The sequence below is a fragment of the Acidovorax sp. LjRoot118 genome (assembly GCF_964253575.1).
Lineage (GTDB): Bacteria > Pseudomonadota > Gammaproteobacteria > Burkholderiales > Burkholderiaceae_C > Acidovorax.
The window spans coordinates 5,603,897-6,497,734 of record NZ_CAXURB020000001.1 but is presented as its reverse complement, the minus strand read 5'-3'; the positions used below and the strand labels follow the sequence as shown (position 1 = coordinate 6,497,734).

The window sequence follows — 893,838 nt, the reverse complement described above, 5'->3', positions numbered from 1 at the left end:
CAATAACGGGGCAAGGTGCTCTCGTAGCTTCGGCAGACGGTCCCGGTCACAACGGGTCTCCTCTGCTTTTCTTCCGGCTTTGAGAGGAGGACACCATGCGAGCAACCGAGCGAAATCGACCGAGGCGACACCCGATGGAGAGCCTGCGCCCATCCCCTGCCAGCGCGTGCGCACCCCACCGAAAGCGTTACGCAGCGGCACTGGCCCTGGCGGCCGGCATGCTGGCATGGCCGACGCTGGCAGGCACACTCACCGGCACGCTGCAGTCGCAGATTCAGCTCACGGCGGGCTGCGTGATCGCGGGGAGCTCCGGCAACGCCTCCGGCGTGAACTTCGGCCTGCTGGACTTCGGCACCAGGCCCAGCACCTTCACGGGCATCGTCAACGCCACGGCCTCCGGCGGCGAGAGCGTCTCGGGCCCCACGCAGATCGTGTGCTCACCCGATGTGCTGGGGATCAGCATCCTGGTGGGCCCGGGCTCCTACGCTGGCCAGGGGGGCTCCATCGGCGCCGGCAGCCGCGCCATGCGCAACGGTAGCACGGCGGCCTACATCCCGTATGACGTGTTCCGCGACCCGGCGCACAGCCAAGCCTATCCGACCGGAGCGGCGATCACGGGGATCACGGTGCCAGCCAATGGCGTGGCCTTTGCGCTGCCCATCTATGGCCAGATCAACAAGTCAGACCCCTCGGCGCTGCCGGCGGGCATGTACACGGATACGCTGCAGATCACGCTGACCTACTGATCTCCGGGCGCCGGACCACCGGTCGCAACCACCAGGAGACAGAGGCAGCAGGGGAATGGGTGTGCGAAGAGCGCGGGAGCGCCAATGAGGATTTGCATTCAATCGTATGACCAGGCGGGAGCCGCAGACAGTGCTGTAGCACGGCAAGGCGAACCAACGACGTTAGACGGTTGAAGGCAAATCCGCATCACACCACAGGCCGTGGCGGGCGGCCGAGGGAGCATCATCCATGGTTCAAGAAATGCATGCGCGTGCAGGAAGAGGCTCGCGCGCCAGAAGCCAGGCCAGCCCGCAGGTGGCCATCGTGCTGCCGTTGCTGTGCACGTCACTGGCAGCGATGGCCGCGACGGCGCCCACCAGCCCCTCCTTTGCGGTGAACGCCTCCGTCGTGAGCGGCTGCATCGTGTCCGGCAACTCCTCGCAGGTGACGGGCGTGCCCTTCGGCTCGGTCAACTTCGGCACGCACTCCGCGGTCAGCACCGGCACGGTCACCGCCATGGCCAGCAACGACATGGGGATGCAGGCCCAACTGGTGTGCACGGCCGGCACGGCGGCGCAGGTCAGCGTGAACGGTGGGCTGAACCTGCAGGGCGCACAGCGCCGCCTGTCCAACGGGGCCGGCCAGTTCATCCCGTACACGCTGTCGCTGGTGGCCGGCACGGTGACCGCCCTGGCGCCCAACGTGGCAGTCGGCATCACCATGGGCACAACACCGACGGCCCTGCCCATCCGGGGCAATCTGGTCCTGCCCGGCTCCGCCGCCATGGCCGGCACCTATGTGGACACGGTGCAGGTGACCGTGACATGGTGAGCACGCACCACCTCACGGCTTTCCCTTCTGCCGTCGCCTGGCTGCGCACCGCGCGCTGCATGGCCTTCGCGCTCGCTGCCTGCGCTGGCTGGGCGCATGCAGCCACCCCGCTGATGATCTGGCCGGTCGATCCCGTGATCACCGAGGAACAGCAGGCCGTGGCCGTCTGGCTGGAAAACCGCGGCACCGCCGCCGTCTCTCTGCAGGTCCGGGTACTGGACTGGAGCCAGACCGATGGCGAGGAATTCTTCTCGGCGCAAAAGGACGTGGTGGCCAGCCCGCCCATCAGCCTGGTGCCGGCCGGCAAACGGCAGATGGTGCGACTGATCGCCGCCCGGCGCCCACCCACGGGCCTGGAGGATGCCTACCGGGTGGTGATCGACGAGCTGCCCGCCCCCGGCGACCCGGCGCAAATGCCTGCAGGCGCGGAAACCGGCATGGGCATCCGCCTGAACGTGCGCTACGCCATCCCGTTGTTCGTCTATGGCGAGGGCGCGCAGCCGTTTCGGCCGACCAAGCCCCTGCTGGCTGGCGGCAAGGGCAAGCCCTTGCCGCCCTCCCTGACTTGGCAGGCCACGAAGCAGGGCAACCGGCACCAGCTCGTGGTGCGAAACCAGGGGGCGGGCCACGCCCGCCTGACCTCCGTGCAATGGAATGCCGGCAGCCGGGGCGCCATCTCCATCAATGAAGGACTCATGGGCTATGTGCTGCCAGGCAGCCAGATGCAGTGGGAGCTGGAGGCGCCACCGCCGGCCAACCCGGAGCTCAAGGCCACGATCAACGGGGTTGAAACCCTGGTTCCCCGTGCACCGCGATGAACGCCCTGGCTTCTTGGCCCGCGCGGGCCGCGCCCTGGTGCTCGGTGCCTTCCTTCCTGCGCAGCTTTCTGCGGGCACTTATCCGCCGCCGCCCTCGGCGCCGGATGCAGCCGCGCAACCCGTGGTGCTGTACCTCGATGTCGAGGTCAACGGCCAGGCGTCCGGGGCGCTGGTGGAAGTGCTGCAGCGCGGCCCCCATTTCGAGATCGAAGCGCAGACCTTGCGCCAGATGCATGTGCAAAACGGCCAGCCCGCGGGCGCCCGGGTCGCGGTGGATGCGCTGCCCGGCGTCACGGCCGACTACGACGCCCTGGGCCAGCGGCTGCGCCTGTCTGTGCCCGCACAGTGGCTTCCCATGCAGCGCCTGGCCGACGAGACGCCCGAGGAAACACCCACCAGCGTCACCGGCAGCGGCATGCTGTTCAACTATGACCTCTACACGAGCCACTCGCGCGCGCAGTCGCTCACCTCGCTGTGGTCCGAACAACGCTACTTCAATCCCCGCGGCGTAGCCTCCAACACCGGCATCGTCCGCCTGCATTCCAGCGGCGCAAGCCGCGGCTACATACGCTACGACACGCGCTGGACGAGCGTGGACAACGCCAGGGCCACGGAGACCACCTACGGAGACCTGGTGACGGACTCGCTGCCCTGGACCACCTCCGTGCGCATGGCCGGCGTGCAGTGGGCGCGCAACTTCGGCGTGCGCCCCGACCTCATCACCTATCCCCTGCCCGAGTTCGCCGGCCAGGCCGCCCTGCCTTCGGCCGTGGACCTGTTCGTCAACGGCTTCAAGGCCGCCAGCCACCGCGTGGCCCCCGGGCCGTTCACGCTGGGCGAGCTTCCTGTGGTCAGCGGTGCCGGCACGGCCTCGGTAGTGACCACCGACGCCCTTGGGCGTCAGGTCCAGACAACCATTCCGTTCTATGTGAACCGGGAGCTGCTGCGCCCCGGCTGGACGGACTACTCCCTCTCGTTGGGCACCTTGCGCAGGGCCTATGGGCTGCGCAGCTTTGCCTATGGCCGGCCGATTGCCGCAGGCGTGTACCGCCAGGGCCTGTCGGACCGCGTCACCCTGGAAGCCCAGGCGCAGTTGGGCAAGGGGCTTGGCGTGGTGGGCATCGGCGGCATGGCCGGCCTGGGCATGCTGGGCATCGCCAATGCCTCCCTGACACGCGGCACCACGGCACGCTCTGGCAGTGGCTGGCAGTATTCCGCAGGCTGGCAATACCATACGCCGCGCGCAGGCTTCTCCTACCAGCAGACCGGCCGCGACGCGCGCTTCGGCGACGCCAGCACCTATGCCGACGACGGCTACCAGCTGTCCCTGCGATCACGCCAGTTGAGCGTGAGCTGGAACCTGGGCACGGGCTCGGTCACGGGGGGCTGGCTGGACATGCGCAATGCCAGGAACGAGCGCAACCGCCTGGCGTTCGCCAGCTACAACCTGCCGATCGCAGGCAACACCTTCCTCTCGGTCACGGCGGGGCGTACGGTGGAAACCCGGGAAAACCAGTTGCGGCTGCAGCTCACCTATTTCCTGGGCGACCGCTCTACGGCCCAACTGGCCACGTCGAAGAACCGCGAATCCACCCAGACCTATGCCAGCTACCAGCGCACCATGCCCACCGAAGGCGGCTATGGCTGGAACGTGGCGCAGACGCTCTCGGGCGGCCCCCAGCGCTACAGCCAGGCCGCTCTGCAGTACCGCAACAGCACGCTGAGTGTGGAGGGTGGGGTCAGTGCCAGCCCTGGCCAGACCATGCAGTGGGGCACGCTGTCGGGCTCGCTGGGCAGCATCGACGGGCACCTGTTCGCGGCCAACCGCGTGTACGACGGCTTCGCGCTCGTCTCTACCCAGGGCATGCCCGACGTGCCCATCCTGTACGAGAACCAGTTGGCCGGCCACACCAACGCCCAGGGCTACCTGCTGGTGCCCAGCGTACCCGCCTACTACCCGGGGCGCTACGCGGTGGACCCGCTCACCCTGCCGGCCGACGTGCACATTCCGGCGCTGGAGCGGCGCATGTCCGTCTCGCGCAATGCCGGCATGCTGGTGGAGCTGCCGGTGCTCAAGCTGCGCACGGCCACCATCACGCTGGTGGATGCGCAGGGCACGCCCATGAAGGCCGGCAGCGCCGTGCTCCACACTCCGGGCAACATGCAGACCGTGGTGGGCTGGGATGGCGTGGTCTACCTCACCGTGCTGCGGCCCCAGAACGCCCTGCAGGTGCGCACCCCCGAGGGCGCGTTTTGCAAGGCCGACTTTTCCGAAGCGGCGTATGCATCATCGCGTGACCTGATCGTCCGCTGCCTGCCCACCACCCCGCGCCCCCAGGAAGGAGCTGTGCGATGACAACCCTCTACACCCTTCTACAGCGCTGGCGCAGCCTGTGGGCCTGCCTGGTGCTGGCCTCGTGCCCGGTGCAGGTGTTGGCCATCTGCGCGGCCACCGAGACCAGCGGCGCGCTGGGCACCCACCCCTCGCAGCGGGTGCGCAGCGGCTCACCCATCACCACCACGGCAGACTTCAAGCTCGGCTGCGGATCGGTGGTGCTGGCGCTGTTTGCCACGCCTACGCTCAAGGCCAAGATCACCACCGCCACCTCCGGCCTCACGCTGAAGAACACGCTGAACAGCGCCATCACCATTCCCTACCAAATCAGCCCGGTGGGCGGCGGTACCTTCACCTCCGGGCTGTTGATACTCGATCTCAATGGCATCAACGCGGTTTCGCTGCTGAGCAACAACAGCGCCACCATCGGCATCAAGATCAGCACGCTGGCGGGCGCCAACGTGCCGGCAGGCACCTACACGGACAGCATCACCGTCAACTGGACCTATGCGAACATCTGCGAAGGCATTGCCGTGGGCTCTGCCTGCGTGGGCAACGTGCGCAACGGCAATGAGGATCGCACCCTGACCGTGACCCTGGTGGTCATCAACGATTGCACCATCACGGCGCCGGACATCCAGTTCGGTTCGGCGCCCCTGCCCAGCGGATTCAGCGCCGTCTCGCAGAGTATTTCCCTGCTGTGCACCAAGGGCATGACCTACTCGGTGGGGCTGGACATGGGCGGCCAAGCCAATGGCACACGGCGGCAGATGGCCAGTGGCAGCAACCGGCTGCAATACAACATCTTCAAGCCCAATACCAGTGTCTGGGGCAGCGTCGGCACGGCGCGTGCTGCGGGCCTGGGCATGGCCGACGGCCTGACCCTGCAGGTGATGCCCTACACCGCGAGCGTCTATGCGGACCAGCCGAACGTGCCCGTGGGCACCTACACCGACAGCGTAAAGGTGGACGTGGAGTTCTGAACGGCACCGCCGGGCAACGCCCAATACCCCTGCACTGGTCAAACTGCGCAATTCACTGTAAATTCATACAGTGAATTTACAATCCAAGCTGGCCATCCTGGCCGACGCCGCCAAGTACGACGCCTCCTGCGCTTCGAGCGGCGCCGCGCCCCGCGATTCGCTGGGCGGGCGCGGCATGGGGTCCACCGAGGGCATGGGCATCTGCCACAGCTATGCGCCCGACGGGCGCTGCATCTCGCTGCTCAAGATCTTGCTGACCAACTTCTGCCAGTACGACTGCCTGTACTGCGTGAACCGGGTCAGCAGCAATGTGCCGCGCGCCCGCTTCACGGTGCAGGAGGTGGTGGACCTCACGCTCGATTTCTACCGGCGCAACTGCATCGAGGGGCTGTTCCTCTCGAGCGGCATCATCCAGAGCCCCGACTACACCATGGAGCAGGTGGTGGAGGTGGCGCGCGTGCTGCGGGAGGAGCACGATTTTCGCGGCTACATCCACCTGAAGACCATCCCCGATGCCTCGCCCGAGCTCATGGAGCGCGCCGGCCGCCATGCCGACCGGTTGAGCATCAACGTGGAGCTGCCCACGCCCGAAGGGCTCGCGGCCCTGGCGCCGCAAAAGGACGGCGCGGCCATTGCACGCTCGATGGCGCGCATGGCGGTGCACATCGAGGACGCTCGGCAGGCGCGCAAGGAGCAGGCTGCCGCCAAGCTGGTATCCATGCCCGCCTCGGCGCGCGCCCGCCGGGCCCCGGCGCCGCACTTCGCGCCGGGCGGCCAGAGCACGCAGATGATCGTCGGCGCCGACGCCACCGACGACCGCACCATCCTGGCCACCAGCGCCGGGCTGTACGGCCTGCACCGGCTGCGGCGCGTGTACTACTCGGCCTTCAGCCCCATCCCGGATGCGGCGCGTGCGCTGCCGCTGATCGCACCGCCCACCGTGCGCGAGCACCGGCTCTACCAGGCCGACTGGTTGATGCGCTTTTACGGCTTCGCACACAGCGAGATCGTGCCCGCAGGCCAGAACGGCATGCTGGCGCTGGACATGGACCCCAAGCTTGCCTGGGCGATTGCGCACCGCGAGCGCTTCCCCGTGAACCTGAACACCGCCCCGCGCGAGCTGCTGCTGCGCGTGCCTGGCTTTGGCGTGCAGACGGTGGACCGCCTGCTGGCCGCGCGCCGCGTGCGCCGCCTGCGCCATGCCGACCTGGCGCGGCTGCATGTGCCGCTCAAGAAGGTGCTGCCCTTCGTGGAGGCGGCCGACTATCGGCCGGGCCGCACGCTGGATGCGGCCGATCTGGCCGCCCGCATGGCTCCGCCGTCGGCGCAGCGCGGCCTTTTCGATTGAGACAAGCCACCATGGCACTGCACACCATCACCCTCGCACATGCCACCGACTGGCCGGGCTTTCGCCGGGCCGCACGCACGCTGGTGCAGGCCGGGGTGCCGCCACAGGAGGTGGAGTGGTTCACCGCGCAAGGCGCTGCACAGGACCTGTTCGCCGCGCCCGCACCATCGGGCCTGCCCCTGGATGCGCTGCCACGGCAGGCAGGAGGCCCGGCGCCGCGGGTGCCCGAGGATTTTCTGCGCCTGTGCGAACGCCTGGTGCTGCACCGCAACCCGGCGCGCTTTGCGCTCATGTACCGGCTGCTGTGGCGCATGTCTCACGAACGCGGGCTGCGCCACGACCCGCTTGATGCCGACCGCATGCAGGCCCACCACATGGTGCGCGCCGTGGCGCGCGACATGCACAAGATGCACGCCTTCGTGCGCTTTCGCTCGGTGACCGACGGCGAGGGCCGCACCGTGCAGGTGGCCTGGTTCGAGCCCGACCATTTCATCACCGAAGCCAATGCCGGCTTCTTCGTGCGGCGCTTCACGCAGATGCACTGGGCCATCCTCACGCCCGATGCCAGCGTGCGCTGGGACGGCGCGCAATTGCACACTGGCCCCGGCGGCCAGCGCAGCGACGCACCACCGCCCGATGCGGGCGAGGCCCTGTGGCTCACCTACTACCGCCACATCTTCAACCCCGCTCGCCTGAAGACCGACATGATGCGCAAGGAGATGCCACAGCGCTACTGGCACAACCTGCCCGAAGCCGCGCTGATCACCGAACTGACGCGCGGTGCCCACGAGCGCAGCGCGCGCATGGTGGAGGCCGAGGCCACCACGCCGCGCAAGGCCATCGCACCCCTTATCCCGTCACACGCGCACGCATCGCGCTGAACTGCGGCGCCAGCTCGGCCGCCGTCCAGCGCCAGGGCAAGGCGTTCGCGCGCCAGATGCCACCCAGCACCTGCAGCCGCAGCACGCGCTGCGCGCCGGGCCAGCGTGCACGCGAGGCCTCGTCCCAGAGCAGCTCGGCGCGGGCGGCCACATGCAGCAGGCCACCGTCCTCGTAGTCCACCCACAGCAGCCCGGCCTGCGGGTGCAGCGCGAGGTTACCCAGAGTATTGAAGAACAGGTTGCCGGGGTAGTCGGGCAGTGTCAACGCCAGTCCCTGCTCCGTGTGCTCGGCATGAACGAAACCCGGTTCGCCGCCGCGGTGCGACACGTCCACGCCTTCGTTGCGCCGTGTGCCCGGCTGTGCGGCCGAGGCACTGGCGATGAACATCGTGTCGCTGCGCGCAATCAGGCCCAGCGCGGCGGCATCGAGCCCCGCGCCCAGCACTTGGGCCGGTGCCGGGGGCGTCACCATCGCGCGCAGGCCGGGCGCTCGCGCCTGGATGTACTTGGGGCAGTTGCCAAAGCTCTGCGCCACGCCCACTTCCAGCCCGCGGGCACCGAATGCAGCCACCCGTCCGTTCATGCGGTTGCGCCGGCGGGTGTGCGGCTCCAGCCCGAGCACGCCCACCGGCGCGCCGGGCACCAGCCGGGCCAGCACCGGGTCGGCGGCATCGGGCGCCACGGCCAGGTGCATGGACCCGGCATCGGGCGTCTGCACGAAGCCGGGCGGCCCGGCCACCATCGTGGCCCAGGGCTGGCCATGATCATCGAGCGCGCCCAGCAGCAAGGTGGGCAGTTTCTCGAACAGTTCGCGGTGCTGGTCGGGCATCTGGTCGCGCAGCACCACGGGCCCGACGGCGGCCATGCGCTCGCGCACGCCCACACGCTCCTGCAGGGCCTGCTCGCCCACGTGGAAGGCGGCGGCGGGCGCGGCGCTCATGCCGGCACCGCAGCGTCAGGGGCGGGCAGGCGGTCGGCCAGGGGCACATAGCCTGGCAGAGCCTCGACCCGCGCGACCCAGGCGGCGATGCGCGGGTAGCCAGCCAGCGAGAGCCCGCCGATCGGTGCCTGCGAGGTGTAGCTCACCATGGCGATGTCGGCCAGCGTGGGAGCGCCACCGCCCAGCAGCCAGTCGCGGCCTTCGAGCGCGGGCTCCATGAAGTCGAACAGCCGGCGGCCGATGGCCAGTGCCGCCTCGCTGGGTTCGCGGCCCGTGATGGCGGCAAAACGTGCGCTCGATGCCCCGGTCGCCAGCATGCCGGCCGCCAGGCTGAACCAGCGCTGCAGGCCGGCCTGGCCCACCGGGTCCTGCGGGATCCAGTGGCTGCCAGGTGCATAGCGCTGCACCAGGTAGACCAGGATGCCGTTGCTGTCGGACAGCACCAGATCGCCATCGACCAGCACCGGGATCTGGCCCAGCGGGTTGCGCGCCAGGTGGGCGGCCTGGCGGTGCTCGCCGGCGATCACGTCCACATGGACCAGCGCATGGGGCAGGCCGAGCATGGACAGCATGAGCTCGACCCGGTGGCTGTGGCCCGAGATGGGCATGCGGTAGAGCGTGAGGGGTGCGGAGGGTGCCATGGTGGAAGGTCCTTGTCAGAGGGGGAAACACAGAGGACTCCACGATATCCATTGCCAAACCTGCCGTGAATAGCCATAGTGCGGCAATCAAAATTGCGGATGTCGCAACAATGGACCATCTTGACACCCTGCGCTGCTTCGTCGCCGTGGCCGATGCGGGGGGCTTTGCCGCCGCCGCGCGGCGCCTGGGGGTGTCGGCCACGGCCGTCACGCGCGCCATTGCGGCGCTGGAAGCGCGCCTGTCGGTGCTGCTGTTTCAGCGCAGCACGCGCACCGTGCGGCTGACCGAGGCGGGCGAGCGCTTCTTGGCCGACTGCCGCCCCATCCTCACCGACCTGCAGGAGGCCGAGCAGGCCGCCAGCGGCGGGCAGGCCGAGCCCCGGGGCCTGCTGGCCATCACCGCGCCGCAGATGTTCGGCATGCGGCATGTGGCGCCCGTCGTGCAGGCCTTCCTGCACGCGCAGCCGCGCGTGCAGGTGCGCACGCTGTTCGTGAACCGGCTGGTGCACCTGCTTGAAGAGGGCATGGACGTGGCGATCCGCATCGCCCACCTGCCGGACTCGGGCCTCACCGCCGTGCAGGTGGGTGCGCTGCGCCGGCTGGTGGTGGCCTCGCCCGCCTACCTGGCGCAGCACGGCGAGCCGCGCCACCCCGATGAACTGGTAGCTCACCGCGCCATCGGCTTCTCGTTCGATAACAACAGCGTCTCGCCATGGAAGTTCAAGGGGGGCGTGGTGGGCCAGCCGCATTTCAGCTGGATCAGCAACAGCAACGAGGTGGACATCGCCGCCGCCGAATCGGGCCTGGGCCTCACGCGCTGCCTCGCCTACCAGGCGGCGCAGGGCGTGCGCGCGGGCCGGCTGCGCGTGGTGCTGGCCGCACACGAGCCGCCGCCCGTGCCCGTGCACATCGTCTACCCGGCGGGGCGGCGCGCGCCGGCCAAGGTGCGGGCCTTCGTGGAATTCGCGCGCGAGCGGCTGTCAGCCGAGCCCGTGCTGCAAGGCCGAGGCCTCACCCGAAGGGCCTGAGAACAGGTTCTGAAAAGGTCTGCCGGTAGCGCGAGGGCGCCGGCAACCGGTGCAGGCGGAAATGCCGGCGCAGCGATTCGGGCGAACCCAGGCCCGCCAGGTCGGCCACCGCGTCGATGGGCATGGCCGGGTGGGTTTCCAGCAGTTCCTTGGCGATGGCCACACGCTCGCGCACCAGCCAGTCCTGCGGCGATAGGCCCGTGCCCTCCTTGAAGCGGCGCTGCAGCGTGCGCCGGCTCATCTGCGCAAACGCCGCCATGGAATCCACCGTGTGCACTTGGCGCGCGTTCTCGCGCAGCCAGTCGAGCAGGCGCGCGATGCTGCTGACCTCGGCGCTGGGCATGGGCCGCGGCACGAACTGCGCCTGCCCGCCGTCGCGGTGCGGCGACATCACCAGCCGCTGCGCCACCGTGTTCGCCACGCGCGCGCCATGGTCGCGCCGCACCAGGTGCAGCAGCATGTCCAGCCCCGCGGCGGAGCCCGCCGAGGTGATGGCCTGGCCTTCGTCCACGTACAGGGCCGAGACATCCACCGTGATGTCGGGGAACTCGCTGGCCAGGCGCTCGGCATGGCGCCAGTGCGTGGTGGCGCGCCGGCCCGCGAGCAGCCCCGCATGCGCGAGCACGAACACGCCCGAGCAGATGGAGCAGATGCGCGCACCGCGCCGCCAGGCGCGCTGCAGGGCGCGCAGCAGCGCCTCGGGCGGGCGCTCGGCCGCATCGCGCCAGCCGGGCACCACGATGGTGTCGGCCCGCGCCAGCATGGCCAGGCCATGCGGCGCCTGCACCTGCACCCCGCCCATGGCGCGCAGCGGGCCGGGCTCCACCGCGCACACGGCGTAGCGGTACCAGTCCACCTCCTCCAGCTCGGGCCGCTCCAGCGCGAACAGCTCGACCGCGCAGCCGAATTCGAAGGTGCACAGGCGGTCGTAGGCGAGGATCGCTACAAGGTGGGGCATGGCGCAATGTTACCGAAGATTGTCATTGCTGCCACTGGCCGGAGTGGCACCCCCTGGCGACACTGGAGGCATCTGAAACGCCATTCAAGGAGCCAGTTGCCATGACCTCTTCCCCCAGCGCCGTGGGCGCCATCCCCGCAGCCCACAGCACCGCAGCGCTGGCGCATTTCGAGGCCGCCTTCGCTTTCGAGACCGATTGCTGGGACGTGCACGACGCCATGGACCGCGGCGTGCAGGACTTCGTGCTGCTGGACGTGCGCAGCCACGCGCTGTACGAGGCCGGCCATGTGCCTGGCGCGGTGAGCCTGCCGCACGCCAAGATCATCGAAGCGAAGATGGCCGCCTATGCGCCCGGCACGCTGTTCGTCGTCTATTGCGCAGGCCCGCACTGCAATGGCGCGCACCGCAGCGCCGTGCGGCTGGCGCGGCTGGGCCGGCCGGTGAAGCTGATGATCGGCGGGGTGACGGGCTGGCTCGACGAGGGCTTCAGCCTGGAAAAGGGTGCGCAGGGCGGTTGAACGCCCGGCAGGTCAGCCCGGTGCGTAGAGCACGTCCGAGCGCAGCACGTACTTCGTGCCCTCGGTGACGGCCTGGCCTTCGTGCCAGGTGTCGTGGATGAAAAGCAGAGCCGCACCGGTGGCTGGCTGCACCACGAAATCCCTGAAATCGGTGTCCCCGCCCGCAAAGCCCGCATTGAGGTAGACCAGCAGCGTGAGCCGGCTGGTCATGCCCGCTTCGGTCCAGGGCCCGTCCTTGTGCATCTTGAAGCGCTGGCCCGGGGCATAGCGGTAAAAGCGCAGCTCCTTGGGCAGGCCTTGCGCCTCTTCTCCATCGAGCAGTGGCAAGGCCACGCCCTGCAACCGCTGCCACAGGAGGGCCACCCAGGCGGCGGACTCGACCATCACCCGGTCGTTGTTGCGCACCAGGGGCATGGCCCTGGGACCACCGGCCGTGCGCACGCCGGCGGCCTCGAAGCCCTCGCGCTCGGCCAGCGCGATGAGCTCATCGCACTCGCCACCCGACAGGAAGCCGGGGATGGAAAAGGCCCGGTCTGAATGCGCAACCGCCTGCAGGCCAGCCATCGCAAGGCTCAATGGTGGTGGCCGTGGTCGCCGTGCACATGGCGGTGGGCGATCTCCTCGGCGCTGGCGGCGCGAACGCTGGCCACCTTGCACGAGAAGCGCAGCGCCTGGCCGGCCAGCGGGTGGTTACCGTCCAGCAGCACTTCAGGGCCCTTGATCTTGACCACGTTGAACACGGCGGGCTGGCCATCGGTGCCCACGCCCTGCAGCTGGCCGCCGACCTTCACGCCCGGGGGGAACTCGGACTTGGGGATGGTGCGCACCAGGCCTTCGTCGCGTGCGCCAAAGGCCTCTTCCACGGCCAGGTCCAGCGTGGTGCTGAAGCCGGCGGCCTGGCCTTCGAGGGCGGCCTCGACCTTGGGGAAGATGTTCTCGTAGCCGCCGTGCAGGTAGGACAGGTTGCCCGCGTCCAGGGGCTTGCCCTCGGGCGTGGTGACCTTGTAGGCGATGGTGACGGCGGTGTCTTTGGCGATGTTCATGGATGGCGCGCTTTCATGCAAGGAATAGCAGGGGGCGGCATGGCCGCTGCCCTGCGGATCGGAATGCAGGATTGTCCACGACCCGAACCACCCCTGCCCAAGCAGGGGTGGCGCCCCTCAAACGGCCGCAGGCACCTCGTCCTCGGCCTGGCCCGGGTAGCGCGCAAAACGCCGTGCCTCGGTACCGTGCACCGGGTCGCTGTCGGGCCAGGGCCAGCCGCCGAACTGGGTGCGGCGGTAGTCCTGCATGGCCTGCATGATCTCCTGCTGCGTGTTCATCACGAAGGGGCCGTACTGCGCCACGGGTTCGCCGATGGGGCGGCCCTGCAGCACCAGGCACTCGGCCACGGTGGCGCCGGTGTTGGTCAGCAGCCATTCCTGGCGGGCGTCTATCTCCAGCGCGGCATGGCCCTGCGCCTCCTGCGGGCCCACGCGCAGGCCATCGCCCACGAAGAAGTAGAGCATGCGGCGCGTGCCCGCACCCAGCGCGGCCGGCATGGGCCACTGGGCACCGGGGTCCAGGCGCAGCGTCCAGATCGCCACGTCGGCGCCGGGCTGCGAGGCCCAGGACTCGGGTGGCGGCGCCAGCGGTTCCGGCGCAGCGGGCAGGGCGCCGGCCACCACGGTGGCGGTGGTCGTGCGGCCGGCCTCGTCGTGGTGCACCAGGCGCGGGATGCGCTCGTTCCAGAGCATGGTGAAGTGCGGCTCCACCATCTTGTGGCGTGCAGGCAGGTTCAGCCAGATCTGGAACAGCTCCAGCGGGTTCGGCTCGGTGGCGCTCAGCAGCGGGAACATCTCGGAATGCACGATGCCCTTGCCGGCTGTGACCCACTGCACATCGCCGCCGCCGAAGCGCGCGGCGGCACCCAGCGAGTCGGAATGGTCAATGAGCCCCTTGCGCACCAGCGTCACGGTCTCGAAGCCTCGGTGCGGGTGGCCGGGAAAGCCGGGCACGGTGTCGCCGTGGTACATGCTCCAGCCGTCCTTGCGGCTGAAGTCGCTGCCGATCTGGCGGTCGTCCACCGGCACGGCCGGGCCGAAGGCCGCGTTGCCGGCAGGGTAGGCGTCGTCGTGGTGCGCGCAGAACAGGAACGGGTCGAGCGTAGGCCACAGCGGGCCGAGCGGCTGGCTTTGCAGGATGGGCGTGGAATGGTTGTTCGACATGGGGCCTCCTTCGGTGGTGCGCCGTCGTGATCGTGAGCGGCATGCCCGCAACAGATGGGGACATTGCAGCGCCACAGAAGTGCCAGCGGTGGAACGGTGCGGTGCATGCCGCAGGACAATCTGCGGGCTGACCGCGCGATTCTAGGGACAAGCGCACCGGCCCGCTGGCAGCGCCCTCACTTCACGCGAACACCGTTTGCGCGCCCTCGGCGGGCAACGCAGCGCCAGCCCGCCCAGAGCGGCGGCCACGCCCGCCGCCACGCCATGTCGGGTGCAGGCTCAGGGGGCCTTGCGGCGGTATGTCGCCTTCATGAATTCCTTCCAGCTGCCATCGGGCTGCTGGGTGGAGGAGGTCAATGTGCGCTCGTTGGGGCCCAGGAGGGTGATGGTGTCGCGGTATTTAGCGGTGCTGCCGTCGCCGGCGAAGCTCGGGCCTTCGGTCTCGAGCGGGAGCACCTTTTCGGTGGCATCGAGCGTGCCGCAATAGACCCACATATGGGCCATCATCGAGCCGACCCAGGTGCCGATGAAGACCGCCTTCTCGGGGTCGTAGCCCAGGGTGATGAGCATGCGCGCGTCGCCGCCGCCGGGCATGGTGCCCGTGCCTTCGCCCAGCACCCAAAGCTCCCCGAGCTGGCGCACATGCTCGGTGCCTGTGCTGGTCATGGGCGGCTCACCGGGCCCAGCGTCGCAGGTGGATTCGCAGGTCCAGTCGCCGAGCAACTGCTGCAGCCAGCGGTGCTGCGCCTGGGGTTCGGGATTCAGCATGGGGAGTCTCCTTGGGGGCTGGCTTACATGGCCAGGCCATCGTGGTGGTGCACGGGGATGGCGTCGAGGTCCACGCCGTCGAGCGTGCGCAGGTTCACGGCCGCCATCTTGTGGCCTGCGGGGTGCGTGCCTTCGCCATGGGTATGGATGCCGCAGGCCGGGCAGAAGCGGTGCTCTATGACGTGCTTGTGGAAGGTGTAGCTGGCCAGGTTCGCCTCGGGGGTGGTCAGCCGCAACTGGCCGTGCGGCACGAACCACAGCAGCGAGCCGCGCCGCCGGCACATGGTGCAGTTGCAAGCCAAAGCGCTGTCGATGGTGCCTTCCACTTCGAACGCCACCTTGCCGCAGTGGCAGCTTCCCCGGTACCGCACGGGTCCAGCTCCTGGTGCGGAGGCGTCCGTCATTGGGGCACCACCACCATCCACGACACGCCAAAGCGGTCGGCGACCATGCCAAAGGCGGGCGAGAAAAAGGTCTTGCCCAGCGGCATCTGCACCTGGCCGCCCGCAGCGAGCGCATCGAAGAGGCGTTTGGCCTCGGTCTCGGTTTCGGGGCTCAGCGACAGCGAGATGCCCTGGAAGCTGGGCTTTCCCGAACCCATGCCGTCCGACGCCATGACCTGGGTGTCGCCCACGTTGAACGAGGCGTGCATGACCATCTCGGGCTGGGGCCCTGCGCCGGGGCTGCCGTCGGCAGAACAGCCCGGGCCGGCGGCGGGCTCGGGGTTGTCCTTGTAGCGCATGAGCATGGTCACCTCGGCACCCAGGGCGGTGCGGTAGAACGTGAGGGCCTCTTCGCAGCGGCCTTCGAAGAACAGATACGGCTCGACTTTCATGGCGGATCTCCTTGGGTAGGTGGGTCAAAAGCGGACATCCATGCATTGTGGACACCGTTCACAAACAATACCAAAGATAATGAACAGTGTCCACATTGAAATCCCGATGTCCGTAACCACCCGCAACAGCGCCACACCAGGCAGCCCATCCTCGCCGCGCAGCACCTACCGCCATGGCGACCTGCGCCGCGCCCTGCTGGACGCCGGCATCGAACTGGCGCGCCAGGGAGGGCCCGACGCCGTGGTACTGCGCGAAGCCACGCGCCGCGCAGGTGTGGCGCCCAATGCCGCCTACCGCCATTTCGCCAACCGGCAGGACCTGCTGGCGGCGGTGCGCGCCGCCGCCGTGGCCGCCGTGGCCCAGGCCATGGAGGCCGAGATGGCCGACGTGCCCACGGGCGGCACGCCCACCGAACAGGCCCATGCCCGGGTGCGCGCCGTGGGGGCCGGCTACATGCGCTTTGCCCATGCCGAGACGGGGCTGTTCCGCACCGCCTTCGGCGGCCAGTTCAGCGTGGAGCAGAACCCCGACCCCGCCATGGGCGGCCTCACGGGCCTGAACCCCTTCGAGCACCTGTCGGCCGCGCTGGACGACCTGGTGACCGCTGGCGCCCTGCCACCCGAGCGCCGCCAGGGCGCCGAGTACCTCGCCTGGTCTACCGTGCACGGCATGGCCCTGCTCAGCATCGACGGGCCCTTGCGCGGCACGCCCGCCGACATGCTGCAGCTGCTGGGCCAGCGGCTGCTGGACATGGTGGAACGCGGTTTGTAGCGCGGCTCAGCGCAGGCCGTAAAGCCGCGCCGTGGCTTCGATGCGCTCCACCAGGGCGCTCCGCAGCGCGGCCGGCCGCAGCACCTCCACCTCGGGCGACTGGCGCATGAGCTGGCCGCAGGCGTGGGCCACCGATTCGATGGGAATCGTGAGCGCCACGCGTCCGTCCTTGCGGCGCGAGGGCGGGGCCGCTGCCACCGCCCGCGCAACGGCACTGCTCAGTGCGGCAAGGCCCTTGAGCCCCGCCGGCGTGGCCAACAGTTCGGCCTCGCCGGTGTACAGGCCCGATTCGAAGCGGCGGATGGACTCGTCCCAATACCTGGGCAGGTCAAAGCGCGCCGGTCGCCGCACAGGCGTGGTGAGCGCCGCCGCCGCGCGGATGTTGGACACGCGGTAGGTGCGCGGCCCTGCGCCGTCGGAGGCCTTGTCCACCGGCTGCGCTACCAGGTACCAGACACCCGCCTTGAGCACCAGGCCCAGCGGGCCCACGGCGCGCTCCACCGTGTCGGCCCAGCTATCGTAGCGCAGGGCCAGTTGCTGGCCGCTCCAGACGGCGGCAGCGACGGTGGCCAGGTGGGGCGTGGGCTCGCTCTCGCGGTACCAGTCCACCGGGTCGAGGTGCAGGCGGTCGCTCACGCGCTGGGCGTCTTCGCGCCAGGGTGCAGGCAGCGCGGCCAGCAGCTTCAGGCGTGCGCCTTCCACGTCATCGCCCAGGCCCAGGTCGCCGGCCGGGCCAGGCAAGCCGCTCAGGAACACGGCCTGTGCCTCGGACGGAGTGAGCCCCGTCAGCGTGGTCTTCCAGCCCGGCAGCAGCGCAAAGCCGCCATGGCGCCCGCGCTCGGCAAAGATGGGAACGCCCGCAGCCGTGAGCTGGTCCACGTCGCGGTACAGCGTGCGCACCGAGACCTCCAGCGCATCGGCGAGCGCCTGCGCGCTCATGCGCCCCCGGGTTTCGAGCAGCATCTGGATGGACAACAGGCGGCTGGCACGCATGGAGAGAAAGGAACGAAAAAGCGACTGGTACCAGTATGCAGCGAATACCTGCCATGCCTTGGCAGGTATTGCGCCGCAGACTGCAGGCTTCTCTCTTTTTCTTGATCCAAGGAAGCCCCGCATGCCCACCACCCCCTCGATTGCCGACTGCGCCATCGTCGAACTGCGCCAGTACACCCTGCACCCCGGCCAGCGCGATGTGCTGATTGACCTGTTCGACCGCGAGTTCCTCGAAAGCCAGGAGCGCGAGGGCATACGCGTGATCGGCCAGTTCCGCGACCTGGAGCGGCCGGACCTGTTCGCCTGGCTGCGCGGCTTTGCCGACATGGCGGCGCGCCAGCGGGCGCTCGAAGCGTTCTACAGCGGCCCGGTGTGGGCTGCGCATAGCGACGCAGCCAACGCCACCATGGTCGATTCGGACAACGTGCTGCTGCTGCGCCCCGCATGGCCGGGCGCCGCGGCGGACCTGCCCGCCGAACGTGCGGCCCCCGGTGCCAGCGGCCCGGCCCCGGGCCTGCTCGATGCCACGGTGTTCTACCTCAAGGAGCCTGCAACGCCCGCGCTGCTGGACCACTGCCGCGAGCGCATGGACCCCACGCTGCGCGCGGGTGGTGCGCGCAATACCGCCTGGTATGCCAGTGAAGCGAGCCCCAACACCTTTCCCCGCCTGCCGGTGCGCGAGGGCGAGCCCGTGCTGCTGGGCCTGGCGCTGTTCGACGATGCCGGCGCGCTGGACGCCTTTGCGCAGGGCGGAGCGTGGCAACGCGATGTGGAACCGGGCCTGGCGCCCTGGCTGGCGCGTGCGCCCGAAGCCCACCGGCTGCAGCCCACGGCGCGTTCGGCCCTGCACGCATGACGCACACACATCCCGGAGACACCACATGCCGATCACCCCACCCACTGGCGATGTCCACGATTTCGACTTTCTCATGGGCCCCTGGCGCATCCGCAACACCCGGCTCGTGCAGCGGCTTGCGGGCTGCACCGACTGGGAAACCTTCGAGGCCACGGGCACCGCGCGCCCCTTGTCGGGTGGCATCGGCAACTGCGATGACTTCATCCCCGAGGCCTGGAATGCCGGCTACGTGGGCATGGCCCTGCGCCTGTTCAACCCCGAGGCACGGCGCTGGAGCATCTACTGGCTCGATAACGTGACGGGAGGCCTGGACACGGCAACGGGCCTGCTGCGGCCGCCCGTCAGTGGCGGCTTCGCGGGCACGGACCAGGGCGTGTTCTTTGGCCAGGAGCTGTTCGAGGGCCGGTCGGTCCTGGTGCGCTTCGAGTGGACGAAAAACCTCGCCACCGGCACTCCGCGCTGGCAGCAGGCCTTCTCCGACGACGAGGGCTGCACGTGGGAGACGAACTGGGTCATGGAGTTCTCGCGCCCACCGGCGTAGTCAGCGCGCGTTCTGCATCACCTCGGCCAGCCAGTCCACGAACACGCGCACGCGCGGCGAGAGCTGGCGGCTGTGCGGGTAGAGCACGGTCACCGGCATGGGTGCGGGGCGGCAGTCGACCAGCACCTCGACCAGGCTGCCATCGGCCAGCTGCGGCTCCAGGTGGTAGCGCGGCACCTGGATGATCCCCAGCCCGGCCGTGCAGCAGGCCACATAGGCAAACGCATCGGTCACGGACACCGCGCCCTTGAGCTGCACGCTGCGCGGCACGCCATCGACCACGAAGTCCAGCGGCATGGGCTTGCCCGTGCGCGACGACAGGTAGTTCACCGCGCGGTGGCCGCGCAGTTCCTCTACGGTGCGCGGCACGCCATGGCGCGCCAGGTACGCGCGGCTCGCGCAGGTCACCTGGGCCAGTTGTGCAACCCGGCGGCCGACCATGCTGGAGTCGACCAGTTCGCCGCCGCGCATCACGCAGTCCACGCGCTCGCGCACCAGATCCACCAGGCGGTCGCCCATCCCCAGCTCCAGCTCCACGCCGGGGTAGCGTGCAAAGAACTCGCCGATGCGCGGCAGCACGAAATAGCGGGCCAGGGTACCCTGCAGGTCCACGCGCAGCTTGCCCTTGGGGTGCTGGCCGGCCGTTGCGAACGCCGCCTCGGTCTCATCAAGGTCGGCCAGCAGCTGCTGGCAGCGCGCGTAGTAGGCCTCGCCGTCCTGCGTCGGCCCGACATGGCGCGTGGTACGGTGCAGCAGGCGCGCGCCCAGGCGCTTTTCCAGCTGCTGCACGGCCAGCGTCACCGTGGCGCGGGGCAGCTGCAGGTCTTCCGCCGCCTGCGTGAAGCTGCCCAGCTCCACGATGCGGGTGAACAGGCGCATGGCGTCGAATCGGTCCATGGGGAGCAGGGCTTGATTGTTGGCGTTTATTGAACAGTCATGGCAATCAACGGGTGTTTATCAAACCCGCCGCCAACAGAACAATACACCCATCACCACCGTTCAGGAGTTTTCATGGCCGCCAACGACACATCCACCCACCGCCCCGTCGCCATCGTCACCGGGTCTTCGCGCGGCATCGGCGCCGCCATTGCCCAGCGCCTGGGGCGCGACGGCTTCAACGTCGTGGTCAACTACGCGGGCAGCGCAGCCGAGGCCGAGGTGGTGGCCCAGTCGATCACCGCAGCGGGCGGCCAGGCGATCGCCGTGCAGGCCGACGTGGCCGATGCCGCCGCCGTGGCGCGCCTGTTCGACCTGGCCAGCGAAACCTTCGGACGCATCGACGTGCTGGTGAACAACGCGGGCGTCATGCCCTCGCACACGCCGCACCTGGCCGATACCGACGACGCCACCTTCGACCGGCTGATCGCCATCAACCTCAAGGGCAGCTTCAACACCTTGCGCGAGGCCGCGCGCCGGCTGGAGCCGGGCGGGCGCATCGTCAACTTCTCCACCAGCGTGGTCGGCACCGCCATGCCGGGCTACGCGGTATACGCCGCCACCAAGAGCGCAGTGGAAACCATGACGCTGATCCTCGCCAAGGAGCTGCGCGGCAAGAACATCACCGTGAACGCCGTGGCCCCCGGCCCCACGGCCACCGCCCTGTTCCTCGACGGCAAGACGCCCGAGCTGGTGGAGCGCCTGGCGCAGATGAGCCCGCTGGGCCGCCTTGGAACGCCGGACGACATCGCGGGCACCGTGTCCTTCCTGGTCGGGCCCGATGGCGCGTGGATCAACGGGCAAACCTTGCGCGCCAACGGCGGCATGGTCTGACCCACCGTCGGTGCAGGCTCAGGCCGCAGCCTGCACCGGGAAGTCCGTCGACGCCGCCAGCGCACGCCACTGCGCGGTTTCCTTCTCGACGAAGGCATGTTTGTCGGCAATGGTCTGCAGCGTGTCGGTGCCCAGGGGCAGGCGCAGCGGCGGCGTGGGGCTGGCCACCAGCTGCATCATGGCCTGGGCCAGGCGCACAGGGTCGCCGGGCTGGTTCAGATTGATGCGGCGAGCGGCTTCGCGGATTACGCCGGCACTGGGGGCGTAGTCCTCCAGCACCAGCGGGGACACCGAGAGCGAGGCCGTGTCAAGGAACTCGGTGCGGAAGTAGCCCGGCTCCACCACCGTGGCATGGATGCCCAGTGGCGCGAGTTCGGCGTGCAGCGCCTCGGTGATGCCTTCCACCGCGAACTTGGTCGAGCAATACACCCCGAAGCCTGCGGCGGACTGCACGCCGCCCAGCGACGAGATGTTGATGACATGGCCGGCGCGGCGTGCGCGCATGGAAGGCAGCACGGCGCGCGTCACGTTCAGCAGGCCGAACACATTGGTCTCGTACAGGCGGCGCACCTCGTCGGCGGTGGCCTCTTCCACCGCACCCAGAAGGCCGTAACCCGCGTTGTTGACCAGCACGTCGATGCGGCCGAAGCGCTCCAGCGCCGCGCCCACGGCGTGGCGGGCCTGCGCCTCGTCTGTCACGTCCAGGGCCAGGGGCAGCAGCGCATCGCTGGCGCCCAGGCGGCGCGTGATGGACTCGGCACTGCGTGAGGTGGCGACCACGGCATCGCCCTGGGCCAGCGCGACCTCGGCAATGCGGGCACCGATGCCGCGCGAGGCGCCGGTAATCAGCCAGATGCGGGAGAAAGATGAAGTGTGAGCGGTCATTGCAGAAGTCCTTGGAAAGAATGAATTTCGGGGTTCCGGCAGACGCGGTGCGTTGCCATGGGGATGAACTGTAGGCACGCCATTGCCATCGCACTAGCCCATAATCACTCGATTCATTCACAAGTAAAACTTGCCACCCCCTGAGTCGCTTCGCGCCTTCACCCCTCTCTCGCCTCGCTGCGCGAAGCGGGAGGGGGACGCCCCCAGTGCGGCGGGGCGGCCCTTGCACGGGGGCACTGGCCTTGGCCGCGTCAGTTTCACGGACTGCAGGGCTTCGTAAACAGCTGAAAGAACTCTCATGGCCATCAACGAACTGCGTGCGATTTCCACCTTTGCCAAGGCGGCCGAGCTGGGCAGCCTGCGCCAGGCGGCCTCAGCCCAGGGCATCACGCCGCAGGCGGCCAGCCTGGCGCTGGGGCAGCTCGAATCGCACCTGGGCGTGCGGCTGTTCCACCGCACCACCCGCAGCCTGAGCCTGACCGAGGAGGGGCGCCAGTTCCTCGACGCCGCCCAGCCCGGGCTGGCCACACTGCAGCGCGCCGTGCACGGCGCCCGGCGCGGGCGCGAGGAGATCGCCGGGCCGCTGCGCATCACTGCGCCGCGCTCCATGATGCTGGAGGTGATCTGGCCCGTGGTCGACGAATTCGTGCGCCGCTACCCGCTGGTGGAGCCCGACGTTCAGCTCGAGGACCGCATCGGCAACTGGGTTGAGGACCGGGTGGACGTGGGTTTTCGCTCGGGCTACCCGCCCGAGGGCGGGGTGATTGCCCGGCGCCTGCTCTGGCTGCAGCTGGTGGTGTGCGCCACGCCGGACTACCTGGCGCGCCATGGAACGCCCACGCGCATCGAAGATCTGGCACAGCACCGCTGCAGCGGCTTTCGCCACCCGACCACGGGCAAGCCCATGCCCTGGGAGTTCCGCGTGGGCGAGGACATCGTGGCCCACGCCATCCCGCCCGCCTTCTGCGCCAACGACATCGAGCTGGAGGCGCGCGCCGTGCTGGGTGGCCATGCCATCGGCCAGTTGGTGGGTGTCACGGCCGCCCCGCTGGTGCGCAGCGGGCAACTGGTGCCGGTGCTCACCGACTTCGTCCCGCAGCACCTGGGCCTGTACGTGTACTACGGCAGCCGTGCGGCGCAGCCGGCGCGGGTGCGCGCCTTCATTGACCTGGCGGTGGAAATGCTGGCAGACAACCCGGTGTTCAGCCTGAGCGCGCAGGAACTGGCCGCAACAGCCCGGAAACCCCGGCGGCGACGACAACCCGCCACCTGAACCGGCCTTGCACATGGTTCTTTCGCTGCGGAAAGGGGCAATTGTTCACGGTTTGGCAAACAGTCCGTTGTGAAAAACGGTATTTATCGTTTCGGGCTTCCACAATACATTCGGTTCACTCCCCCCAGGCACGAACCGGACAACGCCCCATGACCACCTTTGCCACCACGGTCCAGACGCAGATCAAGGCCTCGCCCGCGCAGGCATTCGGTCACATCGCGCCCATCGACCCCACCACGCTGTTCACCGGCTACGGCCCCCTGCCGGCGGTGACGGGCACGCGCGACCAGACGGGTGCCTGGGATGCGCCGGGGCAGACGCGCACGGTGGCCATGTCCGATGGCAGCAGCGCGCAGGAGGGGCTCAAGCACTACCGCCCGGCCCAGTACTTCGCCTACACCGTGAGCGGCTTCACGGGCGTGCTGCGCTGGCTGGCCACGGGGGCGGACGGCGCCTGGTGGTTCGACCCGCAGGCCGGCGGCACGCAGACCACGGTGCGCTGGCGCCATGCCTTCCACGCCCGCTCGAAGTGGGCGGCTCCGGTGCTGTGGCTGCTGGCCAGCGTGCTGTGGCGCGGCTACATGCGCAAGGCACTGCGCCTGGCCAAGGCGCAGATCGAGACGGCGCCCCACACCCCGGTGGGAGCCGCACTATCGGCCTGACCAGACAGTCTGTCAGTTGGCCTTGGCTTCGAAAAAGGGCTTGCCCTGAACGGCTGAAGGGCTGACGGTGAAGGTCTTCACAGGCTCCAGGCCCCTGTTCTGGCCTGGCTTGAGCGGACGTGGAACACCGGGCTTCAATGCGGGATCGATGCAGCCACCGCGCACCGCCTTGAGCACCTCCGCGTTCAAGGGCCGGCGCTGGCCCAGGCGGCTGCCAGACAGGAACAGCATCTGGCCCTTGAGCTCGGCCCGCTGGTCCATGAGGGGCATGGCCTGCAGTTCGTCGAAGCCTACGCGCACGGAGTTGCCGCTCTCCAGCCGGTACTGCACCACCTTCACCACCGGCGGCTTGCCGGGGCTCTCTTCCACGAGGTCACCCAGGTAGAAATAGCGCACCGACTCGGCAGGCATGGCGGGCAGCTTGTAGCTTTCGGACCAGTTGCTGTTGCCCTCGGTGAACAGGGGGCGCAGCGTGGCGGGGACCTTGTCGTCCGCCGACACCGCGAACACCGGCGCGCGGGCATTGGACAGCGTGTAGCCATGGAAGTCGAACTCCACCATGGCCCCTTGCGCCTCCACCTTGCTGGAAAACGCGGGGAACAGGGTCTGCTCCTGCCGTACCTGTTGCAGCCGGATACCTCCGCCCTCCGCCTTCCAGCGGCCTGCGGCCAACAGGTCCAGCGCACCGCCCGTGAAGGCAAAGCAGTAGGTGTTGTCGTCCAGCAGCGCCAGCTGGGCCACGGTGTCCACCGAACCGCCCCGGTACTCGCCCACGTAGCCGGACTCGGCGGGTGTGACGGCATGGGTGGTGACGGCGGCCATCAGGGCGGCCGACACCACTGCGGTGGTACGCGCAGGGCGCAAGGGGCGAAGGAGGTGGTGCACGGGAAGGTCCCAGATGGATTGGTAGGCCACTATATAGGCCCGGGCCAGCGCCCCCCTCAGAGGGAAATCGCGAAGCGACCCGGAGGGCGCCTGTTCACGCGGCGAAACCGCCATCGATCAGCAGGCTGGCGCCGGTGACCATGCCGGCCTCAGGCCCGGCGAGGTAGGCCACCATGCCAGCGATCTCGGCCGGGTCGGCATGGCGGTTGACCGCCATCATGCCGTGCATGTCGCCGGCCATGGGGCCGTCAGCGGGGTTCATGTCGGTGTTCACCGGGCCGGGCTGCACGTTGTTCACGGTGATGCCGCGCGGCCCCAGGTCGCGCGCCAGGCCCTTGGTGAGCCCGACGATGGCGGCCTTGCTCATGCCGTAGACGCTGAACCCCGCCCAGGGCAGGCGATCGGAGTTGGTGCTGCCGATGGTGATGACGCGGCCATAGGCGCCGCCCTGGCCCATGTGGCGCACGGCGGCCTGGGTGGCCACGAACACGCCGCGCACGTTGACGGCGAGGGTGCGGTCCAGGTCTTCCAGCGTGACGCTGCCGACCTCCCCCATCACCGCCACACCGGCGTTGTTCACGAGGATGTCCAGGCGGCCCAGTTCACGTGCGGCACCATCGATGGCGGCCGTGAGGACCGCCGCATCGGCGCTGTCCGCCTGCAGGGCCAGCGCGCGGCCGCCGGCAGCCTCGATCTCGGCAGCCAGGGCCTTGGCAGGTGCCCCGTTGCTGGTGTAGGTGAAGGCCACGGCAGCGCCATCACGCGCCAGGCGCCGCACGATGGCGGCACCGATGCCGCGCGAACCGCCGGTGACGAAGGCGGCCTTGCCAGCCAGGACGCCGGTGGTGGAAGCAGGGGAGACAGAAGAAGCGACAGACATGGTGAAACTCCGGTAAGTGGACCAGTGAATGCACTGGCAACACCTGCAGTGTCTGGGAACCATTGCATTGCCGGTAGCCATGAATGGGCTGTACTGATTTCAACCATGGGTTGAAAATAACAAGCATGCAACCGCTCAGCCACCTCGAATCCTTCGTCAAGTCCGCCGAGTCCGGCAGCTTCTCGGCCGCTGCACGGCTCATGGGCCTGACCCCTGCGGCCGTGAGCAAGAACGTGGCGCGGCTGGAGGCCAACCTCTCCGTGCGCCTGTTTCAGCGCAGCACGCGGCGCCTGGTGCTGACCGAGGGCGGCCTGCGCCTGTTGCAGCAGATCAGCACTCCGCTGGCGACCCTGGCAGACGCCGTGGAGCACGCGGCCGAGACAGACCGCCAGCCGGCTGGCACGCTCAAGGTGAGCATGGGGCAGGCCTTCGGCCGTGCCTACCTGGTGCCGTTGCTCGGCGAGTTCCTCGCGCGCTACCCGGCCATCCAGCCCGACTGGCGCTTCGAGAACCGGCAGGTGGACCTGATCGGCGAGGGCTTCGATGCGGGTATCGGCGGCGGGCTGAACCTGAACCCCGGCATGGTGGCGCGCACGCTGGGCACCATCCACATCGTGGCCGTGGCGTCACGCGCGAAGTTGCAGGGCCGCAAGGCACCGCGCCATCCCTCCGATCTGGCGCAGTGGGACGGCATTGCGCGCCGCTCGATCCAGACCGGGCGCATCCACGTCACCACGCTGCGCAACAAGGCGGGCGATGCGGCTGCGGCCGAGCTGCGCCCGCGCATCGTCTTCGACGACCCCGAGGCCATGTGCCAGGCCGCGCTCATGGGCCTGGGCGTGGCCCTGCTGCCCATGCCCTTTGCCCAGCCCTGGCTGGCCAGCGGCGACCTGGTGCGTCTGCTGCCGGGCTGGTGGTCCGATGCCGGGCCCACCTCGCTGTACTACCCGGACAAGAAGCTGCTGCCCGCGCGCACCCGGGTGTTCGTGGACTTCATCATCGAGCAGTTCGGGCAGCGCGGGTTTGCACAGCGGGTGCGGGGTGATCTGGCGCTGGCCGCCCCTGCGCCGTCCTCGCCGAGGCGCAAGGCCTAGGCGGCTGGCGCGCACGGCCTTGCGCACAGCGATTCGGGGCGCAAAGGCCCAGGCCCCGTCACGGTGCCTGCTTGTTCACAAACGCGATGGACAAGCCCCTGGGCGTCACGGTGATGGCACCGGGCTGCATTCCCAGGCCGTCGAGCACGCCCAGGTCCTGCGGGCGCAGCCGGTGCAGCACCACCTCGCGCAGCGACTGCTCGGCCAGGGCAGGGCCATAGCTGTTGAGCATGGCCACCACCTCCGGCCGCAGGCTGGGGAAATCCAGCCGCCCCACGCGCAATTGGTGGGCCCGCAGGCTGCGGTCGCTGGCTTCGTAGCGCAAGGCGAACTCCACCTCCAGGGTGCCGCCATGGCTGCGCCGCAGCGCCGGGCCTGCGGCCTTCAGCGCGAATGCGGCGCCCAGGCGATTGCTCTCGGGCAGCAGCGACAGGCGTGGCACCTGCACATCCACGTCCACCAGGCCCGCCATGGGATAGCGCAGCGGAAAGCGTTGCGCCACCGCCTCCTGCAATTGCTCGGCAGAGACGGTGTAGGCCGGCTGGGCCTGAGCGCCGCGGACGGCCACCAGCGCAAGGCTACCAAGTGCGCCATGGCGCGCCCCTGCAGCAAGAAAGGATCGGCGATGCATTCGTTGGCTCCTTGGGGGTGTGGCAGTGCAGCGGTTGGCAATAATGGCCAGATGAAACCCGCAGCGCCCGCCCATACATGCCAGGTTTTCGGCTCACCCTGGGAAGGTGTGTACAGCACGCACATCGAAAGTTCCCGCCACTATGGCAGGCATTGGCATGCCGTCTATGGCCTGGGGTTGCTCGACGATGGCGCGCAGAGCTCGGCCAGCGGGCGTGGCCCGGTGGATGCCTATGCAGGCGATTTGATCACCACCAACCCCGGCGAGGTGCATGACGGCCAGCCGCTGGGCGGCCCATCGCGCCGCTGGCGCATGGTTTACCTGGAGCCCCAGGTGCTGCACGCCATGGCCGGCGACCTGGCCACGGCATCGCCCCAAGGGCTGGCCCTGGCCCGCCCGGTGATCCAGCACGATACGGCGCTGCGCGACGCCCTGCACCAGTTGCTGCAGCGGCTGGCGCACGGCGGTACCACGCCGCAGCACAGCACGGGCGTAGCCGCCCTGGCCTGCGAGGAAGCCCTGGTGCACACCTGTGCCCTGCTGCTGTGCCGCCATGCCAATGCGCAGCGCCTGCATGCAGCCGGCGCCGACGTTTCGGCCGAGTTGCGCCGCGTGCGCGACTGCCTGGCGAATACCTCGCAGGCACCGCCGACGCTCACCCAACTGGCCGCCATGGTGGGTCTGGGCAAGTACCAACTGCTGCGCCGCTTCACCCAGGCCTATGGCCTGCCGCCCCATGCCTGGCTGCTGCAGCAGCGCGCCGAGCGTGCCCGCAACCTGGTGCTGCGCGGCTCCAGGCTGGCCGATGCCGCAGCCGATTGCGGCTTTGCCGACCAGAGCCACATGACGCGCATCTTCGCGCGGCAGTTTGGCTTCACGCCCGGTGCCTGGCAGCAGGCCACGGCGGGAAGGCGGCGCCGGCCGCTGCCGCTATAACGTTCAAGACCCTTCGCGCCCGGGAATCCACACTGCCTGCAGTTTGACAACACAGGCAAGGCGGTATGCGATGGGAATCTCGGAATCATGGAAAGGCCAGCTGCTGTGCAGCCTGGCCATGGTGCTGGTGGGCAGCACGGTGGTGGTCAGCAAGGTCATCGCACAGGACATCGAGCCCTTTGCGGCCACCGTGCTGCGCCATGCTCTGGCCCTGCCGGTGTTTCTGGCGCTGATGCGCTGGCACGGCCAGCGGCTGCCGTGGGTGGGCCGGCGCGACGCGCTGCTGCTCACCCTGCAGGCGGCGGCGGGCAGCGTGGGCTACTCGGTGCTGCTGATCCTCGGGGTGTCACTCGCCAGTGCCTCGGATGCGGGCATCGTGGCCGGCACGCTGCCTGCGGCGGCCGCCCTGTTCTCGGCACTGCTGCTGGGCGAGCGGCCGGGCCTCAGGCTGGTGCTGTCCATTGCGCTGGCCACCGCCGGGGTGATGGCCGTGGCCCTGGCGCCCGAGAGCGCGCCCCCAGGAGGCACCAGCACCCGGCTGGCGGGCATTGCCCTGGTGCTGGCAGCCGTGGCCTGCGAGGCAGTGTTCATCCTGGCCAACAAGCGCTTGTCGCAGCCCATCCCGGCGCTGGCCCTGTCCACGCTGATGTCGGCGGGGGGTTTGCTGCTCTCGGCCCTGCCGGCATGGCTGGTGGCACAGGCATCGCCCTCCACCTTCACGGTACCTGCGCTGGCCGGGGTGCTGTACTACGCCTGGGTGCCCACCGTGGGCGGTTTTCTGCTTTGGTACGCGGGCAGCGCCCGCACCAGTGGCGTGCGCGCATCGCTGGCTACCGTGTGGCTGCCGGTGGCGGCGCTGCTGCTGTCGGTGGTGTTCCTCGGTGAATCCATCCGCAGCTGGCAGTGGCTGGGCCTGGGCTGCGTGGTGGCGGCCCTGCTGCTGGCCTCGCTGCCCGCGGCGCGGGGGCCCGGGGATTGAAGACGCGCGCTCAGCGCCCTACAACGGACCAGCCTGCGTGCAGGTTGGTCTTGTCGTTCTCATACTCCCAGGCGGTGCCGCAGCGGTCGCACTGGTAGCGGGTGAACGTGACCTGGCCATGGTCGCGGTCTTCCTTGCGGTTGCCGCGCTGCACCAGCTCGGCGTGGCCGGGGGCGCGGCGCCAGTTGCGCTGGATGCCCTTGCAGGAATCGCACAGCTCCATGGGCTTGAGCTCGGTCTGCCGTTCGTGGGGTTTGTTCATGGGAAAGCCTTGCCGTTCTTGGAATGGGGGGTGGTAGAAAAGTGGGGCACCGGGGCAGGGCCAACCCCGCTATTGTCCCACCGCACCGGCGCCTTGCAGCATCTTGGCCATGCGCGCATTGGCCAGAACCACGCCACGGCGCTCCACCTGCTGGCGCATTTCCACTGCAAAACCGCATTGTGCAAAGAACGGCTCGGCCGTGAGGCTCACGTCGGCCCACAGGCGCCCAATGCCGCGCAACGCTGCCTGGGCATGGATGTGGGCCATCAGTGCACGCGCCACGCCTTGGCCCGCACGGGCCGGGGCAACGAAGAAATGGTCGATGTAGCCCGTGGCCTGCAGGTCGGAGAAACCGGCGATGTCCGTGCCGGTGTCCGATGCCGCTTCAGCAACGAAGGGCTGGTTGGCCCGCAGCCGTGCGGTCCACTGCTCCAGGTCGTACGCCATTGGCGCCCAGGCATCACGCTGCTCCTGGGAATATTGCGCGCCGGTCAGTCCATGCACGGCGGCATGGAACAGGGCACGCAATCCAGGTGCGTCGCCCGGGTGGAAGTGGCGGATGTGGATGGGCATGGCGGCGAGGGCTAACAAATGGCAGGGGGCGCCGATTGTGCCCGAGGCCGGCCCCTAAGTCGGTGTCGCCATGCGCAGGCGGCGCGCCGTTTCTTCTGCGCGAGCGTCCTCGATCTCGCGCAGCACGCCCTGCATGTCCACATCGGCGTGCTCTGGTGCATAGATGCCGGTGAGCGGCGTCTCGTTGGTCAGCAGCCCGCTCTGGTACAGGCTCCAGATCTCGGGGCCGTACTGGGTGGCCAGCAGCTCGGGCGCGAACTGGCCGAAGAAGTCGCGCAGGTTGGCCACGTCGCGCATCAGCATGCGCGGCGCATGGTTGTTGCCGGCCGCGTCCACGGCCTGCGGCAGGTCGATGATGACCGGGCCGTCCGAGCCTTCTTCGCCATCGGCACCGGGCAGGTGCGCCAGCAGGATGTTGAACTCCGACAGATCGCCATGCACCACGCCCGCACACAGCATGCGCACGACCTCGGCGATCAGCGTGGCGTGGTGGGCGCGCGCCTGCTCGGGCGTGAAGGCCACGTCGTTCAGGCGCGGGGCCGCATCGCCGTGGGCGTCGGTCACCAGCTCCATCAGCAGCACGCCATCGTGGAAGTTGTAGGGCTGCGGCACGCGCACCCCGGCAGCGGCCAGGCGGTAGAGGGCATCCACCTCGGCGCTCTGCCAGGCGGCCTCCTGCTCCTGGCGGCCGAACTTGCTGCCCTTGGCCATGGCGCGGGCCGAGCGCGAGTTCTTGACCTTGCGGTTCTCGGTGTAGTCCACCGCCTGGCGGAAGCTGCGGTTGTTGGCCTCCTTGTAGATCTTGGCGCAGCGCGTGTCGTCGCCGCTGCGCACCACGAAGACCATGGCCTCCTTGCCGCTCATGAGCTGGCGGACCACGGTGTCGATCAGGCCTTCCTCGATGAGGGACTGGAGTCTGGGGGGTGCTTTCATCGGGCCTGTGCTGAAGATGGGATACCTCCCCATTGTCGCCGGGCAGGCAGCAGCCCTTGCTCCCGCCGTCCCAACGGCCCCACGGAGCGGCCTGGCCGTGCACGACAATCGCTGCACACCGCCCACCGCCAGACACCTCCAGGACACCACGCCGTGCACCATTTCGCGATCCCCTTTTTCACCCCGGCATGGCAGGGCGCTGTGCTCGCAGGCCTGTCGGCATTGGCCTTGGCGTCGCATGCGGCACCGGGGTTCCGGGAGGGGGCCTATGCCCAAGCGCCCGGCACTGCGGCAGTCTGCGTCAGCCGCAAGCAGATGGACCAGCTCACAGCCCCGACCTGGAAGCTGGCGATGAAGGAACGCGGCATGGACTGCACCGTCACCGAATCGGCGAAGCCCATGGTGGGCCACGAGACCTGGAAAGCCGCGTGCACGGACCCGCGCAGCAAGGACGCCCGGCACCAGTACCAGTTCACCGTGCATGCCAACAGCGAGCAGATCGTCATCGACAGCCGAATGGCAGACGCTGCGGGTGACCTGGAGATGAAGAACGCCTTTCTGGGCACCTACCAGGGCGCCTGCACGGCCAACATGCCGCCGCTGGACGAATGGGCGTACCTTGATGGCACCTATGGCATGGGTGCCCCGGCACAGGCCGATGGCGCGCGCAAGGCGGTGGCCATCGAGCTGATCCGCTGCGGCAATGTGTTCAACGGGCTGTCGCTGACGGTGGCCAAAGGCAAGCAGGAGGGCATGCGCACCGCCGCCGCGGCCATGCTCGAAGCTGCCGTGGAGCTGTACCCCGCAGAAGGCAGCTTCCATAGGGACGAGCTCAAAAAGTCGGCACCCCTCGTCTCGGCCGAACTTGTCGGATCCTCGGCAGAAAAGAAGTTTGCGCTGTACCAGTCGTGCAGCGCCTACCTGCAGCCCGACGGCATTGCCCAGTCGGTCAAGGAGCGCAGCGCCGCTGCAGGCGCCACGAAGTAAAGGCTGGCGAGTCAGGCCCGCGCTGGAAGGCGCAGCGTCTCCAGGCGCTGGTGCACCTCGTCGCCCAGGTCCACGGGCAACTGGTGCTTGGACTGCAGGTAGTGGTTGGTGTACACGTCGAGGTAGGCCTCGAGCGTCTGCGCGGCGTGGGTCTCACCCGCCAGCTCCATGCACAGCGCGGCCACTTCGGAAGTGCAGAAATGGTCCTCGCGCGTGGAGCGGCGCAGGCGGTAGCGCGAGAGCTGCTCGGGTGCGAGGCTCAGCACCGGAAACGCATCGATGTAAGGGCTCTTGCGGAACATCTTGCGCGCCTCGGGCCAGGTGGCGTCGAGCAGGATGAACAGCGGGCGCCTGCCGCCCTGCACCGGCTCCACCGCCGTCACCACGCGCTCGGGCGCCACGAACTCGCCGGGGAACACCACGCAGGGCTGCCACTGCGGATCGGCCAGCAGGGTGAGCAGGGCTGGGTCGACCTCGGTGCGCGCCCAGCCGAAGGCCCAGGTGTCGGCCACCACGTCGGCGATCAGCCAGCCGGTATTGCTGGGCTTGAGCGGCTCGATGTCGGCCATCAGCAGGCACACGCCTGCCTGCGGAGTGAGCAGCGGACGCAGGGCACACAGGCAGTGGCTGGGCACCAGGCGGCAGCCCGGGCAGCGCTCGCCGCGCGGTCCGCCCCGGGCGAGAAAAGGCTTGGCCGCACGCGCCAGGCGCGCCGCACGCAGGCGCGACACGGCGTGGGGCATCGCCGGCACGGGCATGGCAGCCGTCACTGGCCGCCCGCGTGCTCAAGCGCAAACAGCGGCAACTCGGTCTTGGGGCTCAGCCACACACCGCCACCCAGCTCGGTGAAGCCCTCGGCCAGCGTGCGGCGGTACAGCTGCGCAGGGTGGCGGAACATGCGCGGGTCGGTCAGCGTCTCGTCCACGATGTCCTGCTCCCAGTCTTCGCGCGTGACGGCCTCCACATACAGGGCGCCGCGGCTGAGCCGGGCCAGGTTGCGCAGGGCCGTCTGCACGTCGGTCTCGTTCAGGTAGGGCAGCACGCCTTGGCAGATCACCAGGTCGTAGGGCGTGCGCGCCTTGTAGTCGACCACCGAGCCCTGCTCCCAGCCAAAGCGGCCGCACAGATACTCGCTGAATTCCACGCCGTGAAAAGTCGCTTGCGGAAAGTGGCGCGCGACCAGGTCGCGCCACAGCCCGATGCCGCAGCCCACATCCAGCACGCGTTTCACCGGCACGCGCAGGTACTGCAGGTAGCTACAGACGAAGGCACCAAGCCGCTCGGTGTGTGCGGGGTCCACCACGCTGGTCTTCTTGTTGAAGTAAAAGCGCTCGTAGTAGGCCGCATCGAAACCATCGGCGTCGGCGCTCTGGCCCGCACTGCTTGCAGATGTCACTGCCATTCCTTGTTGCTTGGCGGAGGGACCGCCTTACGCTGGAGTATCGCCGAGGGTGGCCACCCGCCGTGGTTCGCACTCCCTGCGCCACGGCACAATGGGACACAGCCCTTCATGGATCACGCCTGACCGCCGATGCACCTGATCAATTGCCGCTCCCCGCACCTGTCCATTGCGAGGCACTGCACGCTCTTGTTGCTGGTGTGGTCGCTGATGCTGCTGGCCGCCTGCTCCAGGCCACCGCCTGCGAACGCGGCCCAGGCCTTCTCGTGCGAGGACACTCGCCAGCTGCGGGTCTGGCGCGCCCGCATCGGAGACAATTTCGCGGCCGTGGAACACCTGACCAGCACACACGATACCGAGGCGGCGGACCCTCTTGCCACCATGCGCCGGATGCGCGACCTGCATCTGCAATTGCGCCAGTATTTCCTGACCGAACCCATGCCCGACTGCATGCAGCACGCCGTGCGCATCTACGTGGACGGACTGGAGCCCCTGGCGCGCAGTGGCGAGCGAGACAAGGACCTGCTGGCCTCGATGCGCAACGTGGGCACCACGGTGGATCGCTTCACCGAAGCGGTGAGGGCGGCGAAGCCGCAATGGGCCCGAGAGGCCCAGGAGGCCCAGAAGGCCCAGAGAGCGGCGTCCATGCCGCGCTGACCCGGGGCGTGTTGCAGGCTATTTGCCCGGGGAGGCCGTCCAGACGGGATTGAGCAGACGTTCCAGCCGCGCATAGGAGGCTTCGAGCCGCACCAGTGCCTGGTCGATAAGCTCGTTGGTCATGGTGATCTTGGTGCCGTTGGTCTCCACGGGCTTGCCCTTGGAAACGGCCACCAGCGAATCGCGGAACTCCTTGTCCCGGGCCAGCACGGAGTCGGTGGCCAGGTTGCGCATGCGCATCATCTCCAGGCGCGTCTTGAGGGCCGACTCGTAGCTCTTGTCCACCACCGGCTTGCGCTGCTTGATGCTGGCCTTGTAGCTCACCACGGTGGCGCGCTCGAGCTCGATGTTGTTCTTGAGCGCAAAGGCCACGCGCTCCATGGCGCTGCGGCTCACTGCGGCCTCGGGGTCCTGGAGGCCGGACCAGAATTCACGGTGCACCTCTTCGGTCAGCACGGCACCTTCCTTGAACATGGACATGATCACGGTCTGGCGCTCGGCGTCGGTCTGCGCCGCCATGGCCACCGGGGACAGGGCGGCAAACGACAGGGCAAGGACCAGGCCGGCACGCAGGCATTGCTTGCGGAAATTCATTCGGAGATTCTTTCGAGAGTCGGTCAGCGAGAAAGTCGTGCACTATGCCACCGCTGCAGTGGCTGCGAGAGCGACTCAAGTATCCGCGTGTAACGAACTCCCGCGCAGCCGATGGCCCTCACGCAGCAGGCTGCAGGTACTGCTCCACCAGTTGCCGCTGCGCCGCAGCATCCACCCCGAGCACGTCCACCAGGTAGGTCTGCACGCCGCCATAGTCCTGGTCCACCATGTGCAGCGCAGCGTCGAGAAATTCCTCCTGCACGCGCCACAGCACGGCCAGCACCTCCTCGGGCGCGTGGCTGCCCATGCCGGCGGGGCGGCGGTAGAGGTTGTTGGTGAGCAGGTAATCCTGCATCACGGTCTCGCGCGGCACGCCCAGGGCCATCAGGATGAGGGCGGCTGCAAAGCCGGTGCGGTCCTTGCCGGCGGTGCAGTGGAACACCGTGGGTGCGTCGCTGGCCAGCAGCAGGCGGAACAGCTCGGCAAAGCGCGGTGCGTTCTCGTGCACGAAGCCGCGGTAGGTGTCCTGCATGAGGACCACGGCGTCCTGCGCGGTGAGCGCACGGCCGGTGGCCTGCAGCTCCAGCGCGCGCTGCACCACGGTGGGCTCGATGACCAGCGGGTGGTAGGCCACGCCGGGGATCGCATAGGCATAGGCCGCGCCCTCGGCCTTGCCGCGAAAGTCGATGGCGCGGGTCACGCCCAGTTCGGCCAGCAGGGCCTGGTCGGCCGGGGTCAGCCCGGCCAGGTGGTCGGAGCGGAAGATGCGGCGCCATTTCACGGTCCGGCCACCCTGCCCGGCATAGCCGCCCAGGTCGCGGAAGTTGGTGGCGCCGGCCATGGGAAGAGAACGGGCGGGGTCTTGTTGCATGGCAGTTCGGACAGGAAGGGCTGGGGAGGGTGCCTGAGCTTATACGACACCCAGGCCCCCTGCCTGTCGCGCAGGCAGTAGCCCTGCGGCCCAGGACCACGGCCTGAGAGGGCGGCCTTTAAAGTGCGCGGCGGCTCGCGTAGCGCACCACCGTCACGCCCGCACGCGCCTGTCGCACCGAGGGCATCACCAGCACGCAGTCGTCGTAGGGCGTGGTGACGGGCACACCGTCGTTGTCGCCAATCACGGTACCGGCCTTGGCGATCACTTCCAGGCCCGTGTAGGGCTCCACGAAGCGGAAGGCGCTGCTGGTGGCCACCACCGGCCCGGTGACTTCGAGCGCCCACTGGCGCGGCGCATCGGGCAGGCGCCAGCCGGGAAACTGCCGGGCCAGCGCATCGGCATCGAGCACACCCGACTGTTCGATGAAACGCACGCACTGGTCCTGCGCCACGGCGCGGCTCGCCGGGTCTCCATGGAAGCCGCATTCGATGAGCAGGGAGCGGGTGTCCCCACCCTGGCCCACGCCATCCCCGTCACCCAGACCGAAGCGCCCGTAGTCGCGCATGCGCACGCCGTCCTTGTGACCGGCATCGACCACGATGTGCTCGGGCGAGCGCATGGCACGCGCCAGTTGCAGGTTGCGCGGCTGTATGCCGGTGAGCAGGAGCGGCGCCGAGGGCTCGTGCATGGAGTGGATGTCCAGCAGCCAGTCGGCCTGGGCCACGAAGGGGCGCAGGGCTGCGGCACGGCGGCGCTCGATGGTGTCGCCAGCGTCAATGCGCTCGTCGAGCCATTGGCGGTTGAGGTCTTCGTCGGTGAAGCGCGAAGCATCGTGGCTCAGCGGGTCGAACCGGTCGAAGGCTTCGAGGTTGCAGAACGCCAGCGTGAGCTTTCCGCGTGCGGGGCGCAGCCCGGCTTCCAGCAGGCCCTTGAGGGCCCAGGCACCGCACAGCTCGTTGCCATGCACCAGGGCGCTGATCATCACGTGGCGGCCGCCCAGGCCCGAATCGAAGTGCCAGACGCCTTCGGTGCCGGTATTGCCCGCGCGCCAGGCGCTGATGTCGGGCGCGGGCAGTTCGAAGACCAGGGGCTGCGGGGATGTCGTCACTGCAGTCATGCCCATCATTCCTCAATCTTGGCGAACTCGACGATTTTCTTGTACTTGGCCACCTCGGCCGCCAAGTACTGGTCCAGGTTCACATTCGTGGCCGCCACGGTGGAGCCGCTGGCCTCCATCTTCTTACGGAAGTCGGGCGATTGCAGCGTCTCGTTGAGCGCCTTCTTGATCTTGTCGAACACCGGCTTGGGCAGGTTGGCCGGGCCGAGCAGGGCGAACCACACGCCGATGTCCACACTCTTGAACTGGGGCGATTCGGCCAGGGCAGGGATATCCGGGGTCGCAGCGGACCGCTTGGCCTCGGTGGTGCCAAGCGCGATCACCTTGCCACTCTTGATGTGGGGCAGGCCGCTGGAGAGCACGAACACGCCGTACTCGAGGTTGTTGCCCAGCAGGTCGTTGGTCAGCGGCGCCACGCCCCGGTAGGGGATGTGGGCCATGAAAAGCTTGCCCTGCTCCTTGACCATTTCACCGGCCAGGTGCAGCGAGGTGCCCACGCCCGAGCTGCCGTAGCTGTACTTGCCAGGGCTCTTGGCCACCTTCTGCGTGAATTCGGCGACGTTTTTCACGCCCGCACCGGTGGATGCCACCAGCACCAACGGCTGGGAGGCCACGAGACCGATGGCCGTGAAATCCTTGACGTCGTACTTGACCTTCTTGGTCACCAGCTTGTTGATGGCAATCTCGTTGCTGGCACCGACCAGCAGCGTGTAGCCATCGGGTGCGGCGCTGGCCACCTTCTGGGCACCAATGGAGCCGCCGGCTCCGCCGATGTTCTCGATCACCACCGGCACGCCCAGCTTGGCGCCCAGTTCCTGCGCCACCGCACGCCCTGTGAGGTCGGTACTGCCGCCCGGCGGATAGCCCACGACGATGGTGATCGGCTTGGAGGGGAAAGCGTCCTGCGCCAGAGCCGGGGCCACGGCGAAGCAGGAGGCCAGGGCACACAACAGTGCGGTGCGGCGAGCGAAATGGGTCGGGTTTTTCACAATGGGACTCCTGATCGGGTGGGGTTTGGGGCTTGGTATGTAAGCCATTGTGAGAAAGTAGCCATGCCATCATGGTGCCGAAATGGCACCGATCCGTGCCGTCTTGGCTCGACTGCAGTTGCGCTCAGCGTTGCGCGAACGCCTGCCAGAACGCCTCGGCCAGCGGCATCAATCGGCGCTTGGGGCGGTACAGGCGCACATCGAAGCGCACCTCCATGCGCGCATCGCCTGCCAGCGCCAGGCGCTGGGCCTTGCAGTCGGCATGCACCAGGGACCACGGCAGCCAGGCCACACCGACCCCACGCAAGGTGTATTCGTACAGGGCATCGGGCGAGTCGCATTCCACCACGCGCTGCAGTCGGGGCGCATGGGGGTGGTTGGCCAGGTGGTCCTCCACCAGCCGGCCCAGGGCAAGCTGTGGCGCATAGGCCAGGTAGGCCGTGGCGGGACCTTCGGGGTCAAAACGGTGTTGCGGTAGGCCCTGGGTGGTTGCGCGCGACACAGGCACCATCCGGTCGCTGGCCACCGTCACGTGGCTGAACTGCCGGGCATCGAGCCGCACGGCCAGGGCGGTGTGGTGGTAGACCAGCGAGAAGTCGGCCTCGCTGCGTTCGAGCTGGGCCACCGTCTCGGCCAGGGAGCCGGTGCGGATGCACAGCTCGCTGGCGTGCAGTGCGCGCGGCAGCCGTACCAGCCAGTCGGCCAGCAGGGTGCGCGCCAGCGTGCGGCCCGTGACGATGGTCACGGTGCGCGCCGTGCGCCCGGCCATGCTCTGCATTTCTTCGTGCGACTGGGCCAGGCTGCGCGCCATCTGGCCGGCCGTCTCCAGGAAGCGCTTGCCGGCAGCGGTCAGTGTCACCGGGCCGCCACCCTTTTCTACCAGGGGGGTTCCGGCCCATTCCTCCAGCGCCCGGATGCGCCGCCCGAAGGCCGGGTGGGTGACATGCCGCAGCTCGGCCGCGCGCGTGAAGCTGCGCTCCTGCGCGAGCACGATGAAATCCTCCAGCCACTTCAGTTGCATCGAGGGATCCTTGCGGTCAGTGCGCGCCGGGGGCGCGCAGGGCGATCAGCCGCGGGCCGCTTCCAGCACCGCCCGGGTGCGTTCGGCTTCGGTGCGCGCCGCGGCGGCAAAGTCCTCGCCGCCCGAGGCATAGAGGATGGAGCGCGACGAATTCACGATGATCGGCCCGCCCTCGCGCAGGCCGGCACGCACGGTGGCCACCGCGTCGCCACCCTGGGCACCGACGCCCGGGATCAGCAAGGGCAGCGTGGGGGCGATGGCGCGCACGCGCTCGATCTCCTGCGGGTAGGTGGCGCCCACCACCAGGCCGAGCTGGCCGTTGCGGTTCCACGGGCCCTGGGCCAGGCGCGCCACATGCTCGTACAGCAGTGGCTGGCCTTCCACGCTGGCCAGGCGCTGGATCTGCAGGTCGTCCCCCCCGGGGTTGGAGGTGCGGCACAGCAGGAAGGCACCCTTGCCGTGGTAGGCCAGGTAGGGTTCGATGGAATCGAAGCCCATGAAGGGCGACAGCGTGACCGCGTCGGCACCGTAGCGCTCGAACGCCTCCTTGGCGTACTGCTCGGCCGTGGAGCCGATGTCACCGCGCTTGGCATCCAGGATCACCGGAACATGCGGCGCGTTGGCACGCATGTGCTGCATCAGGCGTTCGAGCTGGTCTTCTGCTCCGTGGGCGGCAAAGTAGGCGATCTGGGGCTTGAAGGCACAGGCCAGGTCGGCCGTGGCATCGACGATGGCAGCGCAGAAATCGTAGATCTTGCGCGCATCGCCCTGGAGCGCGGCGGGAAAGCGGGTGGGCTCGGGGTCCAGGCCCACGCACAGCATGGAGTTGTTCTGTGCGGATGCGTCGCGCAGCATGTCTAGAAAGGTCATGGGGCCCGATTTTAGGCGGGCCCGACCCGGGAAAGGGCTGGCGGTGGTGCCTTCATCCCTGCGAACCCCTCGCACGGGCGCAAAAAAAGGCCGTCGAAACGGCCTTTTTCAGCGCGCGATAAGTGCAACCAGGTTCATTAATTTGTAACTGCGCGTTTTTCCAATATCTCGAAAGCCGGCAGCGTTTTGCCTTCCAGCACTTCCAGAAACGCGCCCCCGCCGGTAGAGATATAGCCCACCTGCTTCTCGATACCGTATTTGGCGATGGCGGCCAGAGTATCTCCGCCCCCGGCAATGCTGAATGCGGGCGATTCGGCAATGGCAGCGGCAATCGCGCGCGTGCCATTTTCGAAGGCAGCGAACTCGAACACCCCCACCGGGCCGTTCCAAACGATGGTGCCGGCCGACTTGAGTTTTTCGGCCAAGCGGGCGGCCGTTTCGGGTCCGATGTCCAGGATCAGGTCGTCGGCACCGACATCGGCGGCCGCCTTGACCGTGGCGGGAGCGTCGGCAGAGAAGGCCGTGGCCGTGACCACATCGGTGGGGATCGGCACGTCGGCGCCACGGGCCTTCATCGCAGCCATGACGGCGCGGGCTTCTTCCACCAGGTCGGGTTCGGCCAGGCTCTTGCCGATGGGCAGGCCCGCGGCCAGCATGAAGGTGTTGGCGATGCCGCCGCCCACGATGAGCTGGTCCACCTTGTCGGCCAAGGCCTTGAGGATGGTGAGCTTGCTCGACACCTTGGAGCCCGCCACGATGGCCACCAGCGGGCGCTGGGGCTGGGCCAGGGCCTTGGTCAGCGCGTCGATCTCGGCCGACAGCAGCGGGCCGGCGCAGGCGATGGGCGCGAACTGGGCGATGCCGTAGGTGGTGCCCTCGGCACGGTGGGCCGTGCCAAAGGCATCGTTCACGAAGATATCGCACAGTGCGGCCATCTTGCGCGCCAGCTCTTCCTTGTTCTTCTTCTCGCCCACGTTGAGGCGGCAGTTCTCCAGCAGCACGATCTGGCCGGGGGCCACGCTGACGCCGTCGACCCAGTTGGAGACCAGGGGCACCTCGCGGCCCAGCAGCTCGCCCAGGCGCGCGGCCACAGGGGCCAGGGTGTCCTCGGGCTTGAACTCGCCTTCGGTGGGGCGGCCCAGGTGGCTGGTGACCATGACGGCGGCGCCGGCGTCCAGCGCCATCTGGATGCAGGGGATGGAGGCGCGGATGCGCGTGTCCTCGGTGATGGCGCCACGGTCGTCCTGCGGCACGTTCAGGTCGGCACGGATGAAGACGCGCTGGCCTTGGGCCTTGCCTTGGGCGCACAGATCGGAAAAGCGGAGGATGTTCATGGGAAAAGGATTCCTGGATGGGGGCACTGAGATCAGGGCCGCCATTTTAGGCGGGCGTCCCGCCCGCCCCTGCCGGCTCCCTGGCCTACCAGCCCCAGCCGATGTGCAGCGGCAGGTACACCACCATGCCCACGACGATGGTGCCCAGGATGCCGCGCTTCCAGAAGTAGTAGGCGCTCGCCAGCAGCACGGCCGGCAGGCGCGCGTCCTTGAAGGTGTCGAGCAGTTCGCCCTGGGTCATGAGGATTTCGGGCGCGATCACGGCCGTGAGTGCGGCCAGCGGTGCGTACTTGAGGCCGCGCTTGAGCCAGTCGGGCAGGGGCAGCTCGCGCTCGGGGATCATGAAGAAGGCGCGCGACACCACGGTGATGATGGCCAGGCCAAGGATGGCGATGGTGGTCTCGATCCAGTGGCCGTTCATGGGTGGCGCTCCTCGCGCAGGGGCACCACGTCACCGTCCTTCATGTGCTGGCGCTCCTCGGGCGGCATCACGCTGTTGGCGGGTACCAGCAGCATTTCGGGGTGGCGGTTCTTGCGGCGCCGGTCCACCGCCTCGATCATCAGCCCCACCGCCACGGCAGCCGCAATGGCCACCAGGATGTTGAGCTTGAGTGGCAATGCAAAGGCGGCCACGGCGGCCGTGGCCGCCACGCCGGTGGCCAGCCAGGTGGCCCGGTCGAACAGCAGCGACAGCAGCACTCCCAGCAGCGCCAGCACACCCGCAAAGCCCAAGCCCCAGGACAGCGGAACGGCATTGGCCAGCAGGATGCCGGCGATGGACGGCACCTGCCAGGCGATCCAGTTGGTGGTGGCCGCCCCCCAGAAGTAAGGCATCTGCTCGGGCTGGGACCTGGGCTCAGGAAAGCGCTTCATGAACGCCACGTAGATCACGTCGCCGCTGAAGTAGCCGATGGCCAAGCGCTCGCGCAGGGGCCGATGGGCAAAGTAGCTGCGCCACATGCTGCTGAAAATGACGAAGCGCAGGTTCACGCACGAGGCCGTGAGCCAGATCACCCACAGCGGCGCTCCCACGGTAAGCAGCGGGATCACGGCCAGTTGGGCGCTGCCCGCATAGACCACCAGCGACATGAACAGCGCCAGCGACACGGACATGCCGCTCTTGACCATGGCCACGCCGGTCACCAGGCCCCAGGCGGCAATGCCCAGGGAGGTGCCCGCCATGTCCACGGCGGCCAGGCGGAAATGGGGATCGCGGACCGTGCGGGAGACCTTCTGCGCCAGCGTGCTCATGGCGTGCCGCTGGCGTCAGAGGCACTGCCCAGCACGGCGCCGGGCTGCAGCTCGTCGAAACCGCGCAGGAAATCGGCGGCCGCCAGGCGCTTGCCGCCCGCGCGCTGCAGGGTGGTCAGGCGCAGGCAGCCTATGCCGCAGGCCACAATGACACCGGAAGCATCGGCGGCCAGGACCTGCCCGGGCACGGCACCTGCGGGTGCATCCATCGACTCGGGCGATGCACCCCACAGCTTGATCGTTTCAGCCCCCAGACGGGTGCTGGCACCGGGGAAGGGATCGAAAGCGCGGATGCGCTGGTCTATGGCCTGGGCCGGCAGCGACCAGTCGACGCTGCTCTCGGCTTTTTCGATCTTGTGCGCATAGGTCACCCCCTCGGCAGGCTGCACCACAGGGGCAAGGCCACCGCAGGCGGCCATCTCCAACGCTTCCACGATCATCCGTCCACCCAGGTCCGCGAGCCGGTCATGCAGCGCAGCGGTGGTGTCGGTGACGGAAATGGCCGTGCGTTCGGTCAACAGCATGTCACCCGTGTCCAGGCCGGCATCCATCTGCATGATGGTGACACCGGTCTCGGCATCCCCGGCCTCGATGGCGCGGTGGATGGGCGCGGCACCGCGCCAGCGCGGCAGCAGGCTGGCGTGGATGTTCAGGCAACCCAGGCGCGGCAGGTCCAGCACCCATTGGGGCAGGATCAGGCCATAGGCGGCCACCACCATGGTGTCGGCCCGGGCGGCCAGCAGGGCCTCGCGCGCGGCGGCGGCATCCTCGGGGTACTTGCCGTCCAGCCGCAGGCTCCTGGGCTGCGCCACGGCGATGCCGTGGTCCAGGGCGCACTGTTTGACGGGGGAGGCCTGCAGTTTCATGCCCCGGCCGGCAGGGCGGTCAGGCTGGGTCAGAACCAGAGGGACGGTGAAGCCGGCCTTCAGCAAGCGCTCCAGGGCCACGCGGGCGAACTCGGGCGTGCCGGCAAAAATGACGTTCATGGGGCTTTTCTGCAACAAAGACGATCAGTCTCGTCCTTTGTCGGTATTGGGAATGTCGTCGGTGAAGCCGATGCGGCGCACTGTGCCGGCAGGGTCCAGATGGACATGGGCAAAACGCGGATCGGCCCCCTGCTTGAAGCGGTAGGTCCAGATGTCACCGTCCCAGCGGGCCACCCGCTCCACGCGCAGCGGCGGGCCGAAGGTGCGCTGCAGGTCGGCCAGGGTCCATTGGTCCAGCGGGATGCTTTCGAGCCGGGCCTGGGTCAGGACCTGCTCGGTGCGCACCAGGCGGCCAGTGGCGTCGAAATCCAGGTTGTACACCTCGGTGCCGGCGGGCAACTGCGAATACAGCAGGCGCTCGCCCTGCGGCAGGGCGTGGACTGCGGTGGGTGCCCCCAGGTGCGCCACGACGTGGGCGCGCGGGGTGCCCAGGGGCTCGCGCGAGGGCACGGCGCACGCGGCCAAGCCCGCCACCAGCGCCAGCGCTGCGGCGCCGCGCAGGAGGCGGGGCGGACGCATCAGCGGGTCTCCCGCTGCTGCTTGACCATCTTGGTCTTGATGCGGTTGCGCTTCAACGGCGAGAGGTATTCGACGAAAACCTTGCCCAGCAGGTGGTCCATCTCGTGCTGGATGCAGACCGCCAGCAGGCCCTCGGCCTCGATGGTGCGCGACTGGCCCTCGGCGTCCAGCGCCTTCACATGCACCGCATCGTGGCGCTCGACCCCGTCGTAGATGCCGGGCACCGAGAGGCAGCCCTCGTCATTGACGTGCTTTTCGGCACTGGCCCAGACGATTTCGGGGTTGATCAGCACCAGGGGCTCGTTGCGCCCTTCGGAGACGTCGATGACCACGAGGCGCTCGTGCACGTCCACCTGGGTGGCCGCCAGGCCGATGCCATTGGCGTCATACATGGTGGCCAGCATGTCGGCCACCAGGGTCTTCAGGCGCGCATCCACGGCTTCGATCGGTCGTGCGACCTTGTGAAGCCGGGGGTCCGGATAACAGAGAATGGGGAGAATTGCCATGGAATCGGGTAATAGATGTCGCTATTTTCGCCACTTTTGCCCCATGCTGCAGATACTCAACTCAATAATCGTTGCCGAATCAAGGGCTTGAGCAGAGAATCTCAGATGGTTTGTAACGTATTTGTCCGGCTGCCTGCATGTGCTGTGCAGCGCGGACGCCAGTGAGGGGGCGTTTCACAATGCATCAGAAAAGGAACAACATGACGGCATTCACCAGCGCGCGGCTTACCGCCCTGGGCGCCCTGACCGTGGCCGCAGGCGCTTTGCTCGTCGCACCGGTCCAGGCGCAAAATCACCCCGTTTCCGGCCAGCAGCGTGCCAAGGCGCAGGAGGTGTCGCAGCGCGGCATTCCCGTGGCCGATCTGGCACCCAATGCGCCCGACGTGTACGTGGTCAAGCGCGGTGACACCCTGTGGGGCATTTCCGGCCTGTACCTCAAGAGCGCCTGGCGCTGGCCCGAACTGTGGGGCATGAACATGCAGGCCCTGCCCAACCCGCACCTGATCTTCCCCGGCCAGACGCTGTACCTGGACAAGGACGGTGGCTTTGCCCGCCTGCGCACCACGGCACCGGGCGGCAGCGGATCCTCGGACACCGTGCGCGTATCCCCCAGCACCCGCAGCGACAGCCTGTCCAGCACGGCACTGCCGACGCTCAAGCCGCACCTGATCGAGCCTTTCCTGGTGGAGCCGATGGTGGTGGACGCGAGCGTACTGCAACGCGCCCCGCGCGTGATTGCGACCGTGGAAGAGCGCGTGCTGATGGCCAGCGGCGACCGCGCCTATGTGCGCGGAGACGCGGCCACGCCGCTGACGATGGAGCCGGGCGAGCCGCGCCAGTTCCGCGTGTTCCGTGATGCAGTCGCCCTCAAGGACCCCCAGACCGGCGAGGTCCTGGGGTATGAAGCGCAGTACCTGGGCAAGGCCGAACTGGTGCGCGGCGAGAGCTTCGAGAAGTCCTCCAACGGCAAGGGCGGCATCCAGACCGACTACGTCCCCGCCACCGTGGACCTGACGGGTGCCAAGGAAGAAATCCGTGCCGGTGACCGGCTGCTGCCCGCGCCCGCACGCGAATTCATCAGCTATGTGCCCCGTGCACCCCAGGACGGTGTCGAGGCCCGCGTGGTGTCCATCTACGGCAGCTCCGCCTCCGGGGCCTCGGCTGGCTCGGCGGGCCAGAACCAGGTGGTGGCCATCAACCTGGGCACGCGCAACGGCATGGAAGTCGGCCATGTGATGCGGCTGATGACCAAGGGCGACACCATCAAGGACAAGACCGATCCCAAGCTCCCCATGGTCAAGCTGCCCAGCGAGATCAATGGCCTGGCCATGGTGTTCCGCACCTTCGACCGGGTCTCGTACGCGCTGATCCTGGAGATCCGCACCGGCGTGCGCGTGGGCGACCGGCTGGTCAGCCCACAGGAGTGAACTGAGCGGCACTGCCGTCCATCCCTACCCGGGTGCAAGCCCGGGTGCACGGAAGGATGGCTCCGCACCGTGAAGCCCCCCAGGCCACGCCATGCCCATGGACCACGATGAGTTGCAGGCCTGGCTCAGGCTGACGCTGTCGCGCGGCGTGGGCAATGCCGCCGCGCGCCTTCTGCTGGCCCGGTTCGGTCTGCCGCAAGCCATTTTTGACCAGTCGGAAGCCGCTTTGCTGGAGTGCGTGACCCCTGCCCAGGCCAAGGCCTTGCGTGCCATTCCGCCCACCCTGGCCGACCTGGTGGAAACCACCTGGGAATGGCTGCAGGATGCGCCCGAGCCCGGGGCTGCCGCCCGGACGCTGCTCACCCTGGGTGATGTCGGCTATCCCCGTATCCTCCTGAACACCGATGATCCCCCGTTGCTGCTGTACCTGATGGGTCCTGCGGCACGCCTGTCATCCGAGCAGCCGCTGGGCGAACGCCCTTGCCTGGCCGTGGTGGGCAGCCGCAATCCGACGGCCCAGGGCGCGGAACATGCCCGGCAGTTCGCCAGGGCCTTGCAAGGTGCCGGCCTCACCATCGTCTCCGGCCTGGCGCTGGGGGTGGACGCTGCCGCCCATGAGGGCGCACTGGAGAGCGCAGACCTGGAGGAAGACCACCCCGCGACCATCGCCGTGGTGGGAACGGGCCTGGACAGGGTCTACCCGGCAGCCAACCGGGCGCTGGCACACCGCATCGCCCGGCAGGGACTGCTGGTGAGCGAGTACCCACTGGGCACACCACCGCTGGCACCCAACTTCCCCAAGCGCAACCGCATCATTTCCGGGCTTTCGCAGGGCACGCTGGTGGTCGAGGCAGCCCTCGCCTCGGGCTCGCTGATCACGGCCCGGCTGGCGGCGGAGCAGGGCCGCGAGGTGTTCGCCATCCCGGGCTCCATCCACTCACCCCAGTCCCGGGGATGCCACGCGCTCATCCGCCAGGGCGCCAAGCTGGTGGAGTCCGCCCAGGACGTGCTGGAGGAATTGAGCCTGCCTGCTGCGGCCACCTCCTCGGCCGCCGCCTCTGGCCCGCAAGGCCTTGGCCGCGAGCATTCGCGGCAGGACAGCCCCTTGCTGCAGGCCCTGGGATATGACCCTATGGGCTTGGATACACTGCTCGCCCGCACCGGCATGGATGCCGCAGGGCTGCAGGTGCAACTGCTGGAGCTGGAGTTGGCGGGCAACGTCGCGCGCCTGCCGGGCGGCTTGTTCCAGCGCGTGGGCATGGCGTGACCCCAACCGCCGAAGCGGCTGGACAGTTCAGCCCAGCAGGCGTTCCGGGTTGGCGTCCAGCTTGGCCAGCGCATCGCGCGTGGCGCGGGTGGTGATACCTTCCTCGTCCTGTGCCACGAGCAGGCCTGCCTGCAGGTAGGCGGCCAGGCGCCGCAGCTGGATCAGGTAGCTGCTGCCATCCACCGCGGCGAACAGGTGCAGTTGCTTGCGCTGGCTCTGCCAGGCGTACTGCACCTGGGCCGAAGAGCCGTTGTGGTCGAGCGTGTACCAGGTGCCGGGCTTGAGTTCCTGGGCCCATACGACCATGCCCTCGTCCACGGGGGCCCCGTTGTCGGCCACCACGTGGATGGACGAGGCATCGATGCCCAGCATCATCTCGATGTTGTCGGCATTGAGCGGCATGTCGCCCAGCGTGGCGTCGTTGATGAAATCCTCGAGATTGGCCAGGCGCTTGGCCATGGCGTCGATGTGCGCCTGCGGGATCGACGCGGTCTTGGACAGGAAGGCATCTGCCAGCGTGTCGGTCAGCGTCTTGATCAGCGCGTCCTGCGGCGCATCGTGGATGCCCATCAGCGCCAGGCCCTGGCGCAGGCGCTGCAGCAAGCCGGGCAGGTTCTGGATGACCTGCGCCCGGTCGCTGCGGTTGGGCTTGGCACTGGCGGCCCAGACCAAGTCGGCGGCGGTGCGCTTCAGGGTGATGGTGTCGGCATGCTGGGCACCATCGCGCACGGCCGACAGGGCCAGCACCTCGGCCCAGGTCTTGAACAGGAATTCGCGGATCTCGTCGCGCACCGGCATGTCCTTGAGCATGGTGCGCAGCTCGATGGTGTACTGGATGGCCAGGGTTTCCTTCTGCTCGACCTGCTGGGCCACGGAGACCAGGCGCGAAGTGGCCTGCTTTTCGGTAAGGAACTTGGAGAGGAATTTCTCGAACTCGTCGTAGACCAGCTGGAACACGCGGCGGCCGGTTTCCGGGTACTGCTCGATCACCTGCACCACCCGACGGATCTCGGCCTCCAGGGCGCTTCCGTTGATGCTGGTGGAGTCAAAGCCCATCACGCAGGCGCCCATGCGGTCGATCAGCTGGCGCGCGGGATGGTCCAGGTTGCTGAAGAACTCGGGCTCGGCCAGCGCCACGCGCAGCACCGGTACCTGCAGCCGCGCGAACCACACGCGAACGGCGGGCGGGATGCGGTCTTCGGCCAGGATGCTCTGGAACATCAGGGCCACCACCTCGATGATGGCTTTTTCACCGGCGGTGGAGGCCTTGTTCTTGAACTCGGTGGAGCGCTCGCGCACGGCCCCGGCCAGCTGCACCACGGCCGCCGGGCTGTAGTCCTCCATCAGCGTGGCGATGCCGCTGTAGTAGGTGTCTGCTTGCACGCGCTGCGCCGACAGTGCATGCGCCAGGGCGGCCGAAGCCGGCGGCGCCTTGATCATGTCGAAGCCCGTGGCAGGCTGCGTGAGCAACCGGCGCAGCTGGCCCATGACGCCCTGCGCCCGCTGGCGCGCCCGGATCAGCGGCGTCATGCCGGTTGCAAAGCCCATGCCACCAGGGGGCATGGGGTAACCCTGGCCTTGGTGCATGCGCGCCTGCATGTGCTGGGGGTGCATCTGTTGCGGGTACATGCCTGCCGCCGCCTGGCGGCCTGCAGCCATCGCCTCGCGCGACTGGGCCAGCGCCTGCGACGCCAGGCCACCGGCACCGGAATCGCCGCCCATGCCACCACCTGCGCCCGTAGCGCCACCTACCGTGCGCTTGACACGCGAGCGCAGGTCGGACGGCACGGCCACGCCCTGCTCCACGTAGAAGGCATTCACGGCCTGGTACTGCTTTTGCAGCACATTCGCCAGCTCGCGCTGCAGGGGGTCGACCACGATGAGCAGGTCGGTGCGCGGCAGCCCCGCATCCACCCACTGCTGCACCAGCAGCAGGCAGATGGTTTCGGGGCGAAGAATGTCATTGCTGTCGATCTCCTGGCCTTCCAGCGACTGGGTGCGCTGGCGCAGCGCATCGAACTGCGCTCCCGCCTGTTCGGCCACGGTCAGCGCCATGCGCGAGGCGACGATCTTGTTTTCCACCACGTCGTCGCTGAGCAGCTCGAACGACAGGTTGTTGTTGCTGCCAGCCGAAGCCGTCAGGCCAGGCCGCGCGCTGGCATGGGGCGCCAGCGCCTCCTGCCAGGCGTGGGTGGTGGCAGACACCCATTTGGCATGCAGTTGCTGGTACAGCATCCAGGTGTCGCGCCGGGACTGCATCTCGCGCGCGGTACCGGTCTGCGCGATCAGGGCGCCCAGGAAATCAGCGACGGTCTTGTCCAGCTCCGCCATCCCTGCACCCATCCCCTCGACGAACCGCTGGCGTGCCAGGCGTGCCAGGCGGCGCTGCGGTGAGGGAGCAGGGGAGTTTTGCATGCGCCAATATTAGCGGTTCAGACGGTGGCCCCGGCGTTGGGATCGTTGGGATCGCCGTCCTTTTTGGTGGTGGTCTTGATCAGGTCTTCGCGCTTCACGCCCAGCCACATGGCGATTGCCGCAGCCACGAACACCGACGAGTAGATACCGAACAGGATACCAATGGTCAGCGCGAGTGCAAAGTAATGAAGGCTCGGGCCACCGAAGAAGAACATCGACAGCACCATCGCCTCGGTGGAGGCGTGGGTGATGATGGTGCGGCTCATGGTGCTGGTGATGGCGTGGTCGATCACCTCGTGCGTCGTCATCTTGCGGTACTTGCGGAAGGCCTCACGGATCCGGTCGAAGATCACGACCGACTCGTTGACCGAATACCCCAGCACGGCCAGCACGGCGGCCAGCACCGAGAGCGAGAACTCCCACTGGAAGAACGCGAAGAATCCGAGGATGATCACAACGTCGTGCAGGTTGGCGATGATGGCCGCCACCCCGAACTTCCACTCGAAGCGGAAGGCCAGGTAGATCATGATGCCCACCACCACCATCCCGAGCGCCATCAGGCCGCCGTGCACGAGCTCCTCGCCGACCTGCGGACCGACGAACTCGGTACGGCGCAGCGTCACCTCTGCGTCCGCAGCCTTGAGGGCCTTCAGAACGCCCTCGCTCTGCTGCGCGGAGGTCACGCCCTTTTGCACGGGCAGGCGGATCATCACATCCCGTGCGGAGCCGAAGGTCTGCACCTGCACGTCCGGGTAGCCCAGCGCCGATACCGTCTCGCGCACCTTGGACAGCTCGGCCGGCTGGCTGTAGGCCACTTCCATGACCGTGCCGCCCGTGAACTCCACCGACAGATGCAGCCCGCGCGTGAGCAGGAAGAACACGGCCAGCGCAAAGGTGATGAAGGAGATCGCGTTGAAGATCAACGCGTGCTTCATGAAGGGGATGTCTTTTTTGATGCGGAAGAATTCCATGGCCGTTGCCCCTTAGTTCGTTTTGGCCACAGCGGTATCGGCGTCCGGCTTCCAGACCTGGCCGATCGATACGCTCTTGAGCTTCTTCTGGCGTCCGTACCACAGGTTCACCAGGCCGCGCGAGAAGAACACGGCCGAGAACATGCTGGTCAGGATGCCGATGCAGTGCACCACGGCAAAGCCGCGCACCGGGCCGGAGCCGAAGGCGAGCAGCGCCAGGCCGGCGATCAGTGTGGTCACGTTGGAGTCCAGGATGGTCGCCCAGGCGCGCTCGTAACCTGTATTGATAGCCGCCTGTGGCGACATGCCCGCGCGCAGTTCCTCGCGGATGCGCTCGTTGATCAGCACGTTGGAGTCGATGGCCACGCCGATGGCGAGCGCCATGGCCGCAATGCCCGGCAGCGTGAGCGTGGCCTGCAACATGGACAGCACGGCCATCAGCAGCAGCACGTTGACCCCCAGCGCGATGCTGGAAAACACGCCGAACAGCATGTAGTAGAAGCACATGAAGGCCGCGATGGCCGCCAGGCCCCAGACCACGCTGTGGATGCCGCGCTCGATGTTGTCGGCACCCAGGCTCGGGCCGATGGTGTATTCCTCGATGATCTCCATGGGCGCGGCCAGCGAACCGGCGCGCAGCAGCAGCGCCGTGTCGTTGGCTTCGGCCGTGGTCATGCGGCCCGAGATCTGCACCCGGCCACCACCTATTTCGCTGCGGATCACAGGGGCCGTGACCACTTCGCCCTTGCCCTTTTCGAAGAGCACGATGGCCATGCGCTTGCCGATGTTCTCGCGCGTGATGTCGCGGAAAATGCGCGAGCCCTTGGCGTCCAGCGTGAGGTTCACGGTGGGCTCCTGGGTCTGGCCATCAAAGCCGGGCTGGGCATCGGTCAGGTTTTCGCCGGTCAGGATGACCTGCTTCTTGACCACCACGGGCTGGCCGTTGCGCTCGGGGTAGCGCTCGGAGCCGAACGGCACCGGGCCGCGGCCCGATTCGGCGGCGCGGGCTTCAGTGCCCTCATCGACCATGCGCACTTCGAGCGTGGCGGTGCGGCCCAGAATGTCTTTGGCCTTGGCCGTGTCCTGCACGCCGGGCAGTTGCACCACGATGCGGTCCAGCCCCTGCTGCTGGATCACGGGTTCGGCCACGCCCAGTTCGTTGATCCGGTTGTGCAGCGTGACCATGTTCTGCTTGAGCGCCTGCTCCTGCACGCGGCGCGTGGCCTCGGGCTTGATGCTGGCGCGCAGCTTGAATTCGCTGCCGTCCGGCACGCTGGTGCTCACCAGGTCGGGGAACTGGTCGCTGATGAGGTTGCGCGCCGCCGTGAGCGTGGCTTCGTCGCGCAGGCGCACTTCGACGGTCTGGCCATCGCGGCTGATGCCGCCATGGCGGATGCTCTTGTCGCGCAGCAGGGTGCGCAGATCGCCGGCATACGACTCGGCCTTCTTGGTCAGTGCGGCCTGCATGTCCACCTGGAGCATGAAGTGCACGCCACCGCGCAGGTCCAGGCCCAGGTACATGGGCATGGCGTGGATCGAGGTCAGCCACTTGGGGGACAGCGAGAACATGTTCAGCGCCACCACGTAGGAGACGTCGGACTCGTTGGGAACCAGGACCTTCTGGATTGCGTCCTTGGCCTTGCCCTGGGTCTCCACCGAATCGAGCTGCGCCCGCACGGAATTGCCTTCAAGGCTCACCGACACCGGCGTGATGTTGGCCGCCTTGAGCGCCTCTTCCACGCGCTGCAGTACGGAGGTGTCCACCTTCACGGCAGAGGGTTTGGCGGACGACACCTGCACCGCAGGCGCCTCGCCGAAGAAATTGGGCAGGGTGTACAGGGTCCCCACCAGCAGCACGATCACCAGGATCGCGTACTTCCACACCGGATATCGGTTCATGATCGCGCTCTTGCCTCTTGGAAAGCTTCAGGGGGCGCCGCCCTTGCAGGCCGGAACGCCCCGGATACAGGGTGCTGGAAGGCCTTACTTGACCGAGCCCTTGGGCAGGACCTGCACCACGGCGCTGCGCTGCAGCTGAACTTCGACGCCGGTGGCGATCTCGATGTGCAGGAAACCTTCGGACAGGCGCGTGACCTTGCCCACGATGCCGCCGGCCGTCGCCACTTCATCGCCCTTGGCAATGGCGTCGATCATGGCGCGGTGCTCCTTCTGTTTCTTCATCTGGGGGCGGATCATGACGAAGTACAGCACCACGAACATGAGCACCAGGGGCAGCATGCCGGTGAGCGAGGACATCATGTCACCACCGCCCGCAGCGGCGGCGGCGGGAGCAGTCTGGGCAAAAGCAGAAGAAATAAACACGGACGAAACTCCACAACGGATGGTCAAAACACACTGAAAACCGCCTGCAGCGAGCGCCAAGGCGCGCGCTGGGCGCAACAGGACATTGTATGCGGGCCCTTGCCACGCCCCCAAGAGGTATGACCCAAGCCGGCGGCGGGTGTTTGTTGCCTGCCACCGGCCTGCCGGGCGCCACCGCCACGCCCCGCTGCACAATGCCGCCCAGGGCAAACCAGCAAAGGAGGTGACGCTACACTCCTGATAGCAAAAAGCCCGCGCAAGCGCGGGCTCTGCGAGAAAGGTGCGGCCACGCCGCCCAACTTCAAGCGGCCTGGCGCTCGGCCCGCACGGCACCGCCCTGGCGCCATTGGGCCATCAGGCCGTCCCACTTGGGGCGGGCCGTGGCCAGGTGGCGCTCCTTCACATGGCCGTAGCCGCGAATGTCTTCGGGAATGCGCGCGATGTCGACGGCCAGCCCCAGGTTGTCGGCCGTCAGGCCCTGCAGCAGCTCGTTGATCGAGGCACGGTACTCCACGATCAGCGCGCGCTCCATGCGGCGCTCCTCGGTGCGGCCAAACACGTCGAACGCGGTGCCGCGCAGGCCCTTGAGCTTGGCCAGCACGCCGAAGGCGCTGCGCATCCACGGGCCGAATGGCTGCTTGACCAACTCGCCACGGTCGTTCTTCTTGGCCGTCATGGGCGGTGCCAGGTGGTGCACCAGCTTGTAGTCGCCCTCGAACATGTTGGCGATCTTGTCCGTGAAGGCCTTGTCGGTGTGCAGGCGCGCCACCTCGTACTCGTCCTTGTAGGCCATGAGCTTGAACAGATAGCGGGCCACCGCCTCCGACAGGCGGGTGCCGGCGCCCAGCTTGCCCTCGGCGGCCCGCACCTTTTCCACGAAGGCCGTGTACTCGGAGGCGTAGGCGGCGTTCTGGTAACCCGTGAGGAAGTCCACACGCTTGGACAGCATCTCGGTCAGCGAAGGCTTCTTGACGAACTCGATCACCTGCGCGGCCTGGAACAGCGACTGCACGGCCTTGAGGTCATGGGCGCAGCGGCGGCCCCATTCGAACGCTGCCTTGTTGTTGTCCACCTGCACGCCATTGAGTTCCATCGCGCGCATCAGCGAGGCGAACGTCAGCGGCACACGGCCTTTCTGCCATGCGTAGCCCAGCATCAGCGGGTTGGTGTAGATGCTGTCGCCCAGCAGTTGGGTGGCCACCTGCTCGGCATCGAAGCTGCCCACGCCACCGGCCCCCACGGCCGCCTCGATGGCGCTGTCGCAGTTGGCACCGGGGAACTGCCAGTTGGGGTTGGTCACGAAGGCCGCCGTGGGCGTGCCATGCGTGTTGAGGGCCACGAAGGTGCGGCCCGGCTGCATCACGGCCAGGGTGTACTTGTGCGCGGCGACGATGGAATCGCAGCCGATCACCAGGTCGGCCTTGGCGGTATCGACCTTGGTGGTGTAGATGGCCTCGGGGCGGTTGGCGATCTGGATGTGGCTCCAGGTGGCGCCGCCCTTCTGGGCCAGGCCACCGGCGTCCTGGGTGATGACGCCCTTGCCATCCAGGTGCGCGGCCATGCCCAGCAAAGAGCCGATGGTGATCACGCCCGTGCCGCCCACGCCGCCGACCACGATGCCCCAGGCCGTCTCGGCCACCGGCAGTACCGGGTCCGGGATGGCCGGCAGGCTGGCCAGGTCGCCCTTCTTTTCCTTCTTGGGCTTCTTGAGCTTGCCGCCTTCCACCGTGACGAAGCTCGGGCAGAAGCCGTTCACGCAGGAGTAGTCCTTGTTGCAGGTGCTCTGGTTGATGCGGCGCTTGCGGCCGAATTCTGTCTCCACCGGCTCCACGCTCAGGCAGTTCGACTTGGTGGAGCAATCGCCGCAGCCCTCGCACACCAGGTCGTTGATGACCACGGTCTTGTCGGGCGTGGCCAGGGTGCCGCGCTTCCTGCGGCGGCGCTTTTCGGTGGCGCAGGTCTGGTCGTAGATGATGACCGTGCAGCCCTTGATCTCGCGGAACTGGCGCTGCAGCGTATCGAGCTCGTCGCGGTGGTGCACCGTCACGCCTTCGGCCAGCGCCACACCGTCGTACTTCTGGGGTTCATCGGTCACGATGATGAGCTTGACCACGCCCTCGGACTTCAGGCTGTTCATGATCTGCAGCACCGAATGGCCCTCGGGCCGCTCGCCCACCTGCTGGCCGCCGGTCATGGCCACGGCGTCGTTGTAGAGCACCTTGTAGGTGATGGTTGTGCCCGCGGCGATGCTCTGGCGAATGGCCAGCAGCCCGCTGTGGAAGTAGGTGCCGTCGCCCAGGTTGGCAAACACATGCTGGTCGGTGGTGAACGGTGCCTGGCCCACCCAGGTCACGCCCTCGCCACCCATTTGCGTGAAGGTGGAGGTGTTGCGGTCGGGCATCCAGTTGGCCATGTAGTGGCAGCCGATGCCGGCCACGGCGCGCGAGCCCTCGGGGACGCGGGTGCTGGTGTTGTGCGGGCAGCCGCTGCAGAACCAGGGGGCGCGCTCGCCCGTGTCCACCTTGAGCTCGGCCATCGCGCGCTCGCTGGCCTCGATGACGGCGATGCGCGAATCCATGCGCGCGATGATGTCGCTCGACACACCGAGCTTCTTGAGGCGCTTGGCAATCGCCTTGGCGATGATGGCGGGCGTCAGGTCGGCCTTGGCGCGCAACAGCCAGTTCTGGCTGGGGTTGGGCATGGACCATTCGCCGCCGGTGGCATCGCCCTCGGGCTCGTCGAACTTGCCCAGCACATGGGGGCGCACGTCCGAGCGCCAGTTGTACAGCTCTTCCTTGAGCTGGTATTCGATGACCTGGCGCTTTTCCTCGACCACCAGGATCTCCTGCAGGCCCTGGGCAAAATCGCGCGTGATGGTGGCCTCGAGCGGCCAGACCACGTTGACCTTGTGCACGCGGATGCCGAGCTGGCGGCAGGTGTCGTCGTCCAGCCCCAGGTCCACCAGGGCCTGGCGCGTGTCGTTGTAGGCCTTGCCGCTGGCGATGATGCCGAAGCGGTCGTTGGGCCCCTGGATCACGTTGTAGTTGAGCTTGTTGGCGCGCACATAGGCAAGGGCTGCGTACCACTTGTAGTCCATGAGGCGCGCCTCCTGCTCCAGCGGCGCGTCGGGCCAGCGGATGTGCAGGCCGCCGGGCGGCATCACGAAGTCCTCGGGCATCACGATCTTCACGCGATCCGGGTCCACCGAGATGCTGCTCGACGATTCGACCACTTCCTGGATGGTCTTCATGCCCGACCACACGCCCGAAAAGCGGCTCATGGCAAAGGCGTGCAGGCCCATGTCCAGGATTTCCTGAACGCTGCTCGGAAAGAACACCGGCGTGCCGCAGGCCTTGAAGATGTGATCGCTCTGGTGCGCGGCCGTGCTGCTCTTGCTGATGTGGTCGTCGCCGGCAATGGCGATCACCCCGCCATGCTTGGCCGTGCCGGCCATGTTGGCGTGCTTGAACACGTCCGAGCATCGGTCCACGCCCGGGCCCTTGCCGTACCAGATGCCAAAGACGCCGTCGAACTTCTTGCTCTGCGGGTACAGGTCCAGCTGCTGCGTGCCCCACACGGCCGTCGCGCCGAGCTCCTCGTTTACCCCGGGCTGGAAGACGATGTTGTTCGCCGCCAGGTGCTTCTTGGCGGCCCACAGGGATTGGTCGTAGGTACCCAGGGGGGAGCCGCGATAGCCGCTGATGAAGCCGGCCGTGTTGAGCCCCTCCATCGCATCGCGCTGGCGCTGCAGCATGGGCAAGCGAACGAGGGCCTGCACCCCGCTCATGAAGGCCCGGCCACTGTCCAAGGCGTATTTGTCATCCAGAGTGACAGTTTCTAGGGCCTTGCGGATGTGCTCGGGCAGTGGTGCGTTCATGGCTATGTCTCCAATGGCTTTTTTGTGGGGTACGCCCCTTGTGAGGGCGGGGTTCACGGCCGCGCCACACGTTTAGTGCAGCGCCTCCAATGTGAGATAAGTGTATGCCTGCTCCGCTGATAAGTCTTTGCGTTGTGTGCCGCATTTGGGCTATTCTGAGAAAGGATCTTTCTTAAATTGGTCATTTTGTGAACACTCTCGACAAATTCGACATCGCCATCCTCAACGAGCTGCAGACCGATGCCCGGCTGACCAATGCCGAGCTGGCCCAGCGCGTGGGCCTGTCGGCCGCGCCATGCTGGCGCCGCGTGCGTGCGCTGGAGGAAGAAGGCTTCATCAAGGGCTACCGCGCCGAGATCGACCGCAACAAGATCGGCCTCGGGGTGCTGGCCTTCGTGCGCCTGGACGCCGACCGCAGCACGGGCAACCTCACGCGCGAGATGGAAGACGCGATCGCCCTGATCCCCGAGGTCGTGGCCTGCCACTACATCAGCGGCACCGGCACCTTCGAGCTGCAGGTGGTGGCGCGCGATCTGGAGAGCTTTTCGCAGTTCGCGCGCAACGTGCTGCTCAACCTGCCGAATGTGAAAGACATGCACACCAGCTTCTCCCTGGGCGAAGTCAAGGCCAGCGGGGCGCTGCCGCTCACGCACCTGGCCCGGACGAAATGATGACGCTACTGATTTTGTAGCAAATTGCATTGGATGGACATGCGCCAGGGTCTATTTTTGCCGGATATCGGCGCTGACATGCCGCTGCGCACAGGGCTGGTACGCTGCCCGACGCCCGACGCCCTGCAAGGTAACAAGGCGTTCGGGCGTGGACTCACCACAGGGTGTGCTGTATAAGCCAGCGACGCCACGGCACAACCACCGCGGAACCACCCAGCTGCCGCGCGCACCCCCTCCACGACCGGTGCGCTTTGCCGCAATGCTCAGGGGTTGCGCGTTGGCCGATGGGGCTAAAAATACGATGGCTTCTTTGGTACCGGCCGGCGGCCTGTCGAAGGAAGTCCCAAAGAGGGAGCGAGCGGCATGATCATCTGGGGCATTTTTTGGGGCGCGGTGCTGAGTTCGTGGTTTGGCGGCCATGGCGACTTCGGACCGTTCGTCGGCGCCATCCTGGGCTTTTTTGCCGGGCTGTCGTTGCGCTGGGCGGTGCGCTCCGCCATTCGTACCGAGTTGCAGGCGCAGGCTCCGAAGGCTGTCGCACCGCCGGCTGCGGCGGCGCCCACGGCCGAAGACCGGGCACAAGTGGCCTCGCCCTCACCGCCCCCCCCGCCGGCGACCCTGGACGAACGCCCGGACACGGACGATCCGTTCTGGACGGGCGAACTCACGCCGCACGGCCTGCCGCTCGTCCCGACCTCGGCCTCCACCTTGGCTCCGGTGCCTGCCCGGCCCGATGCACTTCGCCAGCCCGCCCCACCCAACCCCTTGGAGCAGGCCGTGCTTGCAGCCAGGAACTGGCTGCTGGGCGGCAACACCATCGTGCGGGTAGGCCTGGTGATTTTGTTCATTGGCCTGTCCTTCCTTGCACGGTATGCCGCTTCGGCCGGGCTGTTGCCGGTCGAATTCCGCCTGGCTGCGGTCGCAGCTGTGGGCATTTCGCTGCTGGTGGTGGGCTTTCGCAAGCGCGCTGACAAGCCCGCTTTTGCGCTGGCCCTGCAGGGCGGTGGCGTGGCGGTCATGTACCTCACCGTGTTCGCCGCCTTCCGGCTCTACGGGCTGCTGCCACCGCTCTATGCCTTCGGTCTGATGATCGCGGTCTGCGCGGCTAGCTGCGCGCTGGCGTTGCTGCAGGACTCGCGCGCACTTGCCGTGGCTGCGTTTGCCGGTGGCTTTGCCGCACCCATCCTGCTGTCCACGGGTCAGGGCAGTCATGTGGGCCTGTTCAGCTACTACACCCTGCTGAACCTGGCCATTCTCTTCATTGCGCACAAGCGCTCCTGGCGCATGCTCAACGTGGTGGGCTTTGTCGCCACCTTTGGCGTCGCCTCGGCATGGGGTGCGCTCAAGTACCAGCCCGAGAACTACGCCAGCACGCAGCCCTTCCTTGCGGGCTTTGTGCTGATCTACCTTTGTGCTGCCATCCTCTATGCCCGCAACACACCCACCAAGCTGGGCAATGCCGTCGACACCATGCTGGTCTTCGGTACGCCGCTGGTGGGTTTTGGTCTGCAGGCCGGGCTGGTACAGCCTTTCGAGCTGGGCGCCGCCTTCTCCTCAATGGCCTTTGCCGCGCTGTACCTGGTGACAGCGACAGTGTTGGCGCGCCGCGCGCTGGACAGCTGGCGCCTGCTCGTCGAATGTTTCATTGCCGTTGGCGTGGGCTTTGCCACACTGGCCGTGCCGCTGGCGCTGGACGCTCAATGGACGTCTGCGGTCTGGGCGCTCGAAGGCGCAGGCGCTTTCTGGGTGGGCATGCGCCAGGCCCGCTGGATGCCGCGCGCATTCGGGCTTGTGCTGCAGGTCGTGGCCATGCTGGCTTTCCTAGGCAGCACCTCCAGCATCTCGCCGCTGCCGCTGGTCAACCCTGCCTTCCTGGGCGCGTTGCTGATCGCGCTGCCCTCGCTGCTGCTGGCCTGGTGGCTGCGCCAGCCGCTGCCGCACAGCGGCTCGGCCTGGGCCCGGGGTTATGCGGGTCTTGAGGCGCGGCTGTCCAACCCGGCCTATCTCTACGGCTTTGTGTTCTGGTGCCTGGCCTGGCTCATGGAAATCACGCGGCGTGTGCCCGGCCTGGAAGCCGGCCAGTGGCCCATATCGGTGTTCTCCGAACAGGTGACCGGACTGTTGGCCATGCTGGCCGTCGTGCTCAGCGCCGCGCTGTCGATGGTGCTGGGCCTTCGCACGCGCTGGGCAGTGGCTACCTGGCCGGCGCGCGGCACCGTTGCCGTGCTGGCGCTGGGGTTGGTCGTGCAGGTGGCCGACGGCTACCGCGTGCTCGCCACCCCCGCCTGGGCCGTGTGGCCCATCGTGCTGGCGCTGCATGTGTGGATGCTGCGGCAGACGGACCGCCTGCAGGTGACGGCCGATGTGGATGGCAAGCCAGGTGCGCCCACCTCGCTCGTTGGCTGGTTCCATGCCGCCACAGCGTGGCTGGTGACTTTGCTGCTGGCCGACTGCCTGTGGTCCGGCATCGGCAAGGCTGAGCTGTGGCGTACCTCTTGGGCCGGTGTGGTCCTGCTGGTCAGCGCCATTGCGGTGTTGATGCTGCTGGCGCTGTGGGCGGGTCGTGGCAACCGGCTGGCAGCGCGTGCAGCACTGCCATGGCCGCTCAACCCACATGCCGAGGCCTACTACTGGCTGGCGGCCCTGCCCCTGGCGGTGATGGTGTTCTGGGGCGCGCTGTTAGCGGCAGTGCATTCGTCGGGCCACACCGCGCCGCTGCCCTACATTCCACTGTTCAACCCCACCGACCTGACGCTCGCGCTCGCGCTGGGCGGCCTGGTGTTTTGGCGGCGGGTACTGCTTTCGGCGCTGCCGCTCCCGGCCCGCTCGGGCTGGGTCACCGGGCGCCATGCGCTGCAGGCGTTGGCGCTGCTGGCGTTCATCGTGATCAACACCGTGTGGTTGCGTGTGGCCCACCACTTCTTCGGCGTGCCCTGGGGTGCGTCGGCGCTGTTCGACAGCTTCGTGGTGCAGACCGGTTACGCCATCCTGTGGACGCTGCTGGCGCTCAGCATGATGGTGCTGGCGCACCGGCGCGTGCAGCGTTCACTGTGGCTGGTGGGCGCGGGCCTGCTGGGCGGGGTGGTGGTCAAGCTGCTGCTGATCGATTTGTCCAATGCCGGCGGTGCCGAACGCATCATTGCCTTCATCGCCGTGGGCGCGCTCATGCTGGTGGTGGGCTACTTCGCGCCGTTGCCGCCCAAGGCGGATGCCCGCGCGGAGCCTGCTGCGCCACCGCTGGCGCCATCGCAACAAGAAGCACTACTCCCATGAAGCCTGTCGCTCTGAACCTGCCCCTGGCACTGGCCGCTGCCGCCCTGTCCCTGTGTGCCAGTGCGGCCCACGCGGTGACCGATGCCAACAACCCTGCGGCCTACGCCATCCGCATTCCCGTAACGCTCGCGGCCGATGCGCCGCTGCAGCGCATGCTGCTGCCCGCCGAGGTACTGGTGCGCCTGCAAAGCCCGGGCTACGGCGACCTGCGCCTTTTCAACGGCCCGGGCCAGCCCGTGCCCATGGCACTGGCCGGTTTGGCAGCGGCCAGCGCCCCCGAGGAGTCAGTGACCTTGCCCGCTTATCCCATCCTGGGCGCTGCCAGCGCGGGGACGGCAGGGCTGGAAGGCCTGTCGCTGCGCATCGAGGAGCGCCAGGGCCAGCGCGTGGTGCAGATCGACAGCGCCGGCACAGCAGGTCCTGCAGCCACACAAACCGTGCGGGGCGCGTTGCTCGACGCGCGCGATGTGCAGCTGCCCGCGAACCGCATGGCCCTGGACGCGGATCTGCCAGCAGGCCAACCCGTGACGTTCCAGGTGCAGGCCAGCAAGGACCTCAAGCACTGGCACCCACTGGCCGAGACCGTGCTGTACCGCGCCGACGCTGCGGTGGCACCCACGGCACCAGGCCGTCTGGGCAGCGAGCAGATCGACCTGCAGCGCGCCGACCTCAAGGACCACTACCTGCGCGTGACCTGGGGCGACGCTGCCGTGACCTTGCGCGGCGTCAAGCTGGCTACCTCGACCAAAACGGGCCCGCGCGAGCGCGTCAGCGCCAGCATGGCGGTGCCGCCACTGGGCACCAATCCGCGTGAACTGGTGTTTGCGCTGCCGTTTGCTACGCCAGTCGCCGCGCTCCAGATCAAGCCGCCCGGCAACAATGTGCTGATCCCTGTGCGCGTGCTGGGCCGCAACCACCGCGAGCAGCCCTGGTCGCCGCTGGCGAGCGCGGTGGTCTACAGGATGACCATGGCAGGCAAGGAGCAGGCCAGCGGCCCCATCGAGCTGGGCGGCGCCTCGGTGCGCGAGATCAAGATCGAAGCCGACCCCAAGACCCCCGGCTTTGCCGCCGCGCCCGAGATGGCGCTGCAGTTCGAGCCCGCGCAGCTGGTGTTCCTGGCCAGCGGGCAAGGGCCCTTCACACTGGCGGCTGGGCTGCCCGGCGCCAGCGCGGCGGCCAGTGCCTTCCTGCCCCTGGCCAGCCTGGTGCCGGGCTACCAGCCCGCTCAGGAGAACCAGTTGCCCATGGCACTGGCCGATGTAGCGCGGGCCGACATCACCGGGGGCAAGCCCAAAGACAGCGCGCTGGTGTCTGCTGCAGCCGCCAGCAGCGGCATCTCCACGCGAAGTGCCGTGCTGTGGGGCGTGCTGCTGGCAGGCGTGGGGGCGCTAGCGCTCATGGCCTGGCTGCTGCTGCGGCAGACCAGGCGGGCGGGCAACCACGCACTGGCTGAGCCCACCGATGCGGTGTGAAGATGTGCTGGGGGAGGAGACAGGCCTGCAGTCGGCTATTTGGCGCTGACCCAGCACGGCCACTCCAACCGTCGCACAATAGGGGGGCATGCCACCATTGCCGTCCCACGAAAGCACGCGCAGCGTCGCACCCGAACCCGCCCCCACCAACGTGAGGGCCGGCACTGCGCAGGGAACCACAGAAGAAGCCACAGCCGCCCAGCCCGGTCCGACCGCCGAGCAGCGGGCCTCGCTGTCCACCCTGGCACCACTCTCGGTGCCCGTGTTCCGCATGCTCTGGCTGACCTGGGTGGCGGCCAATACCTGCATGTGGATGAACGACGTGGCGGCCGCCTGGCTCATGACCTCGCTCACCACCTCACCGATCCTGGTGGCGCTGGTGCAGTCGGCCTCCACCCTGCCGGTGTTCCTGCTGGGCCTGCCCAGCGGCGCGCTGGCCGACATCCTGGACCGGCGGCGCTACTTCATGGCCACGCAGTTCTGGGTGGCCGCCGTGGCGCTGGTGCTGTGCGCGGCCGTGCTGGTCGGCGGCATGACGGCGCCACTGCTGCTGGGGCTGACCTTTGCCAACGGCATCGGGCTGGCCATGCGCTGGCCGGTGTTCTCCGCCATCGTGCCCGAGCTGGTCAGCCGCGCCCACCTGCCTGCGGCCCTGGCCCTCAATGGCATCGCCATGAACGCCTCGCGCATCATCGGCCCGCTGGTGGCCGGCGCCATCATCGCCAGCGCCGGCAGCGCCTGGGTCTTCGTGCTCAACGCGGTGCTGTCTGTGGGCTCGGGCCTGGTGATCATGCGCTGGAAGCGCGACCACGTGCCAAGCCCCCTGGGACGCGAGCGGCTGCCCAGTGCCATGCGCGTGGGCCTGCAGTTTGTGCGCCAGTCGCCGCGCATGCGCGCCGTGCTCTGGCGCATCTCCATCTTCTTCCTGCACGCCACCGCCCTGCTGGCCATGCTGCCCCTGCTGGCCAAGGGCCTGGAGGGCGGCGGCGCGGGCACCTTCACGCTGCTTCTGGCATCCATGGGGGCGGGGGCCATCGTGGCCGCCATGTTCCTGCCGCGCCTACGCCAGGCCATGCCGCGCGACGTGCTGGTGCTGCGCGGCACCCTGCTGCAGGCGGCAGCCACTGGCGTGATGGCCGTGGCGCCCAATGTCTACGTGGCCGTGCCCGCGATGCTCGTGGGTGGTATGGCCTGGATCACCACGGCCAACTCGCTCAGTGTGTCGGCCCAGCTGGCGCTGCCCAACTGGGTGCGGGCACGCGGCATGTCCATCTACCAGATGGCCATCATGGGCTCGACCGCCCTGGGCGCTGCGGTGTGGGGCCAGGTGGCCACGCTCACCAGCGTGCACACCAGCCTCGCGCTGGCCGCCGTTACGGGCACCATTGCCATGGTGGTCGTGCAGCGCCTGGTGGCCGACCGCAGCATCGAGGAAGACCTGAGCCCGTCCCAGGCCTTCAAGGCCCCCGTGGCGCCCACCCCGCCCGAACGCGGGCATGTGGTGGTCACCATCGAGTACTTCATCGACCCCGCACGCGCCACCGACTTCCGCGCGCTCATGCAGGAAAGCCGCCGCAGCCGCCTGCGCCAGGGCGCGCTCTCGTGGCAGCTGCAGCACGACATCGCCGACCCGGCCCGCTACATGGAGCAGATCGAGGACGAATCCTGGACCGAGCACCTGCGCCGCTTCGACCGGGTCACCGCCTCCGACGTGGCGCTGCGCGAACGCAAGCTGGCCTTCCACCTGGGCGACGCCCCACCTGTGGTCTCGCGCTTCGTGGTGGAGCGCTGATCTCTCGGTCTGCTTGCGGCGTTATGCCCCGCCCTGCGCAGCCGGCCTGAAACTGCGCCGCAGAACCCCCTGCAGCATGGAGCGCAGCAGCGGCAGCAAGGGGTCGGCCGGGGCAGGCCCGGCCTTGAGCGCCCCATCCAGGGCGGCCCCGTGCACGGCCACGGTCGCCGTCACCTCGGCACACCAGCGTTCTGCGAGCCGAGCAGACTCCTGCACCGGCACGCGGGCCTGGTGCGCGATGACCAGGTAGCGGGTGCAGGCCGCTTCGGCAATATGCCGCAACACCTCCTCGGCCGCGCCCTTCTTCTGGAAACTGCGCAACACCCAGGCGGTGGTGCCGCCGAGCAGCGCCCCCAGGGCCGTGCCGGCCCCCAGCGTCATGCCGCTAGAGCCTATGTCGATCAGCGCTCCAACCTTGGCACCCGCCGCAGCGCCTGCGGCGGCGCCGGCGGATGTGCCAAGGACCATCGCCGTTCCATCCGCCTTGCGCGCTGGCACCCCATGGGGGCCAGAAGGCGCCGGCCCTTGTGGCACGGCACCATGCCCATGGAGCGACCACAGCACGGCATCAAGCGCCTGCACCTGCTGCGCATAGCGCGCGGCATGGTCATTCGCGCCCCCACCCGCGCTGAGGCTGGCAACAGCGCGCAGGTGCTGCGCCAGGGCCTGCAGCGATGTTTCAAAGCGCTCTTCATTGCGCGCCACCCAGGCCTGGCGCAGCCTCCCCAGCGCCGGCTGGTGCCGGGGCAGCAAGGCGCCCAGGCGGTCGAACAGCGCCGGCTCCAGCACCCAGCTCTCGGCGAACTCCTGCCAGCGCAGTTCCAGCAAGGGCGCTGCCTGCCAGGCAGGGGGAACAGGTGCGCCACCCGGCACGCTGCCCCAGGCCAGTACCGCATCGACCGGCTGGCTGTCGGCGGTTCCGGCGGCGTCAACGAAGCGAAGGCGATCACCCTGCGCACTGTGCACCACCCCCTGCTGCGCGTGCCAGGCCACAATGCCGTGCAGGGCGGTGGCTTGCGCGGCGTCCGAGGACTGCAGCCCGACAAGGATGTCGCTCGGCATCCCCTGGCGCACCGTGTCGAAGGCACTGTCCTGCGGGTCGATGCGCAATGACCGGGTCAGCCGGGCCTGTTGCCAGCGCGCCCAGGCCACCAGGGCCAGCCGAGGCAGCACCACGACGAGGGCCAGCAAGCCCACGTACATCCACACCCAGCGGCTGCCTGCGACGCCTTCGCCCGCAAAGTCCTGGGTGGCGGCGATGTCCTGCAGCGAGAACGGGGCTAGGCCGACCAAGGCGGTGAGCGGCCAGAAAAGCACCGTGACGATGGCGTGCACATGCCCGGCATCGAGGAAGGTGCTTTCCCAGCCGAACTGGTAGCGAACGACCAGACCCCGCAGCAGCAGCGAGGACGCGATCCCCGCTGCCCAGGCCGCCGCACACAGGTGCAACACGCCTGAAGTGCGCTGCGCGAAGAGTCCTGCGGTGTGGGCGAACCATCGCTGATGGAATTGCGCCGCGATGCGGGCCGTCAGGCTCCGCCGCCCCGCGCGTGCGCTGGGCGCGCATACCCAGTGGCACAACGCCGGCATCGCCCGCATCACCCGCTCGCCACCGGTCGGTGGACGCGCGGCACGGTAGGCGAGCAAGCAATACAGGGCCAGGTTCCAGGCAAGCACCAGCAGCAGCGGGGCCGAGAGCAGGTCCACGCGGTGCGCGTTGGCGATGCGGTCGATGGCCAGCCCCAGCAGCAGGGCGGCCAGGGGCAGGGCGCGGGCCAACCACTGCAGGCGCACACTGGGCCGCTCCAGCGCCGCAATGGCGGCGTCCCTGCCACTGGCACGCGCGACGATGGCGGCAGTCCGGTCGAGCACAATGTCGCCCACGTCCACGCGCTGCACGCCGCGCTCGCGGGCCGCAGCGATGGCGCTGCGTGTGGCATCGTCGATCTCGGCCTGGCCGATGAGCGTGCGCTCGGTGTCGACATGCTCGATCGCCTGGGCCAGCACCACAGTGCGCAGTTGCTGCTCGGTCACGCGCATGCCGCTTTATCCCCCTTGGTTGGAGCGGGGCAAGGCATGGAGATGCCTATTTGGGCCAGAGCACCCACAGCCGCAGCCCCTGCTTGAGCCGGCCGGCGATGTCGCCGGCCTCCTGCCCCCAGCCCGTGAAGTAGTCGGCCCGCACGGCGCCCAGGATGGCGCTGCCCGTGTCCTGCGCCAGCACCAGCCGGTTCAGTTGCACCTGCGGCCCCGTGGAGGCCAGCCACACGGGCGTGCCGTAGGGAATGCTCTGGCGGTCCACCGCGATGGAGCGGCCCGGCGTGAGCGCCACACCCTGAGCGCCCTTGGGACCGAAGCCGGCTTCCATGCCGTCGAGCGTTTCTTCGCGGAAGAACACGTAGCGCGGGTTGGCCCAGAGCAGCTCATTGGTGCGCTGCGGGTTCTGCGCCAGCCAGGCGCGGATGCCGGGCCAGGTGGCGTCGCGCGTGGCGCCCTGGTCCAGCAGCCAGCGGCCCACGCTCTGGTAGGGCTGGTCGTTGGTGCCGGCGTAGGCCACGCGCACCAGGGTCACCGAGCCATCGGGCTCGGCCACGCGCAGGCGGCCCGAGCCCTGGATGTGCAGCACCATCGATTCGACCGGGTCGCGCAGCCAGGCGATGGCACGGCCCTGCAGCGCGGCTTGCGCCTCGGGCAGCGTGTCGATCTGCTGGCGCGTGTACCAGGGCTTGCGCGCACCATGCCCCGCCGGCAGGCGGTACACCGGTACGGTGAAGCCGTTGCCGGGCTGGCGCGCGGCGTCGATCATGGGCTCGTAGTAGGCGGTGAGCAGGCCCTCGGGGTTGCCCTCGGCCGACTCCACGCGGTAGGGCTGCAGCCGCGCCACCATCCAGGCGCGCTGCTCCTCGGGCGTGGCAATGCTCAGCTGGCGTACCTCGCCGCACAGCAGCGTGAACTGCGGCGCGGGGCGCTCGCAGCTCTTGATCCAGGCGTTCCAGGCCTCGTGCAGCGCATCGTTGGCAAAGCCCGGCAACTCGGCCCAGCGCACCGGGATCCAGCGGCTCTTGGGCTGTGCCATGGCGGGCGGCAGGGGACCGTTGTCTCCCGGAACGAACACGGCGCCGGGCACGGGTGCGGGAAAGATGGCCCCAGGCGAAGAGGGGCTTGTGGGGGCAGGCCGGGAGGCACAGGCGGCCAGCGTTCCTACAATCAGCGCCGTCATCACAAGGCGCAGGAGTGTCAATTTCATGGGTCTGATTTTGCTTGAAGCGCTGCTGGCGCTGGTGGTGCTGGTGGCCATTGTCTGGTGGACCATGTTTTCGGGGCGCCGCAGCGGCGAACTCAAGGCCCCGGAACCTGAGGAAGGCAAGGACGCCAGCGCGCCGACACCCAAGGACTGAACGCGGGTATCAATGCCCCAGGCGCAGCAGGTTGGCCAGCTCCACGGCTGATTTCACCTGCATCTTGTCGAACACGCGCGCGCGGTGCACTTCCACCGTGCGCACGCTGATGTCGAGCTGGTCCGCGATGAGCTTGTTGGGCAGGCCCGCCACCACCAGGTCCATCACGTCGCGTTCGCGCTCGGTCAGGTCCGCCAGACGCACCTGCAGGTCGCTGCGCTCGCGCAGCGCGGCCAGGTGGGCGGCTGATTGCGCCAGCGCCTGCTCGATGCGGTCCACCAGCGCGTTGTCGGAAAACGGCTTTTCGCAGAAGTCGAAGGCGCCGCGCTTGACCGCATCCACGGCGGTAGGCACATCGGCATGGCCGGTGAGAAAGATCACCGGCATGGTCGCCAGGTCGCCGCGCACGATCAGCAGGTCGAACAGCGCCAGGCCGCTCATGCCCGGCATGCGCACGTCCAGCAGCAGGCAGCAGGGCTGGCGCTGCGCCGGGCGCGACTGCAGCGCGGCATCGAAGGCTTCGGCGCTGTCGAAGGACTCGCTGGGCAGGCGGCGCGAGCGCAGCAGCCAGGCCAGCGCTTCGCGCACGCCCGCATCGTCGTCGACGATGTACACGGTGGCATTGGAGACGGGTTCCATCAGGAGGGTGCAGGTTGGTAGACGGGCAGCGTGAAGGTGAATACCGTACCACGCGGTTCGTTGGCGGCAAAACCGAGAAAACCGCCATGCTGCTCGATGACGGTGCGGCACAGGCTCAGGCCCAGCCCCATGCCCTCGGCGCGCGTGGTGAAGAAGGGGGTGAACAGGCGTTCGGCCACGTCGGGTTCGATGCCGGCACCCAGGTCGGCCACGGAGAACTCGATCCAGGCCTGGTGCGCGTTCGATGCGGCGCGGCGCGCCCGGATCTCCAGCACCCGCTTGGAGATGCCCGGCACGTCCATGGCCTGCATGGCGTTGCGCGCCAGGTTGAGCAGCACCTGCTCGACCATGGTGCGGTCGCACAGCGCAGCGGGCAGCTCCGGCTCCATCACGGTGTGGACCCGCACGCCGATCTTGCGCGCCTGCAGGCTCACCAGCGGCATGATGGCGTCGAGCAATTGCTGCGCCGTGACGGCCTCGCGCGCCTGGTCGCGGCGGCGCACGAAGTCGTGCACGCTCTTGATCACCTTGCCCGCACGCTCGGCCTGGCGCGCAATCTGCTGCATGGCCATGCGCACGTCCTGCAGGCTTTCGGGTGGCGGCACCTCACCCGCGCCAGCGGGTGCCTGCAGCAGGTTCATGGAGCCCGTGGCGTAGCTCGATATGGCCGCCAGCGGCTGGTTCAGCTCGTGGCTGAGCAGCGAAGCCATCTCGCCCACGGTGGCCAGGCGCGCCGTGGCCTGCAGGCGCTCCTGCGAGGCGCGCGAGAGTTCCTCGATGCGGCGCTGCTCGCTGATGTCGAGAAAGGCGCTCATCCAGCCGGTGTGCAGCCCCTGGGCATTGATCAGCGGCGCCTCGATGATGAGCACCGGAAAGCGCGTGCCATCCTTGCGCATGAACTCCGACTCGAAGCCTTCGCGCGGCGGCATGTAGCCGGCAAAGCGGATGGCCTGGCGCTGCTGGTATTCCTCCACGCGCTCGGGCGGCCAGTAGGGGGCCGATACGCTCAGGCCCAGCAGCTCCTGCGGCGCAAAGCCCACCATGTCGCAGAACGCCGGGTTGACGTAGGTGATGCGGCCCTCCAGGTCGCGCGCACGCAGGCCCGTGACCAGCGAATCCTCCATGGCCTTGCGAAACGCCAGCGCGTCCCCCAGGTCGCGCTCGGCGCGCAGGCGCCGGCGGTTGTCGCGCACCAGCACCACCATCACCGTGACCAGCGCGATGGACATGGCCGTGACCAGCGCCGTGAGCACGTTGGGGAACAGGCTCGGGGCGCTGTGCCAGGTGTCCATGCGCAGCACCAGGGTGGCGCCGGGCAGGTCCAGCAGGTGCGTGGCCGTGAACATGCGCGAGCCGCGCCGCGCCGCGCCCAGCACCGCCAGGCGCGTGCCGTCGGCCTCGGTGAAGGAAGCCTCCTGGCTGCGCGTGAGGCTGTGCCCCACCAGGTCTTCGAGCATGGCGTTGAGCGCATAGGTGGCCACCAGGAAGCCGGTGCTGCGCCCGCCCGACGTGATGGGCAGGCACAGCTCCATCATCTCCGAGCCCAGGCCGTCGCCATGCGGCTGGAAGTAGCTGCTGGAATACGCCGGCCCGCTCAGCCGGCGCGCATTGGCACAAGCCAGCGAGGCATCGGAGTGGGCGCTCTCGCGCGTGCCCCGGTCCCAGTACACGGGGCGGTACGGTGTCTGCACCTGCGAGCGCAGCCGCATGCCGGTGTCGCGCCACTCCAGGCGCACCAGTTCGCGGTGGCCGCGCAGCAGCTCGGAGGCATTCACCTCCCAGGCCAGGATGCCCGGGTCATCGGCATGCAGGGCCTGCAGGCTCTGCAGGTTGCGCGTGAGGGCCACGCGCACGTCCGAGACGGCGTCTGACGTGTCGCGTTCGAGCCGGCTTTGCACCTGGCTGGCTTCGTAGCGCCCGGCCAGCCAGACCACGGTGACCAGCATGGCCACCACCAGGGCCACCAGCAGCGTCCACAGCGACCAGCGCCGCCAGGCACCACGCCAGCGCTGCCACAGGGTTCGGCGCGGCTTGCTCACAGCACGCGGTGGCCCAAGGCAGGCAGCTGGCTGCGCACCTCGCGCAGGCGCGCCCTGGCCAGCGTGCCCAGGGCGATGCCGGCGCCCTCTGCGTGCAGCGCTGCGATCTCGCCCCAGGGGTCGACCAGCATGCTGTGGCCCCAGGTGCGCCGGCCGTTTTCGTGCACGCCGCCCTGGGCCGGTGCCAGCACGTAGGCCAGGTTCTCGATGGCGCGGGCACGCAGCAGCACCTCCCAGTGCGCCTTGCCCGTGGTGTGGGTGAAGGCGCTGGGCACCAGCAGCAGGTCGGCCCCGGCATGGGCATGGGCCCGGTAGAGTTCGGGAAAACGCAGGTCGTAGCAGACGCTCAGGCCCACGTGCCAGAGCTCGCCCTCGCGCGAGCGCAGCTCGAACTGCACCACCTCGTCCCCGGGCTCGATCACCCGGCTCTCGTGGAACTGGTCCTGGCCATTGTCGAAGTGGAACAGGTGGATCTTGTCGTAGCGCGCAACGCAGGCCCCCTCGGGGTTGAAGGCCAGCGTGGTGTTGCGCACGCGCACGGGGTCGTTGCCGCGCAGCGGCAGGGTTCCCCCCACCACCCACAGGCCGAGCTCGCGCGCCGCCCGTGCGAGAAAGTCCTGGATCGGCCCCTCGCCGGGCGACTCCTGCAGCGCCAGCTTGTCCGTGTCCTTCCGGCCCATGATGCAGAAGTATTCGGGCAGCACGGCCAGCTCGGCGCCGCCCCGCGCTGCCTGCTCCAGCAGGGCCCGCGCCGCAGCCAGGTTGTCGTCGAGGTGGGTGCCGGAAACCATCTGCAGGGCGGCGACTTTCATGAGGGTTCTCCGGTTCGGGGGGCGGGAGGTGGCGGCCCGGTGTCCGCCGTCGTGCCCGACACGCGGGTGCGCCGGGGCACGCGCACCACGCGCGGGTCGGACCAGGAGCCATCGATGCGGAACTCCTGGGTCGCCGCCTCGATGAGAGGGCCGCGCAGGAACACCTGGGCCAGGAAGCTGCCCAGGCCGATCACCGGGTTGATGGCGGTCGCCACCAGCGAGGCCGTCATGGCATTGATCTCGGGCACCACCACCACGCGCAGGTCCTGCGTTTCGCGGTCGATGTCGGCACTGCCCTCCATCAGCACGGCGGCGTTCACGCCCTTCATCTGCAGGTTGTTGGTGGTGGCCACGCCCTGCTCGATGCGCAGGTCGCCGCGCACGAAGTCGAAGGCAAAGCCTTCGCTGAAGACATCGCGGAAGTCGAGCGTCAGGCGCCGCGGCAGCGACTGCAGGCTGAGCACGCTGAGCAGCTTGGCCAGGCCGGGATCGGCCTTGAGGAACTGGCCGGCCTCGATGTTCACGTTGACCAGCCCCGTCATCGAGCGGTAGTCGGGGCTGAAGGGTGCGCCCACCCAGGCCACCTGGCCTTCCATGCGGCCCTTGCCGCGCCGCAGCACGCCCGGCATGGCAAAACGCGCCAGCAGGTCGCCCGAATCGCGGATGTCAAGCCGGAAATTGAGCACCGTGCGCCGCTCGCCGGCCCCGCCCCCCGCCATCCGCACCTGGTTGAGCAGCGCCCAGTTGCCGCTGGCCGTCAGGCTGCCTTCGGGCGAGGTGATGTTGAACTTGGACAGGCGCCACTCGCGCGGCGTGGTGTCGCTGCCCCGGTTCTGGGCATCGATCTCCACCCGGCCGAGCTTGCGGCCGCGCAGCTCGAAATCGTCGACCACGATGTCCAGCGCGGGCAGCGACCCCGGCTGCTCCTCCAGCAACGCCTCGACCTGGTTGGCATCGCTCTGCGGCATGTTCAGGCGCGACAGGCGGGCGAACAGCCGCCCGTTGCCCGAGTCGCCGCCACCGCCTTCGCGGAACTCCACGAAGCCGCTGAGCTCGCTGGCGTCGATGTTGCCCTTCCAGACCGGGCCGTCGCGCTGCCCGCCCGCCACCACGTTGTGCAAGGTGCGCCCTTGCGCCGACAGCTCCTTGGCGCGCAGCGCCACGGTGGTGGGCAGGTAGTCCAGCGTGGTGCTGGTCAAGGTGGAGGGCGTGCCTGGGGTGCGCGCTGCACTGCCTGCCGGGCCCGGCGGGCTGAGCAGGTCCTCCCAGGCGTCGATGTCCAGTTTGGCCAGTTGGATGTTGGCCGTCACCCCTTCGCTGGGCATGGGCGCCGACTCCCCGGGCGCCAGCCCCACACCAATGGCCCCGCGCAGCACACGCGGCTGGGTGCCGCCCAGGTCGCGGTGGTAGGTGGCCGAGCCCAGGGCCCCCAGGTCCAGCATGATCTGGTCGCGCAGCGGAGGTGGCGTGCCCGCGGCGGTCACCGTGCCTGTCAGCGACTCGCGCGCCAGCGAGTTGTCGTAGCGCAGCGGCAGGCTGGCCTCGGCCGTCTTGCCCAGCGGCGCCGGCAACGCCAGCGCCATGCCCTGCAGGGTGGTCGTCACCTGCACCTCGGGCACTCCACGGCGAAAGGCCAGTGCCAGCGTGTAGGGCGCGCTGCCCGTGGCCCGGCTGGCCAGTTGCGACAGCAGCCCCATCTGCGGCGCCTGCTGCAGCCCCTCGGCCGTGGCCGTGCCCTGCGCACGCAGCTGGATGGCCGCCTCCGTGGCCGGGGCATTGACAGCCAGGGCGCGCATGCCCCCTTCCAGCCGCACATCGCCGCCCAGCGCCCGGGCCTGCACGCCGACCAGCGAAAACCCCGTCTCGCTGAACTGCACCGCGCCGCGCGCACGGCCGAGCATCGGCGTGTCGGGGGTGATGCGCACGTCGTTGCCGGCCAGGGTAATACCGCCCTGCACCCGGGATTTGTCGATGTTGATGATCGGCAGGGTCAGCTTGAGCTGGAGGTCGGCCAGGCCGGTGCCGCTGGCCTGCGCCAGGGCATTGCCCGTCAGGCGCGAGAGCGGCGAGGTGTTCACCACGCTGAGCAGTTCGGACAGCGGACCGCGCGCATCGGCATTGACACCGACCACGGTGTGCGACAGATCGGGGATGGAGGCCTCCACCCGCGACACGCGCACGCCGGACGTGCCTGCAAAGCTGCCGCTGGCGCCGCGCACCTGCATGGACGAGCGCTCGAAAATCAGCTCACCCTGCAGTTGCGTGAGCGCCGGCCAGCGCAGCGGATCGTTCGGGTGCAATTGGGGGGGCACGAAAGCATAGGTCACGTCCTTGACGCGCGCGGCAATGCGGAATTCGCCCAGGCGCGGGTCGTTGAAGGGCAGGTCGTGCAGGTCGCCCTTGACCTTGAAATCGACCCCGCTGGCCGTACCGGCCACCACGCCGTCGCGCACGTAGTGGCGGGCATCCTCGGGGATGGACAGTGGCAGGTAGCGGTGCACGCGCGTGCCGTCGGCGCGCGTGAGCTTGCCCGACAGGTCCAGCACCCCCGGAAATCGCGAGCGGTGCGGTGGCTTCGTCGCATCGGCGGTATGCCAAGTGGCCCGCGCCTCGCCCTGGGCATCGGCATTGGCGAACTTCACGTCATTGACCTGCACCGCGATGCGCTCGCCCTCCAGTTGCCAGCGCACCTCGGCGCTCAGGCGGTCCAGCGGCAGCAGGGGGTCTTCGAACACACCGGGCAGCAATAGGGCACCGGATTCGATGGCGAGCTGGGCCTTGCCGCCGCCCTGCGTCATGTCCAGGTCCACCGTGGCACCGCGCAGCCCCAGGCTCTGGGCGGCCCCGTTGTTCAACTCCCCCGCCAGCGCCAGGCCCTGGATGCGGCCGCGCAGCTGGTACTGCTGCAGCGCATCGAGCGGGCCCTTCCAGTTGGCCTGGATCTCGTTCACCAGGCCCTTGGGTGCGTACTGGCGCAAGGCGTCGTGGGCGGTGCTGCCCAGGGGCAGGCGACTGGCGATCTGCGCCAGGGCTGCCAGCTCCAGCCGGTCGGCACGGAAATCGCCCTGCGCGGGCACGTTGGCTGTGGCATCGGTGTACACCAGCTTCACGTTGCCCCCGGGCCAGCGCAGGCCGTCATCGGTGGTGAACTGCAGGCCCTGCGTGGAGAACTCGAAGCCGCCCTTGAGCTGGCGGCCCCCCAGACGCCCGGCGATGGAAGGCAGCACCAGGGGCTCCAGTCCCAGGCCCAGGGTGGCGTTCACGTCCGCCAGTGCCAGGTCGGCCGTGCCGCCCACGATCTGGCCGCTCTTCACGTCGGCCCAGGCCCGCAAGGCGCCACGGCCCTGGGCCACATCCACTCCCAGGTCCGCATGGTGGCGCAGCCGGGATACGTCCACCCGCGCGAAGTCGGCGTAGACCTGGCCGTTCCAGTGCTGCCAGTTGCCGTCGCGCGCGCGCAGCAGCGGCGCGCGGAACAGGCCGACCAGGGTGAAGCGGTCGCCCCAGTCGGGCGGCGGCGTGGCGTCCACGCGCATGCGGTGGCTCCAGTTGCCGTTGCGCACCAGCAGATCCACATCGGTGAGCGCCAGCTGCGGTGCGTTGCGCATCTCGTCGGTCCAGCGCAGGGTGCCGCCCTTGATGAGCACCTCGCCCTGCGAGAAGAACCAGTCCGCCGCGCTGCTGCTGTCGCTGCCGCTGTCCTTCATGGCCAGGCCCGCCACGGTGATGCGGCCGTCGCTGGCGCGGCGGATGTCCAGGTCCGGCTTCTCTATATAGAGCTGCTCGAAGCCGAAGTTCAGCAGCGAGCGCGGCGACAGGGCCACGACCACGCGCGGCAGGCGCAGTGCCTCGCGGCCGGCGCTGTCCAGCAGCGCCACATTCACCAGCTCCACGGAAGGGATCAGCCCCTCCGAGCGGGCGCTGATGGCCCCGATGCGCACGGGAACCCCTAGCGCCCGTGCGGCATGCGCTTCCAGCTGCGGGCGGAACTCGCCGATTCGCGGCACAATCCAGCCATGAAGGGCCCCCCAGGCGATGGTCAGCAGCAGCCAGAAGGCCAGCAGCAACCCCAGTGACCACCGCGCAAAGCCTGCCACTGTATTGAGCAGGCGTGAGGGGTGCGGGGTGGGATCGATCATGGTGGGATTGAATGTGGCAGGAATTATGACCCGCGGTTTCCTTGTGGGTTCAATGAGAACCAGTGTCCTTGTGTGTGCAGCAGCCCTTGGCCCCGTGCCCGAGGCCCTCTGCGGCACCCGCCACACCCATGTCCGTCACCATGCCCCTGCCCTGTAACGACCCCTTCCAGGACGGCGAACCGCTGGCCGGGCATTCCCGCTTCCTGCAGCGCCTGCACCGGCGCTACGGCAGTGATTTGACCCTGCTCCCCGCCGGGGCACCCCGGCGCGCGGCGATGGATGCGGTCTGCGACGCCCTGCTGGCACGCGGCAACGACACTGGCACCGCCCTGCGCGTGCTGCGCCAGCTGGTCATGGAACGCCTGATCCAGCTCGACTGCGATGGCCAGGCGCCGCTGTCCGACATCACCTGCGCCGTTACCGAGCTGGCCGAACTGGCGCTGGACCGCGCCTGCCGGCATGCCCGCCAGGAACTCGACACGCGCCACGGTGCGCCCCAGGGCCCCGAGGGCCAGGCCGTGCAGCTGTGGATCATCGGCATGGGCAAGCTCGGCGCGCGCGAGCTCAATGTATCGAGCGACATCGACCTGATCTACGTCTACGAGCATGACGGCGACACCGCCGGCACGCCCGACGGCCGGGGCAAGATCTCCAACCACGAATACTTTGCCCGCGCGGTCAAGGCCATCTACAGCCTGGTGGGCGACACCACCGAGCACGGTTTCGTGTTCCGTGTCGACCTGGCCCTCAGGCCCAACGGCAACTCCGGCCCTGCAGCGGTCTCGCTGGCAGCGTTGGAGGAATACCTGCAGGTGCAGGGCCGTGAATGGGAACGCTTTGCCTGGCTCAAGAGCCGGGTGGTGGCGCCGCGCGACTGCATTGCCAGCACCGAGGTGCAGGCACTGCGCGGCGTGGTGCTGCCCTTCGTGTTCCGCCGCTACCTGGACTACAGCGTGTTCGATGCGCTGCGCCTGCTGCACAGCCAGATCCGCGACCACGCCGCCAAGCGCAGCGCAGGCCATCCCGAACGCGCCAACGACGTCAAGCTCTCGCGCGGTGGCATCCGCGAGATTGAATTCACCGTGCAGCTGTTGCAGGTGGTGCGCGGCGGCCAGTTCCCCGAGCTGCGCCGGCGCCCCACGCTCGACGCCCTGCAGCGCCTGGCCCAGGCCGGCCTGATGCCACAGCCGACGGCCGATGCCCTGGCGCGGGCCTATGTCTTCCTGCGCCGCGTGGAGCACCGCATCCAGTACCTGGATGATCAGCAGACCCATGTGCTGCCCACGCGCGACGACGACCTGGCCTGGATCGCCCGCACCATGGGCTACCCCGACTGCTGCGCCTTCCTGCACGAGCTCGACGCGCACCGCGAGCTGGTGGCGCAGGAGTTCGACACCCTGCTGGGCGGCAACGGCAAGAAGCAGTGCAGCAAGGGCGGCTGCGGCGGCCCGCGCGCGGCCGCGCCCCCGCCACCCGAACTGGAAGCCTTGCTGGAGCAGTTGCCCCCCGGTTTCCGCGAGCGCGTGGCCGAGTGGCGCAACCACCCGCGCGTACAGGGGCTGCGCGACGAGACGCGTGCGCGCCTGTTCCGCCTGGTGCAGCGCACCGCCCAGTGGCTCACCGAAGGCCGGGTGACCGAAGAGGCCGCCGTGCGCATGGCCAACTGGCTCGAACCCCTGCTGCGCCGCGACAGCTACCTGGCCCTGCTGCTGGAACGCCCCTCCGTGCACGAGCAGATGCTGCACCTGCTGGGCGCCGCGCGCTGGCCCGCGCGTTACTTGCTGCAGCACCCCGGCGTGATCGACGAGCTGGTGGGCGACGCGCTGTTGGCCGAGCGCTTTTCGGTGGCCGATTTCGAGCGCGAGCTGGCCATGCGCCTGGCCTCGATCACCTCCACTGGCGAGGACGACGACGAGACCCTCTTGAACCTGCTGCGCCGGGCGCAGCACGCAGAGACCTTTCGCACGCTGGCACGCGACGTGGAGCACCGCATCACGGTCGAGCAGGTGGCCGACGACCTGAGCGCCCTGGCCGACAGCGTGCTGCGCGTGACCGCCCAGTGGTGCTGGAGCCGTCTCAAGACACGCCACCGCGAGGTGCCGCAGTTCGCGGTGATCGGCTATGGCAAGCTCGGCGGCAAGGAGCTGGGCTACGGCAGCGACCTCGATATCGTGTTCGTCTTCGACGACGACGACGAGCGCGCCCCCGAGGTGTATGCCGCCTTCGTGCGCAAGCTGATCAACTGGCTCACGGTGAAGACCGGCGAGGGCGACCTCTACGAGATCGACACCGCGCTGCGCCCCAACGGCAGCTCGGGCCTGCTGGTGACGCGCTTCGAGGCCTATGCCAACTACCAAGAGCGCCGGGGCAGCAACACCGCCTGGACCTGGGAGCACCAGGCCATGACGCGCGCGCGCTTCGTGATGGGCACGCCCGAGCTGGAAGCGCGCTTCGACGCGGTGCGCACCGCCGTGATCACCTCGGCGCGCGACCCGGCGCTGCTGCGGGGCGAGATCGTCGCCATGCGCGAGAAGGTGCGCCAGGCCCACCCCACGCGCGACGGGCAGTTCGACGTCAAGCACAGCCGGGGCGGCATGGTCGATGCGGAATTCGCCGTGCAGTGCCTGGTGCTTTCGCAATCGGCGGCGCACCCCGAGCTGGTGGCCAACGTGGGCAACATTGCCTTGCTGCAGCGCGCAGAGCAGGTCGGCCTGCTGCCGGCCGGCGTGGGCCACGCGGCGGCCGACGCCTACCGCGAGCTGCGCCGTGTGCAGCACCGCGCACGCCTGGACGAAGCCCCGACCCAGGTCACGCCCCCGGCCCTGCAGGCCGAGCGCGACGCGGTGCTGGCGCTGTGGACGGCAGTGTTCGGCAACGGCCATTGAGCCCCCGTTCCTGGCGGGCGGTAGCCTGTTGCCGATTGTCACGCTAATTTAAACACTTGTTTGAATTATGGTGGTTTAATCCACCGCCATGCGCTCCACCCCGCCCGTTTCCCAGCCTGCCGCCAAGCGCGCAGCGCGCCCCGCCCGTGCCGCGCGCAGCGATGGCGACGACACGCGCGCACGCCTGCTGCAGGCCGCACTGCGCTTGTTTTCCGAGAACGGCTTCGCCCGCACCTCGGTGCGTGCCATCGCCGTCGCGGCTGGCACCAACGTGGCCGCCATTGGCTACCATTTCGGCGACAAGGCACAGCTGTACACGGCCACGTTCTACGAGCCCTTTGGCAGCGGCAGCGACCTCATCGAGGTGTTTGCTGCGCCCGGGCTCAGCCTGCAGCAGGCCCTGCAGCACTACTTCACTGGGCTGCTGGAGCCACTCAAGCACGACGACCTGGTGCGGCAAGCCACGCGCCTGCATGTGCGTGAGCTGCTCGAACCCACCCACGTCTGGCCCGAGCTGATCGAGCGCGAATGCAAGGCCCCGCACATGGCGCTGGCACGCCTGCTGTGCGGGCACATGGATGTGCCCGAGATCGACGATGACATGCACCGCCTGGCGTTCTCGATCGGCGGGCTGGTCATGCTGCTGTGGACCCAGCGCGACGCCATTGAGGCTATCGCCCCCCAACTCGCAGGCCCCGCCACCGCGGACGCCTGGGCCGAGCGCCTGACCGGCTATGCCATGTCCATGATCCAGGGCGAAGTGGCACGCCGCCAGGCACTGCGCGAACAGCGCGGACACAACAACAAGGAGGAAGAGGAATGACATGGTTTGTTCGAACCCTGGGCGTGTGCAGCGTGCTGCTGCTGGGCGCCTGCAGCACCGCGCGGCCGCCCCAGGCGGTCCCGGTGCAGGCGCCTGCGGGCTGGGCAGCGCCCCTGCCGCATGGCGGACAGATGGCCGACCTGGCCCAGTGGTGGCGCCAATGGAATGACCCGGCCCTGGTGCCGCTGATCGAGGCCGCGCAGGGCATCAGCCCCAGCGTGGCCCAGGCCCGTTCGCGCCTGCTGCAGGCCCGCGCCACGCAGACCACAGCCCGGGCAGCCCTGCTGCCCACGCTCGATGCCCAGGCGACAAGCAGCCGTGGCGCCAACGCGCAGATCGGTGGCCTGGCCACCACCAGCCAGGCCGGCCTGCAGGCCGCCTGGGAAGTGGACCTGTTCGGCGGCGCCGCCGCTACGCGCGATGCGGCCAGCGAGCGGCTGGCCGGTGCCCAGGCCCTGTGGCACGAGGCGCGCGTGAGCGTGGCCGCCGAGGTGGCACTGCAGACCAGCAGCCTGCGCACCTGCCTGCAGCAGCTGGACGTGGCCGAGCGCGATGCGCGCTCGCGCTCCGAGACCTCGCGCCTGTCGGGCCTGAGCGAGCGCGCCGGCTTCACCGCCCCGGCCACCGCCGCCCTGGCACGCGCCAGCGCTGCCGAGGCCACGGCCCGCGCCTCGCAGCAGCGCATGCAGTGCGACGTGGAGTTCAAGACCCTGGTGGCCTTGACCGGACAGGACGAGGCCGCGCTGCGCCAGCTGATCACGGCCACGCCCGTGGTCCCGGCGCCCGACAGCCTGTTCGCCATTGCCGCCCTGCCAGCGCAGGTGATCTCCCAGCGCCCCGACGTCTACAACGCCGAGCGCGAAGTCGCCGCCGCCAGTGCCGAAGTGGGCAACGCCCAGGCCCAGCGCTACCCGCGCCTGTCGCTCAGCGGCAATATCGGCAGGGCCTGGGTCCGCACGGGTGGCACCACGACCGATGTGGACGCCTGGACCCTGGGCCCTCTGGCCTTGAGCCTGCCGCTGTTCGATGGTGGTCGCCGCGCCGCGCAGGTCGATGCATCCCGGGCGCGCTACGAGGAGTCGGTGGCGCTCTACCGCGCCCGCATCCGCCAGGCCGTGAGCGAGGTGGAGCAGGCCCTGGTGCGGCTGCAGAGCACGACCGAGCGCAATGCCAGCGCCCGCGCCGCGGCCGAGGGCTACCGCATCTCGTTCGACGCCACCGACGCGCGCTGGCGCGGCGGCCTGGCCAGCTTGGTCGAGCTGGAGGATGCGCGCCGCACGGCGCTGGCCGCGCAGAACGCGCTGCTGGCCCTGCAGCACGAACGCCAGTCCGCCTGGATCGCGCTGTACCGCGCCGCCGGCGGCGGCTGGGACAGCACGGCCCCCGACATGGCAGAAACCGCCCAGGCCGGCACCCGCTGACCCCGGCCCCTTATTTTCCTGACACCTTCCGCATGAACGGACCGCTTTCATGAACCAGTTCAAACTCTCCGCTTCCACGCTGGCCGTCGTTGCTGCCTGCGTCCTGGCTGCCACCGGCGCCCTGGTGTTCTCGGGCGCTTCGCGCGCGGCCGACGAGCCCAAGGCCAACCAGCCCCGTCCGGCATTGACGGTGACCACGGCCCAGCCCCAGCGCATCGCCGTGCCCCTGCGCCTGGCCGCCAACGGCAATGTCGCGGCTTGGCAGGAGGCCATCATCGGTGCCGAAAGCAATGGCCTGCGCCTGACCGACGTGCGCGTGAATGTGGGCGACGTGGTCAAGCGCGGCCAGGTGCTGGCCACCTTCTCGGCCGAGACCACACAGGCCGAAGTGGCCCAGGGCCGCGCCAGCGTGCTCGAAGCCCAGGCCACGGCCGCCGAGGCCGCCGCCAATGCCGAACGCGCGCGCTCGCTGCAGGCCTCGGGCGCATTGAGCCAGCAGCAGATCCAGCAGTACACCACCGCCGAGAAGACCGCCCAGGCGCGCGTGGAAGCGGCCCAGGCCCAGCTCAACGCGCAGCAGCTGCGGCTCAAATACACCCAGGTGGTGGCGCCCGACAGCGGCATCATCTCGGCCCGCAACGCCACGGTGGGCGCTGTGGTGGGCGCCGGCACCGAGCTGTTCCGCATGGTGCGCAAGGGCCGCCTGGAGTGGCGCGCCGAAGTCACATCGACCGAGATCGCGCGCATCCAGCCCGGCTCCAAGGTCAGCGTGACGGCGGCCAGCGGCACCACCGTGCAGGGCACCGTGCGCATGGTCGGCCCGACGGTGGACCCCCAGACCCGCAACGCCCTGGTCTACGTGGACCTGCCCGCCACGGCGATGGACACGCCCACGGATGCCAAGACCTCGCTCTCGGCCATCCTGCCCGGCATGTTTGCGCGCGGCGAGTTCGCACTGGGCAGCAGCGATGCCCTGACCATTGCGCAGGAAGCGGTGGTAGTGCGCGACGGCTTTTCGTACGTGTTCGCGCTGGGCAGCGACCAGCGCGTGCAGCAGCGCAAGATCCAGACCGGTCGGCGCGTGGCCGACCGGGTGGAAGTGCTGTCGGGCCTGGAGGCATCGACCGCTATTGCCGTGCGCGGTGCCGGTTTCCTGAACGATGGCGATCTGGTGCGCGTGTCCAACGCTGCGCCCGCCGCTGCCGGCGCCCCGGCCGCACCGGCCTCGGCCACCAAGTAAGAAGGAGCATTCACCATGAATGTGTCTACCTGGTCGATCAAGAACCCCATACCGGCACTGATGCTGTTCGTGCTGCTGACCTTCGGCGGCCTGCTGTCGTTCAATGGCATGAAGGTACAGAATTTTCCAGACATCGACCTGCCCACCATTTCGGTGACCGTGTCGCTGCCCGGAGCCTCGCCCGCACAGCTCGAAAACGACGTGGCGCGCAAGGTCGAAAGCGCGATCGCCACGCTGCAGGGCCTGAAGCACATCTACACCAAGGTGCAGGACGGCGGCGCCACCATCACCGCCGAATTCCGGCTGGAAAAGCCCACGCAGGAAGCGCTCGATGACGTGCGCTCGGCCGTGGCGCGCGTGCGCGGCGACCTGCCCGGCGACGTGCGCGACCCCATCGTGACCAAGATGGACCTGGCGGCCCAGCCGGTGCTGGCCTTCACCATCGCCTCGCGCCGCATGGACGACGAGGCCCTGTCCTGGTTCGTCGACAACGACATCGCCAAGAAGCTGCTTGCCGTGCGCGGAGTGGGTGCCGTGAACCGCGTGGGCGGCGTCGACCGCCAGGTGCACGTGGCGCTCGATCCCATCAAGTTGCAGGCGCTGGGCGCCACGGCGGCCGACGTCTCGCGCCAGCTGCGCCTGGTGCAGACCGAGAGTGCGGGCGGCCGCACCGACCTGGGCGGCAGCGAGCAGCCCGTGCGCACCCTGGCCACCGTGCAGTCGGCCCAGGAACTCGCGGGCCTCACGCTGTCCCTGTCCGACGGCCGCCATGTGCGGCTGGACCAAGTGGCCACCGTCTCCGACACCTTTGCCGATCCGCGCGCCATGGCCCTGCTCAATGGCAAGCCCGTGGTGGGCTTCGAGGTGGCCCGCAGCAAGGGCGCGAGCGAGGTCGAAGTGGGCGGCGCGGTGCAGGCGGCCCTGGCCGAGATGCGCGCCCAGCACCCGGACCTGGAGATCACCGAGGCCTTCAACTTCGTGACCCCCGTGCAGGAGGAATACGACGGCTCCATGCACCTCTTGTACGAAGGCGCGCTGCTGGCGGTGCTGGTGGTGTGGCTGTTCCTGCGCGACTGGCGCGCGACCTTTGTCTCGGCCGTGGCGCTGCCGCTGTCGGTGATCCCGGCCTTCATCGGCATGTACCTGCTGGGCTTCTCGATCAACGTGATCACGCTGCTGGCGCTGTCGCTGGTGGTCGGCATCCTGGTGGACGATGCCATCGTGGAGGTGGAGAACATCGTGCGCCACCTGCGCATGGGCAAGACGCCCTACCAGGCGGCCATGGAAGCGGCCGACGAGATCGGGCTGGCCGTGGTGGCCACCACGTTCACGCTGATCGCCGTGTTCCTGCCCACCGCCTTCATGAGCGGCATCGCCGGCAAGTTCTTCAAGCAGTTCGGCTGGACGGCGGCGCTGGCGGTGTTCGCCAGCCTGGTGGTGGCGCGGGTGCTCACGCCCATGATGGCGGCCTATATCCTGAAGCCCATCGTGGGCGAGCACAAGGACCCGCGCTGGATGGGCGTGTACCTGCGCTGGGCGGCATGGTGCATCAAGCACCGATGGATCACCTTTATTGCCACGGGTGCCTTCTTCATCGGCTCGCTGGCGCTGATCCCGCTGCTGCCCACGGGCTTCATCCCGCCGGACGACAACTCGCAGACCCAGGTCTACCTGGAGCTGCCGCCCGGCGCCACGCTGGCGCAGACCCGCACGGTGGCCGAGGATGCGCGCCAGCGCGTGGCGGCGGTGAACCACGTCAAGAGCGTGTACACCACCATCGGTGGCGGCTCGGCGGGCTCCGACCCCTTCATGGGCAGCGCCAACGCCGAGACGCGCAAGGCCACGCTCACCATCCTGCTGGCCGACAGGGGGGACCGGCCGCGCAAGCAGGGCATCGAGAACCAGATCCGCGCCGCGCTGGAGAGCCTGCCCGGCGTGCGCAGCAAGGTGGGCCTGGGGGGTTCGGGTGAGAAGTACGTGCTGGTGCTCACGGGCGACGACCCGCAGGCGCTGCAGACGGCGGCCCTGGCCGTCGAGAAGGACCTGCGCACCATCCCCGGCCTGGGCAGCGTGTCATCCACCGCCAGCCTGATCCGCTCGGAGATCGCCGTGCGCCCCGACTTTGCGCGCGCCGCCGACCTGGGCGTGACCAGCAGCGCCATCGCCGAGACCCTGCGCATCGCCACCGTGGGCGACTACGACGTGTCGCTGCCCAAGCTGAACCTGGCCTCGCGCCAGGTGCCCATCGTCGTCAAGCTGCAGGACGATGCACGCAAGGACCTGTCGCTGCTCGAACGCCTGGCCGTGCCCGGCGCCAAAGGCCCGGTGATGCTCGGCCAGGTGGCCACGCTGGAGTTCAGCGGCGGCCCGGCCGTGGTGGACCGCTACGACCGCGCGCGCAACGTGAACTTCGAGATCGAACTCTCGGGCCTGCCCCTGGGCGACGTGACCAAGGCCGTGGACCTGCTGCCGTCCATCAAGAACCTGCCGCCCGGCGTGCGCCAGATCACCATCGGCGACGCCGAGGTCATGGGCGAGCTGTTCGCCAGCTTCGGGCTGGCCATGCTCACCGGCGTGCTGTGCATCTACATCGTGCTGGTGCTGCTGTTCAAGGACTTCCTGCACCCGGTGACCATCCTGGCAGCGCTGCCGCTATCGCTGGGCGGGGCCTTCGTGGGCCTGCTGATCGCACAGAAGAGCTTCTCGATGCCCTCGCTGATCGGGCTCATCATGCTCATGGGCATTGCCACCAAGAACTCCATCCTGCTGGTGGAGTACGCCATCCTGGCGCGGCGCGAGCATGGCATGACGCGCTTCGAGGCGCTGATCGACGCCTGCCACAAGCGCGCGCGCCCGATCATCATGACCACCCTGGCCATGGGCGCGGGCATGCTGCCCATTGCCGTGGGCTTCGGCGCGGCGGATGCCAGCTTCCGCTCACCGATGGCGGTGGCAGTGATCGGCGGGCTGATCACCTCGACCTTCCTGAGCCTGCTGGTGATCCCGGCCGTGTTCACGGGCGTGGACGACGTGGGCCAGTGGTTCGGCCGCATGTTGCGGCGCCTGCGCGGCCTGCCGCCCAAGGCCCCCGCATCCAGGCCGCAGGAGGCGCCGGCGATTCCCTGACGACGGGGGCCCGTACGCGGGCCCCGAATCCGTGCAAAAAGGGCGCCAACCACCCGGGTTTGCGCCCTTTAACAGTGCCGGCACGGCGGGATAATGGCGTACCGCTATGAACCTCGTCACCATCAACGTCGATTCCATCCAGCTCGGCCACCCCCTGCCATTCGCGTTGCGGGGTTCCGACGGCGCGCTGCTGGCCCAGAAGGGCTTCGTGGTGCAGTCGCAGGATGAACTGGGCACCATGCTGGCCCGGGGCCGGCAGCTGTGCGTGGACGTGGAAGAGTCCGGCGAGAGCTACCGCGCCTACGTCGCCCAGCTGCAGCGCATGCTGCGGCAGGACACCAACCTCGGGCAACTGGCGTCCATCAAGATGACTGCCGGTGCCCAGGCCGCCCCGCGCGAGCGCGATGCCCCGCCCTATGTGGTGGACTGGCCCGCCCTGCAGGACCGCGCGACCCGGCTGCTGCGCAGCCCGCATGCCGCCGATTTTCCGGACCGCTTCCAGCCCCTGCATGCCGAACTGGCGCGCAACTGCGAACAGTCGCCCGATGCCACGCTGCTGGCGCTGATCTACCTGTCGGCGCAGGAGACGCGCATGTACAGCGGCACCCACGCCATGCTGGTGGCCTGCGTCTGCATGGTGGTGGCCAAGGAAATGCTGCGCTGGCCCCCGGCCCAGGTGCAGGTGGTGGGGCAGGCAGCCCTCTCCATGAACATCGCCATGACCGAGCTGCAGGACCAATTGGCCCAGCAGACCCAGCCCCTGACCTCGGCCCAGATCACCGCCGTGGAGGACCACGCGGCCCGCTCCGAAGCACTGCTGCGCGACCTGGGCGTGCACAGCGAGTTGTGGCTGGAGGCCGTGCGCCACCACCACCACCGCACCCCGGGTGGGTTCGGCCAAAAGAGCCCCGGCCTGCAGATGGCCCGGCTGATCCAGCGGGCCGACGTCTTCGGTGCCCGGCTGGCGCCGCGCGCTGCGCGCTCGCCCATGCCGGTGACCGCCGCCATGCAGGCCAGCTACTACGACGAGGAACAAAAGGTCGACGAGGCCGGCGCCGCCCTGGTCAAGGCCCTGGGCATCTACCCGCCGGGGGCCTTCGTGAAGCTCGCCAGCCAGGAAGTCGCCGTGGTGCTGCGCCGTGGCGCCAGCGGCACCACGCCGCGCGTGGCCGTGGTCACCAACCGGCTGGGCATGCCCACCGGTGAGCTGATACCCCGTGACACCTCCCAGCCCCAGTGGAAGATCGTTGGCGTGGTCGCGCACAAGGACGTGCGCGTCCAGCTGTCGCTCAACCGGCTGCTCCCCCTCGTCTGAGCCTGCGGCGCAGGCCGGCACCCGCAGGGCCTGCACGGCCACTGCGCCACACCATCCATTGCTGGACGGCACCTCTGCCCAGGTCCACCATGGCGGTCACCTTCCACCCCTTTGCGCGGCTGCCTGCCTGGCCGCTGGGGAGGCGCGCGCATCCGAAAGGTCCCGGGGCACGTACTACTGTGCAGGCAGGCGGCAATCGCAGCGCTGTGGGTTGGGTCCCCCGCGCCGGTCGGGCCGAGGCATCGACCGGCAATTCCACGCAAATACCAATCAGTACAAATAAAAACTTATGTGGACAAAATATGATTCATTGGTTAAATTGGCCCTATCCAACTAGGCAGGTGTCCCCATGACCCAATTCCCGCGCTTTCTGGCCCTGGCCCATGCCACGGGTGCCCTGCTGTTTTTCGGCTTCGCTCCCTCCGCCTTCGCGGCCCCGCCCGAATCCTGCCCAGCCACGCTGCAGCACACCTTCCCCCGGTTGCAGGACGAAAAGCCGCAGTCGCTGTGCCAGTACAGCGGCAAGGTTGTCTTGGTGGTCAACACGGCCAGCTTCTGTGGTTTCACGGGGCAGTACAAGGGCCTCGAAGACCTCTATGCCCGCTACAAGGACAAGGGCCTGGTGGTGCTGGGCTTTCCCAGCAACGACTTCTCGCAGGAAAGCGGCAACAACCAGCAGATTGCGGATTTCTGTGAAAACACCTTTGGGGTGAAGTTTCCGATGTTCGCCAAGAGCGTGGTGACCGGTGCCGACGCCTCGCCGCTGTTTCGCCAGTTGGCCCAGATGTCCGGCCCGCCGCGCTGGAACTTCCACAAGTACCTGCTGGGCCGCGACGGCAAGCTGGTGGACAGCTACACCAGCCTCACCGCGCCGGACAGCAAGGGACTGGTCCGCGCCATCGAACAACAGCTGGCCACTGCACCAACTCGGTGAACGTAATGTTTTCTTTACATTTCTTCAAAAAAATGCAGGAGAAGCTCTGGAACTTCTGCAGAACGCCCTTACTCTATCCACAGCAAGGACGTGTTGAGCGTCCCCCCGTTTTAACGTTGCGAAGCCTTTCGGTCCCACGGGTTCCGACTGTTCTCCTGGAGCGCTTCTCCTCCCTCCCTCTCTTATTCGTTTCGGGACGCTTCGCAACTTTTTTATTCAGCCTGCCGGCCAGAGGGCGCCGGCCATGAAGATCGCCATCGTCGGCTCCGGCATTTCCGGGTTGGCCGTGGCCCACCGGCTGCGCGGCCAGGCCGACATCACCCTCTACGAAGCGGGCAGCTATTTCGGCGGCCACACCCACACGGTGGACGTGACCCTGCCGGGCCCCGAGGGCGACGCCGTGCACTGCGGCGTCGACACGGGTTTCCTGGTCTTCAACGAGCGCACCTACCCGAACCTGATCCGCCTGCTGGCCGACCTGGGGGTGGAAACCGCCAAATCCGACATGTCGTTCTCGGTGCAAGTGCCGCAGGCCCTGGGCGGCGGGCGTACGCTGGAGTGGAGCGGCACGAACCTGTCCACCGTATTCGCCCAGCGCGGCAACCTCATGAACCCGCGTTTCCTGGGCATGCTGCGCGACCTGCTGCGCTTCAACCGTCTGTGCACGCGCTTGGCCGAAGCCCAGGCCGACGCCGCGTTGATGCAGCCCCTGGCCGACTTCCTCAAGGAGCACCGCTTCGGCGATGCGTTCCGCGACTGGTACTTTCTGCCCATGCTGGGCTGCATCTGGAGCTGCCCCACAGACCAGATGCTGCAGTTCCCGGTGGCCACGATGATCCGCTTCTGCCACAACCACGGCCTGATCCAGGTGAGCGACCGGCCCCAGTGGTGGACGGTGGCCGGTGGCGCGCGCCACTATGTGGACAAGATCGTGGCGGGCATCGAAGACAAGCGCCTGGACACCCCCGTGCGCCGCATCGAGCGCGACGCTGCGGGCGTGCGCGTGGTGACTACCGGCAACACCGAGCGCTTTGACCAGGTGGTGCTGGCCACCCACTCGGACCAGGCGCTGGCGCTGCTGGCCCAGCCCACGCTGCAGGAGCGCGCGGTGCTAGGTGCCATCCGCTACCAGGCCAACCGCGCCGTGCTGCACACCGACACCTCGGTGCTGCCCGAACGCCGTGCCGCCTGGGCCGCGTGGAACTACGAACGCGCACCCGAGCGCAGCCGTGAGTCGGCGCGCGTGTGCCTGCACTACCTCATCAACCAGCTGCAGCCCGTGCCCTTCGCGCAGCCGGTCGTTGTCTCGCTCAACCCGGTGGGCGAGATCGCCCCCGACCAGGTGATCGGCAGCTACGACTATGCCCACCCGGTCTTCGACTTGGCGGCCATCCGTGCGCAAAAGGGCGTCGCGCAGCTCCAGGGCCGTGAACGCACCTGGTTCTGCGGCGCCTGGACGGGCTATGGCTTCCATGAAGACGGGCTGAAGTCGGGCCTGGCCGTGGCCGAGCACTTGCTGGCCCGCAAGCCGGCACCGCTGGCGGAGGCCGCCTGATGGACACCCGCACCGCCGAGCCGCTGCTGGGCTTTGGCCAGGTGCGCCATACGCGCCTGCGCCCCCAGCGGCATGCATTTGCCTACCCCACCTTCTTCCTGATGCTGCCCATGCGCTCACTGCGCGCACAGGCAGCCGGGCTGCTGGCCGTGAACCGCAGGGGCGCCATCAGCTTTCACGATGCCGACCATGGCGACGGCCGCAGCGACGCCCAGGGCGGTGCACTCGCCTGGATCGACGAATTGCTGCGCTCCGAAGGCATCGCGGACGCCACGGGTGAGGTCTGGCTGCACTGCTACCCGCGCGTGCTGGGCTACACCTTCAAGCCCGTGAGCTTCTGGTACTGCCACCGCCCGGACGGCAGCCTGCGCGCCATCGTGGTCGAGGTCAACAACACCTTTGGCGAGCGCCACTGCTATCTGCTGGACCAGCCGCGCTACGGCGCCGAGCAGCATGCGCGCAAGGTGTTCCACGTCTCGCCGTTCTGCGACATCAGCGGCGGCTACCGTTTCCGCTTCCTGCGCACGGTGCAGGGCGGGCAGGAGCGCACCGTGGTGCGCATCGACCACGACGACGCCAGCGGCCCGCTGCTGCAGACCAGCGTGAGCGGTACGCTCTCGCCCATCACCCGCGAGACCCTGCGCCAGGCGCTGTGGGGCTACCCGGCGATGACGCTGGCGGTGATCGCCCGCATCCACTGGCAGGCCCTCCGTCTGTGGGCCAAGCGGGTGCGCTTTCACCGCAAGCCCGCGGCCCCCGCCTCCGCCGTGACCCGCTGAGCCCGGCACGCACCGTCCCGAAACCCCTCTTCCATCCGGCCCGCCATGAACAGCACCACCCTCGCACCCGCCCTGCCAAGGGGCACCCCTGCCGCCGCCCGCACGGCCCTGCGCCTGATGCAACGCCTGCAACACGGCAGCCTCACGGTGCAACTGCCCGACGGCACGCTGCAGCATTTCGGCAACCACCATGGCGACGGGCCGGCAGCGGCCATCACGCTCAGGAACTGGAACGTCTGCAAGGCAGCCCTCAAGTCCGGCGACATCGGCGTTGCCGAGAGCTACATCGCTGGCGACTGGACCACGCCGAACCTCACGGACCTGCTGCGCGTGTTCATCGCCAACCGCCAGCAGGTGGAGGGTGTGATCTATGGCAGCTGGGCCGGGCGGCTGCTGTACCGCATCAAGCACCTGCTCAACCGCAACACGCGCGCCAACAGCCAGAAGAACATCCACGCCCACTACGACCTGGGCAATGCCTTCTACACGCTGTGGCTGGACGACACGATGAACTACTCGTCGGCCTGGTTCGAGGGCGATGCCGGTGGCGACATGCGCGCCGCCCAGCATGCCAAGGTGCGCCGCGCCCTGCGCATGGCGGGCGTGCAAGCGGGCGACCGGGTGCTGGAGATCGGCTGCGGCTGGGGCGCGCTGGCCGAGATGGCCACCACCGAGTTCGACGCCTCGCTGACCGGCGTGACGCTGTCCACCGAGCAGCTGGAGTTTGCGCGCCAGCGCATGGACGCGAGCGGCGTGGCCGCAAAGGCCGATCTGCGCCTGCAGGACTACCGCGACATCACCGACGGGCCCTACGACGCGGTCTGCTCCATCGAGATGATCGAGGCTGTGGGCCGCGAATACTGGCCGACCTATTTTCAGGCCGTGCGGCGCCTGCTCAAGCCCGGCGGCAAGGCCTGCATCCAGAGCATCGTGATCGACGACGGCCTGTTCGAGCGCTACATCAGCTCCACCGATTTCATCCAGCAGTACATCTTTCCGGGCGGCTGCCTGCCCTGCCCGCGCGAGTTCCGCCGCGAGGCCGAGGCCGCCGGCCTGCGCGTGGTGGATGAGTTCGCCTTCGGCCAGGACTATGCCGAGACCCTCAGGCGCTGGCGCGAGCGCTTTCTGGCCCAGCGTGCGCAGATCCTGCAGCTCGGCTTCGACCAGCGCTTCCTGCACATCTGGGAGTTCTACCTGGCCTATTGCGAAGCGGCCTTTGCCATGGCCAACATCAACCTAGTGCAGTACACCCTGGTGCGAGACTGAGCCATGGCCATGACGCAAGCCGCCGTGCTCACCCTGGTCCTGGCATTGCTCTGCCCGGGCCTGGCCCTGGCGCAGGCGCCGGCTGCAGCGCCGCTGGCCGGCCTGCGCCAGGCCGGCCAGGGCACGCTGCGCTTCCTGGGCTTTGAAATCTACAGCGCCCAGCTGTGGGTGAGCCCCGGCTTTGACGCCAGCGACTACACCGCCCAACCCCTGGTGCTCCAGCTGGCGTACCAGCGGGATTTCACAGCCGAAGCGATTGCCGGGCGCTCCATCCAGGAAATGCGCCGCGTGGGCCGCTTCACCCCCGCCCAGGCCACACGCTGGCAACAGGCCCTGCAGGCCGCCCTGCCCGACGTGAAGGCGGGCGACCAGCTCACCGGCATCTACCAGCCCGGGGCGGGCGCCGTGTTCCAGATGGGCGGGCAGGTCGTGGGCGAGGTCAAGGACCCCGAGTTCTCGCGCCTGTTCTTCGGCATCTGGCTGTCGCCGCGCACCTCCGAGCCAGCGCTGCGCCAGGCGCTGATCGCTGCACCCTCTGCTGCGGGGACGCCGTGACCGCCGGCGCGCTGCTGCCCTGGCGCCAGGGGCTGGCCTATGGCCTGCTCGGGCTGCCGCTGGCCTTCGTGGCGCTGCCGCTGTACGTGCTGCTGCCCAACCACTACGCCCGTGAGTTCGGCATGCCCCTGGCCACGCTGGGCGGCGTGCTGCTGGCCGCGCGCCTGTTCGATGCGGTCTCGGACCCGCTGCTCGGCCGCTGGGCCGACCGGCTGTTCGAACGCTCGCCGCTGGCGGTTCTCTCCACGGGGGCGATGTCGGCCGTGGTGCTGGCCGTCGGGCTCACCGCGCTGTTCTTTCCCAAGGTGCAGGGCCAGGGCGCGCTCGCGGCCTGGGCGCTGGTCTGCCTGCTGGTCACCTACCTGGCCTACAGCCAGCTCGGCATTGCGCACCAGTCCTGGGGTGCGCGCCTGGGCGGTGACGAGCTGCAGCGCAGCCGCATCGTCGCCTGGCGCGAGGGCGCGGCCCTGGTGGGCGTGGTGCTCGCCTCGGTACTGCCCGCGCTGCTGGGCCTGCCGGTGATGCTGGGCGTGTTTGCGGCCGCCCTGGTGCTGGGCTGGCTGGCGTGGCTGCGCGCACCCCGGCCCGCGCCAGTTGCGCCACACGCCACAGACCGTGCAGACCTTTGGCGGCCCTGGACGCGGCCCGCCTTTCGCCGCCTGCTGGCGGTGTTCGTGCTCAACGGCATTGCCAGCGCCGTACCGGCCACACTGGTGCTGTTCTTCATCCAGGACCGGCTGCAGGCCCCGCCGGGCCAGGAGCCGATGTTCCTGGCCGCGTACTTCCTCTGCGCAGCGCTCTCGATCCCGCTGTGGCTGCGCGCCGTGGCGCGCTGGGGGCTGGCCCGCACCTGGCTGGGGGGCATGCTGCTGGCCGTGGCCGTGTTTGGCTGGACGGCTGGGCTCGGAATGGGCGACAGCATGCCCTTCCTTGCCGTGTGCGCGCTTTCGGGCGTGGCCCTGGGCACCGACCTCGCCTTGCCCGGTGCCCTGCTGGCCGGGGTGGTGGCGGCCGAAGGCGACAGCGGCCAACACGAGGGCGCCTACTTCGGCTGGTGGAACTTTGCCACCAAGCTCAACCTGGCACTCGCCGCAGGCCTGGCCCTGCCCCTGCTCGACGCACTGGGCTACACGCCCGGCACGCGCAGCGCAGAGGGCCTGCAGACCCTGGGCCTGGCCTACGCCGTGCTGCCGTGCGCCTTGAAGCTGGTGGCCGCTGCAGCGCTGTACTTCCTGATCCTGCGGCGCCCCGTTGCCGCAGCCATTCCAACCCTCCAAGGCAAACCATGATGCAGCGACGCTTGTTACTCCTTTCGGCCGCCGCCGTGGCCGCCCCCGTGGCGCTGTCGGGCTGCGCGGGCCAGAACCTGGCCGACTACGCGGCCGAAAAGCCCGTGCTCGACCTGGCGCAGTATTTCAATGGCGTGATCGACGCGCACGGCATGTTCCAGGACCGCAGCGGCAAGATCGTCAAACGCTTCACCGTGGTCATGAACTGCCAGTGGACGGGCAACCAGGGCGTGCTGGACGAGGCCTTCACCTATTCGGACGGCAGCACGGAGCGGCGCATCTGGCGCCTCACCCGTGAGGCCGATGGCCGCTACACAGGCACGGCCGGCGACGTGATCGGCCAGGCCGTGGGCCAGGTGCGCGGCAACGCCTTCCGCTGGAACTACACGCTGGCGTTGCCCGTGGATGGCACGGTCTACCACGTGGACCTGGACGACTGGATGTACCTCATGGACGAGCGCGTGATGCTCAACCGCGCCACCATGAGCAAGTTCGGCGTGCGGCTGGGCGAGATCACGCTGTCGTTCACCCGGCGGGCGCCATGAGCCTGAATCCCCGCCTGCGCGACTGGCAGGGCCGCCGGGCCTGGCTGGTGGGCGCCTCCAGCGGCATCGGCCGGGCCACGGCATCGGCCCTGCATGCGCGCGGGGCCGAGGTCATCGTCTCGGCCCGCAGCGAAGCGGCGCTCAACGCGTTCGCCGTGCAGCACCCTGGCAGCGTCGCCCTGCCGCTGGACACCGCCGTACCGGAGGCCGTGAAGGCGGCCGCAGCCCAGGTGCTGGCGGGTGGACCGCTGGACCTGGTGTGCTACTGCGCAGGCACCTACCACCACATGCGAGCCACGGAGTTCGACCTGCCCGTGATGCTGCGCCACGAACAGGTGAACTACACAGGCGTGCTGCACCTGCTGGCCGCCGTGCTGCCAGACATGCTGGCCGCCGCACAGTCGGGCCGCCCCGGGCATGTGAGCCTGGTCAGCAGCGTGGCGGGCTTTCGCGGGCTGCCCAAGAGCCTGGCCTACGGCCCGACCAAGGCGGCGCTCATCAACCTGGCCGAGGCACTGTACCTGGACCTGCACGGCCTGGGCATGGGCGTGAGCGTGGTCAACCCCGGCTTCGTGGCCACGCCGCTCACCGAGGGCAATGACTTTCGCATGCCCGCGCTGATCACGCCCGAAGAGGCGGCCACGGCCATCCTCAAGGGCTGGGGGCAAGGCGCGTTCGACATCCACTTCCCCAAGCGCTTCACGCGCGTGATGAAGATGCTGCGCGTGCTGCCGTATGGGTGGTACTTTCCGGCCATCCGCAAGTTCACCGGACTGTGAGCCCCATGCCGCCGCCAGACACCACCCCATCCACCGAAGAGGCCGTCACCCGCGTGATCGCCTTTTTCGAGACCCTGGCCCCGGCCGACGTGGCGGCACTGGGCCGCCTGTATGCGGCCGAAGCGCGCTTCAAGGACCCGTTCAACGAGGTGCAGGGCCTGCCCGCCATCCGGCACATCTTCGAGCACATGTTCGTGGCGCTGGACCAGCCGCGCTTTGTGGTGACGGGCCGCGTGGTGCAGGGGCAGCAGTGCTTCCTGACCTGGGAGTTCCTGTTCGCTTTCCGCAATTTCCACAAGGGCGTGGCGCAGACGGTGCGCGGCGCCTCGCACCTGGTGTTCGACGACCAGGGGCTGGTCACGCTGCACCGCGACTACTGGGATGCGGCCGAGGAGCTGTACGAGAAGCTGCCCGTGGTGGGCGGGTTGATGCGCTGGCTCAAGAAGCGCGCCAACAGCTGAGCACAGCCGTCGTCACGGACGCGCTTGCAGACGCAGATGCCCAGGCAAGGGCACGGCACGCTGCAGCACGCCTTCGGCCAGCCACACCGCGCTGTTCCAGGCGCGGCCGGCCACATAGGGCAGGGGCAGTTGCTGGTAGTCGTCGTTGAAGACCTCGAAGCTGTAGTCGCCCCGGTAGCCCAAGCCGTCGAGCTTGCGCACCAAATCGACCAGCGCCTGGCTGTGCACGCCCTCGCCCGGGAACACGCGGAAGTGCCGCGCCGTGTCGATGCGCTCCTGCACCGTGCGCGTCTCCTGCCACATGAAGTCCGACAGCTGCACCAGGTAAATGCGCTCCGGGTCCACGCCCTCCAGGGCTTCGAGCGGCGTGCTGGTGGCGAACTGGTGGTAGGAGTCGATGGCCAGGCCCAGGTTGGGGCAATCGGCCCGTTGCACCGCGGCCCAGGCCTGGTGCACCTCGTTAATGTGCCGGCCCCAGGACAGGCCCTCGAACGCAATGCGGATACCGTGGGGCAGCGCCAGCATGGCCAGCTTGCGCAGGTCGCGCGCAATCGCTTCGGGATCGTCCGTGGCATGCAGCGAAGTGGAACTGCAGGCCAGCAGCACCCGGGTGCCCAGCGCGCGCGCCATGAGGATCATCTGCTGGGCGATGCCCAGCTTGTAGCTGTGCAGGTGGCCCGAGAGCCCCTCGAAATCGCGCAGCACCTGAAAGCCCGTGACGCGCAGGCCGCTGCTGCGCACCGCCTGCACGGCAGCGTCGATACCCTCGGGGTGGCCGACGAGGTCGCGCGCGGCCAGCATGATCTGGCCGAAGCCGGCGGCCTTCACGGCGGCCAGCTTGGCCTCCAGCGGACCGGCGAGGCTGATGGTGTCCATGCCGAAATCGGCGACGTTGCGTTGCATGGCCTGGGCGCGCATGGGGAGTGCCGTTTTCATCGCGGGTCGAGCACCAGCTCGAAGCTGGCGCCACCCGCATCGGCACGCGTAAGCGCTCCTCGGACTTCGCTGTGCACGCCCGTGGGCGATTCGACGAAATCCACCCCTTGTGCGCGCAGGGCTGCCACCGTGGCCAGCACGTCGCCCGTGCCGAAGGCCACGCGCTGCAGCAGTTCGCCGGGGTCGGCATCGAGCGCGTCGATCAGCGGCTCGATGAGCTGCCAGTACAGCGTGCCGCAGGGACTGGCGAGGATGCGCCCCTGCGTGAGCACGCCAAAGCTCTGCTCGGGCGGCAGCTCGGCAAAGCCGAACAGCTCACCATAGAAGGCGGTCCAGTCGGCCAGCCGATCGAGGCCGATGTACTGCACAAGGCCGAACAGGTGCAGGCCGTGCTGGGCTGGCGGGCGTGGGTCCGCCCCCGGTATCGGTACGAAGTCCACGTCGTAGATCGAGAACTCACGGTGCCGGTCGACGAAGTAGATGCGGCTGGTGCCCACGCCGTGGATGGCCGGGATGTTGAGCTCCATGACCTCGACCTCGGTGTGCACGGCCCAGGCGCCGAGCTCCAGCACGCGCCGGTAAGCGGCGGCAGCATTGCCGACGCGAAAGGCAATGGCGGCCAGCACCGGGGCATCACCGGGCGCCTGCGCGTCACGGGCCGGCTCGTCGCCCTGGTGGGCGTTGACGATGATGTTCATGCCGCCCTGGCGGTACAGCAGCACCTCGCGCGAGCGGTGGCGCGCCACGGGCTTGAAGCCCATGCGCTCCAGCGCCTGGCCCAGTGCCTGGGGGCGGGCCGTGGCGTATTCGATGAACTCCACGCCCTGCAGGCCCAGGGGGTTGGGCAGGGTGCCCAGGGATTCACGGTCGGCCGTCATCGGGGGGCTCATGGGCGGGGCTCCTTGTGAAATGGTGAGCGCACCAGGTCAGCGCCTGGTGACCAATTGGCGAAAGTGCGCATCCATGCGCGCAGGATCGGGGGCGACGCCGGTGAACAATTCGAACGCCCCGACGGCCTGGCCCACGGCCATGCCGCCGCCGTCCGAGACTCGGCAACCCAGGGCGCGTGCGGCCTGCACCAGGGCCGTTTCGAGCGGGAAGTACACCACCTCGGACACCCACATGGCGGGGCGCAGCAGGCCCACATCCAGAGGCACGCCGGGCAGTTTGTCCATACCGGTGGGCGTGGCGTGGATCAGCCCCGTGGCCTGCGCCATGGCAGTGGCGATGTCGCTGGCATGGGCCCTCGCACCGTAGAGCGCATTGACGTCCGCCGCCAGTTGCGCGGCGCGCTCGGGCTGCGCATCCACGATGGCCAGGCGCTGCGCGCCCAGCCGCAGCACGGCATGGGCAATGGCCGCGCCGGCACCGCCTGCGCCCAGCAGCACCACATGGGCCAGATCGGCCTCTGGCAAGGCACGTTGGAAACCCCAGGCCCAGCCCGAGCCATCGGTGTTGTGCCCCACCAGCCGGCCATCCTGCACCACCACGGTGTTCACGGCACCCATGGCCCGCGCCTCCTCGGACAAGTCGTCGAGATGCGCGATTACGGCCTGCTTGCAGGGATAGGTCACGTTGCAGCCGGCATAGCCCATGATGCGTGCCGCCGACAGCAGGGTGGGCAGCTGCGCGGGCGAAGATGCGGATCGGTCCAGGTCGATCAGCTGGTAGTGCAGGCGCATGCCGTGGTGCCGCGCTTCTTCTTCGTGCAGCGCGGGCGACAGCGATTGTTGGATGCCTGCACCGATCAGCCCGATCAGTACCTTGCGGGGGCTTGTGGAAGACATGGTGGGAGGGGAGTCGAGAAGCAGGGTGTCCATGGGATACAGGCCTTGCCGCATGGCCTTGGCCGAAGCCGAGACCATGCGGGTTACCGGATTACTTGCCGCCGCGCAGCTTGGCCAGCGTGGCGTAGACCTCCTGCACCGTCTCGGCGCCGACCTTGTCGCTGTGCTTTTCGACCACGGGCTTGACCTTGGCGCGCAGCTTGTCGACCTCGGCCGGCGAGAACTCGGTCACTTGCATGCCCGCCTTCTTGAGCTCCTCCAGCGCCACGTCGGCCTGCGAGCGCGAGACGCTGCGCTGGAAGGTGGTGGCCTCGGCCATGGCTTCGGTAACAGCCTTCTGGTCCGCCGGGTTCAGGCTGTCCCAGAACTTCTTGCTGACGATGACGGCCTGCGGGTTGTACATGTGGCGCGTGATCGTGAGGTGCTTTTGCACCTCGGCGAACTTGGACGAGAGGATGGTCGAGAACGGATTCTCCTGGCCGTCCACCGCCTTTTGCTCCATGGCGGTATAGAGCTCGGGGAAGGGCATGGGCACGGCGTTGGCGCCCAGTGCGTTGAACATGTCGATGTAGATCGGCGACTGGATCACGCGGATCTTGAGGCCCGCGATGTCCTCTGCCTTGGTGATGGGCTTCTTGCTGTTGGTCAGGTTGCGAAAGCCGAGCTCCCAGTAGCCCAGGCCCACCAGGTTCTTGGCCTGCAGCTTGTCGAGCAGCTTCTTGCCGAAGGGGCCGTCGGTGACAGCATCGGCTTCCTGCGGCGAGGCGAACAGGAAGGGGAAGTCGTAGATGCCGAATTCCTTGGTCTGGGCGGAGAGGATGCCCGCGTTGAGCACGGTCATCTCCACCGTGCCGCCCTGCAGCGCCGAGACGGTCTGCAGGTCACCGCCCAGCGTGCCGCCGGGGAAGAGCTTGACCGCGATGCGGCCATTGGTCTTGGCGGCCACGAGGTCGGCGAACTTCTGCGCGCCCTGGGCCTGGGGGTGCTCTTTCTGGTTCTGGAAGGCGAACTTGATGGTGCGCTCCTGCGCGTGGGCACCGGACAACAGCGATGCGGCAACCAGGGCCGTGGCCAGCAGGGTCTTCAAGAGGGTCATGATGAAAGTCTCCTTGATGTAGTGGGTAGCGGAACGGAACGACGACGGTGAAATTTTCAGCCGGTGAGCCAGCGCAGCGGCACCATGACGATGGAGGGGAACACCACCAGCAGGAACATCACGAAGAACTGGGCCAGCATGAAAGGCAGCACGCCACGCGTGACCTGGTCCATGGAGATGCGCCCCACCCCGGCCACGACGTTGAGCACCGTGCCCACCGGCGGCGTGATCAGCCCGATGGCGTTGTTGATGATGAACAGCACGCCGAAGTACACCGGGTCGATGCCGGCGGCCTTGACCACCGGCATCAGCACCGGGGTCAGGATGAGGATGGTGGGCGTCATGTCCATCGCCGTGCCCACCACCATCACCAGCACCATGATGGCCACCAGCAGCAGCGTCTGGTTGCCCATGAAGGGCTCCAGCATGCCGATGACCTTGGTGGGCAGGTCGGCCACGGTGATCAGCCAGGCCGAGACCATGGCGGCAGCCACCAGAAACATCACGATGGCGCTGGTGCGGGCCGAGGCCTGGAAGATGCCTGCCAGTTGGCGCACGCCGATCTCGCGGTAAACGAACATCGCCACCAGCAGGGCATACACGGCAGCTACCACGGCCGCCTCGGTCGGGGTGAACACGCCCATGCGCAGGCCCACCAGGATGATGAGGGGCAGGCCCAGGGCCCAGACGGCTTCGCGCAGCGCCTTGAGCAGTTCGGCGCGCGAAGCCTTGGGCGGGGGCTGTACTTTTTCGTTGCGCACCAGCCACCACCAGGTGACCGCGAGCGACAGGCCCAGCAGCACGCCGGGCACGATGCCCGCGAGGAACAGCTTGCTGATGGACACGTTGGCGGCCACGCCGAAGATCACGAAGCCGATGGAAGGCGGGATGACCGGGGCGATGATGCCGGCCGATGCGATCAGGCCGGCAGAGCGGGCCTTGTCGTGCCCGGCAGCCACCATCATCGGCAGCAGCAGCGAGGCGAGGGCTGCGGCATCGGCCACGGCCGAGCCCGAGACGGCGGCCAGGAGCACAGCGGCCATGATGGCTACGTAGCCCAGACCGCCAGGCACGTGCCCCACCAGGGTCAGCGCGAGCTTGACGATGCGCCGCGACAGGCCGCCGACGTTCATGATCTCACCGGCCAGCATGAAGAAAGGAACGGCCAGCAGGGGAAAGCTGTCGGCACCATTGATGACGTTCTGCGCCAGGATCTGCGCGTCGAACAGGTCCAGGTGCCACATCAGCGCCACGCCGCTGAGCAGCAGCGCATAGGCGATGGGGATGCCGATCGCCATGGCGAGAAGCAGGGATCCGAGGAAGATGGCGACGGTCATGGGCGGGTGTCCTGTGGGCGTGCGGTGCGGCGGATCAGGGGCGCTTGGCAGGCAGATCGGAATCGACCCCATTGCGTTGTGCCAGCGCGGACAACTCCTCACTCTCCTGCACCATGACCAGCTCCTGTTCGGACAGCGGGGTGAAGAGCGTGCGCAGCAGATCGCGCAGCAGGATGGCGATGCCCGAGGCGCCCATGAGCACGCCGCTGGCGTAGAAGATCGCCACCGATGCGCCGGTGACGGGGGCCTCGGTCTCCCAGTTGATCAGCATCTGCGCCCAACTGCCCGACAGCAGCAGCCAAGATACGAACAGCATGGCCGCCTGGGCCAGTGCCAGGCAGGCGCGCTTGCCGACGGGCGGCAGGCGCGACACCAGCATGTCGGTGCCCAGGTGGCCGTGCTCGCGCAGTGCCACGATGGAACCCATGAAGGTGAGCCACACGAACAGCCAGCGCGAAAGCTCTTCGGAGATGGTGATGCCCGAGTTGAGCGCATAGCGCGCCACCACGTTGCCGAAGACCAGCACCACCATCAGGGCCAGGCAAAGGCCTCCGAGCATGTCGAGCAGGCGGGTGTATCGCCCCAGCAGGCGGTCGGTCCATTCCAGCATTGCCAGTCTCCGGTCGTTGTGATCGAGATTTTGTACGAACTGGTTAGTATTTAATCCAGGTACAAACCCTGATCCCCCGCAGCCGGGGCGTGGTTGCCGCGAAAGCTCAGGGGCGCAGGAAGCGCACGATCATCTCGACGATGGATTCGCGGCGCTCGGCCATGGCGGCCGGCGAGTCGAGCGTGCGCTTGAAGATGGCGCCGAAGGTGTGCCGGTTGGAGACGTTGAAGAAGCACAGCGCCGAGATCGACATGTGCAGATCGACCGGGTCCACGTCGGGCCGGAAGACGCCTGCGCCCACGCCGCGCTGGTAGACCTTGTGCACCGCATGGATGACCGGGATGTTGAGCTCCTGGATGGTCGTGGAGCGGCTGATGTACTCGCCGCGGTGCATGTTCTCGTTCATCACCAGGCGGATGAAGTCGGGGTTGGCCAACTGGTAGTCGAAGGTGAAGCCGACCAGGGTGCGCAGGGCCTGCTCGGGCGCCAGGTCTTCCAGGTGCAGCTCCGACTCGATCTGCCGGATGCGGCGATAGGCTTCCTCCAACACCTTGACGTACAAGCCTTCCTTGCTACCGAAATAGTAGTAGATCATGCGCTTGCTGGTGCTGGTGAGCGCCGCGATCTCATCGATGCGGGCACCGGCCAGGCCTTTGTCCGCGAACTCCGCCGTGGCCACCTGCAGGATGTTGGCCATCGTGCGGTCGGGGTCGTTCACGCGTACGCGCTCGGCACCGGGGGTGGCCGCAGCCTCGCGCGCAGCGCGTTGCCGCGCCGGGCGGCTGGCACTGGCGGATGGCTGGGGATTTTGAACCGTTTCGTCCATATGCGCCAAGCATACGGCAAGGGCCAGCCCCTCTGGCCCCTCCGGTGCGATCAAGAGGGCTTGGTGTCTGCGAAGCTCGGGCGCTGCATGAGCTTGTCCAGCAGCTTGCCCAGGTTGGGGTACTCGCTGCGCCAGGCTACGTCCGGGAAGCGGAATTCGAGCCAGCCCAGGGCGCAGCCCACGGCGATGTCCGACAGGCTCAGGTGGATACCACTGCAGTAGGGTTTGTCGCCCAGGCCCTGGCTCATGGACTTGAGGCTGTCGTTGACCTTGCGCATCTGGCGGTCGATCCAGGCCTGGCTGCGCTCGCTGTCCTTGCGGTGGGCCCAGGTGGCTTCCAGGCGGGCGAGGATGGCCGCGTCCACCACACCGTCGGCCAGGGCTTCCCAGGTCTTGACCTCGGCACGCTCACGGCCCTGGCTGGGGATGAGCTTGCCCACAGGAGAGAGGGTGTCCAGGTACTCGACGATCACGCGCGAGTCGAAGACGGCCTCGCCGCCTTCCATCACCAGGCAGGGCACCTTGCCCAGCGGGTTGGAGGTGGCGATGCTCGTGTCGTCGGCCCAGACGTTTTCCTGCACGAACTGGTAGTCGAGCTTCTTTTCGGCCATGACGACGCGCACCTTGCGTACATAAGGGCTGGCGGAGGCTCCGATCAATTTCATGGGGTGGTTTCCAGTGCGCGGGATAAGCTGACGTTACACGACCGATTCTATCGGCTGCGCCCCCTGGCGCCTGTCCCGCAAGCCCCCCGCATGGGGGATACCAGAACGCGCAGGAGCGCCTGTAGCGGCCTGCCACGAGAGCTGCAGCGCACTGGTGCAAATTTGCAACAGCTTGTCTGCGGCGCACCAGGCCACCGGGTGCACTGGGCGGATTGGGGTTTCCCCGTGCGTGCAGCCTACAATCTGGCCCCATGAGCCTGTCCACCATCACTGCCCTGTCGCCGCTCGACGGCCGCTATTCCAACAAACTCGCCGCCCTGCGCCCCATCATGAGCGAGCACGGCTACATGCACCGGCGCGTGCAGGTGGAAGTGGCCTGGTTCATCGCGCTGTCGGACGCAGGCTTTGCCGAGTTCAAGCCGCTGACTACCGGCGCGCGTGCCTACCTTTTGGGCCTGGTGAAGAATTTCTCGGAAGCCGATTCGGCCGCCATCAAGGACATCGAGAAGACCACCAACCACGACGTGAAGGCCGTGGAATACTGGATCAAGAGCAAGTTCGAGGCGCGCCCCGAGCTGGAAAAGGCCGCCGAGTTCGTGCACTTTGCCTGCACCAGCGAAGACATCAACAACACCAGCCATGCGCTGCAGTTGCGCTCGGGCCGAGACCAGGTCGTGCTGCCAGGACTGGACCGCGTGGTGCTCAAGCTGCGCGAGATGGCCCATGCCTACGCCGACGTGCCCATGCTCAGCCGCACCCACGGCCAGACGGCCAGCCCCACCACCGTGGGCAAGGAGATGGCCAACGTGGTGGTGCGCCTGCAGGCCGCCTGCGAGCGCATTGCCGGCGTGAAGATTCTGGGCAAGATGAATGGCGCCGTGGGCAACTACAACGCCCACATGTCGGCCTGGCCCGATTTCGACTGGGAGGCGTTCAGCAAGAAGGTCATCGAAACCCCCGAGCCCCTGGGCCTGGGCCTGACCTTCCAGCCCTACAGCATCCAGATCGAGCCGCACGACTATATGGCCGAACTGTTCGATGCCGTGGCACGTGCCAACACCATCCTGGTCGACCTGTCGCGCGACATCTGGGGCTATGTGAGCCTGGGCTACTTCAAGCAGCGCCTGAAGGCCGGCGAGATCGGCTCCAGCACCATGCCGCACAAGGTCAACCCCATCGACTTCGAGAACGCCGAAGGCAACCTGGGCCTGGCCAATGCGCTGCTGCGCCACCTGTCGGAAAAGCTGCCCGTCAGCCGCTGGCAGCGCGACCTGACCGACAGCACGGTGCTGCGCAACATGGGCGTGGCCCTGGGCTATGCCGCGCTGGCGTATGCCTCGCTGCTGACCGGCCTGAACAAGCTGGAGCTCAACGAGGAAGCCCTGGCCGAGGATCTGGACTCATCCTGGGAAGTGCTGGCCGAGCCGATCCAGACGGTGATGCGCCGCTTTGGCGTGCAGGGCGCTTACGAGAAGCTCAAGGAAGTCACGCGCGGCAAAACCGTGACGGCCGAGGCGCTGCACGGGCTGATCCAGTCGCTGGAAATCCCGCAGGCCGAGAAGGACCGGTTGCTGGCGATGACGCCGGGCAGCTACACCGGCAAGGCAGCAGCGCTGGCCCGTCGGGCCTGAGCAGTTTCTGCCGCAAGCCCTGAGCCCAGCGGCCCAGGCGCGGCATGCCCGCGACGAAAATCGCCTGTGCCCTGTGGCGCATGGTGATTTCCTATTTTCACGGCCTCTGTTGCCTGCACACGGGCATGGGCAGCGGTCAATTGTTGTTCAGTGAGACCGCATGGCCATCAAATCCACCATCTTCAAGGCGAATCTGCAGATCGCCGACATCGACCACGGCTATTACGCGGACCATGCGCTGACGCTGGCGCGGCACCCGAGCGAGACCGACGAGCGCATGATGGTGCGCCTGGCGGCGCTGGCCATCCATGCGCACGACCTCAACGACATCTGCAATGGCGACGGCACGCTGGCCTTTGGCGCCGGTCTGTCGGACCCGGACGATCCAGACGCGTCGCTGACCGATTTCACGGGCAGGAAGCGCGTGTGGATCGAGGTCGGCCAGCCCGAGGACAAGCCGCTGACCAAGGCCTGCAGCAAGTCCGACAGCGTGGTGGTGTACTGCTTCAACCACGCGGCCGAGATCTGGTGGAAGGGCATCGAGACCAAACTCTCGCGTCTGGAAAAACTGCAGGTCTGGCGCATCCCCACTGAGGCATCGCAGGCCCTTGCGGCCCTGGCCGAGCGCAGCATGCAGCTGCAGGCCACGGTACAGGAGAGCGCCCTGACGCTGAGCAGCAATCTGGGCAGCGTGGTCGTGGAGCCGGTGCGCTGGAAGTAGGGCGGTAGCGGAGCCCGCTCCGCTCAGTCCAGGGGCATCAGGGCACCACAGTGCCAGCACTGCTCGAAACCACCTTCCACCGTCTCACCACAACGGCACACCCAGTGGCGCTGCGGGATGTTCTGCAGGTCCTGCAGCAGGGTGCGCGCACCCGTGGCGTGCTCATCGTATTCGAGCCAGACCTCGGGCAGGCACTGGTCGGGCGGCAGGTGGCCGGCGGCGGCACCCAGGTACTGGCGCTGCACCGAGGCGGTCATGCCGGCCTCGCACAGGATGTCGGCCCAGAGCGTGGCAATCGCGATGTTGGGGGCCTGGGTCAGTCGCAGCATGGCCCCACCATACCGGTTTGGGGGCGCGGCGTACAGGGGCCGCTATGCCTGGCGGAGCCGGCTCCGTGCCGGGGGCACCGGTAAGCCTACAGCGGCCTCTGGCACCGGGGCCTTCGCCGATGGCCCTTCTGCCGCGCGCTCCGAGTACCGGTTGAAACGCCAGGCCGAGTGCTCCAGCGTGATGCGGCGCCACACACTGCGCTTTTCAGCTGCGGTGTAGGCGAGCCAGTGCTGCACCTCGTCGAAGCTGCGGCCGCAGCCCTTGCATTGGTCATCGCCCTGGCTGGTGGAGCAGATGGCGATGCACGGGGTGTCGGGCGTGGTGTCGTACCAGGCCTTCCATGCCGCCATGGCCTCTGGCGGAAAGCTGGCCTCGTCCGCCTCGTCCTCGTGCCAGTAGACCATCAGCGCATACACCTCGGCCAGGGCCCGGATCTGCGGCGCCAGGGTCATGCCATCGGGCGAGGGGGAGCGCTCGCGCCAGTGGTTGATGGCGGCTTCGATGTCGGTGATGTGGATGGACGAGGGGGGCATAAAAAAAGACCCCCGCCAGGTTCTAACCGGCAGGGGCCCGGAGCATAACCGGCCTTGCCCGGCATGCGGGCAAGGAGGTTAATCGGCTCAGTTGTTGCCCAGCGCAATGCCCTCACGCCGCGGATCGGCACCACCGGCGTAAGTACCCGCTGCGGGGTTGCGCGAGAGCAGGCCGGCATTGCCGTTGGCACGCACGCCGTTGAACACCACGCCGTGCAGGCCGCTGGCAAAGGTATCGGTCTGCGCCACGGTGTGGCCACGGGCCCTGAGGCCATCGCGGATGGCGGCCGTGTCGATGACCGAGCCCTTCTCGATGGAGGTGGTGGCGTTGGTCTGCGCGCCGAAGTTGGGCAGGTTGATGGCCTGCTGCACGTTCAGTCCCCAGTCGGTCATGCCCAGGATGCTCTTGGCGGTGTACTGGATGATGGCGCTGCCGCCGGGCGATCCGATGGCCCCTTCGAAGTCGCCGGTGGCGGCATTGAAGATGATGGTCGGCGCCATGGAGCTGCGCGGCCGCTTGCCAGGCTGCACGCTGTTGGCGATGGCCTTGCCGGCGGAGTCTGTGGCGGTGAACGAGAAGTCGGTGAGCTGGTTGTTCAACAGAAAACCGCGCACCATCTGCAGGCTGCCGAAGCCGTTTTCGATGGTGGTGGTCATCGATACGGCATTGCCCGAGGCATCGACGATGGACAGGTGGGTGGTGGAAGGCAGGTTCAGCGAGCTGTCGGCACCGCGGGATGCCACCACGCCGGGAGGCGTGCCGGCCACGGGCGTGCCGATGCTGCGCTGCATGTCGATCAGGCGCGCACGGCCCTTGAGGTAGTCGGCATTGATCATGCCGGCCTGGGGCACGGCAACGAAGTCCGGGTCGGCTACATACAGGGCGCGGTCGGCATAGGCCAGGCGGTAGGCCTCGGACACCACGTGCACCGAGTCGAGCGTGTTGGGCTTCATCGCCGCCAGGTCGAAGCTTTCGAGCATGCCCAGGGTCTGCAGCACGGCGATGCCGCCCGAACTGGGCGCGGGCATGCCGCAGACGCGGTACTTGGTGCGGTACACGCCGCACACGGGTTCACGCACCTTGGCGGTGTAGTTGTTCAGGTCGGACAGCGCGAGCTTGCCGGGGTTGGTGGGGTGGCCCGAGACCTTGGCCACGATGTCGGCGGCGATGGCGCCCTTGTAGAACGCATCCGCGCCGCCAGCGGCAATGGTGCGCAGCGTGGCAGCCAGCTCGGGGTTCTTGAGCAGGGTGCCAGTGGACTTGGCCGTACCGTCTGCCTTGAGGAAGTAGCTGGCGCCGGGTTCGCCCTGGGCCTTGATGCGCGCGGCCGAGCCGGCGATGGAGACGCTCATGCGCTCGGAGATCGCAAAGCCATCTTCGCTGAGCTTGATGGCGGGATCGAAAAGGTCCTTCCACGGCAGCTTGCCATGCGCCTTGTGCGCGGCTTCGAGCATGCGCAGCACGCCTGGGGTGCCCACGGAGAGACCACCGTCCACCGCGGTCAGGAAGGCCAGCGGGTTGCCATCGGCACCGATGAACAGGTTGGGCGTGGCAGCCATGGGCGCAGTCTCGCGGCCGTCATAGGCCAGCAGCCGGTTGGCGCCCTTGTCGAAGTGCAGCATGAAGGCGCCGCCGCCGATGCCCGACGATTGCGGCTCCACCAGGTTGAGCACCATCTGCACGGCAATGGCCGCATCGATGGCGCTGCCGCCCTTGGCCAGGATGGCGGTGCCGGTCTGCACGGCCAGCGGGTTGGCCGCAGCGACCATGTCCTTGTTGGCATAGGCGATGGTCTTGGGCGTGTAGCCCGAGGGCGGCTCGGGCGGCACGTACTGCTCCACGGGCTCGGCGATGGGGTTGTCGTTGCTGCCTCCGCAGGCAGCCAGAGCGGCCACGGCGGCTGCGCTGAGGAGGGCGAGCTGCCAGCGGCGCCCGGTAGTGGAGATGGTCATGGGTCTCGGTCCTCGATCCAGTGGGGAAAGGCGGGGATGCAGCCTGCGGGTGGTGCAGATGCATGGCGAAACACATGATAGTCACGGTTTTGTCACACCGCAAAGGCAAAAAGGTGCCGATCAAAATGCGTGGCGGCATGTGCTCGTTATCCCTTGGGTGCCAGCCGGCCGCGCTCTGCGGGGCTTGCGTTCACGGCCGGGGGATGGTCCAATTGCGGCTTCGAAGGGGAGTAGCTCCCGCCACGCACCCGCACTGCGCCCACAGGGCACAGCCATCGCGTGGCATCGGACCTGTCGTCAATACGAAGCGAAACACCGCTTCCGGCAGGCCGGGTGCAGCGCGCAGGAAAGGCGCTGGGCCGAGCAAGACCTTTGATGGGCCCTCTGTGGGCTGATCAAGGCCGCCCTCCCGATTCGACGACCCGCGCAACGCGGGCGAGCCCTTGATCCTCCGACCGCAGGCCCTCTATCCCCCGGATGGACTTGGCGCTACATTGTCGCCAAGCCCTCCTTTTATCTACCGATATTGAGGAATTTATGGAATTTTTGGCTTCGCCCGAATTCTGGCTCGCGCTGGGACAGATCATCATCATCGACATCCTGCTGGGTGGCGACAATGCGGTGGTCATTGCCCTGGCCTGCCGCAAGCTGCCCCCCGCTCAGCGTACCAAGGGCATCATCTGGGGCACGGCAGGCGCCATCGTTCTGCGCGTGATCCTGATCGCCTTCGCCATGACCTTGCTGGCGCTGCCATTCCTCAAGTTCGTGGGCGCGGTGCTGCTGGTGTGGATCGGCGTCAAGCTGCTGGCCCCCGATGAAGATGGCCACGGTGACGTGCAGGGCAGCGACAAGCTGCTGGCCGCCATCAAGACCATCATCGTCGCCGACCTGGTGATGAGCGTGGACAACGTGATCGCCATCGCTGGCGCTGCACAGAACGCGGGCGAGCACCAGTTCCTGCTGGTGGTGCTGGGCCTCCTGATCTCGATCCCGATCATCGTCTGGGGCAGCCAGCTGGTGATCAAGCTGATGGAGCGCTTCCCGTTCATCATCACGCTGGGCGGGATGCTGCTGGGCTGGATCGCTGGCGGGATGCTGGTGACCGACCCGGTCTTCTCCAATCCTGACAAGTGGCAGTGGATGATCAAGATCCCGCAGACCGACATGATCAGGTATGGTGCAAGCGTGGCAGGTGCCTTGCTGGTGCTGGCGCTTGGCAAGATGATCCTGGCACGCCGCACTGCCACTGCCGCCCCGGTGGAACACGGTTGAGCGGACTTCAATGACCCCATGGGCTGACTGCGGGGCGCTCGCCGAGCGCCTTTGGCGGCAGCCCCCGACCAGGGAGCTTACGCATATGGACAAAGTCATCGTGTACGTGGACGACGCAGCCCATGCACTGCAGATCCTCGCGCCCCTGTTTGCGCGCGGTTCGGCGGGCAATACGCACTGGGTGCTGGTGGCGTGCGCGCCACGCATGACCCATCGCATCAGCAAGTGGGTCAGCCACAGCGCGCGCGAAAACTGGCGCGCCAAGTGGGCCGACAAGCTGTTCGCCCAGGTGGTGCCGGGCCTCAGGGCCCACCCCGACCACGTCACCATGGTGCTGGCCAAGGGCCCGCTGCCGGAGCTGACGGACCGGCTGCAGGCCGACATGGGCAGCACCAAGGCCCAGGTGGTGGACGCGCGCCGCCCCAAGCTGGACGCCATGGCACCCGACGCGGCAACCACCGTGCCGACCGGCAATCGCTGGGCACTTCCCGGCACGCTGGGCAGCCTGTTTGCCAGCGTGGGTTTGCTGATGGTGCTGGGCACCGAGTAACCAGCAGGCTTCGAGGGGAAGGTGGTCGGAGTGTTCCGGCCGCCTGCGCGCCCCTTTTTGCCACAGGCCAATGCTATCCTGTGGCCCATGATCCGACTTCTTCTGAAATGGCTGCTCAGCGCCGCATCGCTGCTGTTTGTGGCCTATGTCTACAGCGGTGTGGTGGTGCAGAGCTTTCCGTCGGCGCTGATCGCGGCCTTCGTGATCGGCCTGTTCAATGTAATCTTGCGCCCCGTCCTCGTGGTGCTGACATTGCCCGTGACCATCGTGACGGTCGGGCTGTTCCTTTTTGTCATCAACGCGCTCATGTTCTGGGCTGCGGCCAGCGTGCTCGATGGCTTCCAGGTCACCGGATTTGCTGCCGCGCTGATCGGCTCGCTGATCTACTCGCTGCTCGGCGTGGTGATCGAATCAGCGCTCGGCGGCCTGTTCACGAAGAAGTGATTCCATGGCCTTGAGGCGGGTGTCGATGATGGACGCCTCGAAGTGGTCCACCGACGCACCGCTGCGCTTGGCCAGGTCTTGCCCCGCCTTGAAACGGTCTACCGCTGCGGCATAGTCATAGCGCGTGGCATGGGCCTCGGCCTCGGCACGGACAGCGCGCAGGGGCTGGCCGTTGGCCTGCCACACGGTGGCCATCAACTGCCACACGGTGGCGTCCCGCGGGTGGTTGGCGATCCAAGTCTGCAGCGCCCCGGTGACCTCGCCCGAGCGGCCGAGCTTGACCAGCGCGCGGGTGCGCAGCAGCAGCTCCGGCCGGTGGTCGTTGGCGGCCCCAGCAGGCAGCGCAGCGAGGGCCGCGTCTGCATCGCCGGCGGCCAGTTCGATTTCTGCCTTGAGCAGTTGCGCCAGCCGCTGGGCTGGCAGGTCGCCACGGACCTGCGCCTCCAGCAGCGCCCAGGTCGTGCGTGCCGCCTTGGCATCGCGCAGCTGGCTGCTCCCCAGGGCCGAGGCATAGAGGATGGCCGCCTTGCGCGGCGCGCTCTGACTGGCAAAGCCGGTGCTGGCCGGTTCCGCGATCCACTGGCGCTGGGTGTCCACCCCGGGATTGGAGAGCACCCGCGCCCGCGCGGAGGCCATGGCGTGCTCCTGCGTGGACACGGGGGCGGGCTGTTGTGCCTTGCCCGGCGGCAGGCGTGACTGCATGTCGGCCATGCGCTGGGTGGTCAGCGGGTGGCTGCGCAGGTAGGGCCAGGAGCCGTTGTCGTTGATGCGGTTGGCCTGCTGCAGCTTGTCGAACATGCTCACGAAGCCCTGGGGAGCGAACCCCGCAGGCTCCATCAGCCCGTAGCCGACGCGGTCGGCCTCGCGCTCCATGTCGCGCGAGAAATTGAGCTGCGTCTGCATGGCCAGCGCCTGCCCCCCGACCACCATGGCCTGCGCGGCACCCGGGTTCTTGCTGGCCGCCAGGGCCCCGAGGATCATGGCACCCAGGAGCAGGGGCGTCTGTTTGCTCTGCTGCGCGATCAGCCGAGAGATATGGCGCTGGGTGACGTGGCTGAGCTCATGCGCCAGCACCGAGGCCAGTTCGTCGCGCGAAGTCACCACGCCGATCAGGCCCAGGTGCACGCCCAGGTAGCCGGCCGGCAACGCAAAGGCATTCACCGAGCGGTCGCGCCCGAGCAGAATCTCCCACGCAAAGCGCTCGTCCAGCTCCGGCGAGAGTTCACCGCGCTTGCGCGCCGCATCCATCAGCGGCAGCCACAGGCTCTGGACATACTCGGACAGCACAGCATCGTCGATATAGTCCGGGTCGCGGTACAGCTCGCGGATGATGCGGTCACCCAGTCGCCGCTCCCCACTGGTGGTGAGCTCGCTGCCGTCGCCCAGGGTGGGGAGTTGGGCGTGGGCCAGACGCACAGGGAGAATGGCCGTACTGGCCAGGGCGAGCACCAGGGATGTCACCACCGCGCGCGCACGCCAGAGGCGGTGCGCCCGTGGGACCTGGCGCCCGGTCCCCACGCGGATGTCGCTTGAAGCCAGCGTGTGGGCCGCACCAGGGTGGTCGCCCGCTGCCGGGCCATATACAGGTTCGATAGGCAGGGTGGGGAGGGTCGCCACGCTTGGGATTTTCCGCATGGACCGTATGATGCCCTGACGCTCCAGTGTTTCCCCGAGGATTCAACTGGTTACCAAGAAATCGCCTGCCGCCTGCCATAGCCGTCTCCGGCAAAAGATCCCATGTCCAACCCTGATCAGACCTCCACGCCAACCCTCACTCACTTCGATGCCCAGGGCCAAGCCCACATGGTGGACGTGGGCGCCAAGCCCGCGACCCACCGCATCGCGGTTGCCACGGGCCGCATCGAGATGCAGCCTGCCACGCTGGCCATCATCGAGGCCGGCACCGCCAAGAAGGGCGACGTGCTGGGTATTGCACGGATTGCCGGCATCCAGGCGGCGAAGAGGACGAGTGATCTGATTCCGTTGTGCCATCCGCTGGCATTGACGCGGGTGGCTGTGGAGTTTGAGGTGGCTGGTGTGCAGCATCCTGGCGTGATCGGGATCGCCTGCACGGCCACCGTTGAAACCGTGGGCCAGACGGGGGTGGAGATGGAGGCAATGACTGCGGTGCAGATTGCCTTGCTGACGATTTATGACATGTGCAAGGCGGTGGATCGGGAGATGGTGGTGGAGGGAGTGCGGTTGGCCGAGAAGCGTGGTGGCAAGTCCGGAGAATACATCCACTGCGGCCATTCTTAACCTCTCATCGTGAGAATTGATGCTGCACGAGCAGCAACTACGGCTCCAATATTATAAACCGCATTGCAAAATTCCAGCGCAGTATTCTATACTGTAAACCAATATTTAGGTACCCATTCGGATGGGATTGCGTGCGCGACAACCGTCTTGATAAAATACTCAACGGCATTCGGATGGTGCATATTTAGCGGGCATATTTGCGAGCACCCGATTCCCCAGTCCACGGGCCGTGGCCACGGCTCCGGTTGCACTCGTACAAGCCCAATCAATCGGTCCTATTGCCGCGGCAACCGGTACGGCGTTATTTGCATTCGGGGCTAAATTGATATAGGCGCCATTCAAAGAGATCGGCATCCCATTACCAGCCGTAGCTGAAACCGCAATAGAAATAACCCATGGAGAAGAACCTGCCGCGCAGATTGCGGCGGTTGGCGCAGCGGTTCCCGCCCCCACGCAATAATTCAAAACGTATTTTGAAGATTTTTGGATTGGCGGTATATTATTAAGAGCGCCGGCAGCAGCATCTAGCCCGGTGGTACTATCGGAAAGAAAAGCTTCGCTCATTATTGTTTTCGCAGCCGAGCCAGCAAGAATAACCTCGCTGATTTTTGCACGTATAGTATAGTCCTGGTATGCAGGGAGAGCAATTGCGGCCAATATTCCAACGATTGCAACCACAACCATCAACTCTATGAGGGTAAACCCTTTGTTGAATAAACGCATTTTGTAACCTCGATTAGGTAATTTAATCAAACGCCACCATCAAGAACTGCAAAACCCATCAAACCTCGAAAAATGGAATTCACATAATCAATAGAGTGCTTCACCATATTTGAATTCCGTTAACATGTTTTGATCTGTAACTTTTTCAAACTTCCGAGTCGCGGCCTTCTGGGCTAAATCCAACTCAACAAAAGGCTCGTTCAGAAATTCATCAATTTTTGAAATCGAACCGGAATTGAAAAATTCTTTGCCCTGGATTTTTAGTGCTGAGTACAAATCTTTTATCCGGCGCGAATTCTTTTGAGCGCGAAAGTCAAAATTGGCGGCATATACAAAGTTTTTATACCTATAAACATTGGGAAATACATTGGCAGCCGTATAAAACGCATCGCCTGAACCCGTCGCATTGAATGCGAGTATTGCCCCCTCTGCCATTCTATGTTTCACTATTTCCATGAAATCTGAAGAAAGAAGCAAGCTGGAGTTGGCACGCCAATGCCAAGTTGTGTTCATAATCACAACATCATATTTTTGATTTTTATTGTTTCGAAGCCATCTTCGTGCGTCGTCCACCACAACGTTCACTCGCGGGTCCCTGAGGGCCTCTGATTGAAAGGGGTATGCCTTGGCTGCATCCAAGTACCCTGGATTGATCTCTACTACATCAATATGCTGAACATCTTGAAATGTATTTACCAAGGCTAGCCATGTTCCGATTGAAAGACCGACCATCAGAACTCTTTTTGGCTCCGGGTGCAAAGCAACGGCAAGCAGTGGTCGTTGAAGGCCATTCGTATTCAAGCCCGGGTCCAAGTTAGTTGTTCCATCATATACATTTCCGCCAAAAATCGCATCGTCTCCTTCCTTCTTGTGAATAATGGTAATTATTCCGTGGCGATTCTCTACAATGGTCTTTGCCCGGCCCGGGTTTTGATTTGCCATTTGCACTAGTTCATGCGGGTCCTGCTTCATGGTCAGCACAACAAGAATTACTGTCACAACAGCAAAAAACAACGTCGCCAAACTTCGGTGGTGAGCTTTCAAAAGAAGCAAAGAAAGGACCATGGATGCGATCAGTTGAAAAACACCGATGATGGCAAAGCTATTCTGGAGGCTGAACGAGTCTAAGAGTAAGTAACCCGTTACCAGCGGTCCAAGTGCAGCACCGAGCACGTTTGACGTATAGACTGCTGCGAACCTGCGCCCCTGTTTTCCCTCGTTTCCTTGATCAGCCCCTAGATGGTGAGCAATTGGAAAGATGAAGGCAATGACCACTGAAGAGGAAGAAATCACCAAGAATGCGCTCAATGGATCTTCAATACCGTGAGAGGTCATCCATCCAAACAAAGCAGGCAACATGAAAGTAAGAATTCCCGCAAACCCAAGCAGGATGATAGAGTATTTCCAAAGTACGGAATGATCTGCATTCCTCTTGCATGCGCGACTGCCCATGTGTGCACCAATTGCAATACCAATCAGATACGCCATGAGGACGAAACCGAATGCAAGCGGTATCGAGTATCGAGAAAACCCATACAGCCTAACCCAAAGTATTTCGACACTTAGACTTGCAAAGCCACAAATAAATGACAAAACGGGTGCATATTTATTATTATTGATCATGTTAATGCTCAACTCGAGTTGACAGCAAAACAGCGGTCAGAGCCAAAAGAGAAACAAGGACATTTCCAGAAGCAGCTGCGAGAATGCTGTGAGAAATCGTCAGAGCAGGGAACATGACGAAAGGCACAATTGCGGCACCAACAGCAGCACCCATAGTATTTACAAAGTAGAGCATTCCCACAGATACCCCGATATTTTCTTTTGACTCGTTGATCAGCAAGGTCAAAATAGGAAGCGTCATACCCATCAAAGTCGTTGGAACGACAAGGAACAAAAAGGAAATAACTGAGCTGACGCCGATACCTCCGCCTGCAGCCGCAAGGTAGTAATCAATCATTGGCAATGTAATCACAGTAGCTGCGCCATAGGCAGCGATTGACAACTCAACCGATATGTATATTTTTAAACGCATGGACGAATATTTATCCGCAACCCATCCACCAATCATTCCACCAAAACCAATACCCAGCATGAACACGGAAACCACGATGGTGACGGAATCCATGTCTACTCCAATTATTCCATAGAGCGATCTTTGCCAACAGATTTGATAGACAAGAGCGCTCACCCCTGATACAAAAAAACTCACCAATATTAGCACCGTGACCATAAAATCCCCAAAAATTCCATCCCAGATAATCTAGCCAGCCGAAATAAAGCAGAAATTTCTTTTTTTCGCTGAGTCAAAATTAATCAAAGCGCCGGAGACGCCAACCAATCGCGTCTTTTCTCGCCCCCCCTGCTTCTCCAAGAGATTCTCGCTATCATTTCTACCCAATACATTAATACCAGAAATTTCAAGAAGCGTGGAAGAAAGTGCTCCGGTGGTAAATGGTGCATTCTTGTTCGCGAGCAACTTTTCCCAGATGTCTCCTCTTACATTCCGCATCTCAGCGCTGAACCAGACAATGAGAGGAACATGATAAGCAGACTCAGTAAAACGCGAGGCGTCTCTGTATTTACATTTACCGCCAGGTAAATCAACCCCATGATCCGAAAAATATGCAACAACAGCCTTGGAGGCGCTCTTACTTACAAGACGTATTACTTCCGCTAAAAAGTAGTCAGTGTAAACCACACTATTGTCATAGCTGTCATTCAGCAACATCTCCTCTGAGACATCCCCACCCCTAGACTCATCGAAAATTCCAAACTCCTTGGGATATCTCTGCTTATAGTCAAAATGACTACCCATTGTGTGAAGAACTACTAATTTTTTTCCATTTTCTTTCAACACTTCAGCCAGAGGACTGATCAGCACCCCATCGAAACTCCCCGACGAATCGAATGTAGCCGGATTGAAAAATCTAACGACTGCAGATTCTCTTGCATGAACGGCAATTGAAGAATCAAACTTACCAAAGGGTGCCTGATTAGAGTACCAATATGTTTTGTATCCGGCCTCTTTAAATGCAGTGATAAAGGATGGGTCTGGATTTAAATCAACACTGCCATCAGGTCGCAATGCCGGGCGATTCGACAAAACACCAGGAACTGCACTTCGTGTAGCCGTTGACAATGCAATCACGTCCCCGAATACGACCATGTTGCTTTCTTTTGAAAGGCGTGGATTTGTTTCCCGTTCGTAACCGAGCAAGCTCCATCGACCAGCGCTAGAAGACTCGCCGACAACGATCACAACTAATTCTGGCATTTCCACATGTTGCGATAGCTTTATATTGACCTTCTTACTTGCTATTGCGGCCTGCACTCCTGCCATCTTTTTCTCTTCAATGCCGTATTGTTGAAATGCTACGACTATATTTACTGGAAAAATATCGAGCCACTGCTGACTCCACCCTTGGGCAACACGACCATCAAACGGATTAGACGAATCTTTTTTAGCAATCCAAGGCGGCATCCCAAGATTAGCGTAGGAGATAAAAATAATGAGAGGCAAGGCGGTAAGCGCCAGCAATCTCGTCTTCTGTGGCCACTCCAACCCTTGACGGTATGATGCCAACAAGGCCGCGCAATAGACACCAATCCAAAGTGATGAAACAGGAATCAACTTTTCGCCATATGCCAGGAAAAAATTGACCGTTTCGGCCGCGGATGTTTCCAATACCAGCGCCATCGATTGCGGAGATACAGGCACACCTAAATTGATGCGCGACCAGAGTTCGATAGGCACCAGGATTGCCAATGGTAATGCCACCAGGAGCCCGATCCATATCTTCTTCAGCACGGAAAAAAAGACAACCAATATGGATGAAGAAAAAAACAGCGCTTCACCATATCGGATATATTGAGTTGGAGTTCCGTCAAGGGTAGCCGTCAAACTAGCCGAAACAAATACCCCACAGAGGGCATAAAATAATAGCCACGCAAAATTCCGCCTGGCATTTTCCATTGAGAGGGAAGGCATACGGCTACCCTCTATTCTCAAAACCCATCGACATGGGAATAGCCGCGAATTCGCGCTGTGACGGGGTCAATAATTACCACCCAATCTGTGGACTTGCGACTAACGAGAGGCAGCCACCGAAGTTCATCCGGATTTTTGGTCTCAGAGTCCAGCGCAGTTTGAACAGCCTTTTGTAGAGAATTCTGCAGAACGTTCGATTGATCCGGTCGTCGAGCATTTAAATCGACTACAGATCGGGATTTCACAAGAACTTCCGGCACTTGCGATTGATAATCCTGCCACCAACTTGGCCGTTGACCTGGCTCAACTCCCTGAAGTGATGCATCAATGCTCGCAAATTTTTCTTCCCCAGTGTGAGCACGCCTTGCCGCGAGCACGCGAGGCGCCGATAGCGTCCAGGGATTGACCCATTCAGGCCAGCGATCAGCTTCAGATTCATCCAAGTCAGCATATCCAACTGCTCTGAATCTATCCACTTCAAAAACGATCGCCAAAGGATGAGTTTGACTAAGAGTATGAACTCCGTAGCCGAGAGCTGACAATTGAAGCACAAGGATAAATCCCAAGTCCATCAGCAGTTCTTTCTTTTCCTTCTTGGGATCAAAGACAATCAATGTCAATATCGGTCCGCAAACTACATCTACGCACAGTACCAGTAGCAGAATCCCCATCCCTCCCGATATTTCTCCCCAAGGCTGAACAAACCAGGTAGAAAATGCAACATAAGCGAGCAAAAAAATAACAATACCTGAAGCCACCAAATGGGCTCCCGCCGCCCGCATGGCAAACAACCAACGATTGCTGCTGAAATTGAAACCGCGCATATCCAATTAATTTTCCAAAAAAAATGCCCGCGAATGCGGGCATTTCATACCTCATCCGCAACTAGCGAATAATTAACGGCATTCAGATGGTGCGTACTTGGCTGGCAGGCCGTTGGCTGCATCCAGAACCTTGTTGCCCAATCCGCGCGCGGTGGCCGTAGCATCAGTGGTGCTGGTGCATGCCCAGTCGATGGCGCCTTGTGCAGTCGACGAAGGAGTAAGCTTTTGCACGTTGGGCGAGAAATTCAGAACCTTGCCATTCAAGCCCGTGGGAATACCATTGCCCGCAGTAGCAGCAACCGCTACGGTGATGTTCCATGGGGAAGCCGTTGCGATGACCACATCGTCAACATACTTGGATTGCTTCTGCGAAGAGCTAACCGCCGCATAGGCAGTGGCTGCAGCCGTCAGACCGGTAATACCGTCCGTTTGGAATGCTTCGGACATCAGCGACTTGGCAGACGACGCAGCGATAACGGCTTCCGAAACCTTCGCGCGCACCGTGTAGTCTTGGTAAGCAGGCAAAGCGACAGCAGCCAAAATACCGATAATCGCCACAACGATCATCAATTCGATCAGGGTAAAGCCCTTTTGCATGGAACGCTTCATATAAATTCTCCTGGGAGTCGGTTGCAAGTGAACACCTGTCGAAAATTTCTCCAGGCTGACTCCACATCAGCAGGTTCCGTGCCACCCCTCTAACACTGCGTCACCGGGCCTGAACCGCTCCCCCAAATGGGTCATTTGTCACCAAAGTGTTTCCCCACCACCACTGAGGGCTTCATCGCGACATTCTTGTCACACCACAAACGTCACCATCTGCAACACAGTCGTCAGAACTCGAACTCGTCCCCTGCCTTGAGCCAATAAATGTCATGCGGAGCGGCCCCCCGGAGCCCCGCGCTCTGGTCGAAGCGGCGGATCTCTTCCATGATCAGCTCAGTCTCTGACGGCTTGGTATGGGTGATGTAGATGGGGCAGCACTTGCCGGGCGTCAGTTGGGCCAGTTCCTGCGCCAGGGTGTGGGGTGACAGATGCAGGCTGCGCTGGGCCAGGGCGGTTTCGCGGTTGCTGAAGGCGGTCTCGATGACCAGCATGGTGACGGGCAAGGCATTGACGCGTTGCCAGAAGTCCGGGTTGCGGCCCGTGTCACCGCTGAACACCCACCAGCCAGTGGTTCCGGCCACCGCGTAGCCCACGGCAGGCACCGTATGCACGGCAGGCAGAACCTCCAGGTGCACGCCTTCGACGTGCAGTCGCTCCCCTACCGAGATCGTCTGGTACTGCAGAAACGGCTGATCGGGCGTGGGAATGCGGCTGAAGTCCGGCCAGATGACATTGTTGAACATATGCGCCTGCAGGGCGGCGATGGTGCCGGGCAGCGCGTGCACCTGTACCGGGCTGCTGCGCAGCGACGACACCGCATCCAGCATCAGCGGCAGTGCCGCAATGTGGTCCAGGTGGGAATGCGTGAGGAACACATGATCGATGCGCCGCATTTCGTCCAGCGCTAGGTCGCCCACCCCTGTCCCTGCATCGATGAGGATGTTGTCATTGACCAGGAAGGAGGTGGTCCGGCAATCTTTGGCGATGGCCCCGGAGCACCCCAGTACGCGAACCTTCATGTCATGCAGTCCTGTTTGTTCCGTCTGTCTCTTCTGGCTGTCTGTTGTTCGTCTGCGTCTGCCGGCTACTTGGTATCGAATTGGGTGGCACCATCCCAGTCCGGCTGGAAGGGTAACACCCGCAGGGCCTCCATGCGGCCGGCATACAGCGAATACAGGATGCTCGCAGGTTGCAATGCCTGCAAATTCTGCAAAAGCAGGGCACATGCATCCCATTCCTGGGCCCGGTAGCTGGCGAGGAACTCGTGCCACAGGGCCAGTTGCTGCTCCCGCTCGGGCGACAGCGGCTCGGCCACCGTGCCCACGGGCGTGTAGATGGTGACTGCCTGGGCCTTGCCCTTCACGCGCACCCGGTCCAGCTCCTGCCAGATGAATCCCGGGGCCATGGCACGGGTCGTGTCGCTGACCACCACGGTCACGCCGTAGGTCTTGGACAGCCCTTCCAGACGGGAGCCCAGGTTGACGGCGTCGCCGATCACCGTGTAGCTGCGCCGGATGTCCGAGCCCATGTCCCCCACGCACATGGTGCCGGTGTTCAGGCCGATGCCCACGCCGATCTCCGGCAGGCCCTTGCTGCGGTGCTCTTCGTTGAGCTCGGCCACGGCCCGCACCATGTCCAGCGCGGCCATGACCGCCATGTGGGCATGCTCCGGGGTCACCACCGGGGCCCCCCAGAACGCCATCACGCAGTCGCCCATGTACTTGTCGATGGTGCCGTGCCGGCTGCGCAGGATATGCGTCAGGCGGCTGAACACGCCATTGAGCAGCGCCTGCAGCTGCAACGGCTCCATGCGCTCCGACAGGGCGGTAAAGCCGCGCATGTCGCAGAACATCACCGTCAGTTCCTGGTTGGTAGCCTGCATGCTGTAACGCTCGGGCTCCTTGACCATTTCGTCCACCAGCTCGGGCGGCACATAGGTGCCGAACAAGGTGGCCAGCTCCCGCTTGGACCGGCTTTCCACGAAATAGCCGTAGACCATGTTCAGCGCGAAGGCGGAAAGCGCCATCACCAGGGCCGTTGCCAGGGGCATGACCAGGCCATGCGCCAGGTACAGCCAGAGATTGCCCCCCACCAAGCCTGACACCAGGGCCGCACTGAGCAGTACCGCCCACCCCGCCGTCAGCAACGGAAGCAGCAATGCCAACAGCAGGCCGGAAAACAACAGCTGAAGCACGTCAAAGCCCCGCGCGTATTCCGGCTGGACGATGTTCGTGCCGTCCAGAAAAGCCGACAGCACATTGGCATGCGTCTCCACACCAGGATAATTTCTTGCCACGGGAGTCGCGCGCAGATCCACCAACCCGGGTGCAGTGGATCCGACGAGCACCATGCGGTCCTTCAGACTGCCCGCCGTCAGCCGCCCTTCCAGTACATCGCTGGCCGAGATGTAGCGAAACGACCCTCCCGTTACATCGCCCAGACCGCGGTAGGGCACCAAGGCGGTCAGCCTGTCGTCGACCGGCAGCGTGAGGGAGCGTCCGCCCGTGCGCAGAATGAGGCCCTGCAGCACATCATGGTCCCCCTCTGAGCGTGCGTAGAGCGGATACAGGTCCGGCATGCCCAGTGCGGTCCGCAGCATGGCCAGGGCCAGCGACTCGTAGTAGCGCCCCTGGTACTCCGCCAGCAGCGGCAAGGCGCGCACGATGCCATCGGGGTCGGTGGCGGAATTGAAGAATCCGGCCGAGGCAGCCGCCAGAGCGAACGTCTCTACATTTCCGCCATAACCGACCCAGGAGGTAGAAGCGAGGGGACGCCCCCGAAGGCGTTCCACAGGCAGCGCAGGTTCGGGCAAAGCGCCCCGACTCCGGCCATCGCGGTCACTGGTAAAGTAGTACCCCAGCACCACGGGCCGACCCCGCAGCGATTCGGCAAAAAGCGCATCGTAGTCCAGCGACGGTGCCAGACGGCTAAGCTGCTCGGAAAAGCCGGGTTGCCCGCGCAAGGGACCATCGGCCAGGCGCCGCAGGTTCGCTAGGCCCGAGCTGGAGTCAGGCTCCGCGAAGAGCACGTCGAAACCGAGCACCGCAACCTGCTGGCGCTCCAGCAGTTCTGTGGCCAAGCGGGCCATCTTGTCGCGCCCCCAGGGCCATCGGCCCACACGCTCCAGGCTGTGCTCATCGATATCGACGATGACGATGCGCTCGTCCATCGTGCGCGGCATGGTCGCCAGCAAGCGGGTGTCGTAAACAATGCTCTCAAGCCGGTCCAGCACCGGCAGGTGCAGGATACCCACCACATGCAGCAGCGCAAACGCCAGCGGGAGCATCGTCACCGCCATGCGACGCCAGCGGCGCGCCAACCAGTGGGCGATCCGTTGGCGCATGGACCTAACCCGGCAGTGCCTGGTGGTTCATGGCAATGTCCATGGCACAGGCCGGTTTGGGTAGCCGGAGGCCAGCGCGCCCGTCAGGTCTGCTCGAACTGCATCTCGGTGCCTGCCAGCTCCAGCTTGTCGCCGTGCTTGAGCGGCACCGGCGACAGCCCGATGGCCGAGCCGTTGAGCAGCGGCATGTCCGGGCCTTCCACATGCGCCAGCACGAAGCCGTGGTGGCGCTTGGTGATGGAGGCCACGGCAACGCCCGGCTTGCCAATGGTGGTCACCACCTTGAGCAGCGAGACCTCGCGCCCTGCGGCTGCGCCGGACATGACCTTGATCACCGCCGTGATCGGTGCGGGTGGCGGGGCACCCGGCAGCCCTGCCGGGCGCGATACGGCGCCCAGCGGCGGCACCATGCCGGGCTTGAAGATCATGGTCTTCTCGAAATTCTCGCCCTCGGCCTCGTGCAGGAAGCGGATCTTGTACTTGCCCACTTCCACCGTATCGCCATTGCGCAGCTCCTGGCGCTTGACGGCCTTGGCATTCACGTAGGTACCGTTGGTGCTGCCCAGGTCCTCGATCTCGACGTCATTCCCGACCATGTGGAAGATCGCGTGCTCGCCGCTCACCGCCAGGTTGTCGATCACGATATCGTTGTACGGCCTGCGTCCAAGGGTGGTGCGGTCCTTGGTCAACTGAACTTCCTTGATGACGACGCCGTCGATCGAAACGATCATTCTGGGCATGATCCACTCCTGATTTGAGATTTGTTATGGGCCGGCACCGTCATGCAGCACCCAGCAGGCGGGACATCAGGCTGCGCTTCTTGCCCCCCGCACCAGCCTGTACCAGCAGTACGCTAACGTTATCACGACCGCCGTGTGCATTGGCGGTATCAATAAGCAATGTGGTTTTTTCCTCCAGCGGGAGGGATGCACGCACCATCTCCGCCAGATCGGCATCGGACACCATGTCCGTGAGCCCGTCCGAGCACATCAGGAACAGGTCGTGCGGCGCCACCTGGAATTCATTGACTTCCATGAGCACATTGGGCTCCACGCCCAGAGCGCGGGTGACCAGGTTGCGGTTCGAGGAGATCGCCGCCTGGTGCGGCGTGAGGATGCCGGCATCCACCTGCTCCTGCAGCCACGAGTGGTCACGCGTGATCTGCTGCAGCACTCCGCCGCGCAGGCGGTAGCAGCGTGAATCGCCGATGTGCCCAAGAATCAGCCGGGATCCCTGGAAGATGCCCGCCACCAGCGTGGTCCCCATGCCGGCGTACTGCGGGTTCGAAAGCGACGCCCCCAAAATGGCATGGTTGGCGTTTTCCACGCAGATTTCCAGCGCTCGGCGCACATCCGTCGCCTGGGGGGTACTGCCGGCCTGGGACAGCCAGCGGGCCATTTCCGTGCGGATGAAGGTGGTGGCCATGCCGCTGGCGACTTCGCCTGCGTTGTAGCCCCCCATGCCATCGGCCAGGATGGCCAGCTGGGCATCCCGGTCGATCGCGACGGCGTCTTCGTTGTTGCTGCGCACCCGCCCCCGATCGGTGCGCGCAAAAAAATCGTAATTCATGGATAAAGCGGCACAGGCCTCATCGGGCGCTGGATGGCGGCAGCGAAGAGTCCCTCTGTGCAGGATATTCCGTCACTGTTTCCTGAAAGTCCGCCATGTCGTTCCGTGTTGCCTTGCGAGCCGCATCATAGACGACTGTCCGCTGGTTTGTGCCGGTTTCAGCGGCTACCAGCGCTGCCAGTGCACGCCGGATCTCGGCCGCAAACTGGCGCCCCGTCTGGTAACGGGCTTCGGGGCGTTTCATCATCGACAGCGCCACCACCTCAGCCACCTCGGCCGACAGCTCGGGCCGCAGCGTGCGCACGTCGGGCGCCGGCACGCTGGCAATCTTATGCATCAGCTCGGGCATGGAGGCTCCGCGCAGCGGCAACGAGCCGGTGAGCATCTGGAACAGCGTCACGCCCAGCGAATACAGGTCCGAGCGCCCGTCCACCTTCTTGCCCGCCAGCTGTTCGGGCGACATGAAGCTCGGTGTGCCCAGTACCAGCCCCGTGCGGGTCTTGCTGGAATCGGTGATGCGCGCAATGCCGAAGTCGGTCACCTTGACCGCATCGGTCGCCGCGTCGAACATGACGTTGGCCGGCTTGATGTCGCGGTGCACCACCTGGTTGGCATGGGCATAGTCGAGCGCCTCGGCCACGCGGGCCGCCACCGACAGCGCCAGCGGCACCGGCAGCAGGTTGCCCTCCTTGCAGAAGGGCGACAGGTCCGTCCCCTTGAGGAACTCCATGGAGATATAGGCCAGGTCGTGCTCCTCGCCCGCATCGAAGATGGTCACGATGTAGGGATGCTGCAGGCGCCCCGCCGTCTCGGCCTCGCGAAAGAAGCGCGCACGGGCGTCGATCAGCCCGTCGCCCTCGAACTCCTGTCCCAGGGCCAGCGTCTTGATGGCCACCATGCGGCCGATCTTCGGATCGCGCCCCAGGTACACCACGCCCATGGAACCCTTGCCGAGCTCCTTAGTGATTTCGTAGCGGCCCAGCATGGGCAGACCGATGGTCGCGTCGCCCGGCAGGCGCGGCGTGGCCGGTACGCTGGGCATGGGCATCGGTGCCGAACTCGGTGGCGGCGCCGTGTCGGGCTGGCCCGAAGCCGACTTGGCCCGGGCGCGCATCTTCCGGTAGCGGGTCTTGGCGTCCTTGTACTGCCTGTCGTGGCGCAGGATGCGCTCGTACACCAGTTTGGCCATGGCGTAGTTGCGCTTGCGCTCAAAATCCTGTGCCAGGTGGTACAGGTTGTCCTTGAGGGCCTCGGTCATCGGCAGGCGGCGAAAGTGCTCGAACGCCTGCTCCAGCTTGCCCTGGCCATGCAGCGCCAAGCCCAGCATGCGCTTGGACTCGGCTGCCTCGGCAGACTTCGTGCGGGAGGCGCCCCCGCCACCGCGCAGCTTCAGCGCCAGCATGGCGGCCTGACCCACAGCCACCACCAGCGCAGCCCCCAGCAGCGAGAAGGAGATCAGCGCGTGCTCCAGTGCCAGCCACTGGGCCCCGGCCAGTGCCAGCAGCAAGGCCATGCTCACGGTCAAGCCGGCCAGTGCACTCACCTGCGGCAACGCCAACGCCAAGTACAGCACTGCCGCCACGATCGCCAGCCAGGCCACCGGCAGCGCCCAATCCGGCGCCGTCACGGCATGGCCCTGGCGGATGGTCGACACCATCTGCGCCAGCACCTCCACCGGGTACAGCGACTGGCCGCCTGGCGTTGCCAGGGGCGGCGCCTGTGCGGCCGAAGTGAAACCCACCAGCACGGTCTTGCCCTGGAAGCCGGAGGCGCCTGCCGGAGACAGCACCTGTGCGAACGCGGTCCGGGCAAACACCGGCTGGCCGCCTTCCGGCGCATGGAACAGGGGCCGCAGCACCGACGTACTGTCGGTCGCAATGCCCAGGCTGCCCAGCCGCAACCAGGGCGCAGCGGCCTGCAGGCGCAGATCGGACGCGCCCAGTTGCAGGCTGCGCAGCACCGTCAACAGCGCGACCGATGGCACTGCGGCGCTGTCATGCGCCAGCAGCAGAGGCATCTGGCGCAGCACACCGTCGGGGTCAGAGTCCAGCTGCAGGTGGCCAATGGCAGATGCCGCCGCACCCAGGACCGCGGGGGGATGCCGCCCCGAGGCCGCAGGCACGGCATGCTCGCCCGGATTGGCCAGCGCGCTGCGGCGCACATACGGCGGCAGCGGTGTGGCAGGGCCGGTCGCCGCATACTGCGACACCAGCACCACGTTGCCTGCGCGCTGCATGCTCGCAGCCAGCCGCGCATCGCCCGACAGGGCGGCGCTGTCCGCGCCAGGCACGCCAGCCGCCTGTGGCTCGCCAGACACGGCGGGAGCAGGAAGGGGCAAGGGGCGGGCCGGCGTTTCCGGCAGCGGCATGGTGTAGACGATGGCCCGGGCGCCGGCGGCCGTGAGCTGGTCTACGAAACGGGCGTGGACCTCGGGCTGCCAGGGCCAGGGCCCCAGGGTCTTGAAGCTGCGGTCATCGATGCCGACAACCGCCAGGTCTGCAGCGGGCTCGGCCGACGTGCTGCCGACGGCGGCGTCGTACATGGCCAGATCCAGCCGGTGCACCCAGCCCATCGCGCTGGCCACGGCCACCACGACGGCGGCCACCAGTGCGCAGACAAAGCCATCGGTACGCCACCAAACCAGCTGCTGTCCCGATGTTGTTCTGCCCACTTGCAATCGATCCACGGAGGTAATGAGATACCTTTAGAAGCAATTTCCAAGCCCGGCCCCGGGCGGCCCTTGGCGCGCCCCAGACCCCATGGTCGCGGCCCTTGCCTGCCGTTCTTGTCGCTGGCACGCAACGCTCGGCGCTGCAAGTGCCATTTTTGTCAGGTCGAGGCGGCCGCGCGGCTGGCGCGGCGCTGCCAGAGCTTGCCACCGCCCACCACCAGAATGGCGCCCAATGCCGCAGCCACATAGTGCAGCGAAGGATGCGCCGCCACCAGGCCCTGCAGTGCCGTATCGCCAGCGATGGTCTCGCCCGCCACCCAGCCAATGAGGGCCGCGCCCAGCACCACGATCACCGGGAAACGCTCCATCAGCTTGATCATCATCGTGCTGCCGAACACCACCAGCGGAATGCTGATGGCCAGGCCCAGCACCAGCAGCGTGGTGCTGCCCTGGGCCGCTGCAGCCACGGCGATCACATTGTCCAGGCTCATGACCAGGTCGGCCATCAGAATGGTACGCACGGCAGCCATCAGGCTGCCATAGGTCTTGGATTCGCCTTCGTCCTCGTCGCTTTCGCTGAGCAGCTGGAAGCCGATCCACAGCAGCAGGCAACCGCCCACGATCTGCAGGAAGGACAGGGCCAGAAGCTTGGCTGCCACCACTGTGAGCAGCACGCGCAGCACCACCGCTGCGCCGGAGCCCCAGAACACTGCCTTGCGTTGCTGCTCAGGGGGTAGCGAGCGAGCCGCCAGGGCGATCACCACCGCGTTGTCACCCGAGAGGATGATGTTGATCCAGACGATCTTGATCAGGCCGATCCAGAAGTCGGCACCTTGCAGAAATTCCATTGTCGATGACTCCACTGTTATGAATGCAAGAAGCGCCCGGAACCGGGGTTCCGGGCGCTTCTTTTTTTGGAGCGGCCAGTGTATCGGGCACTTGCGCCCGATGCGTCCGTAATTGTGCTTACGGACGGGTGTGCTTACTTCAGCTGGGCCTTGAGCAGCTTGCCCAGTTCCGAGGGGTTGCGCGTGATGATGAAGCCGGACTCTTCCATGATGGCCAGCTTGGCATCGGCCGTGTCGGCACCACCGGAGATCAGCGCGCCGGCGTGGCCCATGCGCTTGCCGGGAGGCGCCGTCACGCCAGCGATGAAGCCCACGATAGGCTTCTTCATGTTGGCCTTGCACCACTGGGCGGCTTCGGCTTCATCGGGTCCGCCGATTTCGCCGATCATGATCACGGCATCGGTGTCCGGATCGTCGTTGAAAGCCTTCATCACGTCGATGTGCTTCAGGCCATTGATGGGGTCGCCACCAATGCCCACGGCGCTCGATTGGCCCAGGCCCACTTCGGTCAGCATGGCCACGGCTTCGTACGTCAGCGTGCCGGAGCGGCTCACGACGCCGATGCGGCCCTTGCGGTGGATGTGGCCGGGCATGATGCCGATCTTGATTTCGTCGGGCGTGATCAGGCCGGGGCAGTTGGGGCCCAGCAGCAGCGTGCGCTTGCCGCCGGCGGCTTCCTTGGCCTTCATCTTGTTGCGCACTTCGAGCATGTCGCGCACCGGGATGCCTTCGGTGATGCAGATGGCCAGGTCCAGGTCGGCCTCGACGGCTTCCCAGATGGCGGCAGCAGCGCCTGCGGGCGGCACGTAGATCACCGACACGGTGGCGCCGGTCTGCGATGCGGCTTCCTTGACGGAGGCGTAGATCGGGATGTTGAAGATCGACTCGCCGGCCTTCTTGGGGTTCACGCCCGCCACGAAGGCATTCTTGCCGTTCGCGTATTCCTGGCACTTTTCAGTGTGGAACTGGCCGGTCTTGCCCGTGATGCCCTGGGTGATGACCTTGGTGTCTTTGTTGATGTAGATCGACATTTGTGTTCTCCGGGCTTACTTGACGGCAGCAACGATCTTGGTCGCAGCTTCGGCCATGGTGTCTGCGGCGATGATGGGCAGGCCGGACTCGGCCAGCATCTTCTTGCCCAGCTCTTCGTTGGTGCCCTTCATGCGCACGACCAGCGGCACGTTCAGGTTCACGGCCTTGCAGGCCGTGATCACGCCGGTGGCGATCGTGTCGCACTTCATGATGCCGCCGAAGATGTTGACCAGGATGCCTTCGACCTTGGGGTTCTTGAGCATGATCTTGAAGGCTTCGGTCACCTTCTCGGGGGTGGCACCGCCGCCCACATCCAGGAAGTTGGCCGGCTCGCCGCCGAACAGCTTGATGGTGTCCATGGTGGCCATGGCCAGGCCCGCGCCGTTGACCAGGCAGCCGATGTTGCCGTCCAGGCTGATGTAGGCCAGGTCGAACTTGGAGGCTTCCACTTCGGCCGGATCTTCTTCGTCCAGATCGCGGAAGGCCACGATTTCAGGGTGGCGGAACAGCGCGTTGGCGTCGAAGTTGAACTTCGCGTCCAGCGCCATCAGGTTGCCCTTGGAGTCGCAGTTCAGCGGGTTGATTTCCACCAGCGACGCATCGGTGTCCATGTAGCACTTGTAGATCTTCGCAAAGATGTCCACGGCCTGGTCGATGGAAGCGCCGGTCAGGCCAATGGCTGCGGCAACCTTCTTGCTTTGCTCGACGGTGATGCCGGTCAGGGGATCGATCATCTCGGTGATGATCTTCTCGGGCGTGGAGTGGGCCACTTCCTCGATGTCCATGCCGCCTTCGCTCGAAGCGATCAGCGCGACCTTCTGCGTGCCGCGGTCGGTGACCAGCGAGACGTACAGTTCGTTCTTGATGTCGGCGCCGTCTTCGATGTACAGGCGGCGGACCTTCTGGCCTTCGGGGCCGGTCTGGTGCGTCTTGAGCTGCATGCCCAGAATTTCGCCAGAAATGCGCTTGACGTCGTCGATGGTCTTGGCGACCTTGACGCCGCCGCCCTTGCCACGGCCACCGGCGTGGATCTGGGCCTTGACGACCCACACGGGGCCGCCGAGTTTCTGGGCTGCTTCGACGGCTTCTTGCACCGTGAACGCGGGAATGCCACGCGGAACGGGCACACCAAAATTGCGCAAGATTTCCTTGCCTTGGTATTCGTGAATCTTCATGAGGTCTCTCTCAGGGAAGGGTGGTAGTTACCCGTTTACCATGAACAATTGTCTGGCCGCGGGCTTGGGACATGGCAACCGGCGACTGTATCATGCTGCGACGCACCATCCCCTGTGCCTAACACGTACAGCATTGGCGTCCATCCATTCTTACCCCCGGCAGTCCACGCTGCCAGACCAGCAGGAGCACCCCATGTCCAGAGTCTTTATCGATGGCGAAGCCGGCACCACGGGCCTGCAGATCCGTGAACGCCTGCAGGCCATGCCCGAGGTCGAGCTGGTCAGCATTGCACCCGAATTGCGCAAGGACCCGGCTGCCAAGCGCGACCTGATCGCGGGCGTGGACCTGGTCGTTCTGTGCCTGCACGACGACGCCGCGCGCGACACCGTGGCCATGGTGGACGGCATCGAGCAATCCACCGGCCGCAAGATCAAGATCATCGACGCGAGCACCGCACACCGCACCGCGCCCGGCTGGGTTTTCGGTTTCCCCGAGCTGGCCGCCGGCCAGCCCGAGGCCGTGGCAGCCGCGAACCGCGTGGCCAACCCCGGCTGCTATGCCACCGGCGCCATCGCGCTGCTACGCCCCCTGGTCGATGCCGGGCTGGTTCCCGCCGACTTTCCCCTGGCGCTGCCCTCGGTGAGTGGCTATTCGGGTGGCGGGCGCACCATGATCGAGGCCTACCAAAAGGGCGAAGCGCCGCTGTTCGAGCTGTACGCCCTGGGTCTGGCGCACAAGCACCTGCCGGAGATCATGCACTACACCGGTATCACCCGCCGGCCCATCTTCGTGCCCTCGGTGGGCAACTTCGAGCAGGGCATGCTGGTACAACTGCCCCTGCACCTCGATACCCTCCCCGGCGCGCCCAAGACAAGCGACCTGCACGACGCCCTGGCCGCACACTACGCCAAGAGCAACACCCCCGAGCAGTGGGTCAGCGTGCTGCCCGCCACGGCCGACGGCAAGCTCGATGCCCTGGCGCTCAACAACACCAACAAGCTGGAGTTGCGCGTGTTCGCCAACGAGACCTACCGCCACGCGGTGCTGGTGGCGCGCCTCGATAACCTGGGCAAGGGTGCCAGCGGCGCCGCAGTGCAGAACCTCAAGCTCATGCTGGATCTGTGATTTTCTGCACGCCGGGCGGGCCAGGCACGGCCCGCGCCATGGCGTGCACGGCACCCCGCCACCCATAATTGCGCCACACCGGGCCCCTGCCCCGGTGAGCGAAAGGGCTGGCATGAAGACATCTCCATGGTGGGTGGCTGCGGCCCTGGTGGCCACACTGGCAGGGCCCGCCTCGGCCCAGACCCGGGTGCCGGCACAGGACATCAAGGGCCTGACCGATCCCGCAGGGCTCAAGCGCTACGCTGGCTCGGTGCTACTGTACCGCGATGACGCCGCCTACGATGAACTGCGTTTCCCCGCCGCCAAGGTGGTCAGCCAGAGCGACGACAAGCTGGTGGCGCCCCGCAGCCTGGACCGCGCCGGCCAGCGCACCGCGCTGCAGTACGTGGCGCCCGCCGGCCGCTCCTCGCTCGAAGTGTTGCGCGGTTACCAGCAGGAGCTCAAGGCCGCCGGCTTCGAGACCGCCTTCGAATGCGCAGGCGATGCCTGCGGCGGCTCCAACATCTTTGCCTACAGCCTGCCGCGCTCCCTGCTGCCCGGCGGCTGGGCCGGCAAGGTGGGCGACAACAGCCCCGCCGCCTGCGCCTCGGGTACCCTGGCCGACCTGCGCTACGCCCTGCTCGACAACAAGGCCACCGGAGTGGGCATGGCAGTGATGACCTGGAACCCCGACATCACCTCGGCCTACTGCGACGAGAAAGAGTTCCAGAAGCGCACCACCATCACCGTGGTACGCGTGGAACCCAAGGCGCGCGAACAGCAGATGGAAACGCTGTCGTCGAGCGAGATCGCCAAGGGGCTCGATGCCAACGGCAAGGTCGCCATCTACGGCATCCTGTTCGACACCGGCAAGGCCGACATCAAGCCTGACAGCAAGGCCTCGCTGGACCAGATCGGCGCGTTGCTCAAGCAACAGGCCGGCCTGAAGCTCCATGTGGTGGGCCATACCGACAACGCCGGCAACCTGCCTGCCAACATCGACCTGAGCCGCCGCCGCGCCGATGCCGTGGCGGCAGCGCTGGCCAGGGACTACGGCATTGCCCGCGACCGGCTCACCGCCAACGGGGTGGCCAGCCTGGCACCCGTGGCTTCCAACGGGTCCGACGCAGGGCGCGCCAAGAATCGGCGCGTCGAACTTGTATTGCAGTGAGCCCGCCGGCTCAGGCCTCGTCGTCTTCAGCAGCACCCCGTATCACCCGGTGCACCACGTCCCCTGAAAAGCCCCGCGCCATCAAGAATCGCACCTGCTTGGCACGCCCCTGCGGATCGGCCGCTGGCTCGCCGAAGCGGCGGCGCCACACCTCGCGGGCGCGCGCCAATTCCGTGTGCTGCAACTGCGCCAGGGCCTGCTGCACCACCTCGCCGCCCACGCCCTTGGCCTGCAACTCCTGGCGGATGCGCGCGGCGCCCATGCGGCCGGCACGCAGGTTCACGACCGAGGCCACCACGCGCTCCTCGCTGATGAAGTCCTTGTCCTCGAGTTCGGCCAGCACGGCTTCGAGGTCCTCCCCCTCCTGCACGTGCGGGCGCAGCTTGCGCAGCAGCTCGGCGCGTGAATGCTCGCGCTGGCCCAGCAGCCGCAGCGCGCGGCCTTTGAGGGAAAGGGTGGCAAAGCCCATGGGTTTCGATCCGCAGGTGAACGACAGGTGGATGGGACGGCGAAGCCGCAAACGACAACGGCCACCGCTCCGTGCAGGAGCGATGGCCGCCATCGTCTGCGGCAAAGGCTGCCGATGACAGCCTTTGCCTGGCGATGCTCAATGCATCACTCTTCGGATGCAGCCGGGGCCGCCGCCTGCAGTGCGTCGGGCAGGAGCGCAATGCCCAGGCCTTCACGCACCTTGTTCTCGATCTCGCGGGCGAGGTCGGGGTTCTCGCGCAAGAACTCGCGCGCGTTGTCACGGCCCTGGCCGATCTTCTCGCCGTTGTAGGCATACCAGGCGCCCGACTTCTCGACGATCTTGGCGGTCACGCCCATGTCGATGATCTCGCCCTCACGGCTGATGCCCTCGCCAAAGAGGATGTCGAACTCGGCCGTCTTGAAGGGGGGGCTCACCTTGTTCTTGACCACCTTGACCTTGGTCTCGTTGCCGATGGCTTCGTCGCCCTTCTTGATGGTGCCGGTGCGGCGGATATCGAGGCGCACCGAGGCGTAGAACTTGAGCGCATTGCCCCCGGTGGTGGTTTCGGGGCTGCCGAACATCACACCGATCTTCATGCGGATCTGGTTGATGAAGATGACCATGCAATTGGTCTTCTTGATCGTGGCCGTCAGTTTGCGCAGTGCCTGGCTCATCAGGCGGGCCTGCAGGCCGGGCAGGGCATCGCCCATTTCGCCTTCGATTTCGGCCTTGGGCGTGAGTGCGGCGACCGAGTCGATGACGATCAGGTCCACGGCGCCCGAGCGCACCAGGCTGTCCACGATTTCCAGGGCCTGCTCGCCGGTGTCGGGCTGGCTGATCAGCAGGTCGGACAGCTGCACACCCAGCTTCTGGGCGTACTGCACGTCCAGGGCGTGCTCGGCGTCCACGAAGGCGCAGGTGCCACCCTGCTTTTGCATTTCGGCAATCACCTGCAGCGTGAGCGTGGTCTTGCCCGAGGATTCCGGGCCGTAAATCTCGACCACACGGCCGCGCGGCAGGCCGCCCACGCCCAGTGCGATGTCCAGACCCAGCGAGCCGGTGGAGACGACCTGGATGTCCTCGATCACCTCGCCTTCGCCTAGGCGCATGATGGTGCCCTTGCCGAACTGCTTCTCGATCTGGGCGAGCGCAGCCGCCAGCGCCTTGGCCTTTTCGGTGTTGACGGGGAGGGCGGGGTTGGTGCCTTTGACTGCGACGTCCATGAGAAAACTCCTTGAGAAACAACGGGTTGGGTGTTTGCACTTCGTCTGCAATTAACTACAGGCTGGATGCTTGAACAGTAGTTTATGCGAGCCATTGAATCCCATCAATGCACTATTTAGTCAGTTTGCCTGACAATACTGCATGCCTGATTCTTCGTCCCTTGCCGCATCCACTCCGATGGAAGACGGCTGGCGCCAGACCCACCTGGGCCGCCTGCTCGGCCACGCCATGCGCCGCTTCGATGCCCAGGTGCTGCAGCTCATGGCGCGCAATGTGGAGGTGCCGCTGGCCCTGTCCAACCTGGCGGCGCGCGACCAGGTGAGCGCGGCGCACGTGCACATCACGCGCCACCTGGCGCTGCAGGGCGACCGCCTGACCGACCTGGCCCAGCGTGCCGGCATGACCAAGCAGGCCATGGCCACCCTGGTGGACCAGTGCGAGGCCTGGGGCCTGGTCACGCGCGAGGCGGACCCGCTGGATGCACGCGCGCGGCGCGTGTGCTTCACGCCCACCGGCCTGGCCTGGCTGCAGGCCTTTCGCGATGCGGTGGCCCAGGCCGAAGCCGAGTTCCGGGCCGAGGTGGGCAGGGACGTGGCCACGGTGGTGGCCATCGGGCTGGAAGCCTACGCCAGTGGCGACACGACGGGTGACGGCGCCAGCCGCAGGGACAGCGCCAGGGGCTGAGGACAGGAACCTGTTCAGGCAGGTGGCGTGCGCATGCCCGAAGGTTCGGCACAGGCCAGCAGCCATTGGCGGAACTGCTGCAGGGTCTGCAGCTGGTTGCGCCCCTCGGGGTAGCAGAACCAATAACCGACTTCGCTTTGGTAGCCGCAGCCGGGCAGCGGTTCGCGCACCAGGCCGCTGGTGATCTCGTCCTGCACCAGGCAACGCGGCACCAGCGCCAGGCCCATGCCGGCCATCACCGCGCGGATCATGGACTGGAACTGGTCGAACTGCGGACCGGCCAGCGGATTGAGCCCCTGCACGCCATGCGTTTCGCTCCAGCGCAGCCAGGCCTCGGGCACCGTAACGTGGCGCAGCAAGGTGTGGCGCGCCACGTCGCGCGGACTGTCGATGGCCCAGTCCGCCACGCGGGTGCGCGGCGCGATCAGCGCCACGTCCTGGCCCGTGAGGTAGTGGGCGTGTGCACCGGGCCAGTGACCATCGCCGAAGAGGATGGCGCAGTCGAGTTCGGGCCGCTCGAAGTTGTAGCTGTGCACGTAGGGCACGAAGTGCAGCGTGACCTGCGGGTGCTGCTGCTGGAACTGCGGCAGCCGCGGAATGAGCCACTTGGCCGCAAAGGTGGGCAGGCTCGACAGGTGCAGCGCGCCGCCGCCGTCGTCGCTGGTGATGAGTTCCAACGTGGCCGCCTCCAGCTGCGCGAGCACGGCCCGCACGGCCTTTTCGTAGCGCTCCCCGGCGGGCGTGAGCGCCAGGCGCTTGCGGCTGCGCTCGAACAGCGGCACACCCACCCAACCCTCCAGCTCCTTGACCTGCTTGCTCACCGCGCTTTGCGTCAGGTGCAGGGCCTCGGCCGCGCGCGAAACGCCGCCGAACCGGGTCACGGTGGAAAAGGCACGCAGAAGATGCAAGGGTGGGGAGAGGCGTCGAAGAGAAGACATAGTAAGTTCTCAAATCATTCCATATTGGAATGTTATCAGGCACATCCATTGCTTGGTAGTGGGCACCGGATCATTTAATCTCAAACCCCCTTCATAGGAAAACCGCACATGAAACGCCGTCACCTGCTCACCACCCTGGCTGCTGCATCTTTCATTCCTGGAATGTCCTTTGCGCAAGAAGGCAAGCCCCTGCGCATCGTCGTGCCCTTTCCACCCGGCGGCGCCACCGACATCACCGTGCGCGCCCTGCAGGAGTCGCTCACCCGCATCCTCAAGCAGCCTGTGGTGCTGGACAACCGTGCCGGCGCAGGCGGCTCGATCGGCATGGCCGAAGTGGCGCGCGCCCCGGCCGACGGCCTCACGCTGGGCGTGGCCACCCTGTCCACCCACGGTGTGAATCCCGCCGTCTACAGCAAGCTGCCCTACAACCCGCTCAAGGACTTCGTGGGCGTGACCGAGATCGTCAAGGCCCCCGGCGTGGTCGTGGTGAACCCCGCCGCACTGCCCGTGAAGGACTTCGCCGACCTGGTGAAGTACCTCAAGGCCAACCCCGGCAAGGTGTCGTTCGCGACGCCCGGCAACGGCACCATCGGCCACATGTGGGGCGAGCTGTTCAAGAGCAGCACGGGCACCTCCATGGTGCACATCCCCTACCGTGGTGCAGGCCCGGCCATCAACGACGTGCTGGCCGGCCAGGTGGCCGTGTATTTCGACCAGGTGGCCTCGTCGCTGCCGCACATCAAGTCGGGCAAGCTCAAGGCGCTGGCGGTCTCGTGGCCCACGCGGCTTGACGTGCTGCCGGACGTCCCCACCTACGCCCAGCTCGGCTTTGCCAACAACAACGATCCCTCGTGGTTCGGCCTGGTGGCCCCCGCAGGCACGCCCCCCGCTGCCGTGGACCGCATCCAGCAGGCCGTGGCACAGGCACTGCAGGAGCCCGCCGTGCGTGAGCGCCTGGCCGGCCAGGGCCTGTACCCCTCGGGCACCACGCCCAAGGAGTTCTCGGCCCAGTTGGTGCGCGAGATCGACAAGATGAAGCGCGTGGCGGCCTACGCCAAGATCGCGCTCGATTGACACCACACCGGGCCTGCGGGCCCGGCGGCCACAGCTGGGGAGACCATCTCAGGGATAACCATGGTCTCCAACCGGTCCGGGCGGCTAGGCCAGCCGCCCCTTATTGCGCACACTCTGCCTATGCATGCCGCTTTGAAACTGATCAACCGACGATTCCAGCAGGCCCAGCCCGGTGCCACCGGCTCCCCCGGCACCCCGCTGGCGCCTGCGGCAACCTTCACCTACCTGCCCGGCACCACCGCCCTGGTGCTCGACTCGCCGCACAGCGGCACCCGCTACCCCGACGACTTCGGATCCGCCTGCGACCTGCCCACACTGCGCCGCGCCGAAGACACCCATGTCGAGAAGATCTACGACTTCGCCCCCGCGCTGGGCGTGGCATGGGTGGAAGCCCACTTTCCCCGCATCTACCTGGATGCCAACCGCGACACCACCGAGCTGGACACCACGCTGCTCGACGGTGAGTGGACCGCCCCCATCTCCACCGACCCGCACGTGCTCTCCAAGGTGCGCCTGGGCAAGGGCCTGATCTGGAAGTTCACGGACGAGGGCGAGCCCATCTACAACCGGCTGCTGGGCGTGGACGAGGTGCGGGCCCGCATCGACCGCTGCTGGCGGCCCTACCACGGTGCCGTGCAGCAGGCCATAGCCGCCGCGCACGCCCGCCACGGCTACAGCATCCACATCAACTGCCACTCCATGCCCGCCGTGGCCGCGAGCCACGCCACCGATTTCCCGGGCCTGGTGCATGCCGACTTCGTGGTCGGCGACCGCGATGGCACGACCGCCGACCCGGCCCTTTCGGCCCTGGTGTGCGAGCACCTGCGCGCCTGTGGCTACAGCGTGGAATACAACCACCCCTACAAGGGCGTGGAGCTGGTGCGCCGCTACAGCAACCCTGCCGGCCAGCGCCACAGCATCCAGCTGGAGATCAACCGCAAGCTCTACATGGACGAGACCACCCTGGCCCAGCACCCCGAGGGCATGGCGCGGCTGCGCACCGACCTGCGCGCGCTGGTGGACAAGTTGCTGGCACACGACCCGCGCGGCTGATCCGGCGCAAGCTGGCCGCAAGGCCCTGGACGCGGTGCGCGCCTAGAATCCAGGGAGGCTCAGCACCAGACTGATGCCACCCAACAGGAGACACCCGCATGCGCATCCTCATTGCCGAAGACGACCAGGTGCTGGCCGATGGCCTGCTGCGCACCTTGCGCAGCTCCGGCGCCGTGGTGGACCATGTGGCCAGCGGCAGCGAGGCCGATGCCGCGCTGCTGACCAACAACGAGTTCGACCTCTTGATTCTGGACCTGGGCCTGCCGCGCATGCATGGGCTGGAAGTGCTCAAGAAGCTGCGCAGCCGCGGCTCGGCGCTGCCGGTGCTGATTCTTACTGCGGCCGACAGCGTGGAGGAGCGCGTCAAGGGCCTGGATTTCGGGGCCGACGACTACATGGCCAAGCCCTTCAGCCTGCAGGAGCTCGAAGCCCGCGTGCGCGCCCTCACACGCCGCGGCATGGGTGGCACCAGCAGCGCCATCAAGCACGGCCCGCTGGTGTACGACCAGGCGGGCCGGGTGGCCACCATCGACGGCAAGATGGTGGAGCTGTCGGCGCGCGAGCTCGGCCTGCTGGAGGTGCTGCTGCAGCGCGCCGGGCGCCTGGTGAGCAAGGAGCAGTTGGTCGAGCGCCTGTGCGAGTGGGGCGAGGAAGTGAGCAACAACGCCATCGAGGTGTATATCCACCGCCTGCGCAAGAAGATCGAGCGCGGCCCGATCCGCATTGCCACGGTGCGCGGTCTGGGCTACTGTCTGGAAAAAATCCCAGGCTGACCCTTCCCTCGGCACTTCCAGCTCTTCACCCAACACCTTGAAAATCTTCCAGCGCGAGCAGCGCTCCCTGTTCGGCGAGATCCTGGACTGGATGCTCACCCCGCTGCTGCTGCTGTGGCCCGTGAGCCTGGCGCTGACCTGGCTGGTGGCCCAGGGCCTGGCCAACAAGCCCTTCGACCGCGCGCTTGAGTACAACGCCCATGCGCTGGCACAGCTGGTGGGGGTGCAGAAGGGCACGGTGCAATTCAACCTGCCCCAGCCCGCCAGCGAGATCCTGCGCGCCGACGATTCCGACGTGGTGTACTACCAGGTCAAGGGGGTGGGCGGCGAATTCCTCTCGGGCGAGCGCGAGCTGCCCGCCCCGCCGTCCGATGAGGTACCCATGCCCGGCGAGGTGCGCCTGCGCGATGCCGAGCTGCGCGGCATCGACATCCGCGTGGCCTACATCTGGGTGCGCCTGCCCTTGAAGGATGCCCCCCTGGCCCTGGTGCAGGTGGCCGAGACCCGTGAGAAGCGCAGTGTGCTGGCCACCGAGATCATCAAGGGCGTGATGCTGCCGCAGTTCGTGATTCTGCCGCTGGCGGTGCTGCTGGTCTGGCTGGCGCTGGCGCGCGGCATCCAGCCGCTGAACCAGCTGGAGCAGCGCATCCGCGCGCGCAACCCGGACGACCTCTCGCCGCTGGACGACCGCACCGTGCCGCTGGAGGTGGCGCCGCTGGTCGCCTCGGTGAACGACCTGCTCACGCGCCTGCACGACTCGCTGGCCACGCAAAAGCGCTTCCTGGCCGACGCGGCCCACCAGCTCAAGACACCGCTGGCGGGCCTGCGCATGCAGGCCGACCTGGCGCAGCGCGAGGGAACCAGCACCGAGGAGCTCAAGCGCTCGCTGCAGCAGATCGGCCGCTCCAGCATCCGAGCCACGCACACCGTCAACCAGTTGCTGGCGCTGGCACGCGCCGAGGGCAGCGGCGTGGGTTTTGCGCGCCAGCCCTGCGACCTGGCGCGCCTGGCCATCGAGGTGGTGCGCGACTCCGTGCCGCGCGCGCTCGAAAAGCACATCGACCTGGGCTACGACGGCGCCGAGCCTGGCTCGCCCGGTGTCTGGGTGGACGGCAACCCGACTCTGCTCAAGGAGCTGGTGCGCAACCTGGTGGACAACGCGCTCAACTACACCCCGTCGACCCCCGACAGGCCCGGCGTGGTCACCGCGCGCGTGCTGGCCGACACCTTCGGCCGCGTGCTGCTGCTGCAGGTGGAAGACTCGGGCCCGGGCGTGCCCGAATCCGAGCGCGATCTGGTCTTCCAGCCCTTCTACCGGGCACTGGGCAGCGACGCCGACGGCTCGGGCCTGGGCCTGCCCATCGTGCTGGAGATCGCGCGCAAGCACGGGGCCGAGGTGGTGCTCGAAGATGCCCACCCCGGCATGCAGCCGCCAGGGGCGCGCTTCAGCGTGCGCTTTGCGGCCAGCGAGCACGCGCCCGCCTGAAACCAGGGCCATCGGCCCGAGGCAGCAGCCGGGAAGACCGGTTTGAGGCATCATGAAAATCCCGTTCTGCCGGATGCCCCATGCCTGCTTCTCCCGCTTCGCCACCGCGCCGTTTTCGCAACACCGATGACCAGGTCGTGATCGGCAACTTCCCCTGGTACGAGATGGCCTGGCGCTCGCTGCGCGGGGATTTCAAGCCGCGCAGCGAGCCCTCCGGAGGCTACGCGCGCTTCGTGCGCGACTGGACCCAGCCCGTGGACCACGCGCTGCTGGCGCAACGGCACGAGGCGCCGGTGGTCACCTGGCTCGGCCATGTCTCCCTGCTGCTGCAGGTGGCAGGGCTGAACGTGCTGATCGACCCCACGCTGGCCAGCCATGCCGGTCCGCTGGGGCGCTTTGGCGCCCCGCGGCGCGTGCCGCCGCCGCTCACGCCCGAACAGTTGCCACGCATCGATGCGGTGCTGGTCTCGCACAACCACTACGACCACCTGTGCAGCGCCACCTTGAAGCGCCTGAGGGCAGCGGGGCAGAACCCGCGCTTCATAGTGCCCATGGGGCTCAAGGACTGGTTCGTGCAGCGCGGAATGGACAGCACCACCGAACTCGGCTGGTGGGAGTCCGTGGAGCTGGCGCCTGGCGTGCGCGTGCACTTCACTCCCGCCCAGCACTGGAGCCGCCGCAGCCTGAACGACACCAATGCCTCGCTCTGGGGCGGCTACCTGCTCGAGTGGAGCCGGCCCGATGCGGCAGGGCCCTGGCGCTTCCTGTTTCCGGGCGACACGGGCTACAGCGGCGACTTCAAGGCCATCCGCCAGCGCATCGGTGCCGTCGATTTTCTGGCCCTGCCGATCGGCGCCTACCTGCCGCGCGACTTCATGAAGCCCATGCACGTGAACCCGGCCGACGCCGTGCAGCTGATGCTGGACGTTCAGGCGCGCCAGGCCATGGGCGTGCACTGGGGCACCTTTGCACTCACCCAGGAGGCCTTCGACCACCCGCCGCGCGACCTGGCCACTGCCCTGGCCGAGCGCGGCGTGCCCGCGGAGCGCGTGTGGCTGATGCGGCACGGCGAGACGCGGGCGATCCCGTTGGAGTAGCCATCGCAGACCTGGCACGACCGGGACATTCCTGCCAGGACTATGCTGAGTGCCAAACGTCGTTATCCACGGCAGCACTAACTCTCCAGAATGGGCCTTTCACCATCCACAAGGCCCCCGATGAAACGACGCACTCTGTTGACCGGGGCCGTCCCCATTGCATGGGCTGCAGGCCACGCATGGGCCCAATCCACGGCCGATACGCGCCCGGTGCGGCTGCTGGTCCCGTTTGCAGCGGGCGGTGCCACCGACATCACGGCACGCGCCATCGCCGGCCCGCTGTCGCAGCGGCTGCAGCGGCCCATCACCGTGGAGAATCGCCCCGGCGCGGGGGGCGCCACCTGCATGACCGAGGTCGCGGCCGCCGCGCCCGATGGGCTGACACTGGGCATCGCCACGCTGTCCACGCACGGTGTCAACCCTGCGGTCTACCGCCACCTGCCCTACAACATCGACGCCTTCACGCCCATCACCGAGATCGTGAAGGCCCCCGGCGTGCTGGTGGTGCACCCCGACCTGCCGGCGCGGGATTTCGCGCAGTTCATCCGCTACGTGAAGGCGCAACCCGGCAAGGTGGCCTATGCCTCGCCCGGCAATGGCACCATCGGCCACATGTGGGGCGAGCTGCTCAAGAGCACCACCAACACCTTCATGACCCACGTGCCCTACCGGGGCGCGTCACCGGCGCTGGCCGACGTGGTGAGCGGCAAGGTACCCGTTTATTTCGACCAGGTGGCCTCCTCCCTGCCGCACATCCAGGCCGGCCGGCTGAGGGCACTGGCCGTGTCGTGGAAGGAGCGGCTGGCGGTGCTGCCCACGGTGCCCACCTATGCCGAGCTGAGCCTGTTTTCCAGCAACGACCCGTCGTGGTTCGGCCTGGTGGCGCCAGCGGGCATGCCAGCCGCCATGGCCAGGCAGTGGCGCGATGCCGTGGCCGCCGTGCTGCAGGAACCCAGCGTCAAGACCCAGCTGGCGGACCAGGGTCTCTTCGGCTCCGGCAGCCTGCCCGAGGAGTTCGACGCGCAGATCCGCAAGGAAGTCGACAAGATGCGGCGCGTGAGCCGTTTCGCGCGCATCGTGCTGGACTGAAGGCCCTGGGATGGCACAGGCGCCATCCCAAAGCTACCCTACCGCCCGCACCGACATCAACGCCATGAAGAGGTAGCCATTGTCCGTGGGCGCCCGGTACACCCCGCGCGCACCGAGCACCTGCGCGGCCACGCCCGAAAGCTCCCAGCCGTCCGTCACGTCCGCATCCCAGCGGGGCACGGTCAGCGGCAGAAAGCCCTGGACCTCGCCCCACTCGCGCACCGCAGGGATGCGGGTGCTCACCTTGGCATGGTGGCTGAAGTTCGCCCAGGCCCAGAGCCAGGTGCCGCTGGCCTTGGAGACCGAGCCGATGAACTCGATGTCCGCCACGACCCGGGGAGCCCCCTCGTGCGAGAAGGTCAGCGTGCCTTGCGCCTGGTCGTAGTCCCAGCGCTCGAAGCGCGAGATGCCGTGGTCGGATTCGAGCGCCTGCTGCTTGTGCACCAGCGCATGGTGGGCATCGACCACCGCGTCTTCCCAGGCGTGCAGTTGCGGCTCGGGCATGGCGCCAATGCTCTGGGCCATGGAGCCCTGGTAGCAGTGGTGGCACAGGATCTTGAGGTCCAGACAGCCCTCGTTGCGGTCGTTCCACTCGCCGCCTTCCTTCACCAACTCGGCATTGCAAGTGGCGCACCAGGCGTCGGGGAAGGGGTAGTCGGCCTCGGGGGCGTCGCAGAACCAGCGCTGCGCGGGGTGGCGGTGCAGGTGCCCGCAGACATAGGTGGGCGTGGCTTCTCCGTGCTCGCCACATTGGATGGAAGAGGCTTCTTCGGTCATGGGATCAGGTTCGCAAAGGAAAAAGGGAACGGCATCGAGCGCCACCGCGTGCAGAGCCTGCAGGCGCCGGCAGCTCAGCTCAGCTGCAACTGCGCAGCGCCTTGCCGGCCAGTGCGCTGCGCAGCGTGTCGAGTTGCGAGCGCAGCGCATCGGTCACGGCGGGCAGGCGCAGCGTGAAGCCGGGGGTTTCGGTGCGCTCCTGGATCACCCGGGCGGTGCGCACGCCTTTTTCGCCCAGTGACGCCAGCTCGCGCTTGGCCGCGTCCTCCGTGGTGAAACGGCCCAGTGACAGGCCGATCTCCAGCGTGCCGCCGGGGCGGTCGAAGTCGACCTTGCGGGCACGCAACTCCGCGCGCTTCTTGTCCAGGGTCTCCTGGTCTTCGAAACGGCCCATGTAGACCATCCAGCGGGCCGGCGTGGGTGTCGATTCGAGCACCCAGCTGCCCTGGGGCAGAGCGGCTGCCGCCGTGCGCACGGCTTCGGCCTGCCGTTCGTCGAGCACGCCGGCCTGCAGGCATTCGGCCGCGGTGCCCGCGGGTGGCGTGGCCTCGGACACGGGAACTGGCGGGGCGGGGTTGGTCGGCCTGGCCCGCAGGATCTGCAAGGTGTCAGGGCGCAGCTGCTGGCCCATGCGCTGGGGCTCGCCCTCCTGCACTGGCGCAAAGCCCCATTCGCGCAGATGCCCCTGCGACCAGGCGTAGTAGCCGCCATTGGCCAACAGCAGGATCAGGATGAGAAGGCGCAGCATGCAGATCCTTCTTTCATGACGGCAGCGCGGGGCTGGGCCGCACGCTGATTTCCGAACTCGTGATGGCCTGCATCCCGTTGGCCGTCTGCACCAGCAGCGCACCATCCTCGCCCACGCCGTGGGCGGTGCCGGCCTGCCCGTCGCTCAGGGTGACGGCACGGCCCTGCAGGATGTCGCGCTGCGCAAAGCGCGCCTGCATGGGGGAAAAGCCATAGCCCTCGAACGACTGCAGCATGGCCACCAGGGGCGGCACGATGCGCCGCAGCGCCTCGGGGGCAGTGAGGCCGCGTTCCACCTCCTGCAGGCTGGCCGGGGGCATGCTCATGCCATCGCCGCCCCGCGGCAGCACGTTGATGCCGATGCCCACCACCACGTAGCGGGCCGCGCTGCCCGCCGGCAGGGCACTGCTGCCCTGCGCCGCCACAAAGCTGGCCGTTTCGACCAGGATGCCGCCGAGCTTGCGGTCGCCGGTGGTCCACAGGTCGTTGGGCCACTTGAGGCCGACGCGGGGGGGCTGGCCCTCGCCCTCCGGCGGCAGCACCGGCTGCAGGCTCTCGGCCACGCTCACCCCCACGGCCAGCGACAGGCCCGACCAGTCGGCCGGTGCCAGGGGCAGGCCGAGCGACATCATGAGCGAGGCGCCCACATCGCTCTGCCAGACCCGGCCCAGGCGCCCGCGCCCCGCCGTCTGCTGCTCGGCCACGAGCAGGGTGGGGTCGCACAGGCCTGCGCGCGCGCGACGCATGAGTTCGGTGTTGGTGGAGTCGATGCTGGGCAGCACCTCGACGGAAAAGCCCGGCAACTGGGGCACAACGGCTTCCCAGAGGGCTTCGGCAGGCCAGCGGATGGAAAGCGGGGTCATGGCTTTCCGCGCCGCCCGGGCTGGGAGGCCTTGTTGCCCGTGGCATCGTCGCCGCTTTTTTTGTTACTCTTTTTACGCAGGGGCGCTGCAGGCTCAGCCGGCATGGGAGGGCGCCAGCCCCGCTTGGGCGCAAGCAGGGTGCCCCGGCAGTTGTCGCTGCCGCACCAGCAGGGATACTCGGCCTTGAGCTTCTTGGTGTAGGGTTCGTCGATGATCAGGCCGTAGTCGTAGTTGAGTTCCTCACCAGCGTGGATGTTGCGCAGGGCGGTGATGAAGATCCGGCCGTCCCGCTCGTCGGCATAGCAGTTGGGGTTGCAGCTGTGGTTGATCCAGCGCGAGGAGTTGCCGCCGAACTTGGCGTCGATCACGCGGTCTTCATCCACATGGAAGTAGAAGGTATGGTTGGGCTGCAGGGGATCATGGGGGTGGCGGTCCTGCGCCTCCTCCCAGCCGATGACCTCGCCCGTGTACTCGACAAGGACTTCGCCCTCTGCAATATCCTGCACGGCAAACACGCCGTTGCCGTGCACGCCCGAGCGCCGCGTCTGGATGCGGCGGCCCGGTGGGTTGGAAGGGGCGGCGGGCAATGCGGTGCGGGGCATGGCAAAAACTCTGTTAACTTGAATATGCACACATGCGCGTGCGCGTGTACGCGTGAGGCAACGAATTGTAGAAGCGACCGGCCGGATGCCGGACAGCCAGACTGGCGAGAAACCAAAAAATGACCAAGACCCTGGTAATTGCAGAAAAACCCTCAGTGGCGCAGGACATCGTGCGCGCACTGACGCCCGTGGCGGGCAAGTTCGAAAAGCACGATGACCACTTCGAGAACGACCGCTATGTAGTCACCAGCGCCGTGGGCCACCTGGTGGAGATCCAGGCACCCGAGGAATTCGACGTGAAACGCGGCAAGTGGAGCTTTGCCCACCTGCCGGTGATCCCCCCGTATTTCGACCTCAAGCCGGTGGACAAGACCAAGACCCGCCTGAACGCGGTGGTCAAGCAGGCCAAGCGCAAGGACGTGACGCAACTCATCAACGCCTGTGACGCGGGTCGCGAGGGGGAGCTGATCTTTCGCCTGATCGAGCAGTACGCCGGCGGCGCCAAGCCCCTGGGCAAGCCGGTCAAGCGGCTGTGGCTGCAGTCCATGACGCCCCAGGCGATCCGCGATGGCTTCGACGCCCTGCGCAGCGAGCAGCAGATGGCGGGCCTGGCGCATGCGGCGCGCAGCCGCAGCGAGGCCGACTGGCTGGTGGGCATCAACGGCACGCGGGCCATGACGGCCTTCAACTCGCGCGATGGCGGCTTCTTCCTGACCACCGTGGGCCGGGTGCAGACGCCCACGCTGTCGCTGGTGGTGGAGCGCGAGGAAAAGATCCGCAAGTTCGTGAGCCGCGACTACTGGGAAATCCATGCCGCCTTCCAGGCCGAGGCCGGCGAGTACCCCGCCAAGTGGTTCGACCCCAAGTGGAAGAAAAACGAGGACGTGGAGATGCGCGCCGACCGCATCTGGTCGCAGCGCGAAGCCCAGGCCATTGCCGACGCCGTGCGCGGCCAGAAGGCCAGCGTCACCGAGGAGAGCAAGCCCACCACCCAGGCATCGCCCCTGCTGTTCGACCTGACCAGCCTGCAGCGCGAGGCCAACGGCAAATTCGGCTACTCGGCCAAGACCACGCTGGCACTGGCGCAAAGCCTGTACGAGCGCCACAAGGCCCTGACCTACCCGCGTACCGATTCACGCGCGCTGCCCGAGGACTACGTGCCCGTGGCACGCCAGACCTTCGAGATGCTGGCCGACAGCAGCATGCGCCACCTGGCGCCGCATGCGCGCACGGCGCTGACCAACAACTACGTGCGCCCCTCCAAGCGCATCTTCGACAACAGCAAGGTGAGCGATCACTTTGCCATTATCCCCACGCTGCAGGCGCCAAGCGGCCTGTCGGAAGCCGAACAGAAGCTGTACGACCTGGTGGTGCGCCGCTTCATGGCGGTGTTCTTCCCGAGCGCCGAGTACACGGTGACGACCCGCATCAGCACGGCCGTGGGCCACAGCTTCAAGACCGAGGGCAAGGTGCTGGTGCGCCCCGGCTGGCTGGCGATCTACGGCAAGGAAGCCGCCGATGAGGTGGAAGGCGGCAAGGAGGGCGACAAGGGCCAGAACCTGGTGCCCGTGAAGCCCGGCGAGACGGTGCAGACCCAGCAGGTCGACCCCAAGGGCCTCAAGACCAAGCCGCCGGCACGTTACTCCGAAGCCACCCTGCTGGGCGCCATGGAGAGCGCCGGCAAGCAGATCGACGACGAGGAGCTGCGCGAGGCCATGCAGGAGAAGGGCCTGGGCACGCCCGCCACGCGCGCGGCCATCATCGAAGGCCTGCTGACCGAAAAGTACATGCTGCGCGAAGGCCGCGAGATGATCCCCACGGCCAAGGCCTTCCAGCTCATGACGCTGCTGCGCGGGCTGGAGGTGGAGGAGCTGTGCCGCGCCGACCTGACCGGCGAGTGGGAGTTCAAGCTCTCGCAGATGGAAAAGGGGCAACTGAGCCGCGAGTCCTTCATGGCCGACATCGCCGCCATGACCGAGCGCATGGTCAAGAAGGCCAAGGAGTACGACCGCGACACCATCCCCGGCGACTACGCCACGCTGACCACGCCCTGCCCCAACTGCGGCGGCGTGGTGAAGGAAAACTACCGCCGCTTCGCCTGCGTGGGCAAGCCCGGCACCGAGCCCTGTGGTTTCAGCTTCGGCAAGTCGCCTGCGGGCCGCACCTTCGAGACGGCCGAGGCCGAAGCCCTTCTGCGCGACAAGAAGATCGGGCCGCTGGAAGGATTCCGCTCCAAGGCCGGCTGGCCCTTCACCTCCGAGATCGTCATCAAGTACGACGACGAGGCGCACAACTACAAGCTCGAGTTCGACTTCGGCGACGACAAGAACGCCGAGGAATCGGGCGAGCTGGTGGAGTTTGCCGATGCGTCCCTGGGCCCCTGCCCGATCTGCAGCGCCGGCGTGCACGAGCACGGCGCCAACTACGTGTGCAGCAAGGCCGTACCCACCGCTGCCCAGCCCACGCCGAGCTGCACCTTCAAGAGCGGCAAGATCATCCTGCAGCAGCCCGTGGAGCGCGAGCAGATGCACAAGCTGCTGGAAACCGGCAAGACCGACCTGCTCGACAAGTTCGTCTCGATGCGCACCCGCCGCGCGTTCAAGGCCTTCCTGGCCTGGGACAAGGAGGCGGGCAAGGTGAACTTCGAGTTCGCGCCGAGCAAGTTCCCGCCGCGCAAGCCGGCTGCCGGTGCCTTTGCCGGCAAGACAGCCGCAGCCAAGGCACCGGCCAAGGCGGCGGCCGCGAAGAAGGCGCCCACCAAGAAGGCGGCGGCCACCAAGACCGCCACCGCCAAGGCGCCGCGCAAGGCCGCGGCCGGCGCCGCCCCCAGCGCCGCGCTGGCAGCCGTGATCGGCAGCGAGCCGGTGGCCCGCCCAGAGGCCGTGAAAAAGCTGTGGGAGTACATCAAGGCGAACAACCTGCAGGACCCCAAGGACAAGCGCACCATCGTCGCCGACGACAAGCTGCGGGCGGTGTTCGGCAAGGACAGTGCAGGCATGTTCGAGCTGGCCGGCATTCTGGGCCAGCACCTGGGCTGACGCAGCAGCATGCGCAGCGCCCGCGAACGTACCGCCTGGACCATCGCAGTGGTGCTGCTGGTGGCTGGCGCCGCCGTGGCCTGGTGGAAAGCCGACCAATGGCTGCCCCAGGCCGGGCCGTGGGTCGAAAAGACGTGGGGCAGGCTGATGCGCCCCGGAGAAGACTCCCTGCCGCCGGAGAAGAAGAACGCGCAAGGCGCTGCCGCGGGCGCGCGAGGCGCCGCATCGGCGCCCGCACCCCAGCTACGCAAGTGCGTCCAAGAGGGGCGCACGGTCTACACCGACCAGCCTTGCGCGCCCGGCGGCCAGGAGCACAAGGTGAATGGCGAAGTCACATCCTTCCCACGCTCACCGTGAGGACCGGCCCGTCAGACCACGCGGCGTTCGGTCACCAGAAAGGCCGTGATCTCCGCCAGGAAGGTCCTGGCATGGGCCATGGTGCGCTGGCCCTCAGGTGACGCAAACGCAGCGGTCAGTACCTCTGGACTTTCGAACCACAGCTCCACAATGCCGTCGATGGGCAGATCGCCATAGCCGCAGGGCTGACCCTTCACGCGCTCGCGTTCGGTCACCACGTTCTGGCGGTAGCCATTCACGCCGGGCATGGTGCGCACCAGGTCGGCGTGCACGCGCCATTCGCGCCTGAAATCGTCCTCGGAGATATCGGCGCGGCGGCGCAGGGTGGAGATGCGCTTGAGCAGCCGCGCGCGGGCCGCCGGGTCGGCGAGCAGGGCGATGACCTCGGTCTGCTCGGTGGTCACAATGTGCAGGCCCGAGAGGAAGTGCTGTTCGTCCGCTACCAGCTCGGCGGCCAGGTTGCCTTGCCCGAAGGCAGCCTCTGCGCGCTGCTCCCCGTCGAGCCACAGCTGCGAGAAGCCGTCGAAATCCCACGGACCGCGCGCGTAGTCGATGCCGCGCTGTAGCCGGTCGGTCACCAGGTTTTGCCAGTAGGCCTGCAAGCCGGGGGCGCGCGCCGCCAGTGCGCCGTGGTGGTCACGCCAGTAGGCATCGAAGCGCTCGGTGCTCCAGTCGGGCTGCTTCCTGATCAGGCCCATCCTCACACGGCTCGGGATGTGGTGGCTGCTCATCGTGTCTCCTTGTGGTTGTCACTGGTGAAGGACGTACCGTCCGCCTGATCGGCACGCGCACGCGCCAGGCCCGGAGCCCGCTTGGCCAGCCAGACACCGTGGCGCACGGGCCAGCGCTCGTAGCCTGGGTCGGCCCCCAGGGCGGCTGCGGCGTGGTGGGGCCAGTAGGGGTCGAGCAACGCCTCGCGGCCCAGGGCAATGAGATCGGCCTGGCCGCGGTCGAGGATGTCCTCGGCCTGCGCGGCATCGACGATCATGCCCACGGCCTGGGTCTTGACCTGGGCCTCGGCCCGGATGCGGGCGGAAAACGGCACCTGGAAGCCCAGGCCGCGTGGCACGGGCAGGGCGCGCGTCTCCTCGGTCAGGCCGCCGGAGGAGCAGTCGATCACATCGACGCCGCACTGCGCGAGTTCACGCGCCAGCACGATCGAATCCTCCACGTCCCAGCCGCCCTCGCGGCTGCCGTCCACGACCGAGAGGCGGGCGAACAGCGGCTTGTGGGCAGGCCACACGGCACGCACCCGGCGCGCGATGGTGAGGGCCAGGCGCATGCGCCCCTGCAAACTGCCGCCCCATTCGTCGCCGCGGTGGTTGGAATGGGGCGAGAGAAAGCTGGCCACCAGGTAGCCATGGCCGAAGTGCAGTTCGACCACGTCCATCCCGGCCTGGTCGGCACGCAGCGCAGCATCGGCAAAACGCTGCACGATGTCTTCTATGCCAGCCGCATCGAGCACCATGGGTGCAGACCAGCCGGGCCCGGCAGGCAAGGCGCTCGGGCCCAGGCGCTGCCAGGGCTCCGCATCGGCGGCCATCTGCGCGTCGCCCAGTGCCGCGCCGCCCTCCCACAGCGGCTGGCTCCCGGATTTGCGGCCGGCGTGCGCCAGCTGCACGCCGATGGCACTGCCGTTGGCGTGCACGAAAACCACCACGGGCTTGAGCGCGTCAATGTGGCTGTCTTTCCACAGCCCGAGGTCAGCGGTGCCGATGCGCCCACGCGGGTCCACGGCCGTGCTTTCCGTGAGGATGAGGCCCGCGCCGCCCAGGGCGAACTTGCCCAGGTGCACCAGGTGCCAGGGCGTCGCGTGCCCGCCTTCTGCGGCGTGCTGGCACATGGGCGAGATGACGGTGCGGTTGCGCAGGGTGAGCCCGCGCAGGGCCAGGGGCTGGAACAGCAGGGGCGGTTGTGAATAGGTCATGGTCAGAGAGAAGATTCAGGGCACGGCAGGCGCCACGGCCACGTGCCGGCGCGTGCCCAGCCAGGTACCACCCATCACGGCGGCAAATCCCACGAGATGCCACAGCGTGAGCTGCTCGCCCAGCAGCAGGGCGGCAAAAAGCACGCCGAACACCGGCACCCAGTAGAGGAAGACGGCGGTGCGCGCCACGCCGATGGAGGCGATGGCCTGGTTCCACACCACGTTGCACAGCGCCGTGGCGAAAATGCCCGAGAACAGCACCAGCGCCCATGGCCACCAACCCGGGAACAGCGTGGCCACCGTCACGGCCGATGGCCCCAGCGCCAGGTGCACCACCAGCAATGCGGTGCCGATGCAGTAGGTGAGCCAGCACAGGGTGAGCGGGTGGATCTGGCGCGCGAGGCGCTGCACCATGGCACCGCCGGCGGCGAAGCTCACCACCGAGCAGATGATGAGCAGGTCGCCCACGCCCGCGCTGGACAGCCCCGAGCCCGGGTAGCTGAGCACCACCGCCGCCACGCCGGCAAAGCCCAGCAGCACGCCGCAGCCGCGCTGTAGCGTGAGCGGCTCGCGGAACGCCAGCGCCGCCAGCAGGGCCGAGGCCAGGGGACTCAGCGCCATCACCAGCGCCGCATTGGTCGCCGTGGAGCGCTGCAGGCCCTGGGCGAACAGCACCTGGTTGGCGTACACCATGAACACCGCGCACAGCCCCATCGCCGCCCACTGGCGCCCGGTGAAGCGCATGCGCGCGCAGCGCTTGGCCACGACGATGGCGGTGAGCGCGATGCAGGCCACCAGCATGCGCACACAGGCCAGCATGGTGGGCTCGAACCAGGCGGTCAGCCACTTCACGGACGTGAGGTTCAGGCCCCACACAGCCATCGCACCGATCAGGACGGCCTGCACGGCCAGCGTTTGGCGGTCATTCATGTCCAGAGCTCCTGCAAGCGCCAACAGGGCGGCATCACCCGTGCGACCGACGGGCGGGCCATGGATTGCGACCGCACGGTTGCCGCGCGGTCAGGGTGGGGCGCTCAGCCTTCCAGCGACTTCCACATCTGCACGTCGCGCTCCGCCGTCCAGATGCGCGGGTCCGGGTACTGCGTGGCTTCGTCATAGGCCCGCGTCACGTCGAACGGCATGCAGTGGTTGAAGATCACCCAGTGGCCGTACTTGGGCTGCAGTTTGGCGAAGGTGGCTTCGTACACCTTGCGCAGGTCTTCGCCTTGGGCGGCGCTGGCCTTGACGCTCTCGTACAGGTCGCTGATGAAAGCGCGCGTGCCCGCCAAGCCTTCCTGCACCTGCGCCGGGGTCTGCAGCGCGGCGCCGCGTCCGGGCACCAGCTTCTCGGGCTTCAGGGCCGCCAGGTTATCCAGGGTTTGTGGCCAGTCCTTGAAGTAGGCATCGCCCGCATACGGCGTGGCACCGAATTCCACCAGGTCGCCGCTGAACAGGATCTTCTCTGCCGGCAGCCAGGCCACGGTATCGCCCTTGGTGTGGCCCCGGCCCAATTGCAGGATCTGCACTTCCAGCTTGCCCAGCCACAGCGTCATCTTCTTGTGGAAGGTCATGGTCGGCCAGGTCAGGCCGTCCGGCACGCTTTCCACATTCTGGAACAGGCGCGGGAAGCGGCCGATCTCGCTGTCCTTGTCGAACTGGCCGCGCTCGACGATCAAATCGCGCGTGTCCTCGCTGGCGATGATGTGCTCGGCCCCGTAGGCGCTGGCGCCCAGCACGCGCACCGCGTGGTAGTGGGACAGCAGTACGTACTTGATGGGCTTGTCCGTCACTTCGCGGATGCGGCGGATCACGTCCTGGGCCATGACGGGGGTGGCCTGGGTGTCGATGACCATCACGGCGTCGTCGCCAATGATGATGCCGGTGTTGGGGTCGCCCTCGGCGGTGTAGGCGTAGGCGTGCTCGGACAGCTTGTCGAAGCTGACCTGCTTGACTTCCAGGTCGGCGGCGGAGGCGAAGGTCTTGGTGGTCATGGGGTGGGTCCTTGGTGATCCAGATGGTGTCAATGCGTGCCCAGGTAGGCGGCCTTGACCTTGGGGTTGTTGAGCAGCTCCACGCCCGAGCCTTCGAGCGTGATGAGGCCGGTTTCGAGCACGTAGGCGCGGTCGGCCACGCCCAGGGCCTGCTTGGCCATCTGCTCGACGAGCAGGATGGTCAGGCCCGCATCGCGCAGCTGGCGGATGGCGTCGAAGATGTCCTTGATGATCAGCGGCGCCAAGCCCAGCGAGGGCTCGTCGAGCAGCAGCAGGCGCGGCCCGCTCATGAGGGCACGGGCAATCGCGAGCATCTGCTGCTCGCCGCCCGACAGCGTGCCGGCCAGCTGGTGCTCGCGTTCCTTCAGGCGCGGAAAGCGCACGAACTCGCGCTGGATCGAGGCCTCCAGCGCCGCAGCGCCCTCGGCCCTGCGCGAGTAGGCGCCCAGCATCAGGTTCTCGCGCACCGTCTGGTCGGCGAACACGCCGCGCCCCTCGGGCGACATGGCCACGCCCAGGCCCACGCGCTGGTGCGCGGGCACCGCTGTGAAGTCCTTGCCGTCCACGAAGATGCGCCCCTCGCCCACGGGCTCCAGGCCGCAGATGCTCTTGAGCAGCGTGCTCTTGCCCGCACCATTGGCGCCGATGATGGTCACCACCTCGCCCTGGCGCACTTCCAGGTTCACGCCCTTGACCGCCTCGATGGCGCCGTAGGACACCTTGACGGATTCGATTTTCAACATGCTGATGTTTTCGGTTCAGGTGGCGGCCACGGCGTCGTCGTCAACGCCCAGGTATGCGGCGATGACACGCGGGTTGGCCTGCACCTCGGCGGGCTTGCCCTCGGCGATCTTGATGCCGTAGTCGAGCACGATCACGTGGTCCGATATCGACATCACCAGGTCCATGTGGTGCTCTACCATCAGAATGCTCACACCGCACTTGCCGATACGCACCAGCAGCTGGCCCAGCTCGGCCGTCTCCTGAGGGTTCAGGCCGGCGGCGGGCTCGTCCAGCAGCAGCAGCTGCGGCTCGGTGGCCAGCGCGCGCGCCAGTTCCACCCGGCGCTGCAGGCCGTAGGGCAGGCTGCCGGCCGGCTGGTGCGCCAGGTGCGACAGGCCCACCAGGTCCAGCAGCTGGATGGCGCGCTCGCGCGTAGCCACCTCCTGGCGGCGCGCCTGGGGCAGCGACATCAGCGAAGAGAAGAAGCCGTTGCTCATGCGGCTGTGCCGCCCCAGCATCACGTTGTCCAGCACCGACAGGTCGGCGAACAGGCGCAGGTTCTGGAAGGTGCGGCCCATGCCCAGGCAGCAGATGGTGTGCACCTGGCGGCCCACGATCTCCTGGCCCAGGAAGCGGATGGAACCCTGGTCGGGATCGACCACGCCGGTGAGCATGTTGATCATGGTGCTCTTGCCCGCGCCGTTGGGGCCGATGAGCGCATGGATGTGGCCGCGCTGCAGGCGAAACGACACGTCCTGTGCGGGCTTCACCCCGCCGTAGGACTTGCTCACGCCCTGCACCACCAGCAGCTCGCCGCTGCCGTCGGGCCCGATGCGCGTGGGCGCGGCACTGCCGCCAGCCGCGAGGCCGGCTTTCTTCGCCTTCTGGAACCACTGGGACACCAGGCCCATGATGCCGCCCGGCATCACGTACAGCGCGAACAGCAGCAAAAAGCCGTAGAGAAAATGCTGTGCCGAGGGCCAACGCGCGAGCAGCGCATCCACCAGCGTGAGGATCACCGTGCCCACCAGCGGGCCGTACATGGAGCCCGCGCCGCCGAACAGCACCAAGAGCAGTATGAAGATCGACAGGTGGAAGGTGATGAAGTCGGAGTTGATGTACTGGTTCTGCTGCGCCACCAGTGCGCCGGCGATGCCGCAGGTGACGGCCGCGACCACGAAGGCGATCACCTTGGCGCGGTAGACGCGCACGCCGACCGAAGACGAGGCGATCTCGTCCGCCTGGAGCGACAGCAGGGCGCGGCCGAAGCGGCTGCAGATCAGGTTGCGCAGCAGCAGATGGGCCGCAGCGCACAGCACGATGCCGAACCACACCCACTGCACCGAGGTGAAGGGCTGGCCGTTCCAGGTCAGCGGCTTGATGCCGTAGATGCCCTGGGCGCCGCCGAACACATCGGTCCATTCGCCCACGAGCTTTTCCACCACGATGCCGAAGGCCAGCGTGACCATGGCGAGGTAAGGGCCCTTCACGCGCAGCGAGGGCAGCGCGATCAGCACGCCGCATACGCCCGAGATACCGGCGGCCAGCACCAGCGCCAGCCAGGGGCTCATTTCCGTGCGCGTGGTGAGCAGGGCTGCCGCATAGGCACCGGCCGCGAACAGGCCGGCCTGGCCCAGCGACTTCTGGCCGGCGTAGCCCACCAGCACGTTCATGCCAGCGGCGCACAGGTAGTACACGCACATCATGAACACGATGCGCAGGTAGTAGTCGTTGTGGAACAGCGCCGTGGCGCCGATCAGCGCTGCAGCCACCAGGGCCACCGCGACGAAGTGACGGCCCTGCTTCATACCTTCTCCACCATCTTCTTGCCGAACAGGCCCGTTGGACGGAAGGCCAGCACCAGGATCACCAGCGCGAACACCGCCACCTCGCGCCACTGCGCCTGCCAGAGGTTGACCATGGACTCATACACGCCCAGCACGAAGCCCCCGATCACGCAGCCGCGCGGGTTGCTCAGCCCGCCGATCATGGCGCCCGAGAAGCCCTTGAGCCCCACGGTGAGCCCCATGAACAGCGAGGCCTGGGCAATGGGCGCGAGCAGAAAGCCCGAGAGCCCCGCCAGCGCCGAGCTGACGACGAAGGCACTGATCATCACCGCATTGGTATTGATGCCCATCAGGCTGGCCACGCTGCCATTGGCGGCCACGGCGCGCATGGCCTTGCCGACCATGGTGTGGTTCATCACGCGGTCGAACACCAGCATGATGGCCACGGTCACGCCCAGCGTGAGCAATTCCTGTGGGCGCACGCCCACGCCCAGAAAGCGGATCACCGCATCGCCCACCGGCGCCGGCACCACCACGGGCTTGGGGCCCCAGATGGCCAGGCCGATGCTCTGCAGGATGACGCCAAAGCCCAGCGTGCTCATCACCCAGGCCATGCCGGGCCGCCCGGCAAAGGGCCGCACGCCGATGGCGTACAGCAGCCAGCCCAGCAGACCCATGGCACCCAGGGCCGCCACCAGGGCCAGCAGCTGCGCGCCGGCACCGGGAATGGCGTCGCCGAAGGTGGTGGAACTCACTGGCTTGCCCAGCACCAGGAACAGCGCGCTCATGCCGATGAAGGCACCGGCCGAGACGAACTCGCCGTGCGAGAAGTTCAGGGTCTTGGTGGTCGTGAATGTGATGCTGAACCCCAGCGCCACCAGCGCGTAGGCACCGCCTACCGCCAGCCCGCTGATGATCGCCTGCAAGAGCGCTTCTGTCATGTTCTGTTCCTCGGCCGGGCGCTGCGGACACGGATGCCCGCCACGCCCGGCCGTTGTGGTCGTGCGTCGGTCGAAGGGGTGCTTACTGCTTGAAGTCGGCTGGCGTCAGCGAGCCGATCAGCGCATCGGTGTAGGGCAGCAGCTTGCCGTCCTTCCAGCGGATCCAGACCAGGTCCTTGGCGGTCAGCGCGTCGTGGTTGGTCTTGGTGAAGGGCTTGTCGTAGGCCTTGAGCACGCCCTGCACGGGGGTCTTGAGGTCTTCGAGCGCCAGGCGCACGGCCGAGCCTTCGGTGGTCTTGGCCTGCTTGACGGCCTCGGCGTACAGCAGCACCGAATCGTAGCCATGCAGCGCGAACGAGAACGAGCCGGGCGCCTTGAGCTTGGCACCGATGCGGTCGAACAGCTTTTGCTGCGCGGGGGTGCGCGTCTCGCTCACGGTGCGCATGAACAACGGCTTTTCGGCCAGGGCCTTGCCGGCCGCGTCGTAGAAGGTGATGTTGTCAGCCGCCCAGGAAGTCAGCGTGAGCGGGAAGTAGTTGATCTTCTCCATGCTGCGCACCAGTTGGGCAATCGGCGTGCCCTGGGCCCAGACGACCACGGTGTCCACGCCTGCGGCCTTCATCTTGCTCAGCTGCGAGGTCATGTCCGTGTCGCCGACGCCGAAACGCTCGGTGGCAGCGGCCTTGATGCCCTGCACCTCGGCGATCTCCTGCATGTCCTTCAAGCCACCCTGGCCGTAGCCGGTGGTCTCGGCCATCAACCCCACCACCTTGGAGGTGGCGGCGTTCTTCTTGACGTAGGCCATGAGGGCAGCGACCTGCTCGCGGTCCACCATGGAGACCCGGAACATGTAGTTGTCGGCGCCGGGGCTCATGGGCTTGGTGATGTCGGTGCCCGAACCCACGTTGCCCAGCACGGGGATCTTCTTCTGGTTGGCGATGTGCTTCCAGGCCATGGCGTTGCCCGAGTTGGTGGGGCCGAACACGGCAACCACCTTCTCGTTGTCGATCAGCTCGCTCATGTTCTGGATGGACTTGGGCGGTGCCGAGACGTCATCGCGCGTGGTGAGCGTGAGCTTGCGCCCCAGCACGCCGCCCGCGGCGTTGATGTCGGCGATGGCTGCTTCCATGCCGATCACGGCGGCCTGGCCGCTCTGGGCCGAGGGCGAGGCGGAAAGGTCGCCGTTGTAGCCGAGCTTGATGTCCTGGGCGGACACGCCGGTCGAGATCGCGGTGACGGCGGCTGCGGCCAGCAGGCCTGCACAAAGGCGTTTGAGTTGCATGGTGTTGTCTCCTTCTTTATGGTTGAAAGCTGCCTCGCACCCTTTGCCGGGCCGGGCCAGGGGGGAACTCGGTCAGACGGCGAGGAAGCCGCCGTCCACGGGCAGCGTGATGCCCGTGACATAGCGCGACATGTCGGACGCGAGGAAGATCACCGGGCCGACCAGGTCCTCGGTCTCCCCCACGCGGCCCATGGGGATGCGGGTCATGAACGATTCGAGCCGCTCGGGGTTGTCGCGCGTGGCCGCCGTCATGGGCGTGGCGATGACGCCGGGCGCCAGCGCATTCACGCGCACGCCCTTGGGAGCTTGCTCGGCCGCGAGCGACTGCGTGAACATCTTGATCGCCCCCTTGGAGGGCGAGTAGCCCAGGCTGCCGCCCTGGCCGGCATAGGCGGCGATGGAGGCGATGTTGATGATGGAGCCCCGGGTGGACTGGATGGCCGGCAGCCAGGCCAGGCTCACATTGAAGGTGCCGTGCACGTTGACATCGATGGTCTTCTTCCAGTTGGCGGCGGCGCGTTCGCTGCCCGTGCCCTCGCGGATGATGATGCCGGCGTTGTTCACCAGGATGTCGATGGCGCCCACCTCGCTGCCCACTTGCGCGGCCAGCACGTTGCACGCCTCGGGGACGGTCACGTCCAGCGTGTAGGCGAAGGCGTCGCCGCCTTCGGCCTTGACCAGGCGGGCCGTTTCCTGCACGGCTGCCGTGTTCATGTCGGTCACCACCACGCGTGCGCCGGCCTGGGCCAGGCCCAGCGCAATTGCGCGGCCGTTGCCCTGGCCAGCGCCCGTGACCAGCGCCAGCCGGCCGTTCAGCAGGCGCGGGGCCACTGTTTCTGGATACACCATATGTCTGCTCCTTCTTCTCTGGTCTTTTTTGGGGGGCTCAGGCCGTGCGGGCCACGGGCACGGCAGCGCGGTCCTGCTGCGTCACCGATTCGCGCACGGGCACCAGGGCCTGGGCGAGTTCCATCCCGGCCACGTAGCCGAAGGTGAGCGCCGGGCCCAGGGTGATGCCGGCACCGGGGTAGTTGCCGCCCATGATGCTGGCCGCGTCATTGCCCACGGCGTACAGGCCCTTGATCGGCTGGCCTGCGGCGTTGAGCACGCGGGTCCTGTCGTCGGTCTGCAGGCCGGCAAAGGTGCCGATGTCGCCGATCACGAGCCTGATCGCGTAGTACGGACCGTTCTCCAGCGGCGCCAGGCAAGGGTTGGGGGTGACCAGCGCATCGCCCTGGTAGCGGTTGTAGGCCTTGCTTCCCTTGCCGAACGCCGGGTCTTCGCCACGGCGCGCGGTGTCGTTGAATGCACTGACCGTGGCCTCCAGCACCGACGGCTCCACGCCGATGCGTGCTGCCAGCTCGGCCACGGTGTTGCCACTTTGCAGGTAGCCGCTGCGCAGGTGGCGCCCGATGGGCAGCGGCGCGGGGGCTACGCAGCCCAGGCCGTAGGCACGCAGCGCCTTGTGGTCGCACAGCAGCCAGGCGGAGACTTCCTTCTCGCCGTGGCAGGCGGCGACCATGGCCTGCACGAAGTCGTGGTACGAATTGCCCTCGTTGGCAAAGCGCACGCCCTTGGGCGTCACGGCGATCACGCCGGGCTTGGCGCGGTCGATGAAGTGCGGCATCACCCCCTTGCTGCCGTCTGAGCGCGTGGTGACCGATGCGGGCACCCAGGCCGCCGCATGGGGAATGGTGCCGTCCACATGGCCGCCCACGGCCTCGGCGAGCTTGAGGCCGTCGCCGGTGTTGGATGCGGGCGAAGGCGAGTAGTGCTCCTTGCCGGTGGGCGCGTGGGGAAACAGCTGCTTGCGCCGCTCCACGTCGTGCGGGAACCCGCCGCAGGCCAGCACCACGCCGCGCGTGGCGGTCACCTTCACGGTCTTGCCTTCGTGCTGCACCAGCGCGCCGCTGACGCCGTCGTATTCCACCACCAGTTTCGTGACCGGGGAGGACAGCCACACGGGGATGTCCAGGTCCATCGCGGCCTTGGCCAGGCGGCCGGCCAGAGCGTTGCCGTTGGTCAGCGTCATGCCGCGGCCGTTGCCGATGACGTCCATGGCGTGCTTGCTCAGGCGCCGCGTCACGTAGGCGAACGAGGTGGGCGACTTGAAAGCCCGCATGAAGTGCTTGATCTCGGGGCCCGAGCCCAACATCATGCCGAACACCGTGAGCTCAGGCAGGGGTGGCGCCAGGTGCTTGATGCGCGGGCCGAGTTCGCGGCCATCGAAGGGGCGCGTGACCATCGATCGCCCGCCAGGCTGGCCGCCCGTGGCCTCGGCGTGGTAGTCGGGGAACACGGCGGGCATGTCGAACTGCACGCAGGTGTTCTGGGTGAAGAAGTCGATGGCCTTGGGGCCGTATTCCAGGAAGGCGTCGACACGCGCGGCGTCAAAGTGCGTCGTCGCCTCGTGCTGCAGGTAGGCGCGGGCAGCACCGTCCGGTTCCTGGATGCCCTGCTCCCTGGCCAGGCGCGTGCCCGGGATCCACAGCCAGCCGCCCGAGCGCGCGGTGGTGCCGCCGAAGCGCGCTTCCTTTTCCACCACCAGCACCTTCAGGCCCTGCGATGCCGCCGTGATGGCCGTCGCCATGCCCGAGGCGCCCGTGCCCACCACCAATACATCCACCGAGATGCTGTCCTGCGTCATGCCTTGTCTCCAACGTTCGAAGTGTTTCGGCGGATTCTAACGAGCATATGACTATTGTCAATTGATCCGTTAATATCAAACAATGCGATTCAGTCGAATGAATCTGCCTATATCATGGAAAACCCTTATGGATACACTGGCCACCCCCCGTCTGGAACTCCCCATCATGGAAAAAAGTCGCCGTGGCATCCAATCGATAGAGATCGGGAGTGCCCTGCTGTTGCAACTCGCCCTGCATGTGCGCCCGCTGGCGCTCAAGGACCTGGCCAAGGCCAGCGGCATGACCGCGGGCAAGGCGCACCCGTACATGGTGAGTTTTCTGAAGGTGGGCTTCGTCACCCAGACCGAGGCCGGGCACTACGAGCTGGGCCCGCTGGCCCTGCAGCTGGGCCTGACGCGGCTGCAACGCATGGACCCGGTCAAGGAGGCCTCGCAGCTCATCGAGGCGCTGGCCAATGACTCGGGCCAGAGCATTGCCGTGGCCGTTTGGGGCAACCTGGGCCCGACCATCGTACGGCTCGAGGAACCCATCGAGCCTCTGCACGTGAACCTGCGCACGGGCACCGTGATGTCGCTGACCAATACGGCCACGGGCCGGCTGTTCGCGGCCTACATGCCGCCCAAGGTGGTGGAGCGCATCCTGAACGATGAACTGCAGCGCCTGGGCACGCGCAAGGACGCCAAGGGCGAACCCGCCCACGCGGAACTCGACGCCGCCCTGGCCGAGACGCGCAAGCACGGCCTGTCGCGCTCGCTGGGGCAGCCGATTCCCGGCATCGACGCCCTGTGCGCGCCGGTGTTCGACTCGGCAGGCCACCTGGTGCTGGGCATCCTGGCCATGGGCCCATCGGCCAGCTTCGACAGCAGCTGGGATGGCTCGGTGGCCACGCCGCTGCGCCAGTGCGCGCTTCAGGTCTCGCAGCGCATCGGGCGCACCGCGCCGCCAGCACCGGGCTGATTCGCGACAGGCACAGGCCCCGCGGGGCCTGTGCACAGCGTGGGTCAGAATAGCCGCTCCTCCAGACCGGCCCCTTCCATGCACCTTTCCTCGCTCCGCCGCTTCGGAGTCTGCGCCGCGTACGCATTGCTGTCCTGCGCCGCTGGCGCCAAACCCTCGCCCCAGGAGTACCCGCGCCTGTCCGAGAACCTCGCGGCCTCACCGAACCTGCAAGTCCGCAAGGTACTGCATGGCGAGGTGGAAGGCCTGTTCGCGCTGCCGCGCACCCAGCAACTGGTCGCGGTGGCCGGAGGCTACCTGTGGAAATTCACTGCGCAAGGGGAGCTGCAGGACACGCTGCGCGTGCCCGGCGGGATCCACACCTCCGGCATCGTCTTCACGCCCCACTACTACAGCGACTGGGTGTATAGCGGTGACCGGCGGCGCAAACCGTATGCCCCCACCGTGGATGGCAACCGCCTCTCGCAGGCCGAACTGTTCGCCGAGCTCGACCGCGCCGAGCACGTGGAGTTCGGCCGCAATGACACCAGCGCCTGGGCCTACCTGCTGTCGGGCGGCAAGGCGTGGATCCTGGACATCACGCGCCAGCGCGACAAGGTGGACACCTATTGCCGCCAGCGCACCCATTCGGCCGAGAAGCTGGGCTGGGACGCCACCTGCCTCGGGGGCTACCACCCTGCCCGCAAGGGCTGGACGGAGATCGAACCCGGGGACTTCGACAGCACCGGGCAAGACATCTCGCGCGTGAAGGTGGTGGACTTCGACCGCCGCCGCCTGCACCTGGAAGAGGGCCTGAGCGGGCAGTTGCTCGGGGCCACCGTGGGCGTGGCCCTCAAGGCCCTGGGCGTGCCAGGCAACCTGCCCAGCCGCTACTGGTTCGGCGATGCCCATACCCAGTTGCGCGTGGGCAGGGACGTGCTCAAGTTCAAGGCCTTCATTCCCAAGGAGGATGGGCAGTTCCGCTTTCCCAACATGGCATGGTGGGATCCGTCGCCCGTGCTGCCGGGCGCAAACCCCTGGTTCACCGTGCACCCACGCAGCTACCTGCACCACCCCGGCGAAGAGGCGCTGCTGCGGCACTACGAGAAGGATATCGGCCTGTACGTGGTGCGCCCGCGCGGCGCGGCGCCAGGCCAGGCCACGGGCCGGGGGCCCGGCGCGTGGCGCCCGGTGTTCACCGGGCCATCGACCCACTCGTACGCCGTGAGCGCCAATGTGGAGTTTGCTGCCGCGCGGCCCGGCGAAGCGGCCGCCCCCGCCGCGCACACCTGGCTGCGCAGCCCCGACGAGCGCAAGCGCCACGCTGGGATGGGGCCGCAGATCCCCGTGCAGGCGCTGTGGCCCGTCCTGCAGACCGTGCCTTCGGCACTGACGCTGCATTGGCGCACGTCCTCCGAGGAGGAAGACACGCAACTGCGCATCGAGCTGCCTGCCAGCGAAACCCGCGCGGCCTTCGAGCGGCTGCAGGGCGGCAAGGGCCCGCTGGAGCTGGTGGTGCAGGTGCCCGACCTGGAAGGCCCCACGCTGGGGATGTCGGTGCTGCTGCGCAGCGGCAACCTGCAGCAGGCGCTGCCTGGCGCCCGCATGGCCTACGTGGACAATCCGGCACGGCCCGCATCCGCGCGCAAGTCATCGGTGCAGGCGCTCAGGGATGCGAACGCCGCCGCCCAGCGCTCGCCCGGCGCACTGCCCGCGTTCCTGCAGATCGCGCAGGACCTGGCGCAGGACCTGCAGCGCGTGCAGGGCGATGCCTCGGACATCACCCATGCGTATGCGCAGCTGATCAACCACTTCAATGGCCGGGAGGATTTCGCCGCGTCCTCGCGGCTGGTGCGCCATTACCTGGCCCAGGTCTACCCGTCCATGGGCAAGTACCAGCGCGACGACAAGCAGGTCTACAACGTCGGTGTGATCGCCAGCCAGACCCTGGCCTTTGCCATGCGCACCAACGAACGCGACCTGGCCGAAGCCGTCATGACGACCCTGATAGGCCAAGGCTTCGACCCGGCAGTGCAAACCAACGGGACGCTGATGTACAACCTGGCGTGCTACTACGCGCTCACCAGCGACAAGGCACGCATGCTGGAGGCCATCACCAACGCCCGCCGCCTGGGCAAGCCGCCCGCGCAGTTCCTGCGGGACACGGATTTCGACCGATATCGGCAGGACGCGGAGTTCCTGCAGACCGTCAACGCGCCGACCTGAGAATCTGTTCTATCGCATCTCATACGGATTTGCATTCGATCGTAAAACTAGGCGGGAGCCGCAGACAGTGCTGTAGCACGGCAAGGCGAACCAACGACGTTATACGGTTGAAGGCAAATCCGTATCAGTGGGCCGGCGCGAGGTGCAGCCGCGCCGCATCCACCTGCGCGTTCACTCGTTCGGCCAAGGCCATGTCGCCCGGGGTCTCGGGCGAGAACTTGTCCACGGCACGGGGGGCGCTGTCTTCATCCAGCGCAGCATAGACGGCCACGCAATGGGTGACTTGGCGCAGCTCCTTTTCCTGGATGCCACCGCTGCGCACCTCGACCAGCATGTTCATGCTGGTCTCGCCCGTGTGGGCCAGGCTGGCCTGCACCTCCACCAGGTCGCCCGGGTGGATGGGCCGGTCGAAGCTGGCACTGCCCATGAATGCCGTCACGCACGTCCCACCGGCCCAGGAGCAGGCGCAGGCGAAACCCGCCTCGTCCATCCAGCGCAGCACGGTGCCGCCGTGGATGCGGCCGGATGCCGAAGGGGCGGTGTGCGACGCCAGAAAACGCAGGGTGATGGAATGCATGCGGAACTCTCCTCGGAAGGTGCCCCGGTATATCCCATTTACCGCCAGGTGCCCTGTAGGAACGCACCGCCACCCACCGAACGGCCGTGTTGGGGCGACCTGCGGTGCAGCGCGGCGCATCTGGCATGTCGCTTGCTGAAAGGCAGGCGTTCCTCCCCTGTTCCCTGACCCGGCCCCGCGCCGGGCCCGCAACCTCGCGCATGCACCGGCTGCCGCTTTCGCCATGACCTCCCTGAACCGTCTGAACTTGCTCCAGAAGTTTCTGATCCTCGGGCTGATCGCGCTGGCGATGACGGCCCTGCCCACCTTCATGTACATGCGCGATGCGCTGCAGGACATGGCTACCGCGCGCCAGGAGGCGCGGGGCGCACCGCCGTTGCTGGCGCTCAACAAGGTCGTGCAGGGCATGCTGGTGCACCGGGGTCTTTCGGCCAGCATGCTCGGCGGCAACGAGGCCCTGGCCGCCCGCCGGCCTGCAGCGCGCGAGGCGGTGGAAAAAGCCCTGGCCGACGTGGCCACCCGCTTCGCCGAGGCGGGCGTGCCAGCGGCCGACGAAGCCACCTGGAAGCAGCTGCGCCAGACCTGGCAGGCCCTGGAGCAGGCAGTCGCCGCGCGCGGCCTGCAGCCGGCCCAGAGCACGGCGCAGCACACCCAGCTCATCGCCGCGGTGATGCGCCTGAACGAGACCTTGCTGCACCACTACGGCTTGGCGCTCGACCCCGGGCAGGACACAAGCGCCCTCGTACAGGCCTCGCTGGTGCACGTGCCCATGCTCGGCGAAAAGCTCGGCGTGATGCGCGCCCAGGGTTCTGCCGCACTGAGCGGCAAGGCCCTGGCGCCCGAAGGCAAGGGCGGCCTGATGGCATTGCAGCAGCGCGTGGTGGAACTGCAGGGCGACACGCTGCGCAGCCTGGAGCGCGCCATGGTGCACAACCCGGTCTTCCGCCATGCGCTGGGCGGCCCGGCACAGGCGGTGAACACCCAGGTTCAGCAGGCACTGCAGCGCGCCGACAGGGAGGTCATCGGCGCAGCCGAGCTCTCTGCGCCGGCCTCGGACTACTTCGACGAATTCACCCGCACCATCGACGCGCTGTATGCGCTCAATGCCCAGGCCATGGACCTGCTCAACGGCGCGCTGCAGGAGCGGGTCTCGGGCCTGCAGCGCCAGTTGCTGTGGCAGCTCGGCCTGCTGGCCGTGGCCCTGGCGGTGGCGGTGGCACTGGGGCGCACCTTCGTGCGCTCGATCACCGTGCCGCTGGCGCAGGCGGTACAGCTGTCCAATGCCGTGGCCCAGGGCGACTTGCGCGGCACGGCCACGGCCCACGGCACGGACGAGGTCGGCCAGCTCATGGCGGCCCTGGTGCAGATGCGCCGCCAGTTGACCGACGTGGTGAGCCAGGTGCGCGGAGGATCCGAAGGCGTGGCCACGGCCAGCGCCCAGATTGCGCAGGGCAACAACGACCTCTCGGCGCGCACCGAGAGCCAGGCCAGCGCGCTGGAGGAAACCGCTGCCTCGATGGAAGAGCTGAGCTCGACGGTGCGCCAGAATGCGGACAGCGCGCGCCAGGCCAGTGCACTGGCCGGCAACGCGCGCACCATTGCAGTGCAAAGCGGCGATGTGGTCACCCAGGTGGTGCAGACCATGCAGGACATCAGCGCCTCGTCGAAGAAGATCGCCGACATCATCGGCGTGATCGATGGCATTGCCTTCCAGACCAACATCCTGGCGCTCAACGCCGCCGTGGAAGCCGCACGCGCGGGTGAGCAGGGCCGGGGCTTTGCGGTGGTGGCCAGCGAGGTGCGCAGCCTGGCCGGGCGCAGCGCCGAGGCGGCGCGCGAAATCCGCACGTTGATCCACGCCAGCGTGGAGCGTGTGGAGCAGGGCAACCTGCTGGTGGAGCGCGCCGGCGGCACCATGCACGAGGTGGTGGCCGCCATCGGCCGGGTGAACGACATCATGGGCGAGATCAGCGCCGCCAGCCACGAACAGTCCCTGGGCGTAGCCCAGGTGGGCGAGGCCGTGACGCAGATGGACCAGGCCACGCAGCAGAACGCGGCCCTGGTCGAGGAGATGGCAGCGGCGGCAAGCAGCCTGCAAGGCCAGGCCGAAGAGCTGGTGCAGGTGGTGTCGGTGTTCCGCGTCGGGGAGACAGCCCCGGCGTCCGCACCGCGGCTGCGCTGATTCCCCCATCTACGTCGGGCGCGCCAGCACCAGCCGCGCGCGCAGGCCGGCGCCCGGAGCGCTGTGCAGCTCCAGCGCGCCACCATGCGCGCGTGCCACGCGCTCGGCAATGGCCAGGCCCAGCCCGGCCCCCGGAATGCCTGCACGTGCGCCGCCACCGCCGCGCACGAAAGGCTGGCGCATGCGCTCCAGCTCGGCGGGAGGGATGCCGGGGCCATGGTCCGCCACCTCGATCCACACGCCAGCCGCACCGGCGCCCGTTCTCAGCACCACGGGCGCAGCGCCATGGCGCCAGGCGTTCTCGACCAGGTTGTCCACGGCACGCCGCAGCGCTTGTATATGCACGGGCACCGCTGGCGTTGATCCCGGCTCCAGCCGCACCGCGCGGCCATGGTCGGCCTGCGCCTCGGCCACGGCCCGGGCCAGTTCATCGAGCGAGGCGGCCACGGGGGCCTCGCCGTCGCCCAGGCGCGCGAAGTCGAGGAACTGGCCGACGATGGCATCCATCTCCTCGATGCTGCGGGCCATGCTCGCAGCCAGCGGCGCGTCCAGGTGCGCCTGCGCAATCTCCACCCCCAGGCGCAGTTTGGTCAAAGGGGTGCGCAGATCGTGCGACACGCCGGCCAACATCAGCGCACGCTCGCGATCGGCTTCGGTCAGGCTGCGCGCCATCTGGTTGAAGCTGCGCGCCACGGTGGCGATCTCCTGGGGCCCGTCCTCAGGCAGAAGGGCGGGCGCCTGGCCCTGTGCCAGGTGCTGCGCCGCAGTGACCACCCGGGCCAGCGGCCGATTCAGGTGGCGCTGCAGCCACCAGGCCCCGAGCAGGGCCAGCAGCACGCCGGCAACCGTGGCCAGGAGCCAGGCACCGGTGAACTCGCGCGTGGGGAACACGCTGGGCAGACTGAGCCAGTAGTCGGTGCCGCCATGCGCCACGCGCAGCGCCAGCGTGCCCGCACCATCGCGGCGCCAGCGCGGCCCACCGGCCGCGCTGGCCTCGGCCAGGTCCAAGCGCCGCGCCACCGCCTGCACGAAGCGCTGCTCCAGCGGCGACAGCAGGGCGCGCCGGCGAAGGGACGGCGGCTCGTCGGATTCCAGAACAGCCTGGGCCGCCTGGCGGTTGAAGGCCTCGACAAAGGCGGCGCGCTGTGCGGGCGGCAGCACGTCCAGCCCGGCGCGCAGGGCGGCCACATTGCGCGCCACACCGTCGGCCACCTGGGCCACGCGCGGCTGCAAAATCATCTGGCGCACCAGCACCACAGCGCACAGCTGGCTAGCCACCACCAGCGCCGTGATGAGCAGCAGGTTGCGCCCCAGCAGGCTGCGCGGCCACCAGCCCTGCGCAGGCGCCGTGGCGGTCATGCATTGCCCCCGGTCGGCGCCGCACCGTCCGGCATGAAGACATAGCCCACGCCCCAGACGGTGCGGATGTGGCGCGGCTGCGCCGCATCGGTCTCGATGAGCTTGCGCAGGCGCATCACCTGCACGTCGATGCTGCGGTCGGTGGCCTCGTGGTCGGGCCCGTAGGCCAGGGCCATCAGCCGGTCGCGCCCGAGCGGGCGGCGCGGCTGCTGGGCCAGGGTCTGCAGCAGGGCGAACTCACCGCTGGTCAGGGGCACGTCCTGGCCGTCGCGGGTCAACCGGCGCTCATCCACCCACAGCGTGAAATCGCCAAACCGGATGATGCCGCCAGCCTGCAGCGGGCCGGTGTGCGCCCCCAGCATGCGCTGGCGCCGCACCATGGCCTGCACGCGGGCCAGCAACTCGCGCGGGTTGAAGGGCTTGGGCAGGTAGTCGTCGGCACCCATCTCCAGGCCGATGATGCGGTCCACCGGGTCGCCGCGCGCCGTGAGCATGAGGATGGGAATGGTCTCGCCCTGCGCGCGCAGGCGCCGGCAGATGGACAGGCCGTCCTCGCCCGGCATCATCACATCGAGCACCAGCACGTCGAAACGCTCGCGCGCCAGCAGTGCATCGAGCGGGCCGGCGCCATCCACGGTACGCACGGCATAGCCCTGGTCGCTGAGGTAGCGCTGCAGCAGGGCGCGCAGGTCGGGCTCGTCATCGGCCACCAGGATACGGGCCAGGGCTTCGGTCATAGGGGAGGGCGTGCAACTCAGGATGGGGCAATGGTAGGGCGCAAGGCCCTGCCGCAGGCCACTTCGTCATGCTTTGTCATACATCGGCCCATCCACGCCACAAATGGCTCACACCTGGGCGCCAGAGTCGGGGCATCCACAACCCATTGCCCCAGGAGCCGACCCATGATTTCTTCCTCCACCCGCACGCTGGCCGTGGCCTGCCTGCTCGCCGCGGGCCTGGTGGCTGGTGCCAGCGCCCAGGCCGCGCCGCCCGGCCAACGCACCCAGCAGATGCGAGAGGCGCGCGAACAATTGCACCAGCGCTTCATGGCCGCCGACAAGGACGGCAACGGCCAGCTCACCCGTGCCGAGGCCCAGGCCGGCATGCCGCGCGTCTACAACGCGTTCGACCAGATCGACACCCAGCGCAAGGGCTTCGTGAGCGAGGCCGAAATCACCGCCGCCATCGCCGCGCGCCTGGCCAGCCGCAAGGGCACGCCGCAGTAGCCCCTCTAGCCAGCCCCACCCCCCGTTTCCGTCCATTTCACTACCATTGCAGGAGAACACCAGCATGACCACCCCCCCCGCTTTCCGCCTTCGCACCTGGGCCCGCCGGGCCGCATTGCCCCTGGGGCTGGCATTGGCCTCGCTCGCTGCCGTGGCTCCGGCCCATGCGCAACCGATGGATCCCGGTAGCTTCTTCGACGATGCGGGCGGCGGCACCGTGACCGCGCTGCCGGCCGGCGTGCAGCGCATCGCCGACGTACCCTATGGCCCCGACCCGCTGCAGCGCATGGACGTGTACCTGCCCAGCACCCCGCGCAGCAGCGTGGACGGCCCCGCACCGGTCATCTTCATGGTGCACGGCGGCGGCTGGCGCACGGGCGACAAGGCCATGTCCCGCGTGGTGCAGGAGAAGGCGGCGCGCTGGGTGCCGCGCGGCTTCGTCTTCATCTCGGTCAACTACCGGCTGCACCCGGCCGTCGACGTGCTGCAGGAGGCCATCGACGTGGCAGTGGCGCTCGACACCGCCCAGAAGCAGGCCGCGCAGTGGGGCGCCGACCCCGCAAAGTTCATCCTCATGGGCCACTCGGCCGGGGCGCACCTGGTGTCGTTCGTCAACGCGCATGCGCCGCTCTTGCAGCAGTTGGGCGTCACGCCCTGGCTGGGCACGGTGTCGCTCGACAGTGCGCTGCTCAACGCCCCGGTCGTGATGTCGCTGCCGCACTATCCGCTGTACGACGAGGTGCTGGGCAGCGATCCGGCCTTCTGGCTGGCGATCTCGCCCTACCAGGCCGTGACCGGGGCTCAACCGCCTTACCAGTTCGTGTGCTCCACCAGCCGCCCAGACCGCCCCTGCCTGCAGGCGCAGGGCATGGCCGCCCATGTGCAGGCCCTGGGCGGCCGCGCCGAGGTGCTGCCGCAGGACCTCACGCACGGCGAGATCAACGCCAACCTGGGCCTGGAGAGCGGCTACACGCAGGCTGTCGAAGCCTTCATGGGATCGCTAGATCCGGTCGTCGCGCAGCGCCTGCGCTGAGCTTCAGGCGAGGTAGCGCGCCAGGTACTTGCCCGTGTGGCTGGCCGGGTTGGCCGCCAGGTCCTCGGGCGTTCCTACGCCCACCACCATGCCGCCGCCGGCACCGCCTTCAGGGCCCATGTCGATGAGCCAGTCGGCCGTCTTGATGACGTCCAGGTTGTGCTCGATGATGACGATGGTGTTGCCCGCGTCGCGCAGCTGGTGCAGCACCTTGAGCAAGAGGTCGATGTCGGCGAAGTGCAGGCCGGTGGTCGGCTCGTCCAGGATATAGAGCGTGCGGCCGGTGTCGCGCTTGGAGAGCTCCTGCGCCAGCTTCACGCGCTGCGCCTCGCCGCCCGAGAGCGTGGTGGCCGCCTGGCCCAGGCGGATATAGGACAGGCCCACGTCGAGCAGGGTCTGCAGCTTGCGCGCCAGGGCCGGCACGTCCTTGAAGAAGGCGAAGGCGTCCTCCACCGTGAGCTCCAGAATCTGTGCGATGTTGCGGCCCTTCCAGAGCACCTCCAGCGTCTCGCGGTTGTAGCGCTGGCCGTGGCAGACGTCGCAGGGCACATAGACGTCGGGCAAAAAGTGCATCTCCACCTTGACCACGCCGTCGCCCTGGCAGGCCTCGCAGCGGCCGCCGGCGACGTTGAAGGAAAAGCGCCCGGGCCCGTAGCCACGTTCCTTGGCGGTATTCACCTCGGCCATCAGTTCGCGGATGGGCGTGAACAGGCCCGTGTAGGTGGCCGGGTTGCTGCGCGGCGTGCGGCCGATGGGCGACTGGTCGACGTTGATCACCTTGTCGAAGTACTCGATGCCCACGATCTCGTCGTGCGCGGCCGGCTCTTCGTGGGCGCGGTAGATCTGGCGCGCCACGGCGGCGTACAGCGTGTCGTTGACCAGCGTGCTCTTGCCCGATCCCGAGACGCCGGTCACGCAGGTCAGCAGGCCCACGGGGAAGTCCACCGTCACGTTTTGGAGGTTGTTGCCCGTGGCGCCGGCCACGCGCAGGGCCTGCACGGCGCCCTGGCGTGCATGGTGGGCGGCCATGCGCTCGGCGCGGCGCTTGCTGGCCTCGGTTTCGGGAAAGCGCGACTTGCCTTTGGCCGGCGCAGGGGCCGGCGCGACCGCCTCCACCACCGGCAGCCAGGGCGTGCGGCGCCGGGGCACGGCGATGGACAAGGTGCCCGACAGGTACTTGCCGGTCAGTGATTCGGGGTGGTTGCGCACCGTGTCGTAGCTGCCCTGGGCCATCACGCGGCCGCCATGCACGCCCGCGCCCGGCCCCATGTCGATCACGTGGTCGGCGGCGCGCATCATGTCCTCGTCGTGTTCGACCACGATCACGCTATTGCCGATGTCGCGCAGGTGCTGCAAGGTGGCGATGAGGCGGTCGTTGTCGCGCTGGTGCAGGCCGATGCTGGGCTCGTCGAGCACGTACATCACGCCCGTGAGGCCCGAGCCGATCTGGCTGGCCAGGCGGATGCGCTGCGCCTCGCCGCCCGACAGCGTCTCGGCGCTGCGGTCCAGACTCAGGTAGTTCAGGCCCACATCGTTGAGGAACTGCAGCCGCGTGGTGATCTCGCGCACCACCTTGTCGGCGATCTCGGCCTTGGACCCCGAGAGCGACAGGGAGCGGAACCAGCCGTGCGCGTCGTTGAGCGTGGCATGGCTCACCTCGAAGATGGCGCGGGCCTGCTCGCCCTCGCCCACCTTCACGTGGCGCGCTTCGCGGCGCAGGCGCGTGCCATGGCATTCGGGGCAGGGCTGGGTGCTGCGGTAGCGCGCCAGGTCCTCGCGCACCACCACCGAATCGGTTTCGCGGTAACGCCGCGCCATGTTGGGCAGGATGCCTTCGAAGGTGTGCTTGCGGCTCAGCACCTTGCCCTTGGAGGGGCCGCTGTCCATGATGTAGCTGAAGGCGATCTCCTCCTCGCCCGAGCCGTGCAATACCGCGTTCTGCACGTTGGCGGGCAGCGACTCGAAGGGTGCCTCGACATCGAAGCCGTAGTGCCGGCCCAGGCTCTCAAGCATGGCGAAGTAGTAGCCATTGCGCCGGTCCCAGCCCTTGATGGCACCGCTGGCCAGGCTCAGCGTGGGAAATGCCACCACGCGCAGCGGGTCGAACACCTCGCGCTGGCCGATGCCGTCGCAGGCCGGGCAGGCGCCCATGGGCGAGTTGAAAGAGAACAGGCGCGGCTCCAGTTCGGCCAGCGAGTAGCTGCACACCGGGCACGAGAACTTGGAGCTGAACAGGTGCTCCTGGCCCGAATCCATCTCCAGCACCAGCACGCGGCCATTGCCCTCGTTGCCGCCCACGCGCAGCACGGCCTCGATGCTCTCGGCCAGCCGCTGCTGCATCTCGGGGCGCACCTTGAGGCGGTCGATCACCACGTCGATGCTGTGCTTCTCGGTCTTCTTGAGGGCTGGCAGGTTCTCGTATTCGTAGATCGTGCCGTCCACCCGGAAGCGGATGTATCCCAGCGCCTGCATCTGCGCGAAGACCTCGGTGAACTCGCCCTTCTTCTCGCGGGCCACGGGGGCCAGCAGCATCAGGCGCGTGTCCTCGGGCAGGGCCAGTACGGCGTCCACCATCTGGCTCACGGTCTGGGCGGCCAGCGGCAGGCCGTGGTCGGGGCAGAACGGCGTGCCGGCGCGCGCGTAGAGCAGGCGCAGGTAGTCGTGGATCTCGGTCACCGTGCCCACGGTGGAGCGCGGGTTGTGGCTGGTGGCTTTCTGCTCGATGCTGATGGCGGGCGACAGCCCCTCGATCAGGTCGACATCGGGCTTGTCCAGCCGGCCCAGGAACTGGCGCGCATAAGCCGACAGGCTTTCCACATAGCGACGCTGGCCCTCGGCATACAGCGTGTCGAAGGCCAGGCTCGATTTGCCCGAGCCCGACAGCCCGGTGATCACCACCAGCTGGTTGCGCGGGATGTCGAGGTCGATGTTCTTGAGGTTGTGCGTGCGCGCCCCGCGGATGCTGATGCGCTGCTCCCGCAGCACGCGGGCCAGGTAGGCGCCGTCGGAAGATCGGTCGTCGTCGGCGGCAACAGGGTCGTTTTTCACGGGGGCGGGCTCAATGCAGGACAACCCACCATGATAGGCCACCGGCATGCCCCGCGCAGCCGCCACGCTGCTGCCAAAGCACAGGCCGTTGCCGATGCAACCGGAAATGACGGCCAAGGCCGACCTGGCGCTACGGGCATGCAGATAGCATTAAAATAACAATCATTCTCATTTAATCGCTTTGTCGCCGGGGCACGCCCCATGCCCCGGCGGTGGATCGCTCTCCCCTGCCGAGCAACATGGCCAGCGAACGCACACTTTCCGCCGCATCCACCACGCCCGACAGCGCCGTGCCCGTGTCCAGTCCCGATGCGCCGACCCGCAGCCGCCGCTGGCACCTGCCGGCCCTGCCCACGCTGCGCCAGGCCTGGTTCCAGGTGCACTGGTTCATCGGCATCACCGCCGGCACGGTGCTGGTGGTCATCGGGCTCACCGGGGCGCTGCTGGCCTTCCACGAAGAGATCCTGGACCTGATCAACCCCGGGGTGCGGCAGGTGGCCCCCTTGGCGGGGCCCATGCTCACCCCGCAGCAGACGGTCGACGCGGTGCAGCGTGCCGGCCGCAGCGAGCGCATCAGCAGCGTGGCCGTGCAGGCCGAGCCGGGCGGCTCGGCACGCGTGACCTTCGTACCGCGCCCCGGCGAGCGGCGCGGCGACGTGGTCTACGTGCACCCCTACAGCGGTGCCGTGCTGGGCGAGCTGCAGGGGCATGGCTTCTTCGAGTGGATCGAGTCGCTGCACCGCTGGCTGCTGCTGCCGCGCGAGCCCGGCCGCGTGGTGGCCGGCGTGCTGGCGATCTGCCTGCTGGGCCTGTCGCTCTCGGGCCTGTACCTGCGCTGGCCGCGCAACCCGCTGCGCTGGCGCACCTGGCTGACCTTCGACACCGCGCTCAAGGGCCGCTCCTTTCTGTGGGGGCTGCACTCGGTCATCGGCACCTGGGCGCTGGTGATGTACGTGGCGCTCACGGCCACGGGCATCTACTGGTGCTTCGACGCGGTGCGCGACACGGTGGACGGCTGGGCCGGCCAGAAGCGCCCCCCGCGGGTGGCCGCCTCTGCCCGCCCGCCCGCATCGGCCACTGCGGAACCCAAGGCCCCCGAGCCCGCGCCGCCGGACCTGGCCCGCACCTGGGCCGTGTTCCAGCAACAGGCCGGCGACTGGGCCGAGGCCAGCCTGCGCATGCCCGCCAAGACCGGGCAGCCGGTGCAGGTCACCTGGCTCGCGGCCAATGCCCCGCACGAGCGCGCGCGCAGCCGCCTGTCCATCGAGCCGCTGACCGGCAAGGTCAGCGCCGAGGACCGCTATGCCGACCGCAGCATGGGCGCACGCGCGCTGAGCACCATCTACCCGGTACACATGGGCACCTATTTCGGACTGCCGGGGCGGGTGGCCATGCTGCTGGCCAGCCTGGGCCTGCCACTGTTCGCCATCACCGGCTGGATGCTGTACCTGGAGCGCAGGCGCCAGCGCCGTGCCACAGACGCTGCGCGCGCCGCGCACGGCCAGGGTGTGCCCGCCACGGTGGCCGGCAGCACTGCGGACACCCTGCTGGTGGCCTACGCCAGCCAGGCCGGCCAGGCCGAGCGCATCGCCCTGCAAAGCGCCACGGCCCTGCAGCGCGCCGGGCTGCGCGTGGCCGTGCAGTCAGTGGCGCAGCTCACCCCCGAGGCGCTGCGCGCGCACCGCCGCGTGCTGCTGGTGGCCAGCAGCTTTGGCGAGGGCGAGCCGCCCGACAGCGCCCGGCGCTTCACGCGCCTGCTGGCGCAGCAGGGCACGGGGGCCCTGGCCGGCATGCGCTACGGCCTGCTGGCGCTGGGCGACCGCAACTACGCACGCTTCTGTGGCTACGGCCATGCACTCGACGAAGCCCTGCGCAAAGGCAGTGCCGAGCCCCTGTTTCCACTGATCGAGGTGGACAGCGGCGACCCAGCCGCCCTGGCCCGCTGGATGCAGACCCTGGCCACGCTGGAGGGGGCCGAGCACCTGGCGCTGGACGGCACACTGGCCGACACCGGCCCCGAACTGCCCTACACCCCCTGGTGCCTGGCGGGCCGCGAACGCCTGAACCCCGGTAGCCAGGGCGGGCCGCTGTTCGAGCTGGCATTGACCTGTGATACCCCTGCGACCTGGCACCCCGGCGCCCTGGTCGAGGTACAAGCCCGGCACTCCGCCGAATCAGTGGATGCCTGGCTGAAGGCGGCCGGCCTGGCGGGCGCGCAGACTGTGCACCTGGCCGGCCAGCCCTGCGCCCTGGCAGACGCCCTGGCGCAAAGCGTGCTGCCCGTGCCGCCACTGCACTTTGCCGACGCCCAGGCCTGCGCCGACACCCTGGTGGCGCTGGCGCCGCGCACCTATTCAGTGGCCTCGCTGCCGCAGGACGGCGCGCTGCAGTTGCTGGTGCGCCAGGAACGGCATGCGGGCGGACTGGGACTGGCCTCGGGCTGGCTCACGGCCCACGCTCCGCTGGGCACGCTGGTACCCCTGCGTCTGGTGGCCAACCCGCGCTTCGACGCGGCACCGGGCGACGTGCCCTGCCTGTTCATCGGCAACGGTTCGGGCCTGGCAGGCCTGCGCTCGCACCTGCGCGCACGGGTGGCAGGTGGGCACCGGCGCAACTGGCTGCTCTTCGGCGAGCGCCACAGCGCGCACGACACCCTGTGCGCCGCCGAGATCGAGGGTTGGCAGGCCGCTGGCTTCCTGGCGCGGCTGGACCGCGTGTTCTCGCGCGATGGCGGCGAGCACCGCTACGTGCAGGACCGCCTGCGCTCCGCCGCCGACGAGTTGCGCGCATGGGTGGCCCAGGGCGCCATCCTCTATGTCTGCGGCAGTGCCCAGGGCATGGGCTCGGGCGTGGATGCGGTGCTGGCCGAGGTGCCGGGCGTCGATGCGCTCGACGCGCTGATCGCGGACGGACGCTACCGGCGCGACGTCTATTGAGCGCAAGCGGATGGCCGTTTGTTCTTGATCAAAGTCAATGGACAGAGGGATGGGCGAGAATCGGGGTTTGCGCCAGCCGTCCACCGAGCCCCTTTCCTTGTTCATGCCTTCCCCGGCCCCGAGTGCCGCCCCTTCCCCCTCTGCCCCCCTGCCGCCGACGGCCGCGCACGCCATGACGCCGCTGGAGCGCCGCGCCAGCGTCAGCCTGGCGCTGATCTTCGCGCTGCGCATGCTCGGCCTGTTCCTGGTGCTGCCGGTGTTCGCGCTGGAGGCGCGCAAGTACCCCGGGGGCGATGACCCGGCCCTGGTGGGCCTGGCCATGGGCATCTACGGGCTCACCCAGGCGCTGCTGCAACTGCCGCTGGGCATGGCTTCGGACCGTTTCGGGCGCAAGCGCGTGATCGTGCTCGGCCTCTTGGTGTTTGCCGGCGGCAGCCTGCTGGCGGCGCTGGCCGATTCGCTCACCGGGCTGCTGCTGGGCCGGGCGCTGCAGGGCGCGGGCGCCGTGTCGGCCGCCGTCACGGCCTTGCTGGCCGACCAGACCCGCGATGCGGTGCGCACCAAGGCCATGGCCCTGGTGGGTGGCAGCATCGGCCTGATGTTCGCCGTGGCCCTGGTGGCCGCGCCGCTGCTCACGGCCCACATCGGCCTGTCGGGCCTGTTCGGCCTGACCTGCGCGCTGGCACTGGCCGGCGTGGCCGTGGTGCTGTGGCTGGTTCCCCCCGAACCCACGGAGCACAAAAATGCCCCCCGGGGCCGCCTGGCCGACGTCTGGGCCCACCCCGACCTGCTGCGCCTGAACCTGGGCGTCTTCGTGCTGCACACGGTGCAGCTGTCCATGTGGGTGGCCGTGCCCGCCATGCTGGTGCAGGCCGGCCTGCCCAAGGACCACCACTGGCAGGCCTACCTGCCGGCCGTGGTGCTGTCGTTCGCCGCCATGGGGGGTCTGTTCGCGCTGGAGCGCGCCGGGCACCTGCGCGCCGCCCTGCTGGGCTCCATCGCCCTGGTGCTGGTGGTGCAGCTGGGCCTTGGCGGCCTGGCGGCCAGCGGCGCCACGCCCACGCTGTGGGTGCTGGGGCCGCTGCTGTTCGTGTTCTTCTGCGGCTTCAACGCGCTGGAGGCCAGCCAGCCCAGCCTGGTCTCGCGCATGGCCCCCGCCGCCCTGCGCGGCGCGGCCCTGGGCAGCTACAACACCCTCCAGTCCCTGGGGCTGTTTGCCGGGGGTGCCCTGGGTGGCGCCCTGGTCAAATGGGCGGGCGCACCGGGCCTCTTTGCCACCACGGCCGTGCTCACCGCCCTGTGGCTGGTGCTGACATGGCCTCTGCGCCCCACGGGGCGGGGCCAGGGGCACTGAGCGTTTCTGTAACAGATTCCCGCCCGCCCCGGCCACCCCGGCTTGCGGCACAATGGCGCGTTCGGCGCGCAGACTCTCCACGGACCGGAGAGCACACCAGCGCCCCCCAACATCAAGTAGGTAGAGCAGCACCATGGCATCCGTGAACAAAGTCATCATCGTCGGCAACCTCGGCCGCGACCCTGAAATGCGCACCTTCCCCAGTGGCGACCAGGTGGCCAACGTGACGATTGCCACCACCGACAAGTGGAAAGACAAGCAAAGCGGCGAAATGAAGGAAGCCACCGAGTGGCACCGCGTGGTCTTCAACGGCCGCCTGGCCGAGATCGCGGGCCAGTACCTGCGCAAAGGCTCGCAGGTCTATGTGGAAGGCAGCCTGCGCACGCGCAAGTGGACCGACCAGGCGGGCGTCGAGAAGTACAGCACCGAAATCCGTGCCGATCAGATGCAGATGCTGGGCAGCCGCCAGGGCATGGGCGGCGGCCAGGGCGGTGGCGGCCAGCAGGGCGGCGGTTATGACGATGGTGGCGGCTACGGCGGCGACCAGGGCGGTGGCGGCTACGACCAGGCCCCGCCCCAGCAACAGCGCCGCCCCGCCCCTCCGGCACAGCAGCGCCCCGCCGCGCCCGCCGCGCGCCCGGCCCCTGCGCCCGCACCTCGCGCAGCCTCGGGCTTCGACGACATGGACGACGACATCCCGTTCTGAGCACCGAATGGGCGTGTTGCGCATGATTGCCGGGCTGGTGCAGCCCCTGCGCGCCGCACCCCTGCATTCGCCCAACCCATCCAGGCCCGCCCGTGTCGCGGGCCTTTTTTGCGGCCGCACAGGCACCCATGGAAAGCCTTGATTCTGGCGACCGCCCCGACGAGGCCCTGCGCCGCTGGCGCCTGATCCTGGGCCGCTACGCCGCGCAGCCGCTGTCGCATGCGCAGTTCGATGCAGGCGACTGGAAACTCGACCAGGCCCTCGAATACCTCTACGGCCGCGACTACGACGGCCGGGGCCTGGCGCGCCCTGCGGGCGGCGCAGCCGGCTCGCTCGACCCGAGCCAGCTGCGCGCCATCGACTGGCTCAACCGCTCGCGCGAACTGTTTCCGCAGGAAGTCTTCGAGCGCATGCAGACCCAGGCCATCGACCGCTACCAGCTCACCGACCTGCTCAAGGACCCGGCGGTGCTGCGCTCCATGGACCCCACGCCGGGCCTGGCCAAGGCGCTGCTGGGCATGCGCGGGCGCCTGTCGGGCGGCATGCGCGATGCCGTGCGCGAGGTGATCCAGAAGACGGTGGACGAGATCACCCGGCGCTTGAAGAACGACTTCGTCAACGCCCTGGTGGGCCGGCGCAACCGCCAGCGGCGCTCGCTCGTCAAGAACGCGCAGAACTTCGACGCGCGCGCCACCATTGCGGCCAACCTCAAGAACTACAGCGCCGAGCGGCGCCAGTTGGTCATCGAGCGCCCGCTGTTCAACGCCCGCGTCAAGCGCAACCTGCCCTGGGACGTGGTGCTGTGCGTGGACCAGAGCGGCTCGATGATGGACTCGGTGATCTACAGCGCCGTGATCGCGGGCATCATGAGTTCGCTGCCCGCCGTGCGCGTGAAACTGGTGGTGTTCGACACCGCCGTGGTCGACCTCACGCACCTGGCGCACGACCCGGTGGAGGTGCTGCTCACGGTGCAGCTCGGTGGCGGCACCGACATCGGGCGCGCCGTGCACTACTGCGAGTCGCTGGTCGGCAACCCGCAGCGCACGGTGTTCGCGCTGATCAGCGACTTCGAGGAGGGCGCCGCGCCCGGGCCGCTGCTGGCCGCCGTGGCGCGCATGGCCGAGGCGCGCGTGAAGCTGCTCGGCCTGGCCGCGCTCGACGAGAACGCCAACCCGGTCTACGACCGCCAGATGGCCCAGCGCCTGGCCAACAAGGGCATGCACGTGGCGGCCCTGACGCCGACCCACTTCGCCCAGTGGCTTGCGGAAGTGATGGAGTGACGATGCCCGCCTGGTTCGAGGGCTACCGCGCCTACGACGACGACACCCTGGCGGCCCTGGCCAATGCGGGCCTGCTGCGCCGCGCGGCCAAGGACGTGGAGGCCGGCAAGGTGCAATGGGCAGAGCAGGGCGCCGATGGCGGCGTGGTCGAGGCCGATGGCCAGCGCGTGCAGCTCGATGCGCGGGGTCCGCAAAAGGCGCAGTGCGAATGCCCGGCGCCGGGCATCTGCAAGCACATCCTGGGCGCAGCGCTGTGGCTGCGGGCCATGGAGCCTGGCGCGGCCACCGGTGACGCCACTGCGTCGCCAGAATCCGAGGCGGACGCAACGTCGCCGCCTGCGGCCGGCCCCAACGCCGACCCACTGGCCGAGGTCCGTGCCCTGCAAGCGCCCGCGCTGTTCAAGCAAGCCGGCGTGGCCGCCGTGCGCCGCGCGGTGCAGGCGCTGCCCTGCGGCATCGAGTGGCGCGTGCAGGGCGGCACCTTGGTGATCGACCTGCCCGATCTCGCCGCCACCTGCCGCTATGTGGCGGGTGCGGGCTATGAGGGCATGGTGTCCGAAGTGCCCGTGCGCGAGCGCAAGGCCGTGCACCTGATCGCGCTGGCGGCCCTGCGCCAGGCGCTGGGCGAGCCGCTGCCCTTGCCCGAGGGAATGGCCCCTGCCGCAGCGGCAGAGCAGCCCACCGCCGCGCTGGGTGAACGCGAGCGCGCCTTCCTCGCCCAGGTGGAGGCCATGCTGCACGAGCTGCTCACCGGCGGCCTGTCGCACGTGAGCGAGCAGGCCTCGGCGCGGCTGCTGGCCTTGAACATGTCGGCGCGCGGCGAAGGCCTGCCGCGCCTGGCCGCCCTGCTGCGCAACCTGGGCGGCATGGTGGATGGCCTGGTGCGGCGCGACCACCGCATGCAGGAGCGCGATGCGCTGTCGCTGATGTCCAGCATCCAGGCGCTGTGCGATGCCCTGCGTGCCCCCGCTGAAGGCCAGGAGGCCGCAGAGCGCACCGCCGCCCTGCGCGGCCGGGTGCGCCGCGCCTTCGACGAGACCACGGCCCTTGAACTGCAGCCCCTGGGCGCCCACTGGTGGCAGACCCTGGGCGGTGCGCGCGGCCTGACCCTGGCCTTCTGGGACCTGGAGGGCCAGCGGCTGCTGCAGGCCGTGCTGGCGCGCCCCGATGGCAGCGACACGGGCTTCACGCGCCACAGCGCCTGGGCCATCCATGCCGTGTGGCCCGGTGTGGGCGCCGCACAGTCCCTGTGCCAGGCCCCGCTGCAGCTTGAATCCCCCCGGCTGGCCGACGACGACCGGCTGGCTTTGGCCGGTACGGCCCGGGCGCAGGCGCTGGCACCCTGGCACGCGGGCGATGCGCGCCTGGCCACGCTGGGCTGTGGCCGCTGGGCCGAACTCACGGCGCAGCTGAGCGCGGCCACGGGTCTCTCGGGCGATGGCGCCGAACTGGTGCTGCTGCGCCCTGCCGCCACGCGCACCCCCATCCTCGATGAGGCGCACCAGCAGTTGCTGTGGCCCGTGCAGGATGCCGATGGCCTGTGGCTGCACCTGACCGTGCCCGTGGGCGACGCCAGCATGCAGCGCGTGGACAACCTCGACCGGCTGGCCGCACGTGGCGCCCCGGTACACGCCGTGCTGGTGCGGGTGGAGCGCACCTCTGCCACCACCTTGCTGGTGCCGCTGTCGCTGCTGAGCAGTGACGCCAAAGGCCAGGTGCATGCCATCTCGCTGGACTATGCGACCGAGGCGGCGCGGCCCACGCCGCTGGCCCAGCGCATCCTGCGCCTGGTGCAATGGCGCAAGGACCAGGCCACGCCAGCGGCCACCCAGCCCACGCGCGCCCAGCGCCTGCTGGGCCCGGTGCTCGACGTGCTGGAGACCCAGGCCGCCACCGGACGCATGCCGCTCACCGAAACGCAATCGGAGCGCCTGGGCGCTGCGTTACCCGGCATCGCCTCGGTGGGGCTGCACACCGTGGCATCGGCCCTGCAACACCACTTGGCCACACCGCAGCCGGCCGGCATGCTGCGCCTGCAGCAGCTGTGCCAGCGCACGGTGGAGCTCGACGGCCTGCCCTCCATCGCTGCGTAGTCGCGCACCGGCGTGGTGTTACAAGCCATTACCTTGAAAGCGGGCAAATTGCACGCTGGCGCGGCCTGGCGCCACGGCAGCGCCATGACGCGCTGACAAAATGCGAGGCTCTATTCAGACCACAGGGGATCGCGCATGGGATTGCTGGACAAGATCGTGGGGGCGGTGACGGGCCGCTCGGGCAATGATGGCAATGGACTGAGCACCGCGCAGAACAACCTGCTGCGCCAGGCCATGGAGCCGCTGGACAAGGCGGCGCCGGGCCTGGCGGACAAGGCCCTGGCCTTCGTGAGCGAAGGCACCCACGAAGCCGTGCTGCTGGAGCTGCAGGCCCCCCATGCCCTTGAGCCCGGTCAATTGCTCGGCTCGCCGGGCCGGCTGCGCTGGGGCTTCAACCTCTGGAACGACAAGCCCCTGGAGGCAGCGGGCAAGAAGAGCCTGGCCGGGCGCTCCGGGTTCTACGCCGCTGTGCCTGCCGACAAGCCGCCTCTGGCCCTGCTGGTGCGCCTGGGCAAGCTGCTGGCCGCAGCCGATGCCGGCAAGTCGCTGGAGCACCCTGGTGCGCCCGTGCCCGACTGGCTGCAGTACCTGGTCAACGATGCGGTGCATGCCAGCTTCAAGGATGGCAACAGCAACAAGCACGAGCCGGCCAAGGAGCGTGCGGCCTGGACGGTCGATCTCATCGCGCAGTTGCTGGCCGAGGAAGGGTTGAACGAGACGCTGGCGCTGCAGCTGGTGTTCGAGCGCAAGGGCCTGGACAGCTACTACCAGGACCGCCTGGACCATCTGGTGAAGAACCCCGCCGTCGCCGATTTCATGCGCGCGCGCCCCGAGGCCGCACAGGCCCTGCTGCAGCAGCTCTCGGCGTCCGGCCGAGTGCAGTTGGCTTCGCGCATCGGACCGGACAAGGGGCTGCGCGCCGCCTTCGCACCGCTGCTGGTGGCACTGGCGGCCGATGGCAGCAAGACCGTGCGCGCCGAAGCCGTGCCGCACATCGAGGGCATCGCCGAAGCCGAACGCCTGCGTCTGCTGGCCGCACTGCTGGGCGACGGCGACACCAGCCAGCGCACCCAGGCGGCCGAGCTGCTCGCGCGCCTGCCCGCCGAATCCACGCGCAGCCTGCTCGAAGCCGCGCTGGCCAGCGAGGCCAGCAAGCCGGTGCAGCAGGCGATCCGCGCCGCACTGAACCGGCTGGACGCAGCCGGCAATGCGCAGGAGCAGGACCTGCCCGAGCCCCCGCCCTGGGCTCCGTTTGCCGACAACCCGCTGGGCCAGGACGCGCTGGATCTGCTGCTGGCCAACCGCACCGAGGTGATCGAGCGCGCGCGCCGCGCCGCCGAGGAAGAGGCCGAAGAAAACAAGACCCAGAAGCACAAGTACACCTGGCGCCAGAAGAGCTACGCCAACCTGTCGAAGCTGACCGAGGACGACATGCGCCAGGCATTGGCCCTGCTCAATGGCCAGCTCGACAGGAAGCAGACAGAGAAACTGCGCAGCACCGAGGTGGCCCAGGCCGTGACGCACGGCAACCGCCTGTTCGCACTGCCGTCCTTCGGGCCCTCGCACCTGATCCGCTGGCTGGGCGTGTCGCGCTACGGCCGCAGCTTCTGGTTCGACGACGGTTTCCAGAAGTGGCTGGGCCGCCAGCCCCGGGGCAGCGTGGACCTGCGCGCCCTGGCCGAGCTAATGCAGCGCTCCAGCCTGCCGATCATTGAAGTTGCACGCACTGCGCTGTCCGACTACTGGAACACCCCCAGCGCCACGGATCTGCTGCCGCCCGAGTGCATCTGGCCCTTCTTCATGGAGCATCCCGAGTTCATCGACCAAGCCCTGGGCCTGACCGCCCCCCCGCCCAACACCGAGCGCTATTCCAGCGCTCTGGCGCTGGCGCCCGCGCTGCAGACGCTGGCGGTGTTCCCCACCATCCCGGCACGCTGGCTGCCACGCGTGATGGAACTGGCCCTGGGCGAGGGCAAGACGCACCGCCCCATGGCCCAGAAGGCCTTGTCCACCCTGCCGAGCATCGGCCGCCAGGTGGTGGAATCGCTCACCCACACCAAGAGCGAAGTGCGCATCGAGGCCGCGAACTGGCTGGCCGAGCTGAAGTACACCGACGCCGTGCCGGCCCTCACCAAGGCGCTCGAAAAGGAAAGCCGTGAGACGGTGCGTGCCGCCTTCCTGACCGCACTGGAAGGCCTGGGCGATGACATCTCGCCGCGCCTGGCCCCCGCCATCCTGCTGGCCGAGGCGAAGAAGGGCCTCAAGGCCAAGCCCCCTGCGGGCCTGGCCTGGTTCGCGCTGGATGCGCTGCCGGCCGCACGCTGGGCCGACGGCACGGCCGTGGAGCCCGAGATCCTGCGCTGGTGGGTGGTGCTGGCCTGCAAGCTCAAGGAGCCCGGCGGCAACGCCCTGCTCACGCGCTACATGGGTCTGCTCGATGCCGGGAGCCGCCAAACCCTGGGCAGCAGCGTGCTGCGCCAGTTCATCGCCCAGGACACGCGCCATCCGCCGCTCGAGGAAGGCATCGCCTACGCCCAGGCCCATGCGCCGCAGCGCTACCAGTCCTACCAAAAGGGCTACCAGAACGCCAAACCCGAGTACCGCCAGTACTACGAGGCCGACTACGCCAAGTCCGAAGACCAGGTGTTCGAAGAATGCAAGCGCGAGAAGATGGCCGAGTACCTGGGCAGCGCCATCGGCGAGAAGGGCATCCTGGCGCTGGCGGCCTTTGCGCCGGGCCATGAGATCGTGACCCTGCTCCAGCAGTACATGCGCGACCACTACCAGCGCCGCTCGCAGATCGAGGCCATGCTCGAAGGCGTGGCCCCGGGCAACGACCCGGTGGTGATCCAGCTGATGCTGGGCCTGTCGCGCCGCTACCGCACGGCCTCGGTGCAGACCAAGGCCCGCGCCCTGGTGCAGGAGATCGCCGACCGCAACGGCTGGACGCAGGACCAGCTGGCCGACCGCACCATACCCACAGCCGGCCTGGACGACACCGGCACCCTGGCGCTGCCTTTTGGCGAGCGCATCTTCACCATGGTGCTCGACGCGGCGATGAAGCCCGAGCTGCGCAACCCCGAGGGCAAGGCCATCAAGACCTTGCCCGAGCCGCGCCAGAACGACGACCCGGCGCAGGCCAAGGAGACCAAGGCGCTGCTGTCCACCAGCAAGAAGGAGCTCAAGCAGGTCATCGACCTGCAGACCGCCCGCCTGTTCGAGGCCATGTGCACCGGTCGCCACTGGCCCGTGGCCGAGTGGCGCGAGTACCTGCACCGCCACCCGGTGGCCGGCCGGCTGATCCAGCGGCTGGTGTGGCTGGAGGTGGATGCCGAGGGCGCCGCGCTGCAGAGCTTTCGCCCCACAGAGGACGGCAGCCTGATCAACACCGAGGACGACGAGGTGCAATTGTCCGACGGCGCCCAAGTGCGCCTGGCCCACGCCTCGCTGGTGGACAAGGCCAGCGCCAGCGCGTGGACGAAACACTTCAAGGACTACAAGACAGCCCCGCTGTTCCCGCAGATGTCGCGCCAGTCGCCCACCCTGGCCTTCACCGACGAGAAGGGGCTGGCCGTGAGCGAAATCAAAGACCGCCAGGGCTGGGTCAGCGACAGCTTCACCCTGCGCGGCGCCTTCACCAAGCTCGGCTACCAGCGCGCCCAGGCCGAAGACGGCGGCTTCTTCTACCAGTACACCAAGGACTTCTCGAGCGTGGGCGTGCGCGTGGCCATCGATTTCTCCGGCAACACCCTGCCCGAAGAGAACGTGGCTGCCGCCCTCAAGACGCTCAGCTTCGAGGACAGCAAGGCACGCAGCTGGGGCGATAACACCCTGCCCCTGGCCAGCGTGCCGCCCGTGCTGCTGGCAGAGGCCTACGCCGACTACCTGGCCATCGCCCAGGCCTGCACCGGTTTCGATGCCGACTGGGAAAAGAAGATGCCCTGGTAGCCTGTCAGCGGGCTCCTGAAGAGGGCCCGCCGCAAGATTTCAAGCCGTAACTGTTTGAATCGAGCGACGAAAACCGGACGTAATTCACGTTTTTTTGGTGAGGTCTCTCCATTCTCACAATTTGCGACATCTTGGCGCGAAAACTACCGCGATGATCCAGCCCTTGCACCGCACAACAGCCCATGAGCTGTGCGGGATTTCATTGAATGTGAATGATTGAGGGAGGAATTTTCATGCCGGGTTTTGTCCGAAAAATACTGATTTTCATCACGGGCTATGCATGGCTCATCCTGCTGGCAGGCCCGGGCCTGGCTGGCATGGCCATCTGGAGCAGCTGGAAGGCCGATGGCGACCACGCCTACACCGCGCGGGAGCAGCTGCAGACGGTGGCCGGCACGGTCACCGGCGCCAGCGAGGTGACGGTCAAGCGCAAGCGCCGCTCGACCAAGCAGTACTACGAAATCACCGTCAAGCCTGAAGCGGGTGGCGAAGAGCGCAAGCTGCGCATCGCGCACAGCGAGCCCAAGGCGGTCGTGGGCGGCATCATCGACGAGAAGGTCACCGCGCTGTACGACAGCAGCGACAGCGACATCGTCTACGAGGTGGTGATGGCCGGCAAGCCCGTGATCAGCTATGAGGCCACGCGCACACGCATGCAGGCCGAGGCCGCGTCCACGGCCCAGTCCTTCAGCGGGGCCGGCATCTGGGTGCTGGCCGTCGTGCTGACGCTGCTGGGCGCCGCCGGCGTATGGTCCAACCGCAAGCTGCGCCGCGCCGACGAGCTGGCTGCCGCCTGATTCCCTACCCGAAGAGAGAGGCAGGAAGCGGCCCACAAGGCTGCTTCCTGTGTGAGAAGTAGCAACAACCACAACCGAGGAACATCCTTGTGAACACCAATGTACTGACCCCTGAGGACCCGTCCGGCTCCCCCATGGAGCGCCGCGAGTTCATCGTCTCCACCTACAAGCACCTGGGCGCGGCCATCCTGGCCTTTGTCGTGCTGTCGGCCGTGCTGATGATGAGCGGCTTTTCCACCACCACGGCCAAGATGCTGATGGGCAGCGGCAACAAGTTCATCTGGCTGGGCGTGATGGGCGCCTTCATGCTCGTGGGCTGGCTGGCCTCCTACCTGGCCGACAACGCCGAGAAGCCCCAGACCCAGCTCATGGGCCTCGGGATCTACGTGCTGGCCGAAGGCCTGATCTTCGCGCCCCTGTTCGGCATCGCCCAGATCGTCGCGCCCGGCGCCATCGGCGCGGCAGGCTTCATCACGCTGCTGATGGTGGCGGCGCTGACCTGGACGGCCTTCACCAGCAAGTCGGACTTCTCGTTCCTGGGCGGCATCCTCAAGGTGGGCGGCCTGGTCGCGCTGGGCACCATCGTGGCCGGCGCGATCTTCGGCTTCAAGCTCGGCATCTGGTTCTCCGGCATCATGGTGCTGTTCGCTGGCGCCTGCGTGCTGTACGACACCTCGCGCATCATCCACGACTACCCCACGGATCGCCCTGCCGGTGCCGCGCTGCACCTGTTCGCGTCGATCGCACTGATGCTCTGGTACGTGCTGCGCATCCTGATCAGCCTGGCGACGAACGACGATTGAGCCAAGGCCTGGGCCGGTGCCCTGCGAAGGGCACCCGGACAGAAACAAGTACACCGGGGCATGCACAGCATGCGCCCGGTGTTTTATTTGGAGCGATGCACTCTTGCTGCGGAGACTGCGCAAAGCTGGTCCAAAATAGCTGCGAAGGGCGCGCAGCCCGTCTCCCTGTGCGCGCTCACCGCCGTCCACACCACCGACACCATGAGCACCACCCCCCCTTCCGCGAACCAATCCGTGCGCCTGTCGCCCGAGCAACGCTGGGCCGACGAACTGGCCCGCCTGGCCGCAGCAGACACCCACGCCCGGCCGCCGGGCTGGAAGCTCTCGCCGCGTGCGGTGCGCCAGTTCATCCTGGGCGATGCCAAGCTGCAGGTGACGCAGAAGTTCTTCGGCGACGACCCGCTGGTGGACCGCGCCATCGTCACGCTCATGGGCCACCAGGGCCTGATGCTGGTGGGCGAGCCGGGCACGGCCAAGTCGCTGCTGTCGGAGCTGCTCTCGGCGGCCATCAGCGGCGACTCGGGCCTCACGGTGCAGGGCACGGCCGGCACCACTGAAGACCACATCAAGTACAGCTGGAACTACGCCCTGCTGCTGGCCGAGGGCCCGAGCCAGCGCGCGCTGGTGCCATCGCCCCTGTACCAGGCGATGCGCGCGGGCAAGCTGGTGCGCTTCGAGGAAATCACGCGCTGCCCGCCCGAGATCCAGGACGTGCTGATCTCGCTGATGAGCGACAAGCAACTGATGATCCCCGAGCTGGGCGACGACGCGCGCCTCTTTGCCCAGCGCGGCTTCAACATCATCGCCACGGCCAACCTGCGTGACCGGGGCGTGCACGAGATGTCCTCGGCCCTGAAGCGCCGCTTCAACTTCGAGACCGTGCGCCCGATCCGCGACCACCAGTTCGAGGTCGACCTGGTGATGGCGCAACTGGCGCGCGAGCTGGCCGGCAGCGAGGCGCCGGTGAACGTGCCGCGCGACGTGGTCTCGCTCTTGGTCACCACCTTCCAGGAGCTGCGCGCCGGCCAGACGCAGGAGGGCACGGCCATCAAGGGGCTTGATGCCGTGATGTCCACCGCCGAGGCGGTGAACGTGGCCTATGCGGCGGCGCTGCAGGCGCGCCACTTCAACGACGGCGAGCTGACCCCGCGCGAAATCGCCGGCCAGCTGCAGGGCGTGGTGCTCAAGGACAGTGCCGACGACGCCAAGCGCGTCCGCCACTACTTCGACACCGTGGTGCGCGAGCGCGCGCGGCGCGACCCGCAGTGGAAGGCTTTCCACGACGCAGCCCGCTCGCTGTGGCAATAGCGGTGAGCACAACACCGCAGCCCGCGGGCCTGCCGCCGGAAATAGCGGCCCTGCTGCCGCAGTTGCTCGGCGACGAGGGCATCTTCTTCGTGCCCGTGCGCCACCACAGCCCGGCCTGTGCCTGGGCGCTGCGCCACCTGCTGCGCGAGGTGCGCCCGGCGGCCGTGCTGATCGAGGGCCCGGATGACCTCGACGCTCTGCTGCCCCTGCTGCAGGACCCGCTGACCCGCACCCCCGTGGCCTGGCTGTGCCAGGCCACGCGCGAAGCCAAGGCCGAGCCGCCTGACCCCGGCGAGGAAGGCACCGAGGCCGAACCTGAGTCCGCCGCGCCGCGCACGGTGACCAGCAGCTCCTTCTACCCCCTGTGCGACTACAGCCCCGAATGGATCGCCGTGCGCGAGGGTGTGGCCCTCGGCGCGCAGGTCGCACTCATCGACCTGCCCTGGCGCCACAAGGCCTGGGAGCGCCGCTACGGCGAAGGCGATGGCGGGGAGGAAACGCAGGCCCCCGACACCGCGCGCAGCCAGATGGAGGAGCGCCACTTCGCCCACAGCCGCTACCTGAACGCCATGGCACGCCAACTCGGCTGCGTGGACCACCACGACCTGTGGGACAGGCTGTTCGAACTGCGCACGCCCGAGGCGCTGGCCGACTGGCGCACGCTGTTCGCCGACGTGTTCAGCTGGTGCGCCATGGCCCGGCAGGACTACGAGCCCGAGGTGCTGGAGGCCGAGCTGAGCCTGCCACGCGAGCGCCATATGGCCGCGCACATCCGCCGCTGGCGCAGCGAGGTGCAGGGCCCCATCGTGGTGGTGACCGGGGGCTTTCACACCGCCGAGCTGCTGCGCAGCTGGAAGACGGCCCCGCCCCTGGCGGCGCCCGCCAAGGCTGCAGCCAAAAAGAACAAGGCCGCGGAGCCCGATGCCTGGCTGATCCGCTACAGCTTCGAGCAGCTCGATGCGCTCAATGGCTATGGCGCCGGCATGCCGTCACCGGGCTACTACCAGCGCACCTGGGAAGCCCTGGAGGCGCTGCAGGCCCCGGCCCAACGCGATGTCCCGGCGACCGGGGCGGTCCACCCCCTCACCGTGGTGGCGCTGGACCTGCTGACCCGCTTCGCGCAGCAGACCCGCGCGCAGGACCAGGCCGACGCCGTCTCCACCGCGCTGGTGCAGGCCGCCGCGCTGCAGGCCGTGCGCCTGGCCGAACTGCGCGGTAACGCCGGGCCGGGCCGCCAGGACCTGCTGGACGCGATCCGCTCGTGCTTCGTCAAGGGCGCGATGGACGAGGGCACGCGCGGCTTCACGGCCGACCTGCGCGCCTTCCTGGGCGGCACGCGCATCGGCGATGTGCCGCCCTCGGCCGGCTCGCCACCGCTGATCGAGGACGCGCGCCGCCTGGCCCGGGCCGCTGGCGTGCGCCTGGACGACAGCGCCTCGCGCACGGTGCGGCTGGACCTGTACCGCAAGCCCTCGCACCGCGAGCGCAGCCGCTTCCTGCACGCCATGGCCTACCTCGATGCGGGCCTGGCACAGTGGGTGGCCGGGCCCGATTTCATCGCCGGCAGCCGGCTGAACATGCTGTTCGAGGAATGGCGCGCCGCCTGGTCGCCCATGGTCGAGGCGCGCCTGATCGCGCTGGCCAGCGACGGCGCCAGTGTGCAAGCAGTGTGCCTGGCGCGGCTGCTGCGCGAAGAGGCTGCCCTGTCCGACCAGGGCCGCGGGCGCAGCGCCAGCGCCGCCGTCGCCCTGCTGCAGCGCGCCTGCCTGGTGGGCCTGCACGCGCGGCTGCCGCAGCTGCTGGCCATGCTCTCGGCCCACCTCGACGAGGATGCCTCGCTCGGCTCCGTCGTGGAATGCGGGCACCGCCTGGTCACACTGTGGCGTGCGCGCGAGCCGCTGGGCGTGCAGCAGAACCCGCAGCTGGCGGGCCTGCTGCAGCGCGTGTGGCCCGCCGCCCTGTACCTGCTGCCGCCGCTGGCGCAGACGCCGGCGGACGGGCAGGAGCATGCCGTGCGCCTGCTGCTCTCGCTGCGCGAACTGGGGCGCCTGCTCGCCAGCCTGGACGGAAAAGAAGACGCCAGTGCCATCGATGCCAGCCTGCTCACGGACCACCTGCAACGTTTTGCCACCGGTGCCGGCGTTGCACCGGGCGTGGCCGGCGCCGCCACCGCGCTGCTCTACCTGGACGGCCACTGGGACGATGCGGCGCTGGATGCCGTGGTGCGCCAGCGCTTCGGCCCCGGAGCGCAGCCGCAAGAAGCGGTGCAGTTCCTGAACGGCATGATGACCGCCGCACCCGAGCTGCTGCTGCGCCTGCCAGCCCTGCTGCAGGGGCTGGACGCCCTGGTGCGCCAGTGGGACGACGCGGCCTTCGTGGCCCACCTGCCGGACCTGCGCCAGGCCTTCACCGGCCTGCGCCCGCAGGAAACAGCGGACCTGGCCACCAAGGTGGCGCAGCTGCACGGCACGGACGAGGCCACGGCCGCATCGCTCGCCGGCATGCACTACGAAACTACCGAGGAGGACTTGCACGCCGGCCTGCGCCTGCAGGCCTTGCTAGAAGCCAGCCTGCAGCGCGACGGGCTGCAGGGCTGGATCCGCTAGTTACTCCGCCGCGCTGGAAATCACGCCGCCGCCCAGGCAGACGTCGCCGTCATACAGCACGGCCGACTGGCCGGGCGTGACGGCCCACTGGGCGTCCGGGAACTGCAGGCTCAGGCCGGCGTCGTCGGCCGCGAGCACGGTGCAGGCGGCGTCCTGCTGGCGGTAGCGCGTTTTGGAGCCATAGACGCCCGGTGCCGGCGCGTGGCCCGCCGTCCAGCTCACGTCCTGCGCGGTCAGCGCATGCGACAGCAGCCAGGGGTGGTCATGCCCCTGCACCACGCGCAGCGTGTTCTTCGCCAGGTCCTTGCGCGCCACGAACCAGGGCTCGTGCTCGCCGCCGCCGCGCTGGGCGCCCTTTTCCTTGATGCCACCGATGCCCAGGCCCTGGCGCTGGCCCAGGGTGTAGAAACTCAGGCCCACGTGCTTGCCCAGGGTGCGGCCCCGGTCGTCCTGGATGGGGCCGGGCGCATGGCTGATGTAGCGGTTCAAAAACTCGCGGAACGGCCGCTCGCCGATGAAGCAGATGCCGGTGGAGTCCTTCTTCTTGGCGTTGGGCAGGCCGATTGCCTCGGCGATGCGGCGCACCTCGGTCTTGTGCAGCTCGCCCACGGGGAACAGGGTCTTGGACAGCTGCGCCTGGTTCAGGCGGTGCAAAAAGTAGCTCTGGTCCTTGGACGGGTCCAGCCCCTTGAGCAATTCGAACAGGCCCGAGGCCGGGTTCTGGCGAACCCGTGCGTAATGCCCCGTGGCGATCTTCTCGGCGCCAAGGCGCATCGCATGGTCGAGAAAGGCCTTGAACTTGATCTCGGCGTTGCAGAGCACGTCGGGGTTGGGCGTGCGGCCGGCCTGGTACTCGCGCAGGAACTCGGCGAACACCCGGTCCTTGTAGTCGGCAGCGAAGTTCACGTGCTCGATCTCGATGCCGAGCACGTCCGCCACGGCGGCCGCGTCCACGAAGTCGACGTTGGACGAGCAGTACTCGCTGTCGTCATCGTCTTCCCAGTTCTTCATGAAGATGCCGACCACCTCGTGGCCCTGCTGCTTGAGCAGGTGGGCGGTGACGGCCGAGTCCACGCCGCCTGAGAGGCCGACGACGACGCGGTGCTTGGTTGGTGCTGTCATTGCCCAGATTGTATTTTTTATGCTGCGGGCACGCTGCGCGGGCGCGAAGAACGCGTAGCCTCCAGCAGGTCATACAGCTGCTGGGCCGCCGGCGACAGGGAGCGCCCGCGGCGTTTGATGAGCCCCATCTGCCGCGTGACCACCGGGTCGACCAGGGGAATGCTGACCAGCGTGGGGTGGTCCTTGCCCGGCATGGCCAGGCGCGGCACGGCCGCCACGCCCAGCCCCGCCTCGACCAGGCCGAGCAGGGTGGTCACATGCTTGGCCTCGTACAGGCACTGCGGGCGATCGGGCACGTTGGCCAGCGCCAGGTCCATCAGCAGGCGGTTGCCCGAGGTCTTGCCCACCGACATGAAGTCGTGCTGGCCCAGCTCCGCCCAGGTGACCTTTTTGCGCCGGGCCAGCACATGGTCGCGCCGGCAGGCGGCTACAAAGCGCTCGGCCAGCACGGGCTTGAACTCGATCTCGGCCTCCTGGCTGCCGATGAAATTCAGGCCAAAGTCCGCATCGCCCTGCGCCACGGCCACCAGCACCTCGTTGGCGCTGGCGTCGTACACCTTGACCCGGATTTTCGGAAACCGCTCGTGGTAACGCTTGACCACCTGCGGCAAAAAGTAATACACGGCCGAGGGCACACAGGCAATGGTCACCTCGCCCATGCGCCGCGCCGCCACGTCGCCCAGGCCCATGAGCATGCCGTCGAGGTCGTCGAGCCACAGCCGCGTCTTGCGTGCGAAATCGCGGCCCACGGCCGTAAGCGTCACGCGGCGCGTGGTGCGGTCGAGCAGGCGCACGCCCAGCGCCTCTTCGAGCTTGTCGATGCGGCGGCTGAAGGCCGGTTGCGACAGGTGGATGGATTCGGCCGCAGCGCGAAAGCTGTGCAGCTCGGCCACCGCGGCAAAGGCCTGGATGTCGGCAAGGTCGAACTTGTTGTGCATGGCATGTCCTGGCAGGAACGATAGTGGGAGGCAAGGGGGCGCATGGCGTTGCGCGCCGTGCATCAATGCTTCGCAGAGTTGCAATTTACAGGCCCCATTTCAGCACGTAAAAGCGCCTGGCATCTATTGCTTGGCATGCATCAATCGTTGCCAACAATGCAATTCACAAACAAACCGGAGAGCCGCACCATGCAGACCCATGAGCTACAACCTTCCTTGCGTTCTGATGCGCGGCGGCACCTCCAGGGGCCCCTTCTTCCTGGCCGACTGGCTGCCGCAAGACCCGGCAGAGCGTGACCGCACGTTGATCGCGGCCCTGGGTTCGCCCCACGAGCTGCAGATCGACGGCCTGGGCGGCGGCAACTCGCTGACCAGCAAGGTGGCCATCGTCTCGCGCTCGTCGCATCCGGGCTGCGACGTGGACTACCTGTTCGCCCAGGTCAGCGTGGACGAGGCCCGCGTGGACACGCGGCCCAACTGCGGCAACATGCTGGCCGGCGTGGGGCCCTTCGCCATCGAGCAGGGCCTGGTGCCCGCCAGCCGCACCGGCGAGGTGACGCGGGTGCGGGTCTACAACGTCAACACCCGCTCACGCATCGACGTGCAGGTGCAGACCCGCGGCGGCCGCGTGCACTACGAGGGCGACGTGCACATCGACGGCGTGCAGGGCACGGCCGCCCCGGTGCTGATGAACTTCCTCGACGCCTGGGGCGCCGTCACGGGCCAGATCTTCCCGACCGGGCAGCGCATCGACACCATCTACGGCCTGCCGGTGACCTGCATCGACGCCGCCCAGGTGATGGTGCTGGTGCGCGCGGCCGACCTGGGCCTGCGCGGCGACGAGAGCCCGGCAGAGCTCGATGCCGACACCGCCCTGCTCGCCCGGCTCGAAGCCCTTCGCTGCGAGGCCGGGTTGCGCATGGGCATGGGCGACGTCTCGGGCAGCGTGCTGCCCAAGCCGGTGATCGTCTCCGACGGCCCTGCGCCCGGCAGCATCGTCTCGCGCTACTTCACGCCCCGGCGCTGCCACCGCTCGCACGCCGTGACCGGCGCCATCGGCGTGGCTGCGGCCATGGTGCTGCCCGGCACCGTGGCCAGCGACGCGCGCAGCGCGCCCAGCGCCGGCACGCGCCGCGTGGAGGTTCTGCACCCGGCCGGCCGCATCCATGTGGACGTCGAGCTGGCCCTGGTGGACGGCCATTGCACGCTGGTGCAGGCCGCCCTGGTGCGTACCGCCCGAAAGATCCTGGAGGGCACGCTGTTCGTGGCGCAGCACCCTGCCGAACACCTCTGATTTCCTTTCCCAACCATCCATAACGACCTGACCGGAGACAAGACCATGAACCACCGCAAACCCCCATCCACATTGCGCCGCACGCTGGCCGCCGCGCTGGCCTTCGCCACGCTGGCAGGTGCACCTCTGGCGGCACACGCAGCCTTCCCGGAGCGCTCCATCACCCTGGTCGTGCCCACGGCCGCCGGGGGCGGCAACGACGGCATGGCGCGCGTGGTGGCGCAAAAGATGTCGCAGCTGCTGGGCCAATCGGTGATCGTCGAAAACAAGGCCGGCGCCAACGGCGCCATTGCCGCCGAGTACGTGGCGCGCGCCACGCCCGACGGCCACACCATCCTGTTTGGCTACATCGGCACGCACGGCATGAGCCCGGCGCTGCAGAAGCTGCGCTACGACCCCGTCACCCAGTTCGAGCCCATCGGCATGGTCTGCTACTCGCCCACGCTGATGGTGGTCAACCCCAAGGTGCCGGCGAAGACGGTGGCCGAGTTCGTGGCGCTGACCAAAGCCCATCCGACCTCCTACAACTACGCATCGGCCGGCAATGGCACGGCGCCGCATTTCTCGGCCGAGATGTTCAAGCTCGAGAGCGGCGCGCAGATGGCGCATGTGCCCTACCGGGGATCGGCCCCGGCGATGAACGACACCATGGCCAACCAGACGCAGGTGATGTTCCCCAGCCTGTTCTCGGCCTCCTCGCATGTGAAGAACGGCAAGCTGCGCGCCCTCGCGCTGGCCGGCCCCAAGCGCTCCTCGCTGATGCCCGACGTACCCACGCTCGAAGAGGCGGGCATCAAGGGCGTGGAGATCACGCAGTGGTACGCACTGTTCGCCCCCGGCAAGACACCGAAGGCTGTGGTGGACCAGCTCAACAAGGCCCTCAACACCGCCTTGGCCGACAAGGACGTGGTGCAGCGCATCGAAGAACAAGGCGCCGTGGTGGACAGCAGCACGCCCGAGGCCCTGGCTCTGACCGTGCGCCAGGAGCTGGCCAAGTGGCGCGGCGTAGTGCAGAAGGCCCAGTTGACGGCGGATTGATCCCGCCCACAAGAACATTCCATCCGAGGAGACAGCATGAAGAAGACAAACGGCGCCATCTGCGCCCTGCTGGCCTGCGCGCCGGCGTTCGCCCAGACCGCATCGACCAGCCCATCCGCCGGCAGCCTCACGCTCTACGGCGTGGTGGACCTGGGCTTGCGCCACGCCAGCGGGCTCACGGCCGCCAACGCCCCCGCACCGGGCTCGCACCACAGCCTGGGCAGCGGCATCCACACCACCAGCCGCTGGGGCGTGCGCGGCAGCGAAGACCTGGGCGGTGGTGCCCGTGCGCTGTTCAACCTGGAAAGCGGCCTCAACGCCGATACCGGTGCGCCCGCTAACAGCGCCAAATACTTCGACCGCGCCTCGTGGGTGGGCCTGCAGGCGGGCTGGGCCACCGTGGCGCTCGGCCGCCAGACCACGCTGCTGGCCGATGCGATCTCGCCCGTGGACCCGCTGTCCATGCGCTTCGCCAGCTTCAACCCCAACATCGGCGTGACAGCGCTGAGCCAGCACGGCCTGGGAATCGAGTACGGCAGCGCGGGCGCCAATACCGGCTCCTACCGGCTGGACAATGCGGTCAAGCTCACCGGCCGCTTTGGCGGCCTCACGGCGCGGGCCATGCTGGGGGTGGGCGAGGTGGCATCGCAATCGTCGGCCCTGTCCTCGCACGGCCTGGGCCTGGCGTATGCGGATGGCGGCTTCACCGTGTCCGGCGCCTGGCAGACCTTCAAGGACGCCAACCTGCGACCGCTCGATGCGGCCACGCTGGGCGCTGCGTACCAGTGGGGCAGCGTGCGCCTGGCCGCGAACGCCGGGCGCAGCAAGGCGAAGACCGGTGCGGCCACGCACACCGAACAGCGCGTGCTCTCGGCGGGCGCCACCTGGGCGGCGCTACCGCTGCTGGACCTGACCGCCACCTACTACAAGATCGACCGCACACGCACCGCCGCAGCAGACGATGGCTACGGCCGCATGGTGGCCTTCGCCGAATACAAACTGTCGCGCCGCACGCGGGTCTACGCCGAACTGGACCACACGCGATGGCGCAACGGCTTCCAGGGTGCAGCCAACAAGCGCGTGGCCACCGGTGTTTCCGCCGGGGTCATGCACAGCTTCTGAGCCAGGCCCTACACGAACTTGCCCATGATGCCGCCGTCCACCACCAGTTCGGTGCCGGTCACGTAGGCCGATGCATCGCTGGCGAGGAAAGCGCAAGCGTGGGCCACGTCCCAGGCCGTGCCCATGCGGCCCATGGGCACCTGGCGGGCACGCGCGGCGCGCGCCTCGTCCAGGCTGGTGTCCGAGAACATCCTGGCCACCGTGGTCGCGATGCGCGGCGTGTCGATCAGGCCCGGCACCACGGTGTTGGCGCGCACCCCCTGGCCCGCATACTGCTGCGCGATCATGCGCGTGAAGTGCGTGACCGCGGCCTTGGTGACCCCATAGGCCAGGTGCGGGTAGCCCAGGTAGCGCATGCCCGCGATGGACGAGATGGTGATGATGGAGCCACGCCCGCGCTCCACCATGCTGGGCAGCACCTCCTGGCAGGCCAGCAGAAGGCTGCCCACATTCACGCCGTGGATGCGGTCGAAGTCCTCGGCGCTGGTCTCCAGCGGGCCGCCGGTCTTGCCGATGCCCACGTTGTGGTGCAGCACGTCGATGGCGCCGCCGAAGCGCTCGCGCGCCTCGGCGAACAGGCGCTTGACGTCCGCTGCCACGGCCACGTCGCCCACGAAGGTGGCGGCCGTGCCGCCCTCGGCGTGGATCAGCGCCGTGGTCTCTTCGGCCGATGCTGCGTCGCGGTCGGCCACGCAGACGCTGGCGCCCAGGCGCGCGTAGGTCACGCAAGACGCCCGGCCGATGCTCCAGCCCGGGCCGGCCGAGCCGCCACCGGCCACGAAGACCACGCGGCCAGACAGGTCCAGCGGCAGGGCGGGTGGCATATTCTTCGGCGCGCTCATGGTGCCAGCCCCACGGTCATGCCGCCGCACACGTAGACCACCTGGCCGGTGGTGAAGCCCGCGCGCGCATCGAGCAGCGATGCCACGAGGTGCGCCACCTCGTCGGGCTGCCCCATGCGGCGCACGGGAATGTTGTCCAGGATGCGCTGGGTAGCCGGTGCACCGGGCGGGTTCACGCGTTCGAAGAGTTCGGTGGCAATCGGCCCGGGGCCGATGGCGTTGGCGGTGATGCCGTCGGCGCCCAGCTCCAGCGCCAGGGTGCGCGTGAAGCCGTGCACCGCTGCCTTGCTGGCCGAGTAGGCGATGCGCTCGCCCTTGCCCAACGCTGCGCGGCTCGATATGTTGACGATGCGCCCGAAGCGCGCCGCGCGCATGGCGGGCAGCAGCGCCTGCACGCACGCCATGGACGCCGCCAGGTTGACGGCCATCACGGCCTGCAGGTCGGCACTGGTGGTCGCATCGATGCCGGCCGGGCGCACGATGCCTGCGTTGTTCACCAGGCGGGTGATGGGCCGCGCGGCCACGGTGCGGGCCAGCGCGTCGCGCAGGGCGGCCTCGTCGGCCAGGTCCACCTGCACGAAGGTCTCGCACTGTGCAATGGCCTCGGGCGCGGCGATGTCGAAGTTCACGACATGCAGGCCATCGGCCATCAACCGCGTGGCCACGGCGCGGCCGATGCCGCGGCTGGCGCCGGTGACGAGCACCGTGCCTTCCTGGCCGCCGCTCATGCCTGGCCGTCCTTGCCGCCGACGAAGGGAATCGCGTGCTCGATGGTGTCCCAGATGAAGCGGCCCGAGGGGCTGTTCTGCTCCTCGACGATGTGCGCCACCAGCCCGGCCGCGCGCGAGATAACGGCGAAGCCGCGCATCACCGCGGCAGGCACGCCGATCTCGCCCAGCAGCGCGGCCACGGCCCCCGTGGCGTTGATGGTGATAGGGCGCCCCGCCACCTCGTCGACGGCCTGGGACAGGGTCTCCAGTGCACGGATCTTGTCGCCCTTCAGTTCGGCCTCGGCGCGGCCCATCTCCAGCAGCTTGTAGGCGCGCGGATCCACCGGCTTATGCAGGTGGTGACCGAAGCCCGGAACCGGGGATTTGAGGCCCTTGTAGTGGCGCGCGATGGCCAGGGCCTCGGCAGCAGGGTCGGCTGCGGCCGCGATGCGGTCGAGCAGGCCGGCGCAGTTCTCCATGGTGCCCACGAAGGAGCTGCCCACCGCCAACAGGCCGGCCGACACGGCGCCCTGCAGGTTCTCGGGCGCGCTCATGTAGATCAGCCGCGTGGCGATGGCGCTGGGTGTGAGGCCGTGCTCCATGAGCACGATGAGCACCACGTCGGTAATGCGCAGGTCCACGCCACGCGGCGCGCGGCCCAGGATCTGCATGAGCATCACCTCGGTGAAGGTCTTCTTGCCCATCAGGTCCTCCACCAGGTTCGCATCGCGGTAATGCAGGCTGGTGAGGGTGTGGGTGCACAGGCGGGTGACGGGGGTCTTGGCAGATGGGGCGGTCATGGGGTGGGTTCCTTCAGGCAGTAGGGGCGAGGGCCAGGGCCGCATCGCGCACGGCGGACTTGAGCACCTTGCCCACGGGCGAACGCGGCAGGCTGTCGTGAAAATGGATGTGCTTGGGCGTCTGCACCGGCCCCAGGCGCTCGCGCACGAAGGCGATCAGCTCGGCCTCGCTGGCCTGCTGGCCGGGGCGCAGCTGCACGGCGGCCTGCACGGTCTCGCCCCACTTGTCGTCGGGCAGGCCGAACACGGTGCATTCGTGCACGGCCGGGTGCTGGCCCAGGGCGTTCTCCACGTCCACCGGGTAGACGTTGAAGCCGCCGGTGATCACCATGTCCTTGAGCCGGTCCTTGAGGTAGAGGTAGCCGCGCCCGTCGATGAGCCCGCGGTCGCCGGTGTGCAGCCAGCCGTCCACCAGGGTTTCGGCGGTCTTCTCGGGCAGGCGCCAGTAGCCGGTCATCAGCAGGTCGCCGCGCGCCACCACCTCGCCCACCTCGCCCGTGGGCAGCAGGCGGCCGTCGGGCGCCATGATAGCCACGTCGCTGAACCAGGTGGTGCGGCCCACGGCCGCCCAGTTGTGCGGGTCCTCGAAGTCTTCGGGACGCATGACGGTGAGGATCTGCGGCGCCTCGGTCTGGCCATAGGTCGTGCCCAGCACCGGGCCGAAGAAGTCGCGCACCTGGCGGATCTTCTCGGGCGGCATGGGTGCGCCGCCGTAGATGAGCCGGCGCAGGCGCGGAAAGTCTGCGCGCGAAGCGCCCGGCAGCGCCATCAGCATGTAGACCAGCGTGGGCGGCATGAAGCACACCGTGCCGCCGCGCTCGCGGAAGGCCGCGCGCACCGCCTCGGCACCCGCGCCGCCCAGCACCACGTGGCAGCCGCCCTGCGCCAGGATGGGCAGCAGGTAGGTGGAGGTGCCGTGCGTGATGGGCGCGGCCACGATGTAGCGCTCGTGCTCGTCGAAGCCCCAGGCGTGGATCTGGTTGCTGATGTTGGCCATCCACGCGCGATAGGGCTGCATCACGCCCTTGGGTGCGCCGGTGGTGCCGCCCGTGAACTTGATGGCCTGGGTGGCGTCGTCCGGCAGGTCTAGCGCCGGCCGCTGCGCGCCGGCATACGCCTGGGCCAGGCCCGCGAGCGTGGCCGCGCTGGTGGTGTCGCCACCCGCCAACACCCGGGCGCCCGGTGCGCCTTCGAGCAGGTCGGCGCAGGCCGCGTCGAGCACCAAGATGGAGGGCTCGGTCGCGTCGACGATACGCCGGATCTCGGGCCGGGTGCTCTTGGGGTTGAGCGGCACCCAGACCTTGCCGCAGGCCAGCACGGCCAGCAGCGCAGCGATGTGGTCGGCGCTGTTGCCCGCGCAGATGCCCACGCGGCTTTGCGGCAAAGGATCGAGTGCGGTGAGACCCGCAGCGAGGGCCGCCACGCGCGCGGCCAGCGCGTCGTAGCGGATGGCGCCCTCGGGAGCATCAATGGCGATGCGGTCGGGCCAGCGCTGGGCGGCGCGCCAGAAGAAGTCGATGGGGAACATGGAGGGCAGGTATTCCTGGGTTGAGATTCGATGAAGAGCGTCACAAGCGGCGGGCAAAGCCCAGCGAAGCGGTCCTGGCTAGGCGTTCCGTCGCAGGCTGTACGGTCAGTACGACAAGACGGAACAACGACGCCAGGAGGACTTTTCCCGTCGCCTACTCCGCGGTGGCGCCGGAGGCCTTGACGACTTCACGCCAGCGCTTGATCTCGGCGGCGGCAAAGCTGCGCATCTTGTCGGGCGTGCCGGAATCGGGCGTAGCGGCCAGCTCCTGCAGGCGGTTGCGCACCTCCGGCAGGGCCAGCACCTTGTTGAGGGCGGTGTTGAGCTGCTCGACCACGGGGCGCGGGGTGCCCGCAGGCGCGGCCAGCGCGAACCACGACTGCACGTCGAAGCCCGCGTAGCCCGACTCGGCCAGCGTGGGCACGTCCGGCAGCAGGGGCGAGCGCTGGGCGCTGGTGATGGCAATGGCGCGCAGCTTGCCGGCCTGCACATGCGGCAGGGCCGAGGGCGTGTTGTCGAACATCGAGTCCACCTGGCCGCCAAGCAGGTCGGTGACGGCCGGGGCGCTGCCGCGGTAGGGCACGTGCAGCATCTTGAGCTGGGACTGCATCTTGAACATCTCGCCCGAGAGGTGGATGGACGAGCCGCTGCCCGAGGACGCGAAGGTGATGCCGTCCTTGGACTCCTTGGCGTAGCGCACGTAGTCGGCCAGATTCTTCACCGGCAGCTTGGGGTTGACCACCAGGATGTTGGGGATCTTGGCGATCATGCCGATGGGCTCGAAGTCCTTGACCGGGTCGTAGCCCAGCTTGGGGTACAGCGAGGCGTTGATGGTGTTGGCGATGGTGTAGACGTACAGCGTGTACCCGTCGGCCGGCGCGCGTGCCACGTTCTCGGCGCCCACGTTGCTGTTGGCGCCCGCGCGGTTGTCCACCACCACGGGCTGGCCAAGCTGGTCGCCGAGCTTGATGGCGACCAGGCGCGCGATGACATCGGTGGCGCCGCCGGCCGCATAGCCCACGACGAGCTTCACGGGCTTGGCAGGCCAGTGGGTGGTCTGTGCCTGCAGGGGCAGTGCGGCGGTGCAGGCGATGGCAGCGGCGGCCAAAGCCAGAAGACGCCGGCGCGGCGCGGTGGTGGCAGGGGTGTGCGAGGTCATGTCTTGTCTCCTGGTGGTTCTGAAAATCCCGTCTTGGCGCCCCGGCGGCGTGGCTCTGCGGCACACTGCATGCTGGTTGCATCGACGGACAAATTCTTTCCCATGCCTTCCCGACCCGCGAATCGAAACGTCCGTCTGCCGGACGTTTCATCCACCACCTTGCCCTCGCCAGACGCTGCGGAGGACCCCGGCAGCCGCACGCTGCGCCGGGGCCTGCAGGTGCTCGACGCCGTGCTCGCCAGCGGCCGCGAGGGCTTGCGCGTGATCGACCTGTGCCGCGCTGTGGGGCTGGAGCGCGCCACCGTCTACCGCCTGCTGGCCACGCTGCTGGAGGGCGGCCATGTGGCCCGGCGCGGGCGTTTTCGCTACGTGGCCGGGCCCCGCATGGCCGCCATGGCCGCGCCCGCCGCCCTGCCCAACATGGCCATGCGTTTGGCACCCGTGCTGGAGCGCGTGAGCCGGGCCTGCGGCGATGCGGCCTTCGCCATCGTGCGCGAGGGCGCCGCATCGCACTGCATCGCACGCCATGTGGGCACGCACCCGGTGCAGATCCTGGTGATCCAGGTGGGCACGCGCCAGCCCCTGGGCGTGGGTGCGGCCGGCCTGGCTCTGCTGGCGGCGCTGCCCGACGAGGAGGTGGCCACCTGCATAGAGGCCAATGCACAGGCCTTGCCGCACTATGGCGGCATGACGCCCGAGCGCCTCGCGATCCTGGTGCGCGCCACACGCGAGCGCGGTTGGTCGGTGGTGGGCAACCACGCCACCCAGGGCGTGCTGGCCGCGGGCATGGCCGTGCGCAATGCCGATGGCGCACCGGTGGCCGCCATCAGCGTCGCATCGACGCTGGACCGCATGCCGCGCGAGCGCCAACAACTGATTGCCCGCTGGATGCGCGAGGCGCTGGCCGCGCTGCTGCCCAACGGGGTGTGACCTGGCACCGGCCAGGGAGTCTCAGCCTGCGCTCGCGCGCTCCTCAACGGGCGCCTCGGCGCAGTGGCTGCCGCGTGCCGCATCCAGGCCAACCAGGCCCTCCCGCAACAAGCCTGCCAGCCACTGTGCGAGCAGTTCCGTGCCCGGCATCGCCCCCAGCGCCTGCAGGCGGTCGCAGGCCTGCTCCACCGAGGCCCCCGCCTGCAGCAGGTGGATGAAGACCGCCTCCTGGGCGCCCAGCGAGCGAAAGTGCGGCTGGTGGCCCTTGCGCCACACCAGCAAGGTGACAGGCGCTGGCAGCGCCACCGCCTCGGGCACGTCTTCGTCGGCGTGGATGGCATTCCACAGCGCGACGGCGTTGGTGGCCAGCGTGCGCAGCAATGCACTGGGGTGCAGCACCCCTGCGCGTGCCAGCCAGGGGCCGGCGAAAGGAGCCGTGGCCGCGTCCAGTGCCGGCACGTCCGCCCCGTCGAAGCGCGTGCGCAGGTCCCAGTCGAGCTGGGCCAGTTCGTGCAGCTCGGGGTTGTCGGGGTAGAGCGTGCGCAGGGTGCCGACAAAGCCCTCGCCATAGCGGTTGAGGCTGCGCGCCGTAGGCGGGTGCGCCACGGCATGCTGGCGCGCGTGGTCTTCGAACGTATCCGAGCCCAGGTAGAGCCAGGTCTTGGCGTAGGTGTCGGCCAGCACCTCGGCCAGCCGCGCGCGGTAGGCATGGTGGTAGATGCCCAGGCGCCCCGCGAACGGTGCCTCGGCGTCCAGGGCCTGCATGGGCTCGGCCAGGATGCGGTCCGCCAGGTCCCGCTGCAACGCCTGCAGCTGGGGTGCGAAGGACAGCGGAGAGAACGGCCAGGGTTCTGCGACCGGTGCTGCGGCCGCAGCCCCGGCCGGCGGCACATGGACCGCAGCCACGGAGCGGGCCATCGCCATTTCATCGAGCAGCTCGGCCAGCGGCGGAATGTGGTCGTCGCGCTCGACCATGGTCGCCACGGCGCCGAAACGCTCGCAGGCCCGCGCATACAGGTCCCACACGGGCTGGGCCACGGGGTGGTCGTGCGTATCGATGATGTGGTCACCCTGGTCCGAATGGCCGGCCAGGTGGATCTGCTGTACGCGGTGCGCGGGCAGCGCATCAAGGTAGGTGAGCGGGTCGAAGCCGTGGTTCACGCTGCTCACGTAGATATTGTTCACATCGACCAGCAGCAGGCAGTCGGCCTCCTGCGCGATGTGGGCCAGGAACTGCCATTCGCTTGCGCTGTCGCCGGCATAGCGGATGTAGCTGGAGACGTTCTCCAGCACCAGCCGGCGGCCCAGAACGTCCTGCGCGCGGCGGACCTGCGCGATCACATGGCGCGCCGAGGCATCGGTATAGGGCAGCGGGTACAGGTCGTGCAGTTGCTGCTGCGGCCCGGGGCCGATCCAGCACAGGTGGTCCGATACCCACAGCGGCTCGATGCGCTCGGCCAGCGCCTTCACTTGGCGCAGGTAGGCAATGTCCACGCCCTGCGCCGCACCGATGGACATGGCCACGCCGTGCATGGCCATGGGGTAGTCGCGGCGCAGCGTGTCGAGCACCGCCAGCGGCTTGCCGCCCTCGATGAGGTAGTTGTCGGTGATGATCTCCAGCCAATCCAGCGGCTGCGGGCCGGCCAGAAAATCCGCGTAGTGGGCGGTGCGCAGGCCCAGGCCGAAGCCGGTGCCGCGCGCGGCGATGGGGTCGTGTGCCATGGCTGATAGGTTGATGCTTCGTGCGCTCTGCTACGCCCAAGGCCAATGAAACTGTCACGGCCCAGGCCAATGCCGCCGTGCAAGGGCCGCCCCGCCGCAGGGGCGGCGTCCCCCTTCAAGGGGGAAGGCGCGAAGCGACTCAGGGGGTCAACCTTTGATATCGCCGATGGTGCCCTTTTCGCTCAGGCACTGGGCAGCGGTCTTGGCCTTGAAGCCGTGGCCCTTGCAGGCATTCTGGCCCTTGCAGCTGTGCTCGGCGGTGGAGCAGTCGCTGTTGCCCTTGCAGTCGTGCACGTTGTAGCAGTGCACCTTGTCGTTGGCAGCGACAGCCCCGCCCTTGGAGCCCTTGGGGGCGTCGGCGGCAAAGGCGCCGGAGGACAGGGCCAGCAGGGCTGCGGCCAGGGCGAGGGAAGCGGCGGATGGGTTCGAGGTGGACAGCATGGTGGAAGACTCCGTAAAGGTGAGGGAGGGTCGAAACAGGGGTTTCAGATCGCACGGCGCCGTGCTCTCTGCCTGTTACTTCGCTCCATCCAACCTGCGGGTTACATGCGATCCCACAAATATTTGCGGCGAGTCAGCCCGAGGTCTGGGTCACCGAGATGTCGGTGTGTACCAGCGACACCGGGTAGCGCTGGCCGGCCAAGTAGTCGGCCAGGCACTGCAGCAGCAACGGGCTGCGGTGGCGCTCGGGGCAGGCGCGGATTTCGTCGGCCGTCATCCACACGGTGCGCACGATGCCTTCGTCCAGCGTGCGCCAGGCGTGGTGCGTGCCCAGCGTGCCGGCAAAGGCAAAACGCAGGTAGGTCAGGTCGTCGCCCGTGCGCGTCTTGGTGAAACGGTTGAGGTACACACCGATCAGGTGCGTGGGCTCGAAATCGTGCGCAGTTTCTTCGAGCACCTCGCGCGCGCAGGCGCTGGGGGGCGACTCACCGGGGTCCAGGTGGCCGGCTGGGTTGTTCAGCTTGAGGCCATCGGTGGTTTCTTCCTCCACCAGCAGGAAGCGGCCATCGCGTTCGATCACGGCAGCCACGGTGACATTGGGTTTCCAGCGGTTCGGCATGCCAGCCATTATGACCACGGCCTGCGACAGATGCCCGGCCCGTGGCGCCGTTCAAACAAGCCCAATGGCGTACGCAAGGCGCTGGCTAGGGAGCCAGCGTTCGCACCATGTACACGGCCCCCTCGCCGTAGCTTGCCAGCCGCTCACGCTGCTGTGCATCGGCCAGCGGCTGCACGGCGTAGCCATGGTGCTCCCAGTAGCCCTGCGAGCCCTGCACCGAGACCAGGGCGGTGTACCGCAGCCCCCATGCCGCGCCCTGCGCCCACAGCGGCGCAAGCAGCGTCTGCGCCAGGCCCTGGCCTGCGCAGGCCGGCAGCACCGCCATGTCGTGCAGGTACAGGGTGTCGGGTGCGCCGGGCGGGCCCTCGAAGTCGCCGTGCAGCGGCGTGACCTTGCCCTGCACCGAGCGGTAGGCCGCCAGGTAGGCGCAGACCTGGCCGGCGCGTTCGAGCACCAGCGAGCAGTTGACCGGGCTGGCGAGCCGGCGCGCAAACACCTCGCCGCTTTCGACAAAGCCCGCGCCATAGCAGGCCAGCTGCACCTGCAGCAGACCGGGCAGGTCGTGCAGCTGCAGAGCGCGCGGCGCACCAGGAGAAGAAGAGGAAGCGGTGGAGTTCAGCATGCAGGCGCCGCATTATCCCTGGCACATGACCTGCCAGGTCATCGACGCCGGCAGGGCAGCCGCGAAGAATGGCTTGCGTCGGATGCCTGCCTGCATCCGCCACCCTTTGTTTTTATTCCGTTCGTTCAACTTCTCTGGAGCAGCCACCATGAACACCGTCGAATCCCCTGTCCTGAACGCCGCCACTTCGGCCTCCGGCATCGCCGCACGTTACCTGAGCGCGTGGAACGCCACCGACAGCAGCGAGCGGGATCGCCTGGTGCGCGAGGCCTTCAGCAGCGAGGTGCACTACCTCGACCCGATGATGGAAGGCAGGGGCCATGACGGCATGGCGGCCCTGATCGCGGGCGCGCAGCAGCGTTTTGCCGGTTACCGCTTCGCGCTGCTGGGCACGCCCGACGGGCACCACAGCGTGGTGCGCTTTTCCTGGGCGCTCGCGGCCCCGGGGGCCGAACCCGTGGCGCGTGGCACCGACGTGGCCGAGGTGGACGCCGACGGGCGCCTGCGCCGTGTCACCGGCTTTCTCGACTACGTCGCGGGCTGAGCTTCAGTGCGGGAGCACGGGGGGTTGCACGAAGTCTTCAAGGGACAGGCCCTTTTCCTTGAGCAGGGCTTCGAGCACGGGCTGCAGCCGGCCCAGGCTTTCCTGCACCGCTTCGCGCACCGTGTCCACCACCACCTGGGTGCTGCGCTCGATCTCGATGTTCAGGCGGTCGCCAGCCTTCTTGCCCTCGAACACCGTGGCACGGCGGGTCTCGGGGATCAGCCAGACCTCGAACCAGCCTTCGGCGCGGTTCACCTCGGCCACCGTGAGGCTGGCACCATGGATGGCGATGTAGCCCTTGGCGAACACATACCTGCGGAACTCGGGCGGCACGGCCACGCGCCACACCAGGTTGTTGTCGAACTCGCGCACGCTGGCCAGCGTGCCCGAAAAATCGATGTGACCCGACAGCGGGTGGCCGCCGATCTCGGCACCGTCCTTGGCAGCGCGCTCCACATTCACGCGGTCGCCCTGGCCGTAGCTTCCCAGCGTGGTGATGTTCAGGCTCTGCTGCATCACGTCGAAGTTGGCCTGTGTGGGCGAGAGGATCTCGGTCACCGTGAGGCACACGCCATCGGTGGAAACACTGGCACCAATGGCCAGGTCCTGGCAGAAGCCCTCGGGGAAATCGAGCGTGAAGGTGCGCAGGCCTGCGCGGTCATGGATGGCGGCAATGCCTGCCGTGGCTTGAACGATGCCTGTGAACATGGTGGCGCGGCTTTCAGGATGTGGCCGCCGATTTTGCCACCCGGCCTCGCACCGTGCTGCCCGCCATACAAAAGGGCTGCCTTCGGGGCAGCCCTTTTGCACAGGGAGCGTGGTGCTTACTTCGCGCGCAGCAGTTCGCCCACATCCAACAGCACGAGCTCGTTGTCATCGGCCTTGTTCGGTTCGCGGCTGGAGCTGAAGGGCAGGTTGTTGTCGTTGCCGACCACGATGTGCGTGCCATCCACCACGTCCACGTTCTCGATGGTGAAGAAGGGGAAGGTGAGCACGCCGTTGTTCAACGGCTTCTTCGCCAGGCGTTTCGGGTCCTGGATGGACATCAGGTCGATGTAGCCAACCTTGCGCAGCGGGCCACCGACGTTGGCGTCGGTCAACTCAATCTTGTAGACGCGTTTGAATTTTGCCAGGTCGTGGAAGCAGTCCGTGCGCTTCTGTCCTTCGGGGCAGGCCTTGTCGGCCGTGCCTTCGCCGTTGTCGCGCTCGATGATGAGGCCAGTGGTGCCGTCGATCATGTTGAAGTCGCCGATGGCATGGTGGTTGGCTTCGAGCACGTACTTCCAGTGGCGGCCGGTCCACTGCTCGGCCTTCACGTCGAACTCCAGCACGCGCAGATACTGCTTGCCATCCACGGCCTCGTAGGCCTTACCGGCCTCGTTCCACAGCGGGCCTTCGAGCAGGGCGTAGAGCTTGCTGCCGTCCTTGGACGAGGCCATGCCTTCATAGCCTTTGGAGCGCTTGACCTCGAAGGCAGGGGCCTTGGCGTCGGGCGCGCCGGCCGTGGTGATGGCCGGGTGGTCGGGCGAGCGCACGAGCTTGCCGTCCACCTGCGTTTCGAACACGGCGAGCACGCGGCCCGAAAGGTCGGCCTTGATCAGATAGGGCCCGAACTCCTCGCCGATCCACAGTGCGCCACCGGCGAACTGGAAGCTCTCGGGATCGAAGTCCGCGCCCGTGAGGTAGCGCTTGTCCGTGCCTTCGTGGGTGATGCGAAACGGCACCTTCTTATCCGGGTCGTGCAGGAACACGGTGGCCAGGCGGTTGAACTGGCCGGCCTTGAAGTCCACGCTGTAGTGGCTCAGGTGCAGCATGAAATCGGGCGAATTGGCCTTGGCGCCGGCGCCGTTGTCCGTGAGGATCCAGAACGAGCCGTCGGCCATGCGCTTGATGCCCGAGTGGCCCTGCAGCGGCTGGCCCGCGAACGGCAGCGAGATGCCGGTAGGGCGGCCACCCGAGAGGCCTTCGACCGAGCCCAGCGCCTCCACGCGCTTGCCCGTGGTGAACTTGCCGCTGGTCTGCAGGTCCTGCGGCGCGTCCTTGGGCGCTGGCACCAGGCTCATGGCGGGCATCACGGCATGGCCGGCCAGCGTGGCGGGGTACGCCTGCTGGGCCTGGGCCGTGGTGGAAGCGGCGGCGCACGCCAGCAGGGCGCAGGCGGCGAGGGTGGAGAGTCGGGACATGGTCACTCGCTGCAAATGTAAGTAAAGCGGCGACGATGCCCGGTCCGCGTGACGGGCCCGTGACATCGGCCCACACGGCGGCAGCCCCTAGCCTTCGATGTACACCGCAGTCCCTACCACCACCCGGTCGAACAGGTCCGCCACATCGGCATTGGCCATGCGCACGCAACCGTGCGACGCCGGCGCGCCCAGGGGCGTGCCGTCCGGGCAGCCGTGGATGTAGATGTACCTGCGCAGCGTGTCCACCGCGCCACCGCGGTTGACGCCCTGCTCGCAGCCCGCGAGCCACAGGATGCGGCACAGGATCCAGTCGCGCCCCGGGTGCTGCAGGGCCAGTTCGGGGGTGAAGACTTCGCCCGTGGGCCGGCGCCCCACGAAGACGGTGGCGGTATCGCAGCCCGCGCCCACCTTGGCGCGCACGCGGTGCAGGCCGCGCGGCGTGCAGCCGCTGCCGTTCAACTCACCCACGCCCTGCAGCGCGGTGGAGACGGCATAGCTGCGCACCAGCGCATCGCCCGCGTACAGATGCAGCTGCTGGCGCGGTACGCTGAGATGCACCTCGACTTCGAGCGCCGTGCCTGCCATGCCAGTGCCGTTCAGCCGGCTGCCACCAGCCCGGCCATGTGGCCGCGCGTGAAGGCTTCCTCGAACACCGAATACCCCGACCAGTCGCTGTGGGCGAACGCCAGGCGCGCCGTGGCCGGCGTAGGCAGCACGGCCACGCGCTCGCCGCTGGCCAGGCGCACGCGCTTGTCGGGCGCGCGGTAACGGCCCGGCTGGTGCAGCCAGCCCAGCAGCCCCGGCGTGGGGATGGACATGGCGTGCCCATAGCGCGTGACGTCCACGCGCGTGGCGCGCTGGGCCAGGTCGGGGTGCGGGCCGGCCAGTGACTGCATGGCCGCCTGCGCCCAGTGGGCCCAGGGCTGGGTGGCCAGTTGCTGGCGGCCATCGGGCAGATCGCCCAGGGCCTGGTAGTAGGTGAGCACCGTGGGCCCCGGGCGCGGGTCCAGGCGCTGGTGGCCGGCGTCCACATAGCCCAGGCCACCGGGGTTGGCATCGGCATACAGCACGTTGTCCCAGGCGGGCGCGGCGCCTGCGCGGTCGGTCAACGGCGCATCGATGTGGATGTTGGCCACCAGCCACGGCGCCCAGGACAGGCGCTGCGCTGTTTCGGTGAGAAAGGCCGGCGGGTTGCGCACCACGCGTGCAGCCAGGAACAGGGGCAGCGCCACCACGCAGCGCGGCGCCTGCCAGCGCTCGACATTGCCCGAGGCATGGTTGAGCGCCTCCACCTCCACGCCATGGCGCCCCTCGGTGATGCGCAGCACGCTGGTGCCCGTGGCCAGTTGCCCGCCTTCGCGCAGCGGCACCGCCAGGCGCTGCGTGAGCCAGCCATTGCCCTCGGGCCAGGTGAGCACGCCCTCGCGGTCATCGGTGCCTGCGTCGCCCGGCGCATGGAAGCCATGGCGGCTGGCGAAGTAGTGGATGCCGGCCCAGGCCGATACGCGCGCCATGCCCGCACCGTAGTCGTCGCGGCAGCAGTAGTCCAGGTACCAGCGCAGGTGTGCATCGTCCAGCCCCTCCTGCGTGAGCCAGGCGCCGAAACTCAGGGCGTCGAGCGCCTGGTGCGTGGGCGACAGCGGCCGCTTGCCGTTGAAGGCCTTGAGCATGGGCATGGTGAAGCGCGCCGCCTTGGACAAGGCATCCACCCGCTCCGAGAACCGGCGGTACTGGGCCAGCGTGGCCTCGTTCACGCCCTGCACCGGCAGCAGGCCCTCCTGCCATTCACCCTCGAAGTAAAGGCGCTCCTGCGGGCTATGGCACAGGTGGCGCTCGTCGTAACGCCAGCGCCCAGCCACGCGCTGGCGCAGGCCCAGTTCTTCGAGCAGGTCCTGCACCTCGCCCGCGTCGTCGCCGGGCACGGGCAGGTAGTGCGCGCCCATGGGGCAGGCGATGCCGCCGACCACACCGCCGCGGCTGTTGCCGCCAGGCTGGTCTTCGAGCTCCAGCAGCGCAAAGTCCTCCACCCCGGCCAGGCGCAGCGCGCGCGCCGCGGCCAGCCCTGCCACGCCGCCGCCGGCGATGATGACCTGCGCACGCCGCACCACGGAAGGCTCGGGCAGGCGGCCCTTTTGCAGCAACTCGCGCAGCGCATGGCCGCGCTCCATGTCGATGCCGGCAAAGCCACCATCGAGTGTGCGCGGCACCTTGTCGCAACCCTGCAGCAGTCCGCCTGAGGCGAACAGGGCGCCAGCCTGTAGCAGCTGCCTGCGGCGTGGTGAGGGCGGAGAAGAGGGGGGCGCAAGGGACATGGGGCCGTACTCTACGTCACCCGCAAGCCAGTCCCCGGCAACGGGGGGTCAATCTTTCCAGCGCGCCTGGATCTCCAGCAGCCGGGGCAGCTGCGCGATGAACACCTCCACCATCCCAGGGTCGAAGTGCTTGCCCGCCTGGGCGCGCAGGTGGGCCAGGGTGTCCTCGATGCTCCAGGGCTCCTTGTAGGGCCGGCGCGCCGTCAGTGCATCGAACACGTCTGCCAGGGCGACGATGCGCGACTCCACCGGGATCGCCTCGCCTGCCAGGCCCTGCGGGTAGCCACTGCCGTCCCACTTCTCGTGGTGCGTGAGCGCAATGGAGTGGGCCAGGCGCAGCAAGCCTGCGGGGTGCTCGCCGATGATCTCGGCACCGATCTGCGGATGGCGGCGCATGGTGTCCCACTCGCCGGCATCGAGCGGGCCGGGCTTGCGCAGCACGGCATCGGGGATACCGATCTTGCCCACATCGTGCATGGGCGCGGCATTGAGCAGGTCTTCGGCCCAGGCGGGCGAGTGGCCCAGCGCCAGCGCCAACACATGGGCGAAGTGGCTCATGCGGATGACGTGCATGCCGGTCTCGTTGTCCTTGTACTCGGCGGCGCGGCCCAGGCGCTGCACGATCTGCAGCCGCGTTTCGCGCAGTTCCTCGGTGCGCACCAGCGACAGGTGCGTGCGCACGCGGGCGCGCACCACGGGGGCGCTCACGGGCTTGGTGATGTAGTCCACGCCGCCCACGTCGAAGCCACGCGCCTCGTCCTGCGCTTCGGTGAGCGCGGTGACGAAGATCACCGGTATGTTCGCGGTGGCGCGGTCGGCCTTGAGGGCCTGGCACACGCCGTAGCCGTCCATCTGCGGCATCATCACGTCGAGCAGCACCAGGTCGGGCCGCTGCTGCTGGGCGATCTGCAGCGCGCGCGCCCCGTCGGTGGCGAACAGCAGGCGAAAGTCCTCCTGCAGGATGTGGCGCAGCACCTGCAGATTGGTGGGTTCGTCGTCCACCAGCAGCAGTCGCGGGCGGTGGTCTTCCTGCACGGGGGTCATGCCATCTCCTGGGGGGGCGTGGGCGCCTGCAGATGCGCACGCAAGGCCAGCAGGCAGGCCCGCGCCTCGTCAAAATCGAAGCGATCCAGCGCCTCCTGCAGGCTGTTGAGACTGACGGCCGACAGCTCGCCCTCCAGCACCGCCAACGGAGCATCGGCCAGCTCCCCTTGCACCAGGGCGGCGACCAGGGCATCGATGGCGGCGATGACACGGCTGCGCTCGGCGGGCGGCAGCGGCACCGGTGAGGAGGCCGTGCCCTGCAACTGGGCGTCAGGGGCCTGCGGATTGAGCAGGGCGACGCGCACCGCATCGAGCGCGGTGGCCAGGGCCAGCAGCGCTGCCTGCACTGGAGCGGCATCGCGCGCGCGGGCCGCGTGCTCGATCTGCCCGGCGAGCTGCTGCACCACGGGCAGCGCCAGGTTGGCAGCGGCGCCACGCACGCGGTGGGCACGTGATTCCAGGCTTTCCCAATCGTCCGCCTGGTGCGCAGACAGCAGGCCCGCCAGCGCCACGCCGCTCTCCTGCATGAAGCGTTCGATGGCCTCTCGCAGGTAGCGTGCCTGGGTCCACAGCCGCACACCACGGTCCCACTCGATGGCGGCCGGCAACGGCGCCTGCGGTGGCCTCAGTGCGCGCATCCCCTGCAGCCCGTTGGGGGCCTCCAGGCTGCCAAAGGCACTGGTGACGGCAAACACCGGGTCAGCGCCATCTTCGCGCACGCCAATCACGCGCGCGATCTCGGCCATGAGCCGCACCGGCTCGACCGGCTTGCTCGCAAAGCCATCCATGCCGGCGGCACGGGCATTGCGGCGGTCCTGCTCCAGGACGCTGGCCGACAGTGCCACGATGGGCGTGGCCTTGCGCTGCCGGGCCTGCTCGAAGCTGCGCAAGTGGCGGGTGACCTCCAGCCCGTCCATGTCGGGCATCTGCAGATCCATGAGGATCACGTCGAAGCGTTCTGCCGCAAAGGCTTCCAGCGCCTGCGCGCCACTGCCTGCCGCGGTGATCTTGTGGCCGCCGCGCTGCAGCGTGATCTGCAGCAGCTCCAGGTTGGCGGGCACGTCGTCCACGGCCAGCACACGCAGGCTGGGCAAGGGCGCGCGCAGCCAGTCCCGGGCCGATGCACTGCCATCCACCGGGGCCTGGCCCGTGCGCAGCGGCAGGCGCACGGTGAAGGTGCTGCCGTGGCCCACGCGGCTTGCCACCGCGATGGCACCGCCCATGAGCTCCGCCAGCTGGCGGGCGATGGTGGTGCCCAGGCCCGTGCCGCCGTAGCGGCGCGTGGTGGAGGCATCGGCCTGCGCAAAGGGGTCGAAAATGCGTTCCACACCCGCCGCGTCGATACCGATGCCGGTGTCGGTCACTTCCAGCACCAGTTGCGCATTCACGCCCGAGACGCGCAGGGTGACACGTCCTGCGTGGGTGAACTTGATCGCATTGCCCAGCAGGTTGAGCAGCACCTGCTGGATGCGGAAGGCATCGCCCTGCCAGTGCGTGGGCACCGCGCCAGGGTAGTCGAGCACCAGCTCCAGCCCCTTCTTGGCTGCGGTGATGCGCAGCGAGGCGAGGATCTGCTCGCACAGCTCGCGCAGGCTGAAGTCGGCCACCTCCAGTTCCACCGCGCCTTTTTCGAGCTTGGCGGTGTCCAGAATGTCGTTGAGCAGGCGCAGCATGGAACGCGCCGCATGGTGCACCGTGCCCAGGTGGCGGCGCTGGGTGCTTTCGAGCGGGGTATCGAGCAGCGCCTCGGTGAAACCGATGATGGCGTTCATGGGCGTGCGGATCTCATGGCTCATGTTCGCCAGGAAGGTGCTGCGCGCCGCTGCCGCGTGCTCGGCCTGTTCCTTGGCCGCGCGCAGGTCGGTCTCCATGCGCCGGCGCACGGTGAGGTCGGTGGCAAACTTGACGATCTTGAAGGCCCGCCCCTGCGCGTCGAAGATGGGGTTGTAGGTGGCCTGGATCCAGACCTCGCGCCCGTCTCGGCCCAGGCGCAGGTATTCTCCGGCATCGAACTCGCCCTGGCCCAGGCGCGCCCAGAAGGCCTGGTAGGCCTGGCTCTCGGCGTACTCCGGCGTGCAGAAGATGCGGTGGTGCTGCCCCTCGATTTCGGCGAGCGTATAGCCCATGAGGTCCAGGAAATTCCGGTTGGCGGTGAGCACCTTGCCCATGAGGTCGAACTCGATCACCGCCTGCGACCGGCCGATGGCAGTGACCGTGCCCACGAACTCGGCGTTCTGTGCCTTGGAGGCCGTCATGTCGGTGATCACGCCATCGATCCACCGGACTTCCCCCTGCGGCCCTGCGACGCCTCGGCCCGTTTCGGACACCCAGCGGATGCCGCCATGCCGCGTGTGCAGCCGGTACTCCAGCACATAGGATTCGCCGGCGTCCAGGGCGCGCGCCACCTGCTCACCGATGCGTTCGGCATCGTCCTCGTGGATGATGCGGCCAAAGGAGATGCGGCTGTGCAGGAAGTCCTCGGCCGGCCAACCGGTCAGGGCCTCGACCGCATCGCTGATGAACAGCATGGACCAGTCGGCGTCGTACCGGCAGCGAAACGCCACGCCCGGGATGTTGCGCACCAGCGAACGCAGTTGCTCCTCGCCGCGCCGGCGCTCCTGCTCGATGGCCCGGCGCTCGGTCAGATCGGTCAGGAACCCCACGAGCACCGGCGGCCCCGGCAGGTCCACGCGGCCGACCACCAGGCGCACGGGCACCAGGGCGCCGTCCTTGCGCACCACGTGGATTTCCTTGTCCTTGCCCACCTGGCGCGCTTCGCCCCGGGACAGGTCGCGCGGCAGGTAGCTGTGCGGCGTGTTGGCATAGGCGGGGTCCACCAGCATGCGCACCGGCTGGCCCACGGCTTCCTCGGCGGTCCAGCCGAGCATCCGCTGTGCCGAGCCGTTGAAGGACCGGATGGTGCCGTCCGAATCGGCCATGATGATGGCGTCCATGGCCGTCTCCACCACGGAGCGCAGGCGCGATTCGCTCTGTTCGGATCTGCGCAGCAGCCAGCGGACCCGCAGGCCGATGTTGACGGTGGTGACCACCAGGCCCACCAGCACCGCCATCAGGGCGATGGCCAGGGCCATGTACCTGGCTTGCTCGGGTACTGGCCCCAGGAGATCGGGTCTGCCGGACACGCGCACGGCCGCGATGCTGATGTAGTGCATGCCGGCGATCGCCAGGCCCAGGACCAGGCCGCCCAGCAGCGTGCTCAGCCAGGGGCGGCGCGTCCAGGCGCGCTGCATGCCAAAACGCAGCCACAGCGCCAGGATGGCCATGCCCACCGCGAACACGAGGGAGGCCAGGAAGCCCACCACGTCGTAGCGGATCAGCGGCGCCGCATCGGATGCCGACATGCCGGCGTAGTGCATGACGCCGATTCCCACGCCCACCAAGGTACCACCCCAGGTGATGGAGCGGCGGGTGGGCTGCTCCTGGGTGAGCACGTGCAACGCGATCCACGAGGCCACGAGGCTGGGAAGAAACGACAGCGCCGTGACCCAGGGCTCGAAATGACCATTGGCGCACAGATCGAACGCCAGCATGCCCACGAAATGCATGGACCAGACGCCCCCGCCCAGCGCCACCGCACCGGAAGCCACCGTGAGGTTGCGGCGCAAGCGGTCGGGTGCGCGCAAGGCCAGCGCTGCCAGGTGCAGCGCCATGAGGGAGGAGGCGATCGCGAGCGCGACCGACAGGGCCACCAGCCAGGGGTCGTGCCCCCAAAGGTTCTGTAGATCCCGCTCTGCGCCGACAACGAAGAATCTCTCGAGCATCGGGCGGACAAAATGTAAGCGTTGGTTTCCATTTTGCCGGGAACCCCGTGAGCGATTTACCCACGTGCCCGGTAACCCCCTCAACTCCCCGATTTGTTACATCCGCGCGGCATGGATGCAACAGCGCAGGCCCCTAACCCCAGGTCCCCACACCTGGCGCGGCCCAGGCCAGCGCCCCCGCGCAAGGGCCGCCCCGCCGCGCTGGGGGCGTCCCCCTCAGGGGGTTGTTCCGAATTCAGTGCGCAACCACCTTGCCCCATTCCCGCTCGTAGGTGTGCACCAGCGCCTGGTTGGACAGGCGGTTCACCTCGGCCGGCAGGCGCGCCATGTCGAGCGGAAAGTCGAACAGCAGGGGAAGCGTGCCCGCGCTCAGGAAGCGCAGGTCGGGCGGCAGTGCCTCGGGCATGCGCCAGGGCCGGCGGCTGGCCACCACGAAGCCCCACTCGCCGAAGCTGGGCACATGGGCATGGTAGGGCGCCGTCTGCAGGCCCACGGACTCGATGGTCTGCACCACGGTCCAGAAACTCTGGCGTGCCACCAGCGGCGAGGTGGTCTGCACCACGGCATAACCGCTGGCCGCCAAGCGCTTGTCCAGCAGCGCATAGAAGCTGTTGGTGTAGAGCTTGCCGATGGAAAAATTGGTGGGATCGGGAAAGTCGACCACGATCACGTCGAACAGGTCATCCACCGCATCGCCGCCATCCGCCTTGGCGTCCTTGCCGTGCTGCAGCCACTGGAAGGCGTCGGTGTTGACCACGTGCACCTTGGGCGAGCGCAGCGCCTCGCCATTGAGCCGGGCGAGCGTGGGGTTGTCGCTGAACAGGCGCGTCATGGCCGGGTCCAGCTCCACCAGGGTGACGGACTCGACCGAGGGGTACTTGAGGATCTCGCGCACGGCCATGCCGTCGCCACCGCCGAGCACGGCCACGCGCCGGGGTGCGCCGTGCGCCGCCATGGCGGGGTGGACCAGGGCCTCGTGGTAGCGGTACTCGTCGCGCTCCGCGAACTGCAGGTTGCCGTTGAGGTACAGGCGGTGACCCAGCTTGCCGTTGGTGACGACGATGCGCTGGTAGGACGACGCGGTGCTGAAGACGATGCGGTCCTGGTAGAACTTGTCTTCGGCAAAGCTGGTGATGTGGTCCGCGCCGAGCAGGCCCGCGAACAGCAGCCCTATGACGGCGACGCAGGCGAAGGCATGCGCGCGCAGGCGGCGCAGCTCATCGCGGAACAGCCACACCGCCCACAGCGCCACGGCTGCATTCATGAGCCCGAACAGCAGCCCCGTGCGGATGAGCCCCAGGTGCGGCACCAGCAGCAGCGGAAAAGCCATGGACACGGCCAGCGCGCCCAGGTAATCGAAGGTCAGCACCTGCGAGACCAGGTCCTTGAGCGAGACGTTGCGCCTCAAGATGCGCATGACCAGCGGAATCTCCAGCCCCACCAGCGTGCCCACCATGAACACCATGCCGTACAACAGCAGCCGGAAGGCCCCCGGCGCATAGGCGTTGGCCAGGAACAGCGTGGCCGGCAGCGCGCCGCCAATCAGTGCCACCATCAACTCGATGCGCAAAAAGTGCGCAGGCAGCTGCCGCTCGAAATAGCGCGACAGCCAGGAGCCCACGCCCATGGCGAACAGGTAGGTGCCGATGATGGTGGAGAACTGCAGCACCGAGTCGCCCAACACATAGGACGCGAGGGCACCAGCCGCCAGCTCGTAGAGCAGGCCGCAGGCGGCCACGACGAACACGCTGGCCAGCAGCGCAACGTCGATGGGGCGTGCGCCCGAGGGGGCGGAGGCGGAGGGGAGGGAGGTAGGGTTTGAGGACAAGCCGCTATTGTGCTGCGAATGGGAAAGGTGCAAGCCGAGGGCACCTTCCGGAAGTCCCCCGCCCCAAGGCCGGCGTCAGAACTGGTAGTTCACGCTGACCAGCAGGCTGCGCGGGGCGCCCGGCATGGCATCGCTGCGCCAGTATTCCTTGTCCAGCAGGTTGGAGATGGCGGCCGTCGCCGTCCATACGCCCTGGCGCCAGCCCACCAGCGCATCCCAGCGGGTATAGCCGGGCACGCGCGAGGTGTTGGCGGCGTTGAGCCAGCGGGCGCTGGTGTGCGTGGCGCCGATTTCCCCGTACCAGGGGCCTTGCGGCGCGTAGCGCACGAAGAAGTTGCCGTTGCGCAAGGCGGTGTCCACCAGGTACTTGCCCACCAGTGCGGGCTGCAGCTTGTCCTCGGTGACCTTGGCGCTGGTCACGCCCACGCCGCCGCGCACGTACCACGACGAGGCCACACGGCCTGCCGCGCTGAACTCGATGCCGCGCGAGCGCTCCTTGCCGCGCACGGCCCAGGTGAAGGGATCGTTGACCGCGTCGGGGCGGTAGCGGATGTTGGCGTGCTCGAGCTGGTACACCGACAGCTGGGTCGAGAGCGCGCCGTTCAGCCAGTCGCTCTTGACGCCCACCTCGACCTGGCGCGAGTGCTGGGGCTCGTCGTCGTAGACGGCGGTGGGCGCAACGTCCACGCTGATCATGCCGCGCCCGCCGTAGGGCGAGTAGCTCTTGTTCCACGAGGCGTACAGGCTGTGCTCGCGCACCGGCTGCCAGACCGCGCCCAGGCGCGGGCTCACCGAATCACCGTCGTAGCCACGGCCCACGTTGGTCAGCAGGTTGGTGCTGTTGAAGGTGAAGCGGTCATAGCGCAGGCCGGCCAGCAGCTTCCATTCGGGCGTGAGGCTGACCAGGTCCTGCACGTACAGGGCCTGGCCCTCGGCCTTGTGCAGGTTGTGCTGGGTCGGGTTGCCCTGCGCCGGCTTGGCGCCCCAGGCGATGGGCTGCAGCGGGTCGTAGCTGAAGGTGGACGCCGGCTGGCCGATGCGCGGGTGGCGCTTTTCCTCGCTGGCCTCGGCACCGACCAGCACCTCGTGCTGGATGCCGCCGGTGCTGAACTTGCCCGTCAGGTCGACGGTGTTGGACAGGGTCTCGTTGGCCGTCTGCTGCCAGGCGTAGTTCGGCCGCACCTGGCCGCGCCACGCGCAGGCGGCGCCTGCGGTGGTCTGGCCCGCCGTGTTGCAGTAGGTGCCGGCGAAGTAGTGGTCGAAGTCCTGGCTGGCCTCGCGCTTGCTGGCCACCCAGCGCACGCTCCAGGCGCTGTTGAAGTCGTACGACAGGTCCGAGCGCAGCACGCGCAGGCGGTCTTCCACCTGGTCATCCGGGTGGGCGAAGCCCTTGCGGATGGAGACACCGGGCGGCAGCTGGTCGTAGACCGGCCCCCGGTCGGGCACGCGCCAGATGTTGTCGTAGGTGCACTGGCCACTCCAGCGCAGGCCGGTGCGGGTATCGACCAGAATGCTGGGCGAGACCATCTCGTTCCGGTTGCGGATACCGCTGCGGAAGCTGTCGGCCTGCTCGCGGTCGGCCGTCAGGCGCACGGCCACGTGGTTGTTGATGACCTTGTTGATATCGAGCGTGCCGCCGTAGTTCTCCCACGAGCCGCCGCGCAAGGTGACGCTGCTCTTGGCATCGAAGCGGGCCTGCTTGCTCACCAGGTTGACGATGCCGCCGCCGCTGCTGCGGCCGTAGAGCACCGAGGCCGGGCCCTTCAAGATCTCGATGCGCTCCACGTTGGCGGTGCTGCGGCGCACCTGGCCGGATTCGCGCACGCCGTCGCGGTAGATGTCGCCCGAGTCGGCGTTGAAGCCGCGGATCATCACGCCCTCGCCGCGCATGTCGTACTTGGTGTTCACGCCGGGCACGCCGTCGAGCATCACCGCAAGGTCGTTGATGCCATAGCTCATAGAGCCTGTTCAATGCCTTTTTGCAGCCGCGTTGGAGTGCAATCGGGATGAGTGGATGCTTCGGATGCGCCGCATGGGCTCGTGCCCATGCAAGCAGCCGGGGCGTCCAATCGCCCGATTTCACTCCAACCCGGAGGGCAAGTGCCTTTTCGGGCGGTCTGCGGCGTTGCGGCGCTTGCCAATAGCCGCGCTATTGGCTGCACCCCGCGCCTTGCATCCCATCCCGAAAAGGGGCTTGCGCGGCTTCAAAAAGACATTGAACAGGCTCTTTACTTGTTGACCTCCAGCGTGTCGATGGTCTGCGGGATGTCGCGCGGCGCCATGTAAGTCTTGGTGGCCGTGGTCACGCCCTCGGGGCGCACATCGTCGGCGTCGTATTGCGAGCCTGTGACCTGCACGGCAGGCAGTGCGGCATCGGCCTGGGCCCAGGCCTGCTGCGCCGTGCCCAGCACGGCCAGCAGGCTGGCCGTTGCGGTGGCCGTCCAACGAAAACGGGCAGCCTTGGTGCTGCCCGCATGGTTCTTGTTCGCCATGTGTACTCCAGAAATATCGAACGCGCAGCCCCTACGGCCGCTACCGTCACCACGAAGTACACATTTTAATACAAACGATAACTATTCTTATTCAGACCTTTTCCTTCAAAAGGGCAAGCGCGCGCCGGCCTGAGCGGCCTGTCGGCGCAGCCACTCAGCAACCTCAATGGATGGCGGCGGCGACGATGAGGCTGATGCCCAGGCACATGGCAGCCACCACGACGCCCAGCGCCACGTTCTGCTTCTCGACGATCTCGCCCCACAGGTCATAGGGCGTGATCTTGTCGACGACGATGAAACACACCCAGAAGATGACGACGCCGATCAGCGCGTACAGGATGGACCCGAGGAACGCCGCGGGCTTGAGCCATTCGATTCCCATCATGGTGGAAGCTCCTTGATAAATTGCTTACTTGTGTCCGCCGCCGCTGGAATAGCCGCCGAACGAGCCGCCCGAGCTGCGGTAGCCGCTGCCGGACGATCCGGAACAGTTGCTCAGCAGGATCAGCAGGATGATGATGACGATCGCGATGATGATGATGGTGCCGCAACCCAGGCCCGATTTGGCCACGAAGGGCCCCGGGTCGTCGCGCTGCAGCACATCCTTCTTGTCTTCGAGCTTGAAGGCCTTGACCACGGTGTCACTGGCCAGCTTGTCGCCCGAGGACCAGGTCACCTCGTTGGGTGTCTGCTCCATCGACAGCAGGCCCTTGGCGCTGGCGAAGTCGCGGTTCGACGTTTTCTGGCCGCGCGTGACCTGCCAGTAGAACTCGCCGAGCACGTAGGTGGTCTCGGCCTCGTAGCTGTATTTGAGCTGGTAGGTGGTGCCCAGGTAGGTGGCACTGCGGCCGCTGGCGGCCATCTGCGGGGCGCCGGTGGTCGGGCGCACCATGCTCCAGCCGTCTTCGGCGTCCACCAGGAAGGCGAAGCCGCGCTTCTGGTTGTACAGCAGGTACTCGCTCCAGCCGAAGTGCTCGTCGTCGCCCGGCTCCACGCCCATGCGGTGCTGAAAGCCCACCACCTGCCAGTGCACGCCCTGCAGCTGGCCCTTGCTGCCCAGCGGGATGATGGGGCGCACCGGCTCGTCCTGCTCGGCCGATTGCAGCTCGCCGCCCACGCCGCTGTCCAGCGAGATGATGCTGGCGCACGAGCCGCAGGTGATACTCTTGGTAGTGGACAACTGCACCTGCACCGGTGCACCGCAGTGCGGGCAGTTGAACTGGCGACCCTTCTCGTCCTTGGCCGATTCGTCCTTGAGGCCGGTGAGCTTGAGGTCCTCAAGCAGCACGGCACGGCCGCGCTCCAGGTGCGGCGGCGTGTGGCCGTAGTCGATGCTGAGCACCTCGCCATCGGCGCTGCGCAGCTCGACCATGTCGAAGGGCTGGCCCAGAGGCGGCAGCTTGGGCAGCTCGCCCTGCGCCGAGATCAGCGAGGCGCTGCCGCTGAAGGCGACGGAATACGACTTGCCGGCAATGGCCGTGGTGGCGCCGATGCGAAAGCGGGCCGCCTCGGGCAGCTCGCGCCCGGCCTCCATGGGCCGCGTGAAGACATAGGCGCCGTTGTCCTCGCCCAGGCTGGCAAGCGTGCCGTCCTGCAGGAAGGCCGACCATTCGGTCCAGACACCGGCCTCGGTCTTGTACTGCAGCCGGCCGATCAGCGTGAAGGGGATGTCCTTGCCGTCGAGCTGTATGCGCCCGCTGGCCATGAGCTGCAGCGGGCTGTGGTCGTCGAACAGCTCGGCCATCTTGCCCACGCGCTGCAGCACATCGCCGCTGCGCACCACGGTGCTCTGGCAGTAGCCGCAGACGGCGTGGGTGGACTGCGCGCTGCGGAATTCAACCGGCGCGCCGCAGCCCGGGCAGGGCGCGCGGTAGGAACGCTGTGTGGGGTCAGTGGCCATTCGGGCGGTGCACTCGGCAGCCGGGTGCGGCAATGCAGGGGCCCATCAGCCCGCTGCTGCCCGCACGCCAGGCGCCGGTAGCGAAGGTAGGTTGCGCCGGCCTCAGATCAGCTTCTTGAGCAGTTCGGACTTCTTGGCGTCGAACTCCTCCTGCGTGAGGATGCCCTTGGACTTGAGTTCGCCGAGCTTCTCGAGCGTGGCCATCACGTCCTCGGGCTTCACACCGGAGGCTGCTGCTGCCACGGCCGCAGCAGCCGGGGCCGCGTTGCCGCCACCCTGCAGGCCCTGCTGCAGGTTCTGCGCCATCACCTGGCCCAGCGCCACGCCGGCCCCCAGGCCCATGGCATCGCCCGCAATGCCGCTGCCACCACCGCTGTTCTCGGCGAACTTGGGGATGGCCTGGGCGGTCTGGTACTGCATGAACTTGGCCATGTCGTTGCCGACCATGCCCATGCCGATCTTCTGGTCCAGGATCTTCTGCAGCTCTTCGGGCAGCGAGACGTTCTGCACCGTGAGGTTCTCGATCAGCAGGCCGAGCTTGGCGAACAGGGGGGCCAGCTCCTTGGTCAGCGCATCGGCGAACATGACCTGGTTGGCCGCCAGGTCCAGGAAGGGCAGGCCGCTGCCGGCAATGGCGTTGCTGATGTTCTGCAGCACCAGGCCACGCAGCTGGCCTTCGAGGTCGGCCACGGGATACGACTCTCGCGTGCCGGAGATCTCGGTGTGGAACAGCTTGGGGTCGGCAATGCGGAAGGCGTAGTTGCCGAAGGCGCGCAGGCGCACCGCACCGAAGTCCTTGTCGCGGATGGTGATGGGCTGGGGCGTGCCCCACTTCTGGTCGATCTGCTGGCGCGTGCTGAAGAAGTAGACATCGCTCTTGAAGGGCGACTCGAAGAGCTTGTCCCAATTCTTGAGGTAGGTCAGCACCGGCAGCGTCTGCGTGGTGAGCTTGTAGGTACCGGGGCCGAAGACGTCGGCCACCTTGCCTTCGTTGACGAAGATCGCCATCTGCGATTCGCGCACCACCAGCGTGCCACCGTTCTGGATTTCCATGCCGCTCATCGGGAAGCGCCATGCCAGCGTGCCGTCGCCTTCCTCCGTCCACTGGAGGACGTCGATGAACTGTTTCTTGATGAAGTCCATGAGGGCCATGTCTGCTCCCTAGTGCGTTGCCGCAGTTGAAAAGATGTCCATCATAGCAACGGGGTTGCCAGGGTCTGAGGGATTTTTTGGCCCCACTGCGTGACGGATTTAACGCCGGGGCGCTTGGGGTTTTGCGGGGGGCTTTGCAATAGTTTCAATGCGTGGATTAGCAGTTTTCAATTGGTGAATGCTATTGAGAATCCCTACCATCAACACCATGCCTGCCCACCCCTGTGCAGGCGCTGATTGGAAGAAGGAATCCACCATGGCCCGCATCCGCCAACTCGCCCGCCAGAACCAGACCATGCTCAAGAAGACCGGCAGCTACTACCTGATCCACATCAGTGTGGCGGCCATGGTGGCCTATGCGGTCACGGGCAACCTCTGGGCATCGCTCACACTGAGCCTGCTCGAACCCACGGTGCAAGCCGTGGCTTTCTTCTTCCATGAGAAGGCCTGGGACCGTGCGGCGCGCCGCCGTGCAGCCAGTGCGGCCGATGCCGTGCCTTCGCTCGCATGACCGCCATGCACCCGCCCTTTTTCGCCCAATGGCTGCATCAGGTTTTTGCAGCCTACGCACGGGGGCAGTGACGTGCTGCGGGGCTCAATGCCCTTCGAAATCGACGAGGGTGTAGAGCGGCAAGCATGATTCCCTGAGCCGCTGCGAGCCGCCCAACTCAGGCAGGTCGACGATGGCCGCGCCCTCGATCACGGTGGCGCCCAGCTTCTCCAGCAGCCGCCGGCCGGCCATCATGGTGCCCCCCGTGGCGATCAGGTCGTCGATCAGCAGCACGCGGTCGCCGGGCTTGACGGCATCGGTGTGCAACTCCACCGTGGCGCTGCCGTATTCGAGCTCGTAGGTCTCCTCCACCGTGGTGAAGGGCAGCTTGCCCTTCTTGCGGATCGGCACGAAGCCCACGTTGAGCTCGTAGGCCACGACAGCCCCCAGGATGAAGCCGCGCGCATCGAGCCCGGCCACCACATCGGGGCGCAGGGCCTTGTCCATGTAGCGGTGCACGAAGGCATCGATCAGCACGCGAAAGACCTTGGGGTCCTGCAGCAGCGGCGTGATGTCGCGGAACTGCACACCGGGTGCCGGCCAGTCGGGCACGGTACGGATGTGCTGGCGCAGGTACTGGTTGACGCTGAGGGGCTGCATGGGGTGTGGGGTGGATGGCACAAAGGCTGCGAGTGTAAACACCAGCCCTGGGGGGTGGCCCGCCCGCAAGCTGCAAATGCTGACCCATAATGGGCCATCGTTACACCTGCGCCATGCAGGCTGCCCCCTCGCCCTGAAAACCAGCCGGCCATGCCCATCTCCGTCCTGTTGATCGAAGACGACCGGGAGCACGCACGGGCGCTCGTCGATGCATTGGTGGACCCCTGGCTGGGCTGGCGGGTGGAGGTGGCGCCCTCGCTGGCACAGGCCCAGGCATGGCTGGAGAACCACACCCCGGACATTCTGCTGGTCTGCCAGCATTTCGAAGACGGATCGGCCTACGACGTGCTCGAGCGCATGGGTCGCATCCCGGCCTTGATCATCGTGGACGCCGGTGCCGACGCCCAGGCGGCGCACGCAATGCGCCATGGCTTTGCCGACTTCACCATCCGCGACCCCGGCTGCAACTACCTGCTGGCCCTGCCGGCGCAGATAGAGGCCGTGCTCGAGCGCAGCAGCAGCGTGCGCGCTCGCCGCGCCGCCGAGGCCATGCTGGCACGCCAGCACCGGCTGCTGCAGGCGATCTCGCGCGCGCAGGCCGTGTTCATTGCCAGTTCGGCCCCGCGCGCTGCGTTCGATGCGCTGCTGCACGAGCTCATGGAGCTGACCGGCAGCCGGTTCGGGCTGGTCGGGCAGGTGCAGCGCACGGCCGACGGCAAGCCCTTTCTGCGCATGCATTCCATGACCGACGTGGCGTGGGACGAGGCCACGCGCGCGCGCTACACCCGGGACGCGGAGGAGGGCCAGGTCTTCGACGACCTCGACTCCCTGCCCGGCCAGGCGATGCTGACCGAAAAGCCCGTGGTCATCAACGATGCAGCGGGCGACAGCCGCAGCGCCGGCATGCCGCCGGGGCACCCGCCCGTGGTCTCGTACCTGGGCCTGCCCATCCTGGCCTCGGGCGAGCTCGTCGCCGTGGTGGGTCTGGCCAACCGGCCAGAGGGCTACACCGCAGCCGACGTGCAGTTTTTGCAACCGCTCTTGAGCACCGTGGGCCAGCTGGAGCTGGCGCGGCGGGCCGAACTCGCACGCCGCCAGGTGGAGCAGGAGCTGGCGCGCACCAGCGCGCTGCTGGCTGAAAAGACACGCGCGCTGCAGAGCACGCTGGCCAGCGTGTCGCAGGGCATCACCAACGTCGATGGCGAAGGCCGCATCCGCGTCTACAACCAGCGCTACCTGGAGCTCCTGAACCTGCCCGAGGAACTGCTCGCGGGCGAGCCCCGGGTGGAGGAGGTGGTGCGCTTCCAGACCGAGCGCGGGGACTTCGGCACCGGCTTCCAGCTGATCGAGTCCAAGGCCCGGGACTATGTGGGTGCCGAATACGCCGCGCATGGCGGCAACCTGACCATGCCGGAAAGCTACATCCGCCGCACGGTGGCCGGCCGCTTCATCGAGGTGCGCACGCGCCCGCTGGAAGGGGGCGGGCGCGTGCGCACCTTCACCGACGTGACCGACTACCTGGGCGCGCTGGAGGCCCTGCGCGAGAGTGAGGCCCGCTGGCGCAGCCTCACGCAGCTGTCCTCCGACTGGTACTGGGAGCAGGATGCCGAGTTCCGCTTCGTGCGCATCGAGGGCAGTCCGCAGAACAAGATGGACCTGCCCGACAGCCAGCTCTTCGGGCTCACGCGCTGGGAGCTGCCCAACACCTTTGCGGACGATGGACAGTGGCGCGCGCACCGCGAGCAGCTCGCACAGCGCCAGGTGTTCCGCAATTTCGAGATCCAGCGCATGTCGGCGCAAGGGGACCCCCTCTGGGTTTCCATCAGCGGCGAGCCCATTTTCGATGCCGAGGGCCAGTTCACCGGCTACCGCGGGCTGGCCCGCGACATCACGGAGCGCAAGCGCGCCGAGGCCGAGATCCAGCGCCTGGCGTTCTACGACGAACTGACCAAACTGCCCAACCGGCGCCTGCTGCTCGATCGGCTGGAGCGCGTGGCGACGGCCTGCGAGCGCGACGGCCAGCATGGCGCCCTGCTGTTCCTGGACCTGGACAACTTCAAGGGCATCAACGACACGATGGGCCATGAATGGGGCGACCGACTGCTGGTGCAGGTGGGCATGCGCCTGCGTGCCAGCGTGCGCGCCACCGACACCGTGGCCCGCCTGGGGGGCGACGAATTCGTGGTGGTTCTGCAGGGCCTGAGCAGCGAGGAGACCGGCGCCGCCGTGGAATCGGAGGCCGTGGCCCAGAAGGTGCTGCAGGCCCTCAACGAGCCCTACGACATGGATGGCAGCGAGCTGCACAGCACGCCCAGCATCGGCATTGCCCTGTTCAGCGACCGGCAGCAGCCCGTCAACGAACTGCTCAAGCGGGCCGACCTGGCGATGTACCAGGCCAAGGCCCAGGGGCGCAACACGCTGTGCTTCTTCGATCCCGCCATGCAGGCGGCGGCCACGGCACGCTCGGCGCTGGAGGGCGACATCCGCCAGGGCATACAGCGCAATGAGTTCTTGCTGCACTACCAGCCCGTGGTCAACGCCACCGGCCAGACCATGGGCGCCGAGGCCCTGGTGCGCTGGCAGCACCCGCAACGCGGCATGGTGCCGCCGGGCCAGTTCATTCCACTGGCCGAGCAGACCGGCCTGATCCTGCCCTTGGGCCAGCGCGTGCTGCATCTGGCCTGCGAGCAATTGGCCCGCTGGAACCGGGAGCCGGCCACCCAGGCCTGGACCGTGGCGGTGAATGTCAGCGCGCAGGAGTTTCGCCACACCGAATTCGTGCCCCAGGTGCTGCAGGCGCTGTACACCACGGGCGCCGACCCCGGGAGGCTCAAGCTGGAGCTGACCGAAAGCCTGCTGCTATCGGACGTAGAGGAGAGCATCGTCAAGATGCAGGTGCTGCGCAACCTGGGCGTGGGCTTCTCGCTCGATGATTTCGGTACCGGCTACTCGTCGCTCTCCTACCTCAAGCGGCTGCCGCTGGACCAGCTCAAGATCGACCAGAGCTTCGTGCGCGACGTGCTCACCGACCCCAACGATGCCGCCATCGCCTGCACCATCGTGGCGCTGGCGCACAGCCTCGGCCTGGACGTGGTGGCCGAAGGGGTGGAAACCGAAGGCCAGCACGACTTTCTGCTGCGCAACGGCTGCCAGCAGTTCCAGGGCTATCTCTTTGGGCGGCCCGGCCCCGCAGAAGCGCTGCAGCCCGGCTGACCCGGCCTGTCAGCCTTTGAGCAACCTGGCTTCGGCCAGGCTCAACGCTGCGGGGTGGCCCGACAGCACCAGCGTGTCGCCCTCGGCCAGCGCCGCATCGTCCGCCGCAGCACTCACATGGCCGTTGGCACGGCGCAGGTTGACCACGCGCACGCCCATGGCCGGCAGGGCCAACTCGCCCAGCGCCTGGCCTAGGGTCTTGGAGCCAGAAGGCAGGGTGACGGTGGCCAGGCGCTCCTGGTCGCGCTCGTTGACGGTGTCGTCGTCGGCCCCGTGGAAGTAGCCGCGCAGCAGGTTGTAGCGTGCATCGCGCTGGTCCTGCACCAGGCGCAGCACGCGGCGCATGGGCACGCCGACCAGGGCCAGCGCGTGGCTGGCGAGCATCAGCGAGCCTTCGATGGCCTCGGGCACGACCTCGGTCGCACCGGCATCCCGCAGCTTGTCCAGGTGCAGGTCGTCCTGGGTACGCACCACCACCGGCACCTGCGGCGCATGGGAGCGGGTGTTGGCCAGCACCTTGAGCGCGGCCGGCACGTCGATGTAGGTCACGGCCACGGCGCTGGCGCGCACCAGGCCAGCGGCCATGAGCGCCTGCAGGCGCGTGGCATCGCCGTAGACCACCGAGTCGCCAGCGGCGGCGGCCTGGCGCACCCGGTCCGGGTCCAGGTCGAGCGCCATGTAGGGGATTCCTTCGTGCTCCAGCATGCGCGCCAGGTTCTGGCCCGAACGGCCATAGCCGCAGATGATCACGTGCTTGCTCGAATTGATGGACTTGCGCGCAATGCTCGTCATCTGCAGCGATTGCTGCAGCCAGTCGCTGGCCACCAGCTTCATCACGATGCGGTTGGCGTACATGATGAGGAAGGGTGTGGCCAGCATCGACAGCACCATGGCGGCGAGGATGGGGTTCATGAGCGCGGGCTGCACCAGGTTGTTGTTCTGGGCCAGCGACAGCAGCACGAAGCCGAATTCGCCGGCCTGCGCCAGATACAGCCCGGTGCGCAGCGAGACCCCCGTGGTAGCCCCCATGCCGCGCGCCAGCACCAGGATGACCACCAGCTTGAGCGTGATCGGCACCACCAGCAGCGCCAGCACCAGGCCCCAGCGGTCCACCAGGATGTGCCAGTCCAGCATCATGCCGATGGTGATGAAGAACAGCCCCAGCAGCACGTCGTGGAAGGGGCGGATGTCGGTGCCCACCTGGTGGCTGTACTCGGTCTCCGACACCAGCACGCCGGCGATGAAGGCCCCGAGCGCCAGGCTCAGGCCGGCCTCTTCGGTCAGCCAGGCCAGGCCCAGCGTGATGAGCAGCAGGTTGAGCATGAACAGCTCCTCGCTCTTGCGGCGCGCCACCAGGGTCAGCCACCAGCGCATCACGCGCTGCCCGCCGGTGAGCAGCAGGCCCACCAGCACCGTGGCCTTGAGCAGGGCCCAGGCCAGGGCCACCAGCAGCTTGTCGGGCGAGGAGCCCAGCGCCGGGATCAGCACCAGCAGCGGCACCACGGCCAGATCCTGGAACAGCAGGATGCCCATGACGTTGCGGCCATGCTCGCTTTCGAGCTCGGCGCGCTCGGCCATCAGCTTGACCACGATGGCGGTGCTGCTCATGGCCATCACGCCCGACAGGGCCAGTGCCGTCTGCCAGCCCATCTCCCAGATCCCGCCCACCAGCAGCGAAAGGACCAGCGAGCCCCCGCCCGCCAGCGTCATGGTCACCACCACCTGCATGAGCCCCAGGCCGAACACCTGGCGGCGCATGGCGCGCAGCTTGGGCAGGCTGAACTCCAGGCCGATGGCGAACATCAGGAACACCACGCCGAATTCGCCCAGGTGGCGCACCCCCTCGGAGTTCTGCGCCAGCGCCAGCGCATGCGGCCCGATGAGCACACCTGCCGCCAGGTAGCCGAGCATGGGCGGCAGCTTCAGGCTGCGGCAGACCACCACGCCCAGCACTGCGGCCAGAAGGTAGAGCAGGGTGAGGGCGAGTGAGGACATAGGCTGATGCTATCCGAGCCCGGGCAGGCCGGTCGATAGAATCTCGCGCATGACTCCCGCTCTCCCCGTGCTTCCCCCCTTCCATGCCGAGCAGGCACTGCGCCTGGCCCGCGAGACCTTCGACATCGAAGCCGCTGCCCTGAACGCGCTGGCCGCCCGCGTGGATGCGCGCTTTGCACAGGCCGTGCAGATGGCACTCTCGATCCGCGGCCGGGTGGTGGTGATGGGCATGGGCAAGAGCGGCCATGTGGGCCGCAAGATCGCCGCCACCCTGGCCTCCACGGGCACCCCGGCGTTTTTCGTGCACCCGGGTGAAGCCAGCCATGGCGACCTGGGCATGGTGACGGAGCACGACATGGTGCTGGCCATCTCCAACAGCGGCGAAAGCGGCGAACTCACGGCCATCCTGCCAGTGCTCAAGCGCCTGGGGGTTCCGCTGCTGGCCCTGACCGGCGGGCTCGACTCCACCCTGGCGCGCCATGCCGACCTGGTGCTCGACTGCAGCGTGGACCGCGAGGCCTGCCCGCTGAACCTGGCCCCCACCGCCAGTACCACGGCCCAGCTGGCCATGGGCGACGCGCTGGCCGTGGCCCTGCTCGATGCACGCGGTTTCCGGCCCGAGGATTTCGCGCGCTCGCACCCTGGCGGTGCGCTGGGCCGCAAGCTGTTGACCCATGTGAGCGACGTCATGCGCTCGGGCAGCGACGTGCCGCGCGTGGCACCCGAGGCATCGTTCAGCGAGCTGATGCGCGAGATGAGCGCCAAGGGACTGGGCGCTTCGGCCATCGTCGACCCTGCTGGCCAGATCCTGGGCATCTTCACCGACGGCGACCTGCGCCGGCGCATCGAGGCCGGTGCCGACCTGCGCACCGCCAGCGCCGCCGAGGTGATGCACTCCGCGCCCCGGCGCATTGCCCCCGATGCCCTGGCCGTGGACGCCGCCGAGCTCATGGAGGCCCACGGCATCACCAGCGTGCTGGTGGTGGATGCCGCCGGTGCGCTGGTCGGCGTGGTGCACATCGGCGACCTGATGCGCGCCAAGGTGATCTGAGCCATGGCTACCCCCCTTTCCGTGCAGCCGGCCCTGACCTTCGCACCCGAGCTCCTGTTGCGCGCCCAGGGCGTGCGGGTGGCGTTTTTCGACGTGGACGGCGTGCTCACCGACGGCAGCCTGCTGTTCACCGACGCGGGCGAAACCATCAAACGCTTCAACACCCTGGACGGCCACGGCCTCAAGCTGTTGCAGAAGGCGGGCATCACCCCCGCCGTGATCACCGGGCGCGACTCGGCCCCGCTGCGCGTGCGCCTCAAGGCCCTGGGTGTGGAGCATGCGGTCTTTGGTACCGAGGACAAGCGCCCTGCGGCCGAGGACATCCTGGCCCGCCTGGGCCTGTCCTGGGCGCAGGCCGCCGCCATAGGCGACGACTGGCCCGACCTGCCGGTGATGCGCCGCAGCGCCCTGGCCTGCGCACCGGCCAACGCCCAGGCCGAGGTGCGGCAGAACGCCCACTACATCACTGCTGCGCGCGGTGGCGATGGCGCTGCACGCGAGTTCTGCGATCTGCTGCTCGTGGCCACGGGACACTACGCCCGCCTGCTGGCAGACTACACGGCATGACGACTTCTCCCATGCACCTTTGCACCACCACGCCAGCCCCACAGGCAGGAGGCCGCCCATGAGCCGCCGCCGCATGCTCCAGCAAAGCTGGGAGCGCATCACCCTGTACCTGCCGGTGCTGATCATGGGCCTGATGGCCCTGGGCACCTGGTGGCTGGTGCGCAATGCCCCCATGCCCCTGGCCCCGGCCGCCGAGAAGGCCCGGAGCAACCAGCCCGACTATTCGATGAAGGCCTTTTCGGTGAAGAGCTTCGATGCCAAGGGCCGACTGCAAAGCGAGGTGCAGGGCGACCTTGCACGCCACTTCCCGGACACGGACACCCTGGAGATCGACCTGGCGCGCATGCGCTCGGTGGCCATCGACGGGCGCCTGACCCTGGCCACGGCCAACCGGGCCCTGAGCAATGCCGATGGCAGCGAAGTGCAGCTGTTCGGCAACGCCATCGTCACGCGCGAGCCGTTGCCCGCCCGCCCCGGTGTGGCCGCCCAGCCGCGCATGGAGTTCCGCAGCGAGTTCCTGCACGCCTTCACCCAGACCGAGCGCGTGCGCTCGGACAAGCCGGTGGTCCTGACCCGGGGCAACGACCGCTTCACGGCCGATGGCATGGACTACGACAACCTGGACCAGGTGCTGCAGCTGCACGGCCGGGTCAAGGGCCTGCTCATGCCCGGCGCCGCCAAGTAACCCGCTGTAGGCGCCGCCATCAGGCGCATCCCACCCCACCACCAAAGCCCCCATGACCCTGCAGCAGCAACCACTACTGGCCTTCATCACCGGCGCCTCCAGCGGCATCGGCCAGGCCCTGGCCCTGCGCTTTCACCAGGCGGGCTACCGCCTGGCCTTGGTGGCGCGCCGCACCGAGGAGGTCAAGGCCTGGGCGATCGCGCAAGGCATCGACCCTGCAGACTATGAGATCTACAGCGCCGACGTCTCGGTGGTGGACAGCATCGTCGCCGCCGGGCGCGACTGCCTTGTGCGCCAGGGCACGCCCGACGTGGTGATCGCCAATGCCGGCATCAGCGTGGGCATGGACACGGCGGTGCGTGGCGACATCGACGTCATGGCCCGCACCTTTGCCACCAACAACATTGGCATGGCCGCCACCTTCCACCCCTTCGTCGATGCCATGGTGCAGCGCAAGAGCGGCACCTTCGTGGGCATCGGCAGCGTGGCCGGCATCCGCGGACTGCCCGGGCATGGCGCCTACTGCGGCAGCAAGGCGGCGGTGATCAGCTACTGCGAGAGCCTGCGCGGCGAGATGCGGCCCCATGGCGTGCGCGTGGTCACCATCTCGCCGGGCTACATCGACACGCCGCTGACCCAGCACAACCGCTATGGCATGCCCTTCCTCATGAAGGCCGGGGATTTTGCCGAGCGGGCATTCCGGGCCATCACTGCAGGCGCCACCTACCGCGTGATCCCCTGGCAGATGGGGGTGGTCGCCAAACTCATGCGCCTGCTGCCCAACGTGGTGTTCGACAAGGCACTGGCGGGGCGGCCGCGCAAGCGCAGAATGGACGAGTAGCCCCCTGAGTCGCTTCCCGCCGTCCCCCAGCGCGGCGGGGCGGCCCTTGCCATGAAGCATGAAAGGCACTTCCTTGGCAGGCTTCAGACGTGAAAAAAGCCCCCGAAGGGGCTTTGTTGCTGGGGAGCATGGGGCTCAGTAGCCGCCGTTGCCGCCACCGCCGTAACCGCCGCCACCACCACTGCGGCCACCGCCGCCACCGCCGTTGCGCGAACCAGAGCCGTAAGGGCTGCGAAAGCCGCCTTCGCTGCGGCCACCACCACCGTAGCCGCCACCGCCGCCGCCATCACCGCGACCGCCGCCATAGCCACCACCGCCGCCACCTTCACGGCCACCGCCGCCGTAGCCACCGCCACCGCCTTCACGGCCGCCGCCACCACCGTAGCCGCCACCGCCGCCGCTGCGGCCACCACCACCACCGCCGCCATAACCGCCACCACCGCCGCCGAAACCACCGCTGCGCGGTGGGCGGGGCTCCATCGGACGTGCTTCATTCACCACGATGCTGCGGCCACCCAGGGGCTGGCCGTTCATGCCGTTGATGGCGGCCTGGGCTTCGGGGTCACTGCCCATTTCAACAAATCCGAAACCCTTGGAGCGGCCCGTGTCACGCTCCATCATCACTTTGGCACTGGTCACTGCGCCAAATTGGCCAAAGGCCTGCTCCAGATCGCTGTCACGTACCGAGTACGGCAAATTGCCAACGTACAGTTTGTTGCCCATCGAGGGACTCCTCAAAAACACATGGATAAAGCGATGGAGTCCCGATACCGCAGCCAGCTAATCTCAATGACGCTCTCAGCGCGAAACTGACGGATCACCGCAAACTTGAGACGGGCAAAAGCCCGCCAACCCATTATGCGCCACAAATTTCCCAAAAAAGCAAGCTGCATGACAGCCCCGGGCCCGGTGTGGTGACAATGCCGCAGGCATGAAAAAAGGAGCCCGAAGGCTCCTTGTTTTTGTCGTCAGCAGGCAAAGCCTGCCGGGACGGGTGTGCGCTGCTTAGTAGCTGCTACGGCCACCGCCGTAACCACCACCGCCGCCGCCACCGCTACGGCCGCCACCGCCGCCGCCGTAACCGCCGCCGCCGCCACCACCGTAGCCACCGCCACCACCACCGCCGCCACCGAAGCCACCGCTACGGGGAGCGCGGGGCTCCATGGGGCGGGCTTCGTTGACCACGAGGTCACGGCCACCGAAGTTGGTGCCATGCACGCCTTGGATGGCGGCTTGTGCTTCGGCATCGCTGCCCATTTCGACAAAGCCGAAACCCTTGGAACGACCGGTGTCGCGCTCCATCATGACCTTGGCGCTGCCAACCGAGCCGTACTGGCTGAAGGTTTGCTGCAGGTCTTCGTCGCGGAAGCTGTAGGGCAGGTTGCCCACGTAAAGTTTGTTGCCCATGAAGGACTCCTGAAAAAACATGAAAACGCGATGGAGCCCGACGCAATCAACAAACCTGTGACGACTTCAAAGACGCGAAACTGACCATTCACCGCTAACCTAACTGCCTTGCTGCTAAGCAGAAAAGCGAAGTCATTATTAATCACTTTTGTCGCTTGTGGGGTTTTATTTCAGCAAACGCTCCGAAGGCCTGCTTTTTATCCACTGGGGTGGGCAGGGTTTCACCTTAGATTCGTATACAATCACAGCGTCTTTGGGGAGTAGCCCGCCCGGTCGCAACATGCGCCGGGGGCATGCGTCAACATACTTGGGTTCCTTGAAACCTATGGCGCATGCGGTTCTTGAGCTGGGCGAGACCATTGACTGCATGCCGATCCAATGGCCGGAGTCGGAGTGCAGTCAATGTGCGTCTCATAACAATCCGGCCGGATTGACCCCACCCCATGGAAGCCTTCTTCGTTTCGACCGCCATCGTCGCCCTTGCCGAGATGGGCGACAAGACCCAACTGCTGGCACTGGTACTCGCTGCCCGTTTCCGCAAACCCTGGCCCATCGTCCTCGGAATTCTGGTCGCCACGCTGGCCAACCACGGCTTGGCCGGCGCGTTGGGCGCCTGGGTCACCACCATGCTGGGACCGCAGATGCTGCGCTGGATCCTGGGCGCATCCTTCATCGCCATGGCCATCTGGATGCTGATCCCCGACAAGCTCGACGAGGAAGAGACCGGCGGCACCCCGCGCTGGGGCGTCTTCGGCACCACGCTGATCGCCTTCTTCCTGGCCGAGATGGGTGACAAGACCCAGATCGCCACGGTGATGCTAGCCGCCCAGTACAACGCCTACCTGTGGGTGGTGATGGGCACCACGCTCGGCATGATGCTGGCCAACGCCCCCGTGGTGTGGCTGGGCGAACGCATCACACGGCGCGTGCCGATCCGTGCGGTGAACCTGGTGTCCGCAGGCATCTTCCTGGTCCTGGGCGGCATCGCGCTGTTCGCGCCCTTGGCCTCTTCCTGAGGGAGTGCGGCCGGCGCCCGGCTTTGGTATAGTTCTCCTCGCGCCGATTTGCCATAGCTTGCGGGCGCTTTATAAATTCTGCTAAAGACCCGACCGACACCCAAACCCCGGCCTCGTTTTTAGCGATGCCGGGTTTTTTTTATGTCGTTCATTGCCACACCCCAGTCCATGCGTTTCGAGGAGGTGCTGCCGCTGCAGAGCGGTGCATCCATCCGCGACTACGTGCTGGCCTACGAAACCTACGGCACGCTCAACGCCGAGCGCTCCAACGCCGTGCTGGTCTGCCACGCCCTGAACGCCTCGCACCACGTGGCCGGCGTCTATGAAGGCCAGCCGCGCAGCGAGGGCTGGTGGGACAACATGATCGGCCCGGGCAAGCCGGTGGACACCAACCGCTTCTTCGTGATCGGCGTGAACAACCTGGGTTCGTGCTTCGGCTCCACCGGCCCCATGCACACTCACCCGGACAAGGGCGAGGTCTATGGCGCCGATTTCCCGGTGGTGACGGTGGAGGACTGGGTCAACGCCCAAGCCCGCCTGCTCGACCGCCTGGGCATCACCCAATTGGCCGCCGTGCTCGGCGGCAGCCTGGGCGGCATGCAGGCCCTGGGCTGGACGCTGCAGTACCCCGAGCGCATGCGCCATGCGGTGGTGGTGGCCAGCGCACCCAACCTTACGGCAGAGAACATCGCCTTCAACGAAGTGGCGCGCCGCGCCATCGTCACCGACCCGGACTTCCACGGCGGCCACTTCTACCGCCACGGCGTGATTCCCCAGCGCGGCCTGCGCATCGCGCGCATGATCGGCCACATCACCTACCTGAGCGACGACGTGATGAACGAGAAGTTCGGGCGCCAGCTGCGCGAGGGCCTCACGCCCAAATACAGTACCCAGGACATCGAGTTCCAGATCGAGAGCTACCTGCGCTACCAAGGCGACAAGTTCAGCGAGTATTTCGACGCCAACACCTACCTGCTGATCACCCGCGCGCTCGACTATTTCGACCCGGCGCTGCAGTACGGCGGCAGCCTCACGCAGGCGCTGGCCCGCGCAACGGCGAAGTTTCTGCTCATCAGCTTCACCACCGACTGGCGTTTTTCGCCCCAGCGCAGCCGCGAGATCGTCAAGGCCCTGCTCGACAACCGCCGCCGCGTGAGCTACGCCGAGATCGACGCGCCGCACGGGCACGACGCCTTCCTGCTCGACGACCCGCGCTACATGGACACCATGCGCTCGTATTTCGACGCCATTGCCAAGGAGCACCACGCATGACCGAGAAAGCCACCATGCAGGCGCTGGCGCGCCTGGTACCCGCAGGTTCGCGCGTGCTCGACCTGGGCTGCGGCGATGGTGCCATGCTGTCCTACCTGCAGCGCGAGCGCGGCTGCAGCGGCTACGGCATCGAGATCGCCGACGCCAACGTGCTGGCCTGCGTGCGCCGCGGGGTGGACGTGATCCAGCTCAACCTGGACGAGGGCCTGGCCATGTTCGGCGACAACAGCTTCGACGTGGTGCTGCAGATCGACACGCTGCAGCACCTGCGCAACGCCGAGGTGATGCTGCGCGAGACGGCCCGCGTGGGTCGCACCGGCATCGTCGCCTTCCCCAACTTCGCGCACTGGCCCAACCGCCTGTCCATACTGCGCGGGCGCATGCCGGTCACGCGGCGCCTGCCCTACCAGTGGTACGACACGCCCAACATCCGCGTGGGCACCTACAAGGATTTCGAGGTGCTGGCGCACAAGAACGAGCTGCGCGTGCTCGAGTCCTTCGGCCTGCAGGACGGCAGGGAAGTGCGCTTCCTGCCCAACGTGATGGCCGGCACGGCGGTGTTCCACTTCGAACACGCCTGAGCGTTCGCAGGCGTGCGCCATGCGCACGTCACGCAACCGGTTTATGGTGGAAGGCTGGAGATAACCGTCCCGGAGAACACCATGCGCCTTCTGCCCCTGAAATCCGCTCTTGCCGCCGCCATCCTTTGCACCCTGGCCCTTGGCGCCGCCGCCCAGCAGGCCTGGCCGCCCACCCCCACGGTGATCGCGCACCGCGGCGCCTCGGCGCTGCGCCCGGAGCACACGCTGGCGGCCTACCAGAAGGCCATCGACGACGGTGCCGACATCATCGAGCCGGACCTGGTGATCACCAAGGACGGGGTGCTGGTGGCCCGGCACGAGAACGCCATCGCCATCCTCAACGCCGACGGCTCGGTGAAGGAAGCCACCACCGACGTGGTGGACCGCCCCGAGTTCGCGGCGCGCAAGGCCACACGCAGCATCGACGGCCAGGCCATCACCGGCTGGTTCACCGAGGACTTCACGCTGGCTGAGCTCAAGACCCTGCGCGCGCGCGAGCGCATCCCGGCGCAGCGCCCGGCCAACGTGGCCTACAACGGCCAGTTCGAGATCCCCACGCTGCAGGAGGTGATCGACCTGGCCAAGGCGCAGAGCGCCAAGACCGGCCGCACCATCGGCATCTACCCGGAGACCAAGCACCCGACCTACTTCCAGTCCATCGGCCAGCCGCTGGAAGCACCGCTGCTTGCCGTGCTCGAAAAGAACGGCTGGAACCACAAGGACGCGCCGGTGTTCGTGCAATCCTTCGAGGTGGCCAACCTGCAGGCCATCCGCAAGCTGAGCACGGTGCGCCTGGTGCAGTTGGTGGCGCCCTCAGGCCGGCCTTACGACTTTGTCGCCCAGGGCGCTGCCAACACGCGCAGCTATGCCGACCTGGTCACGGCCGAGGGCCTCAGGCAAGTGGCGACCTACGCCAATGCCGTCGGCCCCTACAAGACACTGGTGGTGCCAGTGAAGGACGGTGCCCTCGGCGAGCCCACGGCACTGGTGGCCAACGCCCGCGCAGCGGGCCTGGCAGTGCATATCTGGACCCTGCGGCCCGAGAACAGTTTCCTGCCCGCCAGCCTGCGCAAGGCCCCGTCCAGCGACGCCAATGCGCGAGGTGACAGCGTGGCCGAGATCACTGCCTACCTGCGCGCGGGCGTGGACGGCTTCTTTACCGACGACTCGGCCGTAGGCCGCGCCGCCGTGCAGGCGTTCACCGGGAAATAATCAGGACGCCGTGTCGGCAGTCGGCGCGCGGCCGCCATGCCGCGCACCCAGGGCGCGCGCCTGCGCCACCCATGCGCCCAGGCGTTTCGCATCGGCCGTGCGCACCGGGCCGAAGCTGCGCACCTTGACCGGCCGGATGCCGCAAAACTCCAGGATGGCCTTCTTCATCTGCTGGTGCCCCGGCATGTGCGTGACCCAGCGGAAGTACCAGGGCGGCGAGTCCATGGTCACCAGCAGCTCGGCCGTGCGGCCCGCCAGCAGCCGGTCCCACAGCGAGGAGCCCTGGCGGTACTTGAAGGCATACCCGGGCAAAAAGACCCGGTCGATGAAACCCTTCAACAGCGCCGGCATGGCGCCCCACCAGATGGGATAAACCCAGACCAGGTGCTCGGCCCAGGTGATGTCGGCCTGCGCAGCCACCAAGTCGGGCTCCAGGGGCTGCTCGCCCCGGTACCCGGCCTGCAGCCGGGGATCGAAGTGCAGGGTGGACAGGTCCAGCCGCCGCACTTCGGCGCCGGCGGCCTGCGCGCCCTCGGCGTAGGCGGTCGCCATGCCTGCGCACAGGCTGTTGGGGGCAGGGTGGCCAAGGATGACCAGAATGCGTTGCGCCACGAGAACTCCCGAAAAGTGGTTGAGTTCCCCATGCTCACCTTGCCCCACGGGGCAGAGTCAAGCAGCGGGATCAGGCTTTCCGGAAAGGAGCGGCGTCAGGCGCTGGCGTGGCCCAGGGGGACCAATTGGCGCAATGGGCCCAAGTGCGCATCCGGCGCGGCGCAGGCCTGCGGCGTGGCGGGGACTGCCATGGCATCGCAGGCGTACAACTCGGCCTCCAGTGCCGCCAGTTGTCCATCAAGCACTGCCAGGCGCGCCATCTCCCGGGCCAGCGCCGCGCGCCGCTGCGCCAGCAGACCGGCCATGCGTGCCCAACCAGCGCTGCTGTGCAGGTCGGGCAGGCCCTCCAGTTGCGCCAGGCTGAACCCCAGACCCTGCGCCTGGCGGATGAGCTGCACACGCGCCACGTCGCCCTCGCCGTAGTGGCGGTAGCTGCCGTCGCGCGCCACCGTGCCCAGCAGGCCGCGCGCCTCGTACAGGCGGATGGCCTTGGGCGTGGTGCCGGTGCGTTGGGCAAGTTCTCCGATGCGCATGGGGAGGGTTCCTGAAGGGGGTGGGCGGTGGAGGGGATGGCTCCACCGCAAAATAGTAGCCTACGCACGTCCTGGCCCTCCACCTTTTGCCCACCACCATGCCCCAGTTCGCCGCCAACCTGAGCCTGATGTACACCGAGCTGCCCTTCCTCGCGCGCTTCGCCGCTGCCTCACGCGACGGCTTTGCTGCGGTGGAATGCCAGTTCCCCTATGCCTTCGCCCCGATCGAGCTGGCGGCGCGGCTGGCCGACAACGGCCTGGCGATGGTGCTGCTCAACGCCCCGCCCAGCGGCACCGACCGCGCCAGCATGGCCACGGCCTGGGAGCAGCAGGCGCGCGGCACGGCGGCGTTGCCGGGGCGTGAGGCGGAGTTTCGCCGCGGCGTGCAGGAAGCGCTGGAATATGCAGACGCCCTGGGCTGCCCGCGCATCCACGTGCTCTCGGGCATGGTACCGGCCGGGGTCGAGCGCGAATCGCTCAAGGGCCTGTGCGTGGACAACCTGCGCTGGGCGGCGGCCGAGGCGGCGCAGAGCGGGCGCGAGATCCTGATCGAGCCCATCAACCTGCGCGACATGCCGCGCTACTTCCTGAACCGCCAGGACCATGCCCATGAGCTGCTCGACGCGGCGCAGATGGACAACCTCAAGGTGCAGATGGACCTGTACCACTGCCAGATCGTGGAGGGCGACGTGGCCAGCAAGCTGCGCCGCTACCTGCCCACGGGCCGCGTGTCGCACCTGCAGGTGGCGGGCGTGCCCGAGCGCCAGGAGCCCGATCGGGGCGAGCTGCACTACCCCTACCTCTTCGACCTGATCGACAGCCTGGGCTACGCCGGCTGGGTGGGCTGCGAGTACCGGCCGGCCGCCGGCACCTCCGAAGGCCTCGGATGGCTTGAGAGGACGCAATCAGGCCACTGACTCCCGGCTAAGCAGGTGTGGTACGCAGCTCTGCGTAAGGGAATGCGTGAATAAATGTAACAGGCACTCGGGCTTAGAGTGAACGCAGACCGGCACAGCCGGCAATGCGCATTCACTTTCAGGAGACAAACCCCGTGTCAGCCCCCCTTGCCAACAACCGTTCCGTCGCACGCCAGGTCACGCTCATGGCCATTGCCCTGGTGGCGCTGGTCATGGTGCTCGTGGGCCTGGCCATCGCCGTGCTGACCGAGCGCAACACGCGCGCCCAATTGATCGCCAGCGTGGGCGACACCGCGCAGAGCGTGGCCCAGTCGCTGGACGCAGCCGACAACACCAACCGCGAACTGGTGCAGCTCACGATGAAGGGCTTTCAGCGCTACTTCGACGCGGCCATGCACCTGGACGAGGCCACGGGCGAGCTGCGCAGCTACGGCGCCCTGGTCAACGAGGACTATGGCTCGGTGGACAAGTTTGCCAACGAGACCGGGGGCATCGCCACGGTGTTCGCGCGCAAGGGCGAGGAGTTCATGCGCATCACCACCTCGGTCAAGAACGACAAGGGCGAGCGCCAGCAGGGCACGCCGCTGGCGCGCACCGACCCGGCCTATGCGGCCGTGAGCAAGGGCGAGCCCTACACCGGCGTCACCGTGGTGGGCGGCAAGCCCTATATGGGCCACTACCTGCCCACCAAGGACGGCGCGGGCAAGGTGACGGCCGTGCTGTTCATCGGCAACGACATCAGCGTGTTCCACACCATGCTGCAAAAGCAGGTCGCGCAGACGCGCTTCTTCGAGCATGGCGGCACCTACGTGGTGAACCCCGGCGCCGGGCTGGACAAGGCCCAGTTCGTCTACCACCCGAGCGCCGGCGGCAAGCGCGTGCTGGAGGCCTACCCCCAGGCCGGCCCGTTCCTGGAGGCGCTGGCCGCCTCGCAGGACGGCTATGTGCGCGAGGCCGTGCCGCTGCTGGGCCAAGGCGCAGAGGACCCCTTCGCCCTGGTGCGCAAGACCGCTGGCGGCTGGTGGGTGGTGGCCGAGGTGCCCTACGGGGAGGCCATGGCCGGCCAGCGCCGCGTGACCCTGGCCGTGTGGGCGCTGATGGCGGTGGCCGTGGCGTTGCTGGCCGTGGGCCTGTTCCTGATGCTGCGCCGCGGCGTGAGCCGCCCGCTGCGCGACCTGACCCAGGCCATCACCCTGGTGGCGCAGGGCGACCTGACGCAGGTGTTCCACACCACGCGGCGCGACGAGATCGGTGCGCTGGTGCAGGAGGTCGAGGGCATGCGCCAGCGCTACACGCAGATGCTGCAGCAGGTACGCACCGCCGTGGACAGCATCGGCACCGCCAGCGCCGAGATCGCCAGCGGCAACCAGGACCTGTCGGCCCGCACCGAGGCCACGGCCAGCAGCCTGGCGCAGACGGCCCAGAGCATGGACCATCTGACCACCACCGTGCGCCAGTCGGCCGATGCCGCGCGCCAGGCCAACCAGTTGGCCAACACCGCCGCCGAAGTGGCCGCGCGCGGCGGGCAGGTGGTGGGCGAGGTGGTGACCACCATGGGCGAGATCAACCAGAGTTCGCGCAAGATCGCCGACATCATCGGCGTGATCGACTCGATTGCCTTCCAGACCAACATCCTGGCGCTGAATGCCGCCGTGGAAGCGGCCCGCGCCGGCGAGCAGGGCCGGGGCTTTGCCGTGGTGGCCAGCGAGGTGCGCAGCCTGGCCGGACGCAGCGCGGACGCGGCCAAGGAGATCAAGCAACTGATCAACGCCTCGGTGGAGCGCGTCGAATCGGGCGCGCGACTGGTGCACAACGCGGGCACGACCATGGACGAGATCGTGGGCTCGGTGCAGCGCGTGGGCCACATCATCGGCGAGATCACGGCCGCCTCGGGCGCGCAGTCGGACGGCATCGGCCAGGTCAACACCGCCGTGAACCAGCTCGACCAGATGACGCAGCAGAACGCCGCCCTGGTCGAGGAATCGGCCGCCGCCGCGCACAGCCTGCGCGAACAGGCCACCCGGCTGGCCGGCGCGGTGCAGGTGTTCAAGCTCTCGGGCGTGCCGGCACTGGGCCTGTCGGCGGTGGAGGTGCCCGCCCTGCAGTAGGCGTGGCCGGCACTTTTTCTGACGGGAGTGGGCGGCGCCATCGTTTATCCTGAACTCCCTGCGGCCTTTGCCGCCCGTCCCGACTAAGTGCCATGGTTCCCTTCACTGCCGACGTGCCCACCATGCTGGTGATGATCATCCTGTCATCGCTGGCGGCCGCCTTGGCGATGGCCGTCGTGACCTGGGGCAAGCGCCGCGAAGGGGTGGAGCTGTGGGCCCTGGGCCTGCTGCTCAATGCCATGGCCTATGCCCTGTTCGCATCGCGCGGCCACATCCATGCCCTGCTGTCCATCGTGCTGGGCAATGTGCTGCTCAGCTGCATGTTCACCTGCCTGGCGGCGGCCCTGCTGCAATTCCAGGGCCGGCCGCTGCCCTGGCCCACCATGGCGGTCGCGCCGGTGCTCATGGCCGCCGGCATGGCCTGGTTCATCGACGACTATGCCGCGCGCGTGGTGCTGGCCGGGCTGCTGCTGGGGGCGCTGAACCTGTGGGCGCTGTGGATCCTGTTCTCGCGACGCGGGTCCACGCCCGGCCGCGGCACCTGGCTGGTCATGGCGGTCCTGGCCCTGCAGGCGCTGGTATTCCTGGTGCGCGTGGCCGTGATCGGCGGCAGCGACGATCCGGCCACCGGCATCATGCAGTCCAGCGGCGTGCAGACGCTGACCTTCAGCACCACCTTCATCGAGCTGATGGTGGCCACCATGGGCTTCATCTTCATGGCCCGGGACCGGGCAGACGAGAACAACCGCCGCCTGGCGGCGCTGGACCCCCTGACCGGCGTGGCCAACCGGCGCGCGGCCATCTCGGCGCTGGACCGCGACGTGGCGCGCGCGGTGCGCACGCGCGAATCCATCTCGGTGATGATGGTGGACATCGACCACTTCAAACGCGTCAACGACCACTACGGCCACCCCGTGGGCGACCAGGTGCTGTGCCACGTGGTCAACCTGCTGCGCGAGCGCCTGCGATCACAGGACCTGGTGAGCCGCTATGGGGGCGAGGAATTCCTCGTGGTGCTGCCCGACACCGACCTGATCGGCGCCCACCAGGTGGCGCGCCAGCTGTGCGAGTCGGTGTCCGGCGCGCGCTACCGGCACGAGGGCAAGGACATCAGCGTCACGGTGAGCATTGGCGTCTTCGGCGGCCGGCTGGAGCCGGGCGACAGCTGGGACATGCTGATCTCGGCCGCCGACCGGGCCCTGTACCGGGCCAAGGAGCTCGGGCGCAACCGGGTGGAGGCGGCCTTGGCCCTGCACCCGCCCTCGTCACCCTCCTCGCTCGACTCCAATCCCGAGACGCTGCCAACGTCTGAATACTGACCCGTGGCGCGCTGGCGCGCGTTGTGTTGGAATGTCGGTTTCATCCCATCCCGCCAGAGGAACACCACCATGAACGCCCGCGTCCCCCCCCACGCCCTGCAACCCGCACTGGCGCTCGAGCGGGTGAGTCAGGCGTGGGACACCGACATCCTGCGCCAGCTCACCGACTACATCGCCATCCCCGCCAAGTCGCCCGGCTTTGCCCCCGACTGGGCCGAGCTGGGCCTGCTCGACACCGTGGTGCGCAATGCCGCCACCTGGGTCGAAGCGCAGAAGGTGGCCGGCCTGCGCCTGGAGATCGTGCGCCTGGCAGGCCGCACCCCCGTGCTGTTCTTCGAGATCGACGCCACCGCGCCCGCCTCGGCCCAGACCGTGCTGATGTATGGCCACCTGGACAAGCAGCCCGAGTTCTCGGGCTGGCGCAATGACCTGGGCCCCTGGACGCCCAAGTACGAGGACGGCAAGCTCTACGGCCGCGGTGGCGCCGACGACGGGTATGCGGTGTACGCCAGCATTGCTGCCGTGCAGGAACTCAAGCGCCAGAACGTGCCGCACCCACGCATCGTGGGCCTGATCGAGACCTGCGAGGAAAGCGGCTCGGGCGACCTGCTGCCCTACATCAATGCCTTGAAGAGCCGCATGGGCGACGTGGCGCTGGTGGTCTGCATGGACTCGGGCGCCGGCAACTACGACCAGCTGTGGCTCACCACCAGCCTGCGCGGCATGGCCAGCGGCACGCTCAAGGTCGAGGTGCTGACCGAAGGCATCCACTCGGGCGACGCCTCGGGCCTGGTGCCTTCGTCGTTTCGCATCATGCGCCAGGTGCTCGACCGGCTGGAAGACAGCGCCACCGGCCGCCTGCTGCCCGCCAGCTTCCACTGCGAGGTGCCTGCGGACCGCCTGGCCCAAGCCCGCGCCACGGCCGCCATCCTGGGCGAGGAGGTGTACAGGCGCTTCCCCTGGGCGCACTACGACTGCGGCGGCTCCACCGCCTTTGCGCTGCCCACCACCACCGACCCGCTGCAGGCCCTGCTCAACCGCACCTGGACACCCACGCTCAGCGTGACCGGCGCCGAAGGCTTTCCGGCCCTTCAGGACGCGGGCAATGTGCTGCGCCCCTACACCGCCTTCAAGCTCAGCCTGCGCCTGCCCCCGCTGGTGGACGCGGCCCAGGCCGTACAGGAGCTCAAGACACTGCTGGAGGACAACGCCCCCTACCAGGCCCGGGTCACCTTCGACCACGGCGGCGGTGCCACGGGCTGGAACGCCCCGGCCACCACGCCCTGGTTCGAGCGGGCGCTCAACGAGGCATCAGAGGCGCACTTCGGCGCGCCCTGCGGCTACATCGGCCAGGGTGGCACCATCCCGCTCATGAACATGCTCAGCGAAGGCTTCCCTCAGGCGCAGATGATGGTCTGCGGCGTGCTCGGCCCCAAGAGCAATGCCCACGGCCCCAACGAGTTCCTGCATGTGCCGTATGCCAAGCGCCTCACGGCATCGGTGGCCCACGTGATCGCGGCCATGGCCGCCGAGCAGGCTGCGCCAGCCACCCCGGCCTGAGAGGCTGAGAGTCTTTCCTCCTGCGCCCTGCCTTGGCGGGGCGCCGGTTTACCGCTTCCCTGTTGCAGGCCCTGATGATGGACAAACGCGCGTTTCTACAGACCTTCACCGCATCGGCCCTGGCATCCACCCAGCTGGGTGCCTGGGCGCAGCCCGCACCCGTGCCGACAAAGGGTGCGCAGCACCAGCTGTCAGGCACCGGCAGCGATGGCAAGCCGGTCATGTTGTCCGACTTCAAGGGCAAGGTCTGCCTGGTGAGCTTTTTCACCGCCGGCTGCGCCCTGTGCGTCAACGAGCTGCGCCTGATGCGCGAGTTCTACACCAACAACCGCCAGCGCGACTTCGTGCTGCTGGGGGTGAACCTGGACGACAAGAGCGCGGATTTCATGCAGTACATCGACCTGCTCAAGGTGTCCGTGCCGGCGGAGCAGCGCTTTCCCATCGCCTGGCGCAACGCCCCAGGCCACCAGGACAGCTTCGGGGCCATCACGCGCAGGCCCACGCACTATGTGCTCAACCGCCAGCACCAGCAGGTGCTGCGGCGCGAGGGCAGTTTCCAGCCCACCGATTGGGACGACCTCTGGATCTCGCTGAACTAGGGCCTGTTAACAGGCCCTGAACCGTTGGGTACTCGCCATGGCCCGGACCTGCCAGGCCTGGCCCTGCATGAAATCCATTGACGGCGCTGCACGGCCCCGTCACGATGCCTGCGTGCGGCAGATTGTTGCCTGCGCGAACCTTTCCTGTCCGCCCCCGGGCCACGACGCTCACTTCTGCCGCCTGTCCGATGACCGAACCCGCTCCCTCCACCCTGACCACCTTCACCGCCAGCGACGGGGAGAATCTGGCCGTCCAGGACTGGCCGCTGCCACCGGGCCAGGCCCAGCGGGGCACCGTGCTGCTGGTGCATGGCCTGGGGGAGCATGTGGGCCGCTACGACGCGCTGGCGCGGCAACTGGGGGGCTGGGGCTTTGCCGTGCGCGGCTACGACCAGTACGGCCACGGCGAATCGAGCGGGCCGCGCGGCGGGCTCACCACCGACAGCCGGCTGCTCGACGACCTGGCCGACATGGTGGACGCTGTGCGCGCCCGCACCCCCGAGGGCTTGCCGCTGGTGCTGCTGGGCCACAGCATGGGCGGGCTGGTGGCCTCGCGCTTCGTCGCACTCGGCGTGCGGCCCGTGGATGCGCTGGTGCTGTCGTCCCCGGCGCTGGATCCGGGCCTGGGCGCGGTGCAAAAGCTGCTGCTGGCCACCTTGCCGCGCCTGGCACCCAACCTGCGCGTGGGCAATGGCCTGGATGCGCAGTACCTCTCGCACGACAATGCCGTGCCGGTCGCCTACCTGGCAGACCCGCTGTGCCATGACCGCATCAGTGCGCGCCTGGCGCGCTTCATTGCCGACGGCGGCCCGGCCACCGTGGCCGCAGCGGCCCAGTGGAAAGTGCCGACCCTGTTGATGTGGGCCGGCAGCGACAGGCTGGTGAACCCCGCTGGCAGCCGCGCCTTTGCGGCCGCCGCACCCAGCGCCCGGGTGCAGTCGCGCTGTTTCGAACCGCTGTACCACGAGCTGTTCAACGAGCGCTCCGATCTGGCTGCCCCCGTGTTCGAGACCCTGCGCCAGTGGCTGGACATGCGCTGCCCGGCACGCGCCAACAACGCGGCCACCCGGGGCCGGCTCGCTTCCGTCGCTTGATCGTGATCGGCCAGGGCCTGTAGACCAGCCCCGGTGATTCCTGCGTGTGGCTTACTTGCTCAGCAGGCCGCCGAGCATGCCGAACAGGTCGCTGCTGTGGCCCAGGCCGCCCTGGGGCGCATGGCCCTGCGGCGTGAGCTGGTCAAGCAGCCCCGGCAGCACCTGCGCCAGCTGGTTCGCCGCATCCGACTGGCCCACGCCCAGCTGCGATGCCACCTGCGACAGTGGGCCGGAGCCGAGCACGCGCGAGAGCTGGTCGCCCGAGATGGCCTGGTTGGTGCCGGAGCCGAGCCACGAGGCGATCATGTCGCCCAGCCCGGCCTGCTGGAATTTGGCCATCAGGCCGGGCAAGCCACCCACCGGGCCGTCATTGCTCACCAGCGACAGCACCGCCTGGATGAGCTGCGGATTCTGTGCGGCCAGCGCCACCAGCCCGCCCAGGCCACCACCGCCTTGCGCGGCCGAAGCACCGCCATGGCCCTGCGACGCGTTCTGAATGACAGCGCCCAGCACTGAATCGAGCAAACCCATGGTGATCTCCTGAAATAAGTCAGGGCAGGGCCGAAGCAGCCCGCCACCCGGAGATGGTACGCAGGCCAGGGCAGGCCCTGGTGTCAACAATGGTGAATTGTCCTACTGAGGGCCGCCGGTCGATAGGAGACCGCAAGCCTGCGGACTCACTTGGTGCGCGCAGGGCGCTTTTCGAGCAGGGGCTGGCTGATGCCCTGCACACCGACCAGGCCGAGCACGGTGACCAGCGAGTTCTGCGCACCCTTCCAGGCATCGGTCATGTCGATCCATTCCGACAGCGCGTGAAAGCCCCCGGTCTTGCCGCCGCCACCGATCACGATGGCCGGGATGCCCAGGGACATGGGCACGTTGGCGTCGGTGCTGGCACCGCTGAGCACCGTCTTGTGGCCGAACGCCGTGTTGGAGCGCACGGCGGCCTCGACCAGGATCGCATCCACCGGGGTGCGGCCGCCTGGGCGGTCGCCGATCAGCTTGCTGGACGCGCTCAGCGTGGTCACGCCCCAGCGCTGGTTTTCCTCCGCCACGGCCGCGTCCACGGCTGCCAGCACCTGCTTTTCGGTGGCCAGCAGCGGCTCCATCGCGTCGGAGCGGATGTCCACGGCCATCCGCGCCTCGGGGGCGATGGTGTTCACAGAAGTGCCGCCGCCCACCGTGCCCACGGTGAAGGTGGTCTTGGGCGAGGTCGGCGTGCGGATCTCGGAGATCTTGGCAATCGCCCGGCCCATGCCGTGGATGGCGCTCGGCACCTGGCCGAAGGCGGCATAGCTGTGGCCGCCCGGGCCCTTGAAGGTGACCTCGTGGCGGTGGCTGCCCGTGCCGAGCACCAGAACGGTGCCGTCCGGGGCGGGCTCCAGGGCCACCATGCCGTCGATGTCCAGGTGCTCGGCGAACAGGTGCTTCATGCCGCGCAGGTTACCGAGTTCCTCCTCGCCCACGTTGCCCACGAACACTAGGTCGCCCACGGTGGCGATGCGGTTGTCGTTGAGCACCTTGAGCCAGGACAGCAACACGGCCAAGCCGCGCGTGTTGTCGGAGATGCCGGGCGCATACAGGCGGCCGTCGCGCTCCTTGACCTTCACGTCGGTGCCAGCCGGGAACACCGTGTCCATATGGGCCGAGATCACCAGCTTGGGGCCCTGGCCCGTGCCCTTGCGCACGCCGACCACGTTGCCTTCGGCGTCGATGGCCGCATCGGTGAGCCCCAGCGCCTTCAGCCGGGTGAGGAAGGCTTCGGCGCGCTTTTGCTCCTTGAAGGGCGGCGCCTCGATCTCGGTGAGCAGCTTCAGGTCGCCGATCGAGCGCTCGTGGTCGGCCTTGACGGCCTCGAGCAGCTTCTGGATCTGCGGGGCGGCCATGAGCTGGGTGTAGGCCTGGTCCACGGCGGGGCGCAACTGGGTAGGCGTGGGGGCGACGGCCTGGGCATGGGCCGCACCGCCCAGCAGGGTGGCGACGGACAGGGCAACGGCGCTGGCCGCGAAGGCGAAACGGGGGGTACGGGTCTGGATCATGGTGGAAAGGAAAATTGACGAAACTACAAGAATGCGGACCGCCTGGCAGGCGACAAGCGGCACACTGCAACGGAGCATTGTTGGGCCGCAGCGCCGCTTTCGGCTCTGCTTTAATCTACCCACTCGTCAGTTTTTCTTACATGCACCGCCATATCCCCAGCACCCGCGCCCTGCTCATCTTCGACGCCGTGGCGCGCCACCATGGCGTGGGCAAGGCCGCCCAGGAGCTGTTTTTGACCCACAGCGCGGTGAGCCAGCAGCTGCGCCAGCTCGAAGGGCAACTGGGCTTGCAACTGGTGCGGCGCAGCGCGCGTGGCACCGATCTGACCGAGGTGGGCCGGCGCTACCACGCGCAAATCGTGGGTGACCTGCTGCGCCTGCAGAACCACACGCGCGAGGCCATGGCCCAGCGCGCCGACGGCACCAGCCTGCAGGTGGGCTGCGTGCCGGTGTTCGCCGAGCGCTGGCTGCTGCCGCGCCTGCCCACCTTCCTGGCCGAGGAGCCGGCCTGCAGCGTGCACCTGCAGGTCTACCCCACGCAAACCTACATGGCCGAGATCCCGTTCGACGTGGCCGTGCAATACGACGATGCGGCCTGGCCCGGCGCCCTGCAGCAGCCCCTGCTGCGCGAGGCCTGCGTGGCCGTATGCGCACCAGGGTCACGCCACCGGCGTGCCATGGAGCGCGGCGATTTCAGCGCCGTGCCGTTGCTGCAGCTCAGCTCGCGCCTGGGCGCCTGGGACGACTGGTTCGCCCACGCGGGCGTTGCCCACACGCCGGCTCACAGCCTGGGCGGGCACCGGTTCGATCTGTTCTCCATGCTCGTCGAGGCGGTGCGCGCGGACCTGGGGGTGGGCCTGGTACCGCGTTACTTCGTGGAGCGCGAGCTGCAATCGGGCGACCTGGCCCTGGCCCACCCTTTCGTGGACAGCGGCCTGCGCGGCTACAGCCTGTTCGTCGCGCGCGAACGGGCGCAAGAGCGCGCCGTCCAGGCCTTTGTCCACTGGCTCACGCAGGCCGTGGCTTCGCAAGTGCCTGTCACGGCACCCTGATGCTCAGGCTCTGCGGCGCTGCACTGCCAGCCACGCCAGGCCTGCACCCGTGACCACGATGGGTACCAGCGACCCCGCGTTGAGCAGCGTCCAGCCCTGGGTGGTGACCAGCACGCCCGACGAGAAGGCACTCACCGCCAGCGTCGCGAACACGCAGAAGTTGATGGCGGCCTGGGCGCGGTCCTTCTCCTCGGGCCGGTAGGCCGTCATGGCCAGCGTGGTGGCGCCCGTGAACAGGAAGTTCCAGCCCACGCCCAGCATGAACAGGGCAATGCCGAAGTGGTGCAGCTCCACCCCCGACAGCGCCACGGCCACGCAGGCGAAGTTCAGCAGCACCCCCGTGCCCATGACGGGCAGCACACCCAGGCGCTTGATCAGGTGGCCGGTGAAGAAGCCCGGCGCGAACATACCGATCACATGCCACTCCAGCACCAGTGCCGCCTGATCGAAGGCGAAGCCGCACACCTGCATGGCCAGCGGCGTGGCCGCCATCAGCAGGTTCATCACGCCATAGCCCAGCGCGGCGCCCAGGATGGCCACCACGAAGGCGGGCTGGCGCATCAGCTCGGCCAGAGGCCGGCCCTGTTGCGGCTGGCCTGCGGCGTCGAGCACAACGGGCGGCGGCGCGAAGCGGATAGCCGACATGCAGGTCATGGCCAGCAGTGCCACACCCATGAGCGCGACGTAGGCGCCGGCAAACGGCACCGGGAACAGCAGGCGCGTGGCACTGGCCAGGTTGGGGCCGGCCACGGCGCCCAGCAGGCCACCCGCCAGCACCAGGGAGACGGCCTTCTCACGGTAGGCCGGCACGGCCAGCTCTGCGGCCGCAAAGCGGTAGAGCTGGCCGTTGGCGCTGTAGTAGCCGGCCACCACGGTGGCCGCGCACAGCAGCCAGAACTGCGCGCTGAACGCGGCCCAGGCACACAGCGCGGCCGACAGCACGGCCACGGCCAGCCCGATCTGGAACGACACCTTGCGCCCCCAGCGCGCCTGCGTGGCCGCCACCAGCGCCGTGGACAGCGCGCCGCCCACCACGTAGCCCATCACCGGTAGCGTGGCCATCCAGCCATAGGGCGCCAGCTGCAGGCCCACGAGCCCGTTGATGGCGATGAAGACGACATTGTTGGTCAGGAAAAGGCCCTGGCACAGGGCCAGCAGCCAGAGGTTCTTGTTCATGCAGACGGGGGCGCCGGGCGCGAGGGCAGGGGAAGGAGGCGCCCATTGTGCACATCGAAATCCCTGGCAGGCGCGCCAGCGGCTGTGCATGTGCACCAACAGGAGTGCCCGGACGTTGCACAGGGATTGGAGCCCCTGCGTGGCACGGATTGTGTATGGTGGGCCATGCACGGCTGGCCTGTGGCGCTGCATGCATTGCAAAGGATGACCTTATGTACCACGGAGAACGTTTCAACAGCATCAGCCACCTGGTGGGCGCCGCCCTGGCCGTGGCCGGCACGGCAGTGCTCGTGGCGCTGGCCGCCCGGCTGGGCGACCCGTGGAAGATCGTGGGTTTCAGCATCTACGGGGCCATGCTGGTGGCGTTGTACACGGCATCCACCGCGTACCACAGCGTGCGCGGGCGCGCCAAGGAGATCCTGCAGAAGGTGGACCACTGCAGCATCTACCTGCTGATCGCGGGCAGCTACACGCCGTTTGCGCTGGTCTCGTTGCGCGGCGCCTGGGGCTGGTCGCTGCTGGGGGTCGTCTGGGGCCTGGCCCTGCTGGGCATCGCGCAGGAGATCTGGCTGGCCAAGGGCGCACGCGTGCTCTCGCTGGTGATCTATGTGCTGATGGGCTGGCTGGCCCTGGTGGCCGTGGTGCCGCTGTGGCAGGCGCTCACCCCCGCCGGCTTCGGCTGGCTGCTGGCGGGCGGCGCCTGCTACACCCTGGGTATCGTCTTCTACGCCACCGACCACAAGGTTCGCCACGGCCACGGGCTGTGGCACTTGTTCGTGCTGGGCGGCAGCATCTGCCACTTCGTCACCGTGCTGCTCTACGTGGCGTAGGAGCGTCCGCTGGCTATTCGAGCCAGCCCTTCGGAACCTTGTCGGCCTTCTTTTCCAGCGGATTGGCGGTGAGCCACTGGGCCGGGTACTGGCGCATGAATTCCTTGGCCTTCTCCTGCCGTGCGCTGAGCCAGGCGTCGTAGGCGCCTTCGTTAAGGATGGCGGGCATGCTCTTTTCGCTGCCCGGCTGCTGGTAGCGGTGCATGAGGGCGTGGTTGTTGGCATTCACCGTGAGCAGCGCGTAGCTGAGCAGCACTTCGCCATCCGGCCCCTGCCAGCGCGCCCACAGGCCCGCCACGCCCATGGGCTTGCCGTCCACCCGCGTGATGCGGGTGGGAACGGCCTTGCCCGGGCGAAAGTCGTCTTCGTAGAAAGCTGCCATGGGCACGATGCAGCGCTGGCCGTTGAGCCAGGCATCGCGGAACGCTGTGCCGGTGGAGGCGGTATCGGACTTGGCATGCGCCAGCTTGGGCGCACGCAACTTGCCATCGGAGGCCGATTTGACCCAGTGCGGCACCAGGCCCCACTGCGCGGGCACCAGTTCGCGGCGCCGCGCGGCGCGGCTGGGCGGGGATTCGGCCAGTCCTTCGCTTGCGACCACCGGCGCAACCTCGTCGACCGCCTCTGCAGCAGCGCGGATGAAAAAGCCGTTCTTGCGCGGCCACAGATGCCGCTCGCCCAGCACGGCGGGGGACTCCACTCCGAAGGATTCGGGGTAGGCGCTGGCGTTCTGCAAGGTTTCGTAGTAGGTGCTCATGCGGCGATGGTACCTGTGCGGTGCCCCCCAGCGGCCCCGAGGCTATCAAGCAGCGAGGCTCACGACCGCGCGTGCCCTGCCGAAGCCGCCACCCGTTGGCCCGGCGCCACCGCCACCCGGTTGCGCCCCAGGGCCTTGGCGGTGTAGAGCGCCTGGTCGGCCCGCTCCAGCGTGTGCTCGATGGTCTCCTCGGGCAGATGCTGGGCCAGGCCGGCCGACACGGTGAAGCACACCGCGTCCGGCACGTGCAGCACCTGCAGCCCCGCCACCGCAGAGCGCACCCGCTCCAGCAGTTCATGCCCGTCGTCCAGCCGGGTGTCGCACAGCATGAGCACGAACTCTTCGCCGCCCCACCGGGCGAGCACGTCGGTGTCGCGCACGCTGGCGCGCACGGTGGCAGTGAAGGCCTGCAGGGCCCGGTCGCCCGTGGAGTGGCCGTGCAGGTCGTTGATGGGCTTGAAGTGGTCGATGTCCAGCAGCGCCAGCAGCAGGGGGCGGCCGCTGCGCAGGCAGCGCCGCTGCTCCAGCAGCATCAGGTCCACCATGGCGCGGCGGTTGAGCAGGCCCGTGAGCTCGTCGCGCATGGCCAGCTCGCGGTTCTCGGCCAGCGCCTGGGCCAGGGCCTCGCGCTGCTGGCGCAGGCGCTGGCGGATGCTCTGTATGCGGAGGTTCAGCGCGATCGAGCCCCCCAGCACGAGCAGCACCATGAGCGCATAGGCGGTGTCCACCACGCCATAGGTGCCGGCATTGAACCGCGCTGCCGCCGCAACCGCCACGACAAAGGTCAGCAGGGCGTAGGCGCCGATGCCCACTACCTGCGCCAGCGTCAGGCCGAAGGTGCCGAAAAACAGGATCATGGCCAGCACGGCAGGCACCACCCCGCGCGCGTCACCTGCGAGCACGTAGGCCACGGCGCCACTGGTGATGGTCCAGGCCATCTGGGCCATGGTGAGCGAGGGATCGGGCAGGCGCGCCGACCAGCCACTGAAGACCATGGCCGTCATCACCATGAGGCCGCCCACCGAAATGGCGGCCCACCACTGGACCGCCTCTTCATGGGCGGTCATGCCCGCATGCGCGAGCATGAGCATCACGCCCGAGCTGCCGATCATGAGCAGCAGCGCGAGCAAGGCCATGCTGCCTATCGTGCGCTGCCGACGGTCAGTGGGAAGGAAGGAGCCCACCAGCCGCCGCCAGTGGGTGGGTTTGTGCAAGGTGGCCTGCCTCCTGCCAAGGGCACGTCGCCCGGGGTTGGGCGCACTGGGCCAGCGGCGCTGGCCGGGATTTTACCGGCGGGGCTCCCCGGGCGGGGAGTTTTTGTGTCGCATCCGCGCCTGGGTCAGGCGACCGTGAGCGCAGCGAGGGCCGCCAGGGGCGCCGTCTCGGCCCGCAGCACGCGCGCACCCAGGGTGACGGGCGCAAAGCCATGCTGCAGCGCCAGATCCTCTTCGACTGGGCTCAACCCGCCCTCGGGGCCCGACAGAAACACCACGGGACCTGTGCCTGCCACCCCGGTGTGCAAGGGGACAGTGCCCGCCCGCAGCGACAGCAGCAGGCGCTGCGCCGCGCCCGCAGCGCCTGGCTGGGCCTGTGCGCGCACCCAGCCCGCCAGATCCACCGCACCGTACACCACGGGCACGCGGTTGCGGCCGCACTGCTCGCAGGCGGCCACGGCCACGGCCTGCCAGTGGGCCAGCTTCTTGTCGGCGCGCTCGCCCTTGAGCTTGAGCACGCTGCGCTCGGCCACCAGGGGGGTGATGCTGGCCACGCCGAGTTCGGCGGCCTTCTCCACGAGCCAGTCCATGCGCTCGTTGGCGGTGATGCCGGCCAGCAGGTGCACGGCGCGCGGGGCCTCGCGCTCGATGGCATGGTGGGCGCCGACCTGCACGCGCACGTCGCTGCGGCCCATGCGCAGCACGGTGGCGTCGAATTCGCCGCCGGGGCCGTCCTGGCTACCGTGGAAGAGGGTGATGGCGTCGCCGGGCTGCAGGCGCAGCACCTGCACGTGGCGGGCGGCGCCCGGGGGCAGGTCGATCTCGGCACCAGGCGCAAGGTCGATGGGGCAGTGGAAGCGGGGCATGTGCGTTATCTCTTCAATGGCATATCAGTTGCCTTTAGCGCCGCACGCAACGCATAAGACTGGCGCGGCCAAGGCCAGTGCCCCCGCGCAAGGGCCGCCCCGCCGCGCTGGGGGCGTCCCCCTCGCGCATTGCGCAGCAATGCGAGAGAGGGGTGAAGGCGCGAAGCGACTCAGGGGGTGCTTCATTCACACGCGGCCAAAGGCATAGCCCATGGGCGCCTCGGTGCCCTCGATCTCATCGAGCATCTTGAGCAGCGGGCCCAGTTGCCGGTAGCGGTGGGTGGTGGCACGGATATAGGCCATGAAGCGCGGCGCGTCGGCCAGGTATTTGGGCTTGCCGTCGCGCAGGGTGAGGCGGGCGAAGATGCCGGCCACCTTGAAGTGCCGCTGCAGGCCCATCCATTCCACGCTGCGGTAGAACTCGCCGAAGTCCTCGCCAAAGCCGCTGGCGCTGTTCGCGCCCAGCAGGCCGGCCTTGCGTGCCTTCTCCCAGTAACGCACGGTAATGTCGATGACAAATTCCTCTTCCCAGCTGATGAAGGCATCGCGCATCAGGCTGGCGATGTCATAGGTGATGGGGCCGTAGACCGCGTCCTGGAAGTCGAGCACCCCGAGCGGCGCGCCCTCCTGCACCGGCACCATCAGGTTGCGGGTCATGAAGTCGCGGTGCACGTAGACCTGCGGCGCCGCGAGGTTGTGCGCCACGATGGCGTCGAACGCGCTGGACAGCGTGGCCTGCTGCCCGGCATCCAGCGTGACGCCGCGGTGCTTTGCCAGGTACCAGTCGGGGAACAGCGCCAGCTCGCGGCGCAGCAGGGCTTCGTCGTATGCAGGCAACACACCGGGCTGGGAGGCCAGTTGCCACTGCAGCAGCACCTCGGCGGCCTGCTGGTACCAGGCATAGGCGTCCTGGGGCTTCTCGGGGTCGAGCAGCTCGATCAGCGTCTGGTGCCCCAGGTCGGACAGCAGCATGAAGCCGCCCGCCTCGTCCCAGGCCAGGATCTGCGGTACGTTCAGGCCGGCGTCGGCCAGCAAGCGCTGCACCTGCACGAAGGGGCGGCAGTTCTCCTTGTCGGGCGGGGCATCCATCACGATGCAACTCGTGCCCAGGGCGGTGTCGATGCGCAGGTAGCGCCGAAAGCTCGCATCGGCGGATGCCGGGCGCAGCGTTTCGGGCCTGAGCTGGTGGCCTCCCACCAAGGGCCCCAGCCAGGCGTCGAAGGCGCGGTGGCGTTCGGCGTCAGGCCAGGTGACGGTGGAAGAGGGGGGCGTTGCCGCCGCCGCACCCGCGGGTGAGGGGGAGGAAGATGGGGGGAAAGGGTGGCTCATGGATAATCCGATTTTACAAACCCGTTCCCTGGCGCGGGTTCCCTTCTTCTGATTCAGCCCATACCGTCCCACGTGCCACGCCGCAAGCCCCCCACCGTGCAGACCCCTTCCTCCCGGACCCGGCCCGCCACGGCACCCGGGGAGCGGCTGCGCCGCCCCGTGCCGCGCGCCCTGGCCTATGGTGTGGCGCTGGCCTGGTGCGGCCTGCCGCTGGCAGTCCAGGCACAGAACGCCACGCCCAGTGCCTGGGATGCCCCGCCCGCCCTGCGCAGTTCGCCCCTGCTGCAGGAAAACATCCCCGAGCCCGTGCGGCCGCAGCTGCCGATCTTCGTCACCGGCGACCACATCAGCGGACAGACCGACCTGAACGCCACCATCGAAGGCAACGCCGAGCTGCGCCGGGGTGACACGGTCATCCGCGCCGACCGCCTGGACTACGACGTGCCCGAGGACCTGGCCAAGGCGCGCGGCTCGGTGCGCATCAACCGCGCCGGCAACGTCTACGAAGGCACGGCGCTCGACCTGCGGGTGGAGGCCTTCGAAGGCTTCTTCAACGACGCACGCTACCGCTTCCTGGCCACGCAGGCCCATGGGGACGCCTCGCGCGTGGATTTCATCGACCGCCAGCGCTCCATCGTCCACGACGCCACCTACACCACCTGCCAAAAGGGCGACGAGGCCTCCTGGCAGCCCGACTGGGTGCTGCGCGCCAAGACCATCCGCATCGACCGCGAAGAGGAAGTGGGCACGGCCGAGAATGCGGTGCTGGAGTTCAAGGGCATCCCGCTGCTGCCGATTCCGCGCATCACCTTTCCCCTGTCGGACAAGCGCAAGTCAGGCCTGCTGCCCCCGTCCTTCGGGCTGGACAGCCGCGACGGCGTGGCCTACTCGCAGCCCTACTACTGGAACATCGCGCCCAACCGCGATGCCACACTGCGCGCGGCCCTGCTGTCCAAGCGCGGCGCCAACCTGGGTGGCGAGTTCCGCTACCTGGAGCCGACCTACAAGGGCGAGATCAGCGGCGACTACATGCCGTCGGACCGCCTGCGCGACCGCGACCGCTGGGGCTTCACGGGCAAGCACGACGCCTTGATCGCCTCCCCCGTGGGCGGCCTGAACCTGAGCCTGAACCTGAACCGGGTGAGCGACGACAACTACTGGCGCGACTTCGGCCGCGTCTCCGAGCCGCTGCGCCAACGGCTGCTGCCCGGCGATGCCACGCTGAGCTGGGGCGCCGGCGACATGTCGGTGCGCGCGCGCGCCTTGAAGTGGCAAACGCTGCAGGACGTGTCGGCGCCCATCGTGCCGCCGTACGACCGCATGCCGCAACTGGTATGGCGCTACGAGCCGAGCATGCTGCCCGGCGGCTTCGACGCCAGTGTGGAGCTTGATACCACGCGCTTCCAGGCAGACCGCTTTTTGACCAAGCAGCCCGATGCCAACCGGTCGTTTGCGGTGGCGCAGATCAGCCGACCGTTCCTTGCGCCCGCCGGCTTCATCACGCCGCGCCTGCAGCTGCACACCACGCAGTACCAGTTCGACGGCCCGCTCAGCGATGGCTCGCGCTCGGCCAGCCGCACGCTGCCGACCTTCAGCCTGGACAGCGGCCTGGTGTTCGAGCGCGACGCGAGCTTCTTTGGCCGCTCGTTCCTGCAGACGCTGGAGCCCCGGGCGTTCTATACCTACACGCCCTACCGCGACCAGAGCAAGCTGCCGCTGTACGACACGGCGCTCAACGACTTCAACTTTGCCACCATCTACACCGAGAACTCGTTCGGCGGCAATGACCGGTTGGCGGACAACAACCTCCTGACCATGGGCGTGACCACGCGCCTGATCGACCCCGACTCGGGCGCCGAGGCGGCGCGCTTCGGCGTGGCGCAGCGCGTGCGCTTCACCGACCAGCAGGTGACCCTGCCGGGCGCTGCGCCGGTGAACGACCGCCTTTCGGACATCTTGGTGGGCGCCGGCATCAACTGGACGAAGAACTGGGCCTACGATTCCACGGTGCAGTACAACCCCAAGACGCGGCGCTCCATCCGCTCCACCGTCGGCGCGCGCTACAGCCCGGGCAACTACCGTACCGTCAGCGCCGCCTACCGCTTCCAGCGCGGCACCAGCGAGCAGATCGACATCGGCTGGCAGTGGCCGCTCAACGACCTGTGGGGCGACAAGGGCAAGGACCTGGGCCCCGGCCGCGGCCAGGGCCCTGGCCGCTGGTACACCATTGGCCGCCTGAACTTCAGCATGCAGGACCGCAAGCTGGTGGACAGCGTGGTCGGCCTCGAATACGACGGCTGCTGCTGGATCGGCCGCGTGGTGCTGGAACGCCTGCAGAACAGCGTCTCTACCTCCAACACCCGCCTGTTGTTCCAGATCGAGTTCGTCGGGTTCTCCCGCCTCAGCCTGGGCTCCAGCCCCCTCGATACCTTCAAGCAGAATGTGCCGCGCTACCAGAACCTGCGCGACCAGGTTGGCTCGCCCAGCCGCTTCAGCAACTACGACTGACTGACACCGCCATGAACCACCGTGTATCCGCACTGGCATTTGCCTGCCTGACCACCCTCGCCTGCGGGGGCGCATTCGCGCAGGGCCTGCGCATGCCGGGCAGCGCCGGGGCCGGCATCGGCCGCCAGGCCGCCGCCCCGGCCCTGAGCCTGCCGGCACCTGCAGCGGCGCAGGGACCGCAATCGGCCGACTTCATCGTGGCGGTGGTCAACTCCGAGCCCGTCACCAACAACGAAGTGCGCGCGCGCCTGGCGCGGGCCGAACAGCAGCTGGCCCAGCAGCAGGGCGGCAACCGCCCGCCGCGCGAGCTGCTGGCGCGCGAGGTGCTCGAACGCCTGATCATCGAGAAGGCCCAGATGCAGTTGGCCAAGGAAAGCGGCGTGAAAGTCGAGGATTTCGCCCTCAACCAAGCCGAGCAGAACATTGCCCAGCAGAACGGGATGACGCTGGACGACATGCACCGGCGCTTGGCCCGCGATGGCACGAGCAAGGAGCGCTTTCGCGAAGAGCTGCGCAGCCAGTTGCTGATACAGCGCCTGCGCGAGCGCGATGTGGATGCCAAGGTCAAGGTCAGCGACCAGGACATCGACCAGTTCCTGCGCGAGCAGCAATCGGGCGCCGATGCCTCGGCCGTGGAAATCAACCTGGGCCACGTGCTGATCCTGGTGCCCGAAAACGCCACGCCCACCCAGGTGGCCCAGTTGCAGGCCCGCGCGCAGAGCGCGGCCGACAAGGCGCGTGCCGCAGGCAGCGACTTTGCCGCCGTGGCGGCCGAGTTCTCCGACGCGCCCGAAGGCAAGCGCGCCGGCGGCCTGCTGGGCCTGCGTCCGGCCGACCGCTACCCCGATCTGTTCGTCAACTCCGTGCAGGGCCTGCCCGTGGGCGGCATCGTGGGCCCCGTGCGCTCGCCGGCGGGCTTTCACATCCTCAAGGTGGTGGAGCGCAATGTCGCCGGCCTGCCATCGACCGTGGTGCAGAACCATGCGCGCCACATCCTGCTGCGCCCGAGTGCCCAGCTGACCGAGGCGGCCGCCGCCGCCCGGCTGTCCGACTACCGCCGCCGCATTCTGGCCGGCCAGGCCGATTTTGCGACCCTGGCGCGCGACAACTCGGTGGATGGCAGCGCCAAGCAGGGCGGCGACCTGGGCTGGGCCAGCCCCGGCCGCTATGTGCCCGAATTCGAGCAGGCGCTCAGCACACTCAAGCCGGGCGATATCAGCGAACCCCTGGTCTCGCGCTTTGGTGTGCACCTGATCCAGCTCATGGAACGCCGCGAAGCCAAGCTCACGCAGCGCGAACAGCGCGACATGGTGCGCGACGCCGTGCGCGAGAAGAAGCTGGAAGAGGCCTACGCCACCTGGGCGCAGGAACTGCGCGGCCGCGCCTATGTCGAGTACCGCGAACCACCGCAGTAGGGCCCCCACGCTCCCCACTGCGTGTGGTTCGCTGCCCCCCGAGGGGGCTGGCCTTGCTTGGGGCGGCCCGGCGCTGCGGCCGTCCCGCCCTCGGACCACGCACTGTGGGTGATCGATCAGGTGAGCTCCGCCTGGGCAGGGTCTCGGGATCACTGGCCCAGCAGCCCCGCATCTGCGAATGGTGCATCATTCGCCGAAACGCGCTCAGCATCTGGGCGCTTTGCTTCTTTCCCCACGCGGGCCGATAGGTGCCACGTGCACCCTGCAGTTGATATGAAACACATTCCCCGCAAGCGCTTCGGCCAGCATTTCCTGTCCGACAAGGGCATCATCGATGGCATCGTGGACGCGATTGCGCCGCAGGCGGGCCAGCCCATGGTGGAGATCGGGCCGGGGCTGGCGGCGCTGACGCAGCCGCTGGTGGAGCGCCTGGGGCGCCTCACGGTGATCGAGCTCGACCGCGACCTGGCGCTGCGCCTGCGGCTGCACGGGCAGCTCGAAGTCATCGAGTCCGATGTGCTCAAGGTCGACTTCACGCAGCTGGCGCAGGACTGGCGCGCGCGCGTGGAACAGCCGGCCCTGAAGCTGCGGGTGGTGGGCAATCTGCCCTACAACATCTCCACGCCCATCCTGTTCCACCTGCTGGCGCACGTGGCGGTGATCGAAGACCAGCATTTCATGCTGCAAAAGGAAGTCATCGACCGCATGGTGGCCCATCCGTCCACCTCGGACTATGGCCGCCTGTCGGTGATGCTGCAGTGGCGTTACGTCATGGAGAACGTGCTGTTCGTGCCGCCCGAGAGCTTCGACCCGCCCCCGCGCGTGGACAGCGCCGTGGTGCGCATGGTGCCCCGGGAGGCTCCGGTCGCCCTGAACGAGCGCCTGCTGGAAGAACTGGTGCAGGTGGCCTTCAGCCAGCGCCGCAAGCTGCTGCGCCACACCCTGGGCCGCTGGCTCGAAGCCAAGGCTTACCCGGGCGTGTTCGACGTACAGCGCCGCGCCGAAGAGGTGCCTGTGGCCGAGTATGTGGCCTTGGCTGCCGCGATAGGCCAGAGCACCTGATTGGAGACACCGCACCCAGGCCTGCCTCGCAGGCGTCGGGGTGGGGTGCTGAGGAACTGCCGCCTAAGGCGGCAGGATCATGCCGCGCTGAGCCAGTAGCCCGCGTTGAAGGGGCTGCTCATGCGCAGCGCCAGGGGCGACACGTCCACCAACTTGTCAGTGGGCATCTTTTCGGCGGCGGGGTCGGCGGGGATCTCGATGCCCTGGACCTTGGTCTGTGCTTCGTTAGCCTCGTTCGCCCGTTCTGCTTGGCTGGTGGATGCAGAACGGGCTACAGAAAAGAATAGAAACAGCGGAACGGAATCTTGCGGTCGCCCCAGTAGTCGGCAGCGTCGCGGAAGATGTCCAGAAGCTGCTCACGCGCTTCCTTGTCGAACTTGCCCGTGGCCGGGATCTGCTCCAGCACCACGATGAAGCCGGGCTGCGGGCCCGATTTGTGCAAGGGATCCGTCATGCAGTCGTACAACGCGTCGAAGTTCTTGCCGAAGTGCGACGGGAAGGTGAACTGTCCTGCAATCAGGTCCAGCACATCCTGCTTGGACTGCGCATGGGCCAGATTGGCATAAAGGAAATGTTGACCCAGGGAAGTGGCTGCATCCTGCAGGTCCTGCACGCGGAAGGCGCGAATGGACTGCACGATGTTGGTGCGCACGCCACGAAGTGGCGTTTCCAGGTCTTTACGAAGTGGCGTCTGCATCTCCGCTACTCTTTCTTTATAAAGTCCAAAAACTTCGGGTATCCGCCAGTCCACGGGGGCCGACTGCCGGTTGGGGGATTCAAGAGCGCGCACCGCTCACCGCCGGAAAGACCGGCCGGTACGTGGTGCGTCGGGCGTCATTTTTCGATGATTTCGCGAAAACTGGCGTAGTGGTCGCTGGTGTAGTAGCAGGCGTCCGGTACCCGGGGCTTGCCGCCACACACGATACGCCGGGCTCCCCGGTCGCGCGAACCTGGTGTTCTGACGGTGTACTCACGGTAGTGGCCACGCTTTTGGGCGGGCAACAGCCGTTCTCGATTGCCGAAAACCGATCCGTCCTTGTCGTACGGAAACGGGCCTCCTTCACGGATCAGCGCATACGTTGCACGCCCCTGGGGCGGCAACTCGGCCAGTGCGATAGGGGTGGTCGAACCGTGGGTGGAGGGGGATTGGCGGGCCTGCCCCACCACCGGGGAAAGAGCAAACGCAACACCCACCACACACAAAAACCCTGCTTTGCGCGCCCGGGTGGCTACAGCCTTCAGCATCAACAACACCTTTCAGAAACTACGGGTTAACCCGAAATTTCGAGCCCGTAGTGTGACTCAATGGTCCCCAAAAAGCAAGCGCCTGCACAAAGATTGGGCAGGCGCTGGGGGGTGTTGCAAGCAATATAAGTTAGTGCTTGCTATCTATCAATGGCTTATCGCGATGCGTTCGCATCGGCCACGGTAAGGGCTGTCATGTTCACGATACGGCGCACGGTGGCGCTTGCCGTCAGGATGTGCACCGGCTGCGCCGCACCCAGCAGCACGGGGCCGATGGCGATGTTGCCACCCGCAGCCGTCTTGAGCAGGTTGTAGGAAATATTGGCTGCATCAATATTGGGCAGCACGAGCAGATTGGCGTCGCCAATGAGATCGCTGTGCGGCATGATGGCCGCGCGGGCCTTGCCGTCGAGGGCCACGTCGCCATGCATCTCGCCATCGACTTCGAGCCAGGGGGCCTGCACGCGTAGCAGCTCCAGGGTCTGGCGCATCTTCACCGCGCTGGGCTGGTTGCTGCTGCCGAAGTTGGAGTGCGACAGCAGGGCGGCGCGCGGCTTGATGCCAAAGCGCATCATCTCTTCGGCCGCCATCACGGTGATCTCGGCAAGTTGCTCGGCCGTGGGGTCGTAGTTGACGTGCGTGTCCACCAGGAACACCTGGCGATCGGGCAGCAACAGGCCGTTCATGCAGGCATAGGTGCACACGCCGGCGCGCTTGCCGATCACCTGGTCGATGTAGTTCAGGTGCAGCGATGTGTGGCCCCAGGTGCCCACGATCAGGCCGTCGACCTCGCCCTTGTGCAGCAGCATGGAACCGATCAGCGCCAGGCGCCGGCGCATCTCGATCTTGGCGATCTGCACCGTCACGCCCTTGCGCTCGGTCATGCGGTGGTAGGTCTGCCAGAAGTCGCGGTAGCGGTGGTCCTGCTCGACGTTGACGATGTCGTAGTCCGTCCCTTCGCGCAGGCGCAGGCCGAACTTCTCGATGCGCTCGGCGATCACCGCTGGGCGGCCGATCAGCGTGGGGCGTGCGATGCGCTCGTCGACCACGATCTGGGCGGCACGCAACACGCGCTCTTCCTCGCCTTCGGCATACGCCACGCGCTTCTTCGTGGCAGCCTTGGCGGCAGCGAAGATCGGCTTCATCATGGTGCCCGAGGCATAGACGAAGCTTTGCAGCTGGTCGCGGTAGGCGTCCATGTCGGTGATGGGGCGCAGGGCCACGCCGCTGTCGGCGGCGGCCTGGGCCACGGCCGGCGCGATCATCATCATCAGCCGCGGATCGAAGGGCTTGGGGATCAGGTACTCGGGGCCGAAGGCCAGTTGCTCACCCACATAGGCAGCGGCCACCACTTCGCTCTGCTCGGCCTGTGCCAGCTGGGCGATGGCGTGCACCGCCGCGATCTCCATCTCCAGCGTGATGGTGGTGGCGCCGCTGTCCAGGGCCCCGCGGAAGATGTAGGGGAAGCACAGGACGTTGTTGACCTGGTTGGGGTAGTCCGTGCGGCCCGTGGCCATGATGGCGTCGTCGCGCACGGCCTTCACGTCTTCCGGCTGGATCTCGGGGTTGGGGTTGGCCAGCGCAAAGATCAGCGGACGCGGTGCCATCTTGCGCACCATGTCCTGCTTGAGCACACCGCCGGCGGACAGGCCCAGGAACACGTCGGCGTTCTCGATCACCTCGGAGAGCGTGCGCGCCGAGGTCTTCTGCACGAACTGGATCTTGTCCTCGTCCATGAGTTCGGTGCGGCCCTCGTAGACCACGCCGGCCAGGTCGGTCACCCAGATGTTTTCGCGCCGGATACCCAGCTTGACCAGCAGGCCCAGGCACGCCAGGGCGGCAGCACCGGCGCCCGACGTCACGAGCTTGACGTCCTCGGGGTTCTTGCCGGCCACCTTCAGGCCGTTGAGGATGGCCGCGCCCACCACGATGGCCGTGCCGTGCTGGTCGTCGTGGAAGACCGGGATCTTCATGCGCTCGCGCAGCTTGCGCTCGACGTAAAAGCAGTCGGGCGCCTTGATGTCTTCGAGGTTGATGCCGCCGAAGGTCGGCTCCAGGCTGGCGATGATCTCGACCAGCTTCTCGGGGTCCTTCTCGTTGATCTCGATGTCGAACACGTCAATGCCCGAGAACTTCTTGAACAGGACGGCCTTGCCCTCCATCACCGGCTTGCCCGCCAGCGCTCCGATGTCACCCAGGCCCAGCACGGCCGTGCCGTTGGTCACCACGCCGACGAGGTTGCCCCGCGCGGTGTACTTGAAGGCGGCATTGGGGTCCTTGACGATCTCCTCGCAGGGCGCGGCCACGCCGGGCGAGTAGGCCAGAGCCAGATCGTGCTGGTTGATCATCTGCTTGGTGGCAGCGATCGCGATCTTGCCGGGCTTGGGAAACTCGTGGTACTCGAGAGCGGCGCGGCGCAGCTGGGCGCGCTTGTCCGGATGGTTGTTGTTGTTCTCGGCCGTGGTGTTCTCGGGCATTCAATTGTCTCCAGCTTGGGGGGTGCGCAAGGGGTCAGTCAGCTCTTGTAGGAACATGCTTACACGTTCCGGGGGAAGGGATTGTAGGCCGCGTTCGGTAAAAACCCTAGTAAGCGAATCTGCTTAGTTGGGTGAGACAGCTTTGCGATCCAGGTTGGAAAGCGGCGGTCCCCCACGGGCGCAGGATCACCCAAATCCCTGCACGCCGTTGGGACAAGACCGCGCGCCATGGCCCCGGCGTCTAGCCGAACAGCGCCTCATAGCGCGCCACGTTCGGCGTCCTGGTATCGGGCATGACCGGCACCAGCATCCACTGCACGCGGCCCAGTTCAGAGTGGTCCAGGGTGTAGGTGTCCTGCGACAGCCTGGGCTGGTCGGGGCCATGGAACAGCAGGGAGAATGGGGTGCGAAACTGCTCGGGCAGATGGCCACGTTCACGCTCCGTGGCCTCTGTCAGGACCAGTTCCACGGGACCATGCTGGGTATGCGCGACGAAGCGGCTGCCCACCACAGCGCTGACAGGTTCAAAAGTGGTACTCATCGGTTGCGTTCGTAGGAGAGTGATTCAAAATTTGGACACCGCCCATTCCCTTGCCAGAATGGGCAGGTTTCCACGATCTGCCCAAACATCGTACCGCCGGTAATCCACTGTGTACCTATTGCCAGAACCATTTGCCCTGCGGGAGAGGACCGATGCGGACCACGGGTTCCTGCAGGCGCTGTACTTTTCGAGCCGCGAGGACCTGCAGCAGGCCATGGCGGACCCCGCGCTGCTGCAGCAGTTGATGGCCATGCAGCAGAACGCACAGGAGATGGGATTTCGCCAGCACTTCCCCCAGGCCCGCCAGTGGCTGCTGCTGCAATCGGGCCATCCCATCGGCCGCATGGTGGTGGATGCCTCGCCCGCGCAATTGCACCTGGTCGACATCGCCGTGCTGCCAGAGGCCCGCCGCAGCGGCGCGGCGACGGCCGCGCTGTCCGCTCTGCAGGCGCACGCGCTGGCGCGCGGGCTGCCGCTCAGCCTGAGCGTCAGCCACACCAACCAGGCAGCGCGGCGCCTTTATGCGAAGCTCGGGTTCACCACCACCTCGCAGGACGATATGCTCGCGCGGATGGTCTGGCACGGCGATTGCACATGAACACTGTCACGGCACCCACCCCTTACCTGAAGCTGCCTTTTTCCTTCGACTTGGCACGCCTGCAGGAGGACCTGCGCCGCGTGGCCGCGTCCGAATGGATCGGCCACTTCAACACCTCCGCCTACGAAAAGGGCTGGAGCTGTGCGCCGCTGCGCTCCGTGGATGGCCGCACGGACCACATCATGCCGGTGGAAAGCGGCCACTTCGAGGACACCTCGATCCTGGAGCGCTGCCCGTACTTCCGCCATGCCATAGACCAGTTTCACTGTGACAAGACTTCCATCCGCCTGATGTCGCTGGAGGCGGGGGGTGTCATCCACGAGCACCGGGACGAAGGTGGAGCGCTCGAAGACGGCCTGACGCGCCTGCACATCCCCGTGCAGACCTCGCCGCTGGCCACCTTCCGCATCGACGGGGAGGAAATCCATTTCTCCGCAGGCAGCGCCTGGTACCTCAATGCCAGCTGCCTGCACGGCGCGGAGAACCGCAGCCCGCAGGCCCGCATCCACCTCATGATCGACTGCGTGACCAACCCCTGGCTGGCGCAGATTTTTCAGGCGGCCGGCGGGGTCCAGCGGGACCCGCCCCCGTACGGCGACCCGTCCATCAACGATGGCAACGTGCTGCAGATCATTGCCGCACTGCGCGCTGGGAGCCATGCGACCAGCATCCAATTGGCCGACCGACTGCAGGAAACCCATGCTCGAAGAACAGGCGCTGCTGCGCGGCCGTGAGGTAGCGCCGGGACAACTGGCGTCGTTGCATGGCTGGTTTCCCGTCAGCCTGGGCCACGGTCCCGCCACCGTCTCGTGGCGATTCCTCGGAGACAGGCGGTTCGTGGAGCCGTTCTTCGAAGACAGCATCCTGTCGCAGGCGCCGCAAGACCGCAAGGTGTGCACCACCCCCCTGTCCGCGCTGGACGATCTGCCCGAGAGCGTGCCACCGGCGGCCTTCATCTTCCACGTCTCGCGCTGCGGCTCCACGCTGCTCACGCAGGCGCTGGCCACCTTGCCACAGTGCATCGTGATGTCGGAGCCCCCAGCGCTCGATGCCTTCTTCCGGCTGCACCACCGGCACCCGGAGCAAAGCGGCGGCTCTCATACCTTCAGGCGACTGGTGGCTGCCCTGGGGCAGCGGCGCAGCCCCGCCGAACGGCACCTGGTCATCAAGCTCGACTGCTGGCACCTGCCCTGGATTCCCTTCGTGCAGGCCGCGTTTCCGGCCACCCCCATCGTGTTTTTGTACCGCCAGCCCGATGAAGTGCTGGCGTCCCATCGGCGCCAGCGTGGCCGGCAGATGGTGCCGGGACTGATCGACCTGTCGCGGTTCGCGGACCTGGTGCACAGGCCCGGCGCGCCGCAACTGGCTCCCGGCGACCTGGACGGCCATGCGATCCGGGTGCTCGAAAGCCTGTACCGCTGCGGGCTGGAGATGGCGGCCGCCTCAGACCTGGTCCTGATGGACTACGGGCAGCTTCCCCAAGTGATCTGGAACGGGCTGCTGGACACCCTGGGGATGGAGTGCACCCCCACTGAACTGGCCACGCTGCAGGCGCGCTCAGGCTTTCACTCCAAACATTCGGGCAGCCGGTTCCAGGGAGACCCTGCGCCAGCGAGCGCCGCACCGAGCCCGCCAACCCCCGAGTGCCTGGACGACGCGAACCGGTGCTACCGGCAACTGGAGCAGTGGCGGCTGGCGCGCAGCCCGGGCTAATGCCGGGCCTGGCGCCAGTTGTCCTCAGTTGCGAGACGGGAAGATGCCTTCCACGCAGATGATGTAGTTGAGACCCAGGTAGGGCTGCATGATGGATGCCGTTGCGGTCGTCTGCACGGGTACCTGCAGTGGCTGGCCGCCCCCCGTGGTACCCACGGTCACAGCGCCCGTCTCGGCCGCTGTGCTGACGCCACCCAGGTTGACCGGCCCGGTCACCGTAGGGCAGTAAATGGAGGCACTGCCGGGGCCGCCGGGCGACGCACTCAGGTAGGAGCCATTGGCCGGAGAGGTGCTGGTACCGGTCGTGCCGGTGGATGCCTGCAAGGTGGTTTTGATCGCTGTCGGATTCACGGTGGCCGTATGGTCGTGGGCAGGCAGATTGGCAATGGCCAACGTCACCGTCGCCGCGCCCGTGGCAATTACGGTGACATTGTTGGTTCCCGCCTTTTCGCCCTGGGCGACGGTGGCGATGCCCGGTCCGGGGCCCTGGGAGCCGACAGGAACCCTCCCCCGCAGATCCGGCAGGCCAAAGGTGTTCTGACCATCACCGCCATACATCGTCCCCAGCAGTGAAAACAGTGCGGAATTCTGGGCAATGGGCAGCGTTTGGCCATTGCAGAACATCCAGCCGCGCGGCGCGTATTGGAACGCGACCGGCATGATCGTGCCCATAAATGCATCCATGAAGGCTCCTTCAATAAAGTGGGTGAGAGGCGCCGGATGCTATGGCGCTGGCGTGCGTACGGTCAACGAAGAAATTGCCAAATTGCAATGCATGCATTCGACCGTGCAAAGGCCCATGCCCCCCACGCCGGTGAACCGCGAAGGAGGGTCGGGGTGCTTTCGCCCACCACGCATAGCCGGCCATCCCCGCCCATTGACCTTATCGGCCGGGCAGTGCTACGCCCCCTCGCCGGACCGGCCTCCGGCGCGCCGCGCCCCCCCGCAGATCGCCGACGAAAGCTGATGCAAAGATTTTTGCGACAGATGAGGGGAGCAGCCCCTGCACGAAAGCACCCCAAAGCCCGCGAGATGCAGTTGTCACATATGTATGTATTTTTGTGATTTGCATCCAGACGTTTTTTTGACCTCATGGATATTGTGTTTTTCTTTCATTTTGTTGCATATGTTTCAACGCAAATGCGGCGTATCGACTGATTTCGAGAAGTTTTCCGCAAATAGAGGGACTTCTGCGAAAACCACGCGAATTTAATGAATTTGTCACGAACGGGATTGAAACTGCCCTTGGACATGAACAAATCAAAAAGTTCCTTGTTAATCTTCGTCCAACGAATCGCAAACACAGCGCGGCACAAAAACAGGCAGCGTCCCGAATGCGATTAACGGCAGGCAGAACACAAGTGGATTGGAAAGCTGGAAATGAAGTGTTTTATTTCTCCCTGGATCGCGGCAGTGGCACTGGCCCCCGCATTCGCCTATAGCGGCGGCAACCAGCAGACCGTCGAACTGAGCGGCGGCGCCGCGAACGTGGCCGCCACGGGCGGCACCGCGGTGATGAATATCTCGTCCACCCAGGGCGCCCAGGTCATCAGCGGCAATTCGCAGCAGGTGGTGGTGCGTGGCACCGTGCTCAACGCTGCCACCTTCGGCGCCCACAGCGAATTGAATATCGCCTCCCGCACAGGGCCCGGCGCCGGCTCGGGTAGCCAGGTCATATCGGTCCAGGGCCCTGTCGTCAACCAGGCCACTGGCAAAGGCGTGAAAAGTGTCGTGAATATTGGCGGGAGGTAATCCCGCCAAAAATCTCCGGTCGGTTATTGAAAATCAACCGGATTTCCCCGTGGCAGCCATTATCGATTTGGCGCCATTCTTTTATCGTTATCAATGGAGTTCATTATGCAAAAGACTTTCGCACTGGCTATTTCCGCTCTGGTACTCGTCGCTGGCGCTGCCCACGCAGAAGTGAAAATCGGCGGCAATAACAACCAGAAGGTGACCGTGCAAAACGGCGCCGTGGCCAACATGGCCTTCGGTGCTTCCACTGCCAAGCAGAACCTGGCTTCCAACAAGGGCAACGTCAAGATCGGCGGCAACAACAACCAGGAAGTCTCCGTGAAGAACGGCGCCGTCGCCAACATGGCCTTCGGTGCTTCCAAGGCCGAACAGAACCTCGCCTCCAACGACGGCAAGTAATTCAGTGGCGCGTTCTGCGCCCTGACCTTCAAGACAGAAGAACAAGGCGTGCAGTAGCGCTGCTGCGCGCCCTGGAAGTACCTGTCCAAAACCTTTTGCGGATCCATCCGGCAGAAGGCTTTGAACAGGTTCTAAAGAGGAGAAGCACCCATGAAAACCCACCGTCTCGCCGCGCTGTGCCTTGCCGGCGCCTGCGCCGCTGCCGCGTCTTCGTCCGTTCTGGCCCAGACGCCCGTCCAGAAGCCCCCGGCCGGGCGCAGCGGCCTGGACCCCGCCTCGCGCACCAAGGTCACCAATGTGCTCTCGCGCACCCGCATCGATGCCGAGGACACGCTGGCCACGGTGGACCGCAAGCTCGTCACCGGCCCCAGCGGCAGCAGCTGCGCCACCAACATCGGCGCGCCCAAGGTGCCCGAGGGCGACAGCGGCATCGGCAACCGCTTCGGCACCGCCAACAACGACCAGGTCATCGTGGTGCAAGGCCCCGTGATCAATCTCTGCAAATAACTACACCACCACCACCACCGGTTCCCAGCATGAAGAACAACAACAGCACCAAGCAACCGCGCCGCCCGCGCCACCTTCTGGCCCTGTCCACCCTGGCGCTCCTGATGTCCGGTTGCGCCATACAGCCCAACGTGAGCGACCGCGTGAACATCATCGAACAGGGCACCGTGGAGCAGGCCCCCCTGGTCACGCCCAGCAAGTCCGGCTCCGTGCTGCGCGAAGGTCTGGCCTGCATGGACCGCATGCTGGCCGCCGAGAACACGCCCACCACGCTGATCGCCGTGAAGTCCATCCCCGACCCGTCGGGCCTGTTCAGCACCGGCACCAAGGAGATGCTGATCACGGCCCTGTCGCGCATGTCGCGCACCAGCCAGGCCTTCCGCGTGGTGGACTACGAGGTGGACGCCCTGCGCCAAGACACGGTGCAGACCCTCACCAGCCTGCTGCTCAACAACAACCAGATGGAGCTGCGCAAGCCGCAGATCTACATCTCCGGCGCCATCAGCTTCGGCGACAAGACCGTGGTCTCCAAGCGCCAGAGCCTGGGCATCTCCACCGCCGCCACCGACACCGGCTACAGCTGGGACGTGCTGGGCAGCGCGGTGGGCCTGGACCTGCACCTCGGGGACATGAACACGCGCACGCTGTACTCGGGCATCGAATCGGCCAACGAGCTCATCGTGGCCACCGGCGGCAAGGCGGTGGAGATAGGCGCCAAGGCCACGGGCCTGCCCAAGCACATCTACCGCGTGGGCGTGCAGTACGAGGTGGCGGCCGACAACAACCAGGGCGCCGGTGCCGCCATCCGCCTGCTGGTGGACCTGGCCGCCATCGAGCTGGTGGGCAAATGGGCCAAGGTGCCGTACTGGGACTGCATCGACTACGAGCAGAACCACCCCGAGTTCCTGCGCCAGATGCGCGCCTGGTTCGACGAGGCCAGCGTGGCCGAGCGCTGGACCCTGGCGCAGCGCGTGCTGCAGACGCACGGCATCTGGAACGGCACGGTCGACGGCGCGGATTCGCCCGCCTTCCGCAAGGCCGTCACCCAGTACCAGGCCTCGCAGGACCTGACCCCCGTGGGCGTGGTCAACTTCGAGACTTACACCCGGCTGATGCGCAGCTTCGTGGGCATGTCGGCCGAGGGCAAGCTGCGCAAGCCCGAGTACGCCGACGACAAGCTGGTGGCGCGCCCCAGCGGCCTGCCGGCCAACGAACCCGATCCACGCAGCATCGGCCTGAGCATGGTGGGCCGCAAGGACCGCGACCTCAAGGTCGGCGAATCCATCGTGGTGCGGGTGGTGCCGCCTCGCACCGGGTATCTCTACTGCTACTACCAGGACGCCGGCGGCTCCATCAGCCAGATCTACCCGAACCCGATGCAGCCATCGGCCACGGTGCAGGGCCGCACCAGCGTGCTGATCCCCGACATCAGCAAGCCCAACTCTTTCCTGATCGAGACGGCGCGCGGCGGCACCGAGAACATGTTCTGCGCCATGACGGCCCAGCCGCTCAAGGGCCAGGTCCCGGCCGCGCTGACCAGCGCCAACCTGGAGCCGATCAAGAGCGTGACCAGCCTGGCCCAGGTGCAGGGCGCCTTCGAGCAGGCCGGCGTCGGCGTGATGAGCACCTCGCTCGACTGGAACGTGCAGGCGCCCGAGCCCACACCCGCCGCCGGCCGTGCCCGCAACGCCAACCCCAACCGGCCCGCAAAATGAGCACCGCCCATCCCACCCCTCAGGGGGCGCCCGCCGACCGGGTGCGCAGGGCGGCCCTGCGCTGGACCCTGGCCGCCTGCTGCGCGGCAGCCACCGGCGCCGCCCAGGCCGTGATCCAACTGCCCTCGGCGCAGCCGGCCTCGGCCCCCCAGGGCAGCGCAACACGCACACCCCAGACGCCCGGCGGCTCGTTGCGCCTGCCCTCGGCCAACACCGAGCAGGTGCTCAACAGCCTGATCGAAGCGGCCAACGATGGCGATGCCGACGCCATGGTCCAGGTGGGCATGTACTACCACACCAACCCCGGCCTGCCCCAGGCCGCGGCCACGGCCCGCCGCTGGTGGGGCCGCGCGGCACAGGCCGGCGACGTGCGCGGCATGGCCGGTTTCGGCTACCTACTGGGCGTGGACAATGCCGGCGGCATGCGCGACCTGTCCGCCGCCCGTGAATGGCTGCAGAAAGCCCGCGCCGCCGGCCTGGTGCGCGCCACCTACATCGAGTCGCTGCTCGAAGGCCAGATCACCGGCCCGCGCAAGCTGCGCGATGCCCGCCGCCTGCTGGAGCAGGCCGCGCAGGACGGTGACGCGCTGGCCATGAACGACCTGGCCGTGGCCTGGGAGCTCGATGGCAGCCTGGAGCGGGCGCGCGAGATGTACGTGCTGGCCGCGGCCCAGGGCTACGGCATTGCCCGCGCCAACTACCTGCGCCTGGAACGCCAGAACCGCTCCAGCGAATCGGCCACGCTGGCCCGGCTGCGCACCCTGTCGGACGACGGCAACGCCGACGCCACCTTGCAACTGGCCCAGCTCTACCACCAGGGCAAGGGGGGCGTGCAGCGTGATTTCGCCCAGGCCATCCAGCTGTACCGGCGCGCAGCCGACGGCGGATCGCGCAGCGCACGCGAATTCCTGGCGCTGATCTTCAGCCGCTCGTCGCGCGACAACTCGGCGCGCGGCGTGGACGCCGCCTGGATGGAAGAGCTGGCTGCGCGCATCAGCGCCAAGACCGATGGCGCGGGCGGCAAGGAAGGCCGGGATCTGATGTCCGACCGCCCCCGGCGCAGCGAAGACCCGCTGTGGAATCTCACCAGCTTACGTTGGACACCGCCTGTTACCGACGCCAGCGCCACACCCCCTTAAAGTCCAGCCCGCGCTCCTGGGTAGGAGCGGGCCTGGACACCGGCCCATCGAACAACCGACGGAAGGAAACCGACACATGACGAACAACACCTTTGCCAGCGCACTGGTCGGCCTGGCCGCCCTGGCCGCCTGCATGCCCATGGCCCATGCCCAGCGCAACCTGGCCTCCAATGGCTCTGGTACGGTGATCGCCGGCGACAACAACGCCTCGGTGATCGTCAACGGCCAGCAGATCATCACCGCCACGGACGGCAATGCCCGCGTGGAAACCACCATCGGCGGCGGCAGCGGCCGCGTGGTGGTGCAGGGCGCGTCGACCACGGTGACCAACTCCTCCAATGCCAAGCCCGGCAAGGGCGGCAAGAGCGGGGACTACGTGAACAGCGACCTCTCGGGCCGCAACTTCGCAGGCGCCCAGCTGGCGGGCCGCAAGTTCACCAACGTGGACCTGTCGCGCGCCAACCTCTCGGGCGCCGACCTGCGCGGCGCCGAGCTGGTCAACGTGAGCCTGGAGCAGGCCGACCTGCGCGGCGCCAACCTCTCCGGCGCGAAGATGGTCAACGTGGACCTGGATGCGGCACAGCTCGAAGGCGCGACCTGGACCGACGGAAGGCGCTGCCGCGCCGCCTGCTGAAACAGGCCAGCCCATGAAAAACGGCCCCGAAGGGCCAATGCCGCTCAGTTAACCCTGAGCGGTATTTTTCTTGACGGGATACTGGGTCTTGGACATTCGAACCTCACGCGGATACCGCCTGTGGGACCTGCGAGGCGGCAGCACGAAGCGGCGGATGTTCTTTCTCATGGCTGCGAGCTTGGCCGGGATGGCCCCAGGAGTGCGCGAGCCTGAACTCCACAGCCACTCATCCACGATGTAGCGCAGCGCCGTGACGAAGCTGACTCGGCAGGGCTCGACTTTGGCCTCGTCTGCGATGCGTGTGATCTCCAAGCGGATCAGGTTGTACATCAGCAAAGTCGCCCACAACTCTTGCTTGACCCCATCGGGCTGCTGGCTGCGCAACGTCATCGCCTGGCCCAGCATGTCCGTCTTCATCTCCCCGTAAGCCAGCTCGATCTCCCAGCGCTCGTGGTACAGCGCGAATACTTCATCGGCCTTGTAACGCGCAGCGTCTGCCAGGGAGGTGAACACGGTCCTGGATTTGCCATCAAGCTCGCGTGTGATGGCCCGTACCTCCCACGTGAGCGGCAAGCCGGGGTCTTTCTTGCGAGCTTGGGGCGAGACCTTCATGCGCAAGCTCACATCGCCAGGGCCATGCGTTTGCACCACCTCACCCCTGAGTCCCGCACGTGCAGGGATCAGCCAGTGGCGCCCCTGGCGGTGCTGCAGCGGCCACAGCAGGCCAGCCGAGTAAAAGCCTTTGTCCACCATCACCAGCGAGTTCGGCGGCAACTGCGGCCACAGGCGTTCAGCCAAGGTGTACTCACTTGTGTCGTAGGCATCCAGGCTGGCATCTACCAACAAACGTGCTCTGGCATCGAGCAGGCAGGCCATGCGCACCAGGGGGAAGGGACTTTGGTGGTCTGGGTGGTTGCGCTGGCAGCCAAAGTGCTGGCGGTTGTCTTGCGTGTCGGGGGTACGCCAGACCACGCCATCAAGCGCGTACAGCGCCAAGCCTTGCCAGCGGTGGCGACCGGCCTCCTGGTGCGCCCAATGTGCAGCGGTGTGTCGAAACAGCCATTGCAGGGGCTCACTGCCCAGCCGTTGGCGCGCTTGGCTCAGCGCGCTGGAGCTGATGGGCTCATCGTGCTGCCCAGGCAGTGCCAACTCCAGTACCTCGGCCACGTTCACTATGGAACGGTCTCTGAGCAAGGCCACACCCAATACCAGCCAAAGTGCCTGCTCCATGGGCAATCGCCGCTTGCGCAGTGTTGCCACGCCACTCATCTGCAGGGCCTGTTCAATCCACTGTTGGGGTACGCTGCTTTGAACTACGCCCCATTGCTCGGGGGTTGCGAAGTCGTGGGTATCGCTCAGGTACTCTTGCAGCAGCATTGGCTATCGCTTGACCGCTATGGCCAAAGCTCGATTGATTGAAGTCTGCACTGTACAAACAACAAAGACCCCGAAGGGGCTTTGCTTAACTTACTGGCATTGCCCCGAAGGGCCGTTCTCGCAGGGCACGCCGGGACTCAGCGGCTGCTCGGGAAGCTGAACACCGCGCCTTCGCGCACGCCGGCCGAGGGCCAGCGCTGCGTGATGGTCTTGCGCTTGGTGTAAAAGCGCACGGCGTCAGGCCCGTAGGCGTGCAGGTCGCCGAACAGGCTGCGCTTCCAGCCGCCGAACGAATGGTAGGCCACGGGCACGGGCAGGGGCACGTTCACACCCACCATGCCGACCTGGATGTGGTCGGTGAAGTAGCGCGCGGCCTCGCCGTCGCGCGTGAAGATGCAGGTGCCGTTGCCGTACTCATGGTCGTCGATGAGCTTCATGGCTTCCTGCAGCGTCTTGACGCGCACCACGCCGAGCACGGGGCCGAAGATCTCTTCCTGGTAGATCTTCATGCCGGGCTTGACGTTGTCGAACAGGCAGGCCCCCAGGAAGTAGCCCTCCTCGTGGCCGGGCACCGTCACGCCACGACCGTCCACCACCAGCGTGGCGCCCTCGGCCACGCCGCTGTCCACATAGGCCTTGACCTTCTCGAAGTGGGGCCGGGTCACCAGCGGGCCCATGTCGTTGCCGTTGTCGGTGCCGGGGCCGACCTTCATCTTGGCGATTTCGACCTTGAGGCCGGCCACCACGGCATCACCGGCCTCGTCACCCACGGCCACCACCAGCGGGATGGCCATGCAGCGCTCGCCGCAGCTGCCATAGGCCGCGCCCATGAGGGCGCTCACGGCATTGCCGATGTCGGCGTCGGGCATCACGATGGCGTGGTTCTTGGCGCCGCCCAGGGCCTGCACGCGCTTTCCGTTCTTGCAGCCTTCGGCGTAGATGTACTCGGCGATGGGGGTGGAACCGACGAAGCTCACGGCCTTGACGCGCGCGTCCTGCAGCAGCGTGTCCACGGCCAGCTTGTCACCGTTGACGACGTTGAGCACGCCAGGCGGCAGGCCGGCTTCCAGCGCCAGCTGGGCGATGAACAGCGTGCTGCTCGGGTCGCGCTCGGAGGGCTTGAGCACGAAGGTGTTGCCGCAGGCCACGGCCATGGGCCACATCCACAGCGGCACCATGGCCGGGAAGTTGAAGGGCGTGATGCCCGCCGCCACGCCCAGCGCCTGGAACTCGCTCCACGAGTCGATGCCGGGGCCGACGTTGCGGCTGTGCTCGCCCTTGAGCAGCTCCGGCGCATAGCTGGCGTACTCCACGTTCTCGATGCCGCGCTGCAGCTCGCCGTGCGCATCGCTGAGCACCTTGCCGTGCTCGGCCGTGATCATGGCGGCGATCTTGTCGGCGTTTTCTTCGAGCAGTACCTTGAGCTTGCCCATGACGCGGGCACGCTTGAGCGGCGGCGTGTTGCGCCAGGCCGGGAAGGCCGCCTCGGCCGAGGCGATGGCGCGCTCCACCGTGGCCTTGCTGGCCAGGGCGACGTTGGAGGTGGACTGGCCCGTGGCCGGGTTGAAGACCGGCTGCGTGCGCTCCGTGTCGGCAATGATCTGGCCGTCGATCAGGTGGCCGATGGTGGTGGTAACGTTCTTGTCGTGGTTCATGGCAACAATATTGGAATGGAAAATGGCGGGCTCAAGCGGTCTCTGCCAGGGCATCGCCCAGGGCGTTGACCAGGCGGTCGATCTCGGCCTTCTCGCTGATGAAGGGGGGTGCCAGCTGGATGGTGTCGCCACCGTAGCGCACGTAAAAGCCCTTCTTCCAGCAGTTCATTGCAATCTCGTAGGGGCGGCGGGCCGGCTCGCCCGGCAGCGGGGCGATGGTGATGCCTGCGGCGAGGCCGTAGTTGCGGATGTCCAGCACATGCTTGCTGCCCTTGAGGCTGTGCACGGCCTGCTCGAAATGCGGGCTCAGCGCGTTCACACGGCCGATGGCGTCTTCGCTCTGCAGCAGGTCCAGCGCGGCGATGCCGGCGGCGCAGGCCACGGGGTGGGCCGAGTAGGTGTAGCCGTGCGGAAACTCGAGCATGTATTCGGGGCCACCCGCGGCCATGAACGTGTCGTAGATGTCCTTGCTGGCCACCACGCCGCCCAGGGGCTGCGCGCCGTTGGTGACCTGCTTGGCGAAGTTCAGGATGTCCGGCGTCACGCCGAACGCCTCGGCACCCGTCCAGGCGCCCGAGCGGCCAAACGCCGTGATCACTTCGTCAAAAATCAACAGGATATTGTTCTGCGTGCAGATCTCGCGCAGGCGCTGCAGGTAGCCCACGGGCGGGATCACCACGCCGGCCGAACCGGAGAAAGGCTCGACGATCACCGCCGCGATGTTCGATGCGTCGTGCAGCGCGATCACGTCCAGCAGGCGGTCGGCCAGTTCCTTGCCGGTGGGCGGCATCCCCTTGTGGAAGGAGCCGGCTGCGGGCTGTGTATGGGGCAGGTGGTCGGCTTCGATGCCCTGGCCGAAGAGTTTGCGGTTGGCAACGATGCCGCCCACAGAGATGCCGCCGAAGTTCACGCCGTGGTAGCCCTTTTCGCGGCCGATCAGGCGCGTCTTGCTGGCCAGGCCCTTGGCGCGCCAGTAGGCGCGTGCCATCTTCAACGAGGTGTCGGCCGACTCGGAACCCGAGCCGGTGAAGAACACGTAATCGAGGCCGTCGGGCGTGATGGCCTTGATACGGTTGGCCAGCTCGAACGAGAGCGGGTGGCCGAACTGGAAGGCCGGCGCGTAGTCGAGCTTCATCGCCTGCTTGCCAATGGCCTCGGCGATTTCGCGGCGGCCATGGCCCAGGCCCGTGCACCACAGTCCTGACAGGCCGTCGAAGATCTTGCGGCCGTCGGAGTCGGTGAAGTAGGCGCCGCTGCCCTCCACGATCATGCGCGGCGCGGCCTTGAACTGGCGGTTGGCTGTGTATGGCATCCAGTGGGCGTCGAGCCAGGCGGCGTCCAGGCGGTCGCCGCCAGCGTCGGAAGCGGGTTTTTCGATGTTGACGAAGCTCATGGGAAATCTCCAGTGCAAAACAGCGGCCGCAAGGCGGGCCAGGCCCAGGCAAAAGCGGGTCTCAGGCGGATTGTTGTCCCCGGTGTTAATCTCTCAAATACTCCAATATCAATGTTTACTTGCGCGATCATGCAAGTAATGATCCTACCGCCATGAACACCAAGAACCGCGCCGTGCTCGGCCAGCTCAGCGACATGGACCTGCGCCTGTTGCAGGTGTTCAAGGCCGTGGCCGAGTGCGGCGGCATGTCGGCGGCCGAGCTGGAGCTGAACATCGGCACCAGCACCGTGAGCCGCCACGTCAAGGACCTGGAAACCCGGCTGGGCCTGACCCTGTGCCGGCGCGGGCGTGCCGGTTTCGCCCTCACGCCCGAGGGCCAGCGCGTCTACGACGAGACGCTGCGCCTGCTGGCCTCGGTGCAGGGCTTTCGCAATGCGGTGGACGACATCCATGCCCGCATGGGCGGGCAGCTTGCGGTGGCCGTGTTCGACAAGACCGCCACCAACCCCGCTGCCCGCATCGGCCAGGCCATCGCCGCCTTTGCCGAGCAGGCGCCCGACGTGCACCTGCAGATGCACGTGGGCACCATCAACGCCATCGAGCGCGGGGTGATCGACGGTACCTACCAGGTCGGCATCATCCCGGCGCACCGCGCCTCGCAAAGCCTGCTGTACACCGACCTGTTCACCGAGACCATGCTGCTGTATTGCGGCGTGGGCCACCCGCTGTTCGGCACCAGCGATGCCTCGCTCGACTGGGAGGCGCTGCGCAACCAACCCTTCGCCGGCCTGGGCTACCACTCACCCAACATGGAGCTGAGCCACCAGGCACGCCTGTCGCGCACGGCCACGGGCTTCGACCAGGAGTCGATCGCCACGCTCATCCTTTCGGGCCGCTACCTGGGCTTTTTGCCCGACCACTATGCCGAGGTCTTCGAGCGGCGCGGCCTGATGCAGGCGGTGCAGCCTGCGCTGCTGCGCTACAGCTGCCAGTTCGTGGGCCTGCTGCGCCGCTCACCCGAGCCGTCGCGCGCGGCCCAGGCGTTCCAGCAATGCCTGGTGCAGGCCCACGGGGGGGGCTGACTGCGGGCTTTCCAAGGCCCTGCCATCAAGCCACTTGCTGCCGGCGGAACTCCGCCGGGGTGCAGCCCGTTTCGCGCCGGAAGAACTTGCTGAAATTGGTCGCCTCGTCGAATCCCAGGCGCTCGGCGATGCGTGCCACAGGCACGCCGGTGTGCAGCAGCAGGCGCTTGGCTTCCAGGCAGATGCGCGCGGCGATGAAGGCCTTGGCGCTGGTGCCGGCCGCGGCGCTGGTGGCGCGCGCCAGGCTTTTTTCCGTGCACCCCAGCGGGCCGGCGTAGTCCGCCACCTGGTGCCACTGCGCAAACCGCTGCTCCAGCAATTGCCGAAAGCGCTCGAAGCGCTGCATGGCGCGGTGGTTCGCAGGCTCCCGGTTGCCGCGCTGGCTGCGCTGGTGGTGGGCGATGGCCAGCCGCGTGAGGAGGGCATAGAGCTGGTAGCGCAGCAGCGCATGCAGGTCCTGCGCCGGCGCATCGGCCGCCGCGTCCGTGCGCATCTGCACGATGGCATCCGCCACCGTGCGGGCCTCCCCGTCGCCCAGGGCCAGGTGCACGGGAAACCGCTCCAGCCCCACCACCAGACGCAGGTCGCTGGCCGGCGCAGCCCCTGCCGCGAGCAGGAATTCCGGGCGCAGCAGCATGACCCACCCCTCCCAATCCTCTGCCAGCCCGAAGTTGTGGGCCTGCCCGGGCCGGATGGCCAGCAGCGATCCGGGTGCGCAGGGCACAGGCTCGAAATCCACCACCTGCGTGCAGCTTCCCCGGGTGACCAGTACCAGCATGTGGAAGGCATAGCGGTGGGTGCGGTGGACCTCGCCCTCGGGGCCGCGCTGGCGCAGATCGGACATCGGGAAGACCTCCAGGTCCAGCCCGTAGGCCCCGGGTGGCCGGTAGTCGAACCGTTCGATGTCGGCGTTCCATGCATGCTTCGTGGCCATCACGTTCCTTGGTTTGGATGCTCATTGCATTTTGTCCGATAAGTATCTTTTTTTGGCCCTGAGCTACCGTGCGTTTCCACGCCCTGAGTCCAATAATTACCCATCTTCAACACCCACAGAGAGCTTCCATGTCCGCCATCGACATCGCCAAGAACTACATCCGAGCCGCCCAGACGGGCGATCAGGCCCTGCTGGCCCATACCGTGTCGCCCACCGTGGTCTGGCACCAGCCCGGCGCCAACCGGTTTTCCGGCACCCACCAGGGCCTGGCCGCCGTGGGGGCGATGATCGGCGGGATGATGGAAGTCTCCCAAGGGACGTTTGCCATCACGGAGGCCCGGCACTACATGCAAAACGGGGACTGGGTTGCCGTCACCATCGCCTTCCGGGGCGAGCGCGCAGGCGCAAGCCTGGACCAGACCGGCGTGGACCTGCTGCGCATCGCGGATGGCAAGGTTGCCGAGGTCTTTCTTTTCTCCAGCGACCCGGCGCAGGAGGACCACTTCTGGGGCTAAGGCACGCCCTAGTGACCATTCCGGCAGGATGGGTGGTCTCGCGTGAAATCCGGCAGCGCAGGACAATCTGGCCATCCTTCGCCACCGCGAGCACTCCACCATGGCCTCCATTTCCTCGATCGGCTCTTCCGGCATGCAGGCCGCCCAGTTGCGGCTCGATGCCTCGGCCAACAACGTGGCCAACATGAACACGCCGCGCTACAAAAGCGAGGTGGTGGAGCAGCAAGCCGCCCCGGGGGGCGCTGGCGTCACCGGTTCCGTGCGCCGCAGCCAGGAGGAGGGCGTGGCACTGGAGAAGGAAGCCGTCGAACAGATCTCGGCCACCTACGCCTTCAAGGCCAGCCTGCAGGTGGTGAAGACCCAGGACCAGATGATGGGCTCGCTGCTCGACGTGAAGGCTTAATCACCCCCTGAGTCGCTTCGCGCCTTCACCCCTCTCTCGACCCGCTGCGCGAGTCGGGAGGGGGACGCCCCCAGCGCGGCGGGGCGGCCCTTGCGCGGGGGCACTGGCTTGGGCCGCGCCGGTTTCATGCGCGGCGTCCCGGATAGCAGAAATGAAAAAGGCGGCCTCGAAGGCCGCCTTTGTTTTTCCGCTGCGCGGAAGGTCCTCAGCGCAATTCACCGTACTGCGTGCTGCTCAGGTCCGGGCCGCGCTCTTCGGCGCCGGGCATTTCCGTGTCCTCGAAGCCCGTCGCATTGGGCGGCCGGGGGCGGATGGGGCCCGAACGCACCGGGGCGCCGCCGGGGCGTGCCGGGACGACGGGCGCAGGGTTGGTACCTGCGGCATCGGCCAGGGCGCGCTTGAAGGCGGCCACTTCGTCGGCCTCGATGGGCTCGAAGCGCGGCACGGGGCGCGTGGCTTCGTAGTCCACCGGCGCGGGGGGGCGCGGTGCGATCGTTCCCGTCAGCGGGGCCGGGGCCGTTGCCACGGGGGCTGCGGGCCGCAAGGGCGCCGGGCGCGAGAGGGGAGCAGCAGGCGTGGCGGTCAGCGGGGCAGGGGCCGACACCGGTGGCAGCGGGCGCCGCACGGCAGCGGCGGGGGCTTGCTGCGTACCCAGAGGCAGGGCCGCACCCAGCGGGGCAATGCCCTTTTGCGGAATGCCCACCGCCACATGGTCATTGATGCGCCAGTACACGGCGGTCACCAGGATGTCGTAACGCGTCTTGGCGGTCTGGGCGATCAGCGCCTCGATCTCGGACAGGCGCACGGTCTCGCCGCCGTACTCGCGCGCCAGGTCCATCATCACCAGGAACTGGCGACCGCGCTGGTCCAGCGAAAGCACCTTGAACTTGTAGCTGGCCGAAAGCACGCCGGCCCGCACCATGGCATCGCGCACCACCGTGTACAGCAGCTCGCGCCGCTCCATGCGCTCGTTCTTGCGGTTGGCCGCGTGCTCGGGCGGCACGGGGTCGAGCATGGGCTTGCCCTGGCGGCCTGCGGCCAAAGGCACAGTGGCGTCGGCGTTGAGCAGACCCGAAGTCTCCGATGCCGCATTGGGCCGGGGCTTGGTCGGTGCCGGTTTGCGGCTGAACCAGCTGAACAGTGACATGGCTTGCTTTCCTCGGGGTGCGCCTGCAGTGGGTTGTGCGATTCGAGTGTACCGCGAGCCCTGCGCCCCCAACGATGCCACCGGTCCCGAAAGGGCTGCCGGCCGACAGGGGTGTCAGGTCGCCGCAACGCGCCGGCGGCGATTGCCCAGGCGCTTGGCCAGTACGGAGCCGGCCGCCATGGCCAGGCCCAACGCAATCGCAGGCTGCCGGTTGGTCAGCTCGGTGAAGCGGATGGCCGTCAGGCTCCACAGCTTGCACGGCCCGCTGGCCTGCACCGTGGCGCTGCGGGCCCGGTGCGAAAAGAAGGCGCCTTCGCCCAGCACCGAACCGGGGCCCACGATGGCCAGGCGCAGGCGCTCTTTTTCGTCCTGGAAGTGCACGCTCAGGCTGCCGCTCTCCACGAAGTACAGGGTGCGGTCGGTCGTGCCCTGGGTGAACAGCACGTGGCCCATGGGGATGATGCAGGGCAGCAGGTAAGAGGCGACGACATCCCACTGCGCGGGCGTCAGCGGGTTGGTCATGCTGTCGTCTGCGCTGGCCTGGGCGATGGCATCGATCAGGCCCTGCAGATCGGCTTTGGTGGCAGCGGGGGAAAGGACATTCATGGTCACCTTAAAGTAACCTTGTTACAGGTTGCGCACAAGCGCTGTTTACGTCCGTTTACAACAAAAGAAGGTGCCCGGCACACCGCACCCCGCTACTTGCCGATGCAAAAGCTCGAAAAAATCACGCCCAGCAGGTCATCGGACGTGAACTCGCCGGTAATGGCGCCCAGCGCGTTCTGGGCCAGGCGCAGTTCCTCGGCCAGGATGTCCAGTGCGGGGGCTTTCGCCAGTAACTGCGCATGCGCTTCGTCCAGGTGGGCGGCCACTGCCTGCAGCGCCTGCACGTGGCGGGCGCGGGCAATGTACACGCCCTCGGGTGCCGACTGCCAGCCCGCCACTTCCAGCAGCGTGCGGCGCAATTCTTCCAGGCCCGCTCCCGTGCGCGCCGACAGCCGTACCGAGCGGCCCTCGCCCTGCAGCCGGGCCACCGTGGCCGCGTCCACGCAGTCGGTCTTGTTCCACACGTCGATCACCGGCACCGAAGCGGGCAGCCGCCCGGCCATGTCCGTGGCAATCGCCGCATCGCTGGCCGCGTAGTCCGCCATGTCGGCGCGCGACAGGTCGTGCAGGAACAGCACCGCATCGGCCCCGGCGATCTCGTCCCAGGCGCGGGCGATGCCGATGCGCTCCACCTCGTCCTCGCTGTCGCGCAGGCCGGCGGTGTCGATCACGTGCAGCGGCACGCCCTCGATCTGGATGGTCTGCTGCACCTTGTCGCGCGTGGTGCCGGCAATCGGGGTGACGATGGCCAGCTCCGCCCCCGCCAGCGCGTTGAGCAGCGAACTCTTGCCCGCGTTGGGCTGGCCGGCGATCACCACCTTGATGCCCTCGCGCAGCAGCGCGCCCTGCTGCGCGCGCTGGCGCACGCGGGCCAGGGTCTGCTGCAGGCGGTCGAGCTGGCCCTGGGCGTCGGCCTGTTTCAAGAAGTCGATGTCCTCTTCCGGAAAATCCAGCGTCGCCTCCACCAGCATGCGCAGGTGAATCAGCGCCTCACGCAGCGCGTGGATCTCGTTCGAGAAGGCGCCCGTGAGCGAGCGGCTCGCACTGCGCGCCGCCGCCGAGGTCGAGGCGTCGATCAAATCGGCAATCGCCTCGGCCTGGGCCAGGTCGATCTTGTCGTTGAGGAAGGCGCGCTCGGTGAATTCACCCGGCTCGGCCACGCGGAGGCCGGCCAGCACCGCCGCGCCCCCCTCGGCCTGCACCGCGGCCGCCGCCTCCAGGCAGCGCGCCACGAGCAGCTGCAGTACCACCGGGCCGCCATGGGCCTGCAGCTCCAGCACGTCTTCGCCGGTATAGGAATGCGGCGCGGGGAAGTACAGCGCCAGCCCCTGGTCGATGGCCTGGCCGTCGGCATCGCGAAACGGCAGGTAGTGCGCCTCGCGCGGGCGCAGGTCGCGTCCGCACAGGGCCTGCACCAGCGGGGCGACGCCCTTGCCGGACACGCGCACGATGCCCACGGCGCCGCGCCCCGGGGCAGTGGCGATGGCAACGATAGGGTCGGCGTGGCGGGCAAGCATGGGGGTGACTGTAGCGGTAGGGATTGAAAAAGGCCGCTTGCGCGGCCTTTCGGGTTGCTCAGCGATCAGGCAGTGGTGATCACTTGAACTTGGGCAGGTTGAACTGCGGTGGCACGCCCATGCGGGTGTTGATGAGCCACTGCTGCGCGATGGACAGAATGTTGTTCGTCAGCCAGTACAGCACCAGGCCCGCCGGGAAGAAGAAGAACATCACGCTGAAGATCAGCGGCATGAACCACATCATCTTGGCCTGCAGCGGATCGGGTGGCGCGGGGTTCAGGGCCGTCTGCAGCAGCGAGCTGGCCGTCATCAGCAGGGGCAGGATGAAGAACGGGTCCGGTGCCGAGAGGTCGCGGATCCAGAGAATCCACGGTGCATTGCGCATTTCCACGCTCGACAGCAGCACCCAGTACAGCGCGATGAACACGGGGATCTGGATCATGATGGGGAAGCAACCGCCCATGGGGTTGACCTTCTCCTCGCGGTAGATGCGCATCATCTCCTGCTGCATCTGCTGCGGCTTGTCCTTCAGGCGCTCGCGCATCTCCATGATCTTGGGGTTGATCGACTTCATCTTGGCCATGCTCGAATAGGCCTTGGCGTTGAGCCAGTAGAAGGCGATCTTCAGCAGCAGCACCAGCGCCACGATGGCCCAGCCCCAGTTACCGAGGATCTTGTGCAGCTGGTCCAGCAGCCAGTACAGCGGCTTCGACAGAATGGTCAGCCAGCCATAGTCCTTGACCAGTTCCAGGCCGGGGCTCAGGGCTTCCAGCGTCTTCTCGACCTGGGGGCCGGCGAACAGGCGCGCGTCCAGGGTCTTGCTGGCACCGGGGGCAATGGCGCCCAACTGGGTGATCATGCCCACCGAGTACAGGTTGGTGTCCACCTTGCGCATGAACAGGTTGCGCTGCACGCCGTCGGCCAGCAGCCAGGCGGTGGCAAAGTAATGCTGCACCATGGCGGCGTAGCCGTTGGTCGCATCCTTCTGGATGTCGACCTTGCCGGCCTCGATGTCCTTGAACTCGACCTTCTGGTACTTCTTGGCCTCGGTGTAGACCGCAGGGCCGGTGAAGGTGGAGTAGAACGACGACTCGCCTGGCGGCTTGTTGCCGTCGCGCACCAGCTGCAGGTACAGCTCGGGCGACACGGGGGCCGTGCCGGTGTTCACCACTTCATGCTTCACGGCGATGTCGTAGGCGCCGCGCTTCACCGTCCAGGTCTTGACCAGCTTCACGCCGCCCTGCTCGGGCGACTCGAAGCGGATGGTCAGCTCGTCCTGCCCGTCCGTCAGCTCGCGCGGGCCGGGCACGGCCGTCATCAGCGTCTTGTGCGTGGGGAAGTTGCCGCCGATCAGGCCGGTCTGCGCCACGTACACGCGGTTTGCGCTTTCGTCGAGCAACAGGAAGTTCTTGCCGCTCTTGTCGCCGATGTCGGCGTGCTTGAGCAGCTCGGCGTGGGTCAGCGAGCCGCCTTCGCTGTCGAAGGTCAGGCGGTAGACGTCGGTCGTCACCTGCACGCGCTCACGGGCAGCGGGTGCAGCCGTGGGGGCGGGCTGGCCGGGCACGGCCGATGCGCCCTGGGCCGATGCCGTGGCGGGCGCCGACGCATTGGTGGTGGCAGGCACGCTCGCAGCGCCTGCCGAAGCGGCAGAGGCGGTGCCCGCAGGTGCAGGCGCGACCACGGGAGCGGCGGTGGGGAAGAAGGTGGCCTTGTTGCCGTTGTGCAACTGCCACTTGTCCCACAGCAGAACCATGGAAAAGCCAAAAATCACCCACAGTATGGTGCGGCGAATGTCGTTCATGAAGACTTCTTTGGTGAAGATGATGTGGAAGGTTGAAGCCGCGAGAACAACCGCATGCTGCGCGGCAATTCCTGCGGGACCGGGTCATGGCCCCCGTCACACCAGGGGTGGCAGCGTACCAGCCTGCGCACCGTGAGATAGCTGCCGGCCGCCGCACCGTACTGCTCCAGCGCCTGCAGCGAGTAGACAGAGCAGGTCGGCTCGAAGCGGCAGGCCGAGCCCAGCCAGGCGCTCAGAAACAGGCGGTAGCCCTTGACCACCCCGATGAGCAGCGCACGCATCATGGCGCAGTCACCGACACCCGTGGCACGCTGGGGCTTTTGTCGGTTCTGCTAGCGCCGCTGCCTTTGCCAGCCTCGCCACCGGTGCCCTGGCCACTACCTTGGCCATGGCCCGATCGCTTGGAGGCGTAGCCGAACAGCTGCAACAGCTCGGCCCGCACCGCCTCTTTGAGCTGGACGGACGTGGCGCTGATGAACTGCTTGCGGTCGAACGTGCTGCGCAGGCGCACCACGTGCGCGGCCTGGGGCAGGCGCTCCTCGAAGGTGGCGCCCACGGTGTAGATCTGCCGCTTGATGGCGTTGCGCGTGACCGCACGGCGCGCCCAGCGCTTGGGCACCATGGCACCCAGCCACACGTCGGGAAAGGCAAACAGGGCCTGCGGCGAAGCGCCGGGCCCTGAAGGTTCCACCTTGGCGGCTTTCGCTGCGGCGGCTGGTGCTTCGGCAACCGGAGTCACCGATGCCGCCCTGGTATCGCCAGACGCAACAACTGCACCGCCAGTCGTGGCAGTGCCGTCGGCGCCCAACACCAGGCGGTGCAGCGCAAAATGGGCGGTACGGGAAACGGTGCCCCCCGCCATGGCGGCCTGGAACTGCGGACGGGTTTTCAGCCGTTGCATGCAAACGCCCCGTTTGGTACCTGACGGTGCAAACCGGGGTGCAGCGAAGTGCAGACCCAGACCTGGCCGGCCTTAGACGGCCAGGCGCTTGCGGCCCTTGGCGCGGCGTGCGTTGATAACGGCACGGCCACCGCGGGTCTTCATGCGAACGAGGAAGCCGTGGGTGCGCGCGCGGCGGGTCTTGGAGGGTTGGTAAGTACGTTTCATGGTGCTCTATTCCTTGAGGTTCAGTTCCGGACTGTTGCGCAGAAATAGCGGCACGCCGGGTCAAATCACCCTGAACACATTCAGGGAAACCCAAAATTATCGCAGGCTTCTGCAGTGCTGGCAATGCCCCTCTGCGGGAAGACCCTGTGGCGTGCCCGAGTCAGGGGTTCAGAATGTACTTTCGGCCCGCCTCCCCAAGGCCCTGATCCCCTCTGTCAGGGGGCCTTTCCAAATTGTGGATAACTCCTTGACAAGCTACAATGCGAGGCCAAGCTCCGTTCCTCCTATCCACAACAAGAATCCGCCTATAAATGACCGAGGAACCCTCCAGCAGCTCCGCATCCAACCCCGGGGCAGACGCCGGCCAGGGCCTGTGGCAGGCCTGTATCGAACAACTGGCGCAAGACCTGCCCGAGCAGCAGTTCAACACCTGGATCAAGCCCCTGGTGGCCCAGGTGACCGAAGACTTCTCCAAGGTGACGCTGTTCGTCGCCAACCGCTTCAAGCTCGACTGGATCCGCGCGCAGTACGGCAAGCGCATCTCGCTGCTGCTCGAAGACCTGTACGGCCAGCCCGTTACGCTGGAGTTAGCGCTCGCTCAGCGTGAAGCCGTTACCCGCACTTATGTGCGCCCCAACGCAGCGGGCACGCAAACCCCTGTTTCCCACAATGACCAGCAGGGCCAGGGGCAGGGCAGCCATGGCAACAACAACAGCTCCGGCAACGGCAACAGCAGCAACAGCGGCAGCAGCACCTCCGACGAATCGGCCGGTGCCTTCCGCAACCGCCTGAACGCCGGCCTGACGTTCGAAACCCTGGTGGAGGGCACGGCCAACCGCATGGCGCGCTCGGCGGCCATGCACGTGGCGGGCATGCCCGGCCACCTGTACAACCCGCTGTTCATCTACGGCGGCGTCGGCCTGGGCAAGACCCACCTGGTGCACGCTGTGGGCAACCGCCTGCTGGCCGACAAGCCCGACGCCAAAATTCTCTACATCCACGCCGAGCAGTTCGTGTCGGATGTGGTCAAGGCCTACCAGCGCCGCACCTTCGACGAATTCAAGGAACGCTACCACTCGCTGGACCTGCTGCTCATCGACGACGTGCAGTTCTTTGCCAATAAAGACCGCACGCAGGAAGAATTCTTCAACGCCTTCGAAGCCCTGCTGGCCAAGAAGAGCCACATCGTGATGACCAGCGACACCTACCCCAAGGGCCTGGCCAACATCCACGAGCGGCTGGTTTCGCGCTTCGACTCGGGCCTCACCGTGGCCATCGAGCCGCCCGAGCTCGAGATGCGCGTGGCCATTTTGATCAACAAGGCCCGCGTCGAAGGCACCGAGATGCCCGAGGAAGTCGCCTTTTTCGTGGCCAAGAACGTGCGCTCCAACGTGCGCGAGCTCGAAGGCGCGCTGCGCAAGATCCTGGCGTACTCGCGCTTCAACCAGAAAGAGATTTCCATCCAGCTGGCCCGCGAGGCACTGCGCGACCTGCTGTCCATCCAGAACCGCCAGATCTCTGTGGAAAACATCCAGAAGACCGTTGCCGACTACTACAAGATCAAGGTGGCGGACATGTACAGCAAGAAGCGCCCGGCCAGCATTGCCCGCCCGCGCCAGATTGCCATGTACCTGGCCAAGGAGCTGACGCAAAAGAGCCTGCCCGAGATCGGCGAGCTGTTCGGCGGCCGCGACCACACCACGGTGCTGCACGCCGTGCGCAAGATTTCAGGCGAGCGCCAGCAGCTCACCGAGCTGAACCAGCAGCTGCACGTGCTGGAACAGACGCTCAAGGGCTGAACCACCGTGCGATCCACCCTGGCCTTTGATGTAAGAACTTGTTCAGCGCCACGCTGCCACAGCAAACACGTCCTTACAAGGCAAAATGGGGGGTTTATGGGCAGCAGGGGGGCACAACCCGTGCCGCTGCCCGCACCGTTCCAAAAAAGATCCACAAGCAAGGGGTTGATGACATGATCGTCCTGAAGGCAACACAAGACAAGGTACTCGCGGTTCTGCAATCGGTGGCTGGCATCGTGGAGCGCCGCCACACCTTGCCCATTTTGGCCAACGTGCTGATCCGCAAGACCGGCAACGCGCTGCAGCTGACGACCAGCGACCTCGAGATCCAGATCCGCACCACCGCAGAGCTGGGTGGCGACACGGGCGACTTCACCACCACGGTGGGTGCGCGCAAGCTCATCGACATCCTGCGCACCATGCCCAGCGACCAGACGGTGAGCCTCGAATCCGCCCAGTCCAAGCTGATCCTCAAGGGCGGCAAGAGCCGCTTCACCCTGCAAAGCCTGCCGGCCGAGGACTTCCCGCTGGTGCAGGAGTCGGCCGCCTTCGGCCCCGTGTTCGCCGTGCCGCAAAAAACCCTGAAGGACCTGCTGGGCCAGGTGTCGTTTGCCATGGCGGTGCAGGACATCCGCTACTACCTCAACGGCATTCTGTTCGTGGCCGAGGGCAAGCAGCTCAGCCTCGTGGCCACCGACGGCCACCGCCTGGCCTTTGCCAGCGCCACCCTCGATGTGGAAGTGCCCAAGCAGGAAGTCATCCTGCCGCGCAAGACCGTGATCGAACTGCAGCGCCTGCTGTCCGACGCCGGCGGCGAGAACCAGCCCCACATCGAGATGCAGTTCGCCAACAACCAGGCCAAGTTCACCTTTGGCGGCATGGAGTTCGTGACCAAGCTGGTCGAGGGCAAGTTCCCCGACTACAACCGCGTCATCCCCAAGAACCACAAGAACAGCATCACCCTGGGCCGTGCCCCGCTGCTGGCCAGCCTGCAGCGCACGGCCATCATGACCAGCGACAAGTTCAAGGGCGTGCGCCTGAACCTGGAGCCCGGCACCCTGCGCGTGGCGTCCAACAACGCCGAGCAGGAAGAGGCCGTGGACGAGCTCGACATCGACTACGGTGGCGACACCATCGAGATCGGCTTCAACGTGACCTACCTGATCGACGCCCTGGCCAATATGGGCCAGGACATGGTGAAGGTGGAGCTCTCGGACGGCAACAGCTCCGCGCTGCTGACCATCCCCGACAACGAAAGCTTCAAGTACGTGGTGATGCCGATGCGCATCTAGCCCTGCGCCGTGCCCCCGCCTTGCGCGCCGGGCACCCTGCATGAGCTATTGATTTGATAGCTGCTCGCCCCCATATGATGGGGATCAGAGCCCTATTTGAACCTTTTTCGACAGACACATTGGAAGCCGACCCCGGCTTCCCCGGATCCCAAGGCCCACCATGACCGCTGACAACAACCTGCCCGAGCAAGAAGAACCTACCGGCACTGGTGAGCCCGTTCCGCACAAGATCGACACCAACCAGGCTGGCGCCAGCGAAAGCTACGGCGAAGGCTCCATCACCATACTCGAAGGCCTGGAGGCCGTGCGCAAGCGCCCCGGCATGTACATCGGCGACACGTCCGACGGCACCGGCCTGCACCACCTGGTGTTCGAGGTGGTCGACAACTCCATCGACGAGGCCCTGGCCGGCCACTGCGACGACATCGTCGTCACCATCCACTCCGACAACTCCATCAGCGTGACCGACAACGGCCGCGGCATCCCCACCGGGGTGAAGATGGACGACAAGCACGAACCCAAGCGCAGCGCCGCCGAGATCGCGCTGACCGAGCTGCACGCCGGTGGCAAGTTCAACCAGAACAGCTACAAGGTATCGGGCGGCCTGCACGGCGTGGGCGTGAGCTGCGTGAACGCGCTGAGCATATGGCTGCGCCTGACCGTGCGCCGCGAAGGCAAGGTGCACCAGATCGAGTTTTCGCGCGGCTTTGTGCAAGACCGCCTGCTCGACAAGGTCGACGGCGTCGAAGTGTCGCCCATGCGGGTAACCGGCGATACCGAAAAGCGCGGCACCGAGGTGCACTTTCTGCCCGACACCGAGATCTTCAAAGAGAACAACGACTACCACTACGAGATTTTGGCCAAGCGCCTGCGCGAACTCTCGTTCCTGAACAACGGCGTGCGCATCCGCTTGAAGGACGAGCGCACCGGCAAGGAAGACGACTTCTCGGGCGCCGGCGGCGTGCGCGGCTTTGTCGAGTTCATCAACAAGGGCAAGACGGTACTGCACCCCAACTCGTTCTACGCCGCAGGCGAGCGCCCGGCAGAGACCTACGGCGGCATCCCCGGCACGCACATCGGCGTGGAAGTGGCCATGCAGTGGAACAGCGCCTACAGTGAGCAGGTGCTGTGCTTCACCAACAACATCCCCCAGCGTGACGGCGGCACCCACCTGACCGGCCTGCGCGCCGCGATGACCCGCGTCATCAACAAGTACATCGAAGAGCACGAGTTCGCCAAGAAGGCCAAGGTCGAGGTCACCGGCGACGACATGCGCGAAGGCCTGTGCTGCGTGCTGAGCGTGAAGGTGCCCGAGCCCAAGTTCAGCAGCCAGACCAAGGACAAGCTGGTGTCGAGCGAAGTGCGCGCCCCCGTGGAAGACATCGTGGGCAAGCTGCTCACCGACTACCTGCAGGAGCGCCCGGCCGACGCCAAGATCATCTGCGGCAAGATCGTGGAGGCCGCCCGCGCCCGCGAAGCCGCCCGCAAGGCCCGCGAAATGACCCGCCGCAAGGGCGTGCTCGACGGCATGGGCCTGCCCGGCAAGCTGGCCGACTGCCAGGAAAAAGACCCCTCGCTGTGCGAAATCTACATCGTGGAGGGTGACTCCGCCGGTGGCTCTGCCAAGCAGGGGCGCGACCGCAAGTTCCAGGCGATCCTGCCGCTGCGCGGCAAGATTTTGAACGTAGAGAAGGCCCGCTACGAAAAGCTGCTGACCAGCAACGAAATCTTGACGCTGATCACCGCCCTGGGCACTGGCATCGGCAAGGCCGGCGGCACCACCGGGGGCGATGACTTTGATGTGGCCAAGCTGCGCTACCACCGCATCATCATCATGACCGACGCCGACGTTGACGGCGCCCACATCCGCACCCTGCTGCTCACCTTCTTCTACCGCCAGATGCCCGAGCTGGTCGAGCGCGGCCACATCTACATTGCCCAGCCACCGCTGTACAAGGTCAAGGCCGGCAAGGAAGAGCTGTACCTGAAAGACGCGCCCGCGCTCGACGGCTTCTTGCTGCGCATTGCGCTGAACCACGCCAGCGTGAGCACCGGCGGCGACAACCCGCAAACGCTGAGCGGCGACACCCTGACCGACCTGGCCACCAAGCACCAGGTGGCCGAGAGCGTGATTGCGCGCCTGAGCAACTTCATGGATCCCGAGGCCCTGCGCGCCATTGCCGACGGCGTGGCCCTGAACCTGGACGCCGCCGCCGAATCCGAAGCCAGCGCCGTGGCCCTGCAGGCCAAGCTGCGCGAGCTGAACACCACCGGCGCACCGGCCGAAGTGGCCAGCGAGTTCGACGAACGCACCGACAAGCACGTGCTGCGCATCAGCCGCCGCCACCACGGCAACATCAAGAGCAGCGTGATCACGCAAGACTTTGTGCACGGCGCCGACTACGGCGCCCTGGCACTGGCCGCCAACACCTTCCGCGGCCTGCTGGGCGAGGGCGCCAAGGCCCTGCGCGGCGAAGGCGAAAAGCGCAAGGAAGAAAAAGTGGGCGACTTCCGCCAGGCCATGAAGTGGCTGATCAGCGAAGCCGAGCGCAGCACCAGCCGCCAGCGCTACAAGGGCCTGGGCGAGATGAACCCCGAGCAGCTGTGGGAAACCACGATGGACCCCAACGTGCGCCGCCTGCTGCGCGTGCAGATCGACGACGCCATCGAGGCCGACCGCGTGTTCACCATGCTCATGGGCGACGAGGTGGAGCCGCGCCGCGACTTCATCGAAACCAACGCGCTGCGCGCGGGCAACATCGACGTTTGATAGTTGGATAGTTAGCTATCCGATCAACACCCATCAAGCACCGCTTGAACTGAAAACGCCCGGCCCATGCCGGGCGTTCTTGCGTCCGGTGCTGTAATAGACCTGCCTCGACCCTGACACCCATCATTCGACTCGCCACCATGCCCAAGCCACTCACCACCATCGCTGCCGCTGTTGCCGCACTGGCACTGACCGCCGCCACATCGCCCGCCTGGGCGCAAACGTACAAATGCACCCAGCCTGACGGCAAGACCGCCTTCCAGGACCAGCCCTGCCACATGAGCGGCGGCACCGGGGGCAGCGTCAACATCAAGGTCACCCCGCCCTCCAGCGACCCCCTTCCACCCAGTGCCCCGCCTGCACGGCAGCGCTCGCCTTATGCAGGCAGCATCGGTGCCGGCACGGGCAGCACGCAAACCGCCGACGCCCAGGCCGCCCAACAGGCGCGCCAGCAGGCCGAGGCATACAACCGCTCATCGCGCTGCAACACCGCGCGCCGCAACCTGGGCACGCTCAAAACAGCGCGCCCCGTGTTCCAGTACGACAACAAGGGCGACAAACAGTACCTGGAAGACAGCAGGCGCCAGTCGGAAATGGCTGCGGCTCAGCGTGACGTGGCGGAGAACTGCCGCTGACGCGGAGACAACGACCGACTGCCCGATATGTCCCAAGACTCTTCTTCCTCAGCAACCCCAGCCATCACATCACTCCAGCAACTGGCCCTGCGCCTGCAGGATTTTGCGCAGCAGCGCGACTGGGGCCAGTTCCATTCGCCCAAGAATTTGGCCTCGGCCCTGATCGTGGAGGCCGGCGAGCTGCTGGAGCACTTTCAGTGGCTGACCGAAGAGCAGAGCCGGAATTTGCCAGCGGACAAGAAGCAGGCAGTTGCGCATGAGATGGCGGATGTGCTGCTGTACCTGGTGCAGATGGCTACGGCGCTGGATGTGGATTTGATCGAGGCGGCGAATGCCAAGGTGGAGATCAATGGGGGGAAGTATCCGGTGGGTCTGGTGCGGGGGAGTAGTAGCAAATGCACTGAGCTCTAGTCAATACGGCATTGCGACGAGACTTCATTGAGACGAACGCGCTGGCACAAGTCATATTCATGTTTGAGCTTATGTCTTAATGACAGAGAATCCAAAGTGGCACTTGGACAGGAAAAAAGCGCTCTTTCAGAGCGCTTTTTTTTATCGCGGTGGTGAGCTCAGTTCAGCACTTCTCGCATCAAGAAATGCTCAATGTATTGATGTCGTGATTGATAAATTGTGGCCTCTATAAGTGGTCGTAAATAGGCACGAAGGGATGAGCATGAGGGAGAGAGAATGAAGCTTGTTCAGAATAGTGGTACAGATCGAGTCATCGACTTAGTACGCCCACACCTCCGGCCCGGCAGCCATCTAAGCTGTGCAACCCCATCGTTCTCTCTATTCGCGTATGCCGAACTGCGCGACGCGCTTGCCAAGCTCGACAGGGTTCAACTCATCCTGCCCGCTGCAGACGACTTACTGGAGTTTCTCGGGGGAGAAGGCGACCGTGCTAACCGCAACCGGCTGCAAACCCGATGGCTCGCCAATCAGTGCGCCAATTGGCTTACCAGCAAGGTGGACCTGCGACGAGCGCATGGCCGCGTGCCGCAAGGCACAGCCGTAATGCGCGATGCCCAAGGCACCGCCGAACAGGTAGTGCTGGGCTCGTTTGCCTTCAGCACCGATGGCCTTGGCCTCACGCCAGGCAACCCCTTGAGCCTGATCCAGGCGTCTGAGTCGGGCACGGAGGCGGCGCAGCTTGCTCAGTGGTTTGACCAACAATGGAATGGCCTGCGCGCCCAACCAGAAAGCGGCGATGCATTGATGGCTGCCCTGCGCGACATGGGCACGCACCGAGCACCATTCACGCTCTACGCCGCGATACTGAACCACCTCTTCGGGGCCCGCGATGATGAAATGGACGAAGAACGCATCGTCAAGTCGGCTACGGGCATTCGCAACACGGTCGTCTGGAAAAAACTGTTTAAATTCCAGCGTGATGGCGTGGTCGGCGCCATCGACAAGCTTGCCCGGTTCGGCGGCTGCATCATCGCGGACAGCGTTGGTTTAGGGAAGACCTTCGAGGCATTGGCCGTCATCAAGTATCACGAGCTGCGCAACGACCGCGTGCTCGTGCTATCCCCCAAGCGCCTCCGAGACAATTGGACGCTCTACAAGGCCAATGACAAGCGCAACGTGCTGGCAGCCGACCGGTTCAACTACGACGTGTTGAACCACACGGACCTGTCGCGCGACGGCGGCACGTCCGGCGATATCGACTTGTCCCACGTGAACTGGGGCAACTATGACTTGGTTGTTATTGACGAGAGCCACAACTTCCGCAATAAGAAGTCCCCGCGCCAAGGCACCGAGACACGCTACGACCGCCTGATGCGAAAGATCATCCAGGAAGGGGTTAAGACGAGGGTGCTGATGTTGTCGGCAACACCTGTGAACAACCGTCTGGCCGACCTCAAGAATCAGATCGCATTCGTCACCGAGGGCGACGACACCGCGCTGGTTGAACACGGCATCGACAGCATCGAGCAAACCACGCGCATGGCACAAAGCCAGTTCAACCGCTGGCTGGAAATGGACGAACCCGAGCGCACGCCTGGCAATCTGGTCGAAATGCTCGGGTTCGACTACTTCACCCTGCTGGATCACCTGACCATCGCCCGCTCACGCCGCCACATCGAGCGCTACTACGGCACCGATGAAACCGGCAAATTCCCTGGCCGGCTACCGCCCATCAACATCAAGGCAGACGTGGACCTAGCGGGGCAGTTCCGGGCCATCAAGGACATCAACCTTGAAATTCGCCGCCTCAACCTGGCCAGCTACGCCCCGTTGCGCTATGTGTTGCAGCACAAGCAAGCGGCCTACGATGCCAAGTACAGCACCGAGATTCGCGGCGGTGAGAGCTTCTTCCGCCAAGCCGACCGTGAAGAGAGTTTGATCCACCTCCTACGCGTCAACGTGCTCAAGCGCATGGAAAGTTCCGTTTCTTCGTTTTCGCTGACTCTTCAACGGCAGCTCAAGGACGTGGAAATTGTGCTGGCCCACATACAGAATCACGACACAGACATTGAAGAACTCGACATCGCGGATGTAGACATCGACGACCCAGCTTTTGAATCTCTGCTGGTCGGGCGCAAGGTTAAGGTGCTGCTCGGCGACGTGGACCTGATTCGGTGGAATCAAGACCTCATCGAGGACCGAAACCGCCTCGCGACGCTGCTGGCTGGCGCCCAGCAAGTAGATGCCGCGCGCGACGCTAAGCTGGCCAAGCTGCGCGACATGATCGAGCAAAAATGCTACCAGCCGATCAACGCCGGCAACCGCAAGATTATCGTTTTCACCGCGTTCTCAGACACGGCGCAGTATTTGTACGCCAACTTGGCGCCCTGGGCCAAGGCCATTCTCGGCATTGATGCTGCACTGGTCACCGGCAGCGCTGGCATCCAGTCCACCTTGCCCGGCCTGCGCAAGAACATGGGCAGTGTGCTGTCGGCGTTTGCGCCTCGCGCAAAGGAACGCCCGGCCGACTTTGCCGAAGAAGGCGAAATCGATCTGTTGATTGCCACCGACTGCATCTCAGAAGGACAGAACCTGCAGGACTGCGACTGGCTGGTGAACTACGACATACATTGGAATCCGGTCCGGATCATCCAAAGGTTCGGGCGGATTGACCGCATCGGATCACCCAATCAGAACATCCAACTCGTGAACTTCTGGCCCAACATGGAGCTTGAGGAATACATCGGCCTGGAGCAGCGCGTCAGTGGACGCATGGTGCTGCTGGATGTGTCCGCCACTGGCGAGGAAAACCTCATCGAGCAACAGTCGGGCAACCCAATGAACGATTTGGAGTACCGACGCAAGCAATTGCTCAAGCTGCAGGATACGGTCATCGACATGGAAGACCTGTCCAACGGCGTTTCCATCACCGACTTGACGCTGACCGACTTTCGCATCGACCTGGCGCAGTACCTCAAAGCACACCCAGGCCAACTCGAAGGCCTGCCGCTTGGCACCTACGCCGTCACCACCAGCATCGACGCCGACATTCCGCCGGGCGTCATCTTCTGCCTGCGGGCAGAAGGCACGGTGGCGACTAAGGGCCAGCAGTCAGACTACCCGCTGGCGCCGGTCTACCTAGCTCACGTTGGGGACGATGGAACGGTGTTGCTGCCATACCCTCAGGCCAAGCGCATTCTTGACCGGCTTAAGCGCCTAGCCCTTGGGCGCGAGCTGCCCGACGACAGGGCCTGTGCAAAGCTCGATAAGGCTACCCGCTATGGCGAAGACATGCGCCACGCACAGAAGCTGCTGGCTGCGGCCGTGGGATCCGTGGTGGGCAAGAACGAAGAGCGGGCGGTTGCCAGCCTGTTCTCTCCCGGAGGCACCCATGCGATGAAGGGCGAGTTCTCTGGGAGCAACGACTTCGAGGTACTGGCCTATATGGTTGTGCTTCCCGGCCAAAAAACCTAAAACCGACTTAGGAGGAACGTTTGAACAGTGCAGATCAAAATGCCTTGGGGCCGATTGCTGAAGAGGTGCTCGGAAAGCTCCAAGAAGTTGCCACTGCGGCGCGTGCATGGCTACAGGACCCGCGAGGCCCCAGTGTTGACACGCTGGTGCCAGGCTCTGTTTCAGACGCCGCGCTGCGCAACCTTGGTCAAGTCAATCAACAGAATCGGGCGGCCTACCAGCGGTTGAGTAAAGAACCAGTGGTCTCCCGTGTTGTTGCTGAAGACGAGAAAGGGGGCTTTCACACCCATTTTTTCTGTCGTGCCGACCAGGGTATGGCCGAACGTGGGGTGATCAGCTATCTGACGAAGTGGGGGCGTCTGGCTTCAATGCCTGTCGGGGATGAGTACCTGACCCCCGATGGCCAAGCCTGGATCGTTGTCTCGAAGACGGGCCTTCGTCCCGAGGAGATCAACGGGCGATGGGATGCTTATTCGGTGGTACAACGCGAGGACCTGCCCAGCGTCACTATTGATTCGCTTCGAGCTCTTTTGCAGGCGGAGCGGCCGACACACAGTGCACGCAATGAGCTGGAAAAAATCCTCGCCGAAGAAGCCAAGAAGGCGGCTGTGAATGATGGAATCCGCCGGAGTGTCATCACACGAATGGGCCTGCGGGATCAACCCATTCTGGACAAATTTCAGGACGAAATTTTCCGCCTCCCGCTCTCGCACCAAGTCGTGCTGCTCGGGCCACCCGGTACAGGCAAGACGACTACCTTGATTCGTCGCTTGGGACAGAAACTGGACATCCAGTATCTAGATGAAGATGAGCAGCGTGTCGTCCAGGAAGTGGCGACTGCGCAGGGTTTATCGCATGAGCGCAGTTGGCTGATGTTCACGCCCACAGAACTGCTCAAACAGTATCTGAAGGAAGCTTTTAACCGTGAGTTGGTGCCGGCGTCTGATCAGAACCTTCGCACCTGGGACGACCATCGCCGGGAGTTGTGCAGACAGACCTTTGGCATCCTCAAGACGGCTACCGGTGGTGGGACCTTCGTCCAGAAACCTGGCTTGAACAGCTTACTGGTTACGACGGTCAAGACCCAAGTGGAATGGTTCACTGACTTTGATGTTTGGCAGGGGCAAAGCTACCTGCAGGAGCTAACCTCTGCCACTCAGGTGCTCCAGCTCTCGAACGTCAGACAGGCTGCCGAGTTGGGCAAGGTGTTGGCAGAGGTGCTGGGCGAGCATCAAAGTTGGTCGGCGACCTTAAGCCAGCTGGCTGAAGAATTGCCTCGGGTTCAATCATTTGTGGCGCAGTTGAGGGACGAAATCGGTAAGCGACTCGAAGCCGCCCTGATTTCACAACTGCACAAGAATCGCAACTTCGTTGCCGAATTCGCTGCGTTCCTGGAGACTTTGCAACAAGTTGAGCGGGACGAGGCCGACGAAGCAGAGGTTGACGACGAGGAAGACGTGCAGTCGCCCAAATTGGGGGCGCAGGCCGCGACCAACGAGTACTACCAAGCGCTGAGGGCCTTGTCACGCGGTGCAGCCAGCAAGCGGGGGGTGAACAAAGTCAGCCGCAGCGGCAGGATCATCGAATGGCTTGGGAATCGAGTGCTTCCCCAGAGCGATCTCATCGACATTGGGAACAAGCTGATTGTTCAGACAGCTGCTCGCCGTTTTGTCACGCCCGTCAGGGGGTACGTCAGTGGTATGAGCAAGCGCTATCGGGCGTTTCGCCGCGAGCGTCAAGGTGCAGGCACCTGGTATCAGTCAGAAGCGTTTGATCAGCGAGAAGTTCACCCACTGGAGTTGGATGTCGTTCTGCTGGCCACCCTTAAAGCCGGTAACGAATTGATCAATCGCCGGAACGTCCAGCGGGCCATCGACAACCCGCAGTGGGCGCCGCTGAAAGCCGTCATAGGATGCTACCGGCACCAGATTCTTGTGGACGAAGCCACCGACTTTTCACCACTGCAACTGGCGTGCATGAATGCGCTGGCGCACCCGCGCACCCGGTCAATTTTCGCCTGCGGTGACTTCAATCAACGATTGACCACCTGGGGTGCTAGTACCCCTGATGCGCTCGCTTGGAGCTTTCCAGGCGTAGATGTTCGTGAGATCACGGTCGCCTATCGACAGTCCAGGCAACTCAACGATCTCGCGCGTGACATCATTCGCGCCGTGGGCGGGAGCGTCCAAAACGTCAGTCTTCCTGCAGAAGTAAACAACGAAGTGGCCTCTCCGGTGCTGCTGGAAAACAGCTCGCCATCCGATACCGTGGAGTGGCTCGCGGCCCGAATTGCAGACATTGAGCGTTTGGTGGATCAGCTTCCCTCCATTGCCGTTTTCGTCAACAGCGAGGAGGAAGTCGAGCCGACAGCTAAGGCCCTGGAGGCTCTGCTGGGCGAGCACAATATTCCAGTCATGGCGTGCCGAGAAGGGCAGGCAGTGGGCCAAGAAAGCAGCGTACGGGTGTTTGACATCCAGCACATCAAGGGTTTGGAGTTCGAGGCGGTTTTCTTCCTTGGCGTGGACCGCCTGGCAAAACTCCAGCCGGAGCTTTTTGACAAGTACATCTATGTGGGCACCACCCGGGCTGCAGCATACCTAGGACTGACCTGCCAAGATGCATTGCCTGAGCAGTTGTCATCGGTGCGGCACCACTTCGCCGCAACTTGGGATAGCGCCCGCACGTGACAGATACAACGGAGAAGCTGACCCCCATGAGTTTTCGTACAGCAGAACCCGCACTGAAAGACGTGCTGGACGACATTGCCACTGGTAGGACGCAGCTCCCCGACTTCCAGCGCGGCTGGGTCTGGGACGACAACCATATCCGCTCGCTGATCGCGAGCCTTTCACTGTCTTACCCCATTGGTGCGGTCATGTTCCTGGAAGCCGGGGGAGTGCCGTTCAAGCCTCGGCTGTTCGCAGGCGTCAACCTTCAGCCTGCGCCCAAGCCCAAGACACTGGTGCTTGACGGTCAACAGCGGTTAACTTCGATGTACTTAGCCCTACGCAGCGGCGAGCCAGTGCCGACGCGGACCGAAAAGGGTGCCGACATCCGCCGGCTCTACTTCCTGGATATGGTCAAGTGTCTTGATCCTGAAGAAGACCGCGAGGAAGGCGTCATTTCGGTACCCGAGACGCTGCAGGTCACTTCGGACTTCGGCCGTAAAGTCGATCTGGACGTCAGCAGTCCAGCGCTTCAGTACGCTCAGCGCTTGTTTCCGGTTGCTCTACTTTTCGATACCGAGGGCTACATGACGTGGAAGATGGGGTTCGCCCAACACCATGCTCAAAACCCAGAGGCTGCCATGTTCCTGATGCGATTTGATCAGGCCATCTGGCTTCGTTTCCAGCAATTCAAGGTACCAGCCATCGAGCTGACGCAGGACACCCCGCGCGAGGCTGTGTGCCAGGTTTTCGAGAAGGTCAATACAGGCGGCGTTACTCTTACTGTGTTTGAGCTCATGACGGCTACTTTTGCCTCCGACGAGTTCAACCTGCGCGATGACTGGGATGCTCGCCGTGAACGGCTCACAGCCAAGCACGATGTGCTGGAAGCGGTGGATGGCACGAGCTTCCTGACCGCCGTCACCCTGCTTGCCAGCTACCGGCGCCACCTGACTCAGAAGACCGCGGTGAGCTGCAAGCGCGCTGACGTGCTGAAACTGAGCTTGGCCGACTTCAAAGCACTGGAGGCTTCGCTGGAGACTGGCTTTAAGCGCGCTGCGGAGCTGTTGGCTGAAGAGAAGATATTTGACGCGCGCAGTTTGCCGTACGCAACCCAATTGATCCCATTGGCTGCCATCTGCGCACAGTTGGGCGAGAGAACAACGCTGCATGGCATCAAGCAAAGCCTGCTGCGCTGGTACTGGAGCGGTGTACTGGGCGAGCTGTATGGCGGCGCAAATGAAACGCGCTTCGCAATGGACATGCAGGACGTTGTGGTATGGGTTGGAGGGGGCGTAGAGCCGCGCTCCGTACGCGATGCCAACTTCGCACCGACCCGACTGCTATCTCTGCAGAGCCGCCTTGCGGCCGCCTATAAAGGCCTTGCCGCCCTGTTGATGAAGCACGGAGGGCGCGACTTCGTTAGCGGCACGCCCATCGACTTGAACACCTACTTCAACAACGCCATCGACATTCACCACATCTTCCCCCGCGCCTGGAGTGAGAAGCAGAAATTGCCCAAAGAAAAATGGAACAGCGTGGTGAACAAGGCTCCGCTAGCAGCCGGTACCAATCGGTTTATCAGCGGTGACGCACCTAGTGTTTATCTCGGCCGTATCCAGAAGGCCAAGCAAGTGCCGACGGATAGCCTGGACGAGTTCCTTACCTCGCATGTCATCCCAGTCCGTGCTCTGCGGGCGGACGACTTCGACGCTTTCATTCGCTTGCGTGCAAGTGCATTGCTCAATCTCATCGAGCAGGCAACGGGCAAGACAGTGTCGGGCCGCGACAGTGAAGACACAGTCAAAGCATTTGGAGCTGCGCTGACGGCATGATTGAGCTGCATCGTTTCAGCGTCGATGACTTGATCTCCGCCCTTGCGCTCCCGGCTAGTTGCAAGGTGGATCAGCGCATACCCAAGAAGATGCTCATCGAGAACGCGGCGCCGACGGCTGCTGACAAGAGGCTGCTGAACGAAGGCATCGCACAAATTAAGTGGGTCGCGGCGCTCAAGCCCAACACGGTGGGCGTGCCCGACTACCGGGACGAGGAACGCGAGTACCTGGAAGTGGCGGTGCTCAGCATCGCCACGCGCGGGGCGAACTCCGTGGCTGAGCACGAGGCAGACGCGGCAACATCCGATAGCCCAGCCAGGCCCGCCAATACCGCGCGCCTGGCCGAGCTGGTGCACCGTGCCGTGCCGTATCCCTTGATGCTCTTGCTGGCCACGCCGCAGCGCCTGCACCTGTCGCTGGCGCACAAGCGCTGGGCGCAGAATGAGGCCGGCAAGGTGGTGCTTGACAGTGAGGTGGCCACCATCGATCTGGCTGGCGACCTGTCGCCCGCGCACCCCTTCATACAGAGCCTAGCATTGGCACGCCAACCCCAGGCGACGCTGATGGCCCTGTACCAGGGCTGGCTGGACTGCCTGACGGCACTGCAGGCTGCGCGCTATACCGGCACGTTCAAGGCCGCAAGCGACCCGGCGCAAGCCGCTGCGCTCCGGGCTGCATTGCGTGAATGTCTGCGCCTGGACCAGGAAGCCGCCCGCTTGCACACGCTGGCGGTCAAGGAAAAACAGATGGCCAAGCAGGTGGACCTAAACCTGGCGCTCAAGCGCGTGCAGGCTGACTTGTCTGCGGCCCGAGAGCAACTTTGAATAAGAAACCGATGACCAAGATACAGAAGATCGATGCGACCAGTGCGGAGACGCAATCGGCAGACCTGATGGTTGCCAACATCGAACAGCTCAAGGCGCTGTTCCCCGAACTGATCACAGAAGGGGCGAACGGCGTGGCCGTTAACGTGGACGTGCTCAAGTCGCTGGTGGGCGACAAGACCGCAACCGATGTTGATGAGAAGTACGGCCTCAATTGGCATGGGAAGCGCCAAGCCCGAAAACTGGCGCTGATGCCCAGTACGGGGACGCTGATTCCATGCCCCCCAGACAGCGTTGATTGGGACGCCACTCAGAACTTGATGATCGAAGGCGACAACCTAGAAGTGCTCAAGCTTCTGCAAAAGAGCTACGCAGGAAAGGTGAAGCTCATCTACATCGACCCGCCGTACAACACCGGCAAGGATTTCGTCTACCCGGACAATTTTCAAGACGGGATCAAGAGCTATCTTGAAATTACTGGGCAGGTTGCGGGCGGCTCAAAAATCAGCAGCAACACAGAGGCTGGGGGACGCTTTCATACCGACTGGTTGAATATGATGTATCCGCGCCTGAAGCTTGCTAGACAACTTCTAAAGGAAGACGGGGTCCTATTTATTTCCATAGACTCTACTGAAGTTGCGAATTTGCGTGGTCTTTGTGATGAAATTTTTGGTGCAGAGAGCTTCATAATAGATTTGATATGGAAGAAGCGAGATGGAGCGCCGAACGATCGAACAATCGGCTCCATCCATGAGCATATTCTCGTATACGGTAAAAAGCTCGCGCCGAATTCTACGAGAACACTAGCGGAAGACAAATTCAACCTGATGCCGCGCACGGAGAAGGCCGACGCTGAATACCAGGTGTTTAAAGAGGTTAGTGGTCCCGATTCGCGCGGCCGATTCCGAAAGATCGACACTACCGCAAATGCAAAAGGCGGCCGGGACGTTGCGTCATTGCACTACGGAATTATGAATCCACATACTAAAGAAGTAGTCTATCCAAGAGATGGTACGTGCTGGCGGCATTCTGAAGAAGAGATGAACCGACTGCAGAGTGAAAATCGCCTTTATTGGGGTGTAAGCGGCACGGCATCTACGCCGATGCGCAAGCTATTTCTAAGCGAAGCCAAGGACGGAATGACCACGCCGTCTATATTGCCCGATATGCCTCTAAATCAGCATGCTGCTCGTGAGTTGGAGGTTTTGTTCTCGCAAAAATCTGTATTTGATACACCCAAGCCGGTCGGTCTTCTTTCTCTCATTGTGCATATCGGAAGCAGTGATGGAGACTTGGTCTTGGACTTCTTCTCAGGGTCAGGCAGCTTTGGTGAGGCGGTCATGTCAGTTGATGCGACTTCGAATACCAAGCGGCGTTTCATTCTTGTTCAGCTGCCTGAGCCGATCAATCCTGAAGTTGGTGAACAAAGGATTGCGGCTGAATACTGTGACAAACTCAATGTACCGAGAAACATCGCCGAGCTGACCAAGGAACGTCTTAGGAGAGCCGGAAATAGTATTCGTAGGGATTATCCCCTGTTCTGCGGTGACCTTGGGTTTCGGGTATTTAAGTTATCTCCGTCTAACATTCGCGCGTGGAACCCGAGCTCCACTGATCTTGTTCAGACCCTATTTACTCACCAAGACCATCTTGTAGAAGGTCGAACGGAAGCGGACGTACTTTACGAACTGTTGATCAAGCGTGGGCTTGACCTGTGCGTGCCTATCGCTCAACGGGTTGTCGCTGGCAAGCACGTTCACTCCGTGGGCGGCGGCGTATTGATGGCCTGCTTGGCAATCCATATCGAAGCCGCCGAGGTCGAAGCTGTTGCCCAAGGCATCTCCACTTGGCGAAAGGAACTGGCGCCGGCCGGGGATACGACGTGCGTGTTCCGTGACAGCGCGTTCGCCGACGATGTGGCCAAGACCAACATGGCGGCGATCCTGGAGCAGAACGGCATCGCGCACGTGCGCAGTCTGTGAGGTTCAGGCCATGAAACTTCACTTCGAGCCCAATCTCGACTACCAGCTTCAGGCCATCGAAGCAGTCTGCGACCTGTTCCGTGGCCAGGAGACCTGCCGAACCGAGTTCACGGTCACCATGAAGCTACCCGACCAACAATTGACCCTGGGTGTGGCCGAGACCGACCTTGGCGTCGGCAATCGACTGACGCTATTGGATGACCAACTGCTGCAAAATTTGCGCGACGTTCAATTGCGTGGCGGCTTGGCGCCGTCCAGCGTGCTGGCGTCGGGGGACTTCACCGTTGAAATGGAGACTGGCACGGGCAAGACCTACGTTTACCTGCGCACGATCTTCGAGCTGAACAAGCGCTACGGTTTCACCAAATTCGTCATAGTGGTGCCCTCGGTGGCCATCAAGGAAGGTGTCTACAAGTCGCTGCAGATCACCGAAGAGCACTTCAAGGGCATCTATGCGGGGGTGCCAGTGGACTTCTTCCTGTACGACTCGGGCAAGCTGGGGCAAGTGCGCAACTTCGCCACCAGCTCGACTATCCAGGTCATGGTTGTCACGGTTGGGGCCATCAACAAGAAGGATGTCAACAACCTCTACAAGGACAGCGAGAAAACGGGCGGCGAGAAGCCTATCGACCTCATCAAGGCCACGCGGCCCATCGTCATCGTGGACGAACCACAGAGCGTAGACGGCGGCCTGACTGGCGCCGGCAAGACCGCGCTGGACGCGATGAACCCGCTGTGCACGCTGCGGTACTCGGCTACTCACGCCACCAAGCATCACATGGTGTATCGGCTCGATGCGTTGGACGCCTACGAGCGCAAGCTGGTCAAGCAAATCGAGGTGGCTGCGGCCACCATTGAGGACGCACACAACAAGGCCTTCGTGCGGCTGCTGTCGGTCAGCAACAAACGCGGCACTATCAGCGCGAAGGTCGAACTGGATGTGAAGACCGCAACCGGCGTCAAGCGTCAGGATATCACCGTCAGCGATGGCGACGACCTGCAGCAGACGACCAAGCGCGACATCTATGCCGATTTCCGCGTCGGCGAAATCAATACCGCCAAGGGCGAAGAGTTCTTGGAGCTGCGTTACCCAGGCGGCGAAGCCATGTTGGCCATGGGGCAGGCCTACGGTGATGTTGATGCCCTGGCCGTGCAGCGCGAGATGATCCGGCGCACGATTCGAGAGCATCTCGACAAGGAAAAGCTGCTCGGACCGAAGAACATCAAGGTGTTGTCGCTGTTCTTCATCGATGCGGTGGAGCGTTACCGCCAGTACGACAAGGACGGCAACGCAGTGAAGGGTGACTACGCCCGCATTTTCGAAGAAGAGTACAGGCGCGCGGCCAAGCTGCCGGCCTACCAGAGCCTGTTCGCCGAACTGGACCTGGCCCATGCCGCCGAGGACGTGCACAACGGCTACTTTTCCAGAGACAAGCAAGGTAAGTGGTCAGACACGGCCGAGAACAATGCCGGTAACCGCGAGAACGCAGAGCGGGCCTACAACCTGATCATGAAAGAGAAGGAGAAGCTGCTCGACATCAAGACGCCGCTCAAGTTCATCTTCTCGCACTCGGCGCTAAAGGAGGGTTGGGACAACCCCAACGTCTTCCAGATTTGCACCCTGCGGGACATTGGCACCGAGCGCGAGCGCCGGCAGACCATCGGTCGAGGGTTGCGCCTGTGCGTGGATCAGAACGGCGAACGGGTGCGCGGCTTCGAGGTCAACCGGCTGACCGTCATTGCTACCGAGTCTTACGAGCAGTTCGCCGAGAACCTGCAGAAGGAAATCGAAGCCGACACGGGCATCCGTTTCGGCATCCTGGAGCAGCACCAGTTCGCGGCCATCGCCATCAAGGCTGCGGACGGCTCCCTGGTGCCGCTGGGCGTGGACCAGTCCAAGGCCTTGTGGGACCACCTGAAGGCGGCCGGGCATGTGGACGCCAAAGGCAAGGTGCAGGACTCGCTGAAGCTGGCCCTGAAGAACGGCACTCTTGCCTTGCCGCCTGCCTTCGAGGCACAACGCGCGCAGATCGCCGAAGTACTGCGCAAGGTGTCGGGCCGGCTGGAGATCAAGAACGCCGACGAGCGCAAGGCCGTGCCGCTACGCAAGGACAAGGACGGCAAGGCCGTCTACCTGTCCGACGACTTCAAGGCGCTGTGGGACCGCATCAAGCACCAGACCACCTACCGTGTGCAGTTCGACAACGCTAAGCTATTGAACGCCTGCATAGCCGGGCTGCAGAAGGCACCGCCCATAGCCAAGGCGCGGCTGCAGTGGCGCAAGGCCGACATTGCCATCGGCAAGGCGGGCGTGCAGGCCACGGAAAAGGAGGGCGCCGCGACGGTGGTGTTGGACGATGCTGACATCGAGTTGCCTGACCTGCTGACTGACCTGCAAGACCGAACCCAGCTCACGCGCCGCAGCATCATCACCATCCTGACCGGCAGCGGTCGGCTAGACGACTTCAAGCGCAACCCGCAGCAGTTCATCGAACAAACAGCGGAAATCATCAACAGTTGCAAGCGCATGGCGCTGGTGGCCGGCATCAAGTACCAAAAGATTGGCGACGAGCACTTCTACGCCCAGGAACTGTTCGCCAAAGACGAACTGACCGGCTACCTGCGCAACATGCTCCTGGATACGAAACGGTCGATTCACGAGCACGTCATTTACGACTCGGATACAGAGTGCACGTTTGCCGAAGCGCTGGAAACAAACGATGGCGTGGTGCTCTACGCGAAGCTGCCAAGCTGGTTTAAGGTGCCGACGCCCCTGGGACCCTACAACCCGGACTGGGCGATCCTGTTCGAGAAAGAAGGACTTCAGAGGTTGTATTTCGTCGTGGAAACTAAGAGTAGCCTCTTCACCGACGACCTGCGAAAAAAGGAAGAAGCAAAGATGCAATGTGGTGAAGCCCATTTTCACGCTTTGCGCGAGGGGGATAACCCAGCAAATTATCTTCGCGCTACGACTTTTGACGATGTACTAAAAGCAGTGATGTAGGGACTCATCGTGGAAAGAGTAGACAACACGGCGCAAACCTCACCGGCACCCACAGAACTCTCCATTCCCCTACAAAGTGGCTTTGCCTTCCCAAAGACATGACCTCAACCACCATCGACGACTCCGATGCTTCCTCCCCCGGCTGGGACGCCATCTCCGCCCGCCTGGACCAGCTCTACCCAGGCCAGGAGCCCAAGCACTTTGGCACCCTGATCTCGCACATGCTGGGCGGGCCAGACCCGCTGGACGGCATCAGCGCGTGGCGGCGCACGGACCCGGTGCCGCACTGGCACTTTGTCACCTATGGGTTCAGCGAGCTGTATGCCAAGGAATCGAACGACCCTGCGGTGAGCGGCTATGGGTTTGAGCTGACCTTTCGGCTGGCGATAGCGCCCCGGTCCACTGAGGCCGCCGATGCGGATGCCGAGCCCCCAACGTGGGCGCTGAGCTTTTTGCAGAACCTAGCGCGCTATGTGTTCCAGAGCGGCAATGTGTTTCGCGATGGGGATTGGATGACGGCCAATGGCCCCATTGCGCTGGGGCAGGCCACGCAGATCTGCTCCATGGGCTTTGCCACCGACCCGGAGCTGACCGAGCCGTTGGACACACCCAATGGCTCAGTCGCCTTTTTGCAGGTGGTAGGCCTGACGCTGGACGAAGAGCGCGCGGCCAAGCAGTGGCGCACGCGCAATTTGCTCGATGTGTTGCTGCCGCACATGCCGCTGTGGGTGACTGACCTGGGCCGCGCATCGCTGCTGACCAACCCGGCGGTGAAGAAGCAGGTGGACGAGGGCGCGCGGCGGGATGGGTCGTCGAGCGGGTATTTGTTTACCGATGTGCTGGGCCTCAAGCGGGTAGAGCGGCTGCTGCGCAAGCCGCTGACGCAGGTGACCCTGGGCGCCCGCCAGGTGGACGAGCTGGTGGCCCTGCTGCCGCTGCGCCTGCCGTTTGGCCGCACGCTGCGCGTTGCGGGTCACGAGTGGCAGTTGCTGCTGGAGCCTGCGGGTGCCGATGGCCAAAACGCGGTGGAATGGCCGGGCAAGGGGGCGGGTGCTGTGGTGCTGCGCCTGACCGACGCCACGGTGCAGCAATTTGCGCAGACGCTGCAGCCGCGCGAGGGGCGCTATACGCTGCCGTTGCTGCCCGAGGTGGAGTGGCTGGTGCAGAAGACGACGATCACGGATTCGACCGGCAAGGTCGTCGAAGTGATCGGCTGACCAGACCAGCCGTTCAGTCAATCACGCGCTGCGGCCAATCGACCTCAGGCTCGAGTACCCCAACGGGTTTGCATTCGACCGTATGACTAGACGGGGTGTCGTAGACAGTGCTGTAGCACGGCAAGGCGCCCCAACGACGTCAGGCGGTCGAAGGCAAAGCCGTGCTTACTCTTGCTTCGTTTGCTTCCAAATGCGGTCGGCGCGCTCCCAGGCGGCCTTGGCTGCGGGCTCAGCATCCTTCCAGCTCAGGCGGCTGGTTTCGCGGTCAGACTCCCAGCGCGTCTGCAGGTGGCCGCGCGCGTCGTCCCAGTCGGTGCGCCCGTCGATCACGCTCTGGTAGCCGTGGCGGTAGGCAGGCGCGTAGTCGTCATAGGTGTAGGCGTCGGAGTAGTAAGGCTGCCGGCCATGGGCGTCGCGCCAGTAGGCGTCTTCGGCCGTGGGGTTGACGGCTTCTGCGGCTCCCTTGCCGGCCAGGCCGCCCACGACGGCGCCGACCACGGCACCCACTGCGGTGCCGATAGGGCCGCCGACGGAGCCAACGGCCGCGCCGGTGACCGCACCGCCCGCAGCGCCGATGCCGGTGCCGACGGGGTGGGCGCCGGGTGCGCCGGTGATGGGATCAGGGTTGAGGTCTGGGTTGATGGTGTCTCGGGCCATGGTGTGCTCCTAATGTTGTCGGGTGGAACTCCATGGTCTATGCACCCACACTGGCGTGGCGTAGGCAAACGGCCCAATGCCGTGCCAGAGGGCAGGGCCTACCTACAACACCCTGCGCGGCGCGGCCGTGACCGCATCGCCGCTGTTGGGCGTGCCTGTCGATTCGATGAGCAGGATATGCGCCTCGGCACTGGCGCGCGGGCGGTGCTCCACCCCCTTGGGCACCACATAGAGCTGGCCGGGGTGCAGGGTGACCATGGCGCCGTGGGGTAGGTCGATCTCCACGGTGCCTTGCAGCACCAGGAAGAAGTCGTCGGTGTCGGGGTGGCTGTGCCACTGGTACTCGCCTTTGATCTTGGCGACCATGATGTCGTGGCCGTTGAACTCGGCCACGGTGCGCGGGGCCCAGTGGTCGGTGAACTGGGTGAGCTTGTGGGCCAGGTCGATGGCGGGGACGGCGGTGGCGGCGTTGGTGGTGTCAGGCATGGGGTAAGTTGGCTGTATGGCTTGGCTATACCGCGCCGATGGGCGGGTTGCTGTCTGCAGTGTCGTCACCGGGCGCGGGGCGGTCTTGTACATTTGTTGCATGCATGCCGGGGACCCAAACTCCTCCTCCTCTTCTCCCGCGTCGCCCAGCCAGCGCGACTGGGCCGAGATACGGCCCCTGGCCTCGGGCGGAGTGACGCTGCTCAACGCGCATTTCACGCAGCACCGGTTCGAGCGGCACAGCCACGAGACGTATTCGATTGGCGTCACGCGCTCGGGGGTGCAGACCTTTGCCTGCCGGGGTGCGCGCCATGCCAGCCTGGCGGGCGATGTGATTCTGTTCAACCCCGATGAGCCGCACGACGGCAGCCGGGGCACGGAGGCGGGGTTCGGCTATTCGATGCTGTACGTGGATGCCGCGCTGGTGCATGCGTGGATGGGCGACCGTGGCGCGGCCGGTGGCGGCGCGCACGACCGCAGCGGCATGGCCACCCGCTACTTCAAGGCGCCGCTGGTGCACGACCCGCAGGGCGCACTGCTGCTGCAGCAGGCCGTGGCGGCGGTGGCCGAGCGGCAGGAGTCGCTGCACGGCGAGGAGCGCACGGCCGCCGCCGTGCAGGCGCTGCTGGGCCGCCATGGCGAGGTGCGGGTGGACTGGGCGCAGAGCCTGGACGCAGGCCGTCAGCGCATGGCCCTGGTGCGCGAGTACCTGGACGCGCACTTTGCCGACGACGTGACGGTGCAGGCCCTGGCCACGCAGGCCGGCCTGTCGCGCGCACACCTGACGCGCGCGTTTACCGCCACCTACGGCATGGCGCCGCATGCCTACCTGAACATGGTGCGCGTGCGCCAGGCGCAGGGCGCCCTGCGGCAGGGCGGCGCGGTGGCCGATGTGGCGGCGGCCTGCGGCTTTGCCGACCAAAGCCACCTGACGCGGCGCTTCAAGGGTCAGGTGGGCATGGCGCCGGGGCGGTGGTTGTCGCACATGCAGGCCGGCTGATCAATCGCCAAAAGGGGGGTGTTGCGCCCACCGCACACCCCATAGGCACACGCACCTAAGTTGCTGCGCCCCGCTGTAAGCAGTTGCAACCCGATGCTAGAGTGCGCGGGCGGGTTTGCCCGCCTGCGTGGGGAGCGCAGTACCACCCAACAACGAATCCAACATCCATCATGCGTTTTCTGACGAGATACTTCCGCGCGCTGGTTCTGATCACCGCTGCGCTGGCCCTGGTGGGCTGCACCGCGCCCCGGGCCAAGCCGGACGCCGACCTCAAGGCCAAGCAGTTCACGCCCCAGGCCGAAACGGCTTCGCTCTACATCTACCGCAGCGAGATGACCGGCGCATCCGCCCCGATGACGGTCAGCGTCAACAACCAGTCGCTGGGCAAGACCAACGCCCGCACCTACTACCACCTGGAGGTGGCGCCGGGAAGCTACACCGTGGTTTCGTCGGCCGACAACACCTCCACGGTCACCGTCGAAGCCGAGGCGGGCAAGAGCTACTACGTGTGGCAGAAGGTCACGATGAGCCTGGGCTCTGGCACAGCGCGCGCCCAGGTGTCGCTGGTGAACGAGGCCCAGGGCCAAAAGGGCGTGCTCGCCAGCAAGCTGCTGACCACCAAGGTGCGCCCCAGCGCGTTTGGCGTCGCCCCGGCAGCTGGCAGCCCGCCGGAGGCGCCGGCAGCCGCACCGGTGGCACGCCGTGCAGCAGCAGGGCCAACGCCTGCGTCACCCACGGCAACCGCCGCGATGTCGATGCCGCATTTCGTGCCCGACGCCAAGCCAGTGAGCCGCGTCGCTAGGCCAGCAGCAGCACCAGCACCAGCCGCGCAAAACGTGCCCACCGCCGCCACCGTGCCCGTGGCGAGCCCTGCCCAGCCCGCACCCGCAGCAACGGCTGCCGCCGCAGCGCCTATGCCGGCCAACCAGAAGGAATCGCGTCTGCAATGGCTCAAGCAGATGCGCGATGCCAACCTGATCTCGTCGGGCGAGTACGAGACCAAGCGCCAGCAGGTGCTGAGCGCGCCCTGATCGATTGATCAGCCCATCCTTCCTACCGGCCAGCGATTTCGACCGGCAGGCGAACCCGCTGGGGCCGCCTGCCTGCTCAGGAAGCGCGAAGCCACCCAACCAAGAGTCCAAGAATCATCATGCGTTTTCTGACACGATATTTCCGTGCGCTTGCCTTGTTCATTGCTGCGCTGGCCCTCGTGGGCTGCGCCCAGGTGCCCCGGGCCGGCGTGACAGAAGAGGCCAAGGCCAAGCAGTTCGCACCCCAGGCCGAAACGGCTTCGCTCTACATCTTCCGCGACGAGCTGTTCGGCGGTGCGATCTCCATGCCGGTGAACCTCAACAACCAGAACCTGGGCTATACGGGGCCCAAGAGCTTCTTCTACCTGAACGTGGCACCGGGCCGGTACACCATCGAGTCGATGGCTGAGAACCAGGCCTCCATCAGCATCGACGTGCAGGCGGCCAGGAACTACTTCGTGTGGCAAGAGGTGAAGATGGGCCTGTTCCAGGCGCGCAGCAACCTCACCCAGACGGACGATGCCAGGGGCCGCCAGGGGGTGCTGGCCTCCAAGATGATCGCGGTGAAGCCAGGCATTGCCTTCGCAACGGCGGGCGGCGTGCCGATGGCGGTTGCACCCGCACCGGCTTTGGTAGCGACACCCGTACCGGCACCTGCATCCGCCCCAGCACCCGGTACCGCGCCCGCCCCCGGGTCTGCGCCAGCGCCGGCAGGCGCCACGGTGATGATGCCTTTCGTGCCCGACTCCAAGCCGGTGGCCCGCGCCGCAGCGCCCGCAGCAGCAGCGCCAGCGCCTGGGCCAAGGCCTGCGTCACCCACGGCAACCGCCGCGATGTCAATGCCTTTCGCGTCCGACTCCAAGCCGGTGGGCCGCGTTGCCCCGCCAGCACCAGCAGCAGCCCCCGCAGCGCAAAGCGTGCCCGCCGCCACCACGGTGGCGGTGGTGAACCCGGCCCAGCCCGCACCTGCGGCGACGACTGCCGCCGCGCCCATGTCCGCCAGCAAGAAAGAGTCGCGCCTGCAGTGGCTCAAGCAGATGCGCGATGCCAACCTGATCACCTCGGGCGAATACGAGACCAAGCGCCAGCAGGTGCTGAGCGCGCCCTGATAGACCAGGGCAGGCCACCATCCATCCATCGAAGGGCCCGCAAGGGCAATGCCGCTCAGTTAACCCTGAGCGGTATTTTTCTTGACGGGATACTGGGTCTTGGACATTCGAACCTCACGCGGATACCGCCTGTGGGACCTGCGAGGCGGCAGCACGAAGCGGCGGATGTTCTTTCTCATGGCTGCGAGCTTGGCCGGGATGGCCCCAGGAGTGCGCGAGCCTGAACTCCACAGCCACTCATCCACGATGTAGCGCAGCGCCGTGACGAAGCTGACTCGGCAGGGCTCGACTTTGGCCTCGTCTGCGATGCGTGTGATCTCCAAGCGGATCAGGTTGTACATCAGCAAAGTCGCCCACAACTCTTGCTTGACCCCATCGGGCTGCTGGCTGCGCAACGTCATCGCCTGGCCCAGCATGTCCGTCTTCATCTCCCCGTAAGCCAGCTCGATCTCCCAGCGCTCGTGGTACAGCGCGAATACTTCATCGGCCTTGTAACGCGCAGCGTCTGCCAGGGAGGTGAACACGGTCCTGGATTTGCCATCAAGCTCGCGTGTGATGGCCCGTACCTCCCACGTGAGCGGCAAGCCGGGGTCTTTCTTGCGAGCTTGGGGCGAGACCTTCATGCGCAAGCTCACATCGCCAGGGCCATGCGTTTGCACCACCTCACCCCTGAGTCCCGCACGTGCAGGGATCAGCCAGTGGCGCCCCTGGCGGTGCTGCAGCGGCCACAGCAGGCCAGCCGAGTAAAAGCCTTTGTCCACCATCACCAGCGAGTTCGGCGGCAACTGCGGCCACAGGCGTTCAGCCAAGGTGTACTCACTTGTGTCGTAGGCATCCAGGCTGGCATCTACCAACAAACGTGCTCTGGCATCGAGCAGGCAGGCCATGCGCACCAGGGGGAAGGGACTTTGGTGGTCTGGGTGGTTGCGCTGGCAGCCAAAGTGCTGGCGGTTGTCTTGCGTGTCGGGGGTACGCCAGACCACGCCATCAAGCGCGTACAGCGCCAAGCCTTGCCAGCGGTGGCGACCGGCCTCCTGGTGCGCCCAATGTGCAGCGGTGTGTCGAAACAGCCATTGCAGGGGCTCACTGCCCAGCCGTTGGCGCGCTTGGCTCAGCGCGCTGGAGCTGATGGGCTCATCGTGCTGCCCAGGCAGTGCCAACTCCAGTACCTCGGCCACGTTCACTATGGAACGGTCTCTGAGCAAGGCCACACCCAATACCAGCCAAAGTGCCTGCTCCATGGGCAATCGCCGCTTGCGCAGTGTTGCCACGCCACTCATCTGCAGGGCCTGTTCAATCCACTGTTGGGGTACGCTGCTTTGAACTACGCCCCATTGCTCGGGGGTTGCGAAGTCGTGGGTATCGCTCAGGTACTCTTGCAGCAGCATTGGCTATCGCTTGACCGCTATGGCCAAAGCTCGATTGATTGAAGTCTGCACTGTACAAACAACAAAGACCCCGAAGGGGCTTTGCTTAACTTACTGGCATTGCCCGCAAGGGCCCTTTTCTCATTGCGCGCCGGTACCCGCCTGTAGGACATTGCGCACCCGCTTTGCCCGCCGCATCCGACCGGCCGATCGGCCCGGACATGGTCCGATAGTCCCTTTGCATTTACAGGAGCCAAAACCATGTCTGAAAAGAAAGCCAGCGTTCATTGGGAAGGTGCGGGCAAGACCGGCCAGGGCCAGGTGAGCACCGAGACCGGCGCGCTCGACAAGCACCCCTATGGCTTTGGCAGCCGGTTTGGTGATGACCGCAAGGGCACCAACCCCGAGGAGATCGTGGGGGCGGCGCATGCCTCGTGCTTCACCATGGCGTTTGCCTTTGCGGCCGAAAAGGCGGGCATTGCCACCGAGGTGATCGACACCACGGCTGCGGTGCGGCTGACCAAGGAGGGCGATGGCTTTGTCATCGACCGCATTGCGCTCACGCTCAAGGCCAAGGTGCCGGGCATGGACGAGGCGGCATTCCAGAAGCTGGCAGCCGAGGCCAAGGCGAACTGCCCGCTGTCGAAGGCGCTGGCAGCGGTGCCGGAGATCACGCTGACGGCGACGCTGGTCAACTGAACTTCGCGAGTGCATCACCGGGCCAGCAACGGCCCGGTGAGTAGGGCTGGGCCGCTTCACGCGTCCAGCCCTTTCTTTTGGCTGCTGCCCAGTCTTTAGCGCAGCGCGCCGGCCAGCGCGGCGAAAGCCAGGCGGTCATAGTTGTGCGTGAAGGCGGTGTTGGGCACGGGGTGCGACGAGAGCTTGACCACCACCAGCTGGGCGGCCGGGTTGATGTGGATGTGCTGGCCCATCAGGCCCTTGGCCTCGTAGCTGCCGTCCACGTCGTGCGGCAGCCACCAGTGGTTGTGGTACGAGTAGCCGTTGCGCATGGTCTGGCCGGAGGCCTTGAACTTCTCGGGGTCGGCGCCCTTGCGCAGCTCGGCCACGGTGGCGGCGGAGATGACCTGCTTGCTGTTGAAGTGGCCGTTGCGGCGCAACATTTCGCCCAGGCGGCCCAGGTCGCGCAGTGTGGCGTTGATGCCCACGCTGGTGGACTGCGCGCCCGTGGGGTCGGCCCACACATAGCCGTCCTGCTCGGCACCCAACGGGGTCCAGAGGCGCTCGGACAGCAGGGTGGCAAAGGTCTTGCCGGTCACGCGCTGCAGGATCCAGCCGATGACCTCGGTATCCACCGACTTGTAGTTGAAGCCCTTGCCGTGCTCGCCCTCCTTCTGCACGGTGGGCAGGTAGTCGAGCATGGCCTTGGCACCGGGATAGTTGGCGGGCGCGGGCACCAGGCCGGCGGCGATGAGGTACTGGAAGATGCCCGATTGGGGATCGGCAAAGTCCTCGGCGTACTTGACGCCGGTGGTCATGTCCAGCGTCTGCTGCACGGTGGCGTCGGCCCAGGCGCTGCTGGCCAGCTCGGGCAGGTAGCGGGTGACGAGGGCGGAAGGGTCGATGAGGCCTTCGTGGATCAGCTCGGTGGCCAGCAGGCCGGTGAGCGACTTGCTCATGGACCACAGCACATGGGGCACGTGCGGCTGGTTACCGACGTAGTGGCGCTCGTACACCACGCGGCCCTGGTGGATAACCAGCAGGCCGTCGGTATAGGTGGCCTTTTGCCAGTTGGCCAGCGTGGTCTTGGCGCCCTTGTCGTCGAGGAAGGGCAGGCCCTCGAGTTCGAGCGGCGTGGCCTGCATCTCGCTTGCGGGGCCCGGGCCGCGCGCTATGTTGGCGGTGGGGCCCAGTTCGCGCAGGTGGTGCAGGGCCCAGCGGGCGTTGGGGTACTTGAGGATGGTGCCCAGCCGCACCTGCTTGTCGGGCGCGGGCGGAAACCCCTGCATCAACTTGAGCGCCACGGGGTCGGTGGCGTCGGGCGGCGGCAACGCAGGCTGCGCGTGGCTGGCCTGGGCCAGGGCGAGGAGGGCGGTGGCAACGGCCAGCGACAGGGCGCGGCGGGGAGGGTGCATGGTGGAGTTCTCCAGGGAAAGAAAGGCTTGGACAGGGGAGGAGGGGCGACGGGGAAAATGAAGGGGCGCGGCTTCGGCGGGAGGAGGTCGGGTCACTGCAGGGTCATTGCTGGGCCATGGCGGGCGCAGGCCCTGCGGGCGGGGGCCGGCGCCAGACCTGCGTCTTGCCGAACAGCGCGATGCCCACGTAGGCGTGCACGCGCAGCTGGTCGGTGCCGACGGGGGTGAGGGTGGCGCTGTAGGTCTTGGCGTTCTCGCGGTTGTAGATCTCGCCCTGGTGTTCGTTGGCACCGCTTGGCTTGAAGCCCGAGAGAAGGGTCATGCCCAGGGCCGGGCGCTTGTCGGCAAACTCACCCGCCTGGCCGGGGCCGGCCATGGAGCGGTTGGCCATGACCTTGACGACCTTGCCGCACAGGGTGGCGCTGCCGCTGCTGCAGGGAGCGACCTCGACTTCGAGATTGCCGCTTTCGGTGACCCAGCGGCCCAGCGGGGCGCGGGCTTCGGCGCCTGCCTGCTGGGCACCGGCGGGTGGCAGTGCGGCGTACAGGGTGAGCGCGGCCAGCAGGTGGAAGGCGGTGGCAGACTGCGGTGTCATGAAGGAGCCCTCGTGGTGAAGTTCAGGAAGACTGCATTGAAGCCAGTCCAGGTATCGGGCATTTGTCCTGGCAGGGGCTTTTGGTGTGCGCAGGTGTCGCAGCTGCGTGCAGACAAGTTGGGATACAAACCCTCTGCGGGCGCGCCCGCATTGCCCGGAGAATCGACCCATGCAGCAGCAGCCTGAAGACCACGTACTGATCGTCGACGACGACGCCGGCATCCGCGAACTGGCGGCCCAGTACCTGCGCAAGCAGGGCCTGCAGGTGAGCGTGGCGGCCGATGGGCGGCAGATGCGTGCGGTGCTGGCGGGCACGCGCATCGACCTCTTGGTGCTGGACCTGATGCTGCCCGGCACCGACGGCATTGCGCTGTGCCGCGAGCTGCGCAGCCCGGGCGCACCGGCGCTGCCCATCATCATGCTCACCGCGCGCAGCGACGAGGCCGACCGCATCCTGGGCCTGGAGCTGGGGGCCGACGACTATGTGACCAAGCCCTTTGCCGCGCGTGAGCTGCTGGCGCGCATCCACGCGGTGCTGCGGCGCACGCGCATGCTGCCGCCCAACCTGGCAGTCACCGAGCCGGCGCGCGAGCTGGCGTTTGGCGACTGGCGGCTGGACACCACGGCGCGCCACCTGCTGGACGCCAGCGGCGCGGTGGTGGCCCTGTCGGGTGCGGAGTACCGGCTGCTGCGCGTGCTGCTGGACCACCCGCAGCGCGTGCTGACGCGCGACCAGTTGCTGCAGCTGACGCAGGGGCGCGATGCCGAAGTGTTCGACCGCTCCATCGACCTGCTGGTGAGCCGCGTGCGCCAGCGCCTGGGCGACGGCGTGCGTGGCTCGCGCTACATCAAGACGGTGCGCAACGAGGGCTATGTGTTCTGCGCTGCGGTGCACGCCGCGCAGGCAGGGGCGGGAAGCGCATGAAGCGCTGGTGGCCGGGCTCGCTGTTCGGGCGCATTCTGCTGGTGCTGGCGCTGGGCCTGGCGCTGGCGCATGCGCTGACCTTCATGCTGGCAGTGACGGAGCGCAGCATGAGCATGCGCAACGCCATGGTGGGCTACCTGGCAAGCGACGTGGCCAGCTCGGTGGCGGTGCTGGAGCGGCTGCCCGCCGGCGAACGCGGCCAGTGGCTGGCGCGCCTGGCGCGGCGCAACTACCGCTTCGTGCTGGCCGAGCCGCTGCCGGTGCCCGCCAGCCAGTCGGCCCTGGCGCTGCTGGTGGCAGGCGCCGTGGCAGAGGCGCTACCGCCCGGCCGCACGCTGCAGGTGGTGGACCCCGGTGTACCGGGCACCGAGCTGCGGCTGCAGCTGCGCCTGGCCGACGGTACGCCGCTGGCCGTGGACATGGACGAGCCCCGGCTGCAGGTGTCGCGCTGGGTGCTGGCGGCGCTGGCGCTGCAGCTGGCGGTGCTGGTGGGCCTGTGCGCCTGGGCCGTGCGCGCGGCCACCCGCCCCTTGAACGCGCTGGCCGACGCGGCCGATGCCCTGGGCGCCGCGCAGGCGGCGGTGCCCCTGGCCGAGGACGGTCCGCGCGAGGTGGTGCGCGCCGCCGCCGCCTTCAACCGCATGCAGCAGCGCATACAGGCGTACCTGCAGGAGCGCATGCAGATCCTGGCGGCGGTGTCGCACGACCTGCAGACGCCCATCACGCGCCTGCGGCTGCGCGCCGACCTGCTGGACGACGCGCCCCTGCGCGACAAGCTGCATGCCGACCTGGCCGAGATGCAGTCGCTGGTGGAGGAGGGCATTGCCTACGCGCGATCGCCCCAGGCCGTGCGCGAGCCGCTGCAGCGCGTGGACCTGCGCGCGCTGGTGGAAAGCCTGGCCATGGACTACGCCGACGCGGGCATGCCGGTGCGCGTGCTGCACGCAGCGGACGGAATCTGCGACACACGCCCGCAGGCGCTGCGCCGGCTGCTGTGCAACCTGGTGGACAACGCGCTCAAATTTGCGGGCAGTGCCGAGCTGGCGCTGGAGGCCGACCCGCAGGGCCGGTGGTGCGTGCGCGTGCTGGACCGCGGCCCGGGCATACCGCAGGCGGAACTGGCCACCGTGCTGCAGCCCTATGTGCGGCTGGAAGACTCGCGCAACCGTGGCACCGGCGGCACGGGCCTGGGCTTGGCCATTGCGAACGAGCTGGCCCAGGCGCTGGGCGGGCGTCTGGTGCTGGCGCCACGCGAGGATGGCGGCGAGGGGCTGGAGGCACGGGTGGAGTTGCCGGCATAGCGCTGTAGCCGGGCCGCGCTGGTACAGTGCCCTTTCCGTGGATTGACTCGTGACAGGGAACGCCATGACTGACAGCAGCAACAGCAAGCAGCAGCACATCCGCATCGGCATCGGCGGCTGGACCTTCGAGCCCTGGCGCGGCAACTTCTACCCCGCAGGCCTGTCGCACGCCAAGGAGCTGCACTACGCCAGCCGCCAGCTCACGGCCATCGAGGTCAACGGCACCTACTACAGCACCTTCAAGCCGCCCACCTTTGCCAAGTGGCATGGCGAGACGCCCGATGGGTTCATGTTCTCGCTCAAGGCCAACCGCTTTGCGACCAACCGGCGCGTGCTGGCCGAGGCGGGCGATTCGATCGCGCGCTTTGTCGACAGCGGCATCTCCGAGCTCAAGGACAAGCTCGGCCCCATCGTCTGGCAGTTCATGCCCACCAAGCAGTTCGAGCCAGGGGATTTCGAGGCTTTTCTAGCGCTGCTGCCCAAGGCGGTGGATGGGCGCACGCTGCGCCATGTGCTGGACGTGCGGCACGAGAGCTTTGCCACACCGGCCTTCATCGAACTGGCGCGCCGCTACGGCTGCGTGCCGGTGCACACCGATTCGGAAAAATTCCCGGCCATCGCCGATGGGGCGGCCGATTTTGCCTACCTGCGGCTGATGCGCAGCCAGGCCGACGTGCCCACAGGCTATACGCCCGAGGCCATTGCCCAATGGGCCCAGGGCGTGCGCAGCTGGACGGGAAGCGAGCGGCCACGCGATGTGTTCGTGTACTTCATCAACGGCGCGAAGGAGCGGGCGCCGGCGGGGGCGATGGAGTTGATCAGGCAGCTGGGACTCGCCTTGCCAAAGGCCGAGCAGGGCACAACACCCGGGTTGTTCTAGACCGTTTCGCGCTGCCTGAAGCCCTGCGGTGGCTCACCGCCATCGGGCACATTGCCCACCACCACGCGCTCCACCTGCGCCTGCGCCGGCCCCTGGTGCGCCCAGTCGACGAGGGCCTGCACGGCCTGTGGAGTGCCCCAGGCGCAGGCCTCCACCCGGCCATCGCTGCGGTTGCGCACCCAGCCCTGCACGCCCAGGCGCTTGGCTGCCTGGGTCATGGACCAGCGGTAGCCGACCCCCTGCACATGGCCGGTGATGAGGAGGTGGCGGGTGATGAGGTTGTCGGAGTCCATGGCCGGCACTGTACCGCGAGCCTTGCAGGGCAGGCACGCCGGGGGCACACTGCCCGTATGAGCACAGCCCCACGCAAGGCCCTGCCCGCCATCGACACCGACCGCTGCACCGGCTGCGGCTGGTGCATCGCCGTGTGCCCGCCGCATGTGCTGTCGCTGCAGGTACAGGGGCCGCACAGCTGGGGGCCCAAGCGATCCAAGCTGCACGACGAGCCGGGCTGCACGGGGTGCGCGCTGTGTGCGGTGCGCTGCCCGTTCGATGCGATACGCATGGTGCGAACCACGGGCCATGCAACGACCGCTTGACGCCCCCCAGGCCGAATCCGCTACACTGGCAGCCATGTCGTACACCTCCATCCACACCGCATTTGCTGCCGCTGCCCCCATGGGCATGGCCATGATGCTGCCTGCGTTCACGCGGGCGATGGGTGCACGAATGATTACCACCATTACCCCCGCGGCCACCTGAGCACGCGCAGGTGGCCGTTTCGGCAGCCACCTGGTGATCGCTCTCCTCTCCTCCCCGGAATGAACGAATGAAACCCAGCTCTGGCAGCTGGGTTTTTTGTTTTGTTCGTTTGTTTTTTGGCTGCTTGGCAGCCAGCAACCCGGAGAAGGAAGCTCTTTATGTACCGCGATCCCGTCCAGTCCCTAGCGCCCCAGCAGCACGACCGCATTGCCAGCACCATGGCCATGCCCGCTGCCACACGCCCGCTGCGCGTGGGCCTGATCGGCATTGGCACGGTGGGTGCGGGCACCTTTCGGGTGCTGGCGCGCAACCAGGCCACCATTGCCGGGCGCGCGGGGCGCGGCATCGAGGTGGTGGTGGTGGCGGCGCGCAACCTGGCGCGCGCCGCCGGCGTGGTGGGCACAGGCGTGGCGCTGACCAATGACCCGATGCAGGTGGCCACCCACCCCGAGGTGGATGTGGTGGTGGAGGCCGCGGGCGGCACCGGCCCGGCGCGCGAGTGGCTGCTTGCGGCCATGGCGGCCGGCAAGCATGTGGTGACGGCCAACAAGGCGCTGCTGGCGGTGCATGGCAACGAGCTCTTCGCCGCCGCGCGCCAGCACGGCGTGGCGCTGGCCTATGAGGGGGCGGTGGCCGTGAGCATCCCCATCATCAAGGCGCTGCGCGAGGGCCTCACGGCCAACCGCATCGAGTGGGTGGCGGGCATCATCAACGGCACCACCAACTTCATCCTGAGCAAGATGCGCGACGAGGACCTGGGGTTTGCAGAGGCGCTTGAGCAGGCGCAGGCCCTGGGCTATGCCGAGGCGGACCCGGCCTTCGACATCGAGGGCGTGGACGCGGCGCACAAGATCACGCTGCTGGCGGCCAACGCCTTCGGCACGCCGGTGCGCTTTGCCGATGCACAGGTGGAGGGCATCACCGCGCTGCAGGGGCTGGACGTGGCCTGTGCCGAGCAGCTGGGCTACCGCATCAAGCTGCTCGGCGTGGCGCGAAAACGTAACGATGGCATGGAACTGCGCGTGCAGCCCGCGCTGGTGCCGGCCACGCACCTGCTGGCGCATGTCAACGGCTCGATGAACGGCATACTGGTCAAGGGCGATGCGGCCGGCGTGACCATGTACTACGGCGCGGGCGCGGGCTCGGAGCAGACGGCATCGGCCGTGATCGCCGACCTGGTGGACGTGGCGCGGCTCGATGGCACCCACGCCGCGCAGCGCGTGCCGCACCTGGGCTTTCACGCCCATGCGGTGGACGAACACCTGACCGTGCTGCCACGCGCCGCTGTGCACACGCGCCACTACCTGCGCGTGCCCGTGCACCTGGCGCAGGACATCGAGGCCGTGGGCGCCTGGCTGGCGGCGCAGCATGTGCCGGTGGTGCAGGTGGCGCTGGCGACCGAGAAATCGCTGCCCCCCGGCAGCGGCGCCCAGGTGCTGGTGCTGACCGATGCGGTGGCCCAGGCCACGGTGGACCTGGCCGTGCATGCGCTGGCAGCGCACCCGGCGGTGGCGGGCGCAGTGACCACGCTGCGGGTGGAGACGCTGGACGCCTGAGGGTTCAGGCGCTGGCGCCCGGCGCGCCCTGCTGCACCAGCGCCGCCATCTCCAGCGCGGCGGGCGTGCCTTCGGCCGTGAGGCCGGCCACCACGCCGGCGCGGTCGGTGTCGGTGCGGTTCTGGCTGACCTTCCACACGCCCTCCCAGCGCTCCACCGCGAGCTCGATGCCGACGATGGCGCGCATCATCTGCTCGATGTAGGCTGGGGGTGCGTCGTCCAGGCGCCAGGGCTCGGGGCGGTGCGCTTCGTGCGCCTCGCTCAGGGTGTGCAATATGGCGCGCAGCGTGGCCGGGTCGTCCTTCAGGGCGGTGAGCTGGCCGTGGGCGTGCACCGTGGCGTAGTTCCAGGTAGGTACCTGCTTGCCGTCGATGGCCTTGGAAGGGTACCAGGTGGGCGAGATGTAGGCCTGCGGCCCGTGGAAGATGGCCACGGCGGTCTGCGGCAGCAGCGGCCATACGCTGTTGGCGCGCGCCACGTGACCGACCAGCGTGCCGTGCTCGCCGCGCGTGGGATCCAGGTACAGCGGCACGTGGTTGGCGTGCAGCGCGCCTTCGCGCGTGATGACCAGCGTGGCCAGCGGCTGGGCACGCACCAGGGACTGCAGCACGGCGGCATCGGCCACGCGGAACTGGCGGTTGGCATTGGCCATGGTTCAGCCCCCTTCGCTCAGTTGCAGCACGGGCGCGCAGTCGATCTGCGTCTTGACCGAGTTGGCCAGGAAGCACGAGGTGTGGGCCTTGTGGTGCAGGTCGTCGAGTTGCTCGGCAGTGGGCGCGTGCGCAGAGTCGAAGCGCGTGACAGGCTTGAGCTGCACGTGGGTGACGACGAGCTGGCCCGCCTCGTTCTTGGCCATGGTGCCCACGGCCGCATCGCTGTAGCTGTCCAACCGGTAGCCCGCGCGGCTGGCGAAGTCCATGAACCACAGCATGTGGCAGCTGGACAGCGCGGCGACGTAGGCCTCCTCGGGGTCGACCGCGGCGGCGTCGGAGTAGGGCAGGGGCACGACGTGGGGCGAGGACGATGCGGCCACGGTGGCGCCGCCGTCGAACTGCCAGGTGTGGGCGCGGTGGTAGCGCTTGTCGAGGAAATCGTCGCTGCCGCGTTGCCAGGTGATGGTGGCGTAGTGCTCTGCCATGGTGGGGATGCTTTCGTGGGGGTGGTGCCTACAATGGTTCTTCAGTTTATGGCGATAAAGAGCCATTGAAGGGGCCAATTCGTGCCAACCGCCAGAGCCAATCCCACCGTGGCCACTGCCACGCTGCGCCAGCAGGTCTACGAGCGCCTGCGCGGCGCCATCGAGCAGGGCAGCCTGCGCGCGGGCACGCGGCTGCCGCCTTCGCGCGAGCATGCTGCGGCGCTGGGCGTGTCACGCAACACGGTGCTGTGGGCCGTGCAGCGCCTGCAGGCCGAGGGCTATGTGGAGGCGCGCGTGGGCGATGGCACCTATGTCTCGCAGGCGGCCGGGGGCGCCACCACCCGCACCCAGCAGCAGTTGGTGGCGCCGCCCAGGGGCCTGTCGCGCCGGGGCCAACTGATTGCCGACACAGCGGCGCGCTGGAACCCGCCGGTGGCAGTGGCGCGGGCCTTTCGCATGGGGGCGCCCGAGGTGGACACCTTTCCCTACGCCGTGTGGGACCGCCTGGCACGCCAGGCCGGCCCCGGCCAGCGCGCGGCGCGCGCGCAGTACCTGGACCCGGCCGGCGACCCGCAGCTGCGCGAGGCGGTGGCGCAGTGGCTGTGGGCCTCGCGCGGCATCCGCTGCGATGCCGGCCAGGTGGTGGTGTGCTCGGGCTCGCAGCAGGCCATCGACCTGATCGCGCGGCTGCTGCTGGACGTGGGCGACGAGGTGCTGGTGGAAGACCCCGGCTACCCCGGCATACGCGCCGCGCTGCTGGGCCACGGCGTGCGGGCCCGGCCCATGGCCATGGACTGCGAGGGCGCCTGCATTGCCGAGGCCACGCAGCGCTGGCCCGGCGCGCACATGGCGGTGGTGACGCCCACGCACCAGTACCCCACGGGCGGGCGCATGGGCCTGGCGCGGCGCCAGGCGCTGCTGCAGTGGGCGCGCACGCACGATGCCTGGGTGGTGGAGGACGACTACGACGGCGAGTTCCAGTACGGCGCGCAGCGCGTGCCGGCGCTGTGCAGCCTGCCGGGGTCGGAGCGGGTGCTGTACGTGGGCACCTTCTCCAAGACATTGCACCCGGGCTTGCGCCTGGGCTTCATCGTGGCGCCGCCGGCGCTGGTGCAGCCGTTTGCCATGGCGCGTGCCATCACCGATCGGCATGCGCCCGGCGATGCGCAGGCAGTGCTGGCGCAGTTCATTGCCGAGGGGCACCTGCTGCGCCACCTGCGCCAGATGCGCGAGCTGTACCAGGCACGCCAGCAGGCCCTGCGCGATGCGCTGGCCGATGCCAGCGACGGCGCGTTGCAGCTGGCCGCCAGCGACCGGGGCATGCATCTGCTGTGCGAACGCGCGCCGGGCAGCGACGACGAGGCCCTGTGCCGCCAGGCCCAGGCGGCGGGGGTGATGTTGGCGCCGCTGTCGCGCTATGCGATGGAGTCGCAGCGGCGGGGCTGGCTGTTTGGCTACGCGGGCTTTGATGTGCCGGAGATCAAGTCAGCAGCCCGCATCGTGGGCAAGCTCGCCCAGCGCCTGCCAGGCGCCTGATCACTCCGCGCTTTTCCACCAGCCTTGCGACAGGGCGGGGTTGCGGATGTCCAGGCGCTCGCCCATCACCGGTGCCACCAGGGGCACGTTGCCGGCCGCGGCCAGTTGGGTGATGCGATCGAAGGGCTCGTGCCAGGGGTGCAGGGCCAGGTCGAAGGTGCCGTTGTGGATGGGCATCATGTGGTGGCCGCGCACGTCGCGGTGGGCCTGCAGGCTTTCCTCGGGCTGCATGTGCACGTCGGGCCACTGGGCGTCGTAGGCACCGGTTTCGACCATAGTCAGGTCGAACGGGCCATAGCGCTCGCCGATGGCCTTGAAGCCGTCGAAATAGCCAGTGTCGCCGCTGAAGAAGATGCGCGTGTCGCCGGCCAGGATGACCCACGAGGCCCACAGCGTGCGGTTGCCGTCCGACAGGGTGCGGCCCGAGAAGTGCTGGGCCGGGGTGGCGACGAACTTCACGCCGCCCACGCTGGTGCCCTGCCACCAGTCGAACTGCTGCACCTTGGCGGCCGGCACGCCCCAGGCGATGAGGCGGTCGCCCACGCCCAGCGGGGTGAGGAAATGCTCGACCTTGGGCGCCAGCTTCTGGATGGCGTCGAAATCGAGGTGGTCGTAGTGGTCATGCGAGAGCACCACGCCGGTAATGGGCGGCAGCTCGTCGATGGTGAGCGGCGGCGCGTGGAAGCGCTTGGGCCCGAGGAACTGAAAGGGCGAGGCGCGCTCGGAGAACACCGGGTCGGTGAGCCAGAACTTGCCGTCAAGCTTGAGCAGCATGGTCGAATGGCCCAGGCGCCACAGGCTCTGGTCGGGCGCTGCCAGCACGTCGGCCTGGGTGAGCGGCTTGACCTCGATGGGCTTGGCGGGCACGGTGTTGGCCGGCTTGTCGGTGGCAAAGCGCCAGAAGATGGCCACCGTCTTGAAGAAGCCGGGCGCCTGGCGCGGAGCAACGTTGCGGAACTTGCCGTCCACGTACTGGGGCGACTGCTCGTACGAGGCAGAGGGCAGGTTGGCACAGGAGAGGATGCTGTAGGCCATGGCGGTGATTGCGGTGAGGATGAGGAGGATGCGGGGCACGCGGCGGAACATGGGGGACTGCCTTTTCTGAAAAGTGCACTGCACAGTGTAGTGTTGTTTTGAAAAAAGTAAACTCCCCGGTGTAAAATTTCGGCTATGAGCCCCATAGCCCCGCCCACGACTCCTGCCACCCGCCTAACCGACCGCAAGCGCGAGGCCATCGTGCAGGCTGCCATTGCGGAGTTCCGCGAGCATGGCTTTGCCGGCACCAGCATGGACCGGGTGGCTGCGGCGGCCGATGTCTCCAAGCGCACGGTGTACAACCACTTTCCGAGCAAGGACGAGCTGTTCGAGGCCATCCTGGGCCAGCTGTGGGAGCGCGGCCATGCGCTGCCCGAGATCCGCTACGACACCGCGCAGCCCCTGCGCGCACAGTTGCTGGCGCTGCTGGAGCAAAAGATGCAGTTGCTCAATGACGCAAGCTTCATCGACCTCTCGCGCGTGGCCATGGCCGAGCTGATGCACACGCCCGAGCGCGCCCGCGCCCTGGTGGAACGCCTGTCCGAAAAGGAGGAAGGCCTGCCGCAGTGGATGCGCGCCGCCCAGCAGGACGGCCGCCTGCGCACCGGGGTCGACGCCCACTACGCGGCCCACCAGCTGCATGGCATGGTCAAGTCCTTCGCCTTCTGGCCCCAGCTGGCCATGGGCCAGCCGCCGCTGGCGCCCGCCGTGCAGCAGCAGGTGCTGGCAGATGCGGTGGACATGTTCCTGGGCTTCTACGCCGTGGCCGCGCCGGGCTGACGCCCACGGCGTATGCTGCCGGCCCATGGCACTGCAGCAACAACAACCCTCCCAGATCCTCTTCCTCCCGGGCGTCGGTAGCGACCCGCAGTTCTGGCAACCTGTGTCCAGCTTGCTGGACCACCCGGCCACCCGCCGGCTGATGGGCTGGCCGGGCTTCGGCCCGGTGCCGGCCGACCCCGGTGTGCGCGGGATGGCGGACCTGGTGGCGCGGGTGGTGGATGCCATCGACCGGCCCACGGCGCTGGTCGCGCAGTCCATGGGCGGCATCGTGGCCATCCAGGCGGCCCTCCAACGTCCTGACCAGGTCACGCACCTGGTGCTGGCTGCCACCTCGGGCGGCGTCGACATGTCCGCCCATGGCGCGCAGGACTGGCGGCCGGCCTTCACCCAGGCCCACCCCACCGTGCCGCGCTGGTTTGCCGACTCCCGCGAGGACCTGACCGGCGCCATGGCCGATGTGGCGGCGCCCACGCTGCTGCTGTGGGGCGATGCGGACCCGATCAGCCCCTTGAGCGTGGGCCAGCGCCTGCAGGCGTTGCTGCCGCACAGCTGGCTGCAGGTGGTGCCCGGTGGCGCACACGACCTGGCGAACCGGCATGCGGCGCAGGTGGCGCCCCTGATCGCAGTGCATCTGCGCGGCGGTCACTGACTTTGCACTACGCTCGGAGCATGGCTTTCAGCGTCGCACCAACAAACAACATGCCCATTGCTCCCTACCTCGATACCGCACCCGTGCTCGGCACCGGCGTCTTCCTCCACGACTCGGCCCAGGTGATCGGTGACGTCACCCTCGGCAAGGATGCCTCGGTGTGGTGCAACGCCGTGCTGCGCGGCGATGTGAACCGCATCGTGGTGGGCGAGGCCACGAACGTGCAGGACCTGACCATGGGCCATGTCTCACACCGCAATGCCGCCAAGCCCGAGGGCTCGCCGCTGATCATCGGCAGCCACGTGACCATAGGCCATGCGGTGATCCTGCACGGCTGCCGCATCGGTGACGAGTGTTTGATCGGCATGGGCTCGATCGTCATGGACGACGCGGTGATCGGCGACCGCGTGATGCTCGGCGCGGGCAGCCTGGTGTCGCCCGGCAAAGTGCTGGAGAGCGGCTACCTGTATATTGGCCGGCCCGCCGTGCGCCAGCGTGCGCTGACGGACCAGGAGATCGCCTACCTGCGTTATTCGGCCGAGCACTATGTGCGCGTGAAGAACAACTACCTGGCGGGCACGCCGGATGCGGCGGTGGAGCCGCCCCAGCCGCTGTAACCGTCAGAAGGAGGCAGACGCCCCCTCTGGCAAGGGTTAAGGGCCTGGCGGGATAATCGGCCACTTCTTCCACGATTCCCCACGAGGCGGCACTGCATCGCCCTGACCGCCCCCACCATGTCTGCCCCACCGCTTCGCGTCCTGTCCGTCATCCCGCCGATGACGCAACTGAACACGCCCTACCCGTCGACGGCCTACCTCACGGGCTTTCTGCGCTCGCGCGAGATCACGGCGGTGCAGGAAGACCTTGCGCTGGCCCTGGTGCTGCAGTTGCTGTCGCCCGATGGCCTGCGCGCCGTGGCGGCCAAGGTGGCTGCGCTGCCGGCCAAGAAGCACAGCCCCGCCGTGCAGGCCTTTGCGGCGCAGCGCGACCGCTACCTGGCGACCATTGCGCCGACCATCGCCTTTTTGCAGGGGCGCGACACCACGCTGGCGCACCGCATCGTGGGGCGCAACTTTCTGCCCGAGGGGCCGCGCTTCGCCACGCTCGATGTGTACGTGGACGACGAGGGCGGCGACCCGCTGGGCTGGGCCTTCGGCGCCCTGGGCCTGCACGACCGGGCCAAGCACCTAGCCACGCTTTACCTGAACGACCTGGCCGACGTGCTGCGCGATGCAGTGGACCCGCGCTTCGAGTTCGTGCGCTATGCCGAGTCGCTGGCGGGCAGCCAGCCCACCTTCGAGCCGCTGGCTGCCGCCCTGGCCGGGCCGCTGAACCTGGTGGACGAGACCCTGCGCACGCTGGCCCTGGCCGCAGTGGAGCGCCATGCACCCACGGTGGTGCTGCTGTCGGTGCCGTTCCCTGGCGCGGTGTACGCGGCGTTTCGCATTGCGCAGGCGATCAAGGCGACGCACCCGCACATCGTCACCGTGCTGGGCGGCGGCTTCGTGAACACCGAGCTGCGCGACCTGACCGAGCCGCGCGTGTTCGACTACTTCGACTACGTGTCGCTGGACGCGGGTGAGCGCCCGCTGCTGGCGCTGCTGGAGCATGTGCAAGGCCAGCGCGGGCGCCAGCGCCTGGTGCGCACCTTCGTGCGCGATGCGGACACGCAGGCCGTGCGTTACATCAACATGCAAGAGGCGGACATCGCCTTTGCCGAGGTGGGTACGCCCACCTGGGACGGGCTGCCGCTGGACAAGTATTTGTCGCTCTTGGACATGCTCAACCCCATGCACCGCCTGTGGAGCGACGGGCGCTGGAACAAGCTCACCGTGGCGCACGGCTGCTACTGGAAGAAGTGCAGCTTCTGCGACGTGAGCCTCGATTACATCAGCCGCTACGAGGGTGCCTCGGCCAGCGTGCTGGCAGACCGCATCGAGGCCATCGTGCGCGAAACAGGGCAGACGGGTTTTCACTTCGTGGACGAGGCGGCGCCGCCCAAGGCGCTCAAGACCCTGGCCACCGAGCTGATCGAGCGCAACGCGGGCATCTCGTGGTGGGGCAACATCCGCTTCGAGAAAACCTTCACGCCCGAACTGGCAGAGCTGCTGGCCGACAGCGGCTGCATCGCCGTCTCGGGCGGGCTCGAAGTGGCGTCGGACCGGCTGCTGGACCTGATGAAGAAGGGCGTCTCGGTGGACCAGGTGGCGCGCGTGACGCGGGCCTTCACCGACGCGGGCATCCTCGTGCACGCCTACCTGATGTACGGCTTTCCCACGCAGACCGCGCAGGACACGGTGGACGCGCTCGAGTACGTGCGCCAGCTGTTCGCCAACGGCTGCATCCAGAGCGGCTTCTTCCACCGCTTTGCCTGCACCGTGCACTCGCCCGTGGGCAAGGCGCCCGAAGAGTACGGCGTGACGCTGGAGCCCCTGCCGCCGGTGAGCTTTGCCAAGAACGACATCGGCTTTCACGACCCCACGGGCGTGGACCACGATGCCCTGGGCGGTGCGCTCAAGAAAGCGATCTACAACTACATGCACGGCATCGGCCTCGAAGAGGACGTGCGCAGCTGGTTCCCCTTCAAGGTGCCCAAGACCACGGTGCAGCGCAACCGCATCGAGAAAGCGCTGCAGCAGCGGGGTTGATGCCCCGGGGGATATTTCAGTGATCCATTGCGCCATGCACCGCCCACGGTGCATGAAACTGGCGCGGCCAAGGCCAGTGCCCCCGCGCAAGGGCCGCCCCGCCGCGCTGGGGGCGTCCCCCTTCCAGGGGGAAGGCGTGAAGCGACTCAGGGGGTAGCCATAAACGCGAGGATGTCGTTGAAGTCCTTGCGGTCCTTGGGCGTCTGGTACTTGTACGCAGCGAACGACTCCTGGAGCATGCCGGTCAGCCGGTCGCGGTTCTCCCGCAGTTCAGCCTTCCAGGCCGGGTCCCGCACCAGCAGCTTGAAGATGGCGAGCTTGCCGTCCAGGTTCTCGTGCATGGCGTCGAACGAGGTGACCGTGAACTCCAGCAGATTGGCCAGTTTAGGCAGACCGCGGGTGCTCGCACCCTTGTCCAGCAGCGATTGCACGATCTTGGCCTGGTGGTAGTAGATGGCGATCTCGATGGGGTAGCTGGTCTTCGAAGATCCCTTCTCGCGCACGTCAGGATCGGCACCGTGCTGTAGCAGCAGGTCCACGATCTTGGGCGCCGAGAACCGGCAAGCCTCGTACAGGTTCGGGTAACCCTTGTGCGGCAGGTTGGGGTCGGCGCCATGTTCCAGCATGAGCTGCACGACCTTCACGCGCTTGTCGGTGATGGCCTTGTTCAAGCAGGAATAGCCGGAGGAGAACTTGCTGTTCGGGTCAGCCCCTTTCTCCAGCAGGGCCTGCACGGTGGCCTGGTTCTTGGAGAAGCCGATGGCGCGGATGAAGGCATAGGTCGGGTCGTTCTGCTCGCGCTCGGCGGCTTCGATGGCCCTGCCCACGCGGCCCAGCTGGGCGGTCGGGGCCAGGGTCTTCATCAGCGCCACCACGTCGGCGGGCGGCTTCTTTTTGCCGTCGATGAAGCCGTATTCGAGCTTGCGCGCCACTTCGTCATCGACCAGTTCCGCCTGCAGGGTGTGGCAGACCTTGGACAGGGGGCCGATGAAGTCCCCGACATCGGTGGAGCCTGAGGTGAAGGCTGCATCGATCACCCGGCCCGAGCGCTCGCAGTGGTCGAAGCCCAAGTGGTCCGTGGGGTGGATGGTGATCTTGCGGGCGGCGCAGAAGGCCTTGATGGCGGCTTCGAGCGCGGCGCCATCGGGCGTGGTGCTGAAGACGGCGTGCAGGGCATCGGCATCGGTGTCGTTCCTGCAGACCAGGGTGAATCGCGTCGTGTATTCCATGTTCCCTCAAGTATTGGTTTTTTGCAGGCATCATATTTCTATGCAGACAGTTCGCCCGCCCTTCACCGCCGCCATCTTCGACATGGATGGCCTGCTCATCGATTCGGAGCGCGCCACCCTGCGCGCCTGGACCGAGGCAGCGCTGACACTGGGCGTGGTGCTGCGCGAGCCCGACTATCTGCAGGTCGTGGGCAAGGCGGCGCAGGATTCCGATGCCATTTTGCAGATGCACCTGGGCGGGGTGGTGCCGTTCGAGCAGGCCCTACTGGCCGTGCGGGCGGCGCTGGAGGAAGGGGAGGGCCGAGAGCTGCTCTTTCCACTCAAGCCCGGTGCGGCATCGCTGCTCGCGCAGTTGCAGGCCGCAGGCATTCCGTGCGCGGTGGCCTCGTCGTCGCGCACCGACGAGATCGCGCAGCGCCTCGCGCGCGTGGGCGTGCTGCAGCACTTCGCAGCCGTGGCCGGAGGCAATGAGGTGCTGCGCGGCAAGCCCGACCCGGCCCTGTATGCACTGGCTGCCGCGCGCCTGGGCGTGGAGCCGGCGCAGTGCCTGGCCTTCGAGGACAGCCACAACGGTGGCTGTGCCGCCCTGGCCGCCGGCATGGGGCTGGTGGTGGTGCCGGACCTGCTGCAGCCAGCGCCCGAGGTGGCGCAGGCCTGCGTGGCCGTGCTGGGTTCGCTGGAAGAAGCCCTGCCGCTGGTGCCGCGCTGGTTCGCGCCGGGTGCCAGCAGCTGACCGTCAGATGTTGGTCTGCGCCTCGGCTTCTAGCACCTTGCGGCGGGCCATGGCCAGGTTGGCGCGGCTGCGGTCGAGCACGTAGTAGATGAACAGGCCGTCGTGCTTTTCCACCGGGCGGATGATGTGGTACTGCTGGGTCAGCGTGATCAGGATGTCCTCGATGCTGCCCGCCAGGCCCAGCGACTTCATGGTCTTCATCTTGGCGCGCACGACCTCGGTGTTGCCGGCGGCGGCCAGCTCCAGGTCCAGGCCAGTGCCCACGGATTCGAGCAGCATGCCGCTGTTGTAGTCCACCAGCGCGGCGCACATGGCGCCCTCGGTCTGCATGAGCTGGTTCAGGAGTTCTTTGGGGGTGAATGCCATGGCGTGGTCTCCGGTGGTAGTGGAACAGGGAACGGAACTACAAAGACGGGGCGCTGCCCGGTTGCGGCGTGGCAGCGCAAGCGGCAACCACCTGGTCCGCCGTGTTGCGGCAGCTCCAGAGCAGCTTGCCCAGCAGCGACGATTCGTTGGTGACCACGGTGAGCACCAGGTCGCCCGAGGGCACGGGGAGGTTCATCGAGACGATGTGGCCGCTGCCCGATTCAAGAATCAGCCGCTCGGGCGCACTGTGCCCGGCCTCACGCGTCATGGCGCCGGCCAGCGCACTGAGCGAGCCGGACATGGCCGAGAGCCGGTCGGCGTCCTGGCTGTCGGAAAGCGTGGAGGCCACCGTGAAGCCGTCGGCACTGGCCAGGGTGGCGCTCAGAATGCCGGGCGTGCCACGCTGCAGCTCGCCCAACAGTTCGGCCAGCTGGGCAATGGTGACCAGGCGCAGCGCCGTGCCGGCAGACGAAAAGCCCAGGGTGCTGCCAATGCTGTTACTCATGTTCGATCTCCGCCATGCTCACCAGGACCGACAGCAAGAGGCGCACGTCGGCATCGCGCCGCACGTCCACCTCGAGCACGGGGGGGTTGTATCCGAGGGCGCCCAGCTGCTCGCAGTAGTCCACGATGCCGGGCGAGGGGTGCGTGTCGAGCCGGCCCACGCCGACCACGGTGCGCCGCGCCGGCACGTGGGGTGCAAAGGCCTTGAGGTAGCGCGCCACCTCGCCCACGGGGTCGGGCTGCGAGTTGTCGGCCAGCACGATCAGGCCGAAGGCGCCCGCGCCCAGGATGTCCCACATGAAGCGAAAGCGCTCCTGCCCGGGCGTGCCGAAGAGCTTGAGCACCCACTGGTCGCCCAGGCGGCATTCGCCGTAGTCGAGCCCCACGGTGGTCATGGTCTTGCCGGGCATGGACAGCTCGGCGCCGCCGGTGATGGGTACGTCGGTGGAGAGAACCTCGCCATCGCTGATGGCGCGGATCGCGGTGGTCTTGCCGGCGCCCATGGGCCCCGTGAAGACGATCTTGAGATCGCGGGAGGTGCCTGCGGACACAGCAGGTGCAGGGGAGGGCATCACCATAGCTTGAGCCGTTCACGCAGGTTGCCGAGCCAGCCCGGTGGGCCGGCTGCGGTCGGTGGATTGGGAGGCTTCGCGGCGCCCACGGCGGCTGGCACCGCCGCAGACTGGGCGGGGGCAGATGCGGCCCCGGCGCTGCCTTCGTCCACCGCCAGCCCCAGCGCCAGGCAGGCTTCGAGGAACCAGCGCACGGTGGCCTCTGGCACGCCGCTCTTGGCGCAGGCCTGCTCGTAGCTCAGCGCCTGGCTGGTCAGCAGCGCCGCCAGGCGGGGATGGCCTGCGGCGGTGAGGCCCACCGCATCGGGCCAGCGCGAAAGCCGGTAGTGGCCGGTGCGCTCGGGGGCGCTGGCACCCGTCTGCGCCAACCGCATGGCCAGGCCCCACAGCAGGTGGCGCAGGCTGTGGGCGGGCACGGATCGGATGAGCTCTTCCTCCACCGGGCTGACGCGGTGCGGCTCGCCCAGCGCATAGGCGCCCGATAGCAGCACGTCCATGGGCATGGAGGTATGCACCAGCTGCTGCACGAAGTCGAACACTATCTGCTGGCCCGCGCTCATGGGCACCACGGCGCGGCGGCGCTCGGCCGTGCGGGTGCGCTCGCCCAGCAGCTCGAACAGGGCGCGCTGGCCCTTGACCGGGTCGAACTGCGACACGCCGTACACCCGCTGGGTGGCCGACTGCAGGACGGCGATGACGTTGGTCATGCGCAGCGGGGTGGCCACCGTGAGATCGGCCGTGGTTTCCAGCGCCGCCCCCACATCCTCGGGGTCCATCACGCGCACGGTGATGCACGGGGCATGGAAGCGGTAGGGCCAGTGGCCGGGAACGAAGACCACGTTGCACTCGGCCAGTTGCTCGCTGAACCGCGCCCGGATGTTCACCCCACCTTCGAGCAGCCGAACCAGTGCGCGCAACACCAGCTGGTCCTTCTGCGCAATGTCCTGGGTACCGATGACAAGCCCCTCGCCCATACCAGTCAAGCCCCCTGTGCAGGATGGCGCTCGTGAAGGCGGCTATGGATGGCCAGGCCCTCGCTCGAAGCAGGAAGATCAGGAGCAGAAACGGCGAGTGCGGGACCTGGGCGGTGTTGCATCGCTGGGGCGGCCTCTCGGTTGTTGTATGCGGTGGCAACTGAGACGGCAGCTCCCCTGAGCAACCTGAATCCAACGTGGCAGTTCCGCTGTCGTGAGCCCCGGAACAGGTTCCATGGGCCGGTAGACCGGTGACTTTGCGGACCCGCCTTTCGCGCGGGGGTGCCGTTTCAGTATTTTTTCAGTATAGGGGAATGGGTTGCGCTGGCAAACCATTGATTGCCACGCCGCAACGCTCGCTCGTGGCGGGCGATTCGCAGGTGTTGCGCCGATGCACCGCTTGGCGGCACCGCTGGCGCAATGCCTGGCTACTTCTGCTTCTGGTAGGCCTTGTCGGATGGGGGGCCGCGGTCCGTGTCCTGCAGGCCGCGCTGCACATCGCGGTAGGCCTGCTGCACTTGTGCGTCGGGCTTGCCGTGGGTCATGTCCACCGACTGGTCGCGCTCATGGGGCAGCTTGGGGCTTTCTTCCTGGGGGACGTTCTGCGCATCGGCATCGCCGCTGGTCGGGGTGCTGGCCGTCTGGCGTTTGGTGGTGTCCACCGAGGGTTCGTTCTTCTGGCGGTCGGCGGTGGTAGGCATAGGGTTCTCCTGGGCGCCACGGGGGCGCAATGGGTTTCGTCCTCCATCGTAGGCATGCCCCGCAGCCTGCGGTGTAGGCCCATACCCCATGCGCGCGACAGGCCGCACTACCCCCCAAAACACTGTATGCCCAACCATATGCCACACTCTCGTCCTTATGTCTTCAACAGAGTGGGCCCAGGCGGCCCTGCAGTCGTTCGATGCGGTGGTGCAGGCCACCCCGGGGTTCCGCAGCCGGGGTGGGCAGCGGCGCATGGCCGAGCAGGTGGCACAGACCTTCAGCCAGGCCACGCTGGGCAAGGTGGACGAGGAAGCGGGCGATGCTGCGCCCACCCGTTCCATCGCCGTGATCCAGGCCGGCACGGGCGTGGGCAAGTCGCTGGCCTACTGCGCGCCGGCCATTGCCATGGCGCTGTCGCGGGGCACCCGGGTGCTGATATCCACCGCCACGGTGGCGCTGCAGGAGCAATTGGTCAACAAGGACCTGCCCGCACTGGCACTGCTGCTGCCCCAGCCCTTCAAGTTTGCGCTAGCCAAGGGACGTGGGCGCTATGTCTGCAAGCTCAAGCTCGACCGCCTGGCCGGCACCGGCGAGGCCGAGGAGGTGATGGACGACGACCTGTTTGCCGAGGAAGAGGCTGCGGCCCGGGCCAAGCGCCCGCGCCAGGAGACCGAGGCACGCATCCAGTTCTACTCGGCCATGTCGCAGACCCTGGGCAAGGGCGGGTGGGACGGAGACCGTGACAGCCTGGACACGCCACCCGAGCCCGAAGTGTGGAGCGCCGTGGCGGCCGAGGGGGCCTCGTGCACCGGCAAGCACTGCCCGGCGTTCAGCCAGTGCACCTACTATGACAAACGCAAGGAGCTGATCGGCGCCCAGGTGATCGTGGCCAACCATGACCTGCTGCTGTCGTCCCTGGGCGCGCGCGTGCTGCCCGAGCTGGACAACTGCCTGCTGGTGCTGGACGAGGCCCACCACCTGCCCGCAACGGCCCTCGACCAGTTCGCCTGCAGCATGGACCTGAGCCGCGTGACCTGGATAGAGCGCCTTGCAAGCCGGGGCCTGCGCATCGGCGCGTTGCTGGAGGTGGAAGAAATCGCCGACATCCCCAAGCACTCGGGCCAGTTGCGCCAGACGCTGCAGGACCTGGCGCGCATCGTGATGGATGTTTACGGCCCGGCCCTCAAGAGCCAGAAGGACGCCTGGGGCCCGGCCCGCGTGCGCGTGCCGCGCGGTGTGCTGCCCGAGCAGCTGATCGCCCCGCTGGGCCTGCTGGCTGCCAGCGCCGATGGTTTTCTCGAAGCGCTGCGCGCCATTTCCAAGTCCCTGCGTGCCGAGATGCGCGACAAGCCCGACGAGGCGCGACGTCTGTCCACCCTGTACGCGCAGATCGGCATGCTGGCGCCGCGCCTGGAAGAGCTGCACGCCACCGCCCAGCTGCTGCTGCAAGATGCGCCCGAGGGCGCGGTGCCAGCCGCCAAGTGGTTCACGCTGGAGGTGGAGGGCGACTTCATCGTGGTGAAGGCGCATGCCAGCCCCATATTGCCCGGCACCACGCTGCGCAACCACCTGTGGAGCGCGGTGCGCGGCGCGGTGCTGACCTCGGCCACGCTCACCAGCTGCGGGCACTTCGAGTTCTTCATGCGCGAGTCGGGCCTGCATGGCGATGCGGCCGCCACCACGCTGGAGGTGCCGAGCCCCTTCAACTACGCCGCCCAGGGCACGCTGATAGCGGCCGAAACCCGGGCCGACCCCAAGAATGCCGCCGCCTTCACGGCGGAGATGGTGGACGCGCTGCTCTACGACATCGCCAACGTCGAGTACGGCGCGCTGGTGCTGTTCACCTCGCGCGAGCAGATGCGCCAGGCCGTGGAGGCCCTGCCCACCGCCATGCGCAGCGTGGTGCTGGTGCAGAACGCGCTGCCGCGCACGCAACTGCTCAAGCGCCACCGCGAGCGCGTGGCCGATGGGCAACCCTCGGTCATCTTCGGCATGCAGTCCTTCGGCGAGGGGCTGGACCTGCCGGGGCGGCTGTGCGAGTCGGTGTTCATCACCAAGCTGCCCTTCGCCCCGCCCGACGACCCGGTGGGCGAGGCCCGCGCCGAATGGCTGCGCGCCGTGGGGCGCGACCCCTTCAGCGAGCTGGTGGTGCCGGCCACCGCGATCCGCCTGGCCCAGTGGGTGGGCCGCGCCATCCGCACCGAGGAAGACCAGGCCCATGTGTACTGCTACGACAAGCGGCTCATGAACACCTCGTACGGGCAGCGCCTGCTCAAGGGCCTGCCGCCGTTTGCACTGGAGCAGCGCAGGCCGCGCTGAGCAGCGCCCCCCTTTGCCGCCATGCGGCACCGACCCTCTCTCCAGAAAAGAAAGAAAGCCTTCCATGACCCGCGCCATTCCCGCCTGCCCCCAATGCGGCCTGGAGAACACCTACCCCGATGGCAACGGCAGCCATGCCTGCCCGGACTGCAGTTTTGAATGGCCCATGGTGGCCGAGGCGGCAGAGACCGACGAGACCGACGAGGCCGGGAGCGACGGCACCGTGCGCGATGCCCATGGCAACCCGCTGGCCGACGGCGACGCCGTCATCCTGGTGAAGGACCTCAAGGTCAAGGGCTCGTCATCCACCCTCAAGAAGGGCACCAAGATCAAGGGCATCCGCCTGGTCGACGGCGCCGATGGCCACAACGTGGACTGCAAGACGGACCTGGGCAGCCTGCTGCTGAAGTCGGAGTTTCTGAAGAAAGCGTGATCGATTCCGGCTGAGGCGTCGCACTGCGAGGCGCTGCTGTCAGACAATGCCCTCCCCAAGCCGGGCCGGGGGACGACGCCCGCCACGCGCCATGCCGCCTACAGTGAATTTTTACCCATTCACTATCTGCCGGAGGCACCCCCATGGAACACGACACCCCTGCCCGCGAAACGCTGTGGAAGCTGATCAAGGACATCAAATTCGGCATGCTCACGCACCGCCATGCCAACGGCATGCTGCATGCGCACCCGCTGACCACGCAGAACCGCAGCATCGACGAGCAGTCGCTGCTGTACTTCTTCATCCCCCGCAGTGGCGAACTCTATGGCCGCCTGCTGACCGATGGCCAGGTGAACGTGTCGTACGCCGACCCCGGCGATGACAGCTATGTGTCCCTGTCGGGCCAGGCCAGCTTCGTCGAAGACCTGGCACAGAAGGAAGCCCTATGGTCACCCATGGCCAAGGCCTGGTTTCCTGCGGGCCACACCGACCCCAACCTGGCGTTGCTGGCCGTGCGCGTCGGCCATGCCGAGTACTGGGACGTCAAGGAAAGCAAGATGGTGCAGCTTTACAAGATGGCCAAGGCCGCCATCACCGGCGAGCAGCCACGTGACCTGGGCGAGCACAAGGAACTGACGCTGTCCTGAGGCAGCGCCTCCCGCTGGTGCGCCCCGCTTCCCGTCGGGCGCACCGTTCATCCCCGGACTACAGGAGATTTGGCATGAGCAGCAAGGAAAACCAGACCGACGACGACCTGAATGCCACCAGCGACGGCAGCGGCAAGGTGGCCAACGCCCACAACAGCGCAGGCGACAAGACCACGCAGATCAACCAGGGCCGCCGCACGCCAGAGAGCCGTGGTGACCGCGATACCCACCTGGGCAGCGGCAACCAGGGGCAATCGCGCCAGGGCGGGGCTGGCAGCAGCAGCGGTGGTGGGAGCCGCGGCGCGGGCTGACGCTGCGCACAGCCGCCACGCACCAGAAAGGGCCCTTGGGCTCTTTCTTTTTGATGGCTGGCCCTTGAAAACGCCGGTGCACCATCTATTTACCATCCATATGGATGGCAAACGACGGCCAAAAGGCACTATGACCCCTACTTCCAACACCTCCCTGACCTTGCGCAGCAAGGTCCCCGATTCGGAAAAGATCACCATCAACCTCGGCTATGTGGACCTGGGGCACATCGATCTGCTGGTATCGGAGGGCTTCTACGCCAACCGCACGGATTTCATCCGCACCGCCATTCGCAACCAGCTGAGCACCCAGAACGAGGAGGTGCGCCAGGTGGTGGCACGCAAGATGCTCGTACTGGGACTGCAGCGTTTTGGCCGCACCGACCTGGAGGCCGTGCAGGCCGCAGGCCAGACGCTGGAGATCCGGGTGCTGGGCCTGGCCAGCATCGAGGACGACGTGCCGCCGGCGCTGGCGCAGGCGACGATCGCCTCGGTCACCGTGCTGGGGGCGTTCCACGCCAGCCCGGCGGTGAAGGCCGCGCTGGCCGGCCGCATCGGTTGAGGCGCCCGCACCGCACATACCAGGCGCCGGAGAGGCCCCAACGCTCCGTACGGAGACAACCGCACACCGTGGCGGGGTGCACAACGCACCACAACGGCGATTTTTGATCCCTCTTGCAGACCGGCCCTTTCCAACGGCGGCATCCCGAGACAAAAAAGCAGACGGCACCGGCCGGCCCTGGGCCCCGGTGCCAAGAACGGCGCATGGCCAGCGGGCCCCGCCCCCACAAGATGACCCAAGGATCCCCCATGGACTGGAACCCCCATTTCAAAAAATTGCTCGGCAATGCCACCGACCTGGTGCGCAACGGCCAGCTGGCCGACGCCACCCGCGCCATCCAGCAGGCCCTGGGTGGTGCCATGGCCGGGCCGGCAACGGCCACGGCACCCCATGCGGGTGCCACCCTGCGCAGCGAGACAGCCCAGCAGCCGCCGGCCGCAGCACGGCCCGGCCCGAGTTGGCGCACCGGCTTTGCCGGGGCCGATGTGGAGGATGTGGCGGTGATCGACCTGCCGGCCGAGGATGCGGCCAGCGCGCCAACCTCGCGCAGCGAGCCCTCGGCGCCCAGCCCGCGCAAAACCCCGACCGGCCGACCGGCCGAGCTGCCCGGCAGTTTCACGCGCGTGGCTTTTGCACTCGCGGGAGCACCGCAGGACCACTACTACCTGTATGTACCGCCCGGCGCCAGCGCCGGCGCCCCGATGCCCCTGGTGCTGATGCTGCATGGCTGTACGCAAAACCCCGAGGACTTTGCCCTCGGCACCGGCATGAACACAGCGGCCGCGCCGGCCAACGCCCTGGTGCTCTATCCGGCCCAGCCCCAGAGCGCCAACCCCAATGGCTGCTGGAACTGGTTTCGCCCACAGGACCAGCAGCGCGGCGCTGGAGAGCCGGCCGTGCTGGTGGCCATGGTGCGCGAGGTGATGGCACGCCACCCGGTGGATGCGCAGCGCGTGTACGTGGCGGGCCTGTCGGCCGGCGGCGCCATGGCGGCTCTGCTGGGGCGCGAATACCCCGAGCTGTTTGCCGCCGTGGGCGTGCATTCGGGCCTGCAGGCCGGTGCTGCAAACAACGTGATGGGCGCGCTGTCGGCCATGAAGAACGGCGCCAAACTCTCCGGCGCCAGCCCGTTCGCACCTGCGCCACCACCGGTGCAGACCGGGGCCACGCCGCCCGTGATCGTGTTCCACGGCGATGCCGACGCCACCGTGCACGCGCGCAACGGCGAGCAATTGGTGGAGGCGGCCCTGGCCGGTGCCACGGGCGCTGTGCAGGAGGACGTGCGCACCGGCCGCTCGGCCAGCGGGCAAGGCTACACGCGCACGGTGTACCGCGCTGGCAACGCCATGGTGGCGGAACACTGGGTGCTGCACGGTGGCGGCCACGCCTGGGCCGGTGGCGATGCGCGCGGCAGCCACACCGATCCCCGGGGCGTGTCGGCCGCGCAGGAGATGCTGCGCTTCTTCCTGGAGCACCCCAGGGGCTGATCGGCAGGCGCCAACGGAATGGGTGGTGCCCACTGTGCTTACAGAGTACTGCGGGGCATTCGGTTTATCCTGCAGGCCCGCGCGACGCCGCCCGCTTCTTCAGGAGCCCCCACCCGTGCCTTCCAGCCACCCCATCGCATGCCGCTGCGGACAGGTCCGCGGACTCGTCCAGCCCACCGCGCCCTCCACCCGCTGCGTCTGCTACTGCCGAGACTGCCGGGCGTTTGCGCGCCACCTGGGGGCACAGGCCGACGTGCTGGACGCGTTCGGCGGTTCCGAGGTCATCCAGGTGCCTGCAGCGAACGTCACCTTCACCCAGGGCCAGGAGTCGCTGGCCTGCCTGCGCCTGACGGACAAGGGCATGCTGCGCTGGTATGCCGCGTGCTGCAACACGCCCATCGGCAACACCATGGCCGACCGACGCATGGGGTTCACCGGCCTGGTCCACACCAGCGTGCGTGGCGCATCGCTGGACGCCAGCTTCGGCCCGGTGACCATGCGCACCCAGGTCAAGAGTGCACTGGGCGCGCCCGGTTTCGGCAGCTCGGGCGAGCTGGCGGGCATTGCGCGCATGCTGGGCCTCGTTGCCAAAGCGCTGCTCACGGGCTCCTACCGCAAATCGCCGTTCTTCGATGCCAAGACCGGTGCGCCTGTGGCAGTACCGGTGGTTCTGTCGGCAGCCGAACACGCCGCCGCGCACAATGACGGCCCCTGAGGCACTGCCGCCCGCCACCCGACCCGCCATGCCTCCCATCGCCGTCATCGACTTTGAAACCACGGGTGTCTCGCCCGGCCAGGGCGCCCGCGCGACCGAGGTGGCCATCGTGCTGCTGGAGGGCGGTCGTGTGGTCGACCGCTTCCAGAGCCTGATGAAGACCGGCGTGTGGATCCCCTCGTTCATCACCCAGCTCACGGGCATCACCAATGCCATGGTGAATGCCGCGCCCGAGGCCGCCGGCGTGATGCAGGACGCCGCCCGCTTCGTGGGCAATGCGCCCATGGTGGCGCACAACGCCGCGTTCGACAGCAAGTTCTGGCAGGCCGAGCTGGCGCTGGCCGGCGTGGCCGCGCCGCACGCGTTCGCCTGCACGGTGCTGCTCTCGCGCCGGCTGTACCCCGAGGCGCCGAGCCACAAGCTCGGTACGCTGGTGGACTACCACGGCCTGCCGCGCACCGGCCAGGCCCACCGGGCCCTGGCCGATGCCGAGATGGCCGCCGAGCTGCTGGCGCGCATGCAGCACGACCTGCGCCAGCGCTGGGGCGTGGCCGAGCCCGGCCATGCGCTCTTGATGGCGCTGCAGCGCTGCGCCAAGCCCGGTATCGGCAAGCTGCTCGCACAGCATGGCAAGCCTGCGGTGCCGCTACCCTGCTGACCGATCTCCCTGCCCGCAACCCTTGTTTGCCGGCGCGGGCATGCGGCGAATCGCCGAAAATGCGCGGTTGCCTTCCTGAACCGATTCACACCATTTTTCCCATGACCGATACCACCCAAGCCCCACCCCTGCCCGACCACCTGTCCGTGGACCCGCGCAGCCCGCACCATGTCGCGGCCGTGTTCGAGCACGACATCGGCATCCGCTTCAACGGCAAGGACCGCTCTGACGTGCAGGAATACTGCGTCAGCGAAGGCTGGGTGAAGGTGCCCGCCGGCAAGACGCTGGACCGCAAGGGCCAGCCGCTGATGATCAAGCTCAAGGGCACGGTGGAAGCCTTCTACCGCCAGCCTGGATAAGCCCTTTTCCGCCGATTCCATGGACGGGTTGGCCCCGGCGGCCTGGGTGATCCACTGCGATGGCAGCGCCATACCCAACCCCGGCCGCATGGGCCTGGGCGCCGTGCTGGTCGCGCCCGACGGCACGCGCCACGCCCTGTCGCAGGCGACGCACACCACCGGCTGCAACAACGAGGCCGAACTGGGTGCGCTGGTGATGGCCTTGACCGAAGCCCGCGCCCGCGGCGCCACCACATTGCAGGTCTACAGCGACAGCGCCGTCCTGGTGGAGCAGCTCGGCGCAGTTGCCAATCCCCCCATTGAGCGCCTGGAACCCCTGTACGCCGCAGCACGCACCCTGCTGAAAAGCTTCGATCAGGTACAAATGCAGTGGATTGCGCGCCACCGCAATGGCGAGGCCGATGCGCTGGCGCGTGCGGCACTGGGTGCGCCGCCCAAGCCTTCGGTACACCCGTCCCTGCGCGGCCTGCCGCGAAAGAAGCAGCGCAGAAGCCCGCCGCCCTGACCGCTCACAGGGGGTCGAAGCCCATCGACGCCCGGTAGGCCGCGATCTTGGGCAGCAGCACCTGGCGGCGCGCCAGGCTTTCGGGTGGCCAATGGTCCTCGCGCTCGTAGTACTCGGGCACCGCCGTGGCACCCGCCGGCAGCACCACCCACGGCTGTTTGGAAGCCGTGAAGATGTGGATGTCGGGCGGCAGGTGGTCGGGCGCATCGAGCGTGCCCACGCGCACGAAGGACACCAGCGGGCCCGCACCCGCATAGTGGCTCCACACGGCCACATGGCAGTGCGGGCAGCGCGCGATCTTCTGGCCGAGGCCGCTTTCCGACGGGGTGTCGACCAGCACCGGCGGGCCGCCCAGCAGGCGGATGCGGTCGGCCTCGATCATGGCGTTGAGGGCGAAGGAGGCGCCGCTTCCGCGCTGGCACCAGCGGCAGTGGCAGCAATGCACGAACAGGGGTGCCGTTTCCATGCGGTAGCGCACATGGTGGCAGTCGCACCCGCCTTCGAGCGGGAACGGGGGCGTGGACGGGAACTGCATGGCGATCACTCCGTGGACGGCCGCACGTTACGGCAAAAGCCGCGCCCTGTCACTCCCGTCTTTTCACGCGCCGCAGTCCGCAGCGCGGGCCCGCAGCAGGGCCTGCTCCTGCGCGTTGCGGGTGAGGGTAGCGGCCAGCTCGAACTGCGCACGCGCCTCGCCATTGCGGCCCAGCTTGGCCAGCAGGTCGCCGCGCACGCTGGGCAGCCAGTGGTAGTCGCGCAGGGCAGGGTCAGCGCCCAGTGCATCGACCAGGGCCAGTGCGGCGCCGGGGCCGTCGGCCATGCCCACGGCCACGGCCCGGTTCAGCGCCACGACGGGCGAGGGCGAGACCTGCAGCAGCGCGTCGTACAGCGCCACGATGTGCTGCCAGTCGGTGTCTTCGGCGCGGCGCGCACGCGCGTGGCAGGCCGCGATGGCGCCCTGCAGCGCGTAGGGCCCCCAGGGGTGGCCGGCGCGGGCCAGTTGCTCGGCCCGGTCGAGCGCGGCCAGGCCGCGGCGCACCAGCAGGGGGTCCCAGCGCGAGCGGTCCTGGTCCAGGAGCAGCACGGGGCGGCCCTCGGCATCGGTGCGCGCGGGCAGGCGCGAGGCCTGGATCTCCAGCAGCGCCACCAAGCCCTGCACCTCGGGCTCGTCGGGCGTGAGGCCGGCGAGCACGCGCACCAGGCGCTGGGCTTCGCCGCACAGGGCAGGGCGCATCCAGTCGTCGCCTGCGGTGGCGGCATAGCCTTCGTTGAAGATGAGGTAGATGACTTCGAGCACCGAGGCCAGGCGCGGCGCGCGCTCCGCCGCGCCGGGCACCTCGAAGGGCACGTGCGCGGCCGTGAGGCTGCGCTTGGCGCGCACGATGCGCTGGGCCACCGTCGCCTCGGGCACGAGGAAGGCGCGTGCGATCTCCACGGTGGACAGGCCGCCCAGCAGCCGCAGCGTGAGCGCCACGCGCGCCTCGGTCGAGAGCACGGGGTGGCAGGCGGTGAAGACCAGGCGCAGCAGGTCGTCGCCGATGTCGTCCTGGCGCGCCGCGTCCAGGGCATCGACAAAATCCGGGGTGTACTGGGCTTCGAGTGCTTCCATGTCATGGCCCAGCGCCTCGTGCTCGCGCGCCTGCATGGCCTGCTGGCGCAGGTGGTCCAGGGCACGGTTGCGGGCGGTGGTCATGAGCCAGGCGGCGGGGTTGTCAGGCAGGCCATTGGCGGGCCAGTGCTCCAGGGCCGAGACCAGTGCGTCCTGCGCCAGCTCTTCGGCCCGGCCCACGTCGCGCGTCATGCGCGCCACGCGGGCGATGATGCGCGCGGCCTCGATGCGCCATACCGATTCGATGGTGCGGTGCAGGGCATCGGGGCTGGGCGCAGCCATGGTCAGCCGAGTGCCTTGCTGGCATCGACCATGTAGGCGAACTCCCAGGTGTGGCCGTCCAGGTCGTCGAAGCCATGGCCGTACATGAAGCCATAGTCCTGCGGTGCGCGCGGTGACGTGGCGCCGGCGGCCACGGCCTTGGCCACCAGGGTGTCGATCTCCTCGCGGCTCTGGGCCGACAGGCAGACCAGCACCTCGGAGGTCTTGCGCGCATCGGCCACCGCCTTGTCGGTGAAGGTCTTGTAGAACTCCTCGACGAGCAGCATCACGAAGAGGTTCTCGCCGAGCACCAGGCAGGCACCCTGCTCGTTGGTGAACTGCGGGTTGAAGTCATAGCCCAGCGCGCGGAAGAAGGCTTGCGAGCGGCCCATGTCCTTGATGGGCAGGTTGACGAAGATCATCTGGTGTTGCATGGCGGTCTCCTGAGTGGATGAAACGATAAGGGATAACGGACGTGGAAAACAGGGGGTGATGCGAAAGCCGGACAGGATCACTTGGCGGCCTCGGCCGCGAGGAAGCCCAGGCCGTCCTCGAAGTCCTTGCCGACCATGTGGTCCATGTTGAGGAACAGGTGCATGAGCTTGGCCAGGTAGGGCACGGGGCCGTGCATGGCCCAGGTGACGCGGGTGGCCTGGGCGCTGCCACCCTCGGGCTGGAGCGTGAAGTCCACGCGGTTGTGGGCCTCGAACGGGGCGACGAAGTCGAGCTTCATGCCCACATGGGCTGGGGCCGTGGCCTCGGTGATCTCCATGCTGCCCGTGCCCACCTTGTCGCCCTGCCAGGCATAGCGGGCGCCGGGGCCGGCGGTGGCGGTGCTGTACTCGCCCTTGGCACCGGGGTCCTTGCGCTCGTAGGGGTTCCAGGTGTTGAACTGGCGCAGGTCCTGGACCAGGCCGAACACGCGCTCGGGCGGGGCCTCGATCACGCGGCTGCGCTCCACGCGGAAGGTATCGGGGCGGGTGGCCGCATAGGCCAGCAGCAGGGCCAGGGCGGCCAGCACGATGAGGGCGATGGTCTTGATCATGGTGATTCCTTGGGTGGTAGTGGGAAACCGGGTTCAGCCGCGCGCGGCTTCGATGTCGCGAAAGCGCTGCACGCCGTCACCGGGTGCGAAGTCATCGAGCTCGAAGACCGGGCGCACCTCGATCTCGGCGTCAAGCCCCTCGCCGCGCGGGTTGGGAAAGCGCCGCGCCCACTCCATGGCCTCGTCGCGCGAGCGCACCTGGATCAGCGTGTAGCCGGCGATCAGTTCCTTGGTCTCGGTGAAGGGCCCATCGACCACCGTGCGCTGGCCGTCGCTGCCGTAGCGCACGCGCCAGCCCTGGGCGCTGGCCTTGAGGCCCATGCCATCGAGCAGCACGCCGGCGCGCGACAGCTCCTCGTGGTAGGCGCCCATCACGGCCAGCATGTCCTCGCCGGGCAGCACGCCGGCTTCGCTCTCCGGGCTGGCCTTGACCAGAATCATGAATCGCATGGCACATCTCCTGTGTGTGGAAGTCCCTGTGCAGGGGATGGAAATTCCCTGCGCTTATCCTCCACGACGGACAGGCGCCCCCGGAATCGACACGGATTCCGAAAAATCGGGGTTTGTACCTAGAAAATTTCGATCCCCCAATGAGAACAGCCCATGCCGGGCACGGCATGGGCTGCTTGCAAAGAAAGCGCGGCGGTCAGCGCTTGGCCGCGGGGTTCTGCGCCATGTAGGCGAGGGTGGCGCTGGTGAGGGCGCGCACACCGATGCGCAGCGCCTTCTCGTCGATCACGAACTCCGACGAATGGTTGGGCGCACCGGACTTGTCGCCGAACGGCGAGGCATACAGGTTCCAGAACACCACGGGCACGCCGCTGCCGCCGAAGGAGCCGAAGTCCTCCGAGCCCATGGAAGGCAGCACTTCCTTCGCCTTGTCGGCGCCACCGGCGGCGACCGCGAAGGCCGGGGCCAGGGCAGCCGTGATCTTCGGATCGCTCACCACCACCTCGTAGCCGGTGTCGATGGTGACCTCGGCGGTGAGGCCCGCGCTCTCGGCGATCTTTTGGGCCTTGAGGCGGATGCTGTCGTGCGCGACCTTCTGGTTGCGCGCCGAGAGCGAACGCACGGTGCCACCGATCTCGGCCGTGTCGGGCAGGATGTTCACGCGATTGCCGCTTTGCAGCAGGCCCACGGTGACCACGGTGGGGCCGTCGAGTGGGTCGATCTGCTGGCTGATGATGCCCTGCAGGGCGAGCACGATCTCGGCGGCCGCCAGCGTCGGGTCCTTGGCCGTCCAGGGCGAGGAGCCGTGGCCGCCCTTGCCCTGGAGCTTGATGTTGAACACATCGCCGCTGGCCATGAAGCTGCCGGCGCGGTAGGCCAGGGTGTTGCCCGGTGCGCGGGCGCTGATGTGCTGGCCCATGACGACATCGACCTTGGGGTTGTCGAGCACCTTGGCCTCCATCATGGCCTTGGCACCGCTGGGCACGAGGCCCGGGCCCAGTTCCTCGGCCGGCTGGAACAAAAAGACCACCGTGCCCGCGAGTTCGCTGCGCACGCTGGACAGGGCCTGCGCCGCGCCCAGCAGCATGGCCACGTGCGTGTCGTGCCCGCAGGCGTGGGACACCGGCGTCTCGTTGCCGCGCCATTGCGCGCGCGCCGTGGACTTGAAGGGCAGGTCGTTGCGCTCCTGCACGGGCAGAGCGTCCATGTCGGCGCGCAGGGCCACCACCGGGCCCGGCTTGCCGCCGCGCAGCACGGCCTTGATGCCGGTCTTGGCGATGCCGGTCTGCACCTCGATGCCGGGCATTTTCGCCAGCGCCGCCGCAATGTAGGCCGCGGTCTGGACCTCTTCGTAGGACAGCTCGGGGTGCTGGTGGATGTGGCGGCGCCAGGCGATCACCTGGGGTTCGGCCGCATCGGACAAGGCCAGCACGCGCTGGGCCAGGGGCGACGTGGTCTGGGCGGATGCGGACATCGCCAGGCTGGCAAGCAGAGCGGCCAGCGGCAGGAGCCGGTGTTTCATGGAAAGGACCTTCGGGTTGGACGACGACCGGCAACTCTAGTACCAAGCCCATACCGCGAACAGTCACAATTTCATTCACGTGAAAACCAAAATGCATCACCCTGCGTACCGGAGACTTCGATGAAACCGCACCAGCTCAAGGCCTTTCTCGCGGTGGTGGAGCTGCACAGCATCCGCCGGGCGGCGAATGCGCTGCACATCACCCAGCCGGCAATCTCGCGCGCGATCCGTGAGCTGGAAGAACACCTGGCGGTGCCGCTGTTCGTGCGCAGCGCGCATGGCGTCACGCCCACCGAATACGGCCTGGCCTTCGAGCGCCGCGCGCGCCTGCTGGAGCAGGAGGCCGAGAGGGCGCGCGACGAGCTGCGCCAGATGCGCGACGGCCAGCTCGGCTGCGTGCGCGTGGCGCTGTCCTCGGTACCGGCCATGGCACTGCTGCAGCAGGCGCTGGCACTGTTCCGCGCCGAGCTGCCAGCCACCGCGCTGGAGTTCAGCGAGGGCCTGGCGCCCCTGGTGCTGCCCGCCTTGCGCGAGGGCCTGCTGGACCTGGCCCTGGTGCAGCACCGCCTGGAGCGCGTCGGCCCGGACGTGGATTGCGAGGAGCTGCTGACCACGCCGCTGGCCATCTGCGCGCGGGTGGGCCATCCGCGTGCGCGGGCCCGCAGCCTGGCGGCACTGCAGCACGAGGAGTGGGTGGGCTGGGACCGCGCCATGGTTGAAGACCTGTTCGCCGGCAGCGGCGTGCCCGCGCCCGAGCGCATCGTGGTCAGCCGCTCGATGGAGATCACGCGCGCGCTGGTGGGCCGGGGCGATCTGATCAGCGTGTTCGCACGTCCGGCGCTCGACCGGGAGCTGGCGCGCCACGGTATCCGCGCGATTCCCGTGCAGACCCGCCTGCCGGAGCTGACCATCAGCGCCGTCACGCGGCGCGGCCACATCCCGACGCCGGCGGCACAGAAGTTTCTCGAAGCGGTGCGCACGGCAGCCCGGGGCATCGCAACCCCATAGCCTGGCCATGCAGGACAGCGGCGAAAGGGGCGACCGTGAAAAATTGCCCACATTGCGGTCTTTGTGCCCGCCAGGACCGCCGCGAGCCCGGCCACGGCGCAGGCGGCCCTTACGATCATGCGAAGGACCCACCACCGCATGAACAAGCACACCCCTCCCATCGCAGCACCCTGGATCGCCAGCATTCCCCTGTCGGCCGATGGCGCGGCATTCGCGCTGCTCATCGTGCACCCGGGCCGGGCCATTGCGCCACCCGAGGGCCTGCGCGCCATCATGCGTTTCAACGCCGATGGCGAGGGTGGCTTTGTCGCCGCGGCCATGGCGGGGGACGGCTGCTGGGGCTACATCGACGCCGAAGGCCATTGGCGCGTGCCCCCCACGCTGGAGAACGCGCGCGACTATTCCGAAGACGGCCTGGCACGCTTTTGCCAGGGCGGGCGCTGGGGCTTCGTGAACCTGGCGGGCGAGGTGGTGATCGCACCGGCCTTTGAGGACACGCGGCCGTTTCGCGGCGGGCTGTGTGCGGTGATGGTGGGCAAGAACTCCTGGCGCATCATCGACCGCGAAGGGAAGTTCACCTGCGAGGAGAGCTTTCGCGAACTGAGCACCTTCGGCGCGGGCGCACTGGCGCGCGCGGTGAGCAAGGCCAAGGGCACGAACCAGCTCGCCTATGGCTATGTCGACGGCCAGGGCCGCTGGGTGATCGAGCCGCGCTTTCAGCGCGCGTTGCCGTTCGGCGAGCAGCCCGCCACCGCCGCATCGCTGGATGGGGAGACGTATGGCCTGATCGATGCACGCGGGCAGTGGGTGCTGGAGCCCCGCTACCCAGACATCCGGGCCTTCAACAAGCAGGGGCTGGCCTACTTCGACGAACCCGACTCGTGGGACAACGGCCACGGCTACCTGGACGCCAAGGGGCGCGTGGTGATCAAGGGCGAGCGGCACCTGTCCAGACACATGGTGCACGGCATGGTGTGCAGCGACTACAACGGCGCCGGCTATCTGCGCGCGGATGGCAAGGCGCTGGACACGCCGTCGCTGGTCTACGGCAGCCACTTCCGCTCGGAAGGCGGCTTTGCGGTGGTGCGCACCGCCGCATCGGCAGCGCACAAGGGCCACGCAGGCCGGCCCGCCGCCTGGGCCCTGCTGCACCCCGATGGCCGCGTGGCAAGCCTGGCAGAGCCCCTGCTGGAGCCCCTGACGAACGGCGATGGATGGCTGGTGGAGGAGATGAACGACACGCCGCTGGTGCCGTTTCTCACGCGCGATGGGCAGGTGGCGTACCTCGACCGCGATGGCGCCGTGGTCTGGCGCGCGCAGTACGACGGACAGCACGCCACGCTGCTCGATGCGCAGGGCCAGGCGCTGTGGCGCAGCGACGCGCAAGAGGGCGACTGCCGGGCGCCCCACCCCTTCTTCCTGCCACCCATCACCGACCACCTGGAGGGCATCGACACGCTGGACGGCATCGTTCCCCTGGCCGAGACCTTGCTGGCCGAAGCCGAGGCCCGGCTGCACCGCCTGGCTGCGGGCCAGACGCTGGAGCGCGAGCCCTCGCCAGATGGCGACGACGACGATGATGAGGACGGGGACGACGATGAGGACACCGTGCAGGCGAATCGCGCGGTGGTGCTGCGGCGGGTGATGCGCACCTACATCAGCGAGGAGCACAACGGCCCCTACGAGTTCCTGTGCTCTGAGTTGAGCGACGCGGTGAACCAGGCCCGCGAGGCGATGCTGCAGGCGCTGGAGGCCCGCTACGGCCCGGCCGACCCGGACCCCGAACACGCCGCACCCTGGCACGGCGCTGAACGTACCCAGGCCTGGGCGGTGCCGATGGCCCAGGCCCTGCCGGGCGATACCGGTGTGCTGCACGAGTCGCGCGAGCAATGGGTCACGCTGTACAAGAGCTCCGACTCTGGCGATGGCGATGCCTGGTGGGAGCTGTGGCTGATGGTGGCCCCGAGCCTGGACGCCCTGGAGACGGCACGGCGTGCACGCAGCGGCCTGGTGTCGCAGGGCGCTGAGGACGGCGATGGCGGCAATGATGAAGCGGGCGATGAAGCGGGCGATGAAGGGGGGGATGAGGGGGAGGTCGATAGCGCATCCGGCGAGCGCCCCAAGCCCCAGACGCGCGCCGAATGGCTGCAGGCCGTGGGCAGCGACCGCTATGCCATTGGCCAGGTGCCCGCCCAGTGGCTGGACGACGCGATGGTGGATGCCGCCCTGGCCAACGAGGTGGAGGCGCTGGCCTTTGTGCCGCCGGCCTTCCAGACGCCCGAGCGCCTGGAGGCGCTGGTGCGCCAGGGCGTGAACTCGGCGGCCAGCATCCCGCCCGAATGCATGACCGCACAGGCCTTGGCGCTGGCCCGGCAGCTGTACGCGCAAGAGTCCGACTGGCACTGGCGCGACGAGCGCAACAGCCGCATCCCCAAGGAATGGGACCACAACAGCCTGGGCGACGTGTGGGGCTGCCTGCTGACGCCGGAGCTGGCACTCAAGGCAGTGCGCGCACAGGCACCGCTGCGCGACCTGGCGCACTGGCTGCGCACCGATGCGGTGGAGAAGGCGGCGCTCAAGGCCGACGTCTACAACATCAGCTACATCGACAAGGCGAAGATCACGCCAGAGCTGGCTGCGCTGGCCGTGCAGCACGACTATGGCTGCCTGATCGAGGAGATTCCGCCCGAACTGGTTACCCCTGAGCTGTGCCTGGTGTCGGCCCGCGTCAATGGCCTGTCGCTGGAGAAGATGTCCGAGCCGCTGCGCAGCGTTGCGGTGTGCGTGGCCGCGCTCAAGGACCGCTCGGACGTGTTCCCGCACGTGCCCGAGGCCCTGCGCCTGGCCGTCACCACGCAACTGATCGAGGACGATCTGGCCGGGGCGCGCAAGGAGGGCGAGCCGCGCGAGGGCAGCCACTGGCACGGCTACCGGGCGTGGGTCAAGCTCTGGGACGAGGACTACGAGGGCGCCATCGCCGACGCGAAGCTGGGGCTGCCGCAGATGCGCTACGAGCAGCATGCGAACTATGTGCTGGCCAGCGCCTACATGGAACTCGGGCGCGAGGCCGAGGCGGCGCTGGAGGCATCGACCGTGCTGTCCCTGCAGTCACCGTACAGCGCGCAGTGGAACGACGAGGAGGACACCAGCTGGCTGCAGGCGCTGGTGCAGGAGCAGGCCGGCACGGCCGACGATGGTGCGCTGCTGGCCCAGCTGCAGTCGCACCCGCGCACGCTGGCGGACATTCCGCGCGAGCGCATCACCCATGCCATGGTGGATGTGGCCATGGCGGTCGACGAGGACACGGTGCGCTTCGTGCCGCGCCGGCTCATGACACCGGCACGCTACGCCGCGGCCCTGCGCCAGGGCGTCAAGCAGTTCGAGCAGATACCCCCAGCCATGCTGGGCGAGGAGGCCTGCATCGAGTACGTGAGCGGTGGTGGCTGGCGCCTGGAATACCTGCCCGAGGCGCTGCGCACGGTCATGGTGTGCGCGCACGCGGTGCGGCGCAGCAGCAGTGCCATGGAGTATGTGCCCGAGGCACTGCGTGCCCAGGTGCGGGAGGCCATGAAACAGCTGAGCGCCGAGGAGGACGCAGACAGCTCGACCGGTTCTGCCAGCGGCGACTGGCTGACGCGCCGGCTCGTGGATTCGCTGATGACCAAGGACGCCACGGCATCGGGCGGGCTGCAGCAAAGGGGCATGTTCACGGCCTTTATCCTGAAGACCATGCTGGGTGCGAAGTCCGACGACACCGCGAGGCTCAAGGGCCTGGCCGGGTGGTTCGAGGTGCGACCCTTCCTGGCCATGGTGACCAACCTGGTGCTGGGCCTGGCCGCGCTGGTCAGCCATGCATTCGTGTCCGTGGGCGCCTGGCGCGCCGAGGGCCCATGGGTGGGGCTGGGCACCTTTGCGCTGATGGGCTTTTCGGAGCTCTACTGGGCCTGGCGCTTTGTGTTCTCCACGCCGTTCAGGCCCGGGCTGGGCGTGGCCTGCCTGGTGGTGATGCTCTACGTGTTCGCCTGGCGCTGGATGTACCGGCGCATCGGCTTGGTCTATGCGGCCCAGGCCAAGGACAAGGGCGAGGATTGAGCGCTCAGAAGGTGTGAATGGACCCGGCGTGTCCGAGCAGGCCGCCAAAACGCGTGCGATCTAGGCGCAAAGCGGAGACATAGCTCGGGCTATGGCGAGCATCTGCAACGACGAGCGCGCGTGTTTTGGAGGGATGAACGGGCATGTCGGGTTCGTTCACACCTTCTTAGGCTGTCGCGCCGTCGTAGCAGGGGGCGATGGCGCGCACCTCGATGGTCGCCCATTCGGCGGCCGGGCATTCGCGCGCGATGGCCAGGGCCTCTTCGCGCGTGGCGCAGTCCACGAGGAAGAAGCCGCCGATCATTTCCTTGGTCTCGGCGAAGGGGCCGTCGACCAGGCGCGGCTGGCCTTCACGCACCTGCAGGCGCACGCCCTGGGTGTCGTTGGCAAGGGATTCACCACCCAGCAGCAGGCCACGCGCCTGCAGGCCGGCGCCGAAGCGCTGCATGCGCGCATAGACCTCCTGCCCTTTGGCCAGGCCGCGCTCGGCACGCTGGCCTGGGGGTTCCATGATGAGCAGCATGTAGGGCATGGGGATCTCCGGCAGTGAATGGTGGGGATGGGCGCGATTCTAGAAGCGTCTTCAGAACACGGCCCGGCCCGGCGTGCGCAGCGCCTGCACCAGGTCGGCGGCCAGGCGCGGCATATCCGTGGGCCGGCATTCGCCCAGGCTCACGCGCACGGCCGGGGCACTGGCCAGGCGCAGCGGCGTGCCGGCCTGCACGGCCCAGCCGCGCGAGGCCATGGACTGCACCACGGCCGCCTCGTCGGCCACGGGCAGCCACAGGTGCAGGCCCTCGCCGGGCGCCAGCACGACCTGCTGCGCGGCCAGCGCCTGCACCAGGGCCTGGCGCCGCGCGGCGTAGGAGCCGCCGGCCTGCGCCAGCGCGCTGCCCTCGCGCATCTGCCGCCACAGGCCTGCCGCCAGGCCTTGCAGGATGCGGCTGACCCAGCGTGGCCCCAGGGCCTGCTGCGCCTGCATGGATTGCAGCAGGGCAGGGCTGCCCGTGCCCAGCGCCACGCGCACGTCGGGCCCGAGGAACTTGCTGACCGACACCACGTGCAGCCACAGCGGGGGAAGTGATGCGGCCATGGCCAGTGGCGCGGCGGACAGCGGGCCCCAGTGGTCATCGAGCACCACGAGCAGGTGGGGCAGCGCCTGCAGTTGGCCGTGCAGCGCCTTCCATCGCGCGGGGCTGAGCGCCGCGCCCGTGGGGTTGTGCGCGCGGGGCGTGAGCACCAGGGCCGTGCAGCCTGCGAGCACCCCGGCATCGGGAATGCACACGCCTTCGCCATCCACGGACAGCGGCACGGGCTTCAGGCGCAGGCTGTGCAGCAGCGCCACCATGGGCGGCCAGCAGGGGTCTTCGACCGCGACGCGCTCGCCCGGACGCGTGTGCGCACGCAGGGCCCGCTCCACCGCATCGAGCGTGCCGGAGAACACGGCGATCTGTTCGCAAGGCAGGCCCTGGGCCGACAGCCATTGGCGCGCCTCGGCCTGCAGTGCGGGCAGGTCGGCCGGGGCGTCGTAGCCCGCAGAGGAGGTCAGTGCCGCCCAGGTTGCTGCGCCGCCCTGCAACTGGGGCAGCAGGGCCGCATCGACATTGCCGCTGGCCAGGTCGCGCAGGCCCTGGGGCACGGCATAGGCGTGGGGCATGCGCTCGGGCGGCTCGACCACACGCGTGCCACGGCGCCCATCGGTCACGACATGGCCGGCATCGCGCAGGCGCGCGTACGCAGCCGCCACAGTGTTGGGGTTGACGCCCAGTTGCTGCGCCGCCACGCGCACCGCAGGCAGGGGATTGCCAGGCGGCAAGGTTCCGTCGCGCATGGCGGCCAGCAGGCTGTCGGCGATGTCCGCAGTGGTTTTTCCGGAAACGTACAATGTACTCATACATTCATTTTAATGTACTAGTACAAAAATGGAAACCACCATGAAGACCTCGCTCGTGCTGCGCCATGTGCCCTTCGAGGACCTGGGCCTGCTGGCCCCTGTGCTGCAGCAGCGCGGCTATTCCGTGCGCACCCACGATGCGGGGGTGGGGCCGCTGGAGGACAGCCTGCACCCAGAACCTGACCTGCTGGTGGTGCTGGGCGGGCCCATCGGCGCCTTCGACGAAACGGCCTACCCGTTTCTCGCCGACACGCTGGCGCTGTTGCGCGAGCGGCTGGCGCGCCGGCTACCGGTGCTCGGCATCTGCCTGGGTGCACAGCTCATGGCGCGGGCCCTGGGTGCCGGCGTGGCGCCCATGGGGCACAAGGAGATCGGCTTTGCGCCGCTGGCCCTTACGCCAGGCGGCGAACGCTCGGTGCTGGCCCCCCTGGCCCAGGGCACGCCGGTGCTGCACTGGCATGGCGACCAGTTCGAAATACCACCCGGCGCCGAAAACCTGGCCACCACGCCCCTGTGCCCGCACCAGGCCTTTGCCGTGGGCACGCATGCGCTCGCCTTGCAGTTCCACCTGGAAGCGGACCTCTCGCGCATCGAGCAGTGGCTGGTGGGCCATGCCTGCGAGCTGGCTGCGGCCGGCGTAGATCTGCATGCGCTGCGCGCCGGGGCGCGCGAGCACGGCGCGGCGCTGGCCCATGCGGCCGAGGCCGTGTTCGGCGCCTGGCTCGACGGCATCGAGGTCGGCGGGGCATGACCGCCGTGCTGCTGGGCCAGGTGGCGGCCGTGCTGCGTGGGGCCGCCGTGCCGTTCGGCGACCGGCCGGACACACGCAGCGCCATTGCCAAGCAGGCCGTCGCGGGCCCGGTGCCTGTGGACGCGGCCGGCCTGCAGGGCGACGAGCAGGGCAAAATCCGCATCCACGGCGGCCCCGACAAGGCCGTGCACCAGTACCCGCTGGACCACTACGCGCTGTGGCGCAGCGAGCTCGGTGATCTGCCCGTGCTGGAGCAGCCGGGGGCCTTTGGCGAGAACATCGCCAGCACCGGCATGGCCGAGGCCGACCTGTGCTGGGCCGACCGCATACGCATGGGCAGCGTGCTGCTGGAGGTCACGCAGACGCGCCAACCGTGCTGGAAGCTCAACACCCGCTTCGGCCTGCCCGACATGGCGCTGCGCCTGCAGCGCACAGGCCGCACCGGCTGGTACTACCGCGTGCTCGCGCTCGGCACCGTGCAGGCGGGTGACGCCATCACGCTGGTGGCACGCCCGTACCCGGCCTGGCCGCTGGCGCGCGTGATCGGGGTGCTCTACCACCGCGTGCTCGATGCCGCGCTGCTGCGCGAACTGGCGGCGTTGCCCTTGCCGGCGGCATGGCAGAAGCTGGTGGCACGGCGGCTGGAGCAGGGGACGGTGGAGGACTGGAGCCGGCGCACCCAAGGGGTCTGAAGACCCAGGGCTTGGCAGCGCGGCCAGGCCTGTGCTAGGATTTCCTGCTATGCAACGCAGCATGTCCCTATCCACCCTATCGCTAGGCCTAGTGCCTGGCCGGGGTCTGCCTGCGTTCGCCATCGTTGCCGCCACGTCGCGCAACACCTGATTTCCCCCTGACCCCGGCCCGCGAACCAGCCTTTGCTTCCACGCAAAGGGCTGCAGGGGACGTCACTCGTTTTTCATTCGTTTGACCTGCTGTGCAGGCAGCGCCTTCCCTTCAGATGGCGCGCCGCACAGCGTTCGTGGAGCCTCTCATGATCGCCAAGCCCGCCACCAAGTACCAGCCCATCGCCCCCGTTGCGCTCACCGACCGCACCTGGCCCTCGCGGTCCATCACCCAGGCGCCGATCTGGTTGTCCACCGACCTGCGCGATGGCAACCAGGCCCTGTTCGAGCCGATGAACGGCGAGCGCAAGATGCGCCTGTTCCAGGAGCTCGTGCGCATCGGCTTCAAGGAGATCGAGGTGGGCTTTCCGGCCGCCTCGCAGACCGATTTCGACTTCGTGCGCCGCCTGATCGATGAAGACCTGGTGCCCCAGGACGTGACCCTCATGGTCATGACGCAGTCGCGAGCCGACCTGATCGAGCGCACCGTGGAGGCCGTGCGCGGCGCGCCGCGCGCCATCGTGCACCTGTACAACGCCACGGCACCGGCCTGGCGGCGCATCGTCTTCGGCATGAACGTGACGCAGGTCATGGAGTTCATCGACCAGCATGTCTCGCACCTTAAGCGCCTGACCGATGCCCAGCCCGGGACGCAGTGGACGCTGCAGTACTCGCCCGAGACCTTCAGCGCCACCGAGCTCGAAGTCTCGCTGCGCGCCTGCCAGACGGCCATCCACGCCTGGGGCGTGGGCCCAGAGCGGCGCATCATCATCAACCTGCCGACCACGGTGGAAAACGCCACGCCCAACGTGTTCGCCGACCAGATCGAGTGGATGCACCGGCGCCTGGCGCCGCGCGAACACGTGGTGCTCTCGGTGCACCCGCACAACGACCGCGGCACGGGCGTGGCCGCGGCCGAGCTGGCCATGATGGCCGGCGCCGACCGCGTGGAGGGCTGCCTCTTCGGCAACGGCGAGCGCTGCGGCAACGTGGACATCGTGACCCTGGCGCTCAACATGTACACCCAGGGCGTACACCCGGGGCTGGATTTCTCGGACATTACCGCCGTGGCGCGCGTGGCCGAGGAATGCACGGCGCTGCCCGTGCACCCGCGCCACCCCTATGCGGGCGACCTGGTGTTCACCGCGTTCTCGGGCTCGCACCAGGACGCGATCAAGAAGGGCTTTGCCGCGCAGGACCCGAACGGCCTGTGGGAAGTGCCCTACCTGCCCATCGACCCGGCAGACCTCGGCCGCACTTACGACAGCGTGATCCGCGTAAACAGCCAGTCGGGCAAGGGCGGCATTGCATTTTTGCTCGAGCGCGAGCACGGCGTGGTGATGCCCCGGCGCATGCAGGTGGAGTTCAGCGCCGTGGTGCAGCGCCAGACCGACGCCAGCGAGGGCGAGATGACCGGCGATGCGCTGTGGAAGCTGTTCCAGTCCACCTACCTGGCCAGCGGCCCCGACGCGGCCATCGTCTGCCATGGCCACAGGCTGGCCGATGACGGCCAGGGCATCGAGCTCGATGTGAGCATCGACGGCGTGCGCCACACCCTGCAAGGCCAGGGCAACGGCCCGATTGCCGCGACGGTGGATGCGCTGGGCCTGCCGCTGCGCGTGGACCACTACGAGGAGCGCGCCACCGGCACGGGCGCCAACGCCCAGGCCCTGGCCATCGTGGAGGCGGCGCTCGACGGCGTGGCCGGCTCCACCTTCGGCGCCGGCACCAGCCACAACATCGTGACCGCCTCGGTGCAGGCCATCGTGAGCGTAGCCAACCGGCTCGCCGAGCGCCGCGAAGGCGCCCGGGCAGCGACCGCAACGGTGTAAACGAAGACGGAGACAACAGTGGCGATGCCTTCACAAAAGGCAGTTGCCACGGCGGGGCATTCACCCCCGCGCACAGGGTGCGGTACGCTTGCGATCCATGCGTGTTCTTTCCTGTCTGGCCCTGGTGTCCGCTGCGCTGCTGATCGCAGGCTGCGGCACCTCCCGGCCCCCCTCGTCGTCGTCCTCCTCTTTTCCGTCCGCCCCGGTCCGCACGACGCCGCCGCTGAGCCCGGACCAGGCGCACGGCATTGCCATCCATGCGCTGGGCCTGGTGGGCACGCCCTACCGCTACGGCGGCAATACGCCGGATTCAGGCTTCGACTGCAGCGGGCTGATCGGCTATGTCTACCGCAACCAGGTCGGCACGCCGCCGCCGCGCACCGTGGCCGCGCTCAATTCTTGGGGTTACCCGCTCGAGTCCGGTGAGCTGCGCGCGGGTGACCTGGTGGTGTTCGGCACCGGACGCCAACCCAACCATGCCGGCATCTATGTGGGAGAGGGGCGCTTCGTGCATGCGCCTTCGAGCGGCGGCACGGTGCGGCTGGATTACCTCAGTGCCAAGCACTGGGCCGGGCAAAGGCCCGCCTTCCGCCGGCCTTGATCAACTCGCCAGGCGCTGACCGCCCAGGGCCTGGGCAAAGGCCAGGTGGTTGCCGTCCGGGTCCGTCACCAGGATGGCGCGCACCTTCTTGCTGTTCGAGCGCTGGGCGGTGTCCACCCCCATGCGCTCCAGTTGCTCGCCCTGTTCGTCGATGTCGTCCACCGCCAGCGTGACCGAGCAGCGGCCCGCGCGCCTGGGCAGTTGGTAGACCTGCAGCCAGCCGCCCTGCGGCAGGGTCCATTCCGCCAGTTCGGGCATGGGCTGCGAATCGGGTCCGCGCTCGAACAAGGCTCCATACCATTGCACCGCGTCGGGCAGGCTGCTGACAGCGACACTGGCAAGGGCATTCTGGATGGCCATGGAAACTCCTGGGGACGGGGGTGGGACTGGCTATAGGTATATCTGCGGCGTGGGTGAAACGCTGTAGGACAGCACCCTGGCGCAAAGCCCTCCGGCATCCAAGGCGAAAATGGCGCCCATGACCCTCCACGTACACACCGCCCCCGCGACCACCGCGCTGTCCACCCACGACACGACCCGCATCGACGACACCCGCATCAAGGCCGTGCGCCCGCTGATCACGCCGGCCCTGCTGCAGGAGTGGCAGCCCGCGCCCGAGGCGGCGCAGACGCTGGTGGAAACCAGCCGCGCCGCGATCTCGCGCGTGCTGCACGGGCACGACGACCGCCTCGTCGTGGTGGTGGGGCCGTGCTCCATCCACGACCACGGCCAGGCCATGGAATACGCACGGGCGCTCAAGGCACAGGCCGATGCGCTCGCGGACGACCTGTTGGTGGTGATGCGCGTGTACTTCGAGAAGCCACGCACCACCGTGGGCTGGAAGGGCTACATCAACGACCCGCACCTGGACGGCAGCTTCGCCATCAACGAGGGGCTGGAGATGGCGCGTGCGCTGCTGCTCGACGTGCTGGCACTGGGCCTGCCGGTGGGAACGGAGTTCCTGGACCTCTTGAGCCCGCAGTTCATCAGCGACCTGGTGAGCTGGGGCGCAATCGGCGCCCGCACCACGGAAAGCCAGAGCCACCGGCAGCTGGCCAGCGGGCTGTCGTGCCCGGTGGGCTTCAAGAACGGTACCGACGGCGGCGTGAAGGTGGCCAGCGATGCCATCCAGGCGGCCAGCGCGCCCCACGCCTTCATGGGCATGACCAAGATGGGCCAAGCGGCGATCTTCGAGACGCGTGGCAACAACGACTGCCACGTGATACTGCGCGGCGGCAAGGCGCCCAACTACAGCGCGGCCGACGTGGACGCCGCCTGCGCCATGCTGCAATCGGCCGGCCTGCGCCCACAGGTGATGATCGACGTCTCGCACGCCAACAGCAGCAAGCAGCACCAGCGCCAGGTCACCGTGGCCGAGGACGTGGCGCGCCAGATCGCCGCGGGCGATGCGCGCATTACCGGCCTGATGGTCGAGAGCCATCTGCAGGAAGGCCGCCAGGACATCGTGCCCGGCCAGCCGCTGGCGCACGGCGTCTCGGTGACGGACGCCTGCATCAGCCTCGTGCAGACCGTGCCGGTGCTCGAAGGCCTGGCACAGGCCGTGCGCGCACGCCGCGCACGCAAGGGCTGATTCAGGACAGGACTTCACGTGGAGGGCGCGCCGCCGCACCCTCCACATTGCGCGCCGTGGCCAGCAGCGTGGCGCACAGCGTTTCATCACCTGACTCTGCGACGGCATAGACATCCGCCGCGCAGACGGTAAGCGTGCGGCCCGCGTCCACCACACGGCCCCGGGCGCGCAGGCAGGTGCCACGGGCCGGGGCCAGCAGCTTCACGTGCGCATCCACGGTGGCATTCGTCCAGCCGGCCGGCAGAGTGCTGCCGGCAGCCGCCACGGCGGCAAAGTCGGCCAGCGCGAAGATCGCCGTGGCCTGCAGCTGGCCTGGGCGGAAACACAGGGATTCCTGCACCGGCATCTCCAGGTCCACCTGGCCATGGGCCACCCGGGTGAAGCGCAGGCCCAGGGTTTGCGCAATCGGCATGGCCAGCACATGGGCCTGGAGCAGCGCGGAGGAATCGGGGGCGTGTGGGGTCATGGTTTTCTCCTGGAGACACGGGGGATGGGGGAACTGGCCGGGGCCAGCGGGCGCTTGCGCACGCGTGGCCAGGGGACCGGCGCCGGGTTGGGGGTCTTGGCGGCAGGTTCCCTGGCCTGCAGCCAGGCGATGTGGTCCAGCACCGTCTGGCGCTGGGCCTGCAGCAGGGCCGCCTGGTCCGCCAGTTCCTGCGCCCGCTGGTGCAGGGCCTGCACCATGGCGGCGATGGTGAGCCGGCCGCTGCGAAAGTCCGCCAGGTGCTCGGCAATGCGCGGCAGCGCAAAGCCCAGCTGGCGCGACATGGCGATGAAGACCACCTCGCGCTCGGTACCCTCGGTATAGTCACGGTAGCCGTTGGCCCGGCGCCCGGGCTGCAACAGGCCCTGGCTTTCGTAGTGCCGCAGGGCGTGCACCGAGACCGAGGTGCGGCGGGCGAGTTCGGAGATCTGCATGCCGGCAAGGCTAGCAAGCCTCGCGCTGCACGAAGGTTGCATCCGCGACTGCCACACCGCCCACAGTGCGGGTTAGGGCCGACATGGGGCAAGCGCTTCCCGGTGTAGGATTGCCTTTTTAAGGTTGCAGCGACCACGGTTTGCGTCTAGAAACGGTCATCTGGCACCCCAGGACAGACGGGGGGTGTTTCGCTGCGACTTTTGCCACCCCTTTTTTCATCATCGACTCCGGTCCGGGCTCCTCTTTCCATGCTGGCTACACCGCTCCCCGCAAGAACGTGTCACCGACGCCCGGACACGCACGGCCCGAGCGGCACCTTGCGCGACTGACCATGCAGCATCCAGAGCACGCCACCGCTGAGGCTGCGCGGCTCCATGCACTGCAGTCCTACGCCATCCTGGACACGCCCTCCGAGGACGCCTTCAACAAGCTGGCCGTTCTGGCGTCACGCATCTGCCGGACACCGATGGCGGTGGTCAATTTCGTGGACAGCGAGCGCCAGTGGTTCAAGGCCGCCGTGGGCATCCCGTTCCAGGAGACCGACCGCGCGGTTGCCTTCTGCGCCCACGCACTGAACGGCAGCAAGGACCCGGTGGTGGTGGACGATGCCAGCGCGCACCCGGTGTTCTCCCACAACCCGCTGGTCACCGGCAGCCCGCACATCCGCTTTTACGCCTGTGTTCCGCTGGTCAATGGCGACGGCTTTGCCCTGGGCACGCTGGCGGTGCTGGACACCCGTGCCCGCCGCCTGGAGGCCGAGCAGCTCGACGGCCTCAAGGTGCTGGCCGAGCAGGCCATGGTGCAGCTGGAGCTGCGCCGCCAGCAGCGCCTGCTGGCACAGCTGGTGGAGCAGCGCGACCGCATGCACGACGAGCTGGTGGAGCAGGCAGAAACGCTGCGCGTGGCTGGCCGCATCGCCCAGGTGGGCGGCTGGATCGTGGAGCTGCCCAGCATGCGGCTGAGCTGGTCGCAGGAAATCGCCGCCACTTACGGGCTGACCCGGCGGGTGGGTGCCGTGGGCCAGATCCTGGACCTCTACACGCCGCCGTACCGCAGCGTCTTGCGCAACGCGTTCAGGGCCTGCCTGCGGCACGGTACCCCCTTCGACCTGGAGGCCGAAGTCGTCATGCCGGGGGACCGGCATTTCTGGGTGCGCACCGCCGGCCAGGCGGTGCGGGATGCGCAGGGCCGGGTCATCCGCATCCAGGGGGCCTTCCAGGACATCTCGGCACGCCACCAGGCCGACCTGGCGCTGCAGCGCAGCGAAGAGCGCTTCCAGCTCGTCTCGCGCGCCACGGCCGATGCGATCTGGGACTGGAACCTCACCACCGACGCCATGTGGTGGAACGAGGGCATGCAGACCCTGTTCGGCGTGCCGCTCGACCAGTTGCCGCCGGACAGCACCTCCTGGACGCTGCGGCTGCATCCCGAGGACAGCGAAGCGGTGCTCAAGGGCATCCACGCGGCCATCGACGGAACCGACAGCCACTGGTCGGACGCCTACCGCTTTCGGCGCCAGGACGGCAGCTATGCCTGGGTGCTCGACCGCGGCTTCCTGATCCGCGACAGCAGCGGGCGCGCCGTGCGCATGGTCGGCGGCATGGCCGACCACAGTGCACAGAAGGCGGTAGAACTGGAAGCCCAGCGCGACACGCGCAACCATGCCGAGCTCTTGCACCTGCAGCAGCGCATCTCCTCGCTGGACATGCCGCTCGCCGACGTGCTGCACATGGTGGCCGAGGCGGTGAAGCGCCAGACCGGCGCCCGCGGCGCCATGGTGGAATTGATCGAGGGCCGGCACCTGGCGGCCAAGGCCTCGGCCGGCGACATGGTGCGGCCCGAGGGCGACCTGCTGGCGGTGGATGAATGCATCCTCTGGCCCTCGCTCCAGCAGGGCCGCACGGTGCTTTGCAACGACACCGAGGGCGAGGGCTGGGACATGCAGTCCATGGTCCACCGCCATGGCGTGCGCTCGGTGATGGCCGCGCCGCTGCGCGCAGGGGACGTGGTGGTGGGCTCGCTCACGGTCACCTCGGACCGGGTCAATGCCTTTTCGCGGCGCGACGTGGCGCACCTGGAGATCCTGGCCGAATCGCTCGGCGCCATGGTGCAGCTGCGCCACGTGGCCGGGCAGCTGCATGCCTCGGAGCTGCAGTACCGCATGCTGTTCGACGAACACCCGCAGCCCATGTGGGTGTATGACCGGGGCAGCCTGCGCCTGCTGGCCGTGAACCACGCCATGGTGCACCACTACGGCTACAGCGAAAAGGAACTGCTGCGCATGCACATGCAGGACCTGTGGCCCGCGCAGCACCGCGCAACTGCCGAGCGCCGGCTGCGCGCCATCGACCCGCAGCAGCGCAGCCTGCCCAAGGTGCGCCGCCATGTGCGCAAGGACGGCAGCCTGATCGACATGGAGATCACGGCGGGCAACATCGATTTCAACGGCGTGGGGGCGCGCCAGGTCCTGGCCTCCGACGTGACCGAGCGCGTGCGCAACGAGGCCGAACTGGCCCGCATGGGCCGGGCCCAGCGCCTGCTGAGTGCCTGCAACGAAACCCTGGTGCGCGCCACCTCCGAGGCCGCCTTGCTGCAGGCCATCTGCCAGATCGCGGTGGACATCGGTGGCTACCGCATGGGCTGGGTGGGTTTTGCGCGCGACGATGAGCGCAAGTCCATAGAACCGGTGGCCCATGCGGGCTACAACAACCAGTACCTGGAAGCGCTGCACCTGAGCTGGTCGGAAGACGACGCCTACGGGCGCGGCCCGGCGGGCCGCGCCGTGCGCTCGGGCAAACCCGTGATCGTGCAGGACATCCGCCAGGAAAGCCACTTCGTGGACTGGACCGAGCGCATGCTGGAGCACGGTTTCCACGCCGTGATCTGCCTGCCGCTGCGCGACCGCGACCGCACCTTCGGCCTGCTCTACCTGTACGCACCCGATATCCTGCAGATCAGCACCGAAGAGACCGGGTTGCTGCAGGAACTGGCCAATGACCTGGCCTTTGGCATCAACAGCCTGCGCACCCAGAAGGCGCAGCAGCGGCTGCAGGCCTCGGTGCTCAAGGTGGCAGCGGCCGTGTCGGCCAGCACGGGCACGGAATTCTTCGAGCAGCTGGTGCGCAACATGGCCGAGGCCCTGGATGCCCAGGGCGGCTGCGTGGTGCGCCTGCTGCCGCAGTACCATGACCAGCCACCGCGCGTGAGCACGCTGGCGGCCGTGCTCGACGGCCAGTTCCTTGCGCCCACCGACTACGCGCTCGAAGGCACGCCCAGCCTGCAGCTGCTGGACCAGCGCCAGTTCGTGGTGGCCGACGGGGTACAGCAGCTGTACCCGGATGCGCCGGTGCTGCGCATGGTGCAGGCCCGTGGCTACGCCGGGCAGCAGCTGTGCAACGCCGATGGCGAGGTGGTGGGCCTGGTGTTCGTGCTGTTCCGCCATGCCATCGCCGACCCGAATTTCGTCATCTCCACCCTGCAGATCTTTGCGGCGCGCGCCTCGGCCGAGATCGAGCGCCAGGTGGCGGACGCACGCATCCGCCACCAGGCCTCGCTGCTGGACAAGGCGCAGGACGCGATCATCGTGCGCGACCTGGAACACCGCATCATCTTCTGGAATCTGAGTGCCGAGCGCCTGTATGGCTGGTCTAAGCTGCAGGTGCTGGGCCAGTCGATCGAGACCCTGCTGTACGAGGACCCCACGCACTTTCGCCGCGCCACCCAGGCCACGCTGGAGCATGGGGAGTGGACCGGCGAGATCGTGCAGCAGCACCGCGATGGCAGTTCCATCGATGTGGAGGGCCGCTGGACCCTGGTGCGCGGCGACAACGGCCAGCCCCATTCCATCCTGGCCATCAACACCGACATCCGCCAGCGCAAGGCCACCGAACGCGAGATCCAGCGCCTGGCGTTCTACGACCCCCTCACCGGTTTGCCCAACCGCATGCTGCTGATGGACCGCATGCACCAGGCGCTGGCCAGTGCCCGGCGGCACCAGCAGGGCGGGGCGCTGCTGTTCATCGACCTCGACAACTTCAAGACCCTGAACGACACCCTGGGCCATGACCAGGGTGACATGCTGCTGCAGCAGGTGGCGCAGCGCCTGAACACCTGCGTGCGCGCCGTGGACACCGTGGCCCGCCTGGGCGGCGACGAGTTCGTGGTGATGCTCGAGGAGCTGAGCGCCCGGCCCGACGAGCTGGTACTGCATGCGCGCTCGGTGGGCGAGAAGATCCTGGCCACGCTGGCCATGCCCTATGCCCTGGCGGGCTACCAGTACCGCAGCACGCCGAGCATCGGCGTGGCCCCCTTCACGAGCGAGCAGACCAGCGTGGGCGAGCTGCTCAAGCAGGCCGACCTGGCCATGTACCAGGCCAAGACGGCGGGCCGCAACACGCTGCGCTTTTTCGACCCGCAGATGCAGGCCGTGGTCACCGAGCGCGCCTCGCTCGAGACCGACCTGCGCTCGGCCCTGGCGCAGGATGAGTTTCTGCTGCACTTCCAGCCCCAGGTGCGCCAGTCGGGCCTGGTGGTGGGGGTGGAGGCGCTGCTGCGCTGGGCCCACCCCCAACGCGGCATGGTCTCACCGGCGCAGTTCATTCCGCTGGCCGAGGAAACCGGCCTGATACTGCCGCTGGGCCGCTGGGTGCTGCACACCGCGTGCAAGCTCCTGGCGAGCTGGCAGGACGACCCGGCCCTGAGCCACCTGACCGTGGCCGTCAATGTGAGCTCGCGCCAGTTCCGGCATGCGAGCTTCGTCGACGACGTGGCCCGGGTGCTGGCCATCACGGGCGCCCCCTCGGGCCTGCTCAAGCTGGAGCTGACCGAGAGCCTGCTGGTGGAGGACATGGAAACCACCATTGCCACCATGGCGGCGCTGCGCTCCTACGGGGTGGGCTTCTCGCTGGACGACTTCGGCACCGGCTACTCGAGCCTGAGCTACCTGAAGCGCATGCCGCTGGACCAGCTCAAGATCGACCAGAGCTTCGTGCGCGACCTGCTCACCGACCCGAACGACGCAGCCATCGTGGACACCATCATCGGCCTGTCGCGCAGCCTGGGCCTGGAGGTCATCGCCGAAGGCGTCGAAACCGCCGAGCAACGCGAGCTGCTGGCCCGCGCAGGGTGCCAGCTCTACCAGGGCTACCTCTTCAGCCGCCCCCTGCCTGTGGACGCGCTGGAGGCCTTCCTGCGCAGTCCTGGATAAGAAACCCCTTGAGTCGCTTCGCGCCTTCCCCCGGAGGGGGACGCCCCCAGCGCGGCGGGGCGGCCCTTGCGCGGGGGCACTGGCTTCGGTAGCGCCATTTTTTAGAACATGTGCTACGTGGAGTGCAGAGCTGCCGCTTTTCGCGCCTGAAGCCAGTTCGACCGGAGAAGAAGGGAGTGGAGCGACGATGAATGTTGTTCCCTGTCTTCTTCTTATAGTCTTTATAAATACATAGTCGTAGTAGTAGAGCGCGGCATTTTGTGTGGACAAGTGCATTTTTCCGTGGCCTGGCAAGCACTTGCGTGGCGCTGAACCCTGTGTGCCGCACGCGGTTCCTGCTGTCGCGCCAACGGGGACAAATACCGGAGATGGCTCTTCTCTGTGGACAACCGGGCAGTTGTGCCAGCAATTCCCCCAAAGTTATGCACAAGGACCGGCTGATACGTGGAGAAGTCACTGCGCAGGCGGGCTTTTCTCCTGGGGGTGCGGCTTTTTGCACCCCTTCAGGGTCGTCTGCAAACTGGCGATGGCTTATCGGCCCCCTGCGGCCTCCTGTTCAGCCAGGCGTGCCTCCGCAAGCCAGCCTGGCCCTTGCAGCTGCCCCTGGCCTGCCGTTGCAAAGAAGGGGCCTTCTGCGGCCTGTGAAGGGCACGGGCAGCTCTTTCTTCCCTGTAGGGTGCCAGCGCGTTGCCCTGTGGGTACAACAGGCTCCAGGTCGGTCGACGCGCCCTGCATCAGGTTTTGCTTGTTATTCTTTAATAGCTCTATAAATCAATAGCAGTAGTAGTAGAGCAGGGGCTTTTTTGTGGACAAGCCCATTTTTCCCAATGCTGGCGCGCACTTGCGTGGCTTCAAACCCTGTGGCACGACGGGGCTGAACTTTGCGGTTGGATGACAACAACTTTCGGCTGCGCCGCAGTTCTGTGGATAACCAATGGGTTGTTCGGCAACCATACCCATGGTTATCCACAGATGGATCGGAGCCCGGGCACAAAAAAGCCCGCCGAAGAGGCGGGCTGTGGGGCCAGGTGCCGGGTAGGCCGGTCGCCGGGGCTGGTGGCCGGCTCAGAAGTGGTACCCGTAGCGCAGTTGCGCGAAGTTCTCGCCCGGGTTGGGCTTCTTCACGCCGGCATTGGAGACATGCTGTACACGCAGCACGATGTCGTGCCGGCGCTGCTCGCCCAGGCTGACCCCCAGTCCCAGGTGGGAGGCGAAGTTGGCACGGGTGCTGAAGGTGCGTTCGGGCGTGACGTAGCGCTTGTCGGCCACCGTGAGGCCGATGCCGCCCTCCCAGAACCAGGCCGAGCGGCCTTCGTCCATGCGCAGGCGCAGGGTGGGGGTGACGCCGAGCACTGTGGTGTGCGAGCGCCCGCCCTGCGCACCGTCAAAGGTCCAGCGGCTGGCGTAGAGATCCCAGTAGCCCGTGAGCTGGCCACCCCACAGCGGGCGTTGCCAGTCCTTCCAGGGCAAGGTGCCGCCGAGGGTGATGGCATCGGTATCCCGGCGGGCCTGGGAGCCCTGGATGTAGATGGAGGGTGAGGCCTGTGCGCTCTGTTGTGCCATGGCGGTCTGCGGCACAGCGGCCAGGGCGCCCAGCGCCACGGCGGCTGCCAGCGCAACGGAGAGTGGGGAAGAAGCCGGGCGGAAGGGTTTGGTGTTCATGGTTTTGTTCCGTGGTTTGACATACACAGCTGTATGTAAATGAGTGTAGGAACGCCCCCACCAGTGGTTTTGTAGGCCGCAACCGCAGCTTGATGGCGGAAAAAGGAAAAGGGCTCCGAATGGAGCCCTTCTGATGGTTGCGACACCGCTGCCGCGCAGGCGGGTGTCGCACGCCCGGCGCTTACTTCTGCGCTGCCGGTGCTGCTGCTGCACCGGCGGGCTTGTCGCCATGGCCGCGGTGGCCATGGGGGCCGTGCTTGCCATGTTCACCCCGCGGGCCCATGCGCTGGGCGCGGGCATCGAAGGTCTTTTGCTGCTCGGGCGTCAGCACGGCATAGAAGGCCTTGGTGGCTTCACCGCGGCGGTCGGCCTCGGCGGCGTGCTGTGCACGCATGGCGCGCATGCGGTCGATGCGCTCGGGGGTGGTGAGCTTGTCCATGTCCTTGTGGTCCAGGCGGGCCTGGCGTTCGCCCGGTTGCATGGAGGCGGTGAAGGTGTTCCAGGCAGGTTCCTGCGCCGGGGTCAGCTTGAGCTGTGCCTTGAGCGCGGCGGCGCGCTGGGCCATGTGGGCCTGGTGGCGTTCGCGGTGTTCGCCTGGGCCCTTGCGGGCATCGGGGGCGGCTGCCGCACCCACGGCGGGCGGGTTGGCAGGGGTGGGCTGTGCCAGCGCTGGCAGGGCCAGGGCGGCGAGGACGGCGGCGGCAACGGTGTGGCGGGACAGGAAAGCCATGGTGAGAGTCCTTTCAGAGGGAGGAAGGGGCCCCGGAACGGTGGTTCCAGCGGTTGACTGCAGTGTCTGCCTGCCATGTATCGCCCGCATGCACGTTGTTTGTCCCAGTGTAAAGTTGTGACAAGAAGATCGTCTTTACCTGCGGGCCCTTGCAGCTATCAAAAGCGGAGCAGGCGCATGGATTTTCCCCGTGTTGCGCTGCGGCCCGGTACGCAAGGGGCGCCGACCACCGACAATGGAGGGTTCCGTGCCAGCGCCGCAGGCGTGCATGGCACCGGTGGACAGCTTCGTCCGGTAACCAGAGGGTTTTTCGTGTTCAAGAACATGATCGTGTACCGCATTGCTCCGCAATGGCAGGTGGAATTGACGCAGGTGGAAGAGGCGCTGGCCAAGGCCCCCTTCATGGAGTGCGGTGCCACGCAGGAAAAGTCGCTGGGCTGGGTGCCGCCGCGCGGCGATGAGCATGGCGCCATGGTCGAATCGGTGGGAGGGCAGTGGATCCTGCGCTTCATGGTCGAGTCCAAGGTGCTGCCAGGCTCGGTGCTCAACCGCCGCGTGAAGGAAAAGGCCGAGCGCATCGAGAAGGAAACCGGGCGCAAGCCCGGCAAGAAGGAGAGCAAGGAGCTCAAGGAAGAAGCCAAGCTCGACCTGCTGCCCATGGCCTTCACCAAGCAGGGCTCGATGTGGGTATGGATCGACAGGGAAGCACGCACCATCGTGTTCGACACGTCCAGCCAGGGCCGTGCCGACGAGGTCGTTTCGCTGCTGGTCGAATACCTGCCGGGCCTGTCGGTCTCGCTGTTGTACACCGAGACCAGCCCGCAGGTGGCCATGTCGCACTGGTTGAGCACGCAGGAGCCGCCCGTGGGCTTCACCGTGGACCGCGAATGCGAGTTGAAGAGCGCCGACGAGTCCAAGGCCGTGGTGCGCTATTCGCGCCACCCGCTGGACATCGAGGAAGTGCAGGCGCACATCGCCGCCGGCAAGCTGCCCACCAAGCTGGCGCTGACCTGGGACGACCGCGTCTCGCTGATGCTGACCGAGGGGCTGCAGATCAAGAAGGTGTCCTTCCTGGACACCGTGTTCGAAGGCACCAAGGCCGATGACGGCGGTTTCGACACTGACGTGGCCATCGCCACAGGGGAGCTGTCCAAGCTGATCCCCGACCTGATCGAGGCGCTGGGCGGTGAATCCGATGGCATTGGGGCCAGCGCTGTTGCGCAAGCCATCCCTGCGGGCAGCGGCCCCTCGGGCCCGGGCCTGGCCGCCGCTGCACCCGTGCCGCCGCGCGGCAAGGATGTGGCGGGGCGCGCGATCACCGGGCCGGCGACGGCACCGGCGGACACCGACCCCGACTCGGCCCCGTTCTGAGCGGGCGGGGCGCGGCAATGGCTGGCATGGACAACGCGGCCTGCGGTCGATGAAAGCCATTCCGCCCATCCACCTGATCCTGGCCTTCGACACGGTGGCGCGACTGTGCAGCTTCAGCAAGGCGGCCGAGGAGCTGCACCTGTCGCACAGCACGGTGAGCCACCGCATCCGCGAACTGGAGCGGCTGCTGGCGCGGCCGCTGTTCGTGCGCAGCACGCGCGCCGTGGCGCCCACGGCCGAGGGGGCGCACCTGCACCAGCAGCTCAAGGAGCCGCTGCTGCGGCTGCTGCAGATCTTCGGTGCGGACGCTGCCGGCCAACTGCCTGTGGTGCGCATCAGCGCCTTGCCCTCGTTTGCGCGCTGGCGCCTGGTGCCGGCCCTGTCGCGCCTGGGCGCACAGCCGCCGGGGTGGGGCGTGGAGATCCACCCCTCCATCGACACGGTGGACGTGGACCGGGGCGATGCCGACATTGCCGTGCGCTTTGCGCGCACCCGACCGGCCGCCCACCATTGCGAAAAGCTCATGGACGACGAGTGGTTCCCCGTGGCGGCGCCGGCCTACCTGGCGCGGCTGGGCGTGCCCGCCGACACGGCGGCGTTCCGCAAGGCGGTGTTGCTCTCGCACACGCGCCAGCCCTGGAAGCCGTGGCTGGACAAGGCGGGGATCCGGGTCGCCGCACCGCGCCAGCAGGGCATGGCCTTCACGGACACGGGCTTTGTGCTCGATGCGGCCCTGGGCCTGCAGGGCATTGCGCTGGGCCGGCGCTCGCTGGTGCAGGACCTGCTGGCCAGTGGCGCGCTGGTGCGCCTGGGCGAGGTGGCGCTGCCCTCAGAGCAGTCGTACTACCTGCTCGCGTCGGAACGCATGGCCATCACGCCGCAGGGGCAGCAGGTGATGGCCTGGATCCGCAGCCTGGCGCCGGTCAGCCCGCCAGCGTGAGCACGATGCCGGCCAGCACGCCGGCGATGGCCAGCGACTTCTGGGCAATGAAGCGCTCACGCAAGAACAAGGCACCGAGCGCGAACACCATGACCAGGTTGCTGCGGCGCAGCACGGCGATCACCGAAATCATGGCCCCCTCGGTCTGCACGGCAGCGAGGTAGAGGTACTCCGCCGCCAGATAGGCCAGCGCGATCGCGGGCACGGCCCAGTGGCGCGTGAACAGGCTGCGCAGCGAAACGCTGCGCCCCACCCAGGGCAGCAGGGCCAGTGCGATCACGCCGCGCTGCACCGCCGACCAGCCTTGCACGGCCGCCAGGTCCAGCCGCAGCCCGGCGAGGATGTGCTTGTCGTACAGTGCGTTGGCCGAGGACAGCAGCGTGGCGGCCAGCATGCATAGCACCCAGCCGTCGCGGTGAAAGCGGATGCCCTCGCGGCTGCCGATGCGCGCGAACAGATGGTAGGACAGCATGGACACCGCCAGGCCCAGCCACTGCCACCCGGTGAGCTGCTCGCCGAGCAGCACGATGGCACCGGCCGCCGTCCACAGCGGGCCCGACGCGCGCACGCCGGCCGAGATCGACAGCGGCAGTGCCTTGACCGCGTAGTACGACAGTACCCAGGTGGCGACCATCATCAGCGACTTGGGCAGCACCAGTGCCTGTTCGCGCCAGCCCAGCGGTGCGGGGTAGAGGCCCCAGGGCTGCAATGCAGGTGCCGCAGTGGCCGGTGCGAGCAGAAAGGGCAGCCACAGGAATGCGCCGAGCGCGGAACTCAGCACGACCACGTCGAGCACGCTTTTCTCGCGCAGCGCGAGCTTGGTGAGGAAGTCGTAGGTACCCAGCACCAGGCCGGCAAAGAGACCCAGGGCGACCCAGGTCATGGAGCACCCCAGCGGGTAGGGGACGGGACAACGGTGAAGTGCGGCACGGGGTGTTTTTCAGCAAGGAGGAAGAAGCCCCCAAGCGTAGAAACATGGCGCCGCCGATTGATGGGAAATGGCCACGCATTGCTGTGCCGCTTTCAGCAATGCGCCAGGCAGCAGGTGCCTGGGCGGATCACACCCGTTCGAAGATCGCCGCAATCCCCTGACCGCCGCCGATGCACATGGTCACCAGCGCATAGCGCCCGCCCGTGCGGTGCAGCTCGGCGATGGCCTTGGTGGTGATGATGGCGCCCGTGGCGCCCACGGGGTGGCCGAGCGAAATGCCCGAGCCGTTGGGGTTGACCTTGGCCGGATCGAGGCCCAGCTCCTGGATCACGGCGCAGGCCTGGGCGGCGAAGGCCTCGTTGGCCTCGATCACGTCCATGTCCTGCACCGTGAGGCCGGTGCGCTGCAGGACCTTCTGCGTCGCCGGCACGGGGCCGATGCCCATGTAGGCCGGCTCCACGCCCGCATGCGCGTAGCCCACCAGGCGGGCCAGGGGTTTCAGGCCCAGGGCGGAGGCACGCGCGCCCGAGGCCAGCACCACGGCGGCGGCGCCGTCATTGATGCCTGAGGCATTGCCGGCGGTGACCAGGCCATCCTTCTTGAACGCGGGCTTCATGCCGGCCAGCACTTCCAGGGTGGTATTGGCGCGCACGTGCTCGTCCGTGTCGAAGACCACCGTGCCTTTGCGCGTGGTGATCTCCACCGGCACGATCTGCTCGCGGAAGTAGCCCGCAGCGATGGCGTGCGCTGCGCGCTGCTGGCTTTGCACAGCCAACTGATCCTGTGCCTCGCGGCCGATGCGGTAGCGCTCGGCCACGTTCTCGGCGGTGATGCCCATGTGCATCTTCTGCCACGGGTCGTGCAGGATGCCGAGCATAGGGCCTGTTCACCCCAATTTCGGGGATCGCGTTGCCCGGCCTGGGGGCTGGATGCTAGGCGCCCGTGTGCAGCAAGGTGTGCACCTTGCAAGCGCGGGCAACGCTGCAGACGGCCCCCAGGCCGGGCAACCCGAAGGGAAGGCCCATGCCGGCGCGCCACTCGTCGTTGCGTTCCTTGCGTGTGCAAGGGCACACGCTGTGTCGCGCGCCTAGATTGGCGCGCCGGCAAGGGCCTTCGCGACCCCGAAATTGGGGTGAACAGGCCCTAGTCGATGCTCTTGGCATCGCCCATGCGTGCGCCGTAGCGCGCGGCGGTGTCGAAATAGGGGCCGCGGCTCATGGATTCGCTGCCGCCGCCGATGGCGATGTCGCAATCCCCGTAGCCGATGGCCTGCGCTGCAGAAATGATGGCCTGCAGGCCCGAGCCGCACAGGCGGTTGGCGTTGAAGGCCGGTGTCTCGATGGGGCAGCCCGCATCGATGGCGGCCACGCGCGCGAGGTAGGCGTCCTTGGTGTCGGTGGGGATCACGTTGCCCATCACCACGTGGCCGATGGCATCGGCCGGCAGGCCGCTGCGCGCGATGGCGGCCTTCACGGCGGTGGTGGCCAGGTCGGTGTTGGGCACGTCCTTGAGGCTGCCGCCGAAGGTGCCGATGGCGGTGCGCGCGGTGGAGAGGACGTAGACGTCTTGGAGGCTGCTCATAGGGAATGTGTCGAAAGAGAAGAAAGGGAATTCAGCGCCCGTTGAACTGGGCGGGCCGGCGTGCGTAGAAGGCCGCTATGCCTTCGCGGAAGTCTGCGGTGGCGGCGCAGTGCGCAAAGGCCTGCTGCTCGGCCGCCAGCTGCTCGGGCAGGCTGCGTTCCAGCGACTGGCGCATGAGGCGTTTCATTGCGCCGTAGGCCACGGTGGGGCCGGCGGCCAGGCGCTCGGCCACGGCGGTGGTGGCGGCGTCGAGTTCGGCCATGGGTACCACGCGGTTGACCAGGCCCAGGCGCAGCGCATCCTCGGCCGTGAAGGAATCGCCGAGCAGCGCGATCTCCAGCGCCTGGCGCAGGCCCACCATGCGCGGCAGCGCCCAGGAGGCGCCCACGTCGCAACTGGTGCCCAGGTTGATGTAGGCCAGGTTCAGGCGCGTGCCCTCGGCCATGAGCACGTAGTCGGCCTGCAGCAGCATCGACAGGCCGGCGCCTGCGGCCACGCCGTGTACCTGGGCGATCACGGGCGCATCGATCTGCGCCAGCAGGGCCAGGCCCGCGTGCAACGGCCCGAGCAGTTCCATCGCGCCCTGCACGGGGTTGGCGCGCAGGGTGGCCAGATCGCCGCCGGCCATGAAGCCCTTGCCGTTGCCGCGCAGCACCACGGCGCGCACGCTGGCGTCTGCCGCAATGGCCTGCACGGCGGCCAGGAAGGCCTGGGCCATGGGCACGTCGATGGCGTTGAGCGCGGCGGGGCGGTTGAAGCGCAAGGTGGCGATGGCGCCCTGGCGCTCGTGCAGCAGGGCGGGAGGCGCAGCCTCGGTGTCGTCGGTCATGTCGGTTCCTCAGCGGTACAGCGCCTCGATCTCGGCAGCGTAGGTCTTGTAGATGCTGGAGCGGCGCACCTTCATGGTGGCGGTGACCTCGCCGTCGTCGTGGTCCAGCTCCTTGGTGAGAAGGTGGAACTGGCGGATCTGCGAGACCTGGGCCAGGCGCTCGTTGCCGCGGCGGATCTCGGTGTCGATGAGTTCGCGCACCTCGGGTGCCTCGACCAGCGAACGGAAATGCGTGAACGCCAGGCGCCGGGCCTCGGCCCACTTGCCCACGGTCTCGTAGTCGATCATCACCAGCGCGCCGACGAACTTGCGTCCCTCGGCGACGATGATGCATTCCTTGATGAAGGGGCTGCCCTTCATGGTGTTCTCGATCTCCGAGGGCGTGAGGTTCTTGCCGCCGGCCGTGATCATGATGTCCTTGAGCCGGTCGACGATCTTCAGTTGGCCCTGCTCTTCGCGCACCACGTCGCCGGTGTGCAGCCAGCCGTCGATGATGCTCGTGGCCGTGGCCTCGGGGTTCTTGTAGTAGCCCGCGAACACCATGTCGCCGCGCAGCTGCAGCTCGCCATTGTCGGCAATGCGGTGCTCCACGCCCAGCGTGGGCACGCCCACGGTGCCCACCACCACCTGGTCCAGCCGGTGGCCCGTGACCATGCCGGTGGATTCGGTCAGGCCGTAGACCTCCACCAGCGGCAGGCCGAGCACACGAAAGAAGCGCACCACGTCGGGCGGGATGGGTGCGGCCCCGGTGAGCGCCACGCGCGCATCGCGCAGGCCGATGAAATTCTGCAGCGCACGGAACACCAGCCAGTAGCTGGCGGCGAAGGTGGCCCGCTCGGCCAGGCTCCAGCTGCTGCGCGGCTTCTCGGCCAGGGGCTGGCAGGCGGCGATGGCGCGGTGGAACAGCCGGCGGCGCAGGCCCCCGGTCTCCTGCAGCTTGATGTGGATGGCGGCATGCATCTTCTCCCAGATGCGCGGCACGCCCAGGAACATGGTGGGCGCTACCTCGCGCAGATCCTCCTGCACGGTGCGGATGGATTCGCCGAAGTTCACCTGCGAACCGATGTACACCGGCACGAAGCTGGTGAGCATCTGCTCGGCCACGTGGCACAGCGGCAGGTAGGACAGGTGGGTGGTGGCCGCGTCGAGCTGCAGCCGGTCGACGATGCCGGGCACCACGCCGCGGATGTTGCGGTAGCTGATCATCGCGCCCTTGGGCTTGCCGGTGGAGCCCGAGGTGTAGATCATCAGGCCCACGTCGTCGAGCGTCTGGCGCGCGAGTGCCTCGTCCACCAGCGCCTGCGATCCCGATGCGGCGCCCAGCGCCTCGACCTCGGTGAAGGTGGCGATCAGCGCGCGCACCTCGGGCGCGAAGCTGCGCAGGCCCTTGGTCTCCATGACGATGATCTTTTTGAGGCGCGGCAACTCGGGCAGCGCCGCGAGCAGCTTGTCGGTCTGCTCCTGGTCCTCGCAGACCATGATCTCGATGTCGGCATGGCCGACCACATAGGCCACCTCGTTGGTGGGGCTGGTGGGGTAGACGCCCACGGTGACCGCACCGACCAGGCCGGCGCCCATCTGCGCCAGGACCCACTCCGTGCGGTTCTCCGAGATCACGCCCACATGGCCGCCGGCCGGCAGCCCGAGCGCGCGCAACCCCAGGCCGAAGTGGCTGGCCCGCTCGTGGTAGCTGGCCCAGGTGAAGGGCTTCCAGATGCCGAAGTCCTTTTGCCGGATGGCCACGCGGCCGGGCTCGGTGCGCGCGCGCTCGCGCAGCATCTGGGGCAGGGTGAGTTCGGGGAGGGTCATGACAGCCATCTTTTGCGGCGCTTGTAGTGCTTGATGTCCTTGAAGCTTTTCGCTTCGCCACCGCCGCCCATGCCGAGGTAGAACTCGCGCACGTCGGGGTCGCTGGCCAGGCGCTCGGCCGTGCCGTCGATCACGATCTTGCCGTTCTCCATGATGTAGCCCTGGTGGGCGACGGCCAGCGCCACGGTGGCGTTCTGTTCGACCAGCAGCATGGAGGTGCCGCGCTCGGCGTTGATGCGCGCGATGATGGTGAAGATGTCTTCCACGAGCTTGGGCGACAGGCCCAGCGAGGGCTCGTCGAGCAGGATCAGCTCTGGCTGGGCGATCAGCGCGCGGCCGATGGCCAGCATCTGCTGCTCGCCGCCCGAGAGGTAGCCGGCCAGGCCCCGGCGCCGCTCGTGCAGGCGCGGGAAATAGCTGTAGACGCTGTCGAAATCGGGCTTCGCAACCTTGCGGCCCGTGAGTGCATAGGTGGCGGCCACGAGGTTCTCTTCGACCGTGAGGTCCTCGAAAACACGGCGGCCTTCCATCACATGGGACAGGCCATTGCGCACCAGCTGCTGGGGCGCCAGGTGGGCCGTGGGCTGGCCGTTGAAGCGGATGCTGCCGCCCTGCACTTGACCATCCTCCAGCGCCAGCAGGCCCGACACCGCCTTGAGCGTGGTGGACTTGCCCGCGCCGTTGCTGCCCAGCAGCGCCACGATCTGCCCGCGCGGCACGGACAGCGACAGGCCGCGCAGGGCCTGCACGACCTTGTTGTAGATGACCTCGATGTTGTTGACTTCGAGGACGAACTCAGGGGCGTGCGGCATCACGGTCTCGGCGGCTGGGAAGGAGCACTGCGAACCGCGCCGCACCCGGCGCATGCCGTGGGCGCTGCTCTGCCAGCGCACCCGTGGAACCGGCTTTGCCGGGCCTCGGGGTGCGTCCCCCTGAAGGGGGAAGGCGCGAAGCGACTCAGGGGGGGTGTCAGGGACATCAGAGCTTGATCCAGTCGGAAGCGGCGACCATTTTTTGTGCCTTCATGTCCGCGCGGTACACGCGGCCCACAGGGATGGAGTTGCCGCTGATGGTGATCGGCACGCCGATCAGGCCGCCGGTGTCGAAGTCCTTGATGCTGTTGAGCGCAGCCTTGAGGTTCTTGCCGTCGAGCGGTTTGCCGGCATCCAGGCAGCGTTTGGCCGATTCGGTGAACAGCATGGCGGCGAGGAAGCCCTGGATGTAGGCCGTGCTCTGGTACTCGGGGCGCAGCGCGCGGATCTTCTCCAGCATGGGCGCCTTCTCGGTATCGTAGTAGTAGCGGTAGGGCATCACGCCCATGAAGCCGTCGGCGGCCTCGCCCATCTTCATCACGGTGGAGCTGTCCATGGTCCAGAAGGTGCCCATCCACTTGCTGGTCATGCCCTGCTGCTTGCCCTGGGTGATGAACTCGGGGATGGGGGCCAGGATGTAGCCGTGGAAGATGGTGTAGTCGGGCGCTGCGCGGCGCAGCTTGATGACCTCGCCGGAGACGTCCACGCTGCCGGCGGGCGTCATGATCTTGACGGGCACGGACAAGCCGAGTGCCTTGGCAGCGGCTTCGCTCTTGTCGATGGGGTCGCGGCCGAATTCGGAGTCGGAGTACACGAAGGCCACCTTGGCACCGGGCTTTTCCTTGGCGATGTGCTTGAGCAGGATGCCGAACATCTCGGTGTAGTCAGGGCCGACGAGGAACTGGTTGGGGTACTTGGCCGGGTCGTTGAGTTCGGACGCGAACGAGGCGCCGGCCATCAGCGTGCTGCCCGCGCGGTCGAGCTCGGGATTGATGGTCTTGGCAAAGCCCGTGGAGTCGCCGTAGTAGAGGTTGACCTTGTTCTGGCTGGTGATCTTCTTGTAGGCCGCCACCGAGACGTCGACCTTGTAGCCTGTGTCCTCGGGCACGTACTTGAGCTTGCGGCCCTTGATGCCGCCCGCGTCGTTGACCATCTTCACGTAGTCGCCGATGCCGGCATTGATGCCCACGCCCGCAAACGCGAACACGCCCGTGAGCGGGATGGAACCGCCGATGACGATGTCTTCGCCGCTGGCCTGTGCGGTGGCGGTGAGCGGTGCGGCCAGCGTGGCGCCCGCGGCGAGCAGCAGGGTGCGGCGGCGCTGGGATGCGAGGGATGGGGTGGTGGTCGTGGGCATGGTGCTTGTCTCCTTCATGGTTTTATAGGCTGCAGCGGCTCTCTCAATTGCGGAACGGCCACAGATGGAAAAAGCGGCGAATGCGCCGCCACACTTCTGCGAGCCCCTGCGGCTCGAACACCAGAAATCCGATGATCAGCAGGCCGAAGATCACGGTGCGCACGGGCGACAGGAACACCGTGAGCTCGTTGCCGCCGGGCAGCAGGTTGACCACCAGCTTGAGCAGTTCGGGCACCATGGTCATGAACACCGCGCCCAGGATGCCGCCCAGGATGGAGCCCATGCCGCCGACGATGATGGCCGCCAGGAAGAAGATGGACATGAGCAGCGGAAAGCTCTCGGGCGTGACCACGCGGAAAAAGTAGGCCCAGAGCCCGCCGGCCACGCCCGCGTAGAACGAGGACAGCCCGAACGACAGCAGCTTGTAGCGCAGCAGCGGTATGCCCAGCACCTCGGCCGAGATGTCGCGGTCGCGGATGGCGATGAAGGCGCGGCCCACGCGCGTGCGAAACAGATTGGCCGCGCCCAGCAGCATGAGCACGGTGATGGGCACGATCACCCAGTACAGGCGAAACGAGGTGTCGAGCGGCAGCCCGAACAGCTTGGCGGGCGGCACGCTCAGTCCCCCGGTGCCGCCCGTGAACTTCCAGTTGGCGAAGATGAAGTGCGCGATGAACGATGCGGCGATGGTGGCGATGGCCAGGTAAAGGCCCTTGACGCGCAGCGAGGGGATGCCCACGACGATGCCACCCAGCATGGCCACGAAGCCGCCAGCCAGCAGGTTCAGGAGGAAGGGCGTGCCCGCGCGTGTCTCCAGCACGGCCACGGTGTAGGCCCCCAGGCCCATGAAGGCGGCCTGCCCCAGGCTCACCAGCCCCGTGTAGCCCGTGAGGATGTTGAGCCCCGTGGCGCTGGCCACGTTGATGCTGACCAGGCAGGCCAGGTACAGCCAGTAGTCGCTGGCCATGAAGGGAAAGAGCAGCAGCAGCACGGCGGCCACGGCCAGCCACACCTTCTGCGTGCGCGAGTCGAACAGCGCCGCGTCGGCGATGTAGCTTTCCTTGAGGGTTCCGATGCGCATGGCGTGCCTTACAGACGTTCTATTTCGTGCGTGCCGAACAGGCCGTACGGGCGCACCAGCAGCACGGCCACGAGCACGATGAAGGTGGCCAGGAGCTTGTATTCGCCGCCCAGGTAGGCGCCGGCCAGGGCCTCGATGAGGCCGATGAGCAGGCCGCCGATGAGGGCGCCGAGCACGCTGTCAAGCCCGCCGACGATGACCACCACCAGCACCGACAGGCCGAACACGCCCATGCTCGACGAGATGCCGCCGATGGAGCCGACGATGATCCCGGAGACTGCGGCGATCATGGCCGAGACCACCCAGGCCAGCGAGAACACGCGCGGCACGTTGATGCCCACCGAGTAGGCGGCGGCCTGGTCGCTGGCCGTGGCGCGCAGGGCCACGCCGCCGCGCCAGAAGCGGAACACCAGCAGCACGGCGGCGATGAAGGCCACGGCGATCATGGCGCCCCAGAACACCTTCGGCGCGAGGAAGGCCTCGCCGATCATGATGGGCTTGGTCGGCATGAACTCGGGCAGGCGGCGCTGGTCGGCCGTCCAGATCATCTCCACCAGGCCCACGAGCACCGAAGCCAAGCCCACGGTGACCATGAAGACGGAGATCGGCGGCTCGCCCAGCAGCGGGCGGATCATGGTGCGCTCGATCACCGCGCCCAAGAGGCCCGAGCCGAGCACCGCTGCAGGAATGGCCAGCCACAGCGGCAGAGCGAAGGTGGCGGCGAAGGTGAAGAACAGGTAGGCGCCGACCATGAGCATCTCGCCGATGGCGATGTTCACCACGCGCGTGGCCTTGTAGACCATGACGAAGGCCAGCGCCGCCAGTGCATAGAGGCCGCCACCGGAGATGCCGGTGAGGCTGATTTCGAAGAGGTAGGCCCAATCCATCACGCGGCCCCTTGCAGCGGCGCCGCAGCACCGGCATGCAGCCGGGCCCGCAGGTCGCCTACGTCGCCCGAGCCCAGGTAGGCGCGTATGACCTCGGGGTTGGCCTGCACCTCACCCGGCGTACCCTGGGCGATGACCTGGCCGAAGTTGAGCACCACCACGTGGTCCGACAGGTCCATGACCATGCCCATGTCGTGCTCGACCATGAGCACGGTGACGCCCCATTCGGCGCGCACGTCGAGGATGAAGCGCGCCATGTCCTCGGTCTCCTCGCGGTTCATGCCGGCCACGGGCTCGTCGAGCATCAGGATCTCGGGCTGCATGGCCAGGGCGCGGGCCATCTCCACGCGCTTTTGCAGGCCGTAGGGCAGGGCCGAGACCGGCGCGTGGCGGATGTGGTCGATCTCCAGGAAGTCGATGATGCGCTCCTCGATGTCGGCGCGCAGGGCGGCCTCTTCGCGCCGTGCGCGGCCGATGTACAGCAGCGCGTCGAGCACGTTGGCCTTGAGGTGCGCGTGGCGCCCGAGCTTGATGTTGTCGAGCACCGTCATGCCGCGGAACAGCGCGATGTTCTGGAAGCTCCGCCCCAGGCCCAGCCGGGCGCGCTGCGGGGCCGGCACCCGCGTGATGTCCTGGCCCTTGAAGCGGATGGCACCGCTGCCCGGGCGGTAGAAGCCCGAGATGGTGTTGAACAGCGAGGTCTTGCCCGCGCCGTTGGGCCCGATGACGGCGGTGATGGAGCCGGCCTGCACGCCGAAGCCCACGCCCGTGAGCGCCTTGACCCCGCCGAAAGCCAGCGTGACGCCATCGACCTGCAGCAGGGGCGGCGCGCTGGCGGGGGGATTGCCGGGTGGGTGTGTCTCCATTGGCTTTCTAATGCGGGTTTGTGCTGACCAGAAAATTTCCGCGGACCGGCGGATATTTCCTACTTGTGCGTAAACTGATTACTCGCGAGTAGATTCTGGAAGGCCCCGCGCCAAACCAGCATCCGTACTTTCCCGAGGAACCAGCCCGCCATGCCCAGCCCCACCGTGTCGCCCCCCCGCAGTGCGGATCGCCCGCCCGCGTCGCCCTGGGCGCCCGCGTCCCACCGCGAACAGCAGCGCGAGGCCAAGCGCAATGCCGTGCTGCAGGCGGCCGCCCAGCTGTTCAACGAACGCGGCTTTCACGCCACCTCGCTCGACGACATCGCCGCGCGGCTGAACGTCACCAAGCCCACGCTGTACTACTATGTCAAGAACAAGGACGAGATCCTGCTGCAGTGCGTGAGCAAGGGCCTCGAAATGATGCTCGAGGGCATCGATGCCTCGCGCGCGGCCGGCGGCAAGGCCGTCGACCAGCTCATGACCTGCATGCAGGTCTATGCGCGCATCGTCACAGAGGATTTCGGCAAGTGCCTGATCCGCGTGGGCGACGAGCAGCTGCCGCCCGAGAGCCGCGCCGAACTACGCCGCCACAAATCCGCCATCGACCGGGAGTTCCGACGCCTGGTGGCCGAGGGCGTGCAGGAGGGCTCGCTGCAGCCGTGCGATCCGAAGATGACGGCCTTCGTGATCGCCGGGGCGCTGAGCTGGATCGGCCGCTGGTACCAGCCCGGCGGTGAGTACACGGCCGAGCAGGTGGCCGAGCAGTGCATAGCGACGCTGTGCCAGGGGGTGTTGCGGCGCGCCGATGGCGCGGTGGTGGCCAAGGCGCCTGCCAAGCGGGTGCGCAAGGCGGCACCGGCTGCAGCAGCGGCACCGCGCAAGCGCGCCTAGTGCCTGGGGGGAGCTGGCTCCCCCGCCAGGTCATCCAGGATCGGGCAGTCCGGCCGCTCATCCCCATGGCAGCACGACACCAGCGTTTGCAGGCTGCGCTGCATGGCCTGCATGGCGGCGATGCGCTCGTTCAGGTCCTCGATGTGGGCCTGGGCGATGCGCTTGACCTGGCTGCTGGCGCGGCTGCGGTCCTGCCACAGGGCGAGCAGGCCGGCGATCTCTTCCATCGAAAAGCCCAGGTCGCGTGCGCGGCGGATGAAGCGCAGGCCATGGACGTCGGCTGCGGTGTACTGGCGGTAGCCGCTGTCGGTGCGCGCCACGCCGGCCACCAGGCCCAGGGACTCGTAGTGGCGCACCATGCGTGCCGAGACACCGGCACGGCGCGCGGCCTCGCCGATGGGCACGGGCCAGTCGGTCTTGCTCATGCCGCGACGGCGTAGCCTTCTTCGGCGATGGCGGCGGCCAGCGCTGCGCGGTCGGCGTTGCTGTGCGCCACATGCACGCTGCCGCTGGCGCGGTCGATGCGCACCGTGGCATCGGGGTCCACACCCTGCACGGCTTGGGTCACGGCGCGCTCGCAGTGGCCGCAGGTCATGCCCTGGACCTGGAAGTCATGGCTGGTGGTTGTGGATGGCTGCATGTGAAGACTCCTTGCTGATTGGCTGATTGCATTGAACAGCCTGGAGCGTAAACCTTCACATGGTGGCAAGGTCAAGGCCTTGCTGCAAGACCTTGGGGAGGGGCGGTTTACTTTGGTCGGGCGCGGCGCACGCCGGCATCGGGGCGCGAGAGGGTGCCCGCGCGCAGTTCGCCCACCGCCACCGCCAGGGCCTGGGCGGCGCCGCGGATCTCGGCCTGCATGGCGGCATCCCGGTCCAGCACTTCGTGGCTCTGGGCGTAGCTTTCGTAGTAGCCGATGTAGCGGTCCAGGCGCGCAGCGGGGCCAGCATCGATGAAACCCATCCAGTCGAGCCAGTCGGAGAGGCCGCGGCGCGTCATCTCGATGCCGGCCACGTCGCCGTGCACGGCCAGGGCGTAGGTGCGGCCTTCGAGGTGCTTGGGGTAGCCCCAGCCGGCCAGCTCCAGCGCCTTGGCCTCGGCGGACTTCTTGCCGTGGGTGCTGGTGGGGTCGGGGTTGCCGCCGTCGGCACAGACCAGGCGGTCGATCATGAGCTTGAGCGGGCTGGGCGACTGGTACCAGTACACGGGGGTGATGATCATCACGCCGTGCGCGGCGGTCCAGCGTTCGTAGATCTCGTTCATCCAGTCTCCCGTCTGGCGCATGGCATGGTTGGGGTAGCAGCTGCACGGAAAGTGGCACAGCGGCATGGCCGTGGAGACGCAGCCCTTGCAGGGATGGATGTGGCGCCCGTAGTCGGAGGTGACGCGGCTCAGGTCGAGCAGGTCGATTTCAATGTGCTCGGCGGCCAGCACGTCGCGCGCCATGTTGAGCATGCGCCAGCTCTTGGAGATCTCGCCAGGGCAGGTGCCGTCGTTGCGTGCCGAGCCGCAGACCAGCAGCACGCGCGAGGGGCTGGCCGGGTCGGCCCAGCGCGCACGCGCTGCGTCGATGCGCTCCTTGGCCTCTAGCCAGTCGACCGACAGGTCGTAGTCCGGGTCGGCATAGCCGGGCCCGGCCTTGCGTGTGCGTGGCGCCTTGCGGTTGTCGTCGTAGTTGCGCCAGGCGATGGCCTCGATGCGGTCCAGGGCGTCGCCGGCCTCGTCGGCAAAGCGCGGGTCCTGGAAGTCGAGCAGGAAGCGTTCGCGGAATGCGGCGCGTTCCAGCGGCTCGGGGGCCTGGCCGGTGCGCGCCCGTGGGGGTGTAGGGCTTGTCATGCACAAAATTCGACCACCGCCGGCAATGCCGCCGTATCGGACAAGGCGCCGACTTGATCTGGGGCAAGGGCTTGACCTTGACACCATGGCAAGCTGTAAGGTACCCCTCATGACCAACGACACCACCCCTGACCCGGCCCTTGAGGCCCTGCAACAGTTCGACCTGGGCATCGGCGGCATGACCTGCGCCAGCTGCGTGGGCCGCGTGGAGCGCGCGCTGCGCAAGGTGCCGGGAGTGCAGGATGCCTCGGTCAACCTGGCCACGGAGTCCGCCCGCATCGGCATGGCAGCACCTGCGGGCAGCGATGCCGCGGCGCTGGAGGCGCAACTGCGGCGCGCCGTGCGCAATGCGGGCTACGAGCCGCTGGCGAAGGACCAGGCCGATGCGGCCGAGGACCTGTCGCCCTGGGCTGGCTTCCTGCCCGTGGGCGTGGGCCTGGCGCTGTCGGCACCGCTGGTGCTGCCCATGCTGGGTGATCTCTTCGGGCAGGACTGGATGCTGCCCGCGTGGCTGCAGTTCGCACTGGCCACGCCGGTGCAGTTCATCCTGGGGGCGCGCTTCTACAAAGCGGGCTGGCATGCACTGAAGGCGCTGACGGGCAACATGGACCTGCTGGTGGCGCTGGGCACCAGCGCGGGCTGGGGCCTGTCGGTTTGGCTATGGCTTACTGCACATGCTGGCCATGCGCCGCACCTGTATTTCGAGGCCTCGGCCGTGGTGGTCACGCTGGTGCTGCTGGGCAAGTGGCTGGAGGCGCGCGCCAAGCGCCAGACCACCACGGCCATCCGCGCGCTGCACGCGCTGCGGCCCGACGTGGTGCACCTGCTGGGCAAGGGCGGCGAGGTGGATGTGCCCGTGGCCGAGGTGCTGGTGGGTGACCGCCTGGTGGTGCGCCCGGGCGAGCGCATCCCGGTGGACGGCACGGTGCACGAGGGCCACACGCAGGTGGACGAATCCATGCTGACCGGCGAGCCGCTGCCGGTGGCGCGCGACGTGGGCGCGCCCCTCACGGGCGGCTCGATCAACGGCGACGGGCGCGTCGTGATGGCGGTGACGGCCGTGGGCGCCGAGACGGTGCTGGCGCACATCATCCGCCTGGTGGAGGATGCGCAGGCCGCCAAGGCCCCGCTGCAGCGGCTGGTGGACAAGGTGTCGGCCGTGTTCGTGCCGGTGGTACTGGCCATGGCCCTGGCCACCTTGCTGGGCTGGCTGTGGGCCGGTGCTGGCATGGAGGCGGCACTGATCCACGCCGTGGCGGTGCTGGTGATCGCCTGCCCCTGTGCGCTGGGCCTGGCGACGCCGGCCGCCATCATGGCGGGCACGGGCGTGGCCGCCAAGCACGGCATTTTGATCAAGGATGCGCAGGCGCTGGAGCGTGCGCACCAGGTGGACACGGTGGCCTTCGACAAGACCGGCACGCTGACCGTGGGCCAGCCGCGGCTGACCGCCTTCGAGGTGGTGCCGGGCCTAGTCGAAGGCGCGGTGCTGGCGGCGGTCGCGGCGGTGCAGAGCGGCAGCGAGCACCCGCTGGCGCGCGCCGTGGTGCGCGCGGCGCAGGAGCGCCAGCTGGCCCTGCAGGCCCCAGATGCCGTGCGCGCCGTGCCGGGCCGTGGCACCGAAGGCGAAGTGCAGGGCGCCAGCTACCTCGTGGGCAGCCTGCGCTGGATGCAGGAGCTGGAGGTGGACCTGGGATCGCTGGCCGGCCGTGCCACCGATCTGCAGGCCGAGGGCGCTACCGTCTCTGCGGTGGCCGAGCGCACGGCCCAGGGCCTGGCCTTGCGCGCATTGCTGGCCTTTGGCGATGAGCCCAAGCCGGGCGCGCGCGAGGCGCTGGCGGCCCTCAAGGCCCGGGGCATCCGCACGGTGATGCTGTCGGGCGACAACCGGGGGGCGGCCGAGGCCATGGCGCGCCGCCTGGGGCTCGACCCGGCGGCGGGCGAGGTCATGGCCGAGGTGCTGCCGGGTGACAAGGCCGTGCGGGTGGCCGCATTGCAACAGGGCGGCCATGTGGTGGCCATGGTGGGCGACGGCGTGAACGACGCGCCGGCCCTGGCCGCCGCCGACGTGGGCATGGCCATGGGCAATGGCACCGATGTGGCCATGCATGCGGCGGGCATCACGCTGATGCGCGGTGACCCCTTGCTGGTGGCGGCAGCGCTGGACATTTCGCACCGCACGGTGATGAAAATCCGCCAGAACCTGTTCTGGGCCTTTGCCTACAACGTGGCCGGCATCCCCTTGGCGGCGCTGGGTTACCTGAGCCCGGTGGTGGCCGGGGCTGCTATGGCGCTCAGCTCGGTAAGCGTGATGGCGAATGCCCTCCTGCTCAAGCGCTGGCGCATGTGATAAACACGTATGGCGCATGGTCACACTTGTCTGGCAAACTGCAACGTTTTGTTGCAGCCCGGCGGACACGGGGGTGGGGAAGGCCCTGCGTCGCAGACGCCTTCCTTGCAGTCCGGCACGGGCACACACATCCATAAGGACGACAGATCATGAATCTTTTCTCGCTCATGCGGCAGTTCACCATTCGATTCCGCATGCTGGGGGCCATTGGCGTGGTGCTGGGTCTGCTGGGGCTGCTGGGGGGTGCCGGCATGCTGGGCATGTTCCGCATTGCCGATCTCAGCGAGGACTTCATGGCCAACTCCTTCGCCGAAGTGGGGTACATGGCCGAGCTGCGCGGCGAGATGGGCACCATCCGCCAGCTCGAGAAGGACATGATCATCGGCTACGAGAAGCCCGAGGTTGTGAAGGTGGCACAGGCCAAGTGGCTGGCCAGCCAGGAGAAGGCCAAGAAGATCGCCACCAAGTTCCTGGACGGACCCGAGGACAGCGACAACCCCGTGGTACGCGACATCATCAAGCGCCTGGACAGCTACCGCGAGCAGTTCGCCCATGTGGCGCGCCAGCTGGAGGCGGGGGGCTACGACACGGCCACCATCGCCAACCGCATGAGCGGCAAGGCCGTGGCCGAGTTCGACCAGGCCGACAAGCTCATGGTGCAGCTCGATGAGGTGCTGCGTGCCGATGTGGCCAAGGCCGTGGAGCAGCAGAGCAGCGTCACTGCGCAGACCAAGTTGCTGTTCGCGTTGGCTGTGCTGATCACGGTGGTGGTGGTGGTGCCGCTCACGCTGCTGAACATGCAGTCCATCTGCAACCCACTGGCCGAAGCCCGGCGCATGGCGCAGGCGATTGCCGGTGGCGATCTGTCGCAGCCCATCAACCCGCAGGGCAAGGACGAGGTGGCCGATCTGCAGCGCGCGCTGCGCGACATGCAGCAGGGCCTGGGTTCGCTGGTGGCGCAGGTGCGCGATGCCAGCGGCAACATCGCCACGGCCAGCCAGGAGATCGCCACGGGCAACCAGGACCTGTCGCAGCGCACCGAGCAGACGGCCAGCAACGCGCAGGAGGCCGTGGCCTCACTGTCGCAGCTGACCTCCACCGTGCAGCAGACGGCATCGTCCTCGCAGATGGCCAACCAGTTGGCGGCATCGGCCTCCAATACCGCCACGCGTGGCGGCTCGGTGGTGCAGCAGGCCGTGGCCAGCATGCAGGAGATCTCGGCATCGAGCCGCAAGATCGGCGACATCATCGGCCTGATCGACTCCATCGCCTTCCAGACCAACATCCTGGCGCTGAACGCGGCGGTCGAAGCGGCCCGTGCGGGCGAGCAGGGCCGTGGCTTTGCCGTGGTGGCCAGCGAAGTGCGCAGCCTGGCCCAGCGTTCGGCCGCAGCGGCCAGCGACATCAAGGCGCTGATCAGCAACAGCGTGACCGCCGTGGACGGCGGTGTGCGCCATGTGGAAGACGCGGGCACGGCGATGAAGGAGATCGTGGCCAGCGTGCAACGCGTGGGCGACATCATCGGCGAGATCACGGCCGCGGCCACCGAGCAGTCGGCCGGCATCGGCCAGGTGAACCAGTCGGTGGGCGAGATCGACCGCATGACGCAGCAGAACGCGGCGCTGGTGGAAGAGTCCGCTGCCGCGGCCGAGTCGCTGCGCGAGCAGGCGGCGCGCCTGTCGGAAGTGGTGCAGCAGTTCCAGCTCGACGAATCGATGGCCCACAGCGGCCATGGCGGCCACAGCGGCGGCCCCGTGGCCCAGCCCCAGCAGCATGCATCGCTGCGTGCGCCCACGGGCTCGCGCCAGTTGCTGGTTCGCTGACGCCACGCCGTCTTCGGCCCCAGGGCAAGGCCCCGCACGCTTCGGCGAGCGGGGCTTTTTTCATGGGGCGTTCATTGACCTGCGTCAGTTCGGCTTGGGCACCGGCATGGCACCCTTGGAATCTGTTCAATACCCTTTGGGAGCAAGGCCATGCCTCATGCCAGTGTGCGGACCATCCGCGACGAGCACGCTTCGCTGGCAGCGGTGCTGCGCTCGCTGCAGCTGATGCTGGAGCGGGGGCCGACCGATGCGCCGGCTGCGTTCTTCGATGTGATGCGCGCGATGCTGTTCTACATCGACGAGTTTCCTGAGAGGCAGCACCATCCCAAGGAGTCTCAGTGGCTGTTCCCGCGCGTGGCCGAGCGTGCACCGGAGGCGGCCACAGCCATCGCGCAGCTCGAGCGCGAGCATGTTGGAGGGGAGGCCGCGGTGCGCGAACTGCAACACCTGCTGCTGGCCTGGGAACTGTTGGGGGACACGCGGCGCAGCGCGTTCGAAGAGGCTCTGCAGCGCTATGTGGCCTTCTACCTGGAGCACATGCGGATCGAAGAGACCGTGGTGCTTCCCGCAGCCCACGCGCACCTGGATGCGCAGGACTGGGCGGCCGTGGATGCGGCGTTTGCCAGCAACATCAATCCCCTGGCGCAGGGCCCGGCCCGCGACGGGGCCTATGACCGCTTGTTCACCCGCATCGTGATGCGGGCCCCCAGTCCGATAGGGCTGGGGTAGCCCCCCTGAGCCGCTTCGCGTCATCCCCCCAAAGGGGGGACGCCCCCGGTGCGGCGGGGCGTCCCTTGCACGGGGGCACTGGCGTGTACAGCGCGCATCGCATGCGCTGCTGCGGCAGGCACCGCCCGAGAGCTGACAACGCTTGTTACGCTGCTGTCTCAGCGAGCGTCGGGTAGTCGGTATAGCCCTTTTCCCCACCGCCGTAGAAGGTGCTCTGGTCCCAGGCGTTGAGCGGGGCCTTGGTGCGCAGGCGCTCGACCAGGTCGGGGTTGGCGATGTAGAGCTTGCCGAAGGCCACGATGTCGGCCGTGCCGTCGGCCACCACTTTCTCGGCCAGGCCGGCGTCGTAGGCGTTGTTGACCATCCAGGCACCCTTGCCGCCGGCTTCGCGGTAGGCCGTCTTGAGGGCGGCGTAGTCGAAGGGGCGGTCCGGCAGCTCGCGCGGGCCGCCGGTAGCGCCTTCGATGACGTGGATGTAGGCCAGGCCCAACCGGGCGAGCTGGCGGATCACGTAGTCGAACAGGGGCTGCGGGTCTTCGTCCACGATATCGTTGGCCGGCGTGACGGGCGACAGGCGGATGCCGACCTTGCCGCCACCCACGGCATCCACGGCGGCGCGCGTGGCCTCGAGCAGCAGGCGGGCGCGGTTCTCGATGCTGCCGCCGTAGTCGTCGGTGCGCTGGTTGGCGCCGGTCTTGAGGAACTGATCGAGCAGGTAGCCGTTGGCGCCATGGATCTCCACGCCGTCGAAGCCGGCGGTCTCCACCGCGTTGCGGGCGGCGGCCGCGTAGCTGTGCACGATGCCGGGCAGCTCGGATGCATCGAGCGCGCGCGGCTGGGAGGTGGGGGCGAAGCTGCCCTTGCCGGTCTCGCGGTCGATCAGGTAGGTCTTGGACTTGGCGATGAGGGCCGAGGGCGCCACGGGTGCGCCGCCATCGGGTTGCAGGTCGTTGTGCGAGATGCGGCCCACGTGCCACAGCTGGGTCACGATCTTGCCGCCGGCCTTGTGCACGGCGGTGGTGACCTTCTTCCAGGCATCGAGCTGCTCGGTGCCGTACAGGCCCGGCACGTCGGCATAGCCCTGGCCCTGGTGGCTGATGGCCGTGGCCTCGGTGATCAGCAGGCCGGCGCTGGCGCGCTGCGCGTAGTAGGTGGCGGTGATCTCGGCCGGCACGGCATTGGGTGCGCGGTTGCGCGTGAGCGGTGCCATGGCGATGCGGTTGGCCAAGTGGATGTCACCGACCTGGATGGGATCGAAAAGAGAGGCTGTGGACATGGAGCGGAGCTTTCGTTCGTGCGGAGGTCGCAAGGACCGGAAATGACGGACAAGCGTATTCGCAATCGGCAAAGGCTGCAGTGGGCTGGCGCAACACAGGGCAAGGGATTTGTGTTACCGCAAGGCCTGGGAGGCTGCGCATGGAGAACAGCGGGCGACAGCACCGTGGACCCTTGCCCGGCACAATGGCCGCCATGAGCCATGACCCGCCCGCGCCTTCCTCCGCCCTGCTGCGCAATGGCCTGTGGCTGGCCGTGGCCCTGTCGATGGGGGCGGCTGTCTCGCTCGGTATCACGCGCTTTGCCTACGCGCTGCTGCTGCCGCCGATGCGCGAGGACCTCTCCTGGTCCTACACGCTGGCCGGGGCCATGAACACCGTGAATGCGCTGGGCTACCTGCTGGGCGCCCTGGCCACGCCGATGTTGCTGCGCCGCTTTTCGCCCGGCACCTTGCTTGTGGCGGGGTCGGTTCTGGCCACCGTGTTCATGGGGCTGTGCGGCTTTTTCGTGGATGCCGTGCCGCTCCTGGTGCAGCGCCTGCTGGCCGGGGTGGCGAGTGCGCTGGTCTTCGTCTGCGGCGGCCTGCTCGCGGCGCGGCTGGGCGCGCAGCAGCCCGGGCGCAGCGGCCTGCTGCTGGGCCTGTACTACGGCGGCACGGGCTGGGGCATCAGCCTGTCGGCGGTGCTGGTGCCGGCGGTGCTGGCCACTGCACCGGGCCCGCACCCCTGGGCCTGGGCGTGGTGGGCACTGGCCCTGGCCTGCGTGGCAGCCACGCTGGTGCTGCTGTGGCCGGCGCGTGCGCTGCAGTCCCTGGCGGCACCGGCCGCTGCCGCAGCTTCCTCGCAGCCGGCAACCGGTGGCATGCGCTGGGCGGCCTTTGCGCCGGCGCTGCTGGGTTATGGCCTGTTCGGTGTGGGCTATATCGGCTACATGACCTTCGTGGTGGCGCTGTTGCGTGAGCAGGGCGCCAGCGGCACGGCCGTGACCTGGTTCTATGCGCTGCTGGGGCTGGCGGTGGTGCTGTCCTCGCGCATCTGGGCGGGCCTCCTGGACCGCAGCCGGGGAGGGCAGGCGCTGGCCCTGCTCAACGGCCTGCTGGGCGTGGCCACGGTGCTGCCGGCGCTGACCTCGGCGTGGCCCGTGGTGCTGGCTTCGGGCCTGCTGTTCGGCGCGGTGTTCCTGTCGGTGGTGGCGTCCACCACGGCATTGGTGCGGCACAACCTGCCGCAGGCGCTGTGGGCCAGCGGCATCAGCGCCTTCACCATCGTCTTCGCGGCCGGCCAGATCGTCGGGCCCACGGTGGTCGGCTGGATCGCCGATGGCCCCGGCGGGCTGGCGCGCGGGCTGGTGTTCTCGGCCTGCGCGCTGTGGATCGGCGCGGCCGTGGCGTCGCGGCAGAAACCGCTGGCGGCATGACGCGCCAGCGGCGGCCGCGCGGCGCTGCTTACTTGAGCAGGCCTTCGGCCTTCATGGCTTCCTGCACGGCAGGGCGGGCGGCCACGCGGTCGCGGTAGGCGGCCAGGTGGGTGAAGGCCGAGATGTCGAGGTTGGTCGGTTTGGCCCAGTTGGTCACGGTGAACAGGTAGCCGTCGGCGACGGTGAACTGTTCGCCCATCAGGTACTGCTTGTCCGCCAGCTGGCCGTCCACCCACTGCAGGCGCTGCAGCAGCTTGTCGCGCGCGATGGTCTTGTATTCCTCGGGCGTGGCGGGGTTGAACAGGGGGCTGAAGCCCTTGTGGATCTCGGTGCCGATGAAGGTCAGCCATTCCTGCAGGCGGTAGCGCTGCAGCGAGCCGTTCTGGGGGGCCAGCATCTTCAGCGGCACCTGGTCGGCGATGTACTGCAGGATGGCCGGGCCTTCGCGCAGGCGCGTGCCGTCGTCCAGCTCCAGCAGGGGTACGTAGCCCAGCGGATTGATGGTGTAGTAGTCGGTGCCGTCCTGCAGCTTGTGGCTCTTGGTGCTGGCCAGCACGGGCGTGAACGCCAGGCCCGCTTCATGCAATGCGATGTGCGGAGACAGGGAGCAGGCGCCAGGAGAGTAGTAGAGTTTCATTGTGGGTCCTCTGGGTTGGATACGGCGGGAACCCCCGATCCTATGCGCTGCTCCCGCTTTTTGCATGACCCGGGCGGTAAAGCCGCCCGGATTGCCTGGGGCAAGTGTCAGCTGTCGTAACCAGGCGCGTCGCGCTGCGCTTTGCGCAACAGCGAGGGCCAGACAAAGGCACCGCCCAGGCCACCGGTCTGCACGCGCATGGCCTGGGCCACGCCACTCACGATCTGCGGGTCCACCGGGTTGAGCTCGCCGCCGGCCTGGGCGTCGATCTGGATGCGGCAGGTGTTCTCGAAGGTGTACATCGACAGGAAGGCGTCGGCAATCGACTTGCCCACCGTGAGCAGCCCGTGGTTGCGCAGCATGAGGAAGTTGGCCTCGCCCAGGTCAGCCTGCAGGCGCGGCTTTTCCTCGTCGCGAAAGGCCACGCCCTCGTAGCCGTGGTAGGCCAGCGAGGCGAGCACGAAGGTGCTCTGCTGGCTGATGGGCAGCACGCCGCATTTCTGCGCGCTCACCGCCACGCCCGCGCGTGTGTGGGTGTGCAGCACGCACTGGGCATCGTGCCGGGCCTCGTGCACGGCGCTGTGGATCACGAAGCCGGCCGGGTTCACGGGGAAGGGCGAGTCGTGCAGCTTGTTGCACTGCATGTCGACCTTGATCAGGCTCGATGCCGTGATCTCGTCGAACATCAGTCCGTAGGGGTTGATCAGGAACTGGTGCTCGGGGCCCGACACCGACTCGGGCAGCTTGGCGCTGATGTGGGTGAACACCAGGTCGCTCCAGCCGTACAGTGCCACCAGGCGGTAGCAGGCGGCCAGGTCGCAGCGCAGCTGCCATTCTTCGGGGCTGACGCTTTCTTGCAGGGAGGGGATGGCGATCATGGGGTGTGTCTCCTGGAGTTGTGGGTATCGGAAGGCCCACTGTAGGCCGCCTGCAGCCCTTGGACTGTCCGGCAGGCTACACAACGGAGCTGTTTCCTGGGGCATTCCCGCGATGTCGCGGGCATTCCATTTCGCCGTGCGCACCTCCAATCGCCACGCGGCAGGCGTCCCTACAGTCGATTCACCCCATCGCCCGATGGGAGGGAACCACCACCGGACTTCTGGAGATCACCACCATGCCAACACTCAAAATCGCGAGGCTGCTGGCCTCGTTCGCGGCCGCCACCTGTCTGTCCGCCCTGGGGCTTTCGGCCCATGCCCTGGAGACCGTGGACAAGGGCGCCTTCACCATCGCCTTCTCGGGCGACATGCCGGGCACGGGCTACCAGGACGGCCGGATGGTGGGCTACGACGGCGAAATCCTGCAGCGCGTCGCCGAGGCGTTGCAGCTCAAGGTCAAGCCGGCGCTGATGGAGTGGTCGGGCACCATCGCCTCGGTGCAATCGAAGCGCGTGGACGTGATGGCCGGCACCATGGGCTGGACGGAACAGCGCTCGAAGATCATGGCGCTGAGCGACCCCATCCACTACTTCAAGAACGGCATCACGCAGTCCGACAAGACCGACTGGAGCAAGTTGAAGGACCTGGAGGGCAAGAAGGTCGGCACGATCACGGGCTTCTCGTTCATCCCCGAGCTGCGCAAGATCAGTGGCCTGCAGCTGGCGCTGTACGACACCTCGGACGCGGCCGTGCGCGACCTGCTGGCCGGGCGCATCGACGCGGTGATCGGCGACCCGCCGGTGATGCAGTACGCGATCTCGCAGAACCCGCAGTGGAAGATCAAGTTCAACGCCTTCAGCGATGCCTCGCCCGACTACCCGCTGCTCACCGGCCTGGGGCAGGTGGTATTCGGCCTGAACAAGGACAACCCCGAGCTTCTCAAGGCGGTCAACACCGAGATCGCCAAACTCTGGCAGACCTGCGAGCTGCGCAAGATCGGCAAGACCTACGGCCTGGTGCAGGACGTCTGGTACATCCCGGTGGGCCAGAACGCCCGGGCCGGCGTGGACCGCGCGGCAGACTGGAAGCTGCCTTCCTGCAAGTGAGCTTTTGAGACCCTGGCGAGCCGCGTGCATGCCCCTGGGCACGCATGCGGCGTTCTTGCTTCAGGCCTCCACGGTGCCGGCCTGCAGCGCCTTGCGCATGCGCCCCGGCGGCATGCCGTACAGCTGCTGGAAGTGCCGGATGAAGTGCGAGGCATCGGAAAAGCCGCACTCGTAGGCGATGGTGATCACCGGCAGGTCGGTGCTGGTGAGCATCCAGCGCGCGTACTTGAGGCGCGCGTTGCGGTAGAACTCCGACGGCGTGGTGCGCGTCTCGGCCAGGAAGACGCGCTCGAGCTGGCGGCTGCTCGAATCCACGAGTCGCGCGATGACCGCGATCTCCAGCGGCGTGCCGATGTTCTTTTCCATCAGCACGATGGCCTGGCGCAGCTTGTCGTGGTCGGCCGTGCCGTAGCCCAGCGCATGGCGGCGCGCCACGTGGGTGCTGCTGGCGGCGGGGTTCACCGTCATCTGGTGGATGACCTTGGCCGCGCGGTCGGGCCCGCAATGCAGGCGCACCAGCTCGGCCGTGAGCTCCACAATGGAGATGCCGCCCGCGCAGCTGATGCGGTCGCCGTCGAACACGTAGTGGCAGTCCGTGCGGTAGTCCAGGGCCGGGAAGGCGGCCTTCCAGTCCTCCACATGGTAGGGGTGCACGCAGGCCTGGCGCCCGGCCATGAGCCCCGCGTGCGCCAGCGCGAAGGTGCCGGTGCAGATGCCGATCAGCGGCTTGCCCAGCGAGGCAGCGAAGTGCAGGAAGGCCTGGTAGCGCGGGCTCGCGGTGGGGATGGCGGGCAGCAGCCCGCCGATGACGGCGATGTAGTCGTAGTCGCATTCGGACGAGAGCGATTCCTGCACCGGCACGGCCACGCCGCAGCTGGCCTGCACCGATTGCCCCGGCACGCCGAGGATGGTCCACGAGCAGCGGATCTGCCGGCTCTGGTCGCCCACGTCGGCCGCGTGGCGCAGGCCATCGCACAGCCCGGCCAGCGACAGCAGCGGGAACTGCGGCCACAGCAGGATGCCCACGCGCAGCTCGGTGGCTGACGCGTGGGCGGGCCGCTTGCGCGTGGCGGCCGCCCGGGGTGAGGCGTCGAGCCGGCCGATCAGTGCACCAATGTCGCCTGCGTTCTGTGCACTGGCCTGGTGCGCGGCTGCACCAATCTCGTCAGAGAGGGCATCGGGGGGCGCTTTGGGTGGGGGCATCGGGTTTTCCCTGCATGTCGCATACGTTCAATATAGCGGCGACCGCCTGCAATGAACAGAGGGTCGGTATTCCTAGCATGGAGGCACTGGGTATCGAGGGGTGCGGCTGCAAGGACCGTGCCGCGGCACCCGCAGTTTTGTCTGGAGAACCATGTGAACCATCCCCTGCTTCAAGTCAGCGGCCTCAGGAAGAGCTACGGCCCGGCCGAAGTGCTCAAGGGCATTTCCTTCGACCTGCAAAAGGGTGAGACGCTGTCGCTGATCGGGCCCAGCGGCTCGGGCAAGTCCACCTGCCTGCGCTGCCTGAACTTCCTCGAAAAGCCCCAGGCCGGCGAGGTGCTGCTCGAGTCGAAGCGCATCGGCCAGGCGCCTTACCGCAAGGGGGGCTGGCGCTTCATGACCGACACCGAACTGGCGCCACAGCGCCGCGAGATCGGCATGGTGTTCCAGCTGTTCTACCTGTGGCCGCACCTCACCGTGCGTGAGAACGTGGCGCTGGCCTCCATCAAGGCCGCCGGCATGCGGCGCGACGAGGCCCATGCGCTGGCCGAGGCAATGCTGGACAAGGTGCACCTGCGCCATAAGGCCGATGCCTACCCCGAGCAGCTCTCGGGCGGGCAGCAGCAGCGCGTGGCGATTGCGCGCACGCTGGCACAGAAGCCCAAGCTGATCCTCTTCGATGAGCCGACCTCGGCGCTGGACCCGGAGCTGGTGGGCGAGGTGCTGGGCGTCATCCGCGAGCTGGCCGAGGAGGGCCGCTCGATGATCCTGGTGACGCACGAGATCCGCTTTGCGCGCGATGTGGCCGACCGCGTGATCTTCATGGACGGTGGCCACATCGTCGAGGAGGGCCCTGCGGCGCAGGTGATCGACCAGCCGCGCAGGGAGCGCACGCGCAGCTTCCTCGGCCAGGTGGGGGCTTGAGCATGCCGGGCACCGACACCCTCACCCTCATCGTTGCCACGCTGGCGCGCGGTGCGCTCACGGCCGCGCAGGTGGCCCTGGGCGCGGGCCTGCTGGCGGCCAGCCTGGGCCTGCTGCTGGCGCTGGCCGTGGTCTTCGTGCGCAACCGCCTGCTGCAGCTGGGCATTGCAGCCTATGTGGAATGGATGCGCAATGTGCCGGCATTGGCGCACCTGTTCGTGCTGTACTTCGGACTGGCTTCGGTGGGCGTGCGGCTGTCGCCGCTGACGGCCGCGGTGGTGGGCCTGGGCCTGGTGGGCGCGGCCGTGCTGTGCGACGTGTTCGCGGCCGGCCTGCGCTGTCTGCATGCGGGCCAGCGCGAGGCCGCCCTGGCCGTGGGCCTGACGCCCGCGCAGGCGCTGCGCAGCGTGCTGCTGCCGCAGATGCTGCGTGTGACGCTGCCCTCGCTGGGCAACTACGCGAGCCAGCTCGTCAAGGACACCTCGATCGCCTCGGCCATCGCGGCGCCGGAGGTGATGTTCTACGCGCGCAACCTGGTCACCTCGACCTTCGAGACGCCGCTGATCTACCTGACGGCCATGCTGCTCTATGCGGCCATGGTATTGCCCATCAGCTGGGCCTTTGCGCGGCTGGAACGCCGCACGGCAGGGGGTGCGCGATGAGCGGCAGCCCTTCGTTCTTCGCACCCTACGCCGATCACATGGCCGAGTGGTGGCCGCGCCTGCTGGAGGCGGCCCGGGTCACAGCCGAGCTCTCGGCCCTGGGCTTTGCCATCGCGCTGGTGCTGGGCGCCTTGCTGGTGTGGATGCTGCGCAGTGGCGTGGCGGCGCTGCGCCATGCGGCCAACGGCTTCATCCAGCTGCTGCGCGCGGTGCCGCTGCTGGCCCTGCTGCTGGCCATCTACTTCGCGCTGCCTTCGGTGGGCATCACGCTGTCGGGCTACTGGGCCGGGGCCATCGGCCTCGGGGTGCACGGCGCGGCCTATGTGGCCGAGATCCTGCGCGGCGGGCTGCAGTCGGTGCACGGAGGGCAGCGCGAGGCGGGTCTGGCCGCCGGCCTCACGCCGCGCCAGGTGTTCCTCTCCGTGACGCTGCCGCAGGCCCTGCGCGTGATGCTGCCGCCGCTGCTGTCGAGCTATGTGGCCCTGCTCAAGGACAGCTCGCTGTGCGCGCTGATCGCCACCAACGAGCTGATGCTGGCGGCGCGCGCCATGTCCAGCGAGTACTTCCTGCCGCTGCACATCTTCATCCTGGTGGGGCTGCTGTACTTCGCCATCGCCTTTCCCCTGTCCATGCTGTCGCGGTGGCTGGAGCGCCGCCTGGCCCTGGGGCGCCGCACGGTGGGTGCGGCATGAAAGACCTTGTGACATCCATGACCTACGCACCACTGGAGCAGTTGGCCCAAGCCATCGCCTGTGGAGAGTTGTCGAGCGAGGCCTTGCTGGAACACCAGCTCGCGCGCATAGCGCGCCTTGGCGGCCAGTTGCACGCCTTCACCGACGTGTATGCCGACGAGGCCCGCGCCGCGGCGCGCAGCCTGGACCAGATGGCGCGCGCCGGCATTCGCCTGGGGCCGCTGCATGGCGTGGCGGTGGCGGTGAAGGACCTGTTCGAGGTGCAGGGCAAACCCATCGCGGCGGGCTCCAGGGCACGGCCGCCGCGCACCTCGGTGATCAGCGCGGCCGTGGTGGAGCGGCTGCGCGCGGCCGGTGCCGTGGTGATCGGCAAGACGCACACCGTGGAGTTCGCCTTTGGCGGCTGGGGCACCAATGCGGCCGTGGGCACGCCCTGGAACCCCTGGGACCTGCGCACCCACCGCACGCCCGGCGGCAGCAGCAGCGGTTCGGCCGTGGCGCTGGCGGCGGGCCTGTGCACGGCCAGCATAGGCACGGACACGGGCGGCTCGGTGCGTATCCCTTCGGGGCTGTGCGGGGTGGTGGGCCTGAAAACCACGCGCGGGCTGATCAGCCGCCACGGGCTCATCGAGCTGTGCCCCACGCACGACACCGTGGGCCCGCTCACGCGCACGGTGCGCGACAGCGCCATTTTGCTGGACGTGCTCTCGGGCCCCGACCCGCGCGATGCCGTGTCGCTGCCGGTGCCTGCACGCGCGGTGCTGCCGCAGCTCGATGCCGCACGCGGTGTGGCCGGCATGCGCATGTGGGTGCTGCCCGAGGCCGAGCGCGTGGACATGGACCCCGAGGTGCTGGCCGCCTGCGACGAGGCCGTGCGCGTGCTGGAGGGCCTGGGCCTGCAGCGCGTGGAGCGCACGCTGCCGCAGAGCCTGGCCGAATCCATGCGCGTGGCAGGCAGCCTGATGAGCGCCGAGGGTTATGCGAACCTGGGCACGCTGTTCGAGCAGGAGGGGCTGGAGTTCGACCCGCATGTGCGCCGGCGCATCCTGCTCGGGCGCGATATCGGCGCGGCGCAGTACCTGCAGCTGCTCAGGCTGCGCGAGCAGGCCAAGGCCGAGATGCTGGCCGCGATGGACGGGATCGATGTCTGTGCCTTTCCGACCAATGCTATCGCCGCGATACCGCTCACCGAGGTGGACGAGCTGGCCACGCCGCTGTCGCGCTTCGGCCGCTTCGTGAACCTGCTGGACCTGTGCTCGGTGGCGGTGCCGGCGGGCTTTACGCGCCTGGGGCTGCCGGTGTCGCTGCAGTTCATTGCGCGGCCGTTCGACGAGGCCACGGCCTTGCGCGTGGGCCATGCCTTCGAGCAGGCGACGCGCTGGTACCTGGCGGTGCCGCCGGGGCTGGGCTAGGGAGTGAGCCATGTATGCACGTGTTCTCGCGAAGTCCCTGTCGGTCCTGATCGTGCTGGCCCTGCTGGGCCCTCTGGCCCATGCCCAGGGCACGGGCGGCGCACTGGCCCGCATCGCGCGCAGCGGCACGGTGCACGTGGGCTATATCCCCACGCCCGGCACCTTTGCCTTTCGCGATGCGGCGGGCAATACCGTGGGCTATTCGATCGCCGTGTGCAACAAGGTCATGGAGGCGCTGCGCAAACAGCTGGGCCTGCCGGACCTGCGCGTGGCGTTCCGCCCGCTGGAGGCGGCGCAGCGCATCCCGCTGCTTGCGGCCGGCCGCATCGACATCGAGTGCGGGGGCAACACCAACACCGTGGGCCGGCAAAAGGAGGTGGACTTTTCGCACACGCTGTTCACCACGGGTGTGCGCTTTCTCGCGCGCCAGTCGGTGCAGCTCGACGGGGTGCCCAGCCTGTGGCGGCGGCGCATTGCCGTGAGCCGGGGCACGACGGCGCAGGAGACGCTGCAGCGCGTGGAGCGTGAGCAGGAGATCGCCGTGACCCTGGTGGCCACCGACGCCGAGGGCGTGCGCCTGGTGGAGCGGGGCCAGGTCGATGCCTTCGCGCAGGACGATGTGCTGCTCTACGGCCTCATCGCATCATCGCCGCTGCGCGACGAGCTGCATGTGACCGGCCGCCACCTCACCGTGGAGCCCTATGCCTTCATGCTGCCCAAGGACGACCTGCCATTGCGCGAGGTGGTGGACCGCACGGTGCTGGGCCTCATGCACTCGGGCGAGCTGGCGGCGCTGTACCGCCAGTGGTTCGACACGGCCACGCTGCGCATCCCGATGAGCGCGCACATGCGCGAGAACATCCGCTACCCCAACAAGTACGGCATTCCCTGAGTCCCGTGCCGGTGTTGCTCGCGTCGGGCCGCCGCAGCGGCCGCTCGGGCGCTCAGCTGCGGTGGCGCGGCAGGCGCACGGCGACCTCGGTGCCCTGGCCGGCTGCGCTGTGCAGCGCGACGCGGCCCTGGTTCTGCTCGACCAGGGTGCGCACGATCCACAGGCCCAGGCCCGCGCCGTCCTGCCCGGCCACGCCGGCGCTGCCCTGCCAGCCGCGCTCGAAGGCGCAGGACTGCTCGGCCTCGCCCATGCCGGGGCCATCGTCGGTGACCCGGATGACGATGCTGTCGGCGGTCTCCGTCGCGCTGAGGGAGACGGTGCTGCCCGCCGGGCAGTACTTGAGGCAGTTGCCGATCAGGTTGCACAGCACGCGCAGCAGCTGGGCGTAGTCCACGAAGACCTCGCCGGTCTGCCCGGGCACCAGGTGCAGGTGGATGCCGGCGCGCTCGGCCACCATGCCCATGGCGTCTGCCGCATCGGCCAGCAGCCGGGTCGGTGCGATGGTCTCGCACAAGGTGCGTTCGCGGCTGTCGACGGCATGGGTGGAGAGCAGGTCGTCCACCAGGCGTTTCATGGAGGTGATGGCGCCTTCGATGCGGCGGATGGCCGGCAGCGAGGGGGCATGGCCGGCGCGGGCGAGCACGGTGGTGTTCAGGCCCATCACCTGCAGCGGCGAGCGCAGGTCGTGCGCGACCACGGCGAGCAGCTCTTCGTTGGCCTTGGCCAGCGCATGGGCGCGTTCGGCATTGGCCTCGGACTCCTTGAGCGCGCTGCGCAGCTGGATCTCGCGCGCGGCGGCCTTGGCGAGCTGTACCAGGGTCTCGATCTCGGTCTCGGTCCAGGTGCGTGGCTGGTTGTCGATGACGCAGAAGCTGCCGATGGGCTGGCCATCGACGATGAGGGGCACGCCGACGTAGGCGCGCACGTCCAGGCTGTCGACGATGGGCACGGCACGCCACAGCGGGTCGGCGTGGGTGTCTCCGATCACCAGCGGATCGGTGCTGGCGATGGCGTAGTGGCAGAAGGTGCGGCCATGCACCTCGCGGGCAGAGGCCAGCTCTTGCGGAAAGCCGTGGGCGCTCTTGTAGAAGTCGCGCTCGGCGTCGACGATGGACAGGAAGCTCGCGGGCGCGCCCACGAGGTTCACGGCCAGGCGGCTCATGGCGTCGAAGGCCTCCTCGGCCGGGCTGTCCAGCAGCGCCACGCTATGGACGGCGGCCAGCCGGCGGGGATCGGAGACCAGGGGGTCCAGTTGGGCCACCAGCTCCTGCGGGGCGATCGGCATGCCGGTCCTTTGCGCCAGGGGGCTCGCTGGGGTCCGAGGCAGGGCGCGCATCAGGATCCGGGCCGCACCACACCGGCCGGCCCCGTATTGTCGCCGACCTGGGTTCAGGGCGGGAAAACGCGCGCGTTCAGCCCGCCTGGACCGGGATGGGCGCGCGCATGCCTGCGTTGATCAGGTTCCAGGCGTTGATGACGCCGATGGCAAAGCCCAGCTCGGCGATTTCGGTGTCGTTGAACTGTGCCTTGAGCAGGGCGAACTCTGCGTCGCTGGCGTCGCTGTGCGGCGTGGCGGTGATGATCTCGGCCCAGCGCAAGGCGGTGCGCTCGCGCTCGCTGAAGAAGGGCGCTTCGCGCCAGCCGGCCACGGCGTTGAGGTGGCGCGGCTCCATGCCGTCCTTGACCAGATAGGTCCAGTGCATGTCCATGCAGTAGGCGCAGCCGTTGATCTGCGAGACGCGCAGGAAGACGAGTTCGGCCAGGCGGGCGCCGATGCTGCCCTTCTTGATGGTCTCGGACAGGTTCACGAGGCCCATGAAGGCCTTGTTGGCGAGCTGGTGGTAGGGCAGGCGGGCGGTGTGCTGGGACATGGTGGAAACTCCTGGTGGTGGTGATGAAGGGTGGAAACTGGAAGGCGCCGGGCCTTTCGTTGGCTTCCATACACTTCAAGACGCGTGGGCATGTGCCCTTGTGACAGCCGATCGCAAAAAAGTTTTCAGCCGAGTGTGAGCGGGATGCCCGCGAGCTTGTCCGGGTTGCGGATCGCGTAGATGGCGACGATGCGCTCGCCGTCGGTCACGATGGCCTGGGCCGATTCGAGCCGGCCGTCGATGTAGCGCAGCAGGCCCGGCTCGCCATTGATCAGCACCGGGCGGTAGACCACCTGCTCGGCCATGCGCCGCCACTGGGCCCAGAACAGGTTGGCGATGCGGAAGGCGCCCACCAGCGGGTGCAGGAAGGACTGCACCTTGCCACCGCCGTCACCGATGAGCATCGCGTCTTCGGACAGCAGGGCCTGTATGGCATCGCGCTGGCCGCTGTGGGCGGCGGCGATGAAGCGTTCGAGCAGCTGGTGGTGCACGCCCCGGGGCACCTCGAAGCGGGTGCGCGCCTGCTGCACGCGCTCGCTGGCGCGGTGCACCATCTGCCGACAGGTGGCCTCGGTCTTGCCCAGCTGGGCGGCGATCTCGGGGTAGTCGTAGTCGAACACCTGGCGCAGCAGAAAGGCGGCACGCTCCTCGGGCCCTAGGCGTTCGAGCACGTAAAGGAAGGCGACCGAGAGTTCGCCCGCCAGCTCGGCCGCGGCCTCGGGCGTGTGCTCGTCGAGCTGCTCCACCAGCGGCTCGGGCAGCCACCAGCCGACATAGGCCTCGCGCTCAGCCTTGGCGGCACGCAGCCGGTCGATGGACAGGCGCGTGACCACGGTGACCAGCCAGGCCTCGGCCGACTGCAGGGTGCTGGTGTCCGCGTGGCTCCAGCGCAGCCAGGCGTCCTGCAGGGCGTCCTCGGCATCGGCACGCACGCCCAGCATGCGGTAGGCAATGCCGAACAGGCGCGGGCGCAGGGCGGTGAAGGTGTCATCGGCCTGGTAGGCCGGGGGCAGGGTGGTGGTCATGGCGCATCTCCAAGCGTAGTCTGGTCGATAACCAGACGCGCCAGGGGTCCGCTGTGTGACAGCCCGGAACCGCAAAATGCTCAGAGCGTCCTGCGCAGCGCCTCGAAGAACAGCTCGGACTGCAGGCGCTCGCCCATGGACTGCTCGCTGACGTGCTGCGCCAGCGCGGCGCTCGCCGGGGCCAGGGGGCGGCCGGTGGACTGCGCCAGCACCTGGGCCATGCAGGCGCGCTCCAGGTAGTACAGGTCGTCGTAGGCGTAGTCGATGCGGTCGCCGCAGACGACCACGCCGTGGTTGCCGAGGAAGCCGATGTCCGCCGCCTGCAGCACGCCGGCGATGCGTTCGCCTTCGCGCACGTCGAGTGCGAAGCCGTTGTAGTGCGGGTCCACGGCCGTGCGGCCATGGAAGCGCATGGCGTTCTGCGAGAGCGTGGTGTCCAGGCAGCGGTCGGTGGTGAGCGTGAGCGCCGTGGCGTAGGGCATGTGGGTGTGCAGCACGCAGGCCTTCTTGCAGATGCGGTGGATCGCGGCATGGATGAACATGGCCGTGGGTTCCACCTCGTGGCGGCCAGCCAGGCGCTGGCCCTGTTCGTCGATGAGCACGATGTCCTCGGCCTGCACCTCGCTCCACATCAGGCCGCGCGGATTGAGCAGGAAGCGGCCCGAGCCATCGGGCAGTTCGACGCTGAAATGGTTGCACACGCCTTCGGACAGGCCGTGGTGGGCGGCGGCACGCAGGGCCAGGGCCAGGTCGTCGCGCAGGCGGCGCACCTCGGGTGCGTCGAAATCAAGGGCGGAAGGGGTCATCGGGGTTCCTGGGGTCGTGGGTTCATCCATTGTCATCCGTGCGACGGGCGTGCCATCCATGCAAGCTGGGCCTGCAGCACGCTGGCAGGGCTGCGGCCGGTGATGGCTTCGTAGACGCCCGGGGCGGTAGCGCCTTCGGTGCTGATCAGCAGCACGCGGGAGTCGGCGCCGAGGCCGGCCTGGGCGGCCAGCTCCGGGTTGGCCATGAGCGCGACCAGCCCGGCCAGGCTGGCGGCGCCCGATTCGCCGCTGAGCACGGGCATGTCGCCGGCGGCGCCACTGGCCAGGGTGCGCATGGCCTCCTCGGCCTGGGCGTCGCCCACCGTCATGAACAGGTCCACCGCAGGCTGCAGAAAGCGCCAGGCCAGGGGCGAGGTCTCGCCGCAGGCCAGGCCCGCCATCACCGAGTCCACGCTGCCCGTGGCGCGTGCCGGCCGGCCAGCGATGGCGCTCTGCAGCAGGCAGTCGGCCTGTTCGGGCTCCACGGCGATGAAGGCCGGGCGCCGGGCGCCGTAGCGCTCCCAGAAATGGCCGACGACGCCCGCGGTCAGGCCGCCCACGCCACCCTGCAGCAGCACATGGGTGAAGGGGCTGGCGCCATCGGTGCGCGTGGGGATCTGCTCGAGCAGCTCCTCGACCAGGATGCCGTAGCCCTGCATCACGTCGCGCGGAATCTCTTCGTAGCCGTCGTACGAGGTGTCGGAGACCACCCACCAGCCGTGGGCGCGGGCCAGGCGCTCGGCCTCCTGCACGGAATCGTCGTAGTTGCCGGCGATGCGCACGACCTCGGCGCCCAGCGCGCGGATGGGCTGCTCGCGCTCGGCGCTGACGTGGGCATGCAGAACGATGACGCAGCGGCAGCCGATGCTCTGCGCAGCAGCGGCCAGGGCCCGGCCGTGGTTGCCGTCGGTGGCGCTGATGACCGTGAAATCGGCAAGGTCCGACGCATGCCGGCCGGCGAGCAGGTCGGCGGGTGCCCAGGCTTCAGCGGGCCACTGGCGCCGCACCAGGCGCAGCAGCGCCACGGGCGCACCCAGTGCCTTGAAGCTGGCGAGCGGCGAGCGCACCGATTCGTCCTTCACATGGATCTGACCGAGCCCCAGTTGCCGCGCCAGGTGGGGCAGGGCGTGCAGCGGGGTGCTGCCAAGGCGCAGCTGATTCCAGCCAGAGAGCCACAGGCGGCTTTCGTGGCCCTGGGCGAGGTTCATCACGCGCTGCAGGTGGGGGTCGTAGGGGCGGCGTGTGGCCTGGGGGTTGGTGAACAGCATGGGATTCTCGGATTCAGGAAATGGGCAGGCGCACGCGGGCGATTTCTGCGAAGTAGCGCGCGCCTATAGGCAACACGGTATCGTTGAAGTCGTAGCCGGCGTTGTGCAAGGGCACGCCACCGGGGCCGCCGGCCTCGCCGTTGCCGATGAACATGAACGCCCCGGGGACCACCTGCAGGAAGGCGCCGAAATCCTCGGAGATCATCATCGGTGTGACATTGCGGTCCAGGCGCTCGGCACCGATGACGGCCTCTGCGGCGGCACTGGCCACCTCCACGCAGGCCGGCCAGTTCACGGTGGGTGCGAGCTCGTGTGTGTAGCTGAAGCGGCAGGTGGCGCCGTGCGCCGCGCAGATGCCTTCGCAGATCTCGCGCATGCGTTTTTCCAGGAGGGCCTGGACCGCCGGCGAATAGCTGCGCGTGTCGCCCTGGATGGTGACGTGGGTGGGCAGGGCGTTGCGGATGCCGTCGGTGGTGAATTCGGTGCATGAGATGACGGCGGGCTGGCTCGGGTCCACCGAGCGGGCCACCACGGTCTGCAGGGCGAGCACGATCTCGGCGCCGATGACCAGCGGGTCCACCGCCATGTGCGGGCGCGCCGCGTGGCCGCCGCGACCGGTGATCGCTATGGTGAAGTTGTCCTCGCTGGCCATGAGGCCGCCGCTGCGTATGGCCATGTGGCCGGCCGGCATGCCGGGGATGTTGTGTGCGCCGTAGATCTCATCGACGGGGAAGCGCTCGAACAGGCCATCGGCCATCATCGCGGCGGCGCCTTTGCCATGCTCCTCGGCAGGCTGGAAGATGAAGCGCACCGTGCCGTCGAAGTCGCGGCGCTCGGCCAGCAGCTGCGCGGCGCCGAGCACCATGGCCATGTGGCCGTCGTGCCCGCAGGCATGCATGCAGCCTGGGTGGCTGGAGGCATGGGCCCGGCCGGGGGCGGCCTCGGCCATTGCCAGGGCATCCATATCGGCGCGCAGGCCGATGGTGGGGCCGCCGCTGCCCACGCTGAGGTTGGCCACCACCCCGGTGCCGCCGATGCCTCGATGGACGTCGAGGCCCAATGCCGAGAGGATGCGCGCCACGTAGTCGGCCGTCTGCACCTCGTTGAATCCGGTCTCGGGGTGGCGGTGCAGGTGGTGGCGCCAGCGCACGAGCTGCTGGTCGAAGTCGGCGGCGGGGGTGGTCATGGCAATGCGCTCCCAGATGTCGGATGGTTCCTACGCATTGTTGGGGTGGGTGCCCGGTTGAAACCACCGCAATACGGCGTTCAATGACGTATCTGTCTCACCATTTGGAGAAGCGTGATGCATTTGTCCCATCGTCCTTTGGTATCGTGGGCGGGCCCATGAACCTTGACCGCCTGGACATCCAGATCCTCAACCTGCTGCAGGAAGACGCCTCGCAGCCGCTGCGCGTGCTGGCCCGCAAGGTCAACAGCTCGCCGGCCACCTGCCAGCGGCGCATTGCCATCCTGCGCGCGGCGGGCATCCTGCTCAAGCAGGTCGCGGTGGTGAACCGGCAGCGCGTGGGGCGCGCGCTCACGGTGTTCGTGTCGGTGGAGCTGGACAAGCAGAACGATGCGCTGCTGCGCAACTTCGAGGCCAAGATGGCGGCGCAGGACGATGTGATGGCCTGCTACGAGGTCTCGGGTGAGTTCGACTTTCTGCTGATCATCAACTCCGCGTCGATGGAGCGCTACCACGCGTTTACGCGCGAGGTGTTTTCGTCGAACAACAATGTGCGCAACTTCAAGAGCACCTTCGCGATGAACTGCTCCAAGTTCGAAACCCGGGTGGCGCTGGATGTGCCGCCCGAGGCCGACAAGGACGACGACGAGGAAGACTGATCAGGCCGAGGGGCGGGTAAGGTCTTCGAGCCGGGTCAGGAAGGCCATGGCCGCTGGCGTGCTGTCGGCGCACATCTCGGCCGAGGGCTGCAGGCCGCTGCAGACGACAGGGCGTGCAGGGTGCCCAAAAATGAGGCAGCGCGCGTCGTCCCCGAGCTGGATGCAGCGCACACCCGCCGGCTTGCCCTGGGGCATGCCGGGGATGGGCGAGCTGATGGACGGGGCGGTGCAGCAGGCGCCGCAGCCGGATCGGCATTGCATCAGATTGCTATAAATTTTATAGCTTAAGCGGCGTTCAGGCGGGCGGAGGCCCACAGCACCTGGTCGACCACGGCACGCACGCGTTCGCGATGGACGGGTTGCACCAGGGCACCCGCTTGGTCGAAAGCCGTGCTGGCCTGGCCCAGGGCAAAGGCTTTGGGTGCCAGCCAGCACTCCAGGTTGTGCAGCAGCGGTGCCAGGTGGCTTTGCGAGCGCAGGCCGCCCAGGCCGCCGTTGGAGGCGCTGAGCATGCCCACCACCTTGCCGCGGAAGGGCTTGGTGCCGTCCTGCCACTCGGGGTTGCCGTTCACGGGGCTCGATGCCCAGTCGATGGTGTTCTTGAGCAGGGCGGTGTAGCTGCCGTTGTACTCGGGCGAGCAGACGATCCAGGCCGGGTGCGCCCACAGCACCTGTTTGAGCCGCACCACGTCGGCCGGCGTGCCTTGCGCCTCCAGGTCGGCGTTGTACATGGGGATGTCGAAGTCCGACAGCTCCAGCAGCGTGACCTCGGCACCCGCATCGCGGGCGATCGCGGCGGTCGCGTGGGCCAGGCGGCGGTTGAACGATTGCTGGCGCGTGCTGCCGGCGAAGACGAGGAGCGGGTTCTTGTGCATAGCTGGATTGGAGCACAGGGCAAGGGCAGGATTCCTGCAAGCGCTGGGCTATCCGCCCGGCGAACGGTTCGCGCGCGGCGGCGCCAGCCGCCACACCAGGGTGGCCAGCGCCGCCACGAAGGCCGCCGGGCTGAGCAGGGCGCGCCAGAGGTTGGCCGCGTTCCAGCGCGTGCGCACCTGGGCCCAGTCGGCGGGCAGCACCTGCGGGTTCCAGGCCTCGGTGGTGGCGTTGAGCGGCAGGTTCACCTGCTGGGTGAAGAAGACGATGCCCAGCAGATAGGCCAGCAGCACGGCGGCCAGCGTGGGCCACCAGGCTTCGCGACGCCGGGCCCAGCCGGTGGCCAGGGCCAGCGCGCACCACAGGGGCGGGCCGAAGAACAGCGCAAAGAACAGGCTGTGGCGCACGTTGCGGTTCAGGGCCGACTGCACGGTGGCGTAGGTCGCGCCATCCATCTGCAGCATGGCCAGGTTCACATTGCCGCTGTAGGTGCCGAAGAAGCCGGCCATGAGGCCGAGCCAGATGACCGCCAGGAAGTGGGGAGCCACGGCGATGGCGGAGCGGACGTGGGAAGGGGTGGTAGGCATGGAGCCCACTGTGCCCATGGCGATGGCTTGTCGCCTTAGCCTTTGATAAGGCCCATCTCGCTGCGTACGCGCGAGAGCGTGACATCGGTGACACCGAGGTACGAGGCCAGATGCCGCAGGGCGATGCGCTGCGACCAGTCGGGGTGCTGGGCCAGCAGCCGGGCATAGCGCTCGCGCGCGCTCAACTGCAGAAATTCCTGCTCGCGCTGCATCTTGCCGTCGAGCAGGGCGCACAGAACCCGGTGCTCGAGCGCCGTCCAGGGCGCCCAGCCATCGGTGGGCGTGGAGGTGCCCCATGCGGGCAGGGGCATCGCCCACACCCGGCTGTCTTCCAGTGGTTCCACGTGGAACATCACGGGTTGCTGCCGCAGGCTCGGGGTGATGGGCCAGAACAGGGCGCCATCGAGAAAGAAGTTCTTGTTGGCTTCTGCTCCGTCCCGGTCCACGAGGTACAAGCGCAGGGCGCCGCGCTCCACCCACCACAGGTGGCGCCACGGTTCGCCAGCGCGCAGCAGGGGCTGGCCCTTGCCGAAGTCGACAGGCTGGGAACTCGCCCACCACGCTGCCACCGGTACGGGCGGATCGCCCACCAGTCGGGTGAGAAAGTGGGTCAGAGGGCTGTGGGCAGACACGGTGGGCGCAAAGTGGGAAAATCCCGGGTTGCCCGCCGGGGCAGGGTGCAGGCTTGTACCCCCGCACCCGGGCGGGGCCCGGCCACAGGTGTCGTACCGGGATTTTTGATTATCGGGCCTGACAGGCCCCGGAGCGTTCCCATGTTGTACCCCCAGGAATTTGATGTGATCGTCGTCGGCGGTGGCCATGCCGGCACCGAGGCCGCGCTGGCGGCTGCCCGCATGGGCAGCAAGACGCTGCTGCTCACGCACAACATCGAGACGCTGGGGCAGATGAGCTGCAACCCCAGCATCGGCGGCATCGGCAAAGGCCACCTGGTCAAGGAGGTGGACGCCCTGGGCGGCGCCATGGCGTTGGCCACGGACGAGGGCGGCATCCAGTTCCGCATCCTCAACAGTTCCAAGGGCCCAGCCGTGCGCGCTACCCGTGCGCAGGCCGACCGCATTCTGTACAAGGCCGCCATCCGCCGCATGCTGGAGAACCAGCCCAACCTGTGGCTGTTCCAGCAGGCGGTGGACGACCTGATGGTGGAGGGCGACCGGGTGGTGGGCGCCGTCACGCAGGTGGGCATCCGCTTCCGTTCGCGCACGGTGGTGCTCACGGCCGGCACCTTCCTCGATGGCAAGATCCATGTGGGCTTGAACAACTACGCGGCCGGCCGGGCAGGGGACCCACCCGCCGTGTCGCTGTCGGCACGCCTCAAGGAGCTCAAGCTGCCCCAGGGGCGCCTGAAGACCGGTACGCCGCCGCGCCTGGATGGGCGCAGCATCGACTTTTCCAAGTGCGCGGAGCAGCCCGGCGACGGCATGCCGGGCGGCGTGAACGAGGGCACGGTGCCGGTGTTCAGCTTCATGGGCCATGCGACCATGCACCCGCGCCAGATGCCGTGCTGGGTGACGCACACCAACGAGCGCACGCACGAGATCATCCGCAGCGGCTTCGACCGCAGCCCCATGTTCACCGGCAAGATCGAGGGCGTGGGCCCGCGCTACTGCCCGAGCGTGGAAGACAAGATCAACCGCTTTGCCGACAAGGACAGCCACCAGATCTTTCTGGAACCCGAAGGCCTGACCACGCACGAGTTTTACCCCAACGGCATCAGCACCAGCCTGCCGTTCGACATCCAGTACGAGCTGGTGCGCAGCATGCCGGGTCTGGAGAACGCGCACATCCTGCGCCCGGGATACGCCATCGAGTACGACTACTTCGACCCGCGCTCGCTCAAGAGCAGCTTCGAGACGCGCCAGATCCAGGGCCTGTTCTTTGCAGGCCAGATCAATGGAACAACGGGCTACGAAGAAGCCGCCGCCCAAGGTCTGTTCGCTGGCGTCAACGCGGCGTTGCAGTGCCGGGGCGATGGCCCCTGGCTGCCGGGCCGCGACGAGGCCTACCTGGGCGTGCTGGTGGACGACCTGATCACCAAGGGCGTGAACGAGCCCTACCGCATGTTCACCAGCCGGGCCGAGTTCCGCCTGCAGCTGCGTGAGGACAATGCCGACCTGCGCCTGACCGAGATGGGCCGCAAGATGGGTCTGGTGGACGATGCCCGCTGGGACGCCTTCAGCCGCAAGCGCGACGCTGTTTCACGTGAAACAGAGCGCCTCAAGGCCACCTGGGTGAACCCACGCAGCCTGCCTGCGGCCGAGTCTGAGCGGGTGTTGGGCAAGAGCATCGAGCACGAGTACAACCTGTTCGAGCTGCTGCGCCGACCTGATGTGGGCTACGCGGCGCTGGTGGGTATGGACGGTGGCAAGTACGCCTCGGCCGATGTTTCACGTGAAACCCTGGGCAGCTTGAACGAGTCTGTTGTCGAGCAGCTGGAGATCGCGGCCAAGTACTCGGGCTACATCGACCGCCAGAAGGATGAGGTGGAGCGCGCCGCCCACTACGAGAGCCTCAAGCTGCCGGACGACCTGGATTACATGCAGGTGTCGGCGCTCTCCATCGAGGCGCGCCAGATTTTGACCCGCCACCGCCCCGAAACGCTGGGCCTGGCATCGCGCATCTCGGGCATCACGCCTGCGACGATTTCACTGCTCATGGTGCATCTCAAGAAGGGCGCTTTCCGTGGTATTGCCGGCGCACGTGCCCATGCAGAAACCACAGCGCACTGAGCGGCCCGTGGCCGGCAAAGGCAGGGCAGGGCTGCGCGCGCGCCAGCGCGGCGAGTTGTTGATGGTGCGTGCCATCGCCGTGGTGGCTGTTTTGGTGCTGCTGCTGGCCATTCCGCTGTGGATGAAGCACCAGCGCGACAAGCGCGCCGAGGCGCAAACCGGCAAGGAAAGCGCTGTGTTGTCGCGAGGCACTCCTGTTCCCGTCCGCCCGGCACAGACGGTGGCGTCCGGGGCGGTGTCCACGGCAGCGGTGCCAGCGGCGGCCAGCTCGGGCATCGGCCATGGCCTCACCTTTGCGGTGGTGGCGGACGATGCCACCGTGCCCGCCGAGATCGCTCGCCTGGGCTGCGCAGGGGAGCCCCGCGCGACGGACCGGCCCTTGAAGGACGACCACCCCTGCAACCACCAGCAGGGCGACACCTCGTGCCGCGTGGTGCTGCCCGTGCTGTGCATCCAGCCCGGCACAGCTGCCAAACCTGCAGGGGCCTCCGATGCCATCTATGCCGGTTGGACCGGTGGCATGCTGGCACCGACCCAGCCCGTGATGGGCGCGATCCTGACCTCCGCAGCCCTGGCGTCGGCCCGGTGCGAAAAGGAGTTAGGCAGCGGCTGGCGCATGGCCGATGTGCTGGATGGCCTGAACAGCGGCGGCCTGCAGGGCATGCGCACCACGAATACGACCCTGGGTCAGGGCACCCGCTACTGGGTGCAGACCAAGGACCAGCCAGCCAACTGCTGGAACAGCGCCGGCTCCTGATGGCCGCAGTGGTTGGGTGGTTTCACGTGGAACCACCGAGCGAAACCACGCAACCCGACGCACTGCCTACTGAACAACGGATACCGAGAGATGGTCATGAACACCCCTTCCGCCACCACGGCGGCCTTCCGCCCCACGCTGCTGTCGGCCGCCGAGCAACTGGGCGTACCGCTCACCGGTGCGCAGGCCGATGCCCTGCTGTGCTACCTGGACCTGATCCAGAAGTGGACCAAGGTCTACAACCTCACGGCCGTGCGTGACCCGAAGGAGATGCTGACCCACCACCTGCTGGACAGCCTGGCGGCGGTACCGCCGCTGCGCCGCGCGTTGGCGCAAGAGGCCTTGCCGCCAGGGCAGGGTGCCCGCCTGCTCGACGTAGGTGCCGGTGCCGGCCTGCCGGGCGTGGTGATCGCCGTCTGCTGCCCTGAAGTGGATGTGAGCTGCGTGGACACGGTGGCCAAGAAGGCCGCCTTCATCCAGCAGGTAGCGGTGTCTCTCAAGCTCCCCAACCTGCGTGGCGTGCATGCCCGGGTCGAGAGCCTGGACGGCCCCTTCGACGTGGTGACCAGCCGGGCCTTCGCCTCGCTGGTGGATTTCACCACCTGGTCGCGCCAGGCCCTGGGTGCGCATAGCGTGTGGCTGGCCATGAAGGGCAAGCACCCCACGGAGGAAATTGCGGCCTTGCCAGCCAGCGTGCAGGTGTTTCACGTGGAACAGCTCACCGTGCCGGGCCTGGAGGCCGAGCGCTGCATCGTCTGGATGCGCCCGGCGTGACGCGCTGTGGGTAAAAAGGGCGGGGCTGCGCGCACGGGTCGCGTAAACTCGCCGCTCGCTGGTCGTTTGTTGCAGCAGCAGTATTCGCCCGCTCGCGGCTCGTCTTTCCCCTGGGGGTTTTCTCATGTTTGGCATTGCGGATTACGGCGCCTTCGTGGCCGCCATCGTGCTGTTCTTGGCAATCCCCGGTCCGGGCAATCTGGCCTTGATCACCTCCACCAGCAAAGGCGGTATCCGCGGTGGCCTGGCCGCCACCATGGGGGTGATCGCTGGCGACCAGGTGCTGATGTGGATGGCGGTGGCCGGCGTGGCCGCCCTGCTGTCCACCTACCCCACCGCCTTCCATGCCGTGCAGTGGCTTGGTGCGGCCTACCTGGCCTGGCTGGGTTTTAAGATGCTCACGGCCAAGCCCGGTGCCCAGCCCATCCTCAACATCGAGCCGCGCCACTACTTCAAGCAGGCTGCGCTGATCACCTTGCTCAACCCCAAGGCCATCGTGTTCTACATGGCTTTCTTCCCGCTGTTCGTCGATCCGGCCCGCCACCAGGGCCTGCTGACCTTCGGCGTGATGGCGGCCACCGTGGCGGCTCTCACCTTTGCCTACGGCCTCATTGCCGTGCTGCTTACCCACCACCTGGCGGAGCGCATGCGCGCCAACCCCACCATCGGCCGCGTGCTCGAAAAAGTCGCCGGCGTGTTCCTGATCGGCTTCGGCATCAAGCTGGCCATTTCGAAGTAAACAAGGCATCCACCCCATGGCCCAGATTTTTTGCATCGCGAACCAGAAGGGTGGCGTCGGAAAGACCACCACCACCGTCAACCTGGCGGCCGGTCTGGCGAAGATCGGCCAGCGCGTGCTGATGGTAGACCTGGACCCGCAGGGCAATGCCACCATGGGTTCGAACCTGGACAAGCGCAAGCTCGACCTCACGGTGTACGACGTGCTGCTCGAATCCGCCTCGGTGCGCGAGGCGGCGGTGCTCTCTGAGAAATGCGGCTACCACGTGCTGGGCGCCAACCGCGAACTGGCCGGTGCCGAGGTCGAGCTGGTGGCACTGGAGCATCGCGAAAAGCGCCTCAAGGCCGCACTGGCCGAAGTGGATGCGGACTACGACTTCGTGCTCATCGACTGCCCACCCTCGCTGTCCATGCTGACCTTGAACGGCCTGTGCTCGGCCCATGGCGTGGTCGTGCCCATGCAGTGCGAGTACTTCGCGCTCGAAGGCCTGACCGACCTGGTCAACACCATCAAGCAGGTGCATGCCAACCTCAATGCCGACCTGCAGATCATCGGCCTGCTGCGCGTGATGTTCGATCCGCGCATCACCCTGCAGCAACAGGTCAGCGAACAGCTCAAGGACCACTTCGGCGACAAGGTGTTCAACACCGTGATCCCGCGCAACGTGCGCCTGGCCGAAGCCCCGAGCTACGGCTTGCCTGGCGTGGTGTTCGACCCGCTGGCCAAGGGCAGCCAGGCCTTCATCGAGTTTGCGCAGGAGATGGTCGAGCGTGTGCAGAGCATGAAGGCGCTGGGCAAGAAGCCTGCGATCGTCTGACCGGGTGCCTGTCCAGTTGCTATCAAATTCATAGTATGAGTTCACCCTCCGATACCGTGCTCGTTCTGCCTGGTTGGCAGAGTTCCGGCCCCGACCATTGGCAGAGTCGCTGGGAGGCGCTGCACGGTTTTCACCGCGTGGAGCAGCACGACTGGATGCGCCCGCTGCGCGGCGACTGGACCGCGCGGCTCGAGGAGACCATCATCGATGCCCCGGGCCCCGTGGTGCTCGTGGCGCACAGCCTGGGCTGCATCCTCACCGCCTGGTGGGCCGCGCACTCGGCGCACACGCAGCGCGTCAAGGGCGCGCTGCTGGTGGCGCCGGGCGACGTGGAGCGCGAGGACATCGCCGGCTACCTGCCGGGCTGGTCGCCGATTGCGCGCCAGCCCCTGCCGTTCCCTGCCGTGCTGGTGGGTAGCCGCAACGACCCGTACTGCAGCTTCGAGCGGGCCGAAGGCATGGCCCGGGCCTGGGGGGCGCGCTTCATAGACTACGGCGAGCGCGGGCACATCAATGCCGAGTCGGGCCTGGCGGACTGGCCCGAGGGGCTTGCCCTGCTGGCCGGCCTGCAATCGCCCGCCGTACCACCGCAGCCCATCACTTGACCCGCCATGTCCAAAACCAATCTCCTTGAGACAGCCCGGTCGTTTCCGAACGCCTGGTCGTCGCGCGTCATCGGCCGGGCCGCCAACGCCAACGTCAAGGTGTTGCGCATGGACTCGGGCGCTTACCCCGACGAGTCGCACGACTTTGACGAAGCCCTGCTGGTGCTCGACGGCTGCATGCGCCTGGATCTGCAAGGCCAGGTCACCGAGGTGCAGGCCGGCGAGGTCTTCATCGTGCCCGCTGGCGTGCCTCATGCGGTGGCACCGGGCAGCCATGGCACGCTGGTGATCATTGACCAGTGATGTCCTGGTTCTCCAACACTTCGTCAGCACCCGGCCAGTCCTGGACCCAGCGGCTGGGCACGCGGGTGCGTTCCGAGCTGGGCGATAAGCTGGAACTGCTGGCCAGTGCAGCAAGCCTGGTCGGAATTCCCCTGGCCGTGATTCTGGGCAAACTGTTCCTGGCGGCCGTATTGGCGGCGCTGGTGCTGGGTATAGGCCTGCGGTTTGCCCGGCGCCGTAGGCTGCCCGGCCACATGCGTGCTTCGGCCCCTCTCGACTCCCCCAAAAAATAAACTATCAATTCACCATGGTCACCAAAAAACCCAAGGGCCTCGGACGCGGCCTTGAAGCCCTGCTGGGCCCCAAGGTCAGCGAAGCCTCCGAGCAAGCCCAGGCGGCCGATGCCGGCCTGCCCAACACGCTGACCCTGGCCGAGATGGTGCCTGGCATGTACCAGCCGCGCACGCGCATGGACGAGGGTGCGCTGTACGAGCTGGCCGAGAGCATCAAGGTGCAGGGCATCATGCAGCCCATCCTGGTACGGCGCCTGGCCGATGGCGAGAACGCTGGCAAGTACGAAATCATCGCCGGCGAGCGGCGCTTCCGTGCCGCGCGGCTGGCCGGGCTGGACCGCGTGCCGGTGCTGGTGCGCGACGTGCCCAACGAGGCCGCCGCCGCGATGGCGCTGATCGAGAACATCCAGCGCGAAGACCTGAACCCGCTCGAAGAAGCCCATGGCCTGCAGCGCCTGGTCAAGGAGTTCGGCCTCACGCACGAGCTGGCGGCCCAGGCCGTGGGCCGCTCGCGCAGCGCCGCGAGCAACCTGCTGCGCCTGTTGAACCTGGCCGAGCCGGTGCAGACCATGCTCATGGCCGGCGACATCGACATGGGCCATGCGCGTGCACTGCTGTCGCTCGACCGCGCGGCGCAGATCACGGCCGGCAACCAGATCGCGGCCAAGAAGCTCTCGGTGCGCGAGGCCGAGGCCCTGGTCAAGAAGATCGGTGCCGAGTTCAGCCTCATGCCGCAAAAGCCCAAGAAGGAAAAATCGCGCGACCTGCGGCGTGTGGAAGAAGAACTGTCCGACCTGCTCATGGCCGAGGTCGAGGTGCGCGTGAAAAAGCGCGTGAAGCGCGCTGGGCGCGTGGAGGACATGGGTGAGCTGGCGATCCAGTTCGGCTCCATCGAAGAACTCAACGGCCTGATCGAGCGCCTGCGCGGCTAACAAAATTCTTCTGGCGTCGTTGCTGCGTCTTGTCGTACCCGTCGTACTGCCTGCGACGCAGCGCTTGGCCAGAACCGCTTCGCTGAGTTTTGTTGTCCGCTCTGGGCGGTGCCTGTTCAGGGCGCACGGAGCCCTCTGGCACGGGGCCACGTGACAAAGTGCACACAATCGTGCCGCGGCGGCTTGCACAGGCGTGTTGCGGTGCGCCATGCCGGCCTACACTGCGCTCCATTCCATCCCGGGGCATGTGCACCGGGGGAGTTCTGGAGAGCCCCATGTCCCGCGCACACCGCCCGCCGTTCCCTGCCGTCCTGGCCACAGGATGGTGCCTGCCGGGCGTGGCCATTTGCGCCATTTGCGCGCAGACTGTGCGCCTGATCGTCTCCGGCACCGCCCATTCCCAGCAAGGCCTTTTCGGCCTGTAATGTATATGCCACTGCGCCTGCTGCCCTGGCCCCTTCCCGCGCTGCTGGCGTGGGCGGGAGCATGGCTGCTGTACCTCAGCCTGCAGCGGGCCGTGCCCCCCATGGCGGCGCTGGTGGCCGCCTGCCTGCTGGGCACGGCTGCGAGCCTGCTGGGTGCCAGCTGGTGGCGCCGCGCGCTGATTGCGCTGGGCTTTCCGCTGTCGCTGGCGATCACCGGCCTGGCCAGCCTGCCGGCCTGGGCCTGGCTGGTGCCGCTGGCCCTGCTGCTGGCGGTCTACCCCCTCAATGCCTGGCGTGACGCGCCCATCTTCCCCACGCCGCGCCATGCGCTGCAGGCGCTGGCGGTACAGGTTTCCCTGGCGCCGGGCGCCCGGGTGCTCGACGCCGGCTGCGGCCTGGGCGATGGCCTCATCGCGCTGCGCCACGCCTATCCCGATGCACGCATGGAGGGCCTGGAATGGAGTTGGCCACTGCGCCTGGCCTGCGCGCTGCGCTGCCCCTGGGCCAAGGTGCGCCGTGGCGACATGTGGCAGGCCGACTGGAGCGGCTACCAGATGGTCTACCTGTTCCAGCGCCCCGAGAGCATGGCCCGCGCCGCCGCCAAGGCCCAGGCCGAGATGGCGCCCGGCTCCTGGCTGGTGAGCCTGGAGTTCGCCGTGCCCGGCCTGCTGCCCCGTGCCCAGCTGCGTGCACCGGGCGGGCGGGTGGTGTGGATCTACCGCCTGCCCTTGCTGACTGAAAAGGGGGCCTGAAATGCACCGCTACAACTGTTTTCCCCAGCCCTTGTCGGTTACAGAAAAGATACATCCTTTTGCTACATTGCGCCCTGGCTTCAGAGCACACAAGAACCAAGAAATTCACAGCCACAAGGGGCTTGCAGCCGCAACCGCGAGGACCAGCGCCAGGAGGGAGCGCGAGGTCCTGCACAGCTTTCCTTGTCCGGTCGACAACCTCCATCGCAATCAGCATGCCGCGTTCGGCACCCCCATGGGTGTCTGCCGCCGCGTTGCTGTAGCAGGGGCGCGTCGCCGGGGTTTTCTGGTGAACACCCGAATCATTTGCAAGGAGTATTCATGACCATTCGACCCCAATTGCGTCCCCGCCTTCTGTGGGTGTTGGCGCTCAGCGCCGCCCTCACGGGCTGCGCGACGATGCAGAGCCATGACAAGCTCGCCAGCGACGTGCAGGGCGCTGGCCGCAGCGGTGGCATTCCCGCCGCCATCGCACAGCTCGAATCCACGGCCAAGACCGAGGACGAGAAGACCGCGCTGCTCTTCAACATGGAGCGCGGCGAGCTGCTGCGCATGGACCGCCGCTACGCGGACAGCACGAACGCCTTTCTGCTGGCCGACGTGAAGGTCAAGGAGTGGGAAGACACGGCCAAGAGCAATCCGCAAAAGCTCATGGGCACCGTGGGCGCAGCGCTGATCAGCGAGCGCTTGAAGGCCTATGAAGGCCAGGACTACGAGAAGGTCTGGCTGACCACGCGCCTGGCGCTCAACCGCGTGGCCGTGGGCGACGTGGAAAACGCCCGCGTGGACATCAAGCGCACCCATGAACGCGAAGCCATCATTGCCGAGTTCCGCTCCAAGGAAACCGTGGCGGCCGAGCAGGAAGCCAAGTCCAAGGGCGCCAGCTCGGGCGGCAAGGAGCTCAACGGCTACCCCGTCGAGACCTTCAACGACCCCGAAGTGCTGGCCCTGAAGAACGGCTACCAGAACGCCCTGAGCCACTACCTGGCCGGCTTCCTGTACGAGATGCTCAACGAGCCGGGCCTGGCCGCACCAGGCTACCGCAAGGCCATCGAGCTCAAGCCCGAGACCGGCGTGCTCGAAGAAGGCCTGCGCGGCCTGGACAGCCGCACCAGCTTCACCTGGAAGCGCCGCCAGCGCATGACCGACGTGCTGTTCGTGGTCGAGGCCGGTGATGCGCCTGCACGCAAGCCCCGCGCCTTCACCCTGCCGGTGCCCGTGGGTAGCCGCTGGACCACGGTGAGCGTTTCCTACCCTGTGATCGAGCCCTCGCGCGACGCGCCGCTGACCAACCTGTCGGCCGCCGGCACGGACTTCAAGCTCGAAAAAGTGGTTGACGTGAACGTGATGGCACGCCGCGCCCTGAAGGACGAAATGCCCGGCATGGTGCTGCGCGGCTTCACGCGCGCCGTGGCCAAGGGCGTGCTGCAGGACCAGCTGCAAAAGAAGGGCGGCCTGCTGGGCGGCATCGTGGGTGCCGTGGCAGCCTCGGCCACCGAACAGGCCGACGACCGCATGTGGCGCATGCTGCCCGGCCGTGTCTACGTGGCCCGTGGCTACCTGCCACCCGGAGAGCACACCATCACCATCAACGGCCGCGCACTGCCGCAGCCCGTGAAGGTCGACGGCCAGTACGCCCTGGTGCCCCTGCGCCTGTACGAGAACAGCGTGCTCATGGGCGACGTGGCCTCGGTCGGCCAGCTGGCCGCAACGGCCTCTACTGCCGCCGTGGCACCAGCGGTCGACGTGCCTTCCTCGTCCACCAAGACGATCTCCACGACGACGACCACCAAGACAACCACCACCACCAACCGCACGCGGCCTGCGGCCAAGCCCGCGGCAGCGCCCGTGACCCCGGCCAAGAACTGAACCGAAGACCGTTTTCCAAGGAGCCTTACCCATGACTATCCGCACCCACCTGACCGCCATCGGCGTCGCCGTGATGGCACTGACCGGCGCTGGGGCCCACGCCCAGCTGCACGACCCTGCGACCCCCATCGCCGTGGCCTCCAAGGTGGCGTTGCGCGGCGAAGCCAACAGCATCGCCGTGCGCGAGATGCGCATCGTGCGCACCAACGAGATCCTGGTGGTGCAGGCCGACATGGCCAACATGGGCCGCACCGACCGCACCGTGTTCTACCGCTTCAAGTGGCTGGACCAGGTGGGCAACCAGGTGGGTGACGGAGAGTCGTGGAAGCAGATGAGTGTGCTGGGCCTGGGCCAGCAGACCGTCAAGAGCGTAGCCCCCACCAGCGCTGCAGTCGACCTGCGCCTGGAAATGAACGTAGAACCGCGCTGAACACCGCAGCGCCGACCGGAGAAAACACCATGCAACGCAACAGCAGCATCCAGCGCACCGCGCTCGTCCTGGCCTTCGCGGCCAGCACTCTGGCCCTCTCGGCCTGCCAGAACCTGTCCTCGCCCACCGTGCGCTTTGACCGCCAGGTCAACTACGGCGACGCCAAGGCCGTGGAACTGGTGACCAACGAGTTCGGCTCCACCGACCTGCAGATGATCGCCGAGAAGATGACCGGTGGCCTGCTCGAAACGGGCATCTTCCAGGGCCGCCCCACGGTGACCATCTCCACCGTGAAGAACAAGACCAGCGAGTACATCGACACCACCAACGTGATGAACTCGATCCAGACCTCGCTGGTCAAGTCCGGCAAGGTGCGCTTCGTGCGCTCCATCAACGAGATGCAGCAGGGCGTGGACGAGCTGCAGCGCCAGAACCAGAGCGGCCTGTACAAGCAGGGCACCACCGCCAAGGTCGGCCAGATGACGGCCGCCAAGTACAGCATGGAAGGCGAGCTGACCAGCATCGTCAAGCAGAGCAACTCCACCAAGGACGTGTACTACAAGTTCACGCTCAAGCTGTTTGACGTGCAGGAAGGCACCGTGGAATGGCAGGACGAAAAAGAAATCCGCAAGACCAGCAAGCGCTGATCGACCACGGCACTGAAAGGACTTCACCATGCAACGCAGAACCACCCTCGCGGCCGCACTGTCCGTGCTCGCCCTGACCTTCGGCGCCAGCGCCCAGGCCCAGAACGCGGCCCCCAAGATCGCCGTGACCGACCTGGCCTATGCCCAGCAGGTCTCGGAGTACTTCGTGGCCGGCGCCTACCAGCGCAGTGCCCAGATGAGCGCCGGCGGCAGCGCCAGCCACGGCATGTACGGCGGCTCGGGCAGCCACTCCATGCAGGCCTCCGAGCAGGCCAGCGGCACCTTCGTGGCCGGCCGCTACAGCTACATCGAGCAGCGCGAGCTCGGCGGCTACACCAACGACATCAAGGGTGCGCTGCTGCAGGGCACCTACTTCCGCCTGGTGCAGGGCAAGGGCTTTGATGCCGGCAAGCCGCAGAACAGCAAGGCCGAGCAGGTGCTCAACCAGGTGCAGACCGGCAAGATGGCCGCGCCCCAGGCGCAGAACCAGGTGGCCAACGTGGTCGCCCGCATCAAGAAGGGCGAGTTCGCCGGTGCCGACTACGTGCTCTTCGGCGTGGTCTCTAGCATCAACTTCACCGACGCGCTCTCGCCCCTGCAGGGCACGAGCAGCGCCACGCGCCAGTACGGCCTGCAGCTCTTGGCCGACTTCTCGCTGATCAACACCCGCACCTACGAGATCAAGGCCGCCTTCTCCGCGCAGGGCGAAGGCAACGACACCAAGATCCTGTCCAACCGCGGCGACATCGCCCCGCCCAACCGGGCCAAGGTGATCAGCGAAACCTCGCGCAGCCTGGCACAGAGCGTGTACGAGCAGCTGGCCGGCCAGCTGGGCTACACCGATGCCCACCTGGCGCGCGGCGTGCGCCCACCACCACCGCCCGTGGTCTACCAGGGCGGCGGCCAGCCCATGCCCGTGCCCCAGCAGCCCGACCAGGTGCTGATCCTCAAGTGAGCCCAGCGGGCCCACTTGCAGCCAGCATGGGCCGCATGCGCTTTACCCTGAAGGCCAGCCTCGCGCTGGCCTTTTTCGTGGCCGGCTGCGCGACGGCACTGGGGCCGCAGGCAGCGGATTCCACGGCCTTCGCCCCCTACCCGTTGCCCGGGGCGGGAGAAGCCCGCGTGCAGGCCCTGCAGCGGCCCGCGCGCACCGCGCCGCTGCGCTACCGTGTGATCGTGGTGCCGGGCTCGGGCTGCGCCGGGATGGGGCCGCTGGCCGACCGCTATTTCGCGGGCCTGCTGCATGCCGAGGTGCTGGTGCTGCACAAGCCCGGCGTGGCGCCTGGTGCGCGCACGGCGGCGGGTGCCTGCGCCGCCGATTTCGTGCAGGCCGACCGCCTCGCGGCGTGGCGCGAGCATGCCCTTGCCGCGCTGCGCGCCGATGCCCGGGAGCGCCAGGCAAAGGGCCTGCTCTCTTTGCCGCATTTGCTGGTCGGCATCTCCGAGGGTGCCGAACTGCTGCCCACCCTCGCGCCCGAGGTGCCCGATCTGGCGGGGCTGGTGCTGCTGTCGTCGAGCGGGCTCGACCCGCGCGAAGCGGGTGCCCTGCAGGCGAAGCGTCTGGGTGTCTCGGCTGACTGGGAGGCCTTGGGTCGCCTGCAGGCCGGCAGCCTGCCCGACAGCACGATGGCGCAGGGCCGCAGCCTGGGTTATTGGCGCGACCTGTGGCGCTGGCCGCTGGCCCGGCCCCTGCACGAGGGGCCTTGGCCCGTGCTGCAGGTGTGGGGCGGTGCCGATGCGCTGGTGCCGCCTGCCGCTTTCGAGCAAGGTGCTCGGCTGGCTGTGGGCCGTACGGCGCCCTGGTGCGCGCGGGAAATTCCGGGTGCCGACCATGGGCTGCAGAGCCCGGGCCGCGACGGCGTGCAGCAGCTGTGGGCCTGGCTCGAACAGTGGGCGCGCGACCCGCAACTGGGCCTGTGCGCGCCCCTGTTGCGATGACGAAATCTCAGGGCACGGTGTAGATCAGCTGGAATTTCGCGTTGTTCAGCATGTCCGCCAGGCTGGTGCCGTAGCCCAGGAAGAACTGCGTGCCGCGCAGGCTGCTCACGTTGACCAGCTCCAGGATGGGCACCGTCTGGGTGGCCGTCAGCGTGCCCTGCCATGCGGGTGCTGGCGTCGAGGCGCCGTTGAAGAGCGTCCAGCCCTGCGGCGACAGCACCGCCAGGCCCACGCCCGGCACCGAGGCCACTACGTAGACCACGCCGCCCTGTCCCAGGTCGGCCGATGCGGGCTGCACGCGGCCCGTCAGGCGCAGCGACTGCACCGTGCCCTCGGTGGTGCCCGAGAAGCTCGCGGGAGTGGTCGGGCCGGTGCCCGCTGCTGGCGGCACGCGCCCGCTGTCGGCGCTGAAGCCCGCGCGCGCGGCGATGGGAGACAGGTCCACCGCCTCGAAGGCCGTGTGCGGCACGGTCTGCACCTGGGAGATGGTCGCGTCCTGCCACAGCCGGCTCGGGTCGCCCGTGATGTACATGTCCGAGCCGCCGTCGGCGATGTACATGCCATAGCGCTTGAGCGCGTTGAGGATGGCCTTGGCCTGCGCCGTGTAGTTCTCGGGCACCGGGTAGTCGGCGCGCAGGCGGAACAGCTGGCCCATCGGCGGCTTAGCGGCCGAGGCATCGCCGTTGCGCGTGAGGTGGCGCGCCGGCCAGGTGTAGCTTGTGCGGATCTTGCTGCTCTGGATGGTGAAGCGCAGCGCGTGCTGTATCTCGCCGGTGCTGGCCTCGTCGGCGCGCAGCAGCAGCGGGAAAATCGGAAAGCCCGCCGCGTCGGACGAGGTCCAGCCCGCAGGGCGCAGCGCGTTCGAGCGCAGGTCGAAGGCCGCGCTGCTGTAGATGTCCCAGCCGCCGTCGGGCCGGGCATAGCTCAGGTAACTCTCCCACAGCGTGCAGGTGTCGGTGTCCACGCTGAGGATGTGGTGGTCGTTGTAGATCGCCTTGTTGCTGCTGATGCCGCCTTCCACCTTGGGCTGCAGCGGGAAGGGCAGGCGTGCGGGGCTGGCGAGGCCCGTGCAGGGCCGTGCCAGGCTGCCGTCGGCGCGCGCGCAGTCGCTTTCATCGGGAGCGCCGTCGCGGTCGATGTAGACCGCAGGCCAGGTGATCTGGCTGCCGCGCACCACGTTGTACGGAATGCCCCAGTACTCGCTGCTGGCCATATCTTCGCTCTGGCCCAGGTCCAGGTGCAGGCGGCGCGCACTCGGGCTGATGGTCTGCAGGAAGGCCGCCGACTGCGGGTGCACCGGCAACTGGTCGATGCGGGTGTTGAACACATGGTCGGCCGGCAGCACGGGGCAGGGCCCCACGGTGGGCGCGGCCACGGCAGCGCTGGCCAACAGCGCCAGCGAAGCCAGCAGGGCGAAGTGGGGGCGGGGCATGGCGTGTCTCCAGGGATTTCGCCTGCATGCTGCCACGCCTTGTTACATCGTGGCGAAGCCAGTTGTAACGGCTCGCAACCCGACCAGTGGGGCTATCTCGGCCGGTACATCTTGAACAGTTGTTCGGGGCCTACGGTGAAATAGTCGGCCGGGCCCCCGGCGCGCAGGATGTGGCCCGCCGCAGCGGTGTCGTAGATACCGTCCTTGAGCAATGCCTTGTCGATGTGGATGGCCACCACCTCGCCCAGCACCAGCCAGGTCGGCACCTGCACGCCGTCCGCCCCCTGCAGCTGCAGGATTTGCGTGCGCCGGCATTCGAAGGCCACCGGGCTTTCGGCCACGCGCGGTGGCGCGACTTGGGTGCTGGCCTGCGGGGTGAGCCCGGCCAGAGCGAACTCGTCGACCTCGGGCGGCACGGCCGCGCAGCTCTGGTTCATGGCCTCGGCCAGGCTGCGCGTGGCCAGGTTCCAGACAAACTCGCCCGTCTCCTCGACATTGCGCACCGTGTCCTTGTAGCCGATGCTCGCAAAGCCCACGATGGGCGGCACGTAGTTGAAGGCGTTGAAGAAGCTGTAGGGCGCCAGGTTCAGCGCACCAGCGGCGCTCTGCGTCGAAATCCAGCCGATAGGGCGCGGCCCGACGATGGCGTTGAACGGGTCGTGCGGCAGGCCATGGCCGTTGCGCGGCTCGTAGCTGTGGATGGAAGAGGGGGCGGGTGTGGCCATGGGGCAGGGCAGAGTGGGAGGGGCGGAACCGCCACCATACGTGAAGCGCGTCGAGTGTGCACGGCCGGGGTTGATGGCGGGCAGGGAACACAGTCGGCAGATCGTTGGGGCTATACGGCAGCATGAGAGAAATTTGCATTTTCGATAGCGGCCGGGCCACCTGTTGACTCGCGTTCGTCCCTTCGCGCCGCGCTGGACTGTAATCAGGAGCTGCCGAACTACTTCGCCCGCACCTTGCGCGTGCCCATACTGCAGCGCTCGGGCCAAGCCATGGTCCAGCCTCGGGCTCTGCTGTGCTGGGCGACTATTTCAATGTTCCCAGGGGCATCAACCGTGTCACCTGGAGCCAGGCACTCCCGCAGAGTCGCGCAGCCGCAGCGTGGGCGCGAGCCGCACGGTCTGGCGGCGCGCGCCGGGGTCGGCAATGCGCCGGGCCAACAGGCGGACAGCCCGGGTGCCGAGTTCCTCCACCGGCTGCGCCATGACCGTCAGGCGCGGAGAAAAGACGTCAGCCCAGTCGAAGTCGTCAAAGCCAACCAGCGAAATGTCGTCGGGAACGCTCAGCCCCGCAGAGCGCAAGGCCTGCATGGCGCCAATCGTCATCAGGTTGTTGCCGGTCATCAGGGCGGTGGGGCGCTGGTCCAGTGACAGCAGGTGGTGGACGGCCGCGCAGGCCGGCCCAGACCGCGACTCGCCGCTCTGGACCAGGGCGGGGTCGAAAGCAATGCCTGCCGCCGCCAGCGCGCGGCAGTAGCCTTCGAGCCGTTCCGTCGTCGTGGACAGACCCGGTGCACCCGACACCAATGCAATGCGCCTGTGGCCCAGCCCGATGAGGTGCTCCACCAGGGTCTGGGCCGCATCGCGGCTCTCCACGCCAATCTGATCGAACGTGGTCCCCACGAACCGGTCGACCAGGACGGTGGGCACACCCTTGTCGCGCAGGTAGTCGAGTGCGCGGTGCTGCGGCTCGGCGCAGGGCGCAATCACGATGCCGTCGACACGCCTCTCATGCAAGGCCTGCACCACCTTCAACTCGTAGTCCGCATCCTCGTGGGTGTCGGCCAGCAGCATCATCAGGCCTCTTTTTGCGCACTCTGCCTCGATGGCACGCACCACGGCTGCGAAGTAGTGGTTGGACAGTACCGAAATGGCGACCCCCACCGTCCTGGTCGGGGCTCCGGCCAGGGCACGCGCCAGGTGGTTTGGCGAGTAGCCGACCCGGTCGATGGCGTCCAGCACGGCCCGCTCGGTATCGGGGTGCACCTTGCGCGTCTTGTTGATGACGTGCGAGACCGTTGAAGTCGATACCCCTGCGGCCGCCGCGACGGTTTCCATCGTGATCATCATTTCTCCGTTGAGCTCCAACTTCCATGGCCCGTGCTGCCACGCTGTGCTGTGGTGGACAGGCCAGAGGCTTCTTCATCGTATCGCACCCATTCCGGTATTTCTGCACTGAATTGCCGCTGTCCTGCTCCATGCACAGGGGCAGCAGAAGGCCGTGACAAACAGATACCGGAAGCCTGCGGATGCTATGGATTTCCCTAGGTAGCAAGCGCTTGCGCAAGCGCTTGCGCATTACGATAATCGCACACGGCAGGTGTACAGGCAAGGGCCTGTGCATCGCTGAATTGGGACCCGACCACATCCTGGAGACATCCGATGAACTTGAAGCACGCCACCCTGATCGCAACCCTGCTGGCCGCCTGCGGCACGGCGATGGCCGATACGCCGGTCATCGGGCTGATCACCAAGACCGAGACCAACCCCTTCTTCGTGAAGATGAAGGAAGGCGCCGCCGAGGTCGCCAAGGCCAAGGGGGCCAAACTGCTCAGCGGCGCTGGCAAGGCCGACGGCGACAACGCCGGCCAGATCACCGCGATGGAGAACATGATTGGCGCGGGTGCCAAGACCATACTGATCACGCCCAACGACTCCAAGGCCATCCTCCCCGCGATCAAGAAGGCGCGCGAAAAGGGGGTGATGGTGATCGCACTGGACAGCCCGACCGACCCTGCCGATGGCACCGACGCACTCTTCGCCACCGACAACTACAAGGCCGGCGTGCTGATTGGCCAGTACGCCAAAGCCGCCCTCGCCGCCAGTGCGCCGGGCAAGCCGGTGAAGATCGCAACGCTCGATCTCTTGCCTGGCCACCCGGTCGGTGCGCAGCGGCACAACGGCTTCCTGCAGGGCTTCGGCCTGGCCAGCTACGATGCGAAGAACAACGAACTGGCCAAGCCCGCAGAGGTGGTGTGCATGGCCGACAGCTTCGGTGACCGCAGCAAGGCCCAGACAGCGATGGAGAACTGCCTGCAGAAGAACCCCGACATCAATCTGGTCTACACCATCAACGAGCCGGCAGCCGCAGGCGCATTCAATGCGCTGCAAAAGGCCGGCAAGGAAAAGGGCGTGATGATCGTCTCCGTGGACGGCGGATGCGACGGCATCAGGGATGTGGCGGCTGGCAAGATCGCCGCCACCTCGCAGCAGTACCCCCTGAAAATGGCGGCCATGGGGGTGGAGGCCGGCATCGAGTACGCCAAGAGCGGCAAGAAAGTCAGCGGCTACACCGACACCGGCGTGACCTTGATCGCCGGCAAAGTCATTGCAGGCGTCGACAGCAAGGACGTGAAGACCGGCACCGACCTGTGCTGGGGCAAGAAGTAGCCACTCGCGCACCAGGCTGCCGAGCGGGCCGTACCCTCCCTCGGCACTGCTGCAGCCTTCGGGCTGACAGGTGCCCTGTGCCTGCTTTCAGCCCCCCATCCTGAGGATCCTCCCGTTGAAAGACAACCTGCCCCCCCTCGGCCAGCTCGGGCCCTTCATCGCGTTGTTGATCGCCTGCACCATCTTCGGCGCCACCACCGACCGCTTTCTCAGTGCGGACAACTTTTCGCTGATCCTGCAGCAGGTCATGGTCGTTGGCGTCATCGCCATAGGCCAGACCCTGATCATCCTGACCGCCGGCATCGACCTGTCGTGCGGCATGATCATGGCGCTGGGCAGCATCGTGATGACCAAGGTGGCCGCCGATTTCGGGCTGCCGCCGTTTCTCGCGGTGCTTGCCGGCATTGCCGTGACGACCTTGTTCGCCCTGCTCAACGGCCTGCTCGTCACGCGTCTGAAGCTGCCGCCGTTCATCGTCACGCTGGGCGTCTTCAACATCGCCTTTGCGATCACGCAGTTGTATTCGGGGGCGCAGACGGTCACCGAGGTGCCTGGGGCCATGACCTGGCTGGGCAGTACCTTCGCCCTCGGCGGCACCAACATGGCGTATGGCACGGTGTTGATGGTGCTGCTGTACCTGGGCGTATGGTTCTGGCTGCGCGAGACGGCGTCCGGCCGGCATGTCTACGCGGTGGGCAACAACCCGGAGGCGACGCGGCTGGTCGGCATTCCGCCCGAGCGCATCATCCTTGGCGTGTATGCCCTGTCCGGGGTGTTCTATGGCATCGCCTCGCTGCTGGCCGTGGCCCGCACCGGCGTGGGCGATCCGAACGCCGGGCAGACCGAGGCGCTGGATGCCATCACCGCCGTCGTGCTGGGCGGCACCAGCCTGTTCGGCGGCCGTGGTGTGGTGCTCGGTTCGCTGATCGGGGCCGTGGTGGTGGGCGTGCTGCGCAATGGCCTGACGCTGATGGGGGTGTCGTCGGTGTACCAGATGCTGATCACCGGCATCCTCGTGATCCTGGCCGTCACGGTCGACCAACTGTCGCGCAAAGGAGGCCGCTGATGGCTGCGCAATCCCCCGTCGTCATGCGCGCCACGGGCCTGGTCAAGCGCTACGGCCAGGTCACGGCCCTGGACGGCGCCGACTTCGAGCTGCGTGCCGGCGAAATCCTCGCCTTGATCGGCGACAACGGTGCCGGCAAGTCCTCCCTGATCAAGTGCCTGTCGGGCGCGACCATTCCCGATGCCGGCGTGATCGAGCTCGACGGCAAGCCGGTGCATTTCAAGGGTCCGGTCGATGCGCGCCGCGAAGGCATCGAAACCGTGTACCAGGACCTGGCCGTTGCCCCCGCGATGACGATTGCCGAAAACCTCTTCCTGGGTCGCGAACTGCGCCGCAAGGGTTTCCTGGGCAATGTGCTGCGCATGCTCGACAAGAAGCGGATGCTCGAAGAAAGCATTGCGCGCATGAACGACCTGAAGGTCGGCATCCGCTCGATGACGCAGGCGGTCGAAACCCTGTCCGGCGGGCAGCGGCAATGCGTGGCCGTGGCGCGCGCGGCGGCCTTTGCCGAGCATGTGGTGATCCTCGACGAGCCGACTGCGGCGCTGGGTGTCAAGGAAGGCAACATGGTGCTGGAGCTGATCCGCCGTGTGCGCGACAGGGGCCTGGCGGTGGTGCTGATCTCGCACAACATGCCCCATGTTTTCGAGATCGCCGACCGCATCCACGTCGCGCGCCTGGGCAAGCGCGGTGCCGTGCTCAACCCCAAGGCGGTGACCATGAGCGACACGGTCTCGGTCATGACCGGTGCATTGCCTGCGGAAAAGATCCCGGCCGAATGGCGGGCCTGAAGAATCCATGAACGCATGACGATCCGCACACTTCCCTCCGTCCCGCCCTGCCACTTGGCGCGTGTGCATCAACTCCTCCAGGACGGCCAACGCAAGCTGCTCGGGCTGGTCGGGCCACCAGGCGCCGGAAAATCCCTGCTGGCCATGGCCTTGCAGCAGGCTTTCGCTGATGTCTCGCAGGTGGTTCCCATGGATGGCTACCACCTGGCCCATGTGGAACTTCAACGGCTGGGCCGTGCGGATCGCAAAGGGGCTCCCGACACCTTCGACAGCGCAGGCTATGCCGCCATGCTGCGGCGCCTGCGGGCGCAGCAGCCCGGCGAAGTCGTCTATGCACCGGAGTTCCGGCGCGAGATCGAAGAGCCCATCGCAGGCGCCATCGCCGTGGCGCCCCAGACCCGGCTCGTCATCACCGAAGGCAACTACCTGCTGCTCGACAGCGGCCATTGGGCAAGCGTTGCCGGGTTGCTGGACGAGGTCTGGTACGTCGATGTCGACGACGGCCTGCGCACCAGCCGCCTGACCCAGCGCCATGAAGAGTATGGCCGCAGCCGCGAGGATGCGCTGGCGTGGGTGGGCCGCACCGATGAGCCCAACGCGCGCCTGATCGAGACCACCAGGCCCCGCGCCCACATGCTGTTCCGCTGGGATGACTGATACGGATTCGCCTTCAACCGTCTAACGTCGTTGGTTCGCCTTGCCATGCTACAGCACTGTCTGCGGCTTCCCGCCTAGTGTTCTGTCCCGTAAATAGATGCCAAAAATAAAACCGATGGATTTCGCGCCAGGGCAAGGCGCAAACCGCAGCGATAGCCGTAGCTATCGCGAGGATTTGCAACGCGGCCCTGGCGTGAAAGACGCGGTTTTACTGGCATTTATTTGCGGGACAGGACACTACCTATACGGTCGAATGCAAATCCGTATGACGCCTGGGCCCCGCGTCGCCCTCAAGCCTGCATGGTGAGGGGCGGTGCCATCGCGCGCGCCTGCGCCACCAGCCAGGCGCAGAACACATCGAGCCGCGGGTGCGCAGCCCCCGTGCGCCGCAGCGCCAGGTAGTCGTAGCCCGACGCGGCGAAACCCAGGGGCGCCACCAGCCGGCCCGCCTGCACGTCGTCCATCACCAGGTGCCAGGGCGCGACGGCGATGCCCAGGCCGCGCACGGCCGCCTCCAGCGTGAAGTAGTAGTGCTCATACACCGGGCCCTGGGCGGTGGCCGCTGCGGGCAGCGCCGTGCCCGCCGATGCGGCCCACATTGCCCAGGCGTTGCGCCGCGAGCGTGTGTGCAGCAGGGGCTGGCCGTCCAGATCGGCAGGCGTGCGCGGCATGCCGGTGCGCGCGGCCAGCGCCGGGGCCAGCACCGGCCCCATGCGCTCGGCGAACAGGGGCAGGGTGGTGGCGCCATCGCGTGGCGTGCCCGCGTCCTCGGCGGTGATGAGCAGGTCGCAACCCTCGCGTGCCGCGTCGGTGCCCGTGTCGGTGGTGCGCAGCCGCACCTCGATGCCGGGGTGCTGCGCGTGGAAGTCGAACAGCCGCGGGATCAGCCACTTGACGGTGAAGGTGCTGAAGCAGGCCACGTCCAGCGGGCCGTGGTGGGCGTCGCCCAGGGCGCGCACCGTGTCCTCGATCTGCTGGAAGGCGTGGGTCAGCACCGGCTGCAGCGTGCGCGCCGCGGCCGTCAGCGTGGGCCGGGCCTTGGTCCCGTCGAACAGCGCCAGGCCCAGGTGGTATTCGAGCTGGCGCACCTGGCGGCTGATGGCACCGGGCGACACCGAGAGCTCCTCGGCCGCGGCCGTCATGCGGCCCAGGCGGGCAGCGGCTTCGAAGGCGCGCAGGGCAGCGAGCGGGGGCAGGCGGTGTTTCATGGCTATGTGATTTGGATGCACATAGGACCGGAGCATAAATCGCTTTTCGGCCGAGGCGGCAGTCGCAACAATTTCGGCTCCTCCGGCTCAGGCACCCTAGCCCGCGCCGGGCTCATTGTTGATTTTCAGGAACATACCGGCATGCCTTTCATCCACACCCATCTGGCCGAAGCCACCCCCGCCACCGAGCGCGAGGCCATCGTCCAGGCCATCCACCAGGCGCTGGTCGAGGGCATCGGCATGCCCGAGGACGAGCTGTTCAACATGGTCACCGGCTATGCGCCGGGGCAGTTCGCGTTCAGCCGCAGCTTCAACGGCGTGACGCGGTCGGACGCGGTGGTCGTCGTCGAGATCACCCTGCGGCGCGGGCGCAGCGATGCGATGAAGCGCGCCCTGTATGCTGCGATCGCCCGCAACCTGCAGGCAATGGCGCACGTGGCCCCGGCCGACGTGTTCATCTTCATGCACGAGAACGATTATTCGGACTGGTCCGTGGGACACGGGCGCTTTGCCATGGCGCTGGTGCAGCAGGTCGGAGCGCCGGGCTGAACACACAGGAATTTTTTTGAACACGACAAACTACCGCTGGCTGGTCATCGCTTCCGTGGTGTTCCCCATACTGGCCGAGGTCACCGAGCGGCTCCTGCTGCCTGAGCTGGTGCCCCAGGGCTTGAGGGACGCTTTCCAGAACTACCTGGAGGAAGACCAGGAGCCAACCATCACGTTGGCGCTGGTGTCGGGGGCGCTGACGGCCCTGGTCGCCATGCTGGCCAGTATCTATGGCCTGCTGCGGTTTCGCCCCTGGGCGCCCGGCTTTGCGTTGTGGTCGGGCCTGGCGATGTGTGTCCTCTTGGTGTTCGGTGGGCCCGTGGTGCTGTCGGGCCTCGCCCACGGATCCTTTGCGTTGGGAAGTGCCCTGTGGGGCGCTGTGATCGCCGTGCCGTACTGCGTCCCGGAAATCCGGGCGGCTTTCTGGTCCGAGGGGCTGGCTGCAAAACGATAGGCGGCGAAGTCGCCGCGCAGCGGTGCGCAGGCAGGGATGCTGAACCTACTTCTTGCTCAGCTCCCGGAGTTCCTTCTCCAGGGCGTCCACGTTGGCCTGCAGCTCACGCGAGCGCAGCTCGCAGGCGGCGGCTGAGGCCTGCATTTCGGACGTGATGGCCTGCTCGGAGATGGCCACGGCGGTGTTGGTGCGGGCCTGGGTACGGCGGGCGGCCCTGTCGCGCTGCTCCGCCGTGCAGCGCTGCTGGTGGGTCTGCAGTGCGCCGCGTGCTTCGCGGACCAGGCGCTGCTCCAGGTCGGTCTTCCTGCGCCAGGTTTCGCCGAAGGCGCCTTCCTTGCGTGGGGCCGGTGCCGTGGCGGCAGCCGGCGCGGCAGGGGCGGATGCGGCACCTGCTGCGGGGGCCGCTGCCGATGCACCCGAGGCCGGGCTGGCCGCAGGGGCTGCGGCGCCGGCAGCGGGCGCGGCGGTGCCTATGCCGCTGCTCGACAGCCGCACCTCGACCTTCTCGCCCTTGCCACTGCCCGCACAAGGCGCGTCCTGGAAGGACACCTTGCCATCCGGCCCCGTGCATTTGTTGATGGCCCAGACCGGGGCCGCCAGCGCCAGACAGGCGGTGGCAATGAACAGCTGTCGAACCATGCTTCCCTCTCCCCCGAAACCTTGTGTTGCAGGTTGCCAGTATCGCCGCACCGGGCTTGCTCAATCGCTCCTGCTGCTTGAGCGGTTGCCGAAAGTAACCTGGCGGTTGCCACGAACGCGTGGCGCACGGTGGCTGGCACTTACGCGGAAGGCGCATAGGCATCGTTCCTGCCGATGAACCAGCTCGGCGGCTGCCCCATGGCTGCCTTGAACATGGCAGAGAACGCGCTTTCGCTCGCGTAGCCACTCGAGGCGGCCACCTGGCCCACCGATTCACCGCGCGCCAGGCGGGGCAAGGCATGGGCCAGCACCGCCTGCTTGCGCCATTGCGCAAAGCCCATGCCGAACTGCGCGTGGAACAGCCGGGCCAGGGTGCGTTCGCTGGCGCCGCTGTCGGTGGCCCAATCGTGCAGCGTGGCGTGGCGGCCGGGTGCCTCGAGCACGGCGGTGCACAGGGCGCGCAGGCGCTTGTCGCTGTCGGGCCCGGGCAGGGGCACGCCCAGGGCCAGGCTTTCAGCGTCGCCGATTTCGCCCAGCACCAGCGCGGTCAGGGCTGCCTCGCGCGCGGGGCCGGGCGGCGTTCCGCCCACCGGGTCCAGCGCCGACACCAGTTCGCGCAGCAGCGGCGTCACGGCCATCACACGGCAGACCGCACCATCGGCGGGCACCACGCTGGGGTCGATGTACAGGGTGCGGAACGCAGCCGCCTCCAGCACGGCGATGGCGTGCAGCGCGCCGGGGGCGATCCACACCGCGCGCGAGGGCGGCACGATGTAGGCGGTCGGTGCGACCGGGGCCACCACGCTCACCTGGATCACGCCGCTGGCGCAGTACGCCAGTTGCCCCCAGGCGTGGCGGTGCGGCTCGAAATGCGTATCGGCCGGCATGTTGCGCGCACGCACCCGCACCGGGTGTGCGGGGTTGGGCGCGAAAGGGTCCATGTCCCCGAGCGGGGCGACCTGGCTGGTGCGTGCCATTGGGGGCTCCATGCTTTTGTATGCGCTGTTGGCGCAAATTCGCCGAAAGCTGTCTTTCCGTCGCATTCCAGAAATCCAGGCGCAATACTACGATGCCGCCATGACCTCCGCAAACCCCACCAGCCCTATCGCTGCTGTTCCCCTGCGTGCCGACGCCGGGGTCATCGGCCTCGTGGGCATCGCCCACCTCATCAGCCACTACAGCCAGCTCTTGCTGGCGCCGCTGTTCCCGTGGCTCAAGGACGCCTTCCAGGTCGGCTACACCGAGCTCGGTTTCCTCATGACCATCTTCTTCGTGGTCTCGTGCGCCGTGCAAGCGGGCTCGGGCTTCGTGGTCGACCGCTTCGGTCCGCGCCCCATCCTGTTCGGCGGCCTGGCGCTGCTGGGCCTGGCCGCGTTCGGCTTTGCGGCCAGCACCAGCTACGGCATGCTGGCTGCGTTCTCGGTGCTCGCGGGCATCGGCAACGGCGTGTTCCACCCCGTGGACTACACGCTGCTCAACCGGCGCGTGAGCGCGCCACGCCTGGGCCATGCCTACAGCGTGCACGGCATCACCGGCAGCCTGGGCTGGGCGCTGGCGCCGGCCATGCTGGTGCCGCTGGCGATCGCGTTCTCGTGGCGCGTGGCGCTGGTCTGCGCCGGCGTGCTGGCGTTTGCCGTGCTGCTGGTGCTGCTGTTCAACCGCCGCCACCTCGAACTGCCGGCCCTGCCACCAGCTGCCAAGGTCGGCGCCACCGGCGTGCCAGCGCAAGGCAACTTCGCCTTCCTGCGCATCCCCGCCGTGTGGATGTGCTTTGCGTTCTTCTTCTTCTACGCCGTCTCGCTCAACGTGGTGCAGGCCTTCGCCCCCGAAGCCGCGCGCCAGCTGCACGCCGTGCCCGTGGCGCTGGCGGCCATGTGCCTCACGGTCTACATGGTGGCCAGTGCGGGCGGCATGGTGCTCGGCGGCTTCCTCGCGGCCGACCCGAGCCGCTGCGAGCGCATCGTGGGCGTGGGCTTCGGCCTGGCGGCCTGCGTGGCGGTGGCCCTGGCCCTGGCGCATCCGCCCGGCGCCCTGGTGCCCGTGATGTTCGGCGTGATGGGCTTCTGTGCCGGCATCGCCGGCCCCTCGCGCGACCTGCTGGTCAAGCGCTCCACGCCCGAGGGCTCCACGGGCCGTGTCTACGGCATCGTGTACTCGGGGCTGGACATCGGCCAGGCGCTGTCGCCGCTGCTGTTCGGCGTGCTGCTGGACCAGGGCCGTTTCACCGCCGTGCTGCTCGGCCTGGCCGTGGTGCAGGGCGTGCTGATCGCCAGCGCTTTCAATGTGCGCCGCGTGCGGCGCACCCTGGCGCCGGTGGCCGCCTGAAGCAGCATGTGGCGGGCGCTGCCCGCCACATCAAACCACGGTGCAATGCCGCGCGATGCAGGTGTCCAGCGTGTCCTCGCCCGTGCGCTGCCACCAGTCCAGCGCCGAGAAGATCTCCACCTCGGCATAGCCCGCGAAGCCTGCGGCTTCCACCCATTGGCGGATCTTCTTCAGTTCGATCACCCCATCGCCCATCATGCCCCGGTCGCTGAGCAGGTCGCGCGTGGGCAGGCGCCAGTCGCAAACGTGGAAGGCCAGCAGGCGCTCCCGGCCGGCGCGCGCGATCTGTTGCGCGAGCTTGGGGTCCCACCACACGTGGTACACATCCAGGGCCACGCCCAGCGCACCGGTCTTCTGTGCATCGAGCGCATCGCAGATGTCCAGCGCGTGCTCCAGCGTGTTGATGCAGGCGCGGTCGGCCGCCTGCATGGGGTGCAGCGACTCGATGGCCAGGGGCATGCCCACCTGGCGCGCGTAGTCGAGCGATGCGGCAATGCCGTCGAACACCTCGCCGCGTGCGCGGGCGAGGTCGGTGTAGTGCGGCGTGCCGTCCAGCGCGCCGGGCAGGGCGCCCACCACCAGCACCAGGCAGGCGGCATCGAGCGTCTTGGCTTCGTCGATGGCGCGGCGGTTGTCATCGAGCGCGGCGCGCAGGCCAGCGGCATCGGCCGCCGGGAAGAAGCCGCCGCGGCAATAGCCCGACAGCGCCATGCCGTGGGAGCGCAACTGGCGCGCGGTGGCATCCAGGCCGGCAGCGGCCACCTGGTCGCGCCAGGGGCTGATGGCGCGGATGCCGCGCTCGGCACACTGGTCGATGATGCGCGAAAGCGGCATCTCGGCCCCCTGCTGCTTGCGCACGGTGGCGGTGTTGATCGACAGCCAGCGGTGGTCTTGCGAGAAGTCACGCATGGCGGTCAGGCGCTCACGCCGTGCAATGCCAGCAGGTGGCCCATGCGCTGCACGGCCAGTTCGGGCTGCTCCAGCAGGTCGGCCTGGTCGGCCAGGCGGAACAATTGCGCAAAATGCACCAGCGAGCGCGTGCTCTGCTGCCCACCCACCATGGTGAAGTGGCTCTGGTGCCCGTTGAGCCAGGCCATGAAGACCACGCCCGTCTTGTAAAAGCGCGTGGGCGCCGCGAAGATGTGGCGCGACAGCGGCACCGTGGGCCCCAGGATGGCGTGAAAGCGCGCCGTGTCGCCTGCGGCCAGGGCCGCGAGCGCCGCACTCGCGGCCGGTGCAATGGCGTCGAAGATGCCCAGCAGCGCATCGCTTTGGCCCTGGCGCTTCGCGGCGCCCGCACCATCGCCCGCGATGAGCTCGGCGTAATTGAAGTCGTCGCCCGTGTACATGCGCACGCCCTGGCCGTCGGTGCCGCCCGTGGCGGGCAGGCGGCGGCGCATGGCGATTTCCTTGTCCTTGTCGAGCAGCGAGATCTTGATGCCGTCCACCTTGTCCGGGTGCGCGGCGATCACGGCCAGCGACGTGTCCATGGCTGCATCCACGTCGCGTGAGCCCCAGTAGCCCGCGAGCGCCGGGTCAAACATGTCGCCCAGCCAGTGCAGCACCACGGGCTGGCGCGCCTGCGACAGGATGCGGTCGTACACGCGCTCGTAGTCGGCAGGGCTCCTGGCCACGCGGGCCAGCGCGCGGCTGGCCATCACGATGAGCTTGCCGCCGAGCTTTTCGATGGCCTCCATCTGCTCCTCGTAGCCGCGGATCACGTCGTCCACCGACCTCACCTCGTCCAGCACCAGGTGGTCCGTGCCGCAGCCCGAGGCCACGAGCGCGCCCGGCCCGAAGTCGCGCGCCGCGTCGAGCGAGCGGCGGATCAGCTCCCGCGAGGTGGGCCAGTCCAGCCCCATGCCGCGCTGCGCGGTGTCCATGGCCTCGGCCACGCCCAGGCCCAGCGACCACAGGCGCTGGCGGTAGGCGATGGTCGCGTCCCAGTCCACGGCGCACTGCAGCCAGGGGTCGATGGCGGCCAGCGGATTCGCCGCCACATGGGCGGCCGAGTAGGCGATGCGGTTGAACACCGCACCCTGCTGCGGCACGACCGGCGTGCGGCCTTGCAGGGTGTAGTGGGTGATGCGGCCATCGGCCGTGGGCAGGGATAGGCTGAGGGCCATGTGGTGATCGGAGAAAGTGGATGGAAAAAAGGGATTGCTGCGGCGGGCTCAGCCCTTGAGCGGTGTCACGTCCACCCAGCGGCGCTCCTTCCAGCTCTCCAGGGCCGCCTCGACCAGCTGCACACCCTTGGCGCCTTCGGGCAGGGTCCACTTATAGGGCGCGTCTTCCACCACGTGGCGGATGAAGTGCTCCCACTGGATCTTGAAGCCGTTGTCGTAGACCTGCGAATCCGGGATCTCCTGCCATTGGTCGAAGAAGTTCATGGTCTGCTTCTCGTCGGGGTTCCACACCGGGCGTGGCGTGGCCACGCGGCTCTGCGCGCGGCAGCTCGACAGGCCGGCCACGGCCGAGCCGTCGGTGCCGTCCACGTGGAAGGTGACGAGGTCGTCACGCCGCACGCGCGTGGCCCAGCTCATGTTGAGCTGCGCGATCACCGGCTCGCCGTTGTGGCCCGTGAGCTCGCAGGTGGCATAGGCCGCATCGTCGGCCGTGGCCTTGTACGGCTGGCCGGCCTCGTCCCAGCGCTGCGGGATGTGCGTGGCGCCGATGCACGAGACCGACTTCACCTCGCCGAACAGGTTGTCCAGCACATAGCGCCAGTGGCACATCATGTCCAGGATCATGCCGCCGCCGTCTTCGCTGCGGTAGTTCCAGCTCGGGCGCTGGATGGGCTGCAGGTCGCCTTCGAAGACCCAGTAGCCGAACTCCAGGCGCACGCTGAGCATGCGGCCGAAGAAGCCCGCGCGGCGCAGCATATCGAGCTTGCGCAGGCCGGGCAGGAACAGCTTGTCCTGCACCGCGCCGTGCTTGAGGCCCGAGCCCGAGGCCAGGCGCGCGATCTCCACCGCCTCGTTCAAATTGGTGGCGATGGGCTTTTCGCAGTACACATGCTTGCCCGCGCGGATGGCCTTGGCCAGCAGCGTGGGACGCATCTGCGTGGTGCCGGCGTCGAAGAACACCGTGTCCTCGGGGTTGGCGAGCGCGGCGTCGAGGTCCGTGCCCCAGCGTGCAATGCCATGCGCCTTGGCCAGCGCCTCCATCTTTTCGGCGTTGCGGCCGATCAGGATGGGGTCGGGCATCACGCGGTTGCCGTTGGAAAGCACGACGCCGCCCTGCGCGCGGATGGCGCAGATGGAGCGGATCAGATGCTGGTTCATGCCCATGCGGCCGGTGACGCCGTGCATGATGAGTCCGAGTCGTTGGGTTGCCATGGTGGTCGGTCCGTTTTCAGTTCAAAGGTTGCAATAGGTGGGCAAAGGCGCGGCCAGACCACCCCCTTGGCAGGGGCTGGCTGTGCGGTGCGCAGGGGATTACTGGGTGGGCTGGAGGCCCGCGGCCTTGACCAGGGTGGCGTTGCTCTTGATCTCGTCCTTGATGTAGGCGTCGAACTGCTCGGGCTTGAGCGTCCAGGCATCGGCACCGAGCTTGAGGAAGCGCTCCTTCACCTCGGGCGTGGCCAGCGCCTTCACCACCTCGTCGTGCAGGCGGTTCACGATGTCGCGTGGCGTCTTGGCGGGCACCATCATGCCGATCCAGAAGTTGAACTCCGAGCCGGGCACGCCGGCCTCGGCCGTGGTGGGCACGTCGGGCAGGGCGGCCGCGCGCTTGGGCGAGCCCACGGCCAGCGCCAGCAGCTGGCCGTCCTTGATCTGGCCGATGACGGGCGCGATGGGCGAGAAGTAGTAGTCCACGCGGCCCGACAGCACCTCGGTCACGGCCTCGGCCGAGCCCTTGAAGGGGATGTTGGTGGCATCGATCTTCGCGGCCAGCTTGAACTTCTCGGCGTTCAGGTGCGTGGCGCTGCCCTGGCCGGCCGAGGCGAAGTTCACCGTGCCGGGCTTGGCCTTGGCCGAAGCCACCAGGTCCTGCAGCGTCTTGATGCCCTTGGCGGGCGAGATCACCAGCGCATTGGGCAGCGACGAGATCGGCGTCACGCCGGCGAAGTCGCCCGTGGTGTCGAACGGCAGCTTGGCAAAGGTCGACGGGCTCACGGTGTGCGAGGAGGAATGGATCATCACCGTGTACCCGTCGGGCGCAGCCGTGGCTACCGCCTGCTGGCCAATGGTGCCGCTGGCCCCGCCCCGGTTGTCCACCACCAGCGACTGGCCCATGCTCTGGCCCATCTTGTCGGCGATGGCGCGCGCAATGATGTCGGTGGTGCTGCCCGCCGCGAAGGGCACGATCACGCGCACCGGCTTGGTGGGGTAGGCGCCCTGCGCCAGCGCGGCCAGGGGCAGGGTGGAAAGAACAGCACCCGCGAGCGCGGCATGTGCAGCGGTGCGGGCAAAACGGGCGAGGCGCGTAGTAGGCATGGTGGATTTGTCTCCGGGGTGGCAGGCTTGAACTTGCTCTTAATTCACTGATTGGTGAATAGAGTGCATTTTTCAGGATCAGCCACCGGACGTCAACGCGGTTGCGCGGGGTGCAATTAGGGGTTTACCCGGAAATACGCAACCTGAGCGCCCGCGCTGCGCCTTCTGCCCGACAACCCGTGCATTCCAGAGGGGGATCGATTGGACGGAGGCAAGCGCTGCTGCGCTGGCCCAGCTCAGCCCCTCAGTACATAGCCGAGCACCATGTCGCACATGTGCGAAAGCCGCTCGTTGCGGGCCTTGGGCGCCATGAGGTCGCGTGCGAAGATGGACGAAAGCGTGTGGTTGTTCGACAGGTAGAAGTACGACAGCCCGGCGATCGAGACATACAGCTGCAGCGGGTCCACCCCGCCGCGAAAGCTGCCCTCGCGCCGGCCACGCTCCAGCACCTCGCCCAGCGTGGCGATCAGCGGCGAGTTCATCTCGCGCGCGCGCTGCGACTCCTGCAGGTGGCGTGCCTTGTGCAGGTTGGCGCTGTTGAGCAGGGTCAGGAACTGCGGGTTCTCCAGGTAGTACACCCAGGTGAACTCCACCAGCCGGCGGATGGCGGTGGCGGGCTCCAGCTCCAGCAGGTTGAGCTTGCGCTCCTCCTCGCGGATGTGCAGGTAGGCCTGCTCCAGCACGGCCTGGAAGAGCTTTTCCTTGTCCTCGAAGTAGTAGTAGATCAACCGCTTGTTCAGGCCGGCGCGCTCGGCGATGCGGTCCATGCGGGCGCCGCCCAGGCCGTGCTCGGCGAATTCGTCGCGTGCCGCGCTGAAGATCGCGCTCTGTGAGCGGTCGGCGTCGCGCTGGCGCTCCTTGGCAGGAGTCGGCCCTGTGTCTTTGGTCATGCCCGAATAGTTCACTATATGGTTAACAAAATCCAGTCCTTCTGGAAATCCAGAAGCGATTTTGTGGTGGCGATGCACGGCGCGGCAGGGGTCCACACGGGCACCCGGCACTATAGCCAGAGCGCCAACAGGTTCCCGGCTGGCGCATCTGCATACGCACAGCATATGGAGCTGCCCTGCACAGGCTATTTGACGGCACGCAGGGCCCTTTCTACGATGTGCCAAGGCCCTTGCCGCCCGCTGCTTTCGCAGAACCACACAACATACCCGGAGACGAATCGCCCATGCACTCCCTTCCTGCACCCCTCGTGCGCGCGATGCGCCTGCCCCTGGCGGGCCTGGCCGCCGGCCTGCTGGCCGCCTGCGCCCCAATGAAGACGCCGCCGACCGCCAGTGTGGGCGATTTGCCTGCCAGCAAGGAGGCGGCCCCGGTCGCCACCGCCTGCCCCAAGGACATCGCGGCCATCGCACGCTGCCTGTCGGGCCAGGATTCGGCGGGGGCCTACTACCTCATTGCCATGCCGAACCAGTGGAACCGGGTGCTGGTGATGCACTCGCATGGCGGCCCCACGCTGGGCGCGCCCAAGGCCGAGCGCGCGGTGGAGGACCTGGAGCGCTGGTCCATCATGGTCCGCGCCGGCTATGCCTGGGCGGGCAGCACCTTCCGCCAGGGCGGTGTGGCCGTGCGCGCCGCGGCCGAGGACACCGAGCGGCTGCGCCAGATCTTCGTGGCCCAGGTGGCCCAGCCGCGCCGCACCATCCTGCACGGCCAGTCCTGGGGCGCCGGCGTGGCCGCCATGGGGGCCGACATGTTCGGCAACGGGGCCGGCAAGCCCTACGATGCCGTGCTGCTCACCAGCGGCCTGCTGGCCGGGGGCAGCCGCTCGTACGACTTCCGCACCGACCTGCGCGTGGTCTACCAGCACCTGTGCAACAACCACCCGCTGCCCAGCGAGGCGCAGTACCCGCTGAACATCGGCCTGCCGGCCGATGCGAAGATGAGCGCCGCCGAGCTCACGGCCCGCGCCAACGAGTGCCTGGGCCTGAACAAGCCGGCCGCCGAGCGCACGCCCGAGCAACAGCGCAAGGTCAAGACCATCGTCGACGTGCTCCGCATCCCTGCCAGCTCGATCCAGAGCCACCTGAACTGGGGCACCTTCCACTACCGTGACGTGGTGCACCTGCGCACGGGCGACGCCAGCCCCTTCGGCAACACGGGCGCCCGGTACACGGGCTCCGCCGACGATGCGGCGCTCAACGCTGCCGTGCTGCGCTACAAGGCCGATCCGCAGGCCCTGGCGCGCTTCGCGCAGGACACCGACCCCACGGGCCGCATTGCCGTGCCGGTGCTCACCGTCAAGGGCGTGGACGACCCTACCGCCTTCGTCGAGCTCGATGCCTACTTCAAGGGCACCATGGAGCGCGCCGGCAGCGGCGCGCGCCTGGTGCAGACCTTCACCCAGCACAACACCCACAGCTACCTGAGCGACCCGACCTACCCCACGCTGATGACCGCGCTGCTGCGCTGGGTGGACGAGGGCGTGAAGCCCACGCCCGACAGCATTGCCCAGCAGTGCCCGGCCTACGAGGCCCAATTCGGCAAGGGCTGCGCCTTCCTGCCCGCCTACTTGCCCAAGCCCCTGAACAGCCGCGTGGTGGACCGCGACCGGCCGTAGCCCGCACCCGCCAGCTTGCTTGCTGGCAGGGCAACAGGCAAAGAAAAAGGGCCCCGATCGGGGCCCTGGGCTATGGGAGTGTGGGGCTCCGCAGCGAAAGAATCAGGCAAAGGCCTTGAGTGCCTTGTTCAGCGTCTCGCTGGGGCGCATCACGGCGTCCAGCTTGGCGACGTCGGGCAGGAAGTAGCCACCGATGTCGGCGGGCTGGCCCTGCACGGCGGCCAGCTCGGCCACGATGGTGTCTTCCTTGGCGGTCAGTTCCTGGGCCAGCGGCGCGAAGTGCGCTGCCAGTTCCTTGTCGTCCGTCTGCGCGGCCAATTCCTGGGCCCAGTACAGGGCCAGGTAGAACTGGCTGCCGCGGTTGTCCAGCTGGCCGGTCTTGGGCGAGGGGTTCTTGTTGTTGTCCAGCAGCTTGCCCGTGGCGGCGTCCAGCGTCTTGGCCAGGACCTTGGCCTTGGCGTTGCCGGTCTTCAGCCCCATGTCCTCGAACGACACGGCCAGCGCCAGGAACTCGCCCAGCGAATCCCAGCGCAGGTGGTTTTCTTCCACCAACTGCTGCACGTGCTTGGGCGCGGAGCCGCCGGCACCCGTTTCGTACATGCCGCCGCCGGCCATCAGGGGCACGACGGACAGCATCTTGGCCGAGGTGCCCAGTTCCATGATGGGGAACAGGTCGGTCAGGTAGTCGCGCAGGATGTTGCCGGTGGCGCTGATGGTGTCCTGGCCGCGGATCACGCGTTCCAGCGTGTAGCGCATGGCACGCACCTGGCTCATGATCTGGATGTCGAGGCCGGTGGTGTTGTGCTCGTGCAGGTACATCTTGACCTTGGTGATCAGCTGCGCCTCGTGCGGGCGGTACGAGTCGAGCCAGAACACCACGGGCATGCCGGAGTTGCGGGCGCGCGTGACGGCCAGCTTGACCCAGTCGCGGATCGCGGCGTCCTTGACCTGGCACATGCGCCAGATGTCGCCGGCTTCCACGTTCTGGGACAGCAGCACTTCGCCGGTAGCCAGGTCGGTGATGTTGGCCACGCCGTCTTCGGCGATTTCGAACGTCTTGTCGTGCGAGCCGTACTCTTCGGCCTGCTGGGCCATCAGGCCCACGTTGGGCACCGTGCCCATGGTCTTGGGGTCGAACGCGCCGTGCCATTTGCAGAAGTTGATGATCTCCTGGTAGATGCGGGCGAAGGTCGACTCGGGCATCACGGCCTTCACGTCCTTGAGGCGGCCGTTGGCGTCCCACATCTTGCCGCTGTTGCGGATCATCGCGGGCATGGACGCGTCCACGATGATGTCGTTGGGCGAGTGGAAGTTGGTAATGCCCTTGGCCGAGTCGACCATGGCCAGCTCGGGGCGGTTCTCGTGGCAGGCGTGCAGGTCGCGCTTGATCTCGTCGCGCTGGCTTTGGGGCAGCGTCTCGATCTTGGCGTACAGGTCGACCATGCCGTTGTTCACGTTCACGCCCAGCTCGTCGAACGTCTTGGCGTGCTTGGCGAACGCGTCCTTGTAGAAGATGCGCACGCAGTGGCCGAACACGATGGGGTGAGACACCTTCATCATCGTGGCTTTCACGTGCAGCGAGAACATCACGCCGGTCTTGCGCGCGTCTTCGATTTCCTTCTCGTAGAACTCCAGCAGCGCCTTCTTGCTCATGAACATGCTGTCGATCACCTCGCGGTCGAGCAGCGCGACCTTGGGCTTGAGGACAATGGCCTTGCCGCTCTTGGTGATCAGTTCCATCTTCACTTCACGGGCGCGGTCCAGCGTCATGGACTTTTCGCCATGGTAGAAGTCGCCGTGGTGCATGTGCGAGACGTGGCTGCGCGATGCCTGGCTCCATTCACCCATCGAATGGGGGTTCTTGCGCGCGTAGTTCTTCACGGCGGCGGGCGCGCGGCGATCGGAGTTGCCTTCGCGCAGCACGGGGTTCACAGCAGAGCCGATGCACTTGCCGTAGCGCGCCTTGATCTCTTTTTCCTTGTCGTCCTTGGGCTGGTCGGGGTAGTCGGGTAGTGCGTAGCCCTTGCCCTGCAGTTCGGCGATGGCCGCCTTGAGCTGCGACACCGAGGCGCTGATGTTGGGCAGCTTGATGATGTTGGCGTCGGGCTGCAGCGTCTTCTTGCCCAGCTCGGCCAGGGTGTTCGGAGCGCGTTGCTCTTCCTTCAGGAACTCGGGGAACTCGCCCAGCACGCGGGCGGCCACGGAGATGTCCGACTCCGCCACGTTGATGCCGGCAGGTGCGGCGAACGTGCGGATGATGGGCAGGAAGGAAGCCGTGGCCAGGCGAGGTGCCTCGTCGGTCAGGGTGTAGATGATGGTCGGTTGCTGTGTCGTCATGGCTTGTCTCACGAAACGGGTGTGTAAATGCCCTTTGCCGGGGTATGGCAGGGGCCAAACGCGAATGCTCTCGCATTCTCGTCTTTTGCTGCTTTCCCGGACCCCCATTTTTGCAATTGAATTCCACTATGCAAAATTTACCGTTGGGTCGGGGGATTTTTTTTATCGGTTTGCTCTTGTGCGAGGGGCGGGGAGTCCAGATGGCGCGGCCCCAAATCAGCTCAAAATCCTCATCGGCAGAAGGGCCAAGCGGCAGGCCGCGTGGCAATATGGCCGGCGGTTCAGGGCTCCGGCTGGTGGCCCTATGCTTGACCGCAGCCACCAGGAGGCCCGCATGGATGAGGAACAGAACAAGCGCAACGTCATGGCCTTCTATGACCTGATGTTCAACCAGTGCCAGCCCGCGCAGGCCATCGAACGGTACGCAGGCAGCGTCTACATCCAGCACAACCCGCACGTGGCCGATGGCAAGCAGGCCTTCATCGACTACTTCGAGCGCATGGCGCGGGAGTACCCCGGCAAGCACGTGGAGTTCAAGCGCGCCCTGGCCGAGGGGGACCACGTGGTGCTGCATTGCCTGCAGACCTGGCCGGGCGACAAGGACTATGCGGGCATCGACATCTTCCGGCTCGACGCGGATGGAAAGATCGTGGAGCACTGGGACGTGCTGCAGGTGGTCCCCGAGCGGTCGGCGCACGGGAACGGAATGTTCTGAGGCAGCGCGCGCCGTGCGCTCACAGGCGCCGGACCTGCGCCCCTGCCACCACGAAACGCAGCGTGCCCGGTGGCAATTGGTCCACCGCGGATCCCGTGAACGCTCCGAACGCCGGCAGCACGACCAGCCCCGGCGTCCATGCAAAGCAGGGCAGGCGCACGCTGTCACGCGCCAGTCCGTACAGGGTCGCCGTGGGGTGCAGGTGCCCCGCCAGCACCGTGGCCCCCGCTACCGAATGCGGGTGGTGGCAGGCCAGCACCTCGGCCCCCTCCATCGGTTGCCAGGGCTCATCGACCAGGGTGATACCCAGGGCTGCCGGCGGGTCGCCCGCATGCAGGTCGTGGTTGCCACGCACCAGCGTCATGCGAATGCCGGCGTGGCGCTCGCGCCAGGGCCGCAACTGGCTCCACAGGGCATCGGCCGCGCCGCTGCGCGCGTGCAGGAAATCGCCGAGGAAGACCAGGTGCTGCGCCCCCGTCACCGCCAGCACCGCATCGAGCCGGGCCAGGTTGTCGGCCGTGGTGCCGTGCGGCACGGGCTGGCCCGCGCGGCGGAAGGTGGCGGCCTTGCCGAAATGCACATCGGCCACGAAGGCCGTGCGCGCGGCGGGCCACCACACGGCGCGCTGGGGCAGCAACCACAGGGTGGTGCCGCCGGGCAGGGTGATGGCCAGGGCGCCTGCGGGCGGGGCAGTGGGTGAAGGGGCGAAAGAAGGGTCTGCGTTCACGGGCAATGTCGGTCGTCGTCGTGCTCAGAATCCGTGGCGCCTTCGCGGTCGGCGGGGCGTGTCTCCCGCATCGCCTCGGCGCGCGCGCCGGGGTGGCGCGGTGGCGCCGTCGGGCACATCCCAGGCCATGTCGGCCGGGTCCACGGGATTGTCGGCGAGGTGGGTGCCGGTGGTGTCGTCGGCGGCCTTCTCCAGCGCCTGCACCATGCGCGCCAGGCGGTCGGCCAGGGTCTCGGTGCTCAGGCGCTCGCGAAAGCGCTCGACCATCAGCGGCAGGGCGAACGGGGTGGGGCGCTCCAATGCATGGATGGACAGGGTCTGCGCCTGCATGCCGCGCAGGGTGCGGGCCAGGCGCTCCATGTCCAGCTCGTTCGCCAGCAACTCGGCGCGGGCCTGGGCCAGCAACAGGTTGTCGGGGTCGTACTGGGCGAACACGTCGTAGTACAGCGACGACGATGCCTGCAACTGGCGGCTGCTGCGCTGCTCGCCCGGGTGGCTCTGGAAGATGAGGCCGGCGATGCGCGCGATCTCGCGAAAGCGTCGGCGCGCCATCTCGGTGGCGTTGAGGCTGGCCAGCACCTCCTCTTCGAGCCCGCCGCCCAGGGCGGTGGGCGTGCCCTCGCCCAGGATGCGCGGCAGCAGCGTGGCCCAATCGATGGGCTTGGCCGAGAGCAGCTCCAGCCCATAGTCGTTGACGGCGATGGAGAAGGTGTTGGCCACCTGCTGCGATGCGCGCCAGGCCAGCAGGCCGGCCAGGCCCAGGTGCACCAGGCGGCCCGCCAGCGGGTACAGGTACAGGTGCCAGCCCTCGCGGGTGTGCAGGGTTTCGGCCACCAGGCGGCCGGGCGTGGGCAGGGCCGACCAGGCTTCCTGCACGGCCAGCAGGGGCCGGGCACACTGCATCTCGGGCGATGCGTACACGCCGCGCTCGGCCTGCTCCAGCATCTCCAGCATGGCGTCTGCCAGCGTGTTGGACAGGGGCATGCGCCCGCCATTCCAGCGCGGCAGCGCGGCGCTGCCCTTGGGGGCGATGCGCACGTAGGCCGTCATCTGCTGGGTGCGCACCAGCTCCAGCAGGCGCCCGGCGAACATGAACACATCGCCCTTGCGCAGCCGGGCGATGAAGCTCTCTTCCACCGAACCCAGGCGCCCGCCACTCACGAACTGCACCTGCATGCTGGCGTCGCTCACGATGGTGCCGATGTTGCTGCGGTGGCGGCGCGCCAGCCGCGCATCGGGCACGCGCCACACGCCTTCCTCATCGGGCGCGGCGCGCTGGAAATCGGGGTAGATGGCTAGCGAGGCCCCTCCCTGGTGCACGAACTGCAGCGCCCACTGCCAGTCGTTGTCGGCCAGCGCGGCATAGGCCGGGGCACGGCGCACCTCGGCCAGCAGCGCCTCGGGCACGAAGCCGCCTCCCAGCGCCACGGTGACCAGGTGCTGCACCAGTACATCGAGCGGCGCGCGCGGCGTGTGCCGGTCTTCGATGCGGCCCAGCGCCAGCGCGTGGCGTGCGGCGGCGGCCTCCACCAGCTCCAGGCTGTGCGTGGGCACCAGCGTGATGCTCGACGTGCGCCCTGGCGCGTGGCCGGATCGGCCCGCGCGCTGCACCAGCCGCCCCACACCCTTGGCCGAGCCGATCTGCAGCACCTGCTCCACGGGCAGAAAGTCCACGCCCAGGTCCAGGCTCGACGTGCAGACCACCGCCTTGAGCAGGCCGGCCTTGAGCCCGTTCTCCACCCAGGCGCGCACTTCCTGGCCCAGCGATCCATGGTGCAGCGCGATGGTGCCCGCCCAGTCGGGCCGTGCCTCCAGCAGCGCCTGGTACCAGCGCTCGGCCTGCGAGCGGGTGTTGGTGAACACCAGGGTCGATGCACAGGCCTCGATGGATTCCACCACCTGCGGCAGCAGCGCCAGGCCCATGTGGCCGGCCCAGGCAAAGCGGTCCACCTTGGCGGGCAGCATCACGTCCACCCGCAGGGCCTTGTCGATGCGGCCCTGCACCAGCACGGCGGGCGGTGCGGCGGGGGCGCCCTGCACCGGGCGGGGCAGCAGCGTGTCCAGCGCCTCCTGCAGGTTGCCCAGCGTGGCCGACATGCCCCAGACCTGCAGGGCCGGGTTCCAGCCCGACAAGCGCGCCAGCGCCAGCTGTGCCTGCACGCCGCGCTTGTTGCCCACCAGCTCATGCCATTCGTCTACCACCACCAACTGCACATGGCGCAGGCGCTCATGGGCATCGGCGCGCGCCAGCAACAGCGACACGCTTTCGGGCGTGGTCACCAGCAGCGTGGGCAGGCGGCGGTCCTGCGCGGCGCGCTCGCCGCTGGCGGTGTCGCCGGTGCGCAGGCCACTGGTCCAGTCCGGCGCCAGGTCGGGCAGGGGCGCTACCAGTGCGCGCAGCGTGTCGGCGGCCAGGGCGCGCATGGGGGTGATCCACAGCACGGTGAGCGGCGGCGCTGCCGCACGGCGTGTGCGCAGGGCCGTGCGCGCGCTCGCCTCTGCAACGGGTGCCACGGGCGCGCCTGCCAGCGCCAGGTGCTGCAACGCACCCAGCCACACGGCATAGGTCTTGCCCGCACCGGTGGTGGCGTGCAGCAGGCCCGAGCGCCCTTCGCCCATGGCACGCCATACCTCCTGCTGGAAGCCGAAGGGCTGCCAGCCGCGCGTGGTCATCCAGCCGGCAGCCGCACTCGCGGCCACCGTGGGCAGCGGCTTGCGCGGGCGGCGGGCGGTGCTCATGCGGCGGCGTCCTGCCCTGGCAGCAGGGCCATCAGCGTCTGCAAGGTATCGGCCTCGGCCACCGTCTTGTCCTGGCGCCAGCGCAGCATGCGCGGAAAGCGCACCGCGATGCCGCTCTTGTGGCGCGGGCTCTTGCCGATACCCTCGAAGCCCAGCTCGAAGACCATGGTCGCATCCACGCTGCGCACCGGCCCGAAGCTCTCGCGCGTGGTCTTGCGGATGATGGCGTCCACCTGGCCTATCTCCACGTCCGTCAGGCCCGAATAGGCCTTGGCGAAAGGCACCAGCTGGCGCTCGGGGTCGCCCTGCGGCCCGTTCCACACGGCAAAGGTGTAGTCGCTGTACAGGCTGGCGCGGCGGCCGTGGCCGCGCTGGGCGTAGATCAGCACGGCATCCACGCTCATCGGGTCGATCTTCCACTTCCACCACACGCCCACGTCCTTGGTGCGGCCCACGCCGTAGTGCGCCTGGCGGTTCTTGAGCATGAAGCCCTCGGTGCCCATGCCACGCGCGGCCTCGCGCTGGCGCGCTAGGTCCTCCCAGTCGTTGCCCTGCAGCAGCGCGCTCAGCCGCAGGGTGTGCTGCGGTGGGGGGGCGATGGCCGCGGCCGGGTCAGCTTGCAGTGTTGCCTCCAGCAGCGCGCGGCGTGCCTGTTGGGGCAGCTGGCGCAGGTCCTGCCCCGCATGTTCGAGCAGGTCGTATGTCACCAGCACCACGGGCAGCTCGCGCAGCAGCTTGGGGCCCAGGGTCTTGCGGCCCAGGCGTTTTTGCAGGTCGGCAAAGGGGCGGGGCTGGGGCTCGTCGGGCAGCCATACGATGATCTCGCCATCGACCACCGTGCCATCGGGCAGTGCCGCCATCGCGGCCTCGGCCAGCTCGGGAAAGCGGTCGGTCACCAGCTCCTCGCCGCGCGACCACACCCACACAGCGCCGCCACGGCGCACGATCTGCGCGCGGATGCCGTCCCACTTCCACTCCACCAGCCAGTCCTCTGGCGCGCCCAACAGCGCGGGCATCTCGGCCACCGGCTGGCTGAACGGGTGGGCCAGGAAGAAGGGGTAGGGCTGGCCGGCCATGCCTGGGTCCGCCGCACTGCCCGTGTCGCCGTCCGCAGCTTCCTCCACGGGCGCCACCAGCGCGTTGTAGTCGCCCGCCTGCGGCTGCCGGCCGATCTGCGTGTAGCCCATCAACCTGTGGGCAATGCGCTTGGGGTCCAGCGCGCTCACGGTGGCCAGCGCCTGTGTGACCTGCAGGCGCGACACCCCCACGCGGAAGTTGCCGGTGATGAGCTTGAAGTACACGAAGCGCTGCTCCGGCGCCAGCATGTTCCACTGCGTGCGCAGCCGGGCATCGGCCTCCTCGGGCGGCAGGGCGCGCAGCGGCAGCAACTGGGCCATCCACTCGGCCAGCGGCAGGTCCACCGGCTGCACCGGCGGTGGCAGCAGCAGGGCCAGTGTTTCGGCCAGGTCGCCCACGGCCTGGTAGCTCTCTTCGAACAGCCATTCGGGCAGGCCGGCCGCTTCCTGCGCCAGGGCCTTCAGGCGCTTGGTAGGCACCATCTGGCGCGGCTTGCCCCCCGCCAGGAAGTAGGTGGCCCAGGCCGCATCGGCCGGTGGCGCCACGCGCAGGTAGGCCACCAGCGCCGCCAGCTTGGCCGACTGCCCGGTGGTGGCATCGAGCGCCTGGAACAGCTGGGCAAAGGCCTTCATGGTGCCGCGGCCTCAGGCGCCGGTGCATCGGCCTGTGCTGGCGGCGCTGCCCCTGCGTCGTCCTCGTTGTCGTCGGCGCCGTATTCGGTCACGAACACCTGGGCATCGAGCCCCTGCTCGCACAGCCAGCGCACCATCACCTCGGTGCTGCCGTGGGTGACGATGATGCGTTCGGCCCCCGTGGCTCCAATGGCCTTCTGCAGGCTGGGCCAATCCGCATGGTCGCTCATCACGAAGCCCCGGTCCACGCCGCGGCGACGGCGCGCGCCGCGCACCAGCATCCAGCCGCTGGCAAAGGCATCGGAATGCTCGCCAAAGCGCTTGAGCCAGGGTGTTCCTGCGGCAGAGGGCGGCGCCAGCACCAGCGCGCGGCGCAACTCGGCCTTGGTGACGCCCGGGTCCGTCACGCGCAGCGTGGGCGGCAGCGCCACCCCTGCTGCGCGGTACACGGCGTTGAGCGGGTCCACCGCGCCATGCACGACGATGGGGCCGATGCCCGCGTCCACCCCGTGCAGCAGCCGCTGCGCCTTGCCGAAAGCATACGCATACAGCACGCTGGCCTTGCCAACGGCCGCATTCGCCGCCCACCAGGCATTGATGTCGGCGAACAGCGCAGGCTGCGATGGCCAGCGGTAGATCGGCAGGCCAAAGGTCGACTCGGTGATGAAGGTATGGCAGCGCACCGGCTCGAACGGCGAGCAGGTGCCATCGTCCTCGAGCTTGTAGTCGCCCGAGGCCACCCACACCTGGCCGCCATGCTCCACCCGCACCTGGGCCGAACCCAGCACATGCCCCGCCGGGTGCAGCGACAGGCGCACGCCGTGGTGGTCGATCACCTCGCCGTAGGCCAGCGTCTGCAGGTCGATGTCGGTGCCCAGCCGGTTGCGCAGCGTGCCCTCGCTGTCCTGGTGCGCCAGGTAATGCGCCGAGCCCATGCGCGCATGGTCCGAGTGCGCATGCGTGATCACGGCCCGCTCCACCGGCCGCCAGGGGTCGATGTAGAAATTGCCGGCCGGGCAGTACAGGCCTTCGGGGCGGTGGACGATGAGGTCGCTGGGCATGGATGAGGAGCAATAGAGCGCGGGCAACCGGGCTGTTCATCCTAAGCGCTGAGAGGGGGCAGTTGCAGGGCGCCAGGCAAGTCACAGCGCTGTCCTACACGGTATTGCAGGGAGGTGCATGGCTCGCGTTTGTTGGCTACCATGCTTGCGACGCGTCTCTGGTTGTACCCCCATGCTTTCAACGATGACATCCGCCCAACACCGTGTACTGGTCACCCTCGGGATGGTGGCATGCCTGGCGCAGGCGGCCTGGGGCCAAGCGCCCCGCACCAACGCCTTCAACGACCCTTTCGTACAGGTGACGTCGGCCATCGCGGCCTGTCCCGTGCCAGAGGGCCCGCTCTACACCGAGGCCGAGGTGCGCGAACTGGCCCATGTGCGCTCGCAGCACGGCGGCAGCTGCCACCGCGTGGGGCGCTGCCGGTTGTCCAACTCCTACCTGTACGACGCCGAGATCATTCCGCGCGTGCAGCGCTACGTCCGCGAGGAAGGGCGCTTTGACGACACCAGCGTGTGGGTACTGGGCGAGCGGCGCCTGGTCACGCTGATGGGCTGCGTGCAGTCGGCCGAGCAGGCGCTGGCGCTGGAGAAAGCGGTGGAGCTGGTGGACGACGTGATGGGCGTGATCAACCTGTTGCAGGTGGGCACCGAGCGCAGCGCGGCGCGCTATCCGCTGGCCAGATAGCGCAAGCCAGGGTGTTTGCGCAATCGGCCCTGACCAGCACTTGAGCGCCTGAACCACACTGCCCCGATGGGGGCTTTTGCACGCAGCCGTCCTGCTGCATATTGCCGTTTCTTCCGAACCGTTCCTGTCTTGCAAAGGAAACCCCCCATGCACTTCAAGCACTCCCTGCTCGCGGCCGCCACCCTGGCCCTGGCAGCCATCGCCCCCCACGCATCGGCAAAACCGTTCAAGTGGGCCGGGTCCACCGACATCCAGTCCATGGACATCCACTCGCAGAACAGCGCCCTGGGCAATGGCATCCACGCCGCGGTGTATGAGTCGCTGGTGATGTTCAACAGCCGCACTCTCAAGGTCGAGCCGCTTTTGGCCACTTCGTGGCAGTTGGTCAGCCCCACGCAGCTGCGCGTGAAGCTGCGCCAGGGCGTGAAGTTCAGCGACGGCTCCACCATGACGGCGGACGACGTGGTGTTTTCGCTGCAGCGCGCGATGAGCAAGAGTTCCACCTACGCCATCTACACGCAGGGCATGGACCGCATCGCCAAGGTGGATGGCGAGACCATCGACATCTTTCTGAAGAACCCCAACCCGGTGCTGCTCAACCAGCTGACCGAGCTGCGCGTGATGAGCAAGGCCTGGTCCGAGAAGAACAACGCTGTCGAGCCCAAGGACATCAAGTCCAAGGACGAGACCTTCTCGCACCGCAATGCCATGGGCACCGGGCCCTTCGTGCTCAAGGAATGGGTGCCCGACCAGAAGCTGGTGTTCGCCGCCAACCCGCTGTGGTGGAACGCGGGCAAGACCGAGGGCAACGTCACCGAGATCGTCTACACGCCCATCAAGTCCGAGGCCACGCGCGTCGCAGCCCTGCTCTCGGGCGAGGTCGACATGGTGCGCGACACCAGCCTGCAGGACCTGGAGCGGCTCAGGGCCAACCCGAACATCAAGGTCATGGAGATGGTCGAGAACCGCACCGTCTACCTGGCCCTGGACCAGTTCCGCGAAGAGCTGCCGGGCAGCAGCATCAAGGGCAAGAACCCGCTCAAGGATCTGCGCGTGCGCAAGGCGCTGTACCAGGCCATCGACGTGGCCACCCTGCAGCGCGTGACCATGCGCGGCATGTCCAAGCCCACGGGCGCCATGGTCTCGCCACTGGTCAACGGCTGGACGGAGGCCGTGGACAAGCGCCTGCCCTACGACCCCAATGCCGCCAAGGCGCTGCTGGCCGACGCCGGCTACAAGGACGGCTTCGAGGTCGATTTCGCCTGCAGCAACAACTCCATCATCCAGGACGAGAACCTGTGCCAGGCCATCACCTCGATGTGGGCGCGCGTGGGCGTCAAGGCCAAGCTGCGCACCATGCCCTCCATCACCTACTACCCCATGGCGCAGCGGCACGAAGCCAGCATCACCCTGCTCAGCTGGGGCGTGCCGACCTTCGATGCGCTGTACACCCTGCAGTCGCTCACGCGCACCAAGACCACGGGCGGCGACGGCAACTACAACCTGGGCCGCTACAGCAACGAGCGCATGGACTACATCGTGGACCGCGTGAAGACCGAGATCGACCAGCCCGTGCGCAACCGCCTGCTGACCGAAGGCCTGCAGCTGCAGAACGACACGGTGGCCAACATCCCCCTGCACAACCAGATGCTGGCCTGGGCGATGAAGAAGAACGTCGAGCTGGTGCAACGCCCCGACAACCGCATCGACTGGCGTTTAATCAAGGTGAACTGACCTGTGCCCCCGGTGTTCCATCAAACCGCGTCGAGCGGGAACACCGGCCGGCGCACGTTCTTGAACGGGAACAGCGCGTAGTTGGAGCTGGTCACGCCCGTGGGGCTGTCGCACTCGACCAGCGCGTGCGACAGCGGCACGAACACCGGGCGGCAGTACATGCGCGACTTGAGCAGCACGAAGCGGTGCGCCGTGGGGTCCACCCCCACGCACGAGAACACACCCAGGTCCCAGGGCTCGTGGGTCTTCTCGGTCACCACGATCCGTGCGCTGCCGGTGTCGAACAGCACGGTGCGCCCCATCGCGCAGCGTTGCCCGGTGTAGATGGGGCCGGTCACGGTGTACTCGCCATCGCTGATGGCGCGCACCGTGCCGGTCAGCGCCACGGGCTTCTTGGCCACGTTGAGCTGGGTGAGCGGCACCTTGTTGCCCAGGTACACGGTGCGCTGCGCGCCCACGCCGGCCGCCACGAGCTCGGCCACCGCCTCGGCGTCGCACAGCGGGCCCACGGCGATGTCCGACAGGCCCTCGGCGAGGGCGGCCTGCAAGACATCCATGGAGTCGCAGGTGCCGCCGGACATGCAGTTGTCGCTGTGGTCCAGCAGCAGCACCGGGCGGCTGGCACCCGCGGCCAGCGCCTGGGCACGCTGCAGGGATTCGGCCAGAGGCTCACTGTCGTAGACGAACTCGGCGCGCTCCTGCCAGATGGTGGCGGCAATGCGGTCGGCTGCGGCCTGGGCTGCTTCGGTGTCGTCGGCGCGGCCGGTGACGACCACGCTCATGAACGGCGCCTCGATGTCGGCCAGCGAGAACCCAGCGAACACCGAGACGGCGTGTACGCCCTCGGCCTCCGTTGCGCGCGCGGCGTCCACCGCGCGCAGCATGGCGCCCTGCAACGTGGTGCTGCGCAGGGTGTGGCCCATCATGGGCAGTTGGTGCCAGCGCACGCTGTAGCGTGCCTGGCCCTGCAGCATGGCCAGCAGCAGGCGCCCGGCATGCTCGCCGGTCTCGTACATGTCGATGTGCGGGTAGGTCTTGAAGCCCACCATGACGTCGGCGTTGGCGACCATCTTCGGCGTGATGTTGCCGTGCAGGTCCAGCGCCACGCCGATGGGCACGCCGGGCGCCGCTGCGCGCACGCGTTCGAGCAGGTCGCCCTCGCCATCGGGGCTGTTCTCGGCCACCATGGCGCCATGCAGGTCGAGCAGGATGGCATCGCAGCCCGGCGCCGCCTCGACGATGCGTCGGGTCAGCTCGTCGTAGGCGGCGGCATGCACCGGGCCGCTGGGGTTGGACATGGCCGACACCGGCGTGACCAGTGTGGCGCCCAGGCCCCGGGCCAGGTCGATGAAGGCCGCCATGGCTGTGCGCATGCCCAGGTTGTCGCGCAGCGCATCTTCGCCGTAGGTGGGCGCAAACGCCTCCAGCGGCGTGGGCACGGGCGAGAAGGTGTTGGTCTCGTGGTTCAGGCGGGCGATGAGGATCTTCATGCGGCCACCACCTGGGCGCTGCGCAGCATGGCCTGCAGCAGTACGTTGCAGCCGGCCTCCAGGTGATCGGGCTCGGCGTCCTCGATCTCGTTGTGGCTGATGCCATCGGCGCAGGGCACGAAGACCATGGCAGTGGGTGCCAGGCGCGCCAGGTACACGGCATCGTGCCCGGCACCGCTGACCACGTCCATCGCGGTATAGCCCAGTGCCTGGGCATCGGCGCGCACGCCTTCGACCAGCGCGGGCGCAAACGGCTGTGGCGGGAAGTACACCACCTGCTCCACCGCGATGGGCGTGCGGTGGGCGGTGCCGATGCGCTCGCAGGCGGCGCGCAGCTCGGCGTCCATCTGCAGCAGCTCGGCGTCGTCGGCAGCACGCAGGTCCACCGTCATGCGCACGCTGCCGGGGATCACATTGCGCGAACTCGGGAACACCTCCAGCACACCCACCGTGCCGCGTGCATGCGGTGCGTGGTCCAGCGCGATGCGATTCACCTCGGCCACCAGCGTGCTGGCCGCCAGCAGCGCATCGCGGCGCAGTTCCATCGGCGTAGGGCCGGCGTGCGCTTCCATGCCCTGCACGCTCACGTCGTACCAGCGCTGGCCCAGGGCACCCTGCACCACGCCGATCACGCAGCCATTGGCCTCCAGCACCGGGCCCTGCTCGATGTGCGCTTCGAAATACGCGCCCACGGGCGGCGTGGGGCCGCTTTCGCCGGCATAGCCGATGGCGGCCAGTGCCTCGGCCACGCTGGTGCCCTGCGCATCGCGCTGGGCCAGCGCATGGTCGAGCGTGAAGGCCCCGGCGAACACGCCCGAGCCCATCATCACCGGCACGAAGCGCGAGCCTTCCTCATTGGTCCAAACGGCCACCTCGATGGGGGCTTCGGTCACGATACCGTGGTCGTTCAGGGTGCGCACCACCTCGATGCCGGCCAGCACGCCATAGTTGCCGTCGAACTTGCCGCCCGTGGGCTGGGTGTCGATGTGGCTGCCGGTCATCACCGGGGGCAGGGCATCGTTGCGCCCCGCGCGGCGCGCGAAGATATTGCCGATGGCATCCACGCGCACGCTGCAGCCGGCCTCGCGCGCCCAGCGCACGAACAGGTCGCGGCCTTCGCCGTCCAGCGCGGTCAGGGCCAGGCGGCACACGCCGCCCTTGGGCGTGGCGCCGATCTGCGCCAGGTCCATCAGCGATTGCCACAGGCGCGCGCCGTTCACGCGCGGCAGCAGGGCAGAGGGGTTGGTCTTCATGTTCACGGTAAGAGATTCCTGAAAAATGGGGCGGGGCGCTACGCGAGGCCCACGCCCAGGTAGCGGTCCTTGATGGCGTCGTCGGCCAGGAAGGCGGCGTTGTCTGCCTCATGCACGATGGCGCCCTGCTCGATCACGTAGTGCCGGTCGGCCAGCTGGGTGCAGACCTCCAGGTTCTGCTCCACCAGCAAAATGGCCACGCCGGCGGCCTTGATGGTCTTGAGCTGCGCCACGATCTCTTCCACGATCACGGGGGCCAGGCCTTCCACGGGCTCGTCCAGCATCAACAGGCGCGGCGCATTCATCAGCGCGCGGCCGATGGCCAGCATCTGCTGCTCGCCACCCGAGAGTTGGCCGCCGCCGTTGCTGCGCCGCTCCTTGAGGCGCGGAAAGATGCGGTAGACGTCCGGCAACTGCCAGGGCGAGCGCTTGCGCTGGCCCAGCAGCAGGTTCTCTTCCACCGTCAGCAGCTTGAAGATGCCGCGGTGCTCGGGCACCAGGCACACGCCGCGCTGGGCGATGGCGTGCGTGGCCAGGCCCTGCACCTCCTCGCCCGCAAAGCGCACGCGGCCCTGGGTGGGTGGCACCACCCCGCAGATGCTCTTGAGCGTGGTGGTCTTGCCCGCGCCGTTGCGACCGAGCAGAGTGACCAGCTCGCCGTCGCCCACGCGCAGGTCCACGCCCTGCAGCACATGGCTCTTGCCGTAGTGGGCATGCAGCCCTTCAATGCTGAGGATCGTCATGCCGCCTTGCCCCCCGTGATCATGTTGCCCAGGTAGGCGCTGCGCACCCGGTCGTCGCTGCGGATCGCGTGCGGATGCCCTTCGGCCAGCACGCGGCCCTGCTGCATCACCGTCACGGTGTCAGAGATGTCCATCACGATGTTCATGTTGTGCTCGATGAGTACCACGGTGTGCTCGTCCTTGAGGCCCTGGATCAGCCGCTTCATGTCATCCAGGTCGTCGATGCCCATGCCCGAGGTCGGCTCGTCCAGGAAGATCGCCTTGGGCCGCGCCGCCAGCGCCATGCCCACCTCCAACCGGCGCTGCTGGCCGTGCGAGAGGTTGCCCACCGGCGTGTCGGCATGGCGCTCCAGGCCCAGGCGGGCCAATACGCTGGCCACCACCTCTGCCTGCGAGCGCGCACCCTGCGGCGCATGCCAGCAGTTGAGCGCATGGCGCGGTGCGGTGCCCTGGGCGGCCAGGCGCAGGTTCTCGCGCACGGGCAGGGTAAGGAACAGGCTGGTCACCTGAAACGAGCGCGCCATGCCGCGCTGCACGCGCTTGTGGTCGGGCTCGTGTGTCACGTCGTGCCCGTCGAACACGATGCGCCCGCCGCTCACGGCCTTGGTTCCGGTAAGCATGTGGAACAGCGTGGTCTTGCCGGCGCCGTTGGGGCCGATGACCGAATGGACCGTGTTCGCGCGCACCTTGAGGTCCACGCCCGCGAGGGCGGCGAACTTGTCGTAGCGCTTTTCCACGCCCACGGCTTCGAGCAGGATGGGGGAGGTGGCTGCCGTGCTCATGCGTGGCCTCCTTGCGTCGTGGCGTCTGTCTTGCCGCCACGACCCTTGCCACGCAGCAGGTTCCAGGCCGACTCGCCCAGGCCCCACAGGCCGCGCTGCATACCCAGGCTCACCACCATCAGCACCACCCCCAGGATCAGCAGCCAGCGCGGCCACAGGGTGGACAGCCAGTCGCCCAGCAGCAGGTAGAAGGCCGAGCCGAGCAGCGAGGCCAGCAGGTTGCCCGTGCCGCCGATCACGGTCATCACCAGGATCATCTCGCTGGTGTGGTATTCGGCATTCGCCAGCGGGGCGATGCCGGTCATCATGGCGTGCAGCGCGCCGGCCAGGCCCGTCACCGCGCCCGAGATCACGAAGGCCTGCAGCTTGAGCAGGCGCAGGTTGTAGCCAATGGCGCCTGCGCGCTCCTCGTTGTCGCGCACCGCCAGCAGCGTGCGCCCGAAGACCGAGGCCGACACCTTCTGCAGCAGCCAGAAGGCCACCAGGAACACGGTGGCCACGAAGCCGTAGTACTGCCAGGGCGAGGCCAGCGGCCACAGGGTGAAGCCACCCACGGCCAGCGAGGGGCGCGGGATGTCCATCAGCCCGTTGTCGCCGCCCGTGATGCCGGGCATGGAGTAGGCGAGAAAGTAGAACATCTGCGCGAAGGCCAGGGTCAGCATCACGAAGTAGGTGCCGCGCTGGCGGATGGCCACCCAGCCGACGATGGCCGCGCCCAGTGCGCCAATCACCACGGCGAGCGCCAGGGCCAGCGGCATGGGCAGGGGCCAGCGCGTGAGCGTGAGGGCAATGGTGTAGCTGCCCAGCCCGAAGAAGATGCCCTGCCCGAAGGACAGCAGCCCGGTATGGCCCAGCAGCAGGTTGCAGCCCATGGCGGCCAGGCCATAGATCAGCACCTCGCTGGCCAGCGAGCCCGATTGCATGGTCAGCGGCATCACCAGCACCACGGCCAGCGCCAGCAGCAGGTGGAAATTCTTGCGCAGAAGTGTCGTCATGGTGGTGTTCATCCTTTGCGGCCCAGTAGGCCATGCGGGCGCAGCAGCAGCACAGCGGCCATGGCGATGTAGATCATCAGCCGCGCCCCCTCGGGCCACACGGTGCTCATCACGCTCTGCACGATGCCGATCAGCAGGCCGCCGATCAGCGCCCCGGCAAAGCTGCCCATGCCCCCGACCACCACCACGATGAAGGCCACGCCCAGCGCCTCGATGCCCATGAAGGGCTCGGCCCCGCGCATCGGGGCGGCGAGCACGCCGGCTATCGCCGCGGTGGCCGCGCCCAGCGCGAACACCAGGCTGAAGATGCGGAACACGTTGATGCCGAGCAGCGAGACCATCTCGGTCGATTCGCTGCCCGCGCGCACCGCGCTGCCCAGGCGCGTGCCTTCGAGCACGTACCACAGGCCCACGGCCAGCACGGCGGTGAAGCCGATCACGAACAGCCGGTACTTGGGGTAGACGATGCCGCCCCACATGACCACGCCCTGCAGCAGGTCGGGCACCGGCACGCTGTCACCGAGCGGCCCCCATTGCAGGATCACCAGCTCCTGGATGGCCAGGGCCAGGCCCACGGTGACGAGGATGTGGAACTCATGCGGCTTGGCGTACACATGGCGCAGCACTAGCTTCTCGGTGAGCCACCCCAGCGCACCCACGAGCACGGGCACCACGGCCAGGGCCAGCCAGAAGCTCAGGCCCCAGCGCGTCATCTGAAAGCAGAAGTAGGCGCCCAGCAGGTAGAAGGCCCCGTGCGCGAAGTTCACGAAGCGCAGCAGGCCGAACACGATGGACAGGCCGACGGCCAGCAGGAAGTACAGCATGCCGATGCCGATCCCGTTGATGGCCTGTAGCAGGTAGATGTTCATGGGCGAGAGATGGAAGGAGGAATCCCAAGGCGCGCAGCTGCGGACCTTGGAGGAAGGCGATGCGGCAGAGCCCGCGCGCGTTTGCGCGGGCAAAGCCGTGTCAGGCGAGCTTGCAGCCGGTCTGGTCCAGGGGCAGGAAGGACTTGCCCGAACTGACCACATCCACGTAGTCGTCCTTGTTGGCCATCTTCGCCTTGGCCTTGCCCTTGAGCAGGTAGTAGTTCTTGAGCACCTGGTGGTCGCCCTTGCGGATCTCTTCATCACCCGTCAGGCCCTGGTACTTCATGCCTTCCATGGCGGCGATCACGGCCTTGGGCTCCACCGTGCCGGCCTTGATGATGCCGTCGATCATGAGCTTGGTGCAGATGTACGAGCCCGCCAGGCTGTAGTTGGGGTTGGACTTGAACTTGTCGTTGCTGCGCTTGACGAGGTCCAGGTTGAGCGGTGCATTGGCCGTGTGCCAGTATTGCGCGCCAAAGTACACGCCCTCGCACAGGTCGGCGCCCAGCGACTCGAACTGCTCCAGCCCCGAGGCCCAGGCCACCAGGATGGTCATGTTCTTGTGCATGCCAAAGCTCACGGCCTGGCGCAGCGCGTCGGATGACTGCGAGCCGAAGTTGAGCAGCACCAGCACATCGGGCTTGGCGGCCATGGCGTTGGTCAGGTAGCCGCTGAACTCCTTCTCGGTCAGCGAGTGGTAGCTGTTGCCCACATGCTCCAGGCCCTTTTCCTTGAAGATGTTCTTGGCCGCCGAGAGCAGGCCGTCGCCGAACACGTACTGCGGGGTGATGGTGTACCAGCGCTTGGCCTTGGGCAGGGCCTCGGCCAGGGGGCGCACCGTCTGCTCGATGGCGCCGAAGGTAGGCACCGACCAGCGGAAGGTGGCGGCATTGCAGTCCTTGCCCGTGATCTCGTCGGCACCGGCGGTGGTGATGAAGATGCCGCCGGCCTTCTCGGCCTCCTTGCCCATGGCCAGCGATTCGGACGACAGGATGCCGCCCGCGAAGAAGCGCGTGCCCTGCTGCTGCGAGGACTCCTGCACCTTGCGCACAGCCGTGGCGGGCTTGCCTTCGGTGTCCAGCACCGTGTAGGCCAGGGGGCGCTTGAGGACGGTGCCGTACTGCTCGATGGCCAGCTTCATGCCCAGGTCCGCGAACTTGCCGTTGGCCGCGAACGCACCCGACATGGGCACCGGGCAGCCGAACTGGATGGCACCGCTGGCCTGCGCCCAGGCGCTCTGGGCCAGGCCCAGCGATGCGGGCAGGGCGCCCAGGGCAGAGAGTTGCAAGAGGTGGCGACGGTGCATGGGGGCTCCTGTGGAGGGGTTGAGGCCGGCTGGCCGATAGCGGGGCACGACTTGTGCAAAGCACACTGCGTGCCACCGCTGCAGAGCGTCGATTGCGCTCATTTCTGCTATTTATAGTGATAAATAGAATAAACACCGTGCGTGGAAACCCTGCATCCCTTCCGCCGCCCCCATGCGGTGCATACACTGCACCACGGGCGGTACTTCGCCGCGCGGATGCACCGCAGTGGCAGCCGACCGACCAACGACAATCCCATCCATGCCAACCAAACCGTCCGCACAGAAGCCGCTCAAAGCCCTCAAGCGCCCCGACCTGGTGGCGCAGGAGATCAAGCGCCTGATCACCGAGAAGAACCTGAGCCCGGGTGACCGCCTGCCGCGCGAGAGCGAGCTGCAGGCGCAGTTCGAGGTCAGCAAGGGCACCATCCGCGAGGCATTGAAGTCGCTGGAGGTGCAGGGGCTGGTGACCATCTCCACCGGCCCCTCGGGCGGCGGCACCATCGCCGAGGTGCCGCTGGACCGCACCCTGCAGTTCATGCAGAACTACCTGTTCTTCCAGGAAGTGACCATCGACAACATCTACGCCGTGCGCCAGTTCCTGGAGCCCGAGCTGGCCGCCGGCGCCGTGCCGCACCTGACCGAGGCCGACTTCGAGGCGCTGGAGCATTCCATCGCCTGCTGCGACCCCGCGTCGAGCAGCGAGGACATGCTCAGCCAGCGGCGCGAGGACGTGAACTTCCACGATATCCTGGCCGCGGCCAACCCGAACCCATTTTTGCGCTTCAACTGCGAGCTGATCAACGAGATGCTGCGCCAGCTCATCGTCTACGGTAACCGCACGCCCAAGGCCGAGCACCGGCGCTTCGGTGAGGTCAATGCCAACTTCCACCGCGAGATCGTGCAGGCCGCGCGGGCGCGCGACGTGGAGGCCGTGCGCACGCTGATGGCGCGCCACATGCAGGACGCGGCCAGCAGCGTCAAGCGCATGAAGGGGCGCATCCAGGGCCGGCTGATCCTGGACGCCGACACCCTGCGCAGCCCGCGCTCGGCCCATGTGCGGCCCAAAGCCGCCGCCAAGACGACCAAGCCGAAAGCTGGCGAGTAGGAGCTCAGCGCGCTGGTTGGAACATGATCAGCGCCATGCCGCACAGCGCCACGGCCACACCGGCAATGTCCCAGGCCGTGGGTCGGATCTGGTCCACCGCCCAGAGCCAGGCCAGCGCCACGCCGATGTAGACGCCGCCATAGGCGGCATACACCCGGCCGGCGGCCGCCGTGTCGTGCAGGGTCAGCAGCCAGGCGAACAGGGCCAGGCTGGCGGCGGCGGGCAGCAGCAGCCACATGGGCTTGCCTTGCTTGAGCCACAGGTAGGGCAGGTAGCAGCCCACGATCTCGGCCAGCGCGGTGGCGATGAACAGCAGCAGGGTCTTCATGCGGAGGGCAGGGGCGGCAGGGCGATTTGGGTCACGATGCTTCGATGGTGGGCGAAGCATCCGGGGCGGTCAAGCGCCTATCGTGAAGCCTGTTTCCACCACAGGATTTGCCGTCACCATGATCACCTGTTTCATCCGCTACGAGATCGACCCCTTCCAGCGCGACACCTTTGCCGAGTACGCGCGGCGCTGGGGCCAGATCATTCCGCGCTGCGGCGGCCACCTGCTGGGCTACTTCCTGCCGCACGAGGGCAGCAACTACGAGGCCTGGGGCCTGATCGGCTTCGACTCGCTGGCCGCCTACGAGGCCTACCGCGCGCGCTTGCGCAGCGATGCCGAGGGCCGCGCCAATTTCACCTTCGCGCAGGAAAAGCGCTTCATCCTGCGCGAGGAGCGCACGTTCACCCAGGGGGTGGAAGGCACGCTGGGCCTGCCAGCCCATGCGCAGGGGCCCACGCCATGATGGCCGTGATCTTCGAGGTGACGCCCGCGCCCGGCCAGCGCGGCGCCTACCTGGACGCAGCCGCGGCCTTGAAGCCCTTGCTGGCGCAGATCGACGGCTTCATCTCCATCGAGCGCTTCGAGAGCCTGGCCACGCCGGGCAAGCTGCTGTCGCTGTCCTTCTGGCGCGACGAGGAGGCCGTGGCCCGCTGGCGCCAGCAGGAGGCGCACCGCAGCACCCAGGCGGCCGGGCGTGACCATGTGTTTGCCGACTACCGCCTGCGCGTGGCGGCGGTGGTGCGCGACTACGGCATGAACGACCGGGCGCAGGCGCCTGGCGATTCGCGCGCGGTGCATGGCTGAGCGCGGTGGCTCAGGAGGCCATGGTTCCCGTGCGCAGGGCCTGTGCCCACTCGGGTCGGCTGTTCCGGTCGGCCAGCACGGCCATGGATTCGTGGTCATAGGGCACGGTGATGTGCTCCACCTGCCAACCTTGCGCAGTTGATTCGGCGATCGCGTAGCGCGCGTCAGGCGTGCCGTTCTCCACCTTGTGCGCCACGGGGTGGTCGTCGCCATAGGCCTGCAGGCCCACGCTGCCGGGGTTGAGCAGCAGCACACCGGCACCCAGGCGCACCTGGCGCGGCACATGCGTGTGGCCGCAGGCGATCAGCGGTGCGTACTGGCCCGCCAGGCGCTCGTCGATCTCGGTCGGGGTGGCGGCGCGCACCGTGGAGCCGTCCAGCGTTTCGAGCAGGTATTCGTGGTCGCTGCGCGGCGAGCCATGGCACAGCAGCACGCCCTCGTCCAGGCGCAGGGTGTGGGTGAGGCTGCGCATCCAGGTGAACTCCGCTTCGGTGAGCTGTGCATGCGCGTACTGGTCCGATGCGCCGCCGTGGCCGGGGCGCAGTTGCAGCACCTGGCGCTCGTGGTTGCCGGCCAGCGACAGCCAGTCCGACGCCATGAGCCACTGCGCCGTCTCGCGCGGCAGCAGCGGGCCCGAGAGGTTGTCGCCCAGGTTCACCACCCGGTCGGCACCGCGGCGGGCAATGTCGGCCGCCACGGCTTCGAGAGCCGCGAGGTTGCCGTGGATATCGGAGACGAAGGCGATGCGCATGGAAGGGAAGGTGAGGCAGGGCGGTTGGGCTGTCAGCACGGCGATACGCTGCCACCCACACCGCTGAGCAGGTGGGCGCTCACCTGCGCCCGGTTGAACAGCAGGTCGCACAGCCATGCATGGATCAGTGCAATATAGCCCAGCAGCGTCCAGCCCACATAGTCGCCGAAGACGATGGTGTGCAGCCAGTTCTGCCCGAACAGGTAGACCCCGCTGGCAGCAGCCGTGGCCAGCAGCAAGGTGGCCGCAGCTGGCAACAGTTGCAGACGGGCTGCGGGGCGCCTGAGTGCCGCCACGCCCAGCAGGGCAAAAGCCAGCGCATTCGCACCGCTGAAGATGCGCAGCTCGCGCAGCAGCTTGCCGGCCGTCTCCAGGTACTGCGTGCGGATCAGGTCGGAGAGCTGCGCCTGCATCTGCTGCAGGGTGCCAAGCTTGAGCGCCATGCGTTCGGTGGTGCGCCGGCGGCATTCGCATTCGGGGATGCCCATTTCGGCCGCGATGGCCGCGATGCGTGCAGGCAGTCCGTCGGTGAGCGCCCTGCGCACGGCGGCGATTTCGCGTCCGTGCTCCTGCAGCAGGGCACGGGCCTTGCCGTCGAGGAAGCGCGCGTCCAGCGCAGCGATCTTCTCGCCGGTTGTCTTTTCGATCTGCGCGCGGATCATCGTGCGGGCCGTCTGCTCCACCCAGGCGGGCCGGGCCAGGGACACCGCGAACAGGGCGCCAAAGAAAAGGCTGCCCACAAGGGCGATGGCAAGGACCAAGGGGCGAAGGGTGGCGTGCATGGCAGGCAGAGCAAGAGGCCGGGAACCGGCCACGATACGCCAGCCTGTGCGCGGCGCGGCACACCGCCCTGCGGGAATGCGTGACTTATGCCCGCAAACCAGGCCGCGTTCGGGACAACGACCTCATGGCCGCCGTCACAGCGCGAAGATCTTGCCCGGGTTCAGGATGTTCTTCGGGTCCAGCGCGCGCTTGATGGCGCGCATCATGTCCACCGCGCCGGCTCCGGTCTCGTCGAGCAGAAAGCCCATCTTGTGCAGGCCTATGCCGTGCTCGCCGGTGCATGTGCCGCCCAGGGCCAGGGCACGTGCCACGAGCTTGTGGTTCAGGTCCTCGGCGGTCACGCGCTCTTCGGGGATGTTCGGGTCCAGCAGGTAGCCGAAGTGGAAATTGCCGTCGCCCACGTGGCCCACGAGGAAGTAGGGGATGCCGCTGGCCTCGGCCTCGGCCACCGAATCGAGCAGGCAGTCCGCCAGGCGGCTGATGGGCACACAGGTATCGGTGCTGATGGCGCGGCAGCCGGGGCGGCTCTGCACGGCAGCGAAGTAGGCGTTGTGCCGTGCGGTCCACAGGCGCGTGCGTTCCTCGGGCGTGCTGGCCCACTCGAAGGCATTGCCACCGAACTCGCTGGCGATCTCCTGCACGGTCTCGGCCTGCTCCTTCACGCTCGACGGCGAGCCGTGGAACTCCATCAGCAGCATGGGTTCTTCGCGCAGGCCGAGCTTGCTGTGCGCGTTGACCATGCGCACCGTGTGGTGGTCGATCAGCTCCACGCGCGCGATCGGCACCCCGAGCTGGATGGTCTGGATGGTGGTGCGCACGGCTGCCTCGATGCTCGGGAACGAGCAGATCGCCGCCGACACGGCTTCGGGCAGCGGGTACAGGCGCACGGTGATCTGGGTCATGATGCCCAGCGTGCCCTCGCTGCCGACCATCAGGCGCGTGAGGTCGTAGCCGGCACTGCTCTTCTTGGCGCGCGTGCCGGTGTGGATGACCTCGCCGCTGGCGGTCACGACTTCCAGCGCCAGCACGTTCTCGCGCATGGTGCCGTAGCGCACGGCGTTGGTGCCGCTGGCGCGCGTGGCGCTCATGCCGCCGATGCTGGCATCCGCACCGGGGTCGATGGGGAAGAACAGTCCCGTGTCCTTGATCGCGTCGTTAAGCGCCTTGCGCGTGATGCCAGGCTGCACCGTCACCGTGAGGTCCTCGGCATCGATGCTCAGCACCTGGTTCATGCGGCTCACGTCGATGCTGATGCCGCCCTGCACGGCCAGCAGGTGGCCTTCGAGCGAGGAGCCCGCGCCGTAGGGGATCACCGGCACCTCGTACTGGCTGGCCAGCTTCACGGCATCGGCCACGTCCTGCGTGCTTTCGGCAAACACCACGGCCGAGGGCGGTGGCGCCTGCAGCGAGCCCTCGTCGCGCCCGTGCTGCTCGCGCACGGCCTGGGCCAGCGAGCACCGGGCGCCGAAGCGGGCCTGCAGTGCGTCGATCAGCGCCTGAGGCACCTCGCGCAGGTGGATCTCGGGCAGCAGGTGCGAGGCGGCGGTGGGGGCGTTCATGGGTTTGTCTCCGTGCGTGGGCAGTGGTGCTTCGGTCATTTTAGGGTGGCATGGTCCGGGGCGTGTGCCTGTGCGCCGCACATCCCTGAATGCGGCGCGGATGCACCCGGGTATGCACCGATGCCGCCTCGCACCTGGCCATTTACATTACGTTCGAAATGTATATTGTGATAAAGCAATGAGCAAGTCCTCGCCCATCCAGCCGCAAGCCGCCACCCCCCGGCGCACGCATGCCGAGCGCAGTGCCGCCACGCGCCAGCACCTGATCGCCACCGCCATCGATGTGATCCAGAGCAAGAGCTTCGAGGAGATGTCCATCCACGAGCTGGCCCGCTCGGCCGGCATGACTTCAGGGGCCGTGCAGCACCACTTCGAGTCCAAGGCCGTGCTGATGATGCGGGTGCTCAGCGAGCTGATCGACTCGGGCCGCCAGGACGCCCAGCTGTGGCCAGCCGCCGCGCTCGCGCCGCCGCAACGCGCTGCGCAATTCGTGCATGCCGCATGGAACCTGGTCTATGCCCAGCCGCGCTTCATCGTGGCCTGGAACATCTACCTGGGCTGCCGCAACCAGCCCGAAGTGCTGACCCACATCGCCGCGCTGCGCTCCACGCTCAATGCGCAGATGCGCGCAGGCTTCTTCGACACGTTCCCCGAACTCACTGGCCATGCAGACCGCGAGGCTTTCCTGGGCCTTGTGTTCTCCACGCTGCGCGGCCTGGGCCTGCTGCAGTTGTTCACCCCTGTGGTGGATGGCCCTGCACACAAGGCGGCCCACATCGCACAGCTCGAATGCCTGGCGGGCCTCATTGCCGCCCGCTGCCAGGATGGAGGTGGCGGTGCCAAGGCCCGCAGTCGCCAGCGCACAGCGCGTACCAAGACACCAACGACAGGAGACAAACCATGACTGTGCAGTATCTGCATTCACCGGCTTCACCGCGCGTGCTGATGGCCGCTGCGTGCCTTGCCGTGGCCACGGCTGCCGGTGCGCAACCGGGTGCCTACCCCTCCAAGCCCATTCAGATCATTGCCCAACAGCCTCCCGGCAGTGGCTCGGACGCCATGACCCGCGTATGGGCTGACTGCGCCGCCCGCGAGCTGGGCCAGGCCGTGGTGGTGCAGAACAAGCCCGGGGCCAATGGCATCCTGGCGGTCAACTACCTCAAGGCCCAGCCAGCCGATGGCTACAGCCTGATGAGCATCGGCATGTCGCAGATGTCCATCACGCCGTATGTGTACAGGCAGCAGCCCTACGACCCTTTGCGCGACTTTGATGGCGTTTCCGTCCTGGGCACCTCGCCGCTCGTGCTCGCCGTGCCGGCGGGGCAGGGTATCACCCGCCTGGCCGACCTGGAGAAGCTGGCGCGTGCCACTCCGGGCGGGCTCAACTTCGGCTCACCGGGCAAGGGCAGCCCTGCGCACCTGCTCACCACCGCCCTCATGGACCGCATGGGTGTGCCAGCCACCCATGTCCCCTTTGTCGGCGAGGGTGCGGGCCTCACGGCGCTGATGGGCCAGCAGATCCATGCGATGACCCTGGTTATCGGCACGGCCACCGCGCAGGTCAAGGCCGGCAAGCTGGTGCCGCTGGCACTGTTTGCCGCCCAGCGCTCACCGCAACTGCCTGACGTGCCCACCATCGCCGAAGCCCTGCCCGCAGCCGGCGACCTGGCGCGGCCCTCGTGGATTGCGGTGGTGGCCCGGGCTGGGACACCGCCCGATTTGCTCAACAAGCTCAATGCGGTGACGGACAAATGCCGCAGCGATGCCCAGTACAAGTCCCGCCTGGAGACCATGAACGTGACACTCACGGGATCCACCCCCGGCGATGCGCGCGCCTGGGCTGCCCGCGATGCTGCCGTGTGGCGCCCTCTGATCGACAAGCTGGGCCTGGCCACGGAATGACGCTGCACGCACCGATCCGGCCCGCGGCGCCCGAGGCCGTGCTTGCGCACGGTGGCCGCTTGCGCGGGGTCTGGGAGTCCGGTCTGCGCGTGTTTCGGGGGGTGCACTATGCACTGGCGCCGTACGGAGCGCGCCGCTTTCTGCCGCCTGTGGCCGTGCCGGCCTGGAGCGGCGTGCGCGATGCCGTGGCCTTTGCGCCCATGGCGCCGCAGTTGGCCCGGGCCGCCTTGGCCGGTGCGCCAGTGCAGGGCGGGGAAGACTGCCTGGCACTGAATATCTGGGCGCCTGAGGCAGGGGCCGGCGAGCACCTGCCGGTGATGGTGTGGGTGCATGGCGGCGGGTTCTTTCGCGGCAGCGCCAGCGATCCCTTGTACGACGGTGCAGCATTTGCGCGCCAGGGCATCGTGTTCGTGTCGCTGCAATACCGCCTGGGGGTGGATGGCTTTCTGCATGTGCAGGACGCGACAGCCAACCGCGGCCTGCTCGACCAGGTGGCTGCCCTGAAATGGGTGCAGGACCACATCCACGCCGTTGGCGGTGACCCGGCGCGGGTGACGGTGTTCGGCCAGTCCGCAGGTGCCGGTGCCCTGGCGTGCCTGCTGGGCATGTCGGTGGCGCAGGGGCTGTTCCAGCGCGCCATCCTGCAAAGCCCGAGCATCGCCTGCCAGGACCTGGCCGATGCGGCTGCGGTACGCATGGCCATCGCAGCGCTGGTGGGGGTGGCACCCACGCGCGATGCGTTGGCGGCAGCGCCGCTGCCTGCGGTGCTGCACGCCGTGCACCGCCTGGCTGCGGAGCCGGCCCTGCGGCTGCAGCATGGCATTGACGGGCGCAACTTCTTTCCGCTGCGGCCTGTGGTGGATGGCACGGTGCTGCCTGCGCCGCCCTTGCAGGCCATGCAGCATGCCTGGGCATGTGCACTGCCCAGCCTGCAGGTAATGGTGGGCAGCAATGCCGATGAGATGCGCCTGTACCACGTGCCCGGTGGCGCGGTGGACCGCGTGACGGGCGCGCAGCTGCAGTCCTTTGCCGATGCCGTGGGCTTGCCGGCCAATGGGCTGCAGGCCTATGCGGCGGCTGCAGGGCAGGGCGCCACCACCCCGGGCGAGCTGCTGTGCGCTGTGCAGTCGGACTATTACTACCGCGTTCCCGCGCACCGCATCGCCTCCATGGCCGGCGCCCTGGGCGTGAAGGCGTATCTGTACCAATTCGGCTGGAGGTCGCCCCAGTGGCGTGGGCGGCTGGGCGCGGCCCATGCGGTGGAGCTGCCCTTTGTGTTTGGCAACCTGCACTCCGCGCAGGGGCTGGAATTCACGGGCGCTTGCGCACCGCAGGCACTGTCGGACGCCATGCACGGTGCCTGGGTGCGCTTTGCAACCAGTGGCGACCCGGGATGGCCGGCCCATGCGCAAGCGGCGCCATGGGCCATGCACTTCAATGTGCCATCCCGGTGCGTGCCAGATCCAGCAGCCGCTCACTGGTGCGTCTGGGAGGGCATTCTCTAGCACTCCGACGGGGCAGGCCACGACTCGGACAATCCGGTGGTGCGCCAAGCTGGTGCATTTTGCTTGTATACCAGTTGGCACGGAAGCTGCAAAGGTGGTGTCAATGACCTCCGCCACCGACATCAGCAACCGCATCATCGAAGCCGTGATGGCCCAGAAGCTGGCCCCGGGCTCGCGCCTGGGCGAGCAGCAGCTGGCCATGCTGTTCGACTGCAGCCGCACCATCGTGCGCGAGGCGCTCACGCGGCTGTCCACGCGCGGCATCGTCACCGTCAGCGCGCGCCGCGGCTGGTACGTGATCGAACCGTCCGAGGACGAGGCGCGCGAGGCCTTCGAGGCGCGCCGCGTGATCGAGCTCGGGTTGCTGCACCAGCTCAAGTCGGTGGACAAGGCGGCCGTGCGCCAGCTCAAGAACCACCTGCAGCGCGAGAAGGCGGCCCTGGCCGGCAGCGACGTGGGGGCACGCAGCTTTCTGCTGGGGGACTTTCACGTCTGCCTGGCCGAGTGCCTGGGCAACAGCCTGCTGGCCGACACGCTGCGCGACTTCACGGCGCGCACCACGCTGATCGCCATGCTCTACCAGTCCTCGCACGACGCGGCTCAATCGTGCGCCGACCACGTGCGCATCGTCGAGGCGCTGGAGGCCGGCGACATCGCCCGCGCCGAGGCCCTGATGTCCGAACACATCGGCACCGTGCAGGACGCCCTGCGCCTGCAGGCGGCCCACGACCCGCTGGCCGAGCTGCGCGATGCGCTGGCGCCCGTGCGCAAGAGTGCTGCCGCGCCCGAGGCTGCCGTGAATGTCAAAGGCCGCGCCCCGCGCAAGGCGGCCGCCAAGAAATCTGTTCCCCCACCGTCCGACGACGCATCCACCTACCTAGGAGCCCTGCTATGACCATCCGTGCCCGTGCCACCACCCGCCGTTCCACCCTGGGCCTGCTGGCCGCCGCCGGCCTGTCGGCCGCGCTGCTGGCGCCCGCCGCGCATGCGCAGAACGCGCTGGACAACATCCTCAAGGCCAAGGAAATCAAGATCGCCATCCCCACCGACTACCCGCCCTACGGCTTCGTTGGCACCGACCTCAAGCCCCAGGGCCTGGACGTGGAGATGGCCAACTACATTGCCGCCAAGATGGGCGTGAAGGTCGAGCTGATCCCGGTGACCAGTGCCAACCGCATCCCCTACCTGCAGACGCAGAAGGCCGACCTCGTCATCTCCACCCTGGGCAAGAACCCCGAGCGCGAGAAGGTGATCGACTTCACCGCCGCCTACGCGCCGTTCTTCCAGGCCGTGTTCGCGAGCAAGAGCCTGTCGATCAAGAGCTTTGCCGACCTGACCGGCAAGTCGGTGGCCGTGACGCGCGGCGCCATGGAAGACCAGGAGCTGGCCAAGGTCGCGCCCGCCGGCGTGGACGTCAAGCGCTTCGAGGACCATGCCGCCAGCATCTCGGCCTTCGTATCGGGCCAGACGCAGGCGATTGCCACCAGCGCATCGACGGCCGGCACCATCATGGTCAAGAACCCCAACCTGGCCACCGAGTACAAGCTGCTGCTCAAGGACAGCCCCAACTTCATCGGCGTGGCCAAGGGCGAGGACAAGCTGCGCCTGCGCGTGAACGAGATCATCGCCGAGGCCAGGAAGTCCGGCGACATCGACAAGCTGTCCAGCAAGTGGCTGGGCCGCCCAGCAGGCGACCTGCCGCAGTAAGCGATTGATAAAACTCTTCTGGCGTTGTTGCTGCGTCTTGTCGTACTAGCGTACTGCCTGCGACGCAGCGCCTAGCCAGAACCGCTTCGCTGAGTTTTCTCAACCGCTCTTCCAGGCGCATTCCATAGACTCCTTCCTGCACAGGCCTGCCGCGCGATGAGCGCGGCGGGGTAGGCACACCATGCTCATCCAACTGGATTTCTCTGCCGTTTTCTCGCAGTGGCCTCTACTGTTGCGCGGCGTGGCCTGGACGATAGGGCTCACCGTGGTGGGCACGGTGCTGGGCTTGCTGCTGGGCACGGCCTGCGCCTGGGCGCGCTCGCGCAACCTGGGTCCGCGCCCGGCGGCGCTGCGCTGGGTGGTGGCCGCGTACGTGGAGCTGGTGCGCAACACGCCGTTCATCGTGCAGCTGTTCTTCCTGTTCTTCGGGCTGCCGGCGCTGGGGCTCAAGCTCTCTCCCGAGCTCGCGTCGGTGCTGGCCATGGTGATCAACCTCGGCGCCTACTCGTCCGAGATCATCCGCGCCGGCATCGAGGCCACGCCGCGCGGCCAGGTGGAGGCCGCCGCCAGCCTGGCGCTCACCCCCGGCCAGACCTTCCGCCGGGTGGTGCTGCCGCCCGCACTGCAGAAGGTGTGGCCCTCGATGGTGAGCCAGATCATCATCGTCATGCTGGGCTCGGCTGTGTGCGGGCAGATCTCCACGCCGGAGCTGAGCTACGCCGCCAATCTGATCTCCAGCAACACCTTCCGCGCGTTCGAGGCCTTCATCGTGGCCACCATCGTGTACCTGGCGCTGTCCATGCTCACCCGGCGCCTGCTGGTATGGGTGGGCGCGCGTTTCCTCGTGGGGAGGTAATCCGCCATGGTTGAGTTTTCGATCTGGGACATCCTGCGCAACCTGCTGGGCGCCGCGCGCTGGACGGTGAGCCTCTCGCTGATCGCCTTCATTGGTGGCGGCCTCGTCGGCATGGCGCTGCTGGTGCTGCGCCTGTCCAAGCTGCGCGGTGCGCAGCGGGCCATCAGCGCCTATGTTCAGGTCTTCCAGGGCACGCCGTTGCTGATGCAGCTGTTCCTGGCCTACTTCGGCATCGCGCTGTTCGGCATCAAGACCTCGCCGTGGACAGCGGCGGCCTTTGCGCTCACGCTCTACACCAGCGCCTACCTCACCGAGATCTGGCGCGGCTGCGTGGAGTCCATCCCCAAGGGGCAGTGGGAGGCCGCGCAGAGCCTGGCGCTCAACTTCCGCGAGCAGCTGCGCCATGTGGTGCTGCCGCAGGCGCTGCGCATCGCGGTGCCGCCCACGGTGGGCTTTCTGGTGCAGGTGATCAAGGGCACGGCGCTGGCCTCGGTGATCGGCTTCGTGGAGCTGACCAAGGCCGGCAGCATGATCTCCAACGCCACCTACAAGCCCTTCCTGGTCTACGCCTGCGTGGCCCTCATGTACTTTGCGCTGTGCTTCCCGGTGAGCCTGGTGGCGCAGTCCCTTGAAAGGAAACTCCATGGCAACCGGCACTGACACCACCACCCTTGCCACCGCAGCCCCTGCCGATGTGCTGCCGGGCCGCCCCATCGTGGACATCACGGCGCTGCGCAAGTCCTACGGCACGAACGAGGTGCTCAAGGGCATCGATCTGAAGGTGCAGCGCGGCGAGGTGATCGCCATCATCGGCAAGAGCGGCTCGGGCAAGAGCACGCTGCTGCGGTGCATCAATGGCCTGGAGGTGTTCCAGGAGGGTGCGCTCAGCGTCAACGGCCAGAAGCTCATGCACGAAAGCCCCACCGCCATGCGCGCGCTGCGCCAGCAGGTGGGCATGATCTTCCAGAACTTCAACCTGTTCCCGCACCTCTCCGTGGGCCGCAACATCATGCTGGCGCCCACGCTGGTCAAGGCGCGCGACGCCAAGGCCGCGGCCGAGCAGGCGCGCAAGCTGCTCGAACGCGTGGGCCTGGCCGAGAAGTTCGACGCCATGCCCGACCAACTCTCGGGCGGGCAGCAGCAGCGCGTGGCGATTGCCCGCGCCCTGGCCATGGAGCCGCAGGTGCTGCTGTGCGACGAGATCACCTCGGCGCTGGACCCGGAACTGGTGGGCGAAGTGCTGCGCGTGGTGGAGTCGCTGGCGCTCGAAGGCATGACGCTGATGATGGTCACGCACGAGATGGCGTTCGCGCGCAAGGTGGGCGACCGCGTGGTCTTCATGCACCAGGGCCGCGTGCATGAGACCGGCACACCGGCCGAACTCTTCGGCAGCCCGAAGACGCCCGAGCTGCAGCAGTTCCTCTCGTCGCTGCACGACTGATTGGCGGGCAAAAAAGAAGCACGCCGCAGCGTGCTTTTGGGATGAATGGGGAGGTGGGGTCGATCAGGACTTGGCGGCCAGGGCAAACTCTTCGAGCGACAGGAACTTGTCCTTGTTGCGGTCCAGGGCCTCGAACTTCTGGCTGATGGCCGGCAGCATCACGGCCTCTTGCGGGCTCAGCTGGCCATCGCGGTTGGCGTCTGCACGCGAGAAGGCAACGCCGGCCTGCGAGTTCTGCACCTGTTGGGTGGAGTTGGCCGTGCCGCCGAGTTGGGGTGCCAGGGCGGGCGATGGGGTCGTGGCGCTGTGCGGGATGGGCGGGGTCACCCCCAGGCTCGGTGTCGCAGGCCGGGTGCTGTTGGCCGGCGCGGTCAGCGGTGGGTTGTTGGTGGTGTTCTGCGCATGGGCTGTGGACGCCGCAGTGAAAGAACCGATGGAAAGCACGGCAAACAGCAGGGCGCTGCTGGCATCGAAGGGGTGGGCCGCTTTGCGCGATGGGGTGTTCACGGTCGTTGGGGTCTTCATGGGTGCTGAGCTCCGAAGTTGAACAGGCCACCATTGCACCGCAGATGGCTGTGGGCAGCCAGCCATTTTGCCGGCTGTTGCCTGGGCCTACATTTGCCTGCCCGGTGTAACTCTTGGTGTAGGACGCCCGGCCGAATGCGCTGCGACCTAGCGCCGCGCGGGCGCTTGAAGTCCCACGCCAGTCCCTGCGCAAGTCCTACAGGCCGGATCACGGATCGCTTGAACAATGGACCCAGAGCACTCAACGCTCTTCTTCTGACAAGGACTCTCCAATGACTACCAAGCACACCCTCATCGCTTCCCTGGCCGTTCTCGCCTGCAGTGCCGCGCTGGCACAGGCCCCCGCTGGCGTGGGCAAGACCCCTGCCGAAGTGAGCCCGTCCGCATCGGGTGGCGCAGCCGCCACCTCTGCACAGAACAAGGTCGACAACAAGAAGGCCAACTCGTCGGCCGCCGTAGCCAACCCCGCTGCTGGCATGGGCAAGGGTGCTCCCGCCCCTGAAATCGATGCTACCGCTGCCGGCGGCAAGGCAGCAGCCAACGCTGAGAAGAAGACCAACGCCCGCCTGATGGACGCCAACGGCGACGGCATGGTCTCGCGCGCCGAGTGGGATCGCTACCATGCTGACGCATGGGCCGGCATGCAGTCCAGCGCCAAGAACGGCCTGGTCTCCACTGCCGAGATCGACGCTGCCAACCGCCGCGCCACGGTCCAGTGATCGCCGCCATCGCGGCAGATGAATCCGGTGCGGCTGGCACTCGCCCTGGTGCGGGTGCCGCCCACCGGCCCCGTCCGGCGGGTGGCGCACTACCCGCACCTTCTTTCTCCATGCAGTGACGTGACACCTGCCTTTCAGGGGCATGGTGGGCATGAACTGCATTTGCCGTTTCCGCTTCTGCCTTTTCCCATGGGTTCAGGCGCCAATGTGCGGCGATGAATGACAATGCGGCGCATGGCTGTCGAGAAGGGTGTCCTGCACCTGCGATGGCAATCCCCATTCAACGAAACAGCGTTGCCGGACTTCTGCAGACGCTGCGCACAGGAGGCCTCCATGGGCAATCGACTCACCGCCATCGCCACTCGCACGGGCGATGCCGGCACCACCGGGCTGGGCAACGACCAGCGCGTCTCCAAGAACAGCACCCGTATCCATGCCATGGGCGATGTGGACGAGCTCAACTCCCACATCGGCCTGCTGCTGTGCGAACCCTTGCCGGATGATGTGCGCAGCCTGCTCGTGCAGGTGCAGCACCAGCTGTTCAACCTGGGCGGCGAGCTGTCCATCCCCGGCTACGAACTGCTCAAGCCCGAGGCCGTGCTGCAGCTGGACGAAGCGCTGGCGCACTACAACGCATCACTGCCACGTTTGCAGGAGTTCATCTTGCCCGCAGGCACCCGAGCCGCGTCACAGGCCCATGTCTGCCGCACCGTGGCCCGGCGCGCCGAGCGTGTGGTGGTGGGCCTGGGCAGCGAAGAAACCTTGAACGACGCGCCGCGCCAGTACCTCAACCGCCTGTCGGACCTGATGTTCGTGCTCGCCCGCGTGCTCAACCGCATGGATGGCGGCGACGACGTGTACTGGCAGAGCGAGCGGCTGGCCCGATCACAGGCCGCCGACAACTGATCACCGCGGATATCTTGCGGAGGCCTCAGGCCATACCCAGCATGCGCGCCAAATTGTTGTCGCTGCGTTCCTGTTGCAGCGTGATGCTGTGCTCCAGCGCCAGCAGATGCGCTTCCATCTCGCGCGCCGCACCGTCGGCGTCGCCCTGGGCGATGAGATCCACCACGCGTTCATGCTCTTCGTGCTCGCACGAGGCCTTGCCGGGTGGCTCGTACAGCGCCACGATCAGCGAGCAGCGCGAGACCAGCTCCATCAGGTAGCGCTGCAGCACCGGGTTGCGTGCCAGCTCGGCCAGTCGCAGGTGGAAGGCACTGGCCAGCCGTGCCCAGGCGGGCTGCGTGAAGCGGTGCATGGCGTCGTGTTCCTGCGCAAGCTGCTGGCGCAGCGAGGCGATGTCCTCGCGCGTCGCATGGCGCGTGGCCAGGCGCACGATGGAGCCTTCGAGCGCGCGGCGTGCCTCGAACACCTGGCGCGTCTCTTCGGGCGTGGGCTCGGCGACGATGGCACCGCGGTTGGGGCGCAGGTCCACGATGTGGTCGTGCGCCAGCGCCTGCAGCACCTTGCGCACGGTGGCGCGGCGCACGTCGAACAGCTCGCACAGCGAGGCCTCGGGCAGCTTTGTGCCGGGCGTCAGGCGCTGGGTCATCACGCTCTCGTACACCGTGTTGTAGATGCGTGTTTCCACGTCGTCGCCCTTGCGCAGGCCCGGCAGGCCGGGCAGGTCGCTTTCCTGCAGTTGCGCGGCCGCCTTGAGCGGCACTGCCGCAGGGAGTTGGGTCGAGGTAGTGGCCCGCAGCGGCTTGGCGCCGGCGCGGGGAGTTGTCTTGGTGGCCATGGTGTTCGCCCGGAATGCCTGCTGTCTGTCGTCGCGCGGTCCGGCGGATGTTGTTGCCCCCATTGTCGCGCCTTCAGAGCCCGCCGTCCTGCAGCGCCTGCCAGACCTGTACCGCCAGGCGCACCAGGGCCAGGTCGCTGCCGGCCGGGCCGATCAGCGACACCCCCGCCGGCAGGCCACGGGCCGTGGCCAGCGGCAGGCTCACCTGCGGCAGCCCGGCCAGCCCGGCAATGCAGCAGATGCGCAGCGTGCGCGCGCGGATGGCGTCGATCTCGGCACCCCCCGCACTGCGCAGCGGTGCCACGCTGGCGGCCGAGGGCACAACCAGCACCCTATCGCTGCCGACTAGCGCACGCACCTGGGCGCGGGCGGCCTGGCCTGAGGCCCGCGCAGCCCCGGCGGCCTCGGCCGTGACCTGCGATGCTGCCTGCCAGCGGCCGGCAATGGCATCCTCGAAGCTCGGCGTGTGGCTGCTGATCCAGTCTCCATGGGCCTGCCAGGCCTCATGGGCGCCCCAGGCCACGTAGTGGCGGCGCCAGTCCTCCAGCGAACTGCCCTGGGTTGCCGTTGCCGCGCCCGCCCCCTGGGGCAGGATTCTGGCGAGCACTTCCCCCACGCGGGGCAGCAGTGCGGCCACCTCGGCGTCGGCCTCGGCGGCCGCGTCCTGCAGCACGACGGCGCGCGCCGCCGCGAAGGAGGTGGCAGGCAGCAGTGCCTGGGCCACACGTTCGAAGGCGCCGGCATCGTGCGCGAACCAGGTCGCCGTGTCGAAGCTGTCGTGCAGCGGCACCAGGCCTTCGCGCGACACCAGGCCATGCGTGGTGCGCAGCCCCCACACGCCGCAGTAGCTGGCTGGCACGCGGGTGGATCCACCCGTGTCGGTGCCCAGCGCAAAGTCCACCAGCCGCGCGGCCACTGCCGCGACCGATCCGCTCGACGAGCCCCCGGGGATGCGGTCGGGCGCGGCGCTGTTGAGCGGCATGCCGTAGTGCAGGTTGTGGCCGTGGATGCTGTAGGCCAGCTCGTCCGAAATGACCTTGCCGCACAGCGTGGCCCCGGCGTCGAGCAGCTGTTGCACCAGCGCGCTGTGGCGCGTGGGCACCGGGTGGCTGGCCAGCCAGGCGGGGTTGCCGGCGCCCGTTGGGTGGCCGGCCACGTCGAACACGTCCTTGGCGGCAAAGCGCAGGCCGGCCACGGGGCCGCCGGGCGCCCCTTCGATCACGAAATGGCCGTGGGGCACCCAGGCATGGACGGTGTCGGTGAAGGGCAGGCCGGGGGAGGCGATGGGGTGGTGCATGGGGCGGGGCTCAGGCAGAAGGGAACAGGGCATCCACGTGCGCGCAAATGGCGCCGGGCGTGGTGAACCAGACGGCACCGGCATCGCGCGCACGAGCCACATGCTCCAGCGCGCGGCGCAGATGCCGCAGCCGGTAGGGCTGGCCCACGAGATAGGGGTGCAGGGCGATGCCCATCACCAATGGCTGCGTAGCCGATTGCTGCAGCATCTCGTCGAAATTGTCGACAATCATCTGCGCGAAATCCTTGCCGTCGAGTTGGCGCGCAACGATCATCGGGATGTCGTTGAGCTCCTGCGGGTAGGGAATCGACCACAGCCGCTGGCCGCTGCGCGTGCGCATCGGCACGGGCTGGTCATCGTGCGCCCAGTTCAGGGTGTAGCGGTAGCCTGCCTCGGCCAGCAGGTCGGGCGTGGTGGGGCTCTCGGAGATCCAGGGCGAGAGCCAGCCCGTAGGCGCGCCACCGCCGGCCTGTGCGATGCGTTCGCGGCAGGCGGCCAGCAGCGCGGCCTCCTCGGCTTCGGCGAAGTCGCCCTGGCGCTCCGAATTGGTGTGGCCGTGGCCGATCAGCTCGTCGCCCCGTGCCGCACAGGCTGCAAGCAACTCCGGGCAGTGGTCGTACAGCGCGGTGTTCAGGATGCAGCCGGCCGGCAGGGCCAACTGGTCGAACAGCTCCAGGCAGCGCCAGGCCCCCACGCGGTTGCCGTACTCGCGCCAGCTGTAGTTGAGCACGTCGGGCTCGGGCGATGCCGGGCCGATGCGCGCACCCAGGCCCCCGCCGAAGGCGAAGTGCTCCAGGTTGAAGCCCAGGTACACCGCCAGGCGCGCGCCGTTCGGCCAGGTGTAGTCGGGGCGGCGGGTGATAGGGCTGTAGCCGAAGCGCCCGTGGCCTGGCAGGGGGCCATCGCCGTAGATGCTGGTGATCATGCGCCGGCACCTTCGGTCGGCCAGGGCGCGGCCAGGCCGGCACGCACCAGCAGCCATTCGGCGCTGTCGTTCCACACGTCCATCCGCACGATCAGGCCGCGCTGCAGCACGTAGCGGTCCACATAGCGGTTGCCCTCGAACGGCGTGCCATCGGGCCAGGCGCCGTAGAGCGTGCCCGTGTTGTAGACCACGGCCTCTTCGTGCGTGGCGCCGGCCACGACGTCGGTGCTCTCGAACTTCTTTTTCACCCAGGCATAGCGCGTGGCGTTGAAGGCGCTGCACTCGGCCGGCTGGCGCATTGGGCGCCCGCCGGTGAAGCGGATGACCAGGCCGGGTGCGACGAAGCGGCTCGCAGCCACGGGGTCCGGAATCATCACCAGGCGCAGGAACTCTTCGACGGTGGCGCCGGCATCCTGGGTGGGTGGGGTGTGTGCTTGCTGCTGCATGTTGGTGCTCCTGATCGCACCACCGGAGTGCGAAATATTGCGGGGGCTGCTTCGGAATGGGGCGGAACGCGGTGAACTGCCTTTGGTTTTTATTGTCAGCAAAGCGTGTGCCAGATTGTCGACAATGACATATCAATAAAGTTACCAATAGATATTGGTGTTTGTTGACATTGGCACGTTGCTTGCTGGTGGAGCCTCCCGAGGCGGACCGACACCCGCCCACCGATCCGTTCATCCCCGTCCACCCGCCACTGCAGGAGAACCGCCATGCCTTTCACCACCCGCCGCCGCTTTGCCGTCGCCACGCTCGCCACCGCTGCCTGGGCCGCCATGGGCGCCCTGAGCGCTGCCCATGCCGCCGAGCCCATCAAGGTCGGCTTGGTCACGGCGCTCTCGGGTCAATCGGCGCTGGCGGGGGACGCCATCACGCGCGGCCTGACCATTGCCATCGAGGAGATCAACGCCAAGGGCGGCCTGCTCGGCGGCCGCAAGCTCGAACTGGTGCGCCGCGACGACGAGGCCAACCCCGCCAAGGGCGTGACGGCCGCGCGCGAACTGATCTACAAGGAAAAGGTGGCCGTGCTCTTCGGCGGGCTGGACACGCCGGTCTCCATTGCCATCGTGCAGCTGGCCAACCAGGAGAAGGTGCCCTTCATGGGACCCTGGGCCGCAGGCACGCCGGTGACCAAGAACGGCGCCAAGCCCAACTTCGCGTTCCGCGTCTCCGCCGTGGACGAGATCGTCGACCGCGGCATGTTGGCCTATGCGCAAAAGACCTTCAATGCCAAGAACCCCGGCATGATCCTGGTGAACAACCCCTGGGGCGAGTCCAACGAGAAGGGCCTGACCGCAGCGCTCACCGCCAAGGGCATGAAAGCCGCCGGCATCGAGAAGTTTGGGGACAGCGACGTGGACGTGGTGCCCCAGCTCACGCGCCTGAAGGCCGCCGGCGCCGACGCGCTGTTCCTGGTCGGCAACGTGGGCCCTTCGGCCCAGGTGGTCAAGTCGCTCGACCGCATGGGCTGGCAGGTGCCCATCGTCTCGCACTGGGGCCCTGCGGGTGGCCGCTTCACCGAACTGGCCGGTGCGAATGCCAAGAACGTGCACTTCGTGCAGACCTACAGCTTCTTCGGCAAGCAGGGCCCGGTGGGCGAGAAGGTGCTGGCAGCCCTCAAGGCCAAGTACCCCGAGATCAAGGGCCCCGACAACATCACCCCCGCCGTGGGCGTGGCCAACGCCTACGACGCCATGCAGCTGGCGGCGCTGGCCATCACCCAGGCCGGCAGCACCGAGGGCGACGCCGTGCGCCAGGGCTTCTACAAGATCGGCAAATACGACGGACTGATCAAGGGCTACGACAAGCCCTTCAGCGAAGGCAACCATGACGCGCTGAGCGAAAACGACTATGTCTGGGCGCAGTTCATAGGCAACCGCATCCTGCCGGTGGGCCTCGAAAAGTAAGCAAGCCACGCCATGCAGTCCCGCGCCCGCAGGGGTGCGGGGCTTCCCTGCACTTTCACTACTTCGATCACCACGATGCTTTTTCTCTCCGCCCTCATCAGCGGCATCGGCCTGGGCAGCATGTACGGGCTGATGGCCCTGGGCTTTCACGTCACCTTCGTCGTTTCCGGCACCGTGAACTTCGCCCAGGGCAGTTCCATGATGCTGGGCGCCGTGCTCACCTACGGCTTTGCCATGGTGCTGGGCTGGCCCATGGCGCTGGCGGTATTGCTGGCGCTGCTGCTGTGCGCGCTCTACGGCCTGGCCGTGGAATTCTTCGCCGTGCGCCCCTTCGCGCGCCGGGGCTCCGACGCCTGGCTCATGGCCACGGTGGCGCTGGGCATCGTGGTCGACAACCTGGCCATGTTCACCTTCGGCAAGGAGCCGCGCAGCCTGCCGTCGCCGCTGGCCCAGGCACCGATGACGCTGGGCGACATCGGCCTGGGTGTGTACCCGCTGCAGCTCATCATCCCGGCCATCGGCCTGGTGCTGGCCGCCGTGCTGCATTTCGTGGCGCGGCGCACGCGCTGGGGCACGGCCATGCTGGCCGTGGTGCAGAACCGCGATGCGGCCCGGCTCATGGGCATCCCCATCGGGCGGGTGGTGTCGGCGGCGTTCGCGCTGTCGGCCGTGTTCGCCGGCGTGGCGGGCGTGCTCATCGCGCCGCTAGTGAACGTGCAGTCCGACATGGGCACGCTGTTCGGCCTCAAGGCCTTTGCGGTCGCCATCCTGGGCGGTATCGGCAGCGCCTGGGGCGTCATGGCTGCGGGCCTGCTGTTCGGTGTGGCCGAGGCGCTGATCACCTCCACGCTGGGCTCGGGCTACACGCAGATCCTCACTTTCTCGCTCGTCATCGTGGCGCTGGCCGTGCGGCCCAACGGGCTCTTCGGGCGTGCCCTGGTGCGCAAGGTATGAAGACGATTTTCTCCTCCATGCAGAACGCACCTTCCCTTCCTTCGTCCGCGCGCGGACTGGCCATGCCCACCCTGCTCGTACTCACTTCGCTGGGCGTGGCCGCGGGCCTGGCGCTGGCCACGCAGGTCAATGGCTATTACGTCTTCGTGCTGGCCAACGTGGCGCTGCTGGCGCTGGTCGGTATCGGCCTGAACGTGCTGCTCGGCCTGTCGGGCCAGGTCTCGTTCGGGCACGTGGGCTTCTACGCCATCGGCGCCTATGCGGTGGCCATCCTCACCACCAAGGCGGGCTGGAGCTTCTGGGCCGCATGGCCGGTGGCTGCCGTGCTGGCGGGCGCCATGGGCGCACTGCTCGCCCTGCCGGCGCTGCGCGTCAAAGGCCCGTACCTGGCCATGGTGACGATTGCCTTCGGCCTGATCGTGGAGCACAGCGCGGTGGAGATGCGCGAGCTCACCGGCGGGCAGAACGGCATCATGGGCATTGCCGCGCCGGCACTGGGCATCGATGCGCTGCGTGGCGAGCGCGCCATTGCCGTGCTGGCCATCGTGGCCGTGGCGGTGGCGCTGCTGGCCTATGTGCGGCTCTCGCGTGGCGCCTGGGGCGCCGCGCTGCGCGCGGTGCGCGACTCGGAGACGGCGGCCGAGTCCATCGGCCTGAATCCGCTGGTCGTGAAGACCGTGGCGTTTGCGGTGTCGGCCCTGCTCGCGGGGCTGGCGGGCGGGCTGTATGCGCCGCTGTCGGGCTTCGTCACGCCACACAGCTTCTCCTTCCTGCAGTCCATCCTGTTCGTGCTGGTGGTGATGATCGGCGGCGCCGGCAGCATCGCCGGGCCGCTGGTGGGCGCGGTCATCGTGGGCCTGCTGCCCGAGCTGCTGTCCAGCCTGGAGGAGTACCGCCTGCTGTTCTTTGGCGCGCTGTTGCTGGTGGTGCTGTGGGTGGCGCCGCAGGGCCTGGTGGGCCTGTTCGCGCGCCTGCGCCGCAGCATGCCCGCCAGTGCCGAAGCTGGCGCTGCCCCAGGCGGCTCTCTGCCGGTCCTGAAGCCTGAGGGCGGCCGTGCGCTGAGCGCACAAGGCCTGTCCATGGTGTTCGGCGGGGTGCGCGCGGTGAGTGAGCTGTCCTTTGCCGTGCGGCCCGGCGCCGTCACCAGCCTGATCGGGCCCAACGGCGCGGGCAAGAGCACGGTGCTCAACATGCTCAGCGGTTTCTACACGCCCACCAGTGGCGGCGCGCTATTGGGCGATGAGCCCTTGCAGGGTCGGGGCGCCTGGCGCATCGCCCGGGCCGGTGTGGCGCGCAGCTACCAGACCTCGCAGCTCTTCGGCTCGCTGAGCGTCCTCGACAACGTGGCCCTGGCGCTGGCACGCGGTGGCCTGGGCCCGTTGCTGGGCGATGGCCGCGTATGCTCGCCCGGTGCCCGGGACCAGGCACGCGCCCTGCTGGCCTGGTGCGGCTACCGGGGCGCCGTGCAGGTGCCGGCTGCCGACCTGGCGCACGTCGACCGGCGCCTGGTGGAGATTGCCCGCGCACTGGCCATGCGGCCCGAGGTGCTGCTGCTCGACGAACCGGCCGCAGGCCTGTCGACGGAGGACAAGGACCAGCTCTCCGCCCTGCTGCGCCGCATTGCCGACCAGGGCGTGGGCGTGCTGCTGGTGGAGCACGACATGGCGCTGGTGATGGGCCTGTCGGACCATGTGGTGGTGATGGAGTCGGGCCGCCACCTGGCCGAGGGCACGCCGGCCGAGGTGCAGGCCCACCCCGCCGTGCGCAAGGCCTACCTGGGTGATGGCGCAGGCGGTGCGGTGGCGGTGCATGCCGCCGCAGCGCGTGCCCTGCTGGCCGATGCCCCCGAAGTGCTGGGCGTGGGCCGGCTCACCACCGGCTATGGTGCCGAGCCCGTGCTGCACGCCGTGGACCTGCGTGTGCGCCAGGGCGAGATGGTGGCCCTGCTGGGCGCCAACGGCGCGGGCAAGTCCACGTTGATGCGCACCCTGGCAGGCCTGCACCGGCCGCTGTCGGGCGGCATCCACATGGACGGCGTGGAGTTGGGCCCGCTGCGCGCCGAGCAGATCGTGGCGCGCGGCCTGGTGCTGGTGCCCGAAGGGCGCCAGGTGTTCCCCGAACTCTCGGTGCTCGACAACATCCGCCTGGGCGCCTTCCTCCACCCCGAGGGCCGCGAGGCCCGGGTGGAGGAGATGCTGCAGCGCTTTCCGCGCCTGCGCGAGCGGCTGCACCAGCGCGCCGGCCTGCTCTCGGGCGGCGAGCAGCAGATGCTGGCCATCGCCCGCGCCCTCATGAGCCGCCCGCGCGTGCTGCTGCTCGACGAGCCCTCGCTGGGCCTGGCGCCCAAGGTCATCGAAGAGCTGTTCGCCTCGCTGGCGCGCCTGCGCGATGAATCCATGACCCTGGTGCTGGTGGACCAGATGGCCGCGCTGGCGCTCTCGCTGGCCGATCGGGCCTATGTGCTCGAAGGCGGGCGTGTGGTGGCCCAGGGCACGGCGGCGGAGATCGCCGCCAACGATGCCCTGACCCGGGCCTACCTCGGCGGTGGGCATTGAACTGAGCGCCATGGACACCAACACCACCATCAACTTGCCCTATGTCCTCGCCGAGGTCACGGCTGCCTTTGCGCGCTACGAGCATGCCCTGGTCCACAACGAAGTGGAGGTGCTCGATGCGCTGTTCTTCCACAGCCCGCACACCGTGCGCTACGGCGCCACGGAATGCCTCTACGGCATTGATGCAATCCGCGCCTTCCGCAGCGGCCGTCCGGCGGCCGGCCTGGCGCGAACGCTGCGCAACACCACCCTCACCACCTACGGGCGCGACTTTGCCACCGCCAGCACCGAGTTCACGCGCGAAGGCAGCGCGCGCACGGGCCGCCAGCAGCAGACCTGGGTGCGCATGCCCGGCCAGGGCTGGTGCGTGGTGGCGGCCCACGTGTCATTGATGGACTAGCATTCGCTCCAAGAAGAACCAACCCCAGGAGACATTTCCGATGTTGCACAGCCTGCAAAGCCGCGGTGGCATGGTCACCGCCCCCCACCACCTGGCCGCACAGGCCGGCGCCGCCGTGCTGCGCGAAGGCGGCAATGCGGTGGAGGCCATGGTCGCGGCAGCCGCCGCCATCGCCGTGGTCTACCCGCACATGAACGGCCTGGGTGGCGATGGCTTCTGGCTCATCCACACGCCCGGCACGGCGGCCCCGGTGGCGGTGCGCGCCTGCGGTGGCGCGGCCCAGGCGGCGGATGCCGCCTTCTACCAGGCGCACGGCGACGCGGCCATCCCCACGCGCGGGCCGCGCGCGGCGCTCACCGTGGCCGGGGCCATCGGCGGCTGGGCCGAGGCGCTGGAAGTGGCCCGCGCCTGGGGCGGCAAGCCCCTGCCGCTGGCACGCCTGCTCGAAGACGCCATGCGCCATGCGCGCGAGGGCGTGCCCATCACCACCTCGCAGGTCGAACTGACCCGCGCCAAGTGGGCCGAGTTGGAGCATGTGCCCGGTTTCGCCGCCGCTTTCGCGCCCGAGGGGCAACCGCACCGGGGTGATACCTTGCGCCAGCCGCGCACCGCAGCCACGCTGCAGCGCCTGGCCGAGGCCGGGCTGCACGACTTCTACCGCGGCGACCTGGCGCGCAGCATGGCGCGCGACCTGCAGGCCCTGGGCAGCCCGCTGGCGCTGGCCGACCTGGAGGGCTGGCACGCCCAGCAGGTGGCACCGCTGTCGGTGCAGTTGTCGGCCGGCCGCGTCTTCAACCAGCCGCCGCCCACGCAGGGCGTCTCGTCGCTGGCCATCCTGGGCCTGTTCGACCGCCTGGGAGTGGGCCAGGCCGAGGGCTTCGACCATGTGCACGGCCTGGTCGAATCCACCAAGCGCGCCTTTGCCTGGCGCAACAAGCACGTGGGCGACCCGGCGTACATGCGCGCCGACCCGGCGGCCTTCCTGCAGGCCGATTCGCTCGACGCCGAGGGCGCACGCATCGACAAGGCCCGCGCCGCGCCCTGGCCCGAGCCCACGGAGCCCGGCGACACGGTGTGGATGGGCGCCGCCGATGCCCAGGGCAACGTGGTCAGCTACATCCAGAGCATCTATTGGGAGTTCGGCAGCGGCAGCGTGCTGCCCGAGACGGGGCTGCACTGGCAGAACCGCGGCGCCTCGTTCACGCTGGGCGCGGGGCCCAACCAGCTCGCACCCGGGCGCCTGCCGTTCCACACCCTCAATCCGGCGCTGGCGCACCTCAAGGATGGGCGCGTGCTGGCCTACGGCACCATGGGCGGCGAAGGCCAGCCGCAGACCCAGGCGGCGGTGTTCACGCGCCATGTGCTCTTCGGCCAGGACATGCAGGCCGCAGTGACCGCGCCACGCTGGCTGCTGGGCCGCACCTGGGGGGACAACTCCACCAACCTCAAGCTCGAATCGCGCGCCGACCCGGCCCTGGTGGAGCGGCTGCGCGCCGCCGGCCACGACGTGCAGATGGTGGGTGCCTTCGAGGACATGATGGGCCATGCCGGGGCGGTGGCGTTCCACCCCGATGGGCGCATCGAGGGCGCGACCGATCCGCGCGCCGACGGGGTCTGCGCGGCCGTTTAGGCCGTATTGCCTCAGCGCGGCGCCAGGATCGCCATGGTGATGCGCGACACGCAGGTCATCTCGCCCGCGTCGTTGACCATGTCGATCTGCCACACATGCGTGGTGCGGCCGATGTGCACCGGGCGGGCCGTGCCCGTCACCCAGCCGCTCTGGGTGGAGCGCAGGTGGTTGGCGTTGATATCCAGGCCCACGGCGCGGTAGCCCTCGGGGCAGGAGTGGGCGGCGCCCACCGAGCCCAGGGTTTCGGCCAGCACCACGCTCACGCCGCCATGCAGCAGGCCGTAGGGCTGGTGCGTGCGCTCGTCCACGGGCACGCGGCCACGCACGAAGTCGTCGCCGACTTCCAGGAACTCGATCCCCAGGTGCGGCACAGCGGTGCGCAGGCTGTGGTGGGTGAGCGATTCGATGGTGATGGGTTTTTTCCAGATGGCAGGCATCGTTGATCTCTTCTCTCGCAGAGGGCGCCGTCAGGCGCCTGTCGGGTTGGCAACACGCCATTGTGCTTCGGTTCGGCGTCCTCGGCTGCGGGTTGCGTCGCCTGAGGGTCCGCCAGCCCGCGCGCTACCATGGCTGCATTCCCGCCGGCTTTCCTTCGTCCATGCAGCACCTTCCCTCTTGCCCCTCCTGCCGCCAGCCCATGGAGGCGCACCAGTTCGCCACCAACCAGGGTGGCGTGCAGACGCTCGACCTGTGCTTTGCCTGCCAGGGCATCTGGTTCGACCGCCACGAGAACCTCAAGCTCGCGCCGGCGGCCGTGGTGGAGCTGTTCAAGCTGCTGCACGAGCACCGCTCGGACGAGCGGCGCCCCTTGCAGAACAGCCTGGCCTGCCCGCGCTGTGTGCGCCCGCTGGCACACGGCTTCGACCTGGTGCGCAGTGGCCGCTACGTACTCTACCGCTGCGCCAGCCAGCATGGCCGCTTCAGCACCTTCTCGTCCTTCATGGTGGAGAAGGGCTTCGTGCGCCACATGACCAAGCCCGAGGTGGCAGACCTCGCCAAGCGCGTGGGTGCCATCTACTGCACGGGCTGCGGCTCGCCGGTGGACATCCGCAAAGACCACGCCTGCCCCTACTGCCGCGCCGCGTTCTCGCTCATCGACCCCGAGGCCGTGCAACGCGCGCTGGAGGGCTATGCCCAGGCCGGTCAGCGCGCCGCCCAACTGCACCCGCCCCAGCGCACCGATCTGGCGGACGCACTGGTGTCGCTGGAGCGCGACCGCACGCGCGCCGAGCGCGAGCGGCAGAAAGAGCGCTTCACCAGCGCCAATGCGTCCGACGCTGGCGTCACCGGCGATCTGCTCGTCGCCGGGGTGGCCCTCGTCTGGGGCATGCTGAGCTCTTAGTCCCAGGGCCGCAGCCCAGTCCGTTGCGGTGCGGCAGCGAAAGCGCCCATGCGCCCGGTGAGCTGCCCCACGATGGCCGCCTGCAGCGGCGGCAGGCGCCGAGCCAGCTGCAGCACGCCCTGGCGCAGCAGGCGCGGCACGGGCCGGGCATCGGTGTACAGCCGCACGATGGCATTCGTGCCCTGGTATATCGGCCAGGCATGGCGGTGGTGGGCGCTGGCATAGCGGGCCAGCGCGGCCCCGTGGCCCGGGTCGTGGCCCAGGTGGCGGCCTGCGACCAGAGCGCCGACCAGACGCTCCACGCCCGCAAGCCCCAGGTTGAAGCCATGTGCCGTCACCGGGTGCATGCCCACGGCCGCATCGCCGAGCAGCGCGCAGCGCGGCCCGGCAAAGCGCCGGGCATACACGCCGACCAGCGGGTAGGCATGGCGCTGGCCCTCCAGTGCCATCGGTCCCAGCCGTTGGTTGAACTGGGCCTGCACCTGCACGGCAAAGGCCTCGGGCGACAAGGCCATCAGGGCAGCGGCATCGGCGGCCCCGGCCGTGACCACCACCGAGCACACGGGCTGGCCATCCGGGCCGTCGGGCAGGGGCAGGATCGCCAGCGTGCGCTCGTAGCCAAAGCATTCGTGGGCCGTGCCGCCATGGGGCAGGGCATGGCGCATGCGGCAGACGATGACCGTGCGGCCGAAGTCGGTGATGTCCGCGCCGATGCCCAGCTGGCGGCGCGTGGCCGAAAAGCGGCTGTCGGCCGCCACCAGCAGGGGTGCGCGCAGCTGCAGCGTTTGCGAGGCGCCCGTGCCCTCGGCCGGGGCCAGCGTGCAGTGGAGTTCGGCATGGTCGACATTGGTGGCGACCCGGTGCACCTGCGCGCCGCTGAGGATGTGCACGCCCGCCGTGCGCGCCGCCACTGCATGGGCCGTGCGCCGCAGCGCGTGGTTGGAGACGATGGCACCCAGGGCCTGCGCGCCGCCGGTGTGCAGCTGCAGGGGGCCGTGGCGGCCGAGCGGGCCATCGTGCACCTGCGCCTCGCGGATCTCCCCACGCTCATGCGCCTGCAGGCCGGCCCAGGTGCCCAGGCGCTGCAAGGTGGCCACGCTGGGGTGGGTGAGTGCGATCTCGCGGCCATCGGGCGCCGGGTTGGCCAGCGCTGCCTCTGGCTGCTGCTCCACTACCGTGGTGCTGAAGCCGGCCTGCGCCAGGGCAATGGCGAGCGAAAGCCCGGCGGGGCCGCCGCCCACGATGAGAACGTCACTTCGGGAAGTCATGGCACTAGGACGCATCCGCTGTGGATGCGTGCCCATTGTGCTGCCCCCGTGCCAGAAGGGGCTTTGCCCTGGGTCAAGCCTTGCGGGATTTGCCGGATGCCTTGGCCGGCTTTTTCTTCTTGCCAGCACCCGATTTGCTGCCGCCGCGCAGGTGCAGCACCCAGGTCACCGCCAGCCACAGGCAGGACAGCGGCACGGAATACGCGGCCACGGCAGCCAGGGACAGCGGCGGCGCCGTGATGGAGCGCGGGTTGGCGATGGTCTGCAGCAGCTGGCGCGTTCCGTCGCCCAGCACTGGAGTGCCCTGCACACCGCCCGTACGCGACATGCGTGCCGCCATGAAGAGCATGAACTCCATGAGCAGCGCGCCGATCAGGAAGCAGGCCACCAGGCCCAGCAGTTGCGCAAAGGCCCGTCGGTCGCCCTTGGCCAGGAAGAAGAGGGCGGACAGCACGACCAGGGCGAGCAACACCCAGACCAGGATGGGCCAGGCAGACATGAGCAGGGGCATCGGGAATTCGGGTCGGCAGGAACAGGCTACCGATCATAGGCCTGCAGGCCGGGTCCTATCGGTTTTTCATGGTGCGTCGTATAACCCGCAACGCACGGTACTGGCGTGGCCAAGGCCAGTGCCCCCGCGCAAGGGCCGCCCCGCCGCGGAGGCGGCGTATCCAGCGCTTGCGCTGGGGGCGTCCCCTTTCAGGGGGAAGGCGCGAAGCGACTCAGGGGGTCTTCCGTATGAAATCCGCCACGGCGCGCAGCACGGCCTCGTCCTGCAACAGCTTGCGGTGGCCCAGCCCGTCGGTGGCCAGCAGCTGCGCGCCCGCGATGTGGTCGCGGTAGGCCTCGCCATCGGCAAAGCGGTTGATGCGGTCGCCCCGGTCGTGCACGACAAGCGTGGGCAGGGCGATGCGTGGCCCCACGGCCTGGGGTTCGAACTGGGGCATGAGGATGCCTTCGCGCGCCTCGATGTGCCGCTCCATGGCGGCGCGCGTGGTCTCGGTCAGGCCGAACACCTGCGCGAACAGCCGGGTGTACTCGCGCGGCGATGCCGGCGGTGCCAGCAGCACCAGGCGGGCGGCGGGCAGGCCCCGGCTCGCCGCATGGGCCGCTGCGTTCGCCGCCAGCGAGTGCGCCACGACGGCAGCCAGCGTGTCGCCCCGGGCCTGTAGGCGCGCCGTGGCGTACTCGATGGCGCGGGCAAACTGCGGCAAGTTGCTCACCCGCCCCCGGCTGCCGCCGTGGGCGGGCAGGTCCACCAGCACGGGGCGCATGCCGCGCGCAGCCAGGGCCTCGGCCAGGGCCAGCATGTGCCGCGCGTGCCCGCCCCAGCCGTGGGACAGCAACACCACCGGGCCATCGGCGGACAGGTTGCTGCGGGTGTAGAGCGTGATCTCCGCATCCTCGAAAGGCCAGCGCTCTGCTTGCCAGCCTGCGGCGGGCGGGGCCCGGTGGCCGCTCTTGCGCAAGGGCAGGGGCGTGCCGAAGAGGCGGTAGGCGCTGCGCACGGCAAGCCGGGGCCACAGGCGCTGCGCCGTGCCCAGTGCCAGGCGCACCAGGCGCATGCCGGCATGCGCGCCGTAGAAGTTCGAGGTGGCCTGCAGGGCAGTGGATTGGCTCATGGTGGGGCTCCGGGACAAGTGGAAGGGGTGGGCGGCCGGCGGCGGGTCAGTAGAAGACCCAGTCGCGGTTGCTGCGCGGAAGGCCGTCAAGTGCCCTGCGCAGCGCATGGAGGGCGCCCGCGATGACGGCGATTGCCGCAATGCCACAAAGGATCAGCATGGGAATTTTCTTTCTTCGCACGGTTGTGCGAAATTTGGACGAACAAATAGCAAAGGTTTCCACGGCATGCACCGGGGTGTCAGGCGGTCTGGTAACTCTTGACGAGGCGCGCCCAGGACGCCTCGGTGCGGTGCGGTGCCTGGGGATCGCGCAGGAAGCGGACGTCGTGCAACAGGCCCATCAGCATGGAGTAGATCTCCGCGACCAGTTGGTCGGCCGGGGTGCCGGCAGGCAGGTGCCCGGCCTCGATGGCCTGCAGCACGGTGCGGCGCAGCGCGGCGCGCCAGCGCGTGATTTCGGTGTGCAGCAGGTCCCGGAGCTCGCCGCTGCGGTCGTCGAGTTCGAAGGCGCCGGCGATGTAGATGCAGCCCGTGAAGGCCTCCACATCGCGCGTGCGGGCGATCCAGCGGCGCACGATCTCGTTCAGGCGGGGCAGGCCCTTGGGCTGCTGCATGGCGGGCACGAACACCTGGGCCAGGAAGCTGCGGCCGTACTCTTCGATCACGGCCTTCTGCAGCGCCTCGCGCGAACCAGCACGTGAGAAGACGCCGCTCTTGGACAGGCCCACCCGGTCGGCCACGGCCTGCAGGGTGATGGATTCGAGCCCGTCGGCCGCAGCCACATCCAGCGCGGCGCCAATGATGGCGGCGCGCGTGAGCTCGGCTTTCTGAGTCTTGGCGTCCATGGTTGAAATTTAGCACAACTGTGCTAAAAAACAAAACAGCCTGTTCCTGCATGGCCCTTCCGGCAGCGAGAGTTTTTCCTACGGCGACTGGCGGCCATGGGCAGTAGAGTGGGCCCTTTGTAACCGCCAAAGGACCAACCATGCGCGTGGACATCTATCGTCGGGCCGAAGCCGAGGGCCGTTTTACCCACCTTGCCGTGCCGGAAGGAAGGCGCATCCCGGAGGAAGCGACCAACACCGACTGGGACACGGAGGTGAAAGGCCAGGACCTGGACGAAGAAGCCGAGCGCTGGGAGCACTACGGCATCGTCAAGCCCGGCGCCCAATTCAAGGAAAAAGGCTACGCCATCACGGGCCTGCACGAGCCGGAAGGCGACTGATATCGGCTCTTGCGCAGCTGGTTGCCCGTGCAGGTTTGACAGGACTGCCGCAGCAGCGCACGGCCCTTCTGGGGCGTGACCGGGAGCGGGTGTCAATCCGGAGACGATGCGCCGTGGCACGCAGGGGCCAGCGCTGGTACGCTGCGTCGCCATGGAGACAAAAATCACCCCCCCTTTCATTCCGCAGATCCGCCTGTACCAGGACTGGCTGCGCGACCAGCGCGGCCTGGCCTTCGACAGCTACGACGCGCTGTGGCGCTGGTCCACCACCGAGCTCGATGCCTTCTGGCACAGCGTCTGGGACTACTTCGAGATCGAATCGCCCGCCCCGCCCACCGTGGCGTTGGCACGCAACACCATGCCGGGGGCCGAATGGTTCCCAGGCGTGCGGCTCAACTACGCACGCCAGGCGCTGCGCCATGTGCAGGCGGCCCATGCCGCCGGCCTGCCGGCCATCGTCAGCCGCAACGAGAAAGGCCAGCACCGCGAGCTGGCCTGGCCCGAGCTGCGCCGCCAGGTGGCCGCGCTGGCGCTACACCTCAAGGCCCAGGGCGTGCAGCCGGGCGACCGCATTGCCGCCTACCTGCCCAACATCCCCGAGGCCATGGTGGCCCTGCTGGCCACGGTGAGCATCGGTGCCGTCTGGAGCATCTGTGCGCCCGACATGGGCACCAACGCCGTGCTCGACCGCTTCCGCCAGATCGAGCCCAAGGTGCTGATCGGCGTGGACGGCATCACCTATGGCGCCCGCGACCACGACCGCACCGGCGTGCTCACCGAGCTGCGCGCGGCCCTGCCCAGCGTGCAGCACGCCGTCCTGGTGCCCAACCTCGACGCCGGTGCCACGCTGCCCGGCTGGTCCGACTGGGCGGCTGATGTGGCCGCCAGCGGCGCGGCGGTCGATGCCTTCGAGCCCGAATGGATGCCGTTCGACCACCCGCTGTGGATCGTCTACTCCAGCGGCACCACCGGCCTGCCCAAGCCCATCGTGCACGGTCACGGCGGCATGGTGCTGGTGGCGCTGCAGCTCAAGGTGCTGCACAACGACATCGGCTGCAGCTACGAGGCCAACAGCTTCGGCGAGCGCTACCACTGGTACAGCTCCACCGGCTGGGTGATGTGGAACGCCCAGGCCAGCGGCCTGCTCTCAGGCACCACCTGCGTCATCTACGACGGCAATCCCGGCGGCAGCAAGGACCAACCCGACTGGGGCACGCTGTGGCGCTTTGCGGCCGAGACGGGGGTGACCTTCTTCGGCGCGGGCGCGGCCTTCTTCGCCAACTGCATGAAGTCGGGGCTCGCGCTGGCCGACTGCGGCGACCTCTCGCGCGTGCGCGCCTTGGGCACCACAGGGTCGCCGCTCTCGCCCGAAGTGCAGGCCTGGGGCACGGCGCAGTTCGAGCGCATTGGCACGCCAGAGATCTGGTGGAACAACATCTCGGGGGGCACGGACTTCTGCGGGGCCTTCATCGGCGGCCACCGCGAGATGCCCCAGGTGCCCGGCGAAATGCAGTGCCGCATGCTGGGCGCTGCCGTGGAATCGTGGAATGCCCAGGGCGAGCCGGTGAAGGACGAGGTCGGCGAGCTGGTCTGCGTGCAGCCCATCCCTTCCATGCCGCTGTACCTGCTGAACGATCCGAAAGGCGAACGCTACCTCTCAAGCTACTTCGACATGTACCCGCCCGGCCATGGCCGCCGGCCCGGCGGCGGCGACACGGGGCCCGAGGCCGGCGCCGTCTGGCGCCATGGCGACTGGCTCAGGATCGATGGCCGCACGGGCGGCTGCATCATCTACGGTCGATCCGACGCCACCATCAACCGCCACGGCCTGCGCATGGGCACGAGCGAGATCTACAGCGCGGTGGAGGCCCTGCCCGAGGTGCTCGACAGCATGGTGGTCGACCTCGAATACCTGGGCCGCGAAAGCTACATGCCGCTGTTCGTGGTGCTGCGCGAGGGCGTGGCGCTCGACGAGGCCATGCGCCAGCGCCTGAACAACGCCGTGCGCACCGCACTGAGCCCACGCTTCGTGCCCGACGACATCTTCCAAGTGCCCGAGATTCCGCGCACCCTGAGCGGCAAGAAGCAGGAGCTGCCCATCAAGAAACTCCTGCTGGGCCAGCCCATCGAGAAGGTCGTCAACAAGGACGCCATGGCCAACCCGGGTTGCCTGGACTGGTATGTGGAGTTTGCCAACCAGCGAGCCGCGGGCGCGACCTAGGGGTAGGGGAAGCCAGCCTCTGAGGAGGCACGGCGCAGGCCAGTGCCCCCGTGCAAGGGCCGCCCCGCCGCACCGGGGGCGGCCCCCGGCCCGTATTGCGCAGCAATGCGGGAGAGGGGGCTGAGTGCCGCGGCTCCAAGCCTGCCTGCGCAGGCTTGGACGGCAACGAAGAGCGGCCGCCTCTGGCGGACGCACCGTGACGCGAAGCGGCTCAGAGGGTCAGTCGAGCTTTGCGCCCGACTGCTTGATCAAACGCTCCCACACCGGCCGCTCCTTCATGTACGCGGCCTTGAACTCGGCTGGCGAGCTGGCCTTGGCCTCGAAGCCCATGCCCGCGATGCGCTGTGCCACGTCGGGCAGCTGCACGGCCTTGCGCACCTCGGCTGCCAGGCGCTCCAGGATCGCCGGTGGCGTGTTCGCCGGCGCGGCAAAGGCCAGCCAGCCGGCCACGCGGTAGGCCTCGTCGGTCATGCTCTGCTCGGCCAGCGTGGGCACGTTGGGCAGGATGCCCATGCGCCGCTCGCCCGTCACGCCCAGCGCCTTGAGCTTGCCGGCGTCGATGTGCGCCTTGGCCACCAGGGCGCTGGCGTAGGCCATCTGGATCTGGCCGCCGATCAGGTCCTGCACCATGGGCGCCTCGCCCCGGTAGGCCACGTGGCTCATGTCGGCGTTCTGGGTCAGGCTCATGTAGGCGCCGGCCAGATGCGGGTAGGCGCCCGTGCCGTAGGAGCCATAGGCCACCTTGCCCTTGTTGGCGGCGGCGTACTTGAGCAGTTCGGGGCCGGTGCTGACCGGTACGCTGGGGTGGGTGACCAGCACCAGCGGGGCGATGGCGATCTGGTAGATCAGCGCCAGGTCGCGCTGCGGGTCATAAGGCAGCTTTTCGTAGAGGAACTGGTTGGTGAGCAGCGAATTGCTCAGGCCCAGCACGATGGTGTAGCCATCGGGCGCGGCCTTGGCGACAGCATCGGTGCCGATGATGCCGGCCGCGCCCGGCTTGTTGTCGATGACCAGGGGCTGGCCCAGGCCGACTGCCATCTTCTCGGCGAGCACACGGGCCAGCACGTCGGTGGCGCCGCCCGGGGCAAAGGGCACGATCACCTTGATGGGTTTGGTGGGGTAGGCCGGCTGCTGGGCCAGCGCGGCCGTGCCAGCGAGGGTGCCGAGGGCCAGGGCGGCTGCGCCGAGCCAGGTGCGCCGCTGGAGGGTGGTAGGGGAAATGGGCATGGTGTCTTGTCTCCTGGAATCGTTATGGGTGGTCGCTCGGTGAAAAAATCTCAGGCCCTGGGTGGTGACAGCGCCACCTGCACCTTGACGGGCAGGGGCTCCAGCACCTGGCGCAGGCGTTCGCACAGTGCCTGTGCATTCAGGCCTGCCGTGGCGGCATCGACGGTGACACGCACGGCGCTCTCGCCCTCGGCCTGTACGGCGGGGCGCCCGGTCACGGCAAGCTCGGTGCACACGCCGTCGACCAGCGCCTGCACGGTCTGGCAGGCGGCCTGCAGGCGCAGGGCGGGCTTGTAGATCTTGCCCACGTTGGTCACGGGCATGGTGTCCAGCACAGTGATGCGGCGCGGCCGGGCCACGGCCTCGTCCACGCCTGCACTGGCGAAGTCGAGCAGCTCGGCCTCGCTGGCCTGCTGGCCCGGCACCAGCGTGGCGAACACCACGGGCAGCTCGCCCGCATAGGCATCGGGCGCACCCACGGCAGCGCACAGTTGCACGGCGGGGTGGGCGCCCAGGGCGTCTTCGATCACCTTCGGGTCGATGTTGTGGCCGCTGCGGATGATGAGGTCCTTGGAGCGCCCGCTCAGGTGCAGCCGGCCATCGGCATCAACGAACCCCAGGTCGCCCGTGGCCAGCCAGCCATCGGCGGTGAAGGCCCTGGCCGTGTCGGCCGCATCGAGAAACCCCGAGAACAGGTTGGGCGAGTGAAACAGCACCATGCCAGGCTGGCCGGGCGGCATCTCTTGGTCCGAGGCATTGCCGTGCGCGTCGAGCGCCACGATGCGCAGCCGCACGTACGGCAGGCGCCAGCCCACGCAGCCCGCAGGCGCGGTCACGCCCGGCGGCGTGATGGTGGAGATGCCCGCCATCTCCGTCATGCCCAGGCTCTCGTGCACATGCAGGCCAAACAGGCGCGTAAAGCGCGCCGCAAGCTCGGGCGCCAGCACCGCCGCACCGGTGCGGCAGTAGCGCAGGGCCGAAATGTCGGCGCCGTCCAGTGGCACATTGGCCAGCGCGGCCAGCACCGTGGGCACGGCCGACAGGTAGGTGCAGCGGTAGCGCTCGGCCAGGCGCCAGTAGTTGGCGATGACCTGCCGGTTGCGGAACAGCCCGGTGGTGGGGATGATGGTCTCCACCCCGGCCGACAGTGCCGCCAGCGCGCCGGGCAGCACACCGGCCACGTGGAACAGCGGGTAGCCGTTGATGCCCGCGTCCTCGGGCCGGATGCCCTGCATCTGCACGCACGCCCAGGCCGTGAACACCTGCGCGCCATGGCTGTGCCGCGCGAGTTTGGGCGCGCCCGTGGTGCCGCCGGTGTGGAAGTAGGCCGCAATGTCGCCGGCCACGATGCGCCGCCCGCTCACCAGCCGGTCATCGGGCTGGGCGCTGCGGCTGGCAAAGTCGATCACGCCCTCGGGCAGGGGGCCGGCCGCGCCTGGGGCCTCGCCGTGCGGCGCCACGCGCAGCACGGTACGCAGCGTGGGCACCTGGCCGAGCAGGCCCATGGCCTTGGTCCAGAAGCCCGAGTCACCGTCCTCGCCATAGGCGATCAGCACCTTGGCGCGGGCCAGGGTCATCATGGACGCCAGCTTTTCGGGCGTGAGCAGCGGGTTGAGCGGCTGCACGATGCCGGCCGCCTCGCCGCCCCACAGGGCCAGGTGGTATTCCAGGCAGCCGGGCAGCAACACGGCCACGGCGTCGCCGGGCGCAACGCCCAGGTCGTGGAGGAGGTTGGCCGTCTGGTGGATGCCCGCCAGCAACTGCGCGTACGACCAGCGCACGGGTTCGTCCGCCGGGTCGGCCGTGGGCAGAAAGCTCAGCGCCGTCTTGTCGCCAAAGGCATGGGCCGAGTTGCAGAAGATCTCGTAGGTGCTTTGCACCGGCAGCGCCTGGGCCAGCGGCAGCACCTCCAGGCGCTCCACGTCCTGCAGGCTGCGCACGGGGAACGCCGGGGCGAAGGGGGCCGACAAGGGCGGGCGCTTGTGCGGGGTCCCGATGGCAGTCGTCATGCGCAGGCCCCCCAGCCCGCAGCGACAAGGGTGGGGCAGGGCGACTGTGCGCTCCCGGCAGTGTGCATGGTGTTGTCTCCTGGCAAATCGGGTCCATCCTGAAAAACAGGTGGAGAGGCCATTGTTGGTGCGCGCCGATTTTTTGACAATCCTCTAAATGCATGGACACTCTGTTCAAAAAAATTTGACAGTCAGAAGGGATGGGCTGCGCCCCTTGCGAGGGTGCGCTGGCAGGTGGGCGCGGCGGTGCACACTGCGTCCTCGCCCGCGCGGGTCATGTGCCTACAGGAAACGGCGCGCGCAGCCGCCCATAATGTGGCGTCACCACTTCCCCTGGCGCGACCGGAGCGCTCCCGACATGACCACTCCCCAACCCCATCCCAAGCGCTTTTCGATGATCCGCGAGTTCCACCTGGCCGACTGGTTCACGCTGGGCAACGCGGTGTGCGGCGTCGGTGCGCTGTTCTCGGCCATGACCTACCTGGCGACCGGGGATGTACTGCACGTCTACTTTGCCGCCGCCCTGGTGCTGGCGGCACTGATCTTCGACGTGCTGGACGGCCGCATCGCGCGCTGGCGCCAGAAGAGTTCGGCCATGGGGCGCGAACTCGACTCACTGGCCGACGTGATCTCGTTCGGCGTGGCGCCCGCCATCATGGCCTATGGCTGCGGCATGCAGGGCCTGTACGACCGCGTGGTGCTGGCCTACTTCGTGGCCTGCGGCGTCTCGCGCCTGGCGCGCTACAACGTCACGGCCGAAACGCTCTCGGGCGACGACGGCAAGGTCCGGTACTTCGAGGGCACGCCCATCCCCACCTCCATCGTGCTGGTGGCCCTGCTGGCCCTGGCCGGCTACATGGGCGCGCTGGGCGAGAACCTGTGGTTCGGCAAGGTACTGGTTGGCGGCTTCACGCTGCATCCGCTGGTGCTGCTGTTTGCAGTTTCCGGCTCCTTGATGATCAGTCGCATCCATATTCCCAAATTCTGAACAACCCCCTGAGTCGCTTCGCGCCTTCACCCCTTCTCTCGAATGGCTGCGCCATTCGGGAAGGGGGACGCAGCCAGCGCGGCGGGGCGGCCCTTGCGCGGCTGCCCTGGCTTGGGCAGCGCCATTGCCGATGCTGCGCCCCGTAAGGTCGCCCGGGATCGCCGCACAAGACTTTCAGGGTACTGCCGGCTTGCGATTGACCAGCACAATCCCCACCGCCACCAGCGCCAGGGCGACCACCAGCCCCGTGGTCACCGGCTCGCCCAGCCACCAGGCGCCGAACAGCAGCGCGAAGACCGGCGTCAGGAACACGAACACCGAGATGCGGGTGGCCGGGTAGTGGGCCAGCATCCACATCCAGGCCAGGTAGCTCACGAAGGCGCCTACCAGGGCCTGCACCAGCAGCGAGCCCCAGGCAAAGGCGCTGAAGTGCCAGGTCCAGGTCTCGCCCAGCGCCAGGGACAGCAGGGGCAGCACGGCGGCGCTCACGCCCACCTGGTAAAAGAGCTGCTTGGCCGGGGCCACGCGCGCCAGCGGCGTGGTGCGGATGACCACCGTGGTCAGCGCCCACATCAGGCCGGCGGCCACGCCCAGCAGGTCGCCTAGCCAGGCCTGGGGCATGGCGGCATTCGCCGATCCGACCATGCCGTCGCCCAGGGCCAGCCCCACGCCCACGAAGGCCGCGGCCAGGCCCAGCCACTGCCAGCCGCGCAGCCGCTCGCCGGGAATGAAGTGCGGCAACAGCAGCGCCACCCAGAACGGTGCGCCGTACAGGAACACCGTGAGCCGCGAGGCGCTGGTGTACTGCAGGCCCACATAGATGCAGGCGAACTCGCCCGCGAACAGGGCCCCGGCCAGCAGCCCGGCGCGCAGGGCGCCTGCGGGTTCACTGCGGCTGGACAGGGGCACGCCGCGCCACAGGCACCATGCGGCCACGGCCAGGGCGGCCAGCACGAAGCGCACGAAGGCCTGGAACACCGGGGCCACCTCGGCCACCGTGGCCTTGACCAGCACCTGCTGGAAGCCCCAGAACATGCAGCAGGCGAGCAACAGGCCGACGGCCAGGGAGTCGAGGTGGGTTTTGCGGGCAATGGACATCGGTCGATTATGGAAGGGGTGCGCCAGCACTGCAGGCCGCTGCCTGGCGCGGGCCTGATACGCTCCGAGACAGGGCATTTGCGGGCCCACGGTACACTTTGCGGCTTCTTTACCTGTTTTTGCGCGCTTCTTCTACCAACCTCCCATTTCATGGCCTTTTCCACGGCGGCCCAGGCCCGCACCCGCTTCGACCTCAAGAGCGCATCGCTGTCCGTCGTGGCCGTGCTGCTCAAGACCACCGATGCCACGCAGTTCGCTGCCGATCTGGTCGAGCGCGTGGCCGACGCCCCGGGCTTTTTCGACAACGATCCGGTGCTGATCGACCTGGCCCTGGTGCGCGAGTCCGAGGAAACCATCGATTTCGCCGCCATCGTCGCCGTGCTGCGCGAACACCGCACCCTGCCCGTGGCCGTGCGCGGTGGCAGCGCCGCCCAGATGGACGCCGCGCGCGCCGTGGGCCTGGCGGCCGTGCCCGATGCGCCCCCGGCCCGTGCCGAGGCGGCCGCAGCCCCCGAACCGGAGCCCGAGGCGCCGGTCCAGGTGCAGGAAGTCATCCGCGAGGTGGTGCACGAGATCGAGGTGGTACGCGAAGTGCCGGTGGCCGGCCCCGGCACCATGGTCATCGACAAGCCGCTGCGCTCGGGCCAGCAGGTCTATGCGCGCGGCGCCGACCTGGTGGTGCTGGCCATGGTCAGCTTTGGCGCCGAGGTGATTGCCGATGGCAACATCCACGTCTACGCCCCGCTGCGCGGGCGCGCCATCGCTGGCGCGCGCGGCAACACCGAAGCACGCATCTTTTCCACCTGCATGGAGCCGCAGCTGGTCTCCATCGCAGGCATCTACCGCACGACGGAGACCGCACTGCCCGACGACGTCGCGGGCAGGCCGGCCCAGGTGCGCCTGGAAGGCGAAAAGCTCTTCATCGAGCCGCTGCGCAATCCCGTTCGTATCAACCCCAGAGAGATTCAATAAACCCATGGCCAAAATCGTCGTCGTGACCTCCGGCAAGGGTGGTGTGGGCAAGACCACCACCAGCGCCAGCTTTGCCTCCGGCCTCGCCATGCGCGGGCACAAGACTGCCGTGATCGACTTTGACGTCGGCCTGCGCAACCTGGACCTGATCATGGGCTGCGAGCGCCGCGTGGTGTACGACCTCATCAACGTGATCCAGGGCGAGGCCAACCTGAACCAGGCCCTCATCAAGGACAAGCAGTGCGATAACCTGTTCGTGCTGGCCGCCAGCCAGACGCGCGACAAGGACGCTCTCAAGCAGGACGGCGTGGAAAAGATCCTCAAGGACCTCGCCGAAATGGGCTTCGAGTACATCGTCTGCGATTCGCCTGCCGGCATCGAAAGCGGCGCCCTCATGGCCATGCACTTCGCCGACGAGGCCTTGCTGGTCACCAACCCCGAAGTCTCTTCGGTGCGCGACTCCGACCGCATCCTGGGCATGCTGGGCAGCAAGACCAAACGCGCCATCGAGGGCGGCGAGCCGATCAAGGAGCATCTGCTCATTACGCGCTACAACCCGAGCCGCGTCGAAGACGGGCAGATGCTCTCGCTCGAAGACATCCAGGACATCCTGCGCATCAAGCTCATCGGCGTGATCCCCGAATCCGAGGTGGTGCTGCAGTCGTCCAACCAGGGCACGCCCGCCATCCATTCGCAGGGCAGCGACGTCTCGGAAGCCTACAAGGACGTGATCGATCGTTTCCTCGGCCAGACCGACAAGCCCCTGCGCTTCATCGACGCGGAGAAGCCCGGCTTCTTCAAACGCCTGTTCGGGAGCAAGTAAGCCATGGCATCCTTCCTTTCCTTTCTTCTTGGTGAAAAGAAGAAGACGGCCAGCGTTGCCAAGGAGCGTCTGCAGATCATCCTGGCGCACGAACGCAACGGCCGCAACGCCTCCGAGCCCGACTACCTGCCCGCGCTGCAGCGCGAACTGGTGGCCGTGATCTCCAAGTACGTGAAGATCAACCCCGAAGACCTCAAGGTGCACCTGGAACGCCAGGACAACCTGGAAGTGCTCGAGGTCAAGATCGAGCTGCCCGACACCGTGCGCTGAGGTCTCGCGCCGCTGTCGTGCGGCGAGCATTCTTGAGGAGGAGATCGGCGCATGCTGTCCCATGTCCATATCGGCGTGAACGATTTCGGGCGCGCCCTGGCCTTCTATGGCCCGGTGCTGGAGCGCCTGGGCCTGGTGCAGCGCTTTTGCGAGCCCGGGGTGCCCTGGGCCGGGTGGCAGATGCCCGGCGTTGCGCGCCCGCTGTTCCTCATCGGCCGCCCGTTCGACGGCCAGGCCGCCAGCCCCGGCAACGGCGCCATGAACGCGCTGCTGGCCATCGACCGCACCACCGTGGACGAAGTCCATGCCCTGGCCTTGCGCCATGGCGGCAGCTGCGAAGGCCCGCCCGGTCTGCGCCCCCAATACCACGCGAATTACTACGGGGCGTATTTCCGCGATCCCGATGGCAACAAGCTGTGCGTGTGCTGCCACGGTGCGGCCTGAACAGCCTTCTGGCCGATTTATTGCTTAATATTAGGGTAATCCCTAATGTGAGGCAGTCCCGTGGACGAATCCTGGAAATCCAGCTGGCAGCGCGCACGCAACCATGAAGGTGTCACGCGCGGGGCGCGGGCCTTCTGCGCGCTGGCCGCCGTGCTGGCCTGGGGCTGGTGGGCCGGCTGGCAGGCCGAGCTGATGCCGGTGCTGCTGGGCGTGATCGCCAGCGCCCTGACAGAAACCGACGACAGCTGGCGTGGCCGCCTGCGCGCGCAGCTGCTGGCGCTGGGCTGCTTTGGCCTGATGGCCCTGGCGGTGTGGGCCACGGTGGCCTGGCCCTGGGCGCTGATGGGGGTGCTGGCGCTGTCGGCCCTGGCCTTCACCCTGCTGGGCGCACTCGGCGAACGCTACCGTGCCATTGCCTTCGGCTCGCTGGTGCTGTTCATCTATGCGGCCCTGGCCGCCCACACCAGCCGTGCCGGGGCCGCGCAGGCGACGCCGCTGATGCTGGCGGGCGCCGCCTGGTATGGCCTGGTGTCGGTGGCCTGGGCCTGGGCCATGCCGCGCGCGCCGGTGCGCTTTCGCCTGGCCCGGCTGTATGCGGTGCTGGGGGAGTACCTGCGCCTGAAGGCCCTGCTGCTGGAGCCCGTGCGCGACGTGGACCTGGAGCGCCGGCGCATGGCGCTGGCCCTGCACAACGGGCGCGTGGTGGACGCCCTCAATGCCGCCAAGGAAAGCCTCATGAGCCGCATGGGTCGGGGCCAGCCACCCGCCTGGCTGCAGACCGCCATGCACCAGTACCTGGCCGCGCAGGACGTGCACGAGCGCGTGAGCTCCTCGCACGAGCACTACGACCTGCTGGCCACGGCGTTCTTCCACAGCGACGTGCTGTACCGCTGCCAGCGCGTGCTCACGCTGCTGGGTGAGCAATCGCTCAAGCTGTCGCTGGCCATCCAGCAGCAATCGCTCCCGCAGCACGGGGGCATGACCTCCCGCGCCATCGAGGACCTGCAGGCCGCCATCGCGCACCAGGATGGCATTGCCGCTGACCTCGTTGGCACGCAGGGGGCGGCCTCCATGGCCCGGCCCCTGCGCTCACTGCATGCCCTGGGCCACAACCTGGCGGCCATGGCCGCGGTGTTCGCGACCGCCCTGGGCGGCGCCGCCGCCGAGGGCGGCGTCGACCACGTCCTGTTCGACCGCGAGCCGCGCAGCCTGGGCGATGCCTGGGGCCGGGTGCGCGCCCAGCTGCATGCGCAGTCGCCCTGGCTGCGGCACAGCGTGCGCCTGGCCCTGTCGCTGCTGGCGGGCTTTGCCCTCATGCAGGCCACCAGCGACCCGCACGGCTACTGGATCCTGCTGACCATCGTCTTCGTGAGCCAGCCGCAGTACGCGGCCACGCAGACGCGGCTCCTGCAGCGCGCCAAGGGCACAGCCATCGGCCTGGCCATGGGCTGGGCGGCGATCCAGCTGTTTCCGGGGGCGCTGGTGCAGGCCGCGCTGCTGGTGTTCGCCGGTGCGGTGTTCTTCGGCGCGCGGCACACCCGCTACGTGCTGGCCACGGCTGCGGTCACCACCTTGCTGCTGCTCGGTTTTCACCAGATGGGCATGGCCCAGGGCGTGATCCTGGCGCGCCTGCTGGACACCGCCGCCGGCTGCCTGATCGCGGCCGCTGCCTCCTGGCTGGTGCTGCCGCACTGGCAGTCGCGCCAGTGGCCGCGGCTGGCGGCCCAGGTGCTGCAGACCCAGGCCCTGTACCTGCGCGCCATCCTGGCGCAGTACCACAGCGGCAAGCGCGACCACCTGGAATACCGCCTGGCGCGGCGCAATGCGCACAATGCCGATGCCGCGCTGTCCAACTCCTACACCGCCATGCTCAAGGAGCCGCGCAGCGTGCGCGGCAACGTGGAGGTGGTGGCAAACTTCCTGCGCCTGTCGCACACCCAGCTCAATTACCTCTCGGCCCTGGGTGCGCAGCGCGGGGGGGCCGGGGCGGATATGGACGCGGCAGACGAGGAGATGGCCAGCGCCCTGCTGCTGTCGCTGCAGCAACTGGCTGAAAAGCTGGAGCAGGCCCAGCAGGCCAGTGGTGCGCGAACCGGCAAAGCGCCTGCAGCGCCGGCCGTGGCACAGGTGCTGCAGGAGTTCGGCCCCACCGGCAGCGCGCCGCCCCACGCTCCGGCCCGCAGCCTCATGGCCGCTCAGCTGGCGCTGGTGGGCAAGGTCTTCCCGCAATTGCAGGAGCAGGCGCGGCAACTGGTGGAGCCGCCGCACGGCCGGGCCGTGTAGCGTGCAAGCGCCTTGCAGCGTCAGCGCGAATGCTTTGCGAACTTGGCCGCGAAGGCCTGCGCAATGCCCAGCGAGCGCCGGCCGGGCACCAGTGTGGCGCGCTGGCCGGCGGCGATGCTGCCGGGTTCGTCCACCGCCAGGTAGTAGCCGCAGCAGCCCGCCAGCGCCATCGCGCGGCTGGCCTGGGCAAAGCCCATCACCGCGTTGAACTTGAAGCAGGGCTCGCGCGGTGCGGTCACGCGCAGCACGCAATCGGGGAAGTGCAGGGTGTCGCCCACGAAGATCTCGTGCTCCAGCGGCCCGTCCACGGTCAGGTTCTCGCCCGCGAAGCCCGCAGGCAACACTTCATCGAACAGGCTCACACCATGCTCGCGGCGCTGCGCCTGCCAGAACGCGTAGTGTGCGGCGGGGTAGGCATACACGGCCTTGTCCAGGCCGCCATGCACGCTCGGGTCGGCCTGCTCGTCGCCCTCAAGGCCCAGGCGGTGCACGGCCACGGGGCCCTCGACCGGGTGCTTGCCGATGGCGGTGAGCACGCTGCGCTCTCCCACCTTCAGGCGCCGGGCACTGCCCGTGTTGATGCTGCGCACCTGCATTCGGCGCTCACCAGCCCCACAGTAGGCGGCCGGCCACCCAACCCCTGGGGCCGCCGTCCTGCTGGACCTTGACCCACTCGCTGCGCCGCTCCAGGGTGCGCAGCACCTCGCCGTTCTCCGCCGTCCCCAGCACCCGGCTGCGCGTGCTCGGGGCACTGCGGATGTTGGCACGGGGGCTCTTGACGATGTGGTGGGGCGTCTTGCCCACCAGAGGGCGGTGGACCCAGCCGGTGTCTCTTTCGAAATCGCGCACCTTCAGCCAGTTGCCGCTGCGCCCGATGACTTCCAGTGGAAAGCCCCGTCCCAGCGTGAACAACGCTGGATGCCGGGTCCCGGCACCAGCGCGCAGGTTGATCTCGGGCTTGGCCACGCTGACCATGTTGCGCGGTGGAGCCGCCTGGGCGGATGTGGCCAGGACCAGGCCGATGAGACAGGAGGCGAGAAGGCGACGGGGCAGTGACATGGGGCTCCAGTGCAGGCAGGGCGGGCCCGGCAGCGCCCTCAGGCATGGGTTGGTGCCTGGTGCGGCCGGAAGCGATCCGGCCATTCTTCCAGCTTCGCCGTGCATGTCAAAACCCCGGCGCATGCCGCAGCGGGATGCGTGGGCTTGTGGCACACCAGCGGTCTACAGCGGATGCTCGGTGTAAAAGCGCCCGCCGTGGTACAGCAGCGGGGGCACACCGGCACGGTGGCTGCAGCGCTCGACCTCGCCCACGAAGATCAGGTGGTCGCCCTCTTCATAGCGGCTGCGGTTGAAGCACTCGAAGCTGGCGGCCGCGCCATCGAGCACCGGGGCGCCGTTGATGCCGGCATGGTGTTCCACGCCCGCCCAGCGGTCGATGCCGCGTGTGGCAAAGCGCTCGGCCAGCGACTTCTGGTCTGCGGCCAGCACGTTGATCGCGTAGTGCGCGCCGTTGGCAAAGGTGGGCATGGTGCTGGCGCCGCGCGACAGGCTCCACAGCACCAGCGGCGGGTCCAGCGAGACAGAGTTGAACGAGCTGGCCGTGAGCCCTACCAGCGTGCCGTCCTCGTTGCGCGCCGTGACGATGGTGACGCCGGTGGCAAACATGCCCAGCGCATCGCGGAACTCGCGGGCGGAGAAGCTCGGGGGCCGGGCAAGGGCAGGGCGGGGCAGGGGGCGGTTCACAAAGGGCAGGCGCAGGGGCCGAAAAAGGGCAGGGGGCCATTATGGGCTGCATGCCACGGCCCTGTTGCGGCCGGGGGCGCTGCAGGTGTCGCGCATGCGGGGCCTGGGGCGTGGATGTCCTGACCGCCGTCCGGGGTTAAAAACACCTCGGCTATCATGAACCGACCCTTGCCATGGCAGGGATTGCGCAGGATACCCATGGCACTTCTCCCCCATTTCTCCACCCTGGGCAGCGGGCATACCGTGCTCATGCTGCACGACGCCGATGGTGGCCACCTGACCTTTGCGCCCCAGGTCGAAGCCCTGGCCAGCCTGGGCTACCGGGCCGTGGCCTGGGACATGCCCGGCTATGGCAACAGCGCCCCCATCGAACCCTATGGCTTCAAGGGCCTGGCCGAAGCCTGCATGGCGCTGATCGATGCGTTGCAGTGCGGCCCCGTCACCTTGGTCGGCCACGGCATGGGCGCCATGGTGGCGCTGGAGGTGGCCGTGCGCCAGAGCGCCCTGGTGCGCCGCATGGTGCTGTGCGCCGGTGGCCCCGCGCTGGATGCGCAGGCCGTGGCGGACTGGGTGGAGCCCCGGCTGAAGGCCCTCGATGCCGCACAGGACAGCATGGAATCGCTGGCCCAGGCCGTGGTTCCACAGTTCATCGGCAGCGGCGCGCTGCCCGAAGGCGTGCGCCTGGCCACCCATGCCCTGTCACAGGTGTACCGAGGTTCCTACCGGCGCGCGCTGCAGGCGCTCTCCACCTTCGACCGCAGTGCCGGCGTGCTGGGCCGGCTGCACATGCCGGCGCTGATCATCGGCGGCGCGCAGGACCGCTGCACGCCGCCCGCTGCCCTGCAGGCCCTGGCCCATGTGCTGCCCGATGCGCGCCACCTGAGCCTGCCGCATGCGGGCCACTGGCCGCAACTCGAAGACCCCGACGGTTTTGATGGCGCGCTGGCGGATTTCCTGGCTTCCTCGCGGGTTCTGCATTGACACAAGGCCGTTCGGGTTCTTCCGTTGCGTCGCCCGCACCGGGCTGGTGGGGCCCGGCGCTGGCGGGTACCTTGCTCGTGGCCTTGGCCGCAGGGGGCCTGTGGATGGCGCCGCGCAGCGGGGTGGAGCGTGGAGCGAGCGCCCAGCGGCCCACGCCCGCACAGACGACCCTGGTCACCGCAGCACGGAATGCCGCCAGCCTGCCGGCGGCAGATGCCGTGGTGCCAGCGCCCGTGGTGGCGGCTGCCCCCGTGGCGGCAGAACCCAGCGGACCCAGGGCGTGCGCGCTGTTCCTGCAGCGGCTGCCTTCGGTTTCGCGCACGCAGTGCGAGGAGGCACTGCTCACGCCCAGCGGCTCCGTGTCGGCCCATGGCGTGCCCCTGTTTTGGCGCGACGTGCCTGCGCCGGTGGTGCGGGGTGCTGCCGATGCACCGCTGCGCGTGCTGATTGCCGGCGCCATCCATGGCGATGAACTCACGGCTGCGGCGCTGGCCCTGCGCTGGATCGCCTTCGCCGAGCAGACCGAGCGGCCGGTGCACTGGCGCTTCATCCCGGTGCTCAACCCCGATGGCCTGCTGGCCAAGCCGGCCACGCGCACCAATGGCCGTGGCGTGGACCTGAACCGCAACTTCCCCACCCCCGGCTGGGAGAAGGATGCGCCCCTCTACTGGGACAAGCGCACCAAACGCGACCCTCGGCGCTTCCCCGGCAAGTCACCGCTGTCCGAACCCGAGTCGCAGTTCCTGCACGCGCAGATGGCGGCTTTCCGGCCGCACCTGATCGTAAGCATCCATGCGCCCTACGGCGTGCTCGATTTCGACGGCCCGCTGTCGCCGCCCGAGCGGCTGGGCCGCCTGTGGCTGGACCAGGTGGGCATCTTCCCGGGCTCGCTGGGAAACTACGGCGGTGTGCACCGGGGCATGCCGGTGGTCACCATTGAGCTGCCGCATGCGCTGAACATGCCGGCAGATTTCGAGGTGCGCTCCATGTGGCGCGATCTGCTGCGCTGGATGGGCGAGCACTGGCCCGAGGCTCTGGGCACGGAACCCAGGCCCTGACACAGCTGCCGCCTGGGGGTCAGGACGTGGCCAGCGTGGCCCTGCGCGGCCGCGCCGCTTGCTCGCCCAGAAAGCCGAAGTGCATTGCCGGCTGCTCGCCGCTGATCAGCTCGGCCAGCGCCTTGCCCGAGCCCGCGCCATGCGTCCAGCCCAGCGTGCCGTGGCCGGCGTTCACCCACAGCTTGCCCACGCGGGTGCGGCCGATGAAGGGAATGTTGGTCGGGGTGGCGGGGCGCAGGCCCGTCCAGTACTGCGGGTTGCCGCCCTGTTCGGGCGTGCGTGTGTCGCACACACCGGGCAAAATTTCCTCGATGCGGCGCGACAGCATGTGGCAGCGGGCCTTGGCGACCGGCGAGTCGAGCGACAGGTCGTAGCCGCCCAGCTCGATGGTGCCGGCCACGCGCAGCACATTGCCCAGGCGGCTCATGGCGATCTTGCGGCCGTCGTCGATGGTGGAAACCGAGGGCGCCGCCTCGGGGCGCAGCAGCGGGAAGGTCGCGCTGTAGCCCTTGCCGGGGTAGATCGGCAGGTCCACGCCCACCGTGCGCAGCAGCGGCGCACTGTAGGAGCCGCAGGCCGCCACGACCGCATCGGCCTGGAGCAGGAAGTCCTTCTTGAGGCCATTCGCGCCACTGCGGGCCATGACGGCCACCGAATCGATGGTGTCGCCGATCTTGTTCAGGCGCAGCACGTCGTGCCCGTACAGGAACTGCACGCCGCGCTCCGCGCAGCGTTTGGCCAGGGCCTGGGTGAACACCCGGGCGTCGCCGCTCTCGTCGGTGCTGGTATAGGTGCCGCCGGTGATGTGATCGCCATAGGCCTTGAATGCCGGCTCGATCTGCAGCAGCTCTTCCTTGCTCACCAGGCGACGCTGCACACCATGCTTGCGCATCAGCTCCACCGCGTGGCCGGCATCGTCGAAGGATTTTTGGTCGGTGTAGAAGTGGGCAATGCCGCGTTCGAGCCGGTTGTAGTCGATGCCGGTGGTGGCCACCAGGTCCTTGAGCGCGGCATGGCTGTAGGCGCCCAGCGCCACGATCTGCTGCACATTGCGCTCGAAGGCCCTGTCATTGCACTGGGCCAGGAACTTCAGGCCCCAGCGCCATTGCTCCCAGTCGAGCTGGGGGCGGAACAGCAGCGGCGCCTCCTTGTCGAACATCCACTTGAGCGCTTTCAGCGGTGCATCGCGGTTGGCCCAGGGCTCGCAGTAGCTCACCGAGATCTGGCCGGCGTTGGCGAAACTGGTCTCCAGCGCCGCATCGGGCTGGCGGTCGACCACGACGACCTCGTGGCCGCGCTCCAACAGGTGCCACGCGGTGCTGATGCCGATGATGCCGGCGCCCAGGATGATGGTTTTCATGGATGGCAGTGTGATCCACATTGCGTTCTACTAAAAGCAAAATTAAACTCAATCCAAACGCATCAGTCTGTCTAATGCAAGCAGTGCCCACAAGGCCACCCTTGCACCCGTTTGCCGAGATCCCAGCCATGAGCACCTACGACCCCGCCGCCCTCGAATGCCTTGCCGCCATCGTCGAAGAGGGCGGTTTCGAGCGCGCCGCCCAGCGCCTGAACGTCACGCAGTCGGCTGTCTCCCAGCGCCTGCGTGCGCTGGAGGCCCAGGTGGGCTCGGTGCTCATCGTGCGCAGCCGGCCGCTGCGGCCGACCTCGGCGGGGCAGTTGCTGCTCAAGCACACCAAGCAGATGCGCCTCTTGCGCGCCGACCTGGAGCGCGACCTGCAGGAGCTGGCCCCCAGCGCCCCCGGTGCCACGCGCGAGGACGAGCGCATCTCGATCGCCATCAATGCCGACAGCATCGCCACCTGGGCCATGGGCGCGCTGCACGAGCTGGTGGGCCAGCGCCTGCCGCTGGAAATCATCGTCGACGACCAGGACTTCACGCAGGAGTGGCTGCGCTCGGGCCAGGTGCTGGGCTGCGTCACCACCCTCAAGCAGGCGCTGCGCGGCTGCAAGATGGTGCCGCTCGGTGCCATGCGCTACGTGGCCGTGGCGTCCGCCGCGTTTGCCGAGAAGCATCTGCCCCATGGGCTTACGCCGCACAATTTCCGCGAGGTGTCCTTTCTGTCGTTCAACCGCAAGGACGACATGGCGGCCGAGTTCGTGGCGCGCACCTTCGGGCTCAAGCGCGTGGCGCTCAACCACCTGTTCGTGCCCAGCACAGAAGGACAGATGCGCGCCGTCGCCGCTGGCTGGGCCGTGGGTGTGGTGCCCGAGCTGCTGGCGCGCGGGCCCATTGCAGACGGCAGCATGGTCGACCTCGCTCCCGGCCATGCCCTGCCCATCCAGCTGTACTGGCACTGCTGGAATCTGGAGTCGGTGGTGCTCGACGCCCTGACCGCCGCCCTCACGGCCACGGCTGCAAAGACGCTGACCCAGCCTTGAACTCCGAGCCTGGGCTGGCAAAAGCAGTCAACAAGGGGTAACCCGCACGAAATGGCACTCCCCGCAGTGGGGCGGCACGATTCCTGCAGACTAAAACGTGAACGGCGTAGTTGTATTACAACTTTGTCATTTATTTTTTTACTGCAATGTATAAGATGGGGTCCATGTCCACCACCACGCTACCACCCAAAGTGTCCTTCAAGGAGCAGATGCACCAGGCTCGGGAGGGCGCGATCCTCCAGTCGGCCTGCCGCCTGCTGGGTGAAAAGGCCTTCGACGCCATGACCATGGACGATGTCGCCAATGCGGTGGGCATCGCCAAGGCCAGCCTGTACAAGCACTTCTGCAGCAAGGAAGAGCTGTGCAGTGCCGCCATGGTGCAGATCCTCGCGCGGGTGCGCACCTACCTGAGCGCTCTTCCGGCCGAGCTGCCGGCGCACGAGAAGCTGCGCGCCCTGGTGCGCTGGTCGCTGGAGCGACTGCTGACCAACGAGATGCCGCTGCTGCCCAGCCGCAACTCCACGCTGCGCGCCGTGCTCATGGCCGACAAGGATTACCTCGACGGCCTGGTCACCGTGAGCGACCAGATCGGCGAGTGGATCGTGCAAGCCCAGGCGCAGGGCGTGATCAACCCCACGCTGCCCCCGCTGGTGGTGCTGTACACCCTGTATGCACGCGCCTGCGACCCGGTCGTGACCTTCCTGAAAGAAGGCGGCCAGTATTCCGACGCCGAGATCGTGGACCTGGTGCTGCGCACCTGCTTCGATGGGCTGGTATCGAGGTGAATTGATGGTGACCGCACGCGAAAACGCCCGGCATTCCGGGCGTTTTGCATGAGGGGGCGGCGCATGCCGCCGCCAACTCAGCGCACCAGCAACACCGGCACCTTGCAGTGCGCCAGCACCTGCGTCGTGACGGAGCCCATGACCAGGGTGGCGAGCGCACCATGGCCGTGCGAGCCCATCACCAACAGGTCGTATCGGCCGGAGTCCGCCACCTTGGCAATGGTTTCACCGACCTGACCGACCTTGACGATGGTCTTGGCCTGCACGCCCTGGCGGGAGATGAACTTGAGCACCGGGGCCAGGATCTTGTCGGCTTCCTCGGCGTGGTAGGTGTCCACGGCTTCCTTGCCCAGGGCCGAACGGGCGCGGGCGGGCAGGGGCGCCTGCACGGTGAGCACCGTGTAGTTGTGCTTGGGGCCCAGCAGTTCCTCGTGCGCAGCCAGGTAGGCGAGCATTTTCTTGGTAAAGGCGCTGCCGTCGACAGCGAGCAGGATGTTCATGCAAGTTCTCCTTGTTGGAATGGCAAGACCAGAGTGGCCAGGGTAAGGGGCGCCGGCGATTGTTGTCTTGACCTGTGTCAGGTTTTCTTCCTGCGCTGCACGGGTGGGTGGCCCGTGCAGGCCATCATACGGTTACACAGTAACGGGGCCGGAAGGTTTCCTGTTCTCCATTGCGGGCATAACCCAGCGGGTTGGCCACCACCCGGCATGCAAAGGGGCTGCCATCGGCCCGCGTGCCCTGCACCGTGTAGTCGCTCGGCGCATGCAGGTGACCGTGGATCCATACCTGCGCATGGGGCAGCAGCTCATCGAGCACATTGCAAAAGCCGGCCGTACCCGGCACCACGCCGTAGCGCGGGTCGGCGCTGCGCAGGCTCGGCGCAAAGTGGGTGATGGCCACCGTGGTGCCGTCGAAGGGCGTGGCCAGTGCTTCGCGCAGCCACTCTGTGCACAGCAGCGCCAGCTCGCGCATGGGCTCGGCCAGGAAGGGCTCCCCGTCCTTGGTGCCGCCGGTCTTGCGCAGGTAGTGGTTGGCTGCGCGGAAGGCCTTCTCGCGCAGCTTCAGGCGCCGGGCGAGGTCGGTCACTTGCGCATCGTCCGCCAGCGCGTCGTAGTCGGCCCACAGGGTGGTGGCCACGAAGCGCACGCTGTCCATCACCAGCGTCTCGCGCTCCAGCATGCGGATGCCCAGGCGCTCACAGGTGGCGCGCAGGCGCGCGTGGGCGGTATCGAAGTCGAGCGCGTCGTACTCGTGGTTGCCCGGCACGAACAGCACCGGCGTGGGCCAGCCGGCGAACTGCGGCAGCGGCGAAAAACGCGCCAGGCCAAAGTCCTCGTCCTGCATGCGGCCCCCGTCCTGGTAGGAGCCGATGTCACCGGCCAGCACCAGCAGGTCGCCGCCCGGTGCGGGCTCGGGCATGAAATCGGGGTTGGCTTCGAGGTGCAGGTCGGACAGGATCTGGATTTTCATGGGCTGTGCAGTCTAAGGGGTCTTGCCAGCCGAATGGCCGGGCTCCCCCTGCGGAAACGCGCGCCGTGCCGAACGCGCCAGCGCCGATAGCAGCCAGCCCATGGCCGCCTCCTGCGTGCTGTTGCGGCGCCACAGTGCGTCCACGTGCACGGGCGGCACGTCGAAGGGCAGGTTGCGCTGCACCAGGGCATCCGCGATACCGGTCACCGGTACGAAGTGGCGCGGCAGAACGGTCAGCATGTCCGAACCCGAGACCACGCGGCCCGCTGTGAAGAACTGGTTCACCGTGAGCACCACCCGCCGGCGCCGCCCGAGCGATGCCAGCGCCTCGTCGATGAAGCCGAAGGGCCGGCCCGAAAAGCTCACCAGCATGTGGCGTGCCTCGCAGTAGGCATCCAGCGTGAGGGGCGCATCGGCCAGCGGGTGGCCCTGGCGCATCACGCACATGTATTCGCTGTCGTACAGCCGCCGGCTCTCGAACGACACCATGCCGCCCGACTGCTCGCGCGCAGTGAGGTCGGCCAGCACGGCGGGGAAGTAGCCCACGGCCATGTCGGCTGCCTCTTCCTCCAGCAGCCGGCGCGGGTCGCGCGTCGTCAAGGGCACCACCCGCACCGCGACACCGGGCGCCTCGCTCTCCAGAATCTCCACCAGGCCGGGCACCAGGGTCGCACCCGTGGCATCGGCCATGGCCAGCACGAAGGTGGATTCGGCCGTGGCCGGGTCGAAGCGGCCGGGTGCCAGCGATTCCTGCAACTGCGTGAGCGCATCGCGAATGGGGGGCCACAGGGCCAGTGCCCGGGGCGTGGGCTCCACCCCCTGGCCGCTGCGCACCACCAAGTCGTCGCCGAGCACCTCGCGCAGGCGGCGCATGGCGTTGCTCACGGCTGGCTGGGTCAGCGACAGCTTGTGCGCCGCCTTGGTCAGGCTGCGCTCGGCCATGACCTCGTCAAAGACCCTGAGCAGGTTCAGGTCGAGGGAGCGGAAGTTCAGGCGGCTGGACATGGTTTCAAATCATCACCAATGTGAATACCAATGATTCAACATATAAATTTGAAAGACTAAAGGGTAAACCCTAGTATTGCGACATCGCCCGGCAATGTCGCCAAAAGCGCTCGATAGGGGAACCGAAATGACCAATTTTGTACACGTGGACTATCCAACCGAACACCCTGGCGTGATCCGCGCCGAAAAGGCTGCGGCTGCCCTCAAGGGCATCGCCGCAGGCTTCGACAGTGCCCGTGGCGCTGCCTCCCTGGTGCTGGCCGCCGTGGTCTCCGCCTTGCTGGTGCTGGCCAACCAGGTGGTCGATCGCTGGACCGACGGCCACCTGCTGTCGGCCTGGGTCGTGCTGTGGCTGGTGGCGTTCGCTGCCCTCGCCCTGCTGTCCGCACCGGCCCGCCGTGCCGGTCTGGCCCTGCGCGCCGCTGCTTCCAGCTGGGCCGAAAGCCGCCGCCACGCCGCCGAAGACAGCCGCACTTGGCAGGTCGCTCTGCGCGATCCGCGCATCATGGCCGAACTGAACCATGGGATGAGCGACATCCGCAAGTACTACTGAGTCGGTTAGCTTTTGCGCTGCAAAGCCGTGGCATGCCACGGCTTTTTTGTTGCTGGCGGGGCTGCACCTACAGTACATCACTGCCGTGAATGGCAGTGATTCAAGATATAAACTTGATAACACATGGGGTAAACCCTAAGATTCACTCACTCGCCCGGCAATGTCGCCAAAAGCGCTGATAAAGGGAACCGAAATGACCAATTTTGCACACGTTGACTATCCTACCGAACACTCTGGCGTGATCCGCGCCCAAAACGCTGCCGCTGCCATCAAGGGCATCGCAGCCAGCTTCGACAGCGCCCGTGGCGCGTCCTCCCTGCTGCTGGCAGCCGTCGTCTCCGCCCTGCTGGTGGTCGCCAACCAGGTGATCGACACCTGGAGCGAAGGCCACTTGCTGGCCGCCTGGATGGTGCTGTGGCTGGTGGCATTCGCCGCGCTGGCCCTGCTGTCCGTACCTGCCCGCCGTGCCGCCGCTTCGCTGCGTGCCAGCTTCGCCCGCTGGGTCGAAAGCAATCGCCGGGCGGCCGAAGACCAGCGCACCTGGCAAGTCGCCATCCGCGACCCGCGCATCATGGCCGAGCTGAACCATGCCATGGGTGTGCCCACGTTGAACGACATCCGCGGGTACAACTGAGCGGTCAGCCCGCCGGTCGCCGCGCGCGACCGGTCTGGCTACCCTCGCAATACATTCAAGCCGTGGCGTGTGCCACGGCTTTTTTGTTGCTTCTGGGTTTCTCGCCAACCACCCTGCCAACACTTCGCCAAAGCGCCTGCCGTGAAAAAGCCGCCCGGACCTTGCAGTCGGGGCGGCTTTTTTATGGTGCCGGCAAGCCAGGCACCAGAAATGCCATCAGGCAGCCAGGCGCTTTTCGATGGCAGCCTTGGTGTCCAGCAGGGCTTGGGGCAGGTGGTAGGCCAACTGCTCGAAGTGCGTCGTGTGGAGCTTGAGCTCTTCGGCCCAGGCGGCCTTGTCGATGCTGGTCACGGTGTTGAACTGGGCAGCGCTGAAATCCAGGCCCGTCCAGTTGATCTCGGCGTAGGCAGGGGCCACGCCGAACATGGTCTGCTCGCCCGTGGCCTTGCCTTCCAGGCGGTCGATCATCCACTTGAGCACGCGCATGTTTTCGCCGTAGCCGGGCCAGACGAACTTGCCGGCCTCGTCCTTGCGGAACCAGTTGGTGGTGTAGATGCGGGGCAGGGTGGCGCCCGACGCGGCCAGCTTCTCGCCCAGCGTCAGCCAGTGCTGGAAGTAGTCGCTCATGTTGTAGCCCATGAAGGGCAGCATCGCGAACGGGTCGCGGCGCACCACGCCCTGCTGGCCGGCGGCGGCAGCCGTGGTTTCGGAGCCCATGGTGGCGGCCATGTAGACGCCTTCGGTCCAGTTGCGTGCCTCGGTCACCAGCGGCACCGTGGTCGAACGGCGGCCACCGAAGATGAAGGCGTCGATCTTCACGCCCTTGGGGTCGTCCCAGGCGGGGTCGAGCGCGGGGTTGTTGGTGGCGGCCACGGTGAAGCGGGCGTTGGGGTGGGCGGCCTTGGCGCCGGTCTGTTTGGCGATCTCGGGTGTCCAGTCGTTGCCTTGCCAGTCGATCAGGTGGGCGGGCAGGCCGCCGGTGTCCTTTTCCATGCCTTCCCACCAGACGTCGCCGTCATCGGTCAGGGCGACGTTGGTGAAGATCACGTCCTTGTCCAGGCTGGCCATGCAGTTGGGGTTGGTCAGTGTGTTGGTGCCGGGAGCCACGCCGAAGTAGCCAGCCTCGGGGTTGATGGCACGCAGGCTGCCATCGGCCTGGGGCTTGATCCAGGCGATGTCGTCGCCGATGGTGGTGACCTTCCAGCCGTCGAAGGCATCCGGCGGCACCAGCATCGAGAAATTGGTCTTGCCGCAGGCGCTGGGGAAGGCGGCGGCCACGTGGTACTTCTGGCCTTCGGGGTTGGTCACGCCCAGGATCAGCATGTGCTCGGCCAGCCAACCCTGGTCACGGCCCATGGTGGAGGCGATGCGCAGAGCGAAGCACTTCTTGCCCAGCAGCGCATTGCCGCCGTAGCCCGAGCCGTAGCTCCAGATCTCGCGCGTCTCGGGGTAGTGCACGATGTACTTGGTCTTGTTGCAGGGCCACTTCACGTCGGCCTGGCCGGCGGCCAGGGGGGCGCCCACGGTGTGCACGCAGGGCACGAAATCACCGTCCACGCCCAGCACGTCGTACACAGCCTTGCCCATGCGGGTCATGATCTTCATGTTCACGGCCACATAGGGGCTGTCGGACAGCTCGATGCCCACGTGCGCAATCGGCGAGCCCAGCGGGCCCATGCTGAACGGCACCACGTACATGGTGCGGCCCTTCATGCAGCCATCGAACAGCGGCTGCAGCGTGGTGCGCATCTCGGCCGGCGCCATCCAGTTGTTGGTCGGGCCGGCGTCTTCCTTGGCGGCCGAGCAGATGTAGGTGCGGTCTTCCACGCGGGCCACGTCGGTCGGGTCCGAGCAGGCCAGGAAGCTGCCGGGGCGCTTGGCGGGATTGAGCTTCTGGAAGGTGCCGGCATCGACCAGTTGCTGGCACAGGCGGTCGTACTCTTCCTTGCTGCCATCGCACCAGTAAATGCTGTCGGGCTTGCACAGGGCGGCCATGTCGGCCACCCAGGCGATCAGCCGGGCATTCTTGACGTGCGAGGGGGCGTTGAGATTCAGGCCCTGCATGGTGGGTGCGTTCATCGGGAGCTTCCTAAGTTGAAAAACAGTCTTTTCAAAGGGAGCGTCCCGGGACCCGGGGCGAAAGGCCTGGCGCAGGTGCGGATGCTGAGCGCTGCCTTTGAAAAAACGGCTTTCTTGCTCAGTCGGCGGGCGGGGCGCGGGTCATCCCCACGGGGTGGAGGACGGATTCCACGGATTCCGCGGGTCGGCTGGGATGTCGATTTTATGAATCTACCGCCCGCTTGTCTGTCAGACAGGGTCTAAATCCATGCAAAAATTGCATGGGGTTATGTCTTTCAAATGGGTGCTTCAGGCGCCAGTCGAGCCTACCCAGCGCTCGTAGCCGGCCTTGCGCAGGGCGCAGGCCGGGCAGGTGCCGCAGCCGTAGCCCCAGGCATGGCGCTCGCCGCGCACACCGTGGTAGCAGGTGTGCGATTGCTCCAGCACCACGTCCACCAGCGCCTGCCCGCCCAGGTCCTTCGCCATTTGCCAGGTGTCGGCCTTGTCCAGCCACATCAGCGGGGTCTCGAAGGTGAAGCGCTGGCCCATGCCCAGCGACACGGCCACCTGCAGCGCCTTCAGCGTGTCGTCGCGGCAGTCCGGGTAGCCTGAGAAGTCCGTCTCGCACATGCCGCCCACCAGGGTGTGCAGCCCGCGCCGGTAGCCCACGGCGGCCGCCAGGTTGAAGAACAGCAGGTTGCGCCCGGGCACGAAAGTGTTGGGCAGGCCGGCGGCGGTCATCTGGATCTCGGTCTCGCTGGTCAGCGCCGTGTCGCTGATGCGGCCCAGCACCGCCAGGTCGAGCATGTGGTCCTCGCCGAGCCGGCCAGCCCATTGCGGAAAGCGCTCGCGCACGGCCGCGAGGACGGTCTGGCGGGCCGTGAGCTCGATGTGGTGGCGCTGGCCATAGTCGAAGCCGACGGTCTCGACATGGGCGAAGTGCGTGAGCGCCCAGGCCAGGCAGGTGGTGGAATCCTGTCCACCGGAGAAAAGAACCAATGCGCTTCCGGGTCTCATGGGGCAGCTCCTGGGGGTTGAAGAAAAAAGGACGAAAAAAAGCCCCGCTGCGCGGGGCTGCCATGGACGCGTGTGGGGCGCTCCGTGGCGATCAGGCCATGTTCACGGCGATGAACGCCAGCAAAAACATCATGATGCCGCCCACCACGGGCAGCACGATGGGCATCAGCGGCACCACGTTTTCCACGGCGTCGGCCGGATGCTCTTCAGGGGCGTGGGGGGTATTGTGGTCGGACATGCGGGGCTCCAGATGCTTAAAACTTGCGCAATTCTAGCCGGAGTGGGAGGCAGGACCAACTCCCTCATACGGATTTGCATTCGATCGTATAACTAGGCGGGAGCCGCAGACAGTGCTGTAGCACGGCAAGGCGAACCAACGACGTTATACGGTTGAAGGCAAATCCGTATCAGATCAGCACGGCTTCCATGCCCCCATCGTGCAGGTGTTGCAGCACCTCTTCGATATGGGCCTTGCCCCGCGTCTGCAGCACCAGTTCGATCTCCACATTCTGTGCGGCCAGCATGGTGAAGGCGCGCTGGTGGTGCACCTCCTCGATGTTGGCGCCCGTGTCGGCCACCATGGCCGTGATGCGTGCCAGCACCCCCGGGATGTCGCGCGCACTGACCTTGACGCGTGCCAGCCGGCCCGAGCGCACCATGCCGCGCTCGATGATGGCCGCCAGCAGCAGCGGGTCGATATTGCCTCCGCACAGCACCAGTCCCACCTTCTTGCCCTTGAAGCGCTCGGGGTAGCGCACCAGTGCCGCCAGGCCGGCGGCGCCGGCGCCCTCCACCAGGGTCTTTTCGATCTCCAGCAGCATCAGCACCGCCTGCTCGATGTCGCCTTCGTCCACCAGCACCAGGTCGTCCACCAGGCGCCGGATGATCTCCTGCGTGATCTTGCCGGGCGTGCCCACGGCAATGCCTTCGGCGATGGTCGAGGTGCCCTGCGGGTGCTGCGTGCCCTGGATGGCGTTGACCATGGCCGGGAAGCGCGAGGTCTGCACGCCGATGATCTCGATGCCCGGGCGGATCGCCTTGGCCGCAGTGGCCACGCCCGAGATCAGGCCGCCGCCGCCCACGGCGATCACCAGCGTGTCGAGGTCGGGCACGGCCGCCAGCATCTCCAGCCCCAGCGTGCCCTGGCCGGCAGCCACGGCCTCGTCGTCGTAGGGGTGCACGAAGGTCAGGCTGCGCTCGCTGGCCAGCTGGTAGGCATGGGCGCGCGCCTCTTCGAGGGTGTCACCGTGCAGCACGACCTCGGCACCGAAGCCGCGCGTGCGCTGCACCTTCACGCCCGGTGTGAAGCGCGGCATCACGATCACCGCATGCAGCCCCAGGCGCTGCGCATGGTAGGCCACCCCCTGGGCATGGTTGCCGGCGCTCATGGCGATCACGCCGCGTGCCTGTTCTTCAGCGCTCAGCTGCACCAGCTTGTTGCAGGCCCCGCGCTCCTTGAAGGAGGCCGTGAACTGCAGGTTCTCGAACTTGAGGAACACCTGGGCGCCCACGATCTGGGAGAGCGTCTTGGACTCGACGCAGGGGGTGTCGAGCACATGGCCCCGGACGCGGGCGGCGGCGGCTTGGATGTCGTTGAGGGTCAGCATGGGTGCCATTGTGGCGCCCCGCAGCGCCTTTTGCGACAGGCTCGCTTCACAGGGCGGTGGAATGCCATGCACGGATTCTTGACTCGGTAACCCCTCGGATCACAGTGTGTTACCGGCCCCACGAGGGGCGGGGTGTACCTTTGCGGGTTTACGGAGGTGCCCGCCATCGCCCGTCCAAAGGCTTTTTTCCATTCGTTGACGCTGTCCGCCATGGCGCTGGTTGTGGGCTCTGCGCATGCTCAGGGCGCCCCGTCACCGCGTCCTGCCTGGCCTGAACTGCTGCAGGCCGAACTCACCCAGGTGGCGGCGCAGAACACCGCCGGCATCGGCGTCTACGTGCGCGATCTGGAGAGCGGAATCGCTGTGTCCCATCGCGGCCAGGAGCGCTGGTACCTGGCCTCCACGGTGAAGGTGCCCGTGGCGCTGGCGGTGCTGCAGGCCGTGGAGCGGGGCGACTTCACGCTGGATACCAGGCTGCGCGTGCGTGCTTCCGACTACGTGGACGGTGCGGGCCATACCAACGCCAAGCCCGTTGGGGCGGCGCTGAGCATCCGCTATCTGCTGGAACAGATGGTCATCTACAGCGACAACACGGCTAGCGACATGCTGATCGGGCTGGTCGGCATCCGTGCCGTGAATGCGCTGGTCGAGCAGCTCGTGCCCCGGGGATTCGAGCGCATCACCAGCCTGGCCGACGTGCGCCGCCACGCCTATGGCTACCTCACGCCGCAGGCATCGCACCTGTCCGGCCATGACTTCCTGGTGATCAAGCAGCAGCGCAGCGATGCGGACCGGGTGCAGGTGCTGTCGCGCCTGCTGAACGTGCCCGCCGCGTCCTTCCTGCTGCCAAGCGTGGGCGATGCCTTCGAGGCCTACTACGCCAGCGGCCTGAACTCGGGCCGGCTGGATGCCTATGCCGACCTGCTGGAGCTGCTGGTCAACGGCAAGGTGCTCCATGCCGCGCACACCCGCTACCTGCTGTCGGTCATGGAGAGGGTGCAGACGGGGGTCCACCGCGTGCAGGCAGGCCTGCCCAAGACGGCTCGCTTTGCGCACAAGACCGGCACGCAAAGGGCGCGCACATGCGACTCCGGATTGGTCACTGTCCCACGCCTGGGCCGCGACCAGCGGGTTATCGTGGTTGCCTGTACGCGTGGAGAGCTGTCCAGCGCGCGTTCAGACCGTGCCCTGCGCGACGTGGGGGCGGCCCTGTGCAACTCTGGCCTGCTGACCGACGGAAGAACCCATGACCCAGAGTGCCCTCCCGTTGCGCGCGTGGTGCACCGCGCTGATCCTGGCGAGCGCTAGCCTGACGGCGCATGGCGCCGCGTGGAGCGACGCGCTGCGCCAGCAGATCGAAAAAATCGACCAGGCCACGCCGGGGCAGCTCGGGGTCTACGTCAAGCGGCTGGACACTGGCGAGGTGCTGTCTTACCAGGCTGACCGGCCCTGGTACCTGGGCTCCTCGGCCAAGCTGCCGGTGGCCATTGCCCTGCTGCAGGAGGTCGAGCAGGGAAAACACAGCCTTGCCGAGCAGGTGACGTTGCAAGACACGGACAAGGTTGACGGCTCGGGCAACGTGGTCTGGAACAAGGCCGGCACCCGCTACCGCTTGGACGCATTGCTCAAGCGCATGCTGATGGAGAGTGACAACACCGCCGCCAACATGCTGATCCGCACCATCGGCGACGACACGCTCAACCGCCGCGCGCGCGACCTGCTCGGTGCCAAGGGGGTCGAGCGCATCACCGATTTCACGCAGGTGCGCTACGACGTGTATGCCGAGTTGCACCCCGGTGCGCGCAAGATGGCCAACATGGACCTGGTGCGGCTGGCTTCCGCACCGATGGGGCCGAAGCGCGTGGATGCGCTGGCGCGCACCATCGACGTGGCCACGACCGACTTGCGCGTGAAGACCATGGACGAGGCCTACGCCCGGTACTACGCGCGCGGGCTCAATTCCGCACCGCTTACGTCCTACGGCGGCATGCTGGAAAAGCTGGTCACCGGCAAGCTGCTCTCGCCCGCGCACCAGCAGCGCCTGTTCACCGACCTGAAGTACGCCACCTACGACGCCTACCGGCTCGAAGCCGGCCTGCCGCGCAGCGAGCGCTTCATCCACAAGACGGGCACCCAGCTGCACCGCGCCTGCCACATGGGCGTGGTCAACCCGCAAGACGGCGGCCGTGCCGCCATCGTGGTGGCCACCTGCGCCGAGGACCTGGACGAGCATGGCGAGGCCGGCAGGGCCTTCGAGCAGATCGGCCGGGCCCTCACGCAGACCTTCTTTCCGGGCAAGAAGCCCGGCCGCTGAAGCCCTACTGCGCGCAGACGCGCAGCACCTCGCTGCCGTAGGCTTCCAGCTTCTTGGCACCCATGCCGCTGATGCCCTGCAGGTCTTCCAGGGTGGCAGGGTTGCGCTCGGCGATGGCCGCCAGGGTGGCGTCGTGGAAGATCACGTAGGCCGGCAGGTTGTGCTCCTTGGCCACCTCGGCGCGCCAGGCCTTGAGGTTGATGAAGCGCACCTGCGCATCGGGCCCCAGGTTGGCGGCGGCGGCCGGTGGCGCGCTGCCCTTGCGGGTGCGCTTGGCTGGCGCGGCCGACACCGACTCGCGCAGTTGTACCGGTACCTCACCCTTGAGCACGGCGCGCGAGCCTTCGGTGAGGCACAGGGTGTCGAAGCTGTGGCCGCTGTCGAGCATCACTTTCTGCAGGCCCAGGGCGCCGGTGGCGATCAACTGGCGTAGCACGCCGCGCAGCTGGGGCTCTGACAGGTCGGCCCCGATGCCGAAGGTGGAGATCTTCTCGTGCCCGAACTGCAGCACCTTCTCGGTCTGCTTGCCGCGCAGGATGTCCATGATGTGGCCGGCACCAAAGCCGATGCGGCTGACCTGCTGCACCCGGTAGATGGTGGACAGCAGCTTGCGCGCCGCGTCGGTCGCATCCCAGATGGCGGGGGGCGTGAGGCAGTTGTCGCAGTTGCCGCAGGGGGTGGACGCTTCGCCGAAATAGGCCAGTAGCCGAACACGCCGGCAGTCGGTGGCTTCGGCCAGGGCCAGCAGCGCGTCGAGCTTGCCGCGCAGCGCCTGCTTGAACTCCTCGCCCGCGGGGCTCTCGTCGATCATGCGGCGCTGGTTGACCACGTCGTTCAGGCCGTAGGCCATCCAGGCATCGGCGTTCAGGCCGTCACGCCCGGCGCGGCCGGTCTCCTGGTAGTAGCCCTCGATGTTCTTGGGCATGTCCACGTGCGCCACGAAGCGCACGTCCGGTTTGTCGATGCCCATGCCGAAGGCGATGGTGGCCACCATCACGATGCCTTCTTCGCGCAGGAAGCGGTCCTGGTTCTTCTGGCGCACCTTGGTGTCAAGGCCTGCGTGGTAGGGCAGGGCGGTGAGGCCCGCGTCGCTCAGGGTCGAGGCCAGTTCCTCCACGCGCTTGCGCGACTGGCAGTACACCACGCCGGCTTCGCCCGCGTGCTCGCGCTCGATGAAGCGCAGCAGCTGTGTGGTGGCGTCCTTCTTTTCCTCGATGCGGTAGCGGATGTTGGGGCGGTCAAAGCTGCTGATGAACAGCCGCGCGTCCTCGAGCTGCAGGCGCTCGATGATGTCGGCGCGCGTGAGGTCGTCGGCCGTGGCGGTGAGCGCGATGCGCGGCACGCCGGCATAGCGCTCGTGCAGCACCGTGAGTGCGCGGTACTCGGGGCGGAAGTCGTGGCCCCACTGGCTCACGCAATGCGCCTCGTCGATGGCGAAGAGCGACAGGTGCCCCTCGTTGTAAAGGCTGTCGAGCAGGCCCAGGAAGCGCGGCGTGTTCAGCCGCTCGGGTGCCGCGTAGAGCAGCGTGATGGCACCGGTCTGCAGGCGAAATTCCACGTCCTGCGCCTCGTCGAAGCTCAGCGTGGAGTTCAAAAAGGCGGCATCCACCCCCGCCTCGTGCAGGGCACCGACTTGGTCGTGCATCAGCGCGATCAGCGGCGAGATGACGATGGTCACCCCGCGGCCCTGCTGCTGGCGCACGATGGCCGGCACCTGGTAGCACAGCGACTTGCCGCCGCCCGTGGGCATGAGCACCAATGCGTCGCTGCCGCCGATCACGTGCTCGACGATGTCCTGCTGGGGGCCCCGGAACTGCTCGTAGCCAAAGACGTCGTGCAGGACGGTGTGGGCGGGTGACGGGGCGGATGACAAAGGACGAGAAGACAAACGAATACTCGGGTTTAAGGGCCGTTGGCGCTTTTTCAGCAAGCGATGGCAGCCAGTTGTATCAATGGGGCCTGGCAGATGCCATTTGGCCTGTTGCGCGGCAGGCGCATATTGTGCGCTGCATGCGGGGCGCGGCCGCACTTTCTACAATAGGGGGATGCAAGCCCTCCACTACACCCGCGCCCAGCAGCTGCCCGACATCCTCGCCCAACGCATCGCCATCCTCGATGGCGCCATGGGCACCATGATCCAGCGCTTCAAGCTGGGCGAGGCGCAGTACCGGGGCGAGGGCTACACCGGCCCCGGCGGTGCGGGCGACCGGTTCAAGGACTTTCCGCGCGACGTCAAGGGCAACAACGAGCTCTTGAGCCTCACGCGGCCCGATGTGATCAGCGACATCCACGAGCGCTACCTGGCCGCCGGTGCCGACCTGATCGAGACCAACACCTTCGGCGCGACCACCATCGCGCAAGAGGACTACAAGATGGCCGACCTGGCGCGCGAGATGAACCTCAAGTCGGCGCAGTTGGCCCGCGCCGCCTGCGACAAGTACAGCACGCCCGACAAGCCGCGCTTCGTGGCCGGCGCCCTGGGCCCCACGCCCAAGACGGCCAGCATCAGCCCCGACGTGAACGACCCCGGCGCGCGCAACGTCGACTTCGAGCAGCTGCGCGCCGCCTACTACGAGCAGACCGAGGCGCTGGTCGAGGGCGGCAGCGATGTGCTGCTGGTCGAGACCATCTTCGACACCCTGAACGCCAAGGCCGCTCTGTTTGCCATCGACGAGTATTTCGAGAACAGCGGCCAGCGCCTGCCGCTGATCATCAGCGGCACCGTCACCGATGCCTCGGGACGCATCCTCTCGGGCCAGACCGTGACGGCCTTCTGGAACAGCGTGCGCCACGCGCGCCCGCTGGCCATCGGCCTGAACTGCGCCCTGGGCGCCACGCTGATGCGCCCCTACATCCAGGAACTGAACCGCGTGGCGGGCGATACCTTCATCAGCTGCTACCCGAACGCCGGCCTGCCCAACCCCATGAGCGACACCGGCTTCGACGAGACGCCCGAAGTTACGAGCCGGTTGGTGCACGAGTTCGCGGCCGAGGGGCTGGTGAACATCGTCGGTGGATGCTGTGGCACCACGCCCGACCACATCGGCGCGATTGCGCGCGCTGTGGAGACGGTACCGGCGCGCCGCATGTTCTACGCCGCCGAGGCCTGAAAACCGGGGCCTTTGCGCCCGATCTGTACGAAAATCGGGCAGGGGCGACGGGTCTTCCGTTGCCCTGCGCCATGCCAACGTGGCATTTTGGATCGCAGCCAAGTGTTCTGGCCGCGGCCGTGCTTTCTTGCCTGCCCCATGCTGACCGACTCCCCCGCCTTGCCCTCCGACGCCGAAATAACTGCCCATGCGGGGAGCCCCAGCGGCGCCGACCGCGAGGCCATCAAGCTCGAAAAACGCCTGGTGCGCCAGGTAAGCCAGGCGATCACCGACTTTGGCCTGATCGCCGATGGCGACAAGGTCATGGTCTGCGTCTCGGGCGGCAAGGACAGCTACGGCATGCTCGACGTGCTGCGCATGCTGCAGCAGCGCAACGGCCACCGCTTCGAGCTCGTCGCCGTCAACCTCGACCAGAAGCAGCCGGGCTTTCCGGCCCAGGTGCTGCCCGGGTACCTCGCGGAGCTGGGCGTGCTCTTCCACATCGAGACGCGCGACACCTACAGCGTGGTCAAGCAGCATGTGCCCGAGGGCAAAACGATGTGCAGCCTGTGCAGCCGCCTGCGCCGGGGCATCCTCTACCGCGTGGCCGACGAGCTGGGCTGCACCAAGATCGCGCTGGGCCACCACCGCGACGACATGCTGCAGACCTTCTTTCTCAACATGTTCTTCGGCGGCAAGCTCAAGGGCATGCCGCCCAAGGTGCAGAGCGACCGGGGCGATCACGTCATTATTCGCCCGCTGGCCTATGTGGCCGAAGCCGATCTCACGCGCTGGGCCGAGCTGCGCGAATTTCCCATCATCCCCTGTACCCTGTGCGGCAGCCAGGAGAACCTGCAGCGCAAGCAGATCGGGCAGATGCTGCGCGACTGGCAGCAGCTGTACCCCGGCCGCATCGAGAACATGGCCGTGGCGCTGCGCAACCTGGTGCCCTCGCACTTCATGGACCCGCGCCACTTCGACTTCCAGGGCCTGGTGGCCAACGGCGTGGCCGATGCCGATGGCGACAAGGCCTTCGATGGCGAGCAATTCCCGCAGGCCATCGCCATGCCGGTGCCGCGCTGAACCCCACACAACCCGATTGGATGGCCCCCCGATGACCGCCCTCAAAGCCCCTGAACTGCTGCTGCCCGCCGGCTCGCTCGACAAGATGCGCGCAGCCTACGATTTCGGTGCCGATGCCGTGTACGCGGGCCAGCCGCGCTACTCGCTGCGCGCGCGCAACAACGAGTTCCGCCTGGAGCAGATCCGCCAGGGCATCGCCGAGGCGCATGCGCGCGGCAAGAAGTTCTTCGTGACCAGCAACCTGATCGCGCACAACGACAAGATCCGTACCTACCTGCGCGACATCGAGCCCGTGATCGACATGAAGCCCGACGCCCTGATCATGGCCGACGCCGGCCTCATCATGATGGTCAAGGACAAGTGGCCCGATGTGCCGGTGCACCTCTCGGTGCAGGCCAACACCACCAACTGGGCGGCCGTGAAGTTCTGGCAGAAGATGGGTGTGGAGCGCGTCATCCTCTCGCGCGAGCTGAGCCTGGACGAGATCGCGCAGATCCGCCAGGAATGCCCGGACATGGAGATCGAGGTATTCGTGCACGGCGCGCTGTGCATCGCCTATTCGGGCCGCTGCCTGCTCAGCGGCTACTTCAACCGCCGCGACCCGAACCAGGGCACCTGCACCAACGCCTGCCGCTGGGGCTATGCCACGCATGGCGCCGATGTGGACCCGACCACGGGCGAAGCCGTGGCGCAGAAGATGGAGGCCGGCTTCGACTTCGCCACCGCCCAGCAGGAGGCCGAGCAGTCGTTCTCTACCTGTGGCGACGGCGCACGCCACCCGGCGGCCGACCAGGTCTATCTGCTCGAAGACCTGGGCCGGCCCGGCCAGCTCATGCCCATCATGGAAGATGAGCACGGTACCTACATCCTCAACAGCAAGGACCTGCGCGCCGTGGAGCATGTGGCGCGCCTGGCGCAGATCGGCGTGAATTCGCTCAAGATCGAAGGCCGCACCAAGAGCCTGTACTACGTGGCGCGCACCGCGCAGGTGTACCGCCGCGCCATCGACGACGCCGTGGCCGGCCGGCCCTTCAACCCCGAACTGCTGGTCGAGCTCGAAGGCCTCTCGAACCGCGGCTACACGGGCGGCCTGCTTGAGCGCCGCCCGAGCCAGGACTACCAGAACTACCTCAGCGGTCATTCGGCCACCCAGCGCAGCCAGTTCGCGGGCGAAGTGCTGGGCGCCGACGGCCAGGACGCCGTGGGCCTCGTCGGCGACTGGGTGCAGGTGGAGACCAAGAACCACTTCGCCGTGGGCGACCTGCTGGAGGTGGTGCACCCGAGCGGCAATGTGCAGTTGCGGCTCGAGCGCATGCACGACATGCACGGCCAGCCCGTGGCCGTGGCCCAGGGCAATCCGGTGCGTGTGTGGATTCCGCTGCCCGCGCGCTATGCGGGCGCCCTGCTGGCGCGGGTGGTGGAGCAGCCGGCCTCCGCGCCCGAACTGGTGGCCTGAGCATGCGACTGCGCTCTGTCTGCTCTGTGGCCGTAGGGCTCGCCGGGTCGGCCCTGTGGGTGCACGGCGCGGCGGCGCAGCAGACGGCACCCGAGGTGCGCCACGTGCAAGGCTCGTGGGTCAACCTGCGCGAGGCCCCGCGCGCCGATGCGCGCGTGCTGGCCCAGGTGCCCGCCAACACCGTGCTGCAGCAGTTGGCCGAGCGCGATGGCTGGTGCGAGGTGTCCTACCGCGGCGATCCGCGCCTGAATGCCGGCGGCAAGGGCGCACTGGCTTCCCCCCTGCCGCTGCAGGCGCACGTGGCCTGCAACCTGCTCGCGCCGGCACCCCTGGCGCTGGTGCAGGCAGCGAAAGACCCGGCACGCGCCTTCTGGGTGGCGCCGTCGCCCAAGCGGCTGCGCGCCTATGGCAATGCCTTGCCCCGCCCCGCCGCGTTGCAGATGCCGGCACTGATCAAGACCCATGCGTTGGGGGCCGAGGTGCGCTATCCGGCCCGGCCCGAGTTCGAGGCCGCCAAGCGGCTGCTGCGCGCCGGCGTACTGCTCGACCCAACGAACGAGATCGCGCGCGGCAAGCCGGTGGACCCGGTGGCCGATATCAGCATCCCGGGGGTACGCCTGGCGCTCAAGCCCATCGCGCCCTCGCGTTTCAAGCGCCATGGCGAGGTGGCGCTGCTGCACGACACCGAGGCCGATGGTCTGGCGGCGGTGGCGGGCAGCCGCCTTGCAGTTGTCCCCACGGATGTGCCCATGGGCGGCCACAACCGCCACAACGGCCCGGAGATCGAATTCGTCACGGGTTTCTGGGACGTGGGCGCGGCCTATCTTGTCTTCGATCCTCCGCTCACGATCTACGCGATCACGCACCAGGGCTTGGTGGGCGCGCAGGGCCTGCGCAAGCGCACCTGGATGATCGACAACGGGGATTTCTATTGCGGGGGCCACTACACCGGCCCCGGGTTCGAAGACCCGCCCGCCGGCGGTGGCGACGAATTGGTCAACGTGAAGGGCTATGCACGCCTGTCTGACACGGCCCAGGTTCTCACCCGCCTGGTAACCGCCACAGCCCTGCCCGCCAGCGCGGTAGCCGTGCAGGCGCGGCGCCACCCCAAGGAATGGACCATTGCGGCCAGCCCTCCCGAGGTGCCCCAGCCCGTGCGCATCCAGACCGCCGTGGTGGCCTACGAGATCGACCTCGACCGCGACGGCATTGCCGACATCCTGCGCATCGAGATTCCGTCCAAGGGCGAGATGTCGGGCCAGCCGGTATTCACGCACCACTGGTACCTCAACGTCGGCGGCCAGTGGTTCGGGGCCGGCCACTGGGTGGACCAGGAATGCACCTGACCAGCCGGGGCTGAGCAGGCGGGGTCAGCCAGCGCGCGCCGGCTGGCGCAGCAGTGCTGCCAGCACCAGCGTTTCGGCCAGGACCTCGAAAACCTCCTCGAAGGTTGCCAGCTCCGGGGGCACCCCGGGCCACTGGTCGACCGCAATCGCCCACAGGCCCATCAGCAGGCCGGCCCACATCAGCGCCTGCGTGCTGCGGTGGACGAGAGCCCGGTGCAGCCAGGCCAGGGTGGCCGCACCGACCACGCCCACGGCCAGCATCGGTGCCTCGCGCACCCAATGCGAATGGCAGGCGGTGGTCCATTCGATGCAGCGGAATTTCCACAGTTCGTGCAGCATGAACTGCTCGTCCAGCGCCAGCGCGCCAAAGGCCAGCACCAGCCAGATCCCCAGTGGCCGGGGCAGGGCGCGTTCGGCGGTCAGCCGCAGGGCGGTGACACCCAGCGTGAGCAGCAGGGCGCTTGACAGCCAGGAGGCTGGGGATGCGTCGGAGCGCAAGGCGCGCTCCCAACTGGGCGCGAACAGGCAGGCGCTCAGCAGCAGGAAGCCGGCCACTGCGGCAAGCACGGCCGGAGCGACCCAGGCATGGGGTGGTGGTGCAGGCGAGGGTGGGAGGGTCATGGTGGCGAGGGCTGGCCGAATTCTGACGCAGGCAGGGGGCCCCGGGTGCGGCCGCCCTGTTCATCGGCACTGAATCGCTCCAGAATCAGGCGTCTACCCACAGTCACGCATGGCCACCCCCATCGACTCCTCCCGCCCTGGCGCCTTGCCGCCCGTGGCCCAGTTCCTTGCCGAGGCAGCGCTGCAGCGGCAGTCCTCGCTGCTCGGGCTGGACAAGCCGACTACAGTGCGTGCGCCGGTTCCGGTGGCTGACCCAACAGGGAGCCCTGTGCCGTCGCCTTCCGCTACGCCGGTTCCTCCTTCGGCACCAGCAGCGGCCTCGGCCGACAAGGCCAGTATCTCGGCCCAGGCGCGCGGCCAGCTGGGCGCAGGGTTTGACCCGCGCCAGGCCCTGCCCGCCGGCGGCGCGGGTGCCAGCGCGGCGGCGCGGACCTCGCTGCCGATGCTGCCGCCTGCGGGGGCGCCCTTGGCGGCGTCCCAGGCTGTACCGGCCACCGGCACGGCGCAGCTCGCTGCGGCCATCTGGCCCGCCGAGGGCCTCGACGCCCCCGTGCTGCGCATGGTGAGCGCCATGGTGGCGCAACTGACCGGGGGCGGCGGCATGCCGCAGCGGGTGGTCGCCGCCCAGCCCTGGCCCGTGGGCCTGGCCCATGCACTCGAAAGAGGCGACGCCGAACCCGGGCAACCGCCGCTGCAGACCTGGCTGGTGCGCCAGGGCACGGTGCAGACTCCCGAAGGGCCGCGCGGCTTTGCACTGACCCTGCGCATGCCCGTGCCCTGGATGGCATCGCAGTCGGCACCCTCTGCCGTGGCATCGCCTCCGCCGGCGCCGCTGCAGCTACCGTTCTCCGGTAACGCGCAGTCCTTGCAATCGGGGGTGTTTGCGCTGGTGCTGCAGGGGCCGGAGGCGGTCGCTGCGCGCACCAGCGCGCTGCTGGTGCTCGACTTCCAGGCCCAGTTGCCCGCCGCGGTCTACGGCCGTGAAATGCTGCTGCCGCAAGCCCAGCGCATGGACCCCTGGACGCAGATGGCCGTGCTGCAGGCCAGCGGCCACCTGCCCACCGAGGAAGCCCGCGAGCGCGACCGGCCGCTGTGCGAAGTATCCGGCTGCCCCTACGCGGGGCGGTCCCCCTGCGCGCAGCCGTTCTGCCTGGCCCTGCGCTGGGTGGAGCCCGTCGTCCCCGTCCGGCCGGCCGGTCCCGGGGCCTGAAGTCTCAGCCAGCGAACTGGCTGTCCCGCACATCGCCCACACTACGGCGTATCTCGCCGTGGCGTGCGCGCGTGATCGGGTAGGCCAGCAGCAGCGGTATCGCGAGTGCCAGGCACAGCGCGGGCAGCGGGCCGGTCATGAGCCGTATGCCGCCCAGCGCCTGGGCCGACTGGGCCACGTTGGGCACGTAGTGCGTCAGGTCGAGCACGGCCGCAACGACCACCGTGGCCAGGGTGCGCGCGATCTTGTCCACCAGGCCGAACAGGCCGTAGTACATGCCGGTGGTGCGCTCGCCTGCGAGCATGTGGCCGTGGTCGATGGTGTCGGGCACCATCGCGAACGGCACGATCCAGTGCGCACCCATACCGATGCCGATCAGCGCCAGCACGACCGGCACGGCCCCCTGCTGGCCCGGTCCGATCCAGTACAGCGCCAACAGGCCGGTGGCGCTGAACACCAGGCCCAGCAGGTAGGCACGGTTCTTTTCCCAGCGGTCCACCACGCGCTTCCAGACGAACAGCGAGATGCCCACGACGCCCAGCAGGATGGCCATGAGCCGCGGCAGGTCGCCCTGCGTGCCCTGCAACTGGTAGATGACGAAGTAGGCCAGCGCGCCCTGCACCAGCGTCAGGCCCAGGCGCACCAGGCCGGCGGCGCTCACCAGCAGCAAGAAGGGCCGGTTGCGCAGCGTGCCCAGCAAGGTGCGGCGCACCGAGTCCCAGGCGGGTGCCGGATCGGCCGCAGCCTCTTCGGCCGCGGGTTCCCGCACGCGCCAGGCCACCACGGCCACCGCCATGCCGGCGGCCAAGCCGAAGCAGGCGCCCGCCAGCGCATAGCCCGTGCGCGCATCGGGCGCGGCACGCACCAGCACCGGCATCAGCACGCTGCCCGCGAAGAAGCCGAGCAGTGCACCGAGGGACGCAAAGGCCGTGAGGCTGGTGCGCTCGTCGTAGTCGCGCGTGAGGTTGGCGGCCATGGCCTGGTAGGGCAGTTGCACCAGTGTCATCAGCGTGTCGAACAGCGTGTAGGTGATGGCGATCCACAGGAACGCCGCGACGGGCGAGAGGCCCGGCGGCACCATCCACACCGCAGCTGACACCACGGCCAACGGAATGGCGCCGTAGATGAGGTACACCCGGTGGCGGCCCCAGCGCGAGCGCGTGCGGTCCGTCACCCAGCCGAACAGCGGGTCGTTGACGGTGTCCCAGACCTTGCCCACCAGCAGCGCGGCGCCGGCCACGGCCGGCGGCACCAGGGCCACGTCCGTGTAGAAGATCATGAGCAAGAAACCCATGGCGGCGATCAGCATCTGCAGGCCCACATTGCCCACGGCATAGCTGAGCTTGGTGCCCAGCGTGAGCGTGGTGGTGGTTGCCTGCGCGGGGGTGGGCCCGCTCACAGTGCGTGCGCCAGTTCGGCCACGGGCTCCTCGGCGTTCAGCATGGCGCGCACTTCGCGCCGCAGCATCTTGTTGAGGAAGCTGCGCGGGATCTCGGGCACGATGTGCACGCGGTCGGGCTGCATCGCCACGGGCAGGTTCTCGCCCAGGTACTCGGTGATGTCGTGCTCCAGCGCGCGCCAGCTGTGCTCGGTGCGCCAGCTCTGGCGCAGGCTCACCACCAGCACGGCCTGCTCGCCATGCTGCACCAGGCAGCATTCCTTGACGGCGGGGTGCTGGTGCGTGACCTCTTCCACCTCGCGCGGATTGAGCATGCGGCCACCTTTGTGCACGCGGTCGGCATTGCGGCCCAGCACGTGCAGGTAGCCTGCCTTGTCGAAATAGCCCGTGTCGCCCATCACCACCCAGCCATCGCGCAGGGTCTCGGCCGTCTTCTCGGGGTCGTGCCAGTAGCGCTCGAAGCTGACCGGCGTCTTCACCGTGATGAGGCCTGTGGAGCCCAGGGGCAGGGGGGTAAAGTCGTCATCGCGCACCACCACCTCCACCCCAGGCATGACGCGGCCCACGGAGGACAGGATGTCCAGGCTGGCGGGCGCGCCGCTCGCGTCCACATGTTCGTGCGGCAGCAGCCAGGTAATGGGCGGCAGCGCCTCCAGGCAGCCGTAGCCCTGCTGGAAAATGGGTCCGAAGTGGCGGATCGCCTCGGCGATCTTGGGCGCGGGCATCATCTCCGAGCCATAGGGCACGTGCGTGAGCGAGGCCAGGCGGTAGCGTGGCAGCTCCGGGTCGTCCAGCAGGTCGATGATGGCCGATGGCGAGAGAAAGGCGCGCGAAACCTTGTGCCGCGCGATCAGCCCGGCCAGCGTGGCCGAGCGGAAGTTCTCGGGCATCACCAGCACCGCGCCCGAGAGCAGCGTGGGCAGCACCAGGCCCGAGCCCGGCCCCGTCAGCGGCAGGCCCAGCATGTTGATGTCCTGGCCGCTGGCGGGGGGCGTGAAGTTGATCGACTGCGCGATGAAGCGCACGCTGTCCAGGTACTTGCGGTGGGTATAGCCGATGGCCTTGGGCAGCCCCGTGGTGCCCGAGGTCATGTGCAGTGCGAACACCTCGTCCTCGTGCACCTTGGCCGTGCCGCGCGTGGGCGTGGCCTGGGCCAGCGCGTCCTCGTAGGGCTTGCCCAGGGCCAGGATGTGCAGGCCGGGCATGCGCTCGCGCACGGTGGCCAGAATGGGTTCGCTCAGCGCCGGGTCGTGGATGAACACGGTGGGCTTCACGCGCAGCAGCGTATCGAGCGCCGCCTGCGCCGACAGGTGCTTGTGGAAGCTGGCGAAGATGGTGCCGTTTTCGAACGTGGCCAGGCGCGTCTCGTACTGCTCGCCGGTCTCGGGCAACCAAGTGAAGACGATGTCGCCCTGTTTCACGCCCTGCGACTGCATCCAGCCGTGCAGGCGCAGCACGCGCTCGTGCAGCTGCTTGTAGGTCAGGGTGCCGCGCCGGTCGATGAGGGCGCGTTTGTTGCCATGCAGGCGGTAGGCCAGGCGGGCCACCGCACGGGCGGTGCGCAGGCGGCTCAGCAGGAAGCGCGCCACGGCGCTGCGCAGGGAGGGAAGGGCCACCGTTGTCTCCTGGTTGGGCGTGATGCCAGGCAGTCTCCCATGCACCTTCCGGGGCAAACATTTCCATTTGTTGGCGCTCGTATCCGCCTGTTTCAGGCAACGCCAAGCGGTCGCTTCATGCCGACAACAGGCACCAACGCGGTTGCGCAGCGTCGCCCGCGCGCAACAGCCTCTTCCGCAGGAGCGCCTGCAATGAAAAAACCGCCAGTGCCGGGTGCGGCGTTGGCGGTTGGCTTCGAATGAGGGCGGTCGGGTGGGCCGCTTCAGTTCTGGATAGAGCAGGGACTCAAGGGTACAGGCCGCGCATTTCGCGGGCGTGCAGAATGCGCTGGCAGGCCACGATGAAGGTGGCGGTGCGCAGGCTCACCTTGTGCTCCTGGGCCACCTGCCACACGCCGGCGAAGGCGTCCTGCATGATGCGCACCAGGCGGGCGTTGATCTCGTCCTCGCTCCAGAAGAAGCTGGAGAAATCCTGCACCCATTCGAAGTAGCTCACTGTCACACCGCCGGCGTTGGCGATCACGTCGGGAAGCACCAGCACGCCCTTGTCGTGCAGTATGTCGTCGGCCTCGGGGGTGGTGGGGCCATTGGCGCCCTCGATCACCAGCTTGGCCTTGATCTGGCCGGCGTTGTGCTCGGTGATCTGGCCTTCCAGCGCGGCGGGGATCAGGATCTCGCAATCCACCCCCCAGAACTCTTCGGGCGCCATGGTGTCGGCGCCGGCAAAGCCGCCCACGCCACCGCGGATCTTCACGTGCGCCAGCAGGGCCGGCACATCGAGGCCCTTGCCGTTGAAGATGGTGCCGGTGTGGTCCTGCACGGCCACCACCTTGGCGCCGGCTTCGGCAAACAGCTTGGCGGCGATGCCGCCGACGTTGCCGAAGCCCTGCACCGCCAGGCGGGCGCCTTCGAGTTGCAGGCCGGTGAGCTTGGCGGCTTCGACACCTACGGTGAACACGCCGCGGCCGGTGGCTTCCACGCGGCCCAGCGAGCCGCCCAGGTCCACGGGCTTGCCGGTAACCACGCCGGTGGCGGTGGAGCCGGTGTTCATCGAGTACGTGTCCATCATCCAGGCCATGATCTGGCCGTTGGTGTTCACGTCGGGTGCCGGGATGTCCTTGGTGGGGCCGATGATGATGCCGATCTCGCTGGTGTAGCGGCGCGTCAGGCGTTCCAGTTCACCCATGGAGAGCTTCTTGGGGTCCACGCGGATGCCGCCCTTGGCACCGCCGTAGGGCACGTTCACCGCCGCGTTCTTGATCGACATCCAGGCCGACAGGGCCATCACTTCCGACAGTGTCACGTCCTGGTGGAAGCGCACGCCGCCCTTGCCGGGGCCACGCGAGGTGTTGTGCTGCACGCGGTAGCCCTCGAAGTGGGCGATGGTGCCGTTGTCCAGCTCGATCGGCACGTCCACGATCAGCGCGCGCTTGGGGCGCTTGAGGGTTTCCACCCAGCGGGCCAGATGCCCCAGGTAGGGCGTGACGCGGTCCACCTGCTGCAGGTAGATGCCCCAGGGCCCGAGGTTGTCGGCCTGCAGGTACGAAGGCAGGGTGTGGACGGCGCCCAATTTGGAGGGGGTGGCCGGCGCGCCGGAAGATTGCGACATGGTGAATTTCCTTGTGGGATAAGTTCAAGCCACGAAGCTTATTCCTGCCCCGCAAGCCTGTCCAAGGCCGGAGTGTTACAGGATTATGCAATCGGCGCATAACCTTGAAAAGTCGATCCTGGCCTTCGCCGAGTCAGTGCAAAGGGGTCGTGCCAGTGCCCCTTCGCGACAGGCAGGGCCGCCTCACTCCACCTTGAAGTCCGCCAGCAGCGGATCGCCCGGCGGATAGCGCAGGTCCAGGTTCTGCAGCACCTGGCGCAGCACGGTGGCGATCATCAGGTTGCGGTGGGTCTTGGAGTCGGCCGGCACGATGGTCCACGGCGCCCAGGGTGTGTGCGTGGCGTTGAGCAAGGTGTCGTACGCCCGGCGGTAGTCCTTCCACTGCTTGCGCACTTCGATGTCGCCCATGCTGAACTTCCAGTGCTTGGCGGGGTCGTCCAGCCGCTCCTGCAGGCGCAGGCGCTGCTCCTCGGGGCTGATGTGCAGCAGGAACTTGAGCACGATGGTGCCCGTCTCGCTGAGCATGCGCTCGAAATCGTTGATGTGGGCCAGGCGCTGCTGTTGCTGTTCGGGCGTGATCCAGCCGTTGACCACGGGCACCAGCACGTCCTCGTAGTGGCTGCGGTTGAAGACCGTGATGTCGCCCGCCTGCGGCACCTGCTGGTGGATGCGCCAGAGGTAGTCGTGCGCACGCTCGGTCTCGGTGGGGGCCTTCCAGCCCACGGTGTGCACGCCCAGGGCGCTCATGCGGCCGAACACGCCGCGGATGGTGCCGTCCTTGCCCGAGGTGTCGGTGCCCTGCAGCACCACCAGCAGCTTGTAGCGCTTGTCGGCATAGAACAGGTTCTGCAACTCGTCGAGCTCCAGCGCCAGCGCTTCGACGGCAGCCTTGTCCTCGGCCTTGCTGCCCAGCGAGAACGGCTTGGCACCCGGGTCCCAGTCGGCCAGGGCAGAGGTCTTGCCTTTCTTGCCGCCCGCCTTGGGCTGCCAGGCCGACCAACGCTCGCCGAAGGCCTTGCTGCTGCTCTGGAAGGGAGGGGTCATGGTGTGCATCTCCAGTGGTTTGAAAGGGGGTATCAATGGTTGCCGTGGGCCATGCGGTAGGCCATGGGGGTCTGGCCTACCGCATGGGTAAAGGCCCGGTGCAGGCCGGCCTCGCTGGCAAAGCCCAGGTCCTGGGCGATGCGCTTGAGCGGATGGCGGGTCTGGCACAGGGCATCTGCGGCCTGCCGCAGCTTGATGCGGCGCATCCAGTGTGCCGCAGACAGGCCCGTGTGCGCACGCACCCGCCGCGCCAGGGTGCGGGTGGACAGGTGCATGGCCGCCGCCAGGTCGGCCAGGCACAGGCCCTGGGCCGGGCTGCGCTGCACCCAGAGCATGGCGCTGCGCAGGGCGGGCTCCGCCTGGGCCATCAGGTCCAGCCCGGCAAAGACCGGATGGGTCGCGCGCGGGCGGGGCAGCATCAGCACCTCCTGCAGGTCCTGCACTGCCTGGGGCGGCAGCCGTGCCGCCAGCGCGTGCAGCATCAGCGGCAGGTAGCCGCTGGCCCCCGCGGCGGTGGTGGCCGCTGCGTGCGCCACCAGGGGTTCATCGAAGCGCCATTGCACGGCCGTGAACTCCTGCTGCAACGCCGCCTGCAGCCACCAGGTGGCCGTGGCCGTGTGGCCATCGAGCCGGCCGCTGGCGGCCAGCAGCACCACGCCGGCACAGTAACTCCACAGCTGCGTGGGGCGCGGCAGGGCGCGCAGCGCCCGTACCAGGGGCTGCAGGGGGCGCAGCTGGGCCTGCACCTCGTCGGGTGACGACAGCCACAGGCCCGGCAACAGCACGGCATCGGCCTGCGCCTGGGCCAGGGTGGTCGTCGGGGTCAACGCCGGCCCGTGCCATGTGGGGACCGGCTGAAGGTCCAGGCCCACCCACTGCACGTCGAACAGCGGCCGGCCCGCGCGCAGGTTGGCCGCGCGCGCCATGTCGGCCGTGGCGAACAGGCCTGCCGGCATGCAGCCCTCGTAGAGCAGCAGGGCCAGGCGCAGGGCGCGCGCGGGGAAAGGGGAATCAGTGTCCGGGCGTGGCATGGATTGGCAATGAATTGTCCATTCCAGCCATTTTCACCAGACGCACGCCTTTGAACAATAGGGCTTCATCCATTGCCGCAGCACCTGCCCCATGAAGATCACCCAATTGCGCAACGCCACCATCGTGCTGGAATTCACGGCCCAGGGCGCGCCCGTGGCCCTGCTGGTCGACCCCATGCTCTCACCCCAGGGCGGCCTGCCCACGCTGCGCTACCTGGGCGGCACGCGCCGCCGCAACCCCATAGTGGAGCTGCCAGACGGTACCGAGGCCGTGCTGGGCCGCGTGACCCATGCCCTCATCACCCATTGCCAGCGTGGCCACTTCGACCACCTGGACCGCGCGGGCAAGCAGTTCCTGCGCGGGCGCAGCACACCCGTCTTCTGCATGCCCCGCGATGCAGAGTACCTCGCCGCGCGCGGCCTGGTGGTGCAGCCGCTGGCGGGCCCGGGCCGCCAGCCCTTTCTGGGCAGTGGGCACATCACGCCCATTGCCTGCCTGCACGGGCGCGGCTGGGTCGGCCGCCTCATGGAGCATGGCCATGGTTACCTGATCGAGATGCCGGGCGAGCCCAGCGTCTACATCGCCGGGGACACGGTGCTCACCCCCGAGGTGCGCGATTGTCTCACCCGCCTGCGCCCCGACGTGACCGTGCTGCCGGCAGGAGGCGCGCGCTTCGACCTGGGGGGCGAGATCCTGATGGATGGGAAAGACGTGATCGAGGCCTGCAGCCTGGCCCCCGGCACGGTGGTGGCCAACCACCTGGAAGCCCTCGACCATTGCCCTACCACGCGCTCCGGCCTGGCGGGTCTGGCCGCAGAGGCTGGCGTGCAGCAACGGTTGTGGATTCCGCAGGATGGCGAGTCACGCGTGTTCTGATGCGGGCGTCGTGGAGCAGACCTGTTCGGCGGGGTGTCCAGCCCGATGTGCGTCGTGCGACATCAGGTCCACGAAGCGTCGCGCGCCCAGGCCCAGCGGCCGCTCCTTGGACCAGACCACGTCCACCCATAGGGCCGTGCCATTGCTCAGGTTCTCGAACGGCATCTCCACCAGCGTGCCGGCATCGATGCGCGGCTGCACCAGGGCACGCGGCTGCCAGCCCCAGCCCAGGCCGGCCTCGATCAGGCCCAGGGCGGCCAGGTGGTTGTCGGTACGCCAGTGGTGGCGCGCGAAGACGAAGCGCCGGTCGATCTGCGCCAGGTCGCGGCTGGCCACCACGATCTGCCGCGTGGTCGTGAGGTGCTCCTCGCGCAATTGCGCCTCCCCGGCCGGCTCGCCGCGCTCCGTGGCGGCTTCGCGCGCGGCATGCAGCACCGGGTGGTCGGGCGCCATCACCGCCACCAGGGTTTCGCTGCCTACCTCCTGGAAGCCCTCGCGTCCGTCGATGCTGGGGCGTTCGAACACCAGCGCCAGCTGCGCCCGCCCGGTGTGCAGCAACTCGAGCGCATCGACCTGGGGCGCGGCCAGCACCTCCACCTGCAGCAGCGGGTACTCGCGCGCCAGGGCGGCGATCGGCTCGGTCCAGCGCGATGCCAGTAGCTCCGGCGCAATCGCCACCGTGAGCCGTTCCTCCAGCCCCTGGGTGAGCGACAGCGCCTGCGCGTTGAGCTGCTGCAGCTGACCGGCCAGCAGCCGCGCCTGGGGCTCCAGTGCCCGGGCCGCCGCCGTGGGCCGGGGCTCGCGGCCGCTGCGGTCGAAGAGCGGCATGTCCAGCTCCGCCTCCAGATGGGCAATCGCCATGCTCACGGCCGAGGGCACGCGCGAGAGGCTGCGCGCCGCTGCCGAGAAGGAGCCCTGGTCCAGCACGGACAGGAAGACCTGGATGTTGTCCGACGAAAAAGCCATAGAGGGCTCAATCTATCAGAAAAACTGACACAAGCTAACTTTTTATATCAGCCGCTGGCACATACAGTCCTGCCCATGGAATCGCAGAACACCACCACTTCCCTGACAGCAACCCAGACCGCCGCCGGCCTGCAGGGCGTCAAGCGCCGCGTCGTCTACGTCACGCTGTACGAACTCATCGCCATTGCAGCCGCCACGGCGGGGCTGGCCTTTCTCTCGGGGCAGGGCGCGGCGCATGCCGGCGTGATCGCTGCCGTGGCAGCCCTGATCGCCGTGGCGTGGAACGTGTTGTTCAACTGGGCTTTCGAGCGCTGGGAGGCGCGGCAGGAGGTACGCGGGCGCAGCGCAGCACGCCGCGTGGTGCATGCCGTGAGCTTCGAGATGGGGCTTGTCATCACCCTGGTGCCGATCTTCGCCTGGTGGTTCCAGATCAGCCTGTGGCAGGCACTGGTGATGGACATCGGCATGATCGTCTTCTTCCTGTGCTACACCTTTGTCTTCAACTGGGTGTTCGACCACGTGTTCGGCCTGCCCGCCAGTGCGCAGGGGGCTGCACAGGTCTGACGCCGCACGCAATGTGCGCTTTGTTACCCGGGGGATGCAAGGGCTGCTTAGACTGAAAACAGTCAATCAAGGAGCCAGCATGGATCAAAACCAGGATAAGAAACCGCCACCGCCTGCAGGCGGTGGCTTCTGGGTCAACCTCATTCGCGCCGAGATGGTCGTGCAGGTGGTCGGCCTGGTCGTCATCGGGGTAGTGGCGGTCACGGCCATCATCGTGTTCGGCATGAAATAGGGCCGCCGCCTTTCTCAGGACCGCCCCGGTCGCACAACCGCATCAGCCCTGCAGCAGCTGCCCCGCGATGGCTGCTGCGGCGGTGCGCGTCTCCACCCCCAGCTTCTCGAAGATGTGCTCCAGGTGCTTGTTCACCGTGCGCGGGCTCATGCCCAGGATATCGGCGATGTCGCGGTTGGTCTTGCCCTTGGTCAGCCACGAGAGCACCTCGGTTTCGCGCGGGGTCAGCGCCACCTGTTGCAGGCGTCGCGGCGCCGCGGCCTCGGGCCGTGCGTGGCTGAGCAGCAGCATCGATTCGGCCAGGCCGCTGGCGCCCATGTGCCGGGCCAGCAGTTGCCGGCCGTCGGCCAATGCCAGGGTCTGTTCGCCATCGCGCTGGGCCTGCACCAGCCAGGCAGCGGCCAGTTCTGCTGGCGCCTCGGCATGGGCAAAGGCATCTTCCAGCCAGCGCGTGGCCTGGGGTGAGCGCCAGGCCATGCGGCCCTGTCCATCGAGCACCACAACACCCAGGCCGGCCACGTCCACTGCCTCGCGCGCCATGCGCGTGGCCTGGGCATTGCGCACATGCGTCGCCAGGCGCGCCAGCACCTCGGGGATGCGCAGCGGCTTGACCACGTAGTCCACCCCGCCACTGTCAAAGCCCTGCAGGATCTGCGCCGTGTCCGACAGCCCGGTCATGAACACGATGGGCACGTGCGACCAGGGCGGCGTGGCCTTGAGCTGGCGGCACAGCGCAAAGCCGTCGATGCCGGGCATCACCGCGTCCAGCAGCACCCCGTCGGGCACCACCATGTCGAAGCGCTGCAGGGCCTCCTGCGCATCGCGCGCGGCCAGCACGGCATAGCCCTCTGCGGCGAGTGCGTCGCAGAGCATGCGCAGGGTGTCGAGCGCATCGTCCACCACCAGGATGACGCGCTGGCCGGGCCCTGCGGGGTTGGCCGAGGCCGATGGGTCAAAGGAGCTGTTCATGGTCGGGTTCGCGAAGGTGGTGGGCCAGGGCCTCGAAATCGAAACGGTCCGCGCAGGCCTGTAGCACGGCCAGTGCGGCGGCATGGGCAGGCAGTTCGGCGCGCGCCTGGCGCAGCAGCTCGCGCACGGCGCCGGCCTGGCCCTGGCGTGCCAGGCGGGTCAGGTCGTCGCGCAGCTCCTGGGGCAGGCTGGCGGGGGAGGGTGGCGGTTTGCCGTCGCTGTGGACCGGCGCAGGCAAGGGCTGCGGCGTGTTGTCGTGCACCCATTCGAGCTGCAGCGCCGCCTGCAGCGCGCGCAGCAGCTCGGACTCGATCACCGGCTTGCCCACGAAGCCCTGCACCTGCATGGCCGCCAGGCGCCCGGGCTCATGGTCGAACTGGTTGGCCGAGACGAAGACGATGGGCAGCTCCGATGCCGGGCGCAGCGTGCGCAGCAGCGCGGCGGTCTGCCAGCCATCGAGGTCGTCCATGGAAATGTCCAGCAGCACCAGGTCGGGCGGGCTCTGGCGCACGATCTCCACGCATTCGAGGCCACTGGCCGCCTCGCGCACGATGAAGCCCAGCGGCACCAGCAGGCCGGCCAGCAGCTGGCGCTGCAGCGGCTGGTCGTCCACCACCAGCAGCGTGCGGCGCGGGCCGATGTGGCCGATCACCGGGCGCAGGGCTGCCATGTGGGCCGGGCGCCATGCCGGGTCGGGCGAGATGCCGGGCAGGTACAGGCGCACGGTGAAGGTGCTGCCCTGGCTGGGCGTGCTGGCCACCGTGAGCTCGCCCCCCATGAGCTGCGTGAGCAGGTGCGTGATGGTCAGGCCCAGGCCGGTGCCGGCCTCGCTCGCGCGGCGGCCGGCGCTGCCACGCTCGAACGGCAGGAAGATGCGTTCAAGGTCTTGCGGCTCGATGCCGATGCCGGTGTCGATCACTTCGATGCGCGAGACATGCGGGCGAAAATCCAGGCGCAGCCGCACCTCGCCGCGCTCGGTGAAGCGCACGGCGTTGGACAGCAGGTTGATCAAAATCTGGCGCAGCCGCTTGGCATCGGCCCGTATCCAGCCGGGCATGGTGCCATCGGTCTGCACCACGAAGCGCAGGCCCTTGGCCTCCGCCTGCGGGCGCAGCATGCCCTCCACGTTCTGGATCAGCTCGGGCAGGGGCAGGGGCAGCAGGTCCAGGCGCAGGCGGCCGGCCTCGATGCGCGCCAGCTCCAGCGAGCCGTCGATCAGCGCATGCATGTGCTGCCCGCTGTGCTGGATGGTGGACAGGCTCTCGCGCAGCCAGCCATCGGTCTGCGGGTTCTTGAGCAAGATCTGGGTGTAGCCGAGGATGCTGTTGAGCGGCGAACGCAGCTCGTGCGTCATGCCGGCCACGTAGCGCGTCTTGGCCAGACTGGCCGATTCGGCCTGGTCCTTGGCGGCCTGCAGCTCGGCGTCGGTGCGCTTGTGCGCCTCGATCTCCTGCAGCAGCAGCTGCGTCTGCCGCTCCGATTCGTCCTGCGCCATGCGCCGGCTGTCGGTGCTCAGCACCACCCACCAGGCGCACACGGCGGCCAGCAGCGCCAGCAGCGCGAACACCTTGAAGAACGGCATGCGCAAGAACTGCGCGGGCGTCTCGATGCTTTCCTGCACATAGACCACGCCGAGCAGGAAGACCATCACCGCGCACAGCGAGACCATCACCATCAGGTACTGGCCCATGCGGAAGTTGACCTTGGCCGCCCAGTGGCGCGGCAGCAGCAGCGCCGCCACGGCGCGCAGCTGGTCGGTGGCGCGCGAGCCGGTCTTGCAGCGGTCGTGGCAGCGCGACTCGAGCGAGCAGCACAGCGAGCAGATCGCCGCGCCATAGGCCGGGCAGCGTGCCATGTCTTCGGACTCGAACTGGTTCTCGCACACCGTGCAGCGCACCGCTTCGCCGGGCTGCCAGGTGGTATCGGGCTGGCGCGCCAGGTAGTAGCGTCCCTTGGTGGCCCAGGCCAGCAGCGGCGCCAGCGCCATCGACAGCACCAGTGCGATGAAGGGCGAGAACGCCGCCGCCATCTCGCCGAGCATGCCGGCATAGGCACAGCAGGCCACCGTGGCCGCCAGCACCATGGAGCCCAGGCCCACGGGGTTGAAGTCGTACAGGTGCGCACGCCGGAACTCGATGCCCGGTGGCGACAGGCCCAGCGGCTTGTTGATCACCAGGTCGGCCACCAGCGCGCCCACCCAGGCGATGGCCACGTTGCTGTAGACCGCCAGCACCTTCTCGAGCGCGCCGAACACCCCGAGCGTCATCAGCAGCGTGGCGATGCCCACGTTGAACACCAGCCAGACTACGCGCCCCGGGTGGCTGCGCGTGATGCGCGCGAAGAAGTTGGACCAGGCGAGCGAGCCCGCGTAGGCATTCGTCAGGTTGATCTTGATCTGCGAGACGACGACGAAGAGCACCGTGACCGCCACTGCCAGGCCCGGCAGGCCCAGCGCCGCCATGACCTGGTGGAAGCCCGCCAGGAACATCTGCGTGGGCTCGGCCGCGCGCGTGGTGCCCACCTCGAACTGCAGTGCCGCAAAGGCCAGGAAGGCGCCGCCCGCCATCTTGAGCATGCCCATCACGATCCAGCCCGGGCCCGCCACGAGCACCGCGCCCCACCAGCGCCAGCGGTTGGCGGCCGTGCGCTCGGGCAGGAAGCGCAGAAAGTCCACCTGCTCGCCGATCTGCACCACCAGCGAGAAGATCACCGTTCCCGCCACGCCGAACATCAGCAGGTTGAACTGGCTGCTGCCGCTCTTGAGGCCCGACAGCCCCGCGAAGTCGCGGTACAGCTGCGGTTGCGCCAGCGCGATCCAGACGAAGGGCAGCAGCAGCAAAAACAGCCATAGCGGCTGCGTCCACGCCTGCAGCCGCGAGATCAGCGTGATGCCGCGCATGGCCAGGGGCAGGATAACCAGGGACGAGACCACGTAGCACCACTGCAGCGGCCAGTCCACCACCATCTGCAGCGCCAGCGCCATGATGGCCGCCTCCAGTGCGAAGAAGATGAAGGTGAACACCGCGTAGATCAGCGAGGTGATGGTCGAGCCCAGGTAGCCAAAGCCCGCGCCGCGCGTGAGCAGGTCCATGTCCAGCCCGTAGCGCGCCGCGTAGTAGGCAATCGGCAGCCCGGTGAGGAAGATCAGCACCCCCACCGCGAGGATGGCCCACATGGCGTTGGAAAAGCCGTAGTTGAGCGCGATGGCCCCGCCAATGGCCTCCAGCGCCAGGAAGGACAGCGAGCCGAACGCCGTGTTCGCCACGCGGAACTCGCTCCAGCGCCGAAAGCTCTTGGGGGTGTAGCGCAGTGCGTAGTCCTCCATGGTCTCGTCGGCCACCCAGGCGTTGTACTCGCGCCGGAAGCGAAAGATCGTCTGCTGGGCAGGTTGCGGTGCGCCGGACGGAGGGGTGGAGGGCATGCACGGGGCCCATGCAAGAAACGTTCTAGCAACGCTTGCCGCGAGGTGCGTACGCAGGGGCTACGTTAATTGACGTATGGGCGCTTACCAGGGTTGTCCCTAATCTTGGCACCAGCGCGGCACCCACGGCAACCCAGCCGGCCAGCGCCGCACACCACCCCAACCCGTCTGTTGCAAGGAGCGTTTTCACCATGAAGCACCTCACCGATCCGAATGCCCTGGGCCTTCCTCCCTCCACGGACGGCGGCCGCCGTCGCCTGCTGCAGGCCATGGGCGCCGCATCGATGGCGGGCCTGCCCGCCTGGTCCTTCGGCCAGACCACCGCCGCCGTCAACACCACCAAGCTGGCCGTGACGGACACCGAAGTCACCGTGGGCCAGCTGCATTCGGCCACCGGCACCATGGCCATCTCCGAGACCGGCTCCATCCAGGCCGAGCAGCTCGCCATCGACCAGATCAACGCCATGGGCGGCGTGCTGGGCCGCAAGATCAAGGTCATCAAGGAAGACGGCGCCTCCGACTGGCCCACCTTCGCCGAAAAATCCAAGAAGCTGCTCATCAACGACCACTGCGCCGCCGTGTTCGGCTGCTGGACCAGCGCCTCGCGCAAGGCCGTGCTGCCGGTGTTCGAAAAAGAGAACGGCCTCTTGTACTACCCCACCTTCTACGAAGGCCTGGAGCAGTCCAAGAACGTGATCTACACCGGCCAGGAAGCCACGCAGCAGATCCTGTACAGCCTGGAGTGGGCCAAGACCGAGAAGAAGGCCAAAACCTTCTTCCTGATCGGGTCGGACTACATCTGGCCGCGCACCTCGATGAAGATCGCGCGCAAGCACGTGGAGAACTTCCAGAAAGGCAAGGTCGTGGGCGAGGAGTACTACCCGCTGGGCAGCACCAACTTCGGCTCGCTGATGAACAAGATCAAGGTGCAAAAGCCCGACTGCCTGTTCGTCGCCGTGGTGGGGGGCTCCAACGTGGCCTTCTACAAGGCGCTCAAGGCTGCCGGCATCACGGGTGACAAGCAACTGCTGGTCACGCTGTCGGTCACCGAGGACGAGATGACAGGCGTGGGCGGCGAGAACTTCGCGGGCTTCTTCTCGTCGATGAAGTACTTCCAGTCGCTGGACAACGAGAACAACAAGAAGTTCGTCGCCGCCTTCAAGGGCAAGTACGGCAAGGATGCGGTGATCGGCGACGTGACCCAGGCCGGCTACCTCGGCCCGTGGCTGTGGAAGGCCGCGGTCGAGAAGGCCAAGAGCTTCGACGTGGACAAGGTGGTGGCCGCCTCGCCGGGCATCGAGCTCAAGACCGCACCCGAGGGCTACGTCAAGCTCGACGCCAACCACCACCTGTGGAGCAAGTCGCGCATCGCCATGGGCATGCCGGACGCCAGCTTCAAGGTCGTCGCCGAGTCGCCGGAATTGATCAAGCCCGATCCGTTCCCTAAGGGTTACCAGTAAATCCCCCCGCTGCAGCGTCCGGCCCACCAGGCCGGGCCGCTGCATGGCCGCCCCTTGTTTGCCGTGAATGGAGTCTGGCACCCATGAACTTTTCAGAAATGCTCAACATCGGCCTCATGCAGGGTTTTGCCGGCCTGAGCCTGTTTGCCGTGCTGCTGCTCATGGGCCTGGGGCTGGCCATCATCTTCGGGCAGATGGGTGTGATCAACATGGCGCATGGCGAGTTCATGACCATCGGCGCCTACACCATCTACCTGGGCTCCACGCTGGCCTCCACGCATGCGCCGCAGCTGGTGGCCTACTACTTTCCGGTGGCCATCGTGGCGGCCTTCGGCTTTGCCTTTGCCGCGGGCTGGCTGGTGGAGTGGGGGCTGATCCGCCACCTGTACAAGCGCCCGCTCGACACCCTGCTGGCCACCTGGGGCATCAGCCTGGCGCTGCAGCAGTGCTTTCGCACCTTCATCGGCCCCAAGGAAGTCAGCCCTACGCTGCCCGACTGGCTGCTGGGCTCCTGGGCGCCCGTCGAGGGCCTGGATATCCCCATCAACGGCATGTTCGTGCTGGGCCTCACGGCGGTGGTCACCTGCGGCGTTCTGCTGGCGCTGCACCGAAGCCGCTGGGGCCTCAGGGTCCGTGCCACGGTGGCCAACCGCGTGATGGCCAACGCCACGGGCATCGATACGCAAAAGACCGACCGCCTGACGTTCGCCATCGGCTGCGGCATTGCCGGTGTGGCCGGGGCCGCCTTCACCACCATCGGCTCCACGGGGCCGACCTCGGGCTCGCTGTACATCGTGGATGCCTTCCTGGTCGTCACCTTCGGCGGCGCGGCCAGCCTGCTGGGTACGGTGGTCTCGGCCTTCGGCATCGCGCAGACCCAGTCCATCACCGAGTTCTTCCTGGCCGGCTCCATGGCCAAGGTGATCACGCTGTCGCTGATCGTGCTGATCCTGATGGTGCGGCCGCAGGGCCTGTTCGCCTCCAAGGTGCGCCGCTGAGCGTTTGTCGATTTCACCCTGAGTTCACCGGAGTCACTTCATGAATGCCCTCAAAGCCTGGATCCAGCGCTACCAGCTTGCCAGCCTGGTGCTGCTCACCGTGCTGCTGGCGGTGGTGCTGCCACTGGCGCTCGACATATTCCGCCTGAACCTGGTGGGCAAATACCTCACCTACGCCTTCGTGGCCATCGGCCTGGTCATGGTCTGGGGCTACGGCGGCGTGCTCAGCCTGGGGCAGGGCGTGTTCTTCGGCCTGGGCGGCTACGCCATGGCGATGTTCCTCAAGCTCGAAGCGTCCGACCCCATCAGCACCAAGATCCAGTCCACCCCCGGCATTCCCGACTTCATGGACTGGAACCAGATCACCGAGCTGCCCGCACTCTGGGTGCCGTTCAAGAGCCTGCCGTTCTCGTTGGCTGCCGTAATCGTGGTGCCCACGCTGCTGGCCTTTATCGTGAGCTTCGCCATGTTCAAGCGCCGCGTGGGCGGGGTGTACTTCGCCATCATCACCCAGGCCGTGGCGCTGATCTGCACCGTGCTCATCATCGGCCAGCAGGGCTACACCGGCGGCGTCAACGGCATGACCGACCTCAAGACCCTGTGGGGCTGGGACACGCGCACCGACAGCGCCAAGTACATCCTGTACTACGTGTGCGTGGCGTTGCTGGTGCTGTCCATCGTGCTGTGCCGCTTCATCCAGACCAGCAAGCTCGGCACCCTGCTGCTGGCCATGCGCGACAAGGAAGACCGCGTGCGCTTCTCGGGCTACGACGTGGCCAACTTCAAGGTCTTCACCTTCTGCCTGGCGGCCGCGCTCTCGGGCATCGGCGGTGCGCTGTTCTCGCTGCAGGTGGGCTTCATGTCGCCGAGCTTCGTGGGCATCGTGCCCTCCATCGAGATGGTGATCTACGCCGCCGTGGGCGGGCGCATGAGCCTGGTGGGCGCGGTCTACGGCACCTTGCTGGTCAACGCCGGCAAGACCTACTTCTCCGAAAGCTTCCCGGACCTGTGGCTGTTCCTCATGGCGGCCCTGTTCATCGGCGTGACCATGGCCTTCCCCATGGGCCTGGCCGGCCTGTGGGAGAGCCACATCGTGCCCTGGTGGAAGGGCCGCCGCGAGGCGCTGCGCCAGGCGTCGGTGCGTACCCCGGCACCGGTGGGCCGCCCGGCCGCAGACGCCGAGCCCGCTGCTGCGGCAGCGCGCCCCCCGGCCCTGCCCGAAGGCACCAGCAGCCAGAGCGCCTGAGCGCACCCCGCACCCGGAGCACCCCCCATGAGCAACACCGACTTCGCCCTGGCCGTGGAAGACCTCACGGTCTCGTTCGATGGCTTCAAGGCCATCGACGCCCTCACGCTGTACGTCGACAAGAACGAGCTGCGCGTGATCATCGGCCCCAACGGCGCGGGCAAGACCACACTCCTGGACCTGATCTGCGGCAAGACGCGCGCCACCGGCGGCAGCATCAAGTTCAAGAACGAGGAGCTCACGCGCATGGCCGAGCACAAGCGCGTGCGCCTGGGGATCGGCCGCAAGTTCCAGACGCCTTCGATCTACGAGAACCTCTCGGTGTTCCAGAACCTGGAGGTCTCGTATCCCTCGGGCCGCTCGGTGTTCGGTGCACTCGCGTTCCGCTGCACCCCGGCGGTGAAGGAGCGCGTGCAGGCCGTGGCCGACGACATCGGCCTCGGGGACAAGCTCGCCACCGAGGCCGGCCTGCTCTCGCACGGGCAAAAGCAGTGGCTGGAGATCGGCATGCTGCTGATGCAGGAGCCCGAGCTGCTGATGCTCGACGAGCCGATTGCCGGCATGAGCGCGCGCGAGCGCGAGCTCACGGCCGAGCTGCTGCAACGCATCTGCAAGAACCGCGCGGTGATCGTGATTGAGCACGACATGGAGTTCGTCAAGCGCATCGCGCACAAGGTCACCGTCATGCACCAGGGAAAGATCCTGGCCGAAGGCTCGATGGACAAGGTCCAGAACGACCCCAAGGTGATCGACGTCTACCTCGGCCACTGACCGGCCATCCCCCGCACAGGAGCACCCATATGTTGGAAGTCAAGGACCTGTTCGTGGCCTACGGCCAGAGCGAAGCACTGCACGGTATCTCGTTCTCGGGCCGGGCCAACGAGACCGTGGCCATCATGGGCCGCAACGGCATGGGCAAGACCACGCTGTTCAAGAGCCTCATGGGCGTGATGCCGGTCAAGAGCGGCAGCATCAGCGTGGCCGGCCAGGAGGTGACGCGTGACGAGAGCTTTCGCCGCGTGGCCAAGGGCATCGCCTACGTGCCCCAGGGCCGCATGATTTTTCCGACACTGACGGTGGAAGAAAACATCCAGACGGGCCTCGAAAACTCGAAGACGCGCGAGATCCCCGAGGAGATCTACGCCCTGTTCCCCGTGCTCTGGGACATGCGCCGGCGCAAGGGCGGCAACCTTTCGGGCGGGCAGCAGCAGCAGCTGGCGATTGCGCGCGCGCTGGTCACCGACCCCAAGGTGCTGCTGCTCGACGAACCTACCGAGGGCATCCAGCCTTCGATCATCAAGGACATCGCCCGCGCGCTCAACGAGATCCGCAAGCTGCGCCAGATCACCATCGTGGTCAGCGAGCAGGTGCTCTCGTTCGCCATGGACGTGGCCGACCGCCTGTTCGTCATCGAAGGCGGCCGCCTGGTACACGAGACCGCGCGTGCCGACACCGATCAGCAGCACATCAAGGCCTACCTTTCCGTCTGATCCTCTCTCCCGTCTCTTTTCGTTCCCCTTCCACAACCATCCAAGGAGCAACACGCCATGGCCGATACCCTGATCAAGGTGGACCTCAAGCAGTCCCCGTACGAGAACCCGCTGGTACACAACCGCTGGCATCCGGACATCCCCATGGCCGTGTGGGTGGAGCCCGGGGCAGAGTTCAAGCTCGAGACCTACGACTGGACCGGCGGCGCCATCAAGAACGACGACAGCGCCGACGACGTGCGCGACGTGGACCTGTCCACCGTGCATTTCCTGTCGGGCCCCGTGGGCGTCAAGGGTGCCGAGCCGGGCGACCTGCTGGTGGTGGACCTGCTCGACATCGGCGCGCGTGACGACAGCCTGTGGGGCTTCAACGGCTTCTTCTCCAAGAAGAACGGCGGCGGCTTCCTCACCGAGCACTACCCGCTGGCGCAAAAATCCATCTGGGACTTCCATGGCATGTTCACCAACAGCCGCCACATCCCGGGCGTGAACTTCGCAGGGCTGATCCACCCCGGTCTCATCGGCTGCCTGCCCGACCAGAAGATGCTCGACGCCTGGAACGCCCGCGAAGCCGAGCTGATCGCCACCGACCCCGATCGCGTGCCCGGCCTGGCGAATCCGCCCAATGGCGTGACAGCCCACATGGGCAAGCTGCAGGGCGAGGCCAAGGCCAAGGCCGCCGCCGAGGGCGCGCGCACCGTGCCGCCGCGTGAGCATGGCGGCAACTGCGACATCAAGGATCTCTCGCGCGGCTCCAAGGTGTACTTCCCGGTCTACGTGGAAGGCGCGGGCCTGTCGGTGGGCGACCTGCACTTCAGCCAGGGCGACGGCGAGATCACCTTCTGCGGCGCCATCGAGATGGCCGGCTGGGTGCACATGAAGGTCAGCCTGATCAAGGGCGGCATGGCCAAGTACGGCATCAAGAACCCGATCTTCAAGCCCAGCCCGGTCACCCCCAACTACAAGGACTACCTGATCTTCGAAGGCATCTCGGTCGACGAATCGGGCAAGCAGCACTACCTGGACGTCACGGTGGCCTACCGCCAGGCCTGCCTGAACGCCATCGAGTACCTCAAGAAGTTCGGCTACAGCGGCGCGCAGGCCTATTCCATCCTGGGCACGGCCCCCGTGCAGGGCCACATCAGCGGCGTGGTCGACGTGCCCAACGCCTGCGCCACGCTGTGGCTGCCCACGGAGATCTTCGACTTCGACATCAACCCCACGGCCGCCGGCCCGGTGAAGATGCTCGACGGCAGCATCGACATGCCGATCTCGCAAGACAAGTAGCAAGGCAGGCCCGCCATGCCCACCTACGACTACGCCTGCGCCGACTGCGGCAACTTCGACGCGCTGCGCAGCGTCGCCCTGCGCAACGAGCCCTGCGCCTGCCCCGACTGCGGGGCGGCAGCGGCGCGCGTGTTCGCGCACGCACCGCACCTCGCCTGCGTGAGCCCCGAGCAGCGCCGCGCGCACGACACCAACGAGCGCGCCCAGCACGCCCCGCGCTCGTCCTCGCGCGATGGCGATGCCGGCAGCTACGGCCGGCTGCGCCATCCCTCGGGGTGTGGCTGCTGCAGCGGCGGTGCGAGCAAACGCGGCAGCACCGTCACGGCGCCCAACGGTGCGAAGACCTTCCCGTCCAAACGCCCCTGGATGATCAGCCACTGACGCGGCTTTGCCTTCAACCGGCTAACGTCGTTGGGGAGCCTTGCCGTGCTGAAGCACTGTCTGCGGCTCCCCGCCTAGTTATCCGGCTGAATGCCAACCCGCAGGAGGCGTCCAGGCTTCAGGATTTCCCAAGGAGAACACGCCATGATCCACGGCGATATTTCGAGCAGCAAGGACACCGTCGGCGTCGCGGTGGTCAACTACAAGATGCCGCGCCTGCACAGCAAGGCCGAGGTGCTGGAGAACGCGCGCAAGATCGCCGACATGCTGGTCGGCATGAAGACCGGCCTGCCGGGCATGGACCTGGTGATCTTTCCCGAGTACAGCACCCACGGCATCATGTACGACCGCCAGGAGATGATGGAGACCGCCACCACCATTCCTGGCCCCGAGACGGAAATCTTCGCGGCTGCCTGCCGCAAGGCCAAGGTCTGGGGCGTGTTCTCGCTCACGGGGGAACGGCACGAGGAGCATCCGCACAAGATGCCCTACAACACGCTCATCCTGATGAACGACCAGGGCGAGATCGTGCAGAAGTACCGCAAGATCATGCCCTGGACGCCCATCGAGGGCTGGTACCCCGGCGACCAGACCTATGTGAGCGACGGGCCCAAGGGCCTGAAGATCAGCCTCATCATCTGCGACGATGGCAACTACCCCGAGATCTGGCGCGACTGCGCAATGAAGGGCGCCGAGCTCATCGTGCGCTGCCAGGGCTACATGTACCCAGCCAAGGAGCAGCAGATCCTCATCAGCAAGGCCATGGCCTTCGCCAACAACACCTACGTGGCGGTGGCCAATGCGGCGGGGTTCGATGGCGTGTACAGCTACTTCGGCCATTCGGCGCTGATCGGCTTCGATGGCCGCACCCTGGGCGAATGCGGAGAGGAGGAGTACGGCGTGCAGTATGCGGCCCTGTCCACCAGCCTGATCCGTGATTTCCGCAAGAACGGCCAGTCCGAGAACCATTTGTTCAAGCTGCTGCACCGCGGCTATACCGGCGTTCTCAACTCGGGCGAGGGTGACAAGGGCGTGGCTGCCTGCCCCTACGGCTTCTACCAGCGCTGGGTGACCGACCCCGAGGGCACGCGCCAGGCGGTGGAAGCGCTCACACGCAGCACAGTGGGCACGGCGGAATGCCCCATCGAGGGCATCCCGGACGGCAGCTGACGCAAGGTTACCAGCGCGGGGCCAGCAGTTGCCGATAATGCGGCGCACATGGTAGCGCCTGCATTCCTTCATCTCCCTCTGGCCTTGCTGGCCCTTACGTCCCTGGTCTTCCTGGCCGGCTGCTCGTCCCCCGCGCCCACCCCGCGCGGCGAGGTGAAGGGCGCACCGGCCACCACGGGCGAGCTGGCCCAGTCCGACGTGAACCGCATGGCCACCCTGGCCATGCGCGACAACCTGGCCAGCCTGACCCTGCTGATGGACAAGCTCTACCGCCGCAACCCGGCCGAGTGGCGCAAAAGCGGCGCGGCCAGCCGCGAGCAGGCCATGGAGCAGGTGCGCGCCGCCATCGCGCAGCGCCAGCCCTGGGCGCCGCTGCAGGGCCGGCGCGACATCGCGGCCCTGGCCTTTGCACTGGCGCCCGAGTTCGCGGGCGACCGGGTGGCCGCGTTCATCGTCGCCACGGCCGACATGCTGGTCACCGCGCATGGCGGCAAGAGCGAGTTCTTTCTGCTCGACTCGCTCGACGCCCAGCACCTGTACAACGCCGCGCGCAATGTCGAATCGGCCGTATGGCTGCTGTCCCAGCGGCGCAATGCCGCGGGCCAGCCGCTGCTGTGGGCCGACGAGATCGGCCCCCAGGGGCGCAACCTGAGCTTCGAGCGCGAATTCGGCAAGGTCATCGCCCGCCTGGACCTGGTGGCCTTGGTGGTCACCGAGAAGTACCGCCGCGCGGCCATCAGCTATGTGCAGGGGATTGTGGGGGGCACTTTCCTGCAATTCCTGCCTGTGCGCTGAGCAGGTAAAATCATGCCTCCCCCGAGGAGCGTTGCAGCGGACCGCCCAGGCACACAGATGCCGGCTGTTCGTCAGGCTCGGGGCCGACCACCCCGCAACGACGCTCACCTACGTTACTGAACCGATTGCGCAGGTGAGTCTGATGTCCGCCCTTCCCATGCCCCCCCTGAAGCTGTCCGGCCTGGAGCCCGTCTCCATTGGCGAGGGCAGCCTGTTCGTCAACATCGGCGAGCGCACCAACGTCACCGGCTCCAAGGCCTTCGCCCGCATGATCCTGAACGGGCAGTACGAGGAGGCCCTGGCCGTGGCCCGCCAGCAGGTGGAGAACGGCGCCCAGGTCATCGACATCAACATGGACGAGGCCATGCTGGACAGCAAGGCGGCCATGGTGCGCTTTCTGCAGTTGATCGCCTCCGAGCCCGACATCGCGCGCGTGCCCATCATGGTCGACAGCTCCAAGTGGGAGGTGATCGAGGCCGGCCTGCGCTGCGTGCAGGGCAAGGGCATCGTCAACTCCATCTCCATGAAGGAGGGCGTCGACAAATTCAAGCACGAGGCGCGCCTGGTGCGCCGCTACGGCGCTGCCGCCGTGGTCATGGCCTTCGACGAGAAGGGCCAGGCCGACACCTACGAGCGCAAGATCGAGATCTGCGAGCGCGCCTACCGCGTGCTGGTCGACGAGGTGGGCTTCCCGCCCGAGGACATCATCTTCGACCCCAACATCTTCGCGGTGGCCACCGGCATCGAAGAGCACAACAACTACGCGGTCGACTTCATCGAGGCCGTGCGCTGGATCAAGCAGAACCTGCCCGGCGCCAAGGTCTCGGGCGGCGTCTCCAACGTGAGCTTCAGCTTCCGCGGCAACGACCCGGTGCGCGAGGCCATCCACACCGTATTCCTGTACCACGCCATCAAGGCTGGCATGGACATGGGCATCGTCAACGCCGGCATGGTCGGCGTGTACGACGACCTGGAGCCCACGCTGCGCGAGCGCGTCGAGGACGTGGTGCTCAACCGCCGCCCCGATGCGGGCGAGCGCCTGGTCGAGGTGGCCGAGACCGCCAAGAGCGGCGCCAAGGACGAGAGCAAGCGCCTGGAATGGCGCGGCACGCCCGAGTCCCCCAAGACCGTGGGCGAGCGCCTGTCGCACGCGCTGGTGCATGGCATCACCGATTTCATCGTCGAAGACACCGAAGAGGCGTACCAGATCGTGCTGGCCAAGGGTGGTCGCCCGCTGCACGTGATCGAGGGCCCGCTGATGGACGGCATGAACGTCGTGGGCGACCTGTTCGGCGCCGGCAAGATGTTCCTGCCCCAGGTGGTGAAAAGCGCGCGCGTGATGAAGTCTGCCGTGGCCCACCTGATTCCCTACATCGAGGAAGAAAAGCGCCAGGATGAGCTGGCCGGACGCGACGTGCGCAGCAAGGGCAAGATCATCATCGCCACCGTCAAGGGCGACGTGCACGACATCGGCAAGAACATCGTCACCGTCGTGCTCCAGTGCAACAACTTCGAGGTGGTGAACATGGGCGTGATGGTGCCCTGTCACGAGATCCTGGCGCGCGCCAAGGTCGAGGGGGCCGACATCGTCGGCCTGTCGGGCCTGATCACGCCCAGCCTCGAAGAAATGCAGTACGTGGCCGGCGAAATGCAGAAGGACGAGCACTTTCGCATCAAGAAGATCCCGCTGCTCATCGGCGGGGCCACCACCAGCCGCGTGCACACCGCCGTGAAGATCGCGCCCCACTATGAGGGCCCCGTGGTCTACGTGCCCGATGCCTCGCGCAGCGTGAGTGTGGCCCAGAGCCTGCTGGGCGACGGCGTGGACCACTACGTGCAGGAGCTCAACGCCGACTACGACAAGGTGCGCACCCAGCACGCCAACAAGAAGCAGACCCCGTTGTGGTCGCTGGCCAAGGTCCGCGCCAACAAGACCCCGGTGGACTGGGCCGCGTTCAAGCCCACCGTGCCGCGCGCGCTGGGCCGGCGCGTGTTCAAGAACTTCGACCTGGCCGAGCTGGCGCGCTACATCGACTGGGGCCCGTTCTTCCAGACCTGGGACCTGGCCGGCCCGTACCCCGCCATCCTGACCGACGAGGTGGTGGGCGTGGAGGCCACGCGCGTGTTCGCCGACGCGCAGGCCATGCTGAAAAAGATCATCGAGGGCCGCTGGCTTACCGCCAGCGGCGTGATGGGCCTGTACCCGGCCAACAGCGTGAACGACGACGACATCGAGTTCTACACCGACGAGACACGCACCGAGGTCGCCATGACCTGGTACGGAATGCGCCAGCAAACCGAAAAGCACGTCATCGACGGCTTGACCCGCCCCAGCCGCTGCCTGGCCGACTTCGTCGCGCCCAAATCGAGCGGCATCGCCGACTATGCCGGTATGTTCGCCGTGACGGCGGGCCTGGGCATCGAGAAGAAGGAAAAAGCCTTCATCGACGCGCTCGACGACTATTCCGCGATCATGTTCAAGAGCCTGGCCGACCGCCTGGCCGAGGCCTTTGCCGAGTGCCTGCACCACCGCGTGCGCACCGACCTGTGGGGCTATGCGGCAGGCGAGCAGCTGACCAACGACGAGATGATCGGCGAGAAGTACGCCGGCATCCGCCCCGCGCCCGGCTACCCCGCCTGCCCCGACCACAGCGCCAAGAGCGAGTTGTTCAACGTGCTGCAGTGCGGCGAAGTCGGCATGACCCTGACCGAGAGCCTGGCCATGATGCCGGCCGCCAGCGTGAGCGGCTTCTACCTGGGCCACCCCGAGAGCACGTACTTCAGCGTCGGCAGGATCGGCGAGGACCAGTTGCACGACATGGCCCAGCGGCGGGGCATGGACGAGGCCGTGCTGGCGCGGCTGCTGGCACCCAACCTGTAAAAACAGCCCCTCCTCGGAGGGGCTGCCTACGGGGCGTCAGGCAACGATTGTTCCGCTCACCTCGCCCAGCCCGATGCGCACAGCGCCCTCGCGCTCGCACCAGCCCTTGAGGATCAGCGTATCGCCGTCTTCGAGGAAGCTGCGCTGCTCGCCATTGGGCAGGGTCACGGGCTGCTTGCCGCCACCAGTCAGCTCCAGCAGCGAGCCGGCTTCGCTGGCCTCGGGGCCCGAAAGCGTGCCTGACCCCATCAAATCGCCGGGCTGCAGGTTGCAGCCGTTCACCGTGTGGTGCGCCACCAGCTGCGCGGGCGTCCAGTACGCGGCGCGCTGGGTGTTGGTCAGGGCCAGGCGCACAGCGGGCTCGCCGGCTTCCCGCATGCGCGCGGTCTGCAGCAGCACCTCCAGCGCGATGGTGAAGGCGCCTTGGGCGCGGTTGCCGGGCGAGTCGAGGTAGGGCAGGGGCTGCGGGTCAGCCGCGTCGCGCTCGAACGGGGCGCGAAACGGCGCCAGCGCTTCCATGGTCACCAGCCAGGGCGAAAGCGTGCTGGCGAAGTTCTTCGACAGGAAGGGGCCGAGCGGCTGGTATTCCCAGCCCTGGATGTCGCGCGCGCTCCAGTCGTTGAACAGGGCCACGCCGAACAGGTGCTGCTCCGCCTGGCCGATGGCGATGGGCTCGCCCTGCGCATTGCCCTGGCCGATGAACCAGCCCAGCTCCAGCTCGTAGTCCAGCCGCTTGCAGGGGCCGAGCACCGGTGCGGCGGCCTCGGGCGCCTTGGTCTGGCCCTGGGGGCGCTTGACGCGCTGGCCGCTGATGCCGATGGACGAGGCGCGGCCGTGGTAGCCGATGGGCACCCACTTGTAGTTGGGCAGCAGCGGGTTGTCCGGGCGGAACTGCTTGCCCACCGTGGTGGCGTGGTGCACGCTGGTGTAGAAGTCGGTGTAGTCGCCGATCTGGCAGGGAACAGCCATTTCGGCATCGGCCTGGGGCGACAGCGCCTGGGACCAGGCAGCCTGCTGGCCGCTGCCTTCGCGCAGGCCCTCGGACAGCTGCTGGCGCAGGGCCTGGCGCGCGGCTGGCGTGGCAGCCATCAGCGCGTTCATGTCGTTCGAGGCGGCGAGGCCCACGGCCTGCAGGTCCAGGATCTGGTCGCCGATGGCCACGCCGATGCGCAGCGCGTCGCCGCTGCCCGCCTTGCGGTAGCGGCCGAATGGCAGGTTCTGGATGGGGAAATCGCAGCCCGCCGTGTTGGCGGATGCGACCCAACTGCGCAGATGGGTGCCATGGGTGGCATCAAGGGTGGTGGTCATGGTCACGGTGGTAAGAAAAAGGGGGTATGAGATCAGTCGGCGCTCATCTGCGCACTGTGGGCGACCTTGCCCAGGCGCTCGTATTCGCGCTTGGTCAGGGCGTCGAAGTCGGCCACGCTGGCGCTGCGCGGGGTGAAGCCGGCGGCCAGCAGCTTGTCCTTGACCGCAGGGTCGGCCAACGCATCGGCCAGGGCCTTGTTCAGGCGCTGGGCCACTGCAGTCGGCAGGCCGGCCGGGCCATAGACGCCGAACCAGGGCTCCACCGCATAGTCGGGCAGGCCGGCTTCGGCCAGTGTCGGCACGTCGGGCAGGGCCGGGGAGCGCTGAGCGCCCGCCACGGCCAGTGCGCGCAGCTTGCCGGCCTGGATGTGGGGCAGCGAGGCGGGCAGGTTGTCGAAGGCGATGGGTACCTGGCCGCCGATCAGGTCGGTGATCAGCGGTGCGCTGCCCTTGTAGGGCACGTGCACCAGGTCGGTCTTGCTGGTCTGGGCGAACAGCACGCCGGCCAGGTGCATGGAGGTGCCGGCACCGGCCGTCGCATAGGGCAGGCCGGGGTTCTTGCGCAGGTGGGCCAGCAGCTCGGCCACGTTTTTCACGGGCAGTGCGGGGCCGGCCTCGAGCACGATGGTGGAGTTGCCCAGCAGGCCCACGGCCGTGAAGTCCTTGCGCGGGTCGAAGGGCATCTTCTTGTAGATGTGCGGGTTCAGCGCGTTCGTGGAGATGGCGCCCATGCCCACGGTGTAGCCGTCGGGCGCGGCCTTGGCCACGGCGTCCATTCCGATGTTGCCGCCCGCGCCCGCGCGGTTGTCGATGATGACCGGCTGCCCCAGCGTCTGCGCCATGTGGGCACCCACGGTGCGCGCCACCAGGTCGGTGGTGCCGCCGGGGGCATAGGGAACGACGAAGCGGATGGGCTTGGCCGGGAAGGCTGCCTCCTGCGCGGCCAGGGGGCCGGCGGCCAGACCGAGCACGGTGGCGGCTGCGGCGGTACACAGCAGGGTGCGGCGGGTGGTGTGGGTGCGGTCGAAAGCGGTCATGTTCGGGTGTCTCCGAGGATGGTTATAGGAATGCCGCCATTCTTGGCCGGCCTGCGGTTTCCTACAATCGTTCTTTCCACTGCATGGACAAACATGGCCACCCTGGTGCTCGACCGCGTGCTGCGCATCCTCGACCAGCTCTCGCGTTATGACGCGCGCGGGCTGTCGCTGTCCGACATCGCGCGCCAGTCCGGCATACCGCACCCCACGGTGCACCGGTTGCTGCAGGACATGATGGCGGCGCGCCTGGTGGCTGCGCTGCCCGAGGGCAAGGGCTACGTGCTGGGCCGCCGCCCGTTCGAGCATGGCCTGGCTGCGCGCGGGCGGCACGACGTGGCGCCCCTGTTCACGGCCAATCTGCAGCGCCTGGCCGATGCCACGGGCTACGCGGCCTACCTGTTCGTGCTCAGCGGGCGCGAGGCCGTCTGCTATGCCCACACCAACGTGCAGCGGCTGGACCCGCCCCTGAGCGTGACCGTGGGCGGGCGCCGCCCGCTGGGCGTGGGCGCGGCGGGGCTGGCGCTGATGGCGGCGCAGGACGCAGAATTCATCGACGCGGCCATGCAGGCCAATGCCCCCACCTTGGGCCGTTACGGCGGGCTGGACGAGCCGGCCCTGCGCCAGTTGCTCGCGCAGACCCAGACCCTGGGCTATGCGCGCAGCGGCGGCTGCCTGAACACCAACACCGCCGCCGTGGGCCATGCGGTGGTGGATGTGGGCGGGCGCGCGTTCGCGGCCATCAGCCTGTCAACCACGGTGGCGCGGCTCACCCAGCGCGAGGCGGCGCGGTTGGCCGCGCTGCTGCGCACCGAGATCGCGGACATCCAGCCGCGGGTTCATTTCCACTGGAGCGACTCGGCGCCGTTGCGCTGAGCGTCGTCAGCAGCGGATCGGGGCTAATGTGGCGCCTGATCGGCACCCGTATCGGCGCTCGCAGCCATTTCGAGCTGCATCATGATCATGTTGACCAGCATGTGCACCGTGGGGCGGCCGGTCTCGATCACGTAGTGCGCCGTCTCGCGGTACAGGCCATCGCGCTGTCCGTACAGGGCGCGCAACTTGTCCATGGGGTTGCCGCCCTGCAGCAAGGGGCGGGTGCGGTCGTGCTTGACGCGCTTGTAGATCTCTTCGGGCGAGGCGCGCAGGTAGAGCACCGGGCCCATGGCGCGCAGCACGTCGCGGTTCTCGCGGCGCAGCACGGCGCCGCCGCCGGTCGAAAGCACCATGCCGCCGGGCTGGGCAGCGGCCTTGGCGAGTTCCTGCGCCTCCAGGTCGCGAAAGCGCGCTTCGCCATGTTCCTCGAAGAACTGGCGGATGCTGGTGCCCAGCGTTTCCTCGAGCCGGTGGTCCAGGTCGATGAAAGGCACGCCCGTGCGGTGCGCCAGCTGCCTGCCGACGGTGGATTTGCCCGAGCCGGGCATGCCGACCAGTGCACAGCGAATCTGCATATTCTTTTCTTGCCCCTTGGGGGACGAGTTTAAAGCAGGGCCCTGTGGTTGCTACAGTGCCGCGTAGACCAGCGCCGGGTACAGCTCGCACAGGTAGCGCAGCTGGCCGGGCGCCTGGGTGAGCAAGATGGCCACCAGGTCCTCGGCCGGGTCCACCAGGAAGAAGGTGCCGCCCATGCCGCTCCAGCCGTACTGGCCTACCGAGGCGGCGTGGGGCGCCAGGCCGGCGCTGCGGCGCACGGCCACCCCCAGGCCGAAGCCATAGCCCTCGGGCAGGATGTCCCCGGCAGCCGGAATGCCCGCGCCCAGATGGTCGGCCGCCATGAAGGCCACGGTGGCGCGGCTGGCCAGGCGCACGCCGTCGAGCGTGCCGCCGGCCAGCAGCAGGCGCGCAAAACGCGCGTAGTCGCCGGCCGTGGACACCAGCCCGCCGCCGCCCGATTCGAACGTGGCCGGGCGCGACACGTTATTGAGCACCACCTCGGCGCCGGTCTGCGGGTCGCGCGCGAAAGGCTCGGCCAGCCGGTGCAGTTGCTCCGCCGGCGCGTGAAAACCGGTGTCGCGCATCTGCAGCGGGCCAAACACCCGGCGCTGCAGGATGGCCCCCAGGGGCTCGCCCTCCACCACCTCCAGCAAGGCGCCCAACACGTCGGTGGCGCGGCTGTATTCCCAGCAGCTGCCGGGCTGGTGCAGCAGGGGCAGGGGCCCGATGGCCTTGGCCAGCGCGGCATTGCCGTCGCGGCGCGAGCCGATGCGTGCCGCTTGATAGGCCTGGGCCACCGGGCCGGTGTCCCAGGCATAGCTCAGCCCCGCAGTGTGGCGCAGCAGGTCATGCACCGTGGCCTCGCGCCGAACGGCGGTGGTGCCCCCCGTCGCTGGGTCGAACACGCCCTGGCCGGCAAATGTGGGCAGGTAGCGCGCCACGGGGTGGGACAGGGGCAGGCGCCCCTCCTCCATGAGCATCAGCGTGACCAGTGACACCACGGGCTTGGTCATGGAGTAGATGCGAAAGATCGAATCCGCAGCCATGGCCGGCGCGCCCGCGCCCGGCGCCTGGGCGCCCAGGGGCTCGTGCAGCACGGTCTGGCCGCGGTGGTGCACCAGCGCCACCGCGCCGGGCAGGATGCCGCGGTCAACGTGGTCCTGCAGGACGGTTCGCAGTCGGGTCAGGCTGGGGGCGTGCATGGGCGGGGCTCCGGGACAAGATGGTGCCAGCCTGCCACAAGTAGCATGAACGCCCAGCCGCCTGTGGGACAGCACCTACAGGCAATTCCGTGCCCGGCCGGTGCAAAGCCGCCGGGCCGCAGCCTATGCTGCGTGCATGACTGTCACCGACCGAATCCAGCGCGCCACCGAGCGCCTCAAACCCCTGGTGCAGCCTGTGCTGCCGCTGTGGCGCGCAGTGCAGATGTGGCTCGACGCCGATGGCCTGCGCATGAGCGCCGCCATGTCCTTCTACGGCATGCTCAGCCTGGCCCCCTTGCTGCTCCTGCTGGTGGGCGTGCTCGGCTGGTGGCTGGACCGCAGCTACCTTGAAAGCAGCCTGCTGCACCAGGTGCAGTCGGTGATGGGCGAGCGCGTGGCCGACGTGGTGCGCCAGGCCCTGGCCAGCGCGCAGGAGCCTTCCGAGGGTCGGCTGGCCTCGCTGATCGGCTTTGTCGTGTTGCTCTCGGGTGCCACCGGGGTGTTTGTGGAGCTGCAGTCGACGCTGGCGCGCCTGTGGCAGGGGAGCGAGCCCGAGCCGGCACGCGCTGCCTGGTGGCATATGGCTTCGCTGCGGCTACGCGGGCTGGCCTACGTGCTGGCCATTGGCTTTTTGCTGCTGGTGTCGCTCACCCTGTCCACCCTCATCAACCTGTTTGCCGGCTGGGCCGGTGCCCGGCTGTCCATCGCACCGCTCGGGCCCATCCTGCAGGTGGTCAACGAGGTAGTGGCCTTTGGTTTTGCCGTGGCGCTGTTCGTGGGGCTGATGCGCATCGGCGGAGGGCGCAAGCCGCCTCTGCGCTGCCTGGTGGCTGGTGCGGTGGTCGGGGCCACCCTGTTCACCATCGGCAAACAGCTGCTGGCGTGGTACCTGTCGACCGCTGCCGTGGTCTCCGCGTACGGGGCTGCCGGCTCGCTGGTGGTGTTGCTGATGTGGATCTATTTCTCGTCGGCCGTGCTGCTGTTCGCGGCCAGCTGTGCCCGGGCCCTGGACGAGGCGGGGCTGCAGGTGCGCAGGCGCCGCGCCCCGGCGGTCCCCGTGCCGCAGGCCGACGCGGGCGTGGCGCCCGTGCCTTGAATGGACGAGCGCGGCTGGTGTCACTTTGCGCTGTAAGCAACAGCAACTGTCTGCCGCAGGGCTCTGCACTTTGAGGGGTGCTCGCAGCACTTCTTACCGACCCTTACAAAGCAGACAAAGCCCCGCACCATTGCCTGTATACCGTGCATCCATGGGCCGCGTTGTTCACTGAGCGCCGGCCCCGGCACACGAACCAACCAATGAATGAATGGCGCGCATGCGCGCGGAAGGAAACACCATGAACAACCCTATCACCCTGCAGCCGTCCGATGTGCGCACAGTGCCTTCCACCCCCTCGCCCATGAAGTGGATGTGGGTCGCCATCGCCTCCCTGGGAGCATGTGTGGTGGCCCTGGGTACCACGCTGGTGGTGCAGCACCGTCCTGCTGAAGTTGCGGCCGCCTCAACGGCGGCTAGCCCGACCGTGGTGGCCCAATCACTGCAGGGCGTTCCCGCCCAGCCGCTGGGTCTGGTGCAACCCCAGGCCGGTGCCCCGGCCCAGCGTGCGCCTGCGCCCATGCCCGAGCCATTCCAGCCCCAGCGTGCGAACCTGGCCGGCGGCACGGCGCAGATGGTGCAACGCGCACCGGTGTGCAATACCTGCGGCCGGGTCGAATCGGTGCAGGCAATCCAGCAGGCCGAGCCTGCCACCGGTGTGGGTGCGGTCGCGGGCGGCGTGCTTGGCGCGGTGGTGGGCAACCAGATCGGCAAGGGCAATGGCCGCACCGCCGCCACGGTGCTGGGCGCCGTGGGCGGTGGCTATGTGGGCCACCAGGTGGAGCAGCGCTCGCGCACCCGCACGGTGTACCAGGTGGCGATCCGCATGGACGATGGTTCGCTGCGCCGCTTCACGCGCGCGCAGCCCCCGGCTGTGGGCACGCCCGTGGCGCTGCAGGGCAAGGGCTACCGCATCGACCACGAGCGCGACAGCCGCCCGAACGGCGGTGGCGCGTACACCAACGCCCCTGCAGGCGCGGTGCGCGTGGCCAACGGCTATTGAGCTGCGGCAGGCCTGATCACAGCGCCCGGACCAGCTCCGGCACGGCGGTAAACAGATCCGCCTCCAACCCATAGTCCGCCACGCTGAAGATCGGCGCCTCGGCATCCTTGTTGATCGCCACGATCACCTTGGAGTCCTTCATCCCCGCCAAGTGCTGGATCGCCCCCGAGATACCCGCCGCGATGTACAGCTGCGGCGCCACGATCTTGCCGGTCTGGCCCACTTGCCAGTCGTTCGGTGCATAGCCCGCATCCACCGCAGCGCGGCTGGCGCCCAGGGCGGCGCCGAGCTTGTCGGCCAGCGGGGTCATCACTTCGTCGAACTTTTCCTTGCTGCCCAAAGCCCGGCCACCGGAGACGATGATCTTGGCGGCGGTCAGCTCGGGGCGGTCGCTCTTGGCGATCTCGCTGCCCACGAAGGTGCTCTTGCCCGTATCCGCCGTGGCGGCGGAGGTTTCGGTGGCGGCACTGCCACCGGATGCTGCTGCCGGGTCAAAGCCCGTGGTGCGCACGGTGATGACCTTGGTGGCATCGCTGCTCTGCACGGTGGCAATCGCGTTGCCGGCGTAGATGGGGCGCTCGAAGGTGTCGGGGGAGATCACCTTGGTGATGTCGCTGATCTGGGCCACATCGAGCTTGGCGGCCACGCGGGGCGCCACGTTCTTGCCGCTGGCGGTCGCGGGGAACAGGATGTGGCTGTAGTTGGCAGCAATGGCCAGGACTTGCGCGGCCACGTTCTCGGCCAGGCCGTGTTCGAGACCTGGGGCATCGGCATGGATGACCTTTGCCACACCGGCGATTTGTCCGGCAGCGGCTGCAGCAGCACCGGCATTGTGGCCGGCGATCAGCACGTGCACGTCGCCACCGCAGGCAATGGCGGCGGTCACGGTGTTGAGCGTTGCGCCCTTGATGGCGGCGTTGTCGTGTTCTGCAATAACGAGTACGGTCATTTGGTGTTCTCCTTATTGTTCAGATGACTTTGGCTTCGTTCTTGAGCTTGTCGACCAGGGCGGCCACGTCGGCCACCTTGACGCCGGCGCCGCGCTTGGCGGGCTCGGTCACCTTGAGGGTCTTGAGGCGGGGGGTGACATCCACACCCAGGTCTTCGGGCTTGACGATATCCAGCTGCTTCTTCTTGGCCTTCATGATGTTGGGCAAGGTGACGTAGCGGGGCTCGTTCAGGCGCAGGTCGGTGGTGATGACTGCGGGCAGGGTCAGGGCCAGGGTTTCCAGGCCGCCGTCGACTTCGCGGGTCACGCTGACCTTGTCGGCCGAGAGTTCGACCTTGCTGGCGAAGGTGGCCTGGGGCAGGTCGGCCAGGGCGGCGAGCATCTGGCCGGTCTGGTTGGCATCGTCGTCGATGGCCTGCTTGCCCAGGATCACGAGGCCCGGTTGTTCCTTGTCCACCAAAGCCTTCAAGATCTTGGCCACGGCCAGGGGCTGCAGCTCGACGTCGGTTTCCACCAGGATGGCGCGGTCGGCGCCGATGGCCATGGCGGTGCGCAGAGTTTCCTGGCACTGGGCCACGCCGCAGGAGACGGCGATGACTTCGGTCACCAGGCCTTTTTCTTTCAGGCGCACGGCCTCTTCGACGGCGATTTCGTCAAAGGGGTTCATGCTCATCTTCACGTTGGCGATGTCCACACCCGTTTGGTCCGACTTGACTCGGACTTTGACGTTGTAGTCGACCACGCGCTTGACGGCGACGATTGCTTTCATGGGAGGAACTCCATCAGTACAAGGAAAAGGTTCGCGCAGGCGTGTGGGCCTGCGCAGGGAATGAGGAAGGTGTGCTGAAGGCGTCCAGGTTGGGGCTCAGAGAACGACAGGGATCTCGGTCGCCGGTGGCGTGTTGCGGCTGCGGCCGCAGCGCACCAGGCCGTCGATCATCACCATGCCGATGCCGGGGATGTCGCCCAGTTGCACGCTTTCGAGCAGCGTGGCTCCGGCCGTGTGTTGGGCGCGGTCCATGAACACGAAGTCCGCCGCGCGACCCGGCTCGATCAGCCCGCAGTTGAGGTTGCGGATGCGCGCCGTGTTGCCCGTGGCAAAGCAGAACACCAGCTCGGCCGGGATGTTGGCGAAGCTCGAGATCAGCGCAATCATGCGCAGCATGCCCAGGGGCTGCACACCCGAGCCTGCGGGCCCGTCGGTGCCCAGGATCACGCGGTGCGGGCACTTGAGCTCCATTGCGGCGCGTGCGGCCTCGATGGCGATCTTCTCGTTGCCGTTGTGCACCAGCTCGATGGCGCGCGAGGACTTCTCGCACAGTTCGCACACATGCTTCCAGGGCAGCGAGGTGTGGCCGCCGTTGATGTGGCCGATCACGTCGGCATCTGCCTCCAGCACCACGTCCTTGTCGATCAGGCCCGAGCCGGGGATGGAAGGCCCGCCGGTGTGGATGGTGCTCTGGATGCCGTACTTGCGCGCCCAGGCCACCATCTGCTGGGCCTCGTAGCCGGCCTTCACGGTGCCCAGGCCGACTTCGCCGAGCAGGGTCACGCCGGCATCGGCCATGTCCTTGAAGTCCTGCTCGACCATGCCCTTCTCGATGATGGGCGCACCCGCGATCACCTTCACGCCGCCGGGGCGGAAGTTGTCGAACGCGCGCTGCGCGGTGATGGCCAGGGCCTTCAAGCCCACGATGTCCTTGGGCCTGCCGGGCAGGTGCACCTCGCCGGCCGAGACCATGGTGGTCACACCGCCGTTCATGGTCGAGTCGATCCAGCCGATCTGGTTCTGGCGCGGCGTCCAGTCGCCGAAGACGGGGTGTACGTGGCTGTCGATCAGGCCGGGGGCCACGCAGGTCTGGCGCGCGTCGATGGTGGTGCGCGCGTGTTCGGTGTCGCAGTCCTTCTCGCGGCCCACGGCCACGATGAGGCCGTCGTTCACGACGATGGTGTCGGCGTCGAGGATGGGGCGTTCGAGGTCGCCCGAGAGCAGCAGGCCGATGTTCTTGATGACGACTTTGCCGGAGGCCGCATTGGTGGAGATGTCTGCCATGGGAAGGTACCAGTCGGATGGTTGAGGGGGAGGGCGCAAACTGCGCCGATCGTGGGGCTGCAATTCGTGTAGTGAATACTACATAAGAGGCCAGCATCGTGCAAGATGGCAAGCACTGCAAAGTGTCTCGGGGCAGATCAGGCGCTGCGGTGAAGCGGGCAGGCTGCGCCCCTGCCGATCGCCCGGATCGGCAGGGGGCTCTTGCAAGATATGGGCCTTGGGCCCCGGGGAGGGCGCGTTGCGCCTCAGGACGCCCGCACGGTCCGCAGCACGGTATCGATCATGAACTCGTCCCAGTGGGCCACGGCCTCGGGCTGGTCGATGTCCTCGCCCAGGAAGGCCGAGAGCGTGTAGCGGTTGGACTGGTAGAAGTAGCCCATGGAGGCGATCAGCAGGTACAGGTCGCGCGCGCGCAGGTCGGCGCGGAACTCCTGGCTGGCCACGCCCGCGGCCAACACCTGCTCGATCACCGAGACGGCGGGCGAGGAATACTCGCGCGCGCGCATCGACTTGGAGATGTGCTTGCCCTTGTGCAGGTTCTCGGTGTTGAGCAGCGTGACGAACTCGGGGTGCTTGCGGTAGTACTGGCTCACGAAGCGGACCACCGACTTGAGCGCTTCGACCGGGGTTTCGAGGCGGATGTCCAGCGCCGACTCGGCGTCGTTCATGCGCCGGTAGATCTCTTCGAGCACCTCGATGAACAGGCCTTCCTTGCTGCCGAAGTAGTAGTAGATCATCCGGTCGAAGGACTTGGCGGCCTTGGAGATCTTCTCCACGCTGCCGCCTTCGTAGCCGTAGCGTGCGAACACCTTGATCGCCGCCTTGAGGATGTTGTCGCGCGTGGTCTGGGCCGCCTGCTCGCGCACGCCGGTGCGGCGTGTCGAGGGGGCGCGGGTGGAAGCAGTCCGGGTCTTGGTGGGTGTGGCCGACATGGATGATCCGTTGGGTGGCAGGGCAGCCCCTGCCATGCAGGGACCGGGCCTGCCGGGGATATTACTGCTCAGCGAAGGCTCGTTCGATCACAAAGTCGCCGGGCTTCGTGGTGTTGCCTTCCTTGAAGCCGCGCACTTCCATCATGTGCTTGAGGTCGCGCAGCATCTCGGGGCTGCCGCAGATCATCACCCGGTCTTCCACCGGGTTCAGCGCTGGCAGGCCCAGGTCGCGGGCGAGCTGGCCGTTTTCGATCACGGTGGTCACGCGGCCCTGGTGCTTGAAATCCTCGCGCGTCACGGTGGGGTAGTACTTGAGCTGCTTGCTCACCATCTCGCCCAGGAACTCGTGCTTGGGCAACTCTTCGGTGATGTAGTCGTGGTAGGCCAGCTCCTTGACCTCGCGCACGCCGTGCACCAGCACCACTTCCTCGAACTTCTCGTAGGTCTCGGGGTCGCGGATCAGGCTCAGGAAGGGGGCCAGGCCGGTGCCGGTGGAGAGCATGTACAGCCGCTTGGCGGGCAGCAGGTAGTCGATCAGCAGGGTGCCGGTGGGCTTCTTGCCCACGACAATGGAGTCGCCCACCTGGATGTTCTGCAGGCGCGAGGTCAGCGGGCCGTCGGGCACCTTGATCGACAGGAACTCCAGGTGTTCCTCGTAGTTGGCGCTGGCGATGCTGTAGGCGCGCAGCAGCGGCTTGCCGTTCACGCGCAGGCCGATCATCGTGAAATGGCCGTTGGAGAACCGCAGCGCGGTATCGCGCGTGGTGGTGAAGGAAAACAGGCGGTCCGTCAGGTGGTTGACGGTCAATACGCGTTCTTCAAGAAAGGCGCTCATGGTGCTTACGTCGGCTAAAAGTTGAAAAATAGGGCGAAAAAGCTGGCTGAAAGGCTGGGGCCGGCCGCGTCAGAGCGCGATGTCCAGGCCGGAAAGCTTGTGGCTCACAACCCTCCATTGTTCCGCATCTGGCAAAGGCGGTTTTCTTTTGGTGATTGTGGGCAGGCCGGGGGCCAGCTTTTTGTTGAACTGGATAAAGATTTCCATGCCTGCCGGGAGGTCGTCCTCGGCATAGATGGCATTGGCTGGGCATTCGGGGATGCAGACCGCGCAGTCGATGCATTCGTCGGGGTCGATCACCAGGTATTCCGGTCCCTCCTTGAAGCAATCGACCGGGCATACATCCACGCAATCGGTGTACTTGCACCGAATGCATGCGTCTGTGACTACGTGCGTCATTTTGGGGCTCCTTGTGCACCATTTCAGGGGGCGCGCAAACACTATTGCGGACTGCGAACGATTGCGCTACATTCGCCTCAAATGTAGTGATCACAACATTTAAGTTAAGTGAATGCTACACAAAACGCCATGAACGTACAAGCACAGAAAACGGTGCGAGGAATGGGTTGCCACGATGACTGAACACACCAAGACCGATGGCCTTCCAGGCATGGACGCACCCGAGCTGCCGCAGGTGCTCGAGCGCGCCCGGCCGCGCAATGAACGCATGAACACGGCCAAGGTGGAGTGCAACGCCTGCCCCGTGCTGTGCCAGATCTCCGAAGGCCGCAGCGGCGCCTGCGACCGCTACGCCAACCAGGCCGGCGTGCTGGTGCGGGTCGATCCCGTGGTGCTGCTGCGCAAGACCATGGCGGACGGCGAGGCGGTGCTGGTGCCCTTTGCAGGCCGCGCTGCCGATGCGGGTGCCGGAGGCCAGGACGCACCGGCTGAGCAGCCCGCCTGGAGCGGCGACCTGCTGCTGACCGAGGAGGTCTTCGTCACCGGCGTCGGCTCTTCCACCACCTACCCCGACTACAAGCCCGCGCCCTTCATCGTCGGCTCCAAGGTCGATGGCGTGGACATGGTCACCGTGGTCACCGAGGGCATCTTCAGCTACTGCAGCTTCAAGGTGAAGATCGACACCGACCGCTTCCTCGGCCCCGAGCAGGCCAACGTGCGCTGCAAGGGCGAGGTGGTGGGCCATGTCACCACGGCCGAGTACGGCTCGCAGATGCTCTCGCTGGGCGGCGTGCACCACCTGACGGGCGGCAGCAAGAAGGAAGGGCGCATCGCCAACGAGATGATGCAGATGCTGGGCAACAAGCAGGCGGTGGAGCTCACCATCGACGGCGGCTCGCAGCTCGTGATCCAGGCCGGGCATGCGCCCATCGTCAACGGGGTGGCCGAGCAGCGCATGCGCGTGGGCTGCGGCTCGGCCGCCATCGGCATCTTTGCGCGCCAGTTCTTCGGCCAGGCCGACGAGGTGGTGGTGGTGGACGACCACATCACCGGCGTGCTCACCGAGCACCAGGCCGGCCGCTGCCTGGACATGAAATCCTCGGGCATCAAGATGCGCGGGCGCAAGTCCACGCCGGGCCGCTACTTCCAGGTGGCCAACCCCGGCACGGGCTGGGGCGGCACCGACATCGCCGACCCGCTGTCCATCATCGAGACCTGGGACGAAGCGGTGGCATGGCCCGGCCTGCGCCTCTTGATGACCTCGACCACGGGCGAACACGCCAGCTGGTACGTGCTCGACGAATCGCTGAATCCGGTGGAGGCCGAGATGCCCGCCGAGGTGCGCCGCATCGTGGACCGCATCGGCGAGAACTGCGAACCCTCGATGACTTCGGTGCTGTTCCTGGGCGGTGCGGGCGGCAGCCTGCGTGCGGGCGTCACCGAGAACCCGGTGCTGCTTACTCGCTCTATCAAGAATGCGCTGGTCAACGTGACCTGTGGCGGTGCGCCGGCCTATGTCTGGCCCGGTGGCGGCATCACGGTGATGGCCGACGTGCTGCGTATGCCCGACAACAGCTTTGGCACTGTGCCCACGCCGGCCATCGTGGCGCCCATCGAATTCAGCATGCGCCGCAGTGACTACGAGTTGCTCGGTGGCCACATGGACCAGGTGCGCAGCCTGCGCGAAGTGCTCGAACGCGGCGCCTGGCACAACGATGGTGCGCCGGAATCGGTCTCGTGGCTGACCCTGCCATCGGCCAACCCCTGGCCCCTGGGCCAGCCGCCGCTGTTGGGCTGAGGGGCCTCCATGCAAGCCACCCGACAACTGCTGTCCGCCGGCCGCTGGCACCTGCAACACGGCCCCATGGACGTGATCGTGCAGGCCGAGGGCGATGCGCTCGCCGTGGCTGCGGCGCATGCGCGCGCCTGGGTGCGCTTTCAGGGCCTGCTGCAGGAGTTGGTGCGTGAGCTGCCCGCGCTGCGTGCGCCGGTGGGCGCTGGCGACTGCCCGCTGCAGGGCCCGGTGGCGCGCCGCATGTGGAGCGCCTGCCAGCCGTTTCGCCAGGACTTCATCACGCCCATGGCCGCAGTGGCCGGTTCGGTGGCGCAGGAGCTGTTGGCCTGCTACGCGGTGGAGTGCGTGCAGCGCGCCTGGGTGAACAATGGCGGCGATATCGCGCTGCACCTGGCGCCGGGCGAATCGGCCAGCGTCGGGGTGTATGCCGACATTGCGGGGCTCGATGCGGCGCAGCTGCAGGGCGGGCTGCTGCTCGACGGCGCCTTTCGCCTCACGAGCACCATGCCGGTGCGCGGCGTGGCAACCAGCGGCTGGCGCGGGCGCAGCCATTCGCTGGGCATTGCCGACAGCGTCACCATCCTGGCGCCAACGGCAGCCCAGGCCGACGCCGCGGCCACGGTGGTGGCCAATGCGGTGAACCTGCAGGATGCACGCATTGCGCGCAGGCCCGCCTGCGAAGTCAAGGACGACAGCGACCTGGGCGCCATCCTCGTCACGGTGGACGTGCCAGCGCTGCCGGCCGCCCTGGTGCGCCAGGCCCTGCAGGCTGGTCTTGAAAAAGCGCAAGAATTGCAGTCCCGCGGCCACCTGTGGTGCGCGCTGCTCTCATGCCAGGGGCAATGGATGGCGACGCCGTCCGAACGCCCGGTGCTGGAGCAGGCCGCCCCCCGGAAAATCGGCGCCGTTTTTGAAGTTGGTTCAGTATTTGCTTAATGAATTGCACAGGCCATCCCATGATCCAGATCCGACGCGTTTTCACCCACCTTGAGGAAATCCGGCACGAATTCGGGCCCGAAACCGGTGCACCGCTGCTGCGTGGTGCCATCGGCGCCGTGCTCACCAATCCCTATGCCGGCCGCTACGAGGCGGACATCCTGCCCATGATGGATGCGCTGCAGGAGGTGGGCCTCGATATGGCGCAGCGCCTGCTCAAGGCCATGAACGTGCCGGCCGAGCGCATCGCGACCTATGGCAAGGGCGCCATCATCGGCGCCGCCGGTGAGCTGGAGCACGGCGCGCTGTGGCATGTGCCGGGCGGCTATGCCATGCGTGAACTGCTGGGCTGGAAGGGCGACCGCAATGCCTACGCCAAGGGCCAGGCCGAGGAAAAGACCGGGCAGCCTGCCAACGCGCTATCCATCGTGCCCTCGACCAAGAAGGTGGGCGGCCCTGGTGCGGCGCTCGACGTGCCGCTCACCCACATCAACGCCAGCTACGTGCGCAGCCATTTCGATGCCATCGAGGTGCGTGTGCCCGGCGCACCGCTGGCCGATGAGATCGTCTTCATCCTGGCGATGACCACCGGCGCACGCATCCATGCGCGGGTGGGCGGGCTCAAGGCCGCCGACATCAGCCAGTGGAACGGCCTGCGCTGAACCCACGCCAACCATAACGACTACGAGAGACCAAGGAGCACACACATGCCAGCCAAGATCCGGAAAATCATCGTCCAGACCGACGAAGTGCGCGTGGAAATGGGCCGCGAGGTGAACCCGCCCGTGCGCAAGGCCCTGGCCATGGCCGTCATCGAGAACCCGTTTGCGGGCCGCTACGTGGAAAACCTCGACGAGCTGATCGCCATCGGCGAAGAGCTCGGCGGCCTGCTGGGCGAGCGCTGCGTGCAGGCCCTGGGCATTGCGCCCGGCCAGGCCGAGAGCTATGGCAAGGCCGCCATCGTGGGCGAAGGCGGCGAGCTCGAACACGCTGCGGCCATCCTGCACCCCAAGCTCGGCGCCCCGCTGCGCCTGGCGGTGGAAAAGGGCGCAGCCCTGGTGCCTTCAAGCAAGAAGATCGGCGGCCTGGGCGCTGCCATCGACGTGCCGCTGGGCCACAAGGACGCCGCCTACGTGCGCAGCCACTTCGATGCCATGGAGGCCCGTGTGGCCGATGCGCCACGCGCCAACGAGATCGTGGTGGCCGTGGTGGTCACGGCCGGCGGCCGCCCGCTGCCGCGCATAGGCGGGCTCACCACCGCAGAAGTCCAGGGCCAGGACGGCCTGCGCTGAGCGCACCGCCACACCCGTGACCCGCTGTCTCCCCCATACTGTTCGCCACCGCTGTTTCTCTCCCATCCAATCCATCAGGAGTGTTTCCATGACGATGCTTAAGACCCTCATGCGTGCTACGGCCGCTGCCGCGCTGGCCGCCACAATCGCTCCCGCGATGGCCCAGGATGTCATCAAGATCGGTGAGATCAACAGCTACAAGGCCCAGCCCGCCTTCCTGGAGCCCTACAAGAAGGGCATGGAGCTGGCAGTGGACGAGATCAACGCCGCAGGTGGCCTGCTGGGCAAGAAGGTCCAGCTCGTGATCCGCGACGACAACGGCAACCCCGGCGATGCCGTGCGCGCCGCCGAGGAACTGGTCTCGCGCGAGAAGGTGGATGTGCTCACCGGCTCCTTTCTCTCGCACGTGGGCCTGGCGCTGACCGACTTCGCCAAGCAAAAGAAGTTCTTCTTCCTGGCCGGCGAACCGCTGACCGACAAGATCGTCTGGCAGAACGGCAACCGCTACACCTACCGCCTGCGTCCCTCCACCTACATGCAGGTGTCGATGATGGTGCCCGAGGCCGTGGCCCTGAAGAAGAAGCGCTGGGCGCTGGTCTACCCCAACTACGAATACGGCCAGTCGGCCGTGGCCACCTTCAAGCAACTGCTCAAGGCCGCGCAGCCGGACGTGGAATTCGTCGTCGAGCAGGCGCCCCCGCTGGGCAAGGTCGACTCGGGCAGCGTGGTGCAGGCCCTGGCCGATGCCAAGCCCGATGCGATCTTCAACGTGCTGTTCGGCGCCGACCTGTCCAAGTTCGTGCGCGAAGGCAACACGCGTGGCCTGTTCAAGGACCGTGAAGTGGTCAGCCTGCTGACCGGCGAGCCCGAGTACATGGACCCGCTCAAGGACGAGGCCCCCAACGGCTGGATCGTGACCGGCTACCCCTGGTACGGCCTGCAGACGCCCGAGCACAAGGCCTTCCAAACGGCTTACCAAGGCAAGTTCAACGACTACCCGCGCCTGGGCTCGGTCGTGGGCTACAGCGCCATCAAGTCGCTGGCCGAGGGCATCAAGAAGGCCGGCTCCACCGACACCGAAAAGCTGGTCGTTGCCTTCAAGGGCCTGCAGGTGCCCACGCCGTTCGGCCGCATCACCTACCGCCCCGAGGACAACCAGTCCACCATGGGCGGCTACGTGGGCCGCACCAAGAACGAGGGTGGCAAGGGCGTGATGGTCGACTACCGCTACGTGGACGGCGCCAAGGTGCAGCCTACGAACGACGAAGTCAAGAAGATGCGCCCGGCCGACTGACGGCTGGTCCCCGGCCTGAGGCGGCTGCGGACACTTGCGTCCGCTAGCCCCTGAGGCCATATTGCTACCCCACATGCACGCGAACGGGCAGACGGACATGCCCGAGGGACAAGTGTTGCCGAAGGATCTGGAATGAGTTTATCGAGTTTTATCGTTCAGCTGCTCAATGGACTGGCGGGGGCCTCCTCGCTGTTCCTCGTGGGCGCCGGGCTTTCGCTGATCTTCGGCGTCACGCGCATCGTGAATTTCGCGCATGGCTCGTTCTTCATGGTGGGCATCTACGTCGCCTACTCCATGGTGGCCAAGCTGGGCACCGGCCTGGGCTTCTGGCCCGCGCTGCTGCTGTCGGCCGTGGTGGTCGGCGCGCTCGGTGCCCTGGTGGAGGTGGTGCTGCTGCGCCGCATCTACAAGGCACCCGAGCTGTTCCAGCTGCTGGCGACCTTTGCGCTGGTGCTGGTGATCAAGGACGCCGCGCTGTGGATCTGGGGCCCCGAGGAACTGCTCGGCCCGCGTGCGCCGGGCCTGTCGGGCTCGGTCAGCATCCTGGGGCGGCAATTCCCCTCGTACGACCTGTTCCTGATCGTCGTCGGCCCGGTGGTACTGGGCCTGCTGTGGCTCTTGCTCACCCGCACCCGCTGGGGCACGCTGGTGCGTGCCGCCACGCAGGACCGCGAGATGGTCAGCGCCCTGGGCGTGAACCAGGCCTGGCTGTTCACAGCGGTGTTCGCCCTGGGCGCCCTGCTGGCGGGCCTGGGCGGTGCGCTGCAGCTGCCGCGCGAACCGGCCACGCTGGAGATGGACCTGAACACCATCGGCGCCGCCTTCGTGGTGGTGGTGGTGGGCGGCATGGGCTCCATCCCGGGCGCCTATGTGGCCGCGCTGCTGATCGCCGAGATCAAGGCCATCTGCATCTGGCTCGGCGTGGTCGAAATCTTCGGCTACAGCGTCTCGTTCTCCAAGCTCACGCTGGTGGTCGAGTTCCTGGTGATGGCCGTCGTGCTCGTGGTGCGCCCCTGGGGTCTGATGGGCAAGCCCCAGGCGGTCAGCCGCAACACCGGTATTCCCGAAGCGCCGCTGCGCGCCTCAGCGCCCTGGTACAAGGTCGGTGCAGCCGTGCTGGTGGCCGCGCTGGTGCTGCTGCCCTTCGTCACCACAGGTTCGCCCTATCTCACCGTGCTGATGATCGACCTGCTGATCGCGGCGCTGTTCGCGGCCAGCCTGCACTTCATCATGGGGCCTGCGGGCATGCATTCGTTCGGCCACGCCGCGTACTTCGGCCTTGGGGCCTATGCGGCTGCGCTGCTGGTGCGCTCGGCCGGCATCCCCATGGAAGCGGCGCTGTTGCTGGCCCCCCTGGCGGCTGCGGCCGGTGCGCTGATCTATGGCTGGTTCTGCGTGCGCCTGTCGGGCGTGTACCTGGCCATGCTGACGCTGGCCTTCGCGCAGATCACCTGGGCCATCTGCTACCAGTGGGACGGCTTCACCGGTGGCAGCAACGGCCTCACGGGCGTGTGGCCGGCCGAGTGGCTGTCGGACAAGCGCAACTACTACTTCCTCACGCTGGCCCTGGTGGTGGGCGGCGTGCTGGCGCTGCGCCGGGTGCTGTTCTCGCCCTTTGGCTATGCGCTGCGCGCCGGGCGCGACTCAGTGCTGCGCGCCGATGCCATCGGCATCGACGTCAAGCGCATGCAGTGGACGGCCTTCGTCATCGCCGGCCTGTTCGCGGGCCTGGGCGGTGCGCTGTTCGCCTTCTCCAAGGGCAGCATCTCGCCGGAGGCGCTGCACGTGGGCAAGTCGGTCGACGGCCTGGTGATGGTGCTGCTGGGCGGTATCCAGACGCTGGCCGGCCCGGTGGTGGGTGCGGTCACCTTCACCTGGCTGCACGACACCGTGGCACGCAACACCGACTACTGGCGCGCCATGCTGGGCGCCATCATCCTGATCCTGGTGCTGCTGTTCCCGCAGGGCATCGCGGGGGCCATCAAGCAACTCTTCGATAACAAGCGCGAAGCCAAGGAGGCAGCATGAGCCTGCTCAAAGTCACCGGCCTGGGCAAGTCCTTCGGTGGGGTCAAGGCCGTCGACGGCATCCACTTCGAGCTGGCGGCCGGCGAGCTGCTGGCCCTGATCGGCCCCAACGGCGCCGGCAAGTCCACCACCTTCAACATGGTCAACGGCCAACTGCCGGCCGACGTGGGCTCGATCCAGCTCAACGGCCAGGAGCTGGTGGGCCGCAAGCCGCGCGATATCTGGCGCATGGGCGTGGGCCGCACCTTCCAGATCGCCGAGACCTTCTCCTCGCTGACCGTGGTGGAAAACGTGCAGATGGCGCTGATCTCCAACGACAGCCGCCTGTTCTCGATGTTCCGCAAGGCCTCGGAGCACAAGCGTGATGAGGCCCTGGCCCTGCTTGAGCAGGTGGGCATGAAGGCCCAGGCCGACCGCCCCTGCAGCGTGCTGGCCTACGGCGACGTGAAGCGCGTGGAGCTGGCCATCGCCATGGCCAACGCGCCCAAGCTGCTGCTCATGGACGAACCCACGGCCGGCATGGCGCCCAAGGAGCGCAACGAGCTCATGGCGCTGACCAAGCGACTCGTGATCGACCGCGGCATGGCCGTGCTGTTCACCGAGCACAGCATGGACGTGGTGTTCGCCTACGCCGACCGCATGATCGTGCTGGCGCGCGGGCGCCTGATCGCCGAGGGCAAGCCCCTGGAGCTGCGCGACCACCCCAAGGTGCAGGAGGTGTACTTCGGCACCGGCAAGACCTTCGAGAAAAAGACGGCCGGTGCAGCGATTGCTGCTGCGCCTGCGGAGACCGCATGATGACGACGACGATTGATTCCAAGGACGTGTTGCTGGAGGCCAAGGGCCTGCAGGCTTGGTACGGCGCTGCGCAGATCCTGTACGACGTGGACCTCAACGTGCGCCGCGGCGAGGTCGTGGCGCTGATGGGCCGCAACGGCGCGGGCAAGTCCACCACGCTCAAAACGCTGATGGGCATGCTGGCCAAGCGCAAGGGGCAGATCCGCTTCATGGGCAAGGACATCTCCAAAAGCGACCCACACGATGCGGCGCGCCTGGGCCTGGGCTTCGTGCCCGAGGACCGCCGCGTGTTCACCGACCTCACGGTGATGGAGAACCTGGCCGTGGGCCGCCAGCCCGCGCGCCACTGGCCCGACGGCACGGCAGCGCCGCTGTGGACGCCCGAGGCCCTGTTCAAGCTGTTCCCCAACCTGGGCGAGATGCCCCAGCGCCCCGGCGGCCGCATGAGCGGCGGTGAGCAGCAGATGCTGACTGTGGCCCGCACGCTGATGGGCAACCCCTACCTGGTGCTGCTCGACGAACCCTCCGAAGGCGTGGCCCCGGTCATCGTCGAGCAGATGGCGCAGATGATCCTGGAGCTCAAGGCCCAGGGCGTGAGCATCCTGCTGTCCGAACAGAACATGCATTTCGCCGAACTCGTGTCCGACCGTGCCTACGTGCTCGAAAAGGGCCAGATCCGTTACCAGGCGTCCATGGCCGAGCTGGCCGCCAACGACGAGGTGCGCAGGTCCTACCTGAGCGTTTGAAGGATTTTCCCGGCGCGGGCCTGTTGGGCCCGTACCGATCTGCCAGTGCGTTCCCAACCGGAGTGTCCGCCATGATGATCCCTGCCCAGCGCCGTTTCTTCCTCCAATCCGCCGCCGCCCTCACCCTCGCGGGGGCCGGCATGCCCCTGGCCTTTGCAGCGGGCAAGATCAAGCCCGGCGAACGCGCAGCGCTGATCGTCGTGGACGTGCAGAACTGCTTCGTGCCCGGTGGCACGCTGCCCGTGGCCAAGGGCGACGAGGTGGTGCCGGTCATCAACCGCATCGCCACCGCGTTCGAGAACGTGGTCGTGACGCAGGACTGGCACACGCCGGGCCATGCCTCGTTCGCCAGCACGCATGCCGGCAAGAAGCCCTTCGAGACCACCAAGCTCAGCTACGGCCAGCAGGTGCTGTGGCCCGACCACTGCGTGCGCGGCACCGACGATGCGGCCCTGCACAAGGATTTGAAACTGCCCCAGGCCCAGGTGATCCTGCGCAAGGGCTTCCACGAGCATGTGGACAGCTACTCGGCCTTCGAGGAGGCGGATCGCAAGACCTCCACGGGCCTCGCGGGCTACCTCAAGCAGCGCGGCATCAAGACGGTGTTCGTGACCGGCCTGGCCACCGACTTCTGCGTGGCCTGGACGGCCCTGGACGCCAAGCGCCTGGGCTTCGAAACCTATGTGGTGGAAGACGCCTGCCGCGCCATCGACCTCAACGGCTCGCTGGAGGCGGCCTGGAAGCAGATGAAGGCCAAAGGCGTCAAGCGCATCCAGTCGAGCGACCTCGACATCGCCTGAGCCATGGGCACGGGACTTGCAAACCATCGGTGGCTGCCGCATGGCCGGCAGCGTGGGAATCCGTCTTTGACGGTTTCGCAACACCCCCTGTAAATGGTTGCACAGTCCCTCGTGTTGCGGGGAAACTGCCACCTTTGATGTAAGGAGCGTTTCATGAAGTACCGTGGGATGAGGGATGGGCGCACCGACCGCAGGGCCGTGCTGATGGCCATGGCGGCGACGGCCCTGGGCAGTTCGGCGACGACGGCCATGGCGGCAGAGACCGGGGTGACGGACAAGAGCATCAAAGTGGGGCAGTCCGCTGTTTTCACCGGGCCCGCCAAGGACTTCGGCGTGGACTACAAGGCCGGCATCTCCCTGTACTTCGACCGCACCAACAAGGCCGGCGGGGTGTTCGAGCGCAAGCTCGAACTCGTCTCGCTCGACGACGCCTACGAGCCCAAGAAGACCGCCGAGAACACGGCGCGCCTGATCGACGAGGAGAAGGTATTCGCCCTGATCGGCTACGTGGCCACGGGCAACCTGATCGCCGCCATGCCGCTGGCCGAGAAGGCCGGCGTGCCCATGTTCGCGCCGCTGGTGGGCACCACCTCGTTTCGCACCACGCACAACCGCTACCTGTTCCACGTGCGCGCCAGCTACGAGACCGAGCTGCGCAAGATCGTGGGCCACTTGGCCACGCTGGGCATCACCAACATCGCGGTCGCCTACCAGAACAGCGCGTTCGGCAAGTCCAACCTTGAGACCTGCCTGCAGATCGCCCAGGGCCTGAAGGTCAAGGTGGTCGAGTCGGTGCCTCTGGAGATTGCCGCCACCGACGCCAAGGCCCAGGTGGCCCAGCTCACCAAGGCCCAGCCCGGCGCGGTGGTGATGATCATGGCCGGCAAGATGGTCGAGGTGTTCCTGCGCGACTACCGTGCCGGTGGCGGCGCCGCGCCGCTGTACACCATCTCGGTGGGCATCACCGATGCGCCGGGCTCGGCCCAGCGCCTCAATGGCGGCATCGAGGGCCTGGTCACGGCCAGCATCGTGCCCTCGCCGCAGGCCAGCCGCCTGCCCATCGTGGTCGACTACCGCAAGGACCGCACCGATGCCGGTGCCAAGATCGACAGCTACACCATGCTCGAAGGCTATATCGCCGCGCGCGTGTTCGTCGAAGGCCTCAGGCGCGCGGGGCGCAACCTCACGCGCGAGGCCTTCATCAAGGCCATGGAAGACATGGGTACCACCAAGTTCGGCGATTTCCCGGTGCAGTACGGTCCGAACAACCACAATGGGTCCAACTTCGTGGACCTGGAGATGTACACCCGCACCGGCAGCCTGCGCCGCTGACGTTTCATTCAGGATCCATGCAGACCCCAGCCACCGTTCTCACCCTTTCCGTCAATGGCCAGCCATGTGAGCTGCCAGCAGGTACCCCGGGCGCGGGCGCCACGCTGCTGCATGTGCTGCGCAACGACCTCTCGCTCAACGGCCCCAAGTACGGCTGCGGCCTGGGCCAGTGCGGCGCTTGCACGGTGCTGGTGGACGGGGTGGCGGCGCGTGCCTGCGTGATCCCCGCACACGGCGTGGCGGGCCGCGAGGTGACGACGCTGGAGGGCCTGCCCGCACGCTGCCATGGTGCGGCATGCGAGGGGCTGCTGCACCCGGTGCAACAGGCCTTCGTCGACGAGCAGGCCGCCCAGTGCGGCTACTGCCTCAATGGCATGGTGATGATGGCCGTGGCCCTGCTCGAACGCAACCCCGATCCCGACGAGGCCGCCATCCGCCGCGAGCTCTCGGGCAACCTGTGCCGCTGCGGCACGCATGTGGAGATCATCCGCGCCGTGCAGCGCGCGGCGGTGCTGGTGCGCGGGGTGGCCGCATGAGCGCGCCCCCTGTAGCGCTGCGCGCGCACAGCCCGCTCACGCGCGCTGACTTCCATGCCGCACAGGGGGTGCTGCTGGTCGTGCGCAACCCGCCGCCCGCACCCCCGCCTGTGAAGGGCCAGCCCGCGCTGGTGGCCGGCAACCCGGCCGAGGGCGTGGAGATCCTGCTGGCCGTGTGGGACGATGGCAGCGTGACCGCCCTCAATGGCCACGTCGACCTGGGCACCGGCATCCGCACGGCGCTCGCGCAGATCGTGGCCGAGGAGCTGGACGTTCCCCTTGAGCGCGTGAACATGGTGCTGGGCGATACCACGCGCGCGCCCAACCAGGGCGCGACCATTGCCAGCGCCTCGATCCAGATACACGCCAAGCCCCTGCGCACCGCCGCAGCGCAGGCGCGCCACTGGCTGGTGGCCCAGGCCGCCGAGCGCCTGGGCGTGGCGCCTGATGCGCTGCAGGTGCAGGCCGGCGTGGTGCAGGTGGCGGCCGACCCCGCCCGCCGGGTGGCCTATGGCGAACTGCTGGCTGGCGCGCACACCGCGCTGGAGCTCGCCGAGGCCACGCCCACCAAGCCCATGGCCGACTACACCGTGGTCGGCCAGTCGGTGCCGCGCGTGGACATACCCGCCAAGGTCAGCGGCGAGCTGGTCTTCGTGCACGACATGCGCGTGCCCGGCATGCTGCACGGCCGCGTGGTGCGCCCGCCCTATGCGGGTGCCGACCATGGCGATTTCATCGGCAACACGCTCGAATCGGTGGACCAGTCGTCCATCGCGCACATCCCGGGCATCCGCGCGGTGGTGGTGGTGCGCGACTTCGTGGGCATCGTCGCCGAGCGCGAGGAACAGGCCGAGGAGGCGATGCGTGCGCTGCGCGTGCACTGGAAGCCCTGGCCGGGATTTCCCCGGCAGGACAGCCCGGACGCCCTGGCACAGGCCATACGCGCCAACCCCTCCACGCAACGCCGCCTGGTGGACGAGGGCGACGTGGACGCCGCGCTGGCCGCAGCCGCGCAGTCCATGCCGCGCACCTATGTCTGGCCGTACCAGCTGCACGGCTCCATCGGCCCCTCGTGCGCGGTAGCCGAGTGGCGGCAAGACGAAACCTCGGGCCGCCCGCGCATGGCCGTCTGGGCCGGCACGCAGAACCCCCATGTGCTGCGCGCCGACCTGGCGCGCCTCATGGGCATGGCCGACGTGGACATCGACCTGGTGCGCATGGAGGCCGCGGGCTGCTACGGCCGCAATGGCGCCGACGACGTGGCGGCAGATGCCGCGCTGCTGTCGCGCGCCGTGGGTGTGCCCGTGCGCGTGCAGCTCACACGCGAGCAGGAGCACCTGTGGGAGCCCAAGGGCACGGCCCAGCTCATGCAGGTGCGCGGCGGGCTCAATGCCAATGGCTCGGTGGCCGCCTACGATTTCGAGACCTCCTACCCCTCCAACGGCGCGCCCACGCTGGCGCTGCTGCTCACGCGCACCATCGAGCCGCTGGCCCAGGCCTACGAGATGGGCGACCGCACGGCGCGCCCGCCCTACGACTTCGACAACCTGCGCGTGGCCGTGAACGACATGGCGCCCATCGTGCGTGCCTCGTGGCTGCGCGGCGTCTCGGCCCTGCCCAATTCGTTCGCGCATGAATCCTATGTGGACGAGTTGGCCACCGCGGCTGGCGTGGACCCGGTCGAGTTTCGTCTGCAGCTCTTGAGCGACCCGCGCGCGGCAGAACTCGTGAAGGCCACGGCCGAGAAGGCTGGCTGGCTGCCCCACACCGGCCCGCGCGTGCCCGGCCCCGCGGACCTGCAGGGCACCGACGGCGATTGGGTCCAGGGCCAGGGCTTTGCCTACGCGCGCTACATCCACAGCAAGTGGCCGGGCTTTGGCGCGGCCTGGGCCGCCTGGGTGGCCGATGTGGATGTGAACAAGAAGACCGGCGAGGTGCATGTGCGCCGCGTCGTCGTGGGTCACGATGCGGGCATGATGGTCAACCCCGCAGGGGTGCAGCACCAGGTGCATGGCAACGTGGTGCAGACCACCAGCCGGGCCCTCAAGGAGCAGGTGCGCTTCGACCCGGTCACGCAGGCGGTGGACACACGCGAGTGGGGCAGCTACCCCATCCTGAGCTTTCGCGAGGTGCCGGTCATCGAGGTCATGCACATGCCCCGGCAGGACGAGGCGCCGCTGGGCTCGGGCGAGTCCTCGTCGGTGCCCGGCACGGCGGCCATTGCCAACGCCATCTTCGACGCCACGGGCGTGCGCTTCCGGGCGCCGCCCTTCACGCCCGAGGTGGTGCGCGCGGGGCTCAACCCGCTGGGCGCAGCAGCTGGGCAGGGCGGTGCCGCCCCTGCAGGGTCGCCGGCAGAGCCGGCCGACGTGCTGCCCACACTGGAGCTGCCCGCCCCGGCCGTTCCCGCCACGGCCACCTGGCCGCGCCGGCGCAGCCACTGGGCGCGTGCATTGGCCCTGGCTGCCGGCGGCCTGGCCATGGGGGCGGCGCTGCTGGGCTGGCGCCCGGCCATCGCACCGGTCGCACAGACGGCAGGTGCTTCGGTCTACAACGCCGCCACCATAGAACGTGGGCGCCTGGTGGCGGCTGCCGGCGACTGCGTGGTTTGCCACACGGCCCCGGGCGGAACGCCGAATGCCGGTGGGCGCGCCATGGACACGCCCTTCGGGACCGTCACCACCACCAACCTCACGCCCGACGCGCAGACCGGCCTGGGCCTGTGGTCCTTCAGCGCCTTCCAGCGCGCCATGCGCGAGGGCATCTCGCGCGACGGCAAGCACCTGTACCCGGCCTTTCCCTACACATCCTTCGCGAAGATGGACGACGACGACCTGACCGCGCTGTACGCCTGGCTCATGGCCCAGCCGCCGGTGCGCTCCGAAGTGCCGGCCACGCAGCTGGCCTTTCCGTTCAGCGTGCGCCCGCTCATGGCGGGCTGGAACGCGCTGTTCCACGACGCCACGTCCTGGAAGCCCGACCCCGCGCGCCCGCCCGAATGGAACCGCGGCGCCTACCTGGTGCAGGGCGTGGGCCACTGTGGCGCCTGCCACACACCGCGCAATGCGCTGGGTGCGGAGATGGGCGGCGCGGCATTCCTTTCGGGCGCGCTGGTCGATGGCTGGGAGGCGCCCGCCCTCACCGGGCTGTCGAAGGCGCCCGTGCCCTGGAGCAGCGAGGCCCTGTACAGCTACCTGCGCAAGGGCCACAGCCCGGAGCACGGCAGTGCCTCCGGCCCCATGGCGCCCGTGGTGCAGGAACTGGCAAAGCTGCCCGACGAGGACATCCGCGCCATGGCTACGTACCTGGCCTCGTTCAACGCGACCCCGGAGCCTGCTGCCGAAGCATTGACGAAGGCGCAGGCCGCTGTGGCACAGGCGGCCGCACTGGCGCCCCAGCCCGGCCAGGCGCAGCGCCTGTTCGACGGCGCCTGCGCCGCCTGCCACCATGACGGCAACGGCCCCAAGCTCCTGGGCGTGAACGTGCCGCTGGCGCTCAACAGCAACCTGCACAGCGACCGGCCGGACAACCTGCTGCAGGTCATCGTCCACGGCATCCGCGAACCGGCTTCGCGCGAACTGGGCTTCATGCCCGGCTTTCGCGACGCGCTCAGCGATGCGCAGATCGCAGAGCTCGCGGGCTATATGCGCCAGCGCTATGCGCCAGGGCGCCCCGCATGGAACGATGTGCCGGCCGCGCTGGCACGTGTGCGCGCCGGTCCGGCCCATCCATAGCGTTCAGAAATGCAATGAATCCGCGTCGGCACCCATGGCATCGGCAATCAGCCGCATGTCGTGGTCGCTGATGGCGAACAGCCCGAAACGGAACGCATAGCCCCAGCGCGCGCGGTCCTGCACGAACTCGAAGTGATCGAGCAGCGGTGCGATGGCCGCCTCGCGGGCCGGCACGTAGTCCACGCCCTTGCGAAACGGCACGAACCCGCCGCCCATGTCGAAGGCATAGGGCTCGCCGGGCTTCACCAGCCCCAGCGAGACGAAGGCCTGCAGCTTGTCGCTGCCGCCCATGGTGACCGTGGGCGCGTAGTACGCGACCCTGTCGCCGGGCTTCACACGCCGCAGCGGGGCGACCTTGCCGTGGCACACCTGCATGTAGCCGGCTTCGGGCTCGACGCAGCCGCGGCGCGCGTGGTTGGCGCTGGCCACGGCGATCCAGTTGCCGCGTGGCGTGGCCATGGCGGGCTGTGGTGCTTCGGCCCACAGGGTCGGTTGAGCCAATGCGCTTGCTGCTGCCATGCCCATGCTCCTCAGGCCTCGGCGTGCAGACCGACGCGGTTGCCATCCAGGTCATGGATGTGCGCGAAGAAGCCCATGCCCGGCGGCAGTGCCTGGCGCGGTAGGGCTACCTTGCCGCCTTGCGCCACCACCCGCTCCAGGGCCGCATCGAGCGAAGGCGAAGCATCGAGGTAGACGAGGGTGCCAGCGCCTGCTGCCAGCTGCGGCGCGGTCGGCCCCATCATCAGCGCACCACCCGCTCCGTCGGATTCCGGGTCGTACGAGAACACCGCGCCTTCGCTCGGGCCCATGGACTCGCGGCGCATGGCCTGGCCCAGCACGGCCTCGTAGAAAGCCTGGGCACGGTCCAGTTGGGTGGTGGGGATTTCGAACCAGCTGATGGCGTTTTTCATGAAGGGCTCCTGGTGTGCAAATGAAGAAGCCCCGATGGTGATGACCTGCTGCTGACAGCGGTTTGTCAGCAGGCTTGCAGCAGCGCCCTCATTCCCTGGCGCGGTTCATTTCCATCGAAAACTTGAACCGGTCCGCGGGGTGCAGCGAGACCGAGATCTCGAACACCTGGTCGGCCGGGTCGATGTAGTGGCGCGTGATCTTCAGGGCCGGCGCACCTGCCTCGGCGCGCAGGGCCTCGGCATGCTCGCGTGGTACCAGCACGGCCTCGATGTCCTGGCGGATGCGGGCGATGCGCCGGCCGTAGCGCTCCTCGATGATGGAGCTGGCCAGCGTCTCGGGCGCATCACGCACGATGGGGCCGATGTCGGAATACGCCGGGTCGATGTACAGGTCCAGCCAGCAGATCGGGCGTGCCCGTGTGCTGCCTCCTTCCATGCGCAGGCAGGCGATGTGCAGCCAGCGCGTGCCGCCGGGGCAGGCCAGGTCCTTGGCGAGCGTCAGGTCCGCGACCACCGTGTTGATCGACTGCACCGTGCGCACATGTTCGGCACCGAAGCGTGCCAGTTCTTCCACCGTGGCGATGGACTGCGTGAAGCCGGCACGCGGCCGCATGGCCTCCACGCGCGTACCCACGTTCTTGCGCCGCGAGATCAGGCCCAGCTCCTGCAGTTCGTCCAGCGCCTTGCGCACGGCATAGCGGCTCAGGCCGTACTGGTCGCACAGCTCGAACTCGGTGGGCAGCAACGTGCCCACGGCGAAGCGGCCCGAGGCAATGCCCTCGGACAGGTCGCGGGCGAGGTCGGTGTTTTTGGCGGCGGTCATGCGGACAGGCTCCTGCTCAGGGAAAACCCCAAATCGAGTTTTGTTCGAACATATTTACAGTTCATTTGTTCGGACATTTAAATATGTTCGTATTTTATCAACATATCCGGCCTGCCATGTCCTCTCTCCTGTTTTCCCCCGCCAGCACGGTGCTCGACTCGGTGCTGTTCCGCGATGCCTTTGGCACGCCGCGCATGCGCGAGGTGTTCTCCGACCACATCCTGATCGCCCGCTACATCGAGGTGGAGGTGGCGCTGGCGCGGGCCGAGGCGCGCTGCGGCGTGATCCCGGCCGAGGCGGCCGAGGCCATCGCGCGCGAATCGCGCCTGGACCGCGTGGACTTCGACCACATGCGCCACGAGACCGACATCGTCGGCTACCCCATCTTGCCGCTGGTGCACCAGTTGGTAGAGATGTGCGGCGAGGCCGGGCGCTACGTGCACTGGGGTGCCACCACCCAGGACATCATGGACACGGCCAACGTGCTGCAACTGCGCGACGGGCTGGCGTTGGTCGAGGCCGACATCCGCGCGCTGCGCGGCATCCTCGCCGCGCTGGCCGCGAAGCACCGTGACACGCCCATGGCCGGCCGCACCCACCTGCAACAGGCGCTGCCCGTGACCTTCGGCTACAAGGTGGCCATCTGGCTGGCCATGTTCGACCGCCACCAGGAGCGCCTGGCCGAGCTGCGCAAACGCGTGCTGGTGGTGCAGTTCGCCGGGGCCGCAGGCACACTGGCATCGCTGGGCGACAAGGGCTTCGAAGTGCAGGCCGCGCTGGCCGACGAACTGCGCCTGGCCGTGCCCGTGACCACCTGGCACGTGGCGCGTGACGGCTTCGCCGAGGCCGTCAATCTGCTGGCCCTGGTCACGGGTTCGCTGGGCAAGATCGCGCTGGACATCATGATCATGGCCTCCACCGAGTTCGGCGAGGTCTACGAGCCCTTCGTGAAGGGCCGGGGCGCGAGCAGCACCATGCCGCAAAAGCGCAACCCGATCTCCAGCGAGCTGATGCTGGCGGCCTCGAAGGCCGTGCGCCAGCACGCGGGGCTGATGGTCGATGCCATGGTGCAGGACTTCGAGCGTGCCACCGGCCCCTGGCATGCCGAATGGCTGGCGCTGCCCGAGAGCTTCATCCTCACCGCGGGCGCGCTGCACCAGGCCAAGTTCGCGCTCGGTGGCCTGATCGTGGACGAGGCGCGCATGCGCGGTAACCTGGGGATCAGCCGGGGCCTGATCGTGGCCGAGGCCGTGATGATGGGCCTGGCGCCGGCCATGGGTCGCCAGCAGGCGCACGACGTGGTCTACGACGCCTGCCGCACCGTCAACGAACATGGCGGCACGCTGGCCGAGGCGCTGGCCGCGCTGCCCGAGGTCATGCGCCACGTCGACCGCGCCACCATCGACCGACTCACCGACCCCGCCAACTACCTGGGCCTGGCGCCCGCCATGGTGGACCGCGCCCTGGCCGCCTCGGCGGCGCTCGACCACTGAGCCCCGCCTGATTCCCCGCTTGCGCTTTCCGTTCCATCCCACAACCATTGCAGGAGACCAATCCATGAACACCGCCAAGACCCTTGGTGCCGCCGCCGCATTGCTGTGCGCCGCCACCTTCGCCCACGCGCAGGCCTGGCCCGCCAAGCCACTCACCTGGGTGGTGCCGTTCGCTGCGGGCGGCCCCACCGACGCCATGGCGCGCGACATCGCCGACAAGGTGGGGCGCCAGATCGGTCAGTCCATCGTGATCGAGAATGCGGCCGGCGCGGGCGGCACCATCGGCGCGGCCAAGGCTGCCAAGTCGGCACCCGACGGCTACACCTTCCTGGTCGGCCACATGGGCTACATGGGCGCGGCGCCTTCGCTCTACAAAAAGCTGGCCTACGACCCGGTGAAGGACTTCGACGCGGTGTTCCGCTTTCCCGACACGCCGTTGGTGCTGCTGGTGCCCAAGAGCTCGCCCTACAAGACGGCGGGCGAGCTGATTGCAGCGGCCAAGGCCAACCCGCGCAAGATCAACTTCGGCAATGCTGGCGTGGGCTCCACCTCGCACCTGATCGCAGCGCTGTTCGAGTCGCGCGCCGGCATCGAGGTCACGTCTATCTCGTACAAGGGCGCGGCCCCGGCCATGAACGACCTGGTGGGCGGGCAGGTGGAGGCCATGTTCGACCAGAGCAACACGGCGCTGCCCCAGGTCACGGGCGGGCGGCTCAATGCGATTGCGCTGACCTCGCTCACGCCCATGCCGCAGCAGTACCCCAACGTCGCGCCGCTGGCCGACAAGACCCTGCCCGGCTTCGAGGCCGCCACCTGGTACGGCCTGTACGCACCCAAGGGTGTGCCCAAGGACATGGTGCAAAAGCTGCACCAGTCCTACCTCAAGGCCCTGGCCGACAAGCCCTGGACGGCGCGCATGGTGGCGCAGGGCATCCACCTGCTGCCCGAGGCGCAGTACGCGCCCGAGGCCTTTGCCAAACACACGGCAGCCGAGGTGGAGAAATGGCGCAAGGTGGCGACCGACGCCAAGATCCAGATCGACTGAGCCATGACCCGCATCGCGCAGGAAGACCTGGCCACCAGCATCGCCCAGGCGCTGCAGTTCATCAGCCACCGGCATCCGCCCGACTTCGTGCGCGCACTGCGGCGCGCCCATGCGGCCGAAACCCATGCCCCGGCGCGCGCGGCCATGGGCCAGTTGCTGGTCAACAGCCGCATGGCGGCGCTGGGCCGCCGCCCGCTGTGCCAGGACACGGGCGTGGCCCAGGTGTTCCTGCGCCTGGGTGCCGGCGTGGCTTTCATCCGGCACGACGGCGCGCCGCTGCGCAGCCTGCAGGCCGTGGTCGACGACGCGGTGCGCACCGCCTATGGCGACCCTACGAACCCGCTGCGCGCCACCATGGTGGCCGACCCGCTGGGCGCACGCACCAACACGCGCGACAACACGCCCGCCATCGTGCATTGCGAACTCGTGGAGGGCGATGCGCTGGAGCTGCTGGTGGTGGCCAAGGGCGGCGGCGGCGACGTCAAGGCGCGCTTTGCCACCCTGAACCCGAGTGACAGCGTGGCCGACTGGGTGCTGGCGCAGCTGCCAGGCATGGGCGCCGGCTGGTGCCCACCAGGGGTGCTGGGCATCGGTATCGGCGGCAGCCCCGAGCAGGCCATGCTGCTGGCCAAGCGGTCGCTGTTCGATGCCATCGACATCGACGAACTGTGTGCGCGTGGCGCAGCCACGCCCGAAGAGGCACTGCGCCTGGACTTGCATGCGCGCAGCAATGCCCTGGGCATCGGCGCCCAGGGGCTCGGCGGCCTGTCGGCCGTGCTCGACGTGAAGGTACGCACCGCGCCCTGCCATGCGGCCACGATTCCCGTGGCGCTGATCCCCAACTGCGCCGCCACGCGCTACCTGCGCCTCACGCTCGATGGCACGGGGCCGGCACCCCTGCCGGAGCTGTCGCTCGATGCGTGGGACGGCATTCCCGATAGCTTCGTGGTGCAAGACGCGGTGCGCGTGGACCTCGATGCGCTGGACCGCGCCGAGGTCGGCCAATGGAAGGTCGGCCAGACCCTGTTGCTCACGGGCACCCTGCTCACCGCGCGCGACGCGGCGCACAAGCGCTTGGTGGACCTGCTGCAGCGTGGCGAGCCGTTGCCGGTGGACCTGCGCGGCCGCACCATCTACTACGTGGGCCCGGTGGATGCCGTGGCGGGCGAAGCCGTGGGCCCGGCCGGCCCGACCACCGCCACGCGCATGGACCGCTTCGTGGAGCCGCTGCTGGCGCAGACCGGGTTGCTGGCCATGGTGGGCAAGGCCGAGCGCGGGCCCGAGGCCATTGCCTCCATTCGCCGTCATGGGGGTGCCTACCTGGCGGCGACGGGCGGCGCGGCCTACCTGCTGTCGCGCTCCATCCGCAAGGCACGCGTGCTGGCCTTCGCCGACCTGGGCATGGAGGCCATCCATGAGTTCGAGGTGGTGGACTTTCCGGTGACCGTGGCGGTGGACTCACAGGGGCGGAGCATCCACCGCTTCATGCTGGTCTGAGGGCGCCAGGGCGTGTCATTATTCATTTCACCCCCGCGCTTCAGGCTTTCCCTTCGGGCTGGCCCCGGCATGCGGTGCCTGCCTTGTCGCACAGCTTGCCAATAGCCCGGCTATTGGCAAGTTACATCACCGGCAGCTGAAGCTGCTAGCGCTCTCCACATCTCCCGTGCCGTTGTAGCGCGCCACCTTGGGGTAGACGCACAGCGGGCGGGTGCGGTTGGCCGACCAACTGGCGGGCAATTCGGTGTTGACCACATTGGCACCGGCGCCGCGGGCCTGGGCCAGCACGGTATCGGGCGCCTTGCCCTGTTCCACCCACTGCACCAGCGGCGCCAGCATGTCGAACTGGTCGGTGGCGGGGCCACCCGAGCAGTGGTTCATGCCGGGCACCATGTACAGGCGTGCAAAGCTGGCGGCATCGCCCTTGTGGTTGGCCTGCAGCCGGTCCATCCAGTTGGCGGTGTCCACGGGCGAGAACACGCCGTCGGCCACGCCGTGGTAGACCATCATCTTGGCACCGCGTTCCTTCAAGGCGCCCAGATCGGCCTCGTTGGGTGGCGTCATGAAGGACCAGGGCGACTCGGGGTAGAGCGCGCTGGTGGCGAACATCTTCGGGTAGTCGGTCTCCATGCTGAAGTTCAGCGCGTACTGCAGGCCCGTGGTGGCACCGAAGGCCGCCACGGAGGAGGGCGGCGACGTGAAGATGAAGGCCACGGCGCCGGCATCGCGCGTGGCGGGCGAGCCCAGGTGCCACTGTGCGAAGTTGACGCCGCCCACGCCCGGGTCGAACCAGGTGCCGGTGTACAGCGCCTCGCCCTTGCTGTTCTTCGGGCCGGCGAAGATGTCGGCCAGCACATTCTTCTGGGCTGGCGTCAGGCAGGTTCCGTCCCGCGCGCTCCCGGCGCTGCAGCTGGGCACGTCGGTCTGCAGGTTGAAGGCGCCCTGGCAGGCCGCCACGTCGTTCACCTGCCCGTCGGTGACACCGTCCAGCGCATCGCACTTGGCGAGGATGCGGTTGCCCAGCAGCTTGTATTCGGCCGCTGTCACAGACGTGTTCAGGTCGGGCTGGCCGCTGGCGTCCGGGGTGGAGACCTTGGCGTACTGCTGGGCCTTCCACAGCTGCGTGGTGGCGGCCTTGGGCAGGTGAAAGCCCGGGTTCCCGGCCAGGATGCCGTCGTACTGGTCCGCATAGCGTGATGCCGCCACCATGGCGTGGCGCCCGCCGTTGGAGCAGCCCGCAAAATACGAGCGGTCGGGTGTCTTGCCGTAGGCGCTCTTGATAAGGTCCTTGGCCATGGGCGTGAGGCTGCCCACGGCCTGGTAGCCATAGTCCAGCCGGGCCTGCGGGTCCACGCCGAAGAAGGGCGTGGGCGCGCTGTGGCCCGCGTCCGAGCTGAGCACCGCGAAGCCCTGGCTCAGCGCCGGCGCGACGGGTGCCGCGCCGCTGGTCGCGCCCAGGGCCGTGACCACGCTGCCATCGAGTCCACCGTTGGCCTGGTAGAGGAAGCGGCCGTTCCAGGCCACGGGCATGCGCATCTCGAAGCCGATGGCATAGCTCGCGCCATCGACCGTGCTGGTGCGCTGGTTCATCGCCCCTTTGACCAGGCAGTGCGCCGGGATGGGGGTGTTCACGCCGGTGGCCTTGAGCTCGCCCTCGGCCACGGGCACGGCGGAGGCGATGCGCGTATTGGGCAGGGCCAGCGTGGTGGCCAGGTTGGCGCAGGACTGCAGCGTGCCTGGCGAGGCCGCCGAGAGCTGCCGCAGCCCGCCGTCGGATCCGCCGCAGCCGGCCAGCAGCAGCGATACCGCGGCGGGCAGGGCGGCCAGTGCCAGGGGGCGGCCCAGGCCACGGTGCATTCTCCAGATACCCTCATTCGTCTTCATGGTGTTGTCTCCTCGTGTGTTGTCTCAAGGCGCAGGCAGGCAGACCCGCAGCGCGGCCTCGAAGCGCTGTGGGATGGGGAAAGCAAAGAGAGAGAAAAAAGGCGTGGACCGTCAGGCGGCAGCCATGGCGGGCGCAGTACGTCGGTGAACGTCGGCAGCAGCGGTGGACAGGCGCTGGCGAATGATGGCCAGGCGCATGTCGAATTCGGGCAGCACCCAGGTCTTGCATGCCTGCGCCGGTTCAGTCCAGCGCGGCCCCTGGCTGGCGGGTGCCGCTGCGACACGCGCCCAGGCCCACTCCAGCAGCACCAGGGCCACGGCCCGCAGGTAGTCGTCGGCCACCCAGTAGGGCAGCTCGGGGTGGGTGGCGGCTGCGGCGGCCAGCGCGCGCGTGGTGTCGGCCAGGGCATTGCGCCGGGTGTTGGCGGCTTCGTCGGGGGGCAGGCCGGCACGCAGGGATGCGAGCAGTGCACACAGGCCCTGGCCGCCATCGGCCAGCACCTTGCGCACCAGCAGGTCGATGGCCTGGATTTCGTTGGTGCCCTCGTAGATCATGGCCACACGCGCATCGCGCACGATCTGCTCGATACCCCATTCGCGCACATAGCCGTGGCCGCCGAAGACCTGCAGGCAGGCGCTGGCGCCGTGGAAGGCCTGGTCGGTCAGCGCGGCCTTGAGCACGGGCGTGACCAGCGCGCACCAGCGCTGGGCCACGGCGCGCTCGGTCGCGTCGGGGTGGTGGCGCGCCACGTCGAGCTGCAGGGCCGTGTGGTAGGCCAGCACGCGCCCGCCGTCGATCCAGGCGCGCTGCGTCTGCAGGATGCGGCGCATGGCCGGGTGTTCGGCAATCGGATCAGGGCCCGGCGATGCCGTTGTGCCCATGGGCCTGGGAGCGCGCATCTGCCGGCGCTCGTGCGCATAGGCGCTGGCCTTCTGCCAGGCCGCCTCGAGCAGGCCCAGGCCCTGCAGGCCCACATGCAGCCGAGCGGCATTCATCATCACGAACATGGCGGCCAGGCCCTTGTGGGGCTCGCCCACCAGCCAGCCCGTGGCATCGTCGAAGCGCATCACGCAGGTGGGGCTGCCGTGCAGGCCCATCTTCTCTTCGATGCGCTCGCACACCACGGCATTGCGCTCGCCGCCCGGCAGCCGCTTGGGCACGAGGAACAGCGACAGCCCCTTGGGGCCCGCCGGTGCATCGGGCAGGCGCGCCAGCACCAGGTGCACGATGTTGTCGGTCAGGTCGTGCTCGCCTCCCGAGATGAAGATCTTGCTGCCGTTCACGCGCACGCTGCCATCAGGCTGGGGCACGCCGCGCGTGCGCACAAGGCCCAGGTCGCTGCCCGCATGGGCCTCGGTCAGGCACATGGTGGCCAGCCACTCGCCGCTGGCGATCCTGGGCAGGTACTGCGCTTTCAGCGCGTCGCTGCCATGGTGGCGCAGGCATTCGTAGGCGCCGTGCAGCAGGCCGGGCGCCATGGTCCAGCCATGGTTAGCACCAGCCAGCCATTCGAACAGCACGCATTCGAGCACCGCGGGCAGGCCCTGGCCACCGTCTTCGGGCGCGCAGGCCAGCGAGGGCCAGCCGGCCTGCCAGAAGGCCTGGTAGGCCGCGCGAAAGCCGGCGGGCGTGGTGACGGTGCCGGCCTCGAAGTGGCAGCCCTCTTCGTCGCCCGTGCGCTGCAGCGGGGCGATGGCGCTGTCGACGAACTTGGCGGCCTCCTGCAGCACCTGTGCCGCCAGCCCGTCATCGGTGTCGGCAAACGGCGCCAGCGCCTGCCACTGCGAAGGCGCCTGGAGCACTTCGGTCAGCAGGTGCTGGATATCGGCCAGGGTCTGGTGTGCTTGCATGCTGATCGTGCGTCCTTGTCCGTCGTTAACCCATGGCCTTCGCCACCGTGGAACCGGCTTTGCCGGGCCACCGGAGGCGTCCCCCTCAGGGCGAAGGCGCGCCAGCGCCTCAGGGGGGAGCCAATCCAGAGTCAAGACTCTGAAGTGAACCCGATCTGTTTGACCAGCGGGCCCCAGCGCTCGAACTCGGCCTTCTGGTCGGCCAGCATCTCCTGCTGCGTGCTGCCGTGGGCCACCAGGCCAACGATGCCCAGCGCGTCGATCACGGTCTTGTCCTTGAGCGCGCCGGTGATGGCGGCATTGGCACTGGCCAGCGTGGCGGCGGGCGTCTTGGCCGGCGCGTAGAAGCCGAACCATTCCTCGGACGTCACGTCGGGGTAGCCCAGTTCGATGAAGGTGGGCACATCGGGCAGGTAGGGCGAGCGCTTCTTGCCCGAGGTGGCCAGCACGCGCACGCGGCCGGTCTTCATGTACTGCAGGTAGTCGCCGCTGGGGTTCATGGCGGCAGCGATCTGGCCGCCCACCAGGTCGGTGATGCTGGGCACGGTGCCACGGTAGGGCACGTGCTTGAGATCCACTGCCGCACGGATGCCCAGCAGCGCGCCCAGCAGGTGGGGCATGGAGCCCGCGCCGGGCGAGCCGTAGCTGGCCTTGTCCGGATTCGCCTTGGCCCAGGCCAGGAAGTCCTTGAGCGTCTTCACCTCGGCCGGCACGGCCGGGCCCACGGCCAGGCCGTGGTGCATGATCGCGCCGATGGAGACGGGCACCACGTCGTCGGGCTTGTAGCTGAGCTTGGGGTAGATGTGCGGATACACCGACAGGGCCGATACCGGTGCCAGGGTGAGCACCGAGCCATCGGCGGGCGCGTTCTTCAGCGTTTCCACCGCAATGCGGCCACCGGCGCCCGGCTTGTTCTCGACGAAGCCCGGGTTCTTGCTGTAAGCCGTGCCGCCCAGCTTCTCGGCCACGCGGCGGGCCACGCTGTCGCCCGCGCTGCCGGCCGGAAAGCCGTACATGATCTTGACCTGGTCCAGCGCCTGCGCGAAGGAAGACAGGGGATAGAGCGCTGCGAGGGCGGCGGCGCTGCCCAGGGTGTGAACAAAGTGGCGTCGTGTCGTCGTCATGGTTGTCTCCGGTATAGGTATGGTGTGTTGACGGGGCGGGGAACGGGGGCTATCGGGGTGCCATGCGCAGGGCACCATCGAGCCGGATCACCTCCCCGTTGAGGTGTCCGTTGGTCACGATGTGGGCCGCCAGCTCGGCAAACTCCTCGGGCTTGCCCAGGCGCGGGGGGAAGGGGATGCTCGCGGCCAGCGACTGCTGCACGGCTTCGGGCAGCTCCTTCATCAGCGGCGTGGCGAACAGGCCGGGTGCCACGGTGCACACGCGGATGCCATGCTGCGCCAGGTCGCGCGCCATGGGCAGCGTCATGCCCACCAGCCCGCCCTTGGAGGCGCTGTAGGCCTGCTGGCCCACCTGGCCGTCGAAGGCGGCCACCGAAGCGGTGAACATCATCACGCCCCGCTCGCCGTTGTCGAGCGGCTCCAGCTTGGCGCAGGCGGCTGCGAACAGCCGGCTGATGTTGTAGCTGCCGATGAGGTTGATGCCCACCACGCGCGCAAAATCTTCCAGCGGCGCCGCGCTGCCGTCGCGCTGCACCACGCGCTTGGCGCTGCCGATGCCGGCCACGTTCATGAGGATGCGCGCCGGGCCCAGGGCCGCCTCGGCGTGGGCCAGGGCGGCGGCCACGCTCTCGGTCTGGGTGATGTCGCAGGTGCAGGCCACAGCCGTTCCGGCGCCATGCTGTGCGTTGATGCTCTCGGCCACCTGGGTGGCGAGGGCAGTGTTCACGTCGAGCACCGCGACCTTGGCGCCCAGGCGGGCCAGTTCGCGTGCGGTGGCTTCGCCCAGGCCCGATGCGGCGCCGGTGACGAGGGCGGTCTGTCCTTGGATCTGCATGGATGGCTCCTTGGGTAGTGCGTTTCAGGCCGCAGGCACGATGGTGTCGGGGGCGGCGCCATCGTGCAGGGCCTGCACCAGGTCGTCGCGGTGCTTAAGCACGGCGCGTTGGTTGATCGAGCCCTTGTCGGTGATCTCGCCCTTGTCGAGCGAGGGCGGCTCGGCCATCAGCAGTGCGCGTGCCACACGGCTGGCGCTGCCCGTGGATTCGCGCGCCAGGTGGTCGATGACAGCCTGGATGCGCTGGCGCACACCGGTGCTGGCGATCACCTCGGCCCAGGGGGCATCGGCAGCCAGCCCGCTCACCTCGCGGCAGGCGGGCGAGAGGAACAGCAGGGCGCCCACTTCCTTGCGGTTCAGGCCGGTGAGCACCGCGTCCTGGATGTAGGGGGCGCCGGCCACGACGATCTTGGCGCGCATGGGGCCCACGCTCACGAAGGTGCCGGTGGAGAGCTTGAAGTCTTCGGCGATGCGCCCGTCGAAGCGCAGGCCGCGGTGGATGTCGTTGTCGTCGATCCACAGCACGGCATCGCCGGTGCACAGGTAGCCCTCGTCGTCGAAGGCCTCGCGCGTGGCGGCGTCCGAGCGCCAGTAGCCGGGCGTCACGTTGGGGCCGCGGTAGCGCACCTCGGTCTTGCCGTCCACGTCCACCAGCTTGAGCGTCATGCCCGGCACGGGCGCGCCGATGTGGCCGGAGCGCACGTCGGGGCTGTTGCAGAACATGGCCGAAGGGGCCGACTCGGTCATCCCCAGGCCCGTGGACATGACGATGCGCTCGCCGAGCTCGGCCTCCTGCGTGGCATGCAGGCTGTCCCAGATAGGCTGGGCCAGGCCGGCGCCCGAGTAGAAGAACATGCGCACCCGCGACAGCAAGGTGCGGCGCAGCACGGCATCGGTCTTCATCGCGTCGGCGATCATCTCGAAGCCGGTGGGCACGTTGAAGTACACCGTGGGCGCGATCTCGCGCAGGTTGCGCAGGGTCTCGCCGATCAGCGCTGCCGTGGGCTTGCCGTCATCGATGTAAAGCGTGCCGCCGTGCTGCAGCGTGAGACCGAAGTTGTGGTTGCTGCCGAAGGTGTGGTTCCACGGCAGCCAGTCCACCAGGATGGGCGGGGCTTCGGCCAGCACCGGCAGCGACAGGGTGATCTGCTGCAGGTTGGCGCACCACATGCGCTGGGTGTTGATCACCGGCTTTGGCATCTTGGTGGAGCCGCTGGTGAACAAAAACTTCACGATGGTGCCGGGGCCCGTGGCATGCATGGCTGCATCCACGGCCGGCGTGGCCGCGGTGTTGCGCAGGCTCTGGAAGGTGCTGGCCGGGCGGCCTTCGATGGCGCCCTGGGCCAGCACGACCTCCACGTCCGCCGCCACGGTGGCCTTGATGGCGCGGCCGAAGCGCGCGCCATCGGCCGCGAACACCAGGCCGGGCGTCAGCGTGTCCAGCACGTGGCGCAGCTTGTCGTAGTCCTGGCTCACGGTGGCGTAGGCGGGCGACACGGGGCAGTAAGGCACGCCCGCATACATGCAGCCCAGTGCCATCAGCGCATGCTCCAGGCTGTTTTCGCTGAGCACCACCACCGGGCGTTCGGCGTTCAGCCCCCGGTCCAGCAGCGCCTGGCCGATGCTGCGCGCGGCGTCCAGCGCCTGGGCATACGTCACGTGCTGCCAGTCGCCGGTGCTGCCGTCGGCCTGCTGCACCCGGCGCGCGAGAAAGCTGCGCTCGGGCTCTACCTCCGCCCAGTGCACCAGGTAGTCCGTGACCCGGCGCGCGTATGCGCCCAGGGGCAGGTCGGCTTGCAGGTAGCGCACGCCGGGTGCGCCCTCGCGCAGGTTGACGCGGGTGACGCCAAAGGGCACCGGGCGGTAGCGCGGCGGGGCCAGGGGGGTGGAGAGATCGCTCATGGGTGGAGGTCCGGCGGTGTGGAAATGCGGGGCTCAGTCTTTGCGCACTTTGGCGGCGCGGCCTTCCAGGAAGTCCGCCAGGCGCGACTTGGCCTCGGGTGCGCTCTGGGCAATCGCGGCCATCATGGCTTCGGTGAAGAAGCCTTGGTCGGCCGGCTGCTCGGCAATGCGCGGCAGGGCGTGCATCAGCGCGTAGTTGGTCAGCGGCGCGTTCTGCGCCACGCGCTTGGCCAGCTCCAGTGCCTTGTCGAAGGCCTGGCCTTCGGGCACCAGGTACTGGGCAAAGCCGACCTTTTCGCCGTCCTGCGCGTTGTAGACGCGGCCGGTGAGCATCATGTCCGCCATGCGCGCAGCGCCGATCAGTTTGGGGATGCGCACGGCGCCGCCGCCGCCCACGAAGATGCCGCGCGAGCCCTCGGGCAGCGCGTAGAAGGTGGATTCATCGGCCACGCGGATGTGGCAGGCGCTGGCCAGCTCCAGTCCGCCGCCCACCACGGCGCCGTGCAGCGCGGCAATCACGGGCACGGGGCCGTACTGCACGCGCTCCAGCGCGGCATGCCACATGCGCGAGTGGTACAGGCCCTGGCCCGCATCGCGCTCCTTGAGCTCGGACAGGTCGAGCCCGGCGCAGAAGTGCGGGCCTTCGCCGTCGATCACGGCAGCGCGCACGCCGGCGGGCATTTTCTCGAACAGGTCGCGCAGGGCCAGGATCAGGCCGTCGTTCAGCGCATTGCGCTTGGCGCTGCGCGTGAGGCGGATCACGGCAACTTCCTGCTCGTCGCCGGAGAGCTCGAAATGGATGTCTGGATGGGTCATGGTGGCTTTCTTGATAGGTGAATTGTGGTTATAGTTCATAACCAATTCAAGCAAGCCAGACCGGTTTTTCATCAGTAGTTACCCTTGATCTGCGCCACGTGCCGTGGTGCATGCTGACAGGGACACCGTGAAAGCCCGGCCACCATAGGAGACAGATATGGACCACGAGAACCTGATTGCCATCGACATCCACACGCACGCCGAGGTGAGCTGCTGGAACCCGTTCGACAACTACGGCGAGGAATACGACCGCGCCGCCGACAAATACTTCAAGAATGGCCGCCGACCCACCATCGCCGAGACGGTGGCCTACTACCGCGAGCAGAAGATCGGGCTGGTGATGTTCACCGTGGACGCCGAGTCCAAGATGGGCCGCCGGCGCATCCCCAACGAAGAGATCGCCGAGGCCGCCAAAGCCAACAGCGACATGATGATGGCCTTTGCCAGCATCGACCCGCACAAGGGCAAGATGGGCGCGCGCGAGGCCCGCCGCCTGATCGAGGAGCATGGCGTCAAGGGCTTCAAGTTCCACCCCACCGTGCAGGGCTACCACCCCTACGACCAGATGGCCTGGCCGATCTACGAGGTGATCGCCGAGTACGGCATGCCGGCCATCTTCCACACCGGCCACAGCGGCATCGGCAGCGGCATGCGCTGCGGCGGTGGCCTGCGCCTGGAGTACAGCAACCCCATGCACCTGGATGACGTGGCCATCGACTTCCCGGACATGCAGATCGTCATGGCGCACCCGAGCTTCCCCTGGCAGGACGAGGCGCTCTCGGTCGCCACGCACAAGCCCAACGTCTGGATCGACCTGTCGGGCTGGAGCCCGAAATACTTCCCCAAGCAGCTGGTGCAGTACGCCAACACCCTGCTCAAGGACCGTATCCTGTTCGGCAGCGATTACCCGCTGATCACGCCCGAGCGCTGGATGAAGGACTTCCAGGAGGCCGGCTTCAAGCCCGAGGTGATGCCCGGCATCCTCAAGGGCAATGCGGTGCGTCTGCTGGGGCTGGACAAGGCGGCCAAGGCCACGCCTGCGGCAATCTGATCCAGGCGGGCCGGTGCGGGCCCGTCAGTCGTAGACTTTTTGCAGAAGCCGGATCAGCGTCTTGCGCTCGGTGGCGGTCAGGCGCGCGGTGGCGTCGATCTCCAGCGTGGCCGCAGTCTGCTCGGCCTGGGCGCACAGGTCTTCGCCGGCGGGCGTCAGGTGCAGGCCCATGGCGCGCCCGTCGCTCGGGTGCGGGCGGCGCTCTATCAGGCCGCGCCGGTCCAGCGCCGCGATCAGGCCCACCAGGTTGGGCGGCAGCACGCCCAGCGTGGCGCACAGTTGGCGCGAGGTGATGCCGGGGTTGTGCGCCACCAGCGAGAGCACCGAGAAATCCACCACCTTGAGCCCATAGACCGCCATGCGCTCCATGAACACCTCGATGATGGACAGCGAGGCCCGGCGCGCGTTGTAGCCCACCAGCGTGCGCAGGTAGCTGTTGTCGACCACGTCGGTGGCGGTGGGGGTTAGGGTGGGGGAGGAAGCGCTGGCCATGGGAATGATGCTGGAAGGGCTGGATGAGAACTATAACGGCGTCCCCAAAGACATCTGCCTTGCGTTTCCCGCGGCCTTGGAAGTTGGCATGGCCTGTGCCAGTGCCCCCGCGCAAGGGCCGCCCCGCCGCGCTGGGGGCGTCCCCCTTCCAGGGGGAAGGCGCGAAGCGACTCAGGGGGTCTTCACGTCTGACTGCGCAGCACGCGGCGGTACTGGACGGCCTCGGCCACATGGCCCACGGCAGTGGTCTGCGAACCCGCCAGATCGGCGATGGTGCGCGCCACCTTGAGCGCGCGGTGCGTGCTGCGGGCCGACCAGCCCAGGCGCGCGCCTGCCGTGTTGAGGAACTTGGCGGCCGCATCGTCGAGGTGCAGGTGTTCGTCGATCTCCTGGCCCTGCAGCGCCTGGTTGGTCTTGCCCTGGCGTGCCAGCGCCCGGGCCCGGGCCTGCATCACACGCTCGCGGATCGCGGCGCTGGATTCGCCAGGCGGTGTCTTGAGCAACTGCTCCGAGGGCACAGCAGGCACCTCCACATGCAGGTCGATGCGGTCCAGCAGCGGGCCGCTGAGCTTGCCCTGGTAGCGCGAGACCTGGTCGGGCGTGCAGCGGCAGGCGCGCTGGGTGGAGCCGAGAAAGCCGCAGGGGCAGGGGTTCATCGCCGCGATCATCTGGAAGCGTGCCGGAAATTCCGCACGCTGCGCCGCCCGCGAGATGGTGATGTGGCCGGTCTCCAGGGGTTCGCGCAGCGCCTCCAGCGCGGCCCTCGTGAATTCGGGCAGTTCGTCGAGGAAGAGAACCCCATGGTGCGCCAGCGAGATCTCGCCAGGCCGGGGTGGCGAGCCACCGCCCACCAGTGCGACGGCGCTGGCGGTGTGGTGCGGCTGGCCCGTGGGGCGCAAACCCCAGCGCTCCGGGCTGAAGCGCCCGGCCAGGCTGGAGATGGCGGCGCTCTCCAGGGCCTCCTGCACCGTCATTGCCGGCAGCAGGCCGGCAAAGCGCAGCGCCAGCATCGACTTGCCCGAGCCGGGCGGTCCGGCCATCAGTGCACTGTGGCCTCCTGCCGCTGCAATCTCCAGCGCGCGCTTGGCCACGGCCTGGCCCTTCACGTCGGCCATGTCGGGGCCCTGCAGCTCCGCGACCATGGGCGTGGGCTGCAGGCGGGTGAAGCCGTCGTCGTCCGCATCGGGCGGCGGGCTGCCCGGCGGCAGAAAGGCGCGCACCACGTCCAGCAGGTGGCGGGCACGCACCACCTGGGCATCGGGCACCAGGGCGGCTTCCTCGGCGCTGCCGGGCGGCAGCACCAGTTGCACGGCGATCTGCTGCGACTGCAGCGCCAGGCTGGTGGCCAGCGCGCCGCGCACCGGGCGCAGTTCGCCCGATAGAGACAGCTCGCCGGCGAACTCGTACCCGGCCAGGCGGCTGCCATCGATCTGCCCACTGGCGGCCAGGATACCCAGGGCAATGGGCAGGTCAAAGCGCCCCGAATCCTTGGGCAAGTCTGCTGGCGCCAGGTTCACGGTGATGCGCTTGTTGTGCGGAAACTCCAGCCCAGCGTTCTGCAGTGCCGAGCGCACGCGCTCGCGTGCCTCTTTCACCTCCACCTCGGCCAGGCCCACCAGGGTGAAGCTGGGCAGACCATTGGCCAGGTGCACTTCAACGGTGACGGCCGGTGCCTGTAGCCCCAGAAGGGCGCGGCTTTGCACCAAAGCAAGACTCATGGACGACTTTCTCCCCAGATGGGTGCGTTTTATGGTGGACTGGCGTGAACTGCTTCACGGTTGCACCATGGTGGTGCGGTCGCAAAGTCCCCTCAACCCTCACTTTAATAGGGAATCCCCATCTATCTCGCCCGCAGGTGCCACGGCTCGTTGGCGGCGCATGGCACGGTCCATGCTTAAAGCGCTTGTCCCTACTTTGTCCAACCGGAGGAAACATGACCCGCGCATCCATCAAGTTCCTGGGCGCTGCCCTTGTTGCAACCCTGCCCCTGCTGGCCAGTGCCCAGCTCACCGGCAACGTCAGCCTGACCACCAACTACAAGTTCCGTGGCCAGGACCAGGATGCCTCCAAGGTCAAGGCCGTCAAGCCCGCGATCCAGGGCGGCTTCGACTACGCCTTCGGCGAGTCCGGCTTCTACGTCGGCAACTGGAACTCCAGCGTCGACTGGCTCTCGGGCAACTCCATCGAATCCGACATCTACGGCGGCTACAAGTTCAAGGCCGGCTCCGTCGACCTGGACGTGGGTGCCCTGACCTACATCTACCCCGGCAACAGCAACGGCAACACCACCGAAGTCTATGGCGCCGCCACCTTCGGCCCCGTGACGGCCAAGTACTCGCACACCCTGTCCAAGGATTACTTTGCCTACGCCGGTCCTGGCTTCAAGGGCCGCAACACCGGCTACCTGAACCTGGCGTTCGCCCAGGAAGTGGCGCCCAAGATCACGCTCAAGGCCGCTGTGGGCTACACGCGCTTCGGCGGTGACATCGTGGCCCCCAACTACATCGACTACAGCGTCGGCGGTGCCTATGACTTCGGCTCGGGCCTGTCGCTGGGTGCCGCCGTGGTCGGCGCCAACAAGAAGGACTACTTCGGTCCCGTCAACAAGTCGCGCGTGATCGTCACGCTGACCAAAACCCTGTAAATCTTTCAGGGGCGCCCCGTGCGCCCCTTCCTGGAGGAATCAAAAATGAAAATGGTGACAGCCATCATCAAACCCTTCAAGCTCGACGAGGTGCGTGAAGCCCTGTCGGACATCGGGGTGCAGGGGATTACGGTGACCGAGGTCAAGGGCTTCGGACGCCAGAAGGGCCACACGGAACTGTACCGTGGTGCAGAGTACGTGGTCGACTTCCTGCCCAAGGTCAAGATCGAAGCCGCCGTGGCGGACGAACTGGTGGACCGGGTGATCGAGGCCATCGAAGCCGCTGCACGCACCGGCAAGATCGGCGACGGCAAGATTTTCGTGACCCACCTGGAGCAGGTGGTACGCATTCGCACCGGCGAAACCGGCAAGGAAGCCCTTTAAAGGGCCCGCCGCACAACACGAAAGACAAATGCCATGAAAAAATTGCTTGCTTCCTTCATTCTGGGGCTGAGCCTGCTGTCCGTCGGTGGACTGTCGCTGGCCCAGGCACCTGCCGCCGATGCAGCCGCATCGGCGCCGGCAGAAGCCGCGCCTGCTGCTGCGGCTGCTGCCCCTGCGGCCGCACCGGCCCCTGCTTCGGCCGCCTCCGAGGCTGCCCCTGCCGCTCCCGTACCCAAGATCGACTCCGGCGATACCGCCTGGATGCTGACCTCCACGCTGCTGGTCATCCTGATGACCATCCCCGGCCTGGCGCTGTTCTATGGCGGCCTGGGCCGTTCCAAGAACATGCTGTCCGTGCTGATGCAGGTCTTCGTGGTCTTCTCGCTGATCTCCCTGCTGTGGGCCATCTACGGCTACAGCCTGGCGTTCTCGGGTGAAGGCAAGTTCTTCGGCGGCCTGGACAAGATCTTCCTCAAGGGCGTGAACCAGGAGACCTTCGGTGCCCTGATCACCATCCCCGAGTACGTGTTCATCGCCTTCCAGGGTACGTTCGCGGCCATCACCGTGGCGCTGATCGTCGGCTCCTTTGCCGAGCGCATCAAGTTCTCTGCCGTGCTGATCTTCTCGGTGCTGTGGTTCACCTTCAGCTACGTGCCCATGGCCCACATCGTGTGGGGCGGCGGCCTGCTGGGTGCTGACGGCGCGCTGGACTTCGCTGGCGGTACCGTGGTGCACATCAACGCCGGTGTCGCCGGCCTGGTGGGTGCCTACATGGTGGGTAAGCGCATCGGCTACGGCAAGGAGGCCCTGACGCCCCACAGCCTGACGCTGACGATGGTGGGTGCCTCGCTGCTGTGGGTGGGCTGGTTCGGCTTCAACGCCGGTTCCGCCGGTGCCGCCAACGCCAATGCGGGCCTGGCCTTCGTGAACACCGTGCTGGCCACTGCCGCTGCCACGCTGAGCTGGATCGCCGGTGAAGCGCTGCACAAGGGCAAGGCTTCCATGCTGGGTGCTGCCTCGGGCGCCGTGGCCGGTCTGGTGGCGGTGACGCCTGCTGCCGGCTTCGTGGGCCCCATGGGTTCCATCGTGCTGGGCCTGATCGCCGGTATCGTCTGCCTGTGGGGTGTGGGTGGCCTGAAGCGCATGCTCAACGTGGACGACGCATTCGACGTGTTCGGCGTGCACGGTGTGGGCGGTATTCTGGGTGCCATCCTGACCGGTGTGTTCGCCTCCAAGGGCCTGGGTGGTACGGGCGGCCTGACGCCTGACACCTTCGCCATGGGCGCACAGGTGTGGATCCAGGTCAAGAGCGTGCTGTTCACCATCGTGTGGTCCGGCGTCGTGGCCTTCATCTCCTACAAGATCGCTGACCTGCTGGTGGGCCTGCGTGTCTCGGAAGAAGCCGAACGCGAAGGCCTGGACATCACGTCCCACGGCGAAACGGCTTACAACCGTTGATGGATGGGCCGGAGGCTGCGGTGTCTGGTGGTGCCGCAGCCCGCCCGGTCCTGATTTTCTGATTTTTGGTTTTTCTGCGAGAGTCTCCTCGGAATCCTCCTCGGATCCCTTTGCCCGCCGCCCTGGCGGGCTTCTTTTTGACCAACCCGCCTTTCGGCGGGTTTTTCATGGGGGGTACTGGAACGGGCCGCCCCCACCGCTGTCCTCACGCCGGCCGTTCAAAAAATTCACGGCGGCAGGCAGGGCCTGGGCGGGGTGCAGCCGCTACGATCCAAGGCATGGACTCAGCCCTTGCCCAGATCACCGAACGCGTGCGCGCCGCCGCAGCCGACCAGACGCCCTTGCGCATCCGCGGTGGGGGCAGCAAGGACTTCCATGGCCTGGCCTTGCATGGCGAGGTGCTCGACACCCGGGTGCTCCAGGGCATCGTGGACTACGAGCCCAGCGAGCTGGTCGTCACCGTGCGCACCGGCACACCGCTGGCCGAGTTGGAGGCCGCCCTGGCCGCCCAGGGGCAGTGCCTGCCCTTCGAACCCCCGCACTTCGGTGCGCAACCGCAGGCCACCACGGTCGGCGGCATGGTGGCGGCCGGCCTCTCGGGCCCGGCGCGTGCCAGCGTAGGTGCCGTGCGCGACTACCTGCTGGGCGTGGTGCTGCTCAACGGCCAGGCCGAGCTGCTGACCTTTGGCGGCCAGGTCATGAAGAACGTGGCAGGCTACGACGTGTCGCGCCTCATGGCGGGTGCCTGGGGTACGCTGGGCCTGCTCACCGAGGTCAGCCTCAAGGTGCTGCCCGTGGCCCCGGGCGAGGTCACGCTGCGCTTCGAATGCAACCAGGCCGATGCATTGCGCCGCCTGCACGCCTGGGGTGGCCAGCCCCTGCCGCTCAACGCCAGCCGCTGGGCCGGCGACGCCCACACGGGCACGCTGCAGGTGCGCTTGCGCGGCGCCGTGGCCGCGGTGGAGGCGGCCTGCCGCACCATGGGCGGCGAGCGCCTGGACCCCGCCGTGGTGGCCGCCGACTGGAGCGCCTGCCGTGACCAAGCCCTGCCGTGGTTCGCCGCGCGCCCACCCGAGCACGCCTTGTGGCGACTGTCGCTGCCAGCCACGGCACCCGTGATGGCCCTGCCCGGTGGCGCCCAGCCGCTGGTCGAATGGCATGGCGCGCTGCGCTGGGTACAGGCGCCTGAATCCGCAGGCGATGCGCTGCGCGAGGCGGCCCGGGTCGCGGGTGGCAGCGCGGCGATGTTCCAGGCGCCCCTGGCGCGCGAGCCAGGCGGGGCAGGGCATGCCGGGTTGCAGTCGCGCGCGCTGGAGCAGATCCATGCACGCCTGAAGCACAGCTTTGATCCGGCCGGCATCTTCAATCCCGGGCGCATGGCGCCGGGCTGGTAGGCGGTCCATCCGCACCGCCACTGCGCGGCACAACCATTCACTGTCCAGGCATGCACCATGCAAACCCAACTCTCCCCTGAATACCGCGCCCGCGCCGACGGCCTCGAGGCCGAGGCCATCCTGCGCAAGTGCGTGCACTGCGGCTTCTGTACCGCCACCTGCCCGACCTACCAGCTGCTGGGCGATGAACTCGATGGCCCGCGCGGCCGCATCTACCTGATCAAGCAGGTGCTCGAAGGCCAGGCGCCCACGCGCGCCACCCAGATGCACCTGGACCGCTGCCTGACCTGCCGCAACTGTGAGACCACCTGCCCCAGCGGCGTGCAGTATGGCCACCTGGTGGACATCGGCCGCAAGATCGTGGACGAGAAGGTGCCGCGCCCCCTGGGCGAGAAGGCCCTGCGCTGGGCGCTCAAGGAAGGCCTGCCTTCGGCGCTGTTCGCCCCCGCGATGAAGGCCGGGCAGATGGTGCGCGGCCTGCTGCCCGAGTCCCTGCAGGCCAAGGTGCCGGCGCCACGCAATCCGGGCGCCTGGCCCACGGGGGCGCATGCGCGCAAGGTGCTCATGCTGGCCGGCTGCGTGCAACCCGCGATGATGCCGGGCATCAACACCGCCACCGCACGCGTGCTCGACGCTGCGGGCATAGAGACTTTGGTGGCGCCCAAGGCCGGCTGCTGCGGCGCGGTCAAGTTCCACCTCAACGACCAGGACGGCGGCAAGGCCGAGATGCGCGCCAACATCGACGCCTGGTGGCCTCTGGTCGAGTCGGATGGCGTGGAGTGCATCGTCATGAACGCCTCGGGCTGCGGCGTCACGGTGAAGGAGTACGGCCACATCCTGCAGAACGATGCGCAGTACGCCGCCAAGGCCGCGCGAATCAGCGCGCTCACCCGCGACCTGTCCGAGTTGCTGCCGGACCTGCTGCCCGAACTTGCCCAGCGCCTGGCCGGGCGTGTGCAGCCCCCGCCAGACAAGCTGTTCGCCTACCACCCGCCCTGCACGCTGCAGCACGGGCAAAAGCTGCGCGGCGGGGTGGAAACGCACCTGGCTGCCCTGGGCTTCAGGCTGCGCGTGGCGCGCAATGAATCGCACCTGTGCTGCGGCTCGGCGGGCACCTACTCGGTGCTCAACCCCGGCCTGTCCCACCAGTTGCGCGACCGCAAGCTCGGCGCGCTGGGCGAGGCGTTTGGCGAGCAGCCGCCGGATGCCATCCTGTCGGCCAACATCGGCTGCATCACGCACCTGCAAAGCGGCACCGCGACGCCTGTGCGCCACTGGATCGAGGTGCTGGACGAGGCCTTGACCGCTGCGCAGTAAGGGCGTGTGTCTCCGTCCGGATGGATGCTGCACCGTCGTGCGAGGGGCCGGCCGGAGGCCCTGAATTAGGTGCCCGGCGCCAAGACTGGCATGATTGAGGGTTTTGTTGCCCCCTTCCTTCGCTACGCCATGACCGACAACGTGCCAGAACAAGAACAGACCGCCGCGCCCGCCGCCGCTGCCCCTACGGCGGCAGACGCTGCATCGGCCCCCGCCGTGGCTCCAGGCGATGCCGGGGAGGGTGCTGCGGCGGCTGCCGCTCCTGCGGCCCCCCACCGTGAGGGCCGGGGCGGCCGCGGTGGCCGCAACAACAATCGCCGCGACGGCCGTCCGCGTGGCGAGGCCGGCGCCCCGGCTGCAGGCCAGCCCGCTGCGGCCGCGCCAGCAGGCGCCCGTGCGCCGCAGCGCACCCATCCCGCACTAGAGCAACTGGCCGGCCTGTACCCGCAGCTGTTCGGCGCGGTGTTCCGCCCGCTCAAGCGCGGCATCTTCCAGGACATCCTGGCCGCGCACCCCGAGCAGTTCGAGCGCGATGCACTCAAGGTGGCCCTGGGGCTGCATACCCGCTCCACCCGCTACCTGCAAAGCGTGGCGGCCGGCGAGAAGCGCCACGACTTGGCCGGTCAGCCCGTGGAGGCCATGGCCCCCGAGCATGTGCACCACGCCCTGCTGGAGGTCTACCGCCGCAGAAAGAACAACAAGGCCCGCGCCAGCGAGGACCTGCTGCCCAAGCTGCGCAACCGCATGGTCCAGGCCTTCGAGGCCTCGGGCCTGACGCGCGAGGCCTACACCGAGCTCGTGGCCGGCCGTGACGAGGAGGCCAACGCCCTGCTCGAAGAGGCCTTTGCCGAATGGTCCGTGCGCAACGCCAAGGACGAGGCGCTGCTGCGCGCCTTCGATGCCAGCGGCCAGGCCCTGGAGGCGTTTGCCGACATGTATGGCATGGCGCCGCGCGCCGTGGGCCAGACGCTGGAGCGCGCACGGCGCTACCGTGGCCTGGTGGCTGCCGCTGCTGCTGCTCCCTCTGCGGCGGTCCCTGCCGCCGACTGACCTGTCACCGCCACCGGGCCTTGCCCGGTGGCGGTCCGGTCGCGCCCGCGCTGCAGGCTGTGCGTGGTGCAATGGTTCCCTGCTGACACTGCGTTGGCAGCAGCGTGCATGCGGACCATGCAGTGGCGTTACCTCTCACTTTCGGTTGCAAATTGTGGATTGCCGCGCCATCCTGCTGACACCAGGTTGTCAGCAGCAGGGCAGCACCATGGCTACTCCAGACCAACCAAAAGAGAGAGAGGAAACCGCATGCCACCCGTTTCTGAAAAGATTCCTGCCTTCCGCGTTGCCGGCATTGCCGTGCGCACCCGCAACAGTGACGAGATGAACCCCGAAACCTCCCGCATCGGAGGCCTGTGGGACCGTTTCTTCAGCGAAAGCTGGGAGCACAAGCTGCCTCGGCCCGGAGCGGACGACCGCATCTTCGGCGTCTACAGCGCCTATGAGTCCAACGAGCAGGGCGCCTTCGACGTCACGGCCGGCGTGGCCGCCCCCGAAGGCTCGGAGGTCGTGGGCGGTGCATCGACCATCGCCATCGAGGCTGGCGACTACCTGGTGTTCCACGGCCAGGGCAGCATGCCGCAGATGGTGATCGACGCCTGGGGCGAGGTGTGGCGCTACTTTGGCGAGAATCCGCAGATCCAGCGCCGCTTCACCACCGACTTCGAGGCCTATGCGGGCCCCGACCGCGTGGCCATCCACATCGGCGTCTAGGCCCGTTCCTTCTCACCCAGCATGCGCCGTGCCGACCGCCTGTTCCAGATCGTCCAGCTCATCCGGGGGCGGCGCCTGTCCACCTCCGCCTTCCTGGCCGAGCGGCTGGAGGTGTCGCAGCGCACCATCTACCGCGACGTGGCCGACCTGCAGCACCAGGGCGTGCCCATCGAGGGCGAGGCGGGCGTGGGCTACCGCCTGGGGGCGGGCTTTGACCTGCCGCCGCTGATGTTCAGCCAGGGCGAGGCGAATGCCCTGGTGGCCGCCGCGCGGCTGGCCCAGGCCTGGCTCGACGCGGGGCTGGCGCGCGAAGTGGAAGGGGCGCTGGGCAAGATCCTCTCGGTGCTGCCGCCCGAGGCGCGCGTGGCGGCCGAGGCGCAGGCGCTCTATGCCCCGTCGGTCGGCCTGGGGCCGCGTGCCCAGGCCACCTTGCAGACGCTGCGCGAGGCGGTACACAGCCGCCATGTGGTGCAGATCGACTACGCCGACGTGCAGGGCCGGCCCAGCGTGCGCCGCCTGCGGCCCCTGGGCTGCTTCTACTGGGGCAAGGTCTGGACACTGTCTGCCTGGTGCGAGCTGCGCAACGATTTCCGCGGCTTTCGCATCGACCGCATCGCGACACTCACCGTGCTGCCCGAGCAGTTCCGCCAGGAGCCCGGCAAGACCCTGGCCGACATGCTGCGCCAGATCGAGGCCGAGATGGCTTCGCGCCCCCCATCCTTGAACGACGAGACCCCCTGCGCATGACCGAGGTCACCTACTATGTGGCCTCCACCCTGGACGGCTTCATCGCCGGCCCCGGCGGCGAACTCGACTGGCTGCACCCTTTCGAGCAGGCGGGCACCGACTACGGACTGGCCGACTTCATGGCTGGCGTGGCCGCCCTGGTCATGGGGCGCACGACCTATGCCGTGGCCCGCTCCTTTGGCGACTGGCCTTATGGCGAGCGGCCGGCCTGGGTGCTCAGCCACCAGCAAGCCCCCTCGGATGGGACGCTCCCGCCCAGCGTGCGCTGGGGGGCCGCGCAGCCGCAGCAGCTCATGGCCCAGTGGGTGGAACAAGGGCTGCGGCAGGTCTGGCTGGTCGGCGGCGGCCAGTTGGCAGGGCAGTTCCTGCGCGCGGGGCTGGTGGACCACCTGATGCTGGCCACCATTCCGGTCACGCTGGGGGCGGGCCTGCCTCTGTGGGGCGTGCCGCAGGCGATGGTGCAGCAGCATTGGACGCTGCAGGCGCACCAGGCCTATCCGAATGGCGTTCTGACGCAGCACTTCAAGCGGGTGCGCAGCGCTCCTGCCGCCTGCTGATCAGGTGGCTGTGCCCGGCTGGGCCAGCGCACTGCGGTAGCGCCGGCTGCACGGCACGGTGCTGCCATCCTTCATCAACAGGCGGGCATCGCCGCTGTCCAGCGGCTCGATCTCCGCCACTGCGTCCAGGTTGACGGCATAGCTGCGGTGCACCCGCACGAAGCGCGCCGGGTCCAGTTGCGTGAGGAAGTCCGCCAGGGTGGAGCGCACCAGGTAGTCGTGCCCGTTGACGTGCAGGCCCACGTAGTTGGCTTCGGCCTGCAGCCAGGCGATGTCGGTGGCGGCAATCAAAAACTCGCGGCGCAGCTTGCGCACCAGGAAGCGTTCGGGGCGCTGCGCAGGCAGGGGTGGTGGCGGCTCCTGCGCCGCCGGCCCCGTGGCGGGCGAGGGCACCGGGGTGGCGGTGGCTTCTTCCGGCCGGTCCAGCACCCGGGCCTCGCCCTGCAGCCGCAGCAGCAGAAAGCGGTAGCCCACCAGGCTGCTGACGATGAGTGCATAGGTGCGCACGTCCTTGAGGTACTCGTAGCCCCACTGGGCCCACCAGGGACCATTCAGGCGGTACTCGGCGCCCATGGTGGAATAGGCCAGGTGCCGCAGTGCCATCATTCCCGCCAGGTGGATGCTGCAGTAGGCCACGCTGCCCACCAGGTGCCAGGGCAGGTGGCGGCGCAGCGTGTCCCAGTGCAGCGGGAAGCGCCGCTCGAAGGCCACGATGGCCGGGATCAGCAGCCCGACCACCAGCACGCTCGACAGCTCCCACAGCGCCGGCTCCCAGGCAGCCACGGGCCGGCCGGCAGAACGCAAGTCGATCAGCGTCACCACGCTGTTGAAGGCCGCCTGCACCATCAGCAGGACGGTCCAGAACGCCACCTCCGCGCGGCGGCGCAGTGGGCGGTAGCGTTCGGGCCAGGGCAGGGCGGGTCGGGACATGCCGCCAGTGTAGGCAAGGCGCACAGCACCTTGGGAAATCCGCCCCCCCGCCCCGTCCCAGCTGGCCACCGCTCGTCCCAAAAGGGGCCGTCCTGGTCCCGCGCAGGCACGCCGCTGTGCCCAAGCGCCCGAGCATGGGTGCATGACTGATGCACACGCTCCCACCCCGCGCCGCCACGACATCGACGCCCTGCGCGCCCTGGCCTTTGCCCTGGTCCTCGTCTACCACGTCGCCATGTACTACGTGGCCGACTGGCACTGGCACATCAAGAGCCCGCACGCGGCAGAGTGGCTGCAGATGCCCATGCGGGCCCTGAACCTGTGGCGCATGGACCTGGTGTTCCTGGTCTCCGGCCTGGCGCTCGGCCTGGTGCGCCGGGGGCAGACGGTGGCGGGGATGGTCCGGCGGCGCAGCGGGCGCCTGCTGCTGCCGCTGGCCTTTGGCATGGCGGTGGTCGTGCCCTACCAGCCCTATGTGCAGGGCTTGGCCAATGGCCTGATCACTCCGGGCTTCGGCGCCTTCCTGTTGCGCTACTACGGCGGGGGCCCCTGGCCGGCCGGCGCCTTCGATGGCTGGGAGGCCGGGGTCACCTGGAACCACCTGTGGTACCTGGCCTACCTGTGGGCCTACACCGTGGTGCTGGCCGTGCTGCTGCCCTGGCTGGAGTCCGCACCGGGCCAGCGGCTGCGCAGGGCGTTCACCGGCCTGCGTGGCCTGGCGCTCTTTGCCTGGCCCGTACTGCCGCTGGTGCTGTATTCGGTGCTGCTGTGGCGGCACTTTCCGCCCACCCACGACCTCATTCACGACGCCTGGCTGCATGCGGTGTACTTCACGCTCTTCCTGTATGGCTACTGGATCGGGCTCGACGCCGGTCTGTGGGCCGAGCTGGTGCGCCTGCGCTGGCGTTTTCTGGGCACGGCACTGGCATTGCTGGTGCTGTTCACGGCGCTGCGCGGTGTGGCCGTGCAGCAGGGCGGCTGGCTGGCGCGCACTGCCATGCGCGTGCTGGCCGACCTGTACCTGTGGAGCACGCTGCTGGCCATCCTGGGCTGGGCCCACCACCGGCTCAACCGGCCATGGCCCTGGCTGCGCTGGGCGCAGGAGGCGGTCTACCCCTGGTATCTGCTGCACCAGACCGCCATCATCGTGCTGGCGGTGGCACTGGCACGCTGGCAGCTCGGCCCGGTGCTGGAGCCGCTGGCCCTGCTGGCCGGCACGGTGCTGGTGTGCTGGGCCCTGACGGCGGTGGTGCGACGGGTGCGGTGGCTGCGGCCGCTGTTCGGGTTGCCGCGAGGAGCCAAGGGCGTGCGACCACGGGCGGCAGGGCCTTCGCTGGGTTCGCCGCAGATGCCGTGATGGCGCGATACTGGCCGCCTGGCCACTCCGAAATCCATGGAATCCACCCCACCGAACGTTGCCGGACTCTCAGCGCTGCGGCCCGCTACCGGGACCGATGCCCCGATGCTGGCAGCCCTGTGGCGCCGGGCCTGGGCCTCGGCCAATCCGTTGGTGGCCGAGGTGGCGCCCCTGGCGCATTGGCTGGAGCGAGTCCATGCCGAGTTCGGCCCGCCCTGCCTCACGCTGGTGGGGGTGCACGACGGAACCGCCGTGGCGTTCATGGTGCTGGACGTGGAGGCGGCCCATCTGCACCAGCTGTTCGTCGACCCCGGCGCGCAAGGGACCGGCATCGGCGCTGCCCTGGTGGCCCATGTGTGTGCGCTCTGCCCGCAGGGCTGGTCGCTGCATGTGGCCAGCACCAACCTGCGCGCGCGCCGCTTCTATGTGCGCTGCGGCCTGCAGGAGTGTGGGCATGACCGCCACCCGACCACAGGGCGTGAGCGCGTGCTGTGCCGCTGGCAGGCGTAGGACCTGGGCTTCAGGCCAGCGCTGCCTCGATGTCGCCGGCCAGCTTCTTGGGCGCATCCTGCGGCGCATAGCGGCGGATCACCTTGCCGTCCTTGCCCACGAGGAACTTGGTGAAATTCCACTTGATGGCCTTGCTGCCCAGAAGTCCCGGGGCCTCTGCGCTGAGCCATTGGTACAGCGGCGAGGCGTTGGCACCGTTGACGTCGATCTTGGCCATCATCGGAAAGCTCACGCCGTAGTTGAGCTGGCAGAAACTCGCGATCTCGTCGTTGCTGCCCGGGTCCTGGCTGCCGAACTGGTTGCAGGGAAAGCCCAGCACCACCAGCCCCTTGTCGCCGTACGCCTTGTGCAACTCTTCGAGCCCGCCGAACTGCGGTGTGAACCCGCAGGCGCTGGCCGTGTTGACGATGAGCATCACCTTGCCCTGGTACTGCGAGAGCGGCACGCTCTGGCCATTCATCTGCTGGGCTTCGAAATCGTAGATGCTGTCGGGCATGGGGGCTCCTCGGTGGCTGAAGGGCCCATGGTAGCCGCTGTACGATGTATTTGCCCGCACCGGTATCGCTGCGGCCTGTGCAAGGCGCGCGGCCCAAGCCAGTGACCGCCGCGCAAGCGCCGCCCCGCCGCGCTGGCGGTGTCCCCCTTCCCGAATTGCGCAGCAATTCGAGAGAAGGGGGAAGGCGCGTCAGCGCCTCAGGGGGATGCCTTAGTGATGTGCGTCCTGGCGCGCGATATGCAGCAGGTGCTCCACCTCTTCACGGTGGTTCACGCAGTTGCGCTGGTGCCAGCGGCGGATGATCCACATGATGGCTGCCACCACCAGGCCGAAGATGGTGATGGCGCCGAACACCGACAGGCCGAACTTGAGCGACAGGCTGTAGAACGCGCCCAGCGCCAGGATGCAGGCTTGCTCGTTGAAGTTCTGCACGGCGATGGAGCGGCCGGCGCCCATGAGGTTGTGGCCGCGGTGCTGCAGCAGCGCATTCATGGGCACGACCAGGTAGCCGCCCAGGCCGCCCAGCAGGATCAAAAAGGGAATGGCCAGCCAGATGTTCTTGATGAAGACCATCAATATCAGCAGCAGGCCCATGGCGATACCGAGCGGGATGACCCGGGTGGCCATATCCAGCCGCATGCGCATGGAGGCCACCACGGCGCCCACGGCGGTACCGATGGCCACCACGCCGGTGAGGGCCGAGGCCTGCGTGGTGTTGTAGCCCAGGGCCACGCCGGCCCAGGCCAGCACGATGAACTTGAGATTCCCGCCCGCCCCCCAGAACAGGGTGGTGGTGGCCAGCGAGATCTGGCCCAGCTTGTCGCGCCACAGGCGGTTGTTGCAGGCCCAGAAGTCGGGCAGCAGCGCCATGGTGTTGGCCAGGATGCTGCGCGAGGGGTCGGATCGCATGGGGCGCATCTCCACACCCGTGTGCGGGATGCGGGTGTTGAACCAGGCTGCCAGGATGTAGATGAAGATCAGCCCGGCGATGGCTGCTTCGGCAGGCGTGTCCACGCCGGTGTCGATCATCGGAAAGTCGAAGCTCAGCATCATGCCCGAGACGTTGTGCCCGACGAGCTGGCCGCCCAGCAGCACCCCGAGAATGATGGAGGCGATGGTGAGCCCTTCGATCCAGCCATTGGCCTTGACCAGTTGGGAGGCGGGCAGCAGTTCGGTCAGGATGCCGTACTTGGCGGGCGAGTAGGCCGCAGCGCCCAGCCCCACCACCGCATAGGCAATGAGGGGGTGTGAGCCGAACAGCATCATGAGGCAGCCCACCACCTTGATGGCATTGCTCACGAACATCACCTTGCCCTTGGGCAAGGCGTCGGCAAAAGCGCCCACGAAGGGCGCCAGCACCACGTAGAACAGCGCGAACATGGGCACCAGGGCGGCGCGCTGCCACTCGGGAGCACCTTCTGAACGGAGGAGTTCGACAGCGGCCACGAACAGCGCATTGTCGGCCAGCGAGCTGAAGAACTGCGCCGACATGATGGTGTAGAAACCGCGCTTCATCGAATGGCTGGTGCTGCATCAGTTGGACTGATGCCCTGTTAAATATGGGGAGCCTGTTGGCCGACGGATGGTTATATCACGTGGGTAAACGGTCACGGTGCCAGAATCCTGGACATCCCACCCGGTCAAACCCCATGCCACGCCCGATACAAGCCACCATCCACACCGCCGCCCTGCACCACAACCTGGAGCGCGTGCGCCGCAGCACGCCAGACGCCAAGGTCTGGGCCGTGGTCAAGTCCAATGCCTACGGCCATGGCATCGAGCGTGCCTATGAGGGCTTGCGCGGGGCCGACGGCTTTGCCCTGCTGGACCTGGCCGAGGCCGAGCGCGTGCGCCAATTGGGCTGGCGCGGCCCTATCCTGCTGCTCGAAGGCGTGTTCGAGCTGCGCGACCTGGAGCTGTGCTCGCGCCTGGGGCTCTGGCATGCCGTGCACTGCGACGAGCAGATCGACATGCTGGCCACCCACAAGACGCAGGTGCCGCACCGCGTGTTCCTGAAGATGAACTCGGGCATGAACCGCCTGGGCTTCACGCCCCAGCGCTACCGCGCTGCCTGGGCCCGGCTCAACGCGCTGCCGCAGGTGGACGAGATCTCGTTCATGACCCATTTCAGCGATGCCGACGGTCCGCGCGGCATTGCCCACCAGATGGCAGCGTTCAACACCGCCGCCGCCGATTTGCCGGGTGAGCGCACACTCTCCAACAGCGCTGCCACGCTGCGCCACAGCGCTGACGCGGCTGTGCGCGCCGACTGGGTGCGCGCCGGCATCGTGCTGTACGGCAACGCGCCCGATCACCCGGAGAATTCGGCCGGCCACTGGGGGCTGGAGCCCACCATGACGCTGTCCACCAAGCTGCTGGCCGTGCAGCAATTGCAGGCGGGCGACACCGTGGGCTATGGTTCGAGCTTCACCGCCGAGGGGCCGCTGACCATCGGCGTGGCCGCCTGCGGCTATGGCGATGGCTACCCACGGCACTGCCCCACCGGTACGCCGGTGCTGGTCAACGGTGTGCGCACGCGCATCGTGGGCCGGGTGAGCATGGACATGGTCACCGTGGACCTGACGCCGCTGCTGCAGTCGGGCATGGCGCTGGGCACGGATGTCGGTTTTGGCAGCGAGGTCACGCTCTGGGGCCGCGCCAGCAACGGCGCCGTGCTGACCATCGATGAAGTGGCCCAGCCGGCGGGGACCGTGTCTTGGGAGCTCATGTGCGCGCTGGCGCAGCGCGTGCCCGTCGCCGTGGAATGAGGATTTCTTCACGGTGTGCCCCGCAGGCAATTCCGTGAAACACGGCTGGATCGGGTACGCTGCGCGCCTGACCATCCGCTCTGACAGGAGTGCCATCCATGGCCGACAACAAGCGCAGCAGTTCCCGTAAAAAGACCTCGAACTGGCGCTCCGTGCGCATGCAGCCCCAGCACCAGCTGGCGGACAGCCTGCAGCAGCGCTACAGCCTGCGCCTGCACGGCTTTCTGATCGGCGGCTTCACGCTTCTCATCATGTGGTGTGCCTCGCATGTGCAGATGCTGCTGGGCATGGAGACGCTGGCGCTGCGTTACCTGGTCACCCTCTCGGTCGGCTATGTGGGCTACCTGCTGGTGCTGCGCATGTGGGCCGCCCGTTTGATAGATGAGGACGGCGATTCTGGCAGCGGCGCGGGCGATGCGGCCGAGGCCGCGACGGATGTGGCGGACATGGCGATCGATGCCGTGACCTGGCGCGGTGGTGGCGGGCCGCGCATGCCCATGCCCCGATCCGGTGGAAGCGGCGTGCACACCGGCAGTGGCTCAGGCGACTTCGGCTCTGGGCTCTCGGACGCGGGCTCCGGCCTGGGCGACCTGGCCAGCGGTGCAGCCGATGCGGTGTCGGGCGCTGACGAAGGCGCGGTGGTGGTCATCCCCATCGTCGCCATCTTCCTGATCGGGGCCGCCATCGTCTTCGGCGCGGGCGCCCTGGCCATGCTGTTCTTCGGCTGGGACGTACTGCTCACCGTGGCGGTGGAGCTGGCCTTTTCCGTGGTGACGGCACGCGCCGCCATGGGCGTGGAACGCGAGGGCTGGCTCAGCGCCGCCGTGCGCCTGACCTGGAAACCCATGCTTGGCGCCGTGGTGTGCGCCGTGGCGCTGGGCGCCACCATCGACCATTTCCTGCCCCATGTGAATTCGCTGCCCGAGGCGGTGCGGGCCATACAGTCCGGCATGAAGGCACGCTGAACCCTGCGCTGGTCGGGCGCATGCTCAACCACACCAGTACAGGTTCGGGCCGTCCACCTGGCATCATTCCGGCCACCCCAAAAAAAAGCGGGAGGCGCCTTGGGCGCCCCCCACTTTGAGCGGCTGGACTGGGTCTTTGCTGTTGTGCTCAGCGTGCCGTCACAGCAAAGCCCTGTACCAGGCCACCGGTGTAGCGTACGAATAGCTTGCTGCCTTCAAACCACCAGTTGCTGTCGGCAGGCCCCGTGCCCGCAGGCAGCAGAGCCAGGTCGGGCACCAGCTGAAAGCGCTGGCCGGCCACGATCAGCTCGGTCTGCAGGTCGAGGCCGGTGCGCAGGACGGTGGCCGTGCCCAGGAGCGATTGCAGCAGGCTGGTGAGGCCCTCGTAGTCGGCCACGTCGCCCTGCAGCGCCTGGCTCACGCCATTCGCATCCGTGAAGACCATGCCGGTCGTGCTGCTGAAGACAAAGCCCGGGGCATTGCCCGTGCGGCCCATCGGCAACCATTGCGCGCGCAGGTGGAAGACGGTGCTGCCCAGGGAGACGCGCAGGGCCCCATTGGGCTGCAGTACCGTCGTGGCGCCCAGGGCCGTGAGGGCCTGGCCCATGGAGGGCAGGGACTGCAGGGCCGGTCCGAAGCGGGTCACCAGGCCTGCCGTGGCGACCTCGATGCTGCCATCGTCCGCCACACTGGCGCCATCGGCGCGGCCGGGCACCACGCGCACTTCCAGCGGCACCACGGGGAAGCTCACGCCGCCCAGGGTCCAGGTGACGCTGCCATCCGCAGCCTGCGCCGCGCTGGTGATGCCAACGGTGCGCAGGCCGTTGTTGACCAGGGTTTCCAACGGCGTGCTGCCGCCCGTGCGGGTGGGCACGCCCGCAAGGCGCACGAAGCCCACGTTGGCGTTGATGCCCGCAGGCAGGTCACTGCGCTGCACGGGGTCGCCCAGGCCGGTGCCGGCCACGGTGCCCAGGCGCACGCTCTGTACCTTGCCCGCGCCATCGAGCCGAGCCACTTCGCCGCTGTACACCGTCACGGCGGCAGCCCCATTGGCAGCCGGTGGCAGTGCCACCCGGCCTGTGCGCACGAACACGCTCCACGACTGCGGCGTGCCAGCGGCAGCGCGCGGGGTGGTGATGAGCGTGACCGACACCACGCCATCGCCCAGTGCAGTCAGTGGCAGGTTGCCCGTGGTGGTGGACAGCAGGGCCACCACCGTGCCCTGGCTCACCGTACCGCTGAGCGTGACTTGGGAGTCACCCGAGGTCGACGGGTTGAGCACCAGCGCCACCTGGGGCTGGCCATTGGCGCCGATCAGCGTGACCACGCTGAGCACCGTGGCCGTGTCGGGCTGGGGCTGGATGCTGAAGGTCTGGCCGCCGATCACCAGGGTCACCGGCGCCGGGGTACCGCCACTGCCTGCGGGGGGCAGGGTGATGGTGGATCCGCCCGATTGGGGGTTGAGCGTGATCGTGCTGCCTGGGGATGCCGTGACCTGCACATTGCCGCCGACGATGACCGGCGCGCCTGGCGTCACTGCCACGCTGCCTTGCGTCACCACCGTGGGTGGAGTCGAGCCACCACCACTGGGCACCTGGGCCGTGTAGGTCAGCACGGGGCTGCTGGCGCTCTCGTTGCCTGCAGCGTCCGTGGCCTTGAGTGTGAAGTTGTGCACCACGAAGGTCAGGCCGGATACCGTGACCGAGAAGTTGCCGCCCGTTGCCGTGCCGCTGCCCAGCAGGGTCGCGCCTTCGTACACATCCACCCGGCTGCCGGCTTCTGCCGTGCCGCTGATGACCACCGAGCTGCCTTCGGCCGATGCGTTATTGGCTGGTGTGGTCACTGCCGGGGCTGCCGGAGCGCTGGTGTCGTACTTGACCCCCGTGATCGATGCGGTGACTGCGGGGTTGCTGGCCGCATCGGTCGCGTCGAATGCGAAGGTGTAGATCGCACCATCGACCAGACCCAGGGGAGCCGTGCAGCCATTGGCGTCGGCGGTCAGCGCCACACCATGGGCGCCCGCATTGAGGGCGGTGCCCTGCAGGTTGCAGGTGTGGGGGGAGGCGCCGTCGGCCGTGCCGCCCGTCTGGGTGGCGGTGATGAGCGCGCTGGCCACAGCCTTGCTGAGCGTGAAGCCCAGCGTGGAATTGGCCTTGATGGCTGCGTTGTTCGCCGGGGTCGTCGCACTGAACGCCGGGGCGTTGGTATCGCGCGTCAGGGGCAGCACCAGTTCCGCGCTCACATTGCCTGCAGCATCGCGCAGCGTGATCCGGAAGGTGGCTTGCTGGCCATTGGCGATGCCGCTGGTGTCGATGGTGATGCTGGCCGTGCCGCCCGCGATAACCTGGTTCGTGTTGGTGTTGCCGACCCAGACCTGAAGCCCGTTTTCGGCGCTCTGGACGGTCAGCGCGGTGGCGTTGCCGATGGCGTAGGTGGGCGTCGTGGCCAGGGTCGGGGCCGTTGGCACACTGGAGTCCACCAGTACGTTGGCGGTGGCAGCAGCAGAGACGTTGCCCGCATTGTCCTTGACAAAGCCGTACAGCGTCTTGGTGCCATCCGACGCAAACTGGTAGCTCGTGGGCACTGCGCCCCAGGTGCAGCCGGCCGACACATTGCTCTCCTGCAGGCAGTAACCTGCCGCGGCGATGCCCGATCCTGTATCACTGCCAGTGAAGGCACCGGCTGCCACGGTGATCGTGCGGCTGGTGGAGGTGGCGGCCAGGGTCAGGGTGGCCGTGGGGAGCGTGGTGTCATAGGTGACCCCAGTGACCTGGGTGGCCGCCGATGCGTTGCCCGCCTTGTCCGTGCCGCTGAAGGCGATGTTGTAAATGGCGTTGCTGACCAGGTTCAGCGCCGTGGCGCAGCCGTTGGCATTGGCGGCATAGGCGATCTGGTGGGTGCCCGAAACCAGCGCAGTGCCTTGAAGTGTGCAGGTATGCGGTGTCGGGTCGGCGGCGCCGCCAGTGCGCGTGAACACGATGGTGGCGCCGGCCACCACGTCTTCGCTCAGCGTGTAGCCGATCGTGCTGCTGGCACCCAGGAAGCCACTATCGGCCGGCAGGATGTTGGAGAACACCGGCGGCGTTCCGTCGCGCGTGATCGTGAGCGTGCCGGTGACCAAGGTGGCCCCACCGCCCGCGGTCTTGGTTTCGACAAGGAAATTCTTGTTTCCATCCGGGGCCGGAGTATCGAGCGTGACGGTCAGCTTGCCGCTGGCATTGATGGTGCCCTTGTTGGCACTGTCCACCCACACCTCGGCATTTTGCGGGCCGCTCACCGTGACCTGCTTGGTGTCCTGGTTCGTAGAGCTATTGATGACCTGGGCCACGCCTGCAGAAGTGCCGGCCAGGTAGTTGCTGTCGCCGGGATACTGGGCCGTGATGGTGTGCACACCCACGACCAGGGTGGCCGGGCTGCAGCTCGCAGCGCCATTGGTCAAGGCGATATTGGAGCAACCGGCAATGGCATCCACGCCGGACAGCAGGCTCACCGTGCCCGTGGGGGTGGTGCCGCCGGTCAGTGTCACCGACAGGGTGGCAGCGCTGCCCACGGTGACCGGTGTGGTAGGTTGGACCGTGATGGTCGGAGGGCTCTCTGGATAGGCTTGTCCTTGCGACACGCTGCCCGTGGTGGTCAAGGTGGCGCTGCTGCCCGTGGCATTCATCACGGCCACACCCAGAGGAACGACAGAGCCCCCTGTGCTGCTACCGGTGTTGGCACCGAACTTGGAATTGAGCAGGTCGATAGTGGTTACCGCCGTGCGGTTGACCCACACCGCGCCGCCGCGGTCGGCCGTGTTGCTGTTGAAGAGGGATCCGTCCACCGTCATCGTGCCGATGTTGCGGATGGCTCCGCCTTCACCGGCTGCCGTGTTGCCGGTGAAGGTACAGGCGTTGATGGTCAGCGCGCCGCGGTTTTCGATGGCACCGCCGCTGGACTGGGCGTCGTTGTTGCGGAAGGCGCAGTTGCTCAGGTTGGCGGTGGAGCCTGTGGGGATGAACAGCCCGCCCGCATTGCTCATGGTGCTGCTGGCCAGCGCCTTGCCGCTTTGTACGGTGAGCCCGGTCAGGGCCAGTGTCACGCTGCTGCCGATAGGAATGTCCAGCACGCGAACTTGGCCGCCACCTGAAATGCTCGTGGAGGCCGCGCCGTTGCCCGTGATGGTGAGGTTGCGCTGAATGACCAGAGGGCCATTGCCCGCGGTCAGTACGATTGTCTGGGCCGCTGCATTGAAGCGAATTTCGTTGCCGCTGGCATCCCCCCGAGTGCACTCCGCTGCTCCCTGGTTGGCCGCGTTGGCGTTGGAAAGGGCCCTGCGCAGGGTGCATCCCGTGTTGCCATCCCCCAGCGTATCCACCGTGATGGTGGCAGCCATGGCATGGCCGCTGGCCCCCAGGGCCAGAACCAGCATGCCCAGCCCGGACCACCAGGTCGGCTTCAGGGTTTGGATCCATCGTTGCATGAAATCTGCTCCTCGGTCGGCCCTTAGGCCTTGCAGCGCCAGGGCGCCTAGTGGGTTCTTGTGTGGATCAGTTGCGGGACGGAAAAATGCCCTGCAGCGCAATCACGAAATTCATCACCAGAAACGGGGGGCGGTTTTCGTGGGGCTGTGAACCGCCAGCGGGCGTTACTGTGGAAACGTTGGTCGAGATGACCGCGTCTGCAGGTGCCGTGAACGGAGCATCCACATTGGATGCTGCGATGAACCCACTGCTGGGGCTGGCCTGGTCACCGACCGCGGTCGAGACATTGACTGAATGACTATGCTGAGGCATTTCAGGGCTGAGCAGCGTATGAAATTCTGTGCCACCAGCCTCTCCTTGGGCATACCCTGCTCCCTCCTGAATGGGGCGGCGCCCACGAAGGTTTGGCAGCGCGAATGTGGTCACGCCGTCGCCGCCATACGTTGTGCCAAGCAGAGAGAAGAGTGCCTGGTTCTGATTGATCGGCAGTATCTGTCCATTGCACATCGCCCAGCCCTTCGGTGCAAAATTGAAGCTGCATAGGCGGATTTCACCCATGAATGGTTGAGCCATGTATTTGGTCTCCGTCGTGGAAGGTTGTCGTCAGTTGCGTGCAGGGAATATGCCTGCAACAGCGATATGAAAGCCCAGCGCCAAATATGGAGGCATGTTGTTGTGGGGTAAGTTGCCACCAGCAGATGACACAGCATCGCTTGCCAGCGTGGCAGCATTGGTCGCTGTGGCTGCGTAAAGGTTCGACCGGATGGAAGATTGCGCCAAGCGACTTGAAGCGGTGCCCGGATCGCTGGTGTTGCCCGTGCTCTCCACCGCACCCAGGGTGTGGTTGTGTGACGGCATTTCCGTCGGCTGCAAGGTTACAGCCGCGCTGCCACCCGTCTCGCCCAGAACCACAGGGGTCAGGCCTGACCCTGAGCCCGCATGAATGGGTTCTCTGCCATTGAGATTGGGAAGGGCAAACGTGGTTGTTCCATTGCCTCCGTAGGTCGTGCCTAGCAATGAGAACAAAGCGGTATTCGAAGAAATAGCAATAAGCTGCCCATTGCAGGGCATCCAGTTTCTGGGAGCGAAATTGAAGGCAAAGATGCGAACTTCACCGAGAAAGTTGTCGGCCATGGCTACTCCTGCCTTAGTTCTGACTGGGGAAAATCCCGACCAGCGAGATGATGAAATGAAGTGCTAAGTAGGGGGATCGGTTCTCATGCGGCTGGCTACTACCCGTTAAGGCGACCGATGCCGGATGCAAAGTAGATGTCGGCGTGTCGGTCGAGTAACGGTAGTCACGTGCTGGCGTCATGCCCAGCCTGGCTCCTGTCGGCGAGGCCTGGGAGCCAGTACCATAGAGGAGACCATGGTTATGTGTCGGAATCTGGTTGGTGGTGAGTGTGACCGTTTCGGCCCCCGCCTTCTGCCCTAGCACGTACGTGCTGCCGCCGGGAAGGGTTCCCTGATGCACTGGAGCCCGCCCCTGCAAATCGGGCAGTGCAAAGGTGTTCACGCCATCGCCACCGTAGGTGGTTCCAATGAGCATAAACAGTACGTCATTTTCAGAAATGGGCAGCAACTGCCCATTGCAAAAAGCCCAATTTCGCGGAGCAAAGTTGCCCCCAAACATGCGTATTTCGCCAACATAAGGGTCTGACATCGTCAATCGCTTTCAGTGGAATTCTTGGTCTTCATTACGCTGTGAGGTAGGTGCCGGCGATGCGGCTGCCCAGGATTTCACACAGCCCCTGGCAACTGCCGGCACGCACGGATGGCAGCGCCACTACCGAGCTGGCCTGATCCAGGTGAAGGCCCTGCAGATAGGCTGGCGCCATCATTTCACCGGTACCCGCATCCAGGCGCACTTCTCCACGGGGTGTCTGCAGCACCGCCGCTGCCATGGCCTGGGCCAGCGGCAGGCCACGTGCACCGGATGCCGCAGCGGCGGCGTGCACGCGCTGCGCCATTTCATGGCCCAGCAGATGAAACGGGGTGGGGTTGCCGGCGCTCGATGAAGCAGCCATGCCGGCATCGCCCGCTTCCTGCTGCCAGGACCGCGTAGCCCAGATGCGCGCGCCCTGGGCGGGCCGCTGTGCCAGGGCGGCGGTTGCCATGGCTTCGCCCAACATGCCGCCAGCCACCAGGGGCACCTGTCGGGCTGCTTCCGAGCGGGACCAGAACCGCTGGAATGCTTCGGCCCGCATGCCGGAGTCCAGCGCATAGACCAGGTCCGGCCGCGTCTGGCGCACTAATTGGGCGAGGGCATCCAGTTGGCTGGTTCCATCGGGCGACCGCGTGAAGACCGTGGTTTGCACCTTGCCGCCGCCCGAGGCAAAGCCGCGCTCAAAAGCCGGCAGATGGTCGAAGCCACTGTCCGCCGGGCCCACGGCCACAATGGCGCGGGGCCCGAGGGTTTGGGCTGCCCAACGGCCAGCGGCCCAGGCCGCCTGCCAGTAGCCCAGGCTGTTGCGCAGCACCCAGGGGGACTGGGCCCCAGGCACCAGCGCATTGGCCCCTGCATCGCCCACGAGCAGGGGTACCTGGTGTTCCGCCAGCTGGGGGGCCCATTGCATGGCCTCGTTGGCGCAGACAAAACCGGCGAGCACGTCCATCTGTCCGGCGGACAGCATCTGTTGCATGGCCCGCTCCGCCTGTTGGGGGTGGCTGCCATACACTACCGGGGTGAAATGCACAGGCGTGCCGCTGTTCGCCTGCGCGGCGAAGGACTGTGCGCCTGCCAGGAGCTGTGCTCCCATCAGCGGGTATGCCCTTGCGTCCGGCAATAGCAGCCCCACGCGCAGTGCGCGGCCGCTCGTGAGCTTTGATGGGGCGGCGCTGGCCAGGCCGGTGCAGCCCAGTGCGATTGCGGTCGCCACCATACCGGTCTGTGCGACAAAACGGCGACGGCTTTCCGATTCCAGCGGGGGGCGGGCCAAGGGCGCGGTGTCTTCGAATTCCATGGGTCTTGGTTCCTGGTTCAATCAGTCCACTGTCTGTGTATTCGCACCACGGTTGCCGGGCTTCCTCGGGGACGCCCGCCGTGGCTTGCTGTGCGGCCACTCCATCTGCCGCACCATGCCGTCATCGGTCACGCTCTCAAAGCCGCAGCGCTCGTACAGGCGCACCACGGGGCTGGCGCTGGCGGCCTGCAGCCGCAGACCCACGCCAGCGGACACGGCGTCCTGCTGGAGCCGGGCAATCAGTTCGGATCCTATGCCCTTGCCCCGTGCGGCGGGAAGGAGCTCGATGTTCACCAGCACCCAGCGTTCCGCACTGCGGCACACCGCGAGCATTCCCGCAGGGTTTCCTTCCCACAGCACCAGGGTCGTTTCCACGGGGGGCAGGTACTGCCCGTACCCCGCCGTGCGAAACCGGTGCTGCATTTCGCAGAAAGCATCGATCTGGGCGTCCGGCCAACCGATGGCCTGGAGCTCCGGCTCGCGCACCGAGCGGTACACGGCGCACAGGAACGCGGCATCCTGCTCCGTCGCAGGACGCAACGCGAGGGCCTGCTGCTGCTTCGCCGTTGACGCTCCCACTTGCCACACCTTTCTTGCCGCCCACCCGGGCAGGCGCTGCCTGGCGGCGCAGGGCCGCGGAAACTCGAAGTTACACGCAAATTTTAACGATTGCACGTAAAGTTTTACGGACTGGTGCAATTGTGGCCCCGAAGCGGCAGCTCCGCCACAGGCAAATTCTGCATGGGGCCGGCGCCAGGTGGGCGTGGTGCCTGTGTCAGCCCCGCTGGCCGCACGCCGGCAAGGCGTCCAGCTCGCCACGCAGCTGTCCCAGCAGCGCGAGCAACTGCGCTTGGGTGCCTGCATCGCAGCCTTCCAGCAACCGGGCCGACAGCGTCTGGCGCAGGCCGCGCACCGTGTCCTGCAGGGCCTGGCCTTCCGCGCTCAGGGCCAGGATGCGGCTGCGGCCGTCCTCGGGGTTGGGGTGGCTGGTGATCCAGCCGCGCTCGGCCAGCTGGGCCACCATGCGCGCCACCTGGGCCTTGTCGGCGCCGCTGTGGCGCACCAGGTCTTTCTGGGTGGCCCCGGGGTGGCGACCGATGAAGCCCAGGGCGCGTACCTCGTTCATCGTCAGACCGGGGTGGATGGCCGCCATGGCCCGCACCATGTGCGCGCGGTACACGTGCATCAGGTCGTGCATCGCTTCAAAGACATCGGCAGGGGGGCGGTTGCGGTGCATGGCAAAGCCAACCGGTTGACAAAGTCAACTTGTTGGCGGATGATCTGGTTGATTAAGTCAACATTTTAAATCATGAGCACTGACGCCTCCAACCCCCTTGCCTCCAACGATCCTCTGGCCATCACCCGCGTGCGCCACACCCTCAAGGCCCGCCATGCACAGGTGCTGCGCCGCACCGAGGTCAGCCCCGGCTTCGTACGGCTCACGCTGGGCGGGCCGGATCTCGCCGACTTCGTGAGCGCGGGCTTTGACGACCACATCAAGCTCATCCTGCCGCACCCAGGGCAAGAGCGCGCCTCGCTGCCGACGGTACAGGATGGCCGCCCGGTGATGTCCGAGCCGCGCCCGGTGCTGCGCGACTACACACCGGCGCACTACGACACCGCCAAGGGAGAGTTGGACATCGAAGTGGCCCTGCACGACGCCGGCCCCGCGTCAGACTGGGCTGCCGCCGCGGCCGTGGGCCACTGGGTGGGCGTGGCCGGCCCGCGCGGCAGCATGGTGGTGCCCACGGCCTTTGCCTGGCACTGGCTGCTGGGCGACGAGACCGCCGTGCCCGCCATCGTGCGCCGCCTGGCCGAGCTGCCGGCCGAAGCCGCCGCGACGGTGCGCATCCAGGTGCGCAACCCCGCCGACCAGCGGCCCCTGGCCAGCGCCGCGAAGCTGGATCTGCAGTGGGTGGCCTCACTGCCCGAGGCGGCCCAGGCGCTGGCGATCCCCGAAGGCGATGGCTATGTCTGGGCGGCTGGCGAACACGCCGACATGGCAGCCCTGCGCAAGGTGGTGCTGGCCAAGCCGGGCGTGAACCCCAAGCGCATGCGCATCGCGGCCTACTGGAAGAAAGGCGTGGCCGACCACCACGAGGATCTTCCTGCCTGATCCCGCAGCCTAAGGCAGCAAGGCGGTGGCCGCAGCCTGCTGCACCGCCTCGGTCATGCGCTGCAGTGCCTGTACGTTCAGGCGCCAGAACTGCCAGTGCAGTGCCACGTCCACTGGCTTGCCGGGTACCAGTTCGACCAGGTGGCCGGCGTCGATGGCCTCGCGTGCCAGTTGCTCGGGGCTCATGCCCCAGCCCAGCCCGGCCAGGGTGGCTGCTACGAAGCCTTGGGACGAGGGCAGCCAGTGCACTGGTGGCGCCAGCGCGCGCCGGGCGATGCGGCGCATGAAGCGCTCCTGCAGGGCGTCCTTGCGGTTGAAGACCAGCACGGGTGCCTGGGCCAGCGCTGCGGCGGTCACACCCTGGGCAAAGTGGCGTGCCATGAACGCGGGGCTGGCCAGCGCCCGGTAGCGCATGGTGCCCAGGCGCACCACCTGGCAGCCCTGCACGGGTTGCGGCTCGGCGGTCACGGCGGCCATCACACGGCCCTGGCGCAGCAGCTCGGAAGAATGGTCCTGGTCCTCGACGTGGATGTCGAAAGTGATGGGCGGGGCCCCGCCTTCGCCCGGCTCTGCGGCCCGGGCCATGGCGTCCACGAACCAGGAGGCCAGCGAATCGGCATTCACCCCCAGCGCCAGCCGCACCGGCGCCAGGCCGGCGCTGCTGCCCGCAATGCTGCGCAAGGCGTCGGCCTCGCTCAGCGCCATCTGCTGGGCGTGGCGCAACAGGGCCTGGCCGGCCTCGGTCGGGGTGCAGGGCGAGGCGCGGCGGACCAGCACCTGGCCCACGCGCTCTTCGAGCAGCTTGACGCGCTGGGACACGGCCGAGCGCGTGACGTGCAAGGCCAGTGCTGCGCGCTCGAAGCTGCCTTGCTCCAGCACGGCGGCCAGCGCGGCCAGTTGGGCGGTGTCGAGGTGCATTCAGTTTTGCTTACGGGTAGCAAAAAAGTATAGCTTTTCTTTCGCTCCACGGCTGGGCACCATCGGGTCCATGAACCTTTATTCGGCCTTTGCCAACGGCTTTTCCTCGACCGCCATCCTGATCATCGCCATTGGCGCGCAGAACGCCTTCGTGCTGCGCCAGGGCCTGCGGCGTGAGCATGTGTTGCCCGTGGTGGCCGTGTGCGCGCTGTCCGACGCCATCCTGGTGCAGGCCGGCGTGTGGGGGCTGGGTTCGGCCGTGCAGTCCCACCCCGCACTGCTCGTGGCCGCGCGCTGGCTGGGGGCGGCCTTTCTGCTGGCCTATGCGGCGCGCGCCTTGTTGCGCGCCTGCAAGCCTGCCGCGATGCAGGTAGCAACCGACGGTACGGCGCCAGCCGGCTGGCAGCCCGTGGTCCTTACCGCCATGGCCTTCACTTGGCTCAACCCCCATGTGTACCTGGACACGGTGCTGCTGCTGGGGGCGATCGCCAGCCCCTACCCTCCATCGCTGCGCATGGGTTTCGCGGCAGGCGCCAGCCTGGCAAGCCTGGTGTGGTTCGCCGCGCTGGGTTGGGGGGCTCGCTGGCTGGCGCCGCTGTTCGCGTCGCCCCATGCCTGGCGTGTGCTCGATGGCCTGGTGACGGCCATGATGCTGGTACTCGCCGCAGGGTTGATCCTGCATTGAAGCCCGCGCTGGACGGGATCACAGGGGAGCGCATAAGGTTACAACGAGAAATTCGTTCGCTTGGAGGGCGGCCCGGTCCATAGTGCAGCGCACTAAGACTTTCTGTACAGGCCTACCTTTCATGCGATTCCAATCCCTCTTGCTGGCGGCTGCGCTGGCCGGTGCGCTGCCCCTGGCCAGCCATGCCAACACCTTCCGCTGGTCGCGTTCCACCGACCTGTCCTCCTGGGACATCCATGCCCAGAACGTGGGCGTGAACAACACGCTGCATGCAGCGGTGTATGACACCCTGGTCGAATACAACAGCAAGACCTTCAAGCCCGAGCCCTCGCTGGCCACCGAGTGGAAGCGCGTGAGCCCCACGCAACTGCGCCTGACCCTGCGCAAGGGGGTCAAATTCAGCGACGGCAGCGAGTTCACCGCCGACGACGCCAAGTTCTCGCTCGAACGCGCCAAGGCCAAGACCTCCAACTTCGCGGTCTACACCCAAGGCATCGACCGCGTGGAAAAGGTCGATTCCCACACCATCGACATCTTCTCGGAGGTGCCCAACCCCGTGCTCGTGAACCAGCTCACGGAGCTGCGCATCCTGAGCAAGGCCTGGGCCGAGAAGAACAATGCCACGGCGCCCAAGGACATCAAGACCAAGGACGAACCCTTCTCGCACCGCAACGCGTTGGGCACTGGTCCCTTCACGCTCGAGTCGTGGACGCCCGACCAGCGCCTGGTGCTCAAGGCCAACCCCACCTGGTGGGGCAAGGGCAAGTACACGGGCAACGTGACGCAGATTGTCTACACGCCGATCAAGTCCGACGCCACGCGCACAGCCGCGCTGCTCTCGGGCGAACTCGACTTCGTGCTCGACCCGGGCCTGCAGGACCTGCCGCGCGTGCGCCAGACGCCCAACCTCAAGGTCCTCGACGGGGCCGAGAACCGCACCATCTTCCTCGGCCTGGACCAGTTCCGCGAGGAGCTGCCGGGCTCCGACGTGAAGGGCAAGAACCCGCTCAAGGACGTGCGCGTGCGCAAGGCGCTCTACCAGGCCATCGACATCAGCGCCATCCAGCGCGTGGTGCTGCGCGGCCTGGCCCAACCCACGGGCGCCATCATCGCGCGCCAGGTCAACGGCTGGACGCCCAAGGCCGACGCACGCTGGCCCTATGACCCCTCTGCCGCGCAGAAGCTGCTGGCCGAGGCCGGCTACCCGCAGGGCTTCGAGGTCGACTTTGCCTGCAGCGCGGGCCGCTATATCAATGACGAGCAGCTGTGCCAGGCCATCACGGCCCAGTGGGCCAGGATCGGCGTCAAGGCCAAGCTGCGTTCGCTGCCGTTTGCCACTTACTTCCCGATGATCCAGCGCAACGAGGCCAGCATCTACCTGCTGGGCTGGGGCGTGCCGACCTTCGACGCCTTCTACTCGCTGCAGTCGCTGGTCCGTTCCAGCGGTGCCGGCGGCGACGGCAACTTCAACCTGGGGCGCTTCTCCAACCCGCAACAGGACGCGTTGATCGAGCGCATCAAGAAGGAGACCGACACCGCCACGCGCAACGGCCTGATCGAAAAGGCCCTGATCGCCGACCACGAGTTGATCTCGCACATTCCGCTGTACAACCAGATCATCCCCTGGGCGGCCACTCAGAAAGTGGACATCGTGCACCGCGCGGACAACCGCGTCGATTGGCGCATTCTCAAGGTCAACTGACAGCTTTGCCTTCAACCGGCTAGCGTCGTTGGGCAGCCTTGCCGTGCTACAGCACTGTCTGCGGCTTCCCGCCTGCCTATCCGGTCGAATCCAAAGCCGTGGGCACCGGGCTCACTCGCGAAAAAAGCCCTCGCAGCCGTTCTGGCTGCGAGGGCTTTTTTGTTGATCAGAGAGATCAGGCCAGCGCGCGTTGGACGGCGGGGCGCTCCAGCATGCGCGCGGTGTGCGCAGCCACCTTGGGAAACATCGCAATGTCCACGCCATCCGACTTGAGCCACGAGGCAATGGTGAACAGGTAGGCATCGGCCACCGAATACGCCTCGCCCAGTACCCACGGGCCTTGCAGGTAGTGGTTCTCGATGACGGAGAAGGCCTCGGACATGGTCTGCGGCACCTTGCGCTGCATATCGGCGATGGAGCCGGCCTCATCGGCCCAGCGCCCGGCGCGCCGCCCATGGGCGTGATTCACGTGCACGGTGGAGGCCAGGTAGCTGTTGAACTCCTGCATGCGCGCCAGCGCGAACGGATCGTCCAGAGGGGCGAGCTTCGCGGCCGGGAAACGCTGGGCGATGTAGAGCAGCAGCGCGGTCGTCTCGGAGAGCACACCCTGCTCCGTCACCAGCGTGGGCACGCGGCCCTTGGGGTTGATGGCCAGGTACTCGGGGCTGCGCTGCTGCTGATTGGCAAAGTCCAGTGTCACCAATTCATGGCCGGCGTCGGCCTCCTGCAGGGCAATGTGCGCGGCCAGGGAGCAGGTACCGGGGGCGGAATAGAGTTTGAGCATGGTTGCGTGGTGAAGTAGTAAATCAGTACAAACCGCGGGTGCGGGCCATCAGGCGTGCCAGGCCCAGCAGGGCGGCGGTGTGCGGGGTCGGTGTATCGGTGATCTGGCCCAGCTCATGCACCGCGCCCACCAGGGCGTCGATCTCCACGGGCTTGCCGGCCTCCACGTCCTGCAGCATGGACGTCTTGAAGGCGCCGAGTTTGCGCGTCACGGCGTGGCGGTCCTCGGGCTGCTGGTCGATGGGCAGGCCCAGCTTTTCGCCGATGGCCTTGGCCTCCAGCATCACGGCCGAGACGAAGCCGCGCACCAGCTCGTCGTCCAGGATGCGGTCGGTGGTGGCGCCGGTGAGGGCGCTGATCGGGTTCACCGTGAGGTTGCCCCAGAGCTTGAACCAGATGTCCTTCTGGATGTTCGTGGAGACCTCCACGTCGATGCCGCCGCGCTGCAGCGCGTCGGCCAGGGCCTGCAGCCGCGTACTGGCACTGCCATCGGGCTCGCCCACGATCAGCCGGTTGCCGAAGTGCTGCTTGACGAAGCCCGGTGCCTCCAGCGAGCAACTGGTGTGCACCACGCTGCCCAGCACCTGGCCTGCGGGGATGGAACGGGCGATGGCACCGCCGGGGTCCACCGATTCCAGCGTGCGGCCTTGCGCCGCGCCGCTGCAGCCACCCAGGAACCACCAGGGCACGCCGTTCATCGCGGTCAGCACGACCGTCTGGGGGCCGATCAGCGGGGCCATGGCGCGCGCCACCTCGGGCAGGCCCGGCGCCTTCACGGCCACCACCACCAGGTCCTGCACGCCCAATGCGGCCGTGCTGTCGCTGGCGCGCACGGAGGCGTGCACCACACTGTCATCGGGGCGGCGCAAGCGCAGGCCGTGTTTCTCAAGGGCCGCCAGCGTGGCGCCGCGCGCCACCATGCTGACCTCGCTGCCCGCTTGCGCCAGGGCCAGCCCGATCCAGCCGCCAATGGCGCCGGCGCCGTAGATACATGCTTTCATCGTTGCATTGCTTTCCATATCGAAGGGTGTTCAGTATCCGTTGGGCATTGCGGCTGGGGCGTCCGCGCGAAAGCGCGCCAGCAACTGCCGGGCCGCACTGGCCAGCAGCATGGTATCGACCCCCACGGCCACGAACAGCGCGCCCGCTGCCAGCCACTGGCGCGCCTGTGCTTCGTTGGTGGCCAGGATGCCCGGCGCCTTGCCCGCGCGCAGGATGCGCGCAATGCCCTCGGTGATCGCGGCCTGCACGTCGGGGTGGCCGGGGTTGCCCGGGTGGCCCATCGATGCGGACAGGTCCGCCGGGCCGATGAAGACCCCATCCACGCCGGTTACGGCGGCGATGGCATCCAGGTTGTCCATGGCCTGCACCGTCTCGGCCTGCACCAGCAGGCACACCTGGGCATTGGCCTCGTGCACGTAGTTCGGGTAGGCCTGCCAGCGCGAGGAGCGCGCCAGGGCGCTGCCCATGCCGCGCACGCCCTCGGGCGCATAGCGCGTGGCGCGCACCAGGTCGCGGGCCTGCTCGGCGGTGTCCACCATGGGTACCAGCAGGGTGGTGGCTCCAATGTCGAGGTATTGCTTGATCAGCGCCGTGTCGCCTACGGGCACGCGCGCAATCGCGTGGGGTGGTTGCGCGCCAGCGGGTAGCGCACTGGTGGCGCTGGCCATGGCCTGCAGCAGGTGCAGCTGCGAGCGCAGGTCGTTGGGCGCGTGCTCGCCATCGAGCAACAGCCAGTCGTAGCCCGTGCCGGCGAGGATCTCGGTGCTGTAGGCATCGGCCAGGGCCAGCCACAGGCCGATCTGCGCGCGGCCTTGGGCCATGGCCTGCTTGAAGGGGTTGATGGGGGTTTGCATGCGTGCGTCTCTTTCTGGCTCTGGTGCAAGGCCGCCATCGTACGGGTTGTGCACACCCTGCGGCGGGCGTGCGCCAATTGCCCCGGCAATGCGCCTTGGCGGGGCTGGCCGGTATAGTCACCAGCCTGCCTTCTGTTTGTCCCCATTTCCCACGCCATGGCCAAAGAAAAAACCGTTTTCACCTGCACCGAATGCGGCGGCACCAGCCCGCGCTGGCTGGGCAAGTGCCCCGCCTGCGGCGCCTGGAACACGCTGATCGAGCAGGTGGCCGAGGCCGGGCCGGGCAAGAACCGCTACAGCGGCGCGCAGTTCGCGGGCCTGAACCAGGCCCAGGCGGTGATGCCGCTGTCGGCCATCGAGGCCAGCGACGTGGAGCGCACGCCCAGCGGCATCGACGAGCTTGACCGGGTGCTGGGCGGCGGCATCGTCGAGGGGGGCGTGGTACTGATCGGCGGCGACCCAGGCATCGGCAAATCCACCTTGCTGTTGCAGGCGCTCGATGCGCTGCAGCGCGCGGGCCTGCCCACGCTGTACGTGACCGGCGAGGAAAGCGGTGCCCAGGTGGCGCTGCGCTCGCGCCGGCTCGGGCTGGACCACAGCCAGGTCAATGTGCTGGCCGAGATTCAGCTCGAAAAGATCCTGGCCACCATCGAATCCATGCAGCCCGCCGTGGCCGTGATCGATTCCATCCAGACGGTGTACTCCGACCAGCTCACCTCGGCCCCGGGCTCGGTGGCCCAGGTGCGCGAATGCGCGGCCCACCTCACGCGCGCGGCCAAGTCCTCGGGCGTGGCCATCGTGCTCGTCGGCCACGTCACCAAGGAAGGAGCGCTTGCCGGCCCGCGCGTGCTCGAGCACATGGTGGACACGGTGCTCTACTTCGAGGGCGACACGCACAGCCAGTTTCGCCTGGTGCGCGCCATCAAGAACCGCTTCGGCGCGGTCAACGAGATCGGCGTGTTCGCCATGACCGAGAAGGGCCTCAAGGGCGTGAGCAACCCCAGCGCCATCTTCCTGAGCCAGCACAGCGAGCCCGTGCCGGGCAGCTGCGTGATGGTCACCCTGGAGGGTACCCGCCCGCTGCTGGTGGAGATCCAGGCACTGGTGGACAGCGGCGGCCCCAGCCCCCGGCGCCTGTCGGTGGGCCTGGACAAGGACCGGCTGGCCATGCTGCTGGCCGTGCTGCACCGCCACGCGGGCGTGGCCTGCATGGACCAGGACGTGTTCGTGAACGCGGTGGGCGGCGTGCGCATCAGCGAGCCGGCGGCCGATCTGGCCGTGATGCTGTCCATCACCTCCAGCCTTCGCGGCAAGGCGCTGCCGCGCGGCTTCCTCGCGTTTGGCGAGGTGGGCCTCGCGGGCGAGGTGCGGCCCGCGCCGCGCGGGCAGGAGCGGCTCAAGGAGGCCGCCAAGCTCGGTTTCAGCGTTGCCGTGGTTCCCAAGGCGAATGCGCCCAAGAAGCCTATCGAGGGGCTCACCATCCACGCCGTGGAGCGCGTGGAAGAGGCGATGAATGTCGTGCGCGAGATGGGCTGAAGGCTTTCGGCCTTTCAGTTTCGCGGAGTCAGAAGGATTCCCAGTCTTCGTCCGAGCCCTTGGCCTTGGGGGCGGGCTTGGCGGCGGCCGGTGCCGGGGCTTTTGCGGCCGCAGGTGCGGGCTTGGGCGCCTGCAGTTTGCGGGTCGCGCTGCCAGGTGAAGTGACTTTGGCAGTGGCCGTCGCGGCTGGGCGCGGCACCGGGGCGCGGGCCGGGGCCGGCCGGGGCGCGGGCGCAGCAGCGGCCGGCTGGTAGCCCACATTGAACACCGACACCACCTCGGCCAGGCGCTGGGCCTGATCGCGCAGCGACGAGGCGGCGGCGGCGGATTCCTCGACCAGCGCGGCGTTCTGCTGCGTCATCTGGTCGAGTTGGGTCACGGCCACGTTCACCTGGGCAATGCCGTCACGCTGTTCGGACGAGGAGGCGGTGATCTCGCCGATCAGGTCCGACACGCGGCGAACGCTGCTGACGATCTCGTCCATGGCCTGGCCGGCCTGGGTGACCTGCTCGGATCCGGTCTCCACCGATTCCACCGACGCCGTGATCAGGCCCTTGATCTCCTTGGCCGCCTCGGCGCTGCGCTGCGCCAGACCGCGCACCTCGCTGGCCACCACGGCAAAGCCCCGGCCCTGTTCGCCGGCCCGGGCCGCTTCCACGGCGGCATTCAGCGCCAGGATATTGGTCTGGAAGGCGATGCCGTCGATGGTGCCGATGATGTCAGCGATCTTGCGCGAGCTGTGGGTGATGGTCTGCATGCTGGTCACCACCTGGGCCACCACCTCGCCACCCCGACCGGCGGCCTGCGCGGCCGTGCTGGCCAGTTGGTTGGCCTGGCGTGCGGTGTCGGCCGACTGGGTCACGGTGGCGGTCAGCTCCTCCATGCTGGCGGCGGTTTCTTCCAGGTTGGCGGCGGTCTGCTCGGTGCGCGACGACAGGTCGTGGTTGCCGGTGGCGATCTCCACCGAGGCGTTGGACATCGAATCCACGCCGCTGCGCACTTCCGACACCAGGCCGCGCAGCTTGGCCGCCATTTGCGAGACCGAGCGCAGCAGGTGGCCGAACTCGTCCTGGCGGTCATCCGAGGACTGCACGGTGAGGTTGCCACCGGCAATGGCGTCGGTCAGCTGCACCGCATCGTTCAGCGGCCGGGTGATCGAGCGCACCAGCAGGAAGGAAAGTGCCAGTCCCAGCAGGAAAACCACGGCCTGGATGGTCCAGGCCAGCGCGCGGGCACGGGCCATGGCGCCTGCAGCCTCCTGCTTGGCCGTGTCGCGCTGCGACTGCTGCAGCTGCACGAAGGCTTCCAGCGAATCCACGTAGCGCCCGATGGCGCCCAGGTATTTCGACTCCACGAAGGTCTTGAAAGCGGCAGCATCGCCGGCCAGCTTGATCTCGCGGGCCTGCTTGTTCAGCGCCAGCACATTGGTGCGTACGCTGGCCACGCGCTCCAGCGCAGCTTTGTCGGCGGGGCTGGTGGCCAGTTCCACCACCTTGGACTGGATGCCGGAGATGCCGGTCACGCCTGCCTTCACGCGTGCGTCGAACAGCGTGGTCAGCTCCGCATCGGGCGTGGAATTGCTTGCCAGCACGCGCTCGCCCGTGGTTTCGGTCGCGCCTTTCCATTGCTGGGCCAGGGAGATGCGCTGTTCGAACGCCTCCAGCGACGCCAGCGTCTGCGCCATTACCTGCGAGGCCTGGTATTGCGACCAGAGGGAGACCAGCAGCATGGCACCCAGCAGGCCCACGATAGACCCCCAGAGCTTGGGGGAAAGGCGTATGTTGTCCAGTTTCATGGCTTGTGCTTGCGCAGGCGTCACCCGGCGTATCAGGTTGTATCAACTGGCGAGCGTAAACCGCAGCGCACAGTTGCGCCATACGCCAGGCATCCGTATGCATTTGATGTAGCGTTTGCACAACGAATCTGCAGCCCGGGCCATGCTGGTGCGGCCTGCGCGGGTTTTTGGCGCCCATCGGCGGGCAGTACCCGCAGGACCTGCGGTCTTCACGTACGGCGGCACGCGCTGGCCATATGACAATACCGCCCATGAATTTGCGCAATATCTTTGTTCCGCTCGCTGCCGTGGGTGCCCTGGTGTTCGGTTTTGTGTCCTATGGGTGGCCCGGCGTGGCCGCTGTGGGGGGCGGGCTCCTGATGTGGGCGCTGCTGCACTTCACGCGCCTGATGACTGTGCTGAAAAAAGCGGCAGACAGGCCCATCGGCCATGTGGGCAGCGCCGTCATGCTCAACGCCAAGCTGCGGGCCGGGGTGAACCTGATGCATGTGGTGGCCATGACGCGTTCGCTGGGACAGCTGTTGTCGGACGATGGCGCCCAGCCTGAGCTGTACCGCTGGACGGACGGCAGCCGCTCGTTCGTGACTTGCGAGTTCAAGAACGGCAAGCTCGTGAAGTGGGAGCTCGTGCGCCCGGCGCAGGAGGAAGAGGTGCCGCCGGCAGTTGCCCCAGTGGCCGAGGTGCCGCCAGCCCCGTAAAATCGCTCTTTTGCGACCCACAGCAATTCAAAGGACACCCATGAGCCCCGTAGTTCCCTCAATGGCCGACCGTGACGGCAAGATCTGGATGGACGGCCAGATGGTGGATTGGCGCGACGCCAAGATCCACGTGCTGAGCCACACCCTGCACTACGGCTGCGGCGCGTTCGAAGGCGTGCGCGCCTACAAGACCGCCGACGGCACGGCCATCTTCCGCCTCGAAGAGCACACCGACCGCCTGTTCAACAGTGCCAAGATCCTGCGCATGAAGATCCCCTTCAGCAAGGAAGAAGTGAACGAGGCGCAGAAGGCCGTAGTGCGCGAAAACAACCTGGAGTCGGGCTATCTGCGCCCATTGACCTGGATCGGCTCGCAAAAGCTCGGCGTTTCGCCCAAGGGCAACCAGATCCACCTGATGGTGGCCGCCTGGGCCTGGGGCGCCTACCTGGGCGAAGAGGGCATGCAGCGCGGCATCCGCGTCAAGACCAGCAGCTACACCCGCCACCACGTGAACATCACGATGACCCAGGCCAAGGCGGTGAGCAACTACACCAACTCCATCCTGGCCAACATGGAAGCGCTGGACGACGGCTACGACGAAGCCTTGCTGCTGGACAGCAGCGGTTTCGTGAGCGAAGGCGCGGGCGAGAACATCTTCGTGATCAAGAACGGTGTGATCTACACGCCCGACCTGTCGGCCGGCGCCCTGAACGGCATCACCCGCAACACCGTGTTCCACATCGCCAAGGACCTGGGCCTGGAGATCGTGCAAAAGCGCATCACGCGCGACGAGGTCTACATTGCCGACGAAGCCTTCTTCACCGGCACGGCCGCCGAAGTCACGCCGATCCGCGAGCTCGACCGCATCGAGCTCGGCAGCGGCAGCCGAGGCCCGATCACCGAGAAGATCCAGAGCGCCTTCTTTGACATCGTCAACGGCCGCAATCCCCAATACGCCCACTGGCTGGCAAAGGTCTGAACCATGTCCCAAGCTGCGATCGAACTGCTGGCCAAGGACTTGAACGCCCAGGGCGGGGTCTTCTGCCCGAGCCCCAAGGCGGACATGAAAATCTGGAACAACCACCCCAAGGTCTATCTGGACGTGGCCCGCAGCGGAGAGGCCAAGTGCCCCTACTGCGGCACGGTGTACCGCCTCAAGGCGGGCGAGCACGTGCACGCTGGCCACTGACGGATGTCGGCGGCCGCTGGCGACGCGAAGGTGTCGCCCACGCTCACGGTGGCGGTGCTCACGCACAACGAAGCGCACCGTATAGAAGCCTGCCTACGCAGCGCCGCTTTTGCCCACCAGGTGCTGGTGGTTGACAGCGGCAGCACGGACAACACCGTCGCCCTGGCCCAGGGCCTGGGTGCAGAGGTCCATTCCTACCCCGACTGGCAGGGCTTTGCCGTGCAGCGCAACCGCCTGCTCGCCCATTCGCGGGGTGACTACGTGTTCTTCCTCGATGCCGACGAGATCATGACCCCGGCCTTCCAGCAGGAGCTGCAGGCCATCGTGCGCTCGGGCGCACGCGGCGTGTGGACCATCCGCTGGCGCATGGTGGCCTTTGGCCAGGAGCTGCGCTATTTTCTGTCGCAGTCGCGCATCGAGCGATTGTTCGTGCGCTCCATGGTCCGTGAGTTCACGGGCGTGGTGCACGAGCAGGCGCAGCTGCACCCCGAACCTGGTGGTGTGGCCGTGCCGCGCCATCTGGTACGCGCCCGCTTGCTGCACTACACCCGCAACTCGGTGCGCACCAGCCTCGAAAAGCTCACCCAGTATGTGATGCTGGGCGCCGCCAAGCGGGCCGAGGCGGGCAAGCGCGGTGGCGTGCTGCGCGGCTTGGCCTCGGGCGGCTCGATGTTCCTGCGTCTGTATGTGTTCCGCCTGGGCTTCCTGTGTGGGGGCGCGGGCTTCCTGTACTGCCTGTTCGTGGCGCTGGAGGGCTTCTTTCGGTATGCCGCCCTGCACTACGACCGCGACAGCCTCACCGGCCGGGTGATACGGTGATGGTCAGGTCCTACCGCTGGTTCGGGCGCTGCGCGAGCATCGGCGCATTCATGGTGCCTGGCCTGGCCCTGTGGCTGCCCTCGGGCTATTCCTATGGCGCGGCGCTGCTGCTGCTGGCGGCGCTGGCCAGCGCGCCAGTGTGGTGGAAGCGCCCCGCCCCCCGCGCCGCCTGGTGGCTGCTGGCCGCCTTTTCGTGCATGGCCGCCCTGTGGCTGCTCGACGTGGGCGCCACCTGGGGCTGGGGCAGCATGGACCGCCCGGTCAAGTACCTGCTGGCGCTGCCGTGCATCTTCTACCTCATGACGTTCGAGCCGCGCGCCTCCTGGCTGTGGATGGGCGTGGCGGTGGGCGCCGTCGGCAGCGGCCTGGTGGCCATCTACCAGATTGGCGTGCAGGCGCTGCCGCGCGCCAGTGGCTTCACCAATGCCATCCAGTACGGCAACCTGAGCATGCTGCTGGCCGTGATGAGCGGCCTGCTGCTGGTGGTGCAGTGGAAGCGCTGGGTGGCCTGGCAGCGGCTGCTGCTCACGGCCGCCATCGTGCTCGGCGCGGTGGGCTCGGTGCTGTCGCAGTCGCGCGGCGGCTGGCTGGCGCTGGTGTTGCTGTTGCCCGTGTGCGCCTGGCTGCTGGTGCGCACCACGGGCCAGCGCCGTGTGTACTGGGGCCTGTGTGCCCTGGCGCTGGCCGCTGCGGCCTTGTCGCAGGTGCCGGCCGTCGAGCAGCGCGTGGACGAAGCGCGCCAGGAGGTGCAGACCTACCAGCAGCGCGGTGATGGCCGCAGCTCCGTGGGCCAGCGCCTGGCCCATTGGCACTTGGCCTGGCAGATGGGCTGGGACCGGCCGTTCACCGGCTGGGGCCGGGCCGGCTACGAGCAGGAGAAGGCGCGCCGCGTCGCTGCTGGCCTGGCGCACCCCGTGGTGCTCGAATTCGGCCACGCGCACAACGAGGCGCTCGACCTGTTCGCCAAGCGCGGCCTGCCTGGCGTGCTGCTGCTGCTGGCGTTCTACGGCATTCCGCTGGTCATGTTCTGGCCCACGGCCCGGCGCATCCGCGACGGCGCGGGCAAGATGGACCGCGAATCGCTCTCGCTGTGCCTGGTGGGCGTGATGCTGCCTTTGTCGTACATCGGCTTCGGCCTGACCCAGGTCTTCTTGGCGCACAACAGCGGCAACATGTTCTACCTCTTCATGTGCCCTCTGGTGCTGGCGGCCCTGCATGAGCGGCGCGCCCGCATCGGCTGCGGCCGCCCCTTCTGACGACAGGTATCCTCCATTCCATGCACATCCTGCTGGTCAACAACTCCTCCATCCCGGTGTACGGCTACGGCGGCACCGAGCGCGTGATCTGGGACCTGGGCAAGACCCTGGTGCAGTTGGGCCACCGCGTGAGCTACCTGGTGCCCGAGGGCTCGAGCTGCGACTTCGCCCAGGTGCTGCCGATCAAGCCTGATCAGCCCTGGGACAGCCAGATCCCGGCCGACGTGGACATCACCCACTTCCAGTTCAACCCGCGCAGCGAACCCTCGCGCCCCTACCTCGTCACCGAGCACGGCAACGCGCGCAAGCCCAAGCCGCTGCCGCTGAACACGGTGTTCCTCTCGCGCAACCATGCCGCGCGCTATGGGTCGACTGAGTTCGTCTACAACGGCCTCGATTGGTCGGCCTATGGCCCGGTGGACTTCGAGCGCCCGCGCTCGCACTACCACTTCCTGGGCAAGGCGGCCTGGGGCGTGAAGAACGTGGCCGGCGCCATCAAGGTGGCCAAGCTGGCCGGTGTGGAGCTCGACGTGCTCGGCGGCAACCGCATCAACTTCAAGCGCGGTTTTCGCTGGACGCTGTCCCGCCGGATCCATTTCTTCGGCATGGTCGGCGGCCAGCAGAAGAACGAGCTGCTTAACGCCTCGCGCGGCCTGATTTTCCCCGTGCGCTGGCACGAGCCCTTTGGCCTGGCGGTGATCGAAAGCCTGTACTTCGGCTGCCCGGTGTTCAGCACGCCCTACGGCGCGCTGCCCGAACTCGTGCCTGCCGAGTGCGGCAGCCTGTCGGCCAGCGCCAGCGAACTGGCCGAGGCCGTGCGTGCCCACAAGGCCGACCCGCGCGCCTGCCACGCCCATGTGCAGCAGCACTTCAGCGCCGAGGCCATGGCACGCGGCTACCTGCGCTACTACGAGCGCGTGCTGGCCGGCGAGGTGCTGCACCGCGAGCACCCCGTTATCCAAGGCACGGCCCGCGACCTGCCCTGGACGCGCTGAGCTTCTTGCTTCAGTGCGCAGCGCCCACGCGCGCGCAGGCCTGCTTCCATTCCTCTTCGAGCAGCGCCATCAGCGCAGCGGCGGCCATGGGCCGAACCGCCTCCACGCCCTGGCCAGCCCACAGCGACAGGTAGTCGGCCCGGCCGGCCTCGTTCGACGCCTTGCGCAGGGCGCCCGTGAAGGCGTTCTGCACGGGGTAGGGCGGCACGGCCGCCTCATCGGCCTGCAGCCGGTCCATCAGCGCGTTGACGATGCCACGTGCGTGGCGCCCTGTCAGGGCGCGCGTGGTGCGCGTGTCGGTGCCCTTGGCAGTGGCCAGCGCCTGGCGGTAGGCCGCGCCGATGCCCGATTCATCGCAGGAGAGGAAGGCCGTGCCCATCTGCACCGCTTCGGCCCCCAGCGCCTGCGCGGCGGCGATGCCGCGCCCGTCCATGATGCCGCCAGCCGCGACCACCGCTACGCCGCGCGGCTGCAGCGCATCCACGCAGCGCGGCACCAGGGCCATGGTGCCGATCATCGAAGAGGCGAAGTCCCCGAGAAAGGTACCCCGGTGCCCGCCCGACTCCATGCCCGAGGCACAGACCCCGTCGGCCCCCACGTCGGCCCAGGCCACGGCCTCGGCGACCGTGGTCGCGGTGCCGATCACATAGCAGCCTGCAGCGTGCAGGCGTTCCACCTGCGCGGCACTGAGGATGCCGAAGGTGAAGCTCGCTACCGCCGGGCGTGCAGCGATCAGCGCGTCGAACTGCGCCGCGAAGTCCTCGCACCAGCGCGCGGGTGCGGCCGGCTGCTGGCCGAACTCGGCGTACAGCGGGGCGAGCCGCGCCACGGCGGCGTCCACCGTGGCCGCGTCGGGCGCGGGCGTGTCCTGCACGAAGAGGTTCATGCAGAACGGCCGGTCGGTGCGCCTGCGCACCTCGGCAGCCGCCTCGGCCATGGCTGCAGGTGAACGCATGCCACAGCCCAGCGAGCCCAGGCCGCCAGCCGCGGAGACGGCAGCCGCCAGGGCCGGGGTGTCGGAGCCGGTCATGGGGCCCTGGATGATGGGCAGGCGCAGTGAAAGGGCGGTGCGAAGGCTGCGGTCGGTCATGGCGGACTCCTTGGGGGAATTGAAAAGCGGTCAGACTGCGGAAAGCAGCGCCTGCTGCAGGGCATCGAGCGCGCTGGAGCGGTAGCCCTTGCGCCAGGTGAGCAGGGTGTCGATACGGGTGATCGGCTGGTGGGCGAGCAGCTCTGCGTGGGGCGTCATGGCCAGCACCGAGCGCGGCACGATGCCCGCGCAGCTGCCGGCGGCCACGCAGGCCAGAATGGCGTGGTACGAGCCCAGCTCCAGCACCTGCATGGGCTGCGGCCGGGGAGCGAACCAGTCCTGCCCGATGCGGCGGTAGGTGCAACCCGGCTCGAAGACCGCGAGCGTGCCGGGCTGTACATCCTGGGGGCCGGCAACGACAGGGTGGCCGGCGGGCAGCACCAGCAACAGGTCTTCGGTGAACACAGGCCGGGTTTCGAGCGCCGGGTCCGGGGCCTGGCCCGGCGGCCACGCCACCAGTACCGCATCGAGCGCGTGTGCGCGCAGCCGCTCCACCAGCTCGCGCGTGGGTGCGGTCGACAGCTCCAGCGCCACGCCCGGCCACTGGCTGTGCAGGCGTGCCAGCGGCACAGGCAGGCGGCTCGCCGCCGTGCTCTCCATCGAACCCAGGCGCAGGCGCCCGCCGGGTGGGCCTGGACGCACTGCCTGGCGCGCTTCCTCGGCCAGCGCCAGCAGCCGGTCGGTATAGCCCAGCAGCACCTGGCCCTCGGGCGTGAGCGCCATGCGCTTGCCTTCGCGCAGGAACAGGGGGGTGCCCAGGTCCGCCTCCAACTGGCGCACCCGGGTGGTCACGTTGGACTGCACGCGTCCCAGCCGCTCGGCCGCGCGCGTGACGCTGCCTTCGGCCGCTACGGTGCGAAAGATGTCCAGGGCCGCAAGGTCCAGCAAAGATGACGAAGATTCAACCATCTTGAAATAGTATGAATTACATAAATTCAATCTCTTGGTAAGATGATACGCAGCGGCGTCCGCCGTGGCAATCCTCTCCGGTATCCCCGCATGGACCAAGTGTCTTCCCCTTCCTCCGCCCGCGTGCATGACGCCGACACGGCGCCTTTGCGGGTCGCCCTGGCCGGCATGGTCGCCCTCGCGGTCGCCATGGGCATCGGCCGCTTCGCCTTCACCCCGCTGCTGCCGATGATGCTGCACGACGGCGTGGTGGACATCGCCACCGGCAGCTGGCTGGCCACGGCCAACTACGCCGGCTACCTTGCCGGGGCGTTGCTGTACATGGCCCTGCCGTGGCTGGGCCGTCGCCTGGGCGCAGTCCCGGGCAATGCGGCCCTGGCGCGCGGCGGGCTGGTGGCCACCGTGCTGCTGACCGGGGTGCTTGCCTTTCCCTGGCCCGCATCGTGGCCCCTGCTGCGTTTTCTGGCGGGTATCGCGAGTGCCCTGGTGTTCCTGGGCACGGCCAACTGGTGCATGGGCCAGCTCACCCGGCTGGGGCGGCCCCAGCTCGCCGGCCTGATCTTCTGCGGGCCGGGGCTGGGCATCGTGGTGACCGGCCTGCCCACCGGTGCCATGGTCGCTGCGGGCTGGAGCGCGGCGGTGGGCTGGGCCACGTTTGCCGCACTGGCGGCGCTGCTGTGTGCCGGCATCTGGCAGGTGCTGCGCGGCGGCGAGGCGCAGGGCAACCCGGCGGTGCCGTCCGCTGCAGCCTCTGTGCCAGCGCCTGCAGCACAACGGGCGCTGCACGCCGTGGCGTATGGCCTGGCGGGCCTGGGCTACATCGTCACCGCCACGTTCCTGCCCGTCATCGCGCGTGCTGCGCTGCCGGCCGGCTCGGCCTGGCCCGACCTGTTCTGGCCGGTGTTCGGCGCCGGCGTGGCACTGGGGGCCTTTCTGTCCACGCGCATCGCGCCGCACCGTGACCGCCGCTGGCTGCTGGCCGGCGCCTACCTGCTGCAGGCGGGGGGCATTGCGCTCGGCCTGCTGTGGCCGGGGCCGGCGGGGTTTGCGTTCGGTAGCCTGTTGCTGGGCCTGCCATTCACCGCCATCACCTTCTTTGCCTTGCAGGAGGCGCGCCACCAGTGGCCGCAGGCGGGAGCGGGCTTCACCGGGCTGCTCACGGCGCTCTACGGCATCGGCCAGATCGCCGGCCCGCCCATGGCGGCCGCGCTGCTGGCGCAGGCCGGTTCACGAGCGCAGGGTTTCGACTGGGCGCTCGCCGTGGCGGGCTCGGTGCTGGTACTGGGCGCCGCGCTCTATGCCTTCATGGCGTGGCGCTGGAAGAAGTGACCGGTAATCGCAGCACGAAGCACGCACCGCTGGCGCCATCGGGCCGGTCTTCGCAGAACACCACGCCACTGTGGCGCCCGGCGATCGAGCGCACCAGCGACAGGCCCAAGCCCACGCCGCCCGCGCGCTCGCTGGCGCCCGGCAGGCGGTAGAAGGGCTCGAAGATGCGTTCGCGCTGGTTGGGTGGAACGCCCGGGCCATGGTCGCACACGCGCACCTCGGCATGGCCCTGGCGCCGGTGCACGACCACGCTGACCTCGCCTGTGCTGTAACGCCGCGCGTTCTCCAGCAGGTTGCGGATGGCCCGGCGCAGCAGCTTGGAGACGCCGCGCACGTCCACCGCATCGGGGCTGGCGCCCACGTCCAGATCGGCGCCCACGCGCGCACATTCCTCGGCCGCCAGGCCCACCAGGTCGACTGTCTCCACCGTGCCCACGTCGGCCTCGCGCGCGTCCAGGCGGCTGGCCAGCAGGATCTCGTCGACCAACTGGTCGAGCTCGGCGATGTTGCGCAGGATCTCGGCGCGGAACGTCGGCGAGGGCTGCTGCCCGCCCATGAGCTCCATGCCCATGCGGATGCGCGTGAGCGGCGAGCGCAGCTCGTGCGAGGCGTTGGCCAGCAGCGACTTGTGCGACTTGACCAGGGTCTCCACCCGTTCCGCTGCGGCATTGAACTGGCGCGCCAGGTCGGCCACTTCGTCCTGGCCCTGCTCGGGCACGCGCACGGAGAGATCGCCTTCGCCAAAGTGCTTGACGCTGCGCTGCAGCGCCTCCAGCCGCAGGGTCAGGCGCCGGATGATGGGGTACACCCCCGCCGCCACGGCCAGGCCCACGATGCCCAGCAGCCACAGGAAGCCAAAGGGCGGACGGGTCCAGAAGGCCGCGTCGCCCTGGTTGGGACCGCTACCGGGCCGCCCGCCGATGCGGGGCTGGCGCGGTGCCATCTGCAGCACAAAGGCCTGGCCGGTGTCGGATTCGATGTGGAACTCCACGTTCTCGCCGGGCTCCGACGGCTGCCGTGTCGCAGGCCCCTGAAAGACGACATCGCCCTTGGCATCGCGCAGCACCATCTCGCGCGAGGGTGGTACGAAGGGCTGGTTGTTGCTCGCCTTCTGCTCCTCGGCAATGCGCCAGGCCCAGCCCACGACCAGCGTGAGCACGGCGATGCCGCCGACCACGGCGAGCCAGATGCGCAGGTACAGGCGCCGGGCGAAGGGGTTGGAAAGGCTCACCGGGCTTCAATCCTGCTGCTTGGCGAACACATAGCCCACGCCGCGCACGGTGAGGATGCGGCGCGGGTTCTTGGCATCGACCTCGATGGCCGCGCGGATGCGGCCCATGTGCACGTCGATCGAGCGGTCGAAGGCCTCCAGCTCGCGGCCGCGCACGGCCTCCATGATCTGGTCGCGCGTGAGCACGCGCCCCGCGCGCTCGGCCAGCGCCACCAGCAGGTCGAACTGGTAGGAGGTCAGGTCGGCTGGCTGGCCGGCCACGGTGACGGTGCGCGCATCGCGGTCGATCTCCAGCGTGCCGAAGCGCAGGGCCTGGGCCACCGGCGTGCCGCCATCGGTGCGTCGGCGCAGGATGGCGCGGATGCGCGCCAGCAGCTCGCGCGGCTCGAAGGGCTTGGGCAGGTAGTCGTCGGCGCCCAGCTCCAGGCCGATGATGCGGTCCATCGGGTCGCCCTTGGCCGTGAGCATGAGCACCGGCACCTGCGCGGCCGGGCCCTGCAGCGAGCGGATGCGGCGACAGACCTCCAGGCCGTCCATGTCGGGCAGCATCAGGTCCAGGATCACCAGGTCGGGCAGGGCGGCGGCGTCCGGCCCCTGCAGCTGCGCCAGGCCGCTCTTGCCATCGGCGCGGTGCGTCACCACCAGGCCGGACTGGCCCAGGTACTCGCCCACCATCTCGGCGAGGCGGGTGTCGTCTTCGATCATCAGCAGTTGGGAGCTCATGGGGTCAGTGTAGTAGCGGCCTGCCCATGGTCGCGCAAAGGCGTCACAAGGTGTTGAAGCGCCTGTAAAGCTCCCGTAAACCTGCTGCCTGTGCCATCGCTTGCATTGCTATGCAATGCATAGCAAAAAATCGCCTATTTGTGGTTAGTGCCCACGATTTCGACCCGAGACGCCAGCCATACCAGCAGCAGCACGGGCACACCCAGTAGCGCGGTGGCCGTGAAGAAGTGCGCGTAGCCGAACCCATCCACGTAGCGGCCCGAGAAGCCGGCGATGAACTTGGGCAAGAGCAGCATCAGCGAGCTGAACAGCGCGTACTGCGTGGCCGAGTAGCTCACGTTGGTCAGGCTCGACAGGTAGGCGATGAAGGCCGCCGAGGCGATGCCGCTGGCCAGGTTGTCGGCCGAGACCACGGCGATCAGCGCCGTCACATCGTGCCCATGCCCCGCCAGCCAGGCAAACAGCAGGTTGCTGCCCGCGCTGAGCACGGCACCCAGCATCAGAATGCGCATTACGCCAAAGCGCATGGACAGCACGCCGCCCACGAAGGCGCCCACCAGGGTCATCACCACACCGTAGATCTTGGTCACGGCCGCGACTTCGTCCTTGGTGAAGCCCATGTCCACGTAAAAGGGGTTGGCCATGATGCCCATCACCACATCGCTGATGCGGTACACGGCGATCAGGGCCAGGATCAGCGCCGCATGCCAGCCATAGCGGGTGAGGAAGTCGGCGAACGGGTCCACCACCGCGCCCTTGATCCAATCGGCCGCGTTCTTTGCTGGTGGCAGCACGACCTGCGCGGGCTCGCGCGAGAACAGCACCGTGACGATGCCCACCGCCATCGACGCCGCCATGGCCAGGTAGGCCGCCTGCCAGGCGCCGTTCTGGTAGGCAGCCGCGCCCTGTGCCACGGCCTGGCCCACGGCGGGCGCCACTTCGGCGCGTGCGGCTATCCACAGCACGCCCGCGCCGGCCCAGATCATGGCCAGGCGGTAGCCCGTCTGGTACGAAGCGGCCAGGGCCGCCTGGTGCCGTGCGTCGGCCGACTCGATGCGAAATGCGTCGAGCGCAATGTCCTGCGTGGCCGAGCCGAAGGCCACGGCCAGCGCGCACCAGACGATGGGGCCCAGCATCTCGCGCGGGTCCGCCAGGGCCATGCCGACTAGGCCGGCCACTACCACGGCCTGCGACAGCAGCAGCCAGCTGCGCCTGCGGCCCAGCCAGCGGGTGAGCAGGGGCAGGGGCATGCGGTCCACCAGCGGTGCCCAGACCCACTTGAAGCCATAGGCCAGGCCCACCCAGCTCAGGTAGCCGATGGTGCTGCGGTCGATGCCGGCCTCGCGCAGCCGAAAGCTCAGCGTGCCCAGCACCAGCAGCAGCGGCAGGCCGGCCGAGAAGCCAAGGGTGAGCATGCGCAGGCTCGCAGGCTCCAGGTAGACGCGCAACGTCTGAAGCCAGGTGGGTCGGGGGGCGTCGGTCGGCGCGGCAGATACGGCCGTAGCGGTCGGGATAGGGGAGGTGTCTGACATGGGTACGTGGGTTTTTGTCTATTATTCCTGCATGTGCATGCTTTGCCCCTCTCCTTCCGCCGCGCCATCATCGATGTGGTCCGCGCGCCGCGCATTTCTACTGGCGGCGGGGGCGGGCGCCATGGCCCCGGCCATCGCCCAGGTGGACGTGGGCACCTCCTCCACCCTGCGCAAGCTGATACCGGCCGAGACGCTGGAGCGGTCCGCCGCGCAGCAGTACCAGCAGATGCTGGAACAGGCCCGCGCCAAGCGCGCGCTCGCGCCCGATGACTTTCCACAGCTGCAGCGCTTGCGCGTGATCGCCCAGCGGCTGATCCCGCACACCAAGCCCTGGAACGAGCGCGCAAGCCAGTGGCGCTGGGAGGTGAACCTGATCGGCAGCAAACAGATCAACGCCTTCTGCATGCCCGGTGGCAAGATCGCCTTCTACACCGGCATCCTCGACCAGCTCAAGCTCACCGACGACGAAGCCGCGATGATCATGGGCCACGAAATGGCCCACGCGCTGCGCGAGCATGCGCGCGAGCGCCTGGCCAAGACCCAGGCCACCAACATTGGCCTGCGCCTGGGCTCGCAGCTGCTGGGCCTGGGTGACCTGGGCAATGCCGCCGCCAGCCTCGGTGGGCAACTGCTCACACTGCAGTTCAGCCGCTCGGACGAAAGCGATGCCGACTTGGTGGGCTTGGAGCTGGCCGCGCGCGCGGGCTACCAGCCCGATGCGTCGGTAAGCCTGTGGAAGAAGATGGGCAGCGCCACGGGCAGCAAGCAGGGAGGCCTGGCCTTTTTGTCCACCCACCCTTCGGGCCCGGCACGCATCCAGCAGCTGGAGCTCAACGTGCCCAAGGTGCAGAAGCTTTACGAAGCTGCGCGCAAGGGTTGACGGCTGATCAGCCTGCCGTGACGCGGTTGCGGCCGTTGTTCTTGCTTTGGTAGAGCGCCTGGTCGGCCCGTGCAATGGCCGCCTGCAGGTCGTCGCCATGGGCCACCTGCGCTACCCCGAAAGACATGCTCAAAGGTACCGGCTGGCCCTGGCAGTCCATCTGGATCTGCTCCATCGCCATGCGGATGCGCTCGGCGACTTCCATGGCGGATGCCTGGGGGCTCGCCGGCATCAACGCCAGGAACTCCTCGCCGCCCCAGCGCGCGATCACGTCGCTCTCGCGCAGGTTGCGCGCGAGCACGCCGGCCACGGTCACCAGCACGCGGTCACCCATGGCATGGCCGTGACGGTCGTTGACCTGCTTGAAATGGTCGATGTCGCACAGCAGCAGTGCCACCGGTTCGCCGGTGCGCTGGGTGCGGTTCAGCGTGTGCCCGGCCAAGGTGTGGAAATGCGCGCGGTTGTTCAGCCCGGTCAGCGCATCCAGCGTGGCCTGCTTGAGCAGCCGGTTCTCGGCGATGAGGATGGTGCGGCGGTAGAACGCCGCCAGTGCCGCAAACATGCCGAAGACGATGCACACGTGGATGGCGTTGACCACCTGCTGGCCCTTGCCGGCCAGGGGCGCGAGGGCGCCCCAGTGGTCGCAGGCAAGGCGCAGGCCCAGGTAGTAGGTCAGCAGTGCCAGCACGATCGGTACGGCGTAGCGGCCCGAGTTGGCAATGACCACAGCCGGTATGAACAGCAGCAGGTAGTAGTGAAAGCCGCTGTCCCAGCCCACCAGCAGCGAGCCCAGTGCCGAGTGGAAGATCACCTCCAGCCAGATCAGCGAGATGCCCGCCGTGTTGCGCCTCCGCTTGATGAGCGCGTAGGCGCCCAGGTACATGCCGATGCTGGCCAGGTTGACCAGCGCCAGCGGCACCGAGCCCAGCCAGAGGAAGAGCAGGATGTAGCCGCAGTCAATGGCTGCGGCCGTCAGCGCCACCCGCTGCGCCATGGCCCAGTAGGCCTTGCCAGCAACGCTGGAGCCGCGCTGTGGAATGGCGAAGGGGCGGGGAGGATGGGCGGTGGGAACGGTGCTTGCAGGGGATGCCATGGCGGGACGATGCCCGGCACGCGCCTCCGACCGCCGGGATTGTTAACAGAATGTCACATCTTAAAAAATTGCAATGCAGCGCATCGCCGGATCAGGCGGGGCAAAGCATCCCAGTTCTGCGTTACCCGCAAAGGGAGGGACTCAGGTGCCGCCGACGTAGGGATTGCTCTTGCGCTCGCGGCCGAAAGTGCTCTCCGGGCCGTGGCCGGGAATGAACACCGTCTGGTCCCCCATGGGCCACAGGCGCCCGGTGATGCTGTCGATCAGATCCTGGTGGTTGCCCTGCGGAAAATCCGTGCGCCCGATGCTGCCCGCAAACAGCACATCGCCCACGAAGGCCCGGTCGATCTGCGGCGCGTGGAACACCACGTGGCCCGGCGTGTGCCCCGGGCAGTGGCGCACGTGCAGCGTCTCGTTGCCGATCTGCACGGTGTCGCCATCGGCCAGCCAGCGCGTGGGCGTGAAATGCTGCGCGGGCGGAAACCCGAACATCGCGCTTTGATCCGGCAACGCATCGATCCAGAACTGGTCCCCGGGGTGCGGCCCCACGATGGGCAGCGACAGCCGCTCGGCCAGCTCCCCCGTGCCGCCCGCATGGTCGATGTGGGCGTGGGTGAGCCAGATCTGGTCGAGCGTGAGGCCCAGGCGCTCCACCTCGGCCAGCAGCACGTCGAGGTCACCGCCGGGGTCGACGATGGTGGCCTTGTTCGTGGCGTCGCACCAGAGGATGGAGGAGTTTTGCTGGAAGGCGGTGACGGGGACGGTGAGGTAGTGGAGCATGGGTGGGTATGGATTTCCTGGCCGAGATTAGACATCGGTCGTGAACCTGCGTGCGCCCAAGGTGAGCGCCTGCTTGTTACCGCGTGCCGAACCGCTTCTCAAACCACCGATCCAGCAACGCCTTCTCGTACCGCAACCGGTCCCCACTCGAATACCGGTTGCTGGGCACCATGAAGTTCAGGTCGCTGAGCACCTCTTCGCCGCCGGAAACAGGCGCGCTGTCATCGCGCACCAAGCTGTAGCGCAGCTTGATGCGCGGGCCCGTGACATCGGTGACCACCCGCACGTCCGAGCCACCCACGCCCATGGGCGGGAAGTGGCCGGCGAGGTCGATGTCCAGCACCTCGACCTTGAGGGTGTCGGTGGGCGCCAGGCCCCGCGTGGCCAGGCGCTGCAGGTGCTGCTCCACATCGCGCAGCACCTGGGCGCGGTCGGATTCGTTCGCCACGGGGTGGGAATAACTGGCATCGGTGTACTTTTCCGGCGCGGTGAACGTGACGCTGGCAGTGCCCGCCGCCGCGCTGGTCGCCGTGATGGCGGCGCAGGCGGCGAGCAGGCCGGCAGCCAGAAGGCGGGCGGGGCGTGGTGGGTGCAGCAATGGCAGCAGCAGCGACATGGCGCGTTTCTCCTTGAATGGTTGGCAGTGTGACGCAGGGCGGCGGTACGTGGTTCCATTCCACCATCGATGGGTCGGCTCGCCGGCAGGGATTGCGGCAGTCGGTCGATCAGTCCTCCTACCTCTGGGGGCCAATCGGGGTGGAAGGGACCCGTGGGATCTTCTTTCCCGGAGTGCAACAGCCCTCAGACAGGAGGCGTTGCATGCCCCGGAATGCCCATTTTCGTTGCAACGATGCAACGTATTGATAACCACGTTGCTGCGAATTTTGTAGCAACGGGCCACGCATTGCGGTGGATTGGGGTTTTCCCGGCACGGCACCGATGGGCCTCTGGCGGGCTTTACCGGGGAGGGCCTACCCGTTCGGAGATTGCTAAATTAAAATGCGAATAGTTGTCGTTCTGATTTGTTTCTAGAACCAGGGCGGCAGGCCAAGGGCTCTGCCGCTGGTTGTATGACCTCCTTTTCTGGATTCGACCCGGCCCTGCCGGTTTTGGTTCGCTCGTCTTTTTCTTGTTTCCTGGCCCCACCCACCATGCATTCCTCGACCGTCCGCGCGTTCCATCGCTTCGCTCCCCGTCCCCTGGCCCTGCTGATCCGCCAATGCCTGGGCGCCGGGCTGGCCATTGCCGCCGTGGGCGTGGCTGCGCAGACCAGCACTTCCGGGACCACGCTCGACGAGGTGAAGGTGCGCGAGCAGGCCGAAGCCATTGGCGGCCTGCAGAAGACCTACCACGGCGGCCAGTTCGCGCGCGGCGGTGACCTGGGCATCCTGGGCCGCACCGACCAGATGAACGTGCCGTACAGCACCACCAACTACACCAACGAGCTGATCCAGAACCAGCAGGCCCTGACGGTGGCCGACGTGGTGATGAACGACGCCTCCGTGCGCAGCCTGCAGGCGCGCGGCGGCTACGGCGATGACTTCCAGGTGCGTGGCCTCACGGTGTCCAACACCGACGTGAGCCTGAACGGTTTGTTCGGCCTGAGCCCCTCCACCCGCATCCCGCTGGAAATGATCGAGCGCGTGGAAGTGCTCAAGGGCCCTGGCGCCCTGACCAACGGCGTGGGCCCTGGCGGCAGCGTGGGCGGCAGCATCAACCTGGTGACCAAGCGCGCGGCCGACACGCCGCTGACGCGCCTGACCACCAGCTACATGGGCAAGGCCCAGTTCGGTGCCCACCTGGACGTAGGCCGCCGCTTCGGTGAAGACAACCAGTGGGGCGTGCGCGCCAATGCACTGGTGCGCAACGGCGAAGGCAATGTCGACGGTGGCCGCCAGCGTGCCGACGTGGCTGCGCTGGGCCTGGACTACGCCGGCGGCCGCCTGCGCTGGTCACTGGACGCTTTCGCCACCGAGGGCAAGACCCAACAGTTCCGCCCCCAGACGGCTTTCCGCGCCGGCGTCACGCAGATGCCCGCGGCGCCGGACAACCGCACCAGCATCTACCCCGGCGCCAACCTGACGGACGACATGCGCACCGTGATGTCGCGCCTGGAGTACGACCTGAACGACAGCACCACCGTGTACGGTGGCGTGGGCTACACCCACAACACCAGTGAGCAGCACTTCCCGACCGCCGGGCTGCGCGTCGACGCTCTGGGCAACTTCACGGTGGCCAACGGCTACTACGATGCCTACAACAAGACCTCGTCGATGGACGCGGGCCTGCGCACCAAATTCCAGACCGGTGGCATCGGCCACACGGTGGCCCTGGCCACGAACTACCTGGACCAGGAGATCGGCTACTTCTACCAGCTGACCAGCACCTACGCCAATTCCAACATCTACAACCCGTCGCCGCTGCCGACCATCAACTTCCCGCGCGGCAACCCCAGCAAGAGCAGCGAGCTCAAGCAGCACAGCCTGGCGCTGGCCGACACCATGTCGTTCGACAACGGCCGCTACCTGCTGACGCTGGGCGTGCGCGACCAGACCATCGAGCAGGGCAGCTTCAACGTCAACACCGGCGCAGGCACCGGCTACTACAAGGCCAGTGCCGTGACACCGCTGGCGGGCCTGGTGATCAAGCCGACGAAGAACATCTCGGTCTACACCAACTACACCGCCGGCCTGACCCGTGGCGGCACGGCCGGCCCCGGCACGGCCAATGCGGGCGAGACGTTTGCGCCGCAGAAGTCCAAGCAGAACGAAGTGGGCATCAAGGTGGACTGGGGCCAACTGACCACCCAGGCCGCCATCTACCTGATCAAGCGCCCCAGCGCCCTGACCGACCCGGCCACCAACCGCTACAGCTTTGGTGGCGAGCAGCGCAACCGCGGCCTGGAGCTGACGGCCTATGGCGAAGTCCAGCGTGGCCTGCGTGCCATGGCCAGCGCCTCGTTCAACACCGCCAAGCTCACGCGCACCGCCGGTGGCGTGAACCAGGGCAACGACGCGGCCGGCGTGCCGGACCGCACCTTCAACCTGGGCCTGGACTGGGATACGCCGCTGCAGGGCCTGAGCGTGAACGGCCGCGTGATCAATACCTCCGGCATGTACGCCGACGCCACCAACCGCCTGCGCGTGCCTGCCTGGACGCGCCTGGACATCGGTGCCCGCTACGCCACCAAGGTGGCCGGCAAGCCCGTGGTGCTGCGCGCCAACCTGGAGAACGTGAGCGACAAGAACTACTGGGTCATCAGCAACTACGTGACCGTGGGCGCGCCCCGCACGCTGATGCTGTCGGCCGCAGTGGACTTCTGAGGTATGGGCATGACCGGAGTCTTGCCATGATGCCCGTGCTGCGCGGTATCTGGCGCGCCGGGCCGCTGGTGTCGCGCATCGTTGCGGCCATCGGCGGCGGCTATGTGCTGGCGGCGCTGTTCAGCGTGGCGGTGCTGGCCCTGCCCATGGCCCGGGCGCAGGCCGTGATCACGGGCATGCTGGCCAGCTTTGCCATCTACACGGGCGCGGTGATCTGGGTGTTTGCGGTGCGCAGCGCCTGGCGCGCCTGGGCCGGGCTGGTGGTGGCGGCCGTGCCGCTGCTGCTGGCCGCATGGACCGTGTGGTCCTCTGCAGGAGCTTCCCAATGACGACGAACAACAACGACGACGTGCCGTTGGACGAGCCCAAGGCGCCGGGCATCCGCCAGACCATGTCGGACCTGCACACCTGGGCCGGCCTGCTGTGTGGCTGGTTCCTGTATGCGATGTTTCTCACGGGTACCGTGAGCTACTTCAAGGACGAGATATCGCAGTGGATGCGGCCCGAGCTGCCGCACCGCGCGGTGGTGCCCGATGCGGCCGAATCGGCCCAGCGCATCGCCAACCAGCTCGTGCAGTTGGTGCCGAATGCGCCGCAGTGGAGCATGCGCCTGCCCGACGAGCGCTACACCACGGTGGACAGCTTCTGGCGCTTGGCACCCGGGCAGGGGGCGGCTGCCAATGGGCGCAACTTCGGCAGTGCCAACTTCGATCCGCTGACCGGCGAGAAGGTGGCCTCGCGCGAGACGGTGGGCGGCGAATTTTTCTACCGCTTCCACTTTCAGTTCCACTACATGCCCGTGCGGTGGGGGCGCTGGCTGGCGGGCTTTTGCGCCATGTTCATGCTGGTGGCCATCGTCAGCGGGGTCATCACGCACAAGAAGATCTTCACCGACTTCTTCACCTTCCGCTGGGGCAAGGGCCAGCGCTCGTGGCTGGATGCGCACAACGCGCTGTCGGTGTTCGGGCTGCCGTTCCACTTCATGATCACCTACACCGGCCTGATCACGCTGATGGCGCTGTACATGCCGTTCGGCGAGCAGGCGGCGTACACGACACCGGCGCAGGAGCAGGAGATGACCTCCCAGCTCAGCGCCTTCATCCAGCCCGGCAAGGCCACGGGCCAGCCGGCGCCGCTGGCGCCGGTGGACGACATGGTGCGCCAGGCCCAGGCGCGCTGGGGCGAGGGCAACGTGGGCCGCCTCACCGCCACGAATGCCGGCGACTCCGCGGCGCGTGTGAGCGTGACGCGCGGCGAGGAGGGCCGGGTCTCCATGAGCCCGCAGTACATGCTGTTCGATGGTGTGAGCGGCAAGCTGCTGGAGGTGAAGGAAAGCGTAGGCCCCGCAGCCGAAACGCGTGGCGTGCTTTATTCGCTGCACCTGGGGCGCTTCAGTGACCTGCACATGCGCTGGCTGTACTTCATCGTGAGTCTGGCGGGCACGGCCATGGTGGGCACGGGCCTGGTGATGTGGACCGTCAAGCGCCGCCGCAAGCTGGGCGATCCGGCGCGGCCGCACTTCGGCTTTCGCTTGGTGGAAAAGCTCAATATCGCCAGCATCGCGGGCCTGTCCATCGCCATGGCCGGCTTCTTCTGGGGCAACCGCCTGCTGCCGCAAGGCATGGCCGAGCGCACGGCATGGGAGGTGCATGTGTTTTTCATCGTCTGGGCCCTGACGCTGGCGCATGCCATGCTGCGCCCCTCGCGCCGCGCCTGGATCGAGCAGTTCTGGATCGGCGCGGCAGCGCTGGCCCTGCTGCCCCTGGTCAGCGCGTTGACCACCGAGCGGCCGCTGTGGCGCAGCCTGGCCGAGGGGGATTGGGTGTTTGTCGGCTTCGAGCTCATGCTCTGGGTGCTGGCCGGCATGCACGTGTGGCTGGCGGTGCGCACGGCGCGCCACCAGGGGCCCAAGCGCCGTGCGGCACGGGCGCCAGCGCCCTCCGCGCCCACCGGCTCTGCCATGCCCCAGGGGGGCGCGTGATGCACCACCTGCTCACCTTCGTGACCTGCCTGGCCGCCTTCGCAGCCCTGGCACTAGGGACGGAACGCCCGCAGGACGAGCTGTTCGGCCAGGCGCTGGCACCGCGCGCCACCTGGCTGTTGCGCATCGCGGGCTGGGGTGCCCTGGCCGTGGCGCTGGCCATCATCGTGCAGGCCCAGGGCTGGGGCATGGGGTTGGTGAGCTACAGCGGCCACACCAGCCTGGCGGCCGGCATCGTGCTGTGCGGGCTCATCGTGCGCAGTCGGCGCTGACTGAGCCGGTGCTGCCGCTCTCACATTTTGACGTCGTAGCCGAGAGTGATCGGCGCGTGGTCCGAGAACTCCACCTCCTTAGATGGTCACGGTACGCGCAAGGGTAGTTGTCGCCGGCGTTGCCAAGTGGCGTTGATCGCGAGGGCGCAGGGTGCGAGAGAATGGTTGTTTCGGGCGATTTCGCGCCCTGCCAATTTCGTGAGCACTGTTACCCTGCTGCACCATGATCCCAGCTTTCAATCACTCTCACGTTTTGCCCCCTTTCGAGGGCGAGCGTCTGACCAGTGCACACAGTTCGCCCTATGTAGTTGCGACTGGAGAGTTCGTGCAGCGCTTCGCCATCAACGCGGCGCGCCACGCGATCATTGATGGGTTCATGCGCTACCGTGGCGAATTGCGCCGTCTAGGGTTTGTCCGAGGATTTCAGTGGCTCGACGGCAGTTTCGTTGAAGATGTCGAGTCTCGTGAGGGGCGCGCGCCCAGGGACATAGACATCGTGACGTTTGCGCATCCTCCCGCCGGCATGAGCACCGAGCAGATCAGGGACATGATGCAATCGCATGCAGATCTTTTCGACCACGCTCTGTGCAAAGCGGCTTTCCGCTGCGACACTGCGATCGTCAACCTGGCAACTTCACCAGAGTGGCTGGTCACTCAGACTCGTTACTGGTACGGCCTCTACTCCCATCGCCGAGGCGATGCGTTGTGGAAGGGCATGTTGCAGTTGCCCTTGGATTCGAACGACCTCGAAGGGCTCCAAATGCTGACGGAACTGAATTTTGAAGGAGAGAGCAATGCTGGCTCAACTTGAGAGGCAATTCCTTCAGGCCGATCTCGCGCAAGCTCGGCAACTACTCGCCGAGGGATGCGCGCACAACGACCCTTTTGCAGAAAGCCAATATAGCCAGCGAGTGGCACGGCTTGAGCGCGAACTGACTGAGCTTGCTGTAAAAGCCCAGAGCGCTCCGACCGGGGTCGCCTTGTTCTTTGGTGGTAGGCCGGTGATTGGATCGCATGGCATCAAGGCTGCGTTCGGAACACAGGCTGTGGGCCAGTTTCAGAAGTTAGTCAGCCAGCGCTACGCGGCAGCGGAGACGGGGCCCTTGGCGTCACGCGGACGAGTGCCAATGAGCGAGGAAACTCAGCTTCTTGTGACTGATGTAGTGCGAGGGTCTTTTGGATTTGTCCTGCAAGGAAGTCAGCCTGCAGAAAGCGATGCGACGCTCAGACAGGTAGTGGGCGAGGTCGCTGACACGCTTTCACGAATGGCCAGTGTAGACGATGCGCTATTCGATGAAGCGTCCGCTCGAGTTGACAATCGGCAACTCGGCGCATTGAAGGAGTTTTTCAAACTGCTCGACGACGAGGGAGCAAGCTTGCGAGTCGTGGAGGGTGAGCGGGATTTCGAGTTGACGACGCAAGCAGTGCAGCGCGCTCGCCAACGTGTCGAAGCGCTTGTGATCGAAGATCGTCTCGAGACCCATGAAGGCGAAATCATCGGATGGGCCGAATACTCGCTTCGCTTCGAAGTGCTCCTCCATGCGGACCGAAACGTGATTGTCGGTTCGATGTTACGGGAAGCGATGCAGAAGCTACTGGAAGAAGGCGTTAACCCGCTGCACCAGCACGTTAGTGCGCGGGTCAAGGTCCGCGAAGTTAGGCTGCGCAATCGCGCTCCTCGAAAGACGTTTGTATTGCAGTCGGTCGAACGCATTGGAGCACCTCCGGACTGGCCGGTGAGAGCGGCGCAACAATCTATTGCCACGTTGTCGAACGACTACAACGTGAAGTCGTAGCCGATGGTGATCGGAGCGTGGTCCGAGAACTTCACGTCCTTGTAAATGGTCTCGGTGCGCGCCAGCGCAGCCATGGCTGGCGTCGCAAGGTGGTAGTCCAGCCGCCAGCCCACATTGTTGGCGTAGGCCTGCCCGCGGTTGCTCCACCATGTGTAAGCCGTGTCGGTGGTGGTCGGTTGTAACTGACGGTAAACGTCGATCAGGCCGCCGCCTTCATCAGTTGTGTGCAACAACTTTGTCATCCAGGCGCGTTCATCGGGCAGGAAGCCGCTGTTCTTCTGGTTGCTGCGCCAGTTTTTCAGGTCGATCTGCTGGTGGGCGATGTTGATGTCGCCGCACAGGATGAACTCTCGCTCCCGCTTGAGCTGCATGAGGTGGGGATGGAATTCCGCGAGGAAGCGGTACTTGGCGAGCTGGCGCTCCTCGCCCGAGGAGCCGCTCGGAAAGTAGGCGCTGATGATGGACAGCTTGCGCGCGGGGGTGTCAAAGCGCAGCTCGAGGTAGCGGCCCTCGGCGTCGAACTCGGTCGAGCCGTAGCCCACGATCACGTCGCTGGGCAGGTGGCGGGTGTAGATGCCCACGCCCGAATAGCCCTTTTTCTGCGCGTAGTGGAAGTGCCCGTCCATCTCGGCCAGGCGCTCGAAGCGTGTGGCCACGTCGGCGGCCTGCGCCTTGACTTCCTGGACGCAAATACAATCCGGCCGTGTGGCAGCCATCCAGCTTTCCACGCCCTTGGTGGTGGCCGAACGGATGCCATTGAGGTTGAGGCTGGTCAAATTGAACAAGGAATTTCCCATGGTAGATGTTGTTGCGCAGGGCTCGGATGAGGGCCAGCTGGCGCAGGACTTTGTACGGTTTGCCGTCGAATCGGGCGTGCTGCGCTTCGGGGAGTTCAAGACCAAGGCCGGGCGCCTGAGCCCCTACTTCTTCAATGCCGGTCTGTTCGACGACGGCAGCAAGATGGGGCGCCTGGCCGAATTCTATGCAAAAGCCCTGATCGCCAGCGGCATCGAGTTCGACATGGTGTTCGGGCCGGCCTACAAGGGCATCCCGCTGGCCGCGACCGTGGCGGTGGAGCTGGCACGCCAGGGGCGCAATGTGCCCTTTGCCTACAACCGCAAGGAAGCCAAGGACCATGGCGAGGGCGGCACCCTGGTAGGGGCTCCGCTCCAGGGCCGGGTGCTGATCGTGGACGACGTGATGTCGGCCGGCACTGCGGCGCGCGAGTCGATTGCCCTCATCCAGGCCGCAGGCGCCACCCCCCATGCGGTGGCCATTGCGCTGGACCGCCAGGAGAAAGCCACCGAGAATGGGCTGGACGTGGAGCACAGTGCAGTGCAGTATGTGCGCCAGCAGCTTGGCATGAAGGTTTGTACTATCGCCAGGCTGGCAGACTTATTGCTGTACCTATCGCAAACAGGGGGGGCGGAGATGCGCGCCCATCACGAACGGGTTTCGGCCTACCGCGAGCGGTACGGGGTGAACGAAGGGTAACTAGTTGCACAAGACGGCGTGGCTCATTGGCGAATTGGCATTGGCAGGCCTGGCCACGGCGTCCGCGTGGGCGCAGCAGACGGGACCGGTGGGCAGCATCTACACCTGCGTGGACCGCAATGGCCGTCGGCTCACGGCCGACCGCCCCATTGCCGAATGCGTGGACCGCGAGCAGCGCGAGCTGGGCCCTTCTGGCATCGTACGGCGCCAGATTGGCCCCACGCTGACCGAGCAGGAGCGCGCCGCCCTCGAAGTGCGCCAGCGCAAGGAAGCCGAGGAACGCAGCCGCGCCCTGGAAGAACGCCGCCGCGAGCGTGCCCTGACGTCGCGCTACCCCGACAAGGCCGCGCACGACGTGGAGCGCAAGGCCGCCATCCAGATGGTGGAAGACGTGGCGGCCACGGCCCAGAAACGCATCGTCGAGCTGCGCCAGCAGCGCCAGGCCATGGACACCGAGATGGAGTTCTACAAGAAGGACCCCAACAAGGCCCCGATGACGCTGCGCCGCAAGATCGCCGAGAACGACGACAGCATTGCCGAACAGCAGCGCTTCATTGGCGGCCAGGACGACGAAAAGCGCCGTGTGCACCAGCGCTTCGACGTGGAGCTCGCACAACTGCGCAAGCTGTGGGATGAGCAGCGGGGCGTTGGCGCGCCCGGTGCTGCGAGCAGCGCCCCCCCGGCGTCTGCCGGCGGTGCCCGCTGATCAGGGCCGATTCAAGGTTCTCGGCGATGGATGCCCTCCACGCAGGGGGCGGCATCCATCGGGCGTGATCAGACAGCGAGCTTGGCGCGCAGCAGGTCGTTGACCTGTTGCGGGTTGGCCTTGCCCTTGCTGGCCTTCATGATCTGGCCCACGAGTGCGTTGAAGGCTTTGTCCTTGCCGGCGCGGAACTGGGCCACATTGTCGGCATTGGCCGCAATCACGTCGTCAATGATGCCTTCCAGGGCACCCGTGTCGTTCATCTGCTTGAGGCCCTTGGCCTCGATGATGGCGTCCACGTCGGGTGATTCCCCGGTCCACAGCGCCTCGAACACCTGCTTGGCGGCGTTGTTCGACACCGTGCCGTCGGCAATGCGGCCGATCAGCGTGCCCAGTTGGGCGGCCGACACGGGCGAGGCATCCAGCGCCATGTCGTTGGCGTTCAGGCGGCGCGAGACCTCGCCCATGATCCAGTTGCTGGCCAGCTTGGGCTGCTTGCTGGCCTGGGCTGCGGTCTCGAAATAGGCGGCCATGGCCTTGCTCTGGGTCAGCGTGGTCGCGTCGTACTCGGGCAGGCCATAGTCGGCCACGAAGCGCGCGGCCATGGCGCGCGGCAGCTCCGTCATCAGTGCGCGCTGCTCGTCCACCCACTGGCGCGAGATCTGCAGCGGCGGCAGGTCCGGGTCGGGGAAGTAGCGGTAGTCGGCCGCGTCTTCCTTGGTTCGCATGGCCTCGGTTTCGCCCGTGTCGGGGTCGAACAGCACCGTGGCCTGCTGGATGGCGCGGCCATCCTCGATCTCCTCGATCTGCCAGCGGATCTCGTAGTCGATGGCTTGCTGCATGAACTTGAAGCTGTTCAGGTTCTTGATCTCGCGGCGCGTGCCCAGGGGGGCGCCGGGCTTGCGCACCGAGACGTTGGCATCGCAGCGGAACGAGCCCTCCTGCATGTTGCCGTCGCAGATGCCGATCCAGGTCACGATCTTGTGCAGCTCGCGCGCATAGGCCACGGCCTCGTCGCTGGAGCGCATGTCGGGCTCGGTCACGATCTCCAGCAGCGGCGTGCCGGCGCGGTTCAGGTCGATGCCGCTCTGGCCGATGAAGTCCTCATGCAGCGACTTGCCTGCATCTTCTTCGAGGTGGGCGCGCACCAGGCGCACGGTCTTCTTCTCGTCGCCGAGAAAGAACTGCACCTCGCCGCCCTGCACCACGGGGATCTCGAACTGGCTGATCTGGTAGCCCTTGGGCAGGTCGGGGTAGAAGTAGTTCTTGCGCGCGAAGATGCTCTCGGGCGCGATGTGCGAGCCCAGCGCCAGGCCGAGCTTGATGGCGCATTCCACGGCGGTGCGGTTCATCACCGGCAGCGTGCCGGGCAGGGCCAGGTCCACGGCGCAGGCCTGGGTGTTGGGTTCGGCACCGAAGGCCGTGGAGGCGCGGCTGAAGATCTTGCTCTGGGTGGCGAGCTGGGCGTGGGTTTCGAAGCCGATCACGACCTCGTAGCCGTGGATCAATTTGCTGCTGGTTGCTGTCGTCGTCGTCGTCATGTCACAGACCTTCGGGTTGGCGCAGGTGAAAGTCGGTGGCCTGCTGCAGCCGGTGTGCTGCGTTGAGCAGGCGCGCTTCCTGGAAGTAATTGCCGATCAGCTGCAGGCCCACGGGCATGCCGCCTTCGCCAAAGCCCGCCGGCACGCTCATGCCGGGCAGGCCGGCCAGCGAGCCGGGCAGGGTAAAGATGTCGGCCAGGTAGTCGGCCAGCGGGTCGGCGCCATGCTCGCCAAGCTTCCAGGCCACGGTGGGGGCCACGGGGCCGGCGATCACGTCGCACTGCGCGAAGGCCTGCTGGAAGTCGTCGGCAATCATGCGGCGGATCTTCTGGGCCTTGAGGTAATAGGCGTCGTAGTAGCCGTGCGAGAGCACGTATGCACCGATCATGATGCGGCGCTTGGCCTCGTCGCCAAAGCCTTCGGCGCGGGTCTTCTTGTACATGTCCTCCAGGTCACCGTAGTCCTTGGCGCGGTGGCCGAACTTCACGCCGTCGAAGCGGCTCAGGTTGGACGAGGCCTCGGCCGGCGCGATGATGTAGTACACCGGGATCGAGAGTTCGGTGCGCGGCAAGCTGATGGGCACCAGCCTGGCGCCAAGCTTCTCGTATTCCTTGAGCGCAGCGTCCACCGCAGCGCGCACGTCGGGCGCCAGGCCGTCCCCGAAGAACTCGGCCGGGATGCCGATGCGCAGGCCGTCGATGGAGTCGTTCAGCGAGCGGCCGAAGTCCTCGGCGGGCATGTCGATGGAGGTCGAGTCGCGGTCCAGGTCGGGGCCGCACATGGTGGACAGCAGCAGCGCGCAGTCCTCGGCCGTGCGCGCCATGGGGCCGGCCTGGTCCAGGCTGGAGGCAAAGGCGATCATGCCGTAGCGTGAGGCGCGGCCGTAGGTGGGCTTGATGCCGGTGATGCCGCAGAACGAGGCCGGCTGGCGGATGGAGCCGCCGGTGTCGGTGCCGGTCACGGCCGGGGCCAGGCGCGCAGCCACGGCCACCGCGCTGCCGCCCGAGGAGCCACCGGGGATGCGCGAAGTATCCCAGGGGTTGCGCACCGGGGCGGGCGCGTCGAAGCCCACGGGGGCCACGGCCGAATTTTCGTTGGCCGAGCCCATGGCGAACTCGTCGCAGTTGAGCTTGCCCAGGGTCACGGCGCCGGCCTCGGCCAGCTTGCGCACCACGGTGGCGTCAAACGGGGACTGGTAGCCCGCCAGCATCTTCGAGCCGGCGGTGCTGGGGAAGTCGCGCGTGACGAAAATGTCCTTGTGGGCCAGGGGCACGCCTTCCAGCGCGCCTGCCGTACCGGCGGCAATGCGGGCATCGGCCGCACGCGCCTGGGCCAGCGTGACGTCTTCATTGACCGCCACGTAGGCGCCCAGCGACTGGTGGCTCTTGGCGCGGGCCAGGAAATGCTGGGCCGCTTCCACGGCGGAGACCTGGCGCTCGCGCAGTTGCGCGGCCAGGGCGGTGACGGTCAGATCGTGCAGGTCTGCAATTTGCTTGTTCATGCTGGCCTCAACCGATCACTTTGGGCACAAGGAACAGGCCGCGTTCCACTGCCGGGGCGCTGCGCTGGTTGGCCTCGCGCTGGTTGGGTTCGCTGGCGACGTCGTCGCGCAGGCGCAGGGCGATCTCCTGGATGGCTGCCACGGGGTGTGCCAGGGGTGTCAAGTCCCCGGTATCCACAGCGCGCATCTTCTCCACGATGTCGAAAAAGCCGTTGAGTTGTGTGAGCATGCGCTCACTTTCGCTCGCGCTCAATTCCAGTCGTGCCAGATTGGCGATGCGATCGATGTCCAGGGATGTCAGTGCCATAGGGGAAAAATTCGGGAGAAACCAGATGTAAAGCTGAAATGGGGGGTGGGACCAGGGGAGTTATTCACAGGGGATAGGGTATTATCCCGGCTTTGCCGCAATACCCTCCCTCATGCCGGTCATTGTGCGAAAAAAGCGAAATTTGACCCCGTAAACCCGGCGATGGCAGGCCGATGCGCACGCCATGCCTGAGAGGATTCTTGAATGTTCGGAGCTTTCCGTCGGTACTTCTCCACCGACCTGGCCATTGATCTTGGCACAGCCAACACCCTGATATTCGCCCGCGACAAAGGCATTGTGCTCGATGAGCCCTCTGTTGTCGCCATCCGCCACGAAGGCGGACCCCATGGAAAGAAAGTCATTCAGGCCGTAGGCCATGAAGCCAAGGCCATGCTTGGCAAGGTGCCCGGCAACATCGAAGCCATCCGGCCCATGAAGGACGGTGTGATCGCTGACTTCGTGATCACCGAGCAGATGATCAAGCAGTTCATCAAGATGGTGCACCCGCGCACGCTGTTCACCCCCAGCCCTCGCATCATCATCTGCGTGCCCTGCGGTTCCACCCAGGTCGAGCGCCGCGCCATCAAGGACGCAGCCGAGGCGGCCGGCGCCACCGCCGTCTACCTGATCGAAGAACCCATGGCCGCCGGCATCGGCGCGGGCCTTCCGGTCTCGGAAGCCAGCGGCTCCATGGTCGTGGACATCGGCGGCGGCACCACCGAGGTGGGCGTGATCTCGCTGGGCGGCATGGTCTACAAGGGCAGTGTGCGCGTGGGCGGCGACAAGTTCGACGAAGCCATCATCAGCTATATCCGCCGCAACTACGGCATGCTGATCGGCGAGCCCACGGCTGAATCCATCAAGAAGAACATCGGCTCGGCCTTCCCCGGCTCCGAAGTGCGCGAGATGGAAGTCAAGGGCCGCAACCTCAGCGAAGGCGTGCCGCGCAGCTTCACCATCTCCAGCAACGAAGTGCTGGAAGCGCTGACCGATCCGCTCAACCAGATCGTCTCGGCCGTCAAGAACGCCCTGGAACAGACCCCGCCCGAGCTAGGCGCCGACATTGCCGACCGCGGCATGATGCTGACCGGCGGCGGCGCGCTACTGCGCGACCTGGATCGCCTGCTGGCCGAGGAGACCGGCCTGCCGGTGCTGGTGGCCGAAGACCCGCTGACCTGCGTGGTGCGTGGCTGCGGCATTGCGCTGGAGCGCATGGACCGCCAGGGCAGCATTTTTACAAGCGAGTAAGTCCCCCGTGCCTGCGTGCCAGCCATGCAGGCACCCATCGCGCTGAAATGGCATGACCGCAACCGCACCGATGCTTTTTGAGCCGTGCCCCTGGCCGCGTTGGCGCGCCGTGCAGGCCCACCGCTGAGCGCCATGCCCCTGGGAACCCTGGAGCGCAGTGCGCCTCCCTTCTTCAAGCAAGGCCCCTCGGCCCTGTCACGGCTGGCGCTTTACGGCGCGCTGGCCCTTTTCCTCATGGTGGCGGACGTGCGCTTCAAGCTGACCGGCCCGTTCCGCCAGGCCGTGTCTACCGTGCTCTACCCCGTGCAGTGGCTGATGCTGCAGCCGGTGGAGTTTGCAGGGCGCGGCGCCGGCTACTTCCAGAACCTGCAGACCGCGCAGCAGGACGCCGATGCCGCGCGCAGCAAGATGGCCCAGATGTCGCAGCGTGCGAGCCAGGCCGACCAACTGATACTGGAGAACGAGCGGCTGCGCAAGCTGCTCACGCTGCGCGAGCGGCTGACCACGTCGGCCGAGGCGGCCGAAGTGATCTATGACACCGCCGACCCCTATACCCGCCGCGTGGTGGTGGACAAGGGGCTGATGGCGGGGGTGGAACTCGGTGCGCCCGTGCTCGACGAAGCGGGCATCCTGGGCCAGGTCACACGCGTGTTCCCCATGCTCAGCGAAGTGACGCTGCTGGTCGACCGGGACCAGGCCATTCCCGTGCTCAATATCCGTACCGGTGCGCGCGGCGTGGCCTACGGGGATCCCGTGGCGGGCAACAACGGCGGCATGGAGCTGCGTTTCATGCCCGCCAATGCCGACGTGCGCGAAGGCGACCTGTTGACCACCAGTGGCGTGGACGGCCTGTACCCCCCCGGCCTGCCGGTGGCCAAGATCGTGCGCGTGGAGCGCCGGGCCGACTCGGCCTTTGCGCGCATCTACTGCGAGCCGCTGGCCCAGGTGCAAGGCGCACGCCATGTGATGGTGCTCAAGCCCCTGTCGGGACACATTCCCGAGCGGCCCGAGCCGGCCGCCCCGCCCACCGCTGGCAAGAAGGGACGCCACAAATGATCATGCCGCGCGGCCAGCCGCTGCTGCTGCCCGTCAACCCCGTCTTCATCGCCGTGAGCCTGATGGCGGGCCTGGCCATCAACATGATCCCTCTGGGGCGTGTGGTCTGGACGCCTGACCTGCTGATGCTGCTGCTGGTGTTCTGGAGCGTGCACCAGCCGCTGCGCATCGGCATGGGCACGGCCTTCCTGCTGGGCCTGTGCATGGATGTGCAGCAGTCCTCGCTGCTGGGCCAGCATGCGCTGTCGTATTCGGTGCTGGCTTTTGGCGCCATCGCCATCCACCGCCGTCTGCTGTGGTTCAGCGTGCCTTCGCAGGCGCTGCAGGTGTTGCCGCTGTTCCTCATTGCGCATTCCATCGAGTTGCTGGTGCGCGTGGTGTCGGGCGGCATTTTCCCGGGGCTGTGGGTCTTCGTGGCCCCAGTGCTCGAAGCGCTTTTGTGGCCACTGGCCAGTTGGGTATTGCTGGCGCCCCAGCGCCGCCCGCCCGATCGCGATCAGAATCGACCGCTATGAGCCTGGTGTGGACCCTCCAACGATCCGCCTGCGCTTGCCGCACGGTGGTGGGGAGGGCGCAGCGTGACTGAACTGCGCAATGCCGAAGCGGACTCGTCGCGTTTTCGCGCCCGCATCTTCACCGTCGCCTTCGTGGTGTTCCTGGCGTTCGGACTGCTGGTCGCGCGCCTGGTGTTCCTGCAGGTGGTGCGCCACGAGGACCTGGCCGCCCAGGCCGAGAGCAACCGCACGGCGGTGGTTCCCATCGTGCCCAACCGCGGCCTGATCATGGACCGCAACGGCGTGGTGCTGGCCACCAACTACGCGGCCTACACGCTGGAGATCACCCCCTCGCGAGTGGGCGTGCTGGAGGAGACCATCGAGGCCCTGTCCAAGGTGGTGGATATTCAGCAGCGCGACCGGCGGCGCTTCAAGCGCCTGCTGGAAGAGTCGCGCAACTTCGAATCCCTGCCCATCCGCACGCGCCTGACCGACCAGGAAGTGGCGCGCTTTTCCGCGCAGCGCTACCGCTTTCCCGGCGTGGACATCAAGGCCCGGCTGTTTCGCAACTACCCGCTGGGCGACGCGGGGGCCCATGCCATCGGCTACATCGGCCGCATCAACCAGACGGAAAAGGCGCGCATCCAGGACTCGGACGACGAGGCCAACTACCGGGGGACCGAGTACATCGGCAAGCTCGGCGTGGAGCAGAGTTTCGAGAACATGCTGCACGGCCTGACCGGCGTAGAGCGCATGGAGACCTCGGCCGGCGGGCACGCCGTGCGGCGGCTGGCCAGCCACCCGGCCACGCCGGGCAACACGGTGATGCTGTCGCTGGACATCAAGCTGCAAAAACTCATCGAGGACATGTTCGGCGACCGCCGCGGCGCCCTGGTGGCCATCGACCCGCGCAATGGCGAGGTGCTGGCGCTGGTGAGCAAACCCACCTTTGATCCGAACCTGTTCGTCGAGGGCATCGACAGCGAAAGCTGGCAGGCGCTCAACGAGTCGATCGACAAGCCGCTGCTCAACCGCGCGCTGCGCGGCACCTACCCGCCGGGCTCCACCTACAAGCCCTTCATGGCGCTCGCGGCGCTGCAGCTGGGCAAGCGTGCGCCCAGCATGGTGGTCAACGACCCGGGTTTCTACACCTTTGGCGGCCACACCTTCCGCAGCCACGAAGGGGGCCTGGGCGGGGTGGACATGCACCGCGCCATCCAGTTCTCGAGCAACACCTATTTCTACTCGCTGGCCGTGGAGATGGGGGTCGATGCCATCCACGATTTCATGAAGCCGCTGGGCCTGGGCCAGAGCACGGGGATCGATCTCAACGGCGAGGTGCGCGGCGTGCTGCCCAGCACCACCTGGAAGCGCAATGCCTACAAGCGCCCCGAGATGAAGCGCTGGCACCCCGGCGAAACCGTGTCCCTGGGCATCGGCCAGGGCTACAACAGCTTCACCATCCTGCAGCTGGCGCAGGCCGAGGCCACGCTGGCCAACGGCGGCATCAAGTATGCGCCCCACCTCATCAAGGCCGTGCGCGACACGGTCAGCGGCACCGTGACCCCGGTGGTTCAGCCTCCGGGAGAAAACCTTGGCTACCTGCCGAAGAACGTGGAGATCGTGCGCAACGCGCTGGTGGCGGTGAACAAGGGTGGCACGGGCACGCGCATCTTTGCAGGCGCGCCCTACACGTCCGCCGGCAAGACCGGCACTGCGCAGGCCATGAGCCTGGGCCAGAACGTGCGCTACAACGCCAAGCTGCTCGAAGAGCACCAGCGCGACCACTCGCTGTTTGCGGCCTTTGCCCCGGCCGAGAACCCCCAGATCGCACTGGCCGTCATCGTCGAGAACGCCGGCTTTGGCGCTGCGGCGGCCGGCCCGATTGCGCGGCGTGTGTTCGACTACTGGCTTCAGGGCGAGTACCCGAACGATGAAGACCTTGCCGCAGTGCGCAAGGGCATCGCCGCCGCGCCCATCGGCAAGCCGCGCGCGGTGGCCGACGTAGTGATCAGCCCGCCCGCTCCCTGAGCTTCATCAGACCTTCGCGCCCGATGCTGGCGGGGCCAACTGGCTGAACACCAAGGCTGCCACGATCATTGCCGCGCCACTTACTCCCGCCCAGCCGAGCCGCTCGCCCAACAAGGCCCAGGCCGTGAGGGCGGCGAACACCGGCTCCAGTCCGAAGACGATGGCGCTGCGCATCGCATCCACGCGCTGCTGGCCCCAGGCCTGCAGGGTGACCACCACCACGCTGGCCAGCAGGCCCAGATAGACCACGGCCACCCAGGCCTCTGCGGGCAGCCGGGCCGCAGACTCCAGCCAACCCATGCCGCCCTCGCGCGCGAGAAGCAGCACGGTGGAGGCCAGGGCCATCACGCCAGCCTGCGCGGCGGCCATGCGCGTGGCGCGCAGCGGGTTGGCGGCCGTGCGCCGCGCGCACTCCTCCAGCGCCAGGATGTAGAGGGCATAGAACACGGTGCTGGCCAGCGTCAGCGTATCGCCCAGGTTCCAGGGTTCGTTCTCATGGAACATCAGCGCCATGCCCGCACAGGCCATGGCGCATGCGGCCCACAGCCGCCAGCCATAGCGCCGGCCCATCAGTGCCATGGCGATCAGCGGCACCACCAGCACGTTCAGTCCGGTCACGAAGGCATTGCGGTTGCTGCTGGTGCGCGCCAGCCCCTCGATCTGCAGCCAGAACGCCAGGAACAGCAGCAGGCCCAGTGCACAGCCCCAGCGGCGTTCATGGCGCAGCATGCCCCACCACAGCGGTGCCAGCACCGCCAGGGCAATCACGAAGCGCAGCCAGATGATCTGCAGCGCATCGAGCTGGGCGGACAGCAGCTTCATGGCGGGGAAGGTGGTGCCCCACACCGCGGTCACCACCAGCAGGGCCAACAGGCCAAAACGTTCAGATCGCATGGGCAAAAAGAAAAAAGGCTGGCCGGGGTCTCCGGCCAGCCTGTCGGGCGCAAGGGGCGCCGTGGATCAATTGAACAGGTAGCGGGCCTGCAGATTCAGGCGCAGCATGTCGCCCTTCTGGCCGTCGAAGGTGGTGCGGCGGCCGCCGATCAGCTCGCTGCCCAGTTCCACGTTCTTGATCGGCAGGTAGTACATGCCGGCGTGCCATTGGTAGAGCTTGTGGTTGCCTTCGCCGCCGTAGGCGTTCACGTAGTCGTCGCCCAGGCGGTGGCGCGAGCGCACGGCGCCCAGCGACACGGTGCCGCGCATCTTCTCGCTGAAGACGTTGCTCAGGCCGATCACGACGCCGTGCGAGCGGTCCAGGCGCACGGTGCTGCCGTCAAGCACGGGGTAGTTCGCGCCCACCAGGTAGGCGCCATCGCCATCGCCATCCAGGCGCGTGTACTGGGCCATCAGCGTGGTGGTGCCGGTGATCTTGTAGCCGGCGCCGATACCCACACCCAGGCCGCGCTTGCTGAAGCCGTCGACACGTTGCTCGTGCGAGAGCAGGCGGGCGTTCACGTTGCCCCAGTCGAAGGCCTTGTCTACGCGGGCCACGAAGTTCAGGCCCTTGGCGCCGTCGGTGGGCTCTTCGAGCGCGAACTGGAACTTGGCCAGATCGGGGTTGTTGTAGGTGTAGCGGATCTGCGCGGGGCGGCGGAAGGTGGCGCCGGGCGGGCCGTTGAAGTCCACGGTCTCGGGCAGGTTGTCCGTGTCCATGAAGGTCGACCAGGTCTGGCCGATCAGCCAGCCAGCGTATTCGCCGTAGGCGTGGCGCAGGCGCAGGCGGTTGCGGTTGCACTCGGCACCGCAATAGGCGTAGAAGTCGGCCTCGATCTTGGTGTTGAAGGTGCCGATGGAAGTCGGCGTGGAGGTCTCGAAGCCAAAGCGCGAAGTCTGCGCGGTCAGGCTGCTCTTGCCCTGGCGCGAGTCGCCCAGGGGCTGCTCCATCAGGTTCGTGAAATTGTCGCCGGGGGCCGTGCCCTTGAAGTCCTTGACCATGTTGGCTTCGGCAAAGCCGTAGACGCGGATCGAGGTCTCGCTGCCCGGCAGGCGGAAGCTGCCCGGGATATCGCCCAGCACCACGGCGTCCTTCTGCTTGAGTTCCACGGCCTCGATGCGGTCGTTCCAGGCCGATGCCGACGCCGCAGGGGCGGCGGGCGCCTGGGCCTGCTGGGCCTTGAGCTGGTTGAGCTCGGCGCGCAGGGCCTTGAGTTCGTTGCGCATTTCTTCGAAGTCCTTGGCGGACTGCGCGAAGGCCGCAGGGGGCAGGCTGCACAGGCCGGCGGCCAGCAGGGCGAGGAACGTGTGGTTCAGTTTCATGGTCACTCCGGTAGGGGCTGGTAATGGCATGGCACGGGCCTGGATCTCAGGCGCTCATGCGGCCGATGAAGGCGCGGATGCGGTCGTTGGCGGGGTTGTTGAAGAATTCGGCGGGCGCCGCGTCGTGGGCGATGCGCCCCTGGTCGAAGAACATCACACGGTCGGCCACTTCGCGGGCAAAGCCCATCTCGTGGGTCACCACGATCATGGTCATGCCGCCACGGGCCAGCTCGCGCATCACGTCGAGCACCTCCTGCACCATCTCGGGATCGAGGGCCGAGGTGGGCTCGTCGAACAGCATCACCTTGGGCTGCATGGCCAGCGCCCGCGCAATGGCCACCCGCTGCTGCTGGCCGCCCGACAGCTGCCACGGGTATTTGTGGGCATGGTCCTGCATGCCCACGCGGCGCAGCAGGGCCATGGCCTGTTCGTTGGCCTGGGCGCGCGGCGTGTTGCGTATGCGCCGGGGGGCCAGCGTCACGTTGTCCAGCACGCTCATGTGGCCGAACAGGTTGAACTGCTGGAACACCATGCCGACCTCGCTGCGCTGGCGCTGCAGCGTGGCCATGTCATCGGTCACTTCCACCCGGTCGATGGTGATGCGGCCCGAGTCGTGGGGCTCTAGCCGGTTGATGGCGCGCAGCAGCGTGCTCTTGCCCGAGCCCGAGGCCCCGATGATCACGGTGACCTCGCCGGTGTTGAACACGGTGGACACGTCGCGCAGCACCTGGTGCGCGCCGAAGGATTTGCAGACGCGGTCCACCACGATGAAAGGAGCGGGCCGGCTCATTGGTTGCGGCCCTCCACGTCGAAGCGGTATTCCACGGCGTTCGAGATCTGTGTGACCAGGGTGGTCAGCAGCAGGTAGGTGATGGCCACGGTGGACAGCGTGGCAATCGGCTGGAAGGTGGCCGACTGGATGCGGTTGCCCACGTTGGTGAGCTCCACCACGCCGATGGCATAGGCCAGCGACGAATCCTTGAGCAGCGCCACGAAGTTGCTCACCAGTGGTGGCAGCGAGATCTTGAAAGCCTGCGGGAACACCACGTCCAGAAACAGGTGCACCCGCCCCAGGCCCAGGGCCTTGGCGGCTTCGGTCTGGCCGCGCGGCACGGCCAGCAGCCCGGCGCGGATGGCCTCGGCGTTGTAGGCACCCACGTTCAGGCCCAGGGCCAGCACGGCGGCCGCGAAGTCGGGCAGGTTCAGGCCCGGCACCAGCACCGGCAGCGCAAAGTAGACGAACAGGATCTGCACCAAGAGCGGCGTGCCGCGGATGACCCAGATGTAGAAGCCGGCCACCCAGCGCACGGCCGTCAGGCGCGAGGTGCGGGCCAGGGCTGCGCCGGTGCCCAGCACCAGGCCCACACTGCCGCTCACCAGGGTGAGCCATAGCGTGGTGCGTGCGCCGTCAGAGAACGCCTGGGCGTTGGGGCCGATGGGCTCGGGCAGGAAAGAGAGCAACCGGCCCAGCAGCGCCAGCGCCAGGACCATCAGGACGACGGCCGAGACGAGCGTGGCGTTGCTGCGCTGCTGGCGAGACCAGCGCTCGGGCCAAAGGGCAGTGAGCATGAAAACCCCTGGTGATTACAAGCGGGCTTGCTCAGTTGGTGCAGCGAACGTCTTCGTTGAAGTACTTCTTGGACAATGCGGCATAGCTGCCGTCGGCCATCACTTCGGCCAGCGCCTTGTTCCAGCCGCCGGCCAGCGAGCTGTTGCCCTTGGCCACGGCGGCGGCGATGCGCTCGATGAACAGCATGTCGCCTAGCTTGAAGCCGGCGCCGGGGTTCTTTTCGGCCACTGCCTTGGCCACGAAGCGATCGGTCACCCAGGCGTCCACCCGGCGCGAGTTCAGCGCACTGCGGGCATCCACGTCGGTGGGGAAGTTCTTCATTTCCTTGATCGACGAGACCTTCTGCACGTTCTCCAGGTAGCTGGTGCCGGTCTGCACGGCCACCACCTTGCCGGCCAGGTCCTTGGCGCTCTTGATGGCCGGGTCCATGGCGATGATCATGCCGCCCGAGCAGTAATGGGGTTCGGTGAAGGTCACTGCTTTGGCGCGCTCTTCGGTGATGCCGTGGGAGGCGATCACCAGGTCCCAGCGGTCCTGGCGCAGGCCCGTGAGCAGGGCGTCGAAGCCCAGGGTCTTCCACTGGATGGCGAGGCCCATCTTCTTGGCCACGAGCTCGGCCGTCTCCACTTCGAAGCCGGTCAGCGTGGTGCCGCTGAAGAAGTTGAATGGGGCGAACTGTCCTTCGGTCGCGATGAGGATCTTGCCGTCCTTCTTCACCTCGTCCAGGGTCCGGGCCTGGGCGGAGAAGGCGGCGCAGAGCGCGAGGGCGGTGGCTACAGCCTTGAACAATTGCATGGGATGGGTCCTGTCCGGGGTATTTCAGGTACAAAAAATCCGGCATGCGGGTAGGCAGGCCGGAGGCTCGGGAAATGCGTCCGCAGCCATCGCGGATGGCGATGTCAGGCGTCACGAAATAGTCACCAATTATAAGGAGCGGTCTTTTTCTGCCGCCACAGGGGGCGCCCTACAAAAGCCGGTTGTAGGCCAATTCACAACAGGTTTTAGAGAAGGCTCCCGAACTTTTCCAAGTGCTGGTACTCGCGCGGGCGCCCTTTGCAGCGCGCGCTCAGCGCAGAAAGGCGTCGTAGCCTGTCTTGAGGATCAGCGCCCCCACCACCACGATGAAGATGCCGCGCACGAAACCCGTGCCGTGCTTGAGCGCCATGTGCGTGCCGATCAGGCTTCCGACCACGTTGGCCACGGCCAGCGTCACGGCGAAATGCCACCAGACATGGCCCTTGGCGGCAAACAGGGCGATGGCCGCGACGTTGGTTGCGGTGTTCAGCAGCTTGGCCGAGGCCGAGGCATTGAGGAAGTCGTAGCCCAGCCAGCGCACGAACAGGAACACGAAGAAGCTGCCCGTGCCCGGGCCGAAGAAGCCGTCATAGAAGCCGATGGCCAGGCCGATCAGGCTCGCTGCGGCGATTTCCGCGCGCCCGGCGAAGCGCGGCGCGTGGTGCCGTCCCATGTCCTTTTTGGCCAGGGTGTAGGCCAGCACGCCCAGCAGCACCAGCGGCAGCAGGCGGCGCAGGAAGTCGGGCGATGCCACGGTCACGGCCCAGGCCCCGGCGAACGAGCCGGCAAAGCCGGCCGCCGCGGCCGGCAGCAGGGCTTCCCAGCGCATCTGCACGCGGCGGCTGTACTGCCAGGTGGCCATGGCCGTGCCCCAGACGCCGGCCGCCTTGTTGGTGCCCAGCAGCGTGGCGGGCGGTGCCACGGGAAATGCCGCGAACAGGGCCGGCACCATCACCAGGCCGCCGCCCCCGACGATGGCATCCACAAAGCCGGCCAGCAGCGAGGCGAGGGTAATGAAAATCCATTCCATCCCATGATTGTCGCACCCCGATAGCTACGCTTTTGCTAGCGAACCGCTGGCGCTGCGGCCATAAAAAAGGCGCTGGGATCGCCAGCGCCTGAAAAGGGGGTGCACCTCGTTGGGTGCTTGTTCGGTTGTGCTTGTAGGGATGTCTCCTCGGCCCCTCGTCCAGCACACCGGGGCGCGCTTTCGAGTGACGGTACTGTAACGGCGGCACCCGCTTGGTGCATTGGGGGTTTCCCGCCCCCATTTGGGGGAGGAGTTCGGGCGGCGACACGCCCGGAGCGCCCCAAATCGGGCGTTTTGCTTGGCATGCCTTGTGCGTTGTGCCATGTAACAAATTGCGAAAAGGGAGCTTCCACATGCGGGCAGTCATCCATGGGTTCGTCACGGTCGTGGCCTTGTGTCTCGGGCTCTGCACCGCAACGGTCTGGGCGCAGGCGCCGGCTCCCGAAGCCGCCGCATCGGCCGCCACAGCCACAGCCACACCGACACCCGCACCCTTGACGCGCCCCGGCCTGGTGGCCAAGGAGACCATCAATGCCGCCGACACCGCCTGGATGATGACCTCGACGGCGCTGGTGCTGCTCATGACGCTGCCGGGCATCGCCCTGTTCTACGCGGGCATGGTGCGCCGCAAGAACGTACTCAACACCATGGCCAGCGTGGTCGCCATTGCCGCGCTGGTGAGCCTGCTGTGGTTTGCCATCGGCTACTCGTGGGCGTTCACGCCGGGCAGCGCCTGGCTGGGCGGTACCGAGCGCATGGCATTTGCCGGGTTCGACTTCCAGCTGGCCGCGGGCAAGCTGTCGGTGAGCCATGTGGCACCGGCCATCCCCGAATCGGTCTACGCCATGTTCCAGCTGACCTTTGCCATCATCACGGCGGCGCTGCTGGTGGGGGCCGTCGTCGAGCGCATGCGCTTTTCCGCGATGCTGCTGTTCATCAGCCTGTGGACGGTGTTCATCTACGCGCCCGTGGCGCACTGGGTCTGGGAGCCGGGCGGCTGGCTGGCGCAGATGGGGGCGCTCGACTTTGCCGGGGGCTCCGTGGTGCATGTGAATGCCGGCGTGGCCGGCCTGGTGTGCGCCTGGTTCCTCGGGCGGCGCAGCGGCTATGGGCGCGAGCCCTTCGAGCCCTACAACCTGGGCCTGACCATGGTGGGTGCGGGGATGCTGTGGGTGGGCTGGTTCGGCTTCAATGCGGGCTCGGCCGTGGCGGCCGATGGCCGTGCGGGCCTGGCCATGGCCGTCACCCACGTGGCCGCCGCCGCAGGGGCGCTGTCCTGGATGCTGGGCGAAGCGGTCATGCGCGGGCGCCCCTCCTTGCTGGGCCTGTGTTCGGGCCTGGTGGCCGGGCTGGTGGCCATTACGCCCGCCGCAGGCTTCGTCACCCTGCGCTCGGCCGTGGTCATCGGGCTGGTGGCCGGTCTGGCCTGCTACTGGGGTGCGACGGGGCTCAAGCGCCTGTTGCGTGCCGATGATTCACTGGACGTCTTCGGTGTGCATGGCATTGGTGGCATCGTGGGATCGCTGCTCACCGGCGTGCTGGCCAGCCGCAGCGTGGGCGGCGTGGCGGGCAGCCTGTGGACCCAGGCCATCGGCGTGGGCGCCGTGATGCTCTTCAGCCTGGTGGGCACGGCATTGCTGCTGTGGATCACCAACCTCGTGCTCGGCCTGCGCGTGGACGAGCAAAGCGAGCAAGTGGGCCTGGATATTGCACAGCACCGGGAACGCCTGGGTCAGTAGGCCTCCCAATGTTCTGAGGAGTTCACCATCATGCAGGACAGCGACAAACTCGCCATCGCAGCGCACCTGCACGTGCTGCTGCGCCGCAAGACCGGCCGGGTGACCGACACCGAGTGGATGGCAGCCAACGCAGAGTACGCGATGGAGATCGTGCGCTTCGCGCGCCAGCACGCGGTCGAAGACGGCGTGCCCGAACTCGCCGAATGGGCCGAACGGCTTGACCGCGCCGTGCACGAACCGGCCCCCGCACCGCAACGGCGCCCCTTGCTGGAGACCGCCAGCCAGGCGGTGCGCCAGCGCCTCGTGCCTGCACCGGTGGTTGAGGTGCCCCGCTATGTCGGTGGCATCCGCTGAACTCGAAGGCTCACGCCTTCTGCGCGGCCAGGATCCACTCGGCTGCCTTTTCGGCAAGCATCAGCGTGGGTGAGTTGGTGTTGCCACTGGTGATGGTGGGCATGGCGCCGGCATCCACCACGCGCAGGCCGGCAATGCCGCGCACGCGCAGTTGCGAATCAAGCACCGCCATCGGGTCATCTGCGCGGCCCATGCGCGTCGTGCCCACGGGGTGGAAGATGGTGGTGGCTATGTCGCCCGCCAGACGCGCCAGGTCCTCATCGCTTTCAAACTGCACGCCGGGCTTCCACTCCTCGGGCTGGTAGGCGGCCAGGGCGGGCTGGGCGACGATGCGGCGCGTGACGCGCAGGCTGTCGGCCGCCACCTGCCGGTCCTCGGGGGTGCTCAGGTAGTTGGGCGCAATAGCCGGCGCAGCCTTGAAGTCCGCGCTCTTGATCTGCACCGTGCCCCGGCTCGTCGGGTTGAGGTTGCAGACGCTGGCCGTGAAGGCCGGGAAGCTGTGCAGGGGCTCGCCGAAGGCGTCGAGCGACAGGGGCTGCACGTGGTATTCGATGTTGGGCCAGGGCTGGCCGGGGTCGCTGCGCGTGAAGGCGCCGAGCTGCGAGGGCGCCATGCTCATCGGGCCGCTGCGTTTCATCGCGTATTCCAGCCCGATCTTGGCCTTGCCCCAAAGCGAGCTGGCCATGGTGTTGAGCGTGGGCACGCCGTTGACCTTGAACACCGCGCGGATCTGCAGGTGGTCCTGCAGGTTGGCGCCCACGCCCGGCAGGTCGTGCACCACGTCGATGCCGTGCTGCCGGAGCAGGGCGGCCGGGCCGATGCCCGACAGCTGCAGCAATTGGGGCGAGTTGATGGCCCCCGCGCTCAGGATCACCTCTCCGGTGGCGTGGGCTGTCACCATCTCGTGCCCGTCCCAGACCTTCACGCCGGTGCAGCGGCGTGTGCCGTCCGGCTGGATTTCGAGGATCAACTGGGTGGCCTGCGCGTTGGTCCACATCTCGAAGTTGGGCCGGCCGTAGCAGGTCGGCCGCAGAAAGGCCTTGGCCGTGTTCCAGCGCCAGCCGCTCTTCTGGTTGACCTCGAAGTAGCCCACGCCCTCGTTGTCGCCGCCATTGAAATCCTCGGTGGCCGGGATGCCGGCCTGCTGCGCAGCCTTGGAAAAGGCGTCCAGCACATCCCAGCGCAGGCGCTGCTTCTCCACGCGCCACTCGCCGGTGCTGCCGGTGGCCTTGTTGCCGTGCAGGCGCTTGAAGTTTTCACTCACGTCGCCGGGCTGGTCCAGGCGCCAGTGGTCCTCGTGGCGGCGAAAGTGGGGCAGGGCGTTGTCCCAGCGCCAACTGGCGTCACCGGTCAGCTCGGCCCACTGGTCGTAGTCGCGTGCCTGGCCGCGCATGTAGATCATGCCGTTGATGCTGCTGCAACCCCCCAGTGTCTTGCCGCGCGGATATCGCAGGGTGCGGCCGTTCAGGCCCGCGTCGGGCTCGGTGTTGTAGAGCCAGTCGGTGCGCGGGTTGCCAATGCAATACAGATACCCCACGGGAATGTGTATCCAGTGGTAATCATCCTTGCGACCCGCTTCGATGAGCAGCACGCGGCGGCGGCCATCGGCGCTCAGGCGGTTGCACAGCAGGGCGCCCGCTGTGCCGCCGCCAATGATGATGTGGTCAAACGTGGTGTCGCTCATGGGAATAACGGTGTGGCAAGAGGGTGTCGCGGGTTGATCGGAAGGGTCGGCGCCATTGTGCGGACCGCGCTGGTGGTGTCGAGGGGGTAAACGCGGCTTGCTAGCAAGTTTGTAGCTGGTGTGGCTTGCAGCGGTTGCGATTGCACGCAATTTGATAATAATTGCAAGCATTCGGGCCCGTGTCGTGCTTGCACGCAAGGGCTTGTCCTACCTGCGGGCCATGGGCTCCGCTACCATGCTTCCCCTACCTCCTTGCTGGTGGCTTGCGCCGCCCGTTTCATGATCGACCTTGCTCCGCGCATTGCCCGCACCGACACCTCCGAAGGCCCGGAGCTGCTGCTGCATGGGCGTTGGGGCGCGGCGGAGCTGGGTACGCGCCGGCAATGGAAGGCACTGTCCGCACAGCTGCAGGCGCAGCAGTCCAGTGTCCAGGTCGGGTGGGATCTGCGCGACCTGCAGTGGCTGGACCATGTAGGTGCCCAATTGCTCTGGAACCACTGGGGACGTGCGTGGCCCAAGCGCCTCGCGCTCACGGATATCCAGCGTGACATCCTGGAACGCGTGGCCGAGTTCACCGTGGCCGAGCCGCCGCCGCCCGAGCCCTGGAGCCTGGCCCGTGAAGTGGACCACCTGGGCCTGCTGGTGCTGCATGGTGTGGACCACGCGCGCCACATGCTGCAAATGGTGGGACAGCTGGTGCTCGACCTGCTGCGCCTGGCGCGTGCCCCCCAGCGCGGGCCCTGGCGCGACGTGTCCGGCCACCTGTACCGCATGGGCGCCACGGCGCTGCCCATCACAGCCCTGGTCGGCTTTCTCATCGGGGTGGTGCTGGCCTACCTGATGTCGCTGCAACTGCGCCAGTTCGGCGCCGAATCGTTCATCGTCAACATCCTGGGCATCTCCCTCATCCGCGAGCTGGGCCCCATGCTCGCGGCCATCCTGGTGGCGGGGCGCTCGGGCTCGTCCATCACCGCGCAGATCGGCGTGATGCGTGTGACCGAAGAGCTCGATGCCATGCGCGTCATGGGCATCCCGCACGGCTTTCGGCTGGTGATGCCGCGCACCCTGGCGCTGGCGCTGGCCATGCCGCTGATCAGCGTGTGGACCACGCTGGCGGCGCTGGCCGGGGGCATGCTCGCGGCCGATGTGGCCATGGATATTTCTCCCGCGTATTTTGTGCAGGCCCTGCCGTCTGCCGTGAAGGTGGGCAACCTCGGCCTGGCCATGGCCAAGTCGGTGGTGTTCGGTGCCTGCATCGCGCTCATCGGCTGCCATTGGGGCATGCGCGTCAAGCCCAATACGCAGAGCCTGGGCGAGGGCACGACCGCATCGGTGGTCACTTCCATCACCATGGTCATCATCGTGGATGCGCTGTTTGCCATCGCCTTCAAGAGCATCGGGATCTGACGCCGTGAGTACCGCCGACATCGCCACCCCGCCAAACGCCGCAGGCAGCAACGCGCCCCAGGCGCTGGCCGTGCCCTCGGGCACACCGCCCGTGGTTGAGGTCAAGGGCCTGTGGAGCGTGTTCGGCAAGGGCAGCGAAGCCTTCGCCGTGCACCAGGACCTTGAATTCACCGTGCAGCGAGGCGAGATGCTGTCGCTGGTAGGGGGCTCGGGCACGGGCAAGACGGTGCTGCTGCGCCAGATACTGGGCCTGGCCCGGCCCGCGCGTGGCACGGTCACCGTGCTCGGCCGCCCGGCCTCCGAGATGGGGCGCGAAGGTGCCGCCAGCCGGGTGGGCATGCTGTTCCAGCACGGTGCGCTGTTCTCGGCCTTCAACGTGCTCGACAACGTGGCCTTCGCGCTGCGCGAGCAGGGCACCCTGCCCGACGATCTGGTGCGCGATGCCGCGCTGGTCAAGCTGCAGATGGTGGGCCTCAAGCCCGAGCACGCCAGCCGCATGCCGGCCGATCTGTCCGGTGGCATGGTCAAGCGCGTGGCCCTGGCGCGCGCCCTCATCATGGATCCGCCGCTGCTGTTGCTCGACGAGCCCACCGCCGGGCTCGACCCGAGCAGTGCCGACGAGTTCTGCGCACTGCTGCGCGAGCTGCACGCGGCGCTGGGCCTCACCATGGTCATGGTCACGCACGACCTCGACACCCTGTTCGCCCTGTCCACCCGCGTGGCCGTGCTGGCCGACAAGAAGGTCATCGTCACCGGCCCGCCGATTGAAGTGGCGCGCTTCAAACACCCCTTCGTCGAGCAATTCTTCATGGGTGAACGTGGCCAGCGCGCCATGGCCCCCCTGGCGGGCTTGCCCGAGCAGCCGCCCGCGGCCCCAACGCAGACTTCCAAGGACGCCTGATGGAAAACAAATCACACGCACTCGCCGCCGGCATCTTCGTCATCGTGGTGGCCGCCATGCTGGCAGGGCTGGCCATCTGGCTCACGCGCGACAACGCCAACTACGAGCAGTACGAGCTGTCCACCAAGGACGGCGTGAGCGGCCTGCAGCCCCAGGCCACGGTGCGCTACAAGGGCGTGGCCGTGGGCAAGGTCACGCGCATCGGCTTCGATCCCCAGGTCAGTGGCAATGTGCTGATCCGCATTGCCGTGAATGAGCAGGCGCCCATCAGTCCCAACACCTTCGCCGTGCTGGGCTACCAGGGCGTCACCGGCCTAGCCCATGTGCAGCTCGACGATGCCGCAGCGCCCTACCCCGAGCTGCCCCCGGGCCCGAGCGGCCTGCCGCGCCTGCCGCTCAAGCCTTCGCCGTTTGGCCGCCTGGCCGAGCAGGCGCCGGCCATCCTGGGCCAGGTGGAGGAGGCCACGCGTCGCATCAACCAGTTGCTGGGCGACACCAACCAGAAGCTGCTCACGGACGCCATCGGCAACATCGGCCAGGCGGCCGGCAGCGTCAACGCGCTCACCAAGCGGCTGGACACCACGGTGCAAACCCGGTTGGACCCCGCGTTGGCGTCACTGCCCGCGCTGGCCGGCGATGCACGCCAGACGCTGCAGTCGCTGCAGAAGGCCGGCACCAGTGTGTCGGACATGGCCGCAGGCATCAACGCCACCAACCAGCGCCTCACCGTTGAAGGCGGCCCCATCGACCAGATCACGCAGGGCACCCAGGCGCTCACGCGCGCGGCCGATGCACTGGGCAGCAATACGCTGCCGCGCGTCACCCGTGCGGCCGACGAACTGTCGCGCACCGCGCGCCAGATCGGCCGGGCCGCCAACAGCGTGAGCGACAACCCGCAGTCGTTCATCTATGGCTCGGGCCGCATCCCGCCTGGTCCGGGCGAAGAGGGCTTTGCCGCACCAGGCGCCGCGCGCTGATGCCGCCGTCCGACGAATTCAAGGAGTACATCGCCATGCTGGATATCCAACGCACTGTCTCGGGGCGCCTAGCTCGCCTGGCCCGCCGGGGTGCCGCCCTGGTGTGCGCCGCTGCCGTGCTGGCCGGGTGCTCGGCCCTGCCCGGCCCGCCCACGCGGGCGGTGCAGTACGACTTCGGCCCCGGTGCCATGGCAACGGCCCCGGGCGACCGCCGGGCCCCGCTGGCGCCGCTGGCCCTGTCCGATGTGGAGTCAACCGGCATGCCCGAAAGCAGCACGTCGGTGCTCTACCGGCTGGCATACGCCGATGCCCAGCAGCCACGCCCCTATGCCGCAGCACGCTGGAGCCAGCCCCCGGCCGTGCTGGTGCAGCAGCGCATCCGCGAGCACCTGGGCCTGCGCCGGGCCATCCTGAGCACCAGCGACGCGGCCGTGCAGGCCCGTGTGGCGAACAAGCGGCCCACCGTGCTGCGCCTGGAGCTCGAAGAGTTCAGCCAGGTGTTCACCAGCGCCGCAGAAAGCGCCGGCCTGGTGCGCCTGCGTGCCACCGTTGCCGAGCCGACGCATCTGGGCGAGAACCTGGTGGGCCAGCGTGTCTTCATCGTGCAACGCCCCGCTGCCACAGCCGATGCGGCCGGCGGCACCCGGGCACTGGCCGACGCCACCAACCAAGCGGCGCGCGAATTGGACGAATGGCTGGAACAGGTGGGGCGCTGAGCCGCAGGAAGCGGACACGCACCCGCACCGGCGCACCCCCAAAGCCAGTCTTGTTACGGATGGTTGCAGCACCCCTACTCAGGTAGGGTGTCGGTGCCTGCGGTGCTCTTCCATAATGTGCCTGAACGTGTTGACGGCCTTCGGGATTGCGCAAATCTCTTGTCGGGCTGCAACGAGGCAGGCTGTCCGGTACGGGGCCCGCAGACCGCCAATGCGTTCCCTGGGTGCCTGGCTCCCGGTGGGTCACTGCCATGGCCAGCCCATCGCCCGCCACCGCCTCCAGCCCTTGTGTTCCCCTTCGCCTGCGAGTGGAGCGCCGGATGGCACGCCGCCATCGCGGCCCTCAGCGGGCTCCGATCCACGTTCATTGCCGAGGTAATTTCCCGTATGTTCTTCAAGCCATCGCTGCTGCGCTCCGCCTGTGCCGCCACCATCGCCCTCGCCGCCACTGCCACCACCGCCTGGGCCGGTGACAAGCTTTACGTGCAGGACAGTGGCAAGATCATGCTCGTCGATGTGGACGCCAAGTCCCTGACCCTCGTGTCCCGCCCCACGGTCGATGGCTCCATCACCGACATCGCCACCGACGCGGCGGGCACCCTCTACGTGCTGACCTTCAATTCGCTGTACCGCCTGGATGCTGCTGGCGCTGCGGTCCTGATCGGCAAGCATGGCATCAACGGCGCCAACGCGCTGACCTTCGACGGCAGCGGCAAGCTGTTCGGTGCCTCCAGCACCAACACCAACCTCTACCAGATCAATCCTGCCAACGCGCAGTCCACCGTGGTCGGCACCCTGCCATCCCAGTCGGCCGGCGACCTGGCCTACCTGAACGGCCGCCTGTTCTTTGCGGGCGAGAATGACTCGCTGGGCATCGTCAACCTGCGCAACAACCAGCAGTCGGCCAACGTCGGCAGCTTCGGCCTGGCCACTTCGGTCTACGGCCTGGCGGAAGGCGACAGCAACACCCTGTACGGCGCCGCATTCACCAAGCTGTTCAAGGTGGACCCCTCCACCGGTTCGATCAGCTACGTGATGGAGTTCACGGGGCTGGGGCAGGCCGGTGGCCTGGCGCCATTCAAGGCCGTGGTCACCCGTGCCGACGACCGCTTGTTCAACTATGCGGAAGACACCTTCCCCACGCTGTTCAAGCCCTCGTTCTCGCCCTCGCTGACCTACGGCAACCAGTACTATCGGTTCTACCGTGAGACGGGCACCATCCTGTCGATCAGCAATGGCCAACTGAGCTACACCCAGGTGGGCGGCGCGCCTGCCGTGCTGGGAGCGGTGGACACTTTCCTGCCGCTGGCCACCGGCGCCGGATACTGAGCATCCGGTTCCGGCATCGCCAGGCGGCGTCGACCAGCGCAGGGTAGGCTCCTGCGCAAAGGTACCGCCTGGCGAGGCTGGTTTGCATGAGCGGGCCTTGGGGCCCGTTTGTCATTCACGGACTCTTTTCGCTGCGCCCTCGATGCCCGTCACCACACGCGCATAGCGCGCAAAGCTCCAGTAGGCCCAGCCCCAGTCCATGAGCACGACCAGGCGGTTGCGAAAGCCGATCAGGAAGTAGACGTGGGCGAAGAGCCAGAACAGCCAGGCGAAGTAGCCTGAAAAGCGCACCGGGCCGATCGGTGAGGTGAGGTCCACCACCGCTGCGTTGCGGCCGATGGTGGCCAGGTTGCCGTAGTCGCGGTAGCGAAACGGCTGGGTCTGCTGCTGGGCCAGGCGGCGCAGCACGTTGGCGGCGGCGGCGCGGCCCATCTGCTTGGCGCCGGGGGACACCCCGGGCACGGGTGTGGGTTCCTGGCCGGGCACATGGCTTTTGGCGGCGGCCAGGTCGCCCACCACGCTGATCTCGGGATGGCCCGGTAGCGTGAGGTCAGGGTCGACCACCACGCGGCCGGCGCGGTCGGTGGTGCAGCCGGTGGCCTCGGCCAGCAGCCGGCCCAAAGGCGAAGCCGCCACGCCTGCAGCCCAGACGATGCACTGGCTGGGAATCGTGTAGCTGGTGGCGGTGGGGTCAGCGCCCGGGGCGGGGCCTGCCACCGTGAGGCCGGTGGCATCGATGGCCGTCACCCGCGCATTCACGCGCACTTCCACGCCCAGCTTTTCCAGTTGCTCCTTGGCGCGCTGGCTCAGGGCCTCGGGCATGGCCTGCAGCACGCGCGTGCCGCCTTCGAGCAGGATGATCTTCGCGCTGGCCGGGTCGATGTGCCGGAACTCGCCGGGCAGTGTGTGGCGCGCGATCTCGGCCAGAGTGCCGGCCATCTCGACCCCTGTGGGCCCGCCGCCCACCACCACGAAGTTGAGCCAGGCGGCGCGCCGGACTGCATCGCTCTCGCGCTCTGCGGCTTCGAAGGCCAGCAGGATGCGGCGGCGGATCTCGAAGGCGTCGTCCAGGGTCTTGAGGCCGGGCGCGAAGGGTGCCCAGTCGTCGCGGCCGAAGTAGCTGTGGGTGGCGCCAGCAGCCACGATCAGGTGGTCGTAGGGCAGGGCATCGCCACCCTGCAGCAGCACGCTGCGTGCCGCGACGTCGATGCGCTCCACCTCGCCGAGCAGCGTGGTCACGTTGGGTTGTTTGCGAAACAGGTGGCGGATGGGCGCAGCAATGGCCGGTGCCGAGAGCCCGGCCGTGGCCACCTGGTAGAGCAGTGGCTGGAACAGGTGGTGGTTGGTCTTGTCGACCACCGTGACGTCGATGGCGCTGCCGTGCAGCGCGCGCGCCGCCTCCAGCCCGCCGAACCCGCAACCGATGATGACGACCCGGGGGCGGATGGGTGTGTTGGGAATGCTGCTCATGGCTGCATTATGGGCAGTCTGCAGTGGGGTCCCGGAAAGGCACGCCCCGCAGGCCTTGCAGCGTGCGGGGCGTTGTGACGGCGTGGCCGCTCAAGCGTTCATGAAGCCGAGGTCCACGGGGTATTCGGCACCGCCGAAGTGGCTCAGGTTGGGCAACACACTGGCGATCTCGGTGCTGCTCACGCCAAACCACTTGGCCAGCGTGGCGGCGTACTGGTCCACCGAGGTGCTGGGCAGCAGGCGGCCCTGGCCCACGTGCCACTGGTCATCGGGTGCGGCGGTGCTGGTGTTGCTGACCGGGGGGGCCGAGCCGTAGAAGGCCTTGCCCTTGACGGCACCGCCCACCATGAGGTGGTGGCTGCCCCAGCCATGGTCGGATCCATCGCCATTGGAGTTGAGCGTGCGGCCAAAGTCCGAGGCGGTGAAGGCCGTCACCTTGTCGGCAATGCCCAGCTCCACCGTGGCGCTGTGGAAGGCGGTCATCGCATCGCTCAGGCGCTGCATCAGGCCGGGCTGCTGGGAGATGAGGTTGTCGTGCAGGTCGAAGCCGCCCATCGAGACCATGAACACCTGGCGCTTGGTGCCCATGGTGCCGCGCGCGCCGATCAGGCGGGCCACCATCTTGAGCTGGTCCGCCAGGCCGTTGTTGGCGGGGAAGGGCGTGGCCAGGTTCACGCCCGCAATGCCGGTGGTGACCAGCGATTCGGAGGTCACGGCGCGCGTGGTCACCTTGTTGTATTCGTTCTCCAGCGTCTGGCTGCTGGTCTGCTGAATCAGGCTGGTCAGCGCCGAGCGCACGGCCGTGGAGCCATAGACGCTGCTCTTGACGCCATTGATCGGGATCGCGCCACTCGTGCTCACCTGGTATTGCAGCGCCGAGTCGCCCGAGAGGAACACCGCATTGCCCGTGACCGAGATGCAGGTGAACAGCGAATTGGCGTTGGACGACAGGGCCAGATCGCCGATGTTGCCGCCCCAGCCGATGGTGGAGCCTTCGGGCGAGGACGACTGCCACACCGACTGCTGGTCGTTGTGCGAAAACAGCTTGGGTGGCAGCGGGTACAGGCTGCGGTTGGAGCCGTTGTACTGGGCCTTGGTCAGCGGCACCACCAGCGGGCCCACGTTGAGTTGCACGGCGGCTTTGCCGTTGTTGAACAGGCCCGTGAGGCCCGACATGGCAGGGTGCAGCGCGTACTGGCGCCCACCGGGCAGGCCGGCCGTGGGGTTGAGCAGCGTCGCCGCCAGCTCCGCCTTGGGGATGGCGATGCCGCCACCACCCAGGCCATTGCCGCCCCGGATGGCGCTGTACTTGAGGTAGCTCGGGTCGTCGTAGGTGACCACGGTGTTGGCATAGTCGTTGCCACCATAGAGGAAGACGCAGACCAGGGCCTTGTAGTCGGTGGCGGTGAAGGCGGCCGCCTCGCCCATGGCGGCCAGGTTCAGCGCAAACGGCAGGGCGGTGCCGGCCAGGCCCAGTTGGCCGCTGCGGCGCAGGAAGGCCCGGCGGGTGTGGAGTTCGGGTTGGAGCAGGTGCATGGCGCGCGTCCTCTTATTTCTGGATGAGGTACTCGGCCGAAGCCATGACCAGGAAGATCGCCGACGCGATGCGGTTGAGCTTGACGGCGTCGGTGCTCGCGGCCGTGACGGGTGTTGCCTTGATCGCATCGGCAATCAGTTTCACGGTGGCGGCCGACAGCTGGCCCGCACACATCAGCAGGTTGATGCGCGCGACCAGGGCGTCGGGGTCGACGACCAGCACCATCTCATGCGTGTACAGCGCCTTGATGTCATAGCCGTTGTTCCCGTTGCTGCCGTTGTTGGGCAGGTCGGGCGCGTTCACGTAGATGCCGTTGCGGATCACGCCCTGGATGTAGTTCAGGTAGCCGCCCACGCTGCTTTCGTTGACCAGTTGGAACTCTGGCGCCACGGCACCGCTCTGGGCCAGGGCCGTGGACGGCGGCACATAGCCGGGCCGAAAGAAGTTGAACACCGAGGGGGAGCGCAGCGGGCTCTGGCCCAGCCGCGAACTGGCGGAGCTGGTGTCCCCGATCTTCCAGCTGCCGAAGTTGGAGCTGATGTTGAAGGTGCGACCCCACTGCACCAGGCGCAGCATGGGCTCGCGCAGCTTGCCGAAGCCCGGCTGCTTAAGCCCTTCGGACGAACGCGCTTCGTCGTCGAGCAGGATGGCGCGGACCACCGCCTTCATGTCGCCGCGCACACTGGCACCGTTGTTGTTGAACACCGTGGCCACGCGTGCCACATAGGCCGGCGAGGGGTTGCTGGTAACCAGCCGCTGGATCAGCTGCTTGCAGATGAACGGCGCCACGTTGCCGTGGTAGAACAGGGTGTCCATTGCCGTGGCCAGGGCCGCGGCACCGGGCGTATTGGCCGGAATGGTGGCACCCAGGAAATTGACCGCCAGGTTGGAGTGCAGCGAGGCATTGAGCGACATGGGCAGCCGGGTGAACGCCGTGTTGGGCACCGTGCGTGTCGTGCCGGGCACGGTGCCCTGCTGGTTCAGCGACTGGTTGTAGTCGTAGCCCGTGAACACGCGCGCCAGGTTGGTCACGTCGGACTGGCTGTAGCTTTCAATGGGCTGGCCCGCGCCGTCGCGGCGCACGGTGCCGTCGATGTTGAGCATGACCAGCCCGATGGACATGAGCTGCATGACCTCGCGCGCATAGTTTTCATCCGGCTGGCGGCCCGTGGCGGTGTTCTCCTTCTGGTTGCCGCGGGTGTTGAGGTAGTAGCCCATCGCGGGGTTGAGCGACACGTCCTGCAGCAGGTTGCGGAAGTTGCCGAACGAATGGAATACCAGGGTGTCCCAGTAGTGCGCGATGGCGTGGCTGCGCCAGTTGAAGTCCAGGCCCGAGAGCGAAACCACGAAGATCTCCGACAGCGCCAGCGCGACCCGCTTGCGCAGGCCATCGGGCGATGTCATGAGCTGCGACCAGATCATGCAGTCGCCCGGATAGGTGTTGTCGTAGTAGGCCGTGGAATTGTCGACCGCCGCATACCCACGCTGGTTGAGCCACTCCCAGCCCGATATGCCGATGGGGGCGTTGAACTGCGAGATCAGCCAGGCGTCGAAGCCGATGGAGCGGACGGTGGCGATGTCCTGCGTGGTGGCGGCGAACCCTGCCTGCAGCAGAAAGCGAGCAGCGTCCTGGTCGTTGAGCGGCCGGCCGCTGGAGAAGACCGCATCGCCAAAGCTGGCCAGCGCGCCGACGTTGACCACGGCGTTGTTGGTGGGCGGGCCCAGCACCACAACGTTGCCCTGGTACACACCCAGGTAGTTGCGCGTGCCCCCGTAGTAGCGGAAGACGAGCGTGCCGCTGTTCACTGTGGCCTGGTGCGAGTCGAAGTACTGCGGGAAGACCATCTCCGCCCAGTCCATCAGTTCGTCGGGTGTGGGCGTGCGGCTGGCCGCCTGGTCCGACCGGAAGGAGCCCGAGCCGCCCATGTCGCCCAGCAGTGGCATGCGGGGCGCGTTGTCGGCCTGCTTGAGCGCCTGGGGCGCCTCGGCTTCGGCCTCGCCGCCGCCGCAGGCCGCGAGGGCCGCGCTGGCGGCGGCTGCCGCCGAAAGCTTGAGCCAGGGAGCGCCCACGGACTCCGGTGCGCTTGGCGCTGCATCGGCCGGCGACATAGAGGAGGCTGTGCGGGCGGGCAGCGGTGCTGCCAAGGCTGCATCGGATGCTTCGTGGGCGTGTGTCATAGCGACTTTTGTGAAGATTTGTACAGAAGTGTAGGCAACCTCCTACAAAAGTGGCATTCCCTACCCGACAGTAAGCGTTACCAAAAGAAACGCGCTGGCCTCGTACAGAGGAGAGGGCCGCATGGCGCGATGCGCAGCAGCAACACCCGCTTTTTCAACGATTGAAACACCCAGGCTGCTTTAGCGGGTGCTTGTCCGGCATGCCCGTAGGCGTGCGCCGACGTGGGTTCCACGGTGCGGACTACGCGCCGCAGGCGGACTCCTTCTTACAGTCTCTCCATCGCATCACGCAAGTGTTCCACGCAAACCGAGTGGATGGCTGAAGCGAATTTTTTCGAGGATGCACACCATGAACGAAGACACCATCAAGGGCAACTGGAAGCAGTTCACCGGCAAGATCACCGAACAGTGGGGCAAGCTCACCAACGATGACCTGGACGTCATCGACGGCAAGCGCGAGCAGTTCCTGGGCAAGCTGCAGGAACGCCAGGGCATTGCCCGCGACGCCGCCGAAAAGCAGCTCAGCGACTGGCAAACCCGCCATCCCGACTTCCGCTTCAACGACTGACATGGCCTTGGCGCACCGGTAGCCAGAACCCTCCAGGGCCCAAGGCCCTGCAGCTGGCGGGCTACCGAATGCACAACGCTCTTTCAGCACCCCTACAAGACATCCCCTGAGACCCCGAGGAGAAAACCATGAAATTCGCACGCACCCTGATCGCTTCCATCGCCGCCGGCCTGCTGGCCACTTCCGCGATGGCCATGACCGACGCCGAGTACAAGACGGCCAAGGACAAGATCTCTGCCGACTACAAGGCTGCCAAGACCAATTGCGACACCCTGAAGGACAACGCCAAGGACATCTGCGTCAAGGAAGCCAAGGGCGCCGAAAACGTGGCCAAGGCCGAACTGGATGCCCAGCACAAGCCTTCCGACAAGGCCACGAACAAGGCCCGCATGGCACGTGCCGACGCCGACTACGATGTGGCCAAGGAAAAGTGCGATGACTTGAAGGGCAATGCCAAGGACGTGTGCGTGAAGGATGCCAAGGCAGCCCACACCACCGCCAAGGAAAACGCCAAGGTGGCCAAGGCCGCAGCCAAGCCTGCCGACAATGCCGCCGAGAAGGGCGCCCAGGTCGCAGAAGCCCGCAAGGACGCATCGGCCGAAAAGAACGAAGCCAACTACAAGGCCGCCAAGGAGCGTTGCGACGCCATGAGCGGTGATGCAAAGTCCAAGTGTGTGGACGACGCCAAGCGCATGTACGGCCAGAGCTAAATCTCGGGCCAGCCCCCGCACCACGGCCTTCAGGGCCGATGGTGCTCCACCGAGCCCCGCCCCGTGCGGGGCTTTGTCATGGAGCTGCGCCATGGTGTCTGACCTGCATCAAAGCGGCCCTTGCCTTGCGCCTCTAAGCTGGCCCTTCAATTGGCTTGCAAGAACGGAACGGCACATGGCAGCACTGGAATGGTCTGACGCACTGGCACTGGACCTGCCGCTGATGGACGAGACCCATGAGGAGTTCGTCGAGCTCCTGGCGCGGGTGGAGCATTCGGACGATGCGCAACTGCTGGCGCGCTGGCAGGCGCTCATTGCCCACACCGAGCAGCATTTCGGCATGGAAGACCAGTGGATGGCCGGCACGCGCTTTGCAGCGGGCAACTGCCACAGCATGCAGCACAAGGTGGTGCTGCAGGTCATGCGCGAAGGGGCTGAGCGTGCCGCCCGGGGCGAGCTGCAGGTGCTGCGCATGATGGCCGGCGAACTGGCGCTGTGGTTTCCCCAGCACGCGCAGAGCATGGATGCTGCCCTGGCGCTGCACCTGCGCCGCGTGGGGTTCGACGCGGCCACCGGTGTGGTGAAGGCCCCCGAGGCCTTGCCCCAGGGGCTGGTGCACGGCTGCGGCAGTGCCAGCTGCTCGCCTTCGGCCCAGCCCGTGCCAGCCTGAGCGTTGGCACGGCGCGGACCTCAGTGGCTCAGCGCACTGGTGGGATGGCGTGGCAGCAGCACAATCGCCATGTGCCAAGACAGATCCCGCAGTGCCGAGCGCAGCGCCGCCGAGGCGGGTGGCCCGGATGTGCCTAGCGGGCCATAGGCTGCCCGCAGCACGGCCTGCTTGGCGCTGTGCAGCGCGGCACGGTCGTGCGCCTGCAGGGCCGCCAGCAACTGGTCGCGGTAGCGCTGCACACGCCGGGCCTCCGCGTCCGACAGGTCCGGTGCCGGGTGGGTGGTGGCTTCGGCACTGAGGTGGTGTGCCCAGGCCAATGCGGGCGAGGTGGTGGGCTGCTCGGTGCTGTGCATCATGGACGCCCTGGCTGGGTGGGGGTGGCCAGGCCCGAGTGGGGCGGGGGCACGCTGGGTGGCTCCCGTGGCGGCAGGGGTGGGCGGGGCGTGCCGGCGGGTGAGGTCAGTCCATACCAGTTCACCTTGCGGGTCAGGACCATCACGGCGGCCAGTACCAGGAACAGGGCGATGGAGCCCACGGCCAGCGCCGTCTGCTCCAGCTGCAGCAGCACGTACAGCAGGCCGTACAGTAGCGCGATCCCCGCACCCAGCGGTATGCCGCGCGCCAGGCTGCCCAGCATGTGGCTTGCATAGTAGGCCAGCAGCAGCACGCAGGCGGTTGCCGCAACGCCGTAGGAGATGCCGAACGGCAGGTGCTCCGACAGGCTCACCAGCAGCAGGAAGAAGCTGCACAGCGCGCTGCCCACCAGCAGGTACTGCACCGGGTGCACGCGCAGCTTCTTCATCAACTCGAACAGGCCCACGGCCACGAAGGTCAGGGCGATGAACAGCACGCCGTACTTGGTGGCCCGATCGGCCAGTGTGTAGGGGTTGACCGGGTCCACGAAGGCCACGCTGAAGCTTTCGGCGCATTCGCGCGGGGTGGCGTTGCCCGTGGCGTACTCGCTGCTGTCGTCGCCACCGCCGCCGCTGTTCACGCACACCCGCTTGCCGTCGGCAATGTCTTTCTGCGCGGTGGTCGCCAGCGAGGACAGGCGCCAGCGGGCGGTGAAACCTGCCTTGGTCACCTCGCGCTCGGACGGAAGAAACTGCCCCGAGAACGAAGGGTGGGGCCAACTGCTGCTCATCTGCACCTCGGTGTTGCCCCCGATCGGCACGATGGCCAGGCGCTCCGTGCCCACCAGCTCCAGGTCCAGCGTGGCGGTCAGGCCTGTGGCCTGGCCGCGCACCGACTCGGGCAGGCCGGCATGCAGGCCACGGGTGTAGGTGGGGTGGAAGGTGCCGGGCTTGAGCACCAGCGCCTGCTCGCCCAGCGTGACCCGCGCCGTGCGGATGCCGCGCGCATCGCCCACGGCCACCATCAGGATGGGCGCGCCGCAGTTCATGCGCGAGCCCTTCATGGTGCTTTGCGGTTGCAGGCTGGTGAGCGCCCCCCACTGCGCGGTGACGTGCGACTTGAGGTTGTAGGTGTTGACCTTGTGCAGGCCGCGCGCGCGCTCTTCCATTGCGGCACCGGTGACCACCTTGAGCTGTTCGGGCATGGCCGTGAGCAAAAACTCGCGGCGCTGCTCCACGGTGCGGCGCTCCTCGCCCTTGCCGGTCTCCACGTCCCAGCTTTCCACACAGGCGCTGTGGATCATCGGGCCCATCAGCGTTTGCGGCCCGGCCAGGCTGTCGGCCACGCTCTGTGCCGTCATGCTGCGGTAGCGCTGCCGGTCGCGCACCACGTCCTCGATCAGGCCCAGCCCGATGAGCAGCAGCAGCACGATGACCGCGAGTGCGCCCAGTTTGGTGAACAAGGGGTATTTCAAGAGATCCTCCATAGGGAATTAGGTGGAGGCAGTGTTGGCGGCGGGTGTGAGGGGGCGATGAAGTTTGTGAGGCGGGTGTGAAGTGGAGACGGGTGGCAAAATGTGGCGAACTTTCCCTGCGCCGCCTTCAGGAGCGCCTGCGATGAAACCTGCATCTCGACACATGCCCCGGATCAAAAAACCGTCCGCAACGCTTGCGTCGCGGTGGCTCGGATACTTGTTGCTCGCCGGCCTGGCTGGTGGCTTTCTCTGGGCGCTCTGGGCGCACCCTGTTGTGGTTGGGGCTTTGGTGGCGCTGGCCATGGGCGGCGAGGCGGTCTCCCGCGCACGCGAAAAGAAGCACTTCGCACGGTTGCTGCAGACCCGCTCGGAAGAGTCCATTTGCCACTTCGCCCGGTCCATCGACTGCCGCGATGTAGACACCTGGGTCGTGCGCGCCGTGTACGAAGAACTTCAGGCCTGTCTGGCGCACCACCGTGCGCAGTTTCCGTTGCGGGTGACGGACCGACTGGGCGCCAACCTGCAGATCGATGGCGACGAGCTGGACTTGTCTCTTGTGCCAGACATCGCCCAGCGCACGGGTCGCGATCTCTCGTCGACGCAGGCCAACCCCTTCTTCGGAAAGGTCACCACGGTGGGCGACCTGGTGAACTTCTTCAACGCCCAGCCGCGCTGGGCTGTCGCCTGAGCTTGCCTACGCGGCCCGAAATTCCAGCTCCACCCGCAGCCCCGGCGCCTTATTGCGCACCACCATCTGCCCGCCGTGCAGTGCCATCACGCGCCGCACGATGGCCAGCCCTAGGCCCGATCCGCTGCGCTCGCCGCCGGGCCGTGTGGTGGTGAAGAAACGCTCGCCCAGGCGCGGCAGGGCGTAGTCGGGCACGCCCGGGCCGCTGTCCTGCACGGCCACGGTGCTGCCGGCCAGCTCCACCTGCACGCGGCTGCCGGCCGGGGCGAAGTCGATGGCGTTGTCGAGCAGGTTGGTCAGGGCCAGGGTCACGAGCTCGGCCTCCCAAGGGCCGCTGGCACCGCTGCCGGTGACGGCCAGGGTGATGCCGCGCTGGCCCGCGCGCCCTTGCGTGTGGGCCACGGCGGCGCGCGCGCAGTCCTGCAGCGCCACGGGCACGGGCGCATCGGCATGGTGGCGTTGCTCAAGCTTGCTCAGCTCCAGCAGTCGGTCGATGATGCGCTGCAGACGCTCAGCCTGCTGCACCACCTGGGTGGCAAATTCGGCGCGGTCGGCCGGGGGCAGATCGTCCTGCAGCAGCTCGCCGGCGCCGCGGATGGCGGCCACGGGGCTCTTGAGCTCGTGGGTGAGGGCGCGCACATAGCCTTCGATGTAGTCGCGCCCCTCCAGCCGCGCGCGCATGCGGTCCATGGCGCGGGCCAGGTCGCCCAGCTCGCCCGGCACCTCGGGCACGGCCAGTGCCGTGGTGGGGGGCGAATCGTGGTCACCGGCAGCGGGGCCCTGCACGCTCAGCGCATAGTCGCGCAGGCGGCGCACGTTCCACACCATCCACAGTGTCACGGCCACGCCGACGGCGGCCGACAGCACCAGCAGCAGCACGCCGCTGGCCAGCACCTTGTTCTCGGCCCGGTCGATGAAGCGCTGCACTGTGCGCGTGGGCTTGGCCACGGTGAGCACGCCAATGATCCTGCGCTCGGCAGCGCTGCTGCCGGGGGCGTAGATGGGCGCGGCCACGTGCATCACGCCGCTGGCATCGTCGTCCGGCACGTCGCGGGTGGAGCGCGCGCCGTACTCGCCGCGCAGTGTGCGTGCCACGTCGCGCCACTGCGAGTAGTCGGCGCCCACCGAGCGGTTCTCCGAGTCGAACAGCACCCGGCCGGTAGCGTCGGTCACATAGATCCGGTAGTCCAGCGACTGTTTGGAAAACCCCCAGATCGCCGCATCGATGGGCCGGGTGGCATAGGTGCGCACGTGCTGGGCAAAGGCGCTGCCCGCCTCCCCTTGATCCAGCCGGCCGGCCACCAGGTCATCGCTGGCCAGCTCGGCCAGGATGTTGGCGGTGTCCACCATCATGTCCTCCATCACCTCGCGCACACTGGGCTTGATCTCGGCCGTGAACACGCGCAGCACGAAGAAGGCAGCGATGCCGTTGATCAGGAAAAAGGCGAACAGCAGGCGGATGCCCAGGCGCATGGATGGCAGCCCTTACAGTTCGAGGCAGTAGCCCATGCCGCGGTGGGTGGTGATGTATTCGCGTCCCGCATCGGCCTCGCGCAGCTTGGCACGCAGCGTCTTGACGTGCGTGTCCACCGTGCGGTCGGTGCTCTCGCTGTCGTCACCCCAGGCGGCGGCCAGCAGCGCATCGCGCGAGTGGATGCGTCCCGCGCCGCGCAGCAGGCAGGCCAGTAGCCGGTATTCGCGCCGCGTGAGCGCCAGCGGCTGGCCGCGCAGGCTGATGCGCTGACCGGCCTCGTCGTCGTGGAACAGCGGCGCAGGGGCTGTCGTGGCGATGGCGGCAGTGTGCGCACTGGCGCGGCGCAGCAGGGCCTTCACACGCGCCCCCAGCTCGCGCGGGCTGAAGGGCTTGGCCAGGTAGTCGTCGGCCCCCAGCTCCAGGCCCAGCACGCGGTCGATTTCTTCACCGTGCGCGCTGAGCACCAGCACCGGCAGGGTGGCGGTGGCAGGCGCGCCACGCAGCTCGCGCAGCAGGTCCAGCCCGCTGCCATCGGGCAGGCCCACGTCCAGCACCAGCAGGTCGAAGGGCTGCTGGCGCATCTGCTGGCGTGCATCGTGCACCAGCAGGCTGTGCGTCACCGCCAGGCCTTCGCGCTCCAGCGCATAGGCCACGGTGCGCGCGATGGCCGGGTCGTCCTCCAGCAGCAGCAGGCGTGCCGGCATGGTGCGCAGCGAAATCAACGCGCCACCAGCACCGGGAACAGCTTGCCCAGGCCGTCGGCCATCACTTCCACCGCCAGGGCTGCGAGGATCAGACCCATGAGCCGCGTCATCACGTTGATCCCGGTCTTGCCCAGCACGCGAGCGATCGGGTCGGCCAGCGAAAAACACACCGCCGTGGCCAGGGCGATCACCACGCCGTAGCCCACCAGCGCCAGCTGCTGCCAGATGGTCTGTGCCCTGTCGGCATAAATTACCACGGTGGACATGCTGGCCGGCCCCGTGAGCAGTGGAATGGTCAGCGGCACCACCGCGATGCTGGAGCCCGTGGCGGCCTTCTCCACGCCTTCCTCCAGCTCGTTGGTCAGGGGCTTGGCTTCGGCCGGCTGGGCGTTGAGCATGTTCATCGCGCTGATCAGCAGCAGCATGCCCCCGCCCACCTGGAAGCTCTGCAGCGAGATGTTGAAGAACTCCAGGATCTGCAGGCCCAGCAGCGCACAGGCCGCGATCACGCAGAACGAGGCAAACGCCGCCGTGCGGATCGTGGCGCGCCGCTGCGCCGCCGAAAACCCCTGCGTGTAGTGGATGAAGAAGGGCACGATGGCCAGCGGGTTCACGATGGCCAGCAAGGTGATGAGGGGTTTCAGGTCCATATCAACGGCCTCCAGAGACGTCTAAAAATGACATGGTGGTGTAGGGCGATGCATCGGACATCAGCCACACGATGGCCTGGGCCACCTCGTCGGCCGTGCCGCCGCGCTGCATGGGCACCTGGTGGGCCAGGTCCTGCACCCGGTCGGGCAGGCCGCCGCTGGCGTGGATCTCGGTCTCGATGAGCCCCGGTCGCACGGCATTCACCCGGATCCCCTCGGCCGCCACCTCGCGCGCCAGGCCGATGGTGAAGCTGTCGATGGCGCCCTTGCTGGCCGCATAGTCCACATACTGGTGGGCCGAGCCCAGGCGCGAGGCGGCGCTGGACACATTGACGATGGAGCCACCCGTGCCGCCATGGCGCGTGCTCATGCGCCGCACTGCTTCGCGGGCGCAGACGATGCTGCCGATCACATTGGTCTCGAACATGCGGCGCAGGCGCGCCACGCCCATCTCGTCCACGCGGGCCGTCACGTCCACCACCCCGGCGTTGTTCACCAGAGCAGTGAGGCGACCGAGTTGCGCATCGACCGCTGCGAACATGGCCAGCACCTGCTCTTCATGGGCCACGTCGCCCTGCACGGCGATGGCCTGGCCGCCCTGGGCGCGGATCTGCCGCACCACGGCCTCGGCGGCGGCCTGGTTGGCCAGGTAGTTCACGGCCACGGCCCAGCCCTGGCGGGCGGCCAGCACGGCGGTGGCGGCGCCGATGCCCCGGCTGCCCCCGGTAATCAATGCGACTTTGTCCAAATCGGCGTCTCCTGCAAGAATGGGGCATTACAGCATTGCCGGGAACCTTTGCGGGGCCTGGTTAGCCCCCTTACATTCCCCATCTGTCTGGTATTTTCGTCTTCAAGGAGTTGCACCATGGGCCAATTTGTCGATCTGAAGTCCGCCGACGGCTTCGTCTTTCCCGCCTGGGTGGCCGAGCCCGATACCGCACCACGCGGCGCCGTGGTCGTGCTGCAGGAGATCTTCGGGGTCAACTCGCACATCCGCGCCGTGGCCGACCGCTTTGCCGCGCGGGGCTACGTGGCCGTGGCGCCTGCCACCTTCCACCGCGTGCAGCCTGGCGTGGAACTGGGCTACACGCCCGAGGACATTGCTGCTGGCGCAGCCCTCAAGGCGGCCGTGGAAGGCCTGCCCAGCCCCGGCGTGCTGCCCGACATCCAGGCCGCCATCGATCACGCGGCCGAGCGCAGCAGCCGCAAGGTGGGCATCGTGGGCTTTTGCTGGGGCGGCCTGCTGACCTGGCGCTCGGCCTGCCTGCTCAAGGGCCTGTCGGCCGCCGTGCCCTACTACGGCGGTGGCATGACCAGCGAGGCCGAGGCCAGCCGTACGCCCCAGGTTCCCGTGCTCGCCCACTTCGGCCAGCGCGACAAGCACATCCCGGTGGATGGCGTGCAGGCCTTCGCGCGTACCCACCCCGAGGTGGAGGTGCATGTCTACGAGGCCGACCACGGCTTCAACTGCGACCAGCGCGGCAGTTACGACGAGGCCTCGGCCCTGGCCGCGCGCGACCGCACGTTGACCTTCTTCGACAAGCACCTGGGCTGACCGCCATGGCCCGCCCCTTCCGACGGCTGCTTGGCATTCTGGTGGCCGCCGCCTGCGCGGTGGGTGCCGTGCAGGCGGCCGACTACACCGGCCCGCTGTTCGACGCGCACCTGCACTACAACGAAGAGGCCTGGAACGGCCAGAACGGCCCGCACCCGCCGGCCGACGTCATTGCGCGCATGAAGGCCTCGGGCGTGCGCGCCATCGTCGCCAACTCGCGGCCCAACACAGGCTCGCTGGCGCTGGCCGCCTCCAAGGAGGTGCGCGAGGCGGGCATCGCCGTCGTGCCCTTCGTGCGCCTGTACCGCAACCGCGAGGATTACAGCAACTGGTTCCGCGACGAGACGATCTACGAGATGGTGCAGGCCGAACTCGCCAAGGGCACGGCCTCCGGCCCCTACAAGGGCATTGGCGAGTTCCACCTCTACGACAGCGCCAACGCCGACGGCCCGGTGGCCAGGAAGCTCATGGTGTTGGCCGAGCAGCGCGACCTGGTGGTGCTGGCGCATGTGGACGACGTGGCCATCGACCTGCTGATGGCCAATACGCCTTCCAAGGGGCAAAAGGCACGACTGGTCTGGGCGCACACGGGCATCGGCGGCGCACCGGTGGAGCGGGTGGACGCGCTCATGGCGCGCTACCCGGGCCTGGTGGGCGAGCTGTCCTACCGCCCTGGCCTCGTCTGCGACAACGAGCAGCTGTGCCCGGCCTGGCGCGCTCTGTTGCTCAAGTACCCCACGCGCTTCGTGATCGGCTCGGACACCTGGGTCAACCAGCGCTGGCAGCACTACGAAGGGCTCATGAAGGGCTACCGCACCTGGCTGGGAGGCCTGCCGCCCGCGGTGGCGCAGGGGGTGGCCTTTGGCAACGGGGCCGCCTTGTTCGGGGTGCCTGCACCGGGCAAGTAGCCGGGGCTTGCGGGCGCTGCGTCGCCTATCATTTCAGCGCGGGCAGGGGGCCGCGGGGAATCCACCTTCCTGCACCCTGGCCCAGCATTGCGGAGACAAGCCCTTGCAAGACACGACAAGCCTTTCCTTCCCTCCCGGCCGCCGTCACATGGCACGCAGCGCCTGGGCCTTGGCCCTGGCGGCCGCCAGCCTGGGTTGCGTGGCACCTGCCATCGCGGCCACGGCCTTCGAGCCGACCCAGATTGTGCAGGGCACGCCCCTGGTGCTGCAGGGCACGGGTACGCGCTATCGCGCCGTGTTCAAGGTCTACGACATGGCCTTGTACCTGCCGAAGAAGGCGCGCACGGCCGAGGAGGCGCTGGCCGCCACCAACGGGCCGGTGCGCCTGCAGTTCGTCGCCCGGCGCGACATCCCGGGCACGGACCTGGGGCTGTCGTTCATCAAGGGGCTGTCCAGCAACGCCACACCGGACCAGGTCCGGCGCCACACGCCGTCGAGCAACCGCCTGGTCGAGATCTTCTCGGGCCGCACCAAGCTGGCATCGGGCGACACCTTCGCGATGGAGTTCGTGCCGGGCAAGGGCACCACCTTCTACATCCAGGGCCAGGCCCAGGGCGCGCCGGTGGGCGATGCCGAATACTTCGGCATGGTGCTGCGCATCTGGCTGGGGGCCGCGCCGGTGGACAGCCAGCTCAAGGACGCCTTGCTGTCCTCCGCCGCCAACTGACCTGCCTCTCGCAGCGAATGCCGGTTTGTGGCCGCAGCGGCCGTCAGGAGCCCGTGCGGGCCAGGTAGCGCTTGCGCCAGAAGACCGAGACCAGTACCACTGCAATGGTGATCATGGAGCCCATGGCCCACCAGAAACCGTCCTGCTTGTGGATCAGCGGAATGAACTCGAAGTTCATGCCGAAGATGCCGGCGATCAGGTTCAGCGGCAGGAACACGGCCGTGAGCGCTGTCAGCGTGCGCATGATGTCGTTGGTGCGGTTGCCCTGCACCGAGAAATGCATCTGCACGGCGGTCTCGGTGTTCTGCTCCATGCGCCGCACGTGGTGCACCACGCGCTCGATGTGTTCGAGCACGTCGCGGCTGCGCACCTTGAGCAGGTCCAGGTCGCGCAGGCCGGTGGGCGACTCGGGCACCGCCCAGGTTTCCAGCGCGTCGATCCAGTCCTGCACGGCGGTGCGCTGGTCCTCGCAGATCTCGTCCAGGGCGTGCAGCGACAGGCGCGCGTCGAGCAGCGAGCTCCAGTTGACGTAGCGCGCACGGGGCCTGAGCAGTTCGGTCTGCCAGTGGTCGAGCTGGCGCGAGAGCTCGCGGCGCAGGTCCAGGTAGCCGTCCACCATCTGGTTCACCAGGCGCAGCATCAGGTCGGCCGGCGAGGTGGGCTTGCGCGAGCCCGAAGCCGTGGGGCTGGCACGGCCCTCGCGTGGGTCGGTGGGGGAGGGGGCCAGCAGGCGCGTGGCATAGGCATCGCGCACGCTGCAGTCACCGGGGTGCACCGTCAGCAGCACCTGGTCGAACACCGCAAACCCCACGGGGCTGGTATCGATGCGCCGCAGCACCGGCGGGCCGCCGCGCCGGGGCGCGGGCTGCAGCGCGGCGGCGTCATCGGCATCGGGCGGCGCCGTGGCCAGGCGGCGGAACACCAGCAGGTCGTACTGCGAGGTGTAGTCGTAGTGCGAGGGCAGCTGGGCGTTGAGCAGGTCCGAGACATGCAGGTCCACCAGCTGCAGCCCGGTCAGCCGCAGCAGGGCGGCCTGCACTTCGGCCAGTTGCGCCTGGAAGGCCGGGCGCGCGCAGGCGATCCAGAGGTAGCCTTGCTCTGGCTGCTGCGCCGGCAGCGCGTCGAGTTCCTGGGCGCTGTTGCCCTGGATGTGGAAGATGCGCATGGAGGCGGTGCCTGGGGGCGTTCTACCGCGCGAGCAGCAGACGGGCCGCGTCGCGCGCAAAGTAGGTCAGCACGCCATCGGCGCCCGCACGCTTGAAGGCCAGCAGGCTTTCCATCATCACCGCGTCGTGGTCGAGCCAGCCGTTGGCGGCGGCGGCCTTGAGCATGGCGTATTCGCCGCTCACCTGGTAGGCGAAGGTGGGCACGCCGAACTCATCCTTCACGCGGCGCACCACGTCCAGGTAGGGCATGCCGGGCTTGACCATCACCATGTCGGCGCCCTCGGCGATGTCCTGGGCCACCTCGCGCAAGGCCTCGTCGGTGTTGCCGGGGTCCATCTGGTAGACGTTCTTGTCGGCCTTGCCCAGGGCGCCGCGCGTGCCCACCGCGTCGCGGAACGGGCCGTAGAAGGCGCTGGCGTACTTGGCGCTGTAGGCCATGATGCGCGTGTGGATGTGCCCCTGCACCTCCAGCGCCTCGCGGATGGCGCCGATGCGCCCGTCCATCATGTCGCTGGGCGCCACGATGTCCACGCCCGCCTCGGCATGCGTGAGGGCCTGGCCGGTGAGGATCTCCACCGTGTCGTCGTTGATGATGTAGCCGGTGTCGTCGAGCAGGCCATCCTGGCCGTGGCTGGTGTAGGGGTCCAGCGCCACATCGGTCATCACGCCCAGGGTGGGGAACTCCTTCTTCAAGGCCCGCACCACGCGCGGGATCAGGCCATCAGGGTTCAGGGCCTCCTTGCCATCGGGCGTCTTCAGGGCCGGATCTATGGCCGGAAACAGCGCCAGCACCGGGATACCGAGCTGCACGCAGTCCTCGGCCACGGGCAGCAGCAGGTCCAGGCTCAGCCGGTCCACGCCGGGCATGGAGGCCACGGCCTCGCGCCGGTTCTGGCCTTCGTGCACGAACACCGGGTAGATCAGGTCGTGTGGGGTCACGCGGTGCTCGCGCACCAGGTTGCGGGTGAAGGCATCGCGGCGCAGGCGGCGTGGGCGGTTCTGCGGGAAAGGGGCGGGGCTTGGGAGGTGCATGGGGAAAATTGTGCCTCAAGCGCCGCCAACAAGGCCGCAGGAGGGCTGCTGGCGCCGGTGCCAAACCCTGCTTGTATGCCCCGCAGGCTGGTGCTAAATTGGTTCCGGGCGGCTTGCTGCCCCCCGCTTTTCCTCCCTGAGCGGGGCCCTGGGCTGCCGTAATGCGGGCAGGGCTTTCGAAGCCCGGCAGCTTTTGCCGGGCTTTTTTTTGCGAGGCCCCATGGTCTTCCATGCCACCCGGGGCCCTTAAACTGCAGCCATGCTCTGGGTCAAAGCCTTCCACATCGTCTTCATCGCCAGCTGGTTCGCCGGCCTGTTCTACCTGCCGCGCATCTTCGTGAACCTGGCCATGGTGGCACCGGGCTCGGTGGCCGAGCGGGAGCGCCTGGTCCTCATGGCGCGCAAGCTGCTGCGCTTCACCACCCTGCTGGCCGTGCCGGCGCTGGCCCTGGGCCTGTGGCTGTGGCTGGGCTATGGCATCGGCCGCGGGCCGGGAAATGGCTGGATGCATGCCAAGCTGGCCGTCGTGGTGTTGGCCATCGGCTACCACCACGCCTGCGGCGTACTGCTGCGCAAGCTGGCCGATGGCAGCAGCCGCCGCAGCCACCGGTGGTTCCGCTGGTTCAACGAGGTGCCGGTGCTGCTGCTGGTGACCGCCGTGGTGCTGGTGGTGGTCAAGCCGTTCTGACGGCCCGGCCCCCGTGTACAAGAGTTCGGCAGGTCCCCTCGCGCTGATCTATGCGGCGCTGGTCGTCTTTGCCAGCCTGTTCCCGTTCGACGGCTGGCGCGCGCAGGGCATCGATCCCTGGGTGTTCCTCGCTTCGCCGATCCCGCCGCCCTACTGGACCGGCTTTGACGTCACCTCCAACCTGGTGGGCTATGCCCCGCTGGGCTTCCTGCTGGCGCTGGCGCTGCTGCGCATGCGCTGGCGCTGGGGCGCCTGGGTGCTGGCCACGGTGGCCGGCGTGCTGCTGTCGCTGACCCTGGAGTTCCTGCAGATCTACCTGCCCCGGCGCGTGCCTTCCAACATGGACCTGCTGCTCAATTCGGCAGGCACGCTGGCCGGGGCGCTCACGGCGGCGGCGCTGGAGCGGCTGGGCGCCATCGACCGCTGGAGCGACTTTCGCAACCGGTGGTTCGTGCAGGATGCCCATGGCGCGCTGGTGCTGCTGGCCTTGTGGCCGCTGGCCCTGCTGTTCCCGGCGGCCCTGCCCTTTGGCCTGGGGCAGGTGCTTGAGCGGCTGGAAGGGGCCCTGGTCGAGATCCTGGCCGACACCCCGTTCCTGGACTGGCTGCCCATGCGCGACACCGCGCTCGACCCGCTGTCCCCCGGCGGCGAGCTGCTGTGCGTGACGCTGGGTCTGCTGATTCCCTGCCTGCTGGGCTACTGCGTGATCCGCCAGGCATCGCGCCGGGCGCTGTTCGCGCTGGCCGTGGTGGTGGTGGGCGTGGTGCTCACGGCGCTGTCGGCGGCGCTGAGCTGGGGCCCTGCCCATGCATGGGAATGGATGGGTTTGCCCGTGCGCGTGGGCGTGTGGAGCGCGCTTGCTCTTGCGGTCGTGCTGCTGGCTTTGCCCCGGCGCGCCTGCGCGGCCGTGCTGCTGCTGGTGCTGGTGTGGCACCTGGGGTTGCTCAACCAGGCGCCCACCAGCGCCTATTTTGCCCAGACCCTGCAGGCCTGGGAGCAGGGGCGCTTCATCCGCTTCTACGGCCTGGGCCAGTGGCTGGGCTGGGTCTGGCCCTATGCGGCGCTGGCCTATGTGGTGGTGCGCGTGGCCCGGCGCGACGGCCCGGCCTGAGCTCCTTTTGGGGGTTATGGGCATAGGCCGTGCCGAGCGCCGCTCCTAAAATGGCTGCATGACCGACACTTCCACGACAACCGCACCGGCCGCACAGCCGGGCTACTACCAGCGCCACATCTTCTTTTGCCTGAACGACCGCATCAACGGCGAGGACAGCTGCGCACACCACGGCGCGCAGGCGGCCTTCGACCGCTGCAAATCGCAGGTGAAGGCGGCCGGCCTCTCTGGCGCCGGCAAGGTGCGCGTGAACAAGGCGGGCTGCCTGGACCGCTGCGCGGGCGGGCCGATCGCGGTGGTCTACCCCGAGGCGGTCTGGTACACCTTCGTGGACAACGCCGACATCGACGAGATCGTTGAATCGCACCTCAAGAACGGCCAGGTGGTGGAGCGCTTGCGCACACCACCGGAACTTGGCCGCTGATTTCCATTCAGAGCGCTGTCCGCCCCTGATTTCCAGCCGCCGGATCGGCCAGATCTGCGCAGGCTGCTATTGACCTGGTAGCAAACCCCGTGAATTCCCAGACCGAACGCCTGACCCTCACCGGCGCCGCCGGCGCCATCGAGGCGGTGCGCGACGCTGCCGTGCTGCCCGAGGGCGCGGCCCCGCGCGGCATCGCCGTCATCGCCCACCCCCATCCGCTGTTCGGCGGCACCATGGACAACAAGGTGGTGCAGACCCTGGCACGCGCCTTCGTGCACAGCGGCTGGACGGCGGTGCGCTTCAACTTCCGAGGCGTGGGCGGCAGTGCCGGCACACACGACGAAGGCCGGGGCGAAGCCGAGGACTTTCTGGATGTGGTGCGTCAGGCGGCGCCCGAGGGACCGTTGGCTCTGGCCGGCTTCTCCTTTGGGGCCTTCGTCACGAGCCAGGCGCTGGCCAGCCTGTGGGGCGAGCGCGCCATCGAGCGCGTGGTGTTGGTGGGCACGGCGGCCAGCCGCTTCAGCGTGGCCCCGGTGCCGCCCGAGGCGCACGAGCGCACCCTGGTCGTGCATGGCGAACAGGACGACACGGTGCCGCTGGCCGCCGTGATGGACTGGGCGCGCCCCCAGATACTCCCTGTGACAGTCGTTCCCGGTGGGGGGCATTTCTTTCACGGACAATTGCCGCTTTTGAAAAACCTGGTGACCCGCCACCTGCTGGCCGGGGCCTGACCTCCTGCAGCTTCTGGGCATGCCGCGCAGGCTGCTCGCCGCTTTTTGCTGCTTTCTGTCGCCTTCTTTCTTTTTCTCACCTGAATGCCCGTTTCCATGAAGTCCCTTTTGCCCACGCTGCGCTCCGTCCTCCTCGCCGCGGTGCTCGCGCCCGCCGCCCTGTGGGCGCAGGTGCAGGCCCCGCAGCCGCCCGAGATCGCCGCGCGCAACTACCTGTTGCTGGACATCACGGCCGGGCAGGTGCTGGCCGCCAAGGACATCGATGCGCCGGTGGAGCAGGCTTCGCTGACCAAGCTGATGACCGGCTACCTGGTGTTCGACGCCCTGCGCGCCAAGAAGGTCGCCCTGGACCAGAAGCTGCCCGTGAGCGTGCTGGCCTGGAAGATGCCCGGCTCGCGCATGTTCATCGACCCCAAGATGCAGGTGCCGGTGGATGACCTGATCAAGGGCATGATCGTCCAGTCGGGCAACGACGCCACCATGGCGCTGGCCGAAGGCGTGGGCGGCACGGTCGACAACTTCGTCAAGCTGATGAACGACCAGGCCAAGGCCCTGGGCATGAAGAATACCGCCTACAAGAACCCCGAGGGCCTGACCGAGCCCGGCCACACCACCACCGCGCGCGACCTGGGTGTGCTGGCCAGCCGGCTCATGAAGGACTTCCCGGAGTACATGCACTACTACGCGACGAAGCAGTACAGCTACCCGGGTACGCCGGTGTCCAACGGCAACAACCGCAACGCGCTGCTGTTCCGCGACCCGACGGTGGACGGCCTCAAGACCGGGCACACCGCCGCCGCCGGCTACTGCCTTGTGGCCACCTCCAAGCGCGATTTTCCCAATGTCGGCCAACGCCGCCTGCTGTCCATCGTGCTGGGCGCCGCCAGCGAGAACGCCCGCGCCAATGAAAGCCAGAAGCTGCTGAACTGGGGCTACACGGCCTTCGAGGCCGTCAAGCTGTTCGATGCCGGCCAGCCCGTGGCGACCCCCGCCGTCTGGAAAGGCACGGAAAACACCCTCAAGATCGGCCGCGGCGAAGCCATCGTGGTGGCCGTGCCTTCGGGCAGCGGCGGCAAGATCAAGACCGAGATCGCCCGCCCAGATCCGCTGGTTGCCCCTTTTACCAAGGGCCAGGCCGTGGGTACGCTGAAGGTGGTGCTGGGTGACCAGGCGCTGGCCGAAGTGCCGCTGGTGGCGCTGGATGGGGTCGAGCAGGCCGGTATCATGGGCCGCGCCTGGGACTCCATCCGCCTCTGGATAAAGTAAGGCACAACCCCCTGAGGCGCTCACGCGCCTTCACCCCGTCTCTCGAATGGCTGCACCATTCGGGAAGGGGTGCAGCCCGTGCGGCGGGGCGGCCATTGCACGGCTGCCCTGGCATGGGCCGAGCGCTTTCAATGTCCATCGGCGAAGCATCGCACGCTGGCTGTGCCCAATTTGCCCCAGTCTTCTGTAGACCCTTCCAGGGGGAAAGTTGCATGGTGCTTGCCTGGTGGGGCTCATGCTGCTACATTAGAAGGCTTTTCGGAAATTCCGAAGGGTTTCACGTTTTCGTTTTTTACGTTTAGGGACGTATTCATGCCAACCATCAATCAACTAGTCCGTCAGGGGCGCGAGGTCGAAAAGATCAAGTCCAAGAGCCCTGCGATGGAAAACTCTCCCCAGCGCCGCGGCGTGTGCACCCGTGTGTACACCACGACGCCAAAGAAGCCTAACTCCGCTCTGCGCAAGGTCGCCAAGGTTCGCCTGACCAACGGGTTCGAAGTCATTTCCTACATCGGCGGTGAAGGCCACAACCTGCAGGAACACAGCGTGGTGCTGGTTCGTGGCGGTCGTGTCAAGGACTTGCCCGGTGTGCGTTACCACATCGTGCGCGGTTCGCTCGACTTGCAAGGCGTGAAAGACCGCAAGCAGTCGCGCTCCAAGTACGGTGCCAAGAAGCCAAAGGCCAAGTAAGCCCTGGCGGTTGTGTCTCCATCGGTGTTTGATTCGCCTGGCAGGCGCAGTCAAACGAAGTGACCCCAAGCGCGGAGTGTTCCGTGTGGGTCGAGTAAGTGGGGTTCTGAATGAATCTCGCGGTGTCTGAAAAGATGCCAACTGAAGCAATATGAGGTGAAAAATGCCACGTCGTCGCGAAGTCCCCAAACGTGAAATCCTGCCGGATCCCAAGTTCGGCAATGTAGAGCTGTCCAAATTCATGAACGTGATCATGGAAGGCGGCAAGAAAGCTGTTGCAGAACGCATCATTTACGGTGCCCTGGAACTGATCGAGAAGAAGCACCCTGACAAGGACCCGCTGGAAGCGTTCACCGTTGCCATCAACAACGTGAAGCCCATGGTCGAAGTGAAGTCCCGCCGCGTCGGCGGTGCCAACTACCAGGTGCCCGTCGAAGTGCGCCCTGTCCGTCGCCTGGCCCTGTCCATGCGCTGGATCAAGGAAGCCGCCCGCAAGCGCGGCGAAAAGTCGATGGCCCAGCGTCTGGCCAACGAACTGCTCGAGGCCACCGAAGGCCGTGGTGGTGCCATGAAGAAGCGTGACGAAGTTCACCGTATGGCCGAAGCCAACAAGGCATTCAGCCACTTCCGCTTCTAAATCGACGAACTGCTTTCGTCGCCAAGCGCAAGGCTGCCGGCATTTTTGCCTGCAGCCTTGTGGCGATTGAGGCGGTCACAAAATTGACGGGTTGCAGCGCCACAATGCTGGGCCCCTCCCCCGAATAACACGACCCATCCAAGGATCCACCATGGCTCGCAAGACTCCCATCGAGCGCTACCGCAATATCGGTATCTCGGCCCACATTGACGCTGGCAAGACCACGACCACCGAACGCATCCTGTTCTACACGGGCGTGAGCCACAAGATTGGTGAAGTGCACGATGGCGCTGCCACCATGGACTGGATGGAACAGGAGCAAGAGCGCGGCATCACGATCACCTCGGCTGCCACGACCTGCTTCTGGAAGGGTATGGACAACTCCTACCCCGAGCACCGTTTCAACATCATCGACACCCCCGGCCACGTGGACTTCACCATCGAAGTGGAACGTTCGATGCGCGTGCTCGACGGCGCCTGCATGGTGTATTGCGCCGTGGGCGGCGTGCAGCCCCAGTCGGAAACCGTCTGGCGCCAGGCCAACAAGTACAAGGTGCCACGCCTGGCCTTTGTGAACAAGATGGACCGTACCGGTGCCAACTTCTTCAAGGTCTATGACCAGATGAAGCTGCGCCTGAAGGCCAACCCCGTGCCCGTGGTGATCCCGATCGGCGCAGAAGACACCTTCACCGGCGTGGTTGACCTGCTCAAGATGAAGGCCATCATCTGGGACGAAGCATCCCAGGGCATGAAGTTCAGCTACGAAGAAATTCCGGCCGAGCTGCTGGCCTCCGCCAAGGAATGGCGCGAAAAGATGGTCGAAGCTGCGGCTGAAGCCTCTGAAGAGCTGATGAACAAGTACCTGGAAGAGGGCGACCTCTCCGAGGACGAGATCAAGTTCGGCCTGCGCACCCGTACCATCGCCACGGAAATCCATCCGATGCTGTGCGGCACCGCGTTCAAGAACAAGGGTGTGCAGCGCATGCTCGACGCCGTGATCGACTACCTGCCCGCGCCTACGGACATCGCAGACGTGACCGGTACCGATGAAGACGAAAATCCCGTGACCCGCAAGGCGGATGACGGCGAGAAGTTCTCGGCCCTGGCATTCAAGCTGATGACCGACCCGTTCGTCGGCCAGTTGACCTTCGTGCGCGTGTACTCCGGCGTGCTCACCAAGGGCGACACCGTCTACAACCCCATCAAGGGCAAGAAAGAACGCATTGGCCGTATCGTGCAGATGCACGCCAACGAGCGCCAGGAAGTCGAAGAAATCCGCGCCGGCGACATCGCTGCCTGCGTGGGCCTGAAGGACGTGACGACCGGCGAAACGCTGAGCGACATCGACTCCCAGATCATTCTGGAGCGCATGGTGTTCCCTGAGCCTGTGATCACGCAGGCTGTGGAACCCAAGACCAAGGCCGACCAGGAAAAGATGGGCATCGCCCTGCAACGCCTGGCTGCCGAAGATCCATCGTTCCGCGTGAAGACCGACGAAGAGTCGGGCCAGACCCTGATCGCCGGCATGGGCGAGCTGCATCTGGAAATCATCGTCGACCGCATGAAGCGTGAATTCGGTGTGGAAGCCAACGTGGGCAAGCCCCAGGTGGCTTACCGCGAAACCATCCGCAAGACGGTGGAAGAGGCCGAAGGCAAGTTCGTGCGCCAGTCCGGCGGCAAGGGCCAGTACGGTCACGTCGTGCTCAAGATCGAACCCAACGAAGTGGGCAAGGGCATCGAGTTCGTCGACGCCATCAAGGGCGGTGTGGTTCCTCGCGAATTCATCCCGGCCGTGGAAAAGGGTATCAACGAAGCCGTGACGCAAGGCGTCCTGGCCGGCTACCCCGTGGTGGACGTCAAGGTCACGCTGCACTTCGGTTCGTACCACGATGTGGACTCGAACGAACTGGCGTTCAAGATGGCTGCCATCTTCGGCTTCAAGGAAGGCTGCCGCAAGGCCAACCCGGTCATCCTGGAACCCATGATGGCCGTGGAAGTGGAAACGCCTGAAGACTACGCCGGCAACGTGATGGGCGATCTGTCCTCGCGTCGCGGCATGGTGCAAGGCATGGAAGACATTCCTGGCGGTGGCAAGGCCATCCGCGCCGAAGTGCCCCTGTCGGAAATGTTCGGCTACTCGACCACGCTGCGCTCGGCCACGCAAGGCCGCGCCACGTACTCGATGGAATTCAAGCACTACAGCGAAGCGCCTCGCAACGTGTCGGAAGCCATCATGGCTGCCCGCGCCAAGTAAGCAGTTCGCAGGGACTGCCGCCAGCACCTGGTTTCAGGTGCCGGCGGCACCACCCTCCCCACGCAAGATTTTTGCAGTCTGCGATCCGGTGCCGCCCCGTTGCCTGTGCAGGGCGAACCAGCAATCGGATGCAGACGTTAAACCACAACACAGGCATCGCTCTTTGGAGAATTGAAAAATGGCAAAAGGTAAATTCGAACGCACCAAGCCCCACGTCAACGTGGGCACGATCGGCCACGTGGACCATGGCAAGACGACCCTGACGGCGGCCATCGCCACGGTGCTGTCTTCCAAGTTCGGCGGCGAAGCCAAGGCATACGACCAGATCGACGCAGCACCTGAAGAAAAGGCCCGCGGCATCACGATCAACACCGCACACGTGGAATACGAAACGGCCAACCGCCACTACGCCCACGTGGACTGCCCAGGCCACGCCGACTATGTGAAGAACATGATCACCGGCGCTGCCCAGATGGACGGCGCCATTCTGGTGTGCTCGGCCGCCGACGGCCCCATGCCCCAGACCCGTGAGCACATCCTGCTGGCCCGCCAGGTGGGTGTTCCTTACATCATCGTGTTCCTGAACAAGTGCGACATGGTGGACGACGAAGAGCTGCTGGAACTCGTCGAGATGGAAGTGCGCGAACTCCTGGACAAATACAACTTCCCAGGCGACGACACCCCGATCATCCGCGGTTCCGCCAAGCTCGCCCTGGAAGGCGACAAGGGTGTCCTGGGTGAAGAAGCCATCATGAAGCTGGCCGACGCACTGGACAACTACATCCCCACGCCAGAGCGCGCTGTGGACGGCGCCTTCCTGATGCCAGTGGAAGACGTGTTCTCGATCTCTGGCCGCGGCACCGTGGTGACCGGCCGTATCGAGCGCGGTATCGTCAAGGTCGGCGAAGAAATCGAAATCGTCGGCATCAAGGACACCGTCAAGACCACCTGCACCGGCGTGGAAATGTTCCGCAAGCTGCTGGACCAGGGCCAGGCTGGCGACAACGTTGGCCTGCTGCTGCGCGGCACCAAGCGTGAAGACGTGGAGCGCGGCCAAGTGCTGTGCAAGCCCGGCTCGATCAAGCCACACACCCACTTCACGGCTGAAGTGTATGTGCTGAGCAAGGACGAAGGCGGCCGCCACACCCCGTTCTTCAACAACTACCGTCCCCAGTTCTACTTCCGCACGACCGACGTCACCGGCGCCATCGAGCTGCCAGCGGACAAGGAAATGGTCATGCCAGGCGACAACGTGTCGATCACTGTGAAGCTGATCAACCCCATCGCCATGGAAGAAGGCCTGCGCTTCGCCATCCGTGAAGGCGGCCGTACCGTCGGCGCCGGCGTCGTGGCCAAGATCATCGCCTAATCGCTCAGTAGAACAACAAGGAACTTGACATGTCCAAGCAAAAAATCCGCATCCGCCTGAAGGCGTTTGACTACAAGCTGATCGACCAGTCCGCTGCCGAGATCGTTGACACCGCCAAGCGCACCGGCGCCATCGTCAAGGGTCCCGTGCCCCTGCCGACGCGCATGAAGCGTTTCGACATCCTGCGCTCGCCGCACGTCAACAAGACCAGCCGCGACCAGCTCGAAATCCGCACGCACCAGCGCCTGATGGACATCGTGGATCCTACCGACAAGACGGTTGACGCCCTGATGAAGCTCGACCTGCCTGCCGGCGTGGACGTCGAAATCAAGCTGCAGTAATGGTTGTTTCGAGGTGGCTTGCCACCTCGAATTGCCTCGAACAACGCGAACTTGCTTGAAAAAGCAGTTCGCGTTATACTTTAAGGCTTCGCTTTATTTGCGTGCACTCTTGGGTGCACGCGGGGCGAAGTTTTAATAACCCTCTTTCATGCACGCGAGTGCAACGCCGCAGCCAATTGAAGTTGCGGCGGTGGAAGTTTTGGAGAAACAAATGAGTCTGAGCAACTCCCTCGGGTTGCTGGGTCGCAAGGTGGGCATGATGCGTCTGTTCACCGATGACGGGGACGCAGTGCCTGTCACGGTGGTGGATGTGTCCAACAACCGCGTAACCCAGATCAAAACCCAAGAGAACGATGGCTACGTGGCCCTGCAGGTCACGTTCGGTTCGCGCAAAGCATCGCGCGTGACCAAGCCAGAAGCCGGTCACCTTGCCAAGGCAGGTGTGGAAGCCGGTGAAATCATCCAGGAATTCCGCGTGACCGCCGACACCGCTGCCCAGTACCAAGCTGGCGCATCGGTCGTTGTGACGTCCGTGTTTTCCGTGGGCCAGAAGGTCGACGTGCAAGGCACCTCGATCGGTAAAGGCTACGCCGGCACCATCAAGCGCCACAACATGAAGTCGCAACGCGCGTCGCACGGTAACAGCCGTTCGCACAACGTTCCCGGCTCCATTGGTATGGCGCAGGATCCAGGCCGCGTGTTCCCTGGCAAGCGGATGACGGGCCACCTCGGCGATGTCACCAAGACCACGCAAAACCTCGATGTGATCCGCATCGACGAAGCGCGTCAACTGCTCTTGATCAAGGGCGCTATTCCGGGCTCCAAGGGTGGGTTCGTGACGGTGCGTCCAGCGGTCAAGGCCAAAGCCTCCAAAGGAGCGAACTAATGCAGCTCGAACTCCTGAATGACCAAGGCCAGGGCGCGTCCAAGTTGGACGTTCCTGAGACCGTGTTCGGTCGTGAATACAACGAAGATCTGGTGCACCAGATCGTCGTGGCTTACCAAGCCAACGCCCGCCAGGGCACCCGTGCGCAGAAGGACCGTGAACAAGTCCGCCACTCGACCAAGAAGCCTTTCAAGCAAAAGGGTACGGGTAACGCACGTGCAGGTATGACCTCGTCGCCACTGTGGCGCGGGGGCGGTCGGATTTTCCCGAACATGCCTGACGAAAACTTCACGCAAAAGATCAACAAGAAGATGTACCGCGCCGGCATGTCTGCGATTTTCTCGCAGCTGGCCCGCGAAGGCCGTCTGGCGGTGGTCGACTCGCTGAAGCTTGACTCGCCCAAGACCAAGGTCCTGGCCGACAAGTTCAAGGCGATGAACCTGCAATCGGTGATGGTGATCTCCGAGGAAGTGGACGAAAACCTGTACCTGGCTTCGCGCAATCTGGTGAACGTGCTCGTCGTCGAGCCCCGTTACGCCGACCCCGTGTCGCTGGTCCGTTTCAAGAAAGTGCTCGTCACCAAGGGTGCAATCGACAAACTCAAGGAGATGTTCGCATGAGCACACTCAAGTTTGACGAAGGTCGTCTGATGCAAGTGCTGGTCGCTCCCATCGTGTCCGAAAAGGCCACCATGGTTGCCGAGAAGTCCAATGCTGTGACGTTCAAGGTGCTGCAGAACGCAACCAAGCCAGAAATCAAGGCCGCTGTGGAATTGATGTTCAAGGTCGAGGTCAAGGGCGTTTCTGTGGTGAACACCAAAGGCAAGACCAAGCGTTTTGGCAAGACCATCGGCCGCCGCGACAACGTTCGCAAGGCTTATGTCACGCTGCAACCAGGTCAAGAGCTGAACCTCTCCGGGGAGGCCGCGTAATCATGGCTGTCATCAAGATGAAACCCACTTCGCCCGGCCAACGTGCCGTGGTGAAGGTCACGCGTGACCACCTGTACAAGGGTGAAGCGTACGCCCCCCTGCTGGAACCCCAGTTCCAGAAGGCCGGCCGTAACAACAACGGTCACATCACCACCCGCCACAAGGGCGGTGGCCACAAGCACCACTACCGTGTGGTGGACTTCAAGCGCAACAAGGACGGCATTCCAGCCAAGGTCGAGCGCATTGAGTACGATCCAAACCGTACGGCCCACATCGCTCTGGTGTGCTATGCCGACGGCGAGCGTCGCTACATCATCGCTCCCCGCAACCTGGAAGTGGGCGCAACCCTGCTGTCCGGTTCGGAAGCCCCGATCCGCGCTGGCAACACGCTGCCTATCCGCAACATCCCTGTGGGTTCGACCATCCACTGCATCGAGCTCAAGCCCGGTGCCGGTGCTCAGATCGCCCGCTCGGCTGGTGCTTCGGCAACCCTGCTGGCCCGCGAAGGTACCTACGCTCAAGTGCGCATGCGCTCGGGTGAAGTGCGCAAGATCCACATCGAATGCCGCGCCACCATTGGCGAAGTGGCCAACGAAGAACACAGCCTGCGCCAACTCGGCAAGGCCGGTGTGAAGCGCTGGATGGGTATTCGTCCTACGGTTCGCGGCGTTGCCATGAACCCAGTGGATCACCCTCACGGTGGTGGCGAAGGCCGCACCGGCGAAGGCCGCCATGCAGTCGATCCTTGGGGCAATCTGACCAAGGGTTATCGCACCCGTAACAACAAGCGCACACAGATCATGATCGTGTCGCGTCGCAAGAAGTAAGGGGTAACAGATGACTCGCTCTCTCAAAAAGGGTCCATTTGTTGACCATCACCTGCTGGCCAAGGTCGAAAAGGCCGTTGCCACCAAGGATAAGAAGCCAGTGAAGACCTGGTCGCGTCGCTCCATGGTTCTGCCCGATTTCATCGGTCTGACCATCGCCGTGCACAACGGCAAGCAGCACGTACCTGTCTACGTTACCGACCAGATGGTGGGCCACAAGCTCGGCGAATTCGCCCTGACGCGCACCTTCAAGGGTCACCCCGCTGACAAAAAAGTCAAGAAATAAGGAACGACCATGTCTGAAACACGTGCAGTCCTCCGGGGCGTCCGTCTGTCGGTCGACAAGGGCCGTCTGGTCGCTGACTTGATCCGCGGCAAGAAGGTGGACCAGGCTCTGAACATCCTGAACTTCACGCAGAAAAAAGCTGCGGGAATCGTCAAGAAGGTTCTGGAGTCCGCCATCGCCAACGCTGAGCACAACGACGGCGCTGACATCGACGAACTGAAGGTCAAGACCATCTACGTCGAGCAAGGCACCACGCTCAAGCGCTTCACCGCGCGCGCCAAAGGCCGCGGCAATCGCATCAGCAAGCCCACGTGCCATGTGTACGTGACGGTTGGCAACTAAAGGCTCGGAAGACTATGGGACAAAAAATCCATCCTACCGGCTTCCGCCTTGCGGTCAGCCGCAACTGGTCCAGCCGTTGGTACGCCAGCAACCGCGACTTCGCGGGCATGCTGGCCGAAGACATCAAGGTGCGCGAGTACCTGAAGGCCAAGCTCAAGAACGCCGCCGTGTCGCGCATCCTGATCGAGCGCCCCGCCAAGAACGCCCGCATCACCATCTACTCGGCTCGTCCTGGTGTGGTGATCGGCAAGAAGGGTGAAGACATCGAGAACCTCAAGAAGGAACTCGCTCTTCGCCTGGGCGTGCCTGTCGCAGTGAACATCGAAGAAGTGCGCAAGCCCGAAATCGATGCCAAGCTGATCGCCGACAGCATCACGCAGCAGCTCGAAAAGCGGATCATGTTCCGCCGTGCCATGAAGCGCGCCATGCAGAACGCCATGCGTCTGGGTGCCCAGGGCATCAAGATCATGTCGTCCGGCCGTCTGAACGGTATCGAAATCGCCCGCTGCGAGTGGTACCGTGAAGGCCGCGTGCCACTTCACACGCTGCGCGCCGACATCGACTACGGCACCTCCGAAGCCAAGACCACCTACGGTGTGATCGGCGTCAAGGTCTGGGTCTACAAGGGCGATACGCTGGGTCGTAACGACCTGCCTGCCGTGGAAACCCCACGTCCAGACGAAGAACGCCGCCCACGCGGTCCACGCCGTGATGGCCGCCCAGGTGGCGACCGTCCAGGTGCTGGCCGTGGAGGCCCACGTCGTCCAGCCGGTGTGAACACCGGTCCGGCCGACGGCAGCGACAAGCCAGTGGAAGCTGGTGGCGCTGATAACACCGCCGTTAAGCGCGTACGCAAAGTCGCCGCGCCCGCTACAGCAGCGGACGGAAAAGGAGAATAAGTATGCTGCAACCTGCTCGCCGCAAATACCGCAAGGAGCAAAAGGGCCGTAACACCGGTGTCGCAACGCGGGGTGCTTCCGTTGCTTTCGGTGATTTCGGTCTGAAGTGCACCGACCGTGGCCGCCTGACGGCCCGCCAGATCGAGGCTGCACGCCGTGCAATCTCCCGCCACGTGAAGCGTGGTGGCCGCATCTGGATCCGCGTGTTCCCGGACAAGCCAATCTCTACCAAGCCCGCAGAAGTGCGTATGGGTAACGGTAAGGGCAACCCCGAGTACTACGTGGCCGAGATCCAGCCCGGCAAGATCGTGTTCGAGATCGTCGGCGTGCCCGAAGAACTGGCCCGTGAAGCGTTCCGCCTGGCTGCGGCCAAGCTGCCGCTGCGCACCACGTTCGTCAGCCGCCACATTGGCTCGTAATTCAGGAGAACAAGCAATGAAGACTACTGAACTGCGCCAAAAAGACGTTGCCGGCATCGAAGGCGAAATCAAGGCTCTGCAGAAGGCCCACTTCGGCCTGCGCATGCAGAAGGCTACCCAGCAGTTGGCCAACACCAACACGCTGCGTACCACCCGCCGCGATATCGCCCGTGCAAAAACCATCCTTGCTGAAAAGCAAGCCGCCAAGTAAGGAGCCGACATGACGGAAGCTAAAAAATCCCTCAAGCGCACCTTGATTGGCAAGGTGGTCAGCGACAAGCGCCAGAAGACCGTGACCGTGCTGATCGAGCGCCGTGTGAAGCACGAGCTCTACGGCAAGATCGTGGGCAAGTCGAGCAAGTACCACGCCCATGATGAAAATGGCGAGTACAAGCTGGGCGACGTGATCGAAATCACCGAGAGCCGTCCGCTCTCCAAGACCAAGAACTGGGTTGCCACCCGCTTGGTGCAAAAGGCCGGCCTGCTCTAAGCCCTCCCGGCTTGTTGGCAGCACTGCCCTCCAAAACGACCCACAATGTGGGTCGTTTTGCTTTTGGGGCCTGCGTTTTGTGCGCTCTGCCCCGGGCATGCGGATACCACCCCAACAACCCTAGGAGAGATCAATGATCAAAGTCGGTGACACCCTGCCAGCCAGCACCCTGATGGAATACTCGGAAGTCGAGGGCGAAGGCTGCTCCATTGGCCCGAACCCGGTGCCGGTGGACAAGGCCACGGCGGGCAAGACCATTGCCCTGTTCGCACTGCCCGGCGCCTTCACGCCCACCTGCTCGGCCAAGCACGTGCCCGGCTATCTGGAAAAGGTGGACGAGTTCAAGGCCGCCGGCGTGGACGAGATCTGGTGCGTGAGCGTGAACGATGCCTTCGTGATGGGCGCCTGGGCGCGCGACCAGAAGACCGATGGCAAGGTGCGCATGCTCGGTGACGGCGACGCCACCTTCGCCAAGGCCACCGGCCTGACGCTGGACCTCAATGGCAAGGGCCTGGGCCTGCGCAGCAACCGCTACTCGATGCTGGTGCGCGACGGCAAGGTCGTCACGCTGAACATCGAAGCCCCGGGCAAGTTCGAAGTCAGCGACGCAGACACCCTGCTGGCCCAGGCCAAGGCGTGATCCACTTCCGGCCCTGGGCAGCACCTGCTGCGACGGGGCCGGCGGCGTTCAGGAGATATCCGCCTTGAGGTAGTGCGACCCTGCAATGGGGTTGTGGTAGTAGGGCGGAATCTCCTCGAACCCCAGGTCCGTGTAGAGCGCGCGGGCAGATTCCATGCCATCGAGCGTATCGAGCAGCACGCAGGCGTAGCCCGCGCGGCGCGCCTGGTCGAGCATGGCTTCGGCCAACTCGCGGCCCAGGCCGAAGCCGCGGAAGGCCTTGCGCACGTACAGGCGCTTCATCTCGCTGGCATTGGGGTAGTCGGCAGCATCCAGCGGCCGCAGGGCGCAGCAACCGGCGATGGCGCCATCCACCTGGGCCAGCAGCAGGTGCCCGCGTGGGGCAGCGTAGTCGCCCGGCAGGCTGGCCAGCTCGGCCTCGAAATCCTGGAACGCAAGGTCCACCCCCAGGGTCGCGGCATACTCTCGGAAAATCTCGCGGACCGTCTCCATCTCGGCGGCAGACGACGGGTTCAGCAAGGTGACGGCAGGCTTGTCCAAGGCGCGAATTCAGGAAATGCAGGAATCCGCAGTGTAGCGGCTCGCACTCAGAACGCGCTCAGGGTGGACACCCACCACGCCACTCCAGCGCCCACACCCAGTGCGACCAGGGCCAGGGCGCGGGTGGCGAGGTCGTCGCGAGATGGCGCCACGGGCTGGGGCAATTCCTTGTCACCATGCAGCATGGGCGCCACCAGCCGGTGCTTGCGCACCAGCACATAGAAACCGATGGCCAGGACATGCAACGCCACCAGGCCCAGCACCAGGTACTGGCCGATCTCCTTGTGGTAACCCGTGGCCTGGCCCACGACCGCATTGGAGACAAAGCGGGTCAGCGGCCCTGAAAAGGCGATCTCATCGTCGCTGAGCAGGCCGGTGCCCACTTGTGCCACCAGCACCGCAAGCAGGGCGAAGACCGAGAGCGCGCCCAGTGGGCTGTGGCCCACACCGTCCTCGGGGTGGCCCGCTCCGCGCAGGTAGCGCACCAGACGCACCGGCGAGTACAGGAAGGCGCCAAACCGCGACCAGCGCCCGCCCACCAGGCCCCATACCAGGCGAAAGACCAGCAGCGCCAGCACCACATAGCCCAGGCGCAGGTGCCAGACCATGGCGTTGCCGCCCACCTTGGCGGTGACCACCAGGGCGATCACGCTGGCGGCCAGGGCCCAGTGGAAGAGGCGGGTGGGCAGATCCCAGATGCGGACGGTGTGTGTCATGGTCGTGGTCCGGCGCTTGCCGTGTCGTGGGGGTGTCGTTGGCCGCATTGTGCGCGAGATGGCCGGCGCCGCCAACGCGCACCGGCAGGCATGCCAAAACCGCCGCAAAGCGGCATACTGGCGGCGGCTGGTTGGTTTTTGCTCCCCACGATAAAAGGAAACATCCGATGAAAACCCTCGCTGTAGTCGCCTTTGCCGCGGCCGTCGTCACCCTGTCGGCGCCCGCATCTGCCCAGTTTGCCAAACCCGAAGACGCCATCAAATACCGCCAGAGCGCGCTGTTCGTGATGGGCCAGCATTTCGGACGCCTGGGTGCCATGGCCAATGGCCGCATCCCCTTCGACGCCAAGGCGGCGCAGGAAAATGCGGACGTGGTCGCCGAAATGGCCAAGCTGCCCTGGGCCGCTTTCGGTGCCGGCACCGACAAGGGTGCACCGACCAAGGCGCTGCCAGAGATCTGGACCCAACAGGCCAAGTTCAAGGAGCATTCCGACAAGCTGGAAGCCGAGACCGTCAAGCTCGCCGCAGCCGCCAAGACCGGCAACCTTGACAACCTGAAGACTGCCTTCGGCTCGGCCGCCAATTCCTGCAAGGCCTGCCACGACAACTACCGCGCCAAGTGAAGCCGGCCGCTGCAGCGGCCCCAAAGCAAAAAGCCTCTTCCAGATAGAAGAGGCTTTTTTGCGTTGCGAGAGACCCGTTCAGGTCTCGGCGAGCAGCTTCTCGATCAACTGGTGCAGTTCCGGGAAGTTGGGGGCGCCCACATAGGTCTTCACGATCTCGCCGCGCTTGTTGACGATGAAGGTCGAGGGCGTGAGCCGCACGTCGCCCCAGGCCTGGGCCACGGCGCCGGTGTTGTCGATGGCCACCTTAAAGGGCAGCTTGCGCGTTTCGGCAAAGTTCACCACGTAGCTCGGCGGGTCGTAGCTCATGGCCACGGCCAGTGTTTCGAAGCCCTTGGGCTGGTATTTCTTGTAGGTGGCAATGATCTCGGGCATCTCGGCCACGCAGGTGGTGCAGCTCGTGGCCCAGAAGTTCACCAGTGTCACCTTGCCGCGCAGGTCGGCCGTCGATTGGCGCGAGCCGTCAAGCAGCACGAAAGTGGACTCGGGCGCCGCAGAGCGGCCCGTGTCCAGGTACACGTAGGCGCCCACGGCGGCAAAAGCCACCACCGCTGCCCCTGCTGCCCATTGCTTGATACCCATGGCGTCATCCCATCCCGGAAGTGCGGGCTCCAACCCGCACGGTATTGTGCCGGACAAGGCTCCCGCCTGCCGGCTGGCCTGTCCACTGCGGTGATGGAGTGCGGGTCGGTGCAAAAGTTCTCCCTTCCCGGGCTCCGCGCACGAAATATCCGGCCACTGCCGATAATGGGCCCATGAACTGGACATTGACCGGCGCCGCCAGCGCCCTCTTGGGACTGGCCGCATGCAGCCCGGCACTCAACTGGCGCAGCGTGGCCCTGCCCGAAGCCGCCCTCACCATCACGCTGCCCTGCAAGCCCGACCATGCCACGCGCAAGGTGGAGCTGGCGGGCACGCCGGTCGACCTGTCCATGGTCGGCTGCGAGGCCGACGGCGCGACCTTTGCCGTGTCCCACGCCACGCTGGCCGACCCGGCGCAGACCGGCGTGGCGCTGGCCCACTGGCGCGCGGCCGTGCTGGCGCGCCTGGGTGGAGCGCAGGCCCAGGCCAGCGAGGTTCCGTTTGTGCCCCGCAATGCCCTGCCGCTGCCCCAATCGGTGCGCACCGTGGCCCAGGGGAAGGGGCCCGATGGGCAGGCCGTCACCGCGCAGGCGGTCTGGTTTGCCCGCACCGTGGGGCCGCAGATGCAGCTGTACCACGCCGTGGTCTATACACCCAGGCCCCGCCCCGAGGTGGCCGATACCTTCTTTAGCGGGCTGGTGTTGCCATGAGCGCCAGTGTGCTGCCACGGCGCGCGGCCGTCATCGTCTTCCTGGCCTTCGCGTTCGCCTACTTCCTCTCGGCCCTGCTGCGCGCCGTCACGGCCACGCTGGCGCCCACGCTGTCGCAGGAGTTCACGCTGCACGCCAGCGACCTGGGTCTGCTGGCGGGCGGCTACTTCCTGGGATTTTCTGCCACGCAGTTGCCGCTCGGTACCTGGCTGGACCGGCATGGCCCGCAAAAGGTGCTGCTCGGATTTCTGGGCGTGGCTGTCGCCGGCTGCCTGGTGTTCTCGATGGCCACGGGGTTCTCGGGCCTGCTGGCGGGGCGCGTGCTGTGCGGCGCGGGCGTGAGCGCCTGCCTGATGGCGCCGCTTACCGGCTACCGCCGCTGGTTCGATGCCACGGCGCAGATGCGCGCCAACTCCTGGATGCTGATGACGGGCTCGCTGGGCATGGTGGCCTCCACCCTGCCGGTGCAGTGGGCCGTGCCGCTGGTGGGCTGGCGCCCGCTGTTCTGGGGGCTGGCCGTGCTGATCGGCGTGGCCATGGTGGGCATTGCGCTATGGGTGCCGCGCTGGCATGCGGCCACCCCGGTTGCGGGTGCCGGTGCCTCGCCCGCGCCGGGGGGCTACGCCATGGTCTGGCGCCATCCGTACTTTCAGCGCATGGCCCCGCTGGGCTTCTTCGTCTACGGCGGCATGGTGGCCATGCAGACCCTGTGGGCGGGCCCCTGGATGCAGCAGGTGGCCGGCTACAGCGCGCTCGAGTCGGCCACCGGCCTCTTCTGGATCAACCTTTCCATGCTGTGCACCTTCTGGACCTGGGGCATGGTCAACCCCTGGCTGCTGCGCCACGGCCTCGGGGCCGACCGGCTCATCCTCGCGGGCCTGCCGCTGTCCCTTCTCATCCTGCTGGCTATCATCGTCGCCGGGCCTGCGGCGGGGGGCGCGGCGTGGGCACTGTTCTGCGTGTCGTGCACCTTCGTTTCGCTCTCGCAACCGGCAGTGGGCATGGCCTTTCCGCAGGCCCTGGCGGGGCGTGCGCTGTCGGCCTTCAACCTGGTGATCTTTGCCGGCGTGTTCGTGGTGCAGTGGGGCATTGGCCTGGCGGTGGATGCATTTGCCGCCGCCGGCCTGTCCACGACGGCCTCGTTCCAGGCGGCCATGGGGGTGTTCCTGGTGTGCAACACGGGGTCCTACCTCTGGTTCGCCCTGCGGGGGCAGCGCCATAATGCGCTTCAAACCTCTGTCCCATGAGCACCAGCATCCTGATCATCGCCCACGCCCCTTTGGCACATGCCCTGCGCGAATGTGTGCTGCACGTGTTTGCCGACTGTGGCGACAGCGTGGCCGCACTCGATGTGCAGCCCAATGAGCGGCCCGAGGAGTCCCTGGCCCAGGCGCGTATCCTGCTGGAGCAATTGGGGCCCGACTCCACCCTGGTGCTGACCGACGTGTTCGGCGCCACCCCCTGCAACGTGGCGCAGCGCCTGGTGGACGGTGTGCGCTCGCGTTTGGTCACAGGGGTCAATCTTCCGATGCTGCTGCGTGCCGTGAGCTACCGTGCAGAGCCCCTTGATTCGGTCGTCACCCGCGCGGTGGTGGGCGGCACGCAAGGGGTGATGCAGGTGGCCATCGCCGCGCCGCAGAACCAGTCCCGACGCAACCGACATGATCAAGACTCGTACGACCATCAGCAATAAACTGGGCCTGCACGCCCGCGCCTCGGCCAAGCTCACCAAGCTGGCCGGCAGCTTCCCCTGCGACGTTTTCATGAGCCGTGGCGACCGCCGCATCAATGCCAAGAGCATCATGGGGGTCATGATGTTGGCTGCCGGTATCGGCACCGAGGTCGAGGTGGAGACGAATGGCGAGCGCGAGCAGGAGGCGATGGATGCCCTGCTGGCGCTGATCGCTGACAAGTTCGGCGAAGGCGAGTAAGCGCGCCATGGCCGCAACAGCAACGCCGGATCTAGAAAGGGATTCCCGATGACCTTTGCCGTCCACGGTCTGGCGGTGGCACGCGGCATTGCCATCGGCCGTGCCGTGCTCGTGGCTTCGAGCCGCGTGGACGTGGCCCACTACTTCATACAGCCCGAGCAGATACCGGCCGAGATCGAGCGCGTGCGCCAGGGCCGCAATGCGGTGGTCGAGGAGCTGCAGCGCCTGCAGACCGACATGCCCGCCGACGCCCCGCACGAACTCACCGCGCTGCTCGACGTGCACCTGATGCTGCTGCAGGACGAGGCCCTCACCGGTGGCGTCAAGCACTGGATCACCGAGCGCCTGTACAACGCAGAGTGGGCGCTCACCACCCAGCTCGAAGTGATTGCGCGCCAGTTTGACGAGATGGAGGACGAGTACCTGCGCGAGCGCAAGGCCGACCTGGAGCAGGTGGTCGAGCGCATCCTGCGCTACATGAAGGGCGTGGCCAGCCCCGTGGCCCCGCCGGCCAGCAGCCCGCGCCGCAAGACCCAGCAGGACCTGCTGCTCGACGACACGGTGGACGTACCCCTGGTGCTGGTGGCGCACGACCTGTCGCCAGCCGACATGCTGCAGTTCAAGCAGAGCGTGTTCGCCGGCTTCGTGACCGACGTGGGCGGCAAGACCTCGCACACCGCCATCGTCGCGCGCAGCATGGACATTCCCGCCGTGGTCGGCGCGCGCGCGGCCAGTCAACTGGTGCGCCAGGACGACTGGGTCATCATCGACGGCGATGCCGGCGTGATCATCGTCGACCCCTCGCCCATCATCCTGGCCGAATACGGCTTTCGCCAACGCCAGACCGAGCTCGAACGCGAGCGCCTGTCGCGCCTGCGGCACACGCCGGCCGTCACCATCGACGGCCACCGCATCGAACTGCTGGCCAACATCGAGCAGCCCGGCGATGCCGTGGGTGCGGTGCGCGCCGGCGCCGTGGGTGTGGGCCTGTTCCGCAGTGAATTCCTGTTCATGGGGCGCACCGGCAACCTGCCGGGCGAGGACGAGCAGTACCGCGCCTACCGCGAGGCCCTGGACGGCATGCAGGGCCTGCCGGTCACCATCCGCACCATCGACGTGGGGGCCGACAAGCCACTGGACAACAAGGTCCACAAGGACACGCACCTGAACCCCGCACTGGGCTTGCGCGCCATCCGCTGGAGCCTGGCCGACCCGGCCATGTTCCGCACCCAGCTGCGCGCCGTGCTGCGTGCGGCGGCGCATGGCAAGGTGAACCTGCTGTTCCCCATGCTGGCGCACACCAACGAAATCCACCAGACCCTGGCCCAGGTGGAGCTGGCGCGCGCCGAGCTCGACGCCCGGGGCGAGCCCTACGGCCCGATCCAGCTGGGCGCCATGATCGAGGTGCCGGCGGCGGCGCTGATGGTGCGCACCTTCCTGCGCTACTTCGATTTTCTGTCCATCGGCACCAATGACCTGATCCAGTACACCCTGGCCATCGACCGGGCCGACGAGGCGGTGGCGCACCTGTACGACCCGGTGCACCCGGCCGTGCTGCGCCTGGTGGCCGACGTGATCGCCGAAGGCGAGCGCCAGGGCAAGAGCGTCTGCGTCTGCGGCGAGACTGCCGGCGACGTGACCATGACACGCCTGCTGCTGGGCCTGGGCCTGCGCAGTTTTTCCATGCACCCCGCGCAGATCCTGGCCGTCAAGCAGGAAATCCTGCGCGCCGACACGCGCAAGCTCGTACCCTGGGCGCTGCAGGTGCTCGACGGCGAAGAGCCTGCGGCCTTGCTGGCATCCTAGAACTCTTGAATCAATAGCTACCAGCGCTCGCTGGAAAAGCGCTGGAGGTCGATTTGGCCCATACCCCGGTAGCAGCCCCCGCAGACGCGTCCCTCATCGACTCGCGCCAGGCCTTGCAGCGCCTGCTGGTCACCCTGGGCCTGGTGGTGCTGGGCAACAGCAGCATGTATGTCGTGTCGGTCGTGCTCCCGGCCGTGCAAAGCGAGTTCGGCGTTGGCCGTGCCAGCGCGTCGCTGCCCTACACCTTGATGATGGTCTGCCTGGGCCTGGGCGGGCTGCTCACGGGCAGGCTGGCGGACCGCCATGGCCTCACGCCCGTGCTTTGGCTGGGCGCGCTGGCCGTGCTCGGCGGCTTTGTGGGCGCGGCCTTTTCCGGCAGCATATGGGCCTTCGGCCTGGCGCACGCGGTGATGGGCTTCATCGGCAGCTCGGCCACCTTTGCCCCCCTGCTGGCCGACACGGCGCTGTGGTGGAACCGGCGGCGCGGCATTGCGGTGGCGGTGTGCGCCAGCGGCAACTATGTGGCGGGCGCGGTCTGGCCGCCCATCGTGCAGTACGGTGTCGACACCGTCGGCTGGAGGCCGACCTACATGGCACTGGGGGTCGTCTGCGGCCTGGGCATGCTCGCGCTGTCGCTGCGCATGCGCCAGCGCCCGCCGGCCATCCAGGCCGTGGCGGATGGAGCCCAGGCTGCCGCTGTGGACCACACGCGTCCCTTCGGCCTGCCGCCTGGCGCCGCGATGGCGCTGCTGTGCGTGGCCGGTGTGGCGTGCTGCGTCGCCATGGCCATGCCACAGGTCCACATCGTGGCCTATTGCACCGACCTGGGCTTCGGCGCCGCCCAGGGTGCGCAGATGCTGTCGCTCATGCTGGCCTGCGGCATCGTGAGCCGGCTGGTCTTCGGGCTGATCTGCGACCGCATCGGTGGCATCCGCACCTTGCTGCTGGGGTCTGCGCTGCAGGGCATCGCCCTGCTGCTATTTTTGCCCTATGACGGCCTGGTGCCGCTGTACGTGATCTCCGCGCTGTTCGGCCTGTTCCAGGGCGGCATCGTGCCGACCTACGCCATCATCGTGCGCGAGCACTTCGCGCCCGCACAGGCGAGCGTGCGGGTCGGCGCCGTCATCATGGCCACGCTCGTGGGCATGGCCCTGGGCGGCTGGCTGTCGGGCTTTATCTTCGACGTCACCGGCAGCTACCACGCCGCCTTCCTCAACGGCATCGGCTGGAACCTGCTGAACCTCTGCGTCACCGCCTGGCTCTTCCTGCGATTGCGCAGGGTGCGCGGGGAGGCCTCTACTTCGCCCGTACGCCGAGGATGGCCGCACTGATGATCAAGGCCGTGGCCAGCGCGATGCTCCTGCTGAACGCACGACCGCTCACCACGATCAGCAAGGCGGTCGAGGCCAGCGGCGTGATGTAGCTCAGGATGCCGATGTGCCGCGCATCGCCGAGCTTGAGCGCCTTATCCCAGAGGAAGAACGAGGCACCGAGCGGCCCCAGGCCCATCACGGCCAGCAGCAGCCAGTCGCGCGGTGCGAGGGTGGCCGCAGGCTCTAGCGCCACGTGGCACAGCAGCGAGAGCACGCCCGAGACCAGGCCGAACAGGCCGATGGCCGTGGTCGGAAAGGCCGCCACGCGCTTGGTCATCAGCGAATAGGTGGCCCAGATCAGCGCCGCCGCGAAGGCTGGTACATAGCCCCAGGCCAGGGTGCCGCTCAATTCGCGCCCGCCCACGATGGCGATGGCCGCGCCGCCAAAGCCCAGCAGTGCCGCCAGCACATGCGGCCAGCGCAGCCGGATGCCCGGCAGCACCACGGGCGACAGCACCACGATGAACAGCGGCCACAGGTAGTTGACCAGGTTGGCCTCCACCGGCGGTGCGTTGCGCAGCGCGATGAACAGCAGGAAGTGGTAGGCGAAGAGGCCATACACCCCCAGTGCCAGCGTGCGCAGCGGAATGCGCCACTGCGACGGGTCGCGCAGCACGAAGGGCCAGGCAGGAATGCTGCCGATGATGAGGGCAATGCCCGTCAGCAGGAACGGCGGCACATGGGCGAGCGAAACGCCCAGCGAGGCGAGGGAGGCCCACAGCGCGATGGCGCCCAGGGCATAGAAGTTGGCTTGCATGCGGGCACTGTAAGCGCGCTGGGCATCGCGCAACGACGGAGCATCGTCGCCGCCCTGCGGTCCGGGATCAGCCCCGGCGCAGCGCCGCCGTCAGGGCCGATGGCGAGCGGTAGCCCGTGCGGCGCGCCACCTCGGCCACGGCCATGCCGCCCGCGCGCAGCAACTGGGCATGCCCGAGCCGCTGGCTGCGCAGCCAGGCCATGGCGCCCTGGCCTTGCTCCGCGCGGCAGCGCGCCGCGAACTGGCTGGGGCTCAGGTGCACCTGCTGCGCCATGTCCGCCACCGACAGCGGCTGGTGCCAATGCCGGGCGGCCCATTGGCGCAACGCCGGCCAGTCGATGGCACGGCGGCGTGCACTGGCATCTTCCGCTGGGGCCGGTATCCGGGAGCAGGGTAGCCAGGCCTCCAGCAGCAGGGCGGGGCCGTGGACCTGGGCCAGGGGGCGGCCTTGCTGCAGGGCGCTGGCAAGGTAGCGGGCCAGGGTCAGCGTCGGGGGCGGTAGCGCTGTCTGCAGCGCAGGGGCGGTGCAGTGGGCCCAGCCCATGTCGCTGCTGTCCAGCACCAGGCACAGGCTGCCGCCGCTGGCCTCGAAATCGTGGTGTGCACCTGGCGCGATGACGCAGCCGCCGCCGATGGCCACGCGCATGCCGCGTCCGTCGACCTCCAGGTCGAGCGCGCCGGCCAGGCCCAGCAGCACCTGGAAGTGTCCATGGCTGTGGCTGCCGGGGGAGGCGCCGTACCGGCGCAGCGAGAGCGAGCCGGCGGTGTCCATGGCGTGTGCGCGTTGGCGCTGCGGCAGTGCTTACACGCCGGCGGCGTGCGCCTGCTGGTCGGCGTGGTAGCTGCTGCGCACCATGGCGCCCACGGCGGCGTGGCTGAAGCCCATCTTGTAGGCCTCTTGCTCGAACATCTTGAAGGTGTCGGGGTGCACATAGCGGCGCACGGGCAGGTGGCTGCTGCTGGGCGACAGGTACTGGCCGATGGTCAGCATGTCGATGTCGTGCGCGCGCATGTCGCGCATCACCTGCAGGATCTCTTCGTCCGTCTCGCCCAGGCCCACCATGATGCCGCTCTTGGTCGGCACCTTGGGGTGCAGGGCCTTGAACTTCTTGAGCAGGTTCAGGCTGAACTGGTAGTCGGAGCCCGGGCGCGCTTCCTTGTACAGGCGCGGCGCGGTTTCCAGGTTGTGGTTCATCACGTCGGGCGGCGCGGCCTTCAGGATCTCGAGCGCACGGTCATCGCGGCCGCGGAAGTCGGGCACCAGGATCTCGATCTGGGTGAGTGGCGAGAGCTCGCGGATGTTCTGGATGCATTCCACGAAGTGGCCGCTGCCGCCATCGCGCAGATCGTCTCGGTCGACGCTGGTGATCACCACGTACTTCAGGCGCAGCTGCGCGATGGTCTTGGCCAGGTTCAGCGGCTCGTCCTTGTCCAGCGGGTCGGGGCGGCCGTGGCCCACGTCGCAGAAGGGGCAGCGGCGCGTGCACTTGTCGCCCATGATCATGAAGGTGGCTGTGCCCTTGCCGAAGCACTCGCCGATGTTCGGGCAGGAGGCCTCTTCGCACACCGTGTGCAGATTGTTCTGGCGCAGGATGTCCTTGATCTCGTAGAAGCGCGTGGTGGGCGAGCCGGCCTTCACGCGGATCCAGTCGGGCTTCTTGAGCACTTCGCCCTGTTCCACCTTGATCGGAATGCGCGACAGCTTGGCCGCAGCCTTCTGCTTGGCCAGCGGGTTGTAGGCTTCGGTGGACTGCGCTTCGCGGACGACGTCGGTGGTGCTCATGGCTTGTAGGCGGTTCAGGGAGACAGGCGGATGCCGAGCTGCTGGCCCAGCACCTGCGCGGCTTCTTCCCAGGTGGTTTGGACCCCGATTGTAGAAAGGTCCACGGTTCGCAGTCCCGCGTAGCCGCAAGGGTTGATGCGGCCGAAGGGTTCCAGGTCCATCGCCACGTTCAGCGCGGCGCCGTGGTAGGTGCTGTGGCGGCTGACCTTGATGCCTAAAGCGGCGATCTTCCCGAGGCCCTCGAAGTTGGGTTCGGGTGCCGCCTGGCCTTCGCGTTTTTGCGGGCGCTGGGGCAGCAGGGCGTGGCTGTGCGGGTCATCCAGGCGCACGTAGATGCCGGGCGCGCCGGCCACGCGGTGGCCCGTGACGCCGAAGTGCGCCAGCGTGCGGATCAGCGCTTCTTCCAGCCGGTAAACATATTCCTTGACGTAGTAGCCCGCGCGCTGCAGGTCGATGAGCGGGTAGGCCACCACCTGGCCCGGCCCGTGGAAGGTGACCTGGCCACCCCGGTTGGTGGGCACCACCGGAATCGCTCCGGGGTTGAGCAGGTGGTCGCTCTTGCCCGCCAGGCCTTGCGTGTAGAGCGCGTCGTGTTCGCACAGCCACAGGGCATCGGGCGTGTCGGCCGTGCGTGTGGCCGTGTAGGCCTGCATGGCCTGCACCGTGGCGGCATAGTCCACCCGCCCGAGCGTGCGCAGATCGATGGTCACGGCCTTACAGCACGACCTTGACCAGGGGGTGCGATGACAGCGCGCGGTACAGGTCGTCGAGCTGCTCGCGGCTGGTGGCCGTGATGGTGACAGTAACTCCGAGGTAATTGCCCTTGCTGCTGTCGCGCAGTTCAATGGTGGCGGGGTCGAAAGTCGGATCGTACTGGCGGGCCAGTTCGGTGATCGCGTGCACGAAGCCGTCGACCTTGGCCCCCATGACCTTTATCGGAAACTGCGAGGGGTACTCGATCAGCGAGTCCTTGCGGGCATCCGCAGCGGCCGAGTCGAGGATGGTGAGGTTCGGTGGCAAAGGAGAGGACGTCATATGCAGGAGCTTCGATTTTTCGGTGGCGGTGCAGGCGGGGCCATTGTGCGGCAAGCCCTTCGGGTCGGCGTGGATGTGTCATACAGCTGCGCGCCTTTTTGGTGCATAACCGGGGCTGCCGCACCATGGCGGGCGTTGGTGGGTCACCACAGAGGTGCTGGCGCGCACCCCCCTTTCAGACCCTGATTGCAGGTCTTTGTCGTTCGCCACGGGTTTTTACTTATAATTAGAGGCTTTGTGAAATTTGCAGTCTGTAACATGGGCGTTACCAACAATGAAAACAATCGCCCCTGAGACAGAAACTGAGGCTGAAGATTCTGACTTCAAGCCCTTGTCCGCGCAGGAAGCGGACCAGTGGCGCAGCCGCAACCCTCCCGTCTCGATGTGGAAGGTGGTGGCGGGTCAGGCGCTTGTCGGCGTGCTCGTGGCCCTGGTGGCCTGGGGGCTGACGGGCAGGGCCGAAGTGGGCTGGTCTGCCGCCTACGGCGCGCTTGCAGTGGTGGCTCCGGCCGCATTGTTCGCCCGCGGTATGTCGCGCCAGATGGCGTCTGGAAATGCAGGCGCCTCCATGGCGGGGTTCTTTGGCTGGGAGATGGCCAAGATCGTGTTCACCGTCGCGCTGCTGGCTGTGGCCCCCTGGGCTGTGCCGGGGTTGGTCTGGCTTGCCTTGCTGGCGGGCATGGTGGTCACGATGAAAACGTATTGGGTCGCGCTTCTGGTGCGGCCTGGTGTCCGAAAAACCGATTGATATAGAGAAGAGTTGTCCGATGGCCGCAGAAGCGCACGCTCCGACTGCAAGTGAATACATCGTTCACCACCTGCAGCATCTTCAAAACGTCAACCAGACCAAGATTGTTGACTTCACGGTCATCAACTATGACTCGATCATCGTGGGTTTGGTTCTGGGTGCCCTCACGCTTTTGATCCTGTGGTCAGCTGCCCGTAAGGCAACCTCCGGCGTGCCCGGCCGCTTCCAGGCGGCGGTGGAAATGCTGGTCGAGATGGTGGACAACCAGGCCAAGGCCAACATCCACAACGCCGAGAGCCGCAAGTTCATCGCTCCCCTGGGTCTGACGGTGTTCGTCTGGATCTTCATGATGAACTTCATGGACATGCTGCCGGTGGACCTGCTGCCCGCCATCTGGGCCCAGATCTACGGTGCTGCCGGCCACGATCCGCACCATGCCTACCTGCGCGTCGTGCCCACGGCCGACCTGTCCACCACCCTGGGCCTGGCATTCGCCATCCTGATCCTGCGCTTCTGGTACAGCGTGAAGATCAAGGGCGCTGGCGGCTGGGCGCACGAACTCGTGTCGGCCCCGTTCGGCACCAGCAAGAATCCCATCTTCGCCCTGATCCTGGGCGTGATCAACCTGCTGATGCAGGTCATTGAATATGTCGCCAACACCGTCTCGCATGGCATGCGGTTGTTCGGCAACATGTACGCCGGCGAACTGGTGTTCATGCTCATCGCCCTGATGGGTGGTGCGGCTGCACTGTCGCTGTCGGGTGTGCTGCTGCCTGTGGGCCACATCATTGCTGGCACCATCTGGACGCTGTTCCACATTCTGGTGATCTCGCTGCAAGCCTTCATCTTCATGATGCTTGCGCTGATCTACCTCGGTCAGGCGCACAACGCGCACTAACGGTTCCCTTTCGTTTCTCTTTCCTTTTCAACCTTTCTTTTTTTAACTCAGGAGTCATCATGGAAAACATTCTCGGTCTCGTCGCTCTGGCTTGTGGTCTGATCGTTGGCCTCGGCGCTATCGGCGCTTCCATCGGTATCGCACTGATGGGTGGCAAGTTCCTCGAATCGTCGGCCCGTCAGCCTGAGCTGATCAACGAACTGCAAACCAAGATGTTCATCTTGGCCGGTCTGATCGATGCGGCTTTCCTGATCGGCGTGGCCATCGCCCTGCTGTTCGCTTTCGCCAACCCCTTCGCTTCCACGTTCTTGGCCAACCTGCCCAAGTAATTCCCACCCAACGCCACTCTAGAAAGGTGTTGCCGTGAGTATCAACGCGACCCTGTTCATTCAGGCCATCGTCTTCCTGATCCTGGTGTGGTTCACGATGAAATTCGTGTGGCCCCCGATCGCGAAGGCGTTGGATGAACGAGCCCAGAAAATCGCCGAAGGCCTCGCTGCTGCCGACCGTGCCAAGTCCGAACTGACCGCTGCCAACCAGCGCGTCGAGAAGGAACTGTCACAGGCACGCAACGAAACGGCCTCGCGTCTTGCGGACGCCGACCGACGTGCCCAGGCCATCATCGAAGAAGCCAAGGCACGCGCCACGGAAGAGGGCAACAAGATCGTTGCCTCCGCCCGTGCCGAAGCCGAACAGCAAACGGTGCAAGCCCGCGAAGCCCTGCGTGAGCAGGTCGCTGCGCTGGCCGTCAAGGGTGCTGAGCAGATTCTCCGCAAGGAAGTCAATGCCGGCGTTCACGCCGACCTGCTCAACCGCCTGAAGACCGAGCTGTAAGGGGACACACATGGCTGAACTCGCCACCATTGCCCGCCCTTACGCCGAAGCCCTGTTCAAGGCCGCTACTGCGGGTGCGGGCATGGACCTGGCCAGCACCGCTGACTGGGTCGATGAACTGGCGGCGATTGCCGCCAACCCCCAGTTGCGCCAGCTGGCAGACAGCCCCAAGGTGACGGCAGACCAGGTGTTTGCCGTCGTCACGGGTGTTGCGCGTTCGGCGCTGTCCGATACGGCCAAGAACTTCCTGCGCACGGTCATCGACAACGGGCGCCTGCAGGCGCTGCCGGAAGTCGCTGCGCAGTTTCGTGCCCTCGTGAATCGCCGCAGCGGCTCTTCGGACGCCGTGGTGCACAGCGCCTTTCCGATGGATGCCGCTGCACTGGCTGAGGTCGGCTCGGCGCTGGAAAAGCGCTTTGGCCGCAAGCTCAACCTCACCGTTCAGCTGGATGCGTCCCTGATCGGTGGCATTCGCGTAGTGGTGGGTGACGAGGTGCTGGACACTTCGGTCAAGGCCCGTCTTGAACAAATGAAAGCGGCCCTCACCGCGTAACGCGCGGCGAGGACAGCGAACCAAAGAAAGAAGGAAAGAGTCATGCAACTCAATCCCGCAGAAATTTCTGAACTCATCAAGAGCCGCATCGAAGGTCTGGCCGCCAGCAGCGATATCCGCAACCAGGGTACCGTGGTGTCCGTGTCTGACGGTATCGTGCGCGTGCACGGCCTGTCGGACGTGATGGCCGGTGAAATGCTCGAGTTCCCTGCCACCAAGGACGGCCAGCCCTCCTACGGCCTGGCCCTGAACCTCGAGCGCGACTCCGTCGGCGCCGTGATTCTGGGTGAGTACGAACATATCTCCGAAGGCGACACCGTCAAGTGCACGGGCCGCATTCTGGAAGTGCCGGTCGGCCCCGAGCTGATTGGCCGCGTGGTGAACGCCCTGGGCCAGCCCATCGACGGCAAGGGCCCCATCAACGCCAAGCTCACCGACGTGATCGAAAAGGTCGCTCCGGGCGTTATCGCCCGTAAATCGGTGGACCAGCCCCTGCAGACCGGCCTGAAGTCCATCGACTCCATGGTGCCTGTGGGCCGTGGCCAGCGCGAACTGATCATCGGTGACCGCCAGACCGGCAAGACGGCTGTCGCGATCGACGCCATCATCGCCCAGAAGGGCCAGGGCGTCAGTTGCATCTACGTCGCCATCGGCCAGAAGGCTTCGTCGATCAAGAACGTGGTGCGCGCGCTGGAACAAGCCGGTGCCATGGACTACACGATCGTGGTGGCCGCATCGGCCTCCGAATCGGCAGCCATGCAGTACGTGTCGGCCTACTCGGGCTGCACGATGGGCGAGTACTTCCGCGACCGCGGCCAGGACGCCCTGATCGTTTATGACGACCTGTCCAAGCAGGCCGTGGCCTACCGCCAGGTTTCGCTGCTGCTGCGCCGCCCACCAGGCCGCGAAGCCTACCCCGGCGACGTGTTCTATCTCCACAGCCGCCTGCTCGAGCGCGCAGCCCGCGTGAATGCCGATTACGTCGAAGCCTTCACCAAGGGTGAAGTCAAGGGCAAGACCGGTTCGCTGACGGCACTGCCCATCATCGAAACGCAAGCCGGCGACGTGTCCGCCTTCGTTCCTACCAACGTGATCTCGATCACGGACGGCCAGATCTTCCTGGAAACCAGCCTGTTCAACGCCGGTATCCGCCCCGCCATCAACGCCGGTATCTCGGTGTCGCGCGTCGGTGGTGCCGCCCAGACCAAGCTGGTGAAGAACCTGTCCGGCGGTATCCGTACCGACCTGGCCCAGTACCGTGAACTGGCTGCGTTCGCGCAGTTCGCTTCCGACCTGGACGAAGCCACCCGCAAGCAGCTGGACCGCGGTGCCCGCGTGACCGAACTGCTCAAGCAGGCACAGTACAGCCCGCTGCCCATCTCGCTGATGGGTGCCACGCTGTTCGCTGTGAACAAGGGCTTCATGGACGACATCGACGTCAAGAAGGTTCTCGACTTCGAACACGGCCTGCACCAGTTCCTGAAGACCAGCCACGCCGCACTGCTGGCCAAGCTGGAACAGGCCAAGGCCATGGACAAGGACGCTGAAGCCGAATTGACCGCTGCCGTCGCCGCGTTCAAGAAGTCGTTCGCTTAAACCGGACGAGGAGCCATCATGGCAGCAGGCAAGGAAATACGCGGCAAGATCAAATCGGTGGAAAACACCAAGAAGATCACCAAAGCCATGGAGATGGTGGCTGCATCCAAAATGCGCAAGGCGCAGGAACGGATGCGGGCTGCCCGCCCTTACAGCGAGAAGATCCGCAACATTGCAGCCAATCTCGGCCACGCCAATCCGGAGTACGTGCACCCGTTCATGAAAGTGAACGATGCCAAGGTGGCCGGCGTGATCGTGGTGACGACCGACAAGGGCCTGTGCGGTGGCATGAACACCAACGTGCTGCGCATCGTGACGGCCAAGCTGCGTGAGCTGCAGGGCGCTGGCGTGTCCACCGAGGCGGTTGCCATCGGCAACAAGGGCCTGGGTTTCCTGAACCGTGTCGGTGCCAAGGTGGTTTCGCACGTGACGGGCCTGGGCGACAAGCCCCACCTGGACAAGCTGATCGGCCCCGTGAAGGTGCTGCTCGACGCCTATGCAGAAGGCAAGATCAACGCGGTGTACCTGAGCTACACCAAGTTCATCAACACCATGAAGCAGGAATCGGTGGTGGAGCAGCTGCTCCCCCTGTCGTCCGAGCAGATGCAGGCCGAGAAGACCGAACATGGCTGGGACTACATCTACGAGCCCGATGCACAGACCGTGATCGACGATCTGCTGGTCCGCTATGTCGAGTCCCTGATCTACCAGGCGGTTGCGGAAAACATGGCGTCCGAGCAGTCGGCACGCATGGTGGCCATGAAGGCCGCCACCGACAACGCCGGCAGCGTCATTGGCGAGTTGAAGCTGGTCTACAACAAGACGCGCCAGGCAGCGATCACGAAAGAACTTTCGGAAATCGTGGCTGGCGCCGCTGCTGTGTAAGCAGCTCAACCAACATCTAAATTGGAGCGAAAAATGGCTCAAGTGCAAGGCAAGATTGTTCAATGTATCGGCGCGGTGGTGGACGTTGAGTTCCCACGCGACCAGATGCCCAAGATTTACGACGCTCTGAAGCTCGAAGGTTCCACCCTGACGCTGGAAGTGCAGCAGCAGCTGGGCGACGGCGTGGTGCGTACCATTGCGCTGGGTTCGTCCGACGGCCTGCGCCGCGGCATCATGGTGACCAACACCGGCAACGCCATCACCGTGCCCGTGGGCAAGGCGACGCTGGGCCGCATCATGGACGTGCTGGGTGCGCCCATCGACGAACGTGGTCCCGTGAGCCAGGAACTGACGGCATCCATCCACCGCAAGGCCCCTGCGTACGACGAACTGTCGCCATCGCAAGAGCTGCTGGAAACCGGCATCAAGGTGATCGACCTGGTGTGCCCGTTCGCCAAGGGCGGCAAGGTGGGTCTGTTCGGTGGCGCCGGCGTGGGCAAGACCGTGAACATGATGGAACTCATCAACAACATCGCCAAGGCCCACTCGGGTCTGTCGGTGTTCGCTGGTGTGGGCGAGCGTACCCGCGAAGGGAACGACTTCTACCATGAAATGGCCGATTCCGGCGTGGTGAACCTGGAGAAGCTCGAAGAGTCCAAGGTTGCCATGGTGTACGGTCAGATGAACGAGCCCCCAGGCAACCGTCTGCGCGTGGCGCTGACCGGCCTGACCATCGCCGAGTCCTTCCGTGACGAAGGCCGTGACGTGCTGTTCTTCGTGGACAACATCTACCGCTACACGCTGGCCGGTACCGAAGTGTCCGCTCTGCTGGGCCGCATGCCTTCCGCCGTGGGCTACCAGCCTACGCTGGCCGAAGAAATGGGCCGCCTGCAAGAGCGCATCACCTCGACCAAGGTCGGTTCGATCACCTCCATCCAGGCCGTTTACGTGCCAGCCGATGACTTGACCGATCCTTCGCCTGCCACGACCTTTGCCCACTTGGACTCCACCGTGGTGCTGTCGCGTGACATCGCCTCGCTGGGTATCTACCCTGCCGTGGACCCGCTGGATTCGACCAGCCGCCAGCTGGACCCGAACGTCGTGGGCGAAGACCACTACGCCACGGCCCGCGCGGTGCAAGGCACGCTGCAGCGCTACAAGGAACTGCGCGACATCATCGCCATTCTGGGCATGGACGAACTGGCTCCTGACGACAAGCTGGCCGTGGCCCGCGCGCGCAAGATCCAGCGTTTCCTGTCGCAGCCTTTCCACGTGGCCGAAGTGTTCACGGGCTCGCCAGGCAAGTACGTTCCCCTGTCGGAAACCATCCGTGGTTTCAAGATGATCGTCAGCGGCGAGTGCGACCACCTGCCGGAACAGGCGTTCTACATGGTTGGTACCATCGACGAAGCCTTCGAAAAGGCCAAGAAGGTGGCCTGATTGCCTGGCGGCTGAGCAGCTCCGCGCTGCCCGGCCTTCACGAGCAATCAAGCAACCCCTCTTTTCCTAGGAGCAATGATGAACACCATCCATGTTGATGTGGTCAGTGCCGAAGAGTCGATCTTCTCCGGTGAAGCACGCTTTGTCGCGCTGCCGGGCGAGTCTGGCGAATTGGGCATCTTTCCCCGCCACACCCCGCTGATCACGCGCATCAAGCCGGGCTCGGTGCGCATCGAAATGGCCGACGGCCGCGAAGAATTCGTGTTCGTGGCCGGTGGCATTCTGGAAGTGCAGCCCAACCGCGTGACCGTGCTGTCCGACACCGCCATCCGCGGCAAGGACCTGGACGACGAGAAGGCCAATGCTGCCAAGGCATCGGCCGAAGAAGCGCTCAAGAATGCCAAGAGCGAGATCGACCTGGCCCGGGCACAGTCCGAGCTGGCCGTCATGGCCGCCCAGATCGCCGCGCTGCGCAAGTTTCGCCAGAAGAAGTAAATAAGACAAGCAAGCCCCCAGATCCTTGCGGATCTGTTCAAAAAACCCGGCCCCGCCGGGTTTTTTTATGCCTGCGCGCCCGTGCTTTCAACGAGGCCGATGCGCAGGCCCTCGCATGCTATCCACAGTGTGTCCCAAGTGTCATCCTGCAGCAGTTGGCGGCTTGCCAGGAACATGCGTGCCGTGGCCAGTGAGTGCACGCTGAACGTGAGTGACTCGATCCGCAACTGTCCGGCGGGAACCAGTTCCAGCGAGATCCCCGGCGCAAGCATGATCGGTTGCCCAGAGGGCGAGCCACTGAGACGCTGCCAGTGCTTTCGATGCATGCCCAGATCGGGCGTGCCCATGCGTATCGACTGTAGCCCGATGAGTCCGAGCGGGCCCCCATGGGCTTCCTGCAGCGCCTGCCGGTGCCGTCCGCGGCGTTGTACCGGTGTGGCTGCTTCGTCCCAGGGATAGATGGCCGCGCGAGGATTCCACTCACAGAAGAAAATGCAGCAGCTCGGCTCGGATACATCGAGCACGACGGCATTGGTGAAGTTTGTGACCACTTCGCCTTGTGTGTTGGGAGACTGGAAGGTACGGGCGGGCTTGCTGGCGATGCCTGCAGCCGCTGTGTGCTCCAGCGCTTGTGGCAAGGGCAGGGCGGGCTCCAGCGCGAAGCCGTGGATGAGCGGTGGCTGTGAATGCTCGGGAAGATCGGCATTGGAGGTTGCGGCCCAGAATTCGAGGTCCGTGCTGCCCGCATGCACCCAGCCGTAGGTCGCGAAAGCGGCGTGCTGCAGGGGCCAGGCCACGGGCAAACCGAATACGCGGCTGAACAGGTCGAACAATGGCTCTGCGTTGGTCAGGCGCAGCATGATGTGGTCGATGGATCGGTAGGCTGGCATCAAGGGCATAGAGGCAAGTTGCTGGCCTGTGCATTGTGACCGGGCCCCAGGGTGAGCAGTCACTCACCGCTGCCTGTGATTGCCCATGAAAAAAGCCGAGGCCTCTTGCGAGGTCTCGGCTTGTGCAGGGTGGCTGCAGTGCGGTCTGCAGCCCGTTGCCTTGCAAATTACAGGGCGCTGATTTCGCCCGAGGGGATCTGGCCGGTGCGAACAGCTTCGGCAGCAGCGGCACGCACGGCAGCACGGTCAGCCGTGGACTTGTACGTCACCACACGCGAACCAGCGGGTTCGGTGCTGCGGGTCTGGGCCACGGTGGCGGCTTCAGCAGCCACTTCGGCACGGGTGCGTTGGGTTTCGAACTTGGTGGCGAACTGCGAAGCATCGGCTTCGTCAGCCTGTGCACCGAAGGAAACGAAAGCGGCAACAGCGGCCAGGGAGAGGAAACGTGCGGTCTTGTTCATGGTGATCTCGATTCTTGATTTGATTGGGGGTAGGGGGTCAGTTCAATCCGGGGCGGCTTACAGAGCGCCGATTTCGCCGGAAGAGATCTGGCCGGTGCGCACGGCATCGGCAGCCTGGGCACGCACGGCAGCGCGGTCGGCGGTGGACTTGTAGGTCACCACACGCGAACCAGCGGGCTCGATGCTGCGGGTCTGTGCCACGGTAGCGGCTTCAGCGGCCACTTCGGCGCGGGTGCGGTTGGTTTCGAACTTGGTGGCGAATTGCGAAGCATCGGCTTCGTCGGCTTGGGCACCGAAAGAAGCGAAAGCGGCAACAGCGGCGATGGAGAGGAAGCGTGCGGTCGTGTTCATGATGAAATCCTTGGAAGAAAAAAGTGACTCATAAAAACCGGGACAAAAACAACTTCGAACCGGGTTCGGTGAGTCGCCTTGCGGGTTCGGCTCATCGATGGGTTGAACTGTACGCCGCAGGTGATCAAAGAAAAACCACCCAGTCGCGAACTAACTGTTCCAGTATTGGAAACAATGCCGAAGGAACTTTGAAGGGTTTACCCGAGCCTCAGTGCAACGAGCGGGTGCTTCCCGGGTCTGGGTAAATGAAAACCCGTAGCGAAAATCGGGACGATGGTGGGGGTCGAGCAGAGGCTGTCCACGGCGGTTCCATGCCGGTCCATCCGCTGCGGCAGCGGACCGCGCACAATAGGCGCACGCCCACCATCCCCTTTTTTGCCCATGCCACGTGCACGACCCACCGCAGCCACCCAGGGCGGTTCTTCGGACGAGACCGAAGCCGCTTTTTACGACGCACTCCAGCGGGGCGACATCGAACTGCTGATGTCGTGCTGGGCGGATGAAGAGGACATCGTCTGCGTGCACCCGGGTGGCCCCCGACTCGTAGGGGCGGGCGCCATCCGCACGGCGTTCGAGGCCATGTTTGCCAACGGCACGGTGCGTGCCCGGCCGACGCAGGTGCGCCGCGTGCAGGCGCTGTCCAGCGCCGTGCACAGCGTGGCCGAGCATGTGGAGGTGATGTTGCCCGACGGCATGCACCGCGCCATCGTGATTGCCACCAACGTGTACCACAAGACCCCGCAGGGCTGGCGCCTGGTGGTGCACCACGCCAGCGCGGGCGTGGTGGAGGACGTACAGGCCATGCAGGCGCAGCAGCCGGTGCTGCATTGACGCTGCACTCTATGCACTCTATGCACTCCCTGCACTCCCTGCAATACACGGCGCCACGGTGGCTGCCCGGCGGGCAACTGCAGACCATCTGGCCCGCGCTGTACTCGCGCCGTGCCTTCGGCGCATCACCGCGGTACCGGCGCGAGCGCTGGGCCACGCCCGATGGCGATTTCGTGGATGTGGACTTCCTGGACGATGGGGTGGCACCGGGCACGAAGCGCCCGCTGCTGGTGGTGTTCCACGGCCTGGAAGGCTCCTCGCGCAGCCACTACAGCGAGGCCTTTGCCGACCTTGCGCGCGAGCGCGGCTGGGCCTGCGCGTTGCCGCATTTCCGTGGCTGCAGCGGCGAGATCAACCGGGCCCCGCGCGCCTACCACTCGGGTGACCATGCCGAGATCGGCTGGATGCTGCAGCGCCTGCGTGCTGGCCACAAAGGCCCGCTGATGGCGGCAGGCGTGTCGCTCGGGGGCAATGCGCTCCTGCGCTGGGCCGCCGAGGTGGGCGAGGAGGCCGGCCGCAGTGCCGATGCCGTGGCGGCGGTGTGCTCGCCCATCGACCTGGCCGCCGGTGGGCATGCCATCGGGCGTGGCTTCAATCGGCAGGTCTACACCCGCATGTTCATGCGCAGTCTGGTCCCCAAGGCCTTGCAGAAGCTGGCCCAGCACCCGGGCCTGTTCGACCGCCAGGCCCTGCTGGCGGCGCGCGACCTGTATGAATTCGACAACGTCTTCACCGCGCCGGTGCATGGCTTTCGCAACACCGAGGACTACTGGCTGCGGGCTTCGGCCAAGCCGCTGCTGCACCGCATCCGCATCCCGGCCCTGGTGGTGAATGCGCGCAACGACCCCTTCGTTCCGGCCAGCAGCCTGCCCAGTGTGAGCGAGGTGGGCCCGTGCGTCACCCTCTGGCAGCCCGCGCATGGCGGCCACGTGGGCTTTGCCAAGGGACGCCTGCCCGGCCATGTGCGCGCCATGCCGGACACCGTGGGCGCCTGGCTCGCGGCGCAGGCTGACACGGAAGATCCTGGCGCGGGGGCACAATGGCGGCATGGATGACATCGTCAAACAGGCTTTGGCCAAATGGCCCAACGTGCCCGACTGCTACGGCTGGCTGGGGCTGGATGCGCGCGGGCGCTGGTACATGCGCGACGACAGGACGCAGGCCGCCGGCCCGTTTCCACAGGCCAAGGGCTCTCTGCTGCAGCACGAAAAGCTGATCGACTTCATCCACCGCAACTACGAAGCCGACGAAGCCGGGCAGTGGTTCTTCCAGAACGGGCCGCAGCGGGTGTATGTGGAGCTCGAAGCCACACCGCTGGTCTGGCGCCTGGCGGCCGATGGATCGTTGACCTCCCACACCGGCAAGCCTACGACCGTGGAGCAATGCCTGCTCGATGCGCAAGGCCGTGTCTACCTGGCCACGCCCCTGGGCCTGGGCCTCGTGCACACCCTGGATGTGGGCCTGGCCGCCGACGCGGTGGAGCAGGGGCGCTGGACGCCCGTGGAGGTGCAGGCCGAGGAACTGCCGGCCCGCTATGGCTTCGTGCCCAGCCCGGCAGCGCGGCACGCCACCGCTGCCTGATTTCCCACAAAAAAGCCGACCTCGCGGGGTCGGCTTTTGCTTGGCGCGCGCAGTTCGCTTATTGCGATGCGCCAGACGCTTGCGCCATTGCAGCCGATGCTCCGTCACCTGCAGCGGAAGCCGCCGCCGCGGGGGCTGCAGGTTCTTGGAACTTGGCACCACCGGCATTGGCCATGAAGGCCGCGGCGCGCGCAATCTCGGTGTCGCTGAAATCGCCACCTCCTTGCGGCGCCATGGCACCCTTGCCTTTGAGCGCCGAATTCACCAGCGCGTCCAGGCCGGCAACGATGCGAGGGCCCCAGGCGGCGGCATCGCCAAACTTCGGTGCCCCTGCTGCACCCGTGGCGTGGCAGGCGGCGCATTGGGCCTTGTAGACCGCTTCGCCATTGGCCAGCGGCCGGTTGGCGTCGCGCACTTCGACCATGCCTACCTTCTGGATGCGCGCGGCGGTCGCTTTCTGGGTGTCCACCGCGCCGGCCGCCGGCTTGTTGTCCGAGGTGACGTACAGGACCAGGCCAATGATGGCAAAAATCGGAATCACAAACGAGGCAAGTACCGCGATCAGCAACTGCTTGGGGTTCTTGATCGGGCCGGTATGGGCTTCTTCGTGGTGGGTGTCGCTCATGACTTCCTCGGGTTTATCGTGGGGCTTTGATGCAATCAACCTTCAATTATATCTGCCGGGGCCCCCGGGCCCTGAAGCGCGCGCGACCTGCGCGTTGAAAGGCACAGAAAACATTTCCGGGCGGCCCACTGCCACAGGCAGTGGCCGCCCGACGGGGCTCAGGAGCCCGCCGCCACCGGGGCGGCCGTACCGCCGCCGCCCAGGGCCTTGTACAGCAGCACCTGGTTCTGCAGCTGGGCCAGTCGCACCTGCACCACACCCTGCTGGGTGGCGAACAGGGAGCGCTCGGCATCGAGCAGGTCCAGGTAGCTGGAGACGCCGTTGCGGTAGCGCAGGTCGGCCAGGCGCAGGCGCGCTTCCTCGGCCTCGGCCTGGCGCTGCTGGGCATCGGACTGCTCGGCCAGGGTGGACTGGCCGGCCAGCGCGTCGGACACTTCGCGGAACGCCGTCTGGATGGCCTTCTCGTACTGCGCCACGGCAATGCTGCGCGAGGCCTGCGAACTCTGCAGGTTGGCCTGGTTGCGGCCCGCGTCGAAGATCGGCAGCAGCAGCGACGGCGCGAGGGTGAAACCCCAGGAGCCGCTCTTGAACAGACCCGAGAGCTCGCCGCTGGCCGTGCCGGCCTGCGCCGTCAGCGAGATGCGAGGGAAGAACGCAGCGCGCGCAGCGCCGATATTGGCGTTGGCCGCGATCAACTGCTGTTCGGCCTGGCGGATGTCGGGGCGCTGCGTGAGCAGCTCCGACGGCAGGCCGGCAGGCAGGGCGGCCATGGCTGGCGCATTGGCCAGCGTGCTGCCCGCCAGGCTGGCCAGCACGTCGTCCGGCACCGGCTGGCCCAGCAGCAGGGCCAGCGCGTTTTCGTCCAGCGCACGCTGGCGCTGCTGTTGTGCCAGGGTGGCGCGCGCGGCCTGCGTCAGCGATTCAGCCTGGCGGAAGTCGAGTTCCGAGGCCACGCCGGCATCCAGGCGCAGGCGCGTAAGGCGCACCGATTCCTCGCGCGAAGTCAGAGTGCGGCGCGAGAGCTTGAGCAGCTCTTCGTCGGCCAGCAGCGTGAGCCAGCCGTTGGCAACGGCGGCCACCAGGCTGACCTGGGCGGCGTTGCGGCCTTCCTCGCTGGCCAGGTACTGCGCCAGCGCCTGTTCCTTGAGGCTGGCGATGCGGCCGAAGAAGTCGATCTCCCAGGCCGAAAGGGCCAGGCCCACGCTGAACGAGTTGGTCAGGTCGCCATTGGAGGCCGAGGGCCCCCGGCTGGCGTTGACACCCAGGCCCACGCTGGGGAACTGGTCGGCCCGGCGGATCTGGAACTGTGCACGCGCCTGCTCGATGTTGAGCGCGGCCACGCGCAGGTCGCGGTTGTTGGCCAGCGCTGCGCCGATCAGGGTCTGCAGGCGCGGGTCGGCGAAGTAGTCCTTCCACGGCACGGCGGCTGCGGTGGCAGCACCGGCAGGCGTGGCCGTGCCCGCCTGGTAGGTGCCGGGCACGGGCGCTGCGGGGCGCTCGTACGTGGGAATGAAAGAGCAGCCGGAGAGCAGCAGCGCCACAGCGGCGGCCACAGCCAGGGGCAGGGGGGTACGTCGATCAGTCATGGGTTCCAACTCCTGCTTCTTGTGCATGGCGCCGATTCATCTCCTGCTGGCGCGCGCTGCCCTTGAACAGGCTGCGCACCACCACGAAGAACACGGGCACGAAGAACACGGCCAGCGCCGTGCCGGTGATCATGCCGCCGAGCACGCCGGTACCGATGGCACGCTGGCTCGCCGAGCCCGCGCCCGAGGCGATGACCAGTGGCACCACGCCCAAGCCGAAGGCGAGGGAGGTCATCACGATGGGCCGAAAGCGCAAGTGGGCTGCGGCCAGTGCCGACTCGATCACGCCCTTGCCCTGGGCCTGCAGGTCCTTGGCGAACTCGATGATCAGGATGGCGTTCTTGGCGGACAAACCGATGATGGTGATCAGCCCCACCTGGAAGTACACGTCGTTCGCGTAGCCGCGCAGCAGGGTGGCCAGCAGCACGCCCAGCACGCCGAGCGGCACGACCAGGATCACGGCCAGCGGGATCGACCAGCTCTCGTACAGTGCGGCCAGGCACAGGAACACCGCCAGGATGGCGAAGCTGTACAGGATCAGCGACTGCGAGCCGGCGAGCTTTTCTTCGCGGGACTGGCCCGTCCACTCGTAGCCAAAGCCTGCGGGCAGCTGGGCTGCGAGCTTTTCCATCTCGGCCATGGCTGCGCCGGTGCTCATGCCGGGCGCGGGCGAACCCGAGATGCGCGCAGCAGGGTAGCCGTTGTAGCGCACCGTCTGCTGCGCGCCCTTGATCCAGCGGGTGCTGGCAAAGGCCGACAGCGGTACGGGCTTGCCCTGGCTGTTGGTGGCGTTGATCTTGAGCAGATCGTCGGGTTGCATGCGTGCCGGTGCATCGGCCTGCACCACCACGCGCTGCAGACGGCCCTGGTTCGGGAAGTCGTTCACGTAGGTGGAGCCCAGGGCCGTGGACAGGGCCGAGTTGATCGCGTCGAACGGCACGCCCAGTGCGTTGGCCTTGTCGCGGTCGATATCGATCTGCAGCTGCGGCGCGTCTTCCAGGCCGTCGGGGCGCACCTGGGTGATCACCTTGCTCTGCGATGCCATGCCCAGCAACTGGTTGCGGGCGTTGATCAGCGCTTCGTGCCCGGCGCCGCTGCGGTCCTGCAGGCGGAACGAGAAGCCGCTGGCATTGCCCAGCTCGGGAATGGGGGGCGGGCTCAGCGGGTAGATGAAGGCATCGCGGATGCCCATCAGCCCGCCGAAGGCGCGGCCGGCCAGGTCCTGGGCCGACTGGCCGGGGGCGTGGCGTTCCTTCCAGTCCTTCAAGGTCACGAAGGCGAGCGCCGCGTTCTGGCCCTGGCCGGAGAAGCTGAAGCCCAGCACGCCGACCATGCTCTGCACCTCGGGCTGCTTGAGGATGAATTCCTCGACCTGCTGCATCACGGCCAGCGTGCGCTCCTGCGTGGCGCCTGGCGGCAGCTGCACGTTGACGATGATGTTGCCCTGGTCTTCACCTGGCAGGAACGAAGTGGGCAGGCGCATGTAAACGACCGCCACGGCCCCGACGATGGCGGCGTAGATGATCAGGTAGCGCGCGGCCTTTTTCAGGATGCGTGATACCACGCCTTCATAGCCCTTGGCGGTGCGTGAGAAACCGCGGTTGAACCAGCCGAAGAAGCCGCTCTTTTCATGGTGGTGGCCGGCTTCCACCGGCTTGAGCAGTGTGGCGCACAGGGCTGGCGTGAGCGACAGCGCCATGAAAGCCGAGAATGCGATGGAGGTCACCATCACCGCCGAAAACTGTCGGTAAATGTTGCCGGTGGAGCCTGCAAAGAAGGCCAGCGGCACGAACACCGAGATCAGCACTACGGTCACGCCGATGATGGCGCCCGAGATCTGGCGCATGGCCTTGCGGGTGGCTTCCAGCGGCGGCAGGCCTTCCTCGCTCATGATGCGTTCGACGTTTTCCACCACCACGATGGCATCGTCCACCACGATACCGATCACCAGCACCATGCCGAACATGGTCAGCACGTTGATCGAGAAGCCCAGGGCCAGCAGCGTGGCGAACGTGCCCAGCAGGGCGATGGGCACCACGATGGTCGGGATGATGGTGTAGCGCCAGTTCTGCAGGAACAGGAACATCACCAGGAACACCAGGGCCACGGCTTCCAGCAGCGTGATGGCCACCTGGGTGATGGAGATGTCCACGAAGCGCGAGCTGTCGTAGGGAATGCTCCATTCCGTGCCTTCGGGGAAGAAGCGTGCCAGTTCGTCCATCTTCACACGCACGGCCTTGGCAGCCTCCAGCGCATTGCCGCTCGGGGTCAACTGCACACCGATACCGACGGCGGGCTTGCCGTTCAGGCGTGCCGAGGTGGAGTAGGCCTGGCCACCGAGTTCCACACGCGCCACGTCCTTCAGGCGCACGGTGGAGCCGTCGGGGTTGGCGCGCAGCACAATGGCGCCGAATTGCTCGACGCTGGACAGCTGGCCGTTGACCACCACCGTGGCGGCGATGCCTTGGCCGGCCACATTGGGCAGGTCACCGATGGTGCCGCTGGCCACCTGCGCGTTCTGTGCGCGAATGGCGGCCGTGATCTCCGCCGATGACAGGTTGAAGCTGACCATCTTGGCCGGGTCGATCCAGATGCGCATGGAGCGTTCGGTGCCGAACAGCTGGGCCTGGCCGATGCCGGTCAGGCGCTGCAACTCGGGCACGATGTTGCGCGAGGCGTAGTCGCCCAGGGCCACGGTGTCCATCTTCGGGTTGGTCGACGAGAGCATCGTGAACAACAGGAAGTTGGAGCGCGACTTGTCCACGCGCACGCCCTGCTGCGTCACGGCCGAGGGCAGCCGAGGAGAAGCGCGCGAGAGGCGGTTCTGCACGTCCACCTGCGCCAGCTCGGCATTGGTGCCGGGCTGGAAACTCAGCGTGATGCTGCCGGAGCCATCGGCCTGGGCCACGGACTCCATGTAGATCAGGCCGGGTGAGCCGTTCATCTCGCGTTCGATGACGGACAGCACGCTGTCCTCCAGCGTCTGCGCCGATGCGCCGGGGTAGGCGGCGTTGATGACGATCGATGGCGGTGCCACCGGCGGGTACTGCGCGATCGGCAACTGCGTGATCGCCACGCCGCCCATCACCATGATGAACAGCGCGATCACCCACGCGAAGATTGGGCGGTCGATAAAGAACTTGGCCATGGATGCCCCTTATGGCTTCGATGCAGCTGCTGCTGCGGCGGGTGCCGCGTCCGAGGCTGCGGCGGCGGCAGGGGCCGCTGCTGGCGCGGCGCCGGCAGCCTGCCATGGGACGGGTTTCACGGGCGTGCCCGGGGGCAGCATCTGCAGCTTCTGGAAGCCGTCGACCATGACCTTCTCGCCGGCCTTCAGACCATCGAGCACCACCCAGCGGTTGTTCTGCGCAGCGCTGATCTTCACGCTGCGCGGGCTGATCTTGCCGTCGTCGCCGACCACGCTCACCGTGTCACCCTGCTGGGTGCGCGTCACGGCCTGCTGTGGCAGGGTGATGGCATTGCTGGCCTGGGCCTGCTCGATCTGCACGCGCAGGTACAGGCCAGGCAGCAGCTCGCCCTTGGGGTTGGGCACTTCGGCGCGCAGCGTGACCTGGCCGGTGCTGGCATCGACCGACAGGTCCGAGAACAGCAGCTTGCCGGGGTGTGCGTACGCCGAGCCATCGCTGAGCAGCAGCTTCACGCTGGCCGCTTCGCCGCCCGCGCGCTTGAGCTGGCCGTTTTCCATGGCACGGCGCAGCTGGAACACATCGGTGGCCGACTGGGTGAAGTTCACGTACACCGGATCGATCTGCTGGATGATGGCCAGCGGCGTGGCTTCACCCTGGCCCACCAGCGCGCCTTCGGTCACCAGGGCACGGCCGATGCGCCCGGAGATGGGCGCCGTCACGCTGGCGTAGCCCAGGTTGATGCCCGCCGTGCGTGTGGCGGCGCGGCCGGCCTCCACATCGGCCTGGGCCTGCTTCTGGGTGGCCTCGGCGTTCACGAAATCCTGCTTGCTGATGGCGTTGGCGGCGACCAGTGGGCGGTAGCGTTCCACCGTGGCCGTGGCCTGCGCCAGATTGGCCTCGGCCTTGGCCAGGCTGGCCTTGGCACTGTCGGCGGCCGCCGCGTAGGTGGCCGGGTCGATGCGGAACAGGGGCTGGCCCGCCTTCACGTCGCTGCCTTCGCGGAACTGGCGCTGCAGCAGGATGCCGGCGGCCCGTGCGCGCACCTGGGCAACGCGCGAGGCTTCCACCCGGCCGGGCAGCTCGGTGATCAGGCCCACGTCGCCCGGTGTGGCAACCACCACGCCCACCTCCACGGGGGGCATCTTGGGGGCGCCGCCGGCTGCGGCCGGGGCATCGGCCTTGCCGCACGCGGCGAGAAAGACGGCAACGGCGCACAGGGCGGCCACTGGCAGCATCCGCTGCAGGGCAGGGACGCGCGCAATGCGGGGAGAGGGGTCACGCAGGCGAGGCATGGGAGTCCTTGTGTTGGGCATCAACGGTATGGTCACGGCAGGCACCGCCGACCAGCAATTTGCGTCGGCGACTAAGAGTTTCTACCAATAGATGGACAATTATACATACAACCATGGATGTATAATAGAGGCGGCGTCCACCCCTGGCCGCCCGCGAATTTGCACGGAATGAGAGGCTGTACCCATGGTGCGCAGAACCAAAGAGGACGCGATTGCCACCCGCAACGGCCTGATCGACGCAGCGGAAAAGGTGTTTTACGACAAGGGCGTCTCCCGCGCCTCCTTGAGCGACATTGCCCTGGCCGCCGGCACGACCCGGGGCGCCATCTATTGGCACTTCAAGGACAAGGTCGACCTCTTCAATGCCATGATGGACCGGGTGACGCTGCCGCTGGAGCAGGGCTATGGCGAGTTCGAGGCCAGCGTCTGCCCCGATCCGCTGCAGCGCCTGCGTGCCGTGATGGCCCTGGTGCTGGAGAGCGTGGCCTCGGACGAGCGCACCCGCCGGGTGTTCGAGATCGCCATGCACAAGGTGGAATATGTGGGCGAGCTGGTGGCGGTGCGCGAGCGCCACCTGGCTGCCAGTGATGGGTTCATCCGCCAACTGGCCCGTGATTTCGAGCTGGCGGCCCAGGCCCAGCACGCGGCCATGCCGGTATCGCCGATGGGCGCGGCCATGGGGCTGCACGCGCTGTTCGATGGCCTGATCCAGAACTGGATCCTCTCCAACGGGGTGTTCGATCTCGTCGGCATCGGCCGGGTCTGTACCGATGCCTTCATTTCCGGGCTGGGCCTTCGGCTCGGGGTTCCGGCGCCAGCTGCGGACAGGCCGTGAACGTTGGGTGGGCCCCGCTTGTGCTGGAGGGGGCCTGCTGCATGCGATAATCCAAAGCTACACGCATGCGGCTGTAGCTCAGTGGATAGAGTATTGGCCTCCGAAGCCAAGGGTCGTGGGTTCGATCCCCGCCAGCCGCACCACCATCTTCCGGAATGAACCTGGATGTACACGCGAGCGTGCTCCCTCCACCTGACCGCAGCGCTGCGCAGCGCGCCCATGCTTGCCTTGGTGTGGCTTCGCGTCTTCGGTGCCGGGCCTTGTCGGCCCCTGTTCGTGCCGAGTGCCGCCGGGCCAGGTGCCTGGCGCATTGCCGTGCCGCCACTTTCCATCCATTGCCTTCGTTCCTGATGCCGCCCGCAAACGCCGCGCCATAGTGCTGATGTCGATGGCTGCGGCACAACCCTGGAACAACATCTTCTCCCCCCATGTCGCATCTGCTATTCAAATGGGTCCTCCGTGAGGACCGTTACGAGTTTTCCGGCCAGGCCCAGACACCACGGGCCCTGCAGGCCGAGGTGGATGCCGAGATCGTGAAGATCTGGGCCTGGGTGCAGCGCCAGAAGCTGCGGCCAGGGCAGTTTGGCTGGGAGGCCACGCGCCGCACCGCGACCAGCAAGGACGAGGTGCTGACCGTGGCCCACGGCGCTGTCGTGGCCGATGGCAGCACGGTGCTTCATCCGCAGGAGACGCGTGTCGTGGTCACGCTGCCCGAGAAAGTGGCGGTGCAGTTCCGCTTCGAGTTCAATGTGGTGGATGACCGCAGATGAGGTAGGCATGCCACGGCGGCAGGGCGCGGCGCTCGCCGGCCTGCCCGGGCATGGGAATGTGCATGTGCATGTGCATCAGGCGGCGGGAGCCTCGGTTTCCGCCAGCACCCGGTCTCCCACCAGATGCCCATGCTGGTCATTGACGGCCTTGAAGTGGTCGATGTCCGGCAGCAGTACCGAGAAGGGATTGCGGTAGCGCTGCCAGCGCATCATCTTTTCGCTGCCGTGCTGCAGGATCGCCCGCCGCGCCAGGGTGCCAGCGCCACCCGAGGTCGCTGGCCGGCTCTGTGGCGCTGGCGGCCAGACGAGAGGGCCGTGTGGACCTCGGCGCAGGGGTGGTATTTTTTTAGTGCAGAAAGCCTCAGGCTGGCACCAGGGCATCCGTGGGTGGCATAGAATCGAAGTCTCGGACAAAAACGCCGGTGCTCTCGCAAGGAGTGCTGCGGAATGTTCGGGATGAAAAGTAGTGTTTGGAATTTTTCGGCTGGCACTTTTGCGAAGTGCAAAAATTCAGTGCTATAATTCGAAATTCTCCGGAGGGGTGCCCGAGTGGCTAAAGGGGGCAGACTGTAAATCTGTTGGCTTACGCCTACACTGGTTCGAATCCAGTCCCCTCCACCAGTAGAAGAAAATGAAAGCAGGTTGCGGCAGGTCCTTCGCGGGGCTGGGGTCGCAGGGCCAGTTGGCAGTGCGGGAGTAGTTCAATGGTAGAACCCTAGCCTTCCAAGCTAATGACGCGGGTTCGATTCCCGTCTCCCGCTCCATTGTTCGGTTTGCTGGTTGGTTGAGAAGTAGAAGTCTTTTGATGCTGCGAAAGCAGTTTCAATTGCCCATGTGGCTCAGTGGTAGAGCACTCCCTTGGTAAGGGAGAGGTCGCGGGTCCGATTCCCGCCATGGGCACCAAAATTCTGGTGCATCCGCTTCAGGTTGTGCCGAAACCTTGTTGTGTAGTTGTAGATTTTTTTCGGAGTCGGAAAAATGGCAAAAGGTAAATTCGAGCGCACGAAGCCTCACGTCAACGTGGGCACGATCGGCCACGTGGACCATGGCAAGACGACCCTGACGGCGGCCATCGCCACGGTGCTGTCTTCCAAGTTCGGCGGCGAAGCCAAGGCATACGACCAGATCGACGCAGCACCTGAAGAAAAGGCCCGCGGCATCACGATCAACACCGCACACGTGGAATACGAAACGGCCAACCGCCACTACGCCCACGTGGACTGCCCAGGCCACGCCGACTATGTGAAGAACATGATCACCGGCGCAGCCCAGATGGACGGCGCCATTCTGGTGTGCTCGGCCGCAGACGGCCCCATGCCCCAGACCCGTGAGCACATCCTGCTGGCCCGCCAGGTGGGTGTTCCTTACATCATCGTGTTCCTGAACAAGTGCGACATGGTTGACGACGAAGAGCTGCTTGAACTCGTCGAAATGGAAGTGCGCGAACTCCTGGACAAATACAACTTCCCAGGCGACGACACCCCGATCATCCGCGGTTCCGCCAAGCTCGCCCTGGAAGGCGACAAGGGTGCCCTGGGTGAAGAAGCCATCATGAAGCTGGCCGACGCACTGGACAACTACATCCCCACGCCGGAGCGCGCTGTGGACGGCGCCTTCCTGATGCCCGTGGAAGACGTGTTCTCGATCTCTGGCCGCGGCACCGTCGTGACCGGCCGTATCGAGCGCGGTATCGTCAAGGTCGGCGAAGAAATCGAAATCGTCGGCATCAAGGACACCGTCAAGACCACCTGCACCGGCGTGGAAATGTTCCGCAAGCTGCTGGACCAAGGCCAGGCAGGCGACAACGTTGGCCTGCTGCTGCGCGGCACCAAGCGTGAAGACGTGGAACGCGGCCAAGTGCTGTGCAAGCCCGGCTCGATCAAGCCACACACCCACTTCACGGCTGAAGTGTATGTGCTGAGCAAGGACGAAGGCGGCCGCCACACCCCGTTCTTCAACAACTACCGTCCCCAGTTCTACTTCCGCACGACCGACGTCACCGGCGCCATCGAGCTGCCAGCGGACAAGGAAATGGTCATGCCAGGCGACAACGTGTCGATCACTGTGAAGCTGATCAACCCCATCGCCATGGAAGAAGGCCTGCGCTTCGCCATCCGTGAAGGCGGTCGTACCGTCGGCGCCGGCGTCGTGGCAAAGATCATCGCCTAATAAGGTTATAGGGGTATAGCTCAATTGGCAGAGCGTTGGTCTCCAAAACCAAAGGTTGTAGGTTCGATTCCTACTGCCCCTGCCACTTGAATGTGGCCCCCAACAAGCCCGCCAGACCCTGGCGGGCTTCGGCGTCTTGGGCGACGCCGCGAATCGGAGCAGGAAACAATACACATGGCCACTTCCCAGGTTGAAACCGTCAATACCGGTGCTGACAAAGCCAAGCTTGCTGCTGTGGCCGCGCTGGTCATTGCATCGGTCGCTGGCTTTTACTTGCTGAGCAAGCAGGGTGCGATTGCCCAGTGGGCCGCATTGATCGTCGGACTGGTTGCTGCCGCTGCCGTGTTCCTGGTGTCCGAGCCAGGCCGGCAGTTTGTCGCGTTTGCGCGCGAAGCCTGGCGCGAAGTCAAGAAGGTCGTCTGGCCCACCCGCAAGGAGACCTTGCAGATGACGGCCTACGTGTTTGCGTTTGTCGTCATCATGGCGCTCTTCCTGTGGTTCACCGACAAGACCCTCGAATGGCTTCTGTACGACCTCGTTTTGGGCTGGAGGAAGTAACGCCATGACAAGCACCCCTGTGGACACCACCGGAGCCGAGGCTCTGGCACCCGCCGCGCCATCGAATCCCGATCTGCGCTGGTACATCGTCCATGCCTACTCGGGCATGGAAAAAGCGGTCGAGCGCAACATTGTGGAGCGCATCGGCCGTTCGGGCATGGAGACCAAGTTCGGCCGCATCCTCGTTCCCACCGAAGAAGTCGTGGAAATGAAGAACGGCCAGCGCAAGACCACCGAGCGCCGCCTGTTCCCGGGCTATGTGTTCGTTGAAATGGTCATGGACGACGATACCTGGCACTTGGTGAAGCACACCAACAAGGTCACGGGTTTTGTCGGCGGTGCCAAGAACCGTCCCGCCCCCATCTCGGAAGACGAAGTGCAGAAGATCGTCAGCCAGATGCAGGAAGGCACCGAGAAGCCCCGCCACAAGGTGGAGTTCATGGTGGGCGAGCTGGTGCGCGTCAAGGAAGGCCCGTTCACCGACTTCAATGGCTCGGTGGAAGAAGTCAATTACGAGAAGAGCCGTGTACGGGTGTCCGTCATGATCTTCGGCCGCTCCACCCCGGTGGAGCTCGAATTCGGCCAGGTTGAAAAGACCTGAGCTTCAAGGTTTGGATGCCGCACCTTTCGGCTCGGTGCGGATGAAAGTGTTGTCGAGTCGTTAACCCCGGGGAGCTCAGGCCGCAAGGCCAAGGCGTTATCACCCGCAAGGAGTAAAGCATGGCGAAAAAAATCGTCGGTTTTATCAAGCTGCAAGTTCCAGCTGGTAAGGCCAATCCATCCCCACCGATCGGCCCAGCGCTGGGTCAACGTGGTCTCAACATCATGGAGTTCTGCAAGGCATTCAATGCGCAGACCCAAGGCGTTGAGCCAGGCCTGCCATTGCCCGTGGTCATCACGGCTTTCGCAGACAAGAGCTTCACCTTCATCATCAAGACGCCGCCTGCGACGACCCTGATCAAGAAGGCCATCAAGCTCGACAAGGGTTCTGCGAACCCGCTGAAGACCAAGGTCGGCAAGATCACGCGCGAACAGCTCGAAGAGATCGCCAAGACCAAGATGAAGGACATGAACGCCGCCAACGTAGCCGCCGCTGTGCGCACGCTGGCTGGCTCTGCACGCTCGATGGGCGTGACGGTGGAGGGTTTGTAATATGGCCAAGCTGACCAAGAAGCAAAAAGCCCTGCAAGGCAAAGTCGACAGCAACAAGCTGTACGCATTCGCCGATGCAGTCGTGATCGTGAAGGAAGCCGCTACGGCCAAGTTCGACGAATCCATCGATGTGGCCGTTCAGCTTGGCATCGATGCCAAGAAGTCCGACCAGGTGGTTCGCGGCGCCGTGGTGCTGCCCAACGGTACCGGCAAGACGACCCGCGTGGCTGTGTTCGCCCAGGGCGCCAAGGCTGAAGAAGCCAAGGCTGCTGGTGCCGACATCGTCGGTATGGACGACCTGGCCGCCATGGTCAAGGCCGGCGACATGCCCTTCGACGTGGTGATCGCTGCCCCTGATGCCATGCGCGTCGTGGGTACGCTGGGCCAGATCCTGGGCCCACGTGGCCTGATGCCCAACCCCAAGGTGGGCACCGTGACGCCTGACGTCGCTACGGCTGTGAAGAACGCCAAGGCAGGTCAAGTGCAGTTCCGCGTCGACAAGGCCGGTATCGTGCACAGCACGATCGGCCGCCGCTCGTTCGACAACGACAAGCTGCAAGGCAACCTGGCTGCACTGATCGAAGCCCTGACCAAGGCCAAGCCTGCAACCAGCAAGGGTGTGTACCTGCGCAAGGTGGCAGTGTCTTCCACGATGGGCCTGGGTGTCCGCGTGGATACGCAGACCATCGCAGCGTAATTGCAAGAAATCTTCGGACCCGCCTTCACGGGCAGGCCCGATGTGGTGGGCTGGGGCTGCTTCGGTAGCCACAGGCCATCCAAGACCGTTGGTGCGCGATCCCGTCGCGCTTAAAGACACAGAGACGCCAACGCAGATGGCGATCCCGCTGCAGATGGAAAATTTTCCTGAACAGTTGGTCGCTGCAACAAGAGCGTGCACGAGGCAACCGCCGAGTGCGCATTTTAAGGAGTAGACCTTGAGTCTTAATCGCAGTGAGAAAGAAGCGGTCATCAGTGAAGTGACCAGCCTCGCCGCTAAAGCTCAAACGCTTGTGATCGCGGAATACCGTGGCATCACGGTCGCCGACATGACCAAACTGCGTGTTGATGCTCGCAGCAAGGGCGTGACCTTGAGTGTTCTGAAGAACACCCTGGCCCGCCGTGCTGTAGCAGGCAGCGCATTTGACGTGGTGGCTGACCAGATGACCGGCCCGCTGATCTACGGCTTCTCCGAAGACGCTGTGGCCGCCGCCAAGGTGGTGGCCGATTTCGCGAAGACCAACGACAAGCTGGTGATTCGCGGTGGCGCTTTCGGTGGCAAAGCCCTGGATGTCAACGGCGTTAAGCAACTGGCCAACATTCCTTCCAAGGAAGTCCTGTTGGCTCAGATTTGTGGCTTGCTTATGTCCCCCATGTCGCGTACGGCCGTTGTGCTGGGCGCGCTGGCGGCCAAAAAAGGCGAAGGCGCTGCCGCACCGGCCGCCGAACCTGTCGCGGCCTGATGGCCCGATGGATAACCAACAAAATTGTTAGGAAATAAAAATGGCATTCGATAAAGACGCATTTTTGACCGCTCTGGACAGCATGACGGTTCTGGAACTCAATGACCTGGTGAAGGCCATTGAAGAGAAGTTTGGCGTGAGCGCAGCTGCCATGGCAGCTCCTGCTGCCGGCGGCGGCGGCGGCGGTGCTGCAGCAGCTGAAGAGCAAACGGAATTCAACGTGGTCCTGCTCGAAGCCGGCGCCAACAAGGTTTCCGTGATCAAGGCTGTGCGCGAAATCACCGGCCTGGGCCTCAAGGAAGCCAAGGACCTGGTGGACGGCGCTCCAAAGAACGTCAAGGAAGCTATTGCCAAGGCCGACGCCGAAGCAGCAGTCAAGAAGCTGGTGGAAGCCGGTGCCAAGGCTGAACTGAAGTAATTCAGTCCCCTTCAAGGGCTGGAGTGCTCCTCGCGGGCCTCCAGCCTTTGGTGCTTTCAGAGCGCACCCGAAAGCCGCACCAAAAACGCGGTTTTCGAGTGTCTTCTGACAACCCCGACAGCAGAAGATACCTTGGTTCGGGTGATGTGCAACGCATCGCCGTCCGCCATGGTTGGTAGTGGCCAACCGCCAAGCCCGCAAGGAGGAGAGCCTTTGCGGGTCAGTCGTCGAAGACCCAGGACTCATGTCTTTGCCCGGAGATCTCATGGCCTATTCCTATACCGAACGCAAGCGAATCCGCAAAAGTTTCGGCAGCCGCGACAGCGTGCTGGAAGTTCCTTATCTGCTGCAGATGCAGAAGGACGCATACACCGCCTTCCTGCAGGCTGATAAAGCACCGCAAAAACGCACCATTGAAGGTCTGCAGGCTGCCTTTGACGCTGCCTTCCCCATCGTCTCGCACAACGGTTTTGTGGAGATGAAGTTCATCGAGTACAACCTTGCCAAGCCGGCTTTCGACGTGCGCGAGTGCCAGACCCGTGGTCTGACCTTCGCCTCGGCCGTGCGCGCCAAGGTGCAGCTCATCATCTATGACCGCGAGTCCTCGACGTCGCAGTCCAAGGTGGTCAAGGAAGTCAAGGAACAAGAGGTCTACATGGGCGAAGTGCCCCTGATGACCGAAAAGGGCTCCTTCATCATCAACGGCACGGAACGCGTGATCGTCTCGCAGCTGCACCGCTCGCCTGGCGTGTTCTTCGAACACGACAAGGGCAAGACGCACAGCTCGGGCAAGCTGCTGTTCTCCGCGCGCATCATCCCCTACCGCGGCTCCTGGCTGGATTTCGAATTCGACCCGAAGGACATCCTGTACTTCCGCGTGGACCGTCGCCGCAAGATGCCGGTCACGATCCTGCTCAAGGCCATCGGCCTGAACCCCGAGTCCATCCTCGCGAACTTCTTCGTGAACGACAACTTCCGCATCATGGACAGCGGTGCGCAGATGGAATTCGTGTCCGAGCGCCTGCGCGGCGAAGTGGCGCGTTTCGACATCACCGACAAGTCGGGCAAGGTCGTGGTCGCCAAGGACAAGCGCGTCACCGCACGCCACACCCGTGAACTGGAACAGTCCGGCACCACGCACATCAGCGTGCCCGAAGACTTCCTGATCGGCCGTGTGGTGGCCCGCAACATCGTCGATACGGACACCGGTGAAATCATCGCCAAGGCCAACGACGAGCTGACCGAAGCGCTGCTCAAGAAGCTGCGCGTGGCCGGCATCCAGGACGTGCAGTGCATCTACACCAATGAACTCGACCAGGGTGCGTACATGTCGCAGACCCTGCGCATCGACGAAACGGTGGACGAGTTCGCTGCCCGCGTGGCCATCTACCGCATGATGCGCCCCGGCGAGCCGCCAACCGAAGACGCCGTGCAGGCCCTGTTCCAGCGCCTGTTCTACAACCCGGACACGTACGACCTGTCGCGCGTGGGCCGCATGAAGTTCAACGCCAAGATCGGCCGCGACGAATCCACCGGCCCCATGGTGCTGTCCAACGAGGACATCCTGGCCGTGGTCAAGATCCTGGTGGACCTGCGCAACGGCAATGGCGAAGTCGATGACATCGATCACCTGGGCAACCGCCGCGTGCGCTGCGTGGGCGAACTGGCCGAAAACCAGTACCGCACCGGCCTGGCACGTATCGAGAAGGCTGTGAAGGAGCGTCTGGGCCAGGCCGAGCAAGAGCCGCTGATGCCCCACGACCTGATCAACAGCAAGCCGATCTCGGCCGCGCTGAAGGAATTCTTCGGTGCCTCGCAGCTGTCGCAGTTCATGGACCAGACCAACCCGCTCGCCGAAATCACGCACAAGCGCCGTGTTTCCGCACTGGGCCCGGGTGGTCTGACCCGCGAACGCGCAGGCTTCGAAGTGCGCGACGTGCACGTGACCCATTACGGCCGAGTCTGCCCTATCGAAACGCCTGAAGGCCCGAACATCGGGCTGATCAATTCGCTGGCCCTGTACGCCCGCCTGAACGAGTACGGTTTCATCGAAACCCCGTACCGCCGCGTGGTGGACGCCAAGGTCACGAACGAGATCGACTACCTGTCGGCCATCGAAGAAGGCAAGTACGTGATCGCGCAGGCCAACGCCCTGCTCGACAAGGACGGCCGCCTGACGGGCGACCTGGTGTCTGCCCGTGAAAAGGGTGAATCCATCCTGTGCGGCGCAGACCGCGTGCAGTACATGGACGTGTCGCCCGCACAGATCGTGTCGGTGGCTGCATCGCTGGTTCCGTTCCTGGAGCACGATGATGCGAACCGCGCGCTGATGGGCGCCAACATGTCGCGCCAGGCCGTGCCCGTGCTGCGCCCCGAGAAGCCCCTGGTGGGCACGGGTATCGAGCGTGTGGCCGCTGTCGACTCCGGCACCGTGGTCACAGCCACCCGTGGCGGTATCGTGGACTACGTGGATGCCACGCGCATCGTGGTGCGCGTGAACGACGTGGAAGCCGTTGCCGGTGAAGTGGGTGTGGACATCTACAACCTCATCAAGTACCAGCGTTCCAACCAGAACACCAACATCCACCAGCGCCCCATCGTCAAGAAGGGCGACATGCTGGTCAAGGGTGACGTGATTGCCGACGGCGCATCGACGGACTTCGGCGAAATCGCCATCGGCCAGAACATGCTGATCGCCTTCATGCCATGGAACGGCTACAACTTCGAAGATTCGATCCTGATCTCCGAACGCGTGGTTTCCGAAGACCGCTACACCTCGATCCACATCGAGGAACTGGTGGTCATGGCCCGCGACACGAAGCTCGGTGCGGAAGAAATCACGCGCGACATTCCGAACCTGTCGGAACAGCAACTGAACCGCCTGGACGAGTCCGGCATCATCTACGTGGGCGCCGAAGTGCAACCCGGCGATACGCTGGTGGGCAAGGTCACGCCCAAGGGCGAGACCACCCTCACGCCCGAAGAGAAGCTCTTGCGCGCCATCTTCGGCGAGAAGGCTTCCGACGTGAAGGACACCTCGCTGCGCGTGGACCAGGGCTCGCAAGGCACCGTGATCGACGTGCAGGTGTTCACCCGCGAAGGCATCCAGCGCGACAAGCGCGCCCAGCAGATCATCGACGATGAACTCAAGCGCTTCCGCCTGGACCTCAACGACCAGCTGCGCATCGTCGAGGCCGACGCCTTCGACCGTATCGAGAAGCTGCTCAATGGCCGCGTGGCCAATGGCGGCCCGCAGAAGCTGGCCAAGGGCACGAAGATCGACAAGGCCTACCTGGCTTCGGTCGAGAAGTTCCACTGGTTCGACATCCGCCCTGCGGAAGACGAAGTCGCCACCCAGCTCGAAAGCATCAAGAACGCCCTGGAGCAGACGCGCCACAGCTTCGACCTGTCTTTCGAGGAAAAGCGCAAGAAGCTCACGCAAGGCGACGAGCTGCCCGCTGGCGTGCTCAAGATGGTCAAGGTCTACCTGGCCGTCAAGCGCCGCCTGCAGCCTGGTGACAAGATGGCCGGCCGCCACGGCAACAAGGGTGTGGTGTCCAAGATCGTTCCGGTCGAAGACATGCCCTACATGGCCGACGGCACCCCTGCCGACATCGTGCTGAACCCGCTGGGCGTGCCTTCGCGGATGAACATCGGGCAGGTGCTCGAAGTCCATCTGGGCTGGGCCGGCAAGGGCATTGGGCAGCGCATCGGCGACATGCTGCAGCAGGAAGCCAAGGCCTCCGAGATGCGTACCTTCCTCGAAGAGGTGTACAACTCCCGCGGCCGCAAGGAAGACCTGTCGCAGCTGACCGACGAAGACGTGCTGGCCATGGCCGGGCATCTGACCGCTGGCGTGCCTTACGCGACCCCGGTGTTCGATGGTGCTTCGGAAGAAGAAATCATGGACATGCTCAAGCTGGCCTACCCCGACGACATCGCCGAGCGCAAGGGCCTGACGCCCACGCGCACGCAGGCTTACCTGCACGATGGCCGCACGGGTGACCGCTTCGAGCGTCCCACCACCATCGGCTACATGCACTACCTGAAGCTGCACCACTTGGTGGACGACAAGATGCATGCCCGTTCCACGGGCCCGTACTCCCTGGTCACGCAGCAGCCGCTGGGCGGCAAGGCCCAGTTCGGTGGCCAGCGTTTCGGGGAAATGGAAGTGTGGGCGCTGGAAGCCTACGGTGCAGCCTACGTCCTGCAGGAAATGCTCACCGTCAAGTCCGACGACGTGGTCGGTCGTACCAAGGTGTACGAGTCCATCGTCAAGGGCGAACACGCGATCGAAGCCGGCATGCCGGAATCGTTCAATGTGCTGGTCAAGGAAATCCGCTCGCTGGGCCTTGATATCGAGCTGGAACGCTCCTAAGCGGAAAAGGAAAGAGTCACTATGAAATCGCTACTCGACCTGTTCAAGCAATTCACGCCGGATGAGCACTTCGATGCCATCCGCATCGGCATGGCTTCGCCCGAGAAGATCCGTTCGTGGTCTTTCGGTGAGGTGAAGAAGCCCGAGACCATCAACTACCGCACGTTCAAGCCCGAGCGCGACGGCCTGTTCTGCGCCAAGATCTTCGGTCCCATCAAGGACTACGAATGCCTGTGCGGCAAGTACAAGCGCCTCAAGCACCGTGGCGTGATCTGCGAGAAGTGCGGCGTTGAAGTCACGCAGACCAAGGTGCGCCGCGAGCGCATGGGCCACATCGACCTGGCCGCGCCCTGCGCGCACATCTGGTTCCTGAAGTCGCTGCCATCGCGCCTGGGCCTGGTGCTCGACATGACGCTGCGCGACATCGAACGCGTGCTGTACTTCGAAGCCTACGTGGTGACCGACCCCGGCATGACCCCGCTGAAGAAGTTCAGCATCATGTCCGAGGACGACTACGATGCCAAGCGCAAGGAATACGGCGACGAATTCATCGCCAAGATGGGCGCCGAAGGCATCAAGGACCTGCTGGAATCCATCGACATCGACCTGTCGATCGAACGCCTGCGCGGCGACCTGACCGGCTCGGAAGTCAAGGTCAAGAAGAACGCCAAGCGCCTGAAGGTGCTCGAAGCGTTCAAGAAGTCGGGCATCAAGCCCGAGTGGATGGTGCTTGAAGTGCTGCCCGTGCTGCCACCGGACCTGCGTCCGCTGGTGCCGCTGGACGGCGGCCGCTTCGCCACGTCCGACCTGAACGACCTGTACCGCCGCGTCATCAACCGCAACAGCCGCTTGCGCCGCCTGCTGGAGCTGAAGGCCCCTGAAATCATCGCCCGCAACGAAAAGCGGATGCTGCAGGAAGCCGTGGACTCGCTGCTGGACAACGGCCGCCGTGGCAAGGCCATGACAGGCGCCAACAAGCGTGCCCTGAAGTCGCTGGCCGACATGATCAAGGGCAAGTCCGGCCGTTTCCGCCAGAACTTGCTGGGCAAGCGCGTGGACTACTCCGGTCGTTCCGTGATCACCGTGGGCCCAACGCTCAAGCTGCACCAGTGCGGCCTGCCCAAGCTGATGGCCCTGGAGCTGTTCAAGCCTTTCATCTTCTCGCGCCTGGAAGCCATGGGCATCGCGACGACGATCAAGGCCGCCAAGAAGGAAGTCGAATCCGGCACGCCGGTGGTGTGGGACATCCTGGAAGAGGTCATCAAGGAACATCCGGTGATGCTCAACCGTGCGCCTACGCTGCACCGCCTGGGCATCCAGGCGTTCGAGCCCATCCTGATCGAAGGCAAGGCCATCCAGCTGCACCCCCTCGTCTGCGCGGCCTTCAACGCCGACTTCGACGGTGACCAGATGGCCGTCCACGTCCCGCTGTCGGTGGAAGCGCAGATGGAAGCCCGCACGCTGATGCTGGCCTCCAACAACGTGCTGTTCCCCGCTTCGGGCGAGCCTTCCATCGTTCCTTCGCAGGACGTGGTGCTGGGCCTGTACTACGCCACCCGTGACCGCATCAACGCCAAGGGCGAAGGCCTGATCTTCGCCGACACCGGTGAAGTGCAGCGCGCGTTCGACGCGGGCGAGGTCGAGCTGGCCACGCGCATCAACGTGCGCCTGACCGAGTGGACCAAGAACAAGGACACCGGCGAGTTCGTGCCCGAGGTCAAGATGGTGGAAACCACCACCGGCCGTGCCCTGCTGTCCGAGATCCTGCCCAAGGGCCTGCCGTTCTCGAACATCAACAAGGCCCTGAAGAAGAAGGAAATCTCCAAGCTCATCAACGTCTCCTTCCGCAAGTGCGGTCTCAAGGAAACGGTGGTGTTTGCCGACAAGCTGCTGCAAAACGGTTTCCGCCTGGCCACGCGCGCCGGCATTTCCATCTGCATCGACGACATGCTGGTGCCGCCCCAAAAGGCCGGCATCATCGAGCGCTCGGAGAAGGAAGTCAAAGAGATCGAACAGCAGTACGTCTCGGGTCTGGTGACCTCTGGCGAGCGCTACAACAAGGTGGTGGACATCTGGGGCAAGGCTGGCGACGAAGTGTCCAAGGTGATGATGGCCCAGCTGTCCAAGCAGAAGGTCATCGACCGCCACGGCAAGGAAGTGGACCAGGAGTCCTTCAACTCCATCTACATGATGGCCGACTCCGGCGCCCGCGGCTCTGCCGCCCAGATCCGCCAGGTGGCCGGCATGCGGGGCCTGATGGCCAAGCCTGACGGCTCGATCATCGAGACGCCCATCACCGCGAACTTCCGCGAAGGCCTGAACGTGCTGGAGTACTTCATCTCCACCCACGGTGCCCGTAAGGGTCTGGCCGACACGGCGCTGAAGACGGCCAACTCCGGCTACCTGACGCGCCGCCTGGTGGACGTGACGCAGGATCTGGTCGTGACCGAAGAGGATTGCGGCACTTCCAATGGTTCGCTGATGCGCGCCATCGTCGAAGGCGGTGAAGTGATCGAATCGCTGCGCGACCGTATCCTGGGCCGTACCGCTGCCGAAGACGTGCTGCACCCCGAGAACCGTTCGGTGCTGGTGCCCGCCGGCGTGATGCTGGAAGAAGACCTCATCGAGGAAATGGAAGCTGCTGGCGTGGACGAGGTGAAGGTGCGCACGGCACTGACCTGCGAAACCCGCTACGGCCTGTGCGCCCGATGCTACGGCCGAGATCTGGGCCGCGGCGGCCTGATCAACCTCGGCGAAGCCGTGGGTGTGATCGCTGCCCAGTCTATCGGTGAACCCGGCACGCAGCTGACCATGCGCACGTTCCACATCGGTGGTGCCGCATCGCGCGCTGCCATCGCTTCGAGCGTGGAAGCCAAGTCCAACGGCGTGATCGGCTTCAACGCCACGATGCGCTACGTGAGCAACACCAAGGGCGAGCTGGTGGTGATTGCACGTTCGGGTGAGATCATCATCCATGACGAGCATGGCCGCGAGCGCGAGCGCCACAAGGTGCCGTACGGCGCCCTGCTGACGGTGAAGGCCGACCAGACCATCAAGGCCGGCACCATCCTGGCCAACTGGGACCCGCTGACCCGCCCGATCATTACCGAGTTCGCCGGCCAGGTGAAGTTCGAGAACGTCGAAGAAGGCCTGACGGTTGCCAAGCAGCTCGACGAAGTGACCGGTCTGTCCACCCTGGTGGTGATCGATCCCAAGCGCCGTGGCGCCGCCAAGGTCGTGCGTCCGCAGGTCAAGCTGATCGATGCGCAGAACAACGAAGTGAAGATCCCTGGCACCGACCACTCGGTGACCATCGGCTTCCAGATCGGTTCGCTCATCCAGGTGCGTGACGGCCAGGACGTGGGCCCCGGCGAAGTGCTGGCGCGTATTCCGGTCGAAGGCCAGAAGACCCGCGACATCACCGGCGGTCTGCCCCGTGTGGCCGAGCTGTTCGAAGCCCGTACCCCGAAGGACAAGGGCACGCTGGCCGAGATGACCGGCACCGTGTCGTTCGGCAAGGAAACCAAGGGCAAGGTCCGCCTGCAGATCACCGATCCCGAAGGCCACGTGTTCGAAGAGCTCGTGCCCAAGGAAAAGAACATCCTGGTGCACGAAGGCCAGGTGGTGAACAAGGGCGAGTCCATCGTCGACGGCCCGGCCGACCCGCAGGACATCCTGCGCCTGCTGGGCATCGAAGAGCTGTCGCGCTACATCGTCGATGAAGTGCAGGACGTGTACCGCTTGCAGGGTGTGAAGATCAACGACAAGCACATCGAGGTGATCGTTCGCCAGATGCTGCGCCGCGTCGTGGTCGAGAACACTGGCGAGTCGAACTACATCGGTGGCGAACAGGTCGAGCGTTCCGAGATCCTGAACACCAACGATGCACTGCAGTCCGAAGGCAAGATCCCTGCGACCTACAGCAACCTGCTGCTGGGTATCACCAAGGCATCGCTGTCCACCGACTCGTTCATCTCGGCGGCTTCCTTCCAGGAAACCACCCGCGTGCTCACCGAGGCTGCCATCATGGGCAAGCGCGACGAGCTGCGTGGCCTGAAGGAAAACGTGATCGTGGGTCGCCTGATCCCTGCCGGCACCGGCATGGCCTACCACCAGGCACGCAAGGCCAAGGACGCCATGGACGACGCCGAGCGCCGCGCCATCGCCGAAGCCGAAGCCGCTGAAATGGCTGCGTCCTCGTCGTCGGACGATGCCACGGAAGTCGAAGGCAGCAGCACCACCACTGCCACGGACGCTTCCGCAGACTAAAAGCCAGGCGGCACCGGACAAGGACCCAGCGATGCAATGCGCGGCGCACGGGGTTCTGGTTCGGCGCAACCCCGGGCCTTGATGCGCTCCCGCCCTGTCTCTGGACAGGTCGGGAGCGTTTTTACTGGAGCGATCAAGCGCTCCGATTTTTCCCTGTTCCCTCTTTCTCGGCCGCGGGCTGCGCTTGCAGCGCACGCCCCAGGCCATGCGTATGTGGTCATCGCCTCTTTTCTGGATTCTTGTCGCCATCATGCTGTTCTGGGCCCTGGGGGCCTACAACCGGCTGACGCGGTTGCGTTCCTCCGTGGTCCAGGCCTTTGGCGCCGTGGACGCCCACCTGGTGCGCCTGATTGCGCTGCTGGGCGAGTTCGACGCGGTCCAGGGCCACGGCGCGGGCCCCGGTACTTCGGGCGGGAGCACGGATATCGGGCCGCCGGCGCAGCGGCCGGTGTTCGACCCGGCCAAGATCGCGGCCCTGCGCGGCGCCACCACGCAAATGGGGGCGTCGCTGGCCGTGGCACGCTCGCAGCCCCTGCAGCGCGATGCGCTCGCCGCGCTCACCGCAGCGCGCAGCGTGCTGGATGCCACCTGGCGCACCGCGGTCACCGAGGCCGATGGCCCGGGAGCCAGGGAGATGCTGGCGCCCTGGTCCATCCGCTGGGAAGAGCACCACGCGCAGATCGATCTGGCTGTGCAGGTGATCAACCATGCCGCCGGGCAGCACGACGCCGCCATCCACCAGTTTCCCGCCCGGGTGCTCGCCTGGATTTTCGGCTTCAAGGCCACCAAGGGGCTGTGATGCGCGCGCCCTGGCCCCTTTTCTTTTGACCGCCAGCGCACCTGTGCGCCGGCACCACGAGGCACCCACCCTATGAACTCAGCCCCTTCCCACCCTGCCGCGCCCGAAGGGCGGCGCCCTGATCGCAGCCCCGTACAGGCCGGTGCCGGCCGCGGAGGCGATGCGCAGCAGGTGGCACTGTGGCAGCAGCTCATCGCCGTGGCCGGTGTGCTGCAGGCCATCCGCGAGGGTGTCTCGGGCACGGCCGCGCTGGACGCGGTCAGCACCACGCTGCGCCCCGGCGTGCAGGCCCTGCTGTTCCAGGTACTGCGCAACCTCGGGCGTGCCGAGGCGCTGCGGCGCCAACTGGCCAAGCGGCCGCCGCCGCCCGATGCGGACGCGTTGCTGTGCACCGCGCTGGCACTGTGCTGGCGCGCCGACGAGGCGCCGTATGAACCTTTCACCCTGGTCAACCAGGCGGTGGAAGCGGCCAAGCGGCACCCGGCCACGCATGCGCAGGCATCCTTCATCAACGCCTGCCTGCGGCGTTTTCTGCGCGAAAGTGATGCGCTGGTGGGGGCTACCGATGCCGATCCCGTGGCCCGCTGGAACCACCCGCTGTGGTGGATCAAGCGCCTGCAGAAGGACCATCCCCAGCAGTGGGAGCAGATCCTGCACGCCAACAACACCCACGCCCCGATGGCGCTGCGCGTGAACCGCCTGCAGGGCAGCCAGGCGCAGTACCAGCAGGAGCTGGCCGCCATGGGGGCCGATGCCGACCCGATTGGCACCGAGGGCCTGGTCCTGCACCGGCCGCTGCCGGTACAGGCGCTGCCCGGTTTTGCGGCAGGCCGGGTGTCGGTACAGGACACCGCCGCCCAGCAAGCCGCCCCGCTGCTGCTGCAGGGCATGGACCGCACGCGCAACCTGCGTGTGCTGGATGCCTGCGCCGCGCCCGGCGGCAAGACCGCCCACCTGCTGGAGATGGCCAGCGAGGGCGGGCCCCTGCAGGTGACTGCGCTGGAAATCGACGCCACGCGCGCTGAACGCATCCACCAGACCCTCGCGCGCCTGGGCCTGGCGGCACAGGTGCTGGTGGCCGACGCCGCCCAGCCCGAAGCCTGGTGGCCGGCGGCCAATGGCGGCGCGCTGTTCGACGCCATCCTGCTCGATGCGCCATGCACCGCCTCGGGCATCGTGCGCCGCCACCCAGACGTGCGCTGGCTGCGCCGCGAGACGGACATTGCCCAGCTCGCCGCCCTGCAAAAGCGCTTGCTGGCCACCCTGTGGCCCCTGGTCGCCCCCGGTGGGCGGCTGCTGTACTGCACCTGCTCCGTCTTTCGTGCCGAAGGTGATGCGCAGGTACAAACGTTTCTTGCACACAACACCGATGCACATTTGCTCCCCTCGCCCGGGCATTTAATCCCTCGCGCAGCGGACAAGCAGGGGGCTGTCCCGGACAATCGATTCGGTGATCACGACGGATTTTTTTACGCACTGTTGCAAAAATCGACCGACTGAGCGCTTTGCGGCTCGTTGGCTCTGGATTGGCGCGCTTTTGATGCTGATCACCCTGCTGGCCTGGGTGCCTACGGCCCGGGCAGAAGCCAACCGCGGCGAGGTGGCCGAGCTGCGCCTGCAGCGCCTGGACGATGGCGTCTACCTGAGCACCAGCCTGGAGTTCGACCTGCCGGAACTGGCCGAGGAGGCCCTGCGCAAGGGCATCCCGATGTTCTTCGTGATGGAGGCGCAGGTCATGCGCGACCGCTGGTACTGGTCCGACCGCCAGGTGGCCGAAGCCACGCGCTACCTGCGGCTGAGCTACCAGCCCCTGACCCGGCGCTGGCGCCTGAGCACCTCGACCGCCCCCTTCACCAACACCGGCCTGGGCGTGGCGCTGGGGCAGAATTTCGATGACCTGGACGATGCCCTGTCTGCCATGCAGCGGGTTTCGCGCTGGAAGATTGCAGAAAGCTCTGCAATCGATGCAGATACCGGCCATACGATACAGTTCAAGTTCAGGCTTGATATGTCACAGCTGCCCCGGCCGTTCCAGATCGGCGCCGTAGGCCGGACCGGCTGGAACCTGCTTGTCTCGCGCTCCGGCCGCCTCGCGCTGCAGGAGGCCGCCAAGTGACACCGGACCCCAGGCCGCCTGCGTCGGCCTCGGCGCATCTGGCGGCGCGCCAGTCGCGCGCCGTGCGCTGGGCCGTGGGGGTGGGGGCGGCCATCATGTCCGCCATCGGGCTGGTGCTGCTCTTTTTGCTGACGCTGGCCACCAACAACCGCGCCCTGTACGAGCGCAACTACGCCTGGCTCTTCGGCGTGAACGTGCTGGTGGCCTTGTTGCTGCTCGCGGTGCTGGGCTGGGTGGCCGTGCGCCTGTGGCTGCGGCTGCGCCGGGGCCGCTTCGGCAGCCGATTGCTGGTGAAGCTGGCGGCCATCTTTGCACTGGTCGGCCTGGTGCCTGGCCTCTTGATCTATGTGGTGTCCTACCAGTTCGTCACCCGCTCCATCGAAAGCTGGTTCGACGTGAAGGTGGAGGGGGCGCTGTCCGCCGGGGTGAACCTGGCGCGTGTCTCGCTCGATGCCCTGGCCACCGACATGGCCTCCAAGACGCGCACGGCCAGTGCCCAGGTGGCGCAGGTCCCCGATGCCTCGGCCGGCGTCGTGCTGGAGCGCATCCGCGACCAGTTGGGCGCCACCGACGTCATCCTCTGGAACAGCGCCGGCCAGGCCGTGGCCAGCGCCGGCCAGTCCCGCTTCAGCCTGAACCCCGAGCGTCCCGGTGTGCCGCTGCTGCGCACGGTGCGCCAGCAGCGTGCCCTCACGCAGATCGAGGGGCTGGATGACATCGCCGACCCGGCCGCCGTGCAGAACGCGCGCGTGAAGATCATCGCCCTGGTCAGCAGCCCCACGGTGGGCCTGCTGGCCGAGCCGCGCTACCTGCAGGCCACGCTGATGCTGCCGCCGGCCCTGGTGGAGAACGCCATCGCCGTGCAGGAAGCCAACCGCGAGTACCAGGAGCGGGCCCTGGCACGCGGCGGCCTGCGGCGCATGTACGTGGGCACCCTCACGCTGAGCCTGTTCCTGGCCGTCTTCGGCGCCGTGCTGCTGGCCGTGCTGCTCGGCAACCAACTGGTGCGGCCACTGCTGGTGCTGGCCGAAGGGGTGCGCGAGGTGGCCGCCGGCAACCTGAGCCCCAAGGCCGCCCTGCAAGGCAGGGACGAGCTGGGCGGGCTGACCCGCTCGTTCGCGCTCATGACCCAGCAGCTCGCCGACGCCCGGGGCGCGGTGGAGCAGAGCATGAGCGAGGTGGATGCTGCGCGCGCCAACCTGCAGACCATCCTGGACAACCTGACCGCCGGGGTGATGGTGCTCGATGGCGCGGGCGCCATCCGCTCGTCCAACCCCGGCGCCACACGCATCCTGCGCGCGCCCATGGCCGCCTTCGAAGGGCGGGCGCTGGCCGAGGTGCCTGGCCTGGCCGACTTTGCCGCCGCCGTGCAGAAGCAGTTCGCCGCCTTTCTGGGCGAGCGCGACCACCACGGCCTGGACCACTGGCAGCACCCGTTCGAGCTGCACGCCTCGCTCGCGGGGGTCGGCCAGCATGCGACGAGCATCATCGCGCGGGGGGCAGAACTGCCCGATTCGACCCGACTGTTGGTTTTTGACGACATTTCTGAAATCGTTTCTGCACAACGCGCGCAGGCCTGGGGAGAGGTCGCGCGGCGCCTTGCGCACGAGATCAAGAACCCCCTGACGCCCATCCAGCTGTCGGCCGAACGGCTGGAGATGAAGCTCACCGGCAAGGTGGCTGCGAGCGAGCAGGCCGTGCTCGCCAAGTCGGTCAAGACCATCGTCGAGCAGGTCGATGCGATGAAGCGCCTGGTCAACGAATTCCGCGACTACGCACGCCTGCCGGCGGCCGAACTGCATGCTCTGGACATCAACGCGCTGGTGACCGATGTGCTGCACCTCTATGGGGAGGAAAACGCCACCGTCCCTGTGAAAGCCGAGCTCGATCCGTCCTGTCCGAGCATCGCCGGAGACGCCCAGCAACTGCGCCAGGTGGTGCACAACCTGCTGCAGAACGCGCAGGATGCGACGGAGCAGGCACGTGCCGCCGGGGCCGAAAATCTGCCCGCCGTGCGCATCGCCACGCGCTGGAGCGAGTCCTCCCGGCGCGTGCGGCTGACGGTTTCGGACAGCGGCAGCGGCTTTCCCGCACACATCCTGCAGCGCGCTTTCGAGCCCTATGTCACCACCAAACCGCGGGGCACGGGGCTCGGTCTTGCCGTGGTCAAAAAGATCGCCGATGAGCACGGCGCACGCATCGACCTGTCCAACCGGATGGAAGATGGCGTGGTGCGGGGCGCCCAAGTGTCGTTATCATTCGCCACTGAACCAGCGGTGGCGGCATAACAACGCCCCCCGCAGTACCTCCCAAGGCGCTTCAACACACATGGCAAACATTCTGGTGGTCGACGATGAGCTCGGCATTCGCGACCTGCTGTCGGAAATCCTGAACGACGAAGGCCACAGCGTGGACCTCGCGGAAAACGCGACCCAGGCCCGTGCGGCCCGTGCCGGCAGCAACTACGACCTGGTGCTGCTCGACATCTGGATGCCCGATACCGACGGCGTATCGTTGCTCAAGGAATGGGCCACCGGCGGCGTGCTGACCATGCCCGTCATCATGATGAGCGGCCACGCCACCATCGACACGGCGGTCGAGGCCACCCGCATCGGCGCCTTCTCGTTCCTTGAAAAGCCCATCACCCTGCAAAAGCTGCTCAAGGCGGTGGAGCAGGGCCTGGCGCGCAACGCGGCCCACCATGCGGCCCCCGTGGCCGCCGTGCAGGCCCCGGCGGCAGCGCCGGCCGATGCGCCCTTCACCCAGGTGCCCGTGATCACGGCCTTGTCTGGCGTGGAGGCAGGCCCGCATTCGCACCAGGGCTTCGACCTGGACCGCCCCCTGCGCGAAGCGCGCGACGGCTTCGAAAAAGCCTACTTCGAGTTCCACCTCGCCCGCGAAGGCGGCTCGATGACGCGCGTGGCCGAAAAGACCGGCCTGGAGCGCACCCACCTGTACCGCAAGCTGCGCCAATTGGGCGTGGACCTGGGCCGCGGCAAGCGTGCTTAAAAAAAATTTGCCTCCAATTTTTTCAGGGCCAATTTTCTGGCTATAATTTGAGGCTCAGGCCCGGTAGCTCAGTCGGTAGAGCAGAGGATTGAAAATCCTTGTGTCGGTGGTTCGATTCCGCCCCAGGCCACCAAATCGCTAACGCCCCAGTATCTTCAACGGTGCTGGGGCGTTTTGCATTGACTCTTCCGGAGCGGTGGTGATGAATCTTCGCGTTAGGCTTCAGTTCAAGCGGCTTGCTGCGTTGTTGCAGGCTCAGGCAGCGGTTGCTGGTGGCTTGGGTCATGCGGCTACAGTTGGTGCACTCCGAGAAGTCGTCGTCAGAAACTTCCTCCGCCCGCATCTGCCAGAAACTATCGGGATTCACTCGGGCATCATCATTGACGCTCAAGGCCATGAAAGCCGGCAGCAGGACATCATCCTTGTAGATCGTTCTTTTCCAACGATCAGCGTAGGTGCTGATGACGGGGTAGCTCTCATCGTTGCCGAAAGCGTGCTCGCGACGATAGAGGTGAAGAGCAGGCTGGATAGCGCAGAACTGCGCACAAGCATGGAGTCCATTGCGCAAACACGGCGAATGAGCCGATCTGGCGAACTGTTCTACAGCAAACTTGGCGCAGAAGTTCGAGGCCCTATGCAGCCTATCTTGGCCTACATTTTTGCGTTTGACGGTATAGCACTCTCTACCCTGCAAGCACGTATGGTTGATTTTTGTACCGAACAATCGGATGGTGGGATCGGGCCTGAGGCCATCTGCGTGCTTCCGCATGGCGCAATACTTCGGGCAGCCTTGATGCCCACAGTGCGCATGGGGCAAGGCGAGCCTAAGAAGTCCATCCTCACATTGCCTCCAGGACCGGGTGGGATGGGGTGCACATCCTATGAACTCAAAGAGGATGCACTTTTGAAGTTCTACAGTCGGTTGAGGGACGATGTTGTTGGGCTGAAAGTCCTGAACTACGACCTTGATCCCTATTTCGGGGAGGCCCACTAGTGCTGAATAGCGGAACTCGTTTTCATCGCGTTCGGTGCCGAACTAGCGCGCCTTGAACTGGAATACGTTGTGAGACTTCTGTGAAAGCGAAGGTGACGATGCGCTATGCACACTTGTCCGCGAAGGCGTTGCAGGAGGCTGCAAACGCTGGCTCGATGATCGTGCCTAGGGCTGCGTAGGGCGGGAGTGCTGCAGATGGCGGGGAGGGCAGGGCGTACGGCTCAGCTCTCCCCATTTTTTGGAAATGATGATGCTGGTTTGGTACTCAGATCGAGAAGGCGCGCAAAAATCTTCTGCTCCACCTCCAAGGGCGCCGTCATACCCTGCCGTTCAAAGAACGCCGCAAGGTAGCCGCAACCGGCATGGAGAACGGCAATAAAAATCTCTTCGAGGTGTCGCACTGTTCCTGCTACGAACGCCTCTGTCGTTGGTTGGCCCTTTATGTGAGCGGAGTAAAAATAGCTGACCCCGAAAGGTGATCCGTGGATGATCTCTGAGGACAACGAATAGATGAGCCCGTAGGCAGCGATGAGGCGAGAGCCAGCCCTTCGACTCGCCAACTCCCCCACTCGCCGAATGCGGCTTGGAACGTCAAGAGCGGTCCACAATCCCTTGCCCTTCCCATTGAATTCGGGGTACTCCCGTGCAAGCGTTGCTGACGGGTCAGGATCCGTACGCACCTCGATAGAGAACTCACCGCTGCCAATGTTCCGATTGTGGTGACGCCATGATGCGAACTCCACGTATCGGATGGCGCGCGTCGCGACTTCATCGGACTCGGATAGAAGGAAGCTGGCATTGACGAATGACTCAACAGCAGAGCGCGCAATCGGATAGGTGTCGCGCACGGGAATGCCGCGAAGCTGAGACATGCGGAGTAACGTCTCAAGTGACTGGCCCGCTCCCATGGCTAATGGGGTGCTAACTCGTCTCTGAGCATCGCCAATGCTGCAGGTAAGAGTCTCTCCCTTGAAGGTGGCTGGACCTTCAGAGGCAACAAACAGCGCAAGGCGAAGCAGCTCTTGTTGAAGTAATGCCAACCCGCGTAACGCGTCTAGCAAGGGCAATTCTTCTGCGTCCATTTGTATGTCAAACAGGAGGTTGGAGCTTGAAAGTATCGCTTGCGAGTGTCCCAAGGTGTTGGACCGGCCTCGAATGCCAGAGGGGAACACCAGAGTGTGGCGCTGGAGTCGGAATCGGCATCGCTACTGCCTTGATTCACATAGGAAAAACGGTACCGGCCAGGTATGGGTTCAGAAAAGTTCGGACAACAGTTCGGAAACTCGGTGGGACGAACACGAGGGAAACCAAAAAAGCCTTAGAAATCTTGGGCTTACTGACAGCGCACCACGGACTGAGCGTTGTCTTGAAAATCCTTGTGTCGGTGGTTCGATTCCGCCCCAGGCCACCAAATATGCATGCGCCCCAGCGCCCTAACGGGTTCTGGGGCGTTTTGCTTTGACGCGCCTGTCATGGCCGCATGGGGTAAGCGGCCAGTCATGCCATCTTGACGACGATGCAGGCCCCCTTCAGTGGCCGTTGATCTCGTCAGCCGCGTCCCCGCCATCGTTGTCGACATTACCACCATTGCACAAGCCCTGAGCCACTTCTCTTATGCCTGGGCCGGCACCCTAAGGTTGCCATGGGCCGCCGTTGGGCCGGGCTGTGGAGCCGCATCGCGCAGGACACGAAAATTTTTCCCACGAAACCGTTGACTGCAAAGTAAAGACTCTTTACAGTCTCATTCATTGCGGTTTCGACCGCACCCGATTTCCACCGATTGACCTATTCACCAGGATTGAACGTGAACGCAGCAGCCATCCCCATCAGCAACCGACCCGCAGCGGGCCGGGCGCTCGTGCGCGTCGCCCTGTGTTCTGCCCTGCGCAAGCTGCCGTGCCTGGATGCGCATGGCCATCGGGATCCGTGGCTACCGGGTGGAGGGGGCGCATAGGCGCGCACCTCCCAAGCTCTCTTCGCAGAGGCCCGGACACCGCAAGGTTCCGGGCCTCTTTGTTTTTCAACCGGACGGCAAGCCGCCCCATCCACTCTGCAGTGATCGCGCTGCGGCGTACCGCTCATTAAAAATTTGCCGTGGGGCCCTGCTGAACACTTGAATCGGCACTGCGACCCCACTGTGTGGACCCCGGGATCTGGCCCGACGGTCCGCTCCATTTCGGGTGTGTCTTCACCACACCGCCAGCAAGCAGCCGCGTGGACGGCCTGGGGGGATGTGCAGGGGTCCCCCCTGTGCAGCGATGTCGACGGGGCGCGCGCCGGCCGTGCGTTGCCCATCGCGTGAGGGCACAACCGAAATGGAGGATTTCTCTGTTTATCAAGCCCTGGTGACGGAACCGGCATACGTGCTTGTCTTAGAAGCAAGATTTTGGGAGTTCGACTCTCCCCTGGGGCACCAATTTTTTCCCGCGTTAGCTCAATGGATCAGAGCACCTGCCTACGAAGTAGGGGGTTGCACGTTCGAGTCGTGCACGTGGGGCCATCTAGGCTGTTTACGATCTTTTCATGGCCCCGAAAGATCGTAAACAGGCTCTTGGGTGCGGTAGCAAAGCGACCATGCAGCGGATTGCAAATCCGCAGACACCGGTTTGAATCCGGTCCGCACCTCCATCATTTTTTTCCCTTTTCGTGGTGCGCGTAGCTCAATGGCAGAGCTGCGGGTTGTGATCCCGCCGACGACGGTTCGATTCCGTTCGTGCACCCCATTCATTCCCTTTGCCTCTCTCCATGGCGCAATCGGCAGACGCACCAGCTTCAAACCCTGGCGCCTTCGGGCATGTCCGTTCGAGTCGGACTGGGGAGACCAGCGCCTGCTTGGGCCGGTGAGACACCCTGCCGCAAGTCCGGTGAAAGCCGCGCGCCCGGGCTGTGTCTCCCGGCCCTGGGCTAACATTCTTCCCGTTCGCCAGCTCCCCGGTGAACGATGGCTTCCATGCCGCGCAATGGGGTGGTCTTTCCACCCCTGCGCCAGCCAGCCCCTGTGCACCGCCCGCGCACAACACCCGTTGCGCGCAAGGCCGTCGCCGCCAGGCCGCCCGCCACCATGTCCCCTTGCCATCGCTCGCGATGCCGAACGGCACCGGGGTGCTCTTTTCGCCAGATCGCAAAGGACACCATGTCTGTCTCTGACCCCTCCACCCTGGCCTTGTCCCACCCGCTGTTGTCGCCAGCGCAGCGCCATGCCATGGACCTGCTGCTGAGTCGGCATTCCCCCTGGCCGCTGGTGGAACCAGCACCCGATGCCGCTGCACTGGACCTGGTCTTCGCCGCCGCCATGCGCGCCCCCGACCATGGGCAGCTGCGGCCCTGGCGTTTCGTCGTTGTGCGCGGCGACGCGCGTGCTGCGCTGGGCCAGGTATTCGCGCGGGCGGCCCGGGCACGCGACCCCTATGACGATGGCGAGCGTTTTCGCGGCAAGGCCATGGCGGCGCCGATGCTCGTGGCCCTGGTCGCCCATGTGAAGGTGCCGCACAAGGTGCCCGAGGGCGAGCAGGTGCTGGCCACCGGTGCTGCGGTGATGAACATGCTCAACGCGCTGCACATCCTGGGTTTTGGGGGCTTCTGGGCCACGGGCGCGAACTCGCATGACGAGCGCGTGAAGGCCGCACTCGGCCTGGGCCCCAGCGACCGCCTGCTGGGTTTTCTGTACATGGGCACGCCCAAGGACCGGCTGCCACCGCCCGATCGCCTGGATGCGGGCGAGTTCGTGCGCGAATGGACACACCGGGCCTGGGATCAGTGGAATAAGCCGGAACCTGCGTGCCTCAGGCGGTCCTGCCCGCCCGTTGGGCCGACCCTCCCATGCGCACGGCCAGGGCCGCCAGGCTGGCCGACACGGCCAGCAGCGTCACGCCCATCCAGCCCCATTGCGCCAGCAGCAGGCTGCCCAGGGCGGCGCCGGCGGCCATGCCAATGAACATGCCGGTCATCAGCACGGCATTGAGCCGGCTGCGGGCACCTGGGTCGATGCTGTAGACCAGGGTCTGGTGCGCGATCAGCGCGGCCTGCACACCCAGGTCGAAACCGATGGCCGCGGCCACCAGCAGGCACAGCTGGGCGGTGGGGGACAGCCAAGGCGCCAGCGCCATCGCAGCAAAAGACAGGGCTGCCAGGCCCGCCCCCAGGCGGGTGACGAGCCCCGGCCCCCGGCGGTCGGCCAGACGGCCCGCCAGCGGCGCCGCCAGCGCGCCGGCTGCCCCGGCCAGGCCGAAGGCGCCAGCCGCAGTGCTGCCCAGGTGGAAGGGGGCGCCATGCAGCATCACCGCCAGCGTGGACCAGAACGCGCTGAAGCCCACCGAGAGCAGGCCTTGCGCCAGTGCCGCGCGCCGCAGGCCGCCATGGCGCTGCCACAGCGTGGCCAGCGATGCCAGCAGTTGGCCGTAGGGCAACTGGGTGGTCGGGCTGAAGCGCGGCAGGCCGCGCCAGGCGGCGATGCCGATGGCGGCCATGCTGGCGGCCGCTGCCACGAACATGCTGCGCCAGCTGAAATGCTCGGCCACGAAGCCGCTGACCACGCGGGACAGCAAAATGCCCAGCAGCAGCCCGGTCATCACCGTGCCCACCACCTTGCCCCGGTGCGCGGCAGGCGCCAGCGCAGCGGCCGCGGGCACGATGTCCTGTGCCAGGGTGGCGGTGATGCCGATCGCCAGGCTGGCGGCCAGCAGCACGCCGATGGTCGGCGCCAGGGCGGCCAGCAGCAAGGCCGCCACCAGCGCGGCGGCCTTGGCCAGGATGATGCTGCGCCGGTCGAACCGGTCCCCGAGCGGCGCCAGCAGCAGGATGCCCAGCGCGTAGCCGAGCTGCGTGAGCGTAGGCACCCAGCCCACGGCCTGGTCGGATGCCCCGATATCTGCCCCCAGCACACCCAGCATGGGCTGGCTGTAGTAGAGCGAGGCCACGCCCAGGCCGGCGCCGGCCGCGAGCAGCAGCACCAGGGGGGCGGCAATTGCGGGCGTGTCGGCCATCGGGCTGTGGCTGCCGGGGGAGATGCCGCTAATGGCATCCGTTTTTTGCATAAAAGACATAGTGCTAACCCTTGGTGAGGACCTTGGACCCGAGTGTGATCGCTTGGCGGTGCTCTTGGTAGTAGGATGCCTTGCACATTGGATATACGCTGACTGCATGACCAAAGACGCTGAGTTCACACCCCCGGGCCCACGGTCCGCAGCACCGCTGCCCCAGGCGGGCAGCGCCGGTGCGCTGGGCAACCGCCTGCAGCTGATGGAGACCTTCGTGCGCATCGTCGAGGCCGGCAGCCTCTCGGCTGCGGCAGCGCAGATGCACGCCACCCAACCCACGGTAAGCCGGCGCCTGCAGGCGCTGGAGCAGTCGCTGGGCGTGCGCCTGCTGCAGCGCTCCACGCACACCATGCGCCTCACGGTGGACGGGGAGCGCTGTTACCAACGGGCCAAGGAGTTGCTGGCGAGCTGGGCTTCCTTCGAGGCCGACCTGCGCGGCGCGCAGGAGGAGCCTGAGGGAACGCTGCGCGTGGCCATGCCGCATGCCTTCGGGCAGGAGATGTTCGTAGGGCCACTGGCGCAGTTTCTGCGCGCGCATCCGCGCGTGTCGGTGGAATGGCTGCTGCAGGACGATGTGCGCGATTTCATCGGTGCAGGCATCGACTGCGCCATCCAGGTTGGCGAGCCGGCCGACCCGGCGGTGGTGGCCATCCGCCTGGCCGAGGTGCCGCGCATCGTGGTCGGCACCCCGGCGCTGCTGGGCGCGGGCGTGCCTACGGATCCCGAAGGCCTGGCGGCATTGCCCTGGCTGGCGCTGCACACCTACTACCGCAATGAGCTGGCGCTGACCCACGCCGCCACCGGGGAAACGCGCCGCATCGCCCTGCGCCCGCGCATGAGCACCGACAGCCTGTATGCCCTGCGCAGCGCGGCCAGGCAGGGACTTGGCGCCTGCGCGGGGTCGGCATGGCTGATGGCGCAGGACGTGGCCGAGGGGCGGCTGGTTCACCTGGCGCCCCCGTGGCAACCGGCACCGCTACCGGTGTACCTGACCTATCCGTACGCGAGCTTCTACCCATCGCGGCTGCTGCGTTTCGTTTCGACCATGCGGGAGGCTGTGCCGGCCATGATCACCTCGCCGCCTCAGGCGTGATCATCGGATCTGGCAGGGACGAATGCACTCCGTGCCCTGGGGCTGCCTGGGCCGTGGCACAATCCCGCTCCCCTTGCGCTGGCGCAGTCTCCTGGGCGTTCAAGGGGCCCTTCCCTCTCCCGTGGTGGGCCGAAGGAGCCTTGTGCTCCCGCATTTCCACCCGGTGCATTCCCGGGGTCCAGCCCTGGCTTGCGCCTTGCTTCCCCTTCTCTTTTGCAGACTCTCCCATGCCCCTCCTGAAGGACACCACGCTCGGCATTGACTTTGGCACCTCGAACTCGGCCATGGCGGTGCGCCAGGGGCGCTCGCCCGCGCGCATGATCGCGCTGGAAGGGGAGGGCGTCACCTTGCCCACGGCGCTGTTCTTCAACGCCGAGGACCACCGCACGCACTTTGGCCGCGATGCCGTAGGCCAGTACCTTGCAGGCACCGAGGGGCGGCTCATGCGCTCGCTCAAGAGCCTGCTGGGCAGTGCGCTGCTGCAGGACAAGACGGCCGTGCACAACCAGCTCATGAGCTACCAGGACATCATCGGCCTGTTCCTGCGCATGCTGGCCAAAAAGGCGACCGAGGCGCTGGGCGCCATGCCCGGACAGGTGATGATGGGGCGGCCCGTGCACTTCGTGGATGACGACCCGGCGCGCGACCAGCAGGCCGAGGATTCGCTGCGCAAAGCGGCGCTCGATGCCGGCTTTGAGAACGTGTCCTTCCAGTTCGAGCCGATTGCCGCCGCGCTCGACTACGAGCAGCGCATCAGCCACGAGTCGCTGGTGCTGGTGGTGGACATCGGCGGCGGTACTTCGGACTTCACCGTGGTGCGCCTGGGGCCCGAGCGCCTGGCGCAGGGCTCCGACCGCGCTGCAGACGTGCTGGCCACCACGGGCGTGCATGTGGGGGGCACCGACTTCGACCGGCGCCTGAGCCTGGAGCTGCTGATGCCCATGCTGGGCTTTCGGCACCTGGGGCCGACCGGGCGCGAAGTGCCCAACCGCGTGTTCTTCGACCTGTCGACCTGGCACCTGATCCAGTGGCTGTACGCGCCGCGCGCGCTGCGCGATGCCCAGAACCTGCGCACCGACTATGCCGACCAGCGCCTGCATGCGCGGCTGATGACGGTGCTCAACGAACGCCTGGGCCACCGCATGGCCAACACGGTGGAGCAGGCCAAGATCGCCGCCTCGCTGTCGGATGCATCGGCACCCATGGCGCTGGACTGGATCGAGCCCGCGCTGGCTTCGGCCATCACGCCCGAAGGGCTGTCGCAGCACCTGGCCTCGCCGCTTGAACAGGTGGTGGCCTGCGCGCAGGAGTGCGTGCAGCTCGCGGGCCTGGCACCGCGCGGGCCGGACGCCATCTACCTCACGGGGGGCTCATCGGCATTGCGGCCGCTGCGCGAGGCGCTGCGCCAGGCGTTTCCCGCAACGCCGCAGGTCGAAGGCGACCTGTTCGGTGGCGTGGCCGCTGGCCTGGCGGTGTCGGGCCGCTGAAGCTTCGGTTCAGCCTTCCTCGCTCTTTTTCCAGGTGAGCGCCGTGTCGTAGAGCACGTTGCGCGAGGTGCCGGTGATTTCTGCGGCCAGGCGCACCGCTGTCTTCAGCGGCAGTTCGGCCAGCAGCAGGCGCAGCACGCGCAGGCTCTCGCCATCATCGGCGGCCACGGGCACCGGGTGCAGCAGCACCACGAATTCGCCACGCGAGCGCTGGGGCGCGCCTTCGAGCCAGGCGGTGAGCGCCTGCGCGGGTTGGGTCACCACCTCTTCGAACTGCTTGGTCAGCTCGCGTGCCAGGGTCACGGGGCGCTCGCCCAGCACTGCAAGGGCCTGCGCCAGCTCGCCGATGCGGTGGGGTGCCTCCAGCAGCACGACGCAGCGCGGCTCGCTGGCCAGTTGGGCGATGGTGCTGGCGCGCTCGGCGTTCTTCACCGGCAGAAAGCCCACAAACACGAAACCGCCATGCTCGGCGCTGTGCGCCACGGCGCCCGCCACGCTCAGCGCCGTGGTGATGCTGCTGGCCCCGGGCAGGGGCAGGGCGCGCAGGCCCGCCGCCTGCACGGCAGCCACCAGGCGGGCGCCCGGGTCGCTCACGCCCGGGGTGCCGGCGTCGCTCACATAGGCCACGCGCTGGCCCTGCTGCAGGCGCTGCACCACGTTCTGCGCGGCCTCGACCTCGTTGTGCTGGTGCACTGCCAGCAGCTGCGAGGTGTTCTTGTCGACGCCGTAGGCGCGCAGCAGCGACTGGGTGTGGCGCGTATCCTCGCAGGCCACGGTGTCGGCCATCTGCAGCACGTGCAGGGCACGCAACGTGATGTCGGCCAGGTTGCCGATGGGTGTGGCCACCACATACAGAGCCCCTTGCGGATAATGCTGCGCAGCCGCCGCATCGCGTGCGGCATCAAGGGCGGAAGCGAAAGAGGCGCTCAATGAAATTCCTTGGGTTTGGACGAAAGCAGGCCGTTGCAGAGCCGGCGCCCGCCACCGGCGGGGGCACCACGCGGGCGCAAGGCAACGCGGCGGAGGACCGCGCCCTGGCGCATCTGCAGTCTGCCGGCCTGCAACTGCTTGAGCGCAATTATCGGACGCCTGGGCGCGGCGGGGGCGAGATCGACCTGGTGATGCGCGAGCGCGATGGCACGACCGTGTTTGTGGAGGTGCGCAGCCGTGCCAGCCAGGCCTTTGGTGGGGCCGGGGCGAGCATCGGCGCCGTCAAGCAGCAGCGCATCGTGCTCGCGGCGCGGTTCTACCTGATGCGCCTGGCTTCTCCGCCGCCCTGCCGCTTCGATGTGGTGCTGGTGGAGGAGCTGAAGGTGCAATGGCTCAAGGCGGCTTTCGATTCCCAATGAGCATCGGGTTCGTGACCAGGGGCAATGCCCTGTGCAGCCTAAACCCTTTGCTACAAAATTTGCGGCAAAAGCTGTAACACGCGGCGGGTATCATCGGGCCTCCATGCTTGAGCAACGCATCCAACAGCACTTCATCGACAGTGCCGATCTGAAATACCAGTCGGCCCAGACCCTGAGCACCCCCATCGCGGCGGCAGTGCAGGCCATCCTGGCCTGCGTGACCAGCGGCGGCAAGGTGCTGGCCTGCGGCAATGGCCCCTCGGCGGCCGAGGCGCAGCAGTTCGCCGCCTTCTGCGTGGCGGGCTTCGAGCGCGAACGCCCCGAGCTGGCCGCCCTGGCCCTCACGGCCGACAGCACCCTGCTGACGGCCTGGTTGCCCGGCGCCCAGGACGTGGGGGCGCAGCAGTTTGCCCGCCAGGTGCGGGCACTGGGCCAGGCGGGTGACCTGCTGCTGGTCCTGTCGGTCAGCGGCAACGACGCCAACCTGCTGGCAGCGACCGAAGCGGCGCACGAGCGCGACATGACGGTGGTGGTGCTCACCGGCCGCACCGGCGGGCAACTGGCGGCCGTGCTGCGCGAGACCGATGTGCTGGTCTGCGTGCCGCATGACCGCGCCGCCCGCGTGCGCGAAGTCCACGCCCTGGTGCTGCACTGCCTGTGCGATGGCGTGGACGCCCAGTTACTTGGTGAACAGGAGATACCGCTATGAAGCAAACCGTGACCCGTACCCTCTGCACGGCCCTGGCCGCTGCCGCCCTGGCAGCCAGCCTGTCGGCCTGCGCCCCGCTGATCGTGGGGGGCGCCGTGGTGGGCAGCATGATGGCCGTGGACCGCCGCACGACGGGCACCCAGGTCGAGGATGAAGGCATCGAGCTGCGCGCCGCCAACCGCATCCGCGAGGCACTGGGCGACCGTGCCCATGTGAACGTGACCAGCTACAACCGCCAGGCCCTGCTGACCGGTGAAGTGGCCACCGCACAGGACCGCGAGACCGTCGAGCGCATCGTGACCGGTGTGGAGAACGTGCGCTCGGTGGTCAATGACCTGGCCGTGCTGCCCAATACCTCGCTGGGCCAGCGCTCCAACGACACCATGATCACCGGCAAGGTGCGCGCGAGCTTCGTGGATGCGGCCGACATCTCGGCCAACGCCTTCAAGGTGGTGACCGAGCGCAACATCGTCTACCTGATGGGCCGCGTCACCCAGCGCGAAGCCGGCCGCGCCACCGAGATCTCCCGTGGCGTGAGCGGCGTGAGCAAGGTCGTGCGCGTGTTCGAGATCGTCACCGAAGAAGAACTGCGCCGCAACGCGCCGGCACCCGCGCCGGTCACCACCGACACCGCGCCCGCTCGTTCGCTCTGACCTCTGTTTGGGGCATGGCATTTGAAACTGGCACTGCCCAAGCCAGTGCCTCCGTGCAAGGGCCGCCCCGCCGCACCGGGGGCGTCCCCCTCCCGACTCGCGCAGCGAGGAGAGAGAGGGGGCTGAGGGCCGCGGCTCCAAGCCTGCCTGCGCAGGCTTGGACGTGCCCAAAGAGCGGCCGCCTCTGGCGTACGCACCGAGGCGCGAAGCGACTCAGGGGGTGTTTACTTCAAGCGCTTGACCAGGCTGGAGGTGTCCCAGCGGTTGCCGCCTATGCCCTGCACGTCGGCATAGAACTGGTCCACCAGCGCGGTGACGGGCACGCGCGAGCCATTGCGCCGGGCTTCGTCGAGCACCAGGCCCAGGTCCTTGCGCATCCAGTCCACGGCAAAGCCGAAGTCGAATTTGCCGTCGACCATGGTCTTGCCGCGGTTGTCCATCTGCCAGCTCTGCGCTGCGCCTTTGCCGATCACGTCCAGCACCTGCTTCATGTCCAGGCCCGCGTTCTGGCCAAAGGCCACGGCTTCGGACAGGCCTTGCACCAGCCCGGCGATGCAGATCTGGTTGACCATCTTGGCCAACTGGCCCGAGCCGCTGGCGCCCAGCAGCGTGAAAGCCCGCGCAAAGGCCATGGCCACAGGCTGGGCGGTCTCGAAGGCCGCAGTGTCGCCACCGCACATCACGGTGAGCAAACCGTTCTGCGCACCCGCCTGGCCGCCGGATACCGGTGCATCGACGAACTGCAGGCCCGCAGCCTGCGCTGCGGCGTACAGCTCACGCGCCACCTCGGCCGACGCCGTGGTGTGGTCCACGAAAATGGCGCCGGCCTGCATGCCCGCGAAGGCGCCGTCGGCACCCAGGGTGACTGAGCGCAGGTCGTCGTCATTGCCCACGCAGCAGAACACGATGTCAGCGCCTGCGGCCGCCTCGCGGGGCGTGGCGGCCTGGCGTGGTGCCTGGCTGTCGGCGAACTCCTCGCACCAGGCGGCCGACTTGGCGGCCGTGCGGTTGTACACGGTGACTGCGTGGCCCGCCATGGCCAGGTGGCCGGCCATGGGGTAGCCCATGACGCCCAGGCCCAGGAAGGCGACCTTGCGCGAAGGGGTGGCGTCGTAGCTGCGGGGATTGGTGCTTGGCATGGGATTCGGTCCGTGATGGGGTCAAAAAAAAGCCCGCCCTCATGGGCGGGCGAGTGTGTGTGGTTCTGCTCGGTACTTGTTGTAGGGTGAAAACTCAGACGATCGCGAAATGCTCGGTGCCCTGGGCCAGGTCCGGCGACTTGGCGCGCTGGCTGTTGAGCTTGATCTGCAGGCGCAAGTCGTTGAGCGAGTCGGCGTTGCGCAGCGCGTCTTCGTAGCTGATGACGTTGGCCTCATAGGCGTCGAAGAGCGCCTGGTCGAAGGTCTGCATGCCCAGGTTACGGCTCTTCTTCATGATCTCCTTGATCTCGGAAACATCGCCCTTGAAGATCAGGTCCGAGATCAGCGGCGTGTTGAGCATGATCTCCACGGCCGCAGCGCGGCCCTTGCCGTCCTGCTTGGGGATCAGGCGCTGGGAGACCATGGCGCGCAGGTTCAGCGACAGGTCCATCAGCAGCTGAGCGCGGCGTTCTTCGGGGAAGAAGTTGATGATGCGGTCCAGCGCCTGGTTGGCACTGTTGGCGTGCAGCGTGGCCAGGCACAGGTGACCGGTCTCGGCAAACGCCACGGCATGCTCCATGGTCTCGCGGTCGCGGATTTCGCCCATCAGGATCACGTCGGGCGCCTGGCGCAGCGTGTTCTTGAGTGCGGCTTCCCAGCTGTCGGTATCCAGGCCCACCTCGCGCTGCGTCACCACGCAGTTCTTGTGCGGATGCACGAACTCGACCGGGTCCTCCACCGTGATGATGTGGCCGAACGAGTTCTCGTTGCGCCAGTCCACCATGGCGGCCAGCGTGGTCGACTTGCCCGAGCCCGTGGCACCCACCAGGATGCACAGGCCGCGCTTGGCCATGGTCACTTCCTTGAGCACCTGGGGCACGCCCAGGCCATCGATGGTGGGCAGCGTGAGCGGAATCGTCCGCATCACCATGCCGACCTTGCCCTGCTGGATGAAGGCATTCACCCGGAAGCGGCCGATGCCTGCGGGCGAGATCGCGAAATTGCATTCCTTGGTGCGCTCGAAGTCGGCCACCTGCTTGTCGCTCATGACGGCACGCGCCAGCGTGAGCGTGTGGTTGGGCGTGAGCGGCTGCGGCGACACCTTGGTCACCTTGCCATCGACCTTGATGGCCGGTGGAAACTCTGCCGTGATGAACAAGTCGCTGCCGTTGCGGCTGACCATCAGCTTGAGCAGGTCGTTGATGAATTTACTGGCCTGATCGCGTTCCATCAGAGTTTCTCCCTTGGGGTCCTGGTCTGCCGGACGGTCATTGTCATTTCTGGTTGTTGTCGCTCAGGCGGGCACTCACCACGCGCAGGCGCAACGACAGTTTGCGGGCCAGCAGCGCAATCAGGCTGGCCGCGAGCTGGGGGTCCTTGGTCATCATGTCGTCCATGGCTTCGGCGCTCAGCACGGCGATCTCGCAGTCGGTGAGCGTGGTGCAGGCCGAAAAGCGGATACCGCTGTCCAGCAGCGACATTTCGCCCAGGATGTCACCGGGCCGGGTCTCGGCCAGGCGCAGGTGCTCGCCCCAGGGCTGTACGCGGTCCACGGCAATGGTGCCGGTGAGCAGCACCACCATGAAGTTGCCGTACTCGTCCTGGCGGATCACGTCGCGGTTGGAGGGGATGGCGGCAAACTCGAAAAAGCGCTCCATGCGCTCCACGGCGTCCTTGTCCAGGTGGGCCATGTACTTGTCCTTGGCCCACAGCCCCTGCAGCAGCTTGCCGCCGCGGCTCGTGGGCAGGCGCTTGGCCCCCACCTCCACGGCGCGGGCCTCCCAGGGCACCAGCATGGAGTCGTCCACCCCCTGGCCGGCAAAGGCCGTGGAGAACAGCACGGAATCGGTGTTGTCCTCCGCCGGCTTGTTGCCGATCGACTTCATGCGCAGAAGGCCGAGAATGCCTTTCATAGTGTGCTCCGTAGTGCGGCGCACTGCGCCGCCGTGTCGTCTGTCAATGTGGGGAAATGGCAGCCTTGGCTGGCCTGCGAATGCCCCATTGTGCTGCGGGTTCTGCCGCCGCGCATGAAACCGGCGCGGCCCGGGCCAGCGGCCGCCGCGCAAGGGCCGCCCCGCCGCGCTGGCGGCGTCCCCTTTGAAGGGGAAGGCGCGAAGCGACTCAGGGGAGGGCTCATGGTCACCCGGGGAAGTTTTCCGGAATCTTGGCCTTGCCGCGGGCTTCTGCGGGGCTGATGATGTTGCGGCGCACCATGTCGGTGAGGTTCTGGTCCAGTGTCTGCATGCCCACGCTGTTGCTGGTCTGGATGGTGGAGTACATCTGCGCCACCTTGGCCTCGCGGATCAGGTTGCGGATGGCGCTGGTGCCCAGCATGATCTCGTGTGCGGCCACGCGGCCCGAGCCGTCCTTGGTCTTGCACAGCGTCTGCGAGATCACGGCCTGCAGCGATTCGGAGAGCATCGCGCGGACCATTTCCTTTTCCTCGGCGGGGAACACGTCGATGATCCGGTCGATGGTCTTGGCGGCGCTGGAGGTGTGCAGCGTGCCGAAGACCAGATGGCCCGTTTCGGCGGCCGTCATGGCCAGGCGGATGGTTTCCAGGTCGCGCATTTCACCCACCAGGATGGCGTCCGGATCTTCGCGCAGGGCGGATTTCAGCGCGGCGGCGAAGGACAGCGTCATCGGGCCGACTTCGCGCTGGTTGATCAGGCACTTCTTGGATTCGTGCACGAACTCGATCGGGTCTTCCACCGTGAGGATGTGGCCGTATTCGGTTTCGTTGAGGTAGTTGACCATGGCGGCCAGCGTGGTGGACTTGCCCGAGCCCGTGGGGCCGGTCACCAGCACCAGGCCGCGCGGCTTCAGGGCCAGGTCGCCGAAGATCTTGGGGGCATTGAGCTGCTCCAGCGTCAGGATCTTGCTCGGAATCGTCCGGAACACGGCGGCTGCGCCCCTGTTCTGGTTGAAGGCGTTGACGCGAAAACGGGCCAGGCCCTCGATTTCGAACGAGAAGTCGACTTCCAGGAACTCCTCGTAGGTTTTTCGCTGGGAGTCGCTCATGATGTCGTACACCATGCCGTGGACCGTCTTGTGGTCCAGTGCGTCGACGTTGATGCGCCGAACGTCCCCGTGGACCCGGATCATGGGCGGCAGGCCTGCGGAAAGGTGCAGGTCGGAAGCCTTGTTCTTGACGCTGAACGCCAGCAGCTGGGTAATGTCCACGGGATCCCCTCTATCGTTTGGTACGCTTGCCAATCATTATGACCACGATTGATAACAACCTCCAACAGGTTATGCGACGTATCGCACAGGCGTGCGCTGCTGCCGGGCGCGATCCGGCCGAGGTGTCGCTGCTGGCGGTTTCCAAGACCTTCGGTGCCGACGCGGTGGCCGAGGCCGTGGCCGCAGGCCAGCGGGCCTTTGGCGAAAACTACATCCAGGAGGGGGTGGAGAAGGTGGCAGCCCTGCGCCAGCTGTCGCCCGCCAGCCTGCAGTGGCACTGCATCGGCCCCATCCAGAGCAACAAGACGCGCCTGGTGGCCGAACATTTCGACTGGGTGCACACGGTGGATCGCCTGAAGATCGCCGAGCGCCTGTCGGCCCAGCGCCCCGAGCACCTGGCCCCGCTGCAAGTGTGCATCCAGGTCAACGTGGATGGGGGCGACACCAAGTCCGGCGTCCCCCCCGAGGAGGCGCTGCCTTTGGCCCAGGCTGTGGCGAAACTGCCACGGCTCGTGGTGCGCGGGCTCATGAGCATCCCTGACCATGCCCCCGATTTCGAGGTGCAAAAGGAATTGCACCTGCGCGCGCAGCGCCTTTTTGGGCAGATCAAGGCCAGCGGCGAACCGGGCCTGGCGGACTTTGACACCCTGTCGATGGGCATGACGGCTGATCTGGAGGCTGCTATCCATGCGGGCGCCACCCTGGTGCGGGTGGGGACCGGCATCTTCGGCGGGCGGACGTATCCCGCCGGCTGAACCCCGGGGTCAGTTCCCGGTGAAGATTGCCACGCAGTCCAGCGCGGCCTTGATGTCGGCGTCGCTCACATCCAGGTGGGACACCCAGCGCAGGCGGGTCTGGCCGGCGTAGAGGCCGCTGGTCACGCGCACGCCGTGCTGGGCCAGCCAGGCGGTGAAGGCGGGGGCCACATCCGTGTGCAGGTCGGTGAACAGAATGTTGGTCTGCCAGGGGTGCACGGTGATCTTGCCGCGCAGCACCGGGTGGCTGCGGTTGGCCTCGGCCAGGCCCTCGGCCAATTGGGCCAGCCGGGCGTGGTCGTCGGCCATACGGCGCACATGGTGCTCCAGTGCATAGCGGCCGGCCGCGGCCAGCACGCCAGCCTGGCGCATGCCGCCGCCCAGGATCTTGCGCGTGCGCCGCGCCTGGCGGATGAAATCGTGCGATCCCAGCACCAGCGAGCCGATGGGCGCGCCCAGGCCCTTGCTCAGGCACAGCGAGGCCGAATCGAAGTGGCTGCACAGGGCGCGGGCCTCGTCGTACACATCGGTGCCGGCCTTCGCCGCATTGGCCGTGGCGGCGTTGAACATGCGTGCGCCGTCCAGGTGCATGGCCAGACCGCGCTGGCGTGCCAGCGCGGCCACCTCGGCCACGTAGGCCGGGGGCAGCACCTGTCCGCCCGTGGTGTTTTCCAGCACCACCAGGCGGGTGCGCGCGAAGTGCGGGTCGTCAGGCTTGATGGCGGCGGCGATGTCGGACAGGCGCAAGGTTCCGTCAGGCTGGGTCTCCACGGGCTGGGGCTGGATGGAGCCCAGCACCGCCATGCCACCGGCCTCCCAGCGGTAGGTGTGCCAGCTCTGGCCGACGATGGCTTCGTCGCCACGCTGGCAGTGGCCCCACAGGGCGATCAGGTTGGTCTGCGTGCCCGAAGGCGCGAACAGAGCGGCCTCGAAGCCCAGCAACTGCGCCGCGTATTCCTGCAGCGCGTTCACGGAAGGATCGTCGCCAAACACGTCGTCGCCCAGCGGGGCATCGAACATGGCCGCCCGCATGGCGAGCGTGGGCTGGGTGACGGTGTCGCTGCGAAAGTCGGGCATGGGGCTTCTCGGAGGCTGTGGAAATGCAAGGCATGGTAGCGGGCACCGATGGCGGGTGGAACCTTGGGGGTTAATGCGCCTGGGCCGTTGTCCCCTGCGTACCACCTGCGGCGCGCAGCGCGCGCCAGAATGCCGTGCCACTTGCCCGACCGGAAAGCCCCCATGCCGTCTGCCCCTTCTCCGATGTTCCACAAAGTCCTGGTCGCCAACCGCGGCGAGATCGCCCTGCGCACCGTGCGCGCACTGCAAGACCTGTCCATCGCCAGCGTGGCCGTGTACGCGCAGGACGATGCCCAGGCGCCCCACGTGCGTGCGGCCGATGCGGCGGTGGCGCTTGGGGCCACGGGCCCGGCGGCCTACCTGGATGGCGCGAACCTCATCGCCATCGCGCGCGCCCAGGGCTGTGATGCCGTGCACCCGGGCTATGGCTTCCTGAGCGAACGCGCCGACTTCGCGCGTGCCTGTGCCGAGGCCGGTCTGCGCTTCATCGGCCCCACACCTGAACAACTGGCACTGTTCGGCGACAAGGCCCGGGCGCGCGCAATGGCACTGCGCTGCGGCGTGCCGCTGATGCCGGGCACGCAGGCCGCCATCACGCTGGAGGAGGCCTTGCAGTTCTGGCAGGCGCAGGGTGGCGCGGGCATCGTGGTCAAGGCCATCGGCGGTGGTGGCGGACGCGGCATGCGCGCCGTGCAGTCCGCCGATGAGTTGCCGGCTGCCTATGCGCGCTGCCGCAGCGAGGCGCTGGCGGCCTTCGGGGTCGATGGCGTCTACGTCGAGCGGCTGATGGCCGGGGCGCGCCATATCGAGGTGCAGGTGCTCGGCGACGGGCGCGAGGTGATGTCCCTGGGCGAGCGCGAGTGCACGCTGCAGCGGCGCTTCCAGAAGCTGGTGGAGGTGGCGCCCAGCCCCTCGCTGCCTGCACCGCTGCGCGAACGCATCGTGGCGGCAGCGCTTGCCATGGCGCGCGAGGTGGCGTACGAGGGCCTGGGCACCTTCGAGTTCCTGGTGGACCTGGCGTCCGAGACGCTGCCCTTCGTCTTCATCGAGGCCAACCCGCGCCTGCAGGTGGAGCACACCATCACCGAGGAAGTCACGGGCGTGGACCTGATGCAGACCCAGATTGCATTGGCGGCCGGCCGGAGCCTGCGCGATCTGGGGCTCGACCCCGGTGCGCCGCCCGTGGTGCAAGGCTTTGCCCTGCAGTGGCGCATCAACGCCGAAACCCTGGATGCGCAGGGTGGCGCCATGCCGGGCAGCGGCCCGCTCACGCGCTTTGATCTGCCGGCCGGACCGGGCATCCGCGTGGACACGCATGGCGTGGCGGGGGTGGCCCCCTCGCCGCACTACGACACGCTGCTGGCCAAGCTCATCGTGCACACGCGCAGCCCCCGCTTTGCCGACGTGCTGCGCCGCTCCCGGCGCGCGCTGGCCGAATGCCGGATCGGCGGCGTAGCAACCAATGTGGCGTTGTTGCGCGCGCTGGCCGCACGGCCCGAAATGGAAAGCCAGCAGGTGCACACGCGCTGGCTGGAGACGGTGCTGCCCGAGCTGCTGGATGTGGCGGGGCACCTGGCGGATGAGCCCCTGGCTGCGGCCGCTGGTCACGAGGCCGCGCAGCCAGAATCCGCACCCGAAGGGGCGGTGCTGGCACCCATGCCTGCGCGGCTGGTGCAATGGTCGGTGGCCGAGGGCGATGTGGTGGCCGCCGGGGCCGAGCTGGCCGTGCTCGAAGCCATGAAGATGGAGCATGTGCTGCTGGCGCCGCATGCGGGCCGGGTGCGCGCACTGCTCGCGGTGCCGGGCGGCTACCTGGTACAGGGCCAGCCGCTGCTGGTGCTCGACGCAGCGCAAGGCGTGCAGGCCGTGGTGGAGGACGCCGCTGCGGCGCAGGGCGCCGACCACATCCGCCCCGACCTGCAGCGCGTGCTTGATCGCCACGCCTTCACGCTCGACGCCGCGCGCCCCGAGGCCATGGCCAGGCGCCGCGCCCAGGGCGGGCGCAGCGCGCGCGAGAACATTGCCGACCTGTGCGACGAGGGCAGCTTCATCGAGTACGGCGCGCTGGCCATTGCCGCGCAGACGCGCCGGCGCAGCCTGGACGACCTGGTCGCCAACACGCCGGCCGATGGCATGGTCACGGGCATCGGCGGCATCAACGGTGCCGAGTTCGGGCCCGAGAAATCGCGCGCGGTGGTCCTGTCGTACGACGCCACGGTGCTGGCCGGCACGCAGGGCGCGCGCAACCATGCCAAGACCGACCGCATGCTCGCCATTGCCCTGGCGCAGAAGTTGCCCGTGGTGCTGTTCGCCGAAGGCGGGGGCGGGCGGCCCGGTGACACCGACATGCCGGTGGTGGCCGGCCTGCACGTGCACACCTTTGCCAGCTATGCCGCGCTGTCGGGCCAGGTGCCCGTGGTGGGCATCGCCGCGGGGCGCTGCTTTGCCGGCAATGCGGCGCTGCTGGGCTGCAGCGACGTGGTCATCGCCACGCGCGCCAGCAACATCGGCATGGGTGGGCCCGCCATGATCGAGGGCGGGGGGCTCGGTGTGTTCAAGCCAGAGCAGATCGGCCCGAGCCGCGTGCAGCATGCCAATGGTGTGATCGACGTGCTGGTGGAGGACGAAGCCGGCGCGGTGCGTGCGGCGCGGCACTATCTTTCGTTCTTCCAGGGGCGCGTGGCGCAGTGGGCTGCGCCCGACCAGCGCCTGCTGCGCGCTGTGGTGCCCGAGAACCGGATGCGCGTGTACGACACGCGCGTCGCCATGATGGGCCTGGTGGACGAAGGCAGCCTGCTGATGCTGCGCACCGGCTTCGGCGCCGGCATCCACACGGCGCTGGCGCGCATCGAGGGGCGCCCCGTGGGCCTGCTGGCCAGCAATCCGCTGCACCTGGGCGGCGCCATCGATGCGGATGCAGCCGACAAGGGCGCGCGCTTCATGCAGCTGTGCAACGCCCATGGCCTGCCGTTGGTGAGCCTGGTGGACACGCCCGGCTTCATGGTCGGCCCCGAGGTGGAGTCCACGGCCCAGGTGCGCCACGTGAGCCGCCTGTTCGTCACCGCCGCGAGCCTGCGCGTGCCCTGCTTCAGCGTGGTGCTGCGCAAGGGCTACGGCCTGGGCGCCATGGGCATGACGGCCGGGGGCTTCCATGCCCCCGTGTTCACCGTGGCGTGGCCCACGGGCGAGTTCGGTGCCATGGGGCTCGAAGGCGCCGTGCGCCTGGGCTTTCGCAAGGAGCTCGAGGCCGTGCCCGAGGGGGCGGAGCGCGACGCCTTGTTTCAGAAGCTGGTGGCACGCCAGTACGCCAATGGCGAGGCCCTGCACATGGCGGCGACGCTGGAAATCGACGCCGTGATCGACCCGGCAGATACCCGCGCCTGGCTTGCGCGGGGCTTGGCATCGGCCCAGGTGGCGCCCATGGGGCATCGCTTTGTCGATACCTGGTAGCCACGCCGGTGTGAAAGGGCCATGCTAAGCTGGCCGGCTGATTGAGGCGCCTGCGGCCGAATGGTCGCGTGCTGCCCTGTGCCCCTTCCAATGGAGATTTTTCCCATGCCCGGACTGCTGCCCGATATCGACCCCGACGGCCTGCTCGAATTCTCGGTGGTTTACACCGACCGCGCGCTCAACCACATGTCCAAGCGCTTCACCGGCGTGATGCAGGACATCCTGGCCACGCTCAAGCAGGTCTACAACGCCCACACCGCCGTGCTGGTGCCCGGCAGCGGCACCTTCGGCATGGAAGCCGTGGCGCGCCAGTTCGCCAACAACGAAAAAGTGCTCATCGTGCGCAACGGCTGGTTCAGCTACCGCTGGAGCCAGATCTTCGACGCGGCCGGTGGCCTGGGCGGCGGTGCCGTGGTCTGCAAGGCGCGCAAGCAGGGCGATGGCCCGCAGGACGCGTGGGCGCCGTGCCCGGCCGACGAGGTGGCGGCTGCCATCCGCGCCGAGCGGCCCAAGGTGGTGTTCGCACCGCATGTGGAGACGGCCAGCGGCATCATCCTGCCCGACGACTACCTGCGCACGCTGACGGCGGCCGCGCACGAGGTCGGCGCGCTGTTCGTACTCGACTGCGTGGCCTCGGGCGCGATGTGGGTGGACATGCAGGCCACCGGCGTGGACGTGCTGATCTCGGCCCCGCAAAAGGGCTGGAGCGGCTCGCCCTGCTGCGCCATGGTGATGCTCAGCGAGCGGGCGCGCCAAGCCATCGAGGGCACGACCAGCAGCAGCTTCTCGTGCGACCTCAAGAAGTGGATGCAGATCGCCGAGGGCTACGAAAAGGGCCAGCATGCCTACCACACGACCATGCCCACCGATGCACTGGTGCGCCTGCGCGAGGTGATGCTGGAGACGCGCGAGTACGGCTTCGACAAGGTGCGCGACGAGCAGATTGAGCTCGGCGCCCAGGTGCGCGCGTTGCTCGAATCCAGGGGCTTCCCGAGCGTGGCGGCCGAAGGCTTCAAGGCCCCGGGCGTGGTCGTGAGCTACACCACCGACCCCGGCATCCAGAACGGCAAGAAGTTCATGGAGGTCGGCCTGCAGACCGCTGCCGGCGTGCCGCTGCAGTGCGACGAAGGCCCGGATTTCAAGACCTTCCGCATCGGCCTCTTCGGCCTGGAAAAATGGCACAACGTGGAGCGCACGGTGGGCCACCTGTCCACGGCGCTGGGCCAGATCGCGGCAGCCGCCTGAGCTTCCTCCTGCCCATGGGGCCGGCACGATGACATCCCGCACCGAGCCGGACGCCGCGCGCGCGGCGCTGCGCACGGCCAAGCGCCAGGCGCTGGCCCTGCTGCTGCTTGCTACCGCGGTGTTCATTGGCACCAGCCTGGTGGAGCGGGGCCTGGCGCTCGATTGCCTGAAGGCCGTGGCCGAGGCGGCCATGGTGGGCGCGCTGGCCGACTGGTTCGCGGTGGTGGCGCTGTTTCGCCACCCCATGGGCCTGCCCATTCCGCACACGGCCATCATCGCGCGCAACAAGGACCGCATTGGCCGCAACCTGGCCGGTTTCGTGCGCGACAAGTTCCTCGATCCGCCCTCGCTGGTGGCGCTGATCCGCCGCCACGACCCGGTCGCGCGCCTGGCCGAATGGCTGGTGGCGCCGGGCCATGCCGCGCTGCTGGGCCAACAGGCGGTGCGGCTCATTTCGGCTGGGCTCGATGCCGTGCAGGATGCCCAGGTGGAGCGCTTCATCCAGCGCGCTGCGCGCACGCTGATCGGGCAGATCGATCTGTCGCAGACCATGGCCACGGTGCTGGGCGCGCTCACGCACAACGGCCGCCACCAGGCGCTGCTCGACGATGCGCTGGCCCGGCTCATCACCTTGCTGCAGAACGAGGAGACGCGCCACCTGATCGCGCACACCATCGTGCAGTGGCTCAAGAAGGACCACCCGGTCAAGGAAAAGGTGTTGCCCACCGACTGGCTGGGCGACAAGGGATCGGCCATGGTGGCCAATGCCCTGGCCGGTCTTCTGGGCGAGGTGGCAGAGAACCCGCAGCACCAGCTGCGCGCCCAGTTCGACGATGCCGTGCAGCGCCTGGTGGCGCGGCTGCAGACCGACCCCGACTGGCAGCGCCGGGGCGAGGAGATCCGCACCTACCTGCAGACCGATGCCACGCTGGGCAGGTATGTGCAGGAGCTGTGGCAGGGCATGCGCGCGGCGCTGCAGCGCGACCTGGACAATCCCGGGTCTGCGGTGGCGCGCAACGTGCAGGCCATGGGGGGCTGGCTGGGGCAATCGCTGGCAGGTGACCCGGCGCTGCGCGAATCGCTCAATGCGCGGCTCGAGCGCTGGGTGCAGGGCCTGGCACCCGATGTGTCGGCCTTCATCGCCCAGCACATCGAGGACACGGTGCAGCGCTGGGATGCGCGTGAGATGTCGGACCTCATCGAGCTGCAGGTCGGCCGGGATCTGCAGTACATCCGCATCAACGGCACGGTGGTGGGCGGGCTCATCGGGCTGGTGTTGTTCGGCCTGTCGCACGCGGGTGAGATCTGGCGCGTGGTGCGCTAGAAAAGCTTGACCACCAGCGGCACCAGCAGCGCCGCCAACACCACTTGCAGTCCGAGAGCCAGGCCGGCATAGGCGCCCGCATCGGCATCGTCCTGCAGCGCCTGCGCAGCGCCGATGCCGTGCGATGCGGTGCCCAGCGCAAAACCGCGTGCCACCATGCCCGATGCGTCGGTGCCCACGCGCAGCCAGCCAAACAGGGTGCGGCCCGAGAGCGCGCCGACCATGCCGGTGAGCACCGCGAACAGCGCGGCCAGCGCCGGCACGCCGCCGATCTGCGCGGCCACGCCCATGGCCACGGGCGCGGTGACCGACTTGGGTGCCAGGGACATCAGCATGTCCACCGGCAGGCCCATGGCCCAGCCGAGGCCCACGGCACTCGCGGCTGCCACGCTGCCGCCGGCCAGGGCGGCCAGCAACAGGCGGCCCCAGCGCTGGCGCAGTTCGGCACGGCGTTGCCACAGCGGCCAGCCCAGGGCCACCACGGCCGGCCCCAGCAGGAAGTGGATGAACTGCGCCCCGGCAAAGAAGGTGGGGTAGGCCGTGCCCGTGGCCAGCAGCGCACCGGCCAGCACCACCACCGACCAGAGCACCGGATTGGCCCAGGCCGCATGGCCCATGCGTGCGGAAAAGGCCTGCGCCAGCACGTACACCGCCAGTGTGGCCGTAAGGCCGAACAGCGGCGCCTGCGACAGGTAGACCCAGAGCTCCACGAAGTTGGTCATTGCGTGCTGCCTCCTTGCGTGGTCGCCTCTGGCTTGAACGCCCGCAGCACCAGCACCGTGGCCGCCATGCCGGCCCAGGTGGACAGCACGATCACGATGACCAGGCGCAGGCCGTAGGCGCCCAGCAGATCCAGGTGCGTCATCACCCCCACGCCCACCGGCACGAACAGCAGCGACAGGTGCGTGAGCAGAAAACCCGCCGCCGGTGCCACGGCCCGCTGCACGGGCCCCCAGTGCAATGCCAGGAGCAGCAGCACCATGCCCACCACCGGGCCGGGCACGGGCAGGTGCAGAAAGTGCGACAGCGCCTCGCCGGCCGACTGCATCAGGAGCAGGAAGGCCAGGCCCTGCAGGCCCTTCATGGGGCTGGGGACGGGTGGCGCAGCAGTGGTGAGCGGTTGTCGCGGCACGTCAGAAGCGAGGCAGATCGGGGTGCTTGATCTGCCCCGCGCGCACCAGCATCTTGCCGTACTCCGCGCAGCGGTGCAGCGTCGGGATGACCTTGCCGGGGTTGAGCAGCCCGGCCGGGTCGAACGCATGCTTGAGGCCGAACATCTGCGCATTCTCGGCAGCAGAGAACTGCACGCACATGCTGTTGAGTTTCTCCACGCCCACGCCGTGTTCGCCGGTCACCGTGCCGCCCATGGCCACGCTGGTCTCCAGGATGTCGGCGCCGAACATCTCGCAGCGATGCAACTGGTCGGGGTCGTTCGCGTCGAACAGGATCAGCGGGTGCAGGTTGCCGTCGCCCGCGTGAAAGACGTTGGCGCAGCGCAGTTGGTATTTCTTTTCCATCTCGGCAATGGCCAGCAGGATGTCGGCCAGGCGCTTGCGCGGGATGGTGGAGTCCATGCACATGTAGTCGGGGCTGATGCGCCCACTGGCCGGGAAGGCATTCTTGCGCCCGCTCCAGAAGCGCAGGCGCTCGGCCTCGTCGCAGCTGACCGAGATGGCCACGGCGCCTGCGGCGCGCAGCACCTCGGTCATGCGGCCGATCTCTTCCTCCACCTCCTCGGGCGTGCCGTCGCTCTCGCACAGCAGGATGGCCTCGGCGTTCAGGTCGTAGCCCGCGTGCACGAAGTCTTCCACGGCGGCGGTCATCGGCTTGTCCATCATCTCAAGGCCGGCGGGGATGATGCCGGCGGCGATCACCGCTGCCACTGCGGCGCCCGCCTTGCGCACGTCGTCGAAGCTGGCCATGATGCAGCGCGCCAACTGCGGCTTGGGGATCAGCCGCACCGTGACCTCGGTGGTCACGGCCAGCATGCCTTCGCTGCCGATCACGGCGGCCAGCAGGTCATAGCCGGGCGCATCGAGCGCACCGCTGCCGAACTCCACGGCCTCGCCCTCGACGGTGAAGCCGCGCACCTTGAGCACGTTGTGCACCGTGAGGCCGTATTTGAGGCAGTGCACGCCGCCCGAGTTCTCGGCCACGTTGCCGCCGATGGTGCAGGCGATCTGGCTGCTGGGGTCGGGCGCGTAGTACAGGCCATAGGGCGCGGCCGCCTCGCTGATGGCCAAGTTGCGCACGCCGCACTGCACCACGGCCGTGCGGCTCACCGGGTCCAGGTCGAGGATGCGGTTGAACTTGGCCAGCGAGAGCGTCACGCCCAGGGCGTCGGGCATGGCCCCGCCCGACAGGCCGGTGCCCGCGCCGCGCGCCACCACCGGTACGTGCAGCCGGTGGCAGGCCTGCAGCACGGCCTGCACCTGTTCGTAGGTCTCGGGCAGGCAGACCACCAGCGGGCGCTGGCGGTAGGCGGTGAGGCCGTCGCACTCGTAGGGCGTGGTGTCTTCGGCATGCCACAGAAGGGCATGGGCTGGCACGGCGCGGGACAGTGCCTGCACCACCTCAGCCTGACGCGCTGCGCGCTCGGCTGGCGTGGGTCCGGTGGGCGCCTTGGCTGCGAGGGAGGAGAGGGAAGCGGTCTGCATGCCGCCACTGTAGGCCATGGCGGCGCCGGCCGCCGTGAGATTTTTGGAGGGCCGGTGTGAAATCCGCTGCAGGGTGTCAGCCGCCGCGCGCCAGCGGGCAGACCTGGCGGACCTCGTCGATCGGCGCTCCGGCCACCGTGATGGTCCTGTCGCTCCCTGGATCGGGCACGAAGCCCAGCGCCGCATAGAAGCGGATGGCCCGCTGGTTGGCGGCCAGCACCCACAGGCTGGCGTCGGCCTTGCCCTGTTCCAGCAACCACTCCCGGGCCTGCTGCCACAGCGCCTGGCCCACCCCCTGCGACCAGCAGGCCGGGTCCACGTAAATCGCCCAGACCTCGCCCCGGGTGGCCGGCGCATCCTTGTCGCGGCAGTCGCCGAAGGCGATCCAGCCCGCCACTGCACCGTCGCCGTCCTGCGCCAGCAGCAGCCTGGGCCGGCCTTGGACAATCGCCTGAGCCCAATAGGTTTCGCGCTGGGCGGTGGACAGGGCCGCCAGGTAGGCCGCGTCGATGATGCCCGCGTAGGCCGCCTGCCAGGCCGCCACGTGGATTCGGGCGATGGCGGCGGCATCGTCCGGTTGCGCTGGGCGTATGCGCATGCTCACACCATGATCTTGCGCAGCCATTCCGCAAAGGCCGCGCATTCCCAGCGGTCCATGGTGCCGGTGCGCCAGCACAGGTAGTGGGCGTGGGGGCTGGTGGTGTCGGTGTCGAACAGGCGCACCAGCGTGCCGTTCTCGAGCCAGGGCGCACCCAGCTTCAGGCGCACCAGCGCCACGCCCATCCCGGCGGATGCGGCGTCGCACATCAGGCCGATGTCGTTGAACTGCGAGCCCTCGCTCGGCTCGGCCCAGTCCAGGCCGGTGGCGCCGAACCAGGTGCGCCAGGGCTCCAGCGGGCTGCGCAGCAGGGCCACGCCTTCGAGGTCCTCGGGGCGATCGAACGGGCCGTGCTCGCGCACGAAGGCGGGCGATGCCAGGGGCGTGACCACGTCGCGTGCCAGTTCCACATGCTCCACGTCGGCATAGTGGCCCGCGCCAAAGCGCACCATCAGGTCGGCATCTTCGGCCACCACGTCCAGCAGCGGGATGGAGACCTGCAGCGCCAGGTCGATCTCGGGGTAGGCCTCGGTGAACTGGCGCAGGCGCGGGATCAGGATGGTGCGTGCAAACGTCGGCGTCACCGCCAGCTTGAGCCGGCGCCGGCCCGGTGCCGCCGCCGCGCCCGGAAAGCGCTGCAACGCCCCCAGCCCCTCGCGCACATGGGCCAGGTAGGCGCTGCCCTCGGTGGTCAGCGAGAAGTCGGCACGGCCGAACAGCCGCACACCCAGGATCTGCTCGAGCTGCTTGACGCGGTGGCTCACCGCGCTGGGCGTGACACACAGCTCGTCGGCCGTCTGCGTCACGCTGCGCAGGCGTGCCAGCGCCTCGAAGGTCAGCAGGCACTGGATGGGCGGGATCCGCCGCGCCGCGCTGCTGAGGAACGAAGAGGCGGGTGATGGAGCGGCCGTGGCCATCGTCGCTCTGGCGCGGGGCTCAGCGGAAAACGACCGTCTTGTGCCCGTTGAGCAGCACGCGGTGCTCGCTGTGCCACTTCACGGCGCGGGCCAGCACCTGGCTTTCGGTGTCGCGGCCGCGTGCGGTCAGGTCTTCCACCGTGTCGGTGTGGTCGGCGCGGGCCACGTCCTGCTCGATAATCGGGCCTTCGTCGAGGTCGGCGGTGACGTAGTGGGCCGTGGCGCCGATGAGCTTCACGCCCCGGTCATGCGCCTGGTAATAGGGCTTGGCGCCTTTGAAGCTGGGCAGAAAGCTGTGGTGGATGTTGATCGCACGGCCCGCAAGCTTTCTGCACAGGTCGTCCGACAGCACCTGCATGTAGCGCGCCAGCACCACCAGCTCGGCCCCTTCGGCCTCGATGATCTCGAACTGCTTGGCCTCGGCCTGCGCCTTGGTGGCGGCTGTGACCGGGATGTGGTGGAACGGCACGTTGTAGCTGGCGGCCAGCTGGTAGAAGTCGCGGTGGTTGCTGATGATGGCGCGAATGTCCACGGGCAGCAGGCCGGATTTCCAGCGGAACAGCAGGTCGTTGAGGCAGTGGCCTTCGCGGCTGACCATGAGCACGGTCTTGACGGGCTGGGCCGTGGCGTGCAGGCTCCAGCGCATCTCGTGCGGGTCGGCAAACGCGGTCAGCCGCTCCTTGAGCGTGGCATGGTCGTGCTGGCTGCAGGCGAACTGCACACGCATGAAGAACAGGCCGGTGGCGTGGTCGTTGTACTGCGCGGCTTCTTCGATGTTGCCGCCGTGCTCCAGCAGGAAGCCGGAGACAGCGTGCACCAGCCCCAGGCGGTCGGGGCAGGACAGGGTAAGGATATAGGCTTGGGTCGTCATAGCTGCGCCATTGTCGCAGCAAGGCCCGGACGGGTTTGGAAGAGGGATTTCATGCAAGAGTCGGAAGGCCCACGGTCGTTGGTTCCCTGGCGCGTGGCAGCGCTGTACCTGGTGCTGGGCGTGGTGTGGGTTTTGGTGGGAGACCTTTTGCTGGCCCACTGGGTCACGGACCCGGATGACCTTACCCGTTACCAGACCTGGAAGGGCTGGCTCTACGTGCTGCTCACCGGGGGGCTGGCCGGCTGGCTGGCGCACCGCGCACGCGAGGCCGAGCAGGCCCGGGCGCGCGTGCTTCAGGACCGGGTCGACATCGCGGCCGTGCGTGCGGCCCTGGCCACCAGCGAAGAGCGCCAGCGCCTGGCCAGCACGGTGGTGGACAACACCATCGAGGGCGTGGTGGTCACCGACGCACAGGGCCGCATCCTGTCGGTCAACGCGGCGTTCACGCGCCTGCTGGGCTATACCGAGACGGAACTGCTGGGCCAGAACCCGCGCGTGTTCAAGTCAGGCCGCCACGACAAGGCTTTCTACGACGCCATGTGGGCGTCCATCCACGGCGCCGGCCACTGGCAGGGCGAGATCTGGAACCGGCGCAAGAACGGCGAGGTCTTTCCCGAGCACATGTCGCTGAGCGCCGTGCGCGACCCTGCAGGCGCGGTGACGCACTACGTGTGCATGTTCTCCGACATCTCCGAGGAGAAGGCACAGCAGCAGCGCCTGGAGTTCCTGGCGCACAACGATGCGCTCACCGGCCTGTCCAACCGCACGCGCTTCGGCGCCGAGCTGGCCGCGGCGGTGGGCGAGGCGCGCTTGAGCGGCGAGCACCTGGCGGTGCTGCTGATCAACCTGGACCGCTTCAAGGACGTGAACGACAGCTATGGTCACGCCACCGGCGACCAGGTGCTGCAGCACATTGCGAAGAAGGTGCAGTTGGCTTTGCGCCCAGGTGACCTGCTGGGCCGCATGGCCGGGGACGAACTGGCCGTGGTGGCGCGCCACATGCGCAACTCCGAGGGCGCAGCCGCCGTGGCGTGCCAGCTGATCGCGGCCGTGGCCGAGCCCTGGCGTTCGCCCGATGGCCTGGAGGTGGTGGCCGGGGCCAGCGTGGGCATCTGCATGTACCCGACCCATGCCGACACGGTGGAGGGCCTGCAGCAGGGCGCGCATGCCGCTGTCTATGGCGCCAAGGCGCGCGGGCGCGGTGCCTGGTGCTTCTTCCACGAGACCATGACCCAGGCCGCGCGCGAGCGCCTGGCGCTGGAGTCGCGCCTGCGGCTGGCGCTGGCGCAGGGGCACATGGAGGTGTACTACCAGCCGCAGGTCGATATCGCCAGCGGCCGCATCGTCGGGGCCGAGGCCCTGGTGCGCTGGAACGACCCGGACGAGGGCCTCATCTCGCCCGCGCGCTTCATCCCCGTGGCCGAGACCTCGGGCGTCATCGGCCCGCTCGGCGAATGGGTGCTGCGCGAGGTCTGCCGCCAGGGCCGGCAGTGGCGCGATGCAGGGCTGCCGGAGGTGACGCTGGCCGTCAACGTCTCGCCGCGCCAGTTCCACCTGACCGACGTGGCCGGCTGCACGGCCGCCGCGCTGGCCGATTCGGGCTTTCCGGCCGCGCTGCTGGAGCTGGAGATCACCGAGACCGCGCTGGCCGAACGCGCCGAAGAGGCCCTGCAGGTGCTGCTGGGCCTGCGCGGCCTGGGCGTGCGGATCGCGGTGGACGACTTCGGCACCGGCTATTCCTCGCTCGCACAGCTCAAGCGCTTTCCCATCGACGTGCTCAAGATCGACCAGGGCTTCACGCGCGACATCCCGCAAAGTACCGATGACATGGCCATCAGCGCGGCCATCATCGCCATGGGGCACAGCATGGGCCTGTCGGTGCTGGCCGAGGGGGTGGAGACCCCCGAGCAACTGGCCTTCCTGCAGGAGCGGGGCTGCGACACCTACCAGGGCTACCTGTGCAGTCGGCCCTTGCGCGCGCAGGCGTTTGCTGCGCTGCTCAAGGCCCAACCCGTGTCCGATCACCGCTCCGCATAGGACGTTCCTGCGGCCAGCCTGGGCTCACGGTTTTTGCGGGGCATTGCCCCACTTCTCGCGCAGCTCGGCACAGGCATCGCGCGGCGGCAGCGCCGGTGTCGGTGCCACCAGGTCGGCATCGGCATGCGCGGCCGCCGGTTCGCCGCCCGCCCGGGCCACCACCACCTTGGTCGCCACCTGGGGGCCCAGGTGCGTGGGCACGCCCAGGCCGCGCCAGACATGGCCGGCACCGGCCACGAGCAGCACGGTCTTGCCGGGTTGCAGGGCCGAGGTGGCGGTCTGCGCCATGCTCGCGTCGCGTGCGATCTGGATGCGCGCCATGGGCGCGATCTGCGCTTGCGGCAGCAGGCCGCAGTGGCCATCGCGGATCTCGGTGTACTGGCGCTGCAGTGCGGGCTCGGGCAGGTGCGCGTCCCACTGCGCCTGGCCCATGGCGGCGCGCATCTGGCTGCGCGGCAGGTTGCCGCCCAGCACCGGCACGCCGGCGGCCACGGCCGCCATCACCACCGGGCCGTATTGGGCCCAGGGCCAGGCCTTGTCCTGCCATTGCAGGGCCGTCTGCGCCTGGGCCTCGGTCGCATCGCGCGCCAGCCCGGCGGTGCTGCCGCCCTGTTCTGCCATCTCCATCACCACGGCCGCCAGCGCGCCGCGCGCGGCCAGCCACTGCACGGCCTCGCGCTGCAGGCGCTGGTGCTCGGCGGCATCGTGCTGCTCGCCCAGCAGCAGCACGTCGGCGGGCAGCACTTGCAGCAGGCGGGCGGGCCAGGAAGGGGGCTCCTGGGCCGGCAGGGCTGCGCAGCCGGCGAGTGCGAGGGCCGCCAGCAGCAAGGGGCCCAGCCGGGCCAGGGAGGAGGTGGACAAGAAGCTTGTATGCATGCCGTAATGCTAGCGGGCGGCCATTTCCCGGCCGCCGTGCGGCGCGACCCGCAGGGCTGAGGCCACGGTGGCAGTGTGGCTATCCCGGCGATGTATGGTGCTGCCTTCGCCCCCGCATGACCGGGTTGCAGCGTGGGGGGAACCCCGTTTGTTTGATGGAGCGCAAGGACCTTCAGCCATGAAACGCGAAACATCCAGTGCTTTGACCGGCGCCACCTCCATGCAACCCATCAGCCTCGACGTCCTGCGCGAGAAATACCTCAAGAACGGCGAAACCAGCGCCGACGACCTCTACCGGCGCGTGGCGCGTGCCCTGGCCTCAGTCGAGGCACCCGCCCTGCGCGACAAGTACGAGGCCCTTTTCCTCGGTAACCTGCAGGCCGGCGCCATCGGTGCCGGGCGCATCATGAGCGCGGCGGGCACCGACATCCAGGCCACGCTGATCAACTGCTTCGTGCAGCCCGTGGGCGACTGCATCCAGGGCGTGGACGACGGCGGCTACCCCGGCATCTACGAAGCCCTGCGCGAGGCGGCCGAGACCATGCGTCGCGGCGGCGGCGTGGGCTACGACTTCTCGCGCATCCGCCCCAAGGGCGCGCGGGTGATGGGCACCGCTTCCACGGCCTCGGGGCCGTGCAGCTACATGAACGTGTTCGACCAGTCCTGCTCCACGGTGGAGAGCGCGGGCGCGCGGCGCGGCGCGCAGATGGGCGTGCTGCGCATCGACCACCCCGACGTGCAGGAATTCATCACCGCCAAGCGCGCGCCTGGGCGCTGGAACAACTTCAACGTCTCGGTCGGCGTGCCCGATGCCTTCATCCAGGCCGTGCAGAACGACGGCCCCTGGGAGCTGGTGCACCAGGCACGTCCCATCGAGCCGCTGATCGCCCAGGGCGCCCACCAGCGCGCCGATGGCCAATGGGTCTACGCCACGGTGCCGGCGCGCACGCTGTGGGACAGCATCATGCAGTCGGCCTACGACTTCGCAGAGCCCGGCATCCTGTTCCTCGACCACATCAACGAGGACAACAACCTGCACTACTGTGAGGACATCGCCGCCACCAATCCCTGCGTGACGGCCGATACCTGGGTGCTCACCACCGGCGGACCGCGCCAGGTGGCCGATCTGGTGGGCCAGCCTTTCAGTGCCGTGGTGGACGGGCGCGCCTACCGCGTGGAAAGCCAGGGCTTCTTCCAGACCGGCACGCGGCCCGTGCTGCGCCTGCAGACCCGCGAGGGCCATGCGTTGCGCCTCACGGCCGACCACCGCGTGCGCCGCGTGGCGCGCAAGACGCGTTACTGCCTGGAGGTCGAGTGGACCGAGGCCGCCCAGCTCTCGCCGGGTGACGAGATCGTGCTGCACGACCACCGGGCCCTGCAAGGCTGGGCCGGTGCGGGCAGCGAGGCCGAGGGCTACCTGCTCGGCCTGCTCGTCGGCGACGGCACGCTCAAGGCCGACAAGGCGGTGATTTCGGTCTGGGCGCCCGAACTCAAGGCCGTGGGACAGGGCACCGTGGCGTATGCCGCCACGGGTGCTGCGGGCATCGTGCAGGCCGCCGAGGCCGCGGCCGCCACGCTGGCGCACCGCGCCGATTTCGGCGGCTTCCAGCGCCCGGTGGCCGGGCGCGGCGAGGCGCGCATGGCCAGCGGCGCCTTGCGCAATCTGGCCCTCGGGCTGGGTATGGCACCCGGGCACAAGACCATCACCCCGGCCATGGAGCGCCAATCGTCGGACTTCGCGCGCGGCCTGCTGCGCGGCCTGTTCGATGCCGATGGCTCGGTGCAGGGTACGCAGGACAAGGGCGTCAGCGTGCGCCTTTCGCAAAGCGACGAGCCCTTGCTGCAGACCGTGCAGCGCATGCTGTTGCGCCTGGGCATCGCCTCCACCCTCTACCGCGACCGGCGCCCTGCGGCCGAGCGTGCCCTGCCCGATGGCCACGGCGGCCAGCGCCTGTACGGCACGCGGGCCCAGCACGAACTGGTGGTCAGCGGCGACAACATCGCGGTGTTCGCCGAAGGTATCGGCTTTGCGGACACGGACAAGGCCGAACGCCTCGCCAGGGCCCTGGCCGGCTATCGCCGCGCACTGCACCGCGAGCGCTTCACGGCCACCGTGCAGGCGCTGGTGGACGATGGCGTGGAGGACGTCTACGACGTGACGGTGGCCGACGTGCATGCCTTCGATGCCAACGGCATCGTGGCGCACAACTGCGGCGAGCAGCCGCTGCCGTCGTACGGCTGCTGTGACCTGGGGCCCATCATCCTCACGCGCTTCGTGCGCCACCCCTTCGGCTTCGGCGGGGTTGCGCAGTTCGACTTCGAGGCCTTTTCTGCCTCGGTGGCGCTGCAGGTGCGGGCACTCGACAACGTGCTCGACGTGACCTTCTGGCCCCTGCCGCAGCAGCGCGACGAGGCCATGGCCAAGCGGCGCATCGGCGTGGGCTTCACGGGCATGGGCAATACGCTGGCCATGCTGTGCCTGCGCTACGACCTGCCTGAAGGGCGCGACATGGCGGTGCGCATCGCACAGGCCATGCGCGATGCGGCCTACCTGGCCTCGGTGGACCTGGCGCGCGAGAAGGGCGCCTTCCCCAAGTTCGAGGCCGGGCCTTACCTCTCTGAAGGCACGTTTGCCAGCCGCCTGCCTGAACCCATCAAGGAGGCCATCCGCACGCACGGCATCCGCAACAGCCACCTGCTGTCCATCGCGCCCACGGGCACGGTGAGCCTGGCCTTTGCCGACAACGCCTCCAACGGCATCGAGCCGCCGTTCTCCTGGACCTACAAGCGCAAGAAGCGCGAGGCCGACGGCAGCACCAGCGAGTACGCGGTGGAAGACCATGCCTGGCGCCTGTACCGCGAACTCGGCGGCAACGTGCTGCAACTGCCCGAGTACTTCGTCTCGGCGCTGGCCATGCCGGCCGAGGGTCACATCGCGATGATGGAGGCGGTGCAGCCGTTTGTGGACACGGCGATCTCCAAGACCGTGAACATCCCTGCCGACTACCCTTACGAAGGTTTCAAGGACCTGTACCTGCACGCCTGGCGCGCGCGCCTCAAGGGCCTGGCGACCTACCGGCCCAACGCCATCCTGGGCTCGGTGCTCGAAACCCACAGCGCCCCAGCGACGCTGGCCCCGGCACCCGCCGCGCCGCCGGTGGACCCCATGCGCACGGTGATCGAAAGCCGGCCCAAGGGCGGCCTGTCGGCCGTGGCCGAGAAGGTCGAATACTGGACACAGGAGGGCCGCAAGACGCTGTACCTGCTGGTCTCCTTTCTGCCCGTGCCCACGGGCGTGGGCCATGCCACGGTAGACCGGGCCATCGAGTTCTTCATGCCCGTGGGGCAGAGCGGCGAGTCGCAGCAGTGGATCACCTCCAGCATGCGCATGCTCTCGCTGGCGGCGCGCGGCGGCTTCCTGGAGCGTGCGCTCAGCGACATGCGCAAGGTGGCCTGGGACCGGGGCCCCGTGCGCCTGGGCACGCACCGCAAGGAGGACGGCACGCAGGTGCCCATGTGGCATGACTCCGAAGTGGCAGCCATGGCCTATGCCATCCAGAACATCCTCGCACGCCGCGTGGCCGACCCGGAGCAGCAGCAGTTGCCGCTGGACGAACCGGCAGCGCCCCCCGTGGCGGTGCCCCAGGCCATGGCCGGCAAGAAGTGCGTGGAATGCGGTGCGCATGCCGTGATCCGCAAGGATGGCTGCGACTACTGCACGCAGTGCGGTCACACGGGGGCCTGCGGCTGATGCGCGGCCTCTGCCTGCCCGTTGCCGGCCCGGAAAGCCCAGCATGGCGGTGATCCCCTGGCCGCTGCGGCCCGTGCCCCATGGCGTGCCGCCTGCGGTGGAGGCCACGGCGGCCAGTGCCTGGGCGCTCATGCGCACCCGCCGCACCGTGCTGCCCAAGCGGCTGGTGGCCCCCGGCCCCAGCGCTGCCGAGCTCTCGGCGATCCTGGACGCGGCGGCCCATGCGCCCGACCACGGGCAGTTGCTGCCCTGGCGTTTTGTGCTGGTGCCCGAGGCCGCGCGCGCGGCCCTGGCGGAGGTGTTTGCCCAGGCGCTGGCCGAGCGCGACGAGGCCGCCACGCCGGAGCAACTGGCGCTGGCGCGCGAGAAGGCCTACCGCGCGCCGGTGCTGCTGCTGGCGGTGGTGGATGCCGGCCGGGGCGACCCGCGCATCGACCTGGCCGAGCGCCTGGTGTCCACCGGCTGTGCGCTGCAGAACATGCTGCTCATGGCCACGGCGCAGGGCTATGGCTCGGCGCTGACCAGTGGCCGGGCCCTCAAGTCGGCCGGGTTGCGTGCGCTCTTCGGACTGGGCCCGGACGAACTGGCCCTGTGCTTTCTGAGCATAGGCAGCGTGCAGGCGCGCAAGACAGCGGCCCGCGTGCGGCCGGCGACCACCAGCTATGTGAGCACGCTGGGAGCCGATGGCGTGGTGCTGCCTTTTGAATCGGCTGAGAAGCTGGTCTGACGGTGCTGCTTCCTGGTTTCAACACCCCGGCCGTGGGCTTCGAGGAGCCCTTTGCCATGCTCGAGGCCTGCCACGAGCGGGTGCAGCGCACGCTGGCACTGCTGGGCCGGTTGCGCGCGCATGTAGCGCTGCAGGGCAGCGACGAGTCCGCCCGGCAGGCCGCGCACGACGTGCTGCGCTACTTCGACATCGCGGCGCCCCTGCACCACCGGGACGAGGAACTGCATGTGTTCCCGCCGCTGCTGGCCGAGGGGGACGCCGCGATGGTCGCGCTGGTGCAGCGCCTGCTGCAGGACCACCAGGACATGGTGGCCGAGTGGGCTGCGGCGCGGCAGCCCCTGCAGGCCCTGGCGGACGGCCAGGCCAGTGCCTTCAGCGCGGAGGACGAGGCCGCTCTGGAGCGCTTTGCCCTGCGCTATGCGCGCCACATCGAGGACGAGGAAGGCGCGGCCTACCCGGCCGTGCAGCAGCTGTTGCCACCCGAAGCCCTGGCCCCCATGGGGCGCGAGATGGCATCCAGGCGGCAGGTCATACCGTCGCGGCCACCGGCCCGGCCGCGCGCAATTCCGTGAGCGAGGCGCGCTGCGCGCCCTGGGTGTCGAAATTGGCGGCTGCCAGCCAGCGCTCGAAGCCAGTCTTGATCACAGGCCACTCGCTGTCGATGATGGAGAACCAGGCCGTGTCGCGGTTGCGGCCCTTGTAGACGATGGCCTGGCGGAAGATGCCCTCGAACGTGAAGCCCAGGCGTGCAGCCGCCTGGCGCGAGGGGCCGTTCAGGCTGTCGCACTTCCATTCATAGCGCCGGTAGCCCAGGTCGGCGAACACGTACTTCATCAGCAGGTACTGCGCCTCGGTGGAGATCGGCGTGCGCTTGAGCAGCGGCGAGAACATCACATGCCCGACCTCGACCACGCCGTTGGCCGGGTCGATGCGCATCAGCGCCAGCGTGCCCACGGCCTTGTCGGTGCGCTGGTCGATCACGGCGTAGTGCAGCGGGTCGGTGCTGGCCGCCGCCTGCTCGCAGTGGGCGCGGTAGCTGGCCTCGTCGGCAAACGGGCCGACGCTCATGTAAGTCCAGTCCCGGCCGTCCGAGGCCTTCACGTAGGCGGCATGCAGTTGGGCGGCGTGGCGGGCTGCATCCAGAGGTTCGAGGCGGCAGTGCCGGCCTTCGATGGCATCGCGTGCGGGGCGCGGGCGTGCGCTCCAGCCGGGCAGGGGGGAGCCGACGGGCTGCTGGTAGGCGTTCAGGGTGGAAGCCATGCGGGAGTTGTCCTTTGGGTTGATCAAAGAGGGAAGGGCAGGCTGCACGGTAAACTGGGCGTGGTATTGTGAAAAGTGCCAGTTCAGGAAAAATTTCAGGTGCCACGCATGTCCGATGCCTTCATGGATGCCGCGCTGCCGGCCGAACCCTCGGTTCCCCCAACCCTGCTGGAGCAGGCGTTGGACCATGGCCCGGGGGCCGCGCCCCTGCGGCGCCAGCTGTTCCAGCGGCTGCGCCAGGCCATCCTGGATGGGCGCCTGGCCGCCGGCAGCCCGCTGCCCGGTTCGCGCGCCCTGGCCGAGGGCCTGGCCATCTCGCGCAATACCGTGACGGCGGCGTATGAGCACCTGCTGGCCGAGGGCTATGTGCAGTCCGACCGGCAGGGCACACGGGTGGCAGCGCTGTCGTCGCCATCGGTGGTCGCGTCCAGCCCGCAGCCGGCAGTACAGCCTCCCGCCACGGCGGCGCGCCTGGCGCTCATCCAGCCCAGGGCTGCGCGCCCAGGGCCGGCCCATTGGCTGAGCCCGGGCATGCCCGCACTCTCGCAGTTTCCATTTGCTGCCTGGCGCCGCGCACTCGACCGCGCGGTGCGCGACGGCGGCCCTGCCGCCCTGGGCTATGGCGATCCGCTCGGCGAAATGGTGCTGCGCACCGCCATCGCACGCCACCTGGCGCTGGCCCGGAGCGTGCGCTGCACGCCGCAGCAGGTGGTGATCACCGAAGGCGCGCAGGAGGCCCTGGTGCTGTGCGTGCGCCTGCTCACCAACCCGGGCGACACGGCCTGGGTGGAAGACCCCGGTTACCGGGGCGCCCAATCGGCCCTGCATGGTGGCGACCTGCGCACCCTGCCGCTGCGGGTGGATGCCCAGGGCCTGGTGGCCGACGAAGCCGACTGGCGCACGCGCACGCCGCGCCTGGTCTACACCTCGCCCTCGCACCAGTACCCGGGCGGGTCGGTGCTCTCGGTGGCGCGGCGCCTGGCGCTGATGGAGCAGGCGCGCCGCCATGGCGCCTGGATCATCGAGGACGACTACGACAGCGAGTTCCGCCATGCCGGCGAGCCCATCGCCGCGATGCAGGGGCTGGCTGATGGTGCGCCGGTGCTCTATGTGGGCACCTTCAGCAAGACCATGTTCCCTGCGCTGCGCATCGGCTTCGTCGTGCTGCCCGAGGCGCTGCTGGCCGCCGTGCGCCCGCCCTTGGCCGAGATGCTGCGCGGCGGCCAGCGCCACGCCCAGCTGGCGCTGGCGGACTTCATCGACAGCGGCCAGTTCAGCCGCCACCTGGGCCGCATGCGCCGCCTGTACCGCGAGCGCCAGCACCAGCTGCGCGCGGCGCTGGCGCAGCACCTCGTGGTGCCGCATGGCATCGAGGGCGGGCACTGCGGCATGCACCTCATGGTGCGCCTGCCGCCCGCTTACCCGGACCAGGCCATTGCCACCGCAGCGCGCGGGCACGGCATGGCGCCCGCGCCGCTGTCGGCCTTTGCCCTCCAGCCCCGGCCCGAGGACAACGGCCTGGTGCTGGGTTATGGCCACACGCCCGTGGAGCTGTTTGCGCCGCTCGTGCAGCGGCTGTCGCAACTGGCAGGAGACGTCCGCCGGGCGTGACCCCCCGCCATGTGCGATGCCTGCCATGCCCCACGGGCAGTGCAGGGCTTTGGGGCACATCCGAGTGCGCAAGCGATACTCGCGGGTTGCTGTCTTTCGTATGCGTACTTATTTTCAATTCACCAGCCGCGTGGTGCTGACCCTTGCCGTGGCATGGGCTGCGGCCGCCGCCTGCGTCGCCCTCAAGACCCCGCTGCCGTGGATGATCGGGCCGCTGCTGGCCACCTCGCTGCTGTCCATCGCCGGTGCGCCCACCGAGAGTTGGGGGCCGCTGCGCAATGGGGGGCAGTGGACCATTGGCGCGGCCCTGGGCCTGTATTTCACGCCCCAGGTCATGGGCCTGGTGGCTGGCCTGTGGTGGGCGATTGCGCTGGGCATCGTCTGGGCGCTGGTGCTGGGCTGGCTGTTCGGCGCCTGGCTGTACCGGGTGCATGCGCCGCGCATGCACGGCGTGCCGGCCAGCATGATGCGTGCGACCAGCTATTTCTCGGGCGCCATCGGCGCCGCGTCGGAGATGACCCTGCTGGCCGAGCGCGAGAACGCCCGCACCGATCTGGTGGCCGCCAGCCACAGCCTGCGCCTGCTGATCGTGACCATCACCATCCCGTTCGCGCTGCAGTGGAGCGGGTTGCACGGCATCGACATCCTGCCGCCCGCCACGCGCGTGGTGGACTGGCCCGGCCTCGCGCTCATGGCCTTGCTCACCGGCGCGGGCGCCCTGGCCATGGACCGGCTGGGCCGTGCCAACCCCTGGTTCATGGGCGCGCTGGTGGTGTCCATGGGTTTTGCCATGGCGGGCATCGGCTTCTCGGCCGTGCCGCAGTGGCTGGTGAATGCCGCACAGCTGGTGATTGGGGTCAGCCTGGGGGTGCGCTTCCGGGCAGATTTTCTGCACACCGCGCCGCGCTGGCTGGCCAGCGTGGCCGCGGGGACGCTGGGACTGATGGGCATCTGCGCACTGTTCGCCGCCGTGCTGGCCTGGGGCACGGGCCTGCCCTGGGTGACGCTGCTGCTGGGCACCTCCCCAGGCGGCATCACCGAGATGGCCATCACGGCCAAGGTGCTGCAACTGGGCGTGCCGGTGGTCACGGCCTTCCAGGTGTGCCGGCTGATTGCCGTACTGATCCTGGTGGAGCCACTGTTCAGGCGGCTCTATCCGGTGGAGTGACCGCTGGCGCCCGATTGCGCCGACGGGTCAGTGGACGACGACGGGGTTCTGTGCCAGGCCTGCATAGCGGTCCAGGGCATCTTCCACTTCTTCCTGCGTGGGGGTGTCGCGCTGCCAGGCCAGGATCTGCTGCTGGAACATCTCTGCCCACGATCCGTCCAGGTACACCTCTTTGCCCGAGCGCTTGTCCACGATCTCGAAGCCGTGGCGTGCCAGCTGGGGCTTGGGTGGTGCGGTGTCGTTGAGTACCTGGCCAACGGACTCCCGGGCGTCGGGCAGCATATGGACCACCACAAAGGATTCGGAGTCGTAGAGCATGTGCATCGTGTTCCCTTTGTCGATATGAATGTCAGATGACAGCGGGTCGGCAGAGTTCAAGGCTTGTGGGCTGGCCCTGCGTGGTAACAGTATTTCACGAATTGTGCGAAGCGGTGGTTCCGCAGGGGTATTTCGCAGGCGGTGGGGATAACGCAACACCGGCGCAGGCGCGGTTCCTACTTCCACTTCGCCAATTCGGCCGTGGGCCAGGGCGCCATGGCCTACGGCGGCTCAGGGCTTTTCACTACCGCGCAGCAACAGGTCCGCAAAGTCGCCGTTGGATTGGGTGAGCTTGATGCGCGCGGGCAGGTAGCCCAGGCTGGGCGCAAGCCACAGCTCGGCCTTCTGGTCGTAGTCGCGCCGGGGCAGGCGCAGCAGCTTGAGGGTGGGGGTGGCGCCCACCGGCAGGTTCAGGGTCTCCGGGGCCTCGATGCTGAAGGTCCAGCGGTCGGCATTGCGGGCGCTCACGGTGGTCAGCGTGATCTGCGTGCCCGGGGTGTAGCGGGCCGGGTCGGCCGCCAGCATGGACGCGAGCTGGATGAACATGCTCAGCCTGTCCTGCGCACCGGGGCCGATAGCGGCCTGCGGCGTGTTGGCGCTGAAGGTCACGCGGCCCTGGGCATAGTCGAAATGCGCGGCCTGCTCGCTGCGCGAGCGGTCCCCGAAGCGCTCAGGCTGCAGGCCTTGGGCGCTGACCAGGCCCGTGCTGCGCTGGGTGCGTGAGCCGATGAGGAAGGCGCTCACCTCCTGGCGCGCCTCGTAGCGGCTGCCGTCGTGCTGCCACAGCAGCTCGGCCCGGGCCGTGTAGTCGAATTTCTTGACTTGGCCCTTGACCTCGTAGGTCAGGCGCACCGGGGGCGGAATCTGCACCGGCGGTGGCGTGGCACTGGCGTTCTGGCCCGTGCCGCTGCCGGGCGGTGCGATGTCGATGCCGGCGGCCGTGGGGTTCACCTCTGCCGGGGTGGACGCGGGTGCGACTGGTGCGGATGCCGCTGCCACGGCGGCAGAGGCTGCGGGCTCGGGCGTGGCAGGAGGGGGGGGCGCCGCGGCCGCCGTCTCCATCGCTGGCTCGGGGGGCGCTACAGGCTCTGGTGCTGCCACTGGCGGCTCGGTGGGGGGGGCTTCGGCGACCGGTGCGGGGCGCGGCGGTCTCTTGCGTGGCATGGGTGCCGGCGCGGCGGGTGGCGGGGTGGCCGAAGGCGTGGGTGTCGGTGCAGGTGCGGCCACGGGCGCGGGTGCCGCCGCAATGGTGCGCGTGCTGAACACCTGACCCGTGGGAGCGGCCGGGCTGTCCCACACCAGGGGCACGCCTTGGAGCAGCAGCCAGTGCAGCACCAGCACCAGCGCGGTGAGGGCGATCAGCGCGCGCCGGGGCATCAGCGGGGCTGCCCGTGCGTCATGCGCAGCCCGCGCCCAGATCGCGCGACAGCTGGCCCGCCGCGGCGCGCAGCGGGGTGTCGATGGCGCCGCCCCATTCGGGGTCGAAGGTGGCGATGGAGCCCAGCGTGGTGATGCCCAGCTCCAGGTGGCCGTCGGCATCGAACACCGGCGCGCAGAAGCCCACGATGCCGGGCAGCAGGGTGTCCACCACACGCGCCGCGCCGCGCTCGCGCACCTCGGCCAGCATGGTCTGCACCTCGGCCATGGTGGTGGGCAGGTCGGTGCGGCGCATCTTGCTGGCGCGGGCCAGTTCTTCCTTGAGCAGGGGGGCGGCCACCTCGGGCGGCAGGTGGGCGGCGAAGCAGCGGCCGGTGGCCGAGGCCAGCAAGGGCATCACGTCGCCCAGCCGCAGGTTGGCGGTGACGGCCTGGGGCGACTCCTCCCAGTGCACGATGGTGGGCCCATGGTTGCCCCATACCGCCAGTGCCAGGGTGTGGCCGATGTCTCCCATGAGGGCCGGCATGCGCTCGCGCGCCAGTCGCACCGCGTCGAGCCGCGCTAGCGATGCCAGGCCCAGCTTGAGAGCCGCCGGGCCCAGGTCGTAGCGCGCGGTGCGGCTATCCTGCGTAACCAGGCCCAGGCGCTGAAAACTCACCAGGTAGCGGTGGGCCTTGGCGGCACTCATGCCGGCCGAGGCCGCCACGTCCTTGAGCATCAACGGGCCTCGCGCATGGGTGAGGCCTTCCAGCAAGGCAAAGCCGACTTCCACGGACTGGATACCTGCACGTTCTTTGTCCATGTGCACTAAAATTTGATAGTTTTGTTTAGTTAAATCAATTTACCCAAGCGTAATTTTCGCCAAGGGTTGTGCCATCCACCTTCCAGAGACAGAGGTTCTGCCCCATGAAACTAGCCACTTACAAAGACGGCTCGCGCGACGGCCAACTGGTCGTCGTCTCGCGCGACCTGGGCACGGCCCATTATGCGACCGGCATTGCCAGCAAGCTGCAGCAGGTGCTCGACGACTGGGGCTTCCTCTCGCCCCAGCTGCAGGACGTGTACGACCAGCTCAACGCCGGCCGCGCGCGCCATGCCTTCCCGTTCGACCCGGCCCAGTGCATGGCCCCGTTGCCACGCGCCTACCAGTGGGCCGACGGCTCGGCCTACCTCAACCATGTGGAGCTGGTGCGCAAGGCGCGCAATGCCGAGGTGCCCGAGAGCTTTTACTCCGACCCGCTGATGTACCAGGGCGGCAGCGATGACTTCATCGGCCCCTGCGATGACGTGGTGGTGCCCAGCGAAGCCATGGGCATCGACTTCGAGGCCGAGATCGCGGTCATCACCGGCGACGTGAAGATGGGCGCCACGCCCGAGCAGGCGCTAGACGGTATCCGCCTGGTGATGGTTGCCAACGACGTGAGCCTGCGCAACCTGATCCCGGCCGAGCTGGCCAAGGGCTTCGGCTTCTTCCAGAGCAAGCCGGCCACTGCCTTCAGCCCGGTGGCGGTGACGCTCGACGAACTGGGCGACGCCTGGCACCAGGGCCGCCTGGACCTGGTGGTGCAGTCCACCTGGAACGGCCGCAAGGTCGGCATGTGCGATGCCGGCCCGGAGATGACCTTCCACTTCGGCCAGCTCATCGCCCATGTGGCCAAGACGCGCAACGTGCGCGCCGGCTCCATCATCGGCAGCGGCACCGTGAGCAACAAGGGCGTGGAGCAGAACGGCCGCACCGAGTGGCCCAAGGGCTACAGCTGCATTGCCGAAAAGCGCTGCATCGAGACCATCCAGGACGGCAAGCCCAGCACCGAGTTCATGAAGTTCGGCGACACCATTCGCATCGAGGTCAAGGGCAAGGACGGCGCGAGCATCTTTGGCGCCATCGACCAGGCCATCGTGGAGCCGGGTTGAGATGCACCCCCTGAGTCGCTTCGCGCCTTCACCCCTCTCTCATATTGCTTCGCAATCTGGGAGGGGGACGCCCCCAGCGCAAGCGCTGGATACGCCGCCTTCGCGGCGGGGCGGCCCTTGCGCGGGGGCACTGGTATGGAGCGCGCCAGTTTTACAAGCCGTGGCGATGCTTGGCACATTGGGCTGCTGATATGCCCAGTCTTTTCCTGCCACTCCCAGGCCGCTGCCTGCGCGCAGGCCTTGTCGGTCTGGCCTTGCTGGTGTCGGCCCTTGTAGTGCATGCCAAGAGCGACGCCACTGCCTGCCCACCCGCCGCGACCCCCATCGGCCCCGCCGATGCCGAGGCGGCCCGCCGTGACGACCGCGACCGCGGCCTGCTCTGGCGCATCGAGAAGGACGGCCGCACCAGTTGGCTCTACGGCACCATCCATGCGGCCGAGCGTGGCTGGGTGCTGCCCGGACCTGCGGTGCGCGAAGCACTGCGGCGTGCCGACCGCATCGCGCTGGAAGTGGACCTGATGGACCCGGCGGTCGCCGGTGGACTGGCCACCGCCGTCATGCCAGGCCCCAATACGCCACCCCTGCCCGAGCCCTTGGCAAAGCGCCTGCGCGTGCAGAGCGAAGCACTGTGCGCCGATGCGGCGCTGGCGCGCCTGCGGCCCGAGATTCAGCTCATGTCGCTGGTCGGCCTGGCTGCGCGCACCGCCGGGATCGACCCGGCCTATGGCATCGACCTGTTCCTCGCGGGTCTGGCGCGCGCCATGGACAAGAAGGTCGTCTCGCTGGAGTCCGCCGAGGCGCAGATCGCGCTGCTGGTGTCGGACGACCCGGCCAAGGTGGCGCGCACCATGGACGAGGGCCTGCGGCAGCTCGAAGGCGGGCAGGCCCGCAAGATCATTGCCACCCTCACACGTGCCTGGGCCGACGGCCAGCTTGAAACCTTGCGCAATTACGGCGACTGGTGCGATTGCCTCAAGACCGCCGAAGACCGCGCCGACTACGCACGCATCGTGGAGGGCCGCAACCCCGCCCTGGCCGCCGGCATCGCAGCGCAGCATGCGGCCGGCCACGCGGTGTTCGCGGCCGTTGGGGTGCTGCACATGGTGGGCCCCGAGGGCCTGCCCGCCCTGATGGCCGCCCAGGGGTTTCGCGTGACGCGCGTGCCCCCTGCCGCATCGGGCTCACGGCAGCGCAAGCCACCGAATGCGCCGCGATAGTCCCGTTCCCAGTTTCCTTTTCTTTCTTCCTGCAACGGAGACAAAACCATGACCCTGCAACGCCGTACCGTTCTTTCCGCCCTGGCCGCTGCCGGCGCGTCTGCCGCAGCCCCCTGGGCCCAGGCCCAGGGGGCCTGGCCCGACCAGCCCTTGCGCTGGGTGGTGCCCTACCCGGCCGGCGGCGGCACCGACGTGCTGGCCCGCACGTTGGCAGAGGCCATGCGCCAAACCCTGGGCCAGCAGATCGTGGTGGACAACCGCCCGGGTGCTGCCACCAACATCGGCGCGCAGCTGGTGGCCACGGCCAAGCCCGATGGCAACACCTTCATGTCGGCCGACAACGCCGTGCTGGCCTTCAACGAGCACCTGTTCACCAAGCTGCCCTTCAACCCCGAGAAGGACTTCACCTACGTGGGTGGCATCAGCCGCTTTCCGCTGGCGCTGGTGGTGCACCCCTCGTTCGAGGCCAAGACCGTCAAGGAATTCCTGGCTTACGTGCGCGCCAACCCCGGCAAGGTCAACTACGCATCGCCCGGCAACGGCTCGCCGCACCACCTGGCGATGGAGATGTTCAAGAACCGCACCAAGACCTTCTTGACGCACATCCCCTACCGCGGCGCGGCGCCCGCGCTGCAGGACGTGATGGGCGGCCAGGTGCCGTGCATGTTCCTTGACCTGGCCGCCGGCCTGCCCGTGATCACCTCGGGCAAGGTGCGCGCCCTGGCCATCGGCTCTGCCAAGCGCGTCTCAGCACTGCCCGACGTGCCTACCCTGGCCGAAGCCGGCGTGCCCAACACCGAGGTCTACGCCTTCCAGGGCATCCTTGGCCCTGCGGCCCTGCCGGCCGCCATCACCGCGCGCCTGAACGGCGACCTCAACAAGGCCCTGGCCAACCCGGCCGTGCTCAAGCGCATGACCGACTTCGGCATGGAGCCGCTGCCCGGCACGCCCGAGCAATTCCGCACCATGGCCCGCGCCGAATCCAAACGCTGGGGCGAGATCATCAAGGCCGCGGGCGTGAAGCTGGACTGATTGTTGTGCGCGGGGCCTCGCCGGCCCAGCCTTTCCAAAGGGGTGCCATCGCCGCGACATCCGTGCGGCGGCAGCCCTTTTAGGTTGGGCATTGGTATTCCGGTGCCGAGGGTTTTCCCTGATCATGGCCTTGTCGATATCCGCCATGGTCGAACGTCGTAGGTTTCAGAGGGCCGTCCTCTGCTTCACAGGCACCAACCATGACCACCACCGGCACTGTTCGTCTGCACCGCGTGATCCGTTCCACGCCCGACCGCATCTACCGCGCCTTTCTCAACCCCCAGGCCCTGGCCAAGTGGCTGCCGCCGCACGGCTTCACGGGCGAGGTGCACGCCCTCGATGCCCGCGTGGGTGGCGAATACCGCATGTCGTTCACCAACCACGGCGCGGGCGGCAGCCATTCGTTCGGCGGTACCTACCTGGAGCTGGTGCCTGGCGAGCGCCTGCGCTACAACGCGCGTTTCGACGATGCCAACCTGCCCGGCGAAATGACCACCACGGTCACGCTGGCCCCGGTGTCCTGCGGCACCGAGATGAGCGTGGTGCAGGAAGGCATCCCCGCCGTGATCCCCACCGAGGCCTGCTACCTGGGCTGGCAGGAGTCGCTGACGCTGCTGATCCAGCTGGTCGAGCCCGATATCCCGGCCGGATACTGAGCGTGCGCAGGCAAGGCAGGCACTGCTGCTTTTTGCCATACTGAGGGCGTATTGCACAGGCGCAGCCGCTGCGCCTTCCAAGGAGCCTTGGTCCATGTCCCTCGACATCTGGTTCGCCTTTGTCGCCGCCTGCGCGGTGATGCTCATCATCCCCGGGCCCACCATCCTCACCGTGATCAGCTATTCCATGGCCCACGGGCGCCGCGCCAACGTGCCGCTGGTCGCAGCCGTGGCGCTGGGCGATTCGACGGCGCTGGCGGTCTCACTGCTGGGCCTGGGCACGCTCTTGGCCACCTCGGCCTTCTGGTTCACGGTCATCAAGTGGGCCGGTGGCCTGTACCTGCTGTACCTGGGCATCAAGATGCTGCGCGCCGGCGTGGGGATGGCCGAACTGGCCGCGCCCAAAGCCCCGGGCTCGCGCTGGAAGCTGTTCGCCAACACCTACCTCGTGACCGCGCTCAACCCCAAGGGCATCGTGTTCTTCGTGGCCTTTTTGCCGCAGTTCATCCGACCCGGCGCACCGATTGCGCAGCAGCTGTGGATCCTGGCCGCGACCTTCGTCACGCTGGCGGCGCTCAATGCCACGGCCTATGCCGTGTTTGCCGGTTCGGCCAGCCAACTGCTGGCTTCGCCGCGGGCGCAGCGCCGCTTCAACCTGGCAGGGGGCTCGCTGCTCAGCGCTGCGGGCGTGTGGGCCTTGATGGCCCGCGCCCGGTTTGATGGACGGAGCTGCGCGTTTGCCTGGCGCATCCGACTTCCGGTTTGGGCTGGTGTGCGCGCAGGATCTGCCGATGCTGCAGGGCTGGCTGCTGCGGCGGCATGTGGCGCAATGGTGGGGGCCGGCCGAATCCATCGAGCAACTGCACGCGGACCATGTGGCCGGGCAGGGCGCACCCGGCGCCACGCTGGCTACATCACCTCGCTGAACGGAGAGCCTGTGGGGTTCATCCAGTCCTATGTGGCGATGGGCTCGGGCCACGGCTGGTGGGAGGATGTCACCGACCCCGGCGTGCGCGGCATCGACCAGGCCCTGGCTGAACCAGGGCATCGGCCGGGCCATGGTGCGCGCCTTCACCGACCGGCTGCTGGCCGACCCTGCCGTGAGCCTGGTCCAGACGCACCCCAGCCCCGACAATGCGCGCGCCATCCGCTGCTACGCGCAGGCCGGTTTTCGGCCGGTGGCAGAGATCACCACGCCGGATGGCGCAGCGCTGCTCATGCACTGCGTACGGAGCGGCCTGAACCGCTGAGCGGGAAGGCCATTACGGCGACAGGGTCGTTCCGGCAGATTGCTAGACGACCGGTCTAATCGGCGCACAATAGCCCCGTGACCACCGACCAACCCTCCGCCAAGACCCACATTCTTCGCTGTGGCGAGCGCCTCATTGCCACCAAGGGCTTCGTGGGCGTGGGGCTGGCCGAGATCCTGGCTGCGGCCGGCGTGCCCAAGGGCTCGTTCTACCATTACTTCAGCTCCAAGGAGCGCTTCGGCGAGGCCCTGCTGGCCAGCTACATAGAGCGCTACCTGGCCCACCTCGAGCAGATGCTGGCACCCGATGGCCAGCCAGCACGCGCACGGCTGATGCGCTACTGGGCCTACTGGAACGTATCGCAGTGCGGGGTGGACGGCCCGGCCTGCGATGCAGGGGCGGGCGAAGGCCGCAAGTGCCTGGTCGTCAAGCTCAGCGCCGAGGTGGCCGACATGTCGGACACCATGCGCATCGCCCTGCGCGATGGCACTACGCAGATCGTGGCGCGGCTCGCCCGCTGCCTGCGCGAGGCCGTTCAGGACGGTTCGGTGCCGCAGGCCACGGACCCCGAGGCCATGGCGCTCACGCTCTACGAGATGTGGCTGGGCGCCAGCCTGTTGGCCAAACTGCGGCGCGATGGCTCATCGTTCGAGCACGCGCTGCGCGCCACGAATGCCTTGCTGGGCGGCGCGGATGCCGGGCCCGTTGCTCCAGCCAGGCCGCAAGCGGCGCATGCGCAGAGGAGCCGGGCGGCGCCTCGCGGAGGCAAAGGCAAGGCGCCACGCCTGTCCGCCTGAAAGCAGTCGTGTCAGTACCGTGCCATGCCCATTTGAATTACTAGCCGACCGGTCTACTTTGATCGAATTCCTTCCCACCCTTCACCACCACAACCCCACGGAAACCCCATGCTCAACTTCGACTTCCACAACCCGACCCACATCGCCTTTGGCAAGGACCGCATCGCCGACCTGGACAAGCTGGTGCCGCCCCATGCCAAGGTGCTCATCCTGGTGGGCGGCGCCAGCGCCGAGAAGACCGGCACGCTGGCCGAGGTGCGCACGGCGCTCGGCGCGCGCCAGCACGCCACCTTCAGCGGCATCGAGCCCAACCCGAGCTACGAGACCTCGATGAAGGCCGTGTCGCAGATCCGCGAAGGCGGCTTCGACTTCCTGCTCGCGGTGGGCGGCGGCTCGGTGATCGACGCGGTGAAGTTCATCGCCGCAGCCGTGCAGTTCGAGGGCGGCGACCCCTGGGCCATCCTGGAGCAGCATGGCCGCAACGTCACCGGCGCGCTGCCCTTCGGTTCGGTGCTCACGCTGCCCGCCACGGGCTCGGAGATGAACAACGGCGGCGTCATCACGCACCGCGCCAAGGGTGCCAAGCTGGCCTTCGGCAGCAAGCACACCTACCCCGTTTTCTCGGTGCTCGACCCGACCAAGACCTACACCCTGCCGCCGCAGCAGTTGGCCAATGGCGTGGTCGATGCCTTCGTGCACACGGTGGAGCAGTACCTGACCTATCCCGTGGATGGCGCCGTGCAGGACCGTTTTGCCGAAGGCATTTTGCAGACGCTGATCGAGGTGGGCCCGCGCATTCTGGCCGCACCCGAGCCGGTGTATGCCGACCGCGCCAACCTGATGTGGACGGCCACGCTGGCACTAAACGGCCTCATCGGTGCCGGCGTGCCGCAGGACTGGGCCACGCACATGATCGGCCACGAGCTGACCGCCCTGCACGGCATCGACCATGCGCGCACACTGGCCGTGGTGCTGCCTTCTCTGCTCGACGCGCAGCGCGCGACCAAGGCCGCCAAGCTGCTGCAGTACGGCGAACGGGTCTGGGGCATCCGCACCGGCACCGACGACGAACGCATCGACGCCACGATTGCCGCCACGCGCGATTTCTTCGAGCGCATGGGCATTCCCACGCGCCTGTCGGCCTACGGCGTGGGCGCGGACAGCGTGGACAAGCTGGTGTCCCAGCTCGAAGCGCACGGCATGGTCACGCTGGGCGAGCACCGCGACGTGACACCAGCGGTGAGCCGCCGCGTGCTCGAAGCGGCACTTTGATCACTGCTTTCCATTTCCTTCACCAACTTTGAAAGCCACACCATGACGAAAAACATCCTGATGGTCCTGACCTCGCACGACCAGCTCGGCGACACCGGCAAGAAGACGGGCTTCTGGCTCGAAGAGTTTGCCGCGCCGTACTACGTGTTCAAGGACGCGGGCGTGCAGATCACGCTGGCATCGCCCAAGGGCGGCCAGCCGCCGCTGGACCCCAAGAGCGATGACCCGGGCGCGCAGACCGATGCCACGCGCCGCTTCAAGGCCGATGCCGACGCACAGAACGTGCTGGCGAACACCGTGGCGCTGGCCAGCGTGCGCGCCGAGGACTTCGACGCCGTGTTCTACCCCGGCGGCCATGGCCCGCTGTGGGACCTGGCCGAGGATGCGCTGTCCATCGCGCTGATCGAGAAGACCTTTGCGGCCGGCAAACCCCTGGCCCTGGTCTGCCACGCGCCGGGCGTGCTGCGCCATGCCAAGGCGCCCAACGGCAAGCCGCTGGTCGACGGCAAGAAGGTCACCGGCTTCACCAACACCGAGGAAGAGGCCGTGCAACTGACCAAGGTAGTCCCCTTCCTCGTGGAAGACATGCTCCAGGCCAACGGCGGCCAGTACTCCAAGGGGGCCGACTGGGCGCCCTATGTGCTGACCGATGGCAACCTGATCACGGGCCAGAACCCGGCCTCGTCGGAGCAGGGCGCACACGCCGTCCTCCAGCAACTGGGCTGAAGCCCGGCCCGGGGCTTCGGCCCCGGCCGGATCAGTGCGGCAGGATCCCCGGCAGCAGCGGCCGGGCCAGCCGTTGGCGCCACCACTTGAGCGCCTCGCCCATGTGCTCAGGCCTCCAGGCCAGCCAGAAGGTCTCGTCGGCGCGCGGCTCCTGCACCACCAGCTCCACCAGGATGCCGGTCTCCAGTTCGTGCCGCACGCACACGCGCGGCACGAAGCCATGGCCCAGGCCGGCGGCCTGGCAGGCGATCTTGGCCTGCATCGAAGGCACGGTGATGCGCCGCTGCCCCGCCAGCAGGCCCACCGTGCGGTCCGACAGCGAGCGCGCCCCGTCGCCCACCACCACGGCCGTGTGCTCCAGCAGGTCGTTGCGCGCCAGCGGGCGCTGGAGCTGCGCCAGCGGATGCGTGGCCGTCACGCAGAAGGCGAACTCCAGGCTGCCCACGGCCACGGCCTTGTAGCCGCCGCCGGCCGGGCCCTCGCCTGCCGCCACGACGATGTCGGCGCGGCCCTCGCGCAGCGACTCCCAGGTGCCGGTGAGGACCTCGCAGCCGATGCGCAGGCGCGTGCCGCAGTTCAGGTCCTCAAAGGCGCAGATGTCGTCGTTGAAGGCGCTGGTGGGGATCAGCGAGTCGTGTACCAGGCGCAGTTCGGACTCGAAGCCCGTGGCGATCTGGCGCATGCGCGATTCCAGGTGGCCGGCGGCCACCAGCAGCCAGCGCCCCTCCTTGAGCATCTCCTGCCCCGCAGGGGTCAGCGCCACGCGCGGCCCGTTGCGGGTGAACAGGGCAAAGCCCAGCTGCTCCTCCAGCTTGCCGACCGCATACGAGATGGTGGATGGCACCTTGTGCAACTGGTCCGACGCGCCCGCGAAGGAGCCGTGCCGGGCAATGGCGTCCACGAGTTCGATGGCTTCGAGGGTCAGTTTCAGCATGGCAAAACGGGTGAAATTTTCATCATCGAAATTATCGATCATAGAGCCACTGATGTTTCAACCTAGGCCCCCCTCTGCGGCGAGATACTTTCTTCACCCGAGCACTGAAGCCCTCTGAAAGCTGCCCGAAGGCAGGTCAGGAACTCAGTGTGAACCCCATCGAATCTGAAGAAAGGACATCCCCATGCTCGACATCCGCAAAGCCCACCAACGCGGCAACGCCAACCACGGCTGGCTGCATTCGCGCCATACCTTTTCGTTCGGCCACTACCGTGACCTTAAGCAGCAAGGCTTCTCGGACCTGCTGGTGATCAACGACGACCGCGTGTCCCCCGCCAAGGGCTTCGGCACCCATGGCCACCGCGACATGGAAATCTTCTCCTACGTGCTCGAAGGCGCACTGGAGCACAAGGACTCCATGGGTACGGGCTCGGTCATCCGCCCCGGCGACGTGCAGATGATGAGCGCCGGCACCGGCGTGGAGCACAGCGAGTTCAACCATTCGGCCGACACCTCTGTGCACTTCCTGCAGATCTGGATCGTGCCCGGCGTGCGCGGTGCCGCACCGCGCTACCAGCAGGTGCACTTCAGCGAGGCCGACAAGCGCGGCCGGCTGCGCCAGATCATCTCGCCCGAAGGCGCGGACGGCTCCCTGGCCGTGAACCAGGACGCCCGGGTCTATGCAGGCCTGTTCGACGGCGATGAATGGGCCACGCTGGACGTGGGTGCCGACCGCCATGTGTATGTGCACGTGGCCCGGGGCAGCCTCACGGTCAACGGCGAGCGCCTGTCCGAGGGCGATGGTGCCCGCATCCGTGAACCGAAGGAACTGCGCTTTGCCGCCGGCGAGCAGGCCGAGGTGCTGGTGTTCGACCTGCGCCCCAATGAGCTGCCCGTGATGCCCGGCTGAGTCCGATCCGTATCCCGAACCCCTTCTTTCACTTTCCAGGAGATTCCCATGACGCCCATCGCCAAGCCTACTGCTGGTTCCACGCTGCTCAACCCCAACGACCACACCCTGGTCATGATCGACTTCCAATCGCAGATGGCCTTTGCCACGCACTCCATCGATGCGATCACGCTGCGCTCCAACGCCGGCCTGGTGGCCAGCGCAGCGGCCGGCTTCAAGGTGCCGACCATCCTCACCACCGTGGCCGAAAAGAGCTTCTCGGGCCCCATGTTCGAGGAAGTCACGGCCCCTTTCCCCGGCCAGGCGCTGTTGGATCGCACCTCCATGAACACCTGGGAAGACGCCGCCGTGATAGCGCGCATCAACGCCATCGGCAAAGGCCGCATCGTGCTGGCCGGCCTGTGGACCAGCGTCTGCATCGTCGGGCCGGCCCTGTCGGCACTGGACCAGGGCTTCGAGGTCTACGTGATCGCCGACGCCAGCGGTGACATCTCCACCGAGGCCCACCACCGCGCCATGGAGCGCATGGTGCAGGCCGGTGCACGGCCCATCACCGCGCTGCAGTACCTGCTGGAGCTGCAGCGCGACTGGGCCCGCACCGACACCTATGACATGACGACGGGCATCGCGAAGAAGTTCGGCGGGGGTTACGGCTTGGGCATCACCTACGCGAAAAGCATGTTCAACGCGCACGAAGGTTGATGGGCTGCGCTTTCCCCGAGTCACCCAACAGCCCCGAGGGGTGCCCGATACTGCGGCACCTCGCCATCTCCCGCCTCTGAAGGAACCTCTCCCATGGCCCAGACCAGCACGCCCGACCTGATCCTGCACCACGGCCGCTTCACCACGCTCAACCGGGCCCAGCCCACGGCCAGCGCCGTGGCCATCGCGGGCGGCCGCTTCGCCCAGGTCGGTGCGGACCGCGAGATCCTGCCCCTGGCCGGCCCCGGCACGCGCGTCATCGACCTGCAGGGCCGCTCTGTGCTGCCCGGGCTCATCGACAACCACCTGCACATCATCCGTGGCGGCCTGAACTTCAACATGGAGCTGCGCTGGGACGGCGTGCGCAGCCTGGCCGACGCCATGGCCATGCTGCGCCGCCAGGTGGCGGTGACGCCTGCGCCGCAGTGGGTGCGCGTGGTGGGGGGCTTCACCGAACACCAGTTCGCCGAAAAGCGCCTGCCCACGATTGCCGAGCTCAATGCCGTGGCGCCCGATACGCCGGTGTTCATCCTGCACCTGTACGACCGAGCCCTGCTCAATGCCGCCGCGCTGCGCGCCGTGGGCTACACGCGCGAGACGCCCGCGCCCCCGGGCGGCGAGATCGTGCGCGACAGCGCGGGCAACCCCACTGGCCTGTTGCTGGCCAAGCCCAATGCCGCCATCCTGTACGCCACGCTGGCCAAGGGCCCGAAGCTGCCGCACGAGTACCAGGTCAATTCCACGCGCCACTTCATGCGCGAGCTCAACCGCCTGGGTGTCACGGGCGCCATCGATGCGGGCGGGGGCTTCCAGGCCTATCCTGACGACTACGCCGTGATCCAGGAACTGGCCGACGCCGACCAGCTCACCATCCGCCTGGCCTACAACCTGTTCACGCAAAAGCCCAAGCAGGAGAAAGAGGACTTCCTGCACTGGACGGCGACCTCGCAGTACAAGCAGGGCACGGATTACTTTCGCCACAACGGCGCGGGCGAGATGCTGGTGTTCTCGGCCGCCGACTTCGAGGACTTCCGCCAGCCCCGGCCCGACATGGGCCCGGAGATGGAAGACGACCTGGAGGGCGTGGTGCGCATCCTGGCGCAGAACCGCTGGCCCTGGCGCATGCATGCCACCTACGACGAAACCATCACCCGCGCGCTCGACGTGTTCGAGAAGGTGAACCGCGACACGCCGCTGGCCGGCTTGAACTGGTTCTTCGACCATGCCGAGACGATTTCGGAGCGCTCCATCGACCGCATCGCCGCACTGGGCGGAGGCGTGGCCGTGCAGCACCGCATGGCCTACCAGGGCGAGTATTTCGTCGAACGCTACGGCGCAGGCGCCGCCGAGGCCACGCCGCCCGTCAAGCGCATGCTCGAAAAAGGCGTCAAGGTCTCCGCCGGCACCGACGCCACGCGCGTGGCCTCGTACAACCCCTGGGTGTCGCTGTCCTGGCTGGTCACGGGCAAGACGGTGGGTGGCCTGCAGCTGACCCCGCAGCGCAACTGCCTGGACCGCGAAGCCGCGCTGCGCATGTGGACCGAGAACGTGACCTGGTTTTCCAACGAGGAGGGCAAGAAGGGCCGCATCGAGGTGGGCCAACTCGCCGACCTGGTGGTGCCCGACCGCGACTTCTTCGCCTGCCCCGAGTCCGACATCGCCGACACCACGGCCCTGCTCACGGTGGTGGGCGGCAAGGTGGTCTACGGCGTGGGCGAATTCGCCGCGCACGACGGTGCCGCACCGCCCCCGGCCATGCCCGACTGGTCGCCCGTGCGCACCTTCGGCGGCTACGCCGGCTGGGGCGACCAGGAAGGCGCGCCGCTGCAGGCCGTGGTGCGCCGCGCGGCGGCCGCCTGCGCCTGCGCCAACGATTGCCATGTGCATGGCCACCAGCACGCCACGGCCTGGAGCAGCCAGCTGCCGATTGCCGACCTCAAGGGCTTCTGGGGCGCTCTGGGCTGCGCCTGCTGGGCGGTGTGATGGCCGAGGCCCTTCACTCCGCAGCGACCGCACCCTGGGTGCAGTCGCTGGCCCTGCTGTGCCTGTGCGCCGCCTATCTGCAGGGCGGCCTCGCCAAGGCGCGCGATTTCGCCGGTGCCGTGGCCGAGATGCGGCACTTCGGCCTGGCGCCGGCCGCGCCGCTGGCGGCCGCCACCATCGCATTGCAACTCGGGGCCTCGGCCCTGGTGGTTTCGGGCTGGTATCGATGGCTGGGTGCCCTGGCGCTCGCGGGCTTCACGGTGCTGGCAGCATTCCTGGCCGACCGTTTCTGGCAGGCGGAGCCTGCCGAGCGCCGGCGCGCAGCCAACGCATTCTTTGAACACTGGGGTCTCGCGGGCGGTTTGGTGCTCGTGGCCTGGCACGACCTTGGAGGCCTGCATGGCACATGAACACGACCACCACCATCCTGAAACCCCAGCGCCGGCGGCAGTGCCCGCTGCGCAGTCCGGCAGCTTCGCACCGTTGCGCCTGCCGGTGTTCGCGGTGCTGTGGGCGGCCACGGTGCTGGGCAACATCGGCAGCTTCATGCGCGACGTGGCCAGCGCCTGGATGGTGACCGAGCTGTCCACCAGCCCCACGGCCGTGGCCCTGGTGCAGACGGCGGCCACGCTGCCGATCTTTCTGCTGGCGCTGCCGGCGGGCGTGCTGTCGGACATCCTGGACCGGCGGCGCTTCCTGATCGGTGTGCAGATCCTGCTGGCCGGCGTGAGCGGCGCCCTGCTGCTGCTGGCCCAGACCCACACCCTCACGGTGGAGTACCTGATCGCGCTGACCTTCCTGGGCGGCGTGGGCGCCGCCCTCATGGGGCCTACCTGGCAGTCCATCGTGCCCGAGCTGGTGCCGCGCAGCGAGCTGCGCAACGCCGTGGCGCTCAACTCGCTGGGCATCAACATCGCGCGTGCCGTGGGCCCGGCGGTGGGCGGCCTGCTGCTGGCCAGCTTCGGCGCGGCCGCGGCCTACGGCCTTGATGTGCTGAGCTATGTGTTCGTGGTGGCGGCATTGCTGTGGTGGCGCCGGCCGCCCGCTGTGGACACGGGGCGCAACGAGCAGTTCTTCGGCGCCTTCCGGGCTGGCGTGCGCTATGCCCGTGCCAGCCGCGAGCTGCACGTGGTGCTGCTGCGCGCGGCGGTGTTCTTCCTGTTCGCGAGCTCCGTGTGGGCGCTGCTGCCGCTGGTGGCCCGGCGCATGCTGGGCGGCTCTGCCGGCTTCTATGGCGTGCTGCTGGGTGCCGTGGGGGCGGGTGCCATCCTGGGCGCCGTGCTGCTGCCCCGGCTGCGCCGCCGGCTCGATACCGATGGCCTGGTGCTCACGGCTTCGCTGCTCACGGCGGCCGTGATGGGGGCGCTGACCCTGGCGCCGCCGCAATGGGCCGCCGTGGCGCTGATGATGGTGCTGGGGCTGGGCTGGATTATCGCGCTGACCACGCTCAACGGCGTGGCCCAGGCCGTGCTGCCCAACTGGGTGCGCGGGCGCGGCCTGGCCATCTACCTCATGGTGTTCAACGGCGCCATGGCCGCCGGCAGCCTGGGCTGGGGCCTGGTGGCTGGGCAGGCGGGGCTGGCCACCACCTTGCTCATCGGTGCGGTCGGGCTGGTGGTGGTGGCCTTCGTGTTCCATCGCGTGAAGCTGCCCACGGGCGAGGCGGACCTGCAGCCCTCGCGCCACTGGCCCGAGCCCCTGCTGGCCGAGCCCGTTGCGCACGACCGTGGTCCGGTGATGGTGCAGGTGGAGTACCGCATCCGCAAGGCCGACCGGCCGGCCTTCCTGCAGGCCATGCAACTGGTGGCCACGGAGCGCCGCCGTGACGGGGCCTATGCCTGGGGCGTGGCCGAGCACACGGGCGAGCCGGAGCGCGTGATCGAATGGTTCCTGGTCGAGTCCTGGGCCGAGCACCTGCGCCAGCACGACCGCGTCTCCCAGGCCGATGCCGACCTGCAGGCCCAGGCGCTGCGCTTCCATCAGGGGCCCGGCAAGCCCGTGGTGCACCACTTCCTGGCGCTGGCGCCGGGGTGAAGGTTCAGGCCACGGCGTCCGTCGCGTCCACGGCCTCCACCTCCACCAGGCAGTCGTAGAAGGTGGGGGCGCGGCCCAGGTCAGTCAGGGCCTGGCTGGTGATCTCGTTGACGTTGGTGCCGTCAAGGCCCAGCTTGCGCCACCAGATGCCCATGCCGTTGACCACGCCGGGCCGGGCGCGGCGCGACACGCTGGCGTGGCAGCGGTAGCTGCCCCGGGCATTGAACACGCGCACGATGCTGTCGTTGGCAATGCCGCGCGCCTCGGCGTCGTCGGGGTGGATTTCCAACAGCGGCCGGCCTTCGATGTCGCGCAGGCTCTTCACGTTGACGAAGCTGGAGTTCAGGAAGTTGCGCGCCGGCGGCGAGATCATGGCCAGCGGGTACTGGGCCGAGCTGCCCTGCAGCTCGTAGTTGGGCAGATGGTCGGGCAGGCCGTCCAGGCCCTGCGCGGCCAGGCGCGCGCTGTAGAACTCGCACCTGCCCGAGGGCGAGGGGAATTGCCCTTCGGCAAACGGCGCATCGGGCATGGCCAGCGTGGCAAAGCCCTGCGATTCGAGCAGTGCGAAGTCCACCGCATCGCCGAAGGCCTGGCGGCACAGCGTCTCGTCGCTGTCGGCAAAGCAGGGGTTGGTGTAGCACATGCGGGCCGCCAGGTCGCGGAAGATCTGCGCGTTCGAGCGCGCCTGGCCCAGCGGCGCGATGGCCGGCCGGTTGAGCACCACATCGGTGTGGCCGTACGACAGGTGCACGTCCCAGTGCTCGAGCTGCGTGGTGGCCGGCAAGATGTAGTCGGCGTAGTCGGCTGTATCGGTGCGAAAGTGCTCCAGCACCACGGTGAACAGGTCTTCGCGCGCAAAGCCCTGCACCACCTTGCCCGACTCGGGCGCCACGGCCACGGGGTTGCTGTTGTAGACCACCACGGCCTGCACCTCTGGGCCGAAGGCGGGCGAGGCCGGGCGCAGCAGGTCGTCGCCGATGGTGGACATGTTGATGGTGCGCGGCTGGCGGCCCGCCAGCAGGTCGGGGCGCTGCAGCACGGCGCGCTGCACTGGGTACTGGCCCGAGCTGGACAGCAGCATGCCGCCCGCGCGGTGGCGCCAGGCGCCCGTGAGCGCGGGCAGGCAGGTGACGGCGCGCACGGCATTGCCGCCGCCGCGCACGCGCTGCATGCCGTAGTTCAGGCGGATGGCGGCAGGTTGGGTGGTGCCGTAGTCCTTTGCCAGCTGGCGGATCTGCTCCACGGGCACGCCGCAGACCTCGGCCGCGCGCTCGGGCGGCCATTGCAGGGCGCGCTCGCGCAGGCCCTCCCAGCCCAGGGTGTGGCGCGCGATGTAGTCGTGGTCCAGCCAGTCGTGGGCGATCAGTTCGTGCATCAGCGCCAGGGCCAGCGCGGCATCGGTGCCGGGGCGCAGGGCGATGTGCTCGTGGCACTTGTCGGCCGTCTCGGTCTTGCGCGGGTCGATGCAGACCAGCCGCGCGCCGTTGCGCTTGGCCTGCTGGGCATAGCGCCAGAAGTGCAGGTTGCTGCCGATGGAGTTGCTGCCCCAGATCAGGATCAGCTGCGCCTCGGCGAAGAACTCCACCTTCATGCCGACCTTGCCACCCAGGGTCTGCACCAGCGCCTCGGCACCGGCCGAGGCGCAGATGGTGCGGTCCAGCAGCGAGGCACCGAGCTGGTGGAAGAAGCGCCGGTCCATGCTCTCGCCATGCACCATGCCCATGGTGCCGGCGTAGCTGTAGGGCAGGATGGCTTCGGGGTCGTGCGCGGCGATGGTGGCCAGGCGCTGTGCGATGTCGGCCAGCGCTTCGTCCCAGGTGACCGGGGTGAACTGCCCGCTGCCCTTGGGGCCGGTGCGCTTGAGGGGGGTGAGCACCCGCTCCGGGTGGTAGCTGCGCTCGGTGTAGCGCGAAACCTTGGCACACAGCACGCCATCGGTGTGTGCGTGGTCTGGGTTGCCCTGCACCCGCGTGGCTACGCCATCGACCACGGTGGTCAGCAGCGCACAGGTGTCGGGGCAGTCATGGGGGCAGGCGCCGCGCACGGCAAAGGGCACGGAATCAGTGGGGACAGAGGCCGAAATCGTGGGCATTTGGTGGGCTGGTCGTTAAACTGGCTGCGGGGCTGGAGGCTGCGCGCTCGTGGCGCGCCCTTCCAGAGGGGTCGCCTTGCGGCGATGGCAAATGGGGCGCAAAGCCCTGAAACCAGGATTTCACCATGAACCAGACTGTAGTGGGGCGCAGGCAGTTTTCGGTGGGGCTGGGCGCAGCGGCGCTTGGCGGCTTCCAGATGGCCCGGGCGCAAGGCGAAGGGCGCATTGTGCTGGGCCAGTCGGCCCCTTTCACCGGCCCGGCCGCGCAACTGGGCATCCAGTTCCACCAGGGCGCCAAGCTGTTCTTCGACCAGATCAATGCCCAGGGCGGCGTGGGCAAGCGGCAGATCGAGATCCGCACGCTCGACGATGGCTACGAGCCCGACCGCTGCGCCGAGAACACCCGAAAACTCATGGCCGACGACGTGTTTGCGCTGTTCGGCTACATCGGCACCCCCACCAGCCTGGCGGCGCTGCCGCTGTTCACCAAGGAGAAGGTGCCGTTCTTCGGCCCCTTCACGGGGGCCGAGGCGTTGCGCCAACCGTTCAACCGGCTGGTGTTCCATGTGCGGGCCTCGTACTACGACGAAACCGCACTCATCGTGCGCCAGCTCACCAACCTGGGGATCAAGAAGATCGCGGTCTTCTACCAGAACGATGCCTATGGCAAGGCCGGGCTCGACGGCGTGGTGCGTGCGCTGACCGAGCAGAAGCTGGCGCCCGCGGCCACGGCCACGGTGGAGCGCAATTCGGTGGACGTGAAGGCCGCGGTGGACAAGCTGGTGGCCGCCAAGCCCGATGCCGTGGTGCAGATCGCCGCCTATGCGGGCAGCGCCGCCTTCGTGCGCGCCGCGCGCAAGGCGGGGTTTGGCGGCACGTTCTACAACGTGTCCTTCGTGGGTACGCAGGCCTTGGCCGACGAACTGGGCAAGGACGGTGCCGGGGTGGTGGTCTCGCAGGTCATGCCCTCGCCCTACCAGCCCTCGCGCCAGATCACGCGCGAGTTTCTCGAAGCCATCAAGAAAGGTGGCGACAAGGTGCAGGCCAACTACTCCAGCATGGAGGGCTATGTCGCTGCGCGCGTCTTTGCCGAGGGCCTGCGCCAGGCCAATGGCAGCGGCAAGATCACCCGCGAAGGCCTGATCGCCGGGCTCGAAGGCCTGGGCTCGCAGGCCATCTCGGGCTTTCAGGTGTCGTACAGCGCCACGGACCATGCGGCATCGCATTTTGTGGAAATGTCGATGCTGACCGGTGATGGGCGCGTGAGGACCTGACGGCCTTCCTGTTTCAGCCGAAGGCCTTGGTGCGTGCCAGCCCCTGCATGAAGGCCTCGCAGCGGCCCAATTGCGCAAGGCTCACGAACTCATCGGGCTGGTGGGCCTGCTGGATGCTGCCAGGGCCGCACACTACCGTGGGGATGCCGGCGTTCTTGAACAGCCCCGCTTCGGTGCCGAAGGCCACCAGGGTGGTGCCTTGCTCGCCGCTGAGTTCCTGCGCCAGGCGGGTCACGGCATCGTCCTTGTTGCCCAGAAAGCTCGGGATCTCGCAGATGGTCTCGAAAGAAAAGCCCGTCTGCGGGGCCACCTTCTGCATCGCGGGTTCGAGCGAGCGCGCATAGGCCAACACCTCGGACTGCATCTGGGCGGCGTTGGCGGTGGGCAGGTCGCGGAATTCGTAGCGGAACTCGGCGTCGCGCGGCACCACGTTGTCGGCAATGCCGCCATGGAACTGGCCCACGCTGGCGGTGGAGAACGGCACGTCGAAGCCCTCGAAGCGAGGCTCGCTGCGCTCGAAGCCCTCGGCCATGTCACGCACCCGGCCGACCACGCGCGCCGCCATCTCGATGGCGTTCACCGACTGCGGCGTGAGGGACGAATGTGCCTCCTTGCCGCGCACGCAGCATTTGTAGCGGTACACACCCTTGTGCGCGATGGCCGGCACCATGCTCGTGGGCTCGCCCACGATGCAGGCTAGCGGGCGGATGCTGGCGTCGCGCAGGTCGGCGATCAGCTCCTTGACGCCGAAGCAGCCCACCTCCTCGTCGTAGCTGAAGGCAAAGTGCAGGGCAAACGGGGCGTCGCTGGCGAGGAACTGTTCGGCATGCGAGACCGCGATGCCGATGAAGGCCTTCATGTCGGCGCTGCCCCGACCGTACAGGTTGCCGTCCTTGACGAGGGCGCTCAGCGGGTCCATCGTCCAATCCTGGCCGTCCCATGGCACGGTGTCGGTGTGGCCCGAGAGGATCACCCCGGCGGGCTTGCCCTCGCCCAGCGTGGCGAACAGGTTGGCCTTGGTCTTGTCGGCGTTGTAGGTCAGGCGGCTTTTCACGCCCAGTTGGCCCAGGTGGTCGCGGATGAAGTGGATCAACTCCAGGTTGGAGTTGTGGCTCACGGTGTTCATGCGTACCAGGGATTGCGCCAGTTCGAGGGCTTGGGGTGAAATCATGAAAAGGGCTCGTGTAGTAAATAACCCGGGTTGGCACGCTGGTTGCTCTCGGGCTAGACTGTGAAATCGTAAGGACACATATCATGAACGTTATTGACTCCATCGTCACCCAGGCGGCCAGTATTGCAGCGGTGCGCCGGGACATTCACGCCCACCCCGAGCTGTGCTTCCAAGAGGTGCGCACGGCCGACGTCGTGGCCAACAAGCTCACCGAGTGGGGCATTCCCATCCACCGGGGCCTGGGCACCACGGGCGTGGTGGGCATCGTCAAGGGGCGCGACGGGGGTGCCAGCGGCCGGGCCATTGGCCTGCGCGCCGACATGGATGCGCTGCCCATGCAGGAGTTCAACACCTTTGCCCATGCCAGCAAGCACACCGGCAAGATGCACGCCTGCGGGCACGATGGCCATACCGCCATGCTGCTGGCGGCGGCGCAGCACTTCGCCAAGCACCGCAACTTCGACGGCACCGTGTACCTGATCTTCCAGCCGGCCGAAGAGGGCGGTGGCGGTGCGCGCGAGATGATCACCGACGGCCTGTTCGAACAGTTCCCCATGCAGGCGGTGTACGGCATGCACAACTGGCCCGGCATGCCCGTGGGCCAGTTCGCCGTGAGCCCCGGCCCGGTGATGGCGTCGAGCAACGAGTTCAAGATCACCATCCGCGGCAAGGGCAGCCATGCGGCGTTGCCGCACAACGGCATCGACCCGGTGCCGATCGCCTGCCAGATGGTGCAGGCCTTCCAGACCATCATCAGCCGCAACAAGAAGCCGGTGGATGCGGGTGTGATCTCGGTGACCATGGTGCACGCGGGCGAGGCCACCAACGTGGTGCCCGACAGCTGCGAGCTGCAGGGCACGGTGCGCACCTTCTCCATCGAGGTGCTGGACATGATCGAAAAGCGCATGAAGCAGGTGGCCGAGCACACCTGCGCCGCGCACGACGCCACCTGCGAGTTCCACTTTCACCGCAACTACCCGCCCACCGTGAACTCGCCGGCCGAGGCCGAGTTCGCGCGCAAGGTCATGGCCGGCATCGTGGGCGAGGCCAACGTGCTGGTGCAGGAGCCCACCATGGGCGCGGAAGACTTCGCCTTCATGCTGCAGGCCAAGCCCGGTGCCTACTGCTTCATCGCCAACGGCGACGGCGCGCACCGCGAGATGGGCCATGGCGGCGGCCCCTGCACGCTGCACAACCCGAGCTACGACTTCAACGACGACCTGATCCCGCTGGGTGCGACCTACTGGGTGAAGCTGGCCGAGGACTGGCTGGCGCAGCCTACGACGGCCTGATAGCGACACCCGTTGTCGTCTCTTTCCTGAAGCCCTGGGCGCCCTCGCGTGCCCCGGGTTTTCTTGTGTTCCCGACCCCACCCACGAAAGCAACCGCCCATGATCGGCATCGTCGACGCCTTTTCGCCCAGCTACGCCCAGGCCCGCAAGAAGTTTCTCGAGGGCGCGGCCGCAGCGGGCCTGCCCATCGAGTCGCATGCCCACCCACTCAAAGGGCGCGATGGTGAAGACCTGGCCATGGACGTGGTGCGCGACGGCCCGGCCGATGCGACCAAGCTGCTCATCGTGAGCAGCGCCTGCCACGGCGTGGAAGGCTACTGCGGCAGCGGCGTGCAGGTGTTTGCGCTGCACGACCAGGAGTGGCGCGACAAGGCGCATGCCGCGGGCGTGGCCACGCTCTACATCCATGCGCTCAACCCCTATGGCTTCTCGCACGTGCGCCGCTTCACGCACGAGAACGTGGACCTGAACCGAAACTTCCAGGATTTCAGCCAGCCCCTGCCCGTGAACGAGGCCTACCGCGAGGTGCAGCCGCTGCTGCTGCCTGAAGTGTGGCCACCGTCGGCCGACAACCTGGCGGCCGTGCAGCGGTACATAGACACCAAAGGCGAGGCATCCTGGCAGGCCGCCATCTCGCGCGGCCAGCACGAGTTTCCCGAAGGCGTGTTCTTCGGCGGCACCGAGCCCACCTGGAGCAACCGCACGCTGCGCCAGGTGCTGCGCCAGCATGGCGCCCGTGCATCGCAGATCGCCTGGATCGACCTGCACACCGGCCTGGGCCCCAGCGGCCACGGCGAACGCATCTACGCGGGCAAGGACGACGCTGCCTCGGTGGCGCGTGCCCGTGCCTGGTGGGATGGCGGCGGCGCCACGCCGGTGACCTCGATCTACGACGGCTCCTCGACCTCGGCCTTCCTCACCGGGCTGATGTGGAACGCGATCTACGACGAATGCCCGCACGCCGAGAGCACCGGCATCGCTATGGAATATGGCACCGTGCCGGTGCTCGACGTGATGAACGCGATCCGCGCCGAGCAGTGGCTCAACCTGCATCCCCGGGCGCCGGCCGAGCAGGCAAAGCAGATCAAGGCGCAGATGATGGAAGCGTTCTACACGGACACCGACGCCTGGAAGGGCCAGATCGTGAGCCAGGCGCGCCAATCGATGTTCCAAGCCGTGGACGGCTTGAGCAACTGACTTACAGGCCCAGCTCGGTCAGCCCCGGATGGTCGTCCGGGCGCCGGCCCTGGGGCCAGAAGAACAGACGGTCCGCCGCCTGGATCGGCTGGTCGTTGATGCTGGCGTGGCGCACGGCCATCAGCCCGGCGTCGTTGAACTCCCAGTTCTCGTTGCCGTGGCTGCGATACCAGTTGCCCGCGTCATCGTGCCATTCGTAGGCGAAGCGCACCCCGATGCGGTGCGAGCTGAACGCCCAGATTTCCTTGATGAGCCGGTAGTCGAGCTCGCGCGCCCACTTGCGTTCGAGGAACTGGCGCGCCGCTTCGCGCCCCACGGGAAACTCGGCGCGGTTGCGCCAGCGCGTGTCCTCGGTATAGGCCAGCACCACACGGGCCGGGTCGCGGGAGTTCCAGCCGTCTTCGGCCAGGCGGACTTTCTTGATGGCGGTTTCCAGGGAGAAAGGGGGCAGGGGCGGGCGGGATTCCATGGGCGGTACCTCGGTACGGTCAGGTCAGTTGAATGTAGACAAATCTGTCTACATCGCCATCATAAACGCATGTAGACAGATTTGTCTACAATGGCGCCATGCTGCTTGCTCCCCTCCCCGAAGTCCACGATCTGCCTGCGCGCGAGCGCCTGCTGTACACAGCGCACCGGTTGTTCTATCGCGAGGGCATCCGTGCCACCGGCATCGACAAGGTGATTGCCGAGTCCGGTGTGACCAAGGTGACCTTCTACCGGCACTTCCCGAGCAAGAACGATCTCGTCTGCGCCTACCTGGAGATGCGCCACGCCCTGTGGATGGCCTGGTTCGCCGATGCGCTGGCGCGCCATGGCAAGGCCGGCACCGGATTGGCGGCCCTGGCGCCTGCGTTGGGCGAGTGGTTCACCCGTGAGGACTTCCGGGGCTGCGCCTTCATCAACAGCGTGAGCGAACTGGGCGATACCGTGCCCGAGGTCAACGCCATCGCCCGCCGCCACAAGCAGGACATGACAGACCTGTTGGCCATGCTGTTGCCGCCATCGGCCACGCAGGCGCAGGATGCCCAGGCACTGGCCCTGGTGGTGGAGGGTGCCATCGTGCGGGCACAACTGGGTGAGCCGGTGCCCGCGGTGCTGGCCAGCGTGTCGCGCCTCTTGCCCGCATTGCAGCCCCGGCGCTGACCTACTCCAGCCGTGCGCCCTGCGAGGCGCCGTGGCCGGTATCCCGGTCGTACTGCTTCTCGCGTTCCACGTGCTCCTGCAACAGGCGGCGGCCCAGCGCGTCGGCGTTGCGTTCCAGCGTGACGCAATCGGCCGCCGCAGGCAGCCGGGCAATGCCCTGGTCGATGGCCTGGGCCGCATCCCGCCCGAACTGCGCATGCCCCTGCTCATGCTGCGCCAAGGCGCGCAGGTAGCGGTCAAAGGTGGCCTGCTGCTGCGGCGAGGCGTTGTGCAGTTCCGGCAACTGCACTTCGGTGGAAAGGCGTGTGGTGACCTCCGTGATCGCGCAGCGACCCGAGGCCTCGCGCCACCAGCGGTAGTTCCAGCGCACATTCCAGCGCGTGTAGCCATGGAAGCGGCGGCCATCCACCACGATGGGCGTGGCCGCCTGGAGTGCCTGGCGCAATGTCTGGCCGGGCTGCAATTGCACAGGGTAGGGCCGCTGCACATGCTCCTGCACCACGGCGGCGCCGGCGGTAGCTTGGAGCAGTGGCACGGCCAGCGCCAGAACGGCGAGCCCGCGCAAGGTGTCAATCTCCCCAGGGCAGCATCAGCGTGAGCAACGAGAGCTGGTCGAACTCGGGTGCGAACGCATCGATGATGAGCTGGGGCTCGGGGCACAGCGTGGTGTCGGTGATCACGCCGAACTGCACGCCGCCGCCGTAGCTCAGGATGGAGACCCCCAGGCCGATGTCCCCCGACTGCGGCACCCAGAACATGCACTGCGTGACGCGCGCGCCACACAGCGTGAGCTGCTCCTTGGGGCCGGGCACATTGGTCATGACCGCCGTGGTCTTGCGGCCAAAGAGGTTGAGCAACGCGTCCTGCGCGGGCTTGATCATCAGTCCCGCTACGGCCAGCATCGCGAACGCGAGGATGGGCTGGGTGCTGCCCTTCAGGGCATTCATGCGCCGGCGCACCTCGTAGACGCGCTCCACCGGGTTGGCGACGCCGATGGGCAGCACCAGCGGCACCAGGCCGAAGCGGTTGCCCAGCTTCCAGGCCTCCTCCATGGGGCGCAGGTTCACGGGGATCATGGCGCGGATCTCCTGGCCCGCAGGGTCGTCGCCCTGGCTGCGCAGATAGCCCCCGATGGCACCCGCCACGCAGGACATCAAGACATCGTTGATCGAGCAGTTGAGCGCCTTGCCGATGGCCTTGACCTCTTCGAGCGGGATCGGCGGGCACCACGCCACGCGCTTGGCCCGGCCGGGCTGACCTTTCAGGCGGGTGGGCGAATCGTCGGGCATCAGCGCCAGGGCGGCCGCGTCGCTCACCAGCTGGTAGGCCACGCGCGCCATGTCCATGGTGCCGGCCAGGCCGTGCTGCATGGCCTTCTCGGGGTCGCCCAGCACCTTGAACGAGCGCGCCGCGCCATCGCCCGCGAGGTCCAGCGCCTTCACGGTGAGTCCGGCCAGGGGCTTGATCAGCGCGTCGGCGATCCAGTCCTCGGCCGTCGCGGCGGCCTCGCGCTCCTTGCGGCTGCGCTTGGGGGGCTCGGAGCCGCCGTCCACGATGGACATGGTGACCGAGATCAGGGCGATGCCGTCGGCGATGCAGTGGTGGATGCGCACGATCAGCGCGCTGCCCTGCTGGCCGTCGTCGCCCGTGAAGTTCTCGACCAGGTGCATCTGCCACAGCGGGCGACGCGGGTCCAGCGGCTGCATGGCCAACTCGCCCACACGGTCCTGCAGGGCGCGCTGCATGCTCTGGCCCGGTTCCTGGGGCAGGGTCTCGCGCAGCACGTGGGCGGCAATATCGAACTGGCGGTCTTCGACCCAGGTGGCGCCGGCCGCGTCTTCGACCACGCGCTGGCGAAAGCGCGGGTACTGCAGCAGGCGCTGCTGCACGCGCTCGCACAGCGCCTCCCAGGCGATGCCGGGGGCCAGCGTCCACACGCCGTTGATCATCATCAGGTTGCTGCCCGAGTCCATGCGCAGCCAGGCCGTGTCGACCTTGCTCATGCGCTCGCCCGACAGGCCGAGCATGCCGGTGGCGGCGCGGCGCACGTTCTTTTGCACCATGCCCGCAGCCTTGCGCGCAGCGGGTGGCAAGGCCTGGGCGGCTGCTGCGGTGGTGGCCCGCGCCTTGCGGGCGACCGTGGATGCCGCGTTCAGCGAATTGGCGAGGCCCTCCGGGCGGGCGGTGGTTGGAGCAGCAATGCGGGTCACCATCGGATGTACACCTGTTGTGGTTGTTTTGGGGGCTTGCCTCTATGGATTGCACAGCGCAGGGCCTTGTGCAGACCGTAAGATACAACGCCGCAAACCATTGCCGACACCGTTCTTTCCCTCCCCCATCTTTCGAACCCCAAGGAGCAACCCCATGGCCGACCTGAACGCCGCCTTCGAAGCCGCCAAAGCCAATTCCGAGAACCTGAGCGAGCGCCCCAACAACGCCACGCTGCTCAAGATCTACGCGCTGTACAAGCAGGCCACCGTGGGCGACAACACCGAAAAGAAGCCCAGCTTCTCGGACATGGTGGGCCGCGCCAAGTGGGATGCCTGGAACGCGCTCAAGGGCACCGAGGCCGATGCCGCCAAGCAGCAGTACATCGACCTGATCACCGAGCTCAGCTGATCCGGGCCATACCCCGCGACTGACCGAGCGGCCTGCGGGCCGCTTTTTCATGGGCGTTGCGGCACGGGCTGGACGGGTCGGGGCATCAATGTTTCAATAGACAGAACCTCATTCTCTTGGGCGACTCCTTCGCGCACCCTGGTCTCCATGCCCCGCAAAGCCGTTTCCGAATCCGTTGCCGATGCCGATGCCGCCCCGGGCGGCGCGGCTGCCGTGGACCGCGCCCTGAGCCTGATGGCCGCCTTCCGCCAGGGCGACGGGCCGCTGGCCTTGACCGAGCTGGCCACGCGCACCCGGCTGTACAAGAGCACGGCACTGCGCCTCTTGGCCTCGCTCGAGCATGCGCGCTGGGTGCAGCGCCTGGACGACGGCCGCTATGCCATCGGGCCCGAGGTGGGGCGGCTGCATGCGCTGTATGCCGCCTCGTTCTCGCTCGACCGGGTGGTGCTGCCCGTGCTGCGCGAGCTGGTGGCCGCCACGGGCGAGAGCGCGGCCTACCACGTGCGCCAGGGCGATGCGCGGCTGTGCCAGTTCCGCGTGGACTCGCCGCACCCCATCCGCGACCATATCCGCGCAGGCGACCTGCTGCCGCTGGATCGGGGCACGGGCGGGCGCGTGCTGGTGGCCTTCGACGCTGCGCTGTCCAACTCGCTCGGCCGCCACGACCGCGCGCTCTACGCGCGCATCCGCGCCGACGGCCACCTGGCCAGCGTGGGCGACCGGCTCAGCGAGGTCGCGGGCATCTCGGCGCCGGTGTTTGCGGCCGATGGCACGGTGGCTGCTGCCGTCACGCTGACCATGCCGGCCCACCGCTACGACGAGCGCTACGTGAAAAGCGTGCTCGAAGCCGCACGCAGCCTGGGCGGCCAGATCGGCTGAGCACTGCCTGCCAACCGCTAGCGATAGGTCGTGAGGTGGATATTGGTCTCGGTGCCGCGGATGCCCGAAATCAGTCGGATGCGCTCGAGCACCTGCGCCAGCTCGGCCATGCTGCCCGCCTCCAGCTCGGCCAGCAGGTCCCAGCGGCCATTGGTGTCGTGCAGGGCGGCCACGCCGGGCTCGCCCAGCAGGCTGGCCACCACCTGGCGCGACTGGTTGCCTTCCACCAGCACGCCCATCCAGGCACGGATGCGGTCGGGCTCGGCCTCGGGCCGCAGCTTGACGGTGTAGCCCACGATCACCTGGCTGTCTTCGAGCTTGCGGATGCGGTTGGTCACCGTGCCGCGGGAGACACCGAGCTTGTGCGCCAGGTCGGCGACGTTCATGCGCGCATTGCCACGCAGCAGCGCAATCAGGGAGCGGTCGAGTTCATCCATGGTGGTGATGCAGAAAGTGAGCAATGGCTGCCATTTTGACAATTAACCGCGCATTTCGGTACATTTTTGCCGATTCACATTGCCTCGCGCCCGCTGGACACTGGATGCCACCGAACCGGAGACACCCCATGCGACACGACGCCACCCCCCACCACACCAGCGTATCCACCCTCTACCTGAGCGCCCCCGAAGCGGTGGAGCTGATCCGGCGCAAGGGCCTCGCGGCCTGCCTTGCTGGCATTGCCGCCAACATCACCGAGGACTTCTTGCGCTGGGAGAGCTTCGACAAGTCGGCCCGGGTGGCCAGCTACTCGCCCGATGGCGCGATCGAGCTCATGCCGATTGCCGACGACGCGACCTACACCTTCAAGTACGTCAACGGCCACCCCAAGAACACGCGCCTGGGCCTGTCCACCGTGATGGCCTTCGGCGTGCTGGCCGACGTGGCCACGGGCACGCCGCAACTGCTCAGCGAGCTGACCCTGACCACCGCCTTGCGCACGGCAGCCATGTCGGCCGTGGCGGCCAAGGCACTGGCGCGGCCCGGCAGCCGGGTGATGGCGCTGATCGGCAACGGCGCGCAGAGCGAATTCCAGGCCCTGGCCTTCCAGCATCTGGTGGGCATCACCGAAGTGCGGCTGTACGACACCGACCCTGCCGCCACCGCCAAGCTGCAGGCCAACCTGCAGCCATCGGGCCTGGTGGTCACCGTCTGCGGCAGCACGGCCGAGGCCGTGCGCGGCGCCGACATCGTGACCACGGTGACGGCCGACAAGACCCGCGCCACCATCCTCACCGCCGACATGGTGGCGCCCGGCATGCACATCAACGCCGTGGGGGGCGACTGCCCCGGCAAGACCGAGCTGCAGGCCGAGGTGCTCACGCGCGGCCGCGTGTTCGTCGAGTACCCGCCCCAGACCCGCATCGAAGGCGAGATCCAGCAGATGCCGGCCGACTTTGCCGTGACCGAGCTGTGGCAGGTGCTGGCCGGCCGCGAGGCCGGCCGCGCGAGCGATGCCGAAGTGACGATTTTCGATTCGGTGGGTTTTGCACTGGAGGACTTCTCGGCCCTGCGCTTCATGCGCGATGCGGCGCTGGAACTGGGCGTGGGCGAACGCATCCAGTTGATCCCGGATCTGGCCAACCCCAAGGACCTGTTCGGTGCCTTGCGCCAGGCCGGAGCAGGTGAGGCTGTTGTGCAGAGCGCGACGCACCGGCTTCAGGCCGTTGCCTGAAGCGACGAAAGCCTCACCAGCCCAGCGGCACCGGAGCGGATCCAGTGACCGGCAGGCTGCTCGGTGGGGTCACAGGCGAGGCTCTGTCCTGCCCCGGGGCTGTAGCTCAGTCGCGCCAGACCACGCTGCTGGCCGGATCCGCCCGCGTGGTGCGGAACTGGTTGGCCGGGTGCGCCGGGTCGGCCAGGCCGAAAGAGATGCCGCAGACGATGGTGCGGTCCTCGCCGATGCCCAGCACCTCGCGCAGCACACCGGGGTACGAGGCCAGCGCCGCCTGCGGCACCGAAGCCACGCCCAGGCTGTGCGCGGCCAGCAAAAAGTTGGCGACGTAGGCGCCGCAGTCCACCGCGCCATACACACCCAACGCCTCGTCGCTGCTCACAATGGCCACGTGCGGCGCACCGAACATGCTGAAATTTTCGGCCGCCTGGCGCGCCGATGCGGCCCGGTCACCCTTGGCAATACCCAGCGCTTCGTACAGGCCGTAGCCGCATTCGCGCCGGCGCTCCTGGTACACGCCGCGGTACTCACGCGGCCAGGGCAGGTCGGGCTCCGGCGGTGTGCTGGCAATGCGCTCCTGGAAGGCGCTGCGCAGGCGCTCCAGGGTTTCGCCGCTGGCGATGTGCACCTGCCAGGGCTGGGCGTTGCACCACGATGCCGTGCGCTGCGCCGTGGTCAGGATGCTCTCAGTGGTGGCGCGGGGCAGCGGCTCAGGCAGAAAGGCGCGGCAGCTGTAGCGCGTGTGCAGCAGGTCGCTGAACGTGTCGAACGCGGGCGCGGCCATGGAGGGCTCAGGCCTTTTTGGCTTTGGCCGGTGCCTTGGCTGCGGCCGCCTTGGCGGGTTTCGCGTCGTCGGCGGCCTTCTTTTTCGGCGCGGCCTTTTTGGCGGCGGGCGGGGGGGCGTTCAGCAGGGCATCGAGCTGCTCGCCGATCTCTGCTTCGATGCGGTCCTTGAACGCGCCGAACAGAAAGCCCAGTTGCGCCTTCATCTCGAACTGGTTGGCATCCACCAGCAGGGTGCCCTTGACCCCGGAGCGGCTGAAGTGCAGCGTGTCCTCGGTCTCGCCCTCTTCGTAGGTGCATTCCATGTCGAACTTCTCCTCGGCCTTCTCGGCCCAGGAAAAAGCGACTTTGCGGGCCTGCTTGAAGCCCAGTTGGTGTTCGCGGTGGATATGGATGTCAGGCACCGGGGGTCTCCTGGTTGGGTAGCAATTGGCGCAGCGCCTCGTGGCGCTGTGCCTGGGGTTGTTCACTCAGTACACGCACCGCATCATAGAACCGGTGCCAGTCGCGCCCCTCGCGCTCGAAGATCGCCTCGAAGGCGGGGACGAACTCGTTGTAGGCCGCCTGGGCCGCAAAGCTGGCATTGTTGGCGCTGGCTACCCAGCGGTCGTAGCCGGCCGTCTGGGCCGGCGTGGCCTGCCAGCGCTCGCGCAGGGCCGCATAGTCGGCGCGAAAGGACTGCATGGCAGCGGCCTTCTGCGCCTCCCTTTCCGGCATGCCTTCCTGGGCATAGATCCTGGCCAGGCGTTCGCGCGTGGCCTGGGTCAGCGCGCGGAACTCGCGCCGGCGCGCCTCGCTGGCCACGAAGGCGGTGCTGGCCTGGGGCGTGGCCTGCTGGGCCAGCCAGCGTGCGCTGCCCAGCCGCTCCACGGCGGTGGCAAAGGATTCATTGAACAGCGTGTCGCCCTTGGCGTAGACCACTTGGTGCGCCAGCTCGTGGAAGAGCAGGCGCACGAATTCGCCTTCGGGCCAGCCGATGAAGGTGCTCAGCAGCGGATCGCCCCCGGCCCAGTTCATGTAGCCCAGGGTGGAATAGGCGGGCACGCCATAGACCTCGACCTCCAGGCCTTCCTGCGCCAGCCGGCCGGCCTCGGCCTTCGCGTCCGCCTCGTCGAAATAGCCCCGGTAGCCGATGCAGCCCGTCACCGGGAAGCACCAGGTGTGCAGCGTCAGCGAATAGGGCGGCGCGGCGACCACGTTCCACACGGCGGCCGCGCGCTTCAAGTCCGCATAGCGGCGGTAGCTCGGGTTGTCGGGCAGGCCCAGTTCGGTCACCGCGAAGGCGCGGGCGCGTTGGGCCAGTTGCAGGCGCTCGCGCAGTGGCAGCGGGATGTCGGTGCGCGCGATCCAGTCCTCCAGCGGCTCGGCCGAGCGCATCAACTGCACATGGCCGCGCACCGATTGCCAGTAGTAGCCCAGGGCATTGCCATTGCTGGCGCAGCCGGCCAGGGCCAGGCTGGCAATGAAGGCAGACAGTGCGGCGCCAAGGCGGAGCGGGACGGAACGTGAAGCGAATGGCTGTGGCATATCCGGTGTTCAGTTTAGGGCCTGTCAGCAGCATGGCGGATGGAATTCCTAGAATCCTGCCCATGACCGAAGCCACCGCCACCCCCGAGATTCCCGACGGCCTGTTCGCCGACGACGCAGGCTGCCCGCGCTGCACCTGGTGCCAGGCCACGCCGGTGTACCGCCACTACCATGACCGCGAATGGGGTTTTCCGGTGGCGGACGATCGGCGCCTGTTCGAGAAGTTGTGCCTGGAAGGCTTCCAGTCGGGCCTGAGCTGGCTCACCATCCTGAACAAGCGCGAGGGATTTCGCGCTGCGTTCGCGCAGTTCGATGCCGAGCAGGTCGCAGAGTTCACTGACGCCGACGTGGAGCGCCTGGTGCAGGACGCAGCCATCGTGCGCCACCGGGGCAAGATCGTCTCGACCATCAACAACGCCAAGCGTGTGCTGGAGCTCAGGCAGGAATTCGGCTCGCTTGCGCGCTACGCCTGGCAGTACGAGCCCGCCGCTGGCGAGCGGCCCGAGCGCATCACGCGCGAGGTGGCGCGCACCTTCATCACCTCGCCAGGCTCCACCGCGATGTCCAAGGACCTCAAGAAGCGCGGCTGGAGCTTTGTCGGCCCCACCACCGTGTATGCCTTCATGCAGGCCATGGGCCTGGTCAACGACCACCTCGAAGGCTGCCATGCGCGCGAGAAGGCGCTCAAGGCGCGGGCGGATTTCACAGTGCCGGGGCGTTGACCAGGCCTGGCCAGCCGGGCAGCCTTTCCAGGGCCTGCAGCAACTGCCGGCCCGCCGCGTCCAGGCTGGTGTCGTTGCGCACCTCGATGCCGGCCGTGCCCGGTGGCGCCAGGAAGCGCAGCGCGCGCTGCACGCGCTGCTCCACTTCGTCAGAACTTTCCCGGCCGCGCAAAAGGATGCGCTGGCGCAGCACGTCCGGGCTGGCCGTGATGTGTACGGCCACCAGGGCCGGGTAGCGCTGCAGCGCCTCGGGCAGGTAGGCGCGTGATCCGTTCACCAGCAGCCAGCGGCCCTGGGCCAGTGGTGCCAGCTCGGCATGGCGCACGCCATAGGCCAGGCCGTTGGCCTCCCAGTGCAGGGCAAACGCGTCGGCGGCGCGCAGCGCGGCGTGGTCGTCGGGCGTGGTGCTTTCGTGCGCTTCGCCGCCGGGGCTGGCCGGGCGGCTGATGGTGCGCCGCGCCCACTGCACGGGCAGGCCGGCGGGCAGGTGCTGGCGCAGCCAGTCGAGCAGGCTGTCCTTGCCGGCGCCCGAGGGGCCCATGAAATACAGCAATTTCGCTGCGGTGCTCATGCGCCCAGCTCCAGGTGGTCCAGCAGCACGAAGTCGGCGCCCGGCGTGGGTTCGGCGAACAGGGCCAGGCTGCCAAAGCGCAGCGGCGGCAGGTCGGCAAAGAACTGGTCGGCGGCGTCCTGCACCAGCTCCACGGTCTCGTCATCCGCAGCCGCGAGCGAGCCGGTCAGCGACATGTGGAAGCGGAACTCCTCCAGCACGAAGGGGTAGCCCCACTGCTGCAGCAGTGCATCCTGCCGGGGTGTGAGCCCGGCGGCGCGGCGGCGCGCCAGGTCCCCTTCTGACAGCGCTGCCGCCAGCGGCTGCAGTTGCGTCACACAGGCAGCGGCTGCGGCCTGGATCTCGGCGTTGGCCGGGTGCGCGGCCACGGGCACCAGTGCGAGGAAATCGCCGATGCGCTCGACCTGCATTGGCGGCATGCTGAACGGCCGCAGCCCCTGGGCCAGCGTCTGCACGGCATGGTGCAGCGTGAGCCAGTCCACGCCCGGCGCCAGCGCAAACGGGGCCTTGAGCGTGGCATGCCAGCCGTAGCGGCGCGGGGCGGCGGTCAGCCGCTCCAGTTCTTCCCGGGCCACGCCGTGGATGTCCAGTGGCTGCATGGGCTGCAGCAGCGCGGCGCAGCGGCCCAGCCAGTGGCTGCCAGCGAGCCAGGCCAGGGTGCCGGGGTTGGGCGCGAAGTACACCGCATAGCGGTGGTGGGCGGCGGTGGGGGAGGGGGGGTTACTCGTCGTCATGGGTGATGGTGAGTTTGACGCGGTCGCCCGCAAACCAGGCGCGCGCCCATTCGATGGGCGTGCCGGCCAGGTCGACGTTCAGGCTCTCGACCAGCAGCACCGGGCGCGTGGCGGGCTGGCGCAGCTCGGCGGCCACGACAGCATCGGGCAGCTCGGCGGTGATGCGGCTCTCGCGCCGGGTGTAGTCGGCCACACCGTGCGCGGTGAAGCCGGCGGTGATGGAGCCGGTCTCGCGCACCACGGTGGCCAGGCCCTCGAAGCGGGGCAGGGGAAAGTAGCGCTCGCTCACGTGCAGCGGCTGGCCCTCGGCCTGGCCAATCACGCGCAACTGCAGCAGCGGGCTGCGGGCCGGCACCTGCAGGGCCTTGGCCAGCGCGGACGTGGCGCGCACCGTCTGCTCCTGCAGCACCACCAGGCTGCCGCGCAGGCCCGCCTGGGCCAGGCCCTGCTGGTGGCGCACGCGCTTGCCCAGCGCCAGGTCCACCGCGAAGTCCTCCACATAGGTGCCGCTGCCCTGCGTGATGCGCACCAGCCCCTGGCTGCACAGGCTGGCCAGCGAGCGGCGGATGGTGTGCCGGTTCACGCCGAACTGCTCGGCCAAGGCATGTTCCGAGGGCAGGCGCTGGCCCGGAGGGTAGATGCCGCTGCCGATGGCCTCGGCCAGTTCGGCGGCAATGCGGGTCCAGAAGCTGTCGCGTGCCGGGCGTGCCGTGCGTGCGGTAGGGGCGGGGTTGGCAAGAACTTGTGTGCTGGTGGTGGCTGTCATGAAACCTACATGCGCGCTGTCTAAGCTGGCGCCAGTTGTTCAATTTGTCTATACAACTTAAAGAGTACCACCTTCATGTTTCAAGCCTTTGACAACCCGGGCCCGGGCCGCCCGCTCTCGCGGGCGCACTGGATGGCGCTGCTGGCCCGTGCGCCCATAGACCTTCTGGAGCCCGCGCTGCACGACCACACCGCACTGCCCGCCCGCTGGCTGCGTGCCCCCGAAACCGGGCTGATGATGGTGCAGGGCCGCGCTGGCGGCACCGGCGAGCGCTTCAACCTGGGCGAGGTCACGGTCACCCGCTGCGCACTGCGCGTGGACGTGGATGGAGCCGATGGCGCCGAGCCCACCGTGGGTGTCGCCTACGTGCTCGGCCGCTCGCACCGCCAGGTGCAACTGGCCGCCCTGGCCGATGCACTGCTGCAGGACCCTGCGCGCCAGGCCGCGCTGGACGCCAGTCTGCTCGACCCCATCCGCCGCCACCTGGCCCAGGTGCAGTCCGAGCGCCAGGCCCGCACGGCCAGCACGCGGGTGGACTTTTTCACGGTGGCCCGCGAAAGCGGCAGCAACGACGGCAGCGACGAGGACCAGGAATGAGCGCGACCCCTACCACCTCCCTGTCCGCCCTGGGTGCGGGCTTCTCCAGCGAGGCCCTGGGCAGCCAGGGCGTGTTCCGCGCCGTGCTGCAGGCACTGTCGCAGCCAGGCGCCCCGGTCGCCATCGTGCACGACGCTGAAGTGCCCGCCACCGGGCACGCGGCCTCGGCCGCTGTGCTGCTGGCCCTGCTCGACAGCGAATGCACTCTGTGGCTTTCGCCCCGGCTGGCGGCCAGCCAGGCCGGCGTGTGGCTGCGCTTTCATACCGGCTGCGTGCTGGTCGATGCACCCGAACAGGCGCGCTTCGCCTGGGTGGCCGCAGGCGATGCCATGCCCGCCCTGGCCGGCCTGCAGTGCGGCAGCGACGAATACCCCGACCAGTCCGCCACCTGCGTGATCGACGTGGCGGTGCTGGCCCCGGCCCTGCACGGCGCGGGCGCCTGGCGCCTCACGGGCCCGGGTATCCGCGACGCGCAGCACCTGCACGTGGCCGGCCTGCCCGGTGACTTCGCTGCGCAGTGGGCCGACAACCACGGCGCCTTCCCGCGCGGGGTAGACGTGGTGCTGGCCACGGCCAGCCACATCGCCGGCCTGCCACGCACGACCTATATCGAACCATCCACCGTGGAGGCCTGAAGCGCATGTACGTTGCCGTCAAGGGCGGGGAAACCGCCATCCTCAACAGCTACCGCCTGCTGGCCGAGCAGCGCCGGGGCGATACTGCCGAGCCCGAACTCTCGGTGGCGCAGATCCGCGCGCAGCTCAAGCTCGCCGTGGACCGGGTGATGACCGAAGGCTCGGTGTACGACCCCGAGCTCGCGGCGCTGGCCATCAAGCAGGCTTCTGGCGATTTGGTCGAGGCCATCTTTTTGCTGCGCGCCTACCGCGCCACGCTGCCGCGCCTGGGCACCACCCGGCCGCTGGACACGGCGCGCATGGCGCTTACCCGGCGCATCTCTGCCACCTTCAAGGATCTGCCCGGCGGCCAGGTGCTCGGCCCCACCTACGACTACACCCAGCGCCTGCTTGACTTCACGCTGCTGGCCCGGGGCGATGCAGTGGCCGCTGCCGCAGCTCCCGCGCCCTTGGTCGATGCACCCGCCACCACGCCGCGCGTGGTGGACCTGCTCAACCAGGAAGGGCTGATCGAGACCCGCCCCATCCCCGAGGGCGACCCGGCCCCCGCCGACCTCACGCGCGAGCCGCTGCGCTTTCCGGCCAACCGCGCCACGCGGCTGCAGAACCTGGCGCGCGGCGATGAGGGCTTTCTGCTGGCCATGGCGTATTCAACGCAGCGCGGCTATGCGCACTCGCACCCCTTCGTGGGCGAGTTGCGCCTGGGCACGGTGGCGATGGAGATCGTCCCTGAAGAGCTGGGCTTTGCCATCTCCATCGGCGATATGGAAATCACCGAATGCGAGATGGTCAACCAGTTCGCGGGCAGCAAGCACCAGCCGCCGCAGTTCACGCGCGGCTATGGCCTGGCCTTCGGCCACAGCGAGCGCAAGGCCATGGCCATGAGCCTGGTGGACCGCGCCCTGCGCGCCGACGAGCTGGGCGAGCCGGTGGAGTCGCCCGCGCAGATGCAGGAGTTCGTGCTCTCGCACAGCGACAGCCTGGAAGCCTCGGGCTTCGTGCAGCACCTGAAGCTGCCGCACTACGTGGACTTCCAGTCCGAGCTGGAGCTGGTGCGCCGCATGCGCGCCGCTGCAGCGGCCAACCCCTCTGACGAAACCACCCTGGGAGACGACGCATGAACGCGCCCCACGAGCCCGCGCTGATGGGCCTGCCCGCCGATGCCGCGCCCACCGACGGGCACTTCAACTTCGCCTACCTGGACGAGCGCACCAAGCGCATGATCCGCCGGGCCATCCTCAAGGCCGTGGCCATCCCCGGCTACCAGGTGCCCTTCGGCTCGCGCGAGATGCCGCTGCCCTATGGCTGGGGCACGGGCGGCATCCAGGTCACGGCCGCCATCATCGGGCCGGACGATTGCCTCAAGGTCATCGACCAGGGCTCGGACGACACGGTCAACGCGGTCAACATCCGCCGCTTCTTCGAGCGCACCACGGGCGTGGCCACCACCACGCGCACCACCGAGGCGACGCTGATCCAGACGCGCCACCGCATCCCCGAGACCCCGCTGGCCGAAGGCCAGGTGCTCGTCTACCAGGTGCCGGTGCCCGAGCCCATGCAGCGCCTGGAGCCGCGCGAGACCGAGACGCGCACCCTGCACGGCCTGGCCGAGTACGGGCTGATGCACGTCAAGCTCTACGAAGACATTGCGCGCTACGGCCACATCGCCACCACGTACGACTACCCGGTGCTGGTCAACGGCCGCTACGTGATGGCGCCGTCGCCGATCCCCAAGTTCGACAACCCCAAGATGCACATGAACCCGGCGTTGCAGCTCTTTGGCGCAGGCCGCGAAAAGCGCATCTACGCCGTGCCGCCCTACACGCCGGTGGAAAGCCTGGGCTTCGAGGACCACCCCTTCGAGGTGCAGCGCTGGGACTGCGCCTGCGCCCTGTGCGGTGCCACCGACAGCTTTCTCGACGAGGTCATCACCGACGACCAGGGCACGCGCATGCACGTCTGTTCCGACTCGGACTACTGCCAGGAGCGCCAGGTTGCCGCAGCGGCAACGGTGTCCGAAGGGGCGCCCGCATGAGCACCGTGACCCTGCGCGAGGCCACCGAGGCCGACCTGGACGAAGTGCTGGCCCTGTACCAGGGCATCGAGGACAGCCCCGAGCAGGTACTCAGCCTGGCCGAGGCCAGGACCCTGCTGGCCCAGTTCCGCGCCTACCCGAGCTACCGTCTCTGGGTGGCCTGCGAGGGCGCCGAACCCGGTGCCGATGTGGTCGGCACCTATGCGCTGCTGGTCATGCACAACCTGGCCCACCGGGGCGCGCCTTCGGCCGTGGTCGAGGACGTGGTGGTTGCCGCCGACCGCAAGGGCCAGGGCATAGGCCGCCAGATGATGGCCCACGCCGTGCAGCAGGCGCGCGAGGCCGGTTGCTACAAGCTGGCCCTGTCGTCCCACCGCAAGCGCGCCGATGCGCATGCCTTCTATGAATCCCTGGGCTTTGCGCAGCACGGCCTCAGTTTCTCGATCGAGCCTTGACATGGACGCCACCCTTTCATCCCCCACCCCCCTGCTCAGCGTGCGCGGCATCAGCAAGCGCTATGGCCAGCGCGTGGCGCTGCAGGACGCCTCGTTTGACCTGTGGCCCGGCGAAGTGCTGGCCGTGGTCGGCGAGTCCGGCTCGGGCAAGTCCACCCTGCTCAACGCCGTGGCCGCACGCAGCCGGCCCGATGCGGGCAGTGTGCAGTTCCAGGGCCGCGATGGCAGCCTGCAGGACGTGCTCGGCATGAGCGAGGCGCAGCAGCGCCTCTTGGCCCGCACCGACTGGGGCTTCGTACACCAGAACGCGGCCGACGGCCTGCGCATGGACGTGTCGGCCGGCGCCAACGTGGGCGAGCGCCTCATGGGCCTGGGCGAGCGCCACTACGGCCGCCTGCGTGCCACCGCCACCGAATGGCTGCAGCGCGTGGAGATCGATGCCAGCCGCATCGACGACGCGCCGCGCGCTTTTTCCGGCGGCATGCGCCAGCGCCTGCAGATCGCGCGCAACCTGGTCACCCAGCCGCGCCTGGTGTTCATGGACGAACCCACCTCGGGCCTGGACGTCTCGGTGCAGGCGCGCCTCCTGGACCTGCTGCGCCAGCTCACGCGGCAGATGCAGCTGGCGGCCATCGTCGTCACCCATGACCTGGCTGTGGCCCGCCTGCTGGCGCACCGCATGGTGGTGATGCAGCGCGGCCGCGTGGTCGAGTCGGGCCTGACCGACCAGGTGCTCGACGACCCGCAGCACCCCTATACCCAGCTCCTCGTTTCCTCGGTACTGCAACCATGATGATGAACACCAACCTCCCCATCCTGGAGCTCAAGGGCGTGGCCAAGCGCTTCACCCTGCACCACCAGAACGGCATCGAGCTGCCCGTGCTCGGCAACGTGGACCTGACCGTCGGCGCGGGCGAATGCGTGGTGCTCGACGGCCCCTCGGGCATGGGCAAAAGCACGCTGCTGAAAATGATCTACGCCAACTACCGCGCCAACGCGGGCAGCATCACCGTGCAGCCCGCCAGCGGCCCGGCGGTGGACGTGACCCAGGCCAGCCCGCGCGCACTGGTGCAACTGCGCCGCGACACCGTGGGCTACGTGAGCCAGTTCCTGCGCGTGATCCCCCGCGTGAGCGCGCTCGACGTGGTGGCCGAACCCCTGGCCGAAGATGCGGGCGACGACGCCCACGCACTGGAAGCCGCGCGCGAGACCGCGCGCCAGTGGCTTACCCGCCTGAACATTCCCGAGCGCCTGTGGCACCTGCCGCCCGCCACCTTCTCGGGCGGCGAGCAGCAGCGCATCAACATCGCGCGCAACATGATCAAGCCCAAGCCCCTGCTGCTGCTCGACGAGCCCACGGCGTCGCTCGATGCGGCCAACACCGACACGGTGATCGCCCTGGTCCGGGAGGCAGTGGAGCGCGGCGCCGCGCTGGTCGGCATCTTCCACGACGCGCACGTGGGTGCCGCCGTCGCCACGCGCCGCGTGAACGTGGGTGACTTCCGCGGGGTGGCAGCATGAGCGCTGGCGTGGTCTTTCACAACGCCCGCATGGTGCTGCCCGGCGAGGTGGTGCAGGGCTCGCTCTCGGTGCAGGGCGGGCGCATCGACTCCCTGGCCTCGGGCGGCACCGCCGCGCTGCAGGGCATCGACCTCGGGGGCGACTACCTGCTGCCCGGTCTGGTGGAGGTGCACACCGACAACTTCGAGCGCCACCTGATGCCGCGCCCCAAGGTGCAGTGGGCCGAGATGCCGGCCCTGCTGGCACACGACGCCGAGATCGCAGCAGCGGGCATCACCACCGTGCTCGACGCGCTGGGCGTGGGCGAGGCCGACGTGGACAGCCTGCGCGGCAGCGCCTGGAACCGCGTGCTCGACACCATCGACACCTGCACCGAGCGCAACCTGCTGCGCGCCGACCACCACCTGCACGTGCGCTGCGAGCTGCCCGCGCCCAACACCATCGACCTGTTCGGCCCCTTCCACGGCCACCCGCGGCTGTCGCTGATCTCGCTGATGGACCACACCCCTGGCCAGCGCCAGTGGGAGAACATCGAGCAGGCGCGCACCTACTACACCGGCAAGAAGGGCTGGAGCAGCGAGAAGTTCGAGCGCCAGGTGCAGCATGCCACCACCCTGCAGGCCCAGTACGCCGAGCCGCACCGTGCCTACTTCGTGGACTACTGCCGCACCCACGGCATCGCCCTGGCCAGCCACGACGACACCACGGTGGCGCACGTCGAGCAGGCCCATGCCGAAGGCGCGGGCATGTCCGAGTTCCCGACCACGCTGGCGGCGGCAAAGGCCGCGCGCGAGCGCGGCCTGCTCACCGTGATGGGTGGGCCCAACGTGGTGCGCGGCGGCTCGCACTCGGGCAACGTGGCGGCGGCCGACCTGGCGCGCCAGGGCCTGCTGGACATCCTCTCGTCCGACTATGTGCCCGGCAGCCTGCTGAGCGCCGTGATGCGCCTGGTGCACGACGGCATCCTCACGCTGCCCGAGGCCGTGGCCACCGTCACGCGCAACCCGGCACGCGCGTCGGGCATGCAGGACCGGGGCGAGCTCACGCCCGGCCTGCGCGCCGACCTGGTCCAGGTGCACATGGCCGATCTGCCCGATGGCTCACAGCAGGCCGTGGTGCGCGGTGTCTGGCGCGAAGGGCAGCGCGTGCTCTGAACCTACCTTGACATGCAAATTTCCCGCAACTGTCAAAGCACTGTCACAGCCGCCTTCCACACTGCATTTGTATAGACGACTTGGAATCCGCCATGCCCATCGCCCTGCGTATCGAACAACTGAACAAGCACTTCGCCAACGGCAAGCACGCGCTGCGCGACATCGACCTCACGGTGCATGCCGGCGAGATGGTGGCGCTCATCGGCGCCTCGGGCTCGGGCAAGTCCACGCTGCTGCGCCATGTGGCCGGCCTGGTGGTGGCCGATGGCGACAGCCACTCGCTGATCGAGGTCGACGGCCGCTGCGTGCAGCAGGGCGGGCGCATCCACCGCGACATCCGCAAGGTGCGCTCGCAGGTGGGCTTCGTGTTCCAGCAGTTCAACCTGGTGGACCGCCTGCCCGTGATGATGAACGTGCTGGTGGGCATGCTGCACCGCACGCCGAAGTGGCGCGGCTGGCTGCGCGTGTTCCGCCCGCACGAGCGTGCCCTGGCACTCGAGGCGCTGGCCCGCGTGGGCATTGCAGACTGCCACGCGCAGCGTGCTTCCACCCTCTCGGGCGGGCAGCAGCAGCGCGCCGCCATTGCGCGCACCCTGGTGCAGGGCGCCAAGGTGGTGCTGGCCGACGAGCCCATCGCTTCGCTCGACCCCGAATCCTCGCGCAAGGTCATGGACATCCTGGCGCGCATCAACCGCGAGGACGGCAGCACCGTCGTCGTCTCGCTGCACCAGGTGGACGTGGCCATCAAGTACTGCCCCCGCGTGGTCGCCCTGCACCAGGGCCGGGTGGTGTACGACGGCCCCTCGGCCGCCCTCACACCGGCGCTGCTGCGCGAGCTCTATGGCGTGCAGGCCGATGAGATCCTGGGCGCCAGCCTGCCGCTGGCCGTGGTGCCTGCACCGGCGCAGCAGCCGGCTTCCGGCTGGGCAGCCCAGCCGCTGGCCCAGGCCGCCTGAAGTTCTCTGTCTTTTGCTTCCCTTTTCCCTACCGTTGTCACCTCTCTGGAGCCATCCATGATCAAGAAACTGTGCGCAGCCCTGGCCCTCGGCCTGGGCATGACCACGGGCGCCCTCGCCCAGGACATCAACTTCGGCATGATCTCGACCGAAGCCTCGCAAAACCTCAAGGCCGACTGGCAGCCCCTGCTGGACGACATGGCCAAGCAGACGGGCCTGAAGATCAATGCCTTTTTCGCCTCCGACTATGCCGGCCTCATCGAAGCCATGCGCTTCAACAAGATGCAGGTCGCATGGCTGGGCAACAAGTCGGCCATGGAGGCGGTGGACCGCGCCAATGGCGAAGTGTTTGCGCAGATGGTCAACGCCGATGGCACCCAGGGCTACTACTCGCACCTGATCGTGCACAAGGACAGCCCCCTGGCCACGCTGGACGACGTGCTCAAGAACGGCAAGTCGCTGAGCTTTGGCAACGGCGATCCCAACTCCACCTCGGGCTTCCTGGTGCCCGGCTACTACGCCTTTGCACAGAACAAGATCGACGCCAAGACCCATTTCAAGATTGCGCGCAGCGCCAACCACGAGACCAATGCCCTGGCCGTGGCCAACAAACAGGTCGACGTGGCCACCAACAACAGCGAAAACCTCGAGAAGATCAAGGAACGCCAGCCCGAGAAGTTCAAGGACATCAAGATAGTCTGGACCTCGCCGCTGATCGCGCTCGATCCGCTGGTGATGCGCAAGGACCTGCCCGAAGCCACCAAGGCCAAGATCAAGGACTTCTTCTACAACTACGCCAAGACCGATGCGCGCGAGAAAGAGATCGTCATGAAGATCTCCAAGCTCTCGGGTTTCAAGCCGTCGACCAATGCGCAGCTCATGCCCATCCGCCAGCTCGACCTGTTTGGCAAGCGCAACAAGATCGAGGCCGACGCCACCCTGGCCGATGGCGACAAGAAGACCCGCCTGGCCGAGATCGACCAGCAACTGGCCTCCCTGAAGTAAGCAAGTAAACAAGCACGCAACGCATCCGGCCAGCCCCCACCATGTCCTCTGCACTGACCCCCTCGCTCGCAACCCTGGCGAGCACCACTGCGCCCAAGCGCAGCCTCGCCTGGTACTTGTCCTGGGGCATCCTGCTGGTGGTGCTGGCCGCATCCTGGAAGGGCGCCGACATGCGCCCGCTCGATCTCATCAAGGATTCGGGCAACATGGCCCAGTACGCGGCCGAGTTCTTTCCGCCCAATTTCTCGCAGTGGCAGATCTACGTGCAGGAGATGCTGGTCACCCTGCAGATCGCGCTGTGGGGCACGGCGCTCGCGGTGGTCACCGCCGTGCCGTTGGCGCTGCTGGCCTCGTCCAACATCGCGCCCTGGTGGGTGAACCAGCCGGTGCGCCGCGTGCTCGACGCCTGCCGTGCCATCAACGAGATGGTGTTCGCCATGCTCTTCGTGGTGGCCGTGGGCCTGGGCCCGTTCGCCGGCGTGCTGGCGCTGTGGATCCACACCACCGGCACGCTGGCCAAGCTGTTCTCCGAGGCCGTGGAGGCCATCGACCCGCAGCCCGTGGAAGGCATCCGCTCCACGGGGGCGAGCGCCCTGCACGAGATCATCTACGGCGTGATCCCCCAGGTGATCCCGCTGTGGATCTCCTACACCCTCTACCGCTTCGAGGCCAACGTGCGCTCTGCCTCGGTGGTGGGCATGGTGGGGGCCGGTGGCATCGGCGTGGTGCTGTGGGAGATCATCCGCGGCTTCCAGTACGCCGAGACCTGCGCGGTGATGCTCATCATCGTGGTCACCGTGAGCCTGATCGACCTAGTGTCGGCGCGCATCCGCAAGACCATGATCTGAGGCTTCCCATGGCATTGACCCAGCACGACATCGCCCTGCTGCTCACCGAGCGCGGCCAGAAGCAGTATGGCCGCGAGGCCGTGAGCCAGCTCGACCACGCGCTGCAATGCGCCCACCTGGCCGAGGAGGCCGGCGAGACCCCCGCCACCGTCGTCGCGGCCCTGTTGCACGACCTGGGCCACCTGCTGGCCCCCGCCGCAGCAGAGCACGAGGCCCGTGCACCGCGCCACGACGACCTGCACCAGTACGTGGCCCTGCCGTTCCTGCGCGGCGTGCTGCCCGAGGCGGTGCTGGAGCCCATCCGCATGCACGTCGATGCCAAGCGCTACCTGTGCGCGGTGGACGCCGACTACTGGGCCTCGCTCTCGCCCGCGTCGCAGCACAGCCTGGAGCTGCAGGGCGGCGCCTACGGCCTGGTCGAGTGCGCCCGGTTTGCCGAGCAGGCCTTTGCGCAGGAGGCCATCCGCCTGCGCCGCTACGACGACCTGGCCAAGGTGCCCGGCCGCGCCACGCCGCCGCTGCCGCACTACCTGGCGCTGATGGAGCAGGTGGCGGCCGGCTGATTCAAGCAGCCTTGTCGTTCATCCATTTCAGGTCCAGCGGCCGGTCCTCGAACTCGGTGTTCAGCACCACGGTGCTGGTGGTGCGGGCCACGCCCGCAATGGCCTTGATCTCGTAGATCACGTCTTCCAGCGCACGTGCATGCGTGGTGCGGATCTTGGCCAGGAAGTCGTACTCGCCCGCCACGCTGTGCAGCTCTTCCACCTGGGGCATGGCGCGCAGGCGCGGCGCCACGTCGCGGCAGTGGATGCCGCCATCGTTGCGGATGGCGACGAAGGCCGTGAAGTTCAGCCCCACGCGCTCATGGTCCACGCTGATCGAGAAGCGGCGGATCACGCCCTTGTCCAGCATCTTCTTCACACGTTCATGCACGGCAGCGGTCGAGAGGCCCACTTCGGCCCCGACGTCGGCGTAAGAACGTCGGCCATCAGTGCCCAAGGCAGAAATAATTCTGGCGTCTATCTCATCTGTCTGAATATTTGCTTGCATAAGCGCATGAATTTGGTAAAAATTCCGAAATCCCTGTGATTTCCATAAATTTTCCGGTCAGGTGAAGAATATGCCGACATTTTTCAATGCGCAAGCAGGCAAGCACCGTGTGTGGGCTATCGCCATCGCCCTGTTGCTGGTCTACGTGGTCTGGGGCACGACCTATTTCGCCATCGGCATCGCCGTGCAGACCATGCCGCCGCTGCTGATGAACGCCATCCGCTTCCTGTGCGCGGGCGCCATCATGCTGGCGGTGGCGCTGTGGCAGGGCCATGCCATGCCCACGGCGGTGCAGTGGCGCAACTCGGCCGTGGTCGGCGGGTGCATGGTCTTCCTGGCGATGAACCTCATGGGCTTTGCGCAGAAGATGGGCATCGGCTCGGGCCTGATGGCCACGGTGGTCACTACCATGCCCATGTGGCTGGCGCTGTGGTCGCGCTGGGGTGGCGAGCGTGTGCCCGCCACCAGCTGGATCGGCCTGGGCCTGGGCGTGTTGGGGGCGCTGCTGCTGGCGATGGAGGGCGATTTCTCGGCCACCTGGCTGGGCGCGCTGCTGGCCTTCGGCGCGCCGCTGTGCTGGAGCATTGGCTCCTACGCCTCGCGCAAGCTGAGCCTGCCGGCGCCGGCCATGGCCTCGGCCGCGCAGTGGTTCACGGGCGGGGCCATGGGCCTGGTGGTGGCGCTGTGCTTCGAGCCGGTCAGTGCACTCGGCCAGGTCAGTGCGAAGTCCTGGGCGGCCTGGGTGTACCTGCTGTTCTTCGGCACGCTGGTGGCGCTCAATGCCTACCTGTGGCTGCTGCAGAACACTTCGGCTGCGCTGGCCGGCAGCTATTCGTTCGTGAACCCCGCCGTGGCCCTGCTGGTGGGCGTGGCACTGGGCGGCGAGCTGCTCACGGGCTGGGTGTATGCCGCGCTGCCGCTGATCGGTGCGGCGCTGGTGTTCATCCTTTACGGCAAGGCGCTCATGGAACGTTGGAGGCGCCGTGCGCCAGCCGCGCTGGAAAGCGGCGCAGGCCAGGCGGGATAGGGCTTGTTGAGAGGCCCTGTGCGCCCTGTGCGGTCATGCGTCGGGCACCACGGCCGTGGCTTCGATCTCGATCCTGGCGCGCTCTTCCATCAGGCCGGCCACCTGCACGCAGGCCATGGCCGGGAAGTTCTTGCCCAGCACCTCGCGGTAGACCACGCCCAGCTCCTTGAGGCGGGCGTTGTACTCGTTGCGGTCCACCACGTACCAGGTCAGGCGCACCAGGTGTTCGGGGCCGGCGCCGCCGGCTTCGAGCACGGCGCGCACGTTGAGCAGGGTCTGGCGCGTCTGGGCGATGAAGTCATCGCTCTCGAACTGCTGCTCGGCATTCCAGCCGATCTGGCCGCCGGTGAAGATCATCGTGCCGCGCGCGGCCACGCCGTTGGCGTAGCCCTTGGGGGTGACCCAGCCAGGGGGTTGCAAGTGGGTGTTCATGGTGTCGTGTTCGATGAGGGGGTGGCTGCTGCCGCAGCGGCTTCGCGCTGGCGCAGCCGAAAGCGCTGGAGTTTGCCGGTTTCCGTACGCGGCAGTGTGGTGGCGAATTCCACCAGGCGCGGGTATTTGAAGGGGGCGATGGTGGCCTTCACGTGGTCCTGCAGTGCCTTGGCCATGGCGGCATCGCCTGTGTGGCCGGGCTTGAGCACGCAGTAGGCCTTGACCACCATGCCGCGCTCTTCGTCGGGCACGCCGATCACCGCGCATTCGGCCACGGCCGGGTGGCGCAGCAGGGCGTCTTCCACCTCGGGGCCGCCGACGTTGTAGCCAGCGGTGATGATCATGTCGTCATCGCGTGCCTGGTAGAAGAAGTAGCCGTCCGCGTCCTGCACGAAGGCGTCGCCCGGGTAGTTCCAGCCGTTCTTCACGTACTTGGCCTGGCGCGGGTCGTCGAGGTAGCGGCAGCCCGTGGGGCCGACCACGGCGAGCTTGCCCACCGTGCCGCGCGGCAGTTCCTTGCCCTGGCCGTCGACCACCTTGGCCTGGTAGCCCGGCACCACCTTGCCGATGGCACCCGCACGGCTCTCGCCGCCCGCGGCCGAGATGAAGATGTGGAACATCTCCGTGGCGCCGATGCCGTCGGTCATGTCGATGCCCGTGGCCTCCTTCCACAGCTCGCGGGTGGCGTCGGGCAGGGCCTCCCCCGCGCTCACGCTGGTGCGCAGCGTGGGCAGGCCCAGCTGGCGCGCGAACGGCGCCATCTGCCGGTAGAAGGTGGGTGCGGTGTAGCAAATGGTCACGCTGGCGTCGTTCATCAGGCGCACCATGGTCTCCGGCGTGTAGGGCTGGTCGGGGAAGTAGATGCTGGCGCCGGCCCACATCGGGAACAGCAGCAACCCGCCGAGCCCGAAGGTGAAGGCCAGCGGTGGCGAGCCGGCCACGATGTCGTCGGGCCGGGCGCGCAGCACGTGGCGCGGCCAGGCCTCGCAGGCGGCGAGCACGTCGCGGTGCGTGTGCACGGCCGCCTTGGGCGCGCCCGTGGTGCCCGATGTGAAGGCCATCAACGCCACGTCGTCGGCCGAGGTCGGGCAGGCCGGCAGGGTGCCCGGCATGGCCTGCGCGCCCACCAGCAGGTCGCCTGCATCGGGCGCGGTGTGGAAAGGGATGACGGTGGCCAGCGCCGGGTGATCAGCCTGCGCGGACTGCAGCTCGGCCAGCAGCCGGCCGTCGCACAGCGCCAGCGTGGGCTGGGCCCGCTCGATGATGCTGCCCAGCTCCACCGCGCGCAGCAGCGGCATGGTGGCCACCGCCACCAGCCCGGCGTGCACCACGCCCAGCCAGGCCAGCGCCATCTCCACGGTGTTGCCGCCACGCAGCAGCACGCGGTTGCCGGGCACCAGGCCATGCTCTTTCGTCAGCAGCTCCGCAATGCGCGCGGCCTCGGCGCGCGCCTCTCGGTAGCTGTAGCTGCGGTGCGGGCCGCGCAGCAGGGGGCGGTCGCCATGGCCGGCGCGCTCGGCCTGCTCGAACAGGGCATGCACCAGGTTGGCCTGGTCGGCGATCTGCAGCTCGGGTGTGTCGTAGTTGAACGTGGGCAGGGCCTCGCGTGTGGGCAGGCGGTCGTGCACGAAATGGTCGGGCTGGGCGCTGGGGTGGGCCATGGGGGGATCCTTCCTTGTGGCTGCGGGTCAGGATGCCTGCAGGGCGGCCTTGCCGATGATGAGCTGCTGCACCTCGGTCGCGCCTTCGTAGATGCGCAGCGAGCGGATGTCGCGGTACAGGCTTTCCACCTTGCTGCCCACCTCCACACCGCGCCCGCCGTGCAGCTGCAGCGCCATGTCGATCACGCGGTGGGCGTTCTCGGTGGCGGTCATCTTGGCCATGGCCGCCTCGGCGGTGACACGCGTGCCGCCGTGCTTTTCGCCCTCGTCGCGCAGCCAGGCGGCGCGGTAGGTCAGCAACGCGGCGCTGTCCACCAGCGCCGCCATCTCGCCGATGCGTGCCTGCGTGAGCTGGAAGTCCGCCAGCGTCTGACCGAACATCTTGCGCTGGCGCGCATGGTGCACGGCCTCGGCCAGTGCCCGGCGTGCCATGCCCAGGGCCGCAGCGGCTACGGACGCGCGGAAGATGTCCAGCGTGCGCATGGCCAACTTGAAGCCGCCGTTCAGCTCGCCCAGCAGGGCCGTGGCGGGCACCTGGCAGTCCGAGAAGACCAGCGTGGCCAGGGGGTGCGGGGCCATCACATGGATGTGCTTCGACATGTCGAGGCCCTTGGCCGTGGCATCGACGATGAAGGCGCTGATGCCGCGCGTGCCGCCGTCCGGCTCAGTCTTGGCGAAAACGCAGTAGAAGTCGGCGATGCCGCCGTTGCTGATCCAGGTCTTGCTGCCGTTGAGGGCGTAGGCGCCACCGGATGCCGGCAGCGCCGTGGTGCGCATGGCGCCTACATCCGATCCGGCCTCGGGCTCGCTCAGCGCAAAGGCCGCGATCAGCTGGCCGCTGGCCACGCCCTGCAGGTAGTGCGCCTGCTGGGCGGGGCTGCCGGCCAGGGTGATGGCGCCGCTGCCCAGGCCCTGCATGGCAAAAGCGAAGTCCGCCAGGGGCGAGTGGTAGGCCAGGGTTTCGCGCAGCAGCACCAGCGCGCGCGAGTCCAGCGCAGGCAGGGCGCCGCCGTGCGCTGCGGGCACGCAGTAGCGCAGCCAGCCGCCTGCGCCCAGGCGCTGGACCCAGTCACGGCAAGCGGCGCGGTCGTCGGTTTCGTCCACGTCCTGTGCGGCGGCCCAGGGCACCAGGCCGCGCGCCAGTTCGCGGTGCGCGTCGTCGAAGAAGGGCAGGGCCAGGTGGGCCGTCGAGGGTGGGCAGGGGGCAGGTGGGGTGGCGATGTGCATGGATCAGTCCCCCTGGAACATGGGCTTCTGTTTGGCCGCAAAGGCCTCGTAGGCGCGGCGGAAGTCCTGGGTCTGCATGCAGATGGCCTGGGCCTGGGCCTCGGCCTCGATGGCCTGGTCGATGGTCATGGCCCATTCCTGGCCCAGCATGGTCTTGGTCATGCCATGGGCAAAGGTGGGGCCGCTGGCCAGCGCACGCGCCGTCTCCTGCACCTCTCGCAACAGGTCGGCAGCGTCGTACAGGCCGTTGAAGAAGCCCCAGGCCAGGCCTTCCTGGGCCGTCATGGAACGGCCCGTGAACAGCAGTTCCGAAGCACGGCCCTGGCCGATGAGGCGCGGCAGCAGGGCGCAGGCGCCCATGTCGGCCCCGGCCAGGCCCACCCGGGTGAACAGGAAAGCCGTCTTGGCCGCTGCCGTGCCGTAGCGCATGTCGCAGGCCAACGCCATCATGGCGCCCGCACCGGCGCATATGCCGTCGATGGCGCCCAGGATGGGCTGCGGGCAGGCGCGCATGGCCTTGACCAGGTCGCCCGTCATGCGCGTGAACTCCAGCAGCTCGGGCATGCTCATCTCGGTCAGCGGGCCGATGATCTCGTGCACGTCGCCGCCCGAGCAGAAGTTGCCGCCCGCGCCGGTGACCACCACGCACTTCACGTCGGTGGCAAAGCGCAGTGCGTAGAAGAAGTCGCGCAGCTCCGCATAGCTCTGGAAGGTGAGCGGGTTCTTGCGCTCGGGCCGGTTCAGCGTGACCGTGCCCACGCCGTCGGCAAAGCTCCAGGCGAAGTGCCGGGCGGTGTAGGGCGCCTTGGCCTCAAATTGTGAGCGCATGGGGTTGCCCGCGCTGATGTTGTGCTTCATTGCTCTGTCTCCACGGGGTGTTGTTGGGTGTGTTCCTTGACCTTGCCCAGCAAGCGGTGCAGGGTGGCGATGTCGCGCTCGCCCAGCGAGGCGAAGGCCTCGACGATCCACTGCTCGTGCTGGCGGGCCATGTCGTTGAACTGCTGGCGGCCCTGGGGCGTCAGGCGCACGCAGTAGGCGCGGCGGTCGCCCTCCACATCCACGCGCTCGACCAGGCCTTCGGCCACGAGCTGGTCGGTGATGCCGGTGACGTTGCCGCTGGTCACCATCATGCGGCGCGACAGGTCCTTCATCTTCAGGCCGTCGGGCGCGCGCTCGAGCTGCGCCATCAGGTCGAAGCGCGGCAGCGTGGTGTCGAACTGGGCGCGCAGGCCGGCGCGCACCTGCTTTTCGATCAGTTGCGTGCAGGTCAGCATGCGCAGCCACAGGCGCAGGGCCTCCGGGTGCTCGCTCGGCGCGGCGCCGTGCAATCGGGCTTCGAGGTCCATGGCCTAGCCCTCTTCCTCGGGGGAGCCGCGCTTTTGCTGCGCCTCCAAGGCGGCCTGCATCTGCTTTTGCTTGCCGATCTCGCGCAGCATCTGGTCGCGGCCGCTCTGGTACTGCACGGGCCAGTCGGTGTGCGCGGCGGCCACGGGGCTCAGCTGGGCTGCTGCGTGCAGCGTCCAGGCCGGGTCGGCCAGGTGTGGGCGGGCGATGGCACACAGGTCGGCACGGCCGGCCGCGATGATGCTGTTGGCGTGGTCGGCCTCGGTGATCGCGCCCACGGCCATGGTGGCTATGTCCACCTCGTTGCGGATGCGGTCGGCAAACGGTGTCTGGTACATGCGTCCGTAGACCGGCTTGGCGCTGCGCGTGGTCTGGCCGGAAGACACGTCGATCAGGTCGCACCCCGCCGCCTTGAACAGGCGCGCGATCTCCACCGCATCGTCGGGCGTGGTGCCGCCGGGCGCCCAGTCGTGGGCCGAGATGCGCACGCTCATGGGCTTGTCCGCCGGCCACACGGCGCGCAGCGCGGTGAACACTTCCAGCGGGTAGCGGCAGCGGTTGGCGAGGCTGCCGCCGTATTCGTCCGTGCGCTGGTTGGTGATGGGGCTGATGAAGCTGGCCAGCAGGTAGCCGTGGGCGCAGTGCAGCTCCAGCCAGTCGAAGCCGCAGGCGGCGGCGCGGCGCGCGCTGTCGGTGAAGGCCGCGGTCATCGCATCCATGGCCTCGCGGGCCATGGCCGTGGGGGGCTGGTTCTGGTCGCCATAGGGCAGGGGGCTGGCGGCCAGCAGCGGCCAGTTGCCTTGTTCGAGAGGCTCGTCGGTGCCTTCCCAGCCCACACGGGTGGATCCCTTGGGGCCGCTGTGGCCCAGTTGCATGCCGATTTTGGCGCTGCTGCTGCCATGCACGAACTGCACGATGCGCGTGAACGCAGCCTGCTGGTCGTCGTTCCACAGGCCCGTGCAGCCCGGTGTGATACGGCCCTCGGGGGTGGGGCTGGTCATCTCCACCATCACCATCGCCGCACCGCCCAGGGCGCGCGCGCCCAGGTGCACCAGCAAAAAGTCCTGCGGCACGCCGTCGACCGCGCTGTAGGTGGCCATGGGCGAGACTACGATGCGGTTCTTGAGCGTGAGATCCCGCAATTTGAACGGTGTCAGCATGGGCGGCACCGCGGTCTTGCCGCCCGCCAGCCACGCCTCGTACCCCTCCAGCCACTGCGCATCACGCAGGCGCAGGTTTTCGTGGCTGATGCGCTGGCTGCGCGTGAGCAGCGAGTAGGCGAACTGCTCCACCTGCATGCCGGTGTAGCGCGTCACGTTCTCGAACCACTCGGTGGAGTTGCGCGCCGCGTTCTGGATCTTGAGCACCTCCACACTGCGGCGCGTTTCGTAGTGCTGCAACACCTCATTGACGGGCAGACCGGTGGCGAACTCGTTGGCCAGGTCGATGGCGTCTTCGAGCGCCAGCTTGGTGCCGCTGCCGATCGAGAAGTGCGCCGTGTGCGCCGCATCGCCCATCAGCACGATGGGCACCTGCTTGCCACCGATGGCCTCGCGGTGCACCCAGGTTTTGCAGATCACGCGCGGAAAGCGGATCCAGTTGGCCGAACCGCGCAGGTGCGTGGCGTTGCTGATGAGGGCATTGCCATCCAGGTACTTGCCGAACAGGCGCTCGCAAAAGGCAATCGCCTCGGGCTGCTCCATCTGGTCCAGGCCATGGGCCTTCCACACGGCTTCGGGCGTCTCCACGATGAAGGTGGAGGTGTCGGCGTCGAACTGGTACGCATGCGCCTGGAACCAGCCATGATCTGTCTGCTCGAAAGCAAAGGTAAAAGCGTCGAACTTCTTGTGCGTGCCCAGCCAGACGAAACGGCACTGGCGCAGGTCGATATCGGGCTGGTAGGTGGTGGTGTAGCGCGTGCGGATGCGGCTGTTCAGGCCGTCGCTGGCAATCACCAGGTCGGCGTTGTACTTCGCGGCGGCCTCCTGGTCGTCCTGCACGTCGGCTTCGAACACCAGGTCCACCCCCACCGCGATGCAGCGCTCCTGCAGGATGTTGAGCAGCCGCTTGCGTCCGATGCCGCAGAACCCGTGCCCGCCCGAGCGCACGCTGCGGCCCTTGAAGAACACCTCGATATCGTCCCAGTGGTTGAACGCATCGCCGATCTGGCGCGCCGTGGCGGCATCGGCCGCCTGCAGGTTGGCCAGCGTCTGGTCCGAGAGCACCACGCCCCAGCCAAAGGTGTCGAACGGGCGGTTGCGCTCCAGCACCGTCACGCGGTGCGCCGGGTTCTGCTGTTTCATGAGCAGGGCGAAATACAGACCTGCGGGGCCGCCGCCAATGCAAAGGATGTTCATGGGAAAATAGTTTAGGCTTAAACAAAATACTGTCAATGGGGCCATCCCGAAAAAGCGTTTGGGCGACCTTTGCGATCCAGGTGGGGTGTTGACGCACTGCAGCACAGGGCCAAGAATGGTTGGCATGAAGCACCTGCTGCACGCTCTGGAAGGGCGGTTGGCTGCGTTGCCCGTGCCCATGGCGGTCCAGCTGCCTGCGGGCCGGCAACTGGGCGCCAGCAAGCCCGCCGTCACCTTGCGGTTTCGCGACCGCATGGCTCTCGTCGCCCTTGCAACGGGCGAGATCGGCAACGTGGGCGCCGCCATCGTCGAGGGCCGCGTGGCACTCGAAGGTGGCATGCGCGACCTGATGGCCGCTGCGGCCGGCCTGCTCACCCGCGACCCCGCGCACGGGCAGCAGCACCGATGGTGGCACCGCGCGCTGGCGCGGGCCCGTTCCATGGCCGCGCACACCCTGGGGCATGACGCCCGGCATATCCAGTTCCACTACGACCTGTCCGACGACTTCTATGCCCTGTGGCTGGACGAGCGGCGCGTGTACTCCTGCGCCTACTACCAGGGCGCCACCATGGAACTGGGCCAGGCGCAAGAGGCCAAGCTCGACCACATCTGCCGCAAGCTGCGCCTGGCACCCGGCGAGCGCTTCCTGGACATCGGCGCCGGCTGGGGCGGCCTGCTGCTGTGGGCGGCCGAGCACTATGGCGTGGACGCCACGGGCATCACCCTCTCGCGCCACCAGCACGCGCACGTGCAGCGCCTGATCGAAGAGCGCGGCCTGCAGGGCCGAGTGCGCATGGAGCTGCGCGACTACCGCGAGCTGCAGCCCCGTGAACCCTTCGACAAGATTGCATCCGTCGGCATGTTCGAGCACGTGGGCCGCGCGCAGATGGGCCGCTACTTCGACACCGTGCACCGCCTGCTGCGCCCAGGCGGCCTGCTGCTCAACCACGGCATCACCGCTGGCGCGGTGGGCAACACCCAATTGGGCGCCGGCATGGGCGACTTCATCGAGGCGTACATCTTTCCCGGTGGCGAGTTGCTGCACGTGAGCGTGGTGCTGGCGGACATGGCCCGCGCTGGCCTGGAAATGGTGGACACCGAGAACCTGCGCCCGCACTACGCGCGCACCCTGTGGGCGTGGTCCGACAGGCTGGAGGCGCAACTGCCTGCGGCGCGCGAGGTGCTGGCCGCACAGGGCGGGGCCGGGCGGGGCGATAAAGTACTGCGTGCGTACCGCCTGTACCTTGCCGGGAGCGCCCTCGGGTTCGAGCGCGGCTGGATGGCCCTGCACCAGATGCTGGCCATACGGCCCGACGGGGATACGGCAACGGGCACCATGCCCGGCGCACAATCGGACTACCCGTTCACGCGGGAGTACATCTACAAGAACTAGATGACATCACAGGCAACCAGGCAACTGCGACAACCATAGCCAACCCGAGAGACCACAGCACACCATGCTCTACAAATTCAAGTCCAAAGCCGCCGCCGACCTGATCATGCTCGAACCCCAGGGCCGCCAGATCCTGGAAATCATCGGCAAGGCCCCTGGCAGCAGCGGCATCGTGACCGCCGCGCAGATCCCCGGTGCGATCTCGGCACTGGAGGCTGCGGTGGCCTCCAGCGAAGCCCAGCCGCCGGCCCCAGAGGGCCAGGACGCGGAGGATGAGGACGAGCAAGGCGCCCGCGCCGATACGGTGAAGCTGCGCCAGCGCGCAGCGCCGTTCATCGAGATGCTGCGCAAGAGCGCGGCGGAGAAGGCGGACGTGGTCTGGGGGGTGTGACCCGTCTCGGCAGCAGGATGCCACGACCACAAGAAGAAGGCCCGCTTGCGCGGGCCTTGTGCATTTCGCAGGCCTGTTGTGCCGCCAGGCCTGCTGGTAGCCGCCCCTTGATGGCTGCGGTGGTCAGGTTCAGTCCACCTTCGCCCCCGACGCCTTCACCACCTGCGCCCACTTCTTGTGTTCGGCGTCGATGTGCTTGGCGAATTCGGCGGGTGTGTTGCCACCGGGGATCGCGCCCTGCGCCACCAGCCGCTCCTTCATCGCCGGTGAGGCCAGAGACTTGGCGACTTCCTGCTGGATGCGGTTCACGATCTCGGGCGGGGTGCCGGCAGGGGCGAGCAGTCCGAACCAGGAACTGGCCTCGAAGCCCTTGAGCGTGGGGCCGCCGGCCTGCTCCACCGTGGGCACGTCGGGCAGGGCGCTGGAGCGCTGGCTGCTGGTCACGGCCAGGGCGGTGAGTTTGCCGCCCTTGATCTGTGCCATGGACGACGGCAGGTTGTCGAACATCACGTCGGCATTGCCGCCCACCAGGTCCATCAGCGCGGGGCCGGAGCCGCGGTAGGGCAGGTGCAGCATGAAGGTGCCGGTCATGCTCTTGAACAGCTCGCCCGCGAGGTGGATGGAGGTGCCGTTGCCGCTCGATGCCATGTTGAACTTGCCCGGGCTGGCCTTGGCGACGCGGATGAAATCCTGCACGTTGGCGATGCCCAGGGACTTGGCCTTGTCGACGTTCATCACCATCACGTTGGGCACGGCGGCGACCAGGGTGATGGGCACGAAGTCCTTGATGGGGTCGTAGGGCAGCTTGGCGTACAGCGCGCGGTTGATGCCGTGCGTGCCCACGGTGCCCATGAGCAGGGTGTAGCCATCGGCCGGGGCCTTGGCCACGATCTCGGCGCCCACATTGCCGCCGGCGCCGGCCCGGTTGTCCACCACGAACTGCTGGCCGAACGCGCGGGACAGGTCGGGGGTCAGCGCACGGGCCAGGATGTCGGTGGTGCCGCCGGGCGCAAAGGGCACGACGATGCGCACGGGCTTGTTGGGCCAGCCGCTGGCGGTGGCCTGGGCGTGGGCAGCGCGGGGCAGCAGCAGGGCGCTGGCGGTGGCCACGGCCAGGGCGCCGAGCGCGCTCAGCGTGAAGGCCATGGCGATGGCCTTGCGGCGGTTGCGGGCCTGGACCTTGGTGGCTATTGCGGTGTTGCTTGGCAGGGGGCGGGGGGCTTGCTGGGCCATGAGGTGCGTCCTTGTCTGTCGTGTCGAATGGTATGCCCCTGTTCTACGCGCGCGTCTGCATTGGGGGCAGATGGATTACCCGCAGATCGACGCTCCAATGCGACACCCGATGGACCCGGCGCCACACCCTGTCAGGCGCCCGAAGGCGCAAAAAAGCCACCAGGCCCGGGGGCGTGGTGGCTTCGTCGCAGTGTTGTGTACGCGGTCTTGCGTGGCCAGGCTGTCGATCAGTCGGCGTAGGTGCCAGCCGCCTTGATGACGGCAGTCCACTTGTCGATTTCGGACACCACGAACTTCTTGTGCTCGGCAGGTTCCACGCGCTTGTCGGTCACGACCACGGCGCCCAGGCCTTCCTGCTTCTTGATGAATTCAGGGTCCTTCAGTGCCACCTTGAGTGCGTCGTTGATCTTCTTGACGACGTCAGGTGGCGTGCCCTTGGGGCCGTACAGGCCGTGCCAGATGGTCACTTCGAAGTTCTTCAGGCCCGACTCGGCCAGCGTGGGCAGGTCCTTGAGCAGAGGGGTGGTCAGGCGCTTGGGCGTGGTCACGGCATAGGCCTTGACCTTCTTCGATTCGATCTGGCCCGAGGTGTTGGTGGTCTGGTCGCACAGCAGGTCGATCTGGCCGCCGATCAGGTCGGTGATGGCAGGCGCCGTGCCCTTGTAGGGAACGGGCGTCATGTCGATCTGCACGGCGCTCTGGAACATCAGGCCGCACAGGTGCGAGGCAGAACCCAGCCCGGCGTTGCCCAGGTTGATCTTGCCCTTGTTCTGTGCGAGCCAGGCCGACAGCTCCTTGTAGTTGTTCGCCGCCATGGTGGGGCGTGCGATCAGCGTCATGGGCACGTCGTTGACCATGCCCAGGTATTCGAAGTCGTTGGGCACGCTGAAGGCCAGCTTGCGGTACAGCGCAGGCATGGTGGACATGCCGATGTGGTTGAGCAGCAGGGTGTAACCGTCCGGTGCAGCGCGGGCGACGCGGGCGGCGCCGATGGAGCTGCCGGCGCCGGCGGTGTTGTCCACCACCACGTTGGCGCCCAGCGGCTTGCGCAGGGCTTCGGCCAGGTCACGCGCCACGCGGTCGGTGGGGCCGCCGGCAGCGAAGGGCACCACGATGGTGACCGTCTTGTCCTTGGATGGATATTCCTGCGCGGTGGCGCCGAATGCGGCGGCTGCCGCTGCGGCGACAAGGGCGAGTTGGATCAGTTTTTTCATGAGTGCTCCTCTGTAAAAGACGGGCCATGATATCCAGCGACCCTTTCGCCAGTATTGCGGGAATTACGTACCATGCGGGGGGTAGTGACTTTAAGCAAAAGAGGCTTCAATGGCCCGATGCTAAAGAGTTTGTTGCTACTGATAGCGTAGCAACTTAAGGGTAAACACTGGCGCCCAAACGGGGCAGAGTTTTCCCTTGGTTTGACCTTTGCCAAGGATTTTGGAGGTGCTTGGCAAAATGGGTCAGCAGCCCGGTTCCATATGCACAGAATATGCCTATATATAGGGAATATGGGTCTGCTCCATTAATCCCCCATGGGTCCAACGGATTCGCGCGAATCCACGGGTTTCACCGATAGCTGCGCGCGTCCTCGATCACGCGGCCATCGTTGGGCAGGCTGCCCGGCGGCACCATCTGCACCTCGCCACGCAGCTTGGTCACTTCGCGGATGGCATCACCCAGTTGGCGGGCCAGGCCTTCGGCGGTCTCGGTGGTTTCCACCTGCAGCAGCATCTGGTCGTTGGCCATCTCGCCGCTGACCACCAGGCGTGCACGCAGCACCTGCGGAAAGCGCCTTGCGATGGCGGCCACCTGGCCGGGGTGCACAAACATGCCGCGCACTTTGGTGGTCTGGTCGGCCCGCCCCATCCAGCCCTTGATGCGGCTGTTGGTGCGGCCCGTGGGGCAGGTGCCAGGCAGTACCGCCGAGAGGTCGCCGGTGCCAAAGCGCACCAGCGGGTAGTCGGGGTTCAGCGTGGTCACCACCAGCTCGCCCACCTCACCCTCGGGCACGGGGTCGCCGGTGCCGGGGCGCACAATTTCCACGATCACGCCTTCGTCGAGCACCAGGCCTTCGCGCGCGCTGGTCTCGTAGGCGATCAGTCCGAGGTCGGCCGTGGCATAGCACTGGTATCCTGCAATGCCGCGCTCGGTGAACCAGTCGCGCAGCGAGGGCGGAAACGCCTCGCCCGAGACCAGGGCCTTGGTCACGGTGGGCAGGGCCACACCCATCTCTGCGGCCTTCTCGACGATGAGCTTGAGGAAGCTGGGCGTGCCGATGTAGCCGGCCGGCCGCAGCTCGGCCATGGCCTGCACCTGCTGCTCGGTCTGGCCGGTGCCGCCGGCAAACACGGTGCAGCCCAGCGCATGGGCGCCCGTCTCCATCATGGAGCCGGCGGGCACGAAGTGGTAGCTGAAGCTGTTGTGGATCAGCTCGCCCGCGCGAAAACCCGCGCCGTACATCGCGCGCGCCATGCGCCAGTAGTCGCGCCGCGTGCCCTCGGGCTCGTAGATGGTGCCGGGGCTGGCGAACACACGCGGCATGGCGGCACCGAAGTTGAGGGCGCTGAAGCCGCCGAAGACACTGGTGGCGCGGCCAGCCTGCTGGCGCTCCAGCAGCTCGTGCTTGCGTGTCACGGGCAACTGCGCGAGGGCTGCGCGGCTGGTGATCGCCGATGCGTCAACGCCTGCCAGGATGCCGGCAAAGGCGGTCGATGCCGTCTGGGCGTGGGCCACCTGGCCGGGCAGGGCGGCAAGCAGGGCCGCTTCGCGCGCCCTCGGGTCGCGGGTTTCAAGATCGTCGTAGTGGGCAGCGGTCATGGAATGCTTTCGGGTGCGAACAATGCAAAGACAGGCTTCAGGCCAGCCAGCGCTTGCGGCGCTTGTAGCTCTTGACGTCCTTGAAGCTCTTGCGCTCGCCGCCGCCCACGCCCAGGTAGAACTCCTTGACGTCCTCGTTGCTGGCCAGGTCGCTGGCCGCGCCGTCCATCACCACGCGGCCGCTTTCCATGATGTAGCCGTAGTCGGCGTACTTCAGGGCCATGTTGGTGTTCTGTTCGGCCAGCAGGAAGGTGACCTTTTCCTTGGTGTTCAGGTCCTTGACGATGTTGAACACCTCTTCCACGATCTGCGGCGCCAAGCCCATGGAGGGCTCGTCGAGCAACACCATGCTGGGGTTGGCCATCAGCGCACGGCCGATGGCGCACATCTGCTGCTCGCCACCCGAGGTGTAGGCCGCCTGCGAGGTGCGCCGCGTCTTCAGGCGCGGGAAGTAGTTGTAGACCTTCTCCAGGTTGGCCGCGATCTCGGCCTTGCTGGTGCGGGTGTAGGAGCCCGTCATCAGGTTCTCTTCAATGGTCAGGTGGGCGAAGCAGTGGCGGCCCTCCATCACCTGCACCACCCCGCGCTTGACAAGGTCCGCCGGCGAGAGGTTCTCGATGCGCTCGCCGCGCAGCTCGATGCTCCCCTTGGTGACCGCGCCGCGCTCGCCCTGCAGCAGGTTGGAGACGGCCCGCAGGGTGGTTGTCTTGCCCGCCCCGTTGCCCCCCAGGATGGCGACGATGCTGCCCTCGCGCACCTGCAGCGAGACGCCCTTGAGCACCAGGATCACGTGGTTGTAGATGACTTCGATGCCATTGACGTTGAGAACGATGTTTGTAGCTTGTTCCATATGTCGTTACCGGTTGACCAATCGGCAGGCCTGGTGCGCACGCATGGCGTGCGCTGCAAGCCTGTCGGTTGGCGGCTCCTTGGGGAGCCGCACCGTGGCGAGGGCGGCAGGACGTCGTGCCCTGCGCGCCATTCACATCAAGACTGGCAATCTGCGGCTTCGCGGCGGCTCATCTTCTTGTCTGCCAGGTACTTGTCGGCACCGGCCTTGACCATGGGCTTGAGAATCTGCTCATCGGCCTGGTACCAGTCAGAGGAGAAGTTCCACTTGCTGCCGTCCCAGGTGTGCACGCGGGCCCAGGTGGAGCCCATGTGGTCGGCGCAGCTGGTGGACAGGGGGCGCATCACGCCGCCAAAGCCCATGGCATCAAGCTTCTTCTGGTCCAGTGCGAGGTTTTCCATGCCCCAGCGCACCTGCTCGCCGGTCATGACCTTGCCCTTGCCGAAGCGCTCCTGCGCGCGGCGCACCGATTCCACGGCCAGCATCTGGATGATCACGCCGCGCGTGTACAGCACCGAGCCCACTTCGTCCTTGGGACCCGTGCCCTGGCTCTTGTCGTGCACGTGCTTGAGGATGTCCTGGATGACCTTGCTCTGCGTGCCGTAGCCGTTCAGCGCCAGTGCGTGGTAGCCCTTGGCGCCTTCGCCCACGTCGCGCACGTCAGGCTCGGCACCGGCCCACCACACACCGTAGAGCTTGTCGCGCGGGAAGCCCGTGGCCTGTGCTTCCTTGAGGGCGGTGGAGTTCATCACGCCCCAGCCCCACAGCAGCACGTAGTCGGGGCGGCTCTGGCGCACCTGCAGCCAGGTGGCTTTCTGCTCCACGCCGGGCGCAGTCACGGGCAGCATCTGCAGCTCGAAGCCATGCATCTTGGCGCGCTCCTGCAGCAGCGGGATGGGTTCCTTGCCGAACGGGCTGTCGTGGTAGACCAGGGCGATCTTCTTGCCCTTGAGCTTGTCCATGCCGCCCGCACCCTTGCCGATGTGCTGGATCAGGATGTCGGCGCCGGTCCAGTAGCTGCCCATGAAGGGGAAGTTCCACTTGAAGGCCTGTCCGTCCTGCGCAACCGACAGGCCGTAGCCCAGCGTCATCAGCGGGATCTTGTCGACAGGCGCCTTCTCGGTCAGCGCGAAGGTGATGCCTGTGGCCTGCGGGTCGAACAGCGCCACGCCGGGCTTGCCTTTCAGGCGCTCATAGCATTCCACGCCGCGGTCGGTGGCGTAGCCGGTTTCGCATTCTTCAAAGGTCAGCTTCACACCGTTGATGCCGCCGTCACGGGCGTTGATCATCTTGATGTAGTCCTGCTTGCCGTTGGCCCATGGCACGCCGTTGGGTGCGTAGGGGCCGGTGCGGTAGGACAGCAGCGGGAAGAACTGCTCCTTGGCTTGCGCGAAGGCGCTCGTCGCAATGGACGAAGCACCTGCAGCAACCACCGCAGCGGCGATCACGAGTTTCGAAAGCTTCATGGATGTCTCCTTTGAATGAATGTGTTGAAGCACGGGGGAAAACAGTCGGGGTGAGCTACCGAGTGGACGCGGCCAGCGGGCGCGCCACATCGGGGATTGCGAGTAGGGACTTTCCTTGGGGCTGCATGGGCATGAGCGAACCTGCTCAGTGCGGGAAGGGCCAAAGCCTGAGCTTCTGCTTGCCCGTGGACCACAGCTTGGCCAGGCCGTGGGGCTCGACGATCAGGAACCAGACGATGAGCGCGCCGAAGATCATCAGCTCGGCGTGCGACACGCCGGCCGTGGAGATCTGGATGCCGAAGGCGCCCAGCAGCGCCGGCAGGAACTGGTTGAGCACGATGGGCAGCACGACGATGAAGGCCGCACCGAAGAAGCCGCCCATGATGGAACCCAGACCGCCGATGATCACCATGAACAACAGGCGAAAAGAGATCTCCACCGAGAAGGCCGCCGGCTCCCAGGCGCCCAGGTGCACAAAGGCCCACAGCGCACCGGCCATGCCGATGATGAAGGAGCTGACGGCAAACGCGCTGAGCTTGGCGTACATCGGGCGGATGCCGATCACGGCCGCAGCCACGTCCATGTCGCGGATCGCCATCCACTCGCGGCCGATGGCGCCGCGCACCAGGTTCTTGGCCAGCAGCGCCACCACCACCAGCACGGCCAGGCAAAAGAGGTACTTGCTGGTCGCGCTCTCGATGGGCATGCCGAAGACCTGCAGGCTGTTCACCGACACCGAGCCCGAGTCGGAGTTGTTGGTGAACCACTTGATGCGCAGGAACATCCAGTCGCTGAAGAACTGCGCGGCCAGCGTCGCCACCGCGAGATACAGCCCCTTGACGCGCAGGCTGGGCAGCCCGAACAGGATGCCGAAGAAGGTGGCGCACAGGCCGCCCAGGATCAGCGCCGGGATCAGCGGCATGCCGGGGATGCGCACGAAGAAGTTGTAGGCCCCGTAGGCCCCCACGGCCATGAAGGCACCCGAGCCCAGCGAGATCTGCCCGCAGTAGCCCACGAGGATGTTCACCCCCAGGGCCGCCAGCGCCATGATGACGAAGGGGATCAGGATGGCGCGGAAGATGTAGTCGCTGGCCAGCATGGGCACGGCGATGAAGGCCACGGCCAGGATGAGGAAGATGGCGATGCGGTCCTGCGCGATCGGGAAGATCTGCTGGTCCGAGCGGTAGCTGGTCTTGAACTGGCCGTTTTCGCGGTAAAACATGGGAGTCTCCTGCTGGTTCTTGTTATGGGTTAAACGCGATCGATGATCTTTTGCACGGGGGCGCACCTGCGGTGCCACGCGGCGCCTTCGGCTCCGCTGACAACGCGCGTTGCGCGTTGTGCCTCCTTCGAAAAATCATTGCTCTCGTATTTCATACGCGATCAATGATTTTTTCCCCGAACAAACCCTGTGGCCTGAAGAGAAGGAACACCAGCGCCAGCACATACGCAAACCAGATCTCGATGCCCCCTCCCACGTACGGGCCCAGGTAGACCTCGGAGAGCTTCTCGCCCACGCCGATGATCAGGCCGCCGATGATGGCGCCGGGCACCGAGGTGAGGCCGCCCAGGATCACCACGGGCAGGGCACGCAGCGCCACGGTGGTCAGCGAGAACTGCACGCCGAGCTTGGAGCCCCAGATCATTCCGGCCACCAGGGCCACGACGCCGGCCACGCACCAGACGATCACCCAGATGCGGTTGAGCGGGATGCCGATGGACTGGGCGGCCTGGTGGTCGTCGGCCACGGCGCGCAGGGCGCGGCCAGTGGAGGTCTTCTGGAAGAAGACACTGAGCAGCACCACCAGCGCGGCGGCAATGCCGGCGGCGATCACGTCTTCCTTGTTGATCAGGATGCCGCCCTGGAACAGGGATTCGAGCGCGAAGATCGGTTCCTTGGGCATGCCAATGTCGATCTTGTAGATGTCGCTGCCGAACATCGTCTGGCCCAGGCCTTCCAGAAAGTAGGTGATGCCCAGCGTGGCCATGAGCAGCGTGGCGCCCTCCTGGTTCACGAGGTGGCGCAGCACCAGCTTCTCGATCAGCCAGGCCACCACGAACATGATGGCGCCCGCGATGATGAAGGCCGCCACGGTGGCGACCACGGGGCTGGTGATGCCCGTCCACTTGGGGATCCACTCGGCAAAGCGTGCCATGGCCAGGGCGGCGAACAGCACCATCGCGCCCTGCGCGAAGTTGAAGACGCCCGATGCCTTGTAGATCAGCACGAAGCCCAGCGCCACCAGCGAATACAGCATGCCCGCCATGAGGCCGCCGATGAGTGTTTCAAGAAAGAATGCCATGGTTTTGTTCTCCTGCGCGTTCAGTGCGACGTGCCCAGGTAGGCACTGATCACGTCTTCGTTGTTGCGCACTTCGTCGGGGGTGCCGTCGCCGATCTTCTTGCCGTAGTCGAGCACCACCACGCGGTCGGAGATGTCCATCACCACGCCCATGTCGTGTTCGATGAGCACGATGGTGGTGCCGAACTCGTCGTTCACGTCGAGGATGAAGCGGCACATGTCCTGCTTTTCCTCGACGTTCATGCCCGCCATGGGCTCGTCGAGCAGCAGCACCTGCGGTTCCATGGCCAGGGCGCGGCCCAGGTCCACGCGCTTTTGCAGGCCATAGGGCAACTGGCCCACGGGGGTCTTGCGGTAGGCCTGGATTTCCAGGAAGTCGATGATGTGCTCGACGAACTCGCGGTGGCGGATCTCCTCGCGCTCGGCCGGGCCGATGCGCAGCGCCTGCAAGAGCAGGTTGCTTTTGATCTTCAGGTTGCGCCCGGTCATGATGTTGTCGATCACGCTCATGCCCTTGAACAACGCCAGGTTCTGGAAGGTGCGGGCCACGCCCATCTCGGCCACCTGGCGCGAGTTCATGTGCGAAAACGTCTTGCCGCGGAAGGTGATGGAGCCATCCTGCGGCGTGTACACGCCGTTGATGCAGTTGAGCATGGAGCTCTTGCCTGCGCCGTTGGGCCCGATGATGGCGCGAATCTCGTGCTCCCGGACGTTGAACGAGATGTCGGTGAGCGCCTTCACGCCGCCAAACCGCAGGCTGATGTTCTTGACGTCGAGGATGACGTCGCCGATCTTCTTTTGGTTCATGGTGGGGTGTTGCTGCTCGGGCGGGTAGAGAGCGGGTTTCATGCGGCGGCCTTGACGGATGCGAAGGTCTTAGTTACGGCATAACTTGCTTCGCAAGTGAGCCTTCTCTGAAACGATCCCATCATGCGGCTCTCCGCACGCTGGGATACGTTTTGGTGTCCGACAGCTTGAGCGTGGCGCTCACGCTGCCCGTGCGGCCGTCCTCGAACTTGACCTGGGTTTCGATGAACTGCTCGGTGCGCCCGGCGTACAGCGCCTCGACCAGCACGCCGTATTTGTCGGCGATGAAGCCGCGGCGGACCTTGTTGGTGCGTGTGAGCTCGCCGTCGTCGGCATCGAGCTCCTTGTGCAGCACCAGAAAACGGCTGACCTGGCTGCCCGCCAGCAGGGCGTCGGTTGCCAGGTCGGCGTTGACCTTCTCCACGCACTCGCGGATCAGTTCGTACACCTCGGGCTTTTGCGCCAGATCGGTGTAGCCGGCGTAGGGGATGTTGCGGCGCTCGGCCCAGTTGCCCACGGCGTCGAAGTCGATGTTGACCATCACGCACACCTTCTCGCGGCCGTCGCCCAGGGCCACGACTTCCTTGATGTGCGGGAAGAACTTGAGCTTGTTCTCCACATACTTGGGCGCGAACATGGCGCCGTCGTTGGCGCCGCCCTTGATGCGGCCCACGTCCTTCACGCGGTCAATGATCTTCAGGTGGCCATGCGCGTCGAGGAAGCCCGCGTCGCTGGTGTGGTACCAGCCATCGGCCGTGAGCACCTCGGCCGTGGCCGTGGGGTTCTTGTAGTACTCCTTGAGCAGGCCGGCGGACTTGACGAGGATTTCGCCGTTCTCGGCCACCTTGATCTCCACGCCGCGGATGGGCACGCCCACGGTATCGGCGCGGGCCTGGTTGTCGGGCTGCAGGCAGACGAACACTGCGGTCTCGGTGGAGCCGTAGAGCTGCTTCAAGTTAATGCCGATGGAGCGGTAGAAGGTGAACAGGTCGGGCCCGATGGCCTCGCCCGCCGTGTAGGCCACCCGCACGCGCGAGAAACCCAGGTTGTTGCGCAGCGGGCCATAGACCAGCAGGTTGCCCAGGGCGTACTTGATGCGGTCGAGGCCGCCCACGGGCGCGCCGTCCATGAGGGCCGGGCCCACGCGCTGGGCCACAGCCATGCAGGCCTGGAACATCTTGCGCTTCAAGGTGCCGGCGTCTTCCATGCGGATCATCACGCTGGTGAGCAGACCTTCGAAGATGCGCGGCGGCGCGAAGTAGTAGGTGGGGCCCACTTCCTTCAAATCGATGGTGACGGTGCTGGCCGACTCGGGGCAGTTGACCACGTAGCCGCAGGCCAGCCACTGCGCGTAGCTGAAGATGTTCTGGCCGATCCAGGCCGGGGGCAGGTAGGCCAGCACCTCTTCGCTGCCGGTGAGCTTGTCGAACTCGGCACCGGCCGAGGCGCGGTCGAGCAGGGTGCTGTGGGTGTGCACCACGCCCTTGGGGTTGCCCGTGGTGCCCGAGGTGAAGAACATCGCGGCCACGTCCTCGGGCTGTACCTTGGCGACCTCGTCACGGAACCACTTCGGGTGCTGGGTGGCAAAGGCCTTGCCGGATTCGATCAGCGCATCCAGCGACGACAGGCCTTCTTCCTGGTAGTTGCGCAGGCCCCGCGGGTCGTCAAAGAAGATGCGGGCGATCTGCGGGCACTGCTCACGGATTTCGAGCAGCTTGTCGACCTGCTCCTGGTCTTCCACCAGGCAAAAGCGCACCTCGGCGTTGTTCAGCGGGAAGATGCATTCGGCGCCCACGGCGTCCTGGTACAGCGGCACCGGAATGGCGCCCAGCGACTGAGCGGCCAGCATGGTGGCGTACAGGCGCGGGCGGTTGGCACCGATCACCACCATGTGCTCATGGCGCTTCAGACCCGCCTGGTGCAGGCCGGCCGCCACATGCTCCACCAGCGTCGCCAGGTCGGCCCAGCTGTGGGCCTGCCAGATGCCATATTCTTTTTCGCGCAGGGCCGCAGCCGTGGGGCGCTCGGCGGCATGCTTGAGCAGCAATTGCGGAAACGTGGTCTTCATTCCGGTTCCTAAAAAATGAGGGGGTGTCCGCCCGGTGACAGCCGGGAGCGCGGCCTTGTGGCTGCGTGATGGAAGGGATGCTAGGGCCGACTTTGACGCCGTCTTGTCTTGCCGACGACAATTTACGGGAAACTACCCCTTGGGTGAAACCCTGCCCCCTTGGTGCCGTGGTTTGGCGGCGGCAGCAGGCGGGGTATCTCCGGGCACTTCACGATGGGGCGGTATCCTCACGGGCATGTACGCCCCGTTCTTCGGTCTCCAGCACCCTCCGTTCTCCATCGCCCCCGACCCGCGCTATCTTTTCATGAGCGAGCGGCACCGGGAGGCCCTGGCCCACCTGCTGTACGGGCTGGATGCCGGGGGCGGCTTCGTATTGCTCACGGGCGAAGTGGGCGCGGGCAAGACCACGGTGTGCCGCTGCTTCCTGGAGCAGATCCCCGAGCACTGCAATGTGGCCTACATCTTCAACCCCAAGCTCACGGTGGGTGAGTTGCTGCGCTCGATCTGCGACGAGTTCGGCGTGCCGCACAAGGCGGCGGTGCCGGGCCACGAGACGGTAAAGGACTGCATCGACCCGCTCAACGCCTCCCTGCTGGCCGCGCACGCCGCCGGGCGCAACAACGTGCTCATCATCGACGAGGCGCAGAACCTGGAGGCCGACGTGCTGGAGCAACTGCGCCTCCTGACCAATCTGGAGACCAGCGAGCGCAAGCTGCTGCAGATCATCCTCATCGGCCAGCCGGAGCTGCGCAACATGGTGGCGCGCCCGTCGCTGGAGCAACTGGCCCAGCGCGTGATTGCGCGCTTCCACCTCGACGCCCTGAGCCCGCAGGAGACACAGCAGTACATCGCGCACCGCCTGGCCGTGGCCGGTCTGCACGGACCGGTGCCGTTCAGCCGGCGCGCCCTCAGGCGCGTGCACGCGCTGTCGCGCGGCATACCGCGGCGCATCAACCTGCTGTGCGACCGGGCGCTGCTGGGGGCCTATGCGGCCGGCACGCGTGAAGTCAGCACGGCCATCGTCGAGCGGGCCGCGCGCGAGGTCTTCGGTGCACCGGTGGCTGCCTCGGGGGCTGCCGCAACTCCCAACGCCAAGGGGGGGCTGCCCCGCTGGGCGGTGGCCGGAGTGGGCGTGGTGGCTGGGGCTGCCATCGTGGCTGCTGCCGGCTGGGCCCTGAGCGTGCGTCCCTTGCAGGGCCCACCAGGTGCGGCGGGGCGAGTGGCCACGCCAGCGGCGGCACCGCAGCGCAGTGCGTCCAGCACCGCGTCGACCCCACCAGCAGCAGCGACCTCTGCCCCCGCTTTGCCATCTGCTGCCGTACCGGCGCCAGCGGCCTCTGCGGCATCGGCCGCAGCGGCGCCTGCCGCCTTGTCCGGACTGCAGCAGTTTCTGCTGGCGCAGCCGTCCAACGATGTGTCGGCCTGGCAGGCCCTGGCGTCGGCCTGGGGCGCGACGCTGCCCGATGGGGCCGACGCCTGCACCACGCTGCCGCGCGACGGACTGCGCTGCTACCGCAACCGCCGTGCGGGGCTGAACCTGATCCGCCAGATCGACCGTCCCGTGCTGCTCACGCTGTTCCCCTCGGAGGAGGGTGACAATGCCGTATCGGCCGTGCTGCGCAGCCTGGATGCGGAGCTGGCCACGCTGGAGAGCGGTGGCCGCACGCTGCACGTGCCGCTGGCCGACCTGGCGCAGGTCTGGCGCGGCGACATGGTCACGCTGTGGCGCGCCCCGCCCGGCATGCCCGACAAGGGCGAAATCACCGAAAGTCCGGCGGGGGCAGTCTGGCTCGACGCGCGCCTGGCTTCCAAGGCAGCCGGGGGCCTGGGCCCCAGCAGCCGGCCCATGACGCCGGCGCTTCGCCAGTCGCGCATCCACCGATTCCAGATGGCCCAGGGCGTGACGCCCGACGGCCGTGCGGGCCCCCTGACCCTCATACTGCTCAACCGCGCCACCGGCGTGAAAGAACCGCGCCTGCGCACCGGAGCCTGATCCCCATGTCCTACATCCTTGATGCGCTGCGGCGCGCAGAAGCCGAGCGGGGCCGGGGCGCCGTGCCGGGTATCCATACGCAGGCCATGCCCGCGACGAGCGCCTCCCCGGGGGCTGACCGGGCCGGTTCTGCCAACCTGCTGGTGATCGGGTCGGCCGTGGTGGCCGTGGCCGCCCTGGCCGCGGGGGGCACCTGGTGGGCCATGCAGCGCAGTGATCCCGCCAGTGGGGCAGTGGTTGCTTCGGCGCCGCAGGCCCCTGTGCCCGCAGCGCCCGTTGCACCACCGGTTGCCGGAGCGGCACCGCCCGCCGTGTCCGCGCCCACAGCGCCTGCCGCCGCTCCCCTGGCGCCCCTGCCAGCGCCTGTGGCCAGCCCGCCCATCACGCCCGCCAGGGTGGAGCCGCGGCCGGTGGCTCCACTGCGCCTGGCTGAGCCGGTACGTGAGAAGCCTGCCGTGGTGGCTGCGCCCGCACGCACCCGTGACGCCGAGGTGCCACGCGAGCCCGCCGCGCGCGCGCAGGCACCCCTGGCCCCCGCACCCGCCGTGGCGGCGGCGCCCGCTGCCGCACCGCCCAACGGCCCGGTATTCGCCCAGAACGACCTGCCGCCCTCGGTGCGCGAGCAGTTGCCCGCGCTGCAGGTCACGGGCGCCACCTATTCCAGCAATCCGGCGCACCGCATGGCCATCGTCAACGGCCAGGTGCTGCAGGAGGGCGACCAGGCCGCGCCGGGGCTCAAGCTCGAACGCATCGAGCAGGGCCGCACCGTCTGGTCGTTCCGCGGCTACCGCTACGCCGTGGCGCCGCAGTAGTCTATGGGGTTGACAGAACTTAGCGCAAGAAGCGCCCGTCCCGGCCGATCAGGGTGAGTTCGACGAAGCGCGAGGCATTGCGGTCCGGCGTGCTGGCATTGACCTCGAAGCCGCCCAGGTCCCATTTCTTGAGGTTCCAGGTGGCGTCGATGAAGGCCGTACGCGTCGGGTTGCGGCCGGCGCGCTGCAGGGCCTCGGCGAACACCCGGGCGTTGAGGTAGCCCTCCAGCGCCAGGTGCGAGGGTTCGGCCGTGGCACCCGAGGCCTTCCATGCCGCCTGGAACTCGCGCACCACGGGCATCACCACGTTGGAGGGCAGGGGCACCACCTGGGAGATGGCCATGCCCGTGGCATCGGCGCCCAGCGCCTTCACCGTGGCGGGCGTGCCCATGACCGACAGCGCATACAGCGTCACGCCGCGCTTGAGCGCGCGAAATGCCTTCACAAACTCCAGCGTGGGCTTGCCCGCCAGGCCGATGACGATGGCTTCGAGGTCCGAGCCTGCCAGTTTTGCGGCCGCAGCGCCGGCGTCCGCAGCATTGTTCTCCACCGTCACGGTGACGGCCGCGGGCAGCTTGAGCCGGCCCATGGACTGCTGGGCCGCCGTGAACACCTCTTTGCCGAAGGCGTTGTTCTGGTAGACCATGCCGATGCGCTGGATGCCGATGGTGGACAGGTGCTGCACCAGCTTCTCGGCCTCGTCGGCATAGCTGGCGCGGATGTTGAACACGCTGCGCGCGTTCTTCGTGCGCGTGAGCTGGGCGCCGGTGAACGGGGCGAAGAAGGGCACGCCGCTGTCCACCACCTTGGGCAGCATGGCCTCGATCATGGGCGTGCCCATGCAGTTGAAGAGGGCGAAGTTGCCCGGGTCGGCGAGGAACTTGTCCACATTGGCCAGGGCCTTGGGCACCTCGTAGGCGTCGTCCAGCGTGGTCAGCTCGATGGCGCGGCCGTGCACGCCGCCCTTGGCGTTGATGCCCGCAAAGGCCGCCTTGGCGCCCTGGTGCATGGCCGAGCCCAGGTCTCCGAGTGGTCCGGTGAGGGCGGTGGATTGGCCGATCCGGATCGCCCCCTCCTGTGCCGTGGCCTTGCCCCAGTGCGCCAGTGGCAGGGCGATGGCGCTGGCCAGCAAAGTGCGCCGCTGCAAGTGCGGGCTCGGGGTGTGGGTGCTGCCTGTGGTCATGGTGGTGGTGTCTCCTTGGGGTCGTGGCCGCGCGCGAAAATGCCTGGCAGGCGGCCATCATCCGCAGGCGAATGGCGCAGATCTATCGTTGCGGCGACAATTCGCATCGTGGTATTCCCGCACGCACTCCGCCCGCTTCGCCCCTCCATCGCGCTCCATGAACCAGGATCTGTCACTGCACCAGCGCCGGCGCCTGCCCACCGAGGCCGAGCTGGCCAACATCCCGTGGCTGAGGCCGCTGCAGCCCGCCGAGCGCGAACGCGCCGAGGCAGCCCTGTTGGTGGGCGATGCCGCGCCGGGGGATTACGTGTGCCGCGTGGGCCGGCCCGTGACCTACTGGTTCGGTGTGGTGGAGGGGCTGCTGAAGATGAGCAGCGACAACGCACAGGGCCAGACCATGACCTACACCGGCGTGCCGCCCGGCGGCTGGTTCGGCGAGGGCACCGCCATGAAGCGCGAGCCCTACCGCTACAACATTCAGGCGCTGCGCAAGAGCATCGTGGCCGGTCTGCCGATCGACACCTTCCACTGGCTGCTGGACCATTCCATCGGCTTCAACCGCTTCGTGATGAACCAGCTCAACGAGCGGCTGGGCCAGTTCATCGCGGCGCGTGAGATCGACCGGCTGAACAACCCTGATGTGCGCGTGGCGCGCAGCCTGGCCTCGCTGTTCAACCCGGTGCTTTACCCTGGGGTGGGCGAGGTGCTGCGCATCACGCAGCAGGAACTGGCCTATCTGGTGGGCTTGTCGCGCCAGCGCGTGAACGAGGCGCTGGCGGCGCTGGAAGTGGAGGGCGCCATCCGTGTGGAATACGGCGGCCTGCGGGTGCTGGACCTGGCGGCGCTGCAGTCCAGCATCTTTCAGCGCCTGGCTGAGCCGCGCTAAATGCTCAGGCGCGCGGCAGCGCGGGCATGGCAGCCGTGCGCTGGCCCAGTGGAGTGGGGGCTGGCACGGAGGCCGCGGCGTCTGGGGAGCCACTCCATTCGCGGTCGTCGGTGCGGTCGCGGCTCAGGCGGAAGGTGTGCACCATCTGCGTCAGGCGGCTGGCCTGTTCCTTGAGGCTGTCGGCGGCGGCAGCACCTTCCTCCACCAGCGCGGCGTTCTGCTGCGTCATCTCTTCGAGCGCGCCCACCGAGTGGCTGACCTCGCCGATGCGCTGGCTCTGCTCCTGCGTGGCGGCGGTGATCTCGCCCATGATGTCGGACACGCGGCGCACGGACATCACCAGTTCCTCGATGGTCTTGCCCGCGTGGTTCACCAGGGCGCTGCCCTCCTGCACATGCTCGACGCTGGCGCCGATCAGCGTCTTGATCTCCTTGGCGGCCTGGGCTGCGCGCCCGGCCAGGCTGCGCACCTCGCTGGCCACCACGGCAAAGCCGCGGCCTTGCTCGCCCGCACGGGCCGCTTCCACCGCCGCATTGAGCGCCAGGATGTTGGTCTGGAAGGCAATGCCGTCGATCACGCTGGTGATGTCGGCGATCTTGCGCGAGCTGCCACTGATGGTGTCCATGGTGCGTACCACCTGCGAGACCACTTCACCGCCACGCGTGGCCGCGTCCGACGCCGAGGAGGCGAGCTGGTTGGCCTGGCGTGCGGCGTCGGCGCTTTGCGACACGGTGCCCGTCAGATCGGCCAGGGCATTGGCGGCGCCCTGCAGGTTGTGCGAAGTCTGCTCGGTGCGCTGGCTCAGGTCGAGGTTGCCCGAGGCGACTTCGGAGCTGGCCACGAGGATGGATTCCGCCGTGCCGCCGATGTCACCCACTAGGCTGCGCAGCCGGTCCTGCATGGCGGCAATGGCTTCGAGCAGGCGGCCGGTCTCATCGTGGATGCGCACTTCCACCTGCGAGGTCAGGTCGCCGCGTGCAATGCGCTCGGCCACCACCACCGCACGGCCGATGGGGGCGGTGATGCTGCTCGTGATGCGCCAGGCGATGAGGGCGCCCAGGCCAATGGCCAGCAGCACCAGCGCACCACCCGTCCAGCGCGCCCGGCTCTGCGTCACCTCGGCCGAGGCCGTGGCCTGGCTGTTCAAGGTGTTCTGCAGTTCGATCAGCTCGGCCAGCTTGCCGCGCCAGGCGGTTTCCAGCGGCGCGACTTTGGTCATGAGGTTCAGCGTGGCGCTCACGGTGTCGCCATCGTCGGCGGCCTTCATCGCGGCGTCCAGCTCGGGGCGGCTCTTGCGGCCGAATTCCTGCACCTCGGCCAGGAGCTTGCGCTCGGCATCGGTGGTGCCGTCGGCCTTGAACAGGTCAGACAGGCTGGCCTCCTGGCGCGCATAGCCCTGCACGGATTTTTCGGCGTTCTTGATCTGGTCGCGGGCCTGCTTGGGATCGATCTCGTTGAGCATGGCGGCAGAGCGGCTCTGGATGCCGATGGCGCTCACGCTGTCCAGCATTTCGTTGACCAGCCGGGTCTTGGTGGCCCCGGTGCCGGTGACCTGCTGCAGATGCTCGTGCAGTTTTCCCACCGAGAGCTGGCCCACGGCGGCCACTGCCATCAGCAGGACCAGCAGGCAACCGAAGCCCAGGCCCAGGCGGCTGGAGATCGACAGGGATTTGATAGGCGAGGCGGCCGGCATGGAGGTCCTTGGCTGTTGAATGCAATGGGGTAACACGAAGCAATAACGGTGCCCAGGCAGGCGGGTGGCCTGTCACTATCGTGGCGCAGGGTGGGCGTACACAGTGTAGGGACAAATGTCACAAAGTGTTATGACGCTTCAGGATGGCCCCATGCGCAGCGCGCATGGCCGCTGTTACAAATGGGGTGCCATGCCCGGGGCATGGGTGCGGGCCAGGGGGAACCCTTGGGTGCTTGCCGATTCGCAGGCCATCAAACGTCCCCTGTTACATATTCCGCAGGGAGTGGGTGCTATCGTTTTTGACGGGAGCGCCAGCGCAGGATGTTCACTCTAGTGCAGCATGCCGAAGCCCTATCGGGTATAAACCCGTTACAGTTTCAGCAAAGGTCCTCCATGAGCCGCTTCCACACTTTTCGCCCTCTGCATGGTGTCCTGGCCACGATGGTGCTGATGGGTCTGGCCGCATGTACCGGCGGCCCGATGCCTGATGCATCGGAGCGACGAGAGCGCCTCGTGGCGGTGACGGCAGACCACGAACTCATCGTGTTCGATGCGCGCCGACCCGATACCGTGCTGGAGCGTCGGCGCGTGACGGGCCTGGCCTCGGGCGAGCGCCTGGTCGGTGTGGATTTCCGCGTGGCCAAGGGCGTGCTGTATGCCCTGTCCCAAGCGGGGCGCCTGTACACGCTGGATATTTCTTCCGGGGCACTGACGGCTGTGGGCTCCGCGCCGGCCGCGCTGCCGCTCACGGGTGGGTCTTTCGGTGTCGATTTCAATCCGGCGGCGGACCGCATCCGCGTGGTGTCGTCCTCCGGGCTGAACCTGCGGCTGCACCCGGACACCGGCGCCGTGGTCGATGGCGACCCCGCCCAGCCGGGCGTGCAGCCCGACCCCGTGCTGCACTACGCGCCTGGCGATGTGAACGTTGGCCGCGTGCCCGACGTGGTGGCCGCCGGCTACACCTACAACCCGCAGGACAGCAAGATCACCACCAACTACGCCATCGACCGTGCCCGGGGCGCGCTGGTGATGCAAGGCTCGCGCGAGGGCGCCACCCCGGTCGTCTCGCCCAACAGCGGCCAGTTGCGCACCGTGGGCCCGCTGGGCCTGGGGCCGCTGTCCGATGCCTCCTTCGACATCTCCGACGTGGGCAACGTGGCCCTGCTGGCCACGCGCACTTCCGGCGATCCGCGCTCGCGCCTGTACAAGGTGGATCTGGAGACCGGCCGTGCCGTATCGCTGGGCGTGATCGGCAGTGGGGCCCCTCTGGCGGGCATGGCGATAGAGCCATGAGTTCGCTGCCCGTCCTGGCGCAACGGCTGCTGGCGCACGGGTGTGTGCTGGCGGGCTGTGTGGCGGCCATGGCGGGCGTGGCGCAGGCGGCCTCGGTGCAGGTGGAGGTGCTGGACACGGCGGGAAAGCCTCTGGCCGATGCCATCGTGTTCCTGGAATCTGCCGACGCGCGGCGTCTGACCAAGCCCTTGCCCGGTGTGGAGATGGCACAGGAAAAGCGCCAGTTCGTACCGTCGGTGATGGTGGTGCCGGTGGGCAGCGAGGTGTTGTTTCCCAATCGCGATACGGTTCGGCACCACGTTTACTCCTTTTCGCCGACCAAGAAGTTCGAACTCAAGCTGTATACGGGAACCCCTTCCAAGCCGGTGCTGTTCGACCAGGCGGGCGTCGTGCTGCTCGGCTGCAATATCCACGACCAGATGATCGGCTGGATCCTGGTGGTCGACACGCCCTACTTCGCCAAGAGCCCCGCAGGCACGGGCAAGGCCCTGCTCGACAACGTGGTGCCCGGTGCCTACAAGCTGCGCACCTGGCATGCGCGCCTGCCGGTGGGCGCGGCCGCGCTGGAGCAGGCGATCACCGTGCCGGCCACGGGCATGGCCACGGCCTCGGTGCGCATGGCGGGACTGCAGCCTTGAACCTGTCCCTGTTGCGGCGCAGCCTCATCCTGAAGCTGGTGGGCATTTCGCTGCTATTGCTGCTCATCGTGCAGGCGGCGGGCTTTGCCGTGGTGCGTGCCAGCATCGAGCGCAATGCGCGCAGCCAGATCGCCCGCGCCCTGGATACCGACGAGAACGTCTGGCGGCGCCTGCTGGACCAGAACGCGGACAAGCTGCGCCAGGGCTCGGCCCTGCTGGCGGCCGACTATGGCTTTCGCTCGGCCATCAATTCGGACGATGCGGAGACCATCCAGTCGGTGCTGGAGAACCACGGCAGCCGCATCGGCGCGGCCGTGACGGCACTGTTGGGCACCAACCTGGAGCTGCGCGCCGCCAGCCTGTCGGACGACATGCTGGATTTTCCCGCCACGCTGCGCCAGGTCGTGCCACCGCTGGCGGCCCAGCCGCAGGGCAGCCAAGTGGCGGTGATGGCCGGCGTGCCCTACCAGTTCGTGATGGTGCCCATGCGCGCGCCGGTGGTCATCGGCTGGGTGCTGATGGGTTTTCCCATCGGCCAACCCCTGGCCGAGGAAATGCGGCAACTGCTGTCGGTGCAGGTGGCCGTGGTGGTCAGGGCGGCGGATGGCCGTGTGTCGGTGCCCGTGACCACTCTGTCGGGCCCGGCGCTGGCCGGCCTTCATCGCCAGGGCCTGCCGATTGCGGAGCTCAAGACCGATGAGGGCACGCTGTTGGTGCGCGAGGCCCCGCTGGGCAACGCGGGCACTGAAGTGAAAACACTGCTGCTGCGCTCGGTGGACGAGGTGGTGGCCCCCTACCAGCAATTGCAGGTGCTTCTGGCCATCATCACTGTGGCCGGCGTGCTGCTGTTTGCGGCGGGCACCGGCCTGGTGGCGCAGCGCCTGGCCACGCCCCTGCGCTCCCTGCTGGCCGCCACGCAGCGCCTGTCGCGCGGCGAATACGGGGTGCCGTTGGGGCATACCGGGCGCCAGGACGAGATCGGCAACCTGGCCCGCTCCTTCGACCGCATGCGCCTGGACATCGGCAGCCAGCAGGCCGAAATCCGCCGCCTGGCTTATTGGGACCGGCTCACGGGCCTGCCCAACCGCGAGCGCTTTCGCGAGGCGGTGGTGCACGCCATCGCCGCACAGGAGGAAGGCTCCGTGCAGCCCTTGACGGTGCTGACGCTCGACCTGGACCGTTTCAAGCACGTGAACGACGTGCTCGGCTATGCCTTCGGCGACCGCCTGCTGCAGGCCGTGGCCGAGCGCCTGCAAAAGCAGTTGCCGGGTGACAGCGACATGGTGGCCCGGCTCGGCGGCAACGAGTTCGCGCTGCTGCTGCGCACGGGTGCCCAGGAGGCGTACGCGCTGGCCCAGCGCATCAACCAGTCCTTCGAGGAGCCCCTGGCCTTCGAGGACCAGACGGTGGACCTGAGCGCCGGCATGGGCTTCGCCTGCTGGCCGGCTGACGCTGGTGATGCCGACACCCTGCTCAGCCGCTCCGAGATCGCCATGTACGCCGCCAAGCGCAAGCTCAGCGGCGCGCTGCGCTACGACGCCTCCTTCGACTCGGCCAGCACGCAGACCCTGTCGCTGCTGACCGAGCTGCGCCACGCCGTGGAGCACAACGAGCTGCGCCTGTACCTGCAGCCCAAGGTGCCGCTGCATGGCCAGGCCGGCCTGGCGGCCGAGGCGCTGGTGCGCTGGCAGCACCCGCAGCGCGGCCTGGTCCCGCCGATGGACTTCATCCCGTTTGCCGAGCAGACGGGCTTTGTGCGCCAGCTCACACTGTGGATGTTCGAGGAGGTGGCGCGCCTGCTGGCCGACCCGCGCACGGCGGAGATGCCGCTGCGCATATCGGTCAACCTCTCCACGCGCGACCTGCTGGACCCGGAGCTCAGCGCGCGCCTGGCCACCATCCTTGCGCGCCATGGCGTGCAGGCCAGCGCCTTCTGCCTGGAGATCACCGAAAGCGCGATCATGGACGACCCCCAGCGCGCCGAGGCCATGCTCAACCGGCTGTCCGAGCAGGGCTTCAAGCTGTCCATCGACGATTTCGGCACCGGGTATTCGTCGCTGGCCTACCTCAAGCGCCTGCCGGTGGACGAGCTCAAGATCGACAAGTCCTTCGTGATGGGCATGGAGTCCGGCGAGGACGATGCGATGATCGTGCGCTCCACCATCGACCTGGCCCACAACCTGGGCCTCACGGTGGTGGCCGAGGGGGTGGAGACCCTGGCCATCCTGGACCGGTTGCGCGCCCTGTCCTGCGATGAGGCGCAGGGCTACCACATCAGCCGCCCGCTGGGGGCCGAAGACTTCCTGGCCTGGCAGTCCCGCCAGATCGCCAACGCCGCCACGCCATAACGGCTACGGGGCCGCCATTTGGTGCCCGCTCTGCAAGCTTGGCCGCCCAAATGCCTGCGCAGAGGTGAAAATACGGGCAATGTCTTCTTCCCGTCCTCCTGCCGTCCCAGCCGCCGAGCCTGGTGACCCGCTGCCCCGGCGCGCCGTGTTGCGCCGACCCGCCGCGCCGCCTGTTGCTTCTTCGTCACCCGCTGCGGCCACGTCCCGCGCCCCTGCGCCTGGTGCTGCCCGTGGCAATGCGCGGCCCGATGCGCGCCCGCCGTCTCGCCCTGCCGCTGCAGCACCCTCGGCACGCGGCAACGTGTGGCGAGCAGAGCCCGCGCCGCCGGCCGCCCCGCGTGGAGCCGCTTCTGCCAAGGGTGCCCGGCCGTCCGCCCCTGCTGCTCCCGTGCGCCCAGCGGTGCCGGTCAAGGCCACCGCAGCCGCTGCAGGCACCTCGCGCCTGAACAAGCGCATGGCCGAACTCGGCCTGTGCTCGCGCCGCGAGGCCGACGACTGGATCGCCCACGGCTGGGTCAAGGTCAACGGCGAGGTGGCGCCCATGGGCCTGCAGGTGCTGCCGGCCGACCGCATCGAAGTGGACAAGCGGGCCCAGGGCCAGCAGGAGCAGCAGGTCACCATCCTGCTGCACAAACCCATGGGCTACGTGAGCGGGCAGGCCGAGGACGGCCACACGCCTGCCGTGGCGCTGATCAACCCCCGCACCCACTGGCGCGACGACCCGGGGCGCATGCGTTTTTCGCCGCCGCAGTTGCGCGGCCTGGCGCCGGCCGGCCGGCTGGACATCGACTCCGTGGGGCTGCTGGTGCTCACGCAGGATGGGCGCGTAGCGCGCCAGCTGATCGGCGAGGACTCCACCGTGGACAAGGAGTACCTGGTGCGCGTGCAGTACGGGGATGTGGCGCTCGACGTGCAGGCGGCGTTTCCGCCTGCACAGCTGGCGCGCCTGTGCCATGGGCTGGAGCTCGATGGCCAGCCGCTCAAGCAGGCCCGGGTGGAGTGGCAGAACCCCGAGCAGCTGCGCTTCGTGCTCACCGAGGGCAAGAAGCGCCAGATCCGCCGCATGTGCGAGCAGGTGGGCCTCAAGGTGGTGGGGCTCAAGCGCATCCGCATCGGGCGGGTGACGCTGGGCAACCTGCCCGTGGGGCAATGGCGCTACCTGTTGCCGCACGAGCAATTCTGAGAGGCTGAGAGTCTTTCATCCATGCCTGCTGTGCACGCCAAAACACCCTGGCTCGTCGTTGCAAATGCTCGCCATAGCCCGAGCTATGGCTGTGCTTTGCGCCTAGATCCAGTGCGTTTTGACGCGCCCTTCGGACACGGCTAAAAAATTCTCAGCCTCTGAGTCCCGCGCGGCTCCAGCCATTTTTCATTGACCGGAGCCAGCCATGCCATCCAAACCCTCCCCCGCGCGTGCCTTGCGCCAGTTGCGTCCCTCCGACCTGCGGGGGGTGGCCCGCCTGGCCACCCAGGCCACGGCCAGCATCAGCCGCGTGGCTGAAGGGGTGCACCAATCGGTGCTGGGCACGATGGGCCTGCCGGGAGGCCCCACGCCGGGCCGCACGCGCGGCCTGACCGGCATGGTCTATGGCAGCGTGCGGGGCATCACCAGCCTGGTGGATGCCGGCCTGCAGGCAGCCTTGGTGCGGCTGGAGCCGTTCATCATGGGCGTGCCCGAAGAGGCGCAGGCGGTGCCGCGCGAGCGCCAGGCTGTGCTGGCCGCGCTCAATGGCGTGATGGGTGACCGCCTGGCGGAGGATGGCAACCCGCTGGCCACCTCCATGGGCTTTTTTCAGCAGGGCCGGCCGCTGGATCCGGTAGCCCTGGGGGCGGCGGGCACGGCATCGGTCCACCTGCTGGTGCTGGTGCATGGCCTGTGCATGAACGACCTGCAGTGGGAGCACGAGGGCCATGACCATGGCGCGCACCTGGCGCAGGCGCTGGGCTGCACGCCTGTGTACCTGCGCTACAACACCGGGCTGCACACCTCCACCAATGGTGCCGAGCTGGCGCGCCAGTTGCAGACCCTGGTGGCGGCCTGGCCGGTGCCGGTCACGCAACTGAGCATCGTGGGCCACAGCATGGGTGGGCTGGTGGCACGCAGCGCCTGCCAGCAGGCCGAGCAGGCGGGCCTGCCCTGGCGCGGCCTGTTGCGCCACCTGGTGTGCCTGGGCACGCCGCACCATGGCGCGCCGCTGGAGCGTGCCGGCCACTGGGTGGATGCGCTGCTGGGCAGCACCCCGTACTCGCGCCCCTTCGCCCGCCTGGCCCAGCTGCGCAGCGGCGGCATCACCGACCTTCGCTATGGCCATGTGCTGGATGCCGACTGGCAGGGGCGCGATCGTTTCCGCAAGAGCCCGGATGTGCGCACCCACCTGCCATTGCCTGAGGGGGTCTTGTGCTGTACCGTTGCCGCAACGCTGGCAGCCCAGCGCAGCCCGGTGGCGGAGCGGTTGGTGGGCGACGGCCTGGTGCCGCTGCACAGCGCCCTGGGCTGGCATGATGACCCTGCGAGGCGCCTGGCGTTTGCCGCAGCGCAGCAGTGCGTGGTACACCGGGTGGGCCACCTGCAATTGCTGGGCAATGTCCGTGTGGCGCGGCAACTGGCGCTTTGGCTCGCACCGGCAGGCTGAACACCAGTGCCGGCTGTCGCCTTTATTTGTGCTCGCGCGCCAACTGGGGCGCGGGCATTGCTACCATCGTGCCATTCGCGCCGCATGTAACAAGGAGAAACGCAGTGAGCGACAAAAAATACCGCCTCGTGACCCGCAGCGACTTTGACGGCCTGGTGTGTGCCGTGCTGCTCAATGAGCTGGACCTGATCGATGACATCACCTTCGTGCACCCCAAGGACATGCAGGACGGCAAGGTACCGATCACCGAACGGGACATCACCACCAACCTGCCCTACGTGCCTGGCGCGCATCTGGTGTTCGACCACCATGAATCTGAAACCGTCCGCAACTCGGGGCGGCGCGACAGCAACCACATCATCGAGGCGCATGCGCCCTCGGCGGCACGCGTGGTCTACAACCACTATGGTGGCAAGGCGGCGTTTCCACGCATCACCGACGAGATGATGGCGGCGGTGGACCAGGCAGACTCGGCCCAGTACTCGCGCGAGGACATCCTGAACCCCGAGGGCTGGGTGCTGCTCAATTACCTCATGGATTCGCGCACCGGCCTGGGGCGCTTCCGCGAGTTCCGCATCAGCAACTACGCGCTGATGATGGACCTCATCAAGTACTGCCGCGACCACACCATCGAAGAGATCCTGGCGCTGCCCGACGTGCAGGAGCGCGTGGCGCTCTACCGCGAGCACGCGCCCAAGGCCAAGGATCAACTGCTGCGCTGCGCCATCAAGATCAGCAACCTGGTGGTGCTGGACCTGCGCGACGAGGAGACCATCTGGGCGACCAACCGCTTCATGATCTACGCGCTGTTCCCTACGGCCAACATCTCCATCCACATGATGTGGGGGCTGCAAAAGCAGAACACCGTGCTGGCCACCGGCAAATCCATCCTGGACCGCAGCAGCCAGACCCATGTGGGCAACCTCATGCTGGAGTTCGGCGGTGGCGGCCATGCCGCCGCAGGCACCTGCCAGGTGGCCAATGACAAGGCCGACAACATCCTGCAAGCGCTGATTCAGCGCATCACGCTCGACCGCTAAGGTGGCCTGGCGAGGGGAGGGGCTGAGTGCCGCGCTCCCTGCGCCCTTCGGTCAATCTTCGCCGAAGAGAACCCGGTACAGGGCTGCGCCCAGCAGGGCGCCAACCAGGGGTGCGGCCCAGAAGACCCACAGCTCCGACAGCGCATAACCCGGGCCGAACAGGGCCGGGCCGGTGCTGCGCGCCGGATTGACCGAGGTGTTGGTCACCGGGATCGAGATCAGGTGGATCAGCGTCAGGCACAGGCCAATCGCCAGCCCGCCCACCCCTTCGGCTGCCCGGCGCGAGGTGGCGCCCAGGATCACGATGAGGAACACGGCCGTGAGCACCACTTCGGTCACCACGGCGGCCATCAGGCCGTAGCCGCCGGGGGAGTGCTCGCCATAGCCGTTGGTGGCAAATCCGCCGATGTCGGCCCCGGGCTTGCCGGTCGCGATCAGGTAGAGCGCGCCTGCCGCCACGATGGCGCCCAGCACCTGGGCGGCGATGTAGCCTGGCAGTTCGGCCGCCTTGAACCGGCCCCCGATGACCAGGCCGACCGACACTGCCGGGTTGAAATGCCCGCCGGAGATGGGCCCCAGTGCATAGGCGCCCGTGAGCACCGTGAGGCCGAACGCCAGGGAAACGCCCAGGAAGCCGATGCCCAGCTGGGGGAACGCGGCGGCCAGCACGGCGCTGCCGCAGCCGCCGAACGTAAGCCAGAAAGTACCGAGGAACTCGGCAGACCATTTTTGCAGGGAGGTGGGCATGGGGGATTCCAAAGGCACGGCTGGCGGCACCCCGCCGCAGCACGCAGCACGGGTGCATCTTATGGCGGCAAAATAGGCAATACCAGCGCCAATGGCCCGCCAAATGTCAACAATGCGCGGTAAGCTCGCCGCCGGGCTGCGCTGGCCGGCGGGCATCCGCGCAGCGCCAGCCTTGAAATCGGCGGATACGCCCCGAGCTGAGCACCCGCGAACGTCCTTTGCACGCTGGCCTCTGGCGTGCCGACGGCGCTCCCCGAGACCGTTCGAAAGCAACTCCAAGACACCATGAGCAACAAACAAACCCTATCGTTCCAGGCCGAAGTGGCCCAGCTTCTGCACCTGGTCACCCACTCGCTGTACTCCAACCAGGAAATCTTCCTGCGCGAGCTGATCTCCAACGCCTCGGACGCCTGCGACAAGCTGCGCTTCGAGGCCCTGAACAACAATGCCTTGTACGAAGACGCGCCCAACCTCGAAGTGCGGGTGTCCTTCGACCAGGCCGCCAAGACGCTGACCATCACCGACAACGGCATCGGCATGACGGCGCAGGAAGCCATCGACCACCTGGGCACGATCGCCAAGAGCGGCACCAAGGACTTCATGGGCAAGCTCTCGGGCGACCAGAAGGCCGATGCGCAGCTCATCGGCCAGTTCGGCGTGGGCTTTTACTCCGGCTTCATCGTCGCCGACAAGATCACTGTGGAGTCGCGCCGTGCCGGCGTGCCGGCCGAAGAGGGTGTGCGCTGGACCAGCGGCGGCACCGGGGACTTCGAGGTGGAGGCCATCAACCGTGCCGAGCGCGGCACCAGCATCATCCTGCACCTGCGCGACGATGCCGAGGAATACCTCAACGCCTGGAAGCTCAAGTCCGTCATCGCCAAATATTCGGACCACATCAGCCTGCCCATCCTGATGGAAAAGGAAGAGTGGAAGGACGGCGAGCTGATCAACCCCGCAGACGAGAGCGGCGGGCGCCAGCCCGGCGGCATGGCCAAGACCGGCGAGTGGGAAACCATCAACAAGGCCAGCGCCCTGTGGACCCGCCCCAAGAAGGACATCAGCGAAGAGCAGTACCAGGAGTTCTACAAGGCCATCAGCCACGACCACGAGGCCCCGCTGACCTGGGCGCACAACCGCGTGGAAGGCAACACCGAGTACACGCAACTGCTGTACATCCCCGCCAAGGCGCCGTTCGACCTGTGGAACCGCGACAAGAAGGCCGGCGTGAAGCTCTACGTCAAGCGCGTGTTCATCATGGACGACGCCGAGGCGCTGATGCCCACCTACCTGCGCTTCGTCAAGGGCGTGATCGACTCGGCCGACCTGCCCCTGAACGTGAGCCGCGAGCTGCTGCAGGAAAGCCGCGACGTGCGCGCCATCCGCGAAGGCTCGACCAAGCGCGTGCTGTCCATGCTCGAAGACCTGGCCAAGCACGACAAGCATGAAGCCGCCGCCGCCGGTGCCGACGGTGTGACCGACGTGGTCGATGCCGACGACCAGGCCAAGGAAGGCAAGTACAGCGCGTTCTACGCCGAATTCGGCTCGGTGCTCAAGGAAGGCCTGGGCGAGGATTTTGGCAACCGCGAGCGCCTGGCCAAGCTGCTGCGCTTTGCCAGCACCACCAGCGACACCGCCAGCGTCAGCTTCGCCGACTACAAGGCACGCATGAAGGACGGCCAGGAGGCCATCTACTACATCACCGCCGACACCCTGGCCGCAGCCAAGAACAGCCCGCAGCTCGAAGTCTTCAAGAAGAAGGGCATCGAAGTGCTGCTGATGACCGACCGCGTGGACGAGTGGGCGCTGAACTACCTCAACGAGTTCGATGGCACCCCGCTGCAAAGCGTGGCCAAGGGCGCGGTGGACCTGGGTTCGCTGCAGGACGAGGCCGAGAAGAAGGCCGCCGAAGAGGCCGCCGAGGCCTTCAAGCCCCTGCTGGCCAAGCTCAAGGAGGCCCTGAAGGACAAGGCCGAGGACGTGCGCGTGACCACGCGCCTGGTCGACTCACCGGCCTGCCTGGTGGTCCAGGACGACGGCATGAGCACCCAGCTGGCGCGCATGCTCAAGCAGGCCGGCCAGCAGGCACCCGAGTCCAAGCCCGTGCTGGAGGTGAATGCCGAGCATGCCCTGGTCAAGAAGCTCGAAGGCAGCGTGCATTTTCATGACCTGGCGCACATCCTGTTCGACCAGGCCCTGCTGGCCGAGGGCGGCCTGCCTGCCGACCCAGCGGCCTACGTCAAGCGCGTGAACGCCTTGCTGGTGTGATGCCTGCGCGTGCAGCTGCCCCGGGCGGCTGCACCGACAGGCGTCCGGGGCGCCTTGGAGAGTGGCGTCGCCGTCACTCTTCCTTTGCTTTGGCCATGATGCGGGCATGGACGGCGTCGCGCTCGGTCGGTGCCGCATCGATCAACTGCTTGAGCAAACCGTCGGGCAGCTCGGTGTACTGGCGGCGGTCGTTCTTGACCGGCACATTGCGCCAGCCCGACAGCACCATCCAGCTCCAAAGGTCGCGCGAGATGGGCTCGGTGACCGTCATCTTGACGTCGCCACGGATGATGGCGATCCCCACTGCAGGCACGCTGCCCACGGGGGCCGGCTTGCGTTGCTGGCGGATCGAGAGAAGGTTGCGGAACAGGTCTTTCATGGGACTGGCCAGTGTGCAATAGCAAAGATGGCTTCAAGCATATACGAGGCCCGCTCGGGCCCCAAGCGCCAATGGTCCTTTCCCCGGTCGCAAGACTGGCTGCATTTCCAGCGCTTGCGCACGGATCTGGCCCTGCATCGCCCTGCGCGATGCGCCTTCTTCAGGCGCTCAGCGGCTCCTCGCCCATGGCTTCGCATTGCTCGATCAGCATGTCCACCTGGCCGCGCCAGTAGTCGCTGCTGCCGAACCAGGGAAAGGTGGCCGGGAAGATCGGGTCCTCCCAGCGCCGCGCCAGCCAAGCGCTGTAGTGGATCAGGCGCAGTGTGCGCAGCGGCTCGACCAGGGCCAGCTCGCGCCGGTCGAAGCTGCGGAACTGCTCGTAGCCTTCGATCAGGGCACTGAGCTGCTGCGTGCGCTGGCGCCGGTCGCCGGACAGCAGCATCCAAAGATCCTGCACGGCCGGGCCCATGCGCGCGTCGTCCAAGTCCACGAAGTGCGGACCGCCGCCGGGCAGGTCGGTCGGCGTCCAGAGGATGTTGCCGGGGTGGCAGTCACCATGCAGGCGGATGGCCTTGGCATTCTGCAGGCTGCTGGCCGCCACCAGCGCAAGCGCCTTCTCGCACTGCTCGCGCCAGGCCGATTGCATGTCCAGCGGAATCATGTCGTGGCCCAGCAGCCAGTCGCGCGATGCCGTGCCAAAGCCCTGCAGGTCCAGCGCAGGGCGGTGCGTGAAGGGCCGGGCCGAGCCCACGGTGTGGATGCGGGCCAGAAAGCGGCCGATCCACTCGAGCACCTCGAAGTCGTCGAGCTCGGGCCCGCGCCCGCCGCGCCAGGGGCTCACGGAAAAGGCAAAGCCGCCGTGGGTGTGCAGGGTGCTGCCGTTCAGTGCCATCGGGCCCACGGCCGGCACCTCGGCCGCCATCAGTTCGGCGGCAAAGGCATGCTCTTCGAGGATCTGGGCGTCCGTCCAGCGACTGGGGCGGTAGAACTTGGCCACCACGCGCTGGCCGTCTTCGAGCGAAACCTGGTAGACACGGTTCTCATAGGACGACAGGGCCATGAGCCGGCCGTCTCCGTACAGGCCCACGCTGGCCAGTGCGTCGAGCACCTGGTCCGGCGTCAGGCGCGCGTAGGGGTGCAGGTCAGAGGCGCTGGGGGCGGCGGTGGGGTCGGTCGGGGGCAGTCGGTTCATGCCCCATTGTCCCCCGCGCTGGAGCCCCCGCCGATCAGGAGGGCTGAAGGCTGGCCATGTGGCCGCTGCGGGGGTCGCCCCCGCCCGCCAGAACGGTGGCAAACAGCGCCTGTGCGGCATCGGGGCCCCGGTGCTGCTGCACCTGCAGCCAGGGGGTGGGCGGCGCCTGCACGGCTGCGGCAAAGGCCTGCCAGGCAGCCACGAGCCGCTCGTTGAGCACCTGCGCGCCCCAGTCGTCGCGGCGCTTCTTGATCTGTGCGGGGGCAAAGAACATGGTCGGGCGCGGGCCGGGCAACTGGCCGGCGCCGCCCAGGTCGTTCACATGGCTGGCGCCCACGGCGCAGCTGTAGGCCAGCGCGGAAAAGCGCTGGTGGATGGCCTCGCGCACGGCCACGCTGCCGGCAAAGTCGATGTAGATGCAGGGCGTGGCAGCCTCGATCTGCTCCTGCGCGTCGTAGGCCACCACCCGGTCGTAGCAGCCCAGGCTTTCGCAGAAGGCCACATTGCCGGGCGAGGTCAGGCCAATCACCTCCAGGCCGCCCCGCTGCGCGAGCTGGAAGGCAGTGCCGTAGGCCGTCTTGCTCGATGCGCTGGACAGCAGCAGGCGCTTGGCACCGAAGAACTGCTGGTCGGCCATGAAGTCGTCGATCAGCCAGGAGGTGATGAACAGCGGGCGCAGCAGTGCCTGGATCTCCTCGGAGTCGGGCGTGTAAAACGGATCGGTGCGGGTGCGTACGTACTGGTTGTACACCGCGTGCAGGCTGGCACGGTGGGCTGCGCCGTCGTAAAAGCCTGCCGGGGTCAGCCGTGCGGGCGTGAGCACGGCGTGGGTGGACATGGGCCAGTAGCCGTAGAGCCGCTCGCCCACAGCCACGCCAGGGTGCAGGGACTGGACCACGTCGCCGAAGCCCCACACAGGCACGATGCCCCAGCCCGTCTCGTCCGATGGAAAGAACTGCCAGTAATTGAGCATGCCGCCCAGTGCGGCATAGGTGATGTTGTTGGCCGTGAGCGCAAAGCGCTCGACGCGCACGCGCACCTGGCCATCGGCCAGAGGAACTTCCTGGGTGGTGCGCAGGGCGGTGTGGGCCAGGGCATCCTGGCGCACGAGGAGGGTGGTGGTGCTCATGGCCGCACGCTAAACGAATCTGCCAATGCGTTCAAGCAGGCGTCGGCGCATGCGCGACACACGGGTGCACCGCCCCATGGAAAAAGGCCCGCCAGCAAGGCCGGCGGGCCTTTGTTCAGGGCCGCGGCCCTGGTAGCGGTGGTGCGTCTCAGGCGTTGCGGGCCTTGGGTTTGTCCAGTGTCAGCACCAGCGCCAGGGCGATCAGTGCGGGCAGGGCCTGGGTGAAGAAGATCTTGGGCACGGCGGTGGCACCGCCGTAAACCCCGGCCACGATCACGCAGGCCAGAAAGAAGATCTTGAACACCCGGTTGTTGGTGGCGAGGCCGAAGATGAGGCCCGCCGCCAGAAACCCGTTGTACAGGCCCTGGTTGGCGGCCAGCGTCACGGTGGCGTCGGCCAGCTCCTGGGTCAGGTTGAAGGTCTTCAGCCCCAGCGGCTTGTTCCAGAAGAACATCTCCAGCACCAGGATGTACACATGCTCGATGGCCACCAGGGCCACCGCGATGCGGGGAATCAGCAGCCGGGCCACCGATTACACCAGCGTGATGGTCACGTCGATGTTGCCGCGCGTGGCGTTGGAGTAAGGGCAGACCTGGTGGGCTGCGTCCACCAGCTTCTGGGCCGTGGCGGGGTCCAGGCCAGGCAGGCTGATTTTCAGGCGGGCAGCGATGCCATAGGCGTTCGGGATCGGGCCCAGGTCGACTTCGGCGTCGATGGACACGTCCTGGGGCACGGGGATGCCGATCTTGCCGCCGACAGCCTTCATGGCGCCGATGAAGCAGGCTGCGTAGCCCGAGGCGAACAGCTGCTCGGGGTTGGTGCCGGTGCCGGACGTGCCAGGCGAGGACAGCTTGACATCCAGCCGGCCATCGTCGGTCTTGGCGGCGCCGTCACGGCCACCGGTCACGTGGGCCTTGGCGGTGTAGAGGACTTTTTCGAGTTGCGTCATGGTGTCTTCCTTTGCAGTGGATGAATGTCCTGAATGCGGACGGGGTGGGAAAGAAAAAAGTCAGCGCGGCGGCTGGATCCGATCGCGGAAGGTCTTGAGCTGCCCGGTCAGGGCGGTCAGCTCGGGCAGGGTGCACTGGCTGCTTTCGAGTACGCAGGGCGGAATGGCCTCGGCCTTGTCGCGCAGCGCCCGGCCCGGGGCCGTGAGGCTGATGCGCACGCGGCGCTCGTCCTGGGCATCACGGATGCGGGCGATCAGGCCCGAGGTTTCCAGGCGTTTGAGCAGCGGGGTGAGCGTGCCCGAGTCGAGGAACAGGCGCTCGCCCAGTTCGGAGACGGTCACGCCATCCTGCTCCCACAGCACCAGCATCACCAGGTACTGGGGGTAGGTCAGGCCCACGGTTTCGAGCAGCGGCTTGTACAGCTTGGTCATCGCCAGCGAGGCGGAATACAGCGCGAAGCACACCTGGTTGTCCAGGCGCAGCAGGGCCGGGCTGGGGGTGTGGATGGAGGGGTTGCTGCGTGCCATGGGATGAATTGTGCAGCGGAATTGAATTGCGCGCAATTGAATT

Annotated in this window: 831 protein-coding genes, 11 tRNA genes, 8 pseudogenes and 3 riboswitches; of the genes and pseudogenes, 453 read left to right on the top strand and 397 right to left on the bottom strand. The window is 67.5% G+C overall.

Features of this window, described 5'->3' with window-relative positions; genetic code table 11:
- Window positions 1-134: 134 nt before the first annotated feature.
- The 7 genes from ACSQ9E_RS30505 (at window position 135) to ACSQ9E_RS30475 (ending at window position 7,922) form a co-directional block, all read left to right on the top strand.
- A complete protein-coding gene (locus ACSQ9E_RS30505) occupies window positions 135-746 on the top strand; it encodes a Csu type fimbrial protein (RefSeq protein ID WP_235514298.1) in 612 nt (203 codons plus the stop codon).
- 229 nt (window positions 747-975) lie between these two features.
- Complete coding sequence (locus ACSQ9E_RS30500; protein WP_082608063.1) at window positions 976-1,557, top strand: spore coat protein U domain-containing protein; 582 nt, start codon at window positions 976-978, stop codon at window positions 1,555-1,557.
- Window positions 1,551-2,375 carry a fimbrial biogenesis chaperone gene (locus ACSQ9E_RS30495; RefSeq protein WP_057200705.1) on the top strand — a complete coding sequence of 275 codons (825 nt, stop codon included), beginning with the start codon at window positions 1,551-1,553 and terminating at the stop codon, window positions 2,373-2,375. The genes ACSQ9E_RS30500 and ACSQ9E_RS30495 overlap by 7 nt, the downstream gene beginning before the upstream one ends.
- Complete coding sequence (locus ACSQ9E_RS30490) at window positions 2,344-4,731, top strand: fimbria/pilus outer membrane usher protein (RefSeq protein WP_436219990.1); 2,388 nt, start codon at window positions 2,344-2,346, stop codon at window positions 4,729-4,731. The genes ACSQ9E_RS30495 and ACSQ9E_RS30490 overlap by 32 nt, the downstream gene beginning before the upstream one ends.
- Complete coding sequence (locus tag ACSQ9E_RS30485) at window positions 4,728-5,693, top strand: Csu type fimbrial protein (protein ID WP_436219989.1); 966 nt, start codon at window positions 4,728-4,730, stop codon at window positions 5,691-5,693. Before ACSQ9E_RS30490 ends, ACSQ9E_RS30485 begins: the two co-directional genes overlap by 4 nt.
- 70 nt (window positions 5,694-5,763) lie before the next feature.
- The gene (locus ACSQ9E_RS30480; protein WP_436219988.1) at window positions 5,764-7,041 is read left to right on the top strand and encodes a putative DNA modification/repair radical SAM protein; all 1,278 of its coding nucleotides are present in this window, start codon (window positions 5,764-5,766) and stop codon (window positions 7,039-7,041) included.
- A gap of 11 nt (window positions 7,042-7,052) precedes the next feature.
- Window positions 7,053-7,922, top strand: coding sequence for a TIGR03915 family putative DNA repair protein (locus ACSQ9E_RS30475; protein WP_436219987.1), 870 nt, complete (start codon window positions 7,053-7,055; stop codon window positions 7,920-7,922).
- On the opposite strand, the gene ACSQ9E_RS30470 is transcribed toward ACSQ9E_RS30475, so the two are convergent.
- Both ACSQ9E_RS30470 and ACSQ9E_RS30465 read right to left on the bottom strand, forming a co-directional pair.
- Window positions 7,891-8,862 (bottom strand): flavin-nucleotide-binding protein, encoded by a 972-nt coding sequence (locus tag ACSQ9E_RS30470; RefSeq protein ID WP_436219986.1) that lies wholly within the window; start codon window positions 8,860-8,862, stop codon window positions 7,891-7,893. The genes ACSQ9E_RS30475 and ACSQ9E_RS30470 overlap by 32 nt on opposite strands.
- A complete protein-coding gene (locus ACSQ9E_RS30465) occupies window positions 8,859-9,503 on the bottom strand; it encodes a glutathione S-transferase family protein (RefSeq protein ID WP_436219985.1) in 645 nt (214 codons plus the stop codon). The genes ACSQ9E_RS30470 and ACSQ9E_RS30465 overlap by 4 nt, the downstream gene beginning before the upstream one ends.
- Window positions 9,504-9,613: 110 nt before the next feature.
- Between ACSQ9E_RS30465 and ACSQ9E_RS30460 the strand changes: the two genes are divergently transcribed.
- Window positions 9,614-10,531: a LysR family transcriptional regulator gene (locus ACSQ9E_RS30460; protein ID WP_057267168.1), complete on the top strand. Its 918-nt coding sequence runs from the start codon at window positions 9,614-9,616 to the stop codon at window positions 10,529-10,531.
- Here the strand turns inward: ACSQ9E_RS30460 and ftrA are convergent.
- Window positions 10,515-11,489, bottom strand: a complete 975-nt coding sequence (gene ftrA, locus ACSQ9E_RS30455; RefSeq protein ID WP_057200697.1) for a transcriptional regulator FtrA — start codon at window positions 11,487-11,489, stop codon at window positions 10,515-10,517. The two genes, ACSQ9E_RS30460 and ftrA, sit on opposite strands and share 17 nt — an antisense overlap.
- Window positions 11,490-11,590: 101 nt before the next feature.
- Here ftrA and ACSQ9E_RS30450 point away from each other — a divergent pair, with 101 nt between their 5' ends.
- Window positions 11,591-12,007 (top strand): rhodanese-like domain-containing protein, encoded by a 417-nt coding sequence (locus ACSQ9E_RS30450; RefSeq protein ID WP_057200696.1) that lies wholly within the window; start codon window positions 11,591-11,593, stop codon window positions 12,005-12,007.
- 12 nt (window positions 12,008-12,019) lie between these two features.
- On the opposite strand, the gene ACSQ9E_RS30445 is transcribed toward ACSQ9E_RS30450, so the two are convergent.
- The 6 genes from ACSQ9E_RS30445 to ACSQ9E_RS30420 form a co-directional block, all read right to left on the bottom strand.
- Window positions 12,020-12,571: a prolyl hydroxylase family protein gene (locus ACSQ9E_RS30445; RefSeq protein WP_235514290.1), complete on the bottom strand. Its 552-nt coding sequence runs from the start codon at window positions 12,569-12,571 to the stop codon at window positions 12,020-12,022.
- 8 nt (window positions 12,572-12,579) lie between these two features.
- On the bottom strand, window positions 12,580-13,050 hold the full coding sequence (locus ACSQ9E_RS30440) for an FKBP-type peptidyl-prolyl cis-trans isomerase (RefSeq protein ID WP_057267162.1): 471 nt from the start codon (window positions 13,048-13,050) through the stop codon (window positions 12,580-12,582).
- Window positions 13,051-13,167: 117 nt separating this feature from the next.
- A complete protein-coding gene (locus tag ACSQ9E_RS30435; RefSeq protein WP_436219984.1) occupies window positions 13,168-14,214 on the bottom strand; it encodes a pirin family protein in 1,047 nt (348 codons plus the stop codon).
- A gap of 279 nt (window positions 14,215-14,493) precedes the next feature.
- Window positions 14,494-14,982, bottom strand: coding sequence for a DUF1579 domain-containing protein (locus ACSQ9E_RS30430; RefSeq protein WP_057200693.1), 489 nt, complete (start codon window positions 14,980-14,982; stop codon window positions 14,494-14,496).
- 23 nt (window positions 14,983-15,005) lie between these two features.
- Window positions 15,006-15,353 (bottom strand): GFA family protein, encoded by a 348-nt coding sequence (locus ACSQ9E_RS30425; RefSeq protein ID WP_057200692.1) that lies wholly within the window; start codon window positions 15,351-15,353, stop codon window positions 15,006-15,008.
- A gap of 29 nt (window positions 15,354-15,382) precedes the next feature.
- Complete coding sequence (locus ACSQ9E_RS30420) at window positions 15,383-15,817, bottom strand: VOC family protein (RefSeq protein WP_057200691.1); 435 nt, start codon at window positions 15,815-15,817, stop codon at window positions 15,383-15,385.
- A gap of 106 nt (window positions 15,818-15,923) precedes the next feature.
- Here ACSQ9E_RS30420 and ACSQ9E_RS30415 point away from each other — a divergent pair, with 106 nt between their 5' ends.
- Window positions 15,924-16,589: a TetR/AcrR family transcriptional regulator gene (locus tag ACSQ9E_RS30415; protein WP_057267153.1), complete on the top strand. Its 666-nt coding sequence runs from the start codon at window positions 15,924-15,926 to the stop codon at window positions 16,587-16,589.
- A gap of 6 nt (window positions 16,590-16,595) precedes the next feature.
- Here ACSQ9E_RS30415 and ACSQ9E_RS30410 read toward each other — a convergent pair whose 3' ends face one another.
- Entirely contained in the window at window positions 16,596-17,582 is a 987-nt protein-coding gene (locus ACSQ9E_RS30410) for a helix-turn-helix transcriptional regulator (protein ID WP_436219983.1), read from the bottom strand.
- 121 nt (window positions 17,583-17,703) lie between these two features.
- Here ACSQ9E_RS30410 and ACSQ9E_RS30405 point away from each other — a divergent pair, with 121 nt between their 5' ends.
- Together ACSQ9E_RS30405 and ACSQ9E_RS30400 are read left to right on the top strand one after the other, a co-directional pair.
- A complete protein-coding gene (locus ACSQ9E_RS30405) occupies window positions 17,704-18,438 on the top strand; it encodes an NIPSNAP family protein (protein ID WP_436219982.1) in 735 nt (244 codons plus the stop codon).
- A 25-nt stretch (window positions 18,439-18,463) separates the two neighbouring features.
- Window positions 18,464-18,979: a hypothetical protein gene (locus ACSQ9E_RS30400; RefSeq protein WP_057267146.1), complete on the top strand. Its 516-nt coding sequence runs from the start codon at window positions 18,464-18,466 to the stop codon at window positions 18,977-18,979.
- Here ACSQ9E_RS30400 and ACSQ9E_RS30395 read toward each other — a convergent pair whose 3' ends face one another.
- Window positions 18,980-19,876: a LysR family transcriptional regulator gene (locus ACSQ9E_RS30395; protein WP_057200686.1), complete on the bottom strand. Its 897-nt coding sequence runs from the start codon at window positions 19,874-19,876 to the stop codon at window positions 18,980-18,982. It lies immediately after the preceding gene.
- A gap of 114 nt (window positions 19,877-19,990) precedes the next feature.
- On the opposite strand from ACSQ9E_RS30395, the gene ACSQ9E_RS30390 reads away from it, so the two are divergent.
- Window positions 19,991-20,749 carry an SDR family oxidoreductase gene (locus tag ACSQ9E_RS30390; RefSeq protein ID WP_436219981.1) on the top strand — a complete coding sequence of 253 codons (759 nt, stop codon included), beginning with the start codon at window positions 19,991-19,993 and terminating at the stop codon, window positions 20,747-20,749.
- 18 nt (window positions 20,750-20,767) lie between these two features.
- Here the strand turns inward: ACSQ9E_RS30390 and ACSQ9E_RS30385 are convergent, their stop codons facing one another.
- Window positions 20,768-21,634 carry an oxidoreductase gene (locus tag ACSQ9E_RS30385; RefSeq protein ID WP_436219980.1) on the bottom strand — a complete coding sequence of 289 codons (867 nt, stop codon included), beginning with the start codon at window positions 21,632-21,634 and terminating at the stop codon, window positions 20,768-20,770.
- Between the two features lie 298 nt (window positions 21,635-21,932).
- Here ACSQ9E_RS30385 and ACSQ9E_RS30380 point away from each other — a divergent pair, with 298 nt between their 5' ends.
- A complete protein-coding gene (locus ACSQ9E_RS30380; protein ID WP_436219979.1) occupies window positions 21,933-22,907 on the top strand; it encodes a LysR family transcriptional regulator in 975 nt (324 codons plus the stop codon).
- A 149-nt stretch (window positions 22,908-23,056) separates the two neighbouring features.
- A complete protein-coding gene (locus ACSQ9E_RS30375) occupies window positions 23,057-23,569 on the top strand; it encodes an SRPBCC family protein (protein ID WP_057200682.1) in 513 nt (170 codons plus the stop codon).
- A gap of 12 nt (window positions 23,570-23,581) precedes the next feature.
- On the opposite strand, the gene ACSQ9E_RS30370 is transcribed toward ACSQ9E_RS30375, so the two are convergent.
- Window positions 23,582-24,454 carry a hypothetical protein gene (locus tag ACSQ9E_RS30370; protein ID WP_436219978.1) on the bottom strand — a complete coding sequence of 291 codons (873 nt, stop codon included), beginning with the start codon at window positions 24,452-24,454 and terminating at the stop codon, window positions 23,582-23,584.
- Window positions 24,455-24,548: 94 nt separating this feature from the next.
- The gene (locus ACSQ9E_RS30365) at window positions 24,549-25,334 is read right to left on the bottom strand and encodes an SDR family oxidoreductase (RefSeq protein WP_436219977.1); all 786 of its coding nucleotides are present in this window, start codon (window positions 25,332-25,334) and stop codon (window positions 24,549-24,551) included.
- A gap of 125 nt (window positions 25,335-25,459) precedes the next feature.
- On the opposite strand from ACSQ9E_RS30365, the gene ACSQ9E_RS30360 reads away from it, so the two are divergent.
- On the top strand, window positions 25,460-26,428 hold the full coding sequence (locus ACSQ9E_RS30360) for a LysR family transcriptional regulator (RefSeq protein WP_436219976.1): 969 nt from the start codon (window positions 25,460-25,462) through the stop codon (window positions 26,426-26,428).
- A gap of 58 nt (window positions 26,429-26,486) precedes the next feature.
- On the opposite strand, the gene ACSQ9E_RS30355 is transcribed toward ACSQ9E_RS30360, so the two are convergent.
- A complete protein-coding gene (locus tag ACSQ9E_RS30355) occupies window positions 26,487-27,059 on the bottom strand; it encodes a DUF1439 domain-containing protein (RefSeq protein WP_436219975.1) in 573 nt (190 codons plus the stop codon).
- 108 nt (window positions 27,060-27,167) lie between these two features.
- On the opposite strand from ACSQ9E_RS30355, the gene ACSQ9E_RS30350 reads away from it, so the two are divergent.
- Together ACSQ9E_RS30350 and ACSQ9E_RS30345 are read left to right on the top strand one after the other, a co-directional pair.
- On the top strand, window positions 27,168-27,995 hold the full coding sequence (locus ACSQ9E_RS30350) for a helix-turn-helix domain-containing protein (protein ID WP_436219974.1): 828 nt from the start codon (window positions 27,168-27,170) through the stop codon (window positions 27,993-27,995).
- Window positions 27,996-28,065: 70 nt separating this feature from the next.
- Window positions 28,066-28,974 (top strand): DMT family transporter, encoded by a 909-nt coding sequence (locus ACSQ9E_RS30345; RefSeq protein ID WP_436219973.1) that lies wholly within the window; start codon window positions 28,066-28,068, stop codon window positions 28,972-28,974.
- A 10-nt stretch (window positions 28,975-28,984) separates the two neighbouring features.
- Here ACSQ9E_RS30345 and ACSQ9E_RS30340 read toward each other — a convergent pair whose 3' ends face one another.
- The 3 genes from ACSQ9E_RS30340 to ACSQ9E_RS30330 all read right to left on the bottom strand — a co-directional run bounded on the left by ACSQ9E_RS30340 (window position 28,985) and on the right by ACSQ9E_RS30330 (window position 30,742).
- Window positions 28,985-29,236: a hypothetical protein gene (locus tag ACSQ9E_RS30340; RefSeq protein ID WP_057200676.1), complete on the bottom strand. Its 252-nt coding sequence runs from the start codon at window positions 29,234-29,236 to the stop codon at window positions 28,985-28,987.
- A 69-nt stretch (window positions 29,237-29,305) separates the two neighbouring features.
- Entirely contained in the window at window positions 29,306-29,809 is a 504-nt protein-coding gene (locus tag ACSQ9E_RS30335) for a GNAT family N-acetyltransferase (protein ID WP_436219972.1), read from the bottom strand.
- A 54-nt stretch (window positions 29,810-29,863) separates the two neighbouring features.
- Window positions 29,864-30,742 carry a PA4780 family RIO1-like protein kinase gene (locus tag ACSQ9E_RS30330; protein ID WP_436219971.1) on the bottom strand — a complete coding sequence of 293 codons (879 nt, stop codon included), beginning with the start codon at window positions 30,740-30,742 and terminating at the stop codon, window positions 29,864-29,866.
- A gap of 153 nt (window positions 30,743-30,895) precedes the next feature.
- Between ACSQ9E_RS30330 and ACSQ9E_RS30325 the strand changes: the two genes are divergently transcribed.
- Entirely contained in the window at window positions 30,896-31,729 is an 834-nt protein-coding gene (locus tag ACSQ9E_RS30325) for a hypothetical protein (protein WP_057200673.1), read from the top strand.
- A gap of 11 nt (window positions 31,730-31,740) precedes the next feature.
- Here the strand turns inward: ACSQ9E_RS30325 and ACSQ9E_RS30320 are convergent, their stop codons facing one another.
- The gene (locus tag ACSQ9E_RS30320) at window positions 31,741-32,487 is read right to left on the bottom strand and encodes a tRNA-uridine aminocarboxypropyltransferase (RefSeq protein WP_369819435.1); all 747 of its coding nucleotides are present in this window, start codon (window positions 32,485-32,487) and stop codon (window positions 31,741-31,743) included.
- An 8-nt stretch (window positions 32,488-32,495) separates the two neighbouring features.
- Entirely contained in the window at window positions 32,496-33,131 is a 636-nt protein-coding gene (locus ACSQ9E_RS30315) for a class I SAM-dependent methyltransferase (protein ID WP_057267114.1), read from the bottom strand.
- A 129-nt stretch (window positions 33,132-33,260) separates the two neighbouring features.
- Here ACSQ9E_RS30315 and ACSQ9E_RS30310 point away from each other — a divergent pair, with 129 nt between their 5' ends.
- Window positions 33,261-33,785: a hypothetical protein gene (locus tag ACSQ9E_RS30310; RefSeq protein ID WP_057200671.1), complete on the top strand. Its 525-nt coding sequence runs from the start codon at window positions 33,261-33,263 to the stop codon at window positions 33,783-33,785.
- Window positions 33,786-33,803: 18 nt separating this feature from the next.
- On the opposite strand, the gene ACSQ9E_RS30305 is transcribed toward ACSQ9E_RS30310, so the two are convergent.
- From ACSQ9E_RS30305 to def, 12 genes are all read right to left on the bottom strand, one after another.
- Window positions 33,804-34,379, bottom strand: a complete 576-nt coding sequence (locus tag ACSQ9E_RS30305) for a hypothetical protein (RefSeq protein WP_057267110.1) — start codon at window positions 34,377-34,379, stop codon at window positions 33,804-33,806.
- A gap of 118 nt (window positions 34,380-34,497) precedes the next feature.
- Window positions 34,498-35,250 (bottom strand): tyrosine-protein phosphatase, encoded by a 753-nt coding sequence (locus ACSQ9E_RS30300; protein ID WP_057200669.1) that lies wholly within the window; start codon window positions 35,248-35,250, stop codon window positions 34,498-34,500.
- Window positions 35,251-35,368: 118 nt separating this feature from the next.
- The gene (locus tag ACSQ9E_RS30295) at window positions 35,369-36,370 is read right to left on the bottom strand and encodes a succinylglutamate desuccinylase/aspartoacylase domain-containing protein (RefSeq protein WP_057267311.1); all 1,002 of its coding nucleotides are present in this window, start codon (window positions 36,368-36,370) and stop codon (window positions 35,369-35,371) included.
- A gap of 5 nt (window positions 36,371-36,375) precedes the next feature.
- Window positions 36,376-37,407 carry a Bug family tripartite tricarboxylate transporter substrate binding protein gene (locus tag ACSQ9E_RS30290; RefSeq protein WP_369818179.1) on the bottom strand — a complete coding sequence of 344 codons (1,032 nt, stop codon included), beginning with the start codon at window positions 37,405-37,407 and terminating at the stop codon, window positions 36,376-36,378.
- Between the two features lie 76 nt (window positions 37,408-37,483).
- On the bottom strand, window positions 37,484-38,380 hold the full coding sequence (locus ACSQ9E_RS30285) for a LysR family transcriptional regulator (protein WP_057267109.1): 897 nt from the start codon (window positions 38,378-38,380) through the stop codon (window positions 37,484-37,486).
- 45 nt (window positions 38,381-38,425) lie between these two features.
- The gene (gene pyrF / locus ACSQ9E_RS30280) at window positions 38,426-39,250 is read right to left on the bottom strand and encodes an orotidine-5'-phosphate decarboxylase (protein WP_057267108.1); all 825 of its coding nucleotides are present in this window, start codon (window positions 39,248-39,250) and stop codon (window positions 38,426-38,428) included.
- A gap of 137 nt (window positions 39,251-39,387) precedes the next feature.
- On the bottom strand, window positions 39,388-40,584 hold the full coding sequence (locus tag ACSQ9E_RS30275; RefSeq protein WP_436176085.1) for a phosphoglycerate kinase: 1,197 nt from the start codon (window positions 40,582-40,584) through the stop codon (window positions 39,388-39,390).
- Window positions 40,585-40,669: 85 nt separating this feature from the next.
- Window positions 40,670-41,005: an AzlD domain-containing protein gene (locus ACSQ9E_RS30270; RefSeq protein ID WP_436219970.1), complete on the bottom strand. Its 336-nt coding sequence runs from the start codon at window positions 41,003-41,005 to the stop codon at window positions 40,670-40,672.
- Window positions 41,002-41,766 (bottom strand): AzlC family ABC transporter permease, encoded by a 765-nt coding sequence (locus tag ACSQ9E_RS30265; RefSeq protein WP_436220280.1) that lies wholly within the window; start codon window positions 41,764-41,766, stop codon window positions 41,002-41,004. Before ACSQ9E_RS30265 ends, ACSQ9E_RS30270 begins: the two co-directional genes overlap by 4 nt.
- Before the next feature lie 65 nt (window positions 41,767-41,831).
- Window positions 41,832-42,821, bottom strand: a complete 990-nt coding sequence (gene fmt, locus ACSQ9E_RS30260; protein ID WP_057267104.1) for a methionyl-tRNA formyltransferase — start codon at window positions 42,819-42,821, stop codon at window positions 41,832-41,834.
- Window positions 42,822-42,845: 24 nt separating this feature from the next.
- Entirely contained in the window at window positions 42,846-43,340 is a 495-nt protein-coding gene (locus ACSQ9E_RS30255) for a hypothetical protein (protein WP_436219969.1), read from the bottom strand.
- Window positions 43,340-43,846 carry a peptide deformylase gene (def, locus tag ACSQ9E_RS30250; RefSeq protein ID WP_057200660.1) on the bottom strand — a complete coding sequence of 169 codons (507 nt, stop codon included), beginning with the start codon at window positions 43,844-43,846 and terminating at the stop codon, window positions 43,340-43,342. The genes ACSQ9E_RS30255 and def overlap by 1 nt, the downstream gene beginning before the upstream one ends.
- Window positions 43,847-44,046: 200 nt before the next feature.
- Between def and ACSQ9E_RS30245 the strand changes: the two genes are divergently transcribed.
- Together ACSQ9E_RS30245 and dprA are read left to right on the top strand one after the other, a co-directional pair.
- A complete protein-coding gene (locus tag ACSQ9E_RS30245; protein WP_057200659.1) occupies window positions 44,047-45,273 on the top strand; it encodes a LysM peptidoglycan-binding domain-containing protein in 1,227 nt (408 codons plus the stop codon).
- 97 nt (window positions 45,274-45,370) lie between these two features.
- On the top strand, window positions 45,371-46,540 hold the full coding sequence (gene dprA / locus ACSQ9E_RS30240) for a DNA-processing protein DprA (protein WP_436220279.1): 1,170 nt from the start codon (window positions 45,371-45,373) through the stop codon (window positions 46,538-46,540).
- A 27-nt stretch (window positions 46,541-46,567) separates the two neighbouring features.
- Here dprA and ACSQ9E_RS30235 read toward each other — a convergent pair whose 3' ends face one another.
- From ACSQ9E_RS30235 to ACSQ9E_RS30215, 5 genes are all read right to left on the bottom strand, one after another.
- Window positions 46,568-48,955, bottom strand: coding sequence for a DUF1631 domain-containing protein (locus ACSQ9E_RS30235; RefSeq protein ID WP_057200658.1), 2,388 nt, complete (start codon window positions 48,953-48,955; stop codon window positions 46,568-46,570).
- Window positions 48,956-48,972: 17 nt separating this feature from the next.
- Window positions 48,973-49,926 (bottom strand): protein translocase subunit SecF, encoded by a 954-nt coding sequence (secF, locus tag ACSQ9E_RS30230; RefSeq protein ID WP_057200657.1) that lies wholly within the window; start codon window positions 49,924-49,926, stop codon window positions 48,973-48,975.
- Window positions 49,927-49,938: 12 nt separating this feature from the next.
- Window positions 49,939-51,825 carry a protein translocase subunit SecD gene (gene secD / locus ACSQ9E_RS30225; protein WP_057200656.1) on the bottom strand — a complete coding sequence of 629 codons (1,887 nt, stop codon included), beginning with the start codon at window positions 51,823-51,825 and terminating at the stop codon, window positions 49,939-49,941.
- A gap of 84 nt (window positions 51,826-51,909) precedes the next feature.
- Complete coding sequence (gene yajC / locus ACSQ9E_RS30220) at window positions 51,910-52,248, bottom strand: preprotein translocase subunit YajC (RefSeq protein ID WP_436219968.1); 339 nt, start codon at window positions 52,246-52,248, stop codon at window positions 51,910-51,912.
- 301 nt (window positions 52,249-52,549) lie between these two features.
- Entirely contained in the window at window positions 52,550-56,125 is a 3,576-nt protein-coding gene (locus ACSQ9E_RS30215; protein ID WP_436219967.1) for an indolepyruvate ferredoxin oxidoreductase family protein, read from the bottom strand.
- Between the two features lie 188 nt (window positions 56,126-56,313).
- Between ACSQ9E_RS30215 and ACSQ9E_RS30210 the strand changes: the two genes are divergently transcribed.
- The 4 genes from ACSQ9E_RS30210 to ACSQ9E_RS30195 all read left to right on the top strand — a co-directional run bounded on the left by ACSQ9E_RS30210 (window position 56,314) and on the right by ACSQ9E_RS30195 (window position 63,333).
- Entirely contained in the window at window positions 56,314-56,796 is a 483-nt protein-coding gene (locus ACSQ9E_RS30210; RefSeq protein WP_057200653.1) for an Lrp/AsnC family transcriptional regulator, read from the top strand.
- Window positions 56,797-57,159: 363 nt separating this feature from the next.
- The gene (locus ACSQ9E_RS30205) at window positions 57,160-60,069 is read left to right on the top strand and encodes a DUF2339 domain-containing protein (protein WP_436219966.1); all 2,910 of its coding nucleotides are present in this window, start codon (window positions 57,160-57,162) and stop codon (window positions 60,067-60,069) included.
- Window positions 60,066-61,541: a DUF3999 domain-containing protein gene (locus ACSQ9E_RS30200; RefSeq protein WP_436176095.1), complete on the top strand. Its 1,476-nt coding sequence runs from the start codon at window positions 60,066-60,068 to the stop codon at window positions 61,539-61,541. The genes ACSQ9E_RS30205 and ACSQ9E_RS30200 overlap by 4 nt, the downstream gene beginning before the upstream one ends.
- An 88-nt stretch (window positions 61,542-61,629) precedes the next feature.
- Complete coding sequence (locus ACSQ9E_RS30195) at window positions 61,630-63,333, top strand: MFS transporter (protein WP_436176096.1); 1,704 nt, start codon at window positions 61,630-61,632, stop codon at window positions 63,331-63,333.
- A gap of 21 nt (window positions 63,334-63,354) precedes the next feature.
- Here ACSQ9E_RS30195 and ACSQ9E_RS30190 read toward each other — a convergent pair whose 3' ends face one another.
- Window positions 63,355-65,373 carry a DUF2868 domain-containing protein gene (locus ACSQ9E_RS30190; RefSeq protein ID WP_436219965.1) on the bottom strand — a complete coding sequence of 673 codons (2,019 nt, stop codon included), beginning with the start codon at window positions 65,371-65,373 and terminating at the stop codon, window positions 63,355-63,357.
- 46 nt (window positions 65,374-65,419) lie between these two features.
- Window positions 65,420-66,646, bottom strand: coding sequence for a murein transglycosylase A (gene mltA / locus ACSQ9E_RS30185; RefSeq protein ID WP_200961078.1), 1,227 nt, complete (start codon window positions 66,644-66,646; stop codon window positions 65,420-65,422).
- On the opposite strand from mltA, the gene ACSQ9E_RS30180 reads away from it, so the two are divergent.
- Window positions 66,579-66,731, top strand: a complete 153-nt coding sequence (locus tag ACSQ9E_RS30180) for a hypothetical protein (RefSeq protein WP_164470713.1) — start codon at window positions 66,579-66,581, stop codon at window positions 66,729-66,731. The two genes, mltA and ACSQ9E_RS30180, sit on opposite strands and share 68 nt — an antisense overlap.
- A 9-nt stretch (window positions 66,732-66,740) precedes the next feature.
- Here ACSQ9E_RS30180 and ACSQ9E_RS30175 read toward each other — a convergent pair whose 3' ends face one another.
- The 4 genes from ACSQ9E_RS30175 to ACSQ9E_RS30160 are packed head-to-tail and all read right to left on the bottom strand — an operon-like array spanning window position 66,741 to window position 74,360.
- The gene (locus ACSQ9E_RS30175; protein ID WP_057200647.1) at window positions 66,741-67,370 is read right to left on the bottom strand and encodes a response regulator transcription factor; all 630 of its coding nucleotides are present in this window, start codon (window positions 67,368-67,370) and stop codon (window positions 66,741-66,743) included.
- Window positions 67,370-69,409 carry a two-component system sensor histidine kinase NtrB gene (locus ACSQ9E_RS30170; protein WP_057200646.1) on the bottom strand — a complete coding sequence of 680 codons (2,040 nt, stop codon included), beginning with the start codon at window positions 69,407-69,409 and terminating at the stop codon, window positions 67,370-67,372. Before ACSQ9E_RS30170 ends, ACSQ9E_RS30175 begins: the two co-directional genes overlap by 1 nt.
- Entirely contained in the window at window positions 69,406-70,221 is an 816-nt protein-coding gene (locus ACSQ9E_RS30165) for a carbon-nitrogen hydrolase family protein (protein WP_436219964.1), read from the bottom strand. Before ACSQ9E_RS30165 ends, ACSQ9E_RS30170 begins: the two co-directional genes overlap by 4 nt.
- Window positions 70,218-74,360, bottom strand: coding sequence for a YhdP family protein (locus ACSQ9E_RS30160; protein ID WP_436219963.1), 4,143 nt, complete (start codon window positions 74,358-74,360; stop codon window positions 70,218-70,220). Before ACSQ9E_RS30160 ends, ACSQ9E_RS30165 begins: the two co-directional genes overlap by 4 nt.
- Window positions 74,361-74,500: 140 nt before the next feature.
- On the opposite strand from ACSQ9E_RS30160, the gene glnE reads away from it, so the two are divergent.
- The 15 genes from glnE to ACSQ9E_RS30085 all read left to right on the top strand — a co-directional run bounded on the left by glnE (window position 74,501) and on the right by ACSQ9E_RS30085 (window position 93,333).
- Window positions 74,501-77,245 carry a bifunctional [glutamate--ammonia ligase]-adenylyl-L-tyrosine phosphorylase/[glutamate--ammonia-ligase] adenylyltransferase gene (glnE, locus tag ACSQ9E_RS30155; RefSeq protein ID WP_436220278.1) on the top strand — a complete coding sequence of 915 codons (2,745 nt, stop codon included), beginning with the start codon at window positions 74,501-74,503 and terminating at the stop codon, window positions 77,243-77,245.
- An 88-nt stretch (window positions 77,246-77,333) separates the two neighbouring features.
- Window positions 77,334-78,068 (top strand): TetR/AcrR family transcriptional regulator, encoded by a 735-nt coding sequence (locus ACSQ9E_RS30150; protein ID WP_057200643.1) that lies wholly within the window; start codon window positions 77,334-77,336, stop codon window positions 78,066-78,068.
- Complete coding sequence (locus ACSQ9E_RS30145) at window positions 78,065-79,489, top strand: efflux transporter outer membrane subunit (RefSeq protein WP_057200642.1); 1,425 nt, start codon at window positions 78,065-78,067, stop codon at window positions 79,487-79,489. The genes ACSQ9E_RS30150 and ACSQ9E_RS30145 overlap by 4 nt, the downstream gene beginning before the upstream one ends.
- A gap of 49 nt (window positions 79,490-79,538) precedes the next feature.
- Window positions 79,539-80,729: an efflux RND transporter periplasmic adaptor subunit gene (locus ACSQ9E_RS30140; protein ID WP_057200641.1), complete on the top strand. Its 1,191-nt coding sequence runs from the start codon at window positions 79,539-79,541 to the stop codon at window positions 80,727-80,729.
- A gap of 15 nt (window positions 80,730-80,744) precedes the next feature.
- Complete coding sequence (locus tag ACSQ9E_RS30135) at window positions 80,745-83,855, top strand: efflux RND transporter permease subunit (protein WP_057200640.1); 3,111 nt, start codon at window positions 80,745-80,747, stop codon at window positions 83,853-83,855.
- Between the two features lie 106 nt (window positions 83,856-83,961).
- On the top strand, window positions 83,962-85,170 hold the full coding sequence (locus tag ACSQ9E_RS30130) for an HD-GYP domain-containing protein (RefSeq protein WP_436219962.1): 1,209 nt from the start codon (window positions 83,962-83,964) through the stop codon (window positions 85,168-85,170).
- Window positions 85,171-85,519: 349 nt separating this feature from the next.
- Window positions 85,520-86,104: a glutathione peroxidase gene (locus ACSQ9E_RS30125; protein WP_082604041.1), complete on the top strand. Its 585-nt coding sequence runs from the start codon at window positions 85,520-85,522 to the stop codon at window positions 86,102-86,104.
- 244 nt (window positions 86,105-86,348) lie between these two features.
- Window positions 86,349-87,659, top strand: coding sequence for an NAD(P)/FAD-dependent oxidoreductase (locus ACSQ9E_RS30120; protein ID WP_436219961.1), 1,311 nt, complete (start codon window positions 86,349-86,351; stop codon window positions 87,657-87,659).
- Complete coding sequence (locus tag ACSQ9E_RS30115) at window positions 87,659-88,438, top strand: DUF1365 domain-containing protein (RefSeq protein ID WP_057200637.1); 780 nt, start codon at window positions 87,659-87,661, stop codon at window positions 88,436-88,438. Before ACSQ9E_RS30120 ends, ACSQ9E_RS30115 begins: the two co-directional genes overlap by 1 nt.
- 45 nt (window positions 88,439-88,483) lie before the next feature.
- Complete coding sequence (locus ACSQ9E_RS30110) at window positions 88,484-89,704, top strand: SAM-dependent methyltransferase (RefSeq protein ID WP_057200636.1); 1,221 nt, start codon at window positions 88,484-88,486, stop codon at window positions 89,702-89,704.
- 9 nt (window positions 89,705-89,713) lie between these two features.
- Window positions 89,714-90,259: a chalcone isomerase family protein gene (locus tag ACSQ9E_RS30105; protein WP_057200827.1), complete on the top strand. Its 546-nt coding sequence runs from the start codon at window positions 89,714-89,716 to the stop codon at window positions 90,257-90,259.
- Complete coding sequence (locus ACSQ9E_RS30100) at window positions 90,256-91,548, top strand: MFS transporter (RefSeq protein ID WP_436219960.1); 1,293 nt, start codon at window positions 90,256-90,258, stop codon at window positions 91,546-91,548. The genes ACSQ9E_RS30105 and ACSQ9E_RS30100 overlap by 4 nt, the downstream gene beginning before the upstream one ends.
- Window positions 91,548-92,093, top strand: coding sequence for a DUF3833 domain-containing protein (locus ACSQ9E_RS30095; protein ID WP_057200634.1), 546 nt, complete (start codon window positions 91,548-91,550; stop codon window positions 92,091-92,093). The genes ACSQ9E_RS30100 and ACSQ9E_RS30095 overlap by 1 nt, the downstream gene beginning before the upstream one ends.
- Complete coding sequence (locus ACSQ9E_RS30090) at window positions 92,090-92,872, top strand: SDR family NAD(P)-dependent oxidoreductase (RefSeq protein WP_057200633.1); 783 nt, start codon at window positions 92,090-92,092, stop codon at window positions 92,870-92,872. Before ACSQ9E_RS30095 ends, ACSQ9E_RS30090 begins: the two co-directional genes overlap by 4 nt.
- A gap of 5 nt (window positions 92,873-92,877) precedes the next feature.
- Window positions 92,878-93,333 (top strand): nuclear transport factor 2 family protein, encoded by a 456-nt coding sequence (locus ACSQ9E_RS30085; protein WP_436219959.1) that lies wholly within the window; start codon window positions 92,878-92,880, stop codon window positions 93,331-93,333.
- Between the two features lie 12 nt (window positions 93,334-93,345).
- Here ACSQ9E_RS30085 and ACSQ9E_RS30080 read toward each other — a convergent pair whose 3' ends face one another.
- From ACSQ9E_RS30080 to ACSQ9E_RS30045, 8 genes are all read right to left on the bottom strand, one after another.
- Window positions 93,346-94,251 (bottom strand): sugar phosphate isomerase/epimerase family protein, encoded by a 906-nt coding sequence (locus ACSQ9E_RS30080; RefSeq protein WP_057200631.1) that lies wholly within the window; start codon window positions 94,249-94,251, stop codon window positions 93,346-93,348.
- A gap of 14 nt (window positions 94,252-94,265) precedes the next feature.
- Window positions 94,266-95,159, bottom strand: a complete 894-nt coding sequence (locus ACSQ9E_RS30075) for a 4-hydroxyphenylpyruvate dioxygenase (protein ID WP_436219958.1) — start codon at window positions 95,157-95,159, stop codon at window positions 94,266-94,268.
- Between the two features lie 36 nt (window positions 95,160-95,195).
- Entirely contained in the window at window positions 95,196-96,089 is an 894-nt protein-coding gene (locus tag ACSQ9E_RS30070; protein WP_428003122.1) for a shikimate dehydrogenase, read from the bottom strand.
- Between the two features lie 58 nt (window positions 96,090-96,147).
- Window positions 96,148-97,152 (bottom strand): TRAP transporter substrate-binding protein, encoded by a 1,005-nt coding sequence (locus ACSQ9E_RS30065; protein ID WP_057267069.1) that lies wholly within the window; start codon window positions 97,150-97,152, stop codon window positions 96,148-96,150.
- A gap of 56 nt (window positions 97,153-97,208) precedes the next feature.
- On the bottom strand, window positions 97,209-98,489 hold the full coding sequence (locus ACSQ9E_RS30060) for a TRAP transporter large permease (protein ID WP_436219957.1): 1,281 nt from the start codon (window positions 98,487-98,489) through the stop codon (window positions 97,209-97,211).
- A 34-nt stretch (window positions 98,490-98,523) separates the two neighbouring features.
- A complete protein-coding gene (locus ACSQ9E_RS30055) occupies window positions 98,524-99,099 on the bottom strand; it encodes a TRAP transporter small permease (protein WP_428003120.1) in 576 nt (191 codons plus the stop codon).
- A gap of 106 nt (window positions 99,100-99,205) precedes the next feature.
- Window positions 99,206-99,925 (bottom strand): TetR/AcrR family transcriptional regulator, encoded by a 720-nt coding sequence (locus ACSQ9E_RS30050; RefSeq protein ID WP_057200626.1) that lies wholly within the window; start codon window positions 99,923-99,925, stop codon window positions 99,206-99,208.
- A gap of 50 nt (window positions 99,926-99,975) precedes the next feature.
- The gene (locus ACSQ9E_RS30045) at window positions 99,976-100,590 is read right to left on the bottom strand and encodes a glutathione S-transferase N-terminal domain-containing protein (RefSeq protein WP_057200625.1); all 615 of its coding nucleotides are present in this window, start codon (window positions 100,588-100,590) and stop codon (window positions 99,976-99,978) included.
- Window positions 100,591-100,841: 251 nt separating this feature from the next.
- Here ACSQ9E_RS30045 and purB point away from each other — a divergent pair, with 251 nt between their 5' ends.
- On the top strand, window positions 100,842-102,221 hold the full coding sequence (gene purB, locus ACSQ9E_RS30040) for an adenylosuccinate lyase (protein ID WP_057200624.1): 1,380 nt from the start codon (window positions 100,842-100,844) through the stop codon (window positions 102,219-102,221).
- A 160-nt stretch (window positions 102,222-102,381) separates the two neighbouring features.
- Entirely contained in the window at window positions 102,382-102,942 is a 561-nt protein-coding gene (locus ACSQ9E_RS30035) for a YaeQ family protein (RefSeq protein ID WP_057200623.1), read from the top strand.
- Window positions 102,943-102,965: 23 nt separating this feature from the next.
- On the opposite strand, the gene ACSQ9E_RS30030 is transcribed toward ACSQ9E_RS30035, so the two are convergent.
- The 3 genes from ACSQ9E_RS30030 to ggt form a co-directional block, all read right to left on the bottom strand.
- Entirely contained in the window at window positions 102,966-103,271 is a 306-nt protein-coding gene (locus ACSQ9E_RS30030; RefSeq protein WP_436219956.1) for a DUF2007 domain-containing protein, read from the bottom strand.
- 42 nt (window positions 103,272-103,313) lie between these two features.
- Complete coding sequence (locus tag ACSQ9E_RS30025; protein ID WP_057267064.1) at window positions 103,314-103,805, bottom strand: DUF3717 domain-containing protein; 492 nt, start codon at window positions 103,803-103,805, stop codon at window positions 103,314-103,316.
- Window positions 103,806-103,892: 87 nt separating this feature from the next.
- Entirely contained in the window at window positions 103,893-105,758 is a 1,866-nt protein-coding gene (gene ggt, locus ACSQ9E_RS30020) for a gamma-glutamyltransferase (protein ID WP_436219955.1), read from the bottom strand.
- Between the two features lie 537 nt (window positions 105,759-106,295).
- Between ggt and ACSQ9E_RS30015 the strand changes: the two genes are divergently transcribed.
- From ACSQ9E_RS30015 to ACSQ9E_RS30005, 3 genes are all read left to right on the top strand, one after another.
- Window positions 106,296-107,030, top strand: a complete 735-nt coding sequence (locus tag ACSQ9E_RS30015; protein WP_057200619.1) for a TerC family protein — start codon at window positions 106,296-106,298, stop codon at window positions 107,028-107,030.
- 85 nt (window positions 107,031-107,115) lie between these two features.
- Window positions 107,116-107,580: a hypothetical protein gene (locus tag ACSQ9E_RS30010; protein ID WP_057267060.1), complete on the top strand. Its 465-nt coding sequence runs from the start codon at window positions 107,116-107,118 to the stop codon at window positions 107,578-107,580.
- 90 nt (window positions 107,581-107,670) lie between these two features.
- Window positions 107,671-108,024 carry a phage holin family protein gene (locus ACSQ9E_RS30005; RefSeq protein WP_057267306.1) on the top strand — a complete coding sequence of 118 codons (354 nt, stop codon included), beginning with the start codon at window positions 107,671-107,673 and terminating at the stop codon, window positions 108,022-108,024.
- Here ACSQ9E_RS30005 and ACSQ9E_RS30000 read toward each other — a convergent pair.
- A complete protein-coding gene (locus ACSQ9E_RS30000; protein WP_436220277.1) occupies window positions 107,992-109,485 on the bottom strand; it encodes a M48 family metalloprotease in 1,494 nt (497 codons plus the stop codon). The genes ACSQ9E_RS30005 and ACSQ9E_RS30000 overlap by 33 nt on opposite strands.
- Before the next feature lie 276 nt (window positions 109,486-109,761).
- Between ACSQ9E_RS30000 and moaC the strand changes: the two genes are divergently transcribed.
- The gene (gene moaC, locus ACSQ9E_RS29995; RefSeq protein ID WP_057200616.1) at window positions 109,762-110,283 is read left to right on the top strand and encodes a cyclic pyranopterin monophosphate synthase MoaC; all 522 of its coding nucleotides are present in this window, start codon (window positions 109,762-109,764) and stop codon (window positions 110,281-110,283) included.
- A 159-nt stretch (window positions 110,284-110,442) separates the two neighbouring features.
- Here the strand turns inward: moaC and ACSQ9E_RS29990 are convergent, their stop codons facing one another.
- The 14 genes from ACSQ9E_RS29990 to sucC form a co-directional block, all read right to left on the bottom strand.
- Window positions 110,443-111,006: a pilin gene (locus ACSQ9E_RS29990; RefSeq protein WP_082604039.1), complete on the bottom strand. Its 564-nt coding sequence runs from the start codon at window positions 111,004-111,006 to the stop codon at window positions 110,443-110,445.
- 87 nt (window positions 111,007-111,093) lie between these two features.
- The gene (locus tag ACSQ9E_RS29985; RefSeq protein WP_082604038.1) at window positions 111,094-112,629 is read right to left on the bottom strand and encodes a spermidine synthase; all 1,536 of its coding nucleotides are present in this window, start codon (window positions 112,627-112,629) and stop codon (window positions 111,094-111,096) included.
- A gap of 1 nt (window position 112,630) precedes the next feature.
- On the bottom strand, window positions 112,631-113,134 hold the full coding sequence (locus tag ACSQ9E_RS29980; protein ID WP_157412371.1) for a hypothetical protein: 504 nt from the start codon (window positions 113,132-113,134) through the stop codon (window positions 112,631-112,633).
- A 135-nt stretch (window positions 113,135-113,269) separates the two neighbouring features.
- A complete protein-coding gene (locus ACSQ9E_RS29975) occupies window positions 113,270-114,997 on the bottom strand; it encodes a phosphoethanolamine transferase (protein ID WP_436219954.1) in 1,728 nt (575 codons plus the stop codon).
- Between the two features lie 17 nt (window positions 114,998-115,014).
- Window positions 115,015-115,821, bottom strand: coding sequence for a TfpX/TfpZ family type IV pilin accessory protein (locus ACSQ9E_RS29970; protein WP_436219953.1), 807 nt, complete (start codon window positions 115,819-115,821; stop codon window positions 115,015-115,017).
- Window positions 115,822-115,893: 72 nt separating this feature from the next.
- Window positions 115,894-116,430: a pilin gene (locus ACSQ9E_RS29965; protein ID WP_057200615.1), complete on the bottom strand. Its 537-nt coding sequence runs from the start codon at window positions 116,428-116,430 to the stop codon at window positions 115,894-115,896.
- Window positions 116,431-116,654: 224 nt separating this feature from the next.
- The gene (locus ACSQ9E_RS29960) at window positions 116,655-117,446 is read right to left on the bottom strand and encodes an MBL fold metallo-hydrolase (RefSeq protein ID WP_057200614.1); all 792 of its coding nucleotides are present in this window, start codon (window positions 117,444-117,446) and stop codon (window positions 116,655-116,657) included.
- A 65-nt stretch (window positions 117,447-117,511) separates the two neighbouring features.
- A complete protein-coding gene (locus ACSQ9E_RS29955; protein ID WP_057200613.1) occupies window positions 117,512-119,770 on the bottom strand; it encodes a CHASE2 domain-containing protein in 2,259 nt (752 codons plus the stop codon).
- An 83-nt stretch (window positions 119,771-119,853) separates the two neighbouring features.
- On the bottom strand, window positions 119,854-120,510 hold the full coding sequence (locus ACSQ9E_RS29950; protein ID WP_057200612.1) for an FHA domain-containing protein: 657 nt from the start codon (window positions 120,508-120,510) through the stop codon (window positions 119,854-119,856).
- Window positions 120,511-120,550: 40 nt separating this feature from the next.
- Window positions 120,551-121,339, bottom strand: coding sequence for a Stp1/IreP family PP2C-type Ser/Thr phosphatase (locus ACSQ9E_RS29945; protein ID WP_057200611.1), 789 nt, complete (start codon window positions 121,337-121,339; stop codon window positions 120,551-120,553).
- A 19-nt stretch (window positions 121,340-121,358) separates the two neighbouring features.
- Complete coding sequence (locus ACSQ9E_RS29940; protein WP_436219952.1) at window positions 121,359-124,010, bottom strand: CHASE2 domain-containing serine/threonine-protein kinase; 2,652 nt, start codon at window positions 124,008-124,010, stop codon at window positions 121,359-121,361.
- A gap of 158 nt (window positions 124,011-124,168) precedes the next feature.
- Entirely contained in the window at window positions 124,169-124,858 is a 690-nt protein-coding gene (locus ACSQ9E_RS29935; RefSeq protein WP_436176120.1) for a TerC family protein, read from the bottom strand.
- A gap of 134 nt (window positions 124,859-124,992) precedes the next feature.
- Entirely contained in the window at window positions 124,993-125,889 is an 897-nt protein-coding gene (sucD, locus tag ACSQ9E_RS29930; protein ID WP_010464520.1) for a succinate--CoA ligase subunit alpha, read from the bottom strand.
- A 15-nt stretch (window positions 125,890-125,904) separates the two neighbouring features.
- Window positions 125,905-127,065: an ADP-forming succinate--CoA ligase subunit beta gene (gene sucC / locus ACSQ9E_RS29925; protein ID WP_057200608.1), complete on the bottom strand. Its 1,161-nt coding sequence runs from the start codon at window positions 127,063-127,065 to the stop codon at window positions 125,905-125,907.
- Window positions 127,066-127,258: 193 nt separating this feature from the next.
- Here sucC and argC point away from each other — a divergent pair, with 193 nt between their 5' ends.
- Together argC and ACSQ9E_RS29915 are read left to right on the top strand one after the other, a co-directional pair.
- A complete protein-coding gene (gene argC / locus ACSQ9E_RS29920; protein ID WP_436219951.1) occupies window positions 127,259-128,191 on the top strand; it encodes an N-acetyl-gamma-glutamyl-phosphate reductase in 933 nt (310 codons plus the stop codon).
- 112 nt (window positions 128,192-128,303) lie between these two features.
- Window positions 128,304-129,341 carry a DUF4892 domain-containing protein gene (locus tag ACSQ9E_RS29915; protein ID WP_436219950.1) on the top strand — a complete coding sequence of 346 codons (1,038 nt, stop codon included), beginning with the start codon at window positions 128,304-128,306 and terminating at the stop codon, window positions 129,339-129,341.
- Between the two features lie 10 nt (window positions 129,342-129,351).
- Here ACSQ9E_RS29915 and recX read toward each other — a convergent pair whose 3' ends face one another.
- Together recX and recA are read right to left on the bottom strand one after the other, a co-directional pair.
- A complete protein-coding gene (gene recX, locus ACSQ9E_RS29910; RefSeq protein ID WP_436219949.1) occupies window positions 129,352-129,810 on the bottom strand; it encodes a recombination regulator RecX in 459 nt (152 codons plus the stop codon).
- A 146-nt stretch (window positions 129,811-129,956) separates the two neighbouring features.
- Window positions 129,957-131,036, bottom strand: a complete 1,080-nt coding sequence (gene recA, locus ACSQ9E_RS29905; RefSeq protein ID WP_057200604.1) for a recombinase RecA — start codon at window positions 131,034-131,036, stop codon at window positions 129,957-129,959.
- 142 nt (window positions 131,037-131,178) lie between these two features.
- Between recA and ACSQ9E_RS29900 the strand changes: the two genes are divergently transcribed.
- Window positions 131,179-131,721, top strand: coding sequence for a MarR family winged helix-turn-helix transcriptional regulator (locus ACSQ9E_RS29900; protein WP_057267019.1), 543 nt, complete (start codon window positions 131,179-131,181; stop codon window positions 131,719-131,721).
- Window positions 131,722-131,735: 14 nt separating this feature from the next.
- Here the strand turns inward: ACSQ9E_RS29900 and ACSQ9E_RS29895 are convergent, their stop codons facing one another.
- Window positions 131,736-132,659, bottom strand: a complete 924-nt coding sequence (locus tag ACSQ9E_RS29895) for a LysR substrate-binding domain-containing protein (protein WP_436219948.1) — start codon at window positions 132,657-132,659, stop codon at window positions 131,736-131,738.
- Window positions 132,660-132,767: 108 nt separating this feature from the next.
- On the opposite strand from ACSQ9E_RS29895, the gene ACSQ9E_RS29890 reads away from it, so the two are divergent.
- From ACSQ9E_RS29890 to ACSQ9E_RS29865, 6 genes are all read left to right on the top strand, one after another.
- Entirely contained in the window at window positions 132,768-133,733 is a 966-nt protein-coding gene (locus ACSQ9E_RS29890) for a tripartite tricarboxylate transporter substrate binding protein BugE (RefSeq protein WP_436176126.1), read from the top strand.
- Between the two features lie 120 nt (window positions 133,734-133,853).
- The gene (locus ACSQ9E_RS29885) at window positions 133,854-134,786 is read left to right on the top strand and encodes an N-formylglutamate amidohydrolase (protein WP_436219947.1); all 933 of its coding nucleotides are present in this window, start codon (window positions 133,854-133,856) and stop codon (window positions 134,784-134,786) included.
- 98 nt (window positions 134,787-134,884) lie between these two features.
- On the top strand, window positions 134,885-135,559 hold the full coding sequence (locus ACSQ9E_RS29880) for a response regulator (protein WP_007860685.1): 675 nt from the start codon (window positions 134,885-134,887) through the stop codon (window positions 135,557-135,559).
- A 37-nt stretch (window positions 135,560-135,596) separates the two neighbouring features.
- Window positions 135,597-137,045: a sensor histidine kinase N-terminal domain-containing protein gene (locus ACSQ9E_RS29875; RefSeq protein WP_436219946.1), complete on the top strand. Its 1,449-nt coding sequence runs from the start codon at window positions 135,597-135,599 to the stop codon at window positions 137,043-137,045.
- Window positions 137,046-137,125: 80 nt separating this feature from the next.
- Window positions 137,126-138,142 carry an MBL fold metallo-hydrolase gene (locus tag ACSQ9E_RS29870; RefSeq protein ID WP_436219945.1) on the top strand — a complete coding sequence of 339 codons (1,017 nt, stop codon included), beginning with the start codon at window positions 137,126-137,128 and terminating at the stop codon, window positions 138,140-138,142.
- Between the two features lie 120 nt (window positions 138,143-138,262).
- On the top strand, window positions 138,263-139,231 hold the full coding sequence (locus ACSQ9E_RS29865) for a tripartite tricarboxylate transporter substrate-binding protein (RefSeq protein ID WP_436219944.1): 969 nt from the start codon (window positions 138,263-138,265) through the stop codon (window positions 139,229-139,231).
- 33 nt (window positions 139,232-139,264) lie between these two features.
- Here the strand turns inward: ACSQ9E_RS29865 and ACSQ9E_RS29860 are convergent, their stop codons facing one another.
- The 4 genes from ACSQ9E_RS29860 to ACSQ9E_RS29845 all read right to left on the bottom strand — a co-directional run bounded on the left by ACSQ9E_RS29860 (window position 139,265) and on the right by ACSQ9E_RS29845 (window position 142,220).
- Window positions 139,265-140,008: a DUF6882 domain-containing protein gene (locus ACSQ9E_RS29860; protein ID WP_057267004.1), complete on the bottom strand. Its 744-nt coding sequence runs from the start codon at window positions 140,006-140,008 to the stop codon at window positions 139,265-139,267.
- A 79-nt stretch (window positions 140,009-140,087) separates the two neighbouring features.
- A complete protein-coding gene (locus tag ACSQ9E_RS29855; RefSeq protein WP_057200595.1) occupies window positions 140,088-140,756 on the bottom strand; it encodes a hypothetical protein in 669 nt (222 codons plus the stop codon).
- Window positions 140,757-140,769: 13 nt separating this feature from the next.
- Window positions 140,770-141,618 carry a biotin--[acetyl-CoA-carboxylase] ligase gene (locus tag ACSQ9E_RS29850; RefSeq protein ID WP_436219943.1) on the bottom strand — a complete coding sequence of 283 codons (849 nt, stop codon included), beginning with the start codon at window positions 141,616-141,618 and terminating at the stop codon, window positions 140,770-140,772.
- A complete protein-coding gene (locus ACSQ9E_RS29845; protein ID WP_436219942.1) occupies window positions 141,615-142,220 on the bottom strand; it encodes an SET domain-containing protein in 606 nt (201 codons plus the stop codon). Before ACSQ9E_RS29845 ends, ACSQ9E_RS29850 begins: the two co-directional genes overlap by 4 nt.
- 119 nt (window positions 142,221-142,339) lie before the next feature.
- Between ACSQ9E_RS29845 and ACSQ9E_RS29840 the strand changes: the two genes are divergently transcribed.
- Together ACSQ9E_RS29840 and ACSQ9E_RS29835 are read left to right on the top strand one after the other, a co-directional pair.
- The gene (locus ACSQ9E_RS29840; protein WP_436219941.1) at window positions 142,340-145,258 is read left to right on the top strand and encodes a DNA topoisomerase III; all 2,919 of its coding nucleotides are present in this window, start codon (window positions 142,340-142,342) and stop codon (window positions 145,256-145,258) included.
- A gap of 9 nt (window positions 145,259-145,267) precedes the next feature.
- Entirely contained in the window at window positions 145,268-145,615 is a 348-nt protein-coding gene (locus tag ACSQ9E_RS29835) for a hypothetical protein (protein WP_057267000.1), read from the top strand.
- 11 nt (window positions 145,616-145,626) lie between these two features.
- Here the strand turns inward: ACSQ9E_RS29835 and ACSQ9E_RS29830 are convergent, their stop codons facing one another.
- The 10 genes from ACSQ9E_RS29830 to ACSQ9E_RS29785 form a co-directional block, all read right to left on the bottom strand.
- A complete protein-coding gene (locus ACSQ9E_RS29830) occupies window positions 145,627-146,346 on the bottom strand; it encodes an EthD domain-containing protein (protein WP_057266999.1) in 720 nt (239 codons plus the stop codon).
- Window positions 146,343-147,542: an NADH:flavin oxidoreductase/NADH oxidase gene (locus tag ACSQ9E_RS29825; RefSeq protein WP_436219940.1), complete on the bottom strand. Its 1,200-nt coding sequence runs from the start codon at window positions 147,540-147,542 to the stop codon at window positions 146,343-146,345. The genes ACSQ9E_RS29830 and ACSQ9E_RS29825 overlap by 4 nt, the downstream gene beginning before the upstream one ends.
- A 15-nt stretch (window positions 147,543-147,557) precedes the next feature.
- Window positions 147,558-148,472, bottom strand: a complete 915-nt coding sequence (locus ACSQ9E_RS29820) for a DMT family transporter (RefSeq protein WP_235514279.1) — start codon at window positions 148,470-148,472, stop codon at window positions 147,558-147,560.
- Between the two features lie 104 nt (window positions 148,473-148,576).
- Complete coding sequence (locus ACSQ9E_RS29815; protein ID WP_436219939.1) at window positions 148,577-149,533, bottom strand: MBL fold metallo-hydrolase; 957 nt, start codon at window positions 149,531-149,533, stop codon at window positions 148,577-148,579.
- A gap of 29 nt (window positions 149,534-149,562) precedes the next feature.
- Entirely contained in the window at window positions 149,563-150,276 is a 714-nt protein-coding gene (locus ACSQ9E_RS29810; protein WP_436219938.1) for an ABC transporter ATP-binding protein, read from the bottom strand.
- A gap of 15 nt (window positions 150,277-150,291) precedes the next feature.
- The gene (locus tag ACSQ9E_RS29805) at window positions 150,292-152,064 is read right to left on the bottom strand and encodes a branched-chain amino acid ABC transporter ATP-binding protein/permease (protein WP_436219937.1); all 1,773 of its coding nucleotides are present in this window, start codon (window positions 152,062-152,064) and stop codon (window positions 150,292-150,294) included.
- Complete coding sequence (locus ACSQ9E_RS29800; RefSeq protein ID WP_436219936.1) at window positions 152,061-152,984, bottom strand: branched-chain amino acid ABC transporter permease; 924 nt, start codon at window positions 152,982-152,984, stop codon at window positions 152,061-152,063. Before ACSQ9E_RS29800 ends, ACSQ9E_RS29805 begins: the two co-directional genes overlap by 4 nt.
- 82 nt (window positions 152,985-153,066) lie before the next feature.
- Complete coding sequence (locus ACSQ9E_RS29795) at window positions 153,067-154,266, bottom strand: ABC transporter substrate-binding protein (protein WP_057200585.1); 1,200 nt, start codon at window positions 154,264-154,266, stop codon at window positions 153,067-153,069.
- Window positions 154,267-154,338: 72 nt separating this feature from the next.
- Window positions 154,339-155,115, bottom strand: coding sequence for an SDR family NAD(P)-dependent oxidoreductase (locus ACSQ9E_RS29790; RefSeq protein WP_057266994.1), 777 nt, complete (start codon window positions 155,113-155,115; stop codon window positions 154,339-154,341).
- 37 nt (window positions 155,116-155,152) lie between these two features.
- Entirely contained in the window at window positions 155,153-156,913 is a 1,761-nt protein-coding gene (locus tag ACSQ9E_RS29785) for an FAD-dependent oxidoreductase (RefSeq protein ID WP_436219935.1), read from the bottom strand.
- Between the two features lie 166 nt (window positions 156,914-157,079).
- Between ACSQ9E_RS29785 and ACSQ9E_RS29780 the strand changes: the two genes are divergently transcribed.
- Both ACSQ9E_RS29780 and ACSQ9E_RS29775 read left to right on the top strand, forming a co-directional pair.
- Window positions 157,080-157,871 carry an IclR family transcriptional regulator gene (locus ACSQ9E_RS29780; RefSeq protein WP_057200823.1) on the top strand — a complete coding sequence of 264 codons (792 nt, stop codon included), beginning with the start codon at window positions 157,080-157,082 and terminating at the stop codon, window positions 157,869-157,871.
- 78 nt (window positions 157,872-157,949) lie between these two features.
- Window positions 157,950-160,076 carry a TPR end-of-group domain-containing protein gene (locus ACSQ9E_RS29775; RefSeq protein ID WP_436219934.1) on the top strand — a complete coding sequence of 709 codons (2,127 nt, stop codon included), beginning with the start codon at window positions 157,950-157,952 and terminating at the stop codon, window positions 160,074-160,076.
- 124 nt (window positions 160,077-160,200) lie between these two features.
- Here ACSQ9E_RS29775 and ACSQ9E_RS29770 read toward each other — a convergent pair whose 3' ends face one another.
- Window positions 160,201-160,653, bottom strand: a complete 453-nt coding sequence (locus ACSQ9E_RS29770) for an acyl-CoA thioesterase (protein ID WP_436176143.1) — start codon at window positions 160,651-160,653, stop codon at window positions 160,201-160,203.
- Window positions 160,654-160,876: 223 nt separating this feature from the next.
- Here ACSQ9E_RS29770 and ACSQ9E_RS29765 point away from each other — a divergent pair, with 223 nt between their 5' ends.
- Window positions 160,877-162,835, top strand: coding sequence for a methyl-accepting chemotaxis protein (locus ACSQ9E_RS29765; protein WP_436219933.1), 1,959 nt, complete (start codon window positions 160,877-160,879; stop codon window positions 162,833-162,835).
- Window positions 162,836-162,844: 9 nt separating this feature from the next.
- On the opposite strand, the gene ACSQ9E_RS29760 is transcribed toward ACSQ9E_RS29765, so the two are convergent.
- Together ACSQ9E_RS29760 and ompR are read right to left on the bottom strand one after the other, a co-directional pair.
- Window positions 162,845-164,194, bottom strand: a complete 1,350-nt coding sequence (locus ACSQ9E_RS29760; protein ID WP_436219932.1) for an ATP-binding protein — start codon at window positions 164,192-164,194, stop codon at window positions 162,845-162,847.
- Entirely contained in the window at window positions 164,191-164,931 is a 741-nt protein-coding gene (gene ompR, locus ACSQ9E_RS29755) for an osmolarity response regulator transcription factor OmpR (RefSeq protein WP_057200577.1), read from the bottom strand. Before ompR ends, ACSQ9E_RS29760 begins: the two co-directional genes overlap by 4 nt.
- Before the next feature lie 165 nt (window positions 164,932-165,096).
- Here ompR and ACSQ9E_RS29750 point away from each other — a divergent pair, with 165 nt between their 5' ends.
- Complete coding sequence (locus ACSQ9E_RS29750; protein ID WP_057200576.1) at window positions 165,097-165,420, top strand: hypothetical protein; 324 nt, start codon at window positions 165,097-165,099, stop codon at window positions 165,418-165,420.
- 64 nt (window positions 165,421-165,484) lie between these two features.
- Window positions 165,485-166,453 carry an alpha/beta hydrolase gene (locus ACSQ9E_RS29745; RefSeq protein ID WP_057200575.1) on the top strand — a complete coding sequence of 323 codons (969 nt, stop codon included), beginning with the start codon at window positions 165,485-165,487 and terminating at the stop codon, window positions 166,451-166,453.
- Window positions 166,454-166,456: 3 nt separating this feature from the next.
- On the opposite strand, the gene uvrA is transcribed toward ACSQ9E_RS29745, so the two are convergent.
- Entirely contained in the window at window positions 166,457-169,549 is a 3,093-nt protein-coding gene (gene uvrA, locus ACSQ9E_RS29740; protein ID WP_436219931.1) for an excinuclease ABC subunit UvrA, read from the bottom strand.
- A gap of 191 nt (window positions 169,550-169,740) precedes the next feature.
- Between uvrA and ACSQ9E_RS29735 the strand changes: the two genes are divergently transcribed.
- The 10 genes from ACSQ9E_RS29735 to ACSQ9E_RS29690 all read left to right on the top strand — a co-directional run bounded on the left by ACSQ9E_RS29735 (window position 169,741) and on the right by ACSQ9E_RS29690 (window position 187,332).
- Window positions 169,741-172,437 carry a PepSY domain-containing protein gene (locus tag ACSQ9E_RS29735; RefSeq protein ID WP_436219930.1) on the top strand — a complete coding sequence of 899 codons (2,697 nt, stop codon included), beginning with the start codon at window positions 169,741-169,743 and terminating at the stop codon, window positions 172,435-172,437.
- 172 nt (window positions 172,438-172,609) lie between these two features.
- Window positions 172,610-173,791, top strand: a complete 1,182-nt coding sequence (locus tag ACSQ9E_RS29730) for an MFS transporter (protein ID WP_057200574.1) — start codon at window positions 172,610-172,612, stop codon at window positions 173,789-173,791.
- Window positions 173,792-173,924: 133 nt separating this feature from the next.
- A complete protein-coding gene (gene ssb / locus ACSQ9E_RS29725) occupies window positions 173,925-174,497 on the top strand; it encodes a single-stranded DNA-binding protein (RefSeq protein WP_057200573.1) in 573 nt (190 codons plus the stop codon).
- 128 nt (window positions 174,498-174,625) lie between these two features.
- The gene (locus ACSQ9E_RS29720) at window positions 174,626-175,777 is read left to right on the top strand and encodes a VWA domain-containing protein (RefSeq protein ID WP_436219929.1); all 1,152 of its coding nucleotides are present in this window, start codon (window positions 174,626-174,628) and stop codon (window positions 175,775-175,777) included.
- 2 nt (window positions 175,778-175,779) lie between these two features.
- On the top strand, window positions 175,780-177,870 hold the full coding sequence (locus tag ACSQ9E_RS29715) for an SWIM zinc finger family protein (RefSeq protein ID WP_436219928.1): 2,091 nt from the start codon (window positions 175,780-175,782) through the stop codon (window positions 177,868-177,870).
- Between the two features lie 135 nt (window positions 177,871-178,005).
- Window positions 178,006-181,818 carry a DUF4132 domain-containing protein gene (locus ACSQ9E_RS29710; RefSeq protein ID WP_436219927.1) on the top strand — a complete coding sequence of 1,271 codons (3,813 nt, stop codon included), beginning with the start codon at window positions 178,006-178,008 and terminating at the stop codon, window positions 181,816-181,818.
- 233 nt (window positions 181,819-182,051) lie between these two features.
- Window positions 182,052-182,615 (top strand): hypothetical protein, encoded by a 564-nt coding sequence (locus tag ACSQ9E_RS29705; RefSeq protein WP_057266980.1) that lies wholly within the window; start codon window positions 182,052-182,054, stop codon window positions 182,613-182,615.
- An 89-nt stretch (window positions 182,616-182,704) separates the two neighbouring features.
- Window positions 182,705-183,418 carry a Bax inhibitor-1/YccA family protein gene (locus ACSQ9E_RS29700; RefSeq protein ID WP_436219926.1) on the top strand — a complete coding sequence of 238 codons (714 nt, stop codon included), beginning with the start codon at window positions 182,705-182,707 and terminating at the stop codon, window positions 183,416-183,418.
- Between the two features lie 201 nt (window positions 183,419-183,619).
- On the top strand, window positions 183,620-184,726 hold the full coding sequence (locus tag ACSQ9E_RS29695; protein ID WP_436219925.1) for an AAA family ATPase: 1,107 nt from the start codon (window positions 183,620-183,622) through the stop codon (window positions 184,724-184,726).
- Between the two features lie 2 nt (window positions 184,727-184,728).
- On the top strand, window positions 184,729-187,332 hold the full coding sequence (locus ACSQ9E_RS29690; RefSeq protein ID WP_436219924.1) for a DUF5682 family protein: 2,604 nt from the start codon (window positions 184,729-184,731) through the stop codon (window positions 187,330-187,332).
- Here ACSQ9E_RS29690 and mnmA read toward each other — a convergent pair whose 3' ends face one another.
- The gene (mnmA, locus tag ACSQ9E_RS29685) at window positions 187,333-188,454 is read right to left on the bottom strand and encodes a tRNA 2-thiouridine(34) synthase MnmA (RefSeq protein ID WP_057200569.1); all 1,122 of its coding nucleotides are present in this window, start codon (window positions 188,452-188,454) and stop codon (window positions 187,333-187,335) included.
- Between the two features lie 17 nt (window positions 188,455-188,471).
- Window positions 188,472-189,392 carry a LysR family transcriptional regulator gene (locus tag ACSQ9E_RS29680; RefSeq protein ID WP_057266977.1) on the bottom strand — a complete coding sequence of 307 codons (921 nt, stop codon included), beginning with the start codon at window positions 189,390-189,392 and terminating at the stop codon, window positions 188,472-188,474.
- Between the two features lie 199 nt (window positions 189,393-189,591).
- On the opposite strand from ACSQ9E_RS29680, the gene ACSQ9E_RS29675 reads away from it, so the two are divergent.
- From ACSQ9E_RS29675 to ACSQ9E_RS29665, 3 genes are read left to right on the top strand one after another with little or no spacing between them, the layout of a single operon-like run.
- Complete coding sequence (locus ACSQ9E_RS29675; RefSeq protein WP_436219923.1) at window positions 189,592-190,686, top strand: 4-oxalomesaconate tautomerase; 1,095 nt, start codon at window positions 189,592-189,594, stop codon at window positions 190,684-190,686.
- Window positions 190,687-190,731: 45 nt separating this feature from the next.
- Window positions 190,732-191,724, top strand: a complete 993-nt coding sequence (locus ACSQ9E_RS29670; protein ID WP_436219922.1) for a Bug family tripartite tricarboxylate transporter substrate binding protein — start codon at window positions 190,732-190,734, stop codon at window positions 191,722-191,724.
- A 36-nt stretch (window positions 191,725-191,760) separates the two neighbouring features.
- Complete coding sequence (locus ACSQ9E_RS29665) at window positions 191,761-192,846, top strand: porin (RefSeq protein ID WP_057200565.1); 1,086 nt, start codon at window positions 191,761-191,763, stop codon at window positions 192,844-192,846.
- An 8-nt stretch (window positions 192,847-192,854) separates the two neighbouring features.
- On the opposite strand, the gene ACSQ9E_RS29660 is transcribed toward ACSQ9E_RS29665, so the two are convergent.
- The 5 genes from ACSQ9E_RS29660 to ACSQ9E_RS29640 all read right to left on the bottom strand — a co-directional run bounded on the left by ACSQ9E_RS29660 (window position 192,855) and on the right by ACSQ9E_RS29640 (window position 197,885).
- Window positions 192,855-193,688, bottom strand: coding sequence for an SDR family NAD(P)-dependent oxidoreductase (locus ACSQ9E_RS29660; RefSeq protein WP_436219921.1), 834 nt, complete (start codon window positions 193,686-193,688; stop codon window positions 192,855-192,857).
- A complete protein-coding gene (locus tag ACSQ9E_RS29655; protein ID WP_436219920.1) occupies window positions 193,685-194,416 on the bottom strand; it encodes an SDR family NAD(P)-dependent oxidoreductase in 732 nt (243 codons plus the stop codon). The genes ACSQ9E_RS29660 and ACSQ9E_RS29655 overlap by 4 nt, the downstream gene beginning before the upstream one ends.
- Complete coding sequence (locus tag ACSQ9E_RS29650) at window positions 194,413-195,198, bottom strand: citryl-CoA lyase (RefSeq protein WP_436176155.1); 786 nt, start codon at window positions 195,196-195,198, stop codon at window positions 194,413-194,415. The genes ACSQ9E_RS29655 and ACSQ9E_RS29650 overlap by 4 nt, the downstream gene beginning before the upstream one ends.
- 13 nt (window positions 195,199-195,211) lie before the next feature.
- Window positions 195,212-196,726 (bottom strand): class I adenylate-forming enzyme family protein, encoded by a 1,515-nt coding sequence (locus ACSQ9E_RS29645; protein WP_436219919.1) that lies wholly within the window; start codon window positions 196,724-196,726, stop codon window positions 195,212-195,214.
- A 154-nt stretch (window positions 196,727-196,880) separates the two neighbouring features.
- The gene (locus ACSQ9E_RS29640) at window positions 196,881-197,885 is read right to left on the bottom strand and encodes a tripartite tricarboxylate transporter substrate binding protein (RefSeq protein ID WP_428003067.1); all 1,005 of its coding nucleotides are present in this window, start codon (window positions 197,883-197,885) and stop codon (window positions 196,881-196,883) included.
- A 102-nt stretch (window positions 197,886-197,987) separates the two neighbouring features.
- Here ACSQ9E_RS29640 and ACSQ9E_RS29635 point away from each other — a divergent pair, with 102 nt between their 5' ends.
- On the top strand, window positions 197,988-198,815 hold the full coding sequence (locus tag ACSQ9E_RS29635) for an IclR family transcriptional regulator (RefSeq protein WP_436219918.1): 828 nt from the start codon (window positions 197,988-197,990) through the stop codon (window positions 198,813-198,815).
- Window positions 198,816-198,836: 21 nt separating this feature from the next.
- On the opposite strand, the gene bufB is transcribed toward ACSQ9E_RS29635, so the two are convergent.
- The 4 genes from bufB to ACSQ9E_RS29615 form a co-directional block, all read right to left on the bottom strand.
- A complete protein-coding gene (gene bufB / locus ACSQ9E_RS29630) occupies window positions 198,837-200,537 on the bottom strand; it encodes an MNIO family bufferin maturase (protein WP_436176159.1) in 1,701 nt (566 codons plus the stop codon).
- Window positions 200,538-200,684: 147 nt separating this feature from the next.
- Window positions 200,685-200,978 (bottom strand): BufA2 family periplasmic bufferin-type metallophore, encoded by a 294-nt coding sequence (gene bufA2 / locus ACSQ9E_RS29625; protein WP_007850748.1) that lies wholly within the window; start codon window positions 200,976-200,978, stop codon window positions 200,685-200,687.
- Between the two features lie 133 nt (window positions 200,979-201,111).
- Complete coding sequence (locus tag ACSQ9E_RS29620) at window positions 201,112-201,597, bottom strand: NUDIX hydrolase (protein WP_428003064.1); 486 nt, start codon at window positions 201,595-201,597, stop codon at window positions 201,112-201,114.
- A gap of 85 nt (window positions 201,598-201,682) precedes the next feature.
- Window positions 201,683-202,219, bottom strand: a complete 537-nt coding sequence (locus tag ACSQ9E_RS29615; protein WP_057200559.1) for a GNAT family N-acetyltransferase — start codon at window positions 202,217-202,219, stop codon at window positions 201,683-201,685.
- Window positions 202,220-202,367: 148 nt separating this feature from the next.
- Here ACSQ9E_RS29615 and ACSQ9E_RS29610 point away from each other — a divergent pair, with 148 nt between their 5' ends.
- The gene (locus ACSQ9E_RS29610; protein ID WP_436219917.1) at window positions 202,368-202,763 is read left to right on the top strand and encodes a nuclear transport factor 2 family protein; all 396 of its coding nucleotides are present in this window, start codon (window positions 202,368-202,370) and stop codon (window positions 202,761-202,763) included.
- A 3-nt stretch (window positions 202,764-202,766) separates the two neighbouring features.
- On the opposite strand, the gene ACSQ9E_RS29605 is transcribed toward ACSQ9E_RS29610, so the two are convergent.
- The 12 genes and pseudogenes from ACSQ9E_RS29605 to ACSQ9E_RS29550 all read right to left on the bottom strand — a co-directional run bounded on the left by ACSQ9E_RS29605 (window position 202,767) and on the right by ACSQ9E_RS29550 (window position 219,456).
- Window positions 202,767-203,471 (bottom strand): riboflavin synthase subunit alpha, encoded by a 705-nt coding sequence (locus ACSQ9E_RS29605; RefSeq protein WP_179682865.1) that lies wholly within the window; start codon window positions 203,469-203,471, stop codon window positions 202,767-202,769.
- A 116-nt stretch (window positions 203,472-203,587) separates the two neighbouring features.
- Window positions 203,588-204,946, bottom strand: coding sequence for an esterase-like activity of phytase family protein (locus ACSQ9E_RS29600; protein WP_436176162.1), 1,359 nt, complete (start codon window positions 204,944-204,946; stop codon window positions 203,588-203,590).
- A gap of 87 nt (window positions 204,947-205,033) precedes the next feature.
- Window positions 205,034-205,531: a L,D-transpeptidase family protein gene (locus tag ACSQ9E_RS29595; protein ID WP_428003060.1), complete on the bottom strand. Its 498-nt coding sequence runs from the start codon at window positions 205,529-205,531 to the stop codon at window positions 205,034-205,036.
- 11 nt (window positions 205,532-205,542) lie between these two features.
- Window positions 205,543-207,258 carry an NAD(P)-binding protein gene (locus ACSQ9E_RS29590; protein WP_436219916.1) on the bottom strand — a complete coding sequence of 572 codons (1,716 nt, stop codon included), beginning with the start codon at window positions 207,256-207,258 and terminating at the stop codon, window positions 205,543-205,545.
- Window positions 207,259-207,306: 48 nt separating this feature from the next.
- Complete coding sequence (locus tag ACSQ9E_RS29585; protein WP_436219915.1) at window positions 207,307-208,302, bottom strand: response regulator; 996 nt, start codon at window positions 208,300-208,302, stop codon at window positions 207,307-207,309.
- Window positions 208,299-212,084: a PAS domain S-box protein gene (locus tag ACSQ9E_RS29580; protein ID WP_436219914.1), complete on the bottom strand. Its 3,786-nt coding sequence runs from the start codon at window positions 212,082-212,084 to the stop codon at window positions 208,299-208,301. Before ACSQ9E_RS29580 ends, ACSQ9E_RS29585 begins: the two co-directional genes overlap by 4 nt.
- A 235-nt stretch (window positions 212,085-212,319) precedes the next feature.
- Entirely contained in the window at window positions 212,320-213,912 is a 1,593-nt protein-coding gene (locus ACSQ9E_RS29575; RefSeq protein WP_436219913.1) for a polyamine aminopropyltransferase, read from the bottom strand.
- Window positions 213,913-213,987: 75 nt separating this feature from the next.
- Window positions 213,988-215,871, bottom strand: coding sequence for a TonB-dependent receptor (locus ACSQ9E_RS29570; protein WP_436219912.1), 1,884 nt, complete (start codon window positions 215,869-215,871; stop codon window positions 213,988-213,990).
- A gap of 272 nt (window positions 215,872-216,143) precedes the next feature.
- Window positions 216,144-216,404 (bottom strand): annotated as a pseudogene (locus ACSQ9E_RS29565) (TonB-dependent siderophore receptor); the annotation flags it as partial.
- A 163-nt stretch (window positions 216,405-216,567) separates the two neighbouring features.
- On the bottom strand, window positions 216,568-216,789 hold the full coding sequence (locus ACSQ9E_RS29560) for a DUF350 domain-containing protein (protein WP_082604034.1): 222 nt from the start codon (window positions 216,787-216,789) through the stop codon (window positions 216,568-216,570).
- A gap of 24 nt (window positions 216,790-216,813) precedes the next feature.
- Window positions 216,814-218,304, bottom strand: coding sequence for a DUF4178 domain-containing protein (locus ACSQ9E_RS29555; RefSeq protein WP_436219911.1), 1,491 nt, complete (start codon window positions 218,302-218,304; stop codon window positions 216,814-216,816).
- Window positions 218,305-218,406: 102 nt separating this feature from the next.
- Window positions 218,407-219,456 carry an SPFH domain-containing protein gene (locus ACSQ9E_RS29550; RefSeq protein ID WP_436219910.1) on the bottom strand — a complete coding sequence of 350 codons (1,050 nt, stop codon included), beginning with the start codon at window positions 219,454-219,456 and terminating at the stop codon, window positions 218,407-218,409.
- Between the two features lie 256 nt (window positions 219,457-219,712).
- Between ACSQ9E_RS29550 and ACSQ9E_RS29545 the strand changes: the two genes are divergently transcribed.
- Window positions 219,713-219,967 (top strand): DUF2061 domain-containing protein, encoded by a 255-nt coding sequence (locus tag ACSQ9E_RS29545; protein ID WP_436220276.1) that lies wholly within the window; start codon window positions 219,713-219,715, stop codon window positions 219,965-219,967.
- 84 nt (window positions 219,968-220,051) lie between these two features.
- Here ACSQ9E_RS29545 and ACSQ9E_RS29540 read toward each other — a convergent pair whose 3' ends face one another.
- A complete protein-coding gene (locus tag ACSQ9E_RS29540; RefSeq protein ID WP_436219909.1) occupies window positions 220,052-220,606 on the bottom strand; it encodes an adenine phosphoribosyltransferase in 555 nt (184 codons plus the stop codon).
- A gap of 150 nt (window positions 220,607-220,756) precedes the next feature.
- Here ACSQ9E_RS29540 and ACSQ9E_RS29535 point away from each other — a divergent pair, with 150 nt between their 5' ends.
- Window positions 220,757-223,819, top strand: coding sequence for an EAL domain-containing protein (locus ACSQ9E_RS29535; protein ID WP_436219908.1), 3,063 nt, complete (start codon window positions 220,757-220,759; stop codon window positions 223,817-223,819).
- 9 nt (window positions 223,820-223,828) lie between these two features.
- Here the strand turns inward: ACSQ9E_RS29535 and ACSQ9E_RS29530 are convergent, their stop codons facing one another.
- A complete protein-coding gene (locus tag ACSQ9E_RS29530; RefSeq protein ID WP_057200542.1) occupies window positions 223,829-225,814 on the bottom strand; it encodes a monovalent cation:proton antiporter-2 (CPA2) family protein in 1,986 nt (661 codons plus the stop codon).
- A gap of 49 nt (window positions 225,815-225,863) precedes the next feature.
- Here ACSQ9E_RS29530 and ACSQ9E_RS29525 point away from each other — a divergent pair, with 49 nt between their 5' ends.
- Genes ACSQ9E_RS29525 through ACSQ9E_RS29510 form a run of 4 tightly spaced genes read left to right on the top strand, consistent with a single transcriptional unit; the run spans window position 225,864 to window position 228,958 of the window.
- Window positions 225,864-226,865, top strand: a complete 1,002-nt coding sequence (locus tag ACSQ9E_RS29525; RefSeq protein WP_179682848.1) for a KpsF/GutQ family sugar-phosphate isomerase — start codon at window positions 225,864-225,866, stop codon at window positions 226,863-226,865.
- A gap of 3 nt (window positions 226,866-226,868) precedes the next feature.
- Window positions 226,869-227,432, top strand: a complete 564-nt coding sequence (locus ACSQ9E_RS29520) for a KdsC family phosphatase (protein WP_436219907.1) — start codon at window positions 226,869-226,871, stop codon at window positions 227,430-227,432.
- 58 nt (window positions 227,433-227,490) lie between these two features.
- The gene (gene lptC, locus ACSQ9E_RS29515; protein ID WP_057200539.1) at window positions 227,491-228,117 is read left to right on the top strand and encodes an LPS export ABC transporter periplasmic protein LptC; all 627 of its coding nucleotides are present in this window, start codon (window positions 227,491-227,493) and stop codon (window positions 228,115-228,117) included.
- 52 nt (window positions 228,118-228,169) lie between these two features.
- A complete protein-coding gene (locus ACSQ9E_RS29510; RefSeq protein ID WP_057200538.1) occupies window positions 228,170-228,958 on the top strand; it encodes an SDR family oxidoreductase in 789 nt (262 codons plus the stop codon).
- 135 nt (window positions 228,959-229,093) lie between these two features.
- On the opposite strand, the gene ACSQ9E_RS29505 is transcribed toward ACSQ9E_RS29510, so the two are convergent.
- Together ACSQ9E_RS29505 and ACSQ9E_RS29500 are read right to left on the bottom strand one after the other, a co-directional pair.
- Window positions 229,094-229,681: an RNA recognition motif domain-containing protein gene (locus ACSQ9E_RS29505; protein WP_057200537.1), complete on the bottom strand. Its 588-nt coding sequence runs from the start codon at window positions 229,679-229,681 to the stop codon at window positions 229,094-229,096.
- A gap of 282 nt (window positions 229,682-229,963) precedes the next feature.
- Window positions 229,964-230,365, bottom strand: a complete 402-nt coding sequence (locus ACSQ9E_RS29500; protein ID WP_057200811.1) for an RNA recognition motif domain-containing protein — start codon at window positions 230,363-230,365, stop codon at window positions 229,964-229,966.
- Window positions 230,366-230,608: 243 nt separating this feature from the next.
- Window positions 230,609-230,787: riboswitch (yybP-ykoY riboswitch) on the top strand.
- Window positions 230,788-230,808: 21 nt separating this feature from the next.
- Here ACSQ9E_RS29500 and ACSQ9E_RS29495 point away from each other — a divergent pair.
- The 4 genes from ACSQ9E_RS29495 to ACSQ9E_RS29480 all read left to right on the top strand — a co-directional run bounded on the left by ACSQ9E_RS29495 (window position 230,809) and on the right by ACSQ9E_RS29480 (window position 234,446).
- Window positions 230,809-231,381, top strand: a complete 573-nt coding sequence (locus tag ACSQ9E_RS29495; protein WP_436219906.1) for a TMEM165/GDT1 family protein — start codon at window positions 230,809-230,811, stop codon at window positions 231,379-231,381.
- A 141-nt stretch (window positions 231,382-231,522) separates the two neighbouring features.
- The gene (metX, locus tag ACSQ9E_RS29490) at window positions 231,523-232,653 is read left to right on the top strand and encodes a homoserine O-succinyltransferase MetX (RefSeq protein WP_436219905.1); all 1,131 of its coding nucleotides are present in this window, start codon (window positions 231,523-231,525) and stop codon (window positions 232,651-232,653) included.
- Window positions 232,650-233,234 carry a methionine biosynthesis protein MetW gene (metW, locus tag ACSQ9E_RS29485; RefSeq protein ID WP_057200534.1) on the top strand — a complete coding sequence of 195 codons (585 nt, stop codon included), beginning with the start codon at window positions 232,650-232,652 and terminating at the stop codon, window positions 233,232-233,234. Before metX ends, metW begins: the two co-directional genes overlap by 4 nt.
- Before the next feature lie 81 nt (window positions 233,235-233,315).
- Window positions 233,316-234,446, top strand: a complete 1,131-nt coding sequence (locus ACSQ9E_RS29480; protein ID WP_057200533.1) for a glycerophosphodiester phosphodiesterase — start codon at window positions 233,316-233,318, stop codon at window positions 234,444-234,446.
- Here the strand turns inward: ACSQ9E_RS29480 and ACSQ9E_RS29475 are convergent, their stop codons facing one another.
- Both ACSQ9E_RS29475 and ACSQ9E_RS29470 read right to left on the bottom strand, forming a co-directional pair.
- On the bottom strand, window positions 234,447-235,058 hold the full coding sequence (locus tag ACSQ9E_RS29475) for an NAD(P)H-dependent oxidoreductase (protein ID WP_436219904.1): 612 nt from the start codon (window positions 235,056-235,058) through the stop codon (window positions 234,447-234,449).
- Between the two features lie 95 nt (window positions 235,059-235,153).
- Entirely contained in the window at window positions 235,154-235,591 is a 438-nt protein-coding gene (locus tag ACSQ9E_RS29470) for a MerR family transcriptional regulator (protein ID WP_057200531.1), read from the bottom strand.
- A gap of 98 nt (window positions 235,592-235,689) precedes the next feature.
- On the opposite strand from ACSQ9E_RS29470, the gene otnI reads away from it, so the two are divergent.
- From otnI to ACSQ9E_RS29440, 6 genes are all read left to right on the top strand, one after another.
- The gene (gene otnI, locus ACSQ9E_RS29465) at window positions 235,690-236,508 is read left to right on the top strand and encodes a 2-oxo-tetronate isomerase (protein WP_057200810.1); all 819 of its coding nucleotides are present in this window, start codon (window positions 235,690-235,692) and stop codon (window positions 236,506-236,508) included.
- Between the two features lie 134 nt (window positions 236,509-236,642).
- Entirely contained in the window at window positions 236,643-238,616 is a 1,974-nt protein-coding gene (locus tag ACSQ9E_RS29460; RefSeq protein WP_057266942.1) for a methyl-accepting chemotaxis protein, read from the top strand.
- Between the two features lie 92 nt (window positions 238,617-238,708).
- Entirely contained in the window at window positions 238,709-239,935 is a 1,227-nt protein-coding gene (locus tag ACSQ9E_RS29455) for a GGDEF domain-containing protein (RefSeq protein ID WP_436219903.1), read from the top strand.
- Window positions 239,936-240,004: 69 nt separating this feature from the next.
- On the top strand, window positions 240,005-241,495 hold the full coding sequence (locus tag ACSQ9E_RS29450) for a M20 family metallopeptidase (RefSeq protein WP_057200528.1): 1,491 nt from the start codon (window positions 240,005-240,007) through the stop codon (window positions 241,493-241,495).
- Window positions 241,496-241,569: 74 nt separating this feature from the next.
- Window positions 241,570-242,094 (top strand): TlpA family protein disulfide reductase, encoded by a 525-nt coding sequence (locus ACSQ9E_RS29445; RefSeq protein ID WP_436219902.1) that lies wholly within the window; start codon window positions 241,570-241,572, stop codon window positions 242,092-242,094.
- 188 nt (window positions 242,095-242,282) lie between these two features.
- Window positions 242,283-243,188 (top strand): alpha/beta hydrolase, encoded by a 906-nt coding sequence (locus tag ACSQ9E_RS29440; protein WP_057266938.1) that lies wholly within the window; start codon window positions 242,283-242,285, stop codon window positions 243,186-243,188.
- A 51-nt stretch (window positions 243,189-243,239) separates the two neighbouring features.
- Here the strand turns inward: ACSQ9E_RS29440 and ACSQ9E_RS29435 are convergent, their stop codons facing one another.
- Together ACSQ9E_RS29435 and ACSQ9E_RS29430 are read right to left on the bottom strand one after the other, a co-directional pair.
- Window positions 243,240-243,719 carry a YidB family protein gene (locus tag ACSQ9E_RS29435; protein WP_057200525.1) on the bottom strand — a complete coding sequence of 160 codons (480 nt, stop codon included), beginning with the start codon at window positions 243,717-243,719 and terminating at the stop codon, window positions 243,240-243,242.
- Window positions 243,720-243,865: 146 nt separating this feature from the next.
- A complete protein-coding gene (locus tag ACSQ9E_RS29430; RefSeq protein WP_157412365.1) occupies window positions 243,866-245,227 on the bottom strand; it encodes a M20/M25/M40 family metallo-hydrolase in 1,362 nt (453 codons plus the stop codon).
- A gap of 140 nt (window positions 245,228-245,367) precedes the next feature.
- Here ACSQ9E_RS29430 and ACSQ9E_RS29425 point away from each other — a divergent pair, with 140 nt between their 5' ends.
- Window positions 245,368-246,279, top strand: coding sequence for a LysR family transcriptional regulator (locus tag ACSQ9E_RS29425; protein ID WP_057200524.1), 912 nt, complete (start codon window positions 245,368-245,370; stop codon window positions 246,277-246,279).
- Between the two features lie 3 nt (window positions 246,280-246,282).
- Here the strand turns inward: ACSQ9E_RS29425 and ACSQ9E_RS29420 are convergent, their stop codons facing one another.
- On the bottom strand, window positions 246,283-247,455 hold the full coding sequence (locus ACSQ9E_RS29420) for an MFS transporter (protein ID WP_436219901.1): 1,173 nt from the start codon (window positions 247,453-247,455) through the stop codon (window positions 246,283-246,285).
- A 212-nt stretch (window positions 247,456-247,667) separates the two neighbouring features.
- Here ACSQ9E_RS29420 and trhA point away from each other — a divergent pair, with 212 nt between their 5' ends.
- On the top strand, window positions 247,668-248,285 hold the full coding sequence (trhA, locus tag ACSQ9E_RS29415) for a PAQR family membrane homeostasis protein TrhA (RefSeq protein ID WP_057200522.1): 618 nt from the start codon (window positions 247,668-247,670) through the stop codon (window positions 248,283-248,285).
- Window positions 248,286-248,298: 13 nt separating this feature from the next.
- Here the strand turns inward: trhA and ACSQ9E_RS29410 are convergent, their stop codons facing one another.
- The 4 genes from ACSQ9E_RS29410 to ACSQ9E_RS29395 all read right to left on the bottom strand — a co-directional run bounded on the left by ACSQ9E_RS29410 (window position 248,299) and on the right by ACSQ9E_RS29395 (window position 252,451).
- Complete coding sequence (locus ACSQ9E_RS29410; protein ID WP_436219900.1) at window positions 248,299-249,042, bottom strand: SOS response-associated peptidase; 744 nt, start codon at window positions 249,040-249,042, stop codon at window positions 248,299-248,301.
- 59 nt (window positions 249,043-249,101) lie between these two features.
- Entirely contained in the window at window positions 249,102-250,178 is a 1,077-nt protein-coding gene (locus tag ACSQ9E_RS29405) for a diguanylate cyclase (protein WP_436219899.1), read from the bottom strand.
- A 203-nt stretch (window positions 250,179-250,381) separates the two neighbouring features.
- A complete protein-coding gene (locus ACSQ9E_RS29400) occupies window positions 250,382-251,122 on the bottom strand; it encodes a 16S rRNA (uracil(1498)-N(3))-methyltransferase (protein WP_436219898.1) in 741 nt (246 codons plus the stop codon).
- Between the two features lie 186 nt (window positions 251,123-251,308).
- The gene (locus tag ACSQ9E_RS29395) at window positions 251,309-252,451 is read right to left on the bottom strand and encodes an aminoglycoside phosphotransferase family protein (protein ID WP_436219897.1); all 1,143 of its coding nucleotides are present in this window, start codon (window positions 252,449-252,451) and stop codon (window positions 251,309-251,311) included.
- 96 nt (window positions 252,452-252,547) lie between these two features.
- Here ACSQ9E_RS29395 and ACSQ9E_RS29390 point away from each other — a divergent pair, with 96 nt between their 5' ends.
- The 3 genes from ACSQ9E_RS29390 to rsmA all read left to right on the top strand — a co-directional run bounded on the left by ACSQ9E_RS29390 (window position 252,548) and on the right by rsmA (window position 257,436).
- Window positions 252,548-254,959: an LPS-assembly protein LptD gene (locus tag ACSQ9E_RS29390; protein WP_369818168.1), complete on the top strand. Its 2,412-nt coding sequence runs from the start codon at window positions 252,548-252,550 to the stop codon at window positions 254,957-254,959.
- Window positions 254,960-254,970: 11 nt separating this feature from the next.
- Window positions 254,971-256,374, top strand: coding sequence for a peptidylprolyl isomerase (locus tag ACSQ9E_RS29385; protein WP_436219896.1), 1,404 nt, complete (start codon window positions 254,971-254,973; stop codon window positions 256,372-256,374).
- A 273-nt stretch (window positions 256,375-256,647) separates the two neighbouring features.
- Complete coding sequence (rsmA, locus tag ACSQ9E_RS29380) at window positions 256,648-257,436, top strand: 16S rRNA (adenine(1518)-N(6)/adenine(1519)-N(6))-dimethyltransferase RsmA (RefSeq protein WP_436219895.1); 789 nt, start codon at window positions 256,648-256,650, stop codon at window positions 257,434-257,436.
- Between the two features lie 271 nt (window positions 257,437-257,707).
- Here the strand turns inward: rsmA and ACSQ9E_RS29375 are convergent, their stop codons facing one another.
- The 4 genes from ACSQ9E_RS29375 to ACSQ9E_RS29360 form a co-directional block, all read right to left on the bottom strand.
- Complete coding sequence (locus tag ACSQ9E_RS29375) at window positions 257,708-258,133, bottom strand: barstar family protein (RefSeq protein ID WP_057200514.1); 426 nt, start codon at window positions 258,131-258,133, stop codon at window positions 257,708-257,710.
- Between the two features lie 137 nt (window positions 258,134-258,270).
- Window positions 258,271-258,681: a ribonuclease domain-containing protein gene (locus ACSQ9E_RS29370; RefSeq protein ID WP_082608074.1), complete on the bottom strand. Its 411-nt coding sequence runs from the start codon at window positions 258,679-258,681 to the stop codon at window positions 258,271-258,273.
- Between the two features lie 155 nt (window positions 258,682-258,836).
- Window positions 258,837-261,158: an NADP-dependent malic enzyme gene (locus tag ACSQ9E_RS29365; RefSeq protein ID WP_057200513.1), complete on the bottom strand. Its 2,322-nt coding sequence runs from the start codon at window positions 261,156-261,158 to the stop codon at window positions 258,837-258,839.
- A 241-nt stretch (window positions 261,159-261,399) separates the two neighbouring features.
- A complete protein-coding gene (locus tag ACSQ9E_RS29360; protein WP_057200512.1) occupies window positions 261,400-261,699 on the bottom strand; it encodes a DUF6916 family protein in 300 nt (99 codons plus the stop codon).
- Window positions 261,700-261,817: 118 nt separating this feature from the next.
- Here ACSQ9E_RS29360 and ACSQ9E_RS29355 point away from each other — a divergent pair, with 118 nt between their 5' ends.
- The 3 genes from ACSQ9E_RS29355 to ACSQ9E_RS29345 are packed head-to-tail and all read left to right on the top strand — an operon-like array spanning window position 261,818 to window position 264,010.
- Window positions 261,818-262,297, top strand: coding sequence for a GNAT family N-acetyltransferase (locus tag ACSQ9E_RS29355; protein ID WP_436219894.1), 480 nt, complete (start codon window positions 261,818-261,820; stop codon window positions 262,295-262,297).
- Entirely contained in the window at window positions 262,294-263,031 is a 738-nt protein-coding gene (locus ACSQ9E_RS29350) for an aspartyl/asparaginyl beta-hydroxylase domain-containing protein (protein ID WP_057200510.1), read from the top strand. Before ACSQ9E_RS29355 ends, ACSQ9E_RS29350 begins: the two co-directional genes overlap by 4 nt.
- The gene (locus tag ACSQ9E_RS29345; RefSeq protein WP_436219893.1) at window positions 262,997-264,010 is read left to right on the top strand and encodes a hypothetical protein; all 1,014 of its coding nucleotides are present in this window, start codon (window positions 262,997-262,999) and stop codon (window positions 264,008-264,010) included. The genes ACSQ9E_RS29350 and ACSQ9E_RS29345 overlap by 35 nt, the downstream gene beginning before the upstream one ends.
- 24 nt (window positions 264,011-264,034) lie before the next feature.
- On the opposite strand, the gene ACSQ9E_RS29340 is transcribed toward ACSQ9E_RS29345, so the two are convergent.
- Entirely contained in the window at window positions 264,035-264,694 is a 660-nt protein-coding gene (locus tag ACSQ9E_RS29340) for a phage tail protein (protein WP_057200508.1), read from the bottom strand.
- Window positions 264,695-265,390: 696 nt separating this feature from the next.
- Between ACSQ9E_RS29340 and ACSQ9E_RS29335 the strand changes: the two genes are divergently transcribed.
- The 6 genes from ACSQ9E_RS29335 (at window position 265,391) to ACSQ9E_RS29310 (ending at window position 270,159) form a co-directional block, all read left to right on the top strand.
- Window positions 265,391-265,762 (top strand): hypothetical protein, encoded by a 372-nt coding sequence (locus ACSQ9E_RS29335; RefSeq protein ID WP_428003033.1) that lies wholly within the window; start codon window positions 265,391-265,393, stop codon window positions 265,760-265,762.
- A gap of 105 nt (window positions 265,763-265,867) precedes the next feature.
- Complete coding sequence (locus ACSQ9E_RS29330; RefSeq protein ID WP_200961075.1) at window positions 265,868-266,164, top strand: hypothetical protein; 297 nt, start codon at window positions 265,868-265,870, stop codon at window positions 266,162-266,164.
- Window positions 266,165-266,314: 150 nt separating this feature from the next.
- Complete coding sequence (locus ACSQ9E_RS29325) at window positions 266,315-266,671, top strand: hypothetical protein (protein WP_057200505.1); 357 nt, start codon at window positions 266,315-266,317, stop codon at window positions 266,669-266,671.
- Window positions 266,672-266,700: 29 nt separating this feature from the next.
- Entirely contained in the window at window positions 266,701-268,386 is a 1,686-nt protein-coding gene (locus tag ACSQ9E_RS29320; protein WP_436219892.1) for a DUF4384 domain-containing protein, read from the top strand.
- Entirely contained in the window at window positions 268,383-269,525 is a 1,143-nt protein-coding gene (locus tag ACSQ9E_RS29315; protein ID WP_436219891.1) for a tetratricopeptide repeat protein, read from the top strand. Before ACSQ9E_RS29320 ends, ACSQ9E_RS29315 begins: the two co-directional genes overlap by 4 nt.
- A gap of 76 nt (window positions 269,526-269,601) precedes the next feature.
- Entirely contained in the window at window positions 269,602-270,159 is a 558-nt protein-coding gene (locus tag ACSQ9E_RS29310; RefSeq protein WP_057200502.1) for a pentapeptide repeat-containing protein, read from the top strand.
- A gap of 48 nt (window positions 270,160-270,207) precedes the next feature.
- Here the strand turns inward: ACSQ9E_RS29310 and ACSQ9E_RS29305 are convergent, their stop codons facing one another.
- From ACSQ9E_RS29305 to ACSQ9E_RS29295, 3 genes are all read right to left on the bottom strand, one after another.
- A complete protein-coding gene (locus ACSQ9E_RS29305) occupies window positions 270,208-271,536 on the bottom strand; it encodes an IS4 family transposase (protein ID WP_436216982.1) in 1,329 nt (442 codons plus the stop codon).
- Window positions 271,537-271,673: 137 nt separating this feature from the next.
- Window positions 271,674-273,191 (bottom strand): CoA-acylating methylmalonate-semialdehyde dehydrogenase, encoded by a 1,518-nt coding sequence (locus ACSQ9E_RS29300; RefSeq protein WP_436219890.1) that lies wholly within the window; start codon window positions 273,189-273,191, stop codon window positions 271,674-271,676.
- A 31-nt stretch (window positions 273,192-273,222) separates the two neighbouring features.
- Window positions 273,223-274,584 carry an aspartate aminotransferase family protein gene (locus ACSQ9E_RS29295; protein ID WP_436219889.1) on the bottom strand — a complete coding sequence of 454 codons (1,362 nt, stop codon included), beginning with the start codon at window positions 274,582-274,584 and terminating at the stop codon, window positions 273,223-273,225.
- Window positions 274,585-274,736: 152 nt separating this feature from the next.
- Here ACSQ9E_RS29295 and ACSQ9E_RS29290 point away from each other — a divergent pair, with 152 nt between their 5' ends.
- The gene (locus ACSQ9E_RS29290) at window positions 274,737-275,666 is read left to right on the top strand and encodes a LysR family transcriptional regulator (protein ID WP_436219888.1); all 930 of its coding nucleotides are present in this window, start codon (window positions 274,737-274,739) and stop codon (window positions 275,664-275,666) included.
- Between the two features lie 25 nt (window positions 275,667-275,691).
- On the opposite strand, the gene ACSQ9E_RS29285 is transcribed toward ACSQ9E_RS29290, so the two are convergent.
- Window positions 275,692-276,600, bottom strand: coding sequence for an AraC family transcriptional regulator (locus tag ACSQ9E_RS29285; protein ID WP_436219887.1), 909 nt, complete (start codon window positions 276,598-276,600; stop codon window positions 275,692-275,694).
- A 128-nt stretch (window positions 276,601-276,728) separates the two neighbouring features.
- Between ACSQ9E_RS29285 and ACSQ9E_RS29280 the strand changes: the two genes are divergently transcribed.
- Together ACSQ9E_RS29280 and ACSQ9E_RS29275 are read left to right on the top strand one after the other, a co-directional pair.
- The gene (locus ACSQ9E_RS29280; RefSeq protein WP_436219886.1) at window positions 276,729-277,115 is read left to right on the top strand and encodes a nuclear transport factor 2 family protein; all 387 of its coding nucleotides are present in this window, start codon (window positions 276,729-276,731) and stop codon (window positions 277,113-277,115) included.
- 100 nt (window positions 277,116-277,215) lie between these two features.
- Entirely contained in the window at window positions 277,216-277,518 is a 303-nt protein-coding gene (locus tag ACSQ9E_RS29275) for a flagellar basal body protein (protein WP_436219885.1), read from the top strand.
- 205 nt (window positions 277,519-277,723) lie between these two features.
- On the opposite strand, the gene ACSQ9E_RS29270 is transcribed toward ACSQ9E_RS29275, so the two are convergent.
- The 7 genes from ACSQ9E_RS29270 to rpmH form a co-directional block, all read right to left on the bottom strand.
- The gene (locus ACSQ9E_RS29270) at window positions 277,724-278,665 is read right to left on the bottom strand and encodes a hypothetical protein (RefSeq protein ID WP_436176197.1); all 942 of its coding nucleotides are present in this window, start codon (window positions 278,663-278,665) and stop codon (window positions 277,724-277,726) included.
- Between the two features lie 114 nt (window positions 278,666-278,779).
- On the bottom strand, window positions 278,780-279,271 hold the full coding sequence (locus ACSQ9E_RS29265) for a Crp/Fnr family transcriptional regulator (protein ID WP_057200494.1): 492 nt from the start codon (window positions 279,269-279,271) through the stop codon (window positions 278,780-278,782).
- 92 nt (window positions 279,272-279,363) lie between these two features.
- Entirely contained in the window at window positions 279,364-280,788 is a 1,425-nt protein-coding gene (mnmE, locus tag ACSQ9E_RS29260; RefSeq protein WP_436219884.1) for a tRNA uridine-5-carboxymethylaminomethyl(34) synthesis GTPase MnmE, read from the bottom strand.
- 79 nt (window positions 280,789-280,867) lie between these two features.
- Window positions 280,868-282,589, bottom strand: a complete 1,722-nt coding sequence (gene yidC, locus ACSQ9E_RS29255; RefSeq protein WP_436219883.1) for a membrane protein insertase YidC — start codon at window positions 282,587-282,589, stop codon at window positions 280,868-280,870.
- Complete coding sequence (gene yidD / locus ACSQ9E_RS29250; RefSeq protein ID WP_436219882.1) at window positions 282,586-282,873, bottom strand: membrane protein insertion efficiency factor YidD; 288 nt, start codon at window positions 282,871-282,873, stop codon at window positions 282,586-282,588. The genes yidC and yidD overlap by 4 nt, the downstream gene beginning before the upstream one ends.
- Window positions 282,870-283,490, bottom strand: coding sequence for a ribonuclease P protein component (locus ACSQ9E_RS29245; protein ID WP_436219881.1), 621 nt, complete (start codon window positions 283,488-283,490; stop codon window positions 282,870-282,872). The genes yidD and ACSQ9E_RS29245 overlap by 4 nt, the downstream gene beginning before the upstream one ends.
- A gap of 72 nt (window positions 283,491-283,562) precedes the next feature.
- Window positions 283,563-283,697, bottom strand: coding sequence for a 50S ribosomal protein L34 (rpmH, locus tag ACSQ9E_RS29240; RefSeq protein WP_005798102.1), 135 nt, complete (start codon window positions 283,695-283,697; stop codon window positions 283,563-283,565).
- A 311-nt stretch (window positions 283,698-284,008) separates the two neighbouring features.
- On the opposite strand from rpmH, the gene dnaA reads away from it, so the two are divergent.
- From dnaA to ACSQ9E_RS29180, 12 genes are all read left to right on the top strand, one after another.
- Window positions 284,009-285,496, top strand: coding sequence for a chromosomal replication initiator protein DnaA (gene dnaA, locus ACSQ9E_RS29235; protein WP_057200489.1), 1,488 nt, complete (start codon window positions 284,009-284,011; stop codon window positions 285,494-285,496).
- A 173-nt stretch (window positions 285,497-285,669) separates the two neighbouring features.
- Window positions 285,670-286,788, top strand: a complete 1,119-nt coding sequence (dnaN, locus tag ACSQ9E_RS29230) for a DNA polymerase III subunit beta (protein WP_007854794.1) — start codon at window positions 285,670-285,672, stop codon at window positions 286,786-286,788.
- A gap of 160 nt (window positions 286,789-286,948) precedes the next feature.
- A complete protein-coding gene (gene gyrB, locus ACSQ9E_RS29225; protein ID WP_428003023.1) occupies window positions 286,949-289,558 on the top strand; it encodes a DNA topoisomerase (ATP-hydrolyzing) subunit B in 2,610 nt (869 codons plus the stop codon).
- Window positions 289,559-289,698: 140 nt separating this feature from the next.
- On the top strand, window positions 289,699-290,193 hold the full coding sequence (locus ACSQ9E_RS29220) for a DUF4124 domain-containing protein (protein WP_436219880.1): 495 nt from the start codon (window positions 289,699-289,701) through the stop codon (window positions 290,191-290,193).
- A 27-nt stretch (window positions 290,194-290,220) separates the two neighbouring features.
- A complete protein-coding gene (locus ACSQ9E_RS29215; protein ID WP_436219879.1) occupies window positions 290,221-290,604 on the top strand; it encodes a nucleotide pyrophosphohydrolase in 384 nt (127 codons plus the stop codon).
- Between the two features lie 276 nt (window positions 290,605-290,880).
- On the top strand, window positions 290,881-294,078 hold the full coding sequence (locus tag ACSQ9E_RS29210) for a helicase-related protein (protein ID WP_436219878.1): 3,198 nt from the start codon (window positions 290,881-290,883) through the stop codon (window positions 294,076-294,078).
- A 20-nt stretch (window positions 294,079-294,098) separates the two neighbouring features.
- A complete protein-coding gene (locus tag ACSQ9E_RS29205; protein WP_436219877.1) occupies window positions 294,099-296,765 on the top strand; it encodes an ATP-binding domain-containing protein in 2,667 nt (888 codons plus the stop codon).
- Between the two features lie 26 nt (window positions 296,766-296,791).
- Entirely contained in the window at window positions 296,792-298,579 is a 1,788-nt protein-coding gene (locus ACSQ9E_RS29200) for a GmrSD restriction endonuclease domain-containing protein (protein ID WP_436219876.1), read from the top strand.
- Window positions 298,576-299,403 carry a DUF4391 domain-containing protein gene (locus ACSQ9E_RS29195; RefSeq protein ID WP_436219875.1) on the top strand — a complete coding sequence of 276 codons (828 nt, stop codon included), beginning with the start codon at window positions 298,576-298,578 and terminating at the stop codon, window positions 299,401-299,403. The genes ACSQ9E_RS29200 and ACSQ9E_RS29195 overlap by 4 nt, the downstream gene beginning before the upstream one ends.
- Window positions 299,404-299,414: 11 nt before the next feature.
- Window positions 299,415-301,385: a site-specific DNA-methyltransferase gene (locus ACSQ9E_RS29190; protein ID WP_436219874.1), complete on the top strand. Its 1,971-nt coding sequence runs from the start codon at window positions 299,415-299,417 to the stop codon at window positions 301,383-301,385.
- 10 nt (window positions 301,386-301,395) lie between these two features.
- Window positions 301,396-304,389, top strand: a complete 2,994-nt coding sequence (locus ACSQ9E_RS29185) for a type III restriction-modification system endonuclease (protein ID WP_436219873.1) — start codon at window positions 301,396-301,398, stop codon at window positions 304,387-304,389.
- A 98-nt stretch (window positions 304,390-304,487) separates the two neighbouring features.
- A complete protein-coding gene (locus tag ACSQ9E_RS29180) occupies window positions 304,488-305,606 on the top strand; it encodes a suppressor of fused domain protein (protein WP_436219872.1) in 1,119 nt (372 codons plus the stop codon).
- A 165-nt stretch (window positions 305,607-305,771) separates the two neighbouring features.
- Here the strand turns inward: ACSQ9E_RS29180 and ACSQ9E_RS29175 are convergent, their stop codons facing one another.
- Window positions 305,772-306,263: a hypothetical protein gene (locus ACSQ9E_RS29175; RefSeq protein WP_436219871.1), complete on the bottom strand. Its 492-nt coding sequence runs from the start codon at window positions 306,261-306,263 to the stop codon at window positions 305,772-305,774.
- Window positions 306,264-306,365: 102 nt separating this feature from the next.
- A complete protein-coding gene (locus ACSQ9E_RS29170) occupies window positions 306,366-306,749 on the bottom strand; it encodes a cupin domain-containing protein (RefSeq protein ID WP_436219870.1) in 384 nt (127 codons plus the stop codon).
- Between the two features lie 100 nt (window positions 306,750-306,849).
- On the opposite strand from ACSQ9E_RS29170, the gene ACSQ9E_RS29165 reads away from it, so the two are divergent.
- The 3 genes from ACSQ9E_RS29165 to ACSQ9E_RS29155 all read left to right on the top strand — a co-directional run bounded on the left by ACSQ9E_RS29165 (window position 306,850) and on the right by ACSQ9E_RS29155 (window position 309,889).
- Window positions 306,850-307,749, top strand: a complete 900-nt coding sequence (locus ACSQ9E_RS29165) for an AraC family ligand binding domain-containing protein (RefSeq protein WP_436219869.1) — start codon at window positions 306,850-306,852, stop codon at window positions 307,747-307,749.
- A 170-nt stretch (window positions 307,750-307,919) separates the two neighbouring features.
- A complete protein-coding gene (locus ACSQ9E_RS29160; RefSeq protein ID WP_436219868.1) occupies window positions 307,920-308,780 on the top strand; it encodes a DUF2846 domain-containing protein in 861 nt (286 codons plus the stop codon).
- Between the two features lie 119 nt (window positions 308,781-308,899).
- Complete coding sequence (locus ACSQ9E_RS29155; RefSeq protein WP_436219867.1) at window positions 308,900-309,889, top strand: DUF2846 domain-containing protein; 990 nt, start codon at window positions 308,900-308,902, stop codon at window positions 309,887-309,889.
- A gap of 59 nt (window positions 309,890-309,948) precedes the next feature.
- Here ACSQ9E_RS29155 and ACSQ9E_RS29150 read toward each other — a convergent pair whose 3' ends face one another.
- Window positions 309,949-311,277: an IS4 family transposase gene (locus ACSQ9E_RS29150; RefSeq protein WP_436216982.1), complete on the bottom strand. Its 1,329-nt coding sequence runs from the start codon at window positions 311,275-311,277 to the stop codon at window positions 309,949-309,951.
- A gap of 240 nt (window positions 311,278-311,517) precedes the next feature.
- Here ACSQ9E_RS29150 and ACSQ9E_RS29145 point away from each other — a divergent pair, with 240 nt between their 5' ends.
- A complete protein-coding gene (locus ACSQ9E_RS29145; RefSeq protein ID WP_057200479.1) occupies window positions 311,518-311,955 on the top strand; it encodes an OsmC family protein in 438 nt (145 codons plus the stop codon).
- A gap of 95 nt (window positions 311,956-312,050) precedes the next feature.
- Here ACSQ9E_RS29145 and ACSQ9E_RS29140 read toward each other — a convergent pair whose 3' ends face one another.
- Window positions 312,051-313,349: a serine hydrolase domain-containing protein gene (locus tag ACSQ9E_RS29140; protein WP_436219866.1), complete on the bottom strand. Its 1,299-nt coding sequence runs from the start codon at window positions 313,347-313,349 to the stop codon at window positions 312,051-312,053.
- 103 nt (window positions 313,350-313,452) lie between these two features.
- Complete coding sequence (locus ACSQ9E_RS29135) at window positions 313,453-313,944, bottom strand: DUF2147 domain-containing protein (protein WP_057266904.1); 492 nt, start codon at window positions 313,942-313,944, stop codon at window positions 313,453-313,455.
- A 169-nt stretch (window positions 313,945-314,113) separates the two neighbouring features.
- Here ACSQ9E_RS29135 and ACSQ9E_RS29130 point away from each other — a divergent pair, with 169 nt between their 5' ends.
- The 3 genes from ACSQ9E_RS29130 (at window position 314,114) to ACSQ9E_RS29120 (ending at window position 317,050) form a co-directional block, all read left to right on the top strand.
- Window positions 314,114-314,869, top strand: a complete 756-nt coding sequence (locus tag ACSQ9E_RS29130; protein ID WP_057266903.1) for a response regulator — start codon at window positions 314,114-314,116, stop codon at window positions 314,867-314,869.
- Window positions 314,866-316,170 carry an ATP-binding protein gene (locus ACSQ9E_RS29125; RefSeq protein ID WP_436219865.1) on the top strand — a complete coding sequence of 435 codons (1,305 nt, stop codon included), beginning with the start codon at window positions 314,866-314,868 and terminating at the stop codon, window positions 316,168-316,170. The genes ACSQ9E_RS29130 and ACSQ9E_RS29125 overlap by 4 nt, the downstream gene beginning before the upstream one ends.
- Window positions 316,171-316,234: 64 nt before the next feature.
- Window positions 316,235-317,050 carry a DUF72 domain-containing protein gene (locus tag ACSQ9E_RS29120; RefSeq protein WP_436219864.1) on the top strand — a complete coding sequence of 272 codons (816 nt, stop codon included), beginning with the start codon at window positions 316,235-316,237 and terminating at the stop codon, window positions 317,048-317,050.
- Here ACSQ9E_RS29120 and ACSQ9E_RS29115 read toward each other — a convergent pair.
- Window positions 317,047-317,343, bottom strand: a complete 297-nt coding sequence (locus ACSQ9E_RS29115; protein WP_057266900.1) for an acylphosphatase — start codon at window positions 317,341-317,343, stop codon at window positions 317,047-317,049. The two genes, ACSQ9E_RS29120 and ACSQ9E_RS29115, sit on opposite strands and share 4 nt — an antisense overlap.
- A gap of 57 nt (window positions 317,344-317,400) precedes the next feature.
- Here ACSQ9E_RS29115 and ACSQ9E_RS29110 point away from each other — a divergent pair, with 57 nt between their 5' ends.
- From ACSQ9E_RS29110 to ACSQ9E_RS29100, 3 genes are all read left to right on the top strand, one after another.
- The gene (locus ACSQ9E_RS29110; protein WP_436219863.1) at window positions 317,401-317,649 is read left to right on the top strand and encodes an ATP-binding protein; all 249 of its coding nucleotides are present in this window, start codon (window positions 317,401-317,403) and stop codon (window positions 317,647-317,649) included.
- Entirely contained in the window at window positions 317,633-317,812 is a 180-nt protein-coding gene (locus ACSQ9E_RS29105; RefSeq protein WP_157412363.1) for a hypothetical protein, read from the top strand. Before ACSQ9E_RS29110 ends, ACSQ9E_RS29105 begins: the two co-directional genes overlap by 17 nt.
- Window positions 317,813-317,970: 158 nt before the next feature.
- Window positions 317,971-319,368 carry a homoserine dehydrogenase gene (locus tag ACSQ9E_RS29100; protein ID WP_436219862.1) on the top strand — a complete coding sequence of 466 codons (1,398 nt, stop codon included), beginning with the start codon at window positions 317,971-317,973 and terminating at the stop codon, window positions 319,366-319,368.
- Window positions 319,369-319,372: 4 nt separating this feature from the next.
- Here ACSQ9E_RS29100 and ACSQ9E_RS29095 read toward each other — a convergent pair whose 3' ends face one another.
- Window positions 319,373-320,020, bottom strand: coding sequence for an FMN-binding negative transcriptional regulator (locus ACSQ9E_RS29095; RefSeq protein WP_436219861.1), 648 nt, complete (start codon window positions 320,018-320,020; stop codon window positions 319,373-319,375).
- A gap of 3 nt (window positions 320,021-320,023) precedes the next feature.
- Window positions 320,024-320,506: an OsmC family protein gene (locus ACSQ9E_RS29090; protein ID WP_436219860.1), complete on the bottom strand. Its 483-nt coding sequence runs from the start codon at window positions 320,504-320,506 to the stop codon at window positions 320,024-320,026.
- A gap of 81 nt (window positions 320,507-320,587) precedes the next feature.
- Here ACSQ9E_RS29090 and ACSQ9E_RS29085 point away from each other — a divergent pair, with 81 nt between their 5' ends.
- Complete coding sequence (locus ACSQ9E_RS29085; RefSeq protein ID WP_436219859.1) at window positions 320,588-322,042, top strand: PLP-dependent aminotransferase family protein; 1,455 nt, start codon at window positions 320,588-320,590, stop codon at window positions 322,040-322,042.
- On the opposite strand, the gene ACSQ9E_RS29080 is transcribed toward ACSQ9E_RS29085, so the two are convergent.
- Window positions 322,043-323,128 carry an MBL fold metallo-hydrolase gene (locus ACSQ9E_RS29080; protein WP_436219858.1) on the bottom strand — a complete coding sequence of 362 codons (1,086 nt, stop codon included), beginning with the start codon at window positions 323,126-323,128 and terminating at the stop codon, window positions 322,043-322,045.
- Between the two features lie 84 nt (window positions 323,129-323,212).
- Between ACSQ9E_RS29080 and ACSQ9E_RS29075 the strand changes: the two genes are divergently transcribed.
- From ACSQ9E_RS29075 to ACSQ9E_RS29060, 4 genes are all read left to right on the top strand, one after another.
- Window positions 323,213-323,857 (top strand): TetR/AcrR family transcriptional regulator, encoded by a 645-nt coding sequence (locus ACSQ9E_RS29075; protein WP_057200467.1) that lies wholly within the window; start codon window positions 323,213-323,215, stop codon window positions 323,855-323,857.
- Window positions 323,858-323,882: 25 nt separating this feature from the next.
- The gene (locus ACSQ9E_RS29070; RefSeq protein ID WP_436219857.1) at window positions 323,883-324,509 is read left to right on the top strand and encodes an alpha/beta fold hydrolase; all 627 of its coding nucleotides are present in this window, start codon (window positions 323,883-323,885) and stop codon (window positions 324,507-324,509) included.
- A gap of 50 nt (window positions 324,510-324,559) precedes the next feature.
- A complete protein-coding gene (locus ACSQ9E_RS29065) occupies window positions 324,560-325,126 on the top strand; it encodes a gamma carbonic anhydrase family protein (RefSeq protein ID WP_436219856.1) in 567 nt (188 codons plus the stop codon).
- A 117-nt stretch (window positions 325,127-325,243) separates the two neighbouring features.
- Complete coding sequence (locus tag ACSQ9E_RS29060; RefSeq protein ID WP_200963941.1) at window positions 325,244-327,157, top strand: B12-binding domain-containing radical SAM protein; 1,914 nt, start codon at window positions 325,244-325,246, stop codon at window positions 327,155-327,157.
- Window positions 327,158-327,303: 146 nt separating this feature from the next.
- Here ACSQ9E_RS29060 and ACSQ9E_RS29055 read toward each other — a convergent pair whose 3' ends face one another.
- Window positions 327,304-328,386, bottom strand: coding sequence for an ankyrin repeat domain-containing protein (locus ACSQ9E_RS29055; RefSeq protein WP_436219855.1), 1,083 nt, complete (start codon window positions 328,384-328,386; stop codon window positions 327,304-327,306).
- A 40-nt stretch (window positions 328,387-328,426) separates the two neighbouring features.
- Between ACSQ9E_RS29055 and ACSQ9E_RS29050 the strand changes: the two genes are divergently transcribed.
- A complete protein-coding gene (locus ACSQ9E_RS29050; RefSeq protein WP_436219854.1) occupies window positions 328,427-329,119 on the top strand; it encodes an HAD family hydrolase in 693 nt (230 codons plus the stop codon).
- 3 nt (window positions 329,120-329,122) lie between these two features.
- On the opposite strand, the gene ACSQ9E_RS29045 is transcribed toward ACSQ9E_RS29050, so the two are convergent.
- From ACSQ9E_RS29045 to ACSQ9E_RS29025, 5 genes are all read right to left on the bottom strand, one after another.
- Window positions 329,123-329,485: a hypothetical protein gene (locus ACSQ9E_RS29045; RefSeq protein ID WP_057200462.1), complete on the bottom strand. Its 363-nt coding sequence runs from the start codon at window positions 329,483-329,485 to the stop codon at window positions 329,123-329,125.
- A 37-nt stretch (window positions 329,486-329,522) separates the two neighbouring features.
- Window positions 329,523-329,990, bottom strand: a complete 468-nt coding sequence (locus ACSQ9E_RS29040) for a roadblock/LC7 domain-containing protein (protein ID WP_436219853.1) — start codon at window positions 329,988-329,990, stop codon at window positions 329,523-329,525.
- On the bottom strand, window positions 329,983-330,561 hold the full coding sequence (locus ACSQ9E_RS29035) for a GTP-binding protein (RefSeq protein WP_057267294.1): 579 nt from the start codon (window positions 330,559-330,561) through the stop codon (window positions 329,983-329,985). The genes ACSQ9E_RS29040 and ACSQ9E_RS29035 overlap by 8 nt, the downstream gene beginning before the upstream one ends.
- Window positions 330,561-331,535, bottom strand: coding sequence for a hypothetical protein (locus ACSQ9E_RS29030; RefSeq protein WP_436219852.1), 975 nt, complete (start codon window positions 331,533-331,535; stop codon window positions 330,561-330,563). The genes ACSQ9E_RS29035 and ACSQ9E_RS29030 overlap by 1 nt, the downstream gene beginning before the upstream one ends.
- Window positions 331,536-331,731: 196 nt before the next feature.
- A riboswitch (cyclic di-GMP riboswitch) is annotated at window positions 331,732-331,832 on the bottom strand.
- A gap of 131 nt (window positions 331,833-331,963) precedes the next feature.
- On the bottom strand, window positions 331,964-332,236 hold the full coding sequence (locus ACSQ9E_RS29025) for a hypothetical protein (protein WP_436219851.1): 273 nt from the start codon (window positions 332,234-332,236) through the stop codon (window positions 331,964-331,966).
- 157 nt (window positions 332,237-332,393) lie between these two features.
- On the opposite strand from ACSQ9E_RS29025, the gene dinG reads away from it, so the two are divergent.
- From dinG to ACSQ9E_RS28975, 10 genes are all read left to right on the top strand, one after another.
- Window positions 332,394-334,556, top strand: coding sequence for an ATP-dependent DNA helicase DinG (gene dinG / locus ACSQ9E_RS29020; protein WP_436219850.1), 2,163 nt, complete (start codon window positions 332,394-332,396; stop codon window positions 334,554-334,556).
- A gap of 64 nt (window positions 334,557-334,620) precedes the next feature.
- Window positions 334,621-334,989: a zinc ribbon domain-containing protein YjdM gene (locus ACSQ9E_RS29015; RefSeq protein ID WP_436219849.1), complete on the top strand. Its 369-nt coding sequence runs from the start codon at window positions 334,621-334,623 to the stop codon at window positions 334,987-334,989.
- A gap of 143 nt (window positions 334,990-335,132) precedes the next feature.
- A complete protein-coding gene (locus tag ACSQ9E_RS29010) occupies window positions 335,133-335,636 on the top strand; it encodes a pyridoxamine 5'-phosphate oxidase family protein (protein ID WP_436219848.1) in 504 nt (167 codons plus the stop codon).
- 74 nt (window positions 335,637-335,710) lie between these two features.
- Window positions 335,711-335,947, top strand: coding sequence for a hypothetical protein (locus tag ACSQ9E_RS29005; RefSeq protein ID WP_436219847.1), 237 nt, complete (start codon window positions 335,711-335,713; stop codon window positions 335,945-335,947).
- Between the two features lie 130 nt (window positions 335,948-336,077).
- The gene (locus tag ACSQ9E_RS29000) at window positions 336,078-336,506 is read left to right on the top strand and encodes a CopG family transcriptional regulator (protein WP_436219846.1); all 429 of its coding nucleotides are present in this window, start codon (window positions 336,078-336,080) and stop codon (window positions 336,504-336,506) included.
- Window positions 336,507-336,754: 248 nt separating this feature from the next.
- Complete coding sequence (locus ACSQ9E_RS28995) at window positions 336,755-337,993, top strand: extracellular catalytic domain type 1 short-chain-length polyhydroxyalkanoate depolymerase (protein ID WP_436219845.1); 1,239 nt, start codon at window positions 336,755-336,757, stop codon at window positions 337,991-337,993.
- A 115-nt stretch (window positions 337,994-338,108) separates the two neighbouring features.
- Window positions 338,109-338,708 carry a DUF6151 family protein gene (locus tag ACSQ9E_RS28990; protein WP_436219844.1) on the top strand — a complete coding sequence of 200 codons (600 nt, stop codon included), beginning with the start codon at window positions 338,109-338,111 and terminating at the stop codon, window positions 338,706-338,708.
- A 28-nt stretch (window positions 338,709-338,736) separates the two neighbouring features.
- Window positions 338,737-339,366 carry a 3'-5' exonuclease gene (locus tag ACSQ9E_RS28985; protein ID WP_436219843.1) on the top strand — a complete coding sequence of 210 codons (630 nt, stop codon included), beginning with the start codon at window positions 338,737-338,739 and terminating at the stop codon, window positions 339,364-339,366.
- A 101-nt stretch (window positions 339,367-339,467) separates the two neighbouring features.
- Window positions 339,468-339,725 (top strand): DUF3297 family protein, encoded by a 258-nt coding sequence (locus ACSQ9E_RS28980; RefSeq protein WP_436219842.1) that lies wholly within the window; start codon window positions 339,468-339,470, stop codon window positions 339,723-339,725.
- Between the two features lie 19 nt (window positions 339,726-339,744).
- Window positions 339,745-340,230 carry a ribonuclease HI family protein gene (locus ACSQ9E_RS28975; protein WP_436219841.1) on the top strand — a complete coding sequence of 162 codons (486 nt, stop codon included), beginning with the start codon at window positions 339,745-339,747 and terminating at the stop codon, window positions 340,228-340,230.
- A 4-nt stretch (window positions 340,231-340,234) separates the two neighbouring features.
- Here ACSQ9E_RS28975 and ACSQ9E_RS28970 read toward each other — a convergent pair whose 3' ends face one another.
- From ACSQ9E_RS28970 to ACSQ9E_RS28945, 6 genes are all read right to left on the bottom strand, one after another.
- Complete coding sequence (locus ACSQ9E_RS28970) at window positions 340,235-340,765, bottom strand: GFA family protein (protein WP_436219840.1); 531 nt, start codon at window positions 340,763-340,765, stop codon at window positions 340,235-340,237.
- A 63-nt stretch (window positions 340,766-340,828) separates the two neighbouring features.
- Complete coding sequence (locus ACSQ9E_RS28965; protein WP_436219839.1) at window positions 340,829-342,121, bottom strand: RNA polymerase sigma factor; 1,293 nt, start codon at window positions 342,119-342,121, stop codon at window positions 340,829-340,831.
- 2 nt (window positions 342,122-342,123) lie between these two features.
- Window positions 342,124-342,534 carry a VOC family protein gene (locus tag ACSQ9E_RS28960; protein WP_436219838.1) on the bottom strand — a complete coding sequence of 137 codons (411 nt, stop codon included), beginning with the start codon at window positions 342,532-342,534 and terminating at the stop codon, window positions 342,124-342,126.
- Window positions 342,535-342,611: 77 nt separating this feature from the next.
- Window positions 342,612-343,145, bottom strand: a complete 534-nt coding sequence (locus tag ACSQ9E_RS28955; RefSeq protein ID WP_436219837.1) for an SRPBCC family protein — start codon at window positions 343,143-343,145, stop codon at window positions 342,612-342,614.
- A 33-nt stretch (window positions 343,146-343,178) separates the two neighbouring features.
- On the bottom strand, window positions 343,179-343,595 hold the full coding sequence (locus ACSQ9E_RS28950; RefSeq protein WP_436219836.1) for a YciI family protein: 417 nt from the start codon (window positions 343,593-343,595) through the stop codon (window positions 343,179-343,181).
- A gap of 196 nt (window positions 343,596-343,791) precedes the next feature.
- Complete coding sequence (locus ACSQ9E_RS28945) at window positions 343,792-345,117, bottom strand: M20 metallopeptidase family protein (RefSeq protein WP_436219835.1); 1,326 nt, start codon at window positions 345,115-345,117, stop codon at window positions 343,792-343,794.
- 120 nt (window positions 345,118-345,237) lie between these two features.
- Between ACSQ9E_RS28945 and ACSQ9E_RS28940 the strand changes: the two genes are divergently transcribed.
- Both ACSQ9E_RS28940 and ACSQ9E_RS28935 read left to right on the top strand, forming a co-directional pair.
- Window positions 345,238-346,125, top strand: coding sequence for a LysR family transcriptional regulator (locus tag ACSQ9E_RS28940; RefSeq protein ID WP_436219834.1), 888 nt, complete (start codon window positions 345,238-345,240; stop codon window positions 346,123-346,125).
- Window positions 346,126-346,263: 138 nt separating this feature from the next.
- A complete protein-coding gene (locus ACSQ9E_RS28935) occupies window positions 346,264-350,217 on the top strand; it encodes a WG repeat-containing protein (protein ID WP_436219833.1) in 3,954 nt (1,317 codons plus the stop codon).
- A 166-nt stretch (window positions 350,218-350,383) separates the two neighbouring features.
- On the opposite strand, the gene ACSQ9E_RS28930 is transcribed toward ACSQ9E_RS28935, so the two are convergent.
- Complete coding sequence (locus tag ACSQ9E_RS28930; protein WP_428002972.1) at window positions 350,384-350,749, bottom strand: YciI family protein; 366 nt, start codon at window positions 350,747-350,749, stop codon at window positions 350,384-350,386.
- Between the two features lie 51 nt (window positions 350,750-350,800).
- Window positions 350,801-352,111, bottom strand: coding sequence for an aminotransferase class I/II-fold pyridoxal phosphate-dependent enzyme (locus ACSQ9E_RS28925; RefSeq protein ID WP_436219832.1), 1,311 nt, complete (start codon window positions 352,109-352,111; stop codon window positions 350,801-350,803).
- 40 nt (window positions 352,112-352,151) lie between these two features.
- Here ACSQ9E_RS28925 and ACSQ9E_RS28920 point away from each other — a divergent pair, with 40 nt between their 5' ends.
- The 4 genes from ACSQ9E_RS28920 (at window position 352,152) to ACSQ9E_RS28905 (ending at window position 356,137) form a co-directional block, all read left to right on the top strand.
- On the top strand, window positions 352,152-352,862 hold the full coding sequence (locus tag ACSQ9E_RS28920) for a glutamine amidotransferase (RefSeq protein ID WP_436219831.1): 711 nt from the start codon (window positions 352,152-352,154) through the stop codon (window positions 352,860-352,862).
- On the top strand, window positions 352,859-353,554 hold the full coding sequence (locus tag ACSQ9E_RS28915; protein WP_436219830.1) for an MOSC domain-containing protein: 696 nt from the start codon (window positions 352,859-352,861) through the stop codon (window positions 353,552-353,554). The genes ACSQ9E_RS28920 and ACSQ9E_RS28915 overlap by 4 nt, the downstream gene beginning before the upstream one ends.
- A gap of 299 nt (window positions 353,555-353,853) precedes the next feature.
- Window positions 353,854-355,536 (top strand): 2-isopropylmalate synthase, encoded by a 1,683-nt coding sequence (leuA, locus tag ACSQ9E_RS28910; RefSeq protein ID WP_436219829.1) that lies wholly within the window; start codon window positions 353,854-353,856, stop codon window positions 355,534-355,536.
- 97 nt (window positions 355,537-355,633) lie between these two features.
- The gene (locus tag ACSQ9E_RS28905; RefSeq protein ID WP_057200436.1) at window positions 355,634-356,137 is read left to right on the top strand and encodes a C40 family peptidase; all 504 of its coding nucleotides are present in this window, start codon (window positions 355,634-355,636) and stop codon (window positions 356,135-356,137) included.
- Here the strand turns inward: ACSQ9E_RS28905 and ACSQ9E_RS28900 are convergent, their stop codons facing one another.
- Window positions 356,138-356,497, bottom strand: a complete 360-nt coding sequence (locus tag ACSQ9E_RS28900) for a VOC family protein (RefSeq protein ID WP_436219828.1) — start codon at window positions 356,495-356,497, stop codon at window positions 356,138-356,140.
- A 118-nt stretch (window positions 356,498-356,615) separates the two neighbouring features.
- On the opposite strand from ACSQ9E_RS28900, the gene ACSQ9E_RS28895 reads away from it, so the two are divergent.
- Window positions 356,616-357,728: a 3-deoxy-7-phosphoheptulonate synthase gene (locus ACSQ9E_RS28895; RefSeq protein ID WP_436219827.1), complete on the top strand. Its 1,113-nt coding sequence runs from the start codon at window positions 356,616-356,618 to the stop codon at window positions 357,726-357,728.
- A gap of 1 nt (window position 357,729) precedes the next feature.
- On the opposite strand, the gene ACSQ9E_RS28890 is transcribed toward ACSQ9E_RS28895, so the two are convergent.
- The gene (locus ACSQ9E_RS28890) at window positions 357,730-358,194 is read right to left on the bottom strand and encodes a PaaI family thioesterase (protein WP_057200434.1); all 465 of its coding nucleotides are present in this window, start codon (window positions 358,192-358,194) and stop codon (window positions 357,730-357,732) included.
- On the bottom strand, window positions 358,191-358,646 hold the full coding sequence (locus tag ACSQ9E_RS28885) for a MerR family DNA-binding transcriptional regulator (protein ID WP_436219826.1): 456 nt from the start codon (window positions 358,644-358,646) through the stop codon (window positions 358,191-358,193). The genes ACSQ9E_RS28890 and ACSQ9E_RS28885 overlap by 4 nt, the downstream gene beginning before the upstream one ends.
- A gap of 332 nt (window positions 358,647-358,978) precedes the next feature.
- On the opposite strand from ACSQ9E_RS28885, the gene ACSQ9E_RS28880 reads away from it, so the two are divergent.
- Window positions 358,979-363,853 (top strand): EAL domain-containing protein, encoded by a 4,875-nt coding sequence (locus ACSQ9E_RS28880; protein WP_436219825.1) that lies wholly within the window; start codon window positions 358,979-358,981, stop codon window positions 363,851-363,853.
- A gap of 1,065 nt (window positions 363,854-364,918) precedes the next feature.
- On the opposite strand, the gene ACSQ9E_RS28875 is transcribed toward ACSQ9E_RS28880, so the two are convergent.
- A complete protein-coding gene (locus ACSQ9E_RS28875; RefSeq protein ID WP_057266863.1) occupies window positions 364,919-365,515 on the bottom strand; it encodes an acyloxyacyl hydrolase in 597 nt (198 codons plus the stop codon).
- Between the two features lie 181 nt (window positions 365,516-365,696).
- A complete protein-coding gene (locus tag ACSQ9E_RS28870; protein WP_436219824.1) occupies window positions 365,697-366,245 on the bottom strand; it encodes a Spy/CpxP family protein refolding chaperone in 549 nt (182 codons plus the stop codon).
- 312 nt (window positions 366,246-366,557) lie between these two features.
- Here ACSQ9E_RS28870 and ACSQ9E_RS28865 point away from each other — a divergent pair, with 312 nt between their 5' ends.
- Complete coding sequence (locus tag ACSQ9E_RS28865) at window positions 366,558-367,616, top strand: recombination-associated protein RdgC (RefSeq protein WP_057200429.1); 1,059 nt, start codon at window positions 366,558-366,560, stop codon at window positions 367,614-367,616.
- A 49-nt stretch (window positions 367,617-367,665) separates the two neighbouring features.
- Window positions 367,666-368,556 (top strand): LysR substrate-binding domain-containing protein, encoded by an 891-nt coding sequence (locus ACSQ9E_RS28860; RefSeq protein ID WP_436219823.1) that lies wholly within the window; start codon window positions 367,666-367,668, stop codon window positions 368,554-368,556.
- Here ACSQ9E_RS28860 and ACSQ9E_RS28855 read toward each other — a convergent pair.
- The 10 genes and pseudogenes from ACSQ9E_RS28855 to ACSQ9E_RS28810 form a co-directional block, all read right to left on the bottom strand.
- On the bottom strand, window positions 368,540-369,439 hold the full coding sequence (locus ACSQ9E_RS28855) for an EamA family transporter (RefSeq protein ID WP_436219822.1): 900 nt from the start codon (window positions 369,437-369,439) through the stop codon (window positions 368,540-368,542). The genes ACSQ9E_RS28860 and ACSQ9E_RS28855 overlap by 17 nt on opposite strands.
- Before the next feature lie 175 nt (window positions 369,440-369,614).
- Window positions 369,615-370,364, bottom strand: a pseudogene (locus ACSQ9E_RS28850) (acetyl-CoA C-acyltransferase); the annotation flags it as partial.
- Between the two features lie 269 nt (window positions 370,365-370,633).
- Window positions 370,634-371,068 (bottom strand): annotated as a pseudogene (locus ACSQ9E_RS28845) (beta-ketoacyl synthase N-terminal-like domain-containing protein); the annotation flags it as partial.
- Between the two features lie 31 nt (window positions 371,069-371,099).
- Window positions 371,100-371,897: an enoyl-CoA hydratase/isomerase family protein gene (locus ACSQ9E_RS28840; RefSeq protein ID WP_436219821.1), complete on the bottom strand. Its 798-nt coding sequence runs from the start codon at window positions 371,895-371,897 to the stop codon at window positions 371,100-371,102.
- A gap of 9 nt (window positions 371,898-371,906) precedes the next feature.
- Entirely contained in the window at window positions 371,907-373,706 is a 1,800-nt protein-coding gene (locus ACSQ9E_RS28835; RefSeq protein WP_436176257.1) for an AMP-dependent synthetase/ligase, read from the bottom strand.
- Entirely contained in the window at window positions 373,703-374,518 is an 816-nt protein-coding gene (locus tag ACSQ9E_RS28830; protein ID WP_436219820.1) for an ABC transporter ATP-binding protein, read from the bottom strand. The genes ACSQ9E_RS28835 and ACSQ9E_RS28830 overlap by 4 nt, the downstream gene beginning before the upstream one ends.
- A 166-nt stretch (window positions 374,519-374,684) precedes the next feature.
- Window positions 374,685-375,875: an ABC transporter substrate-binding protein gene (locus ACSQ9E_RS28825; RefSeq protein WP_436176259.1), complete on the bottom strand. Its 1,191-nt coding sequence runs from the start codon at window positions 375,873-375,875 to the stop codon at window positions 374,685-374,687.
- Window positions 375,876-375,918: 43 nt separating this feature from the next.
- Window positions 375,919-376,956 carry a branched-chain amino acid ABC transporter permease gene (locus ACSQ9E_RS28820; RefSeq protein WP_436219819.1) on the bottom strand — a complete coding sequence of 346 codons (1,038 nt, stop codon included), beginning with the start codon at window positions 376,954-376,956 and terminating at the stop codon, window positions 375,919-375,921.
- A gap of 8 nt (window positions 376,957-376,964) precedes the next feature.
- Window positions 376,965-377,843, bottom strand: a complete 879-nt coding sequence (locus ACSQ9E_RS28815) for a branched-chain amino acid ABC transporter permease (protein ID WP_436219818.1) — start codon at window positions 377,841-377,843, stop codon at window positions 376,965-376,967.
- Window positions 377,843-378,709 carry an ABC transporter ATP-binding protein gene (locus tag ACSQ9E_RS28810; RefSeq protein WP_436219817.1) on the bottom strand — a complete coding sequence of 289 codons (867 nt, stop codon included), beginning with the start codon at window positions 378,707-378,709 and terminating at the stop codon, window positions 377,843-377,845. Before ACSQ9E_RS28810 ends, ACSQ9E_RS28815 begins: the two co-directional genes overlap by 1 nt.
- Before the next feature lie 150 nt (window positions 378,710-378,859).
- Here ACSQ9E_RS28810 and ACSQ9E_RS28805 point away from each other — a divergent pair, with 150 nt between their 5' ends.
- Complete coding sequence (locus tag ACSQ9E_RS28805) at window positions 378,860-379,600, top strand: TetR/AcrR family transcriptional regulator (protein ID WP_436219816.1); 741 nt, start codon at window positions 378,860-378,862, stop codon at window positions 379,598-379,600.
- Here ACSQ9E_RS28805 and cueR read toward each other — a convergent pair.
- The 3 genes from cueR to ACSQ9E_RS28790 all read right to left on the bottom strand — a co-directional run bounded on the left by cueR (window position 379,597) and on the right by ACSQ9E_RS28790 (window position 381,436).
- Window positions 379,597-380,025 (bottom strand): Cu(I)-responsive transcriptional regulator, encoded by a 429-nt coding sequence (cueR, locus tag ACSQ9E_RS28800; RefSeq protein ID WP_436176263.1) that lies wholly within the window; start codon window positions 380,023-380,025, stop codon window positions 379,597-379,599. The genes ACSQ9E_RS28805 and cueR overlap by 4 nt on opposite strands.
- Window positions 380,022-380,240, bottom strand: coding sequence for a heavy-metal-associated domain-containing protein (locus tag ACSQ9E_RS28795; RefSeq protein ID WP_428002952.1), 219 nt, complete (start codon window positions 380,238-380,240; stop codon window positions 380,022-380,024). Before ACSQ9E_RS28795 ends, cueR begins: the two co-directional genes overlap by 4 nt.
- A 107-nt stretch (window positions 380,241-380,347) precedes the next feature.
- Window positions 380,348-381,436 carry a flavodoxin family protein gene (locus ACSQ9E_RS28790; protein ID WP_436219815.1) on the bottom strand — a complete coding sequence of 363 codons (1,089 nt, stop codon included), beginning with the start codon at window positions 381,434-381,436 and terminating at the stop codon, window positions 380,348-380,350.
- A gap of 109 nt (window positions 381,437-381,545) precedes the next feature.
- On the opposite strand from ACSQ9E_RS28790, the gene ACSQ9E_RS28785 reads away from it, so the two are divergent.
- From ACSQ9E_RS28785 to ACSQ9E_RS28775, 3 genes are all read left to right on the top strand, one after another.
- Window positions 381,546-383,783 (top strand): heavy metal translocating P-type ATPase, encoded by a 2,238-nt coding sequence (locus ACSQ9E_RS28785; protein WP_436219814.1) that lies wholly within the window; start codon window positions 381,546-381,548, stop codon window positions 383,781-383,783.
- Between the two features lie 149 nt (window positions 383,784-383,932).
- Window positions 383,933-385,606 carry a methyl-accepting chemotaxis protein gene (locus tag ACSQ9E_RS28780; RefSeq protein WP_436219813.1) on the top strand — a complete coding sequence of 558 codons (1,674 nt, stop codon included), beginning with the start codon at window positions 383,933-383,935 and terminating at the stop codon, window positions 385,604-385,606.
- Window positions 385,607-385,756: 150 nt separating this feature from the next.
- Entirely contained in the window at window positions 385,757-386,335 is a 579-nt protein-coding gene (locus ACSQ9E_RS28775; RefSeq protein ID WP_436219812.1) for a hemerythrin domain-containing protein, read from the top strand.
- A 145-nt stretch (window positions 386,336-386,480) separates the two neighbouring features.
- On the opposite strand, the gene ACSQ9E_RS28770 is transcribed toward ACSQ9E_RS28775, so the two are convergent.
- Complete coding sequence (locus tag ACSQ9E_RS28770; RefSeq protein ID WP_436219811.1) at window positions 386,481-387,611, bottom strand: alkene reductase; 1,131 nt, start codon at window positions 387,609-387,611, stop codon at window positions 386,481-386,483.
- 194 nt (window positions 387,612-387,805) lie between these two features.
- On the opposite strand from ACSQ9E_RS28770, the gene ACSQ9E_RS28765 reads away from it, so the two are divergent.
- Window positions 387,806-389,026, top strand: a complete 1,221-nt coding sequence (locus ACSQ9E_RS28765; protein WP_428002946.1) for a YbfB/YjiJ family MFS transporter — start codon at window positions 387,806-387,808, stop codon at window positions 389,024-389,026.
- A gap of 28 nt (window positions 389,027-389,054) precedes the next feature.
- Here ACSQ9E_RS28765 and gstA read toward each other — a convergent pair whose 3' ends face one another.
- Window positions 389,055-389,663 carry a glutathione transferase GstA gene (gstA, locus tag ACSQ9E_RS28760; RefSeq protein WP_436219810.1) on the bottom strand — a complete coding sequence of 203 codons (609 nt, stop codon included), beginning with the start codon at window positions 389,661-389,663 and terminating at the stop codon, window positions 389,055-389,057.
- A 107-nt stretch (window positions 389,664-389,770) separates the two neighbouring features.
- Window positions 389,771-390,541: a class II aldolase/adducin family protein gene (locus ACSQ9E_RS28755; protein WP_057200412.1), complete on the bottom strand. Its 771-nt coding sequence runs from the start codon at window positions 390,539-390,541 to the stop codon at window positions 389,771-389,773.
- Window positions 390,542-390,777: 236 nt separating this feature from the next.
- On the opposite strand from ACSQ9E_RS28755, the gene ACSQ9E_RS28750 reads away from it, so the two are divergent.
- Window positions 390,778-391,647: an ABC transporter substrate-binding protein gene (locus tag ACSQ9E_RS28750; RefSeq protein ID WP_436219809.1), complete on the top strand. Its 870-nt coding sequence runs from the start codon at window positions 390,778-390,780 to the stop codon at window positions 391,645-391,647.
- Between the two features lie 60 nt (window positions 391,648-391,707).
- Here ACSQ9E_RS28750 and ACSQ9E_RS28745 read toward each other — a convergent pair whose 3' ends face one another.
- Complete coding sequence (locus ACSQ9E_RS28745; RefSeq protein WP_436176272.1) at window positions 391,708-392,850, bottom strand: GlxA family transcriptional regulator; 1,143 nt, start codon at window positions 392,848-392,850, stop codon at window positions 391,708-391,710.
- A gap of 153 nt (window positions 392,851-393,003) precedes the next feature.
- On the opposite strand from ACSQ9E_RS28745, the gene ACSQ9E_RS28740 reads away from it, so the two are divergent.
- The 5 genes from ACSQ9E_RS28740 to ACSQ9E_RS28720 are packed head-to-tail and all read left to right on the top strand — an operon-like array spanning window position 393,004 to window position 397,432.
- Complete coding sequence (locus ACSQ9E_RS28740) at window positions 393,004-393,774, top strand: amino acid ABC transporter ATP-binding protein (RefSeq protein WP_436219808.1); 771 nt, start codon at window positions 393,004-393,006, stop codon at window positions 393,772-393,774.
- A 2-nt stretch (window positions 393,775-393,776) separates the two neighbouring features.
- Window positions 393,777-394,436, top strand: a complete 660-nt coding sequence (locus ACSQ9E_RS28735) for an amino acid ABC transporter permease (protein WP_057266847.1) — start codon at window positions 393,777-393,779, stop codon at window positions 394,434-394,436.
- Window positions 394,433-395,128 (top strand): amino acid ABC transporter permease, encoded by a 696-nt coding sequence (locus ACSQ9E_RS28730; RefSeq protein ID WP_436219807.1) that lies wholly within the window; start codon window positions 394,433-394,435, stop codon window positions 395,126-395,128. Before ACSQ9E_RS28735 ends, ACSQ9E_RS28730 begins: the two co-directional genes overlap by 4 nt.
- A 17-nt stretch (window positions 395,129-395,145) precedes the next feature.
- Window positions 395,146-396,540, top strand: a complete 1,395-nt coding sequence (locus ACSQ9E_RS28725; protein WP_235514267.1) for an amidase — start codon at window positions 395,146-395,148, stop codon at window positions 396,538-396,540.
- A gap of 10 nt (window positions 396,541-396,550) precedes the next feature.
- Window positions 396,551-397,432 carry an amino acid ABC transporter substrate-binding protein gene (locus ACSQ9E_RS28720; RefSeq protein ID WP_057200404.1) on the top strand — a complete coding sequence of 294 codons (882 nt, stop codon included), beginning with the start codon at window positions 396,551-396,553 and terminating at the stop codon, window positions 397,430-397,432.
- 52 nt (window positions 397,433-397,484) lie between these two features.
- Here the strand turns inward: ACSQ9E_RS28720 and ACSQ9E_RS28715 are convergent, their stop codons facing one another.
- The 6 genes from ACSQ9E_RS28715 to ACSQ9E_RS28690 form a co-directional block, all read right to left on the bottom strand.
- A complete protein-coding gene (locus ACSQ9E_RS28715) occupies window positions 397,485-398,717 on the bottom strand; it encodes a GAF domain-containing sensor histidine kinase (protein WP_057200403.1) in 1,233 nt (410 codons plus the stop codon).
- 127 nt (window positions 398,718-398,844) lie between these two features.
- Window positions 398,845-399,303, bottom strand: a complete 459-nt coding sequence (locus ACSQ9E_RS28710; protein ID WP_057200402.1) for a carboxymuconolactone decarboxylase family protein — start codon at window positions 399,301-399,303, stop codon at window positions 398,845-398,847.
- Window positions 399,304-399,428: 125 nt separating this feature from the next.
- Window positions 399,429-400,328 (bottom strand): RNA polymerase sigma-70 factor, encoded by a 900-nt coding sequence (locus tag ACSQ9E_RS28705; RefSeq protein WP_057266842.1) that lies wholly within the window; start codon window positions 400,326-400,328, stop codon window positions 399,429-399,431.
- Between the two features lie 80 nt (window positions 400,329-400,408).
- Entirely contained in the window at window positions 400,409-401,134 is a 726-nt protein-coding gene (locus ACSQ9E_RS28700) for an aldolase (protein WP_057266841.1), read from the bottom strand.
- A 32-nt stretch (window positions 401,135-401,166) separates the two neighbouring features.
- Window positions 401,167-402,402, bottom strand: a complete 1,236-nt coding sequence (locus tag ACSQ9E_RS28695) for a diaminopropionate ammonia-lyase (protein WP_436219806.1) — start codon at window positions 402,400-402,402, stop codon at window positions 401,167-401,169.
- 13 nt (window positions 402,403-402,415) lie between these two features.
- Entirely contained in the window at window positions 402,416-403,588 is a 1,173-nt protein-coding gene (locus tag ACSQ9E_RS28690) for a M20 aminoacylase family protein (RefSeq protein ID WP_436219805.1), read from the bottom strand.
- 158 nt (window positions 403,589-403,746) lie between these two features.
- On the opposite strand from ACSQ9E_RS28690, the gene ACSQ9E_RS28685 reads away from it, so the two are divergent.
- On the top strand, window positions 403,747-404,247 hold the full coding sequence (locus tag ACSQ9E_RS28685; RefSeq protein ID WP_057200798.1) for an Lrp/AsnC family transcriptional regulator: 501 nt from the start codon (window positions 403,747-403,749) through the stop codon (window positions 404,245-404,247).
- On the opposite strand, the gene ACSQ9E_RS28680 is transcribed toward ACSQ9E_RS28685, so the two are convergent.
- The 4 genes from ACSQ9E_RS28680 to ACSQ9E_RS28665 are packed head-to-tail and all read right to left on the bottom strand — an operon-like array spanning window position 404,248 to window position 406,339.
- The gene (locus ACSQ9E_RS28680) at window positions 404,248-404,508 is read right to left on the bottom strand and encodes a YkgJ family cysteine cluster protein (protein ID WP_436219804.1); all 261 of its coding nucleotides are present in this window, start codon (window positions 404,506-404,508) and stop codon (window positions 404,248-404,250) included.
- A gap of 23 nt (window positions 404,509-404,531) precedes the next feature.
- Window positions 404,532-405,122, bottom strand: coding sequence for an NADPH-dependent FMN reductase (locus ACSQ9E_RS28675; protein ID WP_057200396.1), 591 nt, complete (start codon window positions 405,120-405,122; stop codon window positions 404,532-404,534).
- 48 nt (window positions 405,123-405,170) lie between these two features.
- Window positions 405,171-405,707 (bottom strand): anthrone oxygenase family protein, encoded by a 537-nt coding sequence (locus tag ACSQ9E_RS28670; RefSeq protein ID WP_428002933.1) that lies wholly within the window; start codon window positions 405,705-405,707, stop codon window positions 405,171-405,173.
- A gap of 35 nt (window positions 405,708-405,742) precedes the next feature.
- Entirely contained in the window at window positions 405,743-406,339 is a 597-nt protein-coding gene (locus ACSQ9E_RS28665; protein ID WP_436219803.1) for a Crp/Fnr family transcriptional regulator, read from the bottom strand.
- 141 nt (window positions 406,340-406,480) lie between these two features.
- Here ACSQ9E_RS28665 and mnmG point away from each other — a divergent pair, with 141 nt between their 5' ends.
- The 16 genes from mnmG (at window position 406,481) to ACSQ9E_RS28585 (ending at window position 419,714) form a co-directional block, all read left to right on the top strand.
- Entirely contained in the window at window positions 406,481-408,454 is a 1,974-nt protein-coding gene (gene mnmG, locus ACSQ9E_RS28660; protein ID WP_057200395.1) for a tRNA uridine-5-carboxymethylaminomethyl(34) synthesis enzyme MnmG, read from the top strand.
- Window positions 408,432-409,211 carry a hypothetical protein gene (locus ACSQ9E_RS28655; protein WP_157412361.1) on the top strand — a complete coding sequence of 260 codons (780 nt, stop codon included), beginning with the start codon at window positions 408,432-408,434 and terminating at the stop codon, window positions 409,209-409,211. Before mnmG ends, ACSQ9E_RS28655 begins: the two co-directional genes overlap by 23 nt.
- Before the next feature lie 96 nt (window positions 409,212-409,307).
- Window positions 409,308-409,985, top strand: coding sequence for a 16S rRNA (guanine(527)-N(7))-methyltransferase RsmG (rsmG, locus tag ACSQ9E_RS28650; protein ID WP_436219802.1), 678 nt, complete (start codon window positions 409,308-409,310; stop codon window positions 409,983-409,985).
- Window positions 409,986-410,109: 124 nt separating this feature from the next.
- Window positions 410,110-410,724, top strand: coding sequence for a LysE family transporter (locus ACSQ9E_RS28645; protein WP_057200393.1), 615 nt, complete (start codon window positions 410,110-410,112; stop codon window positions 410,722-410,724).
- A gap of 16 nt (window positions 410,725-410,740) precedes the next feature.
- A complete protein-coding gene (locus ACSQ9E_RS28640) occupies window positions 410,741-411,541 on the top strand; it encodes a ParA family protein (protein WP_436176281.1) in 801 nt (266 codons plus the stop codon).
- Between the two features lie 35 nt (window positions 411,542-411,576).
- The gene (locus tag ACSQ9E_RS28635) at window positions 411,577-412,146 is read left to right on the top strand and encodes an RBBP9/YdeN family alpha/beta hydrolase (RefSeq protein ID WP_428002930.1); all 570 of its coding nucleotides are present in this window, start codon (window positions 411,577-411,579) and stop codon (window positions 412,144-412,146) included.
- A 6-nt stretch (window positions 412,147-412,152) separates the two neighbouring features.
- A complete protein-coding gene (locus tag ACSQ9E_RS28630) occupies window positions 412,153-412,449 on the top strand; it encodes a cupin domain-containing protein (protein ID WP_436219801.1) in 297 nt (98 codons plus the stop codon).
- Window positions 412,449-412,721 carry a hypothetical protein gene (locus tag ACSQ9E_RS28625; RefSeq protein ID WP_436219800.1) on the top strand — a complete coding sequence of 91 codons (273 nt, stop codon included), beginning with the start codon at window positions 412,449-412,451 and terminating at the stop codon, window positions 412,719-412,721. The genes ACSQ9E_RS28630 and ACSQ9E_RS28625 overlap by 1 nt, the downstream gene beginning before the upstream one ends.
- Before the next feature lie 14 nt (window positions 412,722-412,735).
- Window positions 412,736-413,653 (top strand): ParB/RepB/Spo0J family partition protein, encoded by a 918-nt coding sequence (locus ACSQ9E_RS28620; RefSeq protein ID WP_436219799.1) that lies wholly within the window; start codon window positions 412,736-412,738, stop codon window positions 413,651-413,653.
- A gap of 275 nt (window positions 413,654-413,928) precedes the next feature.
- Window positions 413,929-414,078 (top strand): hypothetical protein, encoded by a 150-nt coding sequence (locus ACSQ9E_RS28615; protein WP_157412360.1) that lies wholly within the window; start codon window positions 413,929-413,931, stop codon window positions 414,076-414,078.
- Entirely contained in the window at window positions 414,078-414,830 is a 753-nt protein-coding gene (locus ACSQ9E_RS28610) for a hypothetical protein (protein WP_057200389.1), read from the top strand. The genes ACSQ9E_RS28615 and ACSQ9E_RS28610 overlap by 1 nt, the downstream gene beginning before the upstream one ends.
- A gap of 321 nt (window positions 414,831-415,151) precedes the next feature.
- Window positions 415,152-416,699 carry a COG3014 family protein gene (locus ACSQ9E_RS28605; RefSeq protein ID WP_436219798.1) on the top strand — a complete coding sequence of 516 codons (1,548 nt, stop codon included), beginning with the start codon at window positions 415,152-415,154 and terminating at the stop codon, window positions 416,697-416,699.
- 31 nt (window positions 416,700-416,730) lie between these two features.
- A complete protein-coding gene (locus ACSQ9E_RS28600) occupies window positions 416,731-417,129 on the top strand; it encodes a YcfL family protein (RefSeq protein WP_436219797.1) in 399 nt (132 codons plus the stop codon).
- A 29-nt stretch (window positions 417,130-417,158) separates the two neighbouring features.
- A complete protein-coding gene (gene lpoB, locus ACSQ9E_RS28595) occupies window positions 417,159-417,776 on the top strand; it encodes a penicillin-binding protein activator LpoB (protein ID WP_057200386.1) in 618 nt (205 codons plus the stop codon).
- Window positions 417,777-417,804: 28 nt separating this feature from the next.
- The gene (locus ACSQ9E_RS28590; RefSeq protein ID WP_428002924.1) at window positions 417,805-418,731 is read left to right on the top strand and encodes a hypothetical protein; all 927 of its coding nucleotides are present in this window, start codon (window positions 417,805-417,807) and stop codon (window positions 418,729-418,731) included.
- A 35-nt stretch (window positions 418,732-418,766) separates the two neighbouring features.
- A complete protein-coding gene (locus ACSQ9E_RS28585; protein WP_436219796.1) occupies window positions 418,767-419,714 on the top strand; it encodes an alpha/beta hydrolase in 948 nt (315 codons plus the stop codon).
- A gap of 7 nt (window positions 419,715-419,721) precedes the next feature.
- Here ACSQ9E_RS28585 and ACSQ9E_RS28580 read toward each other — a convergent pair whose 3' ends face one another.
- The 3 genes from ACSQ9E_RS28580 to ACSQ9E_RS28570 all read right to left on the bottom strand — a co-directional run bounded on the left by ACSQ9E_RS28580 (window position 419,722) and on the right by ACSQ9E_RS28570 (window position 423,215).
- Window positions 419,722-421,146, bottom strand: a complete 1,425-nt coding sequence (locus ACSQ9E_RS28580) for a hypothetical protein (protein ID WP_436219795.1) — start codon at window positions 421,144-421,146, stop codon at window positions 419,722-419,724.
- 92 nt (window positions 421,147-421,238) lie between these two features.
- Complete coding sequence (locus ACSQ9E_RS28575) at window positions 421,239-421,871, bottom strand: flavin reductase family protein (protein ID WP_436219794.1); 633 nt, start codon at window positions 421,869-421,871, stop codon at window positions 421,239-421,241.
- Window positions 421,872-422,207: 336 nt separating this feature from the next.
- A complete protein-coding gene (locus tag ACSQ9E_RS28570; protein ID WP_200963939.1) occupies window positions 422,208-423,215 on the bottom strand; it encodes a LacI family DNA-binding transcriptional regulator in 1,008 nt (335 codons plus the stop codon).
- A gap of 315 nt (window positions 423,216-423,530) precedes the next feature.
- On the opposite strand from ACSQ9E_RS28570, the gene ACSQ9E_RS28565 reads away from it, so the two are divergent.
- The 4 genes from ACSQ9E_RS28565 to ACSQ9E_RS28550 all read left to right on the top strand — a co-directional run bounded on the left by ACSQ9E_RS28565 (window position 423,531) and on the right by ACSQ9E_RS28550 (window position 427,052).
- Window positions 423,531-424,538, top strand: coding sequence for a sugar ABC transporter substrate-binding protein (locus ACSQ9E_RS28565; protein WP_436219793.1), 1,008 nt, complete (start codon window positions 423,531-423,533; stop codon window positions 424,536-424,538).
- A 115-nt stretch (window positions 424,539-424,653) separates the two neighbouring features.
- The gene (locus tag ACSQ9E_RS28560; protein ID WP_436219792.1) at window positions 424,654-425,604 is read left to right on the top strand and encodes an ABC transporter permease; all 951 of its coding nucleotides are present in this window, start codon (window positions 424,654-424,656) and stop codon (window positions 425,602-425,604) included.
- Window positions 425,604-426,395 carry an ATP-binding cassette domain-containing protein gene (locus tag ACSQ9E_RS28555; protein ID WP_436219791.1) on the top strand — a complete coding sequence of 264 codons (792 nt, stop codon included), beginning with the start codon at window positions 425,604-425,606 and terminating at the stop codon, window positions 426,393-426,395. Before ACSQ9E_RS28560 ends, ACSQ9E_RS28555 begins: the two co-directional genes overlap by 1 nt.
- Before the next feature lie 15 nt (window positions 426,396-426,410).
- Window positions 426,411-427,052: a nucleoside/nucleotide kinase family protein gene (locus ACSQ9E_RS28550; RefSeq protein ID WP_436219790.1), complete on the top strand. Its 642-nt coding sequence runs from the start codon at window positions 426,411-426,413 to the stop codon at window positions 427,050-427,052.
- A 290-nt stretch (window positions 427,053-427,342) separates the two neighbouring features.
- Here ACSQ9E_RS28550 and ACSQ9E_RS28545 read toward each other — a convergent pair whose 3' ends face one another.
- Window positions 427,343-428,260 (bottom strand): LysR substrate-binding domain-containing protein, encoded by a 918-nt coding sequence (locus ACSQ9E_RS28545; RefSeq protein ID WP_436219789.1) that lies wholly within the window; start codon window positions 428,258-428,260, stop codon window positions 427,343-427,345.
- A gap of 141 nt (window positions 428,261-428,401) precedes the next feature.
- Here ACSQ9E_RS28545 and ACSQ9E_RS28540 point away from each other — a divergent pair, with 141 nt between their 5' ends.
- Window positions 428,402-428,809: a tautomerase family protein gene (locus ACSQ9E_RS28540; RefSeq protein ID WP_436219788.1), complete on the top strand. Its 408-nt coding sequence runs from the start codon at window positions 428,402-428,404 to the stop codon at window positions 428,807-428,809.
- 16 nt (window positions 428,810-428,825) lie between these two features.
- Window positions 428,826-429,263, top strand: coding sequence for a hypothetical protein (locus ACSQ9E_RS28535; protein ID WP_436219787.1), 438 nt, complete (start codon window positions 428,826-428,828; stop codon window positions 429,261-429,263).
- Between the two features lie 45 nt (window positions 429,264-429,308).
- On the opposite strand, the gene ACSQ9E_RS28530 is transcribed toward ACSQ9E_RS28535, so the two are convergent.
- Both ACSQ9E_RS28530 and ACSQ9E_RS28525 read right to left on the bottom strand, forming a co-directional pair.
- Window positions 429,309-429,902: a hypothetical protein gene (locus tag ACSQ9E_RS28530; protein ID WP_436219786.1), complete on the bottom strand. Its 594-nt coding sequence runs from the start codon at window positions 429,900-429,902 to the stop codon at window positions 429,309-429,311.
- 140 nt (window positions 429,903-430,042) lie between these two features.
- Window positions 430,043-430,879 carry an AraC family transcriptional regulator gene (locus ACSQ9E_RS28525; RefSeq protein ID WP_057266824.1) on the bottom strand — a complete coding sequence of 279 codons (837 nt, stop codon included), beginning with the start codon at window positions 430,877-430,879 and terminating at the stop codon, window positions 430,043-430,045.
- Between the two features lie 100 nt (window positions 430,880-430,979).
- On the opposite strand from ACSQ9E_RS28525, the gene ACSQ9E_RS28520 reads away from it, so the two are divergent.
- Entirely contained in the window at window positions 430,980-432,227 is a 1,248-nt protein-coding gene (locus tag ACSQ9E_RS28520; protein WP_436219785.1) for an MFS transporter, read from the top strand.
- A 30-nt stretch (window positions 432,228-432,257) separates the two neighbouring features.
- Here the strand turns inward: ACSQ9E_RS28520 and ACSQ9E_RS28515 are convergent, their stop codons facing one another.
- The 5 genes from ACSQ9E_RS28515 to ACSQ9E_RS28495 all read right to left on the bottom strand — a co-directional run bounded on the left by ACSQ9E_RS28515 (window position 432,258) and on the right by ACSQ9E_RS28495 (window position 437,556).
- Window positions 432,258-433,136, bottom strand: a complete 879-nt coding sequence (locus ACSQ9E_RS28515) for a sugar phosphate isomerase/epimerase family protein (RefSeq protein ID WP_436219784.1) — start codon at window positions 433,134-433,136, stop codon at window positions 432,258-432,260.
- Between the two features lie 5 nt (window positions 433,137-433,141).
- A complete protein-coding gene (locus tag ACSQ9E_RS28510; RefSeq protein WP_436219783.1) occupies window positions 433,142-434,353 on the bottom strand; it encodes a dihydrodipicolinate synthase family protein in 1,212 nt (403 codons plus the stop codon).
- A gap of 48 nt (window positions 434,354-434,401) precedes the next feature.
- Window positions 434,402-435,565 carry a Gfo/Idh/MocA family protein gene (locus tag ACSQ9E_RS28505; RefSeq protein ID WP_057200369.1) on the bottom strand — a complete coding sequence of 388 codons (1,164 nt, stop codon included), beginning with the start codon at window positions 435,563-435,565 and terminating at the stop codon, window positions 434,402-434,404.
- A 99-nt stretch (window positions 435,566-435,664) separates the two neighbouring features.
- Complete coding sequence (locus tag ACSQ9E_RS28500) at window positions 435,665-436,666, bottom strand: tripartite tricarboxylate transporter substrate binding protein (RefSeq protein WP_436219782.1); 1,002 nt, start codon at window positions 436,664-436,666, stop codon at window positions 435,665-435,667.
- A gap of 236 nt (window positions 436,667-436,902) precedes the next feature.
- Entirely contained in the window at window positions 436,903-437,556 is a 654-nt protein-coding gene (locus ACSQ9E_RS28495; RefSeq protein ID WP_436219781.1) for a TetR/AcrR family transcriptional regulator, read from the bottom strand.
- 284 nt (window positions 437,557-437,840) lie between these two features.
- On the opposite strand from ACSQ9E_RS28495, the gene ACSQ9E_RS28490 reads away from it, so the two are divergent.
- Window positions 437,841-439,232, top strand: coding sequence for a hypothetical protein (locus tag ACSQ9E_RS28490; protein ID WP_436219780.1), 1,392 nt, complete (start codon window positions 437,841-437,843; stop codon window positions 439,230-439,232).
- 102 nt (window positions 439,233-439,334) lie between these two features.
- Here ACSQ9E_RS28490 and ACSQ9E_RS28485 read toward each other — a convergent pair whose 3' ends face one another.
- Complete coding sequence (locus ACSQ9E_RS28485; protein ID WP_057200364.1) at window positions 439,335-441,569, bottom strand: NADP-dependent isocitrate dehydrogenase; 2,235 nt, start codon at window positions 441,567-441,569, stop codon at window positions 439,335-439,337.
- Window positions 441,570-441,903: 334 nt separating this feature from the next.
- Between ACSQ9E_RS28485 and ACSQ9E_RS28480 the strand changes: the two genes are divergently transcribed.
- The gene (locus ACSQ9E_RS28480; RefSeq protein WP_057200794.1) at window positions 441,904-442,284 is read left to right on the top strand and encodes a nuclear transport factor 2 family protein; all 381 of its coding nucleotides are present in this window, start codon (window positions 441,904-441,906) and stop codon (window positions 442,282-442,284) included.
- 19 nt (window positions 442,285-442,303) lie between these two features.
- Here the strand turns inward: ACSQ9E_RS28480 and pdeM are convergent, their stop codons facing one another.
- From pdeM to ACSQ9E_RS28460, 4 genes are read right to left on the bottom strand one after another with little or no spacing between them, the layout of a single operon-like run.
- A complete protein-coding gene (gene pdeM, locus ACSQ9E_RS28475) occupies window positions 442,304-443,017 on the bottom strand; it encodes a ligase-associated DNA damage response endonuclease PdeM (RefSeq protein WP_436219779.1) in 714 nt (237 codons plus the stop codon).
- 18 nt (window positions 443,018-443,035) lie between these two features.
- Window positions 443,036-445,750, bottom strand: a complete 2,715-nt coding sequence (locus ACSQ9E_RS28470) for a ligase-associated DNA damage response DEXH box helicase (RefSeq protein ID WP_436219778.1) — start codon at window positions 445,748-445,750, stop codon at window positions 443,036-443,038.
- Window positions 445,747-447,459 (bottom strand): ATP-dependent DNA ligase, encoded by a 1,713-nt coding sequence (locus tag ACSQ9E_RS28465; protein ID WP_436219777.1) that lies wholly within the window; start codon window positions 447,457-447,459, stop codon window positions 445,747-445,749. The genes ACSQ9E_RS28470 and ACSQ9E_RS28465 overlap by 4 nt, the downstream gene beginning before the upstream one ends.
- Window positions 447,456-448,520: a ligase-associated DNA damage response exonuclease gene (locus ACSQ9E_RS28460; RefSeq protein ID WP_436219776.1), complete on the bottom strand. Its 1,065-nt coding sequence runs from the start codon at window positions 448,518-448,520 to the stop codon at window positions 447,456-447,458. The genes ACSQ9E_RS28465 and ACSQ9E_RS28460 overlap by 4 nt, the downstream gene beginning before the upstream one ends.
- Before the next feature lie 184 nt (window positions 448,521-448,704).
- Between ACSQ9E_RS28460 and ACSQ9E_RS28455 the strand changes: the two genes are divergently transcribed.
- Together ACSQ9E_RS28455 and ACSQ9E_RS28450 are read left to right on the top strand one after the other, a co-directional pair.
- Complete coding sequence (locus ACSQ9E_RS28455) at window positions 448,705-449,205, top strand: BON domain-containing protein (protein ID WP_436219775.1); 501 nt, start codon at window positions 448,705-448,707, stop codon at window positions 449,203-449,205.
- Window positions 449,206-449,352: 147 nt separating this feature from the next.
- Window positions 449,353-450,939, top strand: a complete 1,587-nt coding sequence (locus tag ACSQ9E_RS28450) for an ABC transporter substrate-binding protein (RefSeq protein WP_436219774.1) — start codon at window positions 449,353-449,355, stop codon at window positions 450,937-450,939.
- A gap of 20 nt (window positions 450,940-450,959) precedes the next feature.
- On the opposite strand, the gene ACSQ9E_RS28445 is transcribed toward ACSQ9E_RS28450, so the two are convergent.
- From ACSQ9E_RS28445 to ACSQ9E_RS28415, 7 genes are all read right to left on the bottom strand, one after another.
- Window positions 450,960-452,429: a M81 family metallopeptidase gene (locus tag ACSQ9E_RS28445; protein WP_436219773.1), complete on the bottom strand. Its 1,470-nt coding sequence runs from the start codon at window positions 452,427-452,429 to the stop codon at window positions 450,960-450,962.
- Complete coding sequence (locus ACSQ9E_RS28440) at window positions 452,426-453,682, bottom strand: Zn-dependent hydrolase (RefSeq protein WP_436220275.1); 1,257 nt, start codon at window positions 453,680-453,682, stop codon at window positions 452,426-452,428. The genes ACSQ9E_RS28445 and ACSQ9E_RS28440 overlap by 4 nt, the downstream gene beginning before the upstream one ends.
- Window positions 453,683-453,720: 38 nt before the next feature.
- Window positions 453,721-454,425: an ABC transporter ATP-binding protein gene (locus ACSQ9E_RS28435; protein ID WP_428002908.1), complete on the bottom strand. Its 705-nt coding sequence runs from the start codon at window positions 454,423-454,425 to the stop codon at window positions 453,721-453,723.
- Window positions 454,422-455,207 carry an ABC transporter ATP-binding protein gene (locus ACSQ9E_RS28430; RefSeq protein ID WP_428002907.1) on the bottom strand — a complete coding sequence of 262 codons (786 nt, stop codon included), beginning with the start codon at window positions 455,205-455,207 and terminating at the stop codon, window positions 454,422-454,424. The genes ACSQ9E_RS28435 and ACSQ9E_RS28430 overlap by 4 nt, the downstream gene beginning before the upstream one ends.
- Window positions 455,204-456,202 (bottom strand): branched-chain amino acid ABC transporter permease, encoded by a 999-nt coding sequence (locus ACSQ9E_RS28425; protein WP_428002906.1) that lies wholly within the window; start codon window positions 456,200-456,202, stop codon window positions 455,204-455,206. Before ACSQ9E_RS28425 ends, ACSQ9E_RS28430 begins: the two co-directional genes overlap by 4 nt.
- Before the next feature lie 8 nt (window positions 456,203-456,210).
- Window positions 456,211-457,071, bottom strand: coding sequence for a branched-chain amino acid ABC transporter permease (locus ACSQ9E_RS28420; RefSeq protein ID WP_057266805.1), 861 nt, complete (start codon window positions 457,069-457,071; stop codon window positions 456,211-456,213).
- Window positions 457,072-457,171: 100 nt separating this feature from the next.
- Window positions 457,172-458,377, bottom strand: a complete 1,206-nt coding sequence (locus tag ACSQ9E_RS28415; RefSeq protein ID WP_057266804.1) for an ABC transporter substrate-binding protein — start codon at window positions 458,375-458,377, stop codon at window positions 457,172-457,174.
- Window positions 458,378-458,636: 259 nt separating this feature from the next.
- On the opposite strand from ACSQ9E_RS28415, the gene ACSQ9E_RS28410 reads away from it, so the two are divergent.
- Window positions 458,637-459,482, top strand: a complete 846-nt coding sequence (locus ACSQ9E_RS28410; RefSeq protein WP_436219772.1) for a FadR/GntR family transcriptional regulator — start codon at window positions 458,637-458,639, stop codon at window positions 459,480-459,482.
- Between the two features lie 4 nt (window positions 459,483-459,486).
- On the opposite strand, the gene ACSQ9E_RS28405 is transcribed toward ACSQ9E_RS28410, so the two are convergent.
- Window positions 459,487-459,810 (bottom strand): YnfA family protein, encoded by a 324-nt coding sequence (locus ACSQ9E_RS28405; protein WP_436219771.1) that lies wholly within the window; start codon window positions 459,808-459,810, stop codon window positions 459,487-459,489.
- A gap of 118 nt (window positions 459,811-459,928) precedes the next feature.
- Here ACSQ9E_RS28405 and ACSQ9E_RS28400 point away from each other — a divergent pair, with 118 nt between their 5' ends.
- Window positions 459,929-460,273: an NIPSNAP family protein gene (locus ACSQ9E_RS28400; protein ID WP_428002903.1), complete on the top strand. Its 345-nt coding sequence runs from the start codon at window positions 459,929-459,931 to the stop codon at window positions 460,271-460,273.
- Entirely contained in the window at window positions 460,270-460,614 is a 345-nt protein-coding gene (locus ACSQ9E_RS28395; protein ID WP_428002902.1) for an antibiotic biosynthesis monooxygenase family protein, read from the top strand. Before ACSQ9E_RS28400 ends, ACSQ9E_RS28395 begins: the two co-directional genes overlap by 4 nt.
- A 10-nt stretch (window positions 460,615-460,624) precedes the next feature.
- Here ACSQ9E_RS28395 and ACSQ9E_RS28390 read toward each other — a convergent pair whose 3' ends face one another.
- The 3 genes from ACSQ9E_RS28390 to ACSQ9E_RS28380 form a co-directional block, all read right to left on the bottom strand.
- Window positions 460,625-461,365, bottom strand: coding sequence for a metallophosphoesterase family protein (locus ACSQ9E_RS28390; protein ID WP_436219770.1), 741 nt, complete (start codon window positions 461,363-461,365; stop codon window positions 460,625-460,627).
- Window positions 461,366-461,397: 32 nt separating this feature from the next.
- The gene (locus ACSQ9E_RS28385; protein ID WP_428002900.1) at window positions 461,398-462,147 is read right to left on the bottom strand and encodes a hypothetical protein; all 750 of its coding nucleotides are present in this window, start codon (window positions 462,145-462,147) and stop codon (window positions 461,398-461,400) included.
- A 135-nt stretch (window positions 462,148-462,282) separates the two neighbouring features.
- Complete coding sequence (locus ACSQ9E_RS28380; RefSeq protein WP_436176308.1) at window positions 462,283-463,707, bottom strand: FAD-binding oxidoreductase; 1,425 nt, start codon at window positions 463,705-463,707, stop codon at window positions 462,283-462,285.
- A gap of 178 nt (window positions 463,708-463,885) precedes the next feature.
- Between ACSQ9E_RS28380 and ACSQ9E_RS28375 the strand changes: the two genes are divergently transcribed.
- The 8 genes from ACSQ9E_RS28375 to ACSQ9E_RS28340 all read left to right on the top strand — a co-directional run bounded on the left by ACSQ9E_RS28375 (window position 463,886) and on the right by ACSQ9E_RS28340 (window position 471,118).
- Window positions 463,886-464,611 carry a TetR/AcrR family transcriptional regulator gene (locus tag ACSQ9E_RS28375; protein WP_436219769.1) on the top strand — a complete coding sequence of 242 codons (726 nt, stop codon included), beginning with the start codon at window positions 463,886-463,888 and terminating at the stop codon, window positions 464,609-464,611.
- Complete coding sequence (locus ACSQ9E_RS28370; protein WP_305744160.1) at window positions 464,608-465,609, top strand: Bug family tripartite tricarboxylate transporter substrate binding protein; 1,002 nt, start codon at window positions 464,608-464,610, stop codon at window positions 465,607-465,609. Before ACSQ9E_RS28375 ends, ACSQ9E_RS28370 begins: the two co-directional genes overlap by 4 nt.
- Window positions 465,606-467,114 carry a carboxylesterase/lipase family protein gene (locus ACSQ9E_RS28365; RefSeq protein WP_436219768.1) on the top strand — a complete coding sequence of 503 codons (1,509 nt, stop codon included), beginning with the start codon at window positions 465,606-465,608 and terminating at the stop codon, window positions 467,112-467,114. The genes ACSQ9E_RS28370 and ACSQ9E_RS28365 overlap by 4 nt, the downstream gene beginning before the upstream one ends.
- A 103-nt stretch (window positions 467,115-467,217) precedes the next feature.
- Window positions 467,218-468,009 carry a GntR family transcriptional regulator gene (locus ACSQ9E_RS28360; protein ID WP_057266794.1) on the top strand — a complete coding sequence of 264 codons (792 nt, stop codon included), beginning with the start codon at window positions 467,218-467,220 and terminating at the stop codon, window positions 468,007-468,009.
- A complete protein-coding gene (locus tag ACSQ9E_RS28355) occupies window positions 468,006-468,821 on the top strand; it encodes a transporter substrate-binding domain-containing protein (RefSeq protein WP_057266793.1) in 816 nt (271 codons plus the stop codon). Before ACSQ9E_RS28360 ends, ACSQ9E_RS28355 begins: the two co-directional genes overlap by 4 nt.
- Before the next feature lie 181 nt (window positions 468,822-469,002).
- Window positions 469,003-469,677, top strand: coding sequence for an amino acid ABC transporter permease (locus tag ACSQ9E_RS28350; protein WP_057266792.1), 675 nt, complete (start codon window positions 469,003-469,005; stop codon window positions 469,675-469,677).
- A 6-nt stretch (window positions 469,678-469,683) separates the two neighbouring features.
- Window positions 469,684-470,337 carry an amino acid ABC transporter permease gene (locus ACSQ9E_RS28345; protein ID WP_057200340.1) on the top strand — a complete coding sequence of 218 codons (654 nt, stop codon included), beginning with the start codon at window positions 469,684-469,686 and terminating at the stop codon, window positions 470,335-470,337.
- Window positions 470,321-471,118, top strand: a complete 798-nt coding sequence (locus ACSQ9E_RS28340; protein ID WP_436219767.1) for an amino acid ABC transporter ATP-binding protein — start codon at window positions 470,321-470,323, stop codon at window positions 471,116-471,118. The genes ACSQ9E_RS28345 and ACSQ9E_RS28340 overlap by 17 nt, the downstream gene beginning before the upstream one ends.
- Before the next feature lie 63 nt (window positions 471,119-471,181).
- On the opposite strand, the gene ACSQ9E_RS28335 is transcribed toward ACSQ9E_RS28340, so the two are convergent.
- A complete protein-coding gene (locus tag ACSQ9E_RS28335) occupies window positions 471,182-471,643 on the bottom strand; it encodes a hypothetical protein (protein ID WP_436176314.1) in 462 nt (153 codons plus the stop codon).
- A gap of 272 nt (window positions 471,644-471,915) precedes the next feature.
- On the opposite strand from ACSQ9E_RS28335, the gene ACSQ9E_RS28330 reads away from it, so the two are divergent.
- Both ACSQ9E_RS28330 and ACSQ9E_RS28325 read left to right on the top strand, forming a co-directional pair.
- Window positions 471,916-472,362, top strand: coding sequence for a hypothetical protein (locus ACSQ9E_RS28330; RefSeq protein ID WP_057200337.1), 447 nt, complete (start codon window positions 471,916-471,918; stop codon window positions 472,360-472,362).
- 333 nt (window positions 472,363-472,695) lie between these two features.
- Complete coding sequence (locus tag ACSQ9E_RS28325) at window positions 472,696-473,268, top strand: cob(I)yrinic acid a,c-diamide adenosyltransferase (protein ID WP_057200336.1); 573 nt, start codon at window positions 472,696-472,698, stop codon at window positions 473,266-473,268.
- Window positions 473,269-473,293: 25 nt separating this feature from the next.
- Here ACSQ9E_RS28325 and ACSQ9E_RS28320 read toward each other — a convergent pair whose 3' ends face one another.
- From ACSQ9E_RS28320 to ACSQ9E_RS28305, 4 genes are all read right to left on the bottom strand, one after another.
- Complete coding sequence (locus ACSQ9E_RS28320; protein ID WP_436219766.1) at window positions 473,294-474,103, bottom strand: GntR family transcriptional regulator; 810 nt, start codon at window positions 474,101-474,103, stop codon at window positions 473,294-473,296.
- Between the two features lie 73 nt (window positions 474,104-474,176).
- On the bottom strand, window positions 474,177-475,400 hold the full coding sequence (locus ACSQ9E_RS28315) for an amidase (RefSeq protein WP_436219765.1): 1,224 nt from the start codon (window positions 475,398-475,400) through the stop codon (window positions 474,177-474,179).
- 10 nt (window positions 475,401-475,410) lie between these two features.
- The gene (locus ACSQ9E_RS28310) at window positions 475,411-476,325 is read right to left on the bottom strand and encodes a polysaccharide deacetylase family protein (protein ID WP_200961069.1); all 915 of its coding nucleotides are present in this window, start codon (window positions 476,323-476,325) and stop codon (window positions 475,411-475,413) included.
- On the bottom strand, window positions 476,322-476,771 hold the full coding sequence (locus ACSQ9E_RS28305) for a hypothetical protein (RefSeq protein WP_057200333.1): 450 nt from the start codon (window positions 476,769-476,771) through the stop codon (window positions 476,322-476,324). Before ACSQ9E_RS28305 ends, ACSQ9E_RS28310 begins: the two co-directional genes overlap by 4 nt.
- Window positions 476,772-477,038: 267 nt before the next feature.
- On the opposite strand from ACSQ9E_RS28305, the gene ACSQ9E_RS28300 reads away from it, so the two are divergent.
- The 5 genes from ACSQ9E_RS28300 to ACSQ9E_RS28280 all read left to right on the top strand — a co-directional run bounded on the left by ACSQ9E_RS28300 (window position 477,039) and on the right by ACSQ9E_RS28280 (window position 483,771).
- A complete protein-coding gene (locus ACSQ9E_RS28300) occupies window positions 477,039-478,232 on the top strand; it encodes an ABC transporter substrate-binding protein (RefSeq protein ID WP_057266784.1) in 1,194 nt (397 codons plus the stop codon).
- A 75-nt stretch (window positions 478,233-478,307) separates the two neighbouring features.
- The gene (locus ACSQ9E_RS28295) at window positions 478,308-479,186 is read left to right on the top strand and encodes a branched-chain amino acid ABC transporter permease (protein WP_428002886.1); all 879 of its coding nucleotides are present in this window, start codon (window positions 478,308-478,310) and stop codon (window positions 479,184-479,186) included.
- Between the two features lie 17 nt (window positions 479,187-479,203).
- A complete protein-coding gene (locus tag ACSQ9E_RS28290; RefSeq protein WP_436219764.1) occupies window positions 479,204-481,741 on the top strand; it encodes a branched-chain amino acid ABC transporter ATP-binding protein/permease in 2,538 nt (845 codons plus the stop codon).
- Between the two features lie 10 nt (window positions 481,742-481,751).
- On the top strand, window positions 481,752-482,141 hold the full coding sequence (gene hpxZ, locus ACSQ9E_RS28285; RefSeq protein ID WP_057200330.1) for an oxalurate catabolism protein HpxZ: 390 nt from the start codon (window positions 481,752-481,754) through the stop codon (window positions 482,139-482,141).
- 40 nt (window positions 482,142-482,181) lie between these two features.
- A complete protein-coding gene (locus tag ACSQ9E_RS28280) occupies window positions 482,182-483,771 on the top strand; it encodes a gamma-glutamyltransferase family protein (RefSeq protein WP_436219763.1) in 1,590 nt (529 codons plus the stop codon).
- An 11-nt stretch (window positions 483,772-483,782) separates the two neighbouring features.
- Here the strand turns inward: ACSQ9E_RS28280 and ACSQ9E_RS28275 are convergent, their stop codons facing one another.
- The gene (locus ACSQ9E_RS28275; protein ID WP_057266781.1) at window positions 483,783-484,208 is read right to left on the bottom strand and encodes a hotdog fold thioesterase; all 426 of its coding nucleotides are present in this window, start codon (window positions 484,206-484,208) and stop codon (window positions 483,783-483,785) included.
- A 161-nt stretch (window positions 484,209-484,369) separates the two neighbouring features.
- On the opposite strand from ACSQ9E_RS28275, the gene ACSQ9E_RS28270 reads away from it, so the two are divergent.
- A complete protein-coding gene (locus tag ACSQ9E_RS28270; RefSeq protein ID WP_428002884.1) occupies window positions 484,370-485,113 on the top strand; it encodes a zf-TFIIB domain-containing protein in 744 nt (247 codons plus the stop codon).
- On the opposite strand, the gene ubiM is transcribed toward ACSQ9E_RS28270, so the two are convergent.
- From ubiM to ACSQ9E_RS28250, 4 genes are all read right to left on the bottom strand, one after another.
- Window positions 485,110-486,381, bottom strand: coding sequence for a 5-demethoxyubiquinol-8 5-hydroxylase UbiM (gene ubiM / locus ACSQ9E_RS28265; RefSeq protein WP_436219762.1), 1,272 nt, complete (start codon window positions 486,379-486,381; stop codon window positions 485,110-485,112). The two genes, ACSQ9E_RS28270 and ubiM, sit on opposite strands and share 4 nt — an antisense overlap.
- A gap of 73 nt (window positions 486,382-486,454) precedes the next feature.
- Entirely contained in the window at window positions 486,455-486,880 is a 426-nt protein-coding gene (locus ACSQ9E_RS28260; RefSeq protein WP_436219761.1) for a hypothetical protein, read from the bottom strand.
- Window positions 486,881-487,103: 223 nt separating this feature from the next.
- The gene (locus tag ACSQ9E_RS28255; protein ID WP_057266778.1) at window positions 487,104-488,003 is read right to left on the bottom strand and encodes an alpha/beta fold hydrolase; all 900 of its coding nucleotides are present in this window, start codon (window positions 488,001-488,003) and stop codon (window positions 487,104-487,106) included.
- A 239-nt stretch (window positions 488,004-488,242) separates the two neighbouring features.
- Window positions 488,243-488,848 (bottom strand): TetR/AcrR family transcriptional regulator, encoded by a 606-nt coding sequence (locus ACSQ9E_RS28250; protein WP_057200324.1) that lies wholly within the window; start codon window positions 488,846-488,848, stop codon window positions 488,243-488,245.
- Window positions 488,849-488,988: 140 nt separating this feature from the next.
- On the opposite strand from ACSQ9E_RS28250, the gene ACSQ9E_RS28245 reads away from it, so the two are divergent.
- Both ACSQ9E_RS28245 and ACSQ9E_RS28240 read left to right on the top strand, forming a co-directional pair.
- Window positions 488,989-489,228 (top strand): DUF6139 family protein, encoded by a 240-nt coding sequence (locus tag ACSQ9E_RS28245; protein WP_057200323.1) that lies wholly within the window; start codon window positions 488,989-488,991, stop codon window positions 489,226-489,228.
- Between the two features lie 151 nt (window positions 489,229-489,379).
- Window positions 489,380-491,449: an acetoacetate--CoA ligase gene (locus ACSQ9E_RS28240; protein ID WP_436219760.1), complete on the top strand. Its 2,070-nt coding sequence runs from the start codon at window positions 489,380-489,382 to the stop codon at window positions 491,447-491,449.
- 219 nt (window positions 491,450-491,668) lie between these two features.
- Here the strand turns inward: ACSQ9E_RS28240 and ACSQ9E_RS28235 are convergent, their stop codons facing one another.
- Both ACSQ9E_RS28235 and ACSQ9E_RS28230 read right to left on the bottom strand, forming a co-directional pair.
- Window positions 491,669-492,676, bottom strand: a complete 1,008-nt coding sequence (locus tag ACSQ9E_RS28235; RefSeq protein ID WP_436219759.1) for a Bug family tripartite tricarboxylate transporter substrate binding protein — start codon at window positions 492,674-492,676, stop codon at window positions 491,669-491,671.
- Between the two features lie 50 nt (window positions 492,677-492,726).
- Window positions 492,727-494,598 carry an AMP-binding protein gene (locus ACSQ9E_RS28230; protein ID WP_436220274.1) on the bottom strand — a complete coding sequence of 624 codons (1,872 nt, stop codon included), beginning with the start codon at window positions 494,596-494,598 and terminating at the stop codon, window positions 492,727-492,729.
- A 445-nt stretch (window positions 494,599-495,043) separates the two neighbouring features.
- On the opposite strand from ACSQ9E_RS28230, the gene pssA reads away from it, so the two are divergent.
- Entirely contained in the window at window positions 495,044-495,673 is a 630-nt protein-coding gene (gene pssA, locus ACSQ9E_RS28225) for a CDP-diacylglycerol--serine O-phosphatidyltransferase (protein ID WP_436219758.1), read from the top strand.
- 174 nt (window positions 495,674-495,847) lie between these two features.
- Here pssA and ACSQ9E_RS28220 read toward each other — a convergent pair whose 3' ends face one another.
- A complete protein-coding gene (locus ACSQ9E_RS28220) occupies window positions 495,848-496,771 on the bottom strand; it encodes a DMT family transporter (protein ID WP_436219757.1) in 924 nt (307 codons plus the stop codon).
- A gap of 150 nt (window positions 496,772-496,921) precedes the next feature.
- Here ACSQ9E_RS28220 and minC point away from each other — a divergent pair, with 150 nt between their 5' ends.
- The 5 genes from minC to yccS are packed head-to-tail and all read left to right on the top strand — an operon-like array spanning window position 496,922 to window position 501,563.
- Entirely contained in the window at window positions 496,922-497,743 is an 822-nt protein-coding gene (gene minC, locus ACSQ9E_RS28215) for a septum site-determining protein MinC (RefSeq protein ID WP_057200318.1), read from the top strand.
- A gap of 4 nt (window positions 497,744-497,747) precedes the next feature.
- A complete protein-coding gene (minD, locus tag ACSQ9E_RS28210; protein ID WP_057200317.1) occupies window positions 497,748-498,566 on the top strand; it encodes a septum site-determining protein MinD in 819 nt (272 codons plus the stop codon).
- 3 nt (window positions 498,567-498,569) lie between these two features.
- Complete coding sequence (gene minE, locus ACSQ9E_RS28205; RefSeq protein WP_056163087.1) at window positions 498,570-498,836, top strand: cell division topological specificity factor MinE; 267 nt, start codon at window positions 498,570-498,572, stop codon at window positions 498,834-498,836.
- A gap of 51 nt (window positions 498,837-498,887) precedes the next feature.
- Window positions 498,888-499,280 carry a VOC family protein gene (locus ACSQ9E_RS28200; protein ID WP_057200316.1) on the top strand — a complete coding sequence of 131 codons (393 nt, stop codon included), beginning with the start codon at window positions 498,888-498,890 and terminating at the stop codon, window positions 499,278-499,280.
- A gap of 60 nt (window positions 499,281-499,340) precedes the next feature.
- The gene (gene yccS, locus ACSQ9E_RS28195; protein WP_436219756.1) at window positions 499,341-501,563 is read left to right on the top strand and encodes a YccS family putative transporter; all 2,223 of its coding nucleotides are present in this window, start codon (window positions 499,341-499,343) and stop codon (window positions 501,561-501,563) included.
- A gap of 20 nt (window positions 501,564-501,583) precedes the next feature.
- Here the strand turns inward: yccS and ACSQ9E_RS28190 are convergent, their stop codons facing one another.
- The 3 genes from ACSQ9E_RS28190 to ACSQ9E_RS28180 form a co-directional block, all read right to left on the bottom strand.
- The gene (locus tag ACSQ9E_RS28190) at window positions 501,584-502,159 is read right to left on the bottom strand and encodes an MOSC domain-containing protein (protein ID WP_057266771.1); all 576 of its coding nucleotides are present in this window, start codon (window positions 502,157-502,159) and stop codon (window positions 501,584-501,586) included.
- A gap of 7 nt (window positions 502,160-502,166) precedes the next feature.
- Complete coding sequence (locus ACSQ9E_RS28185) at window positions 502,167-502,622, bottom strand: SH3 domain-containing protein (RefSeq protein ID WP_057200313.1); 456 nt, start codon at window positions 502,620-502,622, stop codon at window positions 502,167-502,169.
- Window positions 502,623-502,784: 162 nt separating this feature from the next.
- On the bottom strand, window positions 502,785-503,306 hold the full coding sequence (locus ACSQ9E_RS28180; RefSeq protein WP_057200312.1) for a flavin reductase family protein: 522 nt from the start codon (window positions 503,304-503,306) through the stop codon (window positions 502,785-502,787).
- Window positions 503,307-503,504: 198 nt separating this feature from the next.
- Between ACSQ9E_RS28180 and ACSQ9E_RS28175 the strand changes: the two genes are divergently transcribed.
- Together ACSQ9E_RS28175 and ACSQ9E_RS28170 are read left to right on the top strand one after the other, a co-directional pair.
- Window positions 503,505-504,287, top strand: coding sequence for an alpha/beta fold hydrolase (locus ACSQ9E_RS28175; RefSeq protein WP_436219755.1), 783 nt, complete (start codon window positions 503,505-503,507; stop codon window positions 504,285-504,287).
- Entirely contained in the window at window positions 504,284-505,345 is a 1,062-nt protein-coding gene (locus tag ACSQ9E_RS28170) for a M14 family zinc carboxypeptidase (protein WP_436219754.1), read from the top strand. The genes ACSQ9E_RS28175 and ACSQ9E_RS28170 overlap by 4 nt, the downstream gene beginning before the upstream one ends.
- 19 nt (window positions 505,346-505,364) lie before the next feature.
- Here ACSQ9E_RS28170 and ACSQ9E_RS28165 read toward each other — a convergent pair whose 3' ends face one another.
- On the bottom strand, window positions 505,365-506,705 hold the full coding sequence (locus tag ACSQ9E_RS28165; protein ID WP_436219753.1) for a D-amino acid dehydrogenase: 1,341 nt from the start codon (window positions 506,703-506,705) through the stop codon (window positions 505,365-505,367).
- 128 nt (window positions 506,706-506,833) lie between these two features.
- Between ACSQ9E_RS28165 and ACSQ9E_RS28160 the strand changes: the two genes are divergently transcribed.
- A complete protein-coding gene (locus tag ACSQ9E_RS28160; protein ID WP_057200783.1) occupies window positions 506,834-507,748 on the top strand; it encodes a LysR family transcriptional regulator ArgP in 915 nt (304 codons plus the stop codon).
- 164 nt (window positions 507,749-507,912) lie between these two features.
- Window positions 507,913-508,533, top strand: coding sequence for a TetR/AcrR family transcriptional regulator (locus ACSQ9E_RS28155; protein WP_428002869.1), 621 nt, complete (start codon window positions 507,913-507,915; stop codon window positions 508,531-508,533).
- A 77-nt stretch (window positions 508,534-508,610) separates the two neighbouring features.
- On the opposite strand, the gene ACSQ9E_RS28150 is transcribed toward ACSQ9E_RS28155, so the two are convergent.
- From ACSQ9E_RS28150 to ACSQ9E_RS28140, 3 genes are all read right to left on the bottom strand, one after another.
- Complete coding sequence (locus ACSQ9E_RS28150; RefSeq protein WP_057200308.1) at window positions 508,611-509,033, bottom strand: universal stress protein; 423 nt, start codon at window positions 509,031-509,033, stop codon at window positions 508,611-508,613.
- A 124-nt stretch (window positions 509,034-509,157) separates the two neighbouring features.
- Window positions 509,158-510,003, bottom strand: coding sequence for a metallophosphoesterase (locus ACSQ9E_RS28145; protein ID WP_436219752.1), 846 nt, complete (start codon window positions 510,001-510,003; stop codon window positions 509,158-509,160).
- A gap of 12 nt (window positions 510,004-510,015) precedes the next feature.
- Complete coding sequence (locus ACSQ9E_RS28140; protein ID WP_057200306.1) at window positions 510,016-511,008, bottom strand: LysR family transcriptional regulator; 993 nt, start codon at window positions 511,006-511,008, stop codon at window positions 510,016-510,018.
- A gap of 127 nt (window positions 511,009-511,135) precedes the next feature.
- On the opposite strand from ACSQ9E_RS28140, the gene ACSQ9E_RS28135 reads away from it, so the two are divergent.
- Both ACSQ9E_RS28135 and ACSQ9E_RS28130 read left to right on the top strand, forming a co-directional pair.
- Window positions 511,136-511,561, top strand: coding sequence for a hypothetical protein (locus ACSQ9E_RS28135; protein ID WP_057200305.1), 426 nt, complete (start codon window positions 511,136-511,138; stop codon window positions 511,559-511,561).
- A 193-nt stretch (window positions 511,562-511,754) separates the two neighbouring features.
- Window positions 511,755-512,195, top strand: a complete 441-nt coding sequence (locus ACSQ9E_RS28130) for a hypothetical protein (RefSeq protein WP_436219751.1) — start codon at window positions 511,755-511,757, stop codon at window positions 512,193-512,195.
- 216 nt (window positions 512,196-512,411) lie between these two features.
- On the opposite strand, the gene ACSQ9E_RS28125 is transcribed toward ACSQ9E_RS28130, so the two are convergent.
- The 4 genes from ACSQ9E_RS28125 to ACSQ9E_RS28110 all read right to left on the bottom strand — a co-directional run bounded on the left by ACSQ9E_RS28125 (window position 512,412) and on the right by ACSQ9E_RS28110 (window position 516,877).
- Window positions 512,412-514,274, bottom strand: a complete 1,863-nt coding sequence (locus ACSQ9E_RS28125; RefSeq protein ID WP_428002866.1) for a phosphoenolpyruvate carboxykinase (GTP) — start codon at window positions 514,272-514,274, stop codon at window positions 512,412-512,414.
- Between the two features lie 288 nt (window positions 514,275-514,562).
- Window positions 514,563-515,270 carry a 7-cyano-7-deazaguanine synthase QueC gene (gene queC, locus ACSQ9E_RS28120; protein WP_057200302.1) on the bottom strand — a complete coding sequence of 236 codons (708 nt, stop codon included), beginning with the start codon at window positions 515,268-515,270 and terminating at the stop codon, window positions 514,563-514,565.
- Between the two features lie 91 nt (window positions 515,271-515,361).
- Window positions 515,362-515,508, bottom strand: a complete 147-nt coding sequence (locus ACSQ9E_RS28115) for a hypothetical protein (protein WP_007860492.1) — start codon at window positions 515,506-515,508, stop codon at window positions 515,362-515,364.
- A 169-nt stretch (window positions 515,509-515,677) separates the two neighbouring features.
- Window positions 515,678-516,877 carry a threonine ammonia-lyase gene (locus tag ACSQ9E_RS28110; RefSeq protein ID WP_436219750.1) on the bottom strand — a complete coding sequence of 400 codons (1,200 nt, stop codon included), beginning with the start codon at window positions 516,875-516,877 and terminating at the stop codon, window positions 515,678-515,680.
- A 210-nt stretch (window positions 516,878-517,087) separates the two neighbouring features.
- Between ACSQ9E_RS28110 and ACSQ9E_RS28105 the strand changes: the two genes are divergently transcribed.
- Together ACSQ9E_RS28105 and ACSQ9E_RS28100 are read left to right on the top strand one after the other, a co-directional pair.
- Window positions 517,088-518,185 carry a serine hydrolase gene (locus ACSQ9E_RS28105; RefSeq protein WP_082604048.1) on the top strand — a complete coding sequence of 366 codons (1,098 nt, stop codon included), beginning with the start codon at window positions 517,088-517,090 and terminating at the stop codon, window positions 518,183-518,185.
- Window positions 518,124-519,191, top strand: coding sequence for a serine hydrolase (locus tag ACSQ9E_RS28100; RefSeq protein WP_057200300.1), 1,068 nt, complete (start codon window positions 518,124-518,126; stop codon window positions 519,189-519,191). The genes ACSQ9E_RS28105 and ACSQ9E_RS28100 overlap by 62 nt, the downstream gene beginning before the upstream one ends.
- A gap of 4 nt (window positions 519,192-519,195) precedes the next feature.
- On the opposite strand, the gene recQ is transcribed toward ACSQ9E_RS28100, so the two are convergent.
- Window positions 519,196-521,079: a DNA helicase RecQ gene (gene recQ / locus ACSQ9E_RS28095; RefSeq protein ID WP_235514254.1), complete on the bottom strand. Its 1,884-nt coding sequence runs from the start codon at window positions 521,077-521,079 to the stop codon at window positions 519,196-519,198.
- A gap of 157 nt (window positions 521,080-521,236) precedes the next feature.
- Between recQ and ACSQ9E_RS28090 the strand changes: the two genes are divergently transcribed.
- The 4 genes from ACSQ9E_RS28090 to ACSQ9E_RS28075 all read left to right on the top strand — a co-directional run bounded on the left by ACSQ9E_RS28090 (window position 521,237) and on the right by ACSQ9E_RS28075 (window position 526,165).
- The gene (locus ACSQ9E_RS28090) at window positions 521,237-522,301 is read left to right on the top strand and encodes a homocysteine S-methyltransferase family protein (protein WP_057200298.1); all 1,065 of its coding nucleotides are present in this window, start codon (window positions 521,237-521,239) and stop codon (window positions 522,299-522,301) included.
- 138 nt (window positions 522,302-522,439) lie between these two features.
- The gene (gene ttcA / locus ACSQ9E_RS28085) at window positions 522,440-523,363 is read left to right on the top strand and encodes a tRNA 2-thiocytidine(32) synthetase TtcA (RefSeq protein WP_436219749.1); all 924 of its coding nucleotides are present in this window, start codon (window positions 522,440-522,442) and stop codon (window positions 523,361-523,363) included.
- A gap of 31 nt (window positions 523,364-523,394) precedes the next feature.
- Window positions 523,395-524,819: a prephenate-dependent tRNA uridine(34) hydroxylase TrhP gene (gene trhP, locus ACSQ9E_RS28080; protein WP_057200296.1), complete on the top strand. Its 1,425-nt coding sequence runs from the start codon at window positions 523,395-523,397 to the stop codon at window positions 524,817-524,819.
- Between the two features lie 2 nt (window positions 524,820-524,821).
- Window positions 524,822-526,165: an SH3 domain-containing protein gene (locus ACSQ9E_RS28075; RefSeq protein ID WP_436219748.1), complete on the top strand. Its 1,344-nt coding sequence runs from the start codon at window positions 524,822-524,824 to the stop codon at window positions 526,163-526,165.
- Window positions 526,166-526,189: 24 nt separating this feature from the next.
- Here the strand turns inward: ACSQ9E_RS28075 and ACSQ9E_RS28070 are convergent, their stop codons facing one another.
- A complete protein-coding gene (locus tag ACSQ9E_RS28070) occupies window positions 526,190-526,786 on the bottom strand; it encodes a hypothetical protein (protein WP_436219747.1) in 597 nt (198 codons plus the stop codon).
- A gap of 109 nt (window positions 526,787-526,895) precedes the next feature.
- On the opposite strand from ACSQ9E_RS28070, the gene ACSQ9E_RS28065 reads away from it, so the two are divergent.
- Window positions 526,896-527,996, top strand: coding sequence for a hypothetical protein (locus ACSQ9E_RS28065; protein WP_436219746.1), 1,101 nt, complete (start codon window positions 526,896-526,898; stop codon window positions 527,994-527,996).
- 4 nt (window positions 527,997-528,000) lie between these two features.
- Here ACSQ9E_RS28065 and ACSQ9E_RS28060 read toward each other — a convergent pair whose 3' ends face one another.
- The 5 genes from ACSQ9E_RS28060 to ACSQ9E_RS28040 form a co-directional block, all read right to left on the bottom strand.
- Window positions 528,001-529,395, bottom strand: a complete 1,395-nt coding sequence (locus tag ACSQ9E_RS28060; RefSeq protein ID WP_436219745.1) for an MFS transporter — start codon at window positions 529,393-529,395, stop codon at window positions 528,001-528,003.
- Window positions 529,392-531,011: a class I adenylate-forming enzyme family protein gene (locus ACSQ9E_RS28055; RefSeq protein WP_436219744.1), complete on the bottom strand. Its 1,620-nt coding sequence runs from the start codon at window positions 531,009-531,011 to the stop codon at window positions 529,392-529,394. The genes ACSQ9E_RS28060 and ACSQ9E_RS28055 overlap by 4 nt, the downstream gene beginning before the upstream one ends.
- Before the next feature lie 286 nt (window positions 531,012-531,297).
- Complete coding sequence (locus ACSQ9E_RS28050; RefSeq protein ID WP_436176355.1) at window positions 531,298-532,620, bottom strand: Glu/Leu/Phe/Val family dehydrogenase; 1,323 nt, start codon at window positions 532,618-532,620, stop codon at window positions 531,298-531,300.
- Window positions 532,621-532,803: 183 nt separating this feature from the next.
- Window positions 532,804-533,664 (bottom strand): PPK2 family polyphosphate kinase, encoded by an 861-nt coding sequence (locus tag ACSQ9E_RS28045; RefSeq protein ID WP_436219743.1) that lies wholly within the window; start codon window positions 533,662-533,664, stop codon window positions 532,804-532,806.
- A gap of 32 nt (window positions 533,665-533,696) precedes the next feature.
- Complete coding sequence (locus ACSQ9E_RS28040; RefSeq protein WP_436219742.1) at window positions 533,697-534,695, bottom strand: GlxA family transcriptional regulator; 999 nt, start codon at window positions 534,693-534,695, stop codon at window positions 533,697-533,699.
- Between the two features lie 91 nt (window positions 534,696-534,786).
- On the opposite strand from ACSQ9E_RS28040, the gene ACSQ9E_RS28035 reads away from it, so the two are divergent.
- On the top strand, window positions 534,787-535,572 hold the full coding sequence (locus ACSQ9E_RS28035) for an MBL fold metallo-hydrolase (protein ID WP_436219741.1): 786 nt from the start codon (window positions 534,787-534,789) through the stop codon (window positions 535,570-535,572).
- Here ACSQ9E_RS28035 and ACSQ9E_RS28030 read toward each other — a convergent pair.
- Complete coding sequence (locus ACSQ9E_RS28030; protein WP_436219740.1) at window positions 535,558-536,538, bottom strand: LysR family transcriptional regulator; 981 nt, start codon at window positions 536,536-536,538, stop codon at window positions 535,558-535,560. The two genes, ACSQ9E_RS28035 and ACSQ9E_RS28030, sit on opposite strands and share 15 nt — an antisense overlap.
- Before the next feature lie 75 nt (window positions 536,539-536,613).
- Between ACSQ9E_RS28030 and ACSQ9E_RS28025 the strand changes: the two genes are divergently transcribed.
- Together ACSQ9E_RS28025 and ACSQ9E_RS28020 are read left to right on the top strand one after the other, a co-directional pair.
- Complete coding sequence (locus tag ACSQ9E_RS28025) at window positions 536,614-537,102, top strand: PACE efflux transporter (RefSeq protein ID WP_057200285.1); 489 nt, start codon at window positions 536,614-536,616, stop codon at window positions 537,100-537,102.
- Window positions 537,103-537,181: 79 nt separating this feature from the next.
- The gene (locus ACSQ9E_RS28020; protein ID WP_428002856.1) at window positions 537,182-537,334 is read left to right on the top strand and encodes a hypothetical protein; all 153 of its coding nucleotides are present in this window, start codon (window positions 537,182-537,184) and stop codon (window positions 537,332-537,334) included.
- Window positions 537,335-537,376: 42 nt separating this feature from the next.
- On the opposite strand, the gene ACSQ9E_RS28015 is transcribed toward ACSQ9E_RS28020, so the two are convergent.
- Both ACSQ9E_RS28015 and ACSQ9E_RS28010 read right to left on the bottom strand, forming a co-directional pair.
- Window positions 537,377-538,303, bottom strand: coding sequence for a response regulator (locus tag ACSQ9E_RS28015; protein WP_436219739.1), 927 nt, complete (start codon window positions 538,301-538,303; stop codon window positions 537,377-537,379).
- Window positions 538,287-541,724, bottom strand: a complete 3,438-nt coding sequence (locus ACSQ9E_RS28010; protein WP_436219738.1) for a hybrid sensor histidine kinase/response regulator — start codon at window positions 541,722-541,724, stop codon at window positions 538,287-538,289. Before ACSQ9E_RS28010 ends, ACSQ9E_RS28015 begins: the two co-directional genes overlap by 17 nt.
- Window positions 541,725-541,915: 191 nt before the next feature.
- Here ACSQ9E_RS28010 and urtA point away from each other — a divergent pair, with 191 nt between their 5' ends.
- From urtA to metH, 10 genes are all read left to right on the top strand, one after another.
- A complete protein-coding gene (gene urtA / locus ACSQ9E_RS28005) occupies window positions 541,916-543,184 on the top strand; it encodes an urea ABC transporter substrate-binding protein (RefSeq protein ID WP_057266750.1) in 1,269 nt (422 codons plus the stop codon).
- 83 nt (window positions 543,185-543,267) lie between these two features.
- Window positions 543,268-544,182: an urea ABC transporter permease subunit UrtB gene (gene urtB, locus ACSQ9E_RS28000; RefSeq protein WP_057266749.1), complete on the top strand. Its 915-nt coding sequence runs from the start codon at window positions 543,268-543,270 to the stop codon at window positions 544,180-544,182.
- 40 nt (window positions 544,183-544,222) lie between these two features.
- A complete protein-coding gene (gene urtC, locus ACSQ9E_RS27995; RefSeq protein WP_436219737.1) occupies window positions 544,223-545,428 on the top strand; it encodes an urea ABC transporter permease subunit UrtC in 1,206 nt (401 codons plus the stop codon).
- Window positions 545,429-545,455: 27 nt separating this feature from the next.
- The gene (gene urtD / locus ACSQ9E_RS27990) at window positions 545,456-546,199 is read left to right on the top strand and encodes an urea ABC transporter ATP-binding protein UrtD (RefSeq protein WP_057200280.1); all 744 of its coding nucleotides are present in this window, start codon (window positions 545,456-545,458) and stop codon (window positions 546,197-546,199) included.
- Window positions 546,200-546,228: 29 nt separating this feature from the next.
- Complete coding sequence (urtE, locus tag ACSQ9E_RS27985) at window positions 546,229-546,918, top strand: urea ABC transporter ATP-binding subunit UrtE (RefSeq protein ID WP_057266746.1); 690 nt, start codon at window positions 546,229-546,231, stop codon at window positions 546,916-546,918.
- A 57-nt stretch (window positions 546,919-546,975) separates the two neighbouring features.
- A complete protein-coding gene (gene fmdA / locus ACSQ9E_RS27980) occupies window positions 546,976-548,205 on the top strand; it encodes a formamidase (RefSeq protein ID WP_057266745.1) in 1,230 nt (409 codons plus the stop codon).
- A gap of 15 nt (window positions 548,206-548,220) precedes the next feature.
- The gene (locus tag ACSQ9E_RS27975) at window positions 548,221-548,586 is read left to right on the top strand and encodes an FmdB family zinc ribbon protein (RefSeq protein WP_057266744.1); all 366 of its coding nucleotides are present in this window, start codon (window positions 548,221-548,223) and stop codon (window positions 548,584-548,586) included.
- Window positions 548,587-548,730: 144 nt separating this feature from the next.
- Complete coding sequence (locus tag ACSQ9E_RS27970; RefSeq protein ID WP_436219736.1) at window positions 548,731-549,756, top strand: aliphatic amidase; 1,026 nt, start codon at window positions 548,731-548,733, stop codon at window positions 549,754-549,756.
- Window positions 549,757-549,804: 48 nt separating this feature from the next.
- Window positions 549,805-550,551, top strand: coding sequence for a hypothetical protein (locus ACSQ9E_RS27965; RefSeq protein WP_428002848.1), 747 nt, complete (start codon window positions 549,805-549,807; stop codon window positions 550,549-550,551).
- 17 nt (window positions 550,552-550,568) lie between these two features.
- Window positions 550,569-550,664, top strand: a riboswitch (S-adenosyl-L-homocysteine riboswitch).
- A gap of 29 nt (window positions 550,665-550,693) precedes the next feature.
- Window positions 550,694-553,432, top strand: a complete 2,739-nt coding sequence (metH, locus tag ACSQ9E_RS27960; protein WP_436219735.1) for a methionine synthase — start codon at window positions 550,694-550,696, stop codon at window positions 553,430-553,432.
- Window positions 553,433-553,468: 36 nt separating this feature from the next.
- On the opposite strand, the gene fahA is transcribed toward metH, so the two are convergent.
- Together fahA and ACSQ9E_RS27950 are read right to left on the bottom strand one after the other, a co-directional pair.
- Window positions 553,469-554,740, bottom strand: a complete 1,272-nt coding sequence (fahA, locus tag ACSQ9E_RS27955) for a fumarylacetoacetase (protein ID WP_436219734.1) — start codon at window positions 554,738-554,740, stop codon at window positions 553,469-553,471.
- Between the two features lie 32 nt (window positions 554,741-554,772).
- The gene (locus tag ACSQ9E_RS27950) at window positions 554,773-555,777 is read right to left on the bottom strand and encodes a Bug family tripartite tricarboxylate transporter substrate binding protein (RefSeq protein ID WP_436219733.1); all 1,005 of its coding nucleotides are present in this window, start codon (window positions 555,775-555,777) and stop codon (window positions 554,773-554,775) included.
- A 93-nt stretch (window positions 555,778-555,870) separates the two neighbouring features.
- On the opposite strand from ACSQ9E_RS27950, the gene ACSQ9E_RS27945 reads away from it, so the two are divergent.
- On the top strand, window positions 555,871-556,650 hold the full coding sequence (locus tag ACSQ9E_RS27945) for an IclR family transcriptional regulator (RefSeq protein WP_436219732.1): 780 nt from the start codon (window positions 555,871-555,873) through the stop codon (window positions 556,648-556,650).
- A 23-nt stretch (window positions 556,651-556,673) separates the two neighbouring features.
- Here ACSQ9E_RS27945 and ACSQ9E_RS27940 read toward each other — a convergent pair whose 3' ends face one another.
- The gene (locus tag ACSQ9E_RS27940; RefSeq protein WP_057266736.1) at window positions 556,674-557,225 is read right to left on the bottom strand and encodes a shikimate kinase; all 552 of its coding nucleotides are present in this window, start codon (window positions 557,223-557,225) and stop codon (window positions 556,674-556,676) included.
- A 51-nt stretch (window positions 557,226-557,276) separates the two neighbouring features.
- Window positions 557,277-558,410, bottom strand: a complete 1,134-nt coding sequence (locus ACSQ9E_RS27935) for a serine hydrolase domain-containing protein (RefSeq protein ID WP_436219731.1) — start codon at window positions 558,408-558,410, stop codon at window positions 557,277-557,279.
- A gap of 136 nt (window positions 558,411-558,546) precedes the next feature.
- On the opposite strand from ACSQ9E_RS27935, the gene ACSQ9E_RS27930 reads away from it, so the two are divergent.
- Window positions 558,547-559,506 carry a YihY/virulence factor BrkB family protein gene (locus ACSQ9E_RS27930; protein WP_436219730.1) on the top strand — a complete coding sequence of 320 codons (960 nt, stop codon included), beginning with the start codon at window positions 558,547-558,549 and terminating at the stop codon, window positions 559,504-559,506.
- 238 nt (window positions 559,507-559,744) lie between these two features.
- Complete coding sequence (locus tag ACSQ9E_RS27925) at window positions 559,745-560,506, top strand: glycine zipper 2TM domain-containing protein (RefSeq protein WP_200961068.1); 762 nt, start codon at window positions 559,745-559,747, stop codon at window positions 560,504-560,506.
- 16 nt (window positions 560,507-560,522) lie between these two features.
- Here ACSQ9E_RS27925 and ACSQ9E_RS27920 read toward each other — a convergent pair whose 3' ends face one another.
- The 6 genes from ACSQ9E_RS27920 to fdxA all read right to left on the bottom strand — a co-directional run bounded on the left by ACSQ9E_RS27920 (window position 560,523) and on the right by fdxA (window position 565,674).
- Window positions 560,523-561,455 (bottom strand): electron transfer flavoprotein subunit alpha/FixB family protein, encoded by a 933-nt coding sequence (locus tag ACSQ9E_RS27920; RefSeq protein WP_436219729.1) that lies wholly within the window; start codon window positions 561,453-561,455, stop codon window positions 560,523-560,525.
- A 19-nt stretch (window positions 561,456-561,474) separates the two neighbouring features.
- The gene (locus ACSQ9E_RS27915) at window positions 561,475-562,224 is read right to left on the bottom strand and encodes an electron transfer flavoprotein subunit beta/FixA family protein (protein ID WP_436219728.1); all 750 of its coding nucleotides are present in this window, start codon (window positions 562,222-562,224) and stop codon (window positions 561,475-561,477) included.
- Between the two features lie 96 nt (window positions 562,225-562,320).
- Entirely contained in the window at window positions 562,321-563,508 is a 1,188-nt protein-coding gene (locus ACSQ9E_RS27910) for an amidohydrolase family protein (protein ID WP_057202720.1), read from the bottom strand.
- A gap of 245 nt (window positions 563,509-563,753) precedes the next feature.
- Window positions 563,754-564,440, bottom strand: a complete 687-nt coding sequence (locus ACSQ9E_RS27905; protein ID WP_057266733.1) for a TetR family transcriptional regulator — start codon at window positions 564,438-564,440, stop codon at window positions 563,754-563,756.
- Between the two features lie 61 nt (window positions 564,441-564,501).
- Complete coding sequence (locus tag ACSQ9E_RS27900; protein ID WP_057202718.1) at window positions 564,502-565,275, bottom strand: ferredoxin--NADP reductase; 774 nt, start codon at window positions 565,273-565,275, stop codon at window positions 564,502-564,504.
- Window positions 565,276-565,344: 69 nt separating this feature from the next.
- Window positions 565,345-565,674, bottom strand: coding sequence for a ferredoxin FdxA (fdxA, locus tag ACSQ9E_RS27895; protein WP_057202717.1), 330 nt, complete (start codon window positions 565,672-565,674; stop codon window positions 565,345-565,347).
- Window positions 565,675-565,849: 175 nt separating this feature from the next.
- Between fdxA and ACSQ9E_RS27890 the strand changes: the two genes are divergently transcribed.
- The 12 genes from ACSQ9E_RS27890 (at window position 565,850) to ACSQ9E_RS27835 (ending at window position 580,964) form a co-directional block, all read left to right on the top strand.
- Complete coding sequence (locus ACSQ9E_RS27890; RefSeq protein WP_436219727.1) at window positions 565,850-567,472, top strand: 6-hydroxynicotinate reductase; 1,623 nt, start codon at window positions 565,850-565,852, stop codon at window positions 567,470-567,472.
- A gap of 9 nt (window positions 567,473-567,481) precedes the next feature.
- Window positions 567,482-568,405, top strand: a complete 924-nt coding sequence (locus ACSQ9E_RS27885; RefSeq protein ID WP_436219726.1) for a UPF0280 family protein — start codon at window positions 567,482-567,484, stop codon at window positions 568,403-568,405.
- 20 nt (window positions 568,406-568,425) lie between these two features.
- A complete protein-coding gene (locus tag ACSQ9E_RS27880) occupies window positions 568,426-569,067 on the top strand; it encodes an amino acid synthesis family protein (protein WP_057202714.1) in 642 nt (213 codons plus the stop codon).
- Window positions 569,068-569,112: 45 nt separating this feature from the next.
- Window positions 569,113-569,697 carry an amino acid synthesis family protein gene (locus tag ACSQ9E_RS27875; protein ID WP_057202713.1) on the top strand — a complete coding sequence of 195 codons (585 nt, stop codon included), beginning with the start codon at window positions 569,113-569,115 and terminating at the stop codon, window positions 569,695-569,697.
- Between the two features lie 94 nt (window positions 569,698-569,791).
- The gene (locus ACSQ9E_RS27870; protein ID WP_235514503.1) at window positions 569,792-570,991 is read left to right on the top strand and encodes an ABC transporter substrate-binding protein; all 1,200 of its coding nucleotides are present in this window, start codon (window positions 569,792-569,794) and stop codon (window positions 570,989-570,991) included.
- Window positions 570,992-571,123: 132 nt separating this feature from the next.
- The gene (locus ACSQ9E_RS27865; RefSeq protein ID WP_436219725.1) at window positions 571,124-573,019 is read left to right on the top strand and encodes an ABC transporter permease; all 1,896 of its coding nucleotides are present in this window, start codon (window positions 571,124-571,126) and stop codon (window positions 573,017-573,019) included.
- On the top strand, window positions 573,016-573,816 hold the full coding sequence (locus tag ACSQ9E_RS27860) for an ABC transporter ATP-binding protein (protein WP_436219724.1): 801 nt from the start codon (window positions 573,016-573,018) through the stop codon (window positions 573,814-573,816). The genes ACSQ9E_RS27865 and ACSQ9E_RS27860 overlap by 4 nt, the downstream gene beginning before the upstream one ends.
- Window positions 573,816-574,562, top strand: coding sequence for an ABC transporter ATP-binding protein (locus tag ACSQ9E_RS27855; protein ID WP_369818159.1), 747 nt, complete (start codon window positions 573,816-573,818; stop codon window positions 574,560-574,562). The genes ACSQ9E_RS27860 and ACSQ9E_RS27855 overlap by 1 nt, the downstream gene beginning before the upstream one ends.
- A 74-nt stretch (window positions 574,563-574,636) precedes the next feature.
- On the top strand, window positions 574,637-575,362 hold the full coding sequence (gene pncA / locus ACSQ9E_RS27850) for a bifunctional nicotinamidase/pyrazinamidase (protein WP_436220273.1): 726 nt from the start codon (window positions 574,637-574,639) through the stop codon (window positions 575,360-575,362).
- Window positions 575,363-575,515: 153 nt separating this feature from the next.
- A complete protein-coding gene (locus tag ACSQ9E_RS27845; protein ID WP_200963937.1) occupies window positions 575,516-576,694 on the top strand; it encodes an ABC transporter substrate-binding protein in 1,179 nt (392 codons plus the stop codon).
- Window positions 576,695-576,711: 17 nt separating this feature from the next.
- Window positions 576,712-577,230: a (2Fe-2S)-binding protein gene (locus ACSQ9E_RS27840; RefSeq protein WP_436219723.1), complete on the top strand. Its 519-nt coding sequence runs from the start codon at window positions 576,712-576,714 to the stop codon at window positions 577,228-577,230.
- Entirely contained in the window at window positions 577,227-580,964 is a 3,738-nt protein-coding gene (locus ACSQ9E_RS27835; RefSeq protein WP_436219722.1) for a molybdopterin cofactor-binding domain-containing protein, read from the top strand. The genes ACSQ9E_RS27840 and ACSQ9E_RS27835 overlap by 4 nt, the downstream gene beginning before the upstream one ends.
- A gap of 3 nt (window positions 580,965-580,967) precedes the next feature.
- Here the strand turns inward: ACSQ9E_RS27835 and ACSQ9E_RS27830 are convergent, their stop codons facing one another.
- From ACSQ9E_RS27830 to ACSQ9E_RS27820, 3 genes are all read right to left on the bottom strand, one after another.
- Entirely contained in the window at window positions 580,968-581,483 is a 516-nt protein-coding gene (locus ACSQ9E_RS27830; protein WP_428002830.1) for an EVE domain-containing protein, read from the bottom strand.
- An 11-nt stretch (window positions 581,484-581,494) separates the two neighbouring features.
- Complete coding sequence (locus tag ACSQ9E_RS27825; RefSeq protein WP_057266725.1) at window positions 581,495-581,875, bottom strand: VOC family protein; 381 nt, start codon at window positions 581,873-581,875, stop codon at window positions 581,495-581,497.
- A gap of 88 nt (window positions 581,876-581,963) precedes the next feature.
- Window positions 581,964-582,698 (bottom strand): GntR family transcriptional regulator, encoded by a 735-nt coding sequence (locus tag ACSQ9E_RS27820; RefSeq protein ID WP_428002829.1) that lies wholly within the window; start codon window positions 582,696-582,698, stop codon window positions 581,964-581,966.
- A gap of 116 nt (window positions 582,699-582,814) precedes the next feature.
- Between ACSQ9E_RS27820 and pcaB the strand changes: the two genes are divergently transcribed.
- The 3 genes from pcaB (at window position 582,815) to ACSQ9E_RS27805 (ending at window position 586,733) form a co-directional block, all read left to right on the top strand.
- A complete protein-coding gene (gene pcaB / locus ACSQ9E_RS27815; protein ID WP_436219721.1) occupies window positions 582,815-584,191 on the top strand; it encodes a 3-carboxy-cis,cis-muconate cycloisomerase in 1,377 nt (458 codons plus the stop codon).
- A 64-nt stretch (window positions 584,192-584,255) separates the two neighbouring features.
- Window positions 584,256-585,236, top strand: coding sequence for a Bug family tripartite tricarboxylate transporter substrate binding protein (locus ACSQ9E_RS27810; protein WP_436219720.1), 981 nt, complete (start codon window positions 584,256-584,258; stop codon window positions 585,234-585,236).
- Between the two features lie 3 nt (window positions 585,237-585,239).
- Window positions 585,240-586,733, top strand: coding sequence for a fumarate hydratase (locus tag ACSQ9E_RS27805; protein ID WP_057266721.1), 1,494 nt, complete (start codon window positions 585,240-585,242; stop codon window positions 586,731-586,733).
- Between the two features lie 126 nt (window positions 586,734-586,859).
- Here the strand turns inward: ACSQ9E_RS27805 and ACSQ9E_RS27800 are convergent, their stop codons facing one another.
- The 6 genes from ACSQ9E_RS27800 to ACSQ9E_RS27775 all read right to left on the bottom strand — a co-directional run bounded on the left by ACSQ9E_RS27800 (window position 586,860) and on the right by ACSQ9E_RS27775 (window position 595,145).
- Window positions 586,860-588,617: a tannase/feruloyl esterase family alpha/beta hydrolase gene (locus ACSQ9E_RS27800; RefSeq protein WP_436219719.1), complete on the bottom strand. Its 1,758-nt coding sequence runs from the start codon at window positions 588,615-588,617 to the stop codon at window positions 586,860-586,862.
- Window positions 588,618-588,728: 111 nt separating this feature from the next.
- A complete protein-coding gene (locus tag ACSQ9E_RS27795; RefSeq protein WP_436219718.1) occupies window positions 588,729-590,468 on the bottom strand; it encodes an acyl-CoA dehydrogenase family protein in 1,740 nt (579 codons plus the stop codon).
- Between the two features lie 131 nt (window positions 590,469-590,599).
- Window positions 590,600-591,592, bottom strand: coding sequence for a Bug family tripartite tricarboxylate transporter substrate binding protein (locus tag ACSQ9E_RS27790; protein ID WP_436219717.1), 993 nt, complete (start codon window positions 591,590-591,592; stop codon window positions 590,600-590,602).
- Between the two features lie 49 nt (window positions 591,593-591,641).
- Window positions 591,642-592,427, bottom strand: a complete 786-nt coding sequence (locus tag ACSQ9E_RS27785) for an SDR family NAD(P)-dependent oxidoreductase (protein WP_057202699.1) — start codon at window positions 592,425-592,427, stop codon at window positions 591,642-591,644.
- A 24-nt stretch (window positions 592,428-592,451) separates the two neighbouring features.
- Entirely contained in the window at window positions 592,452-594,329 is a 1,878-nt protein-coding gene (locus ACSQ9E_RS27780) for a feruloyl-CoA synthase (protein ID WP_436219716.1), read from the bottom strand.
- A 33-nt stretch (window positions 594,330-594,362) separates the two neighbouring features.
- Window positions 594,363-595,145, bottom strand: coding sequence for a crotonase/enoyl-CoA hydratase family protein (locus tag ACSQ9E_RS27775; protein WP_179682535.1), 783 nt, complete (start codon window positions 595,143-595,145; stop codon window positions 594,363-594,365).
- Window positions 595,146-595,302: 157 nt separating this feature from the next.
- Between ACSQ9E_RS27775 and ACSQ9E_RS27770 the strand changes: the two genes are divergently transcribed.
- Window positions 595,303-596,196 carry an amidohydrolase family protein gene (locus ACSQ9E_RS27770; protein WP_057202696.1) on the top strand — a complete coding sequence of 298 codons (894 nt, stop codon included), beginning with the start codon at window positions 595,303-595,305 and terminating at the stop codon, window positions 596,194-596,196.
- 24 nt (window positions 596,197-596,220) lie between these two features.
- Here ACSQ9E_RS27770 and ACSQ9E_RS27765 read toward each other — a convergent pair whose 3' ends face one another.
- Window positions 596,221-596,688: a MarR family winged helix-turn-helix transcriptional regulator gene (locus tag ACSQ9E_RS27765; protein WP_436219715.1), complete on the bottom strand. Its 468-nt coding sequence runs from the start codon at window positions 596,686-596,688 to the stop codon at window positions 596,221-596,223.
- A 182-nt stretch (window positions 596,689-596,870) separates the two neighbouring features.
- On the bottom strand, window positions 596,871-598,406 hold the full coding sequence (locus ACSQ9E_RS27760) for a YifB family Mg chelatase-like AAA ATPase (RefSeq protein ID WP_436219714.1): 1,536 nt from the start codon (window positions 598,404-598,406) through the stop codon (window positions 596,871-596,873).
- 215 nt (window positions 598,407-598,621) lie between these two features.
- Here ACSQ9E_RS27760 and ACSQ9E_RS27755 point away from each other — a divergent pair, with 215 nt between their 5' ends.
- From ACSQ9E_RS27755 to ACSQ9E_RS27715, 9 genes are all read left to right on the top strand, one after another.
- Entirely contained in the window at window positions 598,622-599,332 is a 711-nt protein-coding gene (locus tag ACSQ9E_RS27755; protein ID WP_428002818.1) for a TorF family putative porin, read from the top strand.
- Between the two features lie 45 nt (window positions 599,333-599,377).
- Window positions 599,378-599,716, top strand: a complete 339-nt coding sequence (gene glnK, locus ACSQ9E_RS27750; protein ID WP_007851823.1) for a P-II family nitrogen regulator — start codon at window positions 599,378-599,380, stop codon at window positions 599,714-599,716.
- A gap of 33 nt (window positions 599,717-599,749) precedes the next feature.
- Window positions 599,750-601,174, top strand: coding sequence for an ammonium transporter (locus tag ACSQ9E_RS27745; protein ID WP_436219713.1), 1,425 nt, complete (start codon window positions 599,750-599,752; stop codon window positions 601,172-601,174).
- Window positions 601,175-601,443: 269 nt separating this feature from the next.
- Complete coding sequence (glcE, locus tag ACSQ9E_RS27740) at window positions 601,444-602,568, top strand: glycolate oxidase subunit GlcE (protein WP_436220272.1); 1,125 nt, start codon at window positions 601,444-601,446, stop codon at window positions 602,566-602,568.
- A gap of 57 nt (window positions 602,569-602,625) precedes the next feature.
- Window positions 602,626-603,885, top strand: coding sequence for a glycolate oxidase subunit GlcF (gene glcF, locus ACSQ9E_RS27735; protein ID WP_436219712.1), 1,260 nt, complete (start codon window positions 602,626-602,628; stop codon window positions 603,883-603,885).
- A gap of 129 nt (window positions 603,886-604,014) precedes the next feature.
- Window positions 604,015-604,935 (top strand): ProQ/FINO family protein, encoded by a 921-nt coding sequence (locus ACSQ9E_RS27730; protein WP_057202689.1) that lies wholly within the window; start codon window positions 604,015-604,017, stop codon window positions 604,933-604,935.
- Between the two features lie 249 nt (window positions 604,936-605,184).
- Window positions 605,185-605,649, top strand: coding sequence for a GyrI-like domain-containing protein (locus ACSQ9E_RS27725; protein ID WP_436219711.1), 465 nt, complete (start codon window positions 605,185-605,187; stop codon window positions 605,647-605,649).
- Window positions 605,650-605,670: 21 nt separating this feature from the next.
- Entirely contained in the window at window positions 605,671-606,396 is a 726-nt protein-coding gene (locus tag ACSQ9E_RS27720; protein WP_436219710.1) for a helix-turn-helix transcriptional regulator, read from the top strand.
- Entirely contained in the window at window positions 606,393-606,953 is a 561-nt protein-coding gene (locus ACSQ9E_RS27715) for a dihydrofolate reductase family protein (protein ID WP_436219709.1), read from the top strand. Before ACSQ9E_RS27720 ends, ACSQ9E_RS27715 begins: the two co-directional genes overlap by 4 nt.
- Here ACSQ9E_RS27715 and ACSQ9E_RS27710 read toward each other — a convergent pair whose 3' ends face one another.
- Entirely contained in the window at window positions 606,954-607,883 is a 930-nt protein-coding gene (locus tag ACSQ9E_RS27710) for a LytTR family DNA-binding domain-containing protein (protein ID WP_436219708.1), read from the bottom strand.
- Window positions 607,884-608,025: 142 nt separating this feature from the next.
- On the opposite strand from ACSQ9E_RS27710, the gene ACSQ9E_RS27705 reads away from it, so the two are divergent.
- Window positions 608,026-609,240: an acyltransferase family protein gene (locus ACSQ9E_RS27705; RefSeq protein ID WP_436219707.1), complete on the top strand. Its 1,215-nt coding sequence runs from the start codon at window positions 608,026-608,028 to the stop codon at window positions 609,238-609,240.
- Window positions 609,241-609,276: 36 nt separating this feature from the next.
- A complete protein-coding gene (locus ACSQ9E_RS27700; RefSeq protein WP_436219706.1) occupies window positions 609,277-609,750 on the top strand; it encodes a GNAT family N-acetyltransferase in 474 nt (157 codons plus the stop codon).
- Between the two features lie 10 nt (window positions 609,751-609,760).
- Here the strand turns inward: ACSQ9E_RS27700 and ACSQ9E_RS27695 are convergent, their stop codons facing one another.
- Both ACSQ9E_RS27695 and lplT read right to left on the bottom strand, forming a co-directional pair.
- Entirely contained in the window at window positions 609,761-610,246 is a 486-nt protein-coding gene (locus ACSQ9E_RS27695; protein ID WP_057202683.1) for a glutathione peroxidase, read from the bottom strand.
- 210 nt (window positions 610,247-610,456) lie between these two features.
- Window positions 610,457-611,761, bottom strand: a complete 1,305-nt coding sequence (gene lplT / locus ACSQ9E_RS27690) for a lysophospholipid transporter LplT (RefSeq protein WP_057202682.1) — start codon at window positions 611,759-611,761, stop codon at window positions 610,457-610,459.
- A 134-nt stretch (window positions 611,762-611,895) separates the two neighbouring features.
- On the opposite strand from lplT, the gene alr reads away from it, so the two are divergent.
- Together alr and ACSQ9E_RS27680 are read left to right on the top strand one after the other, a co-directional pair.
- A complete protein-coding gene (alr, locus tag ACSQ9E_RS27685) occupies window positions 611,896-613,014 on the top strand; it encodes an alanine racemase (RefSeq protein WP_436219705.1) in 1,119 nt (372 codons plus the stop codon).
- 98 nt (window positions 613,015-613,112) lie between these two features.
- On the top strand, window positions 613,113-613,979 hold the full coding sequence (locus ACSQ9E_RS27680) for a hypothetical protein (protein ID WP_436219704.1): 867 nt from the start codon (window positions 613,113-613,115) through the stop codon (window positions 613,977-613,979).
- A gap of 1,627 nt (window positions 613,980-615,606) precedes the next feature.
- On the opposite strand, the pseudogene ACSQ9E_RS27675 reads toward ACSQ9E_RS27680, so the two are convergent.
- The 7 genes and pseudogenes from ACSQ9E_RS27675 to ACSQ9E_RS27645 all read right to left on the bottom strand — a co-directional run.
- Window positions 615,607-617,643 (bottom strand): annotated as a pseudogene (locus ACSQ9E_RS27675) (beta strand repeat-containing protein); the annotation flags it as partial.
- An 865-nt stretch (window positions 617,644-618,508) separates the two neighbouring features.
- Window positions 618,509-619,015, bottom strand: a complete 507-nt coding sequence (locus ACSQ9E_RS27670) for a phage tail protein (RefSeq protein ID WP_428002812.1) — start codon at window positions 619,013-619,015, stop codon at window positions 618,509-618,511.
- 30 nt (window positions 619,016-619,045) lie between these two features.
- A complete protein-coding gene (locus ACSQ9E_RS27665; protein ID WP_428002811.1) occupies window positions 619,046-619,576 on the bottom strand; it encodes a phage tail protein in 531 nt (176 codons plus the stop codon).
- Window positions 619,577-619,589: 13 nt separating this feature from the next.
- The gene (locus tag ACSQ9E_RS27660; RefSeq protein ID WP_436219703.1) at window positions 619,590-620,105 is read right to left on the bottom strand and encodes a phage tail protein; all 516 of its coding nucleotides are present in this window, start codon (window positions 620,103-620,105) and stop codon (window positions 619,590-619,592) included.
- 34 nt (window positions 620,106-620,139) lie between these two features.
- A complete protein-coding gene (locus ACSQ9E_RS27655; protein ID WP_436219702.1) occupies window positions 620,140-621,405 on the bottom strand; it encodes an ABC transporter substrate-binding protein in 1,266 nt (421 codons plus the stop codon).
- Window positions 621,406-621,426: 21 nt separating this feature from the next.
- Entirely contained in the window at window positions 621,427-621,945 is a 519-nt protein-coding gene (locus ACSQ9E_RS27650; RefSeq protein ID WP_436219701.1) for an N-acetyltransferase family protein, read from the bottom strand.
- A gap of 235 nt (window positions 621,946-622,180) precedes the next feature.
- Window positions 622,181-622,642 (bottom strand): MarR family winged helix-turn-helix transcriptional regulator, encoded by a 462-nt coding sequence (locus tag ACSQ9E_RS27645; RefSeq protein WP_057202673.1) that lies wholly within the window; start codon window positions 622,640-622,642, stop codon window positions 622,181-622,183.
- A 72-nt stretch (window positions 622,643-622,714) separates the two neighbouring features.
- On the opposite strand from ACSQ9E_RS27645, the gene ACSQ9E_RS27640 reads away from it, so the two are divergent.
- Window positions 622,715-623,521 carry a siderophore-interacting protein gene (locus tag ACSQ9E_RS27640; protein WP_057202672.1) on the top strand — a complete coding sequence of 269 codons (807 nt, stop codon included), beginning with the start codon at window positions 622,715-622,717 and terminating at the stop codon, window positions 623,519-623,521.
- A 9-nt stretch (window positions 623,522-623,530) separates the two neighbouring features.
- Here ACSQ9E_RS27640 and ACSQ9E_RS27635 read toward each other — a convergent pair whose 3' ends face one another.
- Complete coding sequence (locus ACSQ9E_RS27635; RefSeq protein ID WP_436219700.1) at window positions 623,531-624,439, bottom strand: LysR family transcriptional regulator ArgP; 909 nt, start codon at window positions 624,437-624,439, stop codon at window positions 623,531-623,533.
- A 70-nt stretch (window positions 624,440-624,509) separates the two neighbouring features.
- On the opposite strand from ACSQ9E_RS27635, the gene ACSQ9E_RS27630 reads away from it, so the two are divergent.
- Entirely contained in the window at window positions 624,510-625,124 is a 615-nt protein-coding gene (locus tag ACSQ9E_RS27630) for a LysE/ArgO family amino acid transporter (protein ID WP_057202670.1), read from the top strand.
- 121 nt (window positions 625,125-625,245) lie between these two features.
- The gene (locus tag ACSQ9E_RS27625) at window positions 625,246-626,826 is read left to right on the top strand and encodes an ABC transporter substrate-binding protein (protein ID WP_057202669.1); all 1,581 of its coding nucleotides are present in this window, start codon (window positions 625,246-625,248) and stop codon (window positions 626,824-626,826) included.
- A gap of 175 nt (window positions 626,827-627,001) precedes the next feature.
- Here the strand turns inward: ACSQ9E_RS27625 and ACSQ9E_RS27620 are convergent, their stop codons facing one another.
- From ACSQ9E_RS27620 to ACSQ9E_RS27610, 3 genes are read right to left on the bottom strand one after another with little or no spacing between them, the layout of a single operon-like run.
- Window positions 627,002-627,610, bottom strand: a complete 609-nt coding sequence (locus tag ACSQ9E_RS27620) for a glutathione S-transferase family protein (protein ID WP_057266651.1) — start codon at window positions 627,608-627,610, stop codon at window positions 627,002-627,004.
- Between the two features lie 22 nt (window positions 627,611-627,632).
- Window positions 627,633-628,610 carry a 2-dehydropantoate 2-reductase gene (locus tag ACSQ9E_RS27615; protein ID WP_057202667.1) on the bottom strand — a complete coding sequence of 326 codons (978 nt, stop codon included), beginning with the start codon at window positions 628,608-628,610 and terminating at the stop codon, window positions 627,633-627,635.
- A gap of 30 nt (window positions 628,611-628,640) precedes the next feature.
- The gene (locus tag ACSQ9E_RS27610; RefSeq protein WP_057202666.1) at window positions 628,641-629,465 is read right to left on the bottom strand and encodes an aldolase/citrate lyase family protein; all 825 of its coding nucleotides are present in this window, start codon (window positions 629,463-629,465) and stop codon (window positions 628,641-628,643) included.
- Window positions 629,466-629,621: 156 nt separating this feature from the next.
- Here ACSQ9E_RS27610 and radA point away from each other — a divergent pair, with 156 nt between their 5' ends.
- Window positions 629,622-631,001, top strand: coding sequence for a DNA repair protein RadA (gene radA / locus ACSQ9E_RS27605; RefSeq protein ID WP_057202665.1), 1,380 nt, complete (start codon window positions 629,622-629,624; stop codon window positions 630,999-631,001).
- Window positions 631,002-631,029: 28 nt separating this feature from the next.
- Here the strand turns inward: radA and ACSQ9E_RS27600 are convergent, their stop codons facing one another.
- On the bottom strand, window positions 631,030-632,796 hold the full coding sequence (locus tag ACSQ9E_RS27600; protein WP_436219699.1) for a methyl-accepting chemotaxis protein: 1,767 nt from the start codon (window positions 632,794-632,796) through the stop codon (window positions 631,030-631,032).
- A gap of 251 nt (window positions 632,797-633,047) precedes the next feature.
- Between ACSQ9E_RS27600 and ACSQ9E_RS27595 the strand changes: the two genes are divergently transcribed.
- The 6 genes from ACSQ9E_RS27595 to ACSQ9E_RS27570 are packed head-to-tail and all read left to right on the top strand — an operon-like array spanning window position 633,048 to window position 637,753.
- Window positions 633,048-633,494 (top strand): glycerate kinase, encoded by a 447-nt coding sequence (locus ACSQ9E_RS27595; RefSeq protein WP_436176447.1) that lies wholly within the window; start codon window positions 633,048-633,050, stop codon window positions 633,492-633,494.
- Between the two features lie 40 nt (window positions 633,495-633,534).
- On the top strand, window positions 633,535-634,473 hold the full coding sequence (locus tag ACSQ9E_RS27590; protein ID WP_057202662.1) for a branched-chain amino acid transaminase: 939 nt from the start codon (window positions 633,535-633,537) through the stop codon (window positions 634,471-634,473).
- Window positions 634,474-634,476: 3 nt separating this feature from the next.
- Complete coding sequence (locus tag ACSQ9E_RS27585; RefSeq protein ID WP_057202661.1) at window positions 634,477-634,683, top strand: zinc-finger domain-containing protein; 207 nt, start codon at window positions 634,477-634,479, stop codon at window positions 634,681-634,683.
- Between the two features lie 3 nt (window positions 634,684-634,686).
- Complete coding sequence (locus ACSQ9E_RS27580) at window positions 634,687-635,502, top strand: glycosyltransferase family 2 protein (RefSeq protein WP_057202660.1); 816 nt, start codon at window positions 634,687-634,689, stop codon at window positions 635,500-635,502.
- Window positions 635,502-636,758, top strand: coding sequence for an O-antigen ligase family protein (locus ACSQ9E_RS27575; RefSeq protein ID WP_057202659.1), 1,257 nt, complete (start codon window positions 635,502-635,504; stop codon window positions 636,756-636,758). Before ACSQ9E_RS27580 ends, ACSQ9E_RS27575 begins: the two co-directional genes overlap by 1 nt.
- 20 nt (window positions 636,759-636,778) lie before the next feature.
- Entirely contained in the window at window positions 636,779-637,753 is a 975-nt protein-coding gene (locus ACSQ9E_RS27570) for a glycosyltransferase (RefSeq protein ID WP_057202658.1), read from the top strand.
- A gap of 10 nt (window positions 637,754-637,763) precedes the next feature.
- On the opposite strand, the gene ACSQ9E_RS27565 is transcribed toward ACSQ9E_RS27570, so the two are convergent.
- Window positions 637,764-638,843 carry an NAD(P)H-dependent flavin oxidoreductase gene (locus tag ACSQ9E_RS27565; RefSeq protein ID WP_436176449.1) on the bottom strand — a complete coding sequence of 360 codons (1,080 nt, stop codon included), beginning with the start codon at window positions 638,841-638,843 and terminating at the stop codon, window positions 637,764-637,766.
- A 30-nt stretch (window positions 638,844-638,873) separates the two neighbouring features.
- The gene (locus ACSQ9E_RS27560; RefSeq protein WP_436219698.1) at window positions 638,874-639,752 is read right to left on the bottom strand and encodes a LysR substrate-binding domain-containing protein; all 879 of its coding nucleotides are present in this window, start codon (window positions 639,750-639,752) and stop codon (window positions 638,874-638,876) included.
- Window positions 639,753-639,842: 90 nt separating this feature from the next.
- Between ACSQ9E_RS27560 and ACSQ9E_RS27555 the strand changes: the two genes are divergently transcribed.
- On the top strand, window positions 639,843-641,081 hold the full coding sequence (locus ACSQ9E_RS27555; RefSeq protein WP_436219697.1) for a YbfB/YjiJ family MFS transporter: 1,239 nt from the start codon (window positions 639,843-639,845) through the stop codon (window positions 641,079-641,081).
- Here the strand turns inward: ACSQ9E_RS27555 and ACSQ9E_RS27550 are convergent.
- The 3 genes from ACSQ9E_RS27550 to ACSQ9E_RS27540 all read right to left on the bottom strand — a co-directional run bounded on the left by ACSQ9E_RS27550 (window position 641,056) and on the right by ACSQ9E_RS27540 (window position 644,567).
- Window positions 641,056-642,312 (bottom strand): HAMP domain-containing sensor histidine kinase, encoded by a 1,257-nt coding sequence (locus ACSQ9E_RS27550; RefSeq protein WP_436219696.1) that lies wholly within the window; start codon window positions 642,310-642,312, stop codon window positions 641,056-641,058. The two genes, ACSQ9E_RS27555 and ACSQ9E_RS27550, sit on opposite strands and share 26 nt — an antisense overlap.
- A gap of 6 nt (window positions 642,313-642,318) precedes the next feature.
- Window positions 642,319-643,035 carry a response regulator transcription factor gene (locus tag ACSQ9E_RS27545; RefSeq protein WP_057202655.1) on the bottom strand — a complete coding sequence of 239 codons (717 nt, stop codon included), beginning with the start codon at window positions 643,033-643,035 and terminating at the stop codon, window positions 642,319-642,321.
- A 134-nt stretch (window positions 643,036-643,169) separates the two neighbouring features.
- Window positions 643,170-644,567: an AmpG family muropeptide MFS transporter gene (locus tag ACSQ9E_RS27540; RefSeq protein WP_436219695.1), complete on the bottom strand. Its 1,398-nt coding sequence runs from the start codon at window positions 644,565-644,567 to the stop codon at window positions 643,170-643,172.
- A gap of 73 nt (window positions 644,568-644,640) precedes the next feature.
- On the opposite strand from ACSQ9E_RS27540, the gene ACSQ9E_RS27535 reads away from it, so the two are divergent.
- Window positions 644,641-645,447, top strand: a complete 807-nt coding sequence (locus tag ACSQ9E_RS27535) for a M48 family metallopeptidase (RefSeq protein ID WP_235514490.1) — start codon at window positions 644,641-644,643, stop codon at window positions 645,445-645,447.
- 7 nt (window positions 645,448-645,454) lie between these two features.
- Here the strand turns inward: ACSQ9E_RS27535 and ACSQ9E_RS27530 are convergent, their stop codons facing one another.
- From ACSQ9E_RS27530 to ACSQ9E_RS27520, 3 genes are all read right to left on the bottom strand, one after another.
- Complete coding sequence (locus tag ACSQ9E_RS27530) at window positions 645,455-646,540, bottom strand: GGDEF domain-containing protein (protein WP_436219694.1); 1,086 nt, start codon at window positions 646,538-646,540, stop codon at window positions 645,455-645,457.
- Between the two features lie 141 nt (window positions 646,541-646,681).
- The gene (locus ACSQ9E_RS27525) at window positions 646,682-647,320 is read right to left on the bottom strand and encodes an MBL fold metallo-hydrolase (protein ID WP_057202653.1); all 639 of its coding nucleotides are present in this window, start codon (window positions 647,318-647,320) and stop codon (window positions 646,682-646,684) included.
- A 76-nt stretch (window positions 647,321-647,396) separates the two neighbouring features.
- Window positions 647,397-647,936 (bottom strand): DUF3016 domain-containing protein, encoded by a 540-nt coding sequence (locus ACSQ9E_RS27520; protein ID WP_436219693.1) that lies wholly within the window; start codon window positions 647,934-647,936, stop codon window positions 647,397-647,399.
- 535 nt (window positions 647,937-648,471) lie between these two features.
- Between ACSQ9E_RS27520 and ACSQ9E_RS27515 the strand changes: the two genes are divergently transcribed.
- From ACSQ9E_RS27515 to ACSQ9E_RS27490, 6 genes are all read left to right on the top strand, one after another.
- Window positions 648,472-650,643: a TonB-dependent receptor gene (locus tag ACSQ9E_RS27515; RefSeq protein WP_436219692.1), complete on the top strand. Its 2,172-nt coding sequence runs from the start codon at window positions 648,472-648,474 to the stop codon at window positions 650,641-650,643.
- Between the two features lie 26 nt (window positions 650,644-650,669).
- Entirely contained in the window at window positions 650,670-650,972 is a 303-nt protein-coding gene (locus ACSQ9E_RS27510) for a DUF3649 domain-containing protein (protein WP_057202629.1), read from the top strand.
- Window positions 650,969-652,624 carry a PepSY-associated TM helix domain-containing protein gene (locus ACSQ9E_RS27505; RefSeq protein ID WP_436219691.1) on the top strand — a complete coding sequence of 552 codons (1,656 nt, stop codon included), beginning with the start codon at window positions 650,969-650,971 and terminating at the stop codon, window positions 652,622-652,624. Before ACSQ9E_RS27510 ends, ACSQ9E_RS27505 begins: the two co-directional genes overlap by 4 nt.
- Window positions 652,624-652,896, top strand: a complete 273-nt coding sequence (locus ACSQ9E_RS27500) for a DUF3325 domain-containing protein (RefSeq protein ID WP_057266622.1) — start codon at window positions 652,624-652,626, stop codon at window positions 652,894-652,896. The genes ACSQ9E_RS27505 and ACSQ9E_RS27500 overlap by 1 nt, the downstream gene beginning before the upstream one ends.
- 223 nt (window positions 652,897-653,119) lie before the next feature.
- Window positions 653,120-653,707 (top strand): DUF6932 family protein, encoded by a 588-nt coding sequence (locus ACSQ9E_RS27495; protein WP_157421936.1) that lies wholly within the window; start codon window positions 653,120-653,122, stop codon window positions 653,705-653,707.
- A complete protein-coding gene (locus ACSQ9E_RS27490) occupies window positions 653,691-654,692 on the top strand; it encodes a hypothetical protein (RefSeq protein ID WP_162262243.1) in 1,002 nt (333 codons plus the stop codon). The genes ACSQ9E_RS27495 and ACSQ9E_RS27490 overlap by 17 nt, the downstream gene beginning before the upstream one ends.
- On the opposite strand, the gene ACSQ9E_RS27485 is transcribed toward ACSQ9E_RS27490, so the two are convergent.
- Window positions 654,674-655,477 (bottom strand): exodeoxyribonuclease III, encoded by an 804-nt coding sequence (locus ACSQ9E_RS27485; RefSeq protein WP_428002774.1) that lies wholly within the window; start codon window positions 655,475-655,477, stop codon window positions 654,674-654,676. The genes ACSQ9E_RS27490 and ACSQ9E_RS27485 overlap by 19 nt on opposite strands.
- A gap of 10 nt (window positions 655,478-655,487) precedes the next feature.
- Here ACSQ9E_RS27485 and pyrE point away from each other — a divergent pair, with 10 nt between their 5' ends.
- Window positions 655,488-656,186 carry an orotate phosphoribosyltransferase gene (gene pyrE / locus ACSQ9E_RS27480; RefSeq protein ID WP_057202624.1) on the top strand — a complete coding sequence of 233 codons (699 nt, stop codon included), beginning with the start codon at window positions 655,488-655,490 and terminating at the stop codon, window positions 656,184-656,186.
- A gap of 4 nt (window positions 656,187-656,190) precedes the next feature.
- Window positions 656,191-656,892, top strand: coding sequence for a DUF4124 domain-containing protein (locus ACSQ9E_RS27475; protein ID WP_436219690.1), 702 nt, complete (start codon window positions 656,191-656,193; stop codon window positions 656,890-656,892).
- Window positions 656,893-656,960: 68 nt separating this feature from the next.
- Here ACSQ9E_RS27475 and gatB read toward each other — a convergent pair whose 3' ends face one another.
- Genes gatB through gatC form a run of 3 tightly spaced genes read right to left on the bottom strand, consistent with a single transcriptional unit; the run spans window position 656,961 to window position 660,238 of the window.
- Window positions 656,961-658,430, bottom strand: a complete 1,470-nt coding sequence (gene gatB / locus ACSQ9E_RS27470; protein ID WP_436219689.1) for an Asp-tRNA(Asn)/Glu-tRNA(Gln) amidotransferase subunit GatB — start codon at window positions 658,428-658,430, stop codon at window positions 656,961-656,963.
- Between the two features lies 1 nt (window position 658,431).
- Entirely contained in the window at window positions 658,432-659,931 is a 1,500-nt protein-coding gene (gene gatA, locus ACSQ9E_RS27465; protein ID WP_057266617.1) for an Asp-tRNA(Asn)/Glu-tRNA(Gln) amidotransferase subunit GatA, read from the bottom strand.
- 7 nt (window positions 659,932-659,938) lie between these two features.
- Window positions 659,939-660,238, bottom strand: coding sequence for an Asp-tRNA(Asn)/Glu-tRNA(Gln) amidotransferase subunit GatC (gene gatC, locus ACSQ9E_RS27460; RefSeq protein WP_057202620.1), 300 nt, complete (start codon window positions 660,236-660,238; stop codon window positions 659,939-659,941).
- A gap of 204 nt (window positions 660,239-660,442) precedes the next feature.
- Between gatC and ACSQ9E_RS27455 the strand changes: the two genes are divergently transcribed.
- From ACSQ9E_RS27455 to mrdA, 4 genes are all read left to right on the top strand, one after another.
- Window positions 660,443-661,486 (top strand): rod shape-determining protein, encoded by a 1,044-nt coding sequence (locus tag ACSQ9E_RS27455; RefSeq protein ID WP_007858125.1) that lies wholly within the window; start codon window positions 660,443-660,445, stop codon window positions 661,484-661,486.
- Between the two features lie 132 nt (window positions 661,487-661,618).
- Entirely contained in the window at window positions 661,619-662,542 is a 924-nt protein-coding gene (gene mreC, locus ACSQ9E_RS27450; protein ID WP_057202727.1) for a rod shape-determining protein MreC, read from the top strand.
- Window positions 662,539-663,057: a rod shape-determining protein MreD gene (gene mreD, locus ACSQ9E_RS27445; RefSeq protein WP_057202619.1), complete on the top strand. Its 519-nt coding sequence runs from the start codon at window positions 662,539-662,541 to the stop codon at window positions 663,055-663,057. Before mreC ends, mreD begins: the two co-directional genes overlap by 4 nt.
- Window positions 663,058-663,120: 63 nt before the next feature.
- Window positions 663,121-665,067, top strand: coding sequence for a penicillin-binding protein 2 (gene mrdA / locus ACSQ9E_RS27440; RefSeq protein WP_057202618.1), 1,947 nt, complete (start codon window positions 663,121-663,123; stop codon window positions 665,065-665,067).
- A 6-nt stretch (window positions 665,068-665,073) separates the two neighbouring features.
- Here the strand turns inward: mrdA and ACSQ9E_RS27435 are convergent, their stop codons facing one another.
- The 6 genes from ACSQ9E_RS27435 to ACSQ9E_RS27410 all read right to left on the bottom strand — a co-directional run bounded on the left by ACSQ9E_RS27435 (window position 665,074) and on the right by ACSQ9E_RS27410 (window position 670,718).
- Window positions 665,074-665,961: a DMT family transporter gene (locus ACSQ9E_RS27435; RefSeq protein WP_436176476.1), complete on the bottom strand. Its 888-nt coding sequence runs from the start codon at window positions 665,959-665,961 to the stop codon at window positions 665,074-665,076.
- A 66-nt stretch (window positions 665,962-666,027) separates the two neighbouring features.
- Window positions 666,028-667,323, bottom strand: a complete 1,296-nt coding sequence (locus ACSQ9E_RS27430; protein WP_436176477.1) for a DcaP family trimeric outer membrane transporter — start codon at window positions 667,321-667,323, stop codon at window positions 666,028-666,030.
- Window positions 667,324-667,369: 46 nt separating this feature from the next.
- Window positions 667,370-668,113: an amino acid ABC transporter ATP-binding protein gene (locus tag ACSQ9E_RS27425; RefSeq protein ID WP_436219688.1), complete on the bottom strand. Its 744-nt coding sequence runs from the start codon at window positions 668,111-668,113 to the stop codon at window positions 667,370-667,372.
- The gene (locus ACSQ9E_RS27420; RefSeq protein WP_436219687.1) at window positions 668,110-668,892 is read right to left on the bottom strand and encodes an amino acid ABC transporter permease; all 783 of its coding nucleotides are present in this window, start codon (window positions 668,890-668,892) and stop codon (window positions 668,110-668,112) included. Before ACSQ9E_RS27420 ends, ACSQ9E_RS27425 begins: the two co-directional genes overlap by 4 nt.
- Before the next feature lie 31 nt (window positions 668,893-668,923).
- Entirely contained in the window at window positions 668,924-669,688 is a 765-nt protein-coding gene (locus ACSQ9E_RS27415) for an ABC transporter substrate-binding protein (RefSeq protein WP_057202613.1), read from the bottom strand.
- A 271-nt stretch (window positions 669,689-669,959) separates the two neighbouring features.
- Complete coding sequence (locus ACSQ9E_RS27410; protein WP_436219686.1) at window positions 669,960-670,718, bottom strand: sulfite exporter TauE/SafE family protein; 759 nt, start codon at window positions 670,716-670,718, stop codon at window positions 669,960-669,962.
- A 353-nt stretch (window positions 670,719-671,071) separates the two neighbouring features.
- On the opposite strand from ACSQ9E_RS27410, the gene ACSQ9E_RS27405 reads away from it, so the two are divergent.
- Both ACSQ9E_RS27405 and ACSQ9E_RS27400 read left to right on the top strand, forming a co-directional pair.
- A complete protein-coding gene (locus tag ACSQ9E_RS27405; protein WP_436219685.1) occupies window positions 671,072-672,457 on the top strand; it encodes an ammonium transporter in 1,386 nt (461 codons plus the stop codon).
- A gap of 30 nt (window positions 672,458-672,487) precedes the next feature.
- Entirely contained in the window at window positions 672,488-672,811 is a 324-nt protein-coding gene (locus tag ACSQ9E_RS27400; RefSeq protein WP_057202610.1) for a hypothetical protein, read from the top strand.
- A 10-nt stretch (window positions 672,812-672,821) separates the two neighbouring features.
- Here ACSQ9E_RS27400 and ACSQ9E_RS27395 read toward each other — a convergent pair whose 3' ends face one another.
- Window positions 672,822-674,495 (bottom strand): GMC family oxidoreductase, encoded by a 1,674-nt coding sequence (locus ACSQ9E_RS27395; RefSeq protein WP_436219684.1) that lies wholly within the window; start codon window positions 674,493-674,495, stop codon window positions 672,822-672,824.
- A gap of 279 nt (window positions 674,496-674,774) precedes the next feature.
- On the opposite strand from ACSQ9E_RS27395, the gene ACSQ9E_RS27390 reads away from it, so the two are divergent.
- From ACSQ9E_RS27390 to ACSQ9E_RS27370, 5 genes are all read left to right on the top strand, one after another.
- Window positions 674,775-675,902 (top strand): MlaE family ABC transporter permease, encoded by a 1,128-nt coding sequence (locus ACSQ9E_RS27390; protein WP_436219683.1) that lies wholly within the window; start codon window positions 674,775-674,777, stop codon window positions 675,900-675,902.
- 4 nt (window positions 675,903-675,906) lie between these two features.
- Entirely contained in the window at window positions 675,907-676,803 is an 897-nt protein-coding gene (locus ACSQ9E_RS27385; protein ID WP_436219682.1) for an ABC transporter ATP-binding protein, read from the top strand.
- Window positions 676,803-677,780, top strand: a complete 978-nt coding sequence (locus tag ACSQ9E_RS27380) for an MlaD family protein (RefSeq protein ID WP_057266608.1) — start codon at window positions 676,803-676,805, stop codon at window positions 677,778-677,780. Before ACSQ9E_RS27385 ends, ACSQ9E_RS27380 begins: the two co-directional genes overlap by 1 nt.
- 35 nt (window positions 677,781-677,815) lie before the next feature.
- Window positions 677,816-678,496 (top strand): ABC-type transport auxiliary lipoprotein family protein, encoded by a 681-nt coding sequence (locus ACSQ9E_RS27375; protein WP_436219681.1) that lies wholly within the window; start codon window positions 677,816-677,818, stop codon window positions 678,494-678,496.
- Between the two features lie 387 nt (window positions 678,497-678,883).
- Window positions 678,884-679,825 (top strand): hypothetical protein, encoded by a 942-nt coding sequence (locus tag ACSQ9E_RS27370; protein WP_436219680.1) that lies wholly within the window; start codon window positions 678,884-678,886, stop codon window positions 679,823-679,825.
- Window positions 679,826-679,936: 111 nt separating this feature from the next.
- Here ACSQ9E_RS27370 and ACSQ9E_RS27365 read toward each other — a convergent pair whose 3' ends face one another.
- The 3 genes from ACSQ9E_RS27365 to ACSQ9E_RS27355 form a co-directional block, all read right to left on the bottom strand.
- Complete coding sequence (locus tag ACSQ9E_RS27365) at window positions 679,937-681,295, bottom strand: NAD(P)/FAD-dependent oxidoreductase (protein ID WP_057202605.1); 1,359 nt, start codon at window positions 681,293-681,295, stop codon at window positions 679,937-679,939.
- Between the two features lie 90 nt (window positions 681,296-681,385).
- Window positions 681,386-682,831 carry a DUF1501 domain-containing protein gene (locus ACSQ9E_RS27360; RefSeq protein ID WP_057202604.1) on the bottom strand — a complete coding sequence of 482 codons (1,446 nt, stop codon included), beginning with the start codon at window positions 682,829-682,831 and terminating at the stop codon, window positions 681,386-681,388.
- Between the two features lie 13 nt (window positions 682,832-682,844).
- Window positions 682,845-685,010 carry a DUF1800 domain-containing protein gene (locus ACSQ9E_RS27355; protein WP_436219679.1) on the bottom strand — a complete coding sequence of 722 codons (2,166 nt, stop codon included), beginning with the start codon at window positions 685,008-685,010 and terminating at the stop codon, window positions 682,845-682,847.
- 349 nt (window positions 685,011-685,359) lie between these two features.
- Here ACSQ9E_RS27355 and ACSQ9E_RS27350 point away from each other — a divergent pair, with 349 nt between their 5' ends.
- From ACSQ9E_RS27350 to ACSQ9E_RS27340, 3 genes are all read left to right on the top strand, one after another.
- On the top strand, window positions 685,360-685,578 hold the full coding sequence (locus ACSQ9E_RS27350; protein ID WP_057202724.1) for a CsbD family protein: 219 nt from the start codon (window positions 685,360-685,362) through the stop codon (window positions 685,576-685,578).
- 128 nt (window positions 685,579-685,706) lie between these two features.
- On the top strand, window positions 685,707-686,288 hold the full coding sequence (locus ACSQ9E_RS27345) for a hypothetical protein (protein ID WP_057202602.1): 582 nt from the start codon (window positions 685,707-685,709) through the stop codon (window positions 686,286-686,288).
- Window positions 686,289-686,463: 175 nt separating this feature from the next.
- Window positions 686,464-686,958: a hemerythrin domain-containing protein gene (locus ACSQ9E_RS27340; RefSeq protein WP_057202601.1), complete on the top strand. Its 495-nt coding sequence runs from the start codon at window positions 686,464-686,466 to the stop codon at window positions 686,956-686,958.
- A gap of 20 nt (window positions 686,959-686,978) precedes the next feature.
- On the opposite strand, the gene ACSQ9E_RS27335 is transcribed toward ACSQ9E_RS27340, so the two are convergent.
- The gene (locus ACSQ9E_RS27335; RefSeq protein WP_235514477.1) at window positions 686,979-687,314 is read right to left on the bottom strand and encodes a hypothetical protein; all 336 of its coding nucleotides are present in this window, start codon (window positions 687,312-687,314) and stop codon (window positions 686,979-686,981) included.
- Window positions 687,311-688,786 carry a cell envelope integrity protein CreD gene (gene creD, locus ACSQ9E_RS27330; protein WP_436219678.1) on the bottom strand — a complete coding sequence of 492 codons (1,476 nt, stop codon included), beginning with the start codon at window positions 688,784-688,786 and terminating at the stop codon, window positions 687,311-687,313. Before creD ends, ACSQ9E_RS27335 begins: the two co-directional genes overlap by 4 nt.
- A gap of 142 nt (window positions 688,787-688,928) precedes the next feature.
- Between creD and ACSQ9E_RS27325 the strand changes: the two genes are divergently transcribed.
- The gene (locus ACSQ9E_RS27325) at window positions 688,929-689,474 is read left to right on the top strand and encodes a hypothetical protein (RefSeq protein WP_436219677.1); all 546 of its coding nucleotides are present in this window, start codon (window positions 688,929-688,931) and stop codon (window positions 689,472-689,474) included.
- A 6-nt stretch (window positions 689,475-689,480) separates the two neighbouring features.
- Here the strand turns inward: ACSQ9E_RS27325 and creC are convergent, their stop codons facing one another.
- From creC to ACSQ9E_RS27305, 4 genes are read right to left on the bottom strand one after another with little or no spacing between them, the layout of a single operon-like run.
- Window positions 689,481-690,947, bottom strand: a complete 1,467-nt coding sequence (gene creC / locus ACSQ9E_RS27320; protein WP_436219676.1) for a two-component system sensor histidine kinase CreC — start codon at window positions 690,945-690,947, stop codon at window positions 689,481-689,483.
- 12 nt (window positions 690,948-690,959) lie between these two features.
- Window positions 690,960-691,652, bottom strand: a complete 693-nt coding sequence (gene creB / locus ACSQ9E_RS27315) for a two-component system response regulator CreB (protein ID WP_057267257.1) — start codon at window positions 691,650-691,652, stop codon at window positions 690,960-690,962.
- A gap of 14 nt (window positions 691,653-691,666) precedes the next feature.
- Complete coding sequence (locus ACSQ9E_RS27310) at window positions 691,667-692,302, bottom strand: MarC family protein (RefSeq protein ID WP_436219675.1); 636 nt, start codon at window positions 692,300-692,302, stop codon at window positions 691,667-691,669.
- A gap of 1 nt (window position 692,303) precedes the next feature.
- On the bottom strand, window positions 692,304-693,050 hold the full coding sequence (locus ACSQ9E_RS27305) for an SDR family oxidoreductase (protein ID WP_436219674.1): 747 nt from the start codon (window positions 693,048-693,050) through the stop codon (window positions 692,304-692,306).
- A 117-nt stretch (window positions 693,051-693,167) separates the two neighbouring features.
- Between ACSQ9E_RS27305 and ACSQ9E_RS27300 the strand changes: the two genes are divergently transcribed.
- The 3 genes from ACSQ9E_RS27300 to ACSQ9E_RS27290 all read left to right on the top strand — a co-directional run bounded on the left by ACSQ9E_RS27300 (window position 693,168) and on the right by ACSQ9E_RS27290 (window position 695,492).
- Window positions 693,168-693,857: a dienelactone hydrolase family protein gene (locus ACSQ9E_RS27300; RefSeq protein ID WP_436219673.1), complete on the top strand. Its 690-nt coding sequence runs from the start codon at window positions 693,168-693,170 to the stop codon at window positions 693,855-693,857.
- A gap of 5 nt (window positions 693,858-693,862) precedes the next feature.
- Window positions 693,863-694,765, top strand: coding sequence for an amidohydrolase (locus ACSQ9E_RS27295; RefSeq protein WP_436219672.1), 903 nt, complete (start codon window positions 693,863-693,865; stop codon window positions 694,763-694,765).
- Between the two features lie 148 nt (window positions 694,766-694,913).
- A complete protein-coding gene (locus tag ACSQ9E_RS27290) occupies window positions 694,914-695,492 on the top strand; it encodes a chalcone isomerase family protein (protein WP_436219671.1) in 579 nt (192 codons plus the stop codon).
- Between the two features lie 43 nt (window positions 695,493-695,535).
- Here ACSQ9E_RS27290 and ACSQ9E_RS27285 read toward each other — a convergent pair whose 3' ends face one another.
- Both ACSQ9E_RS27285 and hemB read right to left on the bottom strand, forming a co-directional pair.
- Complete coding sequence (locus ACSQ9E_RS27285) at window positions 695,536-696,657, bottom strand: magnesium transporter CorA family protein (protein ID WP_322594174.1); 1,122 nt, start codon at window positions 696,655-696,657, stop codon at window positions 695,536-695,538.
- A 22-nt stretch (window positions 696,658-696,679) separates the two neighbouring features.
- Complete coding sequence (gene hemB, locus ACSQ9E_RS27280; RefSeq protein ID WP_436219670.1) at window positions 696,680-697,690, bottom strand: porphobilinogen synthase; 1,011 nt, start codon at window positions 697,688-697,690, stop codon at window positions 696,680-696,682.
- A 259-nt stretch (window positions 697,691-697,949) separates the two neighbouring features.
- Between hemB and ACSQ9E_RS27275 the strand changes: the two genes are divergently transcribed.
- The 21 genes from ACSQ9E_RS27275 (at window position 697,950) to ACSQ9E_RS27175 (ending at window position 712,921) form a co-directional block, all read left to right on the top strand.
- A complete protein-coding gene (locus tag ACSQ9E_RS27275; protein ID WP_436176497.1) occupies window positions 697,950-698,378 on the top strand; it encodes a CopD family protein in 429 nt (142 codons plus the stop codon).
- A 13-nt stretch (window positions 698,379-698,391) separates the two neighbouring features.
- On the top strand, window positions 698,392-699,489 hold the full coding sequence (locus tag ACSQ9E_RS27270) for a VanZ family protein (protein WP_436219669.1): 1,098 nt from the start codon (window positions 698,392-698,394) through the stop codon (window positions 699,487-699,489).
- Window positions 699,490-699,547: 58 nt separating this feature from the next.
- Window positions 699,548-699,913 carry a (2Fe-2S) ferredoxin domain-containing protein gene (locus ACSQ9E_RS27265; protein WP_322594170.1) on the top strand — a complete coding sequence of 122 codons (366 nt, stop codon included), beginning with the start codon at window positions 699,548-699,550 and terminating at the stop codon, window positions 699,911-699,913.
- Window positions 699,914-700,002: 89 nt separating this feature from the next.
- A complete protein-coding gene (locus tag ACSQ9E_RS27260; RefSeq protein WP_436219668.1) occupies window positions 700,003-700,644 on the top strand; it encodes an alpha/beta hydrolase in 642 nt (213 codons plus the stop codon).
- Window positions 700,645-700,740: 96 nt separating this feature from the next.
- Complete coding sequence (locus ACSQ9E_RS27255) at window positions 700,741-701,910, top strand: D-alanyl-D-alanine carboxypeptidase family protein (protein ID WP_436219667.1); 1,170 nt, start codon at window positions 700,741-700,743, stop codon at window positions 701,908-701,910.
- Window positions 701,911-702,222: 312 nt separating this feature from the next.
- Window positions 702,223-702,600, top strand: coding sequence for a 30S ribosomal protein S12 (gene rpsL / locus ACSQ9E_RS27250; protein ID WP_007851137.1), 378 nt, complete (start codon window positions 702,223-702,225; stop codon window positions 702,598-702,600).
- A gap of 163 nt (window positions 702,601-702,763) precedes the next feature.
- Entirely contained in the window at window positions 702,764-703,237 is a 474-nt protein-coding gene (gene rpsG, locus ACSQ9E_RS27245; protein WP_005798541.1) for a 30S ribosomal protein S7, read from the top strand.
- Between the two features lie 151 nt (window positions 703,238-703,388).
- On the top strand, window positions 703,389-705,491 hold the full coding sequence (gene fusA, locus ACSQ9E_RS27240; RefSeq protein ID WP_057266595.1) for an elongation factor G: 2,103 nt from the start codon (window positions 703,389-703,391) through the stop codon (window positions 705,489-705,491).
- A 178-nt stretch (window positions 705,492-705,669) separates the two neighbouring features.
- On the top strand, window positions 705,670-706,860 hold the full coding sequence (gene tuf, locus ACSQ9E_RS27235) for an elongation factor Tu (protein ID WP_436219666.1): 1,191 nt from the start codon (window positions 705,670-705,672) through the stop codon (window positions 706,858-706,860).
- Window positions 706,861-706,889: 29 nt separating this feature from the next.
- Entirely contained in the window at window positions 706,890-707,201 is a 312-nt protein-coding gene (gene rpsJ / locus ACSQ9E_RS27230) for a 30S ribosomal protein S10 (RefSeq protein WP_005796953.1), read from the top strand.
- 211 nt (window positions 707,202-707,412) lie between these two features.
- Window positions 707,413-708,087, top strand: coding sequence for a 50S ribosomal protein L3 (rplC, locus tag ACSQ9E_RS27225; protein WP_057203511.1), 675 nt, complete (start codon window positions 707,413-707,415; stop codon window positions 708,085-708,087).
- Window positions 708,087-708,707, top strand: coding sequence for a 50S ribosomal protein L4 (gene rplD, locus ACSQ9E_RS27220; RefSeq protein ID WP_057203512.1), 621 nt, complete (start codon window positions 708,087-708,089; stop codon window positions 708,705-708,707). The genes rplC and rplD overlap by 1 nt, the downstream gene beginning before the upstream one ends.
- The gene (rplW, locus tag ACSQ9E_RS27215) at window positions 708,704-709,018 is read left to right on the top strand and encodes a 50S ribosomal protein L23 (protein ID WP_010467173.1); all 315 of its coding nucleotides are present in this window, start codon (window positions 708,704-708,706) and stop codon (window positions 709,016-709,018) included. The genes rplD and rplW overlap by 4 nt, the downstream gene beginning before the upstream one ends.
- Before the next feature lie 2 nt (window positions 709,019-709,020).
- On the top strand, window positions 709,021-709,845 hold the full coding sequence (gene rplB / locus ACSQ9E_RS27210) for a 50S ribosomal protein L2 (protein ID WP_007847814.1): 825 nt from the start codon (window positions 709,021-709,023) through the stop codon (window positions 709,843-709,845).
- A 10-nt stretch (window positions 709,846-709,855) separates the two neighbouring features.
- On the top strand, window positions 709,856-710,131 hold the full coding sequence (gene rpsS, locus ACSQ9E_RS27205) for a 30S ribosomal protein S19 (RefSeq protein ID WP_027997031.1): 276 nt from the start codon (window positions 709,856-709,858) through the stop codon (window positions 710,129-710,131).
- 9 nt (window positions 710,132-710,140) lie between these two features.
- Entirely contained in the window at window positions 710,141-710,473 is a 333-nt protein-coding gene (rplV, locus tag ACSQ9E_RS27200; protein ID WP_007847806.1) for a 50S ribosomal protein L22, read from the top strand.
- Between the two features lie 14 nt (window positions 710,474-710,487).
- Window positions 710,488-711,372, top strand: a complete 885-nt coding sequence (rpsC, locus tag ACSQ9E_RS27195) for a 30S ribosomal protein S3 (RefSeq protein ID WP_057203513.1) — start codon at window positions 710,488-710,490, stop codon at window positions 711,370-711,372.
- A 2-nt stretch (window positions 711,373-711,374) separates the two neighbouring features.
- Window positions 711,375-711,791: a 50S ribosomal protein L16 gene (gene rplP / locus ACSQ9E_RS27190; RefSeq protein ID WP_007847799.1), complete on the top strand. Its 417-nt coding sequence runs from the start codon at window positions 711,375-711,377 to the stop codon at window positions 711,789-711,791.
- 16 nt (window positions 711,792-711,807) lie between these two features.
- Window positions 711,808-712,002, top strand: a complete 195-nt coding sequence (gene rpmC / locus ACSQ9E_RS27185; protein WP_057203514.1) for a 50S ribosomal protein L29 — start codon at window positions 711,808-711,810, stop codon at window positions 712,000-712,002.
- A 9-nt stretch (window positions 712,003-712,011) separates the two neighbouring features.
- Window positions 712,012-712,281: a 30S ribosomal protein S17 gene (gene rpsQ / locus ACSQ9E_RS27180; RefSeq protein WP_007847796.1), complete on the top strand. Its 270-nt coding sequence runs from the start codon at window positions 712,012-712,014 to the stop codon at window positions 712,279-712,281.
- Between the two features lie 133 nt (window positions 712,282-712,414).
- Window positions 712,415-712,921, top strand: a complete 507-nt coding sequence (locus ACSQ9E_RS27175; RefSeq protein ID WP_436219665.1) for a peroxiredoxin — start codon at window positions 712,415-712,417, stop codon at window positions 712,919-712,921.
- 48 nt (window positions 712,922-712,969) lie between these two features.
- Here ACSQ9E_RS27175 and ACSQ9E_RS27170 read toward each other — a convergent pair whose 3' ends face one another.
- Entirely contained in the window at window positions 712,970-713,461 is a 492-nt protein-coding gene (locus tag ACSQ9E_RS27170; protein ID WP_057265571.1) for a GNAT family N-acetyltransferase, read from the bottom strand.
- A gap of 47 nt (window positions 713,462-713,508) precedes the next feature.
- Complete coding sequence (locus tag ACSQ9E_RS27165; RefSeq protein ID WP_057265569.1) at window positions 713,509-714,177, bottom strand: cytochrome b/b6 domain-containing protein; 669 nt, start codon at window positions 714,175-714,177, stop codon at window positions 713,509-713,511.
- Between the two features lie 167 nt (window positions 714,178-714,344).
- On the opposite strand from ACSQ9E_RS27165, the gene ACSQ9E_RS27160 reads away from it, so the two are divergent.
- On the top strand, window positions 714,345-714,800 hold the full coding sequence (locus tag ACSQ9E_RS27160; protein WP_057203518.1) for a c-type cytochrome: 456 nt from the start codon (window positions 714,345-714,347) through the stop codon (window positions 714,798-714,800).
- A 78-nt stretch (window positions 714,801-714,878) separates the two neighbouring features.
- Here ACSQ9E_RS27160 and ACSQ9E_RS27155 read toward each other — a convergent pair whose 3' ends face one another.
- Window positions 714,879-715,382 carry a TlpA disulfide reductase family protein gene (locus ACSQ9E_RS27155; protein ID WP_179682411.1) on the bottom strand — a complete coding sequence of 168 codons (504 nt, stop codon included), beginning with the start codon at window positions 715,380-715,382 and terminating at the stop codon, window positions 714,879-714,881.
- Between the two features lie 173 nt (window positions 715,383-715,555).
- Here ACSQ9E_RS27155 and ACSQ9E_RS27150 point away from each other — a divergent pair, with 173 nt between their 5' ends.
- Genes ACSQ9E_RS27150 through ACSQ9E_RS27125 form a run of 6 tightly spaced genes read left to right on the top strand, consistent with a single transcriptional unit; the run spans window position 715,556 to window position 721,160 of the window.
- Window positions 715,556-716,092 (top strand): hypothetical protein, encoded by a 537-nt coding sequence (locus tag ACSQ9E_RS27150; protein ID WP_436219664.1) that lies wholly within the window; start codon window positions 715,556-715,558, stop codon window positions 716,090-716,092.
- Window positions 716,089-717,339 carry an MFS transporter gene (locus ACSQ9E_RS27145; RefSeq protein ID WP_436219663.1) on the top strand — a complete coding sequence of 417 codons (1,251 nt, stop codon included), beginning with the start codon at window positions 716,089-716,091 and terminating at the stop codon, window positions 717,337-717,339. The genes ACSQ9E_RS27150 and ACSQ9E_RS27145 overlap by 4 nt, the downstream gene beginning before the upstream one ends.
- Window positions 717,336-717,785 (top strand): PTS sugar transporter subunit IIA, encoded by a 450-nt coding sequence (locus ACSQ9E_RS27140; protein WP_057203522.1) that lies wholly within the window; start codon window positions 717,336-717,338, stop codon window positions 717,783-717,785. The genes ACSQ9E_RS27145 and ACSQ9E_RS27140 overlap by 4 nt, the downstream gene beginning before the upstream one ends.
- Entirely contained in the window at window positions 717,754-718,023 is a 270-nt protein-coding gene (locus ACSQ9E_RS27135; protein WP_436176505.1) for an HPr family phosphocarrier protein, read from the top strand. The genes ACSQ9E_RS27140 and ACSQ9E_RS27135 overlap by 32 nt, the downstream gene beginning before the upstream one ends.
- 48 nt (window positions 718,024-718,071) lie before the next feature.
- Window positions 718,072-719,829 carry a phosphoenolpyruvate--protein phosphotransferase gene (gene ptsP / locus ACSQ9E_RS27130; protein WP_057203524.1) on the top strand — a complete coding sequence of 586 codons (1,758 nt, stop codon included), beginning with the start codon at window positions 718,072-718,074 and terminating at the stop codon, window positions 719,827-719,829.
- 53 nt (window positions 719,830-719,882) lie between these two features.
- Complete coding sequence (locus ACSQ9E_RS27125; RefSeq protein WP_436219662.1) at window positions 719,883-721,160, top strand: MFS transporter; 1,278 nt, start codon at window positions 719,883-719,885, stop codon at window positions 721,158-721,160.
- Here ACSQ9E_RS27125 and ACSQ9E_RS27120 read toward each other — a convergent pair.
- The 5 genes from ACSQ9E_RS27120 to ACSQ9E_RS27100 all read right to left on the bottom strand — a co-directional run bounded on the left by ACSQ9E_RS27120 (window position 721,126) and on the right by ACSQ9E_RS27100 (window position 724,777).
- Complete coding sequence (locus ACSQ9E_RS27120) at window positions 721,126-721,959, bottom strand: DMT family transporter (protein ID WP_057265561.1); 834 nt, start codon at window positions 721,957-721,959, stop codon at window positions 721,126-721,128. The two genes, ACSQ9E_RS27125 and ACSQ9E_RS27120, sit on opposite strands and share 35 nt — an antisense overlap.
- A 67-nt stretch (window positions 721,960-722,026) precedes the next feature.
- Complete coding sequence (locus ACSQ9E_RS27115; protein ID WP_436219661.1) at window positions 722,027-722,731, bottom strand: AraC family transcriptional regulator; 705 nt, start codon at window positions 722,729-722,731, stop codon at window positions 722,027-722,029.
- 30 nt (window positions 722,732-722,761) lie between these two features.
- Window positions 722,762-723,742 (bottom strand): lipoyl synthase, encoded by a 981-nt coding sequence (gene lipA, locus ACSQ9E_RS27110; protein ID WP_057203528.1) that lies wholly within the window; start codon window positions 723,740-723,742, stop codon window positions 722,762-722,764.
- 14 nt (window positions 723,743-723,756) lie between these two features.
- Window positions 723,757-724,395: a lipoyl(octanoyl) transferase LipB gene (gene lipB, locus ACSQ9E_RS27105; protein WP_369819474.1), complete on the bottom strand. Its 639-nt coding sequence runs from the start codon at window positions 724,393-724,395 to the stop codon at window positions 723,757-723,759.
- A 61-nt stretch (window positions 724,396-724,456) separates the two neighbouring features.
- Entirely contained in the window at window positions 724,457-724,777 is a 321-nt protein-coding gene (locus tag ACSQ9E_RS27100; RefSeq protein WP_436219660.1) for a YbeD family protein, read from the bottom strand.
- Window positions 724,778-725,051: 274 nt separating this feature from the next.
- On the opposite strand from ACSQ9E_RS27100, the gene ACSQ9E_RS27095 reads away from it, so the two are divergent.
- The 9 genes from ACSQ9E_RS27095 to ACSQ9E_RS27055 all read left to right on the top strand — a co-directional run bounded on the left by ACSQ9E_RS27095 (window position 725,052) and on the right by ACSQ9E_RS27055 (window position 732,226).
- Complete coding sequence (locus ACSQ9E_RS27095) at window positions 725,052-725,525, top strand: ATP synthase subunit I (protein WP_436219659.1); 474 nt, start codon at window positions 725,052-725,054, stop codon at window positions 725,523-725,525.
- A 19-nt stretch (window positions 725,526-725,544) separates the two neighbouring features.
- The gene (gene atpB / locus ACSQ9E_RS27090; protein ID WP_057203531.1) at window positions 725,545-726,423 is read left to right on the top strand and encodes a F0F1 ATP synthase subunit A; all 879 of its coding nucleotides are present in this window, start codon (window positions 725,545-725,547) and stop codon (window positions 726,421-726,423) included.
- Between the two features lie 59 nt (window positions 726,424-726,482).
- Window positions 726,483-726,752 carry a F0F1 ATP synthase subunit C gene (gene atpE, locus ACSQ9E_RS27085; RefSeq protein WP_007847749.1) on the top strand — a complete coding sequence of 90 codons (270 nt, stop codon included), beginning with the start codon at window positions 726,483-726,485 and terminating at the stop codon, window positions 726,750-726,752.
- 34 nt (window positions 726,753-726,786) lie between these two features.
- Window positions 726,787-727,257 (top strand): F0F1 ATP synthase subunit B, encoded by a 471-nt coding sequence (locus ACSQ9E_RS27080; RefSeq protein WP_007847746.1) that lies wholly within the window; start codon window positions 726,787-726,789, stop codon window positions 727,255-727,257.
- 10 nt (window positions 727,258-727,267) lie between these two features.
- Window positions 727,268-727,810: a F0F1 ATP synthase subunit delta gene (locus tag ACSQ9E_RS27075; protein ID WP_436176509.1), complete on the top strand. Its 543-nt coding sequence runs from the start codon at window positions 727,268-727,270 to the stop codon at window positions 727,808-727,810.
- Window positions 727,811-727,852: 42 nt separating this feature from the next.
- Window positions 727,853-729,406 (top strand): F0F1 ATP synthase subunit alpha, encoded by a 1,554-nt coding sequence (gene atpA, locus ACSQ9E_RS27070; protein WP_057203533.1) that lies wholly within the window; start codon window positions 727,853-727,855, stop codon window positions 729,404-729,406.
- A gap of 18 nt (window positions 729,407-729,424) precedes the next feature.
- Complete coding sequence (atpG, locus tag ACSQ9E_RS27065) at window positions 729,425-730,291, top strand: F0F1 ATP synthase subunit gamma (RefSeq protein WP_057203534.1); 867 nt, start codon at window positions 729,425-729,427, stop codon at window positions 730,289-730,291.
- 33 nt (window positions 730,292-730,324) lie between these two features.
- Window positions 730,325-731,731: a F0F1 ATP synthase subunit beta gene (gene atpD, locus ACSQ9E_RS27060; protein WP_057203535.1), complete on the top strand. Its 1,407-nt coding sequence runs from the start codon at window positions 730,325-730,327 to the stop codon at window positions 731,729-731,731.
- Between the two features lie 78 nt (window positions 731,732-731,809).
- Window positions 731,810-732,226 carry a F0F1 ATP synthase subunit epsilon gene (locus tag ACSQ9E_RS27055; RefSeq protein WP_057203545.1) on the top strand — a complete coding sequence of 139 codons (417 nt, stop codon included), beginning with the start codon at window positions 731,810-731,812 and terminating at the stop codon, window positions 732,224-732,226.
- Between the two features lie 65 nt (window positions 732,227-732,291).
- Here ACSQ9E_RS27055 and ACSQ9E_RS27050 read toward each other — a convergent pair whose 3' ends face one another.
- The 3 genes from ACSQ9E_RS27050 to ACSQ9E_RS27040 all read right to left on the bottom strand — a co-directional run bounded on the left by ACSQ9E_RS27050 (window position 732,292) and on the right by ACSQ9E_RS27040 (window position 733,928).
- Window positions 732,292-733,086: a hypothetical protein gene (locus ACSQ9E_RS27050; protein ID WP_436219658.1), complete on the bottom strand. Its 795-nt coding sequence runs from the start codon at window positions 733,084-733,086 to the stop codon at window positions 732,292-732,294.
- 197 nt (window positions 733,087-733,283) lie between these two features.
- Window positions 733,284-733,577 (bottom strand): DUF4148 domain-containing protein, encoded by a 294-nt coding sequence (locus ACSQ9E_RS27045; RefSeq protein ID WP_436219657.1) that lies wholly within the window; start codon window positions 733,575-733,577, stop codon window positions 733,284-733,286.
- Between the two features lie 57 nt (window positions 733,578-733,634).
- Window positions 733,635-733,928: a DUF4148 domain-containing protein gene (locus ACSQ9E_RS27040; protein WP_145699468.1), complete on the bottom strand. Its 294-nt coding sequence runs from the start codon at window positions 733,926-733,928 to the stop codon at window positions 733,635-733,637.
- Window positions 733,929-734,309: 381 nt separating this feature from the next.
- Between ACSQ9E_RS27040 and ACSQ9E_RS27035 the strand changes: the two genes are divergently transcribed.
- From ACSQ9E_RS27035 to ACSQ9E_RS27025, 3 genes are read left to right on the top strand one after another with little or no spacing between them, the layout of a single operon-like run.
- Window positions 734,310-734,759: a YybH family protein gene (locus ACSQ9E_RS27035; protein WP_057203537.1), complete on the top strand. Its 450-nt coding sequence runs from the start codon at window positions 734,310-734,312 to the stop codon at window positions 734,757-734,759.
- A 20-nt stretch (window positions 734,760-734,779) separates the two neighbouring features.
- A complete protein-coding gene (locus ACSQ9E_RS27030; protein WP_436219656.1) occupies window positions 734,780-735,814 on the top strand; it encodes a YheT family hydrolase in 1,035 nt (344 codons plus the stop codon).
- A complete protein-coding gene (locus ACSQ9E_RS27025; protein ID WP_436219655.1) occupies window positions 735,807-736,340 on the top strand; it encodes a DUF2946 family protein in 534 nt (177 codons plus the stop codon). The genes ACSQ9E_RS27030 and ACSQ9E_RS27025 overlap by 8 nt, the downstream gene beginning before the upstream one ends.
- 58 nt (window positions 736,341-736,398) lie before the next feature.
- Here ACSQ9E_RS27025 and ACSQ9E_RS27020 read toward each other — a convergent pair whose 3' ends face one another.
- From ACSQ9E_RS27020 to ACSQ9E_RS27005, 4 genes are all read right to left on the bottom strand, one after another.
- Entirely contained in the window at window positions 736,399-736,965 is a 567-nt protein-coding gene (locus ACSQ9E_RS27020) for a c-type cytochrome (RefSeq protein WP_436219654.1), read from the bottom strand.
- 158 nt (window positions 736,966-737,123) lie between these two features.
- Window positions 737,124-738,551, bottom strand: coding sequence for an efflux transporter outer membrane subunit (locus ACSQ9E_RS27015; RefSeq protein WP_436219653.1), 1,428 nt, complete (start codon window positions 738,549-738,551; stop codon window positions 737,124-737,126).
- Window positions 738,544-741,699, bottom strand: a complete 3,156-nt coding sequence (locus ACSQ9E_RS27010) for an efflux RND transporter permease subunit (protein WP_436219652.1) — start codon at window positions 741,697-741,699, stop codon at window positions 738,544-738,546. The genes ACSQ9E_RS27015 and ACSQ9E_RS27010 overlap by 8 nt, the downstream gene beginning before the upstream one ends.
- A 9-nt stretch (window positions 741,700-741,708) precedes the next feature.
- Window positions 741,709-743,013 (bottom strand): efflux RND transporter periplasmic adaptor subunit, encoded by a 1,305-nt coding sequence (locus ACSQ9E_RS27005; RefSeq protein ID WP_057265575.1) that lies wholly within the window; start codon window positions 743,011-743,013, stop codon window positions 741,709-741,711.
- A 163-nt stretch (window positions 743,014-743,176) separates the two neighbouring features.
- Between ACSQ9E_RS27005 and ACSQ9E_RS27000 the strand changes: the two genes are divergently transcribed.
- The 3 genes from ACSQ9E_RS27000 to ACSQ9E_RS26990 all read left to right on the top strand — a co-directional run bounded on the left by ACSQ9E_RS27000 (window position 743,177) and on the right by ACSQ9E_RS26990 (window position 744,597).
- The gene (locus ACSQ9E_RS27000) at window positions 743,177-743,827 is read left to right on the top strand and encodes a TetR family transcriptional regulator (protein WP_057265541.1); all 651 of its coding nucleotides are present in this window, start codon (window positions 743,177-743,179) and stop codon (window positions 743,825-743,827) included.
- A gap of 67 nt (window positions 743,828-743,894) precedes the next feature.
- Window positions 743,895-743,970: transfer RNA gene (locus ACSQ9E_RS26995), tRNA-Arg, on the top strand.
- Window positions 743,971-744,255: 285 nt separating this feature from the next.
- Window positions 744,256-744,597 (top strand): hypothetical protein, encoded by a 342-nt coding sequence (locus tag ACSQ9E_RS26990; protein WP_057203543.1) that lies wholly within the window; start codon window positions 744,256-744,258, stop codon window positions 744,595-744,597.
- Window positions 744,598-744,672: 75 nt separating this feature from the next.
- On the opposite strand, the gene ACSQ9E_RS26985 is transcribed toward ACSQ9E_RS26990, so the two are convergent.
- A complete protein-coding gene (locus tag ACSQ9E_RS26985) occupies window positions 744,673-744,978 on the bottom strand; it encodes a diguanylate cyclase (protein WP_436219651.1) in 306 nt (101 codons plus the stop codon).
- A 154-nt stretch (window positions 744,979-745,132) separates the two neighbouring features.
- Between ACSQ9E_RS26985 and ACSQ9E_RS26980 the strand changes: the two genes are divergently transcribed.
- The 20 genes from ACSQ9E_RS26980 to ACSQ9E_RS26885 all read left to right on the top strand — a co-directional run bounded on the left by ACSQ9E_RS26980 (window position 745,133) and on the right by ACSQ9E_RS26885 (window position 765,919).
- Window positions 745,133-745,218 (top strand) — tRNA-Tyr (locus ACSQ9E_RS26980).
- A gap of 69 nt (window positions 745,219-745,287) precedes the next feature.
- Window positions 745,288-745,361: transfer RNA gene (locus tag ACSQ9E_RS26975), tRNA-Gly, on the top strand.
- 64 nt (window positions 745,362-745,425) lie between these two features.
- A tRNA-Thr gene (locus ACSQ9E_RS26970) sits at window positions 745,426-745,500 on the top strand.
- Between the two features lie 75 nt (window positions 745,501-745,575).
- Window positions 745,576-746,766, top strand: coding sequence for an elongation factor Tu (tuf, locus tag ACSQ9E_RS26965; RefSeq protein ID WP_179682390.1), 1,191 nt, complete (start codon window positions 745,576-745,578; stop codon window positions 746,764-746,766).
- A 9-nt stretch (window positions 746,767-746,775) separates the two neighbouring features.
- Window positions 746,776-746,851, top strand: a tRNA-Trp gene (locus tag ACSQ9E_RS26960).
- Window positions 746,852-746,940: 89 nt separating this feature from the next.
- The gene (gene secE, locus ACSQ9E_RS26955) at window positions 746,941-747,324 is read left to right on the top strand and encodes a preprotein translocase subunit SecE (protein WP_057199789.1); all 384 of its coding nucleotides are present in this window, start codon (window positions 746,941-746,943) and stop codon (window positions 747,322-747,324) included.
- Between the two features lie 4 nt (window positions 747,325-747,328).
- Window positions 747,329-747,925: a transcription termination/antitermination protein NusG gene (nusG, locus tag ACSQ9E_RS26950; RefSeq protein ID WP_179682389.1), complete on the top strand. Its 597-nt coding sequence runs from the start codon at window positions 747,329-747,331 to the stop codon at window positions 747,923-747,925.
- 119 nt (window positions 747,926-748,044) lie between these two features.
- Window positions 748,045-748,476: a 50S ribosomal protein L11 gene (rplK, locus tag ACSQ9E_RS26945; RefSeq protein ID WP_057199791.1), complete on the top strand. Its 432-nt coding sequence runs from the start codon at window positions 748,045-748,047 to the stop codon at window positions 748,474-748,476.
- Between the two features lies 1 nt (window position 748,477).
- Window positions 748,478-749,173, top strand: coding sequence for a 50S ribosomal protein L1 (gene rplA / locus ACSQ9E_RS26940; RefSeq protein WP_057199792.1), 696 nt, complete (start codon window positions 748,478-748,480; stop codon window positions 749,171-749,173).
- A 238-nt stretch (window positions 749,174-749,411) separates the two neighbouring features.
- Window positions 749,412-749,936: a 50S ribosomal protein L10 gene (gene rplJ / locus ACSQ9E_RS26935; RefSeq protein ID WP_007850048.1), complete on the top strand. Its 525-nt coding sequence runs from the start codon at window positions 749,412-749,414 to the stop codon at window positions 749,934-749,936.
- A gap of 40 nt (window positions 749,937-749,976) precedes the next feature.
- Entirely contained in the window at window positions 749,977-750,354 is a 378-nt protein-coding gene (gene rplL / locus ACSQ9E_RS26930) for a 50S ribosomal protein L7/L12 (RefSeq protein ID WP_057199794.1), read from the top strand.
- 265 nt (window positions 750,355-750,619) lie between these two features.
- Window positions 750,620-754,732, top strand: coding sequence for a DNA-directed RNA polymerase subunit beta (gene rpoB, locus ACSQ9E_RS26925; protein WP_057199795.1), 4,113 nt, complete (start codon window positions 750,620-750,622; stop codon window positions 754,730-754,732).
- Between the two features lie 21 nt (window positions 754,733-754,753).
- Window positions 754,754-759,001, top strand: coding sequence for a DNA-directed RNA polymerase subunit beta' (gene rpoC, locus ACSQ9E_RS26920; RefSeq protein ID WP_057199796.1), 4,248 nt, complete (start codon window positions 754,754-754,756; stop codon window positions 758,999-759,001).
- Window positions 759,002-759,212: 211 nt separating this feature from the next.
- A complete protein-coding gene (locus tag ACSQ9E_RS26915; RefSeq protein WP_436219650.1) occupies window positions 759,213-759,800 on the top strand; it encodes a LemA family protein in 588 nt (195 codons plus the stop codon).
- A 72-nt stretch (window positions 759,801-759,872) separates the two neighbouring features.
- Window positions 759,873-761,300 carry a 16S rRNA (cytosine(967)-C(5))-methyltransferase RsmB gene (gene rsmB / locus ACSQ9E_RS26910; protein ID WP_436219649.1) on the top strand — a complete coding sequence of 476 codons (1,428 nt, stop codon included), beginning with the start codon at window positions 759,873-759,875 and terminating at the stop codon, window positions 761,298-761,300.
- A gap of 40 nt (window positions 761,301-761,340) precedes the next feature.
- Window positions 761,341-761,916, top strand: a complete 576-nt coding sequence (locus ACSQ9E_RS26905; protein ID WP_436219648.1) for a DUF4390 domain-containing protein — start codon at window positions 761,341-761,343, stop codon at window positions 761,914-761,916.
- A complete protein-coding gene (locus ACSQ9E_RS26900; protein WP_057199799.1) occupies window positions 761,913-764,204 on the top strand; it encodes a sensor histidine kinase in 2,292 nt (763 codons plus the stop codon). Before ACSQ9E_RS26905 ends, ACSQ9E_RS26900 begins: the two co-directional genes overlap by 4 nt.
- Before the next feature lie 40 nt (window positions 764,205-764,244).
- Complete coding sequence (locus ACSQ9E_RS26895; RefSeq protein WP_428002735.1) at window positions 764,245-764,925, top strand: response regulator; 681 nt, start codon at window positions 764,245-764,247, stop codon at window positions 764,923-764,925.
- A gap of 57 nt (window positions 764,926-764,982) precedes the next feature.
- Window positions 764,983-765,058 (top strand) — tRNA-Phe (locus tag ACSQ9E_RS26890).
- A 69-nt stretch (window positions 765,059-765,127) separates the two neighbouring features.
- A complete protein-coding gene (locus ACSQ9E_RS26885) occupies window positions 765,128-765,919 on the top strand; it encodes a DUF6602 domain-containing protein (protein WP_436219647.1) in 792 nt (263 codons plus the stop codon).
- Window positions 765,920-766,140: 221 nt separating this feature from the next.
- On the opposite strand, the gene ACSQ9E_RS26880 is transcribed toward ACSQ9E_RS26885, so the two are convergent.
- The gene (locus ACSQ9E_RS26880) at window positions 766,141-767,001 is read right to left on the bottom strand and encodes a DUF5677 domain-containing protein (RefSeq protein ID WP_436219646.1); all 861 of its coding nucleotides are present in this window, start codon (window positions 766,999-767,001) and stop codon (window positions 766,141-766,143) included.
- A gap of 1,257 nt (window positions 767,002-768,258) precedes the next feature.
- On the opposite strand from ACSQ9E_RS26880, the gene ACSQ9E_RS26875 reads away from it, so the two are divergent.
- The 6 genes and pseudogenes from ACSQ9E_RS26875 to ACSQ9E_RS26850 all read left to right on the top strand — a co-directional run.
- Window positions 768,259-768,335 (top strand) — tRNA-Leu (locus ACSQ9E_RS26875).
- Window positions 768,336-768,342: 7 nt separating this feature from the next.
- Window positions 768,343-768,419: transfer RNA gene (locus tag ACSQ9E_RS26870), tRNA-Arg, on the top strand.
- A 54-nt stretch (window positions 768,420-768,473) separates the two neighbouring features.
- Window positions 768,474-768,547, top strand: a tRNA-Cys gene (locus ACSQ9E_RS26865).
- 21 nt (window positions 768,548-768,568) lie between these two features.
- Window positions 768,569-768,642 (top strand) — tRNA-His (locus tag ACSQ9E_RS26860).
- Between the two features lie 16 nt (window positions 768,643-768,658).
- Window positions 768,659-768,743: transfer RNA gene (locus tag ACSQ9E_RS26855), tRNA-Leu, on the top strand.
- Window positions 768,744-769,052: 309 nt separating this feature from the next.
- Window positions 769,053-769,655, top strand: a pseudogene (locus ACSQ9E_RS26850) (nitroreductase family protein); the annotation flags it as partial.
- A 46-nt stretch (window positions 769,656-769,701) separates the two neighbouring features.
- On the opposite strand, the gene ACSQ9E_RS26845 reads toward ACSQ9E_RS26850, so the two are convergent.
- Complete coding sequence (locus ACSQ9E_RS26845) at window positions 769,702-770,961, bottom strand: MFS transporter (protein ID WP_436219645.1); 1,260 nt, start codon at window positions 770,959-770,961, stop codon at window positions 769,702-769,704.
- 196 nt (window positions 770,962-771,157) lie between these two features.
- On the opposite strand from ACSQ9E_RS26845, the gene ACSQ9E_RS26840 reads away from it, so the two are divergent.
- The gene (locus ACSQ9E_RS26840; RefSeq protein WP_436220271.1) at window positions 771,158-772,048 is read left to right on the top strand and encodes a LysR family transcriptional regulator; all 891 of its coding nucleotides are present in this window, start codon (window positions 771,158-771,160) and stop codon (window positions 772,046-772,048) included.
- 227 nt (window positions 772,049-772,275) lie between these two features.
- Window positions 772,276-773,535, top strand: coding sequence for an Hsp70 family protein (locus ACSQ9E_RS26835; protein ID WP_436219644.1), 1,260 nt, complete (start codon window positions 772,276-772,278; stop codon window positions 773,533-773,535).
- Between the two features lie 9 nt (window positions 773,536-773,544).
- Here the strand turns inward: ACSQ9E_RS26835 and rsmI are convergent, their stop codons facing one another.
- Window positions 773,545-774,465, bottom strand: coding sequence for a 16S rRNA (cytidine(1402)-2'-O)-methyltransferase (rsmI, locus tag ACSQ9E_RS26830; RefSeq protein WP_057266552.1), 921 nt, complete (start codon window positions 774,463-774,465; stop codon window positions 773,545-773,547).
- On the opposite strand from rsmI, the gene ACSQ9E_RS26825 reads away from it, so the two are divergent.
- From ACSQ9E_RS26825 to ACSQ9E_RS26815, 3 genes are all read left to right on the top strand, one after another.
- The gene (locus ACSQ9E_RS26825; RefSeq protein ID WP_057199804.1) at window positions 774,465-774,884 is read left to right on the top strand and encodes a YraN family protein; all 420 of its coding nucleotides are present in this window, start codon (window positions 774,465-774,467) and stop codon (window positions 774,882-774,884) included. The genes rsmI and ACSQ9E_RS26825 overlap by 1 nt on opposite strands.
- A gap of 103 nt (window positions 774,885-774,987) precedes the next feature.
- Window positions 774,988-775,593 carry an SIS domain-containing protein gene (locus ACSQ9E_RS26820; protein ID WP_436219643.1) on the top strand — a complete coding sequence of 202 codons (606 nt, stop codon included), beginning with the start codon at window positions 774,988-774,990 and terminating at the stop codon, window positions 775,591-775,593.
- Window positions 775,590-776,246 carry a BON domain-containing protein gene (locus tag ACSQ9E_RS26815; RefSeq protein WP_436219642.1) on the top strand — a complete coding sequence of 219 codons (657 nt, stop codon included), beginning with the start codon at window positions 775,590-775,592 and terminating at the stop codon, window positions 776,244-776,246. The genes ACSQ9E_RS26820 and ACSQ9E_RS26815 overlap by 4 nt, the downstream gene beginning before the upstream one ends.
- Window positions 776,247-776,470: 224 nt before the next feature.
- Here the strand turns inward: ACSQ9E_RS26815 and ACSQ9E_RS26810 are convergent, their stop codons facing one another.
- The 4 genes from ACSQ9E_RS26810 to ACSQ9E_RS26795 form a co-directional block, all read right to left on the bottom strand.
- On the bottom strand, window positions 776,471-777,385 hold the full coding sequence (locus ACSQ9E_RS26810) for an NAD(P)-dependent oxidoreductase (RefSeq protein WP_436219641.1): 915 nt from the start codon (window positions 777,383-777,385) through the stop codon (window positions 776,471-776,473).
- Window positions 777,386-777,479: 94 nt separating this feature from the next.
- Window positions 777,480-778,616, bottom strand: a complete 1,137-nt coding sequence (locus ACSQ9E_RS26805; protein ID WP_057199808.1) for a PilT/PilU family type 4a pilus ATPase — start codon at window positions 778,614-778,616, stop codon at window positions 777,480-777,482.
- A 43-nt stretch (window positions 778,617-778,659) separates the two neighbouring features.
- Window positions 778,660-779,298: a cyclic nucleotide-binding domain-containing protein gene (locus ACSQ9E_RS26800; protein WP_057199809.1), complete on the bottom strand. Its 639-nt coding sequence runs from the start codon at window positions 779,296-779,298 to the stop codon at window positions 778,660-778,662.
- A gap of 226 nt (window positions 779,299-779,524) precedes the next feature.
- Entirely contained in the window at window positions 779,525-780,568 is a 1,044-nt protein-coding gene (locus ACSQ9E_RS26795; RefSeq protein ID WP_007855993.1) for a type IV pilus twitching motility protein PilT, read from the bottom strand.
- A 38-nt stretch (window positions 780,569-780,606) separates the two neighbouring features.
- Here ACSQ9E_RS26795 and ACSQ9E_RS26790 point away from each other — a divergent pair, with 38 nt between their 5' ends.
- Window positions 780,607-781,323, top strand: a complete 717-nt coding sequence (locus tag ACSQ9E_RS26790) for a YggS family pyridoxal phosphate-dependent enzyme (protein WP_057199810.1) — start codon at window positions 780,607-780,609, stop codon at window positions 781,321-781,323.
- Window positions 781,324-781,332: 9 nt separating this feature from the next.
- On the opposite strand, the gene ltaE is transcribed toward ACSQ9E_RS26790, so the two are convergent.
- Window positions 781,333-782,400 (bottom strand): low-specificity L-threonine aldolase, encoded by a 1,068-nt coding sequence (ltaE, locus tag ACSQ9E_RS26785; RefSeq protein ID WP_436219640.1) that lies wholly within the window; start codon window positions 782,398-782,400, stop codon window positions 781,333-781,335.
- A 183-nt stretch (window positions 782,401-782,583) separates the two neighbouring features.
- Between ltaE and ACSQ9E_RS26780 the strand changes: the two genes are divergently transcribed.
- The 3 genes from ACSQ9E_RS26780 to ACSQ9E_RS26770 all read left to right on the top strand — a co-directional run bounded on the left by ACSQ9E_RS26780 (window position 782,584) and on the right by ACSQ9E_RS26770 (window position 788,419).
- Window positions 782,584-785,850, top strand: coding sequence for a carboxyl transferase domain-containing protein (locus tag ACSQ9E_RS26780; RefSeq protein ID WP_436219639.1), 3,267 nt, complete (start codon window positions 782,584-782,586; stop codon window positions 785,848-785,850).
- Window positions 785,851-785,955: 105 nt separating this feature from the next.
- Window positions 785,956-787,095, top strand: coding sequence for an aminotransferase class V-fold PLP-dependent enzyme (locus ACSQ9E_RS26775; RefSeq protein WP_436219638.1), 1,140 nt, complete (start codon window positions 785,956-785,958; stop codon window positions 787,093-787,095).
- A 28-nt stretch (window positions 787,096-787,123) separates the two neighbouring features.
- On the top strand, window positions 787,124-788,419 hold the full coding sequence (locus tag ACSQ9E_RS26770) for a DUF445 domain-containing protein (RefSeq protein WP_436219637.1): 1,296 nt from the start codon (window positions 787,124-787,126) through the stop codon (window positions 788,417-788,419).
- On the opposite strand, the gene ACSQ9E_RS26765 is transcribed toward ACSQ9E_RS26770, so the two are convergent.
- From ACSQ9E_RS26765 to purU, 6 genes are all read right to left on the bottom strand, one after another.
- A complete protein-coding gene (locus ACSQ9E_RS26765; RefSeq protein ID WP_057266544.1) occupies window positions 788,416-789,141 on the bottom strand; it encodes an LrgB family protein in 726 nt (241 codons plus the stop codon). The genes ACSQ9E_RS26770 and ACSQ9E_RS26765 overlap by 4 nt on opposite strands.
- Window positions 789,138-789,503, bottom strand: a complete 366-nt coding sequence (locus tag ACSQ9E_RS26760; protein WP_057199815.1) for a CidA/LrgA family protein — start codon at window positions 789,501-789,503, stop codon at window positions 789,138-789,140. Before ACSQ9E_RS26760 ends, ACSQ9E_RS26765 begins: the two co-directional genes overlap by 4 nt.
- 49 nt (window positions 789,504-789,552) lie before the next feature.
- Window positions 789,553-791,076: an FAD-linked oxidase C-terminal domain-containing protein gene (locus ACSQ9E_RS26755; RefSeq protein WP_436219636.1), complete on the bottom strand. Its 1,524-nt coding sequence runs from the start codon at window positions 791,074-791,076 to the stop codon at window positions 789,553-789,555.
- Between the two features lie 76 nt (window positions 791,077-791,152).
- The gene (locus tag ACSQ9E_RS26750) at window positions 791,153-791,674 is read right to left on the bottom strand and encodes an N-acetyltransferase family protein (protein ID WP_436219635.1); all 522 of its coding nucleotides are present in this window, start codon (window positions 791,672-791,674) and stop codon (window positions 791,153-791,155) included.
- Between the two features lie 2 nt (window positions 791,675-791,676).
- Entirely contained in the window at window positions 791,677-792,591 is a 915-nt protein-coding gene (locus ACSQ9E_RS26745) for a LysR substrate-binding domain-containing protein (RefSeq protein WP_436176534.1), read from the bottom strand.
- A gap of 19 nt (window positions 792,592-792,610) precedes the next feature.
- Window positions 792,611-793,462 carry a formyltetrahydrofolate deformylase gene (purU, locus tag ACSQ9E_RS26740; RefSeq protein WP_436176535.1) on the bottom strand — a complete coding sequence of 284 codons (852 nt, stop codon included), beginning with the start codon at window positions 793,460-793,462 and terminating at the stop codon, window positions 792,611-792,613.
- 51 nt (window positions 793,463-793,513) lie between these two features.
- On the opposite strand from purU, the gene ACSQ9E_RS26735 reads away from it, so the two are divergent.
- Window positions 793,514-795,499 (top strand): putative bifunctional diguanylate cyclase/phosphodiesterase, encoded by a 1,986-nt coding sequence (locus ACSQ9E_RS26735; protein WP_436219634.1) that lies wholly within the window; start codon window positions 793,514-793,516, stop codon window positions 795,497-795,499.
- A gap of 24 nt (window positions 795,500-795,523) precedes the next feature.
- Here the strand turns inward: ACSQ9E_RS26735 and ACSQ9E_RS26730 are convergent, their stop codons facing one another.
- A complete protein-coding gene (locus tag ACSQ9E_RS26730) occupies window positions 795,524-796,375 on the bottom strand; it encodes a ChaN family lipoprotein (RefSeq protein ID WP_436219633.1) in 852 nt (283 codons plus the stop codon).
- A gap of 178 nt (window positions 796,376-796,553) precedes the next feature.
- On the opposite strand from ACSQ9E_RS26730, the gene ACSQ9E_RS26725 reads away from it, so the two are divergent.
- Genes ACSQ9E_RS26725 through ACSQ9E_RS26715 form a run of 3 tightly spaced genes read left to right on the top strand, consistent with a single transcriptional unit; the run spans window position 796,554 to window position 801,425 of the window.
- Entirely contained in the window at window positions 796,554-800,126 is a 3,573-nt protein-coding gene (locus ACSQ9E_RS26725; RefSeq protein WP_436219632.1) for an LAGLIDADG family homing endonuclease, read from the top strand.
- A gap of 43 nt (window positions 800,127-800,169) precedes the next feature.
- Window positions 800,170-800,853, top strand: coding sequence for a nitroreductase family protein (locus ACSQ9E_RS26720; RefSeq protein ID WP_057199822.1), 684 nt, complete (start codon window positions 800,170-800,172; stop codon window positions 800,851-800,853).
- 56 nt (window positions 800,854-800,909) lie between these two features.
- Window positions 800,910-801,425: a hemerythrin domain-containing protein gene (locus ACSQ9E_RS26715; protein WP_436220270.1), complete on the top strand. Its 516-nt coding sequence runs from the start codon at window positions 800,910-800,912 to the stop codon at window positions 801,423-801,425.
- On the opposite strand, the pseudogene ACSQ9E_RS26710 reads toward ACSQ9E_RS26715, so the two are convergent.
- Window positions 801,406-802,113 (bottom strand): annotated as a pseudogene (locus tag ACSQ9E_RS26710) (GNAT family N-acetyltransferase); the annotation flags it as partial. The gene ACSQ9E_RS26715 and the pseudogene ACSQ9E_RS26710 overlap by 20 nt on opposite strands.
- A gap of 108 nt (window positions 802,114-802,221) precedes the next feature.
- Here ACSQ9E_RS26710 and ACSQ9E_RS26705 point away from each other — a divergent pair.
- Complete coding sequence (locus tag ACSQ9E_RS26705) at window positions 802,222-803,724, top strand: PLP-dependent aminotransferase family protein (RefSeq protein ID WP_235514223.1); 1,503 nt, start codon at window positions 802,222-802,224, stop codon at window positions 803,722-803,724.
- Window positions 803,725-803,824: 100 nt separating this feature from the next.
- The gene (locus ACSQ9E_RS26700; protein WP_057199825.1) at window positions 803,825-804,892 is read left to right on the top strand and encodes an AbrB family transcriptional regulator; all 1,068 of its coding nucleotides are present in this window, start codon (window positions 803,825-803,827) and stop codon (window positions 804,890-804,892) included.
- A 27-nt stretch (window positions 804,893-804,919) separates the two neighbouring features.
- Here ACSQ9E_RS26700 and ACSQ9E_RS26695 read toward each other — a convergent pair whose 3' ends face one another.
- From ACSQ9E_RS26695 to ACSQ9E_RS26685, 3 genes are all read right to left on the bottom strand, one after another.
- A complete protein-coding gene (locus tag ACSQ9E_RS26695; protein WP_057199826.1) occupies window positions 804,920-805,216 on the bottom strand; it encodes a BTH_I0359 family protein in 297 nt (98 codons plus the stop codon).
- 225 nt (window positions 805,217-805,441) lie between these two features.
- Window positions 805,442-806,587, bottom strand: a complete 1,146-nt coding sequence (locus ACSQ9E_RS26690) for a DUF3108 domain-containing protein (RefSeq protein ID WP_057199827.1) — start codon at window positions 806,585-806,587, stop codon at window positions 805,442-805,444.
- Window positions 806,588-806,606: 19 nt separating this feature from the next.
- Window positions 806,607-807,389 carry an IclR family transcriptional regulator gene (locus tag ACSQ9E_RS26685; protein ID WP_057199828.1) on the bottom strand — a complete coding sequence of 261 codons (783 nt, stop codon included), beginning with the start codon at window positions 807,387-807,389 and terminating at the stop codon, window positions 806,607-806,609.
- Between the two features lie 104 nt (window positions 807,390-807,493).
- Between ACSQ9E_RS26685 and ACSQ9E_RS26680 the strand changes: the two genes are divergently transcribed.
- The 9 genes and pseudogenes from ACSQ9E_RS26680 to ACSQ9E_RS26640 all read left to right on the top strand — a co-directional run bounded on the left by ACSQ9E_RS26680 (window position 807,494) and on the right by ACSQ9E_RS26640 (window position 815,451).
- Window positions 807,494-808,501, top strand: coding sequence for a fumarylacetoacetate hydrolase family protein (locus ACSQ9E_RS26680; RefSeq protein ID WP_057199829.1), 1,008 nt, complete (start codon window positions 807,494-807,496; stop codon window positions 808,499-808,501).
- 191 nt (window positions 808,502-808,692) lie between these two features.
- The gene (locus ACSQ9E_RS26675) at window positions 808,693-809,718 is read left to right on the top strand and encodes a TraB/GumN family protein (RefSeq protein WP_057199830.1); all 1,026 of its coding nucleotides are present in this window, start codon (window positions 808,693-808,695) and stop codon (window positions 809,716-809,718) included.
- 54 nt (window positions 809,719-809,772) lie between these two features.
- Window positions 809,773-810,750 carry a Bug family tripartite tricarboxylate transporter substrate binding protein gene (locus tag ACSQ9E_RS26670; protein ID WP_436220269.1) on the top strand — a complete coding sequence of 326 codons (978 nt, stop codon included), beginning with the start codon at window positions 809,773-809,775 and terminating at the stop codon, window positions 810,748-810,750.
- A 200-nt stretch (window positions 810,751-810,950) separates the two neighbouring features.
- Window positions 810,951-811,406 carry an SRPBCC family protein gene (locus ACSQ9E_RS26665; protein WP_057199831.1) on the top strand — a complete coding sequence of 152 codons (456 nt, stop codon included), beginning with the start codon at window positions 810,951-810,953 and terminating at the stop codon, window positions 811,404-811,406.
- Between the two features lie 94 nt (window positions 811,407-811,500).
- Window positions 811,501-812,115 (top strand): annotated as a pseudogene (locus ACSQ9E_RS26660) (LysE family translocator); the annotation flags it as partial.
- A 10-nt stretch (window positions 812,116-812,125) separates the two neighbouring features.
- Window positions 812,126-812,656, top strand: a pseudogene (locus ACSQ9E_RS26655) (GNAT family N-acetyltransferase).
- Window positions 812,657-812,733: 77 nt separating this feature from the next.
- Complete coding sequence (locus ACSQ9E_RS26650; RefSeq protein WP_436219631.1) at window positions 812,734-813,453, top strand: TetR/AcrR family transcriptional regulator; 720 nt, start codon at window positions 812,734-812,736, stop codon at window positions 813,451-813,453.
- Window positions 813,454-813,561: 108 nt separating this feature from the next.
- Window positions 813,562-814,725 carry an iron-containing alcohol dehydrogenase gene (locus ACSQ9E_RS26645; protein ID WP_436219630.1) on the top strand — a complete coding sequence of 388 codons (1,164 nt, stop codon included), beginning with the start codon at window positions 813,562-813,564 and terminating at the stop codon, window positions 814,723-814,725.
- 42 nt (window positions 814,726-814,767) lie between these two features.
- A complete protein-coding gene (locus tag ACSQ9E_RS26640) occupies window positions 814,768-815,451 on the top strand; it encodes a type 1 glutamine amidotransferase domain-containing protein (protein ID WP_436219629.1) in 684 nt (227 codons plus the stop codon).
- Between the two features lie 31 nt (window positions 815,452-815,482).
- Here ACSQ9E_RS26640 and ACSQ9E_RS26635 read toward each other — a convergent pair whose 3' ends face one another.
- The gene (locus tag ACSQ9E_RS26635) at window positions 815,483-816,385 is read right to left on the bottom strand and encodes a LysR family transcriptional regulator (RefSeq protein WP_436219628.1); all 903 of its coding nucleotides are present in this window, start codon (window positions 816,383-816,385) and stop codon (window positions 815,483-815,485) included.
- A 184-nt stretch (window positions 816,386-816,569) separates the two neighbouring features.
- Between ACSQ9E_RS26635 and ACSQ9E_RS26630 the strand changes: the two genes are divergently transcribed.
- The 5 genes from ACSQ9E_RS26630 to ACSQ9E_RS26610 all read left to right on the top strand — a co-directional run bounded on the left by ACSQ9E_RS26630 (window position 816,570) and on the right by ACSQ9E_RS26610 (window position 822,014).
- On the top strand, window positions 816,570-817,295 hold the full coding sequence (locus ACSQ9E_RS26630) for a pirin family protein (protein WP_436219627.1): 726 nt from the start codon (window positions 816,570-816,572) through the stop codon (window positions 817,293-817,295).
- A 48-nt stretch (window positions 817,296-817,343) separates the two neighbouring features.
- Window positions 817,344-817,997, top strand: a complete 654-nt coding sequence (locus ACSQ9E_RS26625; protein WP_436219626.1) for a hydrolase — start codon at window positions 817,344-817,346, stop codon at window positions 817,995-817,997.
- A 93-nt stretch (window positions 817,998-818,090) separates the two neighbouring features.
- Complete coding sequence (locus ACSQ9E_RS26620; protein ID WP_436219625.1) at window positions 818,091-819,980, top strand: amidohydrolase; 1,890 nt, start codon at window positions 818,091-818,093, stop codon at window positions 819,978-819,980.
- Window positions 819,980-820,390 (top strand): DoxX family protein, encoded by a 411-nt coding sequence (locus ACSQ9E_RS26615; protein WP_436219624.1) that lies wholly within the window; start codon window positions 819,980-819,982, stop codon window positions 820,388-820,390. The genes ACSQ9E_RS26620 and ACSQ9E_RS26615 overlap by 1 nt, the downstream gene beginning before the upstream one ends.
- Window positions 820,380-822,014 (top strand): MFS transporter, encoded by a 1,635-nt coding sequence (locus ACSQ9E_RS26610; protein WP_436219623.1) that lies wholly within the window; start codon window positions 820,380-820,382, stop codon window positions 822,012-822,014. The genes ACSQ9E_RS26615 and ACSQ9E_RS26610 overlap by 11 nt, the downstream gene beginning before the upstream one ends.
- A gap of 4 nt (window positions 822,015-822,018) precedes the next feature.
- Here ACSQ9E_RS26610 and ACSQ9E_RS26605 read toward each other — a convergent pair whose 3' ends face one another.
- On the bottom strand, window positions 822,019-824,106 hold the full coding sequence (locus tag ACSQ9E_RS26605; RefSeq protein WP_436219622.1) for a molybdopterin-containing oxidoreductase family protein: 2,088 nt from the start codon (window positions 824,104-824,106) through the stop codon (window positions 822,019-822,021).
- 125 nt (window positions 824,107-824,231) lie between these two features.
- On the opposite strand from ACSQ9E_RS26605, the gene ACSQ9E_RS26600 reads away from it, so the two are divergent.
- Window positions 824,232-825,380: an ABC transporter substrate-binding protein gene (locus ACSQ9E_RS26600; protein ID WP_436219621.1), complete on the top strand. Its 1,149-nt coding sequence runs from the start codon at window positions 824,232-824,234 to the stop codon at window positions 825,378-825,380.
- 13 nt (window positions 825,381-825,393) lie between these two features.
- On the opposite strand, the gene argE is transcribed toward ACSQ9E_RS26600, so the two are convergent.
- Window positions 825,394-826,551: an acetylornithine deacetylase gene (gene argE, locus ACSQ9E_RS26595; protein WP_428002709.1), complete on the bottom strand. Its 1,158-nt coding sequence runs from the start codon at window positions 826,549-826,551 to the stop codon at window positions 825,394-825,396.
- 83 nt (window positions 826,552-826,634) lie between these two features.
- Here argE and ACSQ9E_RS26590 point away from each other — a divergent pair, with 83 nt between their 5' ends.
- Complete coding sequence (locus ACSQ9E_RS26590; RefSeq protein ID WP_428002708.1) at window positions 826,635-827,843, top strand: M20 aminoacylase family protein; 1,209 nt, start codon at window positions 826,635-826,637, stop codon at window positions 827,841-827,843.
- Window positions 827,844-827,942: 99 nt separating this feature from the next.
- Entirely contained in the window at window positions 827,943-829,040 is a 1,098-nt protein-coding gene (locus ACSQ9E_RS26585) for a M14 family metallopeptidase (RefSeq protein WP_436219620.1), read from the top strand.
- 1 nt (window position 829,041) lies between these two features.
- On the opposite strand, the gene ACSQ9E_RS26580 is transcribed toward ACSQ9E_RS26585, so the two are convergent.
- Window positions 829,042-829,509, bottom strand: a complete 468-nt coding sequence (locus ACSQ9E_RS26580; protein WP_436219619.1) for a DUF1348 family protein — start codon at window positions 829,507-829,509, stop codon at window positions 829,042-829,044.
- A gap of 98 nt (window positions 829,510-829,607) precedes the next feature.
- On the opposite strand from ACSQ9E_RS26580, the gene ACSQ9E_RS26575 reads away from it, so the two are divergent.
- Window positions 829,608-830,186, top strand: a complete 579-nt coding sequence (locus ACSQ9E_RS26575; RefSeq protein WP_436219618.1) for a TetR/AcrR family transcriptional regulator — start codon at window positions 829,608-829,610, stop codon at window positions 830,184-830,186.
- 1 nt (window position 830,187) lies between these two features.
- On the opposite strand, the gene ACSQ9E_RS26570 is transcribed toward ACSQ9E_RS26575, so the two are convergent.
- Window positions 830,188-830,751 carry a DUF922 domain-containing Zn-dependent protease gene (locus ACSQ9E_RS26570; RefSeq protein WP_436219617.1) on the bottom strand — a complete coding sequence of 188 codons (564 nt, stop codon included), beginning with the start codon at window positions 830,749-830,751 and terminating at the stop codon, window positions 830,188-830,190.
- Window positions 830,752-830,755: 4 nt separating this feature from the next.
- Window positions 830,756-832,249, bottom strand: coding sequence for a wax ester/triacylglycerol synthase family O-acyltransferase (locus ACSQ9E_RS26565; RefSeq protein ID WP_436220268.1), 1,494 nt, complete (start codon window positions 832,247-832,249; stop codon window positions 830,756-830,758).
- A 301-nt stretch (window positions 832,250-832,550) separates the two neighbouring features.
- On the opposite strand from ACSQ9E_RS26565, the gene ACSQ9E_RS26560 reads away from it, so the two are divergent.
- Window positions 832,551-832,805 (top strand): acyl-CoA-binding protein, encoded by a 255-nt coding sequence (locus ACSQ9E_RS26560; protein ID WP_007860945.1) that lies wholly within the window; start codon window positions 832,551-832,553, stop codon window positions 832,803-832,805.
- A 147-nt stretch (window positions 832,806-832,952) separates the two neighbouring features.
- Window positions 832,953-833,684, top strand: a complete 732-nt coding sequence (locus ACSQ9E_RS26555) for an IclR family transcriptional regulator (protein WP_436219616.1) — start codon at window positions 832,953-832,955, stop codon at window positions 833,682-833,684.
- A 17-nt stretch (window positions 833,685-833,701) separates the two neighbouring features.
- Here ACSQ9E_RS26555 and ACSQ9E_RS26550 read toward each other — a convergent pair whose 3' ends face one another.
- Entirely contained in the window at window positions 833,702-834,121 is a 420-nt protein-coding gene (locus ACSQ9E_RS26550; RefSeq protein WP_057200222.1) for an Lrp/AsnC family transcriptional regulator, read from the bottom strand.
- Between the two features lie 128 nt (window positions 834,122-834,249).
- On the opposite strand from ACSQ9E_RS26550, the gene ACSQ9E_RS26545 reads away from it, so the two are divergent.
- Window positions 834,250-835,356 carry an ornithine cyclodeaminase gene (locus ACSQ9E_RS26545; protein WP_057199849.1) on the top strand — a complete coding sequence of 369 codons (1,107 nt, stop codon included), beginning with the start codon at window positions 834,250-834,252 and terminating at the stop codon, window positions 835,354-835,356.
- 106 nt (window positions 835,357-835,462) lie between these two features.
- Here ACSQ9E_RS26545 and ACSQ9E_RS26540 read toward each other — a convergent pair whose 3' ends face one another.
- From ACSQ9E_RS26540 to ACSQ9E_RS26530, 3 genes are read right to left on the bottom strand one after another with little or no spacing between them, the layout of a single operon-like run.
- Window positions 835,463-836,140 carry a nitroreductase gene (locus tag ACSQ9E_RS26540; RefSeq protein WP_428002701.1) on the bottom strand — a complete coding sequence of 226 codons (678 nt, stop codon included), beginning with the start codon at window positions 836,138-836,140 and terminating at the stop codon, window positions 835,463-835,465.
- 7 nt (window positions 836,141-836,147) lie between these two features.
- On the bottom strand, window positions 836,148-836,543 hold the full coding sequence (locus tag ACSQ9E_RS26535) for a polyhydroxyalkanoic acid system family protein (protein ID WP_057199851.1): 396 nt from the start codon (window positions 836,541-836,543) through the stop codon (window positions 836,148-836,150).
- Complete coding sequence (locus ACSQ9E_RS26530; protein WP_436219615.1) at window positions 836,536-837,666, bottom strand: aminopeptidase; 1,131 nt, start codon at window positions 837,664-837,666, stop codon at window positions 836,536-836,538. The genes ACSQ9E_RS26535 and ACSQ9E_RS26530 overlap by 8 nt, the downstream gene beginning before the upstream one ends.
- Window positions 837,667-837,728: 62 nt before the next feature.
- Between ACSQ9E_RS26530 and ACSQ9E_RS26525 the strand changes: the two genes are divergently transcribed.
- Window positions 837,729-838,388: a DNA-3-methyladenine glycosylase I gene (locus tag ACSQ9E_RS26525; RefSeq protein ID WP_436219614.1), complete on the top strand. Its 660-nt coding sequence runs from the start codon at window positions 837,729-837,731 to the stop codon at window positions 838,386-838,388.
- Here ACSQ9E_RS26525 and phnN read toward each other — a convergent pair.
- The 3 genes from phnN to phnF are packed head-to-tail and all read right to left on the bottom strand — an operon-like array spanning window position 838,369 to window position 840,459.
- Entirely contained in the window at window positions 838,369-838,959 is a 591-nt protein-coding gene (gene phnN / locus ACSQ9E_RS26520) for a phosphonate metabolism protein/1,5-bisphosphokinase (PRPP-forming) PhnN (protein WP_436219613.1), read from the bottom strand. The genes ACSQ9E_RS26525 and phnN overlap by 20 nt on opposite strands.
- Window positions 838,956-839,693: a DUF1045 domain-containing protein gene (locus ACSQ9E_RS26515; RefSeq protein WP_436219612.1), complete on the bottom strand. Its 738-nt coding sequence runs from the start codon at window positions 839,691-839,693 to the stop codon at window positions 838,956-838,958. The genes phnN and ACSQ9E_RS26515 overlap by 4 nt, the downstream gene beginning before the upstream one ends.
- Entirely contained in the window at window positions 839,680-840,459 is a 780-nt protein-coding gene (phnF, locus tag ACSQ9E_RS26510) for a phosphonate metabolism transcriptional regulator PhnF (protein WP_436219611.1), read from the bottom strand. The genes ACSQ9E_RS26515 and phnF overlap by 14 nt, the downstream gene beginning before the upstream one ends.
- A gap of 75 nt (window positions 840,460-840,534) precedes the next feature.
- Between phnF and phnG the strand changes: the two genes are divergently transcribed.
- The 12 genes from phnG to ACSQ9E_RS26450 all read left to right on the top strand — a co-directional run bounded on the left by phnG (window position 840,535) and on the right by ACSQ9E_RS26450 (window position 850,228).
- Complete coding sequence (gene phnG, locus ACSQ9E_RS26505) at window positions 840,535-841,056, top strand: phosphonate C-P lyase system protein PhnG (protein WP_436219610.1); 522 nt, start codon at window positions 840,535-840,537, stop codon at window positions 841,054-841,056.
- The gene (gene phnH, locus ACSQ9E_RS26500) at window positions 841,053-841,691 is read left to right on the top strand and encodes a phosphonate C-P lyase system protein PhnH (RefSeq protein WP_436219609.1); all 639 of its coding nucleotides are present in this window, start codon (window positions 841,053-841,055) and stop codon (window positions 841,689-841,691) included. The genes phnG and phnH overlap by 4 nt, the downstream gene beginning before the upstream one ends.
- Window positions 841,692-841,696: 5 nt before the next feature.
- A complete protein-coding gene (locus ACSQ9E_RS26495; protein WP_436219608.1) occupies window positions 841,697-842,812 on the top strand; it encodes a carbon-phosphorus lyase complex subunit PhnI in 1,116 nt (371 codons plus the stop codon).
- Complete coding sequence (locus ACSQ9E_RS26490) at window positions 842,809-843,726, top strand: alpha-D-ribose 1-methylphosphonate 5-phosphate C-P-lyase PhnJ (protein WP_428002692.1); 918 nt, start codon at window positions 842,809-842,811, stop codon at window positions 843,724-843,726. Before ACSQ9E_RS26495 ends, ACSQ9E_RS26490 begins: the two co-directional genes overlap by 4 nt.
- Window positions 843,723-844,181, top strand: a complete 459-nt coding sequence (locus ACSQ9E_RS26485; protein ID WP_428002691.1) for an N-acetyltransferase family protein — start codon at window positions 843,723-843,725, stop codon at window positions 844,179-844,181. Before ACSQ9E_RS26490 ends, ACSQ9E_RS26485 begins: the two co-directional genes overlap by 4 nt.
- A 1-nt stretch (window position 844,182) precedes the next feature.
- The gene (phnK, locus tag ACSQ9E_RS26480) at window positions 844,183-844,974 is read left to right on the top strand and encodes a phosphonate C-P lyase system protein PhnK (RefSeq protein WP_057199862.1); all 792 of its coding nucleotides are present in this window, start codon (window positions 844,183-844,185) and stop codon (window positions 844,972-844,974) included.
- Complete coding sequence (gene phnL / locus ACSQ9E_RS26475) at window positions 844,971-845,702, top strand: phosphonate C-P lyase system protein PhnL (RefSeq protein WP_057199863.1); 732 nt, start codon at window positions 844,971-844,973, stop codon at window positions 845,700-845,702. Before phnK ends, phnL begins: the two co-directional genes overlap by 4 nt.
- Window positions 845,699-846,856, top strand: a complete 1,158-nt coding sequence (locus tag ACSQ9E_RS26470; RefSeq protein ID WP_436176564.1) for an alpha-D-ribose 1-methylphosphonate 5-triphosphate diphosphatase — start codon at window positions 845,699-845,701, stop codon at window positions 846,854-846,856. The genes phnL and ACSQ9E_RS26470 overlap by 4 nt, the downstream gene beginning before the upstream one ends.
- A 92-nt stretch (window positions 846,857-846,948) precedes the next feature.
- Entirely contained in the window at window positions 846,949-847,812 is an 864-nt protein-coding gene (phnC, locus tag ACSQ9E_RS26465) for a phosphonate ABC transporter ATP-binding protein (RefSeq protein WP_057200223.1), read from the top strand.
- Window positions 847,813-847,869: 57 nt separating this feature from the next.
- Window positions 847,870-848,817, top strand: coding sequence for a phosphonate ABC transporter substrate-binding protein (gene phnD, locus ACSQ9E_RS26460; RefSeq protein WP_436219607.1), 948 nt, complete (start codon window positions 847,870-847,872; stop codon window positions 848,815-848,817).
- A 41-nt stretch (window positions 848,818-848,858) separates the two neighbouring features.
- Window positions 848,859-849,665 carry a phosphonate ABC transporter, permease protein PhnE gene (gene phnE / locus ACSQ9E_RS26455; protein ID WP_057266500.1) on the top strand — a complete coding sequence of 269 codons (807 nt, stop codon included), beginning with the start codon at window positions 848,859-848,861 and terminating at the stop codon, window positions 849,663-849,665.
- 8 nt (window positions 849,666-849,673) lie between these two features.
- Complete coding sequence (locus ACSQ9E_RS26450; protein WP_436219606.1) at window positions 849,674-850,228, top strand: phosphonate degradation HD-domain oxygenase; 555 nt, start codon at window positions 849,674-849,676, stop codon at window positions 850,226-850,228.
- A 1-nt stretch (window position 850,229) separates the two neighbouring features.
- Here ACSQ9E_RS26450 and ACSQ9E_RS26445 read toward each other — a convergent pair whose 3' ends face one another.
- On the bottom strand, window positions 850,230-850,715 hold the full coding sequence (locus ACSQ9E_RS26445; protein WP_436219605.1) for an Lrp/AsnC family transcriptional regulator: 486 nt from the start codon (window positions 850,713-850,715) through the stop codon (window positions 850,230-850,232).
- A gap of 70 nt (window positions 850,716-850,785) precedes the next feature.
- Here ACSQ9E_RS26445 and ACSQ9E_RS26440 point away from each other — a divergent pair, with 70 nt between their 5' ends.
- A complete protein-coding gene (locus ACSQ9E_RS26440) occupies window positions 850,786-851,742 on the top strand; it encodes an EamA family transporter (protein WP_436219604.1) in 957 nt (318 codons plus the stop codon).
- A 33-nt stretch (window positions 851,743-851,775) separates the two neighbouring features.
- Here the strand turns inward: ACSQ9E_RS26440 and ACSQ9E_RS26435 are convergent, their stop codons facing one another.
- Genes ACSQ9E_RS26435 through ACSQ9E_RS26410 form a run of 6 tightly spaced genes read right to left on the bottom strand, consistent with a single transcriptional unit; the run spans window position 851,776 to window position 858,763 of the window.
- Window positions 851,776-852,174, bottom strand: a complete 399-nt coding sequence (locus ACSQ9E_RS26435) for a RidA family protein (protein ID WP_436219603.1) — start codon at window positions 852,172-852,174, stop codon at window positions 851,776-851,778.
- A complete protein-coding gene (locus tag ACSQ9E_RS26430; RefSeq protein WP_436219602.1) occupies window positions 852,171-853,835 on the bottom strand; it encodes an AMP-binding protein in 1,665 nt (554 codons plus the stop codon). The genes ACSQ9E_RS26435 and ACSQ9E_RS26430 overlap by 4 nt, the downstream gene beginning before the upstream one ends.
- 27 nt (window positions 853,836-853,862) lie before the next feature.
- Window positions 853,863-855,062 carry an acyl-CoA dehydrogenase family protein gene (locus ACSQ9E_RS26425; protein ID WP_436219601.1) on the bottom strand — a complete coding sequence of 400 codons (1,200 nt, stop codon included), beginning with the start codon at window positions 855,060-855,062 and terminating at the stop codon, window positions 853,863-853,865.
- 3 nt (window positions 855,063-855,065) lie between these two features.
- Window positions 855,066-855,920: an enoyl-CoA hydratase family protein gene (locus ACSQ9E_RS26420; RefSeq protein ID WP_436219600.1), complete on the bottom strand. Its 855-nt coding sequence runs from the start codon at window positions 855,918-855,920 to the stop codon at window positions 855,066-855,068.
- On the bottom strand, window positions 855,917-856,408 hold the full coding sequence (locus tag ACSQ9E_RS26415) for a MarR family winged helix-turn-helix transcriptional regulator (protein WP_436219599.1): 492 nt from the start codon (window positions 856,406-856,408) through the stop codon (window positions 855,917-855,919). The genes ACSQ9E_RS26420 and ACSQ9E_RS26415 overlap by 4 nt, the downstream gene beginning before the upstream one ends.
- A 3-nt stretch (window positions 856,409-856,411) precedes the next feature.
- Window positions 856,412-858,763 (bottom strand): bifunctional salicylyl-CoA 5-hydroxylase/oxidoreductase, encoded by a 2,352-nt coding sequence (locus ACSQ9E_RS26410; protein ID WP_436219598.1) that lies wholly within the window; start codon window positions 858,761-858,763, stop codon window positions 856,412-856,414.
- A gap of 124 nt (window positions 858,764-858,887) precedes the next feature.
- Here ACSQ9E_RS26410 and ACSQ9E_RS26405 point away from each other — a divergent pair, with 124 nt between their 5' ends.
- Window positions 858,888-860,156, top strand: coding sequence for a class I SAM-dependent methyltransferase (locus ACSQ9E_RS26405; RefSeq protein WP_436219597.1), 1,269 nt, complete (start codon window positions 858,888-858,890; stop codon window positions 860,154-860,156).
- Window positions 860,157-860,220: 64 nt separating this feature from the next.
- Complete coding sequence (locus ACSQ9E_RS26400; RefSeq protein ID WP_057266491.1) at window positions 860,221-860,547, top strand: DUF1840 domain-containing protein; 327 nt, start codon at window positions 860,221-860,223, stop codon at window positions 860,545-860,547.
- A 129-nt stretch (window positions 860,548-860,676) separates the two neighbouring features.
- On the opposite strand, the gene ACSQ9E_RS26395 is transcribed toward ACSQ9E_RS26400, so the two are convergent.
- The 9 genes from ACSQ9E_RS26395 to ACSQ9E_RS26355 form a co-directional block, all read right to left on the bottom strand.
- Window positions 860,677-861,693 carry a Bug family tripartite tricarboxylate transporter substrate binding protein gene (locus ACSQ9E_RS26395; RefSeq protein ID WP_157421931.1) on the bottom strand — a complete coding sequence of 339 codons (1,017 nt, stop codon included), beginning with the start codon at window positions 861,691-861,693 and terminating at the stop codon, window positions 860,677-860,679.
- 314 nt (window positions 861,694-862,007) lie between these two features.
- Entirely contained in the window at window positions 862,008-862,994 is a 987-nt protein-coding gene (locus ACSQ9E_RS26390; protein ID WP_057199884.1) for a tripartite tricarboxylate transporter substrate-binding protein, read from the bottom strand.
- A gap of 349 nt (window positions 862,995-863,343) precedes the next feature.
- On the bottom strand, window positions 863,344-864,594 hold the full coding sequence (locus tag ACSQ9E_RS26385) for a phenylacetate--CoA ligase family protein (protein ID WP_057199885.1): 1,251 nt from the start codon (window positions 864,592-864,594) through the stop codon (window positions 863,344-863,346).
- 37 nt (window positions 864,595-864,631) lie between these two features.
- A complete protein-coding gene (locus ACSQ9E_RS26380) occupies window positions 864,632-865,444 on the bottom strand; it encodes an ABC transporter ATP-binding protein (protein WP_057199886.1) in 813 nt (270 codons plus the stop codon).
- 137 nt (window positions 865,445-865,581) lie between these two features.
- Window positions 865,582-866,910 (bottom strand): ABC transporter substrate-binding protein, encoded by a 1,329-nt coding sequence (locus ACSQ9E_RS26375; protein ID WP_436219596.1) that lies wholly within the window; start codon window positions 866,908-866,910, stop codon window positions 865,582-865,584.
- 145 nt (window positions 866,911-867,055) lie between these two features.
- Window positions 867,056-868,132, bottom strand: a complete 1,077-nt coding sequence (locus ACSQ9E_RS26370; protein WP_057199888.1) for a branched-chain amino acid ABC transporter permease — start codon at window positions 868,130-868,132, stop codon at window positions 867,056-867,058.
- 151 nt (window positions 868,133-868,283) lie between these two features.
- Window positions 868,284-869,213 carry a branched-chain amino acid ABC transporter permease gene (locus tag ACSQ9E_RS26365; protein WP_057199889.1) on the bottom strand — a complete coding sequence of 310 codons (930 nt, stop codon included), beginning with the start codon at window positions 869,211-869,213 and terminating at the stop codon, window positions 868,284-868,286.
- Window positions 869,214-869,233: 20 nt separating this feature from the next.
- Window positions 869,234-870,019 carry an ABC transporter ATP-binding protein gene (locus tag ACSQ9E_RS26360; protein WP_057199890.1) on the bottom strand — a complete coding sequence of 262 codons (786 nt, stop codon included), beginning with the start codon at window positions 870,017-870,019 and terminating at the stop codon, window positions 869,234-869,236.
- Window positions 870,020-870,140: 121 nt separating this feature from the next.
- A complete protein-coding gene (locus ACSQ9E_RS26355; RefSeq protein WP_057266486.1) occupies window positions 870,141-872,087 on the bottom strand; it encodes an AMP-dependent synthetase/ligase in 1,947 nt (648 codons plus the stop codon).
- Window positions 872,088-872,322: 235 nt separating this feature from the next.
- On the opposite strand from ACSQ9E_RS26355, the gene ACSQ9E_RS26350 reads away from it, so the two are divergent.
- The gene (locus ACSQ9E_RS26350; protein ID WP_436219595.1) at window positions 872,323-874,080 is read left to right on the top strand and encodes an ExeA family protein; all 1,758 of its coding nucleotides are present in this window, start codon (window positions 872,323-872,325) and stop codon (window positions 874,078-874,080) included.
- Window positions 874,081-874,085: 5 nt separating this feature from the next.
- Complete coding sequence (locus tag ACSQ9E_RS26345) at window positions 874,086-874,892, top strand: general secretion pathway protein GspB (RefSeq protein WP_428002670.1); 807 nt, start codon at window positions 874,086-874,088, stop codon at window positions 874,890-874,892.
- 19 nt (window positions 874,893-874,911) lie between these two features.
- Here ACSQ9E_RS26345 and ACSQ9E_RS26340 read toward each other — a convergent pair whose 3' ends face one another.
- Window positions 874,912-876,075, bottom strand: coding sequence for an ABC transporter substrate-binding protein (locus ACSQ9E_RS26340; protein WP_436219594.1), 1,164 nt, complete (start codon window positions 876,073-876,075; stop codon window positions 874,912-874,914).
- Between the two features lie 157 nt (window positions 876,076-876,232).
- Between ACSQ9E_RS26340 and ACSQ9E_RS26335 the strand changes: the two genes are divergently transcribed.
- Window positions 876,233-876,961 carry a Crp/Fnr family transcriptional regulator gene (locus tag ACSQ9E_RS26335; protein WP_057199895.1) on the top strand — a complete coding sequence of 243 codons (729 nt, stop codon included), beginning with the start codon at window positions 876,233-876,235 and terminating at the stop codon, window positions 876,959-876,961.
- A gap of 4 nt (window positions 876,962-876,965) precedes the next feature.
- Here ACSQ9E_RS26335 and ACSQ9E_RS26330 read toward each other — a convergent pair whose 3' ends face one another.
- Window positions 876,966-878,654, bottom strand: a complete 1,689-nt coding sequence (locus ACSQ9E_RS26330) for a methyl-accepting chemotaxis protein (RefSeq protein ID WP_436219593.1) — start codon at window positions 878,652-878,654, stop codon at window positions 876,966-876,968.
- Window positions 878,655-879,047: 393 nt separating this feature from the next.
- Here ACSQ9E_RS26330 and ACSQ9E_RS26325 point away from each other — a divergent pair, with 393 nt between their 5' ends.
- The 6 genes from ACSQ9E_RS26325 (at window position 879,048) to ACSQ9E_RS26300 (ending at window position 886,606) form a co-directional block, all read left to right on the top strand.
- Window positions 879,048-879,947 (top strand): DUF4394 domain-containing protein, encoded by a 900-nt coding sequence (locus ACSQ9E_RS26325; protein WP_436219592.1) that lies wholly within the window; start codon window positions 879,048-879,050, stop codon window positions 879,945-879,947.
- Window positions 879,944-880,585, top strand: coding sequence for a methylamine utilization protein (locus ACSQ9E_RS26320; protein WP_436219591.1), 642 nt, complete (start codon window positions 879,944-879,946; stop codon window positions 880,583-880,585). The genes ACSQ9E_RS26325 and ACSQ9E_RS26320 overlap by 4 nt, the downstream gene beginning before the upstream one ends.
- A complete protein-coding gene (locus ACSQ9E_RS26315) occupies window positions 880,582-882,933 on the top strand; it encodes a putative bifunctional diguanylate cyclase/phosphodiesterase (RefSeq protein ID WP_436219590.1) in 2,352 nt (783 codons plus the stop codon). Before ACSQ9E_RS26320 ends, ACSQ9E_RS26315 begins: the two co-directional genes overlap by 4 nt.
- A gap of 388 nt (window positions 882,934-883,321) precedes the next feature.
- The gene (locus tag ACSQ9E_RS26310; protein WP_436176589.1) at window positions 883,322-884,116 is read left to right on the top strand and encodes a pseudouridine synthase; all 795 of its coding nucleotides are present in this window, start codon (window positions 883,322-883,324) and stop codon (window positions 884,114-884,116) included.
- Window positions 884,117-884,321: 205 nt separating this feature from the next.
- The gene (locus ACSQ9E_RS26305) at window positions 884,322-885,566 is read left to right on the top strand and encodes an esterase/lipase family protein (protein ID WP_057199899.1); all 1,245 of its coding nucleotides are present in this window, start codon (window positions 884,322-884,324) and stop codon (window positions 885,564-885,566) included.
- Between the two features lie 104 nt (window positions 885,567-885,670).
- Window positions 885,671-886,606 (top strand): hypothetical protein, encoded by a 936-nt coding sequence (locus ACSQ9E_RS26300; RefSeq protein ID WP_057199900.1) that lies wholly within the window; start codon window positions 885,671-885,673, stop codon window positions 886,604-886,606.
- Between the two features lie 51 nt (window positions 886,607-886,657).
- On the opposite strand, the gene aqpZ is transcribed toward ACSQ9E_RS26300, so the two are convergent.
- Complete coding sequence (gene aqpZ, locus ACSQ9E_RS26295; RefSeq protein WP_428002664.1) at window positions 886,658-887,353, bottom strand: aquaporin Z; 696 nt, start codon at window positions 887,351-887,353, stop codon at window positions 886,658-886,660.
- 285 nt (window positions 887,354-887,638) lie between these two features.
- Here aqpZ and htpG point away from each other — a divergent pair, with 285 nt between their 5' ends.
- A complete protein-coding gene (gene htpG, locus ACSQ9E_RS26290) occupies window positions 887,639-889,618 on the top strand; it encodes a molecular chaperone HtpG (RefSeq protein ID WP_436219589.1) in 1,980 nt (659 codons plus the stop codon).
- Window positions 889,619-889,691: 73 nt separating this feature from the next.
- On the opposite strand, the gene ACSQ9E_RS26285 is transcribed toward htpG, so the two are convergent.
- The 6 genes from ACSQ9E_RS26285 to ACSQ9E_RS26260 form a co-directional block, all read right to left on the bottom strand.
- Entirely contained in the window at window positions 889,692-889,997 is a 306-nt protein-coding gene (locus tag ACSQ9E_RS26285) for a hypothetical protein (protein ID WP_057199903.1), read from the bottom strand.
- 160 nt (window positions 889,998-890,157) lie between these two features.
- A complete protein-coding gene (locus ACSQ9E_RS26280) occupies window positions 890,158-891,189 on the bottom strand; it encodes a serine/threonine protein kinase (RefSeq protein WP_057266476.1) in 1,032 nt (343 codons plus the stop codon).
- A 34-nt stretch (window positions 891,190-891,223) separates the two neighbouring features.
- Window positions 891,224-892,318: a DUF2855 family protein gene (locus ACSQ9E_RS26275; protein WP_436219588.1), complete on the bottom strand. Its 1,095-nt coding sequence runs from the start codon at window positions 892,316-892,318 to the stop codon at window positions 891,224-891,226.
- A 148-nt stretch (window positions 892,319-892,466) separates the two neighbouring features.
- Window positions 892,467-892,847, bottom strand: a complete 381-nt coding sequence (locus ACSQ9E_RS26270) for a DUF1304 domain-containing protein (RefSeq protein ID WP_082603993.1) — start codon at window positions 892,845-892,847, stop codon at window positions 892,467-892,469.
- Between the two features lie 3 nt (window positions 892,848-892,850).
- On the bottom strand, window positions 892,851-893,267 hold the full coding sequence (locus ACSQ9E_RS26265; protein ID WP_057199906.1) for an organic hydroperoxide resistance protein: 417 nt from the start codon (window positions 893,265-893,267) through the stop codon (window positions 892,851-892,853).
- Window positions 893,268-893,327: 60 nt separating this feature from the next.
- Complete coding sequence (locus ACSQ9E_RS26260) at window positions 893,328-893,795, bottom strand: MarR family winged helix-turn-helix transcriptional regulator (protein WP_057199907.1); 468 nt, start codon at window positions 893,793-893,795, stop codon at window positions 893,328-893,330.
- Between the last annotated feature and the right edge of the window lie 43 nt (window positions 893,796-893,838).

Coding starts and splice junctions, on each gene's coding strand:
- ACSQ9E_RS27365 (WP_057202605.1), bottom strand. CDS start 681,295: ATGAGCAGCATTCCCAACACACCCATCCGCCCCCGGGTCGTCATCATC.
- ACSQ9E_RS26695 (WP_057199826.1), bottom strand. CDS start 805,216: ATGCACATGCTCTACGACTCCGAATCCTTTGTGGTGGTCCATATGCTG.
- fdxA (WP_057202717.1), bottom strand. CDS start 565,674: ATGACGCACGTAGTCACAGACGCATGCATTCGGTGCAAGTACACCGAT.
- ACSQ9E_RS29400 (WP_436219898.1), bottom strand. CDS start 251,122: ATGCCCCGCTTCCACTGCCCCATCGACCTTGCGCCTGGTGCCGAGATC.
- ACSQ9E_RS29850 (WP_436219943.1), bottom strand. CDS start 141,618: ATGACCCCGCTTTCCATCCGCTGGCCTGCCGAAGCCCTCTGGGAAGCC.
- ACSQ9E_RS26755 (WP_436219636.1), bottom strand. CDS start 791,076: ATGCAGACCGCTTCCCTCTCCTCCCTCGCAGCCAAGGCGCCCACCGGA.
- ACSQ9E_RS26400 (WP_057266491.1), top strand. CDS start 860,221: ATGCTCTACAAATTCAAGTCCAAAGCCGCCGCCGACCTGATCATGCTC.
- moaC (WP_057200616.1), top strand. CDS start 109,762: ATGTCCAACCCTGATCAGACCTCCACGCCAACCCTCACTCACTTCGAT.
- ACSQ9E_RS29055 (WP_436219855.1), bottom strand. CDS start 328,386: ATGGAATACACGACGCGATTCACCCTGGTCTGCAGGAACGACACCGAT.
- ACSQ9E_RS27855 (WP_369818159.1), top strand. CDS start 573,816: ATGACGACGACGATTGATTCCAAGGACGTGTTGCTGGAGGCCAAGGGC.
- ACSQ9E_RS28745 (WP_436176272.1), bottom strand. CDS start 392,850: ATGCCCCCACCCAAAGCGCCCCCCGATGCCCTCTCTGACGAGATTGGT.
- ACSQ9E_RS26645 (WP_436219630.1), top strand. CDS start 813,562: ATGCTCAACTTCGACTTCCACAACCCGACCCACATCGCCTTTGGCAAG.
- ACSQ9E_RS28200 (WP_057200316.1), top strand. CDS start 498,888: ATGCTGTCCCATGTCCATATCGGCGTGAACGATTTCGGGCGCGCCCTG.
- ACSQ9E_RS26305 (WP_057199899.1), top strand. CDS start 884,322: ATGCCATCCAAACCCTCCCCCGCGCGTGCCTTGCGCCAGTTGCGTCCC.
- ACSQ9E_RS29555 (WP_436219911.1), bottom strand. CDS start 218,304: ATGGCCACTGACCCCACACAGCGTTCCTACCGCGCGCCCTGCCCGGGC.
- lptC (WP_057200539.1), top strand. CDS start 227,491: ATGAGCCGCCGCCGCATGCTCCAGCAAAGCTGGGAGCGCATCACCCTG.
- ftrA (WP_057200697.1), bottom strand. CDS start 11,489: ATGCCCCACCTTGTAGCGATCCTCGCCTACGACCGCCTGTGCACCTTC.
- ACSQ9E_RS27295 (WP_436219672.1), top strand. CDS start 693,863: ATGGCCCGCCCCTTCCGACGGCTGCTTGGCATTCTGGTGGCCGCCGCC.
- ACSQ9E_RS26685 (WP_057199828.1), bottom strand. CDS start 807,389: ATGGACAAAGAACGTGCAGGTATCCAGTCCGTGGAAGTCGGCTTTGCC.
- creC (WP_436219676.1), bottom strand. CDS start 690,947: ATGCGCCTGGGCATCCGCCTGCTGTTCGCCTTTTTCCTGATCAACGGC.
- ACSQ9E_RS30395 (WP_057200686.1), bottom strand. CDS start 19,876: ATGGACCGATTCGACGCCATGCGCCTGTTCACCCGCATCGTGGAGCTG.
- minD (WP_057200317.1), top strand. CDS start 497,748: ATGGCCAAAATCGTCGTCGTGACCTCCGGCAAGGGTGGTGTGGGCAAG.
- ACSQ9E_RS26530 (WP_436219615.1), bottom strand. CDS start 837,666: ATGCCACAGCCATTCGCTTCACGTTCCGTCCCGCTCCGCCTTGGCGCC.
- ACSQ9E_RS30330 (WP_436219971.1), bottom strand. CDS start 30,742: ATGAAAGCACCCCCCAGACTCCAGTCCCTCATCGAGGAAGGCCTGATC.
- ACSQ9E_RS29285 (WP_436219887.1), bottom strand. CDS start 276,600: ATGGCCACGAAGCATGCATGGAACGCCGACATCGAACGGTTCGACTAC.
- ACSQ9E_RS29220 (WP_436219880.1), top strand. CDS start 289,699: ATGCCCAAGCCACTCACCACCATCGCTGCCGCTGTTGCCGCACTGGCA.
- ACSQ9E_RS29430 (WP_157412365.1), bottom strand. CDS start 245,227: ATGATCCAGACCCGTACCCCCCGTTTCGCCTTCGCGGCCAGCGCCGTT.
- ACSQ9E_RS29780 (WP_057200823.1), top strand. CDS start 157,080: ATGGAAAAAAGTCGCCGTGGCATCCAATCGATAGAGATCGGGAGTGCC.
- ACSQ9E_RS28605 (WP_436219798.1), top strand. CDS start 415,152: ATGACCATTCGACCCCAATTGCGTCCCCGCCTTCTGTGGGTGTTGGCG.
- ACSQ9E_RS29955 (WP_057200613.1), bottom strand. CDS start 119,770: ATGCGCCAACGGATCGCCCACTGGTTGGCGCGCCGCTGGCGTCGCATG.
- ACSQ9E_RS29160 (WP_436219868.1), top strand. CDS start 307,920: ATGCGTTTTCTGACGAGATACTTCCGCGCGCTGGTTCTGATCACCGCT.
- ACSQ9E_RS29510 (WP_057200538.1), top strand. CDS start 228,170: ATGACCCTGCAGCAGCAACCACTACTGGCCTTCATCACCGGCGCCTCC.
- ACSQ9E_RS28105 (WP_082604048.1), top strand. CDS start 517,088: ATGGCGCTGGTTGTGGGCTCTGCGCATGCTCAGGGCGCCCCGTCACCG.
- rpsJ (WP_005796953.1), top strand. CDS start 706,890: ATGTCCAAGCAAAAAATCCGCATCCGCCTGAAGGCGTTTGACTACAAG.
- ACSQ9E_RS28370 (WP_305744160.1), top strand. CDS start 464,608: ATGACTGTGCAGTATCTGCATTCACCGGCTTCACCGCGCGTGCTGATG.
- ACSQ9E_RS29450 (WP_057200528.1), top strand. CDS start 240,005: ATGAACGCCCGCGTCCCCCCCCACGCCCTGCAACCCGCACTGGCGCTC.
- ACSQ9E_RS27510 (WP_057202629.1), top strand. CDS start 650,670: ATGATGCCCGTGCTGCGCGGTATCTGGCGCGCCGGGCCGCTGGTGTCG.
- ACSQ9E_RS29670 (WP_436219922.1), top strand. CDS start 190,732: ATGAACCACCGCAAACCCCCATCCACATTGCGCCGCACGCTGGCCGCC.
- ACSQ9E_RS30405 (WP_436219982.1), top strand. CDS start 17,704: ATGCCCACCACCCCCTCGATTGCCGACTGCGCCATCGTCGAACTGCGC.
- ACSQ9E_RS26700 (WP_057199825.1), top strand. CDS start 803,825: ATGCGTACTTATTTTCAATTCACCAGCCGCGTGGTGCTGACCCTTGCC.
- ACSQ9E_RS29650 (WP_436176155.1), bottom strand. CDS start 195,198: ATGACCGCCCCATCTGCCAAGACCCCCGTCACCCGCCTGTGCACCCAC.
- pyrF (WP_057267108.1), bottom strand. CDS start 39,250: ATGACCTTTCTAGACATGCTGCGCGACGCATCCGCACAGAACAACTCC.
- ACSQ9E_RS30380 (WP_436219979.1), top strand. CDS start 21,933: ATGGCCATCAACGAACTGCGTGCGATTTCCACCTTTGCCAAGGCGGCC.
- ACSQ9E_RS29535 (WP_436219908.1), top strand. CDS start 220,757: ATGCCCATCTCCGTCCTGTTGATCGAAGACGACCGGGAGCACGCACGG.
- ACSQ9E_RS30175 (WP_057200647.1), bottom strand. CDS start 67,370: ATGGAACCCGTCTCCAATGCCACCGTGTACATCGTCGACGACGATGCG.
- minC (WP_057200318.1), top strand. CDS start 496,922: ATGGCCTTTTCCACGGCGGCCCAGGCCCGCACCCGCTTCGACCTCAAG.
- gstA (WP_436219810.1), bottom strand. CDS start 389,663: ATGAAACTCTACTACTCTCCTGGCGCCTGCTCCCTGTCTCCGCACATC.
- ACSQ9E_RS28045 (WP_436219743.1), bottom strand. CDS start 533,664: ATGACCCCTCCCTTCCAGAGCAGCAGCAAGGCCTTCGGCGAGCGTTGG.
- ACSQ9E_RS28280 (WP_436219763.1), top strand. CDS start 482,182: ATGTTGCACAGCCTGCAAAGCCGCGGTGGCATGGTCACCGCCCCCCAC.
- ACSQ9E_RS27310 (WP_436219675.1), bottom strand. CDS start 692,302: ATGGACCTGAAACCCCTCATCACCTTGCTGGCCATCGTGAACCCGCTG.
- ACSQ9E_RS27300 (WP_436219673.1), top strand. CDS start 693,168: ATGGGCCAATTTGTCGATCTGAAGTCCGCCGACGGCTTCGTCTTTCCC.
- ACSQ9E_RS27275 (WP_436176497.1), top strand. CDS start 697,950: ATGCTCTGGGTCAAAGCCTTCCACATCGTCTTCATCGCCAGCTGGTTC.
- ACSQ9E_RS26895 (WP_428002735.1), top strand. CDS start 764,245: ATGGCAAACATTCTGGTGGTCGACGATGAGCTCGGCATTCGCGACCTG.
- ACSQ9E_RS30235 (WP_057200658.1), bottom strand. CDS start 48,955: ATGCAAAACTCCCCTGCTCCCTCACCGCAGCGCCGCCTGGCACGCCTG.
- yidC (WP_436219883.1), bottom strand. CDS start 282,589: ATGAACGACATTCGCCGCACCATACTGTGGGTGATTTTTGGCTTTTCC.
- ACSQ9E_RS30430 (WP_057200693.1), bottom strand. CDS start 14,982: ATGCTGAATCCCGAACCCCAGGCGCAGCACCGCTGGCTGCAGCAGTTG.
- ACSQ9E_RS28805 (WP_436219816.1), top strand. CDS start 378,860: ATGCCCAGCCCCACCGTGTCGCCCCCCCGCAGTGCGGATCGCCCGCCC.
- ltaE (WP_436219640.1), bottom strand. CDS start 782,400: ATGCCCGACTTTCGCAGCGACACCGTCACCCAGCCCACGCTCGCCATG.
- ACSQ9E_RS28985 (WP_436219843.1), top strand. CDS start 338,737: ATGCCTCCCATCGCCGTCATCGACTTTGAAACCACGGGTGTCTCGCCC.
- ACSQ9E_RS27355 (WP_436219679.1), bottom strand. CDS start 685,010: ATGACACACGCCCACGAAGCATCCGATGCAGCCTTGGCAGCACCGCTG.
- ACSQ9E_RS28245 (WP_057200323.1), top strand. CDS start 488,989: ATGCGCGTGGACATCTATCGTCGGGCCGAAGCCGAGGGCCGTTTTACC.
- phnF (WP_436219611.1), bottom strand. CDS start 840,459: ATGACAGCCACCACCAGCACACAAGTTCTTGCCAACCCCGCCCCTACC.
- ACSQ9E_RS30390 (WP_436219981.1), top strand. CDS start 19,991: ATGGCCGCCAACGACACATCCACCCACCGCCCCGTCGCCATCGTCACC.
- ACSQ9E_RS29150 (WP_436216982.1), bottom strand. CDS start 311,277: ATGCTGCTGCAAGAGTACCTGAGCGATACCCACGACTTCGCAACCCCC.
- ACSQ9E_RS27760 (WP_436219714.1), bottom strand. CDS start 598,406: ATGAGTCTTGCTTTGGTGCAAAGCCGCGCCCTTCTGGGGCTACAGGCA.
- ACSQ9E_RS27790 (WP_436219717.1), bottom strand. CDS start 591,592: ATGACGACGACACGACGCCACTTTGTTCACACCCTGGGCAGCGCCGCC.
- ACSQ9E_RS27595 (WP_436176447.1), top strand. CDS start 633,048: ATGAATTTGCGCAATATCTTTGTTCCGCTCGCTGCCGTGGGTGCCCTG.
- ACSQ9E_RS28290 (WP_436219764.1), top strand. CDS start 479,204: ATGCAGAACGCACCTTCCCTTCCTTCGTCCGCGCGCGGACTGGCCATG.
- ACSQ9E_RS26810 (WP_436219641.1), bottom strand. CDS start 777,385: ATGCCAAGCACCAATCCCCGCAGCTACGACGCCACCCCTTCGCGCAAG.
- ACSQ9E_RS30215 (WP_436219967.1), bottom strand. CDS start 56,125: ATGAACGCACCACTGCCCGAGCACATCCGCAAGGCCCTAGAAACTGTC.
- ACSQ9E_RS27640 (WP_057202672.1), top strand. CDS start 622,715: ATGAGCACTGACGCCTCCAACCCCCTTGCCTCCAACGATCCTCTGGCC.
- ACSQ9E_RS29330 (WP_200961075.1), top strand. CDS start 265,868: ATGCAAAAGACTTTCGCACTGGCTATTTCCGCTCTGGTACTCGTCGCT.
- ACSQ9E_RS29125 (WP_436219865.1), top strand. CDS start 314,866: ATGAAGCGCTGGTGGCCGGGCTCGCTGTTCGGGCGCATTCTGCTGGTG.
- ACSQ9E_RS30140 (WP_057200641.1), top strand. CDS start 79,539: ATGAACCAGTTCAAACTCTCCGCTTCCACGCTGGCCGTCGTTGCTGCC.
- ACSQ9E_RS29070 (WP_436219857.1), top strand. CDS start 323,883: ATGGCACTGCAGCAACAACAACCCTCCCAGATCCTCTTCCTCCCGGGC.
- ACSQ9E_RS27905 (WP_057266733.1), bottom strand. CDS start 564,440: ATGTCGGCCACACCCACCAAGACCCGGACTGCTTCCACCCGCGCCCCC.
- ACSQ9E_RS26415 (WP_436219599.1), bottom strand. CDS start 856,408: ATGGACCTCGAAGCCCGATTGCACGGCGCCGCGCCGAGCGAGCACCCG.
- ACSQ9E_RS27935 (WP_436219731.1), bottom strand. CDS start 558,410: ATGCACGCCCCCAGCCTGACCCGACTGCGAACCGTCCTGCAGGACCAC.
- ACSQ9E_RS28885 (WP_436219826.1), bottom strand. CDS start 358,646: ATGCAGATCTCCGAACTCGCCCGCCGCACCTCGGTCTCGGTGCACGCC.
- ACSQ9E_RS27795 (WP_436219718.1), bottom strand. CDS start 590,468: ATGCAAGCACACCAGACCCTGGCCGATATCCAGCACCTGCTGACCGAA.
- ACSQ9E_RS29520 (WP_436219907.1), top strand. CDS start 226,869: ATGGCTACCCCCCTTTCCGTGCAGCCGGCCCTGACCTTCGCACCCGAG.
- ACSQ9E_RS26430 (WP_436219602.1), bottom strand. CDS start 853,835: ATGGCCCACCCCAGCGCCCAGCCCGACCATTTCGTGCACGACCGCCTG.
- ACSQ9E_RS29420 (WP_436219901.1), bottom strand. CDS start 247,455: ATGAACAAGAACCTCTGGCTGCTGGCCCTGTGCCAGGGCCTTTTCCTG.
- ACSQ9E_RS30105 (WP_057200827.1), top strand. CDS start 89,714: ATGACGCAAGCCGCCGTGCTCACCCTGGTCCTGGCATTGCTCTGCCCG.
- ACSQ9E_RS30125 (WP_082604041.1), top strand. CDS start 85,520: ATGACCCAATTCCCGCGCTTTCTGGCCCTGGCCCATGCCACGGGTGCC.
- ACSQ9E_RS26680 (WP_057199829.1), top strand. CDS start 807,494: ATGAAACTAGCCACTTACAAAGACGGCTCGCGCGACGGCCAACTGGTC.
- ACSQ9E_RS29180 (WP_436219872.1), top strand. CDS start 304,488: ATGACCTCAACCACCATCGACGACTCCGATGCTTCCTCCCCCGGCTGG.
- ACSQ9E_RS27140 (WP_057203522.1), top strand. CDS start 717,336: ATGAGCACCAGCATCCTGATCATCGCCCACGCCCCTTTGGCACATGCC.
- ACSQ9E_RS26485 (WP_428002691.1), top strand. CDS start 843,723: ATGAGCACCGTGACCCTGCGCGAGGCCACCGAGGCCGACCTGGACGAA.
- fusA (WP_057266595.1), top strand. CDS start 703,389: ATGGCTCGCAAGACTCCCATCGAGCGCTACCGCAATATCGGTATCTCG.
- ACSQ9E_RS27350 (WP_057202724.1), top strand. CDS start 685,360: ATGAACGAAGACACCATCAAGGGCAACTGGAAGCAGTTCACCGGCAAG.
- ACSQ9E_RS27535 (WP_235514490.1), top strand. CDS start 644,641: ATGTGGTCCGCGCGCCGCGCATTTCTACTGGCGGCGGGGGCGGGCGCC.
- ACSQ9E_RS26575 (WP_436219618.1), top strand. CDS start 829,608: ATGCTGCTTGCTCCCCTCCCCGAAGTCCACGATCTGCCTGCGCGCGAG.
- ACSQ9E_RS28320 (WP_436219766.1), bottom strand. CDS start 474,103: ATGGCCACCAAGACAACTCCCCGCGCCGGCGCCAAGCCGCTGCGGGCC.
- ACSQ9E_RS27580 (WP_057202660.1), top strand. CDS start 634,687: ATGTCGGCGGCCGCTGGCGACGCGAAGGTGTCGCCCACGCTCACGGTG.
- ACSQ9E_RS26725 (WP_436219632.1), top strand. CDS start 796,554: ATGAAACGCGAAACATCCAGTGCTTTGACCGGCGCCACCTCCATGCAA.
- ACSQ9E_RS26805 (WP_057199808.1), bottom strand. CDS start 778,616: ATGGAACGCGATCAGGCCAGTAAATTCATCAACGACCTGCTCAAGCTG.
- ACSQ9E_RS29830 (WP_057266999.1), bottom strand. CDS start 146,346: ATGAGCAGCCACCACATCCCGAGCCGTGTGAGGATGGGCCTGATCAGG.
- ACSQ9E_RS28995 (WP_436219845.1), top strand. CDS start 336,755: ATGGACTGGAACCCCCATTTCAAAAAATTGCTCGGCAATGCCACCGAC.
- ACSQ9E_RS27020 (WP_436219654.1), bottom strand. CDS start 736,965: ATGAGCGACACCCACCACGAAGAAGCCCATACCGGCCCGATCAAGAAC.
- ACSQ9E_RS28555 (WP_436219791.1), top strand. CDS start 425,604: ATGGCTGCGCAATCCCCCGTCGTCATGCGCGCCACGGGCCTGGTCAAG.
- ACSQ9E_RS29975 (WP_436219954.1), bottom strand. CDS start 114,997: ATGCCTTCCCTCTCAATGGAAAATGCCAGGCGGAATTTTGCGTGGCTA.
- ACSQ9E_RS28815 (WP_436219818.1), bottom strand. CDS start 377,843: ATGGATTGGGCCTACCTCTTCGAAATCAGCCTCACCGGCATCTCCGGT.
- ACSQ9E_RS29100 (WP_436219862.1), top strand. CDS start 317,971: ATGTACCGCGATCCCGTCCAGTCCCTAGCGCCCCAGCAGCACGACCGC.
- ACSQ9E_RS29025 (WP_436219851.1), bottom strand. CDS start 332,236: ATGCCTACCACCGCCGACCGCCAGAAGAACGAACCCTCGGTGGACACC.
- ACSQ9E_RS30435 (WP_436219984.1), bottom strand. CDS start 14,214: ATGTCGAACAACCATTCCACGCCCATCCTGCAAAGCCAGCCGCTCGGC.
- ACSQ9E_RS27405 (WP_436219685.1), top strand. CDS start 671,072: ATGCGGGCAGTCATCCATGGGTTCGTCACGGTCGTGGCCTTGTGTCTC.
- ACSQ9E_RS27545 (WP_057202655.1), bottom strand. CDS start 643,035: ATGAGCTCCCAACTGCTGATGATCGAAGACGACACCCGCCTCGCCGAG.
- hemB (WP_436219670.1), bottom strand. CDS start 697,690: ATGCACCTCCCAAGCCCCGCCCCTTTCCCGCAGAACCGCCCACGCCGC.
- ACSQ9E_RS28125 (WP_428002866.1), bottom strand. CDS start 514,274: ATGAACGCACCCACCATGCAGGGCCTGAATCTCAACGCCCCCTCGCAC.
- ACSQ9E_RS30305 (WP_057267110.1), bottom strand. CDS start 34,379: ATGAATTTCCGCAAGCAATGCCTGCGTGCCGGCCTGGTCCTTGCCCTG.
- ACSQ9E_RS30470 (WP_436219986.1), bottom strand. CDS start 8,862: ATGAGCGCCGCGCCCGCCGCCGCCTTCCACGTGGGCGAGCAGGCCCTG.
- ACSQ9E_RS28115 (WP_007860492.1), bottom strand. CDS start 515,508: ATGTCCGACCACAATACCCCCCACGCCCCTGAAGAGCATCCGGCCGAC.
- ACSQ9E_RS30165 (WP_436219964.1), bottom strand. CDS start 70,221: ATGAAAGTCGCCGCCCTGCAGATGGTTTCCGGCACCCACCTCGACGAC.
- ACSQ9E_RS29880 (WP_007860685.1), top strand. CDS start 134,885: ATGCGCATCCTCATTGCCGAAGACGACCAGGTGCTGGCCGATGGCCTG.
- ACSQ9E_RS28365 (WP_436219768.1), top strand. CDS start 465,606: ATGACGCTGCACGCACCGATCCGGCCCGCGGCGCCCGAGGCCGTGCTT.
- uvrA (WP_436219931.1), bottom strand. CDS start 169,549: ATGCCGGTGGCCTATCATGGTGGGTTGTCCTGCATTGAGCCCGCCCCC.
- ACSQ9E_RS27560 (WP_436219698.1), bottom strand. CDS start 639,752: ATGGTTGAATCTTCGTCATCTTTGCTGGACCTTGCGGCCCTGGACATC.
- ACSQ9E_RS26675 (WP_057199830.1), top strand. CDS start 808,693: ATGCCCAGTCTTTTCCTGCCACTCCCAGGCCGCTGCCTGCGCGCAGGC.
- ACSQ9E_RS30065 (WP_057267069.1), bottom strand. CDS start 97,152: ATGACCCTCTTGAAGACCCTGCTGGCCACGGCCCTGGTTGCCGCATCG.
- pssA (WP_436219758.1), top strand. CDS start 495,044: ATGACCACTCCCCAACCCCATCCCAAGCGCTTTTCGATGATCCGCGAG.
- ACSQ9E_RS27720 (WP_436219710.1), top strand. CDS start 605,671: ATGCGCCGTGCCGACCGCCTGTTCCAGATCGTCCAGCTCATCCGGGGG.
- ACSQ9E_RS28335 (WP_436176314.1), bottom strand. CDS start 471,643: ATGAAGACCCCAACGACCGTGAACACCCCATCGCGCAAAGCGGCCCAC.
- lplT (WP_057202682.1), bottom strand. CDS start 611,761: ATGAAGCGCGGTTTCTACACCATCATGTCGGCGCAGTTCTTCAGCTCG.
- ACSQ9E_RS28680 (WP_436219804.1), bottom strand. CDS start 404,508: ATGCAATGCCGATCCGGCTGCGGCGCCTGCTGCACCGCCCCGTCCATC.
- ACSQ9E_RS26580 (WP_436219619.1), bottom strand. CDS start 829,509: ATGGAATCCCGCCCGCCCCTGCCCCCTTTCTCCCTGGAAACCGCCATC.
- ACSQ9E_RS28565 (WP_436219793.1), top strand. CDS start 423,531: ATGAACTTGAAGCACGCCACCCTGATCGCAACCCTGCTGGCCGCCTGC.
- gatA (WP_057266617.1), bottom strand. CDS start 659,931: ATGAACAAGCAAATTGCAGACCTGCACGATCTGACCGTCACCGCCCTG.
- ACSQ9E_RS26285 (WP_057199903.1), bottom strand. CDS start 889,997: ATGAAAGACCTGTTCCGCAACCTTCTCTCGATCCGCCAGCAACGCAAG.
- ACSQ9E_RS29065 (WP_436219856.1), top strand. CDS start 324,560: ATGCCCATTGCTCCCTACCTCGATACCGCACCCGTGCTCGGCACCGGC.
- atpD (WP_057203535.1), top strand. CDS start 730,325: ATGGCTCAAGTGCAAGGCAAGATTGTTCAATGTATCGGCGCGGTGGTG.
- ACSQ9E_RS29495 (WP_436219906.1), top strand. CDS start 230,809: ATGGAAGCCTTCTTCGTTTCGACCGCCATCGTCGCCCTTGCCGAGATG.
- pcaB (WP_436219721.1), top strand. CDS start 582,815: ATGTCCTCTCTCCTGTTTTCCCCCGCCAGCACGGTGCTCGACTCGGTG.
- ACSQ9E_RS28070 (WP_436219747.1), bottom strand. CDS start 526,786: ATGACCCTCCCACCCTCGCCTGCACCACCACCCCATGCCTGGGTCGCT.
- ACSQ9E_RS26585 (WP_436219620.1), top strand. CDS start 827,943: ATGATCGGCATCGTCGACGCCTTTTCGCCCAGCTACGCCCAGGCCCGC.
- htpG (WP_436219589.1), top strand. CDS start 887,639: ATGAGCAACAAACAAACCCTATCGTTCCAGGCCGAAGTGGCCCAGCTT.
- ACSQ9E_RS29825 (WP_436219940.1), bottom strand. CDS start 147,542: ATGACCTATTCACAACCGCCCCTGCTGTTCCAGCCCCTGGCCCTGCGC.
- ACSQ9E_RS29720 (WP_436219929.1), top strand. CDS start 174,626: ATGGAAAGCCTTGATTCTGGCGACCGCCCCGACGAGGCCCTGCGCCGC.
- ACSQ9E_RS27255 (WP_436219667.1), top strand. CDS start 700,741: ATGAAGTCCCTTTTGCCCACGCTGCGCTCCGTCCTCCTCGCCGCGGTG.
- ACSQ9E_RS30320 (WP_369819435.1), bottom strand. CDS start 32,487: ATGCCCGTGCCGGCGATGCCCCACGCCGTGTCGCGCCTGCGTGCGGCG.
- ACSQ9E_RS28715 (WP_057200403.1), bottom strand. CDS start 398,717: ATGCCGATCGCCCCGCAGGAGCTGGTGGCCCAACTGGACCCCCTGGTC.
- ACSQ9E_RS30340 (WP_057200676.1), bottom strand. CDS start 29,236: ATGAACAAACCCCACGAACGGCAGACCGAGCTCAAGCCCATGGAGCTG.
- ACSQ9E_RS29190 (WP_436219874.1), top strand. CDS start 299,415: ATGACCAAGATACAGAAGATCGATGCGACCAGTGCGGAGACGCAATCG.
- ACSQ9E_RS27835 (WP_436219722.1), top strand. CDS start 577,227: ATGAGCGCGCCCCCTGTAGCGCTGCGCGCGCACAGCCCGCTCACGCGC.
- ACSQ9E_RS27555 (WP_436219697.1), top strand. CDS start 639,843: ATGGACCAAGTGTCTTCCCCTTCCTCCGCCCGCGTGCATGACGCCGAC.
- glnK (WP_007851823.1), top strand. CDS start 599,378: ATGAAAATGGTGACAGCCATCATCAAACCCTTCAAGCTCGACGAGGTG.
- ACSQ9E_RS29410 (WP_436219900.1), bottom strand. CDS start 249,042: ATGAGCACCTACTACGAAACCTTGCAGAACGCCAGCGCCTACCCCGAA.
- ACSQ9E_RS28075 (WP_436219748.1), top strand. CDS start 524,822: ATGCGACTGCGCTCTGTCTGCTCTGTGGCCGTAGGGCTCGCCGGGTCG.
- ACSQ9E_RS30085 (WP_436219959.1), top strand. CDS start 92,878: ATGCCGCCGCCAGACACCACCCCATCCACCGAAGAGGCCGTCACCCGC.
- ACSQ9E_RS28455 (WP_436219775.1), top strand. CDS start 448,705: ATGACATCCGCCCAACACCGTGTACTGGTCACCCTCGGGATGGTGGCA.
- ACSQ9E_RS29810 (WP_436219938.1), bottom strand. CDS start 150,276: ATGTTGAAAATCGAATCCGTCAAGGTGTCCTACGGCGCCATCGAGGCG.
- ACSQ9E_RS26790 (WP_057199810.1), top strand. CDS start 780,607: ATGACCACGATTGATAACAACCTCCAACAGGTTATGCGACGTATCGCA.
- ACSQ9E_RS26280 (WP_057266476.1), bottom strand. CDS start 891,189: ATGAACCGACTGCCCCCGACCGACCCCACCGCCGCCCCCAGCGCCTCT.
- ACSQ9E_RS28355 (WP_057266793.1), top strand. CDS start 468,006: ATGACCATCCGTGCCCGTGCCACCACCCGCCGTTCCACCCTGGGCCTG.
- rplV (WP_007847806.1), top strand. CDS start 710,141: ATGTCTGAAACACGTGCAGTCCTCCGGGGCGTCCGTCTGTCGGTCGAC.
- ACSQ9E_RS28925 (WP_436219832.1), bottom strand. CDS start 352,111: ATGAGTACATTGTACGTTTCCGGAAAAACCACTGCGGACATCGCCGAC.
- ACSQ9E_RS29030 (WP_436219852.1), bottom strand. CDS start 331,535: ATGGGCGAGGGGCTTGTCATCGGTACCCAGGACATTGCGCAGAAGGAC.
- ACSQ9E_RS29730 (WP_057200574.1), top strand. CDS start 172,610: ATGACGCCGCTGGAGCGCCGCGCCAGCGTCAGCCTGGCGCTGATCTTC.
- ACSQ9E_RS26470 (WP_436176564.1), top strand. CDS start 845,699: ATGAGCGCTGGCGTGGTCTTTCACAACGCCCGCATGGTGCTGCCCGGC.
- ACSQ9E_RS28725 (WP_235514267.1), top strand. CDS start 395,146: ATGACCTACGCACCACTGGAGCAGTTGGCCCAAGCCATCGCCTGTGGA.
- ACSQ9E_RS28025 (WP_057200285.1), top strand. CDS start 536,614: ATGGAATCGCAGAACACCACCACTTCCCTGACAGCAACCCAGACCGCC.
- ACSQ9E_RS28130 (WP_436219751.1), top strand. CDS start 511,755: ATGACCAATTTTGCACACGTTGACTATCCTACCGAACACTCTGGCGTG.
- ACSQ9E_RS28830 (WP_436219820.1), bottom strand. CDS start 374,518: ATGCCGCACGCCCCTGAGTTCGTCCTCGAAGTCAACAACATCGAGGTC.
- ACSQ9E_RS27845 (WP_200963937.1), top strand. CDS start 575,516: ATGAAGTACCGTGGGATGAGGGATGGGCGCACCGACCGCAGGGCCGTG.
- ACSQ9E_RS27000 (WP_057265541.1), top strand. CDS start 743,177: ATGGTGCGCAGAACCAAAGAGGACGCGATTGCCACCCGCAACGGCCTG.
- ACSQ9E_RS29900 (WP_057267019.1), top strand. CDS start 131,179: ATGCCTGATTCTTCGTCCCTTGCCGCATCCACTCCGATGGAAGACGGC.
- ACSQ9E_RS28590 (WP_428002924.1), top strand. CDS start 417,805: ATGCAACGCAGAACCACCCTCGCGGCCGCACTGTCCGTGCTCGCCCTG.
- ACSQ9E_RS26845 (WP_436219645.1), bottom strand. CDS start 770,961: ATGTCTTTTATGCAAAAAACGGATGCCATTAGCGGCATCTCCCCCGGC.
- ACSQ9E_RS30120 (WP_436219961.1), top strand. CDS start 86,349: ATGAAGATCGCCATCGTCGGCTCCGGCATTTCCGGGTTGGCCGTGGCC.
- ACSQ9E_RS27830 (WP_428002830.1), bottom strand. CDS start 581,483: ATGGCAGCAGCAAGCGCATTGGCTCAACCGACCCTGTGGGCCGAAGCA.
- ACSQ9E_RS27165 (WP_057265569.1), bottom strand. CDS start 714,177: ATGACACACACCGTCCGCATCTGGGATCTGCCCACCCGCCTCTTCCAC.
- ACSQ9E_RS27335 (WP_235514477.1), bottom strand. CDS start 687,314: ATGATGCACAGCACCGAGCAGCCCACCACCTCGCCCGCATTGGCCTGG.
- ACSQ9E_RS29895 (WP_436219948.1), bottom strand. CDS start 132,659: ATGTCTTCTCTTCGACGCCTCTCCCCACCCTTGCATCTTCTGCGTGCC.
- ACSQ9E_RS29135 (WP_057266904.1), bottom strand. CDS start 313,944: ATGACACCGCAGTCTGCCACCGCCTTCCACCTGCTGGCCGCGCTCACC.
- rpoC (WP_057199796.1), top strand. CDS start 754,754: ATGAAATCGCTACTCGACCTGTTCAAGCAATTCACGCCGGATGAGCAC.
- ACSQ9E_RS29500 (WP_057200811.1), bottom strand. CDS start 230,365: ATGGGCAACAAACTTTACGTGGGCAACCTGCCCTACAGCTTCCGCGAC.
- ACSQ9E_RS27775 (WP_179682535.1), bottom strand. CDS start 595,145: ATGACCCATCCAGACATCCATTTCGAGCTCTCCGGCGACGAGCAGGAA.
- ACSQ9E_RS26665 (WP_057199831.1), top strand. CDS start 810,951: ATGACCACCACCGGCACTGTTCGTCTGCACCGCGTGATCCGTTCCACG.
- ACSQ9E_RS28315 (WP_436219765.1), bottom strand. CDS start 475,400: ATGCACCACCCCATCGCCTCCCCCGGCCTGCCCTTCACCGACACCGTC.
- ACSQ9E_RS28135 (WP_057200305.1), top strand. CDS start 511,136: ATGACCAATTTTGTACACGTGGACTATCCAACCGAACACCCTGGCGTG.
- ACSQ9E_RS27150 (WP_436219664.1), top strand. CDS start 715,556: ATGAACTGGACATTGACCGGCGCCGCCAGCGCCCTCTTGGGACTGGCC.
- sucD (WP_010464520.1), bottom strand. CDS start 125,889: ATGTCGATCTACATCAACAAAGACACCAAGGTCATCACCCAGGGCATC.
- rplK (WP_057199791.1), top strand. CDS start 748,045: ATGGCGAAAAAAATCGTCGGTTTTATCAAGCTGCAAGTTCCAGCTGGT.
- ACSQ9E_RS27360 (WP_057202604.1), bottom strand. CDS start 682,831: ATGCACCTGCTCCAACCCGAACTCCACACCCGCCGGGCCTTCCTGCGC.
- ACSQ9E_RS27770 (WP_057202696.1), top strand. CDS start 595,303: ATGGACCACGAGAACCTGATTGCCATCGACATCCACACGCACGCCGAG.
- ACSQ9E_RS30335 (WP_436219972.1), bottom strand. CDS start 29,809: ATGCCCATCCACATCCGCCACTTCCACCCGGGCGACGCACCTGGATTG.
- ACSQ9E_RS27785 (WP_057202699.1), bottom strand. CDS start 592,427: ATGCAGATCCAAGGACAGACCGCCCTCGTCACCGGCGCCGCATCGGGC.
- ACSQ9E_RS29870 (WP_436219945.1), top strand. CDS start 137,126: ATGCCTGCTTCTCCCGCTTCGCCACCGCGCCGTTTTCGCAACACCGAT.
- ACSQ9E_RS26525 (WP_436219614.1), top strand. CDS start 837,729: ATGACCGAAGCCACCGCCACCCCCGAGATTCCCGACGGCCTGTTCGCC.
- ACSQ9E_RS27860 (WP_436219724.1), top strand. CDS start 573,016: ATGAGCCTGCTCAAAGTCACCGGCCTGGGCAAGTCCTTCGGTGGGGTC.
- ACSQ9E_RS29820 (WP_235514279.1), bottom strand. CDS start 148,472: ATGAATGACCGCCAAACGCTGGCCGTGCAGGCCGTCCTGATCGGTGCG.
- ACSQ9E_RS29130 (WP_057266903.1), top strand. CDS start 314,114: ATGCAGCAGCAGCCTGAAGACCACGTACTGATCGTCGACGACGACGCC.
- ACSQ9E_RS26770 (WP_436219637.1), top strand. CDS start 787,124: ATGACATCCCGCACCGAGCCGGACGCCGCGCGCGCGGCGCTGCGCACG.
- ACSQ9E_RS27420 (WP_436219687.1), bottom strand. CDS start 668,892: ATGCTCACTGCCCTTTGGCCCGAGCGCTGGTCTCGCCAGCAGCGCAGC.
- ACSQ9E_RS27575 (WP_057202659.1), top strand. CDS start 635,502: ATGGTCAGGTCCTACCGCTGGTTCGGGCGCTGCGCGAGCATCGGCGCA.
- ACSQ9E_RS30015 (WP_057200619.1), top strand. CDS start 106,296: ATGGAATTTTTGGCTTCGCCCGAATTCTGGCTCGCGCTGGGACAGATC.
- ACSQ9E_RS29845 (WP_436219942.1), bottom strand. CDS start 142,220: ATGCCCCGCACCGCATTGCCCGCCGCCCCTTCCAACCCACCGGGCCGC.
- ACSQ9E_RS28330 (WP_057200337.1), top strand. CDS start 471,916: ATGACTACCAAGCACACCCTCATCGCTTCCCTGGCCGTTCTCGCCTGC.
- ACSQ9E_RS29320 (WP_436219892.1), top strand. CDS start 266,701: ATGAAGAACAACAACAGCACCAAGCAACCGCGCCGCCCGCGCCACCTT.
- metX (WP_436219905.1), top strand. CDS start 231,523: ATGTCGTTCATTGCCACACCCCAGTCCATGCGTTTCGAGGAGGTGCTG.
- glnE (WP_436220278.1), top strand. CDS start 74,501: ATGCCCCTGCCCTGTAACGACCCCTTCCAGGACGGCGAACCGCTGGCC.
- ACSQ9E_RS28445 (WP_436219773.1), bottom strand. CDS start 452,429: ATGAAGATCCTCATCGCCCGCCTGAACCACGAGACCAACACCTTCTCG.
- ACSQ9E_RS30270 (WP_436219970.1), bottom strand. CDS start 41,005: ATGAACGGCCACTGGATCGAGACCACCATCGCCATCCTTGGCCTGGCC.
- ACSQ9E_RS27945 (WP_436219732.1), top strand. CDS start 555,871: ATGGCCACCCTGGTGCTCGACCGCGTGCTGCGCATCCTCGACCAGCTC.
- ACSQ9E_RS28615 (WP_157412360.1), top strand. CDS start 413,929: ATGTCCCGCGCACACCGCCCGCCGTTCCCTGCCGTCCTGGCCACAGGA.
- ACSQ9E_RS29990 (WP_082604039.1), bottom strand. CDS start 111,006: ATGCGTTTATTCAACAAAGGGTTTACCCTCATAGAGTTGATGGTTGTG.
- ACSQ9E_RS28685 (WP_057200798.1), top strand. CDS start 403,747: ATGAACCTTGACCGCCTGGACATCCAGATCCTCAACCTGCTGCAGGAA.
- secF (WP_057200657.1), bottom strand. CDS start 49,926: ATGGAATTCTTCCGCATCAAAAAAGACATCCCCTTCATGAAGCACGCG.
- ACSQ9E_RS30385 (WP_436219980.1), bottom strand. CDS start 21,634: ATGACCGCTCACACTTCATCTTTCTCCCGCATCTGGCTGATTACCGGC.
- ACSQ9E_RS30290 (WP_369818179.1), bottom strand. CDS start 37,407: ATGGCTTACATACCAAGCCCCAAACCCCACCCGATCAGGAGTCCCATT.
- ACSQ9E_RS28360 (WP_057266794.1), top strand. CDS start 467,218: ATGACCTCCGCCACCGACATCAGCAACCGCATCATCGAAGCCGTGATG.
- ACSQ9E_RS29595 (WP_428003060.1), bottom strand. CDS start 205,531: ATGGCAGGCACGGCGCTCGAAGTCGAGGTGCATCTCAGCGTACCGCGC.
- ACSQ9E_RS28030 (WP_436219740.1), bottom strand. CDS start 536,538: ATGGCTTTTTCGTCGGACAACATCCAGGTCTTCCTGTCCGTGCTGGAC.
- ACSQ9E_RS26985 (WP_436219651.1), bottom strand. CDS start 744,978: ATGCCCTGGTGCCAGCCTGAGGCTTTCTGCACTAAAAAAATACCACCC.
- ACSQ9E_RS26545 (WP_057199849.1), top strand. CDS start 834,250: ATGCGACACGACGCCACCCCCCACCACACCAGCGTATCCACCCTCTAC.
- ACSQ9E_RS28975 (WP_436219841.1), top strand. CDS start 339,745: ATGGACGGGTTGGCCCCGGCGGCCTGGGTGATCCACTGCGATGGCAGC.
- phnN (WP_436219613.1), bottom strand. CDS start 838,959: ATGAGCACCGCAGCGAAATTGCTGTATTTCATGGGCCCCTCGGGCGCC.
- ACSQ9E_RS28325 (WP_057200336.1), top strand. CDS start 472,696: ATGGGCAATCGACTCACCGCCATCGCCACTCGCACGGGCGATGCCGGC.
- ACSQ9E_RS29775 (WP_436219934.1), top strand. CDS start 157,950: ATGCACCTTTCCTCGCTCCGCCGCTTCGGAGTCTGCGCCGCGTACGCA.
- ACSQ9E_RS29395 (WP_436219897.1), bottom strand. CDS start 252,451: ATGAGCCACCCTTTCCCCCCATCTTCCTCCCCCTCACCCGCGGGTGCG.
- dinG (WP_436219850.1), top strand. CDS start 332,394: ATGTCTTCAACAGAGTGGGCCCAGGCGGCCCTGCAGTCGTTCGATGCG.
- rpmC (WP_057203514.1), top strand. CDS start 711,808: ATGAAGACTACTGAACTGCGCCAAAAAGACGTTGCCGGCATCGAAGGC.
- ACSQ9E_RS27400 (WP_057202610.1), top strand. CDS start 672,488: ATGCAGGACAGCGACAAACTCGCCATCGCAGCGCACCTGCACGTGCTG.
- ACSQ9E_RS29560 (WP_082604034.1), bottom strand. CDS start 216,789: ATGATGGGAATCGAATGGCTCAAGCCCGCGGCGTTCCTCGGGTCCATC.
- ACSQ9E_RS27490 (WP_162262243.1), top strand. CDS start 653,691: ATGCTGGCTCAACTTGAGAGGCAATTCCTTCAGGCCGATCTCGCGCAA.
- ACSQ9E_RS26815 (WP_436219642.1), top strand. CDS start 775,590: ATGAAGCAAACCGTGACCCGTACCCTCTGCACGGCCCTGGCCGCTGCC.
- def (WP_057200660.1), bottom strand. CDS start 43,846: ATGGCAATTCTCCCCATTCTCTGTTATCCGGACCCCCGGCTTCACAAG.
- ACSQ9E_RS29035 (WP_057267294.1), bottom strand. CDS start 330,561: ATGCCCTCCCCTGCACCTGCTGTGTCCGCAGGCACCTCCCGCGATCTC.
- ACSQ9E_RS28860 (WP_436219823.1), top strand. CDS start 367,666: ATGAAAGCCATTCCGCCCATCCACCTGATCCTGGCCTTCGACACGGTG.
- ACSQ9E_RS27920 (WP_436219729.1), bottom strand. CDS start 561,455: ATGACCGTACTCGTTATTGCAGAACACGACAACGCCGCCATCAAGGGC.
- ACSQ9E_RS29620 (WP_428003064.1), bottom strand. CDS start 201,597: ATGCCGAACCGCTGGAAACCCAATGTCACCGTGGCTGCCGTGATCGAA.
- ACSQ9E_RS28160 (WP_057200783.1), top strand. CDS start 506,834: ATGAGCACCTACGACCCCGCCGCCCTCGAATGCCTTGCCGCCATCGTC.
- ACSQ9E_RS30300 (WP_057200669.1), bottom strand. CDS start 35,250: ATGCAACAAGACCCCGCCCGTTCTCTTCCCATGGCCGGCGCCACCAAC.
- ACSQ9E_RS27875 (WP_057202713.1), top strand. CDS start 569,113: ATGCCAGCCAAGATCCGGAAAATCATCGTCCAGACCGACGAAGTGCGC.
- ACSQ9E_RS30410 (WP_436219983.1), bottom strand. CDS start 17,582: ATGCGTGCCAGCCGCCTGTTGTCCATCCAGATGCTGCTCGAAACCCGG.
- ACSQ9E_RS26835 (WP_436219644.1), top strand. CDS start 772,276: ATGCCCCTCCTGAAGGACACCACGCTCGGCATTGACTTTGGCACCTCG.
- ACSQ9E_RS28240 (WP_436219760.1), top strand. CDS start 489,380: ATGGAGACAAAAATCACCCCCCCTTTCATTCCGCAGATCCGCCTGTAC.
- ACSQ9E_RS26515 (WP_436219612.1), bottom strand. CDS start 839,693: ATGACGACGAGTAACCCCCCCTCCCCCACCGCCGCCCACCACCGCTAT.
- ACSQ9E_RS29640 (WP_428003067.1), bottom strand. CDS start 197,885: ATGACCTCGCACACCCCTGCCACCACCGCGCCGCGCCGGCGTCTTCTG.
- ACSQ9E_RS27265 (WP_322594170.1), top strand. CDS start 699,548: ATGACCGACACTTCCACGACAACCGCACCGGCCGCACAGCCGGGCTAC.
- ACSQ9E_RS29360 (WP_057200512.1), bottom strand. CDS start 261,699: ATGAGTACCACTTTTGAACCTGTCAGCGCTGTGGTGGGCAGCCGCTTC.
- ACSQ9E_RS27910 (WP_057202720.1), bottom strand. CDS start 563,508: ATGGCAGACATCTCCACCAATGCGGCCTCCGGCAAAGTCGTCATCAAG.
- ACSQ9E_RS30375 (WP_057200682.1), top strand. CDS start 23,057: ATGACCACCTTTGCCACCACGGTCCAGACGCAGATCAAGGCCTCGCCC.
- ACSQ9E_RS29660 (WP_436219921.1), bottom strand. CDS start 193,688: ATGAGCGCGCCGAAGAATATGCCACCCGCCCTGCCGCTGGACCTGTCT.
- gatC (WP_057202620.1), bottom strand. CDS start 660,238: ATGGCACTGACATCCCTGGACATCGATCGCATCGCCAATCTGGCACGA.
- ACSQ9E_RS28515 (WP_436219784.1), bottom strand. CDS start 433,136: ATGCGTGACTTCTCGCAAGACCACCGCTGGCTGTCGATCAACACCGCC.
- ACSQ9E_RS29615 (WP_057200559.1), bottom strand. CDS start 202,219: ATGCTGAACTCCACCGCTTCCTCTTCTTCTCCTGGTGCGCCGCGCGCT.
- ACSQ9E_RS30295 (WP_057267311.1), bottom strand. CDS start 36,370: ATGACTGCAGTGACGACATCCCCGCAGCCCCTGGTCTTCGAACTGCCC.
- ACSQ9E_RS27005 (WP_057265575.1), bottom strand. CDS start 743,013: ATGCCCAACACAAGGACTCCCATGCCTCGCCTGCGTGACCCCTCTCCC.
- purB (WP_057200624.1), top strand. CDS start 100,842: ATGAGCCTGTCCACCATCACTGCCCTGTCGCCGCTCGACGGCCGCTAT.
- ACSQ9E_RS26840 (WP_436220271.1), top strand. CDS start 771,158: ATGGAGACCTTCGTGCGCATCGTCGAGGCCGGCAGCCTCTCGGCTGCG.
- ACSQ9E_RS29710 (WP_436219927.1), top strand. CDS start 178,006: ATGGGATTGCTGGACAAGATCGTGGGGGCGGTGACGGGCCGCTCGGGC.
- ACSQ9E_RS30265 (WP_436220280.1), bottom strand. CDS start 41,766: ATGGCGGGCACCTCCCTGGGCATTGCCGCCTGGGGCCTGGTGACCGGC.
- ACSQ9E_RS28890 (WP_057200434.1), bottom strand. CDS start 358,194: ATGACCCCACACGCCCCCGATTCCTCCGCGCTGCTCCAGGCCCATGTG.
- ACSQ9E_RS28695 (WP_436219806.1), bottom strand. CDS start 402,402: ATGCTGTTCACCAACCCCCAGGCCACACGCCGCCCCTACGACCCCCAC.
- ACSQ9E_RS29010 (WP_436219848.1), top strand. CDS start 335,133: ATGGAACACGACACCCCTGCCCGCGAAACGCTGTGGAAGCTGATCAAG.
- ACSQ9E_RS28600 (WP_436219797.1), top strand. CDS start 416,731: ATGACTATCCGCACCCACCTGACCGCCATCGGCGTCGCCGTGATGGCA.
- ACSQ9E_RS29405 (WP_436219899.1), bottom strand. CDS start 250,178: ATGGCCTTGCTCGCGCTGCTGCTCATGATCGGCAGCTCGGGCGTGATG.
- ACSQ9E_RS30355 (WP_436219975.1), bottom strand. CDS start 27,059: ATGCATCGCCGATCCTTTCTTGCTGCAGGGGCGCGCCATGGCGCACTT.
- argE (WP_428002709.1), bottom strand. CDS start 826,551: ATGATTTCACCCCAAGCCCTCGAACTGGCGCAATCCCTGGTACGCATG.
- ACSQ9E_RS26905 (WP_436219648.1), top strand. CDS start 761,341: ATGCTGATCACCCTGCTGGCCTGGGTGCCTACGGCCCGGGCAGAAGCC.
- ACSQ9E_RS26345 (WP_428002670.1), top strand. CDS start 874,086: ATGTCCTACATCCTTGATGCGCTGCGGCGCGCAGAAGCCGAGCGGGGC.
- ACSQ9E_RS29540 (WP_436219909.1), bottom strand. CDS start 220,606: ATGCAGCCCCTCAGCGTCAACCAGTACCTGCGCCAGCACATCCGTACC.
- creB (WP_057267257.1), bottom strand. CDS start 691,652: ATGCCGGCACGCCTGCTGCTGCTGGAGGACGACCCGGCCATCGCGCGC.
- ACSQ9E_RS28440 (WP_436220275.1), bottom strand. CDS start 453,682: ATGAAGACCAACCCCTCTGCCCTGCTGCCGCGCGTGAACGGCGCGCGC.
- ACSQ9E_RS29580 (WP_436219914.1), bottom strand. CDS start 212,084: ATGCTCGAGAGATTCTTCGTTGTCGGCGCAGAGCGGGATCTACAGAAC.
- phnD (WP_436219607.1), top strand. CDS start 847,870: ATGATCAAGAAACTGTGCGCAGCCCTGGCCCTCGGCCTGGGCATGACC.
- ACSQ9E_RS29815 (WP_436219939.1), bottom strand. CDS start 149,533: ATGACCACCAAGACCTTCGCCTCCGCCGCCGACCTGGAAGTCAAGCAG.
- ACSQ9E_RS30315 (WP_057267114.1), bottom strand. CDS start 33,131: ATGGCAGTGACATCTGCAAGCAGTGCGGGCCAGAGCGCCGACGCCGAT.
- ACSQ9E_RS29090 (WP_436219860.1), bottom strand. CDS start 320,506: ATGGCAGAGCACTACGCCACCATCACCTGGCAACGCGGCAGCGACGAT.
- ACSQ9E_RS26620 (WP_436219625.1), top strand. CDS start 818,091: ATGGCCCAGACCAGCACGCCCGACCTGATCCTGCACCACGGCCGCTTC.
- ACSQ9E_RS29200 (WP_436219876.1), top strand. CDS start 296,792: ATGAGTTTTCGTACAGCAGAACCCGCACTGAAAGACGTGCTGGACGAC.
- ACSQ9E_RS28260 (WP_436219761.1), bottom strand. CDS start 486,880: ATGTCTGCCTGGCCCATCCTGGTCTGGGTGTTGCTCGCCCTGGTCGTG.
- ACSQ9E_RS26640 (WP_436219629.1), top strand. CDS start 814,768: ATGACGAAAAACATCCTGATGGTCCTGACCTCGCACGACCAGCTCGGC.
- ACSQ9E_RS30110 (WP_057200636.1), top strand. CDS start 88,484: ATGAACAGCACCACCCTCGCACCCGCCCTGCCAAGGGGCACCCCTGCC.
- ACSQ9E_RS28460 (WP_436219776.1), bottom strand. CDS start 448,520: ATGCCCAGCGACCTCATCGTCCACCGCCCCGAAGGCCTGTACTGCCCG.
- recA (WP_057200604.1), bottom strand. CDS start 131,036: ATGGACGTCGCAGTCAAAGGCACCAACCCCGCCCTCCCCGTCAACACC.
- rpoB (WP_057199795.1), top strand. CDS start 750,620: ATGGCCTATTCCTATACCGAACGCAAGCGAATCCGCAAAAGTTTCGGC.
- rpsQ (WP_007847796.1), top strand. CDS start 712,012: ATGACGGAAGCTAAAAAATCCCTCAAGCGCACCTTGATTGGCAAGGTG.
- fmdA (WP_057266745.1), top strand. CDS start 546,976: ATGGCCGATACCCTGATCAAGGTGGACCTCAAGCAGTCCCCGTACGAG.
- ACSQ9E_RS28880 (WP_436219825.1), top strand. CDS start 358,979: ATGCAGCATCCAGAGCACGCCACCGCTGAGGCTGCGCGGCTCCATGCA.
- ACSQ9E_RS30465 (WP_436219985.1), bottom strand. CDS start 9,503: ATGGCACCCTCCGCACCCCTCACGCTCTACCGCATGCCCATCTCGGGC.
- ACSQ9E_RS26275 (WP_436219588.1), bottom strand. CDS start 892,318: ATGAGCACCACCACCCTCCTCGTGCGCCAGGATGCCCTGGCCCACACC.
- ACSQ9E_RS28405 (WP_436219771.1), bottom strand. CDS start 459,810: ATGAAGACCCTGCTGCTGTTCATCGCCACCGCGCTGGCCGAGATCGTG.
- ACSQ9E_RS27975 (WP_057266744.1), top strand. CDS start 548,221: ATGCCCACCTACGACTACGCCTGCGCCGACTGCGGCAACTTCGACGCG.
- ACSQ9E_RS30255 (WP_436219969.1), bottom strand. CDS start 43,340: ATGCGTCCGCCCCGCCTCCTGCGCGGCGCCGCAGCGCTGGCGCTGGTG.
- ACSQ9E_RS27940 (WP_057266736.1), bottom strand. CDS start 557,225: ATGCAGATTCGCTGTGCACTGGTCGGCATGCCCGGCTCGGGCAAATCC.
- rsmA (WP_436219895.1), top strand. CDS start 256,648: ATGAAACACATTCCCCGCAAGCGCTTCGGCCAGCATTTCCTGTCCGAC.
- ACSQ9E_RS27100 (WP_436219660.1), bottom strand. CDS start 724,777: ATGACGTCCTCTCCTTTGCCACCGAACCTCACCATCCTCGACTCGGCC.
- ACSQ9E_RS28425 (WP_428002906.1), bottom strand. CDS start 456,202: ATGACGACACTTCTGCGCAAGAATTTCCACCTGCTGCTGGCGCTGGCC.
- metH (WP_436219735.1), top strand. CDS start 550,694: ATGTCCGCCCTTCCCATGCCCCCCCTGAAGCTGTCCGGCCTGGAGCCC.
- ACSQ9E_RS29145 (WP_057200479.1), top strand. CDS start 311,518: ATGTCTGAAAAGAAAGCCAGCGTTCATTGGGAAGGTGCGGGCAAGACC.
- ACSQ9E_RS27415 (WP_057202613.1), bottom strand. CDS start 669,688: ATGCAATTGTTCAAGGCTGTAGCCACCGCCCTCGCGCTCTGCGCCGCC.
- ACSQ9E_RS28480 (WP_057200794.1), top strand. CDS start 441,904: ATGGATGAGGAACAGAACAAGCGCAACGTCATGGCCTTCTATGACCTG.
- ACSQ9E_RS29115 (WP_057266900.1), bottom strand. CDS start 317,343: ATGGACTCCGACAACCTCATCACCCGCCACCTCCTCATCACCGGCCAT.
- ACSQ9E_RS29340 (WP_057200508.1), bottom strand. CDS start 264,694: ATGGATGCATTTATGGGCACGATCATGCCGGTCGCGTTCCAATACGCG.
- ACSQ9E_RS28090 (WP_057200298.1), top strand. CDS start 521,237: ATGCAAGCCCTCCACTACACCCGCGCCCAGCAGCTGCCCGACATCCTC.
- ACSQ9E_RS30440 (WP_057267162.1), bottom strand. CDS start 13,050: ATGAACATCGCCAAAGACACCGCCGTCACCATCGCCTACAAGGTCACC.
- ACSQ9E_RS28630 (WP_436219801.1), top strand. CDS start 412,153: ATGTCCAAAACCAATCTCCTTGAGACAGCCCGGTCGTTTCCGAACGCC.
- ACSQ9E_RS27630 (WP_057202670.1), top strand. CDS start 624,510: ATGAACCTTTATTCGGCCTTTGCCAACGGCTTTTCCTCGACCGCCATC.
- ACSQ9E_RS30145 (WP_057200642.1), top strand. CDS start 78,065: ATGACATGGTTTGTTCGAACCCTGGGCGTGTGCAGCGTGCTGCTGCTG.
- ACSQ9E_RS29675 (WP_436219923.1), top strand. CDS start 189,592: ATGAGCTACAACCTTCCTTGCGTTCTGATGCGCGGCGGCACCTCCAGG.
- ssb (WP_057200573.1), top strand. CDS start 173,925: ATGGCATCCGTGAACAAAGTCATCATCGTCGGCAACCTCGGCCGCGAC.
- phnK (WP_057199862.1), top strand. CDS start 844,183: ATGGACGCCACCCTTTCATCCCCCACCCCCCTGCTCAGCGTGCGCGGC.
- ACSQ9E_RS29210 (WP_436219878.1), top strand. CDS start 290,881: ATGAAGCTTGTTCAGAATAGTGGTACAGATCGAGTCATCGACTTAGTA.
- ACSQ9E_RS26385 (WP_057199885.1), bottom strand. CDS start 864,594: ATGACCGCTGCCCACTACGACGATCTTGAAACCCGCGACCCGAGGGCG.
- ACSQ9E_RS28430 (WP_428002907.1), bottom strand. CDS start 455,207: ATGAGCACGGCAGCCACCTCCCCCATCCTGCTCGAAGCCGTGGGCGTG.
- ACSQ9E_RS28655 (WP_157412361.1), top strand. CDS start 408,432: ATGCAGAAACCACAGCGCACTGAGCGGCCCGTGGCCGGCAAAGGCAGG.
- ACSQ9E_RS29735 (WP_436219930.1), top strand. CDS start 169,741: ATGGCCAGCGAACGCACACTTTCCGCCGCATCCACCACGCCCGACAGC.
- ACSQ9E_RS28825 (WP_436176259.1), bottom strand. CDS start 375,875: ATGCCCACGACCACCACCCCATCCCTCGCATCCCAGCGCCGCCGCACC.
- ACSQ9E_RS29300 (WP_436219890.1), bottom strand. CDS start 273,191: ATGAACCACGACAAGAACGTTACCACCACCATCGGCCACCTGATCGAC.
- ACSQ9E_RS29365 (WP_057200513.1), bottom strand. CDS start 261,158: ATGCCCGAGAACACCACGGCCGAGAACAACAACAACCATCCGGACAAG.
- ACSQ9E_RS30180 (WP_164470713.1), top strand. CDS start 66,579: ATGGGTCTGATTTTGCTTGAAGCGCTGCTGGCGCTGGTGGTGCTGGTG.
- nusG (WP_179682389.1), top strand. CDS start 747,329: ATGACAAGCACCCCTGTGGACACCACCGGAGCCGAGGCTCTGGCACCC.
- ACSQ9E_RS27670 (WP_428002812.1), bottom strand. CDS start 619,015: ATGGCTCAACCATTCATGGGTGAAATCCGCCTATGCAGCTTCAATTTT.
- trhP (WP_057200296.1), top strand. CDS start 523,395: ATGACCGCCCTCAAAGCCCCTGAACTGCTGCTGCCCGCCGGCTCGCTC.
- ACSQ9E_RS30115 (WP_057200637.1), top strand. CDS start 87,659: ATGGACACCCGCACCGCCGAGCCGCTGCTGGGCTTTGGCCAGGTGCGC.
- ACSQ9E_RS29665 (WP_057200565.1), top strand. CDS start 191,761: ATGAAGAAGACAAACGGCGCCATCTGCGCCCTGCTGGCCTGCGCGCCG.
- ACSQ9E_RS28970 (WP_436219840.1), bottom strand. CDS start 340,765: ATGCAGTTCCCGTCCACGCCCCCGTTCCCGCTCGAAGGCGGGTGCGAC.
- ACSQ9E_RS28920 (WP_436219831.1), top strand. CDS start 352,152: ATGAAGACCTCGCTCGTGCTGCGCCATGTGCCCTTCGAGGACCTGGGC.
- rplL (WP_057199794.1), top strand. CDS start 749,977: ATGGCATTCGATAAAGACGCATTTTTGACCGCTCTGGACAGCATGACG.
- ACSQ9E_RS29350 (WP_057200510.1), top strand. CDS start 262,294: ATGAACACTGTCACGGCACCCACCCCTTACCTGAAGCTGCCTTTTTCC.
- ACSQ9E_RS30055 (WP_428003120.1), bottom strand. CDS start 99,099: ATGCTGGAATGGACCGACCGCCTGCTGGGGCGATACACCCGCCTGCTC.
- ACSQ9E_RS29935 (WP_436176120.1), bottom strand. CDS start 124,858: ATGGAATTTCTGCAAGGTGCCGACTTCTGGATCGGCCTGATCAAGATC.
- ACSQ9E_RS26360 (WP_057199890.1), bottom strand. CDS start 870,019: ATGAACCAAAAGAAGATCGGCGACGTCATCCTCGACGTCAAGAACATC.
- ACSQ9E_RS27870 (WP_235514503.1), top strand. CDS start 569,792: ATGCTTAAGACCCTCATGCGTGCTACGGCCGCTGCCGCGCTGGCCGCC.
- ACSQ9E_RS27715 (WP_436219709.1), top strand. CDS start 606,393: ATGACCGAGGTCACCTACTATGTGGCCTCCACCCTGGACGGCTTCATC.
- ACSQ9E_RS28675 (WP_057200396.1), bottom strand. CDS start 405,122: ATGCACAAGAACCCGCTCCTCGTCTTCGCCGGCAGCACGCGCCAGCAA.
- ACSQ9E_RS28875 (WP_057266863.1), bottom strand. CDS start 365,515: ATGAACACCAAACCCTTCCGCCCGGCTTCTTCCCCACTCTCCGTTGCG.
- ACSQ9E_RS26370 (WP_057199888.1), bottom strand. CDS start 868,132: ATGTTTTACCGCGAAAACGGCCAGTTCAAGACCAGCTACCGCTCGGAC.
- ACSQ9E_RS27890 (WP_436219727.1), top strand. CDS start 565,850: ATGACTGAACACACCAAGACCGATGGCCTTCCAGGCATGGACGCACCC.
- hpxZ (WP_057200330.1), top strand. CDS start 481,752: ATGGACACCAACACCACCATCAACTTGCCCTATGTCCTCGCCGAGGTC.
- ACSQ9E_RS28345 (WP_057200340.1), top strand. CDS start 469,684: ATGGTTGAGTTTTCGATCTGGGACATCCTGCGCAACCTGCTGGGCGCC.
- ACSQ9E_RS27035 (WP_057203537.1), top strand. CDS start 734,310: ATGCCACGTGCACGACCCACCGCAGCCACCCAGGGCGGTTCTTCGGAC.
- atpB (WP_057203531.1), top strand. CDS start 725,545: ATGGCCGCAGAAGCGCACGCTCCGACTGCAAGTGAATACATCGTTCAC.
- ACSQ9E_RS28350 (WP_057266792.1), top strand. CDS start 469,003: ATGCTCATCCAACTGGATTTCTCTGCCGTTTTCTCGCAGTGGCCTCTA.
- ACSQ9E_RS30345 (WP_436219973.1), top strand. CDS start 28,066: ATGGGAATCTCGGAATCATGGAAAGGCCAGCTGCTGTGCAGCCTGGCC.
- ACSQ9E_RS27865 (WP_436219725.1), top strand. CDS start 571,124: ATGAGTTTATCGAGTTTTATCGTTCAGCTGCTCAATGGACTGGCGGGG.
- tuf (WP_436219666.1), top strand. CDS start 705,670: ATGGCAAAAGGTAAATTCGAACGCACCAAGCCCCACGTCAACGTGGGC.
- ACSQ9E_RS28380 (WP_436176308.1), bottom strand. CDS start 463,707: ATGAACGCCCCCACCGCCGCCTCGCACCTGCTGCCCGAGATCCACCTG.
- ACSQ9E_RS30365 (WP_436219977.1), bottom strand. CDS start 25,334: ATGTCTGTCGCTTCTTCTGTCTCCCCTGCTTCCACCACCGGCGTCCTG.
- aqpZ (WP_428002664.1), bottom strand. CDS start 887,353: ATGCCCACCTCCCTGCAAAAATGGTCTGCCGAGTTCCTCGGTACTTTC.
- ACSQ9E_RS29645 (WP_436219919.1), bottom strand. CDS start 196,726: ATGTTCCCCATCGACTTCTTCTGGCGCGCCGCCCAGCGCTGGCCCGAC.
- rplD (WP_057203512.1), top strand. CDS start 708,087: ATGCAGCTCGAACTCCTGAATGACCAAGGCCAGGGCGCGTCCAAGTTG.
- ACSQ9E_RS27930 (WP_436219730.1), top strand. CDS start 558,547: ATGACTGTCACCGACCGAATCCAGCGCGCCACCGAGCGCCTCAAACCC.
- ACSQ9E_RS29960 (WP_057200614.1), bottom strand. CDS start 117,446: ATGAAGGTTCGCGTACTGGGGTGCTCCGGGGCCATCGCCAAAGATTGC.
- ACSQ9E_RS30075 (WP_436219958.1), bottom strand. CDS start 95,159: ATGAGCCCCCCGATGACGGCCGACCGTGAATCCCTGGGCACCCTGCCC.
- ACSQ9E_RS27435 (WP_436176476.1), bottom strand. CDS start 665,961: ATGCGATCTGAACGTTTTGGCCTGTTGGCCCTGCTGGTGGTGACCGCG.
- ACSQ9E_RS26745 (WP_436176534.1), bottom strand. CDS start 792,591: ATGGCCACGGCCGCTCCATCACCCGCCTCTTCGTTCCTCAGCAGCGCG.
- ACSQ9E_RS28785 (WP_436219814.1), top strand. CDS start 381,546: ATGACCAACGACACCACCCCTGACCCGGCCCTTGAGGCCCTGCAACAG.
- urtD (WP_057200280.1), top strand. CDS start 545,456: ATGAGCAACACCGACTTCGCCCTGGCCGTGGAAGACCTCACGGTCTCG.
- ACSQ9E_RS27375 (WP_436219681.1), top strand. CDS start 677,816: ATGCTGGATATCCAACGCACTGTCTCGGGGCGCCTAGCTCGCCTGGCC.
- ACSQ9E_RS26705 (WP_235514223.1), top strand. CDS start 802,222: ATGTCCGATGCCTTCATGGATGCCGCGCTGCCGGCCGAACCCTCGGTT.
- radA (WP_057202665.1), top strand. CDS start 629,622: ATGGCCAAAGAAAAAACCGTTTTCACCTGCACCGAATGCGGCGGCACC.
- ACSQ9E_RS29080 (WP_436219858.1), bottom strand. CDS start 323,128: ATGTTCCGCCGCGTGCCCCGCATCCTCCTCATCCTCACCGCAATCACC.
- ACSQ9E_RS26445 (WP_436219605.1), bottom strand. CDS start 850,715: ATGCAAGCAAATATTCAGACAGATGAGATAGACGCCAGAATTATTTCT.
- ACSQ9E_RS28790 (WP_436219815.1), bottom strand. CDS start 381,436: ATGACAAGCCCTACACCCCCACGGGCGCGCACCGGCCAGGCCCCCGAG.
- ACSQ9E_RS29305 (WP_436216982.1), bottom strand. CDS start 271,536: ATGCTGCTGCAAGAGTACCTGAGCGATACCCACGACTTCGCAACCCCC.
- ACSQ9E_RS28730 (WP_436219807.1), top strand. CDS start 394,433: ATGAGCGGCAGCCCTTCGTTCTTCGCACCCTACGCCGATCACATGGCC.
- ACSQ9E_RS29970 (WP_436219953.1), bottom strand. CDS start 115,821: ATGCGCGGTTTCAATTTCAGCAGCAATCGTTGGTTGTTTGCCATGCGG.
- ACSQ9E_RS26615 (WP_436219624.1), top strand. CDS start 819,980: ATGGCCGAGGCCCTTCACTCCGCAGCGACCGCACCCTGGGTGCAGTCG.
- ACSQ9E_RS27570 (WP_057202658.1), top strand. CDS start 636,779: ATGCACATCCTGCTGGTCAACAACTCCTCCATCCCGGTGTACGGCTAC.
- ACSQ9E_RS29120 (WP_436219864.1), top strand. CDS start 316,235: ATGACTGACAGCAGCAACAGCAAGCAGCAGCACATCCGCATCGGCATC.
- ACSQ9E_RS29800 (WP_436219936.1), bottom strand. CDS start 152,984: ATGACAGAAGCGCTCTTGCAGGCGATCATCAGCGGGCTGGCGGTAGGC.
- ACSQ9E_RS27055 (WP_057203545.1), top strand. CDS start 731,810: ATGAACACCATCCATGTTGATGTGGTCAGTGCCGAAGAGTCGATCTTC.
- mnmE (WP_436219884.1), bottom strand. CDS start 280,788: ATGCTTGCCCGCCACGCCGACCCTATCGTTGCCATCGCCACTGCCCCG.
- ACSQ9E_RS29945 (WP_057200611.1), bottom strand. CDS start 121,339: ATGAATTACGATTTTTTTGCGCGCACCGATCGGGGGCGGGTGCGCAGC.
- ACSQ9E_RS30050 (WP_057200626.1), bottom strand. CDS start 99,925: ATGGACGAAACGGTTCAAAATCCCCAGCCATCCGCCAGTGCCAGCCGC.
- ACSQ9E_RS30275 (WP_436176085.1), bottom strand. CDS start 40,584: ATGAACATCCTCCGCTTTTCCGATCTGTGCGCCCAAGGCAAGGCCCAA.
- ACSQ9E_RS26495 (WP_436219608.1), top strand. CDS start 841,697: ATGTACGTTGCCGTCAAGGGCGGGGAAACCGCCATCCTCAACAGCTAC.
- ACSQ9E_RS26435 (WP_436219603.1), bottom strand. CDS start 852,174: ATGAACACCCACTTGCAACCCCCTGGCTGGGTCACCCCCAAGGGCTAC.
- ACSQ9E_RS28300 (WP_057266784.1), top strand. CDS start 477,039: ATGCCTTTCACCACCCGCCGCCGCTTTGCCGTCGCCACGCTCGCCACC.
- ACSQ9E_RS29155 (WP_436219867.1), top strand. CDS start 308,900: ATGCGTTTTCTGACACGATATTTCCGTGCGCTTGCCTTGTTCATTGCT.
- ACSQ9E_RS28410 (WP_436219772.1), top strand. CDS start 458,637: ATGCCAACCAAACCGTCCGCACAGAAGCCGCTCAAAGCCCTCAAGCGC.
- ACSQ9E_RS27025 (WP_436219655.1), top strand. CDS start 735,807: ATGGATGACATCGTCAAACAGGCTTTGGCCAAATGGCCCAACGTGCCC.
- ACSQ9E_RS29530 (WP_057200542.1), bottom strand. CDS start 225,814: ATGTCCTCACTCGCCCTCACCCTGCTCTACCTTCTGGCCGCAGTGCTG.
- ACSQ9E_RS28150 (WP_057200308.1), bottom strand. CDS start 509,033: ATGAACATCCTGCTCGCTGTCGACGGCAGCGCCTTTACCAAGAAAATG.
- ACSQ9E_RS27900 (WP_057202718.1), bottom strand. CDS start 565,275: ATGAGCGCCTTTCTTGAAGAACGCGTATTGACCGTCAACCACCTGACG.
- ACSQ9E_RS27950 (WP_436219733.1), bottom strand. CDS start 555,777: ATGACCGCTTTCGACCGCACCCACACCACCCGCCGCACCCTGCTGTGT.
- ACSQ9E_RS27810 (WP_436219720.1), top strand. CDS start 584,256: ATGAACACCGCCAAGACCCTTGGTGCCGCCGCCGCATTGCTGTGCGCC.
- ACSQ9E_RS27655 (WP_436219702.1), bottom strand. CDS start 621,405: ATGGAATTCGAAGACACCGCGCCCTTGGCCCGCCCCCCGCTGGAATCG.
- ACSQ9E_RS28840 (WP_436219821.1), bottom strand. CDS start 371,897: ATGACCGACGACACCGAGGCTGCGCCTCCCGCCCTGCTGCACGAGCGC.
- ACSQ9E_RS26555 (WP_436219616.1), top strand. CDS start 832,953: ATGCCCCGCAAAGCCGTTTCCGAATCCGTTGCCGATGCCGATGCCGCC.
- ACSQ9E_RS27765 (WP_436219715.1), bottom strand. CDS start 596,688: ATGGCCAGCGCTTCCTCCCCCACCCTAACCCCCACCGCCACCGACGTG.
- ACSQ9E_RS29335 (WP_428003033.1), top strand. CDS start 265,391: ATGAAGTGTTTTATTTCTCCCTGGATCGCGGCAGTGGCACTGGCCCCC.
- ACSQ9E_RS26735 (WP_436219634.1), top strand. CDS start 793,514: ATGCAAGAGTCGGAAGGCCCACGGTCGTTGGTTCCCTGGCGCGTGGCA.
- ACSQ9E_RS28175 (WP_436219755.1), top strand. CDS start 503,505: ATGGCACTTCTCCCCCATTTCTCCACCCTGGGCAGCGGGCATACCGTG.
- ACSQ9E_RS27520 (WP_436219693.1), bottom strand. CDS start 647,936: ATGTCGCTGCTGCTGCCATTGCTGCACCCACCACGCCCCGCCCGCCTT.
- ACSQ9E_RS28530 (WP_436219786.1), bottom strand. CDS start 429,902: ATGGTTCGACAGCTGTTCATTGCCACCGCCTGTCTGGCGCTGGCGGCC.
- ACSQ9E_RS28750 (WP_436219809.1), top strand. CDS start 390,778: ATGCCAACACTCAAAATCGCGAGGCTGCTGGCCTCGTTCGCGGCCGCC.
- ACSQ9E_RS29045 (WP_057200462.1), bottom strand. CDS start 329,485: ATGGCATTCACCCCCAAAGAACTCCTGAACCAGCTCATGCAGACCGAG.
- tuf (WP_179682390.1), top strand. CDS start 745,576: ATGGCAAAAGGTAAATTCGAGCGCACGAAGCCTCACGTCAACGTGGGC.
- ACSQ9E_RS29290 (WP_436219888.1), top strand. CDS start 274,737: ATGAACACCAAGAACCGCGCCGTGCTCGGCCAGCTCAGCGACATGGAC.
- alr (WP_436219705.1), top strand. CDS start 611,896: ATGCCACGCCCGATACAAGCCACCATCCACACCGCCGCCCTGCACCAC.
- ACSQ9E_RS29695 (WP_436219925.1), top strand. CDS start 183,620: ATGAGCACCACCCCCCCTTCCGCGAACCAATCCGTGCGCCTGTCGCCC.
- ACSQ9E_RS29770 (WP_436176143.1), bottom strand. CDS start 160,653: ATGCATTCCATCACCCTGCGTTTTCTGGCGTCGCACACCGCCCCTTCG.
- lipB (WP_369819474.1), bottom strand. CDS start 724,395: ATGCAGGCCTACACGGCCACACGCACGGCCGACACGCCCGATGCCCTG.
- ACSQ9E_RS27620 (WP_057266651.1), bottom strand. CDS start 627,610: ATGCTCAAACTCTATTCCGCCCCCGGTACCTGCTCCCTGGCCGCGCAC.
- ACSQ9E_RS26760 (WP_057199815.1), bottom strand. CDS start 789,503: ATGAAGGGCCTGCAGGGCCTGGCCTTCCTGCTCCTGATGCAGTCGGCC.
- atpE (WP_007847749.1), top strand. CDS start 726,483: ATGGAAAACATTCTCGGTCTCGTCGCTCTGGCTTGTGGTCTGATCGTT.
- ACSQ9E_RS27710 (WP_436219708.1), bottom strand. CDS start 607,883: ATGTCCCGACCCGCCCTGCCCTGGCCCGAACGCTACCGCCCACTGCGC.
- ACSQ9E_RS29885 (WP_436219947.1), top strand. CDS start 133,854: ATGCATGCCGCTTTGAAACTGATCAACCGACGATTCCAGCAGGCCCAG.
- ACSQ9E_RS27625 (WP_057202669.1), top strand. CDS start 625,246: ATGCGATTCCAATCCCTCTTGCTGGCGGCTGCGCTGGCCGGTGCGCTG.
- ACSQ9E_RS27455 (WP_007858125.1), top strand. CDS start 660,443: ATGTTCGGAGCTTTCCGTCGGTACTTCTCCACCGACCTGGCCATTGAT.
- ACSQ9E_RS27030 (WP_436219656.1), top strand. CDS start 734,780: ATGCACTCCCTGCACTCCCTGCAATACACGGCGCCACGGTGGCTGCCC.
- ACSQ9E_RS26375 (WP_436219596.1), bottom strand. CDS start 866,910: ATGAAGCTTTCGAAACTCGTGATCGCCGCTGCGGTGGTTGCTGCAGGT.
- ACSQ9E_RS30060 (WP_436219957.1), bottom strand. CDS start 98,489: ATGACCGTCGCCATCTTCCTCGGATCCCTGCTTCTCGCCATGGCGATC.
- ACSQ9E_RS29470 (WP_057200531.1), bottom strand. CDS start 235,591: ATGCGCATCGGAGAACTTGCCCAACGCACCGGCACCACGCCCAAGGCC.
- atpA (WP_057203533.1), top strand. CDS start 727,853: ATGCAACTCAATCCCGCAGAAATTTCTGAACTCATCAAGAGCCGCATC.
- lipA (WP_057203528.1), bottom strand. CDS start 723,742: ATGAGCACCACCGACGTCGTCCGCGAAGCGCAGTCCACCGAAGCCTAC.
- ACSQ9E_RS30030 (WP_436219956.1), bottom strand. CDS start 103,271: ATGCTGCGACTGACCCAGGCCCCCAACATCGCGATTGCCACGCTCTGG.
- ACSQ9E_RS28250 (WP_057200324.1), bottom strand. CDS start 488,848: ATGGACGCCAAGACTCAGAAAGCCGAGCTCACGCGCGCCGCCATCATT.
- ACSQ9E_RS30160 (WP_436219963.1), bottom strand. CDS start 74,360: ATGATCGATCCCACCCCGCACCCCTCACGCCTGCTCAATACAGTGGCA.
- ACSQ9E_RS27175 (WP_436219665.1), top strand. CDS start 712,415: ATGATCAAAGTCGGTGACACCCTGCCAGCCAGCACCCTGATGGAATAC.
- ACSQ9E_RS27885 (WP_436219726.1), top strand. CDS start 567,482: ATGCAAGCCACCCGACAACTGCTGTCCGCCGGCCGCTGGCACCTGCAA.
- rplB (WP_007847814.1), top strand. CDS start 709,021: ATGGCTGTCATCAAGATGAAACCCACTTCGCCCGGCCAACGTGCCGTG.
- ACSQ9E_RS27145 (WP_436219663.1), top strand. CDS start 716,089: ATGAGCGCCAGTGTGCTGCCACGGCGCGCGGCCGTCATCGTCTTCCTG.
- ACSQ9E_RS29140 (WP_436219866.1), bottom strand. CDS start 313,349: ATGCACCCTCCCCGCCGCGCCCTGTCGCTGGCCGTTGCCACCGCCCTC.
- ACSQ9E_RS26630 (WP_436219627.1), top strand. CDS start 816,570: ATGCTCGACATCCGCAAAGCCCACCAACGCGGCAACGCCAACCACGGC.
- ACSQ9E_RS27925 (WP_200961068.1), top strand. CDS start 559,745: ATGAACAACCCTATCACCCTGCAGCCGTCCGATGTGCGCACAGTGCCT.
- ACSQ9E_RS28635 (WP_428002930.1), top strand. CDS start 411,577: ATGAGTTCACCCTCCGATACCGTGCTCGTTCTGCCTGGTTGGCAGAGT.
- ACSQ9E_RS28340 (WP_436219767.1), top strand. CDS start 470,321: ATGGCAACCGGCACTGACACCACCACCCTTGCCACCGCAGCCCCTGCC.
- ACSQ9E_RS26690 (WP_057199827.1), bottom strand. CDS start 806,587: ATGCCCCGGCGCGCGCTGATCGCCCTCACCGCGCTGGTGCTGGTGCTG.
- mltA (WP_200961078.1), bottom strand. CDS start 66,646: ATGGTCCACCAGACAATGGCCACCAGCACCACCAGCGCCAGCAGCGCT.
- ACSQ9E_RS27285 (WP_322594174.1), bottom strand. CDS start 696,657: ATGCGCATCTTCCACATCCAGGGCAACAGCGCCCAGGAACTCGACGCG.
- ACSQ9E_RS29795 (WP_057200585.1), bottom strand. CDS start 154,266: ATGCAACTCAAACGCCTTTGTGCAGGCCTGCTGGCCGCAGCCGCCGTC.
- ACSQ9E_RS28645 (WP_057200393.1), top strand. CDS start 410,110: ATGTTTGGCATTGCGGATTACGGCGCCTTCGTGGCCGCCATCGTGCTG.
- ACSQ9E_RS28820 (WP_436219819.1), bottom strand. CDS start 376,956: ATGCGCATCGGAACCCTCAAGGAAAGCTACATCGCCGACGCGGCGCTG.
- ACSQ9E_RS28415 (WP_057266804.1), bottom strand. CDS start 458,377: ATGCACCGTCGCCACCTCTTGCAACTCTCTGCCCTGGGCGCCCTGCCC.
- ACSQ9E_RS29855 (WP_057200595.1), bottom strand. CDS start 140,756: ATGCTGCGCCTTCTCATCCTGATCCTGCTGTTGGCCAATGGCGGCTAC.
- ACSQ9E_RS26765 (WP_057266544.1), bottom strand. CDS start 789,141: ATGACCAACTTCGTGGAGCTCTGGGTCTACCTGTCGCAGGCGCCGCTG.
- otnI (WP_057200810.1), top strand. CDS start 235,690: ATGCCCCAGTTCGCCGCCAACCTGAGCCTGATGTACACCGAGCTGCCC.
- ACSQ9E_RS28625 (WP_436219800.1), top strand. CDS start 412,449: ATGTCCTGGTTCTCCAACACTTCGTCAGCACCCGGCCAGTCCTGGACC.
- ACSQ9E_RS29950 (WP_057200612.1), bottom strand. CDS start 120,510: ATGCCCAGAATGATCGTTTCGATCGACGGCGTCGTCATCAAGGAAGTT.
- ACSQ9E_RS27345 (WP_057202602.1), top strand. CDS start 685,707: ATGAAATTCGCACGCACCCTGATCGCTTCCATCGCCGCCGGCCTGCTG.
- ACSQ9E_RS28525 (WP_057266824.1), bottom strand. CDS start 430,879: ATGGCACGCACCAGCCAGGTCGCCCCGCTCGGGGACATGGACCCTTTC.
- rsmB (WP_436219649.1), top strand. CDS start 759,873: ATGAACTCAGCCCCTTCCCACCCTGCCGCGCCCGAAGGGCGGCGCCCT.
- urtA (WP_057266750.1), top strand. CDS start 541,916: ATGAAGCACCTCACCGATCCGAATGCCCTGGGCCTTCCTCCCTCCACG.
- ACSQ9E_RS26560 (WP_007860945.1), top strand. CDS start 832,551: ATGGCCGACCTGAACGCCGCCTTCGAAGCCGCCAAAGCCAATTCCGAG.
- ubiM (WP_436219762.1), bottom strand. CDS start 486,381: ATGACTTCCCGAAGTGACGTTCTCATCGTGGGCGGCGGCCCCGCCGGG.
- ACSQ9E_RS27705 (WP_436219707.1), top strand. CDS start 608,026: ATGACTGATGCACACGCTCCCACCCCGCGCCGCCACGACATCGACGCC.
- phnH (WP_436219609.1), top strand. CDS start 841,053: ATGAGCGCGACCCCTACCACCTCCCTGTCCGCCCTGGGTGCGGGCTTC.
- ACSQ9E_RS28945 (WP_436219835.1), bottom strand. CDS start 345,117: ATGAAACACCGGCTCCTGCCGCTGGCCGCTCTGCTTGCCAGCCTGGCG.
- ACSQ9E_RS29315 (WP_436219891.1), top strand. CDS start 268,383: ATGAGCACCGCCCATCCCACCCCTCAGGGGGCGCCCGCCGACCGGGTG.
- ACSQ9E_RS28540 (WP_436219788.1), top strand. CDS start 428,402: ATGCCTTTCATCCACACCCATCTGGCCGAAGCCACCCCCGCCACCGAG.
- ACSQ9E_RS29185 (WP_436219873.1), top strand. CDS start 301,396: ATGAAACTTCACTTCGAGCCCAATCTCGACTACCAGCTTCAGGCCATC.
- ACSQ9E_RS27075 (WP_436176509.1), top strand. CDS start 727,268: ATGGCTGAACTCGCCACCATTGCCCGCCCTTACGCCGAAGCCCTGTTC.
- ACSQ9E_RS28465 (WP_436219777.1), bottom strand. CDS start 447,459: ATGAAGGCCTTTGCCCAGCTGTTCCAGGCGCTCGATGCCACCACCGGG.
- ACSQ9E_RS28770 (WP_436219811.1), bottom strand. CDS start 387,611: ATGTCCACAGCCTCTCTTTTCGATCCCATCCAGGTCGGTGACATCCAC.
- ACSQ9E_RS26395 (WP_157421931.1), bottom strand. CDS start 861,693: ATGGCCTTCACGCTGAGCGCGCTCGGCGCCCTGGCCGTGGCCACCGCC.
- ACSQ9E_RS26405 (WP_436219597.1), top strand. CDS start 858,888: ATGAAGCACCTGCTGCACGCTCTGGAAGGGCGGTTGGCTGCGTTGCCC.
- ACSQ9E_RS28950 (WP_436219836.1), bottom strand. CDS start 343,595: ATGCGATTCATGATTCTGGTCAAGGCCAGCCCGGAGAGCGAAGCCGGC.
- ACSQ9E_RS27390 (WP_436219683.1), top strand. CDS start 674,775: ATGATCGACCTTGCTCCGCGCATTGCCCGCACCGACACCTCCGAAGGC.
- mnmG (WP_057200395.1), top strand. CDS start 406,481: ATGTTGTACCCCCAGGAATTTGATGTGATCGTCGTCGGCGGTGGCCAT.
- rplP (WP_007847799.1), top strand. CDS start 711,375: ATGCTGCAACCTGCTCGCCGCAAATACCGCAAGGAGCAAAAGGGCCGT.
- ACSQ9E_RS28050 (WP_436176355.1), bottom strand. CDS start 532,620: ATGTCGCAATCTTCCGGCGCGCCGGCCACCCCCTCCAAATTGGGCGCC.
- ACSQ9E_RS28585 (WP_436219796.1), top strand. CDS start 418,767: ATGCGCTTTACCCTGAAGGCCAGCCTCGCGCTGGCCTTTTTCGTGGCC.
- ACSQ9E_RS26330 (WP_436219593.1), bottom strand. CDS start 878,654: ATGCCGGCCGCCTCGCCTATCAAATCCCTGTCGATCTCCAGCCGCCTG.
- ACSQ9E_RS28270 (WP_428002884.1), top strand. CDS start 484,370: ATGCAGCACCTTCCCTCTTGCCCCTCCTGCCGCCAGCCCATGGAGGCG.
- ACSQ9E_RS27805 (WP_057266721.1), top strand. CDS start 585,240: ATGACCCGCATCGCGCAGGAAGACCTGGCCACCAGCATCGCCCAGGCG.
- ACSQ9E_RS27840 (WP_436219723.1), top strand. CDS start 576,712: ATGCAGACCCCAGCCACCGTTCTCACCCTTTCCGTCAATGGCCAGCCA.
- ptsP (WP_057203524.1), top strand. CDS start 718,072: ATGACCTTTGCCGTCCACGGTCTGGCGGTGGCACGCGGCATTGCCATC.
- glcF (WP_436219712.1), top strand. CDS start 602,626: ATGCAAACCCAACTCTCCCCTGAATACCGCGCCCGCGCCGACGGCCTC.
- rpsG (WP_005798541.1), top strand. CDS start 702,764: ATGCCACGTCGTCGCGAAGTCCCCAAACGTGAAATCCTGCCGGATCCC.
- ACSQ9E_RS28310 (WP_200961069.1), bottom strand. CDS start 476,325: ATGATCACCAGCATCTACGGCGATGGCCCCCTGCCAGGCCACGGGCGC.
- urtE (WP_057266746.1), top strand. CDS start 546,229: ATGTTGGAAGTCAAGGACCTGTTCGTGGCCTACGGCCAGAGCGAAGCA.
- ACSQ9E_RS26450 (WP_436219606.1), top strand. CDS start 849,674: ATGGCATTGACCCAGCACGACATCGCCCTGCTGCTCACCGAGCGCGGC.
- ACSQ9E_RS29270 (WP_436176197.1), bottom strand. CDS start 278,665: ATGTCACTGTTCAGCTGGTTCAGCCGCAAACCGGCACCGACCAAGCCC.
- ACSQ9E_RS26420 (WP_436219600.1), bottom strand. CDS start 855,920: ATGAAGCACAACATCAGCGCGGGCAACCCCATGCGCTCACAATTTGAG.
- ACSQ9E_RS30130 (WP_436219962.1), top strand. CDS start 83,962: ATGAACCTCGTCACCATCAACGTCGATTCCATCCAGCTCGGCCACCCC.
- sucC (WP_057200608.1), bottom strand. CDS start 127,065: ATGAAGATTCACGAATACCAAGGCAAGGAAATCTTGCGCAATTTTGGT.
- ACSQ9E_RS29445 (WP_436219902.1), top strand. CDS start 241,570: ATGATGGACAAACGCGCGTTTCTACAGACCTTCACCGCATCGGCCCTG.
- ACSQ9E_RS27525 (WP_057202653.1), bottom strand. CDS start 647,320: ATGCTCCACTACCTCACCGTCCCCGTCACCGCCTTCCAGCAAAACTCC.
- ACSQ9E_RS28185 (WP_057200313.1), bottom strand. CDS start 502,622: ATGTCACTGCCCCGTCGCCTTCTCGCCTCCTGTCTCATCGGCCTGGTC.
- dnaA (WP_057200489.1), top strand. CDS start 284,009: ATGACCGAGGAACCCTCCAGCAGCTCCGCATCCAACCCCGGGGCAGAC.
- ACSQ9E_RS29110 (WP_436219863.1), top strand. CDS start 317,401: ATGAGCACAGCCCCACGCAAGGCCCTGCCCGCCATCGACACCGACCGC.
- rsmG (WP_436219802.1), top strand. CDS start 409,308: ATGAACACCCCTTCCGCCACCACGGCGGCCTTCCGCCCCACGCTGCTG.
- ACSQ9E_RS27965 (WP_428002848.1), top strand. CDS start 549,805: ATGGTAGCGCCTGCATTCCTTCATCTCCCTCTGGCCTTGCTGGCCCTT.
- dnaN (WP_007854794.1), top strand. CDS start 285,670: ATGATCGTCCTGAAGGCAACACAAGACAAGGTACTCGCGGTTCTGCAA.
- ACSQ9E_RS29605 (WP_179682865.1), bottom strand. CDS start 203,471: ATGTTCACAGGCATCGTTCAAGCCACGGCAGGCATTGCCGCCATCCAT.
- ACSQ9E_RS26320 (WP_436219591.1), top strand. CDS start 879,944: ATGAGTTCGCTGCCCGTCCTGGCGCAACGGCTGCTGGCGCACGGGTGT.
- ACSQ9E_RS30095 (WP_057200634.1), top strand. CDS start 91,548: ATGCAGCGACGCTTGTTACTCCTTTCGGCCGCCGCCGTGGCCGCCCCC.
- ACSQ9E_RS27695 (WP_057202683.1), bottom strand. CDS start 610,246: ATGCCCGACAGCATCTACGATTTCGAAGCCCAGCAGATGAATGGCCAG.
- bufB (WP_436176159.1), bottom strand. CDS start 200,537: ATGGCACACGACCCCATCGCCGCGCGCGGCACCGGCTTCGGCCTGGGC.
- ACSQ9E_RS26715 (WP_436220270.1), top strand. CDS start 800,910: ATGCTCGAGGCCTGCCACGAGCGGGTGCAGCGCACGCTGGCACTGCTG.
- queC (WP_057200302.1), bottom strand. CDS start 515,270: ATGAGACCCGGAAGCGCATTGGTTCTTTTCTCCGGTGGACAGGATTCC.
- pncA (WP_436220273.1), top strand. CDS start 574,637: ATGATCCCTGCCCAGCGCCGTTTCTTCCTCCAATCCGCCGCCGCCCTC.
- ACSQ9E_RS30150 (WP_057200643.1), top strand. CDS start 77,334: ATGCGCTCCACCCCGCCCGTTTCCCAGCCTGCCGCCAAGCGCGCAGCG.
- ACSQ9E_RS30500 (WP_082608063.1), top strand. CDS start 976: ATGGTTCAAGAAATGCATGCGCGTGCAGGAAGAGGCTCGCGCGCCAGA.
- ACSQ9E_RS28400 (WP_428002903.1), top strand. CDS start 459,929: ATGATCACCTGTTTCATCCGCTACGAGATCGACCCCTTCCAGCGCGAC.
- ACSQ9E_RS26820 (WP_436219643.1), top strand. CDS start 774,988: ATGCTTGAGCAACGCATCCAACAGCACTTCATCGACAGTGCCGATCTG.
- ACSQ9E_RS28110 (WP_436219750.1), bottom strand. CDS start 516,877: ATGCTGACCCTCAACGACATCCAAGCCGCCGCCGCCCGCGTCCGGGGC.
- ACSQ9E_RS28100 (WP_057200300.1), top strand. CDS start 518,124: ATGACCCAGAGTGCCCTCCCGTTGCGCGCGTGGTGCACCGCGCTGATC.
- ACSQ9E_RS28490 (WP_436219780.1), top strand. CDS start 437,841: ATGCACTCCCTTCCTGCACCCCTCGTGCGCGCGATGCGCCTGCCCCTG.
- ACSQ9E_RS29375 (WP_057200514.1), bottom strand. CDS start 258,133: ATGCAGACGCCACTTCGTAAAGACCTGGAAACGCCACTTCGTGGCGTG.
- ACSQ9E_RS29175 (WP_436219871.1), bottom strand. CDS start 306,263: ATGGCCCGAGACACCATCAACCCAGACCTCAACCCTGATCCCATCACC.
- ACSQ9E_RS28940 (WP_436219834.1), top strand. CDS start 345,238: ATGAAACCGCACCAGCTCAAGGCCTTTCTCGCGGTGGTGGAGCTGCAC.
- ACSQ9E_RS27115 (WP_436219661.1), bottom strand. CDS start 722,731: ATGGACACCGCCGGCTCGCTCTCGCTGCGCCGGTACGGCGCCTCCCCC.
- ACSQ9E_RS28040 (WP_436219742.1), bottom strand. CDS start 534,695: ATGCCACGCCCGGACACTGATTCCCCTTTCCCCGCGCGCGCCCTGCGC.
- ACSQ9E_RS29275 (WP_436219885.1), top strand. CDS start 277,216: ATGGCCTCCATTTCCTCGATCGGCTCTTCCGGCATGCAGGCCGCCCAG.
- rpmH (WP_005798102.1), bottom strand. CDS start 283,697: ATGAAACGTACTTACCAACCCTCCAAGACCCGCCGCGCGCGCACCCAC.
- ACSQ9E_RS26610 (WP_436219623.1), top strand. CDS start 820,380: ATGGCACATGAACACGACCACCACCATCCTGAAACCCCAGCGCCGGCG.
- ACSQ9E_RS29075 (WP_057200467.1), top strand. CDS start 323,213: ATGAGCCCCATAGCCCCGCCCACGACTCCTGCCACCCGCCTAACCGAC.
- ACSQ9E_RS28010 (WP_436219738.1), bottom strand. CDS start 541,724: ATGCCCTCCACCCCTCCGTCCGGCGCACCGCAACCTGCCCAGCAGACG.
- ACSQ9E_RS28510 (WP_436219783.1), bottom strand. CDS start 434,353: ATGGCCCTCAGCCTATCCCTGCCCACGGCCGATGGCCGCATCACCCAC.
- ACSQ9E_RS26335 (WP_057199895.1), top strand. CDS start 876,233: ATGAACCAGGATCTGTCACTGCACCAGCGCCGGCGCCTGCCCACCGAG.
- ACSQ9E_RS27880 (WP_057202714.1), top strand. CDS start 568,426: ATGATCCAGATCCGACGCGTTTTCACCCACCTTGAGGAAATCCGGCAC.
- ACSQ9E_RS26390 (WP_057199884.1), bottom strand. CDS start 862,994: ATGAAAAAACTGATCCAACTCGCCCTTGTCGCCGCAGCGGCAGCCGCC.
- ACSQ9E_RS28485 (WP_057200364.1), bottom strand. CDS start 441,569: ATGACGACACAGCAACCGACCATCATCTACACCCTGACCGACGAGGCA.
- ACSQ9E_RS28495 (WP_436219781.1), bottom strand. CDS start 437,556: ATGACCAAAGACACAGGGCCGACTCCTGCCAAGGAGCGCCAGCGCGAC.
- ACSQ9E_RS29440 (WP_057266938.1), top strand. CDS start 242,283: ATGACCGAACCCGCTCCCTCCACCCTGACCACCTTCACCGCCAGCGAC.
- ACSQ9E_RS29590 (WP_436219916.1), bottom strand. CDS start 207,258: ATGTCCCTTGCGCCCCCCTCTTCTCCGCCCTCACCACGCCGCAGGCAG.
- ACSQ9E_RS27340 (WP_057202601.1), top strand. CDS start 686,464: ATGGCAGCACTGGAATGGTCTGACGCACTGGCACTGGACCTGCCGCTG.
- ACSQ9E_RS27800 (WP_436219719.1), bottom strand. CDS start 588,617: ATGAAGACGAATGAGGGTATCTGGAGAATGCACCGTGGCCTGGGCCGC.
- ACSQ9E_RS29610 (WP_436219917.1), top strand. CDS start 202,368: ATGAACACCGTCGAATCCCCTGTCCTGAACGCCGCCACTTCGGCCTCC.
- ACSQ9E_RS26990 (WP_057203543.1), top strand. CDS start 744,256: ATGTCGCATCTGCTATTCAAATGGGTCCTCCGTGAGGACCGTTACGAG.
- ACSQ9E_RS28670 (WP_428002933.1), bottom strand. CDS start 405,707: ATGCCTACCACCCCTTCCCACGTCCGCTCCGCCATCGCCGTGGCTCCC.
- ACSQ9E_RS30200 (WP_436176095.1), top strand. CDS start 60,066: ATGAAGCCTGTCGCTCTGAACCTGCCCCTGGCACTGGCCGCTGCCGCC.
- ACSQ9E_RS28420 (WP_057266805.1), bottom strand. CDS start 457,071: ATGAACATCTACCTGCTACAGGCCATCAACGGGATCGGCATCGGCATG.
- ACSQ9E_RS27325 (WP_436219677.1), top strand. CDS start 688,929: ATGAAACCTGCATCTCGACACATGCCCCGGATCAAAAAACCGTCCGCA.
- ACSQ9E_RS28610 (WP_057200389.1), top strand. CDS start 414,078: ATGTATATGCCACTGCGCCTGCTGCCCTGGCCCCTTCCCGCGCTGCTG.
- ACSQ9E_RS28305 (WP_057200333.1), bottom strand. CDS start 476,771: ATGCAGCAGCAAGCACACACCCCACCCACCCAGGATGCCGGCGCCACC.
- ACSQ9E_RS28255 (WP_057266778.1), bottom strand. CDS start 488,003: ATGAGCCAATCCACTGCCCTGCAGGCCACCTCGAACTTCTACGGCGCG.
- ACSQ9E_RS30505 (WP_235514298.1), top strand. CDS start 135: ATGGAGAGCCTGCGCCCATCCCCTGCCAGCGCGTGCGCACCCCACCGA.
- ACSQ9E_RS26625 (WP_436219626.1), top strand. CDS start 817,344: ATGACGCCCATCGCCAAGCCTACTGCTGGTTCCACGCTGCTCAACCCC.
- ACSQ9E_RS27530 (WP_436219694.1), bottom strand. CDS start 646,540: ATGGCATCCCCTGCAAGCACCGTTCCCACCGCCCATCCTCCCCGCCCC.
- ACSQ9E_RS26730 (WP_436219633.1), bottom strand. CDS start 796,375: ATGCATACAAGCTTCTTGTCCACCTCCTCCCTGGCCCGGCTGGGCCCC.
- ompR (WP_057200577.1), bottom strand. CDS start 164,931: ATGACCGAAGCCCTGGCCCGTATCCTGGTGGCCGATGACGAGCCCGAC.
- ACSQ9E_RS28505 (WP_057200369.1), bottom strand. CDS start 435,565: ATGGCAACCCAACGACTCGGACTCATCATGCACGGCGTCACCGGCCGC.
- ACSQ9E_RS28580 (WP_436219795.1), bottom strand. CDS start 421,146: ATGCCCCGCCCCCACTTCGCCCTGCTGGCTTCGCTGGCGCTGTTGGCC.
- ACSQ9E_RS30285 (WP_057267109.1), bottom strand. CDS start 38,380: ATGCAACTGAAGTGGCTGGAGGATTTCATCGTGCTCGCGCAGGAGCGC.
- ACSQ9E_RS27430 (WP_436176477.1), bottom strand. CDS start 667,323: ATGAAACTGAACCACACGTTCCTCGCCCTGCTGGCCGCCGGCCTGTGC.
- ACSQ9E_RS27380 (WP_057266608.1), top strand. CDS start 676,803: ATGGAAAACAAATCACACGCACTCGCCGCCGGCATCTTCGTCATCGTG.
- ACSQ9E_RS28955 (WP_436219837.1), bottom strand. CDS start 343,145: ATGATCAAGACCATCGCCCTCATCGTGCTGGCCGCCCTGGCCCTGCTG.
- ACSQ9E_RS26265 (WP_057199906.1), bottom strand. CDS start 893,267: ATGACGCAACTCGAAAAAGTCCTCTACACCGCCAAGGCCCACGTGACC.
- ACSQ9E_RS26880 (WP_436219646.1), bottom strand. CDS start 767,001: ATGGACGCAGAAGAATTGCCCTTGCTAGACGCGTTACGCGGGTTGGCA.
- ACSQ9E_RS26365 (WP_057199889.1), bottom strand. CDS start 869,213: ATGGCATTCTTTCTTGAAACACTCATCGGCGGCCTCATGGCGGGCATG.
- ACSQ9E_RS30070 (WP_428003122.1), bottom strand. CDS start 96,089: ATGGACACCCTGCTTCTCGACTCCCCTCCCACCATGTCTTCCACAAGC.
- ACSQ9E_RS29545 (WP_436220276.1), top strand. CDS start 219,713: ATGGCCCGCATCCGCCAACTCGCCCGCCAGAACCAGACCATGCTCAAG.
- ACSQ9E_RS27665 (WP_428002811.1), bottom strand. CDS start 619,576: ATGGCCGACAACTTTCTCGGTGAAGTTCGCATCTTTGCCTTCAATTTC.
- ACSQ9E_RS26635 (WP_436219628.1), bottom strand. CDS start 816,385: ATGCTGAAACTGACCCTCGAAGCCATCGAACTCGTGGACGCCATTGCC.
- ACSQ9E_RS28375 (WP_436219769.1), top strand. CDS start 463,886: ATGAGCAAGTCCTCGCCCATCCAGCCGCAAGCCGCCACCCCCCGGCGC.
- ACSQ9E_RS27540 (WP_436219695.1), bottom strand. CDS start 644,567: ATGTCAGACACCTCCCCTATCCCGACCGCTACGGCCGTATCTGCCGCG.
- rplC (WP_057203511.1), top strand. CDS start 707,413: ATGAGTCTGAGCAACTCCCTCGGGTTGCTGGGTCGCAAGGTGGGCATG.
- ACSQ9E_RS28810 (WP_436219817.1), bottom strand. CDS start 378,709: ATGGAGACACACCCACCCGGCAATCCCCCCGCCAGCGCGCCGCCCCTG.
- ACSQ9E_RS27635 (WP_436219700.1), bottom strand. CDS start 624,439: ATGCACCTCGACACCGCCCAACTGGCCGCGCTGGCCGCCGTGCTGGAG.
- ACSQ9E_RS27515 (WP_436219692.1), top strand. CDS start 648,472: ATGCATTCCTCGACCGTCCGCGCGTTCCATCGCTTCGCTCCCCGTCCC.
- ACSQ9E_RS29570 (WP_436219912.1), bottom strand. CDS start 215,871: ATGAGCTATGGCATCAACGACCTTGCGGTGATGCTCGACGGCGTGCCC.
- leuA (WP_436219829.1), top strand. CDS start 353,854: ATGATCGCCAAGCCCGCCACCAAGTACCAGCCCATCGCCCCCGTTGCG.
- ACSQ9E_RS26600 (WP_436219621.1), top strand. CDS start 824,232: ATGAACCAGACTGTAGTGGGGCGCAGGCAGTTTTCGGTGGGGCTGGGC.
- ACSQ9E_RS28755 (WP_057200412.1), bottom strand. CDS start 390,541: ATGATCGCCATCCCCTCCCTGCAAGAAAGCGTCAGCCCCGAAGAATGG.
- rplW (WP_010467173.1), top strand. CDS start 708,704: ATGAGCACACTCAAGTTTGACGAAGGTCGTCTGATGCAAGTGCTGGTC.
- ACSQ9E_RS30450 (WP_057200696.1), top strand. CDS start 11,591: ATGACCTCTTCCCCCAGCGCCGTGGGCGCCATCCCCGCAGCCCACAGC.
- ACSQ9E_RS29040 (WP_436219853.1), bottom strand. CDS start 329,990: ATGAGTAACAGCATTGGCAGCACCCTGGGCTTTTCGTCTGCCGGCACG.
- ACSQ9E_RS28965 (WP_436219839.1), bottom strand. CDS start 342,121: ATGGCTGCGCCCAGCCCCGATGCCCTGCACCGCACCATCGAATCGGTA.
- ACSQ9E_RS28450 (WP_436219774.1), top strand. CDS start 449,353: ATGCACTTCAAGCACTCCCTGCTCGCGGCCGCCACCCTGGCCCTGGCA.
- ACSQ9E_RS29455 (WP_436219903.1), top strand. CDS start 238,709: ATGGTTCCCTTCACTGCCGACGTGCCCACCATGCTGGTGATGATCATC.
- rpsS (WP_027997031.1), top strand. CDS start 709,856: ATGACTCGCTCTCTCAAAAAGGGTCCATTTGTTGACCATCACCTGCTG.
- ACSQ9E_RS28900 (WP_436219828.1), bottom strand. CDS start 356,497: ATGGCCATCCAGAATGCCCTTGCCAGTGTCGCTGTCAGCAGCCTGCCC.
- ACSQ9E_RS26355 (WP_057266486.1), bottom strand. CDS start 872,087: ATGAAGACCACGTTTCCGCAATTGCTGCTCAAGCATGCCGCCGAGCGC.
- ACSQ9E_RS26340 (WP_436219594.1), bottom strand. CDS start 876,075: ATGACCACAGGCAGCACCCACACCCCGAGCCCGCACTTGCAGCGGCGC.
- ACSQ9E_RS29280 (WP_436219886.1), top strand. CDS start 276,729: ATGTCCGCCATCGACATCGCCAAGAACTACATCCGAGCCGCCCAGACG.
- secE (WP_057199789.1), top strand. CDS start 746,941: ATGGCCACTTCCCAGGTTGAAACCGTCAATACCGGTGCTGACAAAGCC.
- ACSQ9E_RS30485 (WP_436219989.1), top strand. CDS start 4,728: ATGACAACCCTCTACACCCTTCTACAGCGCTGGCGCAGCCTGTGGGCC.
- ACSQ9E_RS29385 (WP_436219896.1), top strand. CDS start 254,971: ATGAACCACCGTGTATCCGCACTGGCATTTGCCTGCCTGACCACCCTC.
- dprA (WP_436220279.1), top strand. CDS start 45,371: ATGGACCACGATGAGTTGCAGGCCTGGCTCAGGCTGACGCTGTCGCGC.
- ACSQ9E_RS29980 (WP_157412371.1), bottom strand. CDS start 113,134: ATGGATTCCGTCACCATCGTGGTTTCCGTGTTCATGCTGGGTATTGGT.
- ACSQ9E_RS29480 (WP_057200533.1), top strand. CDS start 233,316: ATGCGCCTTCTGCCCCTGAAATCCGCTCTTGCCGCCGCCATCCTTTGC.
- ACSQ9E_RS28795 (WP_428002952.1), bottom strand. CDS start 380,240: ATGCAGCCATCCACAACCACCAGCCATGACTTCCAGGTCCAGGGCATG.
- ACSQ9E_RS30190 (WP_436219965.1), bottom strand. CDS start 65,373: ATGCGCGTGACCGAGCAGCAACTGCGCACTGTGGTGCTGGCCCAGGCG.
- ACSQ9E_RS26605 (WP_436219622.1), bottom strand. CDS start 824,106: ATGCCCACGATTTCGGCCTCTGTCCCCACTGATTCCGTGCCCTTTGCC.
- ACSQ9E_RS27135 (WP_436176505.1), top strand. CDS start 717,754: ATGATCAAGACTCGTACGACCATCAGCAATAAACTGGGCCTGCACGCC.
- ACSQ9E_RS26720 (WP_057199822.1), top strand. CDS start 800,170: ATGGCGGTGATCCCCTGGCCGCTGCGGCCCGTGCCCCATGGCGTGCCG.
- ACSQ9E_RS29015 (WP_436219849.1), top strand. CDS start 334,621: ATGACCCGCGCCATTCCCGCCTGCCCCCAATGCGGCCTGGAGAACACC.
- ACSQ9E_RS26410 (WP_436219598.1), bottom strand. CDS start 858,763: ATGAACATCCTTTGCATTGGCGGCGGCCCCGCAGGTCTGTATTTCGCC.
- ACSQ9E_RS30360 (WP_436219976.1), top strand. CDS start 25,460: ATGCAACCGCTCAGCCACCTCGAATCCTTCGTCAAGTCCGCCGAGTCC.
- ACSQ9E_RS29165 (WP_436219869.1), top strand. CDS start 306,850: ATGCATGCCGGGGACCCAAACTCCTCCTCCTCTTCTCCCGCGTCGCCC.
- ACSQ9E_RS30475 (WP_436219987.1), top strand. CDS start 7,053: ATGGCACTGCACACCATCACCCTCGCACATGCCACCGACTGGCCGGGC.
- ACSQ9E_RS29050 (WP_436219854.1), top strand. CDS start 328,427: ATGCAGACAGTTCGCCCGCCCTTCACCGCCGCCATCTTCGACATGGAT.
- ACSQ9E_RS26885 (WP_436219647.1), top strand. CDS start 765,128: ATGAATCTTCGCGTTAGGCTTCAGTTCAAGCGGCTTGCTGCGTTGTTG.
- ACSQ9E_RS29985 (WP_082604038.1), bottom strand. CDS start 112,629: ATGATCAATAATAATAAATATGCACCCGTTTTGTCATTTATTTGTGGC.
- ACSQ9E_RS28550 (WP_436219790.1), top strand. CDS start 426,411: ATGACGATCCGCACACTTCCCTCCGTCCCGCCCTGCCACTTGGCGCGT.
- ACSQ9E_RS26540 (WP_428002701.1), bottom strand. CDS start 836,140: ATGGCCGCGCCCGCGTTCGACACGTTCAGCGACCTGCTGCACACGCGC.
- ACSQ9E_RS26915 (WP_436219650.1), top strand. CDS start 759,213: ATGTGGTCATCGCCTCTTTTCTGGATTCTTGTCGCCATCATGCTGTTC.
- ACSQ9E_RS27290 (WP_436219671.1), top strand. CDS start 694,914: ATGGCACGCAGCGCCTGGGCCTTGGCCCTGGCGGCCGCCAGCCTGGGT.
- ACSQ9E_RS29655 (WP_436219920.1), bottom strand. CDS start 194,416: ATGAGCGGCGGCCAGGAAGGCACGGTGCTCGTCACCGGCGCCAGCCGC.
- ACSQ9E_RS28935 (WP_436219833.1), top strand. CDS start 346,264: ATGAACAAGCACACCCCTCCCATCGCAGCACCCTGGATCGCCAGCATT.
- gyrB (WP_428003023.1), top strand. CDS start 286,949: ATGACCGCTGACAACAACCTGCCCGAGCAAGAAGAACCTACCGGCACT.
- phnL (WP_057199863.1), top strand. CDS start 844,971: ATGATGATGAACACCAACCTCCCCATCCTGGAGCTCAAGGGCGTGGCC.
- fmt (WP_057267104.1), bottom strand. CDS start 42,821: ATGAACGTCATTTTTGCCGGCACGCCCGAGTTCGCCCGCGTGGCCCTG.
- ACSQ9E_RS27500 (WP_057266622.1), top strand. CDS start 652,624: ATGCACCACCTGCTCACCTTCGTGACCTGCCTGGCCGCCTTCGCAGCC.
- ACSQ9E_RS27780 (WP_436219716.1), bottom strand. CDS start 594,329: ATGAGCGATCTCTCCACCCCCCTGGCCCCGCCGCGCTACCGCCCGGTG.
- ACSQ9E_RS29105 (WP_157412363.1), top strand. CDS start 317,633: ATGCAACGACCGCTTGACGCCCCCCAGGCCGAATCCGCTACACTGGCA.
- ACSQ9E_RS29860 (WP_057267004.1), bottom strand. CDS start 140,008: ATGACCGAAGAAGCCTCTTCCATCCAATGTGGCGAGCACGGAGAAGCC.
- ACSQ9E_RS26550 (WP_057200222.1), bottom strand. CDS start 834,121: ATGGATGAACTCGACCGCTCCCTGATTGCGCTGCTGCGTGGCAATGCG.
- ACSQ9E_RS29000 (WP_436219846.1), top strand. CDS start 336,078: ATGACCCCTACTTCCAACACCTCCCTGACCTTGCGCAGCAAGGTCCCC.
- ACSQ9E_RS27160 (WP_057203518.1), top strand. CDS start 714,345: ATGAAAACCCTCGCTGTAGTCGCCTTTGCCGCGGCCGTCGTCACCCTG.
- ACSQ9E_RS27590 (WP_057202662.1), top strand. CDS start 633,535: ATGAGCCCCGTAGTTCCCTCAATGGCCGACCGTGACGGCAAGATCTGG.
- ACSQ9E_RS29765 (WP_436219933.1), top strand. CDS start 160,877: ATGACCTCCCTGAACCGTCTGAACTTGCTCCAGAAGTTTCTGATCCTC.
- ACSQ9E_RS29215 (WP_436219879.1), top strand. CDS start 290,221: ATGTCCCAAGACTCTTCTTCCTCAGCAACCCCAGCCATCACATCACTC.
- ACSQ9E_RS28915 (WP_436219830.1), top strand. CDS start 352,859: ATGACCGCCGTGCTGCTGGGCCAGGTGGCGGCCGTGCTGCGTGGGGCC.
- ACSQ9E_RS30080 (WP_057200631.1), bottom strand. CDS start 94,251: ATGCGCGCCCAGGCCATGCAACGCAACGTCGCCGATTTCGGCATGGAC.
- ACSQ9E_RS28435 (WP_428002908.1), bottom strand. CDS start 454,425: ATGACGATCCTCAGCATTGAAGGGCTGCATGCCCACTACGGCAAGAGC.
- ACSQ9E_RS29680 (WP_057266977.1), bottom strand. CDS start 189,392: ATGCACAACAAGTTCGACCTTGCCGACATCCAGGCCTTTGCCGCGGTG.
- ACSQ9E_RS28235 (WP_436219759.1), bottom strand. CDS start 492,676: ATGCCCATTTCCCCTACCACCCTCCAGCGGCGCACCTGGCTCGGCGCA.
- ACSQ9E_RS29705 (WP_057266980.1), top strand. CDS start 182,052: ATGCCGGGTTTTGTCCGAAAAATACTGATTTTCATCACGGGCTATGCA.
- ACSQ9E_RS29325 (WP_057200505.1), top strand. CDS start 266,315: ATGAAAACCCACCGTCTCGCCGCGCTGTGCCTTGCCGGCGCCTGCGCC.
- ACSQ9E_RS28690 (WP_436219805.1), bottom strand. CDS start 403,588: ATGACCACCCCCGCCGCCGACTTCGACCAGCAGCTCGTGCGCTGGCGC.
- ACSQ9E_RS27155 (WP_179682411.1), bottom strand. CDS start 715,382: ATGGGTATCAAGCAATGGGCAGCAGGGGCAGCGGTGGTGGCTTTTGCC.
- rplA (WP_057199792.1), top strand. CDS start 748,478: ATGGCCAAGCTGACCAAGAAGCAAAAAGCCCTGCAAGGCAAAGTCGAC.
- ACSQ9E_RS28145 (WP_436219752.1), bottom strand. CDS start 510,003: ATGAAAATCCAGATCCTGTCCGACCTGCACCTCGAAGCCAACCCCGAT.
- ACSQ9E_RS28035 (WP_436219741.1), top strand. CDS start 534,787: ATGAAGATCACCCAATTGCGCAACGCCACCATCGTGCTGGAATTCACG.
- ACSQ9E_RS29750 (WP_057200576.1), top strand. CDS start 165,097: ATGATTTCTTCCTCCACCCGCACGCTGGCCGTGGCCTGCCTGCTCGCC.
- ACSQ9E_RS28470 (WP_436219778.1), bottom strand. CDS start 445,750: ATGAGCACCGCCCGCCGCCCGCGCAAGCCGCTGCCCACGGTGGCCGCG.
- ACSQ9E_RS29245 (WP_436219881.1), bottom strand. CDS start 283,490: ATGCAACGGCTGAAAACCCGTCCGCAGTTCCAGGCCGCCATGGCGGGG.
- ACSQ9E_RS26425 (WP_436219601.1), bottom strand. CDS start 855,062: ATGCACATCGCCACCCCACCTGCCCCCTGCCCACCCTCGACGGCCCAC.
- secD (WP_057200656.1), bottom strand. CDS start 51,825: ATGAACCGATATCCGGTGTGGAAGTACGCGATCCTGGTGATCGTGCTG.
- ACSQ9E_RS27395 (WP_436219684.1), bottom strand. CDS start 674,495: ATGAGCGACACCACGTTTGACCACATCATCATTGGCGGCGGCACAGCG.
- ACSQ9E_RS28700 (WP_057266841.1), bottom strand. CDS start 401,134: ATGACCCCTTCCGCCCTTGATTTCGACGCACCCGAGGTGCGCCGCCTG.
- ACSQ9E_RS27425 (WP_436219688.1), bottom strand. CDS start 668,113: ATGAGCCGGCCCGCTCCTTTCATCGTGGTGGACCGCGTCTGCAAATCC.
- ACSQ9E_RS30445 (WP_235514290.1), bottom strand. CDS start 12,571: ATGGCTGGCCTGCAGGCGGTTGCGCATTCAGACCGGGCCTTTTCCATC.
- ACSQ9E_RS26750 (WP_436219635.1), bottom strand. CDS start 791,674: ATGCGCATACGCCCAGCGCAACCGGACGATGCCGCCGCCATCGCCCGA.
- ACSQ9E_RS29785 (WP_436219935.1), bottom strand. CDS start 156,913: ATGACGCAGGACAGCATCTCGGTGGATGTATTGGTGGTGGGCACGGGC.
- ACSQ9E_RS28905 (WP_057200436.1), top strand. CDS start 355,634: ATGCGTGTTCTTTCCTGTCTGGCCCTGGTGTCCGCTGCGCTGCTGATC.
- ACSQ9E_RS28390 (WP_436219770.1), bottom strand. CDS start 461,365: ATGCGCATCGCCTTCGTCTCCGATATCCACGGCAACCTCGCGGCTCTC.
- ACSQ9E_RS28275 (WP_057266781.1), bottom strand. CDS start 484,208: ATGCCTGCCATCTGGAAAAAACCCATCACCATCGAATCGCTCACCCAC.
- ACSQ9E_RS28735 (WP_057266847.1), top strand. CDS start 393,777: ATGCCGGGCACCGACACCCTCACCCTCATCGTTGCCACGCTGGCGCGC.
- ACSQ9E_RS27565 (WP_436176449.1), bottom strand. CDS start 638,843: ATGACCGACCGCAGCCTTCGCACCGCCCTTTCACTGCGCCTGCCCATC.
- ACSQ9E_RS29840 (WP_436219941.1), top strand. CDS start 142,340: ATGACCAAGACCCTGGTAATTGCAGAAAAACCCTCAGTGGCGCAGGAC.
- ACSQ9E_RS29835 (WP_057267000.1), top strand. CDS start 145,268: ATGCGCAGCGCCCGCGAACGTACCGCCTGGACCATCGCAGTGGTGCTG.
- ACSQ9E_RS26565 (WP_436220268.1), bottom strand. CDS start 832,249: ATGGTGCAAAAGAACGTGCGCCGCGCCGCCACCGGCATGCTCGGCCTG.
- ACSQ9E_RS29435 (WP_057200525.1), bottom strand. CDS start 243,719: ATGGGTTTGCTCGATTCAGTGCTGGGCGCTGTCATTCAGAACGCGTCG.
- mnmA (WP_057200569.1), bottom strand. CDS start 188,454: ATGACAGCACCAACCAAGCACCGCGTCGTCGTCGGCCTCTCAGGCGGC.
- ACSQ9E_RS27495 (WP_157421936.1), top strand. CDS start 653,120: ATGATCCCAGCTTTCAATCACTCTCACGTTTTGCCCCCTTTCGAGGGC.
- ACSQ9E_RS30310 (WP_057200671.1), top strand. CDS start 33,261: ATGCACCTGATCAATTGCCGCTCCCCGCACCTGTCCATTGCGAGGCAC.
- ACSQ9E_RS29805 (WP_436219937.1), bottom strand. CDS start 152,064: ATGAAGCAGGGCCGTCACTTCGTCGCGGTGGCCCTGGTGGCTGCAGCG.
- ACSQ9E_RS26800 (WP_057199809.1), bottom strand. CDS start 779,298: ATGAAAGGCATTCTCGGCCTTCTGCGCATGAAGTCGATCGGCAACAAG.
- ACSQ9E_RS29525 (WP_179682848.1), top strand. CDS start 225,864: ATGACTCCCGCTCTCCCCGTGCTTCCCCCCTTCCATGCCGAGCAGGCA.
- ACSQ9E_RS27915 (WP_436219728.1), bottom strand. CDS start 562,224: ATGAAAGCAATCGTCGCCGTCAAGCGCGTGGTCGACTACAACGTCAAA.
- ACSQ9E_RS27825 (WP_057266725.1), bottom strand. CDS start 581,875: ATGAAAAACGCCATCAGCTGGTTCGAAATCCCCACCACCCAACTGGAC.
- ACSQ9E_RS27745 (WP_436219713.1), top strand. CDS start 599,750: ATGAAAAAATTGCTTGCTTCCTTCATTCTGGGGCTGAGCCTGCTGTCC.
- ACSQ9E_RS28780 (WP_436219813.1), top strand. CDS start 383,933: ATGAATCTTTTCTCGCTCATGCGGCAGTTCACCATTCGATTCCGCATG.
- argC (WP_436219951.1), top strand. CDS start 127,259: ATGTCCAGAGTCTTTATCGATGGCGAAGCCGGCACCACGGGCCTGCAG.
- ACSQ9E_RS27755 (WP_428002818.1), top strand. CDS start 598,622: ATGACCCGCGCATCCATCAAGTTCCTGGGCGCTGCCCTTGTTGCAACC.
- ACSQ9E_RS28620 (WP_436219799.1), top strand. CDS start 412,736: ATGGTCACCAAAAAACCCAAGGGCCTCGGACGCGGCCTTGAAGCCCTG.
- ACSQ9E_RS28385 (WP_428002900.1), bottom strand. CDS start 462,147: ATGCACGCCACCCTTCGCCCCTTGGTCCTTGCCATCGCCCTTGTGGGC.
- ACSQ9E_RS29915 (WP_436219950.1), top strand. CDS start 128,304: ATGAAGACATCTCCATGGTGGGTGGCTGCGGCCCTGGTGGCCACACTG.
- cueR (WP_436176263.1), bottom strand. CDS start 380,025: ATGAGCAAGACCGACTGGCCCGTGCCCATCGGCGAGGCCGCGCGCCGT.
- phnG (WP_436219610.1), top strand. CDS start 840,535: ATGTTTCAAGCCTTTGACAACCCGGGCCCGGGCCGCCCGCTCTCGCGG.
- ACSQ9E_RS28640 (WP_436176281.1), top strand. CDS start 410,741: ATGGCCCAGATTTTTTGCATCGCGAACCAGAAGGGTGGCGTCGGAAAG.
- ACSQ9E_RS29005 (WP_436219847.1), top strand. CDS start 335,711: ATGAGCAGCAAGGAAAACCAGACCGACGACGACCTGAATGCCACCAGC.
- ACSQ9E_RS27615 (WP_057202667.1), bottom strand. CDS start 628,610: ATGAAAGCATGTATCTACGGCGCCGGCGCCATTGGCGGCTGGATCGGG.
- ACSQ9E_RS30415 (WP_057267153.1), top strand. CDS start 15,924: ATGTCCGTAACCACCCGCAACAGCGCCACACCAGGCAGCCCATCCTCG.
- lpoB (WP_057200386.1), top strand. CDS start 417,159: ATGCAACGCAACAGCAGCATCCAGCGCACCGCGCTCGTCCTGGCCTTC.
- mreC (WP_057202727.1), top strand. CDS start 661,619: ATGCCCCTGGGAACCCTGGAGCGCAGTGCGCCTCCCTTCTTCAAGCAA.
- minE (WP_056163087.1), top strand. CDS start 498,570: ATGGCATCCTTCCTTTCCTTTCTTCTTGGTGAAAAGAAGAAGACGGCC.
- ACSQ9E_RS27680 (WP_436219704.1), top strand. CDS start 613,113: ATGGCCGACAACAAGCGCAGCAGTTCCCGTAAAAAGACCTCGAACTGG.
- ACSQ9E_RS27010 (WP_436219652.1), bottom strand. CDS start 741,699: ATGGCCAAGTTCTTTATCGACCGCCCAATCTTCGCGTGGGTGATCGCG.
- ACSQ9E_RS30045 (WP_057200625.1), bottom strand. CDS start 100,590: ATGAAATTGATCGGAGCCTCCGCCAGCCCTTATGTACGCAAGGTGCGC.
- ACSQ9E_RS27120 (WP_057265561.1), bottom strand. CDS start 721,959: ATGCAAGCCAACTTCTATGCCCTGGGCGCCATCGCGCTGTGGGCCTCC.
- ACSQ9E_RS28065 (WP_436219746.1), top strand. CDS start 526,896: ATGGCCACCCCCATCGACTCCTCCCGCCCTGGCGCCTTGCCGCCCGTG.
- metW (WP_057200534.1), top strand. CDS start 232,650: ATGACCGAGAAAGCCACCATGCAGGCGCTGGCGCGCCTGGTACCCGCA.
- ACSQ9E_RS27585 (WP_057202661.1), top strand. CDS start 634,477: ATGTCCCAAGCTGCGATCGAACTGCTGGCCAAGGACTTGAACGCCCAG.
- phnE (WP_057266500.1), top strand. CDS start 848,859: ATGTCCTCTGCACTGACCCCCTCGCTCGCAACCCTGGCGAGCACCACT.
- ACSQ9E_RS30090 (WP_057200633.1), top strand. CDS start 92,090: ATGAGCCTGAATCCCCGCCTGCGCGACTGGCAGGGCCGCCGGGCCTGG.
- ACSQ9E_RS28190 (WP_057266771.1), bottom strand. CDS start 502,159: ATGCAGGTGCGCAGCATCAACACGGGCAGTGCCCGGCGCCTGAAGGTG.
- ACSQ9E_RS28165 (WP_436219753.1), bottom strand. CDS start 506,705: ATGAAAACCATCATCCTGGGCGCCGGCATCATCGGCATCAGCACCGCG.
- ACSQ9E_RS27700 (WP_436219706.1), top strand. CDS start 609,277: ATGGAATCCACCCCACCGAACGTTGCCGGACTCTCAGCGCTGCGGCCC.
- ACSQ9E_RS28705 (WP_057266842.1), bottom strand. CDS start 400,328: ATGACCACCACCCTGCCCCCGGCCTACCAGGCCGATGACACCTTCACC.
- ACSQ9E_RS27660 (WP_436219703.1), bottom strand. CDS start 620,105: ATGTCAGACCCTTATGTTGGCGAAATACGCATGTTTGGGGGCAACTTT.
- fahA (WP_436219734.1), bottom strand. CDS start 554,740: ATGACCACCACCCTTGATGCCACCCATGGCACCCATCTGCGCAGTTGG.
- ACSQ9E_RS30135 (WP_057200640.1), top strand. CDS start 80,745: ATGAATGTGTCTACCTGGTCGATCAAGAACCCCATACCGGCACTGATG.
- mreD (WP_057202619.1), top strand. CDS start 662,539: ATGATCATGCCGCGCGGCCAGCCGCTGCTGCTGCCCGTCAACCCCGTC.
- ACSQ9E_RS30245 (WP_057200659.1), top strand. CDS start 44,047: ATGACGGCATTCACCAGCGCGCGGCTTACCGCCCTGGGCGCCCTGACC.
- ACSQ9E_RS29170 (WP_436219870.1), bottom strand. CDS start 306,749: ATGCCTGACACCACCAACGCCGCCACCGCCGTCCCCGCCATCGACCTG.
- ACSQ9E_RS28895 (WP_436219827.1), top strand. CDS start 356,616: ATGACCCTCCACGTACACACCGCCCCCGCGACCACCGCGCTGTCCACC.
- ACSQ9E_RS29095 (WP_436219861.1), bottom strand. CDS start 320,020: ATGGCCAATGCCAACCGCCAGTTCCGCGTGGCCGATGCCGCCGTGCTG.
- ACSQ9E_RS28015 (WP_436219739.1), bottom strand. CDS start 538,303: ATGAACAGCTCCTTTGACCCATCGGCCTCGGCCAACCCCGCAGGGCCC.
- ACSQ9E_RS27505 (WP_436219691.1), top strand. CDS start 650,969: ATGACGACGAACAACAACGACGACGTGCCGTTGGACGAGCCCAAGGCG.
- ACSQ9E_RS26325 (WP_436219592.1), top strand. CDS start 879,048: ATGAGCCGCTTCCACACTTTTCGCCCTCTGCATGGTGTCCTGGCCACG.
- ACSQ9E_RS27370 (WP_436219680.1), top strand. CDS start 678,884: ATGTTCTTCAAGCCATCGCTGCTGCGCTCCGCCTGTGCCGCCACCATC.
- ACSQ9E_RS29550 (WP_436219910.1), bottom strand. CDS start 219,456: ATGGCCCTCATGGACTTCATCAAGAAACAGTTCATCGACGTCCTCCAG.
- ACSQ9E_RS28765 (WP_428002946.1), top strand. CDS start 387,806: ATGAGCCATGACCCGCCCGCGCCTTCCTCCGCCCTGCTGCGCAATGGC.
- gatB (WP_436219689.1), bottom strand. CDS start 658,430: ATGACGACGACGACGACAGCAACCAGCAGCAAATTGATCCACGGCTAC.
- ACSQ9E_RS27610 (WP_057202666.1), bottom strand. CDS start 629,465: ATGCAAACCCCCATCAACCCCTTCAAGCAGGCCATGGCCCAAGGCCGC.
- ACSQ9E_RS29060 (WP_200963941.1), top strand. CDS start 325,244: ATGTCTGCCCCACCGCTTCGCGTCCTGTCCGTCATCCCGCCGATGACG.
- ACSQ9E_RS28775 (WP_436219812.1), top strand. CDS start 385,757: ATGCCTCATGCCAGTGTGCGGACCATCCGCGACGAGCACGCTTCGCTG.
- ACSQ9E_RS29790 (WP_057266994.1), bottom strand. CDS start 155,115: ATGGTGTATCCAGAAACAGTGGCCCCGCGCCTGCTGAACGGCCGGCTG.
- rpsC (WP_057203513.1), top strand. CDS start 710,488: ATGGGACAAAAAATCCATCCTACCGGCTTCCGCCTTGCGGTCAGCCGC.
- rpsL (WP_007851137.1), top strand. CDS start 702,223: ATGCCAACCATCAATCAACTAGTCCGTCAGGGGCGCGAGGTCGAAAAG.
- ACSQ9E_RS28520 (WP_436219785.1), top strand. CDS start 430,980: ATGACCTCCGCAAACCCCACCAGCCCTATCGCTGCTGTTCCCCTGCGT.
- ACSQ9E_RS30195 (WP_436176096.1), top strand. CDS start 61,630: ATGCCACCATTGCCGTCCCACGAAAGCACGCGCAGCGTCGCACCCGAA.
- ACSQ9E_RS27095 (WP_436219659.1), top strand. CDS start 725,052: ATGAAAACAATCGCCCCTGAGACAGAAACTGAGGCTGAAGATTCTGAC.
- purU (WP_436176535.1), bottom strand. CDS start 793,462: ATGACGACCCAAGCCTATATCCTTACCCTGTCCTGCCCCGACCGCCTG.
- ACSQ9E_RS28870 (WP_436219824.1), bottom strand. CDS start 366,245: ATGGCTTTCCTGTCCCGCCACACCGTTGCCGCCGCCGTCCTCGCCGCC.
- ACSQ9E_RS30025 (WP_057267064.1), bottom strand. CDS start 103,805: ATGCCCCCCTCGTCCATCCACATCACCGACATCGAAGCCGCCATCAAC.
- ACSQ9E_RS29965 (WP_057200615.1), bottom strand. CDS start 116,430: ATGAAGCGTTCCATGCAAAAGGGCTTTACCCTGATCGAATTGATGATC.
- ACSQ9E_RS27050 (WP_436219658.1), bottom strand. CDS start 733,086: ATGCTGCGCCTGACCAACGCAGAGCCATTGTTCGACCTGTTCAGCCGC.
- urtB (WP_057266749.1), top strand. CDS start 543,268: ATGAACTTTTCAGAAATGCTCAACATCGGCCTCATGCAGGGTTTTGCC.
- ACSQ9E_RS29585 (WP_436219915.1), bottom strand. CDS start 208,302: ATGACCCCCGTGCAGGAAGACCACCGCCCGCGACTGCTGCTGGTGGAC.
- ACSQ9E_RS28570 (WP_200963939.1), bottom strand. CDS start 423,215: ATGATCACGATGGAAACCGTCGCGGCGGCCGCAGGGGTATCGACTTCA.
- yidD (WP_436219882.1), bottom strand. CDS start 282,873: ATGATGCGTGCGCTGCTCATCGGGGTGGTCAAGGGCTACCGCCTGTTT.
- ACSQ9E_RS28155 (WP_428002869.1), top strand. CDS start 507,913: ATGTCCACCACCACGCTACCACCCAAAGTGTCCTTCAAGGAGCAGATG.
- ACSQ9E_RS27015 (WP_436219653.1), bottom strand. CDS start 738,551: ATGACTGATCGACGTACCCCCCTGCCCCTGGCTGTGGCCGCCGCTGTG.
- ggt (WP_436219955.1), bottom strand. CDS start 105,758: ATGACCATCTCCACTACCGGGCGCCGCTGGCAGCTCGCCCTCCTCAGC.
- ACSQ9E_RS29195 (WP_436219875.1), top strand. CDS start 298,576: ATGATTGAGCTGCATCGTTTCAGCGTCGATGACTTGATCTCCGCCCTT.
- ACSQ9E_RS29345 (WP_436219893.1), top strand. CDS start 262,997: ATGCTCGAAGAACAGGCGCTGCTGCGCGGCCGTGAGGTAGCGCCGGGA.
- ACSQ9E_RS26590 (WP_428002708.1), top strand. CDS start 826,635: ATGAACGTTATTGACTCCATCGTCACCCAGGCGGCCAGTATTGCAGCG.
- ACSQ9E_RS30205 (WP_436219966.1), top strand. CDS start 57,160: ATGATCATCTGGGGCATTTTTTGGGGCGCGGTGCTGAGTTCGTGGTTT.
- ACSQ9E_RS30010 (WP_057267060.1), top strand. CDS start 107,116: ATGGACAAAGTCATCGTGTACGTGGACGACGCAGCCCATGCACTGCAG.
- ACSQ9E_RS29890 (WP_436176126.1), top strand. CDS start 132,768: ATGAAACGCCGTCACCTGCTCACCACCCTGGCTGCTGCATCTTTCATT.
- atpG (WP_057203534.1), top strand. CDS start 729,425: ATGGCAGCAGGCAAGGAAATACGCGGCAAGATCAAATCGGTGGAAAAC.
- ACSQ9E_RS29310 (WP_057200502.1), top strand. CDS start 269,602: ATGACGAACAACACCTTTGCCAGCGCACTGGTCGGCCTGGCCGCCCTG.
- ACSQ9E_RS28710 (WP_057200402.1), bottom strand. CDS start 399,303: ATGTCCCAGCACACCGCCCGCCTGCCCTACCACCAGCTCGCCAACAAG.
- ACSQ9E_RS27970 (WP_436219736.1), top strand. CDS start 548,731: ATGATCCACGGCGATATTTCGAGCAGCAAGGACACCGTCGGCGTCGCG.
- ACSQ9E_RS27820 (WP_428002829.1), bottom strand. CDS start 582,698: ATGACCGCCGCCAAAAACACCGACCTCGCCCGCGACCTGTCCGAGGGC.
- ACSQ9E_RS27045 (WP_436219657.1), bottom strand. CDS start 733,577: ATGAACAAGACCGCACGTTTCCTCTCCCTGGCCGCTGTTGCCGCTTTC.
- ACSQ9E_RS29865 (WP_436219944.1), top strand. CDS start 138,263: ATGAAACGACGCACTCTGTTGACCGGGGCCGTCCCCATTGCATGGGCT.
- ACSQ9E_RS28295 (WP_428002886.1), top strand. CDS start 478,308: ATGCTTTTTCTCTCCGCCCTCATCAGCGGCATCGGCCTGGGCAGCATG.
- ACSQ9E_RS26260 (WP_057199907.1), bottom strand. CDS start 893,795: ATGGCACGCAGCAACCCCTCCATCCACACCCCCAGCCCGGCCCTGCTG.
- ACSQ9E_RS26780 (WP_436219639.1), top strand. CDS start 782,584: ATGTTCCACAAAGTCCTGGTCGCCAACCGCGGCGAGATCGCCCTGCGC.
- ACSQ9E_RS28575 (WP_436219794.1), bottom strand. CDS start 421,871: ATGGCCACACCCGCCCCCTCTTCCATCCACAGCTACGAGCCGCGCAAC.
- ACSQ9E_RS26825 (WP_057199804.1), top strand. CDS start 774,465: ATGAAATTCCTTGGGTTTGGACGAAAGCAGGCCGTTGCAGAGCCGGCG.
- recX (WP_436219949.1), bottom strand. CDS start 129,810: ATGGGCTTTGCCACCCTTTCCCTCAAAGGCCGCGCGCTGCGGCTGCTG.
- ACSQ9E_RS26350 (WP_436219595.1), top strand. CDS start 872,323: ATGTACGCCCCGTTCTTCGGTCTCCAGCACCCTCCGTTCTCCATCGCC.
- ACSQ9E_RS26440 (WP_436219604.1), top strand. CDS start 850,786: ATGCCGACATTTTTCAATGCGCAAGCAGGCAAGCACCGTGTGTGGGCT.
- ACSQ9E_RS29265 (WP_057200494.1), bottom strand. CDS start 279,271: ATGAATGTCCTTTCCCCCGCTGCCACCAAAGCCGATCTGCAGGGCCTG.
- ACSQ9E_RS29745 (WP_057200575.1), top strand. CDS start 165,485: ATGACCACCCCCCCCGCTTTCCGCCTTCGCACCTGGGCCCGCCGGGCC.
- ACSQ9E_RS28220 (WP_436219757.1), bottom strand. CDS start 496,771: ATGTCCATTGCCCGCAAAACCCACCTCGACTCCCTGGCCGTCGGCCTG.
- ttcA (WP_436219749.1), top strand. CDS start 522,440: ATGCTGACCGACTCCCCCGCCTTGCCCTCCGACGCCGAAATAACTGCC.
- urtC (WP_436219737.1), top strand. CDS start 544,223: ATGAATGCCCTCAAAGCCTGGATCCAGCGCTACCAGCTTGCCAGCCTG.
- ACSQ9E_RS29600 (WP_436176162.1), bottom strand. CDS start 204,946: ATGTCCCGACTCTCCACCCTCGCCGCCTGCGCCCTGCTGGCGTGCGCC.
- ACSQ9E_RS29635 (WP_436219918.1), top strand. CDS start 197,988: ATGCCTTCCCGACCCGCGAATCGAAACGTCCGTCTGCCGGACGTTTCA.
- ACSQ9E_RS29715 (WP_436219928.1), top strand. CDS start 175,780: ATGCCCGCCTGGTTCGAGGGCTACCGCGCCTACGACGACGACACCCTG.
- pyrE (WP_057202624.1), top strand. CDS start 655,488: ATGGTAGATGTTGTTGCGCAGGGCTCGGATGAGGGCCAGCTGGCGCAG.
- ACSQ9E_RS28930 (WP_428002972.1), bottom strand. CDS start 350,749: ATGCCCTACATGCTGCTCATCATGGAACCCCCAGGCCAGCGTGCCGAG.
- ACSQ9E_RS29760 (WP_436219932.1), bottom strand. CDS start 164,194: ATGACCGCCACGGCGCCTGCGCAGGGCTGGTGGCCGCGCAGCCTGCTG.
- phnC (WP_057200223.1), top strand. CDS start 846,949: ATGCCCATCGCCCTGCGTATCGAACAACTGAACAAGCACTTCGCCAAC.
- ACSQ9E_RS26380 (WP_057199886.1), bottom strand. CDS start 865,444: ATGGAACAAGCTACAAACATCGTTCTCAACGTCAATGGCATCGAAGTC.
- ACSQ9E_RS29425 (WP_057200524.1), top strand. CDS start 245,368: ATGCACCGCCATATCCCCAGCACCCGCGCCCTGCTCATCTTCGACGCC.
- ACSQ9E_RS28720 (WP_057200404.1), top strand. CDS start 396,551: ATGTATGCACGTGTTCTCGCGAAGTCCCTGTCGGTCCTGATCGTGCTG.
- ACSQ9E_RS27410 (WP_436219686.1), bottom strand. CDS start 670,718: ATGGAATGGATTTTCATTACCCTCGCCTCGCTGCTGGCCGGCTTTGTG.
- ACSQ9E_RS28960 (WP_436219838.1), bottom strand. CDS start 342,534: ATGCAACACCAGATGATCTTCGTCAACCTGCCCATCAAGGACATGGGC.
- ACSQ9E_RS26490 (WP_428002692.1), top strand. CDS start 842,809: ATGAACGCGCCCCACGAGCCCGCGCTGATGGGCCTGCCCGCCGATGCC.
- ACSQ9E_RS30420 (WP_057200691.1), bottom strand. CDS start 15,817: ATGAAAGTCGAGCCGTATCTGTTCTTCGAAGGCCGCTGCGAAGAGGCC.
- ACSQ9E_RS30400 (WP_057267146.1), top strand. CDS start 18,464: ATGCCGATCACCCCACCCACTGGCGATGTCCACGATTTCGACTTTCTC.
- ACSQ9E_RS29370 (WP_082608074.1), bottom strand. CDS start 258,681: ATGCTGAAGGCTGTAGCCACCCGGGCGCGCAAAGCAGGGTTTTTGTGT.
- ACSQ9E_RS28980 (WP_436219842.1), top strand. CDS start 339,468: ATGACCGATACCACCCAAGCCCCACCCCTGCCCGACCACCTGTCCGTG.
- ACSQ9E_RS28140 (WP_057200306.1), bottom strand. CDS start 511,008: ATGTCCAGCCGCCTGAACTTCCGCTCCCTCGACCTGAACCTGCTCAGG.
- ACSQ9E_RS30460 (WP_057267168.1), top strand. CDS start 9,614: ATGGACCATCTTGACACCCTGCGCTGCTTCGTCGCCGTGGCCGATGCG.
- ACSQ9E_RS28500 (WP_436219782.1), bottom strand. CDS start 436,666: ATGCCTACTACGCGCCTCGCCCGTTTTGCCCGCACCGCTGCACATGCC.
- ACSQ9E_RS28835 (WP_436176257.1), bottom strand. CDS start 373,706: ATGACCCTCCCCGAACTCACCCTGCCCCAGATGCTGCGCGAGCGCGCG.
- trhA (WP_057200522.1), top strand. CDS start 247,668: ATGTACCACGGAGAACGTTTCAACAGCATCAGCCACCTGGTGGGCGCC.
- ACSQ9E_RS27725 (WP_436219711.1), top strand. CDS start 605,185: ATGCCACCCGTTTCTGAAAAGATTCCTGCCTTCCGCGTTGCCGGCATT.
- ACSQ9E_RS27600 (WP_436219699.1), bottom strand. CDS start 632,796: ATGAAACTGGACAACATACGCCTTTCCCCCAAGCTCTGGGGGTCTATC.
- ACSQ9E_RS29295 (WP_436219889.1), bottom strand. CDS start 274,584: ATGAGCTTCGTCAACATCGAAAAACCCGCTTCCGACGCTGGCGGCGAC.
- ACSQ9E_RS28020 (WP_428002856.1), top strand. CDS start 537,182: ATGGATCAAAACCAGGATAAGAAACCGCCACCGCCTGCAGGCGGTGGC.
- ACSQ9E_RS28545 (WP_436219789.1), bottom strand. CDS start 428,260: ATGAAACACCGCCTGCCCCCGCTCGCTGCCCTGCGCGCCTTCGAAGCC.
- ACSQ9E_RS26775 (WP_436219638.1), top strand. CDS start 785,956: ATGCCCGGACTGCTGCCCGATATCGACCCCGACGGCCTGCTCGAATTC.
- ACSQ9E_RS30035 (WP_057200623.1), top strand. CDS start 102,382: ATGGCCATCAAATCCACCATCTTCAAGGCGAATCTGCAGATCGCCGAC.
- ACSQ9E_RS28855 (WP_436219822.1), bottom strand. CDS start 369,439: ATGACCTGGGTCGCCCTGGGTCTCTTTGCCGGCCTGGTGCTGGGTACC.
- ACSQ9E_RS29505 (WP_057200537.1), bottom strand. CDS start 229,681: ATGGGCAACAAACTGTACGTTGGCAATTTGCCGTACTCGGTACGTGAC.
- ACSQ9E_RS27040 (WP_145699468.1), bottom strand. CDS start 733,928: ATGAACACGACCGCACGCTTCCTCTCCATCGCCGCTGTTGCCGCTTTC.
- ACSQ9E_RS27645 (WP_057202673.1), bottom strand. CDS start 622,642: ATGCACCGCAACCGCCCCCCTGCCGATGTCTTTGAAGCGATGCACGAC.
- ACSQ9E_RS27730 (WP_057202689.1), top strand. CDS start 604,015: ATGACCGACAACGTGCCAGAACAAGAACAGACCGCCGCGCCCGCCGCC.
- bufA2 (WP_007850748.1), bottom strand. CDS start 200,978: ATGCTGTCCACCTCGAACCCATCCGCCGCTTCCCTCGCCCTGGCCGCA.
- ACSQ9E_RS30495 (WP_057200705.1), top strand. CDS start 1,551: ATGGTGAGCACGCACCACCTCACGGCTTTCCCTTCTGCCGTCGCCTGG.
- ACSQ9E_RS28395 (WP_428002902.1), top strand. CDS start 460,270: ATGATGGCCGTGATCTTCGAGGTGACGCCCGCGCCCGGCCAGCGCGGC.